The 922,746-nt window shown below is 35.2% G+C and carries 842 protein-coding genes, 16 tRNA genes, 18 pseudogenes, 1 riboswitch and 1 other annotated feature (2 of these 878 cut by a window edge); of the genes and pseudogenes, 482 read left to right on the top strand and 394 right to left on the bottom strand.

Annotation, left to right across the window (positions count from 1 at the left end):
• Both aroL and RHO11_05405 read left to right on the top strand, forming a co-directional pair.
• Nucleotides 1–82, top strand: partial view of a shikimate kinase AroL gene (gene aroL / locus RHO11_05410; protein WVD62557.1) — the end only. Its footprint begins 434 nt before the window's first position; only the last 82 of its 516 coding nucleotides appear in the window; the start codon falls outside the window, past its left edge; its stop codon occupies nt 80–82.
• A 375-nt stretch (nt 83–457) separates the two neighbouring features.
• Entirely contained in the window at nt 458–1,654 is a 1,197-nt protein-coding gene (locus tag RHO11_05405; GenBank protein ID WVD62556.1) for an MFS transporter, read from the top strand.
• A gap of 385 nt (nt 1,655–2,039) precedes the next feature.
• Here the strand turns inward: RHO11_05405 and RHO11_05400 are convergent, their stop codons facing one another.
• Nucleotides 2,040–3,272 (bottom strand): MFS transporter, encoded by a 1,233-nt coding sequence (locus tag RHO11_05400; GenBank protein WVD62555.1) that lies wholly within the window; start codon nt 3,270–3,272, stop codon nt 2,040–2,042.
• Nucleotides 3,273–3,720: 448 nt separating this feature from the next.
• Between RHO11_05400 and RHO11_05395 the strand changes: the two genes are divergently transcribed.
• From RHO11_05395 to RHO11_05340, 12 genes are all read left to right on the top strand, one after another.
• Entirely contained in the window at nt 3,721–4,542 is an 822-nt protein-coding gene (locus tag RHO11_05395) for a sugar phosphate isomerase/epimerase (protein WVD62554.1), read from the top strand.
• 24 nt (nt 4,543–4,566) lie between these two features.
• The gene (locus RHO11_05390; GenBank protein ID WVD62553.1) at nt 4,567–5,439 is read left to right on the top strand and encodes a shikimate dehydrogenase; all 873 of its coding nucleotides are present in this window, start codon (nt 4,567–4,569) and stop codon (nt 5,437–5,439) included.
• A gap of 134 nt (nt 5,440–5,573) precedes the next feature.
• A complete protein-coding gene (aroD, locus tag RHO11_05385; GenBank protein ID WVD62552.1) occupies nt 5,574–6,338 on the top strand; it encodes a type I 3-dehydroquinate dehydratase in 765 nt (254 codons plus the stop codon).
• 46 nt (nt 6,339–6,384) lie between these two features.
• Nucleotides 6,385–7,218 (top strand): SDR family oxidoreductase, encoded by an 834-nt coding sequence (locus RHO11_05380; GenBank protein ID WVD62551.1) that lies wholly within the window; start codon nt 6,385–6,387, stop codon nt 7,216–7,218.
• 588 nt (nt 7,219–7,806) lie between these two features.
• On the top strand, nt 7,807–9,846 hold the full coding sequence (locus RHO11_05375) for an NAD(P)/FAD-dependent oxidoreductase (protein WVD62550.1): 2,040 nt from the start codon (nt 7,807–7,809) through the stop codon (nt 9,844–9,846).
• A gap of 264 nt (nt 9,847–10,110) precedes the next feature.
• Nucleotides 10,111–10,956 carry a ComEC/Rec2 family competence protein gene (locus RHO11_05370; protein WVD62549.1) on the top strand — a complete coding sequence of 282 codons (846 nt, stop codon included), beginning with the start codon at nt 10,111–10,113 and terminating at the stop codon, nt 10,954–10,956.
• Nucleotides 10,953–12,434 carry a DNA internalization-related competence protein ComEC/Rec2 gene (locus RHO11_05365; GenBank protein WVD62548.1) on the top strand — a complete coding sequence of 494 codons (1,482 nt, stop codon included), beginning with the start codon at nt 10,953–10,955 and terminating at the stop codon, nt 12,432–12,434. Before RHO11_05370 ends, RHO11_05365 begins: the two co-directional genes overlap by 4 nt.
• A 43-nt stretch (nt 12,435–12,477) precedes the next feature.
• Entirely contained in the window at nt 12,478–14,232 is a 1,755-nt protein-coding gene (msbA, locus tag RHO11_05360; GenBank protein WVD62547.1) for a lipid A ABC transporter ATP-binding protein/permease MsbA, read from the top strand.
• A 21-nt stretch (nt 14,233–14,253) separates the two neighbouring features.
• Nucleotides 14,254–15,228, top strand: a complete 975-nt coding sequence (lpxK, locus tag RHO11_05355; protein WVD62546.1) for a tetraacyldisaccharide 4'-kinase — start codon at nt 14,254–14,256, stop codon at nt 15,226–15,228.
• A 27-nt stretch (nt 15,229–15,255) separates the two neighbouring features.
• The gene (locus RHO11_05350; GenBank protein WVD62545.1) at nt 15,256–15,444 is read left to right on the top strand and encodes a Trm112 family protein; all 189 of its coding nucleotides are present in this window, start codon (nt 15,256–15,258) and stop codon (nt 15,442–15,444) included.
• Nucleotides 15,441–16,202 (top strand): 3-deoxy-manno-octulosonate cytidylyltransferase, encoded by a 762-nt coding sequence (gene kdsB, locus RHO11_05345; protein ID WVD62544.1) that lies wholly within the window; start codon nt 15,441–15,443, stop codon nt 16,200–16,202. The genes RHO11_05350 and kdsB overlap by 4 nt, the downstream gene beginning before the upstream one ends.
• Nucleotides 16,203–16,212: 10 nt before the next feature.
• Nucleotides 16,213–16,905 (top strand): DUF2461 domain-containing protein, encoded by a 693-nt coding sequence (locus RHO11_05340; GenBank protein WVD62543.1) that lies wholly within the window; start codon nt 16,213–16,215, stop codon nt 16,903–16,905.
• Nucleotides 16,906–16,938: 33 nt separating this feature from the next.
• On the opposite strand, the gene RHO11_05335 is transcribed toward RHO11_05340, so the two are convergent.
• Complete coding sequence (locus tag RHO11_05335; GenBank protein ID WVD62542.1) at nt 16,939–17,601, bottom strand: MarC family NAAT transporter; 663 nt, start codon at nt 17,599–17,601, stop codon at nt 16,939–16,941.
• A 512-nt stretch (nt 17,602–18,113) separates the two neighbouring features.
• Between RHO11_05335 and RHO11_05330 the strand changes: the two genes are divergently transcribed.
• Together RHO11_05330 and RHO11_05325 are read left to right on the top strand one after the other, a co-directional pair.
• Complete coding sequence (locus RHO11_05330; protein ID WVD62541.1) at nt 18,114–18,410, top strand: transposase; 297 nt, start codon at nt 18,114–18,116, stop codon at nt 18,408–18,410.
• Complete coding sequence (locus tag RHO11_05325) at nt 18,407–19,249, top strand: IS3 family transposase (GenBank protein ID WVD62540.1); 843 nt, start codon at nt 18,407–18,409, stop codon at nt 19,247–19,249. The genes RHO11_05330 and RHO11_05325 overlap by 4 nt, the downstream gene beginning before the upstream one ends.
• Here RHO11_05325 and RHO11_05320 read toward each other — a convergent pair.
• Nucleotides 19,238–19,981: an integrase arm-type DNA-binding domain-containing protein gene (locus tag RHO11_05320; protein ID WVD62539.1), complete on the bottom strand. Its 744-nt coding sequence runs from the start codon at nt 19,979–19,981 to the stop codon at nt 19,238–19,240. The genes RHO11_05325 and RHO11_05320 overlap by 12 nt on opposite strands.
• Nucleotides 19,982–20,627: 646 nt before the next feature.
• On the opposite strand from RHO11_05320, the gene RHO11_05315 reads away from it, so the two are divergent.
• Nucleotides 20,628–20,858: a DDE-type integrase/transposase/recombinase gene (locus tag RHO11_05315; protein ID WVD62538.1), complete on the top strand. Its 231-nt coding sequence runs from the start codon at nt 20,628–20,630 to the stop codon at nt 20,856–20,858.
• Between the two features lie 374 nt (nt 20,859–21,232).
• On the opposite strand, the gene RHO11_05310 is transcribed toward RHO11_05315, so the two are convergent.
• Nucleotides 21,233–22,386, bottom strand: a protein-coding gene (locus tag RHO11_05310) for an IS3 family transposase (GenBank protein ID WVD62537.1) whose coding sequence is annotated in 2 segments (ribosomal slippage) — nt 21,233–22,140 and nt 22,140–22,386 — 1,155 coding nt in all. Because the reading frame shifts where the segments join, the coding sequence is not laid out codon by codon here.
• Between the two features lie 3 nt (nt 22,387–22,389).
• On the opposite strand from RHO11_05310, the gene RHO11_05305 reads away from it, so the two are divergent.
• The 9 genes from RHO11_05305 to RHO11_05265 all read left to right on the top strand — a co-directional run bounded on the left by RHO11_05305 (nt 22,390) and on the right by RHO11_05265 (nt 30,311).
• On the top strand, nt 22,390–23,241 hold the full coding sequence (locus RHO11_05305; protein ID WVD62536.1) for a tetratricopeptide repeat protein: 852 nt from the start codon (nt 22,390–22,392) through the stop codon (nt 23,239–23,241).
• A gap of 235 nt (nt 23,242–23,476) precedes the next feature.
• Nucleotides 23,477–24,022, top strand: a complete 546-nt coding sequence (locus RHO11_05300; GenBank protein ID WVD62535.1) for a topoisomerase DNA-binding C4 zinc finger domain-containing protein — start codon at nt 23,477–23,479, stop codon at nt 24,020–24,022.
• 354 nt (nt 24,023–24,376) lie between these two features.
• A complete protein-coding gene (locus RHO11_05295) occupies nt 24,377–25,261 on the top strand; it encodes a LysR family transcriptional regulator (protein ID WVD62534.1) in 885 nt (294 codons plus the stop codon).
• 387 nt (nt 25,262–25,648) lie between these two features.
• Nucleotides 25,649–25,870 carry an AlpA family transcriptional regulator gene (locus RHO11_05290; protein WVD62533.1) on the top strand — a complete coding sequence of 74 codons (222 nt, stop codon included), beginning with the start codon at nt 25,649–25,651 and terminating at the stop codon, nt 25,868–25,870.
• A gap of 28 nt (nt 25,871–25,898) precedes the next feature.
• Nucleotides 25,899–26,756 (top strand): ParA family protein, encoded by an 858-nt coding sequence (locus RHO11_05285; GenBank protein WVD62532.1) that lies wholly within the window; start codon nt 25,899–25,901, stop codon nt 26,754–26,756.
• Nucleotides 26,746–26,979, top strand: a complete 234-nt coding sequence (locus tag RHO11_05280; GenBank protein WVD62531.1) for a hypothetical protein — start codon at nt 26,746–26,748, stop codon at nt 26,977–26,979. Before RHO11_05285 ends, RHO11_05280 begins: the two co-directional genes overlap by 11 nt.
• Nucleotides 26,979–28,682 (top strand): hypothetical protein, encoded by a 1,704-nt coding sequence (locus RHO11_05275; protein ID WVD62530.1) that lies wholly within the window; start codon nt 26,979–26,981, stop codon nt 28,680–28,682. Before RHO11_05280 ends, RHO11_05275 begins: the two co-directional genes overlap by 1 nt.
• 16 nt (nt 28,683–28,698) lie before the next feature.
• Nucleotides 28,699–29,250 carry a DUF2857 domain-containing protein gene (locus RHO11_05270; GenBank protein ID WVD62529.1) on the top strand — a complete coding sequence of 184 codons (552 nt, stop codon included), beginning with the start codon at nt 28,699–28,701 and terminating at the stop codon, nt 29,248–29,250.
• Nucleotides 29,247–30,311, top strand: a complete 1,065-nt coding sequence (locus tag RHO11_05265; protein WVD62528.1) for an STY4528 family pathogenicity island replication protein — start codon at nt 29,247–29,249, stop codon at nt 30,309–30,311. The genes RHO11_05270 and RHO11_05265 overlap by 4 nt, the downstream gene beginning before the upstream one ends.
• Before the next feature lie 16 nt (nt 30,312–30,327).
• Here the strand turns inward: RHO11_05265 and RHO11_05260 are convergent, their stop codons facing one another.
• Nucleotides 30,328–30,921: a tetratricopeptide repeat protein gene (locus tag RHO11_05260; protein WVD62527.1), complete on the bottom strand. Its 594-nt coding sequence runs from the start codon at nt 30,919–30,921 to the stop codon at nt 30,328–30,330.
• 604 nt (nt 30,922–31,525) lie between these two features.
• Between RHO11_05260 and RHO11_05255 the strand changes: the two genes are divergently transcribed.
• The 8 genes from RHO11_05255 to RHO11_05220 all read left to right on the top strand — a co-directional run bounded on the left by RHO11_05255 (nt 31,526) and on the right by RHO11_05220 (nt 41,506).
• Nucleotides 31,526–31,819 (top strand): transposase, encoded by a 294-nt coding sequence (locus RHO11_05255; protein ID WVD62526.1) that lies wholly within the window; start codon nt 31,526–31,528, stop codon nt 31,817–31,819.
• Nucleotides 31,816–32,673, top strand: a complete 858-nt coding sequence (locus RHO11_05250; GenBank protein ID WVD62855.1) for an IS3 family transposase — start codon at nt 31,816–31,818, stop codon at nt 32,671–32,673. Before RHO11_05255 ends, RHO11_05250 begins: the two co-directional genes overlap by 4 nt.
• A gap of 26 nt (nt 32,674–32,699) precedes the next feature.
• Nucleotides 32,700–33,563: a DNA-binding domain-containing protein gene (locus RHO11_05245; GenBank protein WVD62525.1), complete on the top strand. Its 864-nt coding sequence runs from the start codon at nt 32,700–32,702 to the stop codon at nt 33,561–33,563.
• Nucleotides 33,564–33,715: 152 nt separating this feature from the next.
• Entirely contained in the window at nt 33,716–36,244 is a 2,529-nt protein-coding gene (gene vgrG, locus RHO11_05240) for a type VI secretion system tip protein VgrG (protein ID WVD62524.1), read from the top strand.
• 60 nt (nt 36,245–36,304) lie between these two features.
• A complete protein-coding gene (locus RHO11_05235) occupies nt 36,305–37,435 on the top strand; it encodes a hypothetical protein (GenBank protein ID WVD62523.1) in 1,131 nt (376 codons plus the stop codon).
• 16 nt (nt 37,436–37,451) lie between these two features.
• Nucleotides 37,452–39,194 (top strand): hypothetical protein, encoded by a 1,743-nt coding sequence (locus tag RHO11_05230; GenBank protein WVD62522.1) that lies wholly within the window; start codon nt 37,452–37,454, stop codon nt 39,192–39,194.
• Between the two features lie 97 nt (nt 39,195–39,291).
• Nucleotides 39,292–40,329 (top strand): T6SS immunity protein Tli4 family protein, encoded by a 1,038-nt coding sequence (locus RHO11_05225; GenBank protein WVD62521.1) that lies wholly within the window; start codon nt 39,292–39,294, stop codon nt 40,327–40,329.
• Nucleotides 40,330–40,405: 76 nt separating this feature from the next.
• On the top strand, nt 40,406–41,506 hold the full coding sequence (locus RHO11_05220; GenBank protein WVD62520.1) for a hypothetical protein: 1,101 nt from the start codon (nt 40,406–40,408) through the stop codon (nt 41,504–41,506).
• 18 nt (nt 41,507–41,524) lie between these two features.
• Here RHO11_05220 and RHO11_05215 read toward each other — a convergent pair whose 3' ends face one another.
• The 6 genes from RHO11_05215 to RHO11_05190 all read right to left on the bottom strand — a co-directional run bounded on the left by RHO11_05215 (nt 41,525) and on the right by RHO11_05190 (nt 45,478).
• Nucleotides 41,525–42,106: a hypothetical protein gene (locus RHO11_05215; GenBank protein WVD62519.1), complete on the bottom strand. Its 582-nt coding sequence runs from the start codon at nt 42,104–42,106 to the stop codon at nt 41,525–41,527.
• A 74-nt stretch (nt 42,107–42,180) separates the two neighbouring features.
• Nucleotides 42,181–42,783 carry a DUF4113 domain-containing protein gene (locus RHO11_05210; GenBank protein WVD62518.1) on the bottom strand — a complete coding sequence of 201 codons (603 nt, stop codon included), beginning with the start codon at nt 42,781–42,783 and terminating at the stop codon, nt 42,181–42,183.
• A gap of 39 nt (nt 42,784–42,822) precedes the next feature.
• A protein-coding gene (locus RHO11_05205; GenBank protein WVD62517.1) for an IS3 family transposase occupies nt 42,823–43,943 on the bottom strand; the annotation gives its coding sequence in 2 pieces (ribosomal slippage) (nt 42,823–43,649 and nt 43,649–43,943; 1,122 coding nt in all).
• Nucleotides 43,944–44,004: 61 nt separating this feature from the next.
• Complete coding sequence (locus tag RHO11_05200) at nt 44,005–44,676, bottom strand: hypothetical protein (protein ID WVD62854.1); 672 nt, start codon at nt 44,674–44,676, stop codon at nt 44,005–44,007.
• An 8-nt stretch (nt 44,677–44,684) separates the two neighbouring features.
• Complete coding sequence (umuD, locus tag RHO11_05195) at nt 44,685–45,134, bottom strand: translesion error-prone DNA polymerase V autoproteolytic subunit (protein ID WVD62516.1); 450 nt, start codon at nt 45,132–45,134, stop codon at nt 44,685–44,687.
• Between the two features lie 176 nt (nt 45,135–45,310).
• A complete protein-coding gene (locus RHO11_05190; GenBank protein ID WVD62515.1) occupies nt 45,311–45,478 on the bottom strand; it encodes a YlcI/YnfO family protein in 168 nt (55 codons plus the stop codon).
• 285 nt (nt 45,479–45,763) lie between these two features.
• Between RHO11_05190 and RHO11_05185 the strand changes: the two genes are divergently transcribed.
• The gene (locus RHO11_05185; protein ID WVD62514.1) at nt 45,764–45,970 is read left to right on the top strand and encodes a hypothetical protein; all 207 of its coding nucleotides are present in this window, start codon (nt 45,764–45,766) and stop codon (nt 45,968–45,970) included.
• A gap of 92 nt (nt 45,971–46,062) precedes the next feature.
• On the opposite strand, the gene RHO11_05180 is transcribed toward RHO11_05185, so the two are convergent.
• The 3 genes from RHO11_05180 to RHO11_05170 form a co-directional block, all read right to left on the bottom strand.
• A complete protein-coding gene (locus tag RHO11_05180) occupies nt 46,063–47,337 on the bottom strand; it encodes a tyrosine-type recombinase/integrase (protein ID WVD62513.1) in 1,275 nt (424 codons plus the stop codon).
• Between the two features lie 231 nt (nt 47,338–47,568).
• Nucleotides 47,569–47,644 (bottom strand) — tRNA-Gly (locus tag RHO11_05175).
• An 18-nt stretch (nt 47,645–47,662) separates the two neighbouring features.
• A tRNA-Leu gene (locus tag RHO11_05170) sits at nt 47,663–47,750 on the bottom strand.
• A gap of 551 nt (nt 47,751–48,301) precedes the next feature.
• On the opposite strand from RHO11_05170, the gene RHO11_05165 reads away from it, so the two are divergent.
• Nucleotides 48,302–49,651, top strand: a complete 1,350-nt coding sequence (locus RHO11_05165) for a diaminobutyrate--2-oxoglutarate transaminase family protein (protein ID WVD62512.1) — start codon at nt 48,302–48,304, stop codon at nt 49,649–49,651.
• Nucleotides 49,652–49,661: 10 nt separating this feature from the next.
• Nucleotides 49,662–51,104: an aspartate aminotransferase family protein gene (locus tag RHO11_05160; protein WVD62511.1), complete on the top strand. Its 1,443-nt coding sequence runs from the start codon at nt 49,662–49,664 to the stop codon at nt 51,102–51,104.
• 68 nt (nt 51,105–51,172) lie between these two features.
• On the opposite strand, the gene RHO11_05155 is transcribed toward RHO11_05160, so the two are convergent.
• Nucleotides 51,173–51,577 (bottom strand): effector binding domain-containing protein, encoded by a 405-nt coding sequence (locus tag RHO11_05155; protein ID WVD62510.1) that lies wholly within the window; start codon nt 51,575–51,577, stop codon nt 51,173–51,175.
• Nucleotides 51,578–52,304: 727 nt separating this feature from the next.
• Here RHO11_05155 and creD point away from each other — a divergent pair.
• Nucleotides 52,305–53,681, top strand: coding sequence for a cell envelope integrity protein CreD (gene creD / locus RHO11_05150; GenBank protein WVD62509.1), 1,377 nt, complete (start codon nt 52,305–52,307; stop codon nt 53,679–53,681).
• A gap of 97 nt (nt 53,682–53,778) precedes the next feature.
• Here creD and ilvY read toward each other — a convergent pair whose 3' ends face one another.
• On the bottom strand, nt 53,779–54,660 hold the full coding sequence (gene ilvY, locus RHO11_05145; protein WVD62508.1) for an HTH-type transcriptional activator IlvY: 882 nt from the start codon (nt 54,658–54,660) through the stop codon (nt 53,779–53,781).
• A 159-nt stretch (nt 54,661–54,819) separates the two neighbouring features.
• Here ilvY and ilvC point away from each other — a divergent pair, with 159 nt between their 5' ends.
• Both ilvC and RHO11_05135 read left to right on the top strand, forming a co-directional pair.
• Entirely contained in the window at nt 54,820–56,298 is a 1,479-nt protein-coding gene (gene ilvC / locus RHO11_05140) for a ketol-acid reductoisomerase (GenBank protein WVD62507.1), read from the top strand.
• A gap of 559 nt (nt 56,299–56,857) precedes the next feature.
• Nucleotides 56,858–57,457 (top strand): cell division protein ZapC, encoded by a 600-nt coding sequence (locus tag RHO11_05135; GenBank protein ID WVD62506.1) that lies wholly within the window; start codon nt 56,858–56,860, stop codon nt 57,455–57,457.
• Between the two features lie 61 nt (nt 57,458–57,518).
• On the opposite strand, the gene RHO11_05130 is transcribed toward RHO11_05135, so the two are convergent.
• The 3 genes from RHO11_05130 to RHO11_05120 all read right to left on the bottom strand — a co-directional run bounded on the left by RHO11_05130 (nt 57,519) and on the right by RHO11_05120 (nt 60,849).
• Entirely contained in the window at nt 57,519–58,631 is a 1,113-nt protein-coding gene (locus tag RHO11_05130) for a YcbX family protein (GenBank protein WVD62505.1), read from the bottom strand.
• A gap of 148 nt (nt 58,632–58,779) precedes the next feature.
• Nucleotides 58,780–60,003: an MFS transporter gene (locus RHO11_05125; protein ID WVD62504.1), complete on the bottom strand. Its 1,224-nt coding sequence runs from the start codon at nt 60,001–60,003 to the stop codon at nt 58,780–58,782.
• 18 nt (nt 60,004–60,021) lie between these two features.
• Entirely contained in the window at nt 60,022–60,849 is an 828-nt protein-coding gene (locus tag RHO11_05120; GenBank protein ID WVD62503.1) for an MBL fold metallo-hydrolase, read from the bottom strand.
• Nucleotides 60,850–61,142: 293 nt separating this feature from the next.
• On the opposite strand from RHO11_05120, the gene RHO11_05115 reads away from it, so the two are divergent.
• The 5 genes from RHO11_05115 (at nt 61,143) to RHO11_05095 (ending at nt 67,183) form a co-directional block, all read left to right on the top strand.
• Complete coding sequence (locus RHO11_05115) at nt 61,143–62,768, top strand: DUF2813 domain-containing protein (GenBank protein ID WVD62502.1); 1,626 nt, start codon at nt 61,143–61,145, stop codon at nt 62,766–62,768.
• Nucleotides 62,769–62,921: 153 nt separating this feature from the next.
• A complete protein-coding gene (gene pyrG, locus RHO11_05110) occupies nt 62,922–64,550 on the top strand; it encodes a CTP synthase (glutamine hydrolyzing) (protein WVD62501.1) in 1,629 nt (542 codons plus the stop codon).
• A 51-nt stretch (nt 64,551–64,601) separates the two neighbouring features.
• Complete coding sequence (gene eno / locus RHO11_05105; GenBank protein WVD62500.1) at nt 64,602–65,903, top strand: phosphopyruvate hydratase; 1,302 nt, start codon at nt 64,602–64,604, stop codon at nt 65,901–65,903.
• A gap of 247 nt (nt 65,904–66,150) precedes the next feature.
• Nucleotides 66,151–66,783 (top strand): glutathione S-transferase N-terminal domain-containing protein, encoded by a 633-nt coding sequence (locus tag RHO11_05100; protein WVD62499.1) that lies wholly within the window; start codon nt 66,151–66,153, stop codon nt 66,781–66,783.
• 7 nt (nt 66,784–66,790) lie between these two features.
• The gene (locus tag RHO11_05095; protein WVD62498.1) at nt 66,791–67,183 is read left to right on the top strand and encodes a ClpXP protease specificity-enhancing factor; all 393 of its coding nucleotides are present in this window, start codon (nt 66,791–66,793) and stop codon (nt 67,181–67,183) included.
• A gap of 54 nt (nt 67,184–67,237) precedes the next feature.
• Here the strand turns inward: RHO11_05095 and RHO11_05090 are convergent, their stop codons facing one another.
• Nucleotides 67,238–69,169 (bottom strand): exoribonuclease II, encoded by a 1,932-nt coding sequence (locus RHO11_05090; GenBank protein WVD62497.1) that lies wholly within the window; start codon nt 69,167–69,169, stop codon nt 67,238–67,240.
• A 223-nt stretch (nt 69,170–69,392) separates the two neighbouring features.
• Between RHO11_05090 and RHO11_05085 the strand changes: the two genes are divergently transcribed.
• On the top strand, nt 69,393–70,136 hold the full coding sequence (locus tag RHO11_05085; protein ID WVD62496.1) for an alpha/beta fold hydrolase: 744 nt from the start codon (nt 69,393–69,395) through the stop codon (nt 70,134–70,136).
• 178 nt (nt 70,137–70,314) lie between these two features.
• On the opposite strand, the gene RHO11_05080 is transcribed toward RHO11_05085, so the two are convergent.
• Nucleotides 70,315–70,635 (bottom strand): MGMT family protein, encoded by a 321-nt coding sequence (locus RHO11_05080; GenBank protein WVD62495.1) that lies wholly within the window; start codon nt 70,633–70,635, stop codon nt 70,315–70,317.
• Nucleotides 70,636–70,708: 73 nt separating this feature from the next.
• Nucleotides 70,709–72,748 carry an oligopeptide transporter, OPT family gene (locus RHO11_05075; GenBank protein ID WVD62494.1) on the bottom strand — a complete coding sequence of 680 codons (2,040 nt, stop codon included), beginning with the start codon at nt 72,746–72,748 and terminating at the stop codon, nt 70,709–70,711.
• Between the two features lie 144 nt (nt 72,749–72,892).
• Here RHO11_05075 and mazG point away from each other — a divergent pair, with 144 nt between their 5' ends.
• Nucleotides 72,893–73,684, top strand: coding sequence for a nucleoside triphosphate pyrophosphohydrolase (gene mazG, locus RHO11_05070; GenBank protein WVD62493.1), 792 nt, complete (start codon nt 72,893–72,895; stop codon nt 73,682–73,684).
• Between the two features lie 5 nt (nt 73,685–73,689).
• Entirely contained in the window at nt 73,690–74,130 is a 441-nt protein-coding gene (locus tag RHO11_05065; GenBank protein ID WVD62492.1) for a hypothetical protein, read from the top strand.
• 56 nt (nt 74,131–74,186) lie between these two features.
• Here the strand turns inward: RHO11_05065 and RHO11_05060 are convergent, their stop codons facing one another.
• From RHO11_05060 to dsbB, 3 genes are all read right to left on the bottom strand, one after another.
• Nucleotides 74,187–74,789 carry an XTP/dITP diphosphatase gene (locus RHO11_05060; GenBank protein ID WVD62491.1) on the bottom strand — a complete coding sequence of 201 codons (603 nt, stop codon included), beginning with the start codon at nt 74,787–74,789 and terminating at the stop codon, nt 74,187–74,189.
• A gap of 36 nt (nt 74,790–74,825) precedes the next feature.
• On the bottom strand, nt 74,826–75,482 hold the full coding sequence (gene rluA, locus RHO11_05055; protein ID WVD62490.1) for a bifunctional tRNA pseudouridine(32) synthase/23S rRNA pseudouridine(746) synthase RluA: 657 nt from the start codon (nt 75,480–75,482) through the stop codon (nt 74,826–74,828).
• A 65-nt stretch (nt 75,483–75,547) separates the two neighbouring features.
• The gene (dsbB, locus tag RHO11_05050) at nt 75,548–76,084 is read right to left on the bottom strand and encodes a disulfide bond formation protein DsbB (protein ID WVD62489.1); all 537 of its coding nucleotides are present in this window, start codon (nt 76,082–76,084) and stop codon (nt 75,548–75,550) included.
• 126 nt (nt 76,085–76,210) lie between these two features.
• Here dsbB and rluC point away from each other — a divergent pair, with 126 nt between their 5' ends.
• Together rluC and RHO11_05040 are read left to right on the top strand one after the other, a co-directional pair.
• The gene (gene rluC, locus RHO11_05045; protein ID WVD62488.1) at nt 76,211–77,176 is read left to right on the top strand and encodes a 23S rRNA pseudouridine(955/2504/2580) synthase RluC; all 966 of its coding nucleotides are present in this window, start codon (nt 76,211–76,213) and stop codon (nt 77,174–77,176) included.
• 24 nt (nt 77,177–77,200) lie between these two features.
• Entirely contained in the window at nt 77,201–77,851 is a 651-nt protein-coding gene (locus RHO11_05040) for a histidine phosphatase family protein (GenBank protein ID WVD62487.1), read from the top strand.
• Nucleotides 77,852–77,951: 100 nt separating this feature from the next.
• On the opposite strand, the gene RHO11_05035 is transcribed toward RHO11_05040, so the two are convergent.
• Together RHO11_05035 and RHO11_05030 are read right to left on the bottom strand one after the other, a co-directional pair.
• A complete protein-coding gene (locus tag RHO11_05035) occupies nt 77,952–78,665 on the bottom strand; it encodes a DUF554 domain-containing protein (GenBank protein ID WVD62486.1) in 714 nt (237 codons plus the stop codon).
• A gap of 15 nt (nt 78,666–78,680) precedes the next feature.
• Complete coding sequence (locus tag RHO11_05030; GenBank protein ID WVD62485.1) at nt 78,681–80,132, bottom strand: M48 family metalloprotease; 1,452 nt, start codon at nt 80,130–80,132, stop codon at nt 78,681–78,683.
• Nucleotides 80,133–80,596: 464 nt separating this feature from the next.
• Between RHO11_05030 and ilvI the strand changes: the two genes are divergently transcribed.
• A complete protein-coding gene (ilvI, locus tag RHO11_05025; protein ID WVD62484.1) occupies nt 80,597–82,315 on the top strand; it encodes an acetolactate synthase 3 large subunit in 1,719 nt (572 codons plus the stop codon).
• On the top strand, nt 82,315–82,809 hold the full coding sequence (gene ilvN / locus RHO11_05020) for an acetolactate synthase small subunit (GenBank protein WVD62483.1): 495 nt from the start codon (nt 82,315–82,317) through the stop codon (nt 82,807–82,809). The genes ilvI and ilvN overlap by 1 nt, the downstream gene beginning before the upstream one ends.
• A 42-nt stretch (nt 82,810–82,851) precedes the next feature.
• On the opposite strand, the gene cyaY is transcribed toward ilvN, so the two are convergent.
• Nucleotides 82,852–83,163 (bottom strand): iron donor protein CyaY, encoded by a 312-nt coding sequence (cyaY, locus tag RHO11_05015; GenBank protein WVD62482.1) that lies wholly within the window; start codon nt 83,161–83,163, stop codon nt 82,852–82,854.
• A gap of 273 nt (nt 83,164–83,436) precedes the next feature.
• Between cyaY and RHO11_05010 the strand changes: the two genes are divergently transcribed.
• The 5 genes from RHO11_05010 (at nt 83,437) to aroA (ending at nt 91,962) form a co-directional block, all read left to right on the top strand.
• Nucleotides 83,437–85,632, top strand: coding sequence for an IgaA/UmoB family intracellular growth attenuator (locus RHO11_05010; GenBank protein WVD62481.1), 2,196 nt, complete (start codon nt 83,437–83,439; stop codon nt 85,630–85,632).
• A 45-nt stretch (nt 85,633–85,677) separates the two neighbouring features.
• Complete coding sequence (locus RHO11_05005; GenBank protein WVD62480.1) at nt 85,678–87,858, top strand: extracellular solute-binding protein; 2,181 nt, start codon at nt 85,678–85,680, stop codon at nt 87,856–87,858.
• Nucleotides 87,859–88,105: 247 nt separating this feature from the next.
• Nucleotides 88,106–89,560 carry a catalase gene (locus tag RHO11_05000; GenBank protein ID WVD62479.1) on the top strand — a complete coding sequence of 485 codons (1,455 nt, stop codon included), beginning with the start codon at nt 88,106–88,108 and terminating at the stop codon, nt 89,558–89,560.
• 153 nt (nt 89,561–89,713) lie between these two features.
• Nucleotides 89,714–90,586 (top strand): helix-turn-helix domain-containing protein, encoded by an 873-nt coding sequence (locus tag RHO11_04995; protein ID WVD62478.1) that lies wholly within the window; start codon nt 89,714–89,716, stop codon nt 90,584–90,586.
• A gap of 80 nt (nt 90,587–90,666) precedes the next feature.
• Entirely contained in the window at nt 90,667–91,962 is a 1,296-nt protein-coding gene (gene aroA, locus RHO11_04990; protein WVD62477.1) for a 3-phosphoshikimate 1-carboxyvinyltransferase, read from the top strand.
• Nucleotides 91,963–92,040: 78 nt separating this feature from the next.
• Here aroA and argE read toward each other — a convergent pair whose 3' ends face one another.
• From argE to RHO11_04960, 6 genes are all read right to left on the bottom strand, one after another.
• Nucleotides 92,041–93,198, bottom strand: coding sequence for an acetylornithine deacetylase (gene argE / locus RHO11_04985; protein ID WVD62476.1), 1,158 nt, complete (start codon nt 93,196–93,198; stop codon nt 92,041–92,043).
• A gap of 86 nt (nt 93,199–93,284) precedes the next feature.
• Nucleotides 93,285–94,649, bottom strand: a complete 1,365-nt coding sequence (gene clcA / locus RHO11_04980; protein ID WVD62475.1) for a H(+)/Cl(-) exchange transporter ClcA — start codon at nt 94,647–94,649, stop codon at nt 93,285–93,287.
• A gap of 101 nt (nt 94,650–94,750) precedes the next feature.
• On the bottom strand, nt 94,751–95,428 hold the full coding sequence (locus RHO11_04975; protein ID WVD62474.1) for a YafY family protein: 678 nt from the start codon (nt 95,426–95,428) through the stop codon (nt 94,751–94,753).
• Nucleotides 95,429–95,430: 2 nt separating this feature from the next.
• Complete coding sequence (locus tag RHO11_04970; protein WVD62473.1) at nt 95,431–95,964, bottom strand: cysteine hydrolase family protein; 534 nt, start codon at nt 95,962–95,964, stop codon at nt 95,431–95,433.
• A 21-nt stretch (nt 95,965–95,985) separates the two neighbouring features.
• Nucleotides 95,986–96,366: a VOC family protein gene (locus tag RHO11_04965; GenBank protein WVD62472.1), complete on the bottom strand. Its 381-nt coding sequence runs from the start codon at nt 96,364–96,366 to the stop codon at nt 95,986–95,988.
• A 92-nt stretch (nt 96,367–96,458) separates the two neighbouring features.
• The gene (locus RHO11_04960) at nt 96,459–96,824 is read right to left on the bottom strand and encodes a DUF4156 domain-containing protein (GenBank protein ID WVD62471.1); all 366 of its coding nucleotides are present in this window, start codon (nt 96,822–96,824) and stop codon (nt 96,459–96,461) included.
• A 225-nt stretch (nt 96,825–97,049) separates the two neighbouring features.
• On the opposite strand from RHO11_04960, the gene RHO11_04955 reads away from it, so the two are divergent.
• The 14 genes from RHO11_04955 (at nt 97,050) to umuC (ending at nt 111,790) form a co-directional block, all read left to right on the top strand.
• Nucleotides 97,050–97,126, top strand: a tRNA-Ile gene (locus RHO11_04955).
• A 317-nt stretch (nt 97,127–97,443) separates the two neighbouring features.
• Entirely contained in the window at nt 97,444–98,391 is a 948-nt protein-coding gene (locus tag RHO11_04950) for a hypothetical protein (GenBank protein ID WVD62470.1), read from the top strand.
• A gap of 39 nt (nt 98,392–98,430) precedes the next feature.
• On the top strand, nt 98,431–101,919 hold the full coding sequence (locus RHO11_04945) for a hypothetical protein (protein ID WVD62469.1): 3,489 nt from the start codon (nt 98,431–98,433) through the stop codon (nt 101,917–101,919).
• On the top strand, nt 101,913–102,080 hold the full coding sequence (locus tag RHO11_04940; GenBank protein WVD62468.1) for a hypothetical protein: 168 nt from the start codon (nt 101,913–101,915) through the stop codon (nt 102,078–102,080). The genes RHO11_04945 and RHO11_04940 overlap by 7 nt, the downstream gene beginning before the upstream one ends.
• Before the next feature lie 13 nt (nt 102,081–102,093).
• Entirely contained in the window at nt 102,094–102,942 is an 849-nt protein-coding gene (locus tag RHO11_04935) for a hypothetical protein (protein WVD62467.1), read from the top strand.
• A 60-nt stretch (nt 102,943–103,002) separates the two neighbouring features.
• On the top strand, nt 103,003–103,254 hold the full coding sequence (locus RHO11_04930) for a hypothetical protein (protein WVD62466.1): 252 nt from the start codon (nt 103,003–103,005) through the stop codon (nt 103,252–103,254).
• Nucleotides 103,255–103,267: 13 nt separating this feature from the next.
• Nucleotides 103,268–104,113: a hypothetical protein gene (locus RHO11_04925; GenBank protein ID WVD62465.1), complete on the top strand. Its 846-nt coding sequence runs from the start codon at nt 103,268–103,270 to the stop codon at nt 104,111–104,113.
• 232 nt (nt 104,114–104,345) lie between these two features.
• Entirely contained in the window at nt 104,346–104,639 is a 294-nt protein-coding gene (locus tag RHO11_04920; GenBank protein WVD62464.1) for a transposase, read from the top strand.
• A complete protein-coding gene (locus RHO11_04915; protein WVD62853.1) occupies nt 104,636–105,493 on the top strand; it encodes an IS3 family transposase in 858 nt (285 codons plus the stop codon). Before RHO11_04920 ends, RHO11_04915 begins: the two co-directional genes overlap by 4 nt.
• A gap of 28 nt (nt 105,494–105,521) precedes the next feature.
• Nucleotides 105,522–107,354: a DUF3387 domain-containing protein gene (locus RHO11_04910; GenBank protein WVD62463.1), complete on the top strand. Its 1,833-nt coding sequence runs from the start codon at nt 105,522–105,524 to the stop codon at nt 107,352–107,354.
• A gap of 301 nt (nt 107,355–107,655) precedes the next feature.
• Nucleotides 107,656–108,198, top strand: a complete 543-nt coding sequence (locus RHO11_04905; protein ID WVD62462.1) for a hypothetical protein — start codon at nt 107,656–107,658, stop codon at nt 108,196–108,198.
• 230 nt (nt 108,199–108,428) lie between these two features.
• A complete protein-coding gene (locus RHO11_04900) occupies nt 108,429–109,484 on the top strand; it encodes a hypothetical protein (protein WVD62461.1) in 1,056 nt (351 codons plus the stop codon).
• Nucleotides 109,485–110,110: 626 nt separating this feature from the next.
• The gene (gene umuD / locus RHO11_04895) at nt 110,111–110,518 is read left to right on the top strand and encodes a translesion error-prone DNA polymerase V autoproteolytic subunit (GenBank protein WVD62460.1); all 408 of its coding nucleotides are present in this window, start codon (nt 110,111–110,113) and stop codon (nt 110,516–110,518) included.
• Nucleotides 110,519–110,521: 3 nt separating this feature from the next.
• A complete protein-coding gene (gene umuC / locus RHO11_04890; protein WVD62459.1) occupies nt 110,522–111,790 on the top strand; it encodes a translesion error-prone DNA polymerase V subunit UmuC in 1,269 nt (422 codons plus the stop codon).
• A gap of 414 nt (nt 111,791–112,204) precedes the next feature.
• Here umuC and RHO11_04885 read toward each other — a convergent pair whose 3' ends face one another.
• From RHO11_04885 to RHO11_04875, 3 genes are read right to left on the bottom strand one after another with little or no spacing between them, the layout of a single operon-like run.
• On the bottom strand, nt 112,205–112,585 hold the full coding sequence (locus RHO11_04885) for a hypothetical protein (protein WVD62458.1): 381 nt from the start codon (nt 112,583–112,585) through the stop codon (nt 112,205–112,207).
• 39 nt (nt 112,586–112,624) lie between these two features.
• Nucleotides 112,625–112,855, bottom strand: coding sequence for an Imm74 family immunity protein (locus RHO11_04880; protein ID WVD62457.1), 231 nt, complete (start codon nt 112,853–112,855; stop codon nt 112,625–112,627).
• Nucleotides 112,852–115,329 carry a hypothetical protein gene (locus tag RHO11_04875; protein WVD62456.1) on the bottom strand — a complete coding sequence of 826 codons (2,478 nt, stop codon included), beginning with the start codon at nt 115,327–115,329 and terminating at the stop codon, nt 112,852–112,854. Before RHO11_04875 ends, RHO11_04880 begins: the two co-directional genes overlap by 4 nt.
• A 497-nt stretch (nt 115,330–115,826) precedes the next feature.
• On the opposite strand from RHO11_04875, the gene RHO11_04870 reads away from it, so the two are divergent.
• The 10 genes and pseudogenes from RHO11_04870 to RHO11_04825 all read left to right on the top strand — a co-directional run bounded on the left by RHO11_04870 (nt 115,827) and on the right by RHO11_04825 (nt 124,002).
• Nucleotides 115,827–116,291, top strand: coding sequence for an STY4534 family ICE replication protein (locus RHO11_04870; GenBank protein WVD62455.1), 465 nt, complete (start codon nt 115,827–115,829; stop codon nt 116,289–116,291).
• Between the two features lie 97 nt (nt 116,292–116,388).
• The gene (locus RHO11_04865) at nt 116,389–116,646 is read left to right on the top strand and encodes a type II toxin-antitoxin system RelB/DinJ family antitoxin (protein ID WVD62454.1); all 258 of its coding nucleotides are present in this window, start codon (nt 116,389–116,391) and stop codon (nt 116,644–116,646) included.
• Nucleotides 116,636–116,927: pseudogene (locus RHO11_04860) on the top strand (type II toxin-antitoxin system RelE/ParE family toxin). Before RHO11_04865 ends, RHO11_04860 begins: the two are co-directional and overlap by 11 nt.
• 353 nt (nt 116,928–117,280) lie before the next feature.
• A complete protein-coding gene (locus tag RHO11_04855) occupies nt 117,281–117,415 on the top strand; it encodes a hypothetical protein (GenBank protein WVD62453.1) in 135 nt (44 codons plus the stop codon).
• An 86-nt stretch (nt 117,416–117,501) separates the two neighbouring features.
• A complete protein-coding gene (locus RHO11_04850; GenBank protein ID WVD62452.1) occupies nt 117,502–117,915 on the top strand; it encodes a hypothetical protein in 414 nt (137 codons plus the stop codon).
• A 65-nt stretch (nt 117,916–117,980) separates the two neighbouring features.
• Nucleotides 117,981–118,643 carry a DUF3275 family protein gene (locus tag RHO11_04845; protein WVD62451.1) on the top strand — a complete coding sequence of 221 codons (663 nt, stop codon included), beginning with the start codon at nt 117,981–117,983 and terminating at the stop codon, nt 118,641–118,643.
• An 84-nt stretch (nt 118,644–118,727) separates the two neighbouring features.
• Entirely contained in the window at nt 118,728–119,327 is a 600-nt protein-coding gene (locus tag RHO11_04840; GenBank protein ID WVD62450.1) for a hypothetical protein, read from the top strand.
• A gap of 13 nt (nt 119,328–119,340) precedes the next feature.
• Nucleotides 119,341–120,930 carry a DUF6094 domain-containing protein gene (locus RHO11_04835; GenBank protein ID WVD62852.1) on the top strand — a complete coding sequence of 530 codons (1,590 nt, stop codon included), beginning with the start codon at nt 119,341–119,343 and terminating at the stop codon, nt 120,928–120,930.
• Nucleotides 120,931–121,032: 102 nt separating this feature from the next.
• A complete protein-coding gene (locus RHO11_04830) occupies nt 121,033–123,357 on the top strand; it encodes an SNF2-related protein (GenBank protein ID WVD62449.1) in 2,325 nt (774 codons plus the stop codon).
• 348 nt (nt 123,358–123,705) lie between these two features.
• Nucleotides 123,706–124,002: a hypothetical protein gene (locus RHO11_04825; GenBank protein WVD62448.1), complete on the top strand. Its 297-nt coding sequence runs from the start codon at nt 123,706–123,708 to the stop codon at nt 124,000–124,002.
• A 55-nt stretch (nt 124,003–124,057) separates the two neighbouring features.
• On the opposite strand, the gene RHO11_04820 is transcribed toward RHO11_04825, so the two are convergent.
• The 6 genes from RHO11_04820 to RHO11_04795 form a co-directional block, all read right to left on the bottom strand.
• Entirely contained in the window at nt 124,058–124,333 is a 276-nt protein-coding gene (locus RHO11_04820; GenBank protein WVD62447.1) for a hypothetical protein, read from the bottom strand.
• A gap of 30 nt (nt 124,334–124,363) precedes the next feature.
• Nucleotides 124,364–124,888 (bottom strand): prepilin-type N-terminal cleavage/methylation domain-containing protein, encoded by a 525-nt coding sequence (locus RHO11_04815; GenBank protein ID WVD62446.1) that lies wholly within the window; start codon nt 124,886–124,888, stop codon nt 124,364–124,366.
• Nucleotides 124,889–125,093: 205 nt separating this feature from the next.
• Entirely contained in the window at nt 125,094–125,408 is a 315-nt protein-coding gene (locus RHO11_04810) for a hypothetical protein (GenBank protein ID WVD62445.1), read from the bottom strand.
• Between the two features lie 55 nt (nt 125,409–125,463).
• Complete coding sequence (locus RHO11_04805; GenBank protein ID WVD62444.1) at nt 125,464–128,025, bottom strand: hypothetical protein; 2,562 nt, start codon at nt 128,023–128,025, stop codon at nt 125,464–125,466.
• On the bottom strand, nt 128,025–128,669 hold the full coding sequence (locus tag RHO11_04800) for a hypothetical protein (protein WVD62443.1): 645 nt from the start codon (nt 128,667–128,669) through the stop codon (nt 128,025–128,027). Before RHO11_04800 ends, RHO11_04805 begins: the two co-directional genes overlap by 1 nt.
• Before the next feature lie 10 nt (nt 128,670–128,679).
• Nucleotides 128,680–130,707, bottom strand: a complete 2,028-nt coding sequence (locus tag RHO11_04795; GenBank protein WVD62442.1) for a hypothetical protein — start codon at nt 130,705–130,707, stop codon at nt 128,680–128,682.
• 390 nt (nt 130,708–131,097) lie between these two features.
• Here RHO11_04795 and epmA point away from each other — a divergent pair.
• Nucleotides 131,098–132,075: pseudogene (gene epmA / locus RHO11_04790) on the top strand (elongation factor P--(R)-beta-lysine ligase).
• Nucleotides 132,076–132,181: 106 nt separating this feature from the next.
• On the opposite strand, the gene RHO11_04785 reads toward epmA, so the two are convergent.
• The 5 genes and pseudogenes from RHO11_04785 to RHO11_04765 form a co-directional block, all read right to left on the bottom strand.
• Nucleotides 132,182–132,457, bottom strand: coding sequence for a hypothetical protein (locus tag RHO11_04785; GenBank protein WVD62441.1), 276 nt, complete (start codon nt 132,455–132,457; stop codon nt 132,182–132,184).
• 84 nt (nt 132,458–132,541) lie between these two features.
• A complete protein-coding gene (locus RHO11_04780; GenBank protein ID WVD62915.1) occupies nt 132,542–132,787 on the bottom strand; it encodes a hypothetical protein in 246 nt (81 codons plus the stop codon).
• Nucleotides 132,741–133,067 (bottom strand): annotated as a pseudogene (gene radC / locus RHO11_04775) (DNA repair protein RadC). The gene RHO11_04780 and the pseudogene radC overlap by 47 nt, the downstream one beginning before the upstream one ends.
• A gap of 216 nt (nt 133,068–133,283) precedes the next feature.
• A complete protein-coding gene (locus RHO11_04770) occupies nt 133,284–133,697 on the bottom strand; it encodes a hypothetical protein (protein WVD62440.1) in 414 nt (137 codons plus the stop codon).
• A 77-nt stretch (nt 133,698–133,774) separates the two neighbouring features.
• The gene (locus RHO11_04765; GenBank protein ID WVD62439.1) at nt 133,775–134,302 is read right to left on the bottom strand and encodes a hypothetical protein; all 528 of its coding nucleotides are present in this window, start codon (nt 134,300–134,302) and stop codon (nt 133,775–133,777) included.
• A 438-nt stretch (nt 134,303–134,740) separates the two neighbouring features.
• Here RHO11_04765 and RHO11_04760 point away from each other — a divergent pair, with 438 nt between their 5' ends.
• The 13 genes from RHO11_04760 to RHO11_04700 all read left to right on the top strand — a co-directional run bounded on the left by RHO11_04760 (nt 134,741) and on the right by RHO11_04700 (nt 151,051).
• Nucleotides 134,741–136,996 carry a YadA family autotransporter adhesin gene (locus tag RHO11_04760; GenBank protein WVD62438.1) on the top strand — a complete coding sequence of 752 codons (2,256 nt, stop codon included), beginning with the start codon at nt 134,741–134,743 and terminating at the stop codon, nt 136,994–136,996.
• A 56-nt stretch (nt 136,997–137,052) separates the two neighbouring features.
• Nucleotides 137,053–138,981, top strand: coding sequence for a MobH family relaxase (mobH, locus tag RHO11_04755; GenBank protein ID WVD62437.1), 1,929 nt, complete (start codon nt 137,053–137,055; stop codon nt 138,979–138,981).
• A gap of 13 nt (nt 138,982–138,994) precedes the next feature.
• Complete coding sequence (locus RHO11_04750; protein WVD62436.1) at nt 138,995–139,192, top strand: hypothetical protein; 198 nt, start codon at nt 138,995–138,997, stop codon at nt 139,190–139,192.
• A gap of 59 nt (nt 139,193–139,251) precedes the next feature.
• Nucleotides 139,252–139,956 (top strand): site-specific integrase, encoded by a 705-nt coding sequence (locus tag RHO11_04745; GenBank protein WVD62435.1) that lies wholly within the window; start codon nt 139,252–139,254, stop codon nt 139,954–139,956.
• Nucleotides 139,957–140,311: 355 nt separating this feature from the next.
• The gene (locus RHO11_04740) at nt 140,312–141,223 is read left to right on the top strand and encodes a hypothetical protein (protein WVD62434.1); all 912 of its coding nucleotides are present in this window, start codon (nt 140,312–140,314) and stop codon (nt 141,221–141,223) included.
• A 15-nt stretch (nt 141,224–141,238) separates the two neighbouring features.
• Nucleotides 141,239–145,636 carry a hypothetical protein gene (locus RHO11_04735; protein ID WVD62433.1) on the top strand — a complete coding sequence of 1,466 codons (4,398 nt, stop codon included), beginning with the start codon at nt 141,239–141,241 and terminating at the stop codon, nt 145,634–145,636.
• A 4-nt stretch (nt 145,637–145,640) separates the two neighbouring features.
• A complete protein-coding gene (locus RHO11_04730; GenBank protein WVD62432.1) occupies nt 145,641–146,330 on the top strand; it encodes a hypothetical protein in 690 nt (229 codons plus the stop codon).
• Nucleotides 146,331–146,455: 125 nt separating this feature from the next.
• Nucleotides 146,456–146,737, top strand: coding sequence for a hypothetical protein (locus tag RHO11_04725; GenBank protein WVD62431.1), 282 nt, complete (start codon nt 146,456–146,458; stop codon nt 146,735–146,737).
• A 4-nt stretch (nt 146,738–146,741) separates the two neighbouring features.
• On the top strand, nt 146,742–147,428 hold the full coding sequence (locus RHO11_04720) for a hypothetical protein (GenBank protein ID WVD62430.1): 687 nt from the start codon (nt 146,742–146,744) through the stop codon (nt 147,426–147,428).
• A gap of 238 nt (nt 147,429–147,666) precedes the next feature.
• The gene (locus RHO11_04715) at nt 147,667–148,356 is read left to right on the top strand and encodes a hypothetical protein (GenBank protein ID WVD62429.1); all 690 of its coding nucleotides are present in this window, start codon (nt 147,667–147,669) and stop codon (nt 148,354–148,356) included.
• 401 nt (nt 148,357–148,757) lie between these two features.
• Nucleotides 148,758–148,928 carry an AAA family ATPase gene (locus tag RHO11_04710; GenBank protein WVD62428.1) on the top strand — a complete coding sequence of 57 codons (171 nt, stop codon included), beginning with the start codon at nt 148,758–148,760 and terminating at the stop codon, nt 148,926–148,928.
• Nucleotides 148,929–149,079: 151 nt separating this feature from the next.
• Nucleotides 149,080–149,730 (top strand): metal-binding protein ZinT, encoded by a 651-nt coding sequence (gene zinT, locus RHO11_04705; GenBank protein WVD62427.1) that lies wholly within the window; start codon nt 149,080–149,082, stop codon nt 149,728–149,730.
• Nucleotides 149,731–150,220: 490 nt separating this feature from the next.
• Nucleotides 150,221–151,051, top strand: coding sequence for a hypothetical protein (locus RHO11_04700; protein WVD62426.1), 831 nt, complete (start codon nt 150,221–150,223; stop codon nt 151,049–151,051).
• Nucleotides 151,052–151,188: 137 nt separating this feature from the next.
• On the opposite strand, the gene RHO11_04695 is transcribed toward RHO11_04700, so the two are convergent.
• The 11 genes from RHO11_04695 to RHO11_04645 all read right to left on the bottom strand — a co-directional run bounded on the left by RHO11_04695 (nt 151,189) and on the right by RHO11_04645 (nt 163,493).
• Nucleotides 151,189–151,884 (bottom strand): 6-phosphogluconolactonase, encoded by a 696-nt coding sequence (locus RHO11_04695; protein ID WVD62425.1) that lies wholly within the window; start codon nt 151,882–151,884, stop codon nt 151,189–151,191.
• Nucleotides 151,885–152,062: 178 nt separating this feature from the next.
• Nucleotides 152,063–152,821, bottom strand: a complete 759-nt coding sequence (locus tag RHO11_04690) for a histidine phosphatase family protein (protein WVD62424.1) — start codon at nt 152,819–152,821, stop codon at nt 152,063–152,065.
• Nucleotides 152,822–152,858: 37 nt separating this feature from the next.
• Entirely contained in the window at nt 152,859–153,164 is a 306-nt protein-coding gene (locus RHO11_04685) for a PTS lactose/cellobiose transporter subunit IIA (protein WVD62423.1), read from the bottom strand.
• A gap of 8 nt (nt 153,165–153,172) precedes the next feature.
• Nucleotides 153,173–153,481 (bottom strand): PTS sugar transporter subunit IIB, encoded by a 309-nt coding sequence (locus RHO11_04680; GenBank protein WVD62422.1) that lies wholly within the window; start codon nt 153,479–153,481, stop codon nt 153,173–153,175.
• 17 nt (nt 153,482–153,498) lie between these two features.
• Nucleotides 153,499–154,947 carry a glycoside hydrolase family 1 protein gene (locus RHO11_04675; protein ID WVD62421.1) on the bottom strand — a complete coding sequence of 483 codons (1,449 nt, stop codon included), beginning with the start codon at nt 154,945–154,947 and terminating at the stop codon, nt 153,499–153,501.
• Entirely contained in the window at nt 154,947–156,539 is a 1,593-nt protein-coding gene (locus tag RHO11_04670; protein WVD62420.1) for a PTS transporter subunit EIIC, read from the bottom strand. The genes RHO11_04675 and RHO11_04670 overlap by 1 nt, the downstream gene beginning before the upstream one ends.
• An 82-nt stretch (nt 156,540–156,621) precedes the next feature.
• Nucleotides 156,622–158,583 carry a BglG family transcription antiterminator gene (locus RHO11_04665; protein WVD62419.1) on the bottom strand — a complete coding sequence of 654 codons (1,962 nt, stop codon included), beginning with the start codon at nt 158,581–158,583 and terminating at the stop codon, nt 156,622–156,624.
• Nucleotides 158,584–158,916: 333 nt separating this feature from the next.
• Nucleotides 158,917–159,411: an elongation factor P hydroxylase gene (locus RHO11_04660; protein WVD62418.1), complete on the bottom strand. Its 495-nt coding sequence runs from the start codon at nt 159,409–159,411 to the stop codon at nt 158,917–158,919.
• A gap of 250 nt (nt 159,412–159,661) precedes the next feature.
• A complete protein-coding gene (gene nsrR, locus RHO11_04655; GenBank protein WVD62417.1) occupies nt 159,662–160,078 on the bottom strand; it encodes a nitric oxide-sensing transcriptional repressor NsrR in 417 nt (138 codons plus the stop codon).
• 225 nt (nt 160,079–160,303) lie between these two features.
• Complete coding sequence (gene hcp, locus RHO11_04650; GenBank protein ID WVD62416.1) at nt 160,304–161,974, bottom strand: hydroxylamine reductase; 1,671 nt, start codon at nt 161,972–161,974, stop codon at nt 160,304–160,306.
• 304 nt (nt 161,975–162,278) lie between these two features.
• Entirely contained in the window at nt 162,279–163,493 is a 1,215-nt protein-coding gene (locus RHO11_04645) for a tetratricopeptide repeat protein (GenBank protein ID WVD62415.1), read from the bottom strand.
• A 359-nt stretch (nt 163,494–163,852) separates the two neighbouring features.
• Here RHO11_04645 and RHO11_04640 point away from each other — a divergent pair, with 359 nt between their 5' ends.
• Both RHO11_04640 and RHO11_04635 read left to right on the top strand, forming a co-directional pair.
• The gene (locus RHO11_04640; GenBank protein WVD62414.1) at nt 163,853–164,713 is read left to right on the top strand and encodes an ROK family protein; all 861 of its coding nucleotides are present in this window, start codon (nt 163,853–163,855) and stop codon (nt 164,711–164,713) included.
• A 97-nt stretch (nt 164,714–164,810) separates the two neighbouring features.
• Entirely contained in the window at nt 164,811–165,044 is a 234-nt protein-coding gene (locus RHO11_04635) for a SemiSWEET family transporter (GenBank protein ID WVD62413.1), read from the top strand.
• 73 nt (nt 165,045–165,117) lie between these two features.
• Here RHO11_04635 and RHO11_04630 read toward each other — a convergent pair whose 3' ends face one another.
• Together RHO11_04630 and RHO11_04625 are read right to left on the bottom strand one after the other, a co-directional pair.
• Entirely contained in the window at nt 165,118–165,609 is a 492-nt protein-coding gene (locus RHO11_04630; protein WVD62412.1) for an SCP2 domain-containing protein, read from the bottom strand.
• A gap of 25 nt (nt 165,610–165,634) precedes the next feature.
• Entirely contained in the window at nt 165,635–167,272 is a 1,638-nt protein-coding gene (locus RHO11_04625; GenBank protein ID WVD62411.1) for a Na+/H+ antiporter, read from the bottom strand.
• Between the two features lie 112 nt (nt 167,273–167,384).
• On the opposite strand from RHO11_04625, the gene recO reads away from it, so the two are divergent.
• On the top strand, nt 167,385–168,077 hold the full coding sequence (gene recO / locus RHO11_04620) for a DNA repair protein RecO (GenBank protein ID WVD62410.1): 693 nt from the start codon (nt 167,385–167,387) through the stop codon (nt 168,075–168,077).
• Nucleotides 168,078–168,117: 40 nt separating this feature from the next.
• Here the strand turns inward: recO and RHO11_04615 are convergent, their stop codons facing one another.
• On the bottom strand, nt 168,118–168,876 hold the full coding sequence (locus tag RHO11_04615) for an MlaA family lipoprotein (protein WVD62409.1): 759 nt from the start codon (nt 168,874–168,876) through the stop codon (nt 168,118–168,120).
• A 188-nt stretch (nt 168,877–169,064) separates the two neighbouring features.
• On the opposite strand from RHO11_04615, the gene RHO11_04610 reads away from it, so the two are divergent.
• Nucleotides 169,065–169,136: transfer RNA gene (locus RHO11_04610), tRNA-Arg, on the top strand.
• 319 nt (nt 169,137–169,455) lie between these two features.
• Here RHO11_04610 and RHO11_04605 read toward each other — a convergent pair.
• The 3 genes from RHO11_04605 to RHO11_04595 form a co-directional block, all read right to left on the bottom strand.
• Entirely contained in the window at nt 169,456–169,947 is a 492-nt protein-coding gene (locus RHO11_04605) for a single-stranded DNA-binding protein (protein WVD62408.1), read from the bottom strand.
• Nucleotides 169,948–170,141: 194 nt separating this feature from the next.
• The gene (gene ubiG, locus RHO11_04600; protein ID WVD62407.1) at nt 170,142–170,843 is read right to left on the bottom strand and encodes a bifunctional 2-polyprenyl-6-hydroxyphenol methylase/3-demethylubiquinol 3-O-methyltransferase UbiG; all 702 of its coding nucleotides are present in this window, start codon (nt 170,841–170,843) and stop codon (nt 170,142–170,144) included.
• Nucleotides 170,844–170,874: 31 nt separating this feature from the next.
• A complete protein-coding gene (locus tag RHO11_04595) occupies nt 170,875–171,483 on the bottom strand; it encodes a CoA pyrophosphatase (GenBank protein WVD62406.1) in 609 nt (202 codons plus the stop codon).
• Between the two features lie 138 nt (nt 171,484–171,621).
• On the opposite strand from RHO11_04595, the gene RHO11_04590 reads away from it, so the two are divergent.
• The 20 genes and pseudogenes from RHO11_04590 to RHO11_04495 all read left to right on the top strand — a co-directional run bounded on the left by RHO11_04590 (nt 171,622) and on the right by RHO11_04495 (nt 204,164).
• The gene (locus RHO11_04590) at nt 171,622–174,108 is read left to right on the top strand and encodes a class I adenylate cyclase (GenBank protein ID WVD62405.1); all 2,487 of its coding nucleotides are present in this window, start codon (nt 171,622–171,624) and stop codon (nt 174,106–174,108) included.
• A 276-nt stretch (nt 174,109–174,384) separates the two neighbouring features.
• Nucleotides 174,385–174,957 carry an RNA polymerase sigma factor RpoE gene (gene rpoE, locus RHO11_04585; GenBank protein WVD62404.1) on the top strand — a complete coding sequence of 191 codons (573 nt, stop codon included), beginning with the start codon at nt 174,385–174,387 and terminating at the stop codon, nt 174,955–174,957.
• A 40-nt stretch (nt 174,958–174,997) separates the two neighbouring features.
• Nucleotides 174,998–175,561, top strand: a complete 564-nt coding sequence (locus RHO11_04580; protein WVD62403.1) for an RseA family anti-sigma factor — start codon at nt 174,998–175,000, stop codon at nt 175,559–175,561.
• Between the two features lie 29 nt (nt 175,562–175,590).
• Entirely contained in the window at nt 175,591–176,619 is a 1,029-nt protein-coding gene (locus RHO11_04575) for a MucB/RseB C-terminal domain-containing protein (GenBank protein WVD62402.1), read from the top strand.
• 112 nt (nt 176,620–176,731) lie between these two features.
• Nucleotides 176,732–178,528 (top strand): translation elongation factor 4, encoded by a 1,797-nt coding sequence (gene lepA / locus RHO11_04570; GenBank protein ID WVD62401.1) that lies wholly within the window; start codon nt 176,732–176,734, stop codon nt 178,526–178,528.
• 22 nt (nt 178,529–178,550) lie between these two features.
• Nucleotides 178,551–179,546 (top strand): signal peptidase I, encoded by a 996-nt coding sequence (gene lepB, locus RHO11_04565; protein ID WVD62400.1) that lies wholly within the window; start codon nt 178,551–178,553, stop codon nt 179,544–179,546.
• A 137-nt stretch (nt 179,547–179,683) separates the two neighbouring features.
• A complete protein-coding gene (gene rnc, locus RHO11_04560) occupies nt 179,684–180,370 on the top strand; it encodes a ribonuclease III (protein ID WVD62399.1) in 687 nt (228 codons plus the stop codon).
• An 11-nt stretch (nt 180,371–180,381) separates the two neighbouring features.
• Complete coding sequence (era, locus tag RHO11_04555) at nt 180,382–181,293, top strand: GTPase Era (protein ID WVD62398.1); 912 nt, start codon at nt 180,382–180,384, stop codon at nt 181,291–181,293.
• A 106-nt stretch (nt 181,294–181,399) separates the two neighbouring features.
• On the top strand, nt 181,400–181,828 hold the full coding sequence (locus RHO11_04550; protein WVD62397.1) for a universal stress protein: 429 nt from the start codon (nt 181,400–181,402) through the stop codon (nt 181,826–181,828).
• 246 nt (nt 181,829–182,074) lie between these two features.
• Nucleotides 182,075–182,473: a tol-pal system-associated acyl-CoA thioesterase gene (ybgC, locus tag RHO11_04545; GenBank protein ID WVD62396.1), complete on the top strand. Its 399-nt coding sequence runs from the start codon at nt 182,075–182,077 to the stop codon at nt 182,471–182,473.
• Nucleotides 182,474–182,482: 9 nt separating this feature from the next.
• Complete coding sequence (gene tolQ / locus RHO11_04540; protein ID WVD62395.1) at nt 182,483–183,154, top strand: protein TolQ; 672 nt, start codon at nt 182,483–182,485, stop codon at nt 183,152–183,154.
• A 5-nt stretch (nt 183,155–183,159) separates the two neighbouring features.
• Complete coding sequence (tolR, locus tag RHO11_04535; GenBank protein ID WVD62394.1) at nt 183,160–183,579, top strand: colicin uptake protein TolR; 420 nt, start codon at nt 183,160–183,162, stop codon at nt 183,577–183,579.
• A 109-nt stretch (nt 183,580–183,688) separates the two neighbouring features.
• Nucleotides 183,689–184,609 carry a cell envelope integrity protein TolA gene (tolA, locus tag RHO11_04530; protein WVD62393.1) on the top strand — a complete coding sequence of 307 codons (921 nt, stop codon included), beginning with the start codon at nt 183,689–183,691 and terminating at the stop codon, nt 184,607–184,609.
• A gap of 125 nt (nt 184,610–184,734) precedes the next feature.
• Nucleotides 184,735–186,030 carry a Tol-Pal system beta propeller repeat protein TolB gene (gene tolB, locus RHO11_04525; GenBank protein ID WVD62851.1) on the top strand — a complete coding sequence of 432 codons (1,296 nt, stop codon included), beginning with the start codon at nt 184,735–184,737 and terminating at the stop codon, nt 186,028–186,030.
• 150 nt (nt 186,031–186,180) lie between these two features.
• Nucleotides 186,181–186,663: a peptidoglycan-associated lipoprotein Pal gene (pal, locus tag RHO11_04520; GenBank protein ID WVD62392.1), complete on the top strand. Its 483-nt coding sequence runs from the start codon at nt 186,181–186,183 to the stop codon at nt 186,661–186,663.
• Between the two features lie 121 nt (nt 186,664–186,784).
• Nucleotides 186,785–187,483 (top strand): tol-pal system protein YbgF, encoded by a 699-nt coding sequence (gene ybgF / locus RHO11_04515; GenBank protein ID WVD62391.1) that lies wholly within the window; start codon nt 186,785–186,787, stop codon nt 187,481–187,483.
• Nucleotides 187,484–187,575: 92 nt separating this feature from the next.
• Nucleotides 187,576–187,651: transfer RNA gene (locus RHO11_04510), tRNA-Lys, on the top strand.
• 176 nt (nt 187,652–187,827) lie between these two features.
• Nucleotides 187,828–188,708 (top strand): annotated as a pseudogene (locus tag RHO11_04505) (IS5 family transposase).
• A gap of 253 nt (nt 188,709–188,961) precedes the next feature.
• Nucleotides 188,962–203,730, top strand: a complete 14,769-nt coding sequence (locus RHO11_04500) for an ESPR-type extended signal peptide-containing protein (protein ID WVD62390.1) — start codon at nt 188,962–188,964, stop codon at nt 203,728–203,730.
• A 155-nt stretch (nt 203,731–203,885) separates the two neighbouring features.
• Nucleotides 203,886–204,164 (top strand): hypothetical protein, encoded by a 279-nt coding sequence (locus RHO11_04495; protein ID WVD62389.1) that lies wholly within the window; start codon nt 203,886–203,888, stop codon nt 204,162–204,164.
• Nucleotides 204,165–204,280: 116 nt separating this feature from the next.
• Here RHO11_04495 and RHO11_04490 read toward each other — a convergent pair whose 3' ends face one another.
• On the bottom strand, nt 204,281–205,129 hold the full coding sequence (locus RHO11_04490) for an IS3 family transposase (GenBank protein WVD62850.1): 849 nt from the start codon (nt 205,127–205,129) through the stop codon (nt 204,281–204,283).
• Between the two features lie 280 nt (nt 205,130–205,409).
• Between RHO11_04490 and RHO11_04485 the strand changes: the two genes are divergently transcribed.
• Together RHO11_04485 and RHO11_04480 are read left to right on the top strand one after the other, a co-directional pair.
• Nucleotides 205,410–205,703: a transposase gene (locus RHO11_04485; protein ID WVD62388.1), complete on the top strand. Its 294-nt coding sequence runs from the start codon at nt 205,410–205,412 to the stop codon at nt 205,701–205,703.
• A complete protein-coding gene (locus tag RHO11_04480) occupies nt 205,700–206,557 on the top strand; it encodes an IS3 family transposase (GenBank protein ID WVD62849.1) in 858 nt (285 codons plus the stop codon). Before RHO11_04485 ends, RHO11_04480 begins: the two co-directional genes overlap by 4 nt.
• A 37-nt stretch (nt 206,558–206,594) precedes the next feature.
• On the opposite strand, the gene RHO11_04475 is transcribed toward RHO11_04480, so the two are convergent.
• Complete coding sequence (locus RHO11_04475; protein ID WVD62387.1) at nt 206,595–207,335, bottom strand: hypothetical protein; 741 nt, start codon at nt 207,333–207,335, stop codon at nt 206,595–206,597.
• Between the two features lie 563 nt (nt 207,336–207,898).
• On the opposite strand from RHO11_04475, the gene RHO11_04470 reads away from it, so the two are divergent.
• Entirely contained in the window at nt 207,899–208,561 is a 663-nt protein-coding gene (locus tag RHO11_04470; GenBank protein ID WVD62386.1) for a hypothetical protein, read from the top strand.
• 87 nt (nt 208,562–208,648) lie between these two features.
• Here RHO11_04470 and RHO11_04465 read toward each other — a convergent pair whose 3' ends face one another.
• A complete protein-coding gene (locus RHO11_04465; GenBank protein ID WVD62385.1) occupies nt 208,649–209,518 on the bottom strand; it encodes a hypothetical protein in 870 nt (289 codons plus the stop codon).
• Nucleotides 209,519–209,683: 165 nt separating this feature from the next.
• Between RHO11_04465 and RHO11_04460 the strand changes: the two genes are divergently transcribed.
• From RHO11_04460 to RHO11_04445, 4 genes are all read left to right on the top strand, one after another.
• Nucleotides 209,684–210,475, top strand: coding sequence for a hypothetical protein (locus RHO11_04460; protein WVD62384.1), 792 nt, complete (start codon nt 209,684–209,686; stop codon nt 210,473–210,475).
• 293 nt (nt 210,476–210,768) lie between these two features.
• On the top strand, nt 210,769–211,218 hold the full coding sequence (umuD, locus tag RHO11_04455; GenBank protein ID WVD62383.1) for a translesion error-prone DNA polymerase V autoproteolytic subunit: 450 nt from the start codon (nt 210,769–210,771) through the stop codon (nt 211,216–211,218).
• On the top strand, nt 211,215–212,480 hold the full coding sequence (locus RHO11_04450; protein ID WVD62382.1) for a Y-family DNA polymerase: 1,266 nt from the start codon (nt 211,215–211,217) through the stop codon (nt 212,478–212,480). The genes umuD (RHO11_04455) and RHO11_04450 overlap by 4 nt, the downstream gene beginning before the upstream one ends.
• Entirely contained in the window at nt 212,480–213,280 is an 801-nt protein-coding gene (locus tag RHO11_04445) for a GIY-YIG nuclease family protein (GenBank protein WVD62381.1), read from the top strand. Before RHO11_04450 ends, RHO11_04445 begins: the two co-directional genes overlap by 1 nt.
• 58 nt (nt 213,281–213,338) lie before the next feature.
• Here RHO11_04445 and RHO11_04440 read toward each other — a convergent pair whose 3' ends face one another.
• The 4 genes from RHO11_04440 to RHO11_04425 form a co-directional block, all read right to left on the bottom strand.
• Nucleotides 213,339–214,427 carry a hypothetical protein gene (locus RHO11_04440; protein ID WVD62380.1) on the bottom strand — a complete coding sequence of 363 codons (1,089 nt, stop codon included), beginning with the start codon at nt 214,425–214,427 and terminating at the stop codon, nt 213,339–213,341.
• A gap of 76 nt (nt 214,428–214,503) precedes the next feature.
• Nucleotides 214,504–215,646 carry a T6SS immunity protein Tli4 family protein gene (locus tag RHO11_04435; protein WVD62379.1) on the bottom strand — a complete coding sequence of 381 codons (1,143 nt, stop codon included), beginning with the start codon at nt 215,644–215,646 and terminating at the stop codon, nt 214,504–214,506.
• Nucleotides 215,639–216,943 (bottom strand): hypothetical protein, encoded by a 1,305-nt coding sequence (locus RHO11_04430; GenBank protein WVD62378.1) that lies wholly within the window; start codon nt 216,941–216,943, stop codon nt 215,639–215,641. The genes RHO11_04435 and RHO11_04430 overlap by 8 nt, the downstream gene beginning before the upstream one ends.
• A 16-nt stretch (nt 216,944–216,959) precedes the next feature.
• Nucleotides 216,960–217,865: a hypothetical protein gene (locus tag RHO11_04425; protein WVD62377.1), complete on the bottom strand. Its 906-nt coding sequence runs from the start codon at nt 217,863–217,865 to the stop codon at nt 216,960–216,962.
• Between the two features lie 91 nt (nt 217,866–217,956).
• On the opposite strand from RHO11_04425, the pseudogene RHO11_04420 reads away from it, so the two are divergent.
• The 4 genes and pseudogenes from RHO11_04420 to RHO11_04405 all read left to right on the top strand — a co-directional run bounded on the left by RHO11_04420 (nt 217,957) and on the right by RHO11_04405 (nt 221,610).
• Nucleotides 217,957–218,838, top strand: a pseudogene (locus RHO11_04420) (IS3 family transposase).
• Nucleotides 218,839–218,866: 28 nt separating this feature from the next.
• Nucleotides 218,867–219,463, top strand: coding sequence for a DUF3987 domain-containing protein (locus RHO11_04415; GenBank protein ID WVD62376.1), 597 nt, complete (start codon nt 218,867–218,869; stop codon nt 219,461–219,463).
• Between the two features lie 508 nt (nt 219,464–219,971).
• Nucleotides 219,972–220,739, top strand: coding sequence for an isocitrate lyase/phosphoenolpyruvate mutase family protein (locus RHO11_04410; GenBank protein ID WVD62375.1), 768 nt, complete (start codon nt 219,972–219,974; stop codon nt 220,737–220,739).
• Nucleotides 220,729–221,610, top strand: a complete 882-nt coding sequence (locus RHO11_04405; GenBank protein WVD62374.1) for an Ada metal-binding domain-containing protein — start codon at nt 220,729–220,731, stop codon at nt 221,608–221,610. The genes RHO11_04410 and RHO11_04405 overlap by 11 nt, the downstream gene beginning before the upstream one ends.
• Here RHO11_04405 and RHO11_04400 read toward each other — a convergent pair.
• A protein-coding gene (locus RHO11_04400; protein WVD62373.1) for an IS3 family transposase occupies nt 221,575–222,728 on the bottom strand; the annotation gives its coding sequence in 2 pieces (ribosomal slippage) (nt 221,575–222,482 and nt 222,482–222,728; 1,155 coding nt in all). The two genes, RHO11_04405 and RHO11_04400, sit on opposite strands and share 36 nt — an antisense overlap.
• 71 nt (nt 222,729–222,799) lie before the next feature.
• Between RHO11_04400 and RHO11_04395 the strand changes: the two genes are divergently transcribed.
• On the top strand, nt 222,800–223,021 hold the full coding sequence (locus RHO11_04395; GenBank protein WVD62372.1) for an MGMT family protein: 222 nt from the start codon (nt 222,800–222,802) through the stop codon (nt 223,019–223,021).
• A 103-nt stretch (nt 223,022–223,124) separates the two neighbouring features.
• Here the strand turns inward: RHO11_04395 and RHO11_04390 are convergent, their stop codons facing one another.
• Together RHO11_04390 and RHO11_04385 are read right to left on the bottom strand one after the other, a co-directional pair.
• Nucleotides 223,125–223,418 (bottom strand): hypothetical protein, encoded by a 294-nt coding sequence (locus tag RHO11_04390; GenBank protein WVD62371.1) that lies wholly within the window; start codon nt 223,416–223,418, stop codon nt 223,125–223,127.
• A gap of 602 nt (nt 223,419–224,020) precedes the next feature.
• Nucleotides 224,021–224,108: transfer RNA gene (locus tag RHO11_04385), tRNA-Ser, on the bottom strand.
• 475 nt (nt 224,109–224,583) lie between these two features.
• On the opposite strand from RHO11_04385, the gene RHO11_04380 reads away from it, so the two are divergent.
• Together RHO11_04380 and RHO11_04375 are read left to right on the top strand one after the other, a co-directional pair.
• Complete coding sequence (locus RHO11_04380) at nt 224,584–226,557, top strand: site-specific DNA-methyltransferase (GenBank protein WVD62370.1); 1,974 nt, start codon at nt 224,584–224,586, stop codon at nt 226,555–226,557.
• Nucleotides 226,557–229,181, top strand: coding sequence for a DEAD/DEAH box helicase family protein (locus RHO11_04375; GenBank protein WVD62369.1), 2,625 nt, complete (start codon nt 226,557–226,559; stop codon nt 229,179–229,181). Before RHO11_04380 ends, RHO11_04375 begins: the two co-directional genes overlap by 1 nt.
• Nucleotides 229,182–229,835: 654 nt before the next feature.
• Here RHO11_04375 and RHO11_04370 read toward each other — a convergent pair.
• The 4 genes from RHO11_04370 to RHO11_04355 form a co-directional block, all read right to left on the bottom strand.
• Nucleotides 229,836–230,642, bottom strand: a complete 807-nt coding sequence (locus tag RHO11_04370; GenBank protein ID WVD62368.1) for a sigma-70 family RNA polymerase sigma factor — start codon at nt 230,640–230,642, stop codon at nt 229,836–229,838.
• A 243-nt stretch (nt 230,643–230,885) separates the two neighbouring features.
• Entirely contained in the window at nt 230,886–231,164 is a 279-nt protein-coding gene (locus tag RHO11_04365; GenBank protein WVD62367.1) for a hypothetical protein, read from the bottom strand.
• Nucleotides 231,165–231,298: 134 nt separating this feature from the next.
• A complete protein-coding gene (locus RHO11_04360) occupies nt 231,299–232,693 on the bottom strand; it encodes a site-specific integrase (protein ID WVD62366.1) in 1,395 nt (464 codons plus the stop codon).
• A gap of 83 nt (nt 232,694–232,776) precedes the next feature.
• Nucleotides 232,777–232,864: transfer RNA gene (locus RHO11_04355), tRNA-Ser, on the bottom strand.
• Between the two features lie 189 nt (nt 232,865–233,053).
• Between RHO11_04355 and RHO11_04350 the strand changes: the two genes are divergently transcribed.
• From RHO11_04350 to recD, 9 genes are all read left to right on the top strand, one after another.
• Complete coding sequence (locus RHO11_04350; GenBank protein ID WVD62365.1) at nt 233,054–233,383, top strand: TusE/DsrC/DsvC family sulfur relay protein; 330 nt, start codon at nt 233,054–233,056, stop codon at nt 233,381–233,383.
• A gap of 15 nt (nt 233,384–233,398) precedes the next feature.
• Complete coding sequence (gene ftsB, locus RHO11_04345) at nt 233,399–233,704, top strand: cell division protein FtsB (protein ID WVD62364.1); 306 nt, start codon at nt 233,399–233,401, stop codon at nt 233,702–233,704.
• Nucleotides 233,705–234,412, top strand: a complete 708-nt coding sequence (gene ispD, locus RHO11_04340) for a 2-C-methyl-D-erythritol 4-phosphate cytidylyltransferase (GenBank protein WVD62363.1) — start codon at nt 233,705–233,707, stop codon at nt 234,410–234,412. It abuts the gene before it with no gap.
• Nucleotides 234,413–234,449: 37 nt separating this feature from the next.
• Nucleotides 234,450–234,935, top strand: a complete 486-nt coding sequence (ispF, locus tag RHO11_04335; protein WVD62848.1) for a 2-C-methyl-D-erythritol 2,4-cyclodiphosphate synthase — start codon at nt 234,450–234,452, stop codon at nt 234,933–234,935.
• A 9-nt stretch (nt 234,936–234,944) separates the two neighbouring features.
• On the top strand, nt 234,945–235,961 hold the full coding sequence (truD, locus tag RHO11_04330; GenBank protein ID WVD62362.1) for a tRNA pseudouridine(13) synthase TruD: 1,017 nt from the start codon (nt 234,945–234,947) through the stop codon (nt 235,959–235,961).
• Between the two features lie 25 nt (nt 235,962–235,986).
• Nucleotides 235,987–236,613 carry a protein-L-isoaspartate(D-aspartate) O-methyltransferase gene (locus RHO11_04325; GenBank protein WVD62361.1) on the top strand — a complete coding sequence of 209 codons (627 nt, stop codon included), beginning with the start codon at nt 235,987–235,989 and terminating at the stop codon, nt 236,611–236,613.
• A gap of 172 nt (nt 236,614–236,785) precedes the next feature.
• Nucleotides 236,786–237,703 carry an N-acetylglucosamine kinase gene (gene nagK, locus RHO11_04320; GenBank protein ID WVD62360.1) on the top strand — a complete coding sequence of 306 codons (918 nt, stop codon included), beginning with the start codon at nt 236,786–236,788 and terminating at the stop codon, nt 237,701–237,703.
• Nucleotides 237,704–237,741: 38 nt separating this feature from the next.
• Nucleotides 237,742–239,364, top strand: coding sequence for a mucoidy inhibitor MuiA family protein (locus RHO11_04315; protein WVD62359.1), 1,623 nt, complete (start codon nt 237,742–237,744; stop codon nt 239,362–239,364).
• 13 nt (nt 239,365–239,377) lie between these two features.
• Complete coding sequence (gene recD / locus RHO11_04310; GenBank protein WVD62358.1) at nt 239,378–241,264, top strand: exodeoxyribonuclease V subunit alpha; 1,887 nt, start codon at nt 239,378–239,380, stop codon at nt 241,262–241,264.
• A gap of 45 nt (nt 241,265–241,309) precedes the next feature.
• On the opposite strand, the gene RHO11_04305 is transcribed toward recD, so the two are convergent.
• The 9 genes from RHO11_04305 to rsfS all read right to left on the bottom strand — a co-directional run bounded on the left by RHO11_04305 (nt 241,310) and on the right by rsfS (nt 248,484).
• Nucleotides 241,310–242,035, bottom strand: a complete 726-nt coding sequence (locus RHO11_04305; GenBank protein ID WVD62357.1) for an amino acid ABC transporter ATP-binding protein — start codon at nt 242,033–242,035, stop codon at nt 241,310–241,312.
• 2 nt (nt 242,036–242,037) lie between these two features.
• Nucleotides 242,038–242,730 (bottom strand): ABC transporter permease subunit, encoded by a 693-nt coding sequence (locus RHO11_04300; protein ID WVD62356.1) that lies wholly within the window; start codon nt 242,728–242,730, stop codon nt 242,038–242,040.
• Nucleotides 242,731–242,733: 3 nt separating this feature from the next.
• Entirely contained in the window at nt 242,734–243,468 is a 735-nt protein-coding gene (locus RHO11_04295) for an amino acid ABC transporter permease (protein ID WVD62355.1), read from the bottom strand.
• Between the two features lie 82 nt (nt 243,469–243,550).
• On the bottom strand, nt 243,551–244,471 hold the full coding sequence (locus RHO11_04290; protein ID WVD62354.1) for a glutamate/aspartate ABC transporter substrate-binding protein: 921 nt from the start codon (nt 244,469–244,471) through the stop codon (nt 243,551–243,553).
• Between the two features lie 188 nt (nt 244,472–244,659).
• The gene (gene lnt / locus RHO11_04285) at nt 244,660–246,219 is read right to left on the bottom strand and encodes an apolipoprotein N-acyltransferase (GenBank protein ID WVD62353.1); all 1,560 of its coding nucleotides are present in this window, start codon (nt 246,217–246,219) and stop codon (nt 244,660–244,662) included.
• Complete coding sequence (corC, locus tag RHO11_04280) at nt 246,212–247,078, bottom strand: CNNM family magnesium/cobalt transport protein CorC (GenBank protein WVD62352.1); 867 nt, start codon at nt 247,076–247,078, stop codon at nt 246,212–246,214. Before corC ends, lnt begins: the two co-directional genes overlap by 8 nt.
• A 155-nt stretch (nt 247,079–247,233) precedes the next feature.
• A complete protein-coding gene (gene ybeY / locus RHO11_04275) occupies nt 247,234–247,686 on the bottom strand; it encodes an rRNA maturation RNase YbeY (protein WVD62351.1) in 453 nt (150 codons plus the stop codon).
• Nucleotides 247,687–247,689: 3 nt separating this feature from the next.
• A complete protein-coding gene (gene rlmH / locus RHO11_04270) occupies nt 247,690–248,160 on the bottom strand; it encodes a 23S rRNA (pseudouridine(1915)-N(3))-methyltransferase RlmH (protein ID WVD62350.1) in 471 nt (156 codons plus the stop codon).
• 3 nt (nt 248,161–248,163) lie between these two features.
• Nucleotides 248,164–248,484, bottom strand: a complete 321-nt coding sequence (rsfS, locus tag RHO11_04265) for a ribosome silencing factor (GenBank protein ID WVD62847.1) — start codon at nt 248,482–248,484, stop codon at nt 248,164–248,166.
• A 527-nt stretch (nt 248,485–249,011) separates the two neighbouring features.
• Here rsfS and fabB point away from each other — a divergent pair.
• Complete coding sequence (gene fabB / locus RHO11_04260; protein ID WVD62349.1) at nt 249,012–250,220, top strand: beta-ketoacyl-ACP synthase I; 1,209 nt, start codon at nt 249,012–249,014, stop codon at nt 250,218–250,220.
• A 96-nt stretch (nt 250,221–250,316) separates the two neighbouring features.
• On the opposite strand, the gene RHO11_04255 is transcribed toward fabB, so the two are convergent.
• The 3 genes from RHO11_04255 to RHO11_04245 are packed head-to-tail and all read right to left on the bottom strand — an operon-like array spanning nt 250,317 to nt 252,595.
• Nucleotides 250,317–251,039: an amino acid ABC transporter ATP-binding protein gene (locus RHO11_04255; protein WVD62348.1), complete on the bottom strand. Its 723-nt coding sequence runs from the start codon at nt 251,037–251,039 to the stop codon at nt 250,317–250,319.
• Nucleotides 251,026–251,787: an amino acid ABC transporter permease gene (locus RHO11_04250; protein ID WVD62347.1), complete on the bottom strand. Its 762-nt coding sequence runs from the start codon at nt 251,785–251,787 to the stop codon at nt 251,026–251,028. Before RHO11_04250 ends, RHO11_04255 begins: the two co-directional genes overlap by 14 nt.
• 34 nt (nt 251,788–251,821) lie before the next feature.
• Complete coding sequence (locus RHO11_04245) at nt 251,822–252,595, bottom strand: basic amino acid ABC transporter substrate-binding protein (GenBank protein WVD62346.1); 774 nt, start codon at nt 252,593–252,595, stop codon at nt 251,822–251,824.
• 160 nt (nt 252,596–252,755) lie between these two features.
• Between RHO11_04245 and yddG the strand changes: the two genes are divergently transcribed.
• Nucleotides 252,756–253,646 carry an aromatic amino acid DMT transporter YddG gene (yddG, locus tag RHO11_04240; protein WVD62345.1) on the top strand — a complete coding sequence of 297 codons (891 nt, stop codon included), beginning with the start codon at nt 252,756–252,758 and terminating at the stop codon, nt 253,644–253,646.
• 89 nt (nt 253,647–253,735) lie between these two features.
• Entirely contained in the window at nt 253,736–254,728 is a 993-nt protein-coding gene (gene asnA / locus RHO11_04235) for an aspartate--ammonia ligase (GenBank protein WVD62344.1), read from the top strand.
• 111 nt (nt 254,729–254,839) lie between these two features.
• On the opposite strand, the gene sppA is transcribed toward asnA, so the two are convergent.
• From sppA to pcnB, 6 genes are all read right to left on the bottom strand, one after another.
• On the bottom strand, nt 254,840–256,699 hold the full coding sequence (gene sppA / locus RHO11_04230) for a signal peptide peptidase SppA (protein ID WVD62343.1): 1,860 nt from the start codon (nt 256,697–256,699) through the stop codon (nt 254,840–254,842).
• A 46-nt stretch (nt 256,700–256,745) separates the two neighbouring features.
• A complete protein-coding gene (apaH, locus tag RHO11_04225; GenBank protein ID WVD62342.1) occupies nt 256,746–257,567 on the bottom strand; it encodes a bis(5'-nucleosyl)-tetraphosphatase (symmetrical) ApaH in 822 nt (273 codons plus the stop codon).
• Nucleotides 257,568–257,569: 2 nt separating this feature from the next.
• A complete protein-coding gene (gene rsmA / locus RHO11_04220; GenBank protein ID WVD62341.1) occupies nt 257,570–258,379 on the bottom strand; it encodes a 16S rRNA (adenine(1518)-N(6)/adenine(1519)-N(6))-dimethyltransferase RsmA in 810 nt (269 codons plus the stop codon).
• On the bottom strand, nt 258,379–259,674 hold the full coding sequence (surA, locus tag RHO11_04215) for a peptidylprolyl isomerase SurA (GenBank protein WVD62340.1): 1,296 nt from the start codon (nt 259,672–259,674) through the stop codon (nt 258,379–258,381). Before surA ends, rsmA begins: the two co-directional genes overlap by 1 nt.
• A 59-nt stretch (nt 259,675–259,733) precedes the next feature.
• Nucleotides 259,734–262,097 carry an LPS assembly protein LptD gene (lptD, locus tag RHO11_04210; protein ID WVD62339.1) on the bottom strand — a complete coding sequence of 788 codons (2,364 nt, stop codon included), beginning with the start codon at nt 262,095–262,097 and terminating at the stop codon, nt 259,734–259,736.
• 96 nt (nt 262,098–262,193) lie between these two features.
• Nucleotides 262,194–263,711 carry a polynucleotide adenylyltransferase PcnB gene (gene pcnB / locus RHO11_04205; protein ID WVD62338.1) on the bottom strand — a complete coding sequence of 506 codons (1,518 nt, stop codon included), beginning with the start codon at nt 263,709–263,711 and terminating at the stop codon, nt 262,194–262,196.
• A 176-nt stretch (nt 263,712–263,887) separates the two neighbouring features.
• Here pcnB and serC point away from each other — a divergent pair, with 176 nt between their 5' ends.
• Both serC and RHO11_04195 read left to right on the top strand, forming a co-directional pair.
• Entirely contained in the window at nt 263,888–264,970 is a 1,083-nt protein-coding gene (gene serC / locus RHO11_04200; GenBank protein ID WVD62337.1) for a 3-phosphoserine/phosphohydroxythreonine transaminase, read from the top strand.
• 73 nt (nt 264,971–265,043) lie between these two features.
• The gene (locus RHO11_04195; protein WVD62336.1) at nt 265,044–265,964 is read left to right on the top strand and encodes an alpha/beta hydrolase-fold protein; all 921 of its coding nucleotides are present in this window, start codon (nt 265,044–265,046) and stop codon (nt 265,962–265,964) included.
• A gap of 60 nt (nt 265,965–266,024) precedes the next feature.
• Here RHO11_04195 and RHO11_04190 read toward each other — a convergent pair whose 3' ends face one another.
• The 6 genes from RHO11_04190 to RHO11_04165 all read right to left on the bottom strand — a co-directional run bounded on the left by RHO11_04190 (nt 266,025) and on the right by RHO11_04165 (nt 271,267).
• Complete coding sequence (locus tag RHO11_04190) at nt 266,025–268,244, bottom strand: TonB-dependent siderophore receptor (protein WVD62335.1); 2,220 nt, start codon at nt 268,242–268,244, stop codon at nt 266,025–266,027.
• 189 nt (nt 268,245–268,433) lie between these two features.
• Nucleotides 268,434–268,619, bottom strand: coding sequence for a hypothetical protein (locus RHO11_04185; protein WVD62334.1), 186 nt, complete (start codon nt 268,617–268,619; stop codon nt 268,434–268,436).
• A gap of 3 nt (nt 268,620–268,622) precedes the next feature.
• On the bottom strand, nt 268,623–269,309 hold the full coding sequence (locus RHO11_04180) for a phospholipase D-like domain-containing protein (GenBank protein ID WVD62333.1): 687 nt from the start codon (nt 269,307–269,309) through the stop codon (nt 268,623–268,625).
• Between the two features lies 1 nt (nt 269,310).
• Nucleotides 269,311–270,453, bottom strand: a complete 1,143-nt coding sequence (dapE, locus tag RHO11_04175; GenBank protein ID WVD62332.1) for a succinyl-diaminopimelate desuccinylase — start codon at nt 270,451–270,453, stop codon at nt 269,311–269,313.
• A 3-nt stretch (nt 270,454–270,456) separates the two neighbouring features.
• Nucleotides 270,457–270,807: an ArsC family reductase gene (locus RHO11_04170; GenBank protein WVD62331.1), complete on the bottom strand. Its 351-nt coding sequence runs from the start codon at nt 270,805–270,807 to the stop codon at nt 270,457–270,459.
• A 7-nt stretch (nt 270,808–270,814) separates the two neighbouring features.
• The gene (locus RHO11_04165; GenBank protein WVD62330.1) at nt 270,815–271,267 is read right to left on the bottom strand and encodes a YaiI/YqxD family protein; all 453 of its coding nucleotides are present in this window, start codon (nt 271,265–271,267) and stop codon (nt 270,815–270,817) included.
• A gap of 298 nt (nt 271,268–271,565) precedes the next feature.
• Between RHO11_04165 and RHO11_04160 the strand changes: the two genes are divergently transcribed.
• Nucleotides 271,566–271,913: a hypothetical protein gene (locus RHO11_04160; protein ID WVD62329.1), complete on the top strand. Its 348-nt coding sequence runs from the start codon at nt 271,566–271,568 to the stop codon at nt 271,911–271,913.
• Nucleotides 271,914–271,987: 74 nt separating this feature from the next.
• Here the strand turns inward: RHO11_04160 and pssA are convergent, their stop codons facing one another.
• On the bottom strand, nt 271,988–273,346 hold the full coding sequence (gene pssA, locus RHO11_04155; protein ID WVD62328.1) for a CDP-diacylglycerol--serine O-phosphatidyltransferase: 1,359 nt from the start codon (nt 273,344–273,346) through the stop codon (nt 271,988–271,990).
• A gap of 260 nt (nt 273,347–273,606) precedes the next feature.
• Between pssA and creB the strand changes: the two genes are divergently transcribed.
• The 7 genes from creB (at nt 273,607) to RHO11_04120 (ending at nt 279,544) form a co-directional block, all read left to right on the top strand.
• Entirely contained in the window at nt 273,607–274,296 is a 690-nt protein-coding gene (gene creB / locus RHO11_04150; GenBank protein WVD62327.1) for a two-component system response regulator CreB, read from the top strand.
• Between the two features lie 15 nt (nt 274,297–274,311).
• The gene (gene creC / locus RHO11_04145; GenBank protein WVD62326.1) at nt 274,312–275,778 is read left to right on the top strand and encodes a two-component system sensor histidine kinase CreC; all 1,467 of its coding nucleotides are present in this window, start codon (nt 274,312–274,314) and stop codon (nt 275,776–275,778) included.
• A gap of 15 nt (nt 275,779–275,793) precedes the next feature.
• The gene (locus RHO11_04140) at nt 275,794–276,480 is read left to right on the top strand and encodes a hypothetical protein (GenBank protein ID WVD62325.1); all 687 of its coding nucleotides are present in this window, start codon (nt 275,794–275,796) and stop codon (nt 276,478–276,480) included.
• Between the two features lie 66 nt (nt 276,481–276,546).
• Nucleotides 276,547–277,314: a hypothetical protein gene (locus tag RHO11_04135; protein ID WVD62324.1), complete on the top strand. Its 768-nt coding sequence runs from the start codon at nt 276,547–276,549 to the stop codon at nt 277,312–277,314.
• An 81-nt stretch (nt 277,315–277,395) separates the two neighbouring features.
• A complete protein-coding gene (gene folD, locus RHO11_04130) occupies nt 277,396–278,247 on the top strand; it encodes a bifunctional methylenetetrahydrofolate dehydrogenase/methenyltetrahydrofolate cyclohydrolase FolD (GenBank protein WVD62323.1) in 852 nt (283 codons plus the stop codon).
• A 64-nt stretch (nt 278,248–278,311) separates the two neighbouring features.
• Nucleotides 278,312–278,803: a peptidylprolyl isomerase B gene (gene ppiB / locus RHO11_04125; protein ID WVD62322.1), complete on the top strand. Its 492-nt coding sequence runs from the start codon at nt 278,312–278,314 to the stop codon at nt 278,801–278,803.
• 3 nt (nt 278,804–278,806) lie between these two features.
• Nucleotides 278,807–279,544, top strand: a complete 738-nt coding sequence (locus RHO11_04120; GenBank protein WVD62321.1) for a UDP-2,3-diacylglucosamine diphosphatase — start codon at nt 278,807–278,809, stop codon at nt 279,542–279,544.
• On the opposite strand, the gene RHO11_04115 is transcribed toward RHO11_04120, so the two are convergent.
• From RHO11_04115 to RHO11_04105, 3 genes are read right to left on the bottom strand one after another with little or no spacing between them, the layout of a single operon-like run.
• Nucleotides 279,537–279,932, bottom strand: a complete 396-nt coding sequence (locus RHO11_04115; protein ID WVD62320.1) for a YchJ family metal-binding protein — start codon at nt 279,930–279,932, stop codon at nt 279,537–279,539. The genes RHO11_04120 and RHO11_04115 overlap by 8 nt on opposite strands.
• A gap of 49 nt (nt 279,933–279,981) precedes the next feature.
• Nucleotides 279,982–280,890 carry a lysine exporter LysO family protein gene (locus RHO11_04110; protein WVD62319.1) on the bottom strand — a complete coding sequence of 303 codons (909 nt, stop codon included), beginning with the start codon at nt 280,888–280,890 and terminating at the stop codon, nt 279,982–279,984.
• Nucleotides 280,891–280,912: 22 nt separating this feature from the next.
• Nucleotides 280,913–281,854, bottom strand: a complete 942-nt coding sequence (locus tag RHO11_04105) for a VirK/YbjX family protein (protein WVD62318.1) — start codon at nt 281,852–281,854, stop codon at nt 280,913–280,915.
• A gap of 102 nt (nt 281,855–281,956) precedes the next feature.
• On the opposite strand from RHO11_04105, the pseudogene clpS reads away from it, so the two are divergent.
• Together clpS and clpA are read left to right on the top strand one after the other, a co-directional pair.
• Nucleotides 281,957–282,253: pseudogene (gene clpS, locus RHO11_04100) on the top strand (ATP-dependent Clp protease adapter ClpS).
• Nucleotides 282,250–284,484: an ATP-dependent Clp protease ATP-binding subunit ClpA gene (gene clpA, locus RHO11_04095; protein ID WVD62317.1), complete on the top strand. Its 2,235-nt coding sequence runs from the start codon at nt 282,250–282,252 to the stop codon at nt 284,482–284,484. Before clpS ends, clpA begins: the two are co-directional and overlap by 4 nt.
• 94 nt (nt 284,485–284,578) lie before the next feature.
• Here clpA and fucO read toward each other — a convergent pair whose 3' ends face one another.
• From fucO to RHO11_04080, 3 genes are all read right to left on the bottom strand, one after another.
• The gene (gene fucO, locus RHO11_04090; protein WVD62316.1) at nt 284,579–285,730 is read right to left on the bottom strand and encodes a lactaldehyde reductase; all 1,152 of its coding nucleotides are present in this window, start codon (nt 285,728–285,730) and stop codon (nt 284,579–284,581) included.
• A gap of 55 nt (nt 285,731–285,785) precedes the next feature.
• Nucleotides 285,786–286,688 (bottom strand): dihydrodipicolinate synthase family protein, encoded by a 903-nt coding sequence (locus RHO11_04085; protein ID WVD62315.1) that lies wholly within the window; start codon nt 286,686–286,688, stop codon nt 285,786–285,788.
• Between the two features lie 375 nt (nt 286,689–287,063).
• Nucleotides 287,064–287,819, bottom strand: coding sequence for an IclR family transcriptional regulator (locus RHO11_04080; protein WVD62314.1), 756 nt, complete (start codon nt 287,817–287,819; stop codon nt 287,064–287,066).
• A gap of 224 nt (nt 287,820–288,043) precedes the next feature.
• Between RHO11_04080 and RHO11_04075 the strand changes: the two genes are divergently transcribed.
• Nucleotides 288,044–289,150, top strand: coding sequence for a cupin domain-containing protein (locus RHO11_04075; GenBank protein WVD62313.1), 1,107 nt, complete (start codon nt 288,044–288,046; stop codon nt 289,148–289,150).
• 44 nt (nt 289,151–289,194) lie between these two features.
• On the opposite strand, the gene pyk is transcribed toward RHO11_04075, so the two are convergent.
• Entirely contained in the window at nt 289,195–290,619 is a 1,425-nt protein-coding gene (pyk, locus tag RHO11_04070) for a pyruvate kinase (GenBank protein WVD62312.1), read from the bottom strand.
• A 384-nt stretch (nt 290,620–291,003) separates the two neighbouring features.
• Between pyk and RHO11_04065 the strand changes: the two genes are divergently transcribed.
• The 13 genes from RHO11_04065 to cysZ all read left to right on the top strand — a co-directional run bounded on the left by RHO11_04065 (nt 291,004) and on the right by cysZ (nt 303,387).
• Entirely contained in the window at nt 291,004–292,239 is a 1,236-nt protein-coding gene (locus RHO11_04065; protein WVD62311.1) for an MFS transporter, read from the top strand.
• Nucleotides 292,240–292,408: 169 nt separating this feature from the next.
• Nucleotides 292,409–292,921, top strand: coding sequence for a thiol peroxidase (gene tpx / locus RHO11_04060; protein WVD62310.1), 513 nt, complete (start codon nt 292,409–292,411; stop codon nt 292,919–292,921).
• Nucleotides 292,922–293,035: 114 nt separating this feature from the next.
• Nucleotides 293,036–294,247 carry a sugar transporter gene (locus tag RHO11_04055; GenBank protein WVD62309.1) on the top strand — a complete coding sequence of 404 codons (1,212 nt, stop codon included), beginning with the start codon at nt 293,036–293,038 and terminating at the stop codon, nt 294,245–294,247.
• A 231-nt stretch (nt 294,248–294,478) separates the two neighbouring features.
• Complete coding sequence (locus tag RHO11_04050) at nt 294,479–295,027, top strand: tyrosine-protein phosphatase (protein WVD62308.1); 549 nt, start codon at nt 294,479–294,481, stop codon at nt 295,025–295,027.
• 4 nt (nt 295,028–295,031) lie between these two features.
• Nucleotides 295,032–296,084, top strand: a complete 1,053-nt coding sequence (locus RHO11_04045; GenBank protein ID WVD62307.1) for an AbrB family transcriptional regulator — start codon at nt 295,032–295,034, stop codon at nt 296,082–296,084.
• Between the two features lie 56 nt (nt 296,085–296,140).
• Nucleotides 296,141–296,773, top strand: coding sequence for a Pr6Pr family membrane protein (locus RHO11_04040; GenBank protein WVD62306.1), 633 nt, complete (start codon nt 296,141–296,143; stop codon nt 296,771–296,773).
• A gap of 22 nt (nt 296,774–296,795) precedes the next feature.
• Entirely contained in the window at nt 296,796–297,446 is a 651-nt protein-coding gene (gene grxB, locus RHO11_04035; protein WVD62305.1) for a glutaredoxin 2, read from the top strand.
• Between the two features lie 265 nt (nt 297,447–297,711).
• Nucleotides 297,712–298,590, top strand: a complete 879-nt coding sequence (gene dapA, locus RHO11_04030) for a 4-hydroxy-tetrahydrodipicolinate synthase (GenBank protein WVD62304.1) — start codon at nt 297,712–297,714, stop codon at nt 298,588–298,590.
• A 35-nt stretch (nt 298,591–298,625) separates the two neighbouring features.
• Nucleotides 298,626–299,252: an outer membrane protein assembly factor BamC gene (bamC, locus tag RHO11_04025; protein ID WVD62303.1), complete on the top strand. Its 627-nt coding sequence runs from the start codon at nt 298,626–298,628 to the stop codon at nt 299,250–299,252.
• A gap of 62 nt (nt 299,253–299,314) precedes the next feature.
• Nucleotides 299,315–300,025, top strand: a complete 711-nt coding sequence (locus tag RHO11_04020; GenBank protein ID WVD62302.1) for a phosphoribosylaminoimidazolesuccinocarboxamide synthase — start codon at nt 299,315–299,317, stop codon at nt 300,023–300,025.
• Nucleotides 300,026–300,152: 127 nt separating this feature from the next.
• Nucleotides 300,153–300,608: a DUF441 domain-containing protein gene (locus tag RHO11_04015; GenBank protein ID WVD62301.1), complete on the top strand. Its 456-nt coding sequence runs from the start codon at nt 300,153–300,155 to the stop codon at nt 300,606–300,608.
• Between the two features lie 9 nt (nt 300,609–300,617).
• Complete coding sequence (locus RHO11_04010; protein WVD62300.1) at nt 300,618–302,630, top strand: GNAT family N-acetyltransferase; 2,013 nt, start codon at nt 300,618–300,620, stop codon at nt 302,628–302,630.
• Nucleotides 302,623–303,387, top strand: a complete 765-nt coding sequence (gene cysZ, locus RHO11_04005; protein ID WVD62299.1) for a sulfate transporter CysZ — start codon at nt 302,623–302,625, stop codon at nt 303,385–303,387. Before RHO11_04010 ends, cysZ begins: the two co-directional genes overlap by 8 nt.
• Nucleotides 303,388–303,467: 80 nt before the next feature.
• Here cysZ and pntB read toward each other — a convergent pair whose 3' ends face one another.
• The 3 genes from pntB to fbp form a co-directional block, all read right to left on the bottom strand.
• Complete coding sequence (gene pntB / locus RHO11_04000; GenBank protein WVD62846.1) at nt 303,468–304,862, bottom strand: Re/Si-specific NAD(P)(+) transhydrogenase subunit beta; 1,395 nt, start codon at nt 304,860–304,862, stop codon at nt 303,468–303,470.
• The gene (gene pntA, locus RHO11_03995; protein ID WVD62298.1) at nt 304,859–306,424 is read right to left on the bottom strand and encodes a Re/Si-specific NAD(P)(+) transhydrogenase subunit alpha; all 1,566 of its coding nucleotides are present in this window, start codon (nt 306,422–306,424) and stop codon (nt 304,859–304,861) included. Before pntA ends, pntB begins: the two co-directional genes overlap by 4 nt.
• A 172-nt stretch (nt 306,425–306,596) precedes the next feature.
• Nucleotides 306,597–307,598, bottom strand: coding sequence for a class 1 fructose-bisphosphatase (gene fbp / locus RHO11_03990; GenBank protein ID WVD62297.1), 1,002 nt, complete (start codon nt 307,596–307,598; stop codon nt 306,597–306,599).
• 131 nt (nt 307,599–307,729) lie between these two features.
• Here fbp and RHO11_03985 point away from each other — a divergent pair, with 131 nt between their 5' ends.
• Complete coding sequence (locus RHO11_03985) at nt 307,730–308,479, top strand: Nif3-like dinuclear metal center hexameric protein (GenBank protein WVD62296.1); 750 nt, start codon at nt 307,730–307,732, stop codon at nt 308,477–308,479.
• Nucleotides 308,480–308,589: 110 nt separating this feature from the next.
• On the opposite strand, the gene RHO11_03980 is transcribed toward RHO11_03985, so the two are convergent.
• The 5 genes from RHO11_03980 to RHO11_03960 form a co-directional block, all read right to left on the bottom strand.
• A complete protein-coding gene (locus tag RHO11_03980; protein ID WVD62295.1) occupies nt 308,590–309,099 on the bottom strand; it encodes a surface-adhesin E family protein in 510 nt (169 codons plus the stop codon).
• A gap of 1 nt (nt 309,100) precedes the next feature.
• Entirely contained in the window at nt 309,101–309,889 is a 789-nt protein-coding gene (locus RHO11_03975; GenBank protein ID WVD62294.1) for a hypothetical protein, read from the bottom strand.
• Between the two features lie 186 nt (nt 309,890–310,075).
• Nucleotides 310,076–310,687 (bottom strand): thiamine diphosphokinase, encoded by a 612-nt coding sequence (locus tag RHO11_03970; protein WVD62293.1) that lies wholly within the window; start codon nt 310,685–310,687, stop codon nt 310,076–310,078.
• Nucleotides 310,688–310,727: 40 nt separating this feature from the next.
• Nucleotides 310,728–311,174 carry a ribosomal protein S18-alanine N-acetyltransferase gene (rimI, locus tag RHO11_03965; GenBank protein WVD62292.1) on the bottom strand — a complete coding sequence of 149 codons (447 nt, stop codon included), beginning with the start codon at nt 311,172–311,174 and terminating at the stop codon, nt 310,728–310,730.
• Nucleotides 311,149–311,568, bottom strand: coding sequence for a DNA polymerase III subunit psi (locus RHO11_03960; protein ID WVD62291.1), 420 nt, complete (start codon nt 311,566–311,568; stop codon nt 311,149–311,151). The genes rimI and RHO11_03960 overlap by 26 nt, the downstream gene beginning before the upstream one ends.
• Before the next feature lie 82 nt (nt 311,569–311,650).
• Here RHO11_03960 and rsmC point away from each other — a divergent pair, with 82 nt between their 5' ends.
• The 5 genes from rsmC (at nt 311,651) to mgtA (ending at nt 320,662) form a co-directional block, all read left to right on the top strand.
• Nucleotides 311,651–312,685 (top strand): 16S rRNA (guanine(1207)-N(2))-methyltransferase RsmC, encoded by a 1,035-nt coding sequence (gene rsmC / locus RHO11_03955; protein ID WVD62290.1) that lies wholly within the window; start codon nt 311,651–311,653, stop codon nt 312,683–312,685.
• Between the two features lie 170 nt (nt 312,686–312,855).
• Nucleotides 312,856–313,611 carry an IclR family transcriptional regulator gene (locus tag RHO11_03950; GenBank protein WVD62289.1) on the top strand — a complete coding sequence of 252 codons (756 nt, stop codon included), beginning with the start codon at nt 312,856–312,858 and terminating at the stop codon, nt 313,609–313,611.
• A gap of 373 nt (nt 313,612–313,984) precedes the next feature.
• Nucleotides 313,985–315,208: an MFS transporter gene (locus RHO11_03945; GenBank protein WVD62288.1), complete on the top strand. Its 1,224-nt coding sequence runs from the start codon at nt 313,985–313,987 to the stop codon at nt 315,206–315,208.
• Nucleotides 315,209–315,272: 64 nt separating this feature from the next.
• Nucleotides 315,273–316,871, top strand: coding sequence for an altronate dehydratase (locus tag RHO11_03940; GenBank protein WVD62287.1), 1,599 nt, complete (start codon nt 315,273–315,275; stop codon nt 316,869–316,871).
• A 1,097-nt stretch (nt 316,872–317,968) separates the two neighbouring features.
• A complete protein-coding gene (gene mgtA, locus RHO11_03935) occupies nt 317,969–320,662 on the top strand; it encodes a magnesium-translocating P-type ATPase (GenBank protein ID WVD62286.1) in 2,694 nt (897 codons plus the stop codon).
• Between the two features lie 526 nt (nt 320,663–321,188).
• On the opposite strand, the gene yfdE is transcribed toward mgtA, so the two are convergent.
• The 4 genes from yfdE to frc (RHO11_03915) all read right to left on the bottom strand — a co-directional run bounded on the left by yfdE (nt 321,189) and on the right by frc (RHO11_03915) (nt 326,525).
• Entirely contained in the window at nt 321,189–322,346 is a 1,158-nt protein-coding gene (gene yfdE / locus RHO11_03930; protein ID WVD62285.1) for a CoA:oxalate CoA-transferase, read from the bottom strand.
• Between the two features lie 116 nt (nt 322,347–322,462).
• Nucleotides 322,463–323,416 (bottom strand): transporter YfdV, encoded by a 954-nt coding sequence (yfdV, locus tag RHO11_03925; GenBank protein WVD62284.1) that lies wholly within the window; start codon nt 323,414–323,416, stop codon nt 322,463–322,465.
• A 68-nt stretch (nt 323,417–323,484) separates the two neighbouring features.
• Nucleotides 323,485–325,188 carry an oxalyl-CoA decarboxylase gene (gene oxc, locus RHO11_03920; protein ID WVD62283.1) on the bottom strand — a complete coding sequence of 568 codons (1,704 nt, stop codon included), beginning with the start codon at nt 325,186–325,188 and terminating at the stop codon, nt 323,485–323,487.
• Nucleotides 325,189–325,274: 86 nt separating this feature from the next.
• Entirely contained in the window at nt 325,275–326,525 is a 1,251-nt protein-coding gene (gene frc, locus RHO11_03915; GenBank protein WVD62282.1) for a formyl-CoA transferase, read from the bottom strand.
• Nucleotides 326,526–327,227: 702 nt separating this feature from the next.
• On the opposite strand from frc (RHO11_03915), the gene RHO11_03910 reads away from it, so the two are divergent.
• The 5 genes from RHO11_03910 (at nt 327,228) to RHO11_03890 (ending at nt 331,292) form a co-directional block, all read left to right on the top strand.
• On the top strand, nt 327,228–328,067 hold the full coding sequence (locus RHO11_03910; GenBank protein WVD62281.1) for an ABC transporter substrate-binding protein: 840 nt from the start codon (nt 327,228–327,230) through the stop codon (nt 328,065–328,067).
• A gap of 63 nt (nt 328,068–328,130) precedes the next feature.
• A complete protein-coding gene (locus tag RHO11_03905; protein ID WVD62280.1) occupies nt 328,131–328,871 on the top strand; it encodes an amino acid ABC transporter permease in 741 nt (246 codons plus the stop codon).
• Nucleotides 328,871–329,569, top strand: coding sequence for an amino acid ABC transporter permease (locus RHO11_03900; protein WVD62279.1), 699 nt, complete (start codon nt 328,871–328,873; stop codon nt 329,567–329,569). Before RHO11_03905 ends, RHO11_03900 begins: the two co-directional genes overlap by 1 nt.
• A gap of 415 nt (nt 329,570–329,984) precedes the next feature.
• Nucleotides 329,985–330,179, top strand: a complete 195-nt coding sequence (locus RHO11_03895; GenBank protein ID WVD62278.1) for a hypothetical protein — start codon at nt 329,985–329,987, stop codon at nt 330,177–330,179.
• Nucleotides 330,180–330,257: 78 nt separating this feature from the next.
• Nucleotides 330,258–331,292, top strand: a complete 1,035-nt coding sequence (locus tag RHO11_03890; protein WVD62277.1) for a hypothetical protein — start codon at nt 330,258–330,260, stop codon at nt 331,290–331,292.
• Between the two features lie 105 nt (nt 331,293–331,397).
• Here RHO11_03890 and RHO11_03885 read toward each other — a convergent pair whose 3' ends face one another.
• The gene (locus RHO11_03885) at nt 331,398–331,826 is read right to left on the bottom strand and encodes a membrane lipoprotein lipid attachment site-containing protein (GenBank protein ID WVD62276.1); all 429 of its coding nucleotides are present in this window, start codon (nt 331,824–331,826) and stop codon (nt 331,398–331,400) included.
• Nucleotides 331,827–332,367: 541 nt separating this feature from the next.
• Between RHO11_03885 and RHO11_03880 the strand changes: the two genes are divergently transcribed.
• The 4 genes and pseudogenes from RHO11_03880 (at nt 332,368) to RHO11_03865 (ending at nt 334,847) form a co-directional block, all read left to right on the top strand.
• Nucleotides 332,368–332,775, top strand: a complete 408-nt coding sequence (locus RHO11_03880) for a M20/M25/M40 family metallo-hydrolase (GenBank protein ID WVD62275.1) — start codon at nt 332,368–332,370, stop codon at nt 332,773–332,775.
• 38 nt (nt 332,776–332,813) lie between these two features.
• Nucleotides 332,814–333,536 (top strand): annotated as a pseudogene (locus RHO11_03875) (amidohydrolase).
• 25 nt (nt 333,537–333,561) lie between these two features.
• The gene (locus RHO11_03870; GenBank protein WVD62274.1) at nt 333,562–334,464 is read left to right on the top strand and encodes an MFS transporter; all 903 of its coding nucleotides are present in this window, start codon (nt 333,562–333,564) and stop codon (nt 334,462–334,464) included.
• Nucleotides 334,446–334,847: an MFS transporter gene (locus RHO11_03865; protein WVD62273.1), complete on the top strand. Its 402-nt coding sequence runs from the start codon at nt 334,446–334,448 to the stop codon at nt 334,845–334,847. The genes RHO11_03870 and RHO11_03865 overlap by 19 nt, the downstream gene beginning before the upstream one ends.
• Before the next feature lie 172 nt (nt 334,848–335,019).
• On the opposite strand, the gene mmuM is transcribed toward RHO11_03865, so the two are convergent.
• Together mmuM and mmuP are read right to left on the bottom strand one after the other, a co-directional pair.
• Nucleotides 335,020–335,967, bottom strand: a complete 948-nt coding sequence (mmuM, locus tag RHO11_03860; protein ID WVD62272.1) for a homocysteine S-methyltransferase — start codon at nt 335,965–335,967, stop codon at nt 335,020–335,022.
• Nucleotides 335,954–337,354 carry an S-methylmethionine permease gene (gene mmuP / locus RHO11_03855; protein ID WVD62271.1) on the bottom strand — a complete coding sequence of 467 codons (1,401 nt, stop codon included), beginning with the start codon at nt 337,352–337,354 and terminating at the stop codon, nt 335,954–335,956. The genes mmuM and mmuP overlap by 14 nt, the downstream gene beginning before the upstream one ends.
• Nucleotides 337,355–337,528: 174 nt before the next feature.
• Here mmuP and RHO11_03850 point away from each other — a divergent pair, with 174 nt between their 5' ends.
• Entirely contained in the window at nt 337,529–338,752 is a 1,224-nt protein-coding gene (locus tag RHO11_03850; GenBank protein WVD62270.1) for a GNAT family N-acetyltransferase, read from the top strand.
• Between the two features lie 120 nt (nt 338,753–338,872).
• Here RHO11_03850 and RHO11_03845 read toward each other — a convergent pair whose 3' ends face one another.
• Nucleotides 338,873–340,111, bottom strand: coding sequence for an oligosaccharide MFS transporter (locus RHO11_03845; GenBank protein WVD62269.1), 1,239 nt, complete (start codon nt 340,109–340,111; stop codon nt 338,873–338,875).
• A gap of 32 nt (nt 340,112–340,143) precedes the next feature.
• Nucleotides 340,144–341,631: a glycoside hydrolase family 32 protein gene (locus RHO11_03840; protein ID WVD62268.1), complete on the bottom strand. Its 1,488-nt coding sequence runs from the start codon at nt 341,629–341,631 to the stop codon at nt 340,144–340,146.
• A gap of 262 nt (nt 341,632–341,893) precedes the next feature.
• Between RHO11_03840 and RHO11_03835 the strand changes: the two genes are divergently transcribed.
• The 4 genes from RHO11_03835 to RHO11_03820 all read left to right on the top strand — a co-directional run bounded on the left by RHO11_03835 (nt 341,894) and on the right by RHO11_03820 (nt 349,939).
• Nucleotides 341,894–342,805 (top strand): metallophosphoesterase, encoded by a 912-nt coding sequence (locus RHO11_03835; protein WVD62267.1) that lies wholly within the window; start codon nt 341,894–341,896, stop codon nt 342,803–342,805.
• A 515-nt stretch (nt 342,806–343,320) separates the two neighbouring features.
• Nucleotides 343,321–344,814, top strand: a complete 1,494-nt coding sequence (proP, locus tag RHO11_03830) for a glycine betaine/L-proline transporter ProP (protein WVD62266.1) — start codon at nt 343,321–343,323, stop codon at nt 344,812–344,814.
• Nucleotides 344,815–344,900: 86 nt separating this feature from the next.
• Nucleotides 344,901–346,151 carry a mechanosensitive ion channel gene (locus tag RHO11_03825; protein WVD62265.1) on the top strand — a complete coding sequence of 417 codons (1,251 nt, stop codon included), beginning with the start codon at nt 344,901–344,903 and terminating at the stop codon, nt 346,149–346,151.
• A gap of 335 nt (nt 346,152–346,486) precedes the next feature.
• Nucleotides 346,487–349,939 (top strand): pyruvate carboxylase, encoded by a 3,453-nt coding sequence (locus tag RHO11_03820; GenBank protein WVD62264.1) that lies wholly within the window; start codon nt 346,487–346,489, stop codon nt 349,937–349,939.
• A 66-nt stretch (nt 349,940–350,005) separates the two neighbouring features.
• Here RHO11_03820 and RHO11_03815 read toward each other — a convergent pair whose 3' ends face one another.
• Nucleotides 350,006–350,572, bottom strand: coding sequence for a zf-TFIIB domain-containing protein (locus RHO11_03815; protein WVD62263.1), 567 nt, complete (start codon nt 350,570–350,572; stop codon nt 350,006–350,008).
• Between the two features lie 234 nt (nt 350,573–350,806).
• Here RHO11_03815 and RHO11_03810 point away from each other — a divergent pair, with 234 nt between their 5' ends.
• The gene (locus tag RHO11_03810) at nt 350,807–351,595 is read left to right on the top strand and encodes a P-loop NTPase fold protein (protein WVD62262.1); all 789 of its coding nucleotides are present in this window, start codon (nt 350,807–350,809) and stop codon (nt 351,593–351,595) included.
• Here RHO11_03810 and RHO11_03805 read toward each other — a convergent pair.
• Nucleotides 351,592–352,431, bottom strand: a complete 840-nt coding sequence (locus RHO11_03805; GenBank protein ID WVD62845.1) for an IS3 family transposase — start codon at nt 352,429–352,431, stop codon at nt 351,592–351,594. The genes RHO11_03810 and RHO11_03805 overlap by 4 nt on opposite strands.
• A 5-nt stretch (nt 352,432–352,436) precedes the next feature.
• On the bottom strand, nt 352,437–352,736 hold the full coding sequence (locus RHO11_03800) for a transposase (GenBank protein WVD62261.1): 300 nt from the start codon (nt 352,734–352,736) through the stop codon (nt 352,437–352,439).
• A gap of 41 nt (nt 352,737–352,777) precedes the next feature.
• On the opposite strand from RHO11_03800, the gene RHO11_03795 reads away from it, so the two are divergent.
• Complete coding sequence (locus RHO11_03795) at nt 352,778–353,263, top strand: hypothetical protein (protein ID WVD62260.1); 486 nt, start codon at nt 352,778–352,780, stop codon at nt 353,261–353,263.
• Between the two features lie 41 nt (nt 353,264–353,304).
• Nucleotides 353,305–354,054 carry a hypothetical protein gene (locus RHO11_03790; GenBank protein WVD62259.1) on the top strand — a complete coding sequence of 250 codons (750 nt, stop codon included), beginning with the start codon at nt 353,305–353,307 and terminating at the stop codon, nt 354,052–354,054.
• 51 nt (nt 354,055–354,105) lie between these two features.
• Here RHO11_03790 and nifJ read toward each other — a convergent pair whose 3' ends face one another.
• The gene (gene nifJ / locus RHO11_03785; protein WVD62258.1) at nt 354,106–357,660 is read right to left on the bottom strand and encodes a pyruvate:ferredoxin (flavodoxin) oxidoreductase; all 3,555 of its coding nucleotides are present in this window, start codon (nt 357,658–357,660) and stop codon (nt 354,106–354,108) included.
• A 341-nt stretch (nt 357,661–358,001) separates the two neighbouring features.
• Between nifJ and RHO11_03780 the strand changes: the two genes are divergently transcribed.
• From RHO11_03780 to RHO11_03765, 4 genes are all read left to right on the top strand, one after another.
• Nucleotides 358,002–358,412 carry a hypothetical protein gene (locus RHO11_03780; GenBank protein WVD62257.1) on the top strand — a complete coding sequence of 137 codons (411 nt, stop codon included), beginning with the start codon at nt 358,002–358,004 and terminating at the stop codon, nt 358,410–358,412.
• Nucleotides 358,413–358,628: 216 nt separating this feature from the next.
• Complete coding sequence (locus RHO11_03775; protein ID WVD62256.1) at nt 358,629–359,426, top strand: amino acid ABC transporter substrate-binding protein; 798 nt, start codon at nt 358,629–358,631, stop codon at nt 359,424–359,426.
• Between the two features lie 70 nt (nt 359,427–359,496).
• Complete coding sequence (locus RHO11_03770; protein ID WVD62255.1) at nt 359,497–360,141, top strand: amino acid ABC transporter permease; 645 nt, start codon at nt 359,497–359,499, stop codon at nt 360,139–360,141.
• Nucleotides 360,122–360,901: an amino acid ABC transporter ATP-binding protein gene (locus tag RHO11_03765; protein WVD62254.1), complete on the top strand. Its 780-nt coding sequence runs from the start codon at nt 360,122–360,124 to the stop codon at nt 360,899–360,901. Before RHO11_03770 ends, RHO11_03765 begins: the two co-directional genes overlap by 20 nt.
• Nucleotides 360,902–360,994: 93 nt before the next feature.
• On the opposite strand, the gene ade is transcribed toward RHO11_03765, so the two are convergent.
• The 4 genes from ade to sbcB all read right to left on the bottom strand — a co-directional run bounded on the left by ade (nt 360,995) and on the right by sbcB (nt 367,723).
• The gene (gene ade / locus RHO11_03760) at nt 360,995–362,734 is read right to left on the bottom strand and encodes an adenine deaminase (GenBank protein WVD62253.1); all 1,740 of its coding nucleotides are present in this window, start codon (nt 362,732–362,734) and stop codon (nt 360,995–360,997) included.
• Nucleotides 362,735–362,901: 167 nt separating this feature from the next.
• Nucleotides 362,902–364,725, bottom strand: coding sequence for an adenine deaminase C-terminal domain-containing protein (locus RHO11_03755; protein ID WVD62252.1), 1,824 nt, complete (start codon nt 364,723–364,725; stop codon nt 362,902–362,904).
• 53 nt (nt 364,726–364,778) lie between these two features.
• Nucleotides 364,779–366,101 (bottom strand): NCS2 family permease, encoded by a 1,323-nt coding sequence (locus RHO11_03750; GenBank protein ID WVD62251.1) that lies wholly within the window; start codon nt 366,099–366,101, stop codon nt 364,779–364,781.
• 191 nt (nt 366,102–366,292) lie between these two features.
• Nucleotides 366,293–367,723, bottom strand: a complete 1,431-nt coding sequence (sbcB, locus tag RHO11_03745; GenBank protein ID WVD62250.1) for an exodeoxyribonuclease I — start codon at nt 367,721–367,723, stop codon at nt 366,293–366,295.
• A 316-nt stretch (nt 367,724–368,039) separates the two neighbouring features.
• Between sbcB and RHO11_03740 the strand changes: the two genes are divergently transcribed.
• Nucleotides 368,040–368,480 carry a hypothetical protein gene (locus tag RHO11_03740; protein WVD62249.1) on the top strand — a complete coding sequence of 147 codons (441 nt, stop codon included), beginning with the start codon at nt 368,040–368,042 and terminating at the stop codon, nt 368,478–368,480.
• 337 nt (nt 368,481–368,817) lie between these two features.
• Here RHO11_03740 and RHO11_03735 read toward each other — a convergent pair whose 3' ends face one another.
• Nucleotides 368,818–369,228 carry a hypothetical protein gene (locus tag RHO11_03735; GenBank protein WVD62248.1) on the bottom strand — a complete coding sequence of 137 codons (411 nt, stop codon included), beginning with the start codon at nt 369,226–369,228 and terminating at the stop codon, nt 368,818–368,820.
• Between the two features lie 191 nt (nt 369,229–369,419).
• The gene (locus tag RHO11_03730) at nt 369,420–369,959 is read right to left on the bottom strand and encodes a DUF2165 domain-containing protein (protein WVD62247.1); all 540 of its coding nucleotides are present in this window, start codon (nt 369,957–369,959) and stop codon (nt 369,420–369,422) included.
• Nucleotides 369,960–370,492: 533 nt separating this feature from the next.
• Between RHO11_03730 and RHO11_03725 the strand changes: the two genes are divergently transcribed.
• Nucleotides 370,493–373,552: an FAD-binding and (Fe-S)-binding domain-containing protein gene (locus tag RHO11_03725; protein WVD62246.1), complete on the top strand. Its 3,060-nt coding sequence runs from the start codon at nt 370,493–370,495 to the stop codon at nt 373,550–373,552.
• A 75-nt stretch (nt 373,553–373,627) separates the two neighbouring features.
• On the opposite strand, the gene RHO11_03720 is transcribed toward RHO11_03725, so the two are convergent.
• From RHO11_03720 to RHO11_03705, 4 genes are all read right to left on the bottom strand, one after another.
• A complete protein-coding gene (locus RHO11_03720) occupies nt 373,628–374,101 on the bottom strand; it encodes a hypothetical protein (protein ID WVD62245.1) in 474 nt (157 codons plus the stop codon).
• Nucleotides 374,102–374,151: 50 nt separating this feature from the next.
• On the bottom strand, nt 374,152–375,561 hold the full coding sequence (locus RHO11_03715) for a TPM domain-containing protein (protein WVD62244.1): 1,410 nt from the start codon (nt 375,559–375,561) through the stop codon (nt 374,152–374,154).
• A 100-nt stretch (nt 375,562–375,661) separates the two neighbouring features.
• Nucleotides 375,662–375,838 (bottom strand): hypothetical protein, encoded by a 177-nt coding sequence (locus RHO11_03710; protein ID WVD62243.1) that lies wholly within the window; start codon nt 375,836–375,838, stop codon nt 375,662–375,664.
• Nucleotides 375,839–375,953: 115 nt separating this feature from the next.
• Nucleotides 375,954–376,346 carry an AsnC family transcriptional regulator gene (locus tag RHO11_03705; GenBank protein ID WVD62242.1) on the bottom strand — a complete coding sequence of 131 codons (393 nt, stop codon included), beginning with the start codon at nt 376,344–376,346 and terminating at the stop codon, nt 375,954–375,956.
• A 118-nt stretch (nt 376,347–376,464) separates the two neighbouring features.
• On the opposite strand from RHO11_03705, the gene RHO11_03700 reads away from it, so the two are divergent.
• A complete protein-coding gene (locus tag RHO11_03700) occupies nt 376,465–377,022 on the top strand; it encodes a cysteine hydrolase family protein (protein ID WVD62241.1) in 558 nt (185 codons plus the stop codon).
• 235 nt (nt 377,023–377,257) lie between these two features.
• Here RHO11_03700 and RHO11_03695 read toward each other — a convergent pair whose 3' ends face one another.
• The 10 genes from RHO11_03695 to RHO11_03650 all read right to left on the bottom strand — a co-directional run bounded on the left by RHO11_03695 (nt 377,258) and on the right by RHO11_03650 (nt 386,470).
• On the bottom strand, nt 377,258–377,500 hold the full coding sequence (locus RHO11_03695) for a hypothetical protein (protein WVD62240.1): 243 nt from the start codon (nt 377,498–377,500) through the stop codon (nt 377,258–377,260).
• Between the two features lie 352 nt (nt 377,501–377,852).
• Nucleotides 377,853–378,464, bottom strand: coding sequence for a bifunctional phosphoribosyl-AMP cyclohydrolase/phosphoribosyl-ATP diphosphatase HisIE (gene hisIE, locus RHO11_03690; GenBank protein WVD62239.1), 612 nt, complete (start codon nt 378,462–378,464; stop codon nt 377,853–377,855).
• Nucleotides 378,458–379,234 carry an imidazole glycerol phosphate synthase subunit HisF gene (hisF, locus tag RHO11_03685; protein WVD62238.1) on the bottom strand — a complete coding sequence of 259 codons (777 nt, stop codon included), beginning with the start codon at nt 379,232–379,234 and terminating at the stop codon, nt 378,458–378,460. Before hisF ends, hisIE begins: the two co-directional genes overlap by 7 nt.
• Nucleotides 379,216–379,971 carry a 1-(5-phosphoribosyl)-5-[(5-phosphoribosylamino)methylideneamino]imidazole-4-carboxamide isomerase gene (gene hisA, locus RHO11_03680; protein ID WVD62237.1) on the bottom strand — a complete coding sequence of 252 codons (756 nt, stop codon included), beginning with the start codon at nt 379,969–379,971 and terminating at the stop codon, nt 379,216–379,218. Before hisA ends, hisF begins: the two co-directional genes overlap by 19 nt.
• Nucleotides 379,971–380,558, bottom strand: coding sequence for an imidazole glycerol phosphate synthase subunit HisH (gene hisH, locus RHO11_03675; GenBank protein ID WVD62236.1), 588 nt, complete (start codon nt 380,556–380,558; stop codon nt 379,971–379,973). Before hisH ends, hisA begins: the two co-directional genes overlap by 1 nt.
• Nucleotides 380,558–381,625 carry a bifunctional histidinol-phosphatase/imidazoleglycerol-phosphate dehydratase HisB gene (hisB, locus tag RHO11_03670; protein WVD62235.1) on the bottom strand — a complete coding sequence of 356 codons (1,068 nt, stop codon included), beginning with the start codon at nt 381,623–381,625 and terminating at the stop codon, nt 380,558–380,560. The genes hisH and hisB overlap by 1 nt, the downstream gene beginning before the upstream one ends.
• Nucleotides 381,626–381,637: 12 nt before the next feature.
• Entirely contained in the window at nt 381,638–382,717 is a 1,080-nt protein-coding gene (gene hisC / locus RHO11_03665; protein ID WVD62234.1) for a histidinol-phosphate transaminase, read from the bottom strand.
• 4 nt (nt 382,718–382,721) lie between these two features.
• The gene (gene hisD / locus RHO11_03660) at nt 382,722–384,014 is read right to left on the bottom strand and encodes a histidinol dehydrogenase (protein WVD62233.1); all 1,293 of its coding nucleotides are present in this window, start codon (nt 384,012–384,014) and stop codon (nt 382,722–382,724) included.
• 4 nt (nt 384,015–384,018) lie between these two features.
• On the bottom strand, nt 384,019–384,918 hold the full coding sequence (gene hisG / locus RHO11_03655) for an ATP phosphoribosyltransferase (GenBank protein WVD62232.1): 900 nt from the start codon (nt 384,916–384,918) through the stop codon (nt 384,019–384,021).
• A gap of 51 nt (nt 384,919–384,969) precedes the next feature.
• Nucleotides 384,970–385,094 (bottom strand) — a sequence feature (His leader region).
• Between the two features lie 347 nt (nt 385,095–385,441).
• On the bottom strand, nt 385,442–386,470 hold the full coding sequence (locus tag RHO11_03650) for an aminotransferase class I/II-fold pyridoxal phosphate-dependent enzyme (GenBank protein WVD62231.1): 1,029 nt from the start codon (nt 386,468–386,470) through the stop codon (nt 385,442–385,444).
• A 289-nt stretch (nt 386,471–386,759) separates the two neighbouring features.
• Here RHO11_03650 and RHO11_03645 point away from each other — a divergent pair, with 289 nt between their 5' ends.
• Together RHO11_03645 and RHO11_03640 are read left to right on the top strand one after the other, a co-directional pair.
• The gene (locus RHO11_03645; protein WVD62230.1) at nt 386,760–387,854 is read left to right on the top strand and encodes an FUSC family protein; all 1,095 of its coding nucleotides are present in this window, start codon (nt 386,760–386,762) and stop codon (nt 387,852–387,854) included.
• A gap of 148 nt (nt 387,855–388,002) precedes the next feature.
• Nucleotides 388,003–388,785, top strand: coding sequence for a hypothetical protein (locus RHO11_03640; protein WVD62229.1), 783 nt, complete (start codon nt 388,003–388,005; stop codon nt 388,783–388,785).
• A 56-nt stretch (nt 388,786–388,841) separates the two neighbouring features.
• Here RHO11_03640 and RHO11_03635 read toward each other — a convergent pair whose 3' ends face one another.
• Nucleotides 388,842–389,537: a S24 family peptidase gene (locus tag RHO11_03635; protein ID WVD62228.1), complete on the bottom strand. Its 696-nt coding sequence runs from the start codon at nt 389,535–389,537 to the stop codon at nt 388,842–388,844.
• Between the two features lie 344 nt (nt 389,538–389,881).
• Between RHO11_03635 and RHO11_03630 the strand changes: the two genes are divergently transcribed.
• The 7 genes from RHO11_03630 (at nt 389,882) to RHO11_03600 (ending at nt 398,040) form a co-directional block, all read left to right on the top strand.
• The gene (locus RHO11_03630) at nt 389,882–391,975 is read left to right on the top strand and encodes a 3-hydroxybutyrate oligomer hydrolase family protein (GenBank protein ID WVD62227.1); all 2,094 of its coding nucleotides are present in this window, start codon (nt 389,882–389,884) and stop codon (nt 391,973–391,975) included.
• Between the two features lie 414 nt (nt 391,976–392,389).
• Nucleotides 392,390–392,599 carry a cold-shock protein gene (locus RHO11_03625; GenBank protein ID WVD62226.1) on the top strand — a complete coding sequence of 70 codons (210 nt, stop codon included), beginning with the start codon at nt 392,390–392,392 and terminating at the stop codon, nt 392,597–392,599.
• Between the two features lie 106 nt (nt 392,600–392,705).
• A complete protein-coding gene (locus RHO11_03620; GenBank protein ID WVD62225.1) occupies nt 392,706–393,560 on the top strand; it encodes a carboxylate/amino acid/amine transporter in 855 nt (284 codons plus the stop codon).
• A 180-nt stretch (nt 393,561–393,740) separates the two neighbouring features.
• On the top strand, nt 393,741–394,877 hold the full coding sequence (rlmC, locus tag RHO11_03615; GenBank protein ID WVD62224.1) for a 23S rRNA (uracil(747)-C(5))-methyltransferase RlmC: 1,137 nt from the start codon (nt 393,741–393,743) through the stop codon (nt 394,875–394,877).
• On the top strand, nt 394,874–395,563 hold the full coding sequence (locus RHO11_03610; protein WVD62223.1) for an amino acid racemase: 690 nt from the start codon (nt 394,874–394,876) through the stop codon (nt 395,561–395,563). Before rlmC ends, RHO11_03610 begins: the two co-directional genes overlap by 4 nt.
• 102 nt (nt 395,564–395,665) lie before the next feature.
• Nucleotides 395,666–397,225, top strand: a complete 1,560-nt coding sequence (gene gshA / locus RHO11_03605) for a glutamate--cysteine ligase (GenBank protein WVD62222.1) — start codon at nt 395,666–395,668, stop codon at nt 397,223–397,225.
• Nucleotides 397,226–397,248: 23 nt separating this feature from the next.
• Entirely contained in the window at nt 397,249–398,040 is a 792-nt protein-coding gene (locus RHO11_03600; GenBank protein WVD62221.1) for an endonuclease/exonuclease/phosphatase family protein, read from the top strand.
• Between the two features lie 94 nt (nt 398,041–398,134).
• Here RHO11_03600 and RHO11_03595 read toward each other — a convergent pair whose 3' ends face one another.
• The 3 genes from RHO11_03595 to rnhA are packed head-to-tail and all read right to left on the bottom strand — an operon-like array spanning nt 398,135 to nt 400,660.
• Nucleotides 398,135–399,424, bottom strand: a complete 1,290-nt coding sequence (locus RHO11_03595; GenBank protein ID WVD62220.1) for a transglycosylase SLT domain-containing protein — start codon at nt 399,422–399,424, stop codon at nt 398,135–398,137.
• A gap of 2 nt (nt 399,425–399,426) precedes the next feature.
• A complete protein-coding gene (gene gloB / locus RHO11_03590; GenBank protein ID WVD62219.1) occupies nt 399,427–400,161 on the bottom strand; it encodes a hydroxyacylglutathione hydrolase in 735 nt (244 codons plus the stop codon).
• A gap of 34 nt (nt 400,162–400,195) precedes the next feature.
• Nucleotides 400,196–400,660: a ribonuclease HI gene (rnhA, locus tag RHO11_03585; protein WVD62218.1), complete on the bottom strand. Its 465-nt coding sequence runs from the start codon at nt 400,658–400,660 to the stop codon at nt 400,196–400,198.
• Nucleotides 400,661–400,743: 83 nt separating this feature from the next.
• Between rnhA and dnaQ the strand changes: the two genes are divergently transcribed.
• The 5 genes from dnaQ to gndA all read left to right on the top strand — a co-directional run bounded on the left by dnaQ (nt 400,744) and on the right by gndA (nt 405,788).
• The gene (dnaQ, locus tag RHO11_03580) at nt 400,744–401,493 is read left to right on the top strand and encodes a DNA polymerase III subunit epsilon (protein WVD62217.1); all 750 of its coding nucleotides are present in this window, start codon (nt 400,744–400,746) and stop codon (nt 401,491–401,493) included.
• A gap of 136 nt (nt 401,494–401,629) precedes the next feature.
• A tRNA-Asp gene (locus RHO11_03575) sits at nt 401,630–401,706 on the top strand.
• Nucleotides 401,707–401,991: 285 nt separating this feature from the next.
• The gene (locus RHO11_03570; protein WVD62216.1) at nt 401,992–402,456 is read left to right on the top strand and encodes a hypothetical protein; all 465 of its coding nucleotides are present in this window, start codon (nt 401,992–401,994) and stop codon (nt 402,454–402,456) included.
• 449 nt (nt 402,457–402,905) lie between these two features.
• Nucleotides 402,906–404,168 carry a transcription termination factor Rho gene (gene rho, locus RHO11_03565; protein WVD62215.1) on the top strand — a complete coding sequence of 421 codons (1,263 nt, stop codon included), beginning with the start codon at nt 402,906–402,908 and terminating at the stop codon, nt 404,166–404,168.
• 201 nt (nt 404,169–404,369) lie between these two features.
• Complete coding sequence (gndA, locus tag RHO11_03560; protein WVD62214.1) at nt 404,370–405,788, top strand: NADP-dependent phosphogluconate dehydrogenase; 1,419 nt, start codon at nt 404,370–404,372, stop codon at nt 405,786–405,788.
• A 468-nt stretch (nt 405,789–406,256) separates the two neighbouring features.
• On the opposite strand, the gene RHO11_03555 is transcribed toward gndA, so the two are convergent.
• A complete protein-coding gene (locus tag RHO11_03555) occupies nt 406,257–406,787 on the bottom strand; it encodes a DedA family protein (protein ID WVD62213.1) in 531 nt (176 codons plus the stop codon).
• Nucleotides 406,788–406,899: 112 nt separating this feature from the next.
• Between RHO11_03555 and fdhD the strand changes: the two genes are divergently transcribed.
• From fdhD to istB (RHO11_03540), 3 genes and pseudogenes are all read left to right on the top strand, one after another.
• Nucleotides 406,900–407,691 carry a formate dehydrogenase accessory sulfurtransferase FdhD gene (gene fdhD / locus RHO11_03550; GenBank protein ID WVD62212.1) on the top strand — a complete coding sequence of 264 codons (792 nt, stop codon included), beginning with the start codon at nt 406,900–406,902 and terminating at the stop codon, nt 407,689–407,691.
• A 119-nt stretch (nt 407,692–407,810) separates the two neighbouring features.
• A pseudogene (locus RHO11_03545) lies at nt 407,811–408,242 on the top strand (IS21 family transposase).
• Nucleotides 408,229–408,954: pseudogene (gene istB, locus RHO11_03540) on the top strand (IS21-like element helper ATPase IstB). The pseudogenes RHO11_03545 and istB (RHO11_03540) overlap by 14 nt, the downstream one beginning before the upstream one ends.
• Here istB (RHO11_03540) and RHO11_03535 read toward each other — a convergent pair.
• Nucleotides 408,889–409,215 carry an Ldh family oxidoreductase gene (locus RHO11_03535; GenBank protein WVD62211.1) on the bottom strand — a complete coding sequence of 109 codons (327 nt, stop codon included), beginning with the start codon at nt 409,213–409,215 and terminating at the stop codon, nt 408,889–408,891. The pseudogene istB (RHO11_03540) and the gene RHO11_03535 sit on opposite strands and share 66 nt — an antisense overlap.
• 267 nt (nt 409,216–409,482) lie before the next feature.
• Between RHO11_03535 and RHO11_03530 the strand changes: the two genes are divergently transcribed.
• A complete protein-coding gene (locus RHO11_03530; protein ID WVD62210.1) occupies nt 409,483–410,310 on the top strand; it encodes an IclR family transcriptional regulator in 828 nt (275 codons plus the stop codon).
• 17 nt (nt 410,311–410,327) lie between these two features.
• On the opposite strand, the gene ygfZ is transcribed toward RHO11_03530, so the two are convergent.
• The 3 genes from ygfZ to RHO11_03515 form a co-directional block, all read right to left on the bottom strand.
• Nucleotides 410,328–411,239: a tRNA-modifying protein YgfZ gene (ygfZ, locus tag RHO11_03525; protein WVD62209.1), complete on the bottom strand. Its 912-nt coding sequence runs from the start codon at nt 411,237–411,239 to the stop codon at nt 410,328–410,330.
• Nucleotides 411,240–411,390: 151 nt separating this feature from the next.
• Nucleotides 411,391–412,224, bottom strand: a complete 834-nt coding sequence (locus RHO11_03520; protein WVD62208.1) for an ABC transporter substrate-binding protein — start codon at nt 412,222–412,224, stop codon at nt 411,391–411,393.
• Nucleotides 412,225–412,245: 21 nt separating this feature from the next.
• Nucleotides 412,246–414,405: a TonB-dependent receptor gene (locus tag RHO11_03515; protein ID WVD62207.1), complete on the bottom strand. Its 2,160-nt coding sequence runs from the start codon at nt 414,403–414,405 to the stop codon at nt 412,246–412,248.
• Between the two features lie 145 nt (nt 414,406–414,550).
• On the opposite strand from RHO11_03515, the gene hutW reads away from it, so the two are divergent.
• The 7 genes from hutW to RHO11_03480 all read left to right on the top strand — a co-directional run bounded on the left by hutW (nt 414,551) and on the right by RHO11_03480 (nt 419,750).
• The gene (gene hutW / locus RHO11_03510; protein WVD62206.1) at nt 414,551–415,969 is read left to right on the top strand and encodes a heme anaerobic degradation radical SAM methyltransferase ChuW/HutW; all 1,419 of its coding nucleotides are present in this window, start codon (nt 414,551–414,553) and stop codon (nt 415,967–415,969) included.
• A 29-nt stretch (nt 415,970–415,998) separates the two neighbouring features.
• Entirely contained in the window at nt 415,999–416,493 is a 495-nt protein-coding gene (gene hutX / locus RHO11_03505) for a heme utilization cystosolic carrier protein HutX (protein WVD62205.1), read from the top strand.
• Nucleotides 416,493–417,125 carry an SDR family oxidoreductase gene (locus tag RHO11_03500; GenBank protein ID WVD62204.1) on the top strand — a complete coding sequence of 211 codons (633 nt, stop codon included), beginning with the start codon at nt 416,493–416,495 and terminating at the stop codon, nt 417,123–417,125. Before hutX ends, RHO11_03500 begins: the two co-directional genes overlap by 1 nt.
• A 29-nt stretch (nt 417,126–417,154) precedes the next feature.
• On the top strand, nt 417,155–418,141 hold the full coding sequence (locus RHO11_03495; protein WVD62203.1) for an iron ABC transporter permease: 987 nt from the start codon (nt 417,155–417,157) through the stop codon (nt 418,139–418,141).
• Nucleotides 418,141–418,911 carry a heme ABC transporter ATP-binding protein gene (locus tag RHO11_03490; GenBank protein WVD62202.1) on the top strand — a complete coding sequence of 257 codons (771 nt, stop codon included), beginning with the start codon at nt 418,141–418,143 and terminating at the stop codon, nt 418,909–418,911. The genes RHO11_03495 and RHO11_03490 overlap by 1 nt, the downstream gene beginning before the upstream one ends.
• A 175-nt stretch (nt 418,912–419,086) precedes the next feature.
• Nucleotides 419,087–419,326, top strand: a complete 240-nt coding sequence (locus RHO11_03485; protein WVD62201.1) for a succinate dehydrogenase assembly factor 2 — start codon at nt 419,087–419,089, stop codon at nt 419,324–419,326.
• A 1-nt stretch (nt 419,327) separates the two neighbouring features.
• Nucleotides 419,328–419,750, top strand: a complete 423-nt coding sequence (locus tag RHO11_03480; protein ID WVD62200.1) for a protein YgfX — start codon at nt 419,328–419,330, stop codon at nt 419,748–419,750.
• Nucleotides 419,751–420,081: 331 nt separating this feature from the next.
• Here the strand turns inward: RHO11_03480 and rsmI are convergent, their stop codons facing one another.
• Nucleotides 420,082–420,942, bottom strand: a complete 861-nt coding sequence (gene rsmI / locus RHO11_03475; GenBank protein WVD62199.1) for a 16S rRNA (cytidine(1402)-2'-O)-methyltransferase — start codon at nt 420,940–420,942, stop codon at nt 420,082–420,084.
• Between the two features lie 247 nt (nt 420,943–421,189).
• Here rsmI and nlpD point away from each other — a divergent pair, with 247 nt between their 5' ends.
• Both nlpD and gpmA read left to right on the top strand, forming a co-directional pair.
• On the top strand, nt 421,190–422,239 hold the full coding sequence (nlpD, locus tag RHO11_03470; GenBank protein WVD62198.1) for a murein hydrolase activator NlpD: 1,050 nt from the start codon (nt 421,190–421,192) through the stop codon (nt 422,237–422,239).
• A gap of 75 nt (nt 422,240–422,314) precedes the next feature.
• Nucleotides 422,315–423,067, top strand: a complete 753-nt coding sequence (gpmA, locus tag RHO11_03465) for a 2,3-diphosphoglycerate-dependent phosphoglycerate mutase (protein ID WVD62197.1) — start codon at nt 422,315–422,317, stop codon at nt 423,065–423,067.
• Nucleotides 423,068–423,245: 178 nt separating this feature from the next.
• Here gpmA and RHO11_03460 read toward each other — a convergent pair whose 3' ends face one another.
• Entirely contained in the window at nt 423,246–424,001 is a 756-nt protein-coding gene (locus tag RHO11_03460; GenBank protein ID WVD62196.1) for a DeoR/GlpR family DNA-binding transcription regulator, read from the bottom strand.
• A gap of 221 nt (nt 424,002–424,222) precedes the next feature.
• On the opposite strand from RHO11_03460, the gene RHO11_03455 reads away from it, so the two are divergent.
• The 10 genes from RHO11_03455 to RHO11_03410 all read left to right on the top strand — a co-directional run bounded on the left by RHO11_03455 (nt 424,223) and on the right by RHO11_03410 (nt 435,085).
• Nucleotides 424,223–424,750, top strand: a complete 528-nt coding sequence (locus RHO11_03455; GenBank protein WVD62195.1) for an RpiB/LacA/LacB family sugar-phosphate isomerase — start codon at nt 424,223–424,225, stop codon at nt 424,748–424,750.
• Between the two features lie 13 nt (nt 424,751–424,763).
• Nucleotides 424,764–426,131, top strand: a complete 1,368-nt coding sequence (locus RHO11_03450; GenBank protein ID WVD62194.1) for a PTS transporter subunit IIC — start codon at nt 424,764–424,766, stop codon at nt 426,129–426,131.
• A gap of 30 nt (nt 426,132–426,161) precedes the next feature.
• A complete protein-coding gene (locus RHO11_03445) occupies nt 426,162–426,446 on the top strand; it encodes a PTS galactitol transporter subunit IIB (GenBank protein WVD62193.1) in 285 nt (94 codons plus the stop codon).
• Between the two features lie 9 nt (nt 426,447–426,455).
• Nucleotides 426,456–426,914, top strand: a complete 459-nt coding sequence (locus RHO11_03440; GenBank protein ID WVD62192.1) for a PTS sugar transporter subunit IIA — start codon at nt 426,456–426,458, stop codon at nt 426,912–426,914.
• Between the two features lie 80 nt (nt 426,915–426,994).
• Nucleotides 426,995–427,522 carry a 6-phospho-3-hexuloisomerase gene (gene hxlB / locus RHO11_03435; protein ID WVD62191.1) on the top strand — a complete coding sequence of 176 codons (528 nt, stop codon included), beginning with the start codon at nt 426,995–426,997 and terminating at the stop codon, nt 427,520–427,522.
• A gap of 166 nt (nt 427,523–427,688) precedes the next feature.
• Nucleotides 427,689–428,897: an aldose 1-epimerase family protein gene (locus tag RHO11_03430; protein ID WVD62190.1), complete on the top strand. Its 1,209-nt coding sequence runs from the start codon at nt 427,689–427,691 to the stop codon at nt 428,895–428,897.
• Nucleotides 428,898–429,176: 279 nt separating this feature from the next.
• Nucleotides 429,177–430,268, top strand: a complete 1,092-nt coding sequence (locus RHO11_03425; protein ID WVD62189.1) for a linear amide C-N hydrolase — start codon at nt 429,177–429,179, stop codon at nt 430,266–430,268.
• Between the two features lie 462 nt (nt 430,269–430,730).
• Nucleotides 430,731–431,786, top strand: a complete 1,056-nt coding sequence (gene mdtN / locus RHO11_03420; GenBank protein ID WVD62188.1) for a multidrug transporter subunit MdtN — start codon at nt 430,731–430,733, stop codon at nt 431,784–431,786.
• The gene (locus RHO11_03415; GenBank protein WVD62187.1) at nt 431,764–433,584 is read left to right on the top strand and encodes an FUSC family protein; all 1,821 of its coding nucleotides are present in this window, start codon (nt 431,764–431,766) and stop codon (nt 433,582–433,584) included. The genes mdtN and RHO11_03415 overlap by 23 nt, the downstream gene beginning before the upstream one ends.
• A gap of 1 nt (nt 433,585) precedes the next feature.
• On the top strand, nt 433,586–435,085 hold the full coding sequence (locus RHO11_03410) for a TolC family protein (GenBank protein WVD62186.1): 1,500 nt from the start codon (nt 433,586–433,588) through the stop codon (nt 435,083–435,085).
• Nucleotides 435,086–435,287: 202 nt separating this feature from the next.
• Here RHO11_03410 and RHO11_03405 read toward each other — a convergent pair whose 3' ends face one another.
• Nucleotides 435,288–435,767, bottom strand: a complete 480-nt coding sequence (locus tag RHO11_03405) for a hypothetical protein (protein WVD62185.1) — start codon at nt 435,765–435,767, stop codon at nt 435,288–435,290.
• 803 nt (nt 435,768–436,570) lie between these two features.
• Here RHO11_03405 and rlmF point away from each other — a divergent pair.
• A complete protein-coding gene (rlmF, locus tag RHO11_03400) occupies nt 436,571–437,521 on the top strand; it encodes a 23S rRNA (adenine(1618)-N(6))-methyltransferase RlmF (protein ID WVD62184.1) in 951 nt (316 codons plus the stop codon).
• 37 nt (nt 437,522–437,558) lie between these two features.
• Here rlmF and RHO11_03395 read toward each other — a convergent pair whose 3' ends face one another.
• The 3 genes from RHO11_03395 to RHO11_03385 all read right to left on the bottom strand — a co-directional run bounded on the left by RHO11_03395 (nt 437,559) and on the right by RHO11_03385 (nt 441,904).
• The gene (locus RHO11_03395; GenBank protein ID WVD62183.1) at nt 437,559–438,842 is read right to left on the bottom strand and encodes an MFS transporter; all 1,284 of its coding nucleotides are present in this window, start codon (nt 438,840–438,842) and stop codon (nt 437,559–437,561) included.
• Nucleotides 438,843–438,937: 95 nt separating this feature from the next.
• Nucleotides 438,938–440,404, bottom strand: a complete 1,467-nt coding sequence (gene xylB / locus RHO11_03390; protein WVD62182.1) for a xylulokinase — start codon at nt 440,402–440,404, stop codon at nt 438,938–438,940.
• 123 nt (nt 440,405–440,527) lie between these two features.
• Complete coding sequence (locus RHO11_03385) at nt 440,528–441,904, bottom strand: mannitol dehydrogenase family protein (GenBank protein ID WVD62181.1); 1,377 nt, start codon at nt 441,902–441,904, stop codon at nt 440,528–440,530.
• A 307-nt stretch (nt 441,905–442,211) separates the two neighbouring features.
• On the opposite strand from RHO11_03385, the gene RHO11_03380 reads away from it, so the two are divergent.
• Nucleotides 442,212–443,165 (top strand): sugar-binding transcriptional regulator, encoded by a 954-nt coding sequence (locus RHO11_03380; protein ID WVD62180.1) that lies wholly within the window; start codon nt 442,212–442,214, stop codon nt 443,163–443,165.
• A gap of 61 nt (nt 443,166–443,226) precedes the next feature.
• On the opposite strand, the gene mutS is transcribed toward RHO11_03380, so the two are convergent.
• Nucleotides 443,227–445,785, bottom strand: a complete 2,559-nt coding sequence (gene mutS / locus RHO11_03375; protein WVD62179.1) for a DNA mismatch repair protein MutS — start codon at nt 445,783–445,785, stop codon at nt 443,227–443,229.
• A 769-nt stretch (nt 445,786–446,554) separates the two neighbouring features.
• Between mutS and RHO11_03370 the strand changes: the two genes are divergently transcribed.
• Nucleotides 446,555–447,238 (top strand): YoaK family protein, encoded by a 684-nt coding sequence (locus tag RHO11_03370; protein WVD62178.1) that lies wholly within the window; start codon nt 446,555–446,557, stop codon nt 447,236–447,238.
• Between the two features lie 112 nt (nt 447,239–447,350).
• The gene (locus tag RHO11_03365; protein ID WVD62177.1) at nt 447,351–448,427 is read left to right on the top strand and encodes an AI-2E family transporter; all 1,077 of its coding nucleotides are present in this window, start codon (nt 447,351–447,353) and stop codon (nt 448,425–448,427) included.
• Between the two features lie 84 nt (nt 448,428–448,511).
• Here RHO11_03365 and bcp read toward each other — a convergent pair whose 3' ends face one another.
• Complete coding sequence (bcp, locus tag RHO11_03360) at nt 448,512–448,991, bottom strand: thioredoxin-dependent thiol peroxidase (protein WVD62176.1); 480 nt, start codon at nt 448,989–448,991, stop codon at nt 448,512–448,514.
• Between the two features lie 27 nt (nt 448,992–449,018).
• On the bottom strand, nt 449,019–450,302 hold the full coding sequence (gene hemL / locus RHO11_03355; protein ID WVD62175.1) for a glutamate-1-semialdehyde 2,1-aminomutase: 1,284 nt from the start codon (nt 450,300–450,302) through the stop codon (nt 449,019–449,021).
• 275 nt (nt 450,303–450,577) lie between these two features.
• Here hemL and erpA point away from each other — a divergent pair, with 275 nt between their 5' ends.
• A complete protein-coding gene (gene erpA / locus RHO11_03350; GenBank protein ID WVD62174.1) occupies nt 450,578–450,916 on the top strand; it encodes an iron-sulfur cluster insertion protein ErpA in 339 nt (112 codons plus the stop codon).
• Nucleotides 450,917–450,956: 40 nt separating this feature from the next.
• Here erpA and RHO11_03345 read toward each other — a convergent pair whose 3' ends face one another.
• A complete protein-coding gene (locus RHO11_03345) occupies nt 450,957–451,472 on the bottom strand; it encodes an N-acetyltransferase family protein (GenBank protein WVD62173.1) in 516 nt (171 codons plus the stop codon).
• Between the two features lie 222 nt (nt 451,473–451,694).
• Between RHO11_03345 and RHO11_03340 the strand changes: the two genes are divergently transcribed.
• On the top strand, nt 451,695–451,964 hold the full coding sequence (locus RHO11_03340) for a DUF1289 domain-containing protein (protein WVD62172.1): 270 nt from the start codon (nt 451,695–451,697) through the stop codon (nt 451,962–451,964).
• A 51-nt stretch (nt 451,965–452,015) separates the two neighbouring features.
• Here the strand turns inward: RHO11_03340 and RHO11_03335 are convergent, their stop codons facing one another.
• Nucleotides 452,016–452,351 carry a zinc ribbon domain-containing protein YjdM gene (locus RHO11_03335; GenBank protein ID WVD62171.1) on the bottom strand — a complete coding sequence of 112 codons (336 nt, stop codon included), beginning with the start codon at nt 452,349–452,351 and terminating at the stop codon, nt 452,016–452,018.
• 169 nt (nt 452,352–452,520) lie between these two features.
• On the opposite strand from RHO11_03335, the gene RHO11_03330 reads away from it, so the two are divergent.
• The 5 genes from RHO11_03330 to RHO11_03310 all read left to right on the top strand — a co-directional run bounded on the left by RHO11_03330 (nt 452,521) and on the right by RHO11_03310 (nt 457,790).
• Entirely contained in the window at nt 452,521–452,760 is a 240-nt protein-coding gene (locus RHO11_03330) for a zinc ribbon domain-containing protein (GenBank protein WVD62170.1), read from the top strand.
• 113 nt (nt 452,761–452,873) lie between these two features.
• The gene (locus RHO11_03325; protein WVD62169.1) at nt 452,874–453,716 is read left to right on the top strand and encodes a hypothetical protein; all 843 of its coding nucleotides are present in this window, start codon (nt 452,874–452,876) and stop codon (nt 453,714–453,716) included.
• 91 nt (nt 453,717–453,807) lie between these two features.
• Nucleotides 453,808–456,276 (top strand): autotransporter outer membrane beta-barrel domain-containing protein, encoded by a 2,469-nt coding sequence (locus RHO11_03320; GenBank protein ID WVD62168.1) that lies wholly within the window; start codon nt 453,808–453,810, stop codon nt 456,274–456,276.
• A 478-nt stretch (nt 456,277–456,754) separates the two neighbouring features.
• Entirely contained in the window at nt 456,755–457,180 is a 426-nt protein-coding gene (locus RHO11_03315) for a hypothetical protein (protein ID WVD62167.1), read from the top strand.
• 118 nt (nt 457,181–457,298) lie between these two features.
• Nucleotides 457,299–457,790 carry a hypothetical protein gene (locus tag RHO11_03310; protein WVD62166.1) on the top strand — a complete coding sequence of 164 codons (492 nt, stop codon included), beginning with the start codon at nt 457,299–457,301 and terminating at the stop codon, nt 457,788–457,790.
• A gap of 440 nt (nt 457,791–458,230) precedes the next feature.
• On the opposite strand, the pseudogene istB (RHO11_03305) reads toward RHO11_03310, so the two are convergent.
• Nucleotides 458,231–458,929: pseudogene (istB, locus tag RHO11_03305) on the bottom strand (IS21-like element helper ATPase IstB).
• Nucleotides 458,916–460,287 (bottom strand): annotated as a pseudogene (gene istA / locus RHO11_03300) (IS21 family transposase). Before istA ends, istB (RHO11_03305) begins: the two co-directional pseudogenes overlap by 14 nt.
• Nucleotides 460,288–460,956: 669 nt before the next feature.
• Between istA and RHO11_03295 the strand changes: the two are divergent.
• Nucleotides 460,957–461,379, top strand: coding sequence for a YgiW/YdeI family stress tolerance OB fold protein (locus RHO11_03295; GenBank protein ID WVD62165.1), 423 nt, complete (start codon nt 460,957–460,959; stop codon nt 461,377–461,379).
• A 62-nt stretch (nt 461,380–461,441) separates the two neighbouring features.
• Here RHO11_03295 and RHO11_03290 read toward each other — a convergent pair whose 3' ends face one another.
• Nucleotides 461,442–462,044 carry an IS3 family transposase gene (locus RHO11_03290; GenBank protein ID WVD62164.1) on the bottom strand — a complete coding sequence of 201 codons (603 nt, stop codon included), beginning with the start codon at nt 462,042–462,044 and terminating at the stop codon, nt 461,442–461,444.
• A 73-nt stretch (nt 462,045–462,117) separates the two neighbouring features.
• Here RHO11_03290 and RHO11_03285 point away from each other — a divergent pair, with 73 nt between their 5' ends.
• Both RHO11_03285 and RHO11_03280 read left to right on the top strand, forming a co-directional pair.
• The gene (locus RHO11_03285) at nt 462,118–462,414 is read left to right on the top strand and encodes a transposase (protein WVD62163.1); all 297 of its coding nucleotides are present in this window, start codon (nt 462,118–462,120) and stop codon (nt 462,412–462,414) included.
• On the top strand, nt 462,411–463,253 hold the full coding sequence (locus tag RHO11_03280) for an IS3 family transposase (GenBank protein WVD62162.1): 843 nt from the start codon (nt 462,411–462,413) through the stop codon (nt 463,251–463,253). Before RHO11_03285 ends, RHO11_03280 begins: the two co-directional genes overlap by 4 nt.
• A gap of 604 nt (nt 463,254–463,857) precedes the next feature.
• Here RHO11_03280 and RHO11_03275 read toward each other — a convergent pair.
• Nucleotides 463,858–463,931 (bottom strand) — tRNA-Cys (locus tag RHO11_03275).
• A gap of 317 nt (nt 463,932–464,248) precedes the next feature.
• Between RHO11_03275 and RHO11_03270 the strand changes: the two genes are divergently transcribed.
• Nucleotides 464,249–464,608: a phage integrase SAM-like domain-containing protein gene (locus tag RHO11_03270; protein ID WVD62161.1), complete on the top strand. Its 360-nt coding sequence runs from the start codon at nt 464,249–464,251 to the stop codon at nt 464,606–464,608.
• Here the strand turns inward: RHO11_03270 and RHO11_03265 are convergent.
• Complete coding sequence (locus tag RHO11_03265) at nt 464,605–465,444, bottom strand: IS3 family transposase (protein WVD62844.1); 840 nt, start codon at nt 465,442–465,444, stop codon at nt 464,605–464,607. The two genes, RHO11_03270 and RHO11_03265, sit on opposite strands and share 4 nt — an antisense overlap.
• A 14-nt stretch (nt 465,445–465,458) precedes the next feature.
• Nucleotides 465,459–465,752 (bottom strand): transposase, encoded by a 294-nt coding sequence (locus RHO11_03260; protein ID WVD62160.1) that lies wholly within the window; start codon nt 465,750–465,752, stop codon nt 465,459–465,461.
• Between the two features lie 238 nt (nt 465,753–465,990).
• Here RHO11_03260 and RHO11_03255 point away from each other — a divergent pair, with 238 nt between their 5' ends.
• From RHO11_03255 to RHO11_03235, 5 genes are all read left to right on the top strand, one after another.
• Nucleotides 465,991–466,320: an SMR family transporter gene (locus RHO11_03255; GenBank protein ID WVD62159.1), complete on the top strand. Its 330-nt coding sequence runs from the start codon at nt 465,991–465,993 to the stop codon at nt 466,318–466,320.
• A gap of 127 nt (nt 466,321–466,447) precedes the next feature.
• Nucleotides 466,448–466,525: transfer RNA gene (locus RHO11_03250), tRNA-Ile, on the top strand.
• Nucleotides 466,526–466,819: 294 nt separating this feature from the next.
• A complete protein-coding gene (locus RHO11_03245) occupies nt 466,820–467,350 on the top strand; it encodes a lysozyme (GenBank protein ID WVD62158.1) in 531 nt (176 codons plus the stop codon).
• A complete protein-coding gene (locus RHO11_03240) occupies nt 467,320–467,703 on the top strand; it encodes an Rz1 family lipoprotein (GenBank protein WVD62157.1) in 384 nt (127 codons plus the stop codon). The genes RHO11_03245 and RHO11_03240 overlap by 31 nt, the downstream gene beginning before the upstream one ends.
• Nucleotides 467,704–467,810: 107 nt before the next feature.
• Nucleotides 467,811–468,233 (top strand): hypothetical protein, encoded by a 423-nt coding sequence (locus RHO11_03235; protein WVD62156.1) that lies wholly within the window; start codon nt 467,811–467,813, stop codon nt 468,231–468,233.
• A gap of 427 nt (nt 468,234–468,660) precedes the next feature.
• On the opposite strand, the gene RHO11_03230 is transcribed toward RHO11_03235, so the two are convergent.
• From RHO11_03230 to RHO11_03220, 3 genes are all read right to left on the bottom strand, one after another.
• Complete coding sequence (locus RHO11_03230) at nt 468,661–469,500, bottom strand: IS3 family transposase (GenBank protein ID WVD62843.1); 840 nt, start codon at nt 469,498–469,500, stop codon at nt 468,661–468,663.
• Between the two features lie 5 nt (nt 469,501–469,505).
• A complete protein-coding gene (locus tag RHO11_03225) occupies nt 469,506–469,805 on the bottom strand; it encodes a transposase (protein ID WVD62155.1) in 300 nt (99 codons plus the stop codon).
• A gap of 662 nt (nt 469,806–470,467) precedes the next feature.
• Nucleotides 470,468–471,457: an aldo/keto reductase gene (locus RHO11_03220; protein ID WVD62154.1), complete on the bottom strand. Its 990-nt coding sequence runs from the start codon at nt 471,455–471,457 to the stop codon at nt 470,468–470,470.
• A gap of 98 nt (nt 471,458–471,555) precedes the next feature.
• On the opposite strand from RHO11_03220, the gene RHO11_03215 reads away from it, so the two are divergent.
• Nucleotides 471,556–471,933, top strand: a complete 378-nt coding sequence (locus RHO11_03215) for a MerR family transcriptional regulator (protein WVD62153.1) — start codon at nt 471,556–471,558, stop codon at nt 471,931–471,933.
• Between the two features lie 126 nt (nt 471,934–472,059).
• On the opposite strand, the gene RHO11_03210 is transcribed toward RHO11_03215, so the two are convergent.
• The 13 genes from RHO11_03210 to RHO11_03150 all read right to left on the bottom strand — a co-directional run bounded on the left by RHO11_03210 (nt 472,060) and on the right by RHO11_03150 (nt 481,880).
• Nucleotides 472,060–472,302 carry an AlpA family transcriptional regulator gene (locus RHO11_03210; GenBank protein WVD62842.1) on the bottom strand — a complete coding sequence of 81 codons (243 nt, stop codon included), beginning with the start codon at nt 472,300–472,302 and terminating at the stop codon, nt 472,060–472,062.
• A 434-nt stretch (nt 472,303–472,736) separates the two neighbouring features.
• Nucleotides 472,737–473,369, bottom strand: a complete 633-nt coding sequence (locus tag RHO11_03205) for a tyrosine-type recombinase/integrase (protein ID WVD62152.1) — start codon at nt 473,367–473,369, stop codon at nt 472,737–472,739.
• Between the two features lie 746 nt (nt 473,370–474,115).
• Nucleotides 474,116–474,191 (bottom strand) — tRNA-Gly (locus RHO11_03200).
• A gap of 18 nt (nt 474,192–474,209) precedes the next feature.
• Nucleotides 474,210–474,297, bottom strand: a tRNA-Leu gene (locus tag RHO11_03195).
• Between the two features lie 104 nt (nt 474,298–474,401).
• Nucleotides 474,402–474,956 (bottom strand): CDP-diacylglycerol--glycerol-3-phosphate 3-phosphatidyltransferase, encoded by a 555-nt coding sequence (gene pgsA, locus RHO11_03190; protein WVD62151.1) that lies wholly within the window; start codon nt 474,954–474,956, stop codon nt 474,402–474,404.
• A 108-nt stretch (nt 474,957–475,064) separates the two neighbouring features.
• Complete coding sequence (gene uvrC / locus RHO11_03185) at nt 475,065–476,906, bottom strand: excinuclease ABC subunit UvrC (GenBank protein WVD62150.1); 1,842 nt, start codon at nt 476,904–476,906, stop codon at nt 475,065–475,067.
• A 40-nt stretch (nt 476,907–476,946) separates the two neighbouring features.
• Entirely contained in the window at nt 476,947–477,621 is a 675-nt protein-coding gene (gene artM, locus RHO11_03180) for an arginine ABC transporter permease ArtM (protein ID WVD62149.1), read from the bottom strand.
• A gap of 8 nt (nt 477,622–477,629) precedes the next feature.
• On the bottom strand, nt 477,630–478,388 hold the full coding sequence (artQ, locus tag RHO11_03175) for an arginine ABC transporter permease ArtQ (protein WVD62148.1): 759 nt from the start codon (nt 478,386–478,388) through the stop codon (nt 477,630–477,632).
• A gap of 78 nt (nt 478,389–478,466) precedes the next feature.
• Nucleotides 478,467–479,195 (bottom strand): lysine/arginine/ornithine ABC transporter substrate-binding protein, encoded by a 729-nt coding sequence (locus tag RHO11_03170; GenBank protein WVD62147.1) that lies wholly within the window; start codon nt 479,193–479,195, stop codon nt 478,467–478,469.
• A 27-nt stretch (nt 479,196–479,222) separates the two neighbouring features.
• Nucleotides 479,223–479,951, bottom strand: coding sequence for an arginine ABC transporter ATP-binding protein ArtP (artP, locus tag RHO11_03165; protein WVD62146.1), 729 nt, complete (start codon nt 479,949–479,951; stop codon nt 479,223–479,225).
• A 139-nt stretch (nt 479,952–480,090) separates the two neighbouring features.
• Nucleotides 480,091–480,732 (bottom strand): ElyC/SanA/YdcF family protein, encoded by a 642-nt coding sequence (locus RHO11_03160; protein ID WVD62145.1) that lies wholly within the window; start codon nt 480,730–480,732, stop codon nt 480,091–480,093.
• A gap of 9 nt (nt 480,733–480,741) precedes the next feature.
• Nucleotides 480,742–481,431, bottom strand: coding sequence for a CidB/LrgB family autolysis modulator (locus RHO11_03155; protein ID WVD62144.1), 690 nt, complete (start codon nt 481,429–481,431; stop codon nt 480,742–480,744).
• Complete coding sequence (locus RHO11_03150; GenBank protein WVD62143.1) at nt 481,428–481,880, bottom strand: CidA/LrgA family protein; 453 nt, start codon at nt 481,878–481,880, stop codon at nt 481,428–481,430. Before RHO11_03150 ends, RHO11_03155 begins: the two co-directional genes overlap by 4 nt.
• Before the next feature lie 259 nt (nt 481,881–482,139).
• Between RHO11_03150 and RHO11_03145 the strand changes: the two genes are divergently transcribed.
• From RHO11_03145 to RHO11_03135, 3 genes are all read left to right on the top strand, one after another.
• The gene (locus RHO11_03145) at nt 482,140–482,472 is read left to right on the top strand and encodes a hypothetical protein (GenBank protein WVD62142.1); all 333 of its coding nucleotides are present in this window, start codon (nt 482,140–482,142) and stop codon (nt 482,470–482,472) included.
• 91 nt (nt 482,473–482,563) lie between these two features.
• Complete coding sequence (gene surE, locus RHO11_03140) at nt 482,564–483,340, top strand: 5'/3'-nucleotidase SurE (GenBank protein WVD62141.1); 777 nt, start codon at nt 482,564–482,566, stop codon at nt 483,338–483,340.
• 15 nt (nt 483,341–483,355) lie between these two features.
• Entirely contained in the window at nt 483,356–483,718 is a 363-nt protein-coding gene (locus tag RHO11_03135; protein WVD62140.1) for a YbaN family protein, read from the top strand.
• Between the two features lie 284 nt (nt 483,719–484,002).
• On the opposite strand, the gene RHO11_03130 is transcribed toward RHO11_03135, so the two are convergent.
• On the bottom strand, nt 484,003–484,551 hold the full coding sequence (locus RHO11_03130; GenBank protein WVD62139.1) for a YgjV family protein: 549 nt from the start codon (nt 484,549–484,551) through the stop codon (nt 484,003–484,005).
• Nucleotides 484,548–485,168 (bottom strand): GTP cyclohydrolase II, encoded by a 621-nt coding sequence (gene ribA / locus RHO11_03125; GenBank protein WVD62138.1) that lies wholly within the window; start codon nt 485,166–485,168, stop codon nt 484,548–484,550. Before ribA ends, RHO11_03130 begins: the two co-directional genes overlap by 4 nt.
• Before the next feature lie 269 nt (nt 485,169–485,437).
• Here ribA and RHO11_03120 point away from each other — a divergent pair, with 269 nt between their 5' ends.
• From RHO11_03120 to RHO11_03080, 9 genes are all read left to right on the top strand, one after another.
• Nucleotides 485,438–486,157, top strand: a complete 720-nt coding sequence (locus RHO11_03120; GenBank protein WVD62137.1) for a phosphatase PAP2 family protein — start codon at nt 485,438–485,440, stop codon at nt 486,155–486,157.
• Between the two features lie 88 nt (nt 486,158–486,245).
• Nucleotides 486,246–486,557, top strand: a complete 312-nt coding sequence (locus tag RHO11_03115; GenBank protein ID WVD62136.1) for a lipopolysaccharide assembly protein LapA domain-containing protein — start codon at nt 486,246–486,248, stop codon at nt 486,555–486,557.
• Nucleotides 486,558–486,566: 9 nt separating this feature from the next.
• Nucleotides 486,567–487,742, top strand: a complete 1,176-nt coding sequence (gene lapB / locus RHO11_03110; protein WVD62135.1) for a lipopolysaccharide assembly protein LapB — start codon at nt 486,567–486,569, stop codon at nt 487,740–487,742.
• Nucleotides 487,743–487,772: 30 nt separating this feature from the next.
• Nucleotides 487,773–488,546 (top strand): YchF/TatD family DNA exonuclease, encoded by a 774-nt coding sequence (locus tag RHO11_03105; GenBank protein WVD62134.1) that lies wholly within the window; start codon nt 487,773–487,775, stop codon nt 488,544–488,546.
• Nucleotides 488,547–488,601: 55 nt separating this feature from the next.
• Complete coding sequence (locus tag RHO11_03100; GenBank protein ID WVD62133.1) at nt 488,602–488,949, top strand: HIT domain-containing protein; 348 nt, start codon at nt 488,602–488,604, stop codon at nt 488,947–488,949.
• Nucleotides 488,950–488,974: 25 nt separating this feature from the next.
• A complete protein-coding gene (locus RHO11_03095; protein ID WVD62132.1) occupies nt 488,975–489,559 on the top strand; it encodes a hypothetical protein in 585 nt (194 codons plus the stop codon).
• A gap of 21 nt (nt 489,560–489,580) precedes the next feature.
• On the top strand, nt 489,581–490,588 hold the full coding sequence (gene nagZ, locus RHO11_03090) for a beta-N-acetylhexosaminidase (GenBank protein ID WVD62131.1): 1,008 nt from the start codon (nt 489,581–489,583) through the stop codon (nt 490,586–490,588).
• Nucleotides 490,589–490,599: 11 nt separating this feature from the next.
• A complete protein-coding gene (locus RHO11_03085; protein ID WVD62130.1) occupies nt 490,600–491,880 on the top strand; it encodes a sigma 54-interacting transcriptional regulator in 1,281 nt (426 codons plus the stop codon).
• Between the two features lie 37 nt (nt 491,881–491,917).
• Entirely contained in the window at nt 491,918–492,952 is a 1,035-nt protein-coding gene (locus tag RHO11_03080; protein WVD62129.1) for a glycosyltransferase, read from the top strand.
• A gap of 232 nt (nt 492,953–493,184) precedes the next feature.
• On the opposite strand, the gene RHO11_03075 is transcribed toward RHO11_03080, so the two are convergent.
• Nucleotides 493,185–494,198 carry a hypothetical protein gene (locus tag RHO11_03075; protein ID WVD62128.1) on the bottom strand — a complete coding sequence of 338 codons (1,014 nt, stop codon included), beginning with the start codon at nt 494,196–494,198 and terminating at the stop codon, nt 493,185–493,187.
• A gap of 108 nt (nt 494,199–494,306) precedes the next feature.
• On the opposite strand from RHO11_03075, the gene RHO11_03070 reads away from it, so the two are divergent.
• From RHO11_03070 to tsaB, 9 genes are all read left to right on the top strand, one after another.
• Entirely contained in the window at nt 494,307–495,314 is a 1,008-nt protein-coding gene (locus tag RHO11_03070; GenBank protein WVD62127.1) for a glycosyltransferase, read from the top strand.
• A 51-nt stretch (nt 495,315–495,365) separates the two neighbouring features.
• A complete protein-coding gene (gene rffA, locus RHO11_03065; GenBank protein ID WVD62126.1) occupies nt 495,366–496,499 on the top strand; it encodes a dTDP-4-amino-4,6-dideoxygalactose transaminase in 1,134 nt (377 codons plus the stop codon).
• Nucleotides 496,496–497,866 carry a glycosyltransferase gene (locus tag RHO11_03060; GenBank protein ID WVD62125.1) on the top strand — a complete coding sequence of 457 codons (1,371 nt, stop codon included), beginning with the start codon at nt 496,496–496,498 and terminating at the stop codon, nt 497,864–497,866. Before rffA ends, RHO11_03060 begins: the two co-directional genes overlap by 4 nt.
• Nucleotides 497,867–497,917: 51 nt before the next feature.
• A complete protein-coding gene (locus RHO11_03055) occupies nt 497,918–498,616 on the top strand; it encodes a WbqC family protein (GenBank protein ID WVD62124.1) in 699 nt (232 codons plus the stop codon).
• 2 nt (nt 498,617–498,618) lie between these two features.
• Nucleotides 498,619–499,464, top strand: a complete 846-nt coding sequence (locus RHO11_03050) for an NAD(P)-dependent oxidoreductase (protein WVD62123.1) — start codon at nt 498,619–498,621, stop codon at nt 499,462–499,464.
• Nucleotides 499,461–500,411, top strand: a complete 951-nt coding sequence (locus RHO11_03045; GenBank protein WVD62122.1) for an ATP-grasp domain-containing protein — start codon at nt 499,461–499,463, stop codon at nt 500,409–500,411. The genes RHO11_03050 and RHO11_03045 overlap by 4 nt, the downstream gene beginning before the upstream one ends.
• Nucleotides 500,405–501,091, top strand: a complete 687-nt coding sequence (locus tag RHO11_03040) for a metallophosphoesterase family protein (GenBank protein ID WVD62121.1) — start codon at nt 500,405–500,407, stop codon at nt 501,089–501,091. The genes RHO11_03045 and RHO11_03040 overlap by 7 nt, the downstream gene beginning before the upstream one ends.
• Before the next feature lie 103 nt (nt 501,092–501,194).
• A complete protein-coding gene (locus tag RHO11_03035; GenBank protein ID WVD62120.1) occupies nt 501,195–503,099 on the top strand; it encodes an ATP-dependent DNA helicase in 1,905 nt (634 codons plus the stop codon).
• Between the two features lie 47 nt (nt 503,100–503,146).
• Nucleotides 503,147–503,842 (top strand): tRNA (adenosine(37)-N6)-threonylcarbamoyltransferase complex dimerization subunit type 1 TsaB, encoded by a 696-nt coding sequence (gene tsaB, locus RHO11_03030; protein WVD62119.1) that lies wholly within the window; start codon nt 503,147–503,149, stop codon nt 503,840–503,842.
• A gap of 43 nt (nt 503,843–503,885) precedes the next feature.
• Here tsaB and RHO11_03025 read toward each other — a convergent pair whose 3' ends face one another.
• Complete coding sequence (locus RHO11_03025) at nt 503,886–504,158, bottom strand: GrxA family glutaredoxin (GenBank protein ID WVD62118.1); 273 nt, start codon at nt 504,156–504,158, stop codon at nt 503,886–503,888.
• A gap of 264 nt (nt 504,159–504,422) precedes the next feature.
• On the opposite strand from RHO11_03025, the gene RHO11_03020 reads away from it, so the two are divergent.
• The 10 genes from RHO11_03020 to RHO11_02975 all read left to right on the top strand — a co-directional run bounded on the left by RHO11_03020 (nt 504,423) and on the right by RHO11_02975 (nt 516,341).
• Entirely contained in the window at nt 504,423–504,923 is a 501-nt protein-coding gene (locus tag RHO11_03020; protein ID WVD62117.1) for a YbjN domain-containing protein, read from the top strand.
• Nucleotides 504,924–505,270: 347 nt separating this feature from the next.
• On the top strand, nt 505,271–506,404 hold the full coding sequence (locus RHO11_03015) for an extracellular solute-binding protein (protein ID WVD62116.1): 1,134 nt from the start codon (nt 505,271–505,273) through the stop codon (nt 506,402–506,404).
• 93 nt (nt 506,405–506,497) lie between these two features.
• Nucleotides 506,498–507,634, top strand: coding sequence for a putrescine ABC transporter ATP-binding subunit PotG (gene potG / locus RHO11_03010; GenBank protein ID WVD62115.1), 1,137 nt, complete (start codon nt 506,498–506,500; stop codon nt 507,632–507,634).
• 33 nt (nt 507,635–507,667) lie between these two features.
• The gene (gene potH, locus RHO11_03005; GenBank protein ID WVD62114.1) at nt 507,668–508,852 is read left to right on the top strand and encodes a putrescine ABC transporter permease PotH; all 1,185 of its coding nucleotides are present in this window, start codon (nt 507,668–507,670) and stop codon (nt 508,850–508,852) included.
• A gap of 3 nt (nt 508,853–508,855) precedes the next feature.
• Nucleotides 508,856–509,872, top strand: a complete 1,017-nt coding sequence (locus RHO11_03000; protein ID WVD62113.1) for an ABC transporter permease subunit — start codon at nt 508,856–508,858, stop codon at nt 509,870–509,872.
• Nucleotides 509,873–510,058: 186 nt separating this feature from the next.
• The gene (matP, locus tag RHO11_02995; GenBank protein ID WVD62112.1) at nt 510,059–510,520 is read left to right on the top strand and encodes a macrodomain Ter protein MatP; all 462 of its coding nucleotides are present in this window, start codon (nt 510,059–510,061) and stop codon (nt 510,518–510,520) included.
• A 46-nt stretch (nt 510,521–510,566) separates the two neighbouring features.
• The gene (gene topA / locus RHO11_02990; GenBank protein WVD62111.1) at nt 510,567–513,182 is read left to right on the top strand and encodes a type I DNA topoisomerase; all 2,616 of its coding nucleotides are present in this window, start codon (nt 510,567–510,569) and stop codon (nt 513,180–513,182) included.
• Nucleotides 513,183–513,213: 31 nt separating this feature from the next.
• The gene (locus tag RHO11_02985; GenBank protein WVD62110.1) at nt 513,214–514,185 is read left to right on the top strand and encodes a LysR substrate-binding domain-containing protein; all 972 of its coding nucleotides are present in this window, start codon (nt 513,214–513,216) and stop codon (nt 514,183–514,185) included.
• A gap of 43 nt (nt 514,186–514,228) precedes the next feature.
• Nucleotides 514,229–515,173: a magnesium/cobalt transporter CorA gene (gene corA / locus RHO11_02980; protein ID WVD62109.1), complete on the top strand. Its 945-nt coding sequence runs from the start codon at nt 514,229–514,231 to the stop codon at nt 515,171–515,173.
• Between the two features lie 214 nt (nt 515,174–515,387).
• On the top strand, nt 515,388–516,341 hold the full coding sequence (locus RHO11_02975; protein ID WVD62108.1) for a glucokinase: 954 nt from the start codon (nt 515,388–515,390) through the stop codon (nt 516,339–516,341).
• Nucleotides 516,342–516,584: 243 nt separating this feature from the next.
• Here RHO11_02975 and RHO11_02970 read toward each other — a convergent pair whose 3' ends face one another.
• The 10 genes from RHO11_02970 to RHO11_02925 form a co-directional block, all read right to left on the bottom strand.
• Entirely contained in the window at nt 516,585–516,851 is a 267-nt protein-coding gene (locus RHO11_02970) for a hypothetical protein (protein WVD62107.1), read from the bottom strand.
• Nucleotides 516,852–517,784: 933 nt separating this feature from the next.
• Complete coding sequence (gene dusC / locus RHO11_02965; protein WVD62106.1) at nt 517,785–518,738, bottom strand: tRNA dihydrouridine(16) synthase DusC; 954 nt, start codon at nt 518,736–518,738, stop codon at nt 517,785–517,787.
• Nucleotides 518,728–519,483, bottom strand: a complete 756-nt coding sequence (locus RHO11_02960; GenBank protein WVD62105.1) for a molybdopterin-synthase adenylyltransferase MoeB — start codon at nt 519,481–519,483, stop codon at nt 518,728–518,730. The genes dusC and RHO11_02960 overlap by 11 nt, the downstream gene beginning before the upstream one ends.
• 246 nt (nt 519,484–519,729) lie before the next feature.
• Nucleotides 519,730–521,049, bottom strand: a complete 1,320-nt coding sequence (locus tag RHO11_02955) for an amidohydrolase (GenBank protein WVD62104.1) — start codon at nt 521,047–521,049, stop codon at nt 519,730–519,732.
• A 17-nt stretch (nt 521,050–521,066) separates the two neighbouring features.
• Nucleotides 521,067–521,516 carry a hypothetical protein gene (locus RHO11_02950; protein WVD62103.1) on the bottom strand — a complete coding sequence of 150 codons (450 nt, stop codon included), beginning with the start codon at nt 521,514–521,516 and terminating at the stop codon, nt 521,067–521,069.
• Entirely contained in the window at nt 521,516–522,313 is a 798-nt protein-coding gene (locus RHO11_02945; protein WVD62102.1) for a DUF3100 domain-containing protein, read from the bottom strand. Before RHO11_02945 ends, RHO11_02950 begins: the two co-directional genes overlap by 1 nt.
• A gap of 69 nt (nt 522,314–522,382) precedes the next feature.
• A complete protein-coding gene (locus RHO11_02940; GenBank protein WVD62101.1) occupies nt 522,383–522,943 on the bottom strand; it encodes an isochorismatase family cysteine hydrolase in 561 nt (186 codons plus the stop codon).
• 138 nt (nt 522,944–523,081) lie between these two features.
• A complete protein-coding gene (locus RHO11_02935; GenBank protein WVD62100.1) occupies nt 523,082–524,266 on the bottom strand; it encodes an ABC transporter permease in 1,185 nt (394 codons plus the stop codon).
• Nucleotides 524,266–525,462 carry an ABC transporter permease gene (locus RHO11_02930; GenBank protein WVD62099.1) on the bottom strand — a complete coding sequence of 399 codons (1,197 nt, stop codon included), beginning with the start codon at nt 525,460–525,462 and terminating at the stop codon, nt 524,266–524,268. The genes RHO11_02935 and RHO11_02930 overlap by 1 nt, the downstream gene beginning before the upstream one ends.
• A gap of 31 nt (nt 525,463–525,493) precedes the next feature.
• A complete protein-coding gene (locus RHO11_02925) occupies nt 525,494–526,465 on the bottom strand; it encodes an efflux RND transporter periplasmic adaptor subunit (protein WVD62098.1) in 972 nt (323 codons plus the stop codon).
• A 407-nt stretch (nt 526,466–526,872) separates the two neighbouring features.
• On the opposite strand from RHO11_02925, the gene aspS reads away from it, so the two are divergent.
• The 23 genes from aspS (at nt 526,873) to RHO11_02810 (ending at nt 549,563) form a co-directional block, all read left to right on the top strand.
• On the top strand, nt 526,873–528,633 hold the full coding sequence (aspS, locus tag RHO11_02920) for an aspartate--tRNA ligase (GenBank protein WVD62097.1): 1,761 nt from the start codon (nt 526,873–526,875) through the stop codon (nt 528,631–528,633).
• Between the two features lie 52 nt (nt 528,634–528,685).
• The gene (nudB, locus tag RHO11_02915) at nt 528,686–529,150 is read left to right on the top strand and encodes a dihydroneopterin triphosphate diphosphatase (GenBank protein WVD62096.1); all 465 of its coding nucleotides are present in this window, start codon (nt 528,686–528,688) and stop codon (nt 529,148–529,150) included.
• An 82-nt stretch (nt 529,151–529,232) separates the two neighbouring features.
• The gene (locus tag RHO11_02910) at nt 529,233–529,586 is read left to right on the top strand and encodes a hypothetical protein (protein WVD62095.1); all 354 of its coding nucleotides are present in this window, start codon (nt 529,233–529,235) and stop codon (nt 529,584–529,586) included.
• Between the two features lie 49 nt (nt 529,587–529,635).
• On the top strand, nt 529,636–530,247 hold the full coding sequence (locus RHO11_02905; protein WVD62094.1) for a hypothetical protein: 612 nt from the start codon (nt 529,636–529,638) through the stop codon (nt 530,245–530,247).
• Nucleotides 530,248–530,636: 389 nt separating this feature from the next.
• Nucleotides 530,637–531,380, top strand: a complete 744-nt coding sequence (locus RHO11_02900) for a YebC/PmpR family DNA-binding transcriptional regulator (GenBank protein WVD62093.1) — start codon at nt 530,637–530,639, stop codon at nt 531,378–531,380.
• Complete coding sequence (gene ruvC, locus RHO11_02895) at nt 531,380–531,874, top strand: crossover junction endodeoxyribonuclease RuvC (protein WVD62092.1); 495 nt, start codon at nt 531,380–531,382, stop codon at nt 531,872–531,874. Before RHO11_02900 ends, ruvC begins: the two co-directional genes overlap by 1 nt.
• Before the next feature lie 23 nt (nt 531,875–531,897).
• Nucleotides 531,898–532,311 (top strand): hypothetical protein, encoded by a 414-nt coding sequence (locus tag RHO11_02890; protein ID WVD62091.1) that lies wholly within the window; start codon nt 531,898–531,900, stop codon nt 532,309–532,311.
• 252 nt (nt 532,312–532,563) lie between these two features.
• Complete coding sequence (gene ruvA / locus RHO11_02885; protein ID WVD62090.1) at nt 532,564–533,184, top strand: Holliday junction branch migration protein RuvA; 621 nt, start codon at nt 532,564–532,566, stop codon at nt 533,182–533,184.
• 70 nt (nt 533,185–533,254) lie between these two features.
• On the top strand, nt 533,255–534,262 hold the full coding sequence (ruvB, locus tag RHO11_02880) for a Holliday junction branch migration DNA helicase RuvB (protein WVD62089.1): 1,008 nt from the start codon (nt 533,255–533,257) through the stop codon (nt 534,260–534,262).
• 223 nt (nt 534,263–534,485) lie between these two features.
• Entirely contained in the window at nt 534,486–534,623 is a 138-nt protein-coding gene (locus RHO11_02875; protein WVD62088.1) for a lipoprotein, read from the top strand.
• On the top strand, nt 534,623–535,876 hold the full coding sequence (lysA, locus tag RHO11_02870; GenBank protein WVD62087.1) for a diaminopimelate decarboxylase: 1,254 nt from the start codon (nt 534,623–534,625) through the stop codon (nt 535,874–535,876). The genes RHO11_02875 and lysA overlap by 1 nt, the downstream gene beginning before the upstream one ends.
• A gap of 229 nt (nt 535,877–536,105) precedes the next feature.
• Nucleotides 536,106–536,930, top strand: a complete 825-nt coding sequence (dapF, locus tag RHO11_02865) for a diaminopimelate epimerase (protein ID WVD62086.1) — start codon at nt 536,106–536,108, stop codon at nt 536,928–536,930.
• A gap of 17 nt (nt 536,931–536,947) precedes the next feature.
• Nucleotides 536,948–537,715: a DUF484 domain-containing protein gene (locus tag RHO11_02860; GenBank protein WVD62085.1), complete on the top strand. Its 768-nt coding sequence runs from the start codon at nt 536,948–536,950 to the stop codon at nt 537,713–537,715.
• Nucleotides 537,716–537,825: 110 nt separating this feature from the next.
• Nucleotides 537,826–538,839, top strand: a complete 1,014-nt coding sequence (locus tag RHO11_02855) for a tetratricopeptide repeat protein (protein WVD62084.1) — start codon at nt 537,826–537,828, stop codon at nt 538,837–538,839.
• 209 nt (nt 538,840–539,048) lie between these two features.
• Nucleotides 539,049–539,621, top strand: coding sequence for a hypothetical protein (locus tag RHO11_02850; protein WVD62083.1), 573 nt, complete (start codon nt 539,049–539,051; stop codon nt 539,619–539,621).
• Nucleotides 539,622–539,752: 131 nt separating this feature from the next.
• Complete coding sequence (gene xerC / locus RHO11_02845) at nt 539,753–540,661, top strand: tyrosine recombinase XerC (GenBank protein WVD62841.1); 909 nt, start codon at nt 539,753–539,755, stop codon at nt 540,659–540,661.
• On the top strand, nt 540,661–541,377 hold the full coding sequence (gene yigB, locus RHO11_02840; protein WVD62082.1) for a 5-amino-6-(5-phospho-D-ribitylamino)uracil phosphatase YigB: 717 nt from the start codon (nt 540,661–540,663) through the stop codon (nt 541,375–541,377). Before xerC ends, yigB begins: the two co-directional genes overlap by 1 nt.
• 81 nt (nt 541,378–541,458) lie before the next feature.
• Nucleotides 541,459–543,723 (top strand): DNA helicase II, encoded by a 2,265-nt coding sequence (gene uvrD, locus RHO11_02835; protein WVD62081.1) that lies wholly within the window; start codon nt 541,459–541,461, stop codon nt 543,721–543,723.
• A 207-nt stretch (nt 543,724–543,930) separates the two neighbouring features.
• Entirely contained in the window at nt 543,931–544,452 is a 522-nt protein-coding gene (locus RHO11_02830; protein WVD62080.1) for an ATP-dependent zinc protease, read from the top strand.
• Nucleotides 544,453–544,474: 22 nt separating this feature from the next.
• Nucleotides 544,475–546,043: a UUP1 family membrane protein gene (locus tag RHO11_02825; protein WVD62079.1), complete on the top strand. Its 1,569-nt coding sequence runs from the start codon at nt 544,475–544,477 to the stop codon at nt 546,041–546,043.
• 13 nt (nt 546,044–546,056) lie between these two features.
• The gene (locus RHO11_02820) at nt 546,057–547,034 is read left to right on the top strand and encodes an alpha-L-glutamate ligase-like protein (GenBank protein WVD62078.1); all 978 of its coding nucleotides are present in this window, start codon (nt 546,057–546,059) and stop codon (nt 547,032–547,034) included.
• Between the two features lie 268 nt (nt 547,035–547,302).
• Nucleotides 547,303–549,132, top strand: a complete 1,830-nt coding sequence (gene recQ / locus RHO11_02815; protein ID WVD62077.1) for a DNA helicase RecQ — start codon at nt 547,303–547,305, stop codon at nt 549,130–549,132.
• 164 nt (nt 549,133–549,296) lie between these two features.
• Entirely contained in the window at nt 549,297–549,563 is a 267-nt protein-coding gene (locus RHO11_02810) for an HPr family phosphocarrier protein (protein WVD62076.1), read from the top strand.
• Nucleotides 549,564–549,623: 60 nt separating this feature from the next.
• On the opposite strand, the gene RHO11_02805 is transcribed toward RHO11_02810, so the two are convergent.
• Genes RHO11_02805 through RHO11_02795 form a run of 3 tightly spaced genes read right to left on the bottom strand, consistent with a single transcriptional unit; the run spans nt 549,624 to nt 551,327 of the window.
• Nucleotides 549,624–550,058, bottom strand: a complete 435-nt coding sequence (locus tag RHO11_02805; GenBank protein ID WVD62075.1) for a hypothetical protein — start codon at nt 550,056–550,058, stop codon at nt 549,624–549,626.
• A gap of 52 nt (nt 550,059–550,110) precedes the next feature.
• Nucleotides 550,111–550,509 carry a DoxX family protein gene (locus RHO11_02800; protein ID WVD62074.1) on the bottom strand — a complete coding sequence of 133 codons (399 nt, stop codon included), beginning with the start codon at nt 550,507–550,509 and terminating at the stop codon, nt 550,111–550,113.
• A gap of 23 nt (nt 550,510–550,532) precedes the next feature.
• On the bottom strand, nt 550,533–551,327 hold the full coding sequence (locus tag RHO11_02795) for a class III extradiol ring-cleavage dioxygenase (GenBank protein WVD62073.1): 795 nt from the start codon (nt 551,325–551,327) through the stop codon (nt 550,533–550,535).
• A gap of 119 nt (nt 551,328–551,446) precedes the next feature.
• Between RHO11_02795 and RHO11_02790 the strand changes: the two genes are divergently transcribed.
• The 3 genes from RHO11_02790 to RHO11_02780 all read left to right on the top strand — a co-directional run bounded on the left by RHO11_02790 (nt 551,447) and on the right by RHO11_02780 (nt 554,538).
• Nucleotides 551,447–552,349 carry a LysR family transcriptional regulator gene (locus RHO11_02790; protein ID WVD62072.1) on the top strand — a complete coding sequence of 301 codons (903 nt, stop codon included), beginning with the start codon at nt 551,447–551,449 and terminating at the stop codon, nt 552,347–552,349.
• Nucleotides 552,350–552,670: 321 nt separating this feature from the next.
• Nucleotides 552,671–553,561, top strand: a complete 891-nt coding sequence (gene rarD, locus RHO11_02785) for an EamA family transporter RarD (GenBank protein ID WVD62071.1) — start codon at nt 552,671–552,673, stop codon at nt 553,559–553,561.
• Between the two features lie 8 nt (nt 553,562–553,569).
• Entirely contained in the window at nt 553,570–554,538 is a 969-nt protein-coding gene (locus RHO11_02780) for a hypothetical protein (protein ID WVD62070.1), read from the top strand.
• 58 nt (nt 554,539–554,596) lie between these two features.
• On the opposite strand, the gene galM is transcribed toward RHO11_02780, so the two are convergent.
• Genes galM through galE form a run of 4 tightly spaced genes read right to left on the bottom strand, consistent with a single transcriptional unit; the run spans nt 554,597 to nt 558,872 of the window.
• Nucleotides 554,597–555,637: a galactose-1-epimerase gene (gene galM / locus RHO11_02775; GenBank protein WVD62069.1), complete on the bottom strand. Its 1,041-nt coding sequence runs from the start codon at nt 555,635–555,637 to the stop codon at nt 554,597–554,599.
• Nucleotides 555,634–556,785: a galactokinase gene (galK, locus tag RHO11_02770; GenBank protein WVD62068.1), complete on the bottom strand. Its 1,152-nt coding sequence runs from the start codon at nt 556,783–556,785 to the stop codon at nt 555,634–555,636. Before galK ends, galM begins: the two co-directional genes overlap by 4 nt.
• A gap of 1 nt (nt 556,786) precedes the next feature.
• Complete coding sequence (gene galT / locus RHO11_02765) at nt 556,787–557,827, bottom strand: galactose-1-phosphate uridylyltransferase (protein WVD62067.1); 1,041 nt, start codon at nt 557,825–557,827, stop codon at nt 556,787–556,789.
• A 22-nt stretch (nt 557,828–557,849) separates the two neighbouring features.
• Nucleotides 557,850–558,872 (bottom strand): UDP-glucose 4-epimerase GalE, encoded by a 1,023-nt coding sequence (galE, locus tag RHO11_02760; GenBank protein WVD62066.1) that lies wholly within the window; start codon nt 558,870–558,872, stop codon nt 557,850–557,852.
• Nucleotides 558,873–559,208: 336 nt separating this feature from the next.
• Between galE and RHO11_02755 the strand changes: the two genes are divergently transcribed.
• From RHO11_02755 to RHO11_02735, 5 genes are all read left to right on the top strand, one after another.
• A complete protein-coding gene (locus tag RHO11_02755; GenBank protein WVD62065.1) occupies nt 559,209–560,243 on the top strand; it encodes a LacI family DNA-binding transcriptional regulator in 1,035 nt (344 codons plus the stop codon).
• A gap of 271 nt (nt 560,244–560,514) precedes the next feature.
• A complete protein-coding gene (locus tag RHO11_02750) occupies nt 560,515–561,585 on the top strand; it encodes a cellulase family glycosylhydrolase (protein WVD62064.1) in 1,071 nt (356 codons plus the stop codon).
• A 111-nt stretch (nt 561,586–561,696) separates the two neighbouring features.
• A complete protein-coding gene (locus tag RHO11_02745; GenBank protein ID WVD62063.1) occupies nt 561,697–563,085 on the top strand; it encodes an MFS transporter in 1,389 nt (462 codons plus the stop codon).
• A 211-nt stretch (nt 563,086–563,296) separates the two neighbouring features.
• Nucleotides 563,297–563,836, top strand: coding sequence for an STM3941 family protein (locus RHO11_02740; GenBank protein WVD62062.1), 540 nt, complete (start codon nt 563,297–563,299; stop codon nt 563,834–563,836).
• Nucleotides 563,837–564,068: 232 nt separating this feature from the next.
• The gene (locus RHO11_02735; GenBank protein ID WVD62061.1) at nt 564,069–565,394 is read left to right on the top strand and encodes an NAD(P)/FAD-dependent oxidoreductase; all 1,326 of its coding nucleotides are present in this window, start codon (nt 564,069–564,071) and stop codon (nt 565,392–565,394) included.
• Between the two features lie 98 nt (nt 565,395–565,492).
• On the opposite strand, the gene RHO11_02730 is transcribed toward RHO11_02735, so the two are convergent.
• The 3 genes and pseudogenes from RHO11_02730 to RHO11_02720 all read right to left on the bottom strand — a co-directional run bounded on the left by RHO11_02730 (nt 565,493) and on the right by RHO11_02720 (nt 567,153).
• Nucleotides 565,493–566,077, bottom strand: a complete 585-nt coding sequence (locus tag RHO11_02730) for a fimbrial protein (protein ID WVD62060.1) — start codon at nt 566,075–566,077, stop codon at nt 565,493–565,495.
• 2 nt (nt 566,078–566,079) lie between these two features.
• Nucleotides 566,080–566,283: pseudogene (locus tag RHO11_02725) on the bottom strand (integrase core domain-containing protein).
• Nucleotides 566,278–567,153, bottom strand: a pseudogene (locus RHO11_02720) (fimbria/pilus outer membrane usher protein). The pseudogenes RHO11_02725 and RHO11_02720 overlap by 6 nt, the downstream one beginning before the upstream one ends.
• 154 nt (nt 567,154–567,307) lie before the next feature.
• On the opposite strand from RHO11_02720, the gene RHO11_02715 reads away from it, so the two are divergent.
• From RHO11_02715 to RHO11_02695, 5 genes are all read left to right on the top strand, one after another.
• On the top strand, nt 567,308–568,270 hold the full coding sequence (locus tag RHO11_02715) for a siderophore ABC transporter substrate-binding protein (GenBank protein WVD62059.1): 963 nt from the start codon (nt 567,308–567,310) through the stop codon (nt 568,268–568,270).
• A 4-nt stretch (nt 568,271–568,274) separates the two neighbouring features.
• A complete protein-coding gene (locus tag RHO11_02710; GenBank protein ID WVD62058.1) occupies nt 568,275–569,240 on the top strand; it encodes an iron chelate uptake ABC transporter family permease subunit in 966 nt (321 codons plus the stop codon).
• Complete coding sequence (locus RHO11_02705; protein ID WVD62057.1) at nt 569,227–570,210, top strand: iron chelate uptake ABC transporter family permease subunit; 984 nt, start codon at nt 569,227–569,229, stop codon at nt 570,208–570,210. Before RHO11_02710 ends, RHO11_02705 begins: the two co-directional genes overlap by 14 nt.
• A gap of 1 nt (nt 570,211) precedes the next feature.
• Nucleotides 570,212–570,967 carry an ATP-binding cassette domain-containing protein gene (locus tag RHO11_02700; protein WVD62056.1) on the top strand — a complete coding sequence of 252 codons (756 nt, stop codon included), beginning with the start codon at nt 570,212–570,214 and terminating at the stop codon, nt 570,965–570,967.
• Between the two features lie 246 nt (nt 570,968–571,213).
• Entirely contained in the window at nt 571,214–573,382 is a 2,169-nt protein-coding gene (locus RHO11_02695; GenBank protein WVD62055.1) for a FepA family TonB-dependent siderophore receptor, read from the top strand.
• A 127-nt stretch (nt 573,383–573,509) separates the two neighbouring features.
• Here the strand turns inward: RHO11_02695 and RHO11_02690 are convergent, their stop codons facing one another.
• On the bottom strand, nt 573,510–575,342 hold the full coding sequence (locus RHO11_02690; protein ID WVD62054.1) for an ABC transporter ATP-binding protein: 1,833 nt from the start codon (nt 575,340–575,342) through the stop codon (nt 573,510–573,512).
• Nucleotides 575,343–575,658: 316 nt separating this feature from the next.
• Between RHO11_02690 and RHO11_02685 the strand changes: the two genes are divergently transcribed.
• Genes RHO11_02685 through RHO11_02675 form a run of 3 tightly spaced genes read left to right on the top strand, consistent with a single transcriptional unit; the run spans nt 575,659 to nt 578,484 of the window.
• Nucleotides 575,659–576,480: a carbon-nitrogen hydrolase family protein gene (locus RHO11_02685; GenBank protein ID WVD62053.1), complete on the top strand. Its 822-nt coding sequence runs from the start codon at nt 575,659–575,661 to the stop codon at nt 576,478–576,480.
• 12 nt (nt 576,481–576,492) lie between these two features.
• Nucleotides 576,493–576,861 (top strand): hypothetical protein, encoded by a 369-nt coding sequence (locus RHO11_02680; GenBank protein WVD62052.1) that lies wholly within the window; start codon nt 576,493–576,495, stop codon nt 576,859–576,861.
• An 18-nt stretch (nt 576,862–576,879) separates the two neighbouring features.
• Complete coding sequence (locus RHO11_02675) at nt 576,880–578,484, top strand: ABC transporter substrate-binding protein (GenBank protein ID WVD62051.1); 1,605 nt, start codon at nt 576,880–576,882, stop codon at nt 578,482–578,484.
• A gap of 301 nt (nt 578,485–578,785) precedes the next feature.
• Here RHO11_02675 and RHO11_02670 read toward each other — a convergent pair whose 3' ends face one another.
• Nucleotides 578,786–579,745, bottom strand: a complete 960-nt coding sequence (locus RHO11_02670) for an aminoimidazole riboside kinase (GenBank protein WVD62050.1) — start codon at nt 579,743–579,745, stop codon at nt 578,786–578,788.
• A 210-nt stretch (nt 579,746–579,955) separates the two neighbouring features.
• On the opposite strand from RHO11_02670, the gene RHO11_02665 reads away from it, so the two are divergent.
• From RHO11_02665 to RHO11_02655, 3 genes are read left to right on the top strand one after another with little or no spacing between them, the layout of a single operon-like run.
• Nucleotides 579,956–581,212: an MFS transporter gene (locus tag RHO11_02665; protein WVD62049.1), complete on the top strand. Its 1,257-nt coding sequence runs from the start codon at nt 579,956–579,958 to the stop codon at nt 581,210–581,212.
• Nucleotides 581,193–582,653 carry a glycoside hydrolase family 32 protein gene (locus RHO11_02660; protein WVD62048.1) on the top strand — a complete coding sequence of 487 codons (1,461 nt, stop codon included), beginning with the start codon at nt 581,193–581,195 and terminating at the stop codon, nt 582,651–582,653. Before RHO11_02665 ends, RHO11_02660 begins: the two co-directional genes overlap by 20 nt.
• A gap of 8 nt (nt 582,654–582,661) precedes the next feature.
• Entirely contained in the window at nt 582,662–583,837 is a 1,176-nt protein-coding gene (locus RHO11_02655) for a carbohydrate porin (protein WVD62047.1), read from the top strand.
• 102 nt (nt 583,838–583,939) lie between these two features.
• On the opposite strand, the gene RHO11_02650 is transcribed toward RHO11_02655, so the two are convergent.
• Together RHO11_02650 and yccS are read right to left on the bottom strand one after the other, a co-directional pair.
• Entirely contained in the window at nt 583,940–584,941 is a 1,002-nt protein-coding gene (locus RHO11_02650; GenBank protein WVD62046.1) for a LacI family DNA-binding transcriptional regulator, read from the bottom strand.
• Nucleotides 584,942–584,996: 55 nt separating this feature from the next.
• Nucleotides 584,997–587,132 carry a YccS family putative transporter gene (yccS, locus tag RHO11_02645; protein ID WVD62045.1) on the bottom strand — a complete coding sequence of 712 codons (2,136 nt, stop codon included), beginning with the start codon at nt 587,130–587,132 and terminating at the stop codon, nt 584,997–584,999.
• Nucleotides 587,133–587,351: 219 nt separating this feature from the next.
• Here yccS and RHO11_02640 point away from each other — a divergent pair, with 219 nt between their 5' ends.
• A complete protein-coding gene (locus tag RHO11_02640; protein WVD62840.1) occupies nt 587,352–587,681 on the top strand; it encodes a Grx4 family monothiol glutaredoxin in 330 nt (109 codons plus the stop codon).
• 70 nt (nt 587,682–587,751) lie between these two features.
• Here the strand turns inward: RHO11_02640 and rnt are convergent, their stop codons facing one another.
• Nucleotides 587,752–588,402, bottom strand: coding sequence for a ribonuclease T (rnt, locus tag RHO11_02635; protein ID WVD62044.1), 651 nt, complete (start codon nt 588,400–588,402; stop codon nt 587,752–587,754).
• Between the two features lie 144 nt (nt 588,403–588,546).
• Between rnt and dinB the strand changes: the two genes are divergently transcribed.
• Nucleotides 588,547–589,623 carry a DNA polymerase IV gene (dinB, locus tag RHO11_02630; GenBank protein WVD62043.1) on the top strand — a complete coding sequence of 359 codons (1,077 nt, stop codon included), beginning with the start codon at nt 588,547–588,549 and terminating at the stop codon, nt 589,621–589,623.
• A gap of 124 nt (nt 589,624–589,747) precedes the next feature.
• Here dinB and RHO11_02625 read toward each other — a convergent pair whose 3' ends face one another.
• The 3 genes from RHO11_02625 to rph all read right to left on the bottom strand — a co-directional run bounded on the left by RHO11_02625 (nt 589,748) and on the right by rph (nt 592,494).
• Nucleotides 589,748–590,845: an SIMPL domain-containing protein gene (locus RHO11_02625; protein WVD62042.1), complete on the bottom strand. Its 1,098-nt coding sequence runs from the start codon at nt 590,843–590,845 to the stop codon at nt 589,748–589,750.
• A 200-nt stretch (nt 590,846–591,045) separates the two neighbouring features.
• Entirely contained in the window at nt 591,046–591,690 is a 645-nt protein-coding gene (gene pyrE, locus RHO11_02620) for an orotate phosphoribosyltransferase (GenBank protein ID WVD62041.1), read from the bottom strand.
• Nucleotides 591,691–591,774: 84 nt separating this feature from the next.
• Nucleotides 591,775–592,494 carry a ribonuclease PH gene (rph, locus tag RHO11_02615; protein ID WVD62040.1) on the bottom strand — a complete coding sequence of 240 codons (720 nt, stop codon included), beginning with the start codon at nt 592,492–592,494 and terminating at the stop codon, nt 591,775–591,777.
• 156 nt (nt 592,495–592,650) lie between these two features.
• On the opposite strand from rph, the gene RHO11_02610 reads away from it, so the two are divergent.
• Nucleotides 592,651–593,517: a YicC/YloC family endoribonuclease gene (locus tag RHO11_02610; protein ID WVD62039.1), complete on the top strand. Its 867-nt coding sequence runs from the start codon at nt 592,651–592,653 to the stop codon at nt 593,515–593,517.
• Between the two features lie 77 nt (nt 593,518–593,594).
• Here RHO11_02610 and exuR read toward each other — a convergent pair whose 3' ends face one another.
• On the bottom strand, nt 593,595–594,383 hold the full coding sequence (gene exuR / locus RHO11_02605; protein WVD62038.1) for a transcriptional regulator ExuR: 789 nt from the start codon (nt 594,381–594,383) through the stop codon (nt 593,595–593,597).
• Between the two features lie 265 nt (nt 594,384–594,648).
• On the opposite strand from exuR, the gene RHO11_02600 reads away from it, so the two are divergent.
• The 8 genes from RHO11_02600 to RHO11_02565 all read left to right on the top strand — a co-directional run bounded on the left by RHO11_02600 (nt 594,649) and on the right by RHO11_02565 (nt 605,596).
• Nucleotides 594,649–595,926: an MFS transporter gene (locus RHO11_02600; GenBank protein ID WVD62037.1), complete on the top strand. Its 1,278-nt coding sequence runs from the start codon at nt 594,649–594,651 to the stop codon at nt 595,924–595,926.
• Nucleotides 595,927–596,053: 127 nt separating this feature from the next.
• A complete protein-coding gene (gene uxaC / locus RHO11_02595; protein ID WVD62036.1) occupies nt 596,054–597,463 on the top strand; it encodes a glucuronate isomerase in 1,410 nt (469 codons plus the stop codon).
• 16 nt (nt 597,464–597,479) lie between these two features.
• A complete protein-coding gene (locus RHO11_02590) occupies nt 597,480–598,931 on the top strand; it encodes a tagaturonate reductase (GenBank protein ID WVD62035.1) in 1,452 nt (483 codons plus the stop codon).
• Between the two features lie 8 nt (nt 598,932–598,939).
• On the top strand, nt 598,940–600,433 hold the full coding sequence (locus RHO11_02585; GenBank protein ID WVD62034.1) for an altronate dehydratase family protein: 1,494 nt from the start codon (nt 598,940–598,942) through the stop codon (nt 600,431–600,433).
• A 282-nt stretch (nt 600,434–600,715) separates the two neighbouring features.
• Nucleotides 600,716–601,552: an efflux RND transporter periplasmic adaptor subunit gene (locus RHO11_02580; protein WVD62033.1), complete on the top strand. Its 837-nt coding sequence runs from the start codon at nt 600,716–600,718 to the stop codon at nt 601,550–601,552.
• A 31-nt stretch (nt 601,553–601,583) separates the two neighbouring features.
• Entirely contained in the window at nt 601,584–603,335 is a 1,752-nt protein-coding gene (locus RHO11_02575) for an ATP-binding cassette domain-containing protein (GenBank protein ID WVD62032.1), read from the top strand.
• A 1-nt stretch (nt 603,336) separates the two neighbouring features.
• Nucleotides 603,337–604,455: an ABC transporter permease gene (locus tag RHO11_02570; GenBank protein ID WVD62031.1), complete on the top strand. Its 1,119-nt coding sequence runs from the start codon at nt 603,337–603,339 to the stop codon at nt 604,453–604,455.
• A gap of 19 nt (nt 604,456–604,474) precedes the next feature.
• Nucleotides 604,475–605,596 (top strand): ABC transporter permease, encoded by a 1,122-nt coding sequence (locus RHO11_02565; GenBank protein ID WVD62030.1) that lies wholly within the window; start codon nt 604,475–604,477, stop codon nt 605,594–605,596.
• Nucleotides 605,597–605,802: 206 nt separating this feature from the next.
• Here RHO11_02565 and pepT read toward each other — a convergent pair whose 3' ends face one another.
• Nucleotides 605,803–607,041, bottom strand: a complete 1,239-nt coding sequence (gene pepT / locus RHO11_02560; GenBank protein WVD62029.1) for a peptidase T — start codon at nt 607,039–607,041, stop codon at nt 605,803–605,805.
• A 12-nt stretch (nt 607,042–607,053) separates the two neighbouring features.
• Entirely contained in the window at nt 607,054–608,610 is a 1,557-nt protein-coding gene (locus RHO11_02555; GenBank protein WVD62028.1) for an AbgT family transporter, read from the bottom strand.
• A gap of 388 nt (nt 608,611–608,998) precedes the next feature.
• Here RHO11_02555 and RHO11_02550 point away from each other — a divergent pair, with 388 nt between their 5' ends.
• From RHO11_02550 to phoU, 8 genes are all read left to right on the top strand, one after another.
• Nucleotides 608,999–610,024, top strand: a complete 1,026-nt coding sequence (locus tag RHO11_02550; GenBank protein ID WVD62027.1) for an AI-2E family transporter — start codon at nt 608,999–609,001, stop codon at nt 610,022–610,024.
• 207 nt (nt 610,025–610,231) lie between these two features.
• The gene (gene phoB / locus RHO11_02545) at nt 610,232–610,912 is read left to right on the top strand and encodes a phosphate regulon transcriptional regulator PhoB (protein WVD62026.1); all 681 of its coding nucleotides are present in this window, start codon (nt 610,232–610,234) and stop codon (nt 610,910–610,912) included.
• Between the two features lie 20 nt (nt 610,913–610,932).
• Nucleotides 610,933–612,231 carry a phosphate regulon sensor histidine kinase PhoR gene (phoR, locus tag RHO11_02540; protein WVD62025.1) on the top strand — a complete coding sequence of 433 codons (1,299 nt, stop codon included), beginning with the start codon at nt 610,933–610,935 and terminating at the stop codon, nt 612,229–612,231.
• A gap of 95 nt (nt 612,232–612,326) precedes the next feature.
• Entirely contained in the window at nt 612,327–613,373 is a 1,047-nt protein-coding gene (gene pstS, locus RHO11_02535; protein ID WVD62024.1) for a phosphate ABC transporter substrate-binding protein PstS, read from the top strand.
• A 151-nt stretch (nt 613,374–613,524) separates the two neighbouring features.
• Complete coding sequence (gene pstC / locus RHO11_02530) at nt 613,525–614,484, top strand: phosphate ABC transporter permease PstC (protein ID WVD62023.1); 960 nt, start codon at nt 613,525–613,527, stop codon at nt 614,482–614,484.
• On the top strand, nt 614,484–615,341 hold the full coding sequence (pstA, locus tag RHO11_02525; GenBank protein ID WVD62022.1) for a phosphate ABC transporter permease PstA: 858 nt from the start codon (nt 614,484–614,486) through the stop codon (nt 615,339–615,341). Before pstC ends, pstA begins: the two co-directional genes overlap by 1 nt.
• Nucleotides 615,342–615,376: 35 nt before the next feature.
• Entirely contained in the window at nt 615,377–616,141 is a 765-nt protein-coding gene (gene pstB, locus RHO11_02520; GenBank protein ID WVD62021.1) for a phosphate ABC transporter ATP-binding protein PstB, read from the top strand.
• A 62-nt stretch (nt 616,142–616,203) separates the two neighbouring features.
• Complete coding sequence (gene phoU / locus RHO11_02515) at nt 616,204–616,911, top strand: phosphate signaling complex protein PhoU (GenBank protein ID WVD62020.1); 708 nt, start codon at nt 616,204–616,206, stop codon at nt 616,909–616,911.
• A gap of 49 nt (nt 616,912–616,960) precedes the next feature.
• Here phoU and RHO11_02510 read toward each other — a convergent pair whose 3' ends face one another.
• The 5 genes from RHO11_02510 to RHO11_02490 all read right to left on the bottom strand — a co-directional run bounded on the left by RHO11_02510 (nt 616,961) and on the right by RHO11_02490 (nt 622,749).
• Entirely contained in the window at nt 616,961–617,548 is a 588-nt protein-coding gene (locus RHO11_02510) for a molecular chaperone (protein ID WVD62019.1), read from the bottom strand.
• A 172-nt stretch (nt 617,549–617,720) separates the two neighbouring features.
• On the bottom strand, nt 617,721–618,560 hold the full coding sequence (locus RHO11_02505) for a DmsC/YnfH family molybdoenzyme membrane anchor subunit (protein WVD62018.1): 840 nt from the start codon (nt 618,558–618,560) through the stop codon (nt 617,721–617,723).
• Nucleotides 618,561–618,562: 2 nt separating this feature from the next.
• Nucleotides 618,563–619,177: a DMSO/selenate family reductase complex B subunit gene (locus RHO11_02500; GenBank protein WVD62017.1), complete on the bottom strand. Its 615-nt coding sequence runs from the start codon at nt 619,175–619,177 to the stop codon at nt 618,563–618,565.
• Between the two features lie 15 nt (nt 619,178–619,192).
• Nucleotides 619,193–621,649: a DMSO/selenate family reductase complex A subunit gene (locus RHO11_02495; GenBank protein WVD62016.1), complete on the bottom strand. Its 2,457-nt coding sequence runs from the start codon at nt 621,647–621,649 to the stop codon at nt 619,193–619,195.
• Between the two features lie 203 nt (nt 621,650–621,852).
• A complete protein-coding gene (locus tag RHO11_02490) occupies nt 621,853–622,749 on the bottom strand; it encodes a 1,4-dihydroxy-2-naphthoate polyprenyltransferase (GenBank protein ID WVD62015.1) in 897 nt (298 codons plus the stop codon).
• A gap of 278 nt (nt 622,750–623,027) precedes the next feature.
• Here RHO11_02490 and RHO11_02485 point away from each other — a divergent pair, with 278 nt between their 5' ends.
• From RHO11_02485 to RHO11_02450, 8 genes and pseudogenes are all read left to right on the top strand, one after another.
• Entirely contained in the window at nt 623,028–624,002 is a 975-nt protein-coding gene (locus RHO11_02485; GenBank protein ID WVD62014.1) for a LacI family DNA-binding transcriptional regulator, read from the top strand.
• A 125-nt stretch (nt 624,003–624,127) separates the two neighbouring features.
• Nucleotides 624,128–625,531 carry a PTS trehalose transporter subunit IIBC gene (treB, locus tag RHO11_02480; GenBank protein ID WVD62013.1) on the top strand — a complete coding sequence of 468 codons (1,404 nt, stop codon included), beginning with the start codon at nt 624,128–624,130 and terminating at the stop codon, nt 625,529–625,531.
• A gap of 12 nt (nt 625,532–625,543) precedes the next feature.
• Entirely contained in the window at nt 625,544–627,235 is a 1,692-nt protein-coding gene (treC, locus tag RHO11_02475) for an alpha,alpha-phosphotrehalase (protein ID WVD62012.1), read from the top strand.
• 191 nt (nt 627,236–627,426) lie between these two features.
• Nucleotides 627,427–627,960: a hypothetical protein gene (locus RHO11_02470; GenBank protein WVD62011.1), complete on the top strand. Its 534-nt coding sequence runs from the start codon at nt 627,427–627,429 to the stop codon at nt 627,958–627,960.
• A 29-nt stretch (nt 627,961–627,989) separates the two neighbouring features.
• Nucleotides 627,990–628,514, top strand: a pseudogene (locus RHO11_02465) (GDSL-type esterase/lipase family protein).
• A 2-nt stretch (nt 628,515–628,516) separates the two neighbouring features.
• Complete coding sequence (locus tag RHO11_02460; GenBank protein WVD62010.1) at nt 628,517–629,167, top strand: sugar O-acetyltransferase; 651 nt, start codon at nt 628,517–628,519, stop codon at nt 629,165–629,167.
• 261 nt (nt 629,168–629,428) lie between these two features.
• Nucleotides 629,429–629,725: a transposase gene (locus RHO11_02455; protein ID WVD62009.1), complete on the top strand. Its 297-nt coding sequence runs from the start codon at nt 629,429–629,431 to the stop codon at nt 629,723–629,725.
• Entirely contained in the window at nt 629,722–630,564 is an 843-nt protein-coding gene (locus RHO11_02450; protein WVD62008.1) for an IS3 family transposase, read from the top strand. Before RHO11_02455 ends, RHO11_02450 begins: the two co-directional genes overlap by 4 nt.
• A gap of 305 nt (nt 630,565–630,869) precedes the next feature.
• On the opposite strand, the gene narI is transcribed toward RHO11_02450, so the two are convergent.
• Genes narI through RHO11_02425 form a run of 5 tightly spaced genes read right to left on the bottom strand, consistent with a single transcriptional unit; the run spans nt 630,870 to nt 638,869 of the window.
• Nucleotides 630,870–631,547 carry a respiratory nitrate reductase subunit gamma gene (narI, locus tag RHO11_02445; GenBank protein ID WVD62007.1) on the bottom strand — a complete coding sequence of 226 codons (678 nt, stop codon included), beginning with the start codon at nt 631,545–631,547 and terminating at the stop codon, nt 630,870–630,872.
• Complete coding sequence (gene narJ / locus RHO11_02440; protein ID WVD62006.1) at nt 631,544–632,233, bottom strand: nitrate reductase molybdenum cofactor assembly chaperone; 690 nt, start codon at nt 632,231–632,233, stop codon at nt 631,544–631,546. The genes narI and narJ overlap by 4 nt, the downstream gene beginning before the upstream one ends.
• Nucleotides 632,233–633,771 carry a nitrate reductase subunit beta gene (narH, locus tag RHO11_02435; GenBank protein ID WVD62005.1) on the bottom strand — a complete coding sequence of 513 codons (1,539 nt, stop codon included), beginning with the start codon at nt 633,769–633,771 and terminating at the stop codon, nt 632,233–632,235. Before narH ends, narJ begins: the two co-directional genes overlap by 1 nt.
• A gap of 10 nt (nt 633,772–633,781) precedes the next feature.
• Nucleotides 633,782–637,489 (bottom strand): nitrate reductase subunit alpha, encoded by a 3,708-nt coding sequence (locus tag RHO11_02430; protein ID WVD62004.1) that lies wholly within the window; start codon nt 637,487–637,489, stop codon nt 633,782–633,784.
• A gap of 24 nt (nt 637,490–637,513) precedes the next feature.
• A complete protein-coding gene (locus tag RHO11_02425; GenBank protein ID WVD62003.1) occupies nt 637,514–638,869 on the bottom strand; it encodes a NarK family nitrate/nitrite MFS transporter in 1,356 nt (451 codons plus the stop codon).
• 371 nt (nt 638,870–639,240) lie between these two features.
• Here RHO11_02425 and RHO11_02420 point away from each other — a divergent pair, with 371 nt between their 5' ends.
• Complete coding sequence (locus RHO11_02420; protein WVD62002.1) at nt 639,241–639,390, top strand: hypothetical protein; 150 nt, start codon at nt 639,241–639,243, stop codon at nt 639,388–639,390.
• A 139-nt stretch (nt 639,391–639,529) separates the two neighbouring features.
• On the opposite strand, the gene clcA (RHO11_02415) is transcribed toward RHO11_02420, so the two are convergent.
• A complete protein-coding gene (gene clcA / locus RHO11_02415) occupies nt 639,530–640,918 on the bottom strand; it encodes a H(+)/Cl(-) exchange transporter ClcA (GenBank protein WVD62001.1) in 1,389 nt (462 codons plus the stop codon).
• 486 nt (nt 640,919–641,404) lie between these two features.
• The gene (locus RHO11_02410; protein WVD62000.1) at nt 641,405–642,409 is read right to left on the bottom strand and encodes a LacI family DNA-binding transcriptional regulator; all 1,005 of its coding nucleotides are present in this window, start codon (nt 642,407–642,409) and stop codon (nt 641,405–641,407) included.
• Nucleotides 642,410–643,100: 691 nt separating this feature from the next.
• Between RHO11_02410 and RHO11_02405 the strand changes: the two genes are divergently transcribed.
• Nucleotides 643,101–644,486 (top strand): NCS1 family transporter, encoded by a 1,386-nt coding sequence (locus RHO11_02405; GenBank protein ID WVD61999.1) that lies wholly within the window; start codon nt 643,101–643,103, stop codon nt 644,484–644,486.
• Nucleotides 644,487–644,629: 143 nt separating this feature from the next.
• Nucleotides 644,630–645,892: an MFS transporter gene (locus RHO11_02400; protein ID WVD61998.1), complete on the top strand. Its 1,263-nt coding sequence runs from the start codon at nt 644,630–644,632 to the stop codon at nt 645,890–645,892.
• Nucleotides 645,893–647,255: 1,363 nt separating this feature from the next.
• Here the strand turns inward: RHO11_02400 and RHO11_02395 are convergent.
• Complete coding sequence (locus tag RHO11_02395; GenBank protein WVD61997.1) at nt 647,256–647,951, bottom strand: hypothetical protein; 696 nt, start codon at nt 647,949–647,951, stop codon at nt 647,256–647,258.
• A 68-nt stretch (nt 647,952–648,019) separates the two neighbouring features.
• Between RHO11_02395 and RHO11_02390 the strand changes: the two genes are divergently transcribed.
• From RHO11_02390 to RHO11_02380, 3 genes and pseudogenes are all read left to right on the top strand, one after another.
• Nucleotides 648,020–648,313, top strand: coding sequence for a transposase (locus RHO11_02390; protein ID WVD61996.1), 294 nt, complete (start codon nt 648,020–648,022; stop codon nt 648,311–648,313).
• Nucleotides 648,310–649,167, top strand: coding sequence for an IS3 family transposase (locus RHO11_02385; GenBank protein WVD62839.1), 858 nt, complete (start codon nt 648,310–648,312; stop codon nt 649,165–649,167). The genes RHO11_02390 and RHO11_02385 overlap by 4 nt, the downstream gene beginning before the upstream one ends.
• A 28-nt stretch (nt 649,168–649,195) precedes the next feature.
• A pseudogene (locus tag RHO11_02380) lies at nt 649,196–650,443 on the top strand (glycoside hydrolase family 1 protein).
• Between the two features lie 95 nt (nt 650,444–650,538).
• Here the strand turns inward: RHO11_02380 and RHO11_02375 are convergent.
• Nucleotides 650,539–652,500 (bottom strand): FUSC family protein, encoded by a 1,962-nt coding sequence (locus RHO11_02375; GenBank protein WVD61995.1) that lies wholly within the window; start codon nt 652,498–652,500, stop codon nt 650,539–650,541.
• Nucleotides 652,501–652,722: 222 nt separating this feature from the next.
• Here RHO11_02375 and msrA point away from each other — a divergent pair, with 222 nt between their 5' ends.
• The 6 genes from msrA (at nt 652,723) to RHO11_02345 (ending at nt 658,241) form a co-directional block, all read left to right on the top strand.
• Nucleotides 652,723–653,274: a peptide-methionine (S)-S-oxide reductase MsrA gene (msrA, locus tag RHO11_02370; protein WVD61994.1), complete on the top strand. Its 552-nt coding sequence runs from the start codon at nt 652,723–652,725 to the stop codon at nt 653,272–653,274.
• Between the two features lie 2 nt (nt 653,275–653,276).
• Nucleotides 653,277–653,813: a cytochrome b/b6 domain-containing protein gene (locus RHO11_02365; protein ID WVD61993.1), complete on the top strand. Its 537-nt coding sequence runs from the start codon at nt 653,277–653,279 to the stop codon at nt 653,811–653,813.
• Between the two features lie 70 nt (nt 653,814–653,883).
• A complete protein-coding gene (locus tag RHO11_02360) occupies nt 653,884–654,900 on the top strand; it encodes a lipoate--protein ligase (GenBank protein WVD61992.1) in 1,017 nt (338 codons plus the stop codon).
• A 71-nt stretch (nt 654,901–654,971) separates the two neighbouring features.
• Complete coding sequence (msrB, locus tag RHO11_02355; protein ID WVD61991.1) at nt 654,972–655,415, top strand: peptide-methionine (R)-S-oxide reductase MsrB; 444 nt, start codon at nt 654,972–654,974, stop codon at nt 655,413–655,415.
• Nucleotides 655,416–655,449: 34 nt separating this feature from the next.
• Complete coding sequence (gene phrB, locus RHO11_02350) at nt 655,450–656,865, top strand: deoxyribodipyrimidine photo-lyase (GenBank protein ID WVD61990.1); 1,416 nt, start codon at nt 655,450–655,452, stop codon at nt 656,863–656,865.
• Nucleotides 656,866–657,038: 173 nt separating this feature from the next.
• Nucleotides 657,039–658,241 (top strand): trans-2-enoyl-CoA reductase family protein, encoded by a 1,203-nt coding sequence (locus RHO11_02345; GenBank protein ID WVD61989.1) that lies wholly within the window; start codon nt 657,039–657,041, stop codon nt 658,239–658,241.
• Between the two features lie 51 nt (nt 658,242–658,292).
• Here RHO11_02345 and RHO11_02340 read toward each other — a convergent pair whose 3' ends face one another.
• Nucleotides 658,293–659,387, bottom strand: coding sequence for a phospholipase A (locus tag RHO11_02340; GenBank protein ID WVD61988.1), 1,095 nt, complete (start codon nt 659,385–659,387; stop codon nt 658,293–658,295).
• 306 nt (nt 659,388–659,693) lie between these two features.
• Here RHO11_02340 and dbpA point away from each other — a divergent pair, with 306 nt between their 5' ends.
• A complete protein-coding gene (dbpA, locus tag RHO11_02335; protein ID WVD61987.1) occupies nt 659,694–661,073 on the top strand; it encodes an ATP-dependent RNA helicase DbpA in 1,380 nt (459 codons plus the stop codon).
• A 65-nt stretch (nt 661,074–661,138) separates the two neighbouring features.
• Here dbpA and RHO11_02330 read toward each other — a convergent pair whose 3' ends face one another.
• Nucleotides 661,139–662,110, bottom strand: coding sequence for an FUSC family protein (locus RHO11_02330; protein ID WVD61986.1), 972 nt, complete (start codon nt 662,108–662,110; stop codon nt 661,139–661,141).
• A gap of 489 nt (nt 662,111–662,599) precedes the next feature.
• On the opposite strand from RHO11_02330, the gene RHO11_02325 reads away from it, so the two are divergent.
• Entirely contained in the window at nt 662,600–663,283 is a 684-nt protein-coding gene (locus RHO11_02325; protein WVD61985.1) for a toxin-antitoxin system YwqK family antitoxin, read from the top strand.
• A gap of 64 nt (nt 663,284–663,347) precedes the next feature.
• Here the strand turns inward: RHO11_02325 and RHO11_02320 are convergent, their stop codons facing one another.
• On the bottom strand, nt 663,348–664,430 hold the full coding sequence (locus RHO11_02320) for a linear amide C-N hydrolase (GenBank protein WVD61984.1): 1,083 nt from the start codon (nt 664,428–664,430) through the stop codon (nt 663,348–663,350).
• A 283-nt stretch (nt 664,431–664,713) separates the two neighbouring features.
• Here RHO11_02320 and rbsD point away from each other — a divergent pair, with 283 nt between their 5' ends.
• The 6 genes from rbsD (at nt 664,714) to rbsR (ending at nt 670,651) form a co-directional block, all read left to right on the top strand.
• Nucleotides 664,714–665,133: a D-ribose pyranase gene (gene rbsD / locus RHO11_02315; GenBank protein WVD61983.1), complete on the top strand. Its 420-nt coding sequence runs from the start codon at nt 664,714–664,716 to the stop codon at nt 665,131–665,133.
• Between the two features lie 35 nt (nt 665,134–665,168).
• Nucleotides 665,169–666,668: a ribose ABC transporter ATP-binding protein RbsA gene (gene rbsA / locus RHO11_02310; GenBank protein WVD61982.1), complete on the top strand. Its 1,500-nt coding sequence runs from the start codon at nt 665,169–665,171 to the stop codon at nt 666,666–666,668.
• Nucleotides 666,668–667,615, top strand: coding sequence for a ribose ABC transporter permease (gene rbsC, locus RHO11_02305; GenBank protein WVD61981.1), 948 nt, complete (start codon nt 666,668–666,670; stop codon nt 667,613–667,615). Before rbsA ends, rbsC begins: the two co-directional genes overlap by 1 nt.
• Before the next feature lie 74 nt (nt 667,616–667,689).
• Nucleotides 667,690–668,577 carry a ribose ABC transporter substrate-binding protein RbsB gene (gene rbsB, locus RHO11_02300; protein WVD61980.1) on the top strand — a complete coding sequence of 296 codons (888 nt, stop codon included), beginning with the start codon at nt 667,690–667,692 and terminating at the stop codon, nt 668,575–668,577.
• A 109-nt stretch (nt 668,578–668,686) separates the two neighbouring features.
• A complete protein-coding gene (gene rbsK, locus RHO11_02295; GenBank protein WVD61979.1) occupies nt 668,687–669,616 on the top strand; it encodes a ribokinase in 930 nt (309 codons plus the stop codon).
• Nucleotides 669,617–669,664: 48 nt separating this feature from the next.
• On the top strand, nt 669,665–670,651 hold the full coding sequence (rbsR, locus tag RHO11_02290; protein ID WVD62838.1) for a ribose operon transcriptional repressor RbsR: 987 nt from the start codon (nt 669,665–669,667) through the stop codon (nt 670,649–670,651).
• 147 nt (nt 670,652–670,798) lie between these two features.
• On the opposite strand, the gene RHO11_02285 is transcribed toward rbsR, so the two are convergent.
• Both RHO11_02285 and RHO11_02280 read right to left on the bottom strand, forming a co-directional pair.
• A complete protein-coding gene (locus RHO11_02285; GenBank protein ID WVD61978.1) occupies nt 670,799–671,152 on the bottom strand; it encodes a PAS domain S-box protein in 354 nt (117 codons plus the stop codon).
• Between the two features lie 211 nt (nt 671,153–671,363).
• Complete coding sequence (locus RHO11_02280) at nt 671,364–671,909, bottom strand: hypothetical protein (GenBank protein ID WVD61977.1); 546 nt, start codon at nt 671,907–671,909, stop codon at nt 671,364–671,366.
• 326 nt (nt 671,910–672,235) lie between these two features.
• Between RHO11_02280 and RHO11_02275 the strand changes: the two genes are divergently transcribed.
• Nucleotides 672,236–672,676 (top strand): Dps family protein, encoded by a 441-nt coding sequence (locus tag RHO11_02275; GenBank protein WVD61976.1) that lies wholly within the window; start codon nt 672,236–672,238, stop codon nt 672,674–672,676.
• A gap of 141 nt (nt 672,677–672,817) precedes the next feature.
• Here the strand turns inward: RHO11_02275 and RHO11_02270 are convergent, their stop codons facing one another.
• Together RHO11_02270 and crcB are read right to left on the bottom strand one after the other, a co-directional pair.
• A complete protein-coding gene (locus RHO11_02270; protein ID WVD61975.1) occupies nt 672,818–673,279 on the bottom strand; it encodes a SulA-like leucine-rich domain-containing protein in 462 nt (153 codons plus the stop codon).
• A 114-nt stretch (nt 673,280–673,393) separates the two neighbouring features.
• On the bottom strand, nt 673,394–673,774 hold the full coding sequence (crcB, locus tag RHO11_02265) for a fluoride efflux transporter CrcB (GenBank protein WVD61974.1): 381 nt from the start codon (nt 673,772–673,774) through the stop codon (nt 673,394–673,396).
• A gap of 177 nt (nt 673,775–673,951) precedes the next feature.
• On the opposite strand from crcB, the gene RHO11_02260 reads away from it, so the two are divergent.
• Entirely contained in the window at nt 673,952–674,569 is a 618-nt protein-coding gene (locus RHO11_02260) for a riboflavin synthase subunit alpha (protein ID WVD61973.1), read from the top strand.
• A 113-nt stretch (nt 674,570–674,682) separates the two neighbouring features.
• Here RHO11_02260 and RHO11_02255 read toward each other — a convergent pair whose 3' ends face one another.
• Entirely contained in the window at nt 674,683–676,023 is a 1,341-nt protein-coding gene (locus RHO11_02255) for a DUF945 family protein (GenBank protein WVD61972.1), read from the bottom strand.
• Between the two features lie 356 nt (nt 676,024–676,379).
• Here RHO11_02255 and RHO11_02250 point away from each other — a divergent pair, with 356 nt between their 5' ends.
• Genes RHO11_02250 through RHO11_02240 form a run of 3 tightly spaced genes read left to right on the top strand, consistent with a single transcriptional unit; the run spans nt 676,380 to nt 678,342 of the window.
• Entirely contained in the window at nt 676,380–676,739 is a 360-nt protein-coding gene (locus tag RHO11_02250) for a hypothetical protein (GenBank protein ID WVD61971.1), read from the top strand.
• Nucleotides 676,739–677,137: a DMT family transporter gene (locus RHO11_02245; GenBank protein ID WVD61970.1), complete on the top strand. Its 399-nt coding sequence runs from the start codon at nt 676,739–676,741 to the stop codon at nt 677,135–677,137. Before RHO11_02250 ends, RHO11_02245 begins: the two co-directional genes overlap by 1 nt.
• 11 nt (nt 677,138–677,148) lie before the next feature.
• The gene (locus tag RHO11_02240) at nt 677,149–678,342 is read left to right on the top strand and encodes a DegT/DnrJ/EryC1/StrS family aminotransferase (protein ID WVD61969.1); all 1,194 of its coding nucleotides are present in this window, start codon (nt 677,149–677,151) and stop codon (nt 678,340–678,342) included.
• 116 nt (nt 678,343–678,458) lie between these two features.
• Here RHO11_02240 and mfd read toward each other — a convergent pair whose 3' ends face one another.
• Complete coding sequence (gene mfd / locus RHO11_02235; protein WVD61968.1) at nt 678,459–681,902, bottom strand: transcription-repair coupling factor; 3,444 nt, start codon at nt 681,900–681,902, stop codon at nt 678,459–678,461.
• 193 nt (nt 681,903–682,095) lie between these two features.
• Between mfd and lolC the strand changes: the two genes are divergently transcribed.
• The 3 genes from lolC to lolE are packed head-to-tail and all read left to right on the top strand — an operon-like array spanning nt 682,096 to nt 685,238.
• Entirely contained in the window at nt 682,096–683,298 is a 1,203-nt protein-coding gene (gene lolC / locus RHO11_02230; GenBank protein ID WVD61967.1) for a lipoprotein-releasing ABC transporter permease subunit LolC, read from the top strand.
• Entirely contained in the window at nt 683,291–684,001 is a 711-nt protein-coding gene (lolD, locus tag RHO11_02225; protein WVD61966.1) for a lipoprotein-releasing ABC transporter ATP-binding protein LolD, read from the top strand. The genes lolC and lolD overlap by 8 nt, the downstream gene beginning before the upstream one ends.
• 4 nt (nt 684,002–684,005) lie before the next feature.
• Nucleotides 684,006–685,238: a lipoprotein-releasing ABC transporter permease subunit LolE gene (gene lolE / locus RHO11_02220; protein ID WVD61965.1), complete on the top strand. Its 1,233-nt coding sequence runs from the start codon at nt 684,006–684,008 to the stop codon at nt 685,236–685,238.
• 52 nt (nt 685,239–685,290) lie between these two features.
• Here lolE and RHO11_02215 read toward each other — a convergent pair whose 3' ends face one another.
• The 5 genes from RHO11_02215 to RHO11_02195 all read right to left on the bottom strand — a co-directional run bounded on the left by RHO11_02215 (nt 685,291) and on the right by RHO11_02195 (nt 692,033).
• Complete coding sequence (locus RHO11_02215; GenBank protein WVD61964.1) at nt 685,291–686,052, bottom strand: hypothetical protein; 762 nt, start codon at nt 686,050–686,052, stop codon at nt 685,291–685,293.
• A 105-nt stretch (nt 686,053–686,157) separates the two neighbouring features.
• Entirely contained in the window at nt 686,158–687,693 is a 1,536-nt protein-coding gene (locus RHO11_02210) for an exopolyphosphatase (protein ID WVD61963.1), read from the bottom strand.
• Nucleotides 687,694–687,708: 15 nt separating this feature from the next.
• On the bottom strand, nt 687,709–689,763 hold the full coding sequence (ppk1, locus tag RHO11_02205) for a polyphosphate kinase 1 (protein ID WVD61962.1): 2,055 nt from the start codon (nt 689,761–689,763) through the stop codon (nt 687,709–687,711).
• A gap of 157 nt (nt 689,764–689,920) precedes the next feature.
• A complete protein-coding gene (gene pykF, locus RHO11_02200; protein WVD61961.1) occupies nt 689,921–691,330 on the bottom strand; it encodes a pyruvate kinase PykF in 1,410 nt (469 codons plus the stop codon).
• A 277-nt stretch (nt 691,331–691,607) separates the two neighbouring features.
• A complete protein-coding gene (locus RHO11_02195; GenBank protein WVD61960.1) occupies nt 691,608–692,033 on the bottom strand; it encodes an META domain-containing protein in 426 nt (141 codons plus the stop codon).
• A gap of 84 nt (nt 692,034–692,117) precedes the next feature.
• Between RHO11_02195 and hrpA the strand changes: the two genes are divergently transcribed.
• A complete protein-coding gene (hrpA, locus tag RHO11_02190; protein WVD61959.1) occupies nt 692,118–696,020 on the top strand; it encodes an ATP-dependent RNA helicase HrpA in 3,903 nt (1,300 codons plus the stop codon).
• Nucleotides 696,021–696,079: 59 nt separating this feature from the next.
• On the opposite strand, the gene RHO11_02185 is transcribed toward hrpA, so the two are convergent.
• The 3 genes from RHO11_02185 to RHO11_02175 all read right to left on the bottom strand — a co-directional run bounded on the left by RHO11_02185 (nt 696,080) and on the right by RHO11_02175 (nt 698,514).
• Nucleotides 696,080–697,165, bottom strand: a complete 1,086-nt coding sequence (locus tag RHO11_02185; protein ID WVD61958.1) for a DUF1471 domain-containing protein — start codon at nt 697,163–697,165, stop codon at nt 696,080–696,082.
• A 32-nt stretch (nt 697,166–697,197) separates the two neighbouring features.
• Entirely contained in the window at nt 697,198–697,917 is a 720-nt protein-coding gene (locus tag RHO11_02180) for a cyclic nucleotide-binding domain-containing protein (GenBank protein WVD61957.1), read from the bottom strand.
• 372 nt (nt 697,918–698,289) lie between these two features.
• Nucleotides 698,290–698,514 (bottom strand): phage/plasmid replication protein, encoded by a 225-nt coding sequence (locus tag RHO11_02175; GenBank protein ID WVD61956.1) that lies wholly within the window; start codon nt 698,512–698,514, stop codon nt 698,290–698,292.
• 716 nt (nt 698,515–699,230) lie between these two features.
• Between RHO11_02175 and RHO11_02170 the strand changes: the two genes are divergently transcribed.
• The gene (locus RHO11_02170; protein ID WVD61955.1) at nt 699,231–699,737 is read left to right on the top strand and encodes a helix-turn-helix domain-containing protein; all 507 of its coding nucleotides are present in this window, start codon (nt 699,231–699,233) and stop codon (nt 699,735–699,737) included.
• A complete protein-coding gene (locus RHO11_02165; GenBank protein ID WVD61954.1) occupies nt 699,686–700,579 on the top strand; it encodes an IS3 family transposase in 894 nt (297 codons plus the stop codon). The genes RHO11_02170 and RHO11_02165 overlap by 52 nt, the downstream gene beginning before the upstream one ends.
• Before the next feature lie 67 nt (nt 700,580–700,646).
• On the opposite strand, the gene RHO11_02160 is transcribed toward RHO11_02165, so the two are convergent.
• The 4 genes from RHO11_02160 to RHO11_02145 form a co-directional block, all read right to left on the bottom strand.
• Complete coding sequence (locus RHO11_02160) at nt 700,647–703,514, bottom strand: valine--tRNA ligase (protein WVD61953.1); 2,868 nt, start codon at nt 703,512–703,514, stop codon at nt 700,647–700,649.
• 169 nt (nt 703,515–703,683) lie between these two features.
• Nucleotides 703,684–704,103, bottom strand: a complete 420-nt coding sequence (locus RHO11_02155) for a DUF3597 domain-containing protein (GenBank protein ID WVD61952.1) — start codon at nt 704,101–704,103, stop codon at nt 703,684–703,686.
• A gap of 75 nt (nt 704,104–704,178) precedes the next feature.
• Nucleotides 704,179–704,640, bottom strand: a complete 462-nt coding sequence (locus RHO11_02150) for a DNA polymerase III subunit chi (GenBank protein ID WVD61951.1) — start codon at nt 704,638–704,640, stop codon at nt 704,179–704,181.
• A 50-nt stretch (nt 704,641–704,690) separates the two neighbouring features.
• A complete protein-coding gene (locus tag RHO11_02145; protein ID WVD61950.1) occupies nt 704,691–706,175 on the bottom strand; it encodes a leucyl aminopeptidase in 1,485 nt (494 codons plus the stop codon).
• A 163-nt stretch (nt 706,176–706,338) separates the two neighbouring features.
• Here RHO11_02145 and lptF point away from each other — a divergent pair, with 163 nt between their 5' ends.
• The 3 genes from lptF to RHO11_02130 all read left to right on the top strand — a co-directional run bounded on the left by lptF (nt 706,339) and on the right by RHO11_02130 (nt 708,745).
• Nucleotides 706,339–707,454, top strand: coding sequence for an LPS export ABC transporter permease LptF (gene lptF, locus RHO11_02140; protein ID WVD61949.1), 1,116 nt, complete (start codon nt 706,339–706,341; stop codon nt 707,452–707,454).
• Nucleotides 707,455–707,465: 11 nt separating this feature from the next.
• A complete protein-coding gene (gene lptG / locus RHO11_02135) occupies nt 707,466–708,530 on the top strand; it encodes an LPS export ABC transporter permease LptG (GenBank protein WVD61948.1) in 1,065 nt (354 codons plus the stop codon).
• Between the two features lie 128 nt (nt 708,531–708,658).
• Nucleotides 708,659–708,745 (top strand) — tRNA-Leu (locus RHO11_02130).
• 375 nt (nt 708,746–709,120) lie between these two features.
• Here the strand turns inward: RHO11_02130 and RHO11_02125 are convergent.
• The 3 genes from RHO11_02125 to RHO11_02115 form a co-directional block, all read right to left on the bottom strand.
• Nucleotides 709,121–711,181: a hypothetical protein gene (locus tag RHO11_02125; protein WVD61947.1), complete on the bottom strand. Its 2,061-nt coding sequence runs from the start codon at nt 711,179–711,181 to the stop codon at nt 709,121–709,123.
• Nucleotides 711,182–711,283: 102 nt separating this feature from the next.
• On the bottom strand, nt 711,284–712,123 hold the full coding sequence (locus RHO11_02120) for an IS3 family transposase (GenBank protein WVD62837.1): 840 nt from the start codon (nt 712,121–712,123) through the stop codon (nt 711,284–711,286).
• A gap of 14 nt (nt 712,124–712,137) precedes the next feature.
• Nucleotides 712,138–712,431: a transposase gene (locus tag RHO11_02115; GenBank protein WVD61946.1), complete on the bottom strand. Its 294-nt coding sequence runs from the start codon at nt 712,429–712,431 to the stop codon at nt 712,138–712,140.
• 61 nt (nt 712,432–712,492) lie between these two features.
• On the opposite strand from RHO11_02115, the gene RHO11_02110 reads away from it, so the two are divergent.
• From RHO11_02110 to RHO11_02100, 3 genes are all read left to right on the top strand, one after another.
• Complete coding sequence (locus RHO11_02110; GenBank protein WVD61945.1) at nt 712,493–712,747, top strand: alpha/beta hydrolase; 255 nt, start codon at nt 712,493–712,495, stop codon at nt 712,745–712,747.
• Between the two features lie 109 nt (nt 712,748–712,856).
• Nucleotides 712,857–713,222 carry a cyclophilin-like fold protein gene (locus RHO11_02105; GenBank protein ID WVD61944.1) on the top strand — a complete coding sequence of 122 codons (366 nt, stop codon included), beginning with the start codon at nt 712,857–712,859 and terminating at the stop codon, nt 713,220–713,222.
• A 71-nt stretch (nt 713,223–713,293) separates the two neighbouring features.
• Nucleotides 713,294–714,361, top strand: a complete 1,068-nt coding sequence (locus tag RHO11_02100; GenBank protein WVD61943.1) for an alpha/beta hydrolase — start codon at nt 713,294–713,296, stop codon at nt 714,359–714,361.
• 404 nt (nt 714,362–714,765) lie between these two features.
• On the opposite strand, the gene RHO11_02095 is transcribed toward RHO11_02100, so the two are convergent.
• Entirely contained in the window at nt 714,766–715,926 is a 1,161-nt protein-coding gene (locus RHO11_02095; protein WVD61942.1) for an SEL1-like repeat protein, read from the bottom strand.
• A gap of 514 nt (nt 715,927–716,440) precedes the next feature.
• Here RHO11_02095 and RHO11_02090 point away from each other — a divergent pair.
• On the top strand, nt 716,441–717,256 hold the full coding sequence (locus RHO11_02090) for a hypothetical protein (protein WVD61941.1): 816 nt from the start codon (nt 716,441–716,443) through the stop codon (nt 717,254–717,256).
• Nucleotides 717,257–717,359: 103 nt separating this feature from the next.
• Here RHO11_02090 and rluB read toward each other — a convergent pair whose 3' ends face one another.
• The 3 genes from rluB to RHO11_02075 all read right to left on the bottom strand — a co-directional run bounded on the left by rluB (nt 717,360) and on the right by RHO11_02075 (nt 719,780).
• Nucleotides 717,360–718,220, bottom strand: coding sequence for a 23S rRNA pseudouridine(2605) synthase RluB (gene rluB, locus RHO11_02085; GenBank protein ID WVD61940.1), 861 nt, complete (start codon nt 718,218–718,220; stop codon nt 717,360–717,362).
• A 62-nt stretch (nt 718,221–718,282) separates the two neighbouring features.
• A complete protein-coding gene (locus tag RHO11_02080) occupies nt 718,283–718,903 on the bottom strand; it encodes an L-threonylcarbamoyladenylate synthase (GenBank protein WVD61939.1) in 621 nt (206 codons plus the stop codon).
• A 16-nt stretch (nt 718,904–718,919) separates the two neighbouring features.
• Complete coding sequence (locus RHO11_02075; protein ID WVD61938.1) at nt 718,920–719,780, bottom strand: PHP domain-containing protein; 861 nt, start codon at nt 719,778–719,780, stop codon at nt 718,920–718,922.
• A 182-nt stretch (nt 719,781–719,962) separates the two neighbouring features.
• Here RHO11_02075 and rraB point away from each other — a divergent pair, with 182 nt between their 5' ends.
• From rraB to RHO11_02055, 4 genes are all read left to right on the top strand, one after another.
• On the top strand, nt 719,963–720,364 hold the full coding sequence (gene rraB / locus RHO11_02070; GenBank protein WVD61937.1) for a ribonuclease E inhibitor RraB: 402 nt from the start codon (nt 719,963–719,965) through the stop codon (nt 720,362–720,364).
• A 295-nt stretch (nt 720,365–720,659) separates the two neighbouring features.
• Nucleotides 720,660–720,854, top strand: coding sequence for a hypothetical protein (locus RHO11_02065; protein ID WVD61936.1), 195 nt, complete (start codon nt 720,660–720,662; stop codon nt 720,852–720,854).
• Between the two features lie 12 nt (nt 720,855–720,866).
• Entirely contained in the window at nt 720,867–721,106 is a 240-nt protein-coding gene (locus RHO11_02060) for a YeeE/YedE thiosulfate transporter family protein (protein ID WVD61935.1), read from the top strand.
• Nucleotides 721,106–721,561, top strand: a complete 456-nt coding sequence (locus RHO11_02055; protein WVD61934.1) for a hypothetical protein — start codon at nt 721,106–721,108, stop codon at nt 721,559–721,561. Before RHO11_02060 ends, RHO11_02055 begins: the two co-directional genes overlap by 1 nt.
• 74 nt (nt 721,562–721,635) lie before the next feature.
• Here RHO11_02055 and kdsA read toward each other — a convergent pair whose 3' ends face one another.
• The 4 genes from kdsA to hemA form a co-directional block, all read right to left on the bottom strand.
• A complete protein-coding gene (gene kdsA, locus RHO11_02050) occupies nt 721,636–722,490 on the bottom strand; it encodes a 3-deoxy-8-phosphooctulonate synthase (GenBank protein WVD61933.1) in 855 nt (284 codons plus the stop codon).
• 29 nt (nt 722,491–722,519) lie between these two features.
• Nucleotides 722,520–723,356, bottom strand: coding sequence for a peptide chain release factor N(5)-glutamine methyltransferase (gene prmC / locus RHO11_02045; protein WVD61932.1), 837 nt, complete (start codon nt 723,354–723,356; stop codon nt 722,520–722,522).
• A complete protein-coding gene (prfA, locus tag RHO11_02040; GenBank protein ID WVD61931.1) occupies nt 723,353–724,438 on the bottom strand; it encodes a peptide chain release factor 1 in 1,086 nt (361 codons plus the stop codon). The genes prmC and prfA overlap by 4 nt, the downstream gene beginning before the upstream one ends.
• Nucleotides 724,439–724,537: 99 nt before the next feature.
• Nucleotides 724,538–725,821, bottom strand: a complete 1,284-nt coding sequence (hemA, locus tag RHO11_02035) for a glutamyl-tRNA reductase (GenBank protein ID WVD61930.1) — start codon at nt 725,819–725,821, stop codon at nt 724,538–724,540.
• A 174-nt stretch (nt 725,822–725,995) separates the two neighbouring features.
• On the opposite strand from hemA, the gene lolB reads away from it, so the two are divergent.
• The 3 genes from lolB to RHO11_02020 are packed head-to-tail and all read left to right on the top strand — an operon-like array spanning nt 725,996 to nt 728,289.
• Nucleotides 725,996–726,631 carry a lipoprotein insertase outer membrane protein LolB gene (gene lolB, locus RHO11_02030; protein ID WVD61929.1) on the top strand — a complete coding sequence of 212 codons (636 nt, stop codon included), beginning with the start codon at nt 725,996–725,998 and terminating at the stop codon, nt 726,629–726,631.
• A gap of 2 nt (nt 726,632–726,633) precedes the next feature.
• Nucleotides 726,634–727,515 carry a 4-(cytidine 5'-diphospho)-2-C-methyl-D-erythritol kinase gene (ispE, locus tag RHO11_02025; GenBank protein WVD61928.1) on the top strand — a complete coding sequence of 294 codons (882 nt, stop codon included), beginning with the start codon at nt 726,634–726,636 and terminating at the stop codon, nt 727,513–727,515.
• 30 nt (nt 727,516–727,545) lie between these two features.
• On the top strand, nt 727,546–728,289 hold the full coding sequence (locus RHO11_02020) for a MipA/OmpV family protein (GenBank protein WVD61927.1): 744 nt from the start codon (nt 727,546–727,548) through the stop codon (nt 728,287–728,289).
• Nucleotides 728,290–728,370: 81 nt separating this feature from the next.
• Here the strand turns inward: RHO11_02020 and RHO11_02015 are convergent, their stop codons facing one another.
• The 4 genes from RHO11_02015 to RHO11_02000 all read right to left on the bottom strand — a co-directional run bounded on the left by RHO11_02015 (nt 728,371) and on the right by RHO11_02000 (nt 731,284).
• Nucleotides 728,371–728,511, bottom strand: coding sequence for an entericidin A/B family lipoprotein (locus tag RHO11_02015; GenBank protein WVD61926.1), 141 nt, complete (start codon nt 728,509–728,511; stop codon nt 728,371–728,373).
• Nucleotides 728,512–728,690: 179 nt separating this feature from the next.
• The gene (locus RHO11_02010) at nt 728,691–729,377 is read right to left on the bottom strand and encodes an endonuclease (GenBank protein WVD61925.1); all 687 of its coding nucleotides are present in this window, start codon (nt 729,375–729,377) and stop codon (nt 728,691–728,693) included.
• Between the two features lie 565 nt (nt 729,378–729,942).
• The gene (locus RHO11_02005) at nt 729,943–730,404 is read right to left on the bottom strand and encodes a hypothetical protein (protein ID WVD61924.1); all 462 of its coding nucleotides are present in this window, start codon (nt 730,402–730,404) and stop codon (nt 729,943–729,945) included.
• A 439-nt stretch (nt 730,405–730,843) separates the two neighbouring features.
• Nucleotides 730,844–731,284, bottom strand: a complete 441-nt coding sequence (locus RHO11_02000) for a hypothetical protein (GenBank protein WVD61923.1) — start codon at nt 731,282–731,284, stop codon at nt 730,844–730,846.
• Between the two features lie 297 nt (nt 731,285–731,581).
• Here RHO11_02000 and RHO11_01995 point away from each other — a divergent pair, with 297 nt between their 5' ends.
• Together RHO11_01995 and RHO11_01990 are read left to right on the top strand one after the other, a co-directional pair.
• A complete protein-coding gene (locus tag RHO11_01995; GenBank protein WVD61922.1) occupies nt 731,582–731,809 on the top strand; it encodes a DUF333 domain-containing protein in 228 nt (75 codons plus the stop codon).
• A gap of 1,195 nt (nt 731,810–733,004) precedes the next feature.
• Entirely contained in the window at nt 733,005–733,403 is a 399-nt protein-coding gene (locus RHO11_01990) for a hypothetical protein (protein WVD61921.1), read from the top strand.
• 308 nt (nt 733,404–733,711) lie between these two features.
• Here the strand turns inward: RHO11_01990 and RHO11_01985 are convergent, their stop codons facing one another.
• Together RHO11_01985 and RHO11_01980 are read right to left on the bottom strand one after the other, a co-directional pair.
• Nucleotides 733,712–734,089, bottom strand: a complete 378-nt coding sequence (locus RHO11_01985) for a lysis system i-spanin subunit Rz (GenBank protein ID WVD61920.1) — start codon at nt 734,087–734,089, stop codon at nt 733,712–733,714.
• Complete coding sequence (locus RHO11_01980) at nt 734,062–734,331, bottom strand: glycoside hydrolase family protein (GenBank protein ID WVD62836.1); 270 nt, start codon at nt 734,329–734,331, stop codon at nt 734,062–734,064. The genes RHO11_01985 and RHO11_01980 overlap by 28 nt, the downstream gene beginning before the upstream one ends.
• 264 nt (nt 734,332–734,595) lie before the next feature.
• Between RHO11_01980 and RHO11_01975 the strand changes: the two genes are divergently transcribed.
• Both RHO11_01975 and RHO11_01970 read left to right on the top strand, forming a co-directional pair.
• Nucleotides 734,596–734,898, top strand: coding sequence for a transposase (locus RHO11_01975; GenBank protein ID WVD61919.1), 303 nt, complete (start codon nt 734,596–734,598; stop codon nt 734,896–734,898).
• A gap of 86 nt (nt 734,899–734,984) precedes the next feature.
• A complete protein-coding gene (locus RHO11_01970) occupies nt 734,985–735,350 on the top strand; it encodes an IS3 family transposase (GenBank protein ID WVD61918.1) in 366 nt (121 codons plus the stop codon).
• 21 nt (nt 735,351–735,371) lie between these two features.
• On the opposite strand, the gene RHO11_01965 is transcribed toward RHO11_01970, so the two are convergent.
• Together RHO11_01965 and RHO11_01960 are read right to left on the bottom strand one after the other, a co-directional pair.
• Nucleotides 735,372–736,211, bottom strand: a complete 840-nt coding sequence (locus RHO11_01965; GenBank protein WVD62835.1) for an IS3 family transposase — start codon at nt 736,209–736,211, stop codon at nt 735,372–735,374.
• Nucleotides 736,212–736,225: 14 nt separating this feature from the next.
• The gene (locus RHO11_01960; GenBank protein ID WVD61917.1) at nt 736,226–736,519 is read right to left on the bottom strand and encodes a transposase; all 294 of its coding nucleotides are present in this window, start codon (nt 736,517–736,519) and stop codon (nt 736,226–736,228) included.
• A 57-nt stretch (nt 736,520–736,576) separates the two neighbouring features.
• Here RHO11_01960 and RHO11_01955 point away from each other — a divergent pair.
• Together RHO11_01955 and RHO11_01950 are read left to right on the top strand one after the other, a co-directional pair.
• Nucleotides 736,577–736,960 (top strand): annotated as a pseudogene (locus tag RHO11_01955) (IS3 family transposase).
• Nucleotides 736,961–737,387: 427 nt separating this feature from the next.
• A complete protein-coding gene (locus RHO11_01950; protein ID WVD61916.1) occupies nt 737,388–738,584 on the top strand; it encodes a tyrosine-type recombinase/integrase in 1,197 nt (398 codons plus the stop codon).
• Between the two features lie 174 nt (nt 738,585–738,758).
• Here the strand turns inward: RHO11_01950 and RHO11_01945 are convergent, their stop codons facing one another.
• The 17 genes from RHO11_01945 to RHO11_01865 form a co-directional block, all read right to left on the bottom strand.
• A complete protein-coding gene (locus tag RHO11_01945) occupies nt 738,759–739,100 on the bottom strand; it encodes a hypothetical protein (GenBank protein ID WVD61915.1) in 342 nt (113 codons plus the stop codon).
• Nucleotides 739,097–739,522 (bottom strand): hypothetical protein, encoded by a 426-nt coding sequence (locus RHO11_01940; GenBank protein ID WVD61914.1) that lies wholly within the window; start codon nt 739,520–739,522, stop codon nt 739,097–739,099. The genes RHO11_01945 and RHO11_01940 overlap by 4 nt, the downstream gene beginning before the upstream one ends.
• A gap of 622 nt (nt 739,523–740,144) precedes the next feature.
• On the bottom strand, nt 740,145–740,435 hold the full coding sequence (locus tag RHO11_01935) for a hypothetical protein (GenBank protein WVD61913.1): 291 nt from the start codon (nt 740,433–740,435) through the stop codon (nt 740,145–740,147).
• Between the two features lie 251 nt (nt 740,436–740,686).
• Entirely contained in the window at nt 740,687–740,920 is a 234-nt protein-coding gene (locus tag RHO11_01930) for a hypothetical protein (GenBank protein ID WVD61912.1), read from the bottom strand.
• A 10-nt stretch (nt 740,921–740,930) separates the two neighbouring features.
• Nucleotides 740,931–742,583 carry a hypothetical protein gene (locus tag RHO11_01925; GenBank protein ID WVD61911.1) on the bottom strand — a complete coding sequence of 551 codons (1,653 nt, stop codon included), beginning with the start codon at nt 742,581–742,583 and terminating at the stop codon, nt 740,931–740,933.
• 404 nt (nt 742,584–742,987) lie between these two features.
• Nucleotides 742,988–744,496, bottom strand: coding sequence for a prophage tail fiber N-terminal domain-containing protein (locus RHO11_01920; GenBank protein ID WVD61910.1), 1,509 nt, complete (start codon nt 744,494–744,496; stop codon nt 742,988–742,990).
• Between the two features lie 177 nt (nt 744,497–744,673).
• A complete protein-coding gene (locus RHO11_01915; GenBank protein ID WVD61909.1) occupies nt 744,674–745,735 on the bottom strand; it encodes a hypothetical protein in 1,062 nt (353 codons plus the stop codon).
• Entirely contained in the window at nt 745,725–748,571 is a 2,847-nt protein-coding gene (locus tag RHO11_01910) for a phage tail protein (protein WVD61908.1), read from the bottom strand. Before RHO11_01910 ends, RHO11_01915 begins: the two co-directional genes overlap by 11 nt.
• A gap of 3 nt (nt 748,572–748,574) precedes the next feature.
• Nucleotides 748,575–749,141: a tail assembly protein gene (locus RHO11_01905; GenBank protein ID WVD61907.1), complete on the bottom strand. Its 567-nt coding sequence runs from the start codon at nt 749,139–749,141 to the stop codon at nt 748,575–748,577.
• Nucleotides 749,084–749,803 carry a C40 family peptidase gene (locus tag RHO11_01900; protein WVD61906.1) on the bottom strand — a complete coding sequence of 240 codons (720 nt, stop codon included), beginning with the start codon at nt 749,801–749,803 and terminating at the stop codon, nt 749,084–749,086. Before RHO11_01900 ends, RHO11_01905 begins: the two co-directional genes overlap by 58 nt.
• 4 nt (nt 749,804–749,807) lie before the next feature.
• On the bottom strand, nt 749,808–750,521 hold the full coding sequence (locus tag RHO11_01895) for a phage minor tail protein L (protein WVD61905.1): 714 nt from the start codon (nt 750,519–750,521) through the stop codon (nt 749,808–749,810).
• Nucleotides 750,518–750,847, bottom strand: coding sequence for a phage tail protein (locus RHO11_01890; GenBank protein WVD61904.1), 330 nt, complete (start codon nt 750,845–750,847; stop codon nt 750,518–750,520). The genes RHO11_01895 and RHO11_01890 overlap by 4 nt, the downstream gene beginning before the upstream one ends.
• 64 nt (nt 750,848–750,911) lie before the next feature.
• Nucleotides 750,912–751,319, bottom strand: a complete 408-nt coding sequence (locus RHO11_01885) for a type II toxin-antitoxin system HicB family antitoxin (GenBank protein WVD61903.1) — start codon at nt 751,317–751,319, stop codon at nt 750,912–750,914.
• Between the two features lie 48 nt (nt 751,320–751,367).
• Nucleotides 751,368–751,547: a type II toxin-antitoxin system HicA family toxin gene (locus tag RHO11_01880; protein WVD61902.1), complete on the bottom strand. Its 180-nt coding sequence runs from the start codon at nt 751,545–751,547 to the stop codon at nt 751,368–751,370.
• Between the two features lie 318 nt (nt 751,548–751,865).
• The gene (locus RHO11_01875) at nt 751,866–752,372 is read right to left on the bottom strand and encodes a BRO family protein (GenBank protein ID WVD61901.1); all 507 of its coding nucleotides are present in this window, start codon (nt 752,370–752,372) and stop codon (nt 751,866–751,868) included.
• Nucleotides 752,373–752,428: 56 nt separating this feature from the next.
• Nucleotides 752,429–753,214 carry a phage antirepressor N-terminal domain-containing protein gene (locus RHO11_01870; GenBank protein WVD61900.1) on the bottom strand — a complete coding sequence of 262 codons (786 nt, stop codon included), beginning with the start codon at nt 753,212–753,214 and terminating at the stop codon, nt 752,429–752,431.
• 80 nt (nt 753,215–753,294) lie between these two features.
• On the bottom strand, nt 753,295–753,474 hold the full coding sequence (locus RHO11_01865) for an Arc family DNA-binding protein (protein ID WVD61899.1): 180 nt from the start codon (nt 753,472–753,474) through the stop codon (nt 753,295–753,297).
• A 112-nt stretch (nt 753,475–753,586) separates the two neighbouring features.
• Here RHO11_01865 and RHO11_01860 point away from each other — a divergent pair, with 112 nt between their 5' ends.
• Complete coding sequence (locus RHO11_01860) at nt 753,587–753,871, top strand: TraY domain-containing protein (GenBank protein WVD61898.1); 285 nt, start codon at nt 753,587–753,589, stop codon at nt 753,869–753,871.
• 13 nt (nt 753,872–753,884) lie between these two features.
• Here the strand turns inward: RHO11_01860 and RHO11_01855 are convergent, their stop codons facing one another.
• From RHO11_01855 to RHO11_01785, 15 genes are all read right to left on the bottom strand, one after another.
• Nucleotides 753,885–754,322, bottom strand: a complete 438-nt coding sequence (locus tag RHO11_01855; protein ID WVD61897.1) for a hypothetical protein — start codon at nt 754,320–754,322, stop codon at nt 753,885–753,887.
• Between the two features lie 55 nt (nt 754,323–754,377).
• Nucleotides 754,378–757,473 carry a tape measure protein gene (locus RHO11_01850; protein WVD61896.1) on the bottom strand — a complete coding sequence of 1,032 codons (3,096 nt, stop codon included), beginning with the start codon at nt 757,471–757,473 and terminating at the stop codon, nt 754,378–754,380.
• 4 nt (nt 757,474–757,477) lie between these two features.
• Nucleotides 757,478–758,107 carry a DUF6246 family protein gene (locus RHO11_01845; protein ID WVD61895.1) on the bottom strand — a complete coding sequence of 210 codons (630 nt, stop codon included), beginning with the start codon at nt 758,105–758,107 and terminating at the stop codon, nt 757,478–757,480.
• Nucleotides 758,108–758,127: 20 nt separating this feature from the next.
• Nucleotides 758,128–758,628 (bottom strand): hypothetical protein, encoded by a 501-nt coding sequence (locus tag RHO11_01840; GenBank protein ID WVD61894.1) that lies wholly within the window; start codon nt 758,626–758,628, stop codon nt 758,128–758,130.
• A 49-nt stretch (nt 758,629–758,677) separates the two neighbouring features.
• On the bottom strand, nt 758,678–759,052 hold the full coding sequence (locus RHO11_01835) for a hypothetical protein (protein WVD61893.1): 375 nt from the start codon (nt 759,050–759,052) through the stop codon (nt 758,678–758,680).
• Nucleotides 759,049–759,417 carry a hypothetical protein gene (locus RHO11_01830; protein ID WVD61892.1) on the bottom strand — a complete coding sequence of 123 codons (369 nt, stop codon included), beginning with the start codon at nt 759,415–759,417 and terminating at the stop codon, nt 759,049–759,051. The genes RHO11_01835 and RHO11_01830 overlap by 4 nt, the downstream gene beginning before the upstream one ends.
• A gap of 1 nt (nt 759,418) precedes the next feature.
• Complete coding sequence (locus RHO11_01825; GenBank protein WVD61891.1) at nt 759,419–759,763, bottom strand: hypothetical protein; 345 nt, start codon at nt 759,761–759,763, stop codon at nt 759,419–759,421.
• A 2-nt stretch (nt 759,764–759,765) separates the two neighbouring features.
• A complete protein-coding gene (locus RHO11_01820) occupies nt 759,766–760,095 on the bottom strand; it encodes a hypothetical protein (protein ID WVD61890.1) in 330 nt (109 codons plus the stop codon).
• A gap of 86 nt (nt 760,096–760,181) precedes the next feature.
• The gene (locus RHO11_01815; protein WVD61889.1) at nt 760,182–761,141 is read right to left on the bottom strand and encodes a major capsid protein; all 960 of its coding nucleotides are present in this window, start codon (nt 761,139–761,141) and stop codon (nt 760,182–760,184) included.
• Nucleotides 761,142–761,143: 2 nt separating this feature from the next.
• Complete coding sequence (locus tag RHO11_01810) at nt 761,144–761,824, bottom strand: hypothetical protein (protein WVD61888.1); 681 nt, start codon at nt 761,822–761,824, stop codon at nt 761,144–761,146.
• A 68-nt stretch (nt 761,825–761,892) separates the two neighbouring features.
• Nucleotides 761,893–762,942: a hypothetical protein gene (locus RHO11_01805; GenBank protein ID WVD61887.1), complete on the bottom strand. Its 1,050-nt coding sequence runs from the start codon at nt 762,940–762,942 to the stop codon at nt 761,893–761,895.
• Nucleotides 762,943–762,952: 10 nt separating this feature from the next.
• Nucleotides 762,953–764,359 carry a DUF4055 domain-containing protein gene (locus tag RHO11_01800; protein ID WVD61886.1) on the bottom strand — a complete coding sequence of 469 codons (1,407 nt, stop codon included), beginning with the start codon at nt 764,357–764,359 and terminating at the stop codon, nt 762,953–762,955.
• A 2-nt stretch (nt 764,360–764,361) separates the two neighbouring features.
• The gene (locus RHO11_01795; protein WVD61885.1) at nt 764,362–765,711 is read right to left on the bottom strand and encodes a hypothetical protein; all 1,350 of its coding nucleotides are present in this window, start codon (nt 765,709–765,711) and stop codon (nt 764,362–764,364) included.
• Between the two features lie 134 nt (nt 765,712–765,845).
• Nucleotides 765,846–766,448 (bottom strand): hypothetical protein, encoded by a 603-nt coding sequence (locus tag RHO11_01790; GenBank protein ID WVD61884.1) that lies wholly within the window; start codon nt 766,446–766,448, stop codon nt 765,846–765,848.
• Nucleotides 766,449–766,511: 63 nt separating this feature from the next.
• Nucleotides 766,512–767,006 carry a tetratricopeptide repeat protein gene (locus RHO11_01785; GenBank protein ID WVD61883.1) on the bottom strand — a complete coding sequence of 165 codons (495 nt, stop codon included), beginning with the start codon at nt 767,004–767,006 and terminating at the stop codon, nt 766,512–766,514.
• 82 nt (nt 767,007–767,088) lie between these two features.
• Between RHO11_01785 and RHO11_01780 the strand changes: the two are divergent.
• Nucleotides 767,089–767,211: pseudogene (locus RHO11_01780) on the top strand (transposase).
• Between the two features lie 66 nt (nt 767,212–767,277).
• Here the strand turns inward: RHO11_01780 and RHO11_01775 are convergent.
• Genes RHO11_01775 through RHO11_01765 form a run of 3 tightly spaced genes read right to left on the bottom strand, consistent with a single transcriptional unit; the run spans nt 767,278 to nt 768,617 of the window.
• Entirely contained in the window at nt 767,278–767,604 is a 327-nt protein-coding gene (locus tag RHO11_01775) for a hypothetical protein (protein ID WVD61882.1), read from the bottom strand.
• Nucleotides 767,605–767,661: 57 nt separating this feature from the next.
• On the bottom strand, nt 767,662–768,117 hold the full coding sequence (locus RHO11_01770; GenBank protein ID WVD61881.1) for a lysis system i-spanin subunit Rz: 456 nt from the start codon (nt 768,115–768,117) through the stop codon (nt 767,662–767,664).
• The gene (locus RHO11_01765) at nt 768,099–768,617 is read right to left on the bottom strand and encodes a lysozyme (protein ID WVD61880.1); all 519 of its coding nucleotides are present in this window, start codon (nt 768,615–768,617) and stop codon (nt 768,099–768,101) included. The genes RHO11_01770 and RHO11_01765 overlap by 19 nt, the downstream gene beginning before the upstream one ends.
• A 441-nt stretch (nt 768,618–769,058) precedes the next feature.
• Here RHO11_01765 and RHO11_01760 point away from each other — a divergent pair, with 441 nt between their 5' ends.
• Entirely contained in the window at nt 769,059–769,427 is a 369-nt protein-coding gene (locus tag RHO11_01760) for a hypothetical protein (GenBank protein ID WVD61879.1), read from the top strand.
• Nucleotides 769,428–769,499: 72 nt separating this feature from the next.
• Here the strand turns inward: RHO11_01760 and RHO11_01755 are convergent, their stop codons facing one another.
• From RHO11_01755 to RHO11_01700, 12 genes are all read right to left on the bottom strand, one after another.
• Entirely contained in the window at nt 769,500–769,721 is a 222-nt protein-coding gene (locus tag RHO11_01755) for a hypothetical protein (GenBank protein WVD61878.1), read from the bottom strand.
• Nucleotides 769,722–769,797: 76 nt separating this feature from the next.
• Nucleotides 769,798–770,124, bottom strand: coding sequence for a hypothetical protein (locus RHO11_01750; protein WVD61877.1), 327 nt, complete (start codon nt 770,122–770,124; stop codon nt 769,798–769,800).
• Nucleotides 770,125–770,361: 237 nt separating this feature from the next.
• Nucleotides 770,362–770,676: a DinI-like family protein gene (locus RHO11_01745; protein ID WVD61876.1), complete on the bottom strand. Its 315-nt coding sequence runs from the start codon at nt 770,674–770,676 to the stop codon at nt 770,362–770,364.
• A 247-nt stretch (nt 770,677–770,923) separates the two neighbouring features.
• Nucleotides 770,924–771,535, bottom strand: coding sequence for a hypothetical protein (locus tag RHO11_01740; GenBank protein ID WVD61875.1), 612 nt, complete (start codon nt 771,533–771,535; stop codon nt 770,924–770,926).
• A 58-nt stretch (nt 771,536–771,593) separates the two neighbouring features.
• On the bottom strand, nt 771,594–772,055 hold the full coding sequence (locus RHO11_01735; protein WVD61874.1) for a hypothetical protein: 462 nt from the start codon (nt 772,053–772,055) through the stop codon (nt 771,594–771,596).
• Nucleotides 772,055–772,402: a Ref family recombination enhancement nuclease gene (locus RHO11_01730; protein ID WVD61873.1), complete on the bottom strand. Its 348-nt coding sequence runs from the start codon at nt 772,400–772,402 to the stop codon at nt 772,055–772,057. Before RHO11_01730 ends, RHO11_01735 begins: the two co-directional genes overlap by 1 nt.
• Nucleotides 772,395–772,904 (bottom strand): recombination protein NinB, encoded by a 510-nt coding sequence (locus RHO11_01725; protein WVD61872.1) that lies wholly within the window; start codon nt 772,902–772,904, stop codon nt 772,395–772,397. Before RHO11_01725 ends, RHO11_01730 begins: the two co-directional genes overlap by 8 nt.
• A 124-nt stretch (nt 772,905–773,028) precedes the next feature.
• On the bottom strand, nt 773,029–773,208 hold the full coding sequence (locus RHO11_01720; GenBank protein ID WVD61871.1) for a hypothetical protein: 180 nt from the start codon (nt 773,206–773,208) through the stop codon (nt 773,029–773,031).
• Nucleotides 773,177–773,866: a replication protein P gene (locus tag RHO11_01715; protein WVD61870.1), complete on the bottom strand. Its 690-nt coding sequence runs from the start codon at nt 773,864–773,866 to the stop codon at nt 773,177–773,179. Before RHO11_01715 ends, RHO11_01720 begins: the two co-directional genes overlap by 32 nt.
• Nucleotides 773,863–774,669: a hypothetical protein gene (locus tag RHO11_01710; GenBank protein ID WVD61869.1), complete on the bottom strand. Its 807-nt coding sequence runs from the start codon at nt 774,667–774,669 to the stop codon at nt 773,863–773,865. The genes RHO11_01715 and RHO11_01710 overlap by 4 nt, the downstream gene beginning before the upstream one ends.
• A complete protein-coding gene (locus RHO11_01705; GenBank protein WVD61868.1) occupies nt 774,669–774,896 on the bottom strand; it encodes a helix-turn-helix domain-containing protein in 228 nt (75 codons plus the stop codon). The genes RHO11_01710 and RHO11_01705 overlap by 1 nt, the downstream gene beginning before the upstream one ends.
• 34 nt (nt 774,897–774,930) lie before the next feature.
• Nucleotides 774,931–775,176: a helix-turn-helix domain-containing protein gene (locus RHO11_01700; protein ID WVD61867.1), complete on the bottom strand. Its 246-nt coding sequence runs from the start codon at nt 775,174–775,176 to the stop codon at nt 774,931–774,933.
• A gap of 133 nt (nt 775,177–775,309) precedes the next feature.
• On the opposite strand from RHO11_01700, the gene RHO11_01695 reads away from it, so the two are divergent.
• The 12 genes from RHO11_01695 (at nt 775,310) to RHO11_01640 (ending at nt 782,858) form a co-directional block, all read left to right on the top strand.
• Nucleotides 775,310–775,942 carry a helix-turn-helix domain-containing protein gene (locus tag RHO11_01695; protein ID WVD61866.1) on the top strand — a complete coding sequence of 211 codons (633 nt, stop codon included), beginning with the start codon at nt 775,310–775,312 and terminating at the stop codon, nt 775,940–775,942.
• A gap of 45 nt (nt 775,943–775,987) precedes the next feature.
• Entirely contained in the window at nt 775,988–776,149 is a 162-nt protein-coding gene (locus tag RHO11_01690; protein ID WVD61865.1) for a hypothetical protein, read from the top strand.
• A 67-nt stretch (nt 776,150–776,216) separates the two neighbouring features.
• Complete coding sequence (locus RHO11_01685; GenBank protein WVD61864.1) at nt 776,217–777,131, top strand: hypothetical protein; 915 nt, start codon at nt 776,217–776,219, stop codon at nt 777,129–777,131.
• 655 nt (nt 777,132–777,786) lie between these two features.
• Nucleotides 777,787–778,086 carry a hypothetical protein gene (locus tag RHO11_01680; protein ID WVD61863.1) on the top strand — a complete coding sequence of 100 codons (300 nt, stop codon included), beginning with the start codon at nt 777,787–777,789 and terminating at the stop codon, nt 778,084–778,086.
• Nucleotides 778,087–778,271: 185 nt separating this feature from the next.
• Nucleotides 778,272–778,667 (top strand): hypothetical protein, encoded by a 396-nt coding sequence (locus RHO11_01675; protein ID WVD61862.1) that lies wholly within the window; start codon nt 778,272–778,274, stop codon nt 778,665–778,667.
• A gap of 156 nt (nt 778,668–778,823) precedes the next feature.
• Nucleotides 778,824–779,105, top strand: a complete 282-nt coding sequence (locus tag RHO11_01670; protein ID WVD61861.1) for a hypothetical protein — start codon at nt 778,824–778,826, stop codon at nt 779,103–779,105.
• Complete coding sequence (locus RHO11_01665; GenBank protein ID WVD61860.1) at nt 779,102–779,266, top strand: hypothetical protein; 165 nt, start codon at nt 779,102–779,104, stop codon at nt 779,264–779,266. Before RHO11_01670 ends, RHO11_01665 begins: the two co-directional genes overlap by 4 nt.
• Nucleotides 779,253–780,128 carry an ATP-binding protein gene (locus RHO11_01660; protein ID WVD61859.1) on the top strand — a complete coding sequence of 292 codons (876 nt, stop codon included), beginning with the start codon at nt 779,253–779,255 and terminating at the stop codon, nt 780,126–780,128. Before RHO11_01665 ends, RHO11_01660 begins: the two co-directional genes overlap by 14 nt.
• On the top strand, nt 780,112–780,798 hold the full coding sequence (locus RHO11_01655) for a ribonuclease H-like domain-containing protein (GenBank protein WVD61858.1): 687 nt from the start codon (nt 780,112–780,114) through the stop codon (nt 780,796–780,798). Before RHO11_01660 ends, RHO11_01655 begins: the two co-directional genes overlap by 17 nt.
• 15 nt (nt 780,799–780,813) lie before the next feature.
• Nucleotides 780,814–781,695, top strand: a complete 882-nt coding sequence (gene rdgC, locus RHO11_01650) for a recombination-associated protein RdgC (protein WVD61857.1) — start codon at nt 780,814–780,816, stop codon at nt 781,693–781,695.
• A 37-nt stretch (nt 781,696–781,732) separates the two neighbouring features.
• Complete coding sequence (locus tag RHO11_01645; protein WVD61856.1) at nt 781,733–782,017, top strand: hypothetical protein; 285 nt, start codon at nt 781,733–781,735, stop codon at nt 782,015–782,017.
• Nucleotides 782,018–782,477: 460 nt separating this feature from the next.
• Entirely contained in the window at nt 782,478–782,858 is a 381-nt protein-coding gene (locus RHO11_01640) for a single-stranded DNA-binding protein (GenBank protein WVD61855.1), read from the top strand.
• 23 nt (nt 782,859–782,881) lie between these two features.
• Here RHO11_01640 and RHO11_01635 read toward each other — a convergent pair whose 3' ends face one another.
• Nucleotides 782,882–783,325 (bottom strand): hypothetical protein, encoded by a 444-nt coding sequence (locus RHO11_01635; protein WVD61854.1) that lies wholly within the window; start codon nt 783,323–783,325, stop codon nt 782,882–782,884.
• Nucleotides 783,326–783,830: 505 nt separating this feature from the next.
• On the opposite strand from RHO11_01635, the gene RHO11_01630 reads away from it, so the two are divergent.
• From RHO11_01630 to RHO11_01580, 11 genes are read left to right on the top strand one after another with little or no spacing between them, the layout of a single operon-like run.
• Nucleotides 783,831–784,685: a DNA cytosine methyltransferase gene (locus RHO11_01630; protein WVD61853.1), complete on the top strand. Its 855-nt coding sequence runs from the start codon at nt 783,831–783,833 to the stop codon at nt 784,683–784,685.
• A 2-nt stretch (nt 784,686–784,687) separates the two neighbouring features.
• On the top strand, nt 784,688–784,885 hold the full coding sequence (locus tag RHO11_01625) for a hypothetical protein (GenBank protein WVD61852.1): 198 nt from the start codon (nt 784,688–784,690) through the stop codon (nt 784,883–784,885).
• Between the two features lie 22 nt (nt 784,886–784,907).
• The gene (locus tag RHO11_01620) at nt 784,908–785,147 is read left to right on the top strand and encodes a hypothetical protein (protein WVD61851.1); all 240 of its coding nucleotides are present in this window, start codon (nt 784,908–784,910) and stop codon (nt 785,145–785,147) included.
• Nucleotides 785,128–785,481, top strand: coding sequence for a hypothetical protein (locus RHO11_01615; protein WVD61850.1), 354 nt, complete (start codon nt 785,128–785,130; stop codon nt 785,479–785,481). The genes RHO11_01620 and RHO11_01615 overlap by 20 nt, the downstream gene beginning before the upstream one ends.
• Nucleotides 785,478–785,696 carry a hypothetical protein gene (locus tag RHO11_01610; protein ID WVD61849.1) on the top strand — a complete coding sequence of 73 codons (219 nt, stop codon included), beginning with the start codon at nt 785,478–785,480 and terminating at the stop codon, nt 785,694–785,696. The genes RHO11_01615 and RHO11_01610 overlap by 4 nt, the downstream gene beginning before the upstream one ends.
• Complete coding sequence (locus RHO11_01605; protein ID WVD61848.1) at nt 785,674–786,177, top strand: hypothetical protein; 504 nt, start codon at nt 785,674–785,676, stop codon at nt 786,175–786,177. The genes RHO11_01610 and RHO11_01605 overlap by 23 nt, the downstream gene beginning before the upstream one ends.
• Nucleotides 786,164–786,532: a hypothetical protein gene (locus RHO11_01600; protein ID WVD61847.1), complete on the top strand. Its 369-nt coding sequence runs from the start codon at nt 786,164–786,166 to the stop codon at nt 786,530–786,532. Before RHO11_01605 ends, RHO11_01600 begins: the two co-directional genes overlap by 14 nt.
• On the top strand, nt 786,525–786,824 hold the full coding sequence (locus tag RHO11_01595) for a hypothetical protein (GenBank protein ID WVD61846.1): 300 nt from the start codon (nt 786,525–786,527) through the stop codon (nt 786,822–786,824). The genes RHO11_01600 and RHO11_01595 overlap by 8 nt, the downstream gene beginning before the upstream one ends.
• A complete protein-coding gene (locus RHO11_01590; protein ID WVD61845.1) occupies nt 786,805–787,086 on the top strand; it encodes a hypothetical protein in 282 nt (93 codons plus the stop codon). Before RHO11_01595 ends, RHO11_01590 begins: the two co-directional genes overlap by 20 nt.
• A gap of 2 nt (nt 787,087–787,088) precedes the next feature.
• Nucleotides 787,089–787,502, top strand: coding sequence for a hypothetical protein (locus tag RHO11_01585; GenBank protein ID WVD61844.1), 414 nt, complete (start codon nt 787,089–787,091; stop codon nt 787,500–787,502).
• 28 nt (nt 787,503–787,530) lie between these two features.
• Nucleotides 787,531–787,722, top strand: coding sequence for a hypothetical protein (locus RHO11_01580; protein ID WVD61843.1), 192 nt, complete (start codon nt 787,531–787,533; stop codon nt 787,720–787,722).
• Between the two features lie 177 nt (nt 787,723–787,899).
• Here the strand turns inward: RHO11_01580 and RHO11_01575 are convergent.
• The 5 genes from RHO11_01575 to RHO11_01555 all read right to left on the bottom strand — a co-directional run bounded on the left by RHO11_01575 (nt 787,900) and on the right by RHO11_01555 (nt 808,343).
• Nucleotides 787,900–787,976 (bottom strand) — tRNA-Arg (locus RHO11_01575).
• A 206-nt stretch (nt 787,977–788,182) separates the two neighbouring features.
• Entirely contained in the window at nt 788,183–802,279 is a 14,097-nt protein-coding gene (locus RHO11_01570) for a hypothetical protein (protein ID WVD61842.1), read from the bottom strand.
• 885 nt (nt 802,280–803,164) lie between these two features.
• Nucleotides 803,165–804,748 (bottom strand): glutamine-hydrolyzing GMP synthase, encoded by a 1,584-nt coding sequence (guaA, locus tag RHO11_01565; protein WVD61841.1) that lies wholly within the window; start codon nt 804,746–804,748, stop codon nt 803,165–803,167.
• Nucleotides 804,749–804,938: 190 nt separating this feature from the next.
• A complete protein-coding gene (gene pta / locus RHO11_01560) occupies nt 804,939–807,083 on the bottom strand; it encodes a phosphate acetyltransferase (GenBank protein ID WVD61840.1) in 2,145 nt (714 codons plus the stop codon).
• A gap of 57 nt (nt 807,084–807,140) precedes the next feature.
• The gene (locus tag RHO11_01555) at nt 807,141–808,343 is read right to left on the bottom strand and encodes an acetate kinase (protein ID WVD61839.1); all 1,203 of its coding nucleotides are present in this window, start codon (nt 808,341–808,343) and stop codon (nt 807,141–807,143) included.
• 224 nt (nt 808,344–808,567) lie between these two features.
• On the opposite strand from RHO11_01555, the gene yfbV reads away from it, so the two are divergent.
• Together yfbV and priC are read left to right on the top strand one after the other, a co-directional pair.
• Entirely contained in the window at nt 808,568–809,002 is a 435-nt protein-coding gene (gene yfbV / locus RHO11_01550) for a terminus macrodomain insulation protein YfbV (GenBank protein WVD61838.1), read from the top strand.
• A 31-nt stretch (nt 809,003–809,033) separates the two neighbouring features.
• Nucleotides 809,034–809,570, top strand: coding sequence for a primosomal replication protein PriC (priC, locus tag RHO11_01545; protein ID WVD61837.1), 537 nt, complete (start codon nt 809,034–809,036; stop codon nt 809,568–809,570).
• A 60-nt stretch (nt 809,571–809,630) separates the two neighbouring features.
• Here priC and RHO11_01540 read toward each other — a convergent pair whose 3' ends face one another.
• The gene (locus RHO11_01540; GenBank protein ID WVD61836.1) at nt 809,631–810,608 is read right to left on the bottom strand and encodes a DUF523 and DUF1722 domain-containing protein; all 978 of its coding nucleotides are present in this window, start codon (nt 810,606–810,608) and stop codon (nt 809,631–809,633) included.
• 272 nt (nt 810,609–810,880) lie between these two features.
• On the opposite strand from RHO11_01540, the gene RHO11_01535 reads away from it, so the two are divergent.
• From RHO11_01535 to RHO11_01510, 6 genes are all read left to right on the top strand, one after another.
• Nucleotides 810,881–812,056 (top strand): EmrA/EmrK family multidrug efflux transporter periplasmic adaptor subunit, encoded by a 1,176-nt coding sequence (locus RHO11_01535; GenBank protein ID WVD61835.1) that lies wholly within the window; start codon nt 810,881–810,883, stop codon nt 812,054–812,056.
• 1 nt (nt 812,057) lies between these two features.
• Nucleotides 812,058–813,578 carry a DHA2 family efflux MFS transporter permease subunit gene (locus tag RHO11_01530; protein WVD61834.1) on the top strand — a complete coding sequence of 507 codons (1,521 nt, stop codon included), beginning with the start codon at nt 812,058–812,060 and terminating at the stop codon, nt 813,576–813,578.
• 344 nt (nt 813,579–813,922) lie between these two features.
• The gene (locus tag RHO11_01525) at nt 813,923–814,075 is read left to right on the top strand and encodes a hypothetical protein (protein ID WVD61833.1); all 153 of its coding nucleotides are present in this window, start codon (nt 813,923–813,925) and stop codon (nt 814,073–814,075) included.
• The gene (locus RHO11_01520) at nt 814,072–814,251 is read left to right on the top strand and encodes a GNAT family N-acetyltransferase (GenBank protein WVD61832.1); all 180 of its coding nucleotides are present in this window, start codon (nt 814,072–814,074) and stop codon (nt 814,249–814,251) included. Before RHO11_01525 ends, RHO11_01520 begins: the two co-directional genes overlap by 4 nt.
• 330 nt (nt 814,252–814,581) lie before the next feature.
• A complete protein-coding gene (gene cysK, locus RHO11_01515) occupies nt 814,582–815,547 on the top strand; it encodes a cysteine synthase A (protein WVD61831.1) in 966 nt (321 codons plus the stop codon).
• Between the two features lie 348 nt (nt 815,548–815,895).
• On the top strand, nt 815,896–816,105 hold the full coding sequence (locus RHO11_01510) for a hypothetical protein (protein ID WVD61830.1): 210 nt from the start codon (nt 815,896–815,898) through the stop codon (nt 816,103–816,105).
• 62 nt (nt 816,106–816,167) lie between these two features.
• On the opposite strand, the gene RHO11_01505 is transcribed toward RHO11_01510, so the two are convergent.
• The gene (locus RHO11_01505) at nt 816,168–817,112 is read right to left on the bottom strand and encodes a PilT/PilU family type 4a pilus ATPase (GenBank protein WVD61829.1); all 945 of its coding nucleotides are present in this window, start codon (nt 817,110–817,112) and stop codon (nt 816,168–816,170) included.
• A 22-nt stretch (nt 817,113–817,134) separates the two neighbouring features.
• On the opposite strand from RHO11_01505, the gene RHO11_01500 reads away from it, so the two are divergent.
• Genes RHO11_01500 through zupT form a run of 3 tightly spaced genes read left to right on the top strand, consistent with a single transcriptional unit; the run spans nt 817,135 to nt 819,270 of the window.
• Complete coding sequence (locus tag RHO11_01500) at nt 817,135–817,833, top strand: YggS family pyridoxal phosphate-dependent enzyme (GenBank protein ID WVD61828.1); 699 nt, start codon at nt 817,135–817,137, stop codon at nt 817,831–817,833.
• A gap of 45 nt (nt 817,834–817,878) precedes the next feature.
• On the top strand, nt 817,879–818,442 hold the full coding sequence (locus tag RHO11_01495) for a YggT family protein (GenBank protein ID WVD61827.1): 564 nt from the start codon (nt 817,879–817,881) through the stop codon (nt 818,440–818,442).
• Between the two features lie 30 nt (nt 818,443–818,472).
• Nucleotides 818,473–819,270, top strand: coding sequence for a zinc transporter ZupT (zupT, locus tag RHO11_01490; GenBank protein ID WVD61826.1), 798 nt, complete (start codon nt 818,473–818,475; stop codon nt 819,268–819,270).
• A gap of 44 nt (nt 819,271–819,314) precedes the next feature.
• On the opposite strand, the gene RHO11_01485 is transcribed toward zupT, so the two are convergent.
• From RHO11_01485 to frc (RHO11_01470), 4 genes are all read right to left on the bottom strand, one after another.
• Nucleotides 819,315–820,499 carry a M20 family metallopeptidase gene (locus RHO11_01485; GenBank protein WVD61825.1) on the bottom strand — a complete coding sequence of 395 codons (1,185 nt, stop codon included), beginning with the start codon at nt 820,497–820,499 and terminating at the stop codon, nt 819,315–819,317.
• A 110-nt stretch (nt 820,500–820,609) separates the two neighbouring features.
• Nucleotides 820,610–821,854 (bottom strand): hypothetical protein, encoded by a 1,245-nt coding sequence (locus RHO11_01480; GenBank protein ID WVD61824.1) that lies wholly within the window; start codon nt 821,852–821,854, stop codon nt 820,610–820,612.
• A gap of 317 nt (nt 821,855–822,171) precedes the next feature.
• Nucleotides 822,172–822,807, bottom strand: a complete 636-nt coding sequence (locus tag RHO11_01475) for a YfdX family protein (protein WVD61823.1) — start codon at nt 822,805–822,807, stop codon at nt 822,172–822,174.
• A gap of 255 nt (nt 822,808–823,062) precedes the next feature.
• The gene (frc, locus tag RHO11_01470; GenBank protein ID WVD61822.1) at nt 823,063–824,316 is read right to left on the bottom strand and encodes a formyl-CoA transferase; all 1,254 of its coding nucleotides are present in this window, start codon (nt 824,314–824,316) and stop codon (nt 823,063–823,065) included.
• Between the two features lie 374 nt (nt 824,317–824,690).
• On the opposite strand from frc (RHO11_01470), the gene RHO11_01465 reads away from it, so the two are divergent.
• The gene (locus RHO11_01465) at nt 824,691–825,881 is read left to right on the top strand and encodes an MFS transporter (GenBank protein ID WVD61821.1); all 1,191 of its coding nucleotides are present in this window, start codon (nt 824,691–824,693) and stop codon (nt 825,879–825,881) included.
• Nucleotides 825,882–825,923: 42 nt separating this feature from the next.
• Here the strand turns inward: RHO11_01465 and RHO11_01460 are convergent, their stop codons facing one another.
• The 9 genes and pseudogenes from RHO11_01460 to RHO11_01420 all read right to left on the bottom strand — a co-directional run bounded on the left by RHO11_01460 (nt 825,924) and on the right by RHO11_01420 (nt 841,755).
• Nucleotides 825,924–830,882 carry a DNA repair ATPase gene (locus RHO11_01460; GenBank protein WVD61820.1) on the bottom strand — a complete coding sequence of 1,653 codons (4,959 nt, stop codon included), beginning with the start codon at nt 830,880–830,882 and terminating at the stop codon, nt 825,924–825,926.
• Nucleotides 830,883–830,987: 105 nt separating this feature from the next.
• Nucleotides 830,988–833,081 carry a hypothetical protein gene (locus RHO11_01455; protein ID WVD61819.1) on the bottom strand — a complete coding sequence of 698 codons (2,094 nt, stop codon included), beginning with the start codon at nt 833,079–833,081 and terminating at the stop codon, nt 830,988–830,990.
• A 2-nt stretch (nt 833,082–833,083) separates the two neighbouring features.
• A complete protein-coding gene (locus tag RHO11_01450) occupies nt 833,084–833,767 on the bottom strand; it encodes a hypothetical protein (GenBank protein WVD61818.1) in 684 nt (227 codons plus the stop codon).
• Between the two features lie 99 nt (nt 833,768–833,866).
• Entirely contained in the window at nt 833,867–834,559 is a 693-nt protein-coding gene (locus RHO11_01445; GenBank protein WVD61817.1) for a PspA/IM30 family protein, read from the bottom strand.
• Nucleotides 834,560–834,593: 34 nt separating this feature from the next.
• A complete protein-coding gene (locus RHO11_01440) occupies nt 834,594–835,241 on the bottom strand; it encodes a YjfI family protein (protein WVD61816.1) in 648 nt (215 codons plus the stop codon).
• A 150-nt stretch (nt 835,242–835,391) separates the two neighbouring features.
• Nucleotides 835,392–837,647 (bottom strand): glucans biosynthesis glucosyltransferase MdoH, encoded by a 2,256-nt coding sequence (mdoH, locus tag RHO11_01435; GenBank protein ID WVD61815.1) that lies wholly within the window; start codon nt 837,645–837,647, stop codon nt 835,392–835,394.
• A gap of 24 nt (nt 837,648–837,671) precedes the next feature.
• A pseudogene (locus RHO11_01430) lies at nt 837,672–839,246 on the bottom strand (glucan biosynthesis protein G).
• A gap of 176 nt (nt 839,247–839,422) precedes the next feature.
• Nucleotides 839,423–840,511 (bottom strand): ribonuclease D, encoded by a 1,089-nt coding sequence (rnd, locus tag RHO11_01425; GenBank protein WVD61814.1) that lies wholly within the window; start codon nt 840,509–840,511, stop codon nt 839,423–839,425.
• A gap of 53 nt (nt 840,512–840,564) precedes the next feature.
• Nucleotides 840,565–841,755, bottom strand: a complete 1,191-nt coding sequence (locus RHO11_01420) for a metallophosphoesterase (GenBank protein WVD61813.1) — start codon at nt 841,753–841,755, stop codon at nt 840,565–840,567.
• A gap of 72 nt (nt 841,756–841,827) precedes the next feature.
• Between RHO11_01420 and cmoA the strand changes: the two genes are divergently transcribed.
• From cmoA to RHO11_01395, 5 genes are all read left to right on the top strand, one after another.
• Nucleotides 841,828–842,565 carry a carboxy-S-adenosyl-L-methionine synthase CmoA gene (gene cmoA, locus RHO11_01415; protein ID WVD61812.1) on the top strand — a complete coding sequence of 246 codons (738 nt, stop codon included), beginning with the start codon at nt 841,828–841,830 and terminating at the stop codon, nt 842,563–842,565.
• A 15-nt stretch (nt 842,566–842,580) separates the two neighbouring features.
• Nucleotides 842,581–843,549 carry a tRNA 5-methoxyuridine(34)/uridine 5-oxyacetic acid(34) synthase CmoB gene (gene cmoB / locus RHO11_01410; GenBank protein ID WVD61811.1) on the top strand — a complete coding sequence of 323 codons (969 nt, stop codon included), beginning with the start codon at nt 842,581–842,583 and terminating at the stop codon, nt 843,547–843,549.
• 224 nt (nt 843,550–843,773) lie between these two features.
• The gene (locus RHO11_01405) at nt 843,774–849,755 is read left to right on the top strand and encodes an alpha-2-macroglobulin (GenBank protein ID WVD61810.1); all 5,982 of its coding nucleotides are present in this window, start codon (nt 843,774–843,776) and stop codon (nt 849,753–849,755) included.
• A 57-nt stretch (nt 849,756–849,812) separates the two neighbouring features.
• Nucleotides 849,813–852,173, top strand: coding sequence for a penicillin-binding protein 1C (pbpC, locus tag RHO11_01400; GenBank protein WVD61809.1), 2,361 nt, complete (start codon nt 849,813–849,815; stop codon nt 852,171–852,173).
• A 51-nt stretch (nt 852,174–852,224) separates the two neighbouring features.
• A complete protein-coding gene (locus tag RHO11_01395) occupies nt 852,225–852,914 on the top strand; it encodes a glutathione S-transferase family protein (GenBank protein ID WVD61808.1) in 690 nt (229 codons plus the stop codon).
• Between the two features lie 57 nt (nt 852,915–852,971).
• Here RHO11_01395 and RHO11_01390 read toward each other — a convergent pair whose 3' ends face one another.
• The 5 genes from RHO11_01390 to RHO11_01370 form a co-directional block, all read right to left on the bottom strand.
• Nucleotides 852,972–853,262, bottom strand: a complete 291-nt coding sequence (locus RHO11_01390; GenBank protein WVD61807.1) for a putative quinol monooxygenase — start codon at nt 853,260–853,262, stop codon at nt 852,972–852,974.
• A gap of 30 nt (nt 853,263–853,292) precedes the next feature.
• On the bottom strand, nt 853,293–853,766 hold the full coding sequence (locus RHO11_01385; GenBank protein WVD61806.1) for a GNAT family N-acetyltransferase: 474 nt from the start codon (nt 853,764–853,766) through the stop codon (nt 853,293–853,295).
• A gap of 48 nt (nt 853,767–853,814) precedes the next feature.
• Nucleotides 853,815–854,876 (bottom strand): hypothetical protein, encoded by a 1,062-nt coding sequence (locus RHO11_01380; GenBank protein WVD61805.1) that lies wholly within the window; start codon nt 854,874–854,876, stop codon nt 853,815–853,817.
• Nucleotides 854,877–854,893: 17 nt separating this feature from the next.
• Nucleotides 854,894–855,904: an amidohydrolase family protein gene (locus RHO11_01375; protein WVD61804.1), complete on the bottom strand. Its 1,011-nt coding sequence runs from the start codon at nt 855,902–855,904 to the stop codon at nt 854,894–854,896.
• Nucleotides 855,905–856,465: 561 nt separating this feature from the next.
• Nucleotides 856,466–856,864 carry a hypothetical protein gene (locus tag RHO11_01370; protein ID WVD61803.1) on the bottom strand — a complete coding sequence of 133 codons (399 nt, stop codon included), beginning with the start codon at nt 856,862–856,864 and terminating at the stop codon, nt 856,466–856,468.
• Nucleotides 856,865–857,165: 301 nt separating this feature from the next.
• Between RHO11_01370 and RHO11_01365 the strand changes: the two genes are divergently transcribed.
• A complete protein-coding gene (locus RHO11_01365; protein WVD61802.1) occupies nt 857,166–857,855 on the top strand; it encodes a cytosine permease in 690 nt (229 codons plus the stop codon).
• Nucleotides 857,828–858,436, top strand: a complete 609-nt coding sequence (locus tag RHO11_01360; GenBank protein ID WVD61801.1) for a cytosine permease — start codon at nt 857,828–857,830, stop codon at nt 858,434–858,436. The genes RHO11_01365 and RHO11_01360 overlap by 28 nt, the downstream gene beginning before the upstream one ends.
• 207 nt (nt 858,437–858,643) lie before the next feature.
• On the opposite strand, the gene RHO11_01355 is transcribed toward RHO11_01360, so the two are convergent.
• The 5 genes from RHO11_01355 to RHO11_01335 all read right to left on the bottom strand — a co-directional run bounded on the left by RHO11_01355 (nt 858,644) and on the right by RHO11_01335 (nt 863,405).
• The gene (locus tag RHO11_01355; GenBank protein WVD61800.1) at nt 858,644–859,483 is read right to left on the bottom strand and encodes an alpha/beta hydrolase family protein; all 840 of its coding nucleotides are present in this window, start codon (nt 859,481–859,483) and stop codon (nt 858,644–858,646) included.
• A gap of 396 nt (nt 859,484–859,879) precedes the next feature.
• Nucleotides 859,880–860,590: an MFS transporter gene (locus RHO11_01350; GenBank protein ID WVD61799.1), complete on the bottom strand. Its 711-nt coding sequence runs from the start codon at nt 860,588–860,590 to the stop codon at nt 859,880–859,882.
• Nucleotides 860,591–860,608: 18 nt separating this feature from the next.
• Nucleotides 860,609–861,049: an MFS transporter gene (locus RHO11_01345; GenBank protein WVD61798.1), complete on the bottom strand. Its 441-nt coding sequence runs from the start codon at nt 861,047–861,049 to the stop codon at nt 860,609–860,611.
• A gap of 327 nt (nt 861,050–861,376) precedes the next feature.
• A complete protein-coding gene (allD, locus tag RHO11_01340) occupies nt 861,377–862,426 on the bottom strand; it encodes an ureidoglycolate dehydrogenase (GenBank protein ID WVD61797.1) in 1,050 nt (349 codons plus the stop codon).
• 76 nt (nt 862,427–862,502) lie between these two features.
• Complete coding sequence (locus RHO11_01335) at nt 862,503–863,405, bottom strand: carbamate kinase (protein WVD61796.1); 903 nt, start codon at nt 863,403–863,405, stop codon at nt 862,503–862,505.
• Between the two features lie 368 nt (nt 863,406–863,773).
• On the opposite strand from RHO11_01335, the gene fdrA reads away from it, so the two are divergent.
• The 4 genes from fdrA to allS are packed head-to-tail and all read left to right on the top strand — an operon-like array spanning nt 863,774 to nt 868,499.
• Nucleotides 863,774–865,441 (top strand): acyl-CoA synthetase FdrA, encoded by a 1,668-nt coding sequence (gene fdrA, locus RHO11_01330; protein WVD61795.1) that lies wholly within the window; start codon nt 863,774–863,776, stop codon nt 865,439–865,441.
• 12 nt (nt 865,442–865,453) lie between these two features.
• Entirely contained in the window at nt 865,454–866,719 is a 1,266-nt protein-coding gene (locus tag RHO11_01325) for a DUF1116 domain-containing protein (protein WVD61794.1), read from the top strand.
• A 5-nt stretch (nt 866,720–866,724) separates the two neighbouring features.
• Entirely contained in the window at nt 866,725–867,567 is an 843-nt protein-coding gene (locus RHO11_01320) for a DUF2877 domain-containing protein (GenBank protein ID WVD61793.1), read from the top strand.
• 8 nt (nt 867,568–867,575) lie between these two features.
• On the top strand, nt 867,576–868,499 hold the full coding sequence (allS, locus tag RHO11_01315; protein WVD61792.1) for an HTH-type transcriptional activator AllS: 924 nt from the start codon (nt 867,576–867,578) through the stop codon (nt 868,497–868,499).
• A gap of 51 nt (nt 868,500–868,550) precedes the next feature.
• Here allS and allB read toward each other — a convergent pair whose 3' ends face one another.
• From allB to allC, 4 genes are all read right to left on the bottom strand, one after another.
• On the bottom strand, nt 868,551–869,918 hold the full coding sequence (allB, locus tag RHO11_01310; protein WVD61791.1) for an allantoinase AllB: 1,368 nt from the start codon (nt 869,916–869,918) through the stop codon (nt 868,551–868,553).
• Nucleotides 869,919–870,021: 103 nt separating this feature from the next.
• Nucleotides 870,022–870,228, bottom strand: coding sequence for a hypothetical protein (locus RHO11_01305; protein WVD61790.1), 207 nt, complete (start codon nt 870,226–870,228; stop codon nt 870,022–870,024).
• Nucleotides 870,229–870,382: 154 nt separating this feature from the next.
• Nucleotides 870,383–871,162 (bottom strand): (S)-ureidoglycine aminohydrolase, encoded by a 780-nt coding sequence (gene allE, locus RHO11_01300; GenBank protein ID WVD61789.1) that lies wholly within the window; start codon nt 871,160–871,162, stop codon nt 870,383–870,385.
• A gap of 106 nt (nt 871,163–871,268) precedes the next feature.
• Nucleotides 871,269–872,495, bottom strand: coding sequence for an allantoate deiminase (gene allC / locus RHO11_01295; protein ID WVD61788.1), 1,227 nt, complete (start codon nt 872,493–872,495; stop codon nt 871,269–871,271).
• Nucleotides 872,496–872,771: 276 nt separating this feature from the next.
• On the opposite strand from allC, the gene RHO11_01290 reads away from it, so the two are divergent.
• Nucleotides 872,772–874,007, top strand: a complete 1,236-nt coding sequence (locus tag RHO11_01290) for an alanine--glyoxylate aminotransferase family protein (protein WVD61787.1) — start codon at nt 872,772–872,774, stop codon at nt 874,005–874,007.
• Nucleotides 874,008–874,104: 97 nt separating this feature from the next.
• Here RHO11_01290 and ahpF read toward each other — a convergent pair whose 3' ends face one another.
• From ahpF to thiB, 9 genes are all read right to left on the bottom strand, one after another.
• Nucleotides 874,105–875,685 carry an alkyl hydroperoxide reductase subunit F gene (gene ahpF, locus RHO11_01285; protein WVD61786.1) on the bottom strand — a complete coding sequence of 527 codons (1,581 nt, stop codon included), beginning with the start codon at nt 875,683–875,685 and terminating at the stop codon, nt 874,105–874,107.
• Nucleotides 875,686–875,753: 68 nt separating this feature from the next.
• Nucleotides 875,754–876,317 carry an alkyl hydroperoxide reductase subunit C gene (gene ahpC, locus RHO11_01280; protein ID WVD61785.1) on the bottom strand — a complete coding sequence of 188 codons (564 nt, stop codon included), beginning with the start codon at nt 876,315–876,317 and terminating at the stop codon, nt 875,754–875,756.
• 412 nt (nt 876,318–876,729) lie between these two features.
• The gene (locus tag RHO11_01275) at nt 876,730–877,170 is read right to left on the bottom strand and encodes a copper resistance protein NlpE (GenBank protein ID WVD61784.1); all 441 of its coding nucleotides are present in this window, start codon (nt 877,168–877,170) and stop codon (nt 876,730–876,732) included.
• A gap of 350 nt (nt 877,171–877,520) precedes the next feature.
• The gene (locus RHO11_01270; GenBank protein ID WVD61783.1) at nt 877,521–879,116 is read right to left on the bottom strand and encodes an ABC-F family ATPase; all 1,596 of its coding nucleotides are present in this window, start codon (nt 879,114–879,116) and stop codon (nt 877,521–877,523) included.
• A 226-nt stretch (nt 879,117–879,342) separates the two neighbouring features.
• Nucleotides 879,343–879,861 carry an OmpA family protein gene (locus RHO11_01265; protein WVD61782.1) on the bottom strand — a complete coding sequence of 173 codons (519 nt, stop codon included), beginning with the start codon at nt 879,859–879,861 and terminating at the stop codon, nt 879,343–879,345.
• 447 nt (nt 879,862–880,308) lie between these two features.
• Nucleotides 880,309–881,121 (bottom strand): pyrroline-5-carboxylate reductase, encoded by an 813-nt coding sequence (gene proC, locus RHO11_01260; protein WVD61781.1) that lies wholly within the window; start codon nt 881,119–881,121, stop codon nt 880,309–880,311.
• 205 nt (nt 881,122–881,326) lie between these two features.
• Nucleotides 881,327–882,019 (bottom strand): thiamine ABC transporter ATP-binding protein ThiQ, encoded by a 693-nt coding sequence (thiQ, locus tag RHO11_01255; protein ID WVD61780.1) that lies wholly within the window; start codon nt 882,017–882,019, stop codon nt 881,327–881,329.
• On the bottom strand, nt 882,006–883,595 hold the full coding sequence (gene thiP, locus RHO11_01250; GenBank protein ID WVD61779.1) for a thiamine/thiamine pyrophosphate ABC transporter permease: 1,590 nt from the start codon (nt 883,593–883,595) through the stop codon (nt 882,006–882,008). The genes thiQ and thiP overlap by 14 nt, the downstream gene beginning before the upstream one ends.
• Nucleotides 883,571–884,563 carry a thiamine ABC transporter substrate binding subunit gene (thiB, locus tag RHO11_01245; protein ID WVD61778.1) on the bottom strand — a complete coding sequence of 331 codons (993 nt, stop codon included), beginning with the start codon at nt 884,561–884,563 and terminating at the stop codon, nt 883,571–883,573. Before thiB ends, thiP begins: the two co-directional genes overlap by 25 nt.
• 73 nt (nt 884,564–884,636) lie before the next feature.
• Nucleotides 884,637–884,774: riboswitch (TPP riboswitch) on the bottom strand.
• Between the two features lie 113 nt (nt 884,775–884,887).
• On the opposite strand from thiB, the gene argS reads away from it, so the two are divergent.
• Nucleotides 884,888–886,621: an arginine--tRNA ligase gene (gene argS, locus RHO11_01240; GenBank protein WVD61777.1), complete on the top strand. Its 1,734-nt coding sequence runs from the start codon at nt 884,888–884,890 to the stop codon at nt 886,619–886,621.
• A gap of 96 nt (nt 886,622–886,717) precedes the next feature.
• On the opposite strand, the gene RHO11_01235 is transcribed toward argS, so the two are convergent.
• Both RHO11_01235 and RHO11_01230 read right to left on the bottom strand, forming a co-directional pair.
• On the bottom strand, nt 886,718–887,050 hold the full coding sequence (locus RHO11_01235; protein WVD61776.1) for an SMR family transporter: 333 nt from the start codon (nt 887,048–887,050) through the stop codon (nt 886,718–886,720).
• A gap of 223 nt (nt 887,051–887,273) precedes the next feature.
• Nucleotides 887,274–888,041 carry a transporter substrate-binding domain-containing protein gene (locus RHO11_01230; GenBank protein ID WVD61775.1) on the bottom strand — a complete coding sequence of 256 codons (768 nt, stop codon included), beginning with the start codon at nt 888,039–888,041 and terminating at the stop codon, nt 887,274–887,276.
• Nucleotides 888,042–888,233: 192 nt separating this feature from the next.
• On the opposite strand from RHO11_01230, the gene brnQ reads away from it, so the two are divergent.
• Together brnQ and apt are read left to right on the top strand one after the other, a co-directional pair.
• Complete coding sequence (brnQ, locus tag RHO11_01225) at nt 888,234–889,604, top strand: branched-chain amino acid transport system II carrier protein (protein WVD61774.1); 1,371 nt, start codon at nt 888,234–888,236, stop codon at nt 889,602–889,604.
• A gap of 2 nt (nt 889,605–889,606) precedes the next feature.
• Nucleotides 889,607–890,158, top strand: coding sequence for an adenine phosphoribosyltransferase (apt, locus tag RHO11_01220; protein WVD61773.1), 552 nt, complete (start codon nt 889,607–889,609; stop codon nt 890,156–890,158).
• Between the two features lie 154 nt (nt 890,159–890,312).
• On the opposite strand, the gene RHO11_01215 is transcribed toward apt, so the two are convergent.
• The 3 genes from RHO11_01215 to nfi all read right to left on the bottom strand — a co-directional run bounded on the left by RHO11_01215 (nt 890,313) and on the right by nfi (nt 893,809).
• Complete coding sequence (locus tag RHO11_01215; GenBank protein ID WVD61772.1) at nt 890,313–891,815, bottom strand: hypothetical protein; 1,503 nt, start codon at nt 891,813–891,815, stop codon at nt 890,313–890,315.
• Nucleotides 891,816–892,377: 562 nt separating this feature from the next.
• The gene (locus RHO11_01210) at nt 892,378–893,130 is read right to left on the bottom strand and encodes a methyltransferase (GenBank protein WVD61771.1); all 753 of its coding nucleotides are present in this window, start codon (nt 893,128–893,130) and stop codon (nt 892,378–892,380) included.
• Nucleotide 893,131: 1 nt separating this feature from the next.
• Complete coding sequence (nfi, locus tag RHO11_01205; GenBank protein WVD61770.1) at nt 893,132–893,809, bottom strand: deoxyribonuclease V; 678 nt, start codon at nt 893,807–893,809, stop codon at nt 893,132–893,134.
• 53 nt (nt 893,810–893,862) lie between these two features.
• Here nfi and RHO11_01200 point away from each other — a divergent pair, with 53 nt between their 5' ends.
• Complete coding sequence (locus RHO11_01200) at nt 893,863–894,450, top strand: YigZ family protein (protein WVD61769.1); 588 nt, start codon at nt 893,863–893,865, stop codon at nt 894,448–894,450.
• Nucleotides 894,451–894,456: 6 nt separating this feature from the next.
• Here the strand turns inward: RHO11_01200 and glpG are convergent, their stop codons facing one another.
• Nucleotides 894,457–895,290, bottom strand: coding sequence for a rhomboid family intramembrane serine protease GlpG (glpG, locus tag RHO11_01195; GenBank protein WVD61768.1), 834 nt, complete (start codon nt 895,288–895,290; stop codon nt 894,457–894,459).
• A 257-nt stretch (nt 895,291–895,547) separates the two neighbouring features.
• On the opposite strand from glpG, the gene RHO11_01190 reads away from it, so the two are divergent.
• On the top strand, nt 895,548–896,015 hold the full coding sequence (locus RHO11_01190) for a thermonuclease family protein (protein WVD61767.1): 468 nt from the start codon (nt 895,548–895,550) through the stop codon (nt 896,013–896,015).
• 44 nt (nt 896,016–896,059) lie between these two features.
• Here RHO11_01190 and RHO11_01185 read toward each other — a convergent pair whose 3' ends face one another.
• Entirely contained in the window at nt 896,060–896,542 is a 483-nt protein-coding gene (locus tag RHO11_01185; protein WVD61766.1) for a hypothetical protein, read from the bottom strand.
• Nucleotides 896,543–896,875: 333 nt separating this feature from the next.
• Here RHO11_01185 and RHO11_01180 point away from each other — a divergent pair.
• The 4 genes from RHO11_01180 to RHO11_01165 all read left to right on the top strand — a co-directional run bounded on the left by RHO11_01180 (nt 896,876) and on the right by RHO11_01165 (nt 899,898).
• A tRNA-Lys gene (locus tag RHO11_01180) sits at nt 896,876–896,951 on the top strand.
• 150 nt (nt 896,952–897,101) lie between these two features.
• Nucleotides 897,102–898,328, top strand: coding sequence for an integrase domain-containing protein (locus RHO11_01175; protein WVD61765.1), 1,227 nt, complete (start codon nt 897,102–897,104; stop codon nt 898,326–898,328).
• 178 nt (nt 898,329–898,506) lie between these two features.
• Nucleotides 898,507–899,106: a hypothetical protein gene (locus RHO11_01170; GenBank protein ID WVD61764.1), complete on the top strand. Its 600-nt coding sequence runs from the start codon at nt 898,507–898,509 to the stop codon at nt 899,104–899,106.
• Nucleotides 899,107–899,373: 267 nt separating this feature from the next.
• Nucleotides 899,374–899,898 (top strand): hypothetical protein, encoded by a 525-nt coding sequence (locus RHO11_01165; protein WVD61763.1) that lies wholly within the window; start codon nt 899,374–899,376, stop codon nt 899,896–899,898.
• On the opposite strand, the gene RHO11_01160 is transcribed toward RHO11_01165, so the two are convergent.
• The 7 genes from RHO11_01160 to RHO11_01130 all read right to left on the bottom strand — a co-directional run bounded on the left by RHO11_01160 (nt 899,899) and on the right by RHO11_01130 (nt 904,626).
• The gene (locus RHO11_01160; protein ID WVD62834.1) at nt 899,899–900,669 is read right to left on the bottom strand and encodes a hypothetical protein; all 771 of its coding nucleotides are present in this window, start codon (nt 900,667–900,669) and stop codon (nt 899,899–899,901) included.
• A 363-nt stretch (nt 900,670–901,032) separates the two neighbouring features.
• Nucleotides 901,033–901,365, bottom strand: coding sequence for a terminase large subunit (locus RHO11_01155; GenBank protein WVD62833.1), 333 nt, complete (start codon nt 901,363–901,365; stop codon nt 901,033–901,035).
• Between the two features lie 121 nt (nt 901,366–901,486).
• Nucleotides 901,487–901,882: an SH3 domain-containing protein gene (locus tag RHO11_01150; GenBank protein WVD61762.1), complete on the bottom strand. Its 396-nt coding sequence runs from the start codon at nt 901,880–901,882 to the stop codon at nt 901,487–901,489.
• Between the two features lie 106 nt (nt 901,883–901,988).
• Nucleotides 901,989–902,396: a hypothetical protein gene (locus RHO11_01145; protein WVD61761.1), complete on the bottom strand. Its 408-nt coding sequence runs from the start codon at nt 902,394–902,396 to the stop codon at nt 901,989–901,991.
• A 37-nt stretch (nt 902,397–902,433) separates the two neighbouring features.
• Nucleotides 902,434–902,844 carry a hypothetical protein gene (locus RHO11_01140; GenBank protein WVD61760.1) on the bottom strand — a complete coding sequence of 137 codons (411 nt, stop codon included), beginning with the start codon at nt 902,842–902,844 and terminating at the stop codon, nt 902,434–902,436.
• 537 nt (nt 902,845–903,381) lie between these two features.
• Entirely contained in the window at nt 903,382–903,978 is a 597-nt protein-coding gene (locus RHO11_01135; protein ID WVD61759.1) for a glutathione S-transferase family protein, read from the bottom strand.
• Between the two features lie 159 nt (nt 903,979–904,137).
• Nucleotides 904,138–904,626, bottom strand: a complete 489-nt coding sequence (locus RHO11_01130) for a hypothetical protein (GenBank protein ID WVD61758.1) — start codon at nt 904,624–904,626, stop codon at nt 904,138–904,140.
• A 359-nt stretch (nt 904,627–904,985) separates the two neighbouring features.
• Between RHO11_01130 and RHO11_01125 the strand changes: the two genes are divergently transcribed.
• Nucleotides 904,986–905,660 carry an OmpW family outer membrane protein gene (locus RHO11_01125; protein WVD61757.1) on the top strand — a complete coding sequence of 225 codons (675 nt, stop codon included), beginning with the start codon at nt 904,986–904,988 and terminating at the stop codon, nt 905,658–905,660.
• Nucleotides 905,661–905,772: 112 nt separating this feature from the next.
• Here the strand turns inward: RHO11_01125 and RHO11_01120 are convergent, their stop codons facing one another.
• Complete coding sequence (locus tag RHO11_01120; GenBank protein WVD61756.1) at nt 905,773–910,047, bottom strand: acyl-CoA dehydratase activase-related protein; 4,275 nt, start codon at nt 910,045–910,047, stop codon at nt 905,773–905,775.
• Between the two features lie 249 nt (nt 910,048–910,296).
• Here RHO11_01120 and srmB point away from each other — a divergent pair, with 249 nt between their 5' ends.
• From srmB to RHO11_01095, 5 genes are all read left to right on the top strand, one after another.
• On the top strand, nt 910,297–911,604 hold the full coding sequence (gene srmB / locus RHO11_01115; GenBank protein ID WVD61755.1) for an ATP-dependent RNA helicase SrmB: 1,308 nt from the start codon (nt 910,297–910,299) through the stop codon (nt 911,602–911,604).
• Between the two features lie 134 nt (nt 911,605–911,738).
• Entirely contained in the window at nt 911,739–912,341 is a 603-nt protein-coding gene (locus tag RHO11_01110; protein WVD61754.1) for a peroxiredoxin C, read from the top strand.
• A gap of 292 nt (nt 912,342–912,633) precedes the next feature.
• The gene (rimO, locus tag RHO11_01105) at nt 912,634–913,962 is read left to right on the top strand and encodes a 30S ribosomal protein S12 methylthiotransferase RimO (GenBank protein WVD61753.1); all 1,329 of its coding nucleotides are present in this window, start codon (nt 912,634–912,636) and stop codon (nt 913,960–913,962) included.
• 1 nt (nt 913,963) lies between these two features.
• Nucleotides 913,964–915,352, top strand: coding sequence for an MATE family efflux transporter (locus RHO11_01100; protein ID WVD61752.1), 1,389 nt, complete (start codon nt 913,964–913,966; stop codon nt 915,350–915,352).
• Nucleotides 915,353–915,522: 170 nt separating this feature from the next.
• Nucleotides 915,523–915,599, top strand: a tRNA-Val gene (locus RHO11_01095).
• Between the two features lie 524 nt (nt 915,600–916,123).
• Here RHO11_01095 and RHO11_01090 read toward each other — a convergent pair.
• The 3 genes from RHO11_01090 to RHO11_01080 form a co-directional block, all read right to left on the bottom strand.
• Entirely contained in the window at nt 916,124–916,639 is a 516-nt protein-coding gene (locus RHO11_01090) for a DUF2165 family protein (protein ID WVD61751.1), read from the bottom strand.
• An 80-nt stretch (nt 916,640–916,719) separates the two neighbouring features.
• A complete protein-coding gene (locus RHO11_01085) occupies nt 916,720–917,223 on the bottom strand; it encodes a hypothetical protein (protein ID WVD61750.1) in 504 nt (167 codons plus the stop codon).
• Between the two features lie 88 nt (nt 917,224–917,311).
• Nucleotides 917,312–917,443, bottom strand: coding sequence for an IS3 family transposase (locus tag RHO11_01080; protein ID WVD62832.1), 132 nt, complete (start codon nt 917,441–917,443; stop codon nt 917,312–917,314).
• Nucleotides 917,444–917,513: 70 nt separating this feature from the next.
• Between RHO11_01080 and RHO11_01075 the strand changes: the two genes are divergently transcribed.
• From RHO11_01075 to RHO11_01045, 7 genes are all read left to right on the top strand, one after another.
• Nucleotides 917,514–917,774 carry a transposase gene (locus tag RHO11_01075; protein WVD61749.1) on the top strand — a complete coding sequence of 87 codons (261 nt, stop codon included), beginning with the start codon at nt 917,514–917,516 and terminating at the stop codon, nt 917,772–917,774.
• Entirely contained in the window at nt 917,771–918,628 is an 858-nt protein-coding gene (locus RHO11_01070) for an IS3 family transposase (protein WVD62831.1), read from the top strand. The genes RHO11_01075 and RHO11_01070 overlap by 4 nt, the downstream gene beginning before the upstream one ends.
• Before the next feature lie 28 nt (nt 918,629–918,656).
• Nucleotides 918,657–919,262 (top strand): hypothetical protein, encoded by a 606-nt coding sequence (locus RHO11_01065; protein WVD61748.1) that lies wholly within the window; start codon nt 918,657–918,659, stop codon nt 919,260–919,262.
• Nucleotides 919,263–919,305: 43 nt separating this feature from the next.
• Nucleotides 919,306–919,569, top strand: coding sequence for a hypothetical protein (locus RHO11_01060; GenBank protein ID WVD61747.1), 264 nt, complete (start codon nt 919,306–919,308; stop codon nt 919,567–919,569).
• Between the two features lie 905 nt (nt 919,570–920,474).
• On the top strand, nt 920,475–921,140 hold the full coding sequence (locus RHO11_01055) for a DNA cytosine methyltransferase (GenBank protein WVD61746.1): 666 nt from the start codon (nt 920,475–920,477) through the stop codon (nt 921,138–921,140).
• A 162-nt stretch (nt 921,141–921,302) separates the two neighbouring features.
• Nucleotides 921,303–921,548 carry a DUF3850 domain-containing protein gene (locus RHO11_01050; protein WVD61745.1) on the top strand — a complete coding sequence of 82 codons (246 nt, stop codon included), beginning with the start codon at nt 921,303–921,305 and terminating at the stop codon, nt 921,546–921,548.
• Nucleotides 921,549–921,570: 22 nt separating this feature from the next.
• Nucleotides 921,571–921,783 carry a hypothetical protein gene (locus tag RHO11_01045; protein WVD61744.1) on the top strand — a complete coding sequence of 71 codons (213 nt, stop codon included), beginning with the start codon at nt 921,571–921,573 and terminating at the stop codon, nt 921,781–921,783.
• Here RHO11_01045 and RHO11_01040 read toward each other — a convergent pair.
• Together RHO11_01040 and RHO11_01035 are read right to left on the bottom strand one after the other, a co-directional pair.
• Nucleotides 921,769–922,608 carry an IS3 family transposase gene (locus RHO11_01040; protein WVD62830.1) on the bottom strand — a complete coding sequence of 280 codons (840 nt, stop codon included), beginning with the start codon at nt 922,606–922,608 and terminating at the stop codon, nt 921,769–921,771. The two genes, RHO11_01045 and RHO11_01040, sit on opposite strands and share 15 nt — an antisense overlap.
• A 5-nt stretch (nt 922,609–922,613) precedes the next feature.
• Nucleotides 922,614–922,746: the final stretch of a transposase gene (locus tag RHO11_01035; GenBank protein ID WVD61743.1), read on the bottom strand. Its footprint extends 167 nt past the window's final position; 133 of the gene's 300 nt are visible here — the last part of the coding sequence; its start codon lies beyond the right edge, outside the window; the stop codon is at nt 922,614–922,616.

The following is a 922,746-nucleotide window of genomic DNA, read 5'->3' as shown; positions in this document are numbered from 1 at the left end:
CTCTGCTAGCCACGTTGTTAATGTTGACTGTGAAGAGATGAAAATACTTAATCAAATGTTAGATGCCTTAAATATTGATTAATACTTTGTTTCTAATTATGACAATGTTTTTCCTATCAGCCCAAAATAAATATATAGCAGGTAAATGATACTTTCGTCATTACCTGTTATTTTAGGCCCCAATGTATTATTCCTTTCGATCATTTTGATAAATAAAATTAGTATAATTTTGTTGATAACTTGATAGTCGTATTTTGTTTTTATCATTAAATTGATAAATAATTTTTATAGAAAAATGTGATCTTGTCTGCTTTTTCTATAAAAAGATGTTTTGTTGGTTGTTTTTTAATCTAAAAAGGGGGGGGGAGCCATACCTTTTTACTTTTATAAATACTTTATAAGCGGTAACATTACAGCAATGATTTTTAAAATTTAAACTTGTAATGGGGGATTTATAATGGCTAAAAACAGTAGTTCTTATGCTATTGCGGGATCTATTTATGCAAATTATATTATTCAAAGTATTGCTTTGATTGTAATTATGCAGTTTTCAATAGATTTATCTGTTCAACTTGGCACTGATTTGGTAGGGATTGGGTATGTGGCATCAGGTATTGGCGTTGGTAAAATACTTTTGATGTTTATAGGCGGTATTTTGTCTGATAAATTTGGAAGAAAGCCGTTTATTTATATTGGGATGTGTTGTTACATTATCTTTTTTATTGGTATTCTATTTTGTCACAATTTACATGTCGCGTTTATTCTAGCCATGTTTATTGGGGCCGGAAACTCATTTTTAGATACGGGATCGATGCCTGCGTTAACTGAATGTTTTCCGTGTTCAGCTGGTACAGCGAGTGTTTTGATTAAATCATTTATTTCTATGGGAACACTTATTTTACCTTTTATTGTTGCCTATTTTTATAATCATACTATCTGGTATGGCTATGCGCTAATTGGGTTCTCTATTTATTTATTAATTAACGGATTATTGTTAGCTCCTCGTGTTTTCCCATCAAAAAATACCAAAATTTGTGGTAATGTCGGTAGTGGTGACTATTTTATTAGTAAACCGAAGATTGGATTTGAAGGTCTCTGTTTAATTTTAATGGGTTTTACAACAACGGCAACTTTTGTAATTATTTTACAGTGGTTGCCAGCGATTGCTGAGAAGGGTATTGGTATGGATACCATTGAATCAAAGCAGCTGATTAGTTATTATAGTACAGCCTCAATTATCTCGGTATTTTTTACGGCTTATGTCGTTAAGAAAATTTTAAAGCCAATTTATTGTATTATTCTATTACCACTTTTATCGGCCTTAATATTATTGCTATTCCTTTTTAATCTCACTCCGCAAATGAGTCTTTTTGTTGCGATTGGAATGGGTTTAACTGCTGCCGGTGGTGTTCTTCAATTAACATTAGTCGTAATGCAACAGCTATTTCCAGATAAAAAAGGATTTGCTGTTGGGACGATGTATACTTTGAGTGGTTTATCTTTTATCGTTATTCCTCTAGTTGTCCCTAAACTTGCAATTATTAATGTCAGTTATGCGATTTTAATTGATTTAATTATGGCTTTATCAAGCGTAGTATTGGGATTAATTGTTTATACTCGATTTAGAAAAGTGATTGATATTAGTAAGATCTAATCGATAATTAGATTTAACTGATAATCGCTTAAGTTATGGGATATCAGGCATATTGTCTGTTATCCTATGCTCATACCCACCTCTATTCTTTCATCCTATTTTCTATTATCTTGTGTTCAAATAATAACATCCAGGAATAAAATAAATTATCAAGAAGCTGTATTCCTAGTCTGTTATGAATATAGGGCTATTATGTTACGTTAATTGGTAATGTGGGTGATTATCGTGTTGTTATTTTAAAATAGCATTGAGAATCTTAAAATATTATTAGCCTAAAAGCCCAATTTATTTAGAGGGTTATTGATTTGATTTACTGATTTTATTCGATATTGGCATGAAGTACTAGTGGATATAAAAATGGCGCATTTCTGCGCCGATGTTGATGTTAAGCTTGTTTACATTTTTTACTTGGTATCTCAAATAATTGACGGTAACGAGCGATGATGACTAAAGCAAGTATTGCGCCGAAACTTGCAATTAACGCATCGAATAAAATGATATTAGCAATGTTAGTTTTTGAAATAATGCCAGTAAATACAGGGATTGAGAATGTAGCAAGACTAGAAGAGGTGAAGAATATACCAAGCACTCGACCCTTACCTTCAGGATAAAATTCTGCCATTGTTGTCAGAGCTAGTTGTAAAACACCACCAGCGGCAGTAAATCCTAAAATGAATCCACCAATTACACATAATGTTGGTGATGGGAATAAATAGAGTATAAAGAGCATAATTGCTGATAATAGTGGGTATACAAATACAATATATACTGGACGAATTAAACTTTTAACTAAAATAGATGTTAACGCCACGCTAGCAAGGGTTCCTATTGCATAATAGCTGATTGTTTGTGCGGCGGCGGCTTCACTCATATGGGCGACTGCTGATGAAAATTTAGGTAACCAAATTGAGACTAAGTAAAATGTTGCTGTAGAGGTATAACCAATAACAATAAAGCAGATTCCCTCGATCCAAAAGTTAGCTTTTTTCTTTAACTTAGGTAATGGTGTTGAGTCTTCATCTTCAGCTGCTTCAATAACTTCTTCTTGAATCGGTTTTTTATGATTTGGGAATGGCATTTTTAAAACAATCAGAGCATTTATTACTAATATTGCAATACAGAAAAAGAATGACCAGCCATAATAAGAGTTAGTTGCGATAATGATAGTCATTACGATGGGTAATACAAACTGTCCTCCCGCAATCGCAGCTTTAGTTAAAATAGATGCGGTTCCAGTAGCTTTAGGGAAAGATTCCATTAAAGCCGGATAAGTTCCTGCATCTAGAGTTGAGTTTGCAATACCGCCAAGAATAGCAAAGATAAATGCAACTTCTAAGTTAGGACTAACTAATATACCAAGTAAGAAGCCAATATAGAATAATCCACCTAAAAACACGAAAGGCTTACGACCAAACTTATCAGATAATGTGCCCATTACAAATAATACGATTAATCGACCAATACCAAGTCCAGAAATAACATAAGCAACTCCTGCCGTATCCGTATTTAATTGCGCGGTTAGATAATTCATATTTTGGGCTAAAATAATCGCCCCCATTCCATGAACAAAATAGTTTATATACAAACAGATTGACGTTGGAATATATTTGTTTTTCATGTCGAGTCCTTTTAGAAAATTCAAAAATTAATAATAAATTTGTTTTAATTTAGAAAGATTGATTAGTATTTTCTATTTATTTTTGAATTAAAATCTTTGTTTTTTTTAATTAATTGATTTTTATATAAAAATAAAATATTTGAAAATTAATTAGGCAATTTCATCATTAATGTTGCTATGTATAACAGATATTATCAGACAAATAAATAGAATTAGAGAGATATTTTTGAAAGTGTGATTATATTATCATTATTGAAAATATTTTTTTATTTAATTTAACTATTTGATTTTAGTTATTTTATTTGTTTTAATTTAATCTAAAAATGGTTTTTTAAATTTAAATAATAAAAAAAATGAATTAAATTTGCATTATCTATAGATAAAATTATTTTTATGGTTTAAATTATTAACAGTAATTTTTATAATGATTAATTCGAGGGGATAAATTATGTCAACGGAACGTCCAATTGGCCTTGCTGCACTGACAGTATTAGATGTATCACCGGCCAATCAAGTTATTGTCGCTGCCGAAGCAGGATATACGCATGTGGGATTACGTTTAATTCCAGCTACACCAACTGAACCAGTTTATGCAACTGTAGGTGATACACCCTTAATCAGAGAAGTCGAAAGAAGATTAAAAGAGACTGGCATTAAAGTCTTAGATATTGAGATCTTTCGTTTAAAACCTGATACTCGAGTTATTAATTTTTTACCAGTTCTTGAAACTGGTGCACGTCTAGGTGTTAGCCAGGTTCTTTTGGCTGGTAATGATCCTGAACCTCATCGTTTAGCTGATAATTTTGCTCGTTTATGTGAAATTGCAGCACCATTAGGAATTGCAATTAATATTGAACCTATGCCATGGACGGATATACCAACCGTTAATTCTGGCGTAGAATTACTAAAAGCGGCTAATCAAAATAATCAAGGGATGATTATCGATCCGTTACATTTTGATCGTGGTAATAATACTTTAGATGATCTGAAAAAAGTACCGAAAGATTGTTGGCGATATATGCAATTATGTGATGGTACTAAAGAAAAACCAAAAGATACAGAAGGATTATTGTATCAAGCTCGTAATTATCGATTATCACCAGGTCGTGGTGGAATAGATTTAGTTTCACTACTTAAAGCATTGCCGGATATGCCTATTTCGATTGAGTGTTGTAATGATGAATTTGCTCTACGTCATTCACCAATTGAACGCGCAAAAATGTATTTAGAAGATACTAAAGCATTATTAAAAAGAATTTCTGAATCTTAAAATAACGAAATACAGGAGTTGTATATGAGAGAAAATATTGATGGACATTTTTTATTGATTGGCCTAATGGCTTATCCGATTCGACATAGCTTATCGCCAAAAATGCAAAATATTCTCTATTCTAAACTTGATGTTCCCTATGTGTATTTAGCTTTTGAGGTGACACAAGATAAATTAGCTGATGCTGTTAAAGGTCTTCGCGCATTAGGTTTACGTGGTAGTGCTGTCTCTATGCCGAATAAACAATTAGTTTGTCAGTATATTGATAAATTAACTCCCGCGGTTGAACTAATTGGTGCTTGTAATACGATTTCAAATGATGATGGTGTCTTAACTGGTTACAACACTGATGGTATGGGATATATGCGTTCTCTTAAAGAGGCTGGTGTTGATGTGATCGGTAAGAAAATGACGTTATTAGGTGCGGGTGGTGCAGCTAGTGCTATTGCTGTTCAGGCTGCTCTTGATGGTGTGAAAGAGATTGCTATTTTCAATCAGAAAGATGAATGTTATGCCAAAATTGTTGAAATTGCTAAGCGCATTAACGAAAAAACAGCATGTAAAGCAACTGTTTACGATTTAGATGATAAAGTTCAGCTACGTAAAGAGATTGCTGAAAGTGCTGTACTTTGTAATGCAACAGGCGTAGGGATGAAACCACTTGAAGGTCAAAGCTTAATCACAGATTCAACAATGTTAAGAAAAGATTTGGTTGTTACTGATTGTATCTATAGTCCACGCAAAACCAAATTGTTAGAAATCGCAGAAAGCCAAGGTTGTAAAACCTTAAATGGTATTGGCATGATGCTATGGCAAGGGCATGCTCAAATTAAAATTTGGACAGGGCAAGAGGCTCCAATCGATTATGTAAAAGAAAAAATGGGATTTAATAATTAATTTGTTATGATTAAAAATACTATTTAGTAGCAGTGATACGATATAAATAAGTGTATTGTTAATGACAGATTATGACCGATTTCAATCGTATCTTTGCAGTATGGTTTTCTAATAAATTAAATATTGGTGATTAAATGACAAAAATTACAGTAAAAGGTTTAGAAATTGGTGTTGGTGCACCTAAAATTATTGTGCCAATTGTTGGAAAGACAGAACAAGAGTTAGTTGATGAAGTTCAGTTTTTAAAAAATATTGATTTTGATGTATTAGAGTGGCGAGTAGATCATTTTAAACATGTTGATGATATTGAAAAAGTAAAGCAAGCAGCACAATGTATCAATGACATTATTGGTCATAAACCAATCCTTTTCACTTTCCGTACAGCTAATGAAGGGGGAGTTTATCCTGCTAGTACTGAATTTTATCTGAATCTAAATAAACAGATGATTATCAGTAAATTAATTGATTTTGTTGATGTTGAAGTGTTTATTGGCGATAAATTTGTTAAAGAAATTGTTGCATTAGCTCATCAAAATAGTGTGTTGGTTATCGCGTCAAATCATGATTTTGATAAAACACCGAGTAAAAGCGACATTATTCAACGTTTATGTAAGATGCAAGATCTCGGTGCTGATATTCCTAAAATTGCAGTTATGCCTCGCTCAATTGACGATGTATTAACGTTATTATCAGCAACAGCTGAAATGAAAGAGAAACATACGAAAAAACCATTAATTACCATGTCAATGGCGGGTAAAGGCGCTATTAGCCGAGTTGCTGGTGAGACGTTTGGTTCTGATTTAACATTTGGTGCCGCAAAGAATGCATCTGCACCAGGTCAGCTTGATGTTAAAGAGTTAAGGCATATCTTGAACGTATTGCATAAAAGCTTTACGTAATGGTAAATAAGATATTCAATCTAATGAGATAATTAGGAGTTTTTATATGCACAATAATTGGTTAGGTTTAGAAAATGATGTCTGTGTTATTACTGGCGCAATGGGGGGAATGGGAGCAGAGATTTGTAGAGAGTTTGCTAAACAAAAGGCAAATCTTGTACTTATCGATCTTGATGCGACTAAATGTCAGGAATATGCAGCTCAATTAAGAGATGAATTTGGTATTAAGGCACTCGGTTTGGCTTGTAATACGACTGATGAGAAAAGTGTTGATGAAGCTGTCGCAATTGTAAAAAAAGAGTTTGGACGTTGTGATGTTCTCGTCAATACTGCAGCTATATTGCGTTTTTGTCCGTTAGAAGATTTACCTCTTGATGAATGGAACTTAACAATTAATGTAAATATGACTGGTTATTTTTTAATGTCACAACGTTTTGGTCGATTGATGATTGAACAAAAATCAGGACGTATTGTTCATATATCAACAGTTGCATCGCATACGCCTGAAACTTATAGTGGTGCGTATAGTTCGACCAAAGCGGCTATCTCAATGTTATCAAAACAAATTGCTGCTGAATGGGGACAATTTGGTATTCGCAGTAATGCAATATGCCCATGTTTTGTTAAAACACCATTATCTAAGAAATTCTATGAAGATAAAGAAGTTGAAGCAGGACGAACACGAATGATCGCTAGTCGCCGTATTGGTGAGACGATTGATATTGCTAATGCTGTGCTATATCTTGCAAGTAAACGTTCCGATTACTCAAATGGTACTGAGTTAGTTGTTGATGGTGGTTACGAAATCATGTTAGGTGATTTAGCACCAAGACCTGGTGGACGTCGTCAGTTCGCGATTAATCAGCGAAAGGGTAAATAGTCACTTATCAGGTATTAATTAAGTTATTACTTTAGTTTGTGAGTCTATTTATTAAATAGTAAAGTTGCCCAGAAATGCTTTGGGCAACTTTTATATAAAAATTAAACCATTGATCATTATTTCTCTATTTGAGAACTTATTACACCATCTGTTTTATCTTTCATTATTTCATATAGATACATCTTTTTCTAAAACTAAAATTTTATAAAATAATTTATATTATGAATTAATAATCTAGTTTCAATAGAAATATTATTGAATTATGTTTAAATATCTTTTTTTATCAATGAATTATATTTTTGTTTTTTTATTTATTATTTATTTAATTTCGTTTTTTTATAATTAATTTATTATTTTATTTATGGGTAAATTATTTCAATTAATTGATTTTTATATATAAGTATATTGATTATTGATTATTGATTATTGATTATTGATTTTTTATTCATAGTTTAATTTTATTAATTTATTAAAATATAAATGATTTTTTTATTAATTAAATTGTGTATAATGAGCTTAATCGAATATCTTAAATTAGAAACTACATACAAGTACAACTTGTAGCATGATATGAGGGAGTTAAGTCATATGAGCGATTTTTCTGCAATTTTTCAACCTATCACCATTAAACGTACAACTATTAAAAATCGTATTGTTATGCCACCAATTGGTACTAATTTTGCCACGTTAAGTGGTGAGTTTGTCGATGACCATTTGCAATATTATGAGCAGAGAGCAAAAGGGGGTACAGGTCTTATTATCTTAGAAAATGTCTGTATTGATTATCCATACGGTACCAATGGAACGACTCAGCTAAGAATCGATAATGATCAATATATTCCAGGATTCTATCGTTTTACAGAAAGAATGCATAAACATGGTGCGATGGTTGCAGTACAGATCAATCATGCAGGTGCTTCAGCCTATTTTGGTCGGTTAAATGGTCTCCAGCCAATATCAGCTTCAAACATTCCATCTAAAACCGGTGGTAATGCCCCAAGACCGATGTCTGTTGATGAAATTTTGTATGTTGTAAAACAATATGGTATTGCAGCTTCAAGGGTTCAACGCTCTGGGTTTGATGCTGTTGAAATTCATGCAGGTCATTCATATCTACTCAGTCAATTTCTATCGCCACTGTTCAACCAACGTACTGATGAATTTGGTGGTAGCGTAGAAAATAGAGCTCGAATTGTCCGAATGGTCATCGATGAGATCCGTAAAAATGTGGGACCTCACTTTTTGATTATGCTTAGATTTAGTGCCGACGATTTTATTAAGGGTGGAAATACCCTTGAAGATACTTTAGAAATTCTTGAATATCTCAATGATGAAGTGGATATTTTCGATGTATCTGCGGCTCAAAATGACACATTATTTTGGCAAATAGATCAAATGAGCCAACCTGACGGATGGCGATCTTATATGGCAAAAGCGGTGAAAGATAAATTTAATAAACCAACCATTGCATCGGGTAATTTTCGTGATCCAAATATTATTGCTAAAACGTTACAAGATGGCCATGCTGATTTTATTGTTATGGGGCGAGGATTAATTGCCGAACCGTATTGGGTTGAAAAAGTTAAAAATAACGAGATCGATACATTAAGAAGATGTATTTCTTGTAATATCGGCTGTGCTGATCACCGTATTGCTAAATCTAAGCCTATTCGTTGTACCGTAAATCCCGATATTATTAGCTATGAAGATTATAAACGCTATCAAGTGGCTAAGCCTTTAAATGTCGTTGTAATTGGTGGCGGCACCGCCGGCTTAGAGGCTGCTGCAAGCGCTGCAGAAGTGGGATGTAATGTCACATTATATGAAGAAAAGCCATTTTTAGGTGGTCTATCGGCAATTATTTCGCGTTTTCCTTATAAACGTCGAATTGCTGATCTACCTAAGTTTTTAATTAATCGTGTGAATAAATTACAAAATGTTACTGTTCATCTTAATACAAGAGCGACGCCTGAAATGGTTGAGTCTCATAAACCCGATTTAGTTATCGCGGCAACAGGGGCAAAAGCTATATTACCTCCGATTAAAGGTTTACATGATGAGTTGGCTAAGCCGGATCGAAAAGTCTTCTCTATCTTTGATTTGATGGATAATTTTGCACACTTTACCGATATTGCAAATAAGAAGATTGCGGTTATTGGTGGCGGTGCCGTTGGGCTAGATGTTGTAGAGTATTTTGCTGAGCAAAATGCCAAGAGTGTGACGATAGTTGAGATGCAATCTGCATTGGCTAAAGATTTAGATATTATTGGCCGTTTATCTATGATGAAAATGATTGAAGATAAAAAAGTGCATGTTATGCTCAACACAACCTTACAGGAAGTTAAAGAAGACGCCTTTGTTGTTAGTAAAAAAGGTGAACAAGAAGAGATTGATTTTGATTATGGTTTTGTCTGTTTAGGGTTAACACCCGTAACGAGATTTATTGATGATTTTAGTAAAAATGCCAATAAAAATAATTATATATTCCAACAAATTGGCGATAGTAAACAAGCGCGAAAATTAATTGATGGTATGCGCGAAGGACGAGATGTTATCGCTTCTATTCAATCTATTGAGCGAACTAAATTTCATGATATTAGAGGAGTTGATATTAATAGACCTCTCTAAATTGCGTCATTATCATTAATCATATTGGTGGATCCTTTTCACTCGGGATTCACCATTTTTATACTATATTGATATGTTACATCAATATTTTAACGAAAAGTTTAGTTAGTGTTAATGTATTTATCATATAGCTGCAAACCCACCTTATTATTTGTGAGCATCTCAGCATATCTATTACGGATTTATCCTTCAATTGATTTAATCTGTTAATGTCTCAGTAATTATTGAATTAGCTAATATACTGATAGTATAAGTAGGTCAATTGTGCAGTATAAAGTCGCTTACGATCTCGGTTTACTCTGTTTCTCATTAGGCTGTTTACCATTACTTTTTTTAACAAAGTTACCATCCATATATAGTAGTTACCTTTTATTATTAATACTGACAATGATTGTTGGTATAAGTATTTTTTTTAGAAAAACGTTCTGGATTATATTGGGTGTTCTCGTGGCCAGCTTTCTATGGTCTACACAGCATGCAGTAAGTTATCTACAGACGGTCGAACAATATATTGATCAGAATTTAACTATGGAGGTAGTGGTGAAGACGATTAATCTTTTGCCACTAACAAGTATTGATGCGCCACAGGGACATTATATTGATTTTAGAATTCAGCGGATCAACGATCAATTTATCAATAGCTCACTAACAATTGCTCTATTTTGGAAAAATGCACCTTTTCCTTCTGCTGGGGAATTATGGCAAGTTAAAGTTAAAACAAAAGCGGTACACAGTTATCTGAATCAAGGTAGCTTTGACTCTCAACGTTTTGCTATGGCTAACCGCAAAATATTATTAGGGACAGTAGTCGAAGCATCCCAACTTAAGAACACAAAAAATTTTCGTCAGCAGTTAGTTGATAAAGCATTACCTTATATTAATTTATTTGATTATGGGGATATGATGCTCGCGTTAGCATTTGGTGAACGCTTTCGATTAACATCGCAACATAAAAATGTGATGTTACAGACAGGAATTGCCCATTTAATGGCAATTTCAGGTATGCATATTATGCTTGTCGCTTATCTTGGTAAAAAAGTGATGAGGGGATTGCAATTTTTTTACCTATTCGCTTTATCTATTATTGGCTGCCACTCTCCTTTAGTTTGATACTTGCAATATGTTATGGATGGTTATCTGGGTTTAATCCACCCGTAATAAGAGCTTTACTGGCGTTATCCTTATGGCAGATTTTATCATTAAAAAAAATATTCTTAAGTTCATGGCAAATTATTAACCGTATTATTGCTATATTACTTTTTATCGATCCTTTTATGATATTAGCAGAAAGTTTCTGGTTATCCTGTTATGCCGTTATATGTTTAATTTTTATTACACATTGGTTTCCTTCCAAGAGTAGTAAGTATCCGCAACAAACCTATTTATGGCAACTGGTAAAATTACAATGCTTATTAACTTTATTGCTACTACCAATTCAATTCCTGATATTTAATGGTATCAGCGGTACATCCATTATGGCTAATTTAATTGCCATTCCGACTATCTCATTTATTACGTTTCCAGCAGTTTTACTAATGTTGCTAATGAGTTTTTTTGACTTTTTTTACTTAGCGATTTGGTTTGGAATGATTGCCGAAAAATCTATATCAGGACTATTTATCCTTTTAACACAACTATCTGGTTATTGGTTTGCTATTGCAGATGGTTTTTATTTGCTAAGTGGGATTGGTTGGTTAATGGTGATTATTTGGCAAACAATGTTGTGGCGTAGTTACCTGTTATCGTTGATTGTCGTGATATTGATTGCACTTTCTCCGATGATTAAACGACAATCATATAATTGGCGAGTAGATATGCTCGATGTTGGTCATGGTTTAGCTGTAGTAATAACAAAAGGTAAATCAGCTATAGTGTATGATACTGGAGCAATGTGGCAAAATAGTAGTGCTGCTGAACTGATTATTTTACCATTTTTACAGTGGCATAATCTTACTGTAGAAGGCATTATTATCAGTCATGAACATAATGATCATATTGGTGGCTTAGCAATTTTAAAACAATACTTTCCAAATGCCTGGTTAATGAGTTCTTCTAACCGACTCTCAAACAATTATATCTGTACTAGTGGTAATCAGCTTAGTTGGCAAGGATTACAGTTAGCTGTGTTATGGCCAAACAAAGTCCTAGACGATGTGGATCAATCAGCAATGAATGCACGATCATGTGTCATTCGTATTAGTGATAATAGATATTCTATTTTATTAACAGGGGATTTAGAGAGAAAACAGGAGGAATTATTGGTATTGGATAAAAATAAAATATTATCTTCTACCATACTACAAACTCCTCATCATGGTAGTAATACATCATCTTATTATCCTTTCTTAGCAAAAGTAAATCCAGAACTTTCATTGGCTTCAGTCGCTCGTTATAACCCATGGAAACTACCATCCAATAAAGCATTATCTCGCTATCAAGATCTTAATCTGTCGTATCGTCTAACCAGTATATCAGGACAAATTTCAGTATCATTTTATGATAAAAAATGGCTACTTGAGACTATGCGAGAAGAAATAAAACCACGTTGGTATCATGATTGGTTTGGTGCTTTGCCTAATTACAGGTAAAATAGCCATAATTTTAATTAAGATTGTCGATAGAGATTATATTGTGAATGAACAAATTTTAGATAAAGATTTATCAACTTGGGATACATTTAAACGATTATGGCCGAGAATCGCACCATTTAAAGCCTATTTAGCGATTGTTGTTGTTTGTTTAGTGATTAATGGGGCTTCAGATACCTATCTTTTATCATTAATCCAACCACTATTAGATGATGGATTTAGTAGTAATGATAGATCATTTTTATTTAATTTAGCGTTTATTGTTTTAGTGCTATTTTTTATTCGAGGCGTCTCCAACTATGTTTCAGCCTATTTGCTCGCTTGGATATCGGGCAAAATCGTGATGGGGATTCGGCAGAGTTTATTTGCACATTTTGTTTATTCACCAGTTAGTTTTTTTGATAAAAATTCGACAGGACGATTACTGTCGCGTATCACTTATGACTCTGAGCAAGTGGCTGCATCTTCAGCAGAAAGTTTGATTGTAGTGGTTCGTGAATCGATCTATCTAATTGGGTTGATTGGTGTCATGTTTTATAATAGTTGGCAGCTCTCTTTAGTTTTGCTAATTATTGGGCCGATTGTGGGGATCTTGATTTCTATTATCTCTAAACGGTTTAGAAAACTCAGTAAAAATATTCAAAACAGCATGGGAATGGTGACCGGTAGTGCAGAACAGATGTTGAAAGGGCATAAAGAAGTTTTGATTTTTGGTGCACAAGAGACAGAAATCAAAGGCTTCGCCAAGGCCAGTAACCACATTCGTCGACAAGCGATGAAAATGGTCTCTATTTCAGCATTATCAACACCATTTATTCAATTAATTGCTTCAATTGCGTTATCTTTTATTCTGATTATGGCCAGTTTCCATGATGTGGTCGATCTTACACCTGGTCAATTTACCGTGGTATTTTCTGCGATGATTGCGTTGATGAAACCACTAAAAGAGCTGACAAATGTAAATGCACAATTTCAACGCGGAATGGCTGCTTGCCAAACTATTTTCCATCTATTCAATTCACCATTAGAGAAAGACGAAGGTAAACTCGTATTAGAAAATGCAGCCGGTGAAATTGAATTTAGAAATGTCACATTTACTTACCCAACTCGAGAAACTCCTGCACTTGTTAATGTCAGTTTTAAAGTGCCTGCAGGTAAAAGTATTGCTTTAGTTGGACGGTCAGGATCTGGTAAATCAACGATTGCAAGTCTATTAACCCGTTTTTATGATATTGAACAAGGTGAAATATTTATTGATGGTGTAAACATTAAAGAATATACGTTAGCCTCATTAAGAAATCAAATCGGTTTAGTATCGCAAAATGTGCATCTTTTCCACGATACGATTGCTAATAATATCACTTATGCAAGAGCAGGACAGTATACTCAAGAACAGATTGAGCAAGCCGCAACTCATGCTTATGCGATGGATTTTATTCGTGATTTAGATCAAGGGTTAGATACTGTCGTTGGTGAAAATGGTGTATTGCTGTCAGGTGGACAACGTCAACGCGTTGCGATTGCTCGAGCATTACTACGAGACAATCCGATTCTTATTTTAGATGAAGCGACTTCTGCTTTAGATACTGAATCAGAAAAAGCGATTCAATTAGCTTTAAATGAACTACAAAAAGACAGAACGTCACTCGTCATTGCCCATCGATTATCTACAATTGAAAATGCAGATGAAATTTTAGTTGTGAGTGATGGACGTATTGTTGAAAAAGGAACTCATAAAGAGTTAATTGGACAAAATGGTGCTTATGCTCAGTTACACCAACTTCAGTTTAGTGAATAGATAACATAGGAATGGTACTCGATGCTTGCTAAAATGTGGTCTGGACAAAATAAGCTATATTGGTTATTTGTGCCATTATCATTTCTTTACGGTTTATTAGTGTTTTGTCGTAAAAAATTTTATCAATGGGGTATTTTCAAATCTTGGCAAGCTCCTGTTCCGGTTGTGATTGTTGGTAACTTATCTGTTGGTGGTAATGGTAAAACGCCATTAGTCATTTATCTTGTTGAGCATTTAACGGCTAAGGGGTATCAAGTTGGAGTTGTTTCAAAAGGCTATGGCGGAAAAAGCGATCATTATCCACTCATTGTTTCGGAGCAAACATCAGCAAGCATTGTTGGTGATGAACCTGTTTTAGTTTATCAACGAACACATGTTCCTTTTGCTGTATCACCTAAACGTAGTGACGCTGTACAATTACTTTTAAAAAATTATCCTATCGATATTATTATTACGGATGATGGTTTACAACATTACGCATTAAAACGTGATATTGAAATTGTTGTGGTTGATGGAAAGCGGGGATTTGGTAATGGTTGGTATTTGCCTGCGGGCCCAATGAGGGAAACTTCGTCTCGTTTAAAATCAGTTGATTTTGTTGTTATTAATGGACCGTCGGAACAACATTATCAAGATGCTTATACTATGACACTAGAGCCTCATCAAGCTATTAATCTACTAACTCAAGAGTGTAGACCCGTTAATGAACTCAAAGCCGTTTCCGCAATGGCCGGAATCGGTGATCCGAGTCGATTTTTTACGATGCTTGAAAAAAACAATGTTGAGCTCATCAAAACAACGGCATTTATGGATCATCAGGATTATTCACAAGAGCAGTTGTTAGCGTTAGCTGATCCTCAGCAAGTATTACTAATGACTGAAAAAGATGCGGTAAAATGTTCTGCCTTTGCGCAGAAAAATTGGTGGTATTTACCTATTGATGCTAAATTAACCGAATTATTTCTAGATAATTTATTAATAAAACTTAATAAATAGAATTGATTAAGAAAAGGTACCTATGTTATGAAAGAAAAATTACTCTCTACACTTGCTTGCCCAAAATGTTTTGCCGTAATGAATTATAATCAACAAGAACAAACATTGACTTGTGTTGCTGATAAGCTAGTGTTTTCTATTATTGATGGTATTCCTGTACTAATTGAAGATGAGGCTAAATCATTAAATTCGACTGAATCAGAGGTTACTCTATGAGTTATACCGTTGTTATTCCTGCTCGCTATGCTTCAACTCGATTACCGGGTAAGCCATTAGCCGATATAGTCGGTAAACCAATGGTTATTCGCGTTATGGAACAAGCAAAAAAATCAGGCGCAACACGTGTGATTGTTGCTACCGATAATCAACAAGTTTTTGATGTTGTCTCATCTTATAATGGTCAAGTTGTTTTAACGAGTGAAAAACACAACTCTGGTACTGAGCGATTAGCCGAAGCTATTGAAAAATGTGGCTTTAGTGATGACGAAGTGATTGTTAATGTTCAGGGTGATGAACCCTTAATTCCACCAACAATTATTGATCAAGTGGCGAATAATTTAGTACAGTTTAATACAGGAATGGCGACCTTGGCGGTACCTATCGACTCGGTAGAAGAAGCTTTTAATCCTGGTGCGGTTAAAGTCGTGATGGATAAAAATGGTTATGCTCTCTATTTTTCTCGAGCGACTATTCCATGGGAACGAGATCGTTTTGCTAAATCTAAAGATTTAATTGGCGACTTTTATTTACGCCATATTGGTATTTATGCCTATCGAGCCGGATTTATTCGTCGTTACATTAATTGGCAGCCATCACAATTAGAACAAATCGAGATGCTAGAACAATTACGTGTACTTTGGTATGGTGAAAAAATTCATGTTGAAAAAGCGAAAGAAGTTCCAGCGATTGGGGTTGATACACCCGAAGATCTAAAAAAAGTTAGAGCAATTTTTTTGGCAAATAAGGCATTATAGGAGATAAACGATGGCGGAATTTACCGGTTTTTCTCAAGCGGGACTAAATTTTTTACAAAATGTAAAGGTTAAAAATAGTCGAGAGTGGTTTCACGAAAATCGTACGGTATATGATGAGCAGCTTGTTAAACCATTTCGAGCATTAGTTGAACAACTTTCTCCCGATATGTTAAAAATAGATCAGTGGTTAGAAACGAAACCCGCTATTGGTAAAACGCTATCGAGAATCAACCGGGATACGCGGTTTTCTCATGATAAATCCCTCTATCGTAGTCGGCTTTGGTTAACCTTCAAAAGGCCGAGTCGTGATTGGAAGGAAGCTCCAGCCTATTTTTTTGAAATTGCTCCAGATATGTATCGTTATGGTTTAGGCTATTATTGTGCACCAAAATCAACGATGGATATATTTCGCGATGAGATAAAACAAGATCCTGAAAAGTTTCAAAAGATGATCCGATGCGTAAAAAAACCATTTGAATTAGTTGGTGACAGTTATAAACGTTCTTTAACGAAAGATTTACCTGATGATATTTTAACTTGGTATAATCGCAAAAGCTTTGCTGTGATGGTTAGCAATCCTCAAATTGAGGATATTTTTGATAAAAATTTAGCGACCATCTTATATAAAGGCTTTAAACAAATATCACCACTCTATGATTATTTGATGAAAGTTGAAATGATAAAAAACATTCCAACACTATAAAATAAACAAGGGCTTTCATAATTAGTCTAGTCATTAAATCGTTGGGTATAGGTGAATCAACTCTAAAATACCGTTGATAACAAACTGGGTCCCCATGCAGACTAATAAAAAGCCCATTATTCTCGATGCTGCTTCAATCCCACTCTTACCAATTAAGCGCATGATTGTTCCCGCACTGCGCATACAAGCCCATAAAATAAGACACAGTAGTAATGGCACTAAAATTGAGGCCGTATAAATAACCCAAGGCGTAACATCATAGCCGCCGGTTTGCACGGTAGAAGCCATACTAATTATCATTGCAATAGTTCCCGGCCCCGCAGTACTTGGCATCGCAAGTGGAACAAAAGCGATATTATTTGACGGCTCTTTTTTCTTAGCATCGGCTTCAGGTGTTTTGTGAACAGGTTGTTGTGGAAATAGCATTCTGAAACCAATAAAAGCGACAATCATTCCACCCGCAATTCTTAATCCAGGAATGGATATCCCAAATGTTTTCATCACAACTTGACCACAATAGAAAGATATGACCATGATGATAAAAACATAGATACAAGTTAAGTTTGATTGACGATTTCTTTCGTCATTGGTCATATCACCCGATAGACCCAACAATAATGCGACCGTAGTTAATGGATTTGTTAATGGAATAAACATTAATAAACCAAAACCAATAACTTGGAGTAATTCGATCATAATCAATTATTCTCTATATTTTATATATTAATAGTAGTGTTTAATTCTTTTCAAATAGCTAAAAACCTAAGTTTACAAACGCTAATCATCGTTAAGATTGATTCATTATAACAATATGTAATAAAAAAACTTGTACTTTTAGCCGTTTTTTATTTTATTTAGTAAATAAGTGTTAAATCAATTCTCAAGTCTCTCGCTATAAATTAGAGTAATATGAATTATCACCCTCTATAATATCTCATAATCGAGTTATACCTTATGATGTTCGCAATTTGTCTCATCAGAAGAGTGAGCGATCTCAAAAAAATAGCATAGGAAAATATACTTATTATCAATGAGTTTGTATTATCTTTTAGTGTCTTTATGTTGTTATCAGGTATTGTTACGGCTAATGCAGCTGTTAATCATTCAGCTCCTTATCGAATTCAAGAAGTTAATCTGGATAGGCTACACTAATTCATACAGTTTTTTTAGGGGGTAAGGTAAACTTATCACTAAAAGAGGAAATAAATATGAATACAGTCAAACGACCTAGACGAACATTTAATGATGATTTTAAACAACAGATGGTTAATTTATATCAGCATGGTAAGTCACGTAGTGAGCTAATAGCCGAATATGATCTCACACCATCAGCATTAGATCGTTGGATTGCTCAAGCCACGCAAAGTGGTTCATTCAAAACAAAAGATAATCGTAGCCTAGAGGAGCAGGAATTAATTGCTCTACGCAAAGAGCTTAAGCAGCTTCGTATGGAAAACGATATCCTAAAGCAAGCCGCACTGATAATGGGACGAAAATCGCAGTGATCCAAGCTTGCCGACATCGCTACTCGTTGCAGTGGTTATGTAGATGCTTAGGTATATCAAGGCATTATTTTTATTATCAGTGCAAAAAAAATGCGTATCAAAGAAGATTAAAATACGCCCAACAGATCTTAACGATTTTTAATGGTAGTTATCAGTCTTACGGAACAAGAAGAATACGGCAAGCACTGTTAACTGAAGGGATAAGCGTCTCTCGTCGTTATGTTGCAAAAGTGATGAAATCATTATCGCTAAAGTCAAAATACACCCAAAAATGTTACAAAAACAATAACAAAAACGTTAATTCCGTTACTATAAATAATGTATTGCAACGAAATTTTACAGTAGGAATGAAAGCCACCGTGATTGTTGCTGATTTGACTTATATAAAGGTCGGTAAAAAATGGAATTACCTTTGCGTATTACTTGATCTTTCAGCACGAAAAATCGCAGGCTATCGTGTTGGACAACATAAAACAGCAGAGCTTGTTATGTCAGCATTAAGCCAAATTAAAGCGCCTTTATCGTCAATTGCGTTATTTCATTCCGATAGAGGAAAAGAATTTGATAATCAATTGCTTGATGGATGTTTTGACCTGTTTGGGATCACCCGTTCACTAAGCAATAAGGGATGTCCTTACGATAATGCCGTGTCAGAAGCAACATTTAAGACAATTAAAACTGAGTTTGTAAAAAATACAACGTTTAGCAATACTAGGGAGCTACAACAGCGTTTCTCTGCTTATGCGTATTGGTATAATTATAAACGACTACATTCGTCATTGGGATATATGACGCCTGTTGCATTTAATAAACAGCTCCCCCTTAATTTAGTTGTATGAAAATGTGTAGACATTCCACCGTGTTCCTTGATAACTCCCTAAACCAACCAACAACTCAGGCAACTCCTTAAGCGACAAACAAGGATTCATTCCCCGCCCACCCTCACTAGGAAACGCCAACTCACCTAAATAAAGGGCAGGGTTCAACGGCACCTCACCCAAAACCACCGCATAAGCAAACAACTCCTTCAGCCAAGTTCGAACCTTCTTTGCCGCAGCAAAAGCACCTCGTTTCTCAATACCACGCTGCACCGCTAACACATCTGCCCGCGTAATACTCACCAATGGCTTATCACCCAACAACGGCAAAATATCCTGCTCAAAGGCACGCTCAATCTGAATAACCGTCGAGGCACGCCCCCCATGCTTAAACTCACGGGAAGCCACCATCTCCAAACGTTGCAATTTAAACGCCAACCAAGACCGTGCAAACACCCGAAAAAGCATGCAGCCAAACGTAGGTGAACGTGACTGCCGCCGAAAAGTACGCGGATCAATCCCTTTACCAAGCAACGCATGAGCCTCTCGACACAAAATTCTCGCCTCAGAAAGCCCTACCGCAGGAAACACCCCCAAAGAAATCCGGCATTGTCTACCTTGCCAAGAAAACCGAAAATGCCAACTTTTGCGACCATTACAAGCCACATACAACGACAAACCCAGCCCATCTGCCATCGAATAAGGTCTATCGGCAGGTTTAGCAAAACGTACCTCAAAATCCTTCAATGCCATCAACATTCACCAACGCAATCAGCACACCCAACGAAACACCACTATAGTCACACACAGGCGAAGAAGCAAGCGCGCAAAGGCATTCATACCCAAACAACCGATGTACTACCCAAACTCAAATGTACAAAAAAGTGTACTAAATTAATAAGGCTGGAATAGCAAAAACAGCATTGATGAAAAATAAAATGAATAAAAACAGAGAGATAAAGAAAATAAAACAAAAAATGAAGCGACTTTTTTATATTTGATTTTATAGTCTAACCAATTGAATCTTAAAGAAAATATTGACTTTAAGGATGAAAATGGAGCGGGAAACGAGACTCGAATTTTATATATAACCTGCTGTTATTAATAAATATTATTTACGCTATATAATTAGGTGTACTAGAAAGTGTACTAAATTTATAACGCTGTGAAATAATAACAGATACAGAGTAAAAAACAATATCTCAGATAATTCTATCTTTTTAGGATTTTCGAATTAATAGCATAAAGTTAACCGATGTTTTATATTATTATAGTGATGAAAACCAACAAAATATATCAATATCAGCGCTATCAGTCCTCCATTATTAGTTATTGTGTATAGCTATATTATCTTTTTCCCCTACCGTGATATTGAACTTATTATGATGGGAAAAGTATCTTGGTTGCTTATGAATCTATTTGTTATTGGTGTGTGAAGTTTGGTGCGCTTTATTCTAAAAACATCAAAAAGCGAAGTATTATGGTAATGATGTTTATCTTGATGAGATTTTTTTGTAATATCAATGGCAAGTTTGTTTATCTATGGCATGCTGTTGACCAAAATGGTCAAACGATTGATGTATTAGTTCAAGAAAAAAGAGATAGAAAAGCAGCGCAACGGTTTATTTAAAAGGTGAGGAAAAGCATAAAGCAGATCTATCACCGAGACAATCATCGATAAGCTTAAAAACTATATTATACTCATTAAAACTATACTTTCTAAAACTCCACATGTTACCCAACAATATGAAAACAATCGTGCTGAAAGTTCACATCAGCAAACAAGACTATGAGAAAAGAAAATGTGTCAATTTAAATCAGTAAAACAGGCGCAATTTTTTTATTGTGTTTTGGCAATATCTACGATTATTTTCAATTGCGTCAGGTAGTTATGTTCAGCCAAAACTTTTCGGACTTTAGCCTCTCATCAATTTCAAGAATGGGATACTATTACCCAAATTGCGCCTAAAATTCAAAATTAGAAGCTTGATCCTCGCCAAAATATTAGACAGTGCTCGCCTCTATAAATGTGTTATTTAGATAATACTGATTTTCATATTGCTGAGGCGATATCCAACCATTAGTTGAATGACGACGAACACGATTATAATAGATTTCAATATATTCAAATAGGGCTTTATTCGCATCCTCCCGAGTTTTGTAATCACAACCATGAATAATGTGCGTTTTTAATGTATGAAAAAAACTTTCAGCTACCGCATTATCCCAACAATTGCCTGCTCGACTCATACTTTGACTAAGTCCATACTGTAACAATAATCGCTTAAAATCAGCACTGCAATATTGGCTTCCTCGGTCGCTGTGAAGTAATACACCCTTTGGAAACTGACGACGGAATAAGGCATTTTTGAGTGTGTTACAGACTAAGTGCCTATCAATCCGCGAGCTCGTTTGTCGTCCAATCACTTTTCGCCCGAATAAATCAATAATCACACAAAGGTATAGCCAGCCTTCACCGGTTTTGATATACGTGATATCGGTCACCCAAACACGATTCGGTTTATCAGGATTAAACTGTCTATCTAATGTATTTGGCGCTACATCATGAGATAGGCTTGGCGCTGCTAGATAGTTAAATTTACGGGCGACTTTACTTCGTAAGCCTAATTTTTGTAATACTCGACTTACTGTTCTTTCTGAGACATCATAGCCCTCATCTCGGATATCGTGTACTAAGCTTGGTGCACCCAAACGCGCTTTATGCCGCCAATAGAGTGCCTTGACGTTATCAATCAGCGGCTGTGATTTCGGTGTGCGTTTTAACCAAGCGTAATAACCGGGCACGCTGACGTTTAATAGGCAACAGGTTAAACGTACCGGATACGACGATAAATACAGTTTCATATACTTGTACTTCACCGACTTGGATGGTTGATGAAGTACACATGCGCCTTTTTTAGGATTTCATTCGCCATTTTCAGTTCTTTATTTTCTTTTTCTAGAGCGATAATTTTTTGCTGCTCAGCCGTTAACTCGCGTTTACTGGTTTTACCTGGATTGATTTGCCTTACCCATCTATCAAGGGTTGATTGACCAATGCCAAGGTGATTTGCAATATCGGCTAGCGAAAGATGAGCATTCGATAAGGCATAATCAACTGATTGTTGTTTGAACTCAGTACTGAATTTTTTGACCATGATATGTTCTCCTATGATTTTTATTTATATCATAGAGGTGACATTTGTCTATTTTTTTGGCGAGGATCAGGATGCCGTGAAAGAGGAAACGGTAGTTTCCTTCTTTATAACTCATTTACTGATTGTTTGATCACCATCGATAAGCAATTGGAACGGCCTAATCATGGGGTTGTCGTAAATAATGGTTATTTCAGTATAGAAGATTGGCATTTCAATAATGAGCTATCAGGTAGTTTTTATGTTTTTGATAATCATGGAAATGCTATATTCAATAAAAATTTTTCTGCTAATATTATTAACAGTTCTTTATCTTCAACAGGAAATTTAGCTGTATGCCAAACAGCTAATAGTGATAATGAAGATGGTAATAAATTATTTTTATTTGATGTTCAAAATAACAAACAATTATTTTCAATATCTCCAGTTAGCTGGGCTGATAGTTATGAGTTTGATGAAGAGAAAAAATATCTGATCGTCAATTTTAATGATATAGGAAAATTTCGTTATAATATTCAAGGGATATTTCTTGATATAAAAGAGTTTCAAGAGGCTCGCCTAAAGTCAGATAGATATGATGTAATCATTTTCACAGCCGAGGAAATGCTCAAAGAGTCTAATTTACCGTTGGAAAAAACAAGAAAAATCCTTGATGCTATTATTAAAGCAAGAAAAATTGGGGCTGATAGTAATCAATCATGGAAGGCTTTAGCATTAAAAGTACAAGGATTGGCCTATGAACTTTTAAGTGAGTATTCGAAAGCTATTGCTGTATATGAAGAGGCGTTAGAAATAAATCCTAAAATTGGTGTGAAAAGAAAATTAGCTTTTTTGAAAAAAGAAATTTTTGTAAAATAATTTATTTGTGCAACTCACACCTGTATCTCTTTAAACGAGGCAGGTCAGATCAAACTTTAATGGTCAACTAAAACTGGTGTGGTAATCCCCCCTAAAAATAATAGGTTAGAGTTGATTAGCTTATTCCAATATACTTACTTTTCTAGGGGAAATATTATTTATACTCACTACTATTGCAAAATAGCCATAAATAAGGCAATTTAATGGTAGGTTATAGATAACTAGAATAATAAATATGAATAAATTTATCCAATGTAAAACCTGTGAAGGGCATTATGTGATACGAGACGGTAAATATGGGGTATTTGCAGGTTGTTCCCATTATCCAGTTTGTAAATCAACGTTAAAGATCCCCGAATTAGTTTATGAATTCATTCGTAAATATGGTATCAATATTTATCAATGGCAAAAAAAGTGTTGGAAATGTCAGCAAGAAACGCCGGTCTATTCGTATTATTTGTATTACGAGCTCTCTGAATTAGATCCATTTTTTTTCGTATTACATGGGATTGGAGTCGGAGATATTTCCAGTATTGATCGTCTGCTTAGCTTAAATGTACCAACTGTTAAAATGAAGTACAGTAAAACACTCAATGAGCATTATATGGCCAATGTTTGTCTTCATTGCGAGGCAATCCAAGGCCATAACTACGTGGTCACCGATCCTCATGAAATCATTAATTCATTATGGCATCATCATGATATGGACAACTATTTCTTTAAGAACTTAAAAATTGATGCTAGTACATTATTAAGTGAATTAAAAGAATGTATGGAATGAAGTCATAATGGTAATATTTCTGCTGCCATCAATGGCTTTGACCCGTATATAATAAATTATCAAATATAATCGCCCCTTTCTCCTGCCAATACAATTGTGTTAGTGGTGTTTAATCATTTCTAAACAGAGAATTGTGATGAATTTTAAAATCCACTATTCACAGATGTTTACTTATCCCTTGCTTTATATCAGTAATCCTCAAATCAGCTAATGATCTGAGTGAAAATAAATTGATATTTATCAAAATAGCTTATAAAAAGAATTGCTAACAGATTGATAAAAAGTTAGTAAGTTTAAGACAAATGTCATGTCTTTATTAAAGGAAAAAATATGTAAAAATATAAAGGTGGATGTATGAATCTAAAAAAACTGAAGTATTTTAGAGTAGTTGCGCAAGAGCTTAATTTTGGGCATGCAGCCGCAAAACTATATGTAGATCAATCATCGCTAAGTCGAGCAATACAGAGCCTAGAATCTCGACTAGGCATGAGTTTATTTGAACGTCATTTACGGCAGCTTAAATTAACTGAGCATGGGCATATGCTATTACAAGAGACTAACCAGATTTTTTACCTTATTGACAGTATTAATCATCGCATCAACATGGCTAAACAAAAACAATTACACATTATCGAACTGGCCATTTCACCTAACATCGATGGGTATCGCGTGGCTGAACTACTTCGTATTTATCAAGAACACTACCCGCAAACACAGCTCAATATTCACGAAGCATCCTACCAAAATATCTTATACGGTTTAAAGAGCGGGCAGTATCATTTTGCGTTATCATTACACAAACCGAGTCAAGAATCGGATGCCTTAGTGTTTAAACACCTATGGCAAGAAAAACTGATTGCTTTATTATGTGAGCGACATCCCTTAGTATCATTGCCCGAGGTATCGCTTGAGGATATAAAACAATATCCCTTTATCTCATTTCAGCCAGATACCTTACTTCATAAAATTATTTATAACACAGCATTTTCACCTTCTACAACACGATTTGTACAGTCCTACAGTGTATTACAATCCCTGGTAATGGCTGGATATGGTATCAGTCTGGTCACAGAGACGATGTACCATAATATGCAAAGCCAACATATAGTGACTCGGCATATAGTCCCTGCTTTATTGGTTGACACTTACCTAATCTATCAGCAGCATTGGGAAACACAGTGTGAACAAATCATTGCGATTAAAAAGCTAGTTAATGTATTTATAACTCGTTGCTTATAATATCTCTCAACATTACATCAGACCTGATGTGAAATGATTTTATGTTGTTTTCAATTAACTCTACATTTGCGTTTTTTGCATGGGTATGTAAAAAACGCAAACAACTTATCCAAAATTAATCCAATCGTTGGGCATATTGTTTTTATAAACGATGGACAGATAATAATTATCAAGAAATATTCCTTTTTGCTTTTTATGCATAGCAATGTGTTTTTTGCACAGCAATGCATTTAATACATAACCCTGCAAAAACGACAATGCACATTCTATTGTTAGCCTTCATTATAAAAAACAAGCACTATTTTCGATTTATTACTGAAAAATGGACCTGATTCAATAGGCTATTCATCTATCAAGATAACGATGACTAAAAATGGAGCATATCGTATGAATACAGAAAACATTACTCACCAATCATCTAATGGCATGCCTTGTATACTTCGTATTGCTGAGGTTGAAAAAAGAACCGGTTATAAGCGGTGTTATATTTATCGGTTGATGAAAAATAATAAATTTCCTAGATCCTACCGAATAGGCGATCGTGCGGTAGGGTGGAGTTCACATGAGATTAATGCTTGGGTCAGTGAGCGTATAGCACAACATAACTAGTTATTGAATAACAAAATAAGGAGGTGTTATGCAAGTACTATCAGTGATATCTACCAAAGGGGGAGTGGGTAAAACCACCATAGCAGCCAATCTGGGTGGCTTTATGGCCGATGCAGGGCTGAGAATTCTTTTAATTGATTTAGATATACAGCCTACGTTATCGAGTTATTATAAACTAACCCATACCGCAAGCTACGGTATTTATGAGTTTATTTCAACCAATGAAACTAAGCTAACCAAATTGGTTTCTCATACTACCATCGACAATCTTCACCTAATCTTTTCCAATGACGACAAAGGGCAGTTAAATACCTTATTACTTCATGCTCCTGATGGCCGTTTTAGACTAAAAAATCTCATGCCGATGTTTGAACCTTACTATGACATGGTGATTATTGATACCCAAGGCGCACGCAGTATTCTACTGGAAATGGCCATTGTCGCCTCTACTCATTTACTCTCACCTATTACCCCAGAAGTATTAGCTGCGCGTGAGTTTAACCGTGGTACTCTGCAACTCATTGAAGAGATACAGCCATTACAATACTTGGGGATCAGTATTCCGACTATCCATCTATTAATTAACCGAGTACCCAGCATCTCAAATAATGCCAAGCTAATTAAAACCATGCTGGAAACCTTATTTCAACATCAACAAGGGCTCTCGCTATTGAAAACCTATATCCCTGCGATTGAAGCCTATACCAAATCGCCGATACTGGCACAGCCCGCACATCGTATAGAACGCAAAAAACCATCTGGAAGACTCGCTCCCGCGGCGATCGACACCATGCGCGGTTTAGCACAAGAATTATTTCCACACTATTTCACTCAGTTTCAGGGTCTGAATGGACGACAGGACAAGGTGGTGATCAATGATACCTAAACAGCTTGCTGCTTCAAAAAATAAACAACTCTATGCGTTTATTTGTTTTGCGTTAAAGGAAGGGTGGCAGGTCAAATTATCACCCAAAGGTAATATCCAGCTCAAACGCAAAGGGCATGCCAGTATCTACAGTGCAGCATACCTATTAGAAACAAAACAATATACCGCAGAAAAACTGATTCAATTTCCAACGAGTACGGCGACAGAAAAGGGAGGAAACTGATGTCTGAAATAACCAATAACAATGTAGAGCAGCTGTTGGCTAATAACTTCAATAAAGCGGGCCGTGTGGTTGATAAATTATCCGATCCTATCGTAGATACGCCAATGAGTGTGACACTTGAGCAACTCAAACCCTATGATCATAACCCAAGAACAACCCGTAATCCCAAATATAAGGAAATCAAATCATCAATAAGAGAAAGAGGGCTAGATGCACCACCGCAAATAACCAGAAGACCCGGTGAAGGGCATTATATTATTCGTAATGGAGGCAATACACGTTTGTCTATTTTATGGGAACTGTGGCAGGAAACCCAAGAAGAGCGTTTTTTTAGAATACATACGCTTTTTAGACCATGGCAAAGTGAAATTATCGCGTTAACAGGGCATCTGGCTGAAAGTGATCTACACGGTAGATTAAAGTATATTGAACGTGCGCAAGGGGTAATGAAAGCAGCTGAAATCTATCACCAAGAACTGGGGGTTAATTTTACCCAGGTACAACTTGCCAAAAAGTTGACGCATGACGGCTATCCCATCAGTCAAACGACGATAAGTCAAATGCAAGAAGCGATTAATTTTATATTGCCGGTGATCCCTGACCTTATCTTTAATTTAAGTCGAAATAGTATCGAAAAAATTTTACGCTTGCGCAAAATAGCCAAATCTGTGTGGCAAAAACACAGTAAAAGTATCCATGGGTCTGAACAAAGCTATACCTTTGATAATTTGTTCGTTGAAGTTTTATCTGTATTTAATACTCAAACACAAGAGATTGATTTAACCAAATACCAAGATGAATTGATTGGTCGAATTGCTAACATCTTTGAATGTCACTACGAACTCATTGAATTAGAATTTACCGAAAAACTTGTAAGGCAGCGTTCACTTGAAGCGCCATCCACTGTTGATGACGAGCGTATAGACGCTGATTTTGATGAGGCCAGTTTATTTGCAACCAAGGTAGCCAATCTAAAAACACTGGATACTGAGTTAGATGAACATCAAATTCTTGCTATTAGTGCGCCCAAGCGGCCGCTCTCACAAAAACTGAACAATATTACTCAACGAAATTTAGCAGCTGACGCCACGCCTAACAATTATAAAAACACCTCGAGTGAGTTGACACAAAACAGTCATAATCCCCTAGACCTTGATACGACAAGAGAGGACGCATCCTTTTTGCCACCGATGAGTGAATCCGTAGAGACAACACCAAGGCTTGCGCAGATACAACAGCTTATCGAGCAATACAATCATCATCTTGAGCCTGAATCTGGGCAATCGATTATTCAAGCAATTGCGGTGCAAGCAGGTTCACTTTATCCTATTTCTGATATTTGGTCTATCCCTGAAGAGCTAAACCATCTTGATGAATTGCGAAAAGCAATCGGGCTATTGCTTACTGAAATTGTACAAGCGGTCAGTGATGAGCTTTTAATCGTGCAGAGTGATGAAGCGTTGGGTTTTCAGTGTATTCAATCCTCGTCAGCGAGCCCATCAGCTCAGATACTGATCGATTTATTGAGCACGCTATACGCTTTGCCACTGAGTATTAAGAACGACGCACTATTGAATTTAATAAGCTTGCTGACCGGATTACACAGTGAAAATACAGGGGTAGTCGGGCTTGATGATACAAACTTTATTAAGCTCATGCGCGTATTTCGGCTAATACGGCAACATGTTGAGTTAACGAAATAAAAAAGGAGGGTGAAAAATGTCAGCTCATCCAATCAATCAAGCCATTATCTCACAGCTACTATTTGATTTGCGGAATGGACAATTGCGCCGAGCGCTAGACATGGGATTTAGTGAAGACGATTTAACCTTACTCCAAGATCCAGAAATGCTCAGTGTACTCATAAATAGTTCTGTTCGCTGGTCTAGCGTGACAGTGAATACGGAAGTGATGCGGCGCCTATTAAACCGCGTTAAAGACAGCGATAAAGAAATTCAAATGATCGATCTGATGCTCAAATACGGTGCCAGCAGTAAATTGTTGGCTGAAGCCTTTGGCCTCGATCCGCGTGAAGTGGCACTCCGTAAACGTGTCAAGGGCATTGATAAAAAACAAGGGCGCTGGCAAGAAATCACTGAAGAGCAAGACCATACGCTCTGGCGTGAGTGGGTTGATAAAATCAAACAATACCAACTTGATAAAAACGATGCACTCGATATGGCGAAAGTCTGCATGATCTTATCGAAAAAACACGGTATCCAAATGGCGATGATTTGGCAAGCGATGGAAAAATGGATTGAGATACCATGAGCGTGCAAGGTGATTTTAAAAAACAAGATGGTTTTATCTACAGTGGCAATCAGCAGGAAAGTGTCCCAAGGGCACTTTTTTTTGATAAACGCTTAACACCGCTTGAGCGTAATGCCTGGCAAATCATCCGATTAGGCTTTGATGTGAAAACGGGCATTAGCGCGCCAACTTATGATTATCTGCAACAGTTTTTAACCTCGATGCCTTGTGCTGAGAAAGCCTCCACTGAAACAGTGGCCAGAGCCTTGACGATTCTACGGCTTACCCGTTGGCTCAGTGTGATAAAACGACGGGCTAAAGACGGCACAAAACAGAGTAACCTCTATATTTTGCATGATTCACCGTTAACTCCTTTTGAAGCGATGCGTCTTGATGAAGATTATCTCCCCTTAGTGAGTGAGTCAATGAGTCATGCCAGTAAAGCCATTCAGCTGGTGACTACCAAGATAGTCGAGGATATCGCTAATGATCCGTTCTTAATGACCAAACAACTTCCCTCAAGACTAGAATTATTGTTAAACCGCGCGGTAGAACAACATAAAGCACAAACGTTATCCACAATTCACCCATCCGAAGGAAGCTTAACGGACTTACTTCGGAATCATGAAATTCCCATTTCGGAATCCGAAATCAGTATAAAACCCTTAAAAAATAAGCCTGTTCGGAATCCGAAGCCGGCTATAAGTAGTAGTAATATAAAAAAAATACTACTACTAGATAACATGCCAACGCGGTTTTTTAATTTGAACGAAACACAGCAAGCGGGGATCTTAAAAATCATGCAGCAATTATCAGCGCAGGAACAGCAGCAAGTACTCAGTGAATGGGATGATCGCTGCCATACGCAAAAAATTAATAATCCAGCGGCTTATTTGTATGGTATTGCACAAAAAGCAATAAGGGGAGAGCTTAACGAATTATTGGTGGTCAGACAAAACAACCAACCAACTAAACAATCACCATTGCTAACAGGTGAAACCCCGCTAAAAGCTTCACAAGATAAACAAAAAATCCAAGCCCATATTGATCATCTCAAAAGACTACTTGCGATCAGTAAATAATAACGTATTGAATACTCTAGTTTTTAGAGGATAAAAATCGCTGAGCATCCTCATTTTCTAAAACCCAAAATCGTTTACAGGCTTCAGAGTCCTTATCATGACAGCTTTTACCGTAAAACTGTTTGGCGGCATAGCGATCTTTTTCAACCCCTATACCTTCTTGGTACATGGTACCAAGCATAAAAAGCGCATTTTCATCATCTTTTATAGCCGCTAACGTGAACCATTTTAATGCGTTAACATAATCTTGTTTGACCCCTTTACCGTTATAATAAATTACCCCCAAATTATATTGAGCACCGACATCACCGTCATTTGCGGATGGTAGGAATAGACTGATGGCTTTATTGTTATCTATTTTTACGCCTTCACCCTTGGTATACATGTAGGCAAGAATTAATTGTGCTTCATGCACTCCTTGCTTTGATGCTAGGGCAAGCCATTTTGCTGCTTCTTCGTAATTAACGTCAACACCGTAGCCATTATAGTACGTCACACCCAAATACCATTGTGCTATTGCATCACCTTGTAATGCCTTAGCAAGCTGCATTTGACGTTCTTTCGTGAGTGCTTCAACATCGGTTTTAGAAAATGCTATGTTAGCAAACATAAAGCTGCTAGCTAGTAAAAATATAATGATTCTTTTCATAATCGACTTATCGAGAATTTAATTGATGTATATTTTAACTGAAAATTATGTATTTGACTGTAACTGGTATAAATATCGCTAATCATCGATTAAAAGCATTTAAAATATATAAAAAAAGATAAAATACTGTAATTTCTATTAGTAAATGTATTAAGAATCTAATAATTAAGTTATAAATTCTATCGTTGAAAATATTAGGGGTCTAATAATTAGATTGCAAATTCTTGTCAGTGAAAATATTAGGGGTCTAATAATTGAGTTGTAAATTTTTGTCAGTGAAAATATTGGAGGTCTAATAGTTTAATCGCTAGATTTTATCACGGTACTGTAAATTTGAAGTTTACATAAAAGCTATCTAAAAATACAATAAAAGTATTAATATTGTGATTAAAATTCATTATTATTAACTAAGATGAATTGTTTTTGCTTCTTTGATAAATGACATAAAAATATTCCCCACGCCAAATTCTATTTATTACAGACTCCCTTCTTTTACTCCGTCATAGTGTGCCTGATGTGCTCCTAGTTTAGTGGAGACTTTTTAGTAACAAAAAAGGAGTCTCAAATGAGTAAAAAATACGATCCCCAATTTAAACAAGAAGCGATCAATTTAGCCCTAAATAGCGAACAAACTTATCGACAAACAGCCAATGATTTAGGTATAAATTACAAAACATTTTGTAATTGGATGTACCAAACGATGAATAAACCAACCCATCAAGCGATAAAATCAAATAAAAAACCAGACTATCACGAACTTGAGCGTCAAAATAAAGCGATGAAAAAAGAGCTTGAGCTACGTAAAAAGGAGATCGATATCCTAAAAAAGGCCGCTCAGTACTTTGCGAGCCTGAAATAGCAAGGTACGAATTTATTAAAAAGCAAAACACGCTATCTAAGCGTCGTTTATTTCATCTATTTGACGTGTCAAGTAGTGGTTACTATGCCTATTTAAAGCGATTACCGTCTCAGAGAACAGTGTTTAATCAGCAGCTTGACAAAAAGATTGAAACACTATTTGAAGATCATCGGCATCTCTATGGTTATCGGCGTTTACATGTCGAACTTTTGGAGGAAGGCTATTGTTTATCACGTGAACGAGTTCGTCGACGAATGCACAAGCTTCACCTTAAAGCAAAACAACGCAAAAAGTATAAACAAACAACGCACAGTAACCACAACAAACCGGTCGCTGAAAATATTTTAGATAGGCACTTTACCATGGACACACCTAATCAAGCTTGGGTATGCGATATAACTTATATTAAAGTGAACGGACAGTGGTTATACCTCGCGATTGTACTTGATCTCTACTCTCGTAAAATCATAGGCTGGGCGATGGATACGCATATGGAAAGCTCGCTAGTTTGTCAAGCCTTAACTATGGCTTTGCTTCATCGGGGCTATCCAAGTAAAGTGATTGTTCATAGTGACCGTGGTGGCCAGTATTGTTCCGATGATTACCAAGCTATATTAACGGCTTATGGCTTAACGTGTAGTATGAGTCGCAAAGGTAACTGTTGGGATAATGCGGTGGCTGAAAGCTTTTTCCATACCTTAAAAACAGAATGGATTTACCGACACAAACTAGAAAATATGGCACAAGCTAAATCGATGATCTTGTGGTACATTGAGGTTTACTATAACCGAGTAAGAAAACATTCATATTTAAACTATTTATCACCTGTTCAATTTGAAGAAAAAATGATTTAATAATTTGAAAATAACTCTCCACTAAAATGTGGGCAGATCAGCCTTCATTGGTATGGCCAGACGAGAAACCATCTTCATTTGATGGAACGGTCACAATTAATTTAAAAACGACAGAGACTCAAGAAGAGATAGACATTACGGCTGATTCCATACAAGGCAAAATAGCCATAGCGCAACAGACACAAGATACCTTTAATCATGAAGTAATTGCACCATCAAATAATGCACCGTCAGCGGATAGTCTAGAGGCGGTATTTGACTTACTTGAACTCAATGAGACAGTTGACCAAGAAGTACCAGAAGAGTCCTCTACACCATTAATAGCGAATAAAGATAATATTGATGATGAATCAAACTCAATGAAGGATATCGCAAATACAATCAATGCTATTTCACCAATCGTAAGAACCGATAATAAAATAACGTCCTCAATAATTGAGTTTACTGAAACTGAAAAACAAGTGATGAAGCAAATTGATGATTTTTCACCATCAGGTGAGCATTTTGTGCAGTGGCTAAAAGAAGCCATTTTAACCCAAAAACTCATCCTGAACGAACCGCAAGCGTTAGTGCACACCGTCGATGAGACGATTTTTATTGTTACACCTGGAATATTTATGCGCTACGTGATGGAATTTCCACTGGTGCAACAGATAGCCAAAATCGAAAAAATTCCTGCCTGGCGTTACATGCAAAAAGTCTTTGAAAAACTCAAATACCATAAGCGCACAGCAGATGGTCACAGTATTTGGATCTGTGCGGTTGAAGGGCCGAAAAGTACCAAAAAAGTGCATGGTTACTTATTGAATGATCCAACCATTTTTATACCTGATATTGTCTATAATAATCCTTATTTAAAAATTATTACGAATACAAGCAACGCATGCTAATAGTAGAGCCCTTGAAAAAATAATTGATCTACTCTAAAAAATCACCTATCTTATTTAAACGAATCTGCTTATCGTTATTCATTCATAAAATAACTCAGTAAATAAATAATAATAAATATTGAGTAAAAATAATAATAGGGAATCAATATAATATGGCTACGGTAGAACAAGTGGCAGGTACGCTGGCCTCAGTGGTGAGTAGTGTTGCCAATAATCATTATAAATTAACAATTGAAGGGCTTAATCTTAGCACTAGGCTATCCGTGTTATCGCTTGATGGGCATGAGGCTTTAAACCAACCTTGGCGCTATGAAATTACCTTTACCAGTACAGACAAGCAGATCCCTATTCATGCCGTGCTCAGCCAATCGGCGTCTTTAACGTTTGAAGCCCCCAATTTTGCTAAGCAGCTAACTAAAATCAGTTCCCTTGAAAAGCCCGTTCAATCACGTATTTTATATGGCGTGATCACTGAATTTAGTTTGCTTGCCGTTAGCAAAGATGAAGCACGTTACCGAGTGGTTTTACAGCCACGCCTTGCATTATGTGCCAATGACCACTACAGTGCCATATACCAAAATCAAAGTGTAGTTGCGGTGGTAGAAGAAGTGTTGCGCCGCCATGGTTTTACGGGAGTGGATTATCGTCTTGAGTTAAAAGATAGTTATTCCGCACGTGAGTTTATTACCCAATGGCAAGAGAGTGACCTTGAATTTATTCAGCGTCTTCTTAGTGATGTCGGCATTTGGTTCCGTTTTGAAAGCCACTCAGAGCATCATTGTGATGTGCTCGTGTTGAGTGATTACGAGCAGGGACTTGAGGATGCGGGGCATATTGCTTTAAAAACCCCAAGTGGTATGGTTGATGGCAGACAACACAGTGTCTGGGATTTACAGTTTAGTAGTACCACTCAGCCCAAAGAGGTCATTACCCAAGATTACAACTACCGCACCGCTGAGGTAGACCAGTATTCACTTATTAACACTGTTCCCAACGATAGTACAACTGTTGGTACAGACTACCTTTACGGCGAACACTATAAAAGTAAAGGTGATGACCTAACCGTCGAAAGCGGTCAGTGGTATGCGAAAATTCGTCACGAGGCACACCTCAGTCAAAAACTGATTATTCAGGGGGAATGTAACGACTTTAACTTAATGCCGGGTCAGCGGATTATTATCAATGGTAGTGCCATTGATGGTATTCACGAGGGGATTATTATTCTCTCAACGCAGAGTCACGGTGACCGCAGTGAGTCTTATCGATGCCACTTTACCGCCATCCCGCATGACGTATTAAAACCGTATCGACCACAACCGTTACCGTGGCCGCAAGTGGCGGGAACACTGCCTGCGAGGGTCACCAGTCCGGATAACGATACCTATGGGTATATTGATACCCAAGGCAGATATCGGGTTAAGTTTGATTTTGACCTAAAAACGTGGAAAAACGGCGAAGAAAGCTTATGGGTACGATTAGCTAAACCCTATTCAGGTGATACCTATGGTTTTCACTTCCCGTTAATCGACGGTACGGGCGTTGCGATTGCGTTTACCGAAGGTAATCCAGATAGGCCGTACATTGCCCACGCGCTACATGACTCAACTCATCCTGACCATGTTGCAACGGCTAACAAACACCGTAATGTCATTCGCACGCCCGCTAATAATAAACTGCGGATGGATGACAAACGGGGGCAAGAGCATATTAAACTTGCCACCGAATACGGTAAAACCCAGCTTAACCTCGGTCACTTAGTTAACCAGAATAAAGAACAGCGCGGTGAAGGGTTTGAATTGCGTAGTGATGAGTGGGGAGCGATTCGCGCTGGCAAGGGGTTATTGATTAGTGCCGATGAGCAATATAAAGCACAAGATACTCAGCTCAATATGCAACAAGCGACTGAACAGTTAAATAAAGCTATTAGTTTAGTGTCGTCTTTGCAAGATGCGGCTAAGCAAGCTCAAGCTGAATTGGCAGATTTAGAGAGGCAAAAAAAATTATTAGTCGATTCACTTGATGGTTTAAAAGAAGCAGCTATTTTGCTTTCATCACCAAAAGGGATTGCCCAAGTGACCCCTAACAGTATTCAACTGTCTGCGGGTGAAAATGTGATTGTTAGTAGTCATGGCCAGACAGATTTTAATATTCTCAGGAAGTTCACGCTTGCTGCGGGTGAAGCCATCAGCATCTTTGCTCAAAAACTGGGTATTAAACTCTTTGCTTCACATGGTAAAGTGGATATTCAGGCTCAGAATGATGAAATGTCCCTTAGTGCATTAAAAGATATATTAATCACGAGTCAACAAGGGCGCACTGTCATTTCAGCTAAACAAGAGCTGATTTTAACCTGTGGCGGTGCTTATTTGCGTTTAGCTAATGGGTCAGTCGAAATTGGTGCTCCCGATAATATTATCAATAAATCGGCGACTTGGCAGAAATTAGATGCGGATAGTTTAAGTCAGATGTCCAATGAGCAAAAAAGCAGTCATTATGTATTTAATTCACAACTGCGTTGGCAACATAATAATGCTGTGGTTGAAAATCAGTCGGTACGTATTGTTCGTGCAGATAACACTGAAATTGTCACGATGACTGATAGTGATGGACGGTTGCCCGCTCAATTTAGCCAGTTTGTGGAGCCAATACAAATTATCCTTGACGCTAAAAATAAAAAATAAAGGGTATCAATATGGGTTATTGAATAAACGATAACAATTATAAATAAGAAGGTGTCATTAATGGGATGGAATATTCCTGAATTACCGAGTTTACAACAAATAAAGCGTCCATCTTATCTTTTATGGGGGATTGCCTTTGTGTTGATTATGGCCATGGGGTTTGTAATAACGCTTTTTTTGTATCAAGATAACGACACATCACTGTTTTGGCTATTTGCAATTGTGTTACCTTTTACAATATGGCTGATGATGTTTTCGTGCCGATGGGTTTATTATTGTTATTTAATGGCTAGCAATCAAGAGATAATACAACACCAGCAACATATTACAAATGAGTGGCAAGCATGGAGTAAAGTACAAGTTCCAATTTTTGGCCACGCTATTATTTGTGCTGAACCTGATGGTTTACAGGCTCTAACCTCAGATAGTATAAAAATCCCGCTATATCCACAAAAAGCCAGACCCTTGTTCAATCGTACTGCATCGGTAAAACCGTATTGGTTTCTTGATGAAGTGATGATAAATTTAGCGCAGCAATGTGCTGATTATCACAAATATTTGGCTCATATCTATCTACCGCATGAACTTATGGATGATGATGACCTCATTGACGCAATTTTTCAGCGTTGGGATTTAAAAGCTGAACCTATCAATGATTATGTTGTGTTCATGGAGCACATGCACGAAAGTTCAGAAGAAGTCGAATTATCGTTACTGTTGGTGTGTCAGTATGACGATAGTACCTATCATAGTCACAGTAAATTTATTAGCGCGATGTTGTTAGGAAGCGAATCCTTAATTAATAAGGCTGGTTTGGCTGCAAAAGCGTGGTTAGGACGCTTAATTGTCTCGGATATGGCTGAGTTATCAGCCGATATCAAGCAACTTTTTAGTTATAATCAACTCGCGCCAAAAAAGGTTAAGGATATTTGGATATCGGGATTAAATCAGAAAACTCGATTAGACTTAACGATGGCAAGTTATGAGTTAACGTTGGGTGGGCAGAGTGGTGTCACTTTTCATGATATTGATTTAACCTTTGCAAGGCCAAGCAAATTAACGAGGTACTTTGTGCTAACGATGGCAAGTAGCAGTGTTGGTCAGTTTTTCCGTGAACAGTTGACTGTGAGTGGTAATCAAGGGCAAATCTATGTACAACTCATCAGCCCTAAAAAGTTCGTGTCGGAATAGGACAGGTGGAGATAATATGAGTGATAGAAAGCAACAACAGCCGTTCCAATATAATACCGTGCCAACGTCAGATAATACGTTACACACCCTATTTATTGAAAAAGAGCGACTTATCGTGCCGATTATTTTTATCCCGGGAGTAATGGGCAGTAATTTGAGAGAAAAAACGGATAAATTTAATTCCAAAAAAGTATGGCGTTTAGATGGTGCCCCCTCTGTTCTTGGTTGGGCCTTGCCCTATTATGGTAATGCAAAGGCGCGTAAATTAGAGCTTGACCCGAATAAAACAATGGTTGATGATCGAGGCAAAATCACCGAGGCTTTCGATGCAGAAGTCGGGCGTATTAAACAAAAATACGACACACAGTTACTCTTATTAGGAAATGACAAAACTCATCGAAACGAGGTTAGGCGTCTTAAGCAGGAGCGGCAGCAAAAAATTGAAGAGGCGAAAAAAAATAATCAGGAAAACCAGCTATTTGGTTCAAGGCAAGCGCGTGGTTGGGGGACGGTAGGCTACATGAGTTATGGTGAGTTTTTAGAAAAACTCCAAGAAAGCTTATTTGAACCAAAAGGCCACACGCTACAAGCACTGAACAAATTAATCCAAGCCCCTATGTTTACGCTAGATAAAGGTTCAAAAACGTCATTAACACCTGAAGACGAACAAATTAAGCATTGTAACCATTTTTATTTTCCGGTGCATGCCATGGGCTATAATTGGCTTGAGTCTAATGAGGACAGTGCGATGGCGTTACAGGAACTCGTGGATGTGACGTTACCAAAATATTATAAAAAACTCGGACAAACGTGTGATAAAGTTATTTTAATTACCCATTCCATGGGTGGACTGGTGGCTCGCTATTATACTCAAGCGCTTGGCGGTCAGGCTAAGGTATTAGGGGTGATTCATGGCGTGCAGCCGGCAACGGGGGCTGTGGCTGCTTACACCCGAATGAAGCGAGGGACAGAAGTGAACAGTACCTTTTTAAACAAACCAAAAGATGGTATAACCGAAAATGTATTGGGCAAAGACGCTGCTGAGATGACTGCTGTGTGTGCTCAGGCCCCAGGGCCATTGCAATTATTACCCACGCCAGAATACGGCACGGGTAGTCAGGCTTGGCTAACCATTGAAGGGCCCAATGGTAGAGTGGAGTCTTATCCAAAGTCAGATCCATATGAAGAAATTTATTTAGCTAAAGATAAATGGTGGTGCGTGTGTGAACCGCATTTGATTAATCCTCTCAATACCAAACATAATCTACGACAGATGCAGGATGATTGGGATGGATATGAAGTAATGGTTAAAGATAAAGTTAAAAAATTTAATAAGGCTATTCCTAATAAATACCACCCGAATACTTATGCTTTTTTTGGTATTGAAAACGATACTCACACGATTAAACCAACGTCATTAACGTATCAAGCCGCGCACTGGCAAGGAAAAATAACCGATAGCCATAAAACACCGTCGACAGCCCATATTGGCGACCCGAGCAGACTCAATCTTAAGGAACTAACGGGAAGTCGAACGCTGCAAAATGGTACAGTAAATGAAAAATACACCTTATTACCCGCAGACGGCAATGGTGATGGCACCGTGCCGCAGCGTTCGGGTGAAATTCCAATGGGTTATCTAACCGCTAGGATGCATTTCCCCGTTGAGCATGAGCCTGCTTATCGAAGTCAGATTGGTCAAGATTTTACCCTTAGGGCGATTGTCGATATGATGCAGGCGGTAATACTGAATGATTAGGTTTCCTAAATTGAATACATATCATGGCTGTTTGATGGCTAGTGTTTTGGCACTGGCCGTATTGAGCAGTTGTCAGGCATTTAACAAGGATATTCGAATGATTACATTACCACCAAAAGAGCAGCAGTCAGTGAATGCGTTACTCTCAAATTCCCCTACACGCTGTATTGGCACTTACTTAATCGAGCTTCCCGTTGGATTTAAAGCTTATAAAGAGGGGAACTTTTATTACAAAAGTAGTGGTGATATTACCATTACTACCAAACAGCAGTATTTACCGCCGTTCAAACAGATGATAGCTCTGCGTCAGCAGGAGCTAAAAAATACTAAGGCAGTTGACCCGATTGATAGCCCTTATTTAAAAGCGATTTACCCCGTGCACACTAATCAACAGGATAAAATACAAGGCATTATTTTTGAACGGATGGAGAGTAGAGGGACAGCAGATGCATCCAGAATTTTAGAGGGATACCTCTGGCAAGATGAAGTAACTTTAAAAATTGAGATGAAAGCGCGTAATGGTTTAGCTAAACAATATGATGAAGATCGTCTAAGTTCTCCTCGTTTATATGGTAACAATGTCCCTCAAAAATTAATTGAGCTGCGTAAACTTTTTGATCGGATTAAGCCGCGCGATGATTTGACTATCCCAACCACGCCGGGGTTTTGTATGTTTAATAGTTTTATGCAGGGAGAAGATCGTGAATGGAAAGATATGAATTATGGTTATCGGCACGAAAGTATTGACTATTTTTCTTTCTATTTTGAATTTAATGATTTTGCCGATGACTATGCATTACTTGATAAGCCCGAAGCTTATTTTACGCAAGGTAGCGGGCATACTATCTATAAAGGAACCCGTGAAAGCCATGGTTTAAAACTGGAAGAGTGGGTGGTTAAAGGCAAATATTTTGAAGATCCTCAAGGCGATAATACTGATGATACAGACTATATATTTACCTTAGGTATTCATATTACTGATCCAACCTATAAAACGCCACGATTACGCATAGAAATGACCTATAGAATTCCCGAAGATGAAACGCAAGGGTATACTGAAGAGCAGTTGATGCTGATCTGGCGTGAAATAACAAGCAGTATTCGAATGCGCGATAGCTCATTTGAATCTAAGTAAGCGTATTATTTGTGGGGTATTGCCTTAATTTATTAAGGCATTCTCAGGTAAAACTAATTTGCTTGGATTAACGATAATGAAATACACTCTTCCCCCTGATTGCGGTAGTGCTCTTAAAAATGCACCATCCACCTTACAACAAAAAATCCTATACTTACTTGCTAAGTGGCCAATTACTAAAGGACAAAGTACTCCCGAGTATTCCAAAGCACTGCGTAGTGCGATTAAAAAATTGATTCATTTATGGAGAGGGGAATGGCTCAATCCCGATGAACTCACCCAGACCGGTAAGCTTTACATACGCTGTAGCAACATGCACATCTTTAAATTTCGAGTTTTTCATCTACACCGAGGTCAATGGTGTCCAGACTGCTATTTTAATAATCTACGCTACTCATTGAAAGATATTGAGCTGCTTGCTAAACAAAAAAAAGGCAAATGCTTAACCAAAGACTACAAAAATAGTCGTCAACGTCTTACATGGCAATGCCAATACGGACATAATTGGCAAATGAGTATCGATGGATACCAAAAAGGGCAATGGTGTCCTGTGTGTAGCGTAGAACACAAACAACAACAGGCACTCAGGATTTTGCAACAAATTGCCAAACAACAAGGTGGTTCCTGCCTATCGACAACCTATACTCGAGGTTGTGATAAATACACCTTTCACTGTGCTAATGGACATGAGTGGCAAACCACAGGCAAAAATATTAAGAACGCTAAAACCTGGTGTCCGACGTGTTGCCATGACCAACAGCGCCGCCCGTTAGCTGAACTACAAGCATTAGCGTTGAAACGTGCAGGATTATGTTTAGCGGTGCATGATGCTATGCTGAGTGACAAGGTGATGTGGCAATGCGCACAAGGACATAGATGGAAACAAGCTACCTATTTAATCAGGGCAGGACGTTGGTGTCCTTTTTGTGCCCGTAAAACCTATACAATTGAGGACATGCGACAACTGGCGATAGCACGAGGTGGAAAATGCCTCTCTACGACCTACAAAAATTTAGAAACTAAACTGACTTGGCTGTGTCATTTAGGTCATACTTGGCAGGCAAGCCCCGGTCATATTAAAGCTGGAACTTGGTGTCCCTCCTGCTACTATTTATCTCGTTGTACTAAAGAAGAATCTAAACAAAAATACCTGCCCAGTAAAAATAAAATACAATAGCGCTTAAAGCCAAGCAGGCTACTTTATCTTAGGTTGCCGGTATTGATCGGTAACAATCGATATTTCGACCTTATCCAATGACGGGGATAATGATAAAGTATTACGACTTTTATTCATATCATCTGCGGTAAAATGCCATAACTTATCACCCACAATATTTGTAAATTGTTCTTTACCATATTGTTTTACTAATGCTTCATAAGCCTCTTGCTTAGCTTTAGCTGTGCAGGGCATTGATTGATCAACGCCAAAGACAACCATTTGAACCGGCTGATGCATGATATCTTCTTCCAATCTAACGCTTAATACGATTGACTTATTCGGCGCTAATGTTACCTGATAAGTTTTGATTGTGCCGACGGTTGAAGATTGCCCTCCAAGCTTTGATGATGGTAACTTCATTTGTTGCTCTTTGATGATAAAGTCAGTGTCGGCAAGCTTATATTTATTTTTAAGAAGTTGTATGAGCTGGGGTTCTGTCATTCCTAGCTTAACTCCAGCTAGTTCTAAACTATTCGCTTGTTCATTAGATAAACTGTCAGCAAAGCAAATTGGAATGAAAAACAAAATAGCAAATAACATAAAATATTTTTTTAACATAATTCCCCTATAATTATATCGATTATTTCATCAGTATGATTAATATTATAATACAATACCATCAGAATAAATGACTATTTAACGATGAGTAGTTCATCCCACCGCGTGGTATAACGTGAGCTCAGAAATTCTCGTTTAATCTGCCAAGGGGCTTTTTTTCTAGCGCTGCCTAACTGCACTGTATTTTTTCCCATTTTCTGATTAATCGCATCAAGGGTTTGCATTAGTTTATCGTTTTTCTCTTTTTGCTCTGCATCTTGTGAAGCCGTAAACAAATCAAACTGCGTATCGGTGTTCTTCGCTTGTAAATCTAATAACATCACGCCGGCTTTCATAAACAAAAAACCTTTTTTATAAATGGCCTGTAAACCCTTTTGCGCAGCTTGAACAATCAATCGTGAATCATCGCTAGGTGAGGGGAGTGGCACCACGATAGACGGAAAATATTGCATCAGGTCCTCACGAAAGCGATTGGTTTTTAAACAGACCTGCACCGCCCCCGTCACTGAACTTTGCTTTCTGAGTTTTTCAGCCCCTCGGCTAGCATGCACGCGAATCGCTTCTTGTAAATCGAATAACTCACTGGTTAACTGACCAAAGCTACGCGAAGTCATAATATTTTGTTTTGGTGTAGACACATCATCCAGCTCAATACAAGGCGTACCTTGCAACTCCATGGAATGTCCACACCTTTTAGTACCAAAAAGATAAGGTCATTATCTATTTCTATACTCAACGGGTGTTTGATAATTTAATGTTGAATGAAGCCGAGTATAATTAAACCAATCAACATAATGATTAAATTGTAACGTCAACTGTTCAAGCGAATCAAATACACCATTTGAGACGAATTCGGTTTTTACGGCTTTAAATGTTGCTTCAGCAACCGCATTGTCATACGGGCAACCTTTATAACTTAACGAACGTGTAATACCAAATGTCGTTAAACATTCATCAATCAGGTGATTATCAAACTCTTTTCCTCTATCAGAATGAAATAAATCAACATCATGTAAGTCCATGGGTATTTGGCTTATTGCTTGCATCACAAGCTCTGCTGTCTTATTTCTGCCAGCACTTCGTCCGACTATCTCTCGATTACGGATATCAACAATAATACACAGGTAATTCCAACGCTGTTTTACCCTTACATAGGTTAAATCAGTTACCAAAACTTTTCGCTTTTGACCCACTTCAAACTCTCGGTCAAGCGCATTGCTCACGATTGATTCATTACTCTTTTCAGCATCAATACGGTATTTTTTACAGGTATATTTTGAGACTAATTCCTTTTCCTTCATTATTCGACCAATTCGCCGTCTCGATAATGCTATACCTTGCCGTTTCAGCTCTGCTTGCAAGCGTCTTGTACCATAAACACGATAATTTAGGTCAAATACTTCGCTTACTTTATCGCAGAGTGTTTCATTTTGTTGATACGGTACCATTCGTCGTTGATAATAAAACTGATTTCGGGTGACGTGCAAACATCGACATAAACTTCGTAGGCTATATCGATGCTTATTCTGCGAAATTAATGCGATTTTCGCCCCATTATCAACGCTGCCTGCTTTAGGATATCATTCTCCATTAACAAGCGTTTATTTTCTTTGCGTAAGGCAATCAGTTCATTCTCCTCATGACTTCGATTACCTTGCGCTGTAAATGAACCCGTTTCTTGGTATTGTTTTATCCACTTATCTAATGCTGATTTAGTTAAATCGTACTCAGCAACGATGTCTGCTCGCTTTTTGCCATTTCGATGTAGCATAACCATCTGTTTTTTAAACTCATGACTAAAACTACGCTTTTCTTTTCGATTTAAATGTTGTGTCATTGTTGCTCCTTTCTTGTGTTTTTGGATTATCATAACAATGACCTTATAAAACTGGTACTAATTAGTGTAGCCTATCCACCATTACTGTACGTTCGAGTACCACAGAAAACTGCTGCCTGATTTGTTTAATATTTGCTTGTCGTAAATCCCACGCCGTATAGATGCCTAACGCGTGTAGTTTCTCTACAATACGCCTTCCAACGCCCCATACCTCACCCACAGGAAATAGCTTTAAAACCTCAAATAGCAAAAGTTCATCGTCTGGTAAATAATAAACGCCTTGGTAAACGGAGTGCTTTTTAGCGATATGATTGGCCACTTTGGCTAAGGTTCGTGTGGAAGCAATACCAATACTGACGGGGATACCTGTATCGCGTTTAACATTAGCCCTTATTGTTTGACAATGTGAAATAACATCAGAGAACCCTACCAACGTAATAAAGGCTTCATCAATGGAGTAGGGCTCAACCTCCGCCGTATATGCCCGGACTGTATCAAATACGCGCTGACTCATATCACCGTACAACTCATAATTAGAACTCAACAAAGTGATTTGTTTACGGATACTCGGTGAAATTTGATAGGCAGGCATACCCATAGCGACAAGTGGCTTCAACTCATTGGATCGTGCAATGACACAGCCGTCATTATTAGATAAGATACCAATCGGTTGTCCTTCAAGTTTTGGATTAAACACCCGCTCACAAGAGGCATAAAAATTATTACAATCCACCAACCCAATCACGAATGCCCACGACCTCGTAAGGAATGGATGGTATAAATCACGACCCCCCAAATATGCACCTCTTTACCGGCTAGGGGGATCGGTGGATAAAGCGCATTACCAGCTAATAAATGATATTGATCATTTATTACACCAAGGCATTTACAGGTTAGTTCCCCATCAATAGCTACAATCACCACATCATCCACGTGTGGCTCTAAAGAACGATCAACAATCAATAAATCGCCGCTATAAATACCATAATCCACCATTGAATCGCCCATGGCTCTAATATAATACGTCGCACTGGGGTGTTTGACTAAATGCTCAGTTAAATCGAGTTTCGCTTCCAAATAATCATCAGCAGGTGAGGGGAAACCTGCTCTAACTGGGGTATCTACCAACGGTAAAAGGTTTATTGTAGCGGCATCAACACGGCCAAGCACAATACAACAGGATTTGTGCAAGAAAGTACTCCTAAAAAACAAACTAAAGAACATCACCACTGTTTTTCTAATGATCGTGGTAAAAAAATGAACATGTATAAATATACAGCATAAAATACGAACTTCAATAGATTTTAGTGTAAAAAAACGCAAATGAATCACAAAATATCAGTTAAGAGCATTCACATAGGCAGGGTTTAACGTAGATTCTTTTTTTGACGCTCAATCTCATGTTTTAGCGCAGCGAGTACAAAGTTGGAATAGCTTTGATCTATTTTTTTGAATTGATCGATTTCATTAAATAGCTCGAGAGGTACACGAACGTCAATACGACGGGATTTATTATTTTTACTTTTTGTTGCCACAAATTTACCTCAAAAAGTGCATTTAAAAGACTCATTAATCAGTAAGATGTTTGAAAAAATATGAAAATCATACAAAAAACTTGAATCGTATGATTATTCACTATATATTGGTGTCGGACACTTATAAAAGCATCACTAGCGAAACCCCATTGTGCATCAACACAAAGAGGCTTCTAACCACAACATTATACGAGGTAATGCGATGGCTAACCATAAGCATACAGGATCTTTACTATTTCGCAACTATCATTTCAAGTTGGGCACACCTACTAAGGTGGTGAAACCATGAAAGATCTTGCTAACTACATTACTCACGAGCCTAATGAACTCATTATGCAATGCATTGCAACTACCCGTTCAGCCATAGACACCACTGATGCGGGTTTTCGAGAAACTCTGTTATATGTTTTGATTGATAGACAACTACAACTAGCTTTAGCACTCGGGGCATTAGATGAACATGATTTGCATCTAAGTGAGATAGACAATTGAAAATAACGAATAACACGCCTGAAGGATCAGGCGTTATTTTTATTCTAAACGGTCAATGTTAAGGATTATTAGCATTGACTGTATTTATCTTATCATTGAACCAGTTGTTGCCACTCATCAAGCAAATCTGCCCACTCTTGCATCATCCGTTGACGCTGTGTGATGTACTTAGCATGATTATAAGCGCGTCTGATTTGATTCTTATCCTGATGAGAAAGCTGAGCTTCAATCCATCTTCCTTCATAATCGAGTTCATAGAGCGCTGTAGAAAGCGTTCCTCGCAAGCCATGTGAGGTCAGTTTTTTATCATACCCAAGGCGTTTAATCCCTTGGTTGAAAGTATTCTCACACACTGGTTGATAAGGTTTTCCTCGACCACGCAGTAAATAGGGCTGACTAGCATAACGCAGTGATAATAGCTCCCTGACAATATTGACTGCTTGTCTCGATAGAGGAATAACATAATCTGGAATAACGTGTCCAGCGTTCACTAACCGCTTAAATTGTTTGATTTCGCCTGCGGGGATCGTCCAAACCTGATTATCTAAATCAAATTGCTCTGGTTTTGAAAACCTTAACTCACCCGGTCTAACGCCCGTTAATAACAATAACTTGAGGGCCAGTTTAGTTTGTATATCCCCCGGATAACGGGATAACGCTACTAAAAACTGAGGGATATCCTTCATGTCTAAGTGCGCATTATTTTTGGGGGCAGGTTTAGGGAGGGCTAAAAACCCAATATCCGTGGTTGGATTGGTTTGAATTAACCCATCGAGCATGGCATGTCGAAAAATATCAATCAGCCAACATCGTAGCTTTTCGGCAATCGATAATGCGCCACGGTTCTCGACTTTACGTAAAACTTGCTGAATATCTCTCAGGGTGATTTTCTCGATAGGAATAATACCTAGTGTCGGTAATATATCTTTTTTTAAATAACGTTCTATTTGCGTTTTGGTTGAGTTACGACGCGTGGGATCATCAATGCCCAATTTTTTAAACTTTAGGGCTTTCCACCTTGGGATGAACATTTCCAATGTCAATGACGTCTTATGGTGTGTTTCATATCCCTCTTCATCAGTCATTTCGATGTTAGCTTGTGCATTGCGACGGTGCTCTGGACGAGGGTCTATTCCTTTAGCAATATCCAGGCGGTAATCATCACGCTTTAATCTTGCCTCTTTCAGAGAAAGATCAGGGTAGGTTCCCAGTGAGATTCTCGGTTGTTTTCCTTGCCAACTGAATCTAAAGTGCCAATATTTACCACCACAAGGCGCCACACAGAGGCTTAATCCTTCATCATCATTGAGGGTATATCGCTTTTGTTTTGGTTTGGCATTACGAACGGCAATTTCAGTTAAAGCCATAATAAAACTCTCCTTTAGAAATTAAACTAAAAGGCAGAATTATTATATAAAATAAGAGATTCGTTTAAAAGATAAAAGTGTACTAGCTCGAACTCGAAGTGTACTAAAAAGTGTACTAAATTTGAGTACCTGTGGGTATATTTAGGTACATCTCAGTATATGAAAAACAACCAATTATTTATTAAAAATCATTAAGTTGTATATTTTAGTACAGCTTTATACATTATGAATTGGAGCGGGAAACGAGGTTCGAACTCGCGACCTCAACCTTGGCAAGGTTGCGCTCTACCAACTGAGCTATTCCCGCATAAAGAATTGGTATTAATGGTGCCCGGGGCGAGACTTGAACTCGCACGGCCAAAAAGGCCGAGGGATTTTAAATCCCTTGTGTCTACCGATTTCACCACCCGGGCTCAAAAAGCGATTACGATGAAATAATTGCGTCTTGAATGGCGAGCATTTTACCCATCTTATTTATTCAGTCAATAAAAATTTTAATATAAGTGATTTAATTGGTTAATGTTTAGTTGTTTTGCTGTGCAAATAACCAATATTCGTATTGCAATTAACTTGATTGACTATTCTCAATATGATTAATCTTATTTTATCAGATTATAGTATAAAAATTTTATCTCTAATTTTGAATGATAGTTTAGCCGTATTATTTCGTTGCCAATTAGATAGTTATAGGGCACAATTAGCCGCGCTAATGATTAGCGAAAGTGTATTTATTTAATTTTATTAACCGGAGGGTCAATAGATATTACAGCATAAGCTCGTACTATCTTGGCATTGATAACCAAACATTACTGTTAGATTAAAAGAACAAAGAAAATTGAATCCAAGTTAGGTTTATTGCCTAAATAAATCTGATTACAATGTATCATTAGGTGGATAGTTAGAATTCAATCATACGTTACTTTTATTTCCACAGTAGAACTTTTTTTACAACAGAGGGTTTGACATGGGAACTACACAATTATCTTCATTTGATAATCAATATTATTTAAATCGACAATCACACTTCGAGTCCAATGCACGAAGTTATCCTAGAAAATTTCCAATTTCAATTAAGTCGGCACAAGGTGCTTGGTTAACTGATGTCGAAGGGAAAAGGTATTTAGATTGTCTTGCCGGTGCCGGCACCCTGGCATTAGGACATAATCATCCTAGTGTTATTAATGCAATAAAAGATGTGTTAGAAAGTCAGCTTCCGCTGCATACGTTAGATTTAACCACTCCCCTAAAAGATCAGTTTTCTGAAACCGTTCTTAATCTTCTACCCGGCAATCCTGATGAATGGCGACTACAATTTTGTGGACCTACAGGTGCTGATGCTAATGAGGCAGCATTCAAATTAGCCAAAACAGCCACAGGAAGAACACCTATTATCAGTTTTGCAGGCGGTTATCATGGTATGACAAATGGTACCTTAAGTACAACCGGTAATTTAGGTGCCAAAAATCCCATTGGTGGATTAATGCCTTATGTCCAATTCATGCCTTATCCTTATGCTTATCGTTGTCCTCTGGGAATTGGCGGGGAACAGGGTGCCCAAGCTTTAGCGAACCTATTTGAACGAATGTTAGATGATGTTGAGAGCGGTATTACTAAACCAGCTGCCGTCATTCTAGAAGCGATTCAAGGTGAAGGTGGTGTTATTCCTGCACCTGTAGAATGGTTAAAACGTATTCGTGAAGTGACCAAACGACTCGGGATTATTTTAATTTTAGATGAAGTTCAAGCTGGTATTGGTCGTAGTGGTGAGTTTTTTGCTTTTGGTCAATCGGGTATCGTTCCTGATATGATTGTGATGTCTAAAGCGATTGGCGGCGGTTTACCAATGTCATTAGTTGCTTATCGTGCTGAGTTAGATGTGTGGTTACCTGGTGCACATACAGGGACTTTTCGCGGCAATCAACTCGCAATGGCAACGGGTCTTGCTACCCTTGATATGATCACTAAACAAGGTGTGCAAGATAATGTTAATGTTGCTGGTAATGCATTAAAAGCGGGTTTATTAGCTCTACAAAAACGTTTCCCATGTATTGGTGAAGTCCGTGGTCGAGGTTTAATGCTGGGGATTGAAATCGTCGATGTACAGGGTAAAACTGATATGTTAGGCAGTTTACCTTATGCTCCGGAGCTATCTGTTGCATTACAACAAGCTTGTTTTCGTGCTGGATTAATTGCGGAGAGAGGAGGGCGTCATGGTGCTGTATTACGTTTCCTTCCGCCATTAACATTATCACTTGATGAAGTTAAGCAAGTCCTTGAACGTTTAGAAATTGCTTTAAATACAATTACGAAATAAGGATGTCATCATGGAAAATAATATTGCAGTAGGAATTACTGCAACAGGTAAAGAAGGTGCGGAGCAATACCGCACTTTGATGAAACAAGCGGTTGATGTAGCGGCTGATTGGTTGACTGTTGATACTATGTTTGATGGCATACCAATTCCTCAATTACGGCAACAACTTAATCAAATTGAAATGTTGCCAAAGCAAGGTGTCGGCGATGAACAGGCGTTACGTGAAGCTAAAGAACACTTTTTACAACATGCTTTACAAGTACATCATCCTCTCTGTTCTGCTCATTTACATTGCCCAACGACTTTAGCTTCACAATTAGCTGAAGTACTAATTAATGTTTCAAATCAATCGATGGATTCATGGGATCAAAGTCCATCTGCGACGTTATTTGAAGAACATATTATTACCCAGTTACGTCAACATATTGGTTACCCGACAGGTGATGCCGGGATATTTACCAGTGGTGGAACGCAAAGTAATTTTATGGGTTTACTATTAGCCAGAGAGTATTGTTTAAAACATTATACTAACTATTCAAAGCAAGATTTAGTTGTTGTTTGTTCAGAGCAAGCCCATTTTTCAGTACAACAATCGATGTTATTGTTAGGATTTGATGAAGCTGCTGTTGTTACCATCTCTTGTGATAATGGTGGCAGAATGATTGTCGATGAATTGTCTACTAAATTGAACCAGTTAAAGAACAACGGTAAAAAAGCATTTGCGATTATTGCAACGGCTGGAACAACCGATACTGGAGCGATCGATGATATTACAACGATTGCACAATTGGCTAAGCAGCACCAAGTCTGGTTACATATTGATGCTGCTTGGGGGGGCATTTTACTCTTTTCTCATAAATATCGTGACCGTTTGCAGGGAATTGAGCTAGCTGATTCGATTGCTTTAGATTTTCATAAACAGTTTTTACAAACGATTAGTTGTGGTGCTTTTGTATTAAAAGAGGCAGCCAATTATGAGTTGATTCGACGACATGATGATTATCTTAATCCAATCGAAGATGAGCTTGAAGGTGTACCTAATTTAGTGAGTAAATCGATTCAAACAACTCGGCGTTTTGATGCTTTAAAATTATGGATGAGTTTCCGTAGTATAGGTGCTCAACAATATGGCGAAATGGTTGATTATTCGGTTGATCTTGCCCAGCAAGTGGCAAATTATATTGCACAGTCAGAACATTTTGAACTGGTTAATTCAACGCAAATAGCGAGTGTACTGTTTCGTATTAAAAAATCAGCATTAGGCAACAAGGATAGTACACAAGTACATCGATTTATTGCTCAATTGCTGTTTGATGAAGGAAGAGCTAATTTAGGAATTACTCGGCGGGGTGGTGAAACCACATTGAAGCTGACGTTACTTAATCCACATACTCGTTTTGAGCATGTTAAAGTTCTGTTATCGACAATAGAGCAATTACTTCTACGTTATTAAGTTATTTATTCATTCGTAAAATTTAAACCCGCTCAGTAATGGCGGGTTTAAATGGTTAAGAGAGCATATTAACTTAATAGACTAATATAAATTTCTACCCTGCCATCAGGATGATATTTTTCAAAATCAACATCATAGGCACGGAATAGTTTACGATCTTGTTCTAATCCCCAGATATATTGCCAAGTTTGGTAAATTTTATCTTCATGATTATCATCAACTTCAAATACATAATAATTATCAATTGGGTTTGGTTCGATTGTTGTCGTAAAATGTTCAATAGGGTGATCAACCGCAATCGATAATGTATAATCACCTCGATAATCATTTTGATAGTGATTATATACACCATAAACACAACCCGTATTATCAGAAAGTTTAGCTTGTGCTTCTTGCCACACAGCCTTGATTTTTTCGATCATCTTTTCATCGGTGAAGTTATTGGTTCGAATAGAGCTAATGACGAAAAACATAAAAACAACTCCTAAAAATAAGTTTAATTGCAATTGGATCATAGACTTTCTGTAATCATATTGTTGTTAGTATAGACTAATTCACTCTATTGTTAACAATTAGTGATTAGATTAACGCAATATTTATACAAATATAGCAATTAACTAAACATCGGGATTGGTATCTGTCATAAAACCATTATTGGTTTTCAGTACTTATTCACAAATCAGGTGCATAAAGTTGTATTAACGATGTTAATAACCATCAAATTTTCATAAAAAACAGTTTGTTATTTTATCGAACAAATTATATCACATAATAAATTTGATCCTGTTTTTCACTGAGCATTATGATATGATCGTTTTATTAACAAATAACGTTGATAATGTTGTCATAACTTTGTGACTAACTATAAAAAAGTGTTATAAATTATATCATTATGTTAAAGGTTGAATTTTGTTACATCGCATTTTATTTTATTATCGTGATGTAATATGAGTAAGAAGGATTATATTTTAATTTTTATTCACAAATGGCTTTGATAACTTTGCCACTACACTGTAGATAACATAATAAAAGCCATAAAAATCAAATCATTAAAACTCTGATTAAATAATGACCATTAAAAAATAAGGGACATTATGATCTGTTTTCTAATGACTTCACTTATTCTTCATATTCGCTTCATATCCACTTCATGATTGCTCAATAAACTTGCCTTATTATACTAAAAATAGGGAAAATCTAATGAATTCACATTTTACATTGTTATTTAAAATATTAACCTTAGGCGGATTAATCCTTGTTATGCTTATCCCAATGCTGATGATTATGGGCTTAATACAGGAAAGATTTTATTATCAAAATAGTGTGATTGATTCAGTTGCACAGAGTAGTAGTGGCGTACAAAAAATTATTGGTCCAATTATTGTTGTGCCTTATACCGAAACACTTTTAGAAGTAAACAATAAACAGAACTATTATATTCAAAAGAAATATGTACGTTATATATTACCACAACAACTTAATGTGGAGGGTGATGCAGATATCTCATCACGGCATATTGGTATTTATCAAGCTCAGGTTTACCAAACTCAATTAACGTTTAATGGATCATTTAATTCGGTCTCCCTTGACTCACTAAAAAATAATCCGGCAATAGAGGTGGGTGAACCGTATTTATTAGTGTTAATCTCTGATACACGGGGAATTATGCAGACGCCAACGATTATGTTAGCCAACCAGCAGTTGGATTTTGAGCCTGGCGTAAAACAGAGTGGCATGGGAAGTGTACAAGGTATTAATGCCTCAGTGTCGATTGATAATTTAACCAATAAAAAACTTGAGTTCAATTTTTCATTGCAACTGCAAGGAACAAAAGAGCTATCGATAGTACCTATTGGACGATCAAGCCATTATCAACTTAAAGGCAATTGGCCTCATCCTAATTTTATCGGTTATAGTTTACCTATCAATCGACAAATTGATCAAAACGGTTTTGTAGCGACCTGGCAAAGTAGTTGGTATGCCAATAATATTAATAGCTTATTTGCTGATGATGTCAGTGAAACACGTTATTATTCATCGGATATTGCCAATATGCCTGATTTTAAAACCAGTTTTGTCGAAACAGTCGATCAATATCAAATGATTGAACGAGCTGTTAAATATGATATTTTATTTATTGCGTTAACGTTTATCTGTTTCTTCATTTTTGAAATGCTTAAACAACTCAAAATTCATCCAGTACAGTATTTATTAGTTGGTATGGCATTAACTCTTTTCTATCTCTTATTATTAGCATTATCCGAGCATATAGGCTTCTTATTGGCTTATATTATTGGGTCAATTGCTTGTAGTTTATTGATCGGTTTTTATTTATCGGGAGTCATAAAAAATAGTAAGTGGAGTATTATATTTACTATTTTCTTATTAACACTCTATACAGTGCTCTATTTTGTGATGATCTCTGAAGGTAATGCTTTGTTACTCGGTAGTATTTTATTATTTATTGTTTTAGGTGGCATTATGATTTTAACACGTAAAATGGATTGGTATAAAATCAGTCAAGTTAATGTCGAAAAGATAACAACTATTACTCAGCAAAATGAGCAGACACATTAAGTTAATATTTAATAAGGCTGCTATATTCTATAAAGTTGGTCTATTTGCGTAGTCGGATTTTAGTCGTAAAGTTTAGTTATACGCTGTGGCAACTTGCTTAATTAGCAAGTTGCCAAAATGCGGCAATAATTTTTTCTGCTAAGCGTCTTTTTTGTACACAAATACCAATATCAAAAGGTTCGATTAAACTTGATGACCATTCAATAATGCGTTCTCTTATTCTTTCTGGACTATTTTCCATGACAACTTTTGGCAATAATGCAACTCCACAACCTAGTGCAACCATTGATACAATTGCTTCGTGACCGGCAACGGTGGCATAAATTTTAGGTGAATGGATCTTATTTTGTTTAAACCACAGATCAATACGATGACGACTTGGACCATGTTCTGGCAAGATAAAAGGGATATTACGCCAATCAGGCTCTTTTTGATGAAGCTTATCACTAAATGTACTGCGTAGTCTTGGTATTAGTAGTACCATTTCTATCTCACCCAATTTTACAAACTCAACACTAGTTGGTAAATTTTTGGGACAACCAGCGATAGCAAGATCAGCCTCATTCGATTGAATTTTACTTACTGCATCGGCGGCATCACCGGTTGTTAACTTTATTTCTACCAATGGATAGAGTACCCTAAATTTATCTAGAATATCTGGCAAGTGACTATAAGCGGCTGTTACCGAGCAAAATAGACTCAGTTCGCCAGTAAGTTGATGGTTAGCTTGGTTTAAGTTTTGTTGTAAATGCTGGTAATCAGATACGACTTGTTTTGCAAATAATTTTAGCTGCTGACCTGCATCAGTAATACTGACCGAGCGATTATCTCGAATGAATAGTTGCTGACCTAAACTCTCTTCTAAGCGTTGAATTTGTCTTGATAACGTTGATGGCGTGATATGCATCGCTTTAGCCGTTAGACCAAAATGGTGAGTTTCACTGAGATGTAAAAAGACTTTTAAATCGCGAATATCCATATTAAACCTAAAGCTGTAATTCTGATGATTGTTGCAATAATTGCAACATTACGTTCTGAATATATCAATTTTAGCAATAAAAAAAATAAAGTATAGTATGACCATAATAATTTATGGCTGAGTCCATCAATATCTGATTTTATTTATAGGGGAAAAAGAATGTCAAACTACTTTAATACATTAAGCTGGCGCGAAAAATTAGCACAATTAGGTAAATGCCGTTTTATGGATCGCAGCGAATTTGCACAAGAAGCACAATTTTTGAAAGGTAAAAAAATTGTTATTGTCGGTTGTGGTGCACAAGGCTTAAACCAAGGGTTAAACATGCGTGATTCAGGTCTTGATATCTCTTATGCACTACGCAAAGAGGCGATTGCTGAAAAACGAGCTTCATGGAAAAAAGCCACTGAAAATGGTTTTAAAGTTGGTACTTATGAAGATTTAATCCCAACGGCTGATCTTGTAATTAACTTAACTCCAGATAAACAACACTCTGCAGTAGTTAAAGCTGTTCAACCATTAATGAAACAAGGCGCAGCATTAGGCTACTCTCATGGTTTTAATATTATTGAAGTGGGTGAACAAATTCGTTCTGATATTACCGTTGTTATGGTGGCACCAAAATGTCCAGGGACTGAAGTTCGTGAAGAGTATAAACGTGGTTTTGGTGTGCCAACATTGATCGCTGTACATCCAGCTAACGATCCAAAAGGCGAAGGATTAGCTATTGCAAAAGCTTGGGCAGCTGCAACTGGTGGTCACCGAGCGGGTGTATTAGAGTCTTCATTTGTTGCTGAAGTAAAATCAGATCTAATGGGTGAACAAACAATCCTTTGTGGTATGTTACAAACTGGTTCACTATTATGTTTTGATAAGTTAGTAGCAGAAGGAGTAGATCCTGCTTATGCATGTAAACTATTACAATTTGGTTGGGAAACGATCACTGAAGCTTTAAAGCAAGGTGGTATCACATTAATGATGGATCGTTTATCAAATCCAGCTAAGTTACGTGCTAATGCGTTAGCAGAAGAGTTAAAAGTTATTATGACGGATCTATATCGTAAACATATGGACGATATTATTTCTGGTCACTTCTCTGCAACGATGATGGCTGATTGGAATAACGATGATGTTAATCTACTAAAATGGCGTAAAGAGACCGGAGAAACTGGCTTTGAGAAAGCTGCTGAATATCAAGGTAAAATTGATGAACAAACTTACTTTGATCAAGGCGTTGTTATGATCGCAATGGTTAAAGCCGGTGTTGAACTAGCCTTTGAAACAATGGTTGAAGCTGGTATTCTTGAAGAGTCTGCTTATTATGAATCACTTCATGAATTACCGTTAATTGCTAATACTATTGCACGTAAACGTTTATATGAAATGAATGTGGTTATCTCTGATACTGCTGAGTATGGTAACTATTTATTCTCTAATGTTGCCATTCCACTATTAAGAGAAAAATTCATGCCGTTATTACAAACTGGTGATTTAGGTAAAGCTATTCCTGAAGGCAGTGTTGATAATGCACAATTACGTGATGTGAATGAAGCGATTCGTAACCACCCAATTGAAAAAATTGGTCATACATTACGTAGTTATATGAAAGATATGAAGAAAATTAATGTAGCAGGTTAATATTAAGTATTCTAACTTAACTATTAAAACTTAATTATTCGTTAAAAACTTGCTGTAACATATCATTATAGTGAAAAAGAGCGCTTAAGCGCTCTTTTTATTGCACGATAAGTAGATAGTATGGTTTTTATAATGAATTGAATAAATTTTTCAAACGTTGTTTTACACGTATCACTCGATAAATGCCGACAATCTAATGATCAAATCTATTAGGATCATGTATTATGATCGATATTGATGATCATTCATCTAATCTTTAGATATCACCTTAACATTCTCTTAGCGTATTGTTATTATTGGTTTTTTTAGCCACCTAATCGACTAAAAGCAGTGATCAAATTGATTATAATCGATGCGATGTCTATTCAGATCTAAAAATAAGATCTATTTGATAGATTTTGATCTGAATTTAGATCATTCTTATAAGCATATTCTGAAATTATTCTTTTAAAAATTAAATGATTAGCTGAAAAATAATTGATATTTTTGTTTTTTTTTAATTCAGAGTTTGCTATATTGTTTGTAAAACACACTAAAGTGTTCAGGGTAAGATAATGTAATGAGAAAAAAAATAACAATTCGGCCAAGTGATAATTGGCGTTGGTATTTTGATAGTAAATATGATTGTTTGATGTTAGAAATTGCAAACGATATGGTATTTCGTTCTCGTTATCCTGCCAAAATGTTAACTCCTGATGCTTTTAATACTTTTCCTTTTTCTGTTGATGATGCCTCTGCTTATTATCAATTCTATGAAAGCTGTACACGACTCAATTTACCTGAGCCGCAGAAAGTTGAGTTGGTACTCAATGCAATTGTCGCTAGTAACTTTTTGAAACCGCAGATGCCTAAAAGTTGGTATTTTGTACAACAGCCTATGCTATTTACCCCTTCCTTTGGTGAACTTGTTGAAGCTCAAGTCCAAGATAGTGCTCAACGCATTAATTTATTAGTAGTAGAAAGTGGTGATACGGCCTCTGTCTGTTTGTTAGCGGACCCTTGTGTCAACATGGCAGGTAAAAATTTTGATATTACTGATGTTGTGAAAGTGATGAATGATCGACTAGCGAGCAAAAATAATTCGAAAACGAATGAGGAAGAAGTTACTGACGGTGATGAAAAAGCCGTTGCAGATTTATTTTCTCAACTCTGTTCTTAGTTACTCTTTCACTATATTACTCGATTTAGGTGTGCCGGCATATTTATGCCGACACCATTAATTATGACTTAGACCGGATATTTTTTAATTTAAGTTGATTACTTTTCGGTATGCAACTACAAGCTAAAATACGATTATTACGTCTGATAGCAGATTGTGTCATCGGCATGACTTCACCTTCTTCTAACTCAATTTGGCAACGACCACAAACTCCCGTACGACAAGAGTATGACATCACAACACCATTTTGTTCTAGCTGTTCGAGTAATGGCTGCTTGTTATTACCAATAAATGTCACTGAGTCAAAGATAATCTGGCAAGGCTTAGCTTCAATCAGATTTTCTTTAGGGAATGATTTTATATAGTTTTTGGCTCGTTGTCGTTCTAGGACTTCTACTTTATCGTTAATAGAAATGATGCCTGTATTACGAGCAATCATATTAATCCCAAAATCAATTTCACCTTGTTCATCTAATCTAAAATAACGTAGTGTTTTTAAGGGTTCATTATCGGCAAAATATTGGTAATTAACTAAATTCACGCGAGTCATTACACATCGGCTACAAGGTTTGACTAAATCAAAAATTACATCACCTATTTTAATGGTTTTCCAGCCATCCTCAGCAAAAGGTAATGCGCCATCAATGAGAATATTTCCCCTAAATTGTTCGATGGTTAACTTCTCTGGACATTGTTGTTGTAGATAATTAAATGACGCCGTATTAACGAGTAAATAAGGATAGCCATCAGCAAAAGCAAGCGGTGTTTCTGGATAACGTTTCACGACGCGATCAGATGTTTGGCCAATCCAACGCAGCTGGACATCTCTTTTTAGAAAATCACTCAAAAAACGATTAACACTAATTGAGGCGATGTGTGAGGTAAATTGACTTCCCCAAACTTTGGTGGGTTCACTCGTTAACGAAAAATCAGCATAGTTGGCTTGAATACTTTTTTGTTCGTTTAGACTAATGAATACCCCGTCTGAATTCATCACTGTTTTTAGTTGTAATAATTGAGGCGTTTCTCTTGCAGTAACGAAAGTACCATCAGGTTCACAAACCATAAAAATGCGATCATCTTTTAGTCCGCTATTGCGTACTTCACTGGTTTGTAATGCAATGCCTTGCATTGATTTTACCGGATGGATATAGAGTTGATTAACAAAAACCATAAAATTCACATAATAAATACACAGGCGAGTATTATAACGTTAATTTAATCATATGGGGGGTTATTATATAAAATATTAGGTACGTAATGAGGCTAAATATGTATTAACCACTTGGCGTAAGTTAATACATATTTAGTAACATAGAGAATTAAACTTTTTCTTTTGGTTTGATTAATACATCTTTATCATTAAAGAAGATCCAAAAACCGATAGTAACGACTGCCGCAACAACTGCCGGATAGATCCAAAACTCCTGCCATTGGGCCGCTGCTTCTGGCATGGTCTTTTCCGTAACAACTCGGTTATTGATAAAACCACAGACTGATGCTGCCATAAATACACCAAAACCATTTGATACGATAAAACGCAAGCCTTGTGCTTGAGCTTTTATTTCTGGTTTAGCTTTCTTATCAACATAGATATCGCCCGCTGTGAAGAAGAAATCCCAACATAAGCCCTGTAATAATAAAGCGACAACGATATAGACCAAATAGTCCTCTGATACAGCTGCTTGTGATAGCATTAAACTACGAATAATCCAACTGATTGAACCAAATAAAATCACTTTCTTAAAGCCAAAACGACCTAGTAGAAATGCTAAAAATACCATAAAGAGTACTTCAGTCGCCGTTGCGATTTGCATCATTGATGCTGGATCTAAATTTAACACCGGCAAATAAACTGGAATATAAGCACTATAAGCGGTTTTCGCAATCATTAGAATAAAAGTCGAAAACATAAAGATAGAGAAATATTTATCTTTAAAGAGTGATAAAGCATCTAAACATAAAATTTCACGAATAGAGATTTTCTTATTTTTCGCACTAGGTGGGGTATTTGGTAGTGTAAAGCAGTATAAACCGTATAGAACAGAAGCACCGGACGCTAATAAAAATGAGTTGGTTGATTTTGAAATATCAAGAAAGGTTGAACCCATTGTAAAGCCAACGGTCATAAAACCAATGGTACCAAATACACGTACAATCGGGAACCATTTTACACCATCAATATGTCTAAAGCTCACACTGTTTGCTAATGCGGTCGTTGGATAAAATAGTAATCCAACAATAAAGATCATTGCCAGAAAGCCGGCATCATTACCACTTTCAATAAAATTAGGTAACATGAATAGTACGATTGCATTTAGTAGATGTAAAACCCCCATCACTTTTTGTGAAGCAATAAATCTATCGGCAATCATACCAATAAATAGTGGTGAAATGATAGTCGCAATTCCCAAAACGGAGTAAGTTGAGCCAACAATTTCTTTTAAACCATAGGCAGCAAGTACTGCTCCGATAACCATATTCCATGCACCTTGCACAAAATATTGTAAAAACATCATAATCAGTAAACGAGGTAACTTAAGCATTTATAATTCCTTGATATATTATATTGTTTCTGTTAAACCATCATAGGCAACAGTAATATTGTATGGTGCAAAGATCGCAACTAATTCATCATGCATAAAACCACTACTGTGTGAATGGTGTGATGTGATTAATTGTGTTTTATCGTGGAATATACCATCGTCGATCATTCGTTTTTGAGAGGAGATTACGGTTTCAATACTCATGTGGTTATTTGTACGATCATTTTGTTTGTAACCATAAGAGCATTCAAAAATAGCGAGATCAATTTTTTTACCGCTATTTTTTAGCCATTGCCAAGTGAGTTCAGGGAAATAACCTGAATCATGGCCATATAACATCGTTTTACCCTCTTTTTCAATCAGATAGATGTAGCAAAACTCCCATTTTGCATGATTAGCTAATAATGGTGTAACTTGATAGCCACTTGATGTGATAAATGGTTGATAAGGAATAGCAAGGTTAAACACAAACCGTTCTTGGCTGTAGTTAGGTAAAACAGCTAAACAGCCATTAATTGCAATATCGTTACCATAAATATATAGAGGATGAGTTATATTGAAGCCATAATCTACCATGCGGCTAAAAAGATCGCCGACATTGAAGTGATCGGGGTGAGTGTGAGTAAATAATAGATCTTTTATTTTAGTGACATCAATATTTTCTCGCATGACTTGATAGCTAAATTCTGGAGCAAAATCAATTTGCATAAGATCATCAATAATTAATGCGCTACGTGTTCTGATATTTTTACCTTTTGCGACACGTGTCTTTTCACATATTTCACATTTACAAAATGGATTAGGTATTCCTTCTGAGGCGCCAGAGCCTAAAAAATGAATTTTCAAATTGTTCTCCTCTTTTGGCATATTTTTGTCATATTCGTTTATCAACTGCATTTGTAAATTGAAACGTTTCAATTTTAGCGAGAGAATAATATAAGTTAGCTAAAAATAAAAATAAATTTTTAATTTTTCGTGAATTAGATCAAAAAACACACCGTATTATTACTTCTACTACTGTGTAATCAGTATTTCTAGTGCTGTTTTTAGCACTTTATAAAAGATTTATTAACTTGATTTGTATAACAGGATGGAATTAAGTATATTAATTAACCAGTAATTTAATAAATGGTGAGCTTATGTATTTAGCAAGCGTTGATATTCATGGATTTCGAGGGATTAAACAGTTAACACTGAGACTTAATCGTGATAGTAACGTTTTAATTGGTGAAAATCGCTGGGGACGTTCAAGTTTAATTAGTGCACTGATGTTACTCTCTTTAGATAATTTATTTTATCAATTTGTTGAAAGCGATTTTTTTTATGATGAAAAATATCAAGCTGATTTGGCGAGTATCAGTTTTAGGTTTACGGAAAGTTTTATTGACGAGTTAAAAGTTGAACAGTATCAACCACTAACTAAAGTTGTTTATCAAGATTCGACTTTGATGAAATCAGTGCTTTGTTATCAAATTAAAGCGGATAAGCGTCAAAATAAAATTGTTACCCATCATTTTTTTACTGATATGCACGGTAATAAAATTACTCTAGAAAATGAATCAGCAATGATCGAATTATTAATTACCTTGAACCCCGCAATGCGCTTAAAAAAGACGATTAATGAAGATACTTTACCAATCACTAATCAACCACTCTCGACTTATTATTTAACACAATTATCAGCTCAGCTTGCTGAACACTCAACACAGTTTTCACCTCATGATTTAGAGCGTGGCGTAGTGGCAGCAAAAGCACTATTAGAATACTATTTAGTTGATAAAAAAAGACGTTATCACTATAAATACATTGCTAAAAACCCTTCTCCAAGTATGGATGAGTGGAACTCCTTAGACAAGATTAATGATTTGTTAGATGATTTAGATAGTGATTATATTCGCATTATGTTAATGGGGGTCTTTGGTGCTATTTTAACAGCAAAAGGTAATAATCAACTACAACCTAATGCAATGCCTATTCTTATTTTGGAAGAACCGGAAAGTCAATTACATCGTATTTTATTATCGGTAGGTTTCCGTTTACTAAAAAATTTTCCGACTCAAAAATTTATTACAACTAATTCTAGTGATTTAGTTTCATTATTTTCGTTAGAACATATTTACCATTTAATGCGTAAACCCTCAGGTATTGTAGCGATGAGTACTGGTGAAAATGGTTTAACTCTTACTGATAAGCGAAAGATTATGTTTCATATTCTCTATCGACGCGCTTCGGCTATCTTTTCACGATGTTGGTTGCTAGTTGAGGGAGAAACAGAGGTCTGGTTGTTACGTGAGTTAGCGGAGCAGTGTGGTTTCCATTTAAATTCTGAAGGTATTGAATTAATTGAGTTTGCACAGTGTGGACTAAAACCATTGATTAAATATGCGAATAAAATGGGAATTCATTGGCATGTTTTAACGGATGGGGATATTGCAGGTAAGAAATATGCTGATACAGTTCGTTCTCTATGCCCAACTCATCATGAGGTCAATAATTATTTAACGGTATTACCAGCAAGAGATATTGAGAATTTTTTATTTAAAAATGGTTTTAGTCATGTTTATAAAATGATGGGTTATGGCACAATTGAGCATATTGATTTGCCGGTACATAAAATTATTCAAAAGGCGATACACAAAAGTTCCAAACCTGACTTAGCGATTGCGATTTGTGATGATGTGAAAGAACGCGGAGTCGATGTTATTCCCACTTTATTAAAATATATGTTTAATCGAGTTGTGAAGTTAGCAAAAGAATCATATTAAAGTACAAACTAAAAATAAATTATTCCATTGTGACAAAGGTAGTATTCTGCTACACTACTAACCCGTCTGATTAATTGTAATATTGTTTTTATTTCGAGCAAATTTGGCTGAATTTAAAGGTAATATTCATCACATGAAAATGGTCTTAATTTAATGGTCACAAATTATATTTTTGTTACAGGCGGCGTTGTTTCTTCTTTAGGTAAGGGGATCGCTGCAGCATCATTGGCTGCTATACTTGAGGCGCGTGGTCTTAATGTTACTATGCTCAAGTTAGATCCTTATATCAATGTCGATCCAGGGACAATGAGCCCGATTCAACATGGTGAAGTTTTTGTTACTGAAGATGGTGCAGAAACCGATCTTGATCTTGGTCACTATGAGCGATTTATCCGCACTAAAATGACTCGTCGCAACAATTTTACAACTGGACGTATATATTCAGATGTTTTGCGTAAAGAGCGCCGTGGCGATTATTTAGGTGCAACAATTCAGGTTATTCCTCACATCACAAATGCGATAAAAGAGCGTGTGATTGAAGGGGCGAAAGGGTTTGACGTTGCTATCGTCGAAGTCGGTGGTACGGTAGGTGATATCGAATCATTACCATTTTTAGAAGCACTTCGTCAGTTAGCTGTCAATGTTGGGCGTGAGCATACATTATTTATGCATCTAACATTAGTTCCTTATTTACCTTCATCTGGTGAAGTAAAAACTAAACCAACACAACACTCAGTAAAAGAGTTACTCTCTATTGGTATTCAACCAGATATTTTAATCTGTCGTTCAGATCGTATGGTACCTGCTAATGAGCGAGCTAAAATAGCACTATTTTGTAATGTGCCAGAGAAAGCCGTTATTTCATTAAAAGATGTTGATTCGATTTATAAAATTCCAGCATTATTAAAGTCACAAGGACTTGATAGTTATGTTTGTAATCGATTCCATCTAGAGTGTCCGGAAGCTAACCTTGCTGAATGGGAACAAGTGATTTATGAAGAGGCAAATCCAGTTGGTGAAGTGACTATTGGTATGGTCGGTAAATATATTGAATTACCTGACGCCTATAAATCAGTTAATGAAGCATTAAAACATGGTGGTTTAAAAAATCGTCTAACTGTGCATATCCGTTATATTGATTCAGAAGATCTTGAGTCAAAAGGAACTGATATGTTAAAAGGTTTAGATGGTATCTTGATCCCAGGTGGTTTTGGCTACCGAGGTGTAGAAGGTAAAATTTTAGCCGCACGTTATGCAAGAGAAAATAAGGTCCCTTATTTAGGTATCTGTTTAGGTTTACAAGTAGCATTAATTGAATTCGCGCGTAATGTTGCGGGGATGAAAGATGCTAACTCTACTGAGTTTGTTAAAGATTGTACAAACCCAGTTGTCGCTCTTATTACTGAATGGAGTGATGAATCAGGTGAAATTGTTCATCGCAGTGAAAATAGTGATTTAGGTGGTACAATGAGACTAGGTGCCCAAGTTTGTCATTTAGAACCAAATTCATTAGTACGAGCTATGTACAATAAAGATTCTATTGTAGAACGTCACCGTCACCGTTATGAAGTGAATAATAATTTATTACCAGCTATTGTTAATGCTGGCTTAAAAGTAACAGGTTTATCAACAGATAAAAAATTAGTTGAGATTATTGAAAATCCAGATCATCCATGGTTTGTCGCATGTCAATTCCATCCTGAGTTTACATCAACACCAAGAGATGGTCACCCGTTATTTAGTAGTTTTATTCGCGCCGCAAATGAGTATCAGCAGCGCTAAGAGTTTTATAATTATTTTTTATTTTTAATGTGTCATATAGAGGAAAAAAAAATGGCAAAGATCGTTAAAGTTCATGGTCGCGAAGTAATTGATTCACGTGGTAACCCAACAGTTGAAGCTGAAGTTCATTTAGAAGGCGGTTTTGTTGGTCTAGCAATCGTTCCATCTGGTGCCTCAACTGGTTCTCGCGAAGCATTAGAACTACGTGATGGCGATAAATCTCGTTTCTTAGGTAAAGGTGTATTGAAAGCTGTTGCTAATGTTAACGGACCAATTGCTGAAGCTTTAATCGGTAAAGATGCATTAGACCAAGCTGCAATCGACCAAATCATGTTAGATTTAGATGGTACAGATTTTAAATCAAACTTAGGTGCAAACTCAATTTTAGCGGTATCTTTAGCGAATGCTAAAGCAGCAGCAGCAGCGAAAGGCGTACCTTTATTTGCTCATATCGCTGATTTGAACGGAACTCCTGGTCAATACTCTATGCCACTTCCAATGATGAACATCATCAACGGTGGTGAACATGCAGATAACAACATCGATTTACAAGAGTTTATGATTCAACCAGTTGGCGCTAAAAGTCTTCGTGAAGCAGTTCGTATGGGTTCAGAAGTATTCCATACTTTAGCTAAAGTATTACACGCTAAAGGCATGAATACTGCAGTTGGTGATGAAGGTGGTTTTGCACCAAATTTAGCATCAAATGCTGATGCATTAGCTTGTATCAAAGAAGCTGTTGAAAAAGCAGGTTATGTATTAGGTAAAGATATTACTTTAGCGATGGACTGTGCTGCTTCTGAGTTTTACAACAAAGAAACTGGTAAATATGTATTAAAAGGTGAAGGTGGTAAAGAGTTTACTTCTGAAGAGTTTACTCACTACTTAGAAGGTTTAGCAAATCAATACCCAATCGTATCTATTGAAGATGGTTTAGATGAAAGTGATTGGAATGGTTGGGCATACCAAACTAAAGCATTAGGTAACAAACTTCAATTAGTTGGTGACGATCTATTCGTAACAAATACTAAGATCTTCAAAGAAGGGATTGATAAAGGGATTGCTAACTCAATTCTAGTTAAAGTAAACCAAATCGGTACATTAACTGAATCTATTGCTGCTGTTAAAATGGCAAAAGATGCGGGTTATACTGCTGTTATCTCTCACCGTAGTGGTGAATCAGAAGATTCAACAATCGCTGATTTAGCTGTTGGTTTAGCTGCAGGTCAAATTAAAACGGGTTCTATGAGCCGTTCAGACCGTATTGCTAAATACAACCAATTAATCCGTATTGAAGAAGCTTTAGGTAGCAAAGCACCATTCCACGGTTTAAAAGAAGTTAAAGGTCAATAATTTTTAGATTATTGTTGATTTTTATAAAAAACCTACTGAGTGATCAGTAGGTTTTTTTATATAAACTATTTTTTATTGTTGCTTATTAAATTAATAATTTATTGATTATTTGTGGTTTTATTTTTAGATTTGATATTTATTAACAAATAAAACAAAAGAATTATTATTTTTTTCACAAATTTGATTCCCAATTTGCTAAAATATCTCCACTTGATATAAATACTTTATTTATAAATTTGGAGTTAACATGGTAGTTGCTGTTAATAAACGTTCTGTAATGACATTATTTTGTGATACAACGGATATTTATGGTCATCAGGTACGTTTTGTTTTAGCGGAAAAGGGCGTTACTGCTGAGATTGAGTTTGTTGAGGCTAATCATTTACCTCAAGAGTTATTAGATCTTAACCCTTATGGCACTATTCCGACACTTATCGATCGCGACTTAACCTTATATGAACCTCATATTGCATTAGAATATCTTGATGAACGTTTTCCTCATCCACCTTTAATGCCCGTTTATCCGATTGTGAGAGCTAACTCTCGGTTAACGATGTATCGTATGCGTAAAGAGTGGTACTCCGCTTATGAAACAATTATTAATTCACCTAAATCTGAAGAAGCGAAGGAAGCTAGAAAATCATTACAAGATGATCTAACGGCTGTTTCTGTCATGTTTAAAGAAAAACCGTACTTTATGAGTGATGATTTTACTTTATGTGACTGCTATTTTGCTCCGTTATTATGGCGCTTACCTATTTTAGATATTACGCTGCCTAAAACGGCTGAAAAACATTATATCAGCTATATGAATCGAATTTTTGAGCGTCCAGCGTTTATTGAGTCATTAACTGATGATGAAAAGAAGATGAGAGCCTAATAAGATTATGGATGATTTAGCAATGAGTCCTCGCCGTCCTTATTTATTTAAGGCGATTTATGATTGGATTGTTGATAATGGTTTAACACCACATATTATTGTTAATACAACCGTATATGGTGTGATTGTCCCTAGTGAATATATACAAAATAACCAAATTGTATTAAATATTGCCCCTCAATCTGTGGGACAATATTCGGTTAATAATGATGAGATTGAATTTAACGCAAGATTTGCCGGTCAACCTAATCATATTGTCGTTCCGATGGCGGCTATCGAGGCTGTTTATGCACGAGAGAATGGTGCCGGTATCGCTTTTGAAGCTGAACCACAATACGAAAATCGTACTGCTGAGGAGCCGACTAAAAAACCAACTAGTCCATTCCGGGTAGTAAAATAATTTTTGTTAAGAGTAGGTACATACCGTACCTACTTGACCTTATTGACTAAATATTTACTCTCGAGCAATTCCTACAATAATTGAGCCCGTTTCTTTTTTTACTTCATTAATCGTGACATCAACTGTATCAAGTAGCTGATAGGCTAACTCATCTTTAATTTTGATATACCCATTTTCTGGTGATATTGTAAGTTCATTACGTTGGTTATGGATTAATGAGGCTGGTAGAAAAGCAACTGCACCGATATCAGTTAAACGGACTTTAGCCCCGCCACGGTTGAGATCAATGATTTCAGCAGCAAACTTTTGTCCCACTTTATCTTGCAAATATTGACAATATAATTTGTTACTCACTTCTCTTTCAGCGAGTCTTGTTGCTCTACGGCGTTTATTCATGATAGACAATATTTTACTATCAAGCACAGTGGGTGAAGTACCGTTAATCATTGATTTAAGCAAACGATGATTTAGCAGATCACCATATTTTCGAATTGGTGATGTCCATGTAGCATACGCATGAAAGCCTAAACCAAAATGAGGATTAGCTTCGAAAGCGAAATCTGCCGGTGATTGGTAACGTCTTAGGCGGTATTCAAGTAGTTGGTTCTTTTCGGTGAGTTGACGTAAAGCTTTATAACCTTCAAATGAAGATAAACGATCTTTATCAAAACCTTCTATATTGTTTTCGCTTAGTATTTTTATGACTACATCTAAATATTTACTTTCAAATCCCGCGTGAATATTAAATATCCCTTGAGGTAACTGTTTTTGAAGTATATCCGTAAATGCTTGATTGGCGATGACCATAGCCTCTTCAACCATTTTATGCGCGGTAAGCTTAGTCTGTTTTTTGATATTAATCAGCTGACGATTATTATCAAATATAAAATAGTAGTCTGGGTTATCTCTAAATAACAGCGCATTTTCATAACGCCAGTTGTTTCTGATCTCAGCTAATTGTAGTAATAATTTTAATTGTGACTGAATATTTGGTATTTCTATTGATAAATCTTCATCATGATCGATAAAGTTTGACACGCCTTCATAACTCAATTTGGCTTTTGATTCTACCCAAGCTAAATTAAATTGTGTTGCATCATAACAGATATCACCTTGTGGATTTATGACAATTTTGCAAACCAGAGCCGGACGTTTTTCATTGGCTTTTAGGGAGCACAGTTTATTCGCCAGAGATTCTGGTAGCATTGAAATGGTAAAACCAGGTAAATAAGTTGAAAAACTACGGCTACAAGCAATAGTATCGATTTCGCTCTCTTCATTAATATAAGCGCTAGGATCTGCAATAGCAACTTGCAGAATATAATTACCTTGCTCATCTTGAGTGATTGATAGTGCATCATCCATATCTTGCGTCTCGGCACCATCAATAGTAAAAAAGTCAACATCAGTCAGGTCGATACGAGATTGATCTGTATTTTCAGGTTCGTTCCAGATCACTTCATTTGGTGCCGATGCCTCTAAGTTATATTTTGCTAAGGCAATCAGCCATAACGCATTGATATCTTTATCTTCAGCAACAAATTGAGTTATTTCAGCAAAAAAGCCACTCTTGTCTCGTAGCGGATGGGACACTAATTTTGCTTTTACCCAGTCATGTTCTTGCAGCTTTTGTTCAATATCATTAGATACTTTACATTTAATTAGACGGTTGGATACACTTTCAGGGATAATCTCTAGCGCTTTATTACTAAAGGTGACTTGAGCTAAAAAAGTATTGAGTGCTGGTTCAATTAATGTGTCAGGTTCAAAGGAGGTTTTCTCACCATTTTCGATTAATATTCCAGAAACTTTATCGCCGTCTAGGACATTTTTCATCTGGCTAGCTGGAATAAAATAGCTTTTTTTATTATCAGTTTCTAAAAAACCATAACCTTTGTCATGGGCTTTGACGACTCCTTCTGCGCGAGGTGTTTGAGAATGAAGTTGTTGTTTTAGTTGTGCTAATAATGGATTATTTTGTAGCATAGTTGTTATCGTAGTGGCTGAATAAAATTGTGATGATTTTAACAGAGTTTATCTTAATCATCTGTAATTTTTATTTAATAACTGATTAAAATCGACAAATCATTGTCCTATCAGTATCAATTGGTTATAGAATATCGGTTATTGCTATCAAAAAGAGGTGGTTTTATCGTAAAATTCACAGTAAAGTAGACTTCATTTGAATTAGAAATATTTTTGATATTGTATGCAACTTCATTATAAAACAACAGGCACAGGTCAACCCATCGTCTTTTTACATGGTTTATTTGGTAATTTGGATAATTTAGCCATTCTGGCACGGGAATTTAGTCAAGATTATCAAGTGATTCAAATTGATCTGCGTAATCATGGTTTATCTCCTTGGTCTGATGAGATGAATTATGCATTGATGGCTGATGATGTTTTTAAATTAATTAATCAATTATCGTTACAAAATATTATTTTAGTTGGTCACTCAATGGGTGGAAAAGTAGCAATGCAGTTAACCCAAATAGCGCCTCACTTAATTGCGCATATGGTGGTGTTAGATATTGCACCAATAAGCTATTGTGCTGACTCACATACACGAGTATTTAAAGCAATTGATGCGTGTATTGCGGATCATCTGACAGAGAGAAAAGATATCCAACAGACAATGAGTGCCTATATCCCAGAGCCGATCATTTTATTTTTATTGAAATCCTATAAATCAGGTCGATGGTTATTTAATTATCAAGCGATCACAAAACATTATGCCGATATTCGTGGTTGGTCTGAAATTGAGCCTTATCGGCAGCCAGTGCTATTTATTCGTGGCAGTCAGTCAAATTATATTATTGATGATTATTTGAGTGATATTTTGACGCAATTTCCTTATGCTGCCATTACAACTGTTGAGGGCGCGGGTCATAATGTACATACAGCCCAACCTAAGCAAGTTGTAGCCTTAATTAAAGATTGGTTAATGTAGTGATGAGTCAGCTTGACTAATCATCATGAGTATCGTTGAGTGAATCGTTATTCCGCTGCTCATCAAACTATGTTAAGTCTGATTAGCTTGATGAGTTGCTGATATTTTTACTGGAGTGAGATTTAGATTTTTCTCTATATTCACTACTTACAGTAATATTTTAACGAAAATTAGCCTGTTAAATATGCCAACCATATTTTTTTAGATCAATTTTATCGTTCTGATTAAACTCAATGCCTTCTTCGATTAATTTCAATTTATAACGACGATAGGTTTCATCTTTAACGGACAATCGCCCTTGACCATTAATAATGCGGTGGCAAGGTAATTTACTCTCTTTAGGTAGCTTTCGTAAAATAAAACAGACTTGCCGTACATAACTGGGCATTCCGGCCATTTTAGCTATTTGTCCATAAGTAACCACTTTACCTGGTGGAATAGCAGCAATAATTGCATAAACTTGATTAGCAAAGCTATTTTCTGCAATGAAATGGGACATATGACGTGTATTTAGTGATGATTAAGTAGGGTTGATACTCTCACCTTTTGATGAGAGTATCAAGTAGAACTTATTAAGATGATTTTTTAATTGCTGATAGTGCTCGACGAATAAAGGTCAAACAAATTACAACAAAAACAAATAAACCAAGTAGTTGTTGAACAACATCTAAATTGCTACCAAATATATCACCTAACCAAGGTGCTAATGATAGTGGTGCACTATCGCCCCCACTAGAGATACTAATTACAATCACTACCGCCATGATAACACCAACTAAACTCTCACCAACAATTAATCCAGAAGCAATCAATGTTGCTTTACGATCAACCTTACGGTAATTTTCATCATTTTGTGGCGCATTTTTAGTTCGATACACTCTACGACGAATAAACCATGAAATTAATGCACCAAGGAAAATAGGTGTGGTGATAATTGGTGGTAAATAGATTCCCATTCCAACAGCAAGGGCTGGTATACGGAATTTACAGTTACTTTTTGCTAATACTAAATCAATGATAATAATAATAGCACCAAGGGCTAAACCAATTAAAATCATTGTCCACTCTAACTGATGAGAGAAGATACCTTTAGCAATCGTAGTCATTAACGTTGCTTGCGGTGCAGCTAGGACTTGTGTTGGATCCATATCTGCTCTAGGCATCGCGCCAGTAAAACCATAAGCATTATATAAAATATCTAATACTGGAGCGATAACAATAGCACCCACAACACAACCGATTAATAATGCAACTTGTTGTTTCCATGGGGTCGCTTTTACTAAATAACCCGTTTTAAGATCTTGTAAGTTATCGTTAGAAATTGTTGCAATAGCAAGAACCGCACTGGTGGTGAATAGCGCAAGAGCGGTTGCAAAGTTGGAGCCTTCGGCTGTACCTAAAATATCATTAGCTTCGCCGAGCACTAAAATTAATAGTGAAATAACAGCTACAGCCACAATACCAATTCCTGATATTGGACTTGCTGATGAACCGACTAATCCTGCCATATAACCGCACGCTGCCGCAACTAAAAAGCCCATAATAAAGGCAAATAGAACTGCACATAAAACGAGCGACCAAGCAACGCCGGTAGAAAGTCCACTATCAGAAACAAAAGAATAAAATGTCGCTAGTAAAATCAGTAACATTCCAGCCATAATTAATAGAATAGTTTTACCTGATAGATCTTGTTCGGTACGCGGAACTTTACCTTGATGAACTTGAGATTTCATTGAACCAAATGACATCTTTAGCCCTTCAATAACCGGTTTAAGTAATGTTAATAAAGTCCAGATAGCGGCAATCGCTAATGTTCCAGCTCCGATAAAACGAACATCACTAGCCCAAAGACCCATGGCGATATCACTTAAAGATGCATTTGCTGAGTAATCACGCATCGTACTCAAAATTGGGATTGCAAATCCCCAAGCAATAATATTGCCAATTAAAATTGCGATACCTGAGATAATACCAACTAAATAACCCGCACTAAGTAGTGCTAACGAGAAACCAAGTGGAATTTGAAAGATCGATTTACCTTGAGTGAACCAATATGCCGTGCCGTCAGCTAACACACGAAAACCATTGGTAAATAAGCTAACACCAGCGGCAATTACACCACCAAAAAGAATATCTTTTAGACCTTCATTATTCGCTTTAGTCTCTTCTGGATTATCTGAATCACAGCCTGCTTTTAAAATTTCAGCAGCAGCTACACCTTCCGGATAAGGTAAGGTGCTTTTAACAACCATAACTTGACGCAGTGGGATAGAAAATAGTACCCCTAACATTCCCCCAGCCGCACATACAAGTAGGGTTAACCAAAATGAAAAACTTTGCCAATAGCCAATCATCAATAGACCCGGTAGTACGAAAATAATGGATGATAATGTTCCCGCCGCTGACGCTTGAGTTTGTACCATATTATTTTCAAGTATTGTTGAACCAGAGAAAAAACGTAAAACAGCCATTGAAATCACGGCAGCTGGAATTGCTGAGGAAAACGTTAGGCCGACTTTTAAGCCTAAATAGACATTAGATGCCGTAAAAATAACTGTAATAAATGCCCCAAGAATCATTCCTCTCAGGGTAAGTTCGCGTAAGTTGTTCATGTGTTAATATCGTTTCTATGATTAAAGTGTACTAGTATACTATAAAAAATGTACACAGAAAAATAGAGTTAACCTATTTTATAAAGATGCTGAAATATAGAATTATGAGTATAATGACTCTTTTCCGATACTAGGAGAGATATTTTGCAATCAATACAGCAACTTCTTACCATAATCAAACGATTGCGTGATCCCATTAATGGGTGTGAATGGGATCGTGTGCAGACTTTTGAATCCATTAAGGCTTGTACTTTAGAAGAGACTTATGAAGTTTTAGATGCCATTGATCAAAAAAACTTTATGGAACTAAAAAGTGAATTGGGTGATTTATTATTTCAAATTATCTTTTATGCTGAAATGGCGGATGAACAGAAAAAATTTAATTTTGATGATGTCTGCAAAACATTGGCTGAAAAGTTAACCAGTCGCCATCCACATATTTTTACTCATCCAAATACCGCAAAAGTACCTTGGGAAGCGATTAAACAACAAGAACGTGATCAAAAGCAGCAATTTTCTATTTTGGATGATATTCCTCATTCATTACCAGCATTAATGCGTGCAGAGAAAATTCAAAAACGTTGTGCGGCTGTTGGATTTGATTGGGATACTTTAGGGCCAGTTATCGATAAAGTAAAAGAAGAGATCGATGAAGTGATTGCTGAGGTAGAGCAACAACCGCCGGTTACTGAAAAGGTAGAAGAAGAAGTCGGTGACTTATTATTTGCTGTCGTGAATTTAACTCGTCATTTAGGATTAAAATCAGAACTAACGTTGCATAAAGCAAATCAAAAGTTTGAACGACGTTTTCGACAAGTTGAAGATAAGCTCAAAGCAAAAGGTTATCAATTAAGTGATGTTTCCCTTGAAGAAATGGAACAAGCTTGGCAAGATATTAAATTACAAGAACAGCAAAACTCGAACATTAGGAAATAACCATCATGGCAACAAGTAAAAATGAGCTGTATGAAGAGATCCAAGCTTGGGCTCAAAATGCGATTTTTAATAGTCCAACATGGAGTATTAATCAATTAGATTATAGTGAAAAAAGTATTAGTGTTGTAGAACTTATTTTGAACGAAATGTCAGAAAATAGTTTATTACTTACTGAAGAACAAATCACGATGATAACTCAAGAGTATGGTTGCTATTTATTGCTGACAGCACATAAACTTTATGGTGGTGAGTTTTTTTGGAATGGTGAACATGAACAACCGATGCTGATTGTTGGTGAGCCAGAAGCAAGTATTATACTGTTAACATGGTATAAAGTGAAAGGACGTTTATTAGGTGATAAACTTGATAACGTTGCCTATTTCATTGAAGAGTTTAGTAAAGCCGCTTTTGCACCAGAAGCTGGTACACAGCTACTTTATATGTAATATTTTATAAGCTCCACATTGTATTGCATTAATGGGAGCTTACTCTCTTTTATCGTTTAATCAGCTAATTCTGTCTGTAATTTTTTCATTAATTCAGTGAGAGCTTGGCCTCGATGCGATATTTTACTTTTATGTTCTCGTGTTAAATCAGCAGCACTACAACCTAATTCTGGCACATAAAATAGCGGATCATAACCAAATCCACCTTGTCCACTTGGTGCATTCAAAATAGTGCCATTCCATTTTCCTAAACAGATAATAGGGGTTGGGTCATTGGCATGGCGCATGAAGACTAATGCACAGTAAAAATAGGCGGTACGTTTTTCTGGCGGCACATTAGAGAGCGCTTCCAATAATTTTTGATTATTTTTTTGATCTGTCGCCCCTTCACCTGAATAACGCGCAGAATAAATGCCTGGCGCGCCTCCAAGAGCATCAACAGCTAGCCCTGAATCATCAGCAATTGCGGGTAAACCCGTTAGCGCCGCAGTGTGGCGTGCTTTGATAATCGCATTTTCAATAAATGTAAGCCCTGTTTCGTCCGCATCAGGGACTTGATATTCACTTTGAGCCACGACATTAAATCCGGCGCTAGCGAGTAACTCTTGTAACTCTTTAACCTTTCCCTGATTATTTGTTGCTAAAACAATTTTTTTCATCTTTGCTACCTATTTATTCAGTTAAAAAATAGTAAATTAGAAATCGGGTTCACAGATAAATGTCATACTTTCATCCGTTTTAGGATGATTTATTGTTAACATTTGAGCATGCAGTAGGAGTCGTTTTGCCATCGCAAAAGCTTCTGGATTAGCGTAAAATTTATCACCTAAAATTGGGTGACCGATTGCTTGCATATGTACACGTAACTGGTGCGAACGTCCGGTATGCGGTAATAACTCGACTCGAGTTGTGCCATCACTATCCCGGCTGAGCACATTATAATGAGTCAATGCCTGTTTACCATTCTCATAGTCAACCATCTGTCTCGGTCGATTTGGCCAATCACAAATTAATGGAATATCTATCTCACCATGATCTTGGGCAACATGTCCCCAAACTTTTGCAATATAACGTTTTTTAGGAATTCGCTCACGGAACTGTTTTTTTATTTCTCGATCTGCGAGCTTGGATAGTGCGACGACCATAATACCACTCGTTGCCATATCAAGACGATGAACAGACTCAACATAACTATATTTCTGTTGTAAGCGATCGATAATACTGTCTCTAAACTCAGGTTTATTGCCTGATACAGATAAAAGCCCCGATTGTTTATTCACAACAACAATATGATCATCTTGATATAAGATAGTCAGCCAAGGGTCAGTAGGGGGATGATATTCTAAAAGCATTGTTGATTAATATATTATTAATAGTTAATCGCGTATTTTAACAAAAAAATAGTTAAAAATCGCGTTTAATTACTCCATTTATGCTGTTGTTTTGCCGGCGAAAAAAATTGTGCCAAAAGAATGATACAGCCAACAATAAAGTAGCAACTAAAAATGATAATCATCCACTGGGACATTTCGATCGTTAAAAATGACCATAATTTTTCAGAACAAGAACCGGTTGCATTAAAAACATTTGGAAACCAGCTATTAAGCGGTAGCCAACTCGGAAATTGGACATTGATAGAACAGGTGTCTGTTAATGATGGTGCAAACTGTAATCTTGCCTGAAAAGTGGCTAAATTAAACCCTTCAACTGCACAGTATAACCAAATGAAGATTGCTAATAGGCGGAAAATAATATATTTGGGACCGATCATTGCAACTAAACACGCGAATACGATACCTAACAAGGTTACTCGCTGATAAATACATAACGTACAAGGCGCTAAGTTTAGTCCATGTTGAAAAAATAGCGCTGTCCCTTCAAATGCGAGAGTACAAAGTAGTAATAGTGTCCAAGAGATTCGACTGCTTGAGTATTGGTTTAGTAAATTAAGCATACTGTTTTATTCCTTAATTTTCCTATATAATCTCGTATTATTAGGACAAAATTAATCTTTATTGTCAGCACAGTGTAGTTAATTTTAACGAAAAGTAAATTATTTTATATCCAATTGGCGAAATATATGACAGCTCAAGAGCCCCAAAAACAGTTACAGGTCCATTTAGTCACAATTTCTAGCGACAATGAGGGGCAACGAATCGATAATTTTTTAATTACTCAGCTTAAAGGCGTACCAAAAAGTATGATTTATCGTATCTTGCGTAAAGGCGAGGTTCGAGTCAATAAAAAACGCATTAAACCAGAGTACAAACTCAATATTGGTGATGAAGTAAGGATCCCTCCTGTTCGTGTTGCTGAAAAAGTTAATCCACCTTTATCCCCTAAACTTGATAAAATTGCAGTTTTAGAACACGCTATCATTTATGAAGATGAAGTGATTTTAGCAATAAATAAACCGTCGGGAATTGCTGTTCATGGTGGTAGTGGATTGAGTTTTGGTGTGATCGAAGGATTACGCGCATTACGACCTGATAGCCGATTTTTAGAGTTGGTACACCGTATTGATCGCGAGACATCTGGTATTCTCTTAATTGCTAAAAAGCGTTCAGCATTAAACTCATTACATGAACAGCTACGTTTAAAACAGATGTCTAAAAACTATTTAGCACTTGTCAAAGGTGATTGGCCTTCCTCTTGTAAAGTGGTACAAGCGCCTTTACTTAAAAATGTTTTAAAAAGTGGTGAACGAATAGTACGGGTTAATCAGGAAGGTAAACCGAGTGAGACCCGATTTAAGGTTGAAGAGCGTTTCGGTTTTGCAACTTTAGTGAGAGCCAGTCCAATTACGGGGCGAACACATCAAATTCGAGTGCATACCCAATATACAGGGCATCCAATTGCGTTTGATAATCGCTATGGTGATGAACAATTTGATCATGAATTGGCAAAAACCCAGCTTAATCGTTTATTTTTACATGCTGCCAATGTACAGTTTACCCATCCTTCTACTGGTGAAACAATGCAACTCAATGCCCCATTAGATGGTGCATTACAACAGTGCTTAACCATTTTACGGCAACATCAATAGAGCTTGATATTAAAAGGACTAGTAATGAAAAATCTTAATTTATATTTGATAAGACACGGACAAACTGAGTGGAACACCAAAGATCAGATGCAAGGCTCACAGAATTCGCCATTAACGGAAAATGGTATTTTAGGTGCTAAGATTACCGGTCGTTTTTTAAAAGATATCCCTTTTATTGCGGCTTATTCCAGTCCACAACAGCGAGCGGTTGAGACAAGAGATTACATTTTATCAGAACATAATGGTGCAGTTCCTGCAAAGACAATTGATGGTTTACGCGAAATGGATTTTGGTCTTTGGGAAGGCCAGCCAGTTCCTGAATTACGTAAGTTACCAGAATTTCTTGATTATATGCACAATCCTGATAAATTTGATGGGGCAAAGAACCAAGGTGAAAATTACCTAGAAGTTTTAGAGCGTATGCAAAAAAGTTTAGATGAAATTGTTCGTGATACTGAGCAAGATAGTGGCAATATTTTAATTGTTTCTCATGGTACCGCGTTACGTTTATTACTTTCTGTTATAAATGGTGTACATTGGCATAACCATCGTGATGATAACTATTTTCCACGAATGCTAAATACTAGTATTAGTAAAGTTAATTATCGTGGTGATGGAGTTCATGGTGAATACCACCTTGAATACTTTAATAATGTTGACCACATCACAGAGTGATTTTTACACTATAATCATACGTTACAGTAAGAAAATAACGAAAAGTATTAATCTTATTTTTGTGACTAAGGGAATCGACTGATTCCCTTTTTATTTAGTATTACATTAGGTGTGACCATAAAGCCGAAATTGGCATGACTAATACTAATCCAAAGAGCATATTTGCAACAGGAAAGGATTTAATACCACAAATACGAAAACCAGTTGCTAACATAATCATACCACCACAAGCTGAAAAATCAGCAAACATCATTGGTGATATTAGTGGTTGAATAACACTTGCAAGCATAAATAAGCTGGCTTGAATAATAAATTGAGGGATAGCGATAAGTGACACCGCATAGCCTAACGTGATAGCAAAAATAGTGGCAGTAAATAGATCTAAAAACGCTTTAGCAATTAATAATGAAGGATCAGCTGAAATACCTTCGGTTAATGAACCAAAAATACCCATTCCACTGGCACAAAATAGTACGACTAGTGCGACATATTTTTCAATAAAGTCTTCATGAGAGCTAATTAATTGTTGATTCGGTTTTGGTTTATTAACAAATTTACGTAGTTTTAAGGAGAGGTTTTCTATCCCTTTTTCGAGCTGAACAATTTCACCAATCAATGATCCTAATAGCAGGGCTAGGACCACAGAGGGAATCGAGTTAACTTTCATAATAAGAGCAATACCAATTCCCATTGATGCACAACCAAAGGTCATTGGCAGCGCTTCACGAACACGAGCGGGGATCTTTTTGCCTATTGATGCACCAAATAATCCCCCTATAATTACAGCCGTTCCATTGACAATTGGTCCTATCATTTTTTAAAACTCCATTTAATTTTTATAAGCAGCATAACGTTTTTGTAATTGTTCGAGTTCACTGATTCTTGCATCAAATCGAGCTAACATCATTTGATTATCTTGAACTTGTTTTTTAGCATTTTTTAATAGCGTAATAGCTTGTGGAAATTGACCTTGTAGGGCTAGAATTTCAGCTCTAGCAGACATCTCTTGAGCTCGTTGTCGCTCCCCTTGGTAAGCCTGTACCAGTAAATCCCAACCATTAATATCATCGCTATTATTGTGGGTGTAACGATGCAATAAGCTAACAGCTTTTTTATAATCTTTATTAGCAATATAACTATTGGCTAGGTTAAGCTGTAAAGCTGTACTATCTGGATTGGCTTTTATGGCAGATAGTAAGCGATTAATCGCTGTTGTTGGATGATTTGATTCGAGATCGATATCGGTCATTAAATCAATAAACCAGACATTATTTGGATCATTATCTAATAGTGTCTGTAGTTTCGCTTTGGCGCTACTATAATTTTGCCCACGGTAATCAATAAGTGCATCGGTATAAGTGATGGCAATTTTAGTTTCAGAATTATCAATTTTTTTATAATCTTGTAGTAACAGCTGCACTGCATTTTTATTATTACCAAGTAGGGCGACGAGCCTTGCCTTAGCAAGATAGTAATTCAGTGAGGAAGGCACTATTTTTTTTGCGTATTGATTCGATCGATTACGCATATCAGCTAAACGGCTATCAGGTAATGGGTGAGTTAACAAGATTTCAGGTGGCTTGGACATAAAACGTGCTTCATCTGATAATTTTTGTAAAAATTCAGCAGAACCTTTTGGATCAAAACCAGCTTTAACTAGTGTTCGAAGCCCAACACGATCGGCTTCTTGTTCATTACTTTGGGTGAAACTAATTTGACTTTGTGCCGATCCCGCAATTGTACTTGATATTGCAGCCATACCTGCTTCAGGACTAGCTAGCGCTAATAACAATGAGCCGAGTGTTGCTCCCCAAATATAAGGGCTACTTTTATTTCTTGACTCCATCGCTCTGGCTAAATGGCGTTGGGTTACGTGACCGATTTCATGAGCCATAACTGAGGCAAGTTGACTTTCATTATCAGTATCAAGGATCAGGCGCGAGTGTACAACCACATTGCCACCAAAATAGGCAAATGCATTTAAGACATCGCTTTGCATTACGTAGAAATGAAATGGTGTCTGGACTGAATCCGCATTTATCACCAATTTGTGACCAAGTGAATTAATATACTCATTCAACATCGGATCGTTAATAATTGGAGCACTACCACGTAACATACGGGTATAGTAATCACCCATTTCAACTTCTTGACCAATACTTAGGGTCGTTGCAGCGGCAGTACCAATATCAGGTAAATTGATATTATTTGCACTGGCAGGTATTAATGTTGTTGGCGATAACATTAGTATTGATAAAAGAAGAGCTGTAAACTTTTTCATTGTATCCGCTTGTTGAGAATAAAACAGCTTATAATTTTATACTAAATTTTTTGAAATAGCGAAATGATCTCATTTATCTTGTTATCACAACTAATTGATATGGATTAGGTGAGTGTTATCGTATTAACGATCTACTGTATAGTTTTGATTCTTACTTATCACCAAAGCAAATTTAATCATAGCTATATTCATATAGAACTTACTCTCATCCTAGCATTTATCGCTATTTTTTATACTAAATTAATACTTCTCAGCAATAATTTAACGAAATTTAGATGGCATTTATTGATAAAAATTCAAATTTCATTTTTATTGCAGATCAATCTCATCGATTTTGATGTGAGTGATAAATAAGTATTTTATTATATTGCAATTATATACTTAACAATTTGCTTTAAATCATTATAATTCTATTTACTATAACGTTAATATAATCTTTTTTCAGAGTCATAGCGGAGGCGAGCATGGCAAAATTGTCAGGCGCAGAGATGGTAATACAGTCCCTAATTGATCAGGGTGTTAAACAGGTATTTGGTTATCCTGGCGGCAGTGTACTAGATATTTATGACGCAATTCATACATTAGGTGGTATTGAGCATGTTTTAGTTCGTCATGAACAAGCTGCCGTACATATGGCTGATGGTTATGCTAGAGCGACTGGCGATGTTGGCGTGGTATTAGTAACCTCAGGTCCAGGTGCGACGAATACTATCACTGGTATTGCGACAGCATATATGGACTCGATACCGATGGTGGTTATTTCTGGTCAGGTTGCTAGTCACTTGATTGGTTATGATGCATTTCAAGAGTGCGATATGATCGGTATTTCTCGCCCAGTGGTGAAACATAGTTTTTTAGTGAAAAAAAGCGAAGATATCCCCGAAACAATTAAAAAAGCTTTCTATATTGCTTCGACAGGGCGTCCAGGTCCGGTCGTGATCGATTTACCAAAAGATGTAATGAATCCTGCAATTAAATATAATTATAGCTATCCTAAGTCAATTAGCATGCGTTCATATAATCCGACCGTGCAAGGTCACAAAGGTCAGATCAAGAAAGCCTTAAAAGTACTGCTAGAAGCTAAAAAACCTGTTTTTTATATTGGTGGTGGTGTTATTACGGCTAATGCTGAACAAGCTGTTAAAAAACTTGCCGAAAAGTTAAATTTGCCAGTAACGACAACCTTAATGGGCATTAGTGCATTTCCTGGTACACATAAACAGAATTTAGGTATGCTTGGTATGCATGGCGTGTATGAAGCGAATATGGCTATGCATTATGCTGATGTTATTTTAGCTGTTGGGGCTCGTTTCGATGATCGTACGACGAATAACCTTGCTAAATACTGCCCTGATGCAAAAATTGTACATGTTGATATTGATCCTACATCGATTTCGAAAACAGTTATGGCAACGGTTCCGGTTGTTGGTGATGCCAAATTTGTTGTCGAAAATATGTTAGAGCAATTAACCGAAGATCAAAGTAAACGTGACTTAGACGCGGTGGTTAATTGGTGGAATCAAATTGAACATTGGCGCGCTAAGAAATGTTTAGATTATGATCATGGCAGTGATTTAATCAAACCGCAAGAAGCGGTTGAGATGTTATATAAGCTGACCAAAGGTGATGCTTATGTGGCAACCGATGTTGGCCAACATCAGATGTTTGCTGCACTTTATTATAAATTTGATAAGCCTCGCCATTTTATTACATCTGGTGGACTAGGCACTATGGGCTTTGGTTTCCCTGCAGCTTTAGGCGTTAAGCTAGCATTTCCTAAGAAACGAGTTGTTTGTATCACGGGTGATGGTAGTATTCAGATGAATATTCAAGAGTTATCAACCGCATTGCAGTATGATTTACCGATCATTATCTTGAACTTAAATAACCGTTTCTTAGGAATGGTTAAACAGTGGCAAGATATGATTTATGCTGGTCGTCATTCAAGTTCTTATATGGAGTCATTACCTGACTTTGCTAAGATTGCAGAAGCTTATGGTCATGTCGGTATCTCAATTAAAAAACGTGAAGATCTTGAACCAATGCTGAAAAAAGCGTTATCTATTAAAGATAAATTAGTTTTTGTTGATGTGATGACCGATGCAACAGAGCATGTTTATCCTATGCAAATTCGTGGTGGAGCCATGAATGAGATGTGGTTAAGTAAAACGGAGAGAACATAATGCGTTATATATTATCAATTTTAATTGAAAATGAACCAGGTGCGCTATCTCGAGTTATTGGTTTATTCTCGCAACGTGGCTTTAATATTGAGAGTGTGACCGTTGCTCCGACAGAAGATTTAACGATGTCTCGAATGACGATCCAAACGAGTGGCGATGCTCATGTACTTGAGCAGATCCAAAAACAATTGCATAAACTTGTTGATGTCTACCGCGTTTATGATTTAACTGAAGGACCTCATGTTGAGCGAGAAATTATGCTGATTAAAGTTGCAGCAAAAGGATCAGAAGCACGAGACGAAGTTAAACGTTGTGTTGATATTTTCCGTGGCTCTATTGTCGATGTAAAAGCAACACAGTTTATTGTTCAACTGGCGGGAACAAGTGAAAAGCTAGAGTCCTTTTTGACGGCGATTCGTGAGTCTTGCGAAATTATTGAGATGGTTCGCTCAGGTATTGTTGGACTATCGCGTAGTGATAAAACATCAAAATAGATGTTGTTGATAATATAAAAAGGAGCAACGAGCTCCTTTTTTTTAAGAATTAATCTGATCTTTTACTGATTCATCAAGTAGCTGTTTTAATGATATACCACTGCGGCTACAGTACCAATCACCGTCTTTAAAATCAAAATGATAACCTTGCTTCCGGGTTGCCATCCAAATTTGTAATAAAGGTTCTTGTGTGTTGATAATGATTTTACTTTTGTTTTCAAAAGTAATCGAGATCACATTACCGTGTGTTTCGTAATCAATATCAGTATCGAATTGTTCAGCATAATTATCTAATTGCTGTTCAATATCGTTAAAAAGTTGCTCAGTAATTTCATGAAATTGAGTTATGTCCATGGGGGTTCTCTCTATACATCTGGTAATTAACCCATTTTATCACAGCACTTTAATTTAATCTGCCCATATTTGAGCTATTCATTTTAAACTTAGTGAGTAATTAAAAAAATACTTAAATTTAAAATTATCAATAAGTTAAGTTGATTAATTGTTTCCTCAAGACTGTTCATTATTATTACGATATAATATTGTTTCACTAAAATTATAATAACAATGGTAAATCTGATCGCTTTTAGTCAGTTTTATCGCTTCATAATAAGGCGTATTTAAACAATGGAATTTGTATTAATCATTAAATTTATTTTGATTGGACTGATGCTTTTATCCGCTGTTAGTTATTTATTTAAACGCAGTGATAATAAACACAGTTTGCAACAGGCTATTGAAAATCATCAAACTATTCGTCAATTAAATGACGATGAGTTTCAATTATTAAAGCCTTACCTCGATGATAAAACTAAAGTTAGACCTTATAAATATCAATCATCATTAGTTAGCCAAGATGTTAGTTTGATTTATGGTCCTTGTGTTCGTCATAGCCTAACAACCAATGGTTCGGAATCTTCTTACTATTTTGTGATAGGCAATATTGAGGTATTTTTTCCATATGGTATGGATAGCTATACCATGGAGGATAACGTTGCGGAAGTGGTTTTCACTGAGCGTTACGCTTTTGTTGTTAATTTGAATGGCTATAGTTTAGCTGATGCTAAAGCAGACCGTGATGGTGAAAGCTTACGTAATGAACAATGGGAGCAGGGCAGTCGTGGTCAGTTTAAAACGGTGACCGAAGAAGATATTAATCAAATTGAGCAAATGGAACAGCCTGATGCTGGGGTGAGTGCGTTAATTGCACAAGCTAAAAATAAGCGCTGTGAAATTTTAGAGCAACGTGAAGAGACGCCACTTGAGGCTCAACGAAAAAATCGACAAAATTTAGGATTTCTATCCGCTGTTTTCTTAGTATTGGCAGTAATAGTTGCTTTGATGTATAGAACTGAGCAAGATTTATGGGCAATTTTTATTAGTGGTATGCTATTTATTGTAGCTGCTATTTTTTATTTCTATCATCCAAAACGAGTTAACGATAAAATCAATCGTGTTAGAGGAACTATTGAAGGTAAAGATCCAACATCTAAAACGATTATGGTTGGTGATACTTTAATTTTATCTTACCCGAATCATTGGCAAAACTGCCTACCCGAAAAAACGACAATTGATGCGGATATGGATGTTGCCGTTGCTGGAAAAGCATTACTTCGTTATGGCAATACATTATCGCTTAGTCGAGAAATTGAACAATATGGTCCACCTAAATTCTGGGGCAGAAACTGTTTTATTTTTATTGTTGGTATCGTTTTGTCATTTGTTATTTATCTATTTTCAGGATCATTGAAAGATGATGCTATTTTTACTTATCGTTTTTTGAGTGATCAAATAGTTACACTAGATATTAATGACAATGATTCCTTGAAAAAAACGGCTATTGATTCAGGTGATCTCATTAATTTGAATCTATCAAGAGTATGGTGTGATGTAACGCAGTACTATAGTTGTAATCAAGTATTTGTTAGTAATGAAGTGATTGATCTTACTGAAATAGTCAATTTATTACCAAGTTGGGCACAAAAATCATCTAGCGGTTCATTAGTCAAAACAACACGCGATGCTGAAGTCGAAACATTGGAGCTCTATGGCAGCTTATTTAGTGCTTATAATGATAGCTATTATAGTAATAATCAAAAAAAATATACCAAATTACTGAATATTGAAGAATTAACACAAGTTACTGATGAAGCTTGTGCTGATGATAAGAATAAACGTAATGATAATAATAGTTATTATTATGGTGATGATAGCTGTGATCGACTTAAAGAGATTTTTACAATTTTGTTAACCGATGAAAAAGATCAGCAGTTGCCAACATGGGCGGATTTAGTTGCTTATGCGAAAACTCAACAAAATCGCTCAGCGATTATCTATACTTCAACTGCCAACGAAATTTCTAGTATATTTTCTAGTTTATCTCATCAATTTTTGAATAAACAGAAAGAATCCATAACCGCGTTATTAACTGCAAAACAGAACTCACCAAGTACTGTCGCTATCTCGTTAATGGGTAAATATAATGCTTCTGTTTCTGTACCTGATATAACTAGAGATAGATATCAGACATTAGAGTATAATATCGCTATTGCAAATGGACTTGGACAAGTTAGTATTACTGGCTTAGTGAACCAAGTTAACTACCATGATGATGGTACTCTTGCGAGTATTTCGATTAATCCAGATATTCGTTATCAAACAAGTGAGAGTCAATTGATACCTGCGGCGGTAATGATGTTTATTGTTTTTATTATTATTGCGGTGATTACTCTTTTACAGTTATTAGTGATACTAAATAAAATTCGTGTTAATAAAGCTCGCTTACGTAAGATTCAAGCAGATTATCGTAACTTAATGTTTTAAAATAGAAAAATTGATATGTAATGATGAAATTGGAGCTAACATAATATGTCCACGATAAAAGATATCGCTGAAATGGCGGGCGTTTCTTATGGTACGGTTTCTAACGTACTTAATGGTCGTGGTAATGTTAGCGCTAAAAAAATTAAACTGGTTGAAGAGGCAACACAAAAACTCGGCTACCAGCTTAATTTGCAAGCTAAAATTTTAAAAGAGGGTTTTGCTAAAACGGTTTCGGTTATATTACCTAATATTAATTCAGAGCAGTATTACAGTCTGTATGATGGTCTATTTAATGAATTAAGTGAACAAGGTTATGAATTATCGCTATATTTAACTCATGATGCTAAAGAACGAGAGTTACAATTTATTCAAAAAATAGCAACTAAACGTGATTCCGCTGTGATTGTTGTCTCTTGTTTAGCTAGCGCGGAAAGTTATTATCAGACGGTTAAAACCGATAAAAGTAAAATTATTTTTGTATATCGTAGACCTGATTTTGCTGAACAGTTCGTTTCACTAAACTTTGTACAAGCTGGTCATGACATTGCCGATGCTATTATGGCTAAGTCTCATCATCGAATTGGCTTATTTAGTAATGCAACGACCAATGCTAACTCTCATTCTTTAAAAGAGGGGCTATTACAGCGTTTTAAACAGGCTCAATATGATGTTGAATTATATCATGTTGAGTCAGTACCATCCGATAGAAATTATAATTTAGCTTTTTCTTTTTTTAATCGTCCAAATATTCAGTTTGATGCCATTATTACTAGCGATATTGATCGCGCACATTACATCCGTAATGCAAACTACTTTGGCAGCCAGTCTTCTTGTCCTCCGATTTATACCTTAGCGAATGATAATTTTTTTTATGAAGATAATTTTTATCAATATCATATGAATTACGGTATGCTAAGTAAAAAAATTGTTAGTACGATTCTTGGTGAAGTCGATACATATAATATTATTAAGAATAAAGGTTTTCTATTTTTCTCTGATAATCATTTTTTACCTAAAAATACGGAACACAAACAGAGTATTAACTTTTTAATTTTACCGAGCCCATCAACTGAGGCAGTGAGAAAGCTACTACCACATTTTAAAAAACAGACCGGCATTGATGTTAATTTGATTGTTAAATCATTTGATGAGATTTACCATATTTTCAATCAATTAGATGAGCACGCTGATATTGATATTGTTCGAATTGATATGGCAAGTTTGCCGTGGTTCGCTCCCTCTATTTTAAAGCCATTATCAGCTCTGCAACTCGATCTACCACAATTATTGTCTCATTATTCACCACAAGTGACTGAGCGTTTTACCTATATTAATCAAATCGCTTACGGTATTCCGTTTGATCCTAGTATTCAAATGCTGTTTTATCGTCGGGATCTATTCGAAGATCCGCTCATCAAACGGTTATATTTTGAAAAATATCGACAAAATTTAGATATACCGGTTAATTTTGCTCAGTTTGCTCAGATCAATGAGTTTTTTGATCAACGACGTAATCCTGATTCACCTATTCAATTTGGTAGTACAATAACGTTAGGTAATAGCGAAATCATCGCATCTGAGTTTTTGTTACGCTATTATGCGAATGGTGGAACTTTAGTTAATGGTTTATCGGTTGCGTTAAATGAAAAAATTGCAGTTAATACGCTTAATCAATTAAAGATATTTATGCAGTCGGCAAATAATTTAGACGCGACTTGGTGGCAGCGCTCAGTTGAAGAATTTGAGCAAGGTAATTCAGCGATGTTAATCGTATATATGAACCTATTCTCTTATTTATCTACCAAAAATATTTTACCTCTTATTGGTTATAGTTCCGTCCCTGGTAATATGCCACTATTTGGGGGAGGATCTTTAGCGATGTCCCGTTACAGTCAGAAGATTGAAGAGGTGAGTGCCTTTTTCAATTGGATTTTTTCACCTGAAATTAGTGAACAAGTTGCATTACTGGGTGGTGCTGTTGCACAGGATAGTATTTTCCAAAATCAAAAAATTATTAGTAATTATCCATGGGTTGATGTCTCACATAAAAATTATTTGTATGGTATTCGCGAGAATCAGTTGAGTAATGGCCAAGCAATTAATTTACGAAAAATAGAGAGTATTATTGGTCAATATATTGATTTATGGCTAAAATCAAACAGTAGTTGTGAAGAAATGATTACAATGCTTAATGAACAGTTACAGCAAGAGTCTTATCTGTTGTGATTTTTTTGAAGTTAGCATTTTTAGTTATGATTGCTAATTTGATCCCAATCTAAGCATAAAACCTTATAAAATATAATGGTATTTTAGACGGGTTTATTGTATAACTAGACAGAGTAAGTTATCTCCTCATCAGAGTTTATAGAAGATAAGTGAGTTTTATTTGTGAATAATGTTAACGATAAATATCATTTGCAAGTTGTATTTTAATCAACATATTTTATGTTAAAACACGCAAAGGGAGTCAGCAATGTCCGATAAAAAAACATTAACTAGCGCTAATGGTGCACCTATTGCCGATAATCAAAATTCGAGAACAGCCGGACCTCGTGGTCCCGTGTTATTGGATGATTATCATTTAGTCGAGAAATTAGCTCATTTTAATCGTGAGAATATTCCTGAACGTCGCGTTCATGCGAAAGGATCCGGTGCATATGGGACTTTTACCGTCACTAAAGATATTACCAAGTATTCTTATGCCAGTATTTTTGCAAAAGTAGGCAAACAGACTCCGATGTTTATCCGTTTTTCAACTGTTGGTGGAGAGCGTGGCTCATCGGATACCGCTCGAGATCCACGTGGTTTTGCTGTGAAGTTTTATACAGATCAAGGCAACTGGGATATTGTTGGTAATAATACTCCCGTATTTTTTATTCGTGATGCGCTCAAGTTCCCTGATTTTATTCATACTCAAAAACGTGATCCAAAAACTAACCTTAAAAGTGCGCAAATGATGTGGGATTTTTGGTCATTATCGCCTGAATCATTACATCAAGTGACAATTTTATTTTCTGATCGAGGTATTCCAGATGGTTATCGCCATATGCACGGTTATGGTAGCCACACTTATAGTGTAATTAATGCTGATGGCCAACGTTTTTGGGTGAAATGGCACTTCAGAACGGAACAAGGGATTAAAAATATTCATCCAAGTAAAGCGGCTGAGCTTGATGGCTCAAATCCTGATTCTGCACAAGCAGATCTGTTTAATGCGATTAATGACGGTAACTTCCCTAAATGGCGATTATTCATGCAAGTCATGACAGAGGAACAAGCGAATAATCATCATGAAAATCCTTTTGATGTGACGAAAGTATGGTCGCAAAAAACGTTTCCATTGATTGAAGTTGGTCTTGTCGAGTTGAACCGTAATCCTGAAAATTATTTTTCAGAAGTTGAACAAGTTGCAATGGCACCAAGTAATGTCGTTCCTGGTGTTGGATTATCACCAGATAAAATGTTACAAGGTCGTATCTTTGCTTATGCCGATGCGCAGCGCTACCGTATCGGGACTAACTACCAACAACTTCCAGTTAATGCACCAAAATGCCCTTACCATAATTATCAACGTGATGGAGCAATGCGTTTTACTAGCGAAGGGGCGCCAAATTATGAGCCAAATAGTATTGATAGCGCACCAAAACAGCAGCCTCAATATGCGGAGCCAGCTCTAAATTTGGGTGAGGTTACTGCTGACCGTCATAATCATCGTGTCGACGAAGATTATTATTCTCAACCTAGAGCATTGTTTAATTTGATGAAACCTGAACAGAAACAGTTATTAATTGATAATATAACAGGATCTATGGCATCAGTAACTCGTGATGTACAAATTAGACAACTACAACATTTTTATAAAGTTGATCCTGCTTATGGTGAAGGTATTGCTAAAGGCTTATCGATTGATGTTAGCTTAATTAAGTAATCTTGTTATTTGGTAAACCACATGGTTAGATACGTGTGGTTTACTATTTTGTCAACCATGCTCTCTTTTAATCCTGTATTATCAATAACATTCATTGGCATCAAGATCTTGATGTGGTAAACTTTTGCCAAAGTTGATTACATTGAGTTTGTTATGATTAATTCTACTATTGATTATTTTTCAATAGGACTGCGTCTAAAAGCGTATCGAATTGCCGCTTCTCTAAAAGCCGAAGATGTTGCTAAAAATTTAAAAATTTCTCGTGCAGCTGTTTACCGATTAGAAAAAGGCGAGATAGTAAAAATTGAGACACTCGATCGTTTAGCTTCGTTATTAAATACTTCAGTGAGTAGTTTGCTTGGTGTTGATACAGAATATTATTCTAGCGGCGATGGCTTTTTTGAACGTATGCGTCAATTAGAAGAAAAATCGACAAAAATTTATTCACACTTTGATCCTTTTTCATTTTTACTTACCTCTGATGACTATTTACACCATTTATCAACGATGCTTGCAGAAGCTAATATGCCGCAAGATGTGAAAAAGATAAATAGTACGCTAGCTATTCTTAAAGAACGTAAAGGTAATTTCTGTACGAGTTATCCTCAGTTTATGAATTTAATTGGATTACAAAATATTGAACGTTTTTTGCATCTAGGTTTAGTGGGTAATTTAAATATTTCACCTAGTAAAAAAATGGAGCGCTGTTTGTTAGCTCGTAAAGAAGTTGCACATTTGATCGAACTTCTTGAAACACAAAATCATAATCTTGAAATTGCTATTACAGAAGAGAGTATTCCTTCCCTAACATTCCAGCTATTTTATCAAAAACAAGAACCATTGGCGTTGGCGATGAGTCCATTTAGATTGGGAGAGTTACCCAATGTTTGTACGGGGATCGCCTCTATTACAGCCTCAAGTGAGGCAATTAAGCAATATCAAAATTTATTTGATAACTTATGGAAAAATAGTGCTAAAAATAAACAAGCAATTGATTTGTTAAAGAAAACACTAGAACGCTATTAATTGTAAACTTATTATTGAGTTATCGCGCTATTCCCACTAAAATGTTGAACTATTAACTATCAATGATAAAGAGAATACGAATGTCTGATTTCAATAATAAGCTCACTTTACAACCTGTAAAATTGTTTTCGGGTACAATCAATTTACCCGGGTCTAAGAGCGTGTCTAATCGGGCATTATTATTAGCTGCTTTGTCAAAGGGGACAACACGTTTAACCAATTTACTTGATAGTGATGACGTGCGTTATATGCTCGATGCGTTATCGGCTTTAGGTGTTAATTTTCAATTATCTGATGATCGTACCATCTGTGATATTCATGGTGTTGGTGGAATACTCACAAGTCAACGTCCTTTAGAGTTATATTTAGGTAATGCCGGTACGGCAATGCGTCCTTTGACTGCTGCGCTGTGTTTAGGTAATAATAATATTATTTTAACTGGTGAGCCGAGAATGAAAGAGCGACCAATTAAACATTTGGTCGATGCGCTACGTCAAGGTGGTGCAAATATTACTTATCTGGAAAGTGAGGGATATCCACCTTTACATCTGCAGGGCGGTTTTATTGGTGGAAAAATTACTGTCGATGGTTCAGTATCGAGTCAATTTTTAACGGCACTATTGATGGCTTCGCCATTAGCTAAACAAGATACTGAAATCACAATAAGTGGTGATCTAGTTTCAAAACCTTATATTGATATTACGATTAAAATGATGGCAACATTTGGTGTTCATGTTGATAATCATCATTATCAAAAATTTACTATTAAAGCGGGTCAATCTTATATATCACCAAAGCACTATTTAGTTGAAGGTGATGCATCATCGGCATCATATTTTTTAGCGGCAGCAGCAATTAAAGGTGGCACCGTTAGAGTTACTGGAATTGGTAAAAATAGCCTGCAAGGTGATACTCAGTTTGCTAAAGTTCTTGAAGCAATGGGTGCTAAAATTACTATGGCTGACGACTATATCGAATGTAGCCGTGGTGAGCTTAATGGTATTGATATGGATATGAACCATATCCCAGATGCAGCGATGACTATCGCCACCACAGCGCTGTTTGCGAATGGTTCAACAACTATTCGTAATATTTATAATTGGCGAGTGAAAGAGACCGATCGTTTAACGGCCATGGCAACTGAACTGAAAAAAGTGGGTGCCGAAGTTGAAGAGGGGCACGATTATATTACGATTACGCCACCGAAAATATTAAAACATGCGGAAATAGAAACTTATAATGATCACCGTGTTGCGATGTGTTTTTCATTAGTAGCATTATCCGATACGCCAGTGACTATTTTAGATCCTAAATGTACCGCAAAAACGTTTCCTACTTATTTTACGCAGTTTGCTAAGTTAAGTTCTTTTAAATAAATTGGTTGGATAAATCAGTTTTACTGTACAAAATAAAGGTGACAATCGTCACCTTTATCACTCATTTTAGCCATCCAATTAGATACAAAATCGTTTAATTAATCCTTGAATTGCCGCTTTAGTCGGTTTTAAGTATTCCATTGAGACAAACTCATCAGGTTGATGGGCTTGCTCAATTGAGCCTGGCCCTAATACGATGGTAGGCGATATCTGATTTAAAAATGGTGCTTCGGTACTATAATTAACCGTTTCAGCCGCTTTACCTAGTAGTTTTTCAACCTCAATGAGTGCGGGTGACTCTTTTTTACACTCATAACCACTAATTGGATCCACTTCATTTTCAACAATCACTCGATTTGGATAACGCTCCATAACGGGTTTAAGCGCATTACAAACGATCTCATATAGTGAATTAGCATCCATTTCTGGTAAAACTCGAATGTCTAACAGTAATTCACAGCAACCACAAATCCTATTGGCTGAGTCACCACCTTTTATCATACCTAAATTCATACTTGGGTAGGGGACTGCAAAGCCATCATTATTATATTCTTCTTTCAATTTCTGTTTTAACTGTAGCAATTGGGTAATGACTAAATGCATTATTTCAATCGCGTTAATTCCTTTTTCAGGATCGCTTGAATGACCCGATTTACCAATAACTCGAATCACATTCGCAGTAAATCCTTTATGTGCTCGAATTGGAATGAGCGAAGTCGGTTCACCAATGATCGTACAATCTGGTTGGAGTTTGGCATTTTGAGCAAAATAAGCCGCTCCAGCCATGGTAATCTCTTCATCTGCAGTAGCTAAAATATGTAATGGTTTTTTTAACGTTTTTAAATCAATATCACGTAAAGAATCTAGAATAAAAGCAAAGAAACCTTTCATATCAGCCGTGCCAAGACCATACCATTTATTATCTTGCTCTGTAATTTTGAATGGATTTTTAGTCCATAAACCGTCATCAAAAGGAACTGTATCAGAGTGACCACTTAATAATAATCCGCCTTGTGTAATATTGCTATCGTTACTGTATGTCGCTAATAAATTGAATTTATTACGTGTATTGGGTACTGGAACAATACTAATGTTAAATCCAAGTCCCTCAAACCAATTAGCTAATTTTTCAATCAGTTCTTTATTTGAATAATCTAATTTTTCATTAGTTACGCTACTGATTGTTGGAATCGCGATGAGCTCATTATAAATTTGGATAAAAGAAGGTAAAGTCATGGTGTACTCTCATATTTATTGTTATATAACTTGTTAACTATAATACAATAAAAATAGCATACACCAATTAAATTTATGTAATGTTATTATGAGTTTTGTTGTTTTTTTAGTGTTCTTGCTAATATAGCTGTATAAAGTGGTTGACCACGAAATAGTTGTGATACAAAGGTCGAAGCAATACACGTAATAATCATAGGAATAATCAATTGATAGTTATTTGTCATTTCAATAACTAATACGATTCCCGTTAAGGGTGCTTTGATTGTTGATGCAAATAAGCCTGTCATGCCAATAATCGCACAGGCACCAAGTTCAATTTGATATTCAGGAAGTAAATTTTGCATTACCATTGCAAAAATGACACCACATGCTGTACCTAAAGCGAGTGTTGGTGAAAAAATTCCCCCAGGGGCGCCTGAACTAAAACACATTACGGTTAAAATAAAGCGCAAAATGAATATATAACATAAGGTATTAAAGAGATAATGGCCTGAAACAGCAGGCGGGACAAATCCAAAACCGCTGTTCGCTATTTCTGGCATGACCAGTGTTAATATACCGAATAGTGCACCAATAGCTGTACCAGTAAAGATAAAATAATATTTACCTTTAGCATAGAATTTTTGGAAGTAAGTTTGGCTAATTAAAATGCTTTGGTTAAATAGAACGCCAGCTATACCTAGAATGATGCCAAACACGACATAAATCCATAATGATTTTATCGGTGCTGCATGAAAGGTACCAATATTGAATAGCGGATTAGGACTCATCAATATTTGATACATCAGGCAGGACATTATAACACCAACACCAACTGCTTTAATTGATGTTGCGCTGAAACGAAATTGTGCTCTCATCTCTTCAATGATGAAAATAATACCGGCTAAAGGTGCATTAAAAGCAACGGTAATTCCGGCTGCAGCCCCTGTCGAAATGAATGCATGTTTGTAATCTTCTTTTTTCAGCCGAAAAATATCAAACATCATTTTACCAATATTACCACCGATTTGTACGGTTGGACCTTCTCGACCAAGTATCATGCCAGATCCCAGTGCGCCTAAGCCACTGACGAATTTAACGGGTAGGACACGTTTCCAACGAACTGGGCGTTTATTTTCTAAAGCCCCTTCTATTTCTGGAATACCAGAACCTCCAGACTCAGGCGCATAACGTTTAACGATAAAATAGGCAAAGGTGGCCATTAAGGCTGATAAAATTACCGATACGATAATATTTAAATAAAAAGAAGAGAAAAGAGTTAAACTAAAACTAGTACGGGCATTGGAAATCCAGTTGACAGCATATTGGAATGCAACACCAACAACGCCAGTTAACATACCTATAATTGCAGCAAAAAATAACGCAATAAACGGGGCTCGTTCTTGCATAGCTTGAATTTTTCGTAAAAAAATAGCTCTCTTTTTTAACTTAGCATATTCGGTGTTATTCATGTTGAATTTACTTTTATGATTAATTTAATAAAATTTTAACCCTATTTTTTTAATATGAAAAGAAGTAAATAAAAATCCCTTCGAAGTATAAAAGATATTAATTACACAGATATTATCTGTGAAAAAAATTTTTGCAAGGTCTGTTCTTGGTTTAAGGTAAAACATTGATCTGTTAACTGATAATGTTTTATTCGATCTAATCGGAAGTGGCGGAACTTATCTCTCAGTAAACACCGACCGACCATGGTCCATTTATCTCCCCAAAAAAAGATACCAAGAGGATAAATGGATCTTTGTTGTGAGCTGTTATCTTGTGGTTTTTGATAGTCGACAGTAACGATGATTTTTTGACATATCGCTTGGTTGAGTGAGTCGATCATGGTGCCATATTGTATTCTTTCAAAACTTGGCGTATATATTTGAATTTTTTCTATTTGACGCTGTTGTTTATGTGGCATAGCACTATGTAATTTAGATAATGCTTTTTCAGCATTGATTTGGGTCTTTCCTCCCAAAGATATGGCCATATGAGCACCAATGACTAAACTTGTTAACTCATCCATATCAAACATTATTGGTGGTAAATCATAATCTTTATGTAGTATATAACCAATACCGGCTTCGCTATCAATAGGTACGCCAGAACTGATTAAATCCTGCATATCACGATAAATAGTACGTTCTGAAACTTCTAATTTTTCGGCTAACCAACTCGCTGTGGTTAATTGACGTGTCCGTAAAAACTGAATAATTTGAAAAAGTCGATCGGCTCTGCGCATATTTAAAACTCAATGTCTTGAGTGGGCTTAGCTATAATAGGTACACTAAAACTTGTCATGCTACTCAGTGATATTGTGTGATGCTGGATTATTTTTGCTGCGTCTAAATGGTTTTTATCATGCGTAGTATGCGCATCATTAACTAGTGTTACTGCATAGTTTAATACAGCGGCTTGTCTGGTAGAAGTATCAATACAAAATTCAGTCGCGTATCCACAAATTACGCAATGAGTTATATTCAATTTTTGCATTATTTTTGATAACTCAGTATGATTAAAAGAGTCTGGCGTTGTTTTGCGGACAACATAATCATTAGATGAAGCGTTGATGAGTGAATAGAGTTGCCAATTATCCGATAAATAGCGTAATTCCTGTGCATCTTCATGTTGAATAAAAATGATGGGAATATTTTTAGTTCTAGCCTTAGCAATTAGGATATTAATATTATTCACTACTGTTAATGCATTATAGGGCATTGGAGTGGGGCCAAATAGCCCCTGTTGAACATCAATAATGAGTAATGCGGTGTTTTCCATTTTTGTGAGCCTTTTTAGATATTAAGGGTTTTGTGACCATAATCCTACTTGGTTACCTTCACTATCTTCAAAACCAGCGATATAACCATTTTCACCAATACTAGTGATTGGAAAAATAGTTTTGGCACCAAGATTATTAATTATTTCGAGCTGTTTAGTGACTGATGCCGTATTAAGATAAATAATCGTTGTACTGGCGCCAGGTTTATGATCTTTATAACATGGACTATAAACTAGCGCTCCACCTACTTGTTCCTTCTCATAGGGGAAAATAGCCATTTTCATATGCTCGTTATCACAACGAGTAAACTCAATATTGAATGCTGATTGATAAAAACTAATTGCACGATCAAAATCTTGTGTGACAATTTCAAACCAAGCTAATGGGGTAGTAAATTTCATCGTTTTCCTCTTCTGTTTTGTTTAAATGACAAAAAGAGTATAAACGATACCTCCTGACAGCATTATGTCAGGAGTCATTTAGTGATGAAAAATTATTTTGTTGAGCAGTTATAAACTTGTCCTTCCATTACTGCATCAGTAGGCGCTAGATCTGACACGTATTTCATTGTGACATCTTGAGCATCATAAATAGTATTACCGCCCATTGCAGCTGCATTATTTAATAGGTCAACGGCTGCTTCTCTGATTAATTCGCTATGGGTTTTATTCCCAGAGAAAAAGGTACTACGACGGCCCTCTGCTTTACCAACATATTGACAATTGTCGGTAGGTTTTAAGTCAACAAATTGAACATGTTGTCCTGCTTGAGTTAGTTGGTACTTAGATGAACTACAGCCATTAAGTAGTATTGCAGTTGCAGCTACTGCAACGACTAAAAGTGTTTTTTTCATTGACATATCATCGTTTCCTTTAGGATAAATATAACTCATATGTGTTTTATTATTGTAACAATTTAATTGGCTAAAAAGAATCAATTCGAGATTTAATCTCAACTATTTTTCATTTTTAACTTAAAATAGTCGAACTTTTAATCAACCTAATCATAATTTAGCAATAAAATCTGGCAAAAACTGATTTAGTTTATTATAATCGCAGCCCTTATCTTAAGATAATCCAATTTAGGCCCCTTAGCTCAGTTGGTCAGAGCAGTCGACTCATAATCGATTGGTCACTGGTTCAAGTCCAGTAGGGGCCACCATTAATCCTAAAATATATCAAAGCCTTATCTTATAAAATAAATCTAGTTTATTTGTTTAATTTTATTCAGCACGGTAAAATGGCGGCTGAGTTTTTCTATTTATCATTGTTATAAAAATAAAGCCCACCGGGTGAGCTTTAAAATTGAATATTTATAGTTAGCTTATAACTTTGCATATTTCATTACTTTATAGTGCAGATCGATAATACAATTCACCGCAATAATTAATTCTATAATGGCCAACTTAAATGGATTAATATGATAATGTTATTTGCATTATAACAATCAAATAGATAAACTAAAAAGCATAAATAATAATGATTACTGAATTCGTTGAGGGATCTGTTTTGTCAACGCATCAATTATTGAACACTTTACTCAAAGACCAAGCCACCAGCTACCGTTATTTACTCGTCGATCCGTTAAAATCAGTTAGACTTGACGAGCCCCTCGCGCTTGCAAATATTAACGATGTCTTTCCTGACGATGAATTTAACGCTATCTTACGTCCTGATTTATCCTACGAACCGACACTTTGCCCTCATTTGATTTTACTGGCAAAACCCGGAGAAACGATAGAGCCCGAGTTATTGGATTTCATGATAACGCGAGCTGAAAAAGAGCGCTCTCATTACAAACATTATATTTGTGCGTGGATAAGTAGTGAACTGGACATTCAACATCTTGCTGAAAAAATCATTGATTTAGGTTTAATGCTAGGGCGCTTAATGGCCCCTGAAAAGCCGTCTTTTTTCCCTTTTTATGAACATATTCGACTGCAATTATTAAAAGAAAGCCTCTCGGTTGAGCCTTTATTATCAGGATTATTTAATTTTATTCATCGTTATACCTATATCAATTATTATGGTCAACTCATTGAAATTAATCCCGCCAATAATTTACCAATGGATGACTTTCTCTCGTATAGTCAGGTATTTTTACAGAATGCGTTGCCGTATCAAGAGGAGGCAAAAGCCACTTTCGGCTTAGTTAAAATGTGGCAAGATAATACTCAAACCTTGCCACCTAATGCGTTATTTTTATCAGCTAAAAAACTGCTTGAGGCTAAAAGTAGTGGTCTCACCAACCTTGAAGATAGATTAGTCTATGCGCTTTACTGCCTGATTTATCAGGTCGATTTAATCAGTATCGAATCGATTTCACCGCATATTTCAGCCGCAATTTTAGCTCCGGGCTCACTAAAAAGACGTTTAGTACAATTAGACAATGATATTTGGGTAAGTATAAAACAAAATAATAATTAGTATCACTCGATTGATAAATCAATTTGAATAGGTAAAACGATGGTTACTGAAAATACACAGCGCGTTGACACCTCTAGCGTGTCGGCAATTGCATCATTAACAGACAATGGGCATGCCTGCGAACGAGAAGGATATCCGATTTTACTGTTAAGAAAGTCAGCGGTAAATAAAGCGTGGGCTTCTCCTTATTCACCGCTCTTTTCGCTTTTGAAATCGTCTCAGCTTTCTCTGGATGACCGGGAGCCAAAAGAACCGTTACAAGACCATAATGAGGTTTTAAGAGTGTTACGGGAAGGCTATGTTTACATTCTTGCTGGAACCGCTAACAAAAAAGAGTACATCCGTTATTATGAGGTTTTAGAGGGGGGGATATTAAGGGAAAAAGCACCAGAAGACCTTGAAGTTGATGACCGGGCTCCGTTTCCAGTTAGATGTCTAGCCGATAATCATTATGTCCCTGCTTCATTTATCTCGGTTGATATTAGCAACGACGAATTAAATGATAAGCCCTTTTTATGGATTGCTTATAGTCGTTATCCGTGGAATAAAGAAACGCGTGATTATTATAAAAATAGTCAAGATTTAGCTCGGTTTAGTCAAATCGATTTAAAATCATTTATTCAAGCACCTGATGGGCATTCGCGAGGCATCGATTTATCAAGCGAATTTATTTTAGGTAATGTTTTAGAGTTTACGCCCAATATTTGCGGTAAATTACGCTATTTACCTAATTATCAAGATAAAAGTGAACAGCGAGTTCCTTTTACTCATTTTATCAATGCCCGCAAATATCAATACAAAAAAACGGTTGGGGCGATTATTTTAGAAGATGCATTAGGGATGGCTGAGGATTTAAACTTTCAACGCCTTGCCGAGGTCAATTATACCGGTGACTTTAAATTACACGATAAAATTGATGACAAAAAAAGTGATATTCCTTATGAATATCACGAGCTTCATACGCCAGAAGGTCAGTATAAAAAATTAAATTATGATTTAATTGAGCAGTATAAAATCGGTGTTAGACAGTCTTTTGATGAGAATAGCAAGGAAGGACTTGTCTCTTTTACATGGTTAGATAATTTTCAGCTACTATTTAATGATGATAAATGGCAGTACGGCGGAACTGTGGGAACATTTGACCAAACGGGTAGTACGACGATAAGTTTGTCTCAATCTGAAAAAGCTCATTACGATTTTGACCTATACTGGGGAAAGTTGAATGATCAATTAAAACAGGAAGAATATCATCGTTTTGCAGAGGTAGTAAAACGGTATGAGCAAATTAAAAAGAATAATGGTCGAGATTACACCCTTTATTGCCGCTGGTTATTTTGTGATAAATTACCTGCTTCTGAATTTTTTACGGGTAGAAAACAGCAACTTGAAAACAAGAAAGAAATCACTTTTCCTGAACAAAAAATATCGCGTTTTAATACCGTTAGATTTTGGGAGCGAGAGTTCAACTACCATAATCAGGGCACCCATAATGATATATTAGGCGATGCAATTCAAATATTCAGGACACAAGGTAGCAGTTATTATGATATGGGATTATGGGATGAACTCTTATCGAGTGATGAAACTTACTTTCATAAAGTGATTGCGGGAAAGAACCCCTCTTTTTGGAAAGAGAGTGATATTAAGTCGCTAGCCGATAAAAGCAGTGAGCTCACTAATTTTTTAATTAGCACATGCCTTGGAAATCCGATTATTACGTTAGCGCAATCACAGTCCATCCTCCCTGACGTGGCAGGTCAGCAATTAGAAAAAATCACCAATGCCCAAGGTGTTCAAAACGTATTAGCAGATACAGGTCATGTCAATGCGAAAAGTCGAACAATTACATTCAATATCAACACGGGTAAAATCAACGCGTTGGCGGGTAATAAAAATATTTCAATCACCTCACAAGCAGAAATTGACGGCACAAAAAAAACCACTATCACCTTAACGGTATTTTGTGATGATGATGGTTTTAAAAATATTGAAGACTATGTTAAACGGACCAACCGGGGTAATAGAGCGGCCAATGATGTCAATAAACTAGCAACGGTGATTGATGATAATGTTGTTATGAATAATATTGACTCAAAAAAAGTTAACCCACATTTAATTACCGAAGAGTTTAGCCTAACCCTACCAGAAGAGCGTTTTAATGAGCTCGATACTCAGCTAAAAACAAAACATGGCACTCATTTTAGCGGTTTTGAGGTTGTTAACAATAAAGATGGGCTGATTACAGCGAAATTTAAAGGTCAAGGGACACAAGAGAGTATTAACGAGCTAAAAGCTTACTTGCAAAAGTATGCTTCAAGCAGCACCAGTAATCGATTTGCAACCGTAAAAACATTATTAACTAAAATTACCAATAACCACATTGATGTCACCATTCATGCCAATACCATGATCGAAGGTGCACAGGAGATGGGAAATGTCCTTAAAGAAAACGTGCCATCCACTACGGCAAGCGAGTCTTCACCACACCTCAGCAATACACCGATTGATAATTCTCATCCACCTAAATTGAGGGGGGCACATGCAGCAACCAGCGCTTCAATCCTATTTGAACTGCTTTTATTAGCATGGCAAGTAAAATTATTAATAGATAACGGCAAAAAACTGCAAGAGACCAATTTAACCGATGAGCAGCGCAATGAAACGATGAGTGGACTTGTATTTGCGAGTGTTTCCATCACAATGAACGCTTTAAAGTTTGTTGCTGAGTCGGTTGATAAATTAGCCAAGATGGCCGGTCAAGTTGAAAATAAACTAATGGTCACCCTCACAGGTAAAGCCGCGGCATTATCTGAAAAAATGGTGATGAGAGCATTGATTAATTTTGCAGAAACACTCAATATCATGGCAAAATTATGGGGAGCATTAGAAGGGGCAAAAGAAGTATTTTGGGGAGTAGTGAAGATTAATTCTGGATTTAAAACGTCAGGATGGTGGAAAGTTGCCTCTGGTGCTCTTTTAGTTGCATCAATGGCTTTTGGCGGTTCCGGTATAGGCATTGCCTTATCTGTTGTTTGTATTATCTTATCGGTATTTTGTACTTATATGAGTGAACTGACCTCATTAAATGCCATGGAGCGCTGGTTTGACCGTTGTTATTTTGGCTTAAACCAGCTAAATGGCAATTTATCTCCTTACGCCTTAACCGAAGATGGCGTGAAAAAGCTTATTCACGGTTTTTACGGTGCTTCTCGGGGATATGAACTCTTTTTAACTAAAAAATCGCAAAGTAGCTTGGCCTTTTGGGATACTAAACACGATATTTACCTCAACGTAATTTTACCCAATTATAAATCAGATAACATTCGCTATTATGGTTCACTCATTGTTGATAAAAAGGAGAGTAGTCAAAATTGTTTAATCGGTCATAACTTGACTGGGACAACGTTTAAGTCAACTACCTTCCGTGATAATACAGCGGGCGTGCTTTCAACGTTGGAAATGAAGACTGATTTTACAAGCCAAGCAAGTCAATCAGCTAATCTATCACCCCTCCAAATCAAATGGTGACTTATCAACTGGATGAACAAGGCTCGTTAATTATTTGCCCGGTGGTGTATGTGGCGGATAGCGATACTGATACAAAAATAAGTGTGTTAGGCTTTATTGAAGAGCAAAATGGCAGCGAAACCTCATTTACCATTGAATTAGAAGATTATCTTGAAATATGATTAGGAATAAGTAATGGCAGAATTTAAATTGGGGTATAAGCATTATCCTAAAGACTTGGTAAAATTTAAACCGGTTAAAAACAACGACGAATTAACTAACCTCCGCTTTGGCAATGATACGCTTATTGAAATTGGACGAACCAGTGGTCAAATAGACCGTACTTTAGAGATGGCATTTGGTTTTTGCCTCAGCATCGGTGGTCTAATTTTTATCGGTGTATTATTTTATATGTTTACAACATTGACTCAATACAGTTCTAAATGGGAGATTGTTGTAATTTTTTGTTTTATATTGCTTTCTGGATATGTTGTTTTATTATCAATTTCTCAATATTTTATAAAAAATGCTATTTGGCCGGCCGACTACCCGGTGCGCTTTAACCGTAAAACAGGTAAAGTCTATGTATACGAACCACGGTTAAGTAAACGACTTTATTATTTTCCCTTAAGGGAAATTGTAAAACTTTATAAGCCGGTCATTAAAGTCTATGACTGGCAAGATATTGAAGGAATGGTGACACGTAAAGGCTTCTTCTTGCAGCAGGAGTTTTTTGCGGCAGTAGTCGACCCGCAAACTGACACCCTGATGGACTATTTTAGCTTATGGGATAATGCTAATTACATCAATCACAGCGAGTGGCGCTGGTTATTGTGTTATATGAACGGTATGCCGAATATGAATTACAAAGGTAAAATCCGTGGTCGCTTTTGGTTAGGGCGATTATGTCACTGCTTTGCGCCTGAGTTTAGCTGGCCAGAAGGTATTGATAAAGCTTCACGAGCTGAGTCGCTTGAAGAGCTATCCAAAATTGAACAGCAGTATGACTTAATTGGTAAACACTACCCTTATGAGCAACCTTAACACGGGAAATGTTAATTAACTTATTATTATAAATTTTAATTTGATGATCCATTCTTTATTTTGGACTTTAAACATAACTTAGGCAATTCTGATTTTAGCACGCAAGCCAGTCAATCAGCTAATCCATGGCCTCCTCCAAATCAAATGGTGACTTATCCACTGGATGAACAAGGCTCGTTAATTATTTGTCCGGTAGTGTATGTGGCTGATGACAGTGTCGATACAAAAATAAGTGTGCTCGGCTTTATTGAAGAGCAACAAGGCAGTGAAACCGCATTTACCATTGAATTAGAAGATTATCTTGAAATATGATTAGGAATAAGTAATGGCAGAATTTAAATTGGGGTATAAGCATTATCCTAAAGACTTGGTAAAATTTAAACCGGTTAAAAACGACGACGAATTAACTAACCTCCGTTTTGGCAATGATACGCTTATTGAAATAGGACGATCCTGTAGCCAAATAGACCGTACTTTAGAGATGGCTGTAAGGTTAGCTGGAAGTGGGGCATCTCTTTTTGCTATTTATATTGGAATATTGTTATTTCTAGATATAGATCTTTATTATATATACAGTGATGTAGCATTTGCTTTAGGATTAATTATATTTTCTTTATTCCTATTTAGTTTATTCTTGTCTCAATTAGCAAAAGTCGTTATTTGGCCGGCAGAGTATCCCGTGCGCTTTAACCGCAAAACCGGTAAAGTCTATGTGTATGAACCGAGCTTAAGTAAACGACTTTATTATTTTCCCTTAAGGGAAATTGTAAAACTTTATAAGCCGGTCATTAAAGTGTATGACTGGCAAGATATTGAAGGAATGGTGACACGTAAAGGCTTCTTCTTGCAGCAGGAGTTTTTTGCAGCGGTAGTTGACCGACAGACGGACACCCTGATGGACTATTTTAGCTTATGGAATAATGCTAATTACATCAATCACAGCGAGTGGCGCTGGTTATTGTGTTATATGAACGGTATGCCGAATATGAATTACAAAGGTAAAATCCGTGGTCGCTTTTGGTTAGGACGATTATGTCACTGCTTTGCACCTGAGTTTAGCTGGCCAGAAGGTATTGATAAAGCTTCACGAGCCGAGTCACTTGACGAGCTTACTAAAATTGAGCAGCAGTATGACTTAGTCGGTAAATACTATCCTTATGAGCAACCTTAACTGGGGATATGTCAATTAACTTATTATTATAAATTTTAATTTGATGATCCCTTCTTTATTTTGGATTTTAGACATAACTTAGGCAATTAAATACGATGTGTTAAATCGATATTTTTGGGTGCATCTTTTATAAAATTATTTTTTTAAAAGTTGACACTGAATTTAAATGGCTTAATATTTGATGTGCTCCTAGTTTAGTGGAGACTTTTTAGTAACAAAAAAGGAGTCTCAAATGATTAAAAAATACGATCCCCAATTTAAACAAGAAGCGATCAATTTAGCCCTAAATAGCGAACAAACTTATCGACAAACAGCCAATGATTTAGGTATAAATTACAAAACATTTTGTAATTGGATGTACCAAACGATGAATAAACCAACCCATCAAGCGATAAAATCAAATAAAAAACCAGACTATCACGAACTTGAGCGTCAAAATAAAGCGATGAAAAAAGAGCTTGAGCTACGTAAAAAGGAGATCGATATCCTAAAAAAGGCCGCTCAGTACTTTGCGAGCCTGAAATAGCAAGGTACGAATTTATTAAAAAGCAAAACACGCTATCTAAGCGTCGTTTATTTCATCTATTTGACGTGTCAAGTAGTGGTTACTATGCCTATTTAAAGCGATTACCGTCTCAGAGAACAGTGTTTAATCAGCAGCTTGACAAAAAGATTGAAACACTATTTGAAGATCATCGGCATCTCTATGGTTATCGGCGTTTACATGTCGAACTTTTGGAGGAAGGCTATTGTTTATCACGTGAACGAGTTCGTCGACGAATGCACAAGCTTCACCTTAAAGCAAAACAACGCAAAAAGTATAAACAAACAACGCACAGTAACCACAACAAACCGGTCGCTGAAAATATTTTAGATAGGCACTTTACCATGGACACACCTAATCAAGCTTGGGTATGCGATATAACTTATATTAAAGTGAACGGACAGTGGTTATACCTCGCGATTGTACTTGATCTCTACTCTCGTAAAATCATAGGCTGGGCGATGGATACGCATATGGAAAGCTCGCTAGTTTGTCAAGCCTTAACTATGGCTTTGCTTCATCGGGGCTATCCAAGTAAAGTGATTGTTCATAGTGACCGTGGTGGCCAGTATTGTTCCGATGATTACCAAGCTATATTAACGGCTTATGGCTTAACGTGTAGTATGAGTCGCAAAGGTAACTGTTGGGATAATGCGGTGGCTGAAAGCTTTTTCCATACCTTAAAAACAGAATGGATTTACCGACACAAACTAGAAAATATGGCACAAGCTAAATCGATGCTCTTGTGGTACATTGAGGTTTACTATAACCGAGTAAGAAAACATTCATATTTAAACTATTTATCACCTGTTCAATTTGAAGAAAAAATGATTTAATAATTTGAAAATAACTCTCCACTAAAATGTGGGCAGATCAGCGTTACCTAATGCGACCTATTTAGGTTTTACGGGTACTCCCATTGAAAAGACCGACGTTAATACGCCCGCTGTTTTTGGAAACTATGTTGATATTTACGATATATCCCAAGCTGTTGAAGACGGTGCTACAGTACGAATTTTTTATGAAAGCCGTTTGGCTAAAATTGCCATCAGTGAAGAAGGTAGAGAGCTGATTCAAGCATTTGATGATGAGTTTAATGAAGATGAATTGATTGAAACCCAAAAAGAACGTTCAAAATGGGCAAGAGTTGAAGGCTTGATTGGTAGCCGAGAACGAATTAAAGCGATTGCAGTTGATATTGTTCAGCACTTTGAATTACGCTTAAAATCGAATGCAGGAACAGGTAAAGGAATGGTTGTTACCATGTCTCGTCGAATCGCAGCTGAACTTTACAACGAAATTATCCGACTTAAACCGCAGTGGCACAGTGATGATTTAAATGATGGAATAATTAAGGTTGTGATGACATCCTCGGCCTCTGATGGTCCAGAGATTGCCAAACATCATACTACCAAAAAAGAACGTCAATTATTAGTAAATCGTATGAAAGATGATGACGATAAGCTGAAATTAGTCATTGTTCGTGATATGTGGTTAACGGGGTTTGATGCACCAAGTTTGCATACCATGTATATTGATAAGCCGATGAAAGGCCACAATTTGATGCAGGCCATTGCACGTGTAAACCGGGTATATAAAGATAAAATTGGTGGTTTAATTGTCGATTATCTCGGTATTGCATCAGACTTAAAAGAAGCGCTGTCTTTTTATTCTGATGCTGGAGGACGTGGCGAACCGGCTCAGGTTCAGGAAGAGGCTGTTGCTCTGATGGAGGAAAAGCTCGAAATCCTTGAAGATATGATGTCTGGTTATGCTTATAAAGCATATTTTACAGCAACAACATCACAGCGCTTAACGATTATTTTAGAGGCAGAAGATTATATTCTTGGTCTCGATAATGGTAAAGGAAAAGCGCGTTTTCTTGCTGCGGTAGCAGCTTTGTCACAAGCGTATGCACTTGCAACGCCCCATGATAAAGCGATGGAAGCAACGCCTGAAATTGCTTTTTTCCAAGCCGTTAAAGCTCGTTTAAATAAATTCACTGAGATTTCAAACGATGCTACCCACGGTCATAATGAAAGTTTAGAGATTCGAGTAAAGCAAACGATTGATGAAGCATTAGTGACCGATAATGTGGTTGATATTTTTGATGCAGCAGGGATACAAAAGCCTGATATATCAATTCTGTCAGAAGAGTTCTTATTGGAAATGAAGAACTATCAACATAAAAATATTGCGCTTGAAACCTTAAAAAAATTATTGGCTGATGAAATTAAGGTTAGGATGAATCAAAGTATCACGCAAGGTAAAAGATTGATTGATATGTTAACTTCAGCAATAAATGGTTACCAAAACAAGGTGCTGACCGCTGCCGAAGTCATTGATGAGCTAATTAAATTAGCAAAAACTATTCAAGAGTCCGATAGCTTAGCCAAGCAACTTAATCTTAGCTCTTATGAATATGCCTTTTACACGGCCGTTGCTGATAATCAGAGTGCTCGTGAATTGATGCAAAAAGAGAAATTACGAGAATTGGCTGTTGTGTTAACTGAAGCGATCCGCAGTAATGTTACTTTAGATTGGACAAAGAAAGAATCGGCAAGAGCTAAAATTAGGGTTGTGGTAAAAAGATTACTTAAAAGATATGGCTATCCACCCGATATGTCACTGCTGGCGACTGAAGAAGTGCTTGCACAAGCTGAAATATTATCTAATGAATTATCAACTAACTTGTAGTTGGTAGTACAAGTTAATGAGAATGTGATTTCCATATTGCTAATATTAATCAGGAATAAATAATACTTTGCAATTTAGTTATCCACAAAATCAGTGGATAACTAAGTGAGTAATATACATTAAACTATTTAATTGATAATAAAATCAATTTGCTTATTATTGAGTCAATTAATATTGATTTATTAAATTTGATAGGTGTTGATTTATATAACGGGTATCGGTTACAAGATTACGATTTGATAGATGGAAATACCAATAAATATTGTAAGGTTATTTTGTGCTAAATGAAAGAGTAAATAAAATGATTAATTTTTTTAAAAAGTTTTTTTGTAATAAAGAAAAGGGAAGTCATCATTCAGCGAGAGTTTTTTCAGAGCCTGAATTAACAATTAAGCGAGCAAATAATGAAATGGAGTTGCGGACACAGGCTGCAATAAATACATGGGGGCTTGATACTGCAGCATGGTCAGTGGATTTAAACGAAGGTCTGATAACCTTTATCAACGATGAAAAGGGTTTAATTATAACAGCCCCAGTCCAAGTAATTGGTACATATAATACTGAAGATAGTACCTGGTTATGGGCGTGGGATCATCCTTCAATAAATGAATCAGTAGCTGAATTTTCTAAGAAAGTAAAAATCTTTGGTGAGCAATATAAACTAAGCCAATTAAATACACGTAAAATTATTGTGTCGATGGATGAGGCTTGGGAGCTTACGGCCCTTGCCTGCTATTTAAGTAAAGGAGAAGGAGGGTATAGTGGTCTTTCTGGAGTCACTAGAGTCTTTATGGTTTATGGACCGGTAACGATAAGAAAAAATGAGGAATCGACTGGTTTGTGAGTAAAATTATTTAATAGTACTCTCTAATAAATCGATGGCACATCAATTAAGGTATAGTCTGATTTATTTGAGCGTTTATTATCTATTTAATTTAAAAATAAATGGGTAGAATAATCAACGGATTTTTTCTGAAATGAAAAAAGAGTAATGTATAAATAACAAAATTATACCTGAAAACGACCCAATATATTATTTTTAAAATTAACTTTAAATGAAAGATGCACGTTAGTATGAAAAATAACTGTCATTTTATTACCTCCAAATTTTGTCAATATGATATATTTTCTGATCAAAATAATCGTTGTTATCGAATTATTACGAATAAAGAAGTATATTATTTTTATGAACACCAGTTTAGTGACGTTACTATTTTAGATGAATTAAAAAATGGTGATAGAATTCAGGTAGGTTCTCACCAGCTTGATGATGGTACTTATTGGCTTCATTGGTTGGTTTCATTTAAAGGGGATTTGTCTATCCGAAATAAGTTAAATTATTGCATCCCTCATCATTATACTTTTATTTTTCCGTTAGTTGCACTAGCCTGTTTCTTGTTAAATTTGGAATTTATGGCAGCCATGTTTACTGTATTCTCTTTCTGTATAATTAGTTGGTGTTTTTTCGCAACATTATTCCGCTTGGTTAACTTATTCTTGCCTAAACAAATTTTTTTACGAAATCAATTTTTTAAATTAAAAAAAGGCGATATGAGTTTGATGAAAAGCTCAGTTTTTGAGGTTCGCAAAGCTTTATTATGTCTTCCAACCGATCTTCCAGTTTATGAAGGCATTGCGAATAATGTTAGTTCGTCTTATTATGACGAACGGCAAACAGTAAGATTTAATTTTAATCGTACAGGATTATTTTTTACTGAGTATTGTTATTCGTTGGCTAATTTTTTTATTCCCGTTATCTATTATTCTACGCACCCAACTTTTATTGCTACAGGTGACAAATTGAGTTTGGTTTTTGCGCGTAATAAAATTCAAGGGATGATTAATCATAGTGATGGTGCAAGTTATTTATTTTGTCACTGTCTTTGGATGAGTAAAAAGAAAGCAAAAGTTGTATTACGGTATTTGTATGCTCTCACGATTCCTACTGGATTCTTTTCGATTTTATTTTTTACTTTCGATGCGTTACCAATAGCATTAGGATTACAGTTTTTCCCATTATTACTATTACTATGTTACACGCTATTTTCATTGCTTAATGATCGATCTTATACTAGAGCTGTATTGAACTGGTTACAGCAAACAACCGGTAAATGGCCAAAAGAAATCTAAAATATTGCACAGGAATATGATGATGAATTGAGCAATGATATTTCTATTGCTTGTGTGAACGATAATGATCATTGCAATTCCAATTAAGTAATAATCCCATGGCAAAAAGTTGATGCAGGTTAACGGATGTATCTTAAATAGTATTTATTTTTACACAAGTGGAATTAAAGATCAAACTACTGATTGAAATGGATAATCTTTGGACACTGGAGCAAGTCCGTTGTGTGTGCAATACTGACGTCTCTGAAGCAATCCATGAGGTTAGCAAGCAAATCATCACCGAACTCAACAAAACAGCTAAAAAGGGTTAAATGGCCCAAAACAAGGGTAGTAAGTTATAATGGTAAATGTATCAATGGTAAGGGGTTTAAAGGGTAAATAATTAATGGTAATGGGGCCATAATGGGAATGGCCCTATCTGGAAAAGGCTACGGGCGCAAAACCCAAAAGGCTTTTTGAGGGAAAAGGCAATCCAATAATTAATTGTTACTTTACAATATTAAAGCACATCATTTTCGTTACATGCGTACTTTTTATCAATTTTTACACAGTCTCGATATTTTATTCATAAATTAAATTGCTATACTGTATATATAAACAGAGATGAGGCTTTAATTAAAATAATTATGAATAGTTATTACAAAGATAAACTTTATCTTATTCCTTTTTTTGGTGATTCTATATCAGCTGGATTTCCCAGTCCTGCACAAGATTTTGTTGAGAAACGAATTGATTTAAACGAGCTTTTAATTAGACATCCGTCTGCAACATACCTACTCAAAGCTTCAGGCGATTCGATGATTGAGGGGCAAATAAGTTCAGGCGATATCCTGGTTGTTGATTCGGCTAAAACTCCAACCCATGGTGATATCGTAATTGCCTCTGTATCCGGTGAATTTACTGTTAAAAAACTCCAACTTGGCGAAGTCATCACATTATTACCGATGAATCCTAACTATGAACCTATTACGATGAAAGATGAAACGGATCTAGAGATATTTGGTGTGGTTACATTTGTTATTCATGAGACTTAATCTATGTTTGCACATGTTGATGTGAATTCCTTTTATGCAAGCTGTGAAAAGATATTCAGACCGGATTTAAAAGATAAGCCAGTTATTGTGCTGAGCAATAATGATGGCTGCGTTATCGCACGTTCAAATGAAGCTAAAGCACTTGGGATAAAAATGGGACATCCCTATTTTAAATTACCTGATTCATATCTAAAAAACAATAATATTCATGTGTTCAGCAGTAATTATGCGCTGTATGCCGATATGTCTCAGCGAGTAATGGATACGATTAAATCATTAATTCCTGAACTTGAAGTTTATAGTATAGATGAAGCCTTTTGTGATGTTACAACCTTAGATCAATTAATTCCATTTGTCACATTAGGTCATAAAATAAGAAGTGCAGTCAAGCAGCATACCCATTTAACCGTTGGTGTAGGTATTGGCCAAACTAAAACATTGGCTAAATTAGCAAATTATGCAGCCAAAAAATGGAGTAAAACACAAGGCGTGGTTGATTTAACTGATCAACGTCGTCAAATTAAGCTGATGTCATTAACGCCTGTTGAAGAGATATGGGGCGTTGGACGATCACTGAGTCAACAGCTCCATAAATTCAATATAAAAACGGCATTGGATTTAGCTAAATGGTCACCACTTGAAGCTAAAAAACAGTTTAGCGTGGTACTTGAACGAACTATTCGTGAGCTAAATGGTGAATCATGTCTTACACTCGAAAGCATTTCAGCACCAAGACAACAAATTGTTTGTTCACGCTCATTTGGCACTAAAGTGACAGATATTGCTATTTTATCAGAGGCCATTAGCAATTATACAGCAAGAGCTGCGGAAAAATTACGTGAAGATAAACAGTATTGCAAGCACATAACTGTATTTATAAAAACGAGTCCTTTCGATTCAAAGCAAATATATTATAGTAACGCTTCATCTGAAAAACTCAGTGCAACCTCCGACACCCGAAAATTATTAGCTGTAGCAAATCGATTACTTAAGCAAATATGGGTTGAGGGCAGGGAATATCAAAAAGCCGGTGTCATATTGAATGACTTTTGCCAGACTGAAACCAATCAATATGATTTATTTTCAGACTCAAATGTGAACCTGCGAAGTGAAAAACTCATGACCACATTAGATAAAATTAATAAAATGTGTTCATCGAAATTATTTTTTGCATCACAAGGTGTTACTGGGCAGTGGAAAATGAAGCAAAACTTTTTATCACCTGCCTATACCACTAGAATAAACGATCTAAAGATTGTAAAAATTGCATAGTATCTATTTACAGCTAGTTTTCTTTTCTTCCATAAACATAATAGCCATACTCAATTATAATCGGCTTAGGGTAGTCAATTCTATTTATAGTTGTTTCAATATTAAAACCATCTTCAAAATCAGCGATAACCTCTGTTTCAATAATTGAAATACGTTCTTTATCATCTTCTTTTATTTCTCCATCAAGGAAAAAAAGAGTTCAATTTTTTGATTAACAATATCAACTATTATTTTTCTTATATTTGGCGTAATTAGTGCTTTGAGTCATCGTATTAAGTAAAGTACCTACTTTACCAATTGCACTAAAATCTATTCAGTATTTATGTTTCTAAGTTCCATAATTGAATGAATTCAGTGAATTTAGAACAATAATCATTGAAAATCAGCTAATGCTATCAAATATAAAAAATTATGTTACATTCGTTTGTTTATGAGTTGATTATACCCACCTTTATGAGGCAGTTCTTCTTCAAAGTCACATGATGCGACTATTTGATATTGTTCAGTCCACAAGTAAGTTAACAATTGTTCGATGAATGCCTTATATTGCAATTCTTTTGCTTCATCAATAAGATCTATCTCTATAAAATAGGGATAGAATAAAAAACCATCAGGAAAATCTTGAGTATTGGTTTCATTAAATTCTTTATTGTATTGTATATTAATAGTAAAAATATCATTTTCAGCAGAAAAAAATTTGTTAAAACTAACATTCCCAAAAGAACTAATCTTTTGCGACAGCTCCTCTATTGTAATTGGAGCATTGAGAAATATTTTACAATAATAATTACTCATAATTTAATCTCAATTAGCTAAATGAAAAATAACAATATGTTATTCAAAAATAATTTTCATTTCTGTATTTTTAGTGTAATTTTCGATATTTCTAATTATCTGTTGTTTCTTGTCTTCATTTATTATTTCGTTAGAATAGGGCTGCTCCCATAATTTTATACTATTTTTATCTGCATAAAATCCACCGATAACTAATTCTCCAGTTATCACTATTTCATGGTTATCATCAAATAAAACTCTAATATAATGATTCGTTCCTGTTATTTTCATTCTTTACCTCTTATAAATATTATTTTCTCAATTTTATTTTTTGGATCTATTGTTATTATTTGAGTAACATTCTCGTTGTTTTTTAATCTAGGTAGTTCTATATTTTCCCATATATTACCGGGACGTAGATGGGTGCCTACAACAGCTTTAACCTCTCCAGAGACCTGTGTCGCGTAAACTTCGGAAACTTCCTCCCAAGCTTTTATGGATAAAGGGTCATGTAAATTCCACTCAGGTATATTTACATTTTTCTCCTTTATCAGTAATTCTAAAGTAGTTCCCGATTTTGATTTAGCAATTTGTTCTGCAACAACAGCTCCGCCTATGTTGTCTGTTTTACCTGACCAAAAAAACGCTGAATTTGGTTCGGTTTTTAATATAGAATAAATTTCTTTTGTCACAAATTCATATTTTTTATATTTTATGATATGCCGCTGCTTTTGAGTATTTTTAGACAGCTTATCAATATAGACTTTGACATCTCTCATTAACGAAGATTTTTGCCCAGCAGGGGGGAGGTATTTAATCGAGACAATATTGCGCGTAGCTGACGGCACTTTGCTCAGAAACATTATTTTACTACCTAACGCTAAATCAACTAGCCCATAAGTAATGCCTTCATAGCCTTTAGGTACCAGCTCTGACCAGGCAATCATATCTTCCCCAAGGGTAGTAACTTCTTTATCGGTTAACATCCGACTTATACCTGCTGCGATGGCATCACTACCGACAAACCCTAAGGCAACAGCTACGGCAGTACCCGTGCCGAGTGACCCGCTCTCAATGGCGCCGGCAGCCGCCAGCGTTAATACACCTCCGGCAACTTGCGCCGCCCCCAAAATCTGATTTTCATATTTTGTATAGGTCGATTTAATTTCATCACCGTAAAGGTAGCCAGATATGCCGCCAATCAACATACCGGTTGGGCCTAAGAGGCTACCTGTCGTTATTCCTTGACTGGCATTGCTGAGATGATGTTGTTCAATATCACTAAAGTACTCATCTATAAATGACACATCGACAGCGGCGGTAGCGAGCTGCCAATCATCAATTTTTGCCCATTTTTGTGGCACTTTGATATCGGCAAGCCCTTGCGGATTAAACCGACCGATAAAACGGTATCCTTGGCTTACCGAGGTGATGGCGTATTTATGGTCTTTGTGGTACTGAAGATAAAATCCTTCAGCTTGCGGCAACGCAATATATTGATAATTAAGTTTTGTTGCCTTTAATCGATATTCACGTCGGGTCTGTACATGCTTAATCAATCCAGGTTCGCGCAGGTGTTTGAGTAGTTTAATGGCATTGAAGTAAAGGCTATCAATATCCTTGAGTTCATCGGCCTGTATATCGTGATTAATTTGTTGTTTGAGTTTTGTTTCATAATCATTATCTTGCCCGGTACCATCGAGTATTAATGGTTTATTTAAGTATTCACGGGCAATTTTGGCAAGTAGGTCACTCTTGTAAGCATAATCCGTTTTATCATAACCGTCGCTATGACGAAGATGGTGTAGTGCTTTGATGGCTTGTTTGAGTAATACGGGGTCAGTAATGGCACCTTCACTCTCGTCATACCCCAAATCACCGATACGCTCGGTAGCGGTAATAAATTGAGTTTGGTTAAGCACTAATACGACTTGATAAAATAGGGCGCCAATGCGCTCATCGGGACGAAATGGACTTTTATCATCGAGTTTTTTTATCGGTGAGTAATGCTGAGGCGAAAAACCATAATTGATGGCGCTGACCAGCGCTTCATCTTGTTCTATGGTAAAGGGGGAGTTACCTGAGCGTAATAGCGTACTGAGTTCATCCAGCCATTTCTGTGCTAGCTTTTTAACCCGCAGTGATTTTTCACCGCGTAGTGTTAAATCGGTTTCACCTTGGTTGCCGCCAATGAATAGATGCACTTTCGGCAGTACTTCACTAACCGAAAAGGTATCGCCATGCCTTAAAAATATTTCGTTAGGGCTTGTTTGTACTTTGGTAATCGTTTGCTGGCTATCCTTACCATCACGAATATCCATTAGTTCTGGCTGATGATTAACCAAATCAACCACTAACCAACTGTTATCCGGTTCATAGTAGGGCTCTTTTTTGATAAGCGATGGCAGGGTGTCGAATTGTTCGCTAGTTGACGATTCAACATAATGGCCACTTTGTGGTGGTAACTCAATCAGTATCGCGGATTCAGTAAATAAGGCTGTTTTTAATACCTTGGATACTTGATCGGGAATTTTATGATAATAACTTTGGTAAGGTAACCCGACTTGCTGTAAAACCGGATAGAAGTTTTTACAACTCTCTGGCTCAGAGACTAATTGTTTAACAATGTCATCATAGCCCGTATCATAAAAGTGTTTAATGCGTTTGGGTTTAGGTAAATATCCCTGCCCTGCCTCGCGAGCCAATTGATAAGCTTCTTCTTGCTGTTGCCATGCTTTGGTTGACAGTAATTGATAGACATACATGTTGCACTATTCCGTTTGCTTTCTTATTTAATTAATATTTATATTTACTATCGATTAAATCATAGCATGTCAGTTTGTGATGGCAAGAGAAAGAATAAATTTTGGTAGGTTGGGTAAGTAGGGTAGTCAGCTATTTATATACTCATGAATGGTTTATCATTTAATTTTGAATAAGTTAAATAGTGCTGAAGTTAACTTATATCATTCTATGATTGAAATTCTATATAAAATTAGTATAATAAAATCTGTTCTCGTTACTTTCAGTAACAAACAGCCCGAGGCGATGGTTATTAATCCTCACACGTTGCAAGTAACATTGGACGTGCCTTGTTTAAGGTAACCACATCCTTTAATCAACAAACTCACTGCTTTCGCAGGTTGATGACATCGATTCGATGTTGAGTTCACATTAACTTACCGTTTACTCACCCATAGGGGAATTTTATCCCTATCGGGCAGAAATTCTCCTTTTTTATTTTACAAATTTGGAGAAAATTATGACTAATTCAACTAACAACACAACAACTAAACAATTTTTTGATTTACATATTACAGGTCTTGGTTATGTTAATCGAATTCGTGAGGTTCAAGTTAAAAAAGGTAATCCTTATCTATCTTGTTCAATTGCAGCACTACGAGGCAATAGTGAAGATGCGGAGTATACTTATTTTGAATGTAATGTGACTGGTGAAAAAGCAAAACATTTGATTGCAAAATGTATTGAAGCTTCAGATTTGAAGAAAAAAATTCTCATCAGTTTTTGTTTAGGTGATTTATATTCTGAAACATTTACTTACACGAAGGGTGACAAACAAGGTCAAACTGGCGTAAGTTTAAAAGCTCGATTACTTAAAGTATCAAGCATTAGAATCGATGGGGAATTGAAGTATTCTGAAAAAGATGAATCATCAGAAACGCTGGCACCCACTCAATTAAATAATGATGAAAGTCAGGTCGCTTAATCAACACAAAAAAAGCAAGGTAACTTGCTTTTTTTTAAACTACATTATCATGGGTGCAATACATGTTGCAATGCACTTATGTTGTGGAGAATAAATTATGGGTAATAAATCTATACAAATCAGAATTGATGATAAACTTAGGGATGAATCATTTTCTGTTTTTAATCAGATGAATATTGAGCCAAATGAAGCTATTCGTAGTTTTTTGCGGTATGTCGCCAGTAATAAGAGATTACCTTTTAAGGAAGTGAATCTATTTATTGATGAGGATGAAGATGAAGATATTCTTAAAATTGCTGAAGATAGACTCCGAAATCCAGGTAAAACTATTGAGGTAAATGTTGATGACCTTTAATGTCGTATTCGATGAAAGGGCATTTAAAGAATGGAATAAATTAGATCGGAGTATACAACTTCAATTTAAAAAAAAGTTAAAAAAAACTTCAGATTAACCCCTATATTGAATCGGCTAAGTTAAGTGGTTCGCTGTCTGGGTGTTTCAAAATAAAATTGAGGGCATCTGGGTTTAGGATGGTCTATCAAGTTATTGACGAGCTTATTATTATCAAAGTGTTAGCGGTAGGTAAGCGAGAATCTTTAAATGTTTACAACGATGCAAAGCAGCGCATTAATTAATTGCAATCCCTTCATTTCGACATGAGGGGATTGACTAAATTGATTATCCCCATGTTGAATTTATTCATTAAATTGTTATACTAAATTTGTTTCTGCTGCTTTTTAGTGGCAAACAATGAGAAGATGATCGTCAATTCTCACACGTTGCAAGTAACATTGGACGTGCCTTGTTTAAGGTGATCACAACTCAGCTTAGTGAGTCTAATTCTAAGCGCCTTTAACCAACAAACTCACTGCTTTCGTAGGTTGGTGGCATCACTATGATGTTGAGTTCACATTAACTTATCTTAAACCCACAGGGGAATTTCATCCCTGTGGGCATGAAGTTCCTCTTTTTTTATAAGGAGAATTTCATGTTTCAAACGTACATCATCACATCGGATACTTTTTTTGAAGCCTTGGTTTTAGGAAAAGCCTTTATTCCTGATGATATGTTAAATTCATTAAGCTCACTGGTTCGTGAACACATGCATATACCCTATATGTAATTTTTTTTAATTTTATTTCCCCGAAAGGCGGTTATTCATGCCTTTCGGATGATGACCTCCTTTAATTTTCTAATTGTTAAGAGGTTATGATGAAAAAAATGAAATGGATGGTTTCTCGTGTTCATACCAAATCTGAGCTAATTGATGGTTTAATCAAACAGACTGAACTGAGTGAATATTATGAAGAGAAAACCTTAATATATCATGTCAGTAAGCACGGTGGTGTAACTGTATTATGGTCCGTCATGTTATTTAATGTTTTAAAAGATTATCGGGATTTGCTACAAGCCGGTAAGCATTACTATATCAAATGTACCACGATTGAAAATAAAAACGGTGAATGGTGTTACGCTCATCAGAGTGAGTTTGCCTTTCCCAATTATTTTGATTGTCCACTGGAATTTCTTTTACTTGCTAGATATGAAATGAATCATGAATGGCGAGAAAAAGTAAGACACTATCACACACAGCAGAAGAAACACAATGCTGTTATCCATTAACCACTGGAGCTAATTATTTTCGTTTGAACTAATTAGCTCTATTTATATCATACAAGGTCATTATTATGATTTCACTCCCTGGTACGCTTGTTATTTCCCAAAAACAGGGTAAATACGGCACATTTAATAAAGCTAAGCTGGTGACCAGTATTGGCGATTTTACCATTAAAGATAAACGCATTGAGCAATACGAAGAAGGTAAATATGAGGGTACGTTTATTATTATGGAAATTAAGCCTTATTCGTATCTCTATCAAAACAGAGCCGTTTATGAGATTCAAGCAAGGCTTAATGATATGGTGCTCAATGATAATGCGGTATTAACCGATGAAGAAAAATCATTAACCGCAATACCTGAACATGACCCGGCTAGCGATGAAGAGCTATCAACCGGGTTTAATGACGGACATCATAAGGCTACTTTGCAAAATGCTGTTATCAGTAAGCCGAGTGATAATTTATTACCGTCTGACAATAAAACTAAACTGATAGAACGCACAGTGACATCAAGCGCTAGTGATTGCAATGATGGTGCTTTATTTGGTGTACTTTGGCCATTAGGGGATGAAGTTCGTCTTGATTCAACGGAAGATAGATTGAAATTAAGAGAGCAAAGTTCCAGGCTTAAGGCGTTAAATTACCAGTTTGATTATAAAACGCAAATTTGGACAAAACAGACCTGTTCTCATTTGCAAAAGCGTAAAACATCATTACCTGAACAGTTTTAACGTCAGGTTTAACTTAACTTGCTAGGAGAAATTCAACGCCTAGCGAATTGAATTTCTCTTTAATTTATCATTAGGGGAAATTCTATGAAGACAATATCAACGTTAATATTAAAAGATATTCCGGATTTAATGTGTGATGGCTGCGTGGTTGACTCAGATGACAATCTGATTTTCTTATCCGTTTGGGGAAGAGATACCGCCATGCAGGAGCTTTTAGGTAAAATCACTATCGGCAGTTCAAGTAACATGGGGTTAGCAGAAATTCGATTACTCAATCATTTAAATCTACTAACCCATGCAAAACTGACTAAAGATAGGGAGTACGACAAGCGCACACAAAAATTCCAACATCCACTATTTGGCACGCTCAATCACGCCTGGATATTCGATAGTCGAACGAAAACGCCTTGCCGAACTTCGCAAAGTACGATTTTAATGTTTGACAGTGAGACGTCTCAGGGCGTTATTGATGATTGCCTCTTTGAAAGCATCAAACATTTGACATCAATACCGTTACTTGACCATTGGAAAAAGTCGGTGGTAACGATTGCTAAAGAGCATGACATGATTCAAGACAATACGGTGTTATGCCGTCAACTGAAATCGATGACAATGTGTATCAATGAACATCTACTTGCTGAGCATATCAGTCTTTTAATTCAAAAAAGCGTATTGACGCTTTAGTCAGTCTTATTCAATTCATGACATAAATTCTTTATTTCATTTTACTTTTAACATTAACGAGGTGCTTATGGCATTGGTTTCACCGCGCGTAGCGCATAACTTAGCAAAAAATGGCTATTACCCAACGGATGATGCAACGATTAAAGGCATTGTTCAATGTTTAAAGCGAGACGACAAACCAATCAGGGTCCTTGACCCTTGTGTCGGAGAAGGACGCGCTGCGAGTTACCTGGCGTATTCTATCAGTACACAAGCTTCACTGTTTGGTGTTGAATTTAACGAAGCGCGGGCTGATATTGCCAAAAAGCGATGTGACCGGGTTTTACGTAGTGATTTATTTGACACGGTGATATCACCGCAGTCCTTTGGGTTACTCTTTTTAAATCCGCCTTATGGCGATTTAACCCGGGAAAATACGGGCGCTATCGTAAACTATCAAAAGGACTATAAGCGACTGGAGAAAATCTTCTATCGATTTACGGTTCCTTTACTGCAATACGATGGCATTTTAGTTTTTATTATTCCCTTTACGCAGCTAGATGAGATGGTATCCAATTGGCTCAGTAGTCAGTTTACGGATATCACGGTCTTTAGTGCCAGTGATAAACAATTTAAACAAATTGTTATTATGGGTAAAAAGGTACGTCAAGCAGAGATTACGCTTGAACAAAAAAATCACGTCAAGGCGTTATTTAAAACCATTTTTGACGGTGAGTTTATGCCAAAAGAGGTGGGCGAGGGGATTTGTGAGCGACGGTATAGTGTACCCGAGCCGAATGAACCTGAGATTAAAGCATTTTACAAGCTGCCCTTTACTCAAGGGGAGTTTGAAGAAAGCCTTAATCACGTTCTGGGGCTTTGGACAGATAAACAGGCGTTTACCCAAAGTTTGCATAAAAGCCAGCGCAGACCTCTGTGTCAAATGTCAGATTGGCATTTATCACTTGCACTTGCAGCAGGTGAAATTGCCGGCGTGGTGAACTCACAAACAGGTAAAACCTATGTGATTAAAGGGGATACTTACAAAGTACAAACGAAAACCACGGAAACAAAATCAGACGAAAATGGTGAGAATGTGGAAATGATAACGACATTAACCGACAAATTTATCCCGTCGATTAAAGCGTGGGATTTTACGCCACATTCAACGACGTTTGGATCATTACTGGTGATTTCAAGCCAGGTTAATGAAACGAAACTCGATGATGAGGCTCACGCGCCGGATTCGGCATCGACTATTGATGATGAAAATTATCACGTTAACCATGATAATCATGAACATCAACCGCTAGATAACGATGATGACCTCGTTAAAGTAGGGCAAACAGTTTGCACTAGAACGATTAAGGCGTTATGTGACGAGGATTTCACGATTGCATGTGCTATATATGACGCATTTACCCGTTATAAAAAGGGTGATTGGGGTGATATGGATAATAGTGATAAAAAACTCAATGACCGGGCGGTTAAACAAGGGCAAAAGAATGACCGTCTTTTTGCCAGTTATCGTATTAACGATGACGTTAAACTATGGATTATGACTGAATGGCATGGCATCGAACAAGGCTTTATTACTACATTGATGTTGCCAAGTGAATACTAAGTAGATTGAGTTATTAATTCTGATGATAAACCCATAAGGGGAGACGCCCTTATGGGCTTGTTTCCCTTTTTATATATTGACTTAACATATTGAGGATTAAAAATGGAACAAGCGACTATTAATACACTAAATAATGCACCTAAAACCATTGCGTTAACGGATTTCATTGCAGAGTTTAAAGATTCACTGTTAGCCAGTTTAAATGCGTCAAATCCACCAGTGTACCAGGTGGAAAAGGCATCTGTTAACCGGCAGCAAATCATGGACTCATTGATGAGAAAACCGTTTTCAGCGCAAGCACATGTTGTCCAAGCAATCACGACATTGCTTTTAGACAATAATGAACCGGCGGGTATTATTAATGCCGAGATGGGCACAGGAAAAACAATGATGGCGATTGCTGCATCTTATGTGATGTTTCATGAGGAAAACTATCGTCGTCATTTAATTATTTCTCCCCCTCATTTGGTTTATAAATGGCGTCGGGAGATTTTACAAACCGTACCAAATGCTAAAGTGTGGGTACTTAATGGCGCAGATACCTTAATGAAGTTATTACTGCTGCGTGATGAGCTGGGTGATCATATCGAGCCAAGTGGGCCTGAATATTTTATTCTGGGACGCGTTAGAATGCGGATGGGTTATCACTGGCGTAATGCCTTTGTGCTTAAAAAGGTGTATCAAAAGCACAATGCCCATAACGATAAAGGTGACGTCATTACCAGGTACACCACAATCCATGCGGTGAGTTGTGCGGATTGTTTTCACGTTTACCGAGATGATGAAGGTGAACCTTATTCAGCGGATCGGTTTAATGCGATGGAGCGTCGAATCAAGTGTCCAGGTTGTCATAAACCGCTGTGGACATTAATGAGACCGACTCGAGCGACGAAAACGACGTTTCGGGATAGAGTAAAAAAATCGATGTGCCAGATACCAACAATAGGCCCTGTTCGAGCTGAAACATTACTGTCAACATTTGGGGATGATTTTATCTCGGATATGCTGTCAGATAATGCAGCAGACTTTGTTAACTTAATGGATTCGTCCGGTGAGTTTGTCTTTACCGATAAACAAGCAAGGCGGATGGAACGAGCGCTGGCCAATTTGGAGTTTGGTTTTGGTGAGGGAGCTTATCAAGCAACCGAATTTATCAAACGATATTTACCCAAAGACTGCTTTGATTTATTGATTGTGGACGAAAGTCACGAATATAAAAATCAAAGCTCAGCGCAAGGACAGGCGATGGGGGTGCTGGCCAGTCAAGTTAAGAAAGTACTCCTCTTAACTGGTACATTAATGGGCGGCTATGCCGATGATTTATTTTTTTTACTCTTTCGGGCATTAACCTCAAAAATGATTGAAGATGGGTATACCGTTAATGGGCGTGGCTCATTAGGCGTAGCTGCCATGAAGTTTATGGAAGACCATGGCATTTTAAAGCAAGTCTTTACTGAGCGTGATTCCGTTAGCCATAAAACAGCGAAAGGTAATCAAGTAACGAAAAGGACACAAAAAGCGCCAGGGTTTGGTCCTAAAGGAATACTGCGATATGTATTGCCATATACCGTTTTCTTAAGACTGAAGGATATTGGTGACAATATTTTGCCTAACTATGAGGAGCAGTATATTGAGGTGCACATGTCTGAATATCAACGTGAAGAATACGATAAACTATCTTCAACATTAACGGCAGCGCTGCGGTCAGCATTAGCAAAACGTGATACGACCTTAATGGGCGTGGTACTTAATGCGTTACTGGCTTGGCCAGATTGTTGTGCCAGGGATGAAGAGGTCAGACATCCTAGAACAAAGGACACGCTTATTTTTGTGCCGGCTGTTTTTGATAATGAACCCAATCATTTTGGGATTATCGAATGTTCGCCAAAAGAGGCACGCCTAGTTGAACTCTGTTTGGCAGAGAAAGCAAAAGGGAGAAAAACACTCGTTTATACCACATATACAGGAACACGAGATTTAACGCCACGGCTACGACTGATTCTTGCACAAGCAGGACTTAAAGTTGCGGTACTTAAATCAAGTGAACCACCTGAAAAAAGGGAGGATTGGGTCATGGATAAAGTCGATAGGGGATTTGATATTGTGTTAACTAACCCAGAACTCGTTAAAACGGGTCTTGATTTACTCGATTTTCCAACGATCATCTTTCTCCAAACCGGGTTTAATGTGTATACGCTTCAACAAGCAGCAAAGCGCTCTTTTCGGATTGGCCAAAAGAATGATGTTAAAGTTATCTATTTGGGGTACGAAAATTCAGCACAAACCAGTTGTTTGTCATTAATGGCACAAAAAATAGCAGTATCACAAAGTACGTCGGGTGATATGCCTGACTCGGGATTAGATATTCTTAATTCTGAAAGTGATAGCGTTGAAGTGGCGTTAGCAAAACAACTAATTGGAGCCTAACAATAAAAAAGACTTGATGATTATTCATCGAGTCTTTTTTTTATTTACATATACTATTTTTTACTTGAACGTAGATTAATCGAGATTGCTATAATAATTAAAATTAACGACAAAGGATTAAAAAGAGCTGCAATAAATAGAAAAATGTCATCATTATTGAATCTAGATGATAGTTAAAAATACAAATGACTGAAATGTATTAGCTCAGACTCTAACTGATAGTTTTCGCAGACATAACTCAATCAAATCTTTTGTTATGTAGAGATTTAATTATGGACTGTTATCCCGAAGGATCGATGGATAGATATTCATAATTTTCCTTAACCTATTGATTTAGGATGGATTATCATGCAACATAACCTTCACTACCCTACCCAGTACTCTGGAAATATAGATCATATGCGTAAATTACAAAAATTAATTGCAACAGAGCGCTCCAAGTTATCACCTTACTCCAATCTCTCTTCGAAAGCGATATCTCGTATAGCATCAAAGTGTCGAAAGGATGAAATTGCCGATGCACATATCTTGATAAAAGAGCTCAAAGCTGAGTTAGCCACACTTCCTGATTGGGATGGCGATACACATGATGATATCTGGAGAACTATTGAATTATTCAAATCAATTCTAGATAATGTTAGATAATGAAACCTTAGGAATCCGCTTTTGGCATAGAGCTGACTGTCAGTTCAGGTTTGAGCTAGTACACAATCACCATTCGAGGATAACTCATCGCACTTGGGAAGAATTCAGATAAACTGCTTTTAATCGATAACAGATAAAATTGTTTAAAATTGCGGTAATGTGACAAATGGAAAAGTAGCATGATGGTGATGATTTCACTTTCTGTGAGCTGTTGATGGCGAATACGCTTTCGATGGTGGACTCTTTTTTGATATTCATACCAATTTTTGAGTATTGATTGGCAAAAATCATCGACATCGACAAAAATTGACGTTATTTTATCCTCATTCATCTGAGTACTTTGGGATTAATTTGTTTGTCGTTATTCAATTTGATCCGTGTTCAGATGAATAGTTCCCTTTTTTTTTTCCTTAAACGAAACTGAGGTTAAGTAGGTGTTATAGCTGCAATAACGAACCCGTCCTTTGTTTGAAACAATGATTCTGCTTTCACCAATACTATTTTTTAATCGTATTGTTGTGGCTTGGGCCATGCTTCGCTGACCATAAAATATTAATGTCGATTGAGTGGTTAATCCGCTTATTTCAATGTTGTTAGTCGATATAAATTGGAACTTCGTTTGGCAATCTGTAGGTTTATTTTTAAGCGTTACAGCCAAACACCAATTACTCGCCCCATTTTGTAATAAATATACAAAATGGTTTATATTGTGAATATTGGCATTAACTTTAACTTCATTTAAAAAAGCGATAAGTTCAAATGTTGTACCAGATAACTCACTACGCAACTGAATATCTCGCCAACTACTGACACCTATCGAAGCGAGAATTGCACTAATCGCAATAACAATCAATAACTCTAAAAGTGAAAACCCAAATGAATTCATAACATAAACACAATAAATAGATGATATGTAGACAATATCAAATACATTACGTGTATGTTAAAAATAATCACTATTTTGCGACTTAATACGTAAAATTAATTGTCATTTTACATATTTACCGTTTATTTACTGCGATACAAAACACTTTATTAAGCCTTTTACTGACTTGGTTTACACTTAATATTGAAATCTAAGATAAGCAAAACTATTTGATAGCAGATATAGGAATACAATTCTCTCTAATTTTTTGTTTACTCTCTTCTGTTTCCGTTGAATATTCAAAGCTGTACTTTGTTTTACCGCTCATCGCCTGAGTCACACAGCCAAAATAGTTACGATAATTAGTGTTTTTATCAACATAAAATTCAGTTATTACTTGCACTAAGCTGGTTTGCTTGGTTTTGGTTTCATATAAATAGAATACCCCAATTATTCCAACCAATACGATTAACATTATCAACAATCCCAACTTGAAAATAGGCAATCTTTTTTTGTCTGTTGGCTGTATTAATTCTGTCACATTACCCTCTATTTAAACTTTATTATTTTGTCTCAAATGATTTAACTTCAAAAGGTTAACTAATCAGATAAAAACGATAAGCATCACGATAACAAGCCAAACTTTCATCGGCTTGTTGTAATTGGTCCACTGTAAGCTGTGTTTTGATTGATTCAATTTTATCTTGCACGTCAGGCTGGTTATTATCATTTAATAGACTGTACCAAACATAAGCTAACGCTAAGTTTTTCGGTAACTCATTACCTAGCTCATGCATTTGAGCCACTTCACGCCATATTTTAAATATCTCAGCTTTCGATAGTTGAGGATGGTAAACATATTTGCTGTACTCTTTTTGCTTATAGTCATGTGGCCGTGCAACTTGATAATAACCAGCCAAATCATTACGAATTAAGGTGAATTTTTGATATTGATAAGGATCATTAGTGGTATTTTTATCATTCCAATAACGTTCACTGTAATAGTCCATTAACAATCGAGCAGCATCGACATTACCTTGTTTAAGAGCCTTGCCAAAATACGTTTTTATCACACTTTGGTTTTCCTTTTTATTAGGATTTAGCCGAGCAGCAACATAAACATAAGCCTTGGCATAATCTTGTTTAATCAGCTTTTGCATTAAAACATTTTTTTGTTGCTCACGGTTAGTGATGTCATAGAATAATGCGGTAAGATAAAGTTTATCTAATTCCGCATCATCTGTATTGGCAAGCCAGGCATTGAACTGTTCATCACTTGGCCGGCAATAATATTCACCCCGTTTAACTAAATCAAGAAAGCGTTTTTGGGTCGCTTGGTCACCACTATCAGCATAGATTTTAGCCGCTTGACAATATGAGTAAGAATCAAACTTATCGCTAGTAGACTGCCGTTTAAAATAGTGATAATTCAATGCAGGACTGGCAATTTTCTCCATTTTCAATGTTAACCAATCAACCCCATCCACCACCACCGCAGGTGAACGATAAGATTGATCTGCCGCTAGATATTGCTCTTTTAACCACTCAGCATCAGGATGGCTGGTAGTAATGCTGATGGTAAAATTCGAAGCAGCTTGAAAGCCTAACTTAGCTGAGGTATTGAGTAGTTGCCAGGTTTTTTTATAGTCTTGATCAACCCCTTTACCTAAATAATAAAGCACCCCCAAACGATAAGTTGCTTCTTTATGTGATAATTCACTGGCCTTTTGATAATAGGGTAGTGCTTTATTGACATCCTGCAACAAAAACTCATCAAGCACCGCGATATCATAAAGTATGTTTGGATTATCAGGATCTAACGATAACGCCGTGAAATAAGACTGCTCCATATCGCTGGCAAAGTTTTCATCTTTATAAGGAGGAACATCACGATAAAGTCTCATCCCAAGCTTTGCAAACATATAGTGACCAATGGCAAAGTTATGATGTTTTGCCAGTAAAACCAATTGTAATTTTAATACATTTGCTTGATCGCTGTTAATGTCCATACCATCGATTAAGCGAATAAATTCAGTTAAAAATTGCTGTTCTTGTGTTGAAGAGTGTTCAAAAATCTGTGTAATAACTTGAGAAGCTTGGGTAATATCCATTTTACCGATAAAAGCGGGAGTAATCACGGTATTAAGTAACTCATTTTGTAATGGATCCCCGATTAAATTAAACGTCGAATGTTTACCTTGTTGATAAAGTAGTTCAAGACCTTTGACATAATAGCTGGCTGCGGTAGCAGGTTCTTGTTCAACCCCTTTACCGGTTAAATACAGCCAAGCTAATAAAAAATTAGCCTCAACCCGATCAGTCACAGGCAAACTGCTGCGATCAACTAGATGCAATAATCGATCTGCAGCGCGTAAATAATCAATATTGTCCGTTAGCGTGCCATCAATTTGTCCACCAGACAAATAATAGTTAACAACTTTCAGCGGTACATTAAGGATAGTATTAATATCTTTATTATCGATACCTGTAGAGCCGGCTTTAATCGCTGTTTGTTCTAACCAAAATAGTGCTTTTTGTGGATCTTTGATTTTATCTTTATATAAATTTGCTAATTTATATTGTGCCAGCCCGGTATAACCCAGATCTTTACTTTGACAAGCTTTTTGATAGTAAGAAACTGCTTTATTATAATCTGGCTTACCACTTAAACCCTCTTCATAAATTATCGCTAGATTGTATTGCGCCTCACCAATACCCAGTTCTATACTATCTGCTAACCACAAGGTGCCTTCACCTACCGAAAATGAAACGTTTTTAGGCACTGGTCCTGCAGCTTTTTCTAACCAATAAATAGCTTTAGTCATATCTTTACTGGTCAATTTACCTTGCATAAATTCTATACCTAAGGTAGTTTGCGCTATTGGATAGCCGTTATTGGCTGATTTAGTCAGCCACTCTATATATTTTTCGGCTGATTTTGGTTTACACTCACCCCTTTTGTCTCGTAAATCAAGATAAAAATTGCCCTCTTCACAATACCAACCATCCTCTTTGCCCAGATTAGGGTGATAAGCCTCGGCGACAATATACTGCGCAACACTGTTATTTTGTTTATGAGCTTTCCACCAAACATCTTGACTAATATCACCAAACGCCGGAGCAATAGCAAACCATAATAAAAGAGTTAATTTTTTCATTACTCATCATCACCGAGCGGTTTATGCACAATTAACGAGCTACCTAATCGACTGTATAAACGCTCATTATCATCAAAGCTGAAAGTTATGCTTCTGTTTTTTACCTCTGGTTTAATGTAAGAGGAGTTAGACGTGAGTAATGCCTCAATACCGTTAGGCACATGCTCAACAGTATAATTGTAATTAATGACGTATTCTTGTAGTTGGCTTCGACTCACCGATACAATATCAGTGACCGTAATCTTACCAAAACAGAAACCAGAGTAGCCCAATTGCGACCATTTTTTAAAATATTGCCGACCTAAATCAGTTAGATCATATTGAGATACTTTGATGGTTGTCACTTTATTATATGGATTAGGCTCATCTTCCAATTTATTACTCAATAGATCAATATTAATGAGGCTTTCGAAGGTTGAGCGAGCATAGTCAGAAATATATTCAACCCTCTCACGATAAGGAAAATCTTCAATCCCCTTTAAAGCAATGCATTCCACCCCGCCCGCCATTTGATTAAGGATATCAAACCGCTTTTGAATTTCTTGCTGCCAATTGACTTCGGGTTGTTTTTCACCACAACCGCTGACGATCAATAGTGAAGTCATTACTAAGCTATAACGAAAACATTTTAATAAATTTTTCATGATTATCATCTTATTTAAGATCGTAAGAATAAGTATATAATTGGCCTTTATTTAGAGTAGCAAATATCCATTTTAAATCATGGCTAACGTATTGCTTATTATCTAAAAAAGACGTTAATGGTAGTGGAAAACAGGTATTTTCACTGAGAAAATCGTAATTTGCACGAGATAATGTCGAGTCTTGTAATGGTAACGAGCTACAAGCATAATTGGTTTTTTGATCATATTGATAAGGGGGTTTTATCTCGATTAACTCAGCCCAATTGACCGAGTCCATTTGCTGCCAGGCTAACTGAGCATCACGCCAACTACCGCTAGTGAGTAAAATCAGATGATCATTGGCGAATTTAATCATATCCCATTGGGTATCAAATTTAAGTTCTTTTAACCGATAATAACCCGCAGCTTCATCGTTATAAATGTGATAAAAATAAGCAAATTTCATTGTATTCGTGGTTAAATCGATTTCAGGTTTGATCCGAAACTCAACTTCATTCGTTTTTTTACGTTGCTGTTCTTGATCAAAAATGGTCTTCTGCTCAGCTAAATTAATATGCCCGGAATGATAGACTGATAGGCAAATTTTGCCCAAATTAGTGTAAGCCGGCATAATATATTGCGAACAAGCGGACCGTGGATGATAAGTATTCACGTAAATATAGCCTTTAGGGAGGTTGAGTTGCGCAATATCACCAATCGATACCACTGCTGGGCCGGTGATATATTGACTTGAATCATAAAAATCCAAATCATTTCTTCGGGAAATAACTTGTTTGGCACGTTCCGATAAAATGTCATCGGCAAGGGATAATACTTGCTTGGTTGAAATGGCCGGATAATTATCGATTTGTTTCTTTTCATCACCGTATGGTATAAAACGCACAACCGGAGAATTAGTATAATTGGCAAGCATACATGCTTTTGTCATATCTTGCGGCCAGACAATTTGATGCTGGTTATTTTTTAATACTCTTATATTTTCGCTACATGCAATACCCTCCCACTCGCTCACCTCGTCCTCATAAAAAAGAACGGTACCATTACTATCAATGATGGATCGAAAATACTTGTTATCATATTCATCAATAGGAACAACTTTTTCGGCATAGGTAATAGCATTACGACCAAATAGCTTGATATCAATAGAGTAATATTGATCACCAACGAGTTTACCTTGAGTATCTATCAATTGGTAAGCACCATCCTGCTTTGCTTTCACCCAGCCATACTGATCAAAAAAAGGCTTTACATCTATAAATTGATTTTCATTTAGGATATGGCCATCAGAATCATATAACTGATAAATGGAATAACCATCCACATTATTCCTAAGCCAAAATTTATCTGAATACAGTTTTTTAATACCATAATAATTAGGTAAATACGGGGAATTTTCTAACGGTATTGTTGTATTGCTATTGAGATTCACCAATGTATATTGTTTATCTTTGAGACACAAAAAGAGAGAGTTTAACGTAATCGCTTTACAAGCTGTTAAATCGATCAGAGGGTTACTCGGAGCCACATTAATAGCAGGTTCATCAACAAACTCACCTTGTAAATTCACGTATTTTGTCTCATTACCTTGAGTGACTCTAGCAACACCATTAATAAACGGTTCAATTGTATTAAAATAGCTACCTGCTGGACTAATCAGATTACCATCGGTATCAATCAAAACCGATAATCTGGTATCCTTATAATAATAAGCTAGTCGATCTGCGCCTAAATAAGTGAGATTTCCTGCTATTTTAAAGTTTAGTATGTTACCGGTTTTAGTAAACGAAGAGGCAAAATCTTTAGCTTCTCTTACATTACCAAATGGGATATCTATTTGTGATTCAACAATCCAATAATCATCGGTATAGGTAATCTTGTTGTAACTCGTTTCATTGGACATAATCACATTACCCTGTAAATCAAACAATTCACTATTATAAGATATCAAGAAATCTGTTTGACTGGCATAACTTGCCATTGCAGTAAATAGACTAAAACCAATGATAAAACTAAATGAACACCGTAATCCGTTTTTCACTATTCTTATTCCCTATTTGCATTTTCTTATATTGTTATTTAAAAAAATTTTACGCTTAACAGTATAACTGACACAATAATTATCAATCAATAATTTTTGCCTTATATTTCCTAACGTTTCTGTAGTACCCGAATTATATTTATTAATCAATGAATACTTCTAGGCTGGCTTATATCGGTTTATTGATGTTCATTATCTTCTATTTTTTAATATCTTGAATTCAATAACAATTCTTGATTAAAAAGGATACCAGTTAGCAATTAAATTAACATATTGATTTTTAATCAGTCTTAAATCTTACCTTTTATTCTTGCTCTTATTTCATTAAACTACTCCTTTTATGACTAAGATAGCCATTTTTATTGGCAAAGAGTATATCTATGATAACCCCTGAGAATTGGTAACCAACAGCCTTCAATTGATTTACTGTTAAAGCGTGCTAACATCATGAAACAAGTTCGGGCATTTTTTGCTGATCGTTGTATTCTTGAAGTGGAAACTCCAATCCTAAGTCAAGCAGCGGTGACTGATGTACAACTAAGTTCATTTCAAACGATATTTACTAAACCAGGTATTATCGATTTACAACAAGGGCAAAAGTTATCTTTAATCACCAGCCCGGAATATCACATGAAACGGCTTATCGCTGCCGGTAGTGGACCTATCTACCAAATTTGTAAATGCTTCCGTAATCATGAGGAAGTGAGTCGGTACCATAATCCTGAGTTTACGATGGTTGAGTGGTATCGAATACAGTTTGATATGATGCAAATGATCAATGAAGTTGATGACCTATTACAGCAGATTTTAGATACTGAGCCTGCTGAATATATCAGTTACCAAAATGTTTTCTTAAAATATATAGATGTTGATCCTCTTGATGCAAGTCCGGAAGTACTCATTAATATTGTTGAAAAATTAGATCTAGGCTTTGATACTCAAGATATTGACCTAGATACCTTATTACAATTTCTATTTACTTTTGGAATTGAACCACATATTGGCAAAGAGAAGCCGACTGTCGTTTATCACTTCCCTGCATCTCAAGCTGCATTAGCCGAGATCAACTGCGAAGATCACCGCACAGCAAGGTGATTTGAGTTTTATTATAAAGGTGTTGAGTTGGCAAATGGTTTTAAAGAGTTAACAAGTGCCAAAGAACAAAGAGCGCGTTTTGAACGTGATAATCAAAAAAGATTAGCCAAAGGTTTACCGGCTCAAGTTATTGATGAATATTTATTATCCGCCATGGACGCTGGGTTGCCAGACTGTTCAGGTGTTGCGTTGGGGCTCGATCGCCTCATCATGTTAGCACTAGAACAATCCACGATCAGCCAAGTGATGAGTTTTAATTTGGAGAATGCTTAATGGCAATCCCGTTTAATCTATTTGAGATTATTATTACGTCTATTGGCGTCGTTATTATTTTATTACTGATTATTTGGATCACTAAATTACGCTTTAGTAATAAGAGTCAACAACAATTATTTGTAGCAGCAACAAAGTTTTCAATGCTTTTTGCACTTTCGTCAATTAAGTCAATTAAATCACCAAAGTCCCAGTTTTCAAATGGCTGCCAAACGAAACCAATATCTTCAGGTAATTCAATTTCAAGTGGTGATGTATTTTCCACTAACTTAATAAATTGTTCTCGAGCATCAGGATTTTCATCATTAAAAATAATGAATTGCTCTGCTGTAACAATCAAAGTTGCATTACTATAAGGTTGTTCTGCTTTTTTTGTAAACATAAGTGTTCTCCTATATGAATTAAATGAAGGAGAGCACTCCAATAGGAGTGTTCTCCCATTGGGTTTGAAGTGTTAATAACAAGATTAGTTAATTAGAATCCATTCACAAAGTTTGTCATCATATTTTGCACCCAATTCAATCGGGCTAACATTAGGCAATATGACTGTTTGGTTTGTTTTTGGATTTACGCCATGTGAAACAATAAGCTCTTTTTTTCGAGTACGTTTATTTATTTCACTATAAGTAATTAAAATTATTATAAAGTACAATCCATTATCTTTTTTATAGCCAGCCTCTTTCAGCAAAAGAAACATATTTACCTTTGCCAATAACAAAATGGTCTAATACTTTCATTTCAAACATCTCAGCTGCTACAGCCAATTGTCTAGTTATATTCCGATCAGCGTTACTTGGTTAAGGTTCACCAGAAGGATGGTTATGAGCCAAAATTAGACCTACAGAGTTAAGCAACAAAGCATGACGAATAACGTCTCTTGTATAAACAGATACAGCATTAACAGTACCTATAAATAATTCTTTGTATTCAATTAACTGACTTTGGTTATCAAGATACATAACAGCAAAATGTTCTTGTTGATAGTTTTCCATTTTTAAACGTAAAAAGTCATATGCAACAGATTGACTGCTAAACAAGTCTTTATGTTTTAGATTGTCTTCAAGCAGTTCAATTGCTTGATTTATTATTGGGTTAGAATAAATACTATTTGTTTTAGTAAGCATTAAAGTTCTCCTTGATAACAAAAAGGAGAATCCCCCAATAGGAGTATTCTCCCTATGAGGTTGATGTGTGGATATAATTAAGGTTTACTTAATTAAAATAAAATGTCTCTTTAAAAAAGGTTTAAAATATTGACTTATTGAAGCTTCAATAGAATTAACCTGACTGAAATATTTTTTTGCTTTATTTACACTATAGCTATCGCCTATAGGGACAATGCAATCATATTCATCAAGGTATTGTTCAAAGTAGTGGCTCTTTATATTAATTTCAAAGAGGCTTCCTAATATGTTGCAAACATCATTTGATATTTTGTTAGCAACATCATCGTGTGTAATATAATTTATATATACTTCTGAAGTACTTAATAAATTTGATCTTGCTATTGAACGTACATAAAAGGGGTTAAAAATATCAGTTGATTGGATATACCCTAAAACCTGTTCTATATCTTTTTTATATCCCTTTAAAGTCAATCTGACTGATAAATTATGTTTCATTAATACTCTCCTTAATCAAAAAAAGAGAATATTTTCACCACACGGGAAAATATTCCCTATGGGGTAATGAATTTTTATTACACCAGAATATTAGGGTAATAAAATTTAAATTTTAACGTTGTGAGTTCTGAGCAATTTTTATAAAGATGACTACTTATAAAATTATTTAGTCTATTACCTTGTTCGGTGAGAGAATCACCAGCGTATCGGCTATCATCATAAAAATACTCATAGTTAGCTTGTTCATACAAACTAGACTGATCATCTAGTAAACGATTTAGTTCGTGATTTGATACAGGACAAAACCAGCCAATAAATTTATTAAAATGATTAACTTCGCCAGTAATAACCTTTTGTTGGTGTCTATCAATGATCGAAACTATCTTAGCTTTGAATTTTGAATTGTTGCTCTCTTTTCTATTAATAAATTTTTCAATAAATATTATGGCATCATTAATAGATTTGAATTTTCTTTTTATATTTTTCTCTACAGCATGTACACCTAGCTGTTGACTAAATATTATCGAGAATTGATTGTTATAAATATCCTCTCTCAATGAAACACCTTTTTCATATTGAGATGGAATAAATTTAAATGATTTCATAGTGTTCTCCTTGATATGGCAATAAAAAAGGAGAATTTATGCCCGATAGGGATAAAATCCCCCTATGGGTGAGTAAACGGTAAGTTTATAAGAACTCAACATCAAATTGATGTCACCAACCTGCGAAAGCAGTGAGTTTGTTGATTAAAGGATGTGGTCACCTTAAACAAGGCACGTCCAATGTTACTTGCAACGTGTGAGGATTAATAACCATCGCCTCGGGCTGTTTGTTACTGAAAGTAACGGAAACACGATTAGTATACTAATTAGTAAAAGAGATTCAATTATTTTTTTTAAATTTTCAATATTCATTTGTTTATAGTTTATTTCATTTCAGCAATTTATTGTGACTGCTCATTTAAATGGCCAACAGAAGTTAAGAAAAACTCCGTTATCTACTGTGTTGGTTTTTTCAAGCAGATAAAAAAAGAGGAAAAAATGAATAAACTCAACAAAACCTTAATTTCAAGCATTGTGTTAATGTCTATTAGTTTTTATGGGGTTAGTGAGGAAATTAGTTTAGGAACTACGGCTATTGCCGATGGGAAAGATTCTATCGCTATCGGTAATAATACTGAAAGCAATGGAGGTTTTTCTATTAGCATAGGGAATAATAACACTATTGGAGGGGGCTACGCTGTTGGTATTGGTAATTCGGTAAATGCAAATGGTAATGGTGTTGCAATTGGTAATCAATCTAACGCTAACGCTGGTGGGTCAATTGCTATCGGTGCTGAATCAAATTCAGTTATGAAAGATTCAATTGCTGTGGGGAATCAATCGAATGCAAAAGGTGAAAATTCTAATGCTTTTGGCAGTCATTCAAATGCAACAGGTAATAACTCGGTTGCATTAGGTAATAATTCGGTCGCAGACCGAGATAACAGCGTTAGTGTTGGAGCTAAAGATAATGAGCGACAAATTACGAATGTGGCTGCCGGGACCCAGGGCACTGATGCCGTTAATTTAAATCAATTGAATGAATTAGGGGATAAGGTAGATAAAAACACCACTGATATTGCGAATTTAGACAATCGTGTAACGACCAATGAGACTAATATCAGTAAAAACACCACTGATATAGCTAATTTGGACAATCGTGTAACGACCAATGAAACCAATATCAGTAAAAACACCACCGATATAGCTAATTTGGACAATCGTGTAACGACCAATGAGACTAATATCAGTAAAAACACCACCGATATAGCTAATTTGGACAATCGTGTAACGACCAATGAGACTAATATCAGTAAAAACACCACCGATATTGCTAACTTGGACAATCGTGTAACGACCAATGAGACTAATATCAGTAAAAACACCACCGATATAGCTAATTTGGACAATCGTGTAACGACCAATGAGACTAATATCAGTAAAAACACCACCGATATTGCTAACTTGGACAATCGTGTAACGACCAATGAAACTAATATCAGTAAAAATAGCACCGATATTACAAACTTGGATAATCGAGTAACACAAAACACCAATAATATTACTAATTTGGGTAATGAAATTAATAATATGAAAACAAATGGCGTAGGAAGTGGTTTAATTCAAATGAATGAATCTGAAAAAATGGTAAAAGCCAGTGCGACAGGTTCAAATTCGTTAGCTGTCGGTTCTGGTTCAACAACAACAGGTAATAACGCGGTTGCATTAGGTAATAATTCGATTGCAGATCGAGATAACAGCGTTAGTGTTGGAGCTAAAGATAATGAGCGACAAATTACGAATGTGGCTGCCGGGACCCAGGGCACTGATGCGGTAAACCTTAATCAATTGAATGAATTAGGGGATAAGGTAGATAAAAACACCTCCGATATTGCTAATCTTGATAATCGAGTTACCACTAACGAAACTAATATCAGTAAAAATACCACTGATATTGCAAATATTAAAACAGATGTTGCCAATATTGATAATCGAGTTACTACCAATGAAACCAATATCAGTAAAAACACCACCGATATTGCTAACTTGGACAATCGTGTAACGACCAATGAAACTAATATCAGTAAAAATACCACTGATATTGCAAATATTAAAACAGATGTTGCCAATATTGATAATCGAGTAACACAAAACACCAATAATATTACTAATTTGGGTAATGAAATTAATAATATGAAAACAAATGGCGTAGGAAGTGGTTTAATTCAAATGAATGAATCTGAAAAAATGGTAAAAGCCAGTGCGACGGGTTCAAGTTCATTAGCTGTGGGTTCTAGCTCAACAGCAACAGGTAATAACGCGGTTGCATTAGGTAATAATTCGATTGCAGATCGAGATAACTCGGTTAGTGTTGGTAGTGTTGGTTCTGAACGTCAAATCACCAATGTTTCAGCAGGAACGCAAGGTACGGATGCGGTAAACCTTAATCAATTAAATAAACTAGGTCAAGATGTCGATTTTAAATTCAAATCTATGTATCAGGAAATGAAAGATAACAGGGATGAAGCCCGTGGCGGTATTGCAGGTGCGATGGCTATGGCTAGTATTCCACAGCCTTATATGGCAGGCTCTGGTATGGTTGGTGCAGGAATTGCTACATTTAAAGGTGAATCAGCTATAGCGATTGGTGCATCTAAAATTTCAGAAAATGGCAAATGGATCACAAAATTAAATGGAAGCGCCACAACTAATGGCGATTTTGGTTTAGCGGTTGGTGTCGGATATCAATTCTAAAAATTAAAGTGGGGTTTACCCCACTTTCATCATTTTGATACAAAATTGGGTTTAGCATGTTTCATTTTTTTAAAAAGACGAATTCTATAAATAAACAACCCTCTGTAAAAATTGAGGGATGGCATAATCCCTATTTCGCAACTAAGCTCCTTGATTCACCTTTACGCCAAAAGTTACTCTCACTCATTTGGCAACGGGTTTCAATGGACAGAAACCGATTTGAACGATTGTATATGAAAGCTATCTATCAGTATGTTGAGATTGTTCAATTACTGCCGGCATCCGAATCACATCATCATTCTTACTTAGGAGGGATGATAGATCATGGTCTAGAAGTCATAAATTATGCTTTAAAACTAAGACAACCTTATCTTTTACCCATTGGTGGAAATCCTGAAGATATTCCCAAACAAACTGAAGCCTGGAGCGCAGCCGTGATGTATGGTGCATTACTGCATGATATTGGTAAAGTGGTGGTCGATATTGAGGTACAAATGAATAATGGTCGAACCTGGTATCCTTGGGCCGAAAATATTCAGTTACCGTATCGCTTTAGCTATCGTCAAAAACGTGATTATTCCCTTCATCCCAGCGCTGCTGCGGTGATGATTCAGCGGATTATTCCCGAGGAAGGTTTAACCTGGTTGTCAACGTTCCCAGATTTATTCCCTTTATTCCTAAATCTTTGTTCTGGACATCATGAAAAAGCTGGAGTACTTTCCGAAATTATTCAAAAAGCTGATATGTCATCAGTATCAAATAATCTCGGTGGCGACCCAACGAAAGCACTTGCTAAACCAGTGCAATCACTCATGAGTAAGATGATAATCTCAATTCGTTATTTAGTTGAGAATGAATTGACCTTAAACGGATCTAAAGCGTGTGACGGTTGGTTTGATGGTTCTGATCTATGGGTTGTCAGTAAAACGTTTACAGATAAAATGAAAGCCAATTTACTTCAAAATGGTATTACTGAAGCACCAACAGATAATGCCAAAATATTCAATATTTTAAAAGAGCAGGGGATTGCACTGGCAAATAATGAGGATAAAACAATTTGGACGTGTAAAGTAGAATCGGATAGTGGATGGGTAGCTGAAAAACTTACGCTTATTCGAATTCCCATTAATGTGGCTTACAGTAATGTGACTAAAGCACCTGAACCGTTTAAAGGGAGAATTACGGTTTTGGCTAATAATGAGCCAGAGCAGCAGATGTCTAAGCAAGATGAAACACAATCACTTGTGACAACGTCGAATAATACAACCCTAAATACGATATCTCATAATGATAATTCAAATCAAATGTTAGAAAATTACCATATTGATGTCCATACAAAACAAGAAGTAACACTAAATGATTCCGTATTAAATTTATTTAGTGACAATAGTCATGATGAGTTAAATATGACATCCACTGGTGTTATATGTTCTGATTTAGTGATGGCTCCGGAGGATAATGATGCTGATTCTTCATTGATAAATAGCATTATACATAATGAGGAAAGTAATACTGTTAACATGATGCCTGATAATACTGGTATTGATAAAGTTTTAAATCAGCAAACTTCATTAGAAATGGATAACGTTTATCATCATCCTTTCTTTGTCTGGTTACGAAGTCAAATTATTTCTCGAAAATTACCGGTCAATACGCAAACTGCGTGTATTCATACGGTTGAAAATAAGGTTTTTTTGGTTACTCCAAAATTATTTCAAAAATACTGTTTACATTTAAATGGAAATGAAGATTACGAAAACTGGCGACAAATCCAACTTGAATTTCAAGCAATGAAAATACATTTAAAATTTAGTGAGGAAAATTATAACATTTGGAAATGTTTAATTTCTGGTAAACGAAAAAATAATGCAGTGATTAAAGGGTACTTGATTGAGAATAGGACTTTATTTGCGATTGATAATGGCCTGCCCAATAATCCTCATTTAACATTAATTCACGATATTGAACTATATAAAAAGCTATAAGGAGATAATATATATGGGGCAACAAATTAATCAAATAACCACATGGCATGATGTTGTACAACGTTACACTTCTATTAAAGTATTAAGACCAGAAAGTGTTAAAAATTATAAACGTTACGTAGAAATATTTAGTCGTTTTTTTGGGGATGATTTTGATGATATCAACACAATAACAACCCAAAAGGTAACTTTATTCAGATCTTTTTTTTAAATGAAAGACAATGTAAAAAAGTCACTTGGAATAGTTATTGCCGTCACTTTAAAGCATTAATGGCATTTGCTATTGAACAAAAAATTGTTGTTCATAAAACAAATCCATTTAATCAAATGTTGATCAAACCCGGTAAGAAAGAAAAGAAAATAATCACATCATCAGACCTCGATATATGCATCAATTTTTTAGAAAATAAAAGTAATAATGAATCAATAAAAGATTTTTTTTACCCCTGTCAATTTTGGCTAACCTTGATCAAAGTTTTACAATACACCGGGATTCGACGTAATCAATTATTGCATATTCAAATTAGAGATATTAATGAGGCTAACAAAACCTTATTTCTTAGGGAAGAAGGTTCAAAAAACTTTTACGAAAGAGAAATTCCTGTCATTGATGATGTTTTTAATGAACTTATTCGCTTAAAACAGCAACTACTCAGATTAAACCGAAAACCAACAATGCAATTATTTAATATTTATCATTTCAAAAACAATAAATGTGGCAATTACAAAGAAATGAATTTTGACAGAATTAGTGCTTTTTTTCAGCGGTTATCAGTAGCGTGCGGGGTTCGAGTCACGCCTCATCGTTTTAGGCATACATTAGCGACGAATTTGATGAAAAGTCCTGATAGAAATGTGACTTTAGTTAAGGAACTTTTAGGGCATTCATCAATTACCACAACGCTTGAGTATATAGTAACAGATCAAGAACAATTGAGATCTTGTTTGAATAATTATTATCGTTGTAATGATTAGTTTTAAATTAGTCTTATTGCGGTAGATTATTTAATTATGACTCCGCTAGAAAAATACTAAAAGTTAATATCTTTTTATATGGTTTGCTATAAATTAGCAAAGGCTATCCCGTTTTAAACTTTGTTATTTTAAATAGTTATATATAAAATTTAAATTATTGACCATTTTCTATTCCGTTTGAATATTCACACTATTTCAATTATTCCTAATATTTTATTATGAATTGTTAATCGTTTTATGGGCAGTATTTCAATGGACTCTTTTATAATCAACACGTTGCATTATTTAATCAAAAAAGCTAAGCTATAAAAATAACTTGTTTAGTATAACAACTAAGAATAAAAGGGATAGGCATGTGGAAAATTCATTACAACAACAGCTACTCACAGAGCTAGATAATGCGGTAAATCGTAAAAAATACCGTTATCTACTCATTGATAATTTAGCATCGATTAGTGAACTTGATTTTATTCATCTTGATAACATGACAGCGCTATTAGGCAGTAATGCGATCACCACAGTACTGCGTCCAGAGTTATCTCATTCACCCGAAGCCTGCCCACAACTGCTGACTATCGCCAGGCCCCATCGTGCATTGGATGAAAAGATTATTCACTACAGTGTGATGCAAGCGACGCTAGAGTTACTGCGGACTAAACGCTATATTTGCAGTTGGTTTGTCAGTGAACAACCTGCGGAAGTCGTGGCTGAGCTCTTGGTGCAAGTCGGTGCCTTTGTGGGGCAGCGTTGTCAATTGCCCTTTTTACCGATTTATGAACCGTTTCGTTTCCAACTTTTGCATGAGTCAAATCAGATAAGTGCATTATGGTTACCATCAATTTTAAATTTTAGTGATAGTTACTGCTATCTGGATATGCAGGGGCAGCTAAAGCTGCTGAAACCGGTTGAATCGCTGCCCACGGGGATCGAGTTGTTTCTATCTGAACCAGCGCAGCTATATCAAAAAAATGCCCGGCATCTGTTTCAATTCTACTTATCTTGGCAGCGTTATTGCCAGCAAGTAGGGAAAGACACGGATGAAAATACCCTAATGAAGGTGGCGAATGCCTATCTTGCGGCTAGCCGCCAGGGATTAACAGATAGCCGTGATAAGTCGCTATTTACCCTAATGTCGCTCCGGTACGGCGACTTAGCCTCGCACTATTTATTACAACAGGCGATAGATAACGCAATCAATGAGCCCGGTACCCTAGCGGATAAATTTAAATTAGTGGATAAGTCGGTTTTTTTAGACTTGTCCCAATAAGGAATGGAGTCACGCATGGTGAATACAAAACAACATGATCATAATACCGATGATCAGTTTGATAACCAAATTTTATACAATGAAGCAGAAAAAAGTTCATCTTTAGCGAATGGTGGCTGTGGCGTTTGTCAACGAATGGGCTTCCCACTGTTTTTAGTCCGAAAGGCCATTATTCCAAAAGGTTATCGAGGGGTTAATTGGTCGCAAAACATCATCAATTTAGGCAGTAACGAAAAACCGTTATCCGATGCCTATGAATATGCTTATCGCACACTTCGTACTGGCTACGTTTATATCCTACTGCAAGAGCAAGATAAAACGTATCGTTATTTGGCTTATGAAGTCACCCCATCGGGGGTGTTTCGACATAAATCTATTGAGGATATGGTTGAACACAATATTCACGAAATACCTAAAAAATGTCATGACAAATATGACCACATTCCAGGGGTATTTATTAATATTGATCGCTCACGTTACTCCGGGATTGGCTATATTGGTTACTCTCGTCGAGCGTGGTCACAAGGTGCCCTTGATAAATATCGCTTGGCAGCGAATAACGCGGATATGTCTCAATTGCAGCGTTTTAGTGTGATTAATTTAGGCGAGTTTGGTGGACCTGCGCCCTCACCAGACGCGTTAGGTGCGGTATCAATACCGAGCGTATTAAAAATGACGCCGCCACCCTCTCGCTGTTTTCCATTTAACGATTTCGATCCGAAGCCACATGGTATGAGTCAAGCGAGTCTTGCTCGTCCCAAATTAATGGAACTTGAATTAGAGTCTCAATATATGATCTATATTGATGGCGAGCAGACCATTAAAGAGGCACTTAGTACTCGGCAATACGTGAATGACAGTGTTGCCACCGCACACAAATTTAATAGTTTTAAAGGTAACGCGTTACGTTCAACGTTACTTTATAGTAGCACCACTGATTTAGTGTCTAAACTGTTTCATCATGCCGCCGAATTAGCGCATAAAAATAGGGTTGAAATCAGTACGGTGGTGATTGATGACCCTTTTGCTATCGCGGAAGAGTTGAGTTTACAGCGCCGATTATATGTTGATCCTATCATGAATATTATGGAGAAAAGCGCTGAAGATTTTAATCAAAAAACGGCAGAAATCTTTAAGGAGCGTATCGATGGTCAACAAGATCTCGACCGTTTGGATAAATTAATTAAGCAGGCGATTTATAACTATTATGATAACTACCCAGAAGAGGCGAAACAACTCTATGGTAATAAAGATGAAGTCTTACCCGATACGACGCTTGATGAACCCTCAGTCGACAAGCCTGAAGTACAATTAAAGAAATTAACCTATTTCTACGATTTACATCGTGAAACATCGTCGCACTATCTACAACCTTATCAAGATAATCAAGATTACTTCGCTGAAAAATCATTTCATTTGCGCAAATTGGTTGAGATGATTGAAAACTATAAGGCGCAGTTAACCGCTTACTTTGAAAATCAGGAAGAGTATCACTATCATCGGGTTTTTAGCTACTCCGAGCCGGCTTCTAATGGCTATTCTTATCAATTTGATGATAGCGCACGCTATTTAGCAAGGCCTGATTTATACACCGAAATTACGATTAGTAAAGAAGATAACTTAAGAATACGTGATGCTGAAAGGGCGAAGCCGTATAATAAATATAACACGTATTTTGATGTGCGGATCTTTAAATCCAAAACCGAGATGTCACAAGAGGGTCAAATTGCGCTCAAAAAAGAGCTGGATAAACTAAAAGATCATATCGACGAAGGCAAAGTGAAGGAATTTATTCAACAAGATAATCTTCACTTTACCGGTATTGCCAATACGATTCAACACTATTCAACCGACTATTTTAACTATCTAGGCTGGTTATTTGGTGCGAATAAGCAAGGCTCTCCCTATTTATCGAATTTAACCACCTTTAATCAAATTCCCTTTTGGCAGATTGAGAGTGATCAAAATGGTTCAAACAACCATTTAGGTTATTTGCAAGATTTTATCGGCATGATTGATTTTAATGTGGTCGGTGGCGTCCCGTTGACGGAGCAGTATGGGGTATGGGATGTGTTATTAAGCGATCAGTCTAGCCTGTTTTATCAACTCTTTAATACTGACAGTGAACATAGCTTATGGTCTTTGTTGGTAAAGGCGCGTTTAGCGCAAGATAACACCCCATCGTTATCAAAGGACGAAAAAACGTTAGATAACGCGATAGCCTATGTACTCAAAGCGTTTGCACCACGCCTTGATAAACTGTTTTGTGAGAAAAAGGGCCGTATCATTAGTGAATTATACTGCATCTTGATCAAGCAGGCGATAGCGGGCGTTGCACAAAAACGCGATCAAACCAACCGAAAAAACACCAATCAGGTGATCAGTGAGCAAGGGATGACCCTACCCGCATGGCCAACGGATGCCGCCGGCAATATGGATGAAAAGGCATTTAAAACGCTCCTTTGTGAAAGTTTAATGGTGTTTAATAAAACCTATGCCCAGTTCGGTCAAGTAAAAGTGCCGATGAGCCAAGCCAGTACCTTTATTCGTCATTGGTCAATTAGGCCGCGTGTGTTTTTAGAAAACCATGATAATAATTCGTTAACCCTACTCACCTCGATAACGGAGCAGCGCAAGGTCGGTGATGGCAGTTACGAGTTGAGTGAAAAAAGTGCAGAGGAGTTTACCTTTGATATTTTTGACATGTCCAATTCCGTTGCCAGTGAATTAAAGTGGCAGGGGAACGAGCTAAAACTGAAACAGGGCGAGTTAGGTTTCAATTCTCTAGCGGGTATTGATAAAGCTTATCTTGATGAGTATCGAGAGTTTGGCAAAATGAACGATACGGTCGAGTCAGGCATGTCAGCACTGTTAAATAGTATCTCGTTAATGCTATCGAAGATGAGTTTAGATGACAATTTAGAGAAGCTGGCAAAAGCCGGTGATGCACAGTACGGTCAAAAATATAAAGACAATTTATACAGTGAGATTAGAAAGGGGTATTTAACAATAACCTCGCAAACGTTAGTTGTGGTCAGTGCAACCAGTCAAGCCGCACTCAAAGGCGCGAAGTTAGCGGCCTATTTGCGTAACAACCGTCAAGTAATGAGATGGGTGAATAAAATCCTAAAAGGCGGCGGCGCTAATGCCGGTTTAGCGTTAGCCAAGCTTGGTGGCGGGATTTTAGGGATCATGGCGATTATTGATGGTTTTGATACCATGTCATCGGGTTCAAGTTTAGTTAAGGAGGGCGAATCAGGCGCAGGTTGGGTACTGAGGATTTGTGGTGGTGCGCAAGTTGTTATTGCCGTCATAGGTATGTTACAACTGTTTAACCTTATCGCAATAGCAGGGCCTTGGGCGGTAGGCTTAGCTGTGTTATCGGTGATATTTATGATTTTAGCCTACATCTTCCGCGATAAGAGTTTAGATTGGGTGCCGATTGAGTATTGGGCGAATCGAACGCTATTTGGCCAGGCCTATAAAAATAAAAAGTGGCCAGCATACCCACCCACCTTATTAGGTACGGGCATTGCCACCAATGATTATTTAGCGGCCGTGCAGGGGCTACATTGTAATATTGAGTTTGGTGAAAAACCGGAGATGGCCTATGTTAATCGAATGGACTATATTCAACAAACTACCACGGAGTTAGAGCAAGCGTATCAACAGTTTTTGACAAAGATGCAACAAACGACTGATGAAAATCAAAAACAATACCTAGCATTGCAGTGGGAAGCCTTTGTGAGTGAAAGATGTGAACTGTTAGTTTCAGACGTGAAAGAGATAAGAGAGCAGGCGAAATGGATAGATGACTATAATAGTAACAAAAATCAAAGTAGCGAATTAATGTTAATTAAAAGCCGTTGGCAGGTTAATATATGGTCAAGGATGAAAGGTCTCTATGTGCAGATGACCTTACCGAATTATGACCCTCAAATTAGTAAACTTGAGGGGGTTTTACATCTGAGCAAAAACAATCAAACGATGATATTGAATATAACGAATGGAAATGATTACCCTAATATCAAAAAGACATTCGGTGAATTAAGTACCGTGGCATTGCGTGGGGAGAATAAAGCGCCCATAACCAATGTTGAAAGCACAGGTAATACCGAGGGGGTAACTAAAGAGGAATTTTATCAGGCAATTGAAATTCCGAAAAAAGATACGGTCACGGGGTTAATGGTTTTAGCGACTGATGATAAGGGGAATCCATTGCCGGTATTACAAAAGACCACTAGCCATAAAATCACCTACAAAGTGGCTGAACTCTATGGTGACCATGAAATTTACCTGAAAGTGAAGTACTGGCAAACAGGTAAAACCAAAGCGGTTAAAGACCAAGATGGCAATACCTCTATGACTGACTTAACGCCACTAGTGCAAGAGTACCACTACCAAAAGGATTAATAAGATGAAATTTACTGACTTAAAATATGCCCTATTATTGCCGTTACTGCTGTTATTGAGTAGTTGCCAAGATTATAAAGGAATGAAACAGCGTTTAGTTAACGGTTATCAAGGGTTAGATGCTTATTGTTTGTACGTTGGGCGGATAACGGGATTTCCTTATTTAGCTGAACCCGTTACATATGGAAGTACGCAGGAAGATAATGATTTTTACACAAATAGATTAAATAACGAGCGTCTCCCTGCATTTGAAGAGGCTGGATTACTGATCTCAACATTGTCTGAGGGAAAAGATGGAAAAATATATCCCTTATATAGCTTAACGGAGGAAGGTAAGCGTTACTATAAAACGAATAGAACAGCAGGATTTGTAGATATTAAAAATTTAAAAGATGTCCAATTCTGCTTTGGTCGCCGAGAAATTTTGGAAGTGACCAATATGTATGACCGAGAAACGGATTTTTACGGTGGCAAAACCACGGAAACAGTAGTTAAATTTACGTATAACCTTAATGATGTTCCGGCTTGGGTTAATCATCCAGCTATTAAGGGGATCAAGCAATATAATGAAGATTTTACCGGTGATTTAAATAATTTAAAAGGCCAGGCTTATTTTACTAAAAAAGATGGTACTTATTACAATTATGGCACTAGTCGTTCAATAGAAACCATACCTCTGGGCTACTATCTATAATTAATTCAGCGGTAGTTCGGTCTCTTTGTCACTGTGGTGTTATTTATTGCAATAGAAGATAGTGACCGACAAGCGGATGTACCGCATCCTCTTGCATCTCCGCTATCTCGCTGAACATCACGCTCATGCGTGATGTAACGGTCGAAGCAAAGTCAAGCTCTCATACTAATACGGGATTAATGATTTTAGCGAATGATGATAAGGGTAATTCATTACCGGTATTACAAAAGACCTCTAGCCATAAAATCACCTACAAAGTGGCCGAACTCTATGGTGACCATGATATTTACCTGAAAGTGAAGTACTGGCAAACGGGCAAAACTAAAGAGTTTAAAGGCCAAGATGGCAATACTTGTATGACCGATTTAACGCCACTGGTGCAAGAGTATCACTACCAAAAGGACTAATAAGATGAAATTCACTGATTTAAAATATGCCCTATTATTACCGTTACTGTTGTTATTGAGTAGTTGCCAAGACTATAAAGGGATGAAAGAACGTTTAGTAAAGGGATATCAAGGGCTGGATGCGTATTGTTTGTATGTTGGGCGGATAACGGGATTTCCTTATTTAGCTGAACCCGTCAATCTTTGGAGCAAAGAGAGTAAAAATATTTCAGATAAAGAAATACTTGATGAATTATTACCAGCCTTTGAAAAAGTGGGTTTATTAAGCTCAGTTCTTGCGAAAGGTAAAGATGGTCAATCTTATCCGCTTTACAGTTTAACTGAAGAGGGAAAACGGTATTATAAACAATCAAAAGCAGCTTTAGTTAATCATCGAGATGATTTAAAAGATGCACAATTCTGCTTTGGTCGCCGAGAGATAGTGGAAGTGACCAATATGTACGACCGAGAAACGGACTTATATGGCGGTAAAACGACTGAAACGGTCGTGGACTTCACCTATAATTTATATGATATGCCAGCGTGGGCAAGTCATCCGGCATTAAGGGAAATTAAGCAGTATAATATTCATTTTACAGGTAACCAGCAAAATAAAAAAGGGCAAGTTTATTTAACTAAAAAAGATGGCAATTATTATAATTATAGCAGCGGTACCGTAATGGAGCCTAACTTGATAGGTTACTATCTTTAATTGATTCAGTGGTAGTTTGGTTACTTGGTAAAAGTGGTATTACCCGTATGACAAAAGACCACCAGTCATAAAATCACCTACAAAGTGGCCGAACTCTATGGTGACCATGAAATTTACCTGAAAGTGAAGTACTGGCAAACGGGTAAAAGCAAAACGGTCACAGACCAAGATGGCAATACCAGTATCACTGACTTAACACCCCTAGTGCAAGAGTACCACTACCAAAAGGATTAATAAGATGAAATTAAGTGATTTAAAATATGCGCTATTATTACCATTACTGTTGTTATTGAGCAGTTGCCAGGACTATAAAGGAATGAAAGAGCGTTTAGTCAAGGGCTATCAAGGACTGGATGCGTATTGTTTGTATGTTGGGCGGATAACGGGATTTCCCTATTTAGCAGAGCCCGTTACATATGGAGGTACGCAGGATGATAATGATTTTTACACAAATAGATTAAATAATGAGCGTCTCCCTGCATTTGAAGAGGCTGGATTACTGACCTCAACATTGTCTGAGGGAAAAGATGGAAAAATATATCCCTTATATAGCTTAACGGAGGAAGGTAAGCGTTACTATAAAACAAATAGAACAGCAGGATTTGTAGATATTAAAAATTTAAATGATGTTCAATTCTGCTTTGGTCGCCGAGAAATTTTAGAAGTGACCAATATGTATGACCGAGAAACGGATTTATATGGAGGAAAAACCACGGAAACGGTCGTGGATTTCACGTATAATTTATATGATATGCCAGCGTGGGCAAGCCATCCCGCATTAAGAGAAATTAAGCAGTATAATATTCATTTTACAGGTGATGAGATGAATCAAAAAGGTCAAGTGTACTTAACTAAAAAAGACGGTACTTACTACAATTATGGTACTAGTGTATCGATAGAAACAATACTTCTGGGCTATCATCTATAATTAATTCAGCGGTAGTTTGTTTTCTTGGTCACGGTGGTGTCGTTAGTTATGACAGAAGATAGTGACCAGCAAGAGGATGTACCGCATCCTTTTGCATGCTAACCATCTTTTTGAACTTCACTGCTGTTATTTATCAATAGTAAAATATTTGAAAAAAAAGAACCGTAAAAAGTTAATTTCAAAAGTTGACACAAAGTTTTATTAGTTTATTATTAATCAAGCAATACCAGTCCCACCTATTTTATTGCAATTTTCAATGCTATTTTTATAAGCAATCGACTCATAATCAATTGGTCACTGGTTCAAGTCCAGTAGAGGCCACCATTTATTAACCGAATTAATAAAATATATGAATGTTTATTTTATTAATTAAGAGTTAATCTCATGAAAACTCAGCAAAAGTGATTACGATCGCCGATACTAAAGTCGGATCAACTAAATCGACCACCGTTGTTAATGTCGCTGCATTTAGTACGTATTCGGGATTAAAAACATTACTACTTGATTTTGATTTAGAACACCAACAGCCTGTTCGTACTTTCCACTGTAAAATGAAGTACCTTTCGGTGTGAACTGATATGAGCCTTTACATACTAGTCATGAAAGACTAGGTTTTACTACCTAATTGATAAATCTACCAAATAATGATTTTAAAATCTCTTTTCTTATGTAATAATTGTTACGTTATAACATAACAATAAAATATATTAAGGAGAGAGTTTTATGATTTTAAAAGTATTACCATTAGCATCTTGTCTTTTAGGTTACTGTTTAGTTAATAGCGCTTTTGCGGATTCACATAATCATGGTCATCAGCATGAACAATCAGAACAAGCTAAGTTAGCTGCTACAGGTATTTTTGATGATAAAGATGTTAAAGACCGTTCTTTGTCTGATTGGCAAGGTAATTGGCAATCTATTTATCACTATTTAAAAAATGGTGATTTAGAATCTGTCTTAAAAGATAAGGCTGAAAAAAATAATAAATCTATTGAATACTATCAAGATTACTATCAAAAAGGTTATAAAACAGATCTTGAAATTATCTCAATCGATGGTAATTCAATAGCCTTTTTTACAAAAGATAATGCAAACCAATGCGAGTACAAATATGCAGGATATAAGATTTTAACTTATGTTTCAGGTAAAAAAGGGGTAAGGTATTTATTTGAGTGTACAGATAAAAATAGTCAAGCTCCAAAATATGTGCAATTTAGTGATCATATTATAGAACCGACATCTTCGTCACATTTTCATATTTATATGGGAAATGACTCGCAAGAGGTACTATTAAGCGAAGTAGAAAACTGGCCAACTTTTTATCCAATTTCACTTAAAAAAGATGATATAGTTCATGATATGTTATTTCACTAAGATCTCTATTAATTATTATTTAAAATATCGTTTTCGGTATTCTGGATAAGCTACATTAATTAGTCCCACTTTTATAAAGTCATTGTTATGATAAATGGAAAAAGAAAAGGTAATGGCAATCAATTTAGCCTGAAGAGAAAAATGTAACACTTAACTAAAATTGGAGACAATTTTAGTTAGTTTTTAGTGAGTTATTTTCTAAATTTAGTCAGTAAAATAAACTAAATTTAGGCCATTACTTTTTTTAAAACGTCTCTATCTATTGACTTTAATTATCGAGCGGGTGGAGATAGTTGGAATAGGTATTTTCCTATTTTAGTAAATGGTTTGTAAAACCAGTTTATTTTATTAATAATGCCATAATAACCAACATTCAAAACAGTATCACCGTAAATAGAAAAGTTTGGGTCTCGACCAATGAGCTTAAACTTTTATAAAAGATGAGAAAACACTGCTATAAAATTAATTTAATAAATATAGGAATAGGGATATGATTGAAACAACATTAAATAAATTTTATTATCTTTGTACTGGAGTATTATTATTGTTTGTTCCATACGTCATTATGGCAGAACAATTTGAGTTACCGCGTAATGATGGTTCATCTATTCATTTTTATCTTAAGCATTCTAATACAGTATCTCAAGACTCACTATTGATTTTATTGCAAGGTTCGGATTGCAATAGTGTTGACAATAATATTTCGTTGAATACCGATTTACCTAAGATGTTTCCCGATGCTGATGTGTTGACTGTCGAAAAGTATGGGATAACGAATATATTGCCCTACTCAAAAGAAGATGTGCGTAGTGACGGGGCTTTAGTGGGTGAGATGTTCACTGCTAAAAGTTCAGAAGTGACAATGCTTATCTCGTTAGTCGGTGGTGCTGATTATTTGTTGGATGATATGCGTTATAACTTGCTTCAGACAGTTCCACCTGAAGAGTTGACAGAACAACAAGATGCTTTTGAGGCATTTATTAAAGAGATATTAACTGCAAAAGATCCGATTATCATGAATGAAGATAATGAACTTGGTTTTAAGTGGTTTAAGTCTATTTTATCTCTTTCGCGTTATGATTCTCTTAGTCAAATTACACAACCGATATTGTTGATTGATTGTGGTAGAGACAGTAATACGTCACCTATTGAAAGCGATAAACTTTATCAACGCTTAAATGAGAATAATAAAACCAATATTACACGGATCATCTATCCTGAATTAGACCATTTTTTTACTAATAAATCGGGTAAAAGAGTACTAGATAACGTTATTTTTGATGGAAGGCAATGGTTAAAATCCCACATTGAAAACAAATAGCTTTTTGTTTTAGTATGAGTTGTTGAATTGTTGGTGGTAAGATTATGATTTTAATTACTTTTTTAATTTTTTGATGATTCTTTAGTATTTATTGGAGGCTAATTTTTAAGGTTTGTCTCCAATAAAATAAGGTTAGATTATTTCCCAGCTGCTGCATTATCAAGTAATAGAGTTACATTAGGGTGTAACTGAAGTATTGAGGCAGGTACAGCCTCTGTCACTTTGCCAAAGAATGCTTGTCTAACAATATCGGCTTTAGAGGCTCCAGATAACATAACTGTTATTTTTTTTGCTTTCATAAGCGTTTTGGGGCCGGCAGTAACAAGCTTATCTGGGATATTGGTTAGTCCACCTAAGCCCGCTTGTACTAGGTCTTTAAAATGCGGTGTCATTGCTTGAATTGATGTAATTTGTTCAAATGGTGTACCTGGTGTAATCCCAGCAATGTGGCCATCTATACCTACGCCTAAATAGATCGCATCTAATCCACCTTGTTCAGTCAAAAATGATTCGAATTCAGCGATATTATCTAGATTTAAATCGTATCGTTGTGCTGATGGAATATTGTTTGGCTCATAAAATTGTTGATTTAAAAATTCATTAATCATTTTAATTCGACCATCTTTAGAAATTACTTCATCCAGATTACAATAAGTGACCGTTTTATATGCAGGGTTATTTTTAACAATAGCCGTGATGAGCTGATACATGCCAATTGGTGTAGAACCACCGGGTAAGCCAATTACTGAGTTAGGTTTACTGATATCATAAAGAAATTCAGCTGCTAGCCTTTGACTCAATTCTACCATATTGTTAACCGTGATGATTTTCATTATGTTCTCCTTGTAAGGTTCTTTTTTAAATTGAGAAATTTCTATTCAACGATGAGTTAGTTTCTCACCAATATACTATGAATTGTAATGATTGATAGTGTAGAAATAACATTAAGAATTTATTGCAGAATATCATAACCTTTTAATGTTATTTAATATTATCTTGTACCTGAAGATTTTATTTGTTTTGTAAATATTTGGTATCACCAATTGTTTTTAAGGTAAATTTACCATCTTTATAATTTAAAATGGTCAAACTGACATTGTCGATACTTTCACCATGGTATTCATCGGGTGTAAATATTGTAAGAATCGTGGGAATAGCACTACCATGGGAAACTGCTAAAACGTTACCACCACCTTGTGCTTCTGTTTGTGTGATAATATCTAACACACCCATCTTTAAGCGTTCAACAATTGCATGGTAATTTTCCGCTGTTCCTGTTTTATCATTAGCAGCGATAGCATTAGCCATCTCCTCATCTGTCATGGCTTTGGTTAAGTCTTCCCATGTTGACCAATCTTTTTTAAATTCAATGTTTTTTTCTTCAAATAATGGTGTCCAAAGTTCGGCATCATCACGACCTTCATATCCACCATATCCCCATTCTCTTAGTTCCATCATATCGATAAGTACAGGTGTTGGTTGATGTTTATTTTCTGCTAAAATAAGTTTTGCGGTTGCTCTAGCCCGCCCCATATCACTTGAGTAAGCGCCGATAAACTCAACATTTTCTAACCCTTTCCCGGCTTGTTTAGCTTGGTGTATCCCTTTTTCTGTTAATGGTGTGTCACTCCAACCCTGTACTTGACCCGTAGTATTAAACATAGTCTTACCATGGCGTATGAAATAGATATTTACTTCTTGGCACATTGCTTGTAATGAAAATGAAAAAATACTTAAAAATAGTAACGATTTTGCTAATACTTTTTTCATGTTTACTCCTTTTTATTTAAACAGCAATAACTTATATTTATTTACTATCTATTTTTTGATAAAGCGCGATAAATTCAGTACATAAAATTTTAAATGTTTCAGCACTCATAAGTTGATCTTCTGCATGAATCAGTAACAGTGAAAGATGATCCGTCATTCCTTCCGCTTCTGCTTGGACAAGTTTTGCGTGTACGGCATGTCCTCGATTAAAACTGGCTAAGCCATTTTCAATCAGTTGCTCTGACTGTGCATAATCTCCCTTTTTGGCACAATTAATGGCTTGAATAAAAGATGATCTCGCGTCTCCCACATAGCAAATTAATTCGAAGCATATTTGTTCCATATCCATTTTTATTTTTTCCCATCAATAACATCTAAAGCGAATTGTAAAATTTTAGCGCCATTCATTGTGCCGTAATCCATCATATCAATCACACGAACAGGAACATTTTTCGCTTCTGCTTGTACTTTATCTTGTAAAAAGCGTACTTGCGGTCCTAATAAAATGATATCCGTTCCAGCAATGTGTTCTTCAAGCGCTTGTTCAGCAATTGCGTTGATCTGTACCTCTTCTTTATGACTTACTGCGGCTTCCTTCATTTTTTTTACCATAATGCTGGTAGACATTCCTGCTGAACACATTAGTAATATTTTTTTCATGTTATTAACCCCTTTTGTTACGCTAACTCTTGTTTATTAGGTTGTTGAAGATATTGACCATTACTCTTAACGACTTTTTGATACCAGTAAAAACTCTCTTTTTTATAACGATTGAGAGTTTTTAAGTCATTATCATCACGATCAACATACACAAAACCATAACGCTTGTTATAACCATTACTTGTGCTCATTAAATCCATAAATGACCATGGATAATAGCCCAGTACTTGTACTCCATCACTGATAGACAGTTGCATTTGCATAATATGTTGTTGCAAATAATTGATGCGATAATCATCTTTAATTTGACCATTTTCAAAATAGTCATAGGCACCTAGCCCGTTTTCTGTCACCATCAGTGGTAATTGATAGCGATCATAGAGTTTACGAAAAGCGAGTCGAAGTCCAATCGGATCAATCTCCCAATCCCAATCGCTTCTTTCTAAATATGGGTTACTACTACCAGCATATAATCCGGGGAATTGTGGATAAACATAACCACCTTTTTTACCTTCTAGATTAAATTCAGGTTGGGTTTCCACAGTATTTTCAGGACAGTATTTGGCAACATCGCTTTGATAATAATTAAAGGCAATAAAATCAGGTTGTGCTGTTTTAATTAACTCTAACTCTTCGGCGGTTAAACGAATATCGCGTCCACGTTCTGCAAAATAATTTACGACAGTTGGATTTTGGCGTCCTAAACAGATTAAATCGAGTGGATAAAATGTTCTAAATTCATCTTCATTTAAAGCGGCCATTACGTCTTTTGGATCACAAGTCGCTGGATAAGCAATAGCATAACCGATACAGGGACCAATTTTTGCTGATGGTAAGATTTCACGACAGCATTTAATCACTTGAGCATTAGCTAGTGCCATTACTCGACTGACTTGAAAACGCCATTGTTCCGTTTCAATGCCGGCGGGTACACCACCAATTAAGTCAGGGTAAAGAACAACATTATTAGATTCACAAATCGTCATGAAATATTCGACATAATCACCGAATTCCTTAAAACAGGTACGAGCAAAAGTGGTAAAGTCATCAATCATTTGTTCGCCATACCAACCGTGATAAGCATCTTGTAATGCTTGTGGATGATCAAAATGGTAAAGCGTTACTAGGGGCTTAATATTATGTCGAAGCAAGGTAGCAAATAACTTACGATAAAATTCAATTCCCTGTGGATTAAGATTTTTGCCATCAGGATAAATTCGTGTCCATGAGATTGATAGACGGTAGGAGGTTAATCCTAGCTCTTTCATTAATGCTACATCTTCTTCAAAACGATGATAATGATCTGATGTGACAGAAGTATCATGAAAACGAGTGCTATGATTTTTACTATCTTGTACGGATAAACCTTTACCATCTTCAAGATAGGCCCCTTCAACTTGATATGCTGCTGTTGCAGCTCCCCATAGAAAATCTTTAGGAAAGGGTTTAATAGTTAAGTGATCCATTAAGCATTTTCTCCTTGTACTTGTTGAGCTTCTTGTCGTTCTTTTTGGTAAAATTGTTTATCTGCAAGACGAAAGAATGGGTAATAAATAAGCATTGAAATAATCACTATCATGAAAGACCAAATCGTGGTTGAAATACTGCCCCCTGTCATTAAAAATCCAACAATAACTGGCGGTATAGTCCAAGGTAAATTAGCAACATGCGGCATATCGATGATACCTGATTGCATGAAAAAGAAAGTTAATCCCGCTAAAATACCTGGTGTTAAGATAAATGGCACCATGAAAAGAGGATTAAAGCAGATCGGTGTTCCAAATATAATCGGTTCATTGATATTAAAAATACCAGGACCAATGGACATTCTTCCTAAGGTTTTAAAATATTTACTACGTGCTGTTAATGACATTAAAATAACTAAGCCGAGTGTTGCTCCTGTACCTCCCGCCCAGATCATTGCATCTGTGGCATTGGTAGCAGCATACATCAGTTGATCACCTGCAAGATAAGCCTTTTCATTTAATGCACCATTTTGCATTAAGAATGGTAATGCAACACCGATCACAACTTGTGAATTGATACCACAGAAAAAGACTAAGGCACACAGCATGTGGTAAATCGCATAACCGGGAACTGAATTTAAGGCAATAGTAATTGGTGATAAAATTGTGGCAATTATTTCGTTGAGATTAAAATGAAATACCACGACTAAAATACCAAAAATAATTAAAAGAAATAACGCAGGCAGTAATGACGTAAATGATTGACTGACTGCTTCAGGAACACCGTTAGGCATTTTGATACCGATATTTTTCTTTTTAAAGAATTCTAATGTTTTCAGGGTAATGAAGCCGACCAAAATGGCGGTGATTAAACCAACAGTACCAAGACCTTCTACATTAAGAAAATATTCACCATTGATATCGATTTGATACTGAGTGACGATAAAAATACTGACGGATGTTGCGATACTAACAAAGATGTCTTGTTTATATTCTAGTGCGCCATAATAGGCGATACTTGCAGCTGTTAGCAGTCCCATGATTCCTGTTGTGCCGTTAAAAATAGTATTAAAAAATGGTGCAGCAGGAGAGAGGAAAACTGCGATAGGTTCATAAGGGATATTAGATAATAGTATAGAGATACTACCAATGATAAGTAGTGCCATACAGGCACACATTGCATTACGAATGACGGTTAATGGCTTATTGCTACCAACTTTTACCGCAATCGGCATAAGATGTTTTTCGAGAAAATTAGTGGATTTATTTTCCATTTCATCATTTCCTTGTTTTTCGGTATACAATCTAATTAATTGTAAAATTTTTTTACTATCAATATTGCCGTAATCTTCTCGGTCAATAATGAGAACCGGAATATTTCGCTCTGCGCCGAGTTGTTTTATTCTAGCTAGAGCAGTAATATTTTGAGGAGCAAGAAGAACCATATCGACTTTATCGATGTACATATCGATTTGTCCTGCGCTTGCCGCTAAAAAACGATAATCGAGAGACTCTGAATGAGAGACTTCTCGTAAAGATTTCACGACAATACTTGATGACATACCTGTACTACAACACAATAAAATATTCATATGTGGTGTCTCCTATCCAAATTTATTGTAGGCGATATTTGTATTTGGCTGTATTGATGAAAATGCCACTATTAATGTGGCATTATTTGAAAGAATGTAGTTGTAGATTTTTTTCAGCTTCATTAACCGTTTGTTTGAGTAGCTTGATTAATGTGTCAAAGGTTTGATTTTGTTCCAACTGTTTGAGCTTTTGATTATCACACATTAGCTCTGTTAAACTTTCATGTAATAGCTGTAATGAGTCATGTTCATCATGACGTACATTAAGCATAAAAATATAACGAACCATTTGTTTATCCCATTTGACTGGTTTTCCCAGCACGGCAACAGAGACGAAGGTTCGATTTCCTGAATGTTGAATAGGATGAGGAAAAGCAATTTGATTGCCAAATTCAGTAGAGGATAATTGTTCTCGTTCAATCACTAATTGAGTAAAATTGCTCTCTAACTCTTGATGTTCAGCTATACGTTCACACATTTCTTGAATGAGAGAGTAACGTTCTTGACTGTTTAAATCTGTAAAAAATAGAGCAGGTAAAAAATATTTATCGATTAAATCACTATCATGTTGATTGCGATTAAAATATTGTTCCATCTGAATAACATCTTGGTTATCCATAAAATAATGTACTCGTAGAATACGAATATCAGTTTGAAATGGAATATCGACGGTTGAAATAATAAAGTCAAAATCACGTTGATTAAAATTTTTAAGTTCATAGAGTTGAACAACTTGAATTTGATCAAGGTAATCACTGAAACGTTGCTTAATACGATATAACAGAAGCTGAGAACTTCCGGTACCACTTGCACAAACAACAATTACATTTTGTTTGCGATGTAGTGTATTTTGGCGTTCAATGGCGAGAGCGAAATGAATTGCCATATAACCAATTTCTGCTTCATTGACTTCAAGTCCGGTTTCTTGATAAATAATTTGACCCGCTAATAAGGCAATTTCAAAGGCTTTAATATTCTCTTCTTTGATCTGATCTAACATAGGATTGCTGATATTTAATTTATAAGTCAATCTATCTAGCATAGGTCTAAAATGTAGCGCCAGTAGTGTATATAACTCAAAATCATCAAGTAGATTTAAGCCAAATACCTCATCTATATGGTGAAAAATTTTATTAAAGAGCTGTTCTATTTCTGGCGTAATAACAAATGAATTATCATGATTAAAGCTACGTTTACCCATTAAATGAATAGTAATAAAGTAGATTTCAAGTTCGGGTAACTGTATTTGTAAATGTTGTGAAATTAATAAAGCCAACTGTTTCGCAATAGGATATTCAGCTCGTTTTTCGAGCATTTGGTATTCTTGAGAGATATTAGGACTATAATGCGTTTTTGATATTCTCATTAATGCAATTTCTAAATGAATAATCAGATTTTGAAAGCCTAAATCAGTCAGTTTAATTTTATTTTCTGAGAGTACTTCAACTAAAATATTACGAATAGTATTACGAGATTCATTTTCTCGTTCATCATCTAAAATGAGTTGTTGATAGCTATCATCATAAAAAAAATAACGTGCGATCGCTCTGCGTAAATTAAGTTCATCCCCACTGATTTTTATACCATAGGCTGGTTTACTGACTAATTCTAATTCATAATTTTTGAATTCTTCTCGTACTAGTTTTAAGCAATTATTTAGTGTCGAGCGACTAATATATATTTCGTCAGCAATATCATCGAGTTTTAAGTAGTCATCGGCTGAGAGGAAAGTACGGATCAAATAGTTTACCCGTTCAGGTGTCTGTATTGGTAAGACAAAGTGGCGACGTTGCTCATTTTTTAATAATAATTTAATCAACGAATAATATTTGTCCTCATCTAAGATTGAAAGGCTATAACCAACGCCATGTTTTGATATTAACTCTACACCATATTTTTCGAGATCTTCGCGAGAGCGGGTAATATCTTCACGTAATGTTCTCGGTTTTATCTTTAGCTGTTCACAGATTTCTTTGCTATTTACTGGATGATGGTATTTGCTTAATAGTTTAATTAATAAGGCAATTCGGTGATTTTTTATCATAATTAATAATCAAATAGTTGGATGAGCGGTTGATAGGTTAGCGAATAAGTCTTGTCGATTAATGTAGTCCGAATATTTTTTAAGCGTATTATAGTAAGCTTGGATATCAGCACTGTCAAGATTACTCAATGTTTCTATTACTCACCCCCTCATTATGAAAAATGGTCACGGAGCTTCATAAGATAAGAAAATGGCTACATCTATTATGGATTTTATCGTTAGATTCATTACTATTTGTTTAAAATGAGGCTAATCTATTTTGCTCATTAGTCGTCTCTTTTATTATTAGCTATTAAAAGGATCGATTAATGAGCAAAATACTGTTACTGAATATTATAAAAGAGCTATATTTGCCAGTTGTTTTAAAACTTTTTTAGCTGTTGGTGGTGGAGATGACAACATTTCTAGGTAAGCTTCGTCGAGCTTCTTTAGGAACCCATCAGAAGAGGGGCGCCCAGAGAAATCATCTAAACTTGGTATAAAGTTGAGTCCAACCGCTTCACACATGGCTTTTTCTAATCCCTGAGGTCTTGATTCTACTTTCTCAAATTGTAATTGTTCATCAGCAGTTCTACCACAAGGGATATACCAATAACCAAAGTCATCAATTTGTCTGCGCTTTTCGCCAGCTAAACAATAGTGAGCTAGTTCATGAAGTAGACTTCGAGGATAATTACTTCTAAAATAGAGAATTGCTTTGGTATTATCTTTTGCCGCTTCATAAAAAGGTTCTTCTGCGCCACCTTTGATAATTAAATCAGGCAAAATAATCGCTAGTTGTGCTATTAATACTGCACACAATTCATCATCGTTTAAAATATTTTTCATTAAAATCACGCTCGTTAAGAATTTTTACTCCAATTCATTTTTTAATTATAATCGATTTCATTATATTCACACTCTATTTTAGTTAGTTTATAGCCTAAAAAAATTGCGCTTATGGCTCATCTGTAGCAGTTATAGCGTTATTTATTAAATATAAAGGCCATTATCCTGAATTCTTAAAATATAGCATTTTTAAAGTTATTACATGTAGTTTTAATTTATGCTGTGCGAGTTAATATCATTTGTATTATGATTATAATAAGTTGATAAGTGCTGGATTATTACTAATAAGATCATCAATCGTGTATTTTTCTAATTCAATAAGAAACGCCTCTTTAGCATCAACAAGGTATTTTTTTAGTCGACATGCTGGGCTAATATGGCAAAATGATAAACCACAGTTAAGTAGCTCTAATGGTTCCAGTTGACGGATTATTTTACCGATATTGATCTGTTTGGGATTTTTCTTAAGTTTGATACCACCATTTTTACCTTGTATGGTTTCAATATAACCAAGCTGTCCTAGCTTATGTACTACTTTAACTAAATGATTTTTTGAAATATTGTAGTGTGAACTAACGGTTGTTATATTTGTTAGTTCATCTTTTGGTAAACTAGATAAATAAATTAGAACTCGAATACTGTAGTCTGTAAAACTTGATAATTGCACTGATTCACCTTAATTTATTTTCTATATCTACTTTTTGAAATTACCTTAACTAAAATCCATCAAGAAAGCAACTTAAGCATTGTTTTATAAAAATGAGTGTTATGCTTGTGGACCATTAGTCCGTATAAAAATTGACACTATTGTATAGACTATTAAATTAATATTTAGCATTGTGATACGTGGTGATGGGTTTATAGCTATATGGCTATAAACCCAAATTACTAATTAAGCAGCATGAACAGCTAGAATATCAGCCAAATCATCTGTGGCATTGGTTGTTGCTTTCAAATCAAATTGTTGTTGTAAAATAGCAATAAGATTATCAGTTAAGAATGCTGGCATTGATGGTCCAGTATAAATCCCTTTGATGCCTAAAGATAATAGGGTAAGTAAGATCACAATTGCTTTTTGTTCAAACCAAGATAAAACTAATGTTAATGGTAACTCATTTACACTACACTTAAATGTATCGGCTAATGCAACCGCTAATTGGATTGCTGAGTATGCATCATTACATTGACCAATATCAATTAAGCGGGGAATACCATTAATATCACCAAAATTTTGTTTATTAAAACGATATTTTCCACAGCCGAGTGTAAGAATTACACTGTCTTTTGGTACTTGATTTGCCATATCTGTATAATAATGACGCTCGCTTTTACCACCATCACATCCACCAATTAAGAAAAAGTGTTTTATATTACCCGCTTTAATCTCTTCTATAACAGTAGGTGCTACATTCATTAATGTATTACGGGCAAAACCAATAGTAATATAGTGTTCTAACTCAGTATATGTGAACCCAGATTGCTTTAATGCACAATCAATAACAGTACTAAAATCATCGCCTTCTATATGAGTAACACCTGGCCAACCAACAATGCTACGAGTAAAGATACGATCACCATGGTGCCCAACAAAAGGATCAATAATACAATTAGATGTCATGACAATTGGACCTGGAAATTGGGCAAACTCTGTTTGTTGATTCTGCCAAGCATTACCAAAGTTGCCGACGAGATGTGGGTATTTTTTAAGTTCCGGATAAGCATGTGCAGGTAACATTTCACCATGGGTATAAACATTAATTCCTTTGCCTTGGGTTTGTTCTAAAATTAAACGTAAATCATGGAAATCATGTCCAGAGACTAAAATACATTTTCCTATAACAGGTTTAGTGTTTACTTGTGTTGGCTCCGGATGACCAAATGTGGTCGTTTCACCTGTATCAAGCATCGCCATGACTTGATAATTTAATGTACCAATTGCTAATGATAAGTTGAATAATTCATTCATATCACTTGGATTATGGCCTAATATATCCATAATACGATGATACTCAGCACTGGTTTCATCATTAAATTGGTTTAAAACAGCTGCGTGTTCCATATAGGCTGCTGCACCCTTTAATCCATATAGTGCCAGTAAACGTAGGCCAATAACATCATCATTAACATTACCTTTATCTCTATTTAACATGAATTGTGATGAGAGTTTTAAAAGTTCTTCTTTTGTTTCAGGGTAGTCAATTTGTGCAGCATAAGATAAATTAGGGATGGATTTATTAGCTTGGAGAGCGGCAGCTTTCGCTACTTGCTCTAATTTTTTACTATGGATATTCGATTGTTTGATATAGGTAAGGATTCTGATCGGATCAAAATTGACATTAGTTAAAGTTGCAAAAAATGTTTGAAATGACCAACGATCTATTTCTCTATCGATAATGCCATATTCTCGACAAACCTTAGCCCAAAAAGAGACTCTTTGTAATCCAGCTACTAATACATCTTGTAAGTCAGAGACTTCTGATGTTTTACCACACATACCTCGTGAATAACTGCATCCTTTTGATGTAGATGTTGTTATTGTTTGCTCACATTGAATACAAAACATAATTGCTCCTTTAAATATTGCTCTTTCTATTATTAGTATTTTATAACATGTATATAAAATACATGTTATAAAATAGGAACGCAAGATCTTATTCTCGTGATAATGTTAATGCATTAAATTAGGTTGGTTGTTTATAACGATCAAGAATCGTTGATCAAAATGGATATTAACAGACAAGATAAATTTAGAATGTATGTTCAATAATGAAAAGTAATATTAAAAATTAAAAATAGTTATGTTAAGCCTCATTGTAAGTAATGAGGTTAACTCTTAATTAGATGTAGTATTTATTGTATTTAGATTTTTATGATAGAGAAAATAATATGTTTTTAGCCTGAATATGGCCATTATTCGCAGCTTTTTTGAACCATTTTTTAGCTGTAACCATATTCTTTTCTACACCATCGCCATTCATATAAAGGATTCCCAGCATATATTGAGCATCAGTATCATCTTTATATTTAGAGAAAGCCTCATAATATTCGAGAGCTTTTTGAAAATTATGGTTAGCTTTTACTATATCTTTTCCAACACCCAATCCATTTTTATATAGCAATCCAATTTGATAATAGCCATTTGGCTCACCATAAATAGTCGCTATTTCATAATGTTTTTTAGCCTCTAGATAGTCTTGGGGTACTCCTTTTCCTTCTTGGTATAGCTGAGCAACAGCTAATGCACCCAAACCATTTCCACGTTCTTCAGCTTTTTGATACCAATACATCGCTTTCGTATAATTCTGCTCGCCAGTTAGACCATGTTCATAAAAGCGACCTAAATTATATTGTGCAATACTCTCTTCATTATTAGCGGCTTTTTCATAAAAATATTTAGCTTTGTTATTATCACAAAAACCTGTATTACAATTTTCATAGAAATTACCTAATGCTGTTAATGCTTGAATATTTCCAGCATCTGCGGATTTATTTAGGTAAGCGAGTGCTTTTTGATAGTCGACAGTTATTCCATTCCCATTATAGTAGGACATTCCAACACTAAAATCTGCAGATGAACTACCTTGTAGTGAAGCTTGTTGATACCAGTAAAATGCTTTTTGGGGATCTGTGATTGGATTATCAGGCCCAGCATTATTTTCACTATAGACACTTGCAAGTACGAGCTTTGCAATTAGATAATTTTGCTTAGCTGCTTTTTCATCCCATTCAATTCCTTTTCGATAATCTCTTTCTACTCCTAAACCATTATAGTAGATCATAGCTACTTCATGTTGAGCTTCAGCATTTCCTTGTCTAGCCGCTCTTTCGTAAAGCTCTAAGATTTTTTCGTAGTATGGATCTGTGTCATAAGAGAATAATCCAAAAGCATATTCAAGGCTATCTTTATAACGCTTAGCTAGTTCCAGTAAAGCCTGTACATCGTCTTGATCCGCTAATTTTTGTAAATTTTGAACTTCAGGTGTGTCCTCTCCCTTGAGCTTTAAGTGACTTTTGGGGAAGTATAAAAAAAAGAGCGAAAAAATAACCAAACAAAAAATTATTAAAATAGTTTTATATTTCATTGTGGTATGCCTTGCTTTTTATAAGTCGAATTTCTGATTCTACGAAGTAATTTACTTTCTTTTAATTGTAAAAAATGTGATCTACGTCACATTTTTTTTGATTATGTGATGTAGATCACATATTATAATCACATCTGAACAATAATATTTTAGGAGTTTATTGTGAAAAAAATTAAATCGATATTTAAAACAATTGTTAATTCTTATGTTGAAGCGCATAAAAATGTTCCACCGAGTGCGTTTTTATAATGAATAGAAAAAGGCCTGTATAGGCCTTTTTTGTTTTTTAAATAACACTTTACGTCGATGATTTATACGATTAAGCTATATAGCACTTATATATAAATTTGGATAATTGTATGTTAGGTGCTATTGAAGCTGGTGGAACAAAATTTGTTTGTGCTATTGCTGATTTGAATTTGAATATTATAGATAAGATAGTTATCGATACACAGACACCTGATAAAACACTTACACAAGTTATTCAGTTTTTTTCTAATTATCCTATTCAATCTTTAGGTATTGGCTGTTTCGGACCAGTTGATATTGATATTAACTCAAAAACATATGGTTATATTACGTCAACACCTAAATTACCATGGCAAAATTTTAATTTTGTTCAGGCCATAACCACACATTTCTCTGTACCCATTGCTTTTAACACGGATGTTAATATAGCGGCTTATGGAGAATTTAGACTCGGTGTAGCACGTAATAAAAATAGCTGTATTTATTTGACGATTGGGACTGGTATTGGTGGTGGTGTTATTCTAAATAAGAAAATTCTAGCGAGTCATCACCATCCTGAAATGGGACATATTTTTATAAGAAGAGATGAACAAGATAAATTTGTTGGCAACTGCCCATTTCACAATGATTGTCTAGAAGGACTTGCATCAGGTCCAGCTGTTGAAAAACGTTGGAATATCAAGCCTGCTAATATTCCCGATGACCATTTTGCATGGGATTTAGAAGCATTTTATCTTGCTCAAGCGATTGCTAATTATACATTAATTTTCGCACCTGATATGATTATTTTAGGGGGGGGTATTATGCATAAAGCACATCTTCTTCCTAAAGTTAAAGTAGAATTTTTAAAACTATTAAATGGTTATTTCCCAATTAGGAGTGTGGATGATTATTTAACATTACCTGCACTGGAAAATAATTCTGGTATTATTGGGGGGTTATTATTAGCTCAGGATTTATTGAATAATTAGTTTGGTCCATCTGATGGTATGATTTTTATATCATCAAATCGAATTTCATTGAAAAAGGAGAATTAGTTGAATTTACCTAAAAAACATTTGCGTTATTTTGGATGGATTTGCAACAGGTACCGCATTTTTGATGTATGTTTCTTATATTCCACAAATTATTGATAATATTAATGGAATCTCGACTAATCCGACACAGCCGATTGCTGCCGCAGTTAACTGCTTTTTATGGGTATGCTATGGTCTATTAAAAGAAGAGAAAGATTGGCCTATTGCGATTGCTAATACACCAGGTGTGGTTTTTGGCTTGATTGCATTTTTTACCGCAATATAAATAACTCTTTTCAATTTTATACTGAATCAATTCTCATCTCACTGATTCAGTATAAAAATAGATTGTAACCATTCTAAAATGAATTTTGCTTACCTTTTTCAATAAAATTCGCCAAATTTTCTAATCCAAGGCGGATATACTTAGGCATAGAGTCTAAATCAATTGAATCCATCAAGTTTTTTACGCATAGCCCGAGTTCTGTATCGCCTTCAACAATTAGTTTGCGTTGAAAAAATAACGTATCTGGATCTTGTCTTCTAGTGGCAACTAAAACGAGATCATTAGTATTACCGCTGAAACTGACATCCGGTATTTCAGCCCGACTTACGACAAGTTTATTATTGATATTGCTAATAAACCAAACTAATTGTAAGTCACGGACTTCTATTTTTAACCAACGGTTTTCTAGAAAATCCAGATCTCCATCTGCTAAAGAACGTTCAAACTGGGTTTGTAAAAGTTGTTCCATTATTCTTTGTTTTAGTGAAAACGGGATCAACTGCAAAGGCTTACTTAAAGCCAATGGTGTATTTTCTACTAAAAGTGCATGAACTTTATTTAACATATTTGTCTCATTATCTAATAAATAATTAATTATTTTCTGAAATCATAGCTTCGTATAAATCAAGATCATTATTTAGACGATCAAATGTTTCATCAGAAATTTCATCTTTTGTTTTTAATTGATATAAGGTAGCTCGTTCAGAACCAATTGCTACAATACGCATACGTCTTTCTAAATTTTCTGCTTCTAATGCTTTTTGTTCCAAATTTTTTAAACCAGTACGACGTCGCAATGATCCAATAACTCGAGAACCGACCTCGTTGACGATTTCGTTGTCAATTCCATCCGTCGTGTCGAGTAATAGACTATTTTGCATTTTTTCTAAGCTACTAATTGCTTCTTCAGCCATATATGCTTTCGCTTTAAGGTATTCATCATCAACTTGACTATTATCTAAGATAACGGTACCACGTAGTAAAATAGGTAAAATAACAACAGCCACAACTAACGAGATTAAAATTACGCCCGTTGCGATAAACACAAGTTCATATCGGCCAGGTATTTGACTTGAAATTGGAATTGAAAGCACACCCGCTAACGTGATAGCTCCTCGAACTCCAGCAAATGTAGATATTAATAGGTCTCTGGTTGTATAACTTTTAAATGCAAGGGGTCTTTTCACGCCAAAAGGAAGTGTTGGTAAGTGTTTCATAACCCAAAGCCATAAGAAACGAGTTCCCATTAGGACTACAAAGACAAAAAATACCACAAGAACAAGTTGCCATAGCTCAATTGAAGCATCTTTTTGATTTGCTATATAAGTTTCTGTAATAATACTAGGCAATTGTAATCCAAGTAAGGTAAAGATCACGCCGTTAAATACAAATGTTAACATCGACCACGAACTTTCTGATTGTAATCTCGTTGTTAATGGCGCTTTTCTCATAATTCCAGATTGTTTAACTGTCATACCTGCACTAACAGCAGCTAAAATCCCTGAAGCATGTAAGAAATGTTCCGCAATAATGTAGACAGCAAATGGGAGTAAAAATAGTAGGACAATTTGAATGGCTGAATCATTATTCGTTAGTTTGTTTATTTTGCGTAATACAAGAGTATATAACCATGTCACTATTGCACCGACTGCTAATCCACCGATTGCTGAAACAAAAAATGCAAATGAGATATGCAGAATATCAAATTCCATTGCACCAATTGCAATGGCGACCGCAAATTTTAAACTCACTAGACCAGAAGCATCATTCATTAGTGCTTCACCTTCGATGATTTCCATTTTACTTTTGTCAATACGGCCTTTACCCACAATACCACTTAATGCCACGGCATCGGTTGGTGATAATACTGCTGCAAGTGCCATTGCTGCTGGTAATGATACATTTGGTAAAATCCAATGTAATACGTAACCAAGCGCGACGATGGTTATTACTACTAAAACTAAAGCTAGACCGACAATTTCACGGACATTATGGATAAAATCTTTAATTGCTGTCTTTCTCCCATCATCAAACAAAAGGGGAGGGATAAAAAGTAATAAGAAGAGTTGGGGATCAAATTGTTCTTCATAAACATGAAAAGCTGCTAGAATACACCCAAGTAAAATTTGCATCAGTGGTAATGGTATCTGGAATGGAAAAAGTTTAACAATTACACCAGAAATAGATACAAGTAGAATTAAGATTAGAATCGTCGAAAATAATGCCATAATTTATCGTTCAAATTTTATATTAATTTTTTGCTATTATAGCTTAAAATTTTAGCAAATTCAGTTGAATTTTATTTATATTTTTAGGTATGCAATAATTATTGATAATGTAATGAAAAATTGGCAAAAAGCATTTGTTTTACATAGTAGACCTTACAGCGAAACTAGCCTATTGGTTGATTTTTTTGTTGAATCAAAAGGCCGAATAACCGTGATTGCTAAAGGTGCAAGGCGACAACGTTCATCATTGAAAGGTGTCTTGCAACCATTTACTCCATTGATTATTCAGTATAGTGGTAATGGCAATGTAAAAACATTAGGACAAGTTGAAGCAATTTCTCTTTCTTTACCTTTGTCAGGATATTTTTTATATAGTGGTTTTTATTTAAATGAATTACTACATCGCGTTATTGTTTCTGAGTTGGATACTACTGAATTGTTTCAAGTTTATTTAGATTGTTTGCAACAGCTAGCTAAACGTATTGAACCAGAAAAGGTTTTACGTCAGTTTGAGTTAAATTTATTAGAGTATTTAGGATATAGTATTGATTTTACACATTGCGCTGTTACTGGTGATGATATTGTTGATACGATGTTTTATTTATATCAATCAGAACAAGGGTTTGTTAGCAGTTTAATGAAAAATAGTAATAGTTACTCAGGTAAAGAGTTACGCTCTTTTGCTACTAAAAATTTTGATGATCCCGATTGTTTAAAAGCTGCCAAACGATTTACCCGACAAGCTTTAAAGCCATATGTTGGTGTAAAACCGTTTAAAAGTCGAGAACTATTTTTAAAACCATAATATTTTAGAAAGAAAATGGCATGATACTCATGCCATTTTTCTATAAAGCATCAATGTCACCAAGGTATTGGCTAATTGCTTCCTCTCGTTGAAGCTGTCTTTCTTGGTCGATTTTGCCACCTGACGCCATAAAGTCATTATTTTGGAAATATGCATTACGCATAAAATTATATGGGTCATTGCTACTATTTAATAAATCTTCGTATTCAATAGCAACAGCTCTAGCCTCTATACCATCAAATGCCCATCGAGCAATATTAGCCTCGGCTGATAGCCAATTAAGTGGTGGATAGAGATAATCAACAAGAGTACCACCATCTTGTCTCAAGGTTGCTTGCCCATAAAAAGGTAACACAACATATGGTCCATAAGGAACATTATAATGGCCTAATACTGTACCAAATGTTTCTCTATTTCCCTTTTTAAGCTGAGGATCTGCCATACTTGCGACATCAAGTAATCCACCAAAACCAAAAACTGTATTGAGCATAAATCGCGCTAAATGTACGCTCATTTTATGCATATCTCCTTGTAGTGCACTATTGAGTGCAGAAGCGGGTTCAGCTAAGTTAGAGGAGACACCACTAATACCACTACGAACAGGAGATGGAACATAGTTTTTCCAAGCAACAGCTACAGGTCTTAATAAATAAGGATCAAGGACATAATAGTTGAAATCAAACATCTTGCTATTAAAGCCAGAGAGCGGATCTGAATAGCTGTTTGTTTCTGGATTATATGTCGCACAGCCAGTTAGAATTGTGGTTGAGAAAATTAGACCAATTATTTTATTCTTCATCATCATCTTATTTATATAAAATTGCTAGGTTTTGTAGATATTGTATCATTGAGTTTAAAAATATCCGAAAAGTTTCATCTTTTATCATCTAAGTTAGTAATGGTAAACCGCACAAATTGTCAACATTTAACTATTTCGTAAAAGAATTTATAGCAAAAATTTTTAAATACTTTAGAATAGCGGCCTGCGACCTCATAGTTAAATGGATATAACAAGCCCCTCCTAAGGGCTAGTTGCAGGTTCGATTCCTGCTGGGGTCAAATTCCTGTCAAATGATCAATCATGAAGAAATCTTTTAGCCGTTTTTAAATGAGATATTTTTTATTGGTCAAACATACTCATTCTATAAACAGCATAGAAAGTGTTTATGCTGAATTCACACGACAAAGATAATATGATTAAAGCACTTAATTTTTGTCACAATATATTTTTTGATGGTTATTTCTGTATTGATGAATGACTTTTATTATATTGTAAGTGTATCTTAGTTTTTATGCGCTCAAAAAGTATGATAAATAAAAATGCCCTATTGATAAGGGCATTGTGAAAAATTTGCTTAGAGTTGTTTTTAAACTAACTTTAAAAGGGAATATCGTCATCAAAATCCATTGGCGGTTCATTCGCTGGAGCTTGTTGTGCTGGGGCTTTACGTGCAGCTGGTGCAGATGAATTGTTATTGGAACTTTGTCCCCAATTTTGGGCTGACATATCTTCACTGCTACCACGACTGCCAAGAATTTGTAACGTCCCACCAATATTTACAACGACTTCAGTTGTGTATCGATCTTGACCAGATTGATCCTGCCATTTACGGGTTTGTAACTGACCTTCAATATAGACTTGTGAACCTTTTTTTAGATATTCACCGGCGATTTCCGCTAGTTTGCCAAAAATAACCACTCTGTGCCATTCTGTCTTATCTTTTTGTTCACCAGTTTGTTTATCTTTCCAAGTTTCGGAAGTCGCGATACTGATATTGGCAACTGCACCACCATTTGGTAAATAACGGATTTCTGGATCTTGTCCTAAATTGCCGACTAAAATGACTTTATTTATTCCTCGACTTGCCATTAATATTACTCCTAAATTTTGTTGAACTATTCTTAATTAATGTGTCTTAATTAATGTGCATATCCTTCATTGTAGCATGAGCAAGTGTGAAGGTAATAGCTTTTCTTCTTAAGTTACTTATTTTGCGATAACCCTCGACAAACTTTTATGGTGATGTTAAGTAGTTAACTCTAAATGATAATTTATCAACAATATTATTTTATTGCTTGCAAAATATAGTTAGTATCCACATTTTTACCAAGTGAAAACTTATTTTTTAGTAGGTGATATTCCATACCAATAATATCGTTACACTGTAATCCAGCATTTTTCACGAATTCCATTAATTCTGATGGACGAATAAATCGGTCAAAGTCATGAGTACCTTTAGGGACTAAGCGTGCAATATATTCTGCGCCATAAATTAGTAATAATTTTGCTTTATGATTGCGGTTAATTGTTGATAAAAATATTTTTCCACCAGGTTTTAGCAGCTTAGCACAGGCTGTAATAATTGATTGTGGATCTGGGACGTGTTCTAATAACTCCATACAACTAATAACATCATACTGTTCATTGGAATTTTCAGCATAATCTTCAATCGATGATTTTATATATTGAATGGATAATCCATTTTGTTGGGCATGAGTTCTTGCAACATTGAGTGAAGCATCAGCTAAATCCAACCCTGTTACTTTAGCCCCTTGTTTGGCCATACTTTCAGATAAAATACCACCACCACAACCGACATCTAGTAAATTTTTACCTGCTAAGCTGTGTTGGCAACTTTCTACAATATATTCCACTCGTAATGGATTAATAATATGTAACGGTTTACATTTACCATTAGGATCCCACCACTCTTTAGCAAGTTGTGAAAATTTTTCAATTTCGTTAACATCAATATTTGGTGACATTTTGTTTCCTTGGTCGATTAATAATAAAAATTTAGCGTACTGTTTTTATAAACTGTTGAATTATTTGTGCTGTTAACCCCCAAATAACATAACCTTGATATTGGTAAATATAAACCTCGTGTTGTGATCTCTTTTGCCAATCTTTCGATTTTTGTGGTAATAAGGCAAAAGGAAAATCATCTGCTGGTCTATGGGCTGCCTCTATTGTTGCTTTTATTGGCGTCGTGTTTATGAACCAATCAAGCGGCACACAAAAAGTATGAGAAACTTCTGCTTGGTTTAGACTAAATTGTGTGGATGTCAATTCACCTACAATCGGATAAATTTTGAATCCAATTGCAGAATAAAAAGAGGGCAGTTCTCCATAAATTTTTATTGAATTTTTTGTGATACCAAGTTCTTCATGGGTCTCTCGTATTGCAGTATCGCTAGGAGAATGATCTGTTATATCCATTTTCCCGCCAGGAAAACAGATATCACCAGGCTGGGACCTGAGCGAGGACGATCTCACTTCAAATAGCAAACTTAATCTGCCGTCATTATCTTCAATAATCGGAATAAGAACAGCTGCTTTATCAGCAAGATTATGTTTTTTTATTTGATTTTCAACTCTATTAAGTATATGTTTTTTAGATATCATGTTTTTATTTCAAGTTTAAATAAAATTCTGCCATTTTAGCAATTTTGTAAATTGCTTTACGTCAATAAAATAACATGCTAGATTGCCAAAATATTATAAAAATGTGTCTTTAGTCATATTTTTAATTTTAGAAACATTATGCAAGATTATCTTAAAAAAATAAAACATACACTCAGTGAGCTTGCTTTAGTAAAACAAAAGCGAGCGCTCGATAATATGCCTGAATCATTTCAGGACGTTTTTTTGTTGTTGCCGATATTATTGCATTATCATCATTCATTGTTGCCAGGTTACATTGATGAGCCAGCACCACATGGCATATCATTTTACCATCCTTCAGAGCAGATACTACAAAAAGTTGAACAACAATTTGGCTTTTCCTCTCAGCCTAATCTTGAAAATGAGTGTAAGATTTCAGCGCTTTATTCAATGGGGAGTACTTGTACATTAGGACAATCAATTTACTCTGATTTAGATGTTTGGATCTGTGTAGAGCATAGTTTATCTAATGATGAACGGCAATACTTAGAACGAAAGTGTCTTTTAATTGAGGGATGGGCAAAAAGTAAAGGTGTCCAGTTAACGCTATTTATTGTTGATGCAGCAAGATTTAAGGAGCTACATCATGAATGTCTGATGGGGGAAAACTGTGGTTCAGCCCAGCATATGTTATTATTGGAGGAGTTTTACCGTAGTGCTAATCACTTAGCGGGTAAACTACTACTGTGGTATGTTATTCCATCTAATTTAATTATTAATGGTAAACAGTACGCTTCGTATGATGAATGTATTGCAGCATTAGTCGAAACCAAGGCAATCAATCGAGATGAATGGATTGATTTTGGTTCGTTAATGACTTTATCTGCGGAAGAGTATTTTGGTGCTAGTTTATGGCAACTTTATAAAAGTATCGACTCTCCCTTTAAAGCCGTGTTAAAGACGCTACTTCTTGAAGCCTATTCATGGGAATATCCAGATAGTGAAGTGGTTGCCTATCAAGTTAAGTTATTAATTCAACAAAATGATATGCGTTATCACTATCTAGATTCTTATTATATGATGCTAGAGAAAGTAACCCATTATTTAACTTCCATTGGAGATCATGTTCGTTTAAGTTTAGTCAGAAACTGTTTTTATTTAAAAGTTAACGAACATTTATCAAAGCCTGTTGAGTATATATCATGGCGCCGACAATTATTGATCGAGTTAGTCAATCGTTGGGGATGGGATGATGAATATATTAAAACATTAGATGATGGCGGACATTGGAAAATAGAAAAAGTAAGAGAAGTTAATGAACTACTTTTACAAACGATGATGACCGGATATCGTAATTTATTAAATTTTGGTCGCCGTAATAATTTAGATTCATTAATTAGTCCACAAGATTTGGCTGTATTAACTCGTAAACTATATGCGGCTTATGAGGTCCTTCCAGGAAAAGTTACTATTATTAATCCAAATATTTCGAGTAATTTATCTGAAGATAATTTGACTTTTATTTATGTAAAAAATGATCGGGTAAATCGAATTGGTTGGTATGTTTATAATCAGAAGCCGACCTTAGATTCGATTATTGGGCATCAATATTTAGAATATAGTAGTTCATTAGTTAAATTAGTTTCATGGTGTTATTTTAATCACCTTATTTCAGATAAAACAAAACTATTTTATCGAGATGGAGCTGATCATGATCCTACTAAACTTAATCAGTTAGTAAGAGATCTGCAATCTTACTTTTTAAGTACGGTTCCTGCAGCGACAGAAGAAGCACTGTCGGGACCATGTGAAATTAGACATTTAGCGATTATTATTAATCTTAAAAGTGATATCACTTGTGATTCAGAGGTTGTTAACTCCTATAATAATATTTTTAATATCAATGTATTAAACTATGGTGAAAAAGAGCTGAATCTTGTTCAATCAATAAGTTTACTTTATCGTAATTCTTGGAACGAAATTCGGGTTCTGAGTTTTTCTGGTTCATTATGTGTGTTAGATGCAATAAAAACATTACTGAATCGTATGCATAAAGATGCTGACTTGCCTAATTCGATTAAAATCTTCTGTTATAGCAAATATCTAAAAAATGAGATCCAAACACAGATCCAAGATCTAATCGATCGTTGTATTGATTTAAGATTAACTACTACAAGAAATAATTTAAAACAGTTTATGCCTTTACGTATCAATGGTTCGTCTTGGTATCTGTTTTTTGAACGTTTTGGTGTTTCGACTCATCAGTTTGATAATACGATCGATTTTTATGGCGCTCTTTCAAATAATAAAATTCATGGCAATGCATTAAATGTTTGGGATAGCAGTAATGAACTGCCTAAAGAGATTGATAGTATTGCATGTGAAGGTATTATCCAATTTTTCTTTGAAAATAAAGAATCGGGATTTGATCTCTATATTTTGAATGAAAATAATCAAGCTGAAATTTACCGTAATTGTAATGGCAATATTAAAAATATGATTAGAGATGTAAATAGTTTTTATGCTTTATCTGACGATCGTTTTACATTTTCAAATAGCCTATCGGTTAATTTTAATCTCCCTCAATTCTACCAAATTTTTAGTGATAAAAATGGCGAGAAAAAAATTGCGCCATTTAATATTTAATATATTAGTTATCTTAAATATTCATTATAACAATGGGTTAAAGTTAGATTTTCACTTAAATTAATAAGTTCAATTGATTTATCTCGGCATTCTAAATATAGCCATTAACTTATTAATATTTACGCGTATAATACCGCCCTAGATAAATAAAATATTTTAAATAGATCTATTTATTATAATTCTATTAAAATATTTGGAACTTTTTTAATTTTTTGAACTCTAATATAATATATGTGCATTTTTGGCCATAAAAATATTAGATGAGGAATGGCCTAAATGGGAGAACAAGTAAACGATCAAGTATTGGTTGACCGAGTGCTTGCTGGTAACAAAAATGCCTTTAATCTTTTGGTGACACGTTATCAAAATAGATTGGCATATTTGGTATCTCGCTATGTATCATCGTCAGAAGTACCTGATGTGGTGCAAGAAACATTTATTCGAGCCTATCGTTCGTTAAGTTCTTTTAAGGGTGAAAGTGTATTTTATACTTGGCTATATAGAATTGCAGTAAATACAGCTAAAAATTACTTGATTGCACAGGGGCGTCGTCCACCCGCGTCAGATATTGATGCAGTAGAAGCAGAAACATACGAAGGCTCTGATTTATTAAGAGATATTGATAATCCAGAAAGCTTAGTTTTATCAAATGAAATAAAAAAGGTGGTATTTCAAACAATTGAATCACTACCCGAAGACTTAAAAACAGCTATAACATTAAGAGAAATAGATGGTTTGAGTTATGAGGAAATTGCAGAAATAATGAACACACCAGTTGGTACTGTGCGTTCACGTATTTTTAGAGCTCGTGAAGTTATTGACGAGAAATTGAAACCTTTGTTAAGTTAATATATGTCAACATGTGACCTAGATGATTAAAAGGCAAATTATGTTAAAAGATCAAAAAGATCAAAAAGAACAACTATCATCATTTATGGACGATAATGAGTGCCAAACTGAATGTGTTGATGCCGTTGTTAATGATGTTGAACTACAGCAGTATTGGTATCGTTGTCATGTCGCGCGTGATGCGATGCAAGGTAAATTGCATGATTCTACCTTGACATTAGATATTGCTAGCCGAGTTGCTGATGCTATTGCTTTTGATGACTTATATGAACAGACTATGATAGAACAGCCTGTATCAATTCAGCCTGTGAATTTATTTTGGGTTAAAGTTAAAGATGTCATTGGTAAGTTAGGACAGGTTGGGTTAGCGGCTTGTGTTACATTAGCTGTTATAGCTGGAGTTCAATATCAGCAGACACCTTCTGGTGATGCTCCTGTTTTAAATACTGTTCCAATGAATGTCAATATTTCACCAGTAGGTGGGAAGGGCACTGAAACGAGTAATTATGGCGTTTTGCATACTAAAATGGATCAACAACAATACAATAAAATACGTTTATTGATTCAAGATTATGAACTGCAAAAACGTTTGAGTCCTCAATAAAATTTTGTAATAGTAATTATATAATCTAAATGATAATTAATTTATTTAAAGTGAATGACTACAAGATTACCTTAAAGCAACTTAAAATTAGTTTAGTTGCTTTTTTGTTTATGTTCTCTTTTAGCGTTTCAGCTAGTAGTGCTATACAAAATAATAGCAGTGATTCGCCTGTTACAAGTGCGAATGACTCACCTATTTCTATTTTGTATAATATGCAAGATGCCGTATTACATAGTGATTATCAAATTTACTATGTTGTTGAAGAGTCAGCAGAAGATTCCAGAACATTGCGCTATCGTCATCTAAATATCAATGATAATAGTTATGCTCAATTGCTGTATTTAGAAGGTTCTGCGAAAGAAATTATTTTGTATGCAGATACCGTTAGTTATTTTCAACCAGAAAGTGCCTCATTCTCTTTTCCGACTAAACGTATTATTGAAGCTTTTCCTGATGTTATTTATTCTAATTTCAATGAATTAAGCAAGTACTATGATTTTGTTTTATTAGGTAAAGCTAGAACGGCTAATCGCAATAGTAAATTAATTAGAATCGTTCCAAAAGATAAAGATCGCTATAATTATGTCGTTTGGATTGATGATGAGAGCCACTTACCTCTGCGTATTGATCTACTTGATTTAGAGACTAATATCATTAGACAACAGAAAGTGCTATCTGTAGATATGAATTTTGATAAGCAAAAATTTAAAAATAATCTTGAGAGTCGCAATTATCCAATCTTATTTCCTGCTAATTCAAAAAATAAAGATTTCAATTCATGGCAAGTTAATTGGTTGCCAAATGGATTTACGGAAAGTGCTGCTTATAATGTTAATTATGAGCAATTAACTATTGATACACGTTTATTTTCTGATGGTATTTTTTCCTTTACTGTCAATGTATCCGAAGCATCATCGCCAGAAAAAACAACCCATATTGTAACCCAAGGGATTAAGACGATCTATTCGACTAATCTGAACAATATGAATGTTGTAATTATTGGTAATATTCCTCTTGATACAATAGAAAAAATTGCAAAAAATATTAGTAATAAATAGCCATGACAAAAAACGGCCAAAATACTATGCTTCAAGCCGATTAATGTGTAGAATGCTGAGCTTAATTTAACGCATCTATTAAACTTACAGAAAATTAACTAAAATAATTGATATGAATAAAAATATCCGAAATTTTTCAATTATTGCCCATATTGATCACGGCAAATCAACTTTATCAGACCGTATTATCCAAATTTGTGGAGGATTATCCGATCGCGAAATGGAAGCTCAAGTTCTTGATTCAATGGATTTAGAACGAGAACGAGGCATTACAATTAAAGCTCAGAGTGTGACTCTTGATTATCATGCAAAAGATGGTCAGACATATCAACTTAACTTTATTGATACTCCCGGTCATGTCGACTTTTCTTATGAGGTTTCTCGTTCACTCGCAGCATGTGAAGGTGCTTTATTAGTGGTTGATGCTGGTCAAGGTGTTGAAGCTCAAACATTGGCTAACTGCTATACAGCGATTGATATGAATCTTGAAGTAGTGCCAGTGCTGAATAAAATCGATTTACCCGCAGCTGAACCAGAGAGAGTAGCTCAAGAAATTGAGGATATTGTAGGTATTGATGCTTCAGATGCCGTACGCTGCTCTGCTAAAACAGGTGTTGGAGTTATTGATGTTCTTGAACGATTAGTTCGAGATATTCCTCCTCCTGAGGGTGATAGTTCAGCTGTTTTACAAGCGTTAATTATTGATTCTTGGTTTGACAACTATTTAGGCGTTGTCTCATTAATCCGTGTTAAAAATGGCGAACTGCGCAAAGGCGATAAAATTAAAGTTATGAGTACTGGTATGACTTATAATGTCGACCGTTTAGGTATTTTTACGCCAAAACAAATTGATACTGAAATGCTCGCGTGTGGTGAAGTTGGCTGGGTTGTTTGTGCTATAAAAGATATTCTTGGTGCACCAGTTGGTGATACGTTAACACTTGCTCGTAATCCAGCAGACAAAGCTTTACCAGGCTTTAAACGTGTTAAACCTCAAGTTTATGCAGGATTATTTCCGACAAGTTCTGATGATTATGAAGGGTTTCGTGATGCATTAGGTAAACTGAGTCTAAACGATGCGTCATTATTTTATGAACCAGAGAGTTCTAGTGCATTAGGATTTGGTTTCCGTTGTGGATTCCTCGGTCTATTGCATATGGAGATTATTCAAGAGCGTTTAGAACGGGAATATGATCTTGATTTAATTACTACCGCCCCAACTGTTGTTTATGAGGTGCTTACTACCTCTAATGAGACGCTCTATATTGATAGTCCGTCAAAATTACCAGCAGTTAATAATATCGCAGAATTAAGAGAACCGATTGCTGAGTGTAATATTTTAGTACCACAGACTTACCTTGGTAATGTGATTACTTTATGCGTTGAAAAACGCGGTGTGCAAACTAATATGGTATATCATGGTAATCAAGTTGCATTAACTTATGAAATTCCGATGGCCGAGGTTGTTTTAGACTTTTTTGATAAATTAAAATCAACCTCACGTGGATATGCATCCCTTGATTATGGGTTTAAACGTTTTCAGGTTTCGGATATGGTGAGAGTTGATGTATTAATTAACTCTGAACGAGTTGATGCCTTAGCATTGATTATCCACCGTTCTAGTGCTCAATATCGCGGGCGTGAATTAGTTGAAAAAATGAGAGAATTTATTCCTCGTCAACAGTTTGATATTGCTATACAGGCAGCAATTGGTAATCATATTATTGCTCGCTCTACGGTAAAACAGCTACGTAAAAATGTATTAGCAAAATGTTACGGTGGCGATGTTAGCCGTAAGAAAAAACTCCTACAAAAACAAAAAGATGGTAAGAAACGAATGAAACAAGTTGGTAATGTTGAATTACCACAAGAGGCGTTCTTAGCTATTTTACATGTAGGTAAAGAGTAATTAATTTAAATGAGGTAATACCATGGCTGGAATGTTCGCTATTATATTGACATTAGCAACTTTTTTGACAGGAATATTATGGTTTTTGGAAAAATTTAAGTGGAAACCAGAAAGACAACGTAAAGTTGAAGAAGTTAGAAAACAGACCGATGGGAAAATTGATGGAAAGATTTTAGCAGAAGTTGGTCGCCCTAAAAAATGGGTAGATTCGATGGCTTCTTTTTTTCCTGTTTTATTTGTTGTATTTGTAATTAGATCTTTTATATTTGAGCCTTTTCAGATTCCATCTGGTTCAATGATGCCAACTTTATTAATCGGCGATTTTATTGCAGTACAAAAATATGCTTATGGTATTAAAGATCCAATTACTAACACGACAATTATTCCAACAGGTACGCCGCAACGCGGTGATATAGCTGTATTTAAGGATCCTAGACATCCTACAATTGATTTTGTTAAAAGAGTTGTTGGTTTACCTGGAGATAAGGTTGTTTATCAAGCTGATACTAAAGAACTGCTAATTTATCCTGCATGCGAAGTGACTAGCGATAATTGTGAAGGGCAACAAACCATTCCTCTAAATTTAAATTATGGTCCAATTACAGCAAGCGATTGGGTTGAAGTTTTCGGTAAGAATAGTGCTAACTTTTATACTAATGAAGAGTATAATAATCTTAATTTACCAACAGATGGATCTTCTTTAGCGTTCACATTAAATAAACGAAATGAAACGTTAGGGGATGTGGCCCACGATATTTTACTATTACCGATGCAAGTCAATAGTGTAAAAGATTTTTATAAACAAGTTGGACAAAAACCTGGTGAATGGGTTGTTCCTAAAGGTTATTATTTTATGATGGGTGATAACCGTGATAATAGTGATGATAGCCGTTTTTGGGGATTTGTTCCTGAAAAGAACTTTGTAGGAAAAGTCTCTGCAATTTGGGTTAGTTTTGATAAACAGCCTAATGAGTGGCCAACAGGAATACGATTTAGTCGGATTGGTGGTGTTAACTAGACTAAATAGTATATTTAATCTGTGATTATAATAATTACTGTTTTTTATGGCGCCCGATAACGGGCGCTGTTTTCTCCAAAATAAATTTAGTACTAAATAATACGAGTACAACTATTAGAGTAATGAGTCAAAAAGTCATGAAATCAAATGAATTAGGTCTAATCAAATTACAGCGACAGATTGGTTATAAGTTTAATGACGTAGCACTATTATTGAGAGCCCTAACCCATCGTAGTGCCGATAAATCGCATAATGAACGCTTAGAGTATTTAGGTGATTCCATATTGAGCTTTGTTATTGCTGAAGCATTGTTTAACCAATTTCCCTATGTTGATGAAGGCGATTTAAGCCAAATGCGTTCAACTCTTGTTTGTGGTGAAATGTTAGCAATAATTGGTCAAGACTTTGGTATCGGTGAATGTCTAATTTTAGGGCAGGGGGAGTTAAAAAGTGGTGGTCATCGACGAGAGTCGATTATATCTGATGCTGTTGAAGCTATTATCGGGGCAACTTATTTAGATAGTGATATTAATATTACAAAACAACTTATTTTGACTTGGTATCAAAGTCGATTAAAAGAGATTCAACCAGGGATAAAACAAAAAGATCCCAAAACACGTTTGCAAGAATATTTGCAAGGTATTCATCAAGCAAGACCTGTTTACTTGATAGTAGAAGTGATCGGTAGTGATCATGAACAAGAATTTGTTATTCAATGTAAATTAGATCATGATAATGGTCAATATTTTGGACGTGGTGTTAACCGACGTAAAGCAGAACAAGCCGCTGCTCAAGCAGCAATAGATAATTTAGGTATCAAATGATGCATCAAAATATGAATAATAATCAAAATACATCTCACTGTGGCTTTGTTGCCATCGTTGGACGTCCTAATGTGGGTAAATCAACCCTACTAAATCAAATACTTGGGCAAAAGATTTCTATTACTTCTCGTAAAGCACAAACTACTCGTCATCGAATCTTAGGTATTGATACACAGGGTAACAACCAAGTAATCTATATTGACACTCCTGGGTTACATATTGAGGAAAAACGAGCAATTAATCGCTTAATGAATAGAGCTGCAAGTAGTTCAATTGGGCATGTTGAGTTGATTTTGTTTGTTGTAGAAGGTACCCACTGGACTGATGACGATGAAATGGTTCTTAACAAGTTAGCCGATGTCAAATGTCCCGTATTATTAATTATTAATAAGATTGATAATGTACAAGATAAGACAAAATTATTACCACATATTCAAGAAATTAGCCAAAAATATAAATTTATGGATATTATTCCTATTAGCGCTGAAAAAGGTGAGGGAATCGATATTATTAAAGCGGTAGTTGATAAACACTTACCTGAAGGAGAACACCATTTTCCGGAAGATTACATTACAGATCGATCACAACGTTTTATGGCTTCTGAAATGATTCGTGAAAAATTGATGCGTTTTCTAGGGGATGAATTACCTTATTCTGTTACTGTTGAAATTGAGCAGTTTAAAGTTGATGAAAAAACCGGTATGTATCACATTAATGGTCTGATTTTAGTCGAACGAGATGGTCAGAAAAAAATGGTTATTGGTAATAAAGGTGAAAAAATTAAACAAATTGGTATCGAAGCACGTAAAGATATGCAAGAGTTTTTCCAAACAAAAGTTCATCTTGAATTATGGGTTAAAGTTAAGGCTGGTTGGGCGGATGATGAGAGAGCATTACGTAGCCTTGGTTATGGTGATGATTAAAAATTATACAGATAGTTCAATTTAGCTTAATTGGACTATTTATTGATTTTTGGTCGGTATATTATATAGCTAACAGCTTATAACAAGCTAAAACAAGGGGGATACAATGTACCAATCTATTCTAGTTCCTATTGATATAGTGGAAAAAGACTTAACTAAAAAAGTACTTCCTCATGTCGAATATTTAGCAAAATTATCTAATGCCAAAGTTAAACTTTTCCATGTGCTACCAGTAGCATCAGCCATTGTTAATGCTTATTCATTTGGTTTTGAAGAGTTTAAAGATAAAGCGACGATTCAAGCTGAAAAGTGGTTGGCTGAATTAATTAAAACCATTGATTTACCAAAAGATCGTTTATCGAGTGCTATTGCATTTGGTAATCCTCGTGATGAAATATTGACAATCGCTGGCGAATTAATGCCAGATTTAATTATTCTGGGTTCAAGAAGACCTAATATCTCTTCTCATCTACTTGGTTCTAATGCCGCAGCCGTTGTTAGGCATGCTAAAACATCCGTATTAGTTATTCGATAATAATTTTACCCGCACATGTGCGGGTTTTATTCACCTATCGTTATTATCTTCTATAATAGACTTTTACTATTATCCTAGTGTAATTGATAACTTATTTATTTGTTGATAATGATAATTGTTTTTATTTGACTTGTGTTATATATTATGGGGTTCATTGACTAGCACTATTAGAAAAATTGTTTATTTGCTAGCTGTTTTATTTCGAATTAATCGGTATATAATGCACGGTAAAAAAGAGTTAGTTTTATGAAAAAGTTTGATTGGCCAGTTAGAGTTTATTATGAAGATACTGATGCCGGTGGGGTTGTTTATCATGCTCGTTATTTGGCATTTTATGAACGAGCTAGAACAGAAATGCTCCGCCAAGCTAATATTAATCAGCAAGTTTTGCTTGAAGAAAGTGGTGTGGCATTTGTAGTGAAAAAGATGAGTATTGATTATATTTATCCTGCACGTTTAGATGATTTGCTAATAGTAAATAGTGTTGTTGATAATGTTCGTCGAGCATCTTTAGTTTTCAAACAAAAAATAACTGATCAAAGTGGTCGCTTGTATAGCGAAGCAGAAGTATTAATTGCTTGTGTTGATCTCAACAAAAAAAAGCCTTGTGTATTTCCTAAGACATTTATTTCGGAGTTTTTATAAGTGGAAAATATGAATATTGTTGATTTGTTCCTTGGAGCTAGTCTTTTAGTTCAATGTATAATGTTATTATTGTTAGGGTTTTCAGTCTTTTCTTGGGCTATTATATTTCAACGTAGTCGAATTTTGAATAAAGCGAAAAAGCAGATAGAGATTTTTGATGAAAAGTTTTGGTCATCAGATGAGCTAAATACTCTTTATAATGATGCGCAAAAAAATAAAGAAAATATCACAGGAACAGAGCATATTTTTTATTCTGGCTTTAAAGAGTTTTCTCGATTATTTCAAATCAACCCTAATATGCCTGAGGCTGCCCTTGATGGGTCATCTCGTGCCATGCGTTTATCAATGAATAGAGAACTAGATTCATTAGAGCAAAATATTCCTTTTTTAGGTACTGTCGGCTCAATTAGCCCATATATTGGTTTATTTGGTACTGTTTGGGGTATTATGCATGCATTTATTGCATTAGGTGCTGTTAAACAAGCAACGTTACAAATGGTGGCACCAGGGATCGCAGAAGCTTTAATTGCAACAGCTATTGGTCTTTTTGCAGCCATTCCTGCCGTTATGGCATTTAATCGACTAACATTAAAAGTTGGTCGAATGGAACAGGACTATTTGAACTTTATTGACGAATTTTCCGCAATATTACAACGTCAAGCTGTGGCTATTAGGAAGTAATTAAGATGAGTCGTAAATCGCGTTATTCTACTAAAACTGAAATTAATATTGTTCCTTTACTAGATGTATTATTAGTTTTGGTATTAATTTTTATGGCAACAGCTCCTATTATTAGTCAAAGTGTAGAAGTTGATTTACCTGAAGCGTCAGAATCTAAAACCGTTGCAGCCTCAGATAATAAACCGATTATTATTGAGGTTGCAGGTATTGGCGTTTATTCATTAATTATTGATCAAGATAGACAAACTGATTTACCTAAAGAGCAAATTATTGCAGAAGTTAAGCAACAATTAGCAATCAATGAAAAGGCTGTATTTTTGGTAGGAGGAGCAAAAAATGTTCCTTATGAAGAAATTATTAATGCATTAAATTTATTACAGACTGCGGGTGTCAAATCAGTTGGCTTGATGACACAGCCGATGTAAATATATTTATTGTTACCTCTACCATAAGTAAATAAAAACAATATAATAAGCATAAATTTTTAAATAAAAATGAGACAATGTCTATTACACTTTGGTTACAATAGCCTTTATGCCAAAAAAGATAAATTCTAGGTTTAGTCGCGCACTAACAACCTCAATAGTTTTACATATAGTATTGATTGCTGTACTTGGTTATAGTGCATGGCAATATGTATCGCCATCTGCTGCAAATAATAGTCAAGGCGAATCAATTGACGCTATTATGGTTGATAGTGCTATTATGACTCAACAGTATCAACGTCAGGTTCAACATCAACTCTCCAGTCAACAAGTTAAACAACAACTGCAACAACAGATTGAAAAACAAGCCCAAGCTTTACAACAACAATTGGCTGAGCAGCAGCGATTAAAAGAGTTAGAAAAAGAAAAACTGTTAGCTATTGAAAAACAGAAACAAGAAACCGATGCTGCAGCTAAGGCTCTGGCTGAAAAACAGCGAATTGAAGCTGAACGCCAAAAAGCTGAGCAAGAGAAACAAAAAGCGTTAGCTGAAGCTGAAAAAGTGAAATTAGAAGCAGAAAAGCAGAAAAAGGTTTTAGAACAAGAACGTTTAAAAGCAGAGAAAGAGAAACAAGATAAGCTTAAAGCGCAACAAGAGGCAAAACAGAAAGCCTTAGATGAACAGCAAAAACAGCGAGATCTTGATGATATTCTTGGAGGGTTAACATCTAGTGTGCCAAAATCTCAACAAGGTGTCTCAACAGGCGAGTTAGATCAATTCAGATCACAAATAACCAATGCAATTAGTAATAAGTTTATTAATCCTAAATTGTATAGTGGCAAAAATTGTGTATTAAAAATTAAAATAGCTTCAGATGGATTATTATTGAAGGTTGATGCTCAGGGTGGGGATCCAACTCTATGTCGTGAAGCCATTTCGGCAACTAATGCTGCAACTTTTCCAAAGCCGAAAAGTGATCAGTTATATCAGCAGGTAAAAGAAATGACTATTGATTTTAGACCTAAGTGATAAATATAGTTGTATCTTGATCTATTCAAAATCAATATACAGAGACAATACTATTGCAGGTGAAGATTTGATTATCCCCGATAAGGGTGTTTGAACAATAAATTAATGTAAGGAATTTTAGAATGATGCGACATGTATATCATTTTTTGGTTAGCTGCATTTTATTATGCAGTGCAGCAATGTCCATGGCTGATATCCGAATTATTATAACTGATGGTGTGAACGCGGCAAAACCAATCGCTGTTGTACCATTTAAGTGGACCGGCAATGGTGCTGCGCCTCAAAATATTGAAGAAATTATTGCCTCTGACTTACGTAATAGTGGTAAGTTTAATCCAATTGAAACTCGAAGAATGCCACAACTACCAGAAACGGCATCATCAGTTATTTCAAAAGAGTGGAGTGCATTAGGGATAGATGCTGTTGTGACAGGGCAAATTCAACCAGATGCATCTGGTAACTATCTAGTTTCCTATCAATTAGTTGATACAGTGAATAATCCAGGGACTATTTTAAAAGATAATCAATTTTTAGTTCAAGAGCGTTGGTTGCGCTATGCAGGTCATACGGCTAGTGATGAAATATTTGAATCTTTGACTGGTATCAAAGGAGCTTTTCGTACTCGTATTGCCTATGTCGTGAAAATGAATAAAGGTCCATATAATCATGAATTAAGAGTTTCCGATTATGATGGCTACAATGAAGTGACTATTCATCGTTCAAATCAGCCTTTAATGTCGCCGGCATGGTCTCCAGATGGTAAAAAGATCGCTTATGTAACATTTGAAAGTGGTAAATCAGTATTAGTTATGAAAATTTTAGAGACAGGTGCTGTCGAAAATATTGCCGATTTCCCTCAGCATAACGGATCTCCTGCATTTTCTCCTGATGGATCTAAATTAGCGTTTGCATTGTCAAAAGATGGCAGTCTTAATTTATACGTAATGGAACTTGCAACAAAAAAAATTAAACAAGTAACATTTGGTCGCAGTAACAATACTGAAGCAACTTGGATGCCAGATAATCAAACATTAGTTTATACCTCTGACCAGACTGGGCGCCCACAAATTTATACCGTAACGATTGATGGTTCGACTCCAAAACGACTAACTTGGGATGGTTCTCAGAATCAGAATGCTGAAGTTTCAAATGATGGTAGTTTTATTGCAATGATTTCCACTAATAATGGGGTTCAGAATGTGACTAAGTATGAGATCTCATCAAATACTTATCAAAAATTAACTGATACATTTTTAGATGAGACACCTAGTATTGCGCCGAATGGGACAATGATTATTTATAGTTCAACGCAAGGTTTAGGAACTATATTAAATTTAGTTTCAACTGATGGTAACTTTAAAGCTAAGTTGCCTGGAACTGATGGGCAGGTTAAATTTCCTGCTTGGTCCCCGTATTTGTAATTTATTTTACTTTATTTAGAGTAAAATATTTGTAGGAAAAGTTTTATTTAAGCTAATTTAGCTTTTAAAAATTACTCATGTTATCTTGATTAATTGACTAAAAAGCTAATTTTCTTAGGGTCAATAATAAAAGATAAAAGGAGTAATAAAATGCAATTTTTAAAATTAATTAAAGGCGCAGTAATCGTTCTTCCATTAATCGCTGCAACAGCTTGTACGTCAACATCAGATAAATCTATGAATGGTGCAAATGGTGCGAACGGTGCTTTTGGTAACTTAACTGAAGCACAACAACTTCAGCAATTACAAGCAGCTAATACTGTTTATTTCGATTTTGATAAATATAATATTAAACCTGATTTCGCTAGAGCATTAGATACACATGCTGAATTTTTACGCGCACATCCATCGTTTAATGTTGTTATTGAAGGGCACGCGGATGAACGAGGTACTCCAGAATATAACATTGCTTTAGGTGAACGCCGAGCTGCTGCTGTTAAAGCTTATTTACAAGGACGTGGTGTTTCTGCTAATCAGATGACTATTGTTTCTTATGGTAAAGAAAAACCAGCAGTATTAGGTCACGATGAACAAGCTTATGAGAAAAACCGTCGTGCAGTAATTGTTTATTAATTCAATCATTACAAAAATATATTAGTTTAACGGTCGCATTATGCGACCGTTGTTGTTTCAATCAATAAAAAAGATGATAATATAATCATCAATATGTTTCGTTGAGTAAAGGATTCTATTTATGCGTAAAAAGTTTATCTGTTTATTTATTTTATTATCATCGTTTTATACTTACGCAAGTTCTGAGTTAGAACGTGTAGTCGAAGCACAAGGTCAGTTATTGACTGATAATCAGCAAAAAATTACTGATTTACAATATGAAGTCGATCAACTACGTGGACAACTAGAAGAGACAACTTATCAACTTAATCAAACGATTGAACGACAAAAAATGATCTTGCAACAGTTAGACGGTGTTATGCAAAGTAAAGCAGGTCAAAATAGTACTAATACTAATAATAGTACCACAGCTACTTCTCTAAGCGGATGGACCCCTTCTGGTGACGATAAAACCGATTATAATTTTATTATTAAGGTTGCATTAGATGGTAAAGAACCCAAAGAGGCAATTAATGCTTTCCAACAATTTTTAAAAGATTATCCGAAATCATCTTATACTGCTAATGTTAATTATTGGTTAGGGCAACTTTGTTATGGTCAAGGCCGTAAAGATGATGCATCTTTTTATTACGCTACCGTTGTGAAAAATTATCCTAAGTCGGCAAAAGCAGCAGATAGTTTATATAAAGTTGGATTAATTTTGCTTGATAAAGGAGATAAGGCGAAAGCGAAAGCTGTTTTCCAACAAGTTATTGCTCAGTATCCCAATGATAAAAATGCGACCTCATTAGCGAATACAAAACTAGTTACATTAGGTTAATATGGTTAAATAACAAGCTGTTGAAAGAGTAAATTATAAAAAAGGTTGCATCATTACGGAATCAGAAGTAATATGCACCCCGAAATATCAGTGGGTCGTTAGCTCAGTCGGTAGAGCAGCGGACTTTTAATCCGTTGGTCGAAGGTTCGAATCCTTCACGACCCACCACTTTAAATGTACTAGCTCTGATGTGATACAGCCCCGTTTTGAAGAGGTATCTGTCAGTTTAGATTTGAGCTAAGTTTTTCTCTTCCCAAATCAATTTCCCATCAAGTGGCTTTGTTGCATAAATAGCGAAAATTTGTCTATTATAGTGTTATAAAAACATGCAAAGAGGCTAATGAATGACGGAGTATCAAAAGGTAAAGCACAAAACAACCCATTGGTCCGCTTATAATCACTCACTAAGAAAACGGGGTTCATTAACTATTTGGTTAGATCCTACTTTAAATTGGTATGCCTCATCATCAGATAAGAGAGGTAGACCCGCTATCTATACAGACCAAGCCATCGAATGTTGTTTAACGATAAAAGCCCTTTTTCAATTACCGTTACGTCAAACCATTGGTTTGCTTGAGAGTTTATTTTCTTTGGCTAAACTTAACTGGCGTGTCCCTGATATCTCGACACTGAGTCGGCGTTTAAGTCAGCTAAAAACAACTCCAGCCAAAGTTCTTTCAGCTCACAAAAGTGCGATGCACCTACTCGTTGATAGTACAGGTATTAAGCTCTCAGAAACGGGGGATTGGTTAAGTAAAAAAACACCAGGTAAGTAAACGTCAGCGGTGGTTAAAACTTCATATTGCTATTGATGCAGAAGAGCTGACTATACAAAGTCTAATCGTTACCGATAGTAGCACAGGCGATCCTCAAGTATTTCCAGCGTTATTAAAGAAAATCAATCCAGCACAAAAAATAGCAGCTGTTTATGCTGATGGCGCTTATGATACCAAAGGTTGTTATCAAGCTATTAAAGAGCAAGGTGCTGATGCCATTATACCACCGAGAAAGAATGCACAACCATGGAAAGGTGAACATCCACGAAACCAGGTTCTTAAAGCTGTTCACCATCTTAGTAAAACAAGCAGGAAACGTTTATCTGGTTACCACAAAAGAAGCCTAGTCGAGACGATTTGATCGTCAAGTCGCAGAGCTTACTATCAGAGCGGCTCTATTAAATCAATTTACGTTATTAGGAAGACCTCACACTATACGTGTTTCTTAAATTTATGGGTAAAGGGTTACTATCTTCTAAATTTGATTTATGCAACAAAGCCAACATCATAACAATGATCTTATAAAACTCGCACTAATTAGTGTAGCCTATTCAAGAGATAGTTAACTGAATAGTATTTATTCGTATTTTTCTGCTTGTTTGTTTTTTGTTTTTCTATTATTATCAAATAAAGAATTAATTTCTAGTGAATTTTGAATAAAAAAAAATTATATAACAATGATTAAACAAGAGCTTAAATTATATGAATAAAATATACAAGATTATTTGGAGTGCGGCACATAAATCGTGGATAGTAACCAGCGAACTAGCTAAAGGTAAACAAAAATCATCTAATAATAGAAAGTTAAAACTAACGGTAGCACCTAAGTTTAAAATACTTTCAGCTATTTTGCTCATAAATGGTTCATTATATTCTTCATTCGTGCTTGCGGGTACTACTTGCTCTGTTTCTAACCTTACTGAATACGCTGACAAATTGAAAAGTGAAGATTGCACGGATGTTATGTTGACTGGTAATATCGATCTTGGTTCTCGTCAGACTATATTTGATTTTGGCACGAGAGATACGATTAATATAGAAGGTAATAACCAATATTCAATAACAAACCCTGGTTCTATGAAAGTGACCGGTGGCAGTCCAACAAATCAAGTTAATCTTAATTTTAAAAATCTTATTTTGTCTTCAAACCTAGGTTCTAATAGTACAAATAATGTTCTATTGTATATACCTAATGCGGTATCAAATATAAATACAACTTTTGACAAAATTAGTACTATACCAAATGCAACACTTGCTGTTATGTCTAACAGTACATCTCAAGGTGCTGGCTTAGCCATTAACAACACTACTAACTCACAAGGAGCATTCTTAAGTACATATGGTTCAAATTATAAACCCGGTTATACCTATGATCAAAGTGCCTATAGCAAAATTACAATAGGAACTTTTCTTTCATCTAATAAAAATGATCCATTTTATAGTACCTCAAATAAGCAATGGGTTAACGGTAGTAAAATTGATTTTAGCGGTAATTTAGATTTTTATGGTACCGGAAATGGTAGTAATTATGCTTATGTTTTTTGGAATAATACTAATGACTTATTACAAAATCAATTAACATTTAAAGATCGTTCAAATGTCTCTTTTAATTTAGACTTAAATACTAAGCTAACTTCTGGTGATGGTAATGGTTATGGTTATTCTTATGTGTTTGAAGACGGTTCAAGTTTTAAATTATGGAGTAAGCAAAACGTATTTGGTAACCCGACGGGTAATAACGTCGGGTTAAAAATGGGATCCTATGATAAAGAGACACAAACATTTGGTAGTGGGGCTAAAATTATCGTTGCTGGTGTTGATGGTGCTCAGCTGAGCGGTGATGGTTTTACTAATCTTGGTGGTAAAAACTATCAAGTTAATGGTTCCTTATACAGCAGTAGCATTGTTAATAATGGTGAATATAATACTGGTGACGTGGTATTTAACCTTGCTGACGGTTCAAAATTTAATGTTAGTGGAACGGGTATTAATGTATTAAAAAGCCAATATTTAAAAAATGCTGCCGATGTTGTAACAGCAAATACTAATAATAGTGGGATCTACATTCGCTCTGCTACAAATATTACTGCTGCAACAGGAATGAATATAACTCACAATGGTAATGGAACAGTTGTTGTTAAAAATGTAGGTGATTTAAATACTACAGCGTCTGGTATTATATTAAATTCGACCTCAGGTAATACCATGACGGTTGATATGACAAAATCTGCTGGAGATTCTAAAGCGGGTGTCATTAATGTTAATGGCGGAAGCGGGATTGTTGCTGGTACCAATGCAAGTAGCGGTAATGTTAATCTAAATATTTCAGGTGGAATAATTAATATTTCAGGTACAGCCATGGGCTTTAATTTTGAGAATAGTACCGGTGTCAATTCTCACAAAATTAAAGGGACAACGATTAATCTAGCTGCTGGTTCACTAGGTAAAGTAGTTAATAACGTATCCTCTCATGTCACTTTACAAGATACTCACGTAAACGTTACAGGAGGCGTTGCGTTTAATGAGTCTGATTTAACAAATGTAACATTTAGTGGTAATGATAACAGTGTAAATACTATTACTGTTCTAGGTAATGGTACAGGATTTAACTTAAATAGTAATTTGCTAGCAATTCAGTCACCCAACATTAATATCAATGTAACAGATAGCTCAGGTGTAGTAGGGACAACTGGAACAGGGACGGCGGTATCGATAGCCGGCGGTGCATCAGACGATATTATTAATGTTAATGATGGTATATATATTAATGCTAAAGGTGCGACGGCAATTGCGATCAATGGTACCAATGGCAGAACGTTAGTTAATGAAGGTAGTTTAATTGGTAATATCGTTTTTAATAATGGTTATGTTAATAATACTATTACAAATGAAGGTGTATTATCAGGGGGGATTTCTGCTGGTAATGGTAATAATACTTTAAACTTAATGAGAGATTCTTTTACTGAAGGGACAGTAACATTAGGTAACGGTAATAATACGGTTAATATTCATAAAGGATCTGGTCTTACTAATGTTACAACAGGACTTGGTGATAATGTATTTAATTTATATGATATCGATTCAACAAACTCAATTGGTACTTTAGATTCGGGCGGGGGAAGTAATAATACACTCAATCTTTCTAACTCAGAGTTTACCGCTGAAAAATTAACACTTATTAAGAATTTTACTAATATTAACCTAGCCAGTTCGACAATTGCTCTTTTAGGTAAAGATAATTTAGCTTCAGGTAACTTATCATTAGATAATACTTCTTTATTAACACTCACTAAAACTTATAATGATGATGTTGGCGTCTCTTTATCAGGGGCGGGTAATGTTAATCTTGAGCAAGGTGCGAATGCTACATTAACACAGAATAGTTCAGGTTTTTCAGGGGCGTGGAATGTTGTGGATGGTTCAACGCTAAGTACATCTTCATCCGATCAATTAGGTTCGGGTACGATCAATATTGCCGGTGGACTAAATATTGGTCAAACTTCATTTAATAATAAATTAGTTGGTGCTGGTATAGTTACAGTTAATACTAATAAAAATAACTTTAACTTTGGCTCTGGTGTAGGGAAAGCTTTTACAGGAACTGTTGATTTAACTAATACTAATTTTACGTTGTCAGGTGATAACACTGCGGTGTTTGCTGATGCAACATTAAGTGCGTCAGATGGAAGTAAGACCACAGTAAGTTCGACAGAGACAATCAGTGATTTGGTCTTAAATGGCGGCACTTTAGCATTTGATGGTAATGGATTAGTTAATACTGATAGCTTAACAGTAAGTAAAAATAGTACCATTCAGATCAATGTTGATGAAATCTCAAGCAGTAATATTGACACATCACTAAATTTGTTAGATCAAAATATTGGTGTTGATCATCAACTTATTAATACTGCGACAAATAGTGACTTTGATGTAGATAACTTGGTATTACAAGATCTTAATGGTAATAGCTTAGCTTCATCTGTTGGTCAATTAATTACTCAAAAAAATACAGATGTCGCTAATGCATCTTACGGCTATTCCTTAATCAAGGATAATGGATTAGGTGTTCATTATGCATTAAATGCATTAGATCTTTTAACCGGTAAAACCTTAACCATTGATAGTAGCGATGCAAAAAACAAAACGTTAACTACAGCACTAAGTGGTAGTGGTAATTTAGTATTAGCTACTGATAGTAAAGGGTTAACACTTAATAATGCATCAAATAGTTACACTGGTAGCACTTCTATAAAAGGTGGGATCGTTAATTTAGGTACAGATGGTAGTCTTGGTAAAACCAGTGCACTAACGATTAATAAAGAGGCTGGTCTAAATTTAGATAGCCACGTCCAGACAGTCGGTAGCTTAGTCAATAGTGGTAATGTTACTTTAAATAATGGTACGTTAACGGTAAGTAATAGCACCACGAACAGTGGAGCTATTGATATAACCGGTGGTAGCTTAGTATTGAATGGTGGGGGGAGTTCATCTACAACCAATGGCTTAACTGGTAATGGTAATTTAATGGTATCTAATGGTGGTTTTACTGTTAGTGGTGCCAACGGTAACCTTACAGGAAATACAACAATTAGTAGTTCGGGCGAAGTAATCTTAAATGACTCAGGTAATTTAGGCTCAAGCGCCGTTAATATTGATGGTAAATTGACCCTTAATAACAACAATACATTAGTAAATACATTAACAGGTAACGGTTCTGTTAACACTAATGCTGCAATAACCTTAACAGGTAATAATAGTGGCTTTAGCGGAAAACAAGTAATAGGTGATACAGGTAAGTTAACCGTTAATAATATGAATCAATTGGGGAATGATAAAGCGACAGTTAGTTTATCAGGAGCTAATTCATCCTTAATATTAACTGACATTTCTGGTTCAGTCTCAAATAATATCAGTGGAACGGGGGCATTAACATTATCGGGAAGTGCGATAACTCTTGCTAACGGTAATAATAATTTAGCTGATGTTGCGGGTCAAATTAACTTAAATAACAGCTCAACGTTAGCTGTGGTGTCGAACGGTCAGCTTAATAGTGCTGCAGGGTTAAATATCGCCTCATCGAAAGATACATTATCGGTAGCGAGTACAGGTGACTTTACGTTATCAAATAACCTAACGGGTGCGGGTAATATCCAAGTTGATACGAGTAATAATACCTTTAACTTTGGTAGTAATGTGGGTAACGCCTTTGCGGGTACCGTTGATTTAAAAAATACGGGCTTTAACTTATCGGGTAAAAATAATTTAGCGAAAGGTACATTAAGCTTATCGAGTGGTAGTAAAACAACAGTAGCGGCAAGCGAATCAGTGGGTAACTTATCTTTAAATGGCGGTAATTTATCCTTTAATAGCAATACTGCTCAGGTTAATACCGGTAATTTAACGGTTAATAACGACAGTACTATACAGATTGATTCTAGCGATGTTGTAAGTGGTGATAATTTAAATCTATTAGATCAAAACGCAGGAGCTAATCATCAATTAGTGAATGCGTCAGGTGAGAGTGAGCTTGATTTAGCAAAATTAACGTTACAAGATCTGCAAGGAAATAGCCTAGATAGTAGCGTGCAACAGGCGATCATAAGTAATAATGAAACCGTGGCAAAAGGCTCGTATGGCTATGCATTAACCAACGATAATGGATTGGGTGTTAACTATGCATTAAGTGGATTAGATATTTTAGCGGGAAAAACCTTAACGGTTGATAGTAGCGGCGCAGCGAGTAAAACGTTAACAGCGGCGGTTAGTGGTAGCGGTAATTTAGCATTAACGACGGATGAGAAAGGTTTAACGGTTGCTAATAGCAGTAATAGTTATACAGGAACTACCTCAGTCAGTGGTGGAACAGTAAGCTTAGGAGCAGATGGAAGTTTAGGTGCAACGAGTGGCTTAACGGTTAATGAAGAGTCTGGCTTAAATTTAGGTGGCCATGCACAGACGGTGGGTAGCCTAGCGAATAGCGGTAAAATTGAGTTAAATAACGGTACGTTAACCGTAAGTAATAGTACAGCGAACAGTGGCGTGGTTGATATCACGGGCGGTAACTTAGTATTAAATGGTGGCAGTTCAACAGCGACGGGTGGTTTAACTGGTAACGGTCAGTTAACGGTTAACAGTGGTAGCTTTGCGGTAAGTGGTGCGAACAATAAGCTTGCGGGCACAACCACGATTAATGATGCGGGTGAAGTGGTATTAAGTGATAAAGGCACACTGGGCAGTAGCAGTGTAGCGGTGGGCGGTAAATTAACACTCAATATTGATAATAGCTTAGCCAATACATTAACGGGTGCGGGCACTGTGACGACCAATGCGGGAGTTACGTTAACGGGTAATAATAGTCAGTTTAGCGGTACACAAGTGATTGGTAACGCAGGTACATTAACGGTAAACAATGTCAATGCCCTAGGTAGCGATAAAGCGAGAGTGAGTTTATCGGGTAAAGATTCAACGTTAAATTTAGCCGGCGTAACAGGTAATGTTGCTAATAATGTGGCAGGTAGTGCAGGTAATATAAACATTAACAATGCAGCAAATGTTAATTTAACCGGTAATAATAGTGACTTTGCGGGTATTTACAAGGTAGATGGTAACAGTACATTAAATGTAAGTACGACGGCGAACTTAGGTAAGGGTGCGGTTACCACGAACAGTGGCAGTACATTCTTATTAAATGGCTTTAATGGTGGTAAAACAACGAAACTGGCGAACTTGATTAGTGGTGCTGGTAACGTAGGTTTATCCGGCAGCAGCATGACGCTGGAGACGGGCAACAATAACTTAGCGGAATTTACTGGCCAAATTAACTTAAATAACAGCTCAACGTTAGCTGTGGTGTCGAACGGTCAGCTTAATAGTGCTGCAGGGTTAAATATCGCCTCATCGAAAGATACATTATCGGTAGCGAGTACAGGTGACTTTACGTTATCAAATAACCTAACGGGTGCGGGTAATATCCAAGTTGATACGAGTAATAATACCTTTAACTTTGGTAGTAATGTGGGTAACGCCTTTGCGGGTACCGTTGATTTAAAAAATACGGGCTTTAACTTATCGGGTAAAAATAATTTAGCGAAAGGTACATTAAGCTTATCGAGTGGTAGTAAAACAACAGTAGCGGCAAGCGAATCAGTGGGTAACTTATCTTTAAATGGCGGTAATTTATCCTTTAATAGCAATACTGCTCAGGTTAATACCGGTAATTTAACGGTTAATAACGACAGTACTATACAGATTGATTCTAGCGATGTTGTAAGTGGTGATAATTTAAATCTATTAGATCAAAACGCAGGAGCTAATCATCAATTAGTGAATGCGTCAGGTGAGAGTGAGCTTGATTTAGCAAAATTAACGTTACAAGATCTGCAAGGAAATAGCCTAGATAGTAGCGTGCAACAGGCGATCATAAGTAATAATGAAACCGTGGCAAAAGGCTCGTATGGCTATGCATTAACCAACGATAATGGATTGGGTGTTAACTATGCATTAAGTGGATTAGATATTTTAGCGGGAAAAACCTTAACGGTTGATAGTAGCGGCGCAGCGAGTAAAACGTTAACAGCGGCGGTTAGTGGTAGCGGTAATTTAGCATTAACGACGGATGAGAAAGGTTTAACGGTTGCTAATAGCAGTAATAGTTATACAGGAACTACCTCAGTCAGTGGTGGAACAGTAAGCTTAGGAGCAGATGGAAGTTTAGGTGCAACGAGTGGCTTAACGGTTAATGAAGAGTCTGGCTTAAATTTAGGTGGCCATGCACAGACGGTGGGTAGCCTAGCGAATAGCGGTAAAATTGAGTTAAATAACGGTACGTTAACCGTAAGTAATAGTACAGCGAACAGTGGCGTGGTTGATATCACGGGCGGTAACTTAGTATTAAATGGTGGCAGTTCAACAGCGACGGGTGGTTTAACTGGTAACGGTCAGTTAACGGTTAACAGTGGTAGCTTTGCGGTAAGTGGTGCGAACAATAAGCTTGCGGGCACAACCACGATTAATGATGCGGGTGAAGTGGTATTAAGTGATAAAGGCACACTGGGCAGTAGCAGTGTAGCGGTGGGCGGTAAATTAACACTCAATATTGATAATAGCTTAGCCAATACATTAACGGGTGCGGGCACTGTGACGACCAATGCGGGAGTTACGTTAACGGGTAATAATAGTCAGTTTAGCGGTACACAAGTGATTGGTAACGCAGGTACATTAACGGTAAACAATGTCAATGCCCTAGGTAGCGATAAAGCGAGAGTGAGTTTATCGGGTAAAGATTCAACGTTAAATTTAGCCGGCGTAACAGGTAATGTTGCTAATAATGTGGCAGGTAGTGCAGGTAATATAAACATTAACAATGCAGCAAATGTTAATTTAACCGGTAATAATAGTGACTTTGCGGGTATTTACAAGGTAGATGGTAACAGTACATTAAATGTAAGTACGACGGCGAACTTAGGTAAGGGTGCGGTTACCACGAACAGTGGCAGTACATTCTTATTAAATGGCTTTAATGGTGGTAAAACAACGAAACTGGCGAACTTGATTAGTGGTGCTGGTAACGTAGGTTTATCCGGCAGCAGCATGACGCTGGAGACGGGCAACAATAACTTAGCGGAATTTACTGGCCAAATTAACTTAAATAACAGCTCAACGTTAGCTGTGGTGTCGAACGGTCAGCTTAATAGTGCTGCAGGGTTAAATATCGCCTCATCGAAAGATACATTATCGGTAGCGAGTACAGGTGACTTTACGTTATCAAATAACCTAACGGGTGCGGGTAATATCCAAGTTGATACGAGTAATAATACCTTTAACTTTGGTAGTAATGTGGGTAACGCCTTTGCGGGTACCGTTAATTTAAATAATACTGAGTTTACTTTAGCTGGCGACAATACTGCTGCTTTAACTGATGCAACGTTAAGTTTATCTGAAGGTAGTAAAACTACTGTGAGTAGTGAAGAGGCAATTGGTAACTTAGTCTTAAATGGCGGAACGATTGGTTTTAATGGTGATGGTGTTATTAATACCGATAATTTCTCTGTCGATAATAATAGTATAGTTCAGGTTAAAACAGATGATATCTCTGGTGGTGATGTTGATAGCACGTTAAATCTATTAGATCAAAACGCAGGAGCTAATCATCAATTAGTGAATGCGTCAGGTGAGAGTGAGCTTGATTTAGCAAAATTAACGTTACAAGATCTGCAAGGAAATAGCCTAGATAGTAGCGTACAACAGGCGATCATAAGTAATAATGAAATCGTGGCAAAAGGCTCGTATGGCTATGCATTAACCAACGATAATGGATTGGGTATTGACTATGCATTAAGTGGATTAGATATTTTAGCGGGAAAAACCTTAACGGTTGATAGTAGCAGCGCAGCGAGTAAAACGTTAACAGCGGCGGTTAGTGGTAGCGGTAATTTAGCATTAACGACGGATGAGAAAGGTTTAACGGTTGCTAATAGCAGTAATAGTTATACAGGAACTACCTCAGTCAGTGGTGGAACAGTAAGCTTAGGAGCAGATGGAAGTTTAGGTGCAACGAGTGGCTTAACGGTTAATGAAGAGTCTGGCTTAAATTTAGGTGGCCATGCACAGACGGTGGGTAGCCTAGCGAATAGCGGTAAAATTGAGTTAAATAACGGTACGTTAACCGTAAGTAATAGTACAGCGAACAGTGGCGTGGTTGATATCACGGGCGGTAACTTAGTATTAAATGGTGGCAGTTCAACAGCGACGGGTGGTTTAACTGGTAACGGTCAGTTAACGGTTAACAGTGGTAGCTTTGCGGTAAGTGGTGCGAACAATAAGCTTGCGGGCACAACCACGATTAATGATGCGGGTGAAGTGGTATTAAGTGATAAAGGCACACTGGGCAGTAGCAGTGTAGCGGTGGGCGGTAAATTAACACTCAATATTGATAATAGCTTAGCCAATACATTAACGGGTGCGGGCACTGTGACGACCAATGCGGGAGTTACGTTAACGGGTAATAATAGTCAGTTTAGCGGTACACAAGTGATTGGTAACGCAGGTACATTAACGGTAAACAATGTCAATGCCCTAGGTAGCGATAAAGCGAGAGTGAGTTTATCGGGTAAAGATTCAACGTTAAATTTAGCCGGCGTAACAGGTAATGTTGCTAATAATGTGGCAGGTAGTGCAGGTAATATAAACATTAACAATGCAGCAAATGTTAATTTAACCGGTAATAATAGTGACTTTGCGGGTATTTACAAGGTAGATGGTAACAGTACATTAAATGTAAGTACGACGGCGAACTTAGGTAAGGGTGCGGTTACCACGAACAGTGGCAGTACATTCTTATTAAATGGCTTTAATGGTGGTAAAACAACGAAACTGGCGAACTTGATTAGTGGTGCTGGTAACGTAGGTTTATCCGGCAGCAGCATGACGCTGGAGACGGGCAACAATAACTTAGCGGAATTTACTGGCCAAATTAACTTAAATAACAGCTCAACGTTAGCTGTGGTGTCGAACGGTCAGCTTAATAGTGCTGCAGGGTTAAATATCGCCTCATCGAAAGATACATTATCGGTAGCGAGTACAGGTGACTTTACGTTATCAAATAACCTAACGGGTGCGGGTAATATCCAAGTTGATACGAGTAATAATACCTTTAACTTTGGTAGTAATGTGGGTAACGCCTTTGCGGGTACCGTTAATTTAAATAATACTGAGTTTACTTTAGCTGGCGACAATACTGCTGCTTTAACTGATGCAACGTTAAGTTTATCTGAAGGTAGTAAAACTACTGTGAGTAGTGAAGAGGCAATTGGTAACTTAGTCTTAAATGGCGGAACGATTGGTTTTAATGGTGATGGTGTTATTAATACAGATAGCTTGACCGTTAGTAAAGATACGACTATACAAATCAATGTAAATGAAATCCCTAATAGTAATGTGGATAATTCACTAAATCTATTGGATCAAAGTGCCGGTGCAAACCATAAATTAGTCAATACGTCCAAAGAGGGTGATATTGATTTAGGCAAAATTATTTTAGAAGATTTAGATGGTAATAGTTTAGCTTCCTTAGTTAATCACACAGTCAGCCAGGCTGGAGAAGTCGTTGCAGATGCGACTTATGGCTATGCATTAACCAACGATAATGGATTGGGTGTTGACTATGCATTAAGTGGATTAGATATTTTAGCGGGAAAAACCTTAACGGTTGATAGTAGCAGCGCAGCGAGTAAAACGTTAACAGCGGCGGTTAGTGGTAGCGGTAATTTAGCATTAACGACGGATGAGAAAGGTTTAACGGTTGCTAATAGCAGTAATAGTTATACAGGAACTACCTCAGTCAGTGGTGGAACAGTAAGCTTAGGAGCAGATGGAAGTTTAGGTGCAACGAGTGGCTTAACGGTTAATGAAGAGTCTGGCTTAAATTTAGGTGGCCATGCACAGACGGTGGGTAGCCTAGCGAATAGCGGTAAAATTGAGTTAAATAACGGTACGTTAACCGTAAGTAATAGTACAGCGAACAGTGGCGTGGTTGATATCACGGGCGGTAACTTAGTATTAAATGGTGGCAGTTCAACAGCGACGGGTGGTTTAACTGGTAACGGTCAGTTAACGGTTAACAGTGGTAGCTTTGCGGTAAGTGGTGCGAACAATAAGCTTGCGGGCACAACCACGATTAATGATGCGGGTGAAGTGGTATTAAGTGATAAAGGCACACTGGGCAGTAGCAGTGTAGCGGTGGGCGGTAAATTAACACTCAATATTGATAATAGCTTAGCCAATACATTAACGGGTGCGGGCACTGTGACGACCAATGCGGGAGTTACGTTAACGGGTAATAATAGTCAGTTTAGCGGTACACAAGTGATTGGTAACGCAGGTACATTAACGGTAAACAATGTCAATGCCCTAGGTAGCGATAAAGCGAGAGTGAGTTTATCGGGTAAAGATTCAACGTTAAATTTAGCCGGCGTAACAGGTAATGTTGCTAATAATGTGGCAGGTAGTGCAGGTAATATAAACATTAACAATGCAGCAAATGTTAATTTAACCGGTAATAATAGTGACTTTGCGGGTATTTACAAGGTAGATGGTAACAGTACATTAAATGTAAGTACGACGGCGAACTTAGGTAAGGGTGCGGTTACCACGAACAGTGGCAGTACATTCTTATTAAATGGCTTTAATGGTGGTAAAACAACGAAACTGGCGAACTTGATTAGTGGTGCTGGTAACGTAGGTTTATCCGGCAGCAGCATGACGCTGGAGACGGGCAACAATAACTTAGCGGAATTTACTGGCCAAATTAACTTAAATAACAGCTCAACGTTAGCTGTGGTGTCGAACGGTCAGCTTAATAGTGCTGCAGGGTTAAATATCGCCTCATCGAAAGATACATTATCGGTAGCGAGTACAGGTGACTTTACGTTATCAAATAACCTAACGGGTGCGGGTAATATCCAAGTTGATACGAGTAATAATACCTTTAACTTTGGTAGTAATGTGGGTAACGCCTTTGCGGGTACCGTTAATTTAAATAATACTGAGTTTACTTTAGCTGGCGACAATACTACAGCCTTAACTAATGCTAATTTAGTTTTATCTAAAGGCAGTAATATTAATGTAGGTGATGGTGTTCAAAAAATAGATACGCTAACTACGAATGGTGACGATAGCAAATTAGTGTTTAATCATATCACTGAAGAAAATGGTATATTTAACTCTGAAGGTACAATTGAAGTAAATAATTTAGATTTATCTGGAAAGGCAAATGTAATTATTAATTTGCCTGTTGATGTACATCCAGATATTTCTGGGAATACAGTTTTACAGCTTGACCAAGGAGAAGAGTTCCTTGAGTTAGTTAAGGCTGGCAATGTAACTGGTTCGGTAAGCAATCTTGAATTGAAAGGTGCTAATGGTCAGGAATTACCTGAAAATCAGCACCAAAATATGATCAATAATGGTAGTGATGTAATTTCAGCAGATGGGTATTTTAACTACAAATTAACAACAGGTGAAGCAGTCGATGGTCTCCATGTCAGTTATGGATTGGTCGGCTTAAATCTTAAAGGGCAAGGTAAAGATGCACTTATTCTCGAATCAATAGAAAATCGGAATAACTTAGGATCAAGTCATTTAACCGCGAAAGTTGAGGGTACTGGCGATTTAGCAATACAAGGTGAAAATCAAAATACGATTATAACTATTGAAAATGCTGATAATAGCTATACTGGCGTAACTGATGTTCGCTCTGGTATATTAAAACTAGGTACAAATAATACACTAGGTAATACTTCTGAATTAGTAATTAATGAAAATGCTAAAACAGATCTTAACGGTATGACTCAAACTATTGGTAAATTAACGAATAATTCGACACTTGATCTGAATGCTGGTTCGTTAACACTATTGAATGGTGGTAGTTCTACTGCGACTAATGGATTGATAGGAGCGGGTGAATTATCTATTCAAAATGGTGCATTAATTATTTCTGGCGCGAATGATTTATTAACTGCAAATGTAATCGTTAATGATACTGCTTCTATCACCTTAAATGATCAAGGTTCATTAGGTGTAGGTAATATTTCATTATCAGGTAACTTTAACCTAAATAGTGATAATAGTATTGCTAATACATTAAGTGGTGATGGCTCTGTTAACGTCAATGCAAATATTGCTTTAGTAGGTAATAATAGTAATTTTAATGGAATCATTGATATTGCTGATAAAGGTCATTTAACTTCAACCTCGGTCAACCAATTAGGTAGTGCAGCTATTAAAAATGAGGGTAATCTTTTATTTAATTTAAATAAAGATGAAATTTTAAATAATTCTATTAGCGGTACAGGTCAGCTGGAAAAAGAAGGTAATGGAACATTAACTTTCAATGAATCAAATACTTATACCGGTAAAACAGATATAAATGCCGGAGCATTATGGATAAATAAAGGTGTTACTTTAGGTGGCATTGATGCTGGTGATATTACAATTAAAGAAGGTGCAGCATTAAATGGAGCAGGTACCGTTAATGGTAATGTAATTAACTTTGGTACTTTAAATGTTGTAAATAATGCAATTGCTAAATCAAGAGAACTTTCTGATTCAACAATAGCTAACTTTACAATTAATAATAACTTAGATAATCACAGCAACATTAATATTGGCGCGGAAAAAACAGCCGGAAACATGCTAACCATAAATGGCGATTATACTGGTTCTGATAAGTCAACTATTTTTATGAATACAGATCTTGGCGACGATGAAACAAGTGTAGTGGATAAGTTGGTCATTTCTGGTCATGCTAGTGGATCAACAGCTATTCATATTACAGATATTGGTTCAGGTGAAGGTGGTTCAACAAGCAAGAAAGGTATCAAAATTATCGATACTAATAGCTCTGATGTTGATGCTTTTGTGCTGGATAATGTTGTTGTTAAAGGTGCTTATGAGTACTTATTAAATCGTGATAGCACTGATCAAGATTGGTACTTAACATCGTATAAAGATATTCGTGCTGACTTTGGTCAATATATTGCGAATATGGACGCTATTGGTAAGTCATTACTTCCAAGCTTTGGTGCTAAACCATCAGGAGCATTAGCAGGAGGCGCTGGCGGTTTAAGATCGATGGATCGAATCGCTAAGGGTGATAGTGATGATTCTAACTCTGTATGGATGATTAATACTGCTGGTCGCTCTAGAGGGGAAGCTGCTGGAGGTCAAATTAAATACCATTATAATGAATATTCTTCAGTAATTGGTATTGATCACACCTTCTATAATGATGACGTTGATAATCGTAGTGCATTTGTATTTGGTGTTATGACAGGTACAACATATGCTAAATCGTCATCAAATAATCGTAATACCGGTTCTGATGGTGATGGTAGTGTAAATGGTAATACATTTGGTATTTATGGTTCTTGGTTCTTTGACGGTGATAATCCATTAAGTCCATTTGTTGATTATTATCTTTCTTATGGACATTATAATAACCGAGTAAGTACTCAAGGTAATGATGAAGATAAATATAAATCTAATGTGTTTAGCTATACTTTACAAGGTGGGTATCCAATTGCATTAAACGATAATTGGGTATTTGAACCTCAGGCTCAAATTAGTTATTTACATTATAGTATTGATAATCATACAGACCATTCAGGAACGAATATTGATCAATCAGTAAAAGGAAATACTGTTTATCGTGTTGGATCTTATTTCTACCCAATGCAAGGTAATATTAAACCTTATGTTGGCGTAAACTTATGGTATGACAATACTCGTTCAACAGTACAATTTGATGATGCTTCAGTATCTTCAGATAAAGCTGGTTTTATGTTAGAAAGTAAAGTTGGTGTTACGACACAAATAAAAAATAATTTCACAGTTTCTGGTGAAATTAATTATCGACAAGGACAAAATAATTCTCAAAATTATAGTGCTAATATTGGTTTAAAATACCAATTCTAATAGATATTTTTATTTAAAATGAGTGAGCAAAAGAATGACTATTAAATAGATAGTCCTCATATTGCTGATAAAGAACTCGCTTTTTAGCGAGTTCTTTTATTTAATAAGGTGATGTGGTACTGTCAAATTAACTTATCTTTTGTACAATCATACAGATGAATACTAATAAAATCTATCAACGCCATCGTTATCCCGCATCTATTATTAGCCATTGTGTCTGGTTATATTATCGCTTTACATTAAGTTATCGTGATATTGAACTCATCATGATGAAAAAAGGGATAGCTGTTACGTATGAATCCATTCGTTATTGGTGTATTAAATTCGGTAAACTTTATGCAAAACGAATTAAAAAAGTTAAGCGCTATGGTGATTATGTTTATATGGATGAGGTATTTTGTAAAATTAACGGTAAACGTGTCTATTTGTGGTGAGCCGTTGATCAAGATGGTCAAACCATTGATGTGTTAGTTCAAGAAAAAAGAGACAGTAAAGCAGCTAAACGATTTATTAAAAAGATAAGGAAAAGTATTGGAATGTCTACACATTTTCATACAACTAAATTAAGGGGGAGCTGTTTATTAAATGCAACAGGCGTCATATATCCCAATGACGAATGTAATCGTTTATAATTATACCAATACGCATAAGCAGAGAAACGCTGTTGTAGCTCCCTAGTATTGCTAAACGTTGTATTTTTTACAAACTCAGTTTTAATTGTCTTAAATGTTGCTTCTGACACGGCATTATCGTAAGGACATCCCTTATTGCTTAGTGAACGGGTGATCCCAAACAGGTCAAAACATCCATCAAGCAATTGATTATCAAATTCTTTTCCTCTATCGGAATGAAATAACGCAATTGACGATAAAGGCGCTTTAATTTGGCTTAATGCTGACATAACAAGCTCTGCTGTTTTATGTTGTCCAACACGATAGCCTGCGATTTTTCGTGCTGAAAGATCAAGTAATACGCAAAGGTAATTCCATTTTTTACCGACCTTTATATAAGTCAAATCAGCAACAATCACGGTGGCTTTCATTCCTACTGTAAAATTTCGTTGCAATACATTATTTATAGTAACGGAATTAACGTTTTTGTTATTGTTTTTGTAACATTTTTGGGTGTATTTTGACTTTAGCGATAATGATTTCATCACTTTTGCAACATAACGACGAGAGACGCTTATCCCTTCAGTTAACAGTGCTTGCCGTATTCTTCTTGTTCCGTAAGACTGATAACTACCATTAAAAATCGTTAAGATCTGTTGGGCGTATTTTAATCTTCTTTGATACGCATTTTTTTTGCACTGATAATAAAAATAATGCCTTGATATACCTAAGCATCTACATAACCACTGCAACGAGTAGCGATGTCGGCAAGCTTGGATCACTGCGATTTTCGTCCCATTATCAGTGCGGCTTGCTTTAGGATATCGTTTTCCATACGAAGCTGCTTAAGCTCTTTGCGTAGAGCAATTAATTCCTGCTCCTCTAGACTACGATTATCTTTTGTTTTGAATGAACCACTTTGCGTGGCTTGAGCAATCCAACGATCTAATGCCGATGGTGTGAGATCATATTCGGCTATTAGCTCACTACGTGACTTACCATGCTGATATAAATTTGATGTGCTCCTAGTTTAGTGGAGACTTTTTAGTAACAAAAAAGGAGTCTCAAATGAGTAAAAAATACGATCCCCAATTTAAACAAGAAGCGATCAATTTAGCCCTAAATAGCGAACAAACTTATCGACAAACAGCCAATGATTTAGGTATAAATTACAAAACATTTTGTAATTGGATGTACCAAACGATGAATAAACCAACCCATCAAGCGATAAAATCAAATAAAAAACCAGACTATCACGAACTTGAGCGTCAAAATAAAGCGATGAAAAAAGAGCTTGAGCTACGTAAAAAGGAGATCGATATCCTAAAAAAGGCCGCTCAGTACTTTGCGAGCCTGAAATAGCAAGGTACGAATTTATTAAAAAGCAAAACACGCTATCTAAGCGTCGTTTATTTCATCTATTTGACGTGTCAAGTAGTGGTTACTATGCCTATTTAAAGCGATTACCGTCTCAGAGAACAGTGTTTAATCAGCAGCTTGACAAAAAGATTGAAACACTATTTGAAGATCATCGGCATCTCTATGGTTATCGGCGTTTACATGTCGAACTTTTGGAGGAAGGCTATTGTTTATCACGTGAACGAGTTCGTCGACGAATGCACAAGCTTCACCTTAAAGCAAAACAACGCAAAAAGTATAAACAAACAACGCACAGTAACCACAACAAACCGGTCGCTGAAAATATTTTAGATAGGCACTTTACCATGGACACACCTAATCAAGCTTGGGTATGCGATATAACTTATATTAAAGTGAACGGACAGTGGTTATACCTCGCGATTGTACTTGATCTCTACTCTCGTAAAATCATAGGCTGGGCGATGGATACGCATATGGAAAGCTCGCTAGTTTGTCAAGCCTTAACTATGGCTTTGCTTCATCGGGGCTATCCAAGTAAAGTGATTGTTCATAGTGACCGTGGTGGCCAGTATTGTTCCGATGATTACCAAGCTATATTAACGGCTTATGGCTTAACGTGTAGTATGAGTCGCAAAGGTAACTGTTGGGATAATGCGGTGGCTGAAAGCTTTTTCCATACCTTAAAAACAGAATGGATTTACCGACACAAACTAGAAAATATGGCACAAGCTAAATCGATGATCTTGTGGTACATTGAGGTTTACTATAACCGAGTAAGAAAACATTCATATTTAAACTATTTATCACCTGTTCAATTTGAAGAAAAAATGATTTAATAATTTGAAAATAACTCTCCACTAAAATGTGGGCAGATCAATCTTTTAGCAATAAGTCAGTAGCTAAATTCTTTTTGATAAGGTCATTCTTTTCAGCCCAATTAAAAACTGAGGATAAAAAGATAAGATGTCCATTAATAGTTCTAGTAGATAGTGTTTTATTATAGTGTTGAGCTAAGACTTCTTTAAGTGATTGCTCTTTGAATATTTGTTTCCTGTTTACAGGTAATCGCTTAATAACTTCTCTAACTTCTAACATATCTTTACGAGTAATTTTGGTTACATCATCTAGTTTTAGATAGTCAAATATTTCAATGAGTAGAGCTTTATTCGCTTGAGAACTTAACTGTGTCGCATATTTCCAGTTACTTCCTTTCTCTTGAATGTAGTTATTACAACTTGTTGTTATGGAAAGGAAATAATTTTCTTTTGACTGTTTCAGATTGGGTAATGCTGTTTGTATCAACAAGCAATTATTTGATTGGTTATTATCTTGATGATTAAATTCGTTACTTACTGTTGCTTTAAAATAGCTAACGAGTTGTTCATAGTCTAATGTAGGTTTATCCTTAATAATGAAGGATAATTCATGTTTGATGACAGTAAATAATCTAACTGCGATATGTCGCTTAACTGTTTTGAGTGATAGTGATGTATTTTTATTACCTTGTTTAATTCGAATGTAATAAACTGTATTTCGAAGATATAGAAACAAATAATATTTAATGATAGAGTGATTATTAATTGCAGATAAAACAGAGTTTTTGTTATTCATCATAAGCATACTTTGGTTTACAGTTAGGTGACAGTTAAGTATGTTGTTATGAAATTTCTGAATGGAATCAAAGAATTTGTTGAAGATGGCGGAAACGCAGAAAAATAAGGCCTCGCCAACCTTAATTCTATCTTATTGATTATATGATATATTTTCATCTTAAACAATTCTTATAAAATATTGGTGGACGTTTTGGTGGACGTTCAAATATAGAACTTATTTTGAGTAAAATAATAGTATTTTCAATCAAAGTCAAACCTAAATTTTGAGTGTCACAAATTATTTATTTGCTAACTATTTTGCTTCTGCTTTGATGGAGATTAGTTGTCTTGTCACGGGATAATCTCCTTAGTTGATGGTTTATCATACCGCTAATAATGTCTACAAAAAAAGTATACCGTTACAATAATAAAAGGGGAAAAAACTTACCGTTAATTTTAGATTATGCTTACAATAAAAAGCAGGATGAAGATACCGAAATAGAATAAGCAAAATTAGGTTCTACTTCTAAAACTAGAGCATAATAGCAAACAATATCCTTGAGTTACTAAAGACAGGAGGAAGTAATGAATAGCTTAAAATATATACTGATGGTGCTGATGAGCCTGAATATTGTGGGTTGTACGGATTATGAAAAGTTAAAAGTCGATTTGCAAATGGAATATGATCAGTTAAATCCCGATGGTAACAGAGCTGTTTGCTATTTTGTGGGTGATGTGCAGTTTCCCTATAGCGAAGAACCCCACTTGGAGAGTGATATACAATATGATCAATGGAAGAAAAATCGATTATTTCGTAATTTACCATTATTTGCTGAATTAGGCTTATTAAGTCGCGAACAAGTAAGTAGTGAGCCGCTGCTTTATCGCTACCAATTAACCGAGCTAGGTCGGCCGTATCAATATACAATTAAGCGATTAGGCTCGCTTGATGGTACGTATATATATGAAAATTATTTTTGTTATGGTAAGCGGGTATTATTAAAAGTCACCGATGTTAGTGATCAAACAGTTGACCGCAATAGTGGCAAATATGTTGAAACTACGGTTGAATATGATTTTAAACTGGAAAATGTTCCAGAATGGGCAAAATCGCCAGAGTTAGCTAAAATATACAAGTTATTGCCTGATACTTTATTTGGGGATAAAGTGCCAGGTTCGGCCAGAATGAAAAAAGAGAATGGACAATATTATAATGATGGTTGGGTTAAAAACTACTATTTTCGTTAATATGAGCAAAGCGCAATGTATAGGTTAAAGTTCAATAGCTTATAGTTTGTTAAGTCAGTTATCCAATTTTTGTTGACCGTTACAGTGTCAATAAACTGGATAAACTGTTTTATCGAGTTGATATTCTAGTTCTATTTGAGTAAGCTCCTCTTTTGAACTGGCTTTAGAGGCTTTATCAAGTCCTTCTATCTGCCTTGATGTTAGTTTACGACGTGGTTCAATATCGGCAAAGCTCTGTTTATCTTCACTATTATAAGCAATATACTTTAAGCCATTTTGGTCAATCGGCTTTTCTAGTCTATATTGCATAAAATTACTGATCCAGTTCCACGCAGTGCCATACTCATCTGTACGACTAATAAAAAAACGATCTATCACATCATCACTATTTGGCTTACAGCCTACACACATCAAGTAGTGACTGTCTGATGTGCCTCCTGCATTTAAAACACGTGTTGCCCCCAGTAAAATACCCTCCACATTTTGCCAGTCATAGACTTTAATTTCATACTTTTTTAAATCCTTAAACGCCTTGAGGGGAATACGAAATTGCAAGCCATACTTCATCGCCACATTTTCATAAAAATAGACTTTACCTGTTTGGCGATTAAATCTGATCGGGCTACTGGCGGGAGCATAATAGGCCCGTAAAAAATGGAAAAATACATAACAACCGACAACATTTATAGGGAAAAGACATAGTAGTGCAAAAATAAATACGCCAATAGAAATAGGGGGAAATAGCATAGAAATCGTAGCAAAAATGAAAGCGATATAAAAAAATAGAAAAAGCCCAAAAGCAACACAAGCTTCACCAATTTCTCTCTTACGATAAACTTCGCAATAGTTATCATTAGCATAAGCTATGTAATTTATATTGCTAATAAAACCTAAACCACTGCTTTTAGCTAAATCTTGTTTCCATGTTGGTAGTTGTGGTTGATAACGTGATGACATAATTATTCCCTTTTATGGTACTGTCAAGTTAATTATTATTTCGTATAATCATACAGATTGTGAAAAAGTTAATTTGACAGCGCCATAAAAAATAGTCTGAACGAGGACAAATTAGGATTGTTAATTTTAACATATAAGTTAATGAGTTAAAAAAGAAGTCTAGAGATGAAACTAAATATTACAGAATATGTTCCAACACTTAATGAATTTTTGAAAAAAAATAAAGATAATACAGATCCAATGATAAAAACAATCGTAAATGATTTCTATGATTTTCCCGAGTCAGCTAATGATAAAGATGAAAGTGCCAATTTATTCAAAAACCAAAGAGATATATTACTAAAAAGCGCCAATCAAAGAATTAATGATATAATTATGGTTAATCGGTATGCTTTGGTTGTATATAATAGTAATGTCGAACAAATTGCTCCTTTTCTTAAAAAAGAAAATCCTCAGTATGATGAATTCTGTAATATATTTATGGAGCAGAGTGAAGATATACCAATTGAAGAAGCAAGACTAAGCCGCAATTTCGATACAGTTTGTGAAATTTATAATGCTCGAAAAATAGCCGATGAGGGGATGATCGTTCATTTGTGGGCTACTATTGAACAACACGTAAACAAGGCTTTTTTAATAATGGGTGGTGATGAGAGTAGACTATCCTACCGCTGGAATCAACTAAAAGATGGTTTTACTGAGCTTGGTGTAACTTTAGAAACATTACCTTCATATAAAACCATTGATGAAATTAGAGTTGTTAATAATAAAATTAAACATTTGTATATTGTTGATGATGAACTATGCAAATATGATGGATTTGCAAAATATAAAGGCAAAAAAATGAGTCTTCTCGATTATCGCACCCATGATTATGCTTTAGCGGCTCATCACTTTATTAATAGACTAGTTATGAATATGGGGCCAACTATTAGTTATGGCCATGGCTGTGAATAATTAGTTATTAACTTGACAGTGCCTTATGTTATTCCTTGAAGTATTAAAAACTTTACTGATTTTGAGTCTTGTATAGCGAAAGCTTTAAATATACCGCTGAAAACTCTCTAGTCATCTCGTTATCATCAAGATGAATGGTTTAAATTAGTTTGATTTGAGTGGTATTTCTATTTTTTTACACTAAAATCTATTGAATTTCGCAGTTAACACTGTATATTTATACATATTCGTTTTTTACCACGATAATTAGAAAAACAGTGGTGATTTTCTTTACTTTAGTTTTAGGAGTTCTCTTGCACAAATCCAGTTGTATTGTGCTTGGTCGTGTTGATGCCTCTATCATAAATCATTTGCCGCTGGTGGATACGCCTGTTAGAGCAGGGTTTCCCTCTCCAGCTGATGATTATTTGGAAGCGAAACTCGATTTAACTGAGCATTTAGTGAAGCACCCTAGTGCGACCTATTACATTAAAGCAATGGGTGACTCGATGGTGGATTATGGGATTCTTAATGGTGACTTACTGATTGTTGATCGCTCTTTAAAACCACAAGTGAATGATGTGGTGATTGTAGCGGTTGATGGTGAGCTAACGTGTAAATGCTTAGGTTTAATTGCAGGGCAGTATCATTTGTTAGCGGGTAATGCGCTTTATCCCCCAATTCCCCTAGAAGGTAAAGAAGTCCATGTCTGGGGTGTAGTGATTCATACCATTCACACATTACGAGGTCGTGGTCATTCGTGATAGGGTTAGTGGATTGTAATAATTTTTATGCGTCTTGTGAGCGAGTGTTTAATCCCAAGCTTGAAGGCGAACCAATTGGTATTTTATCCAATAATGATGGCTGTGTGATAGCCCGTTCGAATGAGTTAAAACCCTTGGTGCCAATGGGGATACCAGCCTTTAAGATTCTACCGGCTATTCGTAAGCAAGTGACGTTGTTAAGCTCTAATTACGAGCTGTATGGTGATATGAGTCGACGTGTATTTAATACCGTGCGAGACTACACGGCAGATGTAGAGCCTTATTCGATTGATGAAGCCTTTATTGCATTAGATGGATTTTCTGATGTTATTTCGCATTGTCAGCACATCCGAGCGGTGGTGAAACGTGACACGGGCATACCCGTCAGTATTGGTATTGCTTCTACTCGTACTTTAGCTAAAGTGGCGAATCATATTGCTAAAAAACAAGCTGCTTATCAAAGTGTCTGTTATTTAGCCAATGACAGCGCTTTGTTGATTGAAGCATTAAAGCAGTTTCCGGTGGGTGACGTATGGGGTGTTGGACGGCGTATTGCGGAGAAACTACAAGTGCTAGGTATTCATACTGCATGGGATTTACGCCAAGCGAATACCAAACAAATTAGGCAGCAGTTTTCCGTAGTACTTGAGCGCACGGTGTTAGAACTACAAGGCACTTCGTGTATCGAGCTAGATGATTTATCAACGCCAAAACAAAATATCATGACTTCGCGTAGTTTTGGTCAGTTAACGGGGAACTTATTTGACCTACAGGAAGCTATACGTGTACACGCCAGTCGAGGTGCTGAAAAACTCAGGCATCAACACTCGGTTGCTAGTGCCGTACTGGTTTTTTTAAAAACCAATCGGTTTCGTGAGGATGTTGTGCAATATCATCCCTCTATCGTGGTGCCTCTCCTCTCGTCTACTGATGATTCACGGCTGATTATTCAAGCCGCTCAAAAGGGGTTACAGGCTATTTACAAAAAAGGGGTTTTGTTTATGAAAGCTGGGGTGATGTTACTTGATTTACGCCCAAAAAACACCGATACGCAGTTTGATTTATTTGAAACATCCAATAAGGTAGAACAAAAGCAAAAAAGTGATAGGTTGATGCAGACACTCGATGCTATCAATCAGAAGATGGGTAAACATACGGTACAATTAGGTGGTGTTAGAAAACAGGCCCCTTGGCAGATTAAACGTGAGTTACTGAGTCCACGTTATACCACACGGTGGGATGAATTGTTAGCGGTGAAATAATGATTCTTGAGTGTTGTTATACCTTGCCCGAGCGACCGGGTGTTTATTATTTTTATGATGAAAAAAATACTTTACTTTATATAGGCAAAAGTAAAAATATTCGCAAACGGGTTTTGTCGCATTTTTATCACCGCGATGAAACTAAACGTCACGCTGATTTAATAAAGCAAACTGCGCACATCGATTTTACCTGTACAGCAGGGGAATTAGGTGCTTTGCTACTGGAATCAGCAGAGATTAAATTAAGACAGCCAATTTATAATCGGCGTTTGAGAAAACATCAGAATCTCTATTCATGGGTATTAAATGATGAACTCATACCCGTTTTACACCGGGTTGATGACATTGCTGACGATAAAATCAGTGTGGGTTTGTATCAATCACCAGTACGAGCCAAGCAATGGTTATTAAAATTAGCTGAAAAAAATGAGTTATGTGCGAAAGTGCTTGAATTGGAATCAACCCGTCGAGGTTGCTGTTTTAATTATCAGTTAAAACGTTGTCGGGGAGCGTGTTGTGGCAATGAGACACTAGCAAGTTACAATCAACGTTTAGTTAAAGCATTCGAGAACTACGCGCTAATAGCTTGGCCTTGGCAATCAGCGATTGCGATTGTTGAGGAAGACCCTCAACATCAATGTAAAGCATTTCATATTATCAATCAATGGCGTTATTTGGGTTCCGTCAGCCATTTGCATGATACGCCTACCGGACCACTCCCCCGTTTTAGTCGTGATAGTTATCAAATTTTAATACGCTATCTTCAATATGAAAAACCCAATATCCTTGAGTTAACTTAATTGATTAATTCATAGTAACTGAGCGGTAGGAATAATATTAATTAACACGAAAGTAGAGTCAGTGGGTAGGAAGGTATTTTTGTTTGGACTCTTCTTTAATACACCGAGATAAATAGTTGCAGGATGGACACCAAGTGCCTGCTTTAACATGACTGGGTCTTGCTTGCCACGTATGTCCTAAATGACACAGCCAGCTCAGTTTGGTTTCTAAATTTGTGTAAGTTGTTGAGAGGCATTGCCCTCCTCGTGCTATTGCCAGTTGTTGCATATCCTCAATGGTGTAGTTTTTACGGGCACAGTAGGGACACCAGCGCCCAAGTTGAATGAAACTCGCTGCGCGTTGCCATCGATGTCCCTTAGCACATTGCCACATCACTTTATCATTCATGGTGGTGTAGTGCTTTGCTAAACATAAACCACCACGAGCAGCAGCTAGTGCCTGTAAGTCCGCTAGTGAGCGGCGATGTTTGTCATAACGGCAAATTGGACACCAGGTTTTTGAGTTCTTGATACTGTTTCCTGTGGTTTGCCATTCATGTCCGTTGGCACAACGAAACGTGTATTTATCTTTACCTCGCGTATAAGTTTTAGATAAGCATACTCCACCTTGTTGTTTGGCAATAGTCTGTAGTAGCCGCATTGCTTTTCGCTGTTGCTGTGTTGCTATACACACTGGGCACCACTGTCCTTTTTTGTAGCCATCAATATTCATTTGCCAAGTATGTCCGTATTGGCATTGCCATGTTAGGCGTTGACGGCTATTTTGGTAGTCGGTAGTTAGGCATTTGCCATTTTTTTGTTTAGCAAGGTGCTCTATATCTTTCAATGAGTGGCGTAGATTATTAAAATAGCAGTCTGGACACCATTGTCCGCGATGCAAGTGAAATACTCGAAATTTAAAGGTATGTCCGTTGCTACAGTGTATTTCAAGTTTGGCTGTTCGGGTTAGCTCTTCAGGATTGAGCCATTTTCCGCCCCATAAATGAATCAATTTTTTAATCGCACTACGCAGTGCTTTGGAATACTCGGGAGTACTTTGTCCTTTAGTACTTGGCCAGTTAGCCAGTAAGCGTAGGATTTTTTGTTGTAAGGTGGATGGTGCATTTTTGATGGCACTGCCGCAATCAGGGGGAAGAGTGTATTTCATTATCGTTAATCCAAGCAAATTAGTTTTACCTGAGAATGCCTTAATAAATTAAGGCAATACCCCACAAATAATACGCTTACTTAGATTCAAATGAGCTATCGCGTATTCGAATACTGTTGGTGATTTCACGCCAAATGACCATTAATTGTTCTTCACTATACGCCTGCGTTTTATCAAGGGGAATTTTGTAAAACATTTCTACACGTAACCGAGGTGTTTTGTAGCTAGGATCAGTCACGTGAATGCCTAATGTAAAGATATATCCCATATTATCAGCATTAAATCCCTGAGCATCTTCAAAATATTTACCTTTAACCACCCACTCTTCTAATTTTAATCCCTGGCTTTCACGAGTACCTTTGTAAATAGTATGACCCGCACCTTGTGTAAAATAGCCTTCGGGTTTATCAAGTAACGCATAATCGTCGGCAAAATCATTAAACTCGAAATAGAAAGAAAACTCATCAATACTTTCGTGCCAATAACCATAATTCATATCTTTCCATTCACGATCTTCGCCTAGCATAAAGCTGTTCAACAGACAAAATCCCGGCCTGATTGGAATAGTCAAATCATCCCGTGGCTGAATCCGTACAAAGAGTTTTCGTAGTTCAAGTAATTTTTGCGGAACATCATTTGTATAGAGTTCTGGGTATTTCATCCGATTTTCATCATGTTTTTTATCAGAACCGTTTTGCGCTTTCATTTCAATTTTTAACATCACTTCGTCTTGCCAGCGATATCCCTCAAGAACTCTAGCGGAATCATCAGTACCTGGACTCTCCATTCTTTCAAAAATAATGCCTTGCATTTTATCAGGATGATTAGTGTGCACGGGATAAACCGCTTTTAGATAGGGGCTATCAATCGGGTCAATCGTTTTAGTATCTTTTAACTCTTGCTCACGAAGGGAGATCATCTGTTTAAACGGCGGTAAATATTGCGGCTTGGTGGTTATGGTAATATCACCATTACTTTTATAGTCAAAGCGTCCCTCCTTTTTGATTTTAAACCCAATCGGTAGATCAATTAAATAGGTCCCAACACAGCGCGTTGGCGAATTTGACAGTAATGCTGTGACTTGCTGTTGTTGTTCTTTAGGTAAGTCAATCATAGCGATATCCTTATAAAAATAGTGATAACCAAATACTAAAATAATCGCGGCAATAACCGCTATGAATAAGTAAGATTTTTTATTGAACTTTGTCTGTTTAGTCATTAACCATTACCTGCTGTAAAATATTAACAATGGCACGTAAAGTAAACTCTTGGCTAACTTCACTTTTATAAGCTGGCTCATGTCCAATAGGGAGACGCAAACGCGCCATTAAATAATCCATTGGAATTTCACCCGAGCAACGCGGAACTGTGCCATCACCATTACCATCGGCAGGCTGTAATCGATAAGTTTCCTTAATATTACCGTGGTTAACATGGTGAGTACCATACGAGGTTGTCACATTACCTGGTGCCTGAGCACAGACCGCGGTCATTTCGGCAGCATCTTTACCTAGTACATTTTCCATAATACCATCTTCAATTTTACCGATAAATGTACTATTAACTTCTGTACCCCGTTTCATCCGAGTATAGGCTGCCACTGCACCGGTGGATGGCTGGACGCCATTAATTACCCCATACACTTTTGTACTGCCCCCGAGCACTTGTGTATAATAACGGGCTACTAGCCCCCCCATCGAATGAGTAATTAAAATCACTTTATCACAGTTTTGTCCACGTTTTTTATAATATCGAGGTAACGTCACTTCAATCAGTTCTTTTAGCCTATTTGCACTGTCCTCATTCGACTCAAGCCAATTATAGCCCATCGCGTGTATGGGAAAGTAAAAATTGTTACAATGCGCGATTTGCTCATCTTCGGGGATTAATGACGTTTTTGAACCTTCATCTAACGTAAACAAAGGGGCTTGGATTAATTTATTAAGTGCTGCTAACGTATGGCCTTTTGGTTCAAATAAGCTTTCTTGAAATTTTTCTAAAAACTCACCATAACTAATATAGCCAACCGTTCCCCAGCCTCGTTCTTTACGAGTGCCAAATCGTTTATTTTCAGGATTGTTTTTTATCGCCTCTTCAATTTTTTGCTGCTTAATATTATAGGCATCAATATATTTTTGGATTTCATCTTCATCAATATCTCTTTTTTCACGACTAAACTCATCTTCAATTTGCGAGCACTCTTTTTCCGCCGCATCAACCACAGTTCCACGATCATCCACTTCTGTTTTATCTGGATCAAGCTCTAATTTACGCGCCTTAGCGGTACCATAATGAGGAAAAGACCATCCTATAGCAGACATATTCCCATCTAGACGCCAAATCGGTTTAGAAAAAGATTTTGTTGTTCTTTCTTTTAAATTACTGCCCATTACTCCCGGGATAAAAATAATCGGCACGATAAGTCGCTCTTTTTCAATGAATAGGGTGTGTAACGTATTATCTGACGTTGGCACGGTATTATATTGGAACGGCTGTTGTTGCTTTCTATCACTCATATTATCTCCACCTGTCCTATTCCGACACGAACTTTTTAGGGCTGATGAGTTGTACATAGATTTGCCCTTGATTACCACTCACAGTCAACTGTTCACGGAAAAACTGACCAACACTGCTACTTGCCATCGTTAGCACAAAGTACCTCGTTAATTTGCTTGGCCTTGCAAAGGTTAAATCAATATCATGAAAAGTGACACCACTCTGCCCACCCAACGTTAACTCATAACTTGCCATCGTTAAGTCTAATCGAGTTTTCTGATTTAATCCCGATATCCAAATATCCTTAACCTTTTTTGGCGCGAGTTGATTATAACTAAAAAGTTGCTTGATATCGGCTGATAACTCAGCCATATCCGAGACAATTAAGCGTCCTAACCACGCTTTTGCAGCCAAACCAGCCTTATTAATTAAGGATTCGCTTCCTAACAACATCGCGCTAATAAATTTACTGTGACTATGATAGGTACTATCGTCATACTGACACACCAACAGTAACGATAATTCGACTTCTTCTGAACTTTCGTGCATGTGCTCCATGAACACAACATAATCATTGATAGGTTCAGCTTTTAAATCCCAACGCTGAAAAATTGCGTCAATGAGGTCATCATCATCCATAAGTTCATGCGGTAGATAGATATGAGCCAAATATTTGTGATAATCAGCACATTGCTGCGCTAAATTTATCATCACTTCATCAAGAAACCAATACGGTTTTACCGATGCAGTACGATTGAACAAGGGTCTGGCTTTTTGTGGATATAGCGGGATTTTTATACTATCTGAGGTTAGAGCCTGTAAACCATCAGGTTCAGCACAAATAATAGCGTGGCCAAAAATTGGAACTTGTACTTTACTCCATGCTTGCCACTCATTTGTAATATGTTGCTGGTGTTGTATTATCTCTTGATTGCTAGCCATTAAATAACAATAACGAACTTGAGCGTCAAAATAAAGCGATGAAAAAAGAGCTTGAGCTACGTAAAAAGGAGATCGATATCCTAAAAAAGGCCGCTCAGTACTTTGCGAGCCTGAAATAGCAAGGTACGAATTTATTAAAAAGCAAAACACGCTATCTAAGCGTCGTTTATTTCATCTATTTGACGTGTCAAGTAGTGGTTACTATGCCTATTTAAAGCGATTACCGTCTCAGAGAACAGTGTTTAATCAGCAGCTTGACAAAAAGATTGAAACACTATTTGAAGATCATCGGCATCTCTATGGTTATCGGCGTTTACATGTCGAACTTTTGGAGGAAGGCTATTGTTTATCACGTGAACGAGTTCGTCGACGAATGCACAAGCTTCACCTTAAAGCAAAACAACGCAAAAAGTATAAACAAACAACGCACAGTAACCACAACAAACCGGTCGCTGAAAATATTTTAGATAGGCACTTTACCATGGACACACCTAATCAAGCTTGGGTATGCGATATAACTTATATTAAAGTGAACGGACAGTGGTTATACCTCGCGATTGTACTTGATCTCTACTCTCGTAAAATCATAGGCTGGGCGATGGATACGCATATGGAAAGCTCGCTAGTTTGTCAAGCCTTAACTATGGCTTTGCTTCATCGGGGCTATCCAAGTAAAGTGATTGTTCATAGTGACCGTGGTGGCCAGTATTGTTCCGATGATTACCAAGCTATATTAACGGCTTATGGCTTAACGTGTAGTATGAGTCGCAAAGGTAACTGTTGGGATAATGCGGTGGCTGAAAGCTTTTTCCATACCTTAAAAACAGAATGGATTTACCGACACAAACTAGAAAATATGGCACAAGCTAAATCGATGATCTTGTGGTACATTGAGGTTTACTATAACCGAGTAAGAAAACATTCATATTTAAACTATTTATCACCTGTTCAATTTGAAGAAAAAATGATTTAATAATTTGAAAATAACTCTCCACTAAAATGTGGGCAGATCAACTTACTTAGACGCATTTTATCATAGAATTGATGCTATCTATGACAGAGCATTTTTAATGTCAGCAAGTGGTCTTAATAAAATTAATCTTGTCTTGTCTCCTGAAGCAAAAGAAGAATGGATTCATTTTTACAATAATATTGAGTCATGTTTAGGTAACGGAGGATTGAGTGATATTAGCGATTATGCGGCAAAAATAGCCAATAACGTCGCTAGAATAGCTGCACTATTACATTATTATTTATATGATAATACTGTAATATGTAAGACATGTATGAACGATGCTATTGAATTTGGTTATAATTGTATTGATTCGTTTAAATCTGTATTTGGTGAGAAGACGATTGATGAGAAAGCGAAGGAGCTCGCTGATATTTTGTTTGATTGGTTAAATAAAAACTCTAAAAATGGATTTAAACGAGAATTTTTGAAAAGTCATATTTACACGCATGGACCAAATCAATTGCGAAACAAAGGTAATTTAGAAATGGCTTTATGGCGCTTACATAATGATGGTGATATTGATTATTTTTCCCACAACAAACCTGCATTTATTCGATTAAGAAATAATAATTATTTATTATGACGAGCATTTTTTTAATAATTGAAAGCGGCATATTGTGTATTCCAGTTAAAATGATTACTCAGTGCAACATAACATGATCAGCAGTGCAATTTAATATGCTCATCATATATTACTTATGATGATCACTTAGAATAATATATTTATATTATTAATTGTATTAGCTCCGATTTCACCTGACGCTGCTACGGCACAGTCCTAAACCTAATCTGACAGGTAGCTCTGTGCCAATAGCAACCATTATTTGTTACAAAAAAATGATTGAAACTCAAAAGTATCGGATAACTTACTATCACTTCTCATACTTAAACATATGAAAATAAATGATAGCCCATAATCTGATAAATGGCTTTCTTATATACTAAAAAGATTAACCACCAAGATAACGTCATATTGATAGCCATAATTAAATTTGCCAGCAATCAAATAAAAATACTTATCAATTTTTCGGTTGTCGCTTTTAATTTATTAATATTATTATATTGTCATCAATACTGATTAAGGTTTTATTATGACTTTTAATGAATTACATAAAAACTCCTATCCATTACTACTTGCTAATGTTTGGGATGTAAGCAGTGCTAAAGCTGCCGAAGAGTTAGGTTTTAAGGCCATAGGAACCTCTAGTGCCGCAATAGCCTCTATGCTTGGGTATGAAGATGGTGAAAAAATAAAGTTTGAAGAGTTGTGTTATTTTGTAAAAAAAATTGCAAATAATACATCACTACCGCTTTCTGTTGATCTTGAAGCTGGATACAGTAGAACGCCTACTAAAATAATAGAACATATCAAAATACTTTCAACATATGGTGTTGTAGGGATTAATCTTGAAGATAGTATTGTTAATGAGGAAAGAAAGTTAGTTGATGGTAAAAGTTTTGCAAAAGTTATTTTAGAGATCAAAAATCAGCTAGAAATAACTAATCTAAATATTTTTCTTAATATTCGGATAGATACTTTTTTATTAGATATTCCAAATAAACTAGAAGAGACTCTAAAACGTATGGAGCTTTATACAAAGGCTGGTGCTAACGGACTTTTTATTCCTTGTTTATCAAAAGAATCTGATATCAAAGTGTTAGTAGATAAATCCATGCTCCCCATTAATGTGATGGCTATGCCTAATTTACCAAATTTTGAGAGACTAAAAGTATTAGGCGTTAAGCGTATCAGTATGGGGAATTTCTTATTCAATAATATGACCTCAGTGTTAAAACATAATCTTTTTGAGATTATGAAAAATAAATCTTTTGAGATTATTTATAATCATGCTAATTAGTGATCTGAATAAAACCAAAATATATTATCAGGCTTTACTGGAAAAAGATCCTCGTTATATCGGTATTTTTTACGTAGGTGTTAAAACGACATCTGTATTCTGTATAGCGACTTGTAGAGCTAGGAAGCCAAAATTTGAAAACGTTGAATTTTACACAACATTCAAAGATGCTCTTGATGCCGGGTATCGCCCTTGCAAAATTTGCAAACCTACAGAAAACTCAAATGAAGCGCCAACTCAAGTTATTGAGGCAATAAAAATGATCAGAGAAAATCCAAAGATAAAAATATCTGATTATTTGCTACGGCAATACCAAATAAGCCCCGAGGTAGTGCGTCGATGGTTTAAAAAAAATTATGGAATAACGTTTCAATCTTACCAAAGAATGTATCGTATTAATAATGCCTATCAAGAGTTAAAAATTGGCAAGGGAATAATGGATACAGTATTTGATGTTGGATACGAATCACTTAGTGGTTTTGGATATACATATAAAAAGATCATGAAAAAATCACCTTCACAAAATGCCAATAACAAAGTTATTCTGATTAATCGTTTAACCACACCGCTGGGGCCTATGTTTATTTGTGCTACCAGTGAGGGTATTTGTTTATTGGAGTTTGTTGATCGTCGTATGCTTGAAACAGAACTTAAAGACTTACAAAAATTACTAAATATGCAGATTATTTTTGGTGAGAATAAATATATTCAACAAGCAAGAGCTGAAATTGATGAGTATTTTAAAGGTGAGAGAAAAAATTTTGATGTTAGATTACATACACCAGGGACAGAGTTTCAAAAAAAAGTCTGGGAATATTTGATCCTCGCCAAAATATTAGACAGTGCTCGCCTCTATAAATGTGTTATTTAGATAATACTGATTTTCATATTGCTGAGGCGATATCCAACCATTAGTTGAATGACGACGAACACGATTATAATAGATTTCAATATATTCAAATAGGGCTTTATTCGCATCCTCCCGAGTTTTGTAATCACAACCATGAATAATGTGCGTTTTTAATGTATGAAAAAAACTTTCAGCTACCGCATTATCCCAACAATTGCCTGCTCGACTCATACTTTGACTAAGTCCATACTGTAACAATAATCGCTTAAAATCAGCACTGCAATATTGGCTTCCTCGGTCGCTGTGAAGTAATACACCCTTTGGAAACTGACGACGGAATAAGGCATTTTTGAGTGTGTTACAGACTAAGTGCCTATCAATCCGCGAGCTCGTTTGTCGTCCAATCACTTTTCGCCCGAATAAATCAATAATCACACAAAGGTATAGCCAGCCTTCACCGGTTTTGATATACGTGATATCGGTCACCCAAACACGATTCGGTTTATCAGGATTAAACTGTCTATCTAATGTATTTGGCGCTACATCATGAGATAGGCTTGGCGCTGCTAGATAGTTAAATTTACGGGCGACTTTACTTCGTAAGCCTAATTTTTGTAATACTCGACTTACTGTTCTTTCTGAGACATCATAGCCCTCATCTCGGATATCGTGTACTAAGCTTGGTGCACCCAAACGCGCTTTATGCCGCCAATAGAGTGCCTTGACGTTATCAATCAGCGGCTGTGATTTCGGTGTGCGTTTTAACCAAGCGTAATAACCGGGCACGCTGACGTTTAATAGGCAACAGGTTAAACGTACCGGATACGACGATAAATACAGTTTCATATACTTGTACTTCACCGACTTGGATGGTTGATGAAGTACACATGCGCCTTTTTTAGGATTTCATTCGCCATTTTCAGTTCTTTATTTTCTTTTTCTAGAGCGATAATTTTTTGCTGCTCAGCCGTTAACTCGCGTTTACTGGTTTTACCTGGATTGATTTGCCTTACCCATCTATCAAGGGTTGATTGACCAATGCCAAGGTGATTTGCAATATCGGCTAGCGAAAGATGAGCATTCGATAAGGCATAATCAACTGATTGTTGTTTGAACTCAGTACTGAATTTTTTGACCATGATATGTTCTCCTATGATTTTTATTTATATCATAGAGGTGACATTTGTCTATTTTTTTGGCGAGGATCAATTTGCGAAAAATACCTTATGGAAAAGTATCTACATATAAACAACAAGCTGAGAACATAGGACATTCGAAAGCAGTTAGAGCAGTAGCATCGGCAAACGGCTATAACAGAGTCTCTATTATTATTCCTTGTCATAGAGTGATAGGCAGCAATGGAAGTTTAACAGGATATGGCGGAGGACTGGAAAGAAAGCGTTGGCTTATTGAACATGAAAAATCTTACTAAAACAAAGTGAGTACATTATTCTCAAACTCTATATGTCTGGACTGTCAGATTTGATTGTATGCTGCCAGTGAAAACCGTCAGATCAAGTCATAGCTAACACATATTAATCGATAAGTTCATTAAATGATATAGTTTTACTTTTAGGTTTATCTGTATCATTTAATTCTTTTATTCTTAATTTCATTGGTAGTTGAGATATAACACCACTAAATATACAAGTTCCTCTAGGCAAAGTCGGTATTGATTCTTTATTTACTCTATCAATATAAGAAACTGATTTTTGTATTGAAAATAGATCGCTTTGATTAACTAATTTATGAATAAAATAATGATGAGCATGTGAAATAATTGTAGCAGATATATCATTAGGTCGTTGACTAGAGATAGTAACAAACATTTCAAATTTCCTTCCTTCTTTTATTATTTCTTCAAATATTTCAAGTCTATAATCTTTCCAATTTTCTGACTTTCTCGAATTGAAATGTGAATCAATGAGGAAAAAGATAAAATAAAAATAAATTTATTGATCAGTATTAGGTGCCCAAGTGCAATGCAATACTGATCACATATATTATATTGAGTGATCATTTAGAGTTGCAATATGCAGCATATTAGTCGCTTTTTATTTACTAAATAATAATAGATAACTAATTCATAGAAAAAACTAACTAAATATTATCTCTTCTATTTTTGTACATTTTTCCTAGAAAAACAAACTACAATCTTCTTTAATAAAATAACTGCATGTTTAAAATAATGCTAAAATCGCTAATTTAGCAAAATTAGCATATAATTAAAGTTAAAAAAGAAATTTAAATATCAAAAATAAAACTAATAGTATTCAGATTTAAATATAAGAAAATGAGTTTAGTTTGAAAAAAGAGATGATAAACTTAAATGTTCAATCCAATAACATCTAAAATTAATGGCATACCAAATGGCACACTGAATTACTTATGTTTAATAACCACTTGTTTAATATATAATTATTAAAGTTGATGGCGGAAGCGCAGAGATTCGAACTCTGGGAGGGTTACCCCTCGCCGGTTTTCAAGACCGGTGCCTTCAACCGCTCGGCCACACTTCCGCAATGGCTGTGCATATTAAAGGGTTTCTAGCGAGTTGACTTGCCTATTTCAACGTTAATTAATTCTTGTTTTTGATAGTTCAATAAATCATCATAAAACATTCTTGGTTTACACTTAGGTTACATTATTTCGTGGCATGATATCAAGTCTTATCTCACCCATGATAGTAATTATTTTTTTTATTTATCTGCATTAAATAATCAAATTTAGACAAAGGGGGATAGGGGAATAGGTTGTATTCACTATTATATGCAATACCCCTTGAGATTTTCTCACAAAAATGTCTAGAAGGCTCTAATAGATCTTTATTTCAATTTTAATGATTAAGTCATAGTTTTTGACTAGCGAGATTTAAATAATCGCTCTATGTCTCTCTGAGACGGTTTTATTCTGTATATGATTAAATATAAACAAACACTAAAATTTATCGTACAATAGGCATATTTTATAATCATCAATTGGCAGGTTTTATCTATGCAAACAGAACTAATCAAACAGCTCAATCAAATATTAAAAGATTTTCCTGAATATTGGGAAGATGAAACATTGCAACGTTCAGTTGTAATTAATGATATTAAAAATAAAAAGCCGGATTTAATTAAAGCATTAATAAATAAGCCTAAAATAAAAGAACTATATAGTTCTGAAGTTGATGGTGTATTGATATTTGACTTTGAATCATTGATTAGTTTATTACGTTATAAAGAATATTGGGCTAATAGTTTTACTAAATATCGTAATAGCGTGGGGCTTACTAGTGAAGGGAAATATTTAAATTATAATACGGATGTTGTTCTTGATTTTCCGTTTAAAGATTGCGTGCTTGAAGGCGGAATGACTAAAGAAGAACAAGGTAAGAATGAAATTTATTATAATGAAAAAATAGCAAGAGATGAAATAGACCGATTATTTTCACCTAAAGTATTAACCAATGCGAAACGTTATACTAAAAGTGGAATAGAAGAAAACATCACAGAATTTAACGATGATGATAATTTAATTATTAAAGGTAATAACCTAATTGCATTACATACTTTAAAAGAACGTTATGCGGGTAAAATAAAACTAATTTACATTGACCCCCCTTATAATACTGGTAATGATGGCTTTAAATATAATGATCGTTTTAATCATTCCACATGGTTAACTTTTATGAAAAATCGCCTCGAAGTGGCAAAAGAGTTATTAAGTGATGATGGTTTAATTTTTATTCAATGTGATTATAACGAAGATAGTTATTTAAAAGTATTGATGGATGAGTTGTTTTCAAATGATAAGTTTGTTGCTCAGATAGTCGTTAAATCTAATAGCCTTTCAGGAAATAAAACTCAACATAAAAATAAAACTATTTTAAAAAATAAAGATACTATCTTATGTTATAAGAAAACAGATTTGATAAAAATTAATCCACAGTATACTGTAAAAGACAATTGGGATACTCATTATGGTGGTTTTTTAAAACTAGATAAAGGTGAGCCGTATATCGTTTCTCTTAAAAATGTACTTATTGAACATGATATTATTAGTGCTAAAGATACGATAAAACCAGATATTATAAATAATCAAAAGTTTAATGATTTTGTTTATGAAAATAGAAAATCAATATTTCAAAAAGTTGGATCAATACCAGACAGATTAAAAAAATTAAGTTTGTCTAAACCTGAAGAGGTTGTTTGGATAATAACTGATTTAGGCGAAAAAATGTATGCTCATGGTGGACGAAGAATTTCTATGCTAGAAAGTGTGTATCAAAATATTAATGGGAAAAATGTTTTAGCTCAATTACTTGGCGATTTATGGACTGATATAGATTTTCAAAACACACAAAATGAAGGTGGGTTGAGTTTTACAAATGGTAAAAAACCAGAAGCCCTAATCAAAAGAATTATTGATATGTCTACCCAAGAAGGTGATTTAGTTTTAGATTTTCATCTCGGTAGTGGCACAACCGCAGTAGTGGCTCATAAAATGAGAAGGCGTTATATTGGTATTGAACAGATGGATTACATTAATGATATAACAGTGCCTAGATTGCAAAAAGTCATTGAGGGTGAGCAAGGTGGTATATCGAAAGATGTTAATTGGCAGGGTGGTGGTAGCTTTGTTTATGCCGAGTTAATGGAGCTTAACTATCATTATATTCATGATATTCAAAAAGCACAAAACTATGGTGAATTAGTTAAACTGTTTGAGCGAATGAAAGAGACGGGGCATCTTAATTATCAAGTTGAGCTGGATAAAATTTTAACTACTGAATATGAAATTGATGGTGTTAACCAGATGGTGGCATTTAGTGAATTAGCACTTGACGAACAAAAACAGCTTTTAATTGAGCTGTTAGATAAAAATCAACTGTACGTTAATGCCTGTGAAATGAATGATAGTGATTTAAATGTATCAGAACTAGATAAAACCTTTACCAATAGTTTTTATGGGAAGGTCGAATAATGGCAAAAGAGACTAACACGAATAAACTATTATTCAATCAATTTAAGGAGTTTGATAAATTAGGATTATTTAATGAGGTTTATCAAGTCCCTAGTTATATTAAAAATAACCTAAAAGATACATTGCGAGCTTATCAAGAAGAGTCTTTGCGTTATTTACATTATGCACAAAGTAGTCCTAATGCAAGTGAGCAATATCATCACTTACTCTTCAACATGGCGACCGGCGCAGGCAAAACAATGGTGATGGCTGCAACAATACTTTACATGTTTAAAGAGCAAGGTTATCAAAATTTTATTTTCTTTGTACATACCGATGCTATTATTCAAAAAACTAAAGAAAATCTATTAAATACGTTATCATCTAAATACTTGTTTACACCATCCATTGAAATTGATGGTGAAAAAATTCAGATTGAAGCGGTTGATACGTTTCCCATTACACCGAATAAGAATACGATTTATTTAAAATTATCAACTATTCATAAAATTCATGATGAGTTAAATAATTATAAAGAAAATAGTGTGACGTATGATGACTTAAATGAGTTACCATTAGTCTTATTAGGAGATGAAGCTCATCATTTTAACGCAGAGACAAAGGCAAAAGGTAAAGCAAAAAATTCATCTGAAAATGAAGAGTTGACTTGGGAGCGAACGATTGAAAAAATTCTTGCGCTACAGCCTAAAAATCGATTATTTGAATTCACGGCGACCATTAACTTAGACAACAAACAAATTTACCAGAAGTATAAAGATAAGATTATTTATCAGTATGATTTGAAACAGTTTATGGACGATGGTTATTCTAAAAAAGTGATGTTGCTTGAGGCTAATCAGAATGATAATGAAAAAATGCTTGATGCTATCTTATTAAGCCAATATCGTAAATTAGTTGCAATAGATAATAATATTATGGGTTTTAAACCGATTATTTTATTTAAATCAAATCAGATAGCGATATCTAGAGCAAAACAAGATGACTTTATCCAGATTATTGATGGCTTAACTCCAGAGAAAATCACGACACATTTAAATGACAAGAAGACACAGTTAAGTTCAGTAAATAGTATTTGGCATAAGGTGATAACGCGTTATAGCCAGAGTGATTTAATTACTATTGTTGATATGATTAAAGATGATTTTAATGAAATGAATCTTCTTAATGTGAACAAGAGTGATTTAATGGAAGAGCAACCGGTATTGCTTAATACGTTAGAGCAAATTGATAATCCGATTCGCGCTGTATTCGCGGTTGCTAAAGTTAATGAGGGTTGGGATGTGCTTAATCTTTATGATATTGTTAGAATTAGCGAAAAAGCATCATCAACGAAAGCAAATACCGATAGTGAAGCGCAGTTAATTGGACGTGGTGCACGCTATTATCCCTTTATCTATGATAGCGAGAAAAGTTATACGCGTCGTTTTGATAAAAATAATCACGAACTTGCGATACTTGAACAGCTTCATTATCATACTATCAATGAGCCGTCATATATTAAAGTCTTACATGCCTCGTTAAAGCAAGCGGATATCGATTTTAATTCCGATGGTAATGGTATTATTTATCATGCTAAATTAAAAGATAACTTTAAGAAATCAAAAACCTATCAATATGGTAAGTTGTATTTTAATAAAGTTGAGGAAATTACCGGTGAACAACGTTCATGGCACTCTTATTCGCTTGAGACACATTTTGAAGAAGAATATAAAACCGCTAATGAAACATCACTGAGTGAGTTAAGTGATACTCATCTTAACGAACAATATAAACTTGAGTCATTAATGCTTGATAAACGCTTTATCAATAAGGCAATGGCAAAGCAATCGTTTTATTCATTTAACAATCTTCAATATTACTTCCCTAAATTAAAAAGTATGGCTGAGTTTATCGATAAAGACGGTAATTATCTAGGTAAGATTCAAATTGATATTAAGTTACCCTCATCTTTAAGTATTGATGACCTAACTCCGAAAGAAAAGTTACAATGTCTTGAAAATGTATTAAGTAAAATAGCGGATAACATTCGTCGTAATTATCGTAAGTATAAAGGTACCCATGAGTTTATTAGTCAACCTTTAAAAGATATTATTATGGATTATAGCTCGTATATAGATTCTTCAATTATCATTAATCAAAAAATAACAGCAAACAGTACAATAGGTAAATCGTGGTATGTATTTGATACAGCAATTTTAAATCAATTAGAGCATCGATTAGTTGAATTGCTTGATAAGTTTATCGTTAAACTGAAAGAAAAATATGATGATATTTACCTTATTCGTAATGATGAACAATCAACACGTTTTAAATTGACAGAGTTTGATGGTGTAAGAGGGTTTATGCCTGATTTTATTTTGTTGATGAAAAACAAGCGTGAAGATGCTTATTATCAAGTATTTCTTGAGCCTAAAGGTGATGACCGATTATTAGGTGATAAATGGAAGGAAGACATGCTTGAAGCAATTAACAAGGAGAATATTATTTTCTTAGACGGTGATAATAACATTCGTTTAATTGGGATTAAATTCTTTGCAGATAGTCGACGAAATGAGTTTATTAAGGATTTCTCTAACAAGCTTTATGATGAAAAAACACTTGAAGATGATTTATTAATGTCTTAATGACAAGTATCGTATTGGTAGTTGTGCACAGAGTGTATTAGAGGGTAATCTATAACAAAATTAAACATTTAATTGACGTATCTTGGTTTATTGTTTTAACGTAAAGAATAAGTTATATCGTTATATTCTATTTTTTAATTATAAACGTTAGGAATTTTTAGTATTAACAAATACGAAAGTATGAGTTAACGTTGTGTTATGCATATATAATGTGTAACATTAATTAAACGTAATAATTAACTTAGTTATGATACGTCAATAATAACACTTAAAAAGATGGTAAACTAAAATAGATGATAGATTTAAATATAACATTAAATCTAATCTTAATTTAAGTAATATCAATGAATTACATAAAGAATAGATAATAACAATCATTGAATGATAACAGGAAAATACATTACCTTAGCTAAGTAACGAAGATATTTATTATTAAAGCAATATTGTAACAATATCTACCTTGGTAAGCGTAAGCTTAATAATATAGGCTTATTAACTTCTTTAATCATTTCTGTAAGTAAACCCGTTAATATTATCACTTCATGTTAATCTATCTTCAATATGTTCCTAGCGGCTGTATATTATTTTCTAAGAAAATATTTATTTATCATATATATATGACGTAATTTATGAGAAAAAGGTGCAAATTATTTTCTAGTTTTTGAATTTTTTTTGTAATTTATTTTTTAAATGTTTCAGCTTATATTTAATAGCTCTCTCAGACATGTTACCCCTTCGAGCTGTTTCTTTTATTGTTTCACCATCAATTAAGTGAGGAATCAGTCTTTTAGGATAATACTTTCTAACTGCTGATAGCATAATTTCATCGTTTTTATTGTTGGTAATATAATCATCTAATTCGAAATCATCGTCATCGATAATGTTTTTAGATATGGCAGTATCCAATGAAGTGAAGTTTTCAATTGCCAACTCTTTTAAACTTTGTATTTCTCTTAGTTCGTCATTAATAAGATTGGTAATAGTTGTTTTCATATAAGGCATTAGCTCATAAACAGGTTTAGTGAGTTTTCTATCGAGTAGTTTTAAAAAAGCTTGTTGAACAATATCCTCGTAATCTATATGGCTAACATTAAGATGCTTTTTGTTCATATTGTTTCTTGCAAAGCTACATAGATTTTTATAATTCTCTTGATGAAATTTTTCTATGTATTGTTTTGCGTAAGGGAGAGAGGTAAATACACCTTTATAATTCACGTCTGATGTGTTAACTATAACCGCCTTATTTAACTCGTGATGTTCACTAATATAGCGTTCATACATTTTGTGAAGGTATTGTTCCGCCGTTTTTCTATCAAGGTGAAGGGATGTAGTTGAATCTATTTCACCAGTTGCATGCAGTTCGTCCATGTAGTGCGTGGCAAATCCAACGCCACACAAATAACCTGCTGTCTGCTCATTATCGCAAGTAATAGTATGTTTTCTGTTGGAAAAAAAATGCATAATAATATTCCTTATTCTTGTTATTTTGAATAAAAAGCAAACATCTTTATGCTTGCTCTTCAGTAATATGATAGTAATCAAATTTATAACTAGAATTTTGTGAATGGCTTTTAACTATTTTAGTATTTATTCACCATCTAATCATAAACTTTCGTCCTAAAAAACAGAATAAAGTTTATCAAAAATAAAACCAAAAATACAATATATAGCGTCTATTAATTAATTTTTAACTATATGTAGTGTTTATTGGTTTTTTAATCGCGATAAACCAAACAATGAAAAGATGGATAAAACCCCATTCATGATAATGGTGAAGACTAATGGCCACATGACAAGTAAGATAGCTCCCCAGATTGGCCAACCCCATGCATTGACTGCTCCATATAAAGCTGCAATAGCTAATATGATAGGAAATTCCAATAATATAAGCGCTATGATAAGGGCTATCACCTTATTCATATCGAAAGCTATAATTATTCCATCCCAGCCAGCAAAGAAAACAACAGCACTAATTGCAAGCATGACTCCTCTTATTATGAACATCATATGGTAACTCCTTATTTATATTAAATTTTAAAAATATTTAACATTAAATACCAATAGATGAAAGGCTGCAAATCGTTAAAATCGATCTATCGAGGGGGTATTGATCGTTTTTAAAGATCAATCCTTTTTAACGATTTTACTAAAGCTTTTTCAAGTGAATGATGCAGGGTCTCTATATGAATAGCTTTTCCATAAGTATCATAAGCAAGGCTATTAGAGCTATGCCCTAATATTTGCTGTGCTGTTGATAGTGGGATTCCACTGTTTTTTAATAGGGTAGCTAGGCTATGCCTAAAAGAGTGAAAGGATAAGCCATTAGCGCTGTTTAACGTCTGTTTTAATAAGGTGCGATTAAACCATTTACTCACTTTATCGCTATATCGTCCTTTATCAGTCCAAGTGACATCAAACAGTAAATTATCTTGATGTTTACGAGAAGAGACATAGTCCATAAACTCATTACAATCAAAGCCAAAAGCATGATTGACTAAAGGGATAGTACGAGCACTGTATTGATTCTTTAAGCTCTTACCTTCAATGCCATAAGCGTTGATATCAAGGTAAATAATATTGTTATCTGTTTTAATCACATCTTTAACTTGTAACTGACAAATTTCATTTAGTCTAGCCCCTGTTATAGCGGAGAGTAGAGGGATGAAATATTGCCACGCTAAGCCATTTCTAGCGTAGTAAGCTTTACATGATGATAGTATTAGCTCTATCTGTTTTATGCAAAAGGCATTACGTTTATCCGCTTCTTTTTGGCTATCTTTTAGCAATAAGTCAGTAGCTAAATTCTTTTTGATAAGGTCATTCTTTTCAGCCCAATTAAAAACTGAGGATAAAAAGATAAGATGTCCATTAATAGTTCTAGTAGATAGTGTTTTATTATAGTGTTGAGCTAAGACTTCTTTAAGTGATTGCTCTTTGAATATTTGTTTCCTGTTTACAGGTAATCGCTTAATAACTTCTCTAACTTCTAACATATCTTTACGAGTAATTTTGGTTACATCATCTAGTTTTAGATAGTCAAATATTTCAATGAGTAGAGCTTTATTCGCTTGAGAACTTAACTGTGTCGCATATTTCCAGTTACTTCCTTTCTCTTGAATGTAGTTATTACAACTTGTTGTTATGGAAAGGAAATAATTTTCTTTTGACTGTTTCAGATTGGGTAATGCTGTTTGTATCAACAAGCAATTATTTGATTGGTTATTATCTTGATGATTAAATTCGTTACTTACTGTTGCTTTAAAATAGCTAACGAGTTGTTCATAGTCTAATGTAGGTTTATCCTTAATAATGAAGGATAATTCATGTTTGATGACAGTAAATAATCTAACTGCGATATGTCGCTTAACTGTTTTGAGTGATAGTGATGTATTTTTATTACCTTGTTTAATTCGAATGTAATAAACTGTATTTCGAAGATATAGAAACAAATAATATTTAATGATAGAGTGATTATTAATTGCAGATAAAACAGAGTTTTTGTTATTCATCATAAGCATACTTTGGTTTACAGTTAGGTGACAGTTAAGTATGTTGTTATGAAATTTCTGAATGGAATCAAAGAATTTGTTGAAGATGGCGGAAGCGCAGAGATTCGAACTCTGGGAGGGTTTCCCCTCGCCGGTTTTCAAGACCGGTGCCTTCAACCGCTCGGCCACACTTCCGCAATGGCTGTGCATATTAAAGTAGTCGGATGGGTTTGTAAATACTAAATATCAAATTTTTTTTCGTTTGCTCTAAATTTCGCCAAAATAGGGATTGTTCATCTGTTGTAGGATATATTTTAACGCTAAAGATGTTGTCTTTTCTTTATTATTGTATAATAGTCAATATTTTATCATGGTTAGTTAATTATGCTTGCACTAAACGGTCAAATCATTGAAACAGATGAAAGTGGATATCTTAAAAATTGGCAGGATTGGTCTCCTGAATTAATTAATAGCATTGCTAACAATGAATCTATTGAGTTAACTGACGCTCATTTAGAAGTGATCTATTTTGTTCGTGATTTTTATCTGGAATATAAAACATCCCCTGCGATTAGAGCATTGGTTAAAGCAATGGAAAAAAAATTTGGTCCCGAAAAAGGGAATAGTCGTTATTTATATCGACTCTTTCCAGAAGGACCCGCTAAGCAGGCAACTAAGCTGGCAGGTTTACCTAAGCCTGTGAAATGTATATAAATGAGTGGTGTATTCATGCTAGCAAAATGGAAGTTACCTATTTTATTAGTTATTATTTTAGGATATCTACAGTATGCCTTTTGGTGTGGTAAAAATAATATTTTTGATTATCAACAGAATGTAAATACAGTTGAATTGATGAAAATTGAAAATAATAAATTAAAACTGCGTAATGAACAGATGTTTGCTGAAATATCCAATTTATATGATGGTTCAGATGCTATTGAGGAACGAGCTAGAAGTCATTTAGGGATGATTGAACCCGACGAACATTTTTATCGTATTGTTACCCGTTCCTCGATATCAGGGGAAGAGCAATAAATGAATAATTCGATAGTCGCTATTGTACCGGCCGCTGGTGGTGGGCAACGGATGCAGTTATCGCTTCCTAAACAGTATATAAAAATCGGTGATGTAACAATTTTAGAACATACTCTACAAAAATTACTCTCTTTGCCGCTAATTAGTCAAGTCGTGGTGGTGATTAGTCCCGATGATACTTATTTTTCATCATTGAGTATTGCTAATCATCCGCAAATTACTGTCACATATGGCGGTAAAACTCGTGCTGAGTCTGTTTTTGCCGGTCTTGAATTAGTTAGTGAACATAGTTGGGCTTTAGTTCATGATGCAGCAAGGCCTTGTGTCACTCACCAAGATATTGAAAATTTAATTCATACAGTGATTAAAAATAATTGTGGTGGTATTTTAGCAACAAAAGTGACTGATACGATTAAAAAAGCAATCAATAATCTTAATGGTATTCCAACAATTGCAGAAACTAATGATCGGCAATGGTTATGGGCAGCAGCAACGCCGCAAATGTTTAATGCTAAATTATTGAAAGATTGCATGATACGAGCAAAGCAAGATCATATCGAATTGACTGATGAAGCATCTGCCATTGAATACTGTAACGGCCACCCATTATTAATTGAATGTCGGCGGGATAATATTAAAGTGACTCGAAAAGAGGACTTACCCTTAGCCACACTTTATTTACAAGAGCAAGGTTATATAAACAAATAATTTAGTTTATTAAATATAATGGAACAAAATTGATATGGTGAGAATTGGGCATGGTTTTGATGTGCATCGCTTTGGTAATGAAGGTCCTTTAACTTTAGGTGGAGTGAAAGTTCCTTATGAACAAGGGTTTTTAGCCCATTCCGATGGTGATGTTGTATTGCATGCGGTGACAGATGCAATATTAGGTGCGTTAGCGCTTGGTGATATTGGTAAACATTTTCCAGATACAGATAACCAATATAAAGGTATCGATAGCAGAATTTTATTAAAAAAAGCATTTGATTTGATTCGTTCAAAAGGTTATATCATATCCAATCTAGATGTGACTATTATCGCACAAGAACCAAAGATGCAACCTCATATACCTCAGATGCGAATTAATATTGCCGAAGATTTACAAGCTCATTTTGATTTAGTCAGTGTTAAAGCTACAACAACTGAAAAATTAGGATTTACTGGGCGTAAAGAAGGCATTGCTTGTGAAGCTGTCGTATTACTACAAAAAGTAACAGATAAAAAATAAGGCCAAATAATGTTAGATACATTAGATTACTTAAATGGTAAGCCAGTAGTTAAAGGTTTATATAAACAGTTTGAGAGCGATTTTTGTGTTAAAGAAGATTTAGGTTATGATTTGGATGGCGAGGGGGAACACGTCTTCGTCAGTATCGAAAAACAAAATTGTAATACGCTGTTTGTTGCGGAACAGTTGGCTAAGTTTGCTGGTATTCCTGCTAAACTAGTGAGTTATGCAGGTTTAAAAGATCGCAATGCAGTAACTGTACAGTGGTTTGGTTTACATATTCCAGGTAAGACAACGCCTGATTTTTCATTATTTGTGTTGGAAGGTTGTAAGGTATTACACGTTGAGAGACATAGTAAAAAATTGCGTATTGGTAACTTGAAAGGTAATTTTTTCTCATTAATACTGCGTGATATTGATAATAAAAGTGAACTGGAAAGACGCTTAACTCAAGTATTAGAAAATGGGGTTCCTAATTATTTTGGTGAACAGCGATTTGGTAAAGAGAATAATAATATCGACCAAGCGATGTTATGGGCAAAAGGGGAGATAAACGTTAAGGATCGTAAAAAACGTAGTTTTTATCTCTCAGCTGCGCGTAGTGCTATTTTTAATGGTGTCGTAAGTGAACGCATTGTTAAAAATTTTGATAAAATAGTCCTTAATGGTGATATTTTGCAGTTAGCTGAACGTGGTAGCTGGTTTATTGCACAACACGAAGAGTTAATGATTCTACAGCAACGAATTAACAACAAAGAAATTAATATTACAGCTCCAATGCTTGGTGATAATGGTCCAGGAACAAAAGATGATGCATTGCAGTTTGAACAAGCTTATATTGAGACAAATTGGGCCGATTTTTTACCGCTATTTCGGCAAGAACGACTTGAAACATCACGACGTTCAGTAGTATTAAGACCGAAAGAGATGACTTGGATATGGCAAGATGAGCAAATATTACAAGTGAATTTTTGGTTGCCAGCTGGAAGCTATGCAACAGCAGTATTGCGAGAATTAATATTATAAATTGGCATACTAAGGATTCATATTGATGGTAAATGTTAAAATGAAATCATTAATTGCTAACTTGGCCACTTTAGGGATAAAAGATAGTCGTGTTTTAAATGCGATATCTACTGTGCCAAGAGAGCGTTTTATTGATGAAGCGCTCTCTCACCAAGCGTATGATAATCGTTCATTACCCATTGGTGTAGGGCAAACAATATCACAACCTTATATTGTGGCAAAAATGACTGAGTTATTACAATTAAAACCGTCATCTAAAATTCTCGAAATTGGTACTGGTTCTGGATATCAAACTGCAATATTAGCTCATTTAGTTGAACATGTATGTTCAATTGAACGAATTAAAAGTTTGCAATGGAATGCCAAGCGTCGCTTAAAACAGTTAGACATACATAATGTGTCAACGCGTCATGGTGATGGTTGGTTTGGTTGGCCAGAAAGAGCTCCTTTTGACGGGATTATTGTAACTGCTGCTGCCACCGAAATACCTAAAGAATTAGTTTATCAACTCGCTGATAAAGGCCGTTTAGTTGTGCCAGTTGGAGAACATCAACAGTCACTACAAGTTATTGAACGGGATAATGATAAATTTAGGCAAAGTATTATTGAACCTGTAAAATTTGTTCCTTTAGTCAAAGGCGAATTATTATAATTTATCTGTATTTTACCAACTAATACTATTTTTTAAGCATTTAGATTTACACCGTTAGATTAATTTAAACAGTTTTTTGCAACAAAATACACCCTATTGTCATGTGTATCACGATCACTTTTATTATATACTAATGTACAATTATGTACGTATATTAATGGAGAGGAACCCGATGTTGTATGGTTTTGACATAGGCGGCACAAAAATTGAAATTGCAGTTTTTGATGAACATTTTCAGCAAATTTGGTGCAAACGTGTACCTACCCCGCAAGATAGCTACGAGGCTTTTTTAGCAAGTGTCGTATCATTGGTTGAAGAAGCCGATAACAAATTTAATACGTTAGGTCAGATTGGTATTGGTATGCCAGGAATGATTGATCATAAAAATCGTACGATCTATACCACTAATATTAACGTTGTAAAAAATAAGCCATTCATTGATGATATTGAAACTAAACTTGGTCGTCCTATTGCTATTAATAATGATGCTAACTGTTTTGCGCTTTCGGAAGCATTAGACGATGAATATCACAATTATCATAATGTTATTAGTGTAATTTTAGGAACTGGGCTCGGTGGTGGTATTGTTATAAATCGGCAAGTCATCTCTGGGGCCAATGGATGTACTGGCGAAATCGGTCACATTCGTTTACCTGTTGATATGTTTACTATTTTAGGTCATGACATTCCATTGATTGAGTGTGGTTGTGGTCAAAAAGGATGTTGTGAGCGTTATCTATCAGGAACAGGCTTTGAATGGTTGTATCAGCATTTCTATCACGAATCGCTGTCAGCAAAAGTCATTATTAATAATTATAATGCTGGTGATGAACGTGCGAATGAGCATGTAGAACGCTATCTTGAACTTTTAGCCGCTTATTTTGGTAATTTAATGATGATTGTTGATGCCGAGTTAATTGTAATTGGTGGTGGTTTGTCTAATTTCGAGCAAATTTATCAACAAGTACCGCAGAGAATGGCTAAATATTTACTCAAACAGATGCGGGTTCCTCATATCGCCAAAGCTAAATATGGTGATTCTGGCGGTGCTCGTGGGGCTGCATTATTAAGTCTTAATACAATATTATAAAAAGCGTATAACTATAATTTTAATAATAAGGAATTGATATGAAAAACAGAATGGTAGTCTCTTTTTTATCAGTAGCAATACTTTCTTGTATGGTTTCAACTGCATTAGCTAGCAACAATATCAATAAAGTTAATTTAGATAAAGTAACACTATTTTTTAAAGGTGCGGAGTTGCAAGGATCATCGACTGTTGCTGTTCCCCAAGGTGAAAGTGAAATTATACTTACTCAGTTAGCGAATAATATTAATGTTAATTCCATTAATGTAAGTATCGGTAACAATGCAATGATTTTATCTACGACTTTGGAAAATAACTATCTGATTAAACAAGAGCCATCAGCTCAAGTGCAGCAATTAAAAGACGAATTGGAACAACTTGAAAATCAGTATCAAACTTTGAATATTAAATTAGTTGTTGTTAATGAGGAGATCGCTTTATTAAAAAATAATCGTATTGATAGTATTAACCAGGCAAAAAATTCGTTAAATGATGCATCATTAACCATTAATTTTATTAAAGATAATTTAGCTAAAGCATTAACAGAACAAAATAATATTGAAAAATCGTTGGCAGAAGTTGAGACTAAAATTGAAGCTCACCAAAATCAAATTGCACTTGAAGATGGATATAATCAAACTGGTGTAAAAGCAATAAAAGTTAAACTGTATGCATCTGAACCACAAACATTACCTGTAACCGTTTCCTATTTAACTCCAGATGCGGGTTGGGCCCCTATTTATGATGTTCGAGTAAAAGATATTAATTCTCCAGTTCAGTTAACTTATAAGGCTAATGTGTATCAGCATAGTGGATTGGTGTGGGATAAAGTTGATTTTACGTTATCAACAGCTAACCCAAGTGAAGGGATTACTGCGCCAGAACCAAGTCCTTGGTATATTTATTTGAATAACGGTAAGTCTTATGGCTCTTTTGCCGTCCCTAAGGCGATGGCTCCGACTGCTTATCTGAAAGATATTGATTCTGACTATAGAGAAATAAAACAAAAAAATAGTTTTACTGATTACGTAATTACTAGCAATAATGGTTTAAATACACAGTTTAATATTACTTTGCCATATACTATTATGGGATATAGTAATGACAATATTTTGACGTTAACAGAAAAAGAAGTTAAAGCAGATTATCGTTATACTGCAACCCCTAAACTTGACAGTAGTGCTTTCCTACAAGCTCAAATTAGTGACTGGGATACTTTGTCACTATTACCAGGAAAATCAACAGTATTTTATGCTGGTAATTATATCGGGGAAGGGTATATTACGACTCAAGGTGTGAAGGATAAGTTAAATATTTCTTTAGGTCGTGATAAAGAAATTATTATTACCCGTAATCAGGATCTTAATGAAAAATCTAAGCCTTCATTTTTTGGTAATGATATTAGTCAAAAATTTGCTTATACGATTGATATGAAAAATACCAAAAACTCTCCAATTGATATTACGATTTATGATCAGTTACCCGTGATTCAAAATAAAGCAGTTAGTTTAGAAGATGCTAAGTATCAAGGTGCTGAATATAATAAAGATACCGGATTAATAACATGGCATATCAACTTACAGGCAAAAGAGATGAAACAACTACCATTTAGTTTTAAACTAAGTTATCCAAAAGATAAAGCTGATAATATTATTGGTTTATAAGATTAAATGATAAATGGTCAATTATATTGAATTATTAGATAAGTTAAAATCCAATGGTGCGATAGCGCCGTTGGATTTTCATCTGGCTTGTTTTCTTACTCGTCAATCAAATCTTGTTGAACCAGTAGCTCAGGCTCGTTTCGCATTGTTAATTGCTTGGCTAAGTATTGAGGTTAGATCTGGACATGTTTGCATTAATTTATCTGAAATCACAAAAACTAATTTAGAGTATCGTTTTGGTAGAGAGTTGACCAATTATTTATTTAATGCTCTAAACTATCCGACCAATGAAGATTGGTTTATGTTATGTCGAGAATTAGGTGAGAGTATGGTTGGCGCTGGTGATGTGCTTTCACCATTTGTTTTGCATACTAATCGTCTCTATTTTCAGCGTATGTGGCAATATGAAAAACACGTTGCTGGCTATTTTAATCACCGCTTACAGCTCGAAGTTCCAAATAGTATGGCTAAAACATGGTTAAGCCAATTATTCCCTGATGATTCGGATAATGAAATTGATTGGCAAAAAGTTGCAACGGCTTCAGCTATTATTCACCCAGTAACCATTGTTTCTGGTGGCCCTGGTACAGGTAAGACAACGACGATCAGTAAAATTTTAGTGATGTTAACCGCACTTCATCAAGAACAATCATTACAACCACTACGCATTATAGCTGCGGCTCCAACCGGTAAAGCTGCTGCAAGATTAACCGAGTCATTATCAAAAGCATTAGCTACTCTGGATGTTCCTCAGACTATTAAAAAGTGCATTCCAGTTGAGGCTGTTACTTTACATCGATTATTGGGGGCAACAATATCGAGTAATAAATATCTTTATAATCAAGATAATCCATTAAGTGTTGATATTTTACTTATTGATGAAGCTTCCATGATTGATTTACCGATGATGTCTAGTGTGATTGCCGCATTACCAGAAACCAGTCGATTAATTTTACTTGGCGATAAAGAACAACTATCCTCCGTAGAGGCTGGTGCTGTTTTTGGTGATCTTTGTGAACAGTTAAATCATGGCTATAGCCATCAACATGTTCAGCTTATCACTCAATTAACTGGATATCATTTAATAGCAAAAAATACTCAATTAACAACGGCTGATAGTATTTGTTTATTACAAAAGAGTTATCGATTCTCTCATCAATCAGGTATTGGCTTATTATCTTCTTTTGTTAAAGAAGGACAAAACCAAAATGCTCTTCAATTACTACTACATCAAGAATTTAATGATATTGCTTTTTATATGATGGAAAGTGGTGAGGAGTATCGGTATGCTGTTGAACAGTGTGCTGATGCTTATCAAGCATATCTAAACATAATTATGATGAATCCATACGATGTTATGGCTGTTTTAGAAGCTTTTGCACAATTTAGGCTACTTTGTGCATTAAGAGATGGTCCATTTGGTGTTAAAGGGCTAAATAAAGTTATTGAGAACAGATTAAAACAATACGGACATATTACAATTGCTAAACAGGATGCTTGGTATATAGGTCGGCCAATAATGATATTAAAGAATAGTTTTTCTTTAGGTCTATTTAATGGTGATATCGGTATAACACTACCTGCGGCCGATGATAGCAATAAATTGAAGGTCTATTTTTTATTACCGAATGGACAAATTAAGGGTGTTTCACCTTTTCGACTACCTGAACATGAAACAGCTTATGCAATGACAATTCATAAATCACAAGGTTCTGAATTTCAACGTATTGCGATTATTCTTCCCAATGAATATACGCCTTTATTAAGTCGTTCTCTGCTATATACTGCAATAACCAGATCAAAAGAGCATGTTGCTATCTATTCATCAAAAAATATTATTGAAAAAACGATCAATACACAAATTAATCGTCAGAGTGGTTTAGCTGACTTACTGATATAAAATGCTATATTCACTAATAAAAAAGGGCCAAAAGGCCCTTTTTTATTAGTGAATGATTTTGGCTAAGAAATCTTTTGCACGATCACTTTGTGGATTATTAAAGAACTGCTCTTTTGAAGTATCTTCAATAATTTCACCTGCATCCATAAAGATGACGCGGTGAGCAACTTTACGAGCAAAGCCCATTTCATGAGTTACAACCATCATGGTCATACCTTCATAAGCAAGTTCAACCATAACATCTAATACTTCATTAACCATTTCAGGATCAAGTGCTGAAGTTGGTTCATCAAATAACATAACAACGGGGTCCATACATAACGCTCTTGCGATTGCTACGCGTTGTTGTTGACCACCTGAAAGCTGGCTAGGCAGCTTGTGTGCATGCTCAGCTAGACCGACTCGTTCTAATAGGCTATGCGCTTTTTCTTGAGCTTCTGCTTCTGAACGATTAAGAACTTTTACTTGTGCAAGCGTTAAGTTTTTCAATATGGTTAAATGAGGAAATAATTCAAAGTGCTGAAACACCATACCCACTTTAGAACGTAATTGCGCTAAATTTGTTGATAACTTAGTAATCTCGGTCTCTCCGATAAAAATTTGTCCCTGTTGCACAGGTTCTAAGCCATTAACTGTTTTAATTAATGTTGATTTTCCAGAACCCGAAGGGCCACACACAACAACAACTTCGCCTTTTTTAACGTCGGTTGAACAATTTTTTAATACTTGGAATTTACCATACCATTTGGATACATTTTTTAAGGAAATCATTTTTAATCCTTTTTCAAATAACTAACTAAAAGTGACGCACTGAAACTGATAATAAAGTAGCATATAGCGGCAAAAATAATCATAGAATATTCTGCAGTACCACCTTGTTGTTTACCAATCAATGTAACGCTTGCTCCAAATAGATCGATCAAGCTCATCACATAAACTAATGAGGTATCTTGGAATAAAATAATACCTTGTGTCAATAATAACGGAACCATTGCTTTAAATGCTTGAGGTAAAATAATCAAACGCATTGCCTGACTCTTTGTCATTCCCAAAGCGAATGCTGCATTATATTGACCTTTACTTACAGCATTAATACCAGCTCGAATAATTTCTGAATAGTAAGCAGCTTCAAACAGTGCAAAAGCAATCATTGCACAGGCAACCCTTACATCAGCATAAGGTGGTAAATTAAATAAATATTTTATTAATTGTGGAAAGACAAAATAGAACCACAATAACACTAATAATAATGGAATTGACCGGAATAAATTCACATAACTTTGTGCAAAGATTCTCAACACTTTATAATTAGATAAACGCATCAACGCTAATGCAGTACCCCAAACAATCCCGACAATAATTGCGGTAACTGTAATTTTTAAAGTTAAGCCAAATCCGTCTAATAATACTCCAGAGCTACTCATCACCATTGATGGAATATCAGCAATCCAACTAAATAACTGCATGGGTTAACCTCCATTCATCATATTTGGTAAACGCGTTCTTCTTTCAACGATACGCATTATACGAATAATGGCATAATTGACTAAGGCAAAAGCCAAAGTAACACCACACAAAATTTCAACAATACTGTTGGTTGACTCATTAATTCGATCTATTTGTCCTGTCAAATCAAGAAGTCCAATAGTTGAAGCAATTGATGAGTTTTTAATGATATTAGTCATTTCGGAAGTTAAAGTGGGTACAATTTTACGATAGGCATTTGGTAATAAAATTGAAAAATAAGTTTGCGTTTGTGTTAAGCCTAAAGCTAAGGCTGCGTATTTTTGACCGCGTGGTAACGTTTGTAATCCTGTTCTTACCTGCTCTGCTACACGGGCAGAGGTAAATAGGCCTAATGCAATTGCTGCCAGAATAAAAATCTGTATTTCCGGGTCAAGTTCTTGCATAAACCAAATTTTAAACGAGCCACTAAGCATTTGTGGTACAAGGGTATACCATAGAAATATCTGTACAAGTAATGGAATATTACGGAACAGCTCTATATAACAAGCGGCAATATTTCTTACCCATTTGCTATCTAATGTACGCATAATGCCGACTACTGAGCCAAAAACAAAAGCAATGATCCAAGCAGATATTGCCAATGAAATTGTTACAGCAAGACCAGCTAAGAGCCAGTATAGGTAAATACCGTCACCATATGGTGTTGGTTCAAAAAATAGTGTCCAATTAAAATTCATAATCTTACAATGTGCTTTTATTCATTAGGTTTGTACTGAATGTTAATCCATTCAGTACCTTGATTTACTGATATGATGAAATCTAATCTAACGCATTGTCATTAGGTGAAGCGAATAATTCAACCATTTTCGGTGAAATTTCTAGATCCATATTGGCATTTTTTGGTGGTACAGGCTGAGTGAACCAACGATTATATGACTCTAATGCTTTACCTGATGTTTGTGCATCAGCAATAGTTTTATCAATCAATTCTTTAAATTGTTGATCATCTTTTCTTAACATACAACCGTAGGCTTCATAAGACAGCGGTTCACCAACAATCACCCATTCAGATGGATTAATCGCTCTTGAACGTTCACCAGCAAGTAGTGCGTCATCCATTAAAAATGCAGCTGCACGGCCGGTTTCAAGTGCTTTAAATGCATCACTATGATCTTTTGGGGTAACAATTCGGAGTTTAAGATTATCCTTATTGTTAATTCGGTTTAAACGTATTTCAGAAGTTGTTCCTGCAGTAGTAACAACATTTTTACCTTTAAGGTCTTCAATGCTATTAATATTACTGTCTTTATTGACTAAAAAGCGTGTACCAACAATAAAAATAGTATCCGAAAAATCGACAACTTTTTGTCGCTCAAGGTTATTTGTTGTTGAACCACATTCAAAATCGTAAGTATAATTATTTAACAATTGAATACGCGTTTTAGATGTTACAGGTAAATATCTTACTTGCAAATTAGGCATGTTGAGCTCTTTTTTCACTGCATCAACAATTAAATTTGAGTAGTCTTGTGAATAACCCACAATATTTTGGTTGTTGTCATAGTAAGAAAAAGGAATCGATGATTCACGGTGACCAACAACGATAACGCCGGAGTCTTTTATTTTTGCTAATGTGCCAGTTAACTCTTGTGCGTTTACGGCCGAGCTAGCTAAGCCAAGTAATGCAAAAGACAACATTAATCGGGTTAGTTTATTGGTGGATTTTTTTTGATTAATCATACTCATCTCCTCTTTCTTCTGATTGTATTGCCTTAAAAATATTGAATATTTTATCAGCAGCGGGCTATTATAACTGATTTTTGCTTACAAATGTATTATTTTTGCATATTTATGCTATTACTAACATTAATCTAACGTTTAATAAACAACTGTTATTCGTAATATAAGCAAAAAATATGCCAGAATAATTAATTTTTTCGCCGTATGAAAAAGATGATGATTAAGATTAAAAGAAGAACATAGTAAGGATAATTTCCCCACTTGGCATAAGGTGTTAGCCCTGTGTTTGGATTGAGTTGTGTTGACAGTGCTCCTATTTCAAATTGTGGTATCTGCTTCTCAATCAAGCCTTGTGGTGAAATAACGGTAGTGATTCCATTGTTGGTACTACGTAGCAGTGTTCTACCAAATTCGAGTGCTCTTGCTCTAGCCATTTGCAAATGTTGCCAAGGCCCGATGCTATTACCAAACCATGCATCATTTGAAACTGTAAGTAAAAAATCAGTATCTTCGGTAAAATTTTGCCATATCAAGTCAGACAAAATAACCTCATAGCAAATGACTGTAGCAAATTTAAACTGTTTCATCACGAGTGGTTGTTGCAAGGTTGGGCCCGGAGACATTGATGACATTGGAATATTTAATAATTCTGCAATTGGTTTGAGTAGTGATTCAAACGGTGTATATTCACCAAAAGGGACCAAATGATGTTTTAAATAACGATTAGTCGTTGGATATTGATAAGGTTTACTATCACCTAGCACAATTAACGCATTATAAATTTGGTAATCATTCTGTTTTTTTGTTAAATCAAGAATACCAACAGCAATAGCCGTATTATTTTCTATTGCTATTTGATCTAAGGCTCGCAAATAACTTTGTTGATTTAACTCAAGATCTGTAATTGCTGCTTCAGGCCAAATAATAATATCACTTTGTTTTATATATTGTTCTGTTAGTTGACTATAAATATCAAGCGTTTGGTTTAATTGTTCTTTATTCCAGCGAAGCGATTGTTGAATATTCCCTTGTACGAGGGTAATATTAGCTTGCCTAGAAGTATCGATTTGTGTCCAATTAACAGTTTCGAACCAATAAGATGCAAAAAATAGCACCAATATGGTGCATGCAGCACTATATAAATGCGATTTTATTATTACTTGGTGGTATTTTAGATGTATGGCTAATTGATAAATCAGATAAGATAATAGACCGCAACAGAAAGAAAAAACAAGATTAACACCATTGATGCCTAATATAGGAAATAGGCCACCAAGTGGAGCATCTAATTGGCTATAGCCAAACTGTAGCCACGCGAAACCGTTTAGTAAAGTGCCTCGTATAAATTCAGTAAGCTGCCAAATTAATGGTGCAAGTAGGGCTAATTGCTTAAATGAGTATGGCGGGCAATATTTATTCAATAAACGCAATAATATTGTAAATATCATTGGATAGATAGAAAGATAACTAATCAATAAACCTAATATGATAATAGCTAAAGGTAGGGGCAAATCCCCATACTGTTTGATACTAACGTAAATCCAATGGACACCAGCCGAAAAGTAACCAATACCCCAAATAAACCCAATTAAAGCGGCTTGTTTAACCGTTTTTTTATTAACTAAAAGTAATAATCCACTAAAAGAGATAAATGCGATCGGCCAAATACTAAAAGGAGCATAGCTAAAAACAGCTATTGCTCCTAAAATTAAGCTTATACCTAGTTGAATTAAATATGATTTATTCATCTGCATCTAAATTAGGATCAGCAATACCTTCGGGAAGTGTAACATGTAACTGAATGATGCGACGCTTATCAACTAATACGACTTTAAATTGATAGCCATCAATCGTTGTTGTTTCACCCTTTAAAGGCAATCGACCAAATTGTTGCATAACAAGTCCACCAACCGTATCTACGTCTTCATCACTAAAATCAGTGCTAAAAATTTCATTAAATTCTTCAATACTGGTTAATGCCCGAACAGTATATGATGATGGGGCCAATTTGCGAATATCACGATCTTCTATTTCGTCATATTCATCTTCAATATCACCAACAATAAGTTCTAACACATCTTCAATAGTAACAAGCCCAGAAACACCACCAAATTCATCAATAGCAATTGCCATATGGTAACGCTGCATTCTGAACTCTTTCAACATATGATCTACACGTTTAGCTTCCGGTACTACGACAGCTGGACGCAATATTTTTTTAATATCAAAAGATTCGCTGCCTTGTTTCATAAATATGAGTAAGTCTTTAGCAAGCAAAATTCCTTCGATATGATCACGATCTTCACTAATTACGGGATAACGCGAGTGACCGTATTCAAAAATAATATCTAAACACTCGTCGAGAGTATAATTAACTTTTATCGGGACAATCTGGGTGCGGGGAATCATGATATCACGAACACGTTGCTTGGCTATCTCCATCACGCCTTCAATCATATCTAACGTATCAGGGTCGATAAGTTTATTTTCTTTTGCATCACGAATAAGTTTGATTAGTTCATCTCGATTCTGTGGTTCTGTGTTAAATAATTGACTTAACCATAACGTAAATCCTTTTTTCGATCTCCGGTGATTATCATCATTCATTTTACTATTTTTCCTCTCAATTTATGATTAATATAATGTGTCAATATTGCCTGAAATGATATCAATATCAGGCAATTACTGCAAGATGAAAGTCATCGATGATGCAGTTATATTTTCGTTATAAAATTGCTGTAATATGCTATTCTAGTGTAAAACTAATATGGGTTAGCAAATCCAAGCTCAGCCATAATTTCGATTTCGATTCCTTCCATCTCTTCAGCTTCATCATCCTCAATATGATCATAGCCAAGTAAATGTAAACAGCCGTGTACGATCATATGTGCCCAATGAGACGATAATGATTTTTGCTGTTCATTAGCTTCCCGTTCGACAACTTGTTTGCAAATGATTAAATCACCTAATAGCGGTGTTTCAATCTCAATTGGTGATTCAAAAGGGAAAGAGAGCACATTAGTCGGTTTATCTTTATGGCGATAAGTATTATTAAGATGTTGGCTCTCTTCTTCATCAACGATACGAATAGTCAGCTCCGCTTCACTCATAAACGGTGGTAGAATGATATTTAGCCACTGATCAATTTGCTCTTCACTTGGCAGGTTATCCTGATTTTGTGTCGCAATTTGTAAATCTAAAATAATTGTACTCATGTATTATTCCCGATGGTAAGGGTGGTTGGTCGTAATACTCCAAGCCCGATAAAGGCTTTCAGCAACAATAACTCTGACTAGAGGATGGGGGAGAGTAAGTGGCGAGAGTGACCAGCTTTGATGAGCGGCTAATTTACAAGCAGGAGATAATCCTTCAGGGCCTCCAATTAATAAGCTAATATCACGACCATCGGCTTTCCATTTTTCTAACTGTTGAGCAAGTTCTTCGGTTGTGAACGGTTTACCTGGAATATCTAAGGTAACAATTCTATTACCTTTTCCACAACTCGCCAGCATCTGCTCGCCTTCTTTATCAAGTATTCGAACAATATCAGCATTCTTTGCCCGTTTCCCTGCTGGAATCTCTACCAGTTCAAAAGGCATATCTTTAGGAAAACGTGATGAATAATCATTAAATGCAGTCGTTACCCATTGGGGCATTTTAGTTCCTACTGCAATAAGCTGGATTTTCATCGATTATTGTACCCAAAGCTTTTCAAGTTCGTAAAGTTGGCGGCTTTCTTCTTGCATAACATGAACGATGACCGTATCCATATCAACCACAACCCAATCTGAATCAGCTTGGCCTTCTGCACCTAAGACTAAATAACCCTGTTTTTTTGCTTCATCTAATAAATAAGATGCAATAGAGCTCACATGACGGCTTGAGGTCCCCGTACAGATGACCATATAATCAGTAATACTTGATTTACCTTTAACATTGATAGTAACAATGTCTGTACCTTTTAAATCATCAATTTTGTCGATGATAAAATCTTGAAGTGATTGCTGCAAAATAATTCTCTTTTGTTATCTAAAAATATCTGCTAACTATAGCATATTTTTGTTATTGCGCATAATGCCAAGTACGATAAAGAGCTATATTGTAATGGATGAAAACTGAAATATTTTTGCTAAGATTATTTTTAATCATAAATTTTTTACAAGACGATATTCGAACCTGACATAAATCATTCATAATGCGTAGTAAATAGTATAAGAACAAATTATTTGTATAACATAGTTATAGCCAGTTAAATAGGAATAATAACCTCGCATTCTTAAAATATTATAATAGCTAAAGTGATTGATTTATCCTTCCTAATCGATGCACTATTTTATTAACGATATAAGTAATTAGCTAACAACTGTTCCTATTTTTATTATTTTTTTTATCACTGATAAAAGCTGTTACAATCAGGTATTTTTTATAATAATGAGAAAAGTAAATAATAATTGTTGTTGTTCAGCTTACAAGTGTACGCTATAATTAACTCAATTTTACAGACATAAATTAAATCATTTTTAAGTGGAGCTCTAAGTTAATGAAACGAGTTGTAATAACAGGGTTAGGAATTTTATCAAGCATTGGTAATGACAAAAAAGAAGTCTTAGATTCATTAAAAGTTGGTAAAAGTGGTATCACGTTTTCCCAAAAGATGAAAGATAGTGGTATGCGTAGCCACGTTTGGGGAAATGTTAAATTAGATACTACAGGTCTTATTGATCGCAAAGTTGTTCGCTTTATGAATGATGCATCTATTTATGGTTATCTGGCAATGCAACAGGCGATTGAAGATTCAAAATTAGCACCAGAACAAGTCTCAAATCCAAGAACGGGTCTTATTGTTGGTTATGGTGGTTCAACAAAGAATCAATATGACGCAGTTGAAGGGATGAAAACGAAAGGTTTACGAGGTGTAGGTCCTTACGCGGTAACGCGTTCAATGTCATCTGCTATTTCAGCATGTCTTGCGACTCCATTCCAGATTAAAGGTGTTAGTTATTCAATGACTTCAGCATGTGCAACTTCTGTTCACTGTATTGGTCATGCTGCTGAGCTTATCCAATTAGGTAAACAAGATGTGGTATTTGCTGGTGGTGGTGAAGAGCTTGGCTGGGAAATGTCTTGTGAATTTGATGCTATGGGCGCATTATCAACCAAGTATAATGACACGCCAGAAAAAGCTTCACGTGCTTATGATGCAAATCGCGATGGATTTGTTATTGCTGGTGGTGCTGGGATGGTTGTTGTTGAAGAGCTCGAACATGCATTAGCGCGTGGTGCTCATATTTATGGTGAAATTGTGGGTTATGCAGCGACTTCTGATGGACAAGATATGGTTTCTCCTTCAGGAGAAGGTGCATTACGTTGTATGCAACTGGCTATTCAAGACCTTGATACTCCAATTGATTATATCAATACTCATGGTACGTCAACACCAATTGGTGATGTGAAAGAACTGTGGGCGATTAAACAAGTATTTGGTGATAATGTTCCAGCAATTTCATCTACAAAATCAATGACAGGACACTCATTAAGTGCTACCGGTGCTCAAGAAGTGATTTATTCATTATTAATGATGGAAAATAGCTTTATTACTCCAAGTATTAATATTGATGAGCTTGACGAAGCAGCTAAGGGAATGAATATTATTACTAAGCCAACTGAAAGAGAATTGACTACAGTAATGTCAAATAGTTTCGGATTTGGTGGTACAAATGCAACAATTGTGTTAAAAAAATATGCATAATTGACGTTTGTCATCAAAAAAAGCGCTCATATTGAGCGCTTTTTTTATATTGCAATGACTGTCTATTAAAATAAAGTTATTATGTATTGAGATAAATTATAAGACCTTACTTAAAAACAGCTGTGTTCTTTCATTTTGTGGATTACTAAAGATCTGTTCAGGTGAACCTTGTTCCTGAATAATACCCTGGTCAATAAAAATGATACGATCAGACATCTCTCTAGCAAAACCCATTTCATGAGTGACAACAATCATTGTCATGCCTTCTAATGCTAAATTTTTCATTACTGCTAATACTTCGCCGACTAATTCAGGATCAAGAGCTGAAGTTGGTTCGTCAAATAACATGACTTTAGGATCCATCATTAATGCTCTTGCAATTGCAACGCGTTGCTGCTGACCACCAGATAGTTGACTTGGAAAGGCGTTAATTTTATCGAGCAGGCCAACTTTTTCAAGTAATGTTTTAGCCTTTTCAATAGCATCTTTTTTAGCGATTTTTTTTACATCCATTGGCGCTAAAATTAAATTATCCAACACAGACATATGCGGGAACAGATTAAAGCGCTGAAATACCATTCCAACGGTTTCTCTTAATTTATTTAAACTTGTTTTATGGTCGTGGATTTTAAAGTTATTAATAACGATTTCACCGGAGGAAAGTTCTTCTAATGCATTGATACAACGCAGAAAAGTACTTTTCCCTGAACCCGAAGGACCAATTACCGAGATCACTTCTTGCTCTTTAATATGGCAAGATATTCCTTGTAATACACGAGTTGTGCCAAAGTGTTTTTCTAAATTTTTAATGTGAATCACTTTTTGCGAACCTTTTTTCCATATACTGAACTAATAATGATAATAAGAATGTCATACACCAATATACTACAGATATTACCAAATAAGGTTCAGTATAAGAACCATAAGTGGCACCAGCTGTTCTTGCTGCATAGGCTAAATCAGCTAAGCCAATTGCAGCCCCTAGTGAAGAGTCTTTCAAAATAGCAATCGCATTATTACCTAATGGCGGTAGCATACGTCTAAAAGCTTGAGGTAAAATGACTTTTCGCATAGTACTAAAGTAAGACATTCCTAAGGAACGAGCAGCTTCTGTCTGTCCTTTGTCAATAGACTGAATTCCTGCTCTAAAAATTTCAGAGATATAAGCTCCTGCATTAAGTGTAATGGCGATTACACATGAAATAAAGGCGCCGTATTGAGTACGTAGTACTCTTGCTGTCTCAACTGAAATTAAATTATCAGAAACTAATAAACCATCTCTTGGGTTAATCAAAAAAGGCATTAGAACAAAATGGACTACCATTATTTGGACAAATAGCGGCGTTCCACGAAATGCACTGACATAGATACGAACTGGCCACTGAACAAGCAATAACAAGAGATATTTTGAGATACCATGTTTTGCATGTGATGTTCTTCCCACACCAAGGATTAGTCCCCAACATGTACCCAGAATGACACAGAGTAGGGTACATTTGATTGTCATTATTCCCCCTTCAATAAAAAGAGGGTAATAATCTTTAATAATTTCCCAACGAAAATTCATAAGTAGATCCAATTATTACAATTATATTAACGCATTATTCCAAAGGTAGTGACGGAACACTATTATCAAACCATTTTTGATAAATTTGTGCATAAGTTCCGTTCTCAGCAATTTTCTTTAGACCTGAATTTAACTTTTCTTGTAATGCGGTATTCCCTTTTGCAATTGCAATACCGAAAAATTGTTGTTCAAAGTTATTATCGTATACTAAGTTAAACTGTTTTTCAGGGTTCATTTTCATATAGAATTTTACTACTCCAACGTCGCCGACCGCAGCATTGATACCTTCTTCATAAAGTTCTTGTAGTAATAGTGGAGTATTATCAAAACGTTTGATTGAACTACTGTTTCGTCCTAATATTTTTGATACGACCGTATCTGCGGTGCTCCCTGTCACGACACCTACAGTATAATTACTGAGATCTTCGATTGAAGATATATCATAGTGAGGTAGTGTTGCGATCACTTGTTCAGCTGGAAAATAAGGCAGAGAAAAATCAACAGTTCCTTTACGTTTATCTGTAATTGTGATGCCTGAAATAATAATATCTCTTTCACCATTATCTAGTGTGGCAAAGATTCCTTCCCAAGGGGTATTAATTAAGGTGATATTAAAATCTTCAACTTTAGCAATAGCTTTAATAATATCGATATCAAAACCTTCTAACTCTTTATTACTATTTTCATATTCAAATGGGCGATATGTTCCCCCTGAACCGACAACATAATTAGGTTTTTCAGCACTTGCTGTATAACTTACAAATAAGCTTAGAATAATAAAAAACCTTATGATTATTTTTGAATACATATTTATTCCTTTTTTTTGCATAAAAATTCTGACAGGAGGATAATGACTATTCTTATTTTATGCAAGTGTATTTTTAGTTATCATACTTCAATTTTATCTAGAATGGTTTATGATTAAAAGATTTAATCAATATACTTAATTAAAGCACAAGGATTTATCATTGAAGATTAATGCAACATGGTTTGGTTTAATGGCCATTTTATTTTGGAGCACGTCGATTGGCTTGATGCGCACTATTACAGAAAGTTTAGGTGCAAGTGCTGGTGCTGCAATTATTTATACTTTAGGAGGTTTACTTATCATCTGTTTTAAAGGGGTACCTAAAGTTTGGCAATTTTCTAAATTATATTTATACGGTTGCGGCGCTATCTTTATTATTTATGAAATATTGCTTTCTCAGTCGATTGGTTATGCGCAAGATCGTCAACAAACGTTAGAAGTGACTATGCTTAATTATGCATGGCCATGTTTTACCGTAATCGGTGCAATTATCTTTAAACTACAAAAGAGTAATAAACTTATTTGGCTAGGTATTGCATTAGCTTTTTTAGGTATCATCTACTCATTAACTGAAGGTAATCTTACATTTATTCATTCTATTATTTTTCGTATTCAGCTTAATCCTATTCCTTACCTATTTGCCTTTTCTGCCGCTATTTTATGGGCACTTTTTTGTTGCATTACACGAAAATATGGTAAAGGTGAAGATGCCACATCCGTTTTTTTATTTATGACAGGTGTCTTTTTATGGTGTAAATATTTTATCTTTGATAATACTGTGCTAACTATTAATTTCTCTGTTGGATTAGAAGTGATCTTTTTATCGTTAGCGATGGCTCTCGGTTATTCCTTTTGGAATTATGGTATTCAAAAAGGTAATATTTTATTACTCTCCATTATGTCTTATTTTACTCCGTTGTTATCCATTTTTTGGTCTTCACTATGGCTAGGTGTTGCTCTTTCTGTTGCATTTTGGTTAGGTATGCTGATGGTGACAGGCGGCTCTTTATTATGTTATTGGGGAAGTCGTAAGAGTTCCTTGACAAAATAAGTGATATTCATTTGAATAATTACAGTTTCTGGTTTATTTTATTACATTAGATTTATTGCTATTGAAAAAACGATATTTTAAGGAACATTATGCAGCCCTCATTTAAAGAAACACAACAAAGAATCTCTTTTGTTAAATCGTATTTTGCTCAGCAACTTGCTGATAATTTATCGCTAATTGAAGTCCAGGCACCGATTTTAAGCCAACTTGGTGATGGTGTTCAAGATAATCTATCTGGTAGCGAAAAAGCTGTACAAGTTAAAGTGAAGTGTATTCCAGAGGCAACTTTTGAAGTGGTCCATTCATTAGCAAAATGGAAGCGTAAGACATTAAGTTTAAAACATTTCGCGATCGGTGAAGGTTTATATACTAATATGAAAGCATTAAGACCTGATGAAGATATGTTGTCGCCAATTCATTCAGTCTATGTTGATCAATGGGATTGGGAAAAGGTTATCGCTCCACAAGATCGTACATTATCATTTTTAAAATCAACAGTTGAAAATATCTATCAAGCGTTAAAAGCAACAGAAGCAGAGGTTGCAAAACAATATGGTTTGACACCATTCCTACCTCAATCAATTACATTTATTGATAGTGAAAGTTTGCTAAAACGTTATCCAACGTTATCATCAAAAGAGCGCGAGAATTTGATTGCTAAAGAGTTTGGTGCTGTATTCATTATTGGTATTGGTGGACTTTTATCGAATAAAGAGAAACATGATGTCAGAGCTCCGGATTATGATGATTGGAGTACACCTAATGAAGAAGGTCATTTTGGTTTAAATGGCGATATTATTGTGTGGAACCCGGTATTAAAAAGTGCATTTGAAGTATCTTCAATGGGGATTCGTGTTAATCCGACAGCACTTCGTAAACAATTAGAATTAACGAATGATGAAGATAGACTTAAATTTGATTGGCATAAAGCATTAATGAATGGTGATTTATTGCAAACAATCGGCGGTGGTATTGGTCAGTCAAGATTAGCGATGTTATTGCTACAGTTATCACACATTGGTCAAGTGCAATCAAGTGTTTGGGACAAGAATACCAAACAACAGTATAGTAATTTATTATAGTTTTTATCGTACTAATAAAAATGGGCGCTTTAGGCGCCCATTTTTGTGACTGAAATAGTCTATTAGCGATACTCTTTACAAAGTAATGAGTAGCAATCTACCTTATTAATCCTATTTAATATCCGCACAGTTTAAACAGTAAATATAACTATTTTGTGGATCATTTAGATTGTCTAAAAAAGTAATATACTGTTTTAATTGATTCGATTGAGGTAATTGGCTATAGACCATAGCAGAAAGTGACTTAGGTAATATCGCTGAATAGTCAGCAAATAGTGTTGTAAATAGATCTTTTTCTGATTTCGGCCAAGCGATTTGGTAGTCTGTTACTCCTGCTAAGGAGGCTGCTTTAGTCACCGCATCATCAAAATCACCGATCTCATCAACTAAGCCAATCTTTTTCGCCTCTTGACCTAACCAAACTTGTCCTTGGGCAATATTATCTACCTCTTCATATGACATATTACGAGAATCAGCAACTAATGAAACAAAGTTATCATAGCCATTCTCAATATTCATTTGAATTAATTGATTAGCTTCTGGCGATAAGTCTGTTGCTATATTCATATTAGCAAGAGGAGAGGTTGATACTCCATCGGTATGAATACCAATATGTGCTAATGAATTTTCAAAAGTTGGAATAATACCAAAAATACCGATAGAGCCGGTAAGTGTATTTTGGTTTGCAACGATGTAATCAGATTGTGTTGCTATCCAATAGCCACCTGAAGCAGCCATACCACCCATAGATACCACGACAGGAATATCTGCATTTCGTAATGCAGCGACTTCACTTCTGATACTTTCGGATGCAAATACACCGCCACCAGGGCTGTTAATACGTAAAACAACGGCACGAACATTGCTATTGTTATTAATATCTCTTAACTGCTTAACGATACTATCACTGCCTGCTACATTATTTGCACTTGGTCCAGTGGTAATGGTACCATCAATAAATACCACAGCAATAAGTGGTTTAGTATTCGCCACGGGTTTTGTCGAACTACTTAATGATTGCATTCGGGTAGGATAAAGCTGATAGTCATAGATACTGACTTGTGGCTCATCATCAAAAAGGTAATCAATGTATTTATCTGCTTCATAATTACTGAGTAAGCTATCAACAATTTTATTATCTAAAGCATATTCACTCATATTTCCAGAGACAGATTTTAATCTTGATAGCATAACTTCTGGTGATGGTACTAGATTATCAACAGGTTGTTTGCGATTTTGAGAAATGTCGTTAAGATAATTATCCCACATGGACGATAGCCATCGGGTTGTATTTTCTTTTGCTGGTTCTGACATATCATTACGTAAAAATGGTTCAACAGCAGATTTATATGTACCAACCTTAAAAACATGTGTGTTAACTTTTAAGTTATCGAGCAGTTCTTTAAAATAAAAATTATTAGCAGATAATCCATAAAGTGATATATTACCATGGTTAATTAAATTGATACGATTAGCAACACTGGCTAAATAATATTGCTGTTGATCAAAGCTTCCGCCAAAAGCATAGATTGGTTTTCCTGCGTTTTTAAATGCTTCTAAGTATTTCACCAAGTATTGCAAATCAGGCAGATTACCTCCTACAAAATTATCTAGTTTTAGGACAATACCTTTAATACCTGGATCATTTGTCGCTTGATCTATTTTTTGTGCTAGTTCAAAAACACTATTTTGTCGATCTAGATCCGTTTTATTATTATTTAATTTTTTACTGAGTTTATAGAGATCTTGATCATAAGTTAATGAGTCAACAAGAACACCCTCAAGATCAAGAACTAATACGCCTGACTGAGGTGAAATATTGCCGCTTTTAGGATCGTTAATTAAACCAATGATACCAATGATGGATAAAATGATAATAAAGAAAATTAGGTTAAGAATAATCTCACGAACGAGATTAATTGCTTTCCAAGTATATTTTATTCCTTTACCAACTGAGCGCCAAAAATACATAGTAAAACCTTTGCTAAATAGTATATTGCGTATATTGAAATGAAGACTAATCTTCGGTTTTATTTTTATTTCTTTTCTTAAAGTACTGCTTATCTTCCCATCTTAGACAGGTTAACTTGCCACCCCAACAACAACCGGTATCGAGTCCATAAATATTTTCTGGAGTACCTTTGCCTTTGAGTGAAGCCCAATGACCAAAAGCGATACTATATTGTTCTGGAATTTTACGTGGTAATAAAAACCATGGTTTTAATTTACTTGGCGCATCTTCTGGGGAGTCTTTGCAATAAAAGTCTAAGCGACCATCTGCATAACAGTAACGCATACGAGTAAAAGCATTGGCAATATAGCGTAAACGTTCAAGACCTTGCAAATCTTCACTCCAAGTATCGGGATAATCGCCATACATGGCATCAAGAAAGAGAGGATAGGTATCACTTGATAATATAGCATTAAGATCTTTGGCACATTTTAGTGTGGTAGGTAAATCCCACTGTGGGGAAATACCAGCGTGAGCCATGATCAGTTCTAATGATTCATCCACTTGGACTAAAGGTTGGCGCCGTAACCAATTCATCAATTCATCGCAATCTGGCGCATTAAGAATATCATTAATGTGATCTTTTTTATGGTTTTTACTTATACCCGCATAAACGGCCAATAAATGAATATCATGGTTACCTAAAGTTAATCGAATTTGCCCACTGTGCTTTTTTACAAATCTAAGTACTTCTAACGATTGCGGTCCTCTTGCAACAAGATCGCCAGTTAACCAGATGGTATCATTACTGCTAAAGTCGGCTTTTTCAAGCACTCGCATTAACTCGTTATAACAACCATGGACATCGCCGATAAGTAAATTCGACATTATTAAGCACTCATATTGCTATAGGCATTTGCAAGTTGACAATATTGTTGTACAGTTAAGTTTTCTGCACGTAAATCAAGATCAATTCCAAGTTCAGAGAGCTGTTCTACTGTGAATAGCTGACTTAAACTATTACGAATTGTCTTTCTACGTTGATTAAAAGCTGCAGTAGTAATTCGTGATAATGATTTAATATCATTCACTAAATAAGGTGGATTCTTATGGGGAATTAATTTAACAACTGCAGAATCAACTTTTGGTGCAGGTTTAAACGCCGTGGGTGGAACTTCTAATACTGGGATGATTTGGCAATAATATTGAGCCATTACACTCAAACGTCCATAAGCTTTAGAATTAGGTGCTGCAACTAAACGATTAACAACCTCTTTTTGCAGCATAAAGTGCATGTCACTAATGGCTGTTGTATATTGGAATAGATGAAACATCAATGGCGTTGATATGTTATAAGGTAAGTTTCCAAATACTCTTAATGGTTGCTGCATTTTTGCGGATAAATCATAAAAATTAACAGTCATTGCATCTTGTTCAATAACTGTAAGTTTATTTTTTAAAAACGGGTTTTCAAGCAATCTAGCTGCTAAGTCACGGTCAATTTCAATCACGGTTAAATGATCGATATATTCACTGACAGGCATCGTCAGTGCGGCAAGCCCAGGACCAATTTCAACTAATGCTTGGTCCTTTTTAGGCTGAATCGCGGCAACAATATTTGTGATGACGGAGTCATCGTGTAAAAAGTTTTGGCCAAAACGCTTACGTGCGAAATGACCTTGATGGACGCGACTATTCATTATTGTTTATCTTCACTCATAATTTTTATATAAGCATCACCGCGGAGTTCTTGAATCCAAACTTGTAACTCTTCTGCAAATTTACGATTAAATATTAAACGGTATGCTTGATCCTTCTGAGCCATATCAGTTCTATCAACATTTCTAGTATCAACAAGCTCAATTAAATGCCAACCATAAGCAGATCTTACCGGTTGACTTATTTCACCTTTTTTCAATTTTAATAAGGCATTTTTGAACATACTGTCATATCGGTCAGGATTGTTCCAACCAAGTTCTCCACCGTTTTCCGCTGAACCAAGATCTTCTGAATAAGTTTTAGCAGCAGATTCAAACGTCGTTGTACCATCTTTAATTGACTGACGAATATCAAGGAGTTTCTGTTTTGCCATATCATCATTAACCAAAGCATTTGTTTTGATTAAGATATGTTTTGCATCAACTTCTTTAACGGTAATAGCTTTAGCTTTTTCTGAACGAGTACCGTCAACTTTTAATATGTGATAGCCGACGCCAGAACGCAATGGCCCAACAATCTCACCTTTTTGAGCTCTAACTAATCTTTCCTCAAAAATAGTAGGTAGTTCATTGAGTTTATGCCAGCCCATGTTACCGCCTTTTAACGCATTTTCATCATTTGAGTATGATGCAGCAAGTTTGCTAAAGCTCTCTCCATTTTGTAAACGGGTCATAACCTGTTTGGCTTTATCAGTTGCTTGTTCTAACTGTTGCTTAGTCGGATTTTCTGGAATTATAATCAGAATATGGCTGAGATTAATTTCAAGATTATTAGTTGGCTGTTTTGCTATAGTATTTGCAAGATCATCTACTTCTTTATCACTGATAGTAATGCGTTGTCTAATTTCATTCATTCTTGTACGATCAATGATCATATCACTGCGCATTTTTTCACGATATTTTGCATAGTTAACCTTAATACTAGACAAATATCCTCTTAGCTCATCAATTGTCATACCGTTACTTTTAGCGATATTACGAATTGTTTCAGTTAATTCTTCATCGCTAACGGTAATCTTAGCTTTATTCGCTTGTTGTAAAATTAAGTTTTCAATAATCAATTGATCAATAATTTGATTCTTTAATGTTGCATCATCAGGTAGATTTTTGGGATCAGTCGTTGATTTTATGTTATTTAACATTTCATTAACATCACTATCTAAAATTACATTATTGTTGACTATAGCTGCAACACTTTCAAGAACACGAGGTGCAGATTGAACATTCGCAGAGACGAATAGCGTAATAGATAAAATAAAGAGTATTTTTTTAATCATTTTTAATATGTTAGCCTTTTAGCCTATATAAATGTTATTTCTATTCGACATTAAATAATTTAATTAGTTCCGTAATCTTCTTCAAATGCTGTTTTATATGGGATCAACCCAAAATCTAGCATTTTGGCAACGGCATTATTATTCTTAGTCAGACCGCGTAATTCAAAGTTGACAGACAATTTATTCTCATACTGGCTGACTTTCTGTGAACTATCCCAGTCAGTAATTTTTCTTCCATATTGAACAGATACGCCCCAGCAACAATCTTCATAATGTAAGCCAACATAGCTATCGGTTGATTGCTTGTTATCAATATCATAATACACAGAACCGACAGCACTCACTGTATCAGTTAACGGCCAAGAGCCCATTATACCAATTTGTGAAATACTTTGCTGATAAGGTGTGGTGTTATTTGATAGTGAAATACTGTTAATATAGTTTTTATTCGCGTAACGATAAGAGAGCTGAATTAGCTTATTATCTGCTTGACGATACTCGACCACGGCACTTGCTAGTGATATTTCACCAAGGTGTTCATCATATTGTATACCACTGCGTGTAATAACATTTTCATTAATTCGCCAAAATACATCAGTTGCCCAAGTGATACTACCTGTTCCATCACTCTCAGAGAAGCCTGTGCCGTTAATGCCAGTTCTTGATTTGCTGAAATAATAGATTTGCCCGATAGATAAATTAAATTTTTCAATTTTATTTTCATCATAAAAACGGGTTGTAAGGCCTGTTGCGACTTTATTTGAAGATGCAATGCGATCAAGTCCACTATAAGGTTGATCACGGAATAAACCAATGTAATCAGATTGTAGTAATGATGAGTCATAATTATTAATTTGTGACTGATCACGGTATGGAATATATAAGTACTTCACTCGCGGCTCTAATGTTTGGGTATAACCTTCGAATAAATTTACATTCCGTTCAAAAATCATCTTACCGTCAATACCAAATTTCGGAAGAAAACGATTAACATTTTCTTTAAGATGAGCGTTTTGACCCACATTTGGAATATCTTGATTATAATGGGTTGCCATGAAACCAGCTTCTGTCGTAACTGAAGCCCATGATGACATTAAGGTATAATCGAGTGTTGGTTCAAAGTGAAAACGCCAAGCTTTAGGATTATTACTACCACTGCTAACAAAATGAGAAATCTGGCTAAAGCTCTTAATACTCAAATTATCAATGTCATTATTATAGTAATTGATATTCAGTTGCGGTACCGCTCGATAAAGATCATCTTTAATATCATTACGTAATGCTTGAAAGTATTTATAATTTAAACCAATATCCCAGTATTCATTGGTATAACCAATTTGATAATGTTGTGTTAGATATCCATCAGTCTCTGACGCATACTTAGAACCCAAATCAGTAATATACTGGTTATCACTAACTCGCGTTGCATCTACAAAAAATCGCCAGTTATAGTTAATTAGCTCATCATTTTTCCAGTGGAATAACCAACGGTAGCTATTATCACTATAACCGCTTTTACTGGTATCGGTACGATTTTTACTATAAAGATTATCATGTTGTAGCCAGTCAAATGCTACTGTACCTAAACCAAGATAGTTTAAATAACGCATTTCAGTTTGTAACTGTACGCCACGATGTTGAATAATTCTTGGTGTAAAGGTTACATCATAATTTGGTGCTATATTCCAGTAAATAGGCTGAGAGATATCAAAGCCACCAATACTATCATAAGCAAACTCTGGCATTAATAGCCCTGAACGACGCTTATCACCAGTTGGTAATTGTAAATAGGGTAAATAGAGTACAGGCACTTTACCTAATCTAAATTTTGCATCCCATACTTCAAGTAGCTGTTCTTGGTTATCATAGATAATTTTAGAACCTTCAATATTCCAACTGCTATTATTAACTGGGCATGAGGTAAAACTACCATTATCTAAAACGATATAACGATTATTTGTAAATTGAACATTATCAGCACTACCTCTACCAAGACGACCGACTAAATGATATTGGCTATTTTGAATTTGGATCTCGTTTGTATCTAAATCCATTTCCGCTTGATCACCTTTCATTTCAATCATCGGATCTTCATAAAAAATATTACCCCGTAGTAACATATTTCTATTTTTAGTTTGATCAAGCGTGATCTGATCTGAGTTTACGAGACGGTTGCCTTGTGTTGCCGATACATTACCACTGTAAATTGCTTGATTAGGTAAGTTGACTTGGAAACTATCGGATGAAACTTCAATCGGTAAGGAATTAATATCACCATCGACAAGAGGACGATTGTATTTAGGGACATCAACTAAACATTGATTTGTTGATGTAGCTTTTTGCTCTGTGTCTGCAAAACTGCTCTGACTATAAATAGACAGAGTGACTGCTGCAGCAATAAAAGATGGTGTTAATTTTTTCATTAGCAATAAGGCATCGTTATATAGTGTAATTTTATCGCGACATTATAGCGTTTAATTCTAAAAGTGCTAACTAATAACTTAATCATAAGAATAATTTTATTCTTCAACACGTTTTTTGTTAGCAAACCGATAATATGTATTTTTGGTTTTCTTATATTTACCATCATGTCTTTTTTCTTGACTCATCGCTTGCATGACCATCTGATTTCTTTTATCAATATCACAGTGTTGATATTCATCCCACCACATGGTTAATTTAAGTAAGTCACCTTTTTCAATCGATGATCTTAGCTCAAGTAAATCAAATCCAGCACGAAATTTAGCATGAGTAAAAACAGCATTGACGCGTTTCGGACTTAGTTTATTTAGTCGTAATTGCAAACGCCAAATATCGCAAGTAATACTCGTTAAGCGTTTGGGTATAGAAATTGTGGAACACTGTTCATTTAAGATATCATGCATTGCCATGTCAAAAGCATCATGATAAGTCAAACCACTTTCCAAAATTAAAACTTGAGTTTGTTCACTAAGTGGATACCAGAGCATTGCAGCAAAAAGAAATGCCGGATTAATACGTTGATTATTATTAATACGATAATCAGTATTTTTTAATGTCTGCTCAATCATCTGTTCAACATAACTTGTATTAGATCTTGGTAATGTTGTTTGTTGATTTGGTAGTAAATTATCGATAATTGGAAATAATCGTGCAAATAATGTGTATTTCCTCAATAGCAGGTAAGTTTGATAACCATAGCCAGATTGTAATAATTTTAATGACTCATCAAATAATCGAGGAGCCGGGATATTACTAAGCAATGGCGCTAAACTTTTAATCGGTGCTGCTGTTTTTGGCTCAATAGTCATATCGAGTTTAGCCGCAAAACGTACTGCTCGTAGCATCCGTACCGGATCTTCTCTATAGCGAGTTTCAGGATCACCAATCAGACGAATCACGCCATTTTTTAAGTCATTAAGTCCATTACAGTAATCTCTGATGGTAAAATCTTTTACACTATAATATAAGCTATTGATCGTGAAATCTCGACGAATCGCATCTTGTTCAATCGTACCATAGACATTGTCACGTAATAGCATACCGGATTGAGAACGTTTAGAAGTATTGCTATCAGGTTTTGCTGATGATTCACTAATATCATTATCTAGCTCAGATGGCTCAGAGTGAGCTCCTCGAAAGGTCGCAACTTCAATAATCTCTTTACCAAACATAATATGAGCTAGACGAAAACGCCGCCCTACGAGTCGACAATTACGAAATGATTTTTGTACCTGTTCTGGTGTCGCATTAGTGGCAATATCAAAATCTTTTGGTGTTCGACCTAATAACAGATCTCGAACACAGCCACCAACTAAGTAAGCTTCATAACCTTGCTTGTTTAAACGGTATAAAACCTTTAAGGCATTTTCACTAATTAATTGCCTTGAAACGGAGTGTTGATCACGGCGAATAATTGTCGCAACAGGTACATTAACAGCAGATGCAGATATATTTGATTCAGTCGTTGGCTGTATATTCGCTGCTTGTGTAGCAACATTTGAGTGAAAAAGCTTGTGATAAACTCGTGAGACGCGCTTAAAAATAATAAACTCCAAAAGCTGTGATAAAATAACAATAAAAATTGTGCTAATTATATCGCAACATCATTAATTAGCAAAATATCTTTCAGACATTAATTATTATTAATGCAGCAATTGCCTTTGTAAAATTCTGTACTAGAATAGAAACTTCTTCTCATTGACAATAACGATATCGTTACGAGCTGTTTAATATGAAAACATACAATTTTAGTGCCGGACCTGCCATGCTGCCAGCTGATGTTTTAAAACAAGCCCAAGCTGAATTTTTAGATTGGAATCATACTGGTGCATCGGTTATGGAGCTTAGTCATCGCGGTAAAGAGTTTGATGCTTGTGCTGTTGAAGCAACGCAGGATTTAAGAACCATTTTAAACGTTCCTAATAACTATAAAATTTTATTTTTGCAAGGCGGTGCCAGAGCTCAATTTGCGGCGGTGCCTTTAAATATTCTTGGTGGTAAGCAATCAGCAGATTATGTTGATAGTGGTTATTGGAGTCAGTGTGCTGCTGATGAGGCTGATAAGTATTGTCAGACTAATCGTATTGATATTAAAACTGTATTAGATAATAAAGTCACACTAAAACCAATGTCTGATTGGCAACTAAGTAATGATGCTGCCTATGTACATTATTGTCCGAATGAGACAATTGATGGCGTCGCTATTTTTGAAGAACCTAATTTTGCTAACAAAGTGGTTGTAGCAGATTATTCATCTTGTATTTTATCTAAACCAATTGATGTTTCTCGTTATGGTATTATTTATGCAGGAGCACAAAAAAATATCGGTCCTTCTGGGATCACCATTGTTATTGTTCGCGAAGATCTATTAGGTAATGCCCATAAAGCCTTACCTTCAGTACTTGATTATACGATTGAGAGTAAACATGACTCAATGTTTAATACACCACCAACATTTGCTTGGTATATGTCAGGTTTAGTATTTAAATGGATTAAAAAATTAGGTGGATTAACGGCGATGCAACAACGTAATGAACAAAAAGCATCGATGCTGTATCAATACATTGATCATTCTGATTTTTATCATAATAATATTGCGTTAACGAATCGTTCTATAATGAATGTACCTTTTACTTCACCAAATGAAAACCTTGATAAACTATTTGTTAGTGAAGCAACTCAAGCCGGTATCATTGGCATTAAAGGTCATCGAATTGTAGGTGGTATGCGTGCTTCTATCTATAATGCAATGGATGTCGAAGGTATTGCTTACTTGATCGATTTTATGCGCAATTTCGAAAAAAAACATGGTTAAGTTGACCACTATTTTTACTCATAAACCCGCTTTGTTGCGGGTTTTGTATTAATTAATAATTGAGTTTTATTGTATGATTGGGCGAATACTATCAGGTTTATTATTATGTTTGGGAAGCTTGTTCTTATTGACTGGCTATACAGATAACCAAAAAAAGGCTGAAATCAACGTAATGGGTCATAATCAAAGTGAGATTTTTCATTCTAAGACGATAGGGGATTACAATATTTCCTTGTATTACCCGAACTCTATGGCACCAAAACAGGGATGGCCAGTTATTTATTTGTTAGACGGCAATAGTTTTTTTACAGATATTGTTGAATTTATTGAACAGCATGATATGCAACTTATTGTTGTTGCAATTGATTATCCAGATACCACTCGGAGAGAGCTTGATTTTCTACCTAATCCTCCTGTGATTATCCCTGAAATTTTATCAAATGGAAAAGAAAACGTATTTAAAAATTATGGTGGTGCAGATAATTTTTTACAGTTTTTGCAGACTGAGCTAAAACCCCATATTGAGCAGCAATTTACAATTGATCGTGATCGGCAAATTATTTTTGGTCACTCTTTAGGCGCGATTTTTGTGTTACATTCCTTATTTACTCAGCCCGATTCATTTTCACATTATATAGCTTCCAGTCCCTCAATTTGGTTCAATGATCGCTATATTATGCAAGAGGCCAATGATTTTATATCTCATTCACAAAATTCCCCATTAATCCATCCAGTACAATTATATTTGTCAGTTGGTGCATTAGAAGAGTCACTAACTGGAAAAGAAGTTTTTTCATCTGAAACAGAAAAACAGTTAAGGGCTCAGCATTTAAAAAATCGTAGGATGGTCAATAACGTTGATGACTTAGCTAAACTATTGTACGCAGCAAATATTCATGGACTGACTTTAAATCATCTGGTTTATCCTCAGCAAACTCATCAAACAGTTGGTATCTTAATATTAGAAGATCGTTTATCGAGATTGTTAAATTAGTATCGAGTTAGATAAATAAAAAGGAGGCTTTTAGCCTCCTTTTTATCTTTTACCTAAAACTTAGAATGAAATATTACTACTAATAAAAAAGGTTCGACCTGATTCATTATAAGTTGCGGCACCCGCACCATAAACAGTTACAGCTCCGGTTACTGGATGTTTTAATGATGATGAATTGCCTTCACGGAATAATCGTTTATCAAAGATATTATCAATCCCCATTGAAAGGGTAAAATTCTTATTAAATTGATATGTACCACTAAGATTAACAAGAGAGTATGGGCTTAACTGATTTGTTGAGCTATCAGTAACTAAATCACCATTAAAGTCATATTTTTTCGGTTTTTGTCGTCCATACCATGTGATCGAGGTCAGTAATGATAGCTTCTCTGTTGCTTGCCAATCTACTGATGAATTCAAGGTGAATTTAGGGATAATCGATAAGTAATCACCCGTTTGTTTATTTTCGGTTGTGATCATCCATGTAAAATTATTTCGCCAGTTGATTTTATCAGTTACAGGGACAGATAACGAACCTTCAATTCCTTCAATTAATGCACGAGGAACGTTTTCCCACTGAAAAATATTAGAACCTTTACCACCAGTAGCATTACCTATGATCGTATTACCCGCTTCAATTTTATTATGGTAATCGTTACGGAAATAAGTCACACCAGCTGTTAATCCTTCATTGTCATGAAACTCTATACCAATTTCTTTATTGACACTAGTTTCAGCTTTTAAATTATCATTACCCATTAAATAACATGAACCACCGCCAGCATAGCAACCTTGGCCTCGACTATAGAGTAAATAGTTTGGATTTGATTGGTATAAATTTGGTGATTTATAAGCACGAGCAATACCTAATTTTAAGGTAAAATAGTCGCCCAATTCTTGAGATAAGTTTAGTGCAGGACTCCAATTACTACCCGATACACTATGATGGTCAAAACGTAAAGCTGGTGTTAGGGTCGTTGTTGACGTTAATTGCATATTATTCTCAACAAATAACGCATAAGCGTTGGATGAGGCTTTTGTTGGACGATCTTCATCTTTAATACCACCAACACTACCACCTTCTTCAGTTGATTGAGTATTGGACGTCGGATCATTCAGTTTTTGATAATTATATTCTGCCCCCACTGTTAACATCTGTGGTACCCAGAGTTCAAACGGAATGTTAGTTTCATTATGTAAGGTTAGATTATCATAACGGATAGTACTAAAACCCTTAGTTGGTAGCCCTTCGGTACCGCCAGCTAAGTCTTCTCCAATTCGACTATTATCTGTTTTTTCGTATTGGATATAAGAGAGCGAGCTAACACCATTATCCCAATAGCCACGATGGGTAATTGCATAATTTTGACGATAAATACGGTTAGTTTCATCACCATATAAAGTACTAACTATCGGGGAAGATGAAGGGTTATTATTTTGGGTATCACCAGCATAAATATTACCTTGTCGGCTATAGCCAGCTTCAAAATCGATCGACTGTTGGTTGGTAATATCCCAGCGTAGCAATCCATTGATATCTTTATTTCTAACACCTTCACTACCCGCAGTGAGAGACGCAGGATTGATCTGGTGGTTTTTATTGATATCCCAGTCATCAGCATCGGTTTTATTTAAATTACCGTATAGTCTAAAACTTAAGTTATCGGTTAATCCGCCAGTTAACATGACATCGGTATGCTTTGTTGCGCCTTCTTTACTGTGTTTTGGAAAGTCAATATAACTATTAATTGAACCATGGAATTCGCCATCGGGTTGTTTAGTAACAATATTGACTACACCACCAGCTGCGCCATCACCATAACGTGCTGCTGCTGGACCTCTGATTACATCAATGCGTTCTACTAAATCAGCAGGTACCCAGTTAGTATCACCACGAGTATCTCGTTCACCACGCCAACCATAGCGTACTGACATACGGCTTTTAACAGGGCGACCATCGATTAGGATTAAGGTATTTTCTGGACCCATTCCACGGATGTCTATTTGACGGTTATTACCGCGCTGACCACTGCTTGAATTGCCGGTTAAATTGACGCCAGGCATAGTACGAATTATCTCTGATAAATCATTTTTGGCAGGTGTTTTTTGTAGATCTTGTGATGTGATAGTTGATACACCCAGTGCTTGACGAGTCTGCTCTGCAGCTGTAACCACTAGTACATCATCGGGTTCTTGAGTTTCTGTTTCTTGAGCAAAAGCAACACTACTGCTCAGACCGATAAGTAACGATAAATAATAAGAAGATTTGAGTTTAAGCATATATGTACTCTGCAATGGAAATAAAAATCGTTCTCATTATCATTGAAAATTAAAGATTGTAAATAACAATTTAGTTAATCGGTCATCAAAATAAAAATGATTGTCTTTTTTTAATACAATTATAGTGATGAGCTATTTGCGTGAATGATGCCTCACAATATGGTGAGGCATAAAGTTGAGTGATATAGGCTATTTTTTTGGGGTTTTATGATCTGGCCAATCGTCGTCATCGTCGTCATACGGAATCGGTTTTACACCATTTTTTTTATCAATGTATTTTTTAAAGCTTGTTTTATTTAGGTCTTTGATGGTATTAATAAAAATACCTACTAAAACAATTAAAATTAACCACCAATAATCTTTTAACCACTCCATATTTTACCTATTTTTATTGAATTGTTGCCAAAGTTGATTGAATTCTCGACTATAAGCACTAATTAATGCTTTATTATTCGAAATAATGATATTTTCTTGGTTATGACGAGATGCACTGCGAGTCCAATTAAAACTACCATTTAACAAATATTGGTTATCAAATATTGCGAACTTATGATGCATATGGCTAGAACTGTGATCAGTGTGGACTGCAATACCTTTAGATCGCAAATAATCAATATCACTGCCTACATCCAAGGCTTTTTCATCATCGGTAATGATTCGAATCCGTATACCTCGCTCATGAGCATCAATAATTGCTTCAGTAATTTCATCATCAGCAATAGTAAACACACAAATATCAACGCTATGTTTAGCTAATTTAAACCGTTCTTGAATTTTATCGATACAGTAATTGCCAGGACTAAAGTAGGCATTAGCTATGGGAACTGGTGGTGTATGCGCGGCATCAAGAGTTTTAATTAGTTGTTCTAGACATTTGATTAGTTGTTTATCATTGACTAGATCAGTTGATAAGTTTTGATAAACTAAATCAAAAGCATAATTACGCATATAACGAACTTGATCAATCGAGAGCTCAAGCCCTCTCAGCTGCTCACGTTTCTCTTGACTTAGCTGTCTTTCAGCAAAAATTTCTGCAATTAATTGGGTTATTTGCTCGTTATTCATATTATTTCAGCAACTGTGCAATGATGTTTTGATAAATTTGTTTAAGTTTAATCAACTCATCACAATGAACACGTTCATTAACTTTATGAATAGTGCTATTTGTGACACCGAGTTCAATCACTTGACAGCCTATTTTAGCAATAAATCGACCATCTGATGTACCGCCACTTGTTGATAGTTGACTATCAATATTCATCACATCTTTAATCACTTGTTGTGCTGTATTTGTTAACTCACCTTGTTTAGTTAAAAATGGATGTCCTGATAAACGCCAACGCATTGTATAGTTTAGATGGTGTTTTTGTAGGATCTGCTCAACACGCTGTTTGATGATCTCATCAGTGAGTTCACTACTGTAACGAAAATTGAATTGAACAATTAAATCACCTGGAATAACATTTTCGGCGCCTGTTCCACCATTAATATTGGCAACTTGCATTGAAGTCGGTGGGAAATATTGATTACCCTTGTCCCACTCAGTATTTACTAACTCATTAAGTACTGGAGCAAACCGATGTACAGGGTTATCGGCTAAATGAGGGTAGGCAACGTGACCTTGTATACCGTGGACTGTCAAATTGGCCGTAATTGATCCTCGACGGCCATTTTTTATTTGATCACCAATAACTTTATCACTTGATGGCTCTCCAACAATACAGTAATCAATGTTTTCATTGCGTTCCATTAGCTCTTTAACTACTTTAACGGTTCCATCATTCGCATCAGCTTCTTCATCAGATGTAAGTAAAAAGGCAATTCGTCCAGCATGATTAGGGTTTTGTTTAATAAAATCCTCTGTTGCACATATCATTGCAGCAACGCCACCTTTCATATCCGCCGCACCACGTCCATACAAGTAACCTTCGCTATCAATCGTTGGTTGATAAGGTGGATAGAGCCATTTAGACTCATCACCGGCAGGCACGACATCCGTATGTCCAGCAAACATGAGTGTTTTGCCATTACCATGATAGGCCCACAAATTTTTAGTTTGGTTATAATTTAGTTCTTCAATGGTAAACCCCAATGCAGATAAGCGATCAATAATCATTGCCTGACAATTTTTATCATCGGGACTTACTGACTTTTGTGAAATCAGCTGCTTTGTGAGTTCAATTACGGATTCAGTTGCGAGTGTAGACATAAATTAATTCTCAAAAAATTGTTGATAGAGTTCATCAGAAAAGCCAACTAAGGCACGATCTTCATTGATTAAAATTGGACGTTTGATAATAGAATTATTTTCTAACATAATGTTTTTGGCTGCTGATGAGTTATCAATGCTATTACGAATCGATTCGTCTAGTTTACGCCAGGTGGTACCCCGAGTATTAAGAATCGCTTGCCATCCTAACTTATCGATAAAAGTTTGTAATAATTCAGGGGATAGCCCTGCAGTTTTATAATTATGAAATTGATATTCGATATGATGTTCATCAAGCCATTTAAAGGCCTTTTTCATTGTGTCACAGTTTTTAATACCATAAATAGTCAACATTATTAATTTACCTTTTACTTAAAGTCGTAATCAGTTTATCTAACTGATTAGCAAATTGTTCGCGATCTTTGGCTGAAAAGGGTGCTGGCCCACCTGATTGAACACCACTGGCTCGCATCGTTTCCATAAAATCACGCATAATTAAACGCTCTTTAATACTATCAAGGGTATAGCGTTCACCTCTAGGTGTTAATACATACGCTTGTTTATTTAGTGCATCCGCTGCTAATGGAATATCTGAAGTAACAACTAAATCTTGTGGTTCAACTTGTTTGACTATTGCATTGTCGGCAATGTCGTAACCTTTCTCAACTTGTTGCATCTTAATAAAAGTAGAACTGGGAATTTTTAACCATTGATTAGCAACAAGAATTACATAAATCTGTTTTCGCTCTGCTGCACGATAAATAATCTCTTTTATAGGATTAGGGCAAGCATCAGCATCGATCCATATGCGCATAGCGGTTCTCATTGATTTGTTTAGTTAATCATTATAGCAGTTACTGACTGTAAAACCATTTTTTGCGCGTAATTATTTGTTATTGTATGTGGTATTTTTATTATGATAGTTGAAGCGAACGCCATGATTGTTTTTACTAAAGTAAAAAAATATTTTATTTTACGTCTCTATTTTTTTAATAGATTAATGCCTTTCACCAATATTTTAACGAAAAACAACAAAGCATTGCTATTGTATAATACTATTTGTATCATAGCAGACGGTCAATTTTATAATTTAAAAATAATAGGATAGGAAAATGGCTACTTTTATTAAAGAAGAGTTTTTGAATGACAACGATTATACCTTTTTGTATCAGTGTTCTTCTGATAATGAGTTTAGAAAAATAATTGAACAAACTATGCTCGCTAGAGGATATCGTAATATTGGTGATGATGTTTATGAAAAGGGGAATGGTACCTTAAGAATGTTATTTGGTGCATTTTATAAACATTATAAGATGGAAATAATGCCGCAATATCTTGGCGATGATCAAGTTAGAGTTAGTATAAAAAAACGCTCATCTGGTTTTGCTGGCGGGGTATTTGGTATAAATCAAATACAAAAAGAGCTTCGTGAACTTTATATGCTATTTAAAGTTTTATAGCTTTACCTCTCTATAACAACTAAAAACATAGCGCAAATAAATCACTATGTTTTTAGATCAAAGCGTGTGAAAAACTATAACAATCGTTTAATAATTTTATCAATGCGGATACGACTTAAACGATTAATTAGTTTATGCACCTGTTTCGGATAAAACTGGATAGCCTGAATCTGTTGAAAATGATTAACCAATAACGTATTTTGTCTGATCATATCAAGTTCTTTACTAAACTGGGCCTGCAATTCATGGTTAGGGTCATGGACTAAAATGCCATTTTCTAGATCAAGGCGCCAAGCTCTTGGATTAATATTATTCCCCGTAATGAGTACCCAATTATTATCAACCCAAATCCCTTTAAGATGGTAACTATGATCCTGATCTTTCCATAATCGAATAATGAGTTGTTCTTTATCTATAAATTCTTGTAATCGCTCAACGAATTTGCGTAAGTTGATTTCATATAGGTAAGGCAACCCTCCAATAATATTAAATGGTTGATCTTCGGGAATATAAAAGTCATTGGCTGTTTTATCTCCAACAATAATCTCAATTTTTTTACCTTTTCTTAGCTGGCGAATTATATCTTTTATAATAATAGGTGGTAAATTGAAATAAGGAGTACAAAAGATGATTTTCTCTTGGGCTGCACAAATCATACGGTGGATAACTTGATTTAGTTGATTTGATTTACCCACTCCTGCCACAGGGGTTACGGTTAACGTATTATTATCGGCATGAGCTGAAAATTGATAATTGCTTTGCATTAAATGTTGTCGTAATGCTTTAATGTCTGATTTAAGCTGTTTACGTGTTTTTTGCTCTGCGGTATCTAGTCGTTGTACTCCTGCCAATGGTAAGAAGTTTTGCTCGGTATAAGCAACCATACTATCCGCTAATTCGCGATTGGTTATAATGTGATATCGGTCATAACGATATTTATCAAGCTTATGTAGATAGACATTATTAATACTAGCACCAGTATAAAGTACGGTGTTATCAATAATACTACCTTTTAAATGTAAAACACCTAATACTTCACGACGATTGACGGGTACGCCATAGATTTCAATATTGATACTTGGATTAGCGATTTGCATTTGATGATAAAACTGAGCATTAGTTTGGCTTCTACCTTCCCCCATACGGCCTCGTTGTGCTCTATGCCAATCAACAAAAATCTTTACATCTAATTGCGGATTTTTCATCTTAGCATCATAGATAGCTTGCAAGATTTCTTGACCAGCTTCATCTCGTTCAAGATAAAGTGCCACAATATAAATACGATGAGTTGCCTGTTTGATGGATTTGAGTAAAGTTTCTCGATACTCTTTGGGAGTATATAAGACGAGATAATCATTAGCTTTTTGTTCTATTTTAGCCAACTCATCCAGATATTTTTTGTAATCATATTTAATAAAGGGGATTCGCATCATATAGCTTTTGTATTTTTCACATTAAAAATTTACGTTAGCATAACATATTTTATTAATTTGGTATATTAGTGAAAATATTATTTATTATTATAAATCAACTGGTTATGTAAATTAATGATTTATAACGATAAATTTCATCTTATTAAAAGATTCATAATAATCCTGTTATACAATAGCCGATATTAGTTTAATCTGTTATCTGTTTGGGCAAGTTTAGTATATAATGTAAAGTGATAATAATAAAAAGAAATGGATTACTGATGATTAATATTTGGCTTGTTGAAGATGAGGCAACTATTGCAGATACGTTAGTTTATCGACTGGAGGAAGATAATTATCGCGTTTGCTGGTTTGAACGTGGCGAATTGTTGTTAGAGGCGTTGTTAAATCACACCCAAAAGAGACCTGCCTTAATTATACTTGATGTTGGATTACCTGATATTCTCGGTTTTGATTTAGCAAGAATCGTGCTAGATAAGTACGATATTCCAATTATTTTTTTAACAGCTCGTATAGAAGAGATCGATCGTATTGTTGGTTTAGAAATTGGTGCTGATGACTATGTTGCTAAGCCATTTTCACCGAGGGAGTTATCTGCAAGGGTTAAGGCTGTATTAAGACGATCTCTTAAACAACAAGTCGTGATAAATAAATTTTCAGTTGGTCCTTTTATATTGGATGAACAAAGTGCATTTATTCGTTATTATAACGATATGCTCAGTTTAACTCGTTATGAGTATCTGTTACTTAAAACATTTATTAGGTCTCCTAATCGTGTTTTTTCAAGAGCTCAATTGATGGAGTTAGTTTGGCAAGATAATTTAGAATCGATGGAACGAACAATTGATACTCATATAAAAACAATTAGGCAGAAGTTGGTGATGATTGAACCATCTCAAAAGCCACCAATTCTGACGCATCGTGGGTTAGGATATTCCCTAACTATTTGAGATAAGGTGTAGTGTATGCGAATTGGCTTACAGCTTTTATTTGGTTACGTTTTGATCGCAATTTTGGCTTGTTACTTAGTCTTTAGTATTTTTTTACAAGATGTTAGACCCACAATTAGGCGAACAACAGAAGGTATGCTTATTGATACTTCTTCTCTTTTAGCTGCCATTGTTGCAAAAGAGTTAACTAGCTTGGATGAAGTAAAAAATAGTCCTTTTAATAATGCGTTTATTTATCTACATAACACTCCAATTAATGCCAATATTTATGGCATGATTAAAAATAGAATTGCTTATCGTGTATATATTACCGATTCAAAAGGAATGGTGATTTTTGACTCTGAGAATCAAGATGTTGGTAAAGATTACTCTCAATGGAATGATGTTTACCTAACATTACAAGGTAAATATGGTGCCAGAACCAGTTATATGAATCCTAATGATCCAAATAGTTCCGTGATGTATGTTGCAGCACCTATTAAAATAAATAATCAATTAGTTGGTGTGCTAACCGTTGCTAAACCTGATAAATCGATGTCTTTAATTGTTGATCGCGGTGAAAGTCGAATTCTAGTTGGTGGTGCAGTACTCATTGCTGTTGCATTACTAATCGGTATCTTTATTTATTGGTGGATTAATCGTTCAGTTAAAAAACTAATCCGTTATGCTAATCAAGTTTCTAGCGGTGATAGCTCGGTTATATTGCCAAAATTCCTCTCTCCAGAACTGAGTCTATTAGCGAATGCATTAGAAAATATGCGACTGAAATTAGATGGTAAAGATTATATTGAGAAGTATGTACATACATTAGCCCACGAATTAAAAAGCCCGTTATCTTCAATTCGAGCCGCAACTGAAATATTACAAGACTCAAATGAAAAGCTGGTTGATTTGTCAACGCCAATCGATAAATTTCAAAGTACGCAGGTCCGTTTTTTGAATAATATTGAACAACAGACGGAGCGAATGAGCGTACTCATAGAAAGAATGTTACAGCTCGCTCGTTTAGAGAGTCGTGTCGGTTTGAATTTTAGATTTTTGAATATGAATACGATTATTGAGCAAGTGATAGAAAATAAAAGTGTTGAGGCTCAGTTATTAAACATTAGCTTAGTCATTAAACAAAATGCTATTGTCAGAATAACCGGTGATAAATTTTTATTAACTCAAGCTCTCAGTAATGTGTTAAGTAATGCTCTCGACTTTACACCAGAAGGTGGCAAAATTGAGGTGTCAGCAACCGTTCAGGATCACTATTATATTATAGAAATACAAGATACAGGTTCAGGAATTCCTGATTATGCGTTAGAGCGTGTATTTGAAAGATTTTACTCATTACCTCGATTAAATAAAGGCAAAAGTAGTGGCTTAGGACTCTCTTTTGTTAAAGAGGTGCTCACGATACATAATGGTACAGTGAGTATTACTAATCGGACTGATAGATCTGGTGCGATAGTAAAATTGATGATCAAAATTTCTTAATTGAGGTAAGATGCTATGTTTAAAAAAAGTATATTATTAGCTGTCTTGGCAGTAAATCTTATATTTATTAATACCGTACAGGCGAAGGCAAAAGAGTGCTTAGTTAAGCCAAGTTACAATATAGTTATTAGTAACGAAGATGTGCAGTTTATCAATCAAAATACGTTAGATATTAAACCTGATGGAACAGTCATCTTAAACGGGCAGTTAGTAAAAACGAAACCGTTAATTAAAAAGGAAGCTAAAGAGTTTCAGGAATATGTTCGTAAAGAATTACCTCTTTATGAAACTCTTGCAAATACGCAGCTTGATGATGTTAATGCAGCCTTTGAAAAGGCAATTCGTGAGAATTTAGGTGATAAAAGTAGTTTGTTAAATAATTTAGCTAGTTTACACTCTCAGCTAATTGCTTTATTACATAAATCGATTATCACTACTGACGGTGTTACCTACTTTTACTATCAACCATTTAATAATTTAAAAAAAGATGGTGAAGCCATTAGTGAAAAAGTATTTTATCAAATATTAGGTAGCAGTATTTTGAACTTTGATATTTTTAAAAATTATTCAGCAATTAAGAAAATTGCTAAAAATCAGTGGAAATCAGAAAAAGTAGTTCTACAATCATTTGATGACTATGTTTGTGAATTAATGGGTAATATTGATGATCAATATAACCACTTAATGATCGGTCTTCAATAAATCTATAAATAAGACCGATAAAATACTACATTATCAATAATAACAATAATAAATTAAGGAAAATTAATGAGTGAGTATTGGTATTTTTTTTCGCAGTATTTTAATCTATTTAGTATCATTTGGGGAGGAATCAAAATTGGCTTACTGAGTTTTATTGTATTGCTAATTTTGCTGATTGCCTTAAAAAAATTTGTTTTAGTTAGGCGACGTTATAAGGCATTAAAATATCTGGCTTATAGTTACTATTTTTTCATTCCAATTATCGGGTTATGTTTAGGTTTTCTCTATGGTGCTATTAGCACGAGCCGGGATCAGGTTATTGAGAAATTACCTTTTTATCAATCCTCTATCCAATCAGTAATTGAACAAAATTTTAACTTCAATATTGAAATTAGTAGTTATAGTGAACAAAGTTTAAATAGCACCCTAGATGATGCTGTAACTCAAGCGCACTCCATGATGATTGCTCAACTAAAATTGAGTGATACGAACCGTAATCAAACGCAAAATTTTATTATCATGGTATTAGATTCGCCTATTGGTATGCGTTACCTAAAATCGACCTTAAAAGATAAACTCTCTTCGACTGTTGGATTAGAGCGAGGACTTGTTGATGAGGTTTTCGAGGTGAAATTATCAAACCTACTTTCCAGTGAAGTCATTATTAAAATTTTCGCATTCTATATTAAACAGTTAGTTAATGGTTTTTTACTACCTATTATGATCATTTGGGGATTATTATTACTCATTCCATTAATTGAAATCCTTTTCTCTTATCGCTACAACAAAAAATATCAAGTAATTGTTAATGAGATAAACAGTCAAACGTTATAAATGATATGATTGATAGACATCATTTATAACATTTGAGACAATACAAAGCTATTATGTGATGATGCTAAAAGGTGACAATAAATGACAGCAACAATTATTGATGGTAAAGCACTAGCCCAAAAAATTCGTACTGATATTGTAAATCAAGTTGAGCAACGTAAAGCTAATGGGCTTAGAGCTCCAGGTCTTGCTGTTATTCAAGTTGGTGATGATCCTGCGTCTAAAATTTATGTTAAGAATAAACAAAAAGCTTGCGAAGAAGTGGGGTTTATCTCTTTTGCTTATGATCTTCCTTCAGCAACAACAGAACAGTTAATTGAATTAATTGACAAATTAAATCAACAACATGATGTCGATGGCATTTTAGTTCAACTACCGTTGCCTAACAATATTGATAAAACGAAAGTACTGGAACGAATAGATCCCAAAAAAGATGTTGATGGCTTCCATCCATTCAATATTGGGCGTTTGTTACAACGAGAACCGATTTTAAGACCTTGTACGCCTTATGGCATTGTAACTATGTTAAAATCAACAGGCGTTAAATTGTCAGGATTGAATGCAACGGTTGTAGGGGCCTCAAGTATTGTTGGTCGGCCAATGGCATTAGAGTTGCTATTATTAGGCTGTACAACGACGATTACCCATAGCCAAACCACAGATTTAGCTGACCATGTTAAACGAGCTGATATCGTTATTGCGGGTGTTGGAATTCCCAATTTTGTTAAAGGGGAGTGGATTAAAGATGGGGCGATTATTATCGATGTAGGGATTAATCGTTTACCCGATGGTAAATTAGCCGGTGATGTCGAGTTTGCTGAGGCAGCTAAAAGGGCAAGTTTTATTACACCAGTGCCTGGTGGTGTAGGCCCGATGACAGTAGCAACATTAATGCAAAATACATTAGCAGCGTGTACGAGATTTGGCAGCTAATTGATAAAAATATTTTTATCAAAATGCCATTTAATAAACAAATGAAAATTTAAAGGAACAGATTATGATTATTTTTCATACTAATAAAGGTGATATTAAAATAGAAACCTTTGCTGATAAAGCACCTGAAACCGTTAAGAATTTTGTGGAATACTGCAAAGAAGGTTTTTACGATAATACTATTTTTCACCGTGTAATTAATAATTTTATGATTCAAGGTGGTGGTTTTGAACCTGGTATGAAACAGAAAAAAACAAAAGCCCCAATCAAGAATGAAGCGGCTAATGGATTAAAAAATGAACGTGGAACTTTAGCGATGGCAAGAACGTCAGATCCACATTCAGCAACGGCACAATTTTTTATTAACGTCGTTGATAATGATTATTTAGATTTCCGTTCAGCTGATGCTAATGGCTTTGGTTACTGTGTATTTGCAAAGGTTGTTGACGGTTTAGATGTTATCGATCAAATTAAAGCTGTTAAGACAGGCCGTAATGGTATGCATGCCGATGTACCTGTTGAAGATATCGTGATTAAAAGCGTTACTGTTGAGTAATCAATGCAACGTTTTTTTATTGCAGATCTACATTTAAATGAAAATGAGCCTGAGATAACTGCAGGCTTTTTACATTTTTTACAGTCACTGCCTGCGCATTGTGAGCTTTATATTCTCGGAGATCTCTTTGATTATTGGATTGGTGATGATATTACCTCTGCATTACAGCAAGAAGTTGCTAAGCAATTAAATGAACTTAGCAAACGAGATATTCAAAATTACTTTATCCACGGTAATCGTGATTTTTTACTCGGTAAACATTTTGCGCCAGTATCGGCAATGAAATTATTGTCAGAGATCTTTGTTATTAATAATCATCAAGAGAATATTGTTATTCTACATGGTGATTTACTTTGTATTGACGATCAGGCATATCAAAAATTTCGTAAAAAAATGCATAATAGATGGCTACAACGACTCTTTTTATTATTACCCCGCTATTTTCGTCAAAAGATAGCCAACAAGATGCGTAATAAAAGTAGTCAATATAACCAGTATAAAGCTGAATCAATTATGGATGTTAATCAAAATGCAGTTGAAGAGATGATGACAAAATATCAAGCTAGCATAATGATTCATGGACATACTCATAGACCCGCTACCCATTATTTTGATATTGCTGACAAGCCAAGCCAACGGATTGTATTAGGTGCTTGGCATGATGGTATTAATTATATTAAACAAGATGAGTCTGGTAAGATCACATTAGTCCAGAACGGTAACGAGAAGCGAGTTAAATAAACTCGCCATCAATATAAAACCAATGTTCACCTTGTTTTAGAAAACGACTGATTTCATGCATTTTTTCTGCTTTACCGTTGATATTTCGGTAACGAGCAGTAAAATCGACAAAAGCTTCATTATCGATATCGCTATCCCAGCTTCGATGAATGACCAATTCAATCCACTTGGCTTCACTAATTGTTTCATCTAATCGCTTTGGTAGCGTTTTAGGATGCCATGTTTTTATCAGATATTCGGCATTACGCATTGCATAAGCACTATAGCGAGAACGCATTAATGCTTCAGCTGTCGGTGCGTTTTTTACCCATAGATGATAAGGTTCGCAGCACTCCTGATAGGGTTTAGCTGAACAGCATGGGCATAAATTAGTGGTTTTTTTATTCATAATTAAGTGCCATTTATTAATAGTCCATCAAAACTAGACTAAAGTTATATTAAAAATAATAGTTTAGTAACGTCATTAGGATAGGCATAACGAGCGTTAATAAAAATCCTTGTACAATCGCGGGTGGGACTATCATCATACCACCGCCTTTTTGCAACATAGGCAGCGTAAAATCCATTGATGTCGCACCGCACACACCAAGTGCAGTGAATTTAAAACGTTTAATTAAGCTAGGAATTAAAATAATTGCAGTAAGTTCTCGCATAATATCATTTAAAAATGTGATACTGCCAATAACGGCTCCCTGAGCTTCAGTCATCAATATCCCTGATAACGAATACCAACCGAAACCAGATGACATAGCAAGCGCTGTATTCACTGATAAATCTAATATATATGATGCAATCAAACCACCTAACAGGGCGCTTAATATCACAATAGTGGTAGTCATCATACCCACTTTATTAATTAAAATTTGTTTAACCGTTATGTTGTTGCTGCGCAGTTGAATACCGACAAGGACTAATAGAATAACTAAAATAATTTTAGTAGCTAATCCATTGTATTGCCAGAACGATAAAGGAATCAAACCACATATAAATCCAAGAATTAGAGCAAAGCAGATTCGTAACGATTCTAAGATCATTTTAAAACGAGATGTGACGGGTTCACTATTTTGATTACTATTACGCCATGGTAAAAAAATATCAATAACCAGTAAGAAAAGCATATTCATACCAAAAGTACAGACGAATAAGATCAAGGTTGATGAAATAATCGTCGTTAAATTGGTAAGTAGATCGTCAAGTTGAGCTAACTCAATACCCATAATAAACAAAATGAGATAGACAATAAGGCTCAACGACTTATTAATCTTATCAATCCATAATTTGTTTGATAATTTTATTAAATAACCCGTAAACAGAGGTACTAATGCGATTAGAATGCCGAAGAGCATAGAATAACCTTTTAAAAATATATTATTGTAATGTTGAGAGTTGATTATTGATTTTTTCTATTAGAGTATCTAATAGTGCATAACGATTACGATACTCTGAACGTTTTTTACTCACGATATCTTCAATTGGCTTACGGGCAACGTTATTTGGCAGAATAAATAATCCTTCACTATTCTCTTTACCATCAATTGTTTGCCAAAAATCATTAAAATCCGAGTGTATTTGTTTGAATCGACTTTTGTAGCGCCAATTATTATAAATATGAGTTGTATTACTTACAGCAACAATTTGTTCTAGTTGGAAAAAATTCGCTAAAATAAGTGCACTTTCGACAACTAAACGTTTAGGGAATAGGCCAAAACATGCTTTAGTCGCTTGTTGGATTGCTGATCTTGCGTCTTGGTGGTTAGATCCTTGTAGCCCTGCAATAAATAGTGTCGATTTACCCTGATATTCGATAATTGAAAAAGTCAGTGTAGCAAGATCAACATTATTTTGATCATAGGCATAAAGACTAATCTCTCCTTCACGAGCATATTTATCTTCGGCTTGGATAAATAGGCGAATAATATCGTCATTTTTAGCCGTCAATTCAGCCAATAAATAGGCCTTTTCACCATAAAAAGCGTGCGTTACTTTATCATTATGTGATGATAAAAAATCATAGTGGTAGACCAATGCTTGTAAACATTCTTTATTTTTCATACATGTTGATAAATAAGGGCGTTGTAACTTACAAGGCAGATTGGTTTGTCTAGACAAAAAATAACCGAGTAATCGATAATTAGCAAGATGCTCAAGCCAATTAAAGGTACGAGGTGCTAAAAACAGTGAACGTAAGACAAATTTACAACGGTAGCCCCATTTTTGCCAAAGCGGATTCAGTTTAAGCTGGCCAGAGTATAGCCATTTAAATAGCACCATTTTATTTTTTGGGGGAACAATATCAGTAATCTTATTCATCTATTTTGTGTGTCAATAATTTTAATTTGGCTATAAATCAGCAGTAAAAATGAGTATGATAACCGATAAAGTGTGATTAGTAGAGTATTAAATATGAGCAAAGAGCGAGTTGTTGAAAAATTCAACGTGAAAAGCATGGCACCACCTGCTAAATATCAGGTGATTTTATATAATGATGACTATACTACTATGGATTTTGTCATTGAGGTATTAATGCATTTCTTTGGTCATGATGAAAATAGAGCCACACAAATTATGTATGCTGTACATAAAGAGGGAAAAGGAATTTGTGGCGTGTACTCTGCTGAAATTGCTGAAACGAAAGTTTTTCAAGTTACTCAGTATGCACAGGAGCATCAATTCCCACTTAAATGTACCATGGAAAAATTACCATCATGATGAATAAACAACTACAGTTAGTGATTAGCGAGGGATTTAACGAGGCGCAATCATTAGGTTATGAATATTTTACTGTTGAACAGCTGTTACTTGCACTCTTAAACGATAAAATGGTCATTAATGTGTTAACTAATCTGGATATTGATGTTGAAAAGTTATTTACAGAGTTAACCTTTTATATTGAGGATAATGCCAGCTATTTACCTTGTTATCAACATGAACTATTAACTGAGCCAACTATTGCATTTCATCGAGTGATTGAACGGGCTGTAATGCAAGTACAATCGGCAGAAAAAAAAGAAGTGACCTCTTGTGATGTATTGGTCGCCATTCTTAGTGAAGAAGAGTCATACGCGGCTTATTTATTAAATAGTTTTAATTTAGATTGGTTGAAATTAATAAGTTATTTATCTCACCAAATTCCAATGCATGAAAGTGATGAGGAACAACAGAATGTATCTACTGAATCCGACGCATTATCGCGCTATACCGTTAATCTTAATCTATTAGCACAGCAAGGACGTTTAGACCCATTAGTTGGCCGACAGCTTGATATTGAAAGAGTTATGCAAATTTTATGTCGACGACGTAAAAATAATCCGATTTTAGTCGGTGAGGCTGGTGTCGGTAAAACGGCAATTGCTGAAGGTTTGGCATGGTTAATTGAACAAAATAAGGTTCCTGATGTATTAGCTAATGCGACTATTTATTCGTTTGATATTTCCTCGCTGATTGCTGGTGCAACTTATCGGGGGGATTTTGAAAAACGCTTTAATGAACTCGTGAAGGCACTTGAACTGCAATCAAATAGTATTTTATTTATTGATGAGATTCATATGATTATTGGTGCTGGTGCAACGGGTGAAAGTAAACTAGATGCAGCTAATTTACTCAAACCACTGTTATCATCAGGAAAAATTCGCGTTTTTGGTTCTACAACCTACCAAGAATATAGTCGAATCTTTGAAAAAGATCACGCTTTAGCTCGACGTTTTCAAAAAGTTGATATTATTGAGCCATCGATCGCTGATAGTATTAAAATTTTGCAAGGGCTAAAAAGTTACTATGAACAGTATCATCAAGTTCACTATACAACAAAGGCGTTAAAATCGGCGGTTGAGCTATCGGTAAAATATTTACCTGATCGCTTTTTGCCTGATAAAGCGATCGATTTAATTGATGAAGCTGGCGCTAAAAATACACTTTTACCGATTAAACAACGCAAAAAAACGATTAATGAGAGTGATATTGAAAAAATTATCGCCAAAATTGCTCGAATTCCTGAAAGTACAGTATCTAGCTCTGACAAAAGTAAATTACAAAATCTACCAGCAGAGTTAAAATCAGCTGTATTTGGTCAAGATAAAGCGATTAATGTCCTTTGTGATGCGATAACTTTAAATCGAGCTGGTCTCGGTGGTGAGCATAAACCGATTGGTTCATTCTTATTTGCAGGGCCAACAGGTGTAGGTAAAACAGAGGTCACGTTACAATTAGCGAAATTACTTGGTGTTGAGTTATTGCGTTTTGATATGTCTGAATATAAAGAACCTCATACAGTGAGTCGACTAATTGGTTCTCCTCCTGGTTATGTTGGACATGAGCAGGGGGGATTGCTGACAGAACAGGTAATTAAACATCCATATGCCGTGTTATTACTTGATGAGATAGAGAAAGCTCACCAAGATATTTATAATTTATTACTACAAATTATGGATAATGGTACATTAACCGATACTAACGGACGTAAAGCTGATTTTCGTAATATTATTTTAGTTATGACAACCAATGCAGGTGTAAAGGAAACAATTAAATCTTCAATTGGATTTACAAATCAAGATAAAAGTCATGATGCGTTATTTGAAATCAACCATACTTTTAGCCCTGAGTTTCGAAATCGATTAGATAATATTATTTGGTTTGAGCATTTAAGCCAGTCGATTATGTCAAAAATTGTTGATAAATTTGTTGCCGAACTTGCCCAACAACTAGCCGCTAAACAGGTGACAATAGCGATTACGAATGAAGCTAAAATATGGCTAGCACAGAAAGGTTATGATAAGGCAATGGGGGCAAGACCAATGACTCGTGTCATTCAAGAACAGCTTAAAAAACCGATTGCTCAAGAGTTACTATTTGGTCAATTGCAGCAAGGTGGAAGAATTAAAGTGACGTTGAAAAATGATAAACTTAACTTCATCTATCAAGGTAAGTCTTCATTAACCTCATAAAGTGTATTAAGCTTAATTACTACTCAAATAAAAACAGCGCTATCTCTTTTTGATTAGCGCTGTTTTGTTTTACCGCAGTTCTATTTGATGAGATTTAGTAAATAGCCTTATAAAGTGCAGCGATCTCGCTGACATTTGTATCACGTGGGTTTCCACCTGTACATACATCATCAAAAGCAGCTTGCGCTAAAGCTGGAATATCTTCTAATTTGACACCAATCTCTTTTAATGTAGCAGGAATTCCAACATCTTTATTTAACTGTGTTACAGCATCAATAGCTGCTTTACGAGCAGTATCAATACTCATCATTTCAGTTCCTTTTACACCGATTGCTTTAGCTATATCTCGGTATTTATCTGCTGTAAACTCAGCGTTATAGCTCATGATGTGTGGTAGTAGAACCGCATTTGCTACGCCATGTGGTGTACCATAAAAGGCCCCTAATGGGTGTGCCATACCATGTACTAAGCCTAATCCTACATTTGAAAAACCCATTCCCGCAATATATTGACCAAGTGCCATGTCTTCGCCACCTTTAGCGACACCATTCACTGAATCACGAAGTGAACGACCAATCACCTCGATTGCTTTAAGGTGGAACATATCTGATAGTTCCCAAGCACCTTTAGTAATATAACCCTCTATTGCATGAGTTAATGCATCAACTCCCGTTGCTGCTTTTAAGCTTTTTGGCATACTATTCATCATTTCTGAATCGATAATAGCGACGGCCGGAATGTCATGAGGATCGACGCAAACAAATTTACGTTTTTTCTCTTCATCGGTAATAACATAATTGATAGTGACTTCAGCAGCTGTTCCAGCAGTGGTTGGGATTGCAATAGTAGGTACTGCGGCTTTTTTAGTTGGGGCAACACCTTCGAGGCTACGGACATCGGCATATTCAGGATTATTAATAATAATTCCAATTGCTTTTGCCGTATCTTGTGGAGAACCACCACCGATTGCGATTAAATAGTCCGCACCAGATTGTTTAAATACACTGACACCTTTTTGTACAATACCGATAGTTGGATTAGGCATAACTTCATCAAATATTTGATAAGGTAAGCCCGCTTTATCAAGTAAATCGGTAACTTTAGTTGCAACCTTAAATTTAATTAAATCTTTATCTGTGACAACTAATGCTTTTTTAAAACCGCGTTTTTTAACCTCATCGACGACGTTGCTGATCGAGCCTGCACCGAAGTATGATGTCTCATTTAAGATCATACGATAAGCCATTTAAAACTCCTTTACCTATTTTAATTACAATTACAAGTTCAAATATTCTTTATCATTACAGTCCGAAAAGTTTATCTAAGGCGGCTAATTGCTCTGTATTCAATTTTCCACCGAAGTTACGGGAAATTGGTTCCATATAACCAAACTTACGTGAAACGGTTGTTTTAATTGTGGTTACAAAATCATCTCCGATAGCATAAATACCGGAAAGTATACCAATCTCTTTATATAATTCAGTAACTGTACTCAGATCATCTTTGGTATAAGCTTGCATAATTTGGGCAAAAAGTTCAGGCACAACGTTATTAAGACCTGATAATACGCCAGCACCACCATTCATTAAATTAGGGACTAAATATTCATCAAAGCCGGCTAGTACTGAAAACTGCTCTTTGAGTGGGGATGCAGCTCTAACAATTGAACGAGTGTGAGATGCACAGTCTACGGTATCTTTGATACCAATGAATTTAGGACATGCTTTGATCAGTTTAGTCACTAACGTGGCATCTACATCACAACCAGTGCGTGCTGGAAAATTATAAATTAACCAATCACCAGCAAATTTAGAGTCTAAAAACTGGTAGTATTCAAAAAGTTGGTTGGGAGTTTGAGCATAATAGTAGTGTGGCAATGCCATAACTGCATCATAATTATTGTCAAATGCAGCATCTGCTAATCTAAGCATATCATCAATTACAGTTGTTGATACATGAGCAATAACCGGTAAATCGGTCATTTTTTTTGCTTCTTTAATCAACATTAAGCGTTCTTCAATACTTAAAGTAACAAATTCACCGATAGTACCGTTTAAAAGGATACCATTAATACCAGAGTCAGTGAGTCTTTTCAGGTGTTTTTCTAAACCGTTGAGATCAATTTTTCCATTAGCTGAAAATGGAATGATAGAAGGACAAATCGCGCCATGAAATTTTGCTTTTTGATAATTTTTGACAGTCATAGTAATTCCTTATTTTTACACCAGTATATTGAGTTTGATATCAATATAATAATGTAATAGTTAAAAAGCAACCAATTTTACGCATTTGTGATAACAATCTTTTATTATTGTGAAATACATCAAAATTATAATCGTTATTCTTTAATCTGCTTAAATTTGAGTGATAGATCTATTTACAAGTATTATCAGAAAAATTGATATAACATTAGGCTTTTTATCAAAGTAATTAGGTGGATGTTAGTTAAGGCATTGAGTGTTTATTAGCTGATAAGAATATAGGCATTACATAGGTAATGCCAATTTAGATAAATTATATTTTTATACTAGAATGCATATCTACAGCAATTTTATAACGAAATAACTGAAGCAGATGATTTAAAATTTCATTTTAGCCGAAAGCTGATTAGCAGCTTCAATAACATAGCTTGCTAATAGATCGATTTTATCTTTGGGCATTTGAAAGGTGACACCAGAAGCACTAATTGCGGCAATCACCCGACCATTTCGATCAAAAACGGGTACAGCAATACAGGTGATTCCTTCATAATCTTCACCGTCATCAAATGCCCAACCATTTTGGCGAACCTTTGCAAGCTGCGTTTTAAAGGCCGTACGTGTTGTAATCGTTGTATTAGTATGTGCGGGTAAATCCTCATCAGGTAACAAAATATCAACTTGCTCTTCCGGTAGCCAAGCGAGTAATACTTTACCTAAACCCGAACAATGTAGGGATAATCGTTTACCTAACCAGCTTTTAATCGTGATGGCATTCGGGCTGTCAACTTTAACTAAATAAATAGCCGAATTGCCGTCTAAAATTCCTAAATGGCAAGTCAGATTAGTTTTATCCCGTAATTGTGTTAATGGTTCAATAGCTAAATCTCGAATATTAAATTGGGCAACCGATTTATTACCGAATTCGTAAAATACTAATCCCAAAAAATATTTCCCTTCATTCTGTCTTAATAGACCGTTGGCAACAAGACTTGCCAACAGTGCTGAAGTGGAGCTTTGAGGTAAGGATAATCCTTGATATATTTGGGTATAAGTTGATCCGCCATTGTCAGCAATAAAGTGAAATATACGCGTTGCTTTGTCAATTGCTGGAGCTTGGGTTGATATTACATTCATTGATGTTTATGGCTTAAAGTTAAATATTAATCATTATAATTAGTATAAATGATTTTGTTATTTTCGGATATATTTGCTTCAGTGGTATTTCCTGATTTGAAACAGCACTATGATAGCTAATAACGACTTATCACAATTTAAATAAACAATAGCGCGGAATAATATTGACACATTTTAATTATTGTTCAAAATGCATCTAATTATTTTTAGTATAAGGGATCATTATGAAAAATCGATTAAATATTAATTGGGATGACTTCCTCACCAATTATTGGCAAAAAAAACCCGTAGTATTACGCCAAGCATTCCCTAATTTTATTGACCCGATCTCGCCTGATGAATTAGCGGGATTAGCGGTTGAAAGTGAAATAGAAAGCCGTATTGTCACGAATAAAGACGGAAAGTGGGATGCAAAGTATGGTCCATTTGAAGAGTTTGATGAATTAGGCGAAAGTAATTGGAGTTTATTAGTTCAAGCCGTGGATCATTGGCACCTTGAAGCGGCAACTTTAGTTGAGCCATTTCGAGTATTACCACATTGGCAGTTTGAAGACTTAATGATCTCTTATGCTACGCCTCAGGGTGGTGTCGGTCCACATATTGATAACTATGATGTATTTATTACGCAAGGTATGGGAAAACGCCGCTGGAAAGTTGGTGATCGTAATCCTAATTATCATCAATTTAGTGCTCATCCTGCCTTATTACATGTCGAAGCTTATGAGCCAATTATTGATGAAGAACTTAATCCCGGTGATATTCTCTATATTCCAATTGGCTATCCTCATAATGGTGTGAGTTTAACTGAATCATTAAGCTATTCGGTTGGTTTTAGAACGCCAACATCACAAGAGATGTTAAGTGGTTTTGCCGATTATATCTTAGATAACGTTCCTAAGGGGATTTTTTATCAGGATCCGAGTATGCAGCTTTCCGACAAACCATATCAAATACACTCTTATGAGATTGAAATGCTAAAATCACAAATGTGTGCATTAATTCATAATAATGAGCTGTTTATTGATTGGTTTGGTAAGCAAACAAGTCAACCAATGCATGAATTAAATATTATTCCATTAGATCCACCTTATTCATTTGATGAACTGGTTGAGGAGGTCGCGAGCGAAGGCGCGTTATATCGTGTACCAAGCATTCGTATCTTTAAATTAGGTAATCAAGGTTATATTCATGGCGAAAAGCTTGAGTTACCAGAAAAATATATTGATCTATTGTGTCAAAAAGAGCAATTGACGTTAGATGATCTACAAGATGACACTTTATTACAAGGATTATTAAAATTCATTAATAAAGGTTATTGGTACTTTGAGTAAATGAAAAATCAATGGGGCAAGTTGCCCATTGAAATGCGTTTGTATTAATTATTAATACCGACTGTATTAACAAAAATCATATTGGTTGTACCGACTTTACCTAGTGGAACACCTGCTGTAATGATAATTTGATCACCTTTTGTTAAGTATTTGCTATTCACACATTGATTTATTGCATCGCGGATCATGAGTTCGGTATTTTTTGCTTTCTCTTTACCTTTAATCGGAATCACGCCCCAAACTAGCTGCAATTTACGTAATGTTTTTACATAAGGAGAAACGGCAAATATCGGCGCCATTGGGCGATATTTTGATATCATTTGTGCTGTTGTGCCACTCTCTGTTATGGTGATAATTCCTTTGGCACTAAGTTCATGACTAACTTGTACTGAAGCGTGACAAATAGCGTTAGTCGTAAATGTTTTATGAAAACCGTATCGTGATAGGCTCAGTTCTGTATCTAGCGTTGGTTCGATACATTTTGCAATTGTTGTCATTGTTTGTACCGCTTCAATTGGGTAAGAGCCTGATGCTGTTTCACCACTAAGCATAATAGCATCACTACCATCTAAAATAGCATTTGCGACATCACTCGCTTCAGCTCTTGTTGGTCTTGGATTAACTGTCATACTTTCTAGCATCTGTGTTGCAGTAATAACAGGTTTACCTGCTTGATTACATAGTTTGATCATTTGTTTTTGTAGTAGTGGTACTCGTTCAGCTGGAATTTCAACACCCAGATCACCTCGGGCGACCATAAAACCATCGGCTAAATTGAGTATCTCTACCATATTTTTAACACCTTCGGCATTTTCAATTTTAGCAATAATTTGTACAGATGAATTATGTTGTTCAAGTAATGTTTTGATCGATTTGACATCTTCTGCCCGTTGAACAAACGAAGCTGCAATAAAATCAATATCTTCATCAATACCAAATAAGATATCAGAAATATCTTTATCTGATAAAAAAGGTAAGCTTAAATTAGCGCCCGGAACCGCTACTCGTTTATTATTACTCATTTCACCGGTATTTTCGATTGTTGTTATAATATCAAGACCATCTATTTTTTTTACGGTTAATCTAACGAGTCCGTCTGATAATAAAATACTATCACCAATATTTACCTCTTTGGATAGTGGTTTATGATTAATCGATACAATCGTTTCATCACCTTCAACCTCTCGACCTGTTAACGTAAATTGATTATCTTTTTTTAAGATAACTTTACCTGTTTTGAATTTTCCTAAACGCATTTCAGGACCTTTGGTATCTAACATAATCGCAATTTGCACGTCTAATTTATCTGCGATTTGTCTGACTAAACGCATATGCTTTTGGTGACTTTGCTGATCACCATGGGAGAAATTAAATCGAGCGACATTCATGCCATTTAAAATTAAAGATTCAATCACTTCAGGCTGGGTTGTTGATGGACCCATTGTACAAACAATTTTGGTTTTTTTCATAGTATCCTCAGTGTTAATAATTAATTGCATCTTATAAAATAGACTAACTGTTACCAAAAAGCTGACTAAATTGATTTATCGTATTATCGTCTCATAAATTTTAATCATAAACCTAATTTTATTATGGTTAATATAAAAAATGTTATTCATTTAATAAATAACATTTTCTCTTTTAAGATCTTTATTTTACTAAATTTAATTTAATGATTTTATTTCAATAAGTTAGTTTTCAATTTAATGATATTACTCTTTTTTATTAGATTTGATTTTGTATTATTCTGTTTAATGGCATATATTTTGCTTTATCTAGCAAGATAGTAGAGAATACCCAATATTTTTTTAAAACAGATAATTTGAATATTAAGAACATGATTTGAGGTAACAATGAAAACAGTGTCTGAAATTCCTAGTCGCAATGGAAGCGACAAAGCTACACCTTATCAAAAGAAAACGTTATTTGCTTCAACAGTTGGTTACGCGTTAGATGGCATGGATATCATGTTGTTAGGTTTCTGTTTATCAATGATTATGACATCATTTAATTTAACGGGTACTGAAGCGGGTGTTCTCAATACAATTACCTTATTAGGTGCTGTTTTAGGTGGAATTATTTTTGGTATTCTTGCTGATAAATATGGACGGGTAAGAGTATTTTCATGGACGATTTTGATATTTTCTGTGTTTACTGGTCTTTGTGCTATTGCACCAAATTATGAAACTTTTGCACTATTTCGGTTTTTAAGCGGTTTAGGATTAGGTGGTGAGTTCGGTATTGGGATGACATTAGTTTCAGAGTCTTGGCCAAAGCATAAACGTTCAAGAGCAACATCTATCGTCGCGTTAGGATTTCAGGGCGGGATCATTCTGGCAACATTAACTGTAAATTATATTGGTGATGCATGGGGATGGCGAGCGGTATTTGCGGTAGGTGTGTTACCCGCTATATTTGTAGCATGGACACGTAAGGGACTTGCTGAACCAGAAATTTGGCAAAACTTAAAAGATAATAATAAAAATAAAATTTCAGTCGGTAAATTATTTGAAACACCTCGGACAACATTAACAACAATTGGTTTAACTATCGCTTGTGCAGTACAAAACTTTGGTTTTTACGGATTAATGGTGTGGATGCCGACCATGATCGCTACTGAACTAAAATTACCATTCAAAAACACAACATTTTGGGCTATTTCAACTACTTTAGGTATGTCACTGGGTATTATTGTATTTGGCTGGTTATGTGACAAATTAGGTCGTCGTCCATCTTATATTATCTTTTTATTAGTCTCTGCGTTATCAATATGGATCTATTTCCATCAAAAAGATATGACCATACTGATTATTTTCGGGGCGGCAATCGGATTCTTTGTTAATGGCATGATGGGCGGATATGGTGCTTTACTTGCTGAACATTATCCAACTGATGCGCGTTCTAGTGCTGAGAATATTATTTTTAACGTTGGGCGTGGTATTGCTGGGTTAGCTCAGATATTAATTGGTTATTTAGCAACACAATACTCAATTAGTTATGCATTAGCACTATTATCAGCCGCTTATTTATTATCTGCTTTTGCTTTTGTATTTTTAATACCAGAAACAAAAGGTAAAGCTTTACAATAACTTTTTACTACGCTGTTCTCATCTGGTAACAGGTGAGAACAAACCTTGCCTACCTTCTTAACTCATCAATAATAACAATACCTGTAATAGATTATTGAGATGTTGCTTTTTCACCTATTTACCTGCATATTAGCAGTGGTTTCTTATTTCTTTCAAAGAGGTATCTATTATGCAAAAACGAACTAATGAAGTAACAATGAAAGGTAACCCAGTTACTTTACTTGGTAATGTGATCAAAGTTGGTGATGTAGCACCTGATTTTATGGTGTTAGATATGAACCTTACCCAAGTTAAGTTATCTGATTTTAAAGGTAAAGTAAAAATTATTAATGCTGTACCCTCTGTTGATACTTCAGTGTGTAATGCACAAGTACACCGTTTTAATGTAGAAGCAGCTAAACTGAAAGATGTGGTAATTTTTTCAGTAAGTGCTGATTTACCTTTTGCTTTGAGTCGTTACTGTGCTGCTGAAGGTATTGATGCAGTGAAAGTAACATCGGATCATAAAGATTTAGACTTTGGTTTAAAATATGGCGTTGTAATTGAAGAATTACGTTTACTATCTCGGGCTGTGTTTGTTATCGATCAGCATGATAAAGTGGTATATGTTGAATACGTTAAAGAAGTGACCAATGAACCTGATTATGCAAAAGCTTTAGCTGCTGCACAGGCATGTAAATAATCGCTTAATTATTATTCTTCTATTCTTCATTAAGAATGAGTAGAAGAATACTATTGCTGTTTAATTTATATCAAATTATAATTACCATTCATTTAGCCATTCTTATTTCATATCATGCATTTATTTCCTGTTATTCATCGTACACGAGCTTGGCCGGCTATTTTATGCTTAGCATTTGCTGCGTTTATTTTTAATACCACTGAATTTGTCCCTGTTGGGTTATTACCCAATATTGCAGCTAGCTTTAATATGAGTGAGGCAAAAACAGGCTTATTAATTACGAGTTATGCTTGGGCTGTTTCTTTATTATCTTTACCATTGACTATACTCACAGCAAAATTTGAGCGCAAAAAATTACTTATTTGCCTTTTTTTACTATTCATCATTAGCCATATATTAGCTGGTTTTGCTTGGAATTTTATTAGTCTAATGGTTGGACGAATTGGGATTGCATGTTCTCATGCCATATTTTGGGCGATTACAACCCCCTTAGCGGTCAGGCTTGTACCTAACGGTAAAAAAGCGAAAGCTATGGGCTTTATTGTGGCTGGTTCTTCAATGGCAATCGTATTAGGCGTGCCTATTGGCACATTGATCGGTCAATTAGTGGGTTGGCGAATTACGTTTCTATGTATTGCGGCCGTTGCATTTATTATTATGCTCGCTTTAGTTTATTTACTTCCTGAATTACCAAGTAATAATGTGCAATCTTTACATAGCTTACCGGCATTACTGAAAAGACCAACATTAGTCCATATCTATATTCTCACGGCTATTATCGTTACTGGACATTTTACTGCTTACACTTACATTACTCCATTTATGCACCAAATAGGTGGATTTGATGATGATTTTGTTGTGTTATTACTATTATGTATTGGATTGTCGGGGATTATTGGTAGCATTATTTTTGCTGCTTATGGTGATAAATATCCTATCTCACTATTTATTTATACTTTAGTGCTTTTAATTGTGTGTCTCGTTTTACTTTATGTAGTAGCTCTACATTTTGCAAGTTCAATCCTATTATGTTTAGTATGGGGCATTGCTATTACTGTATTTGGTATGTTAATGCAAAATAAATTACTTGAAGTCGCCCCTGATGGGACCGATATTGCGATGTCGGTATATTCGGGTATCTATAATATTGGTATTGGTGGTGGGGCATTAGTCGGTAGCCAAGTTTTATTACACTTATCTATTGGGGATATTGGTTACATCGGTTCAGGATTTGTGACTGTTGCGTTGATATTATTTATGTTATTTTCTCGTCATATCTGGTTAGTTGGACAAAAAAATGCCCAACAAAATGTTGGGCCAAGATAAGGAATAGGGAAACAATGAATAATCATTGAGGTTTTATTATCACTTATTTTTTCTTTTTTGTGTGTAATTGCAGTGCAAAGGTTGCTTAAAGAGTGTCTGTTTTTTAGTTGATAACAGTAAAGAGATTATTACACTTTACTTAAAGGGGTTTTTTAGCACTGTTGATCAATTAGCGTTATAATAGATACAAAAAGTATTTGGGTTTAAATACAATTAATAAAATATGCTATTATGATAATTCAATTAAAATCCTACTTATGTTTATTATTGATGGGCTTTGGCGTTGCTATGATTTCTGGTTGTACGCCAAAATCGAGTGAGCCATCATTGCGGCTAAATAATTTTTATCAAGTTTCTGATGATGTATATCGCTCTGGTCAGCCATCAAAAGATCAAATGGCTCAATTAGAGCAGCAGGGTATTAAATCGATTATTAATTTACGAGCAATGCATAGCGATCGTGACGAGGTTGATGGAACAAATTTAACCTCTTATTGGGTAAGAATAAATGCCGGTAATATTACCGATGAGAAGATGATCTCAGTTCTTAAACTAATCAAAAAATCAACAAAACCAGTTCTTATTCACTGTTGGCATGGTAGTGATCGCACTGGTGTTACGATTGCAATGTATCGTTTAGTCTTTCAAAATTGGTCAAAGCAGGCCGCAATTGATGAATTGATGCAACCTGAGTATGGTCATCACTATAATTATTATCCGAATATCGTTCAATATTTAGACAATGTTGATATTGATTATATTAAGGCTCAAGTATTGTAATTATATGATGATAAAAAAAATTTCCGCTAAATACCAATGGATGATTGTTATCATACTGGGTTTTATCATTACCTTGGTATTATATTTAAGCCAAGTTCCAGCTTCATTCTTACTTGGTCCTATGTTAGCGGGTATTATCGTTGGATTAAACCGTTTTGATATCTATATTCCAAAATCTCTATTTAATTTGTCACAAGGTATTTTAGGCTGTTTAACGGCAAAGGCAATTACCGCTAGTGTATTGATGGATTTGGTATCTTATTGGCAATTAGCTCTGGTTATTACGATATCGACTATTATTATTAGTATTGCTATTGGACTCTTTATTGTCCGTTTTTCAAATTTGCCTGGTTCAACCGCGATTTGGGGCATTATGCCTGGTGGCGCTTCTGCAATGGTTGGTATTTGTGGTGATTACGGTGCGGATCCTAGATTAGTTGCGTTAATACAATACTTACGAGTGATATTTGTTATACTCATGTTAGCTGTATTTTCACACTTTTTTGCTCAAGAGACGATGACAAATAATGGAAACAATGCTGTTTGGTTTGCAACCTCAAAAATTAATCTTCTCTATACTATATTGATTGCAATTATTGGGGTAGCTATCGCGAAAATTATTCGATTCCCATCTGGGCGAATTTTGCTATCAATGGTTATAGGTACTGTACTGCAGATTAATGGTATTGTTCAGTTAGAAACACCTTTATGGTTGTTATTACTTTGCTTTGGTTCTATTGGATTATCAGTGGGATTACGTTTTAATATTGCAGTTATAAAATTGGCCGTTAGATTATTGCCGATTATTTTATTATCAATTTTTATGATGTTGATTTTTTGCTATGGGCAAGCAATTTTATTACATTATTATTTAGGTCTTGACTATTTGACCTGTTTTTTAGCAACAAGCCCTGGTGGTTTAGAAACTTCAGTGGTTATCGCATTAGATACGCAATCTAATTTATCAATAATTTTGCCTTTGCAAATTTTACGGCTATTTAGTGTGTTAGTTTTTGGTCCGATTATTGCCCGTTATCTTTCAACTCGTTTTCATTAGTTGAAAGTGCTGTTAGATATTTTTTTATTCAACATATTGAAAAAGATGAATTAAATATGATAAATCGTAGCTTAAATATATTGATCGTTCTTTTGGTCCTACTTGTTGTCGGGATTGAAACCCATACTTATTGGTTTTATCAGCTTCGACCATGGCAACCATCTACCTCAATGGGTCGCCTTATTTTTTATTATAGCTTTTTTACCGTATTAACTAATCTTATGTTAGCGGCAAGTTGTTTAACTTTAGCTATTAAACCGACTTGTTCAAGTACTTTTTTTAGTGTTATTCGCTTAAATGGTTTAGTTGGGGTACTCATTACGATTATTATTTATAATATTTTGTTGCGAGGTGTTCATCGACCTCCAACACTCTTATTACAACTCGCGAATGAAAGTTTACATGTTGTGATCCCTATTTTAGGCTTATTAACATGGCTTATTTATGGACCTTTTGCTCGAATAACACTAAAGATTGTTCTTTACTCATTTTGTTCATTTCTGCTTTATGCAATCTATATTTTTGTGAGAGGACATATCACAGGGCAATATCCTTATCCATTTATTAATGTCAGTAAAATTGGCTATGAAAAAGCATTAATCGCAGCTGGCTTGATTGCTATGTTATTTTTTGTTTTAGTCGGATTTTTGAAGATTATTGCAATAATTAGGCTTAGAATAATCAAATAAAATCTATTTTTAGGAGAAACATATGAAATTATTTGTTTACGATCATTGTCCCTATTGTGTTAGAACTCGAATGATTTTAGGGCTAAAAAAAATTCCTTTTGAATTAATCATATTAGCAAATGATGATGAAGCAACTCCGATCAAGATGATTGGGCAAAAAATGGTACCAATTTTACAAAAAGAAGATGGTAGCTATATGCCTGAAAGTTTAGATATCGTTGATTATGTTGATCAACATTGCGGTGGGGCACCAGTTTTGAATGGACCTAAATCCGCAGCAATTGCAACTTTTTTAGATGATATTCAGCAGGTTGATTATACTTTGGTGTATCCGCGATATGTAAAAATCGGATTACCTGAGTTTAGTACACAAAGTGCCAGAGAATATTTTGAAAATAAGAAAAAACCTAAATCAGGTCCATTTAATGAATGTTTAACAAAAACTGAGCAGGTGGTTAAACAAGTTGAACCGTTGTTAGCACGTTTAGATGAGTTATTAGTTTCAGCAGATGCTTGTAATGGTACATTGTCGATTGATGATATTTGTTTATTCCCTATTTTACGTAATTTGACTTGTGTAAAATCGTTACGGTTCCCTGCAAAAGTGCAAGCCTATATTGAATCAATGGCTAAACAAAGTAATATCAATCTTTATTTTGAACGTGCAATCTAACAGGTTTTTAGATAAGAGTTGGTGAGTGAAATATTGACTCACTTAACTCTTTTATCATCGCGGTATATGGTTATCGATTTATATTTGCGAATGCTCTTTATTTTTGTTGAAAATAAATAAAAGTAATAAAATTAAAAATATTTTTATATTTAGTTATTTTGCCAATAAAGAGCGTGTGTTAAGTTGAATTTAAATATGAAATCCCGCATACTGGACAACATATTTATTTTAATTCTAACTATAACGAATGAGTAGAGGTTATTTTATGTTTACAGGTAGTATAGTAGCGCTCGTTACGCCTATGGATGTTAAAGGAAATGTAGACCGAGTAAGCTTAAAAAAATTAGTTGAATATCATATTGCCAGTGGAACATCTGCGATTGTTTCTGTTGGTACAACTGGTGAGTCCGCTACCTTAGATCATAAAGAACATATTGATGTTATCAAGCAGACTGTTGAATATGCTGCTGGTCGAATTAATGTTATTGCTGGAACTGGTGCTAATGCAACAGCAGAAGCTATTTTACTCACTAAACAAGTCGAAAAATTAGGTGTAGTAGGGTGCTTAACCGTAACCCCTTACTATAACAAACCAACTCAAGAAGGTTTATACCAACATTTTAAAGTGATTGCCGAAAATACTTCCTTACCACAAATCCTTTATAATGTACCAGGTCGAACAGGTTGTGATTTAAAACCTGAAACCGTCGCAAAATTAGCTAAAATTAGTAACATTGTTGCATTAAAAGATGCGACGTCTGACTTAGCTCGTGTTTATAAAACACGAAAATTGGTCGGTGATGACTTTAAGTTATTAAGTGGTGATGATGTTACCTTCTTTGAATTTATGTTACTTGGTGGTGATGGTATTATCTCTGTATCTGCTAATGTAGCTGCTCGTGAGATGGCGCGTATTTGTCAACTAATTACAGCGAAACGTATTAAAGAAGCTCGTAAAATTAATGATACGTTAGATTTATTACATAACAAATTATTTATTGAACCAAACCCAATCCCAGTTAAATGGGCATGTGAAAAAATTGGTTTGATTCAAAACTCAACAATGCGATTACCAATGACACCGCTGACAAATTCTTCTATTCCTGAAGTAGAAAAAGCGTTAAAATTGGCAAAATTATTATAAAATGGCTCTACGCCACTTAAGATAGAAAGAAAATTATGTTTAAACAAAGTTTAATTATTGTGTCATTATTCTCATTATTAATGACGGGTTGTAGTTCAGACTTAAGTTCTCAGCGTGAAGTTGATGGTAATCAAAACTATTTAAAATCACCTGAGTTAAAACCATTGATCGTGCCGGAATCTGTTTCAGTACCAACAGCATCGAATCAATATTATGTGTTTAAAGCTGCCGCAGATGGTAATATCGGTAAAGATATCGATATTCGACCACCATCTCTTGCGTTGCCAACAATTGCAGATAGTTATGCTGTTTATCAATCAGGTCTCATTCAATTAGATGTCCCTAATTATGTCGGTTTTTGGTCGCAAATCCCAACTATTTTACGCAATAATAATATCGCAATAAAAAGTGAAGATAGTTCAACGATTAAAACAGATATTCGCTTAGTTAATCGTATTAATGAAGAACAACCTGTCGAAGCAAGCTATCTTTTACAGCGTAAGATTAGTGGTGATCGAGAATATATTACAGTTGAGTTGGCTTCATTAAAACGAATGGGAGCCGATGTTTCTAGCCCGATTGAACGTCAGTATTATACGGTAGAGTTTTTTAATATGTTGATGAAGGCGGTTTCACCTTCTCAAAGTCAAGCAGGTAATTAGAATAGGGAGCTTTAATGCTCCTTAATTATTATTATTGTGATTTTATTAATATGGATCTAAACATGAAAAAGTGTGCTGAGTTATACCGTGGAAAAGCAAAAACTGTTTACACTACTGAAAATCCAGATTTATTAATTCTTGAATTTAGAAATGATACTTCTGCATTTGATGGTCAACGCATTGAACAACTTGATAGAAAAGGGATGATAAATAATAAGTTTAACTACTTTATTATGACGCAATTAAAAGCTGCGGGAATTCCTACCCAAGTAGAGAAACTTTTATCAGATAATGAAGTATTAGTTAAAAAGCTGACCATGATTCCTGTTGAGTGTGTTGTCCGTAATCGTGCAGCAGGCTCATTAGTGAGAAGATTAGGTGTTGAAGAGGGCTTTATTCTTAATCCGCCGACCTTTGAACTATTCCTAAAAAATGATGCTCTACATGATCCAATGGTAAATGAATATCATTGTAAATCATTCGGTTGGGCTACCGAGCAACAATTAGATAAAATGAAAGAACTGAGTTTTAAAATTAATACTATTTTAACTCAGATATTTGATCAGGCTGGTTTAATTCTTGTTGATTATAAATTAGAGTTTGGTCTATTTAAGGGAGAAATTGTTTTAGGTGATGAATTTTCTCCAGATGGTTGTCGACTTTGGGAAAAAGAGACACTGAAAAAAATGGACAAAGATAGATTTCGACAAGGACTCGGTGGTGTGATTGAGGCCTATGAAGAGGTTGCTCATCGTATTGGTGTTCCTTTATAATACGACTATTCGCTCTATATATCGACACTCTTTTAGGCGCCAATTGGCGCCTAAATTATTAAATAACCTTATATTTATGGGTTATAACTGTGTTATTCCCCATAATAAAATAAGGAGATAAATTAATATGATTGCTCAATTTGATGTAACTTTTTTTATTTTACTCGTTCTTGCTGCTATTTGTTATCTAACACATAACAATACAGTAACATTTGCAATACTATTGTTATTAATCTTTAAACTAACACCGCTGGCGACTTATTTTCCTATTTTAAACCATTATGGGTTAACTGTTGGGATCGTGATACTTACTGCAGCAATGATGGTTCCATTAGCCGATGGTTCATTAGCATTTAAAGATATTTTAAAATCTTTTACAACTTGGCAGTCTATTTTAGCTATTGCTGTTGGTATTTTAGTCTCTTGGCTGGGGACTCGCGGCGTCTCACTAATGGCAGCTAATCCTTCGATTATTAATGGATTGATTATTGGTACACTAATTGGCGTTGCTTTTTTCAAGGGGATTCCTGTTGGTCCATTGATTGCTGGCGGTATATTATCGTTGGTTCTTGGCAAGGGTTAATGATCTGTAATGAGTCAGTTATCGCGTAAGCTAATCATTTTGCAAGGAGATGATGAAGCAATCACTAAGCAACTTACGTACTTAAGTCAGCAGGCTCGTGGTGATTGGATCGTTATTTCTGAGCACAAAGTGTTAGGTTCATCAACTGAGCAATACTATCTTGATAAGCAGACCAAATCATTATTGGGTAGAGAATTTAAACATGCCATTTTTGATGCCAGATTGGCATTTAATTTAGATGCGTTAGCGATATTAGCAGGCACATTGGTTGCTGAAAGTTTACTTATTATAATTTTACCGAACAGTTTTAATCACTGGTATGATCAGGATAGCTTACGCTGGAGTGAGTTACCAGAGGCGATTTTAGTACCTAATTTTATTACTCACTTACATCACGTTCTTGTACAACAAGCACAGCAATATGCTGATTATTTTTATCAGTTAGTGCTTGAAAAACAACAACATGATTATTTTTTGTTTAATCAACTCTCTCAAAATACGATTTTAGTCGATAATCAAGAGACGCTATACAGCTATCAAGAACAACAATCTTTACTCACGCAAATTAGCAAACTTGATACTAGAATTATTATGGTAACAGCTAAACGAGGTCGTGGAAAATCAACGTTAGCAGGGTATTTTACTCATTATCATCATTGCTGGGTCACTGCACCTAATAAAAATGCACTGATGACATTTACACAATTTGCTACAACAGATACGCTCTTTTTTGCACCGGATGAGTTAATTAGTCAATTAAATGCACCGATCGCTAAACCTGATTGGCTTATTATTGATGAGGCTGCGATGATACCGTTACCTATGGTTGTGGCTCTTATCAATGGTTTTAAGCATGTATTGTTAACCAGTACAACTGATGGTTATGAGGGAACTGGACAAGGATTATTATTAAAACTGCTCAATCAGTACCAATCAACGGATTTTGCCTGTTTTCAGCTACATACTCCAATACGCTGGCTGCCTGATGATCCTGTTGAATATTTTGTTGATAGTCTTATTGTATCTGGTTTACCTAAAATAGATAAAAAAGTGATGGTACAACAACCAGATATTAAGTTTTTACAACAGAGTGACTTAGTTCTATCGCCAATGAAATTAAGTGCCTTTTTTGGTTTATTAAAATCAGCACATTATCGTACTACGTTAATTGATTTACGCCGCTTACTCGATGCTCATAACTTATCACTCTATAGTGCAGAATTTAGTGAACAACATATTGCTGGCGTTTTAGTTGCGATAAAAGAGGGTGGATTAACAGAAGAACTTGCTTTACAAATATTAAAAGGCTATCGCCGTCCAAAAGGTAATCTTGTTGCACAGTCCTTAGTTGCTCATGCCGGAGAGCCTCAGGCTGCTCAATTACGCTCGATAAGAGTGAATCGAATTGCAGTTTGTCAAACATTAAGACGACAGGGAATTGCTCGTTCTTTACTTGCTTATTTAATCGAACAAGCCAAAGTCGATCGGTGTGACTTTGTTTCAGCCAGTTTTGCATATTCAGCTGAAGTATATCAATTTTGGATGCAATGTGGTTTCCATGCTGTCCATGTTGGTACGCATAAAGAGGCAAGTAGTGGTAGTTATGCGGTGATGGTAATATATCCACTTAGCCCTGCTGGGAGCCACTTTTGTAACACTATGCGTAATAAGTTAACGCGTAATTGGTATTGGCTACAGCAGCTTATTGATATTGATTTACCGATTAATATCTCTACTGAACAGACGTTAAATAGTGATGATAAGTTACAGTTACTCTTATTTGCTACAACTTCGTATGCTTACACGGCGAGTTTTGCTGTATTATATCGTCTATTTGATTGGTTAAACAATTCGGGACAAAGATTAGAACAGGTACCCATTCTCACAATGTTAGTAACAAAACAGTTTGATGAGCAAGCTACAGTTAGCAACTTGGGATTATCAGGTAAAAGTCAATTATTAAAACTACTACGACAAGAAATTTATCAGTTTATAAAAATGCAGGGATTGATTAATGAATAAAAAAACAAGTTTTCAATATTTTTTGCAAGGATTGTCATTAATACAACAACCATCTATAAGACATTATGTCATTATGCCGATGCTTGCCAATATTATTATCATGTCTTTACTCTTTTATTGGTTTTTTGGCATGATCTCATCAGCTGTCGATTTAGGTCTTGATTATATGCCAAGCTGGTTACAGTGGTTGAGTTATGTGATCACTATTGTAGTTATTGCGACTTTTGTTATTTTTTTCTGTTACTTTTTTAGTACGATTACTAACATTATTGCAGCACCATTTAATGGCTTACTTGCAGAACAAGTGGAAGCTCATTTAACCAATTCACCAGCACCCGATGATTCTATATGGAGTTTTTTGAAAGATATTCCGCGAATCATGAAACGTGAATTACAAAAGTTAGTTTATTATATCGTCTGGTGTATTCCTCTTTTATTGACCTATTTTATACCAATATTCGGTCAGTTTGTTACACCGATATTATGGTTTATTTTTACGGCATGGATGATTAATATTCAGTATGCTGATTATGCGTTTGATAATCATAAAGTGAGCTTCTATCAGATGCGTCAATTGTTACAACAAGATAAGGTTGATAATACCTGTTTTGGTGCTTTAATTAGTATATTTACGATGATCCCTATTTTAAATTTGATTATTATGCCAATTGCGGTATGTGGTTCTACGGCAATGTGGGTCGATCGTTATCGTAATCAAATTTACTCTACTGAAAAAGAGATTGATTTCTTTAGATAATTTGAATGTATTTGTATTTACCTTACTTGAAAAATAAAAAACTCGCCATTAAGCGAGTTTTTTATATTAAAGAGAAGATATTAAATATCTTGTAATACTTTTTCAACACTCGCTTTGGCATCACCAAACAGCATATAAGTATTTTCTTTGAAGAATAATGGGTTTTGCACGCCAGCATAACCAGTATTCATTGAACGTTTAGATACAATAACGGTTTTAGCCTTCCATACTTCAAGCACTGGCATACCAGCAATTGGACTATTAGGATCTTCTTCTGCAGCTGGGTTAACGGTATCATTTGCTCCAATGACCCAAACAACATCTGTATCAGGGAAATCATCGTTGATTTCATCCATTTCAAGTACGATATCATAAGGTACTTTGGCTTCAGCTAATAATACGTTCATATGACCAGGTAAACGACCTGCAACAGGGTGGATACCAAAACGAACCTCAATATCCATCGCTTTAAGTTTTTCAGTAATATTGCTAACGGCACCTTGTGCTTGAGCTACTGCCATACCATAACCCGGAACGATGATAACTGAACGAGCTTCTTTAAGTACTTGAGCCACTTCAGCTGGTTGAATTTCGCGATATTCACCTTGTTCTTCATCACTACTGCTTGATGTTGACGTTTCATTACCGAAACCACCCGCAATAACACTGATAAATGAACGATTCATTGCTTTACACATGATATAAGACAGAATCGCACCAGATGAACCGACTAATGCCCCAGTTACAATCAATAGATCATTACTTAACATAAAGCCTGCTGCTGCTGCTGCCCAACCTGAATAGGAGTTTAGCATTGAGATAACAACTGGCATATCAGCACCACCGATAGAGGCGACTAAATGAATACCAAAAGCAAAGGCGATCAAGGTCATAATCAACAAGCACATGAAGGCTATAAAACCAGACTCAAGATGAACAAAAGCAAACATTAGAAGAACAGATACAATAATTGCAGCTAAGTTTAAGTAATGTTTGTTAGGTAATGATAATGCTTTTGAACTAATACGCCCATTAAGTTTACCAAATGCGATAACTGAACCTGAGAAAGTAACAGCACCGATAAAGACACCGATAAAAATTTCAACTAAGTGTACAGTAAGTTCACCACCAGTAAATAATGCGATATGTGGATCTAAAAAGCTGTTAAAGCCAACAAGTACTGCGGCCATACCAACGAAGCTATGTAATAATGCAACTAACTCTGGCATTTGAGTCATTTCGACTTTCTTTGCAAGATAGAGTCCAATTACCGCACCAAGTACCATTGCAATGATTACCCAGTGATATCCATCAGTAATACTTGATATGGTTGCTACAAGTGCAATAACCATCCCAATGACACCATAGATATTTCCAGAGCGGGCAGTTTCTTGTTTTGATAATCCCTGTAAACTAAAAATAAACAGTAGCGCAGCAATAACATAAGCAGCTTGAATAATTCCGTGCATGTTTATTCTCCTTTTCCTTTTTTGCCTTTGTTATTGTTGTCACCGCGTTGGAACATTTTAAGCATACGATGAGTAACAAAGAATCCGCCAAAAATATTGATGCTAGCGATTAATATAGCTACAAAGGCGATAAATGTAATAACGCCATCACCGCTACCAAGTTGTAAAATTGCACCAACGAGTATAATTCCCGATATCGCATTAGTTACAGACATTAAAGGGGTATGTAATGAATGACTAACATTCCACACGACGTAATAACCAACCACACAAGATAATGCAAATACAATAAAATGTGAGAGGAAACTTGCCGGTACAACATAAGCTAATGCAAAAAATACGACTAAAATTGCAGCCAGAATACCATACTTCACTTCAGGCTTCATTGGTTTTGGTTCTGGTTTAGCAACGGGTTTAGTCACAGGTTTTTGTTGTTGAGCCGATACTTTAATTGGTGGGGCAGGCCAGGTGATCTCTTGATCTTTAACCACTGTAACACCACGAATTACAACATCTTCAAAATTAACATTAATATTACCGTCTTTCTCTTTAGAGAGAAGTTTCAGTAAGTTAACAATATTAGTACCATATAACTGAGATGCTTGAGCTGGCATTCTATTTGCTAAATCTGTGTAACCAATAATTTTAACTTTATTCTCAGTTTCATAGACTTCACCAGGTCGAGTTAGCTCACAGTTACCACCAGTAATTGCCGCTAAGTCAACGATCACACTGCCTGGTTTCATTGATTCAACCATCTCTTTTGAGATTAGTTTTGGTGCAGGTTTACCTGGAATTAATGCTGTTGTAATAATGATATCAACATCTTTAGCTTGAGCGGCAAACAGAGCCATTTCAGCTTCAATAAATGCAGCAGACATCTGTTTAGCATAACCATCGCCTGAACCAGCTTCTTCTTCAAAATCTAATTCTAAGAATTCTGCACCCATACTCTGAATTTGCTCAGCAACTTCAGGACGAGTATCAAATGCACGAACAATAGCACCAAGGCTTACAGCTGCACCGATTGCAGCAAGGCCAGCAACGCCTGCGCCAATAATTAAAATTTTAGCTGGCGGTACTTTACCCGCAGCAGTTACTTGACCCGTAAAGAATCGACCAAACTGATTAGCAGCTTCAATAACTGAGCGATAACCAGAAATATTCGACATTGAACTTAATGCATCAAGTGATTGTGCACGTGAAATACGAGGAACACAATCCATTGCCATCACAGTCACGTTTTTAGCCGCTAATTTTGCTAATAGTTCCTGATGTTGAGCTGGGTAAATATAGCTGATTAATGTTGCACCGGGTTTAATCAGTTCGATTTCTTCATCGAGAGGGGCATGAAGTTTTAATATCAAATCATTTTGCCAGATATCGTGGGTATTTTGAATTGAAGCACCAGCATCGATAAATGCTTGATCTGAGAAGTTAGCGACTTGGCCTGCACCTTCTTCTACCGAAACCGTAAAGCCTAATTTTAGCAGTTGCCCCACTGTTTGTGGCGTTGCTGCTAAGCGACCTTCGTTCGGTAACCTTTCCTTTGGGATACCTATATGCATTGTTATAAGTCCTTATGTTTTAGTTATTACAATATTCGTTGTTATGATTTTGTTGAGCCAATATGTTGTAGATTAAATCTACCATGTAAGGTAGGTAAAATCCATTTATCAATACAACAATCTTGCTATTATGATATAACTTGGATAATTAACCAATAGTTATAAATAACAATTATTCAGCGGGTTCCAGCATAAATTTCTCTGCATCATCAACCATATGTTGTACACCGACAAAAAATGGTGTTCTTTGATGCAATTTTGTTGGTGTAATATCAAGTATACGCTGATAGCCATCACTGGCTTTACCACCGGCTTGTTCAGCTAATAATGCAATTGGATTTGCTTCATAGAGTAAGCGAAGCTTACCATTAGGATACTGTGCGGTATTGGGATAAATGTAGATACCACCCTTTAATAAGTTTCGATGAAAGTCTGATACCAACGAACCAATATAACGTGAAGTATATGGTCTATTGGTCGTTTTATCTTCTTCTTGGCAGTATTTTATATATTTTTTAACCCCAGCTGGGAACTTTGAGTAATAGCCTTCATTAATCGAATAGATATTCCCTGATTGTGGGAAATGAACATTTTCGTGAGATAGGCAAAATACACCAATAGATGGATCATAGGTAAAGGCATTAACACCACAACCGGTGGTATACACTAGCATCGTTGATGAACCATAAATAATATAGCCAGCTGCGACTTGTTTATGACCTGGTTGTAAAAAATCATCTTCAGTAATTGGCGTACCAATTGGGGTAATCCGATGATATATAGAAAATATGGTACCGACTGAGACATTTACATCAATATTGGATGAACCATCTAATGGATCCATTAATACTACATATTTACCATGAGTCGATTTTTCCTTGCCGAAAATAACTAAATTATCCTCTTCTTCAGAGGCAATACCGGCAACGACACCACGGGCTTCAAGAGCAGCTTTTAAAGCATCATTGGCAAAAGCATCAAGTTTCATCTGCTGTTCACCTTGAATATTTGACAAACCACTTTCACCAAGAATATCAATTAAACCTGCTTTATTGATATCACGATTAATGATTTTTGCGCCCAGTTTGATTGCAGATAGTAATGCTGTTAATTCACCAGTAGCATGAGGAAATTCATGCTGCTTTTCGATAATAAACTCACCTAATGTTTTCATATAAAGAGACCCTGATATTAGAGTATTAGCAAAAATGAACTATAAATATACGTGAGTTAAAAATAGAAATCGACTATAATTAACAAAGGGTTAGTTAGTTTTTTTAGTAAAAAAAGATCCAAGGAGTTTAAATGAACAATATTGATTTAGAGCAACTTATAAATGATACCTTACAAATTCAGTTATATAAGGATTTTGCTCCTAATGGATTACAAGTTGAGGGTAAAAAAACAGTCAGGAAGATTGTGACAGGCGTAACCGCGTGTCAACTGCTATTAGATGAAGCGGTTAGACTCAATGCTGATGCTATTTTGGTTCACCATGGCTATTTTTGGAATAATGAACCTGTGACGATAACAGGGATAAAATATAAAAGGTTAAAGACACTATTAACACATAATATTAATTTGTATGGTTATCACTTACCTTTAGATGGTCATGCTGAATTAGGTAATAATGTACTGTTGGCAGATAAATTGGGTATTGTCGTTGACGAACGTAAAGATATTACTGATTTACTATTTAAAGGCTCATTCTCGCAATCAATTAGCCCTCTACAACTAAAATCTCGAATTGAAATGACATTAAATCATTCGGTATTATTCTGTGGTGATAATGCACCGAACGTTATTAAACGTGTTGCTTGGTGTAGTGGTGGCGGACAGGACTATATTGAAGAGGCTGCATTATTGGGATTTGATGCTTTTATCACGGGAGAAGTCTCTGAGCGTACGATCCATATTGCTCGTGAATATGGCATTAATTTTTATGCAGCAGGGCATCATGCAACAGAACGCTATGGTATTGAGGCTTTAGGTCAGTGGTTAGCTCAATATCATAATCTTGATGTAACATTTGTGGATATCGATAATCCCGCTTAATATGTCATGTTAACTGTTTTTTATACTATAATCATATATTACATTAAAAAAATAACGAAGAATTAAATATATTATAAAAAAGGGCTAAGTTAGCCCTTATCTAAAAAGATTTAGTTATTGATTGGAAGTGAACAGATAACAATTAAATTCTGCCTTTCTCGATCATCGAGGTCAGTGGTTTCCCAGCGTTTAGGACTATGGTCTATATTAATTAGTTTACCTTTGCCAAAATAGCTCTCATAGTTCTCAACTAATCCTTTTGCATATTCTCGGAGATCACAATTGACGTACTCTTGACTGACTACCGAACGATATGGCGTTTTATTTTTACTTTCATATTGTAAAAATTGTTCTGAACCAAAATTAGTCACACGAGTATAAGTGCGAATTAAGTGATTATAAGGATGTAATTTAACTGAACTCTTATCTATAAATGTATAACTGGTGTAGTTACCGATATTCGATTTTTCGATTGGTAAATATTGAGCGGGTACTTGACTATCGGATAATCCTACATTAGTTGTTGGTGGAGTATCGGTATCCAAACTAAAAACAGAGTATGAACATACTAATAATGATAATCCACTAATAAAATGAGTAATATAATGTCTTTTTTTCATACTACATATCCTCACTATTTTGCGTATTACTCTTCGTGAGTTCTTGTACCGTCGTTATATCATGGTTATTTTGTTGTTCGGGATTAGGGGTATTAATGCTATCATTTTTTTCAATTTCAGCTATGCGTTTATCATTGGCTAATTTATCAATATCAGCCATATCTGGACGCATAGTATAAAGCAATGGTTTATCAATATCACCTTGTAATGAACAGACTAAATGGATTTGGTTTTCATTAATCGGCTCAAGATAAAGTGATTTTTCGATGGTAAATAAACGTGGTACAACCCCATCAATGACATAAGGGTTTTGTCGCCAGCCAACGTTTTTTTGCTGTCGGTCATATAGCTGTGTATTTGTTACATAGCTGGTAATATTATATTTCTGCCAAGAGAGTTGATTTAGTGACTGTTTCACATCATCAATCGAACCATTGATAATAAAGCCCCAGTAGTAATATTTCCCTAAATATGACGTCTCAATATAAATATTTTGGTAACCAATAATAGTTAGACCTCTATATTCAATAGGTTGCATAAAATAGTGTGTATTACCTTCATTTGAAGCGATATCTTTGACGGGAATATAAGCGATCTGCTCTTTGAGCACTAAATCGGTAATATCCTCAAAATCACTGGCATTATTTTTGAGTTGATAAAAAAAACCACTATCACAGTTAGTAAAAGCATCAATAACACTTTGTATATTTCGATTAGCTAGTGCTGGGTATGAAATTAAAATTACACTTCCTAGCAATAAAATTGTTTTAATTATGAATCTTCCTTTCATCTATTCATCCATTATAAGATTTAAGTGTTGTTACACGATTTAATTGTACTTATATCCGAGCATTTTGTGCGGATTGGTATTACTTTTTTATTATAATAAAATAATACTGTAAGGAAATATAAGTGTCAATTTCAGTGCGACAAAGCTTTCATACGAAAGGTATTGACTCTGTTTATGATAATTTTTTTACAAGCTCACAAAAAGAAGCAGGTCACCACCAGTAAAAGTGATTGAAATATTATTGTCGATCGCTTTATTACGTAAACTAGTAAATCCACCTAATTGTAAACTTTGATTTGTTAATGGGTATAGAAAACCGGTCAATGTTAATTCATGTACTTCTGTTAATGGAATCAATGAGATAGTTTTATTTTTTACATTAGTAAGTGTGGTTTCTTTTTGCAGAAAGAAAAAGTAGCAATAATTATCATAAAAGGTGAGCTGATATTGATGATAATACTGTTTAGCAACCGATAAATTGCCTAGGAAATGATCGGTTGCATGGCCCGTTGCACCGTAAATATCAAAAGCTTGAATCCCTTTACTAACTAAAAAGAGTAATGCTTTTTCAAAATCAGTTTTACTCTGATCTGGAGTATGAATAATTTCAATATTCTCTGCAATTGGCTGTTTATGTAAACTATCGAGATCGCCAATAATAAAATGAGGGGTAATATCTGTTTGTAATAAATAGCTATGATAAGCCCCATCAGTACAGGCAATATAATCATATTGTGTTAGCGATTGAGGAAAATGTGTTGGCGGTTCGCCATTGACAAACAGTAACGCTTTTTTCATTATTTATCCTTTATAATTGCTGATAACAGATTAAGTATCATCAAAATGAAATGTTATATGCCATAATAATTGCATCTTCTCTGCCATGTTTGGCTGGATAATAATTCTTACGAATGGTAATTTCATTAAAACCTAAGTTATGGTATAAGTTGATAGCCGAGATGTTTGACTCCCTGACTTCTAACCAGAGGATTTTAATATTTTTGGTGGTTAATTCTTGCAATAAATTTTCTAAAAGTAAGGTAGCAAGTCCCTGTTTACGATACATTGGTGCAATCGCAACGTTAAATAAAGTCGCTTCATCTAAGACTGTTTGGCAAATGAGAAATCCAGCTAGCTGATTATTCAAGACAACTTTTTTATTGATATAACGTTCACCTTGATTAGAACGAAAAGTTTGCTCACTCCACGGTATTAAATGGCTTAACTTTTCAACCGCGTAGGCATCATCGAAATCAAGTTCAGTTAGGGTGGAAATAGTTTTCATATTGGCAAAGCATATTCCATAATTGACGTTTTAAAGTAGCGGATAGCGCTAATTGTGTGAGACTAACAGTTTTAATTATAGCCTTATTATTTAACTCAGAAGATTCTGACCAACTATCAGGTAGAGATTGATCGATAAACCAAATAACGCGATCCAGTTGTTCAATCGGCATGATTAATTGGTTTGGCGATAAAATAAGACAATCATCAGTTGTTAGATGTATTGCTTTTAAGATATCAGTAAAAATTTTATCACTTGGCGCTGCTCGTGTAACAATAATTAGTCGGATATTTTCGGCAATATTTATCGAAGCCTCACCTTTCATAGCAGTCGGCTTACGTAATATATATTGGGTTATACCAAGTTGATTAAGGTACCAATCTGGGTTATTCATAGGGTTTTATTAGTGATTCGTAAAAGTTAATTGTATAATCTATCCAAATTTTTATAAAGATCTTTATTTGAGGTTAAATTTAATGTCGGCATTTACACCAGCAAGCCAAATTTTAGAACGTCATGAATCGCTTTTTTCTGGAAAAAATCTATTAGTGGCGGGCGATTTTCATGATACTTATGTTTTACAACTCGATACTGCAGTAACTAAAATACACTGTGTCTTATTTCATCTCTATTTACAGCTACAATCACGTCAGCAAAATGAGATAATTGAGTTTTCAGCACAGCCAACAGCGGCTTGCTATCAAAATACTGATACACTAATTTACTATTGGCCAAAGAATAAGTCTGAAGCTCAATTTCAACTTGCTTGTTTATTAAATAACTTAGCAAAAGGTACTGACATTTTTATTGTTGGTGAAAATCGAAGCGGTGTAAAAAGTGCTGAAACCTTATTAAGTCCATTTGGTTCTATACAAAAAATCGATACAGCTAGACGTTGTAGTTTATACCATTTCTCTGCTGAGAGTCGAATTGCATTTAACTTTGAAGAGTGGTGGTCACAATATTATCTTCAGTTTGATCACGATATGCTGGCAATTCACGCCTTACCGGGGGTATTTAGCCAAAAAACATTAGATGCAGGCAGTGATTTATTATTGAATACTCTGGAAGAAAATGCTGCTCTGGTTCGTGGTCGAGTTTTGGATATTGGCTGTGGTAGTGGGGTCTTATCCGCTTTTATGGCTAAACTCAATCCTAGTATTGAATTGATGAGTTCTGATGTGAGTGCGACTGCGTTGGCATCCACTGAAAAAACACTACAATCTAATGGTATTAAGGCAAAGGTCGTTGCGAGTGATGTTTTTTCTAATATTGATGGACGGTTTGAATTAATTGTTTCCAATCCTCCATTTCATGATGGTAAAGAGACTGATTATTCTGCAGTAGATGCGTTAATTAAACAAAGTAAATCCCACTCAACGATTAATGGTAAATTATGTATCGTTGCTAACTCATTTTTACCTTATCATCAGCTACTAGTCCAACAGTTTAAACGCGTTGATGTCATTGGACAGACAACTAAATTTAAGGTGTATTTAGCGAGTATGTAGTGATTGAAAAGTCTTATTGATTATCATGCTAAAAATAGCAATATGAATTAAACTACTTTTATTGTAAAAGTGGTTATGATTAAGCATTGAGAAATAATTAGTTATAATATATCAAAAAATATTCTATACTTAGAAAACTGACTTACTATTAATTATTTAATATCCTCATTATGAGTAATAAATCGTCACAGAATCCCGCTATTGATAAAGCAACACGTATTTTCCATTTTATTGCTAATCATGAAGGTGCAACCTATAGCCAAATATTTCAGGGGTTATCTTTACCGCAAAGTTCAACGTCTGCTTTGCTTAATAGCTTAGTGACTAATGGGCTATTGCGACAAAATGATGGAAAGTATTATCTTGGGTTAGTTTTATATGAATTTGGTAATAAGGCAATTGAACAATTTAATATCCGAGAACTAGCTACCGCACCGCTAACTTACTTAAGGGATAAAACTAATTTAGCTTGTCACTTAGGTATTTTAGATGGTCGTTCAGCGATTTATCTTGCTAAACTTGAAAGTCCTAATGCTATTACGATCAAAAGCTGGTTAGGTAAACGTTTGTCATTACATGCATCGGGCTTAGGTAAAATATTACTTGCTTGGTTACCGGAACAAGAAATAGATCAACTCTTGCCCGATGAGCAGCTTCCTCAATATACCCAAAATACCATTATAACGCGAACTGATTTTAAGGCTGAATTAAAAACAGTGCGTGAAAGGGGGTGGGCTTTTGATAATGAAGAAGATCTTGAAGGAATAACCTGTATTGCTGTTCCGGTCTTTGATCATCATGGTAAGGTTGTTGCTGCAATTAGTACATCAGGCGTTAGATTTCAAATGCCTGATGATAAAATTGATACTTTTGCTAAATATGCAACAGAAGCTGCCAATATGTTATCTAGTTCTATTTCTAAATAGCCTGATCTAATTAGCCTAATTTGTCATAATTTGTGCCCAATCAATCGTAAAGAGAGGATTGGGCTCTGCAATCTTTTCTCTATAAAATTTTTATCAATTTCCTTACTCACAAAATATTTCACTTAAATATTTCACTAAAGCGATCTCAACTAAAGCTTTTCATGATCTTCCTCACAAAAATGATGAATAAAATAACTTATTTGTTGTCTGGCTGATTTATAAACCTTACAACCCGTCCTTATATAGACATTGGTGTCAGTATACTGGTGTTTGATGATTTTTATAATTATAATGAGGATAGTATATGTCGATTCACCAATCTTTTGATAATCCAGTATTAAATAGTGCCATTAAAAAAACGTAGCGGCGTTTAATGCCATTTATGTTTATTATGTATTTTGTTGCATTTATTGATCGCGTTAATGTCGGTTTTGCTAAAGAAGCATTTGCTCGAGATATTGCCTTAAGTAATGAAGCTTATGCTCTTGGTGCTGGGATCTTTTTTGCCTCTTATGCTCTATGTGGCGTGCCAGCTAATTTAATGATGAATAAACTTGGTGCTAAACGTTGGTTAGGGGCCACAACCGTATTATGGGGTGCATTATCGGCATTAACGGGATTTGTCGAAAATGAGACTCAATTTATTATCTTACGTTTTGTGTTCGGAATGGTGGAAGCCTGTTTTTATCCAGGAATATTATTGTTAGCATCAATTTTCTTTCCTAATAAAATTCGTGGTGCCGCTATCGCTATTTTTGTATTAGGAGTACCGCTAGCATTAACACTCGGTTCACCAATTTCGGGAGCATTACTTGAACTTCATGGTTTATTCGGGAAACCAGGTTGGTTTTGGATGTTTGTTTTAGAAGGTATTCCTGCCGTTTTACTTGGTTTGGTCTGTTTCTGTTATCTTGATGATAAACCATCTGAAGCGCGTTTCTTGACTCAAGAAGAACGTGATGCATTAACAGCACAGTTAGCATCAGAACAAAAAACAGTAGCAACCAGTAAAGTTTCTGATGCGTTAACGAATATTAAGGTCTGGCATTTAGCACTAATTTACGGAACAATTCAAATTGGTGTATATGGTCTGATTTTCTTTTTACCATCACAAGTTGCTACATTAATGGGAACATCAGTTGGTTTTAAAGCTTCATTAGTATCAGCTATTCCGTGGGCTGCGGCAGCTATTGGTGTTTATTATTTACCTCGTTATGCAGATAGATATTCGACTAAACGCGTTAGAATCTCAATGTTATGTATGATTGCAGCGGCTATTGGTCTAGTTGTTTCTGCTTATGCCGGTCCTGTTATTGCCATTATTGCACTCTGTTTTTGTGCGACAGGTTTTCTTGCTATTCAACCCATATTTTGGACTTTCCTTCCGCAGTTATTATTAGGTAGTGCATTAGCAGCTGGAATCGGCTTTATTACCACCATTGGTGCAGTTTGTAGCTTCCTTGCTCGGATGATTCGCGTTTATGCTGATAACCATTTAAGAATTTTTATTCCGGAAGCAGGTCTCGTTGTACTTGTACTATTTACGTTATTGTGTGCTTGGTTAATTGTTCTTTTAGGTAAAACATATAATAAATAATTGGAAGTGATAAGCTGTATCAATATTACTTCTTGCTACCAAATATATTAATAGGATCAATGTCATGAAAAAAATATTATTAATTAACGAAGCAGATAACTTAATGGTTGCGCTTAAAGATCTACAAAAGGGTGAGACAGTTACTTGGAATAATGAAACGTATACGCTAGCAACGGATGTGCCAGCTAAGCATAAATTTGTTATGCAAGATACTAAAATCGGTGATGTGTTATATCTTTATGGTCTGCCTGTTGCGAAAGTGACGGTTGCAATACCAAAGGGAGGGATTATTACGACTCAAAATGTAAAACATTATACCGCTGAAGTTAATCTTAATACCTCTGATTATCATTGGCAGCGTCCTGATGTCACAAAATGGCAGTCTCGAACATTCAACGGTGTGGTTCGTGCTGATGGACGCGTAGGGACTGCAAATTACTGGTTAATTATTCCGCTTGTATTTTGCCAAAATAGAAATGTCCTAAAATTACAAGAGGCGCTTGCTAAACCATTGGGATATAACTTATCACAATATGATGAAATTACTAAAAATTTACTTGGCTGCCATTCTGCAAATACCTCTCAAGTTACACAACGACCATTTCCCAATATCGATGGTATTCGTGCATTAACCGTCAATAGCGGATGTGGTGGGACGGCTAATGATGCTCAGTCATTATGTAAAATCTTAGCTGCGTATGCTGATCATCCTAATGTTGCGGGGATCACTGTATTTGCATTGGGTTGTGAAAAATCACAAGTAAATATCTTTGATGATGAGTTAAAAGCACGTAATCCTCATTTCGATAAACCTTATCTATTTTTCCGTCAGCAAGAGTGGAAAAACGAAGATGAGATGATGACTGAAGCGATTAAACAGACATTTGAACATTTGAAATCGGTAAATGAAGTTAAACGAAAACCAGTACCATTATCAAAATTAAAACTAGGCGTTAAATGTGGAGGTTCTGATGGATTCTCTGGTATTTCAGCTAATCCAACTATGGGAATTGTCTCTGATATTGTGGTCAGTTTAGGTGGTGGATCGGCTTTAGCTGAGTTTCCTGAACTATGTGGCGCCGAAGGTGATATGGTGGCACGCTGTATTTCTCCAAAAGATAAAGTCCATTTCTTAGAATTAATGAAACAATATGAAGAACAAGCGAAGCTGTGTAATGCCTCAATTGCAGATAATCCAAGCCCAGGTAATATTAAAGATGGTTTAATTACCGATGCGATTAAATCTCTTGGTGCAGCCAAAAAAGGTGGGCATGCGCCGATTTCTGCTGTGTGTGATTATGGTGATCCAATGCCAGATAGTGGATTATCATTAGTCTGTACACCAGGTAATGATGTTGAAGCCGTGACAGGGCAGGTTGCTACTGGAGCAAATGTTGTGATTTTTTCAACAGGACTTGGAACGCCAACGGGGAATCCGATTGTTCCAGTATTAAAAATAGCGACTAATTCCATTGTTGCAGAGAAGTTGAGTAGTATCATTGATTTCGACTGTGGGCCCGTTATTGATGGTAAGCCATTAGAAAGTGTTGCTGAAGATCTTTTAGAATTAGTTATAAAGACAGCTAGTCATGATTATATTGTTAAAGCGGATCAACTTGAACAGTATGATTTTATTTTCTGGAAGCGTGAAGTTTCATTATAATAAGTTAGCTTATCTTAACATATCGGTTATTCTTAATTTAACAGTTTAGATGAGAGTAACCGTCGTTAGATAATATACTTACATTACGTCACAATGATTTACGCGTTATTCATGATAATGGGCACCGCGTAACTCTTATCAGCTAACAAAAGTAGGTTGCTACTTTATAAACAGTGGTCAAAGTTGCTGATTTTAATGATGTATTAAAATATCTTACCTAATTAATATCATTAGATTTAGATCATAGAGTTTAAATAATATATTTTGCTGTTTTACGTCTAATAATTCCTCCTATTTTATCTATTACAATATAGCCCAAAAAGAACTAAAATATTTAGATATTTCAATATACTAAGTAACGATAATCCGATTAATGTTAGTCACCTTTTTTATTATAAATACAGCGATTAAAGTGGTAAATTTAAGCAATCGTTATATTCTTTTGTAATTATTATAATTTAAGGTTGACATAAACCTATTTAAAAGGTATAAATTGCCCGCCTTTTAGAAATTTACTAATTTTAATAGCAAAGCTAGGGTTGGTAGATTAAAGATGATAAGGGTAATTTGAGGTCAATTTATACAGGAGCTATATGGATACTCAATCGGGTCCCCCCACATACTGTATGGGGATAAGTTTTAAATATATCATTATTGGTTAATGAACTCGTCTAAATAATCCTATTTTTTCAGTTCACGGCCGTAAAATGAACAATCGGTAACGGTGAACGATATGCAATTCAGTCTTTTAAAAAGCTATCAAACACGTATAATTCATACAAACGCGGCATCACACGTTGTGCTGTACTCTTCCTGTTATTCTGATAAACAATCAGAACCACCAAGTAGTATCTAATTATCTAAATTCTTATATCGAAAATTTCAATGTGGTATTGATAAGTTGTTATTAACTTAGCGACACGTACGTTTTTATTTTCATATTTTTAATACATTTAATTATTAACTATTTTTTTAGCAATGCCAGCTATTATCAGTGTTATATAAACTGAGCATGACTGTCGCTTATAGCTAATGAATTTTACTATCTGCTATTGAGAAAAATAAAAAATATCTGAATAGAAAATTAGGTATACATCATGAAACAACAAGTGAAAGATAAAAAAAATGCTCCAGTCAAAGCATTACTTGAGGCTAAAAATAGTCTTGATGGTACATTAGCAAATTTACAATCCACTTTAGCTGGATTGACTAATGCTGATGCCAAATCTCGTATTGAACAGTTCGGTAAAAATGAAGTCGCCAGAGAATATGTGCCATCAGCATTTGTACAATTACTCATCGCATTCAAAAACCCATTTATTTTTGTATTACTGATTTTAGCAGTAGTCAGCTTTTTTACTGACTATTGGTTTCCTTTACGCAATGGTGAAGAAACTGATTTAACCGGTGTTATCATCATTGTATCAATGGTTGCGATTAGTGGATTATTACGATTTTGGCAAGAGTATCGCTCAAATAGAGCAGCTGAAGCATTAAAATCAATGATTAAAACTACGGCAACGGTATTGCGTCGTCCACATAAAAACATGTCTTCAGAAAGAATCGAGATTCCTCTTGATGAAGTGGTGCCGGGTGATATTATTTTCTTATCTGCTGGTGATATGATCCCTGCTGATATTCGCTTGATTGAATCTCGCGATCTTTTTGTTAGCCAGGCTGTATTAACCGGCGAATCAATTCCAGTTGAAAAATATGATACTTTAGGTGCAGTCTCACAAAAAAGTGAAAATGCAGATCCAGAGAAATTATCAAATGATACATTAGATACTAATAATATCTGTTTTATGGGTACCAATGTTGTTAGTGGTACTGCTAAAGCCGTAGTTATTGCAACAGGTGCGGATACTTATTTTGGTTCTTTAGCTAAGTCAATTATCGGTACACGTTCACAAACCGCTTTCGATAAAGGGGTAAATAGCGTAAGTTGGTTATTGATTCGTTTTATGTTAATCATGGTACCAATTGTATTTGCAATTAATGGTATCACCAAAGGAGATTGGGGCGAAGCGGCACTATTTGCTTTAGCTGTTGCAGTTGGTTTAACACCAGAAATGTTACCGATGATTGTTAGCGCAAACTTGGCTAAAGGTGCAATCGGAATGGCGAAACGTAAAGTGGTGGTAAAACGCCTTAATGCGATTCAAAATTTTGGTGCAATGGATGTTTTATGTACGGATAAAACGGGTACTTTAACACAAGACCGTATCATTCTTGAGCAGCATCTTGATATTTATGGTGCAGTTGACCCAAGTGTATTAAAACTAGCTTGGATTAATAGTCATTATCAAAGTGGTATGAAAAACTTAATGGATAAAGCGGTTATTCATTTTGCTGAAGAGAAAGCTAAACTTAAAAAATTAGGTTTTGGTCAATATACTAAAATTGATGAGTTACCGTTTGATTTTGTCCGTCGTCGCCTTTCAGTGGTGGTACAAAATGGTACAGATAATCACTTGATGATCTGTAAAGGGGCTGTAGAGGAGATGCTATCAATTGCAGCATATGTTTACGAAAATGGTGAGTATCTACCATTAACTGATGAACGTAAACAGCAATTAATTGCATTAGCACATCAATATAACCAAGATGGTTTTAGAGTATTAGCGGTTGGATTAAAAGATATTCCAGCTGAAGAAACTAAAACACAATATAGTGTTGCTGATGAAAATGCGTTAGTTATTCGTGGCTTTTTAACTTTCTTAGATCCACCGAAAGAGAGTGCAATGGAAGCGATTCGTGCATTGAGTGAACATGGTGTTGCAGTTAAAGTTCTTACTGGTGATAACGAAATTATTACTACCAAAATTTGTCGTGAAGTTGGACTTGAACCAGGTCAACCATTACTCGGTGTTGATATTGAAAAAATGAGTGATGAAGAGCTAAAAGAGCATGTAGAGAGTCGAACTGTATTTGCTAAATTAACCCCACTACAAAAATCGCGTATTATTCGTTTATTACAAGATAATGGTCATACAGTTGGTTTCTTGGGGGATGGTATTAATGATGCTCCTGCGTTACGTGATTCTGATGTCGGGATTTCAGTTGATACGGCAACAGATATTGCGAAGGAGTCCGCAGATATTATTTTACTAGAAAAAAGTTTAATGGTATTAGAAGAGGGTGTTATTCGAGGTCGTGAAACCTTTGGTAATATCATGAAATATCTGAATATGACAGCAAGTTCAAACTTTGGTAATGTGTTCTCGGTCTTAGTTGCTAGTGCCTTTATTCCATTCTTACCAATGCTAGCGATTCACTTGCTAATTCAAAATTTGCTATATGATATCTCCCAACTATCTTTACCTTGGGATAAAATGGATGATGAGTTTTTACAAAAACCAAGAAAATGGAATGCCCCAAACATTGGCCGTTTTATGATCTGGATTGGACCAACATCATCAATCTTTGATATTACAACTTATGCATTAATGTGGTTTGTCTTTGCCGCTAATAATGTTGAAGCGCAAGCACTATTCCATTCAGGTTGGTTTATTGAAGGGTTATTATCGCAAACTTTAGTTGTACATATGCTTCGTACGCAAAAGATTCCATTTATTCAAAGTACTGCCGCATTCCCAGTTATTGTAATGACTATTTTGATTATGGCGATAGGTATTTATATCCCATTCTCTCCATTCGGCACAATGATTGGACTTGAGCCATTACCTTGGACATACTTCCCATGGTTAGTGGGTACCTTAGTTTCTTACTGTATTGTTGCTCAATTAATGAAAACAATTTACATCAAGAAATTTGGTCAATGGTTCTAATAATTATCAGATAAATTTAATATATTCGTCGCAGCTATTTATTTAAATAGCTGCATTTTAAAAACACAATAGATATCAATAAGCGAGATAGATATGTATACATAAGGAGAACAATATGAAATGTCCACATAAAAATTTAATTAAATTAATTAAAAAGAAAAAGAGTATAAAAAACAATGCCCGACCAGTGTAATTTATCCATAAAATAAAAATAGCTAAAGGATTTTACGTTTAATTCTTTAGCTGTTAACTAACATAGTCATCAATATAATACCGTCAATTTTCTCATCATATCTTATCGATCGTTATAATCTTACTATCACATATTAATATAGTGAAAAAATCTTATAAATTAAAATGTGCTGAATTAAATTTTATCTCAATTTAGCGGCTACAACTGATAGTCGTAGTGAATGATAGTGAATGTCAGCCTTCTAGCACTAATGAATACGATATCAAGAAAGCTGACATTTTATTGTAGTTCACATCTGTTTTATTAAATGCTGAACTTGATAATACATGTCATTTACTTTTTATGACTAAACTCTTGACGAATCATTGGTCCATGTTCATCTAATTTAGGCGCTCCTTTTCTTACAGAAGGATCGGGGTAGCTACTCAATTTAATTGGGGTCCCAGGGACTTTGACTGCACCCGCATCAATAAGCATGTTACGCGCTTTGGTTTGTGGTAGTGCCATTGCTTCGGCAACACCAAGTAGTGGAGCAACAGGGACTCGGTGTTTTTCTATCTCTACCAACCAATACTCAGCATTGTTTTGACTCAGCTGCTTCTCAATAATAATCTTTAACTCGGCTTGATTTTTGACGCGACTGGCATTACTACTAAAGCGCTCATCACTGACTAATTGTGGTGTTTCAAGTGCATCACATAACTCAGCAAACAGTTCATCATTGCCACAACAGATCGCAATTTGCTTATCTTTGGTTTGAAAAACATCAAAAGGTGCCATATAAGGGTGACGATCTCCTAAGCGTTCAGGAGATTTACCTGTTGCAACATAGTTCATTAAACCATGCTCTAAAAAAGCCAGTGTAGAGTCAAACATGGCAACATCAACATGTGTTCCTTTACCTGTGCGTTCTCGTCCATAGAGTGCGCTGGCGATACCACAAAACATATAAATACCACCACATAAATCGGAGATCGATGTGCCAACCCGTGTGGCTGGACCATTAACAAAACCCGTTTCCATCATAATGCCACTCATTGCCTGAATAATAGTATCATAAGCCGGCGCATTGGCGAGTGGTCCGGTATGACCAAATCCAGAGGAGGACGCATAAATAAGACGAGGATTAATTTTCGCTAAGGCTTCATAAGATAAACCTAATTTATTCATGGTACCGGGGCGAAAGTTTTCAGCTAGTACATCGGCTTCTTTAATCATATTAAAGAAGATCTGACGATCTGCATCTTCTTTTAAATTAAGCACAATGCTCTCTTTACCGCGATTGGTAAAACTGTAGTAGAGTGATTCGCCGTTAGAAAATGGACCGTAAAGTCTGGTGTCATCACCATGTCCTGGTTGTTCTACTTTTATGACACGGGCACCTAAGTCAGCTAAAATTTGCGTACCAAAAGGACCATTTAATACATGGGTTAAATCAATTACAAGAAGCCCTTCAAAGGGACCTTTTGCTAATGGGGTATTATCTGACATACTCACTCCTATCGTATTACATAACTAAATTATTTCTTTATCTAATAGAAAAAAGAGACCAAGGTTACCCATTGATCTCTTTATTAGTTAACTGATTTAATATCAAATAATTGATACTACACTAAACCAATCACATAACGTGTAATGAAAATCCAAGCTGGTGCGGCAATAATAAAGCCAAGCACACTAACTGCAAGTGATGCTGTACCTGTTCGTGTATATACACCAAAACGGCTAGCAATAATAATACCAGAGAAAGCCGGTGGTAATGCCCCTGCAAGAACCATCATTTGTAAGTTATTTGAAGACATATGGAACATTAAACCAAGTACTAATAATAACGCGGGCATAAAGACAAGTTTTAATAGGGTGTTGTAAATAATTTCACCATCAAACTCGAATTTATTAGCAGCTAAAGTTAAACCAGCAGCAAATACCGCGACACCTGAGTTCGCTTTAGCGATAAGATCGAATGTTGGATCCCAAACCGCTGGTAATTTGAAGCCGACTAATACTAATACTGTTGCTAAAATTGGTGACCAAACAACAGGTTCTTTTAATGCAGAGATTAAAGAGTTTAAACCACTATTACCTTTTTCATTTTCGCCTTTAGCTGGGCTTAATAAAAATAGACCAATTGGAATCGTAATTGCATTGACAATAATTGAGATAATTGCGACAACAAGACCTGTTGATACGGTATCACCATAAATTGGATCAAGTACAGCAAATCCTAAGAAACCGATAGTTGGAGAACCTGCGATTAATGCACAAACTGCAGCTTCGCCACGAGTATGTTTAAAAATATATTTACAACTATAAAACGCGACAAAGAAACTGATAATTAACCCAACAAATGAAACAATAGTTAATGTCATATCAGCAAATAGCATTGATCTATCTGCACGCACTAATGATACGAATAGTGCAGCAGGTAATGCATAGTTAAGCACTAGTTTATTAAATGCTTTAGCTTGATCTTCGGTAAAGACATTACGCTTACCGCTGGCATAACCTAAAGCCATAATCACAATGATTGGCAACAAATCGGCCATAAAAATACTAAACATAAAAGCTCCTTAGCTTTTTTTATTATTAATGAAGGCAAGTAATAGTGATCTTACTTGCCGATTTACAGCTATTTTTTATCAACTGATTGAGGATTTAAGTTAGTTAAATGGCCACTTTCAGTTCCAACAGTCGGATCGATAACACAGTTAATTAATGTCGGTTTACCAGATTGTAAGCCTGCTAATAATGCTGCCTTAATTTCATCCGATGTCGTTGCATTAAAGCCTTGACCGCCAAACGCTTCCATCATCTTGTCATAACGGGCTTCTTTCATTAAATAAGTCGGTGCCGGATCACTATCACCATGACGATTAATATCATCTCCACGATAAACACCGCCGTTATTAAACACTAAAATAGTCACTGGTAATTGGTAACGGCAGATTGTCTCAATTTCCATGCCGCTAAAACCAAAAGCACTGTCGCCTTCAATCGCAACAACCGGTTTACCACTCGTTGCCGCGGCACCAATCGCATACCCCATACCAATGCCCATCACACCCCAAGTCCCACAATCAAGACGTTGACGTGGTCGATACATATCGATGATATTACGGCCATTATCCAGAGTGTTCGCGCCTTCATTGACCACGTAAGCCTCTTTATAATCCACCAGCACATCGCGGATAGCGCGTAGCGCACAAAAATAGTTCATTGGCACCACGTCTTTGTTCAATTTCGCCGCCATTTTCGCGCCATTTGTGACTTTGATCGCATCAAGTTCATCTGTCCATGCTTGGCTAGCGTGAATCGTGAATTTATCTAACCCACTGACAAACTGCGCCATCACCGAATTCATATCGCCCACGACCGGTGCAGTAATATGACGGTTACTGTCCATTTCATTGGCATCAATATCCACTTGGATCAACTGTGTATCAGCCGACCAGTTTTTACCTTTACCATGACCTAATAGCCAGTTTAATCTTGCCCCTAATAAGACAATCACATCAGCATGAGAAATGGCATGTGAACGTGCGGCTGCTGCTGACTGTTTATGCGTATCTGGCAGTAAACCTTTCGCCATCGACATCGGGAGAAAAGGGATCCCCGTCTTTTCAATAAAGGTTTGAATATCTTCATCCGCTTGTGCGTAGGCCGCCCCTTTACCTAAAATTACCAATGGACGTTTAGCCGTTGATAAGAGTTGCAGCGCTTTTTCGACAGATTCAGGCGCAGGAAGCTGTGCCGGTGCCGGGTTTTCTACTTTAAAGGTCGATTTATCCGCTGCCTCTTTATCCATAACGCTGGATAATAGCTCGGTTGTTAAATCTAAATACACACCGCCAGGTCGTCCAGAGACAGAGGCTCGAATAGCGCGCGCTAAAGCAATACCGATATCTTCTGGTTTATTGACGCGAAATGACGCTTTTGCATAAGGTTTTGCTGCCGTCATCTGGTCAAGCTCTTCATAATCACCTTGCTGTAAATCGATGATTTCACGATCACTTGAACCGCTGATTAAAATCATCGGAAAACCGTTGGTGGTGGCATTGGCTAAGGCGACCAGACCATTTAAAAAGCCCGGCGCAGAAACGGTTAAACAGATCCCCGGTTTCTTAGTGAGATAGCCACTGATTGCTGCTGCGTTACCCGCCGATTGTTCGTGACGAAAACCGATATAACGGATCCCTTCCGCTTGAGCGTGACGAGCCAAATCAGTAATGGGAATACCCACTACACCATAAATAGTTTTGATGTCATTCTTTTTTAACGCATCAACGATAATGTGCATGCCATCGGTTAGATTTTGAGTATTGTTATCAGACATGGAATTTCCTTAATATTAATGGAGACAAACGCAATAGGGGCGAGCAATGCCTAACCCCTATTGAAATGTTCAACTAAAAACGAGAATTAGATGGCACCACTTTGACGCATGTGCGCGATTTGTTCATCGTTATAGCCGAGCTCTTTTAACACCTGTTCACTGTGTTCACCAAGTAACGGAGCACTTTTGATTTCCGGAGTAAAGGCAGAGAATTTCATTGGGCAACCAACAGTTAGGTAAGTCCCACGACCAGGCTGCTCAACTTCAACCACACTACCACTTTCACGCAATGATGGGTCTTCGGCGATCTCTTTCATACTTAAGACCGGGGCACATGGTACATCGTAACCACTTAAGTATTTCACTGCGGCATGTTTATCATAATTAGCGAGGAATTTTTCAATTTCAGCAAAAATATCAAAAATATGCGGCTGACGAGCTTTCGCTGTATTGTAGTTTGGATCTTGGGCCCACTCTGGTTTACCGATGGCTTTACAGGTATTTTCCCAGTTTTGCTCTTGAATGGTGAAGTAGATATAGGCATTCGGATCGGTTTCCCAACCTTTACATTTTAATACCCAACCAGGTTGACCACCGCCACCGGCATTCCCCCCACGTGGTACGGCATCACCAAAGGTTCCGTTAGGGTATTGCGGGTACTCTTCAAGGTAACCGACTTTTTCTAAACGTTGTTGGTCACGCAGTTTTACACGGCATAAGTTCAGCACGGCATCTTGCATTGACATGGTGACGCGTTGGCCTTTACCAGTTTTTTCACGTTGTAATAATGCTGCTAATAATCCGATGAGTAAGTGCATACCAGTGTTACTGTCACCAAGTGCTGCAGCGCTTACTGTTGGTGGACCATCCCAGAAACCGGTAGTTGATAATGCACCGCCAGCGGCTTGTGCTACATTTTCATACGCTTTAACATCAACATACGGCGAACAATCATTAAAGCCTTTGATTGAACCAAAAATTAAGCGAGGATTAAGCTCTTGAATGTATTCCCAAGTAAAGCCCATATGATCCATGGCACCCGGATGGAAGTTTTCAACAAGCACATCAGCCCCTTGAATCAATTTAGTCATAACCTCTTTCCCTTCTGGGGTTTTGGTATTGAGTTCAAGCGAGCGTTTATTACTATTTAACATGGTAAAATAGAGGGCATCAACATCAGGGATATCACGTAATTGGTTACGAGTCACATCACCGACACCTGGACGCTCAATTTTTATTACATCAGCACCAAACCAGGCTAACATTTGTGTACATGATGGACCAGATTGTACTCCTGTAAAATCGAGTACTCGGATACCTTGTAGTGGAAGAGTCATGTGTAACCTCACTTATTTCATTAATATAGAATTAAATTTTTTATGTGTCTTTTTATTTTTTTGCAAGGAAAAAAATTTATTCACGATAAAATGGTTTATTTGAATCGACAAATTTAATAATATTTTCTTTTCATATTAAATTTATAAATTCAGAATAATGTAGATAAATCGAAATATCAACACATGCTAAAGCTCTGTATATTTGTTTTGCAATAAAAATTAACAAATCTAATGAATTGATTTTTAATAATAAAAAAATTATTTTAGAGTTTTTATAAAATTAATTAATGGTTCCATTACTATTGTAAAAAAATAGAAAACCATTATTTTTTTTAGGCATTTATTCAAATTTATTTTTTTTCTGTGGAATTTAAGCGAGAATTTTTGTGGAAATTAAGCAGAAAATACCTCTTATTAGATGATGTTTAATGGGGTGTATGTTCTATTTTATACAATTAATACAATAATACTATTTCATAACTAAACTCATCTATTATCGGTATCTAATTATAGAGCTTGTTTTTTATACTATATTTACACTTTACAGCAATAAAATAACGAATTCATCAATATAATTTCTTTCTATTTATCAACGTTAATAACTAATATATAACTAAAAGTTATAAATATCTGCTTTTTTATTATTTAGAAATTTTACTAACGATTGTTAGACTAAGTTCATCAAAAAAGCTGGGGAATATAATGAAAGCGATAGTAAAAAAAACCATAACAGCACTAACATTAATTGGCGCAGTGTTAGCTGCTAATAATGCTTATGCAGATCGTTTAGATGACATCGAAAAACGTGGTGAAATTAAAATCGCGGTTTTTGACAGCAATCCACCATTTGGTTTTGTAGATGAAAAAACAAAAACAATTACAGGGCTGGATGTTGATTACGCTAAGGCAATTGGTGATGCACTTAATGTCAAAGTGACTTTAGTTCCAACGAATCCAGCTAACCGTATTCCAATTTTAACCTCACAAAAAGCTGATTTAATTGTCGCTAACTTTACCGTGACACCTGAACGAGCTCAAACCGTTGATTTTAGCGTACCTTATTTTGCGACTGGACAAAAATTTATTGCTAAAAAAGGTTTACTCAAAACGGCTGATGATTTACAAAAACTACGTGTTGGTGCTGATAAAGGAACTGTAATGGAAATTACTTTACGTGAACAGTATCCGAGTGTAAAAGTGATCTCTTACGATGATACACCATTTGCTTTTGTGGCGTTACGTAATGGTGTTGTACAAGCGATTACACAAGATGACGCTAAGTTAGTCGGTTTATTGGCGAATGTTCCCGTTGAACAACGCGAACAATTTGAAATTTCACCATTTAGTATTACCCAAGAGTATCAAGCTGTGGGAATTCCAAAAGGTGAAACACGATTAAAAGATAAAGTAAATGAAGTATTATTTGCCTTAGAACAAAATGGTCAAGCAGTTGAAATCTATAATCGTTGGTTTGGCCCTGACACAACATCTGCGATGCCGCGTGGAGACTTTAAAACTGGTGATGGCGCACTAGCTAAATAAAGTAAAATTTCAATTTAAACTAACGCCGCATTATGCGGCGCTTTTATTTGAGCGGAATCTATTATGTCATTACAGCAAATTTCAGAACAATTACTCGCCCCCCATTATTTATGGTGGTTATGGGATGGCTTTATCGTCACTATTGCTATATCCATTCTCTGTATTATTTTGTCCACCATTTTAGGTTTTTTACTGGCGATGATAGGTCAAAGCCAAAGTCGTTTTATACGTAAAATGGTGAATGGTTATAATGCTATTTTCCGTTACTCACCGCTACTACCGCAACTCTTTTTCTGGTATTTTGGTGTCGGTAATATTTTACCACTAGAGTTTAAATTATGGCTATTTGATGAACCTCAAATTGATCTCGGTTTTTTAATCCTCAAAATGCCATCGTTTGAGTTTTTACTTGGTTTAATTGGCTTAACATTTTATTCATCTTCTTTTATTGCTGAAGAGTTTAGAGCAGGTATCTTGGGTGTTCGAACTGGGCAACTTAATGCTTCATTAGCGCTAGGTTTAAATCGTTGGCAAAGTTTTCGATTTATTATTTTACCACAATCTTTTCGTATCGCTTTTCCGCCATTGGTTGGCCAGTATATGAATATTATTAAAAACTCATCGTTAACAATGGCAATTGGTGTATTTGAACTATCTTATGTCTCTAGACAAGTCGAAACCGAATCACTTAAAACATTTCAAGATTTTGCGATTGCAACTTTTCTCTACATTATTGCTGTGGTTATTGTTGGTACATTAGGTAATTTATATCATGATAAATTATTATCTAAAGGAGCTGAATAATGGATTTTACCGACTTCGTAAAAGGATTTACTGTTGTTTGGAATAATTTAGACTATTTGGCTTGGGGTAATTTTCCTGATGGTCCAATCAGTGGTATTTTATTGACATTACTAATGAGTTTTGCCGCAATCATCTTTGCAACATTATTAGGTATTATTAGTGGCATTGGGTTAACGATTTTAACTGGTTGGTCTCGCCGTATTTTAGTTGTTATATTGGGATTTTTACGCGCTATTCCGGTCATTATGTTGATTTTTTGGGCTTATTTTTTACTTCCCGTCTTATTTAATATTGACGTACCTGCAATTGCAACGGTTATTATAGCATTAGGGCTCATTGGCGCTGCTTATATTGCTTATGCCGTTTATGCAGGCATGAAAGCGATTACTAAAGATCAATGGCAGGCAGCCTATTCATTAGGACTGAGTAAACAACAAGTTATCTTTTATATTATTTTACCGCAGGCCATTCATATGATGATGCCTTCTTTTGTTAATCAATGGGTTTCGTTGATTAAAGATAGCTCATTAGCTTATATTGTAGGGGTTGCTGAATTTACTTTTTTAGCCACACAAGTTAACAATCGTAGTATGGTGTATCCAACTGAAATATTCCTATTTGTAATTGTTGTCTATTTTATTATTTGTTGGATGCTCAACTTTGCTGTGAGCCGTTTTACTTCAAATAGTAAAATTTAAAGTCAATATATACTTTTTTTATGATAATACGGTTTTTTTTTAACCGTATTATTTCTTTTAGACTATTTTTTTAATCAGATAGTGCCTATCTATATACTAAATATAGTTATAATTCATTGTTAAATACTGATTTTATATGGAATCATCCATAGCAACTTATAACTCACTATCCATTTTTGTTATCACTTCAACAAATTTATTATACCCTTATTTTGATTATGGAATTATATAGTAAATATCATTAAGTCTTTGTTATAAAACAATTTGTGATGTAGATCACATTTTTAAAATAGATTGGTTTATTGAATAATTGCACGGTGATATGTGAGAAATTCAATGAGAGCAGAACATGAATAACTCGTCGTTAATGATATGAGATTTCAGGGAAAAATATAATATACTTTAAGGATAGAAAATGAAAAAAGTCATATTTTTAGGGCTATTGTCAACCTCATTGGGTGCATATGCTGTAGATAATCCATCAACAAAGCTGATTGCTGATGATCCTTTTTTTAAAGATACTAAGATTGAGCTTGGAGCCAGAAATTATTATAAATATCTAAAAGAAGATGAAGGAACATCAAAAACCGTTCATGCTGGTTGGGGATAAGCTTTTTATGTTGATTATAAATCCGGTTATCTTGCTGATTTAATCGGTTTTGATGTTCGCTTTACCGATGTCATTAAATTGGCTGCTAGTAATCATTTTGCTGACCGAGGAATTCTTTATAACTCAGGTCCTAGAGTAGGTTACAATAAAGATGATGCTCATGGATTTAATAAATTTGGTCAACGATTAGTCAAACTAAAATTAGGTGATGAGGATATCGGTTTTACTGCTAAATATGGTTGGCAAATTTTGCATAATTATGGCGTCTTAGCGGAATCTTATCGCTCGACATCGAATAGTTATTTTGGTTATACGGGGACTTTCAATTATGAGAAATTAAGATTTGAATTCGCCTATGTCAAGGATGGTATGTACCGCGATTCACCAGATAAAAAACAATTTGCGTCTAAAGATTATGCTAAAAATCTTAATCATATTATTACCGGTGCGGTAGTATATAAGGGTGATGACTTTTTCTTATCATATAATTATGGTTCAGCTGCTGATTATAAACGTATGCATATTCTTGAAACTAGCTATAAATTGACTTCAGATGTTAAAGTAGGAGCACAAATTTATGGTAGTCAAGCTATTGGTTATTATCACCAAATGAAGACTAAAGAGTTTGATAGTCACGCTTGGCACTATGCGAAAGATATTCAATGGACCCAGCCTGACTGGATGCTAAAAGCGGGCATTGGCTATACTGATGCACCTAGAAAAGATGGTATTGGTTACTATGAACGTAATATTGCTCAGTATGTTCGAGGCCGTTTTGAACCGATGAGTGAAACGATGCAAGCTTATGTTCGTGATGGTGAAACGGTGTTAACCGTAATGGGAACATATAATATTACTGAAAAGTATAAAACCGGTTTTCTTGCGAGTTATGCTCAGTTACCGTATAGAGGAAATACAGTAAGAACCGGCGAAATTAATTGGATTAATTTTTGGGAGCCAGCGAAAGACTTTAATGTTGGGATCATGTTTGGTTATGGTTGGGCTTATAAACACGATAATAGAACGCCAGTACTTGATGAAAAGTTAAATTATAAAAAATCACACTTATTGTCTGCCGATTTTATTGTCGATTATCGATTTAATTTAATGTAATCGCATCATTATGTGATATTAATGAGCGAATCGAGCTGAATATAGGCTTAAAGGCATATTCAGCTCGTCAATCGAATCTAAAAAAGTTGTTACTTTTGCTATTGTTTAACGAGGGTCATCGCAATTAACTTTGTGGTCACGATAAATCACTTTATTGTAGCTATAGTCTAGATCACGTTGTTCAATTACTTTACCATTACGAATAAAAAACCAATACTTTTTGAATGGCTTGTAATACTCTTCTGATTTTATACCACCAATTGTCGCGCACACAGAATAGCCGAATGTAGCATCTTGTTTTTCAGAATCGACGACAATGTACTCTTCTCGTGGGGAACTCATCGATAAATAACTAATTGTTTTAGGATTTTCAAAATTATTTTTACCCCAAGCTTTAATTAACTCTGGATAGTTTGTCGGATATTTACCGAAATTAGCGCTAGTCATATCAGGGCGCCAGTTGGGATCGGTTTGGCTTGATGAACATGCCGCGAGAAATAGTGCAGTAGTTGCGATACTAATTATTTTTTTCATTGTTTATATTTCCACCTTAATGGTAATTAAGTGAATACGTTTTACACTCAATGTAATCAATATTTTATCATATTACCAGTGGTTTTTTATGAGTTATCAGTCGGTTATTATTCAAAAATATTATCTTTACGATACCAAAGCATTGTCACTTGAGGACTAAATTAAAATAGGCATAATAAAATACGACCTCATTAATAATCAATCGCTATTATAGATAAAATGATATTTTAGAAAATTGATTGTAATTATATCGTTGTGAGTGCATATTTATTTAATAATATCATCGAATTGAGTGAAGTAAATATTAATAGATTAATATATTAATGTTATATTATTTCGGTTAATTTTTTATTTTCACCTTGTTTTTAATGTTAATGTAAAAGTTATAACATAGTTCTTGTTATGCTGAGTAAACTCTTTTAAAGTTTAGCCCTATTTTATGTCTGTATTCAACAATAATGGATACCATTCAGTTTACAGCAAGATATTTTGCTAATATCTGTTGCTATTTTTATCGAAATAAAATGTAAGGAACCAATTTATGACCACTAAAATTTTGCCTGAAATTGATCAGATTAAAGATGAGATGATTGCGATTAGACACCAAATTCATCAACATCCTGAAATCGGTTTTGAAGAACATAAAACCAGTGAATTAGTGGCCAAACTTCTTACTGAGTGGGGATATCAAGTCACCCGTGGAATTGGTGGTACAGGGGTTGTCGGTCAGTTAAAAAATGGTCACGGTCCAGCCATTGGTATTCGTGCTGATATGGATGCATTACCTATCGATGAAGCGACTAAATTATCTTACCAGAGTCAGATAAAAGGGAAAATGCATGCTTGTGGTCATGATGGACATACCGCAACACTGCTTACGACTGCTCGCTATTTTTCACAGCACCGCCATTTTAATGGCACAATTAATCTTATCTTTCAGCCAGCTTAAGAGGGGCTTAGTGGTGGACTTGCGATGGTGTAAGATGGTCTTTTTCCAAGTTTCCATGTGACTACATTTTTGCTTATCATAACATGCCTACCAATGAAGCGGGTAAAATGGCTTTTATCGCAGGTCCTGCGATGGCATCATCTGATAGCGTCATTATTAAAGTAAAAGGACGCGGCGGTCACGGTGCTATGCCACATTTAGCTGTTGACCCCATTGTTGTCGCCTCATCGATTGTAATGACACTACAAACATTGCCGTCGCGTAATGTAAATCCACTGGAGACGGCAATTATTACGGTTGGGTCTTTCCAAGCGGGTGAAGCGAATAATGTTATTCCTGATGAAGCAATATTGAAGTTAACAATTCGCGCTTTGAATCCTGAAGTACAAGATCTCATTGAAAGAAGAGTAAAAGAACTCGTGGTTTCTCAAGCAGCTAGTTATGGTGCTGAGGTTGAAATTAATTATAAACGTCTTTATCCAATGGTTGTTAATGATGAAGGTGCTACACAATTGGCAAAAGATGTAGCTTTATCGTTTTTTGGTGAAGAGCAAATTTTAGCTAATTTCCCTAAAATGACGGGCAGTGAGGATTTCTCTTTTATGCTACAGCAATGTAAAGGAGCCTATATTTTTGTCGGTAATGGCACCCAAGGGGCTAACGGTTGTTCGTTACATAATCCTAAATATGATTTTAATGATCAGATATTGCCTATTGTCGCATCATATTGGGTTAAATTAATCGAGAGTTACTTAAAATAAATCAATAAAATAGGATTTTTTGTCTATGGCGTTTAATATTTCGAAGAATGATAGTAAATTAAAAAAAGCCAGAAATATAGCAGGAATTACCATGGGTAATGCCATTGAATTTTATGACTTGGCTATTTATGGTACTTATGCTGTCCTTTTAGGACAGCTTTTTTTCCCTGGTACAAATGATTTTGAAAAGTTAATGTTGTCTTTTGCAACATTAGGTGTTGGCTTTGTTACCAGACCGTTAGGTACCATTTTGATTGGTCTGTATGCCGATAAATTTGGTCGACGGCCTGCATTACTTTTCACATTATGGTTAATGTCGATTGGTACGTTATTATTTGTTATTACGCCAACGTATCAACAAATTGGTATTTGGGCTACCATCATTATTATGTTAGCAAGATTAATGCAAGGTTTTGCTTTAGGTGGCGAATTTGGTGCCTCAACAACGATGTTAATGGAATATGCTGATAATTCTAATCGTGGATTTTATAGCAGTTGGCAGCTTTTTGGACAATCCTTAAATACATTATTAGCTTCTCTTGTCGGTATCTCGATTGGTTTTTGGTTAAAAGATAATGAGATGGCATTACATAGTTGGGGTTGGCGCCTAGCTTTTGCTATTGGATTACTTATTGTGCCGATGGCATTATATATTCGACGCTCTTTGCCAGAAACAAAACAAATAATTGTCAAAGAGTCAACGGGGTCACTGTTAAAATTGGTTTTTTGTAAATATCCGAAACAGCTGATTGCCGGTATTTTAATAACTTTAGGTGCAACAGTTCCTGTTTATATTACATTGTTTTATTTGGCGAACTTTGCTATTTCAGAACTAAAATTTGAGATGCGTTCAAGTATTCTTCATGTATTGCCGCAGCTGTACAGATTATTTTGGTACCTTTTATTGGGATGCTTTCTGATAAAATAGGCCGTAAGCCATTAATTTTATGGGCTCGTATTTTAACAATTCTCGCTATTTATCCTATTTTTGCACTGTTAACCACTTACCCATCATTTACTATGCTTTATTGTTGTGTATTGGTGTTGGCGGTTCTTATGGCCTTTAATTCTGTACCAAGTTTAACTGTATGTGCAGAGATTTTCCCAAGTAAGATTCGAGCAACAGGATTATCAGTGGTATATAGTATCTCTGTCGCTATTTTTGGTGGATTTGCTCAAATGATTGTAACGGGACTCGTACATTGGCTGAATGATTTAACCGCTCCATCTTATTATGTTATAGGTGCAGTAGGTATTAGTTTAATTGGACTCTTTTTGTTTAAAGAGACAGTTGGTAAGGAGTTAGAGTAATAGATTAACTCGTTTTAATAAGCAAAGTAATTTTAGTAAAACAACATTACAATAGCTGATAAATTTCTCATCTTTATTGACTATATTATTTATTCGTCACTTTTATTATGATGAATAAGCATATTGGTGTAAATAACGATGAGAATATCAATATTATTATTGGCGTAATCTTCTATATTACTTTGCGATTAATTAATAGCTCTGATATTTTTTTTATATCTTTAGGTATTGTACGAGAGCAGCCTCCAATTAGTTTAGCGCCATTTTTTTGCCAATTTAGAAGTTGATTACAAAACGTATGTTGCTGATCTTTTATCTGCCACGTTTTACTCGTCGCATCGTAATGTTCACCTGAATTAGGATAGACAATAAGTGGTTTCTCTGTTAGCTGATGTAATGAAGCAAGGCTTTTAGTGACACTCTCTAACGCAATACAGTTGACACCAATTGCAATAACTTGTTGGTTAGTTTCCAACAATTTAGTGACGAGCTCTAAAGGTGTTCCATCACTTAAATGGTGATTATCTTTTAAGGCAAATGAGAACCAACAAGGTGTATCAGGGAATTGAGCAATAATATCAACTAATACTTTTATCTCTGCAAAAGAGGGCATAGTTTCACAAGCAAGTATATCAACACCGGCATCAATTAATGCTTTAATTCGGTCATAGTGAAAATCCATCATTTCAATATCACTAAGATTATACTTACCGGTATATTCAGACCCATCTGCTAAATAAGCACCATAAGGTCCAACTGAACCAGCAATCACCAACGGTCGACTATCCTTTGTCACTTGTTGATATTTTATTTTAGCTTGTTTTGCTAGATCAACACTCCGTTTAATTAAAGCGATGGATTGGGATCTCGATAATCCTCGTTTAGCAAATCCTAGTGGGGAGGCTTGGTAACTGGCGGTGATTGCACAATCAGCGCCGGCAATAAAGTAGTCATAATGTACAGTTGAAATCAATTCAGGCTGTTCAATTAATACTTTTGCTGACCAGAGCGGATCATTAAGATCGCATCCGCGTTCCTGTAGTTCTGTCGCCAATGCGCCATCAATAATGACATAACCATGATGAGATAAATGCCATGAAAAAGGGTTAGTTACGGTCATGATCATTTCCTGTTTTTCTATTGTAGACGTTAGTCAAATAATAGCTGATATAACAACAAATAACAAAAGGGATACCACAATAAAGAGCGATGCGCTGTTCAGGATCAAATGCTAGCCCAATACAAGCAATTGTGCACATTATAAATCCTAAAATAGGGATGTAAGGATAGTAAGGTGCTTTAAATTTTAAATTAGATAACGGTTTACCTGATTTTACATAATCACGTCTAAAAAAATAATGTGAAGCGCAGATACTTAACCAAACTGCTACAACGGCGAATCCTGAAATAGCAGTTAAAGCTACAAATACTGTATCTGGTGCAACAATACTGGTAAAGAGTGCAAGTAATCCGCCTAACATACTGATCGTTAATGCGATAATAGGAACTCCTCGTTTTGATAGTTTAGTAAAACTACGAGGAAGTGTTCCCTGATTTGATAAAGACCAAAGCATACGGCCTGAAGCATAAAGTCCAGAATTAGCAGCAGATAAAATTGCGGTCAGAATAACAAAATTTAAAAAGTCAGCTGCATATGGTAGGCCAATATTTTTAAATACTTGCACAAATGGACTTTCGCTAACGCCAGCTTGATCCATTGGTAGTAATGCAGCTAATACGATCACGGTTCCAACAAAAAATATAACTAAACGAATAATTGTCGTTTTAATTGCCAGTGGAATTATTTTTTCTGGATTAACAGTTTCACCTGCTGCAATACCGATAAGTTCGGTACCAGAAAAAGCAAAGTTAACTGCAACCATTGTCATAATGATTGGCGTGATACCATTTGGTAACCAACCTGAAGTCGTCAAATTACTTAAAAAAGGTGCAGGAGTTCCATCTTTCATCGGAATAAAACCAAAAATAGCAGCGGAACCTGCTACGATGAAGATAATGATTGTAAGTACTTTTATGAGTGAAAACCAAAATTCACTTTCTGCAAAAAATTGAGTTGTGATCACATTTAATATAAAAATGACACAGCAAAAAATAAAGCACCAAACCCAAACTTCAATATTCGGGAACCACTGCTTCATACAGAGTCCTGCAGCGGTTAAACTAGAACCGAGAGCAACAGTCCAAGTCAACCAATATAACCATGCAACAGTATAACCTGTAGCTGGACTGATAAAACGCGCTGCATAAGTATGAAACGCTCCTGTTTCTGGCATCGCAACAGCCAGTTCCCCAAGGCATAACATAACAAGATAGACGACCACGGCACCTAGCAAATAAGCTAAAATTGCACCAGCAGGGCCAGCGCTCGCGATAATATATCCAGTATTAAAAAATAGACCTGTTCCAATTACACCTCCTAATGAAAGCATTACCAAATGTCTTGTTTTCATGGTTCGCTGGAATTGGTTATCGTTAATTTTATCCATATAGACGTCTATACTGCTAAATTTAAAAATATTATTTTAGCAGTATAAAAATTTAATTTAATTCAAATTTATTCTTTATTTATTCAATATGTTAAAAATATTATCATTTGACTTTAATAATTAGCTCTGCTATTTGTAGTAGCAGCATTATTAAAAAATAAATTGGAAGGTTATATGTTAAATACAAGTATTCGCGATAAGCTAACAATAAAGCCCGTAACACTTGAATATCTAGACCAGTTTGATGAACTATTACGTTATGTGTTCCAAGTAACCAGTCAAGATATTGAAAATTCTGGTTATGAAAAAGATACAGAGTTACTACGCTCAAAAAGACCAGTACTACAAGACGCTGATGTTATAGGATGGTTTAATAAAGATAAATTAGTTTCTCAATTATGCATTTATCCTTGTAAAGTTAATATTCATAATACCGTTTTTGAAATGGCTGGTTTAACAGGTGTAGGGACTTATCCGGAATATGCCAATTTGGGATTGATGAATGATTTAATTAAAACCGCGTTAAAGAAAATGCGAGATAATCAACAATGGATATCTTATCTTTTCCCCTATTCAGTCCCTTACTATCGTAAAAAAGGTTGGGAAATATTTAGTGAACGCTTAAGTTTTATGATTAAAGATACTCAGCTTCCTCGTTATGATAAACAACCTGGTTTTGTCGAGAGGCTATCGGTTGATGATCCTGAAGTGATTGATGTTTACAACCGCTTTTCACAGTTAAATCATGGTGCATTAATTCGGAGTGAATTGTCATGGAGTGAATATTGGCGCTGGGAAAATGAAGATGAACGTACCGCGGCAGTTTATTATGATGTTGATGGTAAAGCGATGGGCGTGATTTTCTATTGGATTAAAAGTGATGTGTTTTACATTAAAGATATGTTCTATTTAACACAAGAAGCCCGTAAGGCATTATGGAACTTTGTACATGCTCATTACTCAATGGTTGATAAAGTAAAAGGGCGAGTCTATCGGCATGATCCTATCGCGTTCCAACTTTTTGATAGTAAGATTGTTGAGAGCTTAGAACCTTATTATATGGCAAGAATTGTAGATGTTGCTGAATTTTTGAAAGTTTATCCATTTGTCGAAATACCTAAAGATCCGTTCCATTTTGTTGTTAGTGATCCAATTGCTGAATGGAATAATGGTATTTTTAGTCTATATTTGAATGAGAATAATCAAGTTGTTGTTGATAATCAACCAAGAGGAAAAGCAGTCGAAGTTTCGATTCAAGCATTATCATCAATGTTAATGAGTTTCCGCCGGCCTCAGTTTTTCTATGAATATGAGTTCCTAAAAACAGATAAAAAAATGGTCTCAATACTTGATGATATGATCCCTGCTCAACAGCCTTATTTCTCAGACTATTTCTAGCTTTTTCCGCTAATAAAAAGATGGAGCGATACTCTCGCACCATTAAAAGGGTATTTCCAATTACTCACTTTCTATAATAACTCTTTTACTCATTTTAGGTTTACTTTATTCGAAAACGGCTTAATGAATCGTCGGTTTTTTATCGCTTAAAGTAAATAGTCCTATCGCTAGTGAAATAATAACGATACAGGAAATAATAAAGAAAATAGTGTGATAACCCACTTTATCAAATAGCATTCCAATTGGAATTGATAGAATGATAATACCAACAGAGGTTGCAATCTGGAAACCAACTAAGAATAGGGTTGCAGATAAACGCTTATCAAAATTCGCAGCATTATATTTAAAGATTGAAATAACGAACAGAGGTACTTCAATGGCATGTAGCATTTTAATGAATGAAATAATGTAAACATCTTCAAAAACAGCAGAACCTAGAATACGACATGTCATAATAATGCCGCCTAATAGTAGTGAATATTTAGGACCAATGCGATTAATTAATAGTGGAATACAAGCCATACCTAGCGCTTCTAATATTACCTGTACTGAATTTAATTGCCCATAAACACTGGCTCCGACTTTAGGATCACTAAATAAATTAGCAAAAAAGACCGGAAATAGCTGTTGATCATAAATATTATAAAATGACCAAGTTCCTAAAATGAATACCACTAATCCCCAAAATTTAGGATTTTTAAAGATGATGACAAAGTCATTTAGGGTAATTGAATTGTAGCTATCACTTTTATCTTGAACTTCTTTGCGTTTTAGCGCTTTAGCGGGTTTATAGCAAATATTCGTAATAAAAAAGAGAATCCCAACAAGTGAGACCGCCCAAAAATTGAAGTGAGGATTGATACTAAAAAATAGACCACCAATTGCAGCAGCTGCCGCATAACCTAAACAGCCCCATAAACGTGCTTGCCCATATTCAAAACCAAATTTTCGGCTGATTTTTTCGACATAACTATCAATTAACCCACAAGCTGATAAATAGCCCAGAGAAAATAGTACTGAACCGAGTATAACACCAACTATAAAATTACTTTTTAATAAGGGTTCATAGACATAGATGAGAAAAGGGCCTGTAGCAATGAGAATAATACTAATAACCCACATCAAATGTTTACGAATACCTAATTTATCTTGGATAACTCCATAGATAATCATAAATGTAATACTGGTAAACTGATTAATCGAATAAATTGTGCCGAGATCTGAACCTGTAACACCAATATTATTTTTTAACCAGATTGCATAAAATGACCACCAAAGTGACCAAGCCGCAAAAAAGAAAAACAGATATGACGAAGAGAACACATAGTTTTTATTACTAAAAGGAAGAGATATTTTCATAGTAGGATCCATTAAGTAAAAATAAAAATTTATTACATATTTGGAAATGGTTTAATCCAAATACTTTGTAACTGCCAACAACGAACTCCAGAAAATTTTGCTAAACCATTTTCTGCATATAGGGCAATGTGGTTAGCTGAATAATTTGGATAAATTCTTGCTGATAGTGTCGATAGTCCACCATTAACAAACACTTCACAGCTAGATTTATCAGTCAGAATTCTGAGCGATAGTTTTTCTCCATCAGGTAAGGCGATACTACGTATACCATTTGGACCAAATCCAGTGGAAGAGCGATCTAGATAGAGACGTTTTGATTGTTTATCGATATAAAGTCTCACGCCTTTATGTGTTTGTGGATCATAGGCGAGTAAAACTCCAGCGCGTTCAGCTTGAGTATTTAATAGATCTATTTCAATAAATAATTCGCATTGCTTACCATTAACAGGGAGAATCAGCTGATTGTCATTTAATGATAGTTGTTCAAGCTGTGTGAGCGATTTTCTTAATTGGCTGATTTCCGCAATTGGTTTTTGAATTAGTTGATTGTTCTCACTTAGTGTAATTTCTCTTGGAAATGTTAAACATGTTGACCAGTGATCTTCTTGTTCTGGAATTTTACTTTCCGGCATTGAGAACCAACTTAGCATAATTCGTCTATCGGTGATTCCCGCGTAAGTTTGTGGCGCATAAAGGTCTAAGCCATTATCTAACTCTGTAAAATCGCGTTCGACAATATACTGGTCATTTTCCATTCTTCCAACAAAGTAGCCGACTTGAAAGTGATTATTATAAGCAAAGCCATCAGCAGCCATTCCCATTGGTGATACTACTAATACCCATTTATCACCTAATTGGAAAAAGTCAGGACACTCCCACATCCAACCTTGGTTCTCTTTTGCTTTTAGCAATACCTGTTTAAATTGCCAATTTACTAAATCGGTAGAGGTATATAGCCATACTTGACCTATACCGTGTTCGCTTACACCGACAACCATTTTCCATATATCACCATCTCGCCATACTTTGGGATCTCTAAAATGTTGAATATGAGGTGGTGGAGTAATAATAACGCCCAGTTTCTCAAAATTAAGTCCATCACGGCTAGTTGCCATCATCTGTACTTGTTTAATTATGCAGTGATTATCACTCGATTCGACAACTTTGTGGCCTGTATAAAATAGTACCATATTATCGTTATGTTCAATCGCTGAACCGGAATAGACACCATGCACATCATCTTTTTCCCCAGGTACAAGTGCGACAGGTAAATGTTGCCAGTGTAGCAAATCGTCACTAATTGCATGTCCCCAATGCATAGGACCTCGGTAACCACTATATGGATAGTGTTGATAGAATAGATGGTATTTATCATTAAAATAGATAAGACCGTTAGGATCATTTATCCAGCCGGCAGGTGCTGCAAAATGAAGTTCTGGATAAAATCGAGAATTGAGCGAAAGACTTAATTTTTCTACACCTAATGTTGCTTTTAAATATTTTTCATTTTGTTTCATCATTGGCTACCTGAATAAATGTTAACGTTATCATTTTTATGATATCGTATTATTAAGTTAAAATCTGTGATGAAGGTAACAGAACGTATGATTGGTTAACTGTATTTTTATCAAACTTATTTTTTCAGTCTAAGTCAGATTTTTATACTAAATTAACACATTACATCAATAAAATAACGAAATAAGATTAAGCATATTTATTGATTCCAATTTGTCTGTATTCACGTATTATTTAAGCTAATGATTTATTAAGTGGAATGGACATATGTTTGATATTATTGGTGATATTCATGGACAGGCAACTAAGTTAATATATTTATTAAATAAATTGGGTTATAAAAAAACCAGTAGTGGCTTTTTTCATCCTGATTATAAAGCGATTTTTGTTGGCGACTTAATTGATCGTGGTCCATATCAATTGGAAACGCTACAAATTGTTAAAGAGATGGTCGATAATCAAAATGCTCATGTTGTAATGGGGAACCATGAGTTTAATGCGATTGGTTGGTTTACGCCAAATTTAAGTGAAGAGGGGGCTTTTTTACGTTCGCACAATTCAACTCATCATAAACAGCATAAGGTTTTTTTAGCAGCCGTTGGTGAAAATACACCATTACACCATTATTGGGTTGAATGGTTTAAATCATTACCACTGTTTTTAGAACTTGATGATATTCGTATTATCCATGCTTGTTGGGATAACCAAACCATTATGCAAATTGCGCCTTATTTAGATGCGAATAACTGTCTAAAAGCGCAATCGATTCAATCAGCCTTTAATCCTTCAGATGCCCTTTTTGACTATTGTGAAGTGCTATTAAAAGGTAAAGAAATTACCTTGCCGTCTGGTGTTTATTATCATGATAAAGAGGGCACAAAGCGACATCGTTCTCGTATCAAGTGGTGGTTACAAGAGGTTAATACGTTTAATGAGTTGTGTTTACTACCAGATAGTGAACAGATTGATCAGCTTAATCGTAAGATTGATATTAATTTACAGCCTTATCAGGAAAATAAACCAGTATTTATTGGTCACTATTGGTTAACAGGAAAACCGGTGTTACAAACTATAAAAGTAGCTTGTGTCGATTATTCTGCAGCAGTGGGTAATGCTAAATTAGTTGCTTATCGTTGGCAGGGGGAAAATGAACTTACTGCTGAACATTTTATCTATTAAGTCGTTATCGATTACGCTATTTATTTAATAAGTGAGTATTGCTACTTTTTTATCTTTAAATTATGTTTATAAAACATAAAGATAGCGGTGATAAAGTGAGCGAAAATTGGTCGGTTTTGCATGGCTTTTGATACACTAAAAGTCGCAAATTTTACATTTAATGCTATTTTTGATATAATAGTCATCGTTTTTTTATAACTGAAAGGAATTATTACTGTTTTGTCTTTTTTAAATTGTAGCAAAGTTGGTACTTATAATTTTATTTTTTTACTATTCATGTCGATGGCTAATTTTGATTGTTATAGCAATTTTAATACGCTACTTAAGTATATTTTCAGTCAAAAATACCATCCTTCTTCATATTTGTCATAAGTTACTTTAAGCAAAACGATAATTCATTAATTATCAATATATTTTTAATTAATAACTAAAAACTTCATACAAATATATTGTTCAACAACGATCAAATACAAATAAGCGAATAAAGGCTTTGGATTTTAAAGAGGGTATCCATTTTGAAAAAACTATCGAGAAAGAAGAAAAAACCGTTAAATATTAACGATATTACAATCATTGATGATGGTAAATTGAAAAAAGCCATTACTGCTGCAGCATTAGGTAATGCAATGGAGTGGTTTGATTTCGGGGTATACGGTTTCCTAGCATATGTATTAGGGCAAGTGTTCTTCCCTAATGCATCACCAAGTATTCAGATGATTGCTGCATTAGCAACATTCTCCGTGCCATTTTTAATTCGCCCGTTAGGTGGTGTGGTCTTTGGTTTATTAGGGGATAAATTCGGTCGTCAAAAAGTATTATCGACAACGATTATTATCATGGCATTAAGTACCTTTAGTATTGGTCTGATCCCATCTTATGCCACAATCGGTATCTGGGCACCAATTTTACTTCTGGTTGCAAAATTATTACAAGGTTTCTCTGTAGGTGGCGAATATTCGGGAGCAGCCGTCTTTATTGCCGAATATTCACCAGATAGAAAACGTGGATTTATGGGAAGCTGGTTAGACTTTGGTTCTATTGCTGGATTCTTATTAGGTGCCGGTATTGTTGTACTTCTCTCTTCTCTATTAGGTGATACTCGTTTTCATGAATGGGGATGGCGTATTCCATTTTTCCTTGCCTTACCATTAGGTATTATTGGTTTATATTTACGTCATGCTTTAGAAGAAACTCCTGCGTTCCAGCAACACATGGAAAATGAAAATAAGGAAGAGTTAGAAAGTAATCGACAATCTTTAAAAGAGATTATTAGTAAATATGGTCGAAGTATCTTGATTTGTACTGGGCTGGTTATCGTAACTAATGTTACTTATTATATGTTATTAACTTATATGCCGAGTTATTTATCACATAACCTTAATTATAATATTGATCACGGTGTGTTAATTATTATCGCGATTATGGTTGGAATGCTATTTGTACAACCTGTTATTGGTTTACTCAGTGATAAAGTTGGTCGTAGACCATTTATTATAGGTGGTAGTATTGGATTAATTTTATTAGCTTATCCTGCATTTTTAATGATCAATAGTAATATTATCGGCTTTATCTTTTTAGGTTTACTGATTTTAGCGATATTACTTAACTGTTTCATTGGTGTTATGGCTTCGATTTTACCTGCTATTTTCCCAACGAAAGTCCGTTATAGTGCGTTAGCTATCTCGTTTAATATTTCAGTTCTTGTTGCCGGGATAACACCGACTGCGGCGGCTTGGTTAGTGGAAGAAACAGGTAATCTTTATATGCCAGCCTACTATTTAATCGCGGTTGCAATTATTGGTTTAATCACTGGTATTAAAATGAAAGAAACGGCTAATAAACCATTAAAAGGTGCTCTGCCTGCTGCATCAGATCGCTTGGAAGCGAAAGAGATATTATCACAACATTTTGATAATATTGAGCAGCGTATTGAAGATATTGATGCCGAGATCTCTCGTCTACAAAAGAAACGTCAAGATCTAATTGATCAGCATCCTGTAATCAATTAATCAATTTACTCTTTTACCGCAACACCTAATTCATTCTCTAATAGAAAATGTAGTTAGGCATTGTTATATCTTTAAAAGGAAATAGTATGCAGTCTTATTTACAACAACTATTTTTACAATATGGTCTTCCTCATGCAGAACTGCTATCGATATTGACGATTGCGGTAGCGATACTCTTTATTGCGATAATTTTATTTTTTATTGTACAGCGAATCGGTATTAAGCGATTAGAAAAGCGTATGAGCGGTGGGCAAAATCTGATTAATTTAATAATTAGATATAAAGTATTACGTAATACCATGCTTACCGTAGAAGCTATCGCTATTATTATTTTAGCGCAACTCTGGTTTAACCAAGATTTATTTATTGCTAAAGCTATCAATATGTTGGCTGTTTTAGTGAGCTTAATTTTTGGTACATCGGCATTTTTTGGTGTATTAGATATCATTCAATTTAAATTGATGAGAAATGAAACAACACGCCGAATACCGATTCGTGGATTTGTGCAAGGTATCAAAATTATCATTACTATTTTGATCGGTATCATTATTATCTCTATTCTTATTGGCAAGTCTCCTAGTTTAATTATTAGTGGACTCGGCGCAATGACCGCTATTTTAATGTTAGTGTTTAAAGATCCAATTATGGGATTTGTTGCTGGTATACAATTATCCGCTAATAATATGTTGAGCGTCGGTGATTGGTTACAAATGGACAAATATAATGCTGATGGTGAGGTCATTGATATTACGTTAACGACAGTAAAAGTTCAGAACTGGGATAAAACCGTAGTATTGATTCCGGCTTCCTCATTAATTTCAGATGCCTTTATTAACTGGCAGGGCATGATTGATTCAGGTGGTCGGCAGATTAAACGTAGTGTCTATGTTGATATGACGAGTGTACATTTTTTAAGTGATAAAGAGTTTAACCATCTTGCTAGTATAAAACTCATTAATCCGTATTTGCAGAATAAAAAAGCTGAAATTACTGAATACAATCAGGTTAATCATAGCGATGATCTCTCGAAAATAAATGGCAGACACTTAACTAATTTAGGGGTATTTAGAATTTACTTAGAAACATATCTTAAGAAAAATAATAATATCCATAAAGATATGACGATTATGGTTCGTCAGCTGGCACCAACGGATCACGGAATACCAATAGAAATTTATGCTTTTACAAAAACAACGGCTTGGTTAGAGTTTGAAAATATCCAAGCAGATATTTTTGATCATCTATTTGCGATTATTCCTGAATTCGGATTGAGAATTCATCAATTACCGAGTGGTTATGATCTACGTATGCTAAGTCATTCGACGAGTAATAGTTAATTTTTTTATCATGATGTTAAAACACGTTTTATTATTAAAGCAGTAAAACGTGTTTTCATCTTTTTATCTCCCTATCGCTGATAATGACGCAATATGATGATATGAATGAGTATTGTCACTGGTTACCAGAATGATTAAATATTGTCTCTTATTTTAGAATAACTGTTTTTTATTTCTTTACCTCCGTTTATCACTTTAGGTAATAATCTTGTTGAATTAATTGTCTAATATCAGGTGAGTGCGTATACTCCTAAATACTATGCTTAATGGGTATCTACACCATAATGATTGTTAATATAGGCAGTTAGGCGGATAATTTATTATTAAGAGGTCATATGAAACAGATTCGTAGTATTTTGGTTGCTAACCGTAGTGAGATTGCTATTCGTATTTTTCGTGCTGCTTATGAGCTTGGTATTCGAACGGTAGGTATTTTTTCTATTGAAGATCGTTTAGCTTTACACCGATTAAAAGCCGATGAATCCTATTTGGTTGGTAAAGGTAAAAAACCAATTGAAGCGTATCTGGATATTGATGATATTATCCGTATTGCTAAAGAAGCAAATGTTGATGCCATTCACCCAGGTTATGGCTTTTTATCTGAAAATCCTGATTTTGCTGATGCATGTGAAAAAGCAGGAATTGCATTTATTGGCCCTAAAGGCGATGTTATGCGTAATTTGGGTAATAAAATTGCGGCTCGTCATATGGCTGAAGTGGCTAAGGTTCCAGTTGTTCCTGCAACAGAAGCATTACCTCGCGATATTGAAGAAGTCAAAAAAATGGCAAATGCTGTTGGCTACCCATTTATGCTTAAAGCAAGTTGGGGTGGTGGTGGCCGTGGAATGCGAATTGTTGAAAACGAAGCGGAGCTAGAGCCAGCGATCAATGTTGCACGGCGCGAAGCTAAAGCCGCATTTGGTAATGATGAAGTTTTTTTAGAAAAATTAATTCGTCGCGCCCGACATGTTGAAGTGCAAATTCTTGCTGATAAACATGGTAACCAAGTTCACTTATTTGAACGTGATTGTACTGTACAGCGCCGTAATCAAAAAGTTGTTGAACGAGCACCCGCTCCCTATTTCAATGAACAGCAACGAGAAGAGTTATGCCAAGCTGCTTTGCGCTTAGTTAAAGCGGCTAATTATACCCATGCAGGAACCGTTGAATTTTTATATGACGTCGATGATGGTAAATTCTATTTTATCGAAGTTAATCCACGAATTCAGGTAGAACACACGGTTACTGAAGAAGTGACCGGGATTGATATTGTTAAAGCGCAAATTCGCATTACTGAAGGTTATCAAATCGGTGATGAGAAAAGTTATGTGCCTACGCAGCAAAATATTCATCTTCAAGGCCATGCTTTACAATGTCGTGTTACAACTGAGAATCCTGAAAATCACTTTACGCCAGATTATGGCCGGATTTCGGTCTATCGTAGTGCTTCTGGTAGTGGGATTCGTTTAGATGCTGGAACGGCTTATACTGGTGCGGTTATATCACCATATTATGATTCACTATTAGTAAAGGTGACATCAAGAGGGCGTAGCGTTGAAGAGGCCACCTCAACAATGGTTCGAGCTTTACGTGAATTTAGAATTAGAGGATTATCAAGTAATTTACTATTTTTGCAAAATGTTATTTTGCATCCCTCTTTTAATAAAGGTGATTACACTACGCGTTTTATTGATACAACACCGGAACTGTTTAAGTTTGAAAAACCACAAGATAGAGCGACTAAACTATTAGAGTTTTTCGGTGAAGTTGCTGTAAATGGTAATCCCGAAATGAAAGGGCGAGAAATCCCGAAATTACCATTAAGTATGCCAATACTACCGAATTTTAAATTGGGTTATGAGATTCCGAAAGGATCAAAAGATCGTTTACAACAACTCGGTATAAATGGCTTTATTGAGTGGATGAAGAATACTCCACAAGCTTTAATCACTGATACTTCGATGCGTGATGCGCATCAATCTCTGTTTGCAACACGTATGCGTACTCATGATATGCTCGAAATTGCCCCTTATTATGCGCGTATGCTACCAGAGCTTTTTTCATTAGAGTGTTGGGGTGGTGCTACTTTTGATACCGCGATGCGTTTTCTAAAAGAGGATCCATGGGAACGTTTGATTCAGCTCCGAAAAGCGGTACCAAATATTTTATTACAAATGTTATTACGATCTTCTAATGCTGTTGGGTATACTAATTATGCCGATAATGTTGTGAAGTTTTTTGTTAAACAAGCAGCCGATAATGGTATTGATCTGTTCAGGGTCTTTGACTCCTTAAACTGGGTCGATAATATGCGCGTAGCCATTGATGCAGTGCTTGACTCTGGTAAATTATGTGAAGGTACGATTTGTTATACAGGTGACTTACTCGATACTAAACGTTCAAAATATGATTTAAATTATTATATAAAATTGGCGAAACAGCTTGAAAAATCAGGCGTACATATTTTAGGTATTAAAGATATGGCTGGCGTCTGTCGACCAGAAGCTGCACGTACTTTAGTTAAAGCGCTTAAGCAAGAAGTTGGTATGCCAATTCACTTCCATACTCATGATACGAGTGGTATCTCTGCGGCATCAGTATTAGCTGCTTTAGATTCAGGCTGTGATGCGATTGATGCGGCGATGGATGCCTTAAGTGGAATGACTTCACAACCAAATTTAGGTTCAATAGTGGCGGCGCTAGAACATACACCACGAGATCCAGGATTAAATCGTGAGTCGTTATTACAAATATCTAACTACTGGGAAGGTGTTAGGGCGCTTTATAAACCATTTGATGTCAATATTGCTGGAACTTCGGATGTTTATAATCATGAGATGCCAGGCGGTCAATATACCAATTTAAGAGAACAAGCTCGAGCTATGGGATTAGCTGATCGTTGGCCAGAAGTATCAAGAGCTTACCGCGATGTGAATACATTATTTGGTGATATTGTTAAAGTGACTCCAACGTCTAAAGTGGTTGGTGATCTTGCGATTTATATGGTCGTGAATAATTTAACCATCGAAGATGTTGCAAATCCTGATTATGAAATTGATTTTCCTGCTTCTGTCGTTTCAATGATGAAAGGTGAACTTGGTTTCCCTCCTGATGGTTTCCCATCAGCAATTCAACAACGAATTCTAAAAGGCGAAGAGCCAATTAAGGGGCGTGTTGGTCAGTTTTTACCGCCGGTTGATCTTGAAAAAACCAGAGCTGAATTAGCTAAGTTATGTAATAAACCATTAGATGAAATTGATGATAAGGAGCTTGCTGCCTATTTGATGTATCCGAAAGTTTATTTAGATTACCAAGCTTATGTTGAAAAATATAGTGATGTATCAAAAATTCCAACAGCTAATTTCTTCTATGGTTTACAAAATCAGGAAGAGGTGAACATTGAGATTGAAAAAGGCAAAGTGATTGTTATTAGTCGAACGGGTCGAGCTGAAAATGATGATAGTGGTTTGGCAAAAATTTTCTTTGAAATGAATGGTCAGCCAAGAACTATCGCGGTAGCTGAAGCAGGGAAAGAGCAAAAATCAAACCAAAAACGTATAGCCGAGAGCGGTAATCCTAAACATATTTCAGCTCCGATGCCGGGTATGATTGCGCTGCTATTAGTTAAATCAGGACAAAAAGTAACTAAAGGTGAGGCGATCTTATCTATTGAAGCGATGAAGATGGAAACGACGATTACAGCGGAGTGTGATGGGGTTGTTAAAAACGTTTATGTGAAACCAGGTAGCGTGATTGAAACCAATGATTTATTAGTTGAATTAGCTTAATCCATTTTCTTTATTAAACAAAAAAGCCACGGGATAAACCGTGGCTTTTTATTTAATGGATGTATATTATTTGACTGTAGACCAAGGATCATGACTAAATAAAAAAGATTTTATATATTCTTTTTGTGGGTGTTGATCTATCCATTGTTTGATTTCTGCTAGTTTGTAATAGTCCTCTTCACCAAAGCGGTCAATATAAAGTTTTGCAAGCACTTCTCTGGTCATTTCAGTACGAATTTTATTTTGCCAAGATGTTGTAAATATGTGATTAAGTTGTTGAGCTAGATTAAATTTTTTTAACAGTTCCCACTCACCTTTATCGATCCATATTCCTCCTGTTGCTGAAGAGACATCAAGGCGGTGCTCTGTTTGTTTAGTAATACGAAATTTAGTCATTAAAATCCCCGAAATAGGGCAAATTAAGGCATGTTTAGTATCAATAATTTCTTCAACATTTATTTTACTTTCTAAGTCTGTCATTAATGAAGAATCATTAATTAGTGCATTTTTCCAATTGAGATAGTCATCTAAAAGTAACCAATGACCTTGGCAAGATGGGCAGACTTTGCTAGGCAAATTATGTTCTAAGTATCCATAATTTAGCGATACTGTTTTACATTTAGGACAGTGCACGGTGTGCTCCTTTTTACTTTTTACTTAAACTATTATGACATAAATAACCGAATATTTTAGTGATAACTGGCTGCTTCATATTATCTTTTTCACACGATAATGTTAGCTATTTAATTATTTTATCAATTCTAGTTAGATTGTTATGTAACTGATTTATGTTTGTTTTTCATTCACAATATGATAAATTTACACTGTTCCAATTATCTTTATGGCGTAATTCAATGGGTGGAAAGAATGCCAAAAATTTTAAAAAATAGATTTTTATTGGATTTGAATCGATCATTAAGCTCTCCTTTATCTGATAGTGAGCAAAATAATTTACAAAAAGAGGTATTTAACGATGTACATAAATTATTGACAAAATTTTGTACAGAGATTGCTGATAATGAAACTCCGATCACTTTTGGCTTAAAAAGAAAGAATAATGTTATCTATGTTCATGGTGCTCGGGGCGCTGGGAAAACGACTTTCTTAAGAGAAATATTAAATTTTTATCAAAACACACAATCAGATAATCGTATTCAAAATATTAAAAAAATATATCCAGTTGCTTTTATTGATCCGACTCTCATTGATACACATCACTCAATTTTAGTTGAAATTATTGGTCATTTTTATTCTTTAGTTGATGAACAACTCTCTTTTTGTCAAAATCCTGAAAAGCGCATAGAGTTTTATAAATTACTCGATTTAATCTCTAACGGCATGGAGTTATTTGTCACAAACGAGACTAAATATACTGAGTGTGATGCCAGTAGACACTTAACTCGAACAAGTAATCAACCAATGTTAGGACGTCATTTAGAGAAGAAAATCAATATACTAATTGATGAAGTATCAAAGATCCTCAATATTGAACTTTTTATTGTTGCTATTGATGATATTGATACAAATACTGATAAAGCTTATGAAATACTCGAAGCTATCCGTTGTTATTTAAATCATCCAAGATTAGCTATTATCATCTCGGGTGATCTTAAAATGTATAGTGTAACGGTCAACAAAAATTGGAGAGCTTCTTAGGCAGTTTTTAGTAAATTATGTTCAAATTCTGCTGGTGAAATAAATCCAAGTTTATAATGTCTTCTTTTTTGATTATAAATCGGTTCGATATAATCAATAATATCGCCCATCGCTTGCTCTCTTGTTATATAATCTCGATAATTAATTCTTTCTGATTTTAATGATCTAAAAAATCGTTCAGTAACGGCATTGTCTAAACAATTTCCAGCTCTACTCATACTAAAGGTAATTTGATGATATGATAATAACTGTTGAAATTGTTCACTACGATATTGAATCCCCTGATCACAATGAAATAAGGTAGGGCATTTTCCTTTTCGACGCTGTATCGCCATGTTTAGTGCCTTAACCGTCAGTAAACTGTTTGGCTTTTCAGAAAAGGCCCATCCAACAATACGCCTAGAGCATAGGTCCATCACGACAGCCAGATAGAGCCAACCTTGCCTTGTCCGAATATAGGTAATATCGCCAGACCAATAGCGATTAATCGTTGCTGGATTAAATTGTCGATTTAAATGATTGGCTGCCAGTAGCGATGATTTACCGCCACGAGGATAGGAATGCTGTTTAGTCCTTTTAGCCACTAGGCCTAATTTTCTCATTAAGCGTCGGACCTTATCTAAACCAAGCTTAAACCCTTTTTTAACCAGTTCAACTAACATTCTTCTTTTTCCATATATACCGTCCATTTCGTTATGAATTGATTTTATGGCAATTTCAAGCCTAGTATTCATTAATTTACATGCGCGATGTTTAATTCGATAATAAAAAGTACTCGGTGCTAATGATAAACACCGACAGATTTGAGCGGTTTCATTTCCTGCCTTCTTCAGTATTAACGCTATTTGTTGCTGCTTGTCATTTCGATGGCGAAGAAGGCTGAAGCCTTTTTTAATAACTGATTATCACTTTGCAACTGCTTAACTTGTTTTTCTAAAGCTTGTATTCGTTTTTGTTCAGCGGTCAGCGCACTATTTTTAGGCGTAATACCTTGTCGTTCTTTTCTATATTGTGTTACCCAACGCCCAATTGATGAAATACTCACATTCATTGTTTTTGCTGCATCTTTATGTGCATAACCATAATTAAGAACGAGCTCTGCACATTCTCGTTTAAATTCACTACTTAGTTGTCTTGTCACGGGGTAATCTCCTTAGTTGATGGTTTATCATACCGCTAAGTATGTCTCCAAGAAAAGTATACCGTTACACATTGAAAGTCATGTTATTAGTTGGAGCCAATGCTAAGATTTATAGTAATTACATCAAAAATAGTGGGCAAGAATATTGTAGTCTAGCTGATTATGTTGATTACATAGGTTTAAATCGTAATGATAATATCACCATGATTGCAGCGCGCTTTAGTCCGATTATTTTACAATCCTGTCGGTTATTGAAGGATAACAAAGTGCTCAGTTGTGGTGTGATGGAAACCTACTGGAAACTCGATGAAAGAACCTTTGATAGCGTAACTTTTATCGAATTATTAGAAAAACGAGGGGTTGTCAACCCGAAAGAGATAAACTCGTTACCTAAATTAGCTAAAAAATTAGTGATCGGTAGCAAGTTAGATCTTTGCCAATATACGGCTGTGGCAACTATAACGATGTCAGCTCATCGCGCTATAACGGCTGTAGAGCAGCATGATTATATTTCTATCTATAAATAATCGCTTCAATTGCAGAACTGTTATCCAATGATGGCGCAAAAATGACAGATCTATTGACTCTGATTAATTGTAGTTATCCTGATTTTTTCAATAGCACGTTAAAAGATGATGATAAATTGGTGGATATTTATCATGATGAACAGGCTGTAATGTTTCACAGAACCAACGATGAGCCATTTCAAGAGGCTGTTCGATTAAATACATTATTGAAAATCTGGCGTGAAAATAGTAAAGGGATTCATATTAAAATACCATTGCTATTAAGTGGTAAAATTTGGACCGGTATTTTCTACTCTTTAAGTTCTATTTCTGAAGATATAAAAATGCAACAAGCATCTCAAGAACTAGCAAAAGATGAGCAGAAATTTGATTGTTTATTTGGCGATGTTTTTTCACGTTTGGTCTGTGGCATGATTAATGGTGTGTTAGTTGAAGAGATCCGATATCATCAAAGTCACTATTCCGAAGAGTTAATTAATATCATTTTGAATAGTAAAGATATGGCTACATCAGATAATGAACTTAGTTATAATTTAAGCAAAATATTGGCAGAACTAAATGGTGACGCTGTTGTTGAAAAAATGAAGCATCTTCTACCATTAACATCTATTTTAATATCATGTCCATTATTATGGCCATTTTTAAAAAGTGAAAAGCAATTTAAGGTTTTTTCACTTATTTTGGGAGATGCCAATTCCGATTTTTATAATATGCTTAAACCTTATATGGCTAGTGATAATCATGAACTTGTTATATCTGCTTTGCCTATCATGGGGTGTTTTAGCAAATAGATAATTACTTTAGGATAATAAAAAACCCGATTAAATCGGGTTTTTTTATAGTTAAACATCGGGTGGGGTTTCTGCTTCCGTATAAGTTGATAGTAACTGTAAGAACTTATATTTGGCAGTAACGGCTTTACTCGACTGTAAATGAAGTTTATCTGCAGTTAATGGCTCTAATGTTTCAAGCCGTTTAAAGCGCTGTTCTTTTAACAACGTTGCAGATAACATTTCACTATTAGGTGGTCTGGAGTCTAACGTTAAGGCTGATTTTCCATCTGCTACTTTGCTTGGATCATAGCGGTATAATGGCCAGAAACCAGACTTAACCAAATCTTTCATCTGTTCATGAGATTTATCGAGTTCATAACCGTGTTCTTCACAAGGGCTGTAAGCAATAATGATAGATGGGCCATCATAAGCTTGTGCTTCTTGAATTGCTTTCAACGTTTGGTTAAGTTGAGCACCGAGTGCGATTTGTGCAACATAAACATGTCCATACATCATCATGCTTACACCAAGATCTTTACGAGCTTTTTGTTTACCTAAATCAGCAAATTTAGATACTGCACCCATTGGTGTTGCTTTGGACTGTTGACCACCTGTATTGGAATAACATTGTGTATCAAGTACTAGAATATTAATGTTTTCAGTTAAACTCATAACATGATCAAGTCCACCGAAACCAATATCATAAGCCCAGCCATCCCCACCGATTGCCCAAACTGATTTATCAACCAAGTAATTACTATCAGCGAGTAACTCTTTTGCAACCGCCGAATTTGAGTCCGCTAATTGTTGGTTCAGTTGTACAATGAGTTGACGCTTATCATTCAATGGTACTTGTGATGATTTAAGATCATCGATTTTCTCTGGTGATAACTGTACGATACCAAGAGCCACAGCTTCATCTAGCAAACGTAATGCTCTATTTTTATGTTGGGTATAGGTTAATCGATAGCCTAAAGCAAATTCAGCATTGTCTTCAAATAGGGAATTAGCCCAAGCCGGACCTCGACCATTACGATCTTTGGTATATGGTGTTGACGGTAAGTTACCACCATAGATTGATGAACAACCAGTAGCATTAGCAATCGCTAAATGATCACCATAAAGCTGAGTCAATAATTTGATGTATGGTGTTTCACCACAACCAGAACAAGCACCTGAATATTCAAATAATGGTGTTAATAGTTGTGATGTACGAATATCAATACGTTCAATGGTATTTGCATCTCGATCAGGTAATTCCATGAAGTATTCATAATTTGCTTTTTGATCCTCTAAATTATCAATACGTGAAGCCATATTAATCGATTTTATATCAAAATTATTACGATCTCGTGATGGACAAACTTCTACACATAAATTACAACCAGTACAATCTTCAGGCGCAACTTGCAGTACATAACGCTGCCCCTTCATGTCTCTAGCCTTAACCTCTAGCGATGCTAGAGTTGATGGTGCATTTTCCATCTCTTCAGGCGATACCACTTTGGCTCGAATTGCAGCATGAGGACAAGCAACAACACAGTGGTTACATTGTGTACAGAGATCTTCTCGCCAAATTGGAATGCTTTCAGCAATATTACGTTTTTCCCATTTAGTTGTACCCGTTGGCCAAGTACCATCGGGTGGGAAAGCGGATACTGGTAATGAATCACCAATCCCAGCTAACATTGCTGCTGTCACTGTTTTCACAAAGTCAGGTGCATTATCAGGGACGATTGGCGGCATTAATGCACTGGTTTGATCGATACAAGTCAACTCAATATGTTCTAATGAATTGACCGCCATATCAATTGCCTGCCAGTTATGTTCAACGAGCTCTTGTCCTTTACTAATATAGGCTTTTTGTACAACTTCTTTCAGTTTTTCAGTCGTGAAGTTTTGTTTAAAAATCTCAGCTAAGTAGAAAAATGCCGCTTGCATTACGGTATTTATTCTTCCACCCAATTGGCATTCACGTGCAATTTTACTGGCATTGATAATATAGAAATGAGCTCGTTTTTTAATTAACTCAGCCTGCACTTCTTTAGGTAATCGATGCCAGATTTCATCTTTGCTGTAAGGGGTATTAAGTAGGAAAATACCATCCTCTTTTAAATGTTCAACAATATGATATTTATCAATAAATTGATCTTGATGGCAACCAATAAAATGTGCACTATTAATTAAATAAGCGGATTGTATTGGATCAGAACTCACTCGTAGGTGAGAAACTGTTAGACCACCTGCTTTTTTAGAATCATAGACAAAGTAACCTTGGACATGGAAAGGGGAACCATTGCCAATGATTTTGATATTATTTTTAGTCGCAGAAACTGTACCATCACTACCAAGCCCATAAAATAGTGCTTCAAGAGATGATTTCTGTGGAATAGATTGTTCTGGGAGCGGGAGTGATAAACCAGTGATATCATCAAAAATTCCCACTGTAAAACGAGGTCGTGGCTTATCAAGCGCTAATTCACTAAAAATAGCTAGTACGCAGCGCGGGTTAAACTCTTTTGATGATAGACCATAACGGCCACCAATTACTACTGGTAGAGTAGCTCGCTCACCTTGTGAAAAGGCCTCAGCAAAAGCAGTCATTACATCAAGATAGAGTGGCTCAGCCAGTGAACCCGGTTCTTTCGTACGATCGAGCACGGCTACTTTTTTTACCGAGTGTGGAATCACTTCCAGTAGGTGTTTCGCTGAGAATGGACGGAAAAGTCTGACTGACACAACACCTATTTTTTGATCTTGTGCGAGTAGCTCTTCAATGACTTCTTTTGTTGTACCAACACCAGATCCCATTAGTATAATAATTCGGTCCGCATCTGGTGCACCGAAATATTCAAATGGTTTATAACTACGTCCAGTTTCTTTTTCAAATGCTGCCATTGCATCTGCAACATGTTGATAAGTATTATCATAAAATGTATTGACTGCTTCGCGACACTGGAAATAAGTATCGGGATTTGCAGAGGTTCCTCTAACGACTGGCGCATCTGGTGTTAATGCTCTAGATCGATGCGCAGCAATACCATCATATGGTAATAGATTCTTAATATTGTCATCACTAAGCGCTTCAATTTTATTTATTTCATGGGATGTTCTAAAACCATCAAAGAAATGAATAAAAGGCACTCGGCTATTGAACGAGGCGATTTGCGATATTAACGCAAAATCTTGAGCCTCTTGCACCGAACTTGCGCAAAGCATTGCACAGCCAGTTTGACGAACAGCCATAACATCTGAGTGATCGCCAAAAATAGATAAAGCATGGGTTGCAACAGTTCTAGCTGCAACATGCAATACAAATGGCGTAAGCTCACCAGCAATTTTATATAGTGATGGGATCATCAATAATAAACCTTGCGATGAGGTAAAGGAAGTTGCTAACGCCCCAGTCATCAGAGCACCATGTACAGTTGATATTGCCCCAGCTTCAGACTGCATTTCAATAACTTTGGGGATATCGCCAAAGATATTTTTCTTATTATACTCAGACCAAGTACTTGCTTGCTCTGCCATAGTTGAACTTGGTGTAATAGGGTATATCGCGATGACTTCGTTAGCACGATAAGCGACGGAGGATACCGCGCTATTTGCATCTGTTATAATCATAAAAACCTTTTACTTTATAGGGTTAGACACTGCTTATTGTGATTTTGTAATATTGTATCAGAATATAACAAAACTTTGAGCGATTTATTCATGTAAATTTTTAGCAATAATACCCTTGTATTTAATAATGAGAATAGCTTCATCAGATAACGATCGTAACAATTTAGCCGTTTTATTGTGAGCCCAAAAACGATAAGAATGAACTAATTAACTGATGATTTTCATATGAGTATTTTATTTACAGACGACTAATTCTACATACCGAAAGACAGATTTTTAGTTTTATTTCAGTGGTAAAATACTATAATTATTTTATTTAAAGAGTTAGTTAGGATAGATCGATGATAACAATAATGAAAATAATCGTTGCTATATTATTAAGTACTATGCTAATAGGCTGTGAAATTGTTGCTGGTTCAAGCTGTGCAGTTTCTTTACTCTTTTCATCTACCAAGGATAAAATTGAGAATATTAATCTACCTGATGCGAAAGTCGGAGAGTTTTATCAAGTTAGACTACCATATTCTTTTTATTATGCAGATGCAGAACAAAATCAGGCTGGAACTAAAATAATTAATGGGTTAACGGTCGTTATTGATTATGGTGATGAGGCCAATTATTTAATTGTTTCTGGCGTACCGATAGCTGAGGGCAAATTTGAATTAGCACATGCAATCGATATTATTCATCCTTCGATGTGTTCTCCTAGTAAAGATAAACATTATTACTATCGATTGAACGTGATAAATTAAAAATAATCAGTAAAATCAGTCTATTTTTAATTAAAGATTTTGATGAATTGTTGTGATGTTAAGCGATAAGATTAAATATTTTATATTTTTTAATTAATTATCAATTTATTTTATAGTAAAATTATCAATACAGACTGGATAAATACTGAGACATGATATAGCATTAACCCCTGTTAATTTTAATATTATTATTGCTAAATTATTTTAAGGAAGAGTATGCGTAAATACCTTGTATTACCTGTGATGGCTTTTTTTGCTAGTTTTCTATTAAGTGCATGCGATAACTCAGCAAAATCGAATAATGATACAGCCAATGAAACTACTGAAACACAAACAATTGTGGTTGGTTTAGATGATGATTTTCCACCGATGGGATTTCGTGATGAAAACAATAATTTAGTTGGTTTTGATATCGATTTGGCTCGTGAAGCAGCTAAAAGAGCAAATTTGAATATTGAGTTTAAACCTATCGATTGGTCTGCAAAAGAAGCAGAACTCAACAGCGGTCGAGTTGATGCATTGTGGAATGGTTTAACTATCACTGATTATCGTAAAGAAAATATTCTTTTTTCTGACCCTTATATGATTAATCATCAGATTATTGTTGTCAGCCCTGATAGCGGGATTAAAAGTAAAGCTGATTTAGCTGGTAAAATTGTTGGTTTGCAAAATGGTAGTAGCGCTTTAGATGCGGTAAATGCTGATCCAATTCATGAGTCGTTTTCTGAGCTTCATCAATATGCGGATAATGTAACAGCATTACTTGACTTAGCTAATGGTCGCCTTGATGCAGTCGTCGTTGATGGTGTTGTTGGTCATTACTATGTCGCTAAAAAACCAGATGATTATGTGGTTCTTGAAGATAATTTTGGTGAAGAACAATATGGTGTTGGCTTTAAAAAAGACAATGCTGAATTGCAACAAAAAATTCAACAAGCACTTAATAGTATGATGACTGATGGTACAGCTGCTCAGATCTCAGAAAAATGGTTCGGTACAGACGTCACAAAATAAAATTTAATTGTTTATTTTGCTTAAACGCAGCCCAATATTGGACTGCGTTGTTGTTTTTATAGGAATATAGATGGATTATATACTGCAAGTCGCCCCTCAGTTATGGGTTGGTATAAAACTGACATTGGGCTTATTTTTGATTACGTTGCTGTTGTCTATTCCGCTGGGATTGCTACTGGCATTATTACGCTTATCTAAAATAAAACCGCTAGAATATTTGGTCAATGCTTATATTTGGCTAATACGCGGAACGCCATTGATGTTGCAGATATTTTTTATCTATTTCGCGCTACCTGAGTTAGGCATTCGTTTTGATGGTTTTTCTACTGCTGTGATTGCATTTGCTTTAAACTATGCGGCTTATTTTGCTGAGATATTTCGTGCAGGAATTCAAGGTGTTAATAAGGGGCAATATGAAGCAGCAAAAACTCTAGGTATGAGTTATGGTCAAACGATGTGGCGAATTGTTTTACCGCAAATGGTGAAAAAAATTCTTCCACCTTTAAGCAATGAAACAATCACCTTGGTTAAAGATACTTCACTGGTTTATGTTTTAGCATTACAAGATCTGATGCGAATTGTTTCTCAATTAGTTAAGCGTAATTTTGATCTCTGGCCATTTTTTATTGCGGCGGCTTTTTACTTGCTAATGACGCTGATTTTAACTTTGTTCTATCAAAAACTGGAGAAATATTATGCCCGCTACGATGACTGATACTATGATTTATGCTGAAAAAATCTATAAATCATTTGGTGCTCTATCAGTATTAAAAGGGGTTGATTTTTCGGTAAAACGTTCTGAAGTTGTTGCAATTATTGGCTCCTCTGGTTCTGGTAAATCCACTTTATTGCGCTGCTTAAATAATCTAGAACAGATTGATTCAGGTAATATTGCCATTGAAAATAAGTGGATGGTGCAAAATAATAAAGCCAATAAGGCCGTTTATGTGGCAGATCAAGAGATCAAGATGATTTGCAGTAAAATGGGGATGGTATTTCAGCATTTTAATCTATTCCCTCATATGACCGTTTTACAAAATATCATTGAAGCACCGATGATTGTGAAAAAAATGCAGCGTAGTGAAATTGAGCTTCTAGCGCAAGAGTTACTGAGTAAAGTAGGGTTATCAGATAAGTACAACTATTATCCTTCACAGCTATCGGGTGGACAGAAACAGCGTGTAGCCATTGCTCGAGCTTTAGCAATGCAACCTGATATTATGCTATTTGATGAGCCGACTTCTGCGCTCGATCCTGAATTAACAGGTGAAGTGTTGAAAACGATGCAAAAATTAGTCGAAGATAAAATGACTATGGTTATTGTAACCCATGAAATGGGGTTTGCTCGGGAAGTTGCAGATACGGTATTGTTTATGGATAGTGGCGTTATTGTTGAAGCGGGTCCGGCGAAAGCGTTATTTGATAATCCACAAAATTTACGTACACAAGAGTTTCTAAGTTCAATGTTTAAATAGCATTGATAAAACCGGATGTTATCAATCAATATCCTTGTACAGTAAAGCACAAGGATATCATCATAACTATCAATACAAATTCATTGATGCCAATTATTCAACACATAACTTGATTGGCTGATAAGCTTTTACATCAAAGAGTCCGGTTGAGGTTAACTTAATTTGTGGTATTACTGGTAATGTCATAAAAACTAAAGTCATTAACGGATGAGCTGCAGGGTTAATACCAAAAGATTGTTTAGCAACATTGATCATTTCATGCAAATTATCTGCAACTTCTTGCGCTGATTTATCGGACATTAGACCGCCAATTGGCAGCGCAAGATGTGCAAGTACTTTACCATCTTGACATAATGAGAAGCCGCCACCCATTTGCTTAATATCTTGTACCGCAGCTAGCATATCTGCATCATTATCACCAACGACGACAATATTGTGTGAGTCGTGGGCAACAGTAACGGCAATTGCACCATTTTTTAGACCATAATTAGCTAAAATTCCAAGACCAATATTACCTGTTGCGTGGTGACGTTCAATAACTGCTAATTTATTTAACCCCGGATTTTCTTGGACAGAAAAATTCCCATTACGATCTTTTTTGACATCCATGATTAAGTGATTGGTCACTACGCTACCCGGTTTTACCCCAATAACATTGACCTTTTCCGTTTTAAGGGGCAGGGTAAAGCTAGATTCTGTTAATTCAGGAATATTGACAGTATTAAGAACTGAATCTGAAACATAGTCTTCCCATTCTACTAACAGTTTCCCATCACGAGCAATTTCTTTGCCTGCTACAAATACATGTTTAGCATTAAATGAAACTAAGTCTTCAACGATCAATAGATCAGCAATATAATTTGGTGCGATTGCGCCTTTATCTTTTAACTTGAAGCATTCAGCTGCATTAAGAGTTGCGATAGTGACTGCCAATACCGGATCAAGTCCATGTTCAACAGCTAAACGCAAACTTTTATTAATATGGCCCGTCGATAAAATATCTGCAGGTTCACGATCATCGGTACATAATACACAGCGGCGTGCATTTGCTGGGGTGATTGCCGGGATTAGATTAAGTAAATCTTTGCAAGTCGAGCCTTCACGTAACAAAATGTATTGGCCAAGACGGATACGCTCAAGCATATCTTCCGTTGTACTACATTCATGGTCAGTCATAATACCGCCCATGACATAGGCAACCAGATCTTTACCTTTTACACCAGGACTATGGCCATCAATGACGCGATCATGATCTTTTGCTAACCACAATTTATTCATCATTTTTTCATCGTGATTAATCACACTTGGATAATCCATTACCTCACCTAAACCATGTATTCCTGGTTCATTGATGAGTTCTGCTAAATCTTCGGCTTCAAGCACACAGCCTGCTTGTTCAAAAGGGGTAGCAGGGACACAAGATGGCAACATAATACGAACATCTAATGGAGTTTTTCGTGATGCATCTAGCATATAACGGATTCCATCAAGTCCACATACATTACCAATTTCATGAGGATCAGCTATAATTGTCGTTGTACCAAATGGTAAAATGCAACGAGCAAATTGTGTTGGAATTAATGATGATGACTCGATATGTACATGCCCATCAATAAGACCTGGCATGACATAGCCCCCTTTAGCATCAAGAACTTGTTCTGCTTGATAATCATGACCATAACCAACAACTCTACCATGACCAATGGCTAAAGGACCATCAACGATCTGTTGGTTAAATACATCAATGACTTTACAGTTAGTAATGAGCAAATCAGCTTTTTTTCTACCCGCTGCCATATCAATTAAATCATTCAACTGTTGACGTTTTGTCACAAAATACCTCACTGTATTGCAAAAATGACATTAAAAAACAATATTTTTTAAATTGTTGCTTTAATGTTATTTGTTAAAAACGAGTTTATAGAATTAGCGTATTATCGCAATTCTACTGTTATACAACACTGAGAATAAGCCTATATAGGCTTATTCTTAGCCTATTTCTAATGGTGGCACTTCGGATGTAATTTACCGTGAGTACAGCCACATTTAAATACGGGATCCATCACAGCTTGTTCATGAAAATCAATCACACCGAGATCGGTAATTGCATAATCAGGAATAGCGGTAATTTGTAAACAACACATATAAAATAACGGATCGGGTAGATCACAACCAAGTTGACGAGCAATTTGTAACAATTTTTCCTCTTCCGTTGCCATTGAATGAGGATCTAGATCAGAGACGATGCCGCAAATTGGTAGTGATAAAAAGCCTAATACTTGACCATCTTTAACAATAACTTGCCCACCACCATGTTCAGCTAAATAGTTAATTGCGATTGCCATATCATTTGAATTGGTACCAATACAGACGACATTATTATCATCTGGTGCACATGAACTTGCCATTGCTCCTGCTTTTAGTTTCCAACCAGAACAGAAACCAACTTTAGGTTTACAATCTGTTTTACCAAAACGTTCAATAACGGTTGCATAGATTGCATCATTGTTAACATCTGGTTGGACAATACCATCTTTAATAGCTAACTCAACTTGTCTACCACGACGAACAAAAGGAATATCAAAATCAACATCTAATGATAGTGCCTGAACAGTTGCTTCTTTTACCTCTGTTTTGACAGTTAAATCATCCGCCGTAACAGGTTTTAATTTCATACTTTGTAGTAATACATCACTACGTTTTGGTGGTACAAAGTTATAAACTGTTTGATTATTTTCAACCACTAATTGACCTTTAGCGATGACTGTATCAATTTCAAATTTAACTAAATCTTCTACTAGTAAAATATCAGCAAAACGTCCTGGTGATACAGAGCCGACTAAATGGTCAATGCGATAAGCTTCCGCTGAGTTGATTGATCCCATTTGAATTGCAGTCAGGGGATCAACGCCATTAGCGATTGCCATACGAATTAATTTATCCATATGACCATTAGTCACAATATCAGATGCAATTACATCATCGGTACAAAAGCTCACACGGCGTGATAAACGTGGATTTAAATGGGTGATGACTTTAACGTTCTCTTCTAAAAAGTGTGAAATTGATGATTCACGAATAATTACGTTCATACCTTTACGAATTTTTTCCATCATCTCGGTATGATCGTAGCTTTCATGATCAAGGCGTACACCAGCACAAAGAATTGAGTTAAGTTTATGTCCACGAGTCATTGGGGCACAACCAAAAATTGGTAAGCGGTTGATACGAGCGTACTCAATCGCTTTAATCACATCACTGTGTTGATTTTCAATAAACTCACTAACGGTTTCCCACACACCAAATACTTCTGGCCATTTTTGTACTTCAGCATGGGTTTTTGCTGTTACGTTAAAGCCGACATTACTTTGTGGTAATGTGTAAGGTGTTAAAAATGGCAGTCCCCAAAATACTTTTAATGGCGTGCCATCAATTTCTTGGAGAATTTCTTTAATGCCATCAATACCAGCAGTTACAACATATTGATCTAAACCCGAGATAATACTGGTTGTACCGTGCGGCAGTACGGCTTTAGCAAAACTAGTCATCGATAATTTACTACATTCGATATGCAAATGACCATCAATTAAACCAGGAACGATATATTTACCTTTGGCATCTAACGTTTTTGTCTTTTCACCAATATAGCCAGATATATCGCCAGTTGCTACAATACGTGATTTATAAATAGCAACGTCAGCAGCGTAGATTTCAGCTGAGTTTACGTTAACTAATTGTCCATTAGTAATGACTAAATCCGCTGGAATCTTGGCAGCTCCAGCATCAATCATTTCACAGATATCTTCTTTGTACATTGTTGTCATCGTCGAGTTCCTATAGTCGGTTATTTTTCGATAATATTAGGTTAATAAGTTTATTAAAGGAAAATATAACGAGCTAAAAATAGCAACGCCATAATTACCGTACAAGCTGTTAACTCTTTATACTTACCAGAGAATAATTTCATAAATACATAAGTTATAAAGCCCGTTGCAATTCCTTCTGTAATTGTGAAAGAGAACGGCATCATAATTGTTGTTACAAAAGCAGGGACAGATTCGGTAAGATCATCCCATTTAACGCGGGCAAGATCTGAAGCCATCAATACGCCGATATAAATTAGTGCACCAGTGGTCGCATATAATGGAACCATTTTTTCTAAAGGTGAGAAAAATATCATCAGTAAAAATAGTACTCCAACACCACAAGCCATCATTCCTGTTCTACCGCCAACAGCGACACCAGAGGCACTTTCTACATAAGCTGTAACAGCGGATGTACCCATTGCTGAGCCAAGTGCTGATGATGCACTATCTATATAAAGTGAACGTTGTTGGTTTGGGTAGTGTCCATTTTTATCGGCCAGTCCTGCTTTGTCTGTAACTGCTATAAATGTTCCGGAAGATTCAAATAAATTGATTAACATCACGGAAATAATCACACCGAATAATGAGACCTCAAAGACTTTACTAAAATCAAGTTGTCCAACGACTTGTGATATATCTGGCGGTAAACTAACAACGCCATGGTAAACCACCGCAGGATCGATTAGCCAGCCAATCAAGGTGACCACGATAAAGGAGAGTAAAATTGATGAATTCCAGCCGCGCTGAGCAAGTACAGCAACGATTAAAAAGCTTAAGCAACCCAGTATAAATGGATAAGAAGTTGGATTACCTAATCTCACCATCGTATCTGGATCTGCAACAATAATTTCTGCATTATGTAAACCGATTAACGTAATCAATAAGCCACAGCCGCTACTAACACCAATACGAATAGAGAACGGAATATTGGCAATCATCCAATAACGTAGACGAAAAACGGAGAGTAAAAATAGTCCAGATGCACCAAGAAATATTAATGCCATCCCTGTTTGCCAAGTTAATCCCATTGAACCTACTAAAACGTAAGCAAAATAAGCATTAATCCCCATTCCAGGAGCAAGTGCAATCGGTAATTTGGCAATAATTCCCATCGCCAAACAAGCAATACCTGTAATTAACGCGGTAGTAACAAAGACTGCTTGAGAGTTCATGCCTGCGTCACCTAAGATTTTAGGGTTAACAAAGACAATATAGACCATGGTAATAAAGGTGGTAAAACTGGCCATCAGTTCAGTTTTTAATGAAGTTCTGTTTTCCTGAAAATGAAAATAGCGATCCAAAAACGATCGATAAGTCGTTGAATTAGTTGTCACAAGAATTCTCCAAATAATGGATTAGGATAGAAGATCAGAGATGTAGGGTGTAGGTTATTTAACATTGCGAAAAATAAAAGTTCACATCAGTTTCTTTGGCGCGGAGTACGCTAATAATAGCTACTGATGTTTAGGCTGCACATTATAGCAGTGGACTTTATAAAGGGCTAGACAAATTATTGATAAATTATTTAGCTAACTAAATATTGACAATAGTGATAGAGATTTTTCAATAAATTCAGTTTTTGGGGCTGCTGTTGATATTGGTTAGCGAGATCTTCTAAGGTAACTAAATAGTGGCGAACAACTTCATCACTCAATTTATCTCGGCAATGATCTTGCCACTGGATTTTTTCTGATTCATTTAATAAATGCGGATAGTTTCTCGCTTTATATCTAAAAAATAGCGTTTTAAGTCGATTATCATGAGGCGTGATGGTTAATGTGTCTAAACAATTAGCTTCAGTTTGCCGTATAAGATCACATAATGATTTATCATAACCGTCAAAAAAACCTTGATAAATTTGCCCATCTACATCTTGTTGAACTTGATAAGTCATTTTTTCGTTAAAGACAGTCTGCATCTTATCTTGAATAATCTGTTGGGCTGCTTGCAGTTTGGTTAAATTTGTATAGCATAATTCTAAATCGATAGCTAAACGGCTAGCATTCTCTTCGGATAATGTTTTTGCAGGTGCGATGATTGGACACTTATTTATATGCACCAATTTTAATGGAATACGATGCTCATCATCAGCAAGGTCAGCTGTTTTGGTATAAAGTCTTTGTTGTATTTGCTCAGGCGTTAAGGTTAGAAGAAGATCGATATCTCCGGTTAAGTCACAAACAACCACCGCATTAGGTTGATTGGGATGCCAAATAAGTGGGGCAATTAAAGTCGTATTTCCACGATGAGCACCAAGCATGCCTGATATATGTACTAATGGTGTCATGGCAATAATATTGATTAATTCAGCAACTTTATTTTTATTACGTAAACTAAAAAAATAATCGAATAGTTTTGGTTGCTTCTGTTTAATTAATTTTGTAATTGCAATTGTTGCATAGACATCAGACATTGCATCATGAGCATTTTCATGACTAATATTGTTAGCTTGTGATAAATCTTCCAGACGAAAACTGGCATAACCATTATCGTTAATTGGCCAATTAATCCCATCAGGACGTAGTGCATAACAAGCTCTGACAACGTCGAGTAGATCCCATCTTGAGTTACCATTTTTCCAGCTATACGCATAAGGATCATAAAAATTGCGATATAAAATATTACGTGTCACTTCATCATCAAAACGAATATTGTTATAACCTAAAATACAAGTATTCGGTACACTGAATGCGCTATGAATTTGGTTGGTAAATTCAGTTTCACAAAGGCCTTTTTGTAATGCTTCTTGTGGTGTTATACCCGTAATTAACACAGCTTCAGGATTGGGTAAATAATCTGGTGCTTGTTTACAATAGATAACTAACGGTTCTTCTATAATATTTAAATTCATATCAGTACGAATACCAGCAAATTGCGCCGGGCGGTCAAAGGCTGGGTCGGTACCAAATGTTTCATAGTCATGAAAGTAAAAACTGGGCTGTGTAATATCGTTCATAGTTGTTTTTTAAATTACAGTTTTATTCATCATATCATGTAACAATGGACCGATTAAGGCCATAAATTAATGACAATATTCAATAAACCTTAGCGGCAAACCTTATTTATTGAGGATGAGATCTTGGTTGCTAGGATAACACAAAAAGGAATGGTTGCGTTTCAATTTCTTCATGTCTATATCATTTTGTCGAATCTATATTGCTTTAGAAAACAAGAATAGATAGGTTATGATTATAAGATTATATTAAACGTATTTTTCTAATATATATAACAATATATAATTTCAAAGCAATAATATTGAATAGGATATTAGCATGTTAAAACATATAGTCATTATATTCGCTTCTGCAATTGTATTGTTTGGATGTAGCGAAAAAAAACTTACAGAAGAGATGCTTCTTGGTCAATGGAATTGTCAAAATACATTAATGAGACAGATTAATCCTAAAGTAGCAAATGAATTTCATGATCTTGAGCTACGCCCTGATTATCATGCTGAATATATTAAAAATGGTGATCAGGTGCTGTTAAAGCTTGCTTCAACATCTGAAATTATTGATTTTGACGCTATTGAAAAAAATAAAGATACTTGGCAAAGTATTGGTGAGATGGAAACTAATAATAAAATTAAATTTGTCCTTATTTCAAATGATGAGTTAAAGCAAGATATTGTATTTAGTATTCGTGACAAAACATCAAAAGAAATTATAAATTTATTTAATATAGAAGTAATATGTAAAAGAATCACCGATTAGTTCAACAATGAATGTCAAATAGGCCTTTAAATTGTAGTTTTATGGCGATATTAGCATCGGGTTATAAACATATTGGCTGGTAATTACCTACTTTTTGGATCTCTACAACAGTATCAAAATGGATGTGATTAGATAGAATTGTTCATGGGATCGCTATATTTTCGCCATCGTTATAAAAGTATTTAAATTAGTAAGTTAGTAAAGTTATCAAAGTAGTTATCAACAGATTTTGTGGATTAAAAACCATATAAGTGGATAGTTTTTTTATAGATTATTTTATCTTAATCAATCGTAATTAGTTTTTTGATCTTAAAAAAGGGCATAAAGCCCTTTTAAATTAACGCTGTGCCAAGATATAGTTAATCCCCATATCCATAATGTATTGATTATCGGTGTTATTATCGATGATTTTACCTGTTTTTAATATGATTCGATGTGTTGGCTCTTTTGAAAATAAGAACACTATCCGAGAGTGTTGATCATCGTTGCGTTCAAACCAATATGATACTAGCAGTGGGTTCCCGTCAGCATCACAAGGAATCTCTTGTAATTGGATATTGAAACAGCCAACGACATGATTCTGTTGGATTGCTTCAAATTTTTCACCGTAAAAAGTAAAGTTAGAATAGAGTATAAAAGACCCATTTTTATTATAGATTTTACCGCAATTACTATCATGGTATCCAATATCAATTGATTTAGGAATATTATTTAGACCTTCAAAATTAAGACTTTTTATATCAAACATTATGACTCCTTTTATATTGTTGTTTTAGTAATGATTTGACATGTATAAATATACAGTATTTTAAAGTTTTGTCAAGATTAATTTACAATTAAGCAACGGGTTAATGTCTATCGAGGGTGAGATAAGGCTGAATAAGATTTGTTATTTTGAATTATCGGTATCATACATAAAAAAACCGCCGAAGCGGTTAGTTATTTTTGATTGTCATCATTCTGTTTTTTTAGCAAAGGTAATCCAACAAAAATTGCAGTTAATAAAATAAATGTTGCGAATGTATAAGCTTTAGATTGCCCATTCATTTTATTTGCCCACATTGAGAAGTATTCACCACCAATAACGGCAAAACCAAAATACCAAACAAGAACAGCCAAAACTGCACCGACTAGATAAATAACTTGGCCATTAACGAATCGAGATTTCTTAATAGATGCAAACATATAAAGTGACCCGGTCATACAGACTAAACCAGTAAATAATTCGCCGATAATAATAATCCAGTAGCCGATTAAGTGAACAGTTTGATTGGTAATAGCCCTTGATGTAATTGCCTCACTACCTGAAAAAAAGGGTTCCATGGTATTCATTGATAGCACGCTATTAACAAATGAATAATTCGTATTAAAATCAACGATATTATCAAAACCAACAATTAAGCAAAAGAATCCAACAGTAAAAGCGATAGTTGCTTTTAAGATTTGTTGTGTGGATATTAAGTCTGCTTTACACTTCATTTAAAACCTCTTATAAATAATAGTTAACTACTCAATTGATATAGATAGATTATATCTTGTGATTACGTTAGTTGTGGTAACGCGACCAATATTAGTTTGTGATATTTATCTCTTTTAGCTAGGTTTTGCTAAAAGATAAACCTCCTTTTAACTCAATGTCATCATATTATTGTTATACCTTTTTCAGCTAAACATACTGATTGTTGTTGAAATAGAGACAGATTCAACTGATATTTTAGCTATTTATTAGATCAATTTTTATCGGTAGATTTATCTTGCCGTATTGTAAGGTGATCTAAAGTACGATAACGATAAGCATACCTTACTTTTAAGTTGAGTTAAATTGTAAGGCAATGAATTTACCCTAAATATTATTAAGTGGATAAACGTTGTACCTGTTTTGGCGATTACTGCTATTTTTTATACTATATTAACATCTTACAGCAATAAAATAACGAAAATAGAGCGTTAACTTGTTGATTGGTTTATGTTAGATTAAAGATAATTCATAATAACCGAATCCCTGTACCATTATGATCCCACAAATCAAAAGTTCCCCGCAAATTAGTCAGATTGTTAAATGTTATTTAGATGAGTTGAATGATATTGGTTATGATGGTGATATCGCAACAGATTATGCCTCTCGATTGAGTCAAGCTACTGATAACAGTATTTATCAGTTATTACCTCAAGCTATTTTATTTCCAAAGAATATCAGTGATCTTAAATTACTCACTAGTTTATCTCGAAAAGAAAAGCATCGATCAATCTGTTTTACCCCACGCGGTGGTGGGACGGGAACAAATGGCCAATCATTAAATCATGGTATTATTGTTGATCTCTCTCGTTATATGAATCGAATTTTAGCGATTAATCTTAAAGAGGGATGGGTAAAAGTTGAAGCCGGCGTGGTTAAAGACCAGCTTAATCAAAATCTTGCGGATTATGGGTATTTCTTTTCTCCTGAATTATCGACCAGTAACCGAGCAACTATTGGTGGTATGATTAGTACTGATGCATCAGGACAAGGTTCAATGGTGTATGGTAAAACCTCGGATCATACTTTAGCCGTTAAAGCGGTACTATTAAGTGGTGAAGTGTTAGAAACTGGTCGTAAAACACGGCAAGAACTGAGTGAGATCATGATACAAGAGGACCGTATTGCCACCATTTATCGTACGGTATTTAACTATTGTTATGAGCATCGTGAACTTATTTTACAGCGTTTTCCCAAATTAAATCGTTTTTTGACCGGTTATGATCTTAAACATGTTTTTAATGAAGATTTAACTGAGTTTGATTTAACTCGAATTATTACTGGCTCAGAAGGGACTCTTGCATTTGTTGCCGAAGCAACATTGCGAATAATTCCATTGCCTAAGGTACGTTATCTAATCAATATCAAATATGACTCTTTTCAATCTGCTCTAAAACATGCTCCTTTTTTAGTTAATGCGCAAGCATTATCGGTTGAGACGGTTGATTCTAAAGTACTAAATTTGGCGCGAGAAGATATTATTTGGCAATCGGTCAAAGATCTTATTACAGATGTAGCTGGACATGATTTACAAGGGATCAATATTGTTGAGTTTGCCGGTCAAGATACAGATGATATTAAAAATAAATTCTTAGCATTATGTAGTCAGTTAGATCGCTTACTCGAAAATAATCAATCAGGTGTTATCGGTTACCAAATCTGTGATCAGTTATCCGAGATTAATAAAATTTATGCGATGCGTAAAAAGGCAGTAGGGCTACTCGGTAATGCTAAAGGCGCACAAAAACCCATTCCATTCGTTGAAGATACCTGTGTTCCACCGGAACATCTGGCAAATTACATTACTGAATTTAGGGCACTACTTGATGGATATCATTTAACCTATGGAATGTTTGGTCATGTTGACTCTGGAGTATTACATGTTCGTCCTGCGTTAGATATTTGCGACATAGAGCAATTAAAGCTTGTCAGGAGTATTTCAGATCAGGTCGTTTTGTTGACTGCTAAATATGGTGGATTACTTTGGGGAGAGCATGGTAAAGGATTTCGTAGTGAATATAGCCCTAAATTTTTTGGCGATACGTTATACAACGGTTTAAGATTGATTAAAACGGTATTTGATCCATTCAATCGTCTCAATCCTGGCAAAATTTGCGTATCACTTAATGTTGATGATTCGCTGTACTCGATTGATTCGATAACGCGTGGTGAATATGATCGTCAGATTCCAATCAGTGTGAAGCAAGTTTTCCATGGTGCAACGGAGTGTAATGGGAACGGATTATGCTTTAATTTTGACGTTAATAGCCCAATGTGTCCATCAATGAAGGTCTTTAGTAATCGAGTTTATTCACCAAAAGGCAGAGCAGCTTTAGTCCGTGAATGGTTGCGCTTACTCGTTGAGTTGGGTATCGATGAGAATCAACTTAATAATATCTATGCTCAAAAAAGTGGTTCACTGAGCCAGTTAGTTCAACGAATCGGTAATAGCTGGCGAGCAAGACGAGGTGAGTATGATTTTTCCCATGAAGTAAAAGCATCAATGAATCACTGTTTGTCATGCAAAGCCTGTGCAACACAATGCCCAATTAAGATCGATGTTCCTGATTTTAAAGCTCGTTTTTTACAACTATATCATACGCGTTATTTACGGCCGCTACGTGATTATGCGGTAGGGTATATTGAACATTATTTACCGTTAATGGCTAAAGCTCCGCGTTTTTTTAACTTTTTTATGCAATTACCTGTAACCGATGTCGTTTCCAGATCAATCGTCGGTATGACAAGCTTACCATTATTATCTTATCCAACATTAAAGAAACAGCTTAAAGGGCATCGCTGTGCAAATATTTCACTTGAGCAGTTAGAGTCTCTTTCTGATAAGCAACGTCAACAGCACGTGCTAATTGTCCAAGATCCCTTTACCAGTTACTACGATGCAAAAGTCGTATATGACTTTGTTCAATTAGTTGATAAACTCGGTTTTAAACCCGTTGTATTACCATTTATTCCTAATGGTAAAGCGCAACATATTAAAGGGTTTTTAAGGCAGTTTGCTAAAACGGTCAATAAAGCTTCTGAAGCATTATCACGTATTGCCAAATTAGGAATTCCAATGGTGGGCGTTGATCCAGCTTTAGTGCTTTGTTATCGTGATGAGTACCGTCGTATTGTACCACAAGCTAAACAAGACTTTATGGTTCAGTTATCTCATGAGTGGCTGATGCAAGTGTTTGATGAGTTACCAACATTTACAGAGACAGAAATAACTAATTTTTATTTATTAGGTCACTGCAGTGAAACGACTCAGCTACCAGCAAGCAGTGGACAGTGGCAACAACTGTTTCGCCGTTTGGGAGCAAAATTGAATGTAGTTAATGTGGGATGTTGCGGAATGGCTGGAACCTATGGGCATGAACAGGCTAATTTAGCCGCATCAAATAAGCTGTATGATTTATCATGGAAAAAAGTACTAGATACTTACCCAGCAGAATCTTGTTTAACAACAGGATACTCATGTCGCAGCCAGGTAAAGCGTTTTGATCAATTAGTTTTAAAGCACCCATTACAAGTGCTGCTTAGCTTACTTAGATAGTTTACTGAGATAGTTTTAATGAATATCTGAGTTAATATAAACAGCATCGGCTAATTTACTAATTAGCGTTTATTATTAAACAACTTGTGGTAAGAAAGTTAGATCAACATAATAATTTTTGGGGTTATTTTCGTCGATATAAACAGTAACGGTTTCATTTTTAATAAAGTCACTAGGATTAAACCAAATATTACCACTACGAAATAAATATAAGGTATTTGATGCTAGTGGATCGCTCCACTGGCAATAGATAACAAAGGGATTTCTGCCATTCACCGTTAATGCCTGATTAAATTCAACAGAGGTGACTTTAGCTTGAATAGCTCTGCCTGTTTGTAATAATTGTGCATTAAGATTTTTTCGCCTTATACTCATAATGAGCGGAACGACACCAATCAATAAAAATACGACTCCCATACCTAATAACACATAATAGTCAGATATATCTGAACGATAAGTTGTACAGAGACTATAAATTGCAACACATAGTATGATAGCGCCAATTAAGCCAAATAGGCCTAGAATAAACGTTAATGTTTTATTTTGCATATATTGTTTTCCTTTCCTAAATAGTATTTATAGATATTATTACTTTTCTATTAAAATCTTCCTCGAGATCCTCCGCCCCCTGAACTTCCTCCCCCTCGTGAGCCACCACTACTACCTGAACTTCCGCCAGAACCGCCACTACCCGATGAACTACTTCGTTGTTTACGTGGGAGTATTTTAGTTTCAATTGATTCTTTTTTACATTTTTCGCACAGATAGTAATCAGTGCGTAGACCCGATTGGGAGTAGGTGGGTTCTACTCTTGTACTTTTTATAAGATGATTAGTTGGTAACTGACAATCGGGGCACATTTTCCAGCCTAAATTAACTTTTGAGCCACTAAACATCGCTAAACAAGAGGGCCGTTCACAACTAAAGAAACGATAAGTTACTGCACCAATATTCATCAAATATTTTTCATCTTCATTGAGTTTACTTTCCTTGTTTTCAGTTATCTCAATAATAGAACGATGACGACAGGTTGGGCAGATTAATTTTTTAAGTGCTTTGGGTTTGTTTGCGTGGCTATTTTTGCTAAAAATAGAGAATATACGATGACCAATTGATCTTAAAATATAAAATATAAAATAACCAATCAGTAGACAAATTAGCAATACTGAACAAATTGCAAAACATTGAAAAATAGTAATTAGCCAATATTGACTGATACCACTGACTCCAAATATAAACAGTAAAACAATTGCCCAAACCCAAATGAATAATAATGCTTTTTTGAATCTCCCTAATGGTGATACGTATTGAGCTGTTGCCCAATCTTTGATCATGAAAATACGATCACCCCAAAAGCTATAAATTGCTAATAAGAGGACTATCCCAATAGTAATATAAAATTTGATACCTAAAGATTCACTTGGATTATTAGGTAAAAATGATAGTAATGATGATTTATTATTACCAACCGTATAAAGCGTACCATCAGAAGATTGTTGCTCTAAATAGCTTGCAACACCATCAACACCAACACGCATTCCTTCACTAAATTGGTTTTGTTTAAAGAGCGGTAACATATATTGATCCATTAAGCGATAGCTTTTAGCATCCGTTAAATTACCTTCCAGTCCATAGCCAACTTCAAATACCACTTCACGCTGATCTATGACCAGTAGAATCAGTAAGCCGTTGTCTTTGTCTTTTTTACCAATCTTCCAGTGATTAAAGAGTTTATTTGCAAATTCTCTAGTATCAATTTGACCAATAGATGGGAGTGCAACCACCGCGGTTTCGATAGATGTATTTTGTTCTAGTGTTTGTAGCCGTTGATTGATGATTGAGCTATCCGTTGGCGAGAGAATATTTTCAGGGTCAACCACATAAGTTACATTACTTTGTTGATAGGGATTGGGTACTGAATCAATTGTATAGCTATTTGCTTGGACAGAATTGATTGTAAATACAAGCAGTAATACAATACAACTTATAAAGTATTTAATATGATTCATTATTATTGCCTATTCTTTTTATTATTTCTTATAATTTTACATGATAGGGATAAATAAAACGAGGGTAAAGTGGATGAAAATAGTTTGATTATTATCTAATTTATACACTATTTATAGACAAAATAATAAGTTCTATCGTTTGTAGCCGTTGATTGATGATTGAACTATCTATTGGCGAGAGAATATTTTCAGGAGCAACTACATAAGCCACATTACTTTGTTGATAGGGATTGGGTACTGAATCAATGGTATAGCTATTTGCTTGGACTGAATTCATTGTGTGATAGATTATTATTTTTGATAATTCTAACGGATCATCATATATCAAGCGAGAGAGTATAATAAAAAGCGTGGTATCGATTGTTTAACAAAACCGTTACTATGGACATTCGTTATTTTATCGTTTTTAGGCGATGATTAATTTTATAACGAGCGTATGGGCTGATAGTATTAATAAATTGTTCTAAGGAATTATGATCAAAACAAGATTGAATAAAATAGCAGCCATCTCCTGTAATTTTCTCCATACTGATAACGTCATCATAATCGCTAACTAATTGTTCAAAAATAGTAAATTGGTTGCTATTCATATAGATCGTAATAAATTGCAAATTATCGTAATGGCGTTTGATGGTAAATTTTTCAATAATACTATCATCAATAAGTTGTTGTACGCGAGATCCTACTGCTTGACCAGATAGATAAACCTGATCACCAATATTTTTCCATGATAATCGGCTATTGTCTGTTAGTAATGAGACTATTTCGAGGTCTTTTTTATCCATTTTATGATAACTTTTTCAATATGAAACTGAAATCAGTAAAACTCATTCAGTTGACAATGGTATTAGTTTACCGTGCATTGCATACTATGTTTACTTTATTATTACATGGAACTACAAGATGAAACAGGCTTTATTAATTATTGATGTACAAAATGATTACTTTGCTAATGGTAAGATGGCATTAACAAATCCCGATAAGGCATTAGTTAATATTCTTACATTACAGCAGTTTTTTCATGAACAGAAGGCACCGATTTACTATATTCAGCATATTAAAAATGATCCTCAAGCTGATTTTTTTGCAATTGGTAGTGATGGTGCAAACATTCATCAACAACTATTATCCCGAATAACAGAAAATGAAAAATTAATTATTAAACACTATCCAAATAGTTTTTTGCAAACCACTTTACTCGATGAGTTAGATAAAGCGGGTATTGAACAACTTGTTATTTGTGGGATGATGACGCATATGTGTATCGACTCAACGACACGTTATGCGACTGAATTAGGGTATCAACCGATTTTAATTGCTGATGCGTGTGCAACAAAGGATTTGGTTTTTCAATCTTATACAATTAAAGCTAACGACGTACACAATGCATTTTTGGCTGCGTTGAGTAATTTTAGTTTGGTGGTAGATACGAAAGATTTCTTGATTAATAAATTTAATTAATAGGAATGGAATTAACTTGGTATGGTTATAATAATAAAAAGGGTCTTTAACTATCATCAAATATTGGTTTTAGGTCAAAGAGACTTTTTATTATTTTTATTACAACTTAAAACGACATGGTCTTAAGTCTTGCTCACATTACTACTTGCTAATTATTTAATACTTATCTAACAATTAATAACTCCATTTATTAGCATTATTGCTAGTAAAGAATAAACTTTCACAACATCAAATATTATTTATTTGTAACTCGAGAGTCTACATTTAATACTGGTGTTTTCCACTGTTGTTCAGAAACTTGGCAACTTGATTTTTGAGCCGAGCTATCCATACATGTTTGATTGTTATTTTGATTATTTGTATGCATTTGTTGTTCCATCATTGCACGATGTTCCATTGGCGCTGTTCGGATTTCAGCTTGGCTTGCAAAAGATGAAATAGCAACTAAAGTAGCAAAAGCAAAAATAATTTTTTTCATTGTAAAACTCCTTAATAAGAACTGTATTTTTTATTACGAGTTCATCATAGCATTGACTAATTACGCTAAAATGAGTTGAACATTACAATTTTTGTTAGTTTTCAGCTGTGTTGTTTATATATCCATTGTTTGAATGTTGTAATGAATTCATTATTTGTTCAAATAATAATATCTGATTGCTATCGGTAATGGTAAATGAGGGAAAGGAATTGTTTGAGTTACTCACTATTTCTATTTGATTGTTTAGCGGTTAGACAAGTTGATGATTCGATTTTAAATAAAAGATTGTTGAATACTGTAAAAAATAAATTAGCCAATCCTATTGAGTTGACTAATTTATTGTTGTGCAATGTTATTTATGGCGAGATTTTAAAATATCGATCACATTACTTAAACTTAAGTTTTGATCTTGTAGTAATACTAATAGATGATAAATTAAATCTGCTGATTCATTTTTTAGCTCTTCACGATCATGTACTGTTGCGGCAAGTGCTGTTTCAACGCCTTCTTCACCAACTTTTTGAGCAATACGTTTAGTACCGTCATGATATAGTTTAGCCGTATAAGAGGAGCTTGGATCTGCGCTTTTACGTGAAGCCAGTAGTTGCTCTAGTTCAAAAAGAAATCCCCATTGGGTCTGAACTTCACTAAAGCAACTATTACTGCCAGTATGGCAAGTTGGGCCAATTGGATAGACTAAAATAAGTAAGGTATCGTTATCACAATCCACGCTCATATTGACAACATTTAAAAAATGCCCCGAGGTTTCACCTTTGGTCCATAGACGCTGCTTGGTACGTGAATAGAATGTCACTTGTTTTGAAGCAATCGTCTGCTGTAAGGCTTCTTGATTCATATAACCAAGCATTAATACATCGCCAGATATGGCATGCTGAATGATGACTGGCATTAAATTATCGACTTTTTGCCAATCGAGTTGATTGAGTTGTTGTGCTGTTAACATAAGCGTATTTCGACTCCGTTATCAAATAAATACTGTTTAAGTTCACCGATATTAATAATTTGTTTGTGGAATACCGAGGCGGCTAGTGCACCATCTACATTAGCTTGATGAAAAGCATCAAGAAAATGAACCATTTCACCTGCACCACCAGAAGCAATCAAAGGCACATGGCATACCGATTTAACCGCTTTTAATTGTGCTAAATCATAGCCTTTTTTTACACCATCTTGATTCATCATGTTAAGAACAATTTCACCTGCGCCACGTTTTTGTACTTCCTGTACCCAATCAAGGGTATTCCATGTTGTCGCGATAGTTCGTTTTTCATCTCCAGTGAACTGATAGACATGATAACTATTGGTTTTTTCATCGTGCCAAGTATCAATTCCCACTACGACACACTGTACACCAAAGCGATCAGCTAAACGAGTGATTAGTGTTGGATCTGCAAGAGCAGGGGAGTTTATTGAGATCTTATCGGCACCAAAAGAGAGAATTCGTCCCGCATCCTCAATCGTTTTGATACCGCCTGCAACACAAAATGGAATATCGATAACTTCGGCCACCTTAGCTACCCAACTTTTATCTACGACTCTTCCATCTGATGAGGCGGTAATATCGTAAAAAACCAGTTCATCAGCGCCTTCCTCTGCATATCGTTTGGCTAACGGAACAATATCGCCAATGATTTCATGATTACGAAATTGTACACCTTTAACGACTTGCCCGTCACGAACATCAAGACAGGGGATTATACGTTTTGCCAGCATGTGATCGCCTCCTTCACACTAAATTTACCTTCAAGTAGTGCACGGCCAACGATCACGCCGCTTACCCCTGTATTTTCTAATGCTTTGATATCATCTAAATTACCAATTCCACCAGAAGCTTGAAAGGCGACCTGCGGATATTTTTGACTGATCGTTTGATAGAGAGCAACATTTGATCCGCTAAGTGTACCATCTTTTGAGATATCAGTGCAGAGTACATGTTTGAGTCCATAAGGTAAAAAGTCCTCGACTACATCTTCAAGGGTTTGAGTCGACTCTTCTTGCCAACCATGAATCGCAATATGTTTTTCTCCGGCCTGATTAATTCTTACGTCTAAAGCAAGAACTAAACGCTCTGCACCATAATTTTTAAACCACTGTTTAACCATGTCGGGGGATTTTATAGCCGTTGAACCAATAACAACACGAGCCGCACCAGCATCAAGTAATGCTTTCACATCGCTCTCAGTTCGGATCCCTCCACCAATCTGCACGGGTACATTAACGCCATCAATTAAGTGTTTAATTAGATCAATTTGCCGAGCATTAGGATCTTTGGCTCCCGTTAAATCGACGAGATGTAGAATTTTTGCGCCCTGAGCTTGATAATCTTGCAACCTGAGCAGTGGATCATTTCCATATTCACGTTTTTGATTGTAGTCTCCTTGATGTAGGCGTACAACATTACCATCAATTAAATCTAAAGCTGGAATAATAGTGGGTTTTTGCATTTGCATTACATCTCCAAGAAGTTCTTCAGTAGTTTTGCACCGGCCGAGCCAGAACGCTCGGGATGAAATTGAACACCGAAATAATTGTCTTTTTGTACGGCTGCGGTAAAATTTTCGCCGTAACTGGTTTCCGCGATAGTTGCTGAGCATAATGGTAAGGCATATCCATGGACAAAATAAAAATAGGCGCCATCAGGTATATCTCGAAACAGATGATGACCCGCTTGTGGGTAAACTTTATTCCACCCCATATGTGGTAGTGGTAAACCGTGATCCGGAATTTTAATGATTGATTGATCAATAATATCTAGTGTATCAACATTGCCTTCTTCACTATGTTTAGCAAGTAGTTGCATACCAAGGCAGATACCTAAAATTGGTTGAGTACATACTTTTATTAGCTCAATCAAATTACGCTGTTGTAAATTCGCCATTGCTGCGCTGGCTGTACCAACACCAGGTAAAAAAAGTTTATCTGATTGTAGGACTAACTCTGGATCAGCAGTGATTGTTGGTTGATAACCTAAACGCTCAATAGCATATTTTACTGAAGATAAATTAGCACAGCCGGTGTCGAGAATAACCACTTGCATTATAGGACTCCTTTTGAACTCGGTAGATTGTTACCTTCAAGTTTTATGGCTTGCTTTAACGTTCTGGCAAAAGCTTTGAACAGGCTTTCAACTTTATGATGATCATTATCGCCAGTTGTTTCAATATGTAGCGTAATTGCCATCGTGTAGCTTAACGAGTAGAAAAAGTGTTCAACCATTTGCGTACTCATATCTCCGACCTTTTGATGATCAAATTGCGCTGAGAATTTTAGGTAAGGCCGTCCTGATATGTCGATTGCGCAACTAGCCAAGCATTCATCCATTGGAATCACTGAAGCATAACGATTGATACCGCGTTTATCTCCTAATGCCAGTTTTAATGCTTCTCCTAATGCTAGCCCGGTATCCTCAATAGTATGATGATCATCAATATGGAGGTCACCTTTAACTTGGATATTGAGTCTAATGCCACCATGCGTCGCAATTTGATCGAGCATATGGTCAAAAAAACCAATTCCAGTATTAATCGTACTGTTGCCTTGACGGTCTAACCAAACTTCAACTAAAATTTGTGTCTCTTTGGTATTACGCTGTACTTTTGCGTAACGGTCAGGGGTAGTTAACCTTTGTGTTATCTCATCCCAGCTCAACGTGACAGGGTTATAACGTAGACCTGTTATTCCCATATTTTCCGCTAATTTTATATCCGTTTCACGATCACCAATAACATAGCTGTTTACTTTATCTAAATTACCGCTAGTTAAATAAGAGAGTACGAGTTGCAATTTGGGTTTACGACAGTCACAATTATCTGTTGGAAAATGTGGGCAAATTAACACTTCTTCAAATTTAATACCTTGCGAGCTAAATATTTGCATCATCAAATCATGGGGGCCGTCAAAATCAGCCTGAGGGTAGCTACTCGTGCCTAGCCCATCTTGGTTTGTCACCATTACTAGTTTAAATCCTGAAGCCTGTAGTTTTAATAATGCAGGGATTACATTAGGTTCAAAAGCCAGTTTTTCAAATTTATCTACCTGAAAATCGACTGGGGGCTCGGTAATTAAAGTACCATCGCGATCAATAAATAAGTATTTTTGTGCCATTAAATGAGTTCCCTAAATTGTTTTTTGCAAATTATCTAACGCATTAATCACCGCATCACACTCTGCTTGAGTTCCGATAGTAATGCGAATACAACCTGCTAAGCTTAACTGTTTGTTTTGGTCACGCAAAATAATGCCTTTTTGCCAAAGTTGTTGGAAAACAGTTGAACTCTGTTTAAACTTCACTAAAACATAATTGGCATAACTTGGATAGACTTGTTCAACTAGGCTAATTTTGTTGAGCTCAGCAATAAATTTATCTTTTTGGTGATTTAAATTTAGCACATGTAGTTGCATTGCTTTAATATTTTCTTTGCTTAGTGCTTGGCTTGCAATATCAGCTACTGGTACGGCTAAAGGATAAGGTGCAATGACCTTTTGTAACACATCAATCACGGGTTTATTTGCAATAGTAAAGCCACAACGTAAGCCAGCTAAAGAAAACGCTTTTGATAGTGTTCGTAAAATGACTAAATGTGGATAATCGGTTAGCCAGTTTATAATTGAGTTCTCTATAGAAAATTCAATATAAGCTTCATCAACAACAACTAATGCACGATTTTCCGCCATAGCTAATAATGCTTTAATATCTTCAGGGTTTAGCTTGTTACCTGTTGGATTATTTGGAGAACAAACATAGATTAATTTTACATTATCTAGATTACATTCAATAGCCGGTAAATCAAGTTGCCAATCAGCTGTTTGTGCAATAACCTTACACGCGATACCTAATGTTTGTGCACTAACTTGATACATGCCATAAGTCGGTGGACAATAAATAATGCTATCTTGATTTGGTTCACAAAATCCCCTCATTAATAGTTCAATTGCTTCATCAGCTCCTCGGCTAACAATTAATTGCTCAGGCTTTACACCTGCATATTCAGCATAGCGCGTAATCACCGCTTCAGGTTGTGGTTCTGGATAGCGATTTAATGTTTGTTGTGTGAGCTCAAAATAGGGAGCTGTTGGATATTCATTGGCATTAAGCCAGACATCACCATTCCCACCAATTCGTCGTGCAGATTGATAAGGTGTAAGTGCTTGGACATTTTTTCTTACCAATTGATTGATATCGATTTTTTTATTCATTTGCTTAATCCTTATTGAGTTCAGCAAGTCTTAAGGAAACGGCTTGTTTGTGAGCTGTTAGCTGTTCAGCTTCAGCCATTAATTCAACGGTACGACCGATAGCCAATAAACCTTGTGGTGTCAACTCTTGAACAGTCATACGTTTTTGAAAATCAGCCAATCCAAGGCTAGAATAGGTTGCTGTATAACCATAAGTTGGTAAGACATGATTTGTCCCTGATGCATAATCGCCAACCGATTCAGGTGACCAGTCACCGAGGAATATCGAGCCAGCACTACTGATTTTATCAACTAATTGTCGAGCGTTACGAGTTTGAATAATTAAATGTTCCGGCCCATAACGATTACTAATTTCAATACACTGCGTAATATCGTTAGTAATGATTAAGCGACTTTGTTGTAACGCTTTTTCGGCTATATCTTTACGCGATAGTTGTGCTAATTGCTTGTTAATTGCATCAGATACGGCAGTAGCCAGATTTTCATCAGGTGTAAGCAAAATGACTTGAGAATCAGGTCCGTGTTCTGCTTGTGAGAGTAAATCAGCAGCAATAAAGGTTGGATTTGCTCCACTATCAGCGATAACTAATACTTCTGACGGGCCTGCTGGCATATCAATAGCAGCACCATCAATTTGTTGACTAATTTGGCGCTTAGCTTCGGTAACATAAGCATTACCTGGACCAAAAATTTTATCAACTTTTGGTAGTGTTTCAGTACCAAATGCCATTGCAGCGATCGCTTGTGCCCCACCAAGTTGGTATATTTCAGTTATACCACATAGCTGTGCTGCATATAAAATTTCATTCGCAATTGGCGGGGGAGAACATAAGATAATTTTGCGGCAACCTGCTATTTTTGCAGGAATGGCTAACATTAATACGGTTGATAATAACGGAGCAGAGCCACCTGGAATATATAAACCAACAGAATCAACAGGACGGGTCATTTGTTGGCAGGTGATACCGGGCATGGTTTCAACCGTCACCGTCTGTCGAATTTGTGCTCGGTGAAAAACTTCAATATTTTTAGCCGCTTGTTGCATTGCTTGTTTCAACTCTGCTTTCACTTGAGTTGCTGCGAGTGTAATTGCGGCTGGATCTAGCTGTACATTTTGTAGCGTGACTTTATCAAACTTTTGGCTTAATGCTTTTAGAGCGGTATCACCATTATTTTTTACGTCTGTAAGTATCGTCGCAACAGCCTGAGTAATCGAATTTGATTCACTGATTGCAGGTCGAGTTAATAGGGCTTGCTGCTCTGACGCACTACAGTTTTGCCAATAGGTTAATTTCATGGGATCACTCCATCATTTTTTCGATTGGTAAAACGAGGATTGAGCTTGCACCTAATGCTTTGAGTTTTTCCATTGTCTCCCAGAACAGTGATTCGCTACTCACCATATGTAAAGCTACACGATTTTTCTCACCAGTTAATGGTAAAATTGTTGGGTATTCGGCACCAGGAAGTAAAGCGACAACTTGATCAAGTACTTCAGTTGGGGCATGGAGCATAATATATTTTGATTCACGCGCTTGAATAACACCTTGAATACGGGTTAGTAGTTTATTGATAAGTGCTTGTTTTTCAGATGCTATTTGACCTTCACGTTGGATTAAGCACGCCTTCGATTTATAGATAACTTCAATCTCTTTTAATCCATTGGCTTCAAGGGTTGCACCACTTGATACTAAATCACAAATGACATCTGCCAGTCCTGCTCGAGGTGCAACTTCAACAGAGCCATTGAGTAAACATGTTTTAAAAGTGACGTTAGATTGAGATAGATAGCGTTTAAGTAGGTGAGGGTAAGTGGTTGCAATACGTAGGTCTTGTAAACATTGAGGTCCAGAATATTTAAAATCTCTTGGGGCCGCAATCGATAAACGACATCCACCAAAATCAAGTCGTCGTAAGAGTTTATATTGTGGCTGCTGACCTTCTGCTTGACGATCTAGTACTTCTTCTTCGAGTACATTTTCACCGACAATACCAATATCAACGACACCATCAATGACAAGTCCAGGAATATCATCATCACGGACACGTAAAATATCGATAGGCATATTTTCTGCGAAAGCAATAAGGCGTTGTTCTTGTAAGTTAATTTTAATACCACATTGCGATAGTAATTTTTTTGATTCGTCACTAAGGCGCCCTGATTTTTGCATTGCAATACGTAAACGTGAATTATCTAACATGTTTTTCTCCCATTGATGATGATTGAATTTTCGTATCAGCAAATATAATCCATAAAAAAACCCTCGGAAGGTAATCTTCCGAGGGCTCTCTTGTGACTTTCTTTGCGCTCCACCGGAAGATAATTGTCTTCCAGCACCAAAAGCCCGAAGACTAATCAGGGAAATGATGATGATGGTGGTTATTTAAGCTGATGCAAAGTAAATTCATAAAATAATAAGCTCCAATTAAACTGTTTTATTAACATATAACAGAATTGGTAATATGACAAGCTATTTTTAATAAAGTCATTAAATTTATTATGGTTTTAGGTTAATGTTATTATTTAAGCTTATTGATGGGATGTCGCAATAGCTGTTATGTAGCTTCGTTAAGTATGTTTTATACTATAATATAAAGTGACAACAAAATGATAACGAAAACAGTATATATCACTAAGTATTAAATACTTACTGTAATCATATTTTAGTGGTATCTATTGAGATGAACTTACCTCATTATTGAGGTAAGTTTGATCAACAAAGACTAGCTGATGATTTTATCGATTGTATGTTTTAAACGAGTAATATCGTCTTGTGTTGTTGCCCATGATGTACAAAAACGTAAACAAGTATGCGTAGAATTAGGTTTACCAAATGAGTAAACCTCAAAATGTTTCGTTATTTCTGTTGCAATATTATCAGGAATATTAACAAATAATTGATTGGTTTGTGGTTTTTCAGCAAAAGTAAAACCATATTGAGTAAAGATGGCTTTTGCTTGAAGCGCCATTTGGTTACTATGGTTGCCTAGCTCTTGGTACAAATTATTCTGCATCAGTGTCAGAAACTGTACGCCCAAAATCCAGCCTTTAGCCATCATGGCGCCTTTCTGTTTCATAGTAAAGCGGAAGTCGTAATTGAGTACCTGATTATTGATAACCAGCGCTTCACCAGCAAACGCACCCACTTTAGTGCCACCTATATAAAAGGCATCCGTATATTTAGCGAGATCAGTAAATTCAATATCATTATCAGGAGCAGTTAAGGCCATAGCTAAGCGAGCACCATCCAGATAGAGATAGAGGTTGTTTGCTTGACAGAATTTGTATAGCTTTTGTAGTTCATCTTTACTGTAAATTGTCCCCAGTTCTGTGGTATTAGAAATATAGACTAATTTAGGTTGGACCATATGTTCATCGCAATGTTCTTCCAATACCGGTTTTATGAGTTCAGGAGTTAATTTGCCTTCTGTACACTTTACCGTAATAACTTTGTGTCCCGTTCCTTCAATTGCACCCGTTTCATGAACTGCTATATGACCACTTTCTGCTGCAATAACGGCTTGATAAGGTCTTAGAGTATGGGCAATAAAGGTAAGGTTAGTGATTGTACCTCCGGGTAAAAAGTGCACGGCTGAATCAGGTGATTGCAGGATTTTTTTTATCTGATTTGTTGCTTTTTCACAATAGTTATCTAGACCATAACCGCCATTTTTTTGTTGCGAAGCGGTCATTAGCGCCTCTAATAATATGGGATGTGCCGTTTCATTATAATCATTAGTAAAGCTATACATAAAATATCCTTTATAAGAAAAATACCTTATTAGATTATATAATTAAATAAGTGTGATTGATATTAGCGGATAGATAAATGTTACTGCAAAAAAGATCGTCCAAGATATTTAAATATCTTGAAGTTAATAATATATTCGCAGTAGTATAAGCAAATCATCATTTAGGAAAATACACAACACTATCAATTAATCGTTTTCATACCTTAAGACGCATCATTAAATTAGTGACAATATATATTTTGCAATTAGCTCTATCACTCTATATAAAAAGTATAATTTGGTTTAACGAATGGAATCATTACATAATATATCGGTTTTTATTAAAGATATTATTCAACAATTTAACTATAAAAATATCACATTAGCTCGTTTTATTGATGAGTTTGAGGTCATTCTCTCAGTTTTTTTAGCAATTTTTTTAGCACATCAAATGAATGCGACCAATGTCGGTTGGGCGGCTTTTTCCGGTTATATGGTGATGCGTTCTCATGTGATTGATACACTTATTCGTGGTTCTTTGCGATTTTTAGGTACTATTATTGGTGCACTATTAGCCTATATTACCGCTTATTTTTTCGGTGACGGGCTATTCTTTATTACACTTGCAATGGCCTTAACTGCAGGTGTTGCGCTCTATTTTGCGATTACGAGCAAATATAATTATGCTTGGCTGTTTTTTGGTATTACTTACATTATGGTTAGTGTCGATGCTTTAGGTAATCCATTTAGCCAAGTTCAAACATTTGTTACCACTCGTTTAGTTGAGGTTTTTGCCGGAATTACGGCCTCGATGATTGTGAGTCTGATTTCTAATCTTGTTAAACCTAAATTGAAACTAAAACCAGCTAAAGTTGGGCTTAGTAATGTTGCTAAATTTTCTATGTGTGAAAAATATACAATTATTCACTCATTACGAGCAATGATTTCGTTAGCGACATTACCCTTTTTAGAGCACTTTTTTGATTTGCAATACTTAGCTCAAACAGCGATTACCTGCTTTGTTGTTCTCACCGTACCGTTATCTAGTATTAACAATGCTAAGGTTGTCTCTAAGCGTAACTTTCACCGTTTTTTAGGTTGTTTATCTGGTGGGATGTTGGCGCTATTATTTTTACCTTTTTATCAAATTAATTTGTTAATCGCAGGCCTAATATTAGCATTCGGTATTCTAATTGGTCGCCAGATTGAAAATAGTGGTCAATCATTCTCTTATATTGGAACCCAATTTGTTTTAGTTTATTTAGTGGTTATGGTTCCTGACTCTTTAGCCTCTACCTCGGTAGAGCCTGGTATCGCTAGATTACTGGGGGTTGTCATTGGGATTATTTTAGTTGAATTATCTAAAGTGATTATTATGCCGTTAAAAATGTACTGGAAATTATGATAGCGAGCAAATGGCGTTAAAATAGGGGAGTCTATATATTGAAGCGTCTTGAAATAGTATATTATTCGTTAAATTATTGCTGTAACCTATCATTATAGTGTAAGATAAAAAATAGAATTCAGTCGATATTATAATGAGCGAGATCTATATGTATTCTAATTTTGTCCCAACTAATCTACATAACCAAGCTGAAGCCCTGATTAGCGATCTAAAATTATTAAGCGATAAACCGACTGAGTGTCCTTATTGTAAAAATACCAAATTATATTTTGTTAATGCTTCTTCGGGGTATTGCCGATGTAGTGTATGTAAACGCGGTTTTAATCGTAGTCTAAATACCCCATTTTATCGTTTAGCCCCACTCGAATTACTGCCTATTATTGCTGAACGACGTCTATGTGGGCAAGGTTATGCAACTATTCGTCACGAATTAAATACTTATACTCCATGGGTTATTAAACGTCGAGTTCGGGTTATTGAACAATACATGCAGACACATTATCCTGAACTTTACCAATGGTATCAGCCATTTATTGAAGGCACTCAACAGTCAATTCCTGATAATGTGGTACAACAGATCCAGCAGCTAAAATCATGGGTGACTGGTATATTAAATGCAACAACGGCAACATGCCCACATTGCGATTCAATCCATTGCCAAAAAATGAATGATACTCGACGTGCTCAATTTCGTTGTAAAAGTTGCTGGCGATATTTTAGTAATTTAAAAGGTACAGGACTGGAGCACTTAGGCTATAGTGAAAATTGGCTTACAATGATTGATTTGTTAGCTGATGGTAAAAATAACCATGAAATTGAACAGGTTCTTAAAATCAGTACTGGTACGGTGACAAAAGCTAGACGAATTTGGTTAGATATCATGCAAAGACAAAATTTGTTAATATTGAAAGAGTGGATCAGTAGCCGATAAGGTGAATTAAACGCTTTCTGACTAAAAATTATTGGGGAGTGATATCACCCCAATAGCTAGCTTGATAAATTGGTAAGGACTTGTTCAACTTTTGCAATAACTCTAAATTGGTTATTGCTCTCTTGTTTGATAAAGTGGTTACCAAATGAATGATTATCATTAATAAAATGATAGCCATCTTCAATCGGATCGTATTGGATACGTTTGATAAATAGTTTACCATTCAATAATACAATATAGATGCCACTTAACACATCCTGTTGCTCTTCTTCTATTAAGGTCACCACCGCAATATCGCCAAATTTGATGGTATTGCTCATATTATTATATGGAATTTGAACTACTGCTAAATTTTCATTAATTAAGCCTGAACGGTATAACCAATTTCGGCTAATTACCCACTCGGTAATGATAAATTCTTTTTTTTCAGCTGAATAAATATCTTGTTTGGAATAGGATAAAATATTATTAAATTCAATTTCAGGAATTGTGACGACAATATTTTTGGTATCTTGCGGAAGTAGGTCTGCATTAGATACAAATGGATCGTTACCTGTAGCGAGCCAAGCAACTGAAACATTTCCAACTTTAGCTATCGTTAATAGATTTTGTAAAGTAGGTTCTGACTCTTCTCTGATATATTTTCGAATCGCACTTTCAGATAAATTACATTTTTTAGAAAAACTCAGTAATGAATCATCACCAATGATATATCTTAATCTTTGAGCAAAAGTAGAATAATTTTGTTTCATAAAATCTCTTCGTTTAACTACTAATATTAATAAATAAATTTAACGTAATAGATTATAAATCCTCATCAATCATGGCATAGAGACACTTAAAAGTAAAGATAAATAAAGAAATATAAAGCTAAAGTAAAATATTGAATACATAAATGACAAAATAATACTCAAGTTTTTAGGGATATTTATGCAATACCCTTTTTCGATTAATTAATTAGCGTAAGTTTTATCAAGATAGATGAAAGAATGATAGATACAAGGAAGAAGTTTATAAGTAAAATCATTTACAGAATATCGTATGGTTATTGATATAATAGGTCTGCTAGTTAATGAAGGGTGTTGATAGGTTTGTTATGAAAAATAGTGTTATGTTTGCTACTTTAGGTTCTCTGTTTCTGCTTAGCTCTAATATAAGTTATGCTGATACTTATTCCTTTACCAATAAAAAGCCTGTTATAGCAAGCAATATTAAGCCATCATGGTTACACATTGAAGGTTCTTTCTTTTATGATGGTGAAACTGATGATCTTGTTACAGCAGGTCATGGTTTTACTCAATTATCTCAAGCAAGGATTGAAAATCAATTTGTAAACGATAACACTCCTACTGCAGTTGAACTGAGAAAAGCACGATTAAATCGCTATATTGATATAAAAACAGGAGAAGGGACGTTTTTTGGTTTTAAGCAGCAATCTTTAACCCCTCTATTTGATGGACGCGTTGCTGGTACTGAAATTCAAGCATCGTTAAAAAATGGTGATGAAAAGGTCAATTTTTTGCTACAAATCCCATTAGATTTTAATAAACATAATCCCTGTATTGTTGCGATCCCTTCTATCGATGTTGATGGTCTCTATAATCCAACCGATATACAAATTAGGGGATTGTGGGGATTAAAGCATGATTGTGCTGTTGTCTACAATGATAAAGGATTAGGCAATGGGCTATTTGATATTACCAATCAGAATGGTTATTTGATTAATGGTCAAGTTGCTAAGCAAACTGTAGACGATGATAATTTATTATTTTCGTTAACACCGGGATTAACAGCACAAGAAAAATATACTAACCGTTATGCGATTAAGCAACTTTATTCTCAACAGAGTCCAGAGCAAAAATGGGGACAATATGTGCTTGATTCAATTACGTTTGCTTTTTATGAAATTAATGAGATGTTTTCTCCAACCAATGAAGCTATTTTTAATAAAGACAATACATTAGTATTGGTCTATGGTACATCCGATGGTGGTAGTGCAGCGTTAAAAGCGGGTGAATTAGATCACGATGGTATTATTGATGGTATTGTTGCCGTCAATCCACAAATCCAAATTGCGAATAATAAAGATGTACCTTTATTGATTACTCATGGTCAATTGCCGGCAAAACCATTAATGACAAAGTCGTTGATTGACTATAGTTCTTATGGTGCACTTTATATACCATGTGCAGTGCTCGCATTAAAAGAAGATAGTATTGCTAAACCAATTCCATATAGTGATACCTTTTATTTTGCGAATAATCGGTGTATGGCATTAAAAGAAGCCGGGCTATTATCAGCTAATACTCCGTTAGAACAGGCTAATGAAGCATTAGAAAAACTATATCAATATGGTTGGACGTCGGCAATGACGTATCAGCTACCTTACTATTATTATACACAATCGACGAATCTGCCTTATCGATATATTAGTCAATATGGACGCTATAGTGTACAAGATCAATTATGTGGTTATTCAGTTGCGAGCATTGATACTGAAGAATTGTATAATGATGGTGCTATCGAACCATTAGGGAAAGATATATTTCCCCTTCTTTGGGCTAAAAATGACGGCTCACTACCGATAAAACTAGATAATAGAAGTATTGTGATTGATCTTGTTAATGATAATGATCCCGATGGTCCTCATCGAGAATTTTATTCACGTTCTAAAAATAGTCATATCGTTGATTATAATTTATCCGGCGTTTTATGTTTAAGGGATCAATTGGACGAGCAACGAGTAAATGAAGGATTATCTCAAGTTTTTGCAACAGGTAATTTGAATCAAATTAAAACGATTATTGTTCATGGACAACTAAATGTTAAAAATTTACCAAATTATTCATCTCGTGCTTATGTTGCCTTAAATAGTCATGTTGAAGGGGATGCTGCAAACCTCAAATATATTGAAGTTGAAAATGCCAGTTATCTTAATAGTGAGTATCCTTTTGATAATAGTTTAGTCCCGATTGATTATTATGGTGAAAATGCGATTGATTGGTTATGGAGTAATTTAACGAAAAATACCGCATTACCCGATAGTCAAATTATTAGAACTCACCCAAGAGGTGGCCAAATCGGTTTAGCACCGACGATAACTTTGCATAATATTGGGTCTATTGAAAAAAATGTAACAAAAAATAACCGAATTATACAGGTTAACGGTACAATTAATCTGCCTGATTAAAATTAATACACTATTTTAATTATTTTTTAGTATAAATATGAGTGATATATTCATCCTTTTTTGGTTGTATTTTAATCAGTGCAAATGAATTGTAAACTTTTGTTAGGTATTTTATAGGTAAAATATTTGATATAGATCAAATAATTGTGCAATTTTAATAAAAACAAATAAAAACTGTGAGCAATGTCATTAAAATTATGATTATTTACTTGATTATGTCAACGATATATGAGGTAATAATAACGAGATTTATGACACAGAATTAACTTTGTTGTAGCATTAAGATTTAAAATGTAATTTCAGTTGTATACTTTATGATTTATTACGTTTCTTATGTTTTTTACTGAGTTGGCAGTGTTGTAGTCTTAAACAGCCGCAGTAGGCAAGAAAATTAATTTTTTAGGAAACTTAATAATGACTAAGAAGACTGGCCAAGTTAAATGGTTCAATGAAAGTAAAGGTTTTGGTTTTATCACTCCAGCAGATGGTAGTAAAGATGTATTCGTTCACTTCTCCGCAATTACTGGTGATGGTTTTAAAACATTAGCAGAAGGGCAAAAAGTTGAATTTTCAATTCAAGATAGTCCTCGCGGTCCAGCAGCAGCAGAAGTTGTTGTTCTGTAAGCTAAGCTAACCAAATTTAATAAGAAAATCCGCTATATGCGGGTTTTTTTTACTTCAAAAAAGATGTAAACTCCTCCGAATTTATTTTGTATACATAGGGATAGTCATGATCTATTTGCTTATTGTGACGGTTGTTTGGTCATTGTCATTTAGCTTAATCGGCGTTTATTTAAGTGGTCAGGTAGATAGCTGGTTTGCTGTTTTTGTTAGGGTTTTATTAGCATTATGTGTATTTCTTCCCTTTATTCGGTTTAAAATTTTTTCACTTAAGCAAATCTTATTGCTTATGCTAGTGGGTGCTTTTCAACTCGGTATTATGTATATTTTTTATTATCATGCATTTAACTATATTACAGTTCCAGAGTTGCTTCTTTTTACTATTTTTACACCAATTTATATCACATTAATTTATGATCTTTTGCAAGGCCATAAATTAAGAGTAAGTTATCTATTTACCGCACTTTTGGCGGTGATTGGTACAGCAATTATTCGTTATGATCATATTTCAGCTAATTTTTTACTTGGCTTCATATTGATTCAAGGGGCAAATATCTCTTTTGCTATTGGACAAGTCAGCTATAAACGCATTATGGAAGTTTATCATTTACCGCAACATTATGCTTTTGCTTGGGTATATGTTGGCGCTGCAATTATTGCAACTATTGGTTGGTTAGCATTTGGTCGTTTTCAGCATTTGCCAACAACCACTTTTCAGTGGTTAATATTAATTTGGCTTGGGGTTGTTGCTTCTGGTTTATGTTATTTTCTGTGGAATTATGGCGCAACAAAAGTCGATTCTGGTATATTGGCAATAATGAATAACTTAGTTATTCCTGTTGGAATCTTAGTTAATGTAGTAATATGGCAGCAACAGATTGACTGGTTACGTTTTATTATTGGAGCTTCTGTTATTGTTATATCACTGATTATTCAACAACGAACTAAGCATAACCATAATTAAAAATCAGTTCAATGAAACAAAAAAAAAGCCATCTAAAATAGATGGCAAAAGAATAAAATGAAAAATAAAATAACGCAGTGGCACTAATTAAGACAAACAAAAAAATTAGAAGTTCCCATAAAAAAATAATATTTTTAATATTTTTTTAATCCTATGATTTTATTTAAGTAAATAATTGAAATGAAATGTTCTTATTACCAAAATAAACAATGCCTATCTTGCCAATGGATAGCTAAATCTTATGATGAACAGATTGCGGATAAACAGCAGCTATTAGCTGACAAATTACGTTCGTTTAATATTAAATCAGTTTTGCCTCCTGTCACTAGTCCTGAAAAAGCATTTCGAAATAAAGCAAAAATGGCCGTTTTAGGGACAGTAGAGCGTCCCATTTTAGGCATTATGACTGATGGGGTTCCTATCGATTTATGTGATTGCCCACTCTATTCATCGACTATGTCCTCGACATTATATCAAGTCAAAGATTTGATTAAGCAATTACAGCTTGTTCCTTATAATATTAATCGCAAAAAAGGCGAACTAAAATTTATTATATTAACGCAGGCCGATAATCAGTTTATGCTGAGGATAGTTTTACGTTCAGAAAAAGAGCGCGATAAAATCACAAAAGCCATTGATCATATACAGGAAACGTTACCTCAACTTTCGGTTATCTCTATAAATATTCAACCTGAACATGCGGCTATTTTAGAAGGTGAACAAGAATTTATTTTAACATCACAGCAGCAATTATCAGTCCAGCTTAATCATGTACCTCTTTTTATTCAAACAGGTAGCTTTTTTCAAACAAATACGGCAGTAGCGAGTCAATTGTATGCTACGGCACAACACTGGTTAGCGCCATTAGCTATTCACTCTATTTGGGATCTGTTTTGTGGTGTAGGTGGATTTGGATTGCATTGTATTACGCCTGAAAGACAATTAACGGGTATTGAAATTAATCCTCAGGCTATTGCTTGCGCTAAACGTTCAGCGAACTTACTAAATTATGAGAAAATTACTTTTCAATCATTAGATGCGACTCAGTTTTCACTTTCAGAAGGGCAACCTAAACCCGAATTAGTGCTAGTCAATCCACCACGCCGTGGTTTAGGTAGTGAACTTGCTATTTATTTGCAGCAGATGTCACCTAATTATATTTTATATTCCAGTTGTAACTTGCATAGTTTAGCAACCGATTTAACCTATTTTACGAATTACACAATTGAACGTGTACAATTATTTGATATGTTCCCGCATACTGAGCATATGGAAATTCTTGTTTTACTAAAAACAACTAAGGAACTCTTCAGATGAAAACTATTGGATTAATTGGCGGTATGAGTTGGGAAAGTACCGTTACCTATTACCAAATAATTAATCAAGTTATTAAACAACAGTTAGGTGGTTTACATTCAGCTAAATCTATTTTATATAGTGTCGATTTTTATGAAATAGAGCAGTGCCAAGCAAAAGGTGAATGGGATAAAAGCGCTAAAATTCTTGCTAATGCCGCGCAGAGTTTACAAAAGGCAGGTGCTGATTTCATTGTGATTTGTACAAATACGATGCATAAAGTCGTTGCAGATATACAGGCTCACATCAGTATCCCAATTGTCCATATAGCCGAAACTACTGCTGTTGCTCTACATAAGCAGCAGATTAGTAAAGTTGCATTATTAGGGACAAAATATACGATGGAACAGGATTTTTATAAAAAAATTATTATCGATAACGGTATCGAGGTAATCATTCCTGAGCCCGATGATCGAATGTTAATCAATAATGTTATTTATGATGAGTTATGTTTAGGGACAATCAATGCTGCGTCTAAAACCGCATTCCTAACTATTATTGATAAATTAGCCACTCAAGGTGCTCAGGGCGTTATTCTCGGCTGCACTGAAATCGGTTTATTAGTAAAACAACAAGATACAGCTATTCCATTATTTGATACCAGCCTTATTCATGCGCAATATGCGGCGTTACATGCAGTAGCATAAATTTATATAAACTTTTATAACCATGGGTAATATAACAAGCGAATAAAGTTATGGTATGATAAATAAAAGTTCTAAGTAACGTAGTATTAGGCGGAGGTTATTTTGATTCCTGACGTATCAAAAGCATTAGTTTGGCTAGAAAAGCATTATACGATTTTAGAAGGGATTCAGCGAGGATTGGAGCGTGAAACATTACGCATTTTACCTGATGGTAGTTTATCAAAAACGCCATTCCCTGCGGAAATCGGTTCTGCTTTAACTCATCCTTGGATAACAACTGACTTTGCTGAGCCAATGCTTGAGTTTATTACTCCCGTTAATACTAATATTGATTACATGCTGACCTTTTTAAAAGATCTGCACCGTTATGCCAACGTTAATATTAAAGATGAACTCATGTGGCCATTAAGTATGCCTTGCTTCGTTAATAGCGAAGATGACATTATTTTAGCTCAATATGGAATATCAAATGAAGGATTACTAAAAACTCTTTATCGACAAGGTTTAAAGAATCGTTATGGTGCAATGATGCAAACCATTTCAGGGGTTCATTATAACTTTTCTTTACCAATGGCATTTTGGCAGGCAAGAGATGGTATTAAAAATGGTGAGGAAGATAAAGATGTCATCTCGGCTGGTTATTTTCGTATTATTCGTAACTACTACCGTTTTGGTTGGGTAATTCCTTATCTATTTGGCGCATCACCATCAGTGTGTGGTTCATTTATTAAAGATCCACAAAAGTTACAAGAGTTTAACAAACAGACCAATGGTAGTTGTTATCTACCTTATGCAACCTCGTTACGTTTAAGTGACATTGGTTATACGAATAATGCTCAAAAACAGCTTGGCATTACCTTTAATGATTTAGACACTTATGTCGAAGGGTTAAGACGAGCAACGCATACTAAATCAGCTGAGTTTGCTAAGCTAGGCATTAAAGTTGACGGCCATTATCGACAGATTAATGATAATATTCTACAAATTGAAAATGAGTTTTACGCACCGATTAGACCAAAACGGGTACCGAAGAGAGATGAAACACCATCTTCAGCATTATTACGCGGTGGCATTGAATATATTGAGGTCCGATCGCTCGATATTAACCCATTTTCACCTATCGGTATTACGGAAGATCAGATTCGTTTTGTTGATCTCTTCTTGATTTGGTGTGCGCTTGCACCAGCACCAGAAATGAGTAGTGAAGAGCTACAATGTACTAAAGTCAATTGGAACCGCGTAATTATGGAAGGGCGTAAACCAGGACAAGTAATTAGTATGGGCTGTGGTAGCTATCAAGAGCCTCTGGCAAAAGTTGGTCATGAATTATTTAAAGATTTATTACGAGTCGCCGATGTTCTTGATCATAAAGATGCACAAAAAAGTTATCGTAAAGTGTGTGAACGATTAGATACCATGTTTGATGATCCTGAATTGACGCTATCTGCGCGCACATTACAAGCGATTAGTGATATGGGCACGTCTAAATTTGGATTAGCATTAGCTAAACAATATAAGCAACAATTGAATGCCGAGCCTCTACAGGTTTTAACTGATGGTGATTTTATTTATCAACGTAATCAATCCGTAGCTAAACAACAGATGAAAGAGCAAAAGCAAACCTTATCATTTGATGAATATATAAAACAGGTAAATCAGTAAAAACTGATCGATAAGGGCTTAATATGAAGAAGTTTATCGGATTATTATCTGACCATGATTACGTTATTCGTTATCAGGGGGATAATCTTGTTGAGCTTATTGAGCCCAATCAGCATATTTTAGTCACTAAGCCGTTAATTACATCGAATCAATTAAATATTTTAGTTTGGAATATTTTTAAACAAAAACGTGCCGATAGTTTAACGGTTTTAAAGCAATACATTGATGATTCCGCGCTAATCTTGCTACAAGAGGCACAAACAACTCCGCAATTATTAAATTTTATTAGTCGAAATAATAAAATTGCTGATCATGTTCCTGCTTATTCATTTAATGATATTTATGCTGGCGTAATGACAATTGCGAATTCTCTTCCGATTAGTGTCATTCCGTTTAAAGAGAAAGAACCATTAATTAGGATCCCAAAATCTGCACTTATTACTGAATATTCATTACCTAATACAACAAAAACATTATTGGTCGCCAATATTCATGCGGTTAATTTTAGTTTTGGGGTGAAAATTTACCATCAACAAATCAGAATGTTGTTAAATCAATTAGAAACACATCAGGGCCCCGTAATTCTGGCTGGGGATTTTAATGCCTGGAGTCGGCAGCGGCTACATTTGGTTTACCATCTGATTCGTAAAATCAATTTGAAACCGGTAAATTTTACTACAGATATCCGTAAAACGTTTATGGGACGACCACTTGATTTTGTATTTTATCGAGGTCTAAAAATTGAAAAGGCGGAAATTATTCATACTCTAGCTTCTGATCATAATCCGCTGTTAGTAAATTTTTTATTTGAATAACTTTCGTGATTTGTTACCGATTACTCTTGGTTAATATTAATAAATAATCAGGGGAAGCATACTATCTTTCCCTGATTAAAAAACTATTTATCGATTATGATGAGCTACCATTTTTAATTTCGATTTTTAATTTATCACCTAATTTCAGCTTGTGCGGGTTTTGAATTTTATTCCATTTCACAATATCGCTTATTTTAACATTATATTTTTTGGCAATTGATGACAAATTATCACCTGATTTTATTTGGTGAACAATTTGACTATAACGTTTGTGTTCTTTTTCATAGAATCGAATATCTCTATCGGTAATATTAACGTATTTTGTATTAGTTAAATTAGCATTAAAATAGTTATATTTTGATTCAATTGGTCCATCTTCGAGTTGAAGTAAATCGATTATTTGAGAATCGGTCAAATTCGATGCTTGCAGTTTTTGGTAAAGCGTTTGAGCGTAATTTGCCGGAATGAATAAATGGTAAGGGCCTTTTACTACTTTTTTGAGGTATCCAGCATTATATTCCAGTAATTCATCCATCGATATACCTGAATATTCAGCAATTTTCTCTAAACTAATTTGTTTAGAGAGATCGAGTCTCACTAATGAATTTTCATATTCACAATTAGGTAAGACAATATTATATTGATTGTTATTTCTAATAATATCAGTGATAGCTAAAAATTTTGGTATATATTGCATTGTTTCTTTTGGTAGATTTAGCGCCCAAAAATTAGTGGGTAGACCTTTAGATTTATTCCAAGCAATTGCTCTTTTAACGCGACCTTCACCCGCATTGTAAGCCGCTAAAGTGAGTAACCAATCGCCTTCAAATTGTTGATTTAAGTATTGTAAAAGATTAATAGCTGTATCGGTTGACTCAATCAGATCTCTTCTTGGATCATACCAACTATTTTTGGTTAAACCATATTGCTCAGCGGTAATTGGAACAATTTGCCAGAGGCCAGCTGCTTTTGCATAAGAGGTTGCTAAGGGATTATAAGCACTCTCAATCAGTGGAACTAAAGCCAGTTCTACTGGCATATTGCGTTCATTTAATTGATTAAGAATATAATAAATATACGGTTCTGAACGTAATACATTTGTCTCTAGCGATAACTTATTTTTGATTAATTTATCTTTTTCAGTGACAATTCGTTTATTATCTGGAATTTCAATCTGTAATTGATTTTGAATAAATGACCAAGGATCTTGGGTTATTTTTTGGGAATCCCCACTGACTAATGATGTTTGTAATTTTTTTTCATCAATAGACTTAGCAAATGATTTAGCTGATTTTGTTGTTTGACAGCCGGTTGCTAACACGGCTAATAATAGCACAGCTACTAAGCTAGTTTTATGATTACGTAATTTGCTGCTAATGCTCATTCTTAAAAAGAGTCCTTTTGTATTCTAAAAAATTGAAATAGTTTTAATGGCGTATCACAGTCGAATTGTTGTTGTAATTCAAGATTATCACAACGCAAAAATAAGTTTATTTTTTTCTCTCTTGCTAATGTTGTGGGTAGTGTGATGACCTGATTTTCTATTTGTTGATAATAGTTAATAATATCTTGATCGTGAGGAACTAAATGGTGTGCAAATTTGAGGTTACTTAAGGTGTATTCATGAGCCGGGCAAATAATCGTATCATTGGGCAGTAAACTTAACTGTACTAGTGAGTTAAACATTTGCCGATACGTTCCTTCAAAAATACGCCCACAGCCAGCAGAAAAGAGTGTATCACCACAAAATAAATAAGGCTGCATATAGTAACTGACGTGACCAAGAGTATGTCCCGGAGTTGGGATAATTTGAAATGTCATATCCGAGATAGTCACTGTTGATTGTGATGAAATATTCGTGATAGGTAAATCAATTTCACTTGGACCAAATACTAATAAATCTGGAAACTGTTTTTGTAGTTCTAGCACGCCGCCAATATGATCATTATGATGATGGGTTAATAAAATACCCGCTGGCGTTAATTGTTTATGAGATAAATATTCAATGACAGGTGCTGCTGTGCCGGGATCAATAATGACCACTTGCTGGTGCTGATTTTCTATCAGCCAAATATAGTTATCGGCTAAAGCAGGAATAATATGTAGTACATTATTCATCATGATATGGTTACCTATACGTTAGAAGCGTTAATGTTTACTCTTGGCTAAAACCATGGTCATCTAAGGTCGGATTACTAGCAGACTCTTTGGCAATAAGATCACAGCGTTCATTCTCTATATGACCCGCATGACCTTTGACCCAAATCCAATTTACGTTGTGCTGGTGGACAACTGTATCTAATCTTACCCACAAATCAGCATTTTTAACGGATTTTTTATTTGCTGTTTTCCAACCATTTTTTTTCCAATTATGGATCCATGACAAAATACCATTACGCAGATATTGACTATCCGAATATAGCGTGACATCACATTTTTGTGTTAATGCCTCAAGCGCAACAATAGCGGCTAATAGTTCCATGCGGTTATTGGTCGTTAAAAAATAGCCTTGAGTTAAAATTTTCTCATTATTTTTATATTTTATTATTGCACCGTAGCCGCCAGGTCCCGGATTACCAAGGCAAGAGCCATCAGTATAAATATCAATTTTTTTTAACATGCCAAAAGAGTTTTTGAATTTGTAAAATAAACGGTAAACTATATTACAGAATTAATTAGTAATTAAAAACATTAAAATTGACAATGAATAGTAAAAATATTATCACACCAAATAGACAAATTGTTCTTGATACCGAAACAACAGGTATGAATCAAGATGGTAAAAATCATTATGAAGGTCATAAAATCATTGAAATTGGTGCCGTCGAGGTTGTTAATCGTCGATTAACAGGAAACCACTTTCATGTTTATCTCAATCCACAACGCTTAGTTGATCCTGAAGCCTTTGCTGTGCATGGTATCAGTGATGAGTTTTTGCAGGATAAACCTTTATTTAGCGATGTGGCTAATGATTTTATTCAATTCATTGATGGTTCGGAATTAATTATTCATAATGCCTCGTTCGACGTCGGCTTTATGGACTATGAGTTTAGGCTCGCCAATGTTGATTTTATAACAGCTAAGCACTGTGTTGTAACCGATACGCTAGCAATGGCTCGTAAGATATTTCCAGGTAAACGAAATAACTTAGATGTATTGTGCGAACGTTATCAAATCGACAACTCTCATCGTACTCTACATGGCGCATTACTCGATGCTGAAATTTTAGCTGAAGTTTATTTAGCGATGACTGGTGGTCAAACGTCACTCTCATTTAATCATGAGGATGGTGGTCAAGTAAACTCAGCTTCGGGACAAGGCGGTGCACAAAAAATTCATCGTGATCATTTTAATTTAAAAATTATTAAAGCGAGTGATGATGAATTAGTCATTCATAATGAGTGGCTTGATAAAATTGATAAAAAGAGTGGTGGATCGATTTGGCGTAAATAGAATCACTTATGCTTTTTGTGATGATTTTATGTTCAATTAACATCATGAGCAAAGAATTCTATTGACGATTTCAGAATAAATCTTTAATATTCAGCCTACCTAATCGCAGCGACTGCGAATTGGTTGAAATAAAAGCGGAGCGGTAGTTCAGTTGGTTAGAATACCTGCCTGTCACGCAGGGGGTCGCGGGTTCGAGCCCCGTCCGTTCCGCCAATTTTATTAATAGACTCGAATTTTAAGAGACACTTAAATAAGTGTCTTTTTTATTGTCAAAAATCACCATATCATCTGTATTCGATCTTCTAAAATCACTCTCTTTAGCTGAAAAATTGCAGTCTGATAAAAATATTTATCTCATGTAATCTTTCTTTGTTTACCTTTTATAACAGATTTCAATGCTTATCATAAACCTGCTACCGATAACTTATTTTTTTGTTTTATATGATTTATCTTGTATGATTAGAGAAAAAATTATTATATAGGAAATAGGGATGCAATATGAAAAAGTTATTGATAGGATTACTATTAATTGGTTTTAATAGTGCTGCTACAGAAGTAACAGAAGATATGCTTATTGGTAAATGGAAGTGCATGGGGACTGTATTTAAACAAGCTAGATATGATGAAAAGGGTAATTTAGGTAAGTTTACCTCTACAGTTTCTGGACCTTGGGCAACAACCTTTATCACATATGAAAAAACAGCTGATTCTATGACGATTAAATATGATAATCTCAAACCGATCAAATATGTTTTTGAACGCTATTTTGAAGAAGGCTTTCAACCATCAGGATTACCTAATCAGCAAGGTGGTTATGATTATGAAACAAGTCTGACGGAAGAGTACATTTTTATCTCACAGGACCAATTCAAAACTACCGGTAATATCATCGTAAGAGATTTTGTATCAAAACAAAAGATCATGCTTAAATATAACGAAATGTTATGTGATCGATTAGGTTAATAGCGTCATTATATAAAATGATCAATAAACGGTTAAATTAGTTGCAACTTTTATTTTCAATTAAAGTCCGTTTATCTAACAAATGATATGATTAATATGGTTAATTTGTAAAATTGACTTTCAAAACAATAGCATTAAATTTTAATTGCTTTTGCGTATATTTTACGATTAACCATAGACATACTAATAATTTTAGTGTAAATTGTGTGCCATCTCTTACGAGATTCCTCTCTGTTTACCTGTTTTCTCCATCATTTTTTATGATTGTATAAGTAGGTGTGCAATATTACTTTAGTAATATCCAATTTTTGAAATTAAGTGAAAAACGTTTTATTGTATTAAAGAGATGATATTTAGATTATTCATTGCGTTTGTTAATGTATTAATGAGCGTAAACATAAACAACTAATTGACGCATATCGAAATTATCCTCAAGAATCTATTAAATTATGAATCTAACTGAACTGAAAACAAAACCTGTATCTGAGCTCGTTGCGCTTGGTGAAAAAACAATGGGGCTTGAAAATTTAGCCCGTCTACGTAAACAAGACATTATTTTTGCAATTTTAAAACAACATGCTAAAAGTGGTGAAGACATTTTTGGTGATGGCGTACTAGAAATTTTGCAAGACGGTTTTGGCTTTTTACGTTCTGCTGATAGTTCCTACTTGGCTGGTCCAGATGATATTTATGTATCACCAAGCCAAATTCGACGATTTAATTTAAGAACAGGTGATACGATATCAGGTAAAATCAGACCACCTAAAGAGGGCGAACGCTATTTTGCGCTACTCAAAGTCAATGAAGTTAACCACGATAAACCAGAAGATGCCCGCAACAAAATCCTATTTGAAAACTTAACACCACTACATGCCAATTCAAGACTCAGAATGGAACGAGGTAATGGTTCTACTGAAGATTTAACAACTCGTGTATTAGATTTAGCTTCACCGATTGGTAAAGGTCAACGTGGTTTGATTGTTGCTCCTCCAAAAGCCGGTAAAACAATGTTGCTACAAAATATCGCACAAAGTTTAGCAACTAATTATCCTGAATGTGAATTAATGGTGTTACTGATTGATGAACGTCCTGAAGAAGTGACTGAAATGCAGCGCTTAGTAAAAGGCGAGGTGATTGCTTCAACGTTTGATGAACCTGCTGCTCGCCATGTACAAGTCGCTGAAATGGTTATTGAACGTGCTAAACGTTTAGTTGAACATAAAAAAGATGTAATTATTCTATTAGACTCCATTACGCGTCTAGCTCGTGCTTATAATACTGTTGTACCAGCTTCAGGTAAAATATTGACAGGTGGTGTCGATGCTAATGCTTTACACCGACCAAAACGCTTTTTTGGTGCAGCTCGTAATGTTGAGGAAGGCGGTAGCTTAACAATTATTGCTACAGCACTGGTTGACACCGGTTCAAAAATGGATGAAGTTATATACGAAGAGTTTAAAGGTACCGGTAATATGGAACTTCATTTATCTCGTAAAATTGCTGAACGTCGTGTATTCCCTGCAATTGACTTTAACCGCTCTGGTACTCGTAAAGAAGAGCTAATGACATCGCCTGATGAGTTACAAAAAATGTGGATTCTTCGTAAGATTCTTAACCCAATGGGTGAAATCGATGCAATGGAATTCCTGATTGATAAACTGTCAATGACTAAAACAAATGAAGAGTTCTTTGAGATGATGAAGCGTTCATAAGCTTTATCAATTAGAAAAACAGTTAATTACTTAACAAATTGATTTTTAATTATAAACAAAAGCTACTTCATTTGAGTGGCTTTTTTTATCTACTCAAGTGTGGTTTAATAACTAAGTAAACTAATCAACTATTCGCTTATTTGATTATTGTCTAAAGCGATAAAATGAATAAGTGATACTGAGCTAAAAGGAAAAGTTAAAATGTCTAAACAAGAAATTGGTGTTATTGGCATGGCGGTGATGGGCCGTAATTTAGCATTAAATATTGAAAGTAGAGGTTATTCTGTTTCAATTTATAACCGTTCTAAAGATAAAACTGATGAAGTTATTGCTGAGCATCCGGGTAAAAAGCTAGTTCCTTACTATTCTCTACAAGATTTTGTTAATTCTCTAGAAAAACCTCGCCGAGTATTAATCATGGTACAAGCGGGTAAAGGCACTGATGCCGTTATCGATGAGCTACGCCCTTTATTGGATAAAGGGGATATTATTATTGATGGTGGTAATGCTTATTTTGAAGATACTATTCGTCGTAATAAAGCATTATCTGATGCAGGTTTTAATTTTATTGGTACTGGTGTATCTGGTGGCGAAGAAGGGGCGCTTAAAGGTCCTTCAATCATGCCTGGCGGTCAAAAAGAAGCGTATCAGTTAGTTGCCCCAATTCTTGAAAAAATTGCTGCTAAAGCTAATGGTGAGCCTTGTGTTGCTTATATTGGTCCAAATGGTGCGGGTCATTATGTCAAAATGGCACATAACGGGATCGAATATGGTGATATGCAGCTAATTGCAGAAAGTTATTCTCTACTTAAACATGCTGCTGGTTTATCAAATGATGAACTTGCTGAGACATTTACTCAATGGAATCAAGGTGAGCTTAATAGCTATTTGATCGAAATTACTGCTGACATCTTCAAATATAAAGAAGAGTCAGGTAAATATTTAGTAGATGTTATTTTAGATGCAGCTGGTAATAAAGGTACTGGTAAATGGACTAGCCAAAGTGCATTAGATCTTGGTGAGCCATTATCATTAATTACTGAATCTGTTTTTGCCCGTTATTTATCAGCAATTAAAGATCAGCGTGTTGCCGCATCAAAAGTATTAGCTGGACCGCAAGTGAAAGTACAAGCAGATAAAGCTGAGTTGATTGAAAAAATTCGTAAAGCGCTTTATTTAGGTAAAATTATCTCTTATGCGCAAGGTTTTTCTCAATTGAAAGCTGCATCAGAAACTTATCAATGGGATCTGAATTATGCTGAAATAGCAAAAATCTTCCGAGCGGGTTGTATTATTCGTGCTCAGTTCTTACAAAAAATTACTGATGCTTATGAAGGTAATGCTGACGTAGCTAATTTACTATTAACACCATACTTCAAACAGACTGTTGAAGCTTACCAACAATCATTACGTGATGTTGTGGCTTTAGCGGTACAAAATGGTATTCCTGTTCCGACATTATCAGCAGCTATTGCTTATTATGATAGTTATCGTAGTGAAGTATTGCCAGCTAATTTAATTCAAGCTCAGCGAGATTATTTTGGTGCGCATACTTATAAACGTACTGATAAAGATGGCGTATTCCATACCGACTGGATGGGTATTGAAGGTAAAGCGTAGTCATGACATTTATAATTTAGGCGGCAATTGTCGCCTAAATTAGGTCTTTGAGCATAAATATCGATTCCCCACTGTATTACCCCCTCTTTCATATTCAACCTATTTTATAGCTATTTGAGTCTGTACATAGAACATCATGAAATATCGAGTTATTTACGATGACTTTGGCTTGTATATTTTATTTATATATAAAAAAAGCGAACTCGGGGGTGAGTTCGCAAAATAATAAGGAATAGGAAAACAATGAATAATCATTGAGTTTGTATTATCTTTCGTTTCGCCTATTTTGTCTGTTAAATAACTGTAATGTTTAATTAAAGAATTAGCCCTATTGTGTAAGCAAAAAAGATTATTTGATGATAATCACTTTTATCGCTTTTTTTATACTAGATTAATACATAACAGCAACTTTATAACGAGCAATTTAGCTTAAAACGGTAACGTAAATAGTCTGATTAAAAAAAGCGTTTAACCAAAAAAAGTTTCCAGCCATTTAACACCAAAAGCACCCGGTGCTAACATCGCAAAAGCCCAAATCGGTGCCGAGGTAATATTACCGATATTAAATTTAATGGTTGGCATGTGCATTGCTCCCGCAACCAACGGAACAAATGCACGCAAAGGGCCAAAAAATCGACCGATAAAAACACCAGCAAGCCCATAACGGATAAAAAATTGCTCAGCACGATAAACCATTTTAGGGTGCTTATTAAGTGGCCAAGAGCGAATAATCTTTTGATGGTAATGTTTACCAAGCCAAAATGAGATTAAATCACCAAATATAGCACCGAATGTGGCTGCCAATAAGGTCGGAACGAAAGGGATTAAATCAGCACCAACTAAGGCGCCAGCCGCTAATAAAATTGCTGTAGCAGGAATTAGTAGCGAGATAATTGCGAGTGATTCACCAAAAGCTAATAAAAATATGATGGGGAGTGCCCAAATTTGGTGATTTTTAATAAACTCCATTACAATGTGTGTGATTTCTTGAATTGACATAATTTCTAAACTCAAAGCAGTACTGTTTCTTTATCTAAGTTACTATTTTACAATAAGCGACTATAATCACATAAATAAATCTGATCACATTTGATGAAATGAAGGTAATACAATGGCTAATACAAGCAAAACTATTTCGGTAATTAAATTTAATGACCTCACCATGGGGTGTTTACAAGATGATACGATTGCCATTGAAAAACCGGTTGCACTTGTTTATAACGGCATTTCACATGTGGTAATGATGGCAACACCCAAAGATTTAGAACATTTCGCTATTGGCTTTTCATTAACTGAAGGCATTATTGAATCACCCAATGAAATTTATGGCATTGATATAGAGCAGACAGCGCAGGGGATTGAAGTTCTTATTGAGCTTTCATCGCGACGTTTTGCTGAGCTAAAACATAAGCGCCGTAATTTAACCGGACGTACTGGTTGTGGAATTTGTGGCACAGAACAAATTGATGAAGTATGTAAAGTATTGCCACATTTACCTGAGACGACCCAAATTTCGATTACTGATTTTGCCAATACACTGCAATATCTTAAGCAAGTACAAATTGTTGGAGAACAGACTGGATGCACTCACGCTGCTGTCTGGTTAAGTTTGACCGGACAGTTTATTGCCGGTTTTGAAGATATAGGACGGCATGTTGCTTTAGACAAGCTACTGGGCTACCGAGCGAAACAACAGAACCAGCAAGGTATTATTTTAGTCTCTAGCCGGGCGAGTTATGAAATGGTGCAAAAAGCTGCAAATTGTGGCGTTGAAGTGTTATTCGCGGTATCCGCTGCGACCTCAATGGCCGTTGATATGGCAAAACAGTGTAATCTAACATTAGTTGGTTTTTTCCGCGGGCATAAAGGGGTTATTTATAGTGGTGAACAGCGTTTGTCTTAGTTAGTTATTACTGCTAGTAATATCAAAAATCAATAATATTGAGATGTTTCTTGTTATCTGTGATTCTGCTGCTTTTTACTTGTCAAATAGACTCCATTAAATAATAAACAGAAAAGCAGGAATGTGTTGCCACACATGTTCGTAGCTTTATCAAAAACGAAACCTCTTACAATTCGTGGCATTATTTAAACCTCTTAAAGCAAAAACCAGGAGCGTTACGGAATGGCGAGCCCTTCTTTGGTTGGCAACTGCCTGAATCAATTAAAACGTTACAAAGCTATTTATTAAAAAAGCCCAAAGGTGATAGGGCTATGGTTGAGTTACTCACACTGATTGCCGAACACGGTGAAGAAGTCGGTATTACGGCGGCAGAAATAGCGTTAGAAGAAAAAATACCGACTGTTGAAGCAGTACATAATATTATTAATCGGCTTCTTGAACCTGTTCCTCCAAAACTAAAGATAAAAGAAATCCCCTTAAATACACCACCACAAAGCAATTGTCAGCGGTATAACACATTGTTAATAGGAGTCCATAATGCCACGTCTTGAATGTTTATCCTTAATTGAACAACTTAAACTGAGTACGATGTACAAACACTTTGATGAGGTTGTCACCGAGGGTATTAAGCGTAAACGCTCAACGCTTGATATTTTGCATCGATTATTAACGATAGAACAAACAGAAAGAAATATTCGCAGCATTGAATATCGAATTAACCAAGCAAAGTTTCCCCAGCATAAAAGCCTTGCTGATTTTGATTTCAAAAATACCCCCTTAAATAAACCGGCGATAACGTTATTTATGGATAATGATTTTATTGAAAATAAACGCAATATTATTTTTGTTGGCGGTCCTGGCACGGGGAAAACCCATTTAGCGACTGCGATTGGTATTAACGCAGCAACGATGGGTAAAAAAGTGCGTTTTTGGAATGTATTAGACTTGGTTAATAAGTTAGAACTGGATAAAGAAATGCAGAAATATAAGCTGAGCAATCAACTGATTAAGCATGACTTGATTATACTTGATGAATTAGGTTATTTACCGTTTAGTCAAAAAGGAGGGGCATTGCTATTTCATCTTATTAGCCAACTTCACGAACACGTTAGTATTATTATGACGACAAATTTAGTTTTTTCAGAATAGGCAACTTTATTTACTGATGAAAAAATGACAACAGCCTTACTCGATAGGCTAGTATACCACTGCGATATTATTGAAACAGGTAGTGAATCTTATCGCTTTAAAAATCGTACCTAAAGTGGTGCACTTTTCAACAATATTTGACAGTTCAATTGCACCTAATGATAAAATTTTCTTAGGTTCTGCTTCGGGTTTGATATCTCCCGCTTCGAGTTGCTGAATAAAACGTGGAAAGCGGTTGATTCCATGAGAGTAAACGCCTGACTCCGTTGTTTGCGCAAACATAGTGGCACAAGCTTCGGCTTTTTGTTTACTGACTCCTCGTGCAAGGAGTATCCGTTCAAACTCATTTTTTAACTGTTGAAATGTGACGATCATGTTGGTATTTTCTCCTGTTTAAGTCTATTTTATGAATAATCTGTTTCATTGTTTAAAATTGAATTTCATTATATGAAATATAACATAGCGTTGATCTGCTTAAATCGTCAACAAAAAAAGTAGAATAAGTGATTATTTATGGTGAAAATGTGATGAGTTGCACAAATTATATTGGCTGCAATTTTGTGTGATTTTGTTTAGAATAGAGCAAATTAAGATTCTAGCGCTTAAAAAAGAACAAACGATTAGACTAAATAGGTTGGAAAAATGGATTCGATGATAAGTCAAAAAAGTTCTAAATCACAAGGTAATCAAAGCCTATTTAGAGGATTACAACTTATTGAGGTATTAAGTAATTATCCTAATGGTTGCCCACTGGCTACTTTAGCTGAAAAAGCGAGTATGAATAAAAGTACAGTTCATCGTATCTTGCAAGAGTTGCAGTCTTGCGGCTATGTTACTGCTACGCAGACATTTGGTAGCTATCGTTTAACCGCTAAATTTGTTGCTGTTGGTCAAAAAGCATTATCTTCCCTTAATATTATTAATGTGGCGGCTCCTCATTTAGAAAAATTGAATCTGACTACTGGCGAAACCGTTAATTTTTCGATGTTTGAACGTGAGCAAGCAGTATTCATTTACAAATTAGAACCTACAATGGGCATGTTAAAAACTAGAGCTTATATTGGTCAGCCTTTATCGTTATACTGTTCTGCAATGGGTAAGATTTTTTTAGCCTATCATCCAAATCGTAAGTACGTTGACCATTATTGGCAACAAAATAACGATCTTATTCGTCAGTTAACTGTAAATACGATTACTCGCCTTGAGGATATGCATAACGAATTATCTACCATTCGGCAAACAGCTATCGCTTATGATAAGGAAGAGAATGAAATTGGGGTATCTTGTATTGCTTTACCGATTTTTGATGTTGCACATAAAGTAAATTATTCCGTATCGATTTCATTATCAACTGCGCGTTTACAGCAACATGATATTAATGGGATAACTAAAGTTTTGATGGATGCGGCAAAGGCTATTTCTCATGAATTAGGGTATTACGATGAATACCCATTATTATTTGATATGTAATAAATCGCTTTTATTTTTTAATTGCTTTTGATAATAAAGTGGCTTGTTGGGCTATTTTTCACTCTGAAGACTGTATTTGCTTCAATATCGTTATTTAAAATGACTTGAATCCAGATAGTATGATTGTCTATTTTAAGTGTGGAAAGGATACTGCCTGTTTCTCGCCAGTTTTCCCCCATTTGCTGTTCAATACCGTCACCAATTTGTGGTAGTTCATCTGATGAACCAATGAGTAGATATAGTGCTCGTTTATTGATTCCACGATATTGAGCTCTGGCCACCATCTCTTGTCCACAGTAACACCCTTTATCAAAACTGATTGCATTAAAATTTTGTAAATTAAAGGCTTGCGGTAAATATTGGTTAGCTAAAGGCTGATCAATGATCGGATAATTAGACTCCATATCTAATAATTGCCATTGTTCACTATCGGCTTGATGTAAGGTTGTAAATTGATTAATTTGCTCGTCGATTGGTGCGATAACAATATAGCGATTAGTCGGAAAATCGAGTTTTAAATAGCTAATATTACCTACTGTGAGACAGTTTTGCTCTATTGAAAATTCAGGTATTAGCTCTGATAAGTTATCACCAGCAATTCCAACCATCGTCAGTGAACTCTCAATTTCAAAACTGATTTTAGAAAATACAGCATATTTTTTTAGCTCTTTTAACTGAGTTTCAACTAAACTTTTGCGGATAATGTAATAAATATCATCGCCACGTTTAAATAGCAGGATGTTACTTAATACTTTACCTTTTGGATCACATTGAGCCGCAAAAAGCCAGTGGGTATCACTGAGTTTATTAATATCAGCGGTTAATTGCCCCTGTAAAAATTTACTATTATCTTGACCTGATACCTTAACTAATAGCCAGTTATCTAATGAAATTTTACTTGATGGTAGCGACTGCGATGTATACAACATAACCAATGACCTTTTTAAATAATTTTAGCAATAATAACATATAAGCATAAAATTTTTATAGTCAAAAGACAATCAATAAAAGTATGTGAAGATAAACAACGATTAATGATGCTTTTCTTGATATCATTAATCGATATCATCACTTGACTAATTATGGGTAAAAACCACGATATAATGTTGTAACAGCTTGATCTACTCTCGGCCCCATACCCAAAATCAATGCTTGATCAATCATAACAATACGTTTATTTTTCCAAGCATTTGTATGGGTAATACCTGCTGATTGGATTAAATTCTCTAAACCACCAATCGCGTCAATTGATTGGGTTGTGACAATTAAAACATCAGGATTAGCTGTAATTAATGCTTCACTGCTGTAATTTTTATAATTATTATGCGTCGCAATATTGTTACCGCCTGCTAGCGTGATAATACTATCGGCAACAGTATTTTTCCCTGCTACTTGTGTTACTCCTGACATACTTAACAAAAACATCACATTAGGCTTGACCTTTTGCTGTGCAATAGCTCGCTCAATTTGACTAATCTCTTTCGAGATATGTTCAGTTAGCTGTTTTGCTTCTTGTTTTTTATTCAATATATCACCAATCAGGTTAATATTATTAAAAAGTAAATCAAGATTATTTGGGACGCGTTGTAAACGAACTACTTTTACATTACTGGCTTGTAATTGAGTGAATATCTGTTCTGGTCCAGAGTCTTGCCAAGTGATAAAAAGAGTCGGTTTTAATGATAAGATCCCTTCAATACTGAGTTGCTTCCAGTAGCCTATTTGTGGTAACTCTTTAATCTCGGGTGGATAAGTACTCGTCATATCAACACCGACGAGTTCAGTTTGATCATTGATGGCATAAATTATTTCTGTTATTGAACCGCCAGCCGTGACTAGACGCTCTTGAGCATGAATAGTTGGAATTACCGTCGCAACAATAATCAAAAATAGTTTTTTTAGGTGATAAGTCATGAGATGAACTCCTCGTTTATTTTAAAAATTCAAACTACCACTAATAACTGCATTAAATTTAGCCGCCGGAATACTTTCATGGGCTGTTGTATAGTTTTTGTTTAAGATATTATTAAGATCTAGTCCAATTTGATACTGACGTTTTTGACCAAATGATGCTGTCATTGATAGGTTTAATGTTGACCAACCGGCATAGTGATAGGTGGTATCTCCGCTTCGGTTATTTGCATTAGTTGCAGTACGAATAAATAAGTTACTATCAAGATCGGTATTAAGGCGATCAATGATATAACTGTTTTTAATACCTATTGTGCTGGAAAGGGCTGGGCTACCGCTATCAAAAGTTTTATAGCTGTCGGTTTCTACCTGACGACGGATATAGTTAGCGGTAATATACGGGATAATTTCCCACTTTAAATACTCGAGAGTTAACTCTACACCATAGGTTTTTGCACGATTAGCATTAATATAGTATCGGTTAGTTGTTCCGACGGCTCCAGAACAAACCGCAGAACCATTGCAGACTTGGTCGGTAATGTAGTTTTTAGCTGTAGAATAATAAACGGATGAATCAATTAACCAAGTATTATCATTAAAACGCAAACCAATTTCGTAATTATTAGCTTTTTCTGCTTCTAGATTAGGATTTCCATAAATTACTTGTTGGTGAGCTGAGGTGATGCCATAAAGATGAGCCAGCGTTGGATAGACATAACCCTGTGCAAATGATGCTCTAAATAATGTATTTTCAACACCTTGATAAGTCAATCCTGTTGAGATGATCATATTGTTATTATGATTAGTTCTAGCTTTATCAATCGTTATTGTTGATGTCGGTGTACCTGATACAGGCGTTTTAGTTAACTCACTACGCCCATTTTTGAGTTTCGATTCTATCCAGTATTGTCGAATACCAATATTCCATGCGAAATCATCAGTAATCGACCAGTCATTTTGTGCAAACAGTGCAATAGTGGATTGTTGCCATGTATTATTTTGCCATTTGTTTTCTACATAGTCGCGACTAGGGATTGGTGTATTGATAGTATTTTTGGTAGTAGAAGTTTGCTTAACTTCATCTTGTTGATATTGTAGACCCGTAATTAAATTAATATTTTTACTCGGTTTCCAGTTAATTTGGGTCGTTAGACCAAGACTATTTTGTGTATCATCGGTATGGGTATTTGTACCAATTTTCATTGTTGGAATAGGGGCAATAAGAATATTATTTCTAAATTGTCGCTTTAATTTTTGATAATAACCATCAACATGAATTTTATCGATTATGCCGTTATCGACTTGATAATCATAGAAGATCCCCATTTTTTCACGTTCTAATTTAGGGATTTTTACCGAGAACTCTTTAATGTCTGGGGTATTAGGATCTGCTTCATAATAGGTATTTGTTTCAAGTTGATAATGTTCTAAAGAGAGTCCTAATTTATGTTTGTCTAATGTATAACCAAGCCAGGCACTAGCACTGTTATTATTAAAATCGGTATCTTTCAATCTTCCTTGTCGTGTTTTACGATCCCCTTGATCCGAATAAGTGCCACTTAGTCGGTAATCAAAATTATCGACTGAACCATAAACCGAACCTTGTTGTGTAAACCCATCAGTCGCTCCATTATAAATTGATTTAAGATGACCATCAAACTTTTCCCCGTTATTACTGCCTTTACGAGTGATAAAATTAACAACTCCACCAATTGCTTGTGAGCCATACAAGACTGAATTTGGACCTTTAACGACCTCGATTCTATCTACCGATTCCATATCAATTAAAATTCCAGCACTTGAACCATGTCCTGAACGATGATAAGTAATTTCTTGTCCATCGATAAGGATCAGCACCCTTGAAGGTGCTTCACCACGAATCATCAGTTGTTTACGTCCAGCAAGAGAATTATCACTAATCTCAATACCAGGAATATCTCGTAGAGTCTCAATAATTGAGTCGCCATTATGTTTTTTTATTTCATCCTCATTCACTGCAACTACAGGCATTGAACTGTCCCAAATAGATTTTTCTCCGCGGTCCGAAGTGACAGTAATCGTCTCTAGGGAAGAGGGGGTTTTATTATTTGAGTTATTTAGCTCGGATGTTTGAGCTTTAGATATGGGGATAGTAATAAGTAATGGGACAAAATAGAGCAAATTTTTGTTACGTAAACGAACCATAGTTAACCTCAATTCAAATGCAAATGATAATCGTTATCAATTGTATTGTAAAAAATGCGTAAATCAAGCATTAAAAATAAATTAAATTTAACTTGATAAATGAGAATGATTATCGTTTAATGTTTGGATTGTTTTTTTGGAGGTGATGATGAAATTAGATTTAACTTCGTTTTATGCTCAACTTGAGGGGACTCCTTTTCGTGAACGATGGGCAGTTATGCCATTTCGTGGGGCAACACCGATCAATTCAAGCGAAATTGAATCAGCATGGATGCAATTACATCAACAAGTATTGCCTAAAAATAAACGTTTGCTGTATGTACATATCCCTTTTTGTGCAACTCATTGTACATTCTGTGGATTTTATCAAAACCCATTAAGTAAGCACGATACGGAGTTGTATTGCCAATATTTACTACAAGATATTGAGCTCAATTCTAATTCAGTGCTGTCGCAGTCATCACCAATTCATGCGGTCTATTTTGGCGGGGGGACACCAAGTGCGCTTACAGCAAACCAGCTACACCGTTTAATTACCGCCATTAGAACCCAGTATCCTTTAGCACCTGATTGTGAGATCACAATAGAGGGACGCGTGCTTAATTTTACAGATGAAAAAATTGATGCTTGTATTGAAGCTGGTGCAAATCGTTTTTCTATTGGTGTACAGACTTTTAATACCGCTATTCGCCAACGTTTAGCACGAACCTCAAATCAGCAGCAAACCATTGATTTTATTCAGCGATTAGGTGAACGAGATAAAGCTGCGGTAGTTTGTGATCTTATTTTTGGTTTACCGAGACAAACGCTACAGACTTGGCAAGAAGATCTGACGATCATTCGTGATTTCCCCTTAGATGGTGTTGATCTTTATGCCTTAAATCTATTATCAACAACACCATTATTTAAAAGTGTTGAAAATCAAAGAATTACCTTACCTACGGTGGCAGAAAATTATCAGTTCTATCGGACAGGAGTAGAAATCCTAGCCAATTACGGTTGGGGACAACTATCTAATAGCCACTGGGGTAGAACAACGCGTGAACGCAATCTTTATAATATCCTAATTAAACAAGGAGCAGATTATTTAGCGTTCGGTTCATGTGCCGGTGGTAAGCTGGCGGATAAGTCTTTTATGTTACAGCGGAATTTAACCGGCTATTATGCTCAGCTAGATCAGCAAAAAAAACCATTAGCAATGCTGTTACAAGGAAATAAGCAGCTCAATTGGTTACATCTGTTACAAGGGGGAATTGAACGTGGACGAGTTAATCTTAACGAGATAATGGCCCAACCAGAATTACTGCTACCGCTCATTACACAGTGGCATCAAGCCGGTTTGCTTGTTGAAAATGGTTTATGTTTTAATTTAACGACTAGTGGACGTTTTTGGGCGAGTAATCTGCTTAGTGCATTACAGCGGTTATTGTTACAGATTAATGAGCCAGAGCTTGCAAAATTATCGGTACAACGCCCTGATTTATCAACGATGAAGGCTGATTCAGCGGAGGGGAATGCAAAAATGAAACATAGTCATGCCCATGCCCAGAAAATAACTAATTAACCCTTATAACTTTTATTATGCAGGAGGAAATGATGACTAAACCAACTTTAAACGAATTTATGGCTACCCGTCCAGAGGGTACTTTAGAGAAAATTGCTCAGGATTATCAAGTTTCATTATTAGAGGTGATTAAGGCAAGTAGTGAACACCATCTTATTTCTGGACGCTATTTTGAGCATATTTGGAATGAAGTCATTAATTGGGGAAAAATAACCATATTAGTTAATACTCCTGATATTATTTTTGAATTTGCAGGCAACCTACCAACAGCCTCTTCTCGACATGGCTATTATAATATGCAGGGTAAAGAGGGGTTTAGCGGCCATATAAAATCAGACAATTGTCAGTATATTGCTTTTGTTGAACGAAAATTTATGGGGAGTGATACCGCTGGTATTATTTTTATTAATGGTAGCGGTGAAGCGATGTTTAAAATTTTTGTCGGTCGTGATGAACAACGTAATTTACTGCAAAGCCAACTTAGTGCATTTCGAAAATTAGCACAGATAAAAGAGGAATCTTAATGCGTTGTTTATTAATTTTTGGAGCTAGTCGTGGTACTGGTGCTCAGGTGGTTAAATATGCACAGCAGCAAGGGTATCGTTGTGTTGCAGTAGTAAGAAATAAAGAGAGCTATGACTATTTACAGTCCTTAGGAGTGGAAGTTATTTTGGGGGATGCAAATGATGAGCAGGTGGTTACGCAAGCCTGTTCATTAGCTGGAACTGACTGTACCATTATTTCGACATTAGGTGGTAAGCAAGCCAATTATCAACCACAGTGCAATATTATTAACCATGCCGAAAAGCAGGGGATTAAACGTATGATATTGGTGAGTTCATTAGGTTGTGGCGATAGTTGGGTGACCCTGAGTAAACGGGCTAAACAAGCATTTGGTAACTCCGTAAGGGAGAAGACGTTTGCTGAAGTGTGGCTACAGACCAGCCAATTAGATTATTGTATTTTTCGACCCGGTGGATTAATGGATGGGGAACCAACTCATCATGCACAGTGTTATGTGCAACAGGAAGTTCATGGTTATATTATGCGTAGTGATCTAGCATTAGCTATTTTACAGCGGGCTGCACAACCTTCATTGCAAGCCGCTATTTTTTCGATTATTGATCCTCAGCTAATTGTCGAGCGCAATAAGTAGCCGAGTTTTGTCATGATGAGTGATTATCAATGAAAAAACAGTACATCATTTATGGATTAGCGGTTACTTTGATGGTAGCTATTATCAGCTCCGTAAATATTGGTGCATTATCATTATCATTTAGTGATTTGCTATCGTTACCTCTTAGTGATCCTTTATGGGATATTTGGCTCAATATCCGTTTACCGCGAGTCTTTTTAGCTGTCTTAATTGGTATTGCTTTAGCAACTTCAGGCGTTGTTATGCAGGGGTTATTTCGTAACCCCTTAGCGGATGCCGGACTGCTAGGGATTAGTAGTGGTGCGGCGCTATTTGTTGGTTTATTGATTGTTGTTCCTGTGAGTTTACCTGCTTTTCTTACACTATATGGACAGATTATTGCTGGTTTCATTGGTGGTTTAGTTATCTGTTGTCTTATTTATGTTTTAAGTCATAGTCGTAATAATTCAACGACCAAATTATTATTGGCGGGGATTGCGATAAATGCCTTAGCCGCTTCATTAATTGGTATTCTCAGTTATATTGCCGATGATCAGCAGTTACGCCAATTTTCCTTATGGACTATGGGACATTTAGGTAAAGGGCAATGGCAATATGTGGGTGTTTCAGCACTGTTCATTATTCCAGCGACGATATTGATTTTATCGATGAGTCATTCGCTTAATCTTCTGCAATTAGGCGATGAAGATGCTCATTATTTAGGGGTAAATGTTCAGCAAACTAAACGCCGACTATTGCTTTTAAGTGCACTACTTATTGGTACAGCAGTTTCCCTGAGTGGTATTATTGCTTTTGTTGGTTTGGCTGTTCCGCATATGTTACGTTTAAAAGTTGGCGCTGATCACCGTTTATTAGTACCTGCGACAATTTTAGGTGGTGGCTGCTTACTACTCGTTGCTGATACGATTGCACGTATTGCAGTTGCTCCTAACGAGATGCCCGTCGGCTTATTAACTAGCTTAATTGGCGGTCCTTATTTTATGTGGCTTATTTTAAGAAAAAAAGGAACCCTATAATGTTGCAAGCGGAGCACCTTTCTTATCAAATTGGTGGTGAGACATTAATTGACGATGTTTCATTGACTATCGGAAAAGGAGAGTTAGTGGTCATCATTGGGACTAATGGGGCCGGTAAATCCACACTATTGCGGTTATTAACTGGTTTTTTAACCCCAACGGACGGGGAGTGTCGATTACTTGGCAAGCCCTTAAAACAGTGGTGTCATCAATCTTTAGCTCAAGTGAGAACAGTGATGCGACAAAATAGCCACATTGCTTTTCCCTTTTCAGCAAAAGAGGTGATAGCGATGGGAAGATCACCTTATGGTTCGGTAAATCTGCAAAATGCGTTAGCTGATGTGATAGCGAAAACCCATTGCCAAACACTTTGCCACAAAAATTATCAACAATTATCAGGCGGAGAGCAGCAGCGGGTACAGTTGGCTCGAGTTTTAGTTCAACTATGGTCAGCTAAATCAGAACCTAGATTACTGTTTTTAGATGAGCCAACATCTGCGCTTGATCTCTATCATCAACAACAGATGTTACGTCTACTCAAAACATTAACAGAAAAAAACTCATATAGTATTTGCTGCATTTTGCATGATCTTAATTTAGCTGCTTTATATGCAGATCGAATTTTTTTACTTCATGATGGTAAATTAGTCGCACAAGGCGGTGTTAAAGACGTTTTATCAACAGAGATTTTAACTCAATGGTATAAAGCAGATTTATCAGTCGGTTATCATGATCAATGCCCCGTTCCTCATGTTTTTTTGACACCATAATTCTACAAATACACTTGATTAATACTTTTGTTGGCTATGTTGTACTAAAAATTGCGACATTGGACACATATTTATCTTAATACGAAAAATTAATAATTATACGGTTCATTATTGTGTTAGGGTATTAATCTCATTTAACCATTATACTAATTCGAAGATAACGAGGGTTATGATCATGACATCATTATCTAAAATAACGTGGTCGTGTCGGCGAGGAATGAAAGAACTCGAACTGTATTTACTACCGTTTGTTGAAAATAATTTTTGTTTATTAAATGAACAGCAAATTATTTATCTTGAACAGTTGCTAGCACTTGATGATTTGGTTCTCTTTGCGTGTTTTTTTGAGCAAGAGAAGTTGACAAATCCTCATCAACAAGCATTAGTTAATTTAATCAAATTATATCATCAATAGCATGTGGCGAGCTGAATTAATCAATTCAGTTAAACAACGCTATTTGGTGACGTTATTTTATCTATTACTGATTATGGCTTTGATGCATAATTTAGCGGATACTATTTTGGATGATCTTCTATTTGTACTGATTATTTTAGTAATTTATCAGTGGTGGAAAGGTATTTGTTATTTAAAAACAATTCGTGGTGAACTAGCACTGTTTTACCACAAAAATCAGTTATATTGGTCACGTCAGCGATGGGATATTGTTAAACCCCCTCTCTTTTTTCGTTATGCAATCATTATTCATCTTATTTCAAAACGTAATAGGAAAAAACGAGTTTTATTCTTAATGGATGATAGTTTTAATTGTCAAGATTGGCATAGCCTACACTATTTTTTACATCATAATGAAAGCCTTCGAAAAAACAATAATCAGTGATTTATTTAATTTTTATTCGTATTTTAAATTAGGAAAATAATTTCCCATTAAATTATGCTGACTGCAGAAGCTTAGCTAGCATCTCGGTTAGAGATGCTTGATAAAGCGCGAGCTTTTGGGGAAATATTCAGTCAGGTAAGTAAGACTCGATTAAGACGTCTTAAATCCGTTAATGGTCGGCTGCCAATTGATTCAACAATAGTATTTCGTGACGGAAGTAACTCGATAATAAAAGAGAATTAAACATTTTTAATATTGAAAAATATTGAGTTCTCTATTTTTATACTAAAATCACATATTACAATAAAAAAATAACGAAAAACTCCATTGTTTACTCTGACTTACTGTCTAATCCTAATTGGTAAAGCTGGTTTTTTTTGAGTCCATACATATCAGCAACAATTGCAGCCGCTTTTTTTAATGGTAGCTCTTGTTGCAGCCGTTTAAGCAGTTTTATGGCATCCGGATCTAACTCTTGTGCAAGATCTTTTTTATAGCCTTCAAGGATCAGGACAAATTCCCCTTTTTGACGATTTTCATCTTCATTAAGCCATGTAATTAGTTGATGTACAGGGCAACGAATAATGGTTTCCCAAGATTTAGTGAGCTCTTTTGCTAATACGAGTAATTTTTCTTGACCAAAAACCTGTTCAATATCTTGTAGACTATCCATAATCCGGTGAGTCGATTCATAAAAAACCAATGTTCTAGGCTCTTCAAGCAAACTATTTAAGTATTCAATTCGTGCCTTACTTTTTGCTGGTAAGAAACCTTCATAGCAGAATCGATCGGTTGGCAAGCCCGATGCACATAATGCAGCAATCGCAGCACAAGCACCAGGTACTGGCACAACGCGAATATTATTTTCGTGACAACATTTAACTAAGTGATAACCCGGATCGTTGATTAGCGGCGTTCCTGCATCGGAGATAAGTGCAATGGATAACCCTGATTGTAGTTTCTCAACCAACTGAGCGGCTTTTTGTTGTTCATTGTGGTCGTGTAGTGGGTACAGTTTAGCTTGAATAGCCAAATGCTGTAATAAAATACCACTATGCCTCGTATCTTCAGCTGCAACGAGATCAACATGTTTTAAGATATCAATGGCACGTAGTGTTATGTCGCCCAAATTACCGATTGGAGTAGCAACAATATAGAGTGTAGCGGGTTGAATAATAGTTGATGATGTCATAATTACTGTAAGTTAGAGCTCATTTTGCTATTAAATTAGCACAAAAAAAGCGGAGTTCCGAGTAATTATTATATATGATATAAAACAGGTGATTATTAACTGTTAATAATGATTATACTAATAAGCATTCATTATCATGTTTTTTTGTATAATACGTGTATAATAATTGCAGCTTAAACTGAGTTTTTTGTTAATTAACGTTAAACTAGTTAATAAAATAAATAAAAATATGTTAGGGAGTATTGCTTTGATAACGCAAGATAATCTAAAAATAAATCGTAATTTTGCTAAAATATCGTCTATTAGTCTATTAGCTTTTTCGTTAATTGCCTGTTCACAAACTAATTCAGCACAAATTAAAGATTTATCTGATTCACCATCGTCGACAGTTAGGTCGAATAATAATAGTACCTCATATGATAGTTCATCTGCCTATGTTGCGCCGCCGAAGAATATTACTGCAGGATCGGTTAATACCACTAATAACGTTAATACTTCAACCTCTACAGTGAAATCTAATGGCAATATAGTTACGACAACGCAAGAGCGTATAGTTTATAATCGTAATTATGATGAGATTCCAAAAGGTGGTTATAAAGATAACTCATATACTGTGCAACGCGGCGATACACTGTTTTATGTCGCGTGGATCACCGGGAATGATTTCCGTTCATTAGCAGCTAAAAATAATATTGCGGCACCTTATGAATTAAGTGTCGGTCAGGTATTGGATGTGAGCGGCGGCACAACTGTTGTTGTTACACAGCAGACTACTACGAATGCTAACACCGCAAAACCAATCGCAACAACGACTACCACCACAACAACAACATCAAGTAAAATTCAGCCGCCAACGCAAGTTACTACAACTGCGACTAAAACTGAGTCGACGACGGCAAGCACTGCAGTGACTAGTCCATCGGCAACGGTTGCTAATATTACTTGGCAATGGCCAGTAAAAGGTAAGTTAATCGAAACATTTTCAAACTCAACTAAAGGGATTGATATTGCTGGTTCATTAGGTGATAGTATTCAAGCTGCAGCAGCAGGTCGAGTGGTTTATGCCGGTAATGCTTTACCAGGTTATGGTAATTTAATTATTATTAAACACAATGATGATTATTTAACTGCTTATGCTCATAACCAAAGCATTTTAGTTAAAGAACAACAAGATGTTAAAGCTGGACAACAGATTGCAACAATGGGTAATACAGGGACAAGCTCAGTGCGTTTACATTTTGAAATTCGTTACCAAGCAAAATCAGTAGATCCATTGAAGTTTTTACCTAAACAGTAAGATTTAAATAATAAAAGTAAGTAAAGTGTGAGCGTGTTTGTAACATAATAGAATTAATTAACTAAGGAGTTATCCATGGCAGTAAAAAAATTAGTTTTAATCAGACACGGTGAGAGTGAGTGGAATAAAGAGAATCGTTTTTGTGGTTGGACTGATGTTGAGCTTTCAGCAAAAGGTAACCAAGAAGCGATCGATGCCGGAAAGTTATTAAAAGCAGAAGGCTATCAGTTTGATTTAGCCTTTACGTCTGTATTAAAACGTGCAATTCATACTTTATGGCTTGTTCTCGATGGCGTTGAACAAGCTTGGTTACCGGTTGAAAAGGATTGGCGTTTAAATGAACGTCATTACGGTGCTTTGCAAGGTTTAAATAAAGCTGAAACGGCTGCTAAATATGGTGATGAGCAAGTTAAACTTTGGCGTCGAGGTTTTGCAATTACACCACCTGCATTAGAAAAATCAGATGAACGTTATCCTGGTCATGATGTGCGTTATCATAATTTATCAGATTCAGAGTTACCTTTAACAGAAAGTTTAGCTCTAACTATCGAACGTGTGATCCCGTACTGGAAATCGGCAATTGAGCCAAAAGTAGCTAAAGGTGAACGCGTTATTATTGCTGCTCACGGTAACTCTTTGCGTGCACTAGTGAAATATCTTGATAATATCGGTGATGATGAAATTGTTGAACTTAATATTCCAACGGGTGTACCGTTAGTTTATGAGTTTGATGATAAGATGAAGGTAATTAAGCATTACTATTTAGGCGATGCTGAGGCGATTGCAGCTAAAGCAGCAGCAGTAGCGAATCAAGGTAAAGCTAAATAGTTATTTGGTATCAGGTTAGTCAATATAAGCCCAATTAGATTGGGCTTTTTTATTGTTGGTTTTAATTGGTTTTAGCAATATAACCAGAGAAAGGTCAACCATTCATCATTACCGGTAGTATAATTGTTGTTATCGCATTTAAATTTTATTATTAATTATATCGTTAGGAGCTAATTAATTAACAAGTTATCACTAATGTCTGTTTCGCGATAGTTTCAACCAACTCTTTATCGGCAATTGAATTGGTAATTAAGGCCGTAATACTATTCCAATCGCAAATTTTATATAAACTTTTGCGAGTAAACTTAGTATAGTCACCCAAAATATACTTCTTATCAGAATGGGCAATAATAGCCTTATCTACATAAGCGTCAGAGGAAGATGGGCTAGAAGGGCCTTGTAGATTACTAAATCCATCTGTACCTAAAAAACAGATATCAACTTGAATTTCATTAATCATTGATACAGTCCATCCCCCACATACCGATGAGCTCTTATCACGTAGCTCACCACCAAATAGAAAAACTTGGTTATTAGATTGTATCAGTAAGGATGCAACAGGTAGTGAATCAGTAAAGATTTTGAAGCCAGATTTAATTGATAATAACTTGGCTAATTCTAAGGTTGAGCTACCAGTACCAATAATGATGGAACTATTGTTTGGTATCAGTTCAAGTGCTTTTCTGGCGATTACTTTTTTAAAACTAATGTTCTCTTTTTCTCGTACTTGAAAAGAGTTTTCAATCGAATTTTGCTTTAACGTTGCGCCACCATGACTTTTGACCAAAAAACCACGTTCTTCTAAATAGGTTAAATCTTTACGAATTGTTTCATAAGTGACATCGTATTTTTTAGCTAACTCACTCACATAAACGACACCTTGCGTAATAAGTTCTTCTAAAATGACTTCTCTTCTCTCATCCATTAATAACATCGTATTCAACCTTTGTACTTGGATAGCTCCTTATTTTTAATGTGTTAAATCATATCACAAAATACCAGTAACAATAAAACACAAAAATTAATTTGGTTTTAATTGGTTTATTTGTCATTATTAAACAATAGATTATGAAAAATGTGATTTAGATCACTATTGACAGTCAACTAAAGCCAATTGTAATATTGGCTAACTTAGTCACAGAATAGGAGAAAGTGATGTTAACTAAGATTGCCATAGCAAGTGATGATTTAGGATTTGAATTTAAAGAGGAGCTAAAAAAATACTTAATTGAACATAAAAATGCTGAGATTGTTTATGATCCTGTAAAATTAAAGGAAAATGGCATAAATACCTTTGCTCAATTAGCTGATGAAATGTCGATTCTGATTCAAAAAGATGTCTGTCGCTTAGGTATTTATATTTGTGGCACAGGAATTGGTTTTACTTGTCAAGCCAATAAACACTGGGGAATTAGAGCTGTTGCGGTGACTAATCCTTATTCAGCAAAACGAGCCAGACTAAGCAATAATGCTCAAATTATTGGACTTGGTTGTCGAGTCAATAGTTTAGAGTATGCAAAAACAGTATTAGATGCTTGGTATGATGAAGCCTTTGATTTTAAGACTGCAAGGGAAAATTCAAAAAAGAATCTTTTAGCCGCTGAAAAAAATGATAATGAATTATTAATTAAACCTGCTCATGTTGCATGGAACATGGGTTTTAGACCTGATGATAAAAACTGAGAGGCTAAATAGTATGGAATTTATAACACAATTTATTAATGATTTAGGTAATTTTATCTTCATCCCTGTGATTTTTTTATTTCTATTATTGGCATTAGGACGACCGTTATCTGAATGTATTTCATCTGCTATGAAAGTGGGTATCGGTTTTATTGCATTAACGATGACAATCCGCTTTATGTTAGAAAAAATGGCACCAGCAGTTACAGGTCTTGCTGCAAGTACCGACTCATCTTTAAGTGCAATTGATGTCGGTGGTGCAGCTACTGCCGTAATGGGATTTGGTTCTAGTTTAGGACCAATTATTATTCCGTTATGTGTTGCGGTGAATGTGATACTACTTCTGGTCCGTATCACTGATTGCGTGAATGTTGATGTATTTAACCTTCATCAAAATGCTTCAATGGGTGCCATTATTTATGCTTTTTCTGGTAGCTTTTTATATGGTGTATTAAGTGCTGCACTATTACATGTTTGGGCATTAATTGCTGCAGATCTTGGGGCAAAAAATAATGAGAAATTTTTTAATTTACCAAAAGGTGTCTCAATCTCTCATCCTGTTGCGAATACTTACTTGATGTTTGCTTACCCATTTAACTGGATTTATGATCGTATCCCTGGATTTAGAAATTTGAATGTAACCGCAGAAAGTATTCAAAAACGTTTTGGTATACTTGGTGATCCAATTACAGTCGGTTTTATTATTGGTGTGTTATTAGGATTTGCTGGTTATGATTGGTCTGTTCCTTATGAAACCGTTATTGCAAGTATTCAGTTAGGAATGTATTTAGCTGCTGTTATGCTGTTATTACCAAGAATGACATCAATTATGATGGAAGGTTTAGTGCCTTTATCAAATGTAGTTCGTAAAAAACTGGTTAAACGTTTCCCTAAGCGAGATATTACCGTTGGCATGGATACAGCATTAATCATTGGTCATCCATCCGTGATTGCACCAGCTTTATTATTGATTCCAGTTATTGTTATTCTTGCGGTTATTTTACCTGGGAATAAAGTGATGCCTCTTGGTGATTTATCACAATTTGTATTCTTTATTGCTTGTATGGTGCCAGTATTTAAAGGCAATATTATTCGAACGTGGGTTACCTCTATTTTCTTATTTGGTGGTGGTTTATACATCGCTTCATGGATGACGCCAGCAACCAATGAAGTCTTTCAAAAATTTGGGACAGATCCTGATGCTAGCGTGATGTATACGTCATTAAACCCATCAGCGAATCCGTTTACGGGTCTATTCGCCGCGATGAGTTATATTGGAATATTTGGCTATGCGTTAGTTGGATTAATTTTGTTATCAGTCGGATATTTATTAAAGAAAAAAGCGCATAAACAGTTAAAAGTTAGCGCTGAACAAGAGTAGTTATTCAATTATTTAAAGAGGGACTTGTAAATGAAAAAAATTCTAGTTGTGTGTGGTAATGGTATCGCTTCATCGTCAATTATGGTATCGGTTTTGCAAGATTTTTTGAAAGAAGAAAAATTAGTTGCTCAAGTAGATAAATCTTCATTAATGGCTTGTTCAACCGATACATTTAATAGTTATGATTTAGTTGTCTCATCAACCAAATTAGATAATCCAGGTATTATAACTCCGGTTATTGTTGGAGCTGGATTATTAACAGGTCTTGGCGAAGAGGAAATTTTTGCGGCAGTTAAAGCTGAAATATTAAAATAGGTAATGTTGATGAATATTCATATATTAGTTAATGATGGTAACGATGACATTACGGATTATCAAAGTGCGATTAAATGTGCTGGTAATGCACTATTAGTCAACGAAGATATTTATCAAGATTATATTCAAGCTTGTATTGATCGTGAACAAAACTTTCCGACAGGATTATTATTGGGTAATGGTGTTGGTATTGCAATACCCCATGCGAATGCGGAGTTAGTTAGAAATAGCAGTATCAGTATTGTTCGATTGAAAAATAGTGTTGCTTTCGGATTAATGGAGGATGCTTCGTTAAGTGTCGATTGTCGATTAGTTTTCAATTTGGCTTTAGCATCAGGAGAGCAACATATCACGATTTTAAGAAAACTTGTAAGAGCATTTCAAAACGACTCTTTTATTACAAACTGCTCAAGCATGAGTAAAGAAGAGTTAGTTAAAATGGTGTATGAACTACTGCAAAATGCATAATTGGGTATAAAACCATTAGCGTCTAATTGACGCTTTTTTTATTGATATATCTGCTATTTGCTAAAATAGTTGGAGCATAAATGGACAATATTTTTAAAATTATTAAAGAAATAGGTCAATTAAGCGAAAAAATTGATTCACAACAAGTTAAGTTGTTGATTCAGTCAATTCGTCAAAGTAAACATATTTTTCTGACTGGCGCAGGTCGATCAGGTGTGGTAATTAACGCATTTGCTAACCGTTTAATGCATTTAGGCTATTCGGTAAGTGTAGTTGGTGAGATAACATCTCCTCACTCTAAGCCTCAAGATTTAATGCTTATTGGCTCTGGTTCAGGTGAAACGATTCGTCTTGTTGAGCAAGCTAAATTGGCTAAAGCAAATCATATTAAACTTGTTTTAATTACCGCTAATGCGAATTCAACGTTGGCTAAGTTAGCGGACTGTGTTGTAATTATTCCATTTGATAATCATCAATCAGTTCAACCAATGGGCACATTATTTGAACAAACATCGTTTTTATTATATGACAGTATTATTTTGTCATTAATGTCCGCACAAGGTGAAACATCACGATCGATGAAGCAGAGACACGCTGATATTGAATAACTCAAACTCAGTAATCTTGCTTGCATAGTTTTCATTAATTTCATCAAGTTGCTTATTTTAGATCAACTTTTATTCTAAATTTGTGACAGTGGTCGCATCATTTTTAATATCCTTATGGCATATTAGCTGAAACGATTCAGTTATTCAACAGCAAGGGGAAATTCCAATGAAAATTAAGTTGCTTTCGTGTGCAGTCATTTTAGGTTTAATTTCTGGTAGCGTAATGGCTAAAGAGTTTGTGCTAATTGATAATGAAAAAGGTATTGCAAAAGGCAATTGGTCTATTTCAGATAAAGATGTTAGCGTAAAAGGTAAAACATTTAAGGTTGAAAATACCGTATTACAAGGTGGTAAACAACAAGGTTCAGAAGTGATTACTATTAGTAGTGGTGATTTCTCGATAAAACTCAGTCCAACTCGCGGTATGGGCATTTTAGCCGTTGAAGGTGATGGTATTCGCATGGGATGGGACTCTCCTGTCGATGAAGTGGTTAATCCAGCTAATATCAATTTAGAAAGCCGCGGCGGGATTGGTTGGTTAGATGGTTTTAATGAAATGATGGTTCGTTGTGGTTTTGAGTGGACAGGTCATGCTGTAGCGGCAGACGGTATGATGTATACTTTACATGGTCGTGCAGCTAATACACCGGTATCAAAATTGATTGTTGATATTGATGAAAATGCGCCATATACCATTACTGTGAAGGGTTTAATTAAAGAAAATACGTTCAAAAAAAGTAATTTAGAAACTTGGGCATCATTAAGCTATGTACCAGGTGAACGCTCTTTTACTGTTCATGATGTCGTAACTAATCAAGGCGACTATACTCGCGATTATCAAATTATTTACCACAGTAATTATGGTACGCCAATTTTAGGTGAGGGTGCTCAGTTTATTGCACCAGTTAAAGAGATCTCTCCATTTAACGATTATGCAAAATTAGGGTTACAAGATTGGACAACTTATTTAGGACCAACACAAGGTTTTGATGAGATGGTCTTTAATGTTTATCCTTATGCTAACGACAAGGGACAAACTCAGGTTATGGTGGCAAGCCAAGATGGTACGAAGGGGGCTGGTATTTCATTTAATGTTAAACAGTTGCCAGTGTTGTCATTATGGAAAAATACAGATACCCTTAAACAGGGTTATGTTACCGGTCTAGAACCAGGCACCAGTTTTGCTTACCCAGTCACGATTGAACGAGAACAAAAACGCGTTCGTCAGCTGGAACCAGGGCAGAGCGCAACATTCACGTTAGTTTATAGCTTACTATCAGATAAAAAAGCTGTAGACACTTATAAACAACAGATTAAAGCTATTCAAGGTGATCGATTAACAACCGTTGTCGAACAACCAATAGCTTATGAATAAAAAAGTTTTATAATTTACCCCATCGGTTGATGGGGTATTTTTAATTCGTGGAATTATACAAAATAGACAGCCATAATTATAGTTTAGATAGAGCACCAGTTATAAAAAAGTATTCAATAAACAACTATAGATTTTACCTAATTACCCCAGAATATTTGAGAAAATAAAATTAGAGTTATAGGTGTTATTTTTGTTTCGTAAGTGTTACTATGTAGGGACTAGTTATTCGACACAAATATATGCATTTTAATTTTCTTTAGGCTTAATAAGGAGAAGGTAATGAGGTTAAGTAAGCTAGTTAGTTTAGGTTTAATGATAATGCTACCGGTTTCGTTTACGGCTCTTGCTTGCTCTAGTTTGGCGATCAGTGATAAAAACAACAATGTATATCATGGCCGGACATTGGAGTTAAGCGATGATTTACCCTCTTGGATAACGTACTATCCAAAAAGCACTTTCTTTCAAAAGTTGTCACCAAATGGTTCAAATGCCATTAGTTATAGTTCAAAATATGCTATTTTAGCAATTACTACTGATGTTTATAATGATGGCGATCAGCATAATATGTTTCAGGGGTTAAATGATCAGGGATTATCTTTTAGCGCTAATATGATCTCTAATTTTAATTTAGCACCAATTGCAGTATCCGATTATGAACATTCAATTCCTTATACATCATTAGGTGAGTGGGCTTTATCTAATTTTTCAACAACCAAGCAAGTTGCTGAAGCAATGAAATCAGCTAAGTTTTGGGCTCCTGTTTTAGACGCATTTGGCGGAATTCAATCACCTTTTCATTTTGTGTTCTATGATAAAACGGGGAATAGTATTGTTATTGAAGCCTCAAATGGTCAGTTAAAGGTCTATGATAATCCGACCAAAGTAATGACTAACGGACCGAGTTTCCCATGGCATTTAGAGAACCTAAATAATTATACCCAATTAAATAATGTTGACCACTCTACGTCGGTTTTCGGTAATATCAGAGTAACTCAACCGGATAGTGGTATCGCTGTGGCCGCGCTACCATCTTCAGACACTTCGGTTGGACGGTTCATTCGAGCTGTGTATTATACTTCATATGCACCAAAAGTTAATAATCCAAGTGATGCGATGAATGTACTTGCCCACATTATGAATCGTTTTGATCGATTAAAAGATATTACTGTTGATGACTCTATTAATGAGTCTTCAGAAAAGACAACAATACAATCATCTGAATATACTGTTTGGACCAGTTTGTCTGACTTAAGTGGTGGCAATATAATGGTTAGAGGATATAATGATATTAATTATAGCCAATATTCATTGGAACAGTATAAAAATAGTCAAAGCGCTGTTTTTGTACAGATAAACACCAATAAATTGTAGTAAGTATCATCGTGATAAGAGTACTATTTTATTTATTTAAGTACTCTTATTTTCTATTATTTCAAATCACACTGTCAGATTACTTTGCCATTGTATTTGTAGACCATGAAAAGATGATGAAAAGATTATTTCTATACTTAGTTTACTCTTTTGTGTATGTAACTATTTAGCAAATCTAATTATTTTATATGAAAAAATATCTATTGATTTTATTGATGACTGTCTTTTTGACATCTTGTAAACAGGAAGGACCTCCCGTTGTTGTTTTTTTAGGCAGTTATTTTCCTTCTTGGATTTTTTATTTTATAGCCAGTATTATTCTAGTACTACTTGCCCGCATTTTACTTATAAAAATCAGCATTGATCAATTAATTAACTATAAGCCTATACTTTATATCTCATTAGTTGCTATTTTTGCTTTTTTATTTTCATTATTATTCTCTTAAATAAATGGTTAATTTTATGAAAAATTTAATAAAAGAGAACAAAAAAAAGAAAATTGCTACTCTTGTTGTAATCATTGTGCTTTTTATTGCGATTTTTTGTTCGCGTTATTGGTTTAATTCTATCATTACTAATCCACTATCTGAAGATGCGATTGTTAATGCTGATACAATCAGTGTTTCATCAACAGTACCAGGTCGAATAACCAATATTTACGTAAAAGATAATAGTAAGGTAAAAAAAGGTGACTTACTTTTTTCAATTGAAAAAATGCCTTATCTTATTCGTTTATCTCAGGCAAAATCTGCACTGGTAATGGCTGAGGCAACATTAAATACTAAAAAGAAAAATATCATAGCTGAAGAGTCTAATTATGATATTAGTAACAAGCAAATTAATCGGGCAAAAACCAACTTAGAGCTGGCAACAGATACATTAGCAAGGTTAGAGCCGTTGCTGGCAAAAGGTTATGTAACTAAACAACAAGTTGATGATGCTCGTACATTAAAAAGTGATGCACAACTCAGTTATCAGCAAGCATTAAGTCAGGCTGTTGCAGCAGAAGCTTTAGTTAATAATACCGATATTGAACAAGCATTAGTCGAAGCAAGACGTAGCGAGGTTGAGTTTGCACAATGGGAGCTGGAAAATACCGACATTTTTGCCCCGAGTAATGGACTTATCTCTGGACTAAATACCTCTGTAGGGCAATTTGTTATTTCTGGTCAGTCTGTTTTCACGCTTATTGATACAGATCAATGGTACGTGTCTGCATATTATCGAGAAACAGAACTCGAACATATTCGATTAAATAGTTGTGTAAAAGTTTATGCGATGACCAATAAAAATCAGTTAATAAAAGGCTATGTTCAAGGGATTGGCTGGGGAGTTACTTCAACTGAATTAATCGATATTCCGACTAAATTACCTTATATTCCTAAATCATTAAACTGGGTTCATGTTGAGCAACGATTTCCTGTGAGAATTAATCTGATTGATCCACCAGAAGAGCTAATGAGAGTAGGAGCATCAGCAATATCGATAATACAAAATGAAGTTTGCACCGCTTTCTAATATAACGGAGATATTTCCTGGTCGATATGCTTTAACTTGGCGTATCGCGCTATTGTGTGCATTAATGGCTGTTTTTGCCATGGTTTACGAGATCCCTGAATCGGCTATTAGCTGCTATTTGATTATCTATTTAATGAAAATAGATGCAAACGAAAATATTGTTATGGCGATTGCAATTATAATTTTACTTTCGTTAACCGTCTTTTTTATTTTTATTATTATCAATTTGACGATTAATAGTCCTTTTTTGCGTTTTATTACTATTTTTTGTTGTTCATATTTGTTGGTATTTTTGGGCGCCATGTTTAATGTGACGCGAATTGGTAATCTACTTGCATTAGTTGTCGCGTTTTTGCTCACACTGATAAGCGATGTGCCAACCGGTGAAATTGCTACAAGGGGACTGCTTTATGCCTTGTTAATGGCTGCTTCACCGATGTTTTTAATGATTCTCTTTAATGGTGTGATCGGTAAGAAAAGTCAAACAATATTAATCGAAAAATATCTATATCGATTGTCGATTGTGCAAGATATCATAAAAGAGCCTGCAAATAATAAATATAAATTTGATCTATTATTGAAGGATAGTACATTAGATTGTGAATCGCATTTGAAAATCATAAAAATATTTCACCTTCAATCAAAAGAAAAATTGCGTTGGCTAGAACACATTAATAAACAAACTCACCGATTACTTGCGCTGGCAACAATTATTCCGAGAGATACTTCAATCGAAACAAGAACTATTTTAAGCGACTATTGTCAGAAATTACGAGTAATGATTAATACAAATCAAATGGATATCAATGTTGCTGAGCTGGATGATAATTTAGTAGTACATGAATTATGTAATACGTTGAATGAATTCTCAATAATTCCCGAAGAAAGTGTAAAAAAGAGACTACCTAAAAAAAAGGATATAAATCATTATTCTAAATTACGTTATCACGCTTTTGCTTTTAAGGTTACTATTTCTGCTATCATTTGTTACTGCATATATACTATAACTGATTGGCAAGGTATTCATACAGCAATGATTACATGCTATGTTGTGGCACTAGGTACAACAGCAGAAACTATACATAAATTACTATTGAGAATTATGGGATGCCTATTGGGGGCTTTAATGGGGGTATTGACCATTATTTATATTGTTCCCGATCTACAAACAATAGCTGCACTATTTATATTAATTTTTATCGGCATGTTATTACCATCATGGATAACGGTAGGTAGTGAGTTATTTTCCTATGCTGGAGTTCAAATTGGTTTAGCATTCTTATTAACCGTATTAAATGGTTTTTCGCCAAGTACTGATTTAGTAGTAGCACAAGATCGTATATTAGGTATTCTTTTAGGTAATGTAGTCTGTTTTGTCATTTTTACTTATTTATGGCCAGTGTCACTATCAGCCAGTATCTATAATAAGCTTACTGATGTATTACGTTTGTCCTCGACTAATACTGTGAAGCGGCAACAAACAGATTTAGTTAATTTTATAAAATTGATCAATAAGATTAATAATATTGATTATGATATTAAATTAGTTATTTTTGATATTAATTTAATGAAATTATCAACAGATGAAGTTAAAGTAATATATATCCTGATTCGTAAATTATCTAAAGTAAATACACTATTATTGTTGCCTATCGCCGCAGTTAAAAAAGAGCGTTATCAAAATGAACTGTTACAATTTATTAAGAATAATGTAATTGATAGTGAAAATATCGCTAATATATATAAACTGAACAAACTGTTACATAGAAATATCATTTCTCTTTCAAAGGATATTTAAATTGAAAAATTCCATGTTACACGTTGCGTTAATAAAATGTCGGTTTTTGGGGGTAATATTTATTATTGGTGGATTAAGTGGCTGTGTCTCGTATAGTGAAAACTGGGATCATATGCCAGCGGTCGGTATTAATGATATAAAAATTACGCCATCAACCATAAATAATGATAGTACGCTAACTACATTACCATCTAGTATTAATATTCAAGCTACGCATGAATATAGTTTAGTTGAGCTCATTGATCTTTCTCAAAACAGTAATCCTCAATTACGAATGGCATGGCAACAAGCTAAACAAGCTGCAATTAATTCAGAACTTATTAAAACAACATTTTTACCGAGAGTCTCGGCAAATGTTGTTGGAGGGTATTTAAAAAATGATTTTGATTTAACTGATTCTATTCATGTGGATACTAATACAAAGAGTATTATTCCTAACCTCTCTTTGCAATGGCTTATTTTCGATTTTGGACAACGTTCAGATCTTTTATCCTCAAATGATCATCTTGTTTCTGCATTAAAATATAATTTTTATCTGGCTAATCAAGCATTTGTTCAAAATGTTACGACAGCTTATTTTAGTTACAATCAGATTGTGAAAGAACGGATTTTTGCGGAACAAGTATTGGATAAAACAGTAGAGATAGAAAAAGCGGTTAAAAAGAAAAATCAATTAGGATTGGCGACATTAGTTGAAGTCGCGCAAGCTGAACAACTGGTTTCAGAATCAAAATTAAATCATGTTCTTAAAAAGAATAATGAAAAAAATAGTTATCAACTGCTATTGAAAGCGATGGGGTTAAATCCATTAATGAAAATAAATATTAAAATGGATGAAAATAGAGTACTACCTAAAAATATCAATGTTTCAGCAGATAAATGGATAGATATAGCTTTGGCAAATCGACCTGATATTTTAGCAAGTTATGAGATGGTTAAAAATACCAAAGCCAATGTAAGTATGATTGAAAAAGACTATTTTCCTAAAGTTTTTTTAGGTGGGAATTTAAGTCGCAATCATTCAAATTGGGGCGTACAGAATTTTTCTGATAGCAATCAAACTAGTAATAACTCTAATGTTTTTTTAGGTATTTATATTCCATTATATTCTGGTGGTAGTAGTAATCTGAAAATTGCACAAGCCAAATCTTTAGAGCAAGAGTCTATTGAGCAGTTTAATAAAATCAAAAATAATGCCGCTAATGAAATTGTTATTGCTATTAATACACTTAATTCTGAATTAGAATCTTATCAATCAGCCATTAATTTAACTAAAACAGCAGAAGTCACTTATAATGCTTCATTCGCATCATATAAGCAAGGATTTGCAACGATCACTCAGGTTAATGAATCTATGAAAGGGTTGATATATGCAAAACAAATCGAATCACAAACCTATACTGCATCACTTATTGCAGCATCAAATCTGGCTTTTTTACTCGGCTTTGTAACTAATAGTGAGCAAATTTTAAATAATCGTTTTTTACCTGCAATACAGTAATAATCGTAGGATAGGATGACTTAATTTAAGTTTGAAAATGAGTTATTTAATATAAGCACAGTTGCTTACATCGACGTTTTATAAATACGCTTTATCCATCAGATTATTTAAGAATAGCATTTTTATTTGTTTTATAACTCGACCGTATTTATGCTAAATATCGATAAATACGGCTGAAATCTAGTAAAATCCTATTAATTTATTATTTTTTTTCTTTCTCCTCAATAGTAATTTTGGCAACATTTTCAACGTTCATACCTTGAGGAAAGTTAAAGGTAAACTCTTGCGCATCATCTTCCAATAATTCTACAGTAACAACGCCTCGACCTATTTCTCTATTTTTACTGTCTAAAGCTTTTGCAATCAGGCGACCATTGAAATTATTATCAGCGATAATATAACTGACTAGGCTAAATCTATTATATTCCGCCTTCTCAGTTGTTCTTGTAATACGAAGTCCCGCAGTTGATATTGAATTTGTTATGTCAATTGGGATAGTTACTTTTTCAGCAATTTCAATTGCATAACGTGTAACTTTAGAGATATCTTTAAAATCAAAGGTGATCTCTTTTGCCGTATTATCGGCAAACCAGATCGTTTGAGCATCACGATTGACTTCATTGCCATCTTTATCATATGCTTTTGCGATTAAACGGCTATTTAATTCTTTTTTGGTAATCACATAAGCAGTCAATTGATTATTGTTTGGTACATCGACTTTTATAAACTGTAAGCCAAGTTCTGATTCAATTTTTGGTGATACATCAATAGTGATATTATTTTCTTGGTAATCTATGACATATTTATCAACTAAATTCGTTTTTAAGACTCTTGGAAAATCAAAAATAATCTCTTTTCCTCTGTTTTCGTCTAGAAATACGATTTGTTCGCTATACCCTAGTTCAGTGCCATTTTTGTCATACGCTTTGGCAACTAATGTACCATTAAATGGTGTTGAGCTTATCAGATAGCAGGTTATGCCATTATTAAGACCTACCTCTAAAAAACCAGATTCTTTAGCACTATTAATTGTTAAGTTAGCTAAATTAGGATTATTTGTTAATTCAACTTGTAATAGATCCCGTTCTTCGCCTTTTTGAATAAATCCATCTTTAAAGCTACCGAATGCGTCACGAACTGAACTACCTAATTTATTTGCTATATTGTCATCGGCATAACCGTGATGGCTTATTAGAGTGGAAATTGCTAGTGTAATGATTTTTTTTTGTTATTTTCATAAGTATATTCCTTAGATGCGTAGTCTTTTATATGATTATTATTTATTATAGTTTTATTCAACTACTGATTTTATCCTGAACAAAAATTAGGTCAATATTCTTTAATAAAATATCTGTTTCAATTATTTATAACGTTTATGATAACGTAATGTTTGCTATACAAAAATCAGTTTTGCCAATAGATATTTTCCTTTAATCGTGAAAACTCTCTATAATAACGTCTCTTTTTATTTTGATATTGTTGAATATGACTACGACAGCGATTGTTAAAGCTCAATTACATCCTCGTAATTTACATAGAGATGGTTATAATTTTGAGCAATTAATCTCAGTTTTGCCCAAGTTAGCTAATTATGTATGCCAAAATGCTTATGGTAATTTGTCTATTGATTTTGCTAATCCTGATGCAGTTAAAATGTTAAATAAAGCCTTACTATTACGTTTTTATCATCTGGACTATTGGGATATTCCTGAACAATACTTATGCCCCCCAGTATCTGGCCGAGCTGATTATATTCACTATTTGGCTGATTTATTAGCAGAAGATCTGGATGGTGAAATACCTCGAGGTAAAACTGTGCGTGTACTTGATATTGGGGTGGGTGCAAATGCGATCTATCCGATTATTGGTCAGGCGGAATATGGGTGGTCTTTTGTTGGTAGTGATATTAATCCAACATCGATAAAAATAGCAACCATGATTGCTGAAATGAATTCAATATTAAAAGGTAAATTAGTTTGTCGCTTGCAAAAAGAGAGTACTGCAATTTTTACAGGGATTATTAAAGCCAATGAACGTTATGCGCTCACTTTATGTAATCCTCCTTTTCATGCGTCAGCAGAAGATGCCTTGCATAGTAGTAGCAGTAAATTAAAAAATTTAGCGAAACACAGTGGTAAAAATATAGCGACTCAACTCAATTTTGGCGGTCAACATAATGAACTTTGGTGTGAGGGTGGTGAAGTTCTGTTTGTAAATAATATGATTGAAGAGAGTGTGCAATATGGTCAGCAATGCTTATGGTTTACTTCATTGATTTCTAAAAAAGAGAGCTTAGCGGCGATTATGTCAAAATTGGAGCAGGTTGCTGCTACAGCGGTAAAAATTGTACCGATGGCACAAGGTCAAAAAGTGAGTCGTTTTGTAGCTTGGAGCTTTTTAACAGTAGCACAGCGTCAGTCATTCTTGGTTAAATAATACGATATATTTAATCCATAACTGACGCTGTTTTTGATCAGTATTTTTCAGCAAAGCTTAATGTTTGTAGTGTTTCTTTTGCTTGTTTAACTCTCACTGGTTGAGGTACCTTGATAATAAAGGTGAGGATAAACGCAAAAATATATAATCCAGTATAGGCCCAAACAACGCCAACAATATCAAAAAATGGTAATACTAACGATGCAACAGCTGGTGCAACAAAGTTACTCAATCCAGCTGATAAATTATAAATAGAGATTGCAGCACCTTGGTGATGCGGTTCGAGAGCTGGAAAGACAGCTGTCATTGGTACAAATGCCGCTACAAAAATACCGAGTAGTACAGCTGGAATTAAGGCGATCAAAAAGTTATGGCCAAAATAGATAGGTAAGTAGTAAAACATTAGACTTGAAATAGCCATACCAATACAGCCAAACCAACGCACTTGCCGAATCCATCCAATATATTCTCCAGTTATTCCCCAAAAAATATTTGTAAAAATAGTGACAAAGAAAAATACAGCCCAGATTTGTAACCATTCTGAGATCGAGAATCCTAATTGATTTACAAATAGTAGCGGCATAATAATTGCAAAACCAAATAGTGAAATAGTATTAATAATCCGAATTAGGCAAGCTAAAAAGATGTTGCGATTAGTAAATAAAATAGTGACAGCACGAGAAAGCTCGGTCAATTTATCTTGCAGTGGAAGATCAACTTTTGATCGATCAACTGGAATATGTCGTAAACTAAAAAATGCTAAAATACCACCACTAAGTACCCAAACAATTGCAAACCAGAGTGTGCCTGTTTCACCGATAACAGGAATACTAAAGCTAGGTAAATAGCTACCAATAACACCGATACCGATTGAGTACATCGCCCAAAACCAGCCGGTTGCTGCTGCTAATCTTGCTCTGGGTACAACTTGCACTAGCAATAACATAAATGAGTAAATAAATAAGGGGTAAGCTAAACCGCGAATACCATAAAAAAGTAACATACAGAAATAATTTTGAAAATCTAAACCGAGTATCATAAATAGGGCATGCATAATAATCCATAAAATGAAACCAATGGTCATTGCTTTCTGTGGTGTAATTACCTCGGCAACAACACCTGATGCCCAAGCTGCAAGGGCTGCTGATAATCCATAAACAGTAAAAACCATCGCTGATTGAGTGGGTGAGAAGCCGAGATCAGTAATGTGTTTTGATAAAAATGCCATCTCAAAACCATCTCCACTCATAAAAATCGCAATAGCAATAAATCCCCAAATCAAATGCTTGGGTAGTCCAAGCCAATATTTTTCATTATTCATAATCCGTACCTTATGTTAACTATGTGGAAATCAATGTTTGTGATTTAGCTGGAGAGTGATCATGAATATCTTTAGCCAGCTATTTATCACGATTTTTATTCTGTAGGTAATAGTGCTCTAGCTGTTTTCTGTTGTTGATAAAGTATTTTATAAACCTGATAACGTTTATTTAGGAATGCTTGTTTGTTTGGCTGTGGAAGGTAGCGTTTTTGAATTTCAGGTTTTTGGCATACGGTCGCTTCATCTCCACCATCGGCTAGCCATGCTAAACGTGCAGCACCTAATGCCCCGGAAGAGCTTGCTGGATGTGTCACAATAGGTATATTTAAAATATCAGCAATAAGTTGTGCCCAGATAGCACTACGCGCACCACCCCCAGTTAAGCTACATTGTAATATGTGCGTATCACCTAACACTGCCATTCCGTCAGCTAAACCAAAAGCAACACCCTCAATAACTGCGTAGCCTAATGCTGCGCGTTCTGTCTCATGGCGTAAAGCAAAAAAAGAACCAGTTGCTTTGGCGTCGTTGTGAGGGGTTCTTTCTCCAGATAAATATGGTAGAAAAATAGGGGCGTGTTTGATCTGCTCTTCAGTTAGTTGTGCTATTTCATCCATCAAAATATTTTCGGTCGTAGACAATAAATTGCATAACCATCTTAAACAGCTTGCTGCACTTAACATGACACTCATTTGATGCCAGCGATGTGGTAAGGCATGGGCAAAGGCATGTACACCGCTATGTGGATTAGCTTTTAGCTCATCATTAACGACAAAAATCACCCCCGATGTACCAAGAGAGATAAATGCATCACCATTATTCACTGCACCTACACCGACCGCAGAGGCGGCATTATCACCACCACCACCAGCAACGATAACGTTATCGTTAACGCCCCACAAGGTGGCAAGATCGGATCGTAATGTTCCGCTAATTTGTGAGCCTTCGATGAGCGTCGGCATTTGTTGACGGGTTAGACCTGTTGCCTGAAGTAATGTATCTGACCAATCTCGTTTGGCGACGTCAAACCATAACGTTCCGGCAGAATCGGACATATCACCAACAAGTGTGCCTGTTAGGCGCCAACGCAGGTAATCTTTTGGTAATAAAACTTTATCTATTTGCGCGAAAATATCTGGTTCATTTCGTGCCAGCCAAAGTAATTTAGGTGCAGTAAAACCGGGCATGACTAAATTAGCTCCGATCGATAAAAATGCTGGGTAATGTTCCATTAACCATTCACACTCTTCGGTACTTCGAGTATCATTCCACAAAATACAGTCACGTAATACGTGCTGGTTTTTATCAAGAATAACCGCACCATGCATTTGTCCAGATAAACCAATAGCACGCAATTTTGACCAAGCTTCAGGTGCTTTTTGTCGAATTGTCGCAATCGATTGATTAGTAGCATCCCACCAAGATTGTGGCGATTGCTCAGCCCAGTTAGGATGTGGTCGATGAATGATTAATGGTATATGACTTGATGTGATAATTTTTCCTGTATTATCGATAAGTTGTGACTTTAATTCCGATGTGCCTATATCAATTCCTAGATACATAAATAAAACCTCTTTTCCAATGCGTTGATGTAAAAAGCGGTCATTAATATGCCGCTTTTCGACATAGTGCTATTACTAAGCAGTCACGATTTAATGGGGTATCAACGTATGATCCCGGCTGAATTAATGATAATTACTGACCCATTGTTCAAGTTTGTTAACCGTTTGAATCATCAATTGATGAAAATCCTTCGATTTAGCTAAATCACCAAATAAAACGTCACTACTCACAAATTGCATTAATGCATCTGGTGCTAGCATCATTTTTTTATGTAGCGGCACATCAAGAACACCATCTTGGTAGGTGTAAGGTAATTGGTTGTTGGCCCATTTTTGGAAAAAGATAAAAAATAGCGCAGGTAGGACGGCTGTTGCTTGTGGAATAATATCTTTTTGATAACATTCGGTAAGGGTTGGCGTTATGAATCCAGGTATTTTTGATAGTCCATCAGCCGCGACTCGTTGATTAGTATCTTTGATATACGGGTTACTAAAGCGTGCGAGTACAACATCACGATATTTTTCTAAATCTAATGGGCTTGGTGTTAAACAAGGAATAACATTTTCTGTGACATACTTCCATGCCATTTCATGAATCGGTTTTATAACAGTACTTTCATCAATATAACTCAGACCAATAAGGGTTCCAGCCCAAGCAATACAACTGTGGCTTGCATTTAGGATTCGAATTTTAGCCTCTTCCCAAGGTAATACAGAATCCACCATTTCAACATCAACTTTTTCAAGGTGTGGTCTGCCGTTAATAAAATTATCTTCAATAACCCATTGAATAAAAGATTCACCCATTACAGGTACTTGATCATCAATACCAGTGGCAGCCTTTACTCGCTCAGCAATATCTGGTGTTGGTCTTGGTGTTATTCTATCAACCATCGTATTGGGTGACGTTGTGTGTTGTGTCACCCATTGTAGAAGTTTATGGTTATTTTTTTGTTGTAAAAATGAAAGGAAGCCATGACGGAAACGTTCACCATTATGGCGTAAGTTATCGCAATTGAGTAGAGTAACCGGTTTACCATGTAAAGCGACTCTAGCTTCGAGGATCTTTTCTAATGCACCATAGATTGTACTAGCTCTACCTTTTAAATCAGTTTGAATATCGGCTTGGTTGAGATCGAGTTCATGTTGTGGAGTCAAGTAGTAACCGGCTTCTGTTACTGTAAAAGCAATTACTTTTGTATTTTCTTGACTACCTTGTTCAATTAATGCACTGAGTTTTTCATCCCACGGAAGAATTTTTTTAATTGAAGTGATTGTTTCATAATTCCTTTCACCTTCAGGTGATACGGTTTCTAAGACATATTGTCCGTGTTGCTTGGCTAATTGATTTAATAAGGGAGATACGTCACCGCGGATATTACCTAAAGCAATATACCATCTATCATCCCCCTGTTTAATGAGACGATGAAGGTACCATGCTTGATGGGCTCGATGAAAAGATCCGGCACCAATATGCATCCAAACTGATTTATGATTCATTTTTTTCTCCATTTTGAGTATTTGTTTAATCAAAGAGTAATTGCTCATTTTTTTATAGTTTAGATTATCGTTTTATTAAAGTCTGAGATTATGATCACATTATCAACATTTGCTCATTAAATGGTATTTGCTCAATAATGTTGTTGGAAGATTTATAAATGAGACTAAATAGTGTAAAATTTACTTATTAATCACTTATTTGCTTTAGTACTTTATGTCTTATTTATATCGTGCTTTAGATTGATTAAGACATTAATCCCTATTAAAATTAGGTTTAATTATGCGTAAATAGCGAGCGAGTATATAAATGAATAAAGAAAATAAGAAACAAGATTTAGCGGCTAGAGTAGCATGGTTATATTATGTAGCAGGAAAAACACAATTAGATATAGCCAGTATTTTAGGTATTTCTCGCCAAATTGCTCAACGTTTGTTGTCAGCAGCAAAAGAGCAAGGTTTAGTGAATGTACAAATTATTCATCCTATTAGTGAATGCTTAGAACTTGCACAGAATTTAGCTGATAAATATAAGCTTGATTTGGTGAGGGTTGTGCCTTCTAAAGGGGCTGATCTACAAAGTATTAATGATATGCTCGCTCAAGAAGGTGCTGATGTTATGGGAATGTTCACTCATCAATCTAAGCCTCAAATTATTGGTATCGGTTCGGGCAAAACATTACGTAATATTATTGATGCACTTCCTCTAAGTGAGGATTCACAACATGTAAGTGTCTCATTAATTGGTGCAATTGCTCGCGATGGTTCAGCTACACGATATGATGTCGCATTAAAATTAGCGGAAAAAATAGCCTGTAAATATTTTATTATTCCTGCTCCACTCTATGTCGATCAAGCACAAGAAAAGCAGAGTTGGTGCCAGCATAGAGCCTATCAAATCGTTAAAGATAAAGCCCAACAATCTGATGCCTTTTTTATTGGTATTGGTGAAGTCGGATTAGGCTGCCCATTAAATACTGAACAATTTATTACTGATGAACAAGTTAATCAACTCAACGAACTTGGCGCAGTCGCCGAAATTTTAGGATATTTTATTGACCAAAATGGTAAACCGGTTGTTAGTGAATTTAATGATTTAACAACAAGTATTCGTCTGCCTGCTAATTCAGATTACAATGTTATTGCATTTGCAGCGGGTGAACATAAATATAGTGCTATCAGGGCGGCACTTAAGGGGCAATATTTGAAAGGGTTGGTAACCGATGAAATGACGGCACTTAAGTTGATCAAAGAGTTAGATTGATTAAGTCTCAGATTAATAACCTATTTTACTTTTTATAAAATAGGTTATTTTATTAGTACTATTAAAGCATTTTTTTTAGTTGGTACAGTACATCTAACGCCTGTTTTGGTGTTAATGCATCAGGATCGACTTTTGTTAATGCGAGTTCTACTTCAGATTGTTCTGGCGTACTCATTAATGACAACTGCGAGCTGTCTACAGGGATCTCTGTTGAATTTTTTGATAGCAGTTCTAACTCTTTTAACTTTTGTTTAGCTCGTCTTAAAATTGTATTTGGTACCCCAGCAAGTCCTGCAACTGCAATACCATAACTTTTACTGGCTGGACCTTCCTCAACGGAGTGTCTAAAGGCGATAGTATTATCATGTTCTATTGCATCAAAATGTACGTTGTAGATACTAGCAATTTTTTCTGGTAATTGTGTCAGTTCAAAATAATGAGTCGCAAATAACGTCATAGCTTTGATCTGATTGACTAGTGTTTCAATACATGCCCAAGCGAGAGATAATCCATCATAGGTTGAGGTACCTCGACCAATCTCATCCATTAATACTAAGCTATGTTCGGTTGCATTATGCATAATATTGGCAGTTTCTGTCATTTCCACCATGAATGTAGAACGACCGGATGCTAAATCGTCAGAAGCCCCAATACGAGTAAATATACGATCGATTGGGCCAATAATTGCTGATGTAGCTGGGACAAAACTACCGATGTAACTTAATAGAACGATAAGTGCTGTTTGCCGCATATAGGTACTTTTACCACCCATATTGGGGCCAGTTATTATCAACATTTTACGTTCTTGTGATAAGTTTAATGAATTAGCAATAAAAGGTTCTTTCAATACTTGTTCAACAACTAAATGGCGCCCATTTTCAATATGAATACCTTTTTTATCGACCAGTTTAGGAGAACAGTAGTTTAAACTATACGCGCGTTCTGCCAAATTAGTTAATACATCCAGTTCCGCCAGGGATTCTGCGCTGTTTTGCATTGCAGCTAAATGAGGTAATAGCAAATCAAACAGTTGATCATAGAGCGCTTTTTCTAAAGCTAAGGCTTTACCTTTTGAAGTTAAGACTTTATCTTCATACTCTTTAAGTTCCGGTATAATATAGCGTTCAGCATTTTTCAAGGTTTGTCTGCGAGTATAATGAATTGGAGCTAAATGGCTCTGTCCGCGGCTAATTTGAATATAGTATCCATGAATTGCATTATAACCTATTTTTAATGTATCAATGCCAAGTGATTCTCGTTCACGTATTTCTAATTGATCGAGATAGCTAGTTGCTCCAGCTGACAAGGCTCTTAGTTCATCAAGTTCGGCATTATAGCCCTCAGCAAGGACTCCGCCATCACGAATTAAGACTGGTGGCGTTTCAATAATGGCTTGATTAAGTAAATTCGCAATATCGGTAAAAACATTAATTTGATGACGAAGCGCTAATAAATAGGGGTTGTGTAGCGTACTGAGTTCCTGTTGTAACGTTGGTAAAATATTATAAGAATCTCTTAATCTAGCAAAATCACGTGGGCGTGCTGAACGTAATGCTAATCGGGCCAGAATTCGTTCAATATCACCAATCTGTTTTAATAATGGTTGAATACTATCATATTGTTGTTGTAATTCGGCGATTGATGTTTGTCGTTGATTTAAAACTAATAAATCGCGTATAGGGGCATGTAACCAACGTTTCAGCATACGGCTGCCCATCGCCGTCTGGGTTTTATCTAATATTGCGGCAACGGTATTTTCTGCTCCGCCAGAGAGATTTTCGGTAATTTCTAAATTACGTCGAGTTGCCGCGTCAAGCACTACAAATTTATCGGGTGAAACTTTGGTTATTGCTCGAATATGGGGAAGAGCGGTTTTTTGGGTATCTTTGACGTATTGTAATAAACAGCCTGCTGCTTTTAGAGCTTTTACTGCATTTTCAACACCAAAACCGATTAAGTCTTTGGTGCCAAATTGTAAATTGAGCTGCTGCTTAGCCGTACTTAATTCAAACTCCCATAAGGGTCTACGTCTTAAACCATGACGGTCATTAATTAAATCCATACTAGCAAAACTTTCAGGATAAAGTATCTCAACGGGATTGGTACGTTGAAGCTCTGCTTGCATCGCTTCTTTACTGTTACATTCAAATATATTAAATCGACCCGAACTGATATCCAACGTAGCATAACCGTAGCCTTCAACTTCTAACCAAATTGCCGCTAATAAGTTATCTTTACGATCTTCAAGTAACTGCTCATCGCTTACAGTTCCTGGTGTGACAATTCTAACAACCTTACGTTCAACGGGTCCTTTACTTGTTGCTGGATCGCCAATTTGTTCACAAATTGCAACGGATTCACCTAATGAAATCAGCTTAGCTAAATAACCTTCAACTGCATGATAAGGTACTCCAGCCATTGGAATCGGTTCGCCAGCTGAGGCTCCACGCTTGGTTAATGATATATCCAGTAGTTGCGAGGCTTTTTTAGCATCATCATAAAATAACTCATAAAAGTCTCCCATACGGTAAAACAATAGAATGTCGGGGTTTTCTGCCTTCAGTTTTAAATACTGCTGCATCATCGGTGTGTGATTAACTAAATTTTCATTATCATTCATGGTGATGTTTCAACTTTTTATTTATATTTCAATGACTTTATTCAATTTATTGGTCTGATCCTGTATGACAAAATAGCATAAATTTGAGCATAGCTAGGATAAAAATTCTATTTTTACCAAATTCATCGCATTATAACCGATAATTGTTTTATGGCGGAGTGCTATTTTAGGACACGGTGTAAAATCTATTATAGCGGCTGCTATATAGGGATAGAACATTCACTGAACATTATCATAAAATTAAGTAAAAATAATTAATTTGGTATTTAGATCACATAATATAAACATATTATCGATTATCTTTTGTGTATTATTTTTTAATCTATTATATTGGGATTAGTCTTAATAAAAATAGGGTTAAATAAGGAGGTGAGATAAAGATTGTCTACTATAGTTAGATAAGAACAAATTAGATAAGAGAATCGATTTTAAACTTATCGAAGATTATCAAGGATTGAAACTGAAAATTTGTTTGATAGCCATCAGATAATGGTTGGCTTATTATTTTTTAACAATAACCAAAATTAGATTTTAGTTTTATTGCTATAGACCTGCCTATTTAGCTTTAAATTAAGTTAAAACTTACGAATATCTTTATTGATAATATCCATTAGTTATGAGTATAGTAGCCTATTGAGATAGATTTAAGAGGTTAATACTTTAGACATATGCCGTATTGTTCTTCGAGTATAAAAGGGCGATAAGTTCAATTGAGTCTATAAATAAATAGCGTATAATACTGGTTTTATTTGCTTTTTTAGTCGGTATTATGATTCAGTTAACTGATAAAAATTCTCCATTACATGAAAAATTAGAGATCGGGATATTACTTGCGATTGTAGGTGGTTTTTTGGACTCGTACTCTTTCTTGTGTTATGACGGGGTCTTTGCAAATGCTCAAACCGGTAACATGGTATTGTTAGGTATTTCATTGATGAATGGAGATTATATTCATTTCTTAAATTATCTAATTCCTATTATTGCCTTTTCATTAGGAATTTTAATGACTGAATATTTATTGAAACATGTTTCTGCCTATTTTTTTATTTTAGTATTAATTATTCAAATTGTGATGCTATTTATTATCGCATTTTTACCCAGTTCAATGCCCTCCGTGATTATTACTTCCTCTATTTCATTTATGTGCTCAATTCAAATGGGAAGCTTTCGTAACATCTGCGGATCGCCTTATGCCAGTACAATGTGTACTGGTAATCTACGTTCCGCAATGACCTTACTGTTTGCGGCAATAACAACTAGAAATAGTAATGCCTTGGTGCAGAGCTTACGCTATTTAGTTGTGATCTTCTTTTTTTGTGTTGGAGCTGTGATTGGCGCGATCTCTGTACATGGGTTGGGGCGCTTATCTATTTTGATTTGTTGTTTATTATTTGCTGTTTTGTTGATATTAATTAGTTATCAACTATTATCGACTAAACTTCATGGGAAATAGTACGATTAAAAAGAGAGACTAAAATTTATTATTCATTTAATATAGTCTTAATTTATTAAAATGAATTCATGTTTATGCAATAATTTTATTGCTTATCGGTGTGGGAAATTCGATGTTTAAATTATTAATGGATTGGTATCGTAGACGATTTAGTGATCCGAATGCAGCATCATTAGTTATTACGATTGTTGTCCTCTTTTTGTCGATCTACTTTTTTAATAAAATATTACTTCCTATTATTATCGCTATCGTGTTGTCTTATTTATTAAATACTCCAGTCGATTTTCTGCATAAAAAAGGTTTACCAAGGACCTTATCGGTATCTATTGTACTGTTACTGTTTATTTCATTAGTTTTACTCGGGATGGTTATTTTGGTACCGTTAATCTGGCAGCAAGGTGTCAGCTTAGTTCGTAATATTCCAAATATGTTAACCTTTTTTAATAATTTTTTAACGACTTTACCTGAGCATTATCCTGAGCTAATTGATGTCGGTTTATTTGATGCGGTTATTCAGAGTGTTAAAGATAAAGTGGCACAAACCGGTAACTCATTATTACAGTTCTCTATAGTATCGATATTTAGTTTAGTTTCTGTTATTTTTAATGCTGTCATGATCCCGATTATGATGTTTTTTTTATTAAAAGATAAAGATGCTATTTGGGGATACTGTTCTAAATTATTACCACGTAATCGTCGAGTATTGAATAAAGTTGCGGCTGAAATGGATCAGCAGATTGCTAATTATATTGTTGGTAGCGTATTACATATTATTATTTTATTTACCGTTAGCTATATTGTGTTTTGGTTTCTGGGACTTGATTATTCACTGTTATTAGCTTTTATTGTGGGTATTTGTGTATTGATTCCTTATGTCGGTATCATTATCTCAACAATTCCAGTGATTATTGTGGCGCTTTTCCAATGGGGAATTAGTACTGATTTTGGTATTTTAATATTTGCCTATATTGTGATTCAAATGCTTGATGGTAATGTGATTGTGCCACTACTTTATTCAGAAAAATTAAATCTTCATCCATTAGTTATTATTGTAGCAACATTAGTTTTTGGTGGTTTATGGGGTTTTTGGGGGATCTTCTTTGCGATTCCACTAGCGACATTAGTGAAAGCAATTATTAACGCCTGGCCTAAGAATGAAAACACTAAGCAACAAGTTGAAAATGGCTGATTCTTGATAAGATTAAGTGCTGTATCGTACTGAATATAAATAAAAAGCGCAAAATTTGCGCTTTTTTTATGACGATGATAATGCTTACTTATTAGTGTGGCTCTTTAAGTAATTTAGGACAATTTCATGATGGTTACTGGTTTTAAAATCATCAAAAACGCGTTCAACTTTACCATCTTTACCGATTAAAAAACTAATTCGGTGGATACCATCATAAGTTTTACCCATGAACTCCTTCTCTCCCCAAACACCAAATTTTTGCGCAATTTGATGATCTTCATCAGATAATAAGGTGAAATTTAATAGTTCCTTTTCAGCAAAACGAGATAGTTTTTCTGGTTTATCGGTACTAATCCCTATAATAGCGACATCATATTTTTTTAATTCATCAAAATTATCACGTAAGTTACAAGCTTGTACAGTGCAACCCGGTGTCATTGCTTTTGGATAAAAGTAGATCAAAATGCGCTGACCTTTATAATCTTTAGAGCTAATCTCTTCTCCATCTTGATCAGGAAGTGAAAATGGTGGCGCTTCATCACCTGCATTAAGTGGGTTAATCATATTATTCTTACCTATACAATAATTATGTTATCTAAATGTGTTAAAAAAACGGTCTGTAGCATCAATAGTACGATTAATATCTTCATTACTATGAGCTAAGGACATAAACCCTGCCTCAAAAGCCGATGGAGCAAAGTAAATCCCTTCTTGCAGCATATGATGATAGAATTTTTTGAATAATTCAACATTACTTTGCATGACATCAGAATAAGTGGTGACTTCTTCCGCAGTTGTAAAGAATAAGCCAAACATTGCACCGACATGATTGATAATTAGGGGGACATTATTCTTTTTAGCTACGTAGGTTAGTCCATCAGCAAGTTGAGTTGTTAAACTATCTAATTGTGAATAAACACCGACTTGAGTGAGTAAATTTAGGGCAGTATAACCAGCTGTCATCGCAATTGGATTACCTGATAATGTTCCTGCTTGGTAAATAGGGCCGACTGGTGCAAGTTGTTGCATAATATCAGCTCGTCCACCGAATGCACCTACGGGCATTCCTCCACCGATAACTTTTCCTAAGCAAGTTAAATCAGGTGTAATATCGTAATACTCTTGAGCGCCACCTAAAGCAACTCTAAAGCCAGTCATAACTTCATCTATAATTAATAATGCACCATACTGATCACACAGACTTCGTAAACCGTGTAAAAATTCAGGCTTAGCAGGAACACAGTTCATATTGCCAGCGACAGGCTCAACGATAATAGCGGCAATATCATTAGGATATTGTTCAAAACAGCGTTGCACTGACTCTAGATTGTTGTAGTCACACACTAAAGTATGTTTGACAAAATCTTCTGGTACGCCAGGTGAAGTTGGATGGCCAAAAGTTAATGCCCCAGAACCCGCTTTCACTAATAAGTAATCGGCATGACCATGATAGCAGCCTTCAAATTTAATAATTTTATCGCGGCCGGTAAACCCTCGAGCAAGACGAATTGCACTCATGGTAGCTTCAGTGCCAGAGTTCACCATGCGTAACATTTCAATAGAAGGCATGATGCTTGTTACTAAATTAGCCAATTTCACTTCAATTTCTGTTGGTGCTCCATAACTTAATCCATTACGGATAGCTTTACATACAGCATCAGCAATATCAGGATTGTTATGACCTAAGATCATAGGGCCCCATGAACCGACATAATCAATATATGCTTTACCATCGGCATCATAAATATATGCACCATCGGCTTTTTCAATAAATAGCGGTGTACCACCTACGCCATTGAATGCCCTAACTGGCGAGTTTACACCACCTGGCATCACAAGATTAGCTTGTTTATAAAGAGACTGAGATTTGTTCATTACCGATTCTCATAGCAACATAAAGTGTGTATTTATTCATAAAATTAATGAGAATTCAAGTTCCTTGATAAGGAATTAACTAATTTTACTAATTAGTATTATTTGTAATTGTATATTTAGTCCTTATCTATAATGTTATATAATACCGCAATTGCGTTTATTCATTCTATTGTTTGCGTAGCATTAAGTTACTTAATATTTATGATGAGTGGCGAGGATATCGTTAATATTACTTTGTTTTAGCTGAATAAAATGAAGAGTAGCAGGAGAGAAATATGAGTGATGCATTACCATTAGTGTTTACTGATGCAGCTGCAAAAAAAGTAAAATCATTGGTTGAAGAAGAACAAAATCCAAATCTTAAACTACGCGTCTATATTACAGGCGGTGGATGTAGTGGGTTTCAGTATGGTTTTACGTTTGATGAGAAAAGTAATGAAGATGATCTTGTCATTGAAAAAAACGGTGTCGCGTTAATCGTTGATCCAATGAGTTTACAGTATTTAGTTGGTGGCACAATCGATTATACCGAGGGATTACAAGGATCACGTTTTGTGGTTGACAATCCAAATGCCACAACAACTTGTGGCTGTGGTTCATCATTTAGCGTTTAATTAACCTATCACAACTCCTGTAACGAGTTACAGGAGTTCACTATCCGACTATCGACTTACCTAAAATAACCAGATCTCGATGGTTATTGTCTAGTATAGCAACGTTTGGTAAATATCCCCATTGTTGATAACCCATTTTATTAAATAAGCTTAAACTTGGTAGATTATGAGCAAATATATAACATAAGATATTTTCAATATTATGTTCTAATGCAAAGCGTTCAACATATTGAACCGCAGATTGACCGATTTTTTTTCCCCTAAAATGAGTATGAATATACAAACTTATTTCTACTGTCTTGGCATAAGCAGGTCTACCATAAAAAGTAGATAAACTAACCCATCCACATGGTTTATCTTGGTAACTAATGAGCCATAATGGTCGAGCTTGAGCATTATGAGCGTCAAACCAAGATTTTCGACTTTCGATAGTGACAGGTTCTGTATCTGCGGTAACCATTCTACTTGGAATCGTCTGGTTATAAACATCAACAATAAAAGCTAAATCACATATTGTAGCGTGTTTAAAGGTAATATCGGTTGTTAAATTACTCATGGTAACAAATCTTTAATGAATAAAATCATGATGTCTATTATGTGATGAATTATATCAGTTGGGAATAGATCGTTTATAAAAATATTTTGCTGAGATGCACTCACTGTTATGGTAAATCTTAGTCAATTAAAAGAGTAAAAAAACTGCAATTTGATTAAAAAAATATCATAAAATGGATTATTTACCCTTATACTATCACCCATAATCTCTTTTCGTGTTGTTATGATGATGCCAAGTCAAATAGAAATTTTTGCTATTACGAGTCCGTGTAAAAGAGTATGTGAGACGGATAAACAAGGTTACTGTTTAACATGCTTTCGTTCGCGGGATGAACGTTTTAATTGGTTAAAGTTTTCTGATAACCAAAAACAAGAAGTACTTCGACTTTGTCGACAAAGGGCGTTAAGGAAACGTTATTACTTATATCAGCAACAAAAACAACTTGAATTATCAATGCAGCATAGCAGTAATGGACAATTAGACTTACTTTAATGCTGAGTAAGTCAGCATTAAACTTTATCTGTATAATTTGGTGTTTGTTAATTAAGCTTTTTTAACAAAGCAGGCTTTAAGCATTACTTTCATTCCATCCATTTTACAATCGATTTCATGATCGCCTTCAACCAAACGAATTCCTTTTGCTTTTTCACCTTTTTTCAATACACTCGAAGAACCTTTCAATTTTAAATCTTTAATTAAAATAATATCGTCACCATCAGCAAGTAAATTTCCGTTACTATCTTTGACAATTAAGGTATCGTCATGTGTGGTTAGGGCAGTTGGGTCCCATTCATGAGCGCATTCTGGACAGATATATAGGGCACCATCTTGATAAGTATGTTCGGACTGACAAATAGGGCAGTTAGGCATTGATTCCATAGATTTTTTTGACCTTAAGTATTAATAATTTTGCTAAACTATACCAAAAAATCGTTATGAAGTCATGTAAATCGACTCTCTTAAGCTAGAGAATGATGTTAACAATATTGAAAATTGTGATAGTCAGGAGTAGCATTAAACCATGTAACTCTTTTTGATACAGTAAATTATGAAAATGTGTATTGCTTGTGGTATGCCTATGACGCAGATAGCCGATTATCCTAGGTATGATATTTCTAAAAATTATTGTAAACTTTGTGCCAAATCAGATGGTTCAATGAAAAGCTTCGATGAAAAATTGGAAGAGTTAACATTGCGCTATGTAGAAGAGCACTCTATGGATTATCAGGTAGCGAAAGAGACCGCTCGAATTATTTTAAAGAAATTGCCTGCATGGAAGAGATGGTAGTAAGCAATTTTAGTTCGTTATTTGTATAAAGTTTATATCATTTCTTTTTCTAACCATTATAATATTCGATAATATCAGAGTGATATATCGTAGTTTTATAGGGTAGTTAAATAATGGTCACTAAAATAATAAATATAATAAAATGTCCTCGTTGTAATAGTACCTCACGTGCACCTATTGCAGAATATTTTTTCAAATGTAAACAATGTGGTAATAGCTATTATTATAATATTAATGATAATAACGGTTCATTTATTAACGCAGCACCATCACACCAGAAAAATAATCGACTAGTTGGGTTTATTATTATTGGTACATTGATATTTTTGATTATCTATGCGGGTATTAGCCTATTTAATCAAAACAATCGACATCAACCAGTTGAAAATGAGATCATCGATATTACGCAAAGTAATGATGATTATGCGACAGAATCCTTAAACACAATGCCATTTAATGCCCAAACTTATGCTAGAACGGCATTTGTAGTGTATCGGGATCCTACTGATAATAGTAGCTATTTATTTCGTGCTGACTTTTTAACTGACAATAACGATCGTAATGATCAAAATGTTGTTTCGATTAAACGACAAGAGGGGCAATTGGTTGCCTATGATACATCGAGCCAAAAAATTATTGCTAATTTTAATCAACTCAATGACACCCCTTTATCATCAGATGCTGCTGTGCTTTATAGTGATATCGATAGTGTTATCATTAAAAATAACGTGAATGGCGATTACCAATTAGAAATGCTTGATGCATATACTGGTGATATTGTATGGACTTTATCTGATAAGGAAGTTGCAGGTATTAATAATCTAACTGAGAAATATCTACTTGATGAGAAGAAGGGCATTAAACAATTTGAAGATGATTTTATTATCGATTTACCACCTAATTATTATCTTATTGATAAAAAAGGGAATATTGTTGATTTTGGACTACTAGATTGATTTTTCTATTGCTGACAATTTATTAATGAGGTATTTCGAAAATAAAATAGGACAAGCGTAAAAATAATAAGAAATTACAAAAGGGAATAAAATGAAAGAGAATTTAAAAAAGAAGCAGTTAATTATGTTATTAGGCCCACTGTTATTTTGTAATAATAGTGTTTTGGCGGCAGAATATACTGGTAGTAGCACGATATATGGTAGTGGCTTTGATGATTATGATAGCATCACGATTAATACCACTGAGACGGGGGGGATAGCGCCTCTTGCCGGCTATGGATTATATAATGTGACGGGCACACTAAAAGAGGTGAGTATTACGACCTCAGGCAGTAAGGCAGATGCGCTTATGCTGAGATCATCGTCAAATTTAACTATTGGCGATAATCTAAAAATAATCGCAACTGGTAGTTCAGCTGATGGTATCAATGTTGCTATCACTGGCAGTTCGTTATTAAAAGTAGGTAATGATGCAGAGATTAGTATCGCGAAAGGTGTTGGTGTTAGAGCTAATTTATCTATTGGTGGTGGTAATAATTCAATCATTATTGGCAATAATTTGAAAGTCACGACAACTGGAAATGGTTCAAATATTACCGATGCCGAAGGTTATGCGGTTTATGCGGGAAATCGTGATTATGAAACTGTAAATATGCCTGCTGCGAATAGCGCATATATCTCTATTGGTGATGGTAGCTCATTAACGACATCCGGTACGAGCGCTCATGCTGTTTATGCTAATAAAACCGGTTCGATTAGTTTAAATAGTACCAATATTACAACAACAGGAAAAGGTGCTCATGGTTTATATGCTGCAAATGGTGATATAACACCAAATTATTCTTTTTCGTGTATATTTGGCAGTTGCCCTAAAACCAGTCTGAGTGGGGGGAAGATCCTCTTATTCGGAGATACCAAAATCACTGTTAATACTGATTATGATGGTACTAGCCAACAAAGTTATGCTATATACAGTTCGGGTGCTGATTCACTGATTGCTTCAGCAGGTGATCTTAATGGTTCTATTAATCAAAATATTTACACGATCACGGGCGATATGAAAGCCGATAATGCCGGAACCATTACGCTAACAATGAATGACGGCTCTATTTTTAACGGTAATACAACGGTTGATGATGTAAGTAATCTTGATCTCCGAATTGCTGGAGCTAATAGTCAATGGAACATGTCCAAGTCATCGTCACTCTCTTATTTAGATTTAGATGGGGCAACCGTTTCTATTGGTAAACAAATCGATCTTTTAGATGGTAGTAATGATATTACGTTAACTGTTGATGAGTTATTAGGCAATGGTATATTTAATATGCGTACCACTATTGATGGAATAAATAATTATCATGATTTACTGAAAGTCACGGAGTCCAATATGGCCTCAGGTCACCATACTATCGCGATTAACGATAGTCATACAGGCAGCACAACCGTAGATGGTAGTGAACGTGTACAGTTAGTGCAGACCGAAGGTGGTGATGCGGTATTTACTGGTACGACTGATGTCGGTGGCTATATTTATGAGCTTGGTCAGGGTGATGCTACTTTAGGTGAAAGAGATTCTGATTGGTACTTAACCAGTAAGAAAAAAGAGAATGGTGGAGGCGAAAACTCTAATACCGGTGATAATTCGGCTAATATCGCTAGTATCAACTATTTAATGAATTACATTGAGAACCAAACGTTATTACAACGTATGGGTGAACTTCGCAATACGAATAACCAAACTGGAGATGCGTGGGGAAGAGTTTATAGCGGTTATATTGATTCATTTGATAACCATAATTTGAAAGATAAAAAATTGCGTTATAGCGGTTTCCAATTAGGTGCTGATAAAAATATTGATTCGACAGAATTATGGGATATCTATATTGGGGTTGTCGCTGGTATGTCCAAGGGGATGACTGACTTCAATGTTGGGGACGGTAGTACCACTTCTTATTATGCTGGTATTTATGGTACTTATAAAGAGTATAACGGTTTCTATTTAGACTTTATGGCCAAGTATATGTATATGGATAATAAATTCAATACGACGACTTCAGGCGGTTATGCGGTAAATGGCAGTGGCCACTCAAATGGACTAGCGGTTAGCCTTGAAGGGGGGAAACGTTTCTGGCTAAATGGTAAACCAACTATTGATGCGGGAAGTTGGTTTATTGAGCCACAGGGACAATTTACTTATGGCTACCAAGGAAGCTCTTCAATTGATTCTAGCAACGGTCTAAAAACAGAACTGAGTCAATTTAACTCATTCTTAGGTCGAGTTAGTACTTTATTTGGTTACACGACTTATGATCAAAAACAGAATCAGGTAGATGTTTATGCTAAATTCGGTTATGTCAAAGAGTATGATGGTGATACTTCGTATCAGTTCAATCAGGGCATAAAAGAGTTTTATAGCTTCAAAGGTCACTGGATTGATATGGGACTGGGGGTTAATGCCCAAATAGCTGGGCACCATAATATTTATGCTGATTTAAATTATGCAACGGGTGATGCTTTCAATATTCGTCAAGTCAATATCGGCTACCGTTATAATTTTTAACCTCATGTCGTTTTCGACTTTCGGGTAAACAGTGTTATCGTTTACCTGAAAGTCTCTTCTTTGTATATTACATTTCTATTTTCCGTAAACAGGGTATTGGACATTGATTAGACGGCATAATAAATTTAGTTAAATAAATGAGTTAGGTAAGTTATAAACAGGTTTACCCAGAGGTTTTGTGGATTAAATCGGTCTATAAGGCTTGTAAGTAAACTAGTTAAATATAGCTAGTTAATATTAATTTAATCATCATATTACCCGTTTTGCCAACGATAAATCAAGTATAAAGTATTTCCAAGATAACGTTTACTTTGAGTATGTGGAACGTTCACTATCATAATTAATACATGAGTTAACATGATGATTAATTTCGTAATTTTATTAGGGTAAAAGACGACTTAATTTCCGAGTGATAACAATATATTAAATACATTATTTACTATACAATTAATCAACTTAATATAAAAAAGGGCGTCATATGCTTAATAAATTATTATCAATTTTATCTGTTACTTTATTGTTAGTTAGTTTTAACTCTTTTTCAAAAGATGTGACACCTAGTTTGCTTCTCGGCAGTTGGCAATGTGAATCAGAATCTATCATATCACGCTATGATAAAATTAGTGGTTGGAGCGAGTTTATCGATGCAGGACACGAATCGATAAAATTAATTTATACTAAAGATGCTAGCATGAAAGACCATGATGATTTTATGGTTTTCGTCCTGAATGATGATTTCAAAGTAAAGGGGTCAAAATCAAAGTTTTTTGAAGGCGAGATGCTAACGGCAACGCAAGAGTTTATTTATGTATCTAATGATCAATTTAAACTGGTTATGGATCTATTTAGCCCAGAAAGTTATAAGTCTAATTCTGTTGCGTTATGTACTCGAATTAATAAATAATTGGTTATTATAATTAAACGGCTTAGTTGTGGTTTTTTTATATTTTCTTATTATGTACAAATAAGTAAATAGGTTTAATATATGCAAAATTATTTATTCTATTTGGTAACTAATGACAATGAATAATAAAATCGAAAAGAAAAAAGAGTTTCTAAGTTATGATCAAGATGGTGGCTTTATGTTTATGACAAATTGGCCGGCGTCATTAAGATGGATTTGCATATTACCCGCAATCATCTTTATATATATTGTAGTGAAAATTTTATTTTTCGGCACAGTTCTAAACTTGCTTGAAAAGAGTTCGCATTTATTATCACTATATATTGGGGCAATTCTATCTGGTATTGTATATATGCTAATTGTTGATGGCATCGCAGCTGTTGCACCTAAAAAACGGGTTTTAACTAGTATCATTGCGGCAGTTATTTTTGGTATATTGGTTATTGCTGTTTCTTATTTTGCAATGCTTGGCATCTTAAATACAGATGACTTGCCAATGAAAACACATTATATAATCGCTCTAGTTATATCATTTATATCTAATATTGTTGGGTTATTTATGGCTGTTTCGATAACAAAAAGTAGGCAGCAAAAACACCAAAAGTCTTAATTTATCGAGTTTAATACTCTTTTATTATCAATAAACCACCTTATGGTGGTTTTTTATATTTAACATTTATCTTTATGAAGATGCTTTGATTGTCATATTTTGTTAATTTCTATTTATGAAAATTTTGCTATACTCAGCCTAAATATTCATTAACTGTTCAGGGTGTTATATCATGCCAAAAATTGGGAAAAAGACTCTTTGGGGCGTTGTTGCTTTAGTTCTAATTGTCTTAATTGTTGCTTATTCATCTGTCGATTTTATTTATTAACTTAATATATCGAGATATCGTTTAGATTATACTTAAATTATTAAAGGCTAATTCGGATTTATGATCTTTATAGCTTGGGATATTAGCTAAACTATTGATGATAGATAGCCGAGGTTGTCAAATATTATTGAAAAGTGCACCACTTTAGGTACGATTTTTAAAGCGATAAGATTCATTGCCTGTTTTCAATAATATCGCAGTGGTATACCAGCCTATCGAGTAAGGCTGTTGTCATTTTTTCATCAGTAAATAAAGTTGCCTATTCTGAAAAAACTAAATTTGTCGTCATAATAATACTAACGTGTTCGTGAAGCTGACTTATAAGATGGAATAGCAATGCCCCTCTTTTTTGACTAAACGGTAAATAACCTAATTCATCAAGTATAATCAAGTCATGCTTAATCAGTTGATTACTCAGCTTATATCGATGCGTTTCTTTATCAAGCTATAACTTATTAACTAAGTCTAATACATTCCAAAAACGCACTTTTTTACCCATCGTAGCTGCGTTAATCCCTATCGCTGTTGCTAAATGGGTTTTCCCCGTGCCAGGACCGCCAACAAATATAATATTACGTTTATTTTCAATAAAATCATTATCCATAAATAACGTTATCGCCGGTTTATTTAAGGACGTATTTTTGAAATCAAAATCAGCAAGACTTTTATGCTGGGGAAACTTAGCTTGATTAATTCGATATTCCATACTGCGAATATTTCGTTCTGTTTGCTCTATCGTTAATAATCGATGTAAAATATCAAGCGTTGAGCGTTTACGCTTAATCCCCTCAGTGACAACCTCATCAAAGTGTTTGTACATCGTACTCAGTTTAAGTCGTTCAATTAAGGATAAACATTCAAGACGTGGCATCATGGACTTCTATTAGCAATGTGTTATACCGTTGGAAATTACTTTGTGGTGGCGTATTTAAAGGGATTTCTTTTATCTTTAGTGTTGGCGGAACCGGTTCAAGAAGCCGATTAATAATATTCTGTACCGCTTCAACGGTCAGTACTTTTTCTTCTAACGCTATTTCTGCTGCCGTAATACCCAGCTCTTCACCGTGCTCCGCAATCAGTGTGAGTGACTCAACCATAGCTCGGTCACCTTTGGGCTTTTTTAATAAATAGCTTTGTAACGTTTTAATTGATTCAGGGAGTTTCCAACCAAAGAAAGGTTCGCCATTTCGTAACGCTCCTGGTTTTTGCTTTAAGAGGTTTAAATAATGCCAAGGATTATACGATGTTTCGTTTTTGATAAAACTTCGAGTATGCATGGCTACGCATTCCTACTTTTCAACCACATTAATATGATTGGAAAAGACCTGTAGCAATACTTTTTTATTCGCCAGATGGCAAGGAACACTATATCGATGATTCTGATAATTAACGAGTGAAAGTCGATTAACCCGTACCCACTGACTTTTATACCAATAAAAAGGTTGGATTGGGATGAGGTTTGTTTTTTCTAGGTTGAATGACTCGAATACCGTCATCGCTTTATTATCAGGATGTTTAAATTCATTAATCAACTCCTGACATTGCTTAGCTAAGTAATGATTGAGTGAATCTAAATCATCAAATGACAGTGTGGGTTCAAAGAGTCGTTTGCGCAATGTTTTTACCTGTCGCTCGACTTGTCCTTTCTCCCAACCTGAGGCTGGCGTACAGGCAACTGGCTCAATAAGATAGTGATTCATCATGGCTAGAAAATGTTCATTAAACACACGCTCTTTACCTATACCAATTGATGTTACTGCTGTTTTCATATTGTCATAAATTCCTCGACGACAACAGCCACCTAAAAACTCAAATGCAGCATTATGCGCATCTACTAGCATTTCCTTTTGTTGGTTAGGATAAGCTTTAATAAAAAAGGCACGGCTATGACATAGCCGAAAATGAGCAACGCTAACTTTAACAACTTCTCCTGCTAATTTAACGGTTTCGGTGCTCCAATCGAATTGATAAGCATCAGCAGCGGGGAATAACTGAGGGATATAGACATCATGTATACGGGGACATATTCCTCTTTAAACTTTCTGACAAAGCAGCTTAATGCATTATATTGTCCTTGATACCCTTTGCTACGCAACAACTCATATAATCGCCGGACGCTAAGTTGCTCTTTCTTCGGTTTAGTTGTAGCTTCTTAGCTATTTGACGCTGAGGGACACCTTCTTTGAAATAAAGCCGTCTGATTTTTAAAATAGTTTCCATGCATAACATCCTAGTTTTGCTCCGCTAGATTCGGAGAGTTTAACAACTTGCACAAAAATATCACTGGTATACTTTTCAACGATATTCTCATACAAAACTGGTGCACTTTTACACAATATTTAACAACCCAAGTTCAGTTAGCCGAAAAAACAGGGTAACACAACAAGCAATAAATAAAATTGAAGATGGGTCTGTTAAGGTAACAAAAAGCATTCTTGAACTTGCAATTGCTTTATCTTGCGACCCTTTATGGCTTAAAACAGGTAATAAAAAAGCCACTAACACGAATTAGTGGCGAAAGGCTATACAAATATATAAGTACTGGAATCAATAAAAGGAGTCGATTCGCATGAAAAATAATAAATCAAATTATAAAACATGTCAACGGGCTGATAAACCCGACGAGTTAACCATGATCGCTTTAAGAAATAAACACTTTGCAAAGAGATTTGTTGAAGTATTTAAGAATGTGAAAGGTGGTAAATCATGAATGCGGTTAGAAAATTATCGAACGAGAGTAGCTTTATACGCAATGTTAAAAGTATACCGTTACACCTAAGAATAATACTGAATTTATGTGTGAAAATAAAAAACATTAAAAATTAATATTCTCTTAATATTTATTTGATACTATAAATAACGTAGAACGACAAAAACAAATAAATTAAGGAGTAACATATGAAAAAATTAATTCAATTAGCTTTAATTGTAACTTTAGGTATTTCAGGTGCTGCGATAGCAAAACCGCTTCCGCAAGGTGGTTTTAATGATGGCACTCCTGCTCCAGCTCATCAACTGAGTGGTTTCAACGCAGGAGAACAAACAATCACGACTGTTGAGCAAGCTAAACAAATGAATAAAGATGCTTGGGTAACTTTACAAGGAAATATTGTTAAGCAAATAGGTGATGAAGACTACTTATTTAGAGACAGCACAGGCGAAATAAACGTTGAAATTGATCATAAATACTGGAGGGGCCAAACAGTAACACCAAATGATACAGTACAAATTACTGGTGAAGTAGATCATCATAGATATAAACCAACTGATATTGATGTAAAAAGAGTTGTAGTTTTATCACCAGCACCACCAGTTAAATAAATTATTTTAAAATTAACATAAACCGCTTAATTGAAGTGACCCCATAAAGTTGGACACTTTAGTTAAGTAGCTCGTAAGGCTTGGTTTCGGTATGCTACCGGAGTCAGGCCTTTTAATTTAACTTTAATCCGTTTCGTGTTGTAGTATTCTATATATTCTTCTATTTTTTCAATCAATTCATCCGCATCTTTAAAATGTTGCCCATGATACATTTCTGATTTTAATAGTCCAAAAAAGTTTTCAGCAACAGCATTATCTAAGCAATTCCCTTTTCTTGACATACCTTGCTTTATACCATTATCAGCAAGTTGCTTCTGATAAATAGGATTTCTATATTGCCAGCCCTGGTCACTATGTAGCAAGGGGTTTTGTTTGTTTTTTAATCGTGATATCCCTTTTTTAAGCATATCGGTGACTAAAGTCAAACGTGCATTCTTAGCCACACTATAAGCAATCACCTCTTGGTTGTATAAATCAATAATGGGCGATAGATAAATTTTCTGTTCATTGACTTTAAATTCAGTGACATCGGTTACCCATTTTTTATTCGGTTTTGACACTTTAAATTTTCTCTTAAGACGATTGGGTGCCGTTTTACCCATCTCGACACGATAAGAGCGATATTTTTTGGGTCTTACTGTTGATTTAAGATTAAGCTCCCTCATTTGGATAGGCTACACTAATTCATACAGTTTTTTTAGGGGTAAGGTAAACTTATCACTAAAAGAGGAAATAAATATGAATACAGTCAAACGACCTAGACGAACATTTAATGATGATTTTAAACAACAGATGGTTAATTTATATCAGCATGGTAAGTCACGTAGTGAGCTAATAGCCGAATATGATCTCACACCATCAGCATTAGATCGTTGGATTGCTCAAGCCACGCAAAGTGGTTCATTCAAAACAAAAGATAATCGTAGCCTAGAGGAGCAGGAATTAATTGCTCTACGCAAAGAGCTTAAGCAGCTTCGTATGGAAAACGATATCCTAAAGCAAGCCGCACTGATAATGGGACGAAAATCGCAGTGATCCAAGCTTGCCGACATCGCTACTCGTTGCAGTGGTTATGTAGATGCTTAGGTATATCAAGGCATTATTTTTATTATCAGTGCAAAAAAAATGCGTATCAAAGAAGATTAAAATACGCCCAACAGATCTTAACGATTTTTAATGGTAGTTATCAGTCTTACGGAACAAGAAGAATACGGCAAGCACTGTTAACTGAAGGGATAAGCGTCTCTCGTCGTTATGTTGCAAAAGTGATGAAATCATTATCGCTAAAGTCAAAATACACCCAAAAATGTTACAAAAACAATAACAAAAACGTTAATTCCGTTACTATAAATAATGTATTGCAACGAAATTTTACAGTAGGAATGAAAGCCACCGTGATTGTTGCTGATTTGACTTATATAAAGGTCGGTAAAAAATGGAATTACCTTTGCGTATTACTTGATCTTTCAGCACGAAAAATCGCAGGCTATCGTGTTGGACAACATAAAACAGCAGAGCTTGTTATGTCAGCATTAAGCCAAATTAAAGCGCCTTTATCGTCAATTGCGTTATTTCATTCCGATAGAGGAAAAGAATTTGATAATCAATTGCTTGATGGATGTTTTGACCTGTTTGGGATCACCCGTTCACTAAGCAATAAGGGATGTCCTTACGATAATGCCGTGTCAGAAGCAACATTTAAGACAATTAAAACTGAGTTTGTAAAAAATACAACGTTTAGCAATACTAGGGAGCTACAACAGCGTTTCTCTGCTTATGCGTATTGGTATAATTATAAACGATTACATTCGTCATTGGGATATATGACGCCTGTTGCATTTAATAAACAGCTCCCCCTTAATTTAGTTGTATGAAATGTGTAGACATTCCATAATATCATCACAAAAATAATTAAATTTTAGATAAATTAATATCATATTGTTTAAATAAAGGATGGATTAATTATTTCCAAACGGAAAAACTAAAAAATAATTTATATATCAACCACCTTCGGGTGGTTTTTTTATGCCTAATAAAAGTGACACACTATAAACCCAATCACCATGTCTATAACAGGACACTCATTAACCAAATAACTTTTTTAGGAATGAGCCTTGAGGTTGTCAGTATAGCTGGTGAGCTTCTTTGGGCTGACACTGCTATGTGACAAGGTTTATTTCTAAAAATGAATACGTTATGAATATTATTATATTCGATTTTAATAGACATCAAGTAGGTTGCAATGATGATGGGTGAATTAATGCCACTGAGGTAGCCGGCCAATTCAATAAAAGGTTAGATATTTGGTTAAAGTTCAATAAAATATAGAAATATATTATAGCGCTAATGGATTATTTCAATATCATCAAAAGATGAGAATTAATAAAAACCAAACGAAGTAAAGTTAGCTGTACGTTCTTTTTTTGATAGTGATATTGATCGAATTACTTATTTGATTGATATTTAAGGGGGGATTTATGGAGGCGCGTCCCGGAATCGAACCGAGGTCCACGGATTTGCAATCCGCTGCATAACCACTCTGCCAACGCGCCAATAAAGCGAGGCTAATTATGGCGTTATTTTTCCATAATGACAAGATTTTTTTTTAAATTATGGTTTTGTTGCGTAAATATTCACCTTTGTTTATACTATGATGCGCTTTTTGTTACTTAAGTGATGAATGTTATTTTATTAAATATGATATTAGATGATGTTAAATTATTGTCTTCTCGGCTGAAAATATTACATGAATGGATGTAATTAGGGTAATTTTTTCATAAAAATGTTAGGTTGGTATTGTAAATACAATAATTGTTTATATTATTTGGTCTCCATTTTAATCAATAATCCTATAAGGACAATTATCGTTATGTACAAAATAGAAAATCTATCTTTACATGATTTATTATCAATATATTTTCAGCATAAAGAACTTCGTAAAGATACAGAACGAAGTTATTTGAATGTAGTTAAACGGTTTGAGAAATATTACAATCGTACCATTTATCTTAATGAAGTTTCCGTCGAAAAAGTTTTAGAGTTTAGGCATCATATTCTTCACGAAAATTTAAGTAGTAATCAAACTTGGAATACCTATCACAGACATTTTTCCGCATTATATAATTTCGCTATCGAACACTCTTTAATTAATTTTGCTAATCCATTTAAGAAAATGAAGGTCAAAATGATCTGCCCACATTTTAGTGGAGAGTTATTTTCAAATTATTAAATCATCTTTTCTTCAAATTGAACAGGTGATAAATAATTTAAATAAGAATGTTTTCTTACTCGGTTATAGTAAACCTCAATGTACCACAAAATCATCGATTTTGCTTGAGCCATATTTTCTAGTTTATGGCGGTAAACCCATTCTGTTTTTAAGGTATGGAAAAAACTTTTAGCCACCGCATTATCCCAGCAGTTTCCTTTACGACTCATATTACACCTTAACCCATAAGCTGTTAATATAGCTTGATAATCATCAGAGCAATACTGACCACCGCGAGCACTATGAACAATCACTTTACTCGGGTACCCTAGATGAAGCAGCGTCATGGTTAAGGCTTGACAGACGAGTGCGCTTTCCATATGTGTATTCATCGCCCAGCCTATGATTTTACGAGAGTAGAGGTCGAGTACAATAGCAAGGTATAACCACTGTCCGTTTACTTTAATATAGGTTATATCGCATACCCAAGCTTGATCTGGTTTATCCATTGTGAAGTGCCTATCTAAAATATTTTCAGCGACCGGTTTGTTGTGGTTACTGTCCGTTGTTTGTTTATACTTTTTGCGTTGTTTTGCTTTAAGGTGAAGCTTGTGCATTCGTCGACGAACTCGTTCACGTGATAAACAATAGCCTTCCTCCAAAAGTTCGACATGTAAACGCCGATAACCATAGAGATGCCGATGATCTTCAAATAGTGTTTCAATCTTTTTGTCAAGCTGCTGATTAAACACTGTTCTCTGAGACGGTAATCGCTTTAAATAGGCATAGTAACCACTACTTGACACGTCAAATAGATGAAATAAACGACGCTTAGATAGCGTGTTTTGCTTTTTAATAAATTCGTACCTGGCTATTTCAGGCTCGCAAAGTACTGAGCGGCCTTTTTTAGGATATCGATCTCCTTTTTACGTAGCTCAAGCTCTTTTTTCATCGCTTTATTTTGACGCTCAAGTTCGTGATAGTCTGGTTTTTTATTTGATTTTATCGCTTGATGGGTTGGTTTATTCATCGTTTGGTACATCCAATTACAAAATGTTTTGTAATTTATACCTAAATCATTGGCTGTTTGTCGATAAGTTTGTTCGCTATTTAGGGCTAAATTGATCGCTTCTTGTTTAAATTGGGGATCGTATTTTTTACTCATTTGAGACTCCTTTTTTGTTACTAAAAAGTCTCCATTAAACTAGGAGCACATCATTAACCGCTGGGGCTTTTTTGTTGGTTAAACAATTCTGTTTTGTATAAGAATAGTAAGATTTAATTTCAAAAAACATCTTTATTGCCATGAAAAATAAATATTTGTCAAGGATAGTATTTTATATATGTTTTTTGATTTTTGTGTAATATTCCCCTAAAATAGTCTTCACAGCGAGGAGGGGTATATGAAGTGGATTCTTTTGATTCTAGCTATTGTTGGCGAAATTATTGGCACCTCAGCACTTAAAAGTACAGAGGGGTTTTCTAGATTATGGCCAAGTGTTTTAGCTATACTTGGGTATGTTGCTGCTTTTTACTTCTTATCGTTAACACTAAAGTATTTACCTGTTGGTATTGCTTATGCTTTATGGTCTGCGATAGGGATTGTTTTAGTTGCAATTATTAGTTATTTTTTGCACGGGCAGCGACTAGATATACCCGCAATCATAGGGATTATTTTTATTGTTGTTGGTGTGGTTATTATGAATGTGTTTTCTAATTCAATCAGTCATTAAATACACTAATATATTTTATTGCCTCAGTTAACCGCTGGGGCTTTTTTATTGTCAAAATTTGAGTAAGTCGATCACCTTAACAACTGTATATTGATATTTTTTAATTCGGCTTACTCAATTCAAATAATTCCCTCTAGCTTAAACGGTAAAAGCAATCCGCTCATAACGGAAAGATAGACAAGTTCTAATCTTGCGGGGGGAACCAAATCGGCGGCAACACTAGACACACTCACTCAAGCTAAACGCCATCAGCTAGTACGCCGCCACCAATTAACTAACCGCTTCCAGTAGGATGCATGTATGAAGACATTAAATATGCATAAATTCACATCGCCACTATCTTACTTCTGGGGCGTTATTTGTACATTAATTGGAGCGCTCAGTTTGAACGATATCGCTATTGTTATTGGGATAATCTTATCTATCGCTACATTTTGTATTAACTGGGCTTATAAGCGTAGGGACTTTCAGCACAAAAAAAATTTAAGAGAGCAATACTATGCGAAATATAACAAAGATAGTCACAACGACGATTTGTAGTGTTTCAGCGATCATTAGTATTGTACTTGTTGATTATTCAGATGAGATAAGAACAAGTAAGCAAGGCTTAGAAATTATCGGTAATGCTGAATCATGCAGAAATGAGCCATATTATTGTCCTGCGAATATTTTAACTGTTGGCATTGGATCAACGTCAAAAGTTGAGCAACGAGAATACTCGAACGATGAAATAGCTAGACTTTGGATCATGGATATCAAAGAAGCTGAACAATGTGTTAATCAAAATGCTAATGGTCCTAAACTTCCGCAATCTGTATTTGATGCAACGGTGTCTATTACCTTTAACGTTGGCTGCACTAAGATGAAAAGCTCAACTATGTTTAAATACCTTAATAGCGGGAATTATCAAGCTGCTTGCAACGAGCTACCGCGTTGCAATAAATCAGTTGGTAAAGTATTAAATGGATTGGTAATTAGACGAGAAAAAGAGCGTGAATTATGTCTACTCGATTTAAATTCATTTCAGTAATTGCTGTTATAGCTATCTTTGCATTACTAATCACTATCTTACTTGATATCAAAAATACTTACTTAGAACTTGGCTCAATTAGAACTGAATTATCCCAAGTTAAAGATGAATTTACTAAGTATCAAACCCAGTACAAAAAGTTAATGACATTGATACTAAATTCACTCAGGAGCTTACACATGCAAAGGCTGAAAACAATAAGCTTTATAATAATGTTATTAATGGGATTGGTAGGTTGCAGCTCAACCTCAGTAAAGCAGAACAATCCACCACCTCCAGCATGGATGATGCAAACACCTGCGAACTCACTGGAGAAGCTAGACAAAATTATTATTTACTCCGAGACGACATAATCACCAAAGATAATCAAATTTTAGGCTTGCAAGAATATATTAAGAATGTTTGCTTAATGGAGTGATCAATATATAATTTCCAAGATGATATTTAATAGGAAATTATAATGTTTAAAAAATTGTTGGTTATATCTATAACAACCCTAGTATTAGTGGGATGTGGTAAAAAAGAAGTTACTAGGAGTATGCTTTTTGGAGGATGGTATTGTAACAGTGAGTCTACTACATCAAATTATGAATCGATTAACCATAAATGGTTTGATATAAATTTAGGAACTAAGTCGTTCACACTGTTTTTGACAAGCAACAAAAATATGAAACAAACGGACGATTCTATAGTCTATATCCTCGATAGTGATTTCAAAGAAAAAAGCTCTCGTGCGATTTCAATTGAAGACGTTATTTATACTACCACAACAGAGTTTGTCTATATTTCAGAAAATAAGTTTAAATTAATTGAAGATACATTTGCTCCGGAAACAAAAAAGTCTAGAATGGAAGCTATATGTACTCGAATAACCAGTAAGTAAGTTATATCTACCATCATAATGCCGCTACAAAGATTGCTTTGGGCATACAAATTACTCGAGTGGTTATTGTAAAAACCACGCTCAAATAGGTATTTATCAACAACGAAGAAGAAATAAGGTCAAATACCATGCCACCAAGAATACCCAAAGCGTGTAAAAAGATTGGATGTGCCAAGACCACTACAGATACATCTGGTTACTGTGGCGAACATATAAAGACCGAGAACACATGGTCAAAATATCAAAATGGTAAGAGTAGGCATCGACGAGGTTATGGCACAGCATGGGATAAGTTACGAGTACGAATATTAAAACGTGATAAATATCTCTGTCAGTGTGAAGAATGTAAAAGATTTCATTTCATCAGACCAGCCACAGAAGTAGACCACATTATACCTGTAACGGTCAACAAAAATTGGAGAGCTTCTTAGGCAGTTTTTAGTAAATTATGTTCAAATTCTGCTGGTGAAATAAATCCAAGTTTATAATGTCTTCTTTTTTGATTATAAATCGGTTCGATATAATCAATAATATCGACCATCGCTTGCTCTCTTGTTATATAATCTCGATAATTAATTCTTTCTGATTTTAATGATCTAAAAAATCGTTCAGTAACGGCATTGTCTAAACAATTTCCAGCTCTACTCATACTAAAGGTAATTTGATGATATGATAATAACTGTTGAAATTGTTCACTACGATATTGAATCCCCTGATCACAATGAAATAAGGTAGGGCATTTTCCTTTTCGACGCTGTATCGCCATGTTTAGTGCCTTAACCGTCAGTAAACTGTTTGGCTTTTCAGAAAAGGCCCATCCAACAATGCGTCTAGAGCATAAATCCATGACAACAGCTAGATAGAGCCAGCCTTGCCTCGTCCGAATATAGGTAATATCACCTGACCAATAACGATTAATCGTCGCTGGATTAAATTGTCGATTTAAATGATTGGGTGCCAGTAGCGATGATTTACCGCCACGAGGATAGGAATGCTGTTTAGGCCTTTTAGCCACTAGGCCTAATTTTCTCATTAAGCGTCGGACCTTATCTAAACCAAGCTTAAACCCTTTTTTAACCAGTTCAACTAACATTCTTCTTTTTCCATATATACCGTCCATTTCGTTATGAATTGATTTTATGGCAATTTCAAGCCTAGTATTCATTAATTTACATGCGCGATGTTTAATTCGATAATAAAAAGTACTCGGTGCTAATGATAAACACCGACAGATTTGAGCGGTTTCATTTCCTGCCTTCTTCAGTATTAACGCTATTTGTTGCTGCTTGTCATTTCGATGGCGAAGAAGGCTGAAGCCTTTTTTAATAACTGATTATCACTTTGTAACTGCTTAACTTGTTTTTCTAAAGCTTGTATTCGTTTTTGTTCAGCGGTCAGCGCACTACTTTTAGGCGTAATACCTTGTCGTTCTTTTCTATATTGTGTTACCCAGCGCCCAATTGATGAAATACTCACATTCATTGTTTTTGCTGCATCTTTATGTGCATAACCATAATTAAGAACGAGCTCTGCACATTCTCGTTTAAATTCACTACTTAGTTGTCTTGTCACGGGGTAATCTCCTTAGTTGATGGTTTATCATACCGCTAAGTATGTCTCCAAGAAAAGTATACCGTTACAGTTTATGAATAGATTGATATTGATTTTAAGATAACGAAAAAATAGTTAATTGTCCTTGTTAAACCAATTCAATAAGGTTTTATACGTCCTGACCAATTAAGGCTAATTTACTATTCATGTAACCTTCACTGTAATATGGGTAACTACAGTAATCCCCCACCAGAGCGGAAACTAATGTGGGTGGTTTTCAACCTGTAGGTTCAAAAACCTACCGCCGACTTAAAGGTTGTGCCAGCCTGGGTATGTTGCTAACCACGTTAGCGAAACATGATTTAATTATGGTGCGTTTTTTCATTGAAATCAACTACCATTTTCACTGTACACGCCTGTTTGCAATGGGTTAATGCACTTATAAACACCCCAGTGGATGGCTATAGACATTAATGGAAATACATTTTTTCAGTGTAAATTACATAGTTTTTTTAAATAGCATAAGGATTGGTAACAAAACTGTTAATTAAATTTCTTATTCGAAAAAAAAATGGTTAAGTAAATAAAACCATATAAGTGTTTGATGTATTTACCTTAGTCTAAAGTTGTAAAAATAAGTAAAATAGCCATATTACTTGCATAGAATAATACGGCTAAGATAATTAGTGATTAACCAGCTTTAGGGCTTCAGCAGTATACCGTTCACCTGTATTAGGGAAACGTTCGATAATATTTTCAATTATTTTCATTTCATCGCTCGTTAGGATTAAATCAACCGCTTGAGCATTTTGAATGAGATATTTTGATTTTTTCGTACCTGGTATTGGAATTAAGTATTGATCTTTATTCAATAACCACGCTAATGCCAACTGTGCTGTTGTGACATTCTTACTATGGGCAAATTCCGTTAAATGTTGAATCAATTGTTGATTATTTTTTAAATGTTCAGATTGGAAACGAGGTAACATTAATCGTAAATCAGTTGGTTCTATATGACTAATATTAAAATCTTCAGTAAACATACCTCGACCTAATGGAGAATAGGGAACTAACGTAATATTGAGTTCATGAAGCGTCGGTAAAATTTGTTTTTCAATATCACGACTTAGCAAAGAATATTCACTTTGTAGTGCTGCAATTGGATGAACTTTATAAGCCCTACGAATAGATTCAACAGAAGCTTCTGACAAACCTAAATAACGAACCTTACCTTCTTTAACCAGTTCAGCCATTGCACCAACAGATTCCTCAATTGGTATATTCGGATCCACTCGATGCATATAATACAGATCAATACATTCAACTTGCAAACGTTTCAAACTCAATTCAATCGCTTTACGCATCCATGTTGGTGAGCCATCAAAGGTACTAGCCAGTTTATTTTCGCCCTGATCAAACTTAAAACCAAATTTAGTGGCAATAAAAACCTTATCTCGATTGGGCTTGAGTACTTTTGAGATCAGTTCTTCATTTTCACCACCCCCGTAAAAATCAGCGGTATCCCAAAAATTAATGCCTAGTTCAAGCGCATGTCCTAACGTATGTAAGCTTTCCTTATTATCTCGTCCACCATAAGCGTGAGACATGCCCATACAACCTAGCCCAACTGCTGAAATCTGCTCATTACTATGACCTAATTGACGATATTTCATCTTTTCATTCCTTATATCAATTGTTGACAGAGCAAAGTATATTTTTTAGAGTTAACTCTAAGTCAAGTTTTTTTTCGTTTTAAAATAAAGGGTATACGATGAAGAGTTATTCAATTGGTGAGTTTGCAGAAAAAACACAGCTTACGGCTTACACATTACGTTATTATGAAAAAGAGAACTTACTGGCACCCGAGCGCTCAAGTAATGGTAGACGTTATTACACAGAAGTTGATTTAGGTTGGGTACACTTTATTCGACGCTTAAAAGAAACAGCGATGCCTCTTAAACAAATTAAGCAATATGCACTATTACGTAAACAAGGAGAGACTACATTTGCCGAGCGTGCACAATTACTTACCGAACACCGAGAGTTTGTTAAAATGCAGTTACAAATATGGCAAGACCATTTACTCAGTTTAGACACCAAAATACACGATTATCAACAGGCCATAAAACATTACAAATTGAATAAATAGCCCTGAAAATATTGTGGGAAGAGGTAAATTGAGGCTAACAATGACACTTGGTAATCAAGCGTCATTGTTGGAAATCTTTTTTTATGAATTCCTTAATTCAAATATTCCTAATCTTTTTTAGTATACTTATTCTTCCTCCTTATTCTTGTGTTGATTTAAACGTTCTTCAATCCATTGTTGCACGTCATACGAATCCCAACCTACTGAGCGCACTCCAATTCGCATAGATTGAGGAAACTTCCCTTCACGTATCAACTGGTACACATGCGAACGCTTAAACCCTGTGCGCCGAATCACCTCAGGTAAGCGCAAAATACACCGTGGTTGGTTGTTGAGCGAGTGAGTATTATTAGTCCTAAATGCACTGATTGTGAATGATTCTGTGTTAATATCATTTTTCATAAAAAACCTCATAAAGATAAAAAATAACAACGAAACCATTCAACCGCAAAAGCCAAACTCACAGAATAATAAATACAAAATACGTCATGTTTATTTTAATTCTTTTTAATAAACAATGAATTGTAAATTACAATCATTGCCAAAAATGCACGATTCATACAGTAAAAAAACCGACTGAAAAAGTCGGTTTTCTGGGTATAACATTTACTTAACTAAAAATAATTCGACTATCCACTGCACGCTAGAGGATAGTCAGCCAATCCATGTCCCTCCAATGCCCAACGATCCAACTTATCCGCCCACGCCTGCATCATCTCCCGTCGCTGCTCTACATACAGTGCATGATTATAAGTGGCGCGCACCTGATCCTTATCCGAATGCGACAACTGTGCCTCAATCCATTACTTAGGATAAGCAAGCTCATTTAAGGCGGTTGAAATCGTTGCTCGAATCCCATGTGTGGTTAACTTGTCTTTATAGCCCAAACGCCGTAAACATTGATTCAACGTATTCTCACTAATACAAAGCTGTGGTTCACTGCGATGAAGTAGTAAGTAGCGTTGTCCTTGATAGCGTAAACGCAATAACTCTTTGATGATGGTGATTGCTTGTTTAGGCAAAGGTACCACAAATGGCGGGACAGACCCTTTCGGTAATGACAGTGCTAATCGTTGCAACTGCTTCACCTGCTCAGGAGGAATGTGCCAAAGTCCCTTATCCAAATCAAAATGACAAGGCTCGGCATAACGTAACTCACCCGGACGAACCGCCGTCAACAATAACAGTCGAATCCCCAACATAATCCGTCGATCCCCTTGATAATTAGCCAATCGACTGAGCAACTCAGGTAAATCATCCATCCGTAAAAACGGATTATGACGAGGAGGGCGACACGGCAATAGCACCACATCCACATCATTCACAGGATTAACTCGAATTAACCCCTCGGCAATGGCATGCCGAAACAACTCATTCAGCCACCCTCGACACTTCTCCGCAATCGACAACGCCCCTCGTGCCTCAATTTGACGCAATACAACCAACACCTCACGTTGTGAAATCCTATCCAGTGGTAAATGCCCCAAATGTGGCAACAAATCTTTGCGCAAATACCGCTCAATCTGCACCCGTGTACTTTGCCGTTGCTTAAGCTCCGTTCCCAACTTCAACAACTTAAGTGCCTTCCACTGCTCAGCAAACGCACCGAAGGTCACACAAGCTACCACTGATTCATCATCAGACTTCACTGACGCCACCAAACGCGGATCAATCCCCCGAGCTAATAACTGACGAGCCTTTTCACGGCGTTCTCGTGCTAAACACAAATCCACCTCAGGAAAAGACCCAAACGAAATACGTTGTTGCTTATTTTGCCAATAAAACCGAAAATGCCACAACTTAGCCCCAGACGATTCAATTCGTAAACTCAAACCACGGCCATCACACAGCGAATACACTGACGACTTTGCCTTTGCACGGCGAATGCCTAAATCCGTTAAACGACTCATACTCATATCCTCTTGATAAAAGATAAAAACAAAAAAGGAATTAAAAAAATAGAAAACATCAAGAGGTCGACCTACGACAAAACGAAGTAGAATCAGACTAAATTAGATAGTGAGTACCGGAGTACTTAAATTGAAAAACGATGTACTTAAAGATGTACTTATGTGTCGTACATTTTAGTACATTTCAATGGCTTTGCTTGGAAATATAAGAGACGTAACGCCTTGATTATCTGGAATATTCAGACGTTACTGGACGTCTGTAGATTAATAATTGGAGCGGGAAACGAGGTTCGAACTCGCGACCTCAACCTTGGCAAGGTTGCGCTCTACCAACTGAGCTATTCCCGCATAAAGAATTGGTATTAATGGTGCCCGGGGCGAGACTTGAACTCGCACGGCCAAAAAGGCCGAGGGATTTTAAATCCCTTGTGTCTACCGATTTCACCACCCGGGCGTTTTAAACAGAATGTTTCTGTAGAAAACCAGTGCATTATACGTATCTGAGTGCGAACATCAACTAGTATTTTGCATATTAATGATTAATTGATTATTTTTAAATCAATCATCTGCATTTAGTAGGTCTTCTCGTGAAACCCACAAGTATTGACACATAGACCACAGTGTTAAAACAGCTGCAATATAAAGTGCAATTAACCCAGCATAGAACACGAGATCACATGGACGCCAAAGCAACCAAGTTAATGCTGTCATCTGTGCCACTGTTTTGACTTTACCGATGTAAGAAACCGCAACGCTTTTACGTTTGCCTATTTCAGCCATCCACTCTCTTAGCGCAGAAATAATAATTTCTCGAGAGATCATTATAATTGCTGGGATTGTAATCCACCATGCATCATAATGTTCAGTAATTAATACTAAAGCGATTGTTACCATAATCTTATCTGCGACAGGATCAAGAAAAGCTCCAAAACGCGTTGTTTGACCTAATTTTCTCGCGAGATAACCATCAAACCAATCGGTGACGGCAGCAACAAGAAAAATTAATGCAGTAAAAAAGGCGGACCAGCTACCTGGAATATAAAATGCCAATACGAAGAAGGGGATCAGAATAACTCTAAATAATGTTAGATAAATTGGCACATTGAGTTTCATAGTCTAGCTCTAATAATCAAAAAAATAGTAAATTATTTATAATAAATATAATCATGTGATTGTACTATGTTGCACTAATAACTTTCATCTTGCAATGGCAGATTAAAATTATTGCTGTAAGTTATCAAATATTTTCTCTGCTAATGGTTTTGATATGCCTTGTACTTGCGCTATTTCATCAACTGTAGCTTGTTTTAGCTCTCTTAAACCACCAAAATGTTTTAATAATGCTTGTCGACGTTTTGCTCCAACACCTTCAATATGCTCTAGTGAACTATCAGTAAGTTGTTTGATATTTTTCTTACGTTGACCTACTATCGCATGATCATGGGAAGCATTACGAATTTGTTGAATTAAGAGGAGGGCAGGAGAGTGTGGGTCCAAATAATGACCAACACCATTAGCTTCAAAAAATAGTGTCTCTAATCCCTCTTTACGTTCAGAACCTTTAGCTACCCCAATTAGTATTGGATGATGTTTATCCCAATTAACATCCATAGATGCAAATAACGTAATTGCTTGATTAAGTTGCCCTTTACCACCATCAATAAAGATCACATCAGGTATTTTCTCTTCAGGGAGATCTTTTTTATTATAACGTCGGTTCAATACTTGATCCATGGCGGCATAATCATCGCCTGGAGTAATCCCAGATATATTATAGCGACGAAACTCTGATTTTACTGGGCCTTTATCATCAAAAACAACACAAGAGGCAACTGTATTTTTACCCATAAAATGGCTAATATCAAAACACTCCATGCGCTTAATTTGGTTTATACCTAAAAATTGTTTTAGTTCATCGTATCGTTGTTTTACCGTTGATCCTTGTAATAATTTATTTTTTACTTCTTTTTGTGCATTATCAATGGCGATATTAAGTAACTTCAAATTATCGCCTTTCGGTTCATCGACTAATTTAACTTGATGATTCGCAACTTGAGATAGTGTCTCCTCCATTGCTTTTTTATCGGATAATGAATAGTTAAGCAAAATCTTTTTAGGAATATTCCGGTTAGCATCACCTTGTAAGTAAAATTGACCTAAAAACGTCTCAATAACCTCTTCTAATTCTGTATTTGACGGTACTTTAGGATAGTAAGCGCGATGGCCAAAGGTTTGACCATTACGAATAAAAAGTACATAGACACAAGCAACACCTGTTTGATAATGGAAACCAATAACATCGAGATTATCATTGTTATTATAGATAACTTGTTTCTCTTGTATCTGTTTAATCGCATTGAGTTGATCGCGCAGCTGTGCTGCTTTTTCAAAATTTAGTTCTTCACTTGCTTTGAGCATATCATTGGTAATGATTTTAACAATCTGATCAGACTCGCCGCGCAAAAATAACCGAACATAATTGACTTGTTGATCATAATCACTATCACTAACCAATCCAGCAACACAAGGGCCTAAGCAACGTTTAATTTGATATTGTAAACAAGGTCGTGTTCGATTTGAGTAAGTTGTATTCGTACATTGACGGATTGGAAACGTTTTTTGAAGTAAAGCTAAAATCTGTTTGACCCCATAAGAGCTTGGATAAGGTCCAAAAAACTCATCTTGTTTTTTATTTATTGAACCACGATACAATGAGAGCTGCGGATGCTTTTCTTTACTAAGTTTAATGAAAGGATAGCTTTTATCATCTTTTAGCAAGACGTTATAACGAGGTTGATACTTTTTAATGTAAGTCTGTTCAAGTAATAGCGCTTCAATTTCAGTATGAGTTAAGGTGAATTCAACATGATGAATTTGGCTCACTAAAACATCTGTTTTAAGTGTTTTTTTGCTGCTATTAAAATAACTTTTTAAACGATTATTCAGATCTTTGGCTTTACCAACATAAATAATGACATCTTGTTCATTAAACATTTGATAAATGCCAGGCAGATGAGGCACTGTTGCTAAAAAAGAGACTGCATCAAATTTAACATTATCCATAAATTATGATTCGTTCATGTCTGTTAAACAGTAGGCTGTGTTAGATTCGTTCAAATCTTAATGCTCGCCTTTCAATTAAGCGCATAATAACACTTAACAGCCCATTAATAACTAAATAAATGCAACCAGTTAAAATTAAAATTGAAAAGTCGTAATAGCGACCATTTAAAAATTGGTTATATCCCATCACATCCATTAATGTTATTGTAGAGGCTAAAGCAGTACCTTTTACAACAAAAATCACTTCATTTGAGTAAGAAGATAAGGCTCGTTTTAAGGCGTAAGGTAGAACAATTTTTAAGGTTTGAATTTTATTCATACCTAGCGCAGCACAGGCTTGCCATTGCCCATTTGGTACTGCTTTTAGTGCACCATAAAATATTTGTGTAGTATAAGCGGCACTATTTAATGTTAAAGCTAAATAGGCACAAAACCAAGGTGATGAAAGTAGCGACCATAAGGTTGGTAGATTATCTTTGATAAAACTAAACTGTGCCGGGCCATAATAGATTAAAAATAGTTGTACTAATAATGGTGTTCCCGTAAAAGCAATAATATAAGCTTTAATCGGTTTAGTTATGTACCATCTGTTTGATGTGAGTAATAATGATAACCCAATAGCAAAAATGCAAGCAGTAATAATACCAGCGACACTTAATGAGAGAGTTACCGGTAAGCCTTTTAATAATGTTAATAAATAATCCATCAATGACATACTTGTACCTATCCTTTAGCCATTGTTGTTGGATTTTCAAAATATAAAGAACGCTTTTCTAATATTTCGAGAATTTTTTGACTAATTAAAGAGATGATTAAATAAATCGCTGCTGCAATTAAGTAACCTGTAAATGGTTGATGAGAGGTAGCAATCGTTGATTTTGTTTGCATCATAATATCATTAACCGTAATTAATGAGACTAATGCGGTATCTTTTAATAGAACTAGCCATTGATTGCCTAATCCAGGCAGTGCATGACGCCACATTTGTGGAATAACAATTCGGGTAAGTGTTCTAAATTTACTGAGCCCGAGTACTTGAGCTGCTTGAATTTGTCCATTTGGTACAGCTTTGAATGCACCTCGTAGTGTTTGCGAGGCATAAGCTGCATATAATAGTGATAAAGCGACAATACCACAAAACATCGGACTAATATTAAAATCAGTAATTTCAAGATGTACTGTAAATTGAGTAAAGTAGAGTGGAATAGTGACATCCATTCCGCCATTTAAGATATTATCAGCAATAAAAATAAGTAGAAGAGGGATACCATTATAAATGGCAATAACCACCAAGATCTCAGGTAATGCTCTAACAATAATAACAAATAGCGAGACTAACCAAGCAATAGGTTTAAATTTTGATGACTCTAAAATCGTAAAAATAAAAGCAAGTACTAATCCACAACCTAACGAGATTATTGCAATTATTAATGTTGTTTTTGTCGCATCAATTAACGGAAAGTGGCTAATAAAATCAAACATGGCAATATCTTAAAAACCTTTAAAAAAATATCGCCGCAGATATTGCGGCGAATTATCGAGCATCTTAACAATTTGTTATTATTGTGCAAACCATTTTGCATAAATTTTATCATAACTGCCGTCATTTTTCATCTTGGATAGACTTTCGTTAAATTGCTCAAGTAGACTATTATTACCTTTTCTTACTGCAATTCCTAAACCTGCTCCAAAATATTCAGGATCAACAACACGGTCACCCACTTTGTTTAATGATTTCTCATTTTTTAACCATTCATCAGCGACAGCTGAGTCACTAAATATTGCATCAATTCGACCCGCTTTTAAATCTACAACTGCATATTGGTAACTGTCATAGCTTACAACTTCGATTTGTGGGAATTTTTCCATTAAATATTTTTGATGAGTTGTCCCATTTTGAATACCAACTCGTTTTCCATTGAGTGAATCTATAGAGTCAACAGTTCCATTAATTGCAATAAATTGAGCTGAGTTATCATAATAAGGTTGGGTAAAATCAACTTGTTCACTTCTTTCTGGTGTAATATCAATACCGGATATTGTGGCATCAATACGACGAGTTTTTAAGCTTGGAATTAAGCTATCAAAAGATTGATTAACAAACTGACACTTTTGTTGTAAATCTTCACAAATTTTATTCGCAATATCAACATCAAAACCAACTAGTTGATTATTTTCATCCATGAATTCAAATGGTGGATATGTTGTTTCCATACCGAATGTTAAATCTTTTGCCGATACACTGAATATACTACTAGCTAATGCGATAAAAAGTAATGTTTTTTTCATGATTACACTTTAATATTCTTTAACAAATTAATGAGATAAATACATCTGAAATTCTTTTGAGGATGGATGAATAAAGCAGGTATTATCACCTTCTTCAATTATCTTTCCCTTTTCCATATAGACAACTTTTGACGCTACTTTTTTAGCAAAATCTACCTCATGAGTGACAATAATTTGTGTTATCCCTGTTGATGATAATTCATTGATGATTTCAGCAACTTGCGCAGTGATTTCAGGATCTAACGCAGCAGTTGGTTCATCAAATAACAATATTTTAGGCTCCATCATCAGCGCTCGCGCAATTGCAACACGTTGTTGTTGACCACCCGATAGATGTAATGGATAACGATCAGCCATTGCATCAATTTGTAATCGTTCGAGAATTTTTAATGCTTTATCGCTGGCTTCTGCTTTACTAATATTTAATACTTGGCAAGGCGCTTCGATTAAATTATCAAGTACAGTTAAATGTGGCCATAAATTATAGTTTTGGAAAACCATACCTACATTTGTTCGTAATTTTCTAATATCCGATTCTGATGGCGAATGATTAAAATCAAAATGTTTACTGGCAATTGTCATTGTGCCAGATGTTGGGATTTCAAGCAGATTAAATACTTTTAATAAAGAGCTTTTTCCCGCACCACTAGGTCCCAACAAAACAATTGTTTCGCCTAATGGATAACAAAGTGAAACATCGCATAAAGCCTGATGTGAACCATAAAAACAGTTAATATGGTTTAACTCAATATTCATAAATAAATAACAAAATCTAAAATTTTAAATTGACTAAATATTATATTTTATTGCATAACAATGCAATCTAAATTACGAATTATTGATTTAAAACAGCAGAATTATCGTTAGTATTTTCAGTTTCTTGAACGAGATGTTCTTATTCATCCGGAATAATTGGTAATAGCGGCCCTAAAAACTTTGGTTCTTTATTGAGAATATAAAGATCGATAAATGCGCTAATTCTTGCAAATATTTCGCGAATTTGTACTACATGGAAATTATTAGGGGTTGGAACTGCAAAGCATGTCGCATCGATACCTTGATATTGGGCGATAAATAGCGCACGTTCACAATGAAATTGTTGAGTAATAATTGTAAAATTATTGGCATCAAACACTTTATTGGCTCGAACAATTGAATCGAGAGTCCTAAATCCCGCATAATCAAGTACAATGACTGAATCGGGAACACCTGCTTTTAATAGGTCTCGACGCATAGTAATCGGTTCATTATAACTGAACATTGCATTATCGCCGCTGAGTAATAAATAATCTATTTTACCTAACCAATATAAATCAATGGCACCATCGATACGATTTTTATAGAAAGCATTAATACCACCACCTTTTATATATTTAGATGTCCCAAGCACCATGCCAACATTATGATGAGGAAGATCTTCGTAATCATGATATATATAAGGTTGTGTTTTTGAAATGATCCAATAATTGAGTGAAAACATCACAATTACGATCAAAATTAATATACAAAGTACATATTTTAATGCTTTTTTTATCATTAATATCCTTTAAAGCAAACTGTATATGGCAAGTAATACGGGAAATAAAAATGGTGCTAGTAATGAGGTCATAATACCACATAATACTAATGCTAAAGAGCTATAAGCACCTTCTCGGTAATCGACTTCTATACATCTTGCTGTACCTACTGCATGAGAAACACTTCCTATTGCAAGTCCTCGTGCAGCAGCTGATTTAATTTTAAATAGGTTCAATAATTGGTGGCCAAAAATAGCGCCTAGCGTACCAACTAAAATAACGCATAATGCTGAAATAGAGGGAACACCACCTTGGTTTTCTGCGATAGTTACCGCAATCGCGGTTGTTACCGATTTAGGTAGTATTGATGCCGCAATTTCTGGTGTCGCACCAAGCCAAAATGCAATGGCTACACCTGAGACCATTGCAAATAATGTAGCAAAGAAAGTAATAAATATGATCGATTTCCAACGTGATTTTATTTGTGGAATCAGTTCATATAGTGGATAAGCTAATGCAACCACTGAATAGGGGAGTAAGTCATTAATCCAGCGCACATTATGAAAATATTCATTATAGCTTGTATCCGTTAATAGCATAATCGGAATCAAGACGATGACCGAAATTACGAGTGGATTAAATAGTGTACTTTTCAATTTTAGAGCGAGTTTTCTAATTACCAAGAAAACAATAATTGTTAAGGGTAGCATCCAAATCATTGTGATTGTCCCTCATCAACACTGGTATTTTTATTGCGCGTTGATCGATCATAGAGACGCTGCGTAAACCAACCAATTACAATCATAACAATAAAAGTACTGGCAATACTACTAATTAAAATAGGTGCCCAACTATGTACGAGATAGATATAATTATCCATAATTCCCATCGCAGCAGGAATAAATAAAATCGTCATATAGCGCATAAATAGATTACACCCATTTTTCACCCATTTTGTTGGAATAAGCTGAAATGTGAGTAAAAAAAACAGTAGTAGTAATCCAATAATACTGCCGGGAATAACAATTGGTAAAATCATCGAAATTAGATTACCTATCCAGAGGCAAATAAATAGAATGGCAAAACTACGACCATAACTAAAAGCAGTATAATACAACGAATATAAACGGTGACGCATTGTCGCATGACGAGCTAAAAAATGTTTCATGGTGGTTTTTTATCAACAAAAACAGATCTTTTGATGTAGCTATAATACGCTCTTCTCTATAAATGTGCAAAATTATAGGTAGAAATTTTAACAGCTTTTAGTCGCTATTTTATTATTAATAACCTAATAATACTGGCTAACGAATTTATAAAAAGTAATGTTGTTTAGATTGGCTATTTTTGAAAATAAAAATTGTTTGGTTATTACGATTCACTTTAGTTAAAATAATTACACTAAAAATTATAATAGAATAATCATCATGCTTGTTTCATGGTCAGGTCGGGGCTTAATCGTTTTCCCTATTATTATCGTTATTGGTTTTGTTGTTGCACTGTATGTGCCATCACATTCTCCTTTTTTATGGCCAGCTTTTACCGGTATTCTCTCTGGATTGATTATATATTTACTGGGTAACTGGTGGAATGTTTATAAACAACCTTTACCGCAAGAAGATGCGTTAATCAATACAAACACACAATATAAAAAAATCACTCACAATAGCCATAGACTCTATTGGATCCCGATTCAATATCTTGGCATTGCTCTAATTGTGATTGGCTTTGTATTTATACTTTTATCGATCATCAAATAGTTTTGATGTAATTATGCTAGAATGCTGATATTTAAAACAAGACTAATCTAAGGTTAACTGTTTTAAAATAGTTAACTTTAAGGAATTAAGTATGACAAAAAAATTGTTAAATCGGGTACTGCTCATTAATGATGATGGTATTGATGCGCCAGGTATTGTGTTACTCAAAGAGATTGCTCATAGGTTAGCAAATGAAGTGTGGGTTGTGGCTCCGGCTATTGATCAAAGTGGTGTTTCATGTGCTGTGAGTTTAAAAGCACCATTTCGAGTCAGTAAACGCAGTGAACAAGAGTATGCTGTGTATGGTACTCCTGCTGATTGTGCGACGTTTGCTATACAATATGTCATGAAAGATAATTTGCCAGACTTAGTCTTATCTGGAATTAACAATGGCTCTAATTTAGGATTTGAAACGTTACTCTCTGGTACCGTTGGCGGTGCAATGGCTGCGATGGTCTTGGGGATTCGCTCTATTGCATTTAGTCAGGTTGTTGCTGAAGGTAGTGGCATTACCAATTGGAGTAGTGCTAAACACTATGTTCGTCCAGTGATTGAAAAATTACTCCATTCACGGTGGCCTCATCATATTTGTATGAACGTAAATTTTCCTAACTGTGATTATTCGCAGGTTAATGGTGTCAGAATCACTCGACAGGGTGAGCCTGATGTTGCCGGATTATCGATTACGCGAGTAAAAGATCCCGAGAATAATGACTATTTTTGGTTTAGAGCTGTACACAGTTTAGTCACTAGTGAACCAGAAAAAGAGCTTGATGCGGTTAACTTAAATTATGTTGCCGTTACGCCATTATCTTATGAAAGAACAGATATAGCGGTATTTCAAAACTTACAAAATGAGTTTGATTAACGATCGTATGATATTATGAAAAAAATCACGTTTATCACACTGGGTTTTTTATCATTTTTTTTAGGAACCGTGGGCATTTTTTTACCACTTTTGCCTACGGTACCATTCTATTTATTAACCGCTTATTTGTGGTTTAATAGTTCGCAGCGGTTACATGATTATTTAATTAATTCAAAATATTATAAAAAATATATTCACGAAACTCTTGTTGAGAAAAAAGTTACTCCAAAAAAATTAATCAAGATGTTACTGGCTGTTTTTGTGGTTCTGCTGATCCCTTTTATCATATTCGATTCATTACATGTTCGTATTATTTTAGGGATTGTTTTTATTGGTCATATCATTGGGGGTTATTGGTACTTTATTCGTAAATCATAATTTACTCATATCTATCTAACTACAATTTTTTTACTATAATAATATCTTACAGCAAGATTATAACGAAATTAGTGTTAAAAACTGAGTTACTTAAGCGTACTGATTTTATAGAAAGGCAATACAAAGCTGAGCGGTGGATTAATTTGAAATATCAAACTATTATTTAATAATCAGTTGTCTAATGCTTAACACACGTTTGAGCAGTAGACAACGTTGTTCATCTGACTATTAATCGCCACTATAACTATCACACTATTTAGCTTAGTGCATTATCCACAGTACAATTATGAAATAGTATTAGTCTGTTTGGTTATTTTTGATAACTTGATGATAGTAATGATATTAATAATTGCGAATGTTGTTTCAATAGCAAGACTGCCAATTGATCCCATCCAAATACTATAAATAATCCATAACACACTACTTAGTAAAATACCAAATCGCATTGAAGCTTGTTGCAAACGGAACATTGAAAATGTTACTAAACTTGTACCAATCACTGACAAATATTGCATCGGCACCACAATTGTTGGTAAACTTAATACCCACATTAATAGAATAAAAAATATCATGACGAATAGATTTCGAGTATAGGCTGAGGCAATATTACGGAAAATATTAATAATATTTAAAATAGCAGCGGGGTAGGAGTCTGGTCCAAGTAAGTAAAAATGCACCGACATAATAATATTAACGATGGTAAGTTGCCAGCGAAATGCATTATCACTTCGCTGTAAAAATGCACTTACACCAACAATATAGCCTAGTACACCAATCAGTTGCGGGATGGTAAAAAATTGCGCAAGCCAAGTAGAATTTAATAAATCATTCATTTTTTAATCAATTCATTATCTAATGGATGTAAATGCAATATATGACCCATTTTTTGTGCCTTGGTCTCTAAATAATGCTCATTATAAGGATTTTCGCCAACTTCTAAGGCAACTCTTTCCACAATTTTTATACCCGCTTCGGTTAATACTCGAATTTTTTCTGGATTATTCGTTAACAGCTTGATCTGTTTTACTCCGAGTAATTCAAGCATATCTGCACACAAGGTAAAATCGCGTTCATCAGCGGCAAAGCCTAATTGATGATTGGCTTCAACTGTATCATAGCCTTGATCTTGGAGAGCGTATGCTCTAATTTTATTTAACAGACCAATATTACGGCCTTCCTGACGGTGATAAAGTAAAATACCAAGTCCTTCTTTCGCGATCTGTTTTAAGGAGGCTTCAAGCTGAAAACCACAATCGCAACGCAAGCTGAATAGTGCATCACCAGTTAAACACTCAGAATGGACACGAGTTAAAATAGGTTTATTTTGCTCAATATCACCTAAAATAAGTGCCACATGATCTTTACCTGTTGCTAACTCTTCAAACCCTACCATGGTAAATACACCCCATGGAGTAGGTAATTTCGCTTGTGCAACTTTTTTTAATTGCATGAAAAACTCCAACTAATATCAATAAATTGCTAGTGATTATATACTGAAAGTCAAGGAAGTGGCAGAGGGTGAAAGAATTGTTCTTTCACCTATCACTATTTTTACACTAGAATAACACTCTACATTAAAATTTTAACGAAAATAGGTAATAAATAACTAAGTATTTTGGTTATTTTGTTAGATTTTTCAAAAAATAAGCATAGTATTTAGCAACTATGATATCATGCGATACATATTTAACTTTCAATTTGTTTTGATTAAAATACGCAATGTTACCTATCATTAAAAAAACTTTTTTTGTGCTTGTGCTATTTCTCATCGCTCCAATTATCGTGATGACGACCAATTGGCAATGGCAGCCTGAATCATTAAATGCAGTCTCTCATTATTTATTTTGGCTTACCGAAACCGCAGGAGTTCCTTGGGCATTACTAACTTGCTTATTTTTCACATTACTATTCTCGCTGCTTTTAAAAGTGAGATCAAAAATACAAATTGTAAAATTAATTTTAGTATTAGTTATTGCAATGGTTGTCGGTCAATTAGTTAAATCGGCTATAAAAACCTATACAGCAGAATCTAGACCATTTGTCTTATGGATTGAGGCCGAATACAGTATTCAAGATGAATATTTCTATTCATTACCGCGTAGTGAACGAAAAGAGATTATCAAAGAGTATATTTATCAATCACCTAAAATACCACACTGGCTATATAAACATTGGTGTAACGAGACAGGGTATACTTTTCCTTCTGGTCATACTTTATTTGCCGCTACGTGGGCTTTTCTGGCTCTAATGTTGCTTAATTTTAAACGGCACTATTTCGTGATTAGTATTATCATTGCTTGGGTAATTTTGATTGAAATCAGTCGGCTAGATCTTGGTATGCATCGTCCAATTGATCTTATTGTCGGTGCAATTATTGCTTGGCCTGTCGCGCTATTGTCGTACTATTTGGCCCGTCGCTGGCAGATTATTAAAGAATAAACTAACGATACATCTTTAATCTGCTTTAGTATATAATTGACAACATGTATTACAGTAAATAAAAAAGACTACTTGAAAGGAACCATTAATGAAATTTGTGATACTTTTTTTATTGTTGATTGTAATTTTTGCTGTATCGATAACTCTGGGCGCGAATAATAATCAACCCGTTATGTTTAATTATTTATTGGCTCAATCTGAGTTTCGTCTATCAACATTACTGGCTATTTTATTTGGTTCAGGTTTTGTATTAGGTTGGTTATTAACTGGTTTCTTTTTTGTGAAAATGAAATTGAAATTGACGGCAACCCAACGTAAATTAAAGAAAATACAAAAAATGTATGATGACGAAGTTGCCGATCGTCAAAAAAATGAACTTATCACCATCAATAAAAAATAGTCCACGATTATGTTTGAACTTCTATTTTTGTTATTACCAATTGCAGCCGCCTATGGATGGTATATGGGTGGGCGTAATGCTAAGCAAAAATATCAAAATGAATCAAATCGATTATCACGCGAATACGTTGATGGTCTAAACTTTTTACTCTCCAATCAAAAAGATAAAGCGGTTGATCTCTTTCTTGATATGCTAAAAGATGATTCCGGAACGTTAGAAGCACATTTAACGTTGGGTAATTTATTCCGCTCAAGGGGCGAGGTTGATCGGGCAATTCGCATTCATCAGGCACTAATGGAGAGCGCATCATTGACTTTTGAGCAACGATTGCTGGCTATCCAACAATTGGGCCGAGACTATATGACAGCTGGATTTTATGATCGGGCTGAAGATATGTTTTTACAGCTGATTGATGAAGAGGATTTTCAGCAATATGCACTGCAACAGCTTATTGTTGTCTATCAATCAACTAGTGAATGGAATAAAGCGATTACGGCTGCGACCAAACTTGTTAAATTAGGTCAATCTAAATATAACCAAGATATTGCTCAATTTTATTGTGAATTAGCCTCACTTTCGATTGCTGCTGATGATTTACCCAAATCACTTTTTTATCTACAAAAATCAATCTCGGCTGATGCCAACTGTGCTAGAACATCGTTGATGTTTGGTCGTGTTCTTATGGCGCAAGGGCATTATGATAAAGCGGTTGAACACTTGACACAAATTTTAGTACAAGATAAAGCTTTCATTGGTGAGGCTTTACCGTTTATTAAAGATTGTTATCAGTTTTTAGATCAAGAAGAGACATTAAAAAAATTCTTAAAACAATGTGTTGATGCTGATTCAGGTAGCGTTGCAGAATTGATGTTGGCAGATATGATTGAAAAACAGACTGGGCGCGAGTCAGCACAATATTATATCTATCGCGAGTTAGTTAAAAATCCAAATTTAAAAGGGTTCTATCGTTTAATGGATTATCATTTAGCTGAAGCTGAAAATGGTCGAGCGAAAGAGAGCTTATTACTGTTACGTAATATGGTCGGAGAACAGATTAAGGCGGTACCTAACTACCGTTGTGAACGTTGTGGTTTTACCGTTAATTCTATTTATTGGTTATGTCCTGCATGTCGATCATGGTCAACAATTAAACCTATTCGTGATTTTGTCCAGCATTCAAGTTAATGTTTCATTCAATATTAAAAGAGTTATGTTATGTTTTTAGTAGATTCACACTGCCATTTAGATAGTTTAGATTATAATAATAAAACGATAGAAGATGTGATATCCCAAGCGCAGCAGCGAGATGTGAAACACTGTTTAAGTGTCGCAACAACATTGTCCGGTTATCAAGCAATGCGTAAATGGCTTTCACCTTATTTGCCGACAATTTCATTATCATGTGGCGTACACCCATTAAATTTGGATGATGAGCCATTTGATTTCAATCTATTTAGTCAGCTTGCGACTGATGAACATGTCGTAGCATTAGGCGAAACTGGTTTAGATTATTATTATCAACAGGATAATATAAAAATACAACAAACGGTTTTCGCGCAACATATTCAACTAGGCCGAGAACTTAAAAAACCAGTGATTGTACATACAAGACAAGCAAGACAAGATACGTTGGCAATCATTAAATCTGAAAATGCGTATTCTGGTGTATTACACTGTTTTACTGAAGATATTGATACTGCAAGACAGTTATTAGATCTTGGGTTCTATATTTCATTTTCGGGTATTGTCACGTTTAAAAATGCAGAGTCTTTACGTGAAGTCGCTCGCTTTGTACCGATTGATCGATTACTTATTGAAACTGATTCTCCATATTTAGCGCCAGTGCCTTATCGTGGTAAAGAGAATCAGCCCGCTAATGTAAGAGAAGTTGCTGAATATTTGGCTGTCTTAAAACAGTTACCGCTTGAGATTATTGCTGAAAAAACGACACAGAATTTTTGTCATTTATTTGGTGTAAGATTATGTTAATATGTGTTTTTTGTGATTAATACAAAAGCATACAATAGATGAGAAGGGCATTATTATGTATCAAGAAACTATTTTTAGTAAAATCATTCGCCGTGAAATTCCTGCTGATATAGTTTATCAAGATGATCTTGTTACTGCATTTCGAGATATTTCACCCCAAGCACCGATACATATTTTAATTATTCCTAATAAAATTATTCCAACTGTTAATCATGTAACCGCTGAAGATGAACAAGCATTAGGACATCTATTTGTTGTTGCAGCTAAAATTGTACAGCAAGAAGGGATTGATGAGAGTGGTTATCGTTTAATCATGAACTGTAATAAAGATGCAGGGCAAGAGGTGTTCCACCTACATATGCATTTATTAGGTGGTAAAAACTTAGGTAAATTAATTAGTTAATGGTTATTATTGTAAGGTACAAAAGATGAAACGGTATCAACAAGCGATTTTGGTAATAATGGGGTCATTAATTTTGAGTGGTTGCCATTTGTTTGATCGTTCTGAGCAGGTAGCCGCACCAATACAACATGAACCCAATAAGGTGATCGAGTTACCACCGAAATTGATAACGACTGATTGGAAAAATGTGTTGTCACCATTGATAGCTGAATTAATACAGACAATGGCTGTGAGTGGTAATAATACGCTTTTAATTAGCGATAGCAAAAATAATACCGATCAGTATATCTCATCAACAACCATTAATAATATTCTTTTTAATGCGTTTAATCAGCAGAATATTTTCACGGTGATTGACGCTAAAACGGTTAATCAAGCAAAACAGCTGCTTGGACTTGCTAATGATGATGAACTCGTTTCACGTAGTAAAATGATTGCACTGGCCAGACAAGTAAAAGCCGACTACGTATTATTTACAACGATTAATCGCGTCGCCAGTCTTCCTGATACACCTGCAGATGTATCGATGGAGTTACTACTAACTAAAACCGGTGAGATTGTATGGCAGTTTTCATCAGATCAGATGGTCAATGACCAAAATGTAAATTAGAGAGAGATTATGGGACCATTGATGATTGATATACAAGGCTTAACGCTTTGTGATGAAGATAAAAAATTATTACAAAATGAGGCTGTTGCGGGCGTTATTTTATTTTCTCGTAATTATCAAGATGTGCATCAATTACGTGATCTCATTAAACAAATTAGAGCGGTATCCTCTGAACGTTTATTAATTACCGTTGATCATGAAGGTGGACGAGTACAACGTTTTAAAGAAGGTTTTACTCTTATCCCGCCAGCTCAAGCTTATGCTAAATTACGAGATATTAATGAGGCTAAGCAGCTGGCATTTGATGCGGGTTGGTTATTAGCAATGGAACTCATTGCATTTGATATTGATTTAAGTTTTGCACCTGTTCTAGATTTAGGACATCAATGTTTAGCAATTGGTTCAAGATCGTTTCATCAAGATGCCGCTATTGCTACAACAGTAGCTAGCGCCATGATTGATGGTATGCATGCTGCTGGTATGAAAACCACTGGTAAACATTTTCCTGGTCATGGGGCGGTAATTGCTGATTCCCATAAAGAGACGCCAATTGATGATCGAGATCAGCAAGCGATTAGACATGATATGCAGATTTTTGTCGATTTAATAAAAATGGGAAAACTTGATGCGGTAATGCCAGCCCATGTTATATATCCGGCATTTAATGATAAGCCAGCAAGTGGTTCACCATTTTGGTTAAAAACGGTACTTAAAACACAACTTAATTTTACTGGTGTGATTTTTTCTGACGATTTATCAATGGAAGGTGCTGCTTTTCTAGGTAATTATACCGAACGAGCTAACGCTGCGCTTAATGCGGGATGTGATATTTTATTAGCATGCAATAATCGTGAAGGAACTCTCGCTATTTTGGATAGTTTAGATTGCATGACTACTGATAAACCAAAAACATTATTATCAACGGTACACGTTGATTATCAAAGCTTAATTAGTAGCGATGAGTGGCAGTTGCGTCATAAAAAATTGAATCAACTTAATGATGAATGGCAGTATTCATTAAACCAATAGGTAGGAATATCATGACAAAAAGTAATTATTCACCTGTTGCAATAATTGAAATTGATTATGACGGAATATTATTAGCAATTAATAAAGCGGGTACAGCGCTCTTATCCTTACCTGATGAATTATTACAACAAACTAAACAAGCTAATTATTACTTTGATTATTATAAATTATTAAACCTTGATCCTAATATTCCAATCTCTGCACTTGAAAGTACGACGATTATTCTTAATCAGCAGTACTACTTTTTACAAATATTTGATGATATTGAGCGATTAGTTTTTGTCATTCAACCAATTAGTTATTTAAAAACTCGGTTGGCCAAAAAAGGTATTGCTAATCAACAAGCGTTTAACGTTTTTGCAACGAATAGCGCGACTATGCAAAAATTGATTAAACAAGCAAAATCGTTTTCAAAGCAGAAAGAACCATTATTAATTTCTGGTGCAACTGGAACGGGTAAAGATCTACTTGCGTTAGCTTGTCATCAATATAGCCAAAGAGGCGATCAAGTCTTTTTAGGCCTAAATTGTGCTGCGATGCCTGATGAGGTTGTTGAAAGTGAGTTATATGGCCATGCTCCTGGTGCTTACCCCGGAGCTATCGATGGTAAAAAAGGGTTTTTTGAACAAGCTAATGGTGGCTCAGTATTGCTTGATGGCATTGATGAAATGTCCTTTAGAATGCAAACAAAATTAGTTCGTTTTATTAATGACGGCTCGTTTCGACGTGTTGGTGATGATAACGAAGTGAGTGTCGATGTTAGAGTGATTTGTGCAACTAAAGCCGATCTATTTTCTTTAGTGAAACAAGGTAAATTTAGAGAAGATCTTTACTATCGTCTTAATGTTTTACCGCTTCATATGCCACTATTGAATGAGCGTAAAGAAGATATCATTGATTTAGCAAACTATTTTATCAATGAGTTTGCAGATAAACAGGGTATTATTGCGCCTATATTAATGTTAGATGCACAGTTACTATTACTCAATTATGATTGGCCGGGTAATGTGCGAGAACTAAAAAATATTTTATATTCTGCGCTAGCTCAACTAAATGGCAATGAACTGACTGCAAAAGATATTCAGTTACCATCTACTCAAGTGGCATCTTCCTATATGTTGAGTGATGATATGGAAGGTAAAACATTAGATGATATGACTAAGCAGTTTGAAAAATCGATCTTAAATCATCTTTACCAAACTTACCCAAGCTCACGAAAATTATCAAAACGATTGGGGATCTCTCATACTGCAATTGCGAATAAATTGCGAGAATATGGGATTGGGAAGTAACAATAAATTATAAAAAGTCTTAATGTGAGGTTTGTTTGTGAAAGTTGTTATTTCTTGTAGTAAGTTTGGTGTTAGCGGAGGTATGGAACGTTATGCATATGAATTAATTTATGGTTTTTATGATTTAGGCTTTCCTCCCACGGTGATTACACGACAAGTTGATAATAACTTACCGCATTTGGCTGAGTTTAATATTAAAAAAATTAATGTTAAGTTTATTCCGGGTAAGTTACGTGATCTATTTTTTTCATGGCGAATTAATCAGTATAGAAAATCCAATAAAATAGATTTATTGATTGGCTGTAGTCGAATAAGTTCTCCCGATATTATGATCTGTGGTGGTACACACATTGGTTTTATTAAAGCGATGAATAAAAAAACCAAAATATCGGATAAACTACAAATTAGATTAGAAAAAGAACAATGTAAAAATGCAAAATATATTGTTGCTCATTCACAATTGATGAAAGATGAATTAATTCAATTTTATCATGTCGATGAATCTAAAATTAAATTAATTTATCCACCTTCTGATAATATCAAATTCAGAACAATTAATTATAAAGAACGTAATCAACTTCGTGAAGAATTTGGGTTTAAAGACGATAAATATTATTTTTTATTTCCTTCAGGAAGCCATGAGAGAAAAGGATTACCTTTTTTGTATAAATTTTTTACTGAAACAGATTTACCCATTGAATTAGTGATTTTAGGCAAACCAGTTTCGGGACGGAATATTAAAACATTACCATGGTCAAATAAGATAGAAAAGCTTTATCAAGCTGTTGATGCGACAATACTGGCCTCTACATATGAACCTTTTGGTCTAGTTGGTATTGAATCTGTATTATGTGGAACACCTATTGTATTTGCCAATAATATTGGATCATGTGAGGTGATTGATGCTCCTGCTAAACAGACTTTTATTCCTCAAGATTACACTAGCTTAATGTTAGCGATTGAAAATATTATACGATTTGATAGGAAAGAATATACTGATTTAGTTCAATATATTCATTATGACGTATCTATAAAAAATCATATTCAACAAATTTTAAATTTGGTTGATTAAAGTGATTTGAATTAGAATGAATTATTTTATTGTAACTACTTATTTTTATTAAATAGAAAAATAAGTAGTCACTTTATGTTTTTTCTTTTATGAATAGTAAAAAGAGTATTTGATTTTAATTAAAAGAGCTAAGAATCTACGTCAAATTATAGCAAAATTAAGTAAAAAATATTATAGATTAAAATTAGTTTGTTCTTCTAAAAAATGTATAGAAAAAATTGTCCTAAATTTTTTATAGTAAATTTTCTATCTTATATCCATTAATGATATTATTTATCATACCATCAGAGGTATATTTATATAATTTTTCTATATTAATTGGTTCAAACTGAGTCATAAGAAATGCAGGAAGCTCATGATAGTTGTTTTCTAAAATAAAAATTTGTTCTGGGGTATAAAATTCGTAATTTTTAACAGCTTTATTTGTTGTAATGAGTTTTTTATTAAGTAGAATTGCCTCTATTGTCCGTAAAGATAAGCCTGATTGTCCAGTGTGGTTTATCTCCAAGATAATATCAGCATCCATCGATTTCTGAATATTTTCTTGATAGGTTAATGGCGTTTGTTGGTAATTATTATGTTCTGATGGGTAATTATCTTGTTGCTTATTATAGTGGACTAAATAAAAATCGGTTTGACAATTATTTGCATGTAAAACTGGTGTTAGTTGATTGATAATCGATTCTCTGTTTGGCCAAAACTCGCCCACAAAGAAGCAGGTCAATGATGTTCTGACTTTTTGTGAAAATTCATCTCTTATTTTCTGAATGTCTGAATAAGTAAAAGGTAAAAATTGTTCCAAATATAGAAAATTATACTTTTGACAGTCATCCAAATCAAAACTATATACCTTATTAAAATAGGGTATAATTTCATCAATATACGATTTGTCTTTATCTAACCAGTGTTTCTTATTTTTCATACTATCTTCCACAACATCAATAGTATCTCTAAGAATAAGTATTTTTTTACAATTAAGATCTTTGACTAAGTCAATAAACCCTGAAATACTAAACCCATTGCAAACGATTATATCATCTGGTTTTATATTTCTTAATTTAAAGAATTGGTGAATTTTTACAAACCACTTATTACTGATATTTTTTTGTTTTAATTTTAAGTTATGGCGCCTAAAATGCTTCATCACTTTATTTAAAACAATAATATTATATTTATTTTTTGATTTAAGTAAGCTAAACATTAGCTTTTCATATTCAGCGTTCCATTCAGCAAAATAAATTGTCATAGCCAATCCAATAAGATGAGATTAGTTTTGGATTATACATGATTAATGTTATATTTTTTAAAAAAAAAGTTATAAAATAGAGGATAATTTTGGTTATGGAATCGTTAAATGTTTTTTGAACAGAAAAAAGTGATAAAAGATACTTATCATGTAGGTGTAAATAACAGACAAAGTGTATTTAACGTTGCCTATGGGGTGGATCAAAATTTTCTATTTGGTAGCATGATCTCCATGACCTCGTTACTCATGAATAATTCGGATATTAGTTTTTGTTTTCATATTTTCACTGACTATATTGATGAAGATTATAAAACTAAAATTGAACAATTATCCTCGCAATATAATTGTGAAATCTTTGTATATTTAGTTGCTTGTGATGAATTAAAAATCTTACCTAGTACTAAAAATTGGTCATATGCTATGTATTTTCGTTTTATTGCATGTGATATTATTGGGACTCATCAAGAGCGAATGCTTTATTTAGATGCTGATATTATTTGTAAGAATTCGATACAAAAACTTGTAAACCTCAATTTAGATAATCGCTTTGCTGCGGTTGTGAAAGATGGTGATAGTCATTTTTGGAATGAAAGAGCTAATATTTTCGGTGTTCCTGAGATATCAAATGGGTATTTCAATTCTGGCGTAATGTTAGTAAATTTAAAAAACTGGACGGAACGTAACATTACTGAAGAATCAATGAAAATGCTTTTAGATCCTGAGGTACAAAAAAAACTTAAATTTCCTGACCAAGATGTATTGAATATCCTTTTATGTAAAGAGATTATTTTTCTTGAAGGTGATTATAATACTCAAACAAGCATTAATTTTGAATTGCAATGTGAAAAAAATAGCATCTATCCCCATCATATTCTCGATAAAACTGTATTTATTCATTATATTGGTCCGACAAAACCTTGGCATATATGGGCACAATACCCTATTTCTGAATATTTTCTGGTAGCTAAGAATAACTCCCCATGGAAACGTGATTCATTGCTAAAAGCACATTCAACGAGTTTATTGCGTTATCAAGCTAAACATCAAATTCACCAAAGAAAATGTCTACAAGGATTCTGGAGCTATCTACAGTATTTTTGTGCTAAGATGAGATAAAAATATTGATAATATAATAATGAATAATTATTTTAACAAGGTATGTAAAATATGATTAATTTTAATGAAGCCCCTTTTTTAGGCACTGAATTTGGATTTATCGAAGATGCGATTAACAGTAAGCATATCAGTGGCGATGGTATTTATACTAAAAAATGTAATAATTTATTAGAGTCTTATACAAATTCACCAAAATCTCTTCTGGTTCATTCTGGTACTGCTGCATTAGAAATGGCTGCTTTATTACTGAAGATCAAACCAGGAGATGAAGTTATTTGCCCATCTTATACTTTTGTAACTACTGCAAGTGCTTTTGCGTTAAGAGGTGCAAAACTTGTCTTTATTGATATTAAAGAAGATACTCTTAATTTCGATGAGACTTATCTTGAAGCTGCGATTACAAATAAAACTAAAGCAATTGTACCAGTCCACTATGCTGGAGTGGCTTGTAATATGGATGCAATTTTAGATATTGCAGCAAGATATTCTATTCCTGTTGTCGAAGATGCTGCTCAGGCAGTAGGAAGCGCTTATAAAGGAAAAAAATGTGGGGCAATTGCTGATCTTGGTTGTTTTTCTTTTCATGAAACAAAGAATATTTCTAGTGGAGAAGGTGGTGCATTAATCATTAATCGATCTGAACATATTGAGGCTGCTGAAATTATTAGGGAAAAGGGAACAAATCGTAGTAAATTTTTCAGGGGGCAAGTTGATAAATACACTTGGGTTGAACTTGGTTCATCATATTTGCCAAGCGATCTGATTGCTGCGTATTTATACCCTCAATTGCAGCAAGTCGATGCAATAAATAATAAGCGAATGCTTATTTGGAATCGTTATCATTGTTCTTTTGAAACTTTTGAAAGCAAAGGTATTATTAAAAGGCCATTCATTCCCAATTATTGCCAACATAATGCACATATGTATTATTTAAGATTCAATAATATAGAGACTCGAGCAAATTTTATTTCTTATATGAAAGAACATGGCATTACCTGCGTATTTCATTATATTCCTCTGCATTCATCACCTGCTGGTAAAAAATTAGGTCGATCGATTGGTAACATGGAGCATACAAACCATATTAGTGACACATTAGTTAGATTACCTTTATTTCATGGTATGACTGAACAAATGTGTGAAATGGTTATATCTTATGCTGCAAAATTTTTGGCTGCACAATGAAAGTGATTACTTATAAGGAAAATCAATTAAAAATATTGGGTATCAAAATTTTAAGAAAAAAACTTAAGGAAGGTTTAATTATTTATTATTTCTTATATCTTCCTATTTTTTATACAAAAAGTAAATTTTACTCAATTTACTCAGAGTATAAAAAAAATACTGTTTTTGATACAAAATCTTTTGATATAGCGGTTCAATCTTTTATCGATAAATATGTTGTTTTGCCCATAAATAAGAATCAATTAGATAACCAAAAAGTTTTACTAATAGCGACAGAGTTATACGATTCAGGTGGGCATACTGAATGCATAAAAAATTTAGTTGCAGCAGTTCCTGAATCTTATAAAACTGCTCTGTTTCTAACAAAAATGAATTATTCCTTAGATTCTGCACCTATAAAACTAGCAGAAATATCAAAATATATAAAAATTAGTGGAATTGAACAATCAATTAGTTGTGACAAATCGGCTATTAAAAAGTTAATAAGTACATATAATAAAATTATAAGCCAAAAACCCATGTTTATTATTTCTTTCTTGCACATGGATGATATTTTTGGCGTAGCTTTGCTTGCTATGATAAAAAAGTATACAGATATTAGGGTACTATTTTGGAATCATGCATCGCATTATCCTACTTTAGGGATGGCATTTGCTGATTTAATTTTTGAAGGTACTGCCACAACAGAACAAATGACTAAAGAACTTAGAGGATATAGCAACACAAAAATTATTGGTCTTCCTTATTTAAAAGAGGAAAATATACCGATATTTAATAGTAAGCTAATAAGAGAGACGCGAAAAAAAATCGGAATCCCTAATACCGCTATGTGTACTATGACTGGGTGTGCTTCATATAAGCTATTTGATGGTAATGAATCCCCTTATTTTCAACTAATAAAAAGGTTGTTGATTAAAGAAGACAATCTATACCATGTCGTGATTAGTCAATTTAATGAAGCGCAGCAAGCGATTTTAAATAGAATATTCGATAATTCAGAGTTATTAAAAAAAATAGTATTTTTACCCTTTACAACTGAGTATAAGCTGTTATTTAGATGCTGTGATCTTTTTATTGATAGTTTTCCTGTATCCTCGGCATTAACTCATGTTGATTTAATGAGTTTGAAAGTTCCTAATGTGATTAAGATTAATAAAAACCGTCCTGAGTTCTCATTTCATGAGTATCTTCCACCAGATTATGAATATATGTTTGAAGACGTAAATGAGATGGAGAAAGCGATTAGTTATTTGTTACATAATGAGAAAGAACGTGAATTGATCACAGCGGCGAATTATCAATATTTTTTAGAAACATTTGAAGGCAAAAGGTCGGTACAAAAAATATTTGATATGATGAATTTTTAATCAAAATTGAAATATATTATTTAAAAATAAATAGGTTATGGGGCGAGTTTTATGAAAAAAATAGCAATACTGCAATCAAATTATATTCCTTGGAAAGGCTATTTTGATCTAATTGCGATGGTTGATGAATTTATATTTTATGACGAAATGCAATATACTAAAAACGACTGGCGTAACAGAAATAAAATAAAAGTAAATGAAGGGAGTCGTTGGTTAACAATTCCTGTGTACAGTAAGGGTTTTCAAAATAGTAATCAACAGATTAAAGATACAATAATAAGTGATAATAGTTGGAATTTAAAACATTGGAACATCATAAAGCAATATTATAAAAAATCTCAGTATTTTGGTGATTATAAATTACTATTTGAAGATTTATTTTTAAATAAAGAAGAAAAATATCTTTGTGAGGTTAATTATAAATTTATTAAAGCAATTAATGAAATTTTAGGCATTACAACTAAATTATCTCTATCAACTGATTATCAGCTAATATCAGGAAAAACAGAAAGACTTGTGGATTTAGTAAAACAAGCTAATGGCACTGAATACATTTCTGGCCCGGCAGCCAGAGATTATATTGATGCTGATTTGTTTGCTCAAGAAAATATTACATTATCATGGATGGATTATTCTGGATATCCTGAATACAATCAACTTTATCCTCCATTTGATCATAACGTTACTATCTTAGATCTCATTTTTAATTGTGGCCCTGATGCGGCAAACTATATGAAAATGGTTAAATAGTCATGCTAAAAGTTTTATTAATTGGCTCAAATTCTATTGTAGCTCAAAGTTTATCGAGCTGCCTTGGTGAACAATATGAATTCATTCGGGTCAGTTCTAGTCATGAATCGGATATACAAATAGATCTAGAAGCAGAAACATATCATATAAAAAATGCACATTATGCTGATATTGCAATTAATTTTATAGCCTCTTTTAGTCCTGATAATGATGAGGGGGCTTATATTAATGAAAAAATTAATAGCCTGAGTTCGTTTACTATTATGAGGTTAATAAGAGAATTAAAAGTAAAGCGATTAATTCATTTATCATCTATATTTTGTTTGGAGCATATTGAAAATGAGTATTTTGGGTCATATGGTCTATCAAAAAAGCATGGCGAAGAAAATTTTAAGTTTTTATCTAAGTTACATAATATCGAGTTTATTGCTATTAGATTTACTCAAATTTATGATACTAAAGGTTACTGTAGTAAGCATCAACCATTTTTATATAATATGATAAAGCAGATACAAAAAGAAAAAAAATTTGTGCTGTGGGGAAGTAAGGATGTTAGCCGTAATTTTATACATATTAATGATGTTATTAATATTTTAAAAAGACTCATAACATCGACGGTCACTGGTACTTATAATGCCTTAGGTGATAAATCATATTCAGTTTCAGAGATTGCAGCTATGATCTTTAATGAATTGAATCTTAAGCATAATATAACGTTTGATAAGGATCAAACCAATATAAAAAGTGTCTATATCCCTAAGGAAAACTTAATAGACTTAGTCATAGATTATAATGATAGAATTCAGTTATCGGATGGTATCAAATATATTATAAGAGGAAAAGAATGAGAGTTTTAGTTACAGGTGTCGGGGCTATTATTGGCTATGGCGTCATCAATTCTATTCGAAACTATGATAAACATATTTTAATTGTAGGTATGGATATCTATTCAGATGCGGTAGGACAATACTGGTGTGATCAATTTGTACAGGCAAAGCCTGCATCTTCTGAAGAGTACCCTCAGTTTTTGCAAGAGGTGATAAAACAATATGAAATTGATTTAGTGATTCCATGTATAGAACAAGATATTAGTAGAATGTTAGCCATTCAACCATTATTTGCAGAACATGCAGTGAAGTTTGTTCTTCCTAATAAAGATATTCATCATATTACTCAAGATAAATATTTAACGTACCTGGCGTTAATGAAGAACAATATTAACGCGATACCTTCATATATCGATGGTAACTATGAGCTATTTGTCAAACAATTAGGTTCTCCCTTTCTTTTAAAACCACGCAGATCCTATGCTTCGAAAGGAATAGTAAAAATTGAAAATGAAGAAGATCTTTGTTACTGGCGCAAGAAAATTGGCGATAACTTTATGGTTCAGCAAATAGTTGGTGATAACGATCATGAATATACGGCCAGTATTTTTGGATTGGGGAATGGGCAATATAAGAATAGTATAATATTTAAAAGAAAGCTTAGTGGTGAAGGGGCAACGGCTAAAGCTGAAGTTATATTTGATAACGACTTATTAATCGAAATAACTAAGTTAACACGATTATTTAAGCCATCGGGCCCTACTAATTTTCAATTTAGAAAACATGATGGACAATACCTATTACTAGAGATTAATCCACGAATATCTTCTTCAACCTCTATTCGAGAAGCCTTTGGGTATAATGAGGCTCGTATGTGTATAGAATACTATCTTTATCATAATGAACCATATAATGTTGAAGTAATTAAAGGAAAAGCCATTCGCTATATTAAGGATATGATATGCTAGCATTTATCTCAGATATACATGGTAATTATCCAGCATTGTCAGCTGTTTTTGATGATTTAGATAACTATAATGTCAAACAAATTATTTCATTAGGTGATGTTTGTGGATATTATGCTGAGCCAAACCAATGTATAGAAGCGTTAATATCTAAAAAAGTAATAAATATTTTAGGTAACCATGATAACTATATCATTACTAATACAAAGTGTTCTAGATCAAATTCAGCTAATGCTTGTTTGGATTATCAGCGGAAAATTTTGAAACCAGAGAATATTGGATGGTTAAAGCAATCGTTATTAAAATATGACACAGAAACTATTTCTTGTGTGCATGGTGGGTGGAGTAATTTTTTGGATGAGTATTTAGCTGAGATCAATGAAAATTACTTTATGGAGTACCCTCAGAGATTTTTCTTTTCTGGTCATACTCATATTCAAAAGATTTTGTTTTTACAAAATAAATTATACTGTAATCCTGGATCGGTAGGACAACCTAGAGATGGTAATCCTAACGCTGCTTATGCTTTATTTGATGGTGAAAGTATTTATTTAAAAAGAGTTAAGTATGATATTGATCAAACAGCTAAACAAATGGAGATAGCTGGTTTTTCGAATTATTTTTACAGAAATTTATATTTTGGATTAAGAATAGGCGACAATAATATCAAAACGGCTTGCTAAAGTGATAATCTAGATGTTAACTGATAATTTTCGACTCTCATTTCCCATTTCCCCAACATTCAGGCATAATAGCGCCAATTAATTAAAAAATATTGGTGTTGTTGTGATTGATGATTTTGCTCCAGATGGTTTGCTTGCACAGGCAATAAAAGACTTTACGCCTAGACAAGCTCAACAGAAGATGGCAGCAAAAATTAGTGATGCGATTGAGAAGGCGAGTCCATTAGTGATTGAAGCTGGAACAGGTACAGGTAAGACATTTGCTTATTTAGTTCCCGCATTACGTAGTGAAAAAAAAGTCATTATTTCCACTGGTTCTAAAAATCTACAAGATCAACTGTACAGTAAAGATCTGCCTATCATCAAAAAAGCGTTAGAATTCTCGGGAAAAATAGCGTTACTAAAAGGCCGTAGTAATTATCTATGTCTAGAAAAGCTAATTCATCATCATTCAGCCGCCGGAGAGTTAGCAAAAACAGTACAAACTGATTTGGTACGAGTACGTCAATGGACAACCAAAACTCGAGATGGGGATATCAGTAAATGTACAACTGTCACCGAGAATAATCCGATTTGGTCTATGTTAACTAGTACTAATGATAACTGTTTAGGTAGTGAATGTCCGCAATATGATGATTGTTATGTTGTAAAAGCAAGGCGCAAAGCATTAAATGCTGATGTTGTTGTTGTCAATCACCATCTCTTTTTAGCTGACGTTGTGGTTAAAGATACCGGGTTTGGTGAATTAATTCCTAAAGCTGATGTACTGGTCTTTGATGAGGCTCATCAATTACCCGATTTGGCTTGTCAATATTTTGGGCAACAGTTATCCAGTAAGCAACTTTTTGATTTAGCAAAAGAGATATTACTTTGTTATCGTACTGAGGTTCGAGATATTGTGCAGTTGCAAAAATGTGCTGATAAATTACAAAAATGTACACAAGATTTGCGGATTGTAATTGGTAATGTCAGTATTAAAGGCAATATGCGAGATCTGTTAAGGCACTCATTAGTTCAATCAGAGATAGGTTACTTGCAGGAGTCCCTAAAGTTTTGTCAGGAAGTTCTCGAATTAGCAACTGGGCGCTCCTCTACACTCGATAATTGTTTGGAAAGAGTAAACCAATATCAGGCATTATTATTACGCTTATTAAATCATACGGTAACTGGCTTTAGTTATTGGTATGAGTGTATCGGGAATCACTTTAATTTAGCATTGACACCATTATCAATTGCTGACAAATTTACTGAATTAATGGAAGAGCGGAAGGGAGCTTGGATTTTTACATCAGCAACGTTGTCTGTTAATAATAATCTTGATTACTTTACGCGTAGATTAGGCTTAACTGATGCGACTTCTTTGATATTAGATAGCCCATTTGATTATCAACATCAGACAATTTTTTGTGTACCGCGGTATATTCCTTCACCTAATGAGGCAAACTCTGCTGAAAAGTTAGTTGATATCTTATTGCCGGTGATTGAGGCGAATAAAGGTCGCTGTTTTTTCCTTTGTACCTCATATATGATGATGAATGAATTAGCCAAGCTATTTAAAGAACGCACATTATTACCCGTTTTAGTTCAGGGTGAAACTAGCAAAGGTGAGCTATTAACACAGTTTATTGATGAAGGTAATGCTTTATTAATTGCGACAAGTAGCTTTTGGGAAGGTATTGATGTTCGTGGCGATATTTTATCTTGTGTGATTATTGATAAGCTACCGTTTACATCACCAGATGATCCGTTAATGAAAGCGCGCATTGAAGACTGTTTACTGCAAGGCGGTGAACCGTTTAATGATATCCAGATTCCTGAGGCTGTAATTACCTTAAAACAGGGAGTCGGTCGATTAATCCGTCATAATGATGATCGCGGTGCAATTATCATTTGTGATAATCGATTGGTTATGCGCCAGTATGGTGCTATATTTACTAGTAGTCTTCCACCATCCCCACGTACGCGTGATATTGGTAAAGTGACTGATTTTCTTTTGAGTCAAAAATAGACTAACATTTTTTTATGAACCTATTTATCTAAGTTAAGAGACCGGCAATGAGTACTATTTTATCGATTGATACATCAACAGAAGCTTGTTCTGTTGGTTTGCTTATTAATAACGAAGTCACCCATGATTTTGTACTATCACAGCGAGATCATACCAAATTAATTCTCCCTATGGTTGATCGTTTATTACAACAATCAGATTGTAGTTTATCTACGATTGACGCAATTGCCTTTTCTAAAGGTCCAGGAAGTTTTACTGGCGTAAGAATTGGTATTGGTATTGCACAAGGATTAGCTTTCGGCATCGATAGACCATTGATTGGAGTTTCTACTCTTGCCACATTAGCACAAGGTGTTTATCGACAACATCAGGCAACTAAAGTGATTAGTACTATCGATGCAAGAATGGGTGAAGTTTATTTAGGTGCTTATCACTGTGTTGGTAATGGTGATTGTCAGCTTATGCTTGATGAGTGTGTAATAAAGCCAGAATTAGTTGCAGACTATTTATCTAGCATAATGCTTGATAAACGAAACACTTATTACGCAGGGACCGGTTGGCAAGCCTATCCTAATATGCTCGATAATTTACAAGATGGGCAATTACAGTTACCTCATGGTCAAGATATGGTGATGATTGCTGAAAAAAAATATCAACAAGGTGAAATCACGTTAGTTGAAAATGTTGAAGCAACTTATTTAAGAAATGAAGTGACTTGGAAAAAGTTACCTGGGCGTAAATAAAAAAAGAGAATAAATATTCTCTTTTTTTCTGAATCAGAAGTCTTTACTCTTGATTTTTAAACAGACCTAAATGCTCTTTTGCGTATGCTTCAAAGTCGGTACAGCCACCAATTGGTTTTTCATCAATGAAGATTTGAGGAACCGTTTCAACTGGTTTTCCTACACTTTTAGATAAATCTTCTTTAGTAATGCCTTCTGCATGGATATCGACATAACGATATGAGAAATCATCTCTCTCTTCCGATAATTTATCAGCTAGCTCTTTTGCTCTAACACAATATGGACAGCCAGGTCGCCCAAAAATAACTGCGTACATTAAACACCTCTTTATTTTAAATATCGTCACTACTATACTTCACTTTTTAAAAAAGTGAAGTAGTAATTCAGCTTCTTTAAATAGGAAATAGCTATTAATGATAAATTACGATCATTATTAAAAAGTTTATCTATTAAAAATAGATCACTATTTTTAACTTTATAGCATTATATCTATTTACTGATTTTGAATATAAAATGAATAATATTGCTTTATTAGAGTACTTTTATTAGTATAACTACAAACTTTGCTATTATTATTTTTATGAAACCAATTTCCGAACTATCTTCTGGGTTATCAATATCTGAAATGTCAACTATAGCCCAATGGCTTAACCGTCTTGATGTCGATTTTTATCAATGTGAACAATGCAGTGCGCTTCACCTCTCTTATTTGCAAAAAATTGAAGGGGTTGATGATGCTAAAATTGAACTCATTGATGATATTTTAGTGATATCTATTAGTGCTGAAATTAAGCAGTCGGCTATTGTGGCATTACTTAGTGAACTTAGCCAAATTAATCAAAGTATCTTTTTTTCTAAAGTTTATTTAGATGTAAATGATACCAATCCTCCTAAAATTGTTTTTTCCTATTCAATGCATTTTGCTGAGAGAGTCACTTTTAATCAGTTCAGCATGACATTGGCTAGCATTGAAGAAGAGTCTTTACAAATTATTAGTGAGCTCTATAATGGGGAACTACTTAATAGTAAACAATGTACGTCTGAAGGCTCGTATTTACATATGCCTCAAGCATTTCATTAAAAGAGCTGTTGATTAGTGTTCTCGTAATTAATGCTAATTTATTGTTTAATTAGGTTTTATATTCATAGGTTTGATCTCTATCAGTTAGCTATGGTTAAATAATAGTCACTTGGCCAAATAATTGATAATAATATATATTAATCTATGGACATATCTTAAAAATATAGTATGTTATGCCACCGTAATAGAAAAGTAGCATTTAAATACATCTTATTTAGATCTACCCAATTACCTCGGTTTCGTCTGGTGTCAGGCAAAATTTGGGTGTCTGTTGTTTGGTTATATATCGTTATCACCACAATAGACATTGTGTTTAACATGTTATTACCCAATAGGGAGTGGTGCACATGTTTACTCAACGTAATCAATCAAAAAACAAATCTTCAATTAAATTACTTTCCATTGTTGTAGGCGCATCTGTTGTGTTATCACAAACTGCTATTGCTAATGATCGAAATGTAAATGTATATAACTGGGCTGGTCAAATAGGATCAACAACAGTTTCAGAATTTGAAAAAGCGACTAATATTAAAGTTAATTATGATGTTTTTGATTCTAATGAAGTGTTAGAAGGAAAACTCATGGCTGGCTATTCTGGTTTTGATGTTGTATCGCCATCAGATAGTTTCTTAGCAAGACAAATCCAATCGGATATCTATTTACCTTTAGATAAAAGTAAATTGACGAATTGGGATAATCTTGACCCTAATTTAATGAAACTTATGGCAACGCATGATCCTGATAATAAATATGCTATCCCTTATGTTTGGATGACAACAGGTATCGGTTATAACATTGATAAAGTTAGAGAACGACTTGGTCCTGACGCACCAGTTGATAGTTGGGAACTAGTATTTAAACCTGAAAACATGGAAAAACTCAAAGATTGTGGTGTGGCATTTTTAGATGCGCCGACTGAAATTTTTGCTAGTGCATTACAGTATTTAGGTAAAGACCCGAATAGTACTAAAGCATCAGACTATACTGGTCCAGCTTACGAGTTATTATCAGAAGTAAGACCAAATATTCGCTATTTCCACTCATCACAATATATTAATGATTTAGCGAATGGTGATATTTGTGTCGTTTTAGGCTGGTCTGGGGATATTTTACAAGCTCGTGATCGTGCAAATGAATCAGGTAATGGGGTACACATTGGTTATTCTATCCCTAAAGAAGGGGCTTTAGTCTTTTTTGATACTTTTGCAATACCAAAAGATTCAAAAAATGTTGATGAAGCACTTGAATTTATCAACTTCATTTTACGACCAGAAGTTGCAGCTGAAGTTACAAATGACGTAAAATTTGCTAGTGCAAATAAAGCTGCAAATGATGGATTTGTTAATCCTGAAGTACGTAATGATCTAGCTGTGTATCCAAGCGATGCAACAATGGAAAAATTATTTACGTTAAAAGTTCAAGACCCTAGACTTGAGCGTACAATTACACGTACTTGGACGAAATTCAAAACAGGTAAATAGATAAACCTATTTGTCTGACAATATATAGACGGTAGATTTTTATAATCTTACCGTCTAGTTTTTTTTGGCTTGTTGTTATAAGGAAAAAGGTTAATGAACAATACCTCAACAGTTCAGGTTCAGCCTAAAAAGAAGATGATTACTCCATTATTGGAGATTAAAAATCTCACTAAAATATTTAACGATGATTATTATGCGGTTGATGATATTAATCTTACAATTTATGAAGGTGAAATTTTTGCTTTATTAGGTGCTTCGGGGAGTGGTAAGTCCACATTATTACGTATGTTAGCTGGTTTTGAACAACCAACATCAGGACGTATTATATTGGATGGTAAAGATCTTTCCACTGTACCTCCTTATAAAAGACCAATTAATATGATGTTCCAATCTTATGCACTATTTCCGCATATGACTGTTGAACAAAATATTGCCTTTGGTCTGAAACAGGATAACTTACCAGCTAGTGAGATCGCTCAGCGCGTAAGAGAAATGTTAGCATTAGTTCATATGGAACAATATGGTAAAAGAAAGCCACATCAATTGTCGGGTGGTCAACGTCAGCGTGTTGCATTAGCGCGTAGCTTAGCAAAAAGACCAAAACTTCTTTTGCTAGATGAACCAATGGGTGCGCTTGATAAACAGTTACGTGATCGCATGCAATTAGAAGTCGTTTCTATTTTAGAACAAGTTGGAGCTACTTGTGTAATGGTAACCCATGATCAGGAAGAAGCGATGACTATGGCTGGACGAATTGCCATCATGAATAAAGGACAATTTGTACAAATTGGTGAGCCTGAAGAGCTATATGAGCATCCAAATAGCCGTTATAGCGCTGAATTTATCGGTTCTGTTAATATTTTCCAAGGTATGTTGCAAGAGACATTGGAAGATGGCTTAGTCATTAACTGTCCGACCTTAAAGCATCCACTAAAAGTCGATTATGATTCACCTGCTGTGGAAGGTGTTCCGCTAATGGTTGCGTTGCGTCCAGAAAAAATTCGATTATGTGAAGAGATACCTGAAGATGGCTATAATTTTGCTATCGGTGAAGTCGCTGATATCGCGTACTTAGGTGATTTATCTATTTATCATGTTCGTTTGCATAGTGGCCAAATTATTATTGCACAGTTACAAAATGAAGACCGTTATCGAAAAGGGATGCCGACTTGGGGTGATGATATGTACCTTAGTTGGGATGTTGATAGTTGTGTTGTATTAACGGAATAGTGTGTTTTTCCTTTTGATAATAGGAGGATCTCAATGAGAGTCATTGGATCTTGTATTTTTTTTAATATATTCATTCTATTGTGTGCTTATATTAGCTTCACTCGCAATGGTACGTTCGAATATGCGACGGTGGATTTATTATTCTCCACGATGGTCTTTGGATTACTGATTTCATTAGTTGGGTTATTTTTAACTAAATATAAGGCGACAAGGCTATCTTATTGGGTCATTATTATCGGTTTTATCGTCTTTCTACCGACGTTGATTCCTATTGGCTGTCTTGCTATCTATTATGCAATTAAACAGATCAATCGTTTACATGACGATTCTGATCTTATGACCTCTTATGGACGGTTATTTGTGACGTGTATTCCATATTTATGGATGCTACTGTTATTTTTATTACCATTTTTGATTGTCTTTAAGATCAGTTTTGCTGAAATGATTAGGGCTATTCCGCCTTATACGGATCTAATTAGTTATGATGATGGCTTATTTAATATCACATTAAATTTAGGCAATTATCTGAATTTAATTGATGATACTATCTATGTTGATGCGTATTTACAATCATTAAAAATTGCCTGTATTTCGACATTTTTATGTATTTTGATTGGTTACCCATTAGCTTGGGCTATCACACAATGTAAGCCATCAACACGAAATATTTTACTATTATTAGTTATTTTACCATCATGGACATCATTTTTGATTCGTGTTTATGCGTGGATGGGGATTCTTAAAAATAATGGTTTACTTAATAATTTCCTAATGTGGTTAGGCATAATTGATGATCCATTAATTATTTTAAATACTAACTTAGCGGTTTATATTGGTATTGTTTATTCTTATTTACCATTTGTTGTGTTACCAATTTATACATCATTAAGCAAAATAGATTCAACGCTGGTTGAGGCTGCTCTTGATTTAGGTTGTAAGCCATTAAAAACGTTTTTCTCAATTATTGTGCCATTAACGAAAAGCGGTATTATCGCAGGTGGAATGTTAGTCTTTATTCCTGCTGTAGGTGAGTATGTGATCCCTGAGTTATTGGGTGGTTCTGATACCTTAATGATTGGTAAACAGCTATGGCTCGAGTTCTTTAATAACCGTGATTGGCCAGCCGCATCTGCTGTAGCATCAGTCATGTTGTTAATATTGATTGTGCCAATATTTTACTTTAACAAATTCCAAAATAGTCAAATGGAGGGTAAATAATCCATGACAAATTTACCTATTATGTTACGTTCGCTATTAGCTGTTTTTATTGGAACGTTAATTGGTTCATTCATTCTGACCGTTTTGATATCATCAACAGGGTTTGATATTATATTAAGCCCAATCGAGCACGGTTCTTTCTATTTAGGTATTTTGATTTTTACGCTAATAGTGACTGTGATTATCTCATTAGCGTTATGTTTAAAAAGTCTTAAGCAATTTATTTTATTGATTAGCTTTGCATTTTTATATATACCGATGCTTATGTTGATTATTTATTCATTTAATAGTTCAAGACTCGTGACGGTATGGGCTGGTTTTTCTACTAAATGGTATGGGGAACTAGTACAAAATACTGCGTTATTAAAAGCAGTTATGCTCAGCTTAACGATCGCAGCAGCATCGGCAACTTGTGCAATAATTTTGGGAACATTAGCGTCTTATGTTATTGTTCGTTTTAAACGTTTTAAGGGCTCAAACTTATTCTCTTTTATGACAACAGCGCCATTAGTTATGCCTGATGTTATTACTGGTTTAGCCTTATTATTGCTCTTTGTTGCAATGGGGCAATTGATTGGTTGGCCACAAGATCGTGGTGCAATCACCATTTGGCTTGCTCACGTCACTTTCTGTACCGCTTATGTTACAGTCGTTGTGAGTGCAAGATTAAGGGAACTCGATAAATCTATCGAAGAAGCGGCAATGGACTTGGGCGCTAATCCATTAAAAGTATTTTTTATCATTACTTTACCGATGATTGCTCCATCTTTAGTCTCTGGTTGGTTATTAGCCTTTACGCTATCGTTAGATGATCTGGTTATTGCAAGTTTTGTTGCTGGACCTGGATCAACAACATTGCCAATGTTAATCTTCTCTAAAGTCCGTTTAGGGGTTAGCCCTGATATCAATGCTTTAGCTACGATTATTCTAGTTATTGTAGGTATTATCGGATTCATCTCTTGGATTTTGATGAGACAACGAGAAAAACGTCGTCTACAAGAGATAAGGAACGTTAAGTAGCACCAAAATAAAGGGACTTTAGTAAAGTCCCTTTATCATTTATTAGCGTTTAATTAATGATAATTTCATGCTGTTAGTAATCAAAAAACGATTTAGTTTTATATCTTTGAGTAATAAATAAGTTGAATTTACCATTAAACAGTGATAAATATATGACTAAAGTTACAGCGTCACTCAGAGAATGGTATGAAATATCAGCAATTAGAAAATCTTGAATGTGGTTGGAAATGGAAGTATTTAGTTAAAAAACATCAAGAAGGTGAAGCAATTACTTGTCATATTGAGAAAAGCGCAGCACAAAATGCCATACAACAATTGTTGTCTTTAGAGAATAATCCGACTAAAGTGGACGATTGGATTCAATTACATCTCAATCCTGAATTGGATAATCGAATGAAACAGACCATTCGGGCGCGGCGCAAGCGACATTTTAATGCTGAGCATCAAAATACGCGTAAAAAATCCATAGATCTTGAATTTCTGGTTTGGCAACGTTTAGCTAACTTAGCCAAACGACGTAATGTCACTTTATCGGAAGTAGTTATTCAGCTTATTGAAGACGCTGAACAAAAAGAGCAGTATGCAGATAAAGTTTCAACGATTAAAAATGATTTAATGTCGTTACTCTTTACGTCGAAAGAGCAATAACGCTAGAGTTTAATAAAATTTCATCTTGAAAACATAGGTAACAGTTATGGGAAAATCCCTTGTAATCGTCGAGTCACCAGCAAAAGCGAAAACGATTAACAAATATCTTGGCAAAGATTATATTGTAAAATCGAGTATTGGTCATATTCGAGATTTGCCAGTTAGTGGTAGTAAAACATCTGAGTCCTCGGAAGAGAGTAAAAAAACTACTAGCAAAAAGACAAAACGTTCACCTGAGCAAGTTCTTGTTGATCGTATGGGTGTTGATCCTTATCACGATTGGCAAGCTAATTACGAAATTTTACCCGGTAAGAGTAAAGTTGTTGCGGAATTAAAAAAATTAGCTAAAGATGCCGATCAAATCTATCTAGCAACCGACTTGGATAGAGAGGGAGAGGCCATTGCTTGGCATTTAAAAGAAGTTATTGGTGGTGACGATCAAAAATATCGTCGAGTGGTTTTTAATGAAATCACTAAAGCGGCAATTCAAAATGCGTTTAAAAAACCAAGTTTATTAGATATCGATCGTGTTAATGCACAACAGGCGCGTCGTTTTATGGATCGTGTTGTTGGCTTTATGCTATCACCATTACTTTGGAAAAAGGTTGCCAGAGGACTTTCAGCCGGCCGTGTTCAATCGGTTGCGGTAAGGCTGGTTGTTGAACGTGAAAGAGAAATTCACTCCTTTATACCAGAAGAGTTTTGGGATCTTTATGCTGACTTAAAAACCCCAAGCAAAGAAACCTTATCAATGCAGGTTACTCATTTTAAAGATAAGTCTTTTGAACCTAAAGATCGTATTGCGATTGATATGGCGTTAGATGCATTAAATAAATGCCAATATCAAATCAAAAATATCGAAGAAAAGCCAACCAAGAGTAATCCTACAGCACCATTTATTACCTCAACGCTACAACAGGCTGCAAGTACACGGCTAGGCTTTGGGGTTAAAAAGACAATGACGTTAGCACAGCGCTTATATGAAGCAGGTTATATCACCTATATGCGAACGGACTCTACCAACTTAAGCCAAGATGCGCTAAATATGGTCAGAGGATATATTGAGAAAGAGTTTGGTCAAAAATATTTACCACAAAAACCTAATTTTTATGCCAGTAAACAAAATTCACAAGAGGCTCATGAAGCGATCCGTCCTTCTGACGTATCACTGTTAAGTGAACAGCTTAAAGAACTTGAATCTGATGCGCGTAAATTATATCAACTCATTTGGCGCCAGTTTGTCTCATGTCAGATGACTGCGGCTGAATATAATTCAACGACAGTAACTGCACAAGCGGGTGATTTTTTATTAAAATCAAAAGGACGAACCTTACGTTTTGATGGTTGGACCAAAGTACAACCTCAGTTAGCTAAAAATAACGATGATAAGATGTTACCAGCGGTTAAACTAGAGGATATGCTGCATTTACTCGAGCTCAAACCAACGCAACATTTTACTAAACCACCAGCACGTTATAATGAAGCCTCACTTGTTCGTGAGCTTGAAAAAAGAGGAATCGGGCGTCCATCTACTTATGCTGCTATTATTTCTACTATACAAGATCGTGGTTATGTTCGTCTGGATAGTCGCCGTTTCTATGCTGAAAAAATCGGTGAAATTGTTACAGATCGTTTAAATGAAAATTTTAACGATTTGATGAGCTATGATTTTACTGCTCGAATGGAAGATACTTTAGATGATGTGGCTAATAAAAAGAATGATTGGAAACAAGTCTTGAACTCTTTCTTCTCTGATTTTTCTGCGCATCTTGAAGTCGCGGAAAAAGAGCCAAATAAAGGCGGAATGCAACTCAATCCATTAGTATTAACTCCGGAAATTAAATGTCCTAACTGCAGCCGAGAAATGGGAATCAAAACGGCTAGCACGGGAGTCTTTTTAGCGTGCTCTGGCTATAGCTTACCACCGAAAGAGCGTTGTAAACAGACTATCAATCTCATTCCTGAACATGAAACACTTAATATTTTAGAAGGTGATGATGCTGAGTCTGGTGCTGCTGAAACTGATGCATTAAGAGCGCGTAAGCGTTGTCCTAAATGTCATACAGCAATGGATAGCTATTTACTCGATAGTAGCCATAAATTGCATATCTGTGGTAATAACCCAATTTGTGATGGTTTTATTGTTGAAGATGGCAATTTCAAAATTAAAAGTTATGAAGGTCCGATCATTGAGTGTGATAAATGTGGTAGTGAAATGCATCTCAAATCAGGGCGATTTGGTATCTATATGGGATGTACTAATCCAGAGTGTAAAAATACCCGTAAAATACTCAAAAATGGTGATGTTGCACCACCAAAAGAGGAGCCGGTCGATTTACCTGAATTAAAATGTACAAAATCAGATGCTCATTTTGTCCTAAGAGACGGTGCTTCAGGTATATTTTTAGCTGCTCATAATTTCCCTAAATCAAGAGAGACAAGAGCGCCATTAGTTGCCGAATTAAAACGATTCAAAGATCGATTACCGGCTAAGTTTATTTACTTAGCACAAGCGCCAACTAACGACCCTGATGGTAATGATGCTATCGTACGTTTTAGTCGTAAAAATAAACAGCAATATGTTACTTCTGAAGTCAATGGTAAATCAACGGGTTGGGTCATGAATTACATTGATGGAAAATGGGTACAAAGTAAGAAATAATGATGATTTTACTCGGTGAAAGGAATATGGCATGAAGCTACAACAGCTACGTTATATTGTTGAAGTCGCTAATAATGAGCTCAATGTTTCATTGACGGCTGAAAAGCTCTATACCTCTCAACCGGGGATTAGTAAACAGATAAAGCTACTCGAAGATGAATTAGGTGCGCAAATTTTTCAGCGTTCAGGTAAACATCTATCGGGAATTACACCTATCGGTGAAAAAGTTATCGAGGTCGCGCGCAGTATATTAAATAAGACCTATGATATCAAAGTGATTGCTCAAGAGTTTACAAAACCCAATTTAGGCACACTCTCAATTACTTCAACCTATACTCAAGCTCGCTATGCATTACCACCAGTGTTGCAAAAATTTATGCAAAGTTATCCTGAGATTGCCCTGAAAATGGAACAGGGTGATTCATCGCAATGCATTACGAACTTAAAAAATAGAGTAACAGATTTTGCTGTTTTAACTGATTTAACCGATTTGACCGATGAAATGATTGCTTTGCCTTGTTACCATTGGAACCAAGCTATTATTGTACCGCAAGCCCATCCGTTGGCACAAAAAGTTCCTATTTCTATTGAAGACTTAGCACAATACCCGTTAATTAGTTATGATTCTGCAAAAGATGGCACCGATATTATACAAACCTTTATCAATGCAGGAAAATCGGCTAATGTTATATTTAATACCGCAGATGCTGATTTAATTAAAACCTATGTAAGATTAGGGGTTGGCGTTGGGGTGATTGCTAAAATGGCAACAAATGAAGTACAAGATCAAGATTTAGTTATATTAAATGCCAGTGCTATTTTTTCTTACAATACAACGTATATCGTTTTTTTACGTTCACTCTATTTACGTAATTATATGTATGATTTTATTAGCCAATTTTCTGCTCATCTTGATAAAAAAACCGTTAATCAAGCGATATTATGTACTGATACTAATCAAGTATTAACAATGTTTAATGGTGTTAAATTAACAGTTAAATAGGTTACAATGGCCTGTTTTGGAGTTATAAAAATAAGAGGCGTTTATGCTTAATGCGTTTAAGTTAAAAAATAAACATTTAGCAAAAGTTCACGACGGCGGTGATATTAAAAGTGCTGCTTGGGTTGATTTGATTGAACCAGAAGAGGCAGATCGTGAAATCGTTCATTCTCAATTAGGGCAAAATCTAGCAACCAGTATTGAACTTGACGATATTGAGGCATCAGCGCGTTTTTTCGAAGATAAACAAGGATTACATGTCCACTCCTTCTTTTTCTATGCTGATGTTGAAGATAGGGCAGGTAACTCTACCGTTGCATTTACTATTAATAATGGACGACTCTTTACCTTAAGGGAGCGTGATTTGCCAGCGTTCCGTTTATATCGTATGCGCTCACGTTATCAAGAGATGGTAGATGGTAATGCTTACGAAATTTTACTGGACCTATTTGAAGTAAAAGTTGAACAGCTAGCAGATGAAATTGAAAATATCTATAGTGAATTAGAAGAACTGAGCTTAATCATTATGAATCGTCATGCACAAGAGCATTATGATGAGGCTATCTCAACTCTGGCAGAGTTAGAAGATACCGCTTGGAAAGTTCGCCTCTGTTTGATGGATAGCCAACGTGCACTTAATTATTTGGTAAGACGAGCCAAAATGCCTCATGAACAGCTAGAACAAGCTCGAGAAGTTATTCGCGATATTGAGTCGCTAATCCCACATAATGAGTCATTATTTCAAAAAGTAAACTTTCTGATGCAGGCTGCGACGAGTTTTATTAATATTGAGCAGAGCCGAATTATTAAAATATTCTCGGTCGTATCGGTTGTCTTTTTACCACCAACGGTAGTTGCTTCTGCATACGGTATGAACTTTGCTAATATGCCAGAACTGGAATGGAATTATGGTTATCCTATGGCCTTAGGACTTATGCTTGTGGCAGGCTTAGCGCCTTATTTCTACTTTAAACTGAAAAAATGGTTATAGTATAGAGTAGTGATTGTATACTTTTATCTACAGTTAAAAGCACATTATCTTAATAACGTATAATGTGCTTTTTTTATTACCAACTCTTGAGAGAGACTATTGCCGTTATCCAAGGAAATTACTGAATACTTTTATTCATTGAAGGATTAAATCTGATGCTTTAAAATGGTCATTTTTTATTATCAATGAATATTGATTAGAAGAAGGTATAGTTATGGAAAAATTATTGGTTGCCGATATCGGTGGGACAAATGCACGATTTGCATTATATGATAGTGAAAGTAAAACCTTATCTAATATTGAAAAATTTACCATAACGGCTGAAACCGTTTTACCACAACTAATTAGCGATTATTTAAAGCAATCTTCTTTAAAAGTACAACGAGCTTGTTTAGCGATAGCTTGTCCTATCACTGGCGACAAAGTTGTTATGACCAATAATCATATTCAATTTTCTCGTAGTGAATTACAATCGGCATTAAATTTAAAGCAACTTGAAGTGATCAATGATTTTACTGCAGTTGCAATGTCTGTTCCAGCATTACAGTCTGATGATATAGAGCAAATTGGTGGTCAACAACCAAATACGGATTACCCAATAGCTATTTATGGTGCAGGTACGGGGCTAGGTGTCGCTCATCTTGTAGAAACAGGATCACAATGGTTAAGTTTCTCGGGTGAGGGTGGACACGTTGAGCTTCCGATGATTAATCAATACGAAGATCAGGTTTTAGAACAATTACGCATTAAATTTGGTCGAGTATCTGCGGAACGTTTTTTATCGGGTAGTGGCTTAACCAATATTTATGAAGCATTAACAGTCATCCACAATCAAAAAATACAAGAGATTAGTGCTAAAGAGATCGTCGAAAATGCATTACAAGGTGATTGCGATCTATGCGTTGAAACATTAACACTATTTTGTACTTTCATGGGCCGTTTTGGCGGAAATTTGGCATTAACTCTTAATACACAAGGTGGCGTGTATATCGCGGGTGGTATTGTCCCTCGTTTTATTGATTTTTTTAAAAAGTCTCCCTTCCGACAAAATTTTGATAATAAAGGGCGAATGAGTAGTTTGCTGACAACTATTCCGGTTTATGTCATTGTTCATCCTGATCCTGGGTTATTAGGCGCGGGTATGTATTTGCAACAACGATTGTCATAAAATGGACTAACTCAATCCTTGAATTCAGGCGGTGGATTCAAGGACTGGGATTTAAGAGCTTGGATTAAGGGGTAGTTTTATACTATAATGATATCTTATAACAAGATTATAACGGATTGATTATAATTAGCTTAAATATCGGCTACAGATTTAAAAAACATTTCACTACAAAAAGAACTAATTTTTGTTTATACACACATAAAGGATAACACTGTCAGAAATTAATTATTTTATAAAATTTAATTAATAAGATAGCTTTATTTTTAATAGCTGTAAGCGCTCTTCTAATAATAAAATTAATGACTCTTTTATGCTTGGATTATGGCATTCAATAATGACATGAATGAGTGCTAAACTTTGTTCTATAATTTCATCCGGTAATAAAGTGTTATAAGGATGTTCAGTCTCTTTTTCCCGTAAAGAAATTCCCCTAGCATATCTATTTTGAGGATAATAAATAACTGGTTGTGCGACATTTAATACGGAAATATGATCTTGATATATCGTCATGAGATGAAATCCTAAATGTTGGTAATCGTTAAGTGATAAAAAAGTTATAGTGATTAACTGTTTTTTTATACAGTAATTATGCTAGCATTCGATTGCTATAAGGTCAAACAAAAAAATCATTTTTTAATCAGAATGGATTTTGATAACGATATTGTGACTCTTGAGCTAATAATGGACAAAAAAAAGCGAACACAAGGTGTGTTCGCAAAAATAATAAGGAATAGGAAAACAATGAATAATCATTGAGGTTGTATTATGCTGTTTTTTTATAATTCTGTCTGTTAAAAAAGTGTAATTTTTCTATTAATTAAACGTTTTTAATTATAATTAAACTTATTTATTTTTTTAAAAGTTAAAAATAATTTTTTTGTAATATTTAAATTTTATCATGGTAAGTTGATTCCTATTGCATCCTTAATAAGACAATAATTCTATTTTTCAAATAAAATCGAGTTTTTATATTAATGCTGTCAGGCTTCGAGATCGAGGTGTTTACTTTATTCTAAGTTGTATGTGTAGTTTATTATTCGAGTCCGTTTATTAATATAAAGCTATAATACAGCCAGAATGAGTTATAGATGACATAATCATCTACTACTATTAATTAGATAAAAAAAACGAACTCCGTAGAGTTCGAAAAGGTAATAAGGAATAGGAAAACAATGAATAATCATTGTGGGCATATTATGATGTTTTTTTATTACTATGTCTGGTGGTAAAATGTAATTTTTAGTTAATGAAATGTTTTTAATTGTGAATTTCATTTTTATTCTTTATTTTTAAATTTAAAAAAAGTTTTTATTCATGTTTTTGTTTTTTTTCATTTTAATCATAAGTCTTATTTTCAAATTATTTTATTTGATAGAGATAGATTTCAGCAAACCATCCTATCAATTCATTAAGAATAACTAAAAATATCAAGTAAATATGAATCTAACTTAATGATTCGATTATCTCTTGCTGGGTTTTAAGCTTACGAATCTGTTGCAATAAGGTGATCGCTTCTGGATAGTGCAATTTTAGATAGCTCAGCCACTGTTTTATTCGCGCAGAGTGATAGAGTGGTTTTAGGGGGACTTGCTCCGCTAAAGATTCTGAACGGGCATATTGCTGTAATAGTTGTAGGACTTGTTGCCACGGTAATAATGGTTCAGCATAACGAATTTGATTAGCAAGATTTGGTGCCGCAAGGATACCCCGACCTAACATGATTCGTTTAGTTTGGCTCTGTTCAACACAATTTTTTGCATCAGTTGGGTTAAAAATTTCACCATTCGCTATCACCGGAATCGTAATTCGCTGTGTAATTTGACCAATTGTTAGCCAGTCGATTTTATCACTTTGGTAACCATCTTGTTTGGTTCGTCCATGAATAACAATCTCATCAGCTCCTCCTTGTGCAACGGCATCAGCAATTTCAAAACAACGTGTTTTATCGTCAAAACCAAGTCGAATTTTTACTGATAATTTTTGATTGGCTGGAATTGTTGCGCGGACTTGCTTTGCAATTTGATAGATTAATTCTGGCGATTTTAATAAAAAGGCACCGCCTTGGCTACCGACTACTGTCTTTGCCGGGCAGCCACAATTAATATCAATACCATACGATCCTAATTGTATTGCATAAGCTGCATTATCAGCCATTAGTTCAGGTGATTGACCAAGTAGCTGAACGCGTACAGGCGTGCCTGTTTTGGTCTGACTTTGATGATAAAGCTCTGGGCATAATCGGTAAAAAGTACGTTTGGTTAACAGATGATGAGTAACGCGTACAAACTCTGTAACGCAGTAGTCAATATCATTAATCTGAGTCAGTAAATCACGTACTGTATAATCAAGCACTCCTTCCATGGGGGCTAGAACGATTTGCTCAATATTATTTTTCATGGCCACAAACCGAACAGTGAAGCTGCTTGTTAAACATAATCTCATTAAACTGCATCGTCATTGTATCAAGCATCAATAAACGGCTAATGAGTGGCGTACCATAATGGGTGAGTACTTTAATTGCCTCCATGGCTTGCATTGAACCAACCATTCCCACCAGCGGTGACATAACGCCAGCCTCAACACAAGTTAAGCTATCTTGTCCAAATAGTTGGCTTAAACATTGGTAGCAGGGCGCGTTATCTTGATAAGTAAATACCGATAGTAAGCCTTCCATCCGAATTGCTGCTCCCGAGATTAATGGCTTTTTAACGTTGTAACAGCAACGATTAACCTGTTGTCGTGTTTGTATATTATCGGTGCAATCAAGCACAATATCATGTTGTTTTATCAATTCAGTTAGCTGTTCATCATCTAACTGTTGTTCAACGGTATGAATGATCATATTCGGATTATGGGATAAAAGCGCATATTTTGCCGCACTGACTTTATTTTGATTAAGATTGTTATCGGTATATAAAATTTGCCGACTCAAATTTGATTCGCTAACCATATCAAAATCGACTAACGTCAATTTACCTATCCCTGAAGCGGTTAAATATAGTGAAGCGCTGCAACCAAGTCCACCTAAACCAATAATTAGAGCAGAGCTATTTTTTAGCTGTTCTTGCTTATCAATATCAAAACCTTTTAGGGTAATTTGGCGATCGTAGCGTAGTAGTTCTTTATCAGAGAGTTGTTGCATAGTCTTAATATGATTGAAAATTTTGCCAATATAGTAACATAAAAAATAGTAATTTTTCGTTATTTTATTGATGTAATGTGTGATTTTAGTATAAAAAAGTGGAGATATCAAAAATAACATACCAAGATAAAATCAGCTTAATTTAGATAGAGGTAACTCTGTATTAGCCAAAATATTATTTGGGTAATAGATAATATTGCCGATCTATTGGTGATAAATAGGCAATATTATCAAAGCAGAATTGGGTTATTTATCGAAACCTGATAGAAAGTCGAGATACTCCTGCTTACTCATTAATGGTTTATAGTTCGCCATTAATTGATCGGCTTGTTCCGCATCATCATATAACAGATCAATAATAGTACAAGCCATCATTTGTGCTGGACGAATGTAAGCCATATCCTCATCAAAAACGGTATAATCTTTACCATGTAGTACACCGCGAATTGAACCAATCCATGGGTGACTGACCGGCATAATATGTGATAGATCACCCGTATCGGTACTCCCTGTCATGTGTGGAGCAACCCAAACATTGTTATCTCCGATCAGTTGTTCGGCATTACTTTGTAATAAATCGTTAAGGGTGGAATTATTTTGGAGTGGCAAATAACCTGGTAAATCCTTTATTTCACATGTTGCGCCTACCGCCATTGCACCTGCTTGTAGTGCGCGATTAATCCGCTCATTTGCATCAATCATCGCGGGCACATTACCTGCTCGGACATAGCTTTCCATTCGTACATCACTTGGTATCACATTGACTAAATCACCACCTTGAGTAATAATCGGGTGAAAACGGATATAATCCTTTTCTTGAAAGGTTTCACGAATTGCATGAACACCCATCATTCCCATCATCGCTGCATTTAAAGCATTAACCCCTGCATGTGGCGCGGCTGCCGCATGAGCAGCTTCACCTTTATATTGAATTAATTTACCAATAAAGCCATTACTGGTTGTCGAAATTTCAATAAAGCCATTTTGGCGCTCTTTGGGGACGCTAGTTAAGTGAATTTGTAGGGCCATATCAATATCATCAAATTCGCCGCGAGAAATAAGTTCTGGTTTACCACCAATATACTTAATTTTACCTTCCTCTATGAGCCGATTACGATAGGTGATTTCGACATACTCTTCAGCGGGTACTGCAAATGGCACTACGTCGCCAGCTAAATAATCCATTGCACCAGCATCAATTAGTCCCATAGTAACTGCCATCATATTCGCAATTTGGGCATTATGACCACAACAGTGAGCTGCACCTGATAGCTCATTTGCGGCTGGGTGATCTGCACAGATAATAGCGTCAAGTTCACCAATAACTGCAATACTATGTTTGCTACCCTTACCACCTTTTAAACGGCCTTTCACTCCCGTTAGTGCAAGTTTATTTTTATACTTTACACCCAGCTTTTGAAAAGCGTCTTCGACTTTTGCCGCTGTTTTAGTCTCTTTATAACCCAGTTCAGGTTCGGCCCAGATAGCTTCAGCAATTGCTTTTATATCGGCTTTACGATCTGCAATTGCTTGGCAGACTTTTTGTTTAAGTTGTTGTTTATTCATTTTGTAACCTTATTAAATTAGATAATACCTTCCCAATGTAGGGTTAACTGTGCAATCAAGGCAGCAAAAATAAAGGTGCCAGAAAAAACAGCTAAAGAGACGGGAATAATCCGCCATGAAATTCGTTTAAATAATGCTAAATCTTTTCCAATCGCCAGTCCAGCATAAGCCAGTACAGGTGTACAAATCGCTAATAATGACACTTGGTCGGTGACTTGAACAACGATTTCATGTCCAGGAAAGATCGGCGAAGAGACAAATGCAGCGACCACTGAAACCCATAGAATCACTGGTAATTTTTTCAAGATCGGTAGTTTGCTGATCAGAAAACCGACAATCGATATCACTACTAGAATAGCTAGGGCTTGTAGTGAAGAGATAAAATTGATGTTATAACCAATGGTATTACCAGCAGCCATAATAATTGCAACTAAAATCAGTAAAAAGATTGTTTCTAAAATTTTCATTATTTATCTCCTGCTTTTTGGCTGCTTTTTTTACTACGCAAGCGTGAAAAAGTATTATATAAAAAGGAAGCAAAAGGTAATGAAAATAAGATATAGATGTAAATACCTAGTACACTAGACATTAGGTTCGCAGCGGTTGCATAAGCTTTGATTTCACCAGCCATATTAGGATAGAGATCACTAATTGGTGCAAGTGATGCTGCCATCATACTACCACTACCTACACCAGCCCCCATAGCCAGAGCGTATGGGTGAATAATATCAAGCCGAGCAATAATACTGGCTAAAATACTCATCCAAATGGCACCATATAAAGTACCACAGACATACATAGCCATCACTCCGCGACCTTCTGGCGAATCTAGTCCATATTTATCTGCGACAATCGCAATATTGGGTTCACGTGCAACAGAATAAGTGGCACCAACTGCTTCTCGGCCCATACCTAACATCATCGCAAGAGGTAAACCAAGTAAAATTGTGCCAGCAAAATGACCCAGTTCTTGAAAAATTAATGCCATTTTGGCATTCAAAATTTCATTAATTTTAGGACCAACAGCAACGCCAAGTTTAGCAATCAGTAGCATTAAAGTCACAATCATTACCGCACTGGCATTATGCATATTCTTTTCTTTAAGAATTTTTAATTTGGGTAAACTAATCATCCCTCCAATAATCATCGCATATAGCATGGGGTAAATAGTGATAATCCAAATCGTTTGTCGTCCAATAAGTTCGCAAACAGCAACAACCAGTAGAGCTAACAGATGTACTCGATAGTCCCTTAATATTTCCATTACAAATCCTCTTTAAATGATATTGAATTAAAATCGGTGATATTGCGTTATGTATAAATCATTTAGTCTTTATTTATTGTTGACTGATAAAATTTCAGCTCCTAGTGTCTGCTTGAAATGGTTTAATGCCCATTTATGACCAATAGTATCAAAACTGGCTACAGCATCTTGATAAATAACAATTTTGTATCCTAAGTTATAGGCATCAATGGCGGTGTGTAAGATACAGATATCAGTACATACGCCAGTAAGGTGAATTTCGTTAATGGCTCTTTCGCGCAGACGTAAATCGAGATCAGTACCACAAAAGGCTGAGTAGTGCCGCTTATTGATCCAGTAAATTTGAGATGAAGATTGATGATTGCTATAAAGTTGGCCTAAAGCACCATATAACTGTTGTCCTTGTTTACCAATAATATTATGAGGTGGAAACAAGTTATTTTCTGGATGGTAAAGGTCATTACTGTCATGGGCATCAATTGCAAACACCACAAAATGATCGAGGGCAATGAATGATTCAGTCACCTTTACTAAATTATTTTCAATAGATTGTCCTGCAAGGCCAGTCGTTAAAGCTCCGTCGTTGGCGATAAAATCATTAGTATAATCAATGGAAATTAAGGCTTTCATATTTAAACTCGTCAAATATTATGCAGTCTTCAAGCTTATTAATAAATAGACTGCATGACAAGTATTATATGAAGTGAGTTGATGAAAGAGGATAAAAATTGTACAATTTTATCCTCTGTTCATGGAATGGCTTATTACTTAACGTGCATATTGTTGTTGTAACCGATGAAAATGTCGATAGTAACTAAATATTGCAATTGAAAAATAGATCACGCTTAAGAGCAATAAATTTGCTATTTCAGGCCATACTAATTTTAATGATGCCCCCATTTCCGCTACTTTTGTTGCCGCTGCCATACTTGGTACCGCTGGGAATAAATTAGCAATAAAAATAATAGATGAAGGTATTAGCTCTTGTGGCCAAGAGACTCCAGAAGCGAAGAATAGTAAGATACTAATTGGAATCATTAATAAGAATATGCCTTCAGCGTTTTTGATAAAGGCGCTAAATGCTAAGGCAAATGCAATTGTTGTCAGTAAAAATATTATTGCAAACAAGAAAAGTTCCCAATTATTAGCCAGATTAGGAATATGATACCAACAGGCTAACATGATCATATAAAAAATAAACATTACTAGATAAATAACAAGATAGACAAAGGTTTTTCCAGCAATAAATAGTATAGATTGTAGCAGTGGTGAAATGCTATTACTGGCACTAGCGGATAATTGTGCGATATCTTTTTTAGAAAAGAATGTCGCAAGTAAAATACCAATAAACAGTAGTTGATGCAAAATAAGTATAAATACTGGCGGTAATACATATGTTGCATAACCCGCTTGCGGATTAAATAGGGCGATCATGGTTGGTGAAAAAGGTAAACTACCATTTTTAGCAACAGCGGCATCGACTCCTTGAGCAATTTGTCTATTTACTGAGATATTACTGTTCATATCCATAACAACATTATTAAGTGCGGTTGCTGCATTATTATAGATCAGTACATAGCTGGCATCACCGTAGAAAGAGACCGGTGATGATTCGCCTTTTATAACATTTTTTTCAAAATCAAAAGGAATAACTAAGATACCATTAATTTGATGTGATTTGAGTAGCTGTTCCGCCTCATTCATCGAACTTAGTTTAACCTCAGTTTTCATCTCTTTTGTTGCATCAATATGACGAACTAACTCTCTGCTTAGCGTCGAGTTATCTTGATCTAGGACGCCAATGGAAATGTTACTTAACACTTCATTCGTATAGGGCTGTGGATAGAGAAAACAGTAGATCAGTGGTCCTAAAATCATCACACTAATGATACTTTTGTTAGAAAAAATATTTTTTAATTCAGCTGTAATAATTGCTAGCAAAAACTTTACCACTATTTGCCTCCTTGCTTACTATATTGTTTAAACTTAAAGCCAATAAGCGATAATGAAATAATTGTTAACAATAACATAAAGAAAATCGGTGTTAAGGCTTCAATAGATGTTAGCCCTCGTAATGTTTGGTCTAAACGTAGTTGTATATACCATGTAACCGGTAATAAGCCCCCCCAAACATAAGCAAAACCGTTCATCGCAAGGCGTGGAAATATCAATCCAGTAAATCCAAATGCTGGTGAGGAAAAAATACCGACGACACCAAAGTTAGTGAATTGATCTGCAATAAAAATAGCAAACATGCTACCGATAGCTAAAGAAGATGAGATAAATAGCAGATCACCAAGCAGTAATAGAGGTAGGCTCCCTTGGATTGATAAACCATAATAGTTAATCATAATAATATCCATTAATAACAAAGGAATGATAAATATGGCGAAATACATGGCACATTTATTAAGCATAAAAGTAAATGGATTATTATGGGCTAAACGGCGTAATGAATTTAAGTTTGGTTGATAGCGACGCTCTTTCTGAATACTTGCCGTAACGGCAAACATCATAATTATCTGCATGACCGCAGGAAATGCGCCACTAACTAAAGTCACAATAAAACTGAGTGTTGGATTGAATAAAGGACGCAGATCAATATCAATCGGCTTTAATTGGCTTTTACCGATTGCCGTTGGAATACTATTATTAGCCATTTTTTGTAGCTGGATTTCAGATATCAATCCAGATAAACTTGTTGAGATCGCGCGACTAGCTGTACTACCTACAGTCATATATTGATTATTATAAAAAGTGGTCACTTCTGGCTGAGTATTCGCTAGCATCTGTTTTTCGAAATCGGGTGGAATCATGATAACCGCATAAACCTTAGCGGCTAATAAATCTTTTTTAGCCACTGACAGATCATGATAACGTTCACTAACTTGGATCTCAGAACTAGCAGCGACTTTTTGAATTAATTCTCTAGAGGCGACAGATTGATCTTGGTCGATAATGGCAATCGGGATTTGAGTAATACTACCTTGGTTATAAATAGCAAAAAAGATACCCATTATTAAGATTGGATAGATAAAAACCATAATAAATAGTGATGGTATTTTCTTTATTAAACGTAGCTCTCTCAGCATCATACTGAAAACCATCATGCTACGTTTAGAAGAAAAATGTCGAGTATCTTTTTGCACAATCAATCCTTATTTAACTAAATGAATGAGATTATATTTTCCAAGTTATAGTGGCGCTCATGCCTGGTCTTAAACCTTCAACTTTATCAATAGGTTTAGCTCTTACTTCAAATGTTTTAAGATCAAAATCGCCTGTCGCCTTCGTTGCTCGCCAGTTAGCATAAGAACCTAACGCATTAATTGCCGTGATTTTCACCGGAATTTTTTTATTTAATGCAGGGATATTGATTGTATAAACATCACCGACTTTAGCACTGTTTAGCCAATCTTCTCGAACATTAAATGTCACCCAAGCATCATCTAAATCCACTAATGAAAAGAGTGGGGTACCTGGATTATATAATTGACCAATTTCAGCAATTCGTGATGTAATTTGACCATTAATAGGTGAAATAACGGTTAACTCTTTGATATCTACATCAATCTGTTCTAATGCACTTTGCGCTTGCTTAACTTGGGCATCAGCTAGTGCTTTGGCTTCAACGCTATTACCATTTACAACTAAGTCATAATTAGCTTTTGCCACTTGTGTTGCTTGCTTAGCGACGGCTAATTGGTTACTTGCTTCATCATACTGCTGCTTTGATATAAGATTCTTTGAGGCTAGTTGTTGTAAACGATCATGGCTTTGTTGCGCTAATAACAAATCTGCTTCCGCTTTTTGCAAGGCCGCTTTTTGAGCATCAATATTTTCTGGGCGAGTACTGTAAGTAATATTTTTATTTGCTATTGCTACATCCAATTGAGATTGGATGTAATCACGTTGTGCAATCAGTGCTGGACTACTTAAGACTAATAATACATCACCTTTATTGACATTATCGCCTACATCATAATTGATTTCGACAGCTCGGCCTTGAACCCTTGCTGAAATATCAACACGGTTAACCTGAACTTCGCCTTGTAGGCTCATTGTTTTATCTGATAATGAAGAGTAGGTCATCCAACCAACAAAAATCAGAATTACAATTAATAAGGACAATATTATTTTTTTTCCATTCATATCGAGGTCTCTATTGGTAAGTAATAGTTTTATTGTTAATTAACTAAAATGGGGTCGTTGGCGGTAGTTTAACAAGTATTTAAATAAATAAAACAGTAAAAACAGCCATAAAATGCTTTTTTAAGTTAACTTTCGATTATTTAAAAAACATTTTCGTTAAGTTTATTGTTTAATATTATGTTGTTACACAAATCCCGTTTAGTTTGATACAAGAAGTATGTGTATTTTATTAATATGAAAATGGCCTGAGTAATTATATCAATAATTAGCATCACTTAGTTTTATCATAATCATCCAATTAACGCGAATATATCGTGAATATTTTAGATAACACTCTTTATACAAATAGAATTTGCTCTATAATAAACACTATTTTTTGCAAAATAGCTTAAACAGGATATATTTCTATGCGAACAATTTACTGTGGGCAGTTAAATGCCTCTCATATTAATCAAGATGTCACATTATGTGGATGGGTTAATAAACGTCGAGATTTAGGTGGCATGATTTTTATTGATATGCGAGATCGAGAAGGAATTGTACAAGTCTTTTTTGACCCCGCCTATGCTGAAGCATTTAAATTAGCAGCTGAATTACGTAATGAGTTTTGCATTCAAATTAAAGGTAAAGTGAGAGCAAGACCGGAAGGGCAGATTAATAAAGAGATGGCGACCGGTGAAATTGAAGTGTTAGCCACTGATCTGATTGTTTTTAACCGCAGTGATGTATTACCACTAGATTTCAACCAAAATAATACTGAAGAACAGCGTTTAAAATACCGTTATATTGATTTACGCCGTCCTGAAATGGCAAAAATTTTCAAAACGCGTGCTAATGTTACGGCGTTTGTCCGTCATTTTATGAATGAGCATGGTTTTTTAGATATTGAAACACCAATGTTAACAAAAGCAACTCCGGAAGGCGCTCGTGACTATTTAGTACCAAGCCGCGTGCATAAAGGTGAGTTTTATGCTTTACCACAATCACCACAAATCTTTAAACAACTATTAATGATGTCTGGTTTTGATCGTTATTACCAAATTGTTAAATGTTTTCGTGATGAAGATTTACGAGCCGATCGTCAACCTGAATTTACGCAAATTGATGTTGAAACGTCATTTATGAGTGCAGAACAGGTTCGTCAGATTATGGAAGAGATGATCCGTAAGTTATGGCAAAAAATTATTAATGTTGATCTTGGTTCTTTCCCTATAATGACCTTTGCTGAAGCGATGCGTCGTTTTGGTAGTGATAAACCTGACTTACGTAATCCTCTTGAAATTATTGATGTGGCCGATCTGGTTAAAGATGTTGACTTTAAAGTCTTTTCTACTCCAGCAAATGATCCGAAAGGCCGCGTAGCGCTACTTTGTGTACCAAATGGTGCGAGTTTAACGCGTAAGCAGTTAGATGATTATACGCAATTTATCTCAGTATATGGCGCTAAAGGCATGGCTTGGGTGAAAGTGAATGAACGAAGTAAAGGTTTAGAAGGTGTTCAAAGTCCGATTGCTAAATTCTTTACTGCCGAGCAAATGGAAGCTGTTCTTACTCGAGCTAATGCGAATGATGGTGATATTTTACTATTTGGTGCAGATAGCCAAAAAGTTGTCACTGATGCATTAGGTGCGTTAAGACTTAAAGTTGGTAAAGATTTACAGTTAACTAATGAAAAATCATGGGCACCGTTATGGGTAATCGATTTTCCTATGTTTGAAGAGACTGATGACGGATTAAGTGCAATGCACCATCCATTTACTTCTCCAAAAGATTACTCACCAGAACAGCTTAAACAAGATCCATTAAATGCTGTTGCTAATGCTTATGATATGGTTATTAATGGTTATGAAGTCGGTGGTGGTTCTGTCCGTATTCATCGTAACGAAATGCAACAAGCGGTATTTACTATTTTAGGTATTACTGAACATGAGCAACGAGAAAAATTTGGTTTCTTACTCGATGCTTTAAAATATGGTACACCTCCACACGCAGGTTTAGCTTTTGGCTTAGACCGTTTAACTATGTTATTAGCAGGTACTGATAATATTCGTGACGTTATTGCATTCCCGAAAACGACGGCGGCTGCATGTTTACTCACTGATGCTCCAAGTCCTGCAAATCCAGCTGCTTTACAGGATTTAGGTATTGCAGTTTGTAAAAATAATTAACATCTATTTAATTAAGCGTTAAACAATCTGCTTTAACGCTTTTGGACTTATTATGAAGTATAAGAATCCTGAGTCCGTTTTAGTTGTTATTTATTGTCAAACAACAAAACGTTGTTTGATGATGCAGCGCCAAGATGATCCTTCATTTTGGCAGTCTGTTACTGGTAGTCTTGAAATGGGTGAAAAGCCTTATCAAACAGCTATTAGAGAAGTGAAAGAGGAGACCGGTTTTGACATTTTACGTCATGCTTATCCATTAATTGATATTCACTATAGTATTGAGTTTGAAATATTTCCACAATTTCGACATCGTTATCATCCTAATGTTAGTACAAATAGAGAACACTGGTTCTATCTCCTACTTCCTGAAGAAAGTACGCCATCATTAACTGAACATCTTGCTTATCAATGGCTCTCAATTGAGCAAGCCATAGTATTAACGCCGTCATGGAATAATCGACAAGCAATAGAACAAATAAGGGAATGGCTAGGTGACAAAACCGATAAAAACATTTAATATTTTTATACTGCTGATATCAGGTTTCATAATGGTTAGCTCAGCAGAGTGTGTATTTAATAATAAGGGGAGAACGATAATAATGAATAACGATTATGACGATGATTATGAGCAGAGTTATGAGACATCAGATTCAATAATATTCGATGAAGAAGATATGATCATTTGTGAACAGATTATTCAACATGTCATATCTGTAACGAAGCAAAATAGAGATACAACCACCATTAAGATTTTCACTAATGATGACTTTTTTGCTAGGAATTATTGGGTGGCATCTTTTTCGTTTCTTGATGGTACAGATCAGTATTATCTCTATGAACGTAATAAAAAGGCAATTATTCAATTGACTCAAGCTCAATTTAAGCTCAATTGGCAAAAAATTACTGCTGATAATATAGAGCCAAATCTACCTATTTATGATGAAGAAGAGTAATAGGTTAGGTTGCGCTAATATTTATTACATTTAATGGAGAGAATCAATCATGACCAGTGATGAAATAAGAGCCCATGCCAAATACTTGTATCATAAAATTATTTCAGATCTTGAACTACAAGATAAGTATGATGAACAAGATCTCGCAACGCTATTCTCCTATGCCTTTCATCCGAAAAAAATGGTTTGGCAATATTGTGATTACTATTTTTTATTAGCAAATAAGATCACTGCAGTTAAAGAACAGCTAATACTGATTATGTATACGGGTAAAATGAGGGATCGTTGGATTGTTACAACCAGTGTATATCCAAATACTGTTGGTAATGAATTATGTGATGAAATTATTCATCTAGCAGTCCGTGATGCGAGTCCTCGAGTTCGTTTGTATGGTGCAATGAGGGCAACATCATTTAACTATAAACAGTATACCAAGTTAATTGAGCGTGCGATCGACTTAGAGAAAAATCCGATTAGTAAAAAATCACTTATGTCATTTCATCGCTATTTAGTTGAAGATTTCTTTATTGAAAAGAAGGATGATAAAAAATACCAAGTAAATTACTATCATGGATTTTTTACTTTTGAATCTGATATTGTTGATGAACAAGTGCTACGCCAATATGTTATAGAACATTTTTCGCATAGAATTTATCCTTAGTCATTAATAGCCCCAAAATATGCGTTATTTTCATCGTTAACACTGCACTAAAAGTGTGTATTTATACTATGATGTTGATATAAGCGGAACACAATACAACTATTTCAATATAATAATGTTATTAAGTTTAAGTATTGTAGTACATTGAATATAAATAATTTATATTGTGTTTATGAGTTAATTGATTATATAGTCATAATCGTCAAATATGTAGTTAAATAAGAAACTTAATGATTTATGATACCATTTTATCACTTAGTTAATTATTAGCGCTATACGATATTCTAGAACTTATTCCAGTTATAGCGTTAAACATATAATGAATTTTAGAAAAAACTCTGCTAGAATGCGGCAATTTTATTGAAACCAATTTATATCTGGAGAATTTTATGGCAGGTCATAGTAAGTGGGCCAATACCAAACACCGTAAAGCAGCACAGGATGCTAAACGCGGTAAAATTTTTACTAAAATTATTCGTGAGCTAGTAACTGCAGCTAAAATCGGTGGTGGCGATCCAGCGTCAAACCCTCGTTTACGTGCAGCAATGGATAAAGCATTATCGAATAATATGACTCGTGATACCATGAACCGTGCGATTGCTCGTGGGGTAGGTGGTGAAGACGATAGCAATATGGAAACTATCATTTATGAAGGATATGGTCCAGCGGGTACTGCTGTTATGGTTGAATGTTTAAGTGATAATCGTAACCGTACTGTATCTGAAGTTCGTCATGCGTTTACCAAAACCGGTGGTAATTTAGGTACTGATGGTTCAGTTGCTTATCTATTTACTAAAAAAGGCGTTATCTCTTATCCAGCGGGTACTGATGAAGATCAGGTGATGGATGCGGCTTTAGAAGTCGGTGCGGATGATGTTGTTACTTATGATGATGGTGCAATTGATGTATTTACTTCTCCTGAATCATTTGGTGAAGTGAAAGATGCATTAGATGCCGCAGGTTTAGTTTCTGAATCAGCAGAAGTATCAATGATTCCAGCAACCAAAGTTGATTTAGATATCGACTCAGCGCCAAAATTATTACGTCTTATTGATATGCTTGAAGATTGTGACGATGTACAGGAAGTTTACCACAATGGTGAAGTTTCTGACGAGGTTGCAGCTACACTCTAATGCCTATTATTTTAGGTATCGATCCAGGTTCTCGTTTGACGGGTTACGGTGTAATTCGTCAAACAGGCCGTCAATTAACTTATCTTGGTAGTGGTTGTATTCGAACTGCTGTTGATGATTTGCCTACTCGTTTAAAACGCATTTATGCTGGCGTCAGTGAAATTATTATGCAATTTCAACCTGAGATGTTTGCAATTGAACAAGTTTTTATGGCTAAAAATGCTGATTCAGCACTAAAATTAGGGCAAGCGAGAGGGGCAGCCATTGTCGCTGCCGTTAATTGTGATCTGCCTGTTTTTGAATATGCCGCTAGATTAGTTAAGCAAACTGTGGTTGGAACTGGTGCCGCTGATAAAGCGCAGGTTCAGCATATGGTAAAGATGTTACTGAAATTACCAGCAAGTCCACAAGCTGATGCGGCAGATGCTTTAGCTATAGCCATTACTCATGCACATAGTTATCAAACGTTGATTCAAAATAGCTTCAAAAAATAGAATAGATTAATAAGGGGATTTATATGGTATTGGATTATTCCGCAATATTATGGATTATTGCGATATTAGTTGGTGCTGTTGTTGTGCAGAGCGCAATTTTATATCTATCTGGGCGTATTTTTAAAGTGGAAAATATCCGTTTTTTATCATCATTATACGTAATTATAATAAGCTCAGTGTTAGGTTTTGTTGTCAATTTTGCATTTAATAGTATTAGTCAACTGAGATTTATGAGCTCTAATATTAATGGTATGATCTTTATGCTATTGCTATCAGTTGTAGTGATTTTTCTAATTACCTTGTTTCTTGTCGCGTTGTTTTTTAAAGTTACTAAATTAAAAGCGGCAGGTATCTCTCTCTTATATTTTATTTTATGCGTTATTATCGTTACAGTCAGCGATAAAATATTTGCCTACTGGTTATCATATTACTACTAACTATTTATATTCCTACTTAAATTCAATCACATCATAATCATTTTCCAATTATGATGTGATTGTTTCGAGTCTATTCTAATTACGATGTAATGCTTTTATAATAATCAATATTGCTATCATTTGGTAATGGGTGGGCTATTACACTAAAACTGATTGTCGTTATTTAAAACTGTCTATTTATACAGTTTTTCTTTATTCTTTGTAAACAATCAGGTAAACTTGCCATAATTTAGTGATAAAAAGGGATTGATTGTGATAGGTCGCTTACGTGGTATTATTATTGAAAAACAGCCGCCAGAGATATTAATCGAGGTTAATGGCGTTGGCTATGAAGTTTTCATGCCAATGACCTGTTTTTATGAACTTCCTGATAATGGCCAAGAAGCCACAATTTTAACCCATTTTATTGTTCGGGAAGATGCGCAATTACTGTATGGTTTTAATAATCAACAAGAACGCTTACTTTTTCGTGAGTTAATTAAAGTTAATGGTGTTGGACCGAAATTAGCTTTGGCTATCTTATCGGGAATGTCTGCAACACAATTTGTTGCCGCTGTTGAACAAGGCGAAATTAAAACCTTAGTCAAACTTCCTGGTGTTGGTACTAAAACGGCGGAGCGCCTGATTGTTGAAATGAAAGATCGCTTCAAACACTTTGGCGGAGATTTACTCAATCGCACGGTGCCGGCTGATAGTAAAGATAAGTCAGTGCAGGCGATGAAACTCTCTAATCAGATTGAGAGTGAAGCGATTTCAGCTTTAATTGCATTGGGCTATAAACCACAGGAAGCTAGTAAAATTATCAGTAAGGTGATTAAACCAGAAATGGACAGTGAAACTTTGATTAAAGAAGCATTAAAATCAGCCTTATAGTGGTGTCGCTATTTTTAATATACGATTAACAATAACAGTAATTTAGCTATAAAATTAAAGAGTATTGATTATGATCGAAGCAGATCGCTTAATATCCCCAGTTGTACAAAAAGAAGAAGACAATATCGATCGTGCAATTCGACCTAAATATTTAGATGAATATATTGGTCAGCCTCATGTTCGTGAACAGATGAAAATTTTTATTCAAGCGGCGAAACAGCGTGGTGATGCTCTCGATCATTTACTGATCTTTGGTCCTCCAGGGCTTGGTAAAACAACGCTAGCAAATATTGTGGCCAATGAACTGAATGTTAATTTACGTACCACATCTGGGCCTGTATTAGAAAAAGCGGGTGATTTAGCCGCAATGTTGACTAATCTTGAACCCCATGATGTATTATTTATTGATGAGATACATCGTCTGTCGCCAGTGGTGGAAGAGATCTTATATCCCGCAATGGAGGATTATCAACTCGATATTATGATCGGTGAAGGTCCAGCAGCGCGTTCTATAAAGATTGATTTACCACCATTTACGTTAATTGGTGCAACCACTCGCGCAGGCTCATTAACTTCTCCGTTGCGAGATCGTTTTGGTATTGTGCAGCGCTTAGAATTTTATCAAGTTGCTGATTTAGAATATATTGTTAGTCGTAGTGCTAAATTTTTAGGAATGGAGCTATCAGCAGAAGGAGCTCATCATATTGCTAAACGTTCTCGCGGAACCCCTCGAATAGCGAATCGATTATTGCGTCGAGTGCGTGATTTTGCTGATGTTAAGTCAAATGGGATTGTTGATGCAACGATCGCAACACAAGCGCTAGATATGTTAGATGTTGACATTGAAGGCTTTGATTTTATGGATCGAAAATTACTACTTGCTATTATTGAAAAATTCATGGGTGGGCCAGTCGGACTTGATAATCTCGCTGCGGCAATTGGTGAAGAGCGAGAAACCATCGAAGATGTACTCGAACCATTTTTAATTCAGCAAGGTTATATTCAACGAACACCAAGAGGCCGAATTGCCACACCACATGCTTATCGTCATTTTGGTATTATAAGTCATGATAAATAGTTTCGTTAAATTTTTGCTGTAAAGTGTAATTATAGTGAAAATTAGATCCTAACTTTAAGTCATCATATAACATAATTTAATCATTGATCTTAATTTATCAATAATTGTGCAGTTAAATCATTCCATTATAGTCAATCACACACAATTTATAGTATTATGGCGAAAATTATAAGATTACAACGATGTTATTTTTATATCGCCGTTTTTTAGGAATAGCTATATTATGATCAAAATGTTTTTATCTATTGTTTTCTTCTGTTTTTTATTAAGTGCATGTGGTCTAAAAGGTCCTCTTTATGAGCCTGGTAAACAGGCTACAGCACTGATGTTTACTTCACCTTTATTTTATGGAGTTGCTTAATGAACTTTTTACATTATCAAAAAGGTAAGTTATTTGCTCATCAACATTCTATTACTGAATTGGCTCAACAATATGGTACGCCATTGTATGTCTATAGTCGTGATTATATTGAACAGCAATGGCTTGAGTTTGATCATGCATTAAAAGGTCGTAAACATCTTATTTGCTATGCAATTAAGGCAAATAGTAATTTGGCTATTTTAAATACATTAGCAAAATTAGGTTCTGGTTTTGATATTGTCTCTCAAGGCGAATTAGAAAGAGTTTTAAAAGCGGGTGCTGATCCGAAAAAAGTGGTTTTTTCAGGTGTGGCTAAATCTGAAGCTGAGATTGAACGAGCATTAGAAGTTGGTATTAAGTGTTTTAATGTGGAGTCTGAACCTGAATTAGAACGAATCCAGAGTATTGCTCAGCGATTAAATAAAATTGCTCCAATTTCATTGCGTGTCAATCCGGATGTTGATGCAAAAACTCATCCGTATATCTCAACGGGATTACGTAATAATAAATTTGGTATCAGTTACCAATTAGCGAGAGCTGTGTATCAAAAAGCACGTGAGCTATCTCATATTGAAATTTTCGGTATTGATTGTCATATTGGTTCGCAATTAACTGATATTTCGCCTTTCCTTGATGCAGCTGATCGTATTTTAACGTTAGTTAACCAGCTAAAAAATGATGGTATTATCATTAAGCATATCGATTTTGGTGGTGGATTAGGTGTCTGTTATGACAATGAAACTCCAATTAAGTCTTCTGATTTGGTTAATGAACTTATTAAAAAATTAGCGGCTTATGATTGTGATGATGTCGAAATTCTTTTTGAACCGGGTCGCTCGATTGTCGCTAATTCAGGGATGTTAATTACCCGCGTTGAATATGTAAAACACCAAGATGATAACCATTTTGCAATTGTTGATGCGGGTATGAATGATCTGATTCGTCCTGCACTTTATGAGGCATGGATGCGTATCTTACCGGAGCAAGAAGATAAGCCAGGACAAACAATTTATCCTTATAGTATTGTTGGCCCTATTTGTGAATCAAGTGATTTTCTGGGTAAAGATCGTGAACTTGCTGTTGAACAAGGTGATCTACTTGTTGTATGTAGTGCTGGTGCTTATGGTTTTACAATGGCTTCTAACTACAACAGTAAACCTAAAGTTGCAGAAGTGTTAATCGATGAAACATCACATCGTTTAGTTCGTAAACGTGAAACCTTTGAAATGTTATGGCAAGGTGAAACTATTTAACGATTAAAAATAGGGCACAATAATGTGCCTTATTTATTTGTCTATTCTCTTTTTTATTATCCTCAGTTACTGTCCAATAAATTATTTGAGTATTACTATTTTTCGATAAAAATAGTGTGTTATAGCAAAATCTTATAAAAACCACTCACCAATAGCCATGCAGCCAACTCACTGTTATAATGTCAAAATCCAGTTAGTTATTGTGTAAAAATTAGTAAGTGAGAGTACGATGAATTTTTCCAAAATGCATGGACTAGGTAATGATTTTATGGTCATTGATTGCATTACTCAAAATGTTCATTTATCACCAGAAACGATCCGACGCTTATCAGACCGACACACTGGTATCGGTTTCGATCAGTTATTATTAGTAGAACCGCCTTATTCCCCCGATACTGATTTTCACTATCGTATTTTTAATGCTGATGGTAGCGAAGTTGAGCAGTGTGGTAACGGTGCGCGTTGTTTTGCTCGTTTTGTTCGATTGAAGGGGTTAACTAAAAAACGTGTGTTAAAAGTTAGTACTCAAAAAGGGATTATTGTATTGACTGTCAATGCCAATGAAACCGTCAAAGTGAATATGGGTGAACCAAGCTTTGAGCCGAGTAAAGTCCCTTTTAAAGCGATTAAAGAAGAGAAAACCTACATTATGCGCGTTCATGAACAAACGGTATTATGTGGTGTTGCTTCGATGGGCAATCCTCATTGTGTTATGCAAGTTGATGATGTTCTTACTGCGCAAGTTACTACGTTAGGGCCTGCTTTGGAATCTCATGAACGGTTTCCTGAAAGAGCCAATATTGGATTTATGCAAGTTATCGATCGTAATAATATCTGTTTACGTGTATTTGAACGTGGTGTTGGTGAGACAATGGCTTGTGGAACCGGAGCTTGTGCGGCTGTTGCCATCGGTATTAACCAAGGTATTTTAGGCGATAGTGTAAAAGTTAATTTACCTGGTGGTGAATTATTGATTGAATGGAAAGGCGGGCGTTCGCCATTATTTATGACGGGTAGCGCGACTCATGTTTTTGATGGTTTTATTGCATTATAATAATTGGATGGAAAACAATGAATATAAAACCCAAAAAAGAGAAAATGCCTATAGATCCAAAGGCTAAATTAACGAAAAAATCGACCAATACGCGTAGTCGTGCTAAAAAAGTACTACTTAACGATGATTTGGTGAGTCAGTATTTAATCCAAAATCCCGATTTCTTTATACGCCATGCTAGACAGATAGAGCAGATGAATATCCCTCATCCGGTGCGAGGTGTGATCTCTTTGTCTGAATGGCAACTTGCTCGTCAACGCAATAAAATAAAGCAGTTAGAATCTGAAATTACACTTTTAATGGAACAAGCGAGTGCGAATGAAAAACTGTTTGAATCATTAATGTTTGCACAAAATCAGTTACTACAAGCAACAGATCTCAATGATTTAGTCGAGCGATTAAATATTTGGGCAAAATCGCTAGGCTTAGTTGGCGCATATCTCTATCTTTTTGATGATAAATGGCAATTAGGAACGCCATTAAATTATCATCATTTATCACTATCTTCTGATAAATTCGAATTTATTCGAGTTCGTCACTTACAATATGGTCGTCAATATTTAGGCCAACTTAATATGACTGAACTTAATTTATTAATTCCCGAAAGAGTATATGTGGGATCTGTAGCCGTATCAATGCTAGGACAATTTTCTGATTTAGGTGTATTAGTTTTTGCAAGTCGTAATCCTTATCACTATCAGGCTGGGCAAGGAACATTACTGTTAGAAAAAATTAGTGAAATTTTGCCATTACTAATTAGTCGCTGGATTATGCGAAAAACATAGTTTTATATAGGTATTTGTAAGCGTTTTGTGAATATAAGGTACTATTTAGTTGAATAAACTATTATCTAGTATATTGATTAATATTATTATAATAAAAAAAGTAGGAAATCATGAAAAAAACACTATTGGCGTTATTTCTATCGACCTATTCCTTAATCACTTTAGCAGGGGAATGTGAATCATTAGTTAAACAAAAAGCTTATGAACAAGCGTTAACGGTTTGTCAGCAAGAGAGCGAGCAGGGCGATATTGAAAGTCAATATCAACTAGGTCGAATCTATGATTATGGCTTTGGTGTTGCAGAAGATGATCAGTTAGCTGTTACTTGGTATAAGAAAGCCGCCGAACAAAACAATGTTAATGCCCAAGTTGATTTAGGGGTAATGTATGATGATGGAACTGGGGTTGAAAAAGATGTACAGCAAGCTTTTTACTGGTATCAGAAAGCAGCCGAACAAGGCAATAAAATAGCGCAGTATAATCTTGCAAATATGTATTATGACGGTGAAGGTGCTACTCAAGATTATAAACAAGCTTTTGATTTATTTAAAAAATCAGCTAACCAAGGATATATTGACTCTCAAAGTTATCTGGGGTTTATGTATTATAAAGGGCAAGGTATTGAACAGGATTATACCCAATCATTCTATTGGTTTGAAAAAGCGGCAAATAACGGCGATAGCTTTGCACAATATTACCTTGCCAATATGTATTACGATGGGCAAGGTACGAAACGTGATTATCAAAAATCGGTCTATTGGTATGAACAGGCTGCTGAACAAGGTGATAGTGATGCGCAATTTGAATTAGGGATTATGTACTACGAGGGCGATGGTGTAGCTGTTGATTATAACCAAGCACTATTTTGGTATCAAAAAGCGGCTGAACAAGGTAATGCATCTGCTCAAAATAACTTAGGTTCCATGTATTATAATGGTAAAGGTGTTAAGAAAAATAAAAAGCTAGCTGGCGAATATTTCCGACAAGCCTGTGAAAATGGTTCTGAAATCGGTTGTGAAAATAATCAAAAAACCTATCCAAGACAGTTTATTTCTGAATTGTTTAAAGCCATTGGCGATACTACTTCAAATAAGCCATCAACTGATAATGATAGTGATAAATAGACGTATTGATATATAAAGTATATACCGTTACGGTAAAAGTATGGAATCTATATGATCAGTATCAATGATAATTTACCCTATGAACAGCAAGATATTGAAGTTCAGATTGGCATTCATTTGAAGTGCCATTCAGTAGGGTGGGTTCTGGGTTTTTTGTTAGCTTAGCTTTTACTTTTACTAGTATTTTTAGTTGCGCTATGATTTTTAAATTGAGTGAAGGAATGACTCTTTTTATATCTATAACAGGGATGTTGATTAGTTTTTTTATACCCCTATTTTTTATTTCTCGAAGATACCCGGCTGTAGATATTGCAACGCTCACTACTGATAGTATTCTATTACACTATTATTCATCTATCCGATTTGATGATGTCATTACTTATGAAATTAGAAGAAATGACATTAATTTAACATTACGTCCCGGAGTGATTCATGGTGACAGTATTACCTTTACTGGCACAGGCAATCCCGAATTGTTTACCCCTTTTTTTGAATGTCTTTGCTCATTGATTTCTCGATGGCAATACTCACCGAAAGTAATGCCACAAATCAACATCAAAACAACCAAGAAAATTAAAAAAAATAAATTAATTCAAAATGATAAAAATCAATCTAAGGCACCGCAAGAATATTTTATTCGTGGCTCAAAACATGGTCGAATACAAGGCATTGCATTTATTTTAGGCGGAATATTTGGCATATTTTGTGGTTTTATAAGTGGTGAGTTTATATTAGTTTTTATGGGAATTATAATCGGGATGTTTGGTATTACCTTACTATAAGCGAATGTATCAAGCAACATAATGCTCATTCACCATTTTGGTTTAAAGGGTGATTGGTATATAATAATTCATATTATACTCTGCGATTTTACTATTTTTTAAGGTCTATTTTGCTAAAAAAAGAAGATAATGTGCAATATAGTGAATTACTCACTAAACCTGTTGAGCGATTCCTGTTATATCTAAAATCTGAAAAGCAGTTAAGCCTTAATACGCAAATAAACTACCGACGTCAGTTATATGCTATTATTAAGTTGGCTACCGATGTTGAGATTTCCTGTTGGCAAAATGTTGATTCGTCGGCAGTTCGTTTATTAATTGGTCGTAGCAAACGCGATGGTCTAAACGCTAGTAGTTTATCTTTACGTTTATCAGCGATGCGTAGCTTTTTTAACTGGATGGTTAATCAGAAACAGCTTAATGCTAATCCAGCCAAAGGTGTACTCAATCCAAAGCAGGGGAGACATTTACCGAAAAATATCAATATTGATGATATCAATCAGCTTATGGATATTGAGTATAATGATCCTTTATCGGTAAGAGATCGTACTATGCTGGAGTTAATGTATGGCTCAGGACTTCGTTTATCTGAATTAGTCGGTTTAAATTGTAAAACATTAAATTTAGTTGATGGTGAAGTCAGAGTTATGGGTAAGGGAAGTAAAGAGCGTAAATTACCTTTAGGCCGAGAGTCAATTAAATGGTTAAAGCATTGGCTCTCTATGCGAGATTTTCTCTCGCCACAGGATGACGCATTATTTATTTCTAAATTAGGCAAACGTATCTCGCCACGTAATGTCGAAAAACGGTTTGCTCAGTGGGGAGTTAAGCAAGGACTTAATGTACATATTCATCCTCATAAATTACGCCACTCATTTGCTACCCATATGTTAGAATCGAGTGGTGATTTACGGGCAGTTCAAGAGTTATTAGGCCATGCTGATTTATCTACCACTCAAGTATATACCCATTTAGATTTTAGTCATTTAGCTGATGTTTACGACTCAGCACATCCACGAGCCAAAAGAGGAAAATCATAATGTATTTTTACCGTTCTTTAAGTCCTATTAAAGCATTAACTTTTGATCTTGATGATACTTTATATGATAACGGTCCCTTTCTGACAAAAGCCGTTGAGCAGATGATGGCGGTAATAACACAAATCGATGGTCTGCAAAATGTTGAACTTAACGAGTATAATCAAGTTAAACAAGATGTACTTATCGCACAACCAAAAATCTATCATGATGTATTGGTTTGGCGAATGGAAGCAATTCGAGCATTATTGCGTTTGAAAGGGTTTAAAGATAAAGCTGTCATCGAAAAAATTACCGAAGATGCTATGAATAGTTTTATATTTTGGCGTAATAAAGTGGTTGTTCCACAAGCTTCTTTAGATACATTAGCCATTTTAGCTGAAAAATACCCTTTAGCTGTGATCACTAATGGTAATGCGGATATTAATAAAATTGGTTTAAGTGACTATTTTCAGTTCTATTTACGAGGCGGCGAAGATGGTTTATCTAAGCCCTTTACGGATATGTTTATTACAGCGGCTAAACAGTTAAATCTACCCGCCGAGCAAATTTTACATGTTGGTGATAATCTCACTGCTGACGTGCAAGGTGCAATTAATAGCGGTATGCAAGCGTGTTGGATCAATATCCCACAAATCAATATCTATCAACAATCTGATGCTAGGGTATTGCCACATGTTGAAATCAATCAATTGTCAGAGCTAAAAAACTTGCTATAATACATGTGTATAAAAACAGTGGTTAAGTCGAATTTAATAATCACTGTTAGCTAATTTTGGCTAGCATCACCTAAGTTAATTATGAATACTATAAAACCATCTTTATTAGCAGCACTTAATCAAGAACAACAAAATGCCGTCTCAACGGATAGTCAATATACATTAGTTCTCGCTGGTGCTGGGAGCGGTAAAACCCGTGTATTAGTTCACCGTATTGCCTGGTTATGTTTAGAAAAACATTATCCCGCCAACTCTATTTTTGCAGTAACATTTACCAATAAAGCTGCGGCTGAAATGCAAGAAAGAATTGAGTCATTAATCGGTGAATCCTACTTAAACGGTATGTGGGTTGGGACGTTCCATGGCTTATCTCACCGCCTATTACGTATTTTTGCTAAACAGGCTGGCTTACCCACTAATTTTCAATTGATCGATAATGATGATCAAAATCGCTTAATTAAACGTATTTTTAAAGAGCGTAAAATTGATGAAAAACAGTGGTCATCAAAAGAGTGTGTTGCGTTTATTTCAAGTCAAAAAGAGAGTGGTAAAAGACCCCATGATTTGGTGGTGAGCGATCCTAAGTCTGCAATGTGGCAAAAGATCTATCTTGATTATCAAGCCATATGTGACAGAGTCGGTTATGTTGATTTTTCTGAAATTATATTACGAACTTATGAGCTATTAAGCCGTGATAGTGAGGTTTTAGCTTACTGTCATAAACGTTTTACTAATCTGTTAGTGGACGAGTTTCAAGATACCAATTATATTCAATATCAATTGGTTAAAATGTTGGCTGGGAATATTGCGAATGTGATGATCGTGGGTGATGATGATCAATCTATTTATAGTTGGCGTGGTGCTAATGCCGATAATTTACAGCTCTTTATTAATGATTACCCCGAAACTGAGATAATTCGTTTAGAACAAAACTATCGTTCGACGGGAAATATTCTTGAAGCGGCCAATAAACTAATTGTTAAAAACAGCCAGCGATTAGGTAAAAATTTATGGACTGAAAATGAGCTAGGCGAAAAAATTGCTGTTTATATCGCTTTTAATGATATTGATGAAGCGCGGTTTGTGATCGGCAAAATTAAGCGACTACATGATGAAGGTGTTAATTATCGCCATTGTGCTATTTTATACCGTAACAATGCTCAATCTCGCTTACTTGAAGATACCTTATTACAATCGTCGATACCTTATCAAATTTATGGCTCAATTCGTTTTTATGAACGCCAAGAGGTTAAACTTGCTTTAGCTTATTTACGTTTATTACATGATAATAATAATGACAATGCCTTTGAGCTAGTGATTAATACACCAAGCCGCGGTATTGGCGACGTTACTTTAAATAAAATTCGACAAATCGCTCGTGATCATAATTTATCAATGTGGCAAGCGACGTTACAAATGATTCATTCAAAAGGTATCGCAGCAAGATCATGTTCGATTTTGGCGCGTTTTATTGAACTGATTCAATCAATTTATCAAGAAGTCGAGTCTTTACCATTCTATCAGCAGTTAGAACATATTATTGATGTATCTGGTGTGTATCAGATGTACGAACAAGAGGCCGGTATTAAAGGGCAATCAAGGCTAGAAAATCTTGATGAGTTAATTAGTGCTGCTGAGCAATTTTATCAAAATGCAAATAAAGAAAAACCATCTGACGAATTACTGGATTTGCAAAATGGCAGTACGTTAAGTGTATTAGAGTCCTTTTTAGCGTATACCTCTTTAGAGGGCAAAGAAAACCAACAAAATATCGATTGCGTGCAATTGATGACACTTCATTCAGCTAAAGGTCTGGAGTTTTTTCATGTCTTTATTGTTGGGCTGGAAGAGGGACTATTTCCAACACAGCGTGCAATTAGTGATGGATCACAAATGGAAGAGGAGCGTAGACTTGCTTATGTAGGAATTACGCGTGCTCGTGAAAGTTTAACCTTAACGTTAAGTGAATTACGTCGTTTATATGGTAAAGAGGAACGCAATTTACCTTCACGATTCTTAGCTGAATTACCAGAGACACTATTACAAGATCTAAGTTATCGTGGAAATGTCAGTTTTTCAAATTCACACGCTACTACAGCTGATTTGCAAGCAACAGGTGAGGAACAAAATAAAAAATTTATTGATGAGCGAAAAGCATCATTCCTCAAGAGTCAAACTGAAAATCAAGGTTATACTCTGGGCCGCAAAGTGATTCATCAACGTTTTGGTGAAGGGACTATTATCAATCTCGATGGTGATGGTGAACATCGACGAGTACAGATTGCTTTTGCTAATGAAGGTATCAAGTGGCTAGTTATTAAATTGGCGAATTTGACTTTAGTATAACGGACTCTAAAAATTGCTCGGATAAATGTAAAAATCATTAAAATAGTGTTGCTATTTTAATAATTCGTTCTATTTTATAGCGATTATTTATCAGTATACTATTTTGTTTTAAGTATAGAATTTTTTTATAAAAATATTAAAAAGTAGTGTGTCATATTAGTCTTTAAAAATTAATTAACACAACAGTTGAAATTTGGAATTGTTATTATGCGTTTAAATGTATTGTTTCCCGTTGGATTACTGTTATTGGTTATGAATATGGTCAGTGTACAAGCCAAAAATATCTATGGTCTTTATGAAAAAGTCCAATTGCCTGAACTGAATAATCTTGAAATTCGATCTAAATTAGATACTGGAGCATTAACCTCATCATTTGGTGCTACCGATATTGAGTTCTTCACAAAAGATGGTGTAAAATGGGTCAGATTCAAGCCACAAGTTAAGGCTTTAGATCTTCCTGTGATCGAAAAAGAGTTAGTTCGACACAGTAAGATAAAAACACGCAGTGATGATATTGGCGAAGATCAAGACAAATCTTACACGAAACGACCTGTAGTTATAATGGATATCTGTTTTAATGGTGTTTTATATCCAACAGAAGTCAATTTAACCGATCGTTCTCGTTTTAATTATCCCCTTTTACTTGGTAGTTCGGCGTTGGTTGAATACAAGGCAGTCATTGATCCAAGTTTGAAATACCAATCAAAAGCAGAAAAATGCAAACTTTAATTATAAATAGGCAAAACAATATATGAGTTCTTTAACATCTCACCTCAAGATTATGATTGCAATTTTTTTAGCACTTGGCATTGCGATTATTAGTTATCAAGTTTTTATCTTAAAAATTCCATTGACTGAAAGTGAAGTTGACAATTTATGGACGATTGATGCCAAAATTAATTTTGACGTTAGAGGAACCAAACCTGTCAATGTTTCATTCTATATTCCTCCGAAAGGTGGCGACTATGCCATTTCCGATGAACTATTTTTAGCAAGTGGATATGGTAAAAATTTTATTGAACAACCTTTTAATCGTCTTGTTACATGGTCAGCTCGGGAAGTTTCTGGTGAACAGACCCTTTTTTATCGTTTGAATTTAACGAAACGTTTTTCTGATGAAATTGAAAATAGTGTCAAAGGTGAACTTTGGCGAGCACCAATTGAAGTTGCTGGACCAGAAAAAGAAGCTGTTGATCGATTAGTGAAAGAGATCCGTAGTAAATCAGCGAATGTTTCGACATTTATTACAACAACGATCAATACTATTAATGATCCAACTAATAGTGATGTGAAATTACTATTACACAATAATAATTCTGAAGAGAATAAAGTTAAAGTTATTGAGTTAGTTTTATCTCAGGCTTATATTCCAATTCAACAAGTCCATACTTTACAGCTTAACAAATCAACAAATCAAAGTTTAAATCTTTGGATTCGTAGTTATATTGAACCTAATAAAACTATTGATAATCGTGATAGTAGTTTAAATGGTAGTAAAGGTAATTGGTTCTATTTTAACCCACTTAACGGCAATATTGGTTTACCTAGTGACCAAGTTATTTGGTGGATTGGCAGTAAAAATATAGTTAATGTGGAAAATGGTACAAAAACTCGCGTCAATTTTAGTATTGATAAAAGTGAATTAACGGCGATTAATTTAGCCAAATTAACTGCTGAAGGCAGTAATTTTACTGAGAATTCGTTTTATACCTTACCAATATCAACACAGTTAGCTTATCAAATCATGCTAATGATTCCATTTGGTGTGCTTATCATCCTATTATTACGTAATGTTGTTGGTATTAATACCTTAGGAACCTTTACGCCAGTATTAGTTGCATTAGCCTTTAGGGAAACCGGACTGGTATTTGGTATTGTGTTCTTCTCGATTATCGTCTTTTTTGGCTTATTGCTAAGATCTTATTTAGAACACTTAAAGTTGCAGATGTTACCAAGGCTATCGATTGTATTAACCTTTGTGGTGATGCTAATTATTTTTGTTGGATTATTTAGCCATAAATTAGGCTTTGAAAGAGGCTTATCGATCTCTTTATTCCCAATGGTAATTTTAACGATGACAATTGAGCGTCTATCGATTACTTGGGAAGAGCGCGGTGCTAATTTTGCTTTAAAAGTGGCAATAGGTACATTGATTACTGCGTCAATTGCTTATGGTGTAATGGGATATCAACCATTAATCTACTTTGTATTTACATTCCCAGCAATTCTATTAATTTTAGTTGCATTTATGCTTGGTATGGGACGTTATCGTGGTTATCGTCTCCTTGAATTGTTCCGTTTTAAAGCAATGTTGAAATAGTGGGTAACAGTTTATGATCTCATTAATTAAAACTTGGCAAAAATTAAACGAGAAAGGGGTAATGGGAATTAATCAGCGTAATGCTGATTATATTCTCAAATATAATAATCGACGTAATTACCCATTGGTTGATGATAAAATTTTAACCAAAGAGCGCGCCATTAAAGCTGGAATTAGTGTTCCTGAGTTATATGGTATTATCACTACTGAACATGATATTTCACAGCTGAATAATATCATTAAAGATCATCGCGATTTTGTTATTAAGCCAGCACAAGGTTCTGGTGGCGATGGTATTATTGTTATTGCTGATCGCTATGATAAAGATCGTTATAAAACTGTCTCAGGTCGTTTATTACCACAAAGCGAGATTGAGTATCAGTTATCGAATATCATTACTGGATTATACTCGTTAGGTGGAATGCGTGATCAGGCTATTATTGAGTATCGCGTAAAACCCGATCCTATATTTAAAAGTATAAGCTATGAAGGGGTACCGGATTTACGTGTTATCGTACTGATGGGTTATCCTATTATGGCAATGCTTAGATTACCGACTCGACAATCGAATGGTAAGGCTAATTTACACCAAGGTGCAATTGGCGTTGGTGTCGATTTAGCAACCGGGATTACTTTAAATGGTTCTTGGTTTAATGAGCAAATTGTTCGTCATCCAGATACAGATAATGTAGTGAGTAATATTCAATTGCCGATGTGGGATAAGTTTATTCATTTGGCTACGAGTTGCTATGAGCTAGTTGATTTAGGCTATATTGGCGTTGATTTAGTATTAGATGAAACTAAAGGACCTCTGATTCTTGAACTGAATGCTAGACCTGGCTTAAATATTCAAATTGCTAACGATGTTGGCTTGCATAAAAGAGCTAGCGTTGTTGAAGCGCATATTGCTCAGTTAAAGCGTGAAGGACGAAAAGAGAGTGTAGAGGAACGTATTGCCTTCTCTACTAAACATTTTTCTATTTTGCGTTAAGTTACTCACTCAGGTCATAATGGCGCACGTTTTGTGCGCCATTATTCGATAATCTTAATGTCATATTTGCGTTAATCATTATTATTAGCTTGTATGCTCTTGAGGTTTGTATAGTCTATTATGCTGAATTTAGTTATACTTAGCCGCTAATAAAAATTAGGATAATTTTTATAGTCTATAAAAAAATTCGAAACTTATTGTGTAGAGTAGTGACCATTGTAAAACTGATTGTTATATCCAATAAATTAACTGAAACAAAAAAATTAATATGTCTATAGCTGAACAGGCCAACGAAATTCTTCATACTACTTTTGGGTATAAAGCATTCAGAAATCAACAATTGCAGATCATTGAATCCGTTATGCGAGGAGAGGATAATTTAGTCATTATTCCAACTGGTGGCGGTAAATCGTTGTGTTATCAGATCCCCTCTTTATTATTTACGGGTACCACCATTGTTATTTCGCCACTCATTGCTTTAATGAAAGATCAGGTCGACCAGCTTTTGGCGTATGGTATTAAAGCTGCATGTTTAACGAGCTTACAATCTTATGAAGAGCAGCAAGTTATCATTCGTCAGTACCGAAATGGCGAAATTAAGTTATTGTATATCGCACCAGAACGTTTAGCTACAACGCTATTTACAACGATTCTTGAATCAGTTCCTCCTGCATTAATTGCAATCGATGAGGCTCACTGTATATCGCAATGGGGTCATGATTTTAGACCAGAGTATATGCAAATCGGGCAATTAAAAATTCGTTTTCCTGCTATTCCTGTTATTGCATTAACCGCAACGGCTGATGAAATGACCCGCAAGGATATTATTGAACGACTTAATTTATATAATCCACAGATCCACATTAGTAGTTTCGATCGACCCAATATTCGCTATACAGTTGTTGAACGTTTTAATCAATTAGAACAAATTTCCTCTTTTCTAAAAAATCAAAAAGGTAATAGCGGCATAATTTACTGTTTAAGTCGGGCTAAAGTTGAAGAGATGGTCGAACGATTAACCACCCGAGGATATTCTGTTGTCGCGTATCATGCAGGTCTATCAACCCAAGAGCGTTCAAGAGCTCAGGAGCGTTTTATTAAAGATGATGTCCCTATTATGATAGCAACCGTTGCTTTTGGTATGGGGATTAATAAACCTAATGTTCGTTTTGTCATTCATGCAAATGTACCTAGAACGATTGAAGCTTATTATCAAGAAACGGGGCGAGCAGGGCGGGATGGTCTTCCTGCTGAAGCATTAATGCTATCTAATTCACGAGATTTTGGTTGGTATCAAAAGTTAATTGATGAGAAGGAAGCCGGAGTTCATAAATCCGTTGAGACTCATAAACTTCATGAGATGATTGCTTTTACCCAAGCACAGACTTGTCGTCGAATTGTATTATTAAACTATTTTGGTGAGCACCGAGTTGAAAAATGTAATAACTGCGATATCTGTTTATATCCTTTAGAACATTACGATGGTTTAATTGATGCACAAAAAATTCTCTCTTGTGTGTATCGTGTTGACCAGCGTTATGGGGCACAATATATTGCTGATGTATTACGAGGATCAACTCGAGCAACGATTAAAGAGAATGGGCATGATAAATTATCACTATATGGGATTGGTAAGGAACACTCATCAGACTACTGGGTTAGTATTATTCGCCAGCTTATTCATCTAGGTTATTTAAAGCAGAATTATTCAGAGTCCTTTTCAACGCTCTATTTGGCTGAGGATGCCCGAAAAATATTACGTAGTGAAATTAAATTGTCACTTGTTAGGCCTCGTTTAGAGTTAGTTAAAAAAAGTCGAAACAATCGCTATGCGAGATCGATTAATCAAACGACTATTTTGGCTTATGAAGAACGTATTTTGTTTAATAATCTAAAAAGACTACGCAAAGATATTGCTGAAATGGATGGCGTTGCTCCATATATTATTTTTAGCGATGAATCGTTATTAGAAATGGTTCAAAAACTCCCCGAAAATAAGAAAGAGTTACTTGATGTCACCGGTGTTGGTAAAATCAAATTAGAGAAATATGGTGAACTCTTTTTAGATGTTATTGAACAATTTATTACATCTCATTAAAAATTACATTTTTGTATTTTGATTGTGTGTAAATTAGTTAAAAATGCTTTTAACCCTACCAGTTTATGTTTTTTATTCTGGACGAATGGCAATAAATAAGCGAGAATAAGCAACATTATTTGTTAGATACTGAATTTTAGTTAAGCAATATAAGGACATTAATTATGTTAAAAGAACAAATGGTAGTAAAAAATAGTACAGGTCTTCATGCTCGTCCAGTAACTTCATTAGTTAAATTAGCGGGTCGTTATAAAAGTACTATCGAATTAGTTTATAATGATAAAACTATCAAAATGAAAAGCATGATGGCGTTATTAGGCGCTGGTGTTAAAGGTGGTTCTACTGTCGAAATTATTTGTGACGGTGAAGATGAACAAGCTGCGATGGCCGAAATTCGTGAATTATTCGCAACTGGTTTTGGTGAAGAATAAGTCTTATTCCTGCCTTTAAACGGTATTTTAAAAATCAAATAATACTGTGTTATTTGATTTTTAAAACACTTCAACTCCCTCAATATTCAAATGATGTAACAACTCTCTAACTATAATTAATATCACAATAAACGATAGTGTATTCGGTAAATTTACAGGCATTGGTGATCCAGATATCACATCAGCAAACTGATTAAACAGTAATTCCACTTGAGTTGTTGTAATACTGTTACCGCTATGTAAATAGTTTATCATCTCTTTTAGGTGACTATCATCTGATACTAATTTGTTGATTGTTGGTAAGGTGACTGCAACGCGAGCAATCTCATCTTCAATAATCATGATGATATTTTCTGTTTCATAAGGCGTTGGTAAACTTGCTTTAATATACTTATTAATTAGCGTTTGATACCCGATGTTAAGCGTAATATTGCCCCCGACACAATTCAGCAAGATAGTGCTATTTTCAGTAAATTTAATCGAAACATTGTTCATGTTATGCCTCATAAAAGTTAGAGTAGGGCTAAGATTAGCCCCACTATTTTAGTTATCTTTTTATCAATTTTAATACACTAAAGCGGCCGTTACCTAAAAATACTAAAGCTAATGCCGTTAACGCCATAAAAGCCGGATATTCCCATCCACCACCAGTATTGCTAAATGACCAACCATTTGCGGAGTGGATATAGGTGATAACGATCATCTGTATTACAGTTAATATTGCAACAATCTGCGTTAAAATACCTAATAACAAAAAGAGTCCACCACCAATTTCAAAAAGAATAGTTAAATATCCCATGAATGCCGGAAAACCGAGTGATTCAAAATAAGCTGCGGTACCTGCAGGTGTAAAAACAAATAGCTTAGTAAATCCATGCGCTAAAAACATGATTCCTAACGCTGCGCGTAATGATAATGCGGCTAAATCAATATTGTACTGTTTCATTTTATATCCTCAATTTGTCTCTATTAATATTGTCCAAAAACATAGTTATTCATTGCTAATGCTTGATAAGTAACACCAGCATCTAGTTCTGTAATTTTTTCACCTTCATCACTACAACCTAGGGCAATAGCTAATGGTAAAAAATGGTCATCTGTTGGATGTGCCTGTGCGGCATAGGGTGCTAGTGTTCGATAATTTGCCATAGCTGTTAGATCATGACTTTTTACCGTATTTTCAACCCAATTAACGAATGGCTTGATATAGTTAGCCTCAATGCCATTATCGTAACCAACATCATATAAATTATGGGTCATGCTACCTGAGGTAATAATCAAAATGCCATTATCTCGTAATGTTTTTAATGCTGTACCAAATTTAATGGCACCAGCTGCATCCATTGGCCAAGGCATTGATAACTCAATAATAGGAATATCAGCCTTTGGAAATAAGTATTGCAATGGTACCCATGCTCCATGATCAAGTCCTCGCTGTTTATCAATACCAACAGAAAGTCCAGATTGTTGTAATTGTTGCTGTATCTCTTTTGCTATATCGGGCGACCCTTTTGCCGGATATTGTAGCTGATAGAGCGTATTAGGAAATCCACCAAAATCATGAATAGTCTCTAACTCTACGCTAGCCGTTAACATTGGACTATGGCGCGTTAGCCAATGAGCTGATATCATCAAAACAGCTTTAATATCTTGTTTATTAAGTTCTTGTCCAAGTTTGGTTAATAATGGACCTGTTTTTCCTGGCTCTACTGCCAACATTGGGGAGCCATGAGTAATAAATACTACGGGTAATTTCGATGACATAATTAGCTCCTTAATTAAATATTATTCATCTGTTGTCTAACTTATGCGACTACTATACTGGTTTAATTTAATGAGATAAACATGCTAAAATATGATTAATTGTCAACTAAAGTGGAATAATGATGGATAAATCAAATAAATTACTTGAGATGAGTATCTTTGTGGCGATTATTGATGAAGGTAGTTTGGTTGGAGCTGCCAATAAACTCAATTTATCTAAACAGGCTGTTTCTCGCCATTTGAATTCGTTAGAAGAACGTTTACGTGTACGATTATTGCAACGAACCACACGTAGTATTGCTTTGACATACGAGGGACAAAACTTTTATTTACAATCTAAGAATATTCTTGATTCAGTGGCTGAAGCAGAAGCGGTGATTCACGCTGAACAAGTTGATCCGATTGGCGTCTTGCGAATTAATGTACCGGTCAGTTTTGGTGTATTAGTATTAGCACCGTTATGGCAAAAATTTCGGGATAAATACCCTAAAATTGAGCTAGACATTACGCTATCGGATCGTGTCGTCAATTTATTAGAGGAGGGCTATGATCTAGCCGTTCGGATTGGCAATTTGGAGAGTTCTTCTTTAATTGCTCGCAAACTTGCCTATACTCGAATAATTGCGGCGGCATCACCTGGTTATCTAGAAAAATATGGTTCACCAACACATCCTAATGAGTTGCAAAACCATGACATTATTTTATATAGTCATTGGGCAAAAAATGAATTATGGGAATTTTGGCAAGATAAAACCCTCTATCCTGTACAGTTAAGAGCTAAAGTCTATTGTAATAATGGTGATACCTGCCGAATGATGATGTTACAAGGCGGTGGTATCTCTTTACAACCTGATTTTATTATTGGCGAAGATCTTCAGTCTGGTCGATTGATCGAGGTGCTACCTAGCTACAAAGTCCAGGATTATAATATTTATGCTGTTTACCCCAGCCGTAAATTATTACCCTTAAGAACCCAATGTTTAATTGATTTTTTACTAGAACAGTTACAGAGTTGTAGTTAATGTTTGTATGGTGATGACTAAAAATTTATCGATAAAAAGAGTGATGATGTTCTGTATTTTGTTCTCATTCATCACTAATTATCTGCTCTTGCCTGAAAAATAACTCATGCTTAGTAGTTGAATTTAAGATTATTTTTTATACTAAAATAGATATTTACATCAATATTTTAACGAGTTTTTTATAGATAGATTGGCCCTAAAAGGCGTTGAATAAGCACAAAAAGCTTTCGATTATGTAGCTTTAAACTATTGAAGGTACTACAATAGACGGCTTGATTTATATTGGTTTGGTCGTAAAACGGGCAAGTAAGGTTTTTGATTATGTCGCAGCTTAGAGCACTTATGTTAGGTGTTTTCGCTTATCTTATATGGGGATTGTCGCCAATCTATTTTGGTATGATTGCCAGTCTACCCGCCAGTGAAATTATTTTTCATCGCATCATTTGGTCCGCGTTTTTTTGTGCTATTTTTATCTTCTTTTATAAAGAACACCAATGGTGGAAGCCATTAATCGAGCAACCAAAATATTTTTTAATTCTCTTTACTACTGGAATGATGTTATCGGCTAATTGGTTATTGTATGTGTGGGCGATTAACAACCACTATATGTTAGAGGCCAGTTTAGGCTATTACATCAACCCATTGATTTCAGTATCTCTTGGTACGTTAGTTCTAAAAGAGAAAATGCGCAAATTGCAATGGGTTGCTGTGCTTCTTGCATTACTCGGTGTTTTAATTCAAATTATATTGATTGGCGAACTGCCTTGGATTTCGATTATTTTAGCACTTTCATTTGCAATGTATGGTCTGATTCGTAAAGTTGTACCAATAAAAGTATTGCCAGGGATGATGGTTGAAACGTGGATGTTAGTACCTGTTGCTTTAATTTGGTTACTATGTAGCCCTGAGTGGATTACATTAACCCCCGCATTTTGGACTGGTCATTGGGTTTGGTTATGTATGCTAGCTGGGCCATTAACACTTGTTCCACTGATTTTATTCAATTTAGCTGCTAAAAATTTACCTTATTCGACGATTGGCTTTTTACAATATATGTCGCCAACACTGATTTTCTTATTAGCTATCTTTTATTTTAAAGAAAATTTTGCGGTTGAAAAACTTGTTACATTTGGCTTTATATGGCTGGCGCTATGCATTTTTAGTTTAGATACCTATTTAACCAGAAAGGGCGGCAAATTGACTTGTCGTTAAGGAACATTATGAGTACAACTCCTTTTTTTCGATTACCTATTATTAGCTTTCTTGTAACATTTTGTGTTTTATTTGCACAATTAATCAGTAAGTTACATCAAGTTGATACACAATATATGAATTACAATTATTCACCTGATTTTATGCGTATCATTGGTCTTAGTTTATTTATGATGCTAGCTGTCTCTATCTGTTTAAACAAGATTAAAATCTATGGATTTACTTTCCGCAACATTTTGTTTGTTGCGATTACTGTTTTGCTTAGTTTATTTCTATCATACTGGTTAGATATTTATATGACGGATACTTTTTCAACTATTTGGAATATACAAATAGCAGAAGGGTATCAAAATTTTGTCTTTTGGTATCCATTAATTAGCCGAATAGGGATGATGTTAGCGATATTTGTGATTGTGGCAATTATGACCTATATTGTAAAACACTATTTACATTGGTCAGATGAGACGTGTAACGTGGATTTGGTTGATAACCAAATCGCAAAAAGAGTTCAGTTGATCTACTTTATTACAGGTTATTTAGCAATCAACTTCTTATTGCAACGTTATCTTTATATTTCTGTGTATATGTATTTAGGTAATGGCGATGTGCCGGAGTTTCAAAATTTCTCATTTTATCTTTCATCGGTAATGACTGCGTTTTTATTGATGATGTATATGAAGCAAGATAATCATTTCAACTATCATATTCATGCAAAGGTGGTGTTGAAAACAATCGCTTATGTTATTGTGTCACAACTTATTATTTCAATTATTGTTTCAATTATTACTATCTATGTCGTACAGTATTATTTTGTCTTTACGATGCCTGATGATGAGATAGGCCGTTATACGCACTATCTTTGGTTACTGTATGCGATGCTAAATAGTATTTTTGCTGTCTCTATTTTAACCTGTTTATTGACCTATCTTGCAGGAAGATGGTGGTTAAAGAGAGTTAATTATCTATCAAAAATTTAATTTATGTCAATATAAAAAACCGCCTTATTAGGCAGTTTTTTTATTCTTTCACTTCACGCTATTTAGTTATAAACCGATAGGTTGTATGATAAGTATATTGCTCATCAGGATTTAAAATACAAGATGGTTGCGGGTAGTTCGCTTGATTCGGGCTATTGGGTAAAAATGCCGTTTCAAGTGCAATACCTTCATATTGTTGATAGGTTTTGCCATCACGATTTGGCGTTCCTGCCAGAAAATTACCTGTATAAACTTGAATCCCGGGTTTATTCGTCATAATTTCCATCGCAACTTTTTGATCATGAGCGATTAATTTGGCAACGACCTCATGATGATGATTGAGTAAATAGGCATGATCATAACCTTTAACTCTATTTCTTGCTGCACTGTGTGAAAAATTATCTAAAATTTGTCTTGGAGTACGTAGATCCATATCATCAACCGTTACCGAAGCTAGTCCACCAATAGCAATACAATCTTCATCAACCGGTAAGTACTGATCGGCATCTACGGATAACGTTTGCCTACGAGCATCGCCAGAACCATCACCATCTAAGTTAAAATAAGCATGATTGGTTAAGTTTACCGGAGTTGACTTATCTGTTTTAGCATAGAATTGAATCTTAAATTCATTATTATCTGTAAGGTGATAGATTGCTGTAACCGTTAAGTTACCAGGGAAACCCTGATCCCCATCAGCTGAATGTAATTCAAATTCAACTTGATTATCGGTTAATGAGATAATCTGCCAACGTTGTTGATCAAAACCAACGGGGCCACCATGCAGTTGATGATTTTTCTGATTTGGTGTTAACTGATAACTGATCCCATCTAATTTAAAGGTACTATTCGTGATACGATTAGCATAGCGTCCAACTGTTGCACCTAAATAACCGGTCTGCTTTTGGTAAGCGGATAAACTATGGCAGCCGAGTAGGACTTCACGTAATCCACCAGCCGTTGGAACCTGGCAAGATAACCAAGTCGCACCCCAATCACAAAATGAAATTTTCATACCTTGTTTATTTGTTAAGGTCACTGTTTTATAAGCTTGCCCATCGGGGGCGAGCTCTGTTGAAATCTTGATATTATTACTCATACTTGTCCCGCTCCATCACTTGCTTGACATACATAAAATGTTTCAGCAATATTGAACTTGGATTGATAATTTTGTTTAACAGTTTGTTGTACTTTTTCAACTAAATAGTTAGGAACTAAAGCGACGACACAGCCGCCAAAGCCGCCACCTGTCATTCTTACACCACCTTTATTACCAATGACTTCACCAATAATTTCCACTAGATAATCAATTGCTGGTACGGTAATTTCAAAATCATTTTTCATAGATTGGTGACTTTGTGCCATCAGTTCAGATAAACGTTGATAATTATTATCTGCTAACGCTTGAGCCGCTTCTTCAGTACGGTCATTTTCAGTAATAATGTGGTGAGCTCTTTTAAAGACAACCGGATCAATTTTATCTTTAATTGCTAATAAATCTGCTAATCTAGCATCACGTAACGCTTTTACACCAAGCGCTTTAGCCGCTTGTTCACACTGTTTACGACGCGTATTATATTCACTATCAACTAAACCACGTTTTATATTTGAGTTGATGATGACAATTGACATATTCTCGGGCATCGAAACAGCTTTACTACCTAATGTGCGACAGTCAATTAATAAGGCATGTTGGGCTTTACCTAAAGATGAAATAAGCTGATCCATAATCCCACAGTTACAGCTGACAAATTTATTTTCAGCCTCTTGTCCAATCAGCGCTAATTCTGTTCCAGACAGTGGTAAATCATAAAGGGTTTGCATCATTTTAGCGATAGCCACTTCTAAAGAGGCGGAAGAGCTTAAACCTGCACCTTGTGGTACATTTCCACTAACGACTAAATCAACGCCTTTAATCTGTGGCGTTTTTAGTTGTAGATATTTCATGACGCCACGAATATAGTTAGCCCATAAATAAGTTGGATGAGCGATGATCTCTTCTGTAAGTGAAAAAGTATCTAATTGGTTGTCATAATCAGCAGCAATTACTCTAACAGTATCATCATTACGTTTTTTACAGCTAATAACGGTTTGATAATTAATCGCACAAGGCAATACAAAGCCATCATTATAATCAGTGTGTTCCCCAATTAAATTGACGCGACCTGGTGCTTGGATTACCGTGTCGGCAGGGTAGTCAAATTGACTCAAAAATATTGAATTAGTGTTCGCGACTAATGTTTTCATGTTATCTGTCCTTATAATGAATATCACTAACTGCATTGAGTTTATCGGCAGCTTGTTCAGGCGTTAAATCTCGTTGTACTTCGGCGAGCATCTCATATCCCACCATAAATTTTTTGACTGTTGCAGAGCGTAATAATGGTGGATAAAAGTGGGCGTGGACTTGCCAATAGGGCGTTTTACCCTCCATAAATGGTGCGCCATGCCATCCCATAGAATAAGGGAACGAACAGTGGAAAAGATTGTCATAGCGGCTAGTCAACTTTTTAAGGGCTATAGCTAAATCTTTTTGCTCTTCAACACTAAGCATATTAAGATGTGGTACATGTCGTTTAGGCAGTAATAGTGTTTCAAATGGCCAAGTCGCCCAATAAGGTACTACGGCTAACCAGTATTCTGTTTCCACAATGGTTCTTGAACCATCTTTCATCTCTCGGTTAGCATAATCAACTAACAGATTAGTACCATATTTTAAAAAATAGTCATGTTGTTGCTTATCTTCATTCAATATATCGTTAGGTAAGAAGCTATTTGCCCAGATCTGTCCATGTGGATGTGGGTTAGAGCAGCCCATCGTACTACCTTTATTCTCAAAGATCTGTACCCATGGATAGATCGGGCTAAGACGATCTAATTCTACTATCCATGTTTTTATTACATTTTCAATGGCATCTAATGAGAGCTCTGGCATCGTTTTACTATGATCTGGTGAAAAACAGATCACTTTACTTATTCCTTTAGCACTTTGTAGCTGAAATAGCGGATCACTATTGCTCGGTGAATCCGGTGTATCTTCCAGTAGAGCTGAAAAATCATTTTGAAATACAAAAGTATTTTTATAGTCAGGATTTTTTTCTCCTGTTATTCGTGTATTACCTGGGCATAGGTAACATGTTGGATCATAAGTCGGTTTTTGTTCTTCAGAAACGGCTTCTTGTTGCCCTTGCCACGGTCTTTTAGCTCGATGAGGTGAAACGAGCACCCATTGCCCAGTGAGTGGGTTATAGCGACGATGAGGGTGATCAATTGGATCGAATTTTGTCATAACATTACCTTAATATAGCTGATTATTTGTTATCTTCATAACCATTGGGATTAGTTTGTTGCCAAAGCCAAGAGTCTTTGATCATATCTTGTAAGCTAGATGTTGTTTGCCATGCTAAGTCACGTTTAGCTTTATTTGCATCAGCCCAAAAGGCGGGAAGATCGCCGGCTCTACGTGGGGCAAAATGCCAATTAAGTTTTTTATTGGTTACTTTTTCAAATGTTTCAATAATTTCACGAACACTATGGCCATTGCCTGAGCCCAGATTATAAATATGCAATCCAGCTTTATTATGTAACTTTTTGAGTGCTGCAATATGACCTTTAGCTAAATCAACAACATGAATAAAATCACGGATACAAGTACCGTCAGGTGTTGGATAGTCATTACCAAATACCGCTAGTGATTCACGTTTACCAATAGCGACCTGGGTTAAATAGGGCATTAAATTATTTGGAATACCTTGAGGATCTTCGCCCATTAAACCGCTAGGATGAGCACCAACAGGATTAAAATAACGTAGTGAAGTCAGTGACCAGTCTGGTTCGGCAACGGAAAGATCCATAATACATTGTTCAACCATCATTTTACTTTTGCCATATGGACTTGATGGATTACCTAATGATAATGTTTCGACATAAGGTACGGGGGCTGACTCACCATAAACCGTGGCTGAGGAACTAAAAATAAACTGTTTAACATTGGCTTTTTTCATCGCAGCCATTAGCGCTAATGAGCCATAAACGTTATTAATATAATACTCTAATGGTTGGTGAACGGATTGGCCTACAGCCTTTAAACCTGCAAAATGAATGACGGCAGTAATTTTATGCTCGGAAAAGATACGCTCTAAACATGCACTATCTTGCACATCACCTTGGTAAAAAGTGATATCTTGATTAGTAAGTGCTTTAATTCGAGAGATCACCGATACCTTACTATTTATCAGATTATCAAGGATAATTGGCGTATAACCCTCATTAATTAATTCAACACAGGTATGACTACCAATATAACCACAGCCACCAGTTACTAATATTTTCATGCTATTCACCTGAATTATTGAGCTAAATATTTAATATGTTAATCGATTACATTTTTAATTTATTCTAAAATTCATTGCAAAATAAAGCAAATTAAATTGATTTAATTTGTGATCTAGCTGGCAAAATGTAAACGATTACATTTTAGGTTGCTAAACATTTCTGTTAAAAGCTGGTATAGATTTGTAATCATGATTTATCGATTTGTATCATTTTGTTAAATTAGCACTCGATGTAGTTAAAATCTGTCACCTGTACTAAAAATAGGTTATGATATAGGCATTATGGTAGTTTATGATTGATCTAAATTTTTATCGATTTACTCAAGTAGGAATGAAATGAATAAAAAAAAGAACCGCAATAAAGTAACAATGAGTCATATTGCTGCTAAAGCGGGCGTATCGCAGTCGACTGTTTCTTTAGTTCTTAATAATTCAAATAGCATTAAACTTGCTGATAATACGCGCAAAAAAGTATTACGAGTTGCTCATGAAATGGGCTATGAATCGCGTGTTGTTGAGCGAAATTCCTCTAGTGAAAAGATAATATTAGTCATAAATGGACTGATTAATTACGATCCCTTTATCGAAGCTATTAACTCAGCTCAAGAGTGTGCAAGACTGAATAATAAATTATTAGCTGTATTTATTCATGAAAATAGTGAAGATAATGTTAAAGCCTTGGAAGAGGAGATTAATAGTGGTGGATATATTGGCGTAATTTATGCTTCAAGCATGACACGAGAATTAAAACTAAACTCATTAAATTGGACAATTCCTGCCGTTTTGCTTAACGGTTATTGTCATGATTTACCTAATGTTCCCTGTATTTTGCCCGCTGATAAAATGGGGGGATATGTCGTGACTCACCATTTAATCAAACAAGGATTTAAAAATATTGCGATTCTGACCGGTGAACTCTGGATGGATGCATCGAATGATCGTATTGCTGGTTATCGTCAAGCGTTAATTGATAACGATATATTCCCCGATGATAACTATGTACAAGTGACCAATTGGTCATTGAAAGAAGCCTATCAAAAAACCCTTAAACTATTATCTTTATCTCCAAGACCAGAAGCGATTTTTTGTAGTAGTGATTATATTGCACTTGGATGTTATCAAGCTATTTTAGCTCAAGGATTACATATACCCGATGATATTGCTGTTGTTGGTTATGATAATCAAAGTTTAGCTGCAGAATTAACACCTGGTTTAACCTCATATAAGTTGCCTTATAATGAGATGGGAGAAATTGCGGTACAGACTCTATTAGATGTTATTAATCAGCAACCATTTCTTTCAAGTAAATTGAAAGTTGAAGGTAAATTAGTGGTACGTAAGTCATCATTAAAAGCAAAACAAAAAATATAAAGCTGCTGAAGAATAAGTTGGGTCAATCGTGATTTAACATCTTATTGTTCTCGTTCAATTCATGTTACCTATCAATAATTTTTGAGCTATTTTTTTATATTCGCTCAAATTTATTTTAGTTATTTGATTTTTAACAATTAATATTGTTACCATTTTTTATTTATTATTAATGTTTGTGACTTGCATCATATTTTGGCAATTAACTGATTGTTGTTTACTATTATTACTAATAATATTAGCTAATACTTTGTTGTGTTATTAGGAGATAAAAATGAATAAATGGTCAGAAGAGAAAGCGTGGCAGTGGTTAGAAAATCAGGGATGGTTATGTGGTTTTAACTATTTACCAAGGACTGCGGTTAACTGGACTGAAATGTGGCAAAAAAATAGTTTTGATTTGCCATGTATAGAGCAAGAACTACGTTGGGCTGCTGATAATGGCTATAACACATTACGTACCAACTTACCGTTTATTGTGTGGATTCATGATCGTGATGGCTTAATTGAACGTATTAATGATTTCCTTGCCGTATGTCAAAAAAATAACATTAAAGTCATGTTAACGTTGATGGATGATTGTGGTTTTTGTGGTGATCATCCATTTATTGGGCAACAAAAAGTACCAGTTGCCGATCTGCATAATAGCCAAGCCGCGGCAAGTCCTGGACGTAATGTTGTAATGCAACCTTATTTATGGGAGCTTGTTGGCAATTATGTGCGCGATATTATTAAATATTTTGCTAATGATGATCGTATTGCTATTTGGGATCTTTATAACGAGCCGACTAACCGGATGATCTTCACTCTAGAAGGTGAAAAGGCTTTTGATTTTGAATTAGAAAAATATAGTCACCAACTGATGGAAAAAACGTTTGAATGGGCAAGGGAAATTAATCCAATCCAACCGCTGACGGTTGGTGCATGGCATGTACCGAATATCTTAAATCGTGAAGAGCCTATTTATCAACACGTTACCGATCAGCGAGCATTAGAGTTATCCGATGTAATTAGTTTCCACTCTTATGTTCCATTAGATCTATTAGGGCCGGTACTTGATTATGTTAAAACTTTTTCAAGACCAATGCTCTGTACTGAATGGCTTGCGCGCCATGCAGAATCAACAATCCTTGAACAATTACCAATCTTTAAAGAGCAAAATGTCGGTTGCTATCAGTGGGGACTTGTCCAAGGTAAAACGCAAACTACGGTACCATGGCCAGAAATTAAACGAACAGATGCGAATTATAAACAGCGTTGGTTCCATGATGTACTTGATGCAAATGGCAAACCTTACGATCCAGCTGAAATGGCGTTGGTTAAAAAATTAACGGCAAAAAATTAAGTTTTTATTGATGATATCAATGCGTTAATTAGAATGGAGTGGATAGGTTGACGATATTTCATTATCTATCCACTGATTACTCTTATTGAGTAAACATGAGGTCAATATTATATGAACAGTACAGCACAATCGAATAGTAAACTGTCGTTTAAAGAGTTAAGTGCCTATTTTGGTTATGGAGTAGGGCAATGTTTTAGTTTTGGTCTAGTCGGTAGTTTTATTCTTTATTTTTATACGGACATAATGCACATTTCCCCAGTCGCGGCGAGTATTATCTTTTTAGTGGCTCGGGTTTGGGATGCGGTTCATGATCCTTTAATTGCTGGGATTATGGATACCGTCAATTTACGTCGTGGAAAATTCCGCCCTTATCTACTATTTACACCATTTTTAATTTTCATTGTGACTGTTGCTGCTTTTTATAATATTGAAGCAAGTTTAGCTGTAAAAACAGCGTATGCCGCAGTAACCTATATTTTATGGGGTACACTTTACGCTATTTCAGATATTCCTTTTTGGTCAATGACTTCTGTTATGACGGATGATCCGCAAGAACGTACTAAAGCAGCGACCTGTGCAATGCTTGGTGTTAATGCTGGTATCGGTGGTACCATGATTTTATTCCCGATGTTAAGTGGTTTTTTTGCCGAAGGTAGTAATGATCAAGGATACTTACTTGGTGTAATTTCATTGATGTCACTCGGCGTTCTATTTATGCTAAATGGTTTCTTTAATACCAAAGAGCGTATTAAAGCCGGTTCTCATGAAAAAGTGAGATTAAGAGATACCTTTATTGTCGTTTGGCATAATAAACCGCTGTTCTTCATTCTAAGTGCATTTTTTATGAATGTATTTACGAATATCGTTAATGGCTTATATATCTTTTTCTTTACCTATAATATGAACGACGTATCGTTAGTCTCTATGATTGGTACTATTACTTTTGTTTGTGCTCTGGCTTGTCTTGGTACACCAATATTGACTCGCTATTTTAGAAAACGCGATCTCTTTATTGCTTTATGCGTGCTCGAAGTCATTGCTCGTGTGATATTCTACTTTACTGGTTATCATAGTGTTATTAATGTTATGGTCTGGTTAGCAATTATTACGGCAATATTTATGATGACCAATCCACTGATTTCCGCAATGATTGCCGATACCGTTGAGTACTCTTACTACCATACAGGTAAACGTTGTGCCGCGATTACTTTTTCAGGACAAACATTTACGGGTAAATTGTCTGTTGCGCTAGCTGGTGGTTTAGCTGGATTCATTCTAGTGGCGGTAGGCTATATACCTAATGCTGTACAGTCAGAAGCGACTCTTTCTGGTTTATTCTTCTGTGTATCTTTATTACCTGTTTTAGGGGCATTAATCCGAATTTTCATCATGTCAAAATATAAATTTACTGAAGAGGAACATGCTAAACTTCGTGATTTATTAAATGATGGCCAATTTCACCCATCTGTAATGAATAAAAATACTATGAATAAAAAGTAGTTTAGTTTTATCTCGATAACTTTTCTCTTAAAAGACCATTGCAATTTGCCTTGGTCTTTTTTATATTGTTCCGATCGCCTTGATAAACGATATCTGAATTATTTCACGGTGTATTGTTATATCATTATGGTTTCTGGCCATGATATTTTGCTATTAATTTGATAACTTATCGGTGATAAAACCACAATAGATAATACAATAAGAGAACATAATGGATAAAATTGAAATTGCATTGAATCGCGTAAGGCTATTGTGGGCAATAATTGGATCATTATGCTTTGTTGCTGTAAGTTTTTGTTTAGTTTTTTACGCTAATACTTTTGTTCCCATGATGATACCATTGCCGAAACCAATATTAATCTACTTAATAGTTGCGATAGGTTGTTTAGGTATGATTACTTTTAGTTTATTTACTTTTATGGCACTTAAAACACTATTTATTAAGCAAAATAGTTTAATTATTGACGAGAAGGGGATTACTCAACGAGATTTCGGTTTAGTTGAGTGGCGGGATATAACAGGCCTTAAAACTCAGGTAATCTCAAGTAATAAAATTATTTTAATCTATATATCGAATCCTCAAAAATATATCCAGCGACTTGGTCGATTAAGTGCGTTTTTAGCTAAAGTATCGCTGCGCTTTTATCAAACACCGTTATCAATAGGGACTAAATCGTTTAAATATAACGAAGATGAGTTAATTAACCTATTACACGATAAACTAAAACAGTATAGCAAAGCGCCACTATAATTAGATTCGTTTCTGAGCTAAGCTTCGCTTGTGCTAAGTATTTCAGGACTATTTTTTATCTAACCGAATTTATCTGTTATTTATTAGTTAAAAGGTTTATTAATGCTGATCTTTTTGATAAAGCGTAGGGCCGATAATAGATTGTAGCCATTATTCTTGTTATACAATAGTAAAAAGAACGGATATACTTTTATCGAAAAATAGCTAAATCATATAGTAAATCACGGATGAAATGATGAAACACTACGATGTTGTGATTATTGGTGCCGGTGTCAGTGGTATTTTTGCCGCGATGAAACTGACCGAGCAAAAAAAGCGAATATTAATGATTGATGCAGGTAAACCATTAGATCAACGACTGTCATTGCTAGGTAGTCATATTGCGACTTCGCGTTCTACTGAACGTTATTTCGGATTTGGTGGTTTAGGCATTTCCGAAGGTAAGTATAATTATACTAACGATTTTGGTGGTACATTAGCAAATAAAATAGGTACTAAGCAGAGTCTTCATTACCAACAGCAAGTAGATCAGTTATTGTGCCGATATGGTGCCGAGCAAAAAGTACTTTATCATACTTTTGATGAGGATTTAGCTGAGCGAGCTCGATTAGCTGGGTTTCAATTATTGTCGACACAAACACGCCATTTAGGTACTCATTTATCGCTAGAGATATTTCAAGGGTTTGCTGCTTATTTAAATAATCGATTATCATATCGTTTTAATGCCAAGGTCGACCATATTGCTGAGCTGCCATCGGGTTTAGAACTTTCATTATCAGATCAAACAACGATTACGGCGGATAAGGTGATTATTGCCGTTGGACAAAGTGGTATGGATTGGCTAGCACCAATGGCGCAAAAACTAGGTTTAACCTATGAACAGACTCGTCTGGATCTAGGGTTTAGAATTGAAATGCATGGCACACAGTTAGCAACATTATTACAAAAAACCGTTGAAACTAAACTGTATTATCAAACTGATAATTATTGTGCAACCACCTATTGTATGAACCCATATGGTCGAGTTATTACTAAGTATCAAGAGGGGTTAGTGATGCCTGATGGACAAAATAGTCAGGAAATAGGGCCGAGTCAAAACCTGAATTTTTCATTATTTATACCCAAATGGTTTACTTATCAAACTGAAGCCGATGCTTATCTAAAAAATACTATCAAACGCATTAACCAGCACCATGGTAGCATTATTGCACAACGTTTAGCAGATATTGATCCGCGATTTTCACAGCGAACACATGAAGTCGTTGCAACCTTATCTCAGGCTATATTTAGTGAATTATCAGCTATTATCCCTGATAATTACTTAGCGGATACTTGTGATTTTTTGTATGCACTTGAAAAGTTATTGGGTAAACCAATTGACGGTAATACAATTTTATATGCGATGGATAGTAAATCTTATGCGCCTGTTTTAAAAACTAATCAGCAGTTTTTAACTGATATTGCTAATTTATATATTATTGGTGACTGTTCTGGAATAACTAGCTCTTTATCACAAGCAGCTGCGAGTGGTTTATTTGTTGCTGATCAGATTTGTTGATAACTGATGGTTTAATCTGTAAATGAACTAATGAGCCGAATAAAGCCAATAATCTTTTGTGTGGATTATTGGCTAAATCTGGCGTTGATTGGGATGGCTTAGTTATATGTCATGGTAAAGGTAGCAAAAGAACCAATAGTCCCAGGATTAATCGTTGATGCCGTTTGGTAATAACGCGCTTTTAACGGAATATCTAACGTTGGGTTAACTGTACCTACATCAAATGCAGAGCCAAATGTAATAGGGATATCTTTATATAAAAGTTGAATACCGACACCAATTTCATGTCCAGACTCTTCCCCTAAAACCCCCTTACTGGCATCAAATGTATTAACGCCATCTATCTGCATTTTAACGTTGGTACTCTTCTGACATTTTACTGAAATATTAAAGTCCTTAGCCCCTTGGTTGGTGGTTGAACCAACGCCGTTAAATATAAAGCGACTGACTGGATCTAAAGTCACCTGTAGGTTGCGATTGACCACCATACAAGTAGCCTGTGTTACCGTAAAACCATATAAATATAGACCAATACTCGTACTGCTATCCGAAGTTAGAGGGCTGTTAAATGTTGTATTAACAAAAGCTAAAGTTACGGCAGAGCCAACTGTGCCAATGCTAACATTACTGGCAGTTTTATAGAGCTTAACCGTGATATCGGCATTAATTGGTAATCCTCCCATTTTTAATGGAAGTTAGGCGTAGAATTTTGCTGTTGTATTAATTTAAGTTTTTGCATCGGTGTGATCCCACCAATTCCCATATTAGGTCTTTCATGATTATATGTCCATAACCAATCCGTTGCTTTACCTTGTAATTCACTAATCTCGTTGTAAATATAATGACTTAGCCAATCATAACGAACCGTGCGATTAAAACGTTGAATAAAGGTACGTACAGAACCATCGGCTTCTTTAATGGAAACCTCAAGGTCACCACTTGATGATGTTGGATACAAGTCGCTAATTACGAATGGCCCTGGTGAAACATAGGATTGCCAAATGATATTACCATTTTGGCGCACTGTGACTTGTGCATTACTGGATGCAATTCCTCTGACTACCGGTGCAAAGCCGCGCTGGCTTTCGGGTAACATTGCATCATCACTGGCAACGCGTACCCCTCGATAAGAGAAACTGTCAAACATATCTGATGGGGTATAGCTGTCACCAACTGTTAAACGGCCGCGAATCGACTTAATATCGCGTTCAGCAAAAGTTGAGATATTTTGCCAAGTATCTTGATGGTTACTATGTGAATAGGTGCTATAGTTTCTCACTCGCCAAGCCCCAATATTTAAACCACTACGAAGATTGAGGTATGAGCTCTGGTCTGTACCCGATTGACCATCGATATCCGTTGAAGATCCTGAATAAGAATAATTAGTAAACAGTGTTGTTAAACCATCATCCCATTTATCTGGCGAGACTGTCCCTCGAGCTACAGCCGAAACGTATTTTTGTGGAATAGAAATATCTAAGCGATTTTGCGCAAAGTCGTATTTTACAAACGCATCAGGGATAATCTCAGCAATATTTTTAATAATCTGATTATCTGGCAGTGCCATAAAAGCGGGTAATGCATTTGGTGTAACGCCAAATTTTATATACTCTTCTTTTGTTAACATCGGGGAGAGTTTATTACTATCATTTAAGTGTTCATAACGGATGTTTTGGTCTGTAATATAATTGTTATTTAGATAGATATCCGTTAAATAACTGCCTTCAAATAGTGAATTGTAAAATTTGTTACTGAAGATAATAATTAAATATTCTTTGTAATAGATTATTTATTGAACGAATGAATAGCCATAATATTAATATTATTTTTATAGTACGAAAATTTTGTTATAGTTAGCACCTTAATTGATAATGAGAATAATTCTTATTTTTAAAATAATAAAGGATGTTATTATGCTTACTCGCTCACTAGTTATCGGTGTTCCTTTGCTGTTATCTTTTTTTGTTGCAGGTTGTGATAATAATGATACAACCACAGCTACTACAAATAATGCTTCAACTAACGAAACGATAACCATCGTTCATGAACAGGGGACAACCACGGTTCCTGTTAATCCACAAAAAGTTGTCGTTTTTAATACCGCTACCCTTGATACGATGGATGCGCTTGGTATTGATGTCATTGCTGCAGTACCACAAACTAGCGTTCATTTACCTGATTTTTTGAAAAAATATGAAGGTAGTGATTATATTAATGCCGGTGGCTTCTTTGAACCTAATTATGAAGTGTTAAGTAATTTAAAACCTGATTTAATTATTGCGGGTGGGCGAACTAATGATGCTTATGATAAATTAAGTGAAATTGCACCAACCATCTCGTTAGCTGTTGATACTAAAGATTTTGTTAATAGTATGGTGCATCGCATAGAACAACTTGGACAGATTTTTAACAAACAAGCTGAAGCAAAAACATTAACAGATGAGTTCAAAGCGAAAATTACTAAAGTTAAAGAGAAATCAGCTAATCACGGCACGGCTATGGTGATTATGATTAATGGCGGTAAAATGTCAGCTTATGGACCAGGTTCACGTTTTGGTTTTATTTATGACGAACTCGGTTTTAAACCAGCAACATCATTTGCTCAAACTGGTACACATGGTAACGTTGTTAATGCTGAATTATTATTAAGCGTTAATCCTGATTGGTTATTTGTTTTAGATCGTGATAGTGCTATCGGTAATAATGAAGCATTAGCGGCTAAACAAGTATTAGACAACGCGTTAATGCATAAAACTAAAGTTTGGCAAAATAACAAAATTGTCTATTTAGACTCTTCAGCTATGTATATTGCTGGTGGATTACAAACTTATAATCAATTACTTGATCAAATCAATCAGGTCCTAGAGCAAGAATAGTTGCATGAAGTCCTATTATTTGATTATTGCTATCGCAGTTATTATAGGCTTATCAGTGATAAGCCTATTTACTGGTGTAAGTAACATCTCTTTTTCATCGTTATGGTCGGATCCCAATATGCGGGATATCTTTTTTATCAGCCGAGTACCAAGAACGATCGCTCTGCTATTAGCAGGTAGCGCTATGAGTGTTGCTGGATTAATTATGCAGCTATTAACCCAAAACCGTTTTGTTGAGCCGACCCTTGCGGGAACAACTCAATCAGCCAGTTTAGGGTTACTTGTTGTAATGGTATTAGCACCTTCCGCTTCAATTTTAGTTAAAATGGTCGTCGCTAGCTCGTTTGCGATGGTCGGCACGATTCTTTTCATGCTTATTTTGCGTAAAATTGTTCTTAAATCAGCTTTAATTGTACCATTAGTTGGCATCATGCTTGGTAGTGTTATAAGTGCAATTACAATCTTTGGTGCAATGTATTATGATCTGTTGCAGTCGTTAGGGGCTTGGGTTAACGGCGGTGATTTTTCTGGTGTGATACAAGGCCGTTACGAATTATTGTGGTTGGTTGGATTATTGACCTTATTAGCGTGCTGGGTGGCAGATAGTTTTACCGTTGCTGGAATGGGGCGCGAGTTTGCAGTTAATGTCGGTTTAAATTATCGTCGAGTCATGCTAATGGGCTTATCTGTAATTGCCGTGGTGAGTGGTATTGTGATTGTCGTCGTTGGTGCGCTCCCTTTTTTAGGTTTAATTGTTCCCAATTTAGTCAGTCTCATTATGGGTGATAATATTCGAAAAACAATTCCATGGGTCTGTTTGTCAGGCGGTGGATTGGTTTTACTGTGTGATATTATTGGCCGCGTTGTGCGTTACCCGTTTGAAATTCCTGCAAGTACTATTTTAGGGGTTATTGGTGCCATTGTTTTTCTATTCTTATTAATTAAGCAGTCTCGTTATGCAAAACGTTAAACGTTATTTAAAGACACACTGTATTAAATTATCGCCTACACAGCGTATTGTTGTACTACTTACTCTTGCTTTATTGGTCATGGTTATTTTTATGACTATTAATTTAGGCAATAACTTACATTATATTTTGGTTCGTCGTGGTTATATTTTGTTTACGATGGTCATCGTTGCATTCGCTGCGGGTATTTCAACAGTATTATTTCAAAGTGTAACAAATAACCGCATTTTAACCCCGTCACTGATGGGATTTGAAGCGTTATTTATTTTGATTCAGACGATGATTGTCTTTTTTTATAGTGGTACATCCTCATATTGGCTCTTTAGCATTATCAAATTTATGGGGGAATCCTGTCTATTAGTGGCCTTTTCAGTACTGTTATATCGTTGGTTATTTTCAACTGTGCAGTTTAATATCAATTTAGTATTGATGATTGGTATTGTGCTTGGAACACTGTTTCGTAGTGCTGCAACGCTACTACAGCGACTATTAGACCCTAATGAATTTTCTGTATTGCAAAGCCGTATGTTTGCAACATTTACACGCTCTCCACCAGAACTGATCTGGTTTTCAGCGGTTGTCATTTTTTTATTTGGTTTCATTTTATGGCGTAAACGCTATGTCTTTGATGTCTTAGCGCTAGGTCGTTCCCATGCGATAAATTTAGGGCTTAACTATCAACGTATGGTAACAACGACGTTATTGCTCGTTTCGATTTTAGTTGCTGTATCAACCGCATTAGTCGGCCCATTAACTTTTTTAGGCTTAATGGTCGCAAATTTAGCTTATCTACTGGCAGGCAGTTTTCAACATCGTTATGTTTTGCCAACCGCATTTTTACTGGCGATTATTGCACTCGTTGGAGGCCAACTCATTTTAGAATATGGTCTTAATATGGCGGGTTCATTATCAGTGGTGCTTGAGTTTATTGGTGGGATTTTCTTTATCTATTTAGTATTAAAAAGGTTTTAATGTGATAACAATTGATAATATTGTAAAGCGTTATGATGATGCGGTGATTTTAAATAATATTACCACCGTGATCCCTAAAGGGGGCGTAACCTCAATTATTGGTCCTAATGGCGCAGGGAAATCAACATTATTGTCGATTATTGGTCGGCTACTGTTGGCTGATTCAGGTTCTGTGGCGGTTAATGGACTTGATGTGGTTACAACTAAAAGTGCTAAGTTAGCAAAATATTTGTCGATTTTAAGGCAAGAAAATCAATTTAATAGTCGTTTGACAGTAGAGGAGTTGGTTGGCTTTGGTCGCTATCCTTATTCAAAAGGGCGTTTAACTGAACAAGATAAAGAAAAAATCACGGAATCATTGTCGTTTTTGAACTTACTCGATTTACGTCATCGTTTTTTAGATGAGTTATCGGGAGGTCAGCGTCAACGTGCTTATGTTGCGATGGTACTTTGTCAAGATACTCAATATGTATTGCTTGATGAACCGTTGAATAACTTAGATATGAAACACGCAGTAGCGATGATGAAACAGTTAAGAAAAGCCGCTGATGAACTCAATAAAACGATTATTTTGGTAATTCATGATATCAATTTTGCTTCCGTCTATTCTGATAATATTATAGCAATGAAAAATGGTACATTGTGTTATCAGGGCACACCAGAGCAATTAATGAAAGCGGATATATTAGTAGATATTTTTGATACGCCTGTCACCATTAAGCAGATCGATGGGCAGTTAATTGCAATGTATTATTAATTAGTGATTATCTTATTAAACTCACATAATTTTATGTGAGTTTACCTCTTTTTTTATACTTAATTCCAATATTTATTAAGCATTGAAGATTATCAATAGCTTATTTTCAATCGTTACCACTATTTTCTTATCTGAAAATTGATGAATCTCATATTTTAAATGTAAATAATATTGATAATTATTCTCATTATCAATAAAATACTCCCCGATTATTTCTTATTACAACAACTTAAGGAGAGACTGTACATGGCAGTGACTACCCGACCTAAACGAAGTTTATTATCCTATCTATGTTCTTGTACCCTATTGAGCCTATTACCTTTTTCAGGGTATGCAGAAGAAAATAATGACGAAGATGTTATTGTGATCACCGCGACATCAGCAGAAGATATGCTCAAACAACAATTAGGGGCGACAACGATTACTAGCGAAGATATTCAAAATAATCCGCCAGTAAATGATTTATCGGATATTATTCGTCGCCAGCCAGGGGTTAACTTGACAGGGAATTCATCATCTGGAGCTCGTGGTAATAATCGCCAAATTGATATCCGAGGCATGGGACCTGAAAATACTTTAATTTTAATTGATGGTAAACCAGTTACATCACGTAACTCAGTTCGTTATAGCTGGTCGGGAGAGCGTGATACTCGAGGTGACTCAAACTGGGTTCCCGTCGAGCAGGTCGAACGTATCGAGATTTTAAGAGGACCTTCAGCAGCTCGTTATGGTTCTGGTGCGTCAGGTGGTGTCGTTAATATTATTACTAAAAAGCCATCAAATGAGTGGATGGGATCTCTATCTCTCTATGATGCTATCCCTCAGCATAGTGAGTATGGTGGAACAAAACGCGTTAATATTAGTTTAGCCGGGCCATTAATTAAAGATACTTTAGATTTTAGAATATATGGTAATTTGAATAAAACGGATGCTGATGATTATGGTATCAATAGTTCAGATAATGTTGCAGGGCGAGAAGGGGTAAGAAACAAAGATATTAATAGTTCATTTAAATGGACATTAGATGATCATCAATATTTAACCTTTGATCTTGGTTACAGTCGTCAAGGTAATATTTATACAGGGGATACCCAAAATAGTACGCCGCCAGTTGATGACACGATTCCTAATTTAGCTAAGTCAGGAGCTGAGACCAATCGTATGTATCGTCAAAGTTACGGTGTCACATATAATAGCTATTGGGATTTTGGTGAAGCGAAATTAACCTTCCAATACGATAAAACCAATAATACTCGATTAAATGAAGGTTTAAGTGGTCGTGTTGAAGGGGCAATCTCTAGTGATTTAGAGTTTAGTACCAGTCGTTTAAAAAATTACTATTTAAATGGAGAAACAATTATCCCAATTGAAAAATGGGTAGCACAATCATTAACCCTTGGTGCTGAATGGACCAGACAAGAATTAGATGATCCAGCATCGGCTTCTCAGGCTGATATATTAGGTCTAGCATCTAATAGTGATCGTGGTAAGAGCGATTCAGATACAACTAGTCTTTATTTAGAAGATAATATTGAACCAGTTGTGGGCACTAATATTATTCCTGGTTTACGTTTTGATTATCATAGCCAATTTGGTAGTAATTTTAGCCCGAGTTTAAACTTTTCTCAGCAGTTAGGTGAATATTTTACCTTAAAAGCGGGTATTGCTCGTGCATTTAAAGCACCAAACTTATATCAATCAAATAATGGCTATCTATTATTAACTCGAGGTAATGGCTGTCCATTGAATGTTACTTCAGGCCAATGTTACCTTGTAGGTAATGATAATTTGGATCCTGAAATCAGTGTTAATAAAGAGATTGGTATCGAGTACCAATATGAATCATGGCAAGCAAGCTTAACTTATTTTAGAAATGACTATAAAAATAAGATTATTGCAGGTCAAACGATATTGGGTGATGAGACTGTTAATGGTACGAAGTATAACATTACACAATGGGAGAACTCTGGTAAAGCCGTTATTCAAGGGCTAGAGGGGAATCTACGTGTTCCATTATCGGATGCGTTATCTTGGTCTACTAATATGACGTATATGATTGAGTCAAAAGATAAAACCACGGGTAATCCATTATCGATTATTCCTAAATATACGATTAACTCTAGTTTAGATTGGAAAATCAATGAAGATTTAAGTACGTTCCTTAATTGGACTCAATATGGTCGACAAAAACCAAGAAAATATCAAACTCAAAAAGGGGTAACACTTTCTGATGTGAAAGTTGGATCTTATGCTCAATTTGCGATTGGTGCCAATTACCAAATTATGAAAAATTGGCGAATTAATGGTGGGATAGCGAATATTTTAGATAAACAGATCTATCGTGAAGCTAAAGGTGCCAGCACTTATAATGAACCTGGTCGATTCTACTATTTAGCAACGACAATTTCATTCTAACCTGTTTTTTGTTTTGATATTAATTAGCTACTGAAAGGCCTTTTCAGTAGCTTTTTTATTACATCAATTTATATAGTTATTAATAACTTAACGTATTTATTAAATCTTTATCTTACAAGCAGTTAGGTTACTCATCACCTAAAAATCCACCACTTTGATGTTTCCATAGCTGTGCATATAAACCATTTTTTTGTAGTAAATCTTGATGTGAACCTTGCTCAATAATTTGCCCTTTATCTAATACGATAAGTCGATCCATTGCTGCAATTGTTGATAAACGATGAGCAATAGCGATAACGGTTTTCCCTTCCATGAGTTTATACAAGCTATCTTGGATCGCTAGTTCAACTTCCGAATCGAGAGCGCTTGTCGCTTCATCAAGTAACAAAATTGGGGCATTTTTTATCATTACTCGAGCAATCGCGATACGTTGTCGTTGACCTCCTGAGAGTTTGACTCCACGTTCCCCAACATAAGCATCGTAACCAATACGACCTTTAGCATCTTTAAGGGATAATATAAATTGCTCGGCTTCTGCCTGTTTTGCCGCATCGCGCATTTGTTGATCAGTTACACCGATCTTGCCATATAGCAGATTTTCTCGTACAGAGCGGTGTAGTAGTGAGGTATCTTGCGTTACCATACCAATTTGGGCGCGTAAGCTATTTTGTGTGACGGTTGCAATATCTTGATCATCAATAATAATCTGCCCACTTTTAATATCATACATGCGTAACAGGATATTAATTAACGTTGATTTACCCGCGCCAGATCGTCCTACTAAACCAATTTTCTCACCAGGATTAATTGTCAGATTGAGCTTATCAATAATCGAGGTATGGTGGTGAGAATCATAGTTGAAACAGACATTTTTAAATTCAATTTTGCCTTGTCTAACAACCAACTCGTTGGCATTAGGCTGATCTTTAACGGTCTGCTTCACAGAGAACGTATTAATACCATCTTTTACTACACCAATATTTTCAAATAGTGAGGTCATTTGCCACATAATCCAGTGCGAAATGCCATTAAGTCTTAAAGCCATCGCTGTTGCAGCTGCAATAGCACCAAGCCCAACTACTGAATCTGTCCATAACCATAACGCGATACCTGCGGTACTGAGTAGTAAGCCGACATTAAGCAAATGGTTCACAATTTCGAAGCTACTGACTAATCGCATCTGCTTATTCACGGTATTTAAAAAACCATTCATTGACTCTTTGGCATAGTTAGCTTCATTCCCAGCATGAGAAAATAATTTAACGGTCATAATATTGGTATAGGCATCGGTAATACGACCCGTCATTAAAGAACGAGCATCAGCTTGTTGGCTAGCCACTTTACCTAATTTTGGTACAAAATAGATTAGTGCCAGAATATAGCAACCTAACCAAGCTAAGAATGGCAGAATAAACCATAGATCAAAATCGGCTAAAACAAATGACATTGTTAAAAAATAGATGATGGCAAAAACTAAAATATCGGAAACCAAAAAGCAGGTATCACGAACCGCTAGGGCTGTTTGCATCACTTTTGCCGAGACTCGACCCGCAAATTCATCTTGAAAAAAGCGCATACTTTGGCTCAATACTAAACGATGTAAATTCCAGCGCAGGCGCATTGGAAAATTACCGGCTAATATTTGATGTTTAATAACTGTTTGTGCGGCAACAAGTAGTGTACTTGCTAGAATAACTCCCGCAAGAATTAACAATATTTTGCCATCTTTATGCCATAGTTCGTCAGGTGATATAACGGTTAGCCAGTCGACTATTTTACCCATCACCGCAAACAGAAATGCTTCGAATGCACCGTAAGCGGCAGTAAATAAAATTAATAGAAGAATGTAACCACGCATCCCTTTTGTCGCTTGCCAGATAAACGACACTAAACTTTTTTCAGCAATTTGTGGTGACGAATCAGGATAGGCGTTAACTAATTTTTCAAAAAATTTATACATCAATATTTCCACATATCTCTATTTTTAGATTATTTAGTCTGTAATGATACACTATAATTTAGCAAGTGATGTTGCATATGATGTTTTATCTATCGTCCTGGTTAATGATTATAAAATACTACGCTAAAAAGATACTTTAATATAAAGCTGAGTAATATTTCTATTATTTGCTTTGTTGATTCACAACCATTTCAATCAGTTTACGCTGATTTTTAGAAAAAATAATTAACTACGATAAAACTGATAATGGTGACTTCATCTGAACCGATTAGTGGTATATACTCAGGAGCTACGGTTATTTAATAAGCAGAGTTTGATGATGTCTAATCTTGTTACGATTGCAGCAATTCAAATGGTTTCTTCTCAAAATTGTCAGCAAAACATTCAAAAAGCAGAACAACTTATCCATGAATCGGTTGAAAAAGGGGCACAATTTATTTTGTTACCAGAATATTTTTGCTTAATTCATAGCGATCCTAAAGCGAAATTTAATATTGCAGAGCCGTTTGGTAATGGACCGATTCAAGACATGCTAAGTCGATTAGCTAAAAAATATAATATCTGGTTAGCGGGTGGGTCTATGCCACTTGATGTCGGTGAGACAGATAAGGTGACTAATACATTGTTATTATATGCTCCTGACGGTTCACTACATACGAGGTATGATAAAGTGCATCTATTTAGTATTGATACGCCAACCATGCGTTTTAATGAAGGTGACACAATGGTTCGTGGTAATCAAGTAGTGACTGCCGATTTGCCTTTTGGACGAGTAGGATTTGCCATCTGCTATGATATTCGTTTTCCTGCCTTTTTTGTTGCGATGGGCGAGTTAGATTTGATTCTCATGCCCGCTGCGTTTACTTACCCAACTGGACAAGCACATTGGGAATTATTATTACGAGCTAGAGCAATCGATAATCAATGTTTTGTTTTGGCGGCAGCACAAGGCGGAAAACATCAGTCAGGTCGACAGACATGGGGACATAGTATGATTGTTGATCCTTGGGCTAATATTATTGAGTGCTTGCCTGAAGGTGAGGGGGTTGTTATTACTACTGTTGACTTTGATAAAGTGAAAGAGGTACGTAGTAGCTTACCGGTAGTTAGAGATCGTCATTTATTAACCCAACTTTAATAAGAGAATCATATGGCTATTAATAATTTTATTACCCAAAAAGCAAAGTGTGCACGGGTGTTTACTTTTGAATTGATTGATGGAAAAGAGGCTGATTATCAACAGTATTTAGTTAATGTTGTTGAAGTTATCGATCATGATGCTTATCAAAAAGGGACATTTTTAGAGGTGTTAACATTAAGTAATGATGCCCCTGAAAAACAGCGTATTTTTCAGCGTGTTTTTTTATTTGAAAGTGAAAAGCAACGCGCTAATTTTGCCAGTAAAATGGCTGAGTCAGCGATCATTTTTGACGGTAGTGAAAATGCTCAACTTCAGCGAAAAGAATATGCTAATACTCTACGCGTACAACTTGCGGTAAATGATTATACATTTTGTTAAATAAAAGGGTATCACGTTATGAAAACGATTGGTCGATTGATTGCTGCTACATGTCTATTTTCACTAGCCTACCAAATTCATGCTTCACCAAAAACATTAGTATTCTGTTCTGAAGGATCGCCAAGTAGTTTTAATCCGAGTTTAGGGGCTGATAGTACAACATTTGATGCCAGTTCTGCTACGATTTATAATAGATTAGTGGAGTTTAAATTAGGGACAACAGAATTACAACCGAGTTTAGCTCAACGGTGGGATATTAGTGATGATGGTAAAACCTATACTTTTTATTTAAGACCTAATGTTCAATTTCATCATAATAAACAGTTTACTCCAACCCGTAACTTGAATGCTGATGATGTGATTTTTTCTTTTATGCGTCAACAAGATTCACTACATCCATTTTACTATACTTCTAAGATAGGATACCCGCTATATCACACCTATTTTGTAGCTGGTGATAATGATCTTATTGAGAAAATTGAAAAAGTAGATGATCTTACCGTTCGTTTTCAACTTAGTGCCCCCCGTTCATCATTCCTGTCGTTGCTTACTTTACCATTAACCTCAATCTATTCAGCCGAATATGGTAGCCAACTATTGGCACAAGGAAAACCAGAACTAATCGATTTTGCACCTATTGGTACGGGCCCATTCGAATTTGTCGCTTACAAAAAAGATTCACAAATTCGTTATAAAACTTTTGAAAATTATTGGCGACAAAAGCCAGATATCGATCGCTTAGTGTTTACGATCACCCCTGATGCCACCATACGTTATGCTAAATTACAAAAAGGAGAGTGCCACGTTATGGCCTCACCGAACTTGGCCGACTTACAACAGATTCGTAATAACCCCACTATCAGATTATTAGAGCAGCCAAGTTTAAATGTTGGTTATCTTGCTTATAATGTAGAGAAAAAACCACTCGATAATGTCAAGGTTCGTCAGGCACTATCGATGGCAATTAATAAGCCCGATATTTTGCAAGGAATTTATCAAGGATATGCGGTTAATGCGACTACGTTAATCCCACCAGCACTATGGTCCCATAACGCTAATATTAAAGATTTACCGAATGATATTGATAAGGCAAAGGTTCTATTGAGTGAAGCTGGCTACCCACAAGGATTTGAAATCGAATTATGGGCAATGCCAATTCAACGACCTTATAACCCTAATGCAAAACGTATGGCTGAAATGATTCAAGAGGACTGGGCTAAAATTGGTGTAACGGCGAAAGTCGTCAGCTATGAATGGGGAGAGTATTTAGTCCGTTCAGCTCATGGAGAGCATCAGGCAATGTTATATGGCGGTACGAATATTATGGGGGATCCTGACAATACCTTTTCCGCATTAAGTAGTTGTGCAGCCGTTGAATCTGGTACGAATCGTGCTAGATGGTGTAATAGTGATTTTGATCGACTTATCATTGAAGGTGGACAGGTAGCTGACATTGCGCAGCGGACTAAACTGTATGAACAAGCTCAGCAGATAATGAGTGAGCAGATACCATTTTTACCGATTGCTCATTCAGTTATTTATGAGGTGATTAGTAATAAAGTAACAGGTTATACTGTTGATCCATTAGGATTACATCATTTTGATTATGTTGGAATTAACTGATTTTTACACTAGAATACAATGTTACAGCAAGATTTTAACGAGTCATTATTAATCGGCTTTTTAAGGATTTAACGGTTTAAGATTTATCAAGTATTAACGGCAGTGCGGTTAAACTTTTGACTTAATCTGCGGCAGTTACATAATAACAGCGTTATTGAATAGGGATTGTGTAGTTATCTTTCGATAATAGCTAACAAAAGGGAATGGTATTTTCATTCCCTCTGCTAGTCGTTAAGTATATTGTTTTTAATCATACAGTTGATAATCAATGACTAATAAATTAAGTCATTGAAGATAATGACTAACGTTTTAATATCCCGTCTAATGTTTTATTTTCAGCAATAAATTCTTGTAAAAACTGACTGCTTGGCAAGGCGGTTAATGCCCCTTTTTCTGTGGTTGCTAACGCACCACATGCACTCGCTATTGAGACCATACTATCTAATGCTAATTGGCTATCTGGTAGATCGCTGACTGCAATACTACTTAGTAGCCCTGCAACAAATGCATCACCAGCACCGGTGGTATCAATGCTTTTGACTTTATATGCTGCATATTGATACTGTTTACCATTCCATAAAACGATACTACCTTCCCCACCTTTGGTAATAACTTTCAGTTCTGCCTTATAGTGAGCATCTAATTTTTCTAGTGCAATATCCCAATCTTGGCTTTCTGTTAACCAAAATAGTTCTTCGTCAGATAGTTTTAAAATCGTAGCATTTTGAGCAAAATGACTGATTGTGTCGCGCATCTCTTGTTTATCAGCCCACATTTGTTCACGTAAATTAATGTCAAAACTGATTTGTCCTGATTTTGCTTTTAATTTATTAATCGCCTCTTTTAATGTAGCTCGGCCAACGTGACCGACTAACGCTAATGAACAAAAATGTAAAATGTCCTGTCCAAAATCAGGAAGCGCTTGTTCTGATAAAAATTGATCAGCAGAAGGAGAGACTAAAAAGGTAAAACTACGTTCGCCATTTTTGCCTAAATCAACAACAACTGTACTGGTTTTTACTACTGGATCAAACTCGATACTTTGACAATCTACCCCATAGCTAGCTAATGTTTCTTGCATGAAGTGGCCAAAAGGGTCATCTCCAACTCGACCAATAAAACCTGATGGATTACCTAATTTTGCGATACCGATCGCAACATTTGCTGGAGCTCCGCCAGCACAAGCTTGATATTGTCTATTTTCTAGGGGAAGTAGATCGACTACTGCATCACCTAAACTCCAAATTTTCGTTTTTTGCATAAATAACTTCTTCATTTAATGAGTGAAATATCGCCATAAACATGGAATACAGATTAATTCTTATCTGTATTTTATGTTAATTATATGATAACACGCCAATGTTAACGTTAACTTATGTGATTAACATCACACTTTTTACATTAAAATATTTAATTTTTATTGTTTAACGTTAACATCAGCGTGTGAGTAATAAATGAAGGTTTAATTATTATGCAGAAGTCGAGTAGGCAGTACTATTTTTTATTAAGTGGATTATTTTTCTTTTTCTTTTTTACATGGTCATCATCATTTTCCCTTATTTCCATTTGGCTAGGTCAAACGTTAGGGCTAAAGGGAATGGATACGGGAATTATTTTTTCTGCAATCTCTATTGTGGCTCTCTGTTTACAACCACTGTATGGCTTCATACAAGATAAATTAGGCTTAAGAAAAAATCTATTATGGGTTATTGGATTTTTACTTTTAATGTCTGGTCCATTTTACATCTTTATCTATGCACCAATTTTAAAATTTAATGTTATTATTGGTGCCGCCTTTGGTGGTTTATATGTTGGAGCAACATTTTTTGCTGGTATTGGTGCGTTAGAGTCTTATATTGAACGAGTTAGCCGAATTGCGGGCTTTGAGTATGGACGAGCGCGTATGTGGGGTTCTCTTGGTTGGGCTGCTGCGACATTTTTTGCTGGTTTCTTATTCAATATTGACCCGAATATCAACTTTGCATTAGCTTCAATATCTGCAGTGCTATTTTTAATCATTCTTTGTTTCATCAAAGTCGCTAAAATTGATGCGATGGGGCAGCTTGAGTATGGTAAAACAAGCCAATTAAAAATAACAGATGCACTGGGGTTATTAAAGTTATCACAATTTTGGGCTCTGGTTATATTTGTTGTTGGTGTGAGTATGTATAATGTTTATGACCAACAATTTTCTGTCTACTTCTCTCACCAATTTGCAACTCAACAAGAGGGTAACCGTATGTATGGTTTCCTTAATTCGTTGCAAGTCTTTCTTGAAGCGGGTGGAATGGCGCTGGCTCCGTTTTTAGTCAATCGTATTGGTGCTAAAAACAGTTTAATTCTGAGTGGCGCGATTATGACCTTAAGAATTATCGGCTCAGGTTTAGTCGAGGGACCTATTCTTATTTCAGCTATGAAACTATTGCATGCTGTTGAATTACCTATTTTATTAATTGCGATATTCAAATTTATCTCTACCCGTTTTGATCACCGTTTATCAGCAACATTATATTTAGTTGCATTCCAATTTGTTAGCCAAGTCTGTGCAAGTTTCTTAGCGCCACTTGCGGGATATGGTTACGATAGAATCGGATTTGCAGATACCTATATGATAATGGGAAGTATCACTGGCGTATTTATGTTAATTGCAGCTTTTCTTCTTAAAGGAGATAAGCAAATCAAATTAGTAACTAGTAAAGGAGTTGTAAATGAAAGCGTTGCTAGCTAAAGGAAACCAAGCTGTAGATGAATTAGTTAAACAAGTGAAAGATCGTTATTATCCAGCTTATCATATTGCGGCAAGAGCAGGTTGGATTAATGATCCTAATGGGCTTGTTTATTTTAATGGTAAGTATCATGCATTTTTTCAACATTACCCTTATAACGAAAATTGGGGCCCAATGCATTGGGGACATGTTGTTAGCGATGACATGGTTCATTGGCAACATTTACCTATTGCACTTGCTCCTTCTGAGGCTTATGACAAAGATGGTTGTTTCTCTGGCTCTGCCGTTGATGACAATGGCGTTTTAGCATTAATTTATACGGGCCATGTTTGGTTAAAGCAACCGGGCGATGATAGCGCTGTTCGAGAAGTACAATGTCTGGCTATTAGTCATGATGGTGTTAATTTTGAAAAACAAGGTGTGGTATTAACGCCGCCAGAAGGCATCATGCATTTCCGTGATCCTAAAGTGTGGAAGCAAGACGGCCGTTGGTTTATGGTTGTTGGTGCGAGAGATGCTAAGGATGTTGGTCAAGTTCTGCTCTATAGTTCTCACGATTTACGTAAATGGGACTTTGAACAAGTACTCGCTAAAACCAATGATCCTGATGTGTATATGATGGAGTGTCCTGACTTTTTCCCATTAGGTGATAGTTATGTATTAATGTTCTCACCACAAGGGATGAAAGCAAAAGGCTACCAATATCGCAATCGTTTCCAGTCGGGTTATTTAATTGGTAAATGGCAACCAGGTTCTCCATTTAATATTACCCATGAGTTTGTTGAGTTTGATAACGGGCATGATTTTTATGCACCCCAATCTTTTGTTGCAGCGGATGGTCGTCGAGTGCTAATTGCATGGATGGATATGTGGGAGTCGGCAATGCCAAGTAAAGCTGATAAATGGGCAGGACTACTTGGTCTACCAAGAGAAACCATCTTAACTAAAGAGGGTAAAATCGCATTATTGCCAATTAAAGAGTTAGCTTCACTTCGTAAAGAACAGACATCTTTAGCAAGCATTAATCTTACGAGTGTGCAACAAGATCTCAATTTATCTAGTTTACAGTGTGAATTAGAAGTCGATATCGATTTGACCAAAACGACAGCTGAACGTGCTGGGTTAAAATTAGCAGCATCAAAAGATGGTAAAGAGGGTGTTTGGTTATATGTTGACAATCAAGCAAATCGTTTAGTGCTTGATCGTACCTTCGCTGGTGAAGGCGTTTCTGGCTACAGAAGTGTTCCACTACCAACAAACAACTCATTAAAATTACATATATTTGTCGATCACTCTTCGATTGAAGTATTTGTAAATAATGGAGAATACTCTTTTAGTAGCCGTATTTACCCAACAAACAGTGATCGCACGATTCATCTGTTTGCGGAAAACGGAGCTTTAGCAGTGAATAAGATTGAATATTGGTCCTTACTGAATATGTAGGAGAAAACATGAAATACGCTCGTTTAGCTGTTGGTTTGTGTTGTTTATACGGTGTTCCTGCTTTAGCTTCAATTGAGTGGGAAACCCCGCAAGGTGATTTAAAATTGTATGGTGATGTTGAGTTTAATGTCGATGTAGCAAGTAAAAAACGTCAATTGACCTCAACTAAAACACAAGCAGTAAAAGATTTTGATGCAAGTGATATTAATCGTTGGGATGTTAATGGCCGAATCTTAATTGGTTTAGATGGTCGACGAAATATGGCAAATAACTATGCCGGTTTTTCTGTTCAACCATTAGCCGATTTGGGTGGTAAGATGAATCTTGATGATGCCGATTTCTATTTTGGCCAACAAGACAACTGGCAGTTAAAATTAGGTCGTTATGAAGCGTATGACATGTTTCCTTTAGGGCAAGATACTTTTATTGAGTATTCAGGTAATACAGCCAATGATATTTATGATGATGGATTTGGCTATATTTATATGATGAAAGAGGCTAGAGGTCGTAGTAGCAGTGGTGGTGCAATCCAATTGCAAAAAGAGTTGGGTGAGGTAAAACTTGAACTTAATACCATGATTAAAGATGGTACAACCCTATTTTATGATGACACTTATCATGGTTATAAACTTAAAAATGATAAGAATGTTATTTATTTACGTCCAGTTGTCTCTTGGCGTAACGATGATATCTCTGTGGCTACAGCGATGGAAAGTAACGTAATTAAAGACGCTTACGGTTATTATGATAGCAATGGTAAATGGCAAGATCAGTCGAAAAGAACGGGTTATGGTTTAACCATGAGCTGGAATAGTGAAAGTGATTGGCGAAAAGCGGGTGATGGTGCTTTAGTTAATTTAAGTGTCGCTTATATGGATGCTGAAGAAGAGAAAGATTTTACTGTAGGTACCAATATCAACTGGCAAGGTTTTTCTGTTGGTTATATTTTTGCTAATAATGATATTAAGCATTTTAATCCAAATGCTGAAAATCCAATTGATCTGGTTGGTAAATATAAAATTCATACTGTACATACTTCATATTTAATTCCAAATGTGATGGATATGGATAATTTTAATATTTACTTAGGTGCTTACTGGTCACAACTTGATCGAGATAAAAGTCAGGGTGATGGTACAGAGAACCGTTATGGTGCGAGAGTTCGCTTTAAATACTTCTTCTAAATGCTGTTTATTTTTTATTTGAAGAAATTAAAAACCGTTCATTGAGAACGGTTTTTTATATTATAATCGTATATTTAAATTATATAGCCACACGAAAGTAGATTATAGTGATGCTCTTTCTAAGAGTGGACAAGCGATTTTATGTTTATCAGTATCGGTTAATTTATTGATGATATGTAGCGCAGCTAGTTCACCAATACGATAATGGGGGAGTTCTACCGTTGTTAATGGCGGATAGAAAAGTTGACCAATTCCAACCATATTATCATAACCCAGTACGGCAATTTGCTCGGGAATTTTATAACCTAATCCTAATAATACTTGATAAACCAATAAGGCAATTCGATCATTACCGCAGACAACAACATCAAATTCGGGTGATTTATTATCAAAATAGTGTTTAATGATATCGATAGTTTCAAGATAATGATCGTCACCTAAATTAAGATTAAGATGATATGATTTAATGATATCAAGGTCTAAACCGCTATCTTGCCAAGCTTGTTCTACTGCTTGACGACGAATTTTCCCCGCTAATATCGTTTCAGATAAATAGATACATAATGGTTTGCGATAACCTTTGGCGATAAGATGCTTAGTCGCATTATACTGCCCTTGATAGTCATCAGGAATATAGCTAGCAGCCTTAATATTGTTACTAATACAGTTAGCCAATACTAAACGGATATCATGCAATTTACTTGGGATACTGACTTGACGAAATCCCATAGAGGTAAAAATAATACCACTTGGGCGATAAGATAAAATGGTATTAATCGCTTGCTCGGAATCTTTATCGTCAAATAAGTTAACAATCAATGTATTACATTGATTCGTCTGTGCGGTCTTTTCGATCGCCTGTAACAATTCGACTGAAAATGGTGTTGTTGCGGTATCTAAAGCTAATACACCGATTAATTCTGGTACTTTACGATCACCGCGTATTTTTAACGCTGATACATCAGGGACATAATTTAATTGATCAATGGCTTGTTTTACTCTGACATACGTCTCTTTACCTAGTTTATCTGGAGCATTAATAGCCCTAGATACTGTCATCAATGAAACACCAGCTAATTTTGCTACATCCTTTAACGAAGCCATTTTATCCTCATCCATTAAAAACTCACGTAAATCATATCATATTATTATGATCTATTTATGATGAATTTTTTTCTTTTTGTAGTTGTTCTGCAAGTTGTACCGTCTCTGGCAAAATATCTAAAATAAGTAGAATTTGTTGTAAAACAAGAAAATCGTTATCATCCAAGTTCGAGGGTTGTTTGTCGATAATATTGCTAATAACCTCTTTCATACAGGTTAGATCTTTATCTAATTTTTGATTGCCATGTAGCACATTAATGATAAAAACTGAGGCATCATCAAAGATTGATAAAGTTTCATTATTAATCGATTTATCTCGGTGAGCGGCTAATGTCGATATGTAGCCAATCAGGGTATGATTAAGGGTTAAAAAACGAAATGCTTGATCAATCGTTTGCTGATTAAACTTAGGTTCTTTAGTCATAATGCTGATTAACGATGATAAATCAGCATTATTTTCATGTACATTACGTCTAACTAATCGGTAAGAAGCATCATTGCTCTTACCTGACAAATATTGAGAGCCAATTAAAGATAGATAATGGCAATCATCATGACATGTGCGAGCAACGAATGTACTTAAATTACGGAACTTCCAATCTGGCCAGATAAAACTTACAGCAACCCATGCGATACCACAACCGATAAGGGTAGCAATAATTCGATAAACAGCCACTGTAAAGCTACTTTCACCGACTAAGCCAAAGCTAAAGAAGACTAATAAAGTGATAAATGCAGTGGCATAAGCATATTGAGAGTTTTTGAATAGGAAAAATAACCATCCGCTAAGTATAATTAAGATTAATTGTGCTGCAATATTCGGTAATAAATAGGTTAGGGGAACCCCAATAATAATCCCAACAATAGTACCAATAACACGTAAACGTAAACGGAATTTAGTCGTTGAGTAGTTAGGCTGGCAGACGAATAGACTTGTCAAAATAATCCAGTAGCCATGCTGTAAGTTGAGTGCTTGAATAATTGTATAACCGACGAAAAAGACCAAACTCATTCGAATTGCATGACGAAATAGTGGTGATTTAACGGTTAAATTTTGTTTGATACGCTGCCAACTATCTTTAAAACCAATTAACTTATCATCAATGAGTTGGCGCTGGGTATATTGGCTTGATAGTTGTTGTTCGTTATTGATATTGGATAATAATAAATCGATACTCAGTAAATTTTTCAGTAAATGGGTTAGCGCATTAATTAATTTAACACTGCCTTGATAACGAGCAATCGCTTCTTCCAAATAAGTAAAGTATTTCTCAAAGGCTGGATCATGTTGGTAAATCTGATTGTATTTTATACTTATCGCCAACTTATTACAGGCTTTAGCTTGTAGGTTTAAGATACGCGCAAAACGAAACAATATATCACTATGTTTTAACTGCTGGCTAAGTGTTTGGTAAGCCATATGGGTAGCACTTGCTCGCTCATGAATATCTTGTGCAACAAAATAGCTATTTAGCATATTATGAATATGGGGCTGCCCTCGGTAACTTTTAAGACGGTTAAAGAGGGAGTGTTTAGTCTGATTTAAGGCAATTGTTAATTGATCATTAGCTTGTGCAAGTTGTAATGATTGCTGTTTAAAATCATCTGTCTCATCCGGATCAAACATTGCTGCTTTGGCATCAAGATATTGTCCCAACTTAAAAAATGAGAATGCCAAACTTTGTTGTGTTGTTCTTATTGGCTGAATAATGGATTCAATAAAAACGACTAAATTATACCAAATAGCCCCAACCAATAGAAAGATTGGCTGCGAGTAAAAATCGGTGAACATATCATGACCCAACATGGTATAAGCTGCAATTAGCAGCGAACCAAAGGCTATGACACCATAACGTTGTCCTAAGGCACCTAGCATGGTAAAAATAAAGGTTGATAGTACCAAGCCAATAATAAAAATAGCGGGATAAGGAAACAATAACTGAACTGAAAAGGTTGCTAACGAGAAACAGACCAGAGTCAAGATAAGATTAAGCAAGCGATTAAGTAACCGAGTATCAATATCCGTTAATGCTGCCGCTACAACACCTAATGTCAGCGGAATTACAGCACGGATATCACCTAAATACCAAGGAATAAAGGTCGTCCCTGCTAGGCTAATTAAAATACGGATACTGTATAGTATATTACTATGATAAAAAACTTGTCTTAGGGATAAACGCAGCGTGTTCACAATTGGCTACTGGCAGTTATTCATGCCTCTATTTTAGACCAAATCACTTACAAAAAACAGGGTTAAATGGTTGATATTATGAATTTAAACTCAATATGGTTAAAAATAATAAATACAATAATCGGTATTTTTGATAAATATTATTACTCATTTTTGTATTAATATAGTAACCTAGTATAGTACTTGACTTATTTTGTAGGAATTAATTTAGTTATGACAATGACAACTCTTGAAAAAATCCAAAAACAGATTAGTGAAAACCCAATTATTATTTATATGAAAGGTTCTCCAAAATTACCAAGCTGTGGTTTTTCTGCTCAAGCATCACAGCTTTTATCACAATGTGGCGTACCATTCGCTTATGTTGATATCTTACAAAATCCTGATATTCGCGCTGAGCTTCCTAAATATGCTAACTGGCCAACTTTCCCACAACTCTGGGTAGAAGGTGAGCTTATTGGTGGTTGTGATATTATGATTGAGATGTTCCAATCAGGTGAATTACAGACGTTAATTAAAGAAGCTGCAAGTAAATATCAAACAGCATAATATACAATGTTATTGATAAAAAAAGGGAACATTGAGTTCCCTTTTTTATTATAAATTAAGATACAATATTCTAATTATTGTTACTATCTTGATTTAATGGCCAGCCACCTAGCGATTTCCATCGATTAACCATCTCACAAAACAGTATTGCCGTTTTTTCAGTATCATATAATGCAGAGTGAGCTTCTTTTTGATCAAATGGAATTTGTGCTGTTTCACAGGCTTTGGCTAAGACCGTTTGTCCATAGACTAAACCGGCTAATGATGCAGTATCAAAAGTAGCAAAAGGGTGGAATGGATTACGCTTTACTTTACAGCGTTCAGCCGCAGCCATTAAAAAACTATGATCAAAGTGTGCATTATGGGCCACAATCACCGCTCGATTACAATTTTGGTCTTTAATACCTTGACGCACCATTTTAAAAATAGCTTCCAAAGCGACAGGTTCATCAACGGCACCACGTAGAGGATTAGTTGGATCGATACCATTAAATGCTAGCGCAGCTGGCTCGAGAATTGCACCTTCAAAGGGATTAACATGAAAGTGAATTTTTTGATCCACATTGAGCCAACCCTCTGCATTCATTTTTAAGGAAATAGCGGCTATTTCAAGTACTGCATTATTTTTACAATCGAAACCAGAAGTTTCAATATCAATGACAACAGGGTAAAAATTACGAAAACGATCGCATAGTTTATTCGATATAGTAGATTCAGACACAATAATAACTTATTTATAAACAGATGTCCTTATTATGCCAGTATTTCGTAAAATAGGGTAGTGATACTAAATTGATATAGTCGAGATTTAAAATTTAGTATATATTGTATATTTATACAGCTTGTTGTTAATTGTGTTTGTGGAATGGATCGGACAAAAAAAATTATTCATATTGATATGGACTGCTTTTATGCAGCCGTTGAGATGCGAGATAACCCGCGTTATCGGAATATTCCGATTGCTGTAGGCGGAGATCCTAAAAAACGTGGAGTAGTTGCTACCGCTAATTATCCGGCACGACAATATGGTATTCATAGTGCGATGCCTATGGCGCAAGCGATTAAGCTATGTCCAAATCTTAAAATCATCGCCGGACGTCATCAAGTTTATAAAGATGTTTCTAATCAAATTCATCAAATCTTTAAACGTTATACTTCATTAATTGAGGCTTTATCTTTAGATGAAGCTTATTTGGATGTGACTGATTGCCCTCTATTTCATGGTTCAGCGACATTAATCGCGCAAGATATTAGGCAAAAAATTGCTGATGAGCTTAATTTAACCGCTTCAGCGGGTATTGCACCTTTAAAATTTTTAGCTAAAATTGCCTCGGATATGAATAAACCTAATGGTCAATATGTTATTACCCCACAACAAGTTGAACATTTTATTGCTAATTTGCCATTGAAAAAAATTCCTGGGGTTGGCAAGGTTACAGAAAAAAAATTAGCAGAATTAGGATTATTCTACTGTCGTGACATTGTCACTTTTGACTTAACCCAGTTACTTAACCAATTTGGTAAGTTTGGTCGAATTTTATATGAACGATGTCAAGGTATTGATGATCGTGAAGTGAATAATGATCGGCAGCGCAAATCAGTCGGTGTTGAACGTACTATTGCCAATGATATTTATACCTGGCAAGAGTGTTTGCCTTTTTTTGATTCACTTTATGATGAGCTTGAACAGCGTTTAGCTAAAGTACGTAGTGATTTATCGATTGCTAGACAAGGGGTTAAATTTAAATTTAATGATTTTCAGCTTACTACTCAAGAACATATCTACCCCAAGCTTAATAAACAGGATTTAATTACGTTAGCCGAGCAGATCTGGCTAGAAAGACGTAAAGAACGGGGAGTTAGATTGATTGGTTTTCATGTTACTTTAATTGATCCACAATTAGATAAACAATTATCTCTAAAATATCATGACGATAATTGAGTTAGTGAGAAGATAAAAGGGGACTTCTTCAATAACAAGTCCCCTAAAAACTAAGTGTCATAAACCAGGTGTCATAAACCAGGTGTTATAAAACCAAGTATTATAAAAATAAGTTCTCTAAAAATTATCGATTGATATGTTTAATAATCTCAAAAGTACCTGACATCGTTAATGAAATTGTAAATTCAGTAGGTGCTTGAATATCAATATCCTGAGCTTCAAATAGTTGAGACTGACCCACATTAACCATCGCTCGGTTATAGCCATAATTTCTCGGCTGCAAGTTATAACTATTTTCAGTACTATTAAGTGTTGATGGTACGCCTAATTGATATTGTTGACCAAGCAATCGTGTTGCTTTTGCAGCAAGCTCCTGATAAATAGTTTGTTCATATTTGGCTAAAACGGCATTTTTTGCGGATTCTGAAACACTATAATTCATATCATTGTTAACTGTCATTTTTAGCTCTTGTGCCTTCGCAATAATTTTACCAAGTAGGGTAAAATCATTAACTTTAATTTTGATGGTATTTTGCACATAGTATTTTTTTACCGTCTCAGATTCTGGTGAATCGATCTCAGTATCGTAACTGGCTACAGAGATATTATTAATACCCAATTTCTTTAATTGATTTACAATAAGTTGGTATTTTTGTTGGCTAAGTTGCTTAGCTGCTGATTCGGAATCACTGGCGCCTTGAATTTTGAATAGATAATATTTATTATCACTATCTTGCTTAATACCATTAATTTGGTTTTGATCAAGTACATTAACGACATCAAAAAATTGTTTATTATCAATATCTAAATAAACAGTAAATGTTGAAGTATAACGTTTAGCTTGATTATAAATAACTTGTTGTTGCTCTTGTTGATAGTTTTGGTAACCGATCGTTGTTAAGTTATCGTCAGAAATACCGAGTTGATTTAGGTATTCATTAAAGATCTTCATATTTTTTGCATTACGATTTGATGCATCATTTGGCGTTTCACCTTCAGTAACATAGGTTACTGAAAACTCAGCGGTATCTGGTTTTAGTGCGATAATATTGGTGACACTGGTATTTATTTTACCGACAGCAATAGCATCTTTACCATATTTAAGTTGTTGAAATTCTAGAGTACTGGTTGCAGGGCTAATTATATTTGGTACCATATTGGCGTGCGACATTGAGATCACTCCTAGATTGAATAACAATGCGATTAATAATTTTTTTTTCATTTTATTACCTATATCGTTAATTATTTAAAGTATAAAACTAAATACTCAATAGAAAACCAGTGATTAAGTGATACTGATATGTATAGTAACGTGATAAAAAAATATAGATGTTTTGTTTATGTAATAATTTGTAAAGGGATGGAAAAAAATAAAGCGCTATTTAGCGCTTATAGAAGAAGAGCAAAACGGTATAATCGCTATTAATTTATACCATATGTTTTGCGATAAGCTTTAACCAGTTCTAACTCTGCAGTTTTACCATCTTGTTCTAAATATTCGATTAAATCAGCTAATGTGATAATAGAAATAACATCACAATGGTAAGCTTGTTTGATTTCCTGTATTGCAGATAGCTCACCGCGACCTTTCTCTTGTCGATCAAGACTGATCAAAACACCTGATAGTTTTGAGTGATTATTTTCAAGAATTTGCATTGATTCACGAATTGCAGTTCCTGCGGTAATAACATCATCCACTAACATGACACGTTTATTTTGAATTGAACTGCCGACTAGATTACCACCTTCGCCATGATCTTTGGCTTCTTTACGGTTAAAACAGTAAGGAACTTCAATATTATGGTGCTCAGACAAGGCTACAACTGTTGCTGAAACAATCGGGATCCCTTTATAGGCAGGACCAAAAATAACATCATAAGCAATATTAGCATCAATTAATGCTTCAGCATAAAAGCGCCCTAATAGAGCGAGATCTTTGCCGGTATTAAATAAGCCTGCGTTAAAAAAGTAAGGACTTTTTCGCCCTGATTTCAATGTAAATTCGCCGAATCTTAATACTTCTCTTTCAAGAGCGAACTGAATAAATTGTCGTTTATATGACTTCATTTTATTTTTCCCCAGATCTTAACTTGCCATTACTACTCATCAATTTGCATAAAAATAAAGCGACTAAGGTCGCTTTCATCTCTATTAAACAATATTCAAGGCTAATTTTTGTGCTTGAACAATATCGTTAATCCCATTTTGGGCTAAATCTAATAATGTTAGTAATTCTGCATGAGTAAAAGGAACGCCTTCAGCAGTACCTTGTATTTCGATCATTTTACTATCAGCAGTCATAATGACATTCATATCTGTTTCTGCATTAGAATCTTCAACATATTCAAGATCGCATAAGGCTTTACCATCAACAATACCGACAGAAACAGCCGCAATGAATCCTTTGAATGGATTCGTTTTTAATGAGCCTTTTTCGACCATCGAACTTAATGCGTCATACAGAGCTACACATGCGCCAGAAATGGATGCAGTTCGGGTACCGCCATCGGCTTGAATAACGTCACAATCAAGTGTAATGGTATATTCACCTAATTTTTCAAGATCAACTGCTGCACGTAAAGAACGAGCAATTAAGCGTTGGATCTCCATTGTACGGCCACTCTGTTTACCTTTTGCCGCTTCTCGTTGGGTACGAGTATTTGTTGCTCTTGGTAACATCCCATATTCGGCTGTTATCCAACCTTTGTTTTGTCCTTTTAGGAAACGAGGAACACCTTCTTCAACAGTGGCATTACAAAGCACTTTAGTTTCGCCAAACTCAATTAAAACAGATCCTTCAGCGTGTTTTGTATAGTGACGGGTAATTTTTATTGGACGGATTTGTTCCGCTGTTCGGCCGGAAGGGCGCATTTGTTTCTCCAATTTTGATTTTATCTATTACGTTTTATGTTGTACTAGGGGGACATTACATTAAGATTTTGCAATGTTTAGCCTAAGCTAAGAGCGTATTATACAGAATTTATGTTATAATGCCTACAAACTTTTATTAATTTTAGGGCACTTATTATGATACGTAGCATGACCGCTTATGCGAGAAAAGAAACTAATGCTAATTGGGGACACGCAGCGTGGGAGCTTCGTTCAGTTAATCAGCGTTACTTAGAAACTTATATTCGTTTACCTGAACAGTTACGTTCACTTGAACCGATTATTCGTGAAAAGTTAAGAAATAAATTAACGCGAGGTAAAGTTGAGTGTAATTTACGTTTTGAATTAGATCTTGCTAATCAACACCAAGAGTTATGTTTGAATAAAGATTTAGCGAAACAGTTATTACATGCCGCCAATTGGATTAAAGATGAGGCTGTATCTGGTGAAATTAATGTTGTCGATGTACTCCGTTGGCCGGGGGTGATGTCAGCGAAAGAGCAGGATTTAGATACCATTTCGCAAGAAATTTTAGCTGCATTAGACGTTGCGATTGATGATTTTATTACCGTTCGTGAACGAGAAGGGGAAGCGTTAAAAGCACTTATCGTACAACGGTTAGAAGGTATTACTGTTGAGATTAATAAAATTCGTGAACTAATGCCTGAGATTTTAGTATGGCAAAAAGATAAACTAAAAAGTCGCTTAGAGGAAGTCGCTGCTGAATTAGAGCCTAACCGCTTAGAACTTGAACTTATTTTAATTGCTCAAAAAATTGATGTTGCAGAAGAGTTAGATCGTTTATCAACCCACGTAAAAGAGACCTATTCAATATTGAAAAAGAACGAAGCTGTCGGTCGTCGTTTAGATTTTATGATGCAAGAGTTTAATCGAGAATCCAATACCATTGCTTCAAAATCCATTAATGCTGATATTACAGCATCAGCGATTGAGTTAAAGGTATTGATTGAACAGATGAGAGAACAGATTCAAAATATTGAGTAAGTAGCCATAAGTTTTATCTGTTTTTGGTAATGATGCAAAGCCCGAGTTAAAGGGCTTTGTATTTTTATTAATTTTTGTTACTTTCTAATGGGTGGAGTATCAATATTCACTACTGGGTTTTCTGAGAACATATAGCGATCAATACTGGTTTCAAAGTCATCACTGGCTGCATTAAATAGCATTTTCTTAGTATTTTCAAGATGTTGCCACATAGCATGTTTGGCTGCATAAGGATCTTTATTGATGAGCGCATTTAAAATATTGTCATGCTCCTCACACCAACTTTCAATCGCTTTAGCATCGACGTGTTCATGTAGTTTACGCCAATAAGGGTTGAGGACACGTTGGCTCCAGATTTCATTTACAATTTTGATTAAAGCCGTATTACGCGTTATAGAGGCTATTTGGATATGAAATTTTAAATCCCATTCTGAATCTCTAAAACGATCTTCTTTACGTGCATTATGTTGAATTTCTAACAGTTTGACGATATCTTCTTTGGTAATTTGAGTTGCCGCAAATTCTGCAATATTACTCTCGATAAGCTGTCGTGCCTGCAGTAGTTCAAAAGGGCCACAGCTTGCAAATTCTAATCCTTTATTAGCCGATACATTTTCATTTTTAGGATTAACTGAGATGACATGAATCCCAGATCCTTTTCTCGCCTCAACAAAACCTTCAACCTCTAACATGATGATAGCTTCTCGGACAACAGAACGGCTTACATTATACTCTTCACAAATTAGTCGTTCGGCGGGTAATTTTCCACCAAGCTGATAAGTATTGTTAACTATTTGTTCTTTTAATTTTGCGGCAACTATTTGATATAAACGTTGGTTATCATCATATTCAATCATATTAAGCATATCTTATCGGAATTTTGTCTTATCGAATTTTGTTTAAAATAACATGTAAATAAGCTGCTTTAAACAATAAATACTACAAATTTTACCATAATTATCACATCTTTAAATAATCTATAATACAAAAATAAATTTATTAATCTCATCACCTAATAAATTAATCAAAATAATAAAAGTGTGATGTATGTCAAAAAAATCATTATGTCTTATATGGTAGTATAAGTTGTCTTACAACTTTAAACGAAATATAATACTTATTGAGGATTTTATGATAAAAAGAATAAAAGGGCTACGTTGGTATATGATAGCTTTAGTTACGGTTGGAACAATATTAGGTTATTTGACGCGTAACTCAATGGCTGTCGTTGCACCGGTGTTAAATGATGTTATGGGATTAACAACCCAACAATACTCATATGTTGTTGCCGCTTACTCCGCTTGTTATACCATTATGCAACCTGTTGCCGGCTATGTTTTAGATTTACTCGGTACTCGTCTAGGCTATGCTATTTTTGCAATTTTATGGTCACTTTTTTGTATTGGTACCGCGTTTTCAGGTAGCTGGATCGGCTTAGCTTTTATGCGAGGCGCCGTTGGTGCAACAGAAGCGGCAATGATTCCTGCTGGTTTAAAAGCTACCAGTGAGTGGTTCCCAGCCAAGGAACGTTCAATTGCGGTGGGGTGGTTTAATCTAGGATCATCCATTGGTGCAATGATTGCTCCGCCATTAGTTGCTTGGGCGGTATTATTTCATAGTTGGCAATGGGCCTTTGTATTATGTGGTTTACTTAGTTTAGTTTGGGGCTTATTTTGGTTTTGGCTATATCGTCATCCAACCGAACAAAAACATTTATCAGACGAAGAGCGTAAATATATTTTATCTGGTCAAGAAGCAGGGCATTCCGAATCAAATACCAAAAAAATGCCAGCTAAAGATATTGTTCGCACTCGTCGTTTTTGGGGAATTGCCATTCCGCGTTTTTTAGCTGAACCGGCTTGGGGAACATTCAATGCATGGATCCCATTATTTATGTTTACGGCTTATGGTTTTGATTTAAAACAAATTGCTATTTTTGCTTGGATGCCAATGTTATTTGCTGATTTGGGCTGTGTATTAGGGGGATATATGTCACCTTTTTTCCAAAAGCATTTTAATATGAGTTTGGTTAATTCACGAAAAATGGTTGTGACTGTTGGCGGTGTTTTAATGATCGCACCTGGTTTAATCGGTCTATTTTCGAGCCCTTATGTCGCCATTTTCCTATTTTGTATTGGTGGTTTTGCACACCAAGCCTTATCTGGCGCATTAATTACATTATCATCTGATGTATTTGGTCGTAATGAAGTCGCTACAGCTAATGGTTTTACCGGTATGGCAGCTTGGTTAGCGAGTACAATATTCGCCCTAATTGTTGGTGCATTAGCCGATACAGTTGGATTTAGTCCACTATTTGTTATCCTCTCTTGTCTAGACCTATTAGCGGCAGTTGCAGTATGGACGATTTTAAAAGTACCAGCTGAAAACAATCTTGTTGTTGAACATTAAATGTTGAACATTAAAAAAGTAGCAATGCAAACGAAGGCATCTCATTGATTGCAGTCGTTTGCCAAATTGACAATGTATTTTTATATCAATACCCGTTAACTGTAAGGTATTGAACAAGGAGATAACCATGAGTTTTTTAACTGAAGATTTTTTATTAGATACTGAATTCTCACGTAAGCTTTATCACGATTACGCGGCAGAACAACCTATTTTTGACTATCATTGTCATCTACCACCTGAACAAATTGCAACTAACTATCGTTTTAAAAATTTGTATGATATTTGGTTAAAAGGCGATCATTATAAGTGGCGCGCAATGCGTACTCATGGTGTTGATGAAAAATTTTGTACAGGTGATGCGCAAGATTTTGATAAATTCAAAGCATGGGCTCAAACGGTTCCTTACACCATTGGTAACCCACTGTATCATTGGACACATCTTGAATTACGTCGTCCTTTTGGTATCACTGGGACTCTATTATCACCATCAACAGCTGAAACTATTTGGCAGCGTTGTAATGATCTATTACAACAAGATGATTTTACAGCTCGCGGTATTATGCAAAAAATGAATGTCAAAATGGCTGGCACGACCGATGATCCTATTGATGATTTACGTCATCATAAAACCATTGCTGATGATAAAAGTTTTACAGTAAAAGTGTTACCAAGTTGGCGTCCTGATAAAGCATTTAATATTGATTTGGCTACATTTGTTCCTTATATGAAAGCATTAGGTGAAGTGGCTAATGTTGATATTATTAATTTTGATAGCTTATGTACGGCATTAACTAAGCGAATGGACCATTTTGCTGCTCATGGTTGTAAAATATCTGACCATGCCTTAGATACTGTTGTTTATGCTGAAGCTGATGATAAAACGTTAACAGCTATTTTACAAAAACGTTTACAAAATCAAATGGTTAATGAATTAGAAACCGCTCAATTTAAAACAGCCGTGCTCCGCTTTTTGGGTAAAGAATATTATCAACGTGGTTGGGTGCAACAGTATCATATTGGTGCTATGCGTAATAATAATCATGATATGTTTAAGCGTTTGGGTCCTGATACCGGCTTTGATTCTATCAATGATACCGCTATTGCGATGCCATTATCACGCTTATTAGATGCGCAAGCCCGTGACCAAGCATTACCGAAAACGATTTTATACTGTTTAAACCCGAAAGATAATGAAGTCTTAGCGACAATGTTAGGTAATTTTCAGCAGGGTGGTGTTGAAGGTAAAATGCAATTTGGCTCTGGCTGGTGGTTTAATGATCAAAAAGATGGCATGCAACGTCAATTGATACAACTTAGTCAATTAGGTTTATTGAGCCATTTTGTTGGCATGTTAACCGACAGTCGTAGCTTCCTCTCTTATACTCGCCACGAGTATTTCCGTCGTATTTTATGTCAGATGATCGGCCGATGGGTTGCTGACGGTGAAGCACCTGCCGATATTGAACTATTGGGTAATATGGTGAAAAATATCTGTTTTGACAATGCAAAACGTTATTTTGCGATTGATGTTAATTAATTAAGGAACGATTAAAATGCAACAACTCAATAGAAAAAGCTACCCGGGCTCATCTTATCCAACTAAAATTGTGCAGTTTGGTGAAGGTAATTTTTTACGCGCTTTTGTAGATTGGCAAATTGATTTACTCAATGAACATACCGATTTAAATGCGGGAATTACAGTTGTCAGACCAATTGATACTGATTTTCCACCATTACTCAATACACAAGATGGATTATATACGACAATTATTCGTGGTTTGAATGAACAGAGCGAACGAGTAAAAGAGTTTCGTATTATTCGCAGCATAAATAATGAAATTAATATTTATAAACAATTTGATGATTATCTCGCATTAGCAAAAGATGCCAATATTGAATTTATCTTCTCTAATACGACCGAGGCTGGAATTAGTTATCATGCCGGAGATAAATTAAGTGATAAGCCTGCAATTAGCTATCCCGCTAAGTTGACTCAGTTTTTATATACTCGTTTTCAACATTTCTCAGGTGCAGCAGATAAAGGATTAATCATTATTCCGTGTGAATTAATTGATTATAATGGTGAAGCGTTACAAGAATTAGTTCATCGTTACGCGAAAGAGTGGCAATTACCGACGGCATTTATTGATTGGTTAAATAGTAGTAATACTTTTTGCTCAACATTAGTCGATCGAATTGTCACCGGTTATCCTAAAAATGAAGTGAATGAATTACAGCAAGAGCTTGGCTACCAAGATAGCTTTTTAGATACGGCTGAGTATTTTTATCTGTTTGTAATTCAAGGGCCAAAAGTTTTAGCTGAGAAATTACGCCTCAACCAACTCGATCTTAATATTTTATTAGTTGATGATATTAAACCTTATAAAGAGCGTAAGGTGGCGATCTTAAATGGTGCTCATACTGCGATGGTACCAGTTGCTTATCTGGCGGGTTTAAATGATGTCGGGAGTACAATGCAAGATGAACAATTGCTTAAGTATATTGAACAAGCAATTTATCATGAAATCATTCCTGTCCTATCGTTACCACAAGATGAATTACAAGACTTTGCGCAAGCCGTAATTAATCGTTTTAAAAATCCGTTTATTGTTCATCAATTATTGTCAATCTCGTTAAATAGTATGACAAAGTATCGGACTCGTATTTTACCGCAATTGCTAGCATATCAAGAAAAGTATCAACATTTGCCACAATGCTTAACTTTTGCTTTATCAGCATTAATCGTGTTTTACCGTGGTAAACGTAATGATGAAGCTATTCCATTACAAGATGATGCTTGGATTCTTGAGATGTACAGTAAATTATGGCTTCAGCATGCCAATAAACAGATCTCAACCACGCAATTAGTGACAGAAGTATTAAGTCAATCACAGCACTGGCAATGTGACTTAACTCAGGTTCCAGAATTAGTCGCAACGATTACTAAACAAGTGGATGCTATCTTAGCAACGGATATGAGAGCAGCATTAACATCTTGCTGCTAGGGTAAATTATGAAAAAAGTGATCAAAATCAATGGTAATGATAATGTCGTCATTGCCTTGGAAAATTTAGAAAAAAATGATGTATTAGCCATCGGCAATGAGACTATTGCTGTGACGCAAGACATCCCCTCGGGCCACAAAGTGGCCATTAAAGAGATTGCCGCACAGCAAAACATTATTAAATATGGTTTTCCTATTGGCCATGCTACGACTGATATCCATATTGGACAACATGTGCATACCCATAATGTTAAGACCAATCTTGGTGAGTTAGATCAATATCAGTATCAACCGAAACCGCTCGATATTCATACTGAATTTGCCGATCGTGACGTTCAGATTTATCGTCGGAGTAACGGCGATGTAGGGATCCGTAACGAATTATGGATTGTCCCTACAGTCGGTTGTGTTAATGGTATTGCGCAACAAATTTGTAAAAAATTTATTGCCCAGCTAGCTAAACAAGGTGATGACTACGATCAAGTTTACGTATTAACTCACCCTTATGGATGTTCACAGCTTGGTCAAGATCATCAAAATACACGTACAATTTTACAAGATATGGTTAAACATCCTAATGCTGGCGGAGTATTAGTGATGGGGCTTGGTTGTGAAAACAATCAATTGAAGGTATTTCGTGAAACTTTAGGTGACTATGATGCTGAGCGTGTAAAATTCATGATTTTGCAAGAAGAGTCAGATGAAATCTCAGCAGGATTAAGGCATTTAACGCAGTTATATCACCAGTTAAAACAAGATCAACGGGTTAGCGGTAAATTAAGTGAATTAAAATTTGGCTTAGAGTGTGGAGGATCTGATGGATTATCGGGGATTACTGCAAATCCATTATTGGGTCGGTTCTCAGACTATATTATCGCCCATGGTGGCACGAGCGTTTTAACGGAAGTGCCAGAGATGTTTGGTGCAGAAACTATTCTGATGGAACATTGTGCGGATGAAGCTACATTTACCAAAACAGTTAACATGGTGAATAGTTTTAAACAGTATTTTATGGACTACAATCAACCTATTTATGAAAATCCATCACCCGGTAATAAAGCTGGAGGAATTACTACATTAGAAGATAAATCATTGGGTTGCACACAAAAAGCGGGGAGTAGTCAAGTTGTTGATGTTCTACAATATGGCGAACGTTTAACAAAAGCTGGTCTTAACTTATTATCTGCGCCGGGTAATGATGCAGTTGCAACTAGCGCATTAATTGCATCGGGTTGTCATATGGTACTGTTCTCAACAGGACGTGGAACACCTTATGGTGGATTTGTACCTACGATCAAGTTAGCGACCAATAGCGCATTGGCTAATAAAAAACCGACATGGATTGATTTTAATGCTGGTCAATTAGTTGATGGCGTTAATATGCATGATTTGTTGGCCCAATTTATCGATTTAATTGTAGCTATTGCTAATGGTAAGCAAAGTTGTAATGAAATAAATGAGTTTAAAGAGCTGGCAATCTTTAAAAATGGCGTAACTGAATAGTTTTTAAGGTCATAATGGCATAAATTTATTGTCATTATGGCTTGTTTTATAACAAATAATATACTCACCTCGACTAACCCTTCGATCATCATGACTATTAGGTTCGATTATGTGATTTAGCCCAGATCTTAATATTTTCGTTTTCTTTATTATTACAAGACTCATTGTAAGCTTGGTAACTACTTGTTTATTAGTATATAATTAGGCTAGATACAAACTAACATGGTTATTATAACAGCGCCGTTTTATATTAATTTAATGTTTCTATCAAAAAGGCAATGAATGATGAAGAAATGGGTTATTTTAAGTGTAATTGTGCTTGTGTGTCTGGCCGCAGGATATTATGTATGGCAAAATCAGACACAGTCGAAAAGTTTAACACTTTATGGCAATGTTGATATCCGCACGGTTAATACCAGTTTTAGAGTCTCTGGTCGTTTAGTCGAGCTATTTAAAAATGAAGGGGAATCTGTTGTTCCCGGTGAGTTACTTGCCAAAATAGATCCTAAACCTTATCAAATATCGTTAGAACAAAGCCAAGCACAAGTTGCACAAGCGCAAGCCGCTTATGATTATGCTGAGCGCTATTATCAACGACAGATGCAGTTAATTAAGACTTCAGCTATTTCACAAAACCAATTTGATGATAGTCAAACCGCAAAAGATCAGGCTTGGGCTAATTTAACTGCAGCTAAAGCCAATACAGATCAAGCTTTGTTAACGTTACAAGATACAGAGCTTTATGCACCAGAAGCTGGTACGGTGTTAGTTAGAGCCGTTGAACCGGGAACGATGTTAAGCGCTGGAACCACCGTTTATTCGGTTGCCATTAGCCAACCAATTTGGATTAAAGCCTATATTGATGAAGTTAATTTAGCGCAAGCGATCCCAGATAGAAAAGTCTATATTTATACTGATGCAAGACCGAATAAACCTTATATTGGGCATATCGGTTTTGTCTCTTCACAGGCTGAATTTACACCAAAAACGGTTGAAACAGCTGTGTTACGTACCAGTTTAGTGTATCGATTGCGCATTGTCGTCGACCAGACGGGAGAGGGCAAAGCTGACGAATTATTAAGGCAAGGTATGCCTGTAACAGTTGAATTTGCCCAGTAAAATAAATCGATAGCAAAAGGAAAGCAGCGTTATGCCAAATACAGCTAATTCCAATGAGATTATTTTACAAAATGTCCAAAAATGTTTTGTTAGCAAAAATCAAACTACGATCGCACTAGACTCTTTATCATTGACGATTAAACCGAATGGCGTTATCGGTCTGGTCGGTCCTGACGGTGCTGGTAAAACAACGTTATTACGAATGTTAGCTGGATTATTAAGTCCAACTCAAGGATCAATTTCTGTCATTGGTCTAAATCCAGTAACACAAGGGCCAGTATTAAGAACCGTTCTTGGTTATATGCCACAAAAATTTGGACTATATGAAGATCTCACTGTACAGGAGAATTTAGATCTCTTTGCCGATTTGCGTAATATTAAAGGTGAAGATAGAGTCGCTATTTTTACTAAGCTACTTAAATTTACTGATTTATCGCGTTTTACAGACCGTTTTGCAGGCAAATTATCTGGCGGTATGAAGCAAAAACTAGGTCTTGCTTGTACCTTATTAGGTTCACCTCAAGTATTATTATTAGATGAACCTGGGGTTGGGGTAGATCCTATTTCTCGTCAAGAACTTTGGCAAATGGTTCATCAATTAGCGAAAGAAGGGATGCTAATTATTTGGAGTACGTCTTATCTTGATGAAGCTCAACAATGCCAAGATGTTTTACTACTTAACGAAGGTAAATTGCTGTTTAGAGGGCAACCTGATTTGCTCACTCAGCGAGTAAAAGACCGCGTCTTTTTGCTTTCATCTAAAGAGCCTCATCGACAGCTGCTACAAAGAGCATTAACTAATCAGCAAGTGAGTGATGGCGTTATTGAAGGTGATAGTGTTCGGCTTATTTTAAAACAAGTATTATCGATTTCTGCTGTTCAACAGCTTTTCCCAAATGTTGAGTTAAGTGTCAAATCAATTGAAGGGCGATTTGAAGATGCGTTTATTGATCTTCTTGGTGGTATTGAGACTCGGCAATCGATTCTCACTGAGATTATGAACGATATTGATTGTAGTCAACATGAAGCGGTTATTGAAGCAGAGTCGTTAACAAAAAAATTTGGTTCTTTTACAGCCACAGATCATGTCAATTTTAGTGTTAAACGTGGTGAAATTTTTGGTTTACTAGGCCCTAATGGAGCAGGTAAATCAACGATTTTTAAAATGATGTGTGGGCTATTATCGATTACGAGTGGTAAAGCCTTAGTATTGGGGCTTGATCTAAAAAAAAGCTCTATTACTGTCCGGCAACATTTGGGTTATATGGCACAACGTTTTTCCCTATATGATAAATTGACGGTTAAACAGAATTTACAGTTTTTCTCGGGTATCTATGGTTTGACCGGTAAACAGCAAAAAGCGAGTGTTGCAGAGATGATTAATGCTTTTCATTTTGACTCAATCCTTAACACCACGCCTGAAGATTTACCATTAGGATATAAGCAGCGCTTAGCCTTAGCTTGCGCATTGATGCATAAACCCGAAATTCTTTTTTTAGATGAACCAACGTCAGGGGTTGATCCAATTACTCGTCGAGAGTTTTGGGTACATATTAATAGTCTGGTTGAAAAGGGGGTAACTGTCATGGTAACCACTCATTTTATGGATGAGGCAGAATATTGCGACCGAATCGGACTGGTTAATCGTGGCCAATTAATTGCGCTAGGTTCACCTGATGAATTAAAACAATCAGTGGTTTCGAGTGACAGGCCAAATCCAACAATGGAACAAGCATTTATTGCCCTTGTAAAACAATCTATTATAAAAGCTGAAGGGAAATAATATGGCATTTTCATTATCGAGAACCTATACCCTTTGTCATAAAGAGACGTTACAAATTATACGTGACCCAAGCTGCTTATTGATTGCCGTTGTGATTCCATTAATGCTGTTATTTATTTTTGGGTATGGTATTAATTTAGACTCTAATCGCCTAAAGGTTGGGGTACTTGTTGAACAGCAAAGCCAAGCTGCGAATAACTTTGTGCAGTCACTCAACGGATCAACGTATATTCAAATCGTGCCGGAAAATAGTCGGCAAGCATTAACACAAAAAATTAATAGTGGTGAAATTCGTGGAATAGTTGTCATACCGAATGATTTTGCTCAGCGCCTAAATGAGAATAAAGCCACTATACAAGTTATTACTGATGGTAGCGAGCCAAATACCGCAAAATTTGTCCAAGGTTATTTAAATGGTGTCTGGCAAATTTGGCAGCAGCAGCAACTTGTTGATAAAGGGTTAGTGACACCGCAAACGATACAGATTGAAACGCGTTATTGGTTTAATGCTGATGTGATTAGTCAGCACTATATTGTTCCAGGCTCAATTACTATTATAATGACTGTTATTGGCTCAATATTAACCTCTTTAGTTGTGGCAAGGGAGTGGGAACGGGGAACGATGGAGTCATTACTGTCAACGCCGATCACTAAGTGGGAACTCTTATTATCAAAATTATTACCCTATTATATCCTTGGTATTATTGCATTAATTATCTGCTTATTAGTTGCAATTTTTATTATGCAGATCCCGTTTCGAGGCTCTCTATTTTATCTATTCATTATTAGTTCATTATTTTTATTAACGATATTAGCTATGGGGCTATTGATATCGACTTTGATGCGCAACCAATTTAATGCCGCAATGATTGCCATTAATGCTGCATTTCTGCCTGCAATTATGTTATCGGGATTTGTTTTTGAGATTGATAGTATGCCAGCGATTGTGCGTATGATTACGTATTTAATTCCCGCTCGTTACTATGTTAATGCAATACAAACCCTGTTTCTTGCTGGTGATATTATCTCTATTTTATTGGTTAATGCCGGTTTTTTACTGTCATTTATGGTGATCTTACTCCTGATCACCATCAAAAAGACCAAATTAAATTTAGATTAATTTTGGGGAGCTAATACGAATGAGTCTGAAAACATTATATCGAACCTTCGCATTAATTCGTAAAGAGTTAATCTTACTGCTGCAAGATAAACAAACTCGTACTATTTTAATCATGCCGGTATTGATTCAAATCTTAGTCTTTCCGTTTGCCGCAACGCTGAATGTTACGAATGTGACGGTAGCAATCTATCGAACTGCTATTGATCCTATCTCGACAGAGATCATTGATAATATTACTCACTCAGAAAGTTTCTCTCACACGCTATATTTAGATTCAGCAGAGCAGATAGCATCGGTTATTAATGAGCAAAAAGCCCTGTTAGTTGTACGCTTTGCTGATGATTTTGCTCAGAAATGGTTATCCAGACAGTCATCGCAAATTCAATTAATTCTAGATGGCCGTCAATCAAATAGTGCGCAAATTGCTGCAGATTATGTTCAACAAATCATAATGCAATATCAGAAACAGTCGCAGTGTGATAACCAGCAACTATGCAATGATAATCAATTGGTAATTCGTAACTGGTTTAACCCTAATTTGGATTATAAGTGGTTTGTTTTACCTTGTTTAGTTGCCTTAATTACGACTATTGGTGTGCTTATTGTGACTTCGCTATCTGTTGCCCGGGAACGAGAGCAGGGAACCTTAGATCAGCTACGGGTTTCACCATTAAGTACATGGCAGATCTTTATTGGTAAAGCGGTTCCTGCTGTGATTGTCGCTACTTTGCAGGGATCGCTGGTTCTTCTATTTAGTATATTCTTATATAAAATTCCATTTCAAGGTTCATTGGTCTATTACTATTTATGTATTATCTGTTATGGCCTCTCTTTGGTCGGTTTCGGATTATTTATTAGCGCATTATGTTCAACACAACAACAAGCATTTATTGGGATAATGACATTTATGGTGCCTGCAGTGTTGTTGTCTGGTTATATTGCCCCTGTTGAAAATATGCCCGAATTTTTACAAAAAATAACTTGGATTAATCCGATTCGCCACTTTACTGAGTTAACTAAACAGATCTACCTTAAAGACGCTGAATTTACCATTATTTGGCAAAATTTATGGCCACTGTTACTTATTACTCTTCTTATGGGAAGTATTGCTTACTACTTATTTAAAAGAAAGCTAGGTTAATCCTTTATGATTGCTTTGAGATTATGATTCTAAAAACCCAGCGATTGAATAAAAGTGGCTAAAACAATATTATTTTTATACTATATTAATAGTTTACAGTAAAAAAATAACGAAAATACTTGTATCATCATAATGCTTATATGATGTAATAAAATAGAACTGAAGTGGAAATGATTAACCACCCAATAATGGGTGGTTTAGTGCGATTATTTTGTAGTTTGTGCAGTAAGTTGACAAATCAGCTCAGTCAATTGATAACTCTTAATAAAAGACTGCATTGGTAAAAATTCAAAAAATGAATGGAAGTTATGTGCACCGGTAAAATAGTTCGGTGTAAAAATACCGCGCTTAGAGAGTGCAGAACCATCAGTACCACCGCGCATTGCAATGACTTTTGGTGTGATAGACAACATTTCCATCCCTTTAAAAATTAAATCGATAGCGGTTCTGTCTTCACCTAAAGAGTCATGAATATTGCTATAAACATCGGTAACGCTATACTCAATTTTGGCTTTAGGATGGCGAGCTGCAATCAAATTAACCACTTCACTGATATAATGTTTTCTTGCTTCATAACTTGTTTTATCGAAGTCACGAATTGAGAGTTTTATCTCAGCGGAGTCTGGGTTTGCATTAAGATCTGTTACATAAAAATAGCCTTCACGACCTTCAGTATGTTCGGGCGTATCCTGACGATCAAAGCAGCTAATAATATCATGAGCAACACGGATAGGGTTAACTAAGACATTTTTAGCTGACATTGGATGAGCCGTCACCCCTTTAATCTTAATATTGACTGAGGCGGCATTAAAGGTTTCATAAACAACTTCGCCTAATTGGCAGCAGTCGATAGTATAAGCAAAATCAACTGGGAAACGCGATAAATCCATCACTTTCGCACCACGTAGTCCGATCTCTTCATCTGGCACAAAAGCAACATAGATATCACCATAGTTTTCGGGATGTTTGCTGATATGTTGTATTAATGTCATCAATACAGTGATAGCTGCTTTATTGTCAGCGCCAAGTACGCTAGTTCCATCACTAAAAATAATCTCATCATTTAAGTAATTTTTGATTTCTGGATGTTCTTCTACATTAAACCAAATATTCTTTTCTGCATTTAAACAGATATTATCGCCAGTAAATGGCTTAATTTGTGGTTTTATATCTGGTGATAAACCAACATCAACGGTATCTAAATGAGCAACAAACCCAATTTTAGGCGCTTGTGATTTTTTACCCTTAAAGTGTGCAATAAGCACACTATGTTCATCTAAATAAGTATCGGTAATCCCCATCTCATTAAGTTCACTAGCCAGTAGTTGAGCTAATTGACGTTGTCCTTCAGTACTCGGTACGTTAAGATGACTTGCGCAACTTTGTGAGGTTATTGCCACATATCTAAAAAATCGTTGTTGTAACTGTTGTGCTATTGATTGCATAAAAACCTCATATTATTGTGTACGTGGTAAATCATAAGTATAACTACTGTCAAAACCGATTGGAATATCAAAACCCCAGTAAATAAACAAGGTGGCAACCAATACTAACCAGATACCAATTGAGAATGGAATCATCATTGAGCATAGTGTACCAACGCCGGCCTTAGAGCAGTATTTATGGCAGTAAGATAAAATTAATGGGTAAAATGGGAACATTGGGGTACTGACATTGACGGCGGCACTAATTCTAAATGAGGCTTGAGTTAATTCTGGCGAAAGACCTACTGCCATTAACATAGGTACCATAACCGGTGCCATAATTGCCCATTTTGAGGTTGCAGAGGTAATAATCAGGTTAATACATGATGATAATAAAATCATGCCAATAATCGTTAACCATGCTGGCATACTTAATGAACGCAACATATCTGCACCAGTAAGCGAGATTAATGTACCAATATTTGAGTGACCAAAAGAGTATAAAAATTGTGCAGCAATAAAACAGAAAACAATAAAAGAGATCAGCGATTTGGTAATGTTTTCCATCGTATTGGTGACATCTTTTGATGATTTAAACGTGCCAGCAACAAAACCGTAAATTAACCCTGGAACAGCAAAAAAGATAAATAATAATGGTACAATAGACTGCATTACGGGAGCCGCTGAATTCGTTAAACTACCGGTTTTAGGATCTCTAAAAGGCGAACTTTCCGGGTAGAGTAGTGCGGTAAGCAATACAATTAAGCCAATAATTGATAAAATTGCCCAACGGAATCCTTTCGCTTGGCTAGGCGTGATCTGTTTTACATCTTCAGAGTCGGTTGGATTAGTACAGTCAACAGGACAATTCTTATTAAGCCAAGGTTCAACAATTTTTTCTGTAACGAACCAACACACTAGAATCACACCAAAAGTACCACCAAGACTGAAAAAGTAGTTACATAGGACATTAACACTATAGCTAGGATCCAGTAAATGTGCTGCTTTTTCAGTAAAACTTTGTAAGATAGGATCTATTTGTGATGGGGTATAGCTCGCCGTAAATCCACCCGCTAAACCAGCAAAGGCCGTTGCAACACCGGCTAAAGGGTGACGTCCACTCGCATAAAACATTAAGGCTGAAACTGGCATTAAAATCACATAAGCAGAGTCAGAGACAATGTGTGCAACAACACCGACAAAAGCGACTGTTGGTGTTAACATTTTCGGTGAAATAATACTTAACATTTTTTTCAAGGCAGTATTAATAAATCCGCTACCTTCAGCAATACCAATCCCGAGAGTTGCCACAATGGTGATAGCCAATGGCGGGAACGTAATAAAATTACCGACCATCTTTGTTAAAAAAGTGACAATTTCACTGTAATCAAACATATTGATAACTTGAATCTTCTCACCCGTTGGATCTAATGGGTTAACATAATCGAAACTGACAAAAGAGAGTAGAAATGAGAGAACCCAACAAATAATCAATGCATATAAAAAAAGCATCGTAATACTTGGCATGGCATTACCGATGCGTTCAATACGATTTAGAAATCCTTTATTGGGGGCAAGACTATCAACCATGATTTACTATTCCTGTTGTTTTAATTGAAAAGGTCAACATTCTATACAAAAATTGGTTACAAATAAATTTATTAAGTAATTAAATAGATAAGAATTATATTATGTCATTTATTGATTGGACTATTTGATCGAGAGTTATCTTAGTTTAGCTATTTTTGATAATAATTTTATTATTCTCAGTGGGGATCAATTGTATTGCTTTAATGCGAGTTTACGCTTTTAATATATTGAATTAAGAAATCAAATAGCATATATTCTTTTGAAAAATCAGGATAGATTTATCAAAAAATGATTATGATCAGAACGTTGTTCTTTTCCTGTGATATTAATTTCGCTGTTTTTTATAATACAATTTCACCTAAATAAATAAGGTAATAAACGAATGGGTATGAGTAATCAGCAAAAGTTAGGGTTATTTTGTTTAGTCGGATTTTCTATTTTTTTTATTATATTGATGCAGGTGCGTTTAATGCCTGCATTAATTGCTGGTTTATTGACTTATTTTTTAACACTTAAATTAGACTCATTACTATCGAAAAAAATGAGTCGATTTGGTAACAAATCAAAACTGTTATCGGTGATGCTGTTATTATCAATCATTATGGCAATTATTACGATCGGTTCATGGTATCTGTTTTCATGGTTTATTAATATGGCTAAGCATCCAGTTGAAACGATGGAAGCGATACATGCCATTATTGATAAAGTTTCACAAACGCTACCAGAGGGCATTCAAAGTTATTTGCCCGATGATATGGACCAGATTAATATTAATATTACAGCTTATTTAAAAGAGCATGTTTTTTATTTGCAATCAATGGCGACCAATGCATTTCATACACTTATTATTTTAATTGTGGGGATGATTATTGGACTTATTTTAGGCTTTAAACAACAGAATCGTTTAGATAGTTATGAGGATGTACCAAAAACAGCGTTGGTTACAGCTTTAAAAGCGAGTCTTGATCGATTAGTTATGGTTTTTCAATATGTGGTTATTTCACAATTTTTTATTGCCTTTTTTAATGCTGTTATGACTGCCATTTTCTTATTTATTATTCTACCTATTTTTGGAATTCATCTACCATTTAGTAAAAGCTTAGTATTAGCCACTTTTGTGTTTGGTTTGATTCCAATAGTGGGGAACTTAATTGTCAATGTATTAATGTTTTTTGTCGGTTTTACGGTATCATTTTATGTGGCAATTATTGTACTTATTTATCTCATTTTGATTCATAAAATGGAATATGTATTAAATGCTAAAATTGTCGGCAGTAAAATTGAAGCAGGGATCTGTGAGCTACTTATTGCAATGCTGTTTTGCGAAACGATATTTGGTGTAATTGGCTTGGTATTTGCACCTATTTTTTATGCATTTATTAAACAATCATTGAAAGATCTAAAATTGATATAAAAATTGCATTTAATATCGCTGATAATATGAATGTTCATAATTCACTATAAAGTTTCACGCTTATAGCGAATATGGTGCAATTTAGGCTTTAACTCATTAGAACGAACTAAAAGGTTGTGATGACAAATTAACTAAAATTCATCAAACTGTCACAAAAATACTATATACTGGCTGGATACGAATTGCTAATAGGTTTGTTTATATTTTATGACAAAAACAATTTTTATCGTTGAAGATGATCATGCTATTCGGGAGATGTTACGTATTTTGCTTGAACATCAAAATTATCAAGTAATTGAAGCTAAGGACTATCCGCAGGCGATTGCAGTGAGTCAATCGACTCCTTTTCATTTAGTTTTGCTTGATTGGATGTTGCCGGGTGGTAATGGGCTACAATTTATCAAACACCTGAAAAAAAATGAGTCTACTCGTGATATTCCAATCCTTATGTTAACCGCTAAACAAGATGAGAATGATCAAGTAATGGGGTTTGATGTCGGTGCTGATGACTATATGACTAAACCTTTTTCAAATAAAGCATTGATTGCGAGAATAAAGGCTTTATTACGACGAAGTTATCCTAATAATGATGCTGTATTGATTTTTGGTGAATTAAAAATTGATTTACAATCGCAGCGTGTTTTTTTGGCTGATACTGAGCTCTCTTTAGGACCAACAGAATATAAATTGTTAAGTTTTCTGGCTAGTAAACCTGAACGGGTGTTTACTCGAGATCAATTGATTACTGCAGTTTGGGGTAACGATTCCTATATAGATGATAGAACGGTTGATGTGCATATTGGCCGTTTACGTAAACAGCTTGAAAAATCAGAAGGTGAGCGATTTATTCAAACAGTTAGAGGTTCTGGATATCGCTTTTCTGTGTAAAATAAACAGCAGGAGTTACTTTGTTAAAACACAATTTTTGGCAACGTATCGTATGTGAAATTACACTAGTATTAATTATTGCCGCTATTTTAGGTACGGTTTTTGGACGAGTTTGGTTAGTCATAACGATAGCGCTATTAGTTCTAATATTGTATTACGCATACCAATTACAACGTTTATCCTATTGGATCTGGCAACAAAATAATGTCTATCCTTCAACGGGATTTGGTGCTTTAAATCTATTGTTTTATGGCTTACATAAGCGACAAAGAAGACAACGTAATAAGCAAAATGAGCTAGCGAATATTATTAAGCGTTTTCGCCATGGCGCTGAATCAATTCCTGATTCACTTTTACTCGTAGAAGATAATGGTGCAATAACGTGGTGCAATAAGATAGCGCAAAATGAGCTTAATATTCATTGGCCATATGATAAAGGACAAAATATTGTCAATCTTATCCGCTATCCTCAGTTTGCCGATTATATGGCGAAAAGAAATTTTTCTCAGCCTCTTACGTTATTATTTAGACAACAATACTATATTGAATTTAGAATTATTCCTTATATTGATAAACAATGGATTGTTATCGCCCGTGACGTGGGGCATCTCTATTTAGCAGAAAAACAGCGACGAGACTTCTTTACTAATGCTAGCCATGAATTAAGGACGCCGATTACTGTGCTTAAAGGTTATTTAGATATGCTTGCTGATGACATGATATCTGCTGAAGATTACCAAAAGACCATACAGACTATGCAGTCTCAGACTAATCGTATGGAAAACTTAATTGAGCAGATATTGGCGTTAAGTAATATCGAAAATAGTCCACTCAATAAAACGATGCAAAAGGTTAATGTGCCAGCCATCCTCCATAATATCGAACAGGATATTAAACAGATCTATCCACATTATTTAGTCTCATTTACTATTGATGATCAACTAAGGGTAATTGGTGTTAAGTCTCAGTTAGAAAGTGTCATAACGAATTTGATTTATAATGCAATCAAACACACACCAGATGGGACCGCTATTAATATTGAGTGGCGACATGTTAGTTATGGTGCTTATTTTAGTGTTAAAGACTCTGGTCCCGGTATCGCATCTCATCATCTCAACCGTTTAACCGAACGTTTTTATAAAGTTGATGATGCTCGATTTATTGCATCTAGTAGTAGTGGATTAGGGTTAGCTATTGTTAAACATGCGCTACTTAATCATGGTAACACCAAGTTACAAATCAGGAGTAAATTGACTGAGGGTAGCCAGTTCTCTTTTGTATTACCTGAGCAATATATCGATCATAGTAATGATATTTAACCGATGAGATATTTTGTCATATTCTTGTCATATATTTCAGATACGATTATCTCAATAAAGAAGTTGCATTAATTAATCTTAATAGAGAGGTCTTTATGAACAGACGAGTGATATTATCAACATTAATTGGTTCACTATTTGCATTTTCGCTAACAGCGCAAGCCGATGTCAATTTAACTGGGGCCGGTGCCTCTTTCCCAGCTCCGATTTATGCCAAATGGGCAGATAGCTACTATAAGCAGACTCAAGTTAAAGTTAATTATCAGGCAATTGGTTCATCTGGTGGTATTAAACAAATTAATGCTAAAACAGTTGATTTTGGTGCAAGTGATATGCCGCTATCTGATAGCCAATTAAAAGAACAAGGATTATTTCAATTCCCAACAGTAATTGGTGGTATTGTTATTGTTGTTAATGTTAATGGAATTACATCCGGTCAATTGTTGCTAGATGGACAAACATTAGGCGATATCTTTTTAGGTAAGATTAAAAAATGGAATGATCCTGCTATTGCAAAACTAAATCCAACATTAAATTTACCTAACCTAGCCATTAATGTGGTTAGAAGGGCGGACGGTTCTGGTACTTCATATGTATTTACTCAATATCTAAGTAAAGTAAATAGCGTTTGGAAAGATGAAGTAGGGGTTGGTACCGTTGTTAATTGGCCAACAGGTATTGGTGGTAAAGGTAATGATGGTGTAGCGGCATTTGTACAACGTTTACCTGGTTCAATCGGTTTTGTTGAATATGCTTATGCAAAACAAAATCACCTAACTTATAGTAAACTCTATTCAGCTGACCATACGATTGTTGAACCATCAGAAACCAGCTTTAGTGCAGCAGCGCAAAATGCAAAATGGGATCAATCATTTGCTCAGGACTTAACTTTCCAATCCGGTGAAAATGCTTGGCCAATTACATCTGCGACCTTTATTTTATTGCAAAAACAACAAGATAATAGTAGTAAAGGGCGAGCTGTTCTTGATTTCTTCAATTGGACTTATCAGTATGGTAAAGACCAAGCGGTAGCGCTTGATTATGCAGTATTACCTGAGAGTGTTGTGAAAACGATTAATCAAGCTTGGCACACTCAAATTACGGATAAACAAGGTGCTGAAATTTATCCAGTAAAGAACTAAAATCACGATAAAGTTCATCAAAAGCCCTGCAATAGTTGGGCAATATTTAAGTTGTAGTGATGTGATATTGAAATGATGACTAGCACAATTAGTTACAGTGTAACTAATTGTGCTGTTAGTATCAAATAGAATAAATGTAAGAAGAGACAATATGGTTAAACAAAAATCAGTTAGCAATACACCAAATCGATGGGGCGATATTATTTTTGATCTTATTGTCAGGGGCGCTGGTATTGGTGTTTTATTGCTTTTAGGTGGCATTATTTTATCACTGATGATTGCTGCTTGGCCAAGTATTACGCATTTTGGCTTTGCTTTTTTATGGAATAAAGAGTGGAATGTGCCCGCTGAAGAGTTTGGCGCTCTCGTTCCTATTTATGGTACATTAGTAACATCAGCGATTGCACTAATTATTGCTGTACCAGTCAGTTTTGGTATTGCACTATTTCTAACTGAATTATCGCCTACATGGCTCAAACGTCCACTGGGTATCGCTATTGAATTATTAGCGGCTATTCCAAGTATCGTATATGGTATGTGGGGATTATTTGTTTTTGCGCCACTTTTTTCTGTCTATTTTCAAATCCCAATTTCTGATATTTTTGCTAATATTCCTATTTTAAATATATTTTTTACCGGGCCAGCCTTTGGTATTGGTATTTTAGCCGCGGGGCTCATTCTGGCGATTATGATTATTCCTTATATCGCTTCAGTTATGCGCGATGTATTTGAACAAACTCCTGTATTAATGAAAGAAGCGGCTTATGGCGTTGGCTGTACTACTTGGGAGTGTGTACGTTATATCGTTCTACCTTATACTAAAAATGGTGTTATTGGCGGTATTATGTTAGGTCTTGGACGAGCCTTAGGTGAAACGATGGCGGTAACATTTATTATTGGTAATACTTATCAACTGGATAGTTTCTCATTGTTTATGCCTGGTAATAGTATTACTTCGACTCTAGCTAATGAGTTTGCCGAAGCTGAACCTGGTTTACATACCGCAGCATTAATGGAATTAGGATTAATCCTATTTGTTATTACATTTATTGTTCTTGGTTTTTCAAAGTTATTAATTGCGCGTTTGAATAGAAAAGAGGGTAAATCATAATGAAACCGTCTCCTATTAATTATCGACAGCATTGGCGTAAGGTTAAGAATCAATTAGTGATCAGTTTATCACTGCTCACGGTTGTATTTGGTCTATTTTGGTTAATTTGGATTTTGTTATCAACCTTTGATAAAGGTTTTGATAGCTTATCAATGGCTGTTTTTACTGAAATGACACCACCACCTAATACTGAAGGCGGTGGGTTAGCTAATGCAATTATGGGGAGTTTTTTACTGATTATTTGGGCGACATTAATTGGCACCCCATTAGGTATTTTAGCTGGAATTTATCTAGCAGAATATGGCAAAAAGTCATTTTTGGCCAATATCATTCGTTTTATTAATGATGTACTCCTTTCTGCACCATCGATTATTATTGGACTATTTGTCTATATGCTTGTGGTAACTCAGATGGGGCGTTTTTCAGGGATTGCAGGAATTATTGCCTTAGCCTTAATTCAACTACCTATCATTGTTAGAACTACTGAAAATATGCTGTTACTCGTGCCAGGAACGTTGCGAGAAGCCGCTTATGCTTTAGGTGCACCGCGTTGGCAGGTGATTTTAAAAATTACTTTAAAAGCCTCTATATCAGGTATTGTTACTGGGGTATTACTTGCTATTGCGCGTATTGCTGGTGAGACTGCACCATTGTTATTTACTTCGTTATCTAACCAATTCTGGAGTACGGATTTAACCAATCCAATTGCTAATTTACCAGTGACTATTTTTAAATTTGCCATGAGTCCATTTATTGAATGGCAGCAATTGGCATGGGTTGGGGTATTACTGATCACACTATTTGTTTTATTCCTTAATATTCTCGCAAGACTGTTATTTGCGAACAAAATTAAATAGTAATTAAACAGATATATGGACAAGGTATAAATATAATGACTGAAGCAAGCATTAAAATTAGCGTTAAAGATCTTAATTTTTATTACAATCAATTTCATGCATTGAAAAATATTAATATCGATATTAAACAAAATACTGTAACGGCCTTTATTGGTCCATCTGGGTGTGGTAAATCAACGTTACTGCGTACATTTAATAAAATGTATCAACTTTACCCAGAGCAGAGAGCGACGGGTGAAATTCTTTTAAATGGTACCGATATTTTAACTGATACAAGGGATGTGTCATTGTTGCGAGCTCAAGTCGGTATGGTTTTCCAAAAACCGACACCATTTCCCATGTCAATTTATGACAATATTGCTTTTGGTATTAAGTTGTTTGAAAAACTCTCACGCGTTGAGATGGATGAACGTGTTGAATGGGCATTAACCAAAGCTGCGTTATGGGATGAGGTTAAAGATAAATTACAACAAAGTGGTAATAGTTTATCGGGTGGACAACAGCAACGTTTATGTATCGCTCGGGGGATTGCGATTAAACCTGAAGTTCTTTTACTCGATGAACCATGTTCTGCACTCGATCCGATCTCAACTGGGCGCATTGAAGAGTTAATTAGTGAATTAAAATCTGACTATACAGTATTAATTGTCACACATAATATGCAGCAGGCTGCACGTTGTTCTGATTATACGGCATTTATGTATTTAGGTGAGTTAGTTGAATTTAATACCACAGATCGTGTATTTACCTCACCAGCTAAGAAACAGACAGAAGACTATATTACTGGACGTTATGGTTGATAGCTGAATAAGCTTAGCATAATGTAGTTGGTGCAATGATTAAAAATTAATTATAGGTGAGTATGATGGATTATTTAGGTAAACATATTTCAGGTCAATTTGATGCAGAACTTGCACATATTCGTACCCAAATGATGGTGATGGGGGGATTAGTAGAAAAACAGCTTAATGATGCAATTAGTACGCTACTCAATCATGACATTAATCTTGCCGAACAAGTGATAGAGAACGATCAACAAGTTAATAAATTAGAAGTGACGATTGATGAAGCGTGTGTAAAAATTATTGCTAAACGTCAACCGACAGCGAGTGATCTACGACTTATTATGGCGATTATCAAAGCGATTGCTGAATTAGAGCGTATCGGAGATAGTGCGAAGGATATTTGCGAGATTGCCAAACAGGAATTCACGCCTGAACAGCAGATTTTGCTAACCAGTTTAGATGCGATGGGGCATAATGTCATTCAGATGTTACACGATGTATTAGATGCCTTCACTCGAATGAATATTAATGAAGCATTACGCATTTATAAAGAAGATAAGCGCATCGTAAAAAATTACGAAATGGTGATTCGACAATTAATGACATTTATGATGGAAGATTCTCGTTCAATTCCTAATATCATTATTGCATTAAATTGTGCTCGCTCAATTTTACGAATTAGTTCTCGTTGTCAAAATATTAGTGAATTAATTTTTTACTTTGTTAAAGGTCAAGATTTTAGACATGTCGGTGATGATGTGATTGATGAGCTATTAGCTCAATAACTATTTACCACCGAGTTAATTGATTTAAAGTCTGATGATGGCAGACTAACTATTTGTATAAATAATAATGAGGGACAGTTAAGTCTAACGTTTTAACTATCGTCGATAAATACTGTTCCACAATAATTGCTAAAGCTTGATAAAACGGGCTGCCATCATACTCTTTTAATAAGCTTAAGTAGCGTGGAGCCCAAGGCATAATATGTTGGCTAATCAGCTGCTTAGCTGCATCAAATTCAGCTGACTCAATGATTAATGCAAGGGTCATCAACATTAAACCAAATTGATCTTCTGGCTCATTAATGCCGGTTTGCATAACAATATTTTGTTGTTGCAAAAATTCTCTATAGCGATGGGTTGATTCGCCCATTAATAAATTCTCTTTATCAAGGTAAACAGATCCCCAAGGCGGCGCGGGCATAAATCCTTGGCCTTCAAAAAGTATTGAATATTGATAAGGTAGTTCAGGATCATTAAGATATTTTTGTATAAGCTTACATTGAGACTGAATGAGACTTTTATTTTCCCACAAAAACAGTGATTCAATCTCATTTAAGCTGGTATATAACGGTTTTAAGGCTTCTGAAGTAGGGGGATAGTAAAAAAAAGCACCAAATAGACGTGTTGAAAGATTCATACTTTCTATCGTAAACTTCATAATTATTTTACCCAACAAATCTCTATATTATTATATTTAACCGTATTATGATAAATCATTAAATAGTAATAAAAATCAATATGTAATATATGTTTTACTTTAATGCTTTAATACATATCATTTTTTATTACCTTTTTATACTATAACGGGACTACATTGGAATAGCCCAAAGATTATAGAAGGCAATCCTACCCGACAGTTCGCCAACTAAAGCTAAGATAGCTACAGCTGCGTAAATAGCGGTAGATTTACCACATTTAAAACTATTTATAAACGTTATGATGAGCGCGATCCCTAATGTGCCACACTGTATTAGCCAAAAACAGTATTGTGCTTGTGCTAAATCAGGCGTAATCCCACTAACAAAATGGATATAAGGTAATTTTGTTGTCAATACAATTATACTACCAATAGTAAAGCATATTATACCCAGTTTACGAATACCAAATACAGTTATTGTCACGCCACCTAATATCAACATCGTACTATACATTTGTAGTACCGTATAAGGCGTATCCCAATTTTTTACTGTGGTTAGCATGTAAGTTGCAACAATTGTCCAGATAAAAAATAGACTAACTATTATCAAAACGAGTGCAAGGAGTTTTGCCATACCTGGGATATGGTTTATTTTATGAGTTAGCTTCTTTAATAATTGCAATCGGTTTCCGTTATCGGGTTGACTAAAATAAGTTAGTAAAACTGAGATAAAAGTTACTGAAAATAGTATCCCAAAGGTAAAAATTTCATTACTCATTGGTGAACGACCAATGCCGAAAATAACATTTAAGGCACGTAGGGGATGACCTAAATGAAAAGACGCTATAATCATGGCGAGAGCCATAATAATTAAAGCGACCGTATTAATTCGCATAATTTTAATAACAGAAGTAGTTTGTTTGCAAATTAGACTGTATAAGCTGGTCATTAAAACAGTTCCGGCACCCATTTGCCCGAGAACAGTAAAAAAAACTAATGGTAATTCATTCATCGTTATATCTCCTCTGGATTAAGTATACGACCAAGAGGATCGCCACTCTTTTTGGCTTTAGCGTGAGCCCTAATGACAATATTCGGTTTCGTTAACGTCGATGAGGGTAATGGTGCGATATCCCGTTCTTGTCCATATTTTTGGCGAAGCACATTGATATCATTAAATTCAAGCGCTCTTTGAGGACAAGACTCTACACAAACCGAGGAGAGTCCTTCGCTAACACGTTGGTAACAGCCATCACATTTTGACATCACTCTTTTTTGTTGATCAAATTGTGGTGCACCGTAAGGGCAGCGCATCTCGCAATATCGACAACCGATACAGACATCCTGATCGACGACAACTAGACCATCTTCACTGCGCTTATGCATAGCACCGGTTGGACAACCTTGCACACAAGTTGGTTCTTGGCAATGATTGCAAGATATTGATAAATAATAAACAAACGTATTATTTTGCCATAAACCATTAACTTGCTGCCAATCTCCACCACCATATTCATAAACTCGACGAAATTTTGGGCCGATATCGAGATTTTTTTCATCTTTACAGCTAATTTGACAAGTTTTACAGCCAGTACACTTAGTCGAATTAATATAAAAACCATATTGCATATTTTATGCCTCTTTTTATAATGATAATGATTTTATTTCAACCAAATTGGTATGTTGTGGATTGCCTTTGGCAAGTACCGATGGTCGTTGGCTGGTTAGGCGATTAATACAGCCGCCAATATCAACACCTTCTTTATTGGTTTTAGCCCAAGCACCTTGTGGGATTGCCAGTACCCCAGGCATAATACGAGGTGTCACTTTTGCGGGCATATATAATCGCCCGCGATCATTATAGACTTCGACTAGTTGACCATGCTTAATCTGACGTTTTTCTGCATCGATTGGATTTATCCAGATCGCATCAACCGCGGCCTCTTTTAGCTGCGGTAGATTTGCATAACTGGAATGGCAATGAGCTTTAGTATGGTATCCGGTTAATTGTAACGGGTATTTTACTAAACTTGCGCTATCTTCGATGCCTTCGATTGCTGGTAAATAAGCAGGAATAGGGTAAAGTTTATCTTTTTCATCAAGTTGCCAATCTTGAGCAATATTTGCCAATGTTTCTGAGTAGAATTCTATTTTACCTGATGGCGTATTTAATGGATGATTTATCGGATCATCATGAAAATCTTTTAGTGCGATATATTCATCACTATTTGCAATTCGACGATCAATAACACCTTTGCCATCTGTTTGCGCAAAAGGCGGTAAAATCTGATTATTAGCGCGTGTTTTTTCATAGCAATAAACGATCCAATCCTCATAACTTTTACCTTCGGTGAATTCATCTTTTACACCTAATTTTTCAGCAACTTCAGCTAATACATCATAGGTAATACGATTTTCCCACAAAGGTTTAATCGCTGCTTGCATACGAATTAAATAGTGATAGGCACCCGATTGGTATGAGTTATTAATAATGTCATTAGTTTCAACTCCGGAAACATCAGGTAGTAATAAATCAGCATATTTTGCAGAGGCAGTCATATGCGTATCCCAAACTAAAATAAATTCACACTTTGATTCATCAGATAGAATTTCATGTGTTTTATTTAAATCGGCATGTTGATTACCTATTACGTTACTGGCGTAATTCCATAAAAATTTAATACCTACATCAAGTTTATCTTTTCCTTTAATGAAGGCATTTTTAGCAGTTAAATTTTCACCTTCTTCAATAGCTTTAGTCCATAAAAAAACTGGGATTGTAACCGTTACTGGATTACTGGTTGGCATTCCGGCTACAGGATAAGAGACACTGCCACCCCAAGTACCGATATTGGTACCTTTACGACCAAATTGCCCAGTCATAATAGGTAAAGCCATAATTGCTCTTGCCGCATGTTCCCCAGTTTGGGTACGTTGAACTCCCCAACCTTGCGAGATCCAAGCTGCTTTTGCTGCCACGATTTCTCTTGCTAATTGACGTATCCTATCAGCAGGAATCCCTGTCAATTTTTCAGCCCATTCAGGCGTTTTTGCAACGTTATCTGAGCTTAGACCTAAAATATAAGATTTATAGTTACTGTTGGCTGGAGCACTTGCAGGTAATGTATCACTATTCCAGCCTACGCAGTATTTATTTAGCATCGCTTCATTAATGAGATTTTCATCGATTAGCGTATAACCAATAGCGGCAACGAGTGCAGCATCAGTTCCCGGTCTAATTGGTAGCCATTCAGCATTATAAGCAACAACGCTATCATTACAACGAGGATCAATAATAATGACCTTAGCTTTACTTTGTTCTAACGCATGATAAAGCTCTGTAACTTGTCCTCCACCAGACATTCTGGTTTCAGCAATATTTTGTCCAAACATGACGACTAAATCAGAATATTTGATTTGATCAAATAACGACTGTAATTGCGTACCATAATTATTATTTGTTTGGCCAAATAGATAAGGCTGAATTGTCATAATTTGAGCATCAGAGTAGGTACCATGATAGTCAACGAAACCACCAAGAATATTGAGTAATCGTTTGCTGGTATTTCTACCACTAAGATTTGCTCCGGTGGTACCTGAGCCATATTGATAAAAAATGGCTTCGTTGCCATAGGTATCGATGGTGTGACGTAATTTTTGAGCTAATAAAGTTGTGGCTTCATCCCACGATATTTTTTTAAATTTACCTTCACCACGCTTACCAATTCTTAGCATCGGGGATTTTAAACGTTCAGGATTATATGTTCGCCAACGGACAGACCGTCCTCGTAAGCAGGGACGAATTTGATGTTGTCCAAAAATATTATCATTAATTCCGTTTTCAACAGAAATTTTAGTGATGATATCATTCTTTACGTGTACTTTTAATGGGCAGCGACTACCGCAATTGACTAAACATGCACTATAGCTAATGATTTCCTTATCGGTATTACTGTTTATCGTCGATTTTGTTTGTTCTGTTTGTGCATAGGCCATCGGTAATTTAAGATTACCCAATAATGCTGTAGCACCACCAACGACAAGTGATTTTTGTAAAAAATTACGTCGACTCACATTTTGAGGTTTATTTTTATCATTCATAGCATATATCCATACTTTTTTTATGGTATTAATGCTTATAATAAACTGAAATTATTTAAGACTAAATAAAAATATTAACTTATTGAAAAAATTAATTTTAATGATAATGACTTTCATTTTCTTATCATAAAAAGTAATTATTAATGATATTTAATATGCCTTATAATTAAACTTTTATAATGCTTATTTAAATGCTTTTCTTATTAACTTAAAATAATACCAATACAATAAAGAGTATTCGTTAACATAGCGAATTTTACCATTTTAAATAGTAGAGGAGCCATCGCTGGCGTTGAACGATATCGAAAAACATCACGAATCTGTTGATACATCAACGGTAATCCCAATAGAAACAGATAACTAAAAGGGGTATTTAAATAGTAATAAGAAAAATGTAATAAACATGCAAAAGCTAAAATTAATAACAGAGTATGGTAATAGCAACCAGCTTTATCACCAATTAAGACAATCAGCGTCCGTTTATTGTTTTGTTTATCGCTATGCACATCTCGTAAATTATTGATATTAAGTACGGCAACTGATAATAATCCACAGCCAAAAGCAGGGAAAAGTATGAATAAAGGTAACGCTTTAGTTTGTAGATAATAGCTACCTAAAATACTTACTAAACCAAAAAATATTAGTACTGACAAATCACCAAACCCAATATAACCATAGGGTTTTTTCCCTACGGTATAAGTGATTGCCGCAATAATTGATAATAAGCCTAATATAATAAACTGAACAAATTCAATATAGGAATCACAAGCGACAATAAGCAGGGTAATCCCACTAATTACACACATTATTAGGTTGATGAATAGGGCTCGTCGTAACTGTTTTAATGTAATTAGTCCATGCTGGATACCACGTAATGGGCCGATTCGATTAACTTTATCAGCCCCTTTTACGGTGTCGCCATAATCATTAGCGAGATTAGATAGCACTTGTAATAAGATGGCAGTTAATAGCGTTAATAGCATAATCCCAATATTAAAGTGTTGTTGCCAATAAGCTAAAGCATTACCAACAAAAATAGCAGATAGCGCTAACGGTAACGTTTTTAAACGAAAACTATCAATCCAGGCAGTGATTTTCATTATATCAATTATTACATTTCGGTATATTTATCGTAGATTGTTTGAATCATATCAGGATTCGTTTCAATATTCATCGAATTTTGATTAGATAACAAGACTTGATATAACTTTGTTTATTTACTAGTAAATTGCAATAAGAGTCTTTCAGAGATGAATGATGATAGGGGAAAGCTAATATAGCAGTTGATGGTTATTTCATATTGACTCCAATTCGGGGAAAACCTACAATCGACTATATTAATTTTTATTAAAAAATTGTATTTTTATAGATAACTACTATGAGTCATTGCCATAACATCACGATTAAAGATATTGCCAAACTTGCTGGGGTCAGTAAATCAACGGTATCAAGAGTGATTAATAATGAAAAAGGCGTGAGTGCCGCAGCTCGGCAAAAAATTCAAAAGGTTATTGAAGAGTGCCAATTTACGCCATCGATATCAGCTAGGGGATTAAAAGGTCATAATAAACGTGTTATTGCTGTGATCGTTACTCGCCTTGACTCTCATTCAGAAAACTTAGCCCTTAAATCAATATTATCTATTTGTGAGACAAAAAATATTGATGTATTAGTGTTAGAAAGCCAATTTAATAATACGGTTTTCAATCAACATTTATCTATGCTATTTTCTCGACAAATTGATGGGATTATTGCATTCTCTTTTTCAGAACTTACACTAGAACAGGCTGGGTATTGGAAAAATCGGATTGTTTTTATTTCACAGCGAGTGACTAATTTTATCTCTATCATCTATGACAATAAAGGGGCAGTAGAAAAACTATATCAACTTTATGCAGCACAATTTGAGCATATTGCCTATATCGGTATTGATGATAAAGATCTCTCCACAGGCAAAGAACGTAATCAACATTATCGCGATTTGTGTGAACAATCCCATAAGCCTTCCTATATTTACTGTGCTAATTTATCATTTACGTCAGGATATGAACAAGCCAAACAACTCTTTAATCAACACCAACATATACAGGCTATTATTTGTGCAACCGATAATATTGCATTAGGGGTTTGTAAATTTTGTCACGAAACGGGGCGTGAGATTAAAATTGGTTATATTGGCTGTAATGTTATGTTAGATTTTCTATTTCCTAATTTAGATCGTGTTAATCTTCATGTTGATCTTAGCGGTAAATTGGCTATTGATCAGTTGCTTCAATTAATTAAGCATCCTAATGATGAGCGTTATCAAGAAAGTGTACTGATGCAGCCCTGTACATTATTACCTTGTAAATAATCATATTGTAAATAAAATGATCTAGTTCACAATTTTAAGCTATTTTTTTTGTTTATATTTGCTTTTTCATATTTAGGATATTAGGATGGGAACGTTCCCTATTTTAATTTTATTAAAGGCCAATTATGAACAATTCCAGTAAAATAGAGTCATTAAATCAACTCATTGATGCTATTGGCGGTAAAGCTAATATTGTGAGTGTGACTCACTGTTTAACGCGTTTTCGATTTGTTTTAAATGATCCTAACTTAGCTGATGTTGAAACGATTAAAACCATTAGTGCTGTAAAAGGCTGCTTCACACAAGCAGGGCAGTTTCAAGTCATCATTGGTACTGATGTCAGTGACTATTATCCATTATTGTTAAATTTAATTGGCAAAGAAGAGTCGTCAAAAGAAGAGGTTAAAAAAGCAGCCACTAAAAATATGAAGTGGTGGGAAAAAGCCTTATCGGATTTAGCGGAAATTTTTGTCCCTTTATTACCTGCATTGATTGCAGGGGGGTTACTGCTTGGATTTAGAAATATTATCGGTGAGATGCCGATTAGTGATGGTAAAAAACTCACTGATATTTGTCCTATTCTCATTCCAATCTATAATTTTTTATGGTTACCGTGTGAAGCCATTTTCCACTTTTTACCCGTTGCTATTTGTTGGTCAACCGTCAGAAAAATGGGGGGATCACCCGTCCTTGGTATTGTTTTAGGTGTAACATTAGTTTCACCGCAATTACTTAATGCCTACGCGTTAGGTAGTACAATCCCAGATGTTTGGGATTTTGGTTTTATTCAGATTGAAAAAGTAGGTTATCAAGCGCAGGTGATTCCTTCTATTTTAGCTGGTTTATTCTTAGGCTGGTTTGAAACACGTTTCAAACGAATCGTGCCGAGTTATCTCTATTTAGTTGTTGTACCGTTTGTATCTATTGTTGTTGCTGTTGTTGCCGCTCATTTTGTAATTGGGCCAATCGGTCGTGAATTAGGCAATGGTGTATCATATGTTGTTAGATTATTAATGACTGGTGATTTTGCGGCGATTGGTTCGGCTATTTTTGGATTTTTTTATGCACCTTTAGTTATCACCGGGATTCATCATACTACACTAGCAATTGATATGCAGATGACCAAAGATTTTGGCGGAACACCAATTTGGCCAATTATTGCCTTATCTAATATTGCACAGGCATCTGCTGTGGTTGGAATGATTATTGTCGGTAAAAAACAAGAACGCGATATTACTATTCCCGCTGCTATTTCAGCCTATTTAGGTGTAACAGAACCTGCAATGTATGGCGTTAACTTAAAATACCGTTATCCGATGTTGTGTGCAATGATCGGTGCTGCCTTAGCAGGACTTATTTGTGGTCTATTTGGCGTATTATCAAATGGCATCGGTGTTGGTGGATTACCAGGTATTTTATCCATTAAACCTCAATATTGGATAGTTTATCTATTTGCAATGCTAGTCGCTATAGTGGTGCCAATCCTATTAACCTCATTAATTTTTAAAATTAAAAGTAAACAAGCGTAAGAAGGTTGAATAATGAATACAATCATATCAAATAACAATTGGTGGCAAAAAGGGGTGATTTACCAGATCTATCCCAAAAGCTTTCAATCAACAAAAAATGTACAAGCTAATGCGTTAGCAATAGGTGATTTACAAGGTATTATTCAACGTTTAGATTACTTAAAAACGCTTGGCGTTGATGGAATTTGGATTACACCAATTTATCCTTCGCCGCAAGTCGATAACGGTTACGATATTGCCGATTATTACGATATTAACCCAGATTACGGTACGTTAGATGATTTTGATGAGTTAGTGACAAAGGCTCATCAAAAAGGGATTAAGATCATGCTTGATATGGTATTTAATCATACATCGGATAAACATTTTTGGTTTCAACAAGCGCTAGATCCTAATAGTGAATATCGCGACTTTTATATCTGGAAAAATGGTAAAGATAATAATCAATCTCCACCAAATAACTGGCGATCTAAATTTGGTGGTGGGGCCTGGAAGTGGCACGAAGTATCAAAACAGTACTATTTACATCTATTTTCCGAAAATCAGCCGGATCTGAATTGGGAAAACTCAAAAGTGCGTGCCGAAATCGTTAAAGTTTGTCAATTCTGGATTAAACGTGGCGTCGATGCATTACGTTTAGATGTTATTAATTTGATCTCAAAACAGCAAGATTTTCTCGATGATTTACAAGGCGATGGCCGCCGATTCTATACTGATGGTCCACGGGTACACGAATACCTTCAAGAATTGAGTACTAAAGTATTTCAACCTAATCAAACCGTAACGGTTGGTGAAATGTCCTCAACAACGCTAGATAACTGTGTCAAATATGCTAATTTAGATGGTAAAGAACTCTCAATGGTATTTAATTTTCATCATTTAAAAGTCGATTATCCTAATGGTGAAAAGTGGTGTGTTGCAAAACCTGATTTTATTGAGCTTAAAAAGATTTTTAGCTACTGGCAACAAGGTATGCACAATAAAGCATGGCCAGCACTATTTTGGTGTAATCATGACCAGCCAAGAATCGCGTCTCGATTTGGTTCAGAAGGGCAATATCATCATGTGTCAGCAACTTGCTGGGCAATGATTCTTTATGGTATGCAGGGGACACCTTATATCTATCAAGGTGAAGAGATCGGTATGTTAAATCCGCATTTCGATTCGATAAAACAATATCGAGATATTGAATCACTTAATTTCTATCATGAAAAAATTGAACATGGTCTATCAGAAAAAGAGATTCTGGCGATTTTAGCTCAGAAATCACGAGATAATAGCCGAACACCAATGCAGTGGAATGATGCAGCGTTTGCTGGATTTTCACAATATACACCTTGGATTAGCGTAGCTAAACAGTATCCATCAATTAACGTTGAAAAAGCATTGGCTGATAAGTCATCAATATTCTACTTCTATCAAATGTTAATTCAATTGAGAAAGCAGTATGAGATTTTAATTTTAGGGGATTATCAAGATTTATTACCTGCAAGTAATGATCTTTGGATCTATCAACGTCAATATCAACACGCTATCTTAACGGTTGTTGCCAATTTGACTGATAAAAAACAAAAAATGGCTCATCCAATCGTGATAAAAGAGACAACAAAAATTGTATGTCATAACTATTCACATCCGATTAAAGAGATGTTGACTGAACTGGAGCCTTATCAAACACTATATTTACTCAATGAATTAGATTAAAAAACATTAAGACCGAGTACCCAAGATTCATTTTAGGAGATATCGTTTATGTCTAATATTATAAGAAAGGGATTAAAAAAACTGCTATTTCATTAACGGCATGTGTATTAGCAACATCAGCCAGCCAAGCCGTTGAACATAGCTGGATTGGCTCTTGGGGAGCGAGTCCCGTTTTCCCTGTTGGTCAAGATATGAATCAAAATACAATTCGGCAGATGATTAAATTGAGCCAAGGCAGCAATAAAATTCGATTACGCTTCTCTAACGAAACGGGAACTCAGCCATTGGTCATTGGTGCGGTAACGGTGGCAAAACCAGGAAAACAAGCAGGTACTATCGAGCTTAATACTCTTAAGCCAGTTCTATTTGGTGGACAAACTCAGATTATCGTTCCTGCTGGCGCTCCTGCCATTTCAGATCCGGTTGATTTTGAGGTGAATGCTTTGGATGAGTTAACGATTAGCTTATATTTACTTCAACGTACGGGTTTAAGCGTTGTTCACCCTAACGGGGAGCAAACAGCTTGGATTGATTCTAATGGTAATACCACAGCTAACGAACAATTATCGAGTAACGCAGTAACATCTTCGATGCGGTTTTATCTTTCTCGTGTTGAAGTAGAAACTACCGAACCGAATAGTGGAACAATTGTTACGCTAGGTGATTCAATTATCGATGGTTATTTATCGGGTCTTAATATGAATCGTCGTTGGCCTGATTTTTAGCTAAACGACTCGCACAAAGCAACCTTAAGCATATTGGTGTGGTTAATGCGGGAATTAGTGGTAATCGTATTTTAAATGATTTACCGTCAGGACAAAATGGTCCGAGTTCACTTGCCCGTTTTGATCGTGATGTATTATCTGTTCCTAATGTACGTTGGGTTGTTATCATGCAGGGCATTAATGATATTGGCCATTCTGGATTTGATGGATTAGTTAAACAAGAAGTTACCGCAGAAGAGATCATCAACGGTTGGAAACAGCTAATCAGCCGCAGTCAAAGCCAAGGAATAAAGGTTTTTTGTGCAACTTTAACGCCATTTGAAGGTAAATTCCTCAATTTCTATAGTGAGGAAGGGGAGGTAAAACGGCAAACCATCAATTCATGGATTCGTTCTAATCGGGATTGTAATGCTATATTCGATTTTGATGCACTGCTTCGTGATGATAATAACCCTCAAAAATTAAAAAAAGAGTTTGATGGTGATGGTTTACATCCTTATGCTAACGGTTTAAAAGCCATGGCTGAATCAATCGATTTAACTTTATTTCAATAGGAATGCTTATGTCAGATTTTGATTACGAACAAATGTTAAAAGGTGAACTTTATTTAGCATCAGGGATTTCTGAAGTGAATCGTTCCGTTCACGGTAAAAAGCTAGCTCAACAAATTAATCAATTACCGATTGATGATACGGCAACGATTGTTAAATTAGAGAAACAGCTGCTCGGTGGGCATGGCGAACATCTTTATATGAATCCACCTATCCATGTTGATTATGGTAAACATATTTATGTTGGGGAGAATTTTTATTGCAATATGGAGTGCATTTTCCTCGATGTGAATACCATCACCTTTGGAGATAATGTATTAGTCGGGCCTAGAGCTGGATTTTATACTGCAGGCCATCCGATTGATCCCGAAGTGCGTAATACAGGTTTGGAGTTTGGTTTACCTATTACTATTGGTAATAACGTATGGATCGGGGCTAATGCTGTTATTTTACCCGGTATTACGATTGGCGATAATGTTATTGTAGCGGCTGGTAGTGTTGTCACTAAGTCGGTTGAAGCCAATAGCATTGTAGCCGGTAATCCTGCTAAATTGATACGTAAAGTCGATGCAACAGATACATTAAAGTGGCAGAAGTTAAAACAACACTATTTTGAGCAAAAAAAGAGAGATAAAGAGAGCCACAGAGATTACTGATAATCATATTTTTACTCAAATTATACTCTTATTTTTTTAATCTGCTTCTTCACATAGAAGCAGATTTCTCTTTTTTAAAATAAATTGTTATTCAATTGCCAAAATCTATTTCTAACCGATGTGTAACTATTTGTCTTATGCTATCGATTATCGTTCTCCTAATCACCTCAAGTATAGAAAATAAATCATGGATAGGCTACACTAATTCATACAGTTTTTTTAGGGGGTAAGGTAAACTTATCACTAAAAGAGGAAATAAATATGAATACAGTCAAACGACCTAGACGAACATTTAATGATGATTTTAAACAACAGATGGTTAATTTATATCAGCATGGTAAGTCACGTAGTGAGCTAATAGCCGAATATGATCTCACACCATCAGCATTAGATCGTTGGATTGCTCAAGCCACGCAAAGTGGTTCATTCAAAACAAAAGATAATCGTAGCCTAGAGGAGCAGGAATTAATTGCTCTACGCAAAGAGCTTAAGCAGCTTCGTATGGAAAACGATATCCTAAAGCAAGCCGCACTGATAATGGGACGAAAATCGCAGTGATCCAAGCTTGCCGACATCGCTACTCGTTGCAGTGGTTATGTAGATGCTTAGGTATATCAAGGCATTATTTTTATTATCAGTGCAAAAAAAATGCGTATCAAAGAAGATTAAAATACGCCCAACAGATCTTAACGATTTTTAATGGTAGTTATCAGTCTTACGGAACAAGAAGAATACGGCAAGCACTGTTAACTGAAGGGATAAGCGTCTCTCGTCGTTATGTTGCAAAAGTGATGAAATCATTATCGCTAAAGTCAAAATACACCCAAAAATGTTACAAAAACAATAACAAAAACGTTAATTCCGTTACTATAAATAATGTATTGCAACGAAATTTTACAGTAGGAATGAAAGCCACCGTGATTGTTGCTGATTTGACTTATATAAAGGTCGGTAAAAAATGGAATTACCTTTGCGTATTACTTGATCTTTCAGCACGAAAAATCGCAGGCTATCGTGTTGGACAACATAAAACAGCAGAGCTTGTTATGTCAGCATTAAGCCAAATTAAAGCGCCTTTATCGTCAATTGCGTTATTTCATTCCGATAGAGGAAAAGAATTTGATAATCAATTGCTTGATGGATGTTTTGACCTGTTTGGGATCACCCGTTCACTAAGCAATAAGGGATGTCCTTACGATAATGCCGTGTCAGAAGCAACATTTAAGACAATTAAAACTGAGTTTGTAAAAAATACAACGTTTAGCAATACTAGGGAGCTACAACAGCGTTTCTCTGCTTATGCGTATTGGTATAATTATAAACGATTACATTCGTCATTGGGATATATGACGCCTGTTGCATTTAATAAACAGCTCCCCCTTAATTTAGTTGTATGAAAATGTGTAGACATTCCATATTATTTGAGTTTACTTGTATTTTTATACTAGAATCACACATTACAGCAAAAAAATAACGAAATCTTTATCATCATGACTATTATCTCGTTTAAAACTAGCTAAATATCATTAAATAGAGGAATAGGTGTTATTTTATCTAGTCGAAGGGAAGCGGTGATGTAACGCTTATCTAACAATAAGCAATTCGCAATATGATAAGTTGTTTAAGATTAAATTGATAACTAAGCTTTAATCCTTATATCGGTTTAAAGCTTAGTTAGATTCGTAATACTTATTAATTGTTACTATCGTCTAACGCGTACGATTTGGTAACAACGTGTTAGGTAACCAATTGGTGCACTCCAGACGTGAACCAAACGTGTAAATGGAAAAATCAAGAATATTGTCATACCTAAAATAATATGTGCTTTATAGATATGTGATACACCGTCTAAATGATGACTTGCCCCAAATTGGAATGTCGCAATATCTTGACACCATTCAGCCAAAGACATCATCACTTGTCCATCTAAATGATGTGATGAGACAACAATTGTTGATAAGCCTAAGCACACTTGGATAACTAAAATAGTAATAACTAAAATATCTGCTTTAGTTGAAGTCGCTCGAACTCGTGGATTAAATAGACGACGTAAAAATAGAGTACCACCACCAATTAATACCATCACACCACAGATCCCGCCGACAATCATCGCTAATAACTGTTTATGTGGTGCTGAAATAAAAGGTTCATAGATCCAGTGTGGTGTAAGTAATCCTACAACATGACCCAGAAAAATCCCAATAATCCCAATATGGAAAAGGTTTGATGCCCAGCGCATCTTATTTTTACTTAATAGTTGACTTGATTGAGCTCGCCACGTGTATTGACCGTAATCATAACGTAGCAAACTGCCAACGATAAAGACAACGGTTACAATGTAGGGATAAAAATCAAAAAAGAATGAATTTATAAAACTCATGATTGGCTCCTTCTGTCTGCACCCACATTGACATAATATGTTGCGTTATTCGCTTGGGGTTTATTGTTGATTGCAGATGTTTCAAAACGGACTTGTTCTTCTTGCCAGATTTGATCTAGCTTTTCATTAGTCGTTTCAGACTGTTCTTGTGATACTTTCTCTTTCAACGCTTGGTCATTAAAACTATGTCCAGACAATTGGTATAAGATATTAAATAATGCAGCAAAGCGACTCTCTTTTTTCTCCAAACGAAACATGAGTAAACGTAGGATTGGAGCGATATCTACAAGCTGTTTTTGACGTTGTTCTGCCGGTAATACAGATAAATACTCGAGAAAAATAGGCAAATAATCAGGCAACTGTTTAGTTGCGATTTCAATACCTTGTTCTGCATACTGTGCCATCAGATCAACCATAGCTTGACCGCGTTCACGGGAGTCACCGTAAACGTGTTCAAAAAGTAGTAAAGAGGTGGTATAACCCGCATCAAATGTTTGATAATACTCTGATTGAGCTTCAATTAATGATAATGATAAATAATCATTAACAAATTGGCTTAATGATGTTTGCTGCCCATGGGTTAATTCATCACTACTTGCAATTAAAGCTAAACACTCATCTTTGGCTTGCCACAATGAGGTGGAAGGGTAGTCCAATAGATAAGCACTCATTTTATAAATGCTCATTACTCTTTCCCCTTTAATTGATCAATAACATCAATTCGTTGTGCATTAAATAGGTTAAATTTACTATCACTACCGCTGCATCCGTCACCAAAACTGAAACCACAGTTACCTTGTTCAAGGAAAGCTGGATTTTTTAAGGACGCTTTTAGCTCAGAATGATGGCTTGGCACAACAAAACGATCTTCATAGTTAGCAATAGCTAAATAACGATACATCTCTTGTATTTGCGCTTCACTTAAACCTACTTCATCAAGAATGTGTTGATGTTTTACCCCTTCAACGCTTTCGCCACGTTTAAATGCACGCATAGCCATCATTCGTTTTAGCGCCTTACGAATTGGTTTTTCATCACCGGCAGTCAGTAAATTAGCCAGATATTGAACAGGAATACGTAATTGATCGACATCAGGCAAAATACCGTGTTGATCAAGTGTTTCTTGTCCTAAATTCGCTTGAATTGGCGAGAGTGGTGGAACATACCATACCATTGGTAGTGTTCGGTATTCTGGATGTAGTGGTAACGCTAATTGCCATTCAATTGCTAATTTATATACAGGCGATTTTTGTGCTGCATCGATAATGCTTTGTTCTACACCATCAGCTAAAGCTTGTGCAATAATTTTAGGATCGTTTGGATCTAGAAAAATAGATAGCTGTTGTTGATAGAGATCTTTGGTATCTTCCGTTGATGCCGCCTCTTTAATGCGATCTGCATCATAAAGGATAACACCAAGATAACGAATTCGGCCAACACACGTTTCCGAACAGACCGTTGGCATTCCTGCTTCAATTCGTGGGTAACAGAAAATACATTTTTCAGATTTACCACTTTTCCAGTTGAAATAGATTTTTTTGTATGGGCAACCAGATACACACATACGCCAACCGCGACATTTATCTTGGTCGATTAATACAATGCCATCTTCATCACGTTTATAAATGGCACCACTTGGGCAAGATGCAACACAGGCAGGATTTAAGCAGTGTTCACACAGACGCGGTAAATAAGCTAAAAAGGTATTCTCAAACTCACCATAAATCTGTTTTTCCATCTGTTGGAAATTGTAATCTTTACTACGTTTACTAAATTCTCCGCCTAAATCATCTTCCCAGTTTGGACCAGCAATGATTTTATTAATCTTTAAACCGGTAATTTTTGAGATAGGTCTTGCTGTTGGCAATGCTTTAACATCAGCAGCCTTTTGTAGATTTTGGTAATCAAAATCAAACGGCTCATAATAATCATCAATTTCAGGCAGATTAGGGTTGGCAAAGATGCCAGACAATAAGCCAACTTTGCTACCTGCTTTTAATTGCAATTTACCTTTTTTATTCAGCGTCCAACCACCTTTCCAACGCTCTTGGTTTTCCCACTCAACAGGAAAACCAACACCCGGTTTACTTTCAACATTATTGAACCAAGCGTATTCAACACCCGGTCGGTTAGTCCACACATTTTTACAAGTCACTGAGCAAGTATGGCAGCCAATGCATTTGTCTAAATTGAGCACCATACCAATTTGTGCACGTATTTTCATCTTTTACCTCCTACTTCTCATCTAACCAATCGACATTTGCCATTTTTCTAACCATAACGAATTCATCTCGGTTAGAACCAACGGTGCCATAGTAATTAAAGCCGTAAGCTTGTTGAACGTAACCCCCAATCATATGGGTTGGTTTTGGATAGACACGAGTTACTGAATTATGTATTCCACCACGTTGTCCAGTAATTTCTGAACTCGGTAGGTTAATCAAACGTTCTTGAGCGTGATACATCACAATCATGCCAACAGGGATACGCTGACTGACGATAGCGCGTGCCGTTAAGGCCCCATTGCTGTTAAATGCTTCTACCCAGTCGTTATCTGCAATGTTTAACGTTTTAGCATCATCTTCACTTAACCAAACAATCGGCCCACCACGAGATAGGGTTAGCATCATTAAGTTATCACTATAAGTTGAGTGAATACCCCATTTTTGGTGTGGTGTGATGAAGTTTAGCGCCAACTCTGGATTACCATTGGATTGATAATCTTGCATCACCTCAATCGAGCGACTATTTACTGGTGGACGATAGACTAATAGACTTTCACCAAAATCACGCATCCATTGATGATCTTGATAAAGTTGTTGACGACCTGAAATCGTACGCCATGGAATTAACTCATGCACATTAGTATAGCATGCATTGTAAGAGACATGTTCATCTTCAAGACCTGACCAAGTCGGGCTAGAGATGATTTTTCTTGGTTGTGATTGTAGATCACGGAAGCGAATTTTTTCATCTTCTTTGTTTAGTGCAAGATGAGTATGATCTCTCCCTGTTATTTTGCCTAGCGCTTGCCATGCTTTTACCGCAACTTGACCGTTGGTTTCAGGTGCTAATGATAGAATCATCTCAGCAGCATCAATGGCTGTATCAATTTTTGCTTGGCCATTTGCTTGTGTACCATTTAACGCTTTTAAGAACTCAACTTCTATCTCGGTATTCCAGCCGATTCCTTTACCACCATTGCCTAATTTTTCCAATAATGGACCAATTGAGGTAAAGCGTTGATAGGTTTCTGGGTAATTACGCTCAACTTTAATTAAGTGTGGGGCAGTTTTACCAGGAATCAGGTCACATTCACCTTTTAACCAATCTTTAACATCATAAGGTTGACCTAATTCTGCTGCCGAGTCATGTTGAATTGGTAAGCTGACAATATCTGTTTCAACACCTAAATGACCATCACAAAGATGTGAAAACTCTTTCGCTAGCCCTTTATAGATTTCCCAGTCACTTTTTGCTTCCCAAGCTGGATCAACTGCTGCAGAAAGAGGGTGAATAAAAGGGTGCATATCCGAGGTGTTAAGGTCATCTTTCTCATACCATGTTGCAGTTGGTAGTACGATATCTGAGAATAGGCAAGTACTCGACATTCTGAAGTCCATTGTCACAACCAGATCGAGTTTGCCTGTTAATGGCTGATCTTGCCACTCTAATTCCGTTGGTTTAACAAGACCTTGTTTACCTAAATCAGTATTTTGTAAGCCATTTTCAGTACCTAGTAAATAGTTAAGTAAATACTCATGACCCTTACCCGATGAACCTAATAAGTTTGAACGCCAGATAAACATTTGACGAGGATGACAACGATCGTTATCAGGAGATTGTGAAGCGAACTTAATATCACCTTGTTTTAAACCATTCACCGTATAGCTAATTGGATCTTGATTTTGCGCTTGTGCTTGCTGGTTAATTTTAAGCGGGTTAACATTCAATTGCGGGGAAGAGGGTAACCAACCTAAACGTTCAGCTTTAATATTAAAATCAATCAAACTATCGCTATATTTATCAGTGTCAGCTAATGGTGATAATAACCCTTTGGCTGAAACCGTTTCATGACGCCATTGACTTGAGTGATTATAGAAGAAAGAGGTACTGTTCATGTGTCTAGGTGGACGTTGCCAGTCTAAAGCAAATGCTAATGGCGTCCACCCTGTTTGTGGACGTAATTTCTCTTGTCCAACATAATGTGCCCAGCCACCACCAGATTGACCGACACAACCACAAAATACCAACATATTGATTAAACCACGGTAATTCATATCCATATGGAACCAGTGATTTAGACCAGCACCAACAATAATCATCGAACGACCATGCGTTTTATCAGCGTTATTTGCAAATTCTCTGGCAATAGTAATCGTACGTTGTTGATTTACACCTGTAATCTTTTCAGCCCAAGCTGGCGTGTAGGCTTTAATCTCACTATAGTCACTTGCTGCATTGCTATCATTAAGACCTCGCTCAATACCATAGTTAGCTAAAGTTAAATCGTGTACAGTGGTAACATAAGCTTGTTCGCCATTTGCTAAGGTAATCGATTTAACTGGTAGTTTATGATAAAGCACGCTCTCTAATGGAATATTTTTGAAATGTTGTCGTTCCTCACTGGCAAAGTAAGGGAAACCAACTTCAATAACATCATCATGATGATTTAATAAGCTAAGTTGTAAAGAGACATCAGTCTGATTTAATCCCTCTTTTGCTTCTAAATTCCATTTACCTTCTTCACCCCAACGGAAACCAGCTGAACCTTGTGGTGCAACTAATGTTTGAGTGGTTTCATCAATAGCAACCGTTTTCCATTCTGGATTGTTGGTTTGTCCCAGTTGATCAACTAAATCATCAGCACGTAGTAGGCGACCTGCAACATATTTACCATTTTGTTGTTTTTCTAATTTAACTAACATTGGAAAATCGGTGTAACGACGTGCATAGTTTAAGAAATAGTCAGATGGTTTTTCGACATAAAACTCTTTTAAAATAACATGTCCCATCGCCAGAGCTAATGCACTATCGGTACCTTGCTGTGGTGCTAACCACTCATCAGCGAATTTAGATACTTCTGCATAATCAGGGCAAATCGCAACGGTTTTAGTCCCTTTATATCTGACTTCTGTAAAGAAGTGAGCATCAGGTGTTCGTGTTTGTGGAATATTTGATCCCCAAGCGATGATATAAGATGAGTTATACCAATCAGCTGATTCAGGAACGTCAGTTTGTTCTCCCCAAACCATTGGCGATGCAGGTGGTAAGTCACAGTACCAATCATAAAATGATAAACAAGCACCACCGATTAATGATAAATAACGTGCACCAGCCGCATAAGAGACCATTGACATTGCTGGAATAGGTGAGAATCCTGCGATACGATCTGGACCATACTCTTTAATGGTATAGATATTTGAAGCAGCAATTAGCTCATTAACTTCTTGCCATGAGGCACGGACAAAGTCACCTTTACCACGTTTAGTTTTATAAGATTTGCTTTTTTCAACATCATTAACAATAGCTTGCCATGCATCAACCGGATCTTGATGCTGTTTTTTGGCTTCATGCCATAAAGATAACAGTTGTTTACGAATTAAAGGGTATTTAACACGGTTGGCACTATACAGATACCAAGAGTAACTTGCACCACGAGGACAACCTCGTGGTTCATGATTTGGTAGGTCTGGGCGCGTTCTTGGGTAATCTGTTTGCTGTGTTTCCCAAGTAACAAGACCATTTTTGACGTAAATCTTCCAGCTACACGATCCCGTACAGTTTACCCCGTGAGTAGAACGTACAATTTTATCATGTTGCCAACGCTTGCGATAAGCATCTTCCCAATCACGGTTAACTGATTCAGTTTTCCCATGACCATCAGAGAAGGTGCCTTTCGACTGTTTAAAAAATTTAAGATGATCAATAAATTTGCTCATAACATTGCTCCAATAAATTGATTTTTATTGCGCTTTATAATTTAGTTTCGTAATAAGTGCGCAGACAATATAAAAAATTAAAAATGCAATTAGTGCATAGCTTGCAGTACCAAATAGGGTCGTTGAAATACTAAACAGTTGTGGAATAATAAAACCACCCATTGCGCCAATTGCAGAGATAAAACCAAGTGCAGCTGCAGTCATTGTCACAGCATGTTTATTCGCTGCTTCATTCGTTGCTCCTGCTTTGATACTATCGCTAAAAATATGTTGTCTAAATACGACTGCAATCATTTGATATGTCGAACCACTACCGAAACCAGCGGTAAAAAAGAGTAGTAAAAATAGAACATAGAAACCTAAGAAGTTACCGTCAGTGCTCATGATGCCAGGTAGCATAATGAATGCACCAATAACAAATATAATCATTAGTAGATAGTTAACTAGCGTCATTCGAATACCATTAAATTTATCAGATAACATGCCACCTAATGGACGACCAATTGCTCCCACTAATGGGCCAGCAAAAACTAATAAACTGATATCTACATTTGGGAATTGAGTTTTACTTAGGATACCAAAACCAGCAGAGAAGCCGATAAATGAACCGAATGTTGCAAGGTATAGTAAACTTAACATCCACATAGTACCGTCTTTTAGTACTACGGCTTGTTCTTTAAATGATGCTTTTGAAGTTGATAAATCGTTCATCCCAACTAGTGCACAAACAGAAAAAATAATTAGGAAAGGAACCCAAATAAACGCTGCATTTTGAATCCAAATTGTGTTGCCGTTGGCTAACTGTTGTCCATCACCAATTAGCGCTGGTACAAAGATAATTAGAGCTGCTACAAGTTGAATAACACTTACACCCATATTACCAAGGCCGCCATTCAAGCCAAGCGCACCACCTTGTTGAGATTTCGGATAGAAGAAGCTAATATTGGCCATACTTGAGGCAAAATTAGCACCACCTAAACCACAAAGTAACGCAATAATAATAAATATAATATAAGGGGTATTAAGGTCTTGTACCGCATAGCCAAGCCAGATACAAGGAAGAACTAGAATAATCGTACTGAAAGTGGTCCATCTTCGTCCGCCAAATATCGGGATAACAAAAGAGTATGGTACTCGGAATAGTGCCCCAGATACTGAAGGGATAGCAACTAGCAGATAAAGCTGTTCTTTAGAAAAATTAAAACCGATCTCATTTAGATGAATTGAAATAATACTGAATAACATCCAAACGCAGAACCCTAGTAATAAACAGGGGATTGATATCCATAAATTACGATTAGCAATTTTTTTACCGGTTTGTTCCCAGAACTGTTGGTCATCGGGAATCCATTTTTCGATGACTTGTGTTGATTTACCCATGATTCTCTCCTTACTGACTATTTTTAAAATAAAACTAAATCACCATATAATTAATGCGCCTATTGTAGGGGCAATCGTTAAGAAAGTAAGTAGCCTTAAAGAGTTACTACTAAAGGGGTATAAGGGTTAGACGATTTATTTTATCGAGTTGGATTAGTCGTTATGCGTAGTGACAAAAGATAGACAATTTACCTTATTTTTTATTTTTTATTATTTATTATTACGTTGTCACATTATTTTATGAGAGGACTTATATAAATAATTAAAGATTAACACCAAAATTAAAATAAATTTACAAGATGTTAATTTGACAATATATTGATTCTATTAATATCATTGAGTTATAAATTAAGTATATGACGAGGAGCGTTATGATGAGCAATAATAGTGATAATAAAGATACACTTAAAGATAAAATAAAGCATGAAGAGAAACAAGTCATTGAAGAGTTGAAAGAGATTAAGGAAGATTTTAAAGAAGCAGAAAAAATCTTTGAAGAACATCCACCATCACTTCAATAAGGCTGAATGAAAACGAGTTAACGATGCTGTCACTAGATTTTGTATATAGAAGAGGATCGTTAACTCAAAAGTGACACTCTATATCATCGACACAACACATATTGTCCTGATAAATAGACGTTAATAGCTGGAGCCTATTTTATGGCTCCTCTTTTTTTTGATATTCACGTTTTGTAGCTCTTAACAAGATTCCATCTAGTATTTGAGAATAGAGTGGTTTTCCACCAAGCATTTGCGCCATTAATGTTGAACCTAAGCAAGTAATAATCATCGGCAAAATGAGTTGATAATTATCTGTCATTTCCATGACCAGTACGATCCCAGTTAAGGGAGCTCGAATTGTTGAAGCAAATAATGCCCCCATCCCGATAATCGCACATGCACCTAATTCAATTTGATAATTAGGTAAGAGATCTTGCATTACCATCCCAAATACAACACCAAAAACGGTCCCTAACGCTAAAGTCGGTGCAAAAATTCCCCCTGGAGCGCCTGAACTAAAACAGATCATAGAACCAAGAAAGCGCAGAATAAAGATAATGAATAGTCCACTGAAAAGATAATGTCCCGAAACAGCATCGGTAATAAATGCAAAACCGCCTCCCGTCAAATAAGGAGCGGTTAAAGTTAATATACCAAATAAACCACCAAGCAGAGTACCCGTTAAGACAAAGTTAGTCGGCTTTCGTTGATAAAATTGGCGAAAATAGTTTTGGCATGTCAAAATACCTTTATTTGAAATCACACCAATAATACCAAATAGACCACCTAAAAAGAGATAGAGCCAGAGTGATTTGACGGGAACAGCCTTAAAATAGCCAATATCAAAAATAGGTTTAGCGTCAATTAAACACTGATAGACGACGCTGGCCATGATGACTCCAACTAAAATGGCTTTAATTGAAGTAAGATTGTATCGAAATTGTGGACGCATCTCCTCAATAATAAATAAAATACCAGCTAAGGGCGCATTGAATGCTGCTGTTACTCCTGCTGCCGCACCAACGGCAATAAAGGTATGCTGGTATTCATTACCTCTAACATGAAAAAAGTCAGCCACCATTTTGCCTAAGTTACCACCGATCTGCACAGTAGGGCCTTCTCGTCCTAAAATCATGCCTGAGCCTAATGCGCCCAAACCACCAATAAATTTAACGGGTAATACTCGTTTCCAGCGAACGGGTCTTAAATTAGCTAAAGCACCCTCGATTTCAGGGATCCCCGAACCTCCGGATTCTGGGGCAAAACGTTGTACTAAAAAATAGGCAAAACTAGCTAATAAACCAGATACGATAAAACCAAGAATAATTTGTAGGTAAATAGAGCTGACAAAATCCGTTGTAATATAAATACGTAGTGCAATGACCCATTGAACTGAATATTGAAATGCAACACCGACAAAGCCGGTTAATGAACCAATAATTGCTGCTGCAATTAATACAATAATAGGGGCGCGTTCTTGCATAGAGCGAACTTTATGATAAAAATACAGGCGTTTTTTCAGCAAGGCATATCGCTTAATATCCATAGATGATCCGTATAAACTAAAATCCAGTATTAACTGGATACTCAAAATAACAAACGTTATGTGGTTTAAGCAATGAGTTTTTTATTATTTTTATCAATATCGAGAATTTTAATGTATTGTCATTGTTATACAAAGAACAACAGACATTATATTTATTCGGTTGCTTAATTTTAATAATAAGACTCGCGAATCTCACATAATCGATATTAATTTCAGCACTATTCTACCAAGATAATTGTTGCTAATTTTGATTCACGTTTATCATCTACGATTTTCTTAATTGGTTTTAAAATTTCAAGTTCAGTGGGTGTGATTATCTTATCATCACCAGTGGGCAAGTTATTTGATCTATTAGGTTATCATTCAACATTCTATGTATTGGCCTAAATTGTGGTGACCGCGCTCATTATTTCCGCATTTACATTAAGTAATAAAAAGTCTGTATTAGCACCTAGCTGTTAGGACTAATCATGCTTAACAAATAGATTAAATAGAATCTCGCTTTAAAAATGGAGATTCTATTTTTATTATCGTTTTACTCTGTTCATTATTAATAATATGTAATGCAGCACGCTGGCCAATTTCATAGTGTGGTAGTTGTACAGTGGTTAAAGCTGGTGAGAATAGATCACCAACCCCAGCCATATTATCATAGCCTAACACTGCGACATCACTTGGAATATGAAATCCCCGTGATAATAACTCCTGATAAACGACAAAAGCAACGCGATCATTACCACAGATAATAATGTCAAAATTTGGCTTTGTTGTGCAGTGTTTATCAATAATTGAAATTACTTCAAGGTAGTTAAGCTCTGTTTGATCTTTTTCACGTTTTAAATGATAAGTTGTTAAATCATTCAACTCATAACCTGATTCTAACCACGCTTTTTCAACAGCTTTTCTACGAATCTCACCAGCTAATGATGTTTTTGATAAATAGATACATAATGGTTTTTTATAACCTTTTTCTATTACTTTTTTCATCGCAATATATTGCCCTTGAAAATCATCAGGAATATAGCAGGGAATATTGCCATTATCATTCAGGCAATTAGCGAGTACGATATTTTGTTGTAATAGTTTTTCTGGGATCGTGATCTTACGTAATCCCATACTGGTATAAATAATACCTTTTGGTCGATAAGATAGTAAAGTATCAACAGCTTCATTAAGATTAGTGGTATCAAATAGATTAATTGTGAAAGTGATCCAATTATGGGATTGAGCCGTTTTTTCAATTGCTTGTAAAATCTCAACAGAAAAGGGCGTTGTTGCTGTATCTAAAGCGAGCACACCAATGGTTAAAGGTGACGATTTATCGCCTCTCATTATTTTAGGTGAAATATGCGGAACATAATCCAACTGATTGATTGCATTATTAACTTTAAGTAATGTTTTTTCATTTAACTTATGTGGTTCATTAATAGCCCGAGAAACGGTCATGAGGGAAACATTGGCTAATTTTTCGACATCTTTTAATGAGGCCATATTTATTCACTAATTATGATAACATTTTTATTATTATTATCTTTTTATTACCTAGATTCAACTCACAAGTAAAATTTGCTGGTTTTAGACAATATACTGTTTCATTTTATTCTTATCAAACCCAAACCTATAATTATTCAACTTTAATTATGTCGTTTATAAATTCATATTATAGGTCTCTTTTATTCGCCTTATTGTATTAAGATAAACAAGCTATAGTCTGGATATTTTGATATAACCGAAAAAGTGATATTTATACCATAAGAAATGATAGTGAATAGGGCATTGCATCACAATAGTGATTTTATTGGTGCATCATTGAACCAATATGAGTCATTGTATTATTGGTGATTAAACTAAATAAATGAATCAATACATCGTATTATCATTGAGATAAGGTAATTTGGATAAGTATTAATTATAAATAGAGTTTATAAAATTTTTTCGTTTTATTATAAAAATGATATAAATTCAATTGGTTACTCTCTTTTTTTTATTATGAGTTAATAAACGGGATTGGCTACTTACAATATGATTATATTTGATGATATTACTTGAAACAGATTAATCAGTAAAATCAATAAACCATTGATGTTGGCATCATTATTGCAGTAAATTTCCACTACAACGATAAGTTAACCAAAGCTAAGCTATATAAGTTTTAATAGTTTTTTAATTTAGGAAAAGAGTTATGACAGATAACAATAATGCCAGCCTTTCTCAAGTGGAAACGTTAAAAATAGACAAATCATTGATGCCAAGAACCGAAAAACAGAGAAATGTTAGTCCGATTGCTTATGCCTTTATGTGGATTGGTGATGGTGTTAACCTTGGTAATATGACCTTGGGGGCTAGTTTAGTTGTTGCTGGGCTCGCAACCATGAATGTACTACAAACATTTTTTGCCGCAATTATTGCTATTCTCATTATCTCGGTTGTTTTTACGTTGAATGATCGCTTGGGCTATCGAACCGGTATTCCTTATGTTGTTCAGTTAAGAATGTCTTTTGGTATTAAAGGTTCAATCATTTCATCTTTGTTACGTGGTATCCCTGGTATCGTGTGGTATGGTTTTCAAAGTTGGATTGGTGCAACGGCATTAAATGAAATTATTAAGGTCTTATCTAGTGATACATTTGATAACATCTTTATCTGTTTTCTTATTTTACAATTTGTACAAATTGTCTTATCGCTATATGGTTTTCATGCTGTTAAATGGGTCGAAATCTTAATTTCGATTGTCATTTTATTAGCGCTTATCTATGTGTTTGTTCTATTAGTGATGAATCATCGAGACGTGATTGTTGAAAAATGGTTCCATACTGAAGGGACTTGGGGATTACCATTTTTTAGTTTTGTGATGATGTTTTTAGGGAATTATGCGGCGATTTTTTTAAGTGCGGCCGATTATTCACGAGAACTCAAACCAGGGATTAGTAACCGTAAAAGAGGGTTGCTCTATTTTATTCCTATCGTTATTGCTTATGGTTTTGTTCTAACAATTGGTGTCATGTTAGCATCAGCAACAGGTAACTCAAATCCAGTTAAAGCCTTTGCAATTGTTGTTGATAATCCTTATATTACCGTTGCAGTTTCTGCATTTATTGTATTAGGTGCAATTGCCGTTAATATGGTTGCCAATATTATCCCTCCTGCTTATGTGATAACGCTTTTAACTAAGGTAAAATATAAAGTAGCTGTTATTATTACAGGATTATTAGCCATTGCGTCATTTCCATGGGTTTTAGTACAAGACTCATCAGCTAAAGGTTTAGGTCTATTTATTTTAATCTATTCAGCCTTTTTAGGACCGATTGTCGCTATTTTATTGGTAGAATATTACATTTTACGTAAACAACGGGTTAATATAGCCGAGCTTTATGATGAAAAAGGGCCATTTGTGGGCTTTAATAAAGCGGCTGTTATTGCCATGTTAATCGGTGCGGGTGCCGCATTTTGTGAAGTCAGTTTATCTTGGGTAATTGGTTTTTTTGTGGGTGGAATTAGCTATATTATTTTGATGAAATATTCATTTAAAAGCTCACCTTTTCGTAAAGGAACAATATTTGATAAATAATAGCAAATAAAAATTGCATTATTCATTAATTTTATTGAGATTGAGTACTTCTATCTACATTAACCATTTAATGATGATTAAGTACTCTTTCACGGAAACTATATTAAATAGATAGAGTATTAGTTAATACGTTGAGCATATAAATGAAACTATCAAACAGTTCCAAACTCCTTTACTGGAAAAAACTTATTTTCATTCTCACCGCTGGTTGGATAATTATTTTTGCTTATCGAACCCTGTTAGTGCCAATTTATCCAGTTATTAGTCAATATTTTGGTGGAGTGACTAATGCCCAATTAGGGTATATCTCTAGTTGCTATTTTCTCGGTTACGTCTGTATGCAAATACCTTCAGGCCTATTAGTTGATAAAATAGGACGCAAGCAGATATTAATTCCGAGTTTTCTAATATTTGCACTTGGTGGTGCTATTGTTGCGTTATCCTCTTCGCTATTAATGGTGTATATGGGTAGCTTAATTGCCGGTATTGGTTGTGGTACATTTTATGGTGTAGCTTATTCATTTACCGCAAAATATGTCCCTGCAACACAAAAAAGTCTCGCGACAGCAATTGTTAATAGTGGCATCGCAATGGGAAGTAGTATTGGTCTTATCTCATCAAGTTTCTTGGTTGGACGAGGTATTTTACACTGGCAATATCTAATCGTAATTTTGATCATTTTTATATTAATTATGGTGTTTGTTTTTAAACGTTTTATTATGCCCGAAGAAAAATTGATCAATAACAAACAAGATAGTCAGTCGAGTTCGTCACCGCTTAGTATGAATACTGCTAATATTAGTTTATGGCGTTCTTTATCTCGTCCACCAATGATTGCGGCATATATTCTTTATTTTTCGACACTATATACCTATTACTTAATTGATACTTGGTTACCTAATTTTTTAGAAGTAGAAAAGGGTGTAGCCGCCACGTCAGTTGGGTTTATGTCGTCATTAGCTTTTTTCTCAGCAATACCTGGTGCACTATTTTTTAGTTATATTGCTGATGTTTTTTTCAAGAAAAAAATTCAGATTATTATTACGTTAGAAATTTTAGCTATGTTATGCTTATTCGTTGCGGTCTATAGCTCGAATACCAATATCGTCACTATCAGTATTATTGCTTATGGTTTTTTTGGTAAGTTAGTCGTGGAACCAATCATTATTGCCTGGTTTGGTCAGTTTGTTTCACTTAAACGTCTAGCGACAACTTATGGTGTATTTAACTTTTTTGGTATGTCTTCAGCCGTCATTGTTCCGTCATTAACCGGATATATCTCAGATATTATGCATAGTAAAAGTTATGCATTCTATTTAGGTATTACAATAACGTTAACGGGAACACTGGCCTTTTATATCATTACAAAACTCACTCATAACGTTAAAAATAACGCCACATCATAATAAAAAAATGCCATTCAAATAACGATGAATGGCATTTTTCTTATTTAAATAAACGAGCTTAATTTTTAAATAAAATTTTAAGATTTGGTCTTATAAACCAGTGAATGATAGGGTTTAAAGATAACCAAATAGATAGCGTAATTGTTACAACCGTGAGAATTACCGATAAAAATAAATTAACGTGAATATCCATTCTACCTAAACATTGTAATAGGATAAAACACACAATTGGATGTATTAAGTATATGCTTAAAGCGTTATTTGATATTTTTTGATATCGATTTGTCGATGGGGAGAAATAAATAATAATCGTACAAAGTATAATACTAATCCAGAAAGAAATAATATAGATAATAAATTCAAGTACCTTAATCATTATTAATTGCTCAATGTTTATTAGATAGTAAAAACCAAGAATAATTAAAAGACTGGTAACTAAAATAATATAAATATTAGACTGTCTTAATTTCAATATTATTTGATCATTGATTAAATAAGCAATAATGAAAAATGGAAAATAATGACAAAAATACCACAGAATAGATGCTTGAATTAAATAGGTTTCCATTAAAAAACTTATACATAAGACAATACATAATATATAAAATAGCCTGACTGGATGATTTTTTATTTGCAGAGGCAGTAGTAAAAAAATAGCTTGCCAAATAGGCACTGCTAAAAAAAACCAAACGCCATATTTAGGGAAAAAAAGGTAGTCTTTGAGATTCAGTTCATCTGAAAAGTAGAAAGGTATCGAATCTATCGTTTGAAATGTGAGATAGATGATTATTGACGAAAGCAGATTATAATACCAAGATCGCCATGTTATGTTTTTGGTCATAAAAGCAGTTATAAAAACAAACATCGGGATTAAGGTAAAATCAAAAAATTTTATTAATAATAAAAAATTAGCCTTATCACTTAAACTTAAGTAATAATTAAAAACGATAAAAGAGCTTAATATAAATTTTACTGTTGGCCAGTAGGGCTGATTACTCTTTTGGGATTTTATTATGGAGTTTATGTTACCTTGCACAAAGTATAAAATATCGTTTAATCCATCATAACTAGTTATTTAACATTTAATATCATGTTTGTCTAGCGCTACTTAGTAATATAGAAATGATTTAAATATTATCAATTTTAAAATGCAAAAACCTGCTAGAAGCAGGCTTTAAAATTTGGGTTTGGTGCCAGTGGTCGGACTCGATAAATAAGTTTAATTATTTAAAATATAACGATATTTTCAACCTTAAGTAGGTATTGACTCCAGAATTACATCCATATTTAAAAAGTCAAAAAATTGACTTTCAATAATGCCATTATAACCAATTCAGAAGATTAGCTGTATCGCTTAAAAACGTTATTTGTTATCTAGCTTATCCTTAATTGAATTGTAATGCTCACTGATAAGCATTTCGAAAAACTTTTGTTGACTGTAATTATAATGATGCAAAAGTTTATCTAATTTTTCTTTATGCTTTATTCCCAATTGAAAGTTTAAGGTTTTTATATCTTGCTTATCTTTGTACTTTTTTTGGCTTAAAGCTTGTCTATATTCACTACAGAAAACCTTATGTAAGAGTTTATTGTTTGTATACCAATAATCATGTATAGCAAAAATAGCTTGATATTTTTCATTTAAAGTTGTTGGAATAATTAAATTTGATACTTCAGCGTGATAGACTCCAATATCGTTTCTTATCCTTTTTTGAATATAATTCCATGTCCATTCTATGAGACCTTTATTGTCAGGATTTTCTTCTAGTTTTTTAAATGGATGTCCCATTTTATCAACTTTTAACCAATGAGTTTTAATCATTCTTATCACATCAATTTTATCATTTTGATACACATCCCAACCTTGAAAGTATTGTTTGACTACATTAGCTCTACTATCTGTGCTAGAACAAATTTGTTCAAGAATAGGCAGTTGTGGACTTTTAAAAGTTTGTGCATAAGAAACGCCAATGTTCAAGGAAATCCATGCAAAATAACTAACTCTAGGATTATCTAGCCAGCTAAAATCCTCTATTTCATTCGCTATAGATTTAATCATTTGTTTAATAAATACTGATGTGCTCCTAGTTTAGTGGAGACTTTTTAGTAACAAAAAAGGAGTCTCAAATGAGTAAAAAATACGATCCCCAATTTAAACAAGAAGCGATCAATTTAGCCCTAAATAGCGAACAAACTTATCGACAAACAGCCAATGATTTAGGTATAAATTACAAAACATTTTGTAATTGGATGTACCAAACGATGAATAAACCAACCCATCAAGCGATAAAATCAAATAAAAAACCAGACTATCACGAACTTGAGCGTCAAAATAAAGCGATGAAAAAAGAGCTTGAGCTACGTAAAAAGGAGATCGATATCCTAAAAAAGGCCGCTCAGTACTTTGCGAGCCTGAAATAGCAAGGTACGAATTTATTAAAAAGCAAAACACGCTATCTAAGCGTCGTTTATTTCATCTATTTGACGTGTCAAGTAGTGGTTACTATGCCTATTTAAAGCGATTACCGTCTCAGAGAACAGTGTTTAATCAGCAGCTTGACAAAAAGATTGAAACACTATTTGAAGATCATCGGCATCTCTATGGTTATCGGCGTTTACATGTCGAACTTTTGGAGGAAGGCTATTGTTTATCACGTGAACGAGTTCGTCGACGAATGCACAAGCTTCACCTTAAAGCAAAACAACGCAAAAAGTATAAACAAACAACGCACAGTAACCACAACAAACCGGTCGCTGAAAATATTTTAGATAGGCACTTTACCATGGACACACCTAATCAAGCTTGGGTATGCGATATAACTTATATTAAAGTGAACGGACAGTGGTTATACCTCGCGATTGTACTTGCTCTCTACTCTCGTAAAATCATAGGCTGGGCGATGGATACGCATATGGAAAGCTCGCTAGTTTGTCAAGCCTTAACTATGGCTTTGCTTCATCGGGGCTATCCGAGTAAAGTGATTGTTCATAGTGACCGTGGTGGCCAGTATTGTTCCGATGATTACCAAGCTATATTAACGGCTTATGGCTTAACGTGTAGTATGAGTCGCAAAGGTAACTGTTGGGATAATGCGGTGGCTGAAAGCTTTTTCCATACCTTAAAAACAGAATGGATTTACCGACACAAACTAGAAAATATGGCACAAGCTAAATTGATGATCTTGTGGTACATTGAGGTTTACTATAACCGAGTAAGAAAACATTCATATTTAAACTATTTATCACCTGTTCAATTTGAAGAAAAAATGATTTAATAATTTGAAAATAACTCTCCACTAAAATGTGGGCAGATCACGCTGGGGAATCGATTTTTATAATCATTATAAAGAAGATATTGCTTTATTTGCCGAAATGGGATTTAACGTTTTCCGTTTATCTATCTCTTGGGTAAGAATATTCCCAACTGGATTAGAGGCTGAGCCAAATGAAGAAGGACTCGCGTTCTATGATAAAGTTTTTGATGAATGTGCTAAATATGGTATTAAGCCGTTAGTGACCATGTCGCATTATGAAATGCCGATTACCTTAACCGAAAAATATAACGGTTGGTTAAGTCGAGAATTGATTCCACTATTTGAAAAATTTGCGCGAGTCATTTTAAATCGCTATAAAAATAAAGTAAAATATTGGATCACATTTAATGAGATGAATATGAACTTAAATAGTTTATATACTGGAGCAGGTATTTTAGCCGATTTAGTTGATAATCGATTACAAGCAGCTTATCAAGCCTCACATCACCAATTCTTAGCCAGTGCATTAGCGGTAAAAGCAGTAAGAGAGATTGTACCAGATGCTAAAGTCGGTTGTATGATTAATCAAATTGAAGCTTATGCTAAAACCACTAAACCAGAAGATCAACTGCAAGCGCTTAAATCTAACCAATTGAATATGTTCTATCCTGATGTTCAGGCTAGAGGCGAATATCCAAGCTATATGGCACGTTACTTTGCTGACAATAATATTAATTTAATTGTTGAACCAGAAGATGAAAGAATCTTAAAACAAGGTAAAGTAGATTTTGTCTCGATTAGTTATTACATGTCTCATGTTGCTGAAGCACGGAAAGATGCAGCAAAATTAGCCGGGACATTTGATAGCCCAATTAAGAATGAATATTTAGAACTCTCACAGTGGGACTGGCCAATTGATCCAATCGGTTTGCGTATTGCACTGATTAAACTGTATGATCGTTACCAATTACCCCTATTTGTTGCTGAAAATGGTCTGGGTGCTAAAGATACATTGAGTGCTGACGGTAAAATTCATGATGATTATCGTATTGACTATATTAAAAAACATGTTGAGCAAATGCGTGAAGCTATCAAAGATGGTGTTGATATTATGGGCTACACTACATAGGGCTGTATTGACCTTGTCAGCTGTGGAACTTCACAAATGAGTAAACGTTATGGCTTTATTTACGTTGATCTTAATGATAAAGGAGAGGGCTCATTAAAACGAATTCCTAAGGACTCTTTTTATTGGTATAAGAAAGTGATTGCCTCTAATGGTAACGACTTAGATTAGTTGATATAACTTGTATTTTAGACGATAAACATAAAGTTCATAATAAGGTTAAAAAAGTTCAGTATAGTGTTCTGAACTTTTTTACCTATTAAACGTTAAGCCATTTTCTTTTTAAGTTCTCGGATATAATTAAAAAATGGCTGACTCTCATTGAGTGAATCCACTAGCATTTCAGCTATTCTACGGAGTTGATCATTTTCAATATGTTGAATCTGCTTATTGATTTCATTGATGATAGTTAAATTACCTTTCGGTTTTAATGATAAAATATACAGAATTGTTTTGATTTGAATGTAGCTAGTATGATCAAGTTTGGGCTGTTCCAATTTAGCATGTAACATAGTAATGGAGTAACCTACATTCAATGTTGATAGTAAGCCATTAGGTGCACTATCACCAACTTTACCCGCTCGACTTAAATGAAGCATTAAGCGTAATAACTGCCGAGTCGATTGTTCGTACCAATTTTTATTAACAGCATCTTGTGCAGCAATGATTCGATCCAAGTCACGTTGAATAGAGAGAATTGCATTGAGTGCTTGCTTATCGGGCTTGCGAGGCAATAAAATAAACATACCACTAATAATCCCAGCACTAAGTACATAAATAAAGTCAGCACTTAACACTGAAAATGCATCACTGGCTCCCATGCCAATATGACCTGCAAATAAGAATGCCATATTAGCATCAATCGCCGGAATAGCTGTTTTAGGATGAGCTCGACAAATTCCACCAAATAAAAGAAACGGTATAATTGTCAACAAGAGCCAAAAGGTATCATCCACATATGGTTGCACGAAAAAGCGGTAAATAATCGCAACAATAACCCCACTTGAGACGCCTATAAATAGATTACGGGCATTATTTTGCGGTAGTGGAAAAGATCCAAAAACAATCGCAAAAATTCCAATTCCTGAGGCAACTTGTTCCGCAATCCGTGATGGATTGAAATAGCAACAGAGTGATACAGTAAATACAATAAAACTAGTAATAAGGGCAATATTAATCGCCATGCGCCAGTCGCGATGGGGTAATAATAGTGTTGACGTATAATTATTGGCAATAAAATCTTTATGTTTTTCAATATTATTGACTAACGCATCTTCGGCAGCAATTAGCTGTTCAATGGTATAAATTAAACGTTTAATTTCTGATGTTAGTTCTGGTGATTCAAGCTGCCATTTAGTGAAAAAATAGGTATCTTCAAGAGAGAATGGCTGCTTACGACTAATCTGTTTAGATAACTCAAGTAGATCGTCACTAAACTCAGCTGGTAAGACATTTTCACGTAAATTACGAGTTAAAATAGCTCGACTTGCCGCCATGACATCCAGAGAAGCGGCAATAATGGCATCGATATAGCGCAGTTTGCGGTTCTTATGAATTGAACCAGCTGCTGCAATAGCGGCATTATCATTAATGTCATTAATGCTGGCAAGTAAAGTCTGTTCTATATCATGACACTCTTCTTTAGAGCGAGCAGTAACAACCTGATTCGCATAAAAAACCACATCACTGGTTAATAGATGAATTTTTTGATAAAACGAACGTATTGGAAATTTAGGTACGAATAGCGCTAAAATGATGGTAACCACAATACAACCAATAAACGTACAAGCGACTCGAGAAATCGCTAGATCCATTGTATCACTTGGCCAGATAATCGATGGAATGATGACGATTGCCATCGTTAGTCCTGTTGTGAAAAAACCGTAAGCGATCGTTCCTCTAAATACATGAGATGAAGCCGTTGTTACACCAATTAATAGCGTAAAAATAACCAGTTGTATTATAGGATGTAATGGAATCAATAGAATCGAAAAACCGATTGCTGCACCAATAAATGTTCCTAAGAAGCGATAAACCGCACGCTCTAGCAGTAAACCTCTTGTTGGCTGAAATATTACCCAAGCAGGCATAGCCGCCCAATACGGATTAGGTAAATTGAGCATAATAGCAATAAAAAACGCGAACCATGATGAAAAGGCAAGACATATCCCATAATACATAATAGGTCGAGTAATAATTGGCGAGAATGTAAGGCGATTAAAAAACATAATTTATTATTCTATTTATGAGTTGATTAAATACTATATTGGGTAGTGCAGTGGTGGTGTAATATACTCTTTTTTATTGCATCTATGAAGTGGCAAAAGCATTATTATATTTTTAATTGCTATTATCAATCACAAAAATAATTTCCCTTACGCTTTAAAATGGCTGATGATGTAGTAAGCTAGTGTTATAAACCAATTGCGCTTTTATGAAAGGGGATGATGATGAGTCGAGTAGAAAAAGCCACATTTGCAGGCGGATGTTTTTGGTGCATGGTTAAACCATTTGATCAATTTGATGGCGTTATTGAGGTTAAGTCGGGATATACTGGCGGTACTATTGCCAATCCAACCTATCAGCAAGTCTGTAGCGGTACAACAGGGCATGTTGAAGCGGTCGAAATTACATTTAATCCTGAACAAATTAGCTATCGACAGTTGTTGGATATATTTTGGCAACAAATTGACCCGACTGATGGTCAAGGACAATTTGCTGATCGGGGTGACTCTTATCGCCCTGTAATTTTCTATCACAATGCCGAGCAGCAACAACGAGCCATTGCATCTAAAAACGATTTGCAGCAGTCAAAACGTTTTGCTTTACCGATTGATGTTTCAATAGAAGCGGCAATGCCATTTTACCCAGCAGAACAAGATCATCAGAATTTTTACCAAAAACAACCTGAACGCTATCAACGCTATAGTAAACTATCAGGTAGAACCGATTTTATTGCCAAACACTGGCAGGATAAATTCTCAAAACAGAAGAGTGAATAATAATGAAAAATTACCCTCAATATCAACCAAAACAAAAATGGATACATTGGATAACAGCGCTACTTGTACTCATTGTGATTATTTTACCGCTGGCAAGAGTGACGTTGTCACAATTAATCGGTGGAATGGCTAACCTTTTTGTTATTCACAAATCATTGGGTGTTGTGATATTTTTTCTCACATTATGGCGAATTTATGTGGTAATTAAGCAGGGGGTACCTGAGGTATTACCTAAACACGAGAAGCTTCAGCGTATCTTATCAAAATCAGTACAAGGGTTGATCTACATACTATTATTAATATTGCCATTATCAGGTTATTTGATGGGGTCTCGTGCTATTGATTTTCTATGGCTGATAACAATTCCTCCAGTTACCTTAGCGGAAGGAATACATAGTTTTTTCCACTCAGTGCATATTTTCTCAGCCTATGCCTTAATTGCACTATTGTGTTTACATATTTTTGCTGCAATATATCACCATATTTGGGTAAAAGATGATGTATTAAAAGCAATGTTACCGAGCCGTTGGTTTAACTAGTTTTAACTTAATAAGATTAGCTTAGTTATTGATAATTAAGATAATCTAATCTAATCTAATAGGCGATAAAATGTCTTCATTACGTGTATTTATCTCAAACTCTTATGATCCTTGGTTTAATTTAGCTGTTGAAGAGACCATTTTTAAACATATGCCAACAAATGAGCGAGTTCTTTTTTTATGGCGTAATGATAATACCGTGGTCATTGGCCGAGCCCAAAACCCATGGCGAGAGTGTAATACTGGTAAAATGAGTGAAGATGGTATAAAACTTGCCCGTCGTAGTAGTGGGGGAGGTGCGGTATTCCATGATCTCGGTAATACTTGTTTTACCTTTATGGCCAGTAAACCAGAGTATAATAAGAGCATTTCAACACAAATTATTGTTGATGCATTAAGATCTTTAAATTTAGATGTATCGGCAACAGGACGTAATGATCTGGTATTACATACTGCTGATGGTGACAAAAAGATATCTGGTTCGGCTTATAAAGAGACTTTAGATCGTGGTTTTCATCACGGTACAATTTTACTCAATGCTAACTTAAATCGATTAACGGATTATTTAAATCCTGATCCGAAAAAATTACAAGCGAAGGGGATTACCTCAGTACGTGCTCGAGTCACTAACTTAGTTGAATATTTACCCACGATTAATCATGATTTGGTGTGTAACGTGGTAATGCAGTTCTTTTTTAACCATTATGGTGAACAAGTGCCTGTTGAGGTTATTTCCCCAGACTCTTTACCTAACTTACCTGGTTTTGCTGAGGTTTTTGCTAAACAGTCTAGCTGGCAGTGGAATTTTGGTAATGCGCCAGCATTTACACATCAAATTGAAGAGCGTTTTAAATGGGGAAATATTGATTTTCACTTTGATGTTGAGCAAGGTATGATTAGCCGCTGCCAAATTTTTACTGACAGTTTAAATCCGACACCGATTCAAGAGGTCGCCAACTTATTACAACAAAATCGTTATAGTGTCGATACCTTTCATTCTGCGATAGAACAGGTAATGATACGCTATCCTGAATTTAACCCAGAGTTACAAGAGATGACTAATTGGCTTATTCCGGCAATTAGATAATTTCGTTATTTTTTTAATGTAAACTATCATTATAGTATAAAAATAGCATTATTTTACTTAAGGAGCATCGTATGAATGAGCAAAAGAAACTGAAAAGGATCGAACAACTCACGCCATTACAGTACCGTGTGACTCAACAAAATGGCACTGAACCCCCTTTTGATAATCAATTTGATCAACATCGAGAAGCTGGATTATATGTTGATATTGTCTCTGGTGAGCCATTATTTTCCTCTTTAAATAAATTTGATTCAGGTTGTGGCTGGCCAAGTTTTAGTCAACCGATTGCGGCACAACATGTCAAACAAAAAATTGATCATAGCCATGGTATGACACGAACAGAGGTTCGTTCGACTGAGGCTGACTCTCATTTAGGTCATGTGTTTAACGATGGTCCAAAGTCCAGCGGTGGATTACGTTACTGTATTAATTCAGCTTCGTTAAGATTTATTGCTAAAGAGGATCTTGAAGCAGAAGGATATGGAGACTATTTAGCCTTATTTACAACTAAATAGTATGTGAGAGTGATAATTTAACGAGGATTTCGCAATGGCAACTCATCTCGTCTGGTTTCGTAATGATTTAAGAGTTATTGATAATGCTGCACTGTATCATGCTTGTCAGGATCCCGATGCTCAAGTTATTGCAGTTTATATTGCAACGCCAACCCAGTGGCAACAACATGCTATGTCAGCAAGACAAGGTTGGTTTATTTATCAGCATCTAATGCAGTTACAAAAAAGTTTAAAAAAAATCAATATTCCATTAATTTATCATGAAACGGCTACATTTAGTGGTTCTATTGAGTTGATACGCTCCATTTGCCGACAATATAAGATTACTGATCTATTTTATAATAAGCAGTATCAATGGAATGAAAGGCAACGAGATCATGCTATTAATGCACAATTAATAGATGATAATATTCATTCTCATCCATTTGATGATAGTGTTTTATTTGCACCAAATCAGATAATTAATGGTTCGGGTAAGATGTATCAAGTGTTTACTCCTTTTAGGAATAAATGTTGTGAAATTCTACAAACCAGGCCAATTCACGTTTATCCTAAACCCAAAGTTAGAGAACAAGTTGCTGCGATTGAGAGTAATCCTATTAAACCATTTAGCTATGTGATGCAGGAAGCCGATTATGCGATTGGTGAAGAATCAGCATTGGCACAGCTAAGAACTTTTTGCCAAGAATCAGCCCAGGACTATTTACAACAACGTGATTTCCCTATTTTAAATTCAACAAGTCATCTATCGGCTTATTTAGCGGTTGGAGTTCTATCTCCAAGGCAGTGTTTAGCTCGTCTAACAGCGGAAAACCCTAATTTTATGCAGGCGACAAAATCGGGAGCATTTGGTTGGTTTAGCCAGTTAATTTGGCGTGAATTTTATATCCATTTACTCTTTATCTATCCTAAGCTATCAAAAAATAGTCCTTTTATTACTTGGACTGAGCGCGTACAGTGGCGTAAAAACGATCATGATTTACATGCTTGGCAACAAGGATTAACGGGTTTTCCTATTGTTGATGCAGCAATGCGCCAGCTCAATCAAACAGGATGGATGCACAACCGATTAAGAATGATTGTTGCAAGTTTTTTAGTGAAAGATTTACTTATTGATTGGCACGATGGCGAACGCTATTTTATGTCTCAATTAATTGATGGCGATCTTGCTCTTAACAATGGTGGTTGGCAATGGGCTGCGTCAACAGGAACCGATGCTGCACCTTACTTTCGAATATTTAATCCTACAACTCAAAGTCAGCGTTTTGATCATGATGGGCAGTTTATTCGTCAATATTTACCCGAACTGAGTAATGTACCAAATGAAGCGATACATGAACCTCATAAATGGGCTAAAACGCAAGGGATTAAACTTAATTATCCTGAGCCTATCGTAGAACACGCTAAAGCTCGTCAGTATACATTAGCGGCTTTTAATGCTGCAAAATAGCGCTAAAATAGAATTAAATACACTCTAATTGTACTTTAGTAGTATTAATGATTAACTCTATGATAGAATTAGGCGGATTTACTGTGATAAGCCCATACGGGGATTAGTTTATTTTTAGACTAATTTTGTATATAGTAGGGCACTTTTTTTGAGAAACCAATTGAGATATAAATATGATAATTAAACCTAAAATTCGTGGTTTTATTTGTACCACTACACATCCAGTAGGTTGTGCTGAAAATGTTAACCAACAAATTGCCTATGTTAAATCGAAAGGTAAAATTGCCAATGGTCCAAAAAAGGTTCTTGTTATTGGTGCCTCAACTGGATATGGTCTGGCTTCAAGAATTACTGCAGCGTTTGGTTCTGATGCCGCAACAATTGGTGTCTTTTTCGAAAAACCAGGTACTGAAAGTAAACCTGGTACAGCAGGTTGGTATAATTCAGCAGCGTTTGATAAAGCAGCTAAAGCAGCAGGTTTATACTCTAAAAGTGTTAATGGCGATGCATTTTCAAACGAATGCCGTGATACAGTCATCGATTTAATCAAAAAAGATTTAGGCCAAATTGATTTAGTTGTCTACTCACTAGCATCACCAGTACGTAAAATGCCTGATTCTGGTGAAGTTGTGCGTTCAACGTTAAAACCAATTGGTCAACCTTATAAATCAGTAGCATTAGATACAAATAAAGATGTATTAATCGAAGCAACCGTTGAACCAGCTAATGAGCAAGAGATCGCTGATACCGTTAAAGTGATGGGCGGACAAGATTGGGAACTTTGGATGAACGCTTTAGCTGATGCAGGTGTACTTGCTGATAATGCTCAAGCCATTGCTTACTCTTATATTGGAACCGAATTAACTTGGCCAATCTACTGGCATGGTACACTTGGTAAAGCGAAAGAAGATCTTGATCGTGCAGCTCAGGCGATTGATAAAAATCTATCAACTAAAAATGGTCACGCTTATGTTGCCGTTCTTAAATCTGTTGTTACCCAAGCATCTTCAGCAATTCCAGTGATGCCTTTATATATTGCTATGTCATTTAAAGTTATGAAAGAGCAAGGTATTCACGAAGGGTGTATTGAACAAATTCAACGAATGTTTGCAACTAAATTATATGTAAACGGTACGGTTGAAACTGATGAGAAACATCGTTTACGCCTTGATGATTGGGAATTACGTCCAGAAGTGCAAAACGCATGTCAACAAATCTGGTCTAAAGTAACCGATGATACAATTTATCAATTAACCGATTACCAAGGTTATAAAGATGAGTTCTTACGTCTATTTGGCTTTGGATTGTCAGGTGTTGATTATGATGCTGATGTTAATCCAGATGTTCAGTTTGATGTTATTAATCTGAATGGTTAAGTTTTAATTAATAAAAAATAGTGCTTTTACAGCACTATTTTTTTTATTCTATTATCGGCTTAAGGCTATACCAATTCCTAAGCGATTGGTGGTTTTATTATAATCAATCAAACTCTCGCCATAACCATTAAAGTACTGGACATAACCGAATAAACCAGTATCCCATAATGGGTAGGTCCAATCAATTTGCAATGCGCCTCGGTTATCATGAAAACTGAGATTATTTCTAATTAACACTTTAAATAGACTCTTCTTGTATGGCACAAAAATAGTTAAATCACCATAGCCAAGATAGTCTTCAATATCTCGATTATCGTCATGGGCTTTATCCTCTGGAATCCGGTACCACACTCTAGGTACAATATAACTATCTTGATATTTTAAATAGCCCTCTAAATATAATCTATTCCAAGAACGTGATTTACCGGCTTCATTTCCTTGACCATTCGATTCATGCAAAAAGCCAAATTGGGTTCCTTTTAGCGCGCTACTGGTATTTTTATTAGGTAATTGTACGTACAGCTCAGGTAAGTAATTTGTCTCTCTAAAAGGCGATGACTCTTGAGATGTTTGCCACCAATTACGTTGAGTATAGGCAAAACCAATCGTTTCATCTAAGCCAAATACGTCATTGAATACATCCTTTTTAAAACTAATTTGGAATGTGGTTTCAACATGTTTTCGACCATCCTTATGAGACTGACTATCATAAGTGATAGGTAAAATATAGTTGGAATGATAAGGGCGTAAGCCAAAACTTGTATCGAGTAAATTAAATACACCATTTTGAGCTTGATAGTCTTGATGCATAACAACACGGTCACTGATGATTTGCGAGTTACTTTGGGCTGTAGATTGTTCTTGCGTAATGTTTATTTTTTGCTTGTTATTGGGTGTCTCTGTTTGGTTAGTCTGATTGTGGGTACTATTTTCAGCAATTACCAATTTATCATTCATTTGTAACGATAATTTTGCTGATTCTTTATACCAATGGAGTGCATTTTTAAGATCATTTTGTTTTTCATAAATCTCAGCTAATTGATAAGCGGCTTTACTATTTCCTGATTTGGCCTCATCTTCCAGTGTTGAACTCAATGAATAAAATGAAATAGTGCTGAGTAGCACCATTAACACAATTTTTTTCAATTTACTGCCCTTAATTATAATTAAAATAATAGTGATAAATCTGTGTTAGATTTGATTGGTTTGGTAATAAATGATTAGTGAATCTAAACGAAGGCGATTATAATCAATTTTAATCTATTCAAATAGTGATTTGTGTGGTTTTTACGATGACTCCATTTAAAAATCACAATGACTGCAAAAATAATAGATCTCAATGAGTATAAACATCGGTCTATATTGTTACTAATAAGATTAATCATCGAGTAATAATGGTCATAAAAAAGCGAAAGCACATTAAGTATTATCAATGAAGGAAAATTAGTCAATATGTCAAGCGCACCAACAAATTTTGATCAGTTATCATTAAATCCGCTATTACTCGATAATTTACAAACTATGCAATATAGTGAAATGACACCGATTCAAGGATTAGCATTACCAATTATTTTAGCCGGTAAAGATATTGTCGCTAAAGCTAAAACGGGCAGTGGTAAAACCGCGGCATTTGGACTTGGTGTATTGAATGGTTTAAATATTGAAAACTATCGAGTACAAGCACTCGTTATTTGTCCAACCAGAGAATTAGCTGATCAAGTCGCTAATGAGTTACGCCGATTAGCTCGATTAATGAGTAACGTTAAAATTTTAACACTATGTGGTGGGGTACCAATTGCTCAGCAAATTACGTCTCTGGAACACGGTGCGCATATTGTTGTTGGAACACCTGGGCGATTATTAGATCATTTACACAAACAAACGCTGAAATTGGACTCATTAGATTTTCTGGTTTTAGATGAAGCAGATCGAATGCTCGATATGGGATTTGAAGAGGATATTATCAATATTATTGCTAATACACCGAAGCAGAGACAGACGTTACTTTTCTCGGCAACTTATTTAGATAATATTGCGATGATTAGCCAAAAAATTCAACAGCAGGCTGAATTTATCACTGTTGATGATGTTAATAATCAAATTAAGCAGATTTTTTATGAAGTTGAAGAACATCATCGACAACAAACATTAGCTAAATTATTGACTGATCATAGTGCACAATCAGCGGTTATTTTTTGTAATACTAAGCAAGCCTGTCAGGATGTTGATACTTACCTCCGTAAACTGGGATTTAGCGTTATCGCATTACATGGTGATTTAGAACAGCGAGATCGGGAGCAGGTCTTACTACAATTTGCCAATAAAAGCCGAACTATTTTAGTGGCAACTGATGTTGCTGCACGAGGATTAGATATCAAAGAGCTCGATTTAGTCATTAATTATCAAATATCCTATGATCCACAAGTTCATGTTCATCGTATCGGCCGAACAGGACGAGCAGGGCAAACGGGATTAGCTATCACACTTGTTGCAGCGAATGAGATGCCTAAAGCTAATCTGTTAGAAGCCTTAAATAATATTAAAATTGATTGGCAAACGTTGAGCAATTTTAATATTGATCAATCTCGAATTATTACTGCACAGATGCAAACCTTACTGCTTACAACAGGTAAGAAAAATAAGGTTAGGGCCGGTGATATTTTAGGTGCATTGACTAAGGATGCGGGTTTAGATAATAGTAAAATAGGTAAAATAACGACCACTGATTTATATTCTTATGTGGCGATTGATAAAACAATAATTAATAAAGCTGTAGCTTATTTTAAACAAGGCAAAATTAAAGGAAAAACAGTTAGGGCACACTGCTTATAAGATTTTGGTCAATTCTAAAAAAAGGGCAGTCAAGTTGATTTAACTGTCCTTTTTTTATCATGATGTTATTTCCGTACGCGTTTTAGCACTAAGCTAGCGCAAATTGCCAGACTACCACCGAGTAATGTTTCATAGATTCTTGAAATAGGTAACAGGTAGGTTGGATCTTGCCAAAAATCAGCTTCTTCAAGTAATAAAAGTACAAATATTGTGATACCAAAGGTTTTAATCAAATAGTTTTGTGATTGTAAAAAGCTTGGCATCAAAAAGATCACAATAGAAATCAGTGTCAGATCGATATAGATATTTTTTAATAATAAAAAATGGAATAAGAATGAAACCAAGATGGCTCCAAGCAGACTTCCTAAAAATCGATGCACTGTTTTTTTGATAATATTTACTTCCATTGGTCGTAACAATACCGCAAAAGTGAGTGGAGCCCAAAAAACACGATATAATCCCAAATAATCAGGAATCGCTAAACTCAAAAATAGGAAACTAGTATAAATAAATGCCCGTAAAGCTAAACGATGATCACTTTGATATAGCTCTCTGGAAAATAGTCCATTTCTAAAAGCATTATTATCATATTTTTTATGTTTAAGTATCGTCAGTACGCCTAAACTAACACAAATTCCTGTAAAAAAAGATAGTGGAAGCTGAATCGAAACCGTTGTTAATGTTGTCGCCATACAAGAAAATATAATAAAAAATGGCATAACGCGATCAATAAAAGGATCTTTATTAAAGGTTATATAATAAAAATAGGTAGTCGCAAATAAAAATAGATAAAAGGGCCCTGATAGTTTTAAAAAGTAACCCACACTACCGCCAACGATAATCATTGATAGTAGAAATACCATATAAAAAACATTGTTTTTCTCATCATTAGCTTGATAAACGATGTTAGCAAAGAGTACTGTTATTACGCCAAATAAAGCGCCAACCAGACCGTATAAAGTATAACAAATTGCTGAGTTAATGAGTGTGGTTAAAAAGAACACACCATTATTATGGAAATTAATGTTTTTAAGCATATTAAACAAATTCTAAACTCTAGTTTAAAAAAGAGATATCGACTATTATTGATTGAATTTTAGCATAAATATATAAGGTTAAATAACATACAAGGTTTGCTTTGTGGGTTAATGTAAATACTATTACTATTTATTGATATACTGGGTAGTAAAAAAATACGCTTTCAAAAAGAAAAGTTAGTTCTTAATCTCAATGACATTTATTTTTAAAAATAAATTAAATCATATAGTTAAATTTATAAATCTAAAAAAAATTATCCATTCTCAACTAAATAAAGTCATTTTTTATGATTTTGAATTAATAATCCATTAATAAAATTTTGCACTTTCTATAATTTAATAACACAATTGAAAATAAATAGATAAAATTACAACTGATATTATTTAATAGATTAGGCGTAAAATTTAGTCACAATTATTTAAAAAAATAATTTGGAGTCGTGATGAAAACTCTAGAAATTCGATCGCAGAATATAAGGATCACAAATTGTGAATAACAAAATATCTTATTGTCTGATCTTTTTTATCATACTATTTTTGTTAGTAAATCGCAGTTTTGCCTCAACTCAACCCGATGGCGCTTATATTACTTATTACGAAAATGGACAAAAAAATATACAAGGTACTTATAAAGCCGGAAATCAAGACGGTATTTGGATTTGGTGGAATCGAAATGGGAGTCTGTTTCAACAAATTGATTTTAAAAACGGTAAAGCACATGGTCTTTGGATTATTTGGTATGAAAATAGTCAAAAGAATATTGAAGCTCATTATCAAAACGGTATTTTAGAAGGGCGATCAAGTTGGTGGTATGAAAATGGTCAAAAAGAGAGCGAAGGAGATTATAAAAATCAGCAACGAGAAGGTGATTGGCTATGGTGGTATGCGAATGGAAATAAAAAGATAGCAGGTCACTACACTGATGCTCAGAAGCAAGGTCAATGGTATTGGTGGTATGAAAATGGAGCTAAACAACAACAGAGTTATTTTAAAGATGATCAGTTAGAAGGCATTTGGATAACGTGGTATAAAAATGGGCAAAAGCAAGAAGAAGGGCGATACAAAAATAATGAGAAGCAAGGCATCTGGTTCAGCTGGAACGAACAAGGGAAACAATTAATGAAGTCCACTTATAAAAATGGCTATTTGACAGCCGTTGAGCAAGACAACTAAACTGTCTTTGCTCAACTATTATCGAATAGCTCATGTATCATTTAATCATCTAGTTGATAAATAATTAATGATTTAACTGCTCCTCAGTAAGTCCTAGAAAAACAAATGGTTGTTTTTCTTTATATAGTGCTGTGGCATCACCCGAGAAAATATTACGTTGTTCTCGTCCAAGTTCTAACTCTTTGACTTTGCCCGTTTCAGCTGAGAAATCAATTTTATTTAAATCAGTCCAAAAGATATTTGGTGTTAATGCTGATTCAAAAAAGTATAACCCACGTTTGTGATCGTACAGGGTTCGCCAGCGAGTTGATGATATTTCCGGTGATGACTCGGAAGTTAATCCAAAAGGAACCGATACGTTACGAATAATACTAAATACACTGGCTACAGCTGTATTTGGATCTAACTGTTTTGGAATACTATCAATATAGAATGCTGCTCTTGCAAAGCGATCTGCCGCTCGATTGGTACCTGGTAAAAAGGTAAGTCCACCCACACCTTTCCAATACTCTTCTATGGCAAGTTGTTTATCATAGGTGGGTGAATTGGTCATAACCTGATAGCTTCGACTGTGGTGAATAACTTGTTCACCATTTATATATTCGATAATAGCACTATCACCCGTCGCATCAGATAATGAGAGATGCAATGTTGCTAAGCGGTCTTGGCCAGGTACTTTGTCGGTCAAAACATCAAGAGGATTCGCCTTAAGGTAGCTAACTGCTTCATCAACTGAGGCAAAATTATCTAACATATATTGTGCCCAAATTGAAACAGATAATGAGCGGCTCGGTGATGCATTTGTTGGGTATTCTGATTCTGCCAACCATAATAAATTGGCAACTAAACCTTTTTCATTTACACCATCGGTTGTTGAAATATCATAACCAGAGGCGATTACACTACCATACTTTGATGTCCAAGTTAAAGAGTGGTTACCTACACCGCCATCACGAACCATACCACGTGGAAATATCCATAAATTGGTCGCAATTTCATATTTCCAATCCATTGTTCTTGCTGTAATAACCTGTTGATCATCACCTAAATAAACAACTCGAGTACAAGCATCAGCAACGGCTGTTACTCCAATCATAGCAGCAAGTAATGTCGCTTGTAGTTTAACTGGTAATTTAAAATATTTCATTATAATCTCCATCCATTTTTGATGATTATAATACGCACAATTTAATTAAATTACACTTTTAAATTTAGATAAAAGTGCTTTTATATTGAATATTGACGTTTTTTATTCATTAAATTCCGATTTTTCAATTTTTTTAAGAAGACTTTTACTGTTTGCAAAAATAATATTTTAATTTGAACTAGATCACATTTGTTTAAACTGTTTATTGAATTTTATTTTCATTACTTCATTATGATGTCATCGAAACGTTTCGATGATATTAATTGATAGGAAATTAAAGCATATGCGTAAAGGTTCGCTATTAAACTCCTCAATTTGCCAAACAATTTCTAAATTGGGGCATACTGACGCAATTACTATTGGTGATGCAGGATTACCCATCCCAGATTCAACACATAGAATTGATCTTGCCTTAACTAAAGGCATTCCCTCTTTTTTACAAGTCCTTAATATTGTCGTAACAGAAATGCAAGTCGAAAAGGTGATCTTAGCTGAAGAGATTAAACAATATAATCCCGCTATTTATACACAAATTATTGAGCAGATTACTTTATTAGAACAGTCACAACATAATCAGATTGTTATTGAGTTTATGAGTCATGAGCAATTTAAAGTTGCTACCGCAAATTCTAAAGCAATTATTCGAACGGGTGAATGTACTCCCTATGCAAATATTATTTTGCAATCTGGCGTCACATTTTAATTGCATCTGATTTAATTCATTAGATAGGGATTAACATGCAAACATTACTTCATGTTCATCAAATTGAAAAATCATTTCCGGGAGTTAAAGCGCTATCAGGTGTTAACCTTTCTGTCTATGCTGGAAAAGTGATGGCGTTAATTGGTGAAAATGGTGCGGGTAAGTCAACCCTGATGAAAGTCCTCACCGGTATTTATAAAAAAGATGCTGGGCGAATAGAATATCTTGGCCAAGAGGTCAATTTTAATGGACCTAAATCTTCTCAAGAAGCTGGACTTGGAATTATTCATCAGGAACTAAACCTCATTCCTCAACTATCGATAGCTGAGAATATTTTTTTAGGACGTGAATTTACCAATGCTTTAGGTCGTATCGATTGGACAAAAACTTATCGAGAAGCCGATCGCTTACTACAACGATTAAATCTAAATTATGATAGTAAACGTCTTGTCAGCGAGTTATCTATTGGTCAACAGCAGATGGTTGAAATCGCTAAGGTACTGAGTTTTCAATCTAAAATTATTATTATGGATGAACCTACTGATGCTTTAACTGATACTGAAACCGCCGCTTTATTTGATGTGATTAATGATCTTAAATCGCAAGGGTGTGGCATTGTTTATATCTCTCACCGATTAAAAGAGATTTTTGCCATTTGTGATGATGTGACAGTTCTACGAGATGGTCAGTTTATTGGTGAAAAATCAGTTACCGAACTAAATGAAGATGAACTGATTGAAATGATGGTTGGTCGAAAATTAGAAGAACAGTATCCTCATATTGAACAAGAACCGGGACGAGTTGCCTTACACGTTAATAACTTATGCGGTAAAGACATTCATAATGTTAATTTTACCCTTCATGAAGGGGAGATTTTAGGTGTTTGTGGATTAATGGGCTCGGGCCGTACTGAGTTAATGAAAATGATTTATGGTGCGATGTCAGTAAAATCAGGGCAAATTAGTCTATTTGGTCAATCCATTAACAATACCAAACCTCAAGATGGCTTAATGAATGGAATCGTCTATATTTCAGAAGACAGAAAAAAAGATGGTTTAGTACTTGGTATGTCGGTTAAAGAGAATATGTCTTTGACAGCATTGAACTATTTTAGTAATAAAGCTGGTAAATTAAATCTGCAAGAAGAAAAAATTACAGTCGGTGATTTTATTAATCTATTCAATATTAAAACACCGTCAATGAACCAAATTATTGGTTATTTGTCTGGGGGTAATCAACAAAAAGTAGCGATTGCTAAAGGGCTAATGACCCGACCTAAAGTACTGATTCTTGATGAGCCTACACGCGGTGTGGATGTCGGCGCAAAAAAAGAGATCTATCAATTAATTAACCAATTTAAGGCACAAGGACTGTGTGTCATTATTGTGTCGTCGGAAATGCCGGAAGTACTAGGGATGAGTGATCGTATTTTGGTGATGCATGAAGGAAAAATTACCGGTGAATATTTACGAAAAGAGGCGACACAAGAAATTTTAATGGCAGCTGCCGTTGGCAAAGCTCAGGAGATAAATTAATGCACACGATAAATATTAAACGTCTGCTTATCGAACAAAAATCATTGATTACGTTATTGGTATTGGTGATTTTAGTATCAAGTTTGAATAGTCATTTTTTCACATTAAATAATCTGTTTAATATTCTACAACAGACCTCCATTAATGCGATTATTGCCGTGGGAATGACTTTAGTTATTTTAACATCAGGCATTGATTTAACCGTTGGATCATTATTTGCTTTAACGGGAGCTATTGCCGCATCAATTATTGGTGCAGATATCTCTCCATTTCTTGCGATTACCGCTGTGTTGGCGATCGGAGCCGCGATTGGTGCAAGTACTGGGATTATTGTTGCTAAAGGTAAATTGCAAGCCTTTATTGCTACACTGGTTATGATGCTTATTTTACGTGGTGTTACGCTGGTATATACCAAAGGAAGTCCAATTTCATTAGGTATGAGTGACAATGCTGAGTTATTTGAATGGATTGGTTTTGGACAGATTTTAGGAATACCGGTACCTATTTGGATTATGGCTATTGTATTTATTATCGCTTGGTACATGCTTAAATATACACGTTTAGGTCGTTATATTTATGCACTAGGTGGTAATGAAGCAGCAACCCGTTTATCTGGTATTAATGTTGATCGCGTTAAAATTGCAGTCTATGCAATGTGTGGTCTACTGTGTGCATTAGCAAGTACGATTGAGGTTGCTAGATTATCATCGGCTCAGCCTAATGCAGGTACGGGTTATGAAATGGATGCTATTGCGGCGGTTGTACTTGGTGGCACAAGTATGTCTGGAGGAAGAGGAAAGATTATTGGTACCTTAATTGGTGCATTAATTCTTGGTTTATTAAATAACGGTTTAAATTTACTTGAAATTGATCCTTATTATCAAATGATTGTAAAAGGGGCGGTCATTTTATTTGCAGTATTAGTTGATAACAAAACGAGTAAATAGTATTGGGGCGGTTAATCAGCGCATTTCTATAACTTTTTATAAAAAACACTAACCATTAAACGAGGTTTATTTATATGAAATTCAATAAATTTGTTACGTATGCTTCAGCATTAACGTTAGGCTTAACCCTTTCAGCCCAAATATTTGCTAAAGAGAATATTGCATTAGTTATTTCGACTTTAAATAATCCATTTTTTGTGACTTTAAAAGATGGAGCCCAAAAGAAAGCCGATGAGCTTGGTTATAATCTTATTGTTTTAGATTCACAAAATAATCCGGCTAAAGAACTTGCTAATGTTGAAGATCTGATTGTTAAAAATCCAAAAGTGATCCTAATCAATCCAACTGATTCTGATGCGGTCGGTAATGCTGTTTTAGCGGCTAATAAAGCAAATATTCCAGTGATCACATTAGATCGTGCATCGAATAAGGGTGATGTCATTAGCCATATTGCTTCTGATAATATTGCTGGTGGTAAAATGGCTGGTGATTATATTGTCGAGAAGTTAGGTAAAGATGCGAAAGTTATCCAGCTTGAGGGGATCACAGGCACTTCAGCAGCACGAGAAAGAGGAGAAGGCTTTAATCGAGCATTACAAGAATACCAATTTACGCTACTGGCTTCACAACCCGCTGATTTTGATAGGGCGAAGGGGATGAATGTGATGCAAAATTTATTAACTTCACAACCTAATGTACAAGCTGTTTTTGCTCAAAACGATGAAATGGCCCTAGGTGCAATGAGAGCTATTCAAGCGGCGGGTATCAAAAATATCATGATTATTGGTTTTGATGGTACTGATGATGGTATTAAGGCGGTTGAAAGAGGTCGTTTAGCTGCTACTGTTGCTCAACAACCTGAGTTAATTGGTGCAATGGGCGTAGAGACTGCAAATAGCATAATTAAAGGCGAGCAAGTCGCTACTGAAATTCCAGTTGAGTTAAAATTAATTACTAAATAATGTGTAATAATATGGCGGTAGTATTTACCGCCATATCGCTACTGATATAGAACTTATTGTTGTATCTTACAATAGAACAATATGTTTTATTAACCCGAGGATCGTTAAAATGGCAAAGAAATTAATAGTATTGGGTAGTATTAATATTGATCATATTTTAAATACGACCCGATTCCCTAAACCAGGTGAGACCATAACTGGTCATGGGTATCAAATTGCTTTTGGGGGAAAAGGTGCTAATCAAGCTGTTGCTGCGGGTCGTGCCGGTGCTGATATTCAGTTTATCGCAGCTGTGGGTGACGATGAAATGGGTAAACAGGTTTGTGCACAATTAAAACAAGATGGTATTAATGTTGGCTCAGTCAAACAGATCCCTAATGAAAAAACAGGTGTTGCATTAATTTTTGTGAATCAACAGGGCGAGAATGAAATTGGTATCTATGCGGGTGCAAATAGTGCAGTTACTCCCGAATATCTAAGTAATTATCATCAAGATATTATAAATGCTGATGCTATTTTAATGCAGTTAGAAACACCACTATCAACCATTGAAACAGCCGTCAAATTGGCTAAACAACACAATACCAAAGTGATTGTTAACCCTGCTCCTGCACAAAAATTATCAGATGAAATTTTACAACATATCGATGTTATTACACCTAATGAAACGGAAGCTCATTTTTTAACTGGAATTGAGGTTAAGAATACCCATGATGCAGAAAATGCTGCAAATTATTTGCATAATAAAGGCATTGCAATAGTGATTATAACATTAGGTAGTAAAGGTGCTTGGATCAGTGTAGAAGGTCAAGGGCAACTTATTACCGGTTATAAAGTTAATGCTATTGATACGATTGCGGCAGGTGATACCTTTAACGGTATGCTAGTCACTGCTTTATTAGAAGATAAATCACTAGTCAGTGCTGTTCAATATGCTCATGCTGCAGCAGCAATTGCGGTTACTCGTGCTGGGGCTCAATCGTCAGTACCTTGGCGAAAAGAGATCGAAAACTTTATTAAACAACACTCGGAATGCTAAACTGATCAAGTATATTAAATAAAATAGAGGATTATAACGTTGACAACGATGAAGGATGTTGCTCGTTTAGCAAATGTTTCAACATCTACTGTTTCCCATGTGATTAATAATAGTCGCTATGTAAGCCCTGAAATACGGCAACGCATTGAAGCTGCAATTATTGAACTGAATTACGCGCCGTCGGCATTAGCTCGAAGTTTAAAAATACAGGAGACTCGTACTATTGGGATGCTATTGACTCAAAGTAATAATCCTTTTTATTCTGAAGTTGTGCAAGGTGTTGAACGTAGTTGCTATGAATTGGGGTATCAACTCATTTTATGCAATACCGAAGGTGATCCTTTGCGGATGACTCATAATATTGAAGCGTTATTACAGAAAAAAGTGGATGGCTTATTGGTATTATGTGCTGAGGCACATTTAATACCGAATGAAATATTCGAGCGTTATCCCTCTTTACCGATGGTTATGATGGATTGGACTCCTTTTAATCATGTTTGTGACATTATTCGTGATAATTCATTACATGGTGCAACATTGGCCGTCAATCATTTAATTGATAAAGGTTATAAAAAAATAGCTTGTATTACTGGGCCATTAAATAATCCTCAAGCTCAATTTCGTTTACAAGGTTATCGTAATACCTTAATTGAAGCTGATATTAAAATTTATGCTGACTATGAGGTGGAAGGTGACTTTAAATTCGCTTCTGGTGTTCAGGCTATGCAGTCATTACTTGCTTTAACAGATCCACCTGATGCAGTATTCTGCTGTAATGATGCGATGGCAATTGGTGCTTATCATGCCATAACTCAAGCAGGTTTGAATGTTGGATGGGATATAGGGATAATTGGTTATGATGATATTGAACTTGCCCAATATATGAATCCGCCATTAACTACGATTCATCAGCCAAAAGATGAATTAGGACAATTAGCTGTTGAAACTCTGTTAAATAGAATACAGCATAAGGATAGTGAGCATATAATTCTCACCCTGACTCCGATTTTAATCGAACGCTCGTCATTAAAATAGATTATTTGTGATCCTAATACTAAATAAATAGCGTGATAAGCAATATTACCTCAGTTATTAAGCCTGAAGTCTAAGTGCTTACTCGATAATATACTAATTGATTTAAACCATAGTGAGCAGATAGACCTAGGATTGAATTAGATAAAATTATTTGGATTTGCTGTGATTTTCTCTCGCTGAAGCTAGCACGCCAGCAACGGCTCCTTGATCATTTTTTAATAAACCAAAGATCATATCGACATAAATACGAGTACCATTTTTATGCATAGCTCCTGTTAAAATAACTTCACCTTTATGCTTTACATAGCCACTTTTTACCGCGGCATAAAAACCGTGCCAGTGGGCATCTTGTAGATGTGGTGGAATAATTAAATTAAGACTGGCACCTAGAGCTTCTTGTTCACTGTAACCGAATATGTTGACTGCAGCGTCATTCCATCTGATTATTTTACCATTCACATCTGAACAAATTATTGCATCAGGGAATTGGGATACTATCATTTCGTCACACATAGACATTTTCTCCATTACTATTTTTATTAATTTATTAAACGACTTCCAACTGATAAATCAGTCGTAAATATGACTGATTTCATCTCATTAAGTGCTCATGATTATTTAACACTACATCACTTTTTAGCTAACCAAAATTACATTTAACTAAATAATATAATTACTTATCTATTAACAATGTAATGCCTTAAATCTTAAGCTAATTCGGACTAGACATTAAAAAGAAAAATAATCCTAATCCCATCATGCAAAGAAATAGACACACTAATATTTCAGCGATACGAAACTGTTTACTCATAATATTTTCATCAAAGCTGGAAATGAACACACAGAAAAAGACAATAATAATCACTAAATAGATAAAGATATGGTGATAGGGTGTTAATTGCACATAAGAATTTAGTGAGGTTTTTAGAACGGGCACTATAGCCAGTATTGCAACATATAAAATGCCAAATCCTTTGATAATTAAAAAATGTTTTTTAAGAAAACTATTGATATATGTTTTATAATTTTTATAAAGATAAAAAAATATCCACATAAGGATAATAAAAATAATAGTCGATTTAGTATAGTCTTCAATGGCTGAAATTAGAGCACTATTATTCGATAAGTTGTATTGATTGATTAGAGCAAACAGTGTTCTGACCGTTTTTGAGATAGGTAAAGTGATAGTCAAAAAAATACCGAATAACGCTAATAGAATAGCGGTTAACGTAGTTAAATGTTGTAATTTCAGTCGCATTATATATCCTTCTTAGTCATTTCTTTTATTATACGCTAATAATAGTCTCATTTTAATGCACCTAGTTTTAAATGTGAGAACAACGTTAATTATGTTATGTTATATATTGATTGACGAGATGCTATTATTACAGGGGCAAAAGATGAGCATAAAAAATAAGTTACGTATAAATTATTGATGACAATTTGTATTAAACAATTAAACCCATAGTTTTAAACTATTTTATAATAAATAATTAATAGGTATAATTTACACATAAAGATTAGAAAAGAATTTATCTTATAATCATTTTTAACAATTCTATTTAATTATATTAAGGAGTCAGTATGTCAAAGGTTATTACACAACTCAATCAGTTACAAGCGGATTCTCACTCATTATTTGTTAAATTTCATGATTATCACTGGAATGTAAAAGGTATGCAATTTTTTGCAGTTCATGAGTATACAGAAAAAGCTTATGAGCAAATGTCAGATTTATTTGATGATTTAGCTGAAAGGGCGTTACAAGTGGGAGGGAAAGCTATCACTTGTCAAAAAATGTTGCTAGAAACCGCAAAAGCACCAAAAGTCGCTCAAGATAGCTATACACCAAAAGAGGTGATAGCAGCCGTTAAAGATGCTTATGTCTATTTGAAAGATGAATTTGTAAAATTGCGTCAATATGCTGATGAAGTCAATGATTTTGGTACTATCGCAATTGCTGAAGATAACATCGCTCATTTAGAAAAAGCGCTTTGGATGATTAATTCTACATTAGATAATTAATTTAAATAACTGCTATTCATCAACACCCGCTATATGCGGGTGTTATTGGTTATAGATATTGTAAACAATAGATAATAAGAGAGTTTAATTACGTTAGTTAGTTAACTGATAACGTGATTAAAATAAGAATCAAAATAGCGATTAGTGAATATTATTGACGGTCAGGGACATTGTCATAAAGTCATGATAATTTAGGTAATTATCATCAATTAAAAACAGGTGTGTACCGCTTATTTTGACCGCTTGCTGTAGACGATATTTTTCACTATTAGATAAAGGTGTATCAATACAAGCTGCAATATAACTAGCCGTTTTACTTAATAACGCCTTTTCAATAAGAGCTACCATATTAGTCGGATTCGCATTAGGTAAGTGAATCACTTTTTGTTCACTCAGTCCTGATTGCGAAATCCATGATCTTTTTAACATCGGTCTTGCTGAGATCCAGAACTGCCATCTATTTTGCTGATTTAATAAACGTAATAATAGAGCTTGTTCTTGTAATACTTGTTGTAAAGGTGATTCAAAATTGACCAAGTCAAGTTGATGATCTTTGGGTAGATAGATTCCGTTTGATGTTTTTAGTTTATTTATTGTTAACATAATTACCTCATGACTGTATTAATATACAGTGTATATTAATACAGTATTATTATGAAGTAAATAGCTGATTAAATAATTTTAATAGATATAGATTATCTATATTTATTTTATAAATTACATACCCTTAATTAATTGATAACTAAAAATACCGAGTAATGTCATCAAAATAGAGCCGATAACATGCACTGCAATAGTACTGAGTCCTAAGGTAATCTGACCTTTTTGTAAGAACATCACAATCTCAGCTGAGAACGTTGAAAAGGTTGATAGGCCACCACAAAATCCGGTAATAATTAATAAACGCCACTCAGGTGAAATAGTTGGTGAATTAGCTAAAAAAGTCATAGCAAAGCCGATAATATAGCCAGCAATCAAATTTGATAATAATGTGCCAAATGGGATGACAAATAAACTATTAAATTTATTGGATAAAATCCAACGAAATACACCACCAATTGTTGAACCTATAGCGATGGCAATAATGGGTTTTAACATATGATATCCTTGTCAGAAGTAAAACTAATTTTAGATATTATAATTCGAAATATTGAATAAAGGTATTTGAATAATCGTAAATTCTCTTAAGAGATATACTATCAATAGGGGATGATGGCTTTACAGCAATTTAATGGTAGAATAATCTAATCGAGTTTATTTATAGGAATAGTCTTTATGTTTACTGGAATTGTACAAGGTGTCGGTCAAATTGTTGATATTATAGATAACGATAAATTAAGGACTTATCAAGTCAAACTTCCCCAAGCATTAACCGCAAATCTGACGATCGGGGCTTCAGTGGCAAATGACGGGTGTTGTTTAACTATTACAGCATTTAATGGTGACGTTGTCACTTTTGATATTATGCAAGAAACTCTAGCTTTAACAACATTAGGTGATAAAAGAGTTGGTGACTTAGTCAATATTGAACGTAGTGCAAAATATGGTGATGAAATTGGTGGTCATGTGATGTCTGGACATATTTCTGGTGTTGCAAAAATTACGAATATTAATAAGACTGCAACAAATTGCGAAATGGTTTTAGAGCTCCCAGTGAAACTAGTTAAATACGTTTTATATAAGGGGTTTATTGGTGTTGATGGTGCAAGTTTGACCGTTGGAAATATCGATAATAACTGTTTTTCGATTCATCTTATTCCTGAGACATTATCCATTACAACACTAAGTGATAAACAGGTTGGCGATTTTGTTAATATTGAAATTGATTCACAAACTCAGGCAATAGTTGATACTGTTGAACGTGTCTTAGCTCAAAAACAGTTAACTCAGTAGCTAATTTTCGTTATAATTTTGCTGTAAAGTATGATTATGGTGTAAAAAAATGGTGGGTTTAAATTATTTGATTAAAATCGGCAACATATTATTGCAGTTGCCGATTTACTAGACTAAAAACGAGGAAGTCTATTTTTTTCTAGTTTATGCCAAAATTGCTCAGGCGTCACTTGTTGACCTTTCAACCTAGCTTGTTTCTCCTCACTGGAATAATACAAATCAATTGATATACCATTTTGGGTATCATCTTGTTCATACATATTCACTTGTGCAAAAGGATAATTTGCCAATAGTAGCTGACTAATGAGCATTATCGATTGTTGTGCTGATAAAAGATCTTTTTCATCAGGCGTCGGCTGATTTGGTTTAGCTATTTGAGCGACTAAATAAGTAAGCGGTTGTAGTGGTAAATTAGCGTTTGCCTCCATAAGTGACACATTACCTTCATAAAGCTGATCAAATGCTAAACTGTCGCCCATAAGACTAAGTTTAAACGCTGCATCTAAATTACCTTGTTGATTTTGTAAACGTAATTTTTCTAATGCAATATTGAGCGTTTTATTACCGATTTCATCATCTTTGATACTATAACTTGACTCTATTTCACCTTGTCCAAGATCTTGTTGTCCAAGCATGATTTTATTTGCAGTTAATGACCACTTGTGAGCTTGATTATCACTCTGTTTTTCTGATGATGCTGTTACTGATACTTGATTCAGATTTACTATCTGCTCAGATTGAATATCATCTTGTATTGCAATATTCTCTAAAGTGATATTTTGAGTACCTTGAAAATTAATATAGTCCTGACTTGAAAAATGTCCAGTATAGTCCATCTTATTAAAGGTAACAACTTGACCATAAATATTATACAGTTGTAATTGTGCTATCTGAGACTCTAATGAGATATCGTGATAATTATTGTCGATAGAAGCGAATAGGGTATTTGGGGTTATCTGCCAAATCAGTCTATCAGACTGATCCCGATAATTGAGTTGTTCATTATTTATAACGAGCTGTGTATTTTGACTATAGTCAACATCAATATTGATGGTCGCAAACGGTTTATTACCAGCCGCTTGCCAAAGTTCTTTATTCGTCTGCTGCGATAACTGTGCATAAACTACAGCCATTTTGGGTGAAAAGTCAGCTGATTTAATATTATTCCAAGGGAAAGGACCATGGTAAATCATTACATCATCATTAAATAATATTTCTTTACTATTCAGTTCCACGACTTCTAGATGAAATGAAGTAGAAAAAATACCTTTATTGTAATCACTGTATTGAATATCAAGATTAAATAATGCTTTATTAGTATTGATTTTCTCTGTTAGTTGAACGATCTTTTCATCAAATTGCTTTTGAATCACGTTTCCTGTATACCATGAAGCACCAATATAACCAAGCGCTAAGACAGCGACAACGCTACCTGCAATAATGCTTTTTTTCATTACTCAATACCCTTATTAATCTTATTTATCAATGTTTATAGATAGCCGTTTGGGTTATTATCGCTTTAAAAAATCTTATGAGCAAGATAAGTAAGGATAGTTAGGAAAATTAATCATAATAGATGATATCGAAATTTTCATAAAAATATCATTTATTGTTGAGAATTTTATAAAAATATTGTTGTAGAATAAAAGGCTACGGTAGTTTTCAAGGATATTTATGAGTATGATTAGCAGCTAAAATCATGAATGTAATTGTATATTGATAAATGATTTTATAATGCAGTTATCTTATTTTATAATATTAATTTGAAATTGAAACAATCCTTATTGATAGGTGTTTTTAGGGATAGAAAATGATGTCTTCTTTAGTGATTATTCTTTGGGTCTTAAATATATTTTTTGACACAATTGGCCAAATTGCCTTTAAGTATGCAGCGATCAGTCCGAGTAATCGAGATGGCTACTATTATTGGATCGATTTATTACGTAATTATTGGTTATGGATTGGGATTGGATCTTATCTCGCTGAGTTTATGTTATGGCTAGGGTTCCTGACATTAGTTCCACTTTCACAAGGTATCTTACTTGGATCAATCAATATTATTGTGATTATGGTTGTTGGACGTTTATTATTTAAAGAGTTACTGACTCGTGATCGTATAATCGGTATGTTATTTATTACAGCTGGTGTTATTTTTGTAGGAGTGTCTTAATGCGTAAATTTTATCTTATTGGTTTTGCTCTATTACTTTTTTTTGATACGCTGGGGCAAACGAGTTTTAAATTAACCGCAAACTCTGCAGAGCCTTTAGAAGCCAGTATTGAATGGCTAGTAAGGGTATTTACACAGCCTTGGGTTTATATTGCCATTATCGGTTATATTGGCGCTTTTTTTACCTGGATGACATTACTCAAAAAGGCACCAGTTGGCCCCGCATTTGCGGCATCGCATCTTGAAGTAATTACCGTTATGTTAGTCTCCATCTGGATTTTCAATGAGCAAATTACGTTATTTCGATTAATTGGTGCAGCTTTGATCGTTATTGGTATTATTTTCCTAGCTTTTGCTGAACGAAATATTCAGCAGCAACATGGGAATGATGCTGAATAAACATAATAATTATGGCTATTTTTAAGTATCATGAGAATCCACCAACGGCTGGGTTACCTATAATCTGGCAAGATTGGTTTGCTAAAAATGAAAATTTAGCACAACGTATTAGTATTATGTTTAATCTTCCACCATTGGAATTGACCTGTTCTGGTACAATTGCGCTGGTTGCTGCGTTAAATACACTGAAAAAACTTTATCCCAAGCGTCAACAAGTGGTGATTCCTGCCTACACTTGCCCACTTGTCGCTTTGGCAATTCACCATTGCGGACTAAAAATTGTTTTATGTGATTTAGCAAAAGACTCTTTTGAGTTTGATCTTAAGCAATTAAGTGAATTGATGAGTGAAGATGTTTTAGCCGTGATTCCAACGCATCTTGGTGGACGGGTTGCCGACGTTCAACAAGTTAAAAATTTAGCGATAGTATACCAGATTACGGTCATTGAGGATGCAGCTCAGGCACTCGGCGCTAATGTTGGAACTACGGGTGATATCGTATTTTTTAGCCTTGCTGTTGGTAAAGGGTTAACGTTATATGAAGGGGGATTGGTGAGCGCAACGGATCCAATACTTCGCCAAAAATTAGCTGAAACAATCTCTACTATTCCAAAATCGCTGATATGGGAATTTAGGCGACTAATTGAATTATTCGGCTATACCGCATTATATAACCCAGTAGGGCTCCATTTTGTCTATGGCAAAGGACGACGTCATGCGCTTAACCACAATAAACTCATTGAGGCTGTGGGGGATGATTTTGACTTTAATTTACCTTATCATCAGGTTAGTTATTTTCGACAAAAAATTGCGGCTAATGCAACAAAACGTTTACCTGACTTTTTATTGTTGACACGAAAGCAAGCGTTAAGGCGTATTGAACAATTGCAGATGATTCCAACAATTAAAATTATCACTGATGGCCAAAACTATATAGGAACATGGCCATTTTTAATGGTTTTATTGCCAAATAAAATTGCGAGAGATCGTATTCTTAAACAATTATGGAAGGGTCCTTTGGGGGTGAGTCGATTATTTATCTACTCTTTACCTCATTATCATTATCTTACTCAAGTTGTACCACAAAAAGTCATGCCTAATGCTGAAGATTTTGCTGAACGGATGTTAACTATTACTAATAGTTTATATCTTACTGATGCTGAGTTTGATCTCATTCTCCAGACTATTTCTCAAGCAATTCAATAGAATACTTGCTATTAACAACATCTCATTAAATCTAAAAAAATTAAGTTCAGTCCACCAGTTATAACGGTGGACTGAATGTAGGGCTATTTATATGCGGAACTTGAATTCAAAGTATATTAACTTTCACAATTAAGCATAAATTGGCTTAATAAGTTATTAATGTAGTCAATCCGCGGTTGTCTATCTAATCCCGTTGTAAGCAGCTTCAATCGATTTTGACCATCTAAACGGTACTTTTTAGGTGATTTTTGAATTTCACCAATCAAATAATTAATCGATATGCGGTTATTAGCACCGAATTCGATATAACCACCTTTATCGCTAAATTCAATTTTATTAATACCTAAATTTTGTGCATGATATCGAATACTGGTGATATCGAGTAAAAACTGTACGGGATCGGGCAGTAAACCAAAGCGATCAATCATTTCAACTTTAATTTCTCTTAATTCATCAAGCTCTTCGATGCTGGCAATTCGTTTATATAGCGATAAACGAGTATTCACATCGGGAATAAAATTATCAGGAATTAATGTTGGTAGACGTAATTCTACTTCAGTATGCTGGCTATTAAGTAATGATTCTAACGATGGCTCTTTACCTTGTTTTAAAGATTTTACCGCTTCATCAAGTAATTCCATGTATAGTGTAAAACCGATGGTTTCAATTTGACCACTTTGATCTTCACCTAACAGTTCCCCTGAGCCTCGAATTTCAAGATCATGTGTTGCCAAAGCAAATCCAGCGCCGAGATCTTCTAAGGAAGCTATTGCTTCTAAACGTTTTTTAGCATCTTTACTTAATGCCTTAGGTGGGGGCGTTAATAAATAGGCGTAAGCTTGATGATAAGATCGACCGACTCGCCCTCTTAATTGGTGTAACTGAGCTAGACCAAATTTATCAGCACGTTCAATAATAATCGTATTTGCATTAGGAACATCAATTCCTGTTTCAATGATTGTGGTACAGAGTAATAAATTAAATCTTTGATGATGGAAGTCATTCATTACTCGTTCTAAATCGCGTTCATGCATTTGACCGTGACCAATAGCAATTCTTGCTTCAGGAATCAACTCTTGTAATTGCTCTTGTCTTTTCTCAATATCAGCAACATCATTATGTAAATAGTAAACTTGTCCTCCACGTAATATTTCTCGTAAAATAGCTTCTCTAATCACGTAATTGTCGTATTCTCGAACAAATGTTTTAACGGCCAAGCGTCTTGCCGGCGGCGTAGCAATAATCGACAAATCTCGCATCCCACTCATAGCCATATTTAGCGTTCTAGGTATTGGTGTTGCCGTTAAGGTCAATATATCAACATTGGCTCGCATTGCTTTAATTCGTTCTTTTTGTCTAACACCAAAACGATGCTCTTCATCAACAATTAATAGCCCTAAGTCATGCCATTTAACATCGGTTTGTAATAATTTATGAGTACCAATGATGATATCAACTTTACCTTCTTCTAAAGCTAATAGAATTTGTTGCTGCTGTTTGGCTGTTTTAAAACGCGATAGCACTTCAATACGAATTGGCCAATTAGCAAATCGATCTAAAAAGTTTTCATAATGCTGCTGAGCAAGTAGCGTCGTTGGTACCAACATCGAAACTTGTTTATGATTAATGACAGCCAAAAATGCCGCGCGCATTGCGACTTCTGTTTTACCAAAACCAACATCACCACATACAAGGCGATCCATGGCGACAGGAGCACACATATCGCCAAGAACTGCACCGATTGCATTAAGTTGATCATCAGTCTCTTGATAGGCAAATCCTTGACAAAATAACTCATACTGTTCACGATCTTGTTTGAATTGAAACCCTGGTTTTGCTTCTCGTTGGGCATAAATATCAAGTAACTCAGCTGCAACATCACGGACTTTCTCAGCCGCTTTTTCTCGTGCTTTTGTCCACGCATCGGTACCTAATTTATTTAATGGAGCATTCTCTTCATCTCCACCAGAGTAACGACTAATTAAATTAAGTGATGAAACGGGCACATAGAGTTTTGTATCATTAGCATATAAAATAATTAAATATTCAGCGGTAATACCGCCTGTCTCAAGTGTTGTCAGCCCTGCATAGCGACCAACACCATGATCGAAATGAACAACTGGCTTACCTGGAGTCAGTTCAGCTAAGCTACGAACCAAGTTGTCAGTATTAATAATTTGCTTACTCTCTTTTCTCCGCCGGATAATTCGACGACCGAGTAGCTCATTTTCGGTAATTAAAGCAAACTGTTTATCGAGATCAATAAACCCTTGCTCACTAGCACCAATAAGTAAATAAAATTTTTCATCATATTGAGTAAGATCTGAAATCTTTTCAAGATACTTAGGTCGAATATTGATTTTACTAAGAATATCTTGCAATGCTTCACGGCGACCCTGTGATTCAACAGAGAATATTACTTTACCAAGATAGTTATTAACAAATGTTTGGAAATGTGAATAAGGATCTTTCTGTTGAATTTGAATAGCGAGTTCAGGTAAAGCTTGATAATCAAGATTAATTGCTTTTTTAGTCGTTAGTTTTTCAGGACTTACAATCAACCGTGGATATTGCTTAAATTGTGCAAAGATATCCTCCACTTTTAACCAAATCTCTTCTGGGGGTAGAAGAGGGCGCATAGGATCAACATTGCGACTTTCGTAGCGTTGTTTGACATCTTGCCAATATTTTTCGGCAAAGAGATGAATATTAGGAGTAGTAATAAAAAGCGTATTATTCGGTAAATAATCAAATAGTGACATTAATGGTTGATTGAAAAATAGTCTCTGCCAATATTCAATCCCTGTCGGTAATATACCTTTACTGACTTGCTGATAAATACTTTCACTTTCTAATCTGACTGCAAATTTTTCTCGCCACTGGCTACGAAATAATTCAATAGCACTTTTATCGAATGGATATTCATGAGCAGGTAAGAGTTGTACACGCTCTATCTCATCAAGAGTTCGTTGTGTCTCAACATCAAAAATACGGAGACTATCAATTTCATCGTCAAAGAAATCTAGTCGATAAGGTGAAACACTTCCCATAGGATAAATATCGAATAGTGCTCCTCGTGTTGCATATTCACCATGTTCCATCACTTGGCTAACATGACGATATCCAGCATTTTCTAATTCAATTCTTAAGCTTTCGCGAGATATTTTTTGCCCTTTTTGCATAATAAAAACATGTCCGCTTAGGTAAGAGCTTGGACATACTTTTTGCATTAAGGTATTAATTGGAAGAATTAAAGCCCCTTTATTGAACGAAGAGAGTTGATATAGACATGATAATCGTTCAGAAACAATATCTTGATGTGGTGAAAAGCTATCATAAGGTAAGGTTTCCCAATCGGGAAAAAGAGACGATGGTGATGATGAATACTGTTTGAGCTCTTCATGTAGGCGAGCCGTTTGTTGCATATCATCAGTAACAATGACCACAGGGCCTTGATGACGAGAGAGTATTTCAGCACAAAATAGCGAAATTGATGAACCAAGTAATTGACCAAACTCTTGGATCTCTCCAGATACTTTTGGGAGTGTAATATTGGGCATATAAATATTGATAAAAACGATGATGAATTTAGTTTAAGATTATAGCGTAGTTTCATTAATTAACAAATCAACATATCACAATCGTTTTGTACTTGATATGGTTCTTAATAATCGTTATTATGATAAGCTATGATAATTTATATATTTAAAAATCAATGTGTTATACTTTATTGATTTTTAAAGAGAAATGAACATGTTTCATCCTTTGCCTCTTTTTATTGGCTTACGCTATGCATATAGCAAAAAATCAGATAGTTTTGGTCGATTTGTCTCTTGGTTATCAATGATTGGCATTATGTTGGGTTCATTTGGCCTGATTATTATTATGTCAGTGATGAATGGCTTCGAAAATGAGATGCAAAAAAATATCTTACAATATATTCCTCAGGCCCAGGTGACTGGTGAAAATAACCGTATCTCATCACAAATTAATCCTCAATCAATTTTACCTAATTTACCCCAAGTACAGCATGTTGTGCCGTTGGTTACAAGCGATGTGATTTTGCAGAGTGCCAAAAGCTTGTCATTAAGTACCATGATTGGAGTTGATCCGAACCTATTTGATCCGATCAGTGATCGTATTTATTGGGGAGAACTCTCAAGCTTAAAATCTGGAGAATATAATATTATTTTAGGACGTAATTTAGCCGATTTATTGAATGTCCAAGTGGGAGATAATATTCGGCTGCTCGTACCGGAGGTTGGTCAAATCACGCCAGTAGGAAGAATTCCTAGCCAACGCATTTTTACCGTATCCGGAATCTTTTCAGCAAATCGCGATATTGAACAATCGGTTGTTTATCTGAATATCGATGATGCTGCTAAATTGATGCGTTATCCGCAAAATACTATTACGAGTTGGCGGTTGTATCTCGATAATCCATTAAATATTGAATCGCTTGTTACGACAACGCTACCTGATGGATTGCATTTTAATGATTGGCGAGAAAAGCGTGGTGAGCTGTTTCAAGCAATAAAAATGGAAAAGAATGTTATGGGGCTATTAATTAGTTTAATTGTAATTGTAGCTGCTTTTAATATTATCACTTCGTTAAGCCTATTAGTAATGGAAAAACAAAATGAGATTGCCATATTAAAAACCCAAGGATTAACACGTGGTAAAATTATGCTTATTTTCATAATTCAAGGAGCTAGCTCTGGTATTATTGGTACGCTATTAGGATGTTCAATTGGTTGGGTTATTGCTTATAATCTAAGTGATATTATGTCTATCTTAGGTTTAACCTTTTCAGGTATTCGTTTACCTTCAGACGTTGATACAGTCCAAGTTATTACTATATTTGTTGCATTATTAATGCTGTCTATCATCTCAACACTTTATCCTGCTTATCGTGCAGCGAATACTCAACCGGCAGAGGCTTTACGTTATGAATAATGCTACTCATTTGACCCCTTCACCGTTGATTTCAACGACTAATCTATGCAAAACTTATCAAGAAGGTAAGGTGACGACGCAAGTATTAAATGGCGTCAATTTTTCAATCAACGCTCAAGCAATGACATCAATTATTGGTAGCTCAGGATCAGGCAAAAGCACGTTATTACATCTATTAGGCGGCTTAGATAAACCGACCTCTGGCGAGGTGATTTTTAAGTCTCAGTCACTTAATACCTTATCAGAAGTCAATAAAGCGCAGCTACGTAATAAAGAGATCGGCTTTGTTTACCAATTTCATCATCTGTTAGCCGATTTTACAGCTCTTGAAAATATTGCTATGCCCTTACTGATTGCGGGAGTAAAAGCTAAAGAAGCGCAACAACGAGCTCTTGATATGTTAAAGTCGGTTAATTTATCACACCGAGCTGCACATAGGCCATCTGAGTTGTCAGGAGGAGAGCGTCAACGTATTGCCATTGGTCGAGCCTTAATTAATCGTCCATCCATTGTTATGGCTGATGAACCTACGGGGAATTTGGATCAAGCAACGGCCGAAACTATTTTTGATTTACTCATTACTTTAAATCAGGAACATGGTACTGCTTTTTTGGTCGTTACTCATGATTTAAGTTTAGCGAAAAAAATGGATCAGCAGTATATCATGTCTCAAGGGACATTAACCTTATTGGCGAGTGAATAGAACGATGTTAGCACTATTTTTAGCCCGAAAATTTAGGAAGGGTAGAAAACAAAGTGGTATGTTGTCTTTGATTTCTATTATATCTACATTAAGTATTGCCATTGGTATTGCTGCGCTAATTATTGGCTTAAGTGCCATGAATGGTTTTGAGCGTGAATTAAAAAATCGTGTTTTATCGGTAATATCACATGGTGAGTTTTATTCGCAAAATAATCTTACAAATTGGCGTGAGTTACAAAAAGAGCTTGATAGCAAACCTGGAATTCAAGCTTCAGCACCATTAGTTAGTTTTACCGGATTATTGGAAAATGGGACGAAATTGAAGGCTATTCAAGTTCAAGGGGTTGATCTTGAAAAAGAGACAAAAATGACCTCGCTGCCACAATATGTTCTTAATGATAAATGGAGTACAGTACAAGCCAACAATAAACAGATGATTATTGGTGTTGGATTAGCCAAATCATTAGGCGTAAAAGAGGGTGATTGGATAACATTACTCATTCCAACGACAGATGAATCGGGGCAAATTAAACAGCCTAAACGAGTACGTTTGAATGTGGCAGGGCTGATGGATTTTAGTGGTACGTTAGGTAACAATATCGCTTTAATCCCATTATCAGATGCTCAACAGTATCTAAATATAGGTGACAGTGTCACAGGTATTAAAGTCAATGTAACCGACTTATATCGTGCTAATTACATCACGCATAACGCAGCTATGGATATCAGTACTCCGCTCTATGTCAGTAGCTGGGAACAAACTTATGGTTATATGTATCATGATATTCAGATGATTCGACAGATTATGTATTTAGCAATGGTTGTTGTTATTGGCGTAGCATGTTTTAGTATTGTTTCAACATTGGTGATAGCAGTTAAAGACAAGCAGAGAGATATCGCTATTTTAAAAACGTTAGGGGCAAGTAATCAATTAATTAGCAAAGTATTTATTTGGTACGGTATCATATCCGGTTTTGTCGGTAGTATGATCGGTGTTGTACTTGGCGTAGTGATTTCACTACAGTTATCAAATATTATTCGTTTCATCGAGTCAATAATAGGGCGTCAGTTACTTAATAGCCATATCTATTTTATTGACTTTTTACCATCAGAGATTCATTTTCTCGATATTATTATTGTTTTCTGTACTGCGATGGTTTTAACATTGATTGCTAGTTATTATCCAGCACGAAGAGCTTGTAAAGTTGATCCGGTCAAAATATTGAATGGCTACTAGCACAACTTATTGTCTGTTTTAACTCGCTATTCATTCCAGATCATTGTTTTTATTATTGTGGTGCTATTTGATTATTTTCTCTAAAATCATCTAATAAACTATCTGAGTAGGTTACTGATAGTTTATTACCTTGAGCATCATAAATATTAAAAACTTGATAACAATATTGCATAACATTGTTCTCATCTGTTGTGCTATATTCATAAAAATTATTTTCTTTTTCTGAACATATTGAGTTTTGTACAAGGAAGTTATCTGCATTCATTGCAATGTAGCCATAACCATAGAATAGTTTTTTAAGATCTTTTATATTATATACTTCACTATATCTATTTTTATGGTTTTTATCATATAACTGAACAATGATAAAAGGTTCTGCTATCTTAACTGAATCATATTTTAGAGGTAATGAGAGTTGATGATGTTTAATATCCAGCAATCCTTTGAGTAACTTGTTATGCTGTTTTTTGGCAACAACAATCCAACGATCTTGTAGAATATTTTTATAATCATCAACCATACAAAATGGTTGTAACTCTAATTGCTTTTTATCTAAGTTTAAACGATATAATTGATGCTCATCTAACGTCTCATTATCTGCAGTATGAACATGATAATAATCATCAAATAGATGAATGATCTGTTTGTATTTAGGCGATATAACCCATTTACCTTCTTCGTTTTTTATGCCTTCTAAATTACTTTTATCACTAATAGTCACGATTAATCGACTATTAGTTTGGCAAAAAACAATAGCTGGATATAACAAACTTATACAAAATAAGCTATAAATAAGCAGTTTTTTCTGTTTCATATAATTATAATTATGGTATTTTATCCGCGAATTATAAATATTATCTGTCGAATGATCCAATTATATATAGTTATTCTTTAATTTTATCTGATCAACTAATGATCATTAATCGGTTATTTTTATAGCCAGCCGCCACGGTTTATTTTGTTGCCAATATTGTTGTTCTTGCTCTAAATCTAATAAAATTAACTGATTTTGTTTAGCAAATTCACGTTCAATAGTTAATTCAATATGGTTAGGTTCATTATTGGAGATTGCTAGTTTAAAAACGCTAGGATCTAAGGTCTCCGAACGTTGATTATTGATTAATATTGCCAAACGTAATATCTGTAATAAAGGATAGATTTGTTTAGTTTCGAATAAACTAAAATAGGGAATATTTTCGAGTTTTAAGCTTTTACGATGGTATTTAACCAGTGTTGATAGTAAGAATTGTTGTTCTTCATTAAAACCTGGCATATTGCTATTTTGTAAAATATAAGCAGAGTGTTTATGGATATTAGAAAAATTAATTCCTAAACCAATTTCATGTAAAGAAGCTGACCAGTACAAAATCGATTGCAAAATTGGATCTATTTTGATTATTGATAACTGTTGCCACTGTTTAAAAAGATGATGTGCTGTTTCTACAACTCGGTCCGCATGGACTTTATCAATATCATACTGTACTGATAAATCGTGAATCGTTTTTTGTCGAATATCTTGATAATTATCATTAATTCGCGTCATTTCGAGTAATAAACCTTCTCGAAGCGCACTTTGAGTGTAATGCAGTTCTTTAATATCAAAAGCTTTAAATACACCATAAAAAATCGCGAGTCCACTCACAAAAACATGTTTACGCTCTTTTGATAGAGAAGGGTAATCAATATCCTCAAAACATTCAAATTCTAAAATATAAGAGACCAAATCGTCTAATCGTTGTGGCGTGATAATGCCATCAGTCACTCCGATATCAAGTAAAATATTATGGATACTCTTAATAGTGCCTGAAGCCCCAAAAGCAATTGAAATATTTTTACTTTTTACAATATTAATGATCTTTTCAACTTGTTGTTCAGCTGATAATCTTGCTTTTTCAAAGGCTTGTGGTGTAATTTTTTCATCATGAAAAAATTGTTTAGTATAAGTAACACAGCCCATTGGGCGACTTTCAACTAATGTCGGATTAGCACCTTGTCCTATCGCGATTTCTGTCGAACCACCACCAATATCGATAATAAATTTTATATCTGACTTTGATACCGATTCATTATTAACCGCACCAATATAGATTAGGCGAGCCTCTTCTTGACCAGAAATAATTTCAATGGGATAAGGGAAAACCTTCGCTGCTTCAAGTAAAAACTCATGTTTATTTTTAGCTACGCGTAAAGAGTAAGTCCCAACAACTTTAATATTTTGCGGTGCAATATTCGATAAACGTTCAGCAAACATAGCTAAACATTTTACACCACGATTGATACTACTTTTACTTAAATAAAACTGGCTATTCAATCCTGTTGCAAGGTGAATGTTCTGTTTATTTTTATAGATAACTTGTAAAGAATCATTGATTTTTTTTACAATGATCATATGAAAACTATTTGACCCTAAATCTACAATGGCATATTCATTATCACTATTGGGTTTAGAATGCATGCTACTGTTCCTATTTTATGGATTGTTTTCTAAGCGGTTTAAATAATCATAGATGGCAATTTGAGCCCTAACTTTCTTCTTATTACCTCGTTGGATATAGTTATTTTGTAAATCTTTATCAATAATTCTGGCTTTTACATTATCATTAGCTTGAATCATAAAAATATCTTGAATAATTTTCTGTAAACTTGGATCTAAAATTTTAACCCCGGCTTCAACACGGTTATCAATATTACGTGGCATCCAGTCAGCTGATGAGATATAAGTATCCTTTTGACCACTGTTTTCAAAAATATAGACTCTTGCGTGTTCTAAAAAGCGATCAACAATACTTGTTACAATAATATTCTCACTCAAATTAGGCACTTGTGGTTTTAAAATACACATACCACGTACAATCATCCTAATCTTTACACCTGCAGACGAAGCCTGATAAAGCTTATTGATCATATCTTTATCTGTTATCGCATTTAGCTTCAAATAAATACCTGCGGGTTTATCATTATTCGCATTATCTATTTCACGTTGAATAAGCTCCATTAATCTAATTCGAGTATTTTGTGGAGAGACTAATAAATAATTGAATGTAACCGGTTTGAATGGGTTCTCAATAAAATTAAATACTTTTTTAACTTCATCGGTAATCATAGGATCGGCAGTTAGTAATGAGAAGTCCGTATATATTTTAGCTGTTTTTTCATTAAAATTACCGGAACCAATATGAGCATAACGGACAATTTGATCATTCTCTCTACGCTCAATTAAAAATAGTTTGGCATGAATTTTCAACTTCGGTAGTGAGTAAATTACTTTCACCCCTGAACCAATTAATTTTTTAGCCCAACGAATATTGATCTCTTCATCAAAACGCGCCTGTAATTCAACAACCACGGTTACTTTTTTACCATTATTGGCCGCATTAATTGCAGCTTGTACAAACCTGGAATCTTTTGCCACTCGATAAATATTAATTCGAATATGAGTTACACTCGGATCAAAAGAGGCTTGACGCATAATTTCAAGTACATGGCTAAAAGAGTAGTAGGGGTAGTAGAGTAAAATGTCCCGATCTTTGATCGTATCAAAGGCATTTCTAAATTGTTTGAAACGGTTATATGTTAAATCAGGTAAAACCTTATTTAATAGATTTTTGTGACCAATACACGGGATGCCCATGAGATCTTTTAAATTAGGATAGCGACCGCCAGGGGTTGCATCATTTTCTGATAATTTCAATTTTGTCAGTAATAATTCAATTAATGCTTTAGGCATATCTTTTTGGTAAATAAATCGTACCGGTTGAGCCGTTAAACGCTGCTTTAACCCTTGAGACATCAGCTCCAATAAACTATCTAATTCGCTGCTGAGTTCATATTCGGCATCACGGTTTATTTTTATCGAATACGCATTAAATTCAGTTACATCAAAAAATATTTTAAATATATCAGGTAAACAGAAACGTAAAATATTATCTAAAAAGATAATTGATTTATTTTTAGTCGTTGTATCAGAAGGTAACAATACAAAACGAGGGACTTTTTCAGTTGGCAGATCTAATAGTGCATATTTTATTTCATTATTATTGATAATTTCGACAGCAAGATAAGAGTGATCATCTTTTAAAATCTGGATCAAATCAGTGTAACTATCAAGTAATATCGGTGTAATATACTGTCTTAGGTTCTGTTTGTAGTATTTTTTTATCCACACTTCTTGTTGCGAAGTCAATTGTCTTTCATTAATAAGAAAAATCTGATTTCTGGCCATCTCTAAAAGTAATTCATTATAAAGCTTATCAAACTTTAACTCTGTCTGAGTGACTTTTTGCTCAACTTGTCGCAAAATACTTTTTGCATTTGAGCTACGACCTTGTTCTTGTTCAATTAAGACATCTCTTTTTAAATTAGCAAATTGAACTTGGTAGAATTCATCAAGATTATTGGAATAAATACCTAAAAAACGAACCCTTTCAATGAGTGGATTACTTTTATCTGCCGCTTCCTGCAATACTCTCTCATTAAAAGCAAGCCAGCTAATCTCTTTTTGAAAGTATAGTGTGTCATTGTTCATATTATTTTTGTTCAACCTACTATAAAAAAGTATTATGGTTAATTATATACTGAATTGATTTGAATTTGCATATTTAGTTGAATATAAAAGATATTTTTTAAGTAATAAAAAACCAGCAAAAGCCGGCTTTTTTTTATCATATGAAAAGAGTAACAAATTAGATACGGTGAACCGATGTTGTATTTGTTGTTCCACTTGGTACTAAAGCACCTGATACCATTACAATTGCATCACCAGCTTGTGCGCCACCTACTTTTACTGCTAATTCTTTACCTAAACGGTAGAAATCATCAGTAGAGTTGATCGCATCAATTAATACAGGCTCAACACCTTTAGTTAAAATTAATTGATTAATTGTTTTTTGGCTAGATGATAATGCGATAATACGTGCTTTAGGGAAATAACGACGTACTTCACGCGCAGATTTACCACTGCGTGTTGCAACAACAATAAGTGGTGCTTCTAATCTTTCTGCAATCTCAACCGCTCCACAGCAAACAGCAGCAGTAATTCTTAATTTATTACCAGCAGGTAGTTCAAGTGATGCAGGAATAGTTTTATCTGTACGTTTACAGATAGTCGCCATAATATTAACGGTTTCTAATGGGTATTTACCTTTAGCACTTTCGCCAGATAACATTACTGCATCAGTTCCGTCTAAGATAGCATTGGCAACATCACCCGCTTCAGCACGAGTAGGGCGTGGGTTTTTGATCATAGAATCAAGCATCTGAGTTGCAGTAATAACTGGTTTAGATGCTTTAACACATTTTCTGATCATCATTTTTTGTGCAAAAATAACTTCTTCAACAGGGATTTCAACACCTAAATCGCCACGTGCAACCATGATACCGTCAGATGCTTCTAAAATTTCATCAAAATTATCTAAACCTTCTTGGTTTTCAATTTTAGAGATAATTTGAATATCTTCACCACCATGTGCTTTTAAATGAGCACGGATATCTTCAACGTCAGAACGTTTACGAATAAACGATGCTGCGATAAAATCAACACCTTGTTCACAACCGAAGATAAGATCTTGTTTATCTTTTTCAGCTAATGCAGGTAATTGAATTGATACGCCAGGAAGGTTAACACCTTTATTTTCACCTAGATCGCCATTATTAAGGACGTTACAAACAACTTCATTACCATTGATTGCTGTTACATCCATTGCAATAAGACCATCATCAACTAATACACGATCACCTACTTTTAAATCTGTTGCAAATCCAGCATAAGTCACTGCTACACGGTCTTTATTACCGATTACAGATTTATCAGTAGTAAATGTAAATTTTTGGCCAGCAACTAGAGAAACATCATTACCACCTTCAAGTTTGATAGTACGGATTTCTGGACCTTTTGTATCAAGCATAATAGCTGCTTTAATACCAGTTTCTTGCATTACTTCACGTAAATTTTTGATACGGCCACCGTGCTCTTCATAGTCACCGTGGGAAAAGTTTAAACGCATTACATTCATGCCTGCATTTAATAGTTTAGACAACATTTCTTTTGATTCAGATTTTGGACCGATAGTACATACAATTTTTGTCTTTTTCATAATGATATATATCTGCTAGTTAAGTTAATGTTTAAAGTTATATAAAAATAGGTATAAAAAACCAATGACAAGCATTGGTATTATTATAATATGAACGTATTAGAGTTAACTCCAAAAATAAAAACAATATCGGCAAAGTTACCTACATTTTTTTTGGATAAAGTGTCCACGGTTATTAACTCATAAATAGTTTTAAATGTTACTGACTATTATAGCTTAACATTTTTTTTAATAAAGTTTTTTGTCATTTTTAGCATAAAATATTAATGTTTAGTCTTTACATTAAATCTTTTTTTTCTAACACTAAAGTTGTATCTTCGTCGCTAAGTTGTAAAAATTGGTTATTTGTTTGTGTTATTCGCTCTATTTTTGCACCATGTTGTAATAGTTTTTTGATAGCACCATCAAGTTGATTTAGTTGTGAATTATTGCAGATAACAGAATCCATTACTAAGTCTGGAGCTTTAATTTGATTATTTTGTAAGATTAATTGACCTGAAAAATCATTACACATTTTTCCGTTGATAGTCAGATTCTCGCCAAACTCAATAAATTCGGAAGGATCTAACTTAATCTCCTCATTATTCCATTTTATTATGGTAAAACGGTGATGCATTAATTCTTCAGCAACAATCGATTTATCATTTTGCCCACATGCCGATAGTGTCATTGATAACAATAAAAAGACGAAAATATTTCTCATATCAAACTCCAATCAAATTTCTTACCTGATTAAGCAACAAATATTTGTTATAATAGGGCTAATATTTGATAATCCCAATAAGCTATGTCATATCCAGAACAAATACAAGCGCTTTTTAATCAGCTAACTACTGTTTGCTTAAGCGATCAAAAAAAATTAACAAAAGAGTTATTGCAAATCGCTAAGCAAAAAAGCGTCAGTGAAACGGCGTTAGCATCAATACAAACTAAAATTGAACAGGCACACGAACTTTATCATATACGAGAAGAACAGCGGCCCAAAAAGATTGAGTATCCGGAAATATTGCCGGTTACCGCTAAAAAACAGCAAATAGCTGATTTAATTAAAGCTCATCAAGTCGTTATTATTGCAGGAGAAACAGGCTCTGGTAAAACCACCCAGATACCTAAAATCTGTTTAGAACTCGGTTTAGGTGTAAAAGGTTATATAGGTCACACTCAGCCAAGAAGATTAGCTGCTCGCTCTGTTGCAAATCGAATTGCTCAAGAACTGAATAGTGAAATGGGTAAGTTAGTCGGTTATAAAGTACGATTCAACGATCATGTAGAATCAGGTACGTTAATTAAACTAATGACAGATGGAATATTGTTAGCTGAGATTCAACAAGATCGTTTATTAATGCAATATGACACGATTATTATTGATGAAGCCCATGAGCGTAGTTTAAATATCGATTTTATTTTAGGTTATTTAAAACAACTTTTGCCGAAAAGACCAGATCTAAAAGTGATTATAACCTCTGCTACAATCGATGTGGATAGGTTTTCCCGTCATTTTAATCATGCTCCAGTTGTTGAAGTCTCTGGTCGAACGTATCCAGTTGAGGTCAGATACCGCCCAACATTAATGAGTGAAGATGAAGCAGAGTATGATGATTTTCAAGGGGTTATTGATGCTATTGATGAACTCTCTTATGAAGATAATCGTGGTGACATTTTAGTCTTTTTAACTGGTGAGCGAGAGATTAGAGATCTTGCCGATACATTAAACAAATTAAATTTATTACATACAGAAGTTGTGCCGTTATATGCCAGACTATCTGCTTCGGAACAAAACCGTATTTTCCAATCTCATAATGGTCGACGAATTATTCTATCAACTAACGTTGCTGAAACATCATTAACAGTACCCGGTATCAAATATGTCATTGATCCTGGTATGGCGAGAATAAGTCGTTACAGTTATCGAACTAAAGTACAACGTCTACCCATTGAGCCGATATCTCAAGCGTCAGCTAATCAACGAAAAGGGCGCTGTGGTCGAACATCTAATGGGATCTGTATTCGCCTATATGATGAACAAGATTTTTTAAGTCGTTCTGAATTTACCGATCCTGAAATTCTTAGAACCAATTTGGCTTCTGTTATTTTACAGATGACAGCACTTGATTTAGGTAATATTAGTGCATTTCCTTTTATTGAGCCACCAGAACAAAAACATATTAAAGATGGTATTCGTTTACTTGAAGAGCTAGGAGCTATTTATAGTAAAAAAGGCACTTATAATTTGACTAGTGTTGGTAAAGTATTAGCACAATTACCGATAGATCCTCGTCTGGCTAGAATGCTAGTCGAAGCACGAAAAACAGCTTGCGTCAAAGAAGTGATGATTGTTTCTGCTGCACTATCCATCCAAGATCCGAGAGAACGACCATTAGATAAACAGCAGATTTCAGATGAAAAACATCGACGTTTTCAGGATAAAAACTCCGATTTCATGAGTTATATTAATTTATGGAAATATATTCAAGAACAACAACATGCACTAACAAATAATCAGTTTAGACAGCTATGTCGCAAAGATTTTCTTAATTATTTACGGATTAAAGAGTGGCAAGATATTTATACGCAAATTCGTCAAACAGTAAAACAACTAGCGATAGCGATTAATAGCCAAGATAGTGATTATCAGTCAATCCATACTGCGATCCTAAGCGGTTTACTCTCTCATATTGGAATGAAAGAGTTGGAAAAATTTGAATATATTGGTGCTCGAAATATTAAATTTGCTATATTTCCAGGATCAGGTGTCTTTAAAACATTACCAAAATGGTGTGTTGCAAGTGAATTAGTTGAAACAACGAGACTATGGGGACGAAATGTCGCCAAGATCGAACCTGAATGGATTGAACCGCTCTCAACACATTTATCGAAAAAACATTATAGTGAACCTCGTTGGTCAAAGAATCAAGGCAATACGATTGCTAATGAGAAAGTCACTCTGTTTGGTTTACCGATCGTCAATTGTCGAATAGTCAACTACAATCGAATTGATCCTAAATTAAGTAGAGAACTCTTTATTAAGCATGCACTGATTGAAGGTGATTTCGAGGGGAAATATGATTTTTTTATTAAAAATCATCGATTAGTTAATGAAGTAGAAGAGCTAGAACATAAATCAAGGCGACAGGACATTCTTGTTGATGATGCTTTAATCTTTGAGTTTTATGATAGCAAAATCCCATTAGATATTACTTGTGCCAAAGAGTTTGATCACTGGTGGAAACGAGAGAAATTAGCAAATAGTGATTTTTTATTACTGAGTAAATCACTGCTAATTAACCCAACTGCAGAAAAAGTAGCCAAGAATGATTACCCCGATTACTGGTTGTATAATAATCAAATACAGTTAAAGTTAACGTATCAATTTGATATTGGTGGTACGAGAGATGGTGTAACCGTCAATATTCCTCTCACGATTTTAAATCAAATAGATAACGATAGTGTTTTTCAGTGGCAAGTGGTTGGTTTTAGAGAAGAACTGATCATTGCATTAATCAAATCATTACCTAAATCATTAAGACGTAATTTAGTACCAGCACCTAATTATGCCAAAGCATTTTTAGAACGAGCGATACCGTATCAAACAGATCTATTTACAGCTCTTGAAAAAGAGTTCCGTCGAATGACCGGAGTGACAATCAATAAAGAAGATTGGCAACTAGAGCAAGTACCAAGTTACTTAAAAATGACATTTAATATTTTAGATGAAAATGGCAAAACTATTTTAGTTGGTAAAGATTTAAGTTTATTAAAAGAGCAGCTAAAAGAAAAAGTACAAAAAATACTCACAAAAATTACTCAAACTCAAAATAATGATATCGAAAAAAGTGATATTACCGATTGGGATTTTGGCCATTTACCTAAAGTTTATGAAAGTAAACGACAAAATTATGTGGTAAAAGCTTATCCAACCTTAGTTGATGAGGGAAAAAGTGTTGCAATTAAACTTGTAGATAGTGAAGAGCAGCAAGCTAAATTGATGCAACAGGGTATCAAGCGACTCATTTATCTTAATATTCCATCTCCGATTAAATATTTGCATGAAAAATTACCGAATAAAGCTAAACTAGGTCTCTACTTTAATCCGTTTGGCAAAATAAACGATCTGATTGATGATTGCATTTACTGTGGAATTAACTATTTAATTGAAAAAGAGCAGGGTATTATTTTTGAACAGCAGCAATTTCCACCATTGTTGGACAAAATAAAAGGGGAAATCAATGATATTATTGTGGAAATTGCCAGTCAGGTAGAACGCATTTTAACACTCAATTATGAAATTACTAAGAAACTAAAAGGGCGAATGGATCTCAGTTTAGCGTTATCTTTAGCTGATATAAAGAAACAGTTATCCCAACTTATTTATAAAGGTTTTGTAGCAGATTCTGGTTATCAAAAATTACCCGATATTTATCGTTATTTACAAGCGATCGATAAACGTATTGAAAAATTATTTTTAGATCCTAATAAAGATCGTTTACATTTAATTGTTATTGAAAGAGTAACCGAACTTTATCTGAAGTTGCAAAAACAAGAGAAATATAAAACTCATGAGTTATTAATTAAACAGCTACGTTGGATGATTGAGGAACTGCGAGTTAATCTATTTGCTCAGCAATTAGGTACACCATACCCAATTTCAGAAAAAAGAATTAAACAATTTATTGATGAAATTGAACAATAAAAAAAGAAGAGGGCATCCTCTTCTTTTTCATATTCATAATGTTAATTAATTAAGTTAAATTAACGATATAGATCAACATAGATAGTTCTATTTGGACCGCTAGTATCTTGTGCTATACGAGAAATGTGGTAATATTTCGCACCTTTCTCTGCCGCTTTTTTACCTGCGTTATAAGAAACTTGTTGATCTGAAACATAATAGCCTTTGAACTTAATTGTATCAAAAGGAACCATTTTAGCTGCAGTAGCATCATTTAGCTCTTCAACTTTTGAACCATCAGGTAATGTTACAGTGTAACGAGAGTTTTGCTGTTGAGGAATAATTGAGGTTTGAGCTTGTTCGGTTGTTGCGGCCGTCGTTGCAACTACAGCTTTTTTAGCTACGACTTTTTCGTTGGTTGAAGCTTTATTATCTGAAGCAACGTCTTTTACGGTATCATTTTTAAATTTATCAACATAGAACTGTTCATTAAATGCAGATGAAGAGTAGTAGCCAGGGCGCTCAACTTGCATTGCCGCTTCACCACCTTGTGCTAAAGCTAATTGGCCAGCTTCAGAATCGTAAGGAATCGCATTATCAGGTTGAATTTTACGTTCAGCGGCATCTTTTTTGAATAAATACGCTGTTATTTGTTTATTTCCGCCATTTAATTCAACTAATCGATCAATAAAGAAAGCATAAGCACCTTTAGATGCGGCTTCTTTAGCTACGGCTTCATTAAGTTGATGTTCTGTTGGGAAATAACCACGTAAACGAATAATATCATAAGGTTCAAGACGAATAGCTGTCTTTTTAGGATATTCATAAACGTTAGCAAATTGTCTAAAATTATCCGCTTTCTCTGTTACGGTTGCAGCATCAGATTTATACAGTTTTGCATAAACAACTCTAAGACTATCATTACGCGTTGACGGGTTAGCACTGGTTATATAGAAAAAGCTAGCGCCTTCTTTGTCAGCAGCTTTAGACATAGCACGAACTTGGTCCGAATCGCTATAATACTGGCCTCGAATCGATATCTCTTTAAAAGACTCTAAGGAGTTTGCTTTTTCTGGAGTTAATTCTTGCGCAGCATAAGATGTTGACACAAACGAAGCCAGCATAACTAATGCGAGGCTAGATTTTTTAAAGCTTTTCATTTTCATAGGATAAACAACCTTTTTAGGTGACATTGTCACTAGTTTTTTTCTGCGGCTAAATCAAATAAAGCCGAAATACTTTTAATCGAAATATATTTTCCTTTTACAGCCAATATATTTAAATCTTGCATACGAGAGAAAATACGACTAACTGTTTCAATAGTTAACCCTAAATAATTAGCGATATCTGTTCGGCTCATCGATAATTTAATATTTAGTGAGGTATGACCTCGTTTAGCATATTGAGTATAAAGTCCACAAACAAACGCTGCTAACTTCTCTTCAGCATTTTTCTGAGAATAAGACAAAACAAGTTTTTGATAATTTATGATATCTTGACTCATTAAGTTAAAGATCGTCTCCCGAGCATCGGGATTATTAACGATCAATTCCATTAATTCGTTATATTTTAATTCGCAGGTGAGGGTATTCGATAAGGCTTTTATTGAATTGTTATGCTTTTTAGTCACAATACAGTCAAAACCGACAATATCACCCGGTAGATAAAAACCGTTAATTTGTTCGACACCATTTACAGTGACATATGTTTTTACTGCACCTGAATGAATTATATAGAATTTTTCAAAAGGATCGCCTTCTTTGACAATCACTTCATTTTTTAAAAAGCTCTGTTTTCGATCCAAAACAGTATGTAAAGTATTCTTTAATAACATTGGGATACATATTGAACCGACACTACAAAGTTCACAAGGAACAGAATAACTTTTTGAACGGAGCTGCTTATTTATATCTATCATGAATGCATTTTTATTTATATTTAAGATACTTAGTGTATAAGATTACCATTTTTATTCAAAATGACAATATATTGAAATCCATTTTACACAAATATTTGTAGGACATTGGCAACTTAGCCGCTAAAAATTATTTTACATCAAAAAATAAATAGCATAATTATTTATAACTATAAATTTGTATCGAGTTAGTGTGTGTTTACTTATAAATAGAATAGGGAATTAACTATTTGAATTGCATAATAATTAATTAATACATTATTTAACATAATATACATTATGCGAACTAAGGTAACTTTTAGAGGGGGTGTTTAAGTTCGCCAAATCAATCCCCAATCAATTTTAAAATTCAGCCATTTTTCAGTTCAATTATTTTTAAGCTACTTTAAAAATTTGCGGCATTTCGTACCAACTTGGGATCAGACAATCTGAAACTTGAACTTGTCTAATTTCACGAACAGTCATAGGATTAAACTTGGCTAAATTGCAACGCTGCATAATATCAATACCGATTTTACGTAGTCTGGCTCTGTGAATTTGAACTACTTTCTTATTAAAATTGAATGTTTGTCCGTGCATCCAATGAATGTGTTGTATCATTTTAAAATTTCACTATCTCTGTTTTTCAATAACACATTACGAATTAATTTAGTTTGCATAACTATCGATTACTGCATTGAAAATGTTTTGATAATTGAAGTGTTTTGGTAACGCATTTATTAACTAGTGATTTATTATTTATCTACATATAAAAAGTTAGACAATTAAACGCCAAATAAATTAAATAAAATCAATATGTTATAATAATGTATATTATGTTAAACTGAGTATTCATACAGTGAAATATTTGTGTAACAAATGATTTATGGTCTAAAGACTAATCTTATATAAATTTACTATCGTTAATATAACCTAAGATTAAGAAATTTTATTTCCAAATAGCCACCAACCTGTGGATAACTTGTGTGCAAATAATTTTGTAAACTATATTTTACGCACCTGTTTGATTTTCACCACAAAAAAGCACATTTACGATGTCTATTTATCATATTCTTCTCATTTTGATTTGTTTGAAATTGATAAAAATAATATTAAAAGTGACAGTGTCATGTTTGGATGTGAGTTTTCTATATTTAAGTACTTAATATAAAATTAAAATGATTAACTTACTCTTGATTAACGAAATCCCTGCCCTATTCCTCTGTTGTTATATTCGTAAATTAATTTTTATTATCTTTTTTGCTGATTATAATAAAAAACCGCCCAGTATGAAGAGACCCCCAATAGTTGGACAACCAATTACAGGGGGTCTTTTTATGTCAAAATACAGTCGAGATTTAAAAATTATCATTGCTAATGAATTCTTAGCAGGAGAATCGTCCGAAACACTTTCAAAAAGGTATGCTATTTCTTCTCGCCAAATAAGGTATTGGTCGCAGGTAGTGGCGATTCATGGTGATAAATCCTTTCAATCAACAGCCCATTTACGTCACGCACAAGCCAGATTACAGGCCCTAAAATTAATGTGGACAAATGATTGGTCTCTCGGGCACACCAGTGCTATGCTTAATTTAGCCTCTCCTGGGCTTTTATTCGTTTGGCTTGATAGATATCGTGAAAAAGGATTCAGCGGGCTTGAGTATCAATCTAGAGGAAAACCATCCATGAAACCATCACGTATTGTATCGACTCATTGTAATGATGAAAAAACAGTTGAAGAATTAAAAGAAGAGATAGCTTATTTACAAGCGGAAAACGCTGTTCTAAAAAAGTGGGAGGAGCTAAGACAAACGAAACGACAACAAACAAAGAAAAAACGTTAGTTGTTTTAGCGCTTAAATCTCAATATCCCTTAAAACATTTGCTGTCAGTAATACAGCTAGCAAAAAGTGTATTTTATTATCATGTTAATAGGCTGAAAAAGCCATCGCCTTATGAGAAGGAATTAAAGCGTATTGAAGCGATTTACCATGAACATAAAGGGCGTTATGGTTATCGCCGAATTCATTTATCTTTAATCAATGAGGGGAGCAGGCTCAATCATAAAACGGTACAGCGATTAATGAGGGAGCTTAATCTTAAATCAACAGTAAGACCCAAAAAATATCGCTCTTATCGTGGCGAGATGGGTAAAACGGCACCCAATCGTCTTAAGAGAAAATTTAAAGTGTCAAAACCGAATAAAAAATGGGTAACCGATGTCACTGAATTTAAAGTCAATGAACAGAAAATTTATCTATCGCCCATTATTGATTTATACAACCAAGAGGTGATTGCTTATAGTGTGGCTAAGAATGCACGTTTGACTTTAGTCACCGATATGCTTAAAAAAGGGATATCACGATTAAAAAACAAACAAAACCCCTTGCTACATAGTGACCAGGGCTGGCAATATAGAAATCCTATTTATCAGAAGCAACTTGCTGATAATGGTATAAAGCAAGGTATGTCAAGAAAAGGGAATTGCTTAGATAATGCTGTTGCTGAAAACTTTTTTGGACTATTAAAATCAGAAATGTATCATGGGCAACATTTTAAAGATGCGGATGAATTGATTGAAAAAATAGAAGAATATATAGAATACTACAACACGAAACGGATTAAAGTTAAATTAAAAGGCCTGACTCCGGTAGCATACCGAAACCAAGCCTTACGAGCTACTTAACTAAAGTGTCCAACTTTATGGGGTCACTTCACAGTAGGCGGTTTTGATTTAATTGGATTTAATAAGATTATAGCTTTTCGATCTCAGTATACTGATCTTGCAGTTTAGCCTTGTCGTCACGATAACCTTGTAGTTTTTCTTGTTCTTTAGCCACTACGGCTGCCGGTGCTTTATCAACAAATGCAGCATTAGATAATTTACTGTCAATACGATTGATTTCATTATCCATACGTTCAATCTCTTTGATTAAACGAGCTAATTCATCTTGTTTATTAATTAAGCCAGCCATCGGAATTAATAATTCAGCACCTTCGACTAACTTAGTAACAGACATCGGTCCTTTTTCACCTTCATCCAAAATAACTATTTCAGATAGACGAGCTAAAGATTCGATAAAAGTGACATTGTCACTGATTCGGCGATGGGTTACAGGAGATGCATCACGAATGAGTAGTTGTAATGGTTTACTTGGTGCAATATTCATTTCTGCTCGAATATTTCGTATTGCAATAACAACTTGTTTAATCCAGTTAAGATCATTAACTGCAACTTCATTATTATGTTTATCATCACATGTCGGCATTTTTTGTAACATAATCGTATCGGCCGTAATTCCCATGATGCCTTTTACATTTTGCCAAATAGCTTCAGTAATAAATGGAATAATTGGATGAGCTAAACGTAGTAATGACTCAAGAACTGAAACTAAAGTATGTCGAGCTGCTCGTTGTTGATTTGCACTACCATTAGTTAAAATCGATTTAGTCAATTCTAGATACCAGTCGCAGAATTGGTTCCAAGTAAACTCATACAAAATACCTGCGGCCATATCAAAACGGTAGGTTGCAAAAGCATCCTGATAAGCCTTAATCGTTTGATTGAATTCAGCTAAAATCCATTTATCGGCAAGTGAATAATCCAGTTCACCACCATTAAAGCCACAATCGTGTCCTTCGGTGTTCATTAATACATAACGGCTTGCATTCCATAACTTATTACAGAAGTTACGGTACCCTTCCAGACGTTTAAGATCCCAGTTAATATCTCGACCTGTTGAAGCCAATGCCGCTAATGTAAAACGTAGTGCATCGGTACCATGCGGTTCAATACCTTCTGGAAACTGTTTTTCAGTTCGTTTGCGAATTTTTTCTGCCAACTGAGGCTGCATCATATTGCCAGTACGTTTTTCGAGTAGATCGGTTAATGAAATTCCATCAATCATATCTAATGGATCAATGACATTACCTTTAGATTTGGACATTTTTTGCCCTTCTTCATCTCGGATAAGCCCTGTAACATACACTGTTTTAAATGGTACTTGTGGTTTGCCATTTTCATCTTTAATAAAGTGCATTGTCAGCATGATCATGCGAGCAACCCAGAAGAAAATAATATCAAACCCAGTCACCAGCACATCAGTTGGATGGAATGTACGTAAATCATCAGTATTTTCTGGCCAACCCAAGGTCGAAAATGTCCATAATCCAGATGAGAACCAAGTATCCAAGACATCCTCATCTTGTTGTAATTGTACTGAAGCAGCTAATTTATACTCTTGGCGAACCTCTTCTTCATTACGACCGACGTATACATTACCCTTTTCATCGTACCAAGCAGGAATACGATGCCCCCACCATAATTGACGAGAAATACACCAATCTTGAATATCATTCATCCATGAATAGTACATGTTTTCGTACTGTTTTGGTACAAACTGAATTTCACCCGTTTTAACAGCATCAATAGCAACTTCAGCTAATGGTTTGGTTCTCACATACCACTGATCAGTTAACATCGGTTCAATGACCACACCACCTCGGTCACCATAAGGAATCGTTAAATCATGAGGTTCAATTTTTTCTAGAATCCCTAATGCTTCACACTCAGCAACAACGGCTTTACGAGCAGCAAAACGCTCTAGTTTTTGGAATTGGCTCGGTAATTCATTAGTATAAACTGTGCTTGCTTCGCCGTTTGAGTCAAACACTTCAGCCTGTTCACGAATGTCACCATCAAAGGTTAAAATATTGATCATTGGCAATTGGTGACGTTTACCGACTTCATAGTCGTTAAAGTCATGGGCTGGGGTGATTTTAACGCAGCCAGTCCCTTTCGTCATATCAGCATGTTCATCACCTAAAATAGGGATACGACGATTAACTAATGGTAAAACAACAAACTTACCGATTAAATCGTTATAACGTGGATCTTCAGGATTAACCGCAACACCAGTATCACCAAATAGTGTCTCTGGACGGGTAGTTGCTACAACTAAATAGTCTTTGCCATCTGCCGTTTTTGCACCATCAGCTAATGGATAACGAATATGCCACATTGATCCTTTGCTTTCTCTATTTTCAACTTCGAGATCCGAGATCGCCGTACGTAGTTTTGGATCCCAGTTAACCAAACGTTTACCACGATAGATCAAATCTTCTTTATAGAGTCGAACAAATACCTCTTTTACCGCATTAGATAAACCATCATCCATGGTAAAACGTTCACGATCCCAATCAACCGAATCACCGAGTCGACGCATCTGTTTAGTAATACTCCCACCAGATTCCGCTTTCCACTGCCATATTTTATCAATAAAGGCATCTCGACTATAATCATGACGCGTTTTATTCTCTTCTGCTGCAATTTTTCGTTCAACAACCATTTGAGTCGCAATGCCAGCATGATCGGTTCCTGATTGCCACAAGGTATTATTCCCTTGCATACGATGATAACGGATCAACGCATCCATAATAGTCTGTTGAAAAGCATGTCCCATATGCAAACTACCCGTTACATTCGGTGGCGGAATCGCTATGCAATAACTTGGCGCTGATTTATTACCACTGGGCTTAAAATAACCGCTCTCTTCCCAATGTTTATAAATAGGCTGTTCAATTTCTTGAGGATTATAGGTTTTATCTAATGTTATTTTCATTGTGCTTTTCTGACCCAGTAAAAATATATTTGCTTAGTGCAAAATATCAATAATAAAAATGATGTGCTATTCTACAACAAATTGAGGGGAGATAAAAACTGAATAAATAGGATAGATGTTTTTTTATTATAGATGCTTGTCTATTAAACAAAGCATCTAATATTAAAGTCTAAAATAAATCGTTAACGTTTCCACCGTTATCAACTATTTTTTGCATAACCATTTTATGTAACCAGATGTTCATTGCGGCACTATCATCGGTATTACCAGTATAGTTGAGTTCAGCGGCTAATTTTTTACGAGCATCTAAGCTACTATCTAATCCCAACAACTTTAACAAATCAACAATTGATGTTTTCCAATTTAATTGTTGTGAATTTTTTTGAGCTAGCTCATTCAAAATTGCTGCAACATCAATTTTCTCAAAACTATTTGATGTAGTTTCAATTGATGAATCAACTGTGCTAGTTGCAGCCGTGGTGTTTTGTTGTGCATCTTTTGCTTTCATTTTTTCAGCAACTTGACCTACAACACCAGCGGCAGAAGCTGAAGAGATAATTTTTGAAAAAATACTAGATAAAATACCCATAAATAACCCTTTTCCATTGTTGTCCATAATTATAATTTTACTTATCACTAGTTAACTAGTGATAAGTAGATTATTTTATTGTAATCCGGCATTAACAACAATCGTTTTTAAATTAAATCCAACATTTTTATAGGTTATATAACGCTCACGCGCTAAGTTTTTTAATCGATTCTCTAATGGCACAAAATCAATAATATCTTGATACATCGGTGCAAAATCAGGAAATGACTCTTGCAGATTAATCAATAACTGACGATTATTATTACTCCGCTTACCGATCCAAGTAATTTCGACCGGAGAACCAGTTTTCATCCCTTCACCCACAAGATTATGTGGCACAAAATTATCGGCACCCTGCTGCCACAAATACTCATCTATTTTTTCTGCCTGTTGTTGATCTTGGCAAGCAACAAGGATCCGCAATCCTTGTTGCCAACAAGCAATGATTTTTTCACACGCCAGTTTTTCATGGGGTAATAAAGCCACATCATTTAGCTTAGACTCATCTTCAATTAAATAAAAAATGACTTTTTTCAAATAGTATTACCCCTGTTTTTTACACTATAATAATAGTTTACAGCAATTTTTTAACGAGATTGTTCCAATAAATATTGTATTAACATGGCTACTGGACGGCCGGTTGCACCTTTTTTGCCACCCGATACCCATGCTGTTCCAGCTATATCCAGATGTGCCCAATGATAATTATGCGTAAAATGGGATAAGAAACAAGCTGCTGTAATAGTACCACCATCTCGTCCTGATGAGTTCATAATATCAGCGCAAGTTGATTTGATCTGTTCCTGAAAATCATTATCTAGTGGCAATTGCCATGCTTTATCATTTGCTTGATTTGATGCGGTAAGTAACTGATCAACTAATTGACTGTGATTTCCCATTACACCAGTGTAATGATGTCCTAATGCAACAATACATGCTCCAGTCAATGTGGCGATATCAATAACGGCCTCTGGCTTAAAGCGTTCAACAAAGGTTAGTACATCACATAATACTAAGCGACCTTCAGCATCGGTATTAATAACCTCAACCGTTTTACCAGACATGGTGGTCAATATATCACCCGGTCGATAAGCTCCTGTCCCTGGCATATTTTCACAACCAGCCATCACCCCAACAACGTTGATCGGTAGATTCAGTTCAGCCACTGCTTGCATAACACCATATACCGTTGCTGCACCGCACATATCGTACTTCATCTCATCCATTCCGGCTGCTGGTTTAATTGAAATGCCGCCTGAATCAAATGTTAATCCTTTACCAACTAAGACGATCGGCGCTGCATTTTTATCTTTAGCGCCTTGATATTCTATTACAGTCATAATAGATTCATTTTGAGAACCTTGACCAACCGCTAAATAGGCATTCATACCTAATTTAGCTAAGGCCTTTTCATCATAATAAGAAATTTTTAGTGTATTAAAATGTTGATTAAGCTCTTTAGCCTTATCTGCTAAAAACTGAGCATTACACACATTAGAAGGTTGATTCGCTAAAGTTCGTGTTGCCGAGACAGCATTAGCAACTGCTAGACCATGTTTTAATCCCAATTCAGCTGGTGCAATTAATGTCTTATCTACGATTGAAAATTGGATGTTTTCCGTCTTTATTACTGGCGCTTTCGTTGATTGAAATTCATCAAAACGGTAACTGTGATAAGTCATAGTCTCAACAAATCGTTTAACAAAACCATAACTATTGGTTTTATTTAGGTGAGCTAATGAAATGACAAGCTGTTTACTATTTAATAAGGTCAATAAATTTGCAATACTTTTAGCTATTTTATCGACGTTTTCAATAGGATTACTTTTTCGTTCACCAAAACCAACAAGTAACACTTTTTTAGCTGCTATGTTCGCAACATTATATAGAACTAATGTTTCACCTAGCTTACCGCTAAAATCGCCAGCCGTAATTAAATTCGCAATGGTATTATTAGTAAGCTGATCAAAATCTTGAACTTGCTGTGACTGCGTTTTACCTTGCCATATTGATAAAACTAAACAATCTGTTTTTTGTTTAACTATATCACTACTTTTAATTTCAAAATTCATAACTATCATCCTTAAAATAAAACCATTACATCGTTTAGAAGTTAATTTGACCATTTTAACGCTTAACAAACTGATATCAACAAAAATTGATAACGAAAAAGCGAATTTCGCGTTATAATGGCAAATTTCCTAATGAATATACTTGTTTGTAGGCCTACTAAACGTGATCATTCGTCGCTATATTGTAAAAGAGACATTTAAAAGCCAAATCGCGATTCTTGTCATTTTATTCATGATATTCTTTTCGCAAAAATTAATCAGAATTATGTCAAGCGCTGTTGATGGTGACGTACCAAGCAATTTGATCATGCCATTACTGTTACTTGGTGTATCAAGTATGGCACAATTGATTTTACCATTAAGTCTATTTTTAGGTATTCTCGTTGCGTTCGGCCGTTTTTATACTGATAGTGAAATGGTTGCCATGTATGCTTGTGGCGTAAAAAAATGGGTCATTTATCAAGTTGTTATCTTCTTATCCATTATAACATGTGCTGTTAGCGCAGCTAATTTAGTCTGGTTTGGACCTTGGTCTAGCATACAAGAAGAACATTTAGTTGAAAATGCTAAACTTAACCCTAGTCTAGCAGGTTTATTGGCTGGCCAATTTCAGCAAACAGCAAAAGGCGATTCTGTTATCTATATTGGTGAGGTTGATCGTAGTAATATTAAACATATCTTTATTGCGCAACATAGTACCAAACCAGGACAACGCCCTTCTATTATCTTATCTGATCAAGGCAAAATTGCCCATGATGCAGAAGGTAACCAAGTTATCTTACTTGATAATGCCAACCGTTATGAAGCAACTAACCAATTAAAAGACTTTAAAATCTCGCAGTTTGATAATTATCAAGCAATTATTAAACCCAAAACGTTAGAGCTAACCGATGATGAAGCTAAAGATAAAGTTGATCAACTCTCATTTTCTGAACTGAGAGAGACTAAAACAGCAAAAGCCAAAGCGGAATATTATTGGCGGATCTCATTACTTATTTCTATTCCAATGATGGCTTTTTTAGTTATTCCTCTCAGTGCCTCAAACCCAAGACAAGGACGATTAGCTCGAATTCTTCCGGCAATCTTACTCTATTTAGTCTACTTTTTATTAGAAAGCTCAATCAAAGCCCATGCAAGTAAAGGACGATTAGATCCGACGTTGTGGTTTAATATTGTTAATGGGATTTATTTCTTATTAGCAATTATTTTTAATATTTGGGATAGTATTCCAATGCGTAAATTACGTTACCGACTTCTCCCAGCTCGTTTTGCATCATAAGGACGTTTAATATGTTTTCTATTTTAGATCGTTACATTGGTAAAACAATATTAAGCATGATTGGTCTATCGCTATTTTTATTAATTAGCTTATCCGGTATTATCCGTTTTATTGACCAGCTTAGACGTGTTAAAGCTAACTATGATGCATTATCAGCCGCACTCTTCTCATTATTAATGGTACCAAAAGATTTAGAGGTATTTTTCCCTATTGCAGCATTACTCGGTTCACTTATTGGACTTGGTTTACTGGCATCTAAAAGTGAATTAGTGGTAATGGAAACATCTGGATTTAGTCGTTGGCATATCGCTAAGGCTGTCCTTAAAACCGCAATACCATTAGTATTAATTGTGATGGCAATTGGCGAATGGGTCGCTCCATGGGGTGAACAAACAGCAAGAAATATGCGTTCAGAAAAAGCTTATGGCGGTTCATTAATCGCTACCAAAAATAGTATCTGGGCTAAAGATGGCAATGACTATATTCATATCGATAAAGTTGATTCAGATGGCACCATTTATGACGTTGATATTTTATCCGTTGATGGTAGTAAGTTATCACAAGTAACTCGAGCTGCTTATGGCCATTACAAAAATAATGAATGGCAACTTTTCCAAGTCGATAAAACTAATTTGACTAATCCTAATAAAATAGAAGGAACGAATCTATTAAGCACGACTTGGAAAACTAATATCACCCCTGATAAACTAAATGTCGTTGCACAAGATCCTGAATCATTATCGGCTTCAGGACTCTATCAATATACCCAATATTTAAAAGCGTCAGGTTTAGATTCAAGTAACTACCAGTTACTCTTCTGGAAGAAAATATTTAAGCCTTTAATCGTTGCAGTAATGATGTTACTGGCCCTCTCCTTCATATTTGGTCCACTACGTAGTGTATCAATGGGGATAAGGGTTATTACAGGTATTTTTGGTGGTTTTATCTTTTTTATTGCCGATAGCCTATTTTCTAAACTCAGTATTGTAGCAGGTGTTCCACCGATACTCGGAGCAATGTTGACAAGTTTGGCTTTTCTTGCCCTAAGTTACTATTTATTTAGGCGAAAAAACTAACAACAACATTTATTTAAGTCGATTTTTTCAGCAAACTTACGATAAACAACGAAAAATGAGTAATTCTTGTTGCAAGGCGTCGGTAGATTAGTATAATACACCAGTTTACTTTATTTACCCCCTTGTATGCCAGTGTGGCGAAATCGGTAGACGCAGCGGATTCAAAATCCGCCGCCCTTAAAAGCGTGTCGGTTCGAGTCCGACCACTGGCACCACCACCTACTCTATCAAGTTCAACTGAAATCAATAACGCCTTTATTTTCAAGCTTTCATGAGATTTGTTTATCTACTGTTGTCTATGGGGTTCTATGGGTATCAAGGAAAAAACTGGAATGAAACTGGAAAAATTTTAGTTCGATTTTGAAATTTTCCAGAAAATGCGTTGAAAGGATTAATGAATAAGGGATCAAAAAAATTGTGGTTCATCTTTTTAGCAGTAAAGATGTCTTTACTGCTAAAGATGACAAAACATCTATTTTTTAAGTTCTCTGTCAGATTAAGTTAGAACTAATACAAATTATACTTGTAAGTTTCTTCATTACTGTATCACATATTTCCAATTTAATTATCCTAAATAACAAGCACAATTTTTATGTAAAAGCATTTATTCTCTTATACCTCTGGCTAAAAGCTTCCTTACCTCCCTCCATTACTCGACAAATCTCCTCGCGTATTGATAATTCCTGAAGCCCTCCTTGCGTAACAATTCTGGTTAAACCTGATCTTATATCCAGAGCAATTATATTTTCCGAATCACCATTAACAACTATATTTGCATTATGTGTCACTATAATAACCTGTCTCTTTTGTTTTATATCTCTTAGTTGAGTCACTATCAGGTCATAAATGAGATGATTATCGAGATCATCTTCCGGCTGATCGAGAATAAGAGGTTCATTTCCATATGAAAGAATGAATGCAAGTAGAGCAGCAGTTTTTTGCCCTGGTGAACCTTGCTCTACAGGTTTAAAACTCTCACCATCTTTTAGGCTATATCTTATATCCAATGAATCATCAGGAAACCAGAAAAGAATACGATCAACCTGCTCTGGCGTAAGCGACTGAATATGTGAAACAAATCGCTTATCCTTAGCGTTTGCTACTGCTACTGCATCATTATCATGAATGGCTAAAAGTGAGGCTTTTAAAGATGCTATTCTCTGCTCTATACTTTGAGATGAATTTTGTGTTAGATCTGCAAGTAAACCTTCATCTCCATCGACAACACCAATATCACGGTCGAAGCCACCATTTCCACGATCTATAAGAGCACGAAAATCCTCCTCAAGAGTTAATTTACTACCATACGGAATAACATTTATACGAACATAAGAATTTCCATTCAAGGTATTGAACAGAAATTGCTCTCGCAATTTTGTTATTTTTTTTCTGTGTTTATACAACTTAGCTAAACAATCTTCAGCATTCTTTTTATACTGTTTAAGACTTTCCCTTTTTACAGAGAATCCTTTTAGTTTATCTTCAATATCTTGCTTTTGTTTTACCAGTGCCCCATATGATGAAGGTTCTCCTACACCTGCATCATTAAGCCGACCAAGTAAGTTTGTATATTCGATATTAGTCGAAGATATTCTTTTGGATACATCAAGATTGGGACGAGTCACGAGCCATTCGTTTCTAATATCATCAATTCGCTTGGAGATTAAATTCATTTCTTTTTGGAAATCACTAAATTCAGAACGTATTTTTGCTATAGCATTAATCAAAGTATTATCGTCAGAATTTCTCATGTTAAAATACTGAGGATCTAACTCCGGTGGCATTATGCTATCTTTTATTTTTCGAACTTTTTCCGCCGTTTCTTTCCAAGCACATTCCCATGAATCGATAGCTTTATTCTGATTTTGTCTCAAATGATAATCCTTGAGAATATCGGAGTGACCTGATTTTTCAAAAATATTAAGCTTTCTCTTGATGTCCTCTAACTGTCCCGTAAGTACTTCTTCCTCTTGTAACGATGTGTGAATTTCACGTTCCTGAGCTCGAATAGATAGATACTTGGTTCTAAGCTCATCCCATTCAACCTGCCAGCTTCGATAATTAACAAAGGGGGCATCATCAACGACTTGCAACAGTGCTTGAGGATTCTTCGCTAATTCAAAGATTTGTTTTTGGCTGTATATCCGCACGGGAAACCTTTGAGTAATGTCTCCTTGTGAATTACGCCAAACGCCTGATGCTGTTTCTTCTTGTATCAAAAAAGGATTTTTTTCAGCGTTGCTCCACTTGATACGATAGCGGCAATTATCTTTCCTAAAGCCAACAGTAATAACTGTCGATTCCTTTAACAAACCTTCATCGTGACGGTTTTTGGATATTTGACCGTATTTACTAAATTCCTTATTTAAGCTCTGCGGAATTTCATCTTTTCGCTGAAGAGCAAGGCGCAAGAACTCAAGAGAAGTTGATTTTCCTGTTCCTCGTCCTCCAATAATTGTATTAAGCCATGGGTTAAAGTTGCATGAGAATGCTTGGCCTCTTCCGAGATATTTTGCATCATTGACTGTAATACTCTCGATAGCAAGCGATCCGTGAGTGTTTGGATTACCTGAAAAGCCATCTGAACGCTTCAATGAAAGAACACCATCAATCAGAGCCAGTCGTAGTCCATCGAGAGTAGGTTCAGACATTTTTACCCAAGTATAATGACTACCTGGGTAACGTTGACCTTCATTACCTGAAGGGTGATGAGTGATCTGCCCACATTTTAGTGGAGAGTTATTTTCAAATTATTAAATCATTTTTTCTTCAAATTGAACAGGTGATAAATAGTTTAAATATGAATGTTTTCTTACTCGGTTATAGTAAACCTCAATGTACCACAAGATCATCGATTTAGCTTGTGCCATATTTTCTAGTTTGTGTCGGTAAATCCATTCTGTTTTTAAGGTATGGAAAAAGCTTTCAGCCACCGCATTATCCCAACAGTTACCTTTGCGACTCATACTACACGTTAAGCCATAAGCCGTTAATATAGCTTGGTAATCATCGGAACAATACTGGCCACCACGGTCACTATGAACAATCACTTTACTTGGATAGCCCCGATGAAGCAAAGCCATAGTTAAGGCTTGACAAACTAGCGAGCTTTCCATATGCAGATCCATCGCCCAGCCTATGATTTTACGAGAGTAGAGATCAAGTACAATCGCGAGGTATAACCACTGTCCGTTCACTTTAATGTAAGTTATATCGCATACCCAAGCTTGATTAGGTGTGTCCATGGTAAAGTGCCTATCTAAAATATTTTCAGCGACCGGTTTGTTGTGGTTACTGTCCGTTGTTTGTTTATACTTTTTGCGTTGTTTTGCTTTAAGGTGAAGCTTGTGCATTCGTCGACGAACTCGTTCACGTGATAAACAATAGCCTTCCTCCAAAAGTTCGACATGTAAACGCCGATAACCATAGAGATGCCGATGATCTTCAAATAGTGTTTCAATCTTTTTGTCAAGCTGCTGATTAAACACTGTTCTCTGAGACGGTAATCGCTTTAAATAGGCATAGTAACCACTACTTGACACGTCAAATAGATGAAATAAACGACGCTTAGATAGCGTGTTTTGCTTTTTAATAAATTCGTACCTGGCTATTTCAGGCTCGCAAAGTACTGAGCGGCCTTTTTTAGGATATCGATCTCCTTTTTACGTAGCTCAAGCTCTTTTTTCATCGCTTTATTTTGACGCTCAAGTTCGTGATAGTCTGGTTTTTTATTTGATTTTATCGCTTGATGGGTTGGTTTATTCATCGTTTGGTACATCCAATTACAAAATGTTTTGTAATTTATACCTAAATCATTGGCTGTTTGTCGATAAGTTTGTTCGCTATTTAGGGCTAAATTGATCGCTTCTTGTTTAAATTGGGGATCGTATTTTTTACTCATTTGAGACTCCTTTTTTGTTACTAAAAAGTCTCCACTAAACTAGGAGCACATCAATTTAACTATGCCACTGTTATCTCCGATATATGGCGATATAACAAATCTACCTCCAACTTTACTATTTAGTGGCACGCGCGATCTTTTCTTGAGTAATACAGTACGTATGCACCTCAAACTGCGTGATACTGGTGTTAACGCAAATTTAATTGTATTTGAAGGACTATCTCACGCTCAGTATTTGATGGTACCTGATGCACCTGAAACGAAACGCTATTTTATGGAAAGTCAGAATTTTTTTGATCAATATTTAGCAAAATAGATAAAAATCAGAGGTTCTCACAATGCCTATTTACCGTCGTCTTACAATCATATTATCGCTCATGTTTTTCAATATGAGTGTATTTGCCAATTTTCCTAAGGATAAAATAATGAACACAATTATTGCACAAATTAAGCTATCTCACCCTAATGGAGTACTTATTATTAATCTGTATGACACTCCAGCTAGCCATCAATTACTAGCTCAGATACCATTAACTCTAGACTTTAGTGATTATGTTAACAGCGAGAAAATAGCTTATCTACCAAGAAAACTATCAATAAATAACACGCCAAATACACTACAACAAATAGGTGATTTTACTTACTATGCACCATGGGGAAATTTAGCAATTTTTTATTATGATTCAACTCGTCATCGTGATTTATATGCTCTCGGTTACATTGTATCTGGCAAAGAGCAATTAGTAACAATAACGGATAATTTCACTGCCTCACTAAGCATTGTCGACTAGCTAATGCTCTTCACCATACGTAACCGTTATACCAATTTGATATTAATCTATAACATGAAGAGGAAACTATCGTGAAAACAAAAATAAAGCAACTCAATCCATTTAACCATTTATCGTTATTAATAATGATGTTAGTAGGATTATTAACCTCATCTTTAGCAATAGGAGCTGATATGTCTAACAGTACGAATAATTTTTACAAAAGTGACGCTGTCACAATTAAAAAAGTTAATTTTAAAAACCAATATAATATGACGGTAGTTGGTAATCTTTTTTTACCTAATTATGTTGACAATAGTAAGCCTCTACCCGCAATTATTGTCGGGCATCCGATGGGAGCCGTAAAAGAACAAAGTGCTAATCTATACGCAACCAAAATGGCTGAACAAGGTTTTATTACGTTAGCTATTGATTTATCATTTTGGGGGGAGAGTGAAGGTCAACCTAGACAAGCTGTATCACCAGATATTTATGCCGAAGATTTTAGTGCAGCTGTCGATTTTTTAGGTAGCCAATCATTTGTCGATCGTAATAATATCGGTGTTATCGGTATTTGTGGTAGTGGTAGCTTTGCGATTAGCGCAGCTAAAATTGACCCTCGTTTAAAAGCTATTGCTACAATCAGTATGTATGATATGGGATCAGCTAATCGTAATGCACTTAATCACTCATTAACGTTAGAACAACGAAAACAAATTATTGATAATGCGGCACAGCAACGTTATGTTGAATTTATGGGTGGAAAAACACAATATACGAGTGGAACTGTTGATCAACTAAATGAAAATTCACAACCTATTGAGCGAGAGTTTTATGATTTTTATCGTACACCAAGGGGGGAATTTACGCCAGCCAGTTCAACAGCACAATTAACGACTCATCCGACATTAACCAGTAATGTTAAATTTATCAATTTCTATCCATTTAATGACATTGAAACTATTTCACCACGCCCAATGCTATTTATTACCGGAGATAAAGCTCACTCAAAAGAGTTTAGTGAAGACGCTTACCAACGGGCTGCACAACCGAAAGAGCTCTATTATGTAAAAAATGCTGGTCATGTCGATTTATATGATCGTGTTAATTTAATTCCGTTTGAAAAATTAACCGATTTTTTTAAACATAATTTGCAATAATTATCACTGAGCCATCAAATAGACATTAGTACATATTAAATGTGCTAATGTTACAGATATAGATAACTATTTTAGTCAATGACTCGAATTCGATACTCAGAAATAATATCAGAACACCCCTCGCCCTGAGAATTTCGATGTTCGTTCTGATTACGCCACTCTTTAACTGCATCAGCATCACGCTAAAACGACACAGAAAGGGGTGGTATTTCACTGGAAATAAAACCATCGGTTTGCTCTAAAGAGCTACTCAGGTTTTTGGCCAGTTTAAAGTAGTCAGCATCCCTACCTATGTTGCACTACACTTCGAAAATAACAACAATCATATGTTTACCTAAGAATCAGAGTGCGAAAATCAGTTTTACACATATTGTTTATAAAGCACGATATAAGCGCTTCATAAACTAAGGAGATAGTTCGGTTACAGCCTCGCAGCCATCATTGTTACCATCGTCACAAGCCTTTTGATAAAGTTCAATAGCTTTATCAATATCCACACTAACCCCTTCTCCTTTTTCATACATATAGGCTAAATTATATTGTGCAGTATGACTGCCTTTAAGTGCCGTCGATTCATATAACGTTTTAGCTTTTGTATAATCTTGCGCGATACCCAACCCCTGTTCATATAGATAACCTAAATTATTTTGTGCAGAAGCATCACCTTTATTTGCGGCTAATTCATAGTACTCTTTTGCTTTAGCATAATCTTTCATCACTCCTCTACCATGCATATATAAATAGCCTAAGTTATTTAGTCCACTGGCATTACCCTGATCTGCGGATAATTGATAATATTTTTTAGCCAGTAAGTAATTTTGTTCGACACCTAACCCTTCATCATACATATAACCTAAATTATTTTGTGCAGGAGCATCACCTTTATTTGCGGCTAATTCATACAACTCTTTTGCTTTGGTATAATTACGTTTGACACCTAAGCCATTACGATAAAGATTACCTAAGTTATTTAATGCAGATGTATTCCCTTGATTTGCCGATAACTCATACCACTCTTTTGCTTTGCTATAGCTCTTCTTGACACCTAAGCCATAATAATACAAGCTCGCTAAATTATTTTGAGCACTGGTGTTGCCTTGCTCAGCTGATAGTTGATACCACCGTTTAGCTTGACGATAATCTTGTTCTACCCCTAAACCAACATCATATAGGTAACCTAAATTATTTTGTGCAAATGCGTCATTTTGATCGGCAGATAGTTCAAATAACGCTTTCGCTTTAGCATAATCAATTGTGACACCACGACCATGCATATATAAATAGCCTAAGTTATTTAGTCCACCAGCATTACCCTGATCAGCGGATAATTGATAATATTTTTTAGCCAGTAAGTAATTTTGTTCAACACCTAACCCTTCATCATACATATAACCTAAGGTCGTTTGAGCATTGGCAGCTCCCGATTTAACCTCAGTAGAACAAGTTTTGAATGCTTTATCATAATTCTTTTCATCAAATAAAGTCTGACAATCTTTGTTATCAAAACAGGCGGAAAGCCCAGAACTGATGACGATTAACAAGCCTAGTTTTATTATTTTATTCACTAATGGAACCTATTCATCATTTTTAGCCTATTACTATAGAGTAAAAAGTATAAAATAAAAAAAAACTGATATCAATCGGGTTGTATTTAGTGGCTAAGCTAGGTTATTGTACTGTTATTTTATTCAGTACCAGAGGTAACATAAAATTCAGACGGCATAAGCAATAGATGTTTCGATACCAGAATAGCTCTTGTTTAACTTTTCAATACTATTATGTTACTGCTCTCTGATTCTGCAATAAAAATAATGTATTCAAGAGTCACGGTACCGCATAAAAAAACGATATAGTTACGCGCTTATATTAAAACTAATAAAGGACAACCTAAAAAAAACCATTTATAATCAAATTAATAAAATAATCAGGAATAGTCATAACATGAAATATCACTCATTTTTATTACTAGCTAGCCGTTTTATATTGATTTACGTTATATACCGCATTATTTTTTACACATATAACTATTATTCATTATTTACTCTAGTTTGGGAAAATGAGCCAAATATTGTTGTTATTATGTTATTTAATAGTCTAAAGCTTATTATTGCTAATGGGTTAATCTATTTTCTTATTGCTGCCTACTTTACTCAAAAATTGGGCTTAACAGATATAGGTAAAGCTTCGCTTGGTATTCTAATAGGCATCATTTTTTGTATGATCTCGTTTGGATTGACAATCCTTTTATCTCACATTATTTATCCATTTATTTCCGAGATAATATACATCCATCCATTGCTTAAAGCCGCAATCAACACACTATTACATATAGCAGTCCTCATTACTTTATTTACACTATTTAAAGCGAATAATACCGTTAAAGAAACAGCCTCAAAATTTACTAAATGTAGCATTCAATCATCCAATGCGACGGTATTAGGTTGTTTATCATTGGTAGTACTCATGTTGATGATAATTATCTTTGACCCACATTTACAATTAAACGAATTTATTGCGGCGCTATTAGGTATTATGCCTGTTGAGGTTACGCTATTTTTTGTAATTTCAATTCTGGTTAATCTAGTTATTTGTTACAATATTGTCTATTTCTCTACACGCAATAGTTTTAATGACATCGATAATAGATTGCATTGGAGATATTTATTTATTGTACTGATCTTAATGCTGATGCCTACGATCATTCTTAGTTCAGTTATATGGTTTCTAGAGCTAGATATTCTATTGGCAATAACCAATATTTCAGGTCTGCTCATGTTTATGTTAGGCCTGAGTTTGATGATATATGTAATTTTAGGCTTATCAGCACATTTTGCGGCTAAAATAGTATTCAGTTCAAAACATTCATCTATAGCAAATTCAAATATCATTACCTAAACCAGTATCAAGTTCAGTAATCAGATACTCAATAAACATTGGGCTAGAAACGACGATAGGAATAATCAAGTCTAAAATAGGTAGACTTGATTATTAGAATGACTTAAGCTTTATTGGACTTAAAATTTACGGTAGGACGTTTAGCACTAATACGTTTTGCAGGTTTCTTTTGCTGATCAACGCTTAAAAATGATTTTTCTTCCGTCGCAAGACCAACAAGTCCACGCAAATAGTTCACCGAACCAAGATCTAACTCAGTCCAAGTACCGCGTGATAACCATTTAGGAAGAGAAATATTACCATAACGAACACGTAATAATCGGCTAACTTGAACACCAACAGCTTCCCACATACGTCTAACTTCTCGGTTGCGACCTTCTGTGATCACCACATTAAACCATTTATTTAACCCAGCGCCGCCTTGTGAACTAATCGATTTAAACGATGCGGGTCCATCTTCAAGTTGTACCCCTTTCTTCAGCTGATATACTTGTTGATCAGTCACTTCACCAAAAACTCGCACTTGGTATTCACGTTCAACTTCATTACGAGGATGCATTAAACGATTTGCCAACTCTCCATCGGTAGTAAACAGTAGTAATCCTGAAGTATTGATATCTAATCGACCAATATTAATCCAACGAGAATTTTTTAATTTTGGTAGGTTGGTAAATACCGTCGCCCGCCCTTCTGGATCATTTTTAGAACAAATTTCACCTTCAGGCTTGTAATAAGCTAGTACACGGCAAACATCTTTATCTTTTGGTCTAATCGTAATCAGATTACCATTGATGCGAACTTTCGGCTGTGTCCGAATATCAATTCGATCACCTAATGTGGCAATCTTTCCATCTACACTAATTTTTTTTGCTTCAATTAATGCTTCTATTTCACGGCGAGAACCATGTCCTAAATTAGCTAAGACTTTTTGTAACTTTTCGGTATTTATATTCGGTTTTTGCATTTTTCCCTCGTTACCTTCACAGGTATCATAATTAATAATATAAAATCGGTTTTAAAATGATATTATTCAAATGGCGTAGCATCACCACTACCATGACGAATAATGTAAGGATAATCATTTGTTAAATCAACAATCGTCGTTGGTTGTTGACCAATGTAACCACCATGAATAATCGCATCTAATTGGTGGCCTATCTGTTGTTCAATCTCTTCTGGATCAGACTGCGCAAAATCATCATTTGGTAAAATTAATGTGGTAGTCATTAATGGTTTATCTAATAATTCAAGTAAACTTAAATCAATTTTGTGATCAGGGATCCTTAATCCAATAGTTTTACGTTTTTCATTCATTAAACGCCTTGGTACTTCTTTACTGGCTTCTAAAATAAATACATAACGTCCTGGTGTATTATTTTTTAGTAAACGAAACGTAGTATTATCAACGTAAGCATAAGCTGATAGTTCTGATAGATCACGACACATTAATGTAAAATTATGGTGTTTATCAAGATCCCTAATTTGACAGATGCGATCTAAACCCTGTTTGTTATCAAGTAAACAGCCTATAGAATATCCAGAGTCAGTTGGAAAAGCAATGACGCCCTGATCTTTTAAAATAGCGACGACTTGCTCTAATAATCGTTTTTGTGGATTATCGGGATGAATATAAAACATTTGTGCCATAAATCTAATCTCTCGTTTAACAATTTTTTGTTAAAGACCAATCGTGCCAAATTGGAGTGACACGACTCGGTAGTGGGTGCGTTTTACCTAAATCTAGATACCCTACTGTATCATGAAAATCAGAACCTTGCGATGCGAGTAAGCCAAACTCACAAGCACACTTAGCCAAAGAACTCAAATCATCAAGCGTTTGCCGGCTTTGCGAAACCTCTATTCCATCACCACCATGCTCTTTAAAATAGCCAATTAATGTTTTCATTTTACTTAATGTATACCCATAGCGAGATGGATGAGCCAATACACTTTGGCCATTAGCTTCATGAATTGTCTCTATCGCTATCTCAATTGAGGTCCATTTAGGCGCAACGTACGCATAACCGGATTTACCTAAATACTTTTTAAATGCTTTAGGGATATCTTTAACATAGCCTTTTTCAACTAAAAAGCGAGCAAAGTGTGCTCGAGATACGATATCACCTTTAGCATAAACTTGTGCTTGCTCATACGCATCAGCAATACTTACCTTACTTAATTTATAAGCAATCTCTTTAGCTCGTTCAATACGTTGATGCTCTTGCATCATTAATAGATTCTGTAACCTTTCACTCTGAACATCAATATTTAAGCCAACAATATGAATTTCAGTACTTTTCCAAAAAGTCGAAATTTCAACACCATTAATTAAATGAATAGGTAAATTATGCTGAGCAATATATTGATGAGCTTCTGCCAATCCTTTCACTGTATCATGATCTGTAATCGCGATAACATTGACCTTATTATCAACTGCACGCTGTATCAATGCTGATGGGCTAAGAACACCATCTGAGGCAGTAGTATGAGAATGAAGATCATAAAGATAAGTTAAGTCAGCCATTGGGTAGTCGATATCTCAATATTTTTACACTAAAATCATATATTACAGCAATATTATAACGAAAATAAAATAATAACTGTAAACTTAAATTAATAAAAGATTATTCTTTAGATAATAACAGTGTAATATAGCACACAATATTAGTTATTCCTCATTATATCTTTTTCTTATATAGGTTTATTATGAAAGCACAAATCGAACAAGCACAACAAGATACTTATTCAATAATAGAAGAGTTATTAAATGATGGTAGTGATCCAGATGCATTATATTTAATAGAACATCATATTTCTGCTACTGACTTTGATACTCTTGAAAAAGTTGCGGTTGAAGCATTTAAATTAGGCTATGAAGTCACCGATCCTGAAGATATGGATGATGAAAACCAACAAGAACTCGTCTGCTGTGACATTATTAGTGAAATCCCCTTGGATGCTGAATTAATCAATTCTCAAATAGCACAGATAATTGAACTTACCAACAAATTTGCTGTTAATTATGATGGTTGGGGAACTTATTTCGAAGATGGTGAAGACGACGATTATGATGATGAAGAAGAAGACGAACAAGAGACTCTTCACTAATCATTTAAAAAATAGAGTGCATCAATTGATGCACTTATTACACACTATCTAACCTATTGTATCTCAATCATTTTTAATTCATTAACCATTAAAGTTATCACAACGTTACTCTAGAAAACGTCCTGATGATTGGTGATATGAATTCCTATTTACTTTTATCATTTCTTTATCAAATTTAAACGCAATGTTTAATCAGCTTTATGCAATATTTTGTTAAAATTTTTTATTATCACATTCACTTAAATGATTAAATTTCGATTAACCATTTAGTAACCAATAGTATATGGGGTTGAATATGGAGTTAACACTCAATGACATTATCAGCGGAATAATAGGTGGCGTGCTAATTGGTTTAGCAAGTGCCCTAATCTGGCTGACACTAGGGCGAATAGCAGGAATCAGTGGTATCCTCAGCAAGCTATTTTCGTTAGATTATAAACTACACGCTTGGCGTATCAGTTTTGTGGTAGGTTTACTAGCAGGCGGATGACTATTTTCAATCTTGTTCCCATTACCAGAGCCACTAATAACGATGACTGGCGATAATAGTGGATTAGCCATAATAGGTGGTTTACTCGTCGGCTTTGGTGCTGTTTATGGTTCCGGCTGTACTAGTGGTCATGGTGTTTGTGGATTATCTCGTTTATCTAAACGCTCTTTTACTGCGGTAGGATTATTTATATTATGTGGAATGATAACCGTCACATTGTTACATATTATCAATAATAGGAGCCTATTATAATGCCTCAATCAATTAAAATTATTTTAGTCTCTTTTTTGGCTGGTATTATTTTTGCCGCAGGTTTAGTCATCGCAAGTATGAATAATCCTAACTATGTACAAGGATTTCTCAATATTGGCGGACTAATCAATCAATCTTGGTTTGGTACTTGGTATCCTAAACTCGCTTTTGTCATGTTTGGTGCTGTAAGTGTGATGTTTGTTGTTTTTAAAATAACAAACGCTAAAAAATCACCACATATCAAACTGCTTTTATCTGAGAAGTTTAATTTACCAACAAAGACCATAATTGATAAAAAATTAGTGATTGGCGCAAGCTTATTTGGTGTCGGTTGGGGGTTATATGGTTATTGCCCAGGCCCAGCTATTGCAAGTTTATTAGTCGCAAACTCTCATTTACTTCTGTTTATTATCTGTATGATAGTCGGTATGCTCTTTGCAAGAAAAATAAGCTAAATAATATTACAGAAAATAGATATGAATAAGGGGGAACATATCCCCCTTATAAATGGTAAGTTGCTAACTAAAAATTAATTTTCAGTATCTAGCTCAGCAAAGCTTTTCACTAACTCATCAATCGCCTTCATCTGTTTTAAGAATGGCTCTAGCTTAGCTAGTGGTAATGCTGAAGGTCCGTCACATTTAGCATGAGCAGGATCAGGATGAGACTCAAGGAATAATCCGGCAATACCAACAGCCATTCCAGATCTCGCTAGTTCGGTCACTTGCCCTCTTCTACCACCAGAAGCAACGCCCATCGGATCACGACACTGTAAAGCATGAGTGACATCAAAAATAACCGGTGATCCGTTGCTCACTTTTTTCATGATATTGAAACCTAGCATATCAACAACAAGGTTATCATAACCAAAACAGCTACCACGATCACATAGAATAACTTGCTCATTACCAGCTTCTGCAAATTTTTCAACAATATTGCCCATCTGCCCAGGACTGACAAATTGTGGTTTTTTCACGTTGATAACAGCACCTGTTTTAGCCATCGCAACAATCAGGTCAGTCTGTCGAGCTAAGAATGCCGGTAGTTGGATCACATCAACGACTTCAGCAACTGGTTTACACTGCTCTTCAGTGTGCACATCTGTAATAATTTTAATACCGAAAGTATCTTTTAGCTCCTGAAATAGCTTCATGCCTTCTTCAAGACCTGGACCGCGATAAGAGTGAACTGATGAGCGATTTGCTTTATCAAATGACGCTTTAAACACATACGGAATGTTTAATTTTTGTGTTACTGTGACATAATGTTCACAGATTTTCATCGCCAGATCTCGTGATTCTAATACATTCATTCCGCCAAATAACACAAACGGTAAATCATTAGCAACTGAAATATCACCAATTTTAACAATTTTTTGTTTCATAATTTCTTCCTAAATCTAGTCATTAAAAGTCAGGGTTTAAACCAACGGCCCACTGTCACTCTATCATTACCACTGTAATCGGTATGTGTTTCAACTAATTGGAACCCTTGCTGTTTAAAAATAGTTTGTACCATCTCACCTTGTTGCCATCCGTGTTCAATCAGTAACCAACCATATTGATTAAGATGCTTTGTTGCTCCTTGTACAATAATCTTTATATCCGCAAAACCATCATCTTCGGATACTAATGCACTACGCGGTTCGTAACGCACATCACCTTGTGATAAATGCACATCTGTTGGTTCAATATAAGGCGGATTACTGACAATCATCGAAAATTTTCGGCCTTTAATCGATTTATACCAGTTACCCAGTGAAAAGTAGACATTGTTTACACCAATTTGTCTGGCATTTTTTTGAGCAAGCTCAAGTGCCTCCAAACTATTATCGACAGCTGTAAATAAGCAATCTGGTCTTTCTGTTGCCATCGCAATGGTAATAGCGCCAGTACCAGTTCCTAGATCCAGAACTTCACAAGGTACTTTTGGTAAAAATTCTAATGCTAATTCAACTAATTTTTCAGTATCGGGACGAGGAATTAACGTCGCTGGAGAAACATTAAAATTAAGCGACCAAAACTCTCTAACGCCAGTAATATAGGCTATCGGTTCACCATCTTTGCGACGTTTTAAATAATCATCTAAACGCTGTAATTGTTCGTGGGTTAATTGCGTTTCACAAAATGCCATTAAAAAAGTACGTGTACGGCCTGTTGCGAAACCTAATAAAATTTCAGCATCACGCCTTGGACTATCACTACCATTTAAAGTATTTGTTGCTTGCTTTAACCACTCTAAATAAGTCATGCATCTTGTTCCGATAATGCAGCTAATTGATCGGCTTGATACTCTTGAACAATTGGATCAACTAGCATTTCTAGTTTACCTTCCATCACCTCATCTAAACGATAGATCGTTAGATTAATGCGGTGATCAGTAACGCGACCTTGCGGATAGTTGTAGGTACGAATACGATCTGAACGATCGCCTGATCCTAGTAAGTTACGTCTTGTTGATGCTTCTTCTTGTTGACGCTTTTGTCGTTCAGCATCTTGAATTCTAGCGGCTAATACCGACATTGCTTTAGCTTTATTTTTATGTTGTGATCGCTCATCTTGGCACTCAACAACAATACCAGTTGGAATATGGGTAATTCGAATTGCAGAATCCGTTGTATTAACGTGCTGTCCACCCGCACCAGAAGAGCGGAAGGTATCAATACGTAGATCAGCAGGACTAATTTCCGGTAATTCAGCTTCAGGAATTTCAGGTAATACTGCAATAGTACAAGCTGAAGTGTGAATACGCCCTTGTGACTCAGTTTCTGGTACACGTTGAACACGGTGACCACCTGATTCAAATTTTAAATTACCATAAACACTATCACCGCTAACTAATAAAATCACCTCTTTATAACCGCCGTGTTCACCGTCATTTGAACTCATAATTTCGGTACGCCAACGCTTAGATTCTGCATATTTAGTGTACATTCTCGCCAAATCACCTGCAAAAATAGCCGCTTCATCACCGCCAGTTCCCGCTCGAATTTCAAGAAAACAGTTATATTCATCATTAGGATCTTTTGGTAATAGTAAGACCTGTAGCTGACTTTCTAATGATTCAACTCTCTCTTTAGCATCGTTAAGCTCCTCTTGCGCCATCTCACCCATCTCCGGATCAGATAACATCGATTTAGCCGTTTCAATATCTTCTTGTGTTGTTTTCCATTGTTCAAAACACTTAACAACGTCTGTTAATTGGGAATACTCTTTTGATAAAGCTCTAAAACGATCCTGATCAGAGATAACAGCAGGATCAGATAATAACGCTTGTACTTCTTCAAATCGTTCTTGTAAGGCTTCTAATTTAGCTATAATTGAGGGTTTCATATAAAGGGAACACCTTGTTCATGTATTGTTCAGTAATGTAGTTTAATAAAGTCGTTTAATAAAATATGATAGATAAATATTAAAATATCAGCTAAATAGCTAATTTTCTTTCAAACCAAAACTTTCACTTAATACTTTTAAACAGTCACAGCAATCTTTTGTAGCTGCTTGCAATAATGTTTGAGTTGGAGCATGAATTAATCGATTAGTAAGTTGATAAGATAACTTATTTAGTACATCGTCAACATCGGCACCTTGCTTAATGGCAGATACCGCTTTACCAGTCAGCTCTAGTTTAATCATTTCAGCATTTTCACGATATTGCTTAACGAGATCAACGGCATTACGAGAGCGTAACCAACTCATAAAAATATCGGCTTCTTCTTCAATAATATAAATGGCTTCTTTAGCAGCAATAGCCCGCTGCTCTAAGTTAGATTGAACGGTTTTTTGTAAATCATCAAGAGTAAATAATTGAACATCATCAAGTTGAGCTATTTCAGCTTCAATATCTCTTGGTACTGCTAAATCAATAAATAACATTTTACTGTCAGCAGCGTTTTGTTTACGAATAGACATTGAACGTTCAACCATTCCTTTACCAATAATAGGTAATGGACTTGCTGTTGAACTAATCACAATATCAACATCTTTAAGACGTACTGCAATATCAGGTAATGCAATAATCTCTGCATCCATCAGATTAGCTAGTTTTAACGCTTTTTCTCGCGTTCGATTAGCGACAATAATTTTATTAAATCCATGCTGTTTAAGATAACGGGCGATCAGCTCAATTGTTTCACCAGCTCCAACTAACATCACATTTAATGATGATGAACACGAAAATAACTGGCGAGCAACAAGACATGCTGAATAAGCAACTGAGGCAGTGTTAGAACCGATTTCTGTTTCAGTTCGCACGCGCTTAGCGACATGAAAAATACGCTGAAATAATTTTTCCAGCTCACCAGATAAACATTTATGCTGGTGGGAATAGCTATAAGCTTGCTTAACCTGACCTAATATTTGTGGCTCACCTAAAATCATTGAGTCAATACCACTAGCGACTTTCATCAAATGTTCCACAGCTTCTTGACCATCATGCCAATATAAGCTTCCTTGATAATCTGCTAGTTGAATTTGATGATACTGGCTTAGCCATAACTCAACCGAAACCTTAATACGAGGTAAATCAATAATATGCTCATAACTGATATAAATTTCAGTACGATTACAAGTAGACAAAATAACACACCCATTCAGTAATGGGTGCTGATGCAAATGATATAAAGCGTTCTCAATTGAATCAGGAGAAAAGGCAATTTTCTCCCGTAATGCAACTGGCGCAGTTTTATGATTAATTCCGACTATTGCTATAGACATAACTTCTAATTTCTTAACTGTATAAAATACAATTTTATATTTAATTGTGGATGATTATACACAAAAAAAGCCTAAAAGTTAATAACTGAAAAACAATCGCAGACTATTGTTTCCCTTGTAGAAAACTATTCGTTATAATAACCGGTATTGTTTGATTTTGTATGGTTAAGAAAAATGCGTTCATTTTTTCAATGTTATCGAATTATAGTGCTATCCATTGTTGTTTTAATGATGACAGCCTGTGTTAATAATTCTCAAAATTTAACGGGCGACAAGCAGCAAATAGCTTGGCAAAAACATCAACAGCAATTATCTAATTTAACCAAATATCAAGCAACCGGTAGTTTGTCCTATATTACAACTAAAACCAAATATTATGGTCGTTTCTATCTTAATCAGACCTCAGATAATGAGTATCAATTAAAATTAACGAGCCCAATTGGAACATCAATATTTTCATTAACTGTTACCCCATATCTTGCTGAACTGACAACTCAAAATGGTAAAAAATATACTGATGAGAATGTTGAACGTTTAATGAGCCAATTAACGGGTATGGATATTCCATTTAAATCATTACATAATTGGTTTAAAGGCTTGTCTGATAATCCGTCGCAAGATAAGTTAGATTCCAGTGGCCGATTAGCTAAAACAACGTTGCCACAAAATAATCAAAATTGGCTATTAACTATCAATAAATATAGTACCTATCGTTTTGCAAACCAAAATATTGAATTACCTTATAGTATCGATTTAAACAATAAAAACGATATTCTAAAACTGACTATTAATAACTGGAAAATAAATTAAAAATGAGTATCCAACAGGAGTGGCCGTCGCCTGCTAAACTTAATCTGTTTTTATATATCACAGGGCAACGTACTGATGGCTATCACAACTTGCAAACACTATTCCAATTTATTGATTATTGTGATTATCTCAACTTTGAACCTCGTCAAGATCAAGTTGTTTTTCTAAAAACAGAATTTAACGATGTTAAACATGATGATAATTTAATTATTAAAGCCGCTAATTTACTGATTAATTATGTTAAAAGACAGTATCCTAATTTTATCGTGCCTTATGGCGTTACAATTTCGATTGATAAAAAATTACCAATGGGTGGAGGCTTAGGCGGAGGTTCATCAAACGCAGCCACAACATTAGTTGCTCTAAATCATCTTTGGCAATTACAGTTGAGTAAAGAGCAATTGATGTCAATTGGTAGTAAAATTGGTGCCGATGTACCTATTTTTATCTTCGGACACAGCGCATTTGCACAAGGCGTTGGTGACGATCTTGTCGCTATTGATGTTCCTGAAAAGTGGTATTTAGTTATTAAACCAGATGTTAATATCGCTACTGCAAAAATTTTTACTACACCGACATTAAAACGTGACACTGTAACTAGAACTATTAGTGAATTACTTGAATTACCATTTGCTAATGATTGTGAAAATACGGTTCGCGAACTATACCCTGAAATAGATCATTTAATATCATTGATGGCAAGTCAAGCCCCTACTCGCTTAACTGGAACTGGATCTTGCATTTTTTGTGAATGTGATAGTGAGCAACATGCACATTCATTACAACTATTTTTACAGCAACAGTATGATTCAGCCGCAAAAATAACTAGCTTTATTGCGCAAGGAATAAACTGTTCGCCGCTGTCCAAAACAGTAAATCATTAATCAATAAATATAGAATATTAGAGAACAGAAATGAAAAAAAGTACGTTATCCTTGATCAGCTTATTATTTTCATATAATGCGATAGCTAGTGAGCAAAATAATACCATCGGTATCAGTGGCTCTTGGTCACAATCGCCTTATATTGGTCAAAGTAATCAATTTACACCAATGCCCTTGATCGACTATGACTCAGAACACTTTTTTATTTCAGGCTTATCTGGAGGTATCCACCTCTGGAATAATGAAACTCAACAATTAGATATATCAATGCAATATCAAGACATTGAACTCGATCCTTCAGATAATGATGATGTTAGGATGAAACAGCTTAACCACCGTAGAACAACTTTATTAGCAGGTTTATCTTATGCGATCACGACACCATACGGACAAATTAGCGCTGAAGCACTTACTGATGTCTTAAACAATAGTAATACAGTTTCGATTGAGTTGGAATATGCTGCCTATTTTGCATTAACCGATAAGCTCGCTATCATTCCTCAAGTCGGTGTAACTTGGTATAATCGCAGTCATAATCGTTATTATTATGGTATCAATGAAAATCAATCATTAGCGAGTGGATTTGAGCAATATCGACCAAGTAGTGGTTTAGTACCTTATGCGGTATTAACAACGAGCTATCGTTTTAATAAGAGTTGGTCAGCGGTCGTAGAGTATGAATTAGATTGGCTCGATAGTGAAGTTAAATCAAGTCCTATTGTAAATCGATCTAATATGAGTACATTAACCGCAGGAATATTATTCCATTTTTAATTGCAAATAATGCAATAAATAATAAAAGTGGTTAAGCGATAAAGCTCAACCACTTTTGCTATAAGTGACATAGAATCTAAATTACATTGCGTCTTTAACGCCATCCGCAGCTTTAGTTATTGTATGACCACCATCTTGAATATCTTCGCCAGCTCCCGCTATGGTATTACAGCCAGATAAAAAGACCAATGAGGTAATAAAAATTAAAATCATTTTTTTCATAATTTAATCCTTCAAGTGAACAATCAATTTCACCATATCATTGCAAAAAAAAGATGCGCTGACAATTAAATTTATTCAGTTTAATAAACTTTTAAATTAAATTTTCGTATCAATTGATTTCAATATAGCTTATGGCGATTCATCTATACAGCTTGATTGATAAATAGTCAAGATATCAGTTAGCGTGAACACGATATGGTTATAAATTTATTATCATTACCTTGTGTGTCTTGTATTAACTGATTTCGGGTACACTCCCATTTACTTGGTGGATACATTTTATCCCAGGCTGACATTAGCTGCTTATCTTGCTTTGATAAATTTATTTTATACTTATCAGACATATAGAAATATGTCCGGGCAATTACACCGCGGATTTCATCCCTTGGCTGAAACCGACGAGCTTTGAAATCAACAGCCGTTTGACACTGTCCATACTGATTAAAGGTTTGTGTAAAAAGTGTATAACCATAATTTGAACGATCACCATTCACTTCACCTATTGATGGCTGCAAATTGTGCATATCACCTTCCATTTGGTTAAATGTAGCATCTTTCTTACAATTTTTACGGCCACCCTCTTTCCAACATTGCAGATGCCGTCCAAAGTTTTCAGCAGGCATCACATGCTCCCACTCAATACGTTCAGCTCTTGTTTGATTTTTACGAGCCTGATAGTCGCAACTATTTAAATCAACAATACCTTTTTTACCAGTAAAACTAAAATCACAACCACAATAGAACTCTTTCTGTTCCGGATTATTTTTGTAGATTTTAATTAATTGTGTTTTGGCATTATTAAAGTTTTGTTGTGCTGAATAACAGAAAAACGGTACAAGTAGAATGGATATTAGATATTTTTTCATTTTATTATTAACTAAAAAAGCATCATTACAAAATATATTAAAGATAATCTAACTCTTTAATTTATATTATATTGAATCGGTTTATATAAGATCGAGTATGGCCAGAAAATATTGCGTTAAATAATCAGCTAACAACCTTTTGATAAAAAATTATGTATTAGTACAGTAATCAGTCATTGATCTTAAAACTAATGTCATTATCACAAAAAATAGCAAAAATACTCTGGATTAAGTGGCGCTTATAATATGCGATCCATCTCGCATAATCAATAAAGTTGCGATATAGATCGCAAGTTTATAACGATAAAAAAAGAAAATTTTTGAATTAGTTTTTCTCAATATTGAGTAAGTAAAGAACATTGTATTTTCGGATTGAAGCTATTTAAATCGCTTGTTGATAAAAGGGCCAGAGCCTTTTAGGATAGATAATCCTTTAACTTTTCTAAATCTACTTTTCTGATGTATTTATCCCATTTCCCAAAATCAATATCTAGTTGGGACCTAAAAAAACCGCAATTAAGCGGCTTGTAATATATTATTTAATATATTAACTGTTTTTTATGATCTAATTAATCCTTTTACATGTCATATCTTGTTTATGACCGTAAGATTTAAATTTATATTTCCAAAATATAGCCGAATATTGATAAAAAATAAATTCATCATGATTAACATAAGTATAACCATGCTCAATAGTATTATAATTTTCATCTTGAGTATCTTTATTGTACGTAGGATTATACTTATACTTTTCAATATATTCGGGCTTCGAAATCGCCTTTCTCTCACCATCATTAGGTTGATAATCGTCATAATCTTCAGGCTTTAGAAAAGTAACAATTATTGGATCATCAGTGACTTTATAATCGTAATTAAAATTATCATCACCATTGGGAGAGGCTGATAAATGTACATTAATACAATTCCATGTCCCCAATAGATACGAATCAGTCACTTCTTTTTCCTCGGCATAACCAAAAGATGATATAACGCCCAAAATGGTTATAAACAATAATTTTTTTAACATTAAAATATCTCATTCAATATTATTATTAGAAATAATATAGTAATAATAAAAATCACAATTAAGCCGTTATTAAATAGTTAGGTGGATTTATTTTATCTCTATATTGTTATTTTAATTCTAGTACTTACACACACCAATATATCGTTTGTATGATGGCTATCCCCCTAAAAACAGCATTTTTAATTTCTTCACTAGCTTCCAATAAATTCGTGAAATAGAGTTATTTACATTAACTATCTGGACGAAACTAACTAAAACGTTAACACTGATTTGGGCTTAAAGGTTATAACATGTTAATTACCAGAATAATATTATAATACCTGTAAAAGGGATCCAATTATGAATATTAATCATTTAAAATCAAAATATTACCTTTTTATCACATAGTTTATACCGTAAAAACACTACAATACTAGATTAATTTTCAAACGAATCAACTTTAGTATTCGAATCGTTTGCAATTATCTACTATTTTACCTTTTATCTTAATACCTTTTTTATTATTTAATAATTCACTTTCTTTAACCTGGATAAATGCACTATTACTTATCTTTTTAGCTGTGTAAACATGCGTAATTATAATATCTCCATCTTCATAGTTCTCTACTTCCTTATACGCAGTTTGAAATTTAGTTTCGTGAATCAGTTTTTTAAAAGTTTCATATACTATTTCGTAAGCCTTGCCTTCTATTATTTCTATATGCCGATCATAGTCTATAAATTTTACCCTTCCTTGCTCATTATATTTTTGCAAATCATAGTTATAGTCAAATTCATCAATATTACAAGACCAATCCCCCGCAAGCCAATCATAGTTGACTGTTTCGCTACATCCACTTAACGCTATCCCTATAACACTTCCTAATATTAATTTTTTCATTTTTATTTTTCATTTATGTTTTTATTTGTATTTATTTTATAGCTAAACACGCATACAATCGACAGAGTAAAAAAGATTTTAGATATTGTGATAAAGTTCATCTTTATCCTTTTGGGGTTTATAAAAACAAACTAAGCTTATTAATCAGTTAATTAAAAGTATAGTTTATTATTTGATTGTTTAGTATTTACTAAATAAAATTTAATAAGAATTTTTGATGAGTAACAAAAAAGTAATACTAAGCCAATCAATGCTACTCAGGAAGCTTGGTTGATTTATTAGATAGGGAAAAATGAAATGAAAAAATTATTATTGATTAGTTTATTATCTATTTTAGCAACAGCGTGTGCAAAAAAGGAACCGATACAAAAACAAGTGGGTATGGCTAATCCTGCATCCGTTTATTGTGAAAATATTGGCGGTAAATCAGAAATAATTAAAGATCCTAAAGGTTGGTATGGTTTATGCCACCTACCCGATGGAACTACTGTTGATGAGTGGAAACTATATAGAGATAAACATTAATAATAAGCCAGTCAATCGTCCCTTAGGGGCTCGGTTAAAAAGGAATTAGAATGAGTAAATTGATGTATAACGTATGCTTGATCGTTGGTTTGTTTTTTGCGTTTTTTACCTACTATCTTGAATCACTCGGGATTGGGGCAATTAGATTCTTATCGCTAGCACTTGGAATAGGGATAATGTATACAGCGACAAAATGCTATAAAAAAAATAATTAACCACTTCAATGTTTTTGGCAAGTAAAGTTAATAAGTTAAATAATTTGAAAAAATAAAAAATTGACGACTTAATTGTTGCTAAATTAGCCGGATACTAGTATTAATTTTGTAGTAATTGACCTACATACTAGCAACATCTTTTTCTTTCATAAGCCAAGCATTAAATCGTTATGTTATTTCAAGTAGCTATTTTGCATTTTATGAAGTTGCTCAGTCATCCAATTAAATACGTTAATGTAGTTTGCTTTGATAAACGAGACAGGTCCCGATAACTAAAAATATAAATCCATCTTTGGTCATTTTATAAAACGGCTGAAATTTAATAATATTCATATTTAGAAATAAACCTTGTTACATAGAAATTTCAGCCCTAAGAAGCTCACCAGCTATACTGACAATCTCAAGGCTCATTCCTAAAAAAGTTATTTGGTTAATTTATGTCCTGTGATAGACATTTTGATTAGTTTGAAAATTGATTGGGTTTGTAGTACGTCACTTTTATTTGGGCATTAAAAAACCACCTGAAGGTAGATTGTGGTAAATTAATATTTAAGTAATAATGCTTTTAATTTACTTTGGAGAATTAATATGCGCTCGGTTATTAAAGTGTTATCTATAATTACTATTGTTTGGACATCTTTAGCTTTGGTTAACTGCTTATACCTGATTTATATAATATCCGACATGTTTTCAAATTATTATAGCTATAGAAGTGAAGAGTATTTTTTCTTTTTTGGAGCGTTTGGATTAGTCCAAATATTTGGCATAATTATATTACTCAGTTTTTTAATATCACTTTCAGCTTTAGATAAAATTAGAAAACCAATTAACATCGAGTAGTGTTTTTGACACCCAATCCTACTCCAAAGAACGAGAAAGATGTTAACATTTTAATATATTTATGATTATCATAAATTATGTTAAATTTGCTTCATAACTAAAATAAGATCGTAAACATCAGAGTTATTTGGTGACATAAAATGAATAGTAAAATAGAAAAAGAATTGCTAAAATCATTAATAAAATCAATAAATAAAAATCAAAACAAAACAAATATAGGCATACCATTTAAAATTAGATTATTTATGGGCGTACTACTTGCAATTCTATTGACTGGATGGTTTTATTTGTATAATAGGGAGTCTATCACATATTATTTTGAAATTGGATATAGAATTGAAGATATACTAGAGCTTTTGTTACCATCTTCTATAAAAACTTTTATTCCTCCATTTTTAATTGGCTGTTTTTTAAGCTTAAACGTAATATTTGTCCATTCACGATATATCTATTTACCTATACTGATAAAATGTATAGACAAAGAGAAAATATTAATACGCATATCAGAACTAGAAAATAAAACCACTAATCATCTGTGATTGATAAAAGCTATTAACTTTATTCATCACTAGGATATAAGCCCGTGATTTTTGATGCCAAAACTAAATTAATATAGGTATAGGCTATTTAATTACTATTCCATCAATCATCATAAAATTTAATCCTGTTATTAAATCGATTGTCACACCATTTATCTAATGATTTTAATTTAGTTATTCCAGCAATAACAATGAATTGGATAAGCCACTTTGGAATACTTATTTTCGCTTTAATTTTCATTACAGCTCTCTCTTATTGTCCAACTAAGCAAATGTTTTTAATATAATCCTGAAATCCTAAGATTTGGTTATCTGAGTTGATAATAATTTTGTCTAGCTTCTCCAGTGAGTTCGCAGAAGACCCCATCATCCATACTGGATGTGGTGGATTGTTCTGCTTTACTGAGGTTGAACTGCAACCGACCAAGATCATTAATAACATTGTCATACAGATTATTGTTTTCAGATTTTGTATTTGCTAAGTTATGAGTAAATTTGTTGTCGATATCATTAACTTTTTGTACAATCATTTGATACTGATTAAATTCAGCTTTAACTTGTGATAACTCAGTTTTGATTGAGCCAAACTCTAAATAGGTATTTTTGATATCAAATAATACAGTAATCAGTAAGCCAAATACGGTAGTCATTGTTATAACTAAGATAAATTTAAATCGAGTAGACATAATTCACGCTCTTTTGCTCGTCGAATGACTAAACTATTTAACACGTTACCTGCTGATTTATTCCAACGTGGTAGCTCATTACAAGCTCGTTCATACTCTCCAAGATTCAGATAACGATACATTGTTGAGGTTTTCATTTTAGAACAGCCAACATTAAACGTAATCGATACCGCTGCATCAAACACTGATTTCGATAACTTTTCACTATTAGCGTATTGATTAACACATTGTTCAGCTAATATTTTTGCATTTTAATCCCCAAAATCCGTTGGTAACTACAGTAATAACGACCCTACTCTCTCACTAGACAAACTAAAACAACTCCCGATACAAGAATTTGATTTTGAAGTCTGTTAAAGGCATGACTTTTCTCCTCAATTTATTGTTTATTGTCAAATTCTAGATATAAAAAAAGTAACTCAATGGTCTGGATAGGCTACACTAATTAGTACCAGTTTTATAAGGTCATTGTTATGATAATCCAAAAACACAAGAAAGGAGCAACAATGACACAACATTTAAATCGAAAAGAAAAGCGTAGTTTTAGTCATGAGTTTAAAAAACAGATGGTTATGCTACATCGAAATGGCAAAAAGCGAGCAGACATCGTTGCTGAGTACGATTTAACTAAATCAGCATTAGATAAGTGGATAAAACAATACCAAGAAACGGGTTCATTTACAGCGCAAGGTAATCGAAGTCATGAGGAGAATGAACTGATTGCCTTACGCAAAGAAAATAAACGCTTGTTAATGGAGAATGATATCCTAAAGCAGGCAGCGTTGATAATGGGGCGAAAATCGCATTAATTTCGCAGAATAAGCATCGATATAGCCTACGAAGTTTATGTCGATGTTTGCACGTCACCCGAAATCAGTTTTATTATCAACGACGAATGGTACCGTATCAACAAAATGAAACACTCTGCGATAAAGTAAGCGAAGTATTTGACCTAAATTATCGTGTTTATGGTACAAGACGCTTGCAAGCAGAGCTGAAACGGCAAGGTATAGCATTATCGAGACGGCGAATTGGTCGAATAATGAAGGAAAAGGAATTAGTCTCAAAATATACCTGTAAAAAATACCGTATTGATGCTGAAAAGAGTAATGAATCAATCGTGAGCAATGCGCTTGACCGAGAGTTTGAAGTGGGTCAAAAGCGAAAAGTTTTGGTAACTGATTTAACCTATGTAAGGGTAAAACAGCGTTGGAATTACCTGTGTATTATTGTTGATATCCGTGATCTGCCCACATTTTAGTGGAGAGTTATTTTCAAATTATTAAATCATTTTTTCTTCAAATTGAACAGGTGATAAATAGTTTAAATATGAATGTTTTCTTACTCGGTTATAGTAAACCTCAATGTACCACAAGAGCATCGATTTAGCTTGTGCCATATTTTCTAGTTTGTGTCGGTAAATCCATTCTGTTTTTAAGGTATGGAAAAAGCTTTCAGCCACCGCATTATCCCAACAGTTACCTTTGCGACTCATACTACACGTTAAGCCATAAGCCGTTAATATAGCTTGGTAATCATCGGAACAATACTGGCCACCACGGTCACTATGAACAATCACTTTACTTGGATAGCCCCGATGAAGCAAAGCCATAGTTAAGGCTTGACAAACTAGCGAGCTTTCCATATGCGTATCCATCGCCCAGCCTATGATTTTACGAGAGTAGAGATCAAGTACAATCGCGAGGTATAACCACTGTCCGTTCACTTTAATATAAGTTATATCGCATACCCAAGCTTGATTAGGTGTGTCCATGGTAAAGTGCCTATCTAAAATATTTTCAGCGACCGGTTTGTTGTGGTTACTGTGCGTTGTTTGTTTATACTTTTTGCGTTGTTTTGCTTTAAGGTGAAGCTTGTGCATTCGTCGACGAACTCGTTCACGTGATAAACAATAGCCTTCCTCCAAAAGTTCGACATGTAAACGCCGATAACCATAGAGATGCCGATGATCTTCAAATAGTGTTTCAATCTTTTTGTCAAGCTGCTGATTAAACACTGTTCTCTGAGACGGTAATCGCTTTAAATAGGCATAGTAACCACTACTTGACACGTCAAATAGATGAAATAAACGACGCTTAGATAGCGTGTTTTGCTTTTTAATAAATTCGTACCTTGCTATTTCAGGCTCGCAAAGTACTGAGCGGCCTTTTTTAGGATATCGATCTCCTTTTTACGTAGCTCAAGCTCTTTTTTCATCGCTTTATTTTGACGCTCAAGTTCGTGATAGTCTGGTTTTTTATTTGATTTTATCGCTTGATGGGTTGGTTTATTCATCGTTTGGTACATCCAATTACAAAATGTTTTGTAATTTATACCTAAATCATTGGCTGTTTGTCGATAAGTTTGTTCGCTATTTAGGGCTAAATTGATCGCTTCTTGTTTAAATTGGGGATCGTATTTTTTACTCATTTGAGACTCCTTTTTTGTTACTAAAAAGTCTCCACTAAACTAGGAGCACATCACCGTAATCGAGAGATAGTCGGACGAAGTGCTGGCAGAAATAAGACAGCAGAGCTTGTGATGCAAGCAATAAGCCAAATACCCATGGACTTACATGATGTTGATTTATTTCATTCTGATAGAGGAAAAGAGTTTGATAATCACCTGATTGATGAATGTTTAACGACATTTGGTATTACACGTTCGTTAAGTTATAAAGGTTGCCCGTATGACAATGCGGTTGCTGAAGCAACATTTAAAGCCGTAAAAACCGAATTCGTCTCAAATGGTGTATTTGATTCGCTTGAACAGTTGACGTTACAATTTAATCATTATGTTGATTGGTTTAATTATACTCGGCTTCATTCAACATTAAATTATCAAACACCCGTTGAGTATAGAAATAGATAATGACCTTATCTTTTTGGTACTAAAAGGTGTGGACATTCCAGTCAATTGATACAAGACTTCATCGAGCCGAAATATTACCACTTTTATATCTACTTTTTTACTTGATGTGAAGTACTTTGGATTGGATTCAGTTGAATTGAAAAATAGGTTTAAAAACTTATGCTAAAAGAGTTTAATTTTAATAAATGCTATTTGAAAAAGATTTTAAAAATAGTTAAATGGTGTCCCCTACAGGATTCGAACCTGTGACCTACGGCTTAGAAGTCCAAATCTTTAAAATTTCATTTTTTTTAATTTAATTAAATTTAAGGATATTTTCATTAAAAATCATTAAATTAGATTAATAAGTTAGTTACACCTAATTGCAAATTAATTATAAATAATGCATTCTATTACAAACTAACTAAACCCGCTAACTAGACCCATTATGATATTAAGTGACACAAAAATAAAAGGATTAAAACCGAAAACATCTGCTTACTATGTTTGGCATGATTCTGGCTCTCGCGGTATTGGCCGCGTTGGAATAAAAGTATATCCATCAGGGCGCCGTAGTTTTGTCTTTAGGTATTACGAAAATAAAAAAGCAAAATTTATTACAATGGGTGACTATCCTGAATTAATGTTATCTGCAGCTATCATCAAAAGTAATAGTATATTAAAAGAAATAGAACAACAAAAAAAAGATAAACAAAAAGCTACTGTTTTACAATTATTTACTGACTATGTCTCCAACATGAAATCTACTGGTAAGCGTTCTTGGTCTTCAACAGAGAACAGGCTTAGACAAGTTTTAAATAGTCAATTTATCGATGGTGAAAAACAAGCCAGAGACATCACATCAACTGATATTAAACTAATGCTATCAGAGGTTATTCATCGAGGAGCATTAGCTGGAGCTAATAAAATTCGTGCTGCTGTACATGCTGCATTTAACTATGGTCTAAAAGCAGATAACGACCCTGCAAACATACGAGATGCGATTGTTTATGGTTTAGAATTTAATCCAGTTACGGTTGTTCCAAAACAACAAGGAGTAGAAAAACCAGGAGATAGATTCTTATCTTGGACTGAATTAAAGGAGTTAATTGATGATTGCAACAAACCAGTAGAAGAATCAGTAATGCATCCTGATTTTAGACTATTAGTTTTACTCTGTATTTATACCGCAGGACAACGCCCTTGGGAACTTATTGCTAATACATGGAATAATGTGGACTTAGATAATAAAGAGTTAACTATCCCCCCTGAATTGTCGAAAATGAAAAATTTTCATGCAGTTCCTTTATGCGATACTATTATCAATGCTCTTAAAGTTATAAAGAATAAAGAGGGTTTTATATTCCCTGCTAATACGAAATCTGGTCATTTGGAAACTTCTGAATTTGGTAAGCAAATGAGAAAGTATTGTAAACATAAAAATATTGCTTCATTTACCCCACGAGATATTCGGCGTACATTTAAAACATTAGCTGGTGCAATGGGTATTAGTTCAGAAATGAGAGATCGTTTACAAAATCATAAAATACCAGGAGTATCCAGTAAACATTATGATAGGTATGATTATTGGAAAGAAAAACAAGAATTAATATTAGAGTGGGAAAAAAAGATTAATTCTATCTAATTTTAGGTAGAAAGCCTAGTATGAGGCTCTTAAATCAGTTAATTGTAGTAGTTAGGTCTATGCTAATATATTTTAATCTTGATGATAACGCTCATCCGGTAATCATCCCTAAAAATAATAATTTATTTAATTTTATATCATGCAGTATTTTAGTTTATTGATTAACTATTTGTTTCAAAGTGATTGAATTTTTAAATATAAATTAGAAGGAATATTATCAAAATATTTAAATAAAGCAGGACAAAGCCAACCTTCAATATTGAACTCTTTTGAATAATACCAGTTACCAACTTCTGCAGACTTTATCCATTCCAAATGAAAATTGGCGTCAGGAAAATAACTACTCGAAAAAATTAAAATAAACCCATCTGATGCATTTGGGATTGATTCTGTTACTTTATCAAGAAAAATATCTGCACCAGAAACAAACGGTTCTTGTATTAATCCTACTTTTGGATCATCGAAAACCCACATATTTAGATATTTATATGGTTTTATTATATTAATTGCATTCATACATTTTCCTTTAGAGGAAACATTCTTAGAATATTCATAAGTGCAAAGAGAATCTGAGAATTAGGAGTCCAAATCGGCAATTTACCCTCGCCTACAAGTAAAAAACTAGCACAATACTTCAAGTTATTATTAGAAATATCATCCTTTCTAATCTCAATCAATTTTTTTATATTATCTAATTTTTCTTGATATACATTATTATCATGATAACTAATAATTTTATCCGTCGTTATAGCTGTCCATTTTATATATTCCTTATCAGAAAATAAAAACAAAATTTCATCATCAGAATTCATGTGTTTTTCACATAATTTTTCAAAAGAAACATCATCTTTTTCACTTCTTAACATCGTTTGCGAAAGCGATTTAAATTGATTCGCTTTCCAAAGAATACGTTTTTTATACCATTCGTTTTTATTCATATATTATTATAAAGTCAGTCGTGCTTGAGTTTTCACGAACAACTTTTCCTCCCATAAACGGTTTTCCATCAATAGCTCTTTTTTCGAGAAAATCCATAAGTTTTTCGTTTGCAATATATCCAGTGTTAACTTCGACTCTGTATACACCTTTTGATTTAGCATACTCAATTAATAATTTTACATCTGAATAATTAATTTCATTTGTAATTTTAATTTCTACTTTAGCTATATTATTACTAATATCAATATTATTTAAATCAACACAAAGTTTTTCAGCTGCTTGGGTCCTCTTTAATATTTGATTCAGCCTTACAGCCTCCAGTTCAACATCACTCTCAACTTCCGCAATTATATCACCCGTTTTTGATATATCAGAAACAAGTTCCTTCTGTTCTATTGGTTCAACGGGTTTTATTGGTTCAATTTCAACCTTTTCAGCCTCAAGTTTATAAGTTCGCCTTGTTGGAATTCGGGTTATTAAGGTGCGAGTTAAGGAGTTTTTAATAATCCGAAAGACGATGAATAAAGGCTCAAGTACTGCGCCAAGCAGAGGTCACACATAGAACTTAAAATACACAATTAAAAAACAATATTTTCCCGTTATTGGATAAAATTTTTTGTCTCACTGATAAAGTGAAAAGACTATTTTAGGTAATCTAGGAATAATATTAATATCATCAGAATTGATAATAAATACTACATTTGTTGATGATATTTCTGAAAAATCACCTTCTATTTCTCCTGCGAATGAATACATAAGATCTTTTTCTTCTTCATCAACTTCACTTGAAATAACAACCAAGACCTGTAGCACCCTATCAGAATCAATATCTATAGATATCATTCTAAATTTAGGAGATATATTAAATAGCATAGCTCTCTGTGCAGAAAGTAATAACTGTAGATCATTCACTTTATCGTTCCTCCTTTATTTGGGTTTACTGGTACTATCTTCGGAGATCCGCTTGACTGTATCATAAAGATGATTGTTGGTTTATTAACATCAGGAAGACCGTTAGGATTTCCTATATTAATATATCTACCCGTAATTTCTTTTACTTCAATAACTACTGAACTCTGTTTAACATTTTCGCTTATAAGCCTATGATTGACTCACAAGTAAATAACAATTAATACTAATTAAAATTATAAATAGATAGATTTTTAATCTTTTAATGGTTCTAATTGTAATAAATGTTTTTTTGCCCGTTCAATCAATGCCATTAATTCATCATAATTAAAAACTAAAATATTAGAAATATTACTAGGATAAATTATAAAATCTAAATTTTTTTTATCTTCAGATAGACAAAGTTCTCCCCATACATTTCCATTATAGAGTAATTCGGCATTAAAATTGTCACTTTCTATCGAACTACCAACACTATATTCTAACATTTTATGACTCCTATCTATTTTTAGGCGGTTCTCTGAAACCAATTAATCTAGTCCCACTTTCATTAAACCTTAACTTTCTCCCATCTGGAGCGGTTACATCTATTACATCAATTATTTTTTTATTTTCAGTTGCTTTTTTATATTCGATCTTAGATTGAGGATTAGATAATATATCATTAACAATATCTTGAGCTTCTTTATTTAAAATTGAAGGTTTTTGATTTGTATAGATATATACACTACCTTCTCGTCCACCATGTTTTTGTAGAGCTCGTCCTGCATCGGTTAAACCATTTCTATTTACGGAATTGGCAGCTAAACTTAGCTGAGCTATATCAGGCAAAGTATTGCCTGTTTTCGTAATATTAGTGCTCTCCTTCCCTATATCAATCTCGTTGGTTGATTCAGTCTGCTTTATTGGCTCAATTTCAACCTTTTCAGCCTCAAGTTTATAAGTCCGCCGTGTTGGAATTCGGGTAATTAAGGTGCGGGTTAAGGAGTTTTTAATAATCCGAAACACGATAAATAGCGGTTCAAGTACCGAACCTAACGCCAATCCTTCCAGACCATTTTTGAACCTTGCTTCAGCGTTGCTATCATCCGGATGAACGGATAAATAGTCAAGCACAACCGATTTTAAACCGGCATCTTTTGATAATAAATCAGCTATCCGATGCTCCATGACAGGCGTTACGGTAGCATTGACTACGCCAAAAGCAGCCACGCCACGGCTATATTGCCCGAATGTTGACACCGGTTTGATATAGCTGAACCCTGCTAAATCGAGTAAATAAAATCCAGTGATAAAGGCACTGGCTGAACGAATTAGCTCGCCGCCTTGTGTCTTCGCAGGCATCAATTTACTGCCACCCGATGAATTAGGGGAGAAATATTTTGACAGACCTAAAACCTGATACAATTTTGCTATGGGCACCACTTCTGCCAGATGAAAATCATTTATTGCATCAAGGGAAGAAGCCATCGCATCAACGCTACCCGCAAACATCTGACTATGATAGTCTAACAGTGTGTAATACCATGAACGGTATTCTTTGGTTTTAGAAAATGCGACATCCACCAGAAAAACTGTCTCTTCGGGGATTTCAACATAAGCATGACCCAATGCATCAAGCTGACCTTGTGTAACTATTTCACCTGTTTTGCTATTGAATAAAGTAAATGGCTCATTAGCGACTCCAGTAACTTCAAACTCAATCCAATTAGTTGGGTCTTCCATGTGACTAACCAAGAACTGCTCATCAGTCAAATAGTTCATTTTTTCAGGAATAACCGTAGGCTGGACTGGCTCATAATCACTATGTGTCACGGTCTCACGTAATAAGACAATATGCTGATTTTTTAATCCGTCAATCAGTACTTTACGCTGCTCAGATAATGATTTGAGATAATGACCCGCACCATATTGATTAGCAAGTAAATCAAAGACTTGTGATAATCCATGGCAACTATCCGAATACGTTAAACAATAGTCAATAATCGACTGATAATCATCTTCATCAAAGTAACTGACCTGTTGGAGCTGTTTCGCTTTTCGAACTGAAATAGAAAAGGTTTGATAGCGAAAGGGATTTGGGGAATCAATCTCTCGGATAATTTCAGTCCATTCTTTTCTGCTTATAAACCAGTATTTATTGTCATTCATTGATGATGAGTTATTATTTTTAGATTAATTAAGTCTATGAAATTTAAGTAATAAAATCAAGTTTATTTATTCTATTTGAGTTAACTAAATAAATTAAATAGTATTTATTAAAATTGTTTTATAGATTTATTAAGTCTGATAGGTAGCTTAATATCAATTAAACTAATGTATCATGACGTTAATCACAACACATGATATTTGATATGATCAGAATCAATTACTTAAAAACTATCTATATTCGCTTTTCTCACGACAAAGAACATGATATCGACGACGATTCATACATCATTGATGCTGTGGACGGAGATAATATGGTTATGTATAAAGATGAGATAACGATAGAGATAGCAAGATTTAAGCAGTTGATTGATGCTGTTAATTATGTGAAGTTCTTGTGTGATGGTTTAATAGATTATAGGGTTTAAAGTACTTGGCATTGGCGCTGCTTCATCATTAATCTCAACCGCTGGCATTTCCAATCTAATATCAATCCATCTGTCTTCTGTAATATCTTGAGGCTCACCAGCAACTATTGCGCATTGTTCAAAATCAAACTTGCGAGTATATGTTTTAACTGTAATGATATTATTCTCATCAGTTGTATATTCAGCAAAGAATTTTTTATTACCATTTGCATCTTCTGGCAAGGTAATATACCACCCTTCTTTAGCAAAGCCCAATGAGCCATGGATTTCATAATGACCGACATCAATACGCTTAGCTATCACACCATCCGCTTCACTATTAACCAACCCACAACCCGCAATCTTAAAGCCTTCAACCTCAGTAATATTATCGCTAGCAAATAGTCTACAAATCGGCGATGCTTTTTTGTAGAAGCCATTACTATCTACAGTTGAATTTGCGGTTGTTATTTGCTTAAACCAAGCAGACCATTGTTGGTTATTCTGATTATAGTTTCTTAAATACTCGTCATTAGTGCCATATGTCATGAATCTTTGAGAGCATGATGTTTGTCCGTTTAAATTATAGACTACAAGCGTCCCGACTCTACCAGCAACAGGATAATTTAAAGCTAATGTGGCATTAGCGGAATATGTTTGATAATAAACGCCATTTTCACTACCAATTAAAGTATTTAAGTCTGTACCAGCAGAGATCAGACCGACAAATGGAACAGCATCACCTTGTTTTAACACTGGTGTATTATTGATTGAGACTGAGCTACTTTCAAAGTTCCATGTGTTTATTTGCGGTGAATATCTTAATCGAGTTTTATCACCGTCCGTTCCGGACATAAGAAAAACATAACTGTCATTTATTGAAATGAATTGCTTATAGTTATTTTTATTAACAGTAAAATTTAAACCTGTTTCATATTTGCTATAAAGTAAATTACCACTCAAGGTTCCACCTGTGGTAGATAACGCGCCAACATCACTAGCAGTCGGTTTATTATTTGGAGAATAAACTCTATTTCCATTCTCTTTTAACTCTGTAGCATCGAGTGTACCTTGAACGGTTTGAGTCGTTTCACCTGTTTTCTTAACTGTATTGTTTAGTGTAGATAATGCTTGATTAGAAGAGGTTTGAGCCGATTGAGCAGCTTGTTGCGCTTGTTTTCTCTCATCAACAACCTGTGCCAATATTTCTGGGGTGATCTCGCTTTCACTAGGGCTAATTAAAAAATCATTTAGCGTTCCATTCTCACTGTCTGAGTAAACATTGATACGACCAACCTTCTCTGTCGGAAAACCTTTTCTTAATATTGTAACTGAATAATTTCCGGGTTGCGCGTTGATGGAATATGAGCCAGTGTCTGATGTCGTTGTAATTAAAGCCTTTGATTGAACAATAACTTTACTTGAGGTTTTAAGTGCAGTTAATACGATTTGAACATTTGGTAGCGGCTGTCCTGCACCATCAATTAATATACCTGATATCATTGTCATTTGGGGTCCTTAAAAATTATGTTACTTGCGTTTTGATTTAACAATATATTTTTTATATAAAGGGATAAGTATTTTATGCCCAACTAATAAAAAAACAGCAATAGCAACAATCCCTCCTACTAAAATGACTGGGTTGTATAGATTAAGATCGTTTAAATTTAAGTTATACCACATGAGTTAATCTCCAAAGTTAAAATAGTTTTCAGCATCCAAAACCAGAACAGGGTAATCAGAAACAACGTATAATGGGTCAAATCGGTTATAATACACATATTTCCTTTTAGCTGGAGAGGGTGCCAGCTGGAACCCATTATTAGCAACACCTAATTCCCAATAAGCCCTATCAATCTGCCAGCCTTTTGCATAACCGCCAATAGTTGTTGGTAATATCATCGGTCTATTGACGCCGGGAACACCTTTAAAATCATAAAGCGATTGAGTGCCCATCGAAAAAAAAGTGGGACGAATTAAAACGCCATCATTGACATCAAAGTAATCTCCACCACTGTTTCCGAAAAATCTAATGCCATATTTTGATTTATTGGCGCTACCTTTCCCAAAAATGACAATTTTTGCTTTTATTATTTCCGAGACTCCATTGCCATTTTGATCGTAAAAAACATACTTTTTATCGATAATTGAACCATCCCAAAGACTAAAGTCATAGTATTTCACAAGACTCGCATGAGGGTTTTCCCAGTAAAAAAAAATAACTGTATTATCAAAATCATATGATTTATCGATGGATGATGGCACCCACCCACCGGGGTTTATATCAACTTCACCGCTATATAACAAAAATGAAAAATCAGACATGTCCGTAATTTTAGAAAAATTGTCATAACCCGAAAAAGATAATCCATAATTACCACTAGCCGTTATTGGCCATGCAAATACCGTGCAGTCTTGTTTTTCGCCAATTTTATTGCCAGAGGTTGTTCCTTTGCTGCCTGATTCCAATATAATTTGTCGGTCTTCATCTAGGTAATATGACATATCACCTAGACCGTGATACTTGAGATAGCCGCTACTACTATCAGAGAAAACGACCGACTGACTACTAAAGCCAATTGCCTCCTGATATCCTTCTGGCACATAAATCCCAGTACGCCTTGATATATCATATGTCCGAGGGTAATACTTGAATACGCCTAAAATTTTACAAGCAGAACAATGCTCATCAAAGATAAACGAGGAGCCGTTATCATTGTACACTCTCATTCCAAAACTACTGATCATATAGCCTACCTATTTCGATTTTCTTTTTTCCACTTTCATCGTAAACAGTTATCGTTTCATTATTTATGACAAGTCTTCCCCCAGCATCACCGCTTTTAATCGTCGTCGTTCCATCTTTATCAACAATAAACCTATCATTAATATTAATTGTCCCTCCTGTAATCACTGGCGCTTTAATTTCAGTGTAAGCAACTAACCTATCTCCGCTTATTGTTCCTGTAGCAATTAAATCACCATCAAGGAATAAAGCCGGCGTTACCCACATCGAGCCGTTATACATCTTTTGCTCTGAGTGAGTGATGTTGTTATCAACATCAGCCGAGTAAACGATTAATACAGTATCTTGTGACGGATACATACCAAGAACGTTGTAAAAAAGCTCTGTAGCATCATCGCTGTTAACCGGGAAAACGCCATCGCTTGTTTTAATTCTAAATATACCGCCTGCAGTACCAACGCTATCAGATTCGGTTGTTACTGAGCCAGTACGTAACCCTGAGCGCCCTGCAGCATTGACAGCAACAACGCCATAGTAATAAGTTGTTGAAGCTAAAACATCGGCATCGATTAAACTATTAGAAGTCCGACCTAGATAGTTTGTCATTGCTTGAACTTCAGCAAGTGTTGTACCTTTGTAATACTCAAAGGTCGTTCCAAGTCCCACACTTGATGGCATAAGCGGCTTAATGGTCACACTGTTGCTTGTGACTGCAAAAGCCAGTTGCGCTGGAGTGGACGGTGCAGCAATCGTAAATGTAACAATTGACTCATCACCTAGCCGGCCATCTTCAGTTGAAATTCCGCGTACTGATGCCGTGTAATTTCCATCGTCAATATTATTCATTGTCACTGACATTTCAGGTACTGTTTGCCGAGAAACTAAATTCCCATTTCGAAGGATTGTCACTTGAAATTCTAGATTGCTCATTGTCCGCGGCGTTGACCAAGTTAAAACAGCTTGATACAAATCACTATCAGGTGTAACTGATACCGCAAGACTCTCTATGGCAGGTATAGCCCAGTTTAATGATTGATTTGGATCAGGAGTGAATGCCGCTCCTTCATCAACAATGCTTTCTTTAGCAGGGTTATGCTCTAGCGCGGTAACTGATAGACTTAAGTCATCATTCTCAGTAATCGCAATTGCTTTAAATAGACGAGATGATACTTCATTGTTTGTTAATATCCACGTGGACCACTCATCAGCATTAACATCCTCATCAACAACAACTGTATTCGCTGATTTTTGTGATGACACCTTAACTTTAACAAGGTTAGCATTCATATCTTGATAAGTAATATAGGAATTAGTGCCTATTTCAACGTCTCTATCGAGTGCAATTATTTTACCTTCTGCAGACTTTATCCTCCCACCTGATTGCACTCCAGCGTAATCATTATCAAGAACCTCAATAATATCACCCGGCAAATGCCTGAGCCCTTCACGTCCAACCGAAAAGTTAACGGTCTGTCGCTCATATTTTTCAGTTGCAATTAGCCATTTACCAACTCGGTGGGCTTGTCCGCGTGATGTGCAGCCAAATCCCTCAACATCTGAGACATTAAGCCCAAAACGTTTAATTAAATCATCATCTGCAACATATTCAGTGACCGTTTCATAGCTATAATCGGGATCTACATACTTAACCCTTGCTGCAGTATGCCTATCTTTCATAGCCGCAGATGAATAATTAAATTTACCGTCAACAACATTCGCATTGGTGTAAACAGCAACCGTATCAGATGGGCGATCAATAACTGCGGTAAGCTGTAATCCATCCCACACCGGTAAAGCTCTAAAAATTGAACAGAATTTGGCTATCAAGTCGTAAGCCTGCTCTTGCTCTGTGATATTACAGTTACAAGTAAACCGAGGCTCTTTGCCGCCAAAACCGTCATCGACCATTTCGTCACAATATTGCGCTATTGAATATAGGGTGAATTTATCAATTGGAAATCCGCCGAACCGACTCGCCATACCATACCGATCGTTGGTCATTAAATCATAAAAAATCCAAGCAGGGTTATCAGTCCACTCAGTTTTGAATTCACCCAGCCAAATCCCACTGTATGAACGTGAAATGGAGTCGTAATTATCCGGCACCTGACACATAATCCCTTTAACTAAATACGTTCTTGATGGCACACCATTAAACTGTGATGAGTCAAATCGGAGTCCAACTAAAGCGGTATTGGGATACGCCAGTTTAACGTCATAAATTTCAGTATAGGATGACCATAAGGTACCATTGACGAGTAAGTCTGAGGTGCTATCCGGTGTAATTCGAGTAACGCGAATGTTGAATGGTACTGCGGGTAAATCATCTAAAATAACTGACGTTAAATACTGCGAACGTGTTTTCTTGTCATTTAACTCAATCGTCTTTTTTGTTGTCCAGTTATTTCCTGAGCCGATTTGAACCGCCATTTTGACTGATGTTCTGACAACGTCACCGCTATTCGTTTGAGCATATAATGCTGAGACGCCTGCAGTAATTCGAATTCTATCGATATTGGGGTCAGTTATAGTTCTAACTATAGGTGTACTGTATTTGACCTCTAAGCTAACGGGGACTTCATTTTGTGTTTCAGAGAAGCCACTTAAAGGCTCCTGCGCTTGTGTTCCTGCTACCCATTCAACCTCTACGCCATTAAAGTTATATGAACCATCAGCCGCTTCTATTGGTGTTTTGTTTAGATATACACCTTTTAATCCACCCACAGGACCTTCTATTTGCCCTTCGCCAAGAATATCTATAATGGATAGCTGCTGTTTTGATTCTAAGTTATCCGCTGCTATACTTGGCGTTTTAGCGCTACCTGAACTTTTCCCCATAATTTACTCCGTATCCATTGTTTCCAGTCCTTGTGATAACACTTTTGAACCCACCATTATTTTTCCGTAAATCAGCGGTATTGGAGCTCCTTGAGCTATCGAATTACTTAAGCTTGAAAATGATGTGCTTTTTTTAGTAACTTCAGATGAGTTATCCGTTGAGGGGGTTTTGGTTAGCATCTGAGCAACGCCACCAAGCATCAGCCCAGCACCACCTGCCATCATTGCAAGCCCGATAGTTGACGTTGTCCCAAAAGCAAAAAAAACCACCGCAACCAATGCTGCGCCTAATATGACTTGAAATAGCCCACCATTTTTAGCCCCAGCAGCCACAGGAACAATATGAATCACGGCATCTGTTGGTAATTTTGATTGAAGTCCAAATTGAAGTGTGTTTTCAGAAACATCTTTTTTATTGATGCGGACCCTAAAATAGCCATTAATGATATCTTTCTTAAGTCCTTTAATTTGAGTGTATAAGCAGTTTAATGCTTCCGCAGCTGTCTCTGCGTTTATTTTGTATTTATCGCCATATTGTTTAAGATTGCCGTAAAATTTGATAGTGGCCATTTTCCATGTCTCCAAATTGAATGATAATGTTTAAGCCAGTAACCGCTGAACAAGTCACGTTTCGATAAACGTTTGGGTAGATGGTGAAGTATTTCGTTATTGCCAATATAAACCGCCGCATGGTTTGCAACTTGACTATTAAGCGAAAATAAGATGACATCACCCTCTTTAATTTCAGAAAGTTTAACCTGGTGAAAATCATTTTTGGGTAGCGAATCAATATAATAATCTTTGCCGTTATCCCACCAATTGTCTTCTCTTTCATAGTTAGGTAGATTAACCCCTAGTAGCATATAAGCATCAAGCACCATCGTTAAGCAGTCAGCGTGTCCATGCTCAAACTCACGACCTATTAATGGCTTAATGTATCTGAATTGATAAATGTGATTATCACAAACCAGCCACCAATCGACGGCCGTTTTCTGTTGATAAAACTGATCGGCTTGGCTCAAGATCGGCATTCCATTAGGATGAGAATGAACAACAGCCGTTATTTGTCCTTTTTCGCTTGCTTCTATCCAATCATCGACTGATATTTCAAAGTTGTTAATTGGGTCATAGGCGATATTGCGACATGGCATGTAAACGTTATTATCGATAACCAATCCGCAACACTCAGCCTCACCGCACTGTTTAGCGTGATTAAATATTTGCTTTTTCATCGTATTAACTCAATTTCGCAGAACTTGGAAAACCACCGAAAGGGAGAATACTATTTGCTCCAAATCGTAATTTGCAACCATTTAGCGAGTGAGAGCATTTATCTTTTGTTATATCGCCAGTCTCTTTATCGAACTCATCAGCAACCGCACCACCCGTATAGCTACACTCTGAACTTCGATATTTCCAGCAACATGTATGAGCAATAATCACTCGTGCCGGCAATAAAGCGCCGTCACTTTCGCATGGTAGGGCAAGTTCAAACGATGCAGACTCGCTATTTAGCGCAGTCATTCTTTCGATTACATAACGAGATAGGATTTCTTGAGTTGGATCGGCTTTATCGTTGCCGCCATCAAAATTAACTGCATCCAAAAATTCAGCAAGAACTTGATGCCTCGTCACTACCCCACCAAGCATGTCATCATAGTTACGACTCAACCCGGTAATTAATCCAAAAGCATTTGATACCGCCATTGTTGGGCGATTACTCGTGCCTTGTCCGTTCTTTTGAAAACCAGTGACCTGTATTGGATATGGGTCATAAACTTTACCCTGCCACACAACAGATTGCCTGAGCTTATTTAAGCCAGCGTGAAACCTAAATATCGTTTGAGTTCCAACTATTTTAGAAATATCAACGTCATAAAGCTCGATAATTGTTCCTTGCTCAAATCGATTAAGTAACTTAATTGTATTAGTTGGTACTGGTGATGTCATGACACTACCTCTTCAAATGTTGCGTTTATTGTCATTGCACCTCTATTCGGCGATGACGTCCACGTCCTACATACAACTTTTATATCATCATACTCACTTGGCTCTCTCCACAAAAAAGACCTCACCCCTCCGTGCTCATTTAGAAACTTTAAAGCCCATGTTAATTCATCTCTCAAACCAATCAGGGTGACGCTAAAGCTTCTTAAATTATTATTGATCCCATCTTGTACTCTTTGCTCATATCCATCACCAAATTTAATTACTTTCACCTTTGGTGATATTGATATTTGAGAGCTATTTTGTATATTCCACCAGAATTTTTGCATTTTTTCTCCTGATTTTAGGCAATAAAAAACCCTCCGAAGAGGGTTTGTATTTTGCGACAATTGATTAAAGTCTTATTACTTTTTCTAATGATACGTCAGCAAGAAAACCACTTCTGCTTTTATATTTCGGATTACTCGCAACAATACGATCAATCTCCTTTAAAAGTTTTTTAGGCAATGTAATATTGATTTTTTCAGCTCCACCCATTAAATGAGTTAAATCAACATCAACAACTGCAAAAACTAAACCTTTATACTCATCATTATTAATATAGTTTTTAATATCTGTTGGAGCTGGAATTTTTTCACCATCCCCAACTAAAATCTCAATATGACTAGCAATTGCTTCTTTAGTGCTTTCTAATGCTTCTTCCATCGTATCACCAGCAGAAAAGCACCCAGCAATATCTGGAACAATAACACCATATGCGTGATTTTCATCACCTAATTCAATAGCTACTGGATATAACATAATTCACCTCTATAAGGAGATAATAAACAGCTAGTAATATAGCAGGGCTTATAACCCTGCTTGATTTAGTATCGATTTAATTGTTTTATCTTTTAAATCTTTTTTGGGATGCGGTACTGTTACTAATCCCTTTTTTATTTGATGCTTGAAGTGATGATGACTACCTTTAACTCTAACTAAGTACCAACCATCTTTTTCTAACATCTTAACTAATTCCTTGCTATTCATTATCTCCTCTGTTTTGTTATTTAATAGTAGTTATTATACCCACTAAAAATATAAAGTCAATAATTTTATAACCACTATAACCACTTTTATTACACAATAAAAAACCCCAGTTAAGGGGCTTTGTTTAAAATGATAACGTTTTCGGATTAGTTGATAGGCGTTCTATCTTATATCCTAGATCCAATGCTAAATGAGTAAGCAGTGCGTTAAATTCGTTACACTTGCCTAAAATAGTTTTCTCACCGTTAAACATGTAATCAGTGATCTTAACTTCGACAAGATAACGCATGCCTACAACATCTTTTTTAGATATTGAATTTAAAAACTCAATAGCATCACTAAGTTTTGAAGCGGCAATTCGTCAAGTTGGTTAATGTTAAAATTTTTACATAAATGGATTGATATATCATTGCAATGCTCTTTAATGCGATCTACGCATCGATTAATTGTTCTGATTAATTCTTGTTTTTGAGAATGAGCGATTAAGTCATTAATTTTAACTACTCCACTTTCTCTATCCAAAATATCAAGCACCCATTTTCTAAAATCTTTTGCTATAGCTGTTCGCGAGAACATAGCTATTAAATGAGCACCTCGAAGTGAGAAAATACGCACCTTTTTTGTATAATTTCCTGAGGTCACTGATTCAATGACCTGAGACATATTACTCGTAAATTCATCAGAATTAACATTGAAAATATTAGTAACTGATTTTGCGGACTTATACTGTAAAGCTTTTGCTAGTTCTGCCGAAGTTAACCAGATTTGATTATTCATGTTAGTAACAGTTAAAGGCATGTTATTAAATATTAGTTGGTTTTGCATATTAGTAATCCTCAAAGTTGCCACTCTTAGCGGTGGCTTAGTTTTAAATTGGTTGGTTAAGCTGCTACTGTTAAATGATTTGCAATAACGTCAATAGCTTTTTGGTTATATCTGAAAGTTTCCACTTGTTTATCAGAGTGACGAGACTTATCCAGTACAAATATTCCGTACTCCTCTGTTTTTAAGTGAAGATTATTAGCCATTCGACCTATTTTATTTGAGGATATTCCTAATTTTTCCCCTGCCTCTGTCGCTGAAAAGGTTTTATTTTCTAACTTAGGTAAAGGGATTACATTTTTACCAGCTATCGGATTGATTGTGTCAGCATAAATAACCTGTTTAGATTGTTCACCTAAATGAGGTAAATTAGCAAACATCCTATCCAATGCTTTAACAGCTAAATCCATAGCTTTAGCTTGACGATATTCTGGTAAGTAAGATTTGAACGACGATTTTACGCTTTCTTTTGTTGCCTGCCCTTTTGTCCAGTATTGCCATAACACCTCGTCACATTCTTCCTGATACTTAATTACTGTATCTTTTAACTCAGGCTTAACCTTATTAGGTTGAATTGAATATAGCCATGCAGGAAGTTTGCGAAGTGGTAAGCAAGACATCATTCTATTTTTACCATCAGAAGCAACTATTGTGATTTCCGCAATAGTTGAATTAAACTTGTTTTTGATCTTTGTAAACTGTGCGCCCCAATCTAGCCCCATGCCATCGACAATAGGTTTCATAGGAACGTAAGGCTCATTGTTATTATTAACTAAATATAAGCTATTACCATAAAATGGTACTGTTACTGGACAATTTGAAGTATTTATGTTAGTGTTATTCATAAGTTTAATCCTTATTTAAGCGTTTGTGGTTAACTTGGTTTAGGGCTTTAGCTGTTAGCGCAGTTAGAGCCTTTAGTTTTTTATACACCTTCAATTTTTCTTTCCTCCTCTTTTTTCTTTAATCCATAAGCAATTTGTAATTTATGAATCACCTCACCATTTGAGGAGCGATTATTAAACTCAGCTTCGCGATTTATCACATCTAAGAGCTCCTGTGGATAACGAAATTTTTTCTGTGGCATTTGCTGTGCATCTTTCATTTAACCTCCCGTTTAATTAAATACTCAATATGAGAACCATAATACTCAATTAGAGGACTTGATGTCAATAGGATAGTGTTTAATAATATATAAAATTTTTATTGGATTGATTATGAGTATTGAAACTTATCAATTGCGAATTAGAATATCGCAGGATCTAAAAGACAGATTAGACGAATCAGCAAAAACTAGCGGTCGCTCTTTCACCGCAGAGGTTAATTTCAGACTAGAAGATTCATTTTACGTACAGTCTGACCGTGAAGCTGATTTTTATATCGAAATTGATGATTTAAAATCAATAATATTTGATCAGCAAGAATTAATAAAATCTCAACAATCCGTTATTGAGGGATTAACCAAGACTGTGTCATATTTAAGCAATCAAGACAAAAAATAAGCCCTGATGGGCTTTATTTTATTCTGGTACAGACTGTTTCATACTTTTCCTTACTGTCACTTAAATCAAGAGTTTTACTAAAATGTATAACTTCGTGAATCCAAGTCCACTGCTCAGAATTATCTTTTTTAAATTTACTGATGGTCGTTATTTTTTCATCTTCTGTATTTTCTACCTGCGGGCTATCATCATTAATAGCGTCAATTTTGATTAAGTATTCTTTTTCCCCTGTTTTAGAAGAGTAAGAATACAAGTCATCCCCATCAAATTTAAAAATCCTTTTTTGCCTTTCAGTTTTAATTGGCTCTTCATAATTAGCTTCTAAATCACTCTTTTTAAATACTTTTTGATTACAAATCCATTCGCCATTTAGAAAATCTTTAGTTATTTTCTCTTCACTGCATCCAGCCTGCAAAAAACCAAACAAGCCTAATAGCATTAACTTTCTCATATGACCTTCCTTATATATTAATTTAGGTTAATGGTATAAGATTGGTTAAGTTAAATCAACGCTTATTAAGCAATCCGCCCGGCCTCATTTCGCTTTGAATTTTCGCTTTAACTACTTGCTCAACTAATTTAGCTAGTTGCTGACCGTCTTGCTCAGAAACGCTACTATCTCCAATGTCTATTGGCATGTTAAAGCTAAGAGATACTCCTGACTTTCCACCACTACTTGATGTTATTTCACGATTACTTAGAACTCTGCCATTTTCACCGGGGATCATATATTGTTTACCACCAGACATAAGTATTTCAGGTTTGCCGCCCTCACCAACTCGATACATTGAATCAGCGTTAACAGTTCCTCCATGCTCACGTCCACCAGCAATAGCTACAGCCCTCATTGTTCCAATCGCTTGCATATAAGATGATTGCCCAATTGTGGCGGCAGCACCTTGAGTAGCGATTGATGCTTGTATGGCGGCACCAGTCCAAGCGGTCTCTAAGGCTGCGGCTTCGGTAATTTGTGCTGCTGTTGCTCCTGCTGTTGCAGCTTGACTCGTGATTGCATTTTTAACCTGTTGCAAGCCCATTTGAACCAGTGATCCAATAGTTTCATTTAGAATTACGTTAGCAAAGTTTTGCATTGCATCTGTTGCACTCATCGTGCCTGACATTAATCCAGAAATGGTACTTGTTGCACTACTTGCTAATCCCTCAAGGGAACTGGCTAAAAACTCATTAGCCTCGCTTTGATTACGCCAAATTTCCCACTGAGCATTGATGCGATTTTGCTCATACTGGTGATTAGCCGCTTCTCGTAACTCTAATGCTTGCTGTTCACTTATGGATTTATTCTTTTCAAACTCCTTGATTAAAGCTAGCTTTCTAGTTTGCTCATTCATGAGAGCTTGAACCGGATCAACTTGCGCTACAGCTTGAGACTTTTGAGAAACATACTCATCAGAGTTTATTTTTGCTAAATTCAATTGATGTTGTTTTTGAAGTTGCTCTGACTTTTTATCATACTGCTCTTGTGTTAGTAGTTTTTGAGTTAAAGAGTCCTTTAAAACTTTTGCTGATTCATTAAAAGAGGTATTTTCTTTTTCTAACGGATCAGCTAACCCTTTTAAGTTGTCCTTTAGCTCCTTTAATTTTTCCGATGCAGCTTTAACTTTAGGCGCACCTTGAGCGTTTACATTATACATTTTCCCAAGCAATGTAATTAGTGGTTCAAGTTTAGCTCGATGTTCATCAGTTAAGTTTGATATATCGGATGTACCAGTTATCAATCCTTTTAACGCCACTTGATACTTTGATGCTTCATCACCGAGAGCAGATAATACCCCTTGGTAGATATAAGCTTCTTTAGTTAATCCTTTTTGTTTTAACTCTGCTATTTCCAGTTCTTGAGATAATTTAGCAATATTTTTCGTGATGTTATCAGTGGTATCTTTAGAGAATTCATCATTTTTAACTTTAGTTGATTCTTTTAGTTCTTTAGTTGACTCTGTTGCGCGTTTTTGTGCATCAACATACTTACTCATTAATTCATTATCTTGATCTAACACTTGTCGCATAGTATCAAGTTCAGCCTTTAAATTTTTTAGCTCGCCTTGATAGTCTGTAGACAGAACAACTCCGGTACTCATAACCACATTGCTATTCGTTTTTTGGAAGTTCTTTATTGCAGCTTCCTGCTCTTTAATAACAATGGTTTGTTTTTGTATTTTTTTGTCTAAATCATAAATAGCTGAATCCATTTGTGCAGCAGTCATTTTCTTAAACGAATCAGTCAAAGCATCAATATTATCAGCTAGTTCTAATGATTTTTGTTTAGCTTGTTCTGCATTTGTAGACCAACTGATAAATGCCCCAGCGGCGATCAATAAAATACCAGCAGGACCACCAAGCATATTCATAGCGCTTTTCAAACCATTAGCCGCAAATGATGATGCTTTTAATGCTGCATTTAGCCTAGCTTGTGCCGCCGCTTCTGCATTAGTTGCCACAGTTAGTGCAATAGTATTAGCTTTTAACTGTCCTCTTATCGCGTTACGAGTGCGCTCTGTTTGTGCTAGTTCAAGTTGTGCTACCATTGATTTTTGAGCCGCAACTCTATTCGCTAATTCTGCCTGTGCTTGCTGTAATGCAGATTGAGCGGCAGCTTTTTCTGATGCAGCTTGTTTAATATCAGTAATAACTTTCTCTGCACTTTGCTTTGTCGCTGCAGCTAATGATGTAACATATTTTCCTGCGTAGATAGCAGCAAGAACGCCTAATCCATTGACTAATACATCAACGTGTTGCGACATTAAAACAAGAGAATCAACAAGTAACTTAGTTGCACCTGTTGAGTTATTTAAATTACCTAGATACTGTTTTAAGTTATTCGTTACACGAGTTACACCGTCATTAACTGTATTTCTCATATTGTCTGCAAATGCTGCGGTTTCATTTTCTGCACCGATCATAGCATCAGAGAATATTTTCATTGATAACTTACCATCAGAAGCCATTTGTCGAACTTCTGTTTCAGTTTTTTTCAGCTGAGTACCGAGAGTTTTTAATATGCTTGGCATTGCATTAAATACCGAGTTAGCATTCTCACCAGCTAATTTACCCGCCATTTGAGCTTTAGTTAACGCATTGGTTGCAGACTGAGCGGCTAACGCATTGGTTTTATTAATTGTCATTAAATTTGACAATGTACCAATATAACTTAGTGTATCATTAGCACTATAACCCAATTCTTTCATTGCGTTAGATAGTCTGATATATAACTCTGATGACTCCTCAATTGTTCGTCCGTTACGGTTTGAAGTCTCAAGCAGTTTATCCATTATCTCTTTAGTTTGGATTGCTGTAGCACCAGTATTTCCGATCCTATCTTCTAGCTCATTCCAGCTTTGTGCATATGCGAGTATTTGACTTGATATTAAAGCGGCACTAACTGCTTTTGCAATTGTAGTTAACTTCCCTAGTGAATTACCTGCACTGCTTGCTGAAGCCTCTACTTTATTAAGTCCTTTTGCGGCAAGTTCTCCGTTGTCATTTAACTTTAGCATTTGCTCTCGAACTTTTCCTGAGTTCTCTAGTAAATTTTTAGTATCAAGAGAGACCTCATAAACAACACTACCCTCTGTGTAAGTCGCCATATACTTAACCTCTTGCCGCCTGTTTCAGACGCTCTGCTTTATGCTTTTTATATTCATCCATCACTTCATCATAATCTTTCGAAGTCATGCTTTCGTTATCTGGGAATTTATTTGCCATTAAAAGAATATATTCTGTCATTGTTAGCTTTTTAGCTTCATCTAATGGTAACCCTAAGTGAACGCGAGCGTTATTTATATATTGGTCGATATCAAATTTAGATTGATAATTTTTACTTTCGTTACGCTGAGACACTCTAACATTTGCTCTACCACTAACACCGTACCTCATAAGAGATGTCGCTATATTTATTCTTGTGTCATGAGTTATTTTTAATTTGCTTATGTCTTCATTGCTGCAACACGAAATAACTAAATTAGCACACTCAACTTGTTTTTTAATACATGCTTTGATTTCATGCACAATGACTTTATTCATATTTTTATTGAACGATTTAAGAAGCTGTATATGTTTATTGTTGATTAGAGTTGAATAGATATTAATAATTTGCTCCGAATCGCCAATTTTTGCTATATTTTCAAAAGACGGGGTCAATTTAAACGCCTTAGCTTTCTCACCAATAAAGCCTTTAGTTTTTTGTATTATTAATATTTCACCAATATCAACTCTAATCATGTTCCTTCCTTTACTATTAATTATTCACCACTTGGCGCTGTTCCTTGAAGCTCTAACGAGACTGTATCGCCGCTTGCAACTTTGAACTCAGCCGAACATGTGTATAAATCTTTTGTTCCGCCGCTTGAGCTATAAGATGTAATAACCATATACGCAGTTAATAAGCTGCCACCTTGATTAAAACGAACCCATACGGTGGGTTGTCGTTTAGCTGTTAATTCATCAAGAATATACTTAAGTGTTGAATGGAACCCTATTTCTGTAGATACATCCGCTTTTCTTACTTCGCCTTCAAACGAAATAGTTAAATCAGCATTAGTAACGATATTTTCAGAATACGCGCCAGAATCATCCGCATCACTTGTTACTGTGTTTAAACTCAAATCCAAACCTTTAGATGTTCCAGCCATAAATAATTTCCAATCAGCTTCTTTGGGCTTGGAATCCGGGCAGCCATGCGCTAATTCGAGCACAACCGCACCACCAAATAGCTTTTCGTTAGAAACAGTACATTGAGCCATGTATTTAATCTCCTAAAATAAAAAAACCGCACTAGGCGGCTGTAATTGTTTAATTTCCGTGTTTTATTGATATTTGCAATCGATATACAATTCGACCATCTTCTGTTGTTACTGGTGTGGGTATTGCTCCTAGAACCTGAATGAATCCAAGACAATCATCAAATTGGTGTTGAGTTATGTATTCAGCTACGTTTGTCACTAAATCATCGATGCTTTCAGGATCGTTATCGGGTGCAATGAAATCAATCAATACGTGATACTCATTACCTAATGAGCCACTTAATGATGAGCCTCCGCTTGGTCTGAATACTAGGTAAGTTTTATCTTTGCCCTTATCTTTCCAAATAAGATACTGAATAATTACCCCACCCAGCAAACCTGACTTAGCAACATACTCTCGCGCCTTTTGATACATTTTCATCATAATGACATTTCCTTTCTAACTACTTCATCCCTGATTCTTGCTGTATCTTCAAAGCCTTTATTTAAAAAGTCTTTTTTAGCTGTTGATCGCCTAAATTTCATCTTGATATTAGGATCAGCAACATAAGCAGCATAATCAGCACTATAACCAACTCTACCGGTGTATTTTGTTCCGTTAACAATCACTTCCCTAAACTGGCTATTAATTAGCGTTGATGTATCTATTGGCGTGTATAATGCTGCCTGTGTTCCACCAATAATAATTGAAGCTTGTATTGCTCTCACCGCTTTACGGTTTACCACATCGTTAATAATCTCGTTAAGCCTATCAATACTTTGCTTTACCCCTTTAACTTTGACACCCATATTACACCGCCGTAATTAGTGCGAAATCATCAGCTAGACGCTCTAATGTATCGGCATATCTAATTACATGCCTGATCATATCCGCACCGGCTTTAATTGGGTCAACTTCAAGGCTTTCACCAAGTAAAATATAATCATCAGGCTTTGCTTTGTCATACTCAGTCCAAAATGTATTTTTTATAACAAATCCTAGCCCTGACGCCTCAATTTTGCCTGATTTATCCATGCCGTAATCGCAATCAATGATCTCTGGCTCGCTAAAGGTTTTCTTACCATATTCATTTTCACCCGTGCATCGCCAAATTGTTGCTTTTGCAGTGTAGGACCAATTAGCTAATGAGCTCACAGTTACCCCCTAACAACATTAAACTGCAATAATGTACAGCCCTTAATAATCGGCAGTACCTTTGTACATCCTTTAACATCTAATTTGTCTAACATTGCTAATAATAACTTTCTACCATCATCAAAATATTGGTAAGATCGAGATGCGCCAGAAGGTCCAGATTCAGATGATACTTTTCTTACATCTGATGAAGATAACAAAAGTACAACTGAATACATTTTAATAAGTTTAATCACATCATCTGAATAACCGGAAGCATCAAGGCAATCGTCAATACCATTAACCATTGAAATCATTGCTTCAAGAACAAAATCAGATGTTACAAAACCCATAGAAGACAACTGTTTTGTAACTTGTTGTAGTGTTATTTCAATAGACATAGTTCACCTTGAAATGGGGTGATTAACCCCATGAATTACTATTCACCAGATGCTTGTTTACCAAATGTAACCAAAACCCCAGCAGTGTCTTTGATACTGGTTGCAATTTGTGACCAATTCGCAGCAGTACTAATTTGAGCGTTTGTTGGTGATTTAATATTGTTTTTACTCCATTGATATCCGCGAATACCTAAAGTAAAATCATATTCGCCTTGCATTAATGCTTTGACGTTTTCCTGACCTAAAACATCTTGTGCTTTCATGATTAATGGTGATGTTGTTACAGCCGCAGCGCCAACAGTTAAACCTAAAACGTGCTGCAAATCGCCATCAGATAGTGCAGGGATATCTGAAACAACAAAGCGACGCCCCATTCCATCTTGCATAATAGAGATATTGCCGATTTGGAATAAACGATTGGCGTTCGTTAATGTTTCATCAATGAAATCATTAAATGTTGCGCCGTCCATTAACCAAGTAACTAGACGAGAGTAAGCATCACCAAATGGTTTAGCGCCTTTATTTAAACCTCGTAATGACGGCGGCACTACTGTTGCTTCAGATAAATCTGTTACTGCATCGGTATTGGTTGAGATTGCCGCTTTTAATGCTGAACCAGTAGTATTTAGGTAATCCTGAATCATCGCTTCTGCCGATTGCGCGGCTACAACCGCTGATGCTTCTGAAACATCCTTGCCTAAGCGCTTCATCATTGTAGGTGTCACAGAGATAGGACCGATACGACCATCGATTTTAACCATGCGATCCAATAATTGACCTAATTCTTGCGGAGTTAATGTTCCGCTTCCGTAAGCGTTACGGCGCTGCGCTAAGCCACCAAGTAATTGCCATGATGTTTGTTCTACATAATCACCGATGTGATCACCGCTACCGAGAACTAAAGCGCCACCTGATGCAGCATTAAATTCTTGCACTGATTGAGCCACTAATTCAGTAGCAGCTGTAGATACTTGTTGTTGAAAAATATATAAAGTCATAATTATTCCTGATTTTGAGATAAAATTTCACGAGCACGAGCAACCATTGGATTCTCATGCTTATTTGGTTGTTGTCCATCGCCTCCGGCATTTGGATTCTTTTTGCCAGCATCACCTCCAGTTCCGCTAGCTTTTGACCCGATAATAACGGGTGCAAATAACTTATTACTTTGAAATTCTTTGCTTAAATCATCTAATGTTGCCGCTGACGGTTTACCATCACGATCAAGAACTCGGGTTTTTCCTTCTTCTACGGCTAATCGAGCTTTAATATGCGGCAAAATAAGATCAGCGCTATCACCAGCTAAAGCGGTAGCTAACCGATGAGCTTCGTTATCAACGAGCAAAGTATGCAATCGACTATCGCGATCATTAATTTGAGCTAACAATTCTTTTTCCCTGCTTGTTAATTTTTCTTGCCAGCTTTTTTCTAATGTCTCGATATCGCCTTTCTTGCGCGCCTGTTCCTCAGCGACCTTTTTAGCTTCTTCCTCTGCTGCTCGGCGTTTTTCTTGCTCTGTTTTCTTTTCACCTAGCAATTCCTCAACTTTTTTAGTTAACCCGCTAACATCTGGTAAGCCTTCTATAGCTAATTGATATCCATTTGCACTTTCGGTATACATTGATTTTTGAGTATCATCTAAAGCGTCGAACTCTTCTTTTGTTAATTTAAATTTAAGCATTTAAAACCTCTGGTTAAATGATGGGATCTCAAATCCCAATTATAAAAAAACCCCAATTAAGGGGGGTGTTAAGTTAATCCTGCTCGCTCGAAAGCGTCAGGAGCTAATTGTTTCATTTCCTCTAATGTCATAGGTTGAAAGTTTTTATGTAGCTGTAGTTTTGCGAACTGCTCAGGTGACAATCCCCCTTCTCGAAATAGCCTACCTCTTGTTGGTCCTAATACAATATCTTGTCGTTTAGTTGTTTGCCGTTCAAGCCATTGATAATAAGTTTCCTCACCATAAACTGATTGTTTGAATGGCTCACCCCCTAATAATTCAACATAACAGTTATTTATTACTGGCAGCATTCTACTTCTGCATCTTAAATGCAAAGGAGGTCGAGGTCCTTTACCAACCGGATAAGTTGTTCCATCAAGCGCACGGCATGCAGCAGAGGTTTTACTATCAAGAATCGCTGCAAATTCCTCTTTATCTACAATATCAGTATTGGCTTTATAAAACTCAATTGTTGATATGCTATGAGCGTGCTGTAACGCTGTACTTGCTATCGCATCGTAATCATTTGCAACTTTAGATATCACGCTATACCCGACTACATTGTCGTTGTACAAGTAGTTTGATAGCGTTTGAATACTGCCATTTTCAGCAAATGTACGAGTTACCGTGTTGGTTATTTGCGTTAACGATAATAATCCCCATGCAGCGATAAATTGAGATAGATATAATGGACCATTCCAATTTTTAAGTGATAGCGGGTTATTCTGTAAGGCTTTTTCTAAATCATCCCCATTTACTTCATTTACTGAATCGGCATCAAATACTTGTGTGAAGCTCATGTATTCAATGTTTGCGAGCTGTAATGCGGACTGATTAACTTGCTTTGTTAAACTGTTGACTTGTTCATCAAAAGCAGGTTTTAGCCCAGTATTTAGCGTTTTGATTATTTTTTCAGCTTTTGATTTTGAAGATATGTTGCCGCTAAAATCAGAAAGACTAGCGGCGATAAGTTTTTTAATTCTTTTGCTTGATTTAACACCTTTTTGTTTTTGATTTACCTTTAACCTTTCAAGCATTGACTGCGCCATAATAGCATTGTCGAGTATTAAATCAGCCATTTACGCACCTCTAAGACATTTGTGATAAAGCGTTACCTAAACTTAAAGTATCTTGAGTATTTAACTGCTCGAGTATATCGTCTGGTTTTTCGTCGGAAGGAATTAATCCAGTTCGTTGTTGATATCGAATAAAGTCAATTAGCCTTAGTCCACCTGATTGAACAGCAGCCATTAATGCAGTTATCGCTTGAGAATCAAGATTGGTTATTTCATATTTTTTATTAAGCTCTACAGCTCCGTCGCCACCACCAGCGAATTGAATAGCAAATTGCAACGCTCTATTAATGGCTTGCTCAACGTTACCAGCACATAAAGATAACACTGAATTATCTGTTTGAGCCTCATCGCCTGCTTGTGTTGCGGTTCTTGCTGAACTATTGCGTTCAACTAATTTAGCTCCTAACATTGCCATTTGCTTTTCTCGACGTTCAGCGACCGTTACAACAAGATTTCTATCTTCAGGCTGTCCGAATTTCAAATCTCCGCCAACAGGAAGTAACACGCCTTTCCTAGAACCTACTGTGAACCCTCTTGATAGATATTTTTCCGCCCAATCATCAGTTAACCCAGTCAGTGCGACCATTGGCTGCCCTACTGTGTGGGCCGCTTCTGCGATATCAGCTTCCGCTTGATAGTGTTTAATATTTACGTATGCAATATCGGCAAGTGGGGGCGCATCTGGGGTATGGTCATTATTAGATGATCCAATCCACGACCATGGCAACTCATTAAGCGCGATCCCATTAGAATCTTTTAATTCAATTAATTCTCCAATTTCAAATCCATTGGTTGATTTAGTCCAACGCCGAGAATAAGCAAGGTCCTCAATAAGCCGTAATTCTATCCAGTTGTCGGTTAGAGTCATATTAAAGCTGTCTTTATTATCAACTGGTTCAATATAATGAACGACAACAAGGGATGTTTTCCCTTTAGTAACTCGCCAGTTAATAATTTGTTTTGCTGAAAATAGTCTTAATATCGGTTTACCTTTGCTTGCTTCTGTTTGAATACCAGCGCCTGTATAATCAGTAAGAATGCCAGCGCGTCCACGCTTAAGATTTTGACTTAGCGCATCTCTAATCAATTGCGATAATGGCTGTCCTTCACCATCTGAATCTTGCTCAAGATCGCTTATTGCCCCACTCAATTCTATTTTTGCCGCTTTATTGAATGCTATCCCAAGTAATCCCGACAAAGTTCTTCCTGTAGCGTTAATAAATGCGGCTCTACTTAAATATGCGTTATATCTAATATAATCAGGATCATCATTTTTACTGTCTGAACTTGGATGTGGTAAATATTTTTCGCGCTTACTTTTTATTTTTCTTTCACCATCCACACAATCACTAACCAAATCCCATTCAGGGAGAAATTCTTTAAATGCTGGATGTTTATAATCTATGTTTTGTTCTGTCATATTTATGTCCACTTAAAATTAATTACTCCGGCTGGTTTTGTGCGTTTACTCGCCACGGCAAAATACCTAAACGCATCTGCGCCATGTGATGTGCTATCGTGTAATGGTTTATCTTTCCAACATCCGCGTTTGTCATCCCACTCTTTACGATAACTCTCTAAATGTGAAATACCTTCTTTGCACTTATATTCATCAAAGGCGCACATTGGTAAGATTTCACGGACGGATTCGATACCTTCATCAATACTTAATTTTGGTACGACATGGAATTTGATTTGATACATTTCTCCGTCAATTTCGTACCCCTCCAGAGCTAAGGTCTTTCTGCTTTTCCCATCACCTGCAAACTCTCGATTATCAATATCATGTGGTGCCCAATGTTCGCCGTATTCGTAACCTCGCTCTTTGATTGCTTTCATATAGTGTCGTAAACCTTCCCCGCTATTCTCGTAATAATCGATAACGTGATATTCATTACCCACTTCACGGATAAACCAAATAGCCGTTGAGTCTCCTACGCCTAAATCCCAGAATGTATGTACTGGTTGATGTGAATTATCAGGAAGCTCACCAATACGCGCTTGCTTGTAAAGCTCTCTAAATTGTTTAACGTAGTAAGCACCTTCAATTGACTGTTCAAAGGCTTCACTAGGTATTGAGGGATATTCGCGCTTCATATCATCGCCAAGTGTTTTTTCTTTAGCTTGATACCATGCTTTTTGTTGTGTGGTTAGGATGATGCTATGCTTTGATTCTAGATCATCAAAGTATTTAACCAATCGTTCCGGTAATTTTTCAACAGGTTCAATTGCATAAAGTGGATTTTTCCACCAGGAGAAGAAAAAGAACTTCCAATCAAGCGGTGATAGTGGTTTATTTTGTATCAAGGCCTTTTCTGCTTCATTGCAATAATCGAAGAAATAACCAGCTCTCCCTTCTGCTGTACTCTCTATCGTAGTGAAGCAATCCGTAGACACCGCTTCAAAAGCACCAGTGACAATTTCTCTAGCTTTATCGGGAAACTTAGCACATATCTTGCCGAACTCTGAAACGTGTAAATAACGTAGTGTACCGCCTCGGAATGAAGTTGAAACGTATAATGAACCACCTTTACTAAAAACTAACTCACACGCTGCGTCATTACTAGCTGGATTTGCTTGTTTTATTTCATTAGGTAACCTGTCATACGCATATTTCACTTTTTCGCGGAATAATCGTTTAGCATCATTTAAAGTGTGAGCTATTAGTGCACATTTGGCAGATTCGAATAATGCTGCGTCAAGTTGAATAATACAAACTTCGGTAGTAAATCCTAGTTGCCTCGCTTTTAAAATGATATTACGGGTGTGCATATTCTCGAAGTATTCGAGCTGCTCAGATGTCATCTTAAAAGTAACTTGCTTACCTTCTTTGTTCGTAATGTAATAAAGATTGTTCAATCGCCAAAGTTTATTACTTAGCTTTTTGATTTGCTCAGGAGTTAACATTAAGCCTCCTGTGATAGCTTGTCCATTAAGTCTGATAGTTGATCTGTTGAGTTGCCGCTTGGTTTGTCATCAATGTTGTAAGCTTGACGCTCTAACCCAATTAAGTTTTTAAGCGCTTCACTCAAAGCTTTAACTGACTTAACTCGCTCAGGCATTGATATAATCGCATTGTAAATATCGTTTAATTTATCTCGGTCGTTTTGGTCAGGCTCTCTAAGTATCGCACCTAAATTACGTAGTGCTTCAACGTCGTTACATTCAGCCTCAAGCTCATCGAATAAATTATTAACAATGTTTCTTGCTTTGCGAATATCACCACGATGTTCCATTCTGACATTAGCAATTACTTCAGCGTTAGCTTCAATTAGTATCCGTTCATTTAATGTCTTTTCGGTGGATACCTGACTGGATACCTCACGTTTGGATACCAAAGAATCAGCTTTGCTTTTTATCTTTGCGCTTAAGTCACGAGTCCACCCATCTCTTTTAGCTCGCTTGTTTATAGCACCATGAGTTATGTTGTTTTTTGAGGCTATTTCTCTAACGGATAACACTCCAGCCCTGTAGGCTGACTCTATAGCCTCCCAGTCTGGCTTTGTCATATTTATTCCTTATATGCAGATAATAAAAAACCACCCGAAGGTGGTTTGTAAAATGCAACCCTATTATTTAAACATCGATGTATTCCATCTTTTGTAAGACTCACAGCCAAAAATAGATCCATCATCACAAGCCTCTCTCAAATATGACACTGCTGTATCTATATTTTGTTCTACCCCTTCACCTGCCAGATACCAATACGCCAATTGCAATTTAGCCTCGGTAACACCTTGTTTTGCTGCTAGATGATACAATCTAATTGCCTCTTGTAAGTTATACTCTACGCTAGATCCTTGCTCATACAGAAAAGCCAACTTATATTGCGCACTTGCATTGCCACCCTCAGCAGAGAGTTTAAGCAACCTAATTGATTCTTTGTGATCACGTGTTAATTCAGCCAGCTTATATTGCGCATCAGCATCCCCATTTTCTGCACGCAAAGTTAACTCTTCAGTATACGATTTTTCTGTTGTTAATAATTTGGCTGGTAAATTAAATGTAAATGCCAAAATTAGCGCAACAATAATAGCTAGGATTACGCCTATGATTATTTTTCTCATTTTGATTTTGTTTAAGTTAATTATTGTGGTTAATTTTAGCTAATGCGATTTTTATTTCAATCATAGAAACACTTTAGCTCAGGTGAGGGTAAATATCAATCCTATTTTTAATTACCTGGATGAAATACGAAAAGCGGTGTATACAACAAATGCCATTGAGTCATTAAATAACGTGATACGGCACACAACAAAAAAACCGCAATTAAGCGGTTATTATTGATAAAAACTATTAAACTTTAGATTGTAATTTATATAATCCATATTTCGATTACTACTTCATTTTATCCTTAGCAAAAGCTGTAGCCACCACTACCGCAACCGCAGCCGTGGCAACTTTTACTGTATTTTTGATTATAAAGCCCGATGAATTAGCAATATCTTTCGCACATGTAGGACAAAGTTCATCATCATAAACACAGCCCCCTGAAGCATAATTATGACAACCTGGATAACGACAAACATAAATAATTTTAAGACAAAGAGGGCATTCACACTTATCTCGCCTTAGTATGTGTTTTTTAATAACTCTTGCTGATACTTTTTCTTGACAATAAGGGCACACACCCATTATTTTGTCGTTAATTTTTACTACATTCATGTGATTATCATAATAGTTTCATTGTGTTTTTATTGTATATTTATTTTTATAAAAAACCTAGTCACACATAAACTTAGTATTATTCTTTGGTGCTATCTCCAAACAATAATATCTCTGCCAACCATCAATCATGGTTTTGTTGTAGTTGATTCCGCTTCTGAGATTGTAATAATCTTGTCTAGCAGACTTTGCAAGTCGTAAGGCTTGGTCAGCAGTATTGCTGGTGGTGGCACTATCTCGTTCGATTGATTCAACTTTGACGAGCAACTCGATAAGACCATTATCAACATTATTACGCAAATCATCTGTATTTTTGTTTGCATTATTTATAGCCTCAATCAGATTTAATTCGAGTTGTTTAACTGCTTTATTATTAGTCTTATATTCAGCAAATTCGCTATTAATACGCTCTTTCTCTGCTATAGCTCTTCTTTCATCTTGCCAGCAGTTCCAAGCAAAATAGCTAACAAATAATAATGCAACCGTTAATGCAGTTATAATCCACTTAGACATAATTCACGCTCTTTTTCTCGTCTAATTACCAATCCATTTAATACTTTACCAACCGATTTATTCCAGCGTGGTAGCTCATTACAGGCTTTCACGTATTCACCAGCGTTTAGATATCGATACATAGTTGAGGTTTTCATCTTTGAACAGCCAACGTTAAACGTAATCGATACCGTTGCATCAAATACTGACTGTGGCAACTTTTCACCATTGCCATACTGATTTACACACTGTTCAGCTTCTTTGATATCCATGATCCAAAGTCTAGCTATTTCATCGTTCGAGTATTCTCGTTGCTCAACTTTTGACGTTGATCCAATGCCAACAGTTAAAATATTCGCAGGACAATAATATGGCTCATTTCTGCATGATTCAGCATTACCGATAATTTCTAAGCCTTGCTTACTTGTTCTTATCTCATCTGAATAATCAACTATGACAATACCTATAATTGCCGAAACACTACAAATCGTCGTTGTGACTATCTTTGTTATATTTCGCATAATGTTGCTCTCTTAAGTTTTTTTTGTGCTGAAAGTCCCTACGCTTATAAGCCCAATTAATACAAAATGTAGCGATAGATAAGATTATCCCAATAACAATAGCGATATCATTCAAACTAAGCGCTCCGATTAAAGTACAAATAACGCCCCAGAAGTAAGATAGCGGCGATGTGAATTTATCCATATTTAATGTCTTCATACATGCCTCCTACTGGAAGCGGTTAGTTAATTGGTGGCGGCGTACTAGCTCTTTAGTCAATATGATTTAGATGTGTGCCTAGTGTTGCCGCCGATTCTGTGATCGCGGAAATTTACCCGGTCGTAATGTTTTTCGTGTCTAATAAGTAAGATATGATTTTTATGAAACTTTTAAAATTGATTTAAATTTGATAGCATAAATAAACTTATGTCATGTCTAATTGAATTTGGAATTGCTATTATATGTATATACTACCATTTATAATGTCTACTATAGTAATTGCTGCCACATATGTGGTATTAGTTATAAGATCTAAAAAACCTCAACGTGTTAGTTATTTTCATTTAAGGGCTATTTTTGGTTCTTTATTAGCATTCATCATTGTAGGAACATTAGGGAACTGTATTCCACCAAAATATTCATCAATGTATTATTTATCATTAGTATTACTTCTGGTATCAATGTGGGCTCTTATTACTATTTTGTATCAATTTTTGTTAAAAATTCCTTTTGATAAAGCTTCAGTTTCTTCTCTTTGTTCTATTGGTGCTATGTTTTTAGCTTTATTATTATTGTTATCTACGTATAACGGGTTGAATTTTACGTTTTAAAGTTATCGACTTACTCAAATTTTGAATACAAAAAAACCGCAATTAAGCGGCCTGTGGAATTACCCCGAAAAACTAAGGTTCTTTGTTAACGATTAAATGACTGAGCTTAGATATTAACTTTCGCCCTTTGCATAGTTCAAAAAACTCTTTCTTCTTCATCCCTGCTTGGGATGACATTGAACTGATTAAAAAAACATCAAAAGGTTGCTCATGCTTATCTACTGTGACAACTAACTTTCTGCCATCTCTATACCCGATCCACTTCTCATGTGAAGTTGCTGTTTTCGAGCTCATAGTAAACCCCATCTCCTTTAGCGCATAAATGATCTCTTTATAAGTTAACGGGGTTATTTTCATCTGTCATTACCTGTTAATGACAGTAGTTATTACTTTGTTGTTCAAATATTTCAGGTGATTTACCTGATTTTTGACGAAAAATACTAATAAATTTTATCACCGCAAACATAGAATAGTAACGAACCCACCACGAAAATGGAGCTTTTCGATTAAGCAAATCGTAAGCGTAGCACTCATCCTCTAAAGCTTCCTGTAAGTAATCTTTAACTTGCGAATCTAGTTTATTTTTTGCTTCTAACGGGGTGTTCGCTTGAGCAGCTAAAGTAAGGTCTAAACACGCAGCTATATATAATCCGTTTTTACGGAAAAGCATACAACGCAATACTTTGACTTTAGACATAATCAATCTCCTTTATAAGTTAATAACTCAAGTTATCAACCTGAGGTAGATTATATTCACCCAAAGGTAAACTGTAAAGTAAATTTATACCGCCAGAGAAATAGACATAAAAAAGCCCCAGCGGTTAACTGAGGCTTCTACCACTTTTTAACTTAACTGTGCCATTTATTAAAGGCGATATTATTATAGTAAATTAAAGTTAAAATTCAATATGAGCTTTGTTTTGCTAATACAATTCTATCTTCTACTTAGATTTGGTCTTTTAGCTAGCTGTTTCGGAGCCATCACAACCTCAGCCGTATCATCAAATTTCTGTTCAGGTAACCAGTCATCACTAAAAAAAATGTCTTCAAGCATTTCATCAATTCGTGCTCGCTCATTTTTATCTTTGATACCTGAAATATCGCACTTTTTACCAGTACCCACTCTAACGCGAACAAATAAATCACTGTATAAAGGTGATAACTTTTTCTCTATTTGAATTTGTAATGCATCGGCTATAGCTTGTGTAGCTTTCTCATCTTTAGATAATAAGATATCAATTTTAAGCATAATATTCCCCTTTAAAATAACTGTATACATATACAGTATAATTTCATTTAAAAGAAAATACAAGCTGAACAAGATAACTAAAGGGCGTTTGTATACAGTTAATAGTTATCCTGCTCAAAATAAAAAACCCCACCAATTTAGTGAGGTTTATAATTCATGACTGCTTTAGATGCTTTTTCCACAAGCTTAACATAGATTATACACATTCATGACCTAAAATCAATATGTTTTTCACGAAAAACTTAAATTATGTTATCAACGTGTTGACTTCTCGCTTAATTTCATAAGAAATTGCTTTATATACTTTTGCATCAAATAACTCTAAACACCATTTAACTCTATCCCTTGCCATTTTTTCTGTTATTAAAACACCACCAATTATTGATAAGTAATCCGCTATATCTTTTATACTTCTTCGCTCGCAATAATATTTTTTAGCAACAATTCTTAATGGGCTATTTACATCAAAAGTTTTTGCTATAACAGCATCAACAAATTTTGCATCTTGGTCTTCCTGCGCATTTTTCAATAATTCACTAAATGATGATTTAGGTATGATTATTTCACGTACTTTTTTAAATAATTCATCACCTCGGTAGCCTAGTTTATAAAATTCATTTACTGTTTTAACTATTAACTGCCCTTTATTTTCAGCCCATTCCTCTCTCACCATTAAACGGCCAATAACAGAAACACATCGAGCAGGAACGCAGCTTCCCCCCATTTTATCCCCCCACATATTAAGTATATATTTTATCCAGCGCTTTTGTGATGGAGTAATATTTTGTAACTTTCCTAAATACGACTTACGCGGTGCAGTTGCTATACTCTGCCAAGATTTTTTTTCTTTAAAATTCATAACAACCTCACATTTTTATTCCATTTAATCTAATATCTATAATATGAAAAAAGGTTACTTAGTTATTTGAGTTTGCACCATGTTGTGCTATTAAAATTGCATCGGCAACAGCCTGTCCTTCACCTTTTTTATCCAAACAATCTAAATATGGATGTAACTGGATGGCCCTGCTTCGGGCTGCATCTTTATCTGTTCCAATTAAGTTGTTCGATTTCTTCCATGATTGTGGTGTTATCATCGTATAAGGTATATTTAATCCCTGAATAATGCCTTCTATCAGTCCAGCACTATGACCAAAAGTAAATGTTGAACTAACACCTTGTTGTGGCATTGCATGAACTTTTTCAATATAAGCGTGCGTAATATCATAATCTGTCAAGAATCTGGATATAGCCGCGCCATTAACTTTTGTTTGCTTGCCATCTTTTATAGTTGGCATTCTGAGGTGATCAATAACATAGCCTCTTTCATCTAAGATAACCAATGCACCACTACAACCAGGATCAACACCTAAAATCATTATTCAATCTCCGACAATATCGCTATAACCCGATTAGGGATTTCGATATTTTTATCTAATAAAATTTCAATACTCATTTTGTATAAGTCCATTTCAGCGCCATATTGCTTAATGAAGCGCGCTTTATTAATATGTATCGCTTCGCATCCATTACCCAGTTGGTGATGATTAGCGCACAGTGCCAACACTAAAAAATGAGCATCCGGTTTGGTTCTTCCGTTGATGTGATGAACACTAACATAATCATTAAACCGCCCTTCAAGCCAACATGCAGGACAACCAACATAACGACACAAATTATCGTGGAACTTCTTTTGTTCCTTTGTTACAGACCGACCTTTAAGCATTTTTCTCCCTCTTTACGGCTCTAGCTTTCGTTAATTCATAATCATAATGTCGACCCCATTCGATTATTTGTCTTGCTTCATCACTAAACTTAACACCCTCTTCTGCTCCAAATCTCTCAGCAACAGTAATCAAACGAGCAAAAACATCTTTGGTCATTATTCGTGTTGATATATATGAGCTAAGGACGTTTTGACGATCAAGAGTTGGCAAAAATTCCATGTTAAAATCTTTTTTATCTTCTTCTATAGCAATCTCTTTTAGTGCTTGAAATGCGATAAGGTTTTTCCAAGTTTCTCTATCTCGGAGTTTCCCGCCCCAAATTACTTGTTTTTGAATATCACTAATCACCGCCCATATTTTTCGGTTTTGTTCCATGCTTCGAGTTTCAACACAGATTCTCATTACTAGTGGTTTATCTTTATTTAACGGAGCAGCGTAAATGGCATTAACAGCCGTTTTTTGTGCGGCTTCATGAGTAAGCCTTACTTCAATCTTATCCATAATCACTCCATCAATAGGCTAAAAAATATCGCGACAATAGACACTGTCATGATAAATTTACACAGTCCTAAAAATTCATTGACGTACTTCTTTTTGATTTGCCAGTTGTTCATTGTTAAATTTTTCATTTAACTAGCCCCTCTAAAATTTCTCTAATTTGTTGGTAATCTGGTCGACCTTTTAACTCAGCCAGTAGCTTTTGTTTTTCTACCTTATCCTTAGTTGATCGTTGTCTTGCTATGTAGCTATGGGCGTAACCATGCTTACTTGCATTAAGGTGTGGTAGCAGCTTTTTGTGATGCATAACTAAACCCGAATTTACGTTTTATTTCACTAACCTTAGAAAGCTGCTGATCACGTGTTAAAGGCTTTTTATTTACTGTTTTTGGCAATGATTTTTTCGGTGATGGGATAACGTAGCCATTCATAAGTTTTTTAGCCAAATCAAAAGTTAATTTATAGGCTCGCTCCGTTAAAGCCTTTAACCCTAAATTTTCGTCACGCATTGCTTGATATAAATCAGTGATCAGCCAATAATTGGCATCACTACCAAAATTGAATTCATGAAAATCATCAAAGCCACGTGCCGCCGAATATTCAAAAACTTTATTTATTAAATCCGCTGGTGATGGCAGCCCATATTGTTCAATCAAACCTTGCTCACACCATTCAATAAAAAGACCTACTGGTGGCAAAAACGGCTTGGTTTGTCTCCTCGCTATACGCATACCTGCATTTAACATAGATGGACTAATCTTGTTCTCCACGAACGCAATAACCCATTGACGTTTTAGTTTTTCTTCTGAACCATCATTCAACTGATAAAACATTGCAGGGAAAGCTGATTTTAATTGTTCAAATAATTTATCGACTGTGTTAACGGCTTTATCACGAGATGAATCAGTATCATTACAGCTATCAACTTTAGTAATTACCGGCACTAGATCAGAAATATTCTTCATTGGAAAAACTCCTCCTCAAGATTCTCAGCCCATCTTTGAGTGCTTGGGTTAACCCTCATTGTTGGTTTTGAAACGGTAGCAGATTTAATAATTTCATCTTCCCATCGTTGATTGTTCAAGTAAGACGTTGGATGAAGTTTATTAAATCCAAATTGATTATTAACAATCCGTAATTGAATGTCAGAAAAAAGCATTTCAGCAAATGACATTTCACTGCCATCATTATTTTTAATCCAAACTTTAAAAGCAGACTCAAAAGATTTAATCGCTTTTGACTTGTTAATTTTAGGCAAACCAGCAGACCAAAATACTTCAAATGCACTATTAATATTATTTTGTATAGGTGTATTTATATTGCCTGTAGTCTTTGTAGTAATCTCTTGATCTAACGAACTCGATTTTGTAGTCACCCCGAACTCTACATTGTCTACTTCGGGGTGATAACTTTCTTCACTTCGTGGCTGTTGATTAGTTGAAGTGGCGAACTTAGCAAAAATTTCATTAACTTTTTCGTTACAAATTTTGTAAAAAGTTTTATGTTCCAACCGCTTTTCAGTCACAATTAAAACGCCTTTATCTACTAATTTTTTAATAGCTGTTCTTTGCTCGTTATGGGTTAAGCCTGTTTCATCTTCAAGTTCATCACGAGTTTTATATACTCCTAAATCAGACGTGCTCTTATCTTGCCAATAAAATAATTGAGAAAATAGAACTGCAGAATTAACTCCGCCTAAAGGCTTTGCTAAATTTGGGTAGTATGCGTTTGGTCGACCTATTAATTTCAAGGTTTCAACAGCGTTCATCAATTAACCCTCAATGAATATGAGGCATATTTTTTACCGTTTTCCGTTTTGATCATTTGCTTATCAATTTGATACCCGGATTGTTTTAAATCATAAATACGCGCACCTAAACGAAAGCATCCATACTGATTTAGAGCATAAAGAGGGTTTATTGATTTACCGCTTTTTAAGTGGTTAAGTATCAATTCGCATTGACTTTTAGTGTTGATGTCATTTAAAGTACTCATGTGTTTAACTCCATTCTAGTTATTCACGATGCCACTAATTAGCGTTAGTGGCTTTTTTATTGCGTAAAATTGACCAGTTAATATCCGGGCGAAGTTCTTCGCATCGAACCATGCCTTTCGTTTTCCCTTCGATTTCTATTGATTTTTCAGGGCTAACCATGCTTACATTATTAAACCATTGCCAAACTCTAGCCCTTGTAACATCTAATTCTTTAGCTAGAGAAGACTGGCTCCCAAAAAAATCTATAGCTTTTCCAATTGCAGTGTTTTTTTTATTCATACGCCCTCATGTTTAGCTAATTAATACCCTAATGATTCAAGTATAACTTGACTATACTTATAAGTAAAGTATTTTTATACCCGCTATGTATAAAATAGCTATACAATGAAAATAAACAATATAAGGAATAAAAATGGAAATTAACATATCTCAATGGGTGAAGGCGGCTAGATTAAAAGCGGGTTTAACGCAAGATCAATTATCCGAAAAACTATCAATGACAAAAGGCAATCTTTCAGCGTTTGAAAACGGTAGGACGGTACCAAGTTTTGCCGTAATGATTAAAATATGCCAGATATGCGACGTGCAACTGCCTACTCAAGAATTAAAAAGCCCAACCGCAGAGAACTCTATAATAATTGATCAATTAACTGTATCGGCAGAATGTGGAACAGGTGAATATAGCGATTATTTTGAACTTAAAGGCGGATTATCTTTTAGTAAAGAGTGGCTTAGAGATATGAAAATAGACCCTTTGTACTGTTATGTGATATATGCTAAGGGTTTAAGTATGTATCCTACCTTACAAGACGGCCAAGCTGTTCTAATTGATACTAGCCAAACCATACCTGTAGAAAATAAAGTATTTCTTATTGCTCGCGATCTTAATGGCTTGATAATGAAACGAATATCAAGGAATAAAGATGGAGACTGGATTTACATTAGTGATAACCAAGATAAAAACAGATACCCAAATATGTTTGCCTTTGAAAATGACAAAATAATCGGTCGCGTAGTATGGACAGGCGGTAACGCAGGACTTTAATCAATGCACCTCAGGAAGTACGGTTAATAAAAATAAGGAATAGAAATGAGTAAATTAATGTATACACTAAGCTTAATCGTCGGTTTAGCTTTCTTACTTTTTACTTACTATCTAGAGGCTTTAGGTCTTGGGGTAATTAGATTCTTATCTACAGCACTAGGATTAGGAATAATATATACCGCTACAAAATGCTATAAAAAGAAATAAGGGCTAACCGCTTCGGCGGTTTTTTAAGAAAATAGAACAGATAATTTAAATAAGGTAAGGATGAATTATGAATATCAACAAATCACAAGTTCAAGGTAGCTTATTTTCCGTTTCGGAGGTTGACGAACAAAACAAGCCAGTGATGGGAATACTTAATGATGGAACCCCTTACTTAACAATGTATGGATTAGCAAAGTTATGCGGTGTTGAAGCGTCTGCTCTATGGGCTTTTACTTCTAAATGGAACCCAGAAGATGGCAAACCCAGAACAGACTACATCGCAGACATATTATATAAGCAAGGCTATGATATAAAAACCTTGTTTACAAGAGTTACTTCTAACAAAGGTCAAGAAACCCACGCCTATCCTGATTATGTATGTATGGCAGTACTTGAATATTATGCTTTAGAAGCTAAAAGATTTGATAATTCTATAGCTAGAGATAATTACAGGAGATTAGCTTCTTATACCTTAAGAAAGATGATATATGATCAACTTGGGGTTAAAAGCTCCCAAGATGTAATATCTAAATCATGGCAAGTGTATCAAGAAAGAATATTACTAAATGACCAAATACCTGTAGATTATTTTTCTATTTTTAGAGAGATGGCAGACTTGCTTGTTAGATTGATTAACAGTCAATTTAATTTAGACCCATACTCTATACCTGATATAAGCGTCGGTATTCATTGGGGTAAATATTGGGAATGTAATAATTTTTGTGATATTTATGGAGAAAGAATAAAACATCCTCACTACTATCCTCAGTCTTTCCCCCAAAGTAAGGCTGGCGCTATACCTGCTTGGATATATCCAATTGGCGCTTTGGGTGAGTTCAGAAAATGGTTGATGACAACTTATATAAGAGATAAATTAGCACCTTACTTGGAAACCAAAGTTCAACAAAAAATCATACCCGCCAACGAAAAGGAGCAAATTTTATTAGCTATTGAGGCGAAAAATTTCCTTAATAGGCACTAATAATAAATATACGATCAATGAGTAAAACTCTTATTTTGAAAGGATTTCAATGATATTTTTAATTTTTTAGATCAACCCACCCGCTACATGCGGGTTTTTTCACGCCTAAATTTCACTTCTTAAAAATAAATCGATTAAAAAATAAGCGAACGGTATATTTATTTTGCACTTTTGTATATTATTACTTTACAATAAGTATAAATACACTATACTTAACCACATCAACACGAAACAACAAACAAGTTGATTGCTCTTTAACAAAATGGAAAGTCGAAGTTAATTAGTTGAACTAGCAACCCTAGCAAAATGAAATAGCACGGACTACAGCACACTTCTTAGAACGATTTAAGGTTGTACTTACGTTAAAAGGCTCACTGCTACAAAACGAAATTAGCGCGCAAAAACTCTGCTCTAGAGATAACTGAGCAATCAAATTTAAAGATTAGTAAATTTTATATGCGTATATATGGATGCGCTAATAATATTCCATAGATGATTAATTGAGGTGGTTTATGTAATGCTTAAATATAATTCAATTTAATTATAAAAATCTGGTCATTCTTAGATAAATTCTAAGCGCGGCTACTGCGACAGTGTAGCATTCAAATCCGATAGCTTTCAATGAGAGTCAGCGAGTTTGAAAAAGGGGGTAAAAATGGCATTAAAAGTTAGCGTTGACGCATTAAGATGCGCTTTAAGTAAAGCAAATTCTTTAAACTTGTATTATGGGGTTGAATTTAAAGATATGGATATTGACGAATTAATTAACGTTCCAAAGTCTCTTGGCGTTCTAAACCATAGAACAATTAAACCAATACTTGAAGAAGCCAAAAGAACAAACGGCAAAAGTTTACTTAAAGATATTAAGCTGATAGCAGAAAAACAAAACGATGGGAAGTTTACTGGATTCCTAGGTTATTGTTATCAGTATGCGGTTGAAATAACAAAAAAATAGCAACCTTATAACCAGATCCTTAATGTTGTGGTAAATATTAGGATACTTGAGCCTAGCAAGTATAAAGATAGGCAAATCAATTTAATTAACGTGCATATAACCAAGCCCATTCACAGAGTGGGCTTCATTATAAAGCAGTCCTCAACTCGCCCCGAAGTTTGGGGCTTTTTTACAGGTGAATGAATATGGAAAAGTTTCTAGAGGTTTTAAATAAAAAACACGTTAGCTATAAAGTAAAGGGTAAAAAAATAATTATTGGTGGTTCTCTGTATTTGGAAGGCACCGCAATTACTCAGCTACCTGATAATTTAAGTGTTGGTGGTTCTCTGTATTTGGATGATGAAAAGATACAAAACATTGCATTTAGAAAAAATTGCGGTTATTCAAACAGAACTATATTTGCAGCTTGGATTGATAACACTTTTAAAATTAAAGCTGGTTGCTTTTTGGGTACGATTGATCAATTTGAAAACGCAGTTGATAAAAATTATTCAGGTGATGCGGCTGAATCATACAAAAGATCAGCAAGGGAATGTATTGAAGAGTTAAATTTAAAACTCAATAGTAAGTTTGATTCTTAATAGGGCGAGATTGAGCATGACAAATAGAAACCGAAATAAATACAAGAAAGGCGTAAATAGCGCCTTTTTTAATGCTTGCGGAGTAATAGTGGTGTTTGCATTATGCTGCATCACTATTTATCAAATGATGGTTGTTGCAACTAATTGAGGTGATTTATGCGTACAGATATCGGTGCTTATATTCACAATTCATCTTATAACGGATTAATGCGCTCTTACGATAAGCAAGATGAGCAAGAAAGTAAGGTTAACCAGCTATCACAAAAGCTTTATTCTGAGCTAACCGATGATTCTTACCATGAGATTGAAAGCTTAATAAGAACATCTTTAGGCTGGGATTTAATCGACCCAGATCATGTACAAGACGCAATTAAATCAATCTGCGATAAAGAAGCGCAGTATCGAATTAAAACAGAATGCAATTTAAGGGGTAAATGATGACATGGGAACAGGTTTATAACGATCTATCAGAAGTAGAAAAACAAATTATGGAGTTAGCTAGTAGCAACCATATAGATTTAACTAACTTAGCTAATTTACAGTTCCAAAAGCATGAAAATGACACGAATTCGAACGAGGTGATTTATGGTAGAGATTAGAAAAGCTGTGAAGAAGAAATCCAAGTTAAGACTTGGTATGGCTGCTCCAAGTGGGGCAGGGAAAACATATTCAGCGCTGCTTATGGCGTTCGGGCTAGGTGAGAAAATAGGCATCATAGACACTGAGCAAGGAAGTGCTGATTTGTACGCTGATTTAGGTGATTACGATGTTATTCAAATTGAAGCTCCCTACACTATTGACAAGTATCTCCAAGCAATCAAAGCATTTGAGCAAGCTAATTATGACGTAATTATCATTGATAGTTTGTCGCACGCTTGGGCTGGTGATGGGGGTCTGCTTGATAAGCAAGGTAAGTTAGCTGATAGCGGGCGAGGCAATGGTTACACGGCTTGGAGAACAATAACACCAGAACATAATGCATTAGTTAACGCAATGCTTGCAAGTCCTGCCCATATAATCGCCACAATGAGATCAAAGCAGGAGTACATTCTGCAAGAGAATGAAAAAGGTAAACAAACTCCTAAAAAGGTAGGTATGGCACCGATACAGCGAGACGGGATGGAATATGAGTTCACCGTTATGTTTGATATTGACATGTCTCACAACGCATCAACCACAAAAGACAGAACACAGTTATTTGATGGGAAGATATTTAAAATCACAACTGAAGCGGGCAAAGAGTTGCTTAACTGGCTTAATGACGGCGTGACACGAGAGCAAGCAGAACTTAACAACTTCAAAGAAAAAGCAATTAGTGCTCAAAGTATCGATGAATTAAAAACCGCTTTTCAAATTGCCTATAAAAATCTTAATGGATGCTTAGAGCAAGATGAAGCCAAGCAATTTTATGACGAAACCAAACTAAAATTTGCAGAGGTAAATAATGACCCACAAAATTAATATTTTCTTTGATATTGAAACGATACCGACACAATCAACGACTATAAAAGAGCATGTACAATCAACATTAACCCCACCGAGCAACTACAAAAAACCAGAGGTTATCGAGGCTTGGATTGAGGAAAACAAAGATGCTGCATATAGAAAAGCCGCTTTAAACGGCGGTTATGGTCAGATTGTTTGTATCGCGTATGCAGTTAATGATGAACCTGTGAGTGTGATTTATAGTGATAACTGGGCTGGTGATGAAAAATCAATATTGATTAGATTTTTTGATGACATCAAAACTCAATACAAACCAAGTGCAGATATTACGCCGGCTTTTATTGGGCACAATCTAGAAAACTTTGATCTGCGATTTATTTATCAACGAGCGATTGTACTCGGTGTAAAACCCCCATCATTTCTACCACTCAACAATAAGTCATATAACAATATTCATATTTACGACACGATGACCGAATGGGCAGGAAAACGCAACTACGTATCATTGAATGAGATTTGTATTGCGCTTGGTATTCCACCAAAAAATGACGAGATAGACGGCTCCAAAGTATGGGATTTTGTTCAAGCTGGAAAGATAAAGCGTGTTGCCGAATATTGCGCTGATGATGTCGAAAAAGTAAGAGCGATATATAAACGAATGAATTTTATTACTGAGGCACAATAGTGTTAAGGAGTGAATATGTTTTGTAAAAATTTAATAGTATATGACATCAATAATGATACAACGCTACAGCTAATAAATAATGAGCTATTACAAAAAATAGCTTATACCCCCTGCTCTCCAATTGATTCAGTAAAAAGCGGTTTTATATCTCCGTTGGATAATAATGAGCTAATGATTGAGATTAACGATCAGGTACTACTCAAGTATCAGATTGAGCGCAAAATCCTACCAGGTGATGTAATCAAACGGGTTGTTAACGACAAGGTAGAAAAACAGGAAAAACTTTTAGGTCGCAAGCTCAAAAAATCTGAAAAGTTGGCATTAAAAGATGAAGCAATGATCGAGTTGCTACCTAGTTCGTTTAGTAAATTTGAGCAATTGAATGTTTGGATTGATAAGGCCAATAAAACACTAGCTATCACGGCATCAAGTTTCAGAAAATCCGAGGATGTCTTGGCTCATCTTCGCAAAGAGCTTGGTTCGCTTGCTATATGTCCAATTTGTGAACAACCAGCAGAAAAAACACTAACAAAATGGTTACAAGGTGATAAGCCAACCAGTTTTGAAATATGCGACAGTGCTGTGTTATTCGATTGCATTGATACGCGTAGTAAAATCAAGCTAATCAATGAGCAAATCACAGATAGCCGAGAGGTTAAAAGCTATATCGATGCTGGTCGAATGGTTGAATCACTTTCGCTATCATTTAATCAGGGGGTTAAGTTCACAATCAAACGTGACTTGACGTTATCAAAAATCACTTTTGATCCTTGTATTCTACTTAAAAATGATGATTTTATGCCCGACGAAAAAGAACAGAGAATTGAAGCTGATTTTATATTAACCTCAAGTATCTTATCTGAGTTAATTAAAGAGATTAAAACCAATATCAATTAAGGCTCAATGAGCCTTTATTAATTATAGAGAGGTTTAGATGGGAGATGTTGGTGAAGATTTTAAGTTCTTTAATGAATTAAAAAAAGAGCGCAAAGCTAATAATAAAAATAAAAACATGGAAGTTATTGAAAATAGCAATATTAAACACTGTATAGATCAAAATGGAACAGTGTTAATAAAAGTAAAAATGGGCACAGTCTGCTTTTATCCAACAACAAATAAATTCTTGGTAAAAGGTAAGGTTTATTACGGTAATGCTAAAAATTGTCTTGGATTTATTAAAAATAGAATGAAACAACTGGAGCAAGAGAATGGCAAGTAAGATTACATAAAAATAATCCTATATATAATTTGAATTAGCAATACAATTAATCCGAGACAAACCGATATAACTCCCCAATATTGCACAGGTATAAAATAAACAAGATGCTTGTTAACTCTTACCTTTATTTGTTTTGCGTTTATATCGAACATACCAGTATAGCCATATACTTTCCGATTAATTGCTGTCAAACCAAAAACATAAACCAAAGCGCCATAAATCATTAAAAATATCGGAACTAAAAAATAGTCCCCTATTGGCGCATCCACTCCATAAAGCACTATTGAGTTTGGAAAAATAAAATTCGCTATATAGAGAAAGCCTCTAAAAGAAAGCATTGTTGTGAAAATGAAAATTGCATTTTCAGTAGTTAAACAACGAACATACCATTCCATAAAGATAATTAAAGTTAGATAAAGTTAATTTAGTATAAAACAATATAATTGATAGGAAAAGCGATATGGCAATTAACACACTAACAGCTAGCGGAAATGCTGGCAAAGATGCTGAGTTAAGATATTTACAAAATGGCACTGCTGTAGCTGAGTTTAGCTTACCAGTTAAACAAGGTTATGGCGATAATCAAAAAACAGCATGGATTAAATGTGTCATGTGGGGCAAGACTGCTGAATTATTTGCACCTAATATTAAAAAGGGTGATTTAATTACCGTTAGCGGTGAATTCTATGTTGATGAATGGGAAAAAGACGGTATTAAACGGTTGATGCCGTGCTTACGAGTTAATCAGATACAGCCGACTAAGAAGCTAGAGCAGCCCAATAATAGCCCTGCTCAAAAACAGAATGAGCCGCCTATGGATTTCGATGATGTGCCATTTTAGCTATCGAATTTTATATTTACTATTTATTCTAATTTCATTTTTAAACAATCATCATTTTTTAAAGTAATAGTAAACAAATTTTTACCTTCTTCGGTAACGTACATATATTTTAAAATAGCGCCCTTATTTAAAGGGGATACCATTTTATCATTAGTACAAATACCATTTCTTAATTGAAGATAAATTATATTTTTAAAGTCATTTAACTCATTTTTATCTACATCATTAAAATCAATTCCAATTATCCTTGTTTTTATTGTTAATGTTTTACCTTCTGCTACAGATGTCTCAATAACAGTATTTCTATCCATTTGTATTGGAGCACGTTTATTTATATATTCAGATAATTTACTTAGCTGCGCATCAATTGATTTTTTATTAAATAAATCAAGTTGATTCATAAAGAAAAAAACAGCAACAGCGACGATAATAGTGACAATCCAATTTATAATTTTTTTATTTTTCAATTGTAATACCTGTTTGTTAATTATAAAAAAGTTTAATAAATAATACCATAAATAGCTAGAAAAAATAAGTTCGCTTTTTTTATCCCCAAAATCTGTTGATAACTACCTTAACAAGCCCCCTAACCCACTAATTTAAATATCTTTATATCAATGGTGAAAATAACATCTACATCAATAATCCAAGAAGTTAATAATCCCAATAAATATAATGAAATAAAGATTAATAATAAACAACAAAGTACAACCAACAATGAATGTTGTATTGCTTTTAATTACTCTACTTGTAATAAGTAGCGATAAACCAACAACGTTAAAGATGAGGAAAATCCACCAATATGTAACAGAGTAAAGCCATATAGCGTCAAGTAAATTTAAAAAATTATAACCAGTATACATATATTCTCCTTAACTTTTTTATCAATTATAAGATAACACAGCTAATTAACCTAACCTTATCACGCTGATTAATTTCAGTACGGATTACTATTGTCTGAGGAATATGAAAATGAACGTCTTAAGTCTGTTTGATGGAATATCATGCGGTCGAGTTGCGCTTGATCGCGCAAATATTAAAGTAAGCAAGTATTACGCTTCAGAGATAGATAAAACAGCCATAAAAATATCAGAAAATAATCACTCAGATATTGAGCAGATAGGAAACGTAAATGATATTCAATCATGGAATTTACCAACAATAGATTTGCTATTAGGCGGTAGCCCTTGTCAAGATTTTAGCCGTGGCGCAACAATTTCAAATAAAGTAAGAACTGGATTAAAAGGAGACAGAAGTAATCTGTTTTGGAAATACTTGGAAGCTAAACATAAATTTAATCCCAAATATTTTTTACTTGAAAATGTAGTAATGCCAAAAGAACATGAAGAAATAATCACAATGTCTTTGGGGGTTGAGCCAATTAAGATTAATAGTAACTTGGTAAGCTTTCAAAATAGAGAGCGGCTGTATTGGACTAATATTCCTGGCGTATCACCCCCTGAAGATAGGAGCATTTCATTTCAAGATTACAAAGACACTAATTTTGACTATTGCTCTCAATTTAAAGTTAACCAAACAGCATCACGATTAAAAATGTGGGGAGACGGAGTTAGCGGAAATTGTCCTAATGTAACATATAGAAACAAAGTTAATTGTGTAACACTAAAACAAGATAGACACAAAAATAGTGGATTAATTGAGTTTGATGGTTTTTGCAGATATTTAACACGAAGAGAATTAGAGTTATCTCAAACACTCAATATAGGTTATACCGATAGCGTCTCATATAACCAAGCATGTAAAGCCATTGGCAACGGATGGACGGTAGATGTTATAGCACACATATTATCAAGCATGGAAAAGTAACAATGAAACTCTACAAATTAATACGAACGATAGCTGATCATGATGAATATGACGGCTTTATCATTTGGGCTAACAGTAAAGAAGAAGCTATTAAGTTAGCAGTAGATAAAGCTGGTTACTATGCTTACGAATGTATTGCAATAGAAGTTACAGAGCCAGAACAACCCAAAATTATATTATCCAGTTTTATTGCTGGGTAATTATGTCAATAGAGGTGATTAAGTGAATAAATTAGAATCTCAAATATTAATTAACGATTTAAAACTAAAAATCAAAGAGCTTGAGAGCAATAATCACAGAGCAACATGGAAAATAAGAAATGAAGCGCGCCTCTCTATGATCGGTCATATTGTTGATGATTTGGAGAATGAAACCGATGTTAATAAAATCAAAGAATATTTGAAATGGCAGCTTAATTACTGGGGAAAAGAGGTTAACAAAAATGAAACCACGTCAGATTAAGAAAAATAGTAAATCGGCAATGGATTTGCTGATTAACTTTTGTGGAATTAACCCTTCTAATTTTTCACTAGATGGAGACGATGGCGAGTGGGTAGTTTGGAGTGAGGCGTCATATGATGGTGACTACGATTCATATGATACTTGTAGCTATCTTTATCAGTTAATAACTGAATTTCCTAGAATCAATTACCCATTCCTTGATTCGTATACTGGCAATTACTATGGTAATGAAACTACGTTATATCGAGTTAAACCTAAAAAAGGGTTTAGTCATGAAATAACAGTAATTAGTGGATGTCGCAAGCTGGCAAAAGCAGGAGTTAAATTTAGATGAATAATTTTAAAAAACAAGTATCAAGTCAATTCATACAAGATACTATCCCGCCGTCTATTGATTATAGCTTAGAATTGAAAATACAGGGAGCTACTGAAATGGTGGCGTTTTTTGTTAAAAATAATCCTAGAGCCGCTGGAAAGAATTTTTTAATCGATTTGCTAAATAGCTATAAAGCATCGTTGAGGTTGAATGATGAAGAAAAAGAGGAATAAAAAATATAATCCTTCTGTAAAATTTCAACAATTATCTAAGGCTGTATCACCTCGTTATAAAATAGCATTCATTCAAGGCGCAAGCAGATATGTTATTCCTATTTATGACAATAAAATAATTGATAAATGGTCTCAAACCGAAGCTAGAATGCTTGCTGAGGTTAGATATAAATGGTCTGTATGTGTTGGTGCGTTATGTAGAGATCATAACAAAAAGCTATATATAAAAAGCCAAGAGTTTTCAATTGATATTGAGTGCTTATCGCATGAAATAGAAAGCATACTAAAATCACAGCAAGATGAATTATTTGAGTCAGTAAATAAAAATCAATTCTTAACTGGATTCTGGATCGCTTCACCTATTCCTAATTATGAATTTACAGAAGATGAATTGTGGCTAGTTGCTAATTATAGAAATGTAGCTAATGAATTAATGACCCAATATGAATATGAAAGGAGCAAGCAAGATGAACAAATATAGTGAAATGAGTGATTTTGAGGTTAATGATGAAGTTGTTGAGTCGTTAGGCCTGTATCATCTTATGTACTACAGCTATGACCCTTATTTTATAATTTGGGACGTAGCAAGCAATGATTTATACAATGGCTTTACGTCAAAAAAAGGGCATGAGTTTAATCCGTGTAATGATAAAACAATAGCTTTTCAATTGATGATTGATAACAAACTTGACCTTGATTTTAATCCATTAACTCATTCATGGTCATGCCGAAAGCTGACACATAAAAATTATTTTTCATCTTTGAATGAAAACCCATGTCGAGCTATAGCTGAGTGCTTTCTATTAATCAAAGATGCGGAGAAAGATAATGAATAATAAATTGCTTAATTATTTAAATGAAGGTAAACACCTCCCGTCTTTCATGAAAGATTTTCATGATCAAAAAGATATATTTAAATTATTAGCTCATTATGTACAAACAGATACCAATCACGAACCAGATAGATTACCAAACTGGATAAGTGCGCATATTTATACAATAGATTTTTTCCTGTGGACTATGGCTAGATGCGGTTACTCATTGCAAAAATCAAGAAGCAAAATAGATTTTGATAATATTCAAGAGTTAATAGATGCGGAGAATAAGCATGAAAATAAGACACTATAACATATCACCTTATGATGCTAAATGTATCGGTTTGCCATTTCATGGTGAATTTTACCGCAGCCAAGATGTGGAAAAGAAGGTAGCAACATTTGAAGCAAAAATATTGCAACTTAAAACAAAATTGGAAAATAAAAAAGCGACCAATGAACTTACTGTTCGAGGATTTAGAGAATATCTGCTATCTGGTGGTTACTCAAATCACAATGTAAGAATTTACATATTAAATTTAATTGATGCTTATATGTTACAACGGAGTAATTAGAGATGAATTTAACTAAAATTATAAATGAAACAAACTTAACTGAAATAATGAAAGAAAATCTTCGTCAGAAATTTATTCAATCCGTAAATGACTGTGGGTTACATTTAAACTTAACTTTTGATATAGATTCTAACGAACTTAACAATTGGATTGATCCTCAAACCAAAATTCAATTTAATTTATATATCAGTGGCGTATGTTTAAATCAAGGTGTAATGGCTGCTCATTATTTTGGTTTAATCGCTGGGGATGTTCATGATGCATTAGATGACTGGGATGAAGAAGGGTTAGGAATGGCAAATGAATTACTATTTTACATTAATGATCTTTATGTGAAATATTTCGGGATTGGATTTATGACTATTGTAGAAACGAAACCTGATTCAAAGAAAACTGCATTCACTGTTGTGCATTGACTTATTAAAGAGGTAAAGAGGCTTATTTATGAATATCAACGAACATTATATGACGTGGGATGAAGTATGTCATGTAGTAAACAGAACAAAGCCAACTGTGTGGCGTTGGGTTCAAAAAGGAGCTTTTCCTAAACCCAAGTATAGAAAAATTGATGGCTTGCTAATAGGATTTGATCGTAAAGAGATCGAACATTATTGTCAAACCGGTGAATTACTATAATTTGAATTTAGACAGTTATCATACTATGGGGCTATTGCCCTATTTTTATATTCATAAGTTTATCATGATAACATTACACTTTTATCGCTTAATTAGGTATAAAACCCAACTTAACCCATTACTTGACCTGTTAATTTTTTAAAGTTTTGATATTTAAATATAACTTGTTGATTTTTATGGTGTCCCCTACAGGATTCGAACCTGTGACCTACGGCTTAGAAGGCCGTTGCTCTATCCAGCTGAGCTAAGGAGACATAGAGGTGATTTGTAATAACGACATGTATTATATAAAGCAATTCATTTCAGTCAATCAATTTTCATCATTTATTCACTGTTATATCAAAATATCATCAATTTTAGTAATGAAACAAAATAACTTAATCATATTAGGAACAAATAAAATAGTAAAAATCCACCTCTACTTATTAATACGGTAGGGGTGGATTAATTAGTTAACTACTTAGAATTGATATTTAAAACCAACATTCATATTATAATTTTGTGAATCATGGCGTCCACGATGATAATTAATTTCGCCTGTCATCATAAAATTCTCTTTGATTTTGGCTTGTAATCCGACTTTAGCTTCAGCCATTAAGCCAGCTTTATCGGAATACAAACGAGTTTGATCATATTTAACAGATGATTGTGTATTATCAAACCATAAATTAATACCTGCATATGGTTTAATATCGCCGTTATAAGGATACATATATGCACCTACTCGATAAATAGTATGTCCACTAAATGAAGTACTAATATCAGTACCAGAATGGTCGGTAACATCGCCTCCATTATAAGTTAGATAACTGATTTGAGCCTGTGGTTCGACAACCAAATTATCTTTAACTAAGATCGGATAACCACCTTGTAAAGTATAACTAAATACATTCGAAGTATATGAATCTTTGTCATTACCCTGAGTTTGCGCAGAGTTTCGATAATGACCATATGAAAAATAAGCATCGATGAATGGGCTTAAAGCATTATCTGCATCTAAATACCAGCTACCATAAACACCGAACATATTACCATTAACTTTACCGTTACTGCTTGAACCCGTATCAATGTTATGTGATGACGAAGATACATGAGTATACCCTGTCATTACACCAACAATAAAGGCACTACCGTTTGAATTGAACGTACCATCAATACCAATTAATGACGAGAAGTCGTTATAATCATATTTAATTTGTCCACCGGCTGCTTTACCTTTAGTTTTACCACCACCATTAATCATCCAAACTGAATTCAAGTGATCATCATCCGTTTTACTTAATCGGTCCATAGCTCTCATACCACCAGAGCCAGCAGCTAATGCACCAGATGAACGACTACCAAAACTTGGTAATAATGATTTAGTGACACTATCTGCATTTGCAATATATACACCTAAATCAGGACGATATAAGCTCTCTTTATAGGAAGTCAAATACCAATCTTGATCAGTTGCATCACGTTGTAAAACATATTCATAAGCACCTTTAACAACAGTGTTATCAAGTTTAAACGCATCAACATCAGAACTACCATTGTCGATAAGTTTAACCCCTTTTTCACTAGTGCTAGCACCTGTTCCACCAACATCATTAATATGAATTAGAGTTGAACCACCAGCATGACCACTGATAGTAAGTTGATCAAGCTTACTAGTTTCATCATCACCCAGTTCAGTATTCATATAGATGATCGCATTATCGTAACCAGTATAATTACCATTAATAACCAAATTATTACCAACAAGATTGTTTGAACTACCAATATTAATTCGATTGTAGTTATCAAGATCATTGTTGATGGTAAACTGTGCAATCTCTGGTACTTCACGAGTTAATGCTGATAAGTTATTGGCAACATTAATATTACCAAAATTGATAACTTTACCATTAACTGAACCTGCACCGCTTAATGCAGTCCCCGAATTAATAATAATATCACCAGCATCAACACCACCCAGAGCCACATTATCATTCACAAATAGATTGCCTTGATTAATGTTAGTGTTACCAGTATAAGTTTGGTCGGTCCCAATAATTAAGGCGTTAGTACCATTTTTAATCATATTACCACTACCAGCAATAACATTGGTTAAGGTTTGATCTGCTGTATTTAAATCAAATAGAACATTACCATTATTATTGATAGCAGCTGTACCTAATTGGTTAATATCTGTTGCTGATAATAAACTATCTTGAGCAATATTAAAGATACCAGAGAAATCGGTATTGACTCCACTTAAGCCAATATTAGCATTAACATTGACATTACCTGCACCACTTAGTGCATTGATAAAGTTACTATTATCACCATTAAGATTTAGTTCACCATTAAGTTTAATAGCACTATTTCCTAAGGTACCATTTCCTGTTAAGGTAATCGCAGCATCGCTAGTAATATCAGTATTTGCAGTTAATCCATTATTTTCAGCAGAAACAATGAGCTCACCTCCAGCAAGAGTTAGCTGACCTGCACCAGTTAATCCATTCACTGTAGAAGAGCTACCACCATTAGCGATGGTTAATGAACCATTGGCTAAATCAACTACTCCACTATTTGTTAAACTACCAATAGTCTGTGTTTTACCATTTAAACCGGTTTTTGCATCCTTATTAATCATTAGTTCAGAGGTATTACCTAAAGCATTATCGGTGCCAAGTAATAAAATACCTGAACGAACATCAGTTTTACCCGTATACTCATTGTCAGTATTAGCAACAGTAATAACTGTATTAGCAGTATTACCCGCTATTGCTAAGTCACCATTACCAACGATTTGTGAAGTAATCATTCCAGACCCTGTATTATTTTGAGCCTCGGTTGATTCAACAATTAATGCATTACTTCCAGAACCAAGTAAATCTATTTTTACTAGACCATAGTTTAAATAAATTCCATCTATATTTTGACCAGTAGTAAGCTTGTAATTAAAGTAACCAATTGCTGAAGTTTCTGAACTACCAGTATTAATCAGATTTTCTTCAACATCTTTCTCAAGTAATGGCTGTCCATCGGTATTTTGTAATGTAAGATTGCTTGCATAGCCAATGACTTTATCAGTTTGAGCCAATTGTAATGTAACCTCACCTTGATCAAGTTGAGTCACTGTATTACCCGATATACTAGGGTGTATATCAGCTGGTAAATTTAAACTAATACTTCCTGAACCAGAAACATCAACAGTATTAACATTCACAACACCTTCTGAATTAAATACCCCACTATTTTCAACAATATTATTAAAAATCAGCTCTCCACCATTCAAGGTTAATTGATCTAGTGACTGTTTACAATTTTCTACAGTAACTTTACCACCTGTAGATAAGATAAGATCAGCATTAGCTATAGAACTAGTATTATTGCCACCTAAAGTAAATGCCGTATTACCAAGCTCAACCTTACCGGTGAAGCTATCACCAACAGTATTACTAAAGGAGAATTGATTGCCGTCAGTATCGACATTGATATTACCCGCACCCGTTAAGGCATTATTAAAGGCATAATCACTGTCACTGGCTATCACTAAGCTATCGTCACTCCCCTTAACATTAATACTGGCACTGCTGTTAAGCTGGTTATCTTGGCTGACCGTTAAGCTTGAACCCTCGGTGATGGCTATATCACCCGTAAAGTCAGCCGCCTGACTATTGTCTTTCGATAAGGTCAAATGACTACCGGCTAAAGTCATATTACCGGTGCCCGTTAAGGCATTACCTAACTCGGTGCTTGAACCGCTGTTGAAGTTATTGAAGACTAAAGTACTGCCATCAGCAATACTGACCGCACTACTGCCTAAGTTTTGTGTTTGACCTGCCGTTAACTGACTGTTATCGGTGATAACATACTGACCGGCAAAGCTGCTGTTGTTACCCGTTAAGCTCATCACCGACCCGTTATTTACCGTCACCGTACTGCCTGCAACACCACTGAGTGCCTGATTAACCGCTTGGGACACGCCACTTAAGATTAACGCAGCGCTACTGTCGGCTAAGTTAACGGTTGCACTATCCGCACCAAGATTTTGACCACGACTCACTGTTAAGCTGCCGTTCTCACCAATGACCTGACTACCGGTAAAGCTTTGGTTATTACCGGTTAATGTCACCGAGGCCTGAGTATTAACGCTACCGGCACCACTTAAGATATTACTGAGCGCACTATTATTGCCATTAAGATTGAGTCGACCTGCAATATCAATCGCACTACTGCCCAGTGTTCCTAAGCCATTTAAGGTTACCGCGGCCGTTTTATCGATCGTCGTTGTGGCGCTCAGCCCACTATTCGCTGCTGAGACAACTAACTCACCCCCCTTCACATTCAGCTGACCGGCGCCGCTTAAGCCATTGGCTACCGTTGAAGTCCCACCATTGGTTAAAGATAAGGCTCCCCCCGCCAGATTGACACTACCGGCATTGGCTAAACTGCCAACAGTTTGCGTCTTACCATTTAAATCAACGCTGGTTCCTGTGTTAAGGGTTAGTTGTACTGTCTGACCTAAAGCATTATCGGCGCCGACAATCACTTTACCTGCGGTGACTGTGGTGTTACCGGTGTAATCATTGGCGGTATTACTTAAGCTGATCCCCGTGGTATCGCTGGCTACACTTAAATTACCGCTGCCGGTTAACTTCGCTGTTAAATCTCGGTTTGTTGCGCCCGTTGACGTTAACGCTAAAGTTTGACCATTTTGAATATCAAGCTGCGTTAACGCATAGTTAACCCCCAGCCCCCCTTGGTTAGTTAACTGATAATCGTACTGCGCTTTTGCAACTAAATTCGAATTTTGATTGATATCATGCTCAACCCCATTGGCTAAGGCATTACCAGACTGATCTTGCAGTGTCAGTTCATTGACATCAACATCTCCACTCTCCTGTGCATTCACTAATTGATATACTTCGCCGCTATTTTGGTCAAGTAAATTACTTGCGGTATCAATATCCGTACTTGGAATATTATCCGGGTTGATCTGAATAATACTCTTATCATTCACCGTCAATTTATCGGTGTTAATTACGCCATCGCCATTAAAACTAACGGTACCACCGTTTAAGGTTAAGTTACCAATAGTCTGCTCACCCGCACCCACTGTGGTTTTATTACCTTCAGCAACATTTAAAGTGGCCTGAGTTAATGCAGCGGTGTTATCGCCGGATAAGGTAAAGGTACTGTGACTTAAACTCACATTACCAGTAAAGTCACTGCCCACATTATTACTAAAGGAGAATTGATTGCCATCGGTATCGACATTGATATTACCCGCACCCGTTAAGGCATTATTAAAGGCATAATCACTGTCACTGGCTATCACTAAGTTATCGTCACTCCCCTTAACATGAATACTGGCACTGCTGTTAAGCTGGTTATCTTGGCTGACCGTTAAGCTTGAACCCTCGGTGATGGCTATATCACCCGTAAAGTCAGCCGCCTGACTATTGTCTTTCGATAAGGTCAAATGACTACCAGCTAAAGTCATATTACCGGTGCCCGTTAAGGCATTACCTAACTCGGTGCTTGAACCGCTGTTGAAGTTATTGAAGACTAAAGTACTGCCATCAGCAATACTGACCGCACTACTGCCTAAGTTTTGTGTTTGACCTGCCGTTAACTGACTGTTATCGGTGATAACATACTGACCGGCAAAGCTGCTGTTGTTACCCGTTAAGCTCATCACCGACCCGTTATTTACCGTCACCGTACTGCCTGCAACACCACTGAGTGCCTGATTAACCGCTTGGGACACGCCACTTAAGATTAACGCAGCGCTACTGTCGGCTAAGTTAACGGTTGCACTATCCGCACCAAGATTTTGACCACGACTCACTGTTAAGCTGCCGTTCTCACCAATGACCTGACTACCGGTAAAGCTTTGGTTATTACCGGTTAATGTCACCGAGGCCTGAGTATTAACGCTACCGGCACCACTTAAGATATTACTGAGCGCACTATTATTGCCATTAAGATTGAGTCGACCTGCAATATCAATCGCACTACTGCCCAGTGTTCCTAAGCCATTTAAGGTTACCGCGGCCGTTTTATCGATCGTCGTTGTGGCGCTCAGCCCACTATTCGCTGCTGAGACAACTAACTCACCCCCCTTCACATTCAGCTGACCGGCGCCGCTTAAGCCATTGGCTACCGTTGAAGTCCCACCATTGGTTAAAGATAAGGCTCCCCCCGCCAGATTGACACTACCGGCATTGGCTAAACTGCCAACAGTTTGCGTCTTACCATTTAAATCAACGCTGGTTCCTGTGTTAAGGGTTAGTTGTGCTGTCTGACCTAAAGCATTATCGGCACCGACAATCACTTTACCTGCGGTGACTGTGGTGTTACCGGTGTAATCATTGGCGGTATTACTTAAGCTGATCCCCGTGGTATCGCTAGCTACACTTAAATTACCGTTGCCGGTTAACTTCGCTGTTAAATCTCGGTTTGTTGCGCCCGTTGACGTTAACGCTAAAGTTTGACCATTTTGAATATCAAGCTGCGTTAACACATAGTTAACCCCCAGCCCCCCTTGGTTAGTTAACTGATAATCGTATCTCGCTTTCGCAACAAGTTGCTCATTTTGTCTAAGATCGTGAGTTGCGTCATTTGTTAATGCATTACCGGACTGATCTTGCAGAGTCAGATCATTGACATCAACGGTAGAACTCTCTTGCGCATTCACTAATTGATATACTTCGCCGCTATTTTGGTCAAGTAGATTACTTGCGGTATCAATATCCGTACTTGGGATATTATCCGGGTTGATCTGAATAATACTCTTATCATTCACCGTCAATTTATCGGTGTTAATCACGCCATCACCGTTAAAACTAACGGTACCACCGTTTAAGGTTAAATTACTAATAGTCTGCTCACCCGCACCCACTGTGGTTTTATTACCCTCAACAACATTTAAAGTAGCCTGAGTTAATGCAGCGGTGTTATCGCCGGATAAGGTAAAGGTACTGTGACTTAAACTCACATTACCAGTAAAGTCACTGCCCACATTATGACTAAAGGAGAATTGATTGCCATCGGTATCGACATTGATATTACCCGCACCCGTTAAGGCATTATTAAAGGCATAATTACTGTCACTGGCTATCACTAAGTTATCGTCACTCCCCTTAACATTAATACTGGCACTGCTGTTAAGCTGGTTATCTTGGCTGACCGTTAAGCTTGAACCCTCGGTGATGGCTATATCACCCGTAAAGTCAGCCGCCTGACTATTGTCTTTCGATAAGGTCAAATGACTACCGGCTAAAGTCATATTACCGGTGCCCGTTAAGGCATTACCTAACTCGGTGCTTGAACCGCTGTTGAAGTTATTGAAGACTAAAGTACTGCCATCAGCAATACTGACCGCACTACTGCCTAAGTTTTGTGTTTGACCTGCCGTTAACTGACTGTTATCGGTGATAACATACTGACCGGCAAAGCTGCTGTTGTTACCCGTTAAGCTCATCACCGACCCGTTATTTACCGTCACCGTACTGCCTGCAACACCACTGAGTGCCTGATTAACCGCTTGGGACACGCCACTTAAGATTAATGCAGCGCTACTGTCGGCTAAGTTAACGGTTGCACTATCCGCACCAAGATTTTGACCACGGCTCACCGTTAAGCTACCGTTCTTACCAATGACCTGACTACCGGTAAAGCTTTGGTTATTACCGGTTAATGTCACCGCTGCCTGGGTATTAACGCTACCGGCACCACTTAAGATATTACTGAGCGCACTATTGTTGCCATTAAGATTGAGTCGACCTGCAATATCAATCGCACTACTGCCCAGTGTTCCTGCGCCATTTAAGGTTACCGCGGCCATTTTATCGATCGTCGTTGTGGCGCTCAGTCCACTATTCGCTGCTGAGACAACTAACTCACCCCCTTTCACATTCAGCTGACCGGCGCCGCTTAAGCCATTGGCTACCGTTGAAGTCCCGCCATTGGTTAAAGATAAGGCTCCACCCGCCAGATTGACACTACCGGCATTCGTTAAACTGCCGACAGTTTGCGTCTTACCATTTAAATTTGCTGTAGCATTTTGGTTAATAACTAACGCTGATGTATTACCTAATGCACTATTATCACCAAGAATTAAAGTACCCGAACGAACAAATGTTTTACCTGTATAACTATTTTCACCATTATTAATAGAAATAGTTGTATTAGCTGTTTGACCTTCAATTGCAAGATCACCGTCACCTTCAACTTTAGATGTTAAGTTTCCTGATGCAGTATTATTTTGCTGCTCTGTTGATTCTAATATCAATGCATTATCACCACTACCTTCAAGAGCAATTCGAACCAAACCATAGTCAAGGTATAAACCGTCACTATCATGTCCAGTGGTTAAATCATAGTTAAAATAACCCTTTGCAGATTCTACATTAGTATTTTTATTGATAAGATTTTGTTCTTTATCGTTTGGTAACGGATCATTATTTGAATCATCCAAAGAGAGATCGCTTGCATCACCAATAACGGTATTAGCTTTAACTAGCGAAAGAATAATATTACCTTCATCAAGCTGTAATACAGTATAAACATCTAAATTTGGAGTGATATTATTAGGTAGATCAACGTTAACACTCCCTACTGAAGACACATCCAGTGTATCTGTAGTGATCGTCCCTTCTGAGGTAAATTTACCATTATCTTCAGTGATTTGATTAAAAAATAAACCACCACCATTAATAGTTAATCCATCGAGTTGATGCTCACCCTTACCAACAGTAACATTTGCACCATTAGAAACAATCAATTTTGAATTAGTCAATGTTGTTGCATTATTATCAATTAATACAAAGTTAGCATTTGTAAAATCAACATTTCCCGCAAAAGCACTACCCACATTAGTACCAAAATTAAAAGTAGATCCACTAGCATCAATATTGATATTGCCATTACCAGTTAAAGCTTGATTAAAGTTATAATCACCAGTGACATTAATATTAAGTAAATCATTTTGTGAAGACACATTAATCGAAGAGTCACTACTTAGTTGAGTAGTTTGATCCATATTTAATGTACTTCCACCAAGAATATTATAATCTCCAGAAAAATTAATATTATTTCCTTTGAACGTTGTTGAAGAACTGTTCGCAATATTTACTTTTCCTGAACTACCAGTTAAGTCATTTACAAAATCAGTTTTAAAACCATCCAATACTAATGTTGAAGAACTGTCTGCTAAATCCACAGTAGCAGTACTTGCACCAAGATTATTCGCATTACTTACTGTTAATTGACCATTAGAGCCAATTGCTTGCGTACCGGTAAACCCACTATTATTACCAGATAAAATAATATTCGTATTAGTATTAACAGTACCAGCACCACTAAGGACATTACTTACTTGGCTATTATTACCATTGAGATTGAGTCGACCCGCAATATCAATCGCCCCACTACCTAACGTTCCCGAACTATTTAAGGTTACTGCTGCCGTTTTATCGATCGTCGTTGTGGCACTCAGTCCACTATTTGCAGAAGTAACAACTAGCTCTCCACTTTGTACTTGTAGTTTACCTGCACCAATTAAACCATTAGTTGAAATTGAACTCCCACCATTAGTTAAAACTAACGTTCCTCCAGCAAGATTCATACTACCCGCATTGGCTAAACTGCCTATAGTTTGTGTCTTACCGTTTAAATCAACGCTGGTTCCAGTGTTAAGGGTTAGTTGTGCTGTCTGACCTAAAGCATTATCGGCGCCGACAATCACTTTACCTGCGGTGACTGTGGTGTTACCGGTGTAATCATTGGCGGTATTACTTAAGCTGATCCCCGTGGTATCGCTGGCTACACTTAAATTACCTTTGCCGGTTAACTTCGCTGTTAAATCTCGGTTTGTTGCGCCCGTTGACGTTAACGCTAAAGTTTGACCATTTTGAATATCAAGCTGCGTTAACGCATAGTTAACCCCCAGACCCCCTTGGTTAGTTAACTGATAATCGTATCCCGCTTTCGCAACAAGTTGCTCATTTTGTCTAAGATCGTGAGTTGCGTCATTTGTTAATGCATTACCGGACTGATCTTGCAGAGTCAGATCATTGACATCAACGGTAGAACTCTCTTGCGCATTCACTAATTGATATACTTCGCCGCTATTTTGGTCAAGTAAATTACTTGCGGTATCAATATCCGTACTTGGAATATTATCCGGGTTGATCTGAATAATACTCTTATCATTCACCGTCAATTTATCGGTGTTAATTACGCCATCACCGTTAAAACTAACGGTACCACCGTTTAAGGTTAAGTTACCAATAGTCTGCTCACCCGCACCCACTGTGGTTTTATTACCTTCAGCAACATTTAAAGTAGCCTGAGTTAATGCAGCGGTGTTATCGCCGGATAAGGTAAAGGTACTGTGACTTAAACTCACATTACCAGTAAAGTCACTACCCACATTATTACTAAAGGAGAATTGATTGCCATCGGTATCGACATTGATATTACCCGCACCCGTTAAGGCATTATTAAAGGCATAATTACTGTCACTGGCTATCACTAAGTTATCGTCAGCCCCCTTAACATTAATACTGGCACTGCTGTTAAGCTGGTTATCTTGGCTGACCGTTAAGCTTGAACCCTCGGTGATGGCTATATCACCCGTAAAGTCAGCCGCCTGACTATTGTCTTTCGATAAGGTCAAATGACTACCGGCTAAAGTCATATTACCGGTGCCCGTTAAGGCATTACCTAACTCGGTGCTTGAACCGCTGTTGAAGTTATTGAAGACTAAAGTACTGCCATCAGCAATACTGACCGCACTACTGCCTAAGTTTTGTGTTTGACCTGCCGTTAACTGACTGTTATCGGTGATAACATACTGACCGGCAAAGCTGCTGTTGTTACCCGTTAAGCTCATCACCGACCCGTTATTTACCGTCACCGTACTGCCTGCAACACCACTGAGTGCCTGATTAACCGCTTGGGACACGCCACTTAAGATTAACGCAGCGCTACTGTCGGCTAAGTTAACGGTTGCACTATCCGCACCAAGATTTTGACCACGACTCACTGTTAAGCTGCCGTTCTCACCAATGACCTGACTACCGGTAAAGCTTTGGTTATTACCGGTTAATGTCACCGCAGCCTGGGTATTAACGCTACCGGCACCACTTAAGATATTACTGAGCGCACTATTGTTGCCATTAAGATTGAGTCGACCTGCAATATCAATCGCACTACTGCCCAGTGTTCCTAAGCCATTTAAGGTTACCGCGGCCGTTTTATCGATCGTCGTTGTGGCGCTCAGTCCACTATTCGCTGCTGAGACAACTAACTCACCCCCTTTCACATTCAGCTGACCGGCGCCGCTTAAGCCATTGGCTACCGTTGAAGTCCCTCCATTGGTTAAAGATAAGGCTCCCCCCGCCAGATTGACACTACCGGCATTGGCTAAACTGCCAACAGTTTGCGTCTTACCATTTAAATCAACGCTGGTTCCGGTGTTAAGGGTTAGTTGTGCTGTCTGACCTAAAGCATTATCGGCACCGACAATCACTTTACCTGCGGTGACTGTGGTGTTACCGGTGTAATCATTGGCGGTATTACTTAAGCTGATCCCCGTGGCATCGCTGGCTACACTTAAATTACCTTTGCCGGTTAACTTCGCTGTTAAATCTCGGTTTGTTGCGCCCGTTGACGTTAACGCTAAAGTTTGTCCATTTTGAATATCAAGTTGCGTTAATTGACTAGAAACACTCAACCCTTTATCACTAATTAAAGCAAAGTCATAATCAGCAACTGCAACAACATTATTATTTTGAGTAATATTATGCTGAGTATTATTATTTAATTCGTTACCTTGAGCATCTTGTAATGCTAATTTATCTAAATCAGTAGATGAAAGCGTATTATCACTAGATACTAATTGCTGTTTTTGTATTGTATTTTGATCAAGTAAGTTATCAATATAAACATTATCAGCGTCAATTTTCACAATACTATTATCGGTAACATTAAGCTCATTTACGTTTACAACACCACTATCAGCAGCATATGAAAGTGTACCGCCATTTAACGTTAAATTACCAAGATTTTGTTGTCCAAGACCGATGGTTGCAGTACTTTCAGAAGAGAGTTGTAAAGTGGCATTTGTTAATGCAGAAGTATTACCATCGGATACAGCTAATTGGGTATTGGTTAGATTAACCGTACCTAAAAAATTATTTCCTGTATTAGATAAGAAATTGAAAGAATTACCACTAGTATCAATATTTACTTGGCCATTGCCAGTTAAAGCATTATCCAAAGTTGTTTGGCTTAGATTTAGAGTTCCTGATAACGCAACCGAACCACTACCAAACTGACTAGTTGCAGAGGTATTTAATGTCCCCCCCTGATCAATTAACCACTCCCCAGAAAAATTATTATTTGCATTAGCTAAAGTTACATTAGAGCCATCTTTTAATTCAACTCGACCGGTACCTGATAAAACAATACCAACATCATCATTATATTGGTCAGAAAATAGTAAAGAACTGGTATCATTAATATTAATTAAGCCTGAGCTTAAATTGTCTTTATTGAGTAGAGATAGTGTTGATTGATCTAAATTGATATTACCAAAATTCTTAAAAAAGGTTGTTTCATCAACTTCAAGATATGAATTATCAAAGTTAAGTACATTGTTACCAGTTCCTGCATCCAAGGTACCAATATGATTACTTGAATTGACATCAAAATTACTTAGATTAAAAGTATCATCACCTGAACCAGTAATGACATTCTTTACACTTGTATCATTAGCAATCGAAACTGTATTATTACCATCGCCTAAATTAATTGTACCTGTTGTTTGCGAACCGCTTGCTAAAATTAAAGTATCATTACCAGAACCCGTAGTTAGACTTCCATTGAGACTTTTATTATTAGTAATAATATTGTCAACATTACCATTGTTAAATAATACATTACCATCAATTACACCATCATTTACAAATTGACGAGCTTGATCCCCATTAATCTCAATAGCTGTAGACCCAATAGCATTAATATTAATATCATTTGTTACATGAATAACATCATCAGTATTACCACCGCTAATTTTAATTGCAGTACCTGTACCAGTGGTCGCTTCACCTGAACTATCGGTAACATTGAGTGTTAAATAGCTATCTTGAATTGCAGATAAATCGTTATTAAGTAATAGACCAGTCCCAGATCCTGTAACAGTAATAATGTTATTCGTATTATTATCACTGTTAGCAAAGATAATATTATTTAATCCTGATTCAGTAAAAGCTGTAGAATCAATAACATTAATGTGAGTATCTTTTAGGGTCACTTTGGCATCACTAGTTTTAATGACGTTACCAGTCGCCCCTTCAGCAAAATTAATCGTTGTACCAGTGATAAAATGTGCGTTTGGTGATCCACTAGCACTTACATCAATACCATTACCACTACCAATAAGATTAACCGTACCGTTATTAATATTAAGGTTAACATTAGCTTTAGATGAGTCTGAATTGGTAACAATACCATCACCACTATTTACATTTAAGATACCATCAGTAAGATCAACATCCATTTCATTACCGCTAGTAGAAGAAAACTGCATACCAGCAACACTACTGGTTATTGAACCATTGTTATTGACTCGAACTTCACCATTACCATTATGTTCAATTTTTATCCCAGTTGCAGCATTAATATCTGTTGCAGATCTTACATAGATACCACTATTATTACCGGCATTTTTGGTCACAACGATCCCGGTACCTGTGACATTAAAATTAGAGCCACCAGCTAAGTTAAATACAACATCTTCACTACCACTGGCACTATTATCGATCCCGCCAGCAACACCACCATTATTTGTTAATCCATCACCCGTTAACTGAGCCCCATCAACACCAGCAATTTGCAATGTAACACCACTACCAAATGTTTCTGTTTGTTTATCATAACTACCGATCTTTAATCCGACATTACTCCCCGTAGCATCACCAAATACATTTTGGCTACTCCATAATAAAAATTTTGCACCATCATTAAAGATGTAAGAGTAGCCTTTACTTGAGTTTGTATCACCAGACGTAAATTTATTTCCGATACCTAATTTCATTGATACATCTGCACCAGAATTAAACGTCACCACATTTTGGCTAATTGGGCTATTACTCCAAAAGATATAAGAATAATTAGTTGTTGATTTTTCAGCAATAACTGATAATTTGCCATTAAAAGTTATTTTACTTGCATTAGCAAGTTGTTTATCAGCTCGGGTCGTAATATCAATAGTATTATCAATATTACCAAAAATAAGCTGGCTATAAGCATTTTGGTTATTTGCTGTAGAACTAGAACTTTTAGCTAGAATAGCAACCGTACCATTTGGCATAGTAGTGATGTTATCAAAGCTAACATTAATATTCGAAGTGGTATCAGAAACATACGCAATAGGATTATTGGTACTATTATTTGAACTAATGGTATTAAAATTAGTAAACGTTAAATTGACGCTTTCATCTGCTTGTCCCCCACTAAAAGTAAGTCGTCGACTTCCCACATTTAGGGTATAACCATTACCATCAATAACCAAATCTTTTCTTGTGCCAAAGGCTACTGTTAAATTGCTATTTAAAGTAATATTATTTGTTAAGACAATCTTATCGCATGATGAATTAGCTATTGATGAATTAAATTGAGCAACCGTACTTACACTACAACTTTCAGCAAATGCATCTGGTACTGTAAATAACCCTGCTGCAATAAGTCCAGTTGATATAATGGATAATTTAGGTATTGATAATTTAGGAGGCTTAACTATTAATGAAGTGCTACTTTTTTTTTTCCTTTTGCAAACTCACTCGCAACAATCCAAGCTCGATGAGCTGAACTCCAAATCACCCTATAAATTTTATTCATAAAAGCCTCAGCATCTAAATTTAGTAATATTTGATGCTTAGTACTTTATCATTTTTAAAAAACTTCAATTGTCTATTTTTTGATTAAAAAAGGTAAAAAATACAGTCAATAAATTTACATATTAAAGATTCTGATATGAAAAAGCTTTTTTTGTATAGAAAAAAACTATAAGTTATAATAAATCGCCTTTATATAAACGGTTTCATGTAAAAATTATCGTATTTTTATTAATCAATAAAAAATACAATAAAAAAAAAACTTAAAAAAATTAAATCATAATTTTAATCACAATTAATCGAAAATAATATGTAAATGTAATTATTTTATTTATCTAATTTTTTACATAAAAATATCAATTCATTTTAAATAACTATCATAAAACATTAAAAAAAGAGAGATTAAAATTTATCTAAAAATAGGCTATTAGGTATTTTTGTAACGGTAAAAATTTGAATATTTCACTAGAAAGCAGCAGATTTCAATAGACAAAAAAGCCAGTGACACTATTGATATCACTGGCTTTTTTAGATGTTAACGGATGTTAACAGAAAAGCAAACTTTATTCCCACTCGATTGTCGCCGGCGGTTTGCCACTAATATCATAAACAACACGGGAGATCCCATTGACTTCATTAATGATACGATTTGAAACACGACCTAAAAATTCATAAGGTAAATGAGCCCAATGAGCAGTCATAAAATCGACCGTTTCTACGGCACGAAGTGATACAACCCAATCATATTTACGTCCATCCCCCATTACACCAACAGAACGAACGGGTAAGAATACTGTAAAAGCCTGACTAACTTTATGATAAAGATCCGCTTTATATAGTTCTTCAATAAAAATAGCATCAGCTTGACGCAATAAATCACAAAACTCTTTTTTCACCTCACCAAGAACTCGAACACCTAGCCCTGGTCCTGGGAATGGATGACGATATAACATATCGTAAGGCAAGCCAAGCTCTAATCCTACTTTACGCACCTCATCTTTAAACAGTTCACGTAATGGTTCAACTAAGCCCATCTTCATATCTTCTGGTAAACCACCAACGTTATGGTGTGATTTAATAACATGCGCTTTACCAGTATCTGCTGCTGCAGATTCAATAACATCTGGATAAATTGTGCCTTGTGCTAGCCATTTTACATCTTTTAGTTTTACAGCTTCCTCATCAAATACAGCTACGAATTCACGCCCGATAATTTTACGCTTAGCTTCAGGATCTGCTTCACCTTTTAATGCATTCATAAAACGGTTTTCAGCATTTACAGCAATGATATTAAGACCAAACTTATCGCCAAACATATCCATTACCTGTTGAGCTTCGTTTAAACGCAATAAACCATGGTCAACAAAAACACATGTTAATTGCTCACCAATCGCTTGATGTAGTAATAATGCAGTAACAGACGAGTCAACTCCACCAGACAAACCTAATAAAACTTTATCTTTACCTACTTTCTGTTTAATTCGAGCTACGGCATCAGTAATAATGGATGATGGTGTCCATAGTTTTTCACACTGACAAATATCAATAACAAAGCGTTGTAATAACTCTAAACCTTTTACGGTATGAGTGACTTCTGGATGAAATTGTACACCATAAAATTGTTTTTCATCATTAGCCATAATTGCAAACGGGCACGTTTCAGTACGGCCAATTAAGGTAAAGTTATCTGGAATGGCGGTCACTTTATCACCGTGACTCATCCAAACATCAAGTTCATCATGCTCAGCACTGTTTTTACTATCAAAGATTCCATCAGTTAAACGTGATGAATTGACCAGTTCAACTTTTGCATAACCAAACTCACGCTGATTTGAACCAGTAACCTGACCACCTTTACCAACTTGAATCGCCATGGTTTGCATACCATAACAAATCCCTAATACAGGAACACCAGCATTAAAGACATACTCAGGTGCTCTTGGACTATTTGCTTCAGTTGTACTCTCTGGGCTACCAGATAAAATAATCCCCTTAGGATTAAATTGTTTGATCTTCTCTTCTGATACATCCCATGGCCAAAGCTCACAATACACACCGATTTCCCTCACACGACGAGCAATTAGCTGCGTTACTTGTGAACCAAAATCAAGAATTAAAACACGTTGTTGGTGGATGTCTTTTGTCATTAAAATTTTCCTAAAGCAAAATAAGTGGACTAAAATCAACATCAAAATAGATTTTTTGATTCTATTAAAAATTTAAGATATTTAAAGATACTAATTTGATAAAAATATTATCTTTAAAGACCCTAAATAAATATGAGGCGATATTATATCACCTCATATAATTAATGCTACTTCATACAATAACAGAATATTACTGTTGTGTCGCCTGAATAGCTGTTAATGCGATAGTATAAACAATATCGTCCACTAAAGCACCGCGAGACAAGTCATTAACAGGCTTACGCATACCTTGTAGCATTGGTCCAATAGAAATAAGATCAGCTGAACGTTGTACCGCTTTGTATGTAGTATTACCTGTATTTAAGTCAGGGAAAATAAATACGGTTGCCTGCCCAGCGACTTTAGAATTAGGCGCTTTTGATTTTGCAACATCAGGCATTACTGCCGCATCGTATTGAAGTGGACCGTCAATTAATAGATCTGGACGTTTTTCTTGTGCAATACGAGTCGCTTCTTTTACCTTCTCAACATCGGCACCTTGACCAGAATTACCCGTTGAGTAAGAGATCATTGCAACTTTTGGTTCAATACCAAAAGCAATTGCAGTATCAGCAGATTGAATAGCAATTTCAGCAAGTTCTTGCGCATTTGGGTCTGGATTAATCGCACAGTCACCATAGATGTAAACTTGTTCAGGCATTAACATAAAGAACACGGAAGAAACAAGTGAGCTACCTGGAGCGGTTTTAATTAACTGCAATGGAGGACGAATAGTATTTGCTGTTGTATGTACCGCACCAGAAACTAATCCATCAACTTCATTTTTTTCTAACATCATCGTACCTAATACGACATTGTCAGCTAATTGTTCTCTTGCTAAAATTTCAGTCATCCCTTTGTTTTTACGTAACTCAACTAATCGAGCAACATAATTTTCACGAATAACATCTGGATCTAAAATAGTAACATTTTTTCCTAATGTTACACCTTGAGATGCAGCAACATGTTTAACGCTATCTGGATTTCCTAATAATATACAGTTTGCAATTCCCTTTTCAGCACAAATAGCAGCAGCTTTAATTGTTCTTGGTTCATCACCTTCAGGTAATACAATTGTTTTTTGTGCTTTACGAGCCAATTCAGTTAATTGATAACGGAATGCAGGAGGAGATAAACGAATACTATTCGATTTATCTTGTTGTGCCAATGAACTAATCCAAGAAGAGTCGATGTAATCAGCAACAAAGTTTTGCGTTAAATCCAGGCGTTCTTTATCATCGACTGGAATTTCCAAATTAAAACGTTGTAAATTAATTGATGTTTGGAATGTATTAGTATCGACACCAAAAATAGGTAAGCCAGTATCAAATGCTGGTTTGCATAGATCATATACTTGTTTTTCGATATCATATCCGCCAGTTAATAGAACACCACCGATTTCAGTCCCATTCATAACAGCTAAAGAAATTGTTGTTAAAATATCGGCACGATCTGCAGATGTAACTAATAATGCATTAGGAATTAAATGCGAGATAATATTCGGTACACTACGTGAGCAAAATGAAATATGTTGAATACGTCGAGAACTGATTTCACCACGGTTAATAATTTTTGCATTAAGATGGTTAGCCATATCAATTGTACGACATGCAGATAAATTAATATTCCATGGAATACAGCCTAACACGGGTAATGGGCTATGTGGTTTTAAATCATCAATCGTGATTTTATTTGCATCAAATTTTGGCGTGTTTATGTTATAGATATCAACGACATCAGGTCTAACTAATGTTTGAGCATCTAACGGTGCATTCACTTTATTGAAAATAACACCGATAATTTTATCATTTTTTATACCACCGAAATTAGCACGCGCAATCTCAATTTTATCTTTTATTTGTTCTGGTTTATCACTACCCATTCCCATAACAAAAACAATTTCAGCACCCAGCGTTTTAGCAATACTATGATTTAACTCATTTGCAAATGGGTAGTGAGAAGTAGGAACAATACCTTCAACTAAAACAACTTCTGAATCTTTGCTGCTTTCAGCATAAAGTGCAACAACTTCTTCCATCAATACATCTTGTTGATTTAATCCTAACAATTTTTCAACATAACTCATTTTTAATGGTTTATTAGTTGGTATTGATGTATTACTTTGAATCAAAGCAGTCGTTTGATCTAAACGATCTTCACCTAAAGCAGATTGAGCAATTAATTTAAATAGGCTTATTTTTACACCTTGACGTTCCATCGCACGAATAACGCCTAAGCTAACACCTGTTAATCCAACATTTGAGCCGGTAGGAATTAACATAATTGTACGAGCCATTGTATATACTCCTTTAATATCAATCAAAAAAAACCGCCTGATTCAGGCGGTAATATCTTATGCTGTTAATCGAGCAGCATCTTGTGCAATAACGAGCTCTTCGTTAGTTGGAATAACTAGAGCACAACGAGTTCCCTCTTTGTTAATCGCACCACTCTTACCAAAACGAGCTGCAAGATTACGTTCTTGATCAAGTTCAAAACCAAGAATACTCAATTTTTTCATCACTTTCTCACGTACAGTTCCAGAGTTTTCACCGATTCCGCCAGTGAAAACAATAGCATCAAGACGACCATCAAGTAATACGCTATATCCACCAATATATTTAACTAAACGATGAACAAAAACATCTAACGCATTTGTTGCACCCTCATCTTTACCATAATGTTCTTCAACATAACGGCAGTCACTACTCACACCGGTTAACCCTAATAAACCTGATTTTTTGTTTAATAAGTTATTGATATCAGCAACAGACATTTTTAAATTATCGTGTAAGAAAAACATGATTGCAGGATCAATATCACCACTACGAGTTCCCATTACTAACCCTTCTAATGGCGTTAATCCCATTGAAGTTTCAACACATTTACCATTTTTAACCGCTGTAATTGATGCACCATTACCTAAATGACATGTAATAACATTTGTTTGTTCAACAGGTTTATTCAAAATTTTAGCAGCTTCACGGCTAACGTAGGCGTGGCTTGTACCATGAGCACCATAACGACGAATAGCGTGTTTTTCATAAAGCTCTTTAGGTAAAGCATATAAATAAGCTTCTTTAGGCATAGTAGTATGGAAAGCAGTATCAAATACTGCAACATTTTTATCTTTTAAGTGTGGGAAAGCAGCAAATGCTTCTTTGATACCAATCAAATGTGCAGGGTTATGTAAAGGTGCAAATGCAGCTGCATCTTCAATACCTTTTAATACTGAATCATCAATAATGACAGATTGAGTATATTTTTCACCACCATGAACAATTCGGTGACCAATTGCTTTAATATTAGCAAGTAATTCAGGCTTTTTGCTAAAAATATTTTTAACAATAAATTGTAATGCTTGACTGTGTGCTGCACCTGCACCTAATGATGCTTCGGACTTTTCACCATCTAACTTCCATTTAATTCTAGCTTCAGGTAGATTAAAACACTCAGCTAAACCAGAAATATATTCATCACCATTTACTGGATCGATAATGGCAAATTTTAGTGAAGAACTACCACAATTAAGAACTAGAACAACATTGTTCGACATATTAAACCCTTTTTTAAAATAAAAGAAATACACCAAAATGAATCATATTGGTTATACTGTTAAATAAAGTACTCATTAAATTAATCGAAATGATTAAACTTATTTAAAGATTTTATTTTTGATATCATCTACCATTGTAGATAAACTAGAATAATAAAACCTTAAAAAATTTATGCTCACTATTGTAAGACAATTAATAATCATTGTCGAGGAATCCTCAAATAATGAATTTGATAAAGTTATTTAAAACAGGACATACTTATATGAAAATTTGTGCTACAGATCAACAATTAGCACATTCATTCCCTGAAATTAAAGTAATTTTATATATAAAATTTGCTATGAAATATTTACCACCTTTAATTGCAGTTCTATTTATTTGGCAATATTATTTACAAACAGGTATGGTAAGTGCAATCATTGCCACTATTTTTGCGATTAGCATTCCAATACAAGGTATTTTGTGGTTAGGTAAGCGAGCAAATAGTCCATTACCGCTTAATTTATTACCTTGGTATTTAGAAACCCAACAAAAATTAATTAAAATAGGTATATTACCGTCAAAACCAATAAAAAAAGATGAGATGAATTTAATGGTATTTATGCGATTATACGACTTATCAAACCATTACTTAAATGATAACGATATAGGCAGTTAAGATTAGATAAGTCCAAATAAGGTAATATTTCGTGAATAAAAATGATGTTTTTTTAGCTAACCTCAATGACAAAATACAATCACTAACAGAACAGTTTGCGTCATTACCCCATATAAAAAGAAACTCCCCCTGTTTTGATGCCCAACTTTTTAATTATCAGGGTCCATTATTAAATGGTTATGAACCTTACTTATCAGAGTTAAAAACAAATTATCAAAAATTAGTTAATCTTGTTCATCGGGAATCTCCCCCACCAAATATTGAACTTATTGTTTATTTGTCTGAGCTTATTGTTTATCAATTGGAGGCAATGCAACGAGAACTTGCGACACTATCACTGCGTAATACAGAAAAGCTCCCCCACCAAAATGAAACACTTCATGAACAATATGTAAGAAATTCCGGTTATTTAAATCGCTTAGAATCAATGAGACATGAACTGGAACAATCTAATACGATAAATATAATCGAGAAAAAAAATCAACTAAAAATAATTGAAGAGAGATTAGCTCGTTGTCGCTATTACTTGTCTCAACTTGAACAAAGAATAGAAAATGATGAAAAGTAGCTTTTAATCAATAATATCCTCGATTCATCATATTAAATTATCTCTATTTTTTAGGTACCATTATTTCGGTAATGGTTCTGGATAATAGACAAAATAGTATTGTTCAGATAAATATTTATTGGGATATTGTATTAAATATGATTTTATACATGATATGACAGTCTGTAGTGACGTTTGTCCTTGATGATAACTTAAAATAGTATCTGTAAATGATTTTTTTTGATCTGCGGTTAAATAACGATTGAAATAACCCTGCATATGCATCAAAACATTTGTATGATTTTCTCGCGTTGCTGGCTGTGCTAACAACAGCATTAAACGGTTGCGATATTCAATAAAAAAATCATCCAAGTTATCCCATTCTGCTATTTTTGCAACAAATGGTCCTAATTGCCGATATAAAGGTTGCGAGTGAGCAAGTAGTAATAATTTATAACGACTATGAAATTCTAATAATTTATTACGATTCAAACCTTTATTTTTTAATTGGTTCAATTTATGTAGCGCAAATACTCGGATCATAAAGTGATCTTGACTTTCTGAATCCATAAGTTGCTGATTATCAATAATTGGAAGCCAGGGGTATGTATCACGTAAATGAGCAGTAAATATACCATCGGTAAAAGAGATAAACTCTAGACTATCATTATCCAATAATTTTGCGTTATTCAAACCACAACTTGGTGATTTTGCACAAACAATATAACCGCATAATGTACTTAATTTTGTAATTGTCTGTTGAGAGAATAGCCTTATTTGTTCATCAATAGCATCATTTCTACTCTCATTAAAACGGATAATAATCTGTTGGTTACGCAATCGATATAACCCAAGGGTCGGTCTAGGACTCGGTAAACCAATAGCCATTTCAGGACAAATAGCTAGATAATTGGCATAAGGTTGAAGACGCATAACTGCGAATTCTAATCGTTTATTGTTACCATCATATCGAACATTTTCACCTAATAAACATTTACTAATACCAATATTTAATCGATTTTTTTGTTCTAATACTAATGTGTTTTCTGTTTGACTCACATTAACACCTTCAATAAAAGCTAGTGCCCATAATCTACATAAAAAACAGAACATTGTATAGTGAAAAGTAAACTGCAAAAAAAACGAAAAATAACATTAAAAATGGTCATTTCAGACTTTAAAAGTATATTTTTTAACTAAAATATTTAATATGATGACAAAAAAGTAGATTAAGGCACCAATTAACTATTTTAATGACAATATTTACTGAGTACTTAATTAAAATAAAAATATTGATATAGGTCCGCCATTAAGAAGAGAGATAATTATTTATGGACACACAAACAAGTTCACTTAAAGATAACCCTGAGCGACGCAAAAAATGGATGCTAATTGCCAGTGGTATATTTATTTTATTATTAATTGGTTACGGCATTTATTGGTTTATCGATTTGCGTAACAATGTATCTACCGATGATGCCTATGTATCTGGAATACAAGCGCCAGTTATCGCTCAAACCAGCGGTAAGGTAACAAAAGTTAATGTTACAAATACCAATCTTGTTAAAGCAGGAGATATATTAATCGTATTAGATGATACTGATGCTAATCTCGCCTACCAACAAGCTAAAGATTCATTAGCCAATACGGTACGCCAAACACAAGCCTTATATATCGACTCAGCTGAGTATTTAGCTAAAATTAAATCAGCCAAAATTAGCTTATTACAAGCTCAACAAGACTATAATCGACGATTATCTTTAGGACGTAAAGATGATATATCAATAGAAGAGTTGCAACATGCTAAACAGACAATGGAAATTGCACAGCTTCAAGTTGAAATATCAATGCAACAGTATAATGCCAATCAAGCATTAGTTAATGGTGTAAACTTAGATCAACAACCCGCGGTTAAACAAGCAGCAGATAATGTCCGTCAAGCTTGGATTGCTTTACAAAGAACGAAAATTCGTAGCCCAATAACTGGATATGTAGCTAGAAGTAATGTCAATGTAGGTTCTCAAGTAGATAGCTCTTCTCAATTAATGGTTATTGTACCAACTGAACCTGTCTGGGTTGATGCTAATTTTAAAGAAACTCAATTACAAAATATTCGAATTGGACAATCTGTTACTGTGACAAGTGATCTCTATGGCGATGATATAACTTACACTGGACAGGTTGTTGGTATCAATATGGGTACCGGTAGTGCATTCTCATTACTCCCAGCTCAAAATGCAACAGGAAATTGGATTAAAGTTGTCCAACGATTACCTGTAAGAATTGAGCTAGATCAACAACAAGTGAGTCAATATCCATTACGAATAGGTTTATCGATGAATGTCACGATTAATACCAAAGACAGTTCAGGCAAAATCTTAGCAACCTCGCCAAGAACAACACCGTTTTATGTAAGTGAAGCTTTGATATTAAATTTGAATGATATAGATAAAGAAATCAACAATATTATCTTATCAAATACCTATCAAGATTCATTGGAGCAGTAAAATGGCAACAGTTCAACCGTTTAAAGGGGGAAAACTGGTTCTAATGACAATCGTGTTGTCATTCGCAACATTTATGCAAGTATTAGACTCAACAATTGCAAATGTTGCGATCCCAACAATTTCAGGATCATTAGGCGTATCGACGACACAAGGTGATTGGGTTATTACAGCATTTGGTGTTTCAAATGCTATTTCTATTGCCATTTCAGGCTTTTTAGCTAAAAGATATGGAGAGGTCAAAGTTTTCTTATGGGCAACAGGCCTTTTCACCCTATTTTCATTTTTATGTGGTATATCAGATAGCTTAGGAACATTAATTCTTTTTAGAGTTATTCAAGGTGCTGTTGCAGGTCCAGTAATTCCATTATCACAGAGTATTTTATTACGAGGTTATCCCCTTGCCTTACAAAAAATAGCGTTAGCTTTATGGTCAATGACAATTATTTTAGCACCGGTATTTGGACCAATATTTGGTGGATACATTAGCGATAACTATAATTGGGGATGGATATTTTTTATGAATATCCCGATCGGTATTATGGTAGTTATTGTCGGACTTCTTATCTTAAAGCCCATGGAGTCAACGGCTGTAAAATTACCATTCAATTATATTGGTTTAGCATTATTAACTGTCGGTGTAGGTTCTTTACAAGTTTTATTAGATCAAGGTCAACAGCTAAATTGGTTAGCGTCAAATGAGATAGTTATATTAGCAATTGTATCAGTAATTGCACTGACTTTTTTAGTTATTTGGGAACTGAATAATAAAAATCCTGTTGTTGATCTTTCATTGTTTAAGATGAGAAATTTTTCAATTGGTACTATTTCGACTAGCTTATCTTATATGGCTTATTTTGGTGCAATTGTTTTATTACCGCAACTTTTGCAAGAAGTTTTTGGATATACTGCGACTTGGTCAGGGATAGCACTTGCACCAATTGGCTTATTACCACTCATATTATCAACATACGTTGCTAAAATTAGTGATCATATCGATATCCGTTGGGTAATTACGACATCTTTTCTATTTTATGCGCTATGCTTTTTCTGGCGGGCTTATACTTTTGAAATAAACATAGATTTTATCGGTATAGCAATGCCTCAATTAATACAAGGTATCGCGGTTGCTTGCTTCTTTATGCCATTAACAATACTGACCCTATCTGGCCTACCCGCCGAGCGATTAGCTTCAGCATCTAGTTTAGCTAATTTTTTCCGTACACTTGCTGGATCAGTTGGAACATCGATTACAACAACTATGTGGGCGGATCGTGCATCACTACATCATGCACAGCTAACTGAATCAATTACACCATATAACCCAAATACTGTGGAATACTATCACGAGATGGCATCAAAGGGATTATCTGAATTACAAACATCAACCTATATTAATGAACAAATATCAGCACAAAGCTTAATATTATCTGCTAATGATATATTTTGGTTGTGTGGTGGGATATTCATCTGTTTAATCATTACAATTTGGTTAGCTAAACCACCTTTTAAATCAATGGGATAGTAAATAATTCATGCTAAAGTTAAGTTTATATATTTAACTTATCTTAATATAAGATATCAATTATAAATAGAGTATAAGTTTTATAAGAATATTTCTTTTTTAGTATGATTTACTATTATAGAAAATTAAAGGCTATTAACCATGTTTTAACTAAAAAACGCTCTAATTTTTATAACTCGTTAAATATCAGGATAATATTTGTCTATTTATTGATATAAAATAGGAGCATTAATTAGTTATCATATCCAAAATACAGCAATAAATTAAACATAGCATAAGTATCCATTGGTGTGATTTACGGATGTTTTGTACTACAATACTCGATATAGCGTAATGGAGAAAAAATGCAGATTAGAGCAGAGCTGACACAAGATATTTCATCAATTAGTCATTTACTAAAACAGGCTTTTGCTAATCATCCTTATAGTAATAACAATGAATATGTATTAGTTGAAAATTTACGAAGAGAACATTTATTAACATTCAAGTGGCCTTGATCGATAAAGAAATTGTTGGTTATATTGCATTAAGCCCTATAACAATTAATGATAAACCTTGCAATTGGCTAAGGCTTGCACCATTAGCTGTTTTACCAAAAAATCAAAAACAAGGTATAGGTAAAGCATTGATAAAAGAATCCTTAACACAATTAAAGGCTCTAAATATTGATTGATGTGTAGTGATAGGAGATCCTGAATATTATTCTCGAATGGGTTTCAAACCAGCATCGCCGCTAGTATATACAGGTGTTGAGGAAAGATATTTTATGAAATTAGTATTTAAGGAACAGCTGACTCAGTCTGGAGAAGTCAAATTTCATCCAATATTTGATGACAGTAGCCATTGATAATATCATCAGAAGGCAGACTGCTTATTTCAAATAAGTATAACCTTATAACAAATTATTAGTATCTTTCCCCTTAATTAAAGCTTTATAATTTTAACAATATATACAATATACTTAATATAATGACATCCATTGATACTATAAGAGGATTTTTTAATGAGCAGAATATTTGATGATAATTCACAAACGATAGGTCGAACCCCTCTTGTTCGTTTAAAACACTTTGGTAACGGTAATATATTAGCAAAAGTCGAATCTCGCAATCCTAGTTTTAGTGTAAAATGCCGTATAGCTTCCAATATGATCTGGGATGCTGAAAAGCGTGGGCTTCTGACACCTGATGTTGAACTTATTGAACCAACCAGTGGTAACACAGGGATCGCATTAGCTGCTGTTGCGGCAGCAAGAGGCTATAAATTAACGTTAACAATGCCAGAAAGCATGAGTATTGAGCGTCGTAAATTACTTAAAATACTTGGTGCAAACCTTATTCTAACAGATGCAGCTAAAGGCATGAAAGGAGCTATCGCTAAAGCCGAAGAGATTATTGCTAGCGATCCTAAACATAATCTAATGTTACAACAATTTAGTAATCCATCAAATCCAGAAATTCATGAAAAGACAACAGGTCCAGAAATATGGCAAGATACCGATGGTCAAGTTGATATATTCATTGCAGGAGTTGGAACAGGCGGTACATTTACTGGTGTAACACGTTATTTAAAGAAAACTCAAGGAAAGGCAATTACTGCTGTTGCAGTTGAACCATTAACTTCACCAGTAATATCACAAGCTTTAGCTGGTGAGCCTATCCAACCAGGTCCTCATAAAATCCAAGGTATTGGCGCGGGTTTCATCCCCGACAATCTAGATTTAAGCTTAATTGATTTAGTTGAAAAAGTATCGAATGAAGAAGCGATTGATACTGCACGTAAAATTATGGATAAAGAAGGAATACTTGCTGGTATATCTTCTGGTGCAGCTGTATTTGCCGCGGATAAACTAGCAAAATTGCCTGAAAATAAAGATAAAACAATTGTTGTAATTCTACCTTCATCAGGCGAACGCTATTTAAGTACTGATTTGTTTAATGGGCTATTTACTGATAAAGAATTAGCTTAATAGCGTTGATTATAATAAAAAAATAGTGCAAATATATTGATCTATATTAAAAAAAAAGATAATTTGCACGCTTTTTTATTTATCAATAAAAATATACATAATAACGATTAAACTTATAAGGAAAAGAAAACGATGTTAGAAGCTATTGTATTGATTATTTCTGGAATTTTAGCAGTCCCTTCATTAATTTTAAGTAAAAAACCTGATGCAAAGAATATATTAGATAAAATCACACATTATCAAGGTTAGATTGGCGTTGTTATATTCATTTGGGGGATCTGGAGCTTAATCAGTGTATTACTGAATGCCGGTTTACTTTTAGGTAATGGTTTAGTTGTATTATTTATTTTGATTCTAGCTATCGCTGTAGTTGAAGCGGTTTTAGGTTTTATTCTTGGATTTAATTTAATTAATACCTACGTTCTATCCAAAAATGCGAAATCAGAAGAAAAAGGTCAGCAACTATTAGCTAAGCTACTTCCATTACAAGGTAAATTTGGTATTGCTACTATAGTTTTAGGTGTTATTACTTTAGTCTTAATACTTGTTGTACTATAAGTATAATATCGATAAGACAATATTATTATGTAATAAAGATACCTTAAGGTATCTTTATTATTTTAAAAAAGCTGCATTCCATATTCTTTACCCATCTGCATAACAGATACTAACTGTTTAGTTTTTCCCTCTTGAATCAAATTACTTACAGCTGGAATATTAATTAATATTTCAAAAATAGCTTTTCGATGAGATTGATTACAAGCAATTAATTGTTGCGCGACAATGCATTGTAATGAATTAGCTAATTGAGTTCGAATAAAATACCTTGATTCATCAGGAAATACATTAATAATACGGTTGATTGTTGATATTGCAGAGTTTGTATGTAATGTTGCAAATACAATATGACCTGTTTCTGCAGCTTGTAAGGCGCCTTCAATAGTGACTTTATCTCGTAGCTCCCCAATTACAATAACATCAGGATCTTGCCGCAGTACCGCTTTTAGCCCATCAGAATAGCTATTACAGTGCATACCGATTTCTCGTTGCTGAATCAATGATTTTGTATTTTGATAAATAAATTCGATTGGTTCTTCTAATGTAATAATATGCTTATACTCATTCTGGTTAATGTATTCAATCATGGCAGCTAAAGTTGTTGATTTACCACTACCGGTTGCTCCAGTAATTAAAATTAATCCTTGATGCTTTAACGCCAATGATTTAAATATTTCTGGAGCACCAATATCATAGAAAGAGGGAATTATATTGTTAATAATACGTATGCAGGCTGAAATACCATTAGCTTGATAAAAAATATGATATCTAAAACGACCTAAATCCTGATGGGAATAAACAAAGTCGAGTTGTTTCTCCTTTTCAAATTTTTGTAATTGTTTATTTGATAATAATGATAGAAGTTTATTTTTCAAATCATATGTGTTTAATTTACAACCATCAAGCTGAGTCAAGTTACCATTTTGTCGAATAATCACATTTCCATCACCAGAAAGATGCAAATCAGATACATTTTGGGTTACACTAAATGCCAACAGAGATTCCATAAATAACCCTTAGTTTATTATTATGACAATTGAAACTAATTTACAGCATATACATTACGAAATTACTGAAATTTGCAGAGAGTGCGAAAGAGATCCCAGTAATATTAAGCTAATTGCCGTTAGTAAAACTAAACCCTGTTTTTTAATAGAACAAGCTATCGATGCAGGACAAACAATTTTTGGTGAAAACTATGTGCAAGAAGGCGTGGAGAAAATAAAATATTTTGCCGCCCATCGCCCAGATACTCACCTTGAATGGCATTTTATTGGCCCTCTGCAATCAAACAAAACCCGTTTAGTTACTGAACATTTCGATTGGGTACATACAGTAGATCGTATAAAGATAGCGCAGCGACTAAATGATCAAAGACCAACATTCTTAAATAAGCTGAATGTATTGATTCAAATAAATATTAGTAATGAATTGACTAAATCAGGAATCACACCTGAGCAATTACCCCAATTAGCTGCTCAAATGAGTAATTTGCCTAATTTAGTGCTGCGAGGCTTGATGTTTATCCCCAAAGCTGAAAATGAGTTTAAAAAACAGCGTGAAACATTTCTAAAAGCTTACGATTTATATTCCGAATTACAACAGAAAATAGCGGGAATAGATACTTTATCAATGGGCATGAGCGGTGATATGAATGCAGCTATAGCATCAGGTAGTAATACCATTAGAATTGGTTCGGCTATCTTTGGGGCCAGAGAATACAACTAAATTTTTTTATGATATAGTGCTTAAAGTCATATAAAGGAGTTATCCATGTCATCACCACTTTTTTTTATTATTAATACGCTATTGACGCTTTGTATTTATGCCTTCATTTTGCGAGCATGGATGCAGTATACACAGGTCAATTTTTATAATCCATTTACACAATTTATTATAAAATGCACACAACCGATCGTTGGCCCGTTAAGAAAAGTTTTACCACCAATCGGTAGTATTGATACAGCAACATTTCTAATTCTTTATATTATTGCGCTATTAAAATTTATTTTTTTAATATATTCAGCAACAACTTATCCTTTATTTAGTGGAATATATCTATTATGTGCACTACTTACTATAGTCTATTCGATTGGTAATTTAATTTTTTGGATGCTTATTGTCAGAGCAATACTAAGTTGGATAAGCCGTTCTTATTCACCTCTTGAAGAAGTGCTCTCACAATTAACTGAACCATTAATTTCACCAATCAGAAGAATTGTTCCCCCAATAGGCAGTATCGATATATCATTTATGATATTTGTTTTCGTGTTAATGATCCTAAACATGGTTGCAATGCATATATTTGGTCAATGGTGGTTTATTGTATCTCTATAATTAGTGCAACATAATCAAGGTATTACTTACATGATTTCTACGCCATTAATTTTAACAACACTAGCAGGTGCATCAACATTTATTGGCGCTATTTTAGGTATATTAACCAAAAAACCATCAGCTCGATTACTTGGTTTTTCTCTTGGTTTCGCAGCAGGTATTATGTTACTAATCTCATTAATGGAGATGTTACCTGCTGCACTTAATACTCCGTCTTTCTCACCTATTTTATGTTATTTAATGTTTATTATCGGATTAGTTGGTTATTTTACAATTGATCGCTTACTACCTCATTGCCATCCTCAAGATCTTCCTTGTGAAGATGGTGATTTTGAATGTATGAAACGTATTCAATCATCTACTGATAAAAATAAGTTAAAAAGAACAGCGATATTACTAACATTAGGTATCAGTTTACATAATTTTCCTGAAGGGATTGCAACATTTGTCACTGCCAGTACCAATATTGAATTAGGTTTTGGCATTGCAATTGCTGTTGCGATTCATAATATTCCCGAAGGATTAGCTGTTGCAGCACCAATTTATATTGCAACAGGTTCTAAATGGCAGGCTCTATTTTGGGCAAGTGTATCAGGATTCTCAGAAATTATTGGTGGGGCTTTGACTTATTTTATTTTAGGTGATTTCGTCTCCCCTGCCCTAATGGCAAGTATTATGGCGGCTGTTGCAGGAATTATGGTAGCTTTATCGGTAGATGAATTGATACCTTTAGCTAAAGAAGTCGATCCAAAACGTAACCCCAGCATAGGTATTTTATCTGGCATGACAGTTATGGGATTTAGTTTAATTCTACTACAATATTTTTAATATAAAAATAACCACGTAAACCTATTACGTGGTTTTTAGTATTTCTAGAAAGCTTGCTGATTCAAATATGCCCAAGCATATTGAGCATACAGCTCAGCGCCTCTAGCCATTGCATCTTCATCAATATTGAAGCAACCATGATGATGAGCCCATTGTGTATCTTTTTCTGGATTACCTGAACCTAATAAAGCAAACGCGCCAGGAATATTTTCAATATAATAACTAAAATCTTCACCACCTGTTGTTGGTCGTTCATTATATAATGATGATATACCGAATGCTTCGGTGATTACTTCTTGCGCTAATAATGCACTACGTTCTTCATTAATAACAGGTAAAGTACCGTACGTATATTCAACCTCTGCTGTTGCTCTATACATTGCTGCGACTTGATTAGCATAACGTTTAATTGCGGCAACAATCTTTTCACGTACATTGATATTAAAACAACGGACAGTCCCTTCCAATACTGCATTTTCTGCAATAACATTAAAACGAGTTCCAACTTCCATTCGGCCAATAGTCACCACTGCAGGCTCTAGTGGATCAACTTCTCGAGAAACAATCGACTGAACATTCATCACAAATGCTGAAGCAACCATTACGGCATCAACGGTATCATGTGGCATAGAACCATGACCCCCTTTACCTTTAAATTTTATCTTTAATAAATCAGCAGAAGCAAAACTTGGACCGACGACACAAGATACTTTATTTACAGGTGTTTGAGACCATATATGCATACCAAATACATTATCAACACCATCAAGTACGCCTTGTTGAATCATCACTTTTGCGCCTTGTGCAATCTCTTCTGCTGGCTGAAATACGAAACGAATATTACCTGTGAGATCATCTTTAATTTGGTTAAGGACTTTTACCGCAGTTAGCAGCATAGCAGTATGAGAATCATGACCACATGCATGCATTTTGCCATCTATTGATGATTTATAATCGATTTTTTGATTTAACTCTTGTACAGGCAAAGCATCAATATCGGCACGAAGCAGAACCGTTTTTCCAGGTTTACCACCTTTAATCTCACCAATAATACCTGTTGGTTCTGTTCTTCTATATATTACCCCAATTTTATCAAGTTCATCAGCAATCCGATTAGTCGTTCTAATCTCCTCAAATGGTAATTCAGGATGTCGATGTAGATCACGACGAAACGCAACCATTGCTGTATGATATTTTATTACTAGTTCACTTATTCTTAAATTAATCACTTTTATACCTCTGTTAATGCTGTAATCATTGCAAATGATGACATCAATATCTCGTTATACCTAAATATTATAAAAATTCTTACTGATTAGTTATTACTCATCATTACTAACTAATTTATCACCGGAACTATCATTCCAACCATAAAACCAGCCAATATCACTGAAACGATTGTTACTGAAATAAAACCACCTATTAGCATAGGTGGAAGCATATGAGTATTCAATATTTGTCGTTCTTTTTCATCATGAGTCAAATTATTAATTACCTCATTAGTGATAATATAATCAGCTGGAAATCCATAAAGTGCAGTTAATGCAATCGCAAATGCCATATCCATACTGACCTTAAGTATACGACCAATCACTACCGCAAAAATAAACATTCCGACAACTGCTGATAAAATAAGAACAATTAAAGGTGTAACTAAGTTTAATAGCATTGCTGGCGTTGCATTATTCAAAGAGTCAAAAATAAATAACATTAAAGCCATGACAGCAAAACCAAAACCATTAGCCTTCTTTAACGGATGCCGTTCTAAAAAACCTATTGATGAAGCGATTACACCAAATAGTAAACATAAGACAAATGGACTAATACTAATAATTGGCGCCAATAAAGCTGAACATAAATAAGCTAAAAAACCCACTATTGAGAGACGTAAAAATTGGAAATAACTTGTATTATAGTGACTAGGTATCTTTTTAAATAATGGTGGCATTGGATATTCATCTAAGGCGTTTACGGCTTCTAATTTATGGCTATTCGCTTCAATATTTTTATCATTTTGCCAATTACCTGAACGATATCTATTCAGAATTCGGCGACCTTCTCGTTTTAATACAATAGCAGTTAATGGATAACCAACAAATCCCTGCATTACATATATCACAATAGCAAACACCGATAAATCAACCAGTCCAGCAGCCTTCGCACCACCAGACATAATAATCGCAGATACGATGCCGCCAACAAGAGGTGGAATGGCGACAATGACCGTATTACGATCAAAAAAGAGACTACCAATAATGAAACAGAGAACAATAATTCCAACAATACCGGACAGAGAGATTAAAATAGTCTTCCACTGTTTTTTTAAATCATTAAGCGATAATAGTGTCCCCATATTAGTAATTAATAAGTACATTAGCATCACGGCAACTGATGTTGGTATTCCCGCTCTCGCTACAATATCTTTCGGGAAAAAAGTCCAAAAACCAGCCAGAAACAGCACAGCACAAACAAATACAGAGGGAACCCAAGCTTTGGTATAAGCAGAAATAACATCGCCAATATATAAGATAAATAAAATCAACACAAATGCCATCATTTGTGGCATATCTAGCATCGGGGACATAAAAACTCCATTTTTAATTAGAAAAGATACTCAATCTCTCAAAGGCTAAACGACATGCCATTTAATATTTTAATGTAAATGATAATCAACAACTTACAAATGATAATATTATAAAGAACAATAACCAGAATTGTATATTAAATTAAAAAGGAATAACAATATTTCAGTAAGAGAATATTAAGATAGGAATTTAGTATGCTGTGAATGGCTACAACTAACTATAGATCATTGCTATTATGTAGATAAGATAAGATAAAAATAAAGAATAAAAAAACAGCCTAATTTAGGCTGCTTAAACAAAAAATGAAAAAAGTTAATTAGTTTGCATCAATTAGTGTTTCACTATTAACAACAATTGCTTCTTCAGTACTTAATAATGCTAAGTTAGCTTCATAATATTTACCATCTTTTAATAGTTGCTGAGCTTTAGCAACGGCTTGACGAGTAATATTAAGCGGCATTAAGTATTCTGTTTCATTTACTGCAATATCAGCTAAACGTAATTCTTCTAATGCACCTTTTTTATCACCTTTACGCAATTTTTCATTAGCTTTATCAATGGCTGATTGTTTTTCTGGCGTTACAACATAATTTTCAGCTAATGATATAGTCGCATCAATCACAACATAGCTATCATTTTTAGTTAATGCAGGATCTTTAGCCTGTTTTACAAAATCTTTCCATTCAATACTATCATCAGCAAGTAATTTAGCTGCTTGATCAGTCAATTTCATTGCTAAATCTGTTTTTCCACCAAAAATAGCTAATCTTGCATATTGAATATTATGCATTGCGTTAAAACCTTGTTCAGCAATTAGTGCGACATCTTTTAATTGTTGAGCAGTCACCGAATTTGTTGCAGTTTGCATTGCATCTGTTTTGCCCGCATCAGCCCAAGAAAATGATGAGATTAGCGCTAGTGATAAAGCAGTTGCTGTGATAATTTTTTTCATAAAACATCCTCTTTTTTAAAATTCATTTTAATTATTTAAATTAAAAAATATTTATTTGTTTTTAAAAATTACACGAAATAAAAAAACACGTCAACAGCCTTACTATTTTTTTAAAAAAAGAAAACAATTAGAAACTTTAATAGCGAAATATATACATATAGTTAACAAAAATATTAGCTATATTATATAAATCTATTATTACCATTATATTTAATTACTTTATAAAGCGCATAATATATAAATGAGGGGCACTAACTAAATAGCGCCATTCGTTCGCATTTGAGCGATATCTTTATCAGAATAACCAAGCTCTTGTAAAATTTGCTCAGTATGTTCCCCTAATAAAGGTGCACCTTTAATATCAGGAGTAAATGCTGAAAACTTCATTGGGCAACCCACGGTTAAGTATGTCCCTCGCTCTTTTTGTTGCACTTCAACAATTGAACCACTCTGTCTTAACGATGGCTCTTCGGCTATCTCTTTCATACTTAAAACAGGACCACAAGGAATCTCAAACTGATCAAAATATTTCATAGCAGCATATTTATCTTGTGTTATGGTAAATTTTTCAATTTCAGCAAAAATACTCAGAATATGGGGTTGCCTTGCTTCAACTGAATTAAAGTTAGGATCATCTACCCATTGAGGTTTATTAATTGCTTTACAGACCTGACTCCAATTATGATCTTGCAGTGTAAAATAGAGATAAGCATTAGGATCAGTCTGCCAATTTTTACATTTCAATAACCAACCAGGTTGTCCTCCACCACTGGCATTACCCGCTCTTGGCACAGTATCACCAAACGATTCACCTGGATGATATTGTGGGTACTCAGATAAATAACCAATTTTTTCTAAACGTTGTTGATCGCGAAGCTTAACTCGACATAAATTTAATACAGCATCTTGCATCGACATCGTTACTTTCTGTCCTTGGCCCGTTTTATCTCGCTGTAATAATGCGGCAAGTAATCCAATAAGCAAGTGCATTCCGGTATTACTATCACCAAGTGCTGCAGCACTTACGGTCGGAGGACCGTCCCAAAATCCGGTAGTGGATAATGCCCCACCAGCGGCTTGCGCAACATTTTCGTAAGCCTTAACATTAGTATAAGGTGAATTGTCATTAAATCCTTTAATTGAGCCAAAAATCAACCGAGGATTTAATTGCTGTAAATGTTTCCAGGTAAATCCCATATGATCCATTGCCTCTGGGTGAAAATTCTCAACTAAAATATCAGCACCTTGAATTAATTTTTCCATTACAGCCTTACCCTCAGCTGTTTTAGTATTAAGTTCAAGTGAACGTTTATTACTATTTAACATGGTAAAATAAAGTGCATCAATGTTTGGAATATCTCTCAATTGATGACGAGTCACATCGCCAAAACCAGGTCTTTCAATCTTAATAACATCAGCGCCAAACCAAGCAAGCATTTGAGTACACGATGGACCGGATTGTACACCAGTAAAGTCTAGAACACGTATTCCTTGTAATGGTAAAATCATGGAAGCTCCTATATGAAGTCAATTCTTAATAAAATAGATCATATTTTGACAACGACATTAATTAGATAGATCTATTAAGGTATCATTTTAATACTAATTAGTTGTTATAGCACTTCAACTAATCTAGGAAAATAAAGAAAAGCGACAATTACAGAATATTTTCATTAGTAAAAGCACAAATAGAGATGATTATTATCTTAGCTAAGATAGCTTATATATCGGTACAAAAAAGTTTAACAATAAAGTGACGGTGTCACAATCAATTATATCAATCTATAATAAACTTTCGATCATATTATTAAACCTTTCACATTTCTTATCAGACATATCTAAAAGAGAATCATTATAATATTCCTTTTTTAAGAGCAAGAATAATGAAACTTTTAAATAATAATATTAAAAGCTATGTGGCTTATACAACGATACTCACATTAACAATGGGTTTTCCGACATTTATTTTCTATGCGATCGGTGTATTAGCTCCAACACTCATTCAAGAATTTGCCATTGATAAAAGTATTATTGGTTTGCTGACTATGGGTACTTTTGCCTGTGCCGCTATACTATCATTATGGGCAGGTAATATTGTTAAATATTTGGGTGCTAAAAAAAGTTTGATTGTATTATTTAGTTGTGTATTTATTTCATTTTCACTATTAATTATTTTTAGAAGTTTTTATGGCATGATAGTTGCTCTATTATTCTGTGGTATTAGTCAATCATTAGCAAACCCTATTACAAATTTAATGATTGCTCAGCGAGTAGATGATCGTTTTAAATCAATTATTATTGGGATTAAACAATCAGGAATACAGCTTCTAGCTCTATTTGCTGGCTTATTTATTCCCTTCATATTACAGAAATATGAGTGGCAATTTACATTTACCTTATTATTACCGATACTTTTTATTTTGATGATATTGGCTCCAAAAATGGCATTATCTAACGATTCATCCACACCATTAACATTAGAATTTATAAAGCCGAATAAATTACTTACATTACTTATGTTAACTCAATCATGTGTGGGAGTCGCGGTTGCTTCATTTGTAACTTATTTAGGGTTATTTGCAATATCATTAGGAATATCGCCATTACATATCGGGTTATTGATTAGTTTATATAGTTTGATGGGAATAATATCAAGAGTCTGTTTCACTACAGCAACAAATAGAATAAAAGATAAAACTTTACTACTTCCCTTATTGATCTCAGCTACTATTATTGTATTTGTTATCCTAATGTTTGCTAATCCTCAACGTCTCTGGCCAATCTGGGTTGCAGCTCTGGGTATGGGTACAACTGCCGTAGTATGTAACGTAATTGCGATTAGTATGTTATTAAAAGATAACCGTTTTGGTCAGCCAGTAAACTCCTCAGGACTGTTATCAAGCGGTTTTTATGTTGGATTTACCTTTGGACCGATATTATTTGGATTAGTACAGCTACTACCATTTGGCTTTTATGCTGGTTGGTTTATGCTAATAATAGTTCTATTGCTCGCATTATCCATCAGTATTATCTTGTATCGAACAAATAAGAAAGAGATATATAACATTGATTAATGCATTAATTGATACCTCTTATTAGAGGTATCAATTAAAAGTTTAGTGCTTAAGTGATTGTACACTTTGTACGAGATCAGCTAATTGAGTGACAATTCTTGAACCGGTATCAATATCTCCTCCACCGAGTGCTTTATTACGAATAAAATCTTTCTTAATTTGCAGCCAGCGAGACTCTTGTTCGTGAGTCATAACCTGACGCAGCTCGGCAAGTTTAAGTAAATTCTCTTCCGCACCGGTCGTTAATAATTGTGCCTCACCAAGATAATGGTCATCAATAATTTGATTAAGTTCTTGTTCATTCATAATAGCTGAAACTTTTTCAGCTAATTTATTCATATTACGATAACTACCTTGCAATTTAAACGGAGGTTCTTGACGATATTTATCAGATTGAGCCGCACTAATAATATATTGCTGATTAACCTTAAATACGATCTCTCTAACCTTAAATAAGTGTTTTAATACAGCAGTAATCTCACTAATCTCGGTTTGACTATATGCATAACTTAACTCATTAGTATTTAATGGCTTACCTTGTGCATTATCCATAAACTGATATAAATCTTTCAGATCACGTAATGCTAATGGTGCTAATACAGGATTTGATGTTAAACAGTTTTCAATATAACTTGATACAAAAACATCTTCCATACCGCCAAGCACTTCACCCAAATTATAGATATCAGCTCGGTTCGCCAACATATCAGGAATTTTAAACACTTCACCCGATTCTGTATAAGGATTTCCAGACATAATGACACAGAATTTTTTTCCTCTCAGATCATAAGTTTTAGTATTATTTTTCCAAACGCCTTCAATACGTCGGGAACCATCACATAACGAAATAAATTTTTGTAAAAATTCAGGATTTGTATGCTGAATATCGTCAATGTACAACATTACATTATTGCCCATTTCAAGTGCGAGATTAAGCTTTTCCAGCTCTTGCCTTGCTGTTGCATTGGGTGCTTGCTCTGGATCTAAGGATAATACACTATGGCCTAAAGCTGGACCGTTAATCTTCATAAAAATTAATCCGAGACGATTAGCGATATACTCCATTAATGTCGTTTTACCATAACCTGGTGGTGAAATAAGTAGTAACAATCCCATTAAGTCGGTTCGTCTATTTTCACCAACCGTTCCCATCTGCTTCGCTAAATTATCACCAATAATCGGTAAATAAACATCATTAATTAGCTTGTTACGTACAAATGAGCTAAGTGGTTTTGCTTTAAATTCATTAAGATGTAAAGATTGACGTTGTTCATTTAATATATCTTGACGCAATGCCTGATAACGCTGATATTCAGGAATAATAACACGAGATTGGCGACGCATTCGACTAAAGAAATCATCTAGATTAATAGTCAGTGAACCTTGTTTAATCATTGGATGTTCGCCCAATAGATCAGTTACTGTAATTTCTAAATCAATTTCACTAATATGAATAGCTTTATCATCCTCTTGTTCAAGCATAAATAAAATTATTGCTTCAGGGATATAAGCGATAATCTGTTGATTTTGAGGTAATGAACAGAACCCTTTTAACCAATTTTCAATTAATAACCAGCGATCGGCAAAACGCTTTTCTAAGCTTAACTGAGATTGATTAAAATTACTCCACATATGGTTATTCTCAAGATGGCTTTTTAGTCCCTCAAATAAGCGTTTACCATATTTACTAAAAATAAATTCTCGAGGTGCTTTAGCTAAAGTATAACTTAAAAACTCTGCGGCTTGTCTTAAATGATACTCTTTATGTTCAATTGGATTATCATGTAGAAAATGAGTAAATGCGGCTATCATCTCATCACGTAGATTTTGTAATCCTTCATCATGACCGAATAACTCATAGATATCCATACAAGTTTTAGCACGTTGTGACCACAACATGACAAGTTCGTTATGTTGGTTATATTGCCAATAAAGCGTTGCCAAGCTACGTGCTAATGGGTTATAACGCAGTAAACCGGCACTTTCACCAAGCGGAATTAATTTACTTATAATCTTAGTCGCATCATGATCATGTATCCCCTTTTCATAACCTTCACGATAACGTAATGCAGCATAATCTCGTACAGTTTTAGTTAACACATCAGGTTGATTAATTTGCGTTGCTAAATCAGCATATTTCAAACCATCACTGTTCTTTAAGCTTGATACGATTAAAGAATAAGCCAAATATTCAGCCCGATAAACTGTCGATGATTCAGATTCGATGGAAATTGTCCAAAAAGGCTTATAACTTTCTAATCGAGAATTATTAATCTGCTCTTGATAATCAGTCCCTGTAAGTTGTAAATAGAGATGGTCATCTTTAGGAACAATAGTTAAATCAAGTTCTTGTGTATTCACGCTAAAACGGTGACGAGGACCAAGCTTAATAATATTACCGCCTGACTCAAAAATTTCTGATTTATCACGTAAAGTACGAATAGATTGATCTCGAGCACTTTTAAAACGAGATTCAATATCATCTGCCTTAACATTATCAGATAATTCACGCAATTTTTCCGTTAAGTCTTTGATCTTCAATGCTAATGGATCAGCAACAAAAAATGCATTAAGTTCAGTCTGATTAGAAAATTTAGCTGTTCGTCTTGGTATGCTATCTAAAATACGCCCCGCAGCCGTAACTAATGCTTGTGTTCTTTTAGCTCGCTCTTCTAGTAATAATTGCTTATGAGTTTCGAATGTTTCGAGAATCTCTTCTCTTTTTGCCAGAATATCATTTAAGAATGTCTCATTTTCATTAAATTGATTCTCTAACTCTTCTAACTGAACCGATAAACGAGCTAATTCATCATCACATTTCTCAGGTGTTGTCGCTAAACTTAAAGCACTAGCGATACTCTGACTAAATAATTTAAATTGAGCGCCAAATTGAGCCACCATTTCAACATTAGTTAGTGACTTACGTTTTTGGCTAATCCTAGCTTTGGTTTGATTTAGTTTGGCATAGACTTCGGCAATTGATTCAACTATTTTTGTTTGTAATGTAATATCTTCAAATTTTAGTGATGCAATCAATTGCGATAACATATCTAAATCAGCAGACATCTGTTCTGTTATTTTAAGTGACTCATTTAACTGTACAGCAACAGTCACCGATGTTAACTGCTTTTCAATATTATCTATTTTTATAATAAATGGATGGAGTGCTTTATCACTAGCTAAAAATTTAGCAGTTGCTGAAGAAACGACTAACTGACGCTCCTTCAACTCTTTTTCCATTACATCAATCTGACTTAAATCAATATAACGATAACTTCTTAACGTAACAAGTTGGCCTAATTGTAGGTTTATCGCATTAAGTGCATCAATAAATTCTTGTGTCTCTTGCCAGCTATCAGGATATAGTTTAGCCAACAACTCTTGTTGAGTTGAGATTGCCTCACGCATTGCACTCGCTGATTGACGACGAATACTTTCAACTTTTTCATATTCATCAAGTACTAACTCACTGGTTTGAGTAATACCTCGCAGAACATCAATAAAAGATAAATGCTTTTGATCACTTAACCAAAAATAACTATCAAATAACCGTTTTGAGTCTTCACTCAGTTTACTATAAAGCTGAGAGGAGACACTTTGATTATCGATTTCTCGGCAGATAAAATAGAGATCAGAAATGCCCCTTACTAACTCAGCATTACCAATCTTACCTAAAAAACTATTATTTGCTGGCTGTAACGCTGCAAACTCATCGCTGTAAAAAGGAGTTTGCCAAATCTGCATAGGGTGGACACGCGTTGGCTCATTATTTTCACCTTCAAATACCACCATACGACCATCTTCAAATACAGCATATCCATGACCTAAAATAGGATTATTTAATTTTCGTTCAATCATATTGTAATTAAATAATGCTAATCGTCCGGAAGCTGGCTCATAAAAAATATAAATAACATCTTCACCATTTGGAGAACGACGGATTCGTCTAAAACGCATACCATTCATTGATTGTTCAAAGGTCTTATACTCACCATTTTGTAAGTAATATCCACCTGGAAAAATGATTCCGTGATCTTCTGGTAACTGAATACAAGCCTGTCCAATGGCATCAATACGTTGTACTTTTTGCGTCAACATATTGTAAACAAGATAACGATAACTCTCTTCTCGGTAAGGCAATATTTTCAGTAAAATTAAGGTACCGACTTGAGCATACTCAATTTTAGCGTCATTAATGGACTGGTTTTTATCAATCACATCTTCGCGATAAATTCCTAGACCATCATTAGTATTATTTTCACATTTGATGGTTAGATCTCCACCAATTGTCTCAACAAATATAGTATCTAAAATATTAACATGAGGAAAACGACCGTTAACAATATCCTCTCGTGTCGTCTCTTTCCATTCGAAATCATAAGCGGGTGGTAGAGCGATATCTCTTTCACCGCGATTATCAATATACGTTATCGTCTTTTTATCACTAGAGATTGACCAGCGAAATACTCGAATGTCACTAACTCGATCTCCAATTTGGAAGCTAGCAAGCAGTTTACCATCTCGCTCAACTAGCTGTAATAATTGTGCATTTTTATAATAGGTATAAAGTTCACTAAAATCTTGCACAAAACGTTCAATATCTAGAAATGTACCGTCTAAATCAACTGGTTCAGCTTCATAGCTACCATCCCGTTCAACGAGCTGATAGAGTGAAAAGACATCGTCAATCTTGGTCTCTTTCTTTAAACCTAAAAAAACGTTATAACCAAACAATAACCAATCACCAAAGCGTACAATATCACGAGCAATACAGTTATTCTCGGTACGAATGCGGATACGACCAATAATTGACATATCGCTCTTACCAAATTCAGATAAGCGCTGTACATTCAGTGTTTCTGTCTTTTGATGAAGTTCTTGCCCAAGAACAGCTAAACGTTTACGTAAAATTTCATAAGCACCGCCTTCAGCAACAGCATTATCTAAAGAGTTTTGTTGTTGGGCATGTTTGTCTTGTTGGATTTTTTGTTTTTCTGTCATACTGAACTCATTGATATTTTATGCAGCAAATTATTTACAGTAAGTCGATACACTGACTTACTGTAAATAGATTAAGTGAACAGTCGTACTGTTTAACCAAAAGATTTATTCATCACTAGATAAGAATTGTTTTGCTAATGCTTTTAAATCTGTTTTAGCTAATGTCTCTTTGACATCAATATCTTTATTACCAGATAAACGAGACAATACGGATTGTAGTGCTGATTGTAGTACAGGACTTTGATTTACTGCTCCTTCAACAGCTTTACCAACACTAATTGCTTTAGAAAAGCTATTAAAGAAGTTGTCATTACCGCCAACGATTTCAATGTTCGCTTTACTAAATGCGGCAGCCAATACATCTGCTTGTTCTCTTGCAATTTCCTTATTCGCAGCAATTGCGGCCATCGCTTGTTCAAAACCTTTCTCCAATGCCAAACGGAACTCTTCATGGTTTTTAGATTGTTCATTCATCGTGCCCATAGCCTGGAATTTTTCAACTAAACCATTAGCTTCGGCTGTTAAACGTTCTCTAATCACTAAAGCTTCCGCAAGACCTTGCTCTTTCGTTGCCGTAGCCTGAGCAATACCAATACGTTCATCACCACGAGCTTGCGCTGATAATTTCTCTTCTAATACTTTTGCTTCGGTTAAACCTTGTTTTTCAAGTGCAGCCGCTTTTGCTTCAATAACTTTTGCTTCAGATAACCCTTTCTCTTGATTACCTTTAGCTTCGGCGAATAAACTTTCAGCTGTAACATGTGCACGAATTAAACCTTCTTTTTCCTCAGCTTCAGCGCGTGCTTTACGAACTTTAGCTTCAGCTAAACCGATCGCAGCTTCTTCGGCTTCAACACCTTCTGCTAATTGTTTTTTAGCTTCAGATTGTTTAGCCGCAGCTTCAAGTTCAGCCTGTGCCATTGTACTAATTTCTACAGCTCGATGTTTAGCCGATTGCTCATCAGCTTCAGCTTGTTTAACTTGTTTTACTAACTCTTGTTCTGCTTTCGCTTGAGCTGCAATTACTGTTGTCTGTTTTTCACGATCTGCTTTAGATATTTCTCTCACTTCTTTGATATGTTCTTCTTCAACTGCAACTGTTTTCTCTACTGCAACGCGTTCACGAATAACATTTGCGATAATTTTCTTTTCTTCCTCAAGCGCTTTATCTTTTTCGATACGTTGTAATTCTACCTCCCGCTCTCTCGCTACAATTTCAATTGATCGAGCTCGTTCAACACGCTCTTCTTCAATTGCAACTGCTCGTAGACGATTTTGCTGAGCAACTTCAACTTCACGTAAACGATTTTCTTCTCTGACATCAATCTCCTGTTGTGATTGAATACGTGCCTGTTCTGCTTTTAAACGCTCTTCTTCTTGTACTTTTAGGGTTTCAGCTTGTTCTCGGGCTCGGATAGTTTCAATTTCTCTTTTTTGTCGAGCTTCGGCATCAGCTTGTTGACGCTCTAGTTCTAATTTAGCTTCAATTGTTTCGGTATCTTTTTTCTTCAAAGCTAACTCAAGATCTCTTTCTCGCTTATTCGTTTCATCTTTATGGACAGCGGTAATGGAGGTGATTTTGTTAATACCTTCAGCGTCAAAAATATTATCAGGATCTAGTGATTTAATTGGTGTTTGTTCTAAATAGTCAATAGCCACATCTTCAAGTGCATAACCATTAAGATCTTTACCAATTACATCTATAATACGTTCGCGAAACTCCATACGATCTTCAAATAATTTCGCTAGTTCAAATTGCTTACCAACCGTTTTTAATGCTTCCGAAAATTTCGCACTAAATAATGAACTGACGGCTTGTTGATCTGAAGCGCGATCAACACCGATTGATTTAGCAACCTTTAACACATCTTCAGTAGTTTCATTAACACGTAAATAAAAAGCGACACAAATATCTGCACGTAAATTATCTTTACAGATCAAACCATCTTTACCTCGTCGTTCAACATCAAAAGTAATCAATGAAATTTTCATAAACTCTTTTTTGTAAATGACAGGATAAACTAATGCTCCCGTAAAGTGCACTTTAGGTTTTGATGTCATGTCGTTAACAATAAGTGCAGTACCTTGTGGTACTTTAATATAGAATGCTTTAAATAATAGAAAAAAGCCTATAATAACTAGAAATACTACTCCAACTATAACTAGCCAAAACATGACAGTATCAGAACTAATATACATATTTATTTTTCTCCAAAAGATGTTAGATTTTTGTGTCCATGAAACTCTTCAATACTAATAATTTCATATTGGTTAGAAGCGTTGTCATAACGTAATAATACCGCTTTGTCACCACGCTTAAATTGATACTTTTCATCAGCAATAACTTTTAAGATTAACCCCGCTCCACCATCTTCATAATAAGCTTCACCTTTAACCTCATTAACGATACTAGAACGAATTACAACAACCTGTCCTAATAATGTTCGATGATTGTTACCACCATTCAACTTACTAAAAAATGGTCTTAATGGTCTAATCAACCATGCAGTTAAAAATGTTGAGGCAATAAAGATTACGAAAAAAGCAATAGTTCCAGCTATATAGTAGAATAGAGAAAAATCATAAAGATAGACTAAGAAATAACGACAGAAAAGGTAAGAAATAGCCCAACCAAGTAAAGAAATCAAGGTAATAATTAATGTCATTGGTACTTGATTAAAGCCAAATTTCATTAATAATCCACCTAAACTATTATTAGGCAAATCAGGGGTAATGCCATCAATATCTGCATCTAAATTGATATCTAAACAATCAATACTTAAAATACCACATGCAGCAATAAGCCAATATAAAATACATAAAGTCAGTAATGTGCTAAATATAATTACAGGAAAAGAGAAGAATATCCCCCAAAAAAGATCCATCTTATATCCTTATTATTTGCAGCTTAATTAACTTAAGCTGCTAGTTATTATTATCATTTTTATAAATACTATAGCAAATCTTAAAAATATGAACTAATTTTATATTTTTTTCTGCGATTTTAGTCGATTCAAAATAGCATTAGCATCTTGTTTATCTGACTTTATTCCCGCTTTTCGTAATTTAGCATCCAAATCACTATTATGACTATCTTGTGCTAATTCATTTTTAGCTTCAATAGTTGCAGCTGTCTTTTCTTGACGTTTCTTAATCCGTTCTAAAGAGTCCAATGCTGTATGCAGTTTTGCACCTGAAGAACCATAACGCTGAGCCACTGCCGTTTGTGCTTTTTGAACACTCTCAGTGGCTTTAACAATATCCACTTGTTGCTTTAAATTTTTGATATTAACTTCTGCTTGAGAAATAGACTGTCTCAGCGTATTCACGCTATCAGAAAAACTAGCATACTGCTTTTCTTGAGTAAGGAGTTCATTTTCTAATTCAGCAATTTTTTCAGCCACTTCTAAAGCTAAAGTTTCATTGTTATTATCTAACGCTTTTACCGCATATCCTTCGTATTCTGTGATACTTGCCTTCGTTTTAATTACTGCTTTTTCAGCGATTTTTTGCTGAGCCATGATATTCGCTAATGACTCTTTACCCTCTTTTAATTCTACATCTGCATCACGTATTTCTTGATCTAAAATACGCAGTGCTTGGGTATCAATAAGGGCCTCGCCCGCATCATTAATACCACCTCTTAGTGCTGTTACCAATTTATTAAAAATTGCCATAATTTATTATCCTTATGTTGTTGGATATTAATAATTAACTGATGCTAAGAAAATCTTGATACGCTTCTGTAGCTTTTATCACATTGTCACTTAACATCTCTAATTCATAAATAATACTACTCAATAGAGATGAAGCGCTTAACGCACCATACATAATATAATTGATACTCCCATCACCACCCTTCTCAATAGCAATAGTTGATAACGGAAACAATTTACGAGAATAGAGGATCTCTTGGTTAAATTGAGCTTGATCTTTTACAATATCAACCGGCCATAATAGTGCTTCAACTATAATCTGCTGATTTGAAACACTCATAAACAAAGGCAAATCACCATACTCATGCATGACAATATGCAGACAATCAACACCATCAATAAGCTCAACACTGGCAGAGTTGTGCTTAAAGAGTTCAGAATTAGCTAACTCCTGGTACAATTCAGGTACAGACCAAACTAGTTGTTTTTTCATGTCATCATTTTCCTGTGGTTTATGGTTATACTTACTGTCAATATTTTTGGTAATACTTGGCATTCTAAGTTTTTTTTCGATATCTAATAGTTCTGTTGTGTGTTCGGGTAATATCCACACTTCTTTTTTTATAAGACCTTGCTCTCGTAAACGCTGTCGATATTGCTGCTGATAGAATGCAGAACTTTTGGCCTCTGTCGGTTTTTGCATGGACGTATCCTTAAATTCTACATGTTAGATTCTGAATATGACGATATCATAGCATAAAAATATCACATGTAAATATTACATGTGATATTTTTACATTGATAAATATGAAGATAAAAAGAAATGTATCTTATTGATAATATATTAATATTATTATTTACTCTCCTGTTGCTCATGTAACGCAAACATGGCTCTTGGATCAGACATCAATTTCAATCTTGTATCATTAGATAGATCACTTAATAAGCAATTTTGACTCTGTTTGAGTAATATATTACGATACTCTAATTGTTTATCGGTATTTAAGTGACGACGAGTCGACAATAAAGCAACTAACTGATTGAGTTCATTTTCTTTAACTGAAGCGATAAAACCATCCTCAATTATTTTTGATTCAGTCTGGATTAAATTGATATCAGTATTAATAATCGCTTGGTTAGGATGCGTCTCTTCTTTAGTTAAAAATAACTTCATTCGTTTTAAGAACATACCAACAGATGTTAAACTTGAAAATTTAACCACCAATGGAGAAATAATAAGCGGTATTAAAATTGCAATAAACCATGTCGTAAATTGTGGATTTAAAGCTAAAATAATATATAACCAAATGATACCCAGCGATGTCAAAGGCCAACAAAAATAGCTCGCCTCTTTCCATGTTAATGCATCATCACTACGGGCTGGAGACCGCCACTGCACCTTACTACCAAATAATGCTTTAATAACAAACTTACTATGAAAAATCATTCTAATCGGTGCAAGAGTCATCGAAAAAAGAATTTCGATTAAAATAGATAAGGTAAAGCAAAAAATACCACCTACTGATTTAGGTCCCTGCTTTATTAAGACAATAATACTACTAATAAATTTTGGAATTAATAGCAGTGTGAATGTTGCACAAAGGAGCTGTATAGCGAGCTGTTCATCCCACTTTGGCCATACGGGGTAAAATTGATTAGGGTGTAGAAAATATTGAGGCTCATAAGTATTAAAGATTAATAGTAATAATGTCGAAAATAGTAAGAATAGTAACCATAATAAAGAGGAGACATAGGCCATTGCACTAGTTGCAAACATCACGCGATGAATAAACTTAATACCCGGTTTAAATAGAACATTTAGATTAATTAAGTTACCAATACACCATCGATTATCACGTTTAAGATCTTCAATAATATTAGCAGGTACCTCTTCATAACTACCATTAAGATTATACGCGATCATTACTTGCCAACCTGCTCGCCCCATCAGTGAAGCTTCAACCAGATCGTGTGACATAATATGTATTTGCTGCTTACCTTTTTTAAACGGCGTTAAAATACAATGTTCCATAAAAGGTTTTAAGCGAATAATCGCATTATGTCCCCAGTATTGGGCCTCTTTAAGCTGCCAATAATGAACGCCACTACAAAAAATATCACTATAGGTTTGATTAGCAAATTGTTGGATACGTCCATATAATGTTCGCATACGAATTGTTTTTGGTGGCGCTTGAATAATTCCAGCTTTAGGCGCGGACTCCATCATTGCAATCATACTCAAAATACAATCGCCAGTCATAACGCTATCTGCATCAAGAATAATCATATATTCATACTGATTGCCAAAACGACGACAAAAGTCATCAATATTACCACTTTTACGTTTTACCCGACGCTCTCTATGTCGATAGAATATAGAATTAGGTAAATTAATTTCATCGACTAAATCAGCCCAAGCATTTAATTCATTAGCATAAATATCTGCCGAATTAGTGTCGCTTAGAATATAAAAATCGCAAAGTTCAAGCTGGCCAGTCTCTTTTAATGATTGCCAAGTTGCTTTTAAACCAGCAAAAACCCTAGCTACATCCTCATTACAAATTGGCATAACCAACGCTGTACGATGCTTTTTATTGATTATAGTTTCTGGGTTTTTAGGGATTTTAAGGCTATACCGATCACCTTTAAATACCGTTACGATGATTCCCATCATCGCAGTCCAAAAGCCAATCGAGATCCAGGCAAATAAAATAGCAAATAGGCCAATTATTACAACTTGTAACAAGTAAGGCGTGAGATTTTCGATAGCAAGTGTAGGATTAATCTGCCAGTCCTGCCAAAAGTTAAGTTCAGACCAACCTTGATAAGGAAGTAATGAAGTTAAATAAGTCGAGCCAATAAATGTCTGTCCAATAATTAAAATGAACAAAACAATCCGCCGAATAAAGGCAACAAACTCAAAAGGTTTTTTCTTCTCCGCAGGGTTGGTATTTTTATACCAACTATGCGGTCGAATTGCCTGCCGAGTTATCGGTGGCATCGATTCAAGCTGTTTGCGTTGACTATTAAATGAAACACAGTTAAGCAAATTTGGCCATTTATTATTAATCATCTGCACAACAGTGTTATCTAACAATGTCTTGTACATGGTCTGCCTCTTCTTATGAATTATTTAGTGCGCAGGATACTGCGCATTCCATGTTTCAGTTAATTGTTGATTTTTTTCATCATCAGTCACCAAACTGACATAAAGTTCTGTTGGCTTATCAGCCTCTTTTACTTTGAAGTTTAATATAACTCGCCAACCTTTATAAATTGGATTATATATTAATCGACTACTCACTAATTCTCCATTGTCACTCAGACTAATGAAAGGCTTGATTGGACTATTTTTAGGTAATGTCGTTAAATTATTACCTACAAAATCGATAACATATGATAAAGAACCATCCAATTTTCGGACTAAATTAACTTGTCTCTCATCACCTAATGAGTAAATTGTGTCTTTTACTCTAGCCACATTATTTGGATAACGATTTTGTTCATTCAGGGTATAAGTCATTTTATATTTAAAACTTAATTCATCACCCTTTTGATACTGCTTCTCAGGAACCCAGAAAGCGACAATATTATCATTAGTCTCATCAGCAGTTGGAATTTCAATTAACTCAACATGCCCTTTACCCCAATCGTTTTCAGGTTCAATCCAAGCACTAGGTCGTAATTCATAGTGATCATCTAAGTCTTGGTAGTTATCAAAATTTCTATCTCGTTGGATTAAACCAAAACCTTTTGGATTATTTAAGGCAAATAGAGAGAACGAAAGTTTTTTAGGATTATTCAGTGGACGCCAAGTCCATTGATTATCTTCATTTAAGATAGACAATCCATTTGAGTCATGTAGCTCTGGACGGTAATTAACAATTTCTGATGGTTGATTTTTACCAAATAAATACATACTTGTTAATGGCGCTAAACCAAGCTTTTAAACTACTTTACGGAAAAACACTTTACCCTCAACATTGACAACCATGTCGACATCAGGCTGTAGAGTGATTTTATAAGCACCCGTTACACTAGGTGAGTCTAAGAGTGCATAAATAACTAAACGTTTCTCCATTGGTTTAGGTTTCTCTATCCAATACTCAGTAAAATGAGGAAACTCTTCGCCACTCATCAGTCCAGTATCAATGGCTAAAGCTCTCGCAGATAAGCCATAAGTTTGGTCTTTACCTATCACCCTAAAATAGCTCGCACCTAATGCTGAAAATACTTCATCATCACGCTTTTTAGAATCATTAATCGGAAATTGTACCTTAAACCCAGCAAAGCCAAGTGAGGTCTCTTGTGATTGATCTGGATCAATAGCTTTAGTATCAAAATAATCTGGGCTATAAGCAATCTCTTTAACTTTATTATGCACAATTTCATTGATCTTTATCGGGGTATTAAAATACATTCCCTGATGATAGAACTCTAAACGAAATTGTAGCTTATCGTCATTCCAATAGGCTTTATCATGATTAAAGTAGATTTTCTGATAATCGGCAAAAGAGAGCTTTTTAAAAACATCAGGTAAATTACTTTTAGGTTGGACATACGCTTGTTCGCTTAATTCCTTAGCTTGATCAATGACATTTTGTAGTGAAAACCCCTGCGCTTGATTACATAATACTAATAAATAGATAGTAACAACTATCTTACTGAGCACTTTTACTTTAATTAAATCAACTATTTTATTTGTCATTAGTGTACTTATATAAATTGAACCTTAAAACTTCAATGGTGAATATAATAACATTTATAAATAAAGCGTTAACTTATCTATGCGATATCATTAAAACTTAAATTAATAAACAACTGGTGAACTATTTTTATGACTAATACTATATAATCTATTATACTTTTTTCGCTATTTTATTCTTATTTTAAATAAGGTTCAAATAACTCCCCTCTCCAACCTGATAATAATTCGGGTTTACTGATCAAAAAATCACCACTTCGCCACTTAACAAATTGTTCAATATGTCTTTTGGATACTAATAGTTCTTTACTAAGCCCCGTTTGTTCCGAAATTTGACCGGCTAACTCTTTAATAATAGTCGCCCATTTTTTATAATCAGGATAGTCAATAATACGTTTTATTGTTTCAATATCATTAGTTGGTCTAGATAAAATCGACAACAATTGCTGACCAAACAGACGTACCTCTTTACCTTTTAAACCTAAGGCTGATAACTCAGCTAAAGACTTAGGTTGATAACGCGCTAATTTCCATAAACACTCTTCATGAACTACAAAATTTAAGGCGATATCATGTGATTTCGCATAATTATAACGCCAACTTGCTAAGTTTTTTAATATTGCTAATTGATTAGCTCGAAGCTGCCAAGCATTTTTAATATGCAAATAGGCATGTTCAGGTTCAACAACAGTACAACGGCGCTTAACAGCATTATTACACTCTTCATAGGCGGCATCTAACCAACCTTTTTCTGCTATTAATGATTTTAATTTAGTCATTAAAGGCAATAAATAAAATACATCATTAGCAGCATACTGACACTGTTTATCTGTTAATGGACGCTGTAGCCAATCTGTTCTTGTTTCACTTTTATCTAAATCAATATCTAAATATTTTTTTACTAATGTTGCGTAACCTGCACTTAAAGGATTATCCAAAAAAGAGGCTAAAATTTGACTATCTAAAATAGGTAAAGGTACAAAACCAAAGTGGTGTGAAAATACCTCAACATCTTCACTGCAAGCATGAAAATACTTTTCGATCTGATTCATATTTAACCAAGATGTCAATGTCGACCAATCGGTAATATTTAAAGGATCTATTAGCACAACCTGATGACCATCAAATAATTGTAATAGTCCAAGCTGAGGATAAAATGTCTTTGTTCTAACAAATTCACTATCCAGAGTAAAACAGACTATATCATTTGTAATAGTTGAACAATATTGATGCAATTGTTCATTCGTTGTAATTAATTGATAAGACACTATATATTTTCCAAAATTAAATTATATTTAAAATTATTACTTAGTAAGTTTTCTTAGTGCTGTGTGACTTTATCTTGATTAAATTTAATCTCAGTGATCACAATTTCAGCTCTAGTCATTAATCGTATAGGGGGTCCCCATAGGCTATAACCGCTACTCACGATACTGGTAAAATTGTTATTTTTATTTGTTGATTGATAAACTCCCCATGGATTTTCATACATCGCATTGACAATCAATGTCATAGGAAATATTTGCCCGGCATGGGTGTGCCCTGAATACATCAAATCAACACCTAATATTTCAGGCTCTTCTAGATTTTTAGGTTGATGATCTAATAAAATAATCGGCTTGTTAATATCAATATGATTAAGTAAATCAGTCAAGTCTAAGCGGCTTTTATCCAATTGATTAACCACATAATCATCTCGACCAACAATCGTTATTCCTGTTTTGTCATCATAAAATACATTATCTTGTAAAACGAGCATATTTCCTGATGAAAAGGCATTAATAATATCTGCATTAGAATTATTTTGCTCTCTTGCGATACCATAATGTTCATGATTTCCAAAAATAATAAATGTGCCATAAGTTGGTTTCAATTGAGCAAATAATTCGGCGAAATTATTATCTAGGTAAGGTTTAAGACGCAGATCTAACGTATCACCCGTAATAAAAATATAATCAGGATACAAGCTATTAACATCCTTGATCATCGTTCTTAGAAAATGTCTTGAGGTTGTCTCACTAATATGAATATCAGATAATTGAACAATTTTTAACGATTCAACTTTAGCGGGTTTATCGATATTAATTTGATACTCAATCACTCTTGGATTACTCGCCATATATAATCCGACTAGAAACATAGCGATTGCAATCACAATAGATAAAATTTGTAAGCTATACCCAAAGGTAGAATTATTCGCAACAGTTTTTTTAAATAACAAAAAACAAAATAAACGGATAATATCGATAATAATAATGCTATAAAAAAAACATAGTGTTAAGGAAAACGTAATATTACCGATTAATGGCAACCAGTAATCCGAAACAGGCGCTAATGCTCTACTTAAAATAAACGATAATGAACCAAAAAGAATAACTACCCAAAAAACCTTTTTGGCTAATGTATCAGCATACCCTTGCTGATGAAGATTAAATAGATTAATTACTCTAAAGCCTAAATAAAATGCAATAATTAAGCTTGTAATTAACGCCACTACAAAAAACCAACCCATAAAAATTTCATATAAAAAATAATAAAGTGATATCATAGCAGAAATAGTTTAAAGATATGCACTAATATAATTATGGAATTAAAAAAAGATTCACTTTTTTCAGCACCAATTGAACGTTTAGGTGACTGGACTTTTGATGAAAAAGTTGCTGAAGTTTTTCCCGATATGATCCAGCGCTCAGTACCGGGTTATTCAAATATTATCTCAATGATTGGTATGCTAGCTAAACGATTTGTAACCGCAGACTCTAATATCTATGATTTAGGTTGTTCTTTAGGCGCCGCCACATTATCGATTAGACGAAATATTGCTCAAACGGGTTGCCAAATCTATTCTATAGATAACTCACCTGCAATGGTTGAACGTTGTCAAAAACATATAAACTCATACAGAGCCAATACACCCGTCGAAGTTATCTGCGCGGATATCAATGATATTACCATTCAAAATGCCTCAATGGTTGTACTGAATTTTACTCTGCAATTTTTAACACCTGAAAATAGACAGCAAATATTGAATAAAATTTACCAAGCATTGAATTCTAATGGAATACTTGTATTATCGGAAAAATTTAATTTTACTGATACTATTATCAATGAGTTGCTATTTGATATGCATTATGATTTTAAACGCGCCAACGGTTATAGTGAACTTGAAATAAGTCAAAAGCGCAGTATGCTAGAAAATGTAATGATACCTGATTCAATAGAAACACATAAACAAAGACTAGTTCAAGCTGGATTTGAACATATTAACACTTGGTTTCAATGTTTTAATTTTGGTTCGATTATTGCAATTAAACATAACTAATTAAATGGAATTTCTATGATTGATTTTGGTAATTTTTATCAGATTATTGCAAAAAATAAGCTAGCTCCTTGGCTAGAAATCTTACCTGCTCAGTTAGCAATCTGGCAAAAGCAGAATATCGATAGCCGTTTTAATCAATGGCAGAACAATATTGACCTGCTTCCTAATCTAAAGCCAGATATTGTCGATCTATTACATAATATAAGTGCTAAAACGCTTACCCCATTATCTGAAGGCGAACTAAAACGTATTACTCATTTATTAATGTCTTTTTCACCATGGCGTAAAGGTCCTTTTTCCCTCTATGATATAGAGCTTGATGCAGAGTGGCGCTCAGACTGGAAATGGCAGAGGCTACTTCCTCATCTCGGCAGTTTAGAAGGCAACACTGTATTAGATGTCGGTTGTAATAGTGGCTATCACTTATGGCGTATGATTGGGGCTGGTGCAAAATTGGCAGTGGGTATCGATCCGATGCCGCTATTTTTATGTCAGTTTGAGGCCATTCGTAAATTGCTAGGTAATGACCAACGAGCTCATTTTATCCCTATCGGTATAGAAGACATGCCGAAATTAAACGCCTTTGACACTGTTTTTTCAATGGGTGTTTTATATCACAGGCGCTCACCATTAGATCATCTTTACCAATTGAAAGATCAACTTATCTCTGGTGGCAAACTAATTTTAGAAACCTTAGTCATTGAAGGTGATATCCACCAAGTATTAGTACCCGGCGAGCGATACGCACAAATGCGTAATGTTTATTTTATTCCGTCCGTACCGACTATGATGAATTGGCTGGCTAAATGTGGCTTTAAAGATATTAATGTTGTTGATATTTCAATTACAAGTCTTGAAGAACAGCGCAAAACGGCTTGGATGACATCAGATTCCCTTATCGATTTTCTTGATCCTAATGATCATAGTAAAACAATCGAGGGATATAGCGCCCCTATGCGAGCAGTATTTACGGCAACTAAATAATATTTTATGTTATTTTCTAATTACAGTATAATGCCTTTTATATAAAATAAGCATAAATTTTATATAAAAGGTCACTGATGATTGGAAATAATATTATTATTCAGATACGGTAAAGAGACTAATTATTCCAAATAATAATTGATTAGTTACCTTCACACAATTTTCATATTTCAATAATAAAATTATTTTGCTAGATAATAACTATAATAGTATTGGGGATTACAATGGGATTTTTACGTCAACTGCTACGCTTACCTTTCTATATTCTATCTATTATTTGGGAAGCTTGCCTCTATTTTATACTTTTTTTACTAGTGCTATTACGAGCGATTTTATGGGCACTAAGTCCCATTACTGGTGAATTAAATTGGTCAACCCCAAAATGGTATCCTAAAACAAAAGCAATCTATAATACAGTCCGTGTAAAAGCCAAAAATCATGGTACGCTAATAGGTAGTGTTATTATTCTTGCCGTTATCGCTTATTTTTCAGGTAATTATGCCTACCATTGGTATCTCAATAGACCTAAACCAATTGATCCTGCACCAATCGTCGTAAATAACTATTATGCAAATTATGATAGCCCAAGCTATAGTAACTCATCTTTTAATATCTATTTTAATGGTAATAATCGTTCCCCAGCCCCATTAGAGTTAATTAATAAAACGATTACCAACGGAATATCAATTACCCCGAATATTGAGGGGGAATGGCGATGGAATAGTAATAAATCAATTCAATTTAAACCAACCAATCCATGGCCACTTGGTGTTAAATATACTGTAAGCTTGGATGCTGATAAATTATTTAGTGAACATAATACCCTCGATAAAAACACATCGGTATATTCATTCACTACTCAAGATTTTAGCTATTCAATCTATAATGAAGAACTATATCAAGATCCAACAAATCCGAATAATAAGATGGGTATTTTTGAAATTCACTTCAGTCATCCCGTTGATAAAAATACCTTTGAAAAACAGCTAACTTTAGGTCTTTATGATAAGGTTGGTCAAGAAATTGTCTTTAAAAAGAATATTAATTTTACGACCACATACAATGACAAAAATACTATTGCTTACGTGAAAAGTTCGCAAATTGATTTACCTGATAATCAAAGTATTTTAAATTTACATATCAATAAAGGCGTTCGTTCTGAGCTTGGCGGTACACCGACAGCTGAGCAAACAAGAAGCGAACTTGCAATACCAAGCAAATATAATTTAAACATTAACGCTTTCGACTTATCTCTAGTTGAAGTAAATAATCAAGAGATGCGTCAAATCCTAACAGTTTCTTTTAACTATAATGTTAATGCTAAAGAGTTAGCCAAACTAATTAAAGTATGGCAATTACCAGAGAGTAAAGATAAAAATAAGATTAGAGTCTATAGTGAACGCTATTATGATGAATTAGATCACACGTATAAGACAAAAATTAATGTCAATGAGACTGACTTAAAAAATTCTAAGTTATTACCACTAAAATTAATTGAAACTGATCAGAATTATCAAAACCAGGTCTCTTTTGAGTTTAAAGCTAACCAAAGTGCACAACTGTATATTGAAGTTAATCAACCATTAGTCTCTGATGGTGGATACTATTTAACAAGTAAATATCATGATGTAAGAACCGTACCAATGTATCCCGCTATTATGAATTTTGCGGCCGAGGGCTCATTATTATCTTTAAGTGGCGATAAAAAAATCCCAATCGTATCGCGTAATATGTCTAAATTAAAATTAGAAATAGAGCGAGTCATTCCATCACAATTACAACATTTAGTTGCATTTAATGAAAATGATTTTGAATGGATGGATTTTGGTGATATTGATAGTGAACATTTTGTTGAAAAGTATAGTGTAACGAAGACGATTTCGGGGACGGCAGATTCGATTCAATATAGTGATATTGACATCAGCCCTTATTTGAAAAAAGATGTCAATGGCAATGAGATAAGAGGTGTTTTCCTCGTTCGTTTATACGGTAATAATCAAACCAATAAAAAAGAGTCATTTGATTATTATAGTTCCCGCTTCATTATTGTTACCGATATGGGAATTATTAACAAAAAATCACTCGACCAATCACAGGATATTTTTGTGCAATCAATCCGCACCGGAGAGCCAATTGCAGAAGCAAAAGTGTCCGTTTTAGGTGTGAATGGTATTGAAATAACTTCACAATATACAGATAGTACTGGGCATGTCCATTTTGACCCGCTATCTGATTACTATCAAGGTATTAAACCGCTACTATTTGTTGTCGAAAAAAATCAAGATTTATCATTCTTGCCAATCGCTAGTTATGATCGTCAACTAAACTTTTCACGTTTCGATGTAGGTGGAATTTACGAAACTATCGACGGTGGGGAATTACGTACGCATCTATTCTCAGATCGTGGTGTATATCGACCAGGTGATAAGTTCCATATTGGTATGATTGTGCGTGCTCAAGATTGGTCTAAATCACTTAATGGAATTAGACTTGAAGCGGATATCTATGATGCTAAATCAAATCGAGTTAAAACCGAGCCTGTAGTACTTGATGAATATGGTTTTGTAGAACTGTCTTATCAAACACAATACGCTTCACCAACAGGTGAGTGGTCTGTAAACTTATATCTCAAAAATCCAAATGAAGATTATCGTACACTATTAGGTTCAACCTCTGTTGTGATTCGTGAATTTGAGCCAGATAAAACGACTGTTACCTTAAAATTATTACCTGAATCAAAATTAGGTTGGATACATCCTGATGCGCTCTCTGGGCAGGTAGAAGCTAAAAACCTATTTGGTACACCAGCGCAAAATCGTATTGTACAAACCCAGCTCTATTTAGAACCATCTGCGCCATACTTTAAAAAGTATGAAAACTACGCATTCTACCAATACTTAAACAGTTATCAAAAGAGCTTTAATATTGCTGTTGAAGAAACCACAACTGATGAAAATGGTATCGCTAATTTAGACCTATCGACGGGCAGTTTTGAAGGTAACTATACCGCAAAAGTTCTTACTGAGGTATTTGAACCTGATAGTGGTCGCAGTGTAGCTGCAACAGCATCTGTTTTTGTTTCACCAAATGAATACTTAGTTGGCTCTAAAGTTGATGGAAGACTTGATTATATTAAAAAGGATTCAACTCGAATCATCAATCTGATTGCGATTGATTCAAATCTAGAGCAAATATCACTGACAGATTTAACACTTGTTAAATTGGAACGTAAATATCTCTCTGTCCTGGTTAAACAACCATCAGGTGTTTATAAATATGAGTCAAAGGCAAAAGAGATCTTATTGTCAGAGACCCCTTTTACTATTGATGAAAAATCAACAAATTATAAAATTGCTAATGAAGAGCCTGGTAATTATATTTTGCAACTTAAAAATAAAAGTGGCCAAATTATTTACCAAACTAACTACTCAGTTGTTGGTACCGCCAATGTTACACGAAATTTAGATCGTAATGCTGAATTAGGTTTAAAAATTAACGACAACCAATATAAAGCAGGAGATGAAATTGAAGTCTCAATTACGGCACCTTATACAGGTAGTGGGATTATTACGATAGAACGTGATAAAGTTTATGCTTGGAAATGGTTTAAAACCGACACAACAAGTTCGGTACAGAAGATAACCGTACCTGATAATGTTGATGGTAATGCTTACATTAATGTACAGTTTATTCGAGATCCAAGTTCTGACGAAATTTTTATGAGTCCGTTAAGCTATGCCGTAGCTCCATTTAAAATTTCTAATGATAAATTTAATGATCATATCAAATTAAGCGCACCTGAAAAAATCAAACCGGGTGAGACTTTACCGATTACTTTACAAACCCACAGTAAACAGCGAGTGGTTATTTTTGCCGTTGATGAAGGTATTTTACAAGTATCTGGATATAAATTAAAAAATCCACTCAATGAATTTATTCGTAAAAAAGCATTATCGGTCAGAACATCACAAATACTGGATTTAATTCTACCTGAATATAGCAAATTATTGAATTTATCAGCGCCAGGTGGTGATGCTGATGAGCTATCTGATGAGCTATCTGGTCATTTAAATCCATTTAGACGTAAAGTTGATGAACCTGTTGCTTATTGGTCTGGTATTATTGATGTCGATGGAGAAAAAACCGTTGAATATACTGTTCCTGATTATTTCAATGGCAAAATTCGTATCATGGCCGTCTCGGTTGGTAAAGAGACGATGGGTAATGCGCAAACTACGACGACAGTACGTAACGATTTTGTGCTAAGTCCGAATATCCCTTATTTTGTTGCACCAAATGATGAGTTTGAAGTAAGCTTAAGTGTTGCTAATAACTTAGAAAATATTGGAACAGCCGCTGTTCCTATCACTGTTACGCTACAAACATCACCACAGTTATTAATACTTGATGAAGCGAGCAAAACAATTCCGCTTGGTGCGATGAAAGAAGGCACATTAAAATTTAAGTTACGCGCGACTGAAAACTTAGGTAGTGGTGATTTTAGTTTCACAGCAACTTATGGGGATAAATCGGTTGTTCGTAACGTCAGTACATCTGTGCGCCCTGCTTCTCAATATCGTTTAAAAACGATAATGGGTCGTATGGATGGTAGCCAACAAAGTTTTGATAAAATGCGTGAAATGTATGCACCATTTAGCACTCGTGAGGCTTCTGTTTCATTTTCACCATTTATTTTAAGTAAAGGTCTAGCAACCTATTTAGCTGATTATCCTCACTACTGTTCTGAGCAAATTGTGAGCCGGGCGATGCCATTAATCATTAATAGCAAATACCCTGATTTTGAATTAGTTAAAAATAATTCGACCCAATTAGAGCAACTGTTCCAAACATTGCAAACTAGACAAAATAGTGAAGGTGCATTTGGCTTATGGTATTCCACTTATAATGTTGACCCATTTATCACATTATACGTCACTACCTTTATGTTAGAAGCGAAAGACGCTGGGCAAGTTATCCCAACAAAAATGCTAACTAAAGCAAATGATTATATTGCTCAAGTCGCTTCATCAAGGCGTACCGATCAATATGGCTTACGTTTACGAGCTTATGCAATCTATTTATTAACTCGACAAAATCAAGTTACTACCAGTTATCTTGCATCAATTATGGATGACCTTAATGCGAGTAAAAGTAAATGGTGGCAAAGTGATTTAACTGCCCTTTATTTAGCTTCGTCTTATCAGATGTTAAAAATGGATAAAGAGGCTAATAAATTATTTAAACCTGTGTGGAAAGAGCTATCTAAAGCTTATGATAATGCTTGGTGGAACAACTATTATTATGATCCATTGGTGATGAATGCAGGTAAAATTTACCTGATCGCTAAACACTTCCCTGAACATACCAAAGATATTCCAGCTCAAGCACTCGAGAATATGGTATTAATGCTAGGTCAAGGACGTTATACGACTCAATCTTCAGCAATGACGATGTTAGCCTTAGATAGTTATTCGGCAAATGCTTATTCTACGGAGTTAACAGCAGATAGCTTAACCATTACGGGTAAACAATCAGATAAACTAGAGACAATTGCTAAGTTAAAAGGATTGTTAGCAAAAGGTACATTTACTGCTGATATTAATAGCCTTAGTTTTAATAATCAAACAAGCTTACCTGCATGGTATTTATTATCAGAACAAGGCTTTGATAAAACGATACAACAACAACCAATTACCAAAGGCTTAGAAGTTTATCGTGAATTCACTGATGATAAAGGTAATATAGTTAATAGCGTCACAATTGGTGATACCGTTAATGTCACAGTAAGAATTCGTACGTTATCCGAGGAAGGCGCTACCAATCTTGCTATTGTTGATTTGTTACCTGGCGGCTTTGAAGTTGTTCAACAACCGATTACGAGCAGTCAAGATAATTACGATGATGAAGGCGAATATGATGGAGAAGATGAAGAGTACTATGATGAGGATACGGGGCACCACTGGATATCACCAATAGCGACGGGTAACTATACTTGGTATCCGGATTATACTGATGTCAGAGAAGATCGCGTCATCATTTATGGTTCAACAGAAAACGATACGACACAAACCTTCATGTATCAAATCAAAGCAACGAATGTGGGACAATATATTGTACCATCAGCATTCGGTGAAGCGATGTACGATCGTGATATTCAAGCTGTATCAAAAGGTGGCGCTACAATAACTGTGTTACCAAGACAATAAATAATAATAAGGGTACTCACTGAGTACCCTTCTATCTTGCAGATAAAATACATTACTATGTCACTATTGTTTAAGTTAATCAAACGCTATCAAAATAGTTTAGTTGCCTTGCTACTACTTGCTATAGTGCTAACGGTTGTACGACTTTACCCCCACCCACCACTTTCAAATGAATTAACTTTTTCACAGACGTTTTATGATAGTAATCATAAACTGCTGCGAGTCACCTTAGCTGATGATGATCGCTATCGTTTATGGACGCCGTTACAAGAGATATCGCCTTATATTGTTGATGGGCTATTACTACAAGAAGATCAATGGTTTTATTATCATCCAGGATTCAATCCGTTTAGCTTATTTAGAGCATTTTGGGCAACCTATTTTGGTGGTGGAAACCGTCAAGGTGCATCAACGATTACCATGCAACTAGCTAGGATGCACTTCAAACTAAATACGAAAACGATTGATGGCAAGTTGCTACAAATCGCCAGAGCAATTCAACTCGAGATGATGTACTCTAAAGACGAAATATTAGAAGCTTATTTAAATTATGCTCCTTTTGGTCGAAATATTGAAAGTATTGGTGCTGCATCATTAATTTATTTTGATAAACCACCATCACAAGTCAATTTACCCGAAGCGTTGACATTAATGGTCTTACCACAATCACCAACTTATCGGATTGATAAATTAACGGGTATTGCGGGAACTACATTAGTGAATGCCCGAAATCGTCTATTTGTTCGCTGGCAAGAAAGTACTCCTGTTGATGATAATATTTCAGCTCTTTTTGATCAGCCGCTAGTTATGCGTCAACCAGAAAAATTGCCATTTATTGCTCCCCATTTTATTAACCAAATTATACAAAAATCATTAATAACAGAGCCTCAATCGACAGTTATAACGACTCTGGATAGTAATCTACAAAAAATTATTGAAAATCAGGTTAATGTTTTTATCGAGCGGAATCAGTTAAAAGGGATAAAAAATGCGTCAGTATTGCTTGTTGATAGCCAGAGTATGGGAATTAAAGCAATGGTTGGTTCAGCTAATTACTTTAATGCTACGATACAAGGACAAGTGAATGGTACATTAGCCAAACGTTCACCGGGTTCAACATTAAAACCGTTTATTTATGCTCTGGGAATCGATCAAGGAATTTTGCATCCAATGACGATTTTAAAAGATGTCGAAACTGATTTTGGCTTTTATACACCAGAAAATTTTGACCATAATTTTAAAGGTCCAATTTCGGCGACAGAAGCATTAATTCGTAGTCGTAATATTCCAGCCGTCTACGTTGCATCAAAATTGAAAACCCCCTCTTTCTATCAATTTTTACAACAAACACATATTGAAAATTTAGCATCTGAAAGTCATTATGGTCTAGCATTGGTACTTGGTGGCGGAGAAGTGACGCCACAAGAGCTAGCGAGCCTTTATGCAATATTAGCGAACCAAGGAAAATGGCAACCACTACAATTATTGGCAAATTCAACTGATTCAAAACCGCTTGCCAAACAAGTGATTAGTCCAGAAGCTAGTTTTATGACAAAAGAGATGTTATTACAAAATACCCGTAAGCAAGATATTTTATACAAAAAACAGAGCTCGGCGATCCCTATTTATTGGAAAACAGGCACTTCGTGGGGATTCAGAGATGCATGGACAGCGGGTGGTTTCAAACAGTATGTACTTATCGTATGGTTAGGTAATTTTGACGGAGCCAGTAATAATGCCTTTGTTGGCGCAGATGCAGCTACACCGCTATTTTTTAATATTATTGATGCGATTAATGCCTACTACCCTAATAATAAAATTTTAGAACAAAAGCCACCTCAGAATTTAAAAAAAGTCGATATCTGTTTAGCAAGCGGGAATCTTGTTACTAAATGGTGTAAAGTCAAAGGAAAATCATGGTTTATTCCTGGGGTATCGCCGATCACCGTGGATAATATCTACCGTCCAGTGATGATCGATAACCAAACAGGTCAAGTTGCCTGCCCGCCTTATAATTTACAGACAACTCATAGCGAAGTTTTTGAATATTGGCCATCTGATTTAGCTCAAATTTTTGCCAAAGCAGGTATACCGAAAAAAACACCGCCAGATAGCTCACACTGTTTATTATCACAAACTTTCTATGGTCAACCACCTAAAATTACTTCGCCGCTTAAAAATGTGGTATATCAGTTTAGGGTTAATAATCAAAAAAATGAACGAATAACGTTCACTGCTAATGTTGATGGTGATGTAAAACAACTTTACTGGTTTGTTGATAATCAATTTATTGGCAGTAATTCGGCTAATGAATCGATGTACTGGATTCCAGTAAAAAGTGGTCTATTTAAATTATTAGTCGTTGATGATGTTGGACGTAGTGATTCAAGAGTGCTTAAAGTTGAAGTATTAGAATAAATTAAAACTATCTGTATAGTATTTTGGCAGCTAATTGAGAAAGGATAAAATATGGACTACACACTTTATATTGGTAATAAAAACTACTCTACTTGGTCCATGCGTCCTTGGGTCATTATGAAACATTTTGATTTATCTTTTCATGAAAAACTGGTTCGTTTTGACAGCTTTGCTGATGATTCAGTATTCAAGAAAACTGTATTACCACTAAATATCTATGGTACGGTTCCTATTCTTATTGATCATCATGGTCCTATCGTGACAGACTCGTTAGCAATTTGTGAATATTTGGCAGAAAAACATCCTGAATATGCACTATGGCCAAGAGATATTGCACAAAGAGCACAAGCAAGATCTTTAGTCGCTTATATGCATTCTGGTTATCAGCTTATTCGTCAATACTTACCTATGAATATTGAAGCAAGCTTTGCAGAAATTGGGCAAATTATTTTAAGAGACAATCCTGAGGTATGTAATCAAATAAGATTTTTAGATAACTGTTTAACCTCGTATTTAAAACAGTCTCGGGGACCTTATCTATTTGATCAATTTAGTATTGCCGATGCTTTTTACGCACCAATGTGTTTAAGACTTAAAAATTTTTCGATAGAAACATCAACAGTATTATCTAACTATATTAATCTGATTTGCGAAACAAAAGGTGTCAAAGAATGGATAGTGGATGCCTTAGATGAAAAAGATTTTATCATTATGGATGAACCTTATCGACTGAAACGTTAAACGCCCTTTTGGGCGTTTCGTTATAAAATTGCTGTAACATATTATTCTAGTATAAAATTAGATGATCTGCGTCATGATATGCACAACTTTTTTAGCAACTTTACCCTCAGCAAATTTAGCAAACTCTTTATAATGCGGTTCAGCATTATGTTGTTCAATAGCGAGTTTGGACTCCCAACTCTCTGTGAAAATATATGTATTCGGATCTTTTACATCTTGATTTAAATCATATTGAATACAGCCTTTTTCTTTACGACTACCTTCAACAATTTTTTTAAATTCAACTTTAAACTCAGCACTAAACTCTGGCTTAATAGTAAAAATTGCAACAATATTTAATTTGCTCATATAATGATATCTCCAGTTAATAATTAGTATTTATAAAATTTTACTAAAATGGATCAAAGCAATTTTTTGATTTTGCTTATCATAACGCTCTTCTATACTAATCGGTAAAAATCCAATTTTAGGGTAAAACAATAAAGCAGCCGTGTTTGTATTAAAACAAGAAACCTGAATCTCTTTAGCTTGAAAGATATCAACAGCTTGTTTGATCATGACTGATAATAGATATCGCGCAATACCCTGCTGTCTGAAAATTGGATTTACCATCACATTACCAATTTTACATAAACCTTGATGCTGCCATTGATAAAAATTAGCAAAACCAGCCAAAACACCCTCTTTTTCAATCACTGTAGAGTAACAGCGATGACTAATAATATCTATTAACTGATCAGGAGTAAATGGATAAATCCCTTTAGGATAACAAAAATAAAGCTCATCTTCATTTTGGGGAAATGTCGCTAATAGCGGTAAATCATAATGATTGACAGGACGATAAGTTAGCATAAGGGTCCATTTTTCTCATTGCCAGACCCTATACTAACAGTAATCAATTTATTTGCTAAGACTATTTTTAATATCAAAAGCGAGCCGTGGATTCCACATTGCACCCGTTGCACTCATGACAGCATCCGCACCGGCATTAATATAAGCTTGATAATCCTCAGCACTACATACACCACCGACACCAATAATAGTAAACTGACTCGCTAATTCATTACGTAACCGAACTAAGCGTGCAACCATATCGAGGCCAGCCCAACGAATAGCATCACCACAAACGCCTCCAGTTGGTCTGTCAGCACCTAATGCAGGTTTGCCATTTTTATCAACGGGCGTAGCTGATAAAGTATTAATCGTACTGAATCCATCAACCACACCATGAAGTTTATTTAATAATGGCATTACATCACTATCATTAGCAAAATAAGCCAATTTTAAAAATAGCGGTCTATCAGGAACCGCATTTTTAATCTCTTTAGCTACTCGTTCAACTTTATCAAAGTCAAAACAGAGTAACTTATTTGCCCCTTCGTTAGGACAACTTAAATTAGCCTCTAAAATAGGGGCATTAGTTTCAGCAATAAGACGAGCGGCCAAAGCATAATCTTTTTCGATGGTTGCTTCATTACCAGGAGTACCTTGAAAACTACCAATGACATACTGACCTGTTTTCGCTGCATTAACCGCATCAGCAAGATCCGCTTGCCATACATCGGGATTAAATGAAGGTACACCAAATGAGTTAGTTATCGAAATTGGCGATTCATAATGAGTATCTGCCAATACAATATCTAAATTATGTGACAGCTTACCCTTTGGATGAATTGATAACACATTAGGTAAAGGATGACTTTTATGCGCTTTAGTACGCACTGTTTTATAGACACATAAATCAAAACCATAAGCGAGCGCAGCTTTAACATATTTAGCATTTAATAATGGACCAGCAGGAATACCAAAAGGTAAATTAACCTCTCGATTTAAGAAACGTGATGGTGTTTTCATTTCAGTCACATTCTTGGGTGATAGCATAAAATCACCAAAAGGACCTTGCTGATAATTGTCTTCATAACTTAATAACGGGTTATAAAAAGGCGTTTTTGTATTTTTCATTAATTAACCTATAATTTCTATATTCCTAAAACAAGGTGGCCATTTTTTGTTGCAACATTAATCACATTATCTAAATCAGTATAACGACATCCAGTCACCAATAATTTTAACTCTTCCCACATATTTCCTGTTGAAAACGGTAACATATAATCGCTAATATTGTCAGTCCCAATTGCAACCGGAATACCTGCTGCTGCTAATTCATCAACGGGAGTTAATGAGTTACGCGTTGGGCCTTGCTCTTCACGTCTTGGGCTATCAATCCAAGCAAAAGGACACGCAATGACCATCATTTGTGCCTCTTTCATTTTTTTATATAGTTTTTGGCGATATTCTAAACTATGAGCCGTAATCGAGATACTATGAATCGCAACAACTTTACCATGCATCCCATGTTCAAGAGTTTTATCTGTCAACTGTTCAGTCTCAATTTCATCTTGTGAGTTAAATTGATCAACATGAACATGAACCATTTTACCTAATTTTTTACCGGTTTGCATTAACACATCGAGATGAACTAATCCCATTCCTGCGCCGTGATCACGTTCATCTCTTCTTGGTAAACCACCAATAATATCAACTAAATCTGCACCTTTATCAAACCAATAACGAGCCTCTTTATCAATTACCCCTTTTAAGGTTTGATTAACCAGCTTAATCGTAATATCTTTTTTATAATTTTCTCTGGCACGAAGTGCTGCCCGAATGGCTCGTTCTTGTGCGATTGGGTCAATATCAATAAATGATCCCATGGCAGTAACACCTTGTTCAATCATACGTTCAACCGCCATGCTAAAATGGCGATAATAATCGTCTTCAGTCATTGCCGCTTTAATACGATCTAGTGTATCCCACTTTTCCATTAAGGTTTGCTTTTGGTAAACATCAAAACTTTCTCTTGTAATGGTAAAGGCTCGATCTGCATGCATGTGAGCATTAACCCACCCCCCATTATCTTTAATGCGTTTCATCAAAAAAGCTTTTAAACTTTGATCACGGCTTGCTAATAGAATTTCTTTATTTGTCATGATAATCTCTCACTGGTTTACGTATTAAGATACAAATTACAGGCAAAAAAAATCCCCCAATAAGGAGGACTTAAAAATAAATAGTAGGAGTTCTAAAAACAGTACGCTCAAAATATAATGTGCTACTCTCTTTCATCATATTATTACTCATCTTGCTCACTTTACTCACCTACTTGAAAATCAAACTTAGACGAGTTTAATCAAATAAAAATCAATAGCAATAGTTTTTTTCCATAAAAAACCTAAATAAATGAAAATGTTATAGTATTATTTTTGAGACAACTGTCACGCTTGAAGAATTAATAAATAGATAAAAATAAAATAAATAAAATCAAATGGTTAATTTTTGAATTGTTATCGAAAATATAGGAAATAGAGAATAAGTAATCGATAGGTATAATAAAGGGAGCAATAAGTATTAATTCAAAATAAATTTATCTAATTGATTTATAATAACTTAAAAAAATATTATTTAATAAAATCACAAAAATGAGACAGTGAAAATAAAAAAAGCGGATAAATCATTATCCGCTTAGTTGCATCTTACTGTGATTACCGCTATTACCAGTAACCAAATGGACCATTAAAGAACATACCATTATCCCAATCTAATTCTTGTGCCTCATTCCATTCTTGCATTCTGGCAATTTTTAGTTGGTTTTCTTCTTTATATGATTTCCATGCTAAGTTATAACACGCTTGGAAAGTCGGGTTATTAATTTTAGCGTAGTACTCTTTTTCAAACATGATTTTTTGAGCCGCAGGTAAACTGTTGGCAGTCGGAAGTTGTTGCATTAATGTTGCAGCCTGTGGATCACACTCATTCGCTAAAGTGATTTGTGTTTCTAATAACTGTTGAGCATGTTCTTTTGCTTCTGCAGCTTTTTCTGCTGGAGTTTGAGCACAAGCACTCAATAAAGCAATCGCAGCAACTAAACCTGACATTTTTAATATTTTCATTTTAAGCTCCTTAATAATGTAGGCAAAGTATCCCATAAAGCATAAAACCATTCAATTTAACAAATTGTTAAGTCTGCAAAGATTAAGTCAAAAATAAGTAAATTATAATAAAATAATTGTTTTATAAACGATTATTGTACTTTTTTTGATAATACATACTGTTAAATAAATCCCTTTAAATCATATAACATATGATCAATTATCTGTGTTACATCACAACTTGATAAATAAAAAAACATAAAATCGAAACAATTACAGTATACTGATTTACTTATACGATTAGCCACAAGGATATTCCTGAATGACTGAAAAGTTGGATTCAATTACTATTAAGACTAATCGCACCCTCTTTCCTAAAAACAATTCTGAACGAACAATCCCCCCTTTTACCTATATCTGTATGTGGATCGCCGATGGTGTTAATTTAGGTAATATGACGTTAGGCGCTTCACTATTTGTAGCGGGAATTGCAACAATCAACCTTTTACAAACAACAGTCGCTGCACTTATTGCAATATCAATCATATCCATTATTTTCGTATTAAATGATCGTTTTGGTTATCGAACTGGTGCCCCTTATGTTATCCAATTAAGAATGTCATTTGGCATCAAAGGCTCAATCGTCTCCTCACTGATGAGAGGAATACCAGCAATTGTTTGGTATGGTTTTCAAAGTTGGATTGGTGGAACCGCACTGAATGAGATTGTAAAAATAGCGACACATGGCTCATTTGATAATATTTTTGTCTGTTTCTTAATACTACAAGTAATTCAAATTATTTTATCGTTATATGGTTTTCACTCTATAAAATGGGTTGAAACGTTGATATCAATTGTCATTATGGTTGCTTTAATTTATGTCTTTATTATTTTATTGACCCAATATAGTGATGTGGTAAGTCAAAATTGGTTACATACTGAAGGCACATGGGGAATTAAATTTGGGGATTTATCATGGTTTTTATGGGCAATTATGCAGCAATTTTCTTAAGTGCCTCAGATTATTCACGTGAACTCAAATTAGGTGTTAGTGATGTAAAACGCGGATTTCTATACTTTATTCCGATCCTGATCGCATATGGTTTTGTTCTTACAATCGGGGCGATGCTAGCTGCGGTTACGGGTATAGTCAATCCTGTTGAAGCCTTTCCTCTTGTTATACAAAATGAATATATCACCGTGATCGTATCAATATTTATTATTCTTGGCGTTATTGGCGTAAATATGGTTGCAAATATTGTTGCACCCGCTTATGTCATTAGTATATTAACAAAATTAAACTATAAACCCGCTGTCATTATCACCGGATTATTAGCGATTGCATCTTTTCCATGGCTACTTGTAGAAAATGATAATGCAATTAGCTTGCAACTATTTATTCGTATCTATTCAGCGTTTCTTGGTCCAATCATCGCTATTTTATTAGTCGATTATTATATCCTCAGTAAACAACAAGTTGACATCAAAGCATTATATCAAAGCGATGGTCAATATGCTGGCGTGAATAAAATTGCGATTATTGCAATGCTAATTGGCGCCTTTTTCGCCTTTTTAGAGGTTAATTTGACCTGATTAATTGGTTTTATCGTGGGTGGAATAGCTTATTTTGTACTGAGTAAAATAAAAAATAACGATCCTATTTAACAATTTGGTGCGGTCAAGTAGCAATAATAAGCAATGCCAAATTAATGGCATGCTTAATATATCAAAATGATAATCGAGTCGATTATTCGTTAAATTATTGCTGTATAGTGTTAATTTAGCATAAAAACACTATTGCTACTGAGGCAATAATTGCAATGCTCGCTTAGTATTGAGTGCATCAATTAAAAACTGCATTTGATATTTAATAGCATTATCCCAGTAATTCCAAGTATGACCGCCATTACGTTCAATATAATCATGAGGAATCTTTAATGCTAATAATTTATTATGTAATTGACGATTTGAATTAATAAAAAAATCATCAGTGCCACAATCAATAATTATATCGATATCAGAAAAGATAAAATGATGGGCATTATTAATAATTGCTTTATTATCCCAAAATTTAGCGTTATCAACATGATTACCAAATACCTGTTCTAATCCCCAGTTTTTAGGGAATTCACGAGGATCAACTCCACCACTCATACTACCAACCGCACCAAACTGGTCTTGATGATTCACAGCAATATTAAGTGCCCCAAATCCACCCATACTCAATCCTGTAATAGCTCGCCCATTCTTACTGGCAATCGTTCTAAAATCGTGATCAATTGCAGCTACAAGCTCCTGACTAATATAAGTTTCAAAGCGACTATTCTTATCAACTGGACTATCAATATACCATTTATCATAATCCCCATCTGGCATTACTAAAATAACTTGATACTGATCGGCAAGTTTTGCTATATCACTGTTTTTAACCCAATCTTGTTCATTACCACTCCAACCATGTAGAACATAAATAGTAGGATAGTTATCGGCATTAGTATTATAAGAGTCTGGTACAACAACAGTGACCTTCAACTGTTTATCCATTGACTCGCTTTTTACAGCGGTTTGACGCATCTCATAACTGTATGCACTTATTGAAAAAGATAATGTAAAAAGTAAAAAGAGAATTTTTTTCATCATGATCTACTCCTTAATTAGTTAAATAAACAACTGGTTATAATCCTATCATACTTAATAGATTATGACAGTTGCTAACCACCTGATACACTACTTTGACTACCAACATCCTTGATTCAAAGTAACGCCATCATCCTGTTAAGTAACATATTATTACAAGATTATAGTTTATAACGAGACAACTTTCTCAACTAAATAAAGCAATAGTAAATTAAAGAATAGGTTCGTTAAAATCTTGTTGAAAGATCTAAATATAGTAAAAAAACACTTTAAAATTAAAGATTTCTAAAAAACAAAAGGGATAATAATATCCCTTTAACTAATTACGAATAATCACTCCACCAATAAAGTGATTATCAATAATTAGAGTATGCTCTCTTCTATTTATAATAGTGTAAGTTACTTGGTCTGATTACCCTCTTTCACAAATAACATGGCAATAATACCAATAATTGTAATTAATGCCGCAAAATAGAAACCATTATTTAAGCTTCCTGAGTTGTCAGAAATTAATCCAGTCACATAAGGTGCGCAAATCGATGCCGACATACCAATACAGTTATATAAGCTAAATGCAGTACTTAACGAAGTTTTCGGTACATTATCAGCAACTAAAGCAATTAATACTGGATTTAGACTGATTTTACCAATAAAACCATACAACACTAACACACCGATAAGTACGGTATAAGAGTCAGAATAAACAATAGAGAAAATAGCGACTAATGATAGTGGTAACATACACAATACGACTGGTTTACGGCGACCTAATTTGTCTGAAACATAACTACATAGCAAGGTCCCAATTATCGATATCCAAGGCACAATAGATGCCAAGCTAGCTGCTTCAGTTTTATCCATACCTCGTTCAGCTTCTAAATAATTTGGTAACCAAGTAATAATCACAAAGAATCCATAAATTGAACAGAAAATAGTAATATAGGCGAGTACTAAATTACGATTTTTAAATAATAAAATAATTTGCTCAATCGTTGATGGTTTATGAACATTAGCTAAGTCTGCATTGCCCTGTTCTTGTGTTTTCTTAATAATATTTTCTTTAACAAAGATCATCATCAGTAATGCAACGATTAAAATAGGAATCGCCACCGTTACAAACGGGATTTTCTATGAAGTATGTAGTTTTGTGGTCATAATACTTGATAAGCTATAACCAAAAGCAATACCAAAAGACATACCGCTACCAATAACAGCACTCCCTAATGTGATCCATTTTTTAGGGATCGCTTCGGTAGATAGAGCATATTGAGGCCCATAATAACTACCTTGTGCTGCGCCAGCTAACATCCATAGTAAAATAAAAACTGAAAAACTATTCGCAAAAAAAATCGATGTAATAAATGCAGCATATAGAATAAAACCGGTGACTAAAACCTTTTTGCGACCAATTCTATCGCCTAAAATACCCGATGGGATTTGTAAAATAGTATAAGCCAAAAAGAATAGACTCATAATACCGCCCGCCTGAGCATTGTCGATATCATAAGCTTGTTTAATTTCACCAATAATAGGGCTAAATACAGATCTACCTGCATAAATACAAACCAACCGAGGAAAAAAATAATGACGATTTTAACCCAATATTTATTTGGTACTGCTAATGCTTTTTCGTTATTCATATACTAAGCTATCCTAATTTATTAAGTGATACACTTGAACTCTAATCATGGTATTACGTTATTTCTAGATAACAGTTATAGCAAATAGAACATCGTATTGATGTCAGATGTTTATTAGTACATTATTTAATTTATTGTTACCTTGAAAATTTACTTGATAATATATGGGATAAGCAATCTAACTCGACATATGTTGTTCTTGCTCAAATTACCTACCCCAATAATGCAGGATTAGAGATTAATATTGTTATCTTAATTATTCAGCGAATTTATTTTTATGATCATAACGATTGAAGTGAATATCATCACTGATCAAATAATTATAAATATCATCGACAATTTCAATACCATCACGAAGATAAGCATCTTCTCGAGCTTTGCCTCTTTCACCTGGGTAACATACTTCTTTTACCCCTTTCATTGGCTTAACTTGTTTTAACTCATCTAACATAGTTGAAACTGAATTTTTAAATACTTCTAGACCAATAAAAAACTCAGGATTAATGACAATATGTAAATGGCCAAGATCACGACCTTTAGATAAATCTGCATACATAGAGGAGACATTTTTACCAAATGGTACACCAAGTAAAATACCAGACAGCACATCAACCATCATCATTAAGCCATAACCTTTTGCACCGGCTATTGGGACTAATGCATTCACATTATGTGGATCGGTAGTCGGTTCACCATTCGCATCAACCGCCCAGTCTGATGGAATATCAACACCTTTAGAACGAGCATGAAGAATTTTTCCCCAAGCTTGTACAGTTGTTGCCATATCAAATGAAATGACTCGACCGTCGGCGCTAGGTGCTGCGAACGCAATAGGATTGGTACCAAAAAACTCTTCAGCTCCACCATAAGGAACTGCCATTGGGTCAGATTGGCACATCGAAATAGCCACTAAGTTTTGGTGTGCTGCCATTTCGGTAAAATAACCAAGAGAACCACTGTGAGAGATATGTTTGATACCGACGACTGCGACACCATTTTTCTTAGCCATAGCAATCGCTTTTTCCATACCCACTTTTGCTGCAACTAAACCACAACCATTATCATAATCTAATATTGCGCTAGCTGGCCCAGTCTCTGTATATTTAATGTTAGGATGAGTGGTAATACCGCCTTTGGCAATACGTTCAGAATAATACTCAACACGAACTGCGCCATGCGAATGCACACCACGAAGATCAGCAAACGTTAAAACATCTGCAGCAGCATCAGCGTCTTCCTTGGTGAGTCCTGCTTTATGCATTTTATTTGATATTAGTTTATGCAATGTTTCTTTATCTACTCTCATGATTTAGCTCCATATAAAGATGTTAAAATATCTTATTTCCGATTTTATTTAGTTATCAATGAAAAAATTAATTCCTTTATGCACTAATGATCGTTCCGGTAGTACCCGCTAATAATTTTTCTAAATCATTTAAACTGCCAATGTAAGCGGTATTTTTTGTTGTCTCAACAAAATCAATAGCGGATTGAACTTTAGGTCCTATTGAACCATCCTCTTTTGCTAATGAACGCAATTCATCTGGTTTAACTTTATGGTAAGCTTTTTGTTGCGGTGTTCCCCAGTCAGAATAAACAAAGTCAGTATCCGTTAAAATCATCAAATGGTCAGCACCAAGTTCTGTCGCTAATTTAGCTGCAGAATGGTCTTTATCGATAACGGCCTCAATGCCTTGATAACCAGTCTCTTGTTTAACAACTGGCACACCGCCGCCACCATTACAGATAAGAATAGTATCTTCTGATAATAATTTTTTAATCACATCAAGTTCAATAATAGTCTGTGGTTTTGGTGATGGAACTACCCGACGAATATACTTACCATCAGCCTTGAAAGTCCAACCATATTTTTTAACTAACTCAGCCTCATCGCTCGGTGAGTAAACTGGACCAATAAATTTAGTAGGATTACTAAATGAAGGATCGTTTTTATCAACGGCAACTCGTGTTGATAGAGTAACGACATTTTTTACCTGCTTAAATTGTTGCAAGCTTTGGCTAATCATATACCCTAACATACCTTGAGTTTCGGCCACTAAAATATCTAATGGATAAGGTGGTAACTCGGTATATGCTGCATTTTGTAATGCAAGTAACCCGACTTGTGGGCCATTGCCATGTACAATAATGACTTTATACTTGCCGGCAAGATTTGCGATTAGTTTCGCAGTCGCATCAATATTGTTATACTGATTTTCAACTGTTAATGCTTCATTACGTTTACAAATAGCATTACCGCCTAACGCAATTACAATTAATTCCATCTTTATTCACCTTATTTATTAATTCTTAATCAATTTAGTCTCTATGACTTAAGTCTACGTGTTACTCAGGTAATATATTGTGATCTATTTCATTGTTTTTAGGCTATTCAAATTAATTCAACATTGGTACGCTATTTATTGAAAAAAATTAAAAAACAAAATTAATATTATGATTTATAATAAAATTTAACTAAATTCCATTTTATCTTTTTGTGATATAAATCACCGAATAATCTTAAATTAGCGATAAGATATTGGCTAAATTACTAAAGATATTGGATTATCTCTTTTAAAGTGAGTAATTTTATTTAACTCCGAAATTTTGTTTAACACAAAATAGTCGTTAATTACATTGAGGATAAAATTTCATGGTTCAAGCGTTTATTAAAAAAGGCAGTTTCCAAGATTCGGTTAGCTTGATGCTAATATCGAAGAAACTTAGCCAAATTGAGGATGTTAGCGAAGTTTCCGTTATGATGGGAACGCCGGCTAATAAATCTTTATTACGCAATACAGGCTTTTGGAACGATCAGTTTGATGAGGCAACCCCTAATGATATTTGCGTTGGTATTAAAGCTGAACATTCTGATATTGATATTGTTGCCCTGATCAGCGAAAAACTAGAAGAGTCATTAAAAAGTGCTAATCAACAAAAAAGCGGCTCTCGTTTACTTAAAGCTCGTCGCCTAGAAACTGCGATTAATAAACTTCCTGATGCCAATTTAGTCTTAATATCTATTGCTGGGGAATATGCTTGTGGACTTGCAAATGATGCATTAGATCACAACCTAAATGTAATGTTGTTCTCTGATAACGTCTCTGTGGCTGATGAAATTCAATTAAAACAAAAAGCGACTGAGAAAGGGCTAATTGTCATGGGACCAGATTGCGGTACATCAATTATTGCCGGAGCTCCGCTTGCTTTTGCTAACGTAACACCAAAAGGTAATATTGGTATTGTTGGAGCTTCGGGTACCGGCATTCAAGAAATTACCTCGCAAATTGCACTCCATAATCAGGGGATCACTCATGCTATCGGCTTAGGTGGAAGAGATCTTTCTGCTGATATAGGTGGAATTAGTGCCTTAACCGCATTAACCATGCTTAGTAATGACAGTAATACTAAAATTATTACGTTTGTTTCTAAACCACCAGCAGAAAGTGTCCGTAAGAAAATTATCCAAGCGATGCAGCAAATCGATAAACCGATTGTGGCACTGTTTTTAGGCAGTAAACCAGAAAAAATGCAAGACAAGAACATCTATTTTGCCAATACGTTAGATGAAGCTGCTCGTATCGCTTGTCTACTATCGAAAGTAGAGCAAGCAGCAGAGTCTGTTCCATCAGTTAAAGGTCGCTTGATTTATGGTTTATATACTGGCGGAACTTTAGCCGCTGAAGCTGCGATGCTATTAGCAGAAAAACTGGATGTGACGACCTCTTCTTCTCATGATAAAGGCATTATGTTAGATGCTAAAGGACATAAAATTGTCGATCTTGGTGATGATTTTTATACCGTTGGTCGCCCTCATCCGATGATTGATCCCTCTATTCGTGAACAAGAGATTGCGGCCTTAGGTAAAAATAACAATGTCGGTGTGTTACTGATTGATCTAGTGATTGGTTATGGTGCTAACCAAAACCCTGCTGAATCAGTTATTGAAGGTGTTAAACAAGCTAAAAAACTCCGTACACAAGATAATCCATTAATTGTTATTGCAACCGTCACGGGTACAGAGAGTGATCCACAAAATCGTACAGAACAAATTAATTTATTAAAAGAGAACGGTATTGTTGTACTTGATAACTTACCTGAAGCAGTCCTACTCTCTTGTAAATTAATTGATCCAGTTTGCCATAATCAAACAAAATCAGAACAACCCCCTTTGTTAAAAGGTGTCAGTGTTATTAATGCAGGATTAAGAAGTTTCGCTGAGGATTTACAATCTGCGGGCATCGCTGTTATTCATTATCAATGGGCCCCTATTGCAGGCGGCAATCCGCAACTAGCTAATATCTTAAAAAAATTACGATAAGAGGTTCAAAATATGAAGTACAATTCGATTAATGAAGCAAATGAAGCAATTATTGAGCGTATTAAAGAAGCTCGTCCACACTGGATCGGTGTTAAACCTGCAAAAGAAGCAGTACCAACATTACAACAAGGTTACAAATTACTCCATGCTGGACCACCGATTAAATGGGATGATATGACTGGACCTATGCAAGGAGCATGTATTGGTGCTTGTCTATTTGAAGGTTGGGCGAATAATGAAGCAGATGCTATTAACCTATTAAAAAATGGCAAAGTAGAGTTTATTCCTTGTCATTCTGTTAACTCTGTTGGCCCTATGGGTGGTATAACTTCTGCTAATATGCCAATGCTTGAAGTCAAAAATATGCCTCATGGTAATTATGCCTACTGTAATTTGAATGAAGGTATTGGTAAAGTGATGCGTTTCGGAGCCTACGGTGAAGATGTACAACAACGTCACCGTTGGATGAGAGATTCACTTGCTCCGGCATTAAATGAAGCACTACAATTATTTGAAAATGGAATTGATTTAACGGCAATGATGGCACAAGCGATTACCATGGGAGATGAATTCCATCAACGTAATATTGCAGCCTCAGCTCTACTATTAAGAACCTTAGCACCAAAATTGGCTCAACTAAATCGACCAAAAGATGAAATGAGCAAAATTTTTGATTTCTTAAGTGTCACAGATCAATTCTTCCTTAATCTTGCTATGGCTTATTGTAAAGCAGTTATGGATAGTGCTGCAACAATTGAGGCTGGTACGATTGTTACAGTCATGACTCGTAATGGCAAAGATTTTGGTATTAAAGTCAGTGGACTGGGTGATCAATGGTTCACGGCACCAGTTAATACACCAGAAGGACTATTCTTTACTGGCTATAGTCAAGCCGATGCAAACTCTGATATTGGTGATAGCGCCATTACCGAAACGTTTGGTGTTGGTGGTGCAGCGATGGTTGCAGCGCCTGGGGTAACTCGCTTTGTGGGTGCTGGTGGACTTGATGCGGCAATTGAGACTTCAGAAGAGATGAGTGAAATTTATTTGACTCACAACCCAATGTTACAGATTCCATCATGGGATTTCCAAGGTAGTTGCTTAGGGCTAGATTTACGTCGTGTTGTTGAAACTGGAATTACGCCATTAATCAATACAGGTATCGCTCATAAAAAACCAGGTATTGGTCAAATTGGTGCGGGTACGGTAAGAGCACCATTAGCATGCTTTGAGAAAGCTTTGATTGCATTAGCTGAAAAAATGGATATTAAGGGGTAGTCATTATGAAATCAGTGAAGCCGTTAGCGATAAGTACCGCTATACCCAATTCAATTGGATCGCTTCACTGTTTTAGTATTCATGATAGGGTAATTAATTTACTTAACCAGCAACAACAATTAATTACCCTACATCGTCACCATAATGGAATTAGCCCAATGGGGATGATAATTAAAGAGTGTGATTTTGATTATCTGCATAGCCTGTTACTTGCTAATCAATCGCGACCAATAAAACAAAATTCACAAGGAATTGTAGTCAATAATGAGATCTTAATTAGTAATAATGCCCGTAAGTTACAATTACAAATTACGCAGAAGTTCATCTCCTCTTTTACGTTTATCGATCAACTAATCCATCAATTTGATCAACCTACAGGATTATTTGGCTCATTAAAATCCATTAAAAAAAATAGATTGCCTACAGAATTACACGACTTAAGTGAACAAATCGCTTTACTTTTAGAAGGTCAATCAATAGACCTCTCTTCGATCATTGGCTTAGGGCCAGGATTAACTCCAACGGGCGATGATGTCATCACTGGTGTGCTACTACTATTATTTTCTGATCCATTTTGTAGTCGCTTGTTAGATAATTTACCGAATCAATTTCCTCTTTCCCTGCTTGAGCAACAGACAACTAAAGTGAGTGCCAATTTTCTCCACTATGCAATGATGGGAATTTTTTCTGCAAATCTATTAAATGTGTTACACTTAATCCAGAATAAACGATATACAAACTTAACCGCAGTAAATCGATTACTCAGTTATGGTCATACTTCCGGTGCCGACTTATTACTTGGTATGTGGTTAGGTTCATTAATATTAGAAAAATATAAATATGGATAGGTATAATCATGTTAGATCAAGAAACGATAAAAACATTTATTACTATCGTTGAATGTAATAGTTTTTCAAAAGCAGCAAAACTTCTTTTTAAAACACCAGCAACTATCACCTACCGAATTAAAGCACTAGAACAACAGTTGGGTATTCAGTTATTTAAACGAACTACTCGCTCTATCTCATTAACCTTAGCAGGTGAACATCTCTACCAACACTGTTGTAATTGGCATAGATGGATTGAACACATGCCTGAAGAGCTAAAAGAGATTCAAAATGGTATTGAACGGCAAGTCAATATTACCATTAATAATATACTTTACTCCCCAGAAGCGGTAGCCGAGTTACTTGTCTACCTTAAAAAGCTGTTCCCTTTTACCCAGTTTAACATTAAAAGACAAGTTTATATGGGAGTATGGGACTCTCTACTCAACGGTGATAGCCATTTTGCGATTGGTGCAACAGGTTGGGAATCCCTTGACACGATGTTTAATATTTACCCGATTGGTGAAGTTACTTGGATATTTGTTGCAGAAAAAGATCATCCATTAGCAAAAATAAATGGCAAATTAAGTAATGAAACACTAAGAAACTTTGATGCAATAAATATCGAAGATACTTCAATAAAAATGAGTAAACGTATTGGCTGGCTACTCTCTGGACAACGAGAAATTCTTGTCCCTAATTTGCAAACTAAATTACTTTGCCACTTAAAAGGGGTAAGTGCAGGTTTCCTACCAAAAACACTATGCCAACCTTATATCGATAAAAATCAATTAGTACCTTGTGAAGTGATTAATACGCGTTTACCATCTCAATTATCGCTAGCTTGGAAAAAAAATAATATGGGTAAAGTCATTAATGAATTGGTGACTTTATTTACTAATAATAATCCTATTACTGAAGCTTTTTATAAAAATATTGATATAAAACGATAAAATAAAAACGGATGGCACATACCATCCGTTTTTTATTATTAAATAATTTTTTTAACGATAGATATACTCACCCATCGGTTTTTCAACAACGCCACCCTCTTGCGAGTAAACTAATTGACCACGTAAGTAAGTTTGAGCTACTTGTGCGTTAATTGTTTTCCCAACATAAGGACTAAATTTATTACGATACTCTAAATCACTTGCTTGCAATACATAAGATGCATTTGGTTTAATTAACACTAAATCGGCATCTTTACCAACTGTAATTGAGCCTTTAGTCGGTAAATTAAAGCGTTCAGCTGGCTTTTTAGCAATTAAATCAGCAAATGCCTTCAATGATAGACCTCTTTTTTGTACCGCTTCATCAAAAAAGATATCTACGTTATTTTGTACACCAGAGATTCCGCCCCAAGCATCAAATGCATTGGTTTTGTCCTTCAAATCTGGTGAACAAGGCGAATGATCTGATACCACAGTCAATAATGCACCAGAGAAAATCTGCTGCCATAATCCTTCTTTAGCCGCTAAATCACGAATTGGAGGAGAGCATTTCGTCGACATACCGATCGCATCTAACTCATCAGTAACAAAATAGAGATAATGTAAACATGTTTCACAAGTCACATCGACACCTTCTTCTCGTGCCTTCATGACTTCAACAACACCTTCAGGACAAGCTACATGACAAATATGGATACGACATCCAGTGATCTTAGCAAAATAGATAGCTCGACGAATTGCTTCTACTTCAGTAAATACTGGACGAGTCGCAACATACTGCGCTAATGTCGTTTCACCACGAGCTCGAGCTGCTTTAGCAAGTCCACTTGCAATGACACCATTTTCAGCATGGATAGCTAAAATCTTACCTGTTTTAGCAATCTGTTTCATGCCTTCATATAACGTATAATCATCAGCTCTATCAAAGTCTCCTTCGATATTCGGATCACCACATGCCGTCATAAAACATTTGTATGCAGCAACACCTGCTTTATCAAGCTCTTGAATACCACCGTTTAAGTTATGTGGCACTAAACCACCAAACGAGGCGACATCAACATAAAGTTTATCTTTACCTGCTTGATATTTTTTATCGATACTAGCGGCATTGACCGTTGCTGGTAATTGATTTAATGGCATTTCGATAAAAGAAGTGACACCGCCTTTAGCACAGGATTTGGTTCCTGTTACATACCCTTCCCAGTCCGCTCGTACGCCACCAGGGTCGGTAATATGAACATGAACATCAACCATACCTGGACTGACAACTAAGCCGTCAGCATCTATTACATTTTGAGCATTCCCTAAATCATAACCAATTGCAGCAATTTTACCATTTTTGACTGCTATATCGGTTTTGACTTCACCCGAATCCAAAATAACCAAACCATTTTTTATGATTAAATCAAATTTGTTCATATTCATCTCACTTCTTATTTTACCGTTTAACAATAAAGAAATAATCTACCACAATTAATAATTTCTTTATGCCTATTTTACAAATTACTTCAATAGACTAGCACTATTTAACTTGTTCTTGCTTCATCAATTGCTCTAATGGTGTATTAAAGATCTCTTTATCAAACTCACCACGTTTTTTCGCCATTATGATTGAACAGAACACACTTCCCATAATATTACATGGTACACGAGTAATACCTAAGAAATAGTCTACACCAAAGAAAATAACAGCAACTTCTAATGGTACACCGGCTAAATCACACACCACTGTAACGGTATACTTTTCTTGGCGACATACTCGGGCATATAATTCATTGATAGACCGGTCGCAGATATTTTAAAAATGTTACTCATAAACTAGCTTCCTATTCAAATAACGATTGGATAAGCCATCGATGACGACTTATCCAATGGCTTAATTTTTATATTTCTACATCTCGGTGACAATCTTTTGAATAAATATAACTTAATGACTCATGCCCTACTGCATAGCAAGCCTGTAGCGCATACGCTGCCATAAAGATATAATCACCCTTTTTAACAGGGATCCAGTCATTATCTAAGACATACATCCCTTCACCACTTAATAGATAAGCACCATGTTCTTGCACATGAGTTTCGATATAACCATGGCTAGCACCAGGCTTAAACGTTAAAATATGAAAATTCATATCAAATGTGAGTTCTTTTGGTAAAAAGTCCTGAATGATAACGTCTGTCATACCTTCATAGTTAATTTTTTCAAGATTATTGATATTGTTCGCAACCACATAAGGATTATGACCTGCTAGTGGCTGATATCGACGTTTATATAAAAAGAGCTTTGATGTTTCAGCATTATTTTTTAAAAATAATTTCACACCTGGTGGACAATACAAATAACCGCCAGTTTGTAATTTAAACGCTTGTTTATCTGCTTTAGCTTCAACATCCCCTTCGATGACATACACAAATGTCTCTATTTGATCACCACCAAAACCTTGTGCATTTACACCCCCACGATGCATGGTTACGATATAATCAACAAACGAAGCGCCTAATTTTGGTGTCGATAGAATAGTAATATCGCAATTTTCGAAGCCAGGAATCACATTTTTAACTAAACCATCTTGTGGAATTAAAGCATAATTATCCTTTTTTATTACCGCACGTGACGCCAGTAGATCTTTAGGATATCCGATATTATTATTTATATAGCCCATACTAATTTCCTTACTTTTATCGACTAAATTCTGTGTCGGTTTACTTTAGTTATTTATCTGTTCTTGTTAATCAAATAGCTTTTACTCTATCGCAATTTACAATTAGCTACTCTTTATAAGCTAATTGATAAAGTGCATAAGCTAGCGCTTTTACGCCTTCGGTTAAGTCTGCTAAATGCGTATTTTCCGCAGGATTATGGCTAATACCGTCAATACTTGGTACAAAAATCATGGCCGTCGGTATTTTTGGCGCAAAAATTTGTGAATCATGCCCTGCACCACTATGCATCACTTTATAGCTTAGCCCTTCTTCTTGACACTGCTTTTCAAGCATTTTTGTTAGTGCTTTATCCATTGGAATCGGGGCTTCATCCATCCATAAATTGATATCTATAGCCAGCCCCATTTCTGCTGCGATACGCTGCATATCTTGCTCAATTTCTTTCGTAAAACTGATCAATGTTTTAGCATCAGTATGACGACAGTCCATCGAAAATAAAACTTCGCCAGGTACAACGTTAACAACATTCGGTTTTGGTATAACGCTACCAAATGTTAAGACTAATGGATCACCCATCTTGACCGCTTTATTAATCGATTCCTGACAGATACGGCTAAAACAATATACCGCATCTTTACGATAGCTCATTGGTGTTGTACCGGCATGGTTAGCTTGACCCGATAAACGAATATTGTAGCGACGTTGACCAACAATACTGGTTACGACACCAATACTTTTTTGTTCACGTTCTAATACACCACCCTGTTCAATATGAAGCTCAACAAAGGCTTTAATATCACTACGGGCAGGTTTGGTATTAAATTTAAATCCACAGTGGGTCATTGCATCAACAAAATTGATACCCGCTTTATCTTGAATATTTTTAACATCATCTGGATTAGCCATACCTAAAACGTTTTTACTTCCCCAAAAAGAGTATGGGAATCGGCTACCCTCTTCTTCTGCAAAAGAGACTACTTCTAATGTTCTTAATGGCTTGCCATAAGTTTCATAAAGATATTTAATAGCTAAAAATGCGCCAACAATCCCTAATTGGCCATCTAATCGACCGCCATTAATAACGGTATCAACGTGAGAACCAGACATAATAACTTGTTCTGCATATTTGCTTCCTGGAATTCGGCCAAACAAATTACCGATATCATCAAAATAGGTTTCCATTCCAAATTGTTGCATACGCTGCTTCAATTGATTTTGAGCTTGTAGCCATTCATCAGAATAAAGTAAACGGGTAGTTCCACCGTTTTCTAAGCCGCCAAAACTGGCAATCCAGTTAACTATTTCAGCAACATCATTTTCTAAAATATTCATATTGATATCTCCTTAATTCCTGATAGTTTAATAGCTACACAAAAATAGCTGGTTCTTTGTATTAAACGTACTAAAATACTTATCATTATAGTTAAATCCAAATTGGAAAATGTGATAAATATATTCATTTACTAACTATTAAAAAAAATTTAACTAACTAAGTATAAAAATTATAAGTTTTTATATAATTAATTCGTTATTTGATTATTTACAATATTTAGCAATAATTTATCATTAGCTTTATATATTTTCATCTCTTTAAATAGGAGTTTTCGGATGTTAGATGTCACTCAATATGATCAAATCAATCCCCCTTATCGATTATTAATGGGGCCCGGTCCTGTTAATGCTGATCCAAGAATTACACGCGCAATGGCAGCCCAGCTTATTGGTCAATTTGATCCGGTAATGACCGAATATATGAACCAAACAATGGCACTCTACCGTGATATCTTTAGAACCAAAAACCAACAAACTTTTGTTATTGATGGCACAGCAAGAGCAGGTATTGAAGCAGTTCTCGTTTCGACGATTCGCCCAAATGATAAAGTTCTTATTCCTAATTTTGGTCGCTTTGGTTTATTACTTTGTGAAATAGCTAAACGTTGCCGTGCAGAAATTCATACGATTGAAGTACCTTGGGGACAAGTATTTACTCCAGATATGATTGAAGATGCAATCAAAAAAGTAAAACCTCGTATGTTACTATGTGTTCAGGGTGATACATCAACTACGATGTTACAGCCTTTAGATAAAATTGGCGAAATTTGTCGTAGACATGGCGTTATCAGCTATGTGGATGCAACCGCATCAATTATTGGTAACACATTAGAAGTTGATAAATGGCAACTTGATGGCGTTTCTGTTAGTTTACAAAAATGTTTTAGTGGGCCTCCAGGTGTTGCTCCATTAACGTTAAATGAGAATATCGTTGAGTTAATTCAAAAGCGTAAGTGTGTTGAATCAGGTATCCGTCGTGATAATGAAACCGATGGTAATGATGAGATGATCTATTCTAACTATTTTGACCTTGATATGATTATGCGTTATTGGGGACCAGAGCGAATTAATCACCATACTGAAGCAACCAGTATGTTATTTGCAGCCAGAGAAAGTGCTCGAATTGTCCTACAAGAAGGACTTGATAATGTCATTAAACGTCATGAAATTAATGGTAAAGCGCTACTTGCCGGTCTACAAGCCATGGATCTCGAGATTTTTGGTGATGTTACCAATAAAATGAATAACGTTGTTGGTGTCGTCCGACCAAAAAATATCGATGATGCAGAATTAAGAAGCATTATGCTAAATGATTTCGCCATTGAGATCGGTTCCTCTTTCGGACCATTAAAAGGTAATGTTTGGCGAATTGGTACTATGGGTTATAACGCACGTAAAGATTGTGTGATGCAAACCTTAACCGCATTAGAAGCAGTATTAAATAAACTAGGTCATAAAACAAAATCAGGTGAAGGCTTACAAGCTGCCTGGAACTATTATGATACGCATTAATTGCGATAAAAAAATCAGCTATCGTTAATGACTGAAACTGACTTTCTTTTTGTAAATAAAAAATAACTCATCAATTGATGAGTTATTTTTTCAATTATTATTCAGCAACTTTCGTTCTGATTAAATAATCAAATGCACTTAAAGAGGCTTTTGCGCCTTCGCCAGTAGCAATAATAATTTGTTTATAAGGCACTGTTGAACAGTCACCTGCAGCAAAAATACCTTTAATACTGGTTTCATTTTTACTATCAATCACAATTTCACCAATACGATTACGCTCAACTGTTCCTTCTAGCCATTGGGTATTTGGTAATAAACCAATCTGAACAAAAATACCAGATAATGCTAATTCATGTTCTGATTCATCAACACGATTTTTATATTTCAAATTAGTTAATTTAGTACCATCACCAGTCACTTCAAGAGTCTGTGCATTTACGATAATATCAACATTTTTTAAGCTACGTAATTTATTTTGTAATACCGAATCCGCTTTCATCTCAGGTAAAAATTCTAATAGTGTTACATGATCTACCACACCAGCTAAATCAATTGCCGCTTCAACACCGGAGTTACCACCACCGACAACAGCCACTTTTTTACCTTTAAATAATGGGCCATCACAATGAGGGCAATAAGTTACTCCACGAGTACGGTACTCTTGTTCACCAGAAACATTCATATTACGCCAGCGAGCACCTGTTGCGATGATGATACTACGTGATTTTAAAATCGCACCAGAAGCGGTTTCTAAACTGTGTAAACCACCCTCTTTTTCAGCTGGAATCAATTTCACCACACTTTGGTTTTCAATCACATCGATATTATAGTCGCTAACGTGGCTACGGAAAGCTTGAGCCAATTTAGCACCTTCTGTTTTTGGTACAGAGATATAGTTTTCAATGTCAACAGTATCAAGTACTTGACCTCCAAAACGTTCACCAATCAAAGCCGTACGAATACCTTTACGTGCAGAATAAACCGAAGCTGAAACACCAGCAGGCCCACTACCAATAACTAATACTTCATAAGGTTGACGCTCAGTTAATTCATCAGCAGCACGTTTTGCCGAATTAGTATCAATTTTGCTGACAATTTCAGCTAATGTCATACGACCTTGTCCAAAAACCTCACCATTAAGATAAACAGCAGGGACACCCATAACATTGCGATCAGTGATCTCTTGTTGGAAAGAACCGCCATCAATTGCAGTATGGGTAATATTTGGATTTAGAACTGTCATTAAATTCAACGCTTGAACGACATCAGGACAATTATGACATGAAAGTGAATAATAGGTTTCAAAATGGAATTTGCCATCAAGATTACGAATTGTATCTTGTAAGCTCTGTTCTTCTTTCGAAGGATGACCACCAACTTGTAATAATGCTAATACTAATGAGGTAAATTCATGACCCAGCGGAATTCCAGCAAAACGTAATCCACTATCCACCCCAGGATTAGTAATTAAAAAAGAAGGTTTACGAATTGAACTATCATCGGCTTGTTTTACAGTGACTTTATCTGATAATTCGGCAATTTCATTAAGCAGAGTCAACGTATCGGTTGATTTTTCACTATTATCCACATTGGCAATAAGCTCAACAGGCTTAGTTAATCGCTCTAAATAAGCTTTTAATTGGGTTTTCATATTACTATCAAGCATTGTTTTACTCATGGTTTTCTCCTAAACAAATCGGGCATAAAAGCCCGATTTTTTTTATAACTAAGAACGGCAATAATGACTTAGATTTTACCAACTAAATCTAATGAAGGAGCAAGAGTTGCTTCGCCTTCTTTCCATTTAGCAGGGCAAACTTCACCTGGGTGAGATGCAACATATTGTGCAGCTTTAACTTTACGTAATAAATCAGCAGCATCACGACCAATACCTTCAGCAGTAATTTCAATCGCTTGAATGATACCTTGTGGATCAACTAAGAAAGTACCACGATCTGCTAAGCCTTGGTTTTCACGCATAATTTCAAAATTACGAGTTAAAGTACCAGTTGGGTCACCAATCATTGTATATTGAATTTTACCGATAGTTTCTGAGCTACTATGCCATGCTTTATGAGTAAAGTGAGTATCAGTAGAAACAGAATAGATATCAACACCTAATTTTTGGAATTCAGCGTAATGGTCAGCTAAATCACCTAATTCTGTTGGACATACAAATGTAAAGTCCGCTGGATAGAAAAAGAAAACACTCCATTTACCTTCAATATTTTTTTCAGTAACGTCAATAAATTGACCTTGTTTAAATGCAGCGTTAGCAAATGGTTTAACTTTAGTATTGATTAATGACATTTTAGTTCTCCTGTTGATTAATTGGTCTCTATAGTAACGAATTTCTGTTGGTGAATCTAATGAGTTGTTCCTATAAACTCAATAGTTTTTACTTATCGTAAATAACACTATTAATTGTTATTATCTGTGTGAGGGTTACCACTTAATTATCAAAAGAACAACTCAGATTATTGATAAATAAAATAATTTTAAAATTTAATTTACTCTTACTATTCATATATTAAAGTTTGCCGATAGTTTTATTAACTTTATAAAAATGTCTTGAGTTATTATAAAACTCATTTTTATAGGATGGATGTTGAGTATTTGATAGAAAAAAAGCAAAACAGTATGTACTTAAAAAGTCCTGTTTTGCTTAAAAAATTGCGCACTATAACTGGCGATAATTAATAAAATATTACCTACTTTAAAACTAAAATACTTTGATTTGCTTTAATGTATAGTTTAGGCTGCTTTGAATCGGTTGACCTTCCATATCGTAAGCAGTTACATAACCTTCACCGATAAAGAATGTACGGGTTTCATCACCCTCTTTTAAATAAATAAGTGGTTTACTTTTATTCCACTCAATTTGCCCTTCTGTGGCTTGTGGCATAAAAGTATTTTTACCTTTCTGATAAACTTGTTCTAATTTAAATGAATTATCGCTATTTAAAATTAATGTTGTTTTAATTCCTTCACAATCAGCACAAGGTAGAACACCTTCATAAACACCAGCCCAATCTAAAGAATTACGTGCAGTTGAACTATCAACAACCGCTTGTGGTTGAGCAGCACTATTTACAGTTTGTTGATTCTGTGTAGAACATCCAGCTACAGCCATGACTGCAAAAATAACAGCTAATTTTTTCATACGAACTCCTATTGCAAAAAATCAATTAAGACTATCTTTATTATCATGCTTAGTCAGTATACCTTCTTAATACCATTAATTTAAATTAAATAGTGAAAGAAATATGCAAAGAGTGACAATACCTCTTATCTGATAAAAGATATCCATTAGGTAGATATAGCAAGAGTGATTGAGTGATAACAATGATTTTGACTATAAGTTATATTTTATAAATCATATCAAGAGATGTTTGACTGCTATTTTAGTATTTGATGATGATTAAATAGGCTAACAAATATAAGCGCCTTTTATTATAAAATAATGGCTAGTTTATCTAGCCATTATTAACATAAGCGTGATGGTGTTAATAATTACCCATCAATACCTTGGCTACGTAAATAATCTTCATAATTACCGGTGTAATCCACCACTTTATTTGGTGTAATTTCAATAATTCGTGATGCTAACGAGCTCACAAACTCACGATCATGGGAAACAAAGAATAGCGTTCCTTTATATAACTCTAACGCCATATTTAACGATTCAATAGATTCCATATCCAAATGGTTAGTCGGCTCATCCATAACGATAATATTAGGACGTTGCATCATTAATTTACCAAATAACATACGACCTTTTTCACCACCAGAAAGCACTTTAACTTTCTTCTTAATATCATCTTGTGAAAATAGCAGTCGGCCAAGGATACTACGTACCGCTTGCTCATCATCACTAGGCTGTTTCCACTGACTCATCCAGTCAAAAACGGTTAGATCTTCATCAAATTCATATTCATGATCTTGTGCATAGTAACCAATATTAGCATTTTCAGACCACTTTATTTGTCCTTCATCAGCTTCGTATTCGCCCATTAACGTTTTTAACAAAGTTGATTTACCAATACCATTAGTTCCCAAAATCGCTACTTTTTCACCGACTTCAACCATTAAATTGACGTTTTTAAATAGTGGACCATCCTCAAAACCTTTAGTTAACTTCTCAACAACCAAGGCATTACGATAAAGTTTTTTATCTTCATCAAAACGAATAAATGGATTTTGTCGACTCGATGCTTTCACTTCCTCTAACTGGATTTTTTCAATCTGTCTTGCTCTTGAAGTAGCCTGTTTTGATTTTGAAGCATTAGCACTAAAGCGACTAACGAAAGATTGTAACTCGCTAATTTGCGCTTTTTTCTTGGCATTATCAGCAAGTAAACGTTCTCTCGCTTGGGTTGATGCCGCCATATACTCATCATAGTTACCAGGATAAATACGTAATTCACCGTAATCCATATCAGCCATATGAGTACAAACCATATTTAAAAAGTGACGGTCATGGGAAATGATAATCATGGTACTTTCGCGCTCATTAAGAACTTGTTCTAACCAGCGAATAGTATCAATATCTAAGTTATTTGTTGGTTCATCTAGTAATAAAATATCTGGATTTGAAAATAAGGCTTGAGCCAGTAATACTCGAAGTTTCCATCCAGGGGCGACATCACTCATTAATCCGTAATGTTGTTCAATTGGAATACCAACACCTAATAATAATTCACCCGCACGAGCTTCAGCACTATAGCCATCCATTTCAGCATATTGCACTTCCAAATCGGCCACTTTATAACCATCTTCTTCGCTCATTTCACTTAGCGCATAAATACGATCTCGCTCTTGTTTAACTTGCCAAAGTTCATTATGCCCCATAATAACGGTATCAAGCACAGTATATTGTTCAAAAGCAAATTGATCCTGCTTTAACTTACCTAAACGCTCATGAGGATCTAACGCCACATTACCTGCAGTAGGAACTAAATCGCCACCTAAAATTTTCATAAAAGTCGATTTACCACTACCATTAGCGCCAATAAGCCCATAGCGATTACCATTTCCGAACTTAACTGAAACATTTTCAAATAGAGGCTTACTGCCAAACTGCATTGTAATATTATTTGTACTTAACACTTGATTAACTCTCGAAAATAAATAAACCACCGGATTAAATAATCAGGTGGTCAAAATGTGATTTTGTGCACATTATGCCATAATCAATAGATTGGTGCGAGTAAAGAGTGCGCTTAAATTTTTATAGTATAAAAAACGTAGTTAAATATTAACTACGTTTTTGCAATCAATGTCCTATCGATAATATTCAGACAACAATACTTATTATTATCATTAATAGGGGCTATTATTTGATCTTTTCAATATGTAATTCAACTCGACGATCGGGTTGCAAACACGCTTTTACTTTGTCAAAACTCTGGCTATTATCACAAGTAGACGTTATCGGCTCAAGCTTACCTTTGCTTTCAACAACATAATTTGTTTCTATACCAGCATTAATTAAATAATTTTTGATTGTTGTCGCGCGAGCTAACCCTAAACGATAGTTATAATCATCAGAGCCAAGTTTATCGGTATGACCAACGATAATAATTTTAGCAATTTTAATCTGACTATTATTTAATGTATTCGTCAATTTAATTAACTCTTCCTTCGCTTCTGGCAAAATAGCAGCGAATGATGCACCATCAAATTTAAATAACGCATCAGTAGATAATGTGACGATCTCTGTGGTATTTGTTACTTCATCCGTATCCTTACACCAGCTATTATTAACATTCCATTTATTATTTACTGATGAGCAGGCAGAAAGTCCTAAAATTATGCTCAAGATAAAGCCAACTTTATATAAATTTTGTTTCATTTGTGATCCTTTTCTAATTATTTAATCGATTTTATCCAAAAATGAAAAATTTAAAAATGCCACTTAATATCGATGTTATCAACATACTATTGTTGCTTACCATCATGATTATTCAAATATGCATTATTGATTGGATTATGATGAGTGATTACATAATCAACCGCATAAGCTGAATTGCGATCAAGAAGCTTACGAGCAAACTGGATAAAATTGATTTTTATTTTATTTTCATAATATTATTTAATTGCAGTACAACATTTATTTATTAGCGTTTGTTAGGCATGAAAAAACAGCAAAAGTTATAATAATTATTCGATAATTGTACGATGATTACTATTAACTTACAATTAATCGATGAAATATAAGCTGTTACAAAAAGTATGGCGACGAGAAGAATATGATAGATTAACTGGCTGGTATAAAGCCAGTTAACTCAATTGGGATGAACTACTTTTCACCGCTCAAATTTTTTGAACGATTAATACAAGCTTCAACCGCATCCATAACAGCAGCTCTAAAAGCTCGTTCTTCTAGAACTTGCACACCTTCAATAGTTGTGCCACTCGGTGAACAGACCATATCTTTTAGCTCACCAGGATGTTTATCACTTTCTAACATTAATTTTGCAGAACCCATCACCGTTTGTGCGGCAAATTTATAAGCTTGCTTTCGTGACATACCACCTTTCACTGCTGCATCAGCTAACGCTTCAATAAACATAAAGACAAATGCAGGAGCACTACCGCCCACACCGGTTGCCGCATGGACTTGATATTCGGGCAGAACCTCTGTTAAACCGATACAATTGAGTAAAGCACGCACGGTGAGTAGCTCTTCTGGCGAAACTTCTGTATTTGGTGTCATTGAGCACATGGCTGAATTAACTAATGCAGGGGTATTTGGCATAACTCGAATGACTTTTTGCTCATAACCAATTACGGCTTCTATAGCTTTTAGAGTAATCCCGGCTGCAATAGAAACCACAACGGTTGATTTCTTTAGCTCTTTTTGGATTTCGGTCAAAACTTCATTAACATTATTTGGTTTAACAGCAATAAAGACAATATCCGATTCTCTAGCAACTTCTTTTGCGCTCTCTAATACATTTAAAGCATATTTTTGCTTAAGTGACTCAATCGCTTCCGAGCTAACATCATAGATATAAAATTGCGATGCAGACACGGTTTCACTTGCTAAAATACCTTGTAATATCGCACTCCCCATATTACCTAACCCAATAAATCCGATACGTTGTTCCACTGTGTCCACCCTTAATCATTAAACAAATAGCATTGTCAAAGTTATATAACGATTTAATTAAAATAGCAAAGTATATTCAGGCTTACAATTAAAATAACTTTTTTAATTAAACTTATAATCAAATTAATTATTTTTATAGCACTGTCATTTTTACACCAGAATCATACATTAAAGCAATTTTATAACGAAATTAATAAGCTAAATATTATGCTATTCCAAGATAGGCTGATATCATTTTTTGCTTAATAAGTTGTTCATAATGACCATCAAAGACCACATTACCGTCAACCACCACTAAACATCGATTATTGTTTGCTGCAATATCTTCTAGTTGATGAGTAACCATTAAAATCGTTAAATTATATTCAGTTTGAATCTCATAAAGTAATTCAAACATCTCTTTTTTTAACTTAGGATCGAGCGAAGAAAAAGGCTCATCAAGTAACAAAATCGGTCGATGTTGTAATAAACAGCGCCCAATTGCCACCCGCTGACGTTGACCGCCAGATAACTGGCTAGGATAAACAGATAAATATGGTTCAAGACCAATACGCTTAGCGATCGTTAATAATTGATGTTGTTGGGCAGAGGTGAGCTTTAATGAAGGTGATAATCCCAATGCTAAATTTTTCTCAACAGTTAAATGAGTAAATAGATTATTATCTTGAAATAACATTGATACAGGACGATTTGCTGGCGAAGTGTGTGTTTCATCTTTACCATTTAACCAAATTTGACCTGATTGCGGCTCAATAAAACCAGCAATTAAACTTAGCAATGTACTCTTGCCGGCTCCACTAGGTCCTAAAATAGTAATAACTTCACCTTGTTTTACCGTAATATTAAACATCATTTTTTGCTGATCATAAAAATAACTGACGTGCTTAAGTTCTATCATAGCTGGCATACTCAAATAGTGTCATCAATAAAAAGCTAATTACTAACAAAATCAATGCGACAAAAGCAGATTCTTGATAGCGATAATGGGAAAGTAGTTCGTAAAGATAATAAGGTAAAGTCATAAAATCTTGCCCACCAAACAATGCAACGATCCCAAAATCCCCCATCGACATGATACAGGCGAGAGCAAAATTATAAGCTAATAATTTTTTTAACGCCTTAAACTCAACTAAATAAAAATAGTGTAAACCTTTAATATTTAGAGATTGTGATAAAAAATAGTATCTTTTAGTTAAATCGGCTAATGGCGTTGCTAATTGTTTTAAAATAAAAGGTAACGTTAAAAAACTGTTACAAATCACCATTAATACAAAAATAAACAATGGACTATCGGTATAACTGTAAAATAAAATAAAAAATCCTGCTGAAAGAACCATACTGGGTACAGCAAGTATTAATGATCCTAGTAGCATACCGCTTTCACTTAGTCTCATTTTGCCTCTTAATTGTAGCTGACTATTAGTCGATAAGAGAAGCATAGCTTGCAACATAGCGAGTAGTGCTGAACAAAGGGCAATGAGCACGGAGGTTAATAATGCCTGAAGTAATGAGCTTGTCAAAAAACTAGTAGAAAAATAGTAAAGCCCATCCCAAATAACTGCAAGTAATGGCGTCAAAATAAACAAACTACTCGCGACAATAACAATGTAACAGAGTAATTTTTGTCTATGTGTAATTTTAACCAGATATGGTTTGATATTATGAATTAATTGTGGCGCCTGTTTAGGTTCTAATCGTTTAAGTATCAACATAAATCCACAACAGAACAATAATTGAATACAAGATAAAATAACTGCTTGTTGTAATTCAAAGTCACGTACAGCTTGATAAATTGCTACCTCAATAGTAGTGTATTTAGGGCCACCACTTAATGCCAATACCGTTGCAAAACTGGAAAAACACATCATGAAAATTAAGCCCCCTAAAGGCAGTAGCTGCTTAATAATAATAGGGAATTCTAAATACCGAAATGTTTGTAAATAACTGAAACCCAGTTGCTGAGATAACTGTTTTTGCTCATTAGGAATTAATAATAAGGATTGATAGCAGTATCTAGCCGCAAAAGGAAAATTTAAAAAGACATGGGCGACTAAAATACCATTTAAACCATAGATTGAGAGTGAATAATTAATTGAAAAATAATCACATAACCATGCTAGCCAACCAGTATGGCCATAAACGGTTAATAATCCAGTTATCACCACCAGTGACGGCAATACCACAGTTAATGATAATATGCGTATTAATAAATTCTTACCAATAAATTGTGTTTGATAAAGTGCTTTAGCCAATACCACGGCTAATATAATCGAGATAAATGTTGATAACGTTGCTTGTATAAATGTAAATGAGACAACTCTGAATAAATAATTATCCCAGTAAAAACCTTCATCACTGTGTTCAAAAGCAAATAACCATAATGCGATGAGTGCAGTGAATACTGTTGTACTAACAAAAAGTACAACAGTAAACCCTGGTAAATAGATCTTTATTGACTGACCGCATCTTGCCATTGTTTGATCCATATTTTTTGGTAACGAGCAACATCATCAGCACTAAATGATAGAGCTTTAGTCACAGGATTAATCTCCTGATAAGCGGCGGGTAAATCAATACTGATTGCAGGATACATAATATTTTTATTCATCAATATCTGTTGTGATTGTGGTGTTAATAAAAACATTAAAAACTGTTTAGCTAAATCAGGTTGTTTAGCGTATTGAGTTATTGCTGCAACTTCAATTTGCTCATAATTTCCATCACTAAAAATAGCAGCTTTATAACGATGATCACCATCATTAATATGAACGACAGGAGAAGTACTATAACTAAGTACAAAATCAGCTTCACCCTTTAAAAATAGGCCATAAGACTCACTCCAGCCTTTAGTGACAGTAACAGTGTGTTGCGCTAATTTTTTCCAAGCTAATGGCGCATTCTCACCATAAATCTTATTTATCCAAAGTAATAAACCCAGCCCCGGCGTACTGGTACGAGGGTCCTGATAAACAATTTTCCAATCAGGGTTATCTAATAATTCAGCAAAATTGGTTGGTGGAGATGAGATCTTTTCTTGGTTATAGATAAAGGCAAAATAGCTATAATCATAAGGAATAAATTGTCCATCCCACCAATCTACCGCCAAATTAGTCGGTTTTACGATATCATGGGATTGTACTAATTTAGCTTGTTTGGCAATACTAATTAAATTAGTATCTAGCCCAAGAATAACATCAGCTTTGGTACGATTGCCTTCTAATCTTAAACGATTCAAAATCATCACACCATCATCAATACTGACCATATTAACAATACAGTCACACTTCGCTTCAAAATTTTCCTTAATTTGCGAGCCCGGCCCCCACTCTGAAACAAAAGAACTATAAGTATAAACCGTTAAAATCGGTTTATCTTTAGCTGTAGCTGTAGCGGGACCTACAATAAATAGAATAGAGAAAAGAGTAAAAAGAATTCGTAACATTTTGCCTCCTTAATTAGCAATAGTAACAACTTAAGGCAAAAGGTTTGAGTAAATAAAGAGTAAGCAATAAAGCTCCTCTGATATGCTCAATCCCTCCGCCGGTATTAACCGGTTCAGGTTCTACGGGTCATGCTATTGCAACTCTCAGCTTTAAGAATTTATCTCAAATATAGTGTTAAGATACAGCCTATCAGCTCCCCGTTGAGAACAGATCTATTCTAACGAATAAAAAAACAAAGTAAATCCTATTAATGTAAGAATGACATTTAAACCCTTTGCAGGTATCATATGCGCCAATGTTTTATCAAAATTTAGGTAGATTCTGTGAATATTCAACTATTATTATCTGACAAAATTAAACAGGCAATGATCGCAGCGGGAGCTCCTGCTGATTGTGATGCCTTAGTAAAACAATCCGCTAAAGCACAATTCGGTGATTATCAAGCTAATGGTATCATGGCTGCAGCCAAAAAAATGTCTTTAAACCCAAGACAATTAGCTGAAAATGTCGTTAACCATTTAGCTATCGATGAATATGTAAGCAAAGTTGAAATAGCTGGACCAGGATTTATTAATCTATTTTTAAATACTTGCTGGCTTGCTAAACAGAATCAATTAGCCCTTGATAATGAAAAACTTAATCTTACCTTAGCAGACAAACCACACAATATTATTGTCGACTACTCTGCCCCTAACGTTGCTAAAGAGATGCATGTTGGGCATTTGCGTTCAACAATTATCGGAGATGCTTCGGTTCGTGTCTTAGAATATTTAGGTCATAATGTTATCCGAGCCAATCATGTTGGCGACTGGGGAACCCAGTTTGGGATGTTGATTGCCTATCTAGAGAAAATGCAAAATGAAAATGCACAGGATATGGAACTTGCTGATTTAGAAGAGTTCTATCGTGCAGCTAAAAAACATTATGATGAAGATGCCGTTTTTGCAGAAAAAGCCCGTAATTATGTAGTAAAACTACAAGGTGGTGATGAATATTGTCTAACTATGTGGCGAAAATTAGTCGATATCACTATGACTCAAAATGTTGCCACTTATAAACGCCTTAATGTCACCCTATCACTTGCTGATACAATGGGTGAAAGTATTTATAACAAATTACTGCCTGAAGTCGTTAGCGATTTAAAAGCTAAAGGTATTGCGGTTGAAAGTGATGGCGCCACAGTTGTTTTCCTTGATGAATACAAAAATAAAGAAGGTGAACCAATGGGCGTTATTATTCAAAAACGCGATGGCGGTTACCTTTATGCAACAACAGATATTGCAGCACTTAAATACCGTTACGAAAAACTACATGCTGATCGTATTTTATATTATACAGACTCAAGACAACATCAACATTTAGAACAAGTATGGTTAATTGCCCATCGTGCAAACTATATTCCAGAATCATTACAATTAGAACATCATATGTTCGGTATGATGCTAGGGAAAGATGGTAAACCGTTTAAAACACGTTCTGGTGACACAGTTAAACTAAATGATTTATTAGATGAAGCCACAGAAAGAGCGGCAGCACTTGTTAAATCTAAAAATCCAGACTTAACAGATAAAGAGCTAGCGACTATTGTTGATGCAGTAGCGATTGGTGCAGTAAAATATGCTGATTTATCAAAAAATCGAACCACAGATTATGTGTTCGATTGGGACAATATGCTGTCATTTGAAGGTAATACAGCTCCTTATCTACAATATGCATATACTCGAGTGATATCAATCTTCCGTAAAGCTAATTTATCAATGGAAAATTTAGCAGGTAATATCATAATTGAGCATGAAAAAGAGCAGGCATTAGCGACTCGATTAGCCCAATTCGATGAAACCATTACAGTGTTAACTAATGATGGATTACCTCATGTACTTTGTGCATATCTTTATGATATTGCTACACTATTTTCAAGTTTTTATGAGCATTGCCCAGTATTATCAGCGGAGAATACAGCACTAAAAAATAGTCGCCTAAAATTAGCAGCATTAACGGCAAAAACATTAAAAATTGGTTTAGATATGTTAGGGATTAAAACCATCGAAAAAATGTAGATACTATTCACGTCATGGCGCTTTACTTAAGATAAAGCGCCATTGTTTCGCATTTTATTTTGTGAATGAAGCTATAACGATATTGTTATCTCATCATTAATGGCCAGAGGTACTAGAAAAGACATTAATAATAATCACACCTAGCATAATCAAGCCCATTCCGACTAACGCTGCAACATCTAACGCTTGTTTGAAAAAAAAACAAGCAATAACGCTAACCAATACAATACCGATGCCAGACCAAATTGCATAAGCTACGCCAACTGGGATTGATTTTAAGGTTAATGACAACAGATAAAACGAAGCGGCATAACCAATAACAGTAATAATAGAAGGGACTAACTGACTAAATCCATTCGATAGTTTTAATGATGAAGTTGCAACAACCTCACAGATAATCGCAAAAAATAGTAATATATAAGCATTCATTTTAATAATACACATTAATAAATAATCGACGATATTACTATGCCAATATAAAAAATCAATAAGACAAGAATAATTTCGCCGAATACTTAATAACAGCTAACAGCATCAATCGCTGATGATAATCACTTTAATGCCCACTAAAATGGATAATTACCCCACCATTAAATCAAAAAAATATAAAAAATATCTCTCAATATGCAGCTGATTTAATAGCGATTAGGTACTAATCGAGTTTAGTGTGCACACCCCAATGATTAGCAACACGACTAATATCAGTTTGGATTAACCAATTATTAATATAATCAATTAAGTCACTATTTTGGTGTTGTACCATATAAGCTTTATAACTTTTTGTACCAGCAAAAGGGACTTTGGTAGCTAAACATAATACACCGGGCTCTTTATATTGATAGTAATAGCCTTCAATTAGATCGGTTACCATCATATCAGCAGTCTGTTCTCTTAATGCTTGAATATTAGCGAAATTATCTTTTACACGAATAATCTGTGCATCATGAATATTGTTATTAACAAAGCTTTCATTGGTGCCGCCAGGATTCACAACAACTTTAACATCAGCCTGATTAATTTTATCTAAATTAGTTAATTTTGTCGCAGATTGACAGCTAGCTAATGCAATTTTGCCATTAGGGACTACCGGTTTTGATAGTAGAAACTGCTCAGCACGAGCGGGTGTATAAGTCACGCCACCCATAGCAATATCATAGTGATCATCAGCTAAATCTTGTGATAATGTTGGCCAACTGGTAATAACAAAAACCGGTGTTAAATTAAGCGACTTCGCTAAATCTTTAGCCATATCAATATCGAAACCGACCAGACGCTGATTTTCATTATAATAAGCTAATGGCGCATAATCAGCTGGCACTCCAATTCTCAACATACCTGATGACTTGATTTCATCAAATGTTTTAGCGTAAGCAGATTGAAATACTAAACCCAGCAGTAATATCGATAATATTTTTTTCATCGTAATTCCTTTTTTCTCTTTTAATCTCATATGTTATCCATTATGTAATATTAATTTTTTTTTGCCCAGCTAAATTTATGGTTAATAAATCAGCTAAATATCGTTTAATAATTGAAAAATCGATATCGCTTATAGGAAAATAGAATTATTACGCTATAATCCTTCTTTTTAGCTATTAATAGACTTCAGAACATGCGTATTGTTTTTATTGGTATGACATTATTTGCACTCTTTTTTGGTGCTGGTAATCTTATTTTTCCGGTTTCTATCGGTCAATTATCAGGCCAACATTTTGATTTGGCATCATTCGGTTTTGTTATAACCGGTGTAATATTCCCACTCCTTGGCGTCATGGCGATGGGATTTTCAGGTGAAAAAGACTTTCTAAAAATCGCGCAACGTAGTGGAATAATTTTTGGATTAATTTTTGCAACAGCCCTATACCTAACTATCGGCCCATTATTTGCTATGCCAAGAACGGGAAGCGTTTCCTTTGAAATTGCAATTAAACCGTTTGTTGATGAGAGTCATACTACATTATATCTCGCTATATTCACCTTGCTTTTCTACGGTGTCTGTTGTTTATTAGCGTTAAATCCCCATAAATTTATTGATATTGTGGGTAAAATCTTAACGCCATTAAAAATTAGCTTTATCTTAATTCTGATTTTAGCTGCACTTATCTGGCCAATGGGTAATCCACTCCCTGCCGTTACCGAAAATTACCAAAACTATCCATTCTTTACCGGTTTTACTTATGGTTATCTAACCATGGATACCCTAGCATCATTAATTTTTGGTATTATTGTAGTACAGAGTATTATTAGCATTGGTATTAAAGATAAAACTAAAATTATCAAATCCTGTTTACAAGCAAGCTTGATTGCAGGCGCAATTCTAGCTTTCTTCTATATATCATTAGTCTATATGGGAGCAACAAGCGTTGAAAAATTAGGGATATTAGATAATGGTGGGCAAATATTAGCAAGAGTCTCAACTTATTATTTTGGAGTTTGGGGCAATCTTATTCTTGGGCTAATGGTTACCGTTGCTTGTATGACAACAAACATTGGATTAACTCATGCTTGTGCTAATTATTTAGTATCACTCTGCCCTAAATTAAGCTATCGTCAATATGCCGTTCTATTCTCTATTATTAGTGGATTATTTGCCAATATCGGCTTATCTTCATTAATCTCTATTTCAGTTCCTGTTTTATCAATTATTTACCCAGTTACCATTGTATTAATTGTTTTAACCTTCGCTCATTCTCTTTTCAATGGTTACAAAGCAGTATATATGGGGACGATCTACTTAACTTTATTAACAAGTATCCTTTTTGAAATTAGTTCTATTGTTAAGTCACACAGTGAATTTTTCAATACCGACTGGCAATGGGCTTTCACTAGTACAAAATTTGTAGATAATATATTCACAACTTATTTACCACTTTATAATGAAGGTCTTGGATGGCTAATTCCTGCATTTGCTGGCGCAATAATTGGTTATATTTATGCTGAACTAATGACACCTAATAACAGTATAATAAACAGAGAACAATAATTATGAATAATCAACAATCTGAATTAGACTTTATTAAAAACAGTATTATTACAATTCCAAACTACCCTAAAGAAGGGATCTTATTTCGTGATATTACGAGTTTATTGGAAAATCCAAAGGCTTTTAAACTCACTATTGATTTGTTGGTGAAACATTATCAAAATAAGAAAATAGATAAAGTTGTAGGTACCGAAGCTCGTGGATTTATCTTCGCAGCACCGATTGCATTAGCATTGGGTGTTGGTTTTATTCCAGTAAGAAAACCGCATAAATTACCTCGCCATGTATTTAAAGAGGAGTATCAACTTGAATATGGTACAGATACTCTTGAAATACACACCGATGCAATTAATAGTGGTGAACGAGTACTAATTATTGATGATTTACTTGCAACGGGTGGAACAGTTGCTGCGACAACGAAGTTAATCCGAAAATCTGGTGGTATTGTAGAAGATGCTGCTTTTGTCATTAATCTACCTGATTTACAAGGTCAAGAAAAACTGACAGAAATGGGCGTTAACTGCTTTACCTTGGTCGAATTTGAAGGCCATTAATCGCGCCATAGCATATCTTTCGAATAACTAAAAATAAACCCGCATCAGCGGGTTTTGCTATTAATGGGGATATATAATTAAAATCTAACTTAAATGATACTAATAATTCAACAGTATAACTAACCCTATACATAACAAAAGCGTGTGAAATAGATTACTTATTTACACAGACAGTTTTACCAAATGATGTATCAGAAACATTGTAATTCACATCACCCGTTGATGAATCTATATAGTACTGCAAACCATTGCTATGCATATTTTTTGCCCAGTAATAGGCACTATCAAAATCACTATTTGAATAGGTCGTATTATTGATATTACCCCATTCAGAAAACAGTCCTTTTCCGATACGCCGAACATGAGTGACTATACTTTCCGTCAAACCCGTTTCTATACCATCGGTATAATCAGCTAAACTCGGCAGTGTATATCCACCATTTCCTATACTGGCACAAAACTCTGCATCGGGGCTTTGTCTACTATTATAATGACTATCAACATCATTTCTGGCGACAAACCATTTATTAATCGTAAAGCTGTACACTTCTGTTGAACCTGATTTTAATCTGAATGTTGTCGGCGAATAATTCCTTACAGGTAACTGCTTATCACTGGGCCCTCTCAGTGTTATTTTTAATACATTTGGCTTCTCAGTGGTTGATAACTCTAAATAAACGTCCTTAGATGATAAGCCGTAAACCCTACTTGCAACGGTGGCACTATCATGAATAACCTGTTTAGCTGTTGTCCCTGTGAGGATTAAATTAAAATAGGCATAATTAAAACCCATCGTGGGAAAGTTTTTATCAATATTAACGGTAGATTGTCGTTTAAATCCTTTGATAGAATTCCACTGTTCGACTGGTTGTACCTCATTACCTACTTCACTATCTAAATTTACTTGAGCATAACAAGCATAAGGTTCATCTGGAACCAATGTATAAGTTACTGATTGCTGCAGACCAGAAATATCCTCCCCATCTTGACGAGCAGTGTCAATATAATTTGAATGAATATTGAGATTATTTGCACTATCTGCAATATAGGGAAGTGTTATTCTTAGTTGGTAGCTTGAACACCCATCAAATGGTCTGTCTGCAGGAGTCACCACAATTCCATCTTTTAATAGCATAGAGGTTACGCCACCTTTTACAGACATATTTTTCATTAAGTGATGCTCAATTCCAGTCGTACTAAGATCAGAATGACTATTTGAATTAGTTACGGCTGACTCTGTAGGGGCCTGAACCATATCAACTAAAGTTACTAATTCATTTTCTTTCATTTTGGAATTAACGATAAATTTTGATCCAGCCTTACTGGCATCAACATAAACTATAGCGCCTGAAGCATCTTTGTAGCTAAAACTTAATAGCTCATTTACTAAGGTGAGTACATCTCCATTTGAAAAAAAAGAAGATTTTGTCTCTTGCATACTTAATAAGGTCTTTATAGATAATGCAGAATAACTAGTAAACGACATTAATGATAACATTACGCCAGCTAGTCCAAATTTAGTTAAAAATAATAGATTTGATAAAATTGTGTGGTTATATTTAATTTGTTTTTTTTTAGTCTGTAAGTAATATGAAAACAGTACGGTATTTCTTATATTTAAGGCTTTCATAAAATCTACGGTGCTAAATAGACCCATCACTTATTCCTTGAATTACATTTAATAATTATCAACGACATCGAGAATTCCATTACAAGTATAAGTCCCCCCGATATACGCTATTTTATATGTAATATTAGAATAGGTTATGAATTTCTGTCATATCGTTTATTGCGTTCAGTCCAATTGAATTTAATAGAAATTAACTATCATTTAAAACGCAACTGATCTGATATTGCGATTAATAAAATTTTCATATTAACTTATTAAATTAAACCGAGGAAAATCAAAAAAACTTTAATATATTTAGATTGTTAATGTTTTTTTATATTTATATAAAAGCAAATATTTTGATTGTTAACAAGTTAAAAATGACTATTTTTTATACTAAAAAATAACGATTATCGATATAATTTACACTGTTTTTTAATAGTTAATATATAAAAATAGACTCTTTTTAAATGTAAGCTTATATTTAAAATTGTAATCAATTTGTAAGCACTTGTGCGTTAAAAATTCATTTTTTAATAAAAGAAAATTAAAAAAATGCATTTTTAATAAGATGTTATTATCAAAAATACAAATATTTTGGCTTATCTTTTTAAGGAAATAGATTAATTTTATTATTAAACAAGTAAAAATCCTGTAATAAATTACGAAACAGTTCAGTATAACTTCCTTCATTATCTCGCATCACTAATGTTTGACTAATAACAGTTTTAATTGGTTGCGGTGTGAAACAGAGTAAGTGCAAGGAGACTTGCTTATTCTCAGTGTATTTTACACATAACTCATCAGACAAATACAATCCTTGTTGTAAACATTGTTGTATAAATACAGCAGATAAATGATAAGGTAAAACAACACAAAAATAACCGTCATCTTTTAATAATCGTTTGGCTATCACAATAAGCTGATTATGATTTAAATTTTCAGTATATCTAGCCTGTTGGCGTTGCTCATTACGACAATCAACAGCGGAGGCGAAATATGGCGGATTAGTAACAATTAAATCATAAACTGCCATACTATTAGGTTGATATTGATTAATATCAATACATAGACTGTTAATATGGTTAAATGGTGAGTTATCAATATTCTCTTGGCATTGAGTTACAGCATCCAAATTAATATCAATTGCATCAATCATGCTGTCATTTTTTTCTAAACGTTGTGCTAACATCAAGGCAATAATCCCACAACCGCAACCAATATCTAATACTTTTTGAGTTTTCTCACTCACCCTACTCCAAGCACCTAGTAAACAACTATCGGTCGTGACTTTCATCGGTGATTTATCATGGGCAATAAAAAAACGTTTAAAGGTAAAACCATTCTTACTTAATTTTTTCATCTCATTTCACTAACTGTTTTTTGAATAATGGTTTATTTGAGGCGACAGCATCAGCAAACCGAGTTGGTTCAGGTAAACGGTAACCTTTCAAACAAGCGATAGTCCAATTGAGAGCTGATTGTAAACTAATTCTATGTCCCGGGGAAATAAATAGCGGGTTACATCGTATTTTACTACGCAAAACATAACCAATTTGTTGGTCCCCTGTTTTATCAAACAGTGGTTGCGTAGATAATGGTACATCAGCGACCGCTTGATATTGTCCATATAAGCGTTGTTTGGCAACCCCGATCGTAGGTATATCAAGTAATAAGCCTAAATGACTCGCAATACCCAGTTTTCTAGGATGAGCAATACCTTGACCATCGACAAATAGTAACGTCGGTTTATGTTGAATGTTTTGCCATGCTTGTAATAAAGCGGGATACTCACGAAAAGATAAATAACCTGGAATGTAAGGAAATGATGTTGCTATTTTCGCTATTTGATACTCAACTAACTCAAGCGCTGGATAAGATAATACAACAATCGCTGCCCTTGTCACCTCACCATTATCTTCAAAACCGACATCAGCCCCACCAATGAATGAGGGTTGCTCAAAATTAATGTCATCCTGAATAATAATTTGATTAGCATATTCAAGTTGCTGTTGTTTTAACTGCACTAAATTAATAGACATTTTATTTATGTTCAGTATTATTAAACCGTTCGATTATTTTAGCAGAATTATAAATGTTATATACACTAATTAGCCCTTACACGATTACAGAAGAGATAAAAAAAAGTCGCTTTATTGTTAATGCATCGCCAATTAACAATACAGAACAAGCGAGCCATTTTATTGCACAAGTCAGCGAATTGAGTGCAACACATAATTGTTGGGCATGGAAATTAGGTAATCAATATCGTTTTAATGATGATGGCGAACCGACAAGCACTGCCGGTCGCCCAATTCTTGCTGCCATTGAAGGACAAGATTGTGACAATGTTGTCGTGGTGGTTACCCGTTATTTTGGCGGTATAAAACTCGGTACAGGTGGACTAATAAGAGCTTATGGTAGTTCAGCTAGCCACTGTTTACAACAAGCGCCATTAGTGCCAATTATCCTGCGTATACCATGTTATATTACTTGTTTATACAGTGAGTGGCCTATTTTAGAAAATCGATTAAAAGAAGCTAATGCCATCATTGAAGAACAAACATTTGATGCAATGAGTACTCAACTACATATCGCGATCACTGAAGATAAAATAGCTTCTTTTAACGAGTTCATTATCAATTTGACTCGAGGCCGTGAAAAATTAATCATCAAACAATAATAACTATTAATGCTTTTTAATGATCCAAATATCTTTAGCCGCGAGTAATAATCCAACAATGAGTCCAACTAAATGAGCTGTATTAGCAATATAACCAATGATACCAATATATCCGGCTATTAGCCAAATTACTGCAATACCAATCATCGCACGATCAAGACGTAAACCAGAGGACGGCACGCGTTCACCATACAACCAAACATACCCCATTAAAGCATAAACAACGCCAGACAAGCCACCGAAATAAGGACCTGACATAACAGCCTCGGCATAATTAGATAAAACGCCAGCTATAATTACAATTTCGATCAATTTAAATTTGCCGCGTATCTTTTCAATCATTCCACCTAAATACCACCACCACATTAAATTAAAAATAATATGCAGTAATGAAAAATGGATAAATATTGGGGTTATATAGCGCCAAATCTGATCGTGATTATCGCCAACAGGATAACCTAAATAAATCAGCATTGACATCGGGCCGATTATCCATAGCAATATATATAGCCCAATACATATTATAGCAATTGCTAATGTTATAGGACCAACTGAGGTAATTCTTGGTAAAAAATTGCGTACAGTTTTACGATTAATCTTAACCGAGTCAATTTTACCTTGTTGCCATGAAGCCTCAATATAGCGTTTATCATTCGGATGTTGCACATATTGTTCTAACTCATGACGGACAAAGTCCAATTTATCGTGACTATCTTGATCTAAAAATAGCTGACAGTTTCCATCATTGTCAAAGTCAATGCGAATTGCTACACCTTTTGTTGCCATATAGTCAACAAAGGTATAAGCAAACCTAGCTTCTTTAAACGATATAAGATACATAAAGTAAACGATCCTTACATAACCATTATAAAAGTGTTTCTGTATACTCTATATTGTCCATTGAGCCATTATAAAAAGAGCCTCATCGATTAATTACAGTATGTACCATATTAACTTTTATAAATAAAAAGGTGCTTTTGAATACAAAAACCAATAGTAAAAAATAAAACTCCGTTATTATAAGCATTTTGCGATATAATTGCATGCAAATGTATGTCATTATTATCACAATGATGTGATTAGCTTATGTTAATTCTATGAAATATTTATTTTTTTTATTACTATTATTCTGTAATTCTATCTTTGCTGATTTTTCAGGCAATGTTATTAAAGTCATTGATGGTGATACGGTAGATGTTTTAACTACTCAGCATAAAACAATCCGAGTCCGCCTATTTGGTATTGATGCGCCTGAAAGAGGTCAACCTTATGTCAATAAATCTAGACAATTTTTAGCTTCCCTTATCGCGGGTAAAAATGTACTAATAAAGGCACAGAGCCAAGATATTTATCATCGTACACTTGGCGTTATTTTTTATCAAAATAAAAATATCAATGCAAAAATGGTCGCAAATGGCTATGCTTGGGCGTATCGTTTTAAAAATAAAGCGACAGATGAATCGCTAGTTGTATTAGAATCTATAGCGAAAAAAAACAGTCTAGGTCTATGGTCCGATAGTAATCCTATTGCACCTTGGGACTTTCGCAAAAACAAAAATAACTAATGAATCGTTTAAAAATTAGGGTTTAATCATATAATAAATTGAGCTCAATGGCAGCCCTCTTTTTCAAACGTAATAGCGAGATGAGATTTATTGGAATTAACAACAGATGTTAATACTACATAGGTTTTATCATTATCCGTAGTCCACTGCATCAACCTAGTAAACATGAAAGTATCACCCGTATCAATATATTTAAATCTTTTATCTTGATTAAGGCGTTCAATAATTAGCATCCGATTGCTCTCTTTGGGTATAAAAAACTGAATATTACAAAGTTGACCCGACATTTTATCAAAAGCATACTGATCAGAGGTAATCGGAATATCTTTAAAAGATAAGCCTAATAGAGAATCAGGAGCTTTACCATAATAGTAAAGCGGAAACGATGACTGTGGATCGTCTTTCTTTAAATCAATTAACGCGGAAAGGCTGGTTAAGTTTTCAGTACCATCAATAAAAAAACCGGGCTTATCTTCGCATCCCACTACCCAAAAGTTTATGAATAAAAGAACTAATAATTTCTTCATAACATGCTGCTATAATTAAAGATTTTAAACAATTATAACCGAATAATATCATCTTAAACACTATTATATTATTCACGATTTTAGGACATTCATAAACAATCGTCTTTTATAACATTAAAACTGTAATATCTTAGCCAAATTAGTAATCATTAGCATCATAAAATTTGTCGAACTATTAAATTTTCCATTAACTATAGCGAATAAAAATATTATTACTAACCTTTTTTATAAAGAGCTAGACATATTAATCTTTTAGACAAAATCAAAATTAGCGATGTTTATATTTGATTTTGACTGAACGTTTAGGTAAGATAAGCAGGTTTTCTATTAAGTGGGTTGTTAGCTCAGTCGGTAGAGCAGTTGACTCTTAATCAATTGGTCGTGGGTTCGATCCCCCCACAACCCACCATTTAATAAAACAAGCAAGTTCAAAAACGTTCAGAAAACCTTTCAAACACAAGCCTTAAATAAAATTCATCGTTCATCTAGATTCAATAAGATTTAGCTAAATTCAAACTTTTATGTTATACGTCCTCATATAACATCAAAATCGTATAACATGGCAAAAATAATAAAACCTTTAAATGATACTCAAATCAAATCTAGCAAGCCTAAAGAAGATGATCACACGTTATCAGATGGCAATGGATTATATCTACTGATTAAAAAGAACGGCTCTAAGATATGGCGGTTTAACTATATTAATCCAATATCCAATAAAAGGACTTTGGTTAGTTTTGGCAGCTATCCTGAAGTTACATTACTGCAAGCAAGACAAAAGCGAGAAGAATACCGCTCTTTGGTCAGCCAAAAAATAGATCCTCATACTCACTTCAATTCGATTCAGCAAATAGCTATTACTGAAAATGAAAACACGTTTAAAAGAGTAGCTGAAAAATGGTATCAGCAGCAAGAATCTAGAGAAATAACTACAGACACACTACAACGCATAATAAATTCATTAGAAAATTATATATTCCCTACCCTCGGCAATAAACCTATTTCACAATTAAAAGCAAAAGACTTTATTGAGGTACTTACTCCATTAGAGAACGCGGGTAAAATTGATACGGTAAAAAGAATATCACAGCGAATTAATAGAATAATGGCTTATGCGGTTAATAAAGATATTATTGAAGTAAATCCAACTGTGAATATGGGTAAGGTTTTTAAATCACATAAAAAGCAAAATCTTCCCTCTCTTCCACCATCTGAATTACCAAGAATAATGAAAGCCATTTCTTTGGCTAGCATAGAACTTCAAACTCGATGTTTAATTGAGTGGCAATTATTAACAATAACTAGACCAGTTGAAGCGGTAAGTGCTTTATGGGAAGAAATAGACTTCAATAATAAAACTTGGACAATACCAGCCGACAAAATGAAGATGAGGCGAGATCATATTATCCCACTCAATAAACAGGCGATAAATATACTTGAAATAATGAAGCATATTAGTGGTCATACTAGATTTATATTCCCAACATTGAAAGCCCCATTTAATAAACCAATGAATAAAGAAACAGTTAATACAGCCTTAAAACGAATGGGCTTTAAAGGTGAGTTAGTCGCTCATGGATTTAGATCGTTAGCATCTACTGCTTTAAATGAACAAGGTTTTGATTATGATTTAATTGAAGTGTCACTAGCGCATGTTGATAGAAATACAGTAAGAGCTATTTATAATCGTGCAACCTATCTTGATAAACGTCGGAATATGATGAATTGGTGGGGTGATTTCGTTGAACAAGCCAGTAAAGGAAGTATATCTTTATCTGGTGAATAAATTATTTTCGGTGAAGAGTTAAAAGAAAAACTTCTTTTTTGCAATTTTACAGCACTAACAACACTAACAAAATTTATTATTAATAATCAATATATTAACCATGTGTTATTATAGTGTTGTATGTTGTTAATAACATAGTAAAATGACATTAAATAATTATTGAATAGGATTAATTAAAATGGAATGGTTAAATTATATTAGCGCTTTTTTAACTAGCATTGTTGCAGCTATTGGTCTTTATTTTATTTGGAAACAAATTAAGATAGCTAAAAATCAAAATGTTTTTTTTAATTTTCAAAAAAATTTAGAATCCGAATTAAATTTTTATTTTAAAAAAAATTACGACTTTTTCACTGAATATGAAGAACTAAGTAGATCCATTTATAATAAATCAGATACTAATTATGATAAATATTTACGCGATAACTATTTTAATATACTTAAGAAGTACGAAAATATATTTTACCCCCAACTCATAACGCTAGATAAATGGTGGCTAGGAAAAAATTATACTGAATTTGAGAAATTAATTAACTCAGAAGAATATAAAAATATTATCAATTTCACTCGTCATCTTTATAATAATCAGACGTGCTTTTTGGTAGAAAACGAAGATGAAGATGAATATGTAGATTTAAAAAAAAGACATATAAAAATAAATAAGTTAATAAGAAATGAACAGGATGAGTACCGAAATTTACTAGAAGTTAAAAATAAACTAGAGTCAAAAACAACTGAATTTTTAGAAAAATTAGCAAAAGCTAAAGGTGTGTTATAACTCAATCCCTTTAAACTCAGCCAATGCACTTTTTTGTGCATCGCTTAAATTAATATCGACTTCGCCATATTCAAGCAAGTAAGTACCAAATGACATTAGGAAAGCAACTCATACTTGGTAATAGATCAAAAGGAAAAGTTTATTTTTGCGATTTTACAGCACTAACAACACCTAATTAAACCAGTGTTATTATAGTGTTGTATGTTGTTAATAACATGGTATTATTTTCGTTTTATATAACTAAGCATAAATTAAGGTATGTTCATTATGGAAGAATGGCTAATTGAAAATAAAGACTGGTTTGTTCCTTTTGCAACTTTACTATGTGCAGCTTTTGGGGGCTGGTGGGCTGGTAGAAAAAGAATAGGTATTGAGGTTTTATCTAAAAACAGACAAGAATGGATTAAAGAAGTGAGATTATGCACATCTAAAATAGATTCATTTGTTGCATCTTTTTACCTTGAGTTTACTCATGAACATACTAAAGACATTGAAATATCTTTTGATTTTTTCCCAAAAAAAACTAAAGAAATGTATGATTTAATGACTTATCTGAAATTATTATTAAATCCCAATGAAGATAAATCTAAAAAAGTTATTGACTGTTTAAATATCATTAGTTCAGAGATTAATAACTGTTACGGTTTAACCCCGGCTCTCTTTGGTGCGGATAATGATCAAAATAAAATTATTGAGCAAATTCGCAATGCTAATATTGAATCAAAAAAAATGACGTATTTGATATCTGATATTCTTAAGGAGGAATGGGAAAAAGTTAAAAAGGGTAAATAATTACAACTCAATCCCGTTAAACTCAGCCAATGCACATTTTTGTGCATCGGTTAGATTGATATCAACTTCGCCATACTCAAGCAAGTAAGTGCCAAATGACATGAGGAAAGCGACAGCGGGGTCAATCTTGTTAGCAGCTTTCTTTTTATTGGGTTTAATATTAGCATTAGCATCTGTTTCCATGACCACATTACCTACCGACCAAGCCAAAACAGGATCAGCATTGTGCTTAATTCGTTTACGGCTGATAAATACTTCCGCTGTTTTTGAAGTTAGGCTATATCGTGCATAGGTTTGTGGGAATGGCTCAACGTCTAAGCCAATATTTTGTAGCTGGGTGCGTAATTGAGTGGCGTTCCACACATCAAACCCAATTAGCTTGATGTTAAACTGTTCACTGTCTTTTAGGATATCATCGCGGATCTGGTCATAATCGATACAATCGCCTTTCGTTACTCGAATCCAGCCTTGATTAACCCATTTACGGTACATTTCACGATTTTTATTGGCCACATTATTAAGTTGAAATTCGGGAATATAATGTCTGGCTAAAAGTCTTACGTCTGTATCAAATGGAAATGAGTAACAAACGCTAGTAATGTCATTTGTTGAGGATAAATCTAGCCCAGCATAGCAATCTAAGCCTTTCAAATCATCTTCGTTATAATCAACCTTGCAAAGCTCCCAGCTACCAATATTCACCCAAGGCGTTGCGCCATTACACCAAATATTAAAGCGTTTAGTGAGCATTTCGACCCACTGTGAGGGTATGCCCTCACCTTTTTGATGGTGTCCTCTAAAGCGACCCTATCGACGGATATATCAAGGTGAGGATTATCTTTGATCCACAAATCAGGGGTATCAATCTCGTTCTCGTCGTCCAGTTCATAAATTAAGGCAAATTGTGATTCGTTAAACTCGTCCCCAGCTAGAATTTGACAACAATAATCATAATGCTGTTTACAGGCTGATATGGTATTGCTCCCTGCCGTTGTAATTGCAAATAAAATTCCCTCAAATTTTACCCCATGCCAAGCTCAAGGGCTGAATAAACGCCATTATCAGGGTGCAGATGGTATTCATCCACAATAGACAAGCTAGGGTTAGTACCCTCAATGGTCGCTGCTTTTGACGCTAAAGATCCAGTAGACTATTTCGCTTAGGATTAATCACTTTGTGTTGTTGAATCGTGACCCTTTTCTTTATTGGCTGGCTAAGTATGGCCATTTGCCTAGCATCATCAAACACGATTAGGGCTTGGTCACGGCTAACGGCTACGGTGTAGATGTCTTGTTGCCCCTTTTCCATGACTAAAAACCAGTTAGCCAGTATCGCAGCAGTCGTTGATTTAGCGTTCTTTCTCGGTACTTGCACATAAGCACTACGATACTTTCGTAATCCTGTTTTAATGTGCTTAAACCCTAGCAGATTAGCGAACAAGAATTGTTGCCATGGTTCAAGCTCAATATATACACAAACAGAGTAAAGTTGTTAATTGCTGATATTAAAACTGTATATTTATACACATTAAAATAAAAGTGTTTTTTTATAGTAATGCTAATAACGTAAAAATAAGCCCTGATAGGCTTTATTTGTTTATGGAGTTATATCCATCTTTATTTTGTTTTAAAATAAATCCATCACCTTTTTGGGATAAAATTTTATACCAAAGGTTGCCCGTAGATAAAACCCGAACTTTATCATTCTTATTTAAGATAAATTTAATCTTCGATTTAGTATCTTCAGCTGTATAAACATTAATACCATTACCGTTAATGTTATAGTAAATCAATGCTGCTTTACTTACCTGTGAAGAGGTGGTGCTACCACTATAAGAGTAGCTATTATACGACGAAGAACCTATATGACATGTTTTACTTGCAGATATACATGAATTACCGCAGGGTATTCCCTTTTTGCAATTTTTAGCTAATACAGGAAAACAAAAAATCATGACGACTAAAAATATAAATACTTTTTTCATAGTATCACCTCAATAACTTAAGTCTATAAGTCTATAAGTCTATAAGTCTAGATGATACTATGCTATTTCGATTAATGGAGCAATAAAAACCTTATGGTATTTATGGTTACTTTATTCTGGTACAAATAGCTTCCAATTTTGCTGACTCACTTCTATCCACGGAATTTTTATCATAAATATCAGATATAATTGTAACGAAAAATTCGCTATCACCATTTTTCACAGCTACAACATCATTAATTATAGTGTCATCAGATAATTCAAATGAATACTTTCCTGTTTTAAAATCTCTTTCATCGACATCACTACCTGTAAAAAGCTGCCCATCTTTTTCTTCCATATTAAAATGGTATTTTTTTTGATTAAGTTTAAAGTATTGTTTTAAGTTGTTGATGTAGGTAAAGGTAGTGGTATCACAATCCCACTTTCCAATTAAATATTCATTAGTGACTTTATTATCACCACATCCGGCTAATATAATACTGAAGATGCCAATAAAAAGTAACTTTTTCATTTTATCTCAATTTTAAATAAATAAGCCCAAGTGGGCTTTATTTGTTTTTACATTCTTGCTGTAATTTATTGTAAGCCCTTGTCAGTCCATTCAGTGAAAAAGAGTACGTTTTTGTTTCATCTTGAAATTTAAAGCGAGTTAATAATTTATTACCAGTTTTTATTGTTGAAAAAATTTCACTTTTATCTTTAGTTGCGTAACCAAATTTAGTCATAAGAAATGGAATTGTCTTAGGTTTATTTTTATCCACTCTGAAAATAACATCCTTCCAGTTCCCCGCATCGCGGTCATTTATTCTATCTTTAATTAAAGCAATAAAGAAAAAATCGCAATAAAATGACAAAGCTACATCACCGCTGCCATTTAAATCAATAGTCATAATAAAAGGCTTATTTTCATCTGTAATTTCATCTTTATTTGCAACAAAAACCCAATCGCTAAAAACCATCTATTCAGCCATCGCCCCATAGGAAACAGCTATAAATAATAAAAAAATAATTACCTTCCTCATAAATCCCCCTAAATGATTTAAGGGGATTTTATCAAAAAGAAAATAGATTAGCCAGCATTGTACATAAACGACATTGCGGAATGGCCTCTCATTCTTATAATTTTTTCATCTCCCACTCCGGCATTAAATTAATATCAAACAGTTCAAATCCTTTCTTTAACTGATTATTAAACCAACTTAAAAATATTGATGCTTTCTCTTACTCAAAGCGGAAGGTAACATTTTGTAAGGTTGGTTGATTAGTTACTGTTTTTGAAGAATACCGCGCTACTCCTGACCTCCTTTGTGGAAAAACTAGCTTGCTGTTATCTTGAGTATGAACTCAATAAAACGGTGTTTAAATTTAATGGAAAATCTTTCATAGAATACTTTATTTTAGGTAATAAAAAACCCTCACTTGGAGGATCTATAGTACAAAGATAAAACGTATTTTATTAATAATCTAAATACTCAGCTGATAAAATAGGAACACACTTAACCGTTATTTATTTCTTGCGCTTTTAAAAAAGCAGGCCTACTCATTGCTTTGAGTAAATATTTATCAATATTACTATTTATTTCTACTCCACATATTTTCGCCCATAATAATGTATGAGACATAAAAATATCAGCCAGAGTAAAGTTGTTCCCAGCAATCCAAGTATAATCAGGATTAAATTTTATTCGAGAAATAACTTGACTTGCTTCATGTTTAAAATAATTTATTAAAGGGGGTAATCGCTGATTGTCTGGAGTAAACAAAACTTGTTTAAGCAAGTTCCAAACAGGTGATTCCAAATCGGTAAGAGCAAAACTTATCCATGAATTAACATGGGCTTTTTCTGCAGGGTTTGTCGGATATAAAAATTTATCAGCATACTTATCACATATGTAAATACAAATCGCCAATGTTTCACTAATAGAGCAATTCTCATCTTCTAGAAAAGGAACCTTACCATTAGGATGCGGTGATTTAACGCCGGAAACACTATTCATAAGGTCTACTCTTATTGTGTTATATGTCGCGCCGAGCTCCTCAAGAGTCCAGAGAACGCGAAGTGATCTACTTTTAGGATAAGTATAAATATTCAAGATAGCCCCTTGTTTCAAGATAATGATTATACAAAATTAACAAGATATGTTATCAAAATATCACTTTTTAGATTTACCTGATTGTGGCATTTGATTATAACGTTTACGAGAAAAGTACAGGACAAAGTCTAAGTAACTCTAGTTTAAACTACAACTAAATTAATTGACTCTAAAACAGTTCGTTTCTATCTTGCCTTTAGAAATCTGTTCTCCTCTATGAATTAATTTATAATCAGTAGCGAGCTCAGCAATATCGTCTATTTCATAATAATCCTTAATAGAAGACTCATAAATATATTCCATTTTAAAATTATCATTTGATATATAGATTACATTTCTTATTATTTTTGTCGTATCACCAGATTCATCAGTGTTAATATCTTCGCTGTTCTTTAGATTCTTTTCATCTATAAAAATCCAATCTTTCTGCCCATCGGGCTTTTCGAATAATTTTTTATTCTCAATTTTATAAGCAATTGATGATTTTGTAGATTCAGCGTCTTTAATACTATCAAAAAGCCAATCAAGATCCGTCACTCCCTCGAGTTTAATATCGCACTTCCATTCACCAACAAGCATTTCGGGAGTTACTTTATTATCGCCACATCCATTTAATAAAATAACAAATAACAGTAATAACTTTTTCATTTTTATCCTAATGTTAAATATCGACATAATAGTTTACAAAGCAACTCAGCCAATAATCAATTTCAATATATATCTAGTTCTGAATTTAATGCACATGCTAATTAGATATAAACCGACTAAAAAAATGACTTTTACTTATCACATAAACGAGCATGTATTAATGCATCACACAATATTCTATTATCCTATTTATATATCATAATATTTCTATAATTTTTTTAACAAAATTAATTTATTATTTTTTTTGATCAAAACCACAGAAATATCAATTTACTTTTGTTAAAATAAAGTAAATCATAACATTGAGTTTCCGTGTTTATTTCAATCTAAGAACAAAATAATAGTAAGGAGAAAATAAATTGAAAATTAAATTAACATTAGTCGCACTGGCATTAGGGCTAACAAGTACAGCAAGTTATGCACATAAAGCGAATGATATTATTGTTCGAGGTGGTGCAGTCTATGTTCATCCAAAAAATGATAGTGAAGCAGTAAAACTTAACGGAGCTAAAACCGATCTTAAAGCTAAAGCTGATAATGATACTCAACTAGGCTTAAACTTTCAGTATATGGTTACAGATAATTTAGGGATCGAATTACTAGCAGCAACACCATTTAGCCATAAATTATCGTTAGGTGGCGGAAACTCAACAGGATTATCAGGTAAAAGCTTAGGTAAAATTAAGCATCTTCCACCAACATTAAGCTTAGTTTGGTATCCACTGGATTCAAACAATAAATTTCAACCTTATGTTGGCGCTGGAATAAACTATACTTTCTTCTTTGACGAAAAATTAAGTGGTGAAGCTAAAGACGCTGGTTTTGATCGCGGACTTGATCTTGACTCCTCATGGGGCTGGGCAGCACAAGTAGGAGCTGACTACTCAATCGATAATAACTGGCTAATCAATGCCCAAGTTAGATATATCAATATTGAAACTGATGCTACAACTTATTTAGGTGATAACAAAATTACTGCAAAATATAAACTTGATCCATGGGTTGCAATGGTCAGTGTTGGTTATCGATTCTAATTGCTCTTCCCTAAGTAGTGACAAATCCAATTTGACTTAGCCATAAAAACTTAACCCTATTATGCTAACAAGCATAATAGGGTTAATACTATCATTGTCATTAAGTAATAAACTAAACAATACGTTCTAACTGTTTATACTTTAATGAACTAACCATAAAATGTAGACGATTAAGTACATTTACCTCACCAGCCCCATCATCAAAATCCAGATATAACAAATTAAGTTTTGGATTTAAATCTCTCATACGTTTCTCTACACCTTTAGAAACAACATGATTGGCAATACAGCCAAATGGTTGCAGACTGATCACATTATTAATACCTTGCTCAGCAAAAGTCATAATTCCCGCTGGAATTAGCCAACCTTCACCATATTGATTGCTTAGATTTAATATCTCTTCAGCCTTAGCGGCCATATCTCGAATATTATGGAATGGTTGATAATATTTAAAATTTTTAAGAATACTGTTCGTTTTATTAATATATTTATCGGTAATTTTCTCGAAAAAATAATAAAAATAAGATAGGTAATTTTTTCTGAGTAAATGGTTACTAATATTACTGTCATAGTTGACAAAAACTTGAGAAAAGAATTCAAGCATTGATGGAATAACGGGTTCAATACCTTGTTCAACAAGCCAATCGATACTATTTTGATTGCCAAAACTATTATATTTAACATAAATTTCTCCCACGATACCAATTTGTGGACATGACTTATTATGAGTATTAATGTTGTTAAAACTGTCGACAGCTTCAGCTAATAAATTAAATATCGCTTTATTACCTTGTCTTAACTGAATTAATTTTTGTAATTTACCAATATACTCATCGCGAACCTGAGCTGCTTGCCCTTTCACAACTTCTCTAGGCGAAACCGCATAGTACATTTTTGCTAAAGAATCAGAAAAAAGCATCGAAAAGAAAGTCGGAGGCAGCGTCTTAAACCAATTCATTTTAAAGCCTGGCTGATTATCTTCTTTCATGTCATCAACACTGAGTGAGACAATCGGAATATCATCAAAACCACTACTACTCATGGCTTTTTTAATCAGTGACAAATAGCTGCTCGCTCGGCACTGTCCACCTGTTTGAGTAATCCCGATAGCAACCTCATCTCGCTGATATCGGCCAGAATGCAGTGCTTTTATCACATCACCGACAATAATTGTCGCCGGATAACAAATCTCGTTATTACAATATTTAAGTCCCCACTCTACTGAGTTTTTATCAGGTTTAGGTAAAACCTCCAACTTATAGCCTGATAATGCAAAGATAGCGGGTAATACTGGAGAATAAAACTCTGAAATAAACGGAGCAATAATAGTTCGACGTTTTTTATCTTCAATTTTAAAAATCGCCGAAGATTTACGTGCTTTAGTTATTAATGGCTGATGACTATTCATTCGAATAGATTCAATTATTGAACGTAAACGCAACCGAACTGAGCCCGTTGCTGTGATTTCATCAACACGAATAATCGTACAGGTTTTACCTGCTGCCTCTAAAATTGCTTTACACTCATCAGTTACAATCGCATCAGGCCCACAGCCAAATGAATTGAGTTGAACAAATTGAATATTATTTGCCTGATTTGCTACAAAAGATGCAGCAGCATATAGTCTATTTGGATAACTCCACTGTGAACAGATTTGTAGTTCAGGTGGTAAAGCATTAATTCCCCCTAAAACAGAATCCTCAGTAATCACATCACAACCTAATGCGTTTAAAATTTCTGGGGTTTTATGATTAATTAAACTATCTGAGTGATAAGGTCGACCCGCAAGAATATAGACGTAACGTCCTGATTGTTTAGCCGCTTGAATAACTTCATTCGCTTTTTGATATAACTGCTTTTTATAATGAGCCTGTTCCTTGATAGCATTATCAAAAGCTTGTTCAAATTGCGCTTTAGTTACTCCTAATGATTTTAAATAATCAAAACAGCCCTTTTTCAGTAATTTTAAATCAGTGAAATTAATCACCGGATAATCAAATGCAATACCATATTTTAATTCCGGATTAATCGCACTATTCATGACTTCGGAATAACTACTGACAATCGGACAGTTATAATTATTCACTGAATTATCAAATTCAGCTGACTCAAGTACAACCATTGGCATAAAAATACGATCGACCTTTTGCTCGGCGAGTTCAACAATATGACCATGGACCAATTTTGCAGGGAAACAGATACTATCAGACATCACCGTCCCGGCCCCTTTCTCATAAATTTTCATTGTCGAAAAAGGCGATAGTGTGACATTAATTCCACAGGCAGTTAATAGAGTATGCCAAAAAGGAAAATTTTCATATTGACCAAGAATACGAGGAATACCGATATTAATTTTAGCTTCAGGAACTTGATGATTGGCACGGGTAAAAAGCAACTCATTTTTATAGTCGAACATATTAAATGAGTCACTATCTTTATGAGGATTATTACTTAAGAAACGCTCACATTTATTACCAGAATAGTAGCGTTGACCGTTGGCAAAACGGTAAATCATAATATCACAGCTATTCTCACAGCCTTTACAACGTGACTCTTTAGCTCGATTCTCTTGTGCTTTAGTTAAATTGGCTAAACCAATAAATTGTGATGGCTGTTGATGCTGTAGATAGTTATTTTTAGCCACTAAGGCACTGCCATAAGCGCCCATTAATTCAGGAATATTAGAACTAGAAATTTGCGCTCCAGTCAGTTGTTCCAGCGCTCTAAAAACTGCCGGGTTTTTAAATGTCCCTCCTTGCACAACAATATTTGAACCCAATTTACTCATGTCATGTAACTTTAATACTTTATGAATCGCATTTTTAATTACCGAGAAAGCTAGCCCGGCGGAAATATCACCAACGGAGGCATTTTCACGTAACGCTTGCTTAACTTTAGAATTCATAAAAACGGTACAACGGGTACCTAAATCACATGGATTATTTGAGTGGCATGCTGCATCAGCAAAGTCGATAGTATTGGAATTCAATGATTTAGCAAATGTTTCGATAAACGATCCACATCCAGATGAACACGCCTCATTAAGCTCAATATTATTGACCACACCATTAGCAACAAAAATGGCTTTCATATCTTGTCCGCCAATGTCCATAATAAATGACACATTAGGCTCAATATGTTTAGCTGCGGCAAAGTGAGCCATTGTTTCAACTAATCCATCATCAATTGAAAAAGCCGCTTTTAATAACTCTTCACCATACCCTGTCACACCCGTACGTACGATTTCGATGGTTGTACCACTTTGTTCAATCTCTTCTTTTAAAACAGTTAGACCTTTAATTAAAGCAGCAATAGAGTGACCATTATTTGGAGCATAATAAGTAAAGAGCAGTTCATCATCTTCACTCACTAAGGTAATTTTAGTAGTGGTCGAACCACTATCAATTCCTAAAAAAGCATATTTTTTTTGGTAGTCAACTAAATTAACTCGAGGAATTTCAATATAACGACGTTTAGTTTTCCAATCATCAAAACGGAGCGATTCATTAAATAGCGGTTTTAAGCGAAAGGATTCATTAGTTTTAATCTGAGTAGATTGATTTAAACGGTTGATAAAATCATTAATTGTCAATTCACTGCGTTCAATTAAATGAATTGCAGCCCCCCATGCGGACAACAGCGTCGGATATGGCGTTTTAACGCTTTGCTCTTCTGTCAAATTTAAGGTTTTTAATGTCGCATTATTTAATGTAGGAATAAAGGAAAATGGACCACCGATTAGCATCACTTTAGGGATAATATCATAACCACGAGCTAAGGTATTAACTAATTGAATTGAAACAGCATGAAGAACAGAATAAGCAATATTCTCTTTTGATACATTTCGGCTAATTAGATTTTGAACATCGGTTTTAGCAAAAACGCCACAACGAGAGGCTATCGGGAAAACATGATCATGATTTTTGGCTAGCTGATCAAACTCTTGTACTGGCACATTAAGCAATGTTGCCATTTGATCAATAAATGCCCCAGTTCCCCCAGCACAACTCCCATTCATTCGAATATCAGGCGCACGATCAGGAAAAAAGAAGATCATTTTGCTATCTTCTCCGCCAATATCGATTAGGGTTCTCACTTCAGGATATTTTTGTTGCACGACTTCTGAAGCCGCAACAACTTCCTGTATAAAAGTTATTTCAGCTTTTTCTGAAATGCCCATTCCCGCTGAACCAGTAACCTTGACTGAAAGCAGAATATCATCGCCTTCTTGTTGCTTTATCTCATCAAGTAACTGAATGACTGTCGGTATAATATAAGTATTGTGACGAACATAATTCGTATAAACAAAATTATCATTTTCATCTAAAACAACACATTTAGCTGTAGTTGATCCGACATCAAGTCCAAGCCTAAGTTTTTTTGACATAAAACAAACTCACTTTAAAAATTTTTAAGATTTCAAAAAGCAAAATTATCTAACGCAAACTATTGTATATTCTATTTTATTATAAAGTATTTATCAATATTATGAAAAAATAACGATAATCCATTATACCTACTCTATTTTTAATATAAATCCTTAAGTGAGTTTAAATATAATATCGATGGAATTGAATTCATATAAACGATACAAATATGTTACACTAGCGGCATTATTTCTTATTGTGAATACAACATGACTATTGATGATTTTTCATCCTTTGATTTAGATGAGCTAATTATAAAAGCGCTTAGTGCGCAAAATTTGACGGTTCCGACAGCCATTCAAGCACAAACCATCCCATATGCTCTTGATAATAGAGATATTATAGGCTCTGCACCAACAGGAACGGGTAAAACATTAGCCTATTTAATTCCTGCTGTTCAGCATTTATTAGACTTTCCAAGACGCAAACCAGGTCCACCAAGAATTTTAATATTAACACCTACACGAGAATTAGCAATGCAAGTTGCTGAGCAGGCCAAATTATTGACTCAGTTCACCTCATTAAGTACCGCCACTATTACGGGTGGTGTTGCCTATATGAATCACGCTGAAATCTTTAGTAAAAATCAAGATATTGTTATCGCAACAACCGGCAGATTATTACAATATATCAAAGAAGAAAATTTTGATTGTCGGGCTGTCGAAATGTTAATACTTGACGAAGCAGATAGAATGCTAGATATGGGCTTTGCTCAGGACGTGGAAACTATTTCAGCTGAGACACGTTGGCGAACCCAAACCTTACTATTCTCCGCAACACTAGAAGGTGATGGCTTACATGATTTTGCTAAACGAATTCTCCATGAACCTGTTGAAATCAATTCAGACCCATCCCGTAAAGAACGTAAAAAGATCCTACAATTCTATTATCGTGCGGATGATGTGAAACATAAAACAGCATTACTGGTTCATCTATTAAAACAAGAAGATGTCACTAAAAGTGTTATTTTTGTCCGTAAACGAGAACGTGTACATGAGTTAGTCAGTTGGTTAAATGAAGCAAAAATTCGTACCTGTTATTTAGAAGGTGAAATGGTACAAGCAAAACGTAATGAAGCGATCAAACGTATGGGTAATGGCATTGTATCAATCCTTGTAGCTACTGATGTAGCCTCACGAGGACTTGACTTTGATGATATCAGTCATGTCTTTAACTTTGATATGCCAAAAACAGCTGATGTGTATCTACACCGAATTGGTAGAACAGCCAGAGCGGGTAAAAAAGGTACCGCAATTTCATTAGTTGAAGCACATGATTATGATTTATTAAAGAAAATTGAACGCTATATTCAAGAACCATTAAAATTAAGAGTTATTGACGAGCTACGTCCAAAGAGCAAGGCACCATCGCTTGTTAAAAAGAAAAAACCATCAGAAAAAGCGAAAGCTAAAAAAGCGGAAAAGAAACAAGATGTGAAAAAGAAAAAGTTAAGACATCGCGATACAAAAAATATTGGTAAACCGAAAAAAAAGTTGCTATCGACTGATACTCAATAGTTATAGCTTATGCAATCAATTGGTTTTATCTCATGAGATTGGTTGTTATAATGCCTCGATATATTGATATTGATCAATTCGAAGTTTATGTTTGTAAAGCTAATAAACGTAAATAAAATATAAGGAGATATGTAATGACATTAGTTACACGTAAAGCACCTGATTTTACTTCATCTGCAGTATTAGGAAATGGCGAAATTGTTAACAACTTTAATTTTGCAAATACCACTAAAGGAAAATATGCAGTTGTATTTTTCTGGCCAATGGACTTCACTTTTGTTTGTCCATCAGAAATTATTGCTTTTGACCATCGTTTAGAAGAGTTTAAAAAACGTGGTGTTGAAGTGATTGGCGTATCAATGGATTCTGAGTTTGTTCATAATGCATGGCGTAACACTCCGCAAGATAAAGGCGGAATTGGTGCAGTAAGATTCCCTATTGTTGCGGATATCAAACACGCCATTATGCAAGCTTATGGTGTTGAACATCCTGAAGCAGGTGTAGCACTTCGTGCCTCTTTCTTTATTGATAAATCAGGTATTGTTCGTCATGAAACCATTAATGATTTACCAATTGGTCGTAACATTGATGAGATGTTACGTATTGTTGATGCTTTCCAGTTCCACGAAGAGCACGGCGAAGTATGTCCTGCACAATGGACTAAAGGTAAATCAGGCATGAAAGATAGTCCTGATGGAGTAGCAAGTTACCTAAAACAACACGCTAAAGAGCTATAAGTTAATCAGCAGCAAAATAGCTTTTAATCCGTTTAAGTATCAAAAACCGAAAAATCATTTTCGGTTTTTTTATTACTTAAGTTTAGACTGATATTCGTTATTTTTTTGCTGTAAAGTATCATTATAGTGAAAAAATAGTATACACTTATTGATTCAACTTGAAATACCAAAAATACAACATAAAAATCATTAGTTAACTGATTTTTTCTATGCTAAAATAGCGCCCATAGTTACACACCTTAGATTGTTGATTTTAAACAACTTTTACTCTTCACTTGCAGATTATTTTATTATGATGAATATTACTCCCACTATTGGATTTGTCAGCCTTGGCTGCCCTAAAAACCTTGTTGATTCAGAAAGAATTCTTACCGAACTTAGAACCCAAGGTTATCAAGTTGTACCTAGCTATGATAATGCCGATTTAGTTATCGTAAATACTTGTGGTTTTATTGATAGCGCAGTTCAAGAATCGCTTGAAGCAATTGGTGAAGCCCTAAATGAAAATGGTAAAGTCATTGTTACCGGTTGTCTCGGAGCCAAAGAAGATCAAATCCGTAAAATTCATCCTAAAGTTTTGGAAATTTCCGGACCACATAGTTATGAAGCAGTTTTAAGCCATGTTAATAAATATGTTTCTAAACCAACTTATGATCCCTATACCAGCTTAATTCCAGCGCAAGGTGTTAAATTAACACCAAAACATTACGCTTATCTAAAAATATCAGAAGGTTGTGATCACCGTTGTACATTTTGTATTATTCCATCACTACGTGGCGATATGGTTAGCCGTCCGATTGGTAATGTTCTTGATGAAGCTAAACGTCTTGCTGATAGTGGGGTCAAAGAACTTTTAGTGATCGCACAAGATACCTCTGCTTATGGTGCCGATATTAAAAATCGTACAGGTTTTTGGAATGGCTCACCAGTAAGAAGTGATATTCAATCTCTCAGTGAACAACTATCCTCTCTAGGAATTTGGGTTAGATTACATTATGTTTATCCTTACCCACACGTTGATAATTTAATTCCGCTCATGGCTGAGGGTAAAATTCTTCCTTACCTTGATGTACCATTACAGCATGCTAGCCCAGCTATTTTGAAATCGATGAAACGACCAGGTTCAATTGAAAGAACATTAGAACGCATCCATAAATGGCGTGATATTTGTCCAGATATTACCTTACGTTCAACATTTATTGTCGGTTACCCGGGTGAAACAGAGCGTGATTTTGAACAGTTACTTAACTTTTTAGATCAAGCAAAACTTGATCGTGTCGGCTGCTTTACTTACAGTGCCATAGAAGGTGCCGCGGCTAATAATTTACCAAATCAAGTACCAGAAGAGGTAAAACAAGAGCGTTATCATCAATTCATGCAGTTACAACAAGCTATTTCAACTGAAAAACTAACCAGTAAAATAGGTAAAACATTACCGGTACTAATTGATGAAGTTGATGAAGAAGGTGCTATTGGTCGTAGTATGGCTGATGCTCCAGAAATTGATGGCGTCGTTTATCTCAATGAAGAGTTCTCTGTCAAAGTTGGTGACATTGTGAATGTATCAATTGAACATTCAGATGAGTATGATCTTTGGGGTAGCGTAACAACCGAGTCATAATATGAAACAGATTTATAGCAAAGAGATTAAAATTATCATCAAGCTCGCTATGCCTGTAATTATAGCGCAGCTTGCACAAACAGGGATCACCTTTGTTGATACCATTATGGCTGGACATTATAGTGCCGCGGCTTTATCTGGTGTTGCTATTGGGGCATCGATTTGGCTACCAACTATTTTATTTGGTCAAGGTTTGTTATCAATTTTGACTCCGATTATTGCTAATCTAAATGGCGCAGCAAAACGTAATCAAATAGCTGATCATACTCGGCAAGGTCTGGTTATTGCATCAGTACTATCATTGATCATGATGGTGTTTCTATATAATTCGGATAAGATAATTTTGCTACGTAATAGCCCAGATAATCCGATAGATCCTGAAATGATGTATGTTGCAGTGCATTTTCTGCGCGCTATTATGTGGGGTGTTCCTGGTTTCCTGTTTTATTTAGTTTACCGTTTTCAATGCGAAGGCTTATCCAATACTAAACCTTCGATGTATATTATGTTTTTCGCCCTTGTTGCTAATATTCCAATTAACTATGTGTTAATCTATGGCAAATTTGGCTTCCCTGAGTTAGGTGGCGTCGGTTGTGGCGTAACAGCAGCAATTGTTTTTTGGTTAATGTTTATTTTAATTAAATGCTTTACACTATTTACAGGTAGTCAAAGAGATATTAAAAAAACACCTTTTACCCAACTATTTAATAAATCGATTATTAAACGAATTACTGTTTTAGGTATTCCCCTTGCCTTGGCTTACTTTTTTGAAGTGAGTCTATTTGCAATTATTGCTTTAATGATAGCGCCATTAGGTAAAGAAACTGTATCGGCGCACCAGATCATCTTTACCTTAAGCAGTATGACTTTTGCAATTCCATTATCTTTAGGAATTGCAACGAGCATCCGTGTTGGTTATTTACTAGGAAATAAAAAACCATCATTAGCTAGACAATCCGCTTATATCAGTTTGATGATCTCTTTAGTCAGCGCACTAGTTATTGCTTTATTACTGATCGTGTTTAGAAACTTTTTAATTTCATGGTTTACTCGAGATCCAGTGATTATTACGTTATGCATGCAGCTCATCATTTTACTCGCAATTTATCAACTATCAGATTACTTACAAGTAACGGCGAGTAATGTTCTGCGTGGCTACAAAGATACACAAAGCATTCTTGTTATAACTTTAATCTCATATTGGATTATAGGTTTGCCGTTGGGTTATATTTTAGGGTTGACTGACCTAATCACAAAACCAATGGGGGCCGCTGGTTTTTGGACGGGTATCATTGCTGGATTATCCTGCGCTGCGGTTCTATTAATAGCACGCATGTTCTATATCCAAAAACAACCGATAGACAAAATACTAAAACAAGCTGATAAATAATTTATAGTAGCGGTTTAACAATAAAAATAGTGATAAATCATGATGAAACTGTTTGTTTTATCAACAAAAAAGTTCAACAGTTGAAAATTTAAGCTATTTTTATTTTTTTTACTTGCTAGAAACGCCGAACAACGTTAATATTTGCGCCTATAGTAAATGTTCTTTTTTATACGCCCGTAGCTCAGTTGGTTAGAGCACCACCTTGACATGGTGGGGGTCGGTGATTCGAGTTCACTCGGGCGTACCACTCAAAAACCTTTAACGGCAACGATTTTCCTTAATTATTAATATTTATATTTTTTTCTTGGGGTAAAACTCTCTCATAGAATTTATATTTTTTAGTTTATTTTTTTTGAAATTTTTGACACTCATTCAACTCGCTAATTTAATCAAAATAAAACTCATGTATCATGACGTTAATCACAACACATGAGCAATGTTTATAGCAAGTTGTTATGTGGTGAGTGCTTTCTATTCTGCTCTGCTTCATACGATGCTTTTCAGTGATCTTTCTGCCAAAAGAAAATAAAATTAATCACTTTCTCAGCAATAATCCAACGTTTCTTTTTACAGTCTGCAAGGTTTGCTAAACGATACGAACGACTTGATAAAGTTTCATCAGTCCAGCCACATAATATCACATTAAAAAGCTGGTCAAGTGCAATAACTAACTTATAAAAGTACTTACTGGGGCTCCATAGTTTTTACTCATGCTCTTATCTCCAACCTTTTAGCCTATCTTATTCTTTAAAAAAGATAGGCTAATAGAAATTATACTTTAGTCTCTTTTTGTAGTAATAAAATTACAATAGTCAACATACAAGGCAAGGCATATAACATTGCTCCTAGTTGAGTATTTAATGGGTTTTCTTTAGCCTGCCAAGCCATAAACCAATCACCGGCTACCACCATAAATCCAACCCCCCAAACTAAAACGGCGAATGAAGCACCTAGCAATGCCCAAGCTTTTGCCTTGCTAAATAACGTATAAGATTTATTAAAGTTTTTAACCATCATTATCAATCCAATACAACCAAATATTCCACCTAACCCCTCAATAGTTGTAATAGCAATTAATCCAACTGTCGGTACCCAATCAATATTAATTGCTCTCCACATAAATGCAGGATCATTTGAAGTATTTTGCATTGTTAAAAGAGGAGTAACAGCATACTGAACCGTTCCAGAAAAACCTGAAATATTATTTAAAAGACTAAATACTCCCCATAAAGCAGGAAATAATGTCATGACTAAACAAACAAAACGAGATATTTTAATTTCATTCATAATAAAGCCTTCTTTTTGGATTATTAATATATCCTATATAGAATAGCACTAAAAAAATAACAAACAATTATTTAAAGTATTTATGCAGTTATCTCCGAACCGTGAATAAACATTTCATCAACTTGTTCATCCGTTAAATGGAACATTTCTTTACACGTGTTTATGAGCGTAGAATCTCGACGAAATTCACTCGCCGTCTCCCATGCTGTTTGAATGACAATTTCTTTTGTCGTATCACCGTCGAGTGATTTAATATAATCATCAGTGGCTTGATAGAGAGTCGTCGTTTCGTTGATTTTAGTGAGCTTTAAAACGGTTAACGCTTGGAACCGACTTAATACTTGCGGGATATAAATCTCAGCATTTCCCTCTAATTTTGCTTGGTTTTTAGCATTAATTTCATTAGCTTCTTCTTCCATTATTGCAATTAAACCCTCTTTCACAGTAAATTCAGGGTAAACCTTTTCTATTACAGTCTCGCTTTCTTCATCATTTACAGTTTCAATTTCGGTATAACTGCCAAACTCAGGGATATTATCTTCATACGCCCAAATTTGATTGTTTTTATCTTTGTAATATTTCATTTTTAATATCCTTATCTTAGCTCTGACCATTTATCTAAAGTTCTATTAGCTGAGAACCTGTAACGGTCAACAAAAATTGGAGAACTTCTTAGGCAGTTTTTAGTAAATTATGTTCAAATTCTGCTGGTGAAATAAATCCAAGTTTATAATGTCTTCTTTTTTGATTATAAATCGGTTCGATATAATCAATAATATCGACCATCGCTTGCTCTCTTGTTATATAATCTCGATAATTAATGATGTGCTCCTAGTTTAATGGAGACTTTTTAGTAACAAAAAAGGAGTCTCAAATGAGTAAAAAATACGATCCCCAATTTAAACAAGAAGCGATCAATTTAGCCCTAAATAGCGAACAAACTTATCGACAAACAGCCAATGATTTAGGTATAAATTACAAAACATTTTGTAATTGGATGTACCAAACGATGAATAAACCAACCCATCAAGCGATAAAATCAAATAAAAAACTAGACTATCACGAGCTTGAGCTACGTAAAAAGGAGATCGATATCCTAAAAAAGGCCGCTCAGTACTTTGCGAGCCTGAAATAGCCAGGTACGAATTTATTAAAAAGCAAAACACGCTATCTAAGCGTCGTTTATTTCATCTATTTGACGTGTCAAGTAGTGGTTACTATGCCTATTTAAAGCGATTACCGTCTCAGAGAACAGTGTTTAATCAGCAGCTTGACAAAAAGATTGAAACACTATTTGAAGATCATCGGCATCTCTATGGTTATCGGCGTTTACATGTCGAACTTTTGGAGGAAGGCTATTGTTTATCACGTGAACGAGTTCGTCGACGAATGCACAAGCTTCACCTTAAAGCAAAACAACGCAAAAAGTATAAACAAACAACGGACAGTAACCACAACAAACCGGTCGCTGAAAATATTTTAGATAGGCACTTTACCATGGACACACCTAATCAAGCTTGGGTATGCGATATAACTTACATTAAAGTGAACGGACAGTGGTTATACCTCGCGATTGTACTTGATCTCTACTCTCGTAAAATCATAGGCTGGGCGATGGATCTGCATATGGAAAGCACGCTAGTTTGTCAAGCCTTAACTATGGCTTTGCTTCATCGGGGCTATCCGAGTAAAGTGATTGTTCATAGTGACCGTGGTGGCCAGTATTGTTCCGATGATTACCAAGCTATATTAACGGCTTATGGCTTAACGTGTAGTATGAGTCGCAAAGGTAACTGTTGGGATAATGCGGTGGCTGAAAGCTTTTTCCATACCTTAAAAACAGAATGGATTTACCGACACAAACTAGAAAATATGGCACAAGCTAAATCGATGATCTTGTGGTACATTGAGGTTTACTATAACCGAGTAAGAAAACATTCATATTTAAACTATTTATCACCTGTTCAATTTGAAGAAAAAATGATTTAATAATTTGAAAATAACTCTCCACTAAAATGTGGGCAGATCAAAAGACGGGGCTAATAAACTATCGGATACAGCCAAATCACACATTCGAGAGGTCGCAAAATTAGACCTCTTTAATTATGAAAGTTTTGACGGTAACAAATATACCGAAAAAGGTAATTTTCTTGAAGATATAGCGATTCAAGCTAGCGGTTTTTTACGCAATCAGAACTATCAAAAACATGAAGGTCGAATTAATAATGATTGGATCACTGGTGAATGTGACGTATTAGATAAGAAAAATAACTTAATTATCGATATAAAAAACTCATGGGATATTGGCACTCACCCGTTCTTTAAGGATGAAGCGGAGATTAAAGCAAAAAAATCTGGTTATGATATTCAGGTGCAAGGATACATGTGGCTCTATGATGTAGAGAAAGCTGATATTGATTTTTGGTTATTTCCTCCGTCAGAAGAAATGCTATCGCCATATGAAGATCGAACAAAACTAATTGATTTAGTGGAAGCTATACCACTAATCAAACGAGTTACTACCCTATCCTTTGTCCGTGATGAATCAATCATTCAAAAAATTAAAGTTAAATCGGAATTGGCTCAAGAGTATTACGAGCAATTAATAAAAGAACTAAGCTAACAATAAGGCTCAATGAGCCTTTATTAATTATAGAGAGGTTTAGATGCATAAGATTGAATATGATATAGATGGTGAAGGATTACGTGGGTACGAATGTGAACTTGACACATGGATGGGAGTATTAAGTGAGCATGATTACGAAACAATAGCTGAAAATATTTCACTTTGGCATGCACAAAGAAATTTAGCGTACGATTCATTTCCTTGTGATATGGAGTTAATAATCGATGGTGAATCTGTTGGTACTTTTAGTATTGAGCTAAGACCAGTTCCAGAGTTTACAGCTAAGAGAGTTAAAAATGACTAAACTAAATTGGCGTGATGCTAGCAATTAAATAAATTACCTATAAAAAATAGTATAGTACAGCACAAATAAATAGAATAAGAATTTTTATACTCATTATTGAAAAGCCTTTTTTCAACAAAAAATAAATACCGCACATAACGAAAAACATAAAAATCAACGAAATAATGCCTGAAATATCTTTCTCTTTTAAAACACACTCATGATAAATAAAATATGCCCCTCCAATAATAAGAAATGGAACGCATACAATTATAGCTATTTTATTAGATAATTTATTATTTTTCATAATTTATTATTTTCAGGTCTAGCTTCACTTAACGAAGGCTGTAGATCATATATTAATTAAACAACTGGAGCAAGAGAATGAATTCTAAAACCTGCACAAAATGCGGCAATACATTTTATCGCACAGAAAGAATGAACGATCTAACTTGGCGTAGAACAAATACATGTGGTTATAAGTGCAAGCAGAATATTGCTGATAGAAACAAGCTAAACAATCCTGCAAACTTCACATTCATAAAAATGAAGCTCTCAACTCATTACAACCACAATAATCCGCCTGGTGCAGTTTTTTAACAACTAAATTTTGGAGTGAATTATGGAAGATGACATTATTAAATGTAATTGTGGTGGGGATGCCGTAGCTTTACATCTGGCGTATTCACTAAGTTTAGGCTTAATAAACTGTTGCAGTTGCCATATATCGTCACCATGCAAATGGTGCTTATCTAAAGTTTATGAATGCCAATCATGCTTAAAAATAATTGATAACGACCTGTTATTCATTTTTGGATAATCCCCAATATCTGTTGATAACTACCTACCCCCTAACCTACTAATTAACCTAAACTTATCACGCTGATTAATTTCAGCGCGATTACTATTTTCTGAGGAATATAACAATGAACGTTTTAAGCCTGTTTGATGGGATAAGTTCTGGTCGAGTTGCTCTCGATCGTGCAAATATTAAAGTCGATAAATATTACGCTAGTGAAATAGATAAATACGCAATTCAAGTTAGTCAAAATAACTACCCGGATATTATCCGAATGGGCGATATTAATAATTGGGAAAGCTGGAATATTGATTGGTCAAGTATTGATTTGATCTTTGCAGGTTCACCTTGCCAGGGTTTTTCTTTTGCCGGTAAACAATTAGCGTTTGATGATAAACGTTCTGCTTTATTCTTCCGATTTGCTGAAATATTATCGCACGCCCAATCAATTAATCCGAAAGTTAAATTCTTACTCGAAAATGTTCGCATGAAAAAAGAGTTTGAGAATGTAATAACGTCAGTGGTTGGAGTTGAGCCGATTATGATTAATAGCGCCTTAGTATCAGCTCAAAATAGAAAGCGTTTATATTGGGCTAACTGGAAGTTTGAACAGCCAAAAGATAAAGGAATTTTATTAAAGGATATTCTCGAAAATTTGCCAGATTGCCCTATCGGAGTAAAAGTTAGAGAAAAATCAAAATGCTTAAGAGTCGGTGGTTTAAACTCACCTTTTGGCAGTAAGCAGTGGAATGGGACTCACCCTATCAAATCATATCAAAAAAAGGGTGTATAAAATCAAGTCAGCATAAGTCAGGATGTTTAACCGCCGGAGCGCATTCTGGATGTAATCACTCAGATATGGATATCGTTCATACAGCATTTGCTACACGTAGATATTCAACGGCTGGACGGTAGATGTTATCGCTCACATATTATCAAGCATGGAGATTGAAAAATGATTCACGAACTTAAGATATTACCTCAAAATTATGAGGATGTTTGGAACGACAAAAAGAAAGCCGAACTGCGTTATAACGACCGAGATTATAAAGTTGGCGACACGTTAACGCTTAAAGAATGGGATGGGAAAAAATTTACTGGTCGCTGTTGGGATTTCTATATAACACATATTTTTGATGATGAAACTTACTTACAGAAAGGTTATGTAATGTTAAGTATTGAAATGCTACCACCCTTTTAATTATGTCAATAGAGGTGATTAAGTGAAAGAGGTTGAACGATATAAAATAACTTCCGCTAACGGAAACTCAAGTAATGTTACTAAATGCAATGATGGGCATTGGGTAAATTATAAAGACGTCGAACAACTCCAAGCCAGAATCAAAGAGCTTGAGAGTGAAAAACATATCAACGAAATCAAAGCTCAGGGGTGTAACGGTCAACAAAAATTGGAGAGCTTCTTAGGCAGTTTTTAGTAAATTATGTTCAAATTCTGCTGGTGAAATAAATCCAAGTTTATAATGTCTTCGTTTTTGATTATAAATCGGTTCGATATAATCAATAATATCGCCCATCGCTTGCTCTCTTGTTATATAATCTCGATAATTAATTCTTTCTGATTTTAATGATCTAAAAAATCGTTCAGTAACGGCATTGTCTAAACAATTTCCAGCTCTACTCATACTAAAGGTAATTTGATGATATGATAATAACTGTTGAAATTGTTCACTACGATATTGAATCCCCTGATCACAATGAAATAAGGTAGGGCATTTTCCTTTTCGACGCTGTATCGCCATGTTTAGTGCCTTAACCGTCAGTAAACTGTTTGGCTTTTCAGAAAAGGCCCATCCAACAATACGCCTAGAGCATAGGTCCATCACGACAGCCAGATAGAGCCAACCTTGCCTTGTCCGAATATAGGTAATATCGCCAGACCAATAGCGATTAATCGTTGCTGGATTAAATTGTCGATTTAAATGATTGGGTGCCAGTAGCGATGATTTACCGCCACGAGGATAGGAATGCTGTTTAGTCCTTTTAGCCACTAGGCCTAATTTTCGCATTAAGCGTCGGACCTTATCTAAACCAAGCTTAAACCCTTTTTTAACCAGTTCAACTAACATTCTTCTTTTTCCATATATACCGTCCATTTCGTTATGAATTGATTTTATGGCAATTTCAAGCCTAGTATTCATTAATTTACATGCGCGATGTTTAATTCGATAATAAAAAGTACTCGGTGCTAATGATAAACACCGACAGATTTGAGCGGTTTCATTTCCTGCCTTCTTCAGTATTAACGCTATTTGTTGCTGCTTGTCATTTCGATGGCGAAGAAGGCTGAAGCCTTTTTTAATAACTGATTATCACTTTGCAACTGCTTAACTTGTTTTTCTAAAGCTTGTATTCGTTTTTGTTCAGCGGTCAGCGCACTA

The organism is Orbaceae bacterium BiB (assembly GCA_036251205.1).
Lineage (GTDB): Bacteria > Pseudomonadota > Gammaproteobacteria > Enterobacterales > Orbaceae > Orbus > Orbus mooreae.
The sequence above is the reverse complement of the archived record's forward strand: the minus strand, read 5'-3'. Positions and strand labels throughout refer to the sequence as shown.

Excerpts from the sequence above, each read along its gene's own strand:
- RHO11_05405 (WVD62556.1), top strand. The coding sequence starts at position 458 with ATGGCTAAAAACAGTAGTTCTTATGCTATTGCGGGATCTATTTATGCA.
- RHO11_05400 (WVD62555.1), bottom strand. The coding sequence starts at position 3,272 with ATGAAAAACAAATATATTCCAACGTCAATCTGTTTGTATATAAACTAT.
- RHO11_05395 (WVD62554.1), top strand. The coding sequence starts at position 3,721 with ATGTCAACGGAACGTCCAATTGGCCTTGCTGCACTGACAGTATTAGAT.
- RHO11_05390 (WVD62553.1), top strand. The coding sequence starts at position 4,567 with ATGAGAGAAAATATTGATGGACATTTTTTATTGATTGGCCTAATGGCT.
- aroD (WVD62552.1), top strand. The coding sequence starts at position 5,574 with ATGACAAAAATTACAGTAAAAGGTTTAGAAATTGGTGTTGGTGCACCT.
- RHO11_05380 (WVD62551.1), top strand. The coding sequence starts at position 6,385 with ATGCACAATAATTGGTTAGGTTTAGAAAATGATGTCTGTGTTATTACT.
- RHO11_05375 (WVD62550.1), top strand. The coding sequence starts at position 7,807 with ATGAGCGATTTTTCTGCAATTTTTCAACCTATCACCATTAAACGTACA.
- lpxK (WVD62546.1), top strand. The coding sequence starts at position 14,254 with ATGCTTGCTAAAATGTGGTCTGGACAAAATAAGCTATATTGGTTATTT.
- RHO11_05350 (WVD62545.1), top strand. The coding sequence starts at position 15,256 with ATGAAAGAAAAATTACTCTCTACACTTGCTTGCCCAAAATGTTTTGCC.
- kdsB (WVD62544.1), top strand. The coding sequence starts at position 15,441 with ATGAGTTATACCGTTGTTATTCCTGCTCGCTATGCTTCAACTCGATTA.
- RHO11_05340 (WVD62543.1), top strand. The coding sequence starts at position 16,213 with ATGGCGGAATTTACCGGTTTTTCTCAAGCGGGACTAAATTTTTTACAA.
- RHO11_05335 (WVD62542.1), bottom strand. The coding sequence starts at position 17,601 with ATGATCGAATTACTCCAAGTTATTGGTTTTGGTTTATTAATGTTTATT.
- RHO11_05330 (WVD62541.1), top strand. The coding sequence starts at position 18,114 with ATGAATACAGTCAAACGACCTAGACGAACATTTAATGATGATTTTAAA.
- RHO11_05320 (WVD62539.1), bottom strand. The coding sequence starts at position 19,981 with ATGGCATTGAAGGATTTTGAGGTACGTTTTGCTAAACCTGCCGATAGA.
- RHO11_05305 (WVD62536.1), top strand. The coding sequence starts at position 22,390 with ATGTTCTCCTATGATTTTTATTTATATCATAGAGGTGACATTTGTCTA.
- RHO11_05300 (WVD62535.1), top strand. The coding sequence starts at position 23,477 with ATGAATAAATTTATCCAATGTAAAACCTGTGAAGGGCATTATGTGATA.
- RHO11_05295 (WVD62534.1), top strand. The coding sequence starts at position 24,377 with ATGAATCTAAAAAAACTGAAGTATTTTAGAGTAGTTGCGCAAGAGCTT.
- RHO11_05290 (WVD62533.1), top strand. The coding sequence starts at position 25,649 with ATGAATACAGAAAACATTACTCACCAATCATCTAATGGCATGCCTTGT.
- RHO11_05285 (WVD62532.1), top strand. The coding sequence starts at position 25,899 with ATGCAAGTACTATCAGTGATATCTACCAAAGGGGGAGTGGGTAAAACC.
- RHO11_05280 (WVD62531.1), top strand. The coding sequence starts at position 26,746 with ATGATACCTAAACAGCTTGCTGCTTCAAAAAATAAACAACTCTATGCG.
- RHO11_05275 (WVD62530.1), top strand. The coding sequence starts at position 26,979 with ATGTCTGAAATAACCAATAACAATGTAGAGCAGCTGTTGGCTAATAAC.
- RHO11_05270 (WVD62529.1), top strand. The coding sequence starts at position 28,699 with ATGTCAGCTCATCCAATCAATCAAGCCATTATCTCACAGCTACTATTT.
- RHO11_05265 (WVD62528.1), top strand. The coding sequence starts at position 29,247 with ATGAGCGTGCAAGGTGATTTTAAAAAACAAGATGGTTTTATCTACAGT.
- RHO11_05260 (WVD62527.1), bottom strand. The coding sequence starts at position 30,921 with ATGTTTGCTAACATAGCATTTTCTAAAACCGATGTTGAAGCACTCACG.
- RHO11_05255 (WVD62526.1), top strand. The coding sequence starts at position 31,526 with ATGAGTAAAAAATACGATCCCCAATTTAAACAAGAAGCGATCAATTTA.
- RHO11_05245 (WVD62525.1), top strand. The coding sequence starts at position 32,700 with ATGTGGGCAGATCAGCCTTCATTGGTATGGCCAGACGAGAAACCATCT.
- vgrG (WVD62524.1), top strand. The coding sequence starts at position 33,716 with ATGGCTACGGTAGAACAAGTGGCAGGTACGCTGGCCTCAGTGGTGAGT.
- RHO11_05235 (WVD62523.1), top strand. The coding sequence starts at position 36,305 with ATGGGATGGAATATTCCTGAATTACCGAGTTTACAACAAATAAAGCGT.
- RHO11_05230 (WVD62522.1), top strand. The coding sequence starts at position 37,452 with ATGAGTGATAGAAAGCAACAACAGCCGTTCCAATATAATACCGTGCCA.
- RHO11_05225 (WVD62521.1), top strand. The coding sequence starts at position 39,292 with ATGATTACATTACCACCAAAAGAGCAGCAGTCAGTGAATGCGTTACTC.
- RHO11_05220 (WVD62520.1), top strand. The coding sequence starts at position 40,406 with ATGAAATACACTCTTCCCCCTGATTGCGGTAGTGCTCTTAAAAATGCA.
- RHO11_05215 (WVD62519.1), bottom strand. The coding sequence starts at position 42,106 with ATGTTAAAAAAATATTTTATGTTATTTGCTATTTTGTTTTTCATTCCA.
- RHO11_05210 (WVD62518.1), bottom strand. The coding sequence starts at position 42,783 with ATGGAGTTGCAAGGTACGCCTTGTATTGAGCTGGATGATGTGTCTACA.
- RHO11_05185 (WVD62514.1), top strand. The coding sequence starts at position 45,764 with ATGAAAGATCTTGCTAACTACATTACTCACGAGCCTAATGAACTCATT.
- RHO11_05180 (WVD62513.1), bottom strand. The coding sequence starts at position 47,337 with ATGGCTTTAACTGAAATTGCCGTTCGTAATGCCAAACCAAAACAAAAG.
- RHO11_05165 (WVD62512.1), top strand. The coding sequence starts at position 48,302 with ATGGGAACTACACAATTATCTTCATTTGATAATCAATATTATTTAAAT.
- RHO11_05160 (WVD62511.1), top strand. The coding sequence starts at position 49,662 with ATGGAAAATAATATTGCAGTAGGAATTACTGCAACAGGTAAAGAAGGT.
- RHO11_05155 (WVD62510.1), bottom strand. The coding sequence starts at position 51,577 with ATGTTTTTCGTCATTAGCTCTATTCGAACCAATAACTTCACCGATGAA.
- creD (WVD62509.1), top strand. The coding sequence starts at position 52,305 with ATGAATTCACATTTTACATTGTTATTTAAAATATTAACCTTAGGCGGA.
- ilvY (WVD62508.1), bottom strand. The coding sequence starts at position 54,660 with ATGGATATTCGCGATTTAAAAGTCTTTTTACATCTCAGTGAAACTCAC.
- ilvC (WVD62507.1), top strand. The coding sequence starts at position 54,820 with ATGTCAAACTACTTTAATACATTAAGCTGGCGCGAAAAATTAGCACAA.
- RHO11_05135 (WVD62506.1), top strand. The coding sequence starts at position 56,858 with ATGAGAAAAAAAATAACAATTCGGCCAAGTGATAATTGGCGTTGGTAT.
- RHO11_05130 (WVD62505.1), bottom strand. The coding sequence starts at position 58,631 with ATGGTTTTTGTTAATCAACTCTATATCCATCCGGTAAAATCAATGCAA.
- RHO11_05125 (WVD62504.1), bottom strand. The coding sequence starts at position 60,003 with ATGCTTAAGTTACCTCGTTTACTGATTATGATGTTTTTACAATATTTT.
- RHO11_05115 (WVD62502.1), top strand. The coding sequence starts at position 61,143 with ATGTATTTAGCAAGCGTTGATATTCATGGATTTCGAGGGATTAAACAG.
- pyrG (WVD62501.1), top strand. The coding sequence starts at position 62,922 with ATGGTCACAAATTATATTTTTGTTACAGGCGGCGTTGTTTCTTCTTTA.
- eno (WVD62500.1), top strand. The coding sequence starts at position 64,602 with ATGGCAAAGATCGTTAAAGTTCATGGTCGCGAAGTAATTGATTCACGT.
- RHO11_05100 (WVD62499.1), top strand. The coding sequence starts at position 66,151 with ATGGTAGTTGCTGTTAATAAACGTTCTGTAATGACATTATTTTGTGAT.
- RHO11_05095 (WVD62498.1), top strand. The coding sequence starts at position 66,791 with ATGGATGATTTAGCAATGAGTCCTCGCCGTCCTTATTTATTTAAGGCG.
- RHO11_05090 (WVD62497.1), bottom strand. The coding sequence starts at position 69,169 with ATGCTACAAAATAATCCATTATTAGCACAACTAAAACAACAACTTCAT.
- RHO11_05085 (WVD62496.1), top strand. The coding sequence starts at position 69,393 with ATGCAACTTCATTATAAAACAACAGGCACAGGTCAACCCATCGTCTTT.
- RHO11_05080 (WVD62495.1), bottom strand. The coding sequence starts at position 70,635 with ATGTCCCATTTCATTGCAGAAAATAGCTTTGCTAATCAAGTTTATGCA.
- RHO11_05075 (WVD62494.1), bottom strand. The coding sequence starts at position 72,748 with ATGAACAACTTACGCGAACTTACCCTGAGAGGAATGATTCTTGGGGCA.
- RHO11_05065 (WVD62492.1), top strand. The coding sequence starts at position 73,690 with ATGGCAACAAGTAAAAATGAGCTGTATGAAGAGATCCAAGCTTGGGCT.
- RHO11_05060 (WVD62491.1), bottom strand. The coding sequence starts at position 74,789 with ATGAAAAAAATTGTTTTAGCAACAAATAATCAGGGAAAGGTTAAAGAG.
- rluA (WVD62490.1), bottom strand. The coding sequence starts at position 75,482 with ATGCTTTTAGAATATCATCCCCCTACTGACCCTTGGCTGACTATCTTA.
- dsbB (WVD62489.1), bottom strand. The coding sequence starts at position 76,084 with ATGCTTAATTTACTAAACCAATACTCAAGCAGTCGAATCTCTTGGACA.
- rluC (WVD62488.1), top strand. The coding sequence starts at position 76,211 with ATGACAGCTCAAGAGCCCCAAAAACAGTTACAGGTCCATTTAGTCACA.
- RHO11_05040 (WVD62487.1), top strand. The coding sequence starts at position 77,201 with ATGAAAAATCTTAATTTATATTTGATAAGACACGGACAAACTGAGTGG.
- RHO11_05035 (WVD62486.1), bottom strand. The coding sequence starts at position 78,665 with ATGATAGGACCAATTGTCAATGGAACGGCTGTAATTATAGGGGGATTA.
- RHO11_05030 (WVD62485.1), bottom strand. The coding sequence starts at position 80,132 with ATGAAAAAGTTTACAGCTCTTCTTTTATCAATACTAATGTTATCGCCA.
- ilvI (WVD62484.1), top strand. The coding sequence starts at position 80,597 with ATGGCAAAATTGTCAGGCGCAGAGATGGTAATACAGTCCCTAATTGAT.
- ilvN (WVD62483.1), top strand. The coding sequence starts at position 82,315 with ATGCGTTATATATTATCAATTTTAATTGAAAATGAACCAGGTGCGCTA.
- cyaY (WVD62482.1), bottom strand. The coding sequence starts at position 83,163 with ATGGACATAACTCAATTTCATGAAATTACTGAGCAACTTTTTAACGAT.
- RHO11_05010 (WVD62481.1), top strand. The coding sequence starts at position 83,437 with ATGGAATTTGTATTAATCATTAAATTTATTTTGATTGGACTGATGCTT.
- RHO11_05005 (WVD62480.1), top strand. The coding sequence starts at position 85,678 with ATGTCCACGATAAAAGATATCGCTGAAATGGCGGGCGTTTCTTATGGT.
- RHO11_05000 (WVD62479.1), top strand. The coding sequence starts at position 88,106 with ATGTCCGATAAAAAAACATTAACTAGCGCTAATGGTGCACCTATTGCC.
- RHO11_04995 (WVD62478.1), top strand. The coding sequence starts at position 89,714 with ATGATTAATTCTACTATTGATTATTTTTCAATAGGACTGCGTCTAAAA.
- aroA (WVD62477.1), top strand. The coding sequence starts at position 90,667 with ATGTCTGATTTCAATAATAAGCTCACTTTACAACCTGTAAAATTGTTT.
- argE (WVD62476.1), bottom strand. The coding sequence starts at position 93,198 with ATGACTTTACCTTCTTTTATCCAAATTTATAATGAGCTCATCGCGATT.
- clcA (WVD62475.1), bottom strand. The coding sequence starts at position 94,649 with ATGAATAACACCGAATATGCTAAGTTAAAAAAGAGAGCTATTTTTTTA.
- RHO11_04975 (WVD62474.1), bottom strand. The coding sequence starts at position 95,428 with ATGCGCAGAGCCGATCGACTTTTTCAAATTATTCAGTTTTTACGGACA.
- RHO11_04970 (WVD62473.1), bottom strand. The coding sequence starts at position 95,964 with ATGGAAAACACCGCATTACTCATTATTGATGTTCAACAGGGGCTATTT.
- RHO11_04965 (WVD62472.1), bottom strand. The coding sequence starts at position 96,366 with ATGAAATTTACTACCCCATTAGCTTGGTTTGAAATTGTCACACAAGAT.
- RHO11_04960 (WVD62471.1), bottom strand. The coding sequence starts at position 96,824 with ATGTCAATGAAAAAAACACTTTTAGTCGTTGCAGTAGCTGCAACTGCA.
- RHO11_04950 (WVD62470.1), top strand. The coding sequence starts at position 97,444 with ATGATTACTGAATTCGTTGAGGGATCTGTTTTGTCAACGCATCAATTA.
- RHO11_04945 (WVD62469.1), top strand. The coding sequence starts at position 98,431 with ATGGTTACTGAAAATACACAGCGCGTTGACACCTCTAGCGTGTCGGCA.
- RHO11_04940 (WVD62468.1), top strand. The coding sequence starts at position 101,913 with ATGGTGACTTATCAACTGGATGAACAAGGCTCGTTAATTATTTGCCCG.
- RHO11_04935 (WVD62467.1), top strand. The coding sequence starts at position 102,094 with ATGGCAGAATTTAAATTGGGGTATAAGCATTATCCTAAAGACTTGGTA.
- RHO11_04925 (WVD62465.1), top strand. The coding sequence starts at position 103,268 with ATGGCAGAATTTAAATTGGGGTATAAGCATTATCCTAAAGACTTGGTA.
- RHO11_04920 (WVD62464.1), top strand. The coding sequence starts at position 104,346 with ATGATTAAAAAATACGATCCCCAATTTAAACAAGAAGCGATCAATTTA.
- RHO11_04905 (WVD62462.1), top strand. The coding sequence starts at position 107,656 with ATGATTAATTTTTTTAAAAAGTTTTTTTGTAATAAAGAAAAGGGAAGT.
- RHO11_04900 (WVD62461.1), top strand. The coding sequence starts at position 108,429 with ATGAAAAATAACTGTCATTTTATTACCTCCAAATTTTGTCAATATGAT.
- umuD (WVD62460.1), top strand. The coding sequence starts at position 110,111 with ATGAATAGTTATTACAAAGATAAACTTTATCTTATTCCTTTTTTTGGT.
- umuC (WVD62459.1), top strand. The coding sequence starts at position 110,522 with ATGTTTGCACATGTTGATGTGAATTCCTTTTATGCAAGCTGTGAAAAG.
- RHO11_04885 (WVD62458.1), bottom strand. The coding sequence starts at position 112,585 with ATGAGTAATTATTATTGTAAAATATTTCTCAATGCTCCAATTACAATA.
- RHO11_04880 (WVD62457.1), bottom strand. The coding sequence starts at position 112,855 with ATGAAAATAACAGGAACGAATCATTATATTAGAGTTTTATTTGATGAT.
- RHO11_04875 (WVD62456.1), bottom strand. The coding sequence starts at position 115,329 with ATGTATGTCTATCAATTACTGTCAACCAAAGCATGGCAACAGCAAGAA.
- RHO11_04870 (WVD62455.1), top strand. The coding sequence starts at position 115,827 with ATGACTAATTCAACTAACAACACAACAACTAAACAATTTTTTGATTTA.
- RHO11_04865 (WVD62454.1), top strand. The coding sequence starts at position 116,389 with ATGGGTAATAAATCTATACAAATCAGAATTGATGATAAACTTAGGGAT.
- RHO11_04855 (WVD62453.1), top strand. The coding sequence starts at position 117,281 with ATGTTTCAAACGTACATCATCACATCGGATACTTTTTTTGAAGCCTTG.
- RHO11_04850 (WVD62452.1), top strand. The coding sequence starts at position 117,502 with ATGATGAAAAAAATGAAATGGATGGTTTCTCGTGTTCATACCAAATCT.
- RHO11_04845 (WVD62451.1), top strand. The coding sequence starts at position 117,981 with ATGATTTCACTCCCTGGTACGCTTGTTATTTCCCAAAAACAGGGTAAA.
- RHO11_04840 (WVD62450.1), top strand. The coding sequence starts at position 118,728 with ATGAAGACAATATCAACGTTAATATTAAAAGATATTCCGGATTTAATG.
- RHO11_04830 (WVD62449.1), top strand. The coding sequence starts at position 121,033 with ATGGAACAAGCGACTATTAATACACTAAATAATGCACCTAAAACCATT.
- RHO11_04825 (WVD62448.1), top strand. The coding sequence starts at position 123,706 with ATGCAACATAACCTTCACTACCCTACCCAGTACTCTGGAAATATAGAT.
- RHO11_04820 (WVD62447.1), bottom strand. The coding sequence starts at position 124,333 with ATGAATGAGGATAAAATAACGTCAATTTTTGTCGATGTCGATGATTTT.
- RHO11_04815 (WVD62446.1), bottom strand. The coding sequence starts at position 124,888 with ATGAATTCATTTGGGTTTTCACTTTTAGAGTTATTGATTGTTATTGCG.
- RHO11_04805 (WVD62444.1), bottom strand. The coding sequence starts at position 128,025 with ATGAAAAAATTAACTCTTTTATTATGGTTTGCTATTGCTCCGGCGTTT.
- RHO11_04800 (WVD62443.1), bottom strand. The coding sequence starts at position 128,669 with ATGAAAAATTTATTAAAATGTTTTCGTTATAGCTTAGTAATGACTTCA.
- RHO11_04785 (WVD62441.1), bottom strand. The coding sequence starts at position 132,457 with ATGTTTACAAAAAAAGCAGAACAACCTTATAGTAATGCAACTTTGATT.
- RHO11_04770 (WVD62440.1), bottom strand. The coding sequence starts at position 133,697 with ATGAAACATAATTTATCAGTCAGATTGACTTTAAAGGGATATAAAAAA.
- RHO11_04765 (WVD62439.1), bottom strand. The coding sequence starts at position 134,302 with ATGAAATCATTTAAATTTATTCCATCTCAATATGAAAAAGGTGTTTCA.
- RHO11_04760 (WVD62438.1), top strand. The coding sequence starts at position 134,741 with ATGAATAAACTCAACAAAACCTTAATTTCAAGCATTGTGTTAATGTCT.
- mobH (WVD62437.1), top strand. The coding sequence starts at position 137,053 with ATGTTTCATTTTTTTAAAAAGACGAATTCTATAAATAAACAACCCTCT.
- RHO11_04750 (WVD62436.1), top strand. The coding sequence starts at position 138,995 with ATGGGGCAACAAATTAATCAAATAACCACATGGCATGATGTTGTACAA.
- RHO11_04745 (WVD62435.1), top strand. The coding sequence starts at position 139,252 with ATGGCATTTGCTATTGAACAAAAAATTGTTGTTCATAAAACAAATCCA.
- RHO11_04735 (WVD62433.1), top strand. The coding sequence starts at position 141,239 with ATGGTGAATACAAAACAACATGATCATAATACCGATGATCAGTTTGAT.
- RHO11_04730 (WVD62432.1), top strand. The coding sequence starts at position 145,641 with ATGAAATTTACTGACTTAAAATATGCCCTATTATTGCCGTTACTGCTG.
- RHO11_04725 (WVD62431.1), top strand. The coding sequence starts at position 146,456 with ATGCGTGATGTAACGGTCGAAGCAAAGTCAAGCTCTCATACTAATACG.
- RHO11_04720 (WVD62430.1), top strand. The coding sequence starts at position 146,742 with ATGAAATTCACTGATTTAAAATATGCCCTATTATTACCGTTACTGTTG.
- RHO11_04715 (WVD62429.1), top strand. The coding sequence starts at position 147,667 with ATGAAATTAAGTGATTTAAAATATGCGCTATTATTACCATTACTGTTG.
- zinT (WVD62427.1), top strand. The coding sequence starts at position 149,080 with ATGATTTTAAAAGTATTACCATTAGCATCTTGTCTTTTAGGTTACTGT.
- RHO11_04700 (WVD62426.1), top strand. The coding sequence starts at position 150,221 with ATGATTGAAACAACATTAAATAAATTTTATTATCTTTGTACTGGAGTA.
- RHO11_04695 (WVD62425.1), bottom strand. The coding sequence starts at position 151,884 with ATGAAAATCATCACGGTTAACAATATGGTAGAATTGAGTCAAAGGCTA.
- RHO11_04690 (WVD62424.1), bottom strand. The coding sequence starts at position 152,821 with ATGAAAAAAGTATTAGCAAAATCGTTACTATTTTTAAGTATTTTTTCA.
- RHO11_04685 (WVD62423.1), bottom strand. The coding sequence starts at position 153,164 with ATGGAACAAATATGCTTCGAATTAATTTGCTATGTGGGAGACGCGAGA.
- RHO11_04680 (WVD62422.1), bottom strand. The coding sequence starts at position 153,481 with ATGAAAAAAATATTACTAATGTGTTCAGCAGGAATGTCTACCAGCATT.
- RHO11_04675 (WVD62421.1), bottom strand. The coding sequence starts at position 154,947 with ATGGATCACTTAACTATTAAACCCTTTCCTAAAGATTTTCTATGGGGA.
- RHO11_04670 (WVD62420.1), bottom strand. The coding sequence starts at position 156,539 with ATGAATATTTTATTGTGTTGTAGTACAGGTATGTCATCAAGTATTGTC.
- RHO11_04665 (WVD62419.1), bottom strand. The coding sequence starts at position 158,583 with ATGATAAAAAATCACCGAATTGCCTTATTAATTAAACTATTAAGCAAA.
- RHO11_04660 (WVD62418.1), bottom strand. The coding sequence starts at position 159,411 with ATGAAAAATATTTTAAACGATGATGAATTGTGTGCAGTATTAATAGCA.
- hcp (WVD62416.1), bottom strand. The coding sequence starts at position 161,974 with ATGTTTTGTATTCAATGTGAGCAAACAATAACAACATCTACATCAAAA.
- RHO11_04645 (WVD62415.1), bottom strand. The coding sequence starts at position 163,493 with ATGAAATATAAAACTATTTTAATAATTTTTTGTTTGGTTATTTTTTCG.
- RHO11_04640 (WVD62414.1), top strand. The coding sequence starts at position 163,853 with ATGTTAGGTGCTATTGAAGCTGGTGGAACAAAATTTGTTTGTGCTATT.
- RHO11_04630 (WVD62412.1), bottom strand. The coding sequence starts at position 165,609 with ATGTTAAATAAAGTTCATGCACTTTTAGTAGAAAATACACCATTGGCT.
- RHO11_04625 (WVD62411.1), bottom strand. The coding sequence starts at position 167,272 with ATGGCATTATTTTCGACGATTCTAATCTTAATTCTACTTGTATCTATT.
- recO (WVD62410.1), top strand. The coding sequence starts at position 167,385 with ATGAAAAATTGGCAAAAAGCATTTGTTTTACATAGTAGACCTTACAGC.
- RHO11_04615 (WVD62409.1), bottom strand. The coding sequence starts at position 168,876 with ATGAAGAATAAAATAATTGGTCTAATTTTCTCAACCACAATTCTAACT.
- RHO11_04605 (WVD62408.1), bottom strand. The coding sequence starts at position 169,947 with ATGGCAAGTCGAGGAATAAATAAAGTCATTTTAGTCGGCAATTTAGGA.
- ubiG (WVD62407.1), bottom strand. The coding sequence starts at position 170,843 with ATGTCACCAAATATTGATGTTAACGAAATTGAAAAATTTTCACAACTT.
- RHO11_04595 (WVD62406.1), bottom strand. The coding sequence starts at position 171,483 with ATGATATCTAAAAAACATATACTTAATAGAGTTGAAAATCAAATAAAA.
- RHO11_04590 (WVD62405.1), top strand. The coding sequence starts at position 171,622 with ATGCAAGATTATCTTAAAAAAATAAAACATACACTCAGTGAGCTTGCT.
- rpoE (WVD62404.1), top strand. The coding sequence starts at position 174,385 with ATGGGAGAACAAGTAAACGATCAAGTATTGGTTGACCGAGTGCTTGCT.
- RHO11_04580 (WVD62403.1), top strand. The coding sequence starts at position 174,998 with ATGTTAAAAGATCAAAAAGATCAAAAAGAACAACTATCATCATTTATG.
- RHO11_04575 (WVD62402.1), top strand. The coding sequence starts at position 175,591 with ATGATAATTAATTTATTTAAAGTGAATGACTACAAGATTACCTTAAAG.
- lepA (WVD62401.1), top strand. The coding sequence starts at position 176,732 with ATGAATAAAAATATCCGAAATTTTTCAATTATTGCCCATATTGATCAC.
- lepB (WVD62400.1), top strand. The coding sequence starts at position 178,551 with ATGGCTGGAATGTTCGCTATTATATTGACATTAGCAACTTTTTTGACA.
- rnc (WVD62399.1), top strand. The coding sequence starts at position 179,684 with ATGAAATCAAATGAATTAGGTCTAATCAAATTACAGCGACAGATTGGT.
- era (WVD62398.1), top strand. The coding sequence starts at position 180,382 with ATGAATAATAATCAAAATACATCTCACTGTGGCTTTGTTGCCATCGTT.
- RHO11_04550 (WVD62397.1), top strand. The coding sequence starts at position 181,400 with ATGTACCAATCTATTCTAGTTCCTATTGATATAGTGGAAAAAGACTTA.
- ybgC (WVD62396.1), top strand. The coding sequence starts at position 182,075 with ATGAAAAAGTTTGATTGGCCAGTTAGAGTTTATTATGAAGATACTGAT.
- tolQ (WVD62395.1), top strand. The coding sequence starts at position 182,483 with ATGAATATTGTTGATTTGTTCCTTGGAGCTAGTCTTTTAGTTCAATGT.
- tolR (WVD62394.1), top strand. The coding sequence starts at position 183,160 with ATGAGTCGTAAATCGCGTTATTCTACTAAAACTGAAATTAATATTGTT.
- tolA (WVD62393.1), top strand. The coding sequence starts at position 183,689 with ATGCCAAAAAAGATAAATTCTAGGTTTAGTCGCGCACTAACAACCTCA.
- tolB (WVD62851.1), top strand. The coding sequence starts at position 184,735 with ATGCGACATGTATATCATTTTTTGGTTAGCTGCATTTTATTATGCAGT.
- pal (WVD62392.1), top strand. The coding sequence starts at position 186,181 with ATGCAATTTTTAAAATTAATTAAAGGCGCAGTAATCGTTCTTCCATTA.
- ybgF (WVD62391.1), top strand. The coding sequence starts at position 186,785 with ATGCGTAAAAAGTTTATCTGTTTATTTATTTTATTATCATCGTTTTAT.
- RHO11_04500 (WVD62390.1), top strand. The coding sequence starts at position 188,962 with ATGAATAAAATATACAAGATTATTTGGAGTGCGGCACATAAATCGTGG.
- RHO11_04495 (WVD62389.1), top strand. The coding sequence starts at position 203,886 with ATGAATACTAATAAAATCTATCAACGCCATCGTTATCCCGCATCTATT.
- RHO11_04485 (WVD62388.1), top strand. The coding sequence starts at position 205,410 with ATGAGTAAAAAATACGATCCCCAATTTAAACAAGAAGCGATCAATTTA.
- RHO11_04475 (WVD62387.1), bottom strand. The coding sequence starts at position 207,335 with ATGATGAATAACAAAAACTCTGTTTTATCTGCAATTAATAATCACTCT.
- RHO11_04470 (WVD62386.1), top strand. The coding sequence starts at position 207,899 with ATGAATAGCTTAAAATATATACTGATGGTGCTGATGAGCCTGAATATT.
- RHO11_04465 (WVD62385.1), bottom strand. The coding sequence starts at position 209,518 with ATGTCATCACGTTATCAACCACAACTACCAACATGGAAACAAGATTTA.
- RHO11_04460 (WVD62384.1), top strand. The coding sequence starts at position 209,684 with ATGAAACTAAATATTACAGAATATGTTCCAACACTTAATGAATTTTTG.
- RHO11_04445 (WVD62381.1), top strand. The coding sequence starts at position 212,480 with ATGATTCTTGAGTGTTGTTATACCTTGCCCGAGCGACCGGGTGTTTAT.
- RHO11_04440 (WVD62380.1), bottom strand. The coding sequence starts at position 214,427 with ATGAAATACACTCTTCCCCCTGATTGCGGCAGTGCCATCAAAAATGCA.
- RHO11_04435 (WVD62379.1), bottom strand. The coding sequence starts at position 215,646 with ATGACTAAACAGACAAAGTTCAATAAAAAATCTTACTTATTCATAGCG.
- RHO11_04430 (WVD62378.1), bottom strand. The coding sequence starts at position 216,943 with ATGAGTGATAGAAAGCAACAACAGCCGTTCCAATATAATACCGTGCCA.
- RHO11_04425 (WVD62377.1), bottom strand. The coding sequence starts at position 217,865 with ATGGCTAGCAATCAAGAGATAATACAACACCAGCAACATATTACAAAT.
- RHO11_04410 (WVD62375.1), top strand. The coding sequence starts at position 219,972 with ATGACTTTTAATGAATTACATAAAAACTCCTATCCATTACTACTTGCT.
- RHO11_04405 (WVD62374.1), top strand. The coding sequence starts at position 220,729 with ATGCTAATTAGTGATCTGAATAAAACCAAAATATATTATCAGGCTTTA.
- RHO11_04390 (WVD62371.1), bottom strand. The coding sequence starts at position 223,418 with ATGTTTGTTACTATCTCTAGTCAACGACCTAATGATATATCTGCTACA.
- RHO11_04380 (WVD62370.1), top strand. The coding sequence starts at position 224,584 with ATGCAAACAGAACTAATCAAACAGCTCAATCAAATATTAAAAGATTTT.
- RHO11_04375 (WVD62369.1), top strand. The coding sequence starts at position 226,557 with ATGGCAAAAGAGACTAACACGAATAAACTATTATTCAATCAATTTAAG.
- RHO11_04370 (WVD62368.1), bottom strand. The coding sequence starts at position 230,642 with ATGCATTTTTTTTCCAACAGAAAACATACTATTACTTGCGATAATGAG.
- RHO11_04365 (WVD62367.1), bottom strand. The coding sequence starts at position 231,164 with ATGCTTGCAATTAGTGCTGTTGTTTTCTTTGCTGGCTGGGATGGAATA.
- RHO11_04360 (WVD62366.1), bottom strand. The coding sequence starts at position 232,693 with ATGATGAATAACAAAAACTCTGTTTTATCTGCAATTAATAATCACTCT.
- RHO11_04350 (WVD62365.1), top strand. The coding sequence starts at position 233,054 with ATGCTTGCACTAAACGGTCAAATCATTGAAACAGATGAAAGTGGATAT.
- ftsB (WVD62364.1), top strand. The coding sequence starts at position 233,399 with ATGCTAGCAAAATGGAAGTTACCTATTTTATTAGTTATTATTTTAGGA.
- ispD (WVD62363.1), top strand. The coding sequence starts at position 233,705 with ATGAATAATTCGATAGTCGCTATTGTACCGGCCGCTGGTGGTGGGCAA.
- truD (WVD62362.1), top strand. The coding sequence starts at position 234,945 with ATGTTAGATACATTAGATTACTTAAATGGTAAGCCAGTAGTTAAAGGT.
- RHO11_04325 (WVD62361.1), top strand. The coding sequence starts at position 235,987 with ATGGTAAATGTTAAAATGAAATCATTAATTGCTAACTTGGCCACTTTA.
- nagK (WVD62360.1), top strand. The coding sequence starts at position 236,786 with ATGTTGTATGGTTTTGACATAGGCGGCACAAAAATTGAAATTGCAGTT.
- RHO11_04315 (WVD62359.1), top strand. The coding sequence starts at position 237,742 with ATGAAAAACAGAATGGTAGTCTCTTTTTTATCAGTAGCAATACTTTCT.
- recD (WVD62358.1), top strand. The coding sequence starts at position 239,378 with ATGGTCAATTATATTGAATTATTAGATAAGTTAAAATCCAATGGTGCG.
- RHO11_04305 (WVD62357.1), bottom strand. The coding sequence starts at position 242,035 with ATGATTTCCTTAAAAAATGTATCCAAATGGTATGGTAAATTCCAAGTA.
- RHO11_04300 (WVD62356.1), bottom strand. The coding sequence starts at position 242,730 with ATGCAGTTATTTAGTTGGATTGCTGATATTCCATCAATGGTGATGAGT.
- RHO11_04295 (WVD62355.1), bottom strand. The coding sequence starts at position 243,468 with ATGAATTTTAATTGGACACTATTTTTTGAACCAACACCATATGGTGAC.
- RHO11_04290 (WVD62354.1), bottom strand. The coding sequence starts at position 244,471 with ATGATTAATCAAAAAAAATCCACCAATAAACTAACCCGATTAATGTTG.
- lnt (WVD62353.1), bottom strand. The coding sequence starts at position 246,219 with ATGAATAAATCATATTTAATTCAACTAGGTATAAGCTTAATTTTAGGA.
- corC (WVD62352.1), bottom strand. The coding sequence starts at position 247,078 with ATGAATGATGATAATCACCGGAGATCGAAAAAAGGATTTACGTTATGG.
- ybeY (WVD62351.1), bottom strand. The coding sequence starts at position 247,686 with ATGAGTACAATTATTTTAGATTTACAAATTGCGACACAAAATCAGGAT.
- rlmH (WVD62350.1), bottom strand. The coding sequence starts at position 248,160 with ATGAAAATCCAGCTTATTGCAGTAGGAACTAAAATGCCCCAATGGGTA.
- fabB (WVD62349.1), top strand. The coding sequence starts at position 249,012 with ATGAAACGAGTTGTAATAACAGGGTTAGGAATTTTATCAAGCATTGGT.
- RHO11_04250 (WVD62347.1), bottom strand. The coding sequence starts at position 251,787 with ATGAATTTTCGTTGGGAAATTATTAAAGATTATTACCCTCTTTTTATT.
- RHO11_04245 (WVD62346.1), bottom strand. The coding sequence starts at position 252,595 with ATGTATTCAAAAATAATCATAAGGTTTTTTATTATTCTAAGCTTATTT.
- asnA (WVD62344.1), top strand. The coding sequence starts at position 253,736 with ATGCAGCCCTCATTTAAAGAAACACAACAAAGAATCTCTTTTGTTAAA.
- sppA (WVD62343.1), bottom strand. The coding sequence starts at position 256,699 with ATGTATTTTTGGCGCTCAGTTGGTAAAGGAATAAAATATACTTGGAAA.
- apaH (WVD62342.1), bottom strand. The coding sequence starts at position 257,567 with ATGTCGAATTTACTTATCGGCGATGTCCATGGTTGTTATAACGAGTTA.
- rsmA (WVD62341.1), bottom strand. The coding sequence starts at position 258,379 with ATGAATAGTCGCGTCCATCAAGGTCATTTCGCACGTAAGCGTTTTGGC.
- surA (WVD62340.1), bottom strand. The coding sequence starts at position 259,674 with ATGATTAAAAAAATACTCTTTATTTTATCTATTACGCTATTCGTCTCT.
- lptD (WVD62339.1), bottom strand. The coding sequence starts at position 262,097 with ATGAAAAAATTAACACCATCTTTTATTGCTGCAGCAGTCACTCTGTCT.
- serC (WVD62337.1), top strand. The coding sequence starts at position 263,888 with ATGAAAACATACAATTTTAGTGCCGGACCTGCCATGCTGCCAGCTGAT.
- RHO11_04195 (WVD62336.1), top strand. The coding sequence starts at position 265,044 with ATGATTGGGCGAATACTATCAGGTTTATTATTATGTTTGGGAAGCTTG.
- RHO11_04190 (WVD62335.1), bottom strand. The coding sequence starts at position 268,244 with ATGCTTAAACTCAAATCTTCTTATTATTTATCGTTACTTATCGGTCTG.
- RHO11_04185 (WVD62334.1), bottom strand. The coding sequence starts at position 268,619 with ATGGAGTGGTTAAAAGATTATTGGTGGTTAATTTTAATTGTTTTAGTA.
- RHO11_04180 (WVD62333.1), bottom strand. The coding sequence starts at position 269,309 with ATGAATAACGAGCAAATAACCCAATTAATTGCAGAAATTTTTGCTGAA.
- dapE (WVD62332.1), bottom strand. The coding sequence starts at position 270,453 with ATGTCTACACTCGCAACTGAATCCGTAATTGAACTCACAAAGCAGCTG.
- RHO11_04170 (WVD62331.1), bottom strand. The coding sequence starts at position 270,807 with ATGTTGACTATTTATGGTATTAAAAACTGTGACACAATGAAAAAGGCC.
- RHO11_04165 (WVD62330.1), bottom strand. The coding sequence starts at position 271,267 with ATGCGCATATGGATCGATGCTGATGCTTGCCCTAATCCTATAAAAGAG.
- RHO11_04160 (WVD62329.1), top strand. The coding sequence starts at position 271,566 with ATGGCTACTTTTATTAAAGAAGAGTTTTTGAATGACAACGATTATACC.
- pssA (WVD62328.1), bottom strand. The coding sequence starts at position 273,346 with ATGATGCGAATCCCCTTTATTAAATATGATTACAAAAAATATCTGGAT.
- creB (WVD62327.1), top strand. The coding sequence starts at position 273,607 with ATGATTAATATTTGGCTTGTTGAAGATGAGGCAACTATTGCAGATACG.
- creC (WVD62326.1), top strand. The coding sequence starts at position 274,312 with ATGCGAATTGGCTTACAGCTTTTATTTGGTTACGTTTTGATCGCAATT.
- RHO11_04140 (WVD62325.1), top strand. The coding sequence starts at position 275,794 with ATGTTTAAAAAAAGTATATTATTAGCTGTCTTGGCAGTAAATCTTATA.
- RHO11_04135 (WVD62324.1), top strand. The coding sequence starts at position 276,547 with ATGAGTGAGTATTGGTATTTTTTTTCGCAGTATTTTAATCTATTTAGT.
- folD (WVD62323.1), top strand. The coding sequence starts at position 277,396 with ATGACAGCAACAATTATTGATGGTAAAGCACTAGCCCAAAAAATTCGT.
- ppiB (WVD62322.1), top strand. The coding sequence starts at position 278,312 with ATGATTATTTTTCATACTAATAAAGGTGATATTAAAATAGAAACCTTT.
- RHO11_04120 (WVD62321.1), top strand. The coding sequence starts at position 278,807 with ATGCAACGTTTTTTTATTGCAGATCTACATTTAAATGAAAATGAGCCT.
- RHO11_04115 (WVD62320.1), bottom strand. The coding sequence starts at position 279,932 with ATGAATAAAAAAACCACTAATTTATGCCCATGCTGTTCAGCTAAACCC.
- RHO11_04110 (WVD62319.1), bottom strand. The coding sequence starts at position 280,890 with ATGCTCTTCGGCATTCTAATCGCATTAGTACCTCTGTTTACGGGTTAT.
- RHO11_04105 (WVD62318.1), bottom strand. The coding sequence starts at position 281,854 with ATGAATAAGATTACTGATATTGTTCCCCCAAAAAATAAAATGGTGCTA.
- clpA (WVD62317.1), top strand. The coding sequence starts at position 282,250 with ATGATGAATAAACAACTACAGTTAGTGATTAGCGAGGGATTTAACGAG.
- fucO (WVD62316.1), bottom strand. The coding sequence starts at position 285,730 with ATGGCTTATCGTATGATCTTAAATGAGACATCATACTTCGGTGCAGGC.
- RHO11_04085 (WVD62315.1), bottom strand. The coding sequence starts at position 286,688 with ATGACTGTCAAAAATTATCAAAAAGCAAAATTTCATGGCGCGATTTGT.
- RHO11_04080 (WVD62314.1), bottom strand. The coding sequence starts at position 287,819 with ATGAATGTAATATCAACCCAAGCTCCAGCAATTGACAAAGCAACGCGT.
- RHO11_04075 (WVD62313.1), top strand. The coding sequence starts at position 288,044 with ATGAAAAATCGATTAAATATTAATTGGGATGACTTCCTCACCAATTAT.
- pyk (WVD62312.1), bottom strand. The coding sequence starts at position 290,619 with ATGAAAAAAACCAAAATTGTTTGTACAATGGGTCCATCAACAACCCAG.
- RHO11_04065 (WVD62311.1), top strand. The coding sequence starts at position 291,004 with ATGAAAACAGTGTCTGAAATTCCTAGTCGCAATGGAAGCGACAAAGCT.
- tpx (WVD62310.1), top strand. The coding sequence starts at position 292,409 with ATGCAAAAACGAACTAATGAAGTAACAATGAAAGGTAACCCAGTTACT.
- RHO11_04055 (WVD62309.1), top strand. The coding sequence starts at position 293,036 with ATGCATTTATTTCCTGTTATTCATCGTACACGAGCTTGGCCGGCTATT.
- RHO11_04050 (WVD62308.1), top strand. The coding sequence starts at position 294,479 with ATGATAATTCAATTAAAATCCTACTTATGTTTATTATTGATGGGCTTT.
- RHO11_04045 (WVD62307.1), top strand. The coding sequence starts at position 295,032 with ATGATGATAAAAAAAATTTCCGCTAAATACCAATGGATGATTGTTATC.
- RHO11_04040 (WVD62306.1), top strand. The coding sequence starts at position 296,141 with ATGATAAATCGTAGCTTAAATATATTGATCGTTCTTTTGGTCCTACTT.
- grxB (WVD62305.1), top strand. The coding sequence starts at position 296,796 with ATGAAATTATTTGTTTACGATCATTGTCCCTATTGTGTTAGAACTCGA.
- dapA (WVD62304.1), top strand. The coding sequence starts at position 297,712 with ATGTTTACAGGTAGTATAGTAGCGCTCGTTACGCCTATGGATGTTAAA.
- bamC (WVD62303.1), top strand. The coding sequence starts at position 298,626 with ATGTTTAAACAAAGTTTAATTATTGTGTCATTATTCTCATTATTAATG.
- RHO11_04020 (WVD62302.1), top strand. The coding sequence starts at position 299,315 with ATGAAAAAGTGTGCTGAGTTATACCGTGGAAAAGCAAAAACTGTTTAC.
- RHO11_04015 (WVD62301.1), top strand. The coding sequence starts at position 300,153 with ATGATTGCTCAATTTGATGTAACTTTTTTTATTTTACTCGTTCTTGCT.
- RHO11_04010 (WVD62300.1), top strand. The coding sequence starts at position 300,618 with ATGAGTCAGTTATCGCGTAAGCTAATCATTTTGCAAGGAGATGATGAA.
- cysZ (WVD62299.1), top strand. The coding sequence starts at position 302,623 with ATGAATAAAAAAACAAGTTTTCAATATTTTTTGCAAGGATTGTCATTA.
- pntA (WVD62298.1), bottom strand. The coding sequence starts at position 306,424 with ATGCATATAGGTATCCCAAAGGAAAGGTTACCGAACGAAGGTCGCTTA.
- fbp (WVD62297.1), bottom strand. The coding sequence starts at position 307,598 with ATGAAAACATTAGGTGAGTTTATTATCGAAAAGCAGCATGAATTTCCT.
- RHO11_03985 (WVD62296.1), top strand. The coding sequence starts at position 307,730 with ATGAACAATATTGATTTAGAGCAACTTATAAATGATACCTTACAAATT.
- RHO11_03980 (WVD62295.1), bottom strand. The coding sequence starts at position 309,099 with ATGAAAAAAAGACATTATATTACTCATTTTATTAGTGGATTATCATTA.
- RHO11_03975 (WVD62294.1), bottom strand. The coding sequence starts at position 309,889 with ATGAAAGGAAGATTCATAATTAAAACAATTTTATTGCTAGGAAGTGTA.
- RHO11_03970 (WVD62293.1), bottom strand. The coding sequence starts at position 310,687 with ATGAAAAAAGCGTTACTGTTTGTCAATGGCGAACCGCCAACACATTTT.
- rimI (WVD62292.1), bottom strand. The coding sequence starts at position 311,174 with ATGAAAACTATTTCCACCCTAACTGAACTTGATTTCGATGATGCCTAC.
- RHO11_03960 (WVD62291.1), bottom strand. The coding sequence starts at position 311,568 with ATGAATAACCCAGATTGGTACCTTAATCAACTTGGTATAACCCAATAT.
- rsmC (WVD62290.1), top strand. The coding sequence starts at position 311,651 with ATGTCGGCATTTACACCAGCAAGCCAAATTTTAGAACGTCATGAATCG.
- RHO11_03950 (WVD62289.1), top strand. The coding sequence starts at position 312,856 with ATGAGTAATAAATCGTCACAGAATCCCGCTATTGATAAAGCAACACGT.
- RHO11_03945 (WVD62288.1), top strand. The coding sequence starts at position 313,985 with ATGCCATTTATGTTTATTATGTATTTTGTTGCATTTATTGATCGCGTT.
- RHO11_03940 (WVD62287.1), top strand. The coding sequence starts at position 315,273 with ATGAAAAAAATATTATTAATTAACGAAGCAGATAACTTAATGGTTGCG.
- mgtA (WVD62286.1), top strand. The coding sequence starts at position 317,969 with ATGAAACAACAAGTGAAAGATAAAAAAAATGCTCCAGTCAAAGCATTA.
- yfdE (WVD62285.1), bottom strand. The coding sequence starts at position 322,346 with ATGTCAGATAATACCCCATTAGCAAAAGGTCCCTTTGAAGGGCTTCTT.
- yfdV (WVD62284.1), bottom strand. The coding sequence starts at position 323,416 with ATGTTTAGTATTTTTATGGCCGATTTGTTGCCAATCATTGTGATTATG.
- oxc (WVD62283.1), bottom strand. The coding sequence starts at position 325,188 with ATGTCTGATAACAATACTCAAAATCTAACCGATGGCATGCACATTATC.
- frc (WVD62282.1), bottom strand. The coding sequence starts at position 326,525 with ATGACTCTTCCACTACAAGGTATCCGAGTACTCGATTTTACAGGAGTA.
- RHO11_03910 (WVD62281.1), top strand. The coding sequence starts at position 327,228 with ATGAAAGCGATAGTAAAAAAAACCATAACAGCACTAACATTAATTGGC.
- RHO11_03905 (WVD62280.1), top strand. The coding sequence starts at position 328,131 with ATGTCATTACAGCAAATTTCAGAACAATTACTCGCCCCCCATTATTTA.
- RHO11_03900 (WVD62279.1), top strand. The coding sequence starts at position 328,871 with ATGGATTTTACCGACTTCGTAAAAGGATTTACTGTTGTTTGGAATAAT.
- RHO11_03895 (WVD62278.1), top strand. The coding sequence starts at position 329,985 with ATGAAAAAAGTCATATTTTTAGGGCTATTGTCAACCTCATTGGGTGCA.
- RHO11_03885 (WVD62276.1), bottom strand. The coding sequence starts at position 331,826 with ATGAAAAAAATAATTAGTATCGCAACTACTGCACTATTTCTCGCGGCA.
- RHO11_03880 (WVD62275.1), top strand. The coding sequence starts at position 332,368 with ATGACCACTAAAATTTTGCCTGAAATTGATCAGATTAAAGATGAGATG.
- RHO11_03870 (WVD62274.1), top strand. The coding sequence starts at position 333,562 with ATGGCGTTTAATATTTCGAAGAATGATAGTAAATTAAAAAAAGCCAGA.
- RHO11_03865 (WVD62273.1), top strand. The coding sequence starts at position 334,446 with ATGCTTTCTGATAAAATAGGCCGTAAGCCATTAATTTTATGGGCTCGT.
- mmuM (WVD62272.1), bottom strand. The coding sequence starts at position 335,967 with ATGACCGTAACTAACCCTTTTTCATGGCATTTATCTCATCATGGTTAT.
- mmuP (WVD62271.1), bottom strand. The coding sequence starts at position 337,354 with ATGGATAAAATTAACGATAACCAATTCCAGCGAACCATGAAAACAAGA.
- RHO11_03850 (WVD62270.1), top strand. The coding sequence starts at position 337,529 with ATGTTAAATACAAGTATTCGCGATAAGCTAACAATAAAGCCCGTAACA.
- RHO11_03845 (WVD62269.1), bottom strand. The coding sequence starts at position 340,111 with ATGAAAATATCTCTTCCTTTTAGTAATAAAAACTATGTGTTCTCTTCG.
- RHO11_03840 (WVD62268.1), bottom strand. The coding sequence starts at position 341,631 with ATGATGAAACAAAATGAAAAATATTTAAAAGCAACATTAGGTGTAGAA.
- RHO11_03835 (WVD62267.1), top strand. The coding sequence starts at position 341,894 with ATGTTTGATATTATTGGTGATATTCATGGACAGGCAACTAAGTTAATA.
- RHO11_03825 (WVD62265.1), top strand. The coding sequence starts at position 344,901 with ATGCAGTCTTATTTACAACAACTATTTTTACAATATGGTCTTCCTCAT.
- RHO11_03820 (WVD62264.1), top strand. The coding sequence starts at position 346,487 with ATGAAACAGATTCGTAGTATTTTGGTTGCTAACCGTAGTGAGATTGCT.
- RHO11_03810 (WVD62262.1), top strand. The coding sequence starts at position 350,807 with ATGCCAAAAATTTTAAAAAATAGATTTTTATTGGATTTGAATCGATCA.
- RHO11_03795 (WVD62260.1), top strand. The coding sequence starts at position 352,778 with ATGTCTCCAAGAAAAGTATACCGTTACACATTGAAAGTCATGTTATTA.
- RHO11_03790 (WVD62259.1), top strand. The coding sequence starts at position 353,305 with ATGACAGATCTATTGACTCTGATTAATTGTAGTTATCCTGATTTTTTC.
- nifJ (WVD62258.1), bottom strand. The coding sequence starts at position 357,660 with ATGATTATAACAGATGCAAATAGCGCGGTATCCTCCGTCGCTTATCGT.
- RHO11_03780 (WVD62257.1), top strand. The coding sequence starts at position 358,002 with ATGATAACAATAATGAAAATAATCGTTGCTATATTATTAAGTACTATG.
- RHO11_03775 (WVD62256.1), top strand. The coding sequence starts at position 358,629 with ATGCGTAAATACCTTGTATTACCTGTGATGGCTTTTTTTGCTAGTTTT.
- RHO11_03770 (WVD62255.1), top strand. The coding sequence starts at position 359,497 with ATGGATTATATACTGCAAGTCGCCCCTCAGTTATGGGTTGGTATAAAA.
- RHO11_03765 (WVD62254.1), top strand. The coding sequence starts at position 360,122 with ATGCCCGCTACGATGACTGATACTATGATTTATGCTGAAAAAATCTAT.
- RHO11_03755 (WVD62252.1), bottom strand. The coding sequence starts at position 364,725 with ATGACAACAATGTACAAAGAAGATATCTGTGAAATGATTGATGCTGGA.
- sbcB (WVD62250.1), bottom strand. The coding sequence starts at position 367,723 with ATGAACGATATTACACAGCCCAGTTTTTACTTTCATGACTATGAAACA.
- RHO11_03740 (WVD62249.1), top strand. The coding sequence starts at position 368,040 with ATGTTAAAACATATAGTCATTATATTCGCTTCTGCAATTGTATTGTTT.
- RHO11_03735 (WVD62248.1), bottom strand. The coding sequence starts at position 369,228 with ATGTTTGATATAAAAAGTCTTAATTTTGAAGGTCTAAATAATATTCCT.
- RHO11_03730 (WVD62247.1), bottom strand. The coding sequence starts at position 369,959 with ATGAAGTGTAAAGCAGACTTAATATCCACACAACAAATCTTAAAAGCA.
- RHO11_03725 (WVD62246.1), top strand. The coding sequence starts at position 370,493 with ATGATCCCACAAATCAAAAGTTCCCCGCAAATTAGTCAGATTGTTAAA.
- RHO11_03720 (WVD62245.1), bottom strand. The coding sequence starts at position 374,101 with ATGCAAAATAAAACATTAACGTTTATTCTAGGCCTATTTGGCTTAATT.
- RHO11_03715 (WVD62244.1), bottom strand. The coding sequence starts at position 375,561 with ATGAATCATATTAAATACTTTATAAGTTGTATTGTATTACTGCTTGTA.
- RHO11_03710 (WVD62243.1), bottom strand. The coding sequence starts at position 375,838 with ATGAATTCAGTCCAAGCAAATAGCTATACCATTGATTCAGTACCCAAT.
- RHO11_03705 (WVD62242.1), bottom strand. The coding sequence starts at position 376,346 with ATGGATAAAAAAGACCTCGAAATAGTCTCATTACTAACAGACAATAGC.
- RHO11_03700 (WVD62241.1), top strand. The coding sequence starts at position 376,465 with ATGAAACAGGCTTTATTAATTATTGATGTACAAAATGATTACTTTGCT.
- RHO11_03695 (WVD62240.1), bottom strand. The coding sequence starts at position 377,500 with ATGAAAAAAATTATTTTTGCTTTTGCTACTTTAGTTGCTATTTCATCT.
- hisIE (WVD62239.1), bottom strand. The coding sequence starts at position 378,464 with ATGTTAACAGCACAACAACTCAATCAACTCGATTGGCAAAAAGTCGAT.
- hisF (WVD62238.1), bottom strand. The coding sequence starts at position 379,234 with ATGCTGGCAAAACGTATAATCCCCTGTCTTGATGTTCGTGACGGGCAA.
- hisA (WVD62237.1), bottom strand. The coding sequence starts at position 379,971 with ATGCAAATGCAAAAACCCACTATTATTCCAGCTTTAGATTTAATTGAT.
- hisH (WVD62236.1), bottom strand. The coding sequence starts at position 380,558 with ATGCAAGTGGTTATTCTCGACACCGGCTGTGCTAATTTATCTTCAGTA.
- hisB (WVD62235.1), bottom strand. The coding sequence starts at position 381,625 with ATGGCACAAAAATACTTATTTATTGATCGCGATGGTACTTTAATTACC.
- hisC (WVD62234.1), bottom strand. The coding sequence starts at position 382,717 with ATGAATAAAAAAATCGATATCAATCAATTGGTAAGAAAAAATGTCCAA.
- hisD (WVD62233.1), bottom strand. The coding sequence starts at position 384,014 with ATGAAATTAACCTATTGGCAAAACTGTAGTGCGTCAGAGCAGCAAGCC.
- hisG (WVD62232.1), bottom strand. The coding sequence starts at position 384,918 with ATGTTAGATAATTCACGTTTACGTATTGCAATGCAAAAATCAGGGCGC.
- RHO11_03650 (WVD62231.1), bottom strand. The coding sequence starts at position 386,470 with ATGTATAGCTTTACTAATGATTATAATGAAACGGCACATCCCATATTA.
- RHO11_03645 (WVD62230.1), top strand. The coding sequence starts at position 386,760 with ATGGAATCATTACATAATATATCGGTTTTTATTAAAGATATTATTCAA.
- RHO11_03640 (WVD62229.1), top strand. The coding sequence starts at position 388,003 with ATGTATTCTAATTTTGTCCCAACTAATCTACATAACCAAGCTGAAGCC.
- RHO11_03635 (WVD62228.1), bottom strand. The coding sequence starts at position 389,537 with ATGAAACAAAATTATTCTACTTTTGCTCAAAGATTAAGATATATCATT.
- RHO11_03630 (WVD62227.1), top strand. The coding sequence starts at position 389,882 with ATGAAAAATAGTGTTATGTTTGCTACTTTAGGTTCTCTGTTTCTGCTT.
- RHO11_03625 (WVD62226.1), top strand. The coding sequence starts at position 392,390 with ATGACTAAGAAGACTGGCCAAGTTAAATGGTTCAATGAAAGTAAAGGT.
- RHO11_03620 (WVD62225.1), top strand. The coding sequence starts at position 392,706 with ATGATCTATTTGCTTATTGTGACGGTTGTTTGGTCATTGTCATTTAGC.
- rlmC (WVD62224.1), top strand. The coding sequence starts at position 393,741 with ATGAAATGTTCTTATTACCAAAATAAACAATGCCTATCTTGCCAATGG.
- RHO11_03610 (WVD62223.1), top strand. The coding sequence starts at position 394,874 with ATGAAAACTATTGGATTAATTGGCGGTATGAGTTGGGAAAGTACCGTT.
- RHO11_03600 (WVD62221.1), top strand. The coding sequence starts at position 397,249 with ATGAAGAAGTTTATCGGATTATTATCTGACCATGATTACGTTATTCGT.
- RHO11_03595 (WVD62220.1), bottom strand. The coding sequence starts at position 399,424 with ATGAGCATTAGCAGCAAATTACGTAATCATAAAACTAGCTTAGTAGCT.
- gloB (WVD62219.1), bottom strand. The coding sequence starts at position 400,161 with ATGATGAATAATGTACTACATATTATTCCTGCTTTAGCCGATAACTAT.
- rnhA (WVD62218.1), bottom strand. The coding sequence starts at position 400,660 with ATGTTAAAAAAAATTGATATTTATACTGATGGCTCTTGCCTTGGTAAT.
- dnaQ (WVD62217.1), top strand. The coding sequence starts at position 400,744 with ATGAATAGTAAAAATATTATCACACCAAATAGACAAATTGTTCTTGAT.
- RHO11_03570 (WVD62216.1), top strand. The coding sequence starts at position 401,992 with ATGAAAAAGTTATTGATAGGATTACTATTAATTGGTTTTAATAGTGCT.
- rho (WVD62215.1), top strand. The coding sequence starts at position 402,906 with ATGAATCTAACTGAACTGAAAACAAAACCTGTATCTGAGCTCGTTGCG.
- gndA (WVD62214.1), top strand. The coding sequence starts at position 404,370 with ATGTCTAAACAAGAAATTGGTGTTATTGGCATGGCGGTGATGGGCCGT.
- RHO11_03555 (WVD62213.1), bottom strand. The coding sequence starts at position 406,787 with ATGTCAATTCAAGAAATCACACACATTGTAATGGAGTTTATTAAAAAT.
- fdhD (WVD62212.1), top strand. The coding sequence starts at position 406,900 with ATGGCTAATACAAGCAAAACTATTTCGGTAATTAAATTTAATGACCTC.
- RHO11_03535 (WVD62211.1), bottom strand. The coding sequence starts at position 409,215 with ATGATCGTCACATTTCAACAGTTAAAAAATGAGTTTGAACGGATACTC.
- RHO11_03530 (WVD62210.1), top strand. The coding sequence starts at position 409,483 with ATGGATTCGATGATAAGTCAAAAAAGTTCTAAATCACAAGGTAATCAA.
- ygfZ (WVD62209.1), bottom strand. The coding sequence starts at position 411,239 with ATGTTGTATACATCGCAGTCGCTACCATCAAGTAAAATTTCATTAGAT.
- RHO11_03520 (WVD62208.1), bottom strand. The coding sequence starts at position 412,224 with ATGACTTATCACCTAAAAAAACTATTTTTGATTATTGTTGCGACGGTA.
- RHO11_03515 (WVD62207.1), bottom strand. The coding sequence starts at position 414,405 with ATGGTTCGTTTACGTAACAAAAATTTGCTCTATTTTGTCCCATTACTT.
- hutW (WVD62206.1), top strand. The coding sequence starts at position 414,551 with ATGATGAAATTAGATTTAACTTCGTTTTATGCTCAACTTGAGGGGACT.
- hutX (WVD62205.1), top strand. The coding sequence starts at position 415,999 with ATGATGACTAAACCAACTTTAAACGAATTTATGGCTACCCGTCCAGAG.
- RHO11_03500 (WVD62204.1), top strand. The coding sequence starts at position 416,493 with ATGCGTTGTTTATTAATTTTTGGAGCTAGTCGTGGTACTGGTGCTCAG.
- RHO11_03495 (WVD62203.1), top strand. The coding sequence starts at position 417,155 with ATGAAAAAACAGTACATCATTTATGGATTAGCGGTTACTTTGATGGTA.
- RHO11_03490 (WVD62202.1), top strand. The coding sequence starts at position 418,141 with ATGTTGCAAGCGGAGCACCTTTCTTATCAAATTGGTGGTGAGACATTA.
- RHO11_03485 (WVD62201.1), top strand. The coding sequence starts at position 419,087 with ATGACATCATTATCTAAAATAACGTGGTCGTGTCGGCGAGGAATGAAA.
- RHO11_03480 (WVD62200.1), top strand. The coding sequence starts at position 419,328 with ATGTGGCGAGCTGAATTAATCAATTCAGTTAAACAACGCTATTTGGTG.
- rsmI (WVD62199.1), bottom strand. The coding sequence starts at position 420,942 with ATGACATCATCAACTATTATTCAACCCGCTACACTCTATATTGTTGCT.
- gpmA (WVD62197.1), top strand. The coding sequence starts at position 422,315 with ATGGCAGTAAAAAAATTAGTTTTAATCAGACACGGTGAGAGTGAGTGG.
- RHO11_03460 (WVD62196.1), bottom strand. The coding sequence starts at position 424,001 with ATGTTATTAATGGATGAGAGAAGAGAAGTCATTTTAGAAGAACTTATT.
- RHO11_03455 (WVD62195.1), top strand. The coding sequence starts at position 424,223 with ATGTTAACTAAGATTGCCATAGCAAGTGATGATTTAGGATTTGAATTT.
- RHO11_03450 (WVD62194.1), top strand. The coding sequence starts at position 424,764 with ATGGAATTTATAACACAATTTATTAATGATTTAGGTAATTTTATCTTC.
- RHO11_03445 (WVD62193.1), top strand. The coding sequence starts at position 426,162 with ATGAAAAAAATTCTAGTTGTGTGTGGTAATGGTATCGCTTCATCGTCA.
- RHO11_03440 (WVD62192.1), top strand. The coding sequence starts at position 426,456 with ATGAATATTCATATATTAGTTAATGATGGTAACGATGACATTACGGAT.
- hxlB (WVD62191.1), top strand. The coding sequence starts at position 426,995 with ATGGACAATATTTTTAAAATTATTAAAGAAATAGGTCAATTAAGCGAA.
- RHO11_03430 (WVD62190.1), top strand. The coding sequence starts at position 427,689 with ATGAAAATTAAGTTGCTTTCGTGTGCAGTCATTTTAGGTTTAATTTCT.
- RHO11_03425 (WVD62189.1), top strand. The coding sequence starts at position 429,177 with ATGAGGTTAAGTAAGCTAGTTAGTTTAGGTTTAATGATAATGCTACCG.
- mdtN (WVD62188.1), top strand. The coding sequence starts at position 430,731 with ATGAAAAATTTAATAAAAGAGAACAAAAAAAAGAAAATTGCTACTCTT.
- RHO11_03415 (WVD62187.1), top strand. The coding sequence starts at position 431,764 with ATGAAGTTTGCACCGCTTTCTAATATAACGGAGATATTTCCTGGTCGA.
- rlmF (WVD62184.1), top strand. The coding sequence starts at position 436,571 with ATGACTACGACAGCGATTGTTAAAGCTCAATTACATCCTCGTAATTTA.
- RHO11_03395 (WVD62183.1), bottom strand. The coding sequence starts at position 438,842 with ATGAATAATGAAAAATATTGGCTTGGACTACCCAAGCATTTGATTTGG.
- xylB (WVD62182.1), bottom strand. The coding sequence starts at position 440,404 with ATGTATCTAGGAATTGATATAGGCACATCGGAATTAAAGTCACAACTT.
- RHO11_03385 (WVD62181.1), bottom strand. The coding sequence starts at position 441,904 with ATGAATCATAAATCAGTTTGGATGCATATTGGTGCCGGATCTTTTCAT.
- RHO11_03380 (WVD62180.1), top strand. The coding sequence starts at position 442,212 with ATGAATAAAGAAAATAAGAAACAAGATTTAGCGGCTAGAGTAGCATGG.
- mutS (WVD62179.1), bottom strand. The coding sequence starts at position 445,785 with ATGAATGATAATGAAAATTTAGTTAATCACACACCGATGATGCAGCAG.
- RHO11_03370 (WVD62178.1), top strand. The coding sequence starts at position 446,555 with ATGATTCAGTTAACTGATAAAAATTCTCCATTACATGAAAAATTAGAG.
- RHO11_03365 (WVD62177.1), top strand. The coding sequence starts at position 447,351 with ATGTTTAAATTATTAATGGATTGGTATCGTAGACGATTTAGTGATCCG.
- bcp (WVD62176.1), bottom strand. The coding sequence starts at position 448,991 with ATGATTAACCCACTTAATGCAGGTGATGAAGCGCCACCATTTTCACTT.
- hemL (WVD62175.1), bottom strand. The coding sequence starts at position 450,302 with ATGAACAAATCTCAGTCTCTTTATAAACAAGCTAATCTTGTGATGCCA.
- erpA (WVD62174.1), top strand. The coding sequence starts at position 450,578 with ATGAGTGATGCATTACCATTAGTGTTTACTGATGCAGCTGCAAAAAAA.
- RHO11_03345 (WVD62173.1), bottom strand. The coding sequence starts at position 451,472 with ATGAGTAATTTAACAACCGATATTACCTTTAAACACGCTACAATATGT.
- RHO11_03340 (WVD62172.1), top strand. The coding sequence starts at position 451,695 with ATGATGATGCCAAGTCAAATAGAAATTTTTGCTATTACGAGTCCGTGT.
- RHO11_03335 (WVD62171.1), bottom strand. The coding sequence starts at position 452,351 with ATGGAATCAATGCCTAACTGCCCTATTTGTCAGTCCGAACATACTTAT.
- RHO11_03330 (WVD62170.1), top strand. The coding sequence starts at position 452,521 with ATGAAAATGTGTATTGCTTGTGGTATGCCTATGACGCAGATAGCCGAT.
- RHO11_03325 (WVD62169.1), top strand. The coding sequence starts at position 452,874 with ATGGTCACTAAAATAATAAATATAATAAAATGTCCTCGTTGTAATAGT.
- RHO11_03320 (WVD62168.1), top strand. The coding sequence starts at position 453,808 with ATGAAAGAGAATTTAAAAAAGAAGCAGTTAATTATGTTATTAGGCCCA.
- RHO11_03315 (WVD62167.1), top strand. The coding sequence starts at position 456,755 with ATGCTTAATAAATTATTATCAATTTTATCTGTTACTTTATTGTTAGTT.
- RHO11_03310 (WVD62166.1), top strand. The coding sequence starts at position 457,299 with ATGAATAATAAAATCGAAAAGAAAAAAGAGTTTCTAAGTTATGATCAA.
- RHO11_03295 (WVD62165.1), top strand. The coding sequence starts at position 460,957 with ATGAAAAAATTAATTCAATTAGCTTTAATTGTAACTTTAGGTATTTCA.
- RHO11_03290 (WVD62164.1), bottom strand. The coding sequence starts at position 462,044 with ATGAGGGAGCTTAATCTTAAATCAACAGTAAGACCCAAAAAATATCGC.
- RHO11_03285 (WVD62163.1), top strand. The coding sequence starts at position 462,118 with ATGAATACAGTCAAACGACCTAGACGAACATTTAATGATGATTTTAAA.
- RHO11_03270 (WVD62161.1), top strand. The coding sequence starts at position 464,249 with ATGTACAAAATAGAAAATCTATCTTTACATGATTTATTATCAATATAT.
- RHO11_03260 (WVD62160.1), bottom strand. The coding sequence starts at position 465,752 with ATGAGTAAAAAATACGATCCCCAATTTAAACAAGAAGCGATCAATTTA.
- RHO11_03255 (WVD62159.1), top strand. The coding sequence starts at position 465,991 with ATGAAGTGGATTCTTTTGATTCTAGCTATTGTTGGCGAAATTATTGGC.
- RHO11_03245 (WVD62158.1), top strand. The coding sequence starts at position 466,820 with ATGCGAAATATAACAAAGATAGTCACAACGACGATTTGTAGTGTTTCA.
- RHO11_03240 (WVD62157.1), top strand. The coding sequence starts at position 467,320 with ATGTCTACTCGATTTAAATTCATTTCAGTAATTGCTGTTATAGCTATC.
- RHO11_03235 (WVD62156.1), top strand. The coding sequence starts at position 467,811 with ATGTTTAAAAAATTGTTGGTTATATCTATAACAACCCTAGTATTAGTG.
- RHO11_03220 (WVD62154.1), bottom strand. The coding sequence starts at position 471,457 with ATGAAATATCGTCAATTAGGTCATAGTAATGAGCAGATTTCAGCAGTT.
- RHO11_03215 (WVD62153.1), top strand. The coding sequence starts at position 471,556 with ATGAAGAGTTATTCAATTGGTGAGTTTGCAGAAAAAACACAGCTTACG.
- pgsA (WVD62151.1), bottom strand. The coding sequence starts at position 474,956 with ATGAAACTCAATGTGCCAATTTATCTAACATTATTTAGAGTTATTCTG.
- uvrC (WVD62150.1), bottom strand. The coding sequence starts at position 476,906 with ATGGATAATGTTAAATTTGATGCAGTCTCTTTTTTAGCAACAGTGCCT.
- artM (WVD62149.1), bottom strand. The coding sequence starts at position 477,621 with ATGTCATTGATGGATTATTTATTAACATTATTAAAAGGCTTACCGGTA.
- artQ (WVD62148.1), bottom strand. The coding sequence starts at position 478,388 with ATGTTTGATTTTATTAGCCACTTTCCGTTAATTGATGCGACAAAAACA.
- RHO11_03170 (WVD62147.1), bottom strand. The coding sequence starts at position 479,195 with ATGAAAAAAACATTACTTTTTATCGCATTAGCTAGTAGTATATTCAGT.
- artP (WVD62146.1), bottom strand. The coding sequence starts at position 479,951 with ATGAATATTGAGTTAAACCATATTAACTGTTTTTATGGTTCACATCAG.
- RHO11_03160 (WVD62145.1), bottom strand. The coding sequence starts at position 480,732 with ATGATAAAAAAAGCATTAAAATATGTACTTTGTATATTAATTTTGATC.
- RHO11_03155 (WVD62144.1), bottom strand. The coding sequence starts at position 481,431 with ATGATTTGGATGCTACCCTTAACAATTATTGTTTTCTTGGTAATTAGA.
- RHO11_03150 (WVD62143.1), bottom strand. The coding sequence starts at position 481,880 with ATGAAACATTTTTTAGCTCGTCATGCGACAATGCGTCACCGTTTATAT.
- RHO11_03145 (WVD62142.1), top strand. The coding sequence starts at position 482,140 with ATGCTTGTTTCATGGTCAGGTCGGGGCTTAATCGTTTTCCCTATTATT.
- surE (WVD62141.1), top strand. The coding sequence starts at position 482,564 with ATGACAAAAAAATTGTTAAATCGGGTACTGCTCATTAATGATGATGGT.
- RHO11_03135 (WVD62140.1), top strand. The coding sequence starts at position 483,356 with ATGAAAAAAATCACGTTTATCACACTGGGTTTTTTATCATTTTTTTTA.
- RHO11_03130 (WVD62139.1), bottom strand. The coding sequence starts at position 484,551 with ATGAATGATTTATTAAATTCTACTTGGCTTGCGCAATTTTTTACCATC.
- ribA (WVD62138.1), bottom strand. The coding sequence starts at position 485,168 with ATGCAATTAAAAAAAGTTGCACAAGCGAAATTACCTACTCCATGGGGT.
- RHO11_03120 (WVD62137.1), top strand. The coding sequence starts at position 485,438 with ATGTTACCTATCATTAAAAAAACTTTTTTTGTGCTTGTGCTATTTCTC.
- RHO11_03115 (WVD62136.1), top strand. The coding sequence starts at position 486,246 with ATGAAATTTGTGATACTTTTTTTATTGTTGATTGTAATTTTTGCTGTA.
- lapB (WVD62135.1), top strand. The coding sequence starts at position 486,567 with ATGTTTGAACTTCTATTTTTGTTATTACCAATTGCAGCCGCCTATGGA.
- RHO11_03105 (WVD62134.1), top strand. The coding sequence starts at position 487,773 with ATGTTTTTAGTAGATTCACACTGCCATTTAGATAGTTTAGATTATAAT.
- RHO11_03100 (WVD62133.1), top strand. The coding sequence starts at position 488,602 with ATGTATCAAGAAACTATTTTTAGTAAAATCATTCGCCGTGAAATTCCT.
- RHO11_03095 (WVD62132.1), top strand. The coding sequence starts at position 488,975 with ATGAAACGGTATCAACAAGCGATTTTGGTAATAATGGGGTCATTAATT.
- nagZ (WVD62131.1), top strand. The coding sequence starts at position 489,581 with ATGATTGATATACAAGGCTTAACGCTTTGTGATGAAGATAAAAAATTA.
- RHO11_03085 (WVD62130.1), top strand. The coding sequence starts at position 490,600 with ATGACAAAAAGTAATTATTCACCTGTTGCAATAATTGAAATTGATTAT.
- RHO11_03075 (WVD62128.1), bottom strand. The coding sequence starts at position 494,198 with ATGACAATTTATTTTGCTGAATGGAACGCTGAATATGAAAAGCTAATG.
- RHO11_03070 (WVD62127.1), top strand. The coding sequence starts at position 494,307 with ATGTTTTTTGAACAGAAAAAAGTGATAAAAGATACTTATCATGTAGGT.
- rffA (WVD62126.1), top strand. The coding sequence starts at position 495,366 with ATGATTAATTTTAATGAAGCCCCTTTTTTAGGCACTGAATTTGGATTT.
- RHO11_03060 (WVD62125.1), top strand. The coding sequence starts at position 496,496 with ATGAAAGTGATTACTTATAAGGAAAATCAATTAAAAATATTGGGTATC.
- RHO11_03055 (WVD62124.1), top strand. The coding sequence starts at position 497,918 with ATGAAAAAAATAGCAATACTGCAATCAAATTATATTCCTTGGAAAGGC.
- RHO11_03050 (WVD62123.1), top strand. The coding sequence starts at position 498,619 with ATGCTAAAAGTTTTATTAATTGGCTCAAATTCTATTGTAGCTCAAAGT.
- RHO11_03045 (WVD62122.1), top strand. The coding sequence starts at position 499,461 with ATGAGAGTTTTAGTTACAGGTGTCGGGGCTATTATTGGCTATGGCGTC.
- RHO11_03040 (WVD62121.1), top strand. The coding sequence starts at position 500,405 with ATGCTAGCATTTATCTCAGATATACATGGTAATTATCCAGCATTGTCA.
- tsaB (WVD62119.1), top strand. The coding sequence starts at position 503,147 with ATGAGTACTATTTTATCGATTGATACATCAACAGAAGCTTGTTCTGTT.
- RHO11_03025 (WVD62118.1), bottom strand. The coding sequence starts at position 504,158 with ATGTACGCAGTTATTTTTGGGCGACCTGGCTGTCCATATTGTGTTAGA.
- RHO11_03020 (WVD62117.1), top strand. The coding sequence starts at position 504,423 with ATGAAACCAATTTCCGAACTATCTTCTGGGTTATCAATATCTGAAATG.
- RHO11_03015 (WVD62116.1), top strand. The coding sequence starts at position 505,271 with ATGTTTACTCAACGTAATCAATCAAAAAACAAATCTTCAATTAAATTA.
- potG (WVD62115.1), top strand. The coding sequence starts at position 506,498 with ATGAACAATACCTCAACAGTTCAGGTTCAGCCTAAAAAGAAGATGATT.
- potH (WVD62114.1), top strand. The coding sequence starts at position 507,668 with ATGAGAGTCATTGGATCTTGTATTTTTTTTAATATATTCATTCTATTG.
- RHO11_03000 (WVD62113.1), top strand. The coding sequence starts at position 508,856 with ATGACAAATTTACCTATTATGTTACGTTCGCTATTAGCTGTTTTTATT.
- matP (WVD62112.1), top strand. The coding sequence starts at position 510,059 with ATGAAATATCAGCAATTAGAAAATCTTGAATGTGGTTGGAAATGGAAG.
- topA (WVD62111.1), top strand. The coding sequence starts at position 510,567 with ATGGGAAAATCCCTTGTAATCGTCGAGTCACCAGCAAAAGCGAAAACG.
- RHO11_02985 (WVD62110.1), top strand. The coding sequence starts at position 513,214 with ATGAAGCTACAACAGCTACGTTATATTGTTGAAGTCGCTAATAATGAG.
- corA (WVD62109.1), top strand. The coding sequence starts at position 514,229 with ATGCTTAATGCGTTTAAGTTAAAAAATAAACATTTAGCAAAAGTTCAC.
- RHO11_02975 (WVD62108.1), top strand. The coding sequence starts at position 515,388 with ATGGAAAAATTATTGGTTGCCGATATCGGTGGGACAAATGCACGATTT.
- RHO11_02970 (WVD62107.1), bottom strand. The coding sequence starts at position 516,851 with ATGACGATATATCAAGATCATATTTCCGTATTAAATGTCGCACAACCA.
- dusC (WVD62106.1), bottom strand. The coding sequence starts at position 518,738 with ATGAAAAATAATATTGAGCAAATCGTTCTAGCCCCCATGGAAGGAGTG.
- RHO11_02960 (WVD62105.1), bottom strand. The coding sequence starts at position 519,483 with ATGCAACAACTCTCTGATAAAGAACTACTACGCTACGATCGCCAAATT.
- RHO11_02955 (WVD62104.1), bottom strand. The coding sequence starts at position 521,049 with ATGAATAAACAACAACTTAAACAAAAAGTCTGCCAAGCAATTGCAGAT.
- RHO11_02950 (WVD62103.1), bottom strand. The coding sequence starts at position 521,516 with ATGAAAATTTTAGAAACAATCTTTTTACTGATTTTAGTTGCAATTATT.
- RHO11_02945 (WVD62102.1), bottom strand. The coding sequence starts at position 522,313 with ATGGAAATATTAAGGGACTATCGAGTACATCTGTTAGCTCTACTGGTT.
- RHO11_02940 (WVD62101.1), bottom strand. The coding sequence starts at position 522,943 with ATGAAAGCCTTAATTTCCATTGATTATACTAATGATTTTATCGCCAAC.
- RHO11_02925 (WVD62098.1), bottom strand. The coding sequence starts at position 526,465 with ATGAATGGAAAAAAAATAATATTGTCCTTATTAATTGTAATTCTGATT.
- aspS (WVD62097.1), top strand. The coding sequence starts at position 526,873 with ATGCGAACAATTTACTGTGGGCAGTTAAATGCCTCTCATATTAATCAA.
- nudB (WVD62096.1), top strand. The coding sequence starts at position 528,686 with ATGAAGTATAAGAATCCTGAGTCCGTTTTAGTTGTTATTTATTGTCAA.
- RHO11_02910 (WVD62095.1), top strand. The coding sequence starts at position 529,233 with ATGAATAACGATTATGACGATGATTATGAGCAGAGTTATGAGACATCA.
- RHO11_02905 (WVD62094.1), top strand. The coding sequence starts at position 529,636 with ATGACCAGTGATGAAATAAGAGCCCATGCCAAATACTTGTATCATAAA.
- RHO11_02900 (WVD62093.1), top strand. The coding sequence starts at position 530,637 with ATGGCAGGTCATAGTAAGTGGGCCAATACCAAACACCGTAAAGCAGCA.
- ruvC (WVD62092.1), top strand. The coding sequence starts at position 531,380 with ATGCCTATTATTTTAGGTATCGATCCAGGTTCTCGTTTGACGGGTTAC.
- RHO11_02890 (WVD62091.1), top strand. The coding sequence starts at position 531,898 with ATGGTATTGGATTATTCCGCAATATTATGGATTATTGCGATATTAGTT.
- ruvB (WVD62089.1), top strand. The coding sequence starts at position 533,255 with ATGATCGAAGCAGATCGCTTAATATCCCCAGTTGTACAAAAAGAAGAA.
- RHO11_02875 (WVD62088.1), top strand. The coding sequence starts at position 534,486 with ATGATCAAAATGTTTTTATCTATTGTTTTCTTCTGTTTTTTATTAAGT.
- lysA (WVD62087.1), top strand. The coding sequence starts at position 534,623 with ATGAACTTTTTACATTATCAAAAAGGTAAGTTATTTGCTCATCAACAT.
- dapF (WVD62086.1), top strand. The coding sequence starts at position 536,106 with ATGAATTTTTCCAAAATGCATGGACTAGGTAATGATTTTATGGTCATT.
- RHO11_02860 (WVD62085.1), top strand. The coding sequence starts at position 536,948 with ATGAATATAAAACCCAAAAAAGAGAAAATGCCTATAGATCCAAAGGCT.
- RHO11_02855 (WVD62084.1), top strand. The coding sequence starts at position 537,826 with ATGAAAAAAACACTATTGGCGTTATTTCTATCGACCTATTCCTTAATC.
- yigB (WVD62082.1), top strand. The coding sequence starts at position 540,661 with ATGTATTTTTACCGTTCTTTAAGTCCTATTAAAGCATTAACTTTTGAT.
- uvrD (WVD62081.1), top strand. The coding sequence starts at position 541,459 with ATGAATACTATAAAACCATCTTTATTAGCAGCACTTAATCAAGAACAA.
- RHO11_02830 (WVD62080.1), top strand. The coding sequence starts at position 543,931 with ATGCGTTTAAATGTATTGTTTCCCGTTGGATTACTGTTATTGGTTATG.
- RHO11_02825 (WVD62079.1), top strand. The coding sequence starts at position 544,475 with ATGAGTTCTTTAACATCTCACCTCAAGATTATGATTGCAATTTTTTTA.
- RHO11_02820 (WVD62078.1), top strand. The coding sequence starts at position 546,057 with ATGATCTCATTAATTAAAACTTGGCAAAAATTAAACGAGAAAGGGGTA.
- recQ (WVD62077.1), top strand. The coding sequence starts at position 547,303 with ATGTCTATAGCTGAACAGGCCAACGAAATTCTTCATACTACTTTTGGG.
- RHO11_02810 (WVD62076.1), top strand. The coding sequence starts at position 549,297 with ATGTTAAAAGAACAAATGGTAGTAAAAAATAGTACAGGTCTTCATGCT.
- RHO11_02805 (WVD62075.1), bottom strand. The coding sequence starts at position 550,058 with ATGAACAATGTTTCGATTAAATTTACTGAAAATAGCACTATCTTGCTG.
- RHO11_02800 (WVD62074.1), bottom strand. The coding sequence starts at position 550,509 with ATGAAACAGTACAATATTGATTTAGCCGCATTATCATTACGCGCAGCG.
- RHO11_02795 (WVD62073.1), bottom strand. The coding sequence starts at position 551,327 with ATGTCATCGAAATTACCCGTAGTATTTATTACTCATGGCTCCCCAATG.
- RHO11_02790 (WVD62072.1), top strand. The coding sequence starts at position 551,447 with ATGATGGATAAATCAAATAAATTACTTGAGATGAGTATCTTTGTGGCG.
- rarD (WVD62071.1), top strand. The coding sequence starts at position 552,671 with ATGTCGCAGCTTAGAGCACTTATGTTAGGTGTTTTCGCTTATCTTATA.
- RHO11_02780 (WVD62070.1), top strand. The coding sequence starts at position 553,570 with ATGAGTACAACTCCTTTTTTTCGATTACCTATTATTAGCTTTCTTGTA.
- galM (WVD62069.1), bottom strand. The coding sequence starts at position 555,637 with ATGAGTAATAATATCAAGATTTCAACAGAGCTCGCCCCCGATGGGCAA.
- galK (WVD62068.1), bottom strand. The coding sequence starts at position 556,785 with ATGAAAACATTAGTCGCGAACACTAATTCAATATTTTTGAGTCAATTT.
- galT (WVD62067.1), bottom strand. The coding sequence starts at position 557,827 with ATGACAAAATTCGATCCAATTGATCACCCTCATCGTCGCTATAACCCA.
- galE (WVD62066.1), bottom strand. The coding sequence starts at position 558,872 with ATGAAAATATTAGTAACTGGTGGCTGTGGTTATATTGGTAGTCATACC.
- RHO11_02755 (WVD62065.1), top strand. The coding sequence starts at position 559,209 with ATGAATAAAAAAAAGAACCGCAATAAAGTAACAATGAGTCATATTGCT.
- RHO11_02750 (WVD62064.1), top strand. The coding sequence starts at position 560,515 with ATGAATAAATGGTCAGAAGAGAAAGCGTGGCAGTGGTTAGAAAATCAG.
- RHO11_02745 (WVD62063.1), top strand. The coding sequence starts at position 561,697 with ATGAACAGTACAGCACAATCGAATAGTAAACTGTCGTTTAAAGAGTTA.
- RHO11_02740 (WVD62062.1), top strand. The coding sequence starts at position 563,297 with ATGGATAAAATTGAAATTGCATTGAATCGCGTAAGGCTATTGTGGGCA.
- RHO11_02735 (WVD62061.1), top strand. The coding sequence starts at position 564,069 with ATGATGAAACACTACGATGTTGTGATTATTGGTGCCGGTGTCAGTGGT.
- RHO11_02730 (WVD62060.1), bottom strand. The coding sequence starts at position 566,077 with ATGGGAGGATTACCAATTAATGCCGATATCACGGTTAAGCTCTATAAA.
- RHO11_02715 (WVD62059.1), top strand. The coding sequence starts at position 567,308 with ATGCTTACTCGCTCACTAGTTATCGGTGTTCCTTTGCTGTTATCTTTT.
- RHO11_02710 (WVD62058.1), top strand. The coding sequence starts at position 568,275 with ATGAAGTCCTATTATTTGATTATTGCTATCGCAGTTATTATAGGCTTA.
- RHO11_02705 (WVD62057.1), top strand. The coding sequence starts at position 569,227 with ATGCAAAACGTTAAACGTTATTTAAAGACACACTGTATTAAATTATCG.
- RHO11_02695 (WVD62055.1), top strand. The coding sequence starts at position 571,214 with ATGGCAGTGACTACCCGACCTAAACGAAGTTTATTATCCTATCTATGT.
- RHO11_02690 (WVD62054.1), bottom strand. The coding sequence starts at position 575,342 with ATGTATAAATTTTTTGAAAAATTAGTTAACGCCTATCCTGATTCGTCA.
- RHO11_02685 (WVD62053.1), top strand. The coding sequence starts at position 575,659 with ATGATGTCTAATCTTGTTACGATTGCAGCAATTCAAATGGTTTCTTCT.
- RHO11_02680 (WVD62052.1), top strand. The coding sequence starts at position 576,493 with ATGGCTATTAATAATTTTATTACCCAAAAAGCAAAGTGTGCACGGGTG.
- RHO11_02675 (WVD62051.1), top strand. The coding sequence starts at position 576,880 with ATGAAAACGATTGGTCGATTGATTGCTGCTACATGTCTATTTTCACTA.
- RHO11_02670 (WVD62050.1), bottom strand. The coding sequence starts at position 579,745 with ATGCAAAAAACGAAAATTTGGAGTTTAGGTGATGCAGTAGTCGATCTA.
- RHO11_02665 (WVD62049.1), top strand. The coding sequence starts at position 579,956 with ATGCAGAAGTCGAGTAGGCAGTACTATTTTTTATTAAGTGGATTATTT.
- RHO11_02660 (WVD62048.1), top strand. The coding sequence starts at position 581,193 with ATGAAAGCGTTGCTAGCTAAAGGAAACCAAGCTGTAGATGAATTAGTT.
- RHO11_02655 (WVD62047.1), top strand. The coding sequence starts at position 582,662 with ATGAAATACGCTCGTTTAGCTGTTGGTTTGTGTTGTTTATACGGTGTT.
- RHO11_02650 (WVD62046.1), bottom strand. The coding sequence starts at position 584,941 with ATGGCTTCGTTAAAGGATGTAGCAAAATTAGCTGGTGTTTCATTGATG.
- RHO11_02640 (WVD62840.1), top strand. The coding sequence starts at position 587,352 with ATGACAACTCTTGAAAAAATCCAAAAACAGATTAGTGAAAACCCAATT.
- dinB (WVD62043.1), top strand. The coding sequence starts at position 588,547 with ATGGATCGGACAAAAAAAATTATTCATATTGATATGGACTGCTTTTAT.
- RHO11_02625 (WVD62042.1), bottom strand. The coding sequence starts at position 590,845 with ATGAAAAAAAAATTATTAATCGCATTGTTATTCAATCTAGGAGTGATC.
- pyrE (WVD62041.1), bottom strand. The coding sequence starts at position 591,690 with ATGAAGTCATATAAACGACAATTTATTCAGTTCGCTCTTGAAAGAGAA.
- rph (WVD62040.1), bottom strand. The coding sequence starts at position 592,494 with ATGCGCCCTTCCGGCCGAACAGCGGAACAAATCCGTCCAATAAAAATT.
- RHO11_02610 (WVD62039.1), top strand. The coding sequence starts at position 592,651 with ATGATACGTAGCATGACCGCTTATGCGAGAAAAGAAACTAATGCTAAT.
- exuR (WVD62038.1), bottom strand. The coding sequence starts at position 594,383 with ATGCTTAATATGATTGAATATGATGATAACCAACGTTTATATCAAATA.
- RHO11_02600 (WVD62037.1), top strand. The coding sequence starts at position 594,649 with ATGATAAAAAGAATAAAAGGGCTACGTTGGTATATGATAGCTTTAGTT.
- uxaC (WVD62036.1), top strand. The coding sequence starts at position 596,054 with ATGAGTTTTTTAACTGAAGATTTTTTATTAGATACTGAATTCTCACGT.
- RHO11_02590 (WVD62035.1), top strand. The coding sequence starts at position 597,480 with ATGCAACAACTCAATAGAAAAAGCTACCCGGGCTCATCTTATCCAACT.
- RHO11_02585 (WVD62034.1), top strand. The coding sequence starts at position 598,940 with ATGAAAAAAGTGATCAAAATCAATGGTAATGATAATGTCGTCATTGCC.
- RHO11_02580 (WVD62033.1), top strand. The coding sequence starts at position 600,716 with ATGATGAAGAAATGGGTTATTTTAAGTGTAATTGTGCTTGTGTGTCTG.
- RHO11_02575 (WVD62032.1), top strand. The coding sequence starts at position 601,584 with ATGCCAAATACAGCTAATTCCAATGAGATTATTTTACAAAATGTCCAA.
- RHO11_02570 (WVD62031.1), top strand. The coding sequence starts at position 603,337 with ATGGCATTTTCATTATCGAGAACCTATACCCTTTGTCATAAAGAGACG.
- RHO11_02565 (WVD62030.1), top strand. The coding sequence starts at position 604,475 with ATGAGTCTGAAAACATTATATCGAACCTTCGCATTAATTCGTAAAGAG.
- pepT (WVD62029.1), bottom strand. The coding sequence starts at position 607,041 with ATGCAATCAATAGCACAACAGTTACAACAACGATTTTTTAGATATGTG.
- RHO11_02555 (WVD62028.1), bottom strand. The coding sequence starts at position 608,610 with ATGGTTGATAGTCTTGCCCCCAATAAAGGATTTCTAAATCGTATTGAA.
- RHO11_02550 (WVD62027.1), top strand. The coding sequence starts at position 608,999 with ATGAGTAATCAGCAAAAGTTAGGGTTATTTTGTTTAGTCGGATTTTCT.
- phoB (WVD62026.1), top strand. The coding sequence starts at position 610,232 with ATGACAAAAACAATTTTTATCGTTGAAGATGATCATGCTATTCGGGAG.
- pstS (WVD62024.1), top strand. The coding sequence starts at position 612,327 with ATGAACAGACGAGTGATATTATCAACATTAATTGGTTCACTATTTGCA.
- pstC (WVD62023.1), top strand. The coding sequence starts at position 613,525 with ATGGTTAAACAAAAATCAGTTAGCAATACACCAAATCGATGGGGCGAT.
- pstA (WVD62022.1), top strand. The coding sequence starts at position 614,484 with ATGAAACCGTCTCCTATTAATTATCGACAGCATTGGCGTAAGGTTAAG.
- pstB (WVD62021.1), top strand. The coding sequence starts at position 615,377 with ATGACTGAAGCAAGCATTAAAATTAGCGTTAAAGATCTTAATTTTTAT.
- phoU (WVD62020.1), top strand. The coding sequence starts at position 616,204 with ATGATGGATTATTTAGGTAAACATATTTCAGGTCAATTTGATGCAGAA.
- RHO11_02510 (WVD62019.1), bottom strand. The coding sequence starts at position 617,548 with ATGAATCTTTCAACACGTCTATTTGGTGCTTTTTTTTACTATCCCCCT.
- RHO11_02505 (WVD62018.1), bottom strand. The coding sequence starts at position 618,560 with ATGAATGAATTACCATTAGTTTTTTTTACTGTTCTCGGGCAAATGGGT.
- RHO11_02500 (WVD62017.1), bottom strand. The coding sequence starts at position 619,177 with ATGCAATATGGTTTTTATATTAATTCGACTAAGTGTACTGGCTGTAAA.
- RHO11_02495 (WVD62016.1), bottom strand. The coding sequence starts at position 621,649 with ATGAATGATAAAAATAAACCTCAAAATGTGAGTCGACGTAATTTTTTA.
- RHO11_02490 (WVD62015.1), bottom strand. The coding sequence starts at position 622,749 with ATGAAAATCACTGCCTGGATTGATAGTTTTCGTTTAAAAACGTTACCG.
- RHO11_02485 (WVD62014.1), top strand. The coding sequence starts at position 623,028 with ATGAGTCATTGCCATAACATCACGATTAAAGATATTGCCAAACTTGCT.
- treB (WVD62013.1), top strand. The coding sequence starts at position 624,128 with ATGAACAATTCCAGTAAAATAGAGTCATTAAATCAACTCATTGATGCT.
- treC (WVD62012.1), top strand. The coding sequence starts at position 625,544 with ATGAATACAATCATATCAAATAACAATTGGTGGCAAAAAGGGGTGATT.
- RHO11_02470 (WVD62011.1), top strand. The coding sequence starts at position 627,427 with ATGAATCAAAATACAATTCGGCAGATGATTAAATTGAGCCAAGGCAGC.
- RHO11_02460 (WVD62010.1), top strand. The coding sequence starts at position 628,517 with ATGCTTATGTCAGATTTTGATTACGAACAAATGTTAAAAGGTGAACTT.
- RHO11_02455 (WVD62009.1), top strand. The coding sequence starts at position 629,429 with ATGAATACAGTCAAACGACCTAGACGAACATTTAATGATGATTTTAAA.
- narI (WVD62007.1), bottom strand. The coding sequence starts at position 631,547 with ATGAGTTTTATAAATTCATTCTTTTTTGATTTTTATCCCTACATTGTA.
- narJ (WVD62006.1), bottom strand. The coding sequence starts at position 632,233 with ATGAGCATTTATAAAATGAGTGCTTATCTATTGGACTACCCTTCCACC.
- narH (WVD62005.1), bottom strand. The coding sequence starts at position 633,771 with ATGAAAATACGTGCACAAATTGGTATGGTGCTCAATTTAGACAAATGC.
- RHO11_02430 (WVD62004.1), bottom strand. The coding sequence starts at position 637,489 with ATGAGCAAATTTATTGATCATCTTAAATTTTTTAAACAGTCGAAAGGC.
- RHO11_02425 (WVD62003.1), bottom strand. The coding sequence starts at position 638,869 with ATGGGTAAATCAACACAAGTCATCGAAAAATGGATTCCCGATGACCAA.
- RHO11_02420 (WVD62002.1), top strand. The coding sequence starts at position 639,241 with ATGATGAGCAATAATAGTGATAATAAAGATACACTTAAAGATAAAATA.
- clcA (WVD62001.1), bottom strand. The coding sequence starts at position 640,918 with ATGGATATTAAGCGATATGCCTTGCTGAAAAAACGCCTGTATTTTTAT.
- RHO11_02410 (WVD62000.1), bottom strand. The coding sequence starts at position 642,409 with ATGGCCTCATTAAAAGATGTCGAAAAATTAGCCAATGTTTCCCTCATG.
- RHO11_02405 (WVD61999.1), top strand. The coding sequence starts at position 643,101 with ATGACAGATAACAATAATGCCAGCCTTTCTCAAGTGGAAACGTTAAAA.
- RHO11_02400 (WVD61998.1), top strand. The coding sequence starts at position 644,630 with ATGAAACTATCAAACAGTTCCAAACTCCTTTACTGGAAAAAACTTATT.
- RHO11_02395 (WVD61997.1), bottom strand. The coding sequence starts at position 647,951 with ATGATTAAATCTATAGCGAATGAAATAGAGGATTTTAGCTGGCTAGAT.
- RHO11_02390 (WVD61996.1), top strand. The coding sequence starts at position 648,020 with ATGAGTAAAAAATACGATCCCCAATTTAAACAAGAAGCGATCAATTTA.
- RHO11_02375 (WVD61995.1), bottom strand. The coding sequence starts at position 652,500 with ATGTTTTTTAATCGCCTTACATTCTCGCCAATTATTACTCGACCTATT.
- msrA (WVD61994.1), top strand. The coding sequence starts at position 652,723 with ATGAGTCGAGTAGAAAAAGCCACATTTGCAGGCGGATGTTTTTGGTGC.
- RHO11_02365 (WVD61993.1), top strand. The coding sequence starts at position 653,277 with ATGAAAAATTACCCTCAATATCAACCAAAACAAAAATGGATACATTGG.
- RHO11_02360 (WVD61992.1), top strand. The coding sequence starts at position 653,884 with ATGTCTTCATTACGTGTATTTATCTCAAACTCTTATGATCCTTGGTTT.
- msrB (WVD61991.1), top strand. The coding sequence starts at position 654,972 with ATGAATGAGCAAAAGAAACTGAAAAGGATCGAACAACTCACGCCATTA.
- phrB (WVD61990.1), top strand. The coding sequence starts at position 655,450 with ATGGCAACTCATCTCGTCTGGTTTCGTAATGATTTAAGAGTTATTGAT.
- RHO11_02345 (WVD61989.1), top strand. The coding sequence starts at position 657,039 with ATGATAATTAAACCTAAAATTCGTGGTTTTATTTGTACCACTACACAT.
- dbpA (WVD61987.1), top strand. The coding sequence starts at position 659,694 with ATGTCAAGCGCACCAACAAATTTTGATCAGTTATCATTAAATCCGCTA.
- RHO11_02330 (WVD61986.1), bottom strand. The coding sequence starts at position 662,110 with ATGCTTAAAAACATTAATTTCCATAATAATGGTGTGTTCTTTTTAACC.
- RHO11_02320 (WVD61984.1), bottom strand. The coding sequence starts at position 664,430 with ATGAAATATTTTAAATTACCAGTTAAACTACAAGCGACATTACTTGCT.
- rbsD (WVD61983.1), top strand. The coding sequence starts at position 664,714 with ATGCGTAAAGGTTCGCTATTAAACTCCTCAATTTGCCAAACAATTTCT.
- rbsA (WVD61982.1), top strand. The coding sequence starts at position 665,169 with ATGCAAACATTACTTCATGTTCATCAAATTGAAAAATCATTTCCGGGA.
- rbsC (WVD61981.1), top strand. The coding sequence starts at position 666,668 with ATGCACACGATAAATATTAAACGTCTGCTTATCGAACAAAAATCATTG.
- rbsB (WVD61980.1), top strand. The coding sequence starts at position 667,690 with ATGAAATTCAATAAATTTGTTACGTATGCTTCAGCATTAACGTTAGGC.
- rbsK (WVD61979.1), top strand. The coding sequence starts at position 668,687 with ATGGCAAAGAAATTAATAGTATTGGGTAGTATTAATATTGATCATATT.
- rbsR (WVD62838.1), top strand. The coding sequence starts at position 669,665 with ATGAAGGATGTTGCTCGTTTAGCAAATGTTTCAACATCTACTGTTTCC.
- RHO11_02285 (WVD61978.1), bottom strand. The coding sequence starts at position 671,152 with ATGATAGTATCCCAATTCCCTGATGCAATAATTTGTTCAGATGTGAAT.
- RHO11_02280 (WVD61977.1), bottom strand. The coding sequence starts at position 671,909 with ATGCGACTGAAATTACAACATTTAACTACGTTAACCGCTATTCTATTA.
- RHO11_02275 (WVD61976.1), top strand. The coding sequence starts at position 672,236 with ATGTCAAAGGTTATTACACAACTCAATCAGTTACAAGCGGATTCTCAC.
- RHO11_02270 (WVD61975.1), bottom strand. The coding sequence starts at position 673,279 with ATGTTAACAATAAATAAACTAAAAACATCAAACGGAATCTATCTACCC.
- crcB (WVD61974.1), bottom strand. The coding sequence starts at position 673,774 with ATGTTAAAACCCATTATTGCCATCGCTATAGGTTCAACAATTGGTGGT.
- RHO11_02260 (WVD61973.1), top strand. The coding sequence starts at position 673,952 with ATGTTTACTGGAATTGTACAAGGTGTCGGTCAAATTGTTGATATTATA.
- RHO11_02255 (WVD61972.1), bottom strand. The coding sequence starts at position 676,023 with ATGAAAAAAAGCATTATTGCAGGTAGCGTTGTCGCTGTCTTAGCGCTT.
- RHO11_02250 (WVD61971.1), top strand. The coding sequence starts at position 676,380 with ATGATGTCTTCTTTAGTGATTATTCTTTGGGTCTTAAATATATTTTTT.
- RHO11_02245 (WVD61970.1), top strand. The coding sequence starts at position 676,739 with ATGCGTAAATTTTATCTTATTGGTTTTGCTCTATTACTTTTTTTTGAT.
- RHO11_02240 (WVD61969.1), top strand. The coding sequence starts at position 677,149 with ATGGCTATTTTTAAGTATCATGAGAATCCACCAACGGCTGGGTTACCT.
- mfd (WVD61968.1), bottom strand. The coding sequence starts at position 681,902 with ATGCCCAATATTACACTCCCAAAAGTATCTGGAGAGATCCAAGAGTTT.
- lolC (WVD61967.1), top strand. The coding sequence starts at position 682,096 with ATGTTTCATCCTTTGCCTCTTTTTATTGGCTTACGCTATGCATATAGC.
- lolD (WVD61966.1), top strand. The coding sequence starts at position 683,291 with ATGAATAATGCTACTCATTTGACCCCTTCACCGTTGATTTCAACGACT.
- lolE (WVD61965.1), top strand. The coding sequence starts at position 684,006 with ATGTTAGCACTATTTTTAGCCCGAAAATTTAGGAAGGGTAGAAAACAA.
- RHO11_02215 (WVD61964.1), bottom strand. The coding sequence starts at position 686,052 with ATGAAACAGAAAAAACTGCTTATTTATAGCTTATTTTGTATAAGTTTG.
- RHO11_02210 (WVD61963.1), bottom strand. The coding sequence starts at position 687,693 with ATGCATTCTAAACCCAATAGTGATAATGAATATGCCATTGTAGATTTA.
- ppk1 (WVD61962.1), bottom strand. The coding sequence starts at position 689,763 with ATGAACAATGACACACTATACTTTCAAAAAGAGATTAGCTGGCTTGCT.
- pykF (WVD61961.1), bottom strand. The coding sequence starts at position 691,330 with ATGAAAAAGACAAAAATTGTATGTACTATCGGTCCAAAATCTGAATCA.
- RHO11_02195 (WVD61960.1), bottom strand. The coding sequence starts at position 692,033 with ATGAGAAATATTTTCGTCTTTTTATTGTTATCAATGACACTATCGGCA.
- hrpA (WVD61959.1), top strand. The coding sequence starts at position 692,118 with ATGTCATATCCAGAACAAATACAAGCGCTTTTTAATCAGCTAACTACT.
- RHO11_02185 (WVD61958.1), bottom strand. The coding sequence starts at position 697,165 with ATGAAAATGAAAAGCTTTAAAAAATCTAGCCTCGCATTAGTTATGCTG.
- RHO11_02180 (WVD61957.1), bottom strand. The coding sequence starts at position 697,917 with ATGATAGATATAAATAAGCAGCTCCGTTCAAAAAGTTATTCTGTTCCT.
- RHO11_02175 (WVD61956.1), bottom strand. The coding sequence starts at position 698,514 with ATGATACAACACATTCATTGGATGCACGGACAAACATTCAATTTTAAT.
- RHO11_02170 (WVD61955.1), top strand. The coding sequence starts at position 699,231 with ATGTCAAAATACAGTCGAGATTTAAAAATTATCATTGCTAATGAATTC.
- RHO11_02160 (WVD61953.1), bottom strand. The coding sequence starts at position 703,514 with ATGAAAATAACATTAGATAAAACCTATAATCCTCAAGAAATTGAACAG.
- RHO11_02155 (WVD61952.1), bottom strand. The coding sequence starts at position 704,103 with ATGGGTATTTTATCTAGTATTTTTTCAAAAATTATCTCTTCAGCTTCT.
- RHO11_02145 (WVD61950.1), bottom strand. The coding sequence starts at position 706,175 with ATGAATTTTGAAATTAAAAGTAGTGATATAGTTAAACAAAAAACAGAT.
- lptG (WVD61948.1), top strand. The coding sequence starts at position 707,466 with ATGTTTTCTATTTTAGATCGTTACATTGGTAAAACAATATTAAGCATG.
- RHO11_02125 (WVD61947.1), bottom strand. The coding sequence starts at position 711,181 with ATGTCTGAACCTACTCTCGATGGACTACGACTGGCTCTGATTGATGGT.
- RHO11_02115 (WVD61946.1), bottom strand. The coding sequence starts at position 712,431 with ATGAGTAAAAAATACGATCCCCAATTTAAACAAGAAGCGATCAATTTA.
- RHO11_02110 (WVD61945.1), top strand. The coding sequence starts at position 712,493 with ATGCCACTGTTATCTCCGATATATGGCGATATAACAAATCTACCTCCA.
- RHO11_02105 (WVD61944.1), top strand. The coding sequence starts at position 712,857 with ATGAACACAATTATTGCACAAATTAAGCTATCTCACCCTAATGGAGTA.
- RHO11_02090 (WVD61941.1), top strand. The coding sequence starts at position 716,441 with ATGTTATTTAATAGTCTAAAGCTTATTATTGCTAATGGGTTAATCTAT.
- rluB (WVD61940.1), bottom strand. The coding sequence starts at position 718,220 with ATGCAAAAACCGAATATAAATACCGAAAAGTTACAAAAAGTCTTAGCT.
- RHO11_02080 (WVD61939.1), bottom strand. The coding sequence starts at position 718,903 with ATGGCACAAATGTTTTATATTCATCCCGATAATCCACAAAAACGATTA.
- RHO11_02075 (WVD61938.1), bottom strand. The coding sequence starts at position 719,780 with ATGGCTGACTTAACTTATCTTTATGATCTTCATTCTCATACTACTGCC.
- rraB (WVD61937.1), top strand. The coding sequence starts at position 719,963 with ATGAAAGCACAAATCGAACAAGCACAACAAGATACTTATTCAATAATA.
- RHO11_02065 (WVD61936.1), top strand. The coding sequence starts at position 720,660 with ATGGAGTTAACACTCAATGACATTATCAGCGGAATAATAGGTGGCGTG.
- RHO11_02055 (WVD61934.1), top strand. The coding sequence starts at position 721,106 with ATGCCTCAATCAATTAAAATTATTTTAGTCTCTTTTTTGGCTGGTATT.
- kdsA (WVD61933.1), bottom strand. The coding sequence starts at position 722,490 with ATGAAACAAAAAATTGTTAAAATTGGTGATATTTCAGTTGCTAATGAT.
- prmC (WVD61932.1), bottom strand. The coding sequence starts at position 723,356 with ATGACTTATTTAGAGTGGTTAAAGCAAGCAACAAATACTTTAAATGGT.
- prfA (WVD61931.1), bottom strand. The coding sequence starts at position 724,438 with ATGAAACCCTCAATTATAGCTAAATTAGAAGCCTTACAAGAACGATTT.
- hemA (WVD61930.1), bottom strand. The coding sequence starts at position 725,821 with ATGTCTATAGCAATAGTCGGAATTAATCATAAAACTGCGCCAGTTGCA.
- lolB (WVD61929.1), top strand. The coding sequence starts at position 725,996 with ATGCGTTCATTTTTTCAATGTTATCGAATTATAGTGCTATCCATTGTT.
- ispE (WVD61928.1), top strand. The coding sequence starts at position 726,634 with ATGAGTATCCAACAGGAGTGGCCGTCGCCTGCTAAACTTAATCTGTTT.
- RHO11_02020 (WVD61927.1), top strand. The coding sequence starts at position 727,546 with ATGAAAAAAAGTACGTTATCCTTGATCAGCTTATTATTTTCATATAAT.
- RHO11_02015 (WVD61926.1), bottom strand. The coding sequence starts at position 728,511 with ATGAAAAAAATGATTTTAATTTTTATTACCTCATTGGTCTTTTTATCT.
- RHO11_02010 (WVD61925.1), bottom strand. The coding sequence starts at position 729,377 with ATGAAAAAATATCTAATATCCATTCTACTTGTACCGTTTTTCTGTTAT.
- RHO11_02005 (WVD61924.1), bottom strand. The coding sequence starts at position 730,404 with ATGTTAAAAAAATTATTGTTTATAACCATTTTGGGCGTTATATCATCT.
- RHO11_02000 (WVD61923.1), bottom strand. The coding sequence starts at position 731,284 with ATGAAAAAATTAATATTAGGAAGTGTTATAGGGATAGCGTTAAGTGGA.
- RHO11_01995 (WVD61922.1), top strand. The coding sequence starts at position 731,582 with ATGAAAAAATTATTATTGATTAGTTTATTATCTATTTTAGCAACAGCG.
- RHO11_01990 (WVD61921.1), top strand. The coding sequence starts at position 733,005 with ATGAATAGTAAAATAGAAAAAGAATTGCTAAAATCATTAATAAAATCA.
- RHO11_01985 (WVD61920.1), bottom strand. The coding sequence starts at position 734,089 with ATGTCTACTCGATTTAAATTTATCTTAGTTATAACAATGACTACCGTA.
- RHO11_01975 (WVD61919.1), top strand. The coding sequence starts at position 734,596 with ATGACACAACATTTAAATCGAAAAGAAAAGCGTAGTTTTAGTCATGAG.
- RHO11_01970 (WVD61918.1), top strand. The coding sequence starts at position 734,985 with ATGGTACCGTATCAACAAAATGAAACACTCTGCGATAAAGTAAGCGAA.
- RHO11_01960 (WVD61917.1), bottom strand. The coding sequence starts at position 736,519 with ATGAGTAAAAAATACGATCCCCAATTTAAACAAGAAGCGATCAATTTA.
- RHO11_01950 (WVD61916.1), top strand. The coding sequence starts at position 737,388 with ATGATATTAAGTGACACAAAAATAAAAGGATTAAAACCGAAAACATCT.
- RHO11_01945 (WVD61915.1), bottom strand. The coding sequence starts at position 739,100 with ATGAATGCAATTAATATAATAAAACCATATAAATATCTAAATATGTGG.
- RHO11_01940 (WVD61914.1), bottom strand. The coding sequence starts at position 739,522 with ATGAATAAAAACGAATGGTATAAAAAACGTATTCTTTGGAAAGCGAAT.
- RHO11_01930 (WVD61912.1), bottom strand. The coding sequence starts at position 740,920 with ATGTTAGAATATAGTGTTGGTAGTTCGATAGAAAGTGACAATTTTAAT.
- RHO11_01925 (WVD61911.1), bottom strand. The coding sequence starts at position 742,583 with ATGAATGACAATAAATACTGGTTTATAAGCAGAAAAGAATGGACTGAA.
- RHO11_01920 (WVD61910.1), bottom strand. The coding sequence starts at position 744,496 with ATGACAATGATATCAGGTATATTAATTGATGGTGCAGGACAGCCGCTA.
- RHO11_01915 (WVD61909.1), bottom strand. The coding sequence starts at position 745,735 with ATGATCAGTAGTTTTGGAATGAGAGTGTACAATGATAACGGCTCCTCG.
- RHO11_01910 (WVD61908.1), bottom strand. The coding sequence starts at position 748,571 with ATGGGGAAAAGTTCAGGTAGCGCTAAAACGCCAAGTATAGCAGCGGAT.
- RHO11_01905 (WVD61907.1), bottom strand. The coding sequence starts at position 749,141 with ATGGCCACTATCAAATTTTACGGCAATCTTAAACAATATGGCGATAAA.
- RHO11_01900 (WVD61906.1), bottom strand. The coding sequence starts at position 749,803 with ATGAAAAAGCAAATATTTAATCACGCTAAACAGTGCGGTGAGGCTGAG.
- RHO11_01895 (WVD61905.1), bottom strand. The coding sequence starts at position 750,521 with ATGACATCACCAGTACCAACTAATACAATTAAGTTACTTAATCGATTT.
- RHO11_01890 (WVD61904.1), bottom strand. The coding sequence starts at position 750,847 with ATGCAAAAATTCTGGTGGAATATACAAAATAGCTCTCAAATATCAATA.
- RHO11_01885 (WVD61903.1), bottom strand. The coding sequence starts at position 751,319 with ATGTTATATCCAGTAGCTATTGAATTAGGTGATGAAAATCACGCATAT.
- RHO11_01880 (WVD61902.1), bottom strand. The coding sequence starts at position 751,547 with ATGAATAGCAAGGAATTAGTTAAGATGTTAGAAAAAGATGGTTGGTAC.
- RHO11_01875 (WVD61901.1), bottom strand. The coding sequence starts at position 752,372 with ATGCAAAACCAACTAATATTTAATAACATGCCTTTAACTGTTACTAAC.
- RHO11_01870 (WVD61900.1), bottom strand. The coding sequence starts at position 753,214 with ATGAATAACACTAACATAAATACTTCAAATTGTCCAGTAACAGTACCA.
- RHO11_01865 (WVD61899.1), bottom strand. The coding sequence starts at position 753,474 with ATGAAAGATGCACAGCAAATGCCACAGAAAAAATTTCGTTATCCACAG.
- RHO11_01860 (WVD61898.1), top strand. The coding sequence starts at position 753,587 with ATGAGTATTGAAACTTATCAATTGCGAATTAGAATATCGCAGGATCTA.
- RHO11_01855 (WVD61897.1), bottom strand. The coding sequence starts at position 754,322 with ATGAGAAAGTTAATGCTATTAGGCTTGTTTGGTTTTTTGCAGGCTGGA.
- RHO11_01850 (WVD61896.1), bottom strand. The coding sequence starts at position 757,473 with ATGGCGACTTACACAGAGGGTAGTGTTGTTTATGAGGTCTCTCTTGAT.
- RHO11_01845 (WVD61895.1), bottom strand. The coding sequence starts at position 758,107 with ATGATTAGAGTTGATATTGGTGAAATATTAATAATACAAAAAACTAAA.
- RHO11_01840 (WVD61894.1), bottom strand. The coding sequence starts at position 758,628 with ATGGCTCAATGTACTGTTTCTAACGAAAAGCTATTTGGTGGTGCGGTT.
- RHO11_01835 (WVD61893.1), bottom strand. The coding sequence starts at position 759,052 with ATGATGAAAATGTATCAAAAGGCGCGAGAGTATGTTGCTAAGTCAGGT.
- RHO11_01830 (WVD61892.1), bottom strand. The coding sequence starts at position 759,417 with ATGGGTGTCAAAGTTAAAGGGGTAAAGCAAAGTATTGATAGGCTTAAC.
- RHO11_01820 (WVD61890.1), bottom strand. The coding sequence starts at position 760,095 with ATGGGTTTTGTAACATCTGATTTTGTTCTTGAAGCAATGATTTCAATG.
- RHO11_01815 (WVD61889.1), bottom strand. The coding sequence starts at position 761,141 with ATGACTTTATATATTTTTCAACAACAAGTATCTACAGCTGCTACTGAA.
- RHO11_01810 (WVD61888.1), bottom strand. The coding sequence starts at position 761,824 with ATGCTTAAATTTAAATTAACAAAAGAAGAGTTCGACGCTTTAGATGAT.
- RHO11_01805 (WVD61887.1), bottom strand. The coding sequence starts at position 762,942 with ATGGCTGATTTAATACTCGACAATGCTATTATGGCGCAGTCAATGCTT.
- RHO11_01800 (WVD61886.1), bottom strand. The coding sequence starts at position 764,359 with ATGACAGAACAAAACATAGATTATAAACATCCAGCATTTAAAGAATTT.
- RHO11_01795 (WVD61885.1), bottom strand. The coding sequence starts at position 765,711 with ATGCACACCCGTAATATCATTTTAAAAGCGAGGCAACTAGGATTTACT.
- RHO11_01790 (WVD61884.1), bottom strand. The coding sequence starts at position 766,448 with ATGACAAAGCCAGACTGGGAGGCTATAGAGTCAGCCTACAGGGCTGGA.
- RHO11_01785 (WVD61883.1), bottom strand. The coding sequence starts at position 767,006 with ATGAGAAAAATAATCATAGGCGTAATCCTAGCTATTATTGTTGCGCTA.
- RHO11_01775 (WVD61882.1), bottom strand. The coding sequence starts at position 767,604 with ATGAATGTAGTAAAAATTAACGACAAAATAATGGGTGTGTGCCCTTAT.
- RHO11_01770 (WVD61881.1), bottom strand. The coding sequence starts at position 768,117 with ATGTCTAAGTGGATTATAACTGCATTAACGGTTGCATTATTATTTGTT.
- RHO11_01765 (WVD61880.1), bottom strand. The coding sequence starts at position 768,617 with ATGCGAAATATAACAAAGATAGTCACAACGACGATTTGTAGTGTTTCG.
- RHO11_01760 (WVD61879.1), top strand. The coding sequence starts at position 769,059 with ATGTATATACTACCATTTATAATGTCTACTATAGTAATTGCTGCCACA.
- RHO11_01755 (WVD61878.1), bottom strand. The coding sequence starts at position 769,721 with ATGAGCTCGAAAACAGCAACTTCACATGAGAAGTGGATCGGGTATAGA.
- RHO11_01750 (WVD61877.1), bottom strand. The coding sequence starts at position 770,124 with ATGTCTAAAGTCAAAGTATTGCGTTGTATGCTTTTCCGTAAAAACGGA.
- RHO11_01745 (WVD61876.1), bottom strand. The coding sequence starts at position 770,676 with ATGCTTAAAATTGATATCTTATTATCTAAAGATGAGAAAGCTACACAA.
- RHO11_01740 (WVD61875.1), bottom strand. The coding sequence starts at position 771,535 with ATGAATTTTAAAGAAAAAAAATCTTGGCAGAGTATAGCAACTGCACCG.
- RHO11_01735 (WVD61874.1), bottom strand. The coding sequence starts at position 772,055 with ATGATTTTAGGTGTTGATCCTGGTTGTAGTGGTGCATTGGTTATCTTA.
- RHO11_01730 (WVD61873.1), bottom strand. The coding sequence starts at position 772,402 with ATGCTTAAAGGTCGGTCTGTAACAAAGGAACAAAAGAAGTTCCACGAT.
- RHO11_01725 (WVD61872.1), bottom strand. The coding sequence starts at position 772,904 with ATGGATAAGATTGAAGTAAGGCTTACTCATGAAGCCGCACAAAAAACG.
- RHO11_01720 (WVD61871.1), bottom strand. The coding sequence starts at position 773,208 with ATGCATCACAAAAAGCTGCTACCACACCTTAATGCAAGTAAGCATGGT.
- RHO11_01715 (WVD61870.1), bottom strand. The coding sequence starts at position 773,866 with ATGAAGAATATTTCTGATCTAGTGCCGGTAATTACTAAAGTTGATAGC.
- RHO11_01710 (WVD61869.1), bottom strand. The coding sequence starts at position 774,669 with ATGAACGCTGTTGAAACCTTGAAATTAATAGGTCGACCAAACGCATAC.
- RHO11_01705 (WVD61868.1), bottom strand. The coding sequence starts at position 774,896 with ATGAGTACTTTAAATGACATCAACACTAAAAGTCAATGCGAATTGATA.
- RHO11_01700 (WVD61867.1), bottom strand. The coding sequence starts at position 775,176 with ATGAATAAAAAAAACACTGCAATTGGAAAAGCTATAGATTTTTTTGGG.
- RHO11_01695 (WVD61866.1), top strand. The coding sequence starts at position 775,310 with ATGGAAATTAACATATCTCAATGGGTGAAGGCGGCTAGATTAAAAGCG.
- RHO11_01690 (WVD61865.1), top strand. The coding sequence starts at position 775,988 with ATGAGTAAATTAATGTATACACTAAGCTTAATCGTCGGTTTAGCTTTC.
- RHO11_01685 (WVD61864.1), top strand. The coding sequence starts at position 776,217 with ATGAATATCAACAAATCACAAGTTCAAGGTAGCTTATTTTCCGTTTCG.
- RHO11_01680 (WVD61863.1), top strand. The coding sequence starts at position 777,787 with ATGGCATTAAAAGTTAGCGTTGACGCATTAAGATGCGCTTTAAGTAAA.
- RHO11_01675 (WVD61862.1), top strand. The coding sequence starts at position 778,272 with ATGGAAAAGTTTCTAGAGGTTTTAAATAAAAAACACGTTAGCTATAAA.
- RHO11_01670 (WVD61861.1), top strand. The coding sequence starts at position 778,824 with ATGCGTACAGATATCGGTGCTTATATTCACAATTCATCTTATAACGGA.
- RHO11_01665 (WVD61860.1), top strand. The coding sequence starts at position 779,102 with ATGATGACATGGGAACAGGTTTATAACGATCTATCAGAAGTAGAAAAA.
- RHO11_01660 (WVD61859.1), top strand. The coding sequence starts at position 779,253 with ATGGTAGAGATTAGAAAAGCTGTGAAGAAGAAATCCAAGTTAAGACTT.
- RHO11_01655 (WVD61858.1), top strand. The coding sequence starts at position 780,112 with ATGACCCACAAAATTAATATTTTCTTTGATATTGAAACGATACCGACA.
- rdgC (WVD61857.1), top strand. The coding sequence starts at position 780,814 with ATGTTTTGTAAAAATTTAATAGTATATGACATCAATAATGATACAACG.
- RHO11_01645 (WVD61856.1), top strand. The coding sequence starts at position 781,733 with ATGGGAGATGTTGGTGAAGATTTTAAGTTCTTTAATGAATTAAAAAAA.
- RHO11_01640 (WVD61855.1), top strand. The coding sequence starts at position 782,478 with ATGGCAATTAACACACTAACAGCTAGCGGAAATGCTGGCAAAGATGCT.
- RHO11_01630 (WVD61853.1), top strand. The coding sequence starts at position 783,831 with ATGAACGTCTTAAGTCTGTTTGATGGAATATCATGCGGTCGAGTTGCG.
- RHO11_01625 (WVD61852.1), top strand. The coding sequence starts at position 784,688 with ATGAAACTCTACAAATTAATACGAACGATAGCTGATCATGATGAATAT.
- RHO11_01615 (WVD61850.1), top strand. The coding sequence starts at position 785,128 with ATGAAACCACGTCAGATTAAGAAAAATAGTAAATCGGCAATGGATTTG.
- RHO11_01610 (WVD61849.1), top strand. The coding sequence starts at position 785,478 with ATGAATAATTTTAAAAAACAAGTATCAAGTCAATTCATACAAGATACT.
- RHO11_01605 (WVD61848.1), top strand. The coding sequence starts at position 785,674 with ATGATGAAGAAAAAGAGGAATAAAAAATATAATCCTTCTGTAAAATTT.
- RHO11_01600 (WVD61847.1), top strand. The coding sequence starts at position 786,164 with ATGAACAAATATAGTGAAATGAGTGATTTTGAGGTTAATGATGAAGTT.
- RHO11_01595 (WVD61846.1), top strand. The coding sequence starts at position 786,525 with ATGAATAATAAATTGCTTAATTATTTAAATGAAGGTAAACACCTCCCG.
- RHO11_01590 (WVD61845.1), top strand. The coding sequence starts at position 786,805 with ATGAAAATAAGACACTATAACATATCACCTTATGATGCTAAATGTATC.
- RHO11_01585 (WVD61844.1), top strand. The coding sequence starts at position 787,089 with ATGAATTTAACTAAAATTATAAATGAAACAAACTTAACTGAAATAATG.
- RHO11_01580 (WVD61843.1), top strand. The coding sequence starts at position 787,531 with ATGAATATCAACGAACATTATATGACGTGGGATGAAGTATGTCATGTA.
- guaA (WVD61841.1), bottom strand. The coding sequence starts at position 804,748 with ATGACAAAAGACATCCACCAACAACGTGTTTTAATTCTTGATTTTGGT.
- pta (WVD61840.1), bottom strand. The coding sequence starts at position 807,083 with ATGGCTCGTACAATTATGTTAATTCCTACCGGCTCAAATGTTGGATTA.
- RHO11_01555 (WVD61839.1), bottom strand. The coding sequence starts at position 808,343 with ATGTCGAACAATGTTGTTCTAGTTCTTAATTGTGGTAGTTCTTCACTA.
- yfbV (WVD61838.1), top strand. The coding sequence starts at position 808,568 with ATGAATTTGATAAAGTTATTTAAAACAGGACATACTTATATGAAAATT.
- RHO11_01535 (WVD61835.1), top strand. The coding sequence starts at position 810,881 with ATGGACACACAAACAAGTTCACTTAAAGATAACCCTGAGCGACGCAAA.
- RHO11_01530 (WVD61834.1), top strand. The coding sequence starts at position 812,058 with ATGGCAACAGTTCAACCGTTTAAAGGGGGAAAACTGGTTCTAATGACA.
- RHO11_01525 (WVD61833.1), top strand. The coding sequence starts at position 813,923 with ATGCAGATTAGAGCAGAGCTGACACAAGATATTTCATCAATTAGTCAT.
- cysK (WVD61831.1), top strand. The coding sequence starts at position 814,582 with ATGAGCAGAATATTTGATGATAATTCACAAACGATAGGTCGAACCCCT.
- RHO11_01505 (WVD61829.1), bottom strand. The coding sequence starts at position 817,112 with ATGGAATCTCTGTTGGCATTTAGTGTAACCCAAAATGTATCTGATTTG.
- RHO11_01500 (WVD61828.1), top strand. The coding sequence starts at position 817,135 with ATGACAATTGAAACTAATTTACAGCATATACATTACGAAATTACTGAA.
- RHO11_01495 (WVD61827.1), top strand. The coding sequence starts at position 817,879 with ATGTCATCACCACTTTTTTTTATTATTAATACGCTATTGACGCTTTGT.
- zupT (WVD61826.1), top strand. The coding sequence starts at position 818,473 with ATGATTTCTACGCCATTAATTTTAACAACACTAGCAGGTGCATCAACA.
- RHO11_01480 (WVD61824.1), bottom strand. The coding sequence starts at position 821,854 with ATGTCCCCGATGCTAGATATGCCACAAATGATGGCATTTGTGTTGATT.
- RHO11_01475 (WVD61823.1), bottom strand. The coding sequence starts at position 822,807 with ATGAAAAAAATTATCACAGCAACTGCTTTATCACTAGCGCTAATCTCA.
- frc (WVD61822.1), bottom strand. The coding sequence starts at position 824,316 with ATGATTTTACCATTACAAGGAATACGTGTTCTAGACTTTACTGGTGTA.
- RHO11_01465 (WVD61821.1), top strand. The coding sequence starts at position 824,691 with ATGAAACTTTTAAATAATAATATTAAAAGCTATGTGGCTTATACAACG.
- RHO11_01460 (WVD61820.1), bottom strand. The coding sequence starts at position 830,882 with ATGACAGAAAAACAAAAAATCCAACAAGACAAACATGCCCAACAACAA.
- RHO11_01455 (WVD61819.1), bottom strand. The coding sequence starts at position 833,081 with ATGTATATTAGTTCTGATACTGTCATGTTTTGGCTAGTTATAGTTGGA.
- RHO11_01450 (WVD61818.1), bottom strand. The coding sequence starts at position 833,767 with ATGGATCTTTTTTGGGGGATATTCTTCTCTTTTCCTGTAATTATATTT.
- RHO11_01445 (WVD61817.1), bottom strand. The coding sequence starts at position 834,559 with ATGGCAATTTTTAATAAATTGGTAACAGCACTAAGAGGTGGTATTAAT.
- RHO11_01440 (WVD61816.1), bottom strand. The coding sequence starts at position 835,241 with ATGCAAAAACCGACAGAGGCCAAAAGTTCTGCATTCTATCAGCAGCAA.
- mdoH (WVD61815.1), bottom strand. The coding sequence starts at position 837,647 with ATGTACAAGACATTGTTAGATAACACTGTTGTGCAGATGATTAATAAT.
- RHO11_01420 (WVD61813.1), bottom strand. The coding sequence starts at position 841,755 with ATGGGTTGGTTTTTTGTAGTGGCGTTAATTACAAGCTTAATTATTGCA.
- cmoA (WVD61812.1), top strand. The coding sequence starts at position 841,828 with ATGGAATTAAAAAAAGATTCACTTTTTTCAGCACCAATTGAACGTTTA.
- cmoB (WVD61811.1), top strand. The coding sequence starts at position 842,581 with ATGATTGATTTTGGTAATTTTTATCAGATTATTGCAAAAAATAAGCTA.
- RHO11_01405 (WVD61810.1), top strand. The coding sequence starts at position 843,774 with ATGGGATTTTTACGTCAACTGCTACGCTTACCTTTCTATATTCTATCT.
- pbpC (WVD61809.1), top strand. The coding sequence starts at position 849,813 with ATGTCACTATTGTTTAAGTTAATCAAACGCTATCAAAATAGTTTAGTT.
- RHO11_01395 (WVD61808.1), top strand. The coding sequence starts at position 852,225 with ATGGACTACACACTTTATATTGGTAATAAAAACTACTCTACTTGGTCC.
- RHO11_01390 (WVD61807.1), bottom strand. The coding sequence starts at position 853,262 with ATGAGCAAATTAAATATTGTTGCAATTTTTACTATTAAGCCAGAGTTT.
- RHO11_01385 (WVD61806.1), bottom strand. The coding sequence starts at position 853,766 with ATGCTAACTTATCGTCCTGTCAATCATTATGATTTACCGCTATTAGCG.
- RHO11_01380 (WVD61805.1), bottom strand. The coding sequence starts at position 854,876 with ATGAAAAATACAAAAACGCCTTTTTATAACCCGTTATTAAGTTATGAA.
- RHO11_01375 (WVD61804.1), bottom strand. The coding sequence starts at position 855,904 with ATGACAAATAAAGAAATTCTATTAGCAAGCCGTGATCAAAGTTTAAAA.
- RHO11_01370 (WVD61803.1), bottom strand. The coding sequence starts at position 856,864 with ATGAAAATATTAAAAATGTCAGGTTTAGTTGCTGCGATTGCTTTATTG.
- RHO11_01365 (WVD61802.1), top strand. The coding sequence starts at position 857,166 with ATGACTGAAAAGTTGGATTCAATTACTATTAAGACTAATCGCACCCTC.
- RHO11_01360 (WVD61801.1), top strand. The coding sequence starts at position 857,828 with ATGGGCAATTATGCAGCAATTTTCTTAAGTGCCTCAGATTATTCACGT.
- RHO11_01355 (WVD61800.1), bottom strand. The coding sequence starts at position 859,483 with ATGATGAAAAAAATTCTCTTTTTACTTTTTACATTATCTTTTTCAATA.
- allD (WVD61797.1), bottom strand. The coding sequence starts at position 862,426 with ATGAGAGTAGATAAAGAAACATTGCATAAACTAATATCAAATAAAATG.
- RHO11_01335 (WVD61796.1), bottom strand. The coding sequence starts at position 863,405 with ATGGAATTAATTGTAATTGCGTTAGGCGGTAATGCTATTTGTAAACGT.
- fdrA (WVD61795.1), top strand. The coding sequence starts at position 863,774 with ATGGTTCAAGCGTTTATTAAAAAAGGCAGTTTCCAAGATTCGGTTAGC.
- RHO11_01325 (WVD61794.1), top strand. The coding sequence starts at position 865,454 with ATGAAGTACAATTCGATTAATGAAGCAAATGAAGCAATTATTGAGCGT.
- RHO11_01320 (WVD61793.1), top strand. The coding sequence starts at position 866,725 with ATGAAATCAGTGAAGCCGTTAGCGATAAGTACCGCTATACCCAATTCA.
- allS (WVD61792.1), top strand. The coding sequence starts at position 867,576 with ATGTTAGATCAAGAAACGATAAAAACATTTATTACTATCGTTGAATGT.
- allB (WVD61791.1), bottom strand. The coding sequence starts at position 869,918 with ATGAACAAATTTGATTTAATCATAAAAAATGGTTTGGTTATTTTGGAT.
- allE (WVD61789.1), bottom strand. The coding sequence starts at position 871,162 with ATGGGCTATATAAATAATAATATCGGATATCCTAAAGATCTACTGGCG.
- allC (WVD61788.1), bottom strand. The coding sequence starts at position 872,495 with ATGAATATTTTAGAAAATGATGTTGCTGAAATAGTTAACTGGATTGCC.
- RHO11_01290 (WVD61787.1), top strand. The coding sequence starts at position 872,772 with ATGTTAGATGTCACTCAATATGATCAAATCAATCCCCCTTATCGATTA.
- ahpF (WVD61786.1), bottom strand. The coding sequence starts at position 875,685 with ATGAGTAAAACAATGCTTGATAGTAATATGAAAACCCAATTAAAAGCT.
- ahpC (WVD61785.1), bottom strand. The coding sequence starts at position 876,317 with ATGTCATTAATCAATACTAAAGTTAAACCATTTGCTAACGCTGCATTT.
- RHO11_01275 (WVD61784.1), bottom strand. The coding sequence starts at position 877,170 with ATGAAAAAATTAGCTGTTATTTTTGCAGTCATGGCTGTAGCTGGATGT.
- RHO11_01265 (WVD61782.1), bottom strand. The coding sequence starts at position 879,861 with ATGAAACAAAATTTATATAAAGTTGGCTTTATCTTGAGCATAATTTTA.
- thiQ (WVD61780.1), bottom strand. The coding sequence starts at position 882,019 with ATGATAGAACTTAAGCACGTCAGTTATTTTTATGATCAGCAAAAAATG.
- thiP (WVD61779.1), bottom strand. The coding sequence starts at position 883,595 with ATGGCAAGATGCGGTCAGTCAATAAAGATCTATTTACCAGGGTTTACT.
- thiB (WVD61778.1), bottom strand. The coding sequence starts at position 884,563 with ATGTTACGAATTCTTTTTACTCTTTTCTCTATTCTATTTATTGTAGGT.
- RHO11_01235 (WVD61776.1), bottom strand. The coding sequence starts at position 887,050 with ATGAATGCTTATATATTACTATTTTTTGCGATTATCTGTGAGGTTGTT.
- RHO11_01230 (WVD61775.1), bottom strand. The coding sequence starts at position 888,041 with ATGAAAAAAATATTATCGATATTACTGCTGGGTTTAGTATTTCAATCT.
- brnQ (WVD61774.1), top strand. The coding sequence starts at position 888,234 with ATGCGTATTGTTTTTATTGGTATGACATTATTTGCACTCTTTTTTGGT.
- apt (WVD61773.1), top strand. The coding sequence starts at position 889,607 with ATGAATAATCAACAATCTGAATTAGACTTTATTAAAAACAGTATTATT.
- RHO11_01215 (WVD61772.1), bottom strand. The coding sequence starts at position 891,815 with ATGGGTCTATTTAGCACCGTAGATTTTATGAAAGCCTTAAATATAAGA.
- RHO11_01210 (WVD61771.1), bottom strand. The coding sequence starts at position 893,130 with ATGAAAAAATTAAGTAAGAATGGTTTTACCTTTAAACGTTTTTTTATT.
- nfi (WVD61770.1), bottom strand. The coding sequence starts at position 893,809 with ATGTCTATTAATTTAGTGCAGTTAAAACAACAGCAACTTGAATATGCT.
- RHO11_01200 (WVD61769.1), top strand. The coding sequence starts at position 893,863 with ATGTTATATACACTAATTAGCCCTTACACGATTACAGAAGAGATAAAA.
- glpG (WVD61768.1), bottom strand. The coding sequence starts at position 895,290 with ATGTATCTTATATCGTTTAAAGAAGCTAGGTTTGCTTATACCTTTGTT.
- RHO11_01190 (WVD61767.1), top strand. The coding sequence starts at position 895,548 with ATGAAATATTTATTTTTTTTATTACTATTATTCTGTAATTCTATCTTT.
- RHO11_01185 (WVD61766.1), bottom strand. The coding sequence starts at position 896,542 with ATGAAGAAATTATTAGTTCTTTTATTCATAAACTTTTGGGTAGTGGGA.
- RHO11_01175 (WVD61765.1), top strand. The coding sequence starts at position 897,102 with ATGGCAAAAATAATAAAACCTTTAAATGATACTCAAATCAAATCTAGC.
- RHO11_01170 (WVD61764.1), top strand. The coding sequence starts at position 898,507 with ATGGAATGGTTAAATTATATTAGCGCTTTTTTAACTAGCATTGTTGCA.
- RHO11_01165 (WVD61763.1), top strand. The coding sequence starts at position 899,374 with ATGGAAGAATGGCTAATTGAAAATAAAGACTGGTTTGTTCCTTTTGCA.
- RHO11_01150 (WVD61762.1), bottom strand. The coding sequence starts at position 901,882 with ATGAAAAAAGTATTTATATTTTTAGTCGTCATGATTTTTTGTTTTCCT.
- RHO11_01145 (WVD61761.1), bottom strand. The coding sequence starts at position 902,396 with ATGAAAAAGTTACTTTTTATTGGCATCTTCAGTATTATATTAGCCGGA.
- RHO11_01140 (WVD61760.1), bottom strand. The coding sequence starts at position 902,844 with ATGGTTTTTAGCGATTGGGTTTTTGTTGCAAATAAAGATGAAATTACA.
- RHO11_01130 (WVD61758.1), bottom strand. The coding sequence starts at position 904,626 with ATGAAAAAGTTATTACTGTTATTTGTTATTTTATTAAATGGATGTGGC.
- RHO11_01120 (WVD61756.1), bottom strand. The coding sequence starts at position 910,047 with ATGTCAAAAAAACTTAGGCTTGGACTTGATGTCGGATCAACTACAGCT.
- srmB (WVD61755.1), top strand. The coding sequence starts at position 910,297 with ATGACTATTGATGATTTTTCATCCTTTGATTTAGATGAGCTAATTATA.
- RHO11_01110 (WVD61754.1), top strand. The coding sequence starts at position 911,739 with ATGACATTAGTTACACGTAAAGCACCTGATTTTACTTCATCTGCAGTA.
- rimO (WVD61753.1), top strand. The coding sequence starts at position 912,634 with ATGATGAATATTACTCCCACTATTGGATTTGTCAGCCTTGGCTGCCCT.
- RHO11_01100 (WVD61752.1), top strand. The coding sequence starts at position 913,964 with ATGAAACAGATTTATAGCAAAGAGATTAAAATTATCATCAAGCTCGCT.
- RHO11_01090 (WVD61751.1), bottom strand. The coding sequence starts at position 916,639 with ATGAATGAAATTAAAATATCTCGTTTTGTTTGTTTAGTCATGACATTA.
- RHO11_01085 (WVD61750.1), bottom strand. The coding sequence starts at position 917,223 with ATGAAATATTACAAAGATAAAAACAATCAAATTTGGGCGTATGAAGAT.
- RHO11_01075 (WVD61749.1), top strand. The coding sequence starts at position 917,514 with ATGAGTAAAAAATACGATCCCCAATTTAAACAAGAAGCGATCAATTTA.
- RHO11_01060 (WVD61747.1), top strand. The coding sequence starts at position 919,306 with ATGCATAAGATTGAATATGATATAGATGGTGAAGGATTACGTGGGTAC.
- RHO11_01055 (WVD61746.1), top strand. The coding sequence starts at position 920,475 with ATGAACGTTTTAAGCCTGTTTGATGGGATAAGTTCTGGTCGAGTTGCT.
- RHO11_01050 (WVD61745.1), top strand. The coding sequence starts at position 921,303 with ATGATTCACGAACTTAAGATATTACCTCAAAATTATGAGGATGTTTGG.